This window comes from Burkholderia sp. MSMB1589WGS (assembly GCF_001636105.1).
GTDB classification, from domain to species: Bacteria; Pseudomonadota; Gammaproteobacteria; order Burkholderiales; family Burkholderiaceae; genus Burkholderia; species Burkholderia humptydooensis.
Genome location: NZ_LNJT01000008.1, coordinates 54,212 through 976,957, shown reverse-complemented (window position 1 = coordinate 976,957; position 922,746 = coordinate 54,212). Strand labels below are relative to the sequence as shown.

The following is a 922,746-nucleotide window of genomic DNA, read 5'->3' as shown; positions in this document are numbered from 1 at the left end:
CGGCGAATTTCCGCCTCGATCTGCGCGATTTCGTAGCGGTCGAACGGTTTCGTCCAGATCGTGCCGCCGACGTTGTTGACGAGCACGTCGATCGAGCCGAATGCGTCGACGGCCGCGCGCGCCATCGCTTCGGCGCCCGCGTACGTTTCGAGATCGGCGACGACGGCGAGCGCGCGGCCGCCTGCGCAGACGATGTCGGCCGCGACGTCGTGGACAAGATCCGCGCGATCGACGAGCACCGCCGTCGCGCCTTCGCGCGCCGCGCGCAGCGCGACGCCGCGGCCGATGCCTTGCGCGGCGCCCGTGACGATCGTCACTTTGCCGTCGAAGCGGCCGGGTGCGTGGCGAGTGTTCATGACGCGCCGCTCGACGAGAATTTTTCGAAGTACAGATTGGCCGGCGTGACGCCGCGCTCGCGCAGCCACGTCTGCACAGCGTCGACCATCGGCGCGGGGCCGCACAGATAGATGTCGACGTCGCCGTCGTTCAGCCATTCGGGCTCGACGTGCGCGGTCACGTAGCCCTTGCGCGGGTGCGCGCTCGCGTCGTCCGCGACGCAGGTCCGGTATGCGAAGCCGGCGAGGCGACGCTCGACGTCGCCGAGGCGCTCGAGCGCGACGAGATCGTCGTCGCGCGTGACGCCGTAGACGAGCCGCACGGGCGGCGCGCCGTCGCGCGACGCGCAGACGTCGAGCATCGACAGGAACGGCGCGACGCCGGTGCCGCCCGCAAGAAAGAGCGCGGGCCGCGCGGCGTCGCGCAGGTAGAAGCTGCCGTGCGGGCCGGAGAACGCGATCCGCTGGCCGGGCGCGGCCTCGCCGGCGAGGTAGCGGCTCATCCGCCCGCCCGGCACGTTGCGCACGAGAAACGACACGCGCGCGTCGCCCGGCCGCGAACTGAACGAGTACGAGCGTGTCGCGCCCACGCCGGGAATCTCGACGTTCACGTACTGCCCGGCGAGAAACGCGAGCTTCGCGGGCTCGTCGACGTCGATCGAAAAATGAATCGTGGACGCGGACAGCCGCTCGACCGACGCGAGCGTGCCCTCGTGGCGCGCGGCGCCCGTCTTGCACGCGGCGGACGACGCGGGCACGTCGATCACGCAATCGCTGCGCGGGCGCGTCTGGCATGCGAGCACATAGCGTTGCGCGGCTTCGTCGGCCGTCAGCGCGTCTTCGATGTAGCTCGCTTCGGGCAGGTCGTAGTCGCCCGATTCGCACCGGCAGCGGCAGGTGCCGCACGCGCCGTCGCGGCAATCGAGCGGGATGTTGATCTGCTGGCGATAGGCGGCGTCGGCAAGCGTTTCGCCGTCGCGGCACGCGATGAAGCGGGTGACGCCGTCTTCGAAGTGCAGGGCGATGCGGTGTTCCATGATGCGTTCCTCGGGCGCGGCGCGGCGCGCGCCGCGCGGCCAGCTAGATGTGATAGATGTCGATCAACTGGTTGATGTAGTCGTTCTTCAGGACGACGTACTTGCTGACGATCTTCGGCGCGCCACCGGAGAAATCGATCGCGTAGCGCGACATGCCGAAGTAGCTCGACACCGTCTTGTAGCGATAGCTGAGCGTGTGCCAGTTGAACCGCACGACGTGCACGTCGCCATCGGCGCTCTCGTGCTCGACGTTCGCGAGGTTGTGGCTCGTGCGCGTATCGGGCATCGTCGCGCTCGAGCGCTCGGTCTTGATGCGGAACACGCGATCCTCGAGCCCCTGCCGGTTCGGGTAGTAGATCAGCGAGATCTCGCGCTGCGGATCGGTGACGAGCGCGTCCGCGTCGTCCCACGACGGCATCCAGAACACGGCGCGCGGGTGATAGCAGTCGAGCCACGCGTCCCATGCCTTGTCATCGAGCAGCCGGCTTTCGCGATAGAGGAACGCCTGGATGCGGGCGATGTCGATTGTGCTCATGCGCGGCTCCTTTCGGCGGCGAGCGCCTGCTTCATCGTCGCGATCCAGTAGCGGTGCTGGACCGTATACAGCCCCTCGTCCTCGGTCTTCACGCCGCTCATCAGCGGCCGGATGCCGATCCTGCGCGCCGCTTCGTCGGGGCCTTCGATCCAGTGCGCCGCGCCGCGGCACATGTCGTTCCATTCGACCGCGCGGCCCGCGTAGCCCTGCTGGCACGCGCGGAATTCCTCGAGATCGTCGGGCGTCGCCATCCCGCTCGCGTTGAAGAAATCCTCGTATTGGCGGATGCGTCGCGCGCGCGCGTCGGGCGCTTCGCCCTTCGGCGCGATGCAGTGGATCGTGACCTCGGTGCGATCGACGGCGAGCGGCCGCAGCACGCGGATCTGCGAGCCGAACTGGTCCATCAGGTAGACGTTCGGGTACAGGCACAGGTTGCGCGAGTTCCGGATCATCCAGTCGGCGACATCGCTGCCGCAGCGCGCGGCGAATTCTTCGCGGCGATCGAAGTTCGGCCGGTCCTCGGGGTTCGCCCAGCGCGTCCACAGCAGCATGTGGCCGTGATCGAACGCATAGAAGCCGCCGCCCTGGCGGCCCCAGTTGCCCGCGTCCATCGCGCGGATCGTGTCTTCGTGCTGCGTGTCCGTCTTGCGATGATTGACGGTCGCCGCGTAATTCCAGTGAACGGCCGACACGTGGTAGCCGTCCGCGCCGTTTTCGGCGGTGAGTTTCCAGTTGCCTTCGTACGTGTACGTCGACGAGCCGCGCAGCACTTCGAGGCCGTCCGCCGACTGGTCGACGATCATGTCGATGATGCGCGCGGCGTCGCCGAGATACGCGGCGAGCGGCCCGACGTCCGGATTCAGGCTGCCGAACAGGAAGCCGCGATAGTTCTCGAAGCGCGCGATCTTCTTCAGATCGTGCGAGCCGTCGCGATTGAAGCAGTCAGGGTAGCCGGCTCCTTCGGGGTCCTTCACTTTGAGCAGCTTGCCGCTGTTGCTGAACGTCCAGCCGTGGAACGGGCACGTGTAGCTCGCGCGATTGCCGCGCTTGTGCCTGCACAGCATCGCGCCGCGATGCGTGCATGCGTTGACGAACGCGTTCAGCTCGCCCTGGCGATTGCGCGCGATCACGACCGGCTGGCGGCCGAGCGTGGTCGTGTAGTAATCGTTCGCGTTCGGGATCTGGCTCTCGTGCGCGAGATAGATCCAGTTGCCTTCGAAGATGTGCTTCATCTCGAGCTCGAACAGCATTTCGTCGGTGAACGCGCTGCGGTGCAGCCGGTAGTCGCCGCGCGCCTTGTCTTCGACGAGGAAATCGTCGATGCATCGCAGCGTCGGGTGACGATCCGGATAGATCGGGATCATGGGCATCTCCTGATGGGCTCTGATCGGGACCGGCGCGCGCCGTGCGGAAAACCCCGGGTGAACCTACGATGCTTCGCAGGTATAGTGCTCGACGACAACGCGGTCAGATTGAGGATAGTTGCTGGTAAAACGGGGCGTCCAACACTGATTGAGTATCGGATCGATATCCTCGGGGTATGAAGATGGAATTGCGGCATCTACGCTATTTCGTCGCGGTCGCGGAGGAGCAGAACTTCACGCGCGCGGCCGAGCGCCTGCACATCGCGCAGCCGCCGTTGAGCCGCCAGATACAGCAACTCGAGGAAGCGCTCGGCGTGATGCTGTTCGAGCGTCATGCGCGGCCGCTGAAGATGACCGATGCGGGCCGCTTCTTCTATTCGCACGCGATGCAACTGCTCGCGCAGACGGCCGAGCTCGAATCGATGACGAAGCGCATCGGCAAGATCGAGCGGGCGCTGTCGGTCGGCTACGTCGGCTCGACGCTGTACGGGATGCTGCCGCGCATCATCCGGCGCTTTCGCGCGGAGCATGGCGAAGTCGAGCTGAGCCTGAGCGAGATGTCGACGATGGATCAGATCCGGGCGCTGAAGGAAGGGCGGATCGACGTCGGCTTCGGCCGTATTCGTCATGAGGACCCGAGCGTGCGGCGCATCGTGCTGCGCGAGGAGCGGATGATCGTCGCGCTGCCGGACGCGCATCCGCTCGACGCGGCGAAGCCGGTGCTGTCGCTGCACGACCTTGTCAGCGAGACGCTGATCATCTTTCCGAAGTCGCCGCGGCCGAGCTATGCGGACCAGGTGCTCGCCGCGTTCCACGACCGCGCGCTGAAGCCGCACCGGATCTACGAGACGCGCGAGCTGCAGATCGCGCTCGGGCTCGTCGCGGCGGGCGAGGGCGTGTCGGTCGTGCCGCACAGCGTGTACGGGCTCAAGCGCGACGACGTCCGCTACAAGGAGCTCGACGATCCGAACCTCGTGTCGCCGATCATCATGAGCACGCGGATGCTCGACGAATCGGAGGACATTCGCGCGATGCTCGAACTCATCTATCGGTTGTACGACGAATTCAAGATGGACTACTTGCCGCCGCACGAATGAGCGGGCGCGCTGCGCGTTCGCGCCCTTCGTCGGTTAGCCTAACGAACCGTTTCGCCGTGACCTAGAATCCAACCATCACTTCGTTCGACGTGCGGGCATCGTCGTTTTCGAAGCGATTGTCCCGGGGGACCATCGATCGTCAGGTTGCTTCATATTTCGTGCGAGGAGGACGTCATGGCTCGCAAATACATCGATTGCCGGGAGTTTCCGAGCGACATGCACTGCACCGTCGCAATGTCCGCTGATTCGGATGACGAATTGCTGGAGGCGGCCGTCCAGCACGCGGTCTCGGTGCATCGTCACGCCGATTCGCCGGAACTGCGCGCGCAGCTAAGAACGCTTTTCCACGACGGCACGCCGCCCGTCGATGCACCGCGTCAAGCGTAGCGTCGACGGAACCGCCGATGCGTGTCGGTGCGCGTTGGCTCGCGGGCGCGCGTGTCGCATCCGTTCGGGCCGCGCGTTCGAATCCGTTGCCGTGCCGGTGAGTCGACAGCGGATGCGCGTTTGCACCCGGACGCGGCGGCGCGCGTCGCCGACCGCGCGGCGTGCGGTCTTTTTCCTTTCGTGCCGGAGCCCGCCGCGTCATGTGGCCGGTTCGGCGCGCTTCATCGCCGCGACGAGCGTCTTGAATCCGACCCAACCCCAGTAGACCCGGTGGCGCGTGATGCGCCCGCCCGCAACGTCGATCGATTCGTTCAGGTCGACCTGATCGCCTTGCGGCGTTTCGCGCGGATATGCCCAGATCAATTGACGGCCGGTTCGTGAAGAAGGTGTCGGTGCGGTGCCAGCGCGCGAGCTCGTTCGGCAACCGCAGGAATCCCGCTTCGAAGAACGCGCGGATCGCTGCGCCGCCGTGAAGAATGCCTTCGGCGCGGTCTCGCAGCACGGCGACGATCAGCGGCGTCTCGAGTGTCGCGTCGTATGCGTAGAGCGCCATCAGTGCGTCGAGGTCTTGGACGGGGGGCTCCTCGCCGTCGAGTCGGAAGGGCGACATCGCTACTATCGGCTGTCGAGCGCGCAGGTCGCGTTCGCGCTCGAGGGGCTCGCCACGATCGAGACGCGGCGCGCGCAGCGGCTGCGCCCGACAAGCGTTTCGACCGCCGCGTCGAGCGGCGTGTGCGGTTCCCGGCCGAGCGCGGTGACGAGCTTTGCGTTGTCCATGCGCAGCGCCTCGCGCCACAGATGGCGCATCTCGCGCATCGACGCAAATTCGCTCCCGCTCGCACGCGTGAGTGAGTGCGTGCGTGAACATCAAAGCGAACGCGGCGCATGCCGTCTATCGTTCGACGTCGCCGCCCGCTTCCCGGTACGCGCTCGGCGTTTGCCCCGTCCACTTGCGGAACGCGCGCGTGAAATTCGCCGGATCGTTGAACTGCAGCCGCTCGGCGATCGTCTTCAGATCGAGGTCCGACGCGCGCAGCAGCCGGCGCGCGTCGCGCAGCCGCGCTTCGTCGACGAGCGCGCGATAGCCGGAGCCCGCATCGAGCAGCCGCCGGCGCAGCGTGCGGGCCGACATCAAGAGGCGCCGCGCGAGTTCGTCGGGCCCAGGGTAGCCGTGCGCCGGCTGCGCGAGCTCCGCGCGCACGCGCGCGACGAGGTCGCCTTCCTCGTGACGCACGTCCGCGTATTCGCGCTCGACCTGCGCGAGCGCCTGCTGGTGCGCGACTTCATCCGCGAGCGGCAACGGCCAGTCGAGCGCGTCGTGCGACACCCACAGCGCGTTCGCCGCGCAGCCGAAGCGCATGGGCGGCAGCCGGTCGCGATAGCGCGCGTAATAGTCGGGCTCCGGCCACGCGAATTGCAGCTCGATCGGCGGATCGGCGCGCCCCGTCACCGTGCCGACGTTCTGCGCGATCCCGGTCAGCACGATCTCGAACATCGCGTGATGCTGGAGCACCGGGCTCGCTTGCACGCCGTGCAGCGCGAGTGTCGCGCCATCGTCGCGCTCCGCGTAGTGCAGCCGGTATTGGCGGTTGCGCATCCGGGAATAGCGCGCGTTGACGAGCAGCGACGCACGCAGGTCGGCAGCCGTCAGCGCCGCGTAGCCGAGAAAGCCGTGCACCGACATCCGCAGCCGCAGCCCGAGCTCGAAGCCGATTCCTTCGTCGCCGCTCAGCCGGATCGCGTTCAGCACGAGCCGCCCCCACTGCGACGGCGCGATGCGCGCGTCCGGCTCGCCGAGCACGGCGTCGCGCAGGCCGGTGCCCGCGCGGGCGTCGCGCGCGTCGATGCCGCGTTCGTCGAACACCTTCAGCAGATGCCGCAGGTACGCGACCGGAATCGTCGGCCGGCGCAAGCCAAGCTGGTCTTTCGTCGAGCGTCGCACGCGGGTGTCGTGAACCGGATGAGAATGGCCAAGATTGGCCATGAATGACAAGCATTATGGCTGCTTGACCCCTTACGGACAAGCGGCGCAAGCGCCTACGATGTGACGATCCCGATATTTCCGTTCCCGCGATAACCCATGACGACCCCGTTTCCGCACCTGCTCGCCCCGCTCGACCTCGGCTTCACGACGCTGCGCAACCGCGTGCTGATGGGCTCGATGCACACGGGCCTCGAGGATAGCCGCAAGACGCTGCCGCGGCTCGCCGACTATTTTGCCGAGCGCGCGCGCGGCGGCGTCGGCCTGATCGTCACGGGCGGCTTCGCGCCGAACGTGGCCGGCTGGACGAAGCCGTTCGGCGGCACGTTGTCGACGGGCGCCGCTGCGCGCCGGCATCGCGTGATTCCGGACGCGGTGCACGCGCAGGGCGGCAAGATCGCGCTGCAGATCCTGCATACCGGCCGCTACGGCTACCATCCGTTCACGGTCGCGCCGACGCGGCTCAAGTCGCCGATCTCGCCGTTCACGCCGCACGAGCTGACCGCGCGCGGCATCGAGCGGCAGATCCGCGCGTTCGTGCGCTGCGCGCAACTCGCCCGCGAGGCGGGCTACGACGGCGTCGAGATCATGGGCTCCGAAGGCTACCTGATCAACCAGTTCATCTCGCTGCATACGAACAAGCGCACCGACGAATGGGGCGGCTCGTATGCGAACCGGATGCGGCTGCCGGTCGAGATCGTCGAGCGCACGCGCGAGGCGGTCGGCCGCGATTTCATCATCGTCTATCGGCTGTCGATGCTCGATCTGATTCCGGACGGCAGCAACTGGGACGAAGTCGTGCTGCTCGCGAAGGCGGTCGAGCGCGCGGGCGCGACGATCATCAACACGGGCATCGGCTGGCACGAGGCGCGCGTGCCCACGATCGCGACGTCGGTGCCGCGCGGCGCGTTCGCGTGGGTCACGAAGAAGATGAAGGGCGAAGTCGGCATTCCGCTCGTGACGACGAACCGGATCAACCGGCCGGAAGTCGCCGAGCAGATTCTCGCGGACGGCTGCGCGGACATGGTGTCGATGGCGCGGCCGTTCCTCGCCGACGCCGAATTCGTGAAGAAGGCGGCCGAGGGCCGCGTCGACGAAATCAACACGTGCATCGGCTGCAATCAGGCGTGCCTCGATCACGCGTTCAAGAACCGGATCGCGTCGTGCCTGCTGAATCCGCGTGCATGCCATGAAACGGAGCTGAACTACGCGCGCGCGGCGCACGCGAAGCGCGTGGCGGTGATCGGCGCGGGGCCGGCCGGCCTCGCGTGTGCGACGGTGCTCGCGCAGCGCGGGCATCGCGTCGAGCTGTTCGACGCGGCGGCCGAGATCGGCGGCCAGTTCAACATGGCCAAGCGCATTCCGGGCAAGGAGGAGTTTCACGAGGCGCTGCGTTACTTCGCACGCCAGATCGAGCTGACGGGCGTGCAATTGCGCCTGAACCGCCGCGTCGGCGCGGCCGAGCTGATCGCGGCCGGCTACGACGATGTCGTGCTCGCGACGGGCGTCGCGCCGCGCAATCCGCACATTCCGGGCCAGGATCATCCGAAGGTGCTGACCTATATCGATGTGCTCGCGCGCAACAAGCCGATCGGCGAGCGCGTGGCGGTGGTCGGCGCGGGCGGGATCGGCTTCGACGTGTCCGAGTTTCTCGTTCAGGACGGCGAATCGCCGGCGCTCGATCTCGACGCATGGAAAGCGGAGTGGGGCGTGACCGACCCCACGCTCGCGCGTGGCGGCGTGATGCGCGGCGAGGCGGCGCCGCCCGCGCGCCGCGTCACGCTGCTGCAGCGAAAGGCGACGGGGCTCGGCAAGGGGCTCGGCAAGACGACCGGCTGGATCCACCGGGCGACGCTGAAGATGAAGCAGGTCGAGATGATCGGCGGCGTGAACTATGAGCTGATCGACGACAAGGGGCTGCACGTGACGTTCGGCAAGGAGCGCGTCGATCCGACCTTGATCGAGGCCGATACGATCGTGCTGTGCACGGGGCAGGAGCCCGAGCGCGCGCTGCTCGAGCCGTTGAAGGCGGCGGGCGTGTCCGTGCATCTGATCGGCGGCGCGGAGCTGGCCGCGGAGCTCGACGCGAAGCGCGCGATCGACCAGGGCGCGAGGCTCGCCGCGCGACTTTGAGCGCGGCGCGGCGTGCGGCGGCGCGAAGCTTGCGCGGTCGGCGCGCGTGTTCGAGCGGCGTTCGGCGCTTGTCCGCGCGTCCGGCCGCCACGCTCGTCGAAGCGGGCGACGCGGCGGAGGCGACCGGTCGCGATCGCCGGCTTCGCGCTCTGTCATGTTGGCGGCTCCGATGCGGCGGCGCATTCGAAAGCGCCGAGCAACCGAGGGCGTTTCGCGTCGACATCGCGCATGCGCAGTCATCTTCCCGCCTCGTCGAAACACGTGTCGCCAATGCTGTGACATCGTGTCGCACTGTCATTTTCAGCAAAGATGATTTGCCTCATTGACGGATTTTCATCTCGTTCGCTCGCCGTATGATGCGAGCGCTTCCGTGAGTCGGTCGTCCGTCGGTTCGCCTGGAGCGTGATACATCTTGCTGGCAAATGTGATGAATAGAAAGGCTTTCAAAGGCGTGTCGTGGTTCGGGGCGATCGGTGCGCTCGCCTCGCTGTCCGGCTGCGGGCTCGACGTGCTCGATCCGAAAGGCGCGGTGGGCGCCGCGGAGAAGTCGCTGATCGCGACGTCGACGTGGGCGATGCTGATCGTGGTCGTGCCGGTGATCCTCCTCACGCTGCTGTTCGCGTGGCGCTACCGCGCATCGAACCGCAACGCGACCTACGCGCCGAAGTGGGCGCATTCCACCGCGATCGAGATCGTGATCTGGACGGTTCCGTCGCTGATCATCCTGTTTCTCGGCATCCTCACGTGGAAGACGACGCACGCGCTCGACCCGTACCGGCCGCTCGAATCGTCGGTGAAGCCGATCAACGTCGAGGTCGTCGCGCTCGACTGGAAATGGCTCTTCGTCTATCCCGATCTCGGCATTGCTTCGGTGAACCAACTGGCGGTGCCCGTCGGCACGCCGATCAATTTCCGGATCACGTCCGATTCGGTGATGAACTCGTTCTTCATTCCGCAGCTCGGCACGCAGGTCTACGCGATGGCCGGCATGCAGACGCGCCTGCACCTGATCGCCGACGAGCCGGGCGATTTCGCCGGCATTTCCGCGAACTACAGCGGCCGCGGCTTCTCGGACATGAAGTTCCGCACGCTCGCGACATCGCGCGACGCGTTCGACGCTTGGGTCGCGAAGGTGCGCGCATCGGCCGACCGGCTCGACATGACCGCATACGGCCAGCTCGCGCAGCCGAGCGAGAAGCAGCCCGTGCGCTACTACTCGACGGTCGATTCGCGGCTCTTTCACAACATCATCGCGAAGTACAACGACGGCCACGTCCTCGACCTGACGGACGCCGCCTGTCGGACGAAGAGGTAATGCATGTTCGGTAAATTGACGCTTTCGGCGATCCCGTTCGATCAGCCGATCATCATGGGCGCGGGTGCGTTCATGGGGCTCGTCGTGCTCGGAATTCTGGGCGCGCTGACCTATACGAAGCGCTGGAAATGGCTGTGGACGGAGTGGCTCACGTCGGTCGACCACAAGAAGCTCGGCGTGATGTACATCATCGTCGCGCTGATCATGCTGCTGCGCGGCTTCGCGGACGCGGTGATGATGCGCCTGCAGCTCGCGCTCGCGTACAACGGCCCCGGCTATCTGCCGCCGCACCACTACGATCAGGTCTTCACCGCGCACGGCGTCATCATGATCTTCTTCATGGCGATGGCGTTCATGATCGGCCTGATGAACATCATCGTGCCGCTGCAGATCGGCGCGCGCGACGTCGCGTTCCCTTTCATCAATTCGCTGAGCTTCTGGATGACGGCGGTCTCGGCGATCCTGATCAACATCTCGCTCGTCGTCGGCGAATTCGCGCAGACGGGCTGGCTCGCGTATCCGCCGCTGTCGGAGCTGCAGTTCAGCCCGGGCGTGGGCGTCGATTACTACCTGTGGGCGCTGCAGATATCCGGCGTCGGCACGCTGCTCACGGGCGTGAACTTCTTCGTGACGATCCTGCGGATGCGCGCGCCCGGCATGACGATGATGAAGATGCCCGTGTTCACGTGGACCGCGCTCTGCACGAATGTGCTGATCATGGCGTCGTTCCCGATCCTGACGGTCACGCTCGCGCTGCTCGGCCTCGACCGCTACCTCGGCATGCACTTCTTCACGAACGACGCCGGCGGCAACGCGATGCTGTATCTGAACCTGATCTGGGCGTGGGGCCATCCCGAGGTCTACATCCTGATCCTGCCCGCGTTCGGGATCTTCTCGGAAGTGGTCGCCACCTACGCGAAGAAGCCGCTGTTCGGCTACAAGACGATGGTCTACGCGAGCTGCGCGATCATGGTGCTGTCGTTCCTCGTGTGGCTGCATCACTTCTTCACGATGGGCTCGGGCGCGAACGTGAATGCGTTTTTCGGGATCATGACGATGGTGATCGCGATCCCGACCGGCGTGAAGGTGTTCAACTGGCTGTTCACGATCTATCGCGGCCGGCTCGAATTCTCGACGCCGGTTCTCTGGACGATCGGCTTCATGGTGACGTTCACGCTCGGCGGGATGACGGGCGTGATGATGGCGATTCCGGGCGCGGACTTCGTGCTGCACAACAGCCTGTTCCTGATCGCGCACTTCCACAACGTGATCATCGGCGGCGTGCTGTTTGGTTATCTCGCGGGCTTCAACTACTGGTTCCCGAAGGTGTTCGGCTTCAAGCTGAACGAGAAGCTCGGCAAGGCGGCGTTCTGGTTCTGGCAGGTCGGCTTCTATGTCGCGTTCGTGCCGCTGTACGTGCTCGGCTTCATGGGGATGACGCGCCGCCTGAATCATTACGACAATCCCGCGTGGCATCCGTGGCTCATCGTCGCCGCGTGCGGCGCCGGGCTGATCGCGATCGGCATCGCATGCCAGTTGTTGCAGCTCGTCGTCAGCCTGCGCGATCGCAAGCTGCCTGGGAACCGCGATCTGACGGGCGACCCGTGGGGCGGCCGCACGCTCGAATGGGCGACGTCGTCGCCGCCGCCCGCGTACAACTTCGCGACGATTCCCACCGTGCACACGCTCGACGAGTTCGCGTACCGCAAGGGGCGCGGCCTCGGCCTCGGCAAGCAGGCGGAGTATCGCGACATCCACATGCCGTCGAACACGAGCGCGGGCCTCTTCGTCGGCGTGTTCAGCCTCGTGCTCGGCTTCGCGGCGGTGTGGCATATCTGGTGGCTCGCGATCGCGTCGCTTGTCGGCATCGTCGTGACGGTGATCGCGTATAGCGCGAGCGACAACGACGGCTATTACATCCCGGCCGACGCCGTGCGCAAGATCGAGGAAAAACGCGGCGGCGCGCGCTTCGTTGCGCGGCCGGCGGAAGTCGAACTGGAGGCAAACTGATGTCGTATCAATCCGTGAGCGCCGCTCGTCATCAGGCCGCGCACGATCATCCGCCGTCGCACTCGGTGTTCGGCTTCTGGCTGTACCTGATGACCGACTGCGTGATCTTCGCCGCGCTGTTCGCCGTGTTCGCGGTGATGGCGCATCAATTCGCGGGCGGCCCGACCGCGGTCGACCTGTTCGACATTCCGGGCGTCGCGCTCGAAACCGCACTGCTGCTGCTCTCGAGCATCACGTATGGCTTCGCGATGATCGGCGCGCAGCGCGGCCGCCGTGGCGTGCTGTTCGGCTGGCTCGCGGTGACGTTCGCGCTCGGCGCGGCGTTCCTCGGCCTCGAGCTGCGCGAGTTCTCGCACCTGATCGCCGAGGGCGCGGGTCCGCAGCGCAGCGCGTTCCTGTCGTCGTTCTTCACGCTCGTCGGCACGCACGGGCTGCACGTCGCGATCGGCCTCCTGTGGATGGCCGTGCTCGCGTTCCAGGCGATGCGCCGCCCGGCGCTGACCGAGCGCGACATCCGGCGCCTTACGTGCCTCAGCCTCTTCTGGCACTTCCTCGACATCGTCTGGATCTGCGTCTTTACCTTTGTCTATCTCGCGAGCGTGATCTAAATGGCCGATACGCATCTCTCTCACGACGGCGAAGCGCACGGCACCGTCGGCGGATATATCGCGGGCTTCCTGCTGTCGGTGCTGCTGACGGCCGCATCGTTCGGGCTCGTGCTGAGCGGCGCGCTGTCGTCGCACGCGTCGCTCGTCGGGCTCGCGGCGCTCGCGTTCGTGCAGATCGTCGTGCACCTCGTGTACTTCCTGCACATGAACGGATCGTCCAGCCAGCGCTGGAACGTGATGGCGTTCAGCTACACGGTGCTGACGGCGGCGATCCTGATCGTCGGCACGCTTTGGGTCATGCACAACGTCGGCATGAACATGATGTCGCGTTGAGCATGAGTTTTGCATGCGCCGAGAGGGCCGGCGCATGCCCGCGCGGCTCAGCGATCGTCGTCGCGGATCGACGACGGGTGGCGGCACAATGCGCGCACGTCGATCCGCATGTACGGAAAGAGCGGTAGCTGGCTCAGCACGTCGTGCAGATGCGCGGGGCTCTCGACGTCGAAGATGCTGACGTTCGCATAGCGGCCCGCGATGCGCCACAGATGCCGCCACACGCCTTCGCGCTGCAGCCGCTGCGCGATCTCCCTTTCTTCCGCCTTCAGGGCCGCGGCCTTCACCGGATCGATGTCGGCGGGCAGGTTGACGATCATTTCCACATGAAACAGCATGGCTTGCTATATGAACGCGTCCCGTTTGCAACAGTTTTCGTGTGTTTTAACGGACAGGATGGGCTGCAGCTCTATATCCGGCCTTGTTGCAGCCGGTCCTGCCGCTGCGGGCCCCTATGAAATACGCTGACTCGCACCTCATTCTCCTGGCGAGCTTTCGGAGCTCTTCAAGCCATTCAGGTTTAGCGAGCCCCGGTCCTACCTGATTTGTCATCACACTCGATTGCTGCGCAACCTTTCGACGTTCACCCTGTGTTAAGCGTTGATCTTTCTACTCTTGCGTGAGCCACTCAAGCTGGCTTCACGCTCACGTAGTCCTTCCGGTACGGCCGGTCATGAGCGAGCACCGCCCAGATCGTCCGCGCCATCTTGTTGGCCAGCGCCACGATCACCCCATTCGCTGGCCGCCGTTTCTTCATCTGCTCGACCCACGGGCCGGGCTCCTTCGCATGACTCAACACGCTTCGCGCGCCGTGAATCAGCAGTGTTCGCAGATAGGTGTCGCCGCGCCGGCTGATCCCGTGCAGGTTCACCTTGCCGCCCGAGCCGGTCTGCTTCGGTACCAGGCCGGCCCACGCCGCAAACTCGCGCCCCGAACTGAATGCCTTCGGATCGCCCATCATCGCCACCGCCGCTGTTGCCGTCAGCAGCCCCACGCCGGGAATCTCGCTGATCGCCGCAACCGCTTCATCCTCCTTCTTCCATTCACGCATCCGGCGTTCGATCTCGGCGATCTGCCCGTCCAGCCTCGCCAACCCGCTCCCGCTCCACTGCTCCCGCAACGTATCGATCAGCGCCGCCGGCAGGCGCTCCGCGAGCCGGTCAAGTGCCGCCGGGATGGCCTTGTCCAGTTTCGCTCGCCCCCGGCTCATCACCTCGCCGTATTCCGTCAGTAACCCGCGCAGTCCGTTGCTCTGCATCGTGCGGAACTTCACCAACTGCTCGCGCATCCGGTGCAGCGCCAGCATCGCCTGCTGCATTTCCGTCTTCATCGCCACCGGCTTGCACGGCTGCTGCACCGCCAGCCAGATCGCCCGCGCGTCCGCCGCATCATTCTTGTTGCGGATGTTGAATGCCTTCACGAACTCCGCTGGCATCAGCCTGACCTCATGACCCAGCCGCGTCAGTTCCCGCGCCCAGTGGTGTGCGCCGCCGCACGCCTCCATCCCAATCAGGCACCGCGCACGGTTCGCGAAGTGCTCCAGAAACTTCGCCCGCTTGATCGGCTTGTTGACGATCTCTCCGCTGCCCTGAGCGACGTAATGCACCTGGAACACGTTCTTGGCGATATCTACGCCCACTGCCATACTGTTCATCGTGGATCCTCCGGTTGCCGGGAAATGCGTGCATTTTCCACTTGGGCACTTCGATGCCGTTGGCCCGTGAGGATCCACCCACTTCCTCTGCTCTCACGGTTTCGGGTGGGACGCGTTCATTTCAATTCTCCTTGCGACGAACGTGACGGCGACGCGGATCACGCCTGCGCGCGCACGCGCTCGACATCGCTTGCCGGCACGTCGCCGCGCTCGCGCGTCAGCGTGAAATCGAAGTCGATCAGCGCGAACTGGCCGTCGATGCCATAGGGCTTGCCTTGCGCGCCTTCCGCCTGCGCGATCTTCGGAATCAGTTCTTCGCGCGTCGCGAACGCGAAGTCATCCCAGATGTGCGGGTCGCCCTCGATGTTGATCTGCGTCGTCAGCTTGCGATGGCCGGACGCCGACACGAAGAAGTGAATGTGCGCGGGGCGGTGGCCGTGGCGGCCGAGCTGGTCGAGCAACTGTTCGGTCTTGCTGCCGGGCGGCACGCTGTAGCCGACGGGCAGCACGCTGCGGAAGCTGTAGCGGCCTTCGGCGTCGGTGCGGATCGAGCGGCGCAGGTTGAACGCGGGCTGCGACGGATCGAAGTACGAATAATTGCCGAGATGGTTCGCATGCCAGACTTCGACGAGCGCATTCGCGAGCGGCGCGCCGTCCTCGCCGAGCACGCGGCCGCGCATCACGAGCGTGCGGCCCGGATCGGTGCCGTCGTCGAGCCGCGCATGGCCGACCGATTCCGGCGCGCCCGCGACGTACAGCGGCCCTTCGATCGTGCGCGGCGTACCGCCTTGCAGGCCCGCCTTCGCTTCGGCCTCGTCCATCCGCACGTCGAGGAAGCGCTCGAAGCCGAGGCCGGCTGCGATGAGGCCGAATTCCTTGCCGGCTTCGTTCAGGTAGTTGAGCGCGGTCCAGAACTCGCTCGGCTGCACGTCGAAATCCTCGATCGTGTAGCACAGGTCCCTCACGATCCGGTTGACGATCGCGCGCGTGCGCGGGTTGCCGGGCTTCGTCGCGGCGTCGTCGAACGATTTCAGCAGGGCGTCGATGGCTTCCTTGTTCATCAGTGTCTCCAATATCGAATAGTGGCGTGGGTCAGCGGGCCTTGCGTCGCATCCGCTCGATGCGGGCCCAGTCGAAAGCGATGCCGAGACCGGGGGCGGCCGGCAGGCGCAGCTTGAAATCCTCGTAGCGTAGCGGCTCGACGAGGATCTCCTCGGTCAGCAGCAGCGGGCCGAACAGCTCGGTACCCCACTCGAGCGCGCCGAACGTGCTGAACAGTTGCGCGGACGCGATCGTGCCGGCCGCGCCTTCGAGCATCGTGCCGCCGTACAGATCGATGTCGGCTGCGGCCGCGATCGCCGCGACGGCTGCCGCGCCTTGCAGGCCGCCCGACTGCGCGATCTTCACCGCGAACACGTCGGCCGCGCGATCGCGGGCGAGCGCGAATGCATCGACGGGGCCGTGCAGTGCCTCGTCGGCCATGATCGGAATGTGCGCGAGTGCGGTCAGGCGCTTGAGGCCCGCGCGATTCGCCGCGGCGATCGGTTGCTCGACGAGGCTTACGCCCGCGTCCGCGAGCCGCGCGCCGGCCCATACGGCCTCGCTCTCGGTCCACGCCTGGTTCACGTCGACGCGCACGTCGCCGTGCTCGCCGAGCGCGCGCTTGATCGCGACGACGTGCGCGACGTCGTCGGCCACCGCCCGCGCGCCGATCTTCAGCTTGAACGCGCGATGGCGGCGCGCTTCGAGCATCGCTTCGGCCTCCGCAATATCGCGCGCGGTATCGCCGCTCGCGAGCGTCCACGCCACGTCGAGCGCATCGGTCGTCCTGCCGCCGAACAGCTCGGACAGCGGCACGCCGAGCCGGCGCGCGTGCGCGTCGAAGAGCGCGGTCTCTAGCGCGCACTTCGCGAAGCGGTTGCCCTGGAGCAGCTTGCGCACGCGCGCCATCGCGGCGCCCGGGCGGGTTGCGTCCGCGCCTTGCAACAGCGGCGCGAAATAGGCGTCGATGTTCGTCTTGATGCTCTCGGGGCTCTCTTCGCCGTATGCGAGACCGCCGATCGTCGTGCCTTCGCCGACGCCCTCGATACCGTCCGAGCATCGAACGCGGACGAGCACGAGCGTCTGGCAATTCATCGTCGCGACCGCGAGCCGGTGCGGCCGGATCGTCGGCACGTCGACGAGCAGCGTGTCGACCCGGTCGATCGTGACCCGGTCGATCGTGATGCCTGTTGCTATCATCGGAATCCTCCTGTCGCACACATGGTAGAAACAAACGCGCGACGGCGTCCAACACCCTTTCCGACTACTTCCATACTTTCGAGGTATGCATGGAACTGCGTCAGCTCCGGTACTTCATCGCGGTGGCCGAGGAGATGAACATCACGCGCGCCGCGCAACGGCTGCACATGACGCAGCCGCCGTTGAGCCGTCAGCTCCAACTGATCGAGGACGAGATCGGCCTGCCGCTCTTCGAGCGCGGCGCGCGGCCGCTCAAGCTGACCGACGCCGGGCGGGTGCTGTACGCGCAGGCGCGGCGCGTGCTCGAGCAGGCCGACGAGCTCGCGCCGCTCACGCGGCGGCTCGCGCAGGCGGCCGAGCGGATCGTGATCGGCTTCGTGCCGTCGACGCTGTACGGCGCGCTGCCCGACGTGATTCGCGCGTTTCGCGAGGCGGCTCCGGCCGTCGAGCTGTCACTGATCGAAATGTTCACGCTCGAGCAGCTCGGCGCGCTGAAGGGCGGGCGCATCGACATCGGCTTCGGCCGGCTGCGCTTCGACGACGAACAGCTCGTGCGCGAGGTGCTCGTCGAGGAGCGGCTGATCGCGGCGTTGCCGCACGGGCATCCGCTCGCCGCGCCCGGTGCGCCGATCTCGCTCGCGGACATCGCCGGGCAGACGCTGATCGTGTATCCGAGCACGCCGCGGCCGAGCTTCGCCGATCAGCAACTGTCCGCGCTGCGCGACGGCGGGCTCGCGCCCGCTGCGGTGCACGAGGTGCGCGAGCTGCAGACGGCGCTCGGGCTCGTCGCGGCGCAGGTCGGCGTGTCGCTCGTGCCGGAGAGCGTCGAAGGGGTGCGGGTGAAGGGCGTCGTCTACCGGCGGCTGCCGGAGCCCGTCGCGACGTCGCCGATCATCCTGAGCCGGCGGCTGCACGACGAAAGCCGCGCGACCGGGCTGTTCTGCGCGCTCGCGCGCGAGTTGATGGCAGGCCGCTGACGCCGCGCGCCGTCTCCCATGTGCGCGTGCGCCGCGCCGGATGCCGCGCGCGGGCGAAGGACGGCGCAAGAATCAGGCGTCGCGCCGATCGGCCAGCGTCGCGGACGGCAGCTCGCCGAACCGCTCGCGGTAGGCGATCGCGAAGCGGCCGAAGTGCGCGAAACCGCAGTCGAGCGCGATCTCGGCGATCCTGCGGTCGGGCGCCGCCGTGCGCAGCAGGTCGCGCGCGCGGTCGAGGCGCAGCTTGCGCAGGTATTGCATCGGGCTCATTCCGCGAAACTGCAGGAAACCATCGCGCAGCGTGCGCTCGGGCACGCCTGCCGCCTGCGCGATGTCCGCGAGTTGCAGCGGCTGCGCGAGCTGCGCGTAGATGAACTCCTGCGCGCGCCGCACGAAGCCCGGCGCCGGATCGGCGCGCCGCGCGGGCGCCGCAGCAGGCGGATGCCCGTCGATCAGCAGATCGAGCAGCAACTGTTCGAGCCGCGCCGCGACGCGCGGGTTCGCGCTCGCGCTCGCGAGCAGTTCCGGCGAGCGCGCGACGAGCTTCAGTTGCTGCATCCACGCGCTCAGCGCCGAATCGTCTACGCCGATCACCGGATCGAGCGACGCTGCCGTGTCGCCCGCGTGCGCGGCGAGCGTCGCCGCATCGATACGGAGGACGAACTGCTCGCAATCGCGGGACAGATGCGCGTCGAACGGCTCGCCGGGCGCGCACAGCACGCCCGTGTGCGCATCGACGTCGAACGCGCGGCCCATCGTGCGAACCTGCGCGGCACCCGTCAGACAAAACATCAGCAGGTGGTAGCCGTCGACCGCATCCACGCGCACCCGCATGGCGTCGCCGAACGCGATGGTCCCGATTCCTAGCCCGCCGAGCCGCACGAAATCCATGTGCGACGGCCCGTGACGCGTGCCGTCCGGCAGCAGCGCGTGCGGCTGCATCACGCGCGAGATCCGCTCGCGCGTCTCGTCGAGATCGCGCGATTCGAATAGCCGGTGCTCGCGCAGCGCGAGCGGATCGAATGGGGTCGGGGGCATGATCGTCTGCCTCGCACAAAGCGCCGGCGTCCTGAATATCGTTCGTCGGCCGGGCGGCATGTCTGATGCGCGCATCGTAGCGCGGAAATCCGCCGGAAGTGGATACTGCGTCGCCGCAATCGCACTTTCCGGATAGACGGCGAATTCTAGCGTTTCAAAAATCGGTGTCGTCAGGCGGATTGTCGATCGCGTCAATCGCAAGCATCTTGCATGGGATCGGAGCAAGCGCTTTAGCGCTAACTGCGATCGACCGCCGAGGGACCAGAGTAAGTGCTGAAGCGCCAGCTCTGGTCAACCACGGCATGGGATCGGAGCAAGCGCTGAAGCGCTAACTGCGGTCGACCGCCGAGGGACCAGAGTAAGCGCTGAAGCGCTAACTCTGGTCAACCACGGCATGGGATCGGAGCAAGCGCTAAAGCGCTAACTCCGATCGACCGCCGAGGGACCAGAGTAAGCGCTGAAGCGCTAACTCTGGTCAACCACGGCATGGGATCGGAGCAAGCGCTGAAGCGCTAACTCCGATCGACCGCCGAGGGACCAGAGTAAGCGCTGAAGCGCTAACTCTGGTCAACCACGGCATGGGATCGGAGTAAGCGCTGAAGCGCTAACTCCGATCGACAGGAGACAACAATGGACCCGACCGAATCTCCAGTGATACTGATCGATCACACCGATTCGTCCGACGTGCGATTCCCGCACGACGACGGCTCGCGCGTGCCGTACAAGGTGTTCAGCTCGCAAGCGGTGTACGACCGCGAGCAGGAGCGAATCTTCCGCGGGCAGACGTGGAATTTCGTCGCGCTCGAAGCGGAAATCCCGAAGCCGGGCGACTTCAAGAGCACGTTCGTCGGCGATACGCCCGTCGTCGTCACGCGCCGCGAGGACGGCGCACTCGCCGCGTGGGTGAACCGCTGCGCGCATCGCGGCGCGCAGGTGTGCCGCAAGGCGCGCGGCAACGCAAGCTCGCACACGTGCGTATATCACCAATGGAGCTTCGACAGCCAAGGCAACCTGCTCGGCGTGCCGTTCCGGCGCGGCCAGAAGGGCATGGCCGGAATGCCCGCGGATTTCGATCCGAAAAACCACGGGCTGCGCAAGCTGCAAGTCGACAGCTACAAGGGCCTCGTGTTCGCGACGTTCAGCGACGCCGTCGCGCCGCTACCCGATTACCTCGGCGCGCAGATGCGGCCGTGGATCGACCGGATCTTCCACAAGCCGATCGAGTATCTCGGCTGCACACGGCAGTTCTCGAAATCGAACTGGAAGCTGTACTTCGAGAACGTGAAGGACCCGTATCACGCGAGCATGCTGCATCTGTTCCATACGACGTTCAACATCTTCCGCGTCGGGATGAAGGCGCGTTCGATCCCGGACGCGACGCACGGGCTGCACAGCATCATCACGATGACGAAGGCGCGCGACGACGCGGACACCGCGACCGCGTACAAGCAGCAGAACATCCGTTCGTTCGACGAAGGTTTTTCGCTCGAGGACGATTCGATCCTCGCGCTGGTATCCGAATACGACGAGGACACGACGAATCACATCCAGCCGATCTTCCCGCAGCTCGTGATCCAGCAGATCCACAACACGCTCGTCGCGCGCCAACTGCTGCCGAAGGGGCCGAAGAACTTCGAGCTGATCTTCCACTTCTTCGGCTACGCGGACGACACGCCCGAGCTGCGCGATTTGCGGATCAGGCAGGCAAACCTCGTCGGGCCCGCGGGCTATATCTCGATGGAGGACACCGAGGCGACCGAGCTCGTCCAGCGCGGCACCGTGCGCGATGCGCACGCGGCGTCGGTGATCGAGATGTCGCGCGGCAATCCGGACCAGCAGGACACGGCGATCACCGAAAGCCTGATCCGCAAGTTCTGGGTCGGCTACCAGCAGTTGATGGGCTATTGAAGCGGGAGGCGAACATGACCGGCATCACCGACGACATCACCGACGACATTCGCACGTGGTACGAGCTGCACCTGCTGCAGGACCGCTACATCGGCCATCTCGACAACGACCGCCTCGAGCGCTGGCCGGAGCTCTTCACCGAAGACTGCCTGTACGAGATCGTCCCGAAGGAAAACGCGGACCTGGGGCTGCCGATCGGCATCGTCCACTGCACGAACCGGCGAATGCTGCGCGATCGCGTCGTGTCGCTGCGCCACGCGAACATCTACGAGGCGCACACGTACCGGCACCTGACGTCCGGGCTCGCGATCGTCGGCGGCCAGGACGGCGAGATCGAGACCGAGAGCAGCTACGTCGTCGTGCAGACGCGCAGCGACGGCGAATCGAACGTCTACCAGGCGGGCAAGTATTACGACACGGTCGTGCGCACGGCCGCAGGGTTGCGCTACAGGAAGAAGCGCGTGATTTACGACACGTCGCGCGTGCAGACGCTGCTCGCGACGCCGATCTGATTCGACAAGGAGTTCGAAGCATGAGCCAGGAAACCGTCGCCGCATGGCATCCGCTCGGCGCACTCGACGAATTCTCGGAGGGCGAGCCGGCCGCGCGCGTCGTCGGCAACAGGCCGATCGCGGTGTTCCGGTTGGGCGACGACGTGTTCGCGCTGCATGACCTGTGCACGCACGGACACGCACGGCTGTCCGAAGGATTCGCCGAGAACGGCTGCGTCGAGTGTCCGCTGCATCAGGGGCTCTTCGACATCCGCACCGGCGCGCCGAAATGCGCGCCGGTGACGGAGCCCGTGCGCGTGTATCCGGTTCGCATCGTCGACGGTCGGGTCGAGATCCATGTCGACGAATGATCCGTATCTGATCGCGGGCGGCGGGCACGCGGCGCGCCGCGCGGCCGAGACGCTGCGCGAGCGCGATCCTGCCGCGCGCATCGTGATGATCGGCGCGGAGCCCGAGCTGCCGTACGACCGGCCCGCGTTGTCGAAGGACGCGCTCGTCGGCGGCGACGAAGGCGAGCGCCGCGCGTTCGTGCGCGACGCCGCGTGGTATCGCGAGCGCGACATCGCGCTGCGGCTCGGCGTGCGCGTCGAGGCGATCGAGCGCCGCGCGCAGCGGGTGCGCCTGAGCGACGGCGCGAGCCTCGGCTACGCGCGGCTGTTGATCGCGACCGGCTCGCGCGTGCGGCGCTTCGCCGGACCGGTCGACGCCGGCGTGGCCGTCCACTACGTGCGCACGGTCGCCGACGCCCGCGCGCTGCGCGCGGCGCTCGCGCCGGGCAAGCGCGTCGCGGTGCTGGGCGGCGGCTTCATCGGGCTCGAGGTTGCCGCGTCGGCGGTGCGGCTCGGCTGCCGCGCGACGATTGTCGATCCCGCGCCACGGCTGCTTCAGCGCGCAATGCCCGAGGCCGTTGGCGCGTTCGCGCTCGCGCTGCATGCGCGGCACGGCGTCGACGTGCGGCTCCGCGCGCTGCCGGAGCGCATCCGCCGCGGCGCGAACGGCATGGCCGTCGTCGAAACGAGCGCGGGCGGGATCGCGGCCGACGTCGTCGTGGCCGGCATCGGCATCGTGCCGAACGTCGAGCTCGCGCAGGCGGCGGGCCTTCATGTCGACGACGGCATCCGCGTCGACGAGCGGTGCCGCACCGCCGATGCGGCAATCTTCGCGGCGGGCGAGGTCACGCGGCATTTCAACCCGCTCGTCGGCCGGCATTTGCGGATCGAGTCATGGCAGATCGCCGAGAACCAGCCGGCCGTCGCCGCGGCGAACATGCTCGGCGGCGACGAGGCCTACGCGCAATGGCCGTGGCTGTGGTCCGATCAGTACGACTGCAACCTGCAGACGCTCGGGCTCTTCGACGGCGGGCAGACGCTCGTGTTGCGCGGCTCGCCCGAGCGCGACCGCGCATTTTGCGTGTTCGGGCTGAACGCGCGCCGGGAGCTGCGGGCGGTCGCGGCCGTCAACGCGGGGCGCGAGATCGCCGGGTGCCGGCGCTTGATGACGGCGAACGTCGCGCTCGATCCCCCGTGTCTCGCGGATCCGTCGGTCGCGTTGCGCTCGATGCTGCGGGGCGGCGCGCAATGACCGGCGCGCGCCGGCCGTTACGCGCCGGCGTGCGTTTCGCGCAATCGCTCCCGGATCGACGCCGATCGCGCCCGCGCACGCGGCCGATGCTCGCGCGCAGGCGCGATCGTGCGCCGTATCGCTTGCGCGTTCGCGCGCGACCGGTAAGAATCGCGTGTTGACTGACATCCGATAGACAGGCTCGCGAGCCGGGAGACTTTGATGGCCTACGATCAATCGAACATTTTTGCGAAGATCCTGCGTGGCGAGGTGCCGTGCATCCGTTTGTGCGAAACGGACACGACGCTCGCGTTCATGGACATCATGCCGCAATCGAAGGGGCACGCGCTCGTCGTGCCGAAAGAGGCGGCGCAGACGTTCTACGATCTGTCCGAGGCGGCCGCGGCCGAGGCGATGAAGATGACGAAGCGCGTCGCGCTCGCGCTGCGCAGCGCGCTCGAGCCGGAAGGGCTCTTCATCGGCCAGTTCAACGGCGCGGCGGCGGGCCAGACGGTGCCGCACGTGCATTTCCACGTGATTCCGCGCTGGGCCGACGAGCCGCTCAAGATGCACGCGCGCGAAATGGCCGATGCGGCCGAGCTGGAGGCGCTCGCCGTGAGGATTCGCACGGCGCTGTAAGAACCCTTAACAAAATGAACGAAGGGGCTGTTAACCCTCGATGAATGCTGTTAACCTTTTCATTGTTTCGACGACGAAAAGGACATGGCCAAACCGATACTCGACGACGAATTGTGGGCACTCATCGAACCATTGCTGCCCCCTCCCAAACTACGGCGAGCCCGTTATCCGGGGCGCAAGCCGCTCGACAATCGTGCGGTGCTCACCGGCATTCTCTTCGTCTTACAAACAGGCCTGCGCTGGGACCTGCTACCTCGCGAGATGGGTTGCGGCAGCGGCATGAGTTGCTGGCGTCGCCTACGTGACTGGCAAGCCGCAGGCGTCTGGGAGCAGTTGCACGAGGTACTGCTTGCGCGATTGCGTGCAGCCGACCAAATCGACTGGTCTCGCGTCATCGTCGATTCCTCTTCAATCCGCGCTGTGGGCTCAGGTCAAAAACAGGACCGAATCCCACAGACCGCGCGCGACCCGGTTCAAAGCACCATCTCATCACCGAAGCTCAGGGCATCCCGCTCGCGGTGATTCTGACCGGCGCCAACCGCAACGACGTCACTCAACTTCAAGCGCTGGTCGAGGCAATTCCGCCAATCGGCGGCAAGCGTGGCAGACCACTATCGAAGCCTCGGGTCGTTCAGGGCGACAGAGGCTACGACCACGATAAATACCGACGTCCACTGCATGCCGCCGGCATTGCAACCGAAATCGCTCGACGTGGTCAGCCTCATGGTAGTGGGCTAGGCAAAACACGCTGGGTTGTGGAGCGAACCATCTCGTGGCTTCACAACTTCCGCCGACTGCGCATCCGCTTCGAACAGCTCGCTTTCATCCACGAAGCTTTCCTCAGAATCGCCTGCTGCATCATATGCTGGCGACACCTTCAAAAGTCATTCTGTTAACACCTCTAAGCGCGACGGAGGCGACATCGCGCGCCGCGTCATGCGTCAAAGCTGATCGTCGATCGGCAGCAGCAGGCAAAATCCCGCGAGCAGGTTCCGATAGAAGCCCGCGTTCGGATCGACGCTGTACGTGCGCACGCGGCCGTCGGCGACTTCGGTCCACACGAGCGGCCAGGCGGGCGCGTACGCGCCCGCCGCCTGCACCGCGCCGGGCGCGTGCGGCGCATCGGGTGCGAGCGTCACGCGGTAGCTGATCGTCGGCTTCGTTACTTCGTCGAACAGATTCGCGACTTCGTTCGCGAGTTGCGGACTGTGGATCACGAGCGCGAGCTCCGTGTTCAGGTGCGCGGAACGCGGGTCGAGATTCATCGAGCCGATCACGAGAATCTTCCGGTCGATCACGTACGCCTTCGCATGCAGGCTCGCGCGCGAGCGCGAACCCAGCATGCCGATGCGCGATCGGCCCTGATCCGGCTTGTATTCGTACAGCTCGACGCCGTGTTTCAGCATCGCCGCGCGATACGGCGCGTAGCCCGCCTGCACGGCGACCGCGTCCGTCGCGGCGAGCGAATTCGTCAGGATCGCGACGCGCACGCCGCGCGCGGTCAGCCGGCCGAGGGCCTTCACGCCCGCGTCGTGCGGAACGAAATACGGCGACAGCACGAGGAATTCGCGCTGCGCGTCGCGCGTCAGTTCGAAGAGCCGCTGCATCGGCGGGCTCTTGTAGCTGTCGTCGGGCGCGGCGATCTTGTCGGGCGAATCGGCCGTGAATTCCGCGCTCGCCCAGACGAGGCCGAGCTCGTTGCGCGCGATCTGCGCGGCGAGCGGCGTCGCGTTCAGCGGCTTCGCGTTGAACGGCGTCGCATTCGCGCGCCAGTGCGCGCGCAGCGCGTCGCGCGCCGCATCCAGATCCTTCGCGTCGTAGCGCCGTTGATTCAGCGCCGGCAGCGGATACGTGAGCGCGCTCGACCAGTATGCGTCGAAGCTCGTGGAAACGTCGCGCGTGACGGGGCCGGCCGCGAGCACGTCGAGGTCGCGGAACTGCAGCGTCGGGCTCGCGTTGAAATACTCGTCGCCGAGATTGCGCCCGCCGACGATCGCGATCTGGTTGTCCGCGATCATCGCCTTGTTGTGCATCCGGCGCGTGAAATTGTCGATCCGCGTGAAGACGTTCGCGGTGCGCGCGAACATCCCGAGGCGCGCGGCGCCGAACGGGTTGAACACGCGGATTTCGAGGTTCGCGTGCGCGTCGAGCGCGGCCATCAGCCTGTCGACGTCCTTGAAGTTCAGATCGTCGACGAGCATCCGCACGCGCACGCCGCGGTCGGCCGCGTACAGCGCGGCGCCGAGCAGCAGCTTGCCCGTCGTGTCCTCGGCGGCGATGTAGTACTGGATATCGAGCGTCTTCGCCGCCGCGCGCGCGACCGCGATCCGCATCTGCAGCGCCTCGTCGCCGCGCGGCAGCACGACGAAGCCCGATTCGCCCGGATGCACGCGCGCCTGCGCGGCGAGCGCGTCGGCGAGCGGGGTCGGCGCATCGGGCGGCAGCGCGCGCGAGACCGTGCGGTCGAGCGCGGTGGCGGGCGGGTGCGTCGCGCAGCCGGCGAGCCCGAGCGCCGCGCATACGGCGAGCGCGCGCGCGGCGGCCGTCACGATGCGCAGCGGACGGCGCGGCGCAAGGCGGCGGCGGGCGGGGCGATCCGGCACGTTGGGGACTCCTTCGGGCATCTGTCGGAACGAAACGTCGAATCGACGGCGCGGCAGGCCGGTGCACCGCGCGAAGGCATTCTAAGTGGCGCCGACGACGCGGGTCAACCGAGCCGCGCGCCGGCCGGTGTACCATCTGACGAGTCCATTTCTCCCGCTCGCGAAGCCCGTCATGACTCATCCGGCATCCGCCCCGTCCGTCGAAATCAGGCGGCTCTTCGCCGCGCACGCGGCCGACTACCGCGCGATCCGTCTCGCCGCGCTGCGCGACGCGCCGGAGGCGTTCGGCTCGACCTACGACGCGGAGGCCGAGCGTTCCCTCGCCGCGTTCGCGCAGCGGCTCGACAGCTCGATCGTGTTCGGCGCGTACGTGGACGGCGCGATCGCCGGCATGGCCGGCTTCAAGCGGCTGGACGGCGCGAAGGAGCGTCACAAGGGCTTCCTGTGGGGCGTGTACGTCGCGCCCGCCGCGCGGCGGCTCGGCGTCGGCGCGGCGCTGCTCGACGCGGCGCTCGCGGCCGCGGCGCAGACGGTCGAGCAGGTGACGCTTGCCGTCATCGACGGCAACGGCGCGGCGCGCGCGTTCTACGAGCGGCACGGCTTCGTCGCGTACGGCGTCGAGCCGCGCGCGCTCAAGGGCGCGAACGGCTACGCGGACGAGCTGCTGATGGTGAGGTTCCTGCCGTCCGCGCCGCCGCGCGGTTGACGTGCGGAATCGATACGGCCGGATCGCGATGCTCGACGACAAGGAACGGGAACTCCGGAACAGCAAGCGGCGCGCGCTCGCGCTGCTGCTCGCCGCGGCCGGCGTGTTCGCGGCGACGCTGTTCGTGCCGCGCGGTTTCTGGATCGACGGCGTCAAGGCGGTCGCGGAGGCGTCGATGGTGGGCGCGCTCGCCGACTGGTTCGCGGTCGTCGCGCTGTTTCGCCGCGTGCCGATTCCGTTCGTGTCGCGGCATACGGAGATCATTCCGCAGAACAAGGAAAAAATCGCCGACAATCTCGCCGCATTCGTGCACGAGAAGTTTCTCGATCCGGCGTCGATCGTCGCGCTGATCAAGCGGCACGATCCGGCCGCCCGGCTCGCGCAGTGGCTCGCGACGCCGCGCAACGCGGACGTGCTCGGCGGCTACGCGGCGCGCCTCATCGCGTTCGGGCTCGACATGACCGACGACGCGCGCATCCAGTCGTTCATGAAGGACGCGTTCCATGCGGTGCTCGACCGGATCGACCTGTCGCAATCGGCGGGCGCGATCCTCGACACGCTGACGAAGGACGGCCGCCACCAGGCGCTCCTCGACGACGGAATCGCGCAGATCGTCGGATTCCTTCGCGATCCCGACAATCGCGCGTCGATCGCGACGTACATCGTCGACTGGCTCAAATACCAGTTCCCGAAGATGGAGAAGCTGCTGCCGACGAACTGGCTCGGCGAGCACGGCGCGGAGCTGATCTCGAACGTCGTCACGCGGGTGCTCACGCAGATCGCCGAGGACCCGGAGCACCGGCTGCGGCGCAGCTTCGACGACGCGGCCGCGCGCCTCGTCGCGCGGCTGAAGGGCGACCCGGCGTTCATCGGAAAGGGCGAGGAGATCAAGCGCTATCTGCGCGACGGCGACGCGTTCAACCGCTACATGAAGGACCTGTGGGACCAGTTGCGCGCGTGGCTGAAGGCCGACCTCGCGCGCGACGATTCGGTCGTCCACCAGCGCGCGACGGCGCTCGGCGGCTGGCTCGGCGAGCGCCTCGCGCAGAGCCCGCAACTGCGCGATTCGATGAACGAGCACGTCGAGCGCGCGGCGAGCGAGATGGCGCCCGAGTTCGCCGAATTCCTGACGCGGCACATCAGCGACACCGTGAAGAACTGGGACGCGCGCGAGATGTCGCGGCAGATCGAGTTGAACATCGGCAAGGACCTGCAGTACATCCGGATCAACGGCACGCTGGTCGGCGGGCTGATCGGGCTCGGGCTCTACGCGGTGTCGAGCATCGCGCGGTGGGTGGGCGCGCTGCCCTACTGAGGCGCTCGCGCGCCGCCGCATCGCCGCGCGCAAACATCGGCGCCCTGAACGGATTTGACATTCGCGCGCTCGACGCGGGATGCATGCTCATGCTGTAATCGCGCGACCGGGCCGACCGTTCGTTCGGGTTCGGCCGTTCAATCCCAGCGTGGAAGGCGCGTCATGTCCCCGGTCTCGGCATTCAAGCTCGTTTTGCTGTCCTTTCTCGCGATCGTCGCGCTCGAGCTGCTCGCGAAGCGGCTCAAGCTGCCGCCCGCGGCCGCGCTGCTCGTCGGCGGCGCGGGCATCGCGTTCCTGCCTGGGCTGCCGCCCGTCAATCTCGATCCCGATCTCGTGCTGATCGTGTTCCTGCCTCCGCTGCTGATGGACGGCGCGTACTTCTCGGTGTGGGAGGAATTCAAGCGCAACGTCGGCGGCATCATGATGCTCGCGATCGGCGCGGTCGCCTTCACGACGCTCGCCGTCGGCGTTGCCGTGCATCTCGTCGCACCGGGGCTGCCGTGGGCCGCGTGCTTCGCGCTCGGCGCGATCGTGTCGCCGCCCGACGCGGTCGCCGCGAAGGCCGTGCTCGAGCGCGTCGCGCTGCCGCGCCGGCTGATGGTGCTGCTCGAAGGCGAGAGCCTCCTGAACGACGCCGCAGGGCTCGTGCTGTTTCGCTTCGCGGTCGCCGCCGCGCTGACGGGCGCGTTCAGCGCGGGCGACGCCGTCGTGCGCTTCGCGGAGCTCGGCATCGGCGGCGTCGCGGTCGGCGGCGTCGTCGGCTGGCTGATCGTGCGGCTCCTGAAGCTCATCGAAGACGACTATCTGGTGATCACGGTGGCCGTTCTCGCCGCATGGATCAGCTATATCGCGGGCGAGATGTTCGAGGTGTCCGGCGTGATCGCGACCGTGACGACCGGGATGATGCTCGGCTGGCATCAGCACGAGGTGTTCTCGGCGTCGGTGCGCAATCGCGGCACCGCGTTCTGGCAGGTGATCGTGTTCCTGCTCGAGGCGCTCGTGTTCGTGCTGATCGGGCTGTCGCTGCGCGGCGTGATCGAGCGGCTCGGCGGGCTCGGCGAGGTGTTCGCGACGATGACGCCCGCGGTGGTCGCGGTGCTCGTCGCCGTCGTCGCGTCGCGTTTCGTCTGGGTGTTCGCTGTCGAGCTGCTGAAGGCGCCCGTCGCGCGTGTGCGCGGGCGCGGCTTGCGCGGCGACTGGAAGGCGGCGGCCGTGATGAGCTGGGCCGGGATGCGCGGCGTCGTGACGCTCGCGATCGCGCTGTCGCTGCCGGACGCGATGCCGGGCCGCGACCTGATCCTCGTCGCCGCGTTCGCGGTGATTCTCGTCACCGTGCTGCTGCAGGGCACGACGATCGGGCCGCTGATCCGGCTGCTGAAGCTGCGCGATCCGGGACGAGCCGCGCATCATCTGACGGAGCCGCAGACATGGGCGCGCGTCGAGGCCGCGCAACTCGCGGCGATCCAGCCGCTCGTGCGCGACGCCGACGGCAACGTGATCCACCCGCGGCTGCTCGAGCAATATACGTACCGCGCGAACATGACCGCGCGCCATCAGAACGAGCCCGCGTTTGCGCAGAGCGAGCGTGAAGCGCACTATGACGTCGTGCTCGCGGCGATCGCGGCCGGCCGCGCGGAGCTGCTGCGGCTGCATCGCGGCGGGCAGATTCACGACGAGATGCTGTATCTGCTCGAACGCGATCTCGATCTGCAGGAGATTGCGGCCGAGCATGCGAAGGGGTAGCGGCGCGCGCCTGGCGCGTCTGTCATCGTTTCGTAAACCGTGCGGCCCGAAGCGACTTTTTCATCGATCACCTACAATCGGAAAGCGTCCCCGCCACTGGCGCGCCGTCGAGCGCGCGCCGGCTGAACTGGGCTGAAGCGGGCCGCGCCGCGCATCGCCGCGGCTGTTTCGCATGGCTTGCTGTTGCTTTTGTCTGTCGAAGGAAAGGGTCGCGCGCGCCGTAGGCCGGCGCGCGCGTCGCTCAACGCCGCGCGGACCGTAGGCCGGATGCGCGGCACCAACCGAGAGTCCCCATGAAAGCATCCGATCTGTTCGTGAAGGCGCTGGAGGCGGAAGGCGTCCAGTATGTGTTCGGCATTCCCGGCGAGGAAAACCTCGATCTGCTCGAATCGCTGCGGCGATCCCGGATCAAGCTCGTGTTGACCCGGCATGAGCAGGCGGCGGGCTTCATGGCGGCCACCTACGGGCGGCTGACCGGCAAGACGGGCGTATGCCTCGCGACGCTCGGGCCCGGCGCGACGAACTTCGTCACCGCGGCCGCGTATGCGCAACTGGGCGGCATGCCGATGCTGATGATCACCGGGCAAAAGCCGATCAAGTCGAGCAAGCAGGGGCACTTCCAGATCGTCGACGTCGTCGGGATGATGCAGCCGCTCACGAAGCTCACGCGGCAGATCGTGTCGATCGGCAACATTCCGTCTGCGGTGCGCGAGGCGTTCCGGCGCGCGGAGGAAGAGCGCCCGGGCGCGACGCATCTCGAATTGCCCGAGGACATCGCGCATGAGGAGGGCGACGGCGAGCCGATTCCGGCGAGCTACAGCCGCCGGCCGATCGCCGAGGAGAAGGCGCTCGCGCGCGCGATCGACGCGATCCAGGCGGCGCGCCATCCGCTCCTGATGATCGGCGCGGGCGGCAATCGCAAGACCACCTGCAAGATGCTCAAGGAGTTCGTCGACACGACGGGCATTCCGTTCTTCACGACGCAGATGGGCAAGGGCGTGATCGACGAGACGCATCCGCTGTGGCTCGGCAACGCGACGCTGTCGGATGGCGATTTCGTTCACCGCGCGATCGAGCACGCTGACTGCATCATCAACGTCGGCCACGACGTGATCGAGAAGCCGCCGTTCTTCATGCGCGCCGACGACAAGACCGTGATCCACGTGAATTTCCTCGGCGCGCAGGTCGATCCCGTCTACTTCCCGCAGATCGAGGTCGTCGGCGATATCGCGAACGCGGTGTGGCAGATGAAGGAGAAGCTCACGCGGCAGCCGCACTGGGATTTCTCGCGCTTCATGCTGATCAAGGAGCACTTCGAGGCGCACCTGAAGAAGGGGCAGGACGATCCGCGCTTTCCGATGTATCCGGTGCGCATCGTCAACGATCTGTACCGGTCGCTGCCGGAAGATGGCATCGTGTGTCTCGACAACGGCATGTACAAGATCTGGTTCGCACGCTACTGGCGCGCGCACGAGCCGAACTCGCTGCTGCTCGACAACGCGCTCGCGTCGATGGGCGCGGGGCTGCCGTCGGCGATCGCGACGAAGATCGTGCATCCGCAGCGCAAGGTGATCGCCGTGTGCGGCGACGGCGGCTTCATGATGAATTCTCAGGAGCTCGAAACGGCGGTGCGGCTCAAGCTCGATCTCGTTGTGATGATCCTGCGCGACGACGCGTTCGGCATGATCCGCTGGAAGCAGGAGAACATGAACTTCCCCGATTACGCGATGACGCTCGCGAACCCGGATTTCGTCGCGTATGCGCAGAGCTACGGCGCGCACGGGCACCGGATCGCGTCGGCCGACGCTCGAGCCGCTCGTGCGCGAGTGCTTCGCGTCGCCGGGCGTGCATCTGATCGACGTGCCGATCGACTACTCGGACAACGAGCGCGTGCTCAATCGCGAAATCAAGCGCCTGTCGGCGCAACTGTGACGCAGCAGGCGGACCGCGGATCAACCGGACATCAACCGGACGGAGTCATTCGACATGCTGAAGGAAACCTATCCGTATTACCTCGCAAACGAGGCGGTGTACGCGAACACCGATCTCGACGTCACCGACAAGTACAGCGGCACGGTCGCGACGCGCGTCGCGCTTGCCGATGCGAAGGCGATCGACGCCGCGATCGCGGCGGCCGTCGACGCGCAGAAGCCGTTGCGCGCGCTGCCCGCGTTCAAGCGGCAGGCGATCCTCGAACACTGCGTCGCGCGCTTTCGCGAACGCTTCGACGAGCTCGCCGAGGCGCTGTGCATCGAGGCGGGCAAGCCGATCAACGATTCGAAGGGCGAAGTGACGCGCCTCATCGATACGTTCCGTGTCGCGGCCGAGGAATCGGTGCGCATCGAGGGCGGCCTCGTCAATCTCGAAATCTCGCCGCGCGCCCAGGGCTACAGCGGCTATTACAAGCGCGTGCCGATCGGCCCGTGCTCGTTCATCTCGCCGTTCAATTTCCCGCTGAACCTCGCCGCGCACAAGGTTGCGCCCGCGCTCGCCGCCGGCTGCCCGTTCGTGCTGAAGCCCGCGAGCCGCACGCCGATCGGCGCGCTGATCATCGGCGAGGTGCTCGCGGAAACCGATTTGCCGAAGGGCGCGTTCTCGATCCTGCCCGCGCACCGCGACGGCGCCGATCTCTTCACGACCGACGAGCGCTTCAAGCTGCTGTCGTTCACGGGCTCGCCCGCCGTCGGCTGGGCGCTGAAGGAGAAGGCGGGCAAGAAGAAGGTCGTGCTCGAGCTGGGCGGCAACGCGGCGGCGATCGTCGACGCCGACCAGCGCGAACGGCTCGACTACGTCGTCGATCGTCTCGCGTTCGGCGCGTACTACCAATCCGGGCAGAGTTGCATCGGCGTGCAGCGGATCATCGTGCACGCGGACGTCTATGATGCGCTGCGCGAGCGGCTGATCGCGAAGACGCGCTCGCTGAAGATGGGGGATCCGAAGGACCCGGCCACGTTCGTCGGCCCGATGATCTCCGAATCCGAGGCGCGGCGGCTCGCGGGCTGGATGGACGCGGCGGTGGCGGCGGGCGCGAAGATCGTCGCGGGCGGCAAGGTCGACGGCGCGATGTTCGAGGCGACGCTGCTCGAAGAGGTGCGCCGCGATCAGGATCTGTATCGGAAGGAGGCGTTCGGCCCGGTCGCGCTGCTCGAGCGGTACTCCGATTTCGACGACGCGCTCGCGCGCGTGAACGACAGCGACTTCGGCCTGCAGGCGGGCGTGTTCACCGATTCGCTGTCGCATGCGCAGCGCGCATGGGACGAACTCGAAGTGGGCGGCGTCGTGATCAACGACGTGCCGTCATTCCGCGTCGACAACATGCCATACGGCGGCGTGAAGGACTCGGGGCTCGGCCGCGAAGGAATCCGCTACGCGATCGAGGACATGACCGAGCTGCGCTTGATGGTCGTGCGCCGGCGCTGAACGCGGCGGGGCGGTTCGGCGCCGCGTTCGCCCGCGCCTGCGCGGCCTCGCCGCGAGATGTCCGCGGGATTCGTCGGACTTGTTCTTTCGCCATCCGAATCAGACGCGGCGACCGCAGCGGCTGGCACGGGCGGGCGATCGCAGCCAGGCTGCCGCGATCGCGACGATCCGCCATGCCCTCGTCACCGTGTCGCCCGCTGCTCGCTGAGGAAGGTCGCGACCATGCCCATGATCAGCGCCGAATAATGCGTACCGCTGACGATCAGTCCGCCGAATCGCGTCGATCCGGCGCACGGAATCCACGTCGAATGTGGCCATTTTCGAGATAGTTTCGCCAACGCAGTAACTCGGTTTCATGAGGATGCCGTGAATAATTGGATAAGAAAGTGCTGCGCTCGTTTTAAACGAAAATTGCGGGAATATTGAGATAAGGAATCAGCGGCCTCGATCGCCGATATCTCGAAAAAACGGATAGTGACGCGTGATGCGCGGAATGTTCGCGATGGCGCCGGGGCTCGCCTGCGGCGCGCGCGGCTGCACAACGTTCGGCATGCTATCGCCCACCGACCAGACGGTCAAACCGACGTCCCGCGCATCCGGGCGCCGTGGTTTCGCATGTTCGCGCGCACGGCCGGGCGCGACGGCGGCGCGCGTCGCGCGCATGCCGCAAACGCCTGTCCGGCAAGCGTCGCGGACCGTTTCCCTCCCGCCGGCGCACATTCGACGCATGTTCGGCGATCCGCATCGGCGAAAACGTTTGCGCTTCCACATCTTGCAGTGTTGCAGACGCAATTGATAAATCAGACTGTGGCTGGCAGATAACACACTGCACGGATGCAATTGCGTGCCGGGCGTATCCGGCGCATTGTGGCTACCGAATCAACCGGATCGTTCCGATACGCGTTTTTACCGGATCGACCGAAGATTCGATCGTAAAAGGAAGTGAAATGCGCTGCGATTATCGCGCGAGATCGGCGAGTCGACTTAATTTCATTTAATATCGGTGCTTTATATCCGTTTTGAGAAAGAATGAGGGCCCGTTTCATTGCCGTCCTGCGAGGAACGGCGGGCTCGCGCTCACGCGGTCGCATGCCTCACCATGCCGGGCAAGCGAGCGACGAACGGGGCTGGCGGAACAGGCGACAAGGCAACGATTGTGTAGTGCTAAGACATGATGAACAAAACGAGCAGGGATAATGCTCCGGATTCGCTCGAATCGGGGATCTCGGTGCTGCTGGTCGACGACCAGGCGTTCGTCGGCGAAGTGATTCGCCGCTCGCTCGTCCCGGAGAGCGACATCGTGCTGCACACATGCACCGACGCGCAGCGCGCGCTCGCGATGGCGAAGGAAATGAAGCCGACCGTGATCCTGCAGGATCTCGTGATGCCCGACATCGACGGCCTCGACCTCGTGCGCGCGTGGCGCGCCGACGCGCAGACGGCCCGCGTGCCGATCATCGTGCTGTCGGCGAAGGAGGAGCCCGTCGTCAAGCGCGCGGCGTTCGTCGCCGGCGCGAACGACTATCTCGTCAAGCTGCCCGACACGATCGAGCTGATCGCGCGCATCCGCTACCACTCGAATTCGTATCTGATGCTGCGGCAGCGCGACGAGGTGCTCGACTTCCTGTCGCACGACATGCGCACGCCGCAGACGTCGATCCTCGCGCTCCTCGACGTCTATCGCAACGAGCACGGCGCGATGCCGCCGATCCTCGAGCGGATCGAGATGCATGCGCGCCGCGCGCTCGCGCTCGCCGACGGCTTCATTCATCTGACGCGCGCGCAATCGGAGAAACGGCCGAGCGAGACCGTGAGCCTGAACGAGGTCGTGCTCGACGCCGTCGACCAACTCTGGGAGAAGGCGGGCAGCGTCGGCAGCCGCGTGCGCGCGGACGTGCCGCCGACAGAGTGCCTGTGCATCGGCGACCGGATGATGCTCACGCGCGCGGTCGCGAACCTCGTCGATAATGCGCTGAAGTACGGCCCCGCGGGCTCCGAGGTGCGCTGCACGCTCGTCGAGGACGGCGACGGCTGGCTGATCGGCGTCGAGGACGAAGGCGCGGGCATCGCGCCCGAGCAGCGCGCGGCCGCGACCGAATCGTTCGTGCGGCTCGTGCCGGCGGGCGGCGCGCAGCGCGGCGGCTTCGGGCTCGGTCTCGCGTTCGTGCGCGCGACGGCCGCGAAGCATCGCGGGCAGATCCTGATGCGCTACACGCCGCGCGGCTTTCTCGCGGGACTTCGGATTCCGAAGGATGTGAGCGCCGTGTGACGCGTGGCGCGCAATGCGCGCAGCGTTCGCGCGAGGGCACATCTCGTTTGCGGTGGTTCAAGTTACACTCGCGAGGCCCGGGTTGCGCGTCGCGCCGGGATCGATGCGATTCGCCCGGCGCGCCGCGCGCCGCTTCATTCACCTGATTTCCGCCAGCCGGATAGAACGACATGCCCACTGTGACGCCTCGCGCCAGCAACGAGACACTCCGCAAACCCGCCGCCGGCAGCCGGCTCACGTTGGGCAACCGGATCCTGTTCAGCTTCGGCGTGCTGTTCGTGCTGATGCTGTTCATGGCGGCGCTGTCCTACCAGCGCCTGCGCGCGATCAACGACGAGGCGGTCAGCATCGAGCGCGATTCGCTGCCGGGCGTCTATCTCGCGTCGTCGCTGCGCGCGGCGGCGAACGAGTCGTACATCACGCTGCAGCGCGCGGTGTTCGTCGACGCCGATGCCGACGCGACCCGGCGTGATCTCGCGAAGGTGCCGGGCTTGCTCGAAGAGTTCGACAAGCTGTCGTCCGCGTATCAGGCGTCGACGTTTCGCGGCGACGACCAGGAGCGCTTCAACACGTTCCGCGCGGCGTATGACCGCTACCTGCCGCTGTTGAATGACACCGTGCAGAAAGCGCATGGCGCGAAGCCCGACGCGCTCGCCGCGTACGCGAAGATGACGCCGGCGTGGGAAGATGTGATTCGTCATGCGAACATTCTCGTGCAGGAGAACCGGCGCTTCGCCGATCAGTCGGCGACGCTGATCCGCGAATCGGTGCACGGCACCGAGATCACGCTCGCGGTGGCGCTTGGCGTCGTGCTCGTGACCGCGCTCGCGCTCGGCTATCTGCTGCATCGCGCGGTGACGGTGCCGATGGCACGGCTCATCGACGTGCACGACGTGATGCGCACCGGCAACCTGACGCAGCGCCTGAACCTCGGCCGCAGCGACGAATTCGGCACGCTCGAGAGCGGCTTCAACCGGATGGCCGACGAGCTGACCGCGCTCGTCGCGCAGGCGCAGCAGTCGTCGCTGCAGGTGACGACGTCGGTCGCCGAGATCGCGGCGACCTCGCGCGAGCAGCAGGCGACCGCGAACGAAACCGCGGCGACGACGACCGAGATCGGCGCGACGTCGCGCGAGATCTTCGCGACGTCGCGCGATCTGCTGCGTACGATGAACGAAGTGTCGGGGGTGGCCGAGCAGTCGGCGACGCTCGCGGGCGTCGGCCAGAGCGGCCTCACGCGGATGGGCGAGACGATGCGCAGCGTGATGGACGCGGCGGGCTCGGTGAACGCGAAGCTCGCGATCCTCAACGAGAAGGCGATCAACATCAATCAGGTTGTCGCGACGATCACGAAGGTCGCCGACCAGACGAACCTGCTGTCGCTGAACGCGGCGATCGAGGCGGAGAAGGCGGGCGAATACGGGCGCGGCTTCGCGGTCGTCGCGACCGAGATCCGCCGCCTCGCCGATCAGACGGCCGTCGCGACGTACGACATCGAGCAGACGGTGAAGGAGATCCAGTCGGCGGTGTCGGCGGGCGTGATGGGAATGGACAAGTTCTCGGAGGAGGTGCGCCGCGGGATGCGCGATGTCCAGCAAGTGGGCGGGCAGTTGTCGCAGATCATCGCCGAAGTGCAGACGCTCGCGCCGCGCTTCCAGATGGTCAACGAAGGGATGCAGACGCAGGCGAGCGGCGCCGAGCAGATCACGCAGGCGCTCGCGCAACTGTCCGAGGCCGCGCAGCAGACAGCGGAATCGCTGCGGCAGTCGTCGCAGGCGATCGACGACCTGACGCTCGTCGCGAACCAGTTGCGCACCGGCGTGTCGCGCTTCAAGGTCGACGCATGATGCGCGCGTGACGGGAAAGGCGGAGCCGACATGCTGTTCCTGCTGTTCCACCTCGACGGCGAGCGCTACGCGCTCGATGCGGCGGAGATCGCCGAAGTGCTGCCGCTCGCCGCGACGAAGACGATTCCCGGCGCGCCCGCATGGGCGGCCGGGATCCTGATGCATCGCGGCGAGCCGGTGCCGGTGATCGACGTGCCGCGGCTCGCGCTCGGGCGCCCCGCGCAGCCGCTGCGCTCGACGCGGCTCGTGCTCGTGCGCTACCGGCCGCCCGCGTCCGCCGAGCAGGCGTTCGCGCCGCCGCGCACGCGCCTGCTCGGGCTCATCGTCGAACGCGCGACGCAGACCGCGCGGATTGCGCGCGCCGCGTTTCGCGACAGCGGATTCGCGACGCCGCACGCGCGCTGGCTCGGACCGATAGCGAGCGATGCTGACGGCGTCGTGCAGTGGGTCGCGGTCCAGCATATCGTCGACGGCGACGCGCGCGCGTTGCTGTTCGACTACGCAGCGTCGCTCGATGCGCACGGCGCGCCGGCGGGAGGCGGGCAATGAACGTCTTCGATCCGCGTTTTCATGCGTGGCTCTCGCGCGAGACCGGCATCGATCCCGCGTCGCTCGGCAACGATTTCGTCGCGCGCGCGCTCGGCGAGCGGATCGCCGCGACGCAGCCCGGCGCGGGCGACGGCGCGGCCGCGCAGGCGGGCCACCCGCAGCAGCCGATCACCGACGAGGCGCTCGACGCGTACTGGCGGCGCCTGAACGCATCGACCGACGAGCGGCGCGCGCTGATCGAATTGTTCGTCGTGCCTGAGACCTGGTTCTTCCGCGAGTGCGAGGCGTTCGGCGCGCTCGCGCGGCTCGGCGCGCAGCGTCTCTTCGCGCAGCCCGCGCGCGTGCTGCGAATCCTGAGCGCGCCGTGCTCGACGGGCGAGGAGCCGTATTCGGCGGCGATGGCGCTGCTCGACGCGGGCATCGATGCGGCGCGCTTCGAGATCGACGCGCTCGACATCAGCGCGCGCGCGATCGCGCACGCGGAGCGCGCGCGCTACGGCCGCAACTCGTTTCGCGGCCACGCGCTCGGCTTTCGCGACCGGCATTTCAAGGCGGCGGCCGACGGCTGGGTGCTCGACGAGCGGGTGCGCACGTGCGTGCGGTTCCGGCAGGCAAATCTGCTCGATCTGCCCGGCTGCTCGGGCGAGCCGTACGACTTCGTGTTCTGCCGCAACGTGCTGATCTATTTCGATCGGGGCGCGCAGGATCGCGTCGTGCGGATCGTCGAAGAGCGGCTCGACGAGCGCGGCATCCTGTTCGTCGGGCCGGCCGAGACGGGCGTCGTGATGCGGCAGGGGCTTGCGTCCGCGCAGATTCCGCTCGCGTTCGCGTTTCGCAAGCCGGCTGCCGATGCGTCGACGCGGCCCGGCGCGAGCGGCGTCGGCGCGCAAGGGGCGGGCGGCGCGCGGCGCGGCGCGGCGGCGACGGGAAGTGCAGGCATCGCGGGAAGTGCAGGCGCTGCGGGCGGCGATCGCACGCCGACGCTCGGCGGCACGCTGCGCGCGATCGCGCAGGAATGGCTCTTCGATGCCGGCTGGCCGACGCCCGAGCCGATCGCGCGCGCGATCGACGGTGGGCCGCCCGCGTTCGAATCGTTCGCCGCGCGTCCGGCATTCGATACGCTGCCCGACGCGTCGGCCGATGCCGGCCGGCTCGCATCGGCGGCGGCCACGCGCAATGCCGGCGCGGCGCCGCGCGCGACCGACGCTTCGCATGCGGGCGCGCTCGCCGAAGCGCCGCTCGACGCCGCCCGCCGCCTCGCCGACGCCGGCGCGCTCGACGCCGCGCAGCAGGCGGTGCACGCGTCGATCGAGCAGTCCGGCCCGAGCGCCGGAGCGTTCTACCTGCTCGGCCTGATCGCCGACGCGCGAGGCCGCGGCGACGAAGCGACGGACTGCTATCGGAAGGCGCTGTACCTCGATCCGTCGCATTACGAAGCGCTGACTCATCTGGCGACGCTGCTCGACATCGCGGGCGATCGGGACAGCGCACAATGGCTGATGCAACGGGCCCGACGCGCGGCCCAGTACGAATCGGCCGCGTCCGTGACCGACACGGACGACGGCGAACCGAGAGGAACCCATGGAACGCGACGTCGTTGAGCGACCGAAGATCGCATTCGACATCGATGCCTGCTGGAATCGCATCGGCACGCGCGGCGACCGCTCGTGCGAGCGGCTCGATACCTGTCGACGCTGCCTGAACTGCCCGGTGTACGAGCGGCACGCGGCGCTGCTGCTCGACCGGCCGCTGACCGACGCGGATCTCGCCGAGGCGGCGCGTCTTGCCGCCGAGCGCGCGCCGCGCTCGAACGCGGCGCCGGCGGCGCGCGACGGCGACGGCGAAGCCGAGTCCGGTCATTCGGCGCTCGCGTTTCGCGTCGCCGACGAATGGCTCGCGCTGCCGATTCGCGCACTGCGCGAGATCACCGATACGCGCTCGATCCATCCGCTGCCGCATCGGCGCAACCGCGCGGTGCTCGGCATCGTCAACGTGCGCGGGATGCTGCGCGTCGCGGTGTCGCTCGCCGAGCTGCTGAGCCTCGATGCGCGCGCCGATCGCGCCGCGTCGCGCACGAGCTTCACGCGGATGCTCGTCGTCGCGCATCGCGGCGATCCGGTCGTGTTTCCGGTCGACGCAGTCGAAGGCGTGCTGCGCTTCACGCCCGCCGACTGGATGCCGGTGCCGGCCACCGTCGCGCGCGCGGGCGCCGTGCATTCGCGCGGCGTGTTCGCGTGGCGCGGCAAGACGATCGGCCTGCTCGACGAGGACCGCCTGTTCGATTCGCTGACGCGGAGCCTGCGATGAGCGCCGACGACGATCTCGGCCGCGCGTCGCTGCTCGAGCTGTTCCGCGAGGAGACGCACACGCAGACGCAGGCGCTGTCCGAGCGGCTGCTCGCGCTCGATCGCGGCGCGCAGGACGCGGCGACGCTCGAGGCGTGCATGCGCGCCGCGCATTCGCTCAAGGGCGCGGCGCGGATCGTCGGCGTGCCGCAGGGCGTCGACATCGCGGGGCGGATGGAGGATTGCTTCGTCGCCGCGCAGCACGGCCGGCAGCCGCTGACGCCGTGCCACGTCGACGCGCTGCTGACGGGCGTCGATCTGCTCGTGCGCGTCGGCGATCCGCAGACGGCGGCGTCGGTCGCGCCGCACGAGATCGACGCGTTCGCGGCGGCGCTCGCGGCGGCGGAGGCGGGGGCGAGCGCAGCGAGCGCGGACGCGGACGCCGGCGACGCACGCGACGCACGCGACGCACGCGACGCGCGTGACGCGCGTGATGCGCGTGATGCGCGGCAAACTGGCGATGCGCACGATGCGCACGATGCGACTGCGGCCGACATGCCGCGCGACGCCTTGCCCCACGACGCCCCCCGGCCGTCCTCCCGCGCGCAGGACGCGGACCGCGCGTCGAGCCAGGTGCGCCGCGTGCGCGCCGACACGCTGAACCGGTTGTTGAGCCTGTCCGGCGAGTCGCTCGTCGAGTCGCGCTGGCTGAAGCCGTTCGCCGAATCGATGCTGCGCGTGAAGCGCGCGCAGCGCGATGCGGCGCGCTCGCTCGATTCGGCCTTCGAAGTGCTCGCCGACGATGCGGACCCGCGCGTGCGCGCCGCGCTCAACGAGGTGCGGCAGATGTTCACCGACTTGCAGCGCACGTTCGCGGCGCGGCTCGACGAGCTCGACCGCTTCGAGCGCCGCAGCTCGCACATCGCCGAGCAGTTGTACGACGAGGCGCTGCAATGCCGGATGCGTCCGTTCGGCGACGCGACGCGCGCGTACCCGCGCGTCGTGCGCGATCTCGCACGCTCGCTCGGCAAACGTGTGCGCTTCTCGATCGTCGGCGAGGCGACGCAGGTCGACCGCGACATCCTCGACATGCTCGACGCGCCGCTCGGCCACCTGCTGCGCAACGCGATCGACCACGGCGTCGAGCCGCCCGATGCGCGGCTCGCGCGCGGCAAGCCGGCTGAAGCGACCATCACGCTCGAGGCGCGGCACAGCGCCGGGTCGCTCCTCGTCAGCGTGAGCGACGACGGCCCCGGCGCCGATCTGGCCGCGGTGCGCGCGGCGATCGTCCGCCACAACCTGACCGACGAGGACACGGCCGCGCGCCTGTCCGACCCGGAGCTGCTCGAATTCCTGCTGCTGCCGGGCTTCTCGATGCGCGAGCAGGTGACCGACGTGTCGGGCCGCGGCGTCGGCCTCGACGCGGTGCAGGAGATGGTGAAATCGGTGCGCGGCGCGGTGCGGATCTTCAACGAGCCGGGCCTCGGCATGCGCTTCGTGCTGCAGTTGCCGCTCACGCTGTCGGTGATCCGCAGCCTGATCGTCGACGTCGGCGGCGAGCCGTACGCGTTCCCGCTCGTGCAGGTGCGCCGCACGCTCGAGCTCGACCGCGCGGACCTCGACGTGCTCGAGGGCCAGCCGCATTTTCCGCTCGACGATCGCCGCGTCGGCCTCGTCACCGCGCATCAGTTGTTCGATGCGGGCGAGCTCGACGAGAGCCGGCCGACGACGGCCGTCGTCGTCGTCGGAGGCGAGCCGGAGACTTACGGCGTCGCGGTCGACCGTTTCCTCGGCGAGCGGATGCTCGTCGTGCAGCCGTTAGACGGACGCCTCAACAAAATTCAGAACATTGCGGCGGGCGCTTTGCTGGAAAATGGCGATCCGGTGCTGATCGTCGACGTCGAGGATCTGATCCGCTCGATCGACAAGCTGATTCGCGGCGGCCAGCTCGCGACGGTGCGCCGCGGCGATCAGGATGCGCTCGCGCGGCGCGCGAAGCGCGTGCTCGTCGTCGACGATTCGCTGACCGTGCGCGAGCTCGAGCGCAAGTTGCTCGAGAAGCGCGGCTACGACGTGACGATCGCGATCGACGGCATGGACGGCTGGAACGCGATTCGCGGCGACAGCTTCGATCTCGTCGTCACCGACATCGACATGCCGCGGATGGACGGCATCGAGCTCGTCACGCTGATCAAGGGCGATCCGCTGCTCAAAGCGGTGCCGGTGATGATCGTGTCGTACAAGGATCGCGACGAGGACCGGCGGCGCGGGCTCGAAGCGGGCGCCGACTATTACCTGGCGAAGGGCGGCTTCCACGACGAGGCGTTGCTCGATGCCGTGCAAGACCTGATTGGGGACGCGTAAGAAGCCATGAACATCGGCATCGTCAACGACTTGCCGCTCGCCGTCGAGGCGCTGCGCCGCGCGATCGCGCTGCGGCCCGAGCACCGCGTGCTGTGGGTCGCGACGGACGGCGCGCAGGCCGTCGATTTCTGCGTCGCGCAGCCGCCGGACCTCGTCCTGATGGACCTCGTGATGCCGCGGATCGACGGCGTGTCGGCGACGCGCAGCATCATGGCGCGCTCGCCGTGCGCGATCCTGATCGTCACCGCGAACGTCGGCGCGAACGCGTCGTACGTCTACGAGGCGATGGGCGCGGGCGCGCTCGACGCGGTCGACACGCCGACGCTCGAGCAGGGCGGCAGCGCCGATCCGTCGCAGCCGCTGCTCGTGAAGATCGACCAGATCGGCCGGCTGCTCGCGACGCGCTCGCCCGTGGCCGCGCCCGCCGCCGCCGCGCCCGCGCCGCAGGGCGCGCTGCCGCCGCTCGTCGCGATCGGCGCGTCGGCGGGCGGGCCGACTGCGTTGACCGCGCTGCTGCGGCGGCTGCCGGGCGATTTTCCGGCGGCGATCGTGATCGTCCAGCATGTCGACCAGGCGTTCGCGATCGGCATGGCGCAGTGGCTCGACGGCTACTCGCAGTTGCCGGTGCGCATCGCGCGGCAGGGCAGCGTGCCGCAGGCGGGCGAGGTGCTGCTCGCGGCGACGAACGACCACCTGCACCTGACGTCGCGCGGATTGCTCGCGTATACGCGGCGTCCGGAAGAGACGCCTTACCGGCCATCGGTCGACGTGTTCTTTCACAGCGTCGTCGATCACTGGAAGGGCGAGGCGATCGGCGTGCTGCTGACGGGCATGGGACGCGACGGCGCGCTCGGTCTGAAGGCGATGCGCACGAAGGGGCATTACACGATCGCGCAGGACGAAGCGACGAGCGCGGTGTACGGAATGCCGAAGGCGGCCGCCGCGATCGGCGCGGCGAGCGCGGTGCTGCCGCTCGAGCGGATCGCCGATCAACTGATCTCGCTCGTTCAGCGCAACAAGCAGCGCTGGCGCTGAGGCCGCGCGCGTTCGTCGCGCGCCCCCATGCGGCGCCGGTCTCTCGCTGCGATTCGCCCGCCGAATCCGGTTTCGATTTCGACGTCGGCCTCGATTTCTTCGCCAAGAACGCCTGCATGCGATCGCCGATAATGTCGAGCGGCAGATGTGCGTTTCTTCCAGACGTGCAGGAGCGGCGGCCCGCGTTCGGCGGACCGTGCGGGGCGGTCCTGCGTTCGTCGTATGCGCGCGCTTCGCCGGCCGGCGAGCCGTTTGCCGCGGTCCCGGCCGATTGCGCGCGCATGGCGACGGGCCCGGTTCGAGCCGCCGACGGGCCCGCTGCATCCTGAAACGTCATTCCACGACTCAGGAGAGCATCATGCAGGCGCTTGGCGTGAAGGCATTGGTATTCGACGTGTTCGGCACCGTGGTCGACTGGCGTTCCGGCGTCATTCGCGACGCGACGCCGTTTCTTGCGAAGTACGGCGGCGCGGGAGCCGATCCGGCCGCTTTCGCGGATGCGTGGCGCGCGCGCTATTCGCCCGCGATGGAGCACGTGCGCAGCGGCCGCCGGCCGTTCACGCGGCTCGACGTGCTGCATCGGGAGAATCTCGAAGCGATCCTGCCCGCGTTCGGCATCGATCGCGCGGGCGTGGCCGACGCCGATCTCGACGCACTGAATCTCGCGTGGCACCGGCTCGATCCGTGGCCCGATTCGGTCGCGGGGCTCGCGCGGCTGAAGGCGCGCTACATCATCGCACCGCTGTCGAACGGCAACGTGATCCTGATGATCGACATGGCGAAGCGCGCGGGATTGCCGTGGGACGCGATCCTCGGCGCCGAAGTGGCGCAGGCGTACAAGCCGACGCCCGAAGCGTACCTGCGCACGGCCGACATCCTCGCGCTGCGTCCCGACGAGGTGTGCCTCGTCGCCGCGCACAACGGCGACCTCGCGGCCGCGCGGCGCTGCGGCTATCGGACCGCGTTCGTCGCGCGCCCGCGCGAGCACGGTCCCGCGCAGACGGCCGATCTGCGCGCGGAGCAGGATTGGGACGTCGTCGCGGCGGATTTCGTCGAGCTCGCGGAGCGCTTCGGCGCGTGACGGCATTCACGTCCACGTTTGCTTTCGCGCCCGCCGTCACCGCGCCGGTTGCCGCGTGCGCGCGGCATCGCGTACAATCCGCGGCGACCGGAGATGGCATGCCTCCGTACAACCGCCGGCGAGCCGGCTGATGATGCCTACGCGTTCCTGGGTGCAGGAGGTCGTAGGCCATCCGTAGCAAGCGGCGTCCTGCCGCCCGGGTTTGATGTCCTGTCGAATCTGGAAATTCATGAAACGTCTGCACACCCTCGAGCCCGTCGCGGCGCTCGCGCATCTGTGCCGCTGGCTCGCGCTGTCGGCCGCCGTCGGCGCGCTCGCCGGATCGGCGTCCGCGCTCTTCCTTTGGGCGCTCGATCTCGCCACCGGCACGCGCGTCGCGCATCCGTGGCTGCTGTGGCTGCTGCCCGCGGCGGGCTTCGCGACCGGCTGGGTCTATCAGCGCGTCGGCCGGTCCGTCGAGCGCGGCAACAACCTGCTGATCGACGAGATCCACGATCCGCAGACGATCGTGCCGAAGCGGATGGCGCCGCTCGTGCTCGTCGCGACCGTCGTCACGCATCTGTTCGGCGGCTCCGCCGGGCGCGAAGGCACCGCGGTGCAGATGGGCGGCGCGCTCGCCGATCGCGTCACGCAGCTCGCCGGGCTCGATCGCGACGATCGCCGGATCATGCTGATGAGCGGGATCGCCGCGGGCTTCTCCTCGGTGTTCGGCACGCCGCTCGCGGGCGCGGTGTTCGGCCTCGAAGTGCTCGCGATCGGCCGGCTGCGTTACGACGCGCTCTTCGCGTGCGTCGCGGCGTCGATCGTCGCGGATGCGGTGTGCCGGCAATGGGGCATCCATCACACCGTCTACGTCGTGCCGTTCGTGCCCGCGCTGAGCGCGGCGGGCGTTGCGTCGGCGGTGGCGGCGGGCGTCGCGTTCGGCGTCGTCGGCCGGCTGTTCGCCGCCGCGACGCACGCGCTCGGCGCGCTCGCGAAGCGCCGGATCGCGTATCCGCCGCTGCGGCCCGTCGCGGGCGGCGCGCTCGTCGCGCTCGCGGCGACGCTGCTGCATGCGCCGCAGTATCTCGGCCTCGGCATCCCGACGATCGAGGCCGCGTTTCGCGGGCCGCTGCCCGTCTACGATTTCGCGGGCAAGTTCGCGTTCACGGTCGTCACGCTCGCGTCGGGCTTCAAGGGCGGCGAAGTGACGCCGCTCTTCTACATCGGCGCGACGCTCGGCAACGCGCTGTCGCATCTGCTCGCGCTGCCGGTTCCGGTGCTCGCCGGGCTCGGCTTCGTCGCGGTGTTCGCCGGCGCGGCGAATACGCCGATCGCATCGACGATCATGGCGATCGAGTTGTTCGGCGCGCCGATCGGCGCGTATGCGGCGCTGGCTTGCGTCGTCGCGTATCTGTTCTCCGGGCACGCGGGCATCTATCGCGCGCAACGGATCGGTCACGCGAAGCTGCCGGGGCCGCGCGGCGAGGCGAGCCTCGCGAACGCGGTGGCGGGGGAATCGGCGCCGAGGTGATCGCGCGTCGCGGCGCGGCGACGAAGCGGGGCGGGCGCGATTGTCGGCGCGCGCGTCGAATGCGCGGCGCGCGCGTCAATTGCGCGCTGACGGCGAACTGACCGGATGGCGAACTGGTTGCGAACTGATGGATCGCGGACCGAGCGGCGGAGCCGGCTCACACCGGCTGCCGGCGTCCGCGCGCGAGCGTCGGGCCGCTCGACGCCGCGCGCGACGGCAGACGCCAGGCGACATACGCGAGCGCTGCGAGCGCCGGAAACACGAGCACGCTCGCCTCGGGGCCGACCGTGCCGCCGCTCAGCCAGACGGGGCCGATCGCGTGGCTCCTGAACAGCGCGCCGGGCGCGGTGAGCCCGCTGTCGGCCGCGCCGAACAGGAACGATTCGCTCCAGTTCCACATCGCATGCTCGCCGAGCACCCACCACAGCGAGCCGGTGCGCCAGATCGCGAGACACGCGACGAGCCCGTAGATCACGACGGGCACGATGCCCGCGATGTTCTCGTTGCGATTCGACACGTGCGAGATGCCGAAGGCGAGTGACGTGAGCGCCGCCGCGACGACGGGGTGCGTGCGCTGCGCGAGCTTCATGAACGCATAGCCGCGAAACGCGACTTCCTCGGCGAGCGCGACGAGCACGAACGCGGCCGCCCACGCAACGGCCGATTCGGATGCGGCCGCTCCGCTCACGCCCGAGTATTCGATCGTCGCGCCGCCCGTCGCGACGAGCAGGCCCATGATCGCCGACACCGCGACGAGACCGCAGAACGCGCCCCAGGCGAAATGCGCCGCGCCGCGCGGCGCGCGCAGGCCGTAATCGAGCCACGAGCGGCGATCGAGGCGGCTCATCACGCGCGTTGCGATCAGCGCGGCCGCGCACAGCGCGAGCTCGAACGGAATCTGTCCGGCCGCGCTCAGATCGCTGCGCGGCCGGAACGGATGATGCGCGATGCGCGCCGCAAAGCCGAGCGCGAGCAGGACCGCCGCGACGATCGCCGCGTAAAGCAGCACGGCCCAGCCGGCGCGCAGGCCGTCGGCGCCGTGCCAGATGCGTTTGAGTCGAGGCGGTAACGGGGGCGGCCAGCCGGTTTTGTTCACATCTCCCATTTGCGCGTCCCTGGATTTTTCGATGATCAGGCTTACGAAATGCCTTCGCGTACGGCGCTCGGCCAGGTCTCGGAATGCGGCGCGTACGGGGCCGAATGGTACATCCCGCGCGAGAAAATGTGGTGTCGCCGATTGTGGAGAATGGTGACGATGTGTCTGGCGGCGCGCGGCGGGCGATGTGTCGGGTTGCGCCGCGTCGTCTCACGCATCGCCTAACGCGCGGCGTCGCGCGCGCTGAGCAGCGCGACTGCGCGCGAGCGCCGCGTCGATGTTGCCCACGACGGCGAGCTTGACGCGATAGTTGATCAGCTTCTGCACGAGATGCCCGGCGACGCGCGTGTCGAGGCGAAAGAAGTCGTCGTACAGATGCTCGGCCGCCACCGCGACCCACGCCGCGTCGTGCTCCCACGCGGCGGCGAGCAAGGTTTCGGCGGCTCCGTCGCGCAGCGGCGCGGCGCTCGCCGCGTCGAAACGCAATACGCGCACGTCGCCGACGGTCAGCATCTCATGTTTCATCGCGTGAACCTTTCATGTGGCCGACGAGAAGATCGAGCATCACGTCGCGCTGCCCGCGGACGAAGTGCGGCTGGTCGGCGGCCGGCGCACGTGCGCATGCGGCGGCAACCGTCGCACGCGTCGCGCCGTGACGATAGCGCGTGATCATCGCGCGAACGATGCGGCGAGCGTGTCGAGCACGCCGAGCAGCGCCGCCGCGTCGCCGGCGGAGGCGACGATCACGACCTTCAGCCGCCGCTCGGCCGGATCGAAGATCGTTTCGAGATGAACCGGATGGGCGCGTGTTTCGTGCGTCGACAGCATCGCCTGCAGGCTCCGCGCGACATGGCCGTGCAACTCGGGTGACGCGTCCTGCAGGTCCGCGACGCAGGTGACGCGCGCGGGCGGCTGTTTCGCCGCATCGGGCGGCGCGCCGGCGAACGCGTCGAGATCGGCGCGCGCGATCCGGTAGGCCTTGCCGATGCGCGTCGCGCGCAGGCGGCCTTCGCGGATGAAGCGCAGCACCGTCTTCGGATGCAGGCGCAAGCGTTCGGCGGCTTCGTCGACGGTGTGGAATGGTTCGAGCATGGCGGCGGCACGGAGACATCCAATGAAAATATTCCCTATTGTGCCTTGAGTCGAGGATTTTTGGGAATATTTGGGAATATTCGTGAGTGGCAGCTCAGGCGGCGCGCCGCTCCTTGACGATCCGGCCTCGCTGCAGCACGTACTCGATCCGCTCGCCCTGGCCGGCGACGACTTCGATGTCGGCGAGCGGATCGCCGTCGATCACGAGCACGTCCGCGATCGCGCCGGCGGCAATCGTGCCGAGCTCGCCTGACATGCCGACGATGTCGGCGGCGACGGTCGTCGCCGATCGCAGCGCTTCGAGCGTGCCGAGCGCGTCCGCGCGAATGCGGAACTCGCTGCACTGGAATGCGTGCATTTCGCCGAGCAGATCGGAGCCGAAGCCCATCCGCACGCCGGCGCGCGCGTAGATGTCGAGCGAAGCCCGGCCCGCCTGCCGAACGGATGCGACCTTCGCGATCGAATCGGCCGGCATCCCGAATTGCGCGCCGTGCTGCTCGAGCGCATCGTAGGTGACGAGCGTCGGAACGACGAACGCGCCGTGTTCGCGCATCACGTCCGCCGCCGCTGCGTCGACGAGGTTGCCGTGCTCGATCGTGCGCACGCCGCAGCGCACGGCGCGCGCGATCGCCCGCGCCGTGTACGCATGCGCCATCACATAGGTGTTCGCCGCTTGCGCCTCGGCGACGATCGCGCGAATCTCGTCCTCCGAATATTGCGTGTTCGCGATCGGATCGGACGGCGACGCGACGCCGCCCGACGCCATGATCTTGATCTGCGTCGCGCCTTTCTGGATCTCCTCGCGCACCGCGAGCCGCACTGCGTCGACGCCGTCGGCGACGCGCGCGATCGCGCCCGCGCGGAAGCAGCACGAGCACGGTTCGAGCGAGTCGCCGCGCGGCCGGAAGTCGCCGTGTCCGCCCGTTTGCGACAGCGCCTTGCCCGACGGAAAGATTCGCGGCCCCGGCACGAGGCCCGTGTCGATCGCGTGCATCAGAGACCAGTCGGCGCCGCCCGCGTCGCGCACGCTCGTGAAGCCGCGCGAGAGCATCGCGTCGAGGATCGGCAGCGCGCGGATCACCGCGAGGATGTTCGGCTGTGCCGCGTTCGCGCCGAGGTTCGCGTTCGACGCGAGCACGTGAACGTGGCAATCGATGAAGCCCGGCATCACCGTCTTGCCGTGCGCGTCGATCACGCGGGCGCCGGGGAGATCGGGCTCGCGATCGGTGACGTCGACGATGCGTTCGCCGTCGATCACGACATGATGCCGTTTCAGCACGATCCCGCGTTCGAGATCGAGTACGTTGCCGCCTTGAATCACCTTGAGCGTCATTGCGTTTGTCCTTGTGGAATGAAAGTCGTCGCGCGCGTCCTTCACGTGGAAGGCGCCGGCGCGGCTGATGGCCGCAGCGGCCATCACATGAGGGCGGGCGCCATGTCGCTGCCTGTCTTCGCGACCGGCCACGCGGTCAGGAACGGCGCGAATCCGCCGAACAGCGTGGCGGCGAAGTTGTCTGCGACGGGACAGTGCGACGGAAGGAGAGGCGTGATGCGCATGATGAGTGCCCGGATTCGGCTTCGGGATGACGAGCGCGCACGGGCCGAATGCGACAGGCGCGCGAACAAAGCGTCATGGTAGTGCGCAGCGTGCGCGGCGGGGAGCGGTGTTTGCCCTTCGTGCGCCTGTCGTCGGGCGGCCGGCGCGCAGGCGCTCGGGCAGGGGGCGGCGCGCGCTTTCCGTCGCCGGGTTCATGCGCGGCAGGCGCGCGGCTGTAGCACGCGCGTGCGACGCGTACGTGGCACGCCGTCGCCGTTCGATACCTGCGATTCAGTACCGCGAGATCTGGTTGCCGTCGATGCGCACGCGATCGCCCGGACGCAGATCGCCCGGCGTTTGCAGGTCGAGCGAGCGCATCGAGCCGTCGCTCAGTTGCACGTCGACGCGATAGGCGCTCGGCTGCGCGCCCATCTGCTGGCCGATCTGGTTGCCCGCGACCGCGCCGCCGAGCGCGCCGATGACCGTCGCGGCGTCGCGGCCGTGTCCGCGGCCGATCTGGTTGCCGAGCACGCCGCCCACGAGCGCGCCGACGACGGTGCCCGCGACGCCCGACGGGCCCGTCGCGCCGCCGATCGGGCGGATGCCGGCGATCGTGCCGTACTGCGTCGAGTAGCCCGAATAGCCGGACTGATAGCCCTGTTGCGGATAGCCGGGCTGCGAGTAATCGGGCTGCGCGTATGACGGTTGCGTGTAGGCCGGCTGCGCGTACGACGGCTGCGCATAGGCGGGCGCGCCGTACTGCGGCTGTGAACCATACGGTCCGTACGCATTCGGCGCGACACATGCGCTCAGCGACAGCGCGGCTGTCGCGGCGAGCGAAACGAGCAGGGTGGTCTTCGTGAAAGCCGGGCGCTTCGTTGTCGTTGTTCGGGTGGGCTTCGTGTTCATGGTAGCGGGTGGTTGCTGTTACACGCCGGCAGTATAGGGAATGCGCCCATCGTTGGATGAGCGTCGCGCGTAACAGTGTGTAAAGTCTGTTGCCGCGCGGTCGGTCGGGGCGGCGAAGCGATCCGTCCGATGAAAACACGGTGTCGTCGGGCGCGTGCGCCGGATGCTTCGAGCATCTCGAACGGTGCTCCCGAAAACATCCGGCATTCGAAGTCGCCAGTCGAAGTCGCGAGTCCACCCCGTTAGCATCTTCCCGTGGCTCCCATGCCCGGGCGCTCCGGCCACCCGCCGCGCCGCGCGCGTCAACCGGCAAATCTCCGGAACGAAAACGCGCCCAGCGCATCGCGCACCTCGTCGAGCGTGCGCTGCGTGACGTCGTTCGCGCGCGCGGTGCCTTCCTTCAGCACGTCGACGATATAGCCCGGCTCGCGCGCGAACTGCGCGCGCCGCTCGCGGATCGGCGCGATCAACGCCTGCAGCCTGTCTTCGAGCCGGCGCTTGAGCGCCATGTCGCCGAGGCCGCCCGCGCGATACGCGGCCTTCAGCCGCTCGACTTCGTCCGGCTCGTCGTCGAACGCGTCGAGATACGTGAACACGACGTTGCCCTCGACCGTGCCCGGATCGGACACGCGCAAGTGCTTCGGATCGGTGTACATCCGCTTGACCGCATCGGCGATCGCCGACGGCGGCGACGACAGCGCAATCGCATTGCCCTGCGATTTGCTCATCTTCGCCCGGCCGTCGACGCCCGGCAGCCGTCCCGTCGGCGAGATCAGCGCGCTCGCCTCGGGCAGCATGTCCACGCCCGCCTGCCGGTTGATGCGGCGGACGATCTCGTTCGTCTGCTCGACGAGCGGCAACTGATCGTCGCCGACGGGCACCGTGTCGGCCTTGAACGCGGTGATGTCGGCCGCCTGCGCGACCGGGTAGCAGAGAAAGCCGGCGGGAATGTCGCGGCCGAAGCCGCGCGCGTGGATCTCATCCTTGATCGTCGGATTGCGCTCGAGGCGCGCGACGGTGATGAAGTTCAGATAGAAGAGCGTCAGCTCGGCGAGCGCGGGCAGGCCCGACTGCACGGCGATCGTGCTCCTGCGCGGATCGATGCCGACGGCCAGATAGTCGAGCGCGACTTCGATCACGTTGCGGCGGACCTTGTCGGGGTCGTGCGCGTTGTCGGTCAGCGCTTGCGTGTCGGCGACGAGGATGAATTGCCGGTGCGTGTCCTGCAGCGCGATGCGCGTCTTCAGCGAGCCGATGTAATGGCCGAGGTGCAGCGCGCCCGTCGGGCGATCGCCCGTCAATGCGACCGGCGGTCGGGGCGGGGTCGAGATGTCGTCTTGCATGAACGGTTTCTCCGGGAAGAACCGCCGCAATCCGGGCCGAACGAAGGGGCGCGATCGACGCAATGCCGGCCGGATGCGGCGGCATGGTCGTGGTGGGGACGTGACGATGCCGCTCCTTCAGGAGCGGCGCCAGAAATGCGAGCGGGAAAGCCGTTGAGTCGACATGTGGTCAGGGCCAGGGCAAGCCCGTCATGAGCGTGAATAGACCCTAGGGTCGCACATTTTCGTTTTTCTCGCCATGCGAGGCGAACCGTTCGCGATAGGCCTGCGGCGTCACGCCGAGCATGCGCAGGAAGCTGCGGCGCATCGTTTCCTCGCTGCCGAATCCGCAGCGCGCGGCGATCCGCTTGATCGGCAGCGGCGCGTCGGCGAGCAGGTTGCGCGCGACTTCGACGCGCATCTGCTCGATCGCCCGCGCGGGCGTCTTGCCGGTCGTCTCGCGGTAGCGGCGCATGAAGCTGCGCTCGCTCATGCCGGCGCGCGCGGCGAGCGTCGCGACCGACAGGTCCGCGCCGAGATTCGCGGCTGCCCACGCGTGCAGTTCGCCGAAGCGGCCGCCCTCGTGCTGCAGCGACAGCGCGGTGCTGAATTGCGCCTGGCCGCCCGGCCGCTTCAGAAATACGACGAGATGCCGCGCGACGTCGAGCGCGAGCGCGCGGCCGAGATCGTCCTCGACGAGCGCGAGCGCCAGATCGATGCCGGCCGTGACGCCCGCCGACGTCCAGACGTTGCCGTCGCGGATGAAAATGGGATCGGGCTCGACGCGCACGTCGGGATAGCGTTGCGCGAGCTCGTCGCAGCGCGACCAGTGCGTGACGGCGCGGCGGCCGTCGAGCAGCCCGGCCGCGGCGAGCACGAACGCGCCCGAGCACACCGACGCGACGCGCCGCGTTTGCGCCGCGCGGCGGCGCACCCAGTCGACGAGCCGCGGATTGCGCGCGGCGTCGTAGACGCCCCAGCCGCCCGCGACGATCAGCGTGTCGGACGGCTCGCGCGCGGCGGGCAGCGGCGCGGCGACGAACGCGAGCCCGGCCGACGACATGACCGAAGGCGCGCCTGCGGTGACGACGCTCGGCGCGTACGGAATCGCGAGCCCGCGGCGCGCGGCGAAGTCGTTCGCAGTCGAGAACACCTGCAGCGGCCCGGTGACGTCGAGCAACTGCACGTCGTCGAACGCGAGCACGTGCACCGGGCGCGCGGCGGCAGGTTCGGGCGCGGGCAGCGCGGCCGGCGGCGAGGCTGGCGGCGAGGTTGGCGGGAAACGTGGGGACTTTGGCATATCCGCCATACGGTACTTGCGTACAGTCGGTTTGTCCACGATGCGCGGTGCGCTGGGCCGGGCCGGCGTGACACGCATGACGCTCATGAAAAGGAGGAGGTTCCGCATGGCCATCGAAGTGGGATTACTGTTGTTTCCGCAGGTGCAGCAACTCGACCTGACCGGGCCGCACGACGTGTTCGCGTCGCTGCCCGGCGTCACGGTGCGGCTCGTCTGGAAAACGCGCGAGCCGGTGACGGCGAGCAGCGGGCTCGTGCTTGCGCCGAACGCGACGTTCGACGACTGTCCGCCGCTCGACGTGATCTGCGTGCCGGGCGGCGTCGGCGTCGCCGAACTGATGGAGGATGCGGACACGCTCGCGTTCATTCGCCGGCACGCGGCGCACGCGCGCTACGTGAGCTCGGTGTGTACGGGCGCGCTCGTGCTCGGCGCGGCGGGGCTGCTGCGCGGGCGGCGCGCGACGACGCACTGGGCGTTCCATTCGCTGCTCGCGCCGCTCGGCGCGACGCCGGTGCGCGAGCGCGTCGTGCGCGACGGCAATCTCGTGACGGGCGGCGGCGTGACGGCGGGGATCGATTTTGCGTTGACGCTCGCGGCGGAGCTCGTCGGCGAGGACGACGCGCAGGCGGTGCAGTTGCAGCTCGAATATGCGCCGGCGCCGCCGTTCGACGCGGGCGATCCGGATACCGCGCCGGCGCGGATCGTCGAGCGCGTGCGTGAGCGGTCGAAGCCGGCGCTCGCGCGGCGCGAGCAGGTGGTCGGGCGCGTCGCGGCGGCGCTGTAGCTGCAACGGGCCGACGGGTGATGCGCATCGCGTGTTGACCGATCGACGCGGGGGCCTCGACGCGATGCGATCCTCCGCGTCTCGGCTGGGGGCCGGGTTGCGGGCGCTCCAGTCGAGCCGCGTGTCGATCGATTGAACGGGCGTCGCGACTTCGGTTGTCTCGGCGCGTGCCGGGCGCGTCGCGCCCGGTCCCAACCGCCGCTACTTCTCGACCGCCACGGCCGAATCGTCGACCTGCCCGCCGTCGCGGTTCCCGTCGAGCACGCCGGGCTTGTCGCGTTCGCCACGCTCGTTGCGCTCGTCGCGTCCGTCATGCTCGTCGCGCAGCCAGTCGGCGATGTCGCCGCCCGTCTGCTCGATCAGCCCCTTCGCGAGCTCGAGCGCCTGCCGCTCGAACAGCCGCCGGTAGACGCCGCCTTCGAGCCGGATCAGCTCATCGTGGCTGCCTTCCTCGATCACGCGCCCCTTGTCGAGCACGATCAGCCGATCGAGCGCGCGCACCGTCGACAGCCGGTGCGCGACGACGAGCGTCGTGCGCCCCACCATCAGCCGCTCCATCGCCTGCTGGATCAGCACTTCGCTTTCGCTGTCGAGGCTCGACGTCGCTTCGTCGAGGATCAGCACCGGCGCATCGGCGAGGAACGCGCGCGCGATCGCGACGCGCTGCCGCTCGCCGCCCGACAGCTTGATCCCGCGCTCGCCGACGAGCGTGTCGTAGCCCTGCGGCAGCGCGTCGATGAAGTCGTGCGCGCTCGCGAGCCGCGCGGCGCGCTCGATCTCGGCGCGGGTCACGCCGGGCCGCGCGTACGCGATGTTCTCGGCAAGCGTGCGGTGGAACAGCAGCGGCTCCTGCTGGACGATCGCGATCTGGCTGCGCAGCGAAGCCTGCGTGACGTCCGCGATGTTCTGCCCGTCGATCGTGACGCACCCGCCGTCGACATCGTAAAGCCGCTGGATCAGCTTGATGAACGACGTCTTGCCCGACCCGGAATGCCCGACGAGCCCGATCCGCTCGCCCGGCGCGATCCGGATCGAGAAGTCGTCGTACAGCGGCTTCGCGTGCGCGCCGCTGTAGCCGAACGTTACGCGCTCGAAGCGGATCTCGCCGCGCGTGATCGAGATCGGCTTCGCGCCCGGCTTGTCGTCGATCCCGAGCGGCTGCCGCTCGAGCGACACGAGCTCTTCCATGTCGTTGACCGAGCGCTGCAGGTTGCGGATGTGCATGCCGATGTCGCGCAGGTAGCCTTGCAGCACGAGGAACGTCGTCAGCGCGAACGTGATGTCGCCGATGCTCGCGCGATCGTGCGCCCATAGCCACAGCGCGGCGCCGAGGATCGCCGCCTGCATCGCGACGAGCATCGCGCCCTGCACGCCGCCGTTCAGCGTGCCGCGCCGCCACGCGCGGCGGGTGCGCGCGCGCCACTTCGACACGACGCCGTCGAGCCGCGCCTCTTCGCGCGTCTCCGCGCCGAACGCCTTGACGACCGGGTTGCAGCTCACCGCGTCGGCGAGCGCGCCGCCCATGCGCGTGTCCCACAGGTTGCCGAGCCGCGCGGCGGGCGCGACGTAGCGCAGCGACATCGTGACCGTCACCGCGATGAAGACGACGGAGCCGCCGCCGACCACCGCGCCCATCACCGGCCAGTGCAGGCCGAGCAGCAGCGTCGCGCCCGTCAGCATCACGACGGACGGCAGCAGCGCGACGAGCAGCGTGTCGTTGAGCAGGTCGATCGCCCACATGCCGCGCGTGATCTTGCGCACGGTCGAGCCGGCGAAGCTGTTCGCGTGCCAGTCGGTCGAAAAGCGCTGCACGCGATGAAACGCGTTCGCCGCGATTTCGCTCATCATCTCGAGCGTCAGCACGATGATGTTGCGGAACGCCGCCTGCCGCAGCAGCGTGCATGCTGCGCCGATGCCGATCAGCACGCCGAACGCGTGCAGCGCGCGGCTCCATGCGCCGGCCTTGTCGGCGGCGGCGACGCCGTGCGACAGCGCGTCGATGAGGCGTCCCGCGAAGAGCGGCGTCAGCACGTCGCCGAGCGCGGTGGCGAGTGCGAAGAAGGCGATGGCGGCGATGCGCGCGGGTTGCGCGCGCCAGTGCCGGAAGGTGAACGCGAGCACGTCGGTAAACGCGCGTCCGCCCGGATGAGGAGTTTTCTGGGCCATTTGTCGGGGCCCGGCCGCTCGTGGCGGACGGGACTTGTCGATTGTTGTTCGAAACAAAAGCCGGACGGACGCCGCTGCGCGTCAGCGCGCGAAGCGAAGGCGAAAAACTGTCCGGAAGCTGGGCGGGCCGGAGCGTGGCCCGCGAAGACGACGACTTAAGATGCGCGCCGTGGAACTGCCATCGAGGAGGCAACATGCATTTGCGACATCTGGCACCTCCTTCGAGCGTTGAGTGAGTGGAATGAAAGCGAGCGAAGTTCAGCTCGTGAAGCGATTCTAGCGGCCGTTTCGCGTTGCTGCAATGTCAGACGAATGGATGTTGCTGATTCGACACGCGGCGTCGCGGCGCGCCGCGACCGCCGGGGTTGGAAGGCGGGGGGGACATCGGGTCTCGGCGAGCGTCGCGATTGCATCGCGCGGGCATGTCCCGAACGGGCACGTCCCGAACGGGCATGTCCCGAACATGTCCCGACGTTATGGGACAATCCGGCGTCCCCCTGTAGAACCGACCATTGACCGAGGAAACGATGAGCGACTTTCAACCAGGCATTCTGGCTCCGATTCCGGCCGCGAGCCGCTACCTGTCCTTCCGGATCGCGCATCCGGAGCATGCGGCGAGCGTGCTCGCCGCGTTGCGCGACGCGCTCGACGGCGCCGGCACGGTGATCGGCATCGGGCTGTCGCTCGTGCAGGCGCTCGACAAGAAGATCGACGGCCTGAAGGAGTTTCCCGAACTGTCGGTGCCGGGCGCGCCGGTGCCGTCGACGCCCGCGGCGCTGTGGGTCTGGCTGCGCGCCGACGATCTCGGCGCGGCCACCGTGCGCTCGCGCGACATCGAGCAGCTCGTCGCGCCCGCGTTCGAGCTCGACGCCGCGGCGAACGCGTTCCGCTACGCGGACGACCGCGACCTGTCCGGCTACGAGGACGGCACCGAGAACCCGGAAGGCGACGAGGCGCTCGAAGCCGCGTTCGTGTCCGGCAAGGGCGCGGGGCTCGACGGCGCGAGCTTCGTCGCGGTCCAGCAATGGGTGCACGACTTCGGCAAGATGCGCGAGATTCCGGGCGACGAGATGGACCGGGTCATCGGCCGCCGCAAGGAAGACAACGAGGAGCTCGAAGACGCGCCCGCGTACGCGCACGTGAAGCGCACCGAGCAGGAGAGCTTCGAGCCGGAGGCGAAGGTGCTGCGCCGCTCGTCGCCGTGGGCGGACGAGCGCCGCGCCGGTCTGTACTTCGTCGCGTTCGGCCATTCGTTCCGCGCATTCGAAGTGCAGATGCGCAGGATGATCGGCGCGACCGACGGCGTGCACGACGGCCTGTTTCGCTTCACGCAGCCGATCACCGGCTCGTTCTTCTGGTGTCCGCCCGTCAAGGACGGCAAGCTCGATCTGTCGGCGCTCGGACTGTAACGGCGGCGCGGCGGCGTCGCGCGGGTGTCCGCGCGCCCGTCACTTCAACGTCGTCTCGATCCGCGTCCCGCGCTTGATGAACAGCGTGACCGGCGTCTTTTCGGCGATTTCCGCGAGCCGCGTGCGCTGCGCGTCGTCGAGCGCGCCGTCGACGACGATCGTGCGCCGCACGTATTGCGCGCCCGCGCGGTCGACATGCAGCTCGGCGCGCGCGGCGAGGCGCGCGGCCGGCCAGGCCTTGCGCCGCATGTACATCCGCAGCGTCGCGACCGTGCACGCGGCGAGCCCCGACAGCACGAGCTCGTACGGCGCGGGGCCGACGTTGCCGCCGCCCTCGTGCTCGTTCTCGTCGCCTTGCAGGCGGTGCTTTCCGGCTTCGAGGTCGACGACGTAGTTCGGCGCGTCGGGGGCCATTTCGGCGGTGGCGTGAATGAGCGGCATGGCGTGTTCTCGAGGTAAGGGGAAGGAGCGGGCCGGCGCGCCGGCCACGGTCACGATAGGCGAGCATAAACGGCTTCGCGCGCGCCTGCAGCGATGCCTACGCGCCGGCGGGATGCGACGACGCGGCGCGCACGACGTCGATCACGCGCTGCCGGAACCACTGGTGCGCGCGGTCGAGCTCGCGCGACTCGTGCCAGTACGCGAGGATCGGGTAGGGCTTGAGCCGCAGCGGCAGCGGCAGCACCGCGATCGGCAGCAGCCGCGTCATCCGCAGCGCGTAAGAGCGCGGCAGCGTCAGCAGCAGGTCGCCCGACGCCGCGATCTGGCACGCGGCGAAGTAGTGCTGGCAGACGAGCTGGATCTGCCGGAAGCGCCCGTCGGCGCCGAGCAGCACGTCGAGCGTGTGCGGCTCGCCGAGCGGCGACACCGTCACGTGCCGCGCGGCGAAATAGTCGGCGCGGCGCAGCGGCGCGCCCGCGAGCGGATGGTCGCGCCGCATCGCGACGACGAGCGTGTCATCCGCCACGTATTCGGCGGCCATTCGCGGCCCGGCGGGCACGCGGCGCTCGATCGCGAGATCGAGGTTGCCGCTGCCGAGCTCGCGCTCGATGTCGGCAACCGGCACGCGGCGGCTCACGAGCCGCACGCCGGGCGCGTCGCGCGCGAGCGCCTCGACGAGCTGCGGCAGCGCGATCGATTCGAGCACGTCGCGCACGCCGACGACGAAGCGCATGTCGAGCGCGTCCGGGCTGAAGCGCGTCTGCGCGCGCGCCGCGCCCTGCAGACCTTTCAGATGGAGCTGGACGTCCGCGATCACCGCGCGCGTGCGCTCGGTCGGCACGACCTTGTTGCCCTGCCGCACGAACAGCGGATCGCCGAAGTGCGCGCGCAGCCGGTTCAGCGCGTGCGTGACGGCCGGCTGCGTCAGGTGCAGCGCGCGGGCGGCGGCGCTGATGCCGCCCTGCGCGTAGACCGCGTCGAGCACGCGGAACAGGTTCAGGTCGAGTCGGTGGTCGGGCTGCATCGGCGTTCCGGCGTTTCGAGGCGTTGGCGTTCCGACGTATCGGCGCGGCTTGCGCGATCGCGAAAGCCCATCAATGACGTCTATGTCCTTGCATAATAAATATTCATTTCATCGATTGTCGAGGATCGCGTACGCTCGTTTGCATTCGAACCGACTATCCGGAGACGCCGTGGATTTCTCCCCTTCGGCCCGCGGCCGCGAACTGAGCGAGCGCATCGCGGGCTTCGTGCGCGACGAGATCGCGCCCGTCGAGGCGCGCTATGTCGAGCAATTGACGGGCAGCGCCGACTGGCGCCGCTGGCGGCAGCCCGACGTGATGGAAACGCTGAAGGCGAAGGCGCGCGCGGCCGGCCTCTGGAACCTGTTCCTGCCCGAGGTCGAGCACGGCGGCGCGGGGCTGTCGAACGCCGAGTACGCGCCGCTCGCCGAGCTGATGGGGCACTCGTTCATCGCGCCCGAGGTGTTCAACTGCAACGCGCCCGACACCGGCAACATGGAGGTGCTCGCGCGCTACGGCTCGCCCGAGCAGCGCCGCCGCTGGCTCGAGCCGCTGCTCGCGGGCGAGATCCGCTCGGCGTTCTGCATGACGGAGCCGGAGGTGGCGTCCTCGGACGCGACGAACATGCGGGCGACGGCCAGGATCGAGGGCGACGAAGTCGTGCTGAATGGCCGCAAGTGGTGGTCGACCGGCATCGGCCATCCGCTCGCGCGCGTCGTGATCTTCATGGGGCTCACCGATCCGGAGGCGGAGCCGCATCGCCGGCACACGATGGTGCTGTGCCCGCTCGACGCGCCTGGCGTGAAGATCGAGCGGATGCTGCCGGTGTTCAATGCGTACGACGAGCCTTCGGGCCACGGCGAAGTCAGCTTTACGAACGTGCGGCTGCCGGCGTCGAACGTGATCCTCGGGCCGGGGCGCGGCTTCGAGATCGCGCAGGGCCGGCTCGGCCCGGGCCGCATCCACCACTGCATGCGCGCGCTCGGCGCGGCGGAGAAGGCGCTCACGCTGCTGTGCGCGCGCGCGACGGCGCGCACCGCGTTCGGCAAGCCGCTCGTGAAGCTCGGCGGCAACGGCGACATCGTCGCGAACCTGCGCATGGCGATCGAGCAGGCGCGCCTGCTGACGCTGAAGGCCGCGTGGACGATCGACACGCAGGGCGTGAAGGCGGCGCTGTCGCTGATCTCGCAGATCAAGGTCGTCGTGCCTGCGGTCGCGCAGCAGGCGGCCGACGCGGCGATCCAGATCCACGGCGGCGCGGGCCTGTCGAACGACTTTCCGCTCGCCGCGCTCTACGCGTACGCGCGCGTGCTGCGGATCGCGGACGGGCCGGACGAGGTGCATCGCGCGGTCGTCGCGAGGCTCGAGGTGAAGCGGCAGCTCGCCGCGGCGGAGGCCGCCGCATGAGCGTGCGCCTCGACGATGCGCGCGACGTGCGCGACGAAGACCGGCTCGACGCGGCGAAGCTCGATGCATACCTGAAGTCGCGCGTTCCGGGATTGAGCGGCGAGCCGCGCATCCGGCAGTTCCACGGCGGCGCGTCGAACCTGACCTATCTGATCGGCTATGGCGATCGCGAGATGGTGCTCAGGCGCCCGCCCGCGGGTGCGAAGGCCGGCACCGCGCACGACATGCTGCGGGAGGCGGCGGTGATGGCGGCGCTCGCGCCCGACTACCGCCACGTGCCGGCGATTCTCGCGCGCTGCGACGACCCTGCGGTGCTCGGCAGCGAGTTCTACGTGATGGAGCGCATCGCCGGCGTGATCCTGCGGCGCGAGCTGCCCGCCGAGCTGAAGCTCGACCGCGCGGGCGTGCGCAAGCTGTGCGAGCGCTTCGTCGATCGGCTGATCGAGTTGCACGCGATCGATGCGTCGCGCCCGGAGATCGCGGCGCTCGGCAAGGGCGAAGGCTACGTCGCGCGCCAGTTGAGCGGCTGGGGCGAGCGCTGGCGCAAGGCGCTCACCGACGGCACGAACCCGTGCGACGACGTGCTCGCGTGGCTCGAACGCCATCGCCCGGCGGGCGAGCGCCGCATCTGCGTGATCCACAACGACTATCGCTTCGACAACGTCGTGCTCGATCCGGCCGATCCGCTGTCGATCGTCGGCGTGCTCGACTGGGAGATGGCGACGCTCGGCGATCCGCTGATGGATCTCGGCGGCTCGCTCGCGTACTGGGCGCAGGCCGACGACGATCCCGCGTTCGTCGCGATGCGCCGCCAGCCGACGCACGTCGACGGGATGATGACGCGCCGCGAGCTCATCGAGTACTACGGCGCGCGCACGGGGCTCGACGTCGGCGGCTTCGTGTTCTACGAAGTGTTCGGCCTGTTCCGGCTGATGGTGATTGCGCAGCAGATCTACCGGCGCTTCGTGCTCGGCCACACGACGAACGCGCAGTTCGCGGGCCTCGGCGCGGTCGTGCGCTATCTCGGCGAGCGCTGCCGGCGCGTGATCGAGGCGGCCGGGGGCGCCCGATGACCGAGCTGTTCCTGATCCGCCACGCGCAGGCGAGCTTCGATGCGGCCGACTACGATTGCCTGTCGCCGCTCGGCGACGAGCAATCGGCGCGGCTCGGCGCGTGGATGGCGCGCGGCGCGCGGCGGCCCGGGCTGATCGCCACCGGCACGCTGCGCCGCCATGCGCAGACGGCCGACGGCTGCGCGCGCGCGGCGGGCGTCGACGCGCCGCGGCTCGCGCTCGCGGGCCTCGACGAGCTCGACGCGGACGAACTGATCGCGCGCCATCGGCCGGCGCTCGCGTCGCGCGACGCGCTGCTGCGCGCGATGGGGACGCAAGCCGATCCGCGCCGCGCGTTCCAGGCGCTGTTCGCGGCGGCCGTCGCGCGCTGGACGGGCGGCGCGCACGACGGCGATTACGGCTGCGCGTGGCCCGAATTCCGCGCGCGCACGCTCGCCGCGTGGGACGCGCTCGCGGGGCAGCCGGCGCGCGAGATCTGGGCGTTCACGTCGGGTGGACCGATCGGCGTGATCGTCGCGGCGCTGTTCGGCGTGCCGATCGAGCGCAGCTTCGAGCTCGCGTGGCCGCTCGTCAACACGAGCGTGACCCGGATCAGGATCGGCCGCGGCGGCGCGCGCGTGACGACGTACAACGGCTGGCCGCACCTCGACGGAGCGGATGGCGAGCGGCTCGTCACGCACCGCTGATTCCGTTTCCTTCATCGATTCAGGATATCCTCCATGACCGCACCCAACCTGTTCGACCTGTCCGGCAAGATCGCCGTCGTCACCGGCGGCAGCCGCGGCATCGGCGCGGAAGCCGCGAAGCTGCTCGGCGCATTCGGCGCGCACGTCGTCGTCACGAGCCGGCGCATCGATGATTGCCGCGCGGTCGCGAGCGAGATCGTCGAGGCGGGCGGCTCGGCCGAGGCGGCCGTGTGCCACATCGGCGAGCTCGGCCAGATCGATGCGCTCTTCGCGTCGCTCGAAGGCAGGCACGGGCGCCTCGACGTGCTCGTCAACAACGCGGCGACGAATCCGTACTACGGGCCGATCGTCGATACGGATCTCGGCGCGTTCCAGAAGACCGTCGACGTGAACATCCGCGGCTACTTCTTCATGTCGAGCCGCGGCGCGAGGCTGATGAGCAAGGGCGGCGGCGGATCGATCGTCAACGTCGCGTCGGTGAACGGCGTGATTCCGGGCTACTGGCAGGGTATCTACTCGATCACGAAGGCGGCGGTGATTTCGATGACGAAGGCGTTCGCGATCGAATGCGCGGCGAGCGGCGTGCGCTGCAACGCGCTGCTGCCGGGGCTGACCGACACGAAGTTCGCGTCGGCGCTCACGCAGACGCCCGACGTGCTCAAGCAGGTGCTCGCGCACGTGCCGATGCGGCGCGCCGCGCAGCCGACGGAGATGGCGGGCGCGGTGCTGTATCTTGCATCGGCGGCGTCGAGCTATACGACGGGGACGGTGCTGAACGTCGACGGCGGGTATTTGTCGGTTTGATGGGCGATAGGGGCGATGGTTGACTCCTCGCGACCGGCGGCCGATTGCCGATGACCGAGCGGCTGATTTCATGCACGCGCGCGAAGCGCGCATGCGACGAGCGCACATCGAAAACGACAGGGAGTGTTCATGACGAAGAATCTGGCGCCGCGTCTTGCCGGCAAGCGCGCATTCATCACCGGCGCGGCGGGCGGCCTCGGGCGCGCGATCGCGCGTCGGATGGCCGAGCAGGGCGCGAAGGTGTTCCTGACCGACATCGTCGACGCGGCCGTGCTCGATGCGTTCGCCGCCGAGCTGAACGGCGCGGCGGGCGAGCGCGTCGCGTGGGCGGCCGGTCAGGACGTCGCCGACGAAGCGCAGTGGGCGGCGCGGCTTTCGCAGGCGAGCGACGCGATGGGCGGGCTGTCGGTGCTCGTGCACAACGCGGGCGTCGGCTCGTTCGGTGCGGTCGGGCAGATCGAGCGCGACGAATGGCGGCGCGTGATGGCGATCAACGTCGAGAGCATCGTGCTCGGCACGAAGCACGCGCTGCCGTATCTGGAGGCGGGCGCGCCCGCGTCGATCGTCAACATCTCGTCGGTCGCCGCGTTCAAGCAGGAGCCCGACTACACCGCGTACAACGCGTCGAAGGCGGCGGTCGCGTCGCTGACGAAGTCGATCGCGGTCGACTGCGCGCGCCGGCAGACCGAGGTGCGCTGCAACTCGATCCATCCGTCGTTCATCATGACCGGCATCGTCGCGCCGATCGTCCGGCAGGTCGGCGAGAAGGAGGCGGCGCGCAAGCTCGCGCGCGGCGTGCCGATGCGCCGGCTCGGCGAGCCGGACGACGTCGCGTATGCGGCCGTTTATCTCGCGTCCGACGAGAGCCGCTACGTGACGGGCGCGGAGCTCGTGATCGACGGCGGGATGTGCGCGGTCTGACGCCGCGCATGCGTCGGCGGCGCACTCGCGGCGGTCGCCGATGCGGGCGCACGCCGTCCGTTTCCATTCCCACCCTCGAAGGTGATGCCCATGTCCACCCCCGTCAATCGCCAACTGCGTCTGAAGGCGCGCCCCGACGGGCGCGTCGGCCAGGAGCACTTCACGCTCGCCGAAGCGCCGCTGCCCGCGCTCGGGCCGGGCGAGCTGCTCGTGCGCGTGCTGTATCTGTCGATGGACCCGACCAATCGCGTCTGGATGAGCGACATCCCGCAATATCTGCCGCCGGTGGCGATCGGCGACGTGATGCGCGCGCTCGGCATCGGCCGCGTCGTCGCGTCGAACGCGCCGGGGTTCGCCGAGGGCGATCTCGTGCAAGGGCTCGTCGGCTGGCAGGACTACGCGCACGTGCGCGCCGGCGAAGCCGCGCACTACACGAAGCTGCCCGCCGCGCTCGGTCTGCCGCTGCCGCGCCTGCTCGGCGCGTGCGGGATGAGCGGGCTCACCGCGTACTACGGGCTCACCGAGATCGCGCCGGTGCAGCCGGGCGAGACGCTCGTCGTGTCGGCGGCCGCGGGCTCGGTCGGCTCCGTTGCCGGGCAGATCGGCAAGATTCATGGCGCGCGCGTCGTCGGCATCGCGGGCGGCGCGGACAAGTGCCGCTATCTGACCGATGAGCTCGGCTTCGACGCGGCCGTCGATTACAAGTCCGACGACTGGAAGCGCGCGCTGAAGGACGCGACGCCCGACGGCGTGCACGTGAACTTCGAGAACGTCGGCGGCGAGATCATGCGCGCGGTGCTCTCGCGGATGGCGATCGGCGGACGCGTCGCGCTGTGCGGCGTGATCGCGAACTACAACAGCGGGCGGCCGTCCGACGACGTCAGCGTGCTGATCGCGAAGCGGCTGACGATGCGCGGCTTCCTGATCCTCGATTACCGGAAGAGCCGCGAAGCGATCGCGACGCTCGCGGGCTGGCTGCGCGACGGCCGGCTGAAGGCCGAGGAAACCGTCGCCGACGGGCTGACCAACGCGCCCGACGTGCTGAATCGCCTGTTCGACGGCAGCCATCGCGGCAAGCTCGTGCTGCGGGTCGATCCGCAGGCGTGATCGGGCGGGCAGCGCCGGCGCGCGCCTCCGGCCGGCTCACGCAACTTCCGTCGCCGCTGCGCGATGCCTGTCGCGCATCGCGATTCCCCACAGCACGACCGCGCCGCTCGCGAGCGTGAAGCCCGCGCACATCCACGCGACGGGCGCGAGCCCGAGAGGCAGGAACGGCGCGACGGCCTGCGTCGCGAGCGCCGCGCCGCCGAGCCCGAAGAACATCAGCAGTCCGGCCGCGCGTCCTGCGACGGCGGGCTCGGCCGCGAGCGCGCGCGCCATCGACGCCGGCCCGCGCAAGCCGAGCGAGCCGCAGAACAGCATCCACGATGCGACGACGAGCGCCGTCGAACGCCAATCGGCGTACGCGAGCAGCAGGAACGCGGCCGACGCCGCGAACTGCAGCAGCGCGCCGAGCGAGATGATCCGGTCGAGGCCGAGCGCGTCGGACCATTTGCCGCTGCGCGCGGCGGTCAGCATGAACGCGGCGACGCCGCACGCCTGCATCAGGCTGAACGTCGACGGCCCCGCGCCGAGCCAGATCTCGACGACCTGCGGCGCGCTCGCGACGAACGCGAGCAGCGCGGCGAAGCAGAGCGCGTGACCGAGCGCGTAGCCGAGATAGACGGGCGAGCGCAGCAACCGCCGATAGCCGCCCGCGCGCGCGTTGGCGCTCGCATGCGCGGGCGCGCGCGTCGCGCGAGCCGCGGGAATCGCGCGGAACACGAGCGGCGCCGCGACAGCGGACAGCGCGACGATGATCCAGAAGCTCATCCGCCAGTCGGCGACGACGAGGAGCGCCGCGCCGACGACGGGCGCGAGTCCCGGCACCGCGCTTTCGACGATGCCGAGCCATGCGAGCGCGCGGACCGCGCCGCCGTCGCCGAACGACTGCCGGACGAGCGCGGGGACGATGACCGTCGCCGCGCCCACCCCGAAGCCCTGCGCGACGCGCGCGCCGATCAGCGCGCCCATCGACGGCGCGAGCGCGCACGCGGCGCCCGCGATGAGTTGCAGCAGCACCGCGAACGCGAGCGTGCGGCGGTGCCCGAAGCGGTCGGCGGCGGCGCCCCAGACGAGCTGCGACACGGCGAGCGCGGCCGAGAACGCGGCGAGCGTCGCCTGCGCGCTTTCGATCGAGCCGCCGAGCTGCTGCGGCAGCGACGGCACGGCGGGGAGATACAGGTCGGTGGCGAGGAGCCCGACGGCGGTCAACAGGGCGAGCGGGAGGATCGATCGGAGAGGATGCATGCGTGAAACTGAAAGGACTTTGCCGGTTTGCGAGCGCCCGACGATATCACGCCGATGCGCGCGGCCGGGCGGCGCGTGTCGTGACGATACTGGGTCGCGAACGGCGTCACTGCGCGGGCACATGACGCGCGACCCGCACGAATTCGCGTTTTGGTCGAAACGCCGATTCGTCGCCGCGCGTGCCCGACCGATGCCGTCCCGGCAATCGCGCGGCGACGCATCAGCATGGCTCGCGGCGCTGACGCCGGCATCAGCATCAGTGCCAACGCCGCCGTAAGCAATTTGTTACATAATTTGAAATGATATAACATATCAAGCCCATCGCAGGCCGACTCGAGCCGGGCGCACACCGCAGCACCCGACGAACCGGCCGCCGATGTGCTCCGCCACGGGCCTCCATGCGCGCCGAAATTGATACGTTATATCGTTTCTCTATCGCCGCGCGATTCGACCCGTGATTCCGTCGACCTCGACACCACTACACCGATTACCGCAATGGATGACCACCGACGTATCGCGCCGCCCTTCGCCCGCAGGCTGCATCCCTTATCGCTGCTGCTCGCCGCGAGTCTTGCGCATGGCGAGACGGGCGCGCCGCCAGCCGACCGTTCGCCGAACGCGCCGCCCGAGACGGCGCTCGCGCCGATCTTCGTCACCGCGAACCCGCTTGGCGCATCGGCGCTGACTTCGCCGACCGCGTCGCTGTCCGGCGCAGAGCTGACGCTGCGTCGCGCCGACTCGCTCGGCGACACGCTGAACGGCCTGCCCGGCGTGTCGACGACGACCTACGGCCCGCTCGTCGGCCGCCCGATCATCCGCGGGATGGACGGCGACCGCATCCGGCTTTTGCAGAACGGCGTCGCCGCGTACGACGCGTCGTCGCTGTCATACGACCACGCGGTGCCGCAGGACCCGCTGACCGTCGAGCGCGTCGAGATCGTGCGCGGGCCGGCGGCGCTGCTGTACGGCGGCAACGCGGTCGGCGGCGTCGTCAACACGATCGACAACCGGATTCCGCGCGAAGCGGTCACGGGCGTCACGGGCGCGGTCGACGCGAGCTACGGCGGCGCGAACAACGCGCGCGCGGGCGCGGCGCTCGTCGAAGGCGGCAACGGCCGCTTCGCGTTCCATCTCGATGCGTTCAGCCGCGAGACCGACGCGTTGCGTATCCCAGGCTATGCGCATTCGGCGCGCCAGCGCGCGCTCGACGGCGAAGACGCAAGCCAGCCGTACGGCAAGCTGCCGAACAGCGACGGCCGCCGCTACGGCGGCGCGGCGGGCGGCTCGTACACGTGGGCCGACGGCTACGTCGGCGCGTCGTACAGCGGCTACGAATCGAACTACGGCTCGGTCGCCGAAACCGACGCGCGGCTGCAGATGCGGCAGGAGCGCGTCGCGGTCGCATCGGAAGTGCGCAATTTGCGCGGGCCGTTCTCGCAGTTGAAATTCGACTTCGGCTACACGAACTATCTGCACCGTGAAATCGAGGACGGCGTGACGGGCACGACGTTCCGCAACCACGGCTACGAGGCGCGCGTCGAGGCGCGTCACCGCAAGCTCGGCCCGCTCGACGGCGCGCTCGGCGTGCAGGTCGGCCAGAACACGTTTTCCGCGCTCGGCGGCGAGGCGCTCGCGCCGACGACGCGCACGACGAGCGTCGCGCTGTTCGGCCTCGAGGAGTGGCAGGCCACCGATGCGCTGAAGCTGTCCGCCGGCGCGCGGATCGAGCACGTGCGGCTCGACCCGAGCGCGAACGGCGACGACAAGTTCAGCTTCGCGCGCTCGCGCGATTTCAATGCGGGCAGCGTGTCGGCGGGCGCGCTGTACCAGCTCGCGCCCGCGTGGTCGCTCGCGGGCAACGTGTCGTACACGGAGCGCGCGCCGACGTTCTACGAGCTGTACGCGAACGGCCCGCACGGCGCGACGGGGCAATACCTGATCGGCCTGCCGGACGCGCCGAAGGAGAAGGCGGTGTCGACCGATCTCGCGCTGCGCTACGCGAGCGGGCCGAACCGCGGCAGCGTCGGCGTGTTCTACAGCCGCTTTCGGAACTATCTGGCCGAATACGACACCGGACGGCTCGTCGACGACGAAGGCGCGCCCGTGGCGGCGGGCGCCGGCGACGCGCTGCGCGAGGCCGTCTATCGCGGCGTGCGCGCGGAGTTCTACGGCGTCGAGCTCGAAGGCAAGTGGCGCGCGTTCGAGAAGCGCGGGCATCGCGTCGATCTCGAGCTGAGCGCCGACTATACGCATGCGCGCAACGCGGACACGGGCGAGCCGCTGCCGCGGATCGCGCCGCTGCGCGCGACGCTCGCGGCCGATTACGGCTACGGCCCGTTCGGCGCGCGCGCGCAGGTCACGCATGCGTGGGCGCAGCATCGGGTGCCCGAGAACGATCTCGCGACCGACGGCTATACGTCGCTCGGCGTCGCGCTGACGTACAGGTTCCGCGTTGGCGCGACAAACTGGCTCGCGTATCTGCGCGGCGACAACCTGACGAACCAGGACATCCGCTACGCGAGCTCGGTCGTGCGCAACATCGCGCCGCAGGGCGGGCGCAGCGTGACCGTCGGGATGCGCACGACGTTCTGAGCGCGCGCCGCGCGGGCACATCCGCCGCCCGTCCGCGCCCCTCTTCTGTTCGCCGGCGTTCGTTTGTAATATAGCGATCGCCGCGCGAAACGGCATGACCCCCTTCCGCCATTCCTTTTCGAGTCAAGAATGAAAAGAACAATCCAGAAAAGCTGGGCGGCGCTCGTGCCGCTGCTCGCCGCAGGCTCGGTCTGCGTCGCCGCGCCGCTGTGCCAGACCCAGAAGCTCGGCGCGCACACGTCGAAGATGTGCGTCGAGCAGACGCCGTTCAAGCACGACTACTACACGCTGTGGGTCGACGATTCGCCGATCTTCATGCTGCCCGACGACTACGTCGAGAAGGTCGCGCTCACGCACACGGTGCCGGAGGACGGCGCGATCGAGTTTCCGCTGTCGAAGCAGGGCACGCCCACCGTGACGATTTCGGGCGGTTGCGCGCCTGTCAGCGAGACGCAGGGCAAGGGCGCGGACGCGGTGAGCCTCGAGACCGGGCGCGTGTGCTCGTTCGACTGGGGCAAGGAGCCCGTCGTCAAGGATCTGCGCTTCAGCTTCGAGTAAGCGGCGCGACGCGATGCGGCGGGCGATGCGCGGCGTCGCCCGCCGCATTCGATCGCCGCGTCATTCCCAGTCGGTCTGCTCGGTGCGCGCGAAGATGTCCCAGCTCGCCATGAACAGCGCGGCGACGAGCGGGCCGATCACGAAGCCGTTGATGCCGAAGAGCGCCATGCCGCCGAGCGTCGAGATCAGCACGACCCAGTCGGGCATCTTCGTGTCCTTGCCGACGAGGATCGGCCGCAGCAGATTGTCGACGAGCCCGATCACGCCGACGCAGAACGCGACGAGGATCACGCATTTCCAGACCTGCCCCGTCACCGCGAAATAGCCGGCGGCGGGCACCCAGACGAGGCCCGCGCCGATCGCGGGCAGCAGCGACAGGAACGCCATCAGCGCGCCCCACAGAATCACGCCCTCGATCCCGAGAATCCAGAAGATCAGGCCGCCGAGCGCGCCCTGCACGGCCGCGACCGCGATGTTGCCCTTGACGGTCGCGCGCACGACGGTCGTGAACTTCGTCAGCAGATGCTGCTTGTGCGCTTCGTTGAGCGGCAGCGCGCGCCGCACGCGGCGGCCGATCTCGCCGCCGTCGCGCAACAGGAAGAACACGAGATACAGCATCACGCCGAAGCTCACGACGAACTGGAACGTGTTCTGCCCGATGCTGAGCGCCTGCGCGGCGACGAACTGGCTGATCGCGGCCGCGCCGTCGGTCAGCTTCTTCTGGATGCCGGCGATGTCGGTGAGCCCGTAGTTGTGCAGCACGCGATGCACGGAGCTCGGCAGCGCGTGCATGAACTCCTGGAAGTATTGCGTCATGTTCGGCTGCAGCGTCTTGATCTGCTGATACGCGTACGCGATTTCCTGCACGAGCGTCGCAGTCACGAACGCGAGCGGCAGGATCACGATCAGGATGATGAGCGACAGCGTGACGAGCGCGGCGAGATTGCGGCGCTTGCCGAAGTGCGCGGCGAGCCAGCGCTGCACGGGCTGGAACAGGATCGCGAGAATGGTTCCCCAGAAGATTGCGCCGAAGAACGGCGTCAATATCCAGCAAAGGCCGACGGTGACGACGAGAAGCAGCAGGTGGAAGAATTTTTGGTGATCGTTCCCGCTATCCATGATGTGCTCGGGGGGAGGATGGTTGATCGGACGGGCAAGCCGCGCCGCGGCGGCCCGCCGTGACGCATCGATTATGCCTGACGCGTGCGGCGCGGCGACCGTGCGTTGCCCCGCCCCGAGCGGATATCGTTCGGGCTGCGATTGAAAATGCCGCGGCGCAGGCGGCGCGCACGCGCGAGGCGCCGCGCCGCTACCGCCGGCGTTTCAGCTCAGAGCTTCAGGCGCGTGACCTTCGTGCCGTTGACCGACAGATCGCCCATCAGGCCGGCGTTGGTCAGCACGATGACTTCCACGGGTGCGGTTGCCGTCGTCGTGTCGACCGCGCCGTTCGCGCCCATCTTGACGAGCGCGACCGACGCGTCGGCGCCGGCGGCCCAGCCGTCCGAGTTGCGGAATTTGTCGAGCGAGTCCTGCGTCATGAACAGGAAGATGAGCGCCTTCGATTGCGCGCCCGCCTGCAGGCCGACCGACAGCGACGACGTGTTGTAGTAGCCGAGCGTCGCGCCGCCGACGCGCAGCGCGCCATTGCCGCTCTGGCCGCCGACGATGAAGCCCGCCTGCAGCACGTTCGGGAACACGAGCGCGCCGCGCGACTTCGAGACGAGTTCGCGCGAGCCCGGCACCGTCGAGTAGAGGCGCGACAGCGTCGCGTTCACGCGCGCATCGATCGCCTCCCGGGTCGACGCATTGGACGATGCGGTCGACGGCTTGTCGGGCGTGGTGGTGCAGCCTGCGAGCGCCAGGCTGCCGAGCACGGTCGCGATCGCGACCTTCATAACGAGCGTCTTGCGCATGATGCTTCCTCCATCTTGATGGTTGAACGTCGGGCGAGAGCGCCGCGCTTATCGACGCGCAAGGAGGATGCCTGCCGCGAACGCGAGGCCCGCGACGATGCCGACCGTCTGCCACGGGTTGTCGTGGACGGCCTGCGACACGCGCTCGGCCGATTGCCGCAGCCGGCGCGACGCGTGCCACGACGCGTCGTCGAGCGTGTCGCGCGCGGCTTCGAGCCGCCCGTGCAGGCGCTTGCGGAGCGCGTCGACGTCGACGTCCTCCTTCAGCAGCGCGTCGAGCTCGTCGACGAGCGAGCGCATGTTGTCCTTTACGTCGCCGTTCAGGTCGCGCGCCGCGGAACGCGCATCGCGCGCGAACCGGCGGCCGGCGCGTCGTGCTTCGGAGAGGCCGCGGTCGAGCTTGTATTCGACAGTGTCGGAAAGAGCCATGATGGTCGTTCTCCTGATGGTTGAAGGGAAAGTGTGCGGACGTTGCTCATGTGTGATCCGTTATCCGGCCCTGAGTTTCGCGCGGCGACGGCGGCAAGCCGTCGCCGCGGAGCCGAAGCCGTTGCGGGGCGGGGGGCGGCGGAAAATGCAACAGTTTGTGCGGCAGTCCGGCGCGGGAGCGGCCGCTTGCCCGAATCGGCGGCGGAATTTTTTACGTTTTATTGCGCCGTCGTTCGGTAAATGTGACTTTCTTCATGTGTCGACGGGCGTCGGGCCTTTCCTTTTTCTTCTTGTCCACGTCGTTTTCTACATCGTGGCGACGATGCCGCCGTTTTTCCGTCGTTGCATGGATGTCCAGGCGCGCTCGCGCCGAGGGCGAGCGGACGCGTCACTGCCACGGGCGACGGCTGTGCGCGGCCGCCATCTCCGCGCCCCGGCGCGACGCCGCGGCCGCATATTCGTCGGCAAGTGCGATGTCGATCAGCACCGGATCGTGATCGGACGAGCGATACGCGTCGGGCGCGTAATACGTGCGCTGCTGCTCGGCGGTCTTGTACGCGAGCGTGTATTGCAGGGCGATCGGCTCGTCCGCGTTGATGTGCCAGTCGTGCACCGCCTTCACGCGCCATGCGAGCGCGTTCGTCGCGAGCGCGTGGTCGAGATAGCCGGCCTCGCCGTTGTAGACGTAGCTGTACGCGCCCGCGCCGATCTTGCTCGACACGAGATTCACGTAGCCGCGCGATTCGAGCGCGCGAACCGGGTCCTCGTACGTGTAGCTGTTGAGGTCGCCGATCAGCAGCACGCCTTCGCTGTGCGCGCCGGTCGGATTGCGCGCGAGCCAGTCGGCGACCTTCGCCGCCGCGCGCGAGCGCGTCGCGTTCCAGCAGCCCTGGCCGTCGCCCTGATCGAGGTCGTCGCCTGTCGCGTCCGGGCAGTTCTTCGATTTCAGGTGATTCACGGCGACCGTCACCGCGCGCGAGCCGCCGATCGGCCGGAACGTCTGCGCGAGCGGCTGGCGGTTCCTGTCGTCGATCGCGAGCGTCGCCGCGTTGCCGACCGGCTTCACCTTGCGGCTGTCGTAGATCAGCGCGACCGCGATCGCGTCGCCGCCGAGCCGCGCGCTGCCCGGATCGACGACGCGCCAGTTGTCGCCGAGCTTCGCCGCGAGCTGGCGCACCGCGCTCAGCGGGCCGTAGCCGTCGTTCTCGATTTCCATCAGGCCGATCACGTCGGCATCGAGCGCCTTCAGCGCGCTGACGATCTTCGCGTCCTGCCGGACGAACTCTTCGTAGCTCTTCGCGCCGCGGTTGTTCGGATCGTCGAAGCCGTTGCCCGTGCCGTCGCCGTTGAAGTAGTTCAGTACGTTGAACGAAGCGACCCGCAGGTTCGCGCGCGCATCGCGTGCGGGCGCGCTCGTGCGCGGATTCGCGCTCGCGCCGAACGCCGGTGCGCGCGCGCCCGGCACCGGTTGCAGACGCCATGCGCCGTAGCGCATCTCGAGCACGCCTTCGACGTTGGCGACGGTGTAGCCCGCGCGCAGCGTGTTCGCGGCGGAGAGCGCCGGCGCCGGATACGGGACGGTCGCGGGATTCTGCTTGTTCGAGCCGTCGTCGAGGATCAGCCGGTTGCGCGCGTTCGCGTCGGCCACCGTCTTCGCCTGCGCGGGCGGCACGACGCTCGTCGGCGTGCGCAGGCGCCCGTTGCTGAGCAGCACGCTGCCGTAGCGGCCGAGCTCGTAGACCTCGGTGACGGTCAGCGTCTGCGGCAGCCGCACGAGCATGCCTTCATACGCGGCGAACGCGCTCGGGCTGTCGACGGGCAGCACGAGCGTCGCGGGCGTGACCGACTGGCCGCTCGCGCAGACCGCGATGGCGCCCGACTGCGTGAGCTGCGTCTGCCCGTATTTCTCCTCGACCTTGCCCGTCACGTGCACGAGGTCGCCCGCCTGTGCGCGCGCTTTCGGCGAGTAGACGAACAGCCCCTCGGACACGCCGGGCTGGTTGCGGCGCTGCGCATCGGCCTGCTGGACGAAAAAGCCGCCGAAGCCGTCGGCGCCGCCGAAATCGGCGGTGACGACAGCCTCGATCGACACGTTCTGGCCGGCGAGCGGGGAAGGCGCGCCGGCGCCCTGAATCTCGGAGATCGGCGTCGCGCTATCGCCGCAGTTCGTTCTGACGGGGGCGGCGGTGGCCGCGAACGCAGGTGCGGCGGCGATGGAGGACAGGAGCGGCAGTAAGGCGAGCAAGGGCGTTGGCGTGCGCATGAGGATGGTCCGTTGTGTGGGAATCCTGAAAGCTTAGTGATGCATGTTGACAGTTCTGCGTAAAGAATGGATGGGGATATGTAATCTGGCCAGGTTTTTTTCGGACGTGCCGGCGGCGCATCATCGAGGCGGATCGAGCGGAGCGTGACAGAACCGTTTCCACCGGCCGCGCGGAACGTCTTCGTGAGCGCGGCCCGTGCGCAATCTGTGCGATCGGCCGCGCGGCTTCGCGATGCCCGCGCGGCCGCCGATTCTGATGGACCGCCGCCCGCGGCCCGCTCAAAATAGAAGCGCAGCCGTTCCACGATCGGCGGCGCGGCGCGGCCGCACCGCGCGATTCCGGAAGGCGTCGTCATAGGAGGTGACGCAAATGAGTTACATGTTGTTGATCGTCGAACCGCGGGGCCAACGCGCGGCGCGCACGCGAGCCGAAGGCGAGGCCCTGTACGAGCGGATGCGTCATTTCGCCGGCGAGCTTCAGTCGCGCGGCGTGCTGATCGGCGCCGAATCGCTCGTGTCCGACGACAAATCCACGCGCGTGCTGGTGCGCAACGGCGAGGTGCGCCTTGTCGACGGGCCGTACGCCGAGGCGAAGGAAATGGTCGGCGGCTTCTTCCTGCTCGATGTCGAGACGCAAGGCGAGGCGCTCGCGATTGCGAAGGGTTGCCCCGCCGCCGAATGGTGCTCGGTGGAGGTTCGCGAGATCGGGCCGTGCTTCCGGTAAGCGCTCGCGAATCGACGCGAGCGGCGGCAGCCGGACATCGCATGCCCGGCGAGGATAGGGGTTTCCCCTGATTCTGCGCGCCCCGTGTCGAGCGGGGATCGCGTCGCCCGTCGTAGGGACAGGACGCCGGATCGCGCGTCCTGTCATCTTCGAAAGGAGAGAGCGATGCGTTTCATGATCATGGTGAAGGCCAATGCGACGAGCGAGTCAGGCGCGATGCCCGATGCGTCACTGATCGCCGCGATGGCGACCTATCACGAAGAACTGGCGAAGGCGGGCGTGCTGCTCGACGCGGCCGGCCTGCAACCGTCGTCGAAAGGCTGGCGCGTGCGCTACTCGGGCGGCAAGCGCGCCGTCATCGACGGCCCGTTCGCCGAAACGAAGGAGTTGATCGCCGGCTACACGCTGATCCAGGTGCGCTCGCGCGACGAGGCGCTCGAGTGGGCCCGCCGCTTTCCCGCGCCGTTCGGCGAGCGCGAGGACGGCGAGATCGAAGTGCGGCAACTGTTCGAGCTCGACGATTTCGAGCCGGGCGACGCGGTTGACCGGTTCCGCGAGCTCGAGAGCAAGCTCGGCTGACGATAGCGGCGGGAGCGACAGGAGACGGCAATGGTCCAGATCGTGGTGATCGCAGGCGCAGTGGTGTTCGCGCTGGCGCTGCTGCTGATGCTGTATGCGGCATCGCGCCCGGGTACGTTTCGCGTCGAGCGCAGCGCGCGGATCGATGCGAGCGCCGCGCGCATCTTTCCTTATCTGGCGGACCTGCGCCGCTTCAACGCGTGGAATCCCTACGAGCGCAAGGATCCGACGCTGCACGGCGAGTACGGCGCGGTGACGTCGGGCGTCGGCGCGAGCTATGCGTGGACGAGCGAGAAGGTCGGCGTCGGTCGCTTCGAGATCACCGAGCTCACCGAGCCGTCGCACCTGACGATGCGGCTCGATTTCGTGAAGCCGTTCGACGCGCACAACGTCGCCGAATTCACGCTGCGCCCGGACGGCGACGCGACGGTCGTCACGTGGGCGATGCACGGGCCGTCGCCGTTTCTGTCGAAGCTGATGCAGGTGTTCTTCAGCATCGACAAGATGGTCGGCACGGACTTCTCCGCGGGGCTCGCGAACCTGAAGGCGCTCGCCGAAGGGCGCGCATGACGGACGCTGCCATTCACCGCGCGATCGACGCCGTCTGGCGGATCGAGGCCGCGAGAATCATCGCGCATGTCGCGCGGCTCGTGCGCGACGTCGGCGTTGCCGAAGAGCTCGCGCAGGACGCGCTCGTCGCCGCGCTCGAGCACTGGCCGGACGGCGGCGTGCCGGACAATCCGGGCGCGTGGCTGATGACGGCCGCGAAGCGCCGCGCGCTCGATCATCTGCGGCAGAACGTGCTGCATGCGCGCAAGCGCGAGCAGATCGGCCTCGATCTCGAGGCGATCGGCGCGCACGTCGCGCCGGACGTCGCCGACGTGTTCGAGGCGGCGCGCGACGACGACATCGGCGACGATCTGCTGCGGCTCGTGTTCACCGCGTGCCATCCGGTGCTGTCGACCGATGCGCGCGTCGCGCTGACGCTGCGGCTGCTCGGCGGGCTGACGACGGGCGAGATCGCGCGCGCGTTTCTCGCGCCCGAGCCGACGATCGCGCAGCGAATCGTGCGCGCGAAGCGCACGCTGTCGGCGGCGAAGGTGCCGTTCGAGGTGCCGCGCGCGCCGGAGCGCGCGGCGCGGCTTGCTTCGGTGCTCGAAGTGATTTACCTGGTCTTCAACGAAGGCTATTCGGCGACGGCGGGCGACGACTGGATGCGCCCCGCGCTGACCGACGAAGCACTACGGCTCGGCCGCGTGCTCGCCGAGCTTGCGCCCGACGAGAGCGAGGTGCACGGGCTCGTCGCGCTGATGGAGATCCAGGCGTCGAGGATGCACGCGCGCGTCGACGCGCAAGGGCGCCCCGTGTTGCTGCTCGACCAGGACCGCGGCCGCTGGGACCCGCTGCTGATCCGGCGCGGGCTCGCCGCCCTCGCGCGCTCCGAGGCGCTCGGCGGCGCGAGCGGGCCGTATGCGCTGCAGGCGGCGCTCGCCGCGTGCCATGCACGGGCGCGCAGCGCCGACGATACCGACTGGGCGCAGATCGTCGCGCTCTACGACGCGCTCGCGCAGGTCGCGCCTTCGCCCGTCGTCGAGCTGAATCGCGCGGTTGCGGTCGGCATGGCGTTCGGGCCGGCGGCGGGGCTCGAGATCGCCGATGCGCTTGCGGCCGATCCGGCGCTCGCGCGCTATCACTGGCTGCCGAGCGTGCGCGGCGATCTGCTCGCGAAGCTCGGGCGGCGCGACGAGGCGCAGGCGGAGTTCCGGCGCGCGGCCGACATGACGCTCAATGCGCGCGAGCGCGAGATGCTGCTTGCGCGCGCAACGGAGCGGTGAGGCGGCGCGCGCGGGCGGCGCGCGGATAATCTGTTGTTCAACCGCCTCGCCCACAAAAATGCGGACAGGTTCCCGATACATGTCGAGCCGATTCACGTAGCCTTCCGCAAACCACCACCCCCTCACGCGAAACATCGACACGCAGCACATCATCACCGCGCCCCCGCCGCAACGTCGCGTTCGCATCGAAGCTCTCCCGTCTCCCAAAAATACATCGTACTCCGAATCGGAACTTGCGCGACGCCGTCGACTCCCACGGTCGCGCGTCGCGTCATCGCGCAACCTACTCGCTCGGCGCATCGCGCCGATTCTCAATTGCAAGTTACGACTCGAACGGAAAAGGGTATGGCTGAAGAACAACAAGCGAAAATCATCAACGAGGGCAGGCGCGGGTTTCTCGCGCGTTCGTCGGCATGGCCGGTGGGGATGCTGATGATGCCGCTTGCCGGTTGCGGCGACGGCGATGGCATCGTGTCGTCCGCGCACGCGCAGGATGCGCCGCAGCCGTCAGGCGCGGGCTATACGATCGATCGCTCGATCCAGTCGCCGAATCAGGATTCGCGGGTGCGCACGCTCGTGCTGCATTACACCGCGCAGACGCTCACGGATTCGATCGTCTCGCTGACGAGCCCGCAGCGGCAGGTCAGCTCGCACTATCTGGTGCCCGACGCGGTCGACGGCGGCCAGCGCTTCAAGGTCTTCGAGCTCGTGCCCGAAGCACGCCGCGCATGGCACGCGGGCGTCAGCTACTGGCAGGGCGACCGGATGCTCAATGCGGGCTCGGTCGGCATCGAGATCGTCAATCTTGGTTTTCCGCCGGAGGACGAAAACCTGCCGCTGATGAACCGGCGCTGGTATCCGTATCCGGACGCGCAGGTTGCGGTGTTCGGCGCGCTCGCGGCCGACGTCGTCGCGCGGCATCAGGTGCTGCCGCACAAGGTCGTCGGGCACTCGGACGTCGCGCCCGGCCGCAAGACCGATCCGGGGCCGCTGTTCCCGTGGAAGACACTCTACGATCAATACAGGATCGGCGCGTGGCCGGAGACGGAGGCCGTCGATTACTACCGCACCAACCGGCCGTTCGCGGGCGACGTCGCGAGCCTGCAGTCGAGGCTGCTCGCATACGGCTACGACGCGCCGCAGACGGGCACGCTCGACGCGCGGACCGTCGACGTCGTGTCGGCGTTTCAAATGCACTTTCGGCCGTCGCGCTACGACGGCGTGCCGGACGTCGAAACCGTCGCGATTCTCGATGCGCTGCTCGAGAAGTACTTCAGCCGCGGCCGAGCGATCAACAAGCAGGCGCGGCCGGCCACGACCGCGCCGGAGGGCGAGAAGGGCAGCGACGTGTGGCCGCTCGTGCCCGCGTCGTCGCGCTGACGCGGCTCACGCCTGCATGCCGTGCTGCGCCGCGACGCGACGCAGCACGGCCATCGTTCGGCCCCGCCGCTCCCGCCTGCGTCGCCGCGACGACTATCGACGACATTGAAAAAGCCTATTGGGTGAGTCGCGCGCGAGCGCCTAGATTGAAATGCACGGTGCCTCAGCGGCGGCAGCCGAGCTGCGCATCGTTCCCCACAATCGTTCATCCGGTCCGGCGCCGCGCGCGCCGGCATCGGACACGGAGGCGCAGATGGCACAGCTCAAGGGCAGCAAGACCGAAGAGAACCTGAAATACGCGTTCGCCGGAGAGTCGCAGGCGAATCGCCGCTACCTGTATTTCGCATCGAAGGCGGACGTCGAGGGACAGAACGACATCGCCGCGCTGTTCCGCTCGACCGCCGAGGGCGAAACCGGCCACGCGCACGGCCACCTCGAATATCTGGAAGCGGTCGGCGATCCGGCGACGGGCTTGCCGTTCGGCTCGTCCCGCCAGAACCTGCAATCGGCGATCGCGGGCGAGACGCACGAGTACACCGACATGTACCCGGGCATGGCGAAGACCGCGCGCGAAGAAGGCTTCGACGAAATCGCGAACTGGTTCGAGACGCTCGCGAAGGCGGAACGCAGCCACGCGAACCGGTATACAAAAGCGCTCGAAGGGCTCGTCGACTGAGCGCGGCGCGCGCGGGCGCCCCCGGCCAGCGGACGCGGCCGCGCGAGCGCGCGTCGCCGCGAGTTCCGGCGCAACGCGCGCGGCCGCGCACAACGTGATGGAGCCGCCCCATGTCTCACCGAGAAGGCAGTCTGGAGGCCCCGACCCGGCACCCGCTCGATTGGCGCTCGGACGCGTTCTACGATCAGGCCGCGATCGACGGCGAGCTCACGCGCGTGTTCGAGATCTGCGCCGGCTGCCGGCGCTGCGTGTCGCTATGCGGCGCGTTTCCGACGCTGTTCGATCTCGTCGACGAGACCGATACGGGCGAAGCCCATGCGGTCGATCCGAAGTCTTTCGGCAAGGTCGTCGACCAGTGCTACCTGTGCGACCTCTGCTACATGACGAAATGCCCATACGTGCCGCCGCATCCGTGGAACGTCGACTTTCCGCATCTGATGCTGCGCGCGAAGGCCGCGCGCTACAAGCGCAACGACGTGAAGCTGCGCGACAAGCTGCTGTCGAACACCGACATGCTCGGCCACTTCGCCGGCATCCCGATCGTCACGCAGACAGTCAATGCGGCGAACCGCACGCCTGCGATGCGCAGCGCGCTCGAAGCGACGTTCGGCGTTGACCGGCGCGCGTGGCTGCCGCCGTTCGCGTCGCGCAAGTTCCGTCGCGCTGCGCAGCGCTCGCCCGTCTCGCCGCCGTCGGGCGACGGCGAGCGCACGCCGGGGCGCGTCGCGATCTACGCGACCTGCTACGTGAACTACAACGAGCCCGGCATCGGCCATGACCTGCTCGCGGTGCTCGCGCACAACGGCATCCCGTACGAGCTCGTCGCGAGCGAGGCGTGCTGCGGGATGCCGCTGCTCGAACAGGGCAATCTCGACGGCGTCGCCGCGAAGAAGGCGGTGAACATCCCCGTGCTCGCCCGCTACGCGCGAGAAGGCTATGCGTTGCTCGGCGCGATTCCGAGCTGCGTGCTGATGTACAAGAGCGAGCTGCCGCTGATGTTTCCCGACGATCCCGATGTGCGCGCGGTCGCCGACGCGTTCTGGGATCCGTTCGAGTACGTGATCGCGCGCCATCGCGACGGGCTGCTGAAGACCGATTTCAGGCATGAGCTCGGCACCGTGTCATATCACGTGCCCTGCCATGCGCGGGTGCAGAACATCGGGCGCAAGACGGCCGACGCGCTGTCGCTCGTGCCGGGCACGAAGGTGAACGTCGTCGAGCGCTGCTCGGGCCACGCGGGCACGTTCGGCGTGAAGCAGGAATTCCACGAGCAGGCGCTGAAGATCGGCGCGCCCGTGTTCAAGTCGATCGCGGAGCAGACGCCCGACTACATGTCGTCCGATTGCGCGCTCGCGGGACACCACATCGAAGAGGGCATCGGCGCGAAAGGCGTCGAGCCGCCGCCCTTCGCGCATCCGCTCACGCTGCTGCGCAAGGCGTACGGCGTCTGAGCGTACCGGACGAGGGCCATCACATGACGCTCACCCGCGATTCGCTGTTGACGCTCGAAGCGTACGCGAAAGTGCGCCGCCACGAGCATGCGCGCGTGATCGAGCACAAGAAGCGCCGTGCGGTATCGATCGGCAATCATCTGCGCCTGCTGTTCGAGGACGAGACGACGATCCGCTATCAGATCCACGAGATGCTGCACATCGAGAAGATCTTCGACGAGGACGGCATCCAGGCCGAGCTCGACGCGTATCTGCCGCTCGTGCCGGACGGCAGCAATTTCAAGGCGACGCTGCAGATCGAATACGAAAACGAAACGCAGCGACGCGCGGCGCTCACGCGCCTGATCGGCATCGAGGATCGCGTGTTCCTCGTCGTCGACGATGAGACGCCCGTCTATGCGGTCGCCGACGAGGACCTCGAACGCGACACCGCGGAGAAGACGTCCGCCGTGCACTTCCTGCGCTTCGAGTTCGGCGATGCGCTGAAGGCGAGGCTCAAGGCGGGCGCGCCGCTATCGATCGGCTGCGACCATCCTAACTATCCGGTACAAACGACGAGAATTGATCCGGACGTTGCCGCCTCGCTCGCCCGCGATCTGGACTGAGCGCGCGAGCGCGCGGCAAGCGTCGACGGGGCTGGCATCGACCGCATTCAATCAATTATGAGATTGCGCGTAATGAAAAGTATAACGATCGAAAAAGGATTTACTTACCGATTCATAAACAATTTGTCACGTATTTTCCCTTAATTTACCGATGTTGCAACGGCATCGGAAAATGCTTCCGCTAAGCGTGGGAGCTAGTGCGGGAACCCGTCTTCAAGGTAGTTTTCATCTTCCCTTCAGCCTTGCTGGACGGGACTCTCGAGCCGGCAGAGATAAAAACGTCATAAAAATTGAAAAGAAAAGCTGACCCTGCTTGGCGACTTTCTTGTTTCAGTGCGTAACATGACGCTGTTGTCATATTGAGATAAACCCTGATGATGGTATGCTTCATGCACAAAAAATATCGCATACGAGTGAGACAGTGGTTCGTGCGTCATCGTCGGGAGCTGCGGCACCTTGTTTGTGCCTGGTGCGCCGACGTGCACAACCGAATAGCGTCCATGTGCAACCTGGCCGCGGTCACGAGCGCGATTTGCTCGCGGCCGTGCCGCCAATCGCAGCCCGGCCTGGCTGCGTGGAGAGATCTATGTTCTTCGATGAGCTAAACGATGAAGAGTGGGCCCGTCTGTCGACGTTGATCGCCGATGAACCCATCCGACTGAACCGACGGGGCCGTCCGCGCGCGGAGAATCGGGTCGTCGCGAACGCGGTGCTGTGGATTCTCACCACGGGCGAGCCGTGGTCGAAACTGCCCGGCCGCTATCCGTCAGGCCCGACGTGCCGGCGCCGCTTCGAAGAATGGCTTGCGAGCGGCACGCTCGGCGAGATGGTGAGAGTGCTGTCGGAAGAGAGCGGTCGCGCGTTCGCCTACGTGCCGCCGCCGCCCGAGCCCGTCGCGCCCGTGCGGCGCGCGGAGCCGGCCGCCGATTGCGATCGCCTGCGCGGCGTGTTCTGGCAGAACCCCGAGTCGTGGCAATTGCCTGTCGCTCAGGCGGATGTCTGCCGTCCGGGCGCGGGCGTGAATGTCCACCGCTTCGCGAGCGACGACGATGAAGACGGGGCGCGCGACGCCGCGGCGCCGGATCATCACGGCTTCGCCGTGCCGGGCGCGCCCGTGCGCGATCATGGGCACGGCCGCGCGCATGCCGCGTCGTTCAGCTTCGCCACGCACGCGCCGCAAACCGAAACCTATCGCGGCTATACCGTGTACGGCATTGCGCAACCCGTGCAGAACCTGATGTATCGCGCGTGGGCGGAGATCGTGCGGGATGATCGGCGCGTCGAGCGCTCGGGTCTCATCGGTCCGCGTTTCACCGATGCCGAATCGGCGGAGCAGTATGCGCTCGATTGGGCGCGTCAATGGATCGATCGTCAATGCGCGGGCGCGCCGGATGCGCGCGAGGCGTCGGCGCCCGTTGCCGGGCAGGTCGGCAAATCGGTGCCGACGATCGCCGGGCTGTCCGCGCTCGCGATGGCCGAAACCAACATCAAGCACTTCGCGGCCGAGCGCCGCCGCGCGCTGGCGGAAGGCCGCGGCGATGCGTCGCAAGCGCAGATCGACCGGCACGAGTACGCCTATCGCGTCGGTTGAACGAGGCAGCGCCTCTCGCCGCGCGGCCCGCTCGCACGCGGGCCGCGCGGTCGCTTCGGCGCGGCCGTTCCGTCAGTGCCGTCCATAGTTGTCTTCGAAGCGGACGATGTCGTCTTCCCCGAGATACGAGCCCGATTGCACCTCGATCAGTTCGAGCGGCATCTTGCCGGGATTCTCGAGCCGATGCGACACGCCGAGCGGAATGTAGGTCGATTCGTTCTCGGACAGCAGGAAAGTTTCGTCGCCGCGCGTGATGCGCGCGGTGCCGCGCACGACGATCCAGTGCTCCGCGCGATGGTGATGCATCTGCAGCGACAGGCGCGCGCCCGGCTTGACGACGATCCGTTTCACCTGGAAGCGCTCGCCGCTGTCGACCGAGTCGTAATGTCCCCACGGGCGATGCACTTTCCGGTGATCGGACGCTTCCGTACCGGATTCCGCCTTCAGGCGACCGACGATTTTCTTCACGTCCTGCACGTGCGAGCGATCGGCGACGAGGATCGCATCGGGCGTCTCGACGACGACGAGATCCTGCGTGCCGACGCAGGCGATCAGGCGTCCTTCCGAATGCGCGAACGTCGACGATGCCTGCTCGAAGCACACGCGGCCGCGCGCGACGTTGCCTTCGGCGTCCTTGTCGCTGATCTGCCAGAGCGCGTCCCACGACCCGACGTCGGACCAGCCGGCGTCGAGCGGCACGACGGCGCCCTCGCACACCGCGGGCAGGTTCGACAGCGGCTCCATCACCGCGTAGTCGATCGAGTTCGACGGCGACGCGGCGAAGCTGTCGCGATCGACGCGGAAGAACGGACCGTCGTCGCTGCCGAGCGCGACTGCGCGCGCGCATGCGTCGTGGATCGCGGGCTGGAAGTGGCGAATCGCCTTCAGCCATACCGATGCGCGGACGATGAAGATGCCGCTGTTCCACCAATATTCGCCTGACGCGACATATTGCCGGGCGAGTTCGAGATGCGGCTTTTCGACGAAGCGGTCGAGCTTCCTTGCCGCGACGCCGAGCTCGGCGTCGCTCGCGCTCGCGTGCGCGCCGACGCGGATGTAGCCGTAGCCCGTCTCCGCGCGCGTCGGCACGATGCCGAGCGTCGCGATCATTCCTTGCTCGGCGTAGCGCACGCCTGCGGCGACCGCCTGCTGGAAGCGCGCGACGTCGGCGACCGCGTGATCGGCGGGCATCACGGTCAGGACCACGTCGTCGCCGCCCGCGACCGCGCGCAGCGCGGCGATCGTCAGCGCCGGCGCGGTGTCGCGGCCGAGCGGCTCGAGCACGAGCGTCGCGTCCTTGCCCGCGAGCCGTAATTGTTCGGCGGTCGTGAAGCGATGCTCCTCGCCGCACACGACGATCATTCGTTCGGACACCGGATGAGCGCCCGCCAGGCCGTCGAGGCGGCGCGCGGTCGATTGCAGCAGCGATTCGTCGCCGAGCAGATTGATTAGCTGCTTCGGATGACGCTCGCGCGACATCGGCCAGAGGCGCGTGCCCGAGCCTCCGGCCAATACGACGGGTTGCACGGCGACGCGCGTGCCGGCGGCGCAAGCGGACCGGGCGTCCGCGGCGAGCGTGGCGTTCATGATCACTCCTCGAGTACAAGACTGTCCCGACGTTGTAGCACGACGTAAATCGACAATAAAAGAATCGCGCGGATCGGAAAGATTGTCTGATTACTATCGTGCGGTGCATAAAAATTGCACGGGATGCGCACGAACAAATGAATAAAAAATTAGAAAAATATTGGGTGCCAACCGGAGGGAGCCGCTCCGGCAAAGGCGATCGGGCCGATTTTCATATCTTCTGGTTGTCTATCGGGACGATTGATTCGGAAAAACATGCTGGCCGAAAATCGGCATGTCGACGAAAAAATTTCCGATTATTTTTAGAAATACTTGTGCGCTTGCGGGAGGAATTTTCTTCCCGGTTCAATAACGGCATGCAATGTTTGAATCGGATGCACGTCGACGGGATGGGTGCGGCCGGTTTCCGTCTCACGAGGAATAACCATGTTGAGCGTGCTGGCCAGGATGATCGATATCGCGATGGCAGTGGCGGGTGCAATGATCGCCGCCATGATCCATCGCGGCGGCTTCGTGTGGCTCGACGAACTGCAACGCACGGTCGTCGTGTTCGACTGCATGCTCGTCGTCGTGTTCTTTCCGGCGTTCGGCATTTATCAGTCGTGGCGCGGCAAGCCGGTGTTCGGGCTCATGTGGCGCGTGTCGGTCGCATGGCTCGTCGTCGAGGGCGCGGGCATCCTGATGAGCTTCAGCGTTCACCATGCGGGCGAACTGTCGCGCTTGTGGCTCGGCTACTGGGCGATGGCGGCGATCACGCTGCTCGTCGCTTCGAAGGCCTGCGTGTACGCGGTGCTGCGGCAACTGCGGCGCGGCGGCTACAACCACAAGTCGGTTGCGATCGTCGGCAGCGCGCAGGCCGGCGCGACGAAGCGTCTTGTCGCCCACATGCGGGCGCGTCCGGATGCGGGCTTCAATCCGGTGTGCATCTACGACGAGCATGGCGACGCGTCGATGGCGGGCGCCGACGGCATCGCGATCGAGCGCCGCTTCGCAGACCTCGTGCGCCGCGTGCGCGGCCGCGAGATCGGCGAACTGTGGCTCGTGCTGCCGCTGTCCGAAGAGCCGCAGATTCATCGGATCGTCACCGAGTTCCGAAACGATTTCGTCAACATTCGTTTCGTGCCGGACGTACGCAGCCTGTCGTTCTTCAATCAGGAAGTCATCGAGCTGCTCGGCGTGCCCGCGATCAATCTCGCCGCTTCGCCGATCACCGACGTGCGGATCCTGCCGAAGTTCGTGTTCGACCGGCTGTTCGCGCTCGGCGCGCTCATGATGCTGTCGCCCGCGATGCTCGTGATCGCGATGCTCGTGAAGCTCACGTCGCCCGGCCCGGTGTTCTTCCGGCAGAAGCGCAAGGGCATCGACGGCAACGAGTTCGAGATCTACAAGTTCCGCTCGATGAAGATGCATCAGGAGGCGGCGGGAAAGGTCACGCAGGCGAAGAAGAACGATTCGCGCGTGACGCCCTTCGGCCGCTTTCTGCGCCGCACGAGCCTCGACGAGCTGCCGCAGTTCATCAACGTGCTCAAGGGCGAGATGTCGGTGGTCGGCCCGCGTCCGCACGCGCTCGAGCACGACGACATCTACAAGGATCTCGTCAAGGGCTACATGTTCCGCTACCGGATCAAGCCGGGCATCACCGGCTGGGCGCAAATCAACGGCTTTCGCGGCGAGACCGACCGCATCGAGAAGATGATGGGCCGCGTGAAGCTCGATCTGTACTACATGCAGAACTGGTCGTTCTGGCTCGACATCAAGATCGTCGCGCTGACGCTGTGGAAAGGCTTCACCGGCAGCAACGCGTACTGAGCGCGGCAACGCGTTTTACGACTCACTGGGTAAAGAGGTTCGACAGATGAATCTGACTATTATCGGCAGCGGTTATGTAGGGCTCGTCACGGGCGCATGTCTCGCCGACATCGGCCACGACGTGTTCTGTCTCGACGTCGATCGGAAAAAGATCGACATCCTGAACGGCGGCGGCGTGCCGATTCACGAGCCGGGCCTCAAGGAGATCATCGCGCGCAACCGCTCGGCGGGCCGCCTGCAGTTCTCGACCGATGTCGAAGCGGCCGTCGCGCACGGCGACGTGCAGTTCATCGCGGTCGGCACGCCGCCCGACGAGGACGGCTCCGCGGACCTGCAGTACGTGCTCGCCGCGGCGCGCAACATCGGTCGCTACATGAAGGGCTTCAAGGTGATCGTCGACAAGTCGACGGTGCCCGTCGGCACGGCCGAGCGCGTGCGCGCGGCCGTCGCTGACGAGCTGAAGGCGCGCGGCGACGACTCGATGTTTTCGATCGTGTCGAATCCGGAGTTCCTGAAGGAGGGCGCGGCGATCGAGGATTTCACGCGGCCGGACCGGATCGTGATCGGCTGCGACGACGACGTGCCCGGCGAGCGCGCGCGCGAGCTGATGAAGAAGCTCTACGCGCCGTTCAATCGCAATCACGAGCGCACGCTCTACATGGACGTGCGCTCGGCCGAGTTCACGAAGTATGCGGCGAACGCGATGCTCGCGACGCGCATCTCGTTCATGAACGAGCTCGCGAATCTCGCGGACCGCTTCGGCGCTGACATCGAAGCGGTGCGGCGCGGGATCGGCTCCGATCCGCGCATCGGCTATCACTTCCTGTACGCGGGCTGCGGCTACGGCGGCTCGTGCTTTCCGAAGGACGTCGAAGCGTTGATCCGCACGGCGGCCGAGCACGGGCAGGCGCTGCGCGTGCTGCAGGCGGTGTCCGCCGTCAACGACGAGCAGAAGCACGTGCTCGCGCGGAAGGTCGTCGCGCGCTTCGGCGAGGATCTGACGGGCCGCCGCTTCGGCGTGTGGGGCCTCGCGTTCAAGCCGAACACCGACGACATGCGCGAGGCGCCGAGCCGCGCGCTGATCGCGGAGCTGCTGTCGCGCGGCGCGCACGTTGTTGCCTACGATCCGGTCGCGCAGGCCGAGGCGCAGCGCGTGCTCGCGCTCGATCTGGGCGACCGCGAGCACGTGCTCGGGCGACTCGCATTCGCCGAGGACGAAGCGCAGGTCGCGCAGGACGCGGACGCGCTCGTGATCGTCACCGAATGGAAGGCGTTCAAGAGTCCGGATTTCGTCGCGCTCGGCAAGCGCTGGAAGACGCCCGTGATTTTCGACGGACGCAATCTGTACGAGCCGATCGCGATGCGCGAGCTCGGCATCGAGTACTACCCGATCGGGCGGCCCGGCACCGCGCAGCGCGCGGCGTCGGGCGACCGGAACGATGCGCGCGCAGCGCGCGCGGGCGCGTGAGCGATCGGCACGGGTTCGAGCATGTTTCGTAACATTCTGATCGTATGCCGCGCGAACGTGTGCCGAAGTCCGGCCGCGGAGCTGCTGTTCAGGTCGATGGCGCTGCGCAAGCCGCTTTCGTTCCACTCGGCGGGCATCGCCGCGAACGACGGCGACGGCATCGATCCGACGATGTCGCGCCTGCTCGCCGAGCGCGGCGTCGACGCGGCGCCGCATCGTTCGCAGCGGCTGAGCCGCGCGCTCGTGCGCGCCGCGGATCTCGTGCTCGTCACCGAGCGCCGGCAAATCGCCGAGGTCGAGACGATCGATCCGTTCGCGCGCGGCAAGGTGCATTTGCTCGGCAAATGGGAGGGCGCGGAGATCGCCGATCCGTACGGCGGTCCCGAGGCCGATTATCGGGAGAGCTACACATTGATCGAACGTCTCGTTCAAGGATGGTTGCAAAAGATATGCTGAATCGTTCGCTTAGACCCCTGATGCTCGCCGTCGCGGCCGCCACGCTGTTGCAGGCGTGCGCGACGGCGCCCGGCAACTACCTCGACACGTCGCGTCTCGACGACAAGGATGCGCAGTCTGCCGAGCATTACAACGTGCAGCTCATCACCGCGCAACTGGTCGCATCGCAGGCCGACGCGCAGCGCAAGGAGCAGCAGCCGCTGCCGCCCGCGCGCTTCGTCGATCCGACGCAGTACGTGTACCGGATCGCGCCGCAGGACATTCTCGGCGTGACCGTCTGGGATCACCCGGAGCTCACGACGCCGCAGGGCCAGTCGTTCTCGAGCGGCGGCAACACGACGCAGACGGTCGCGGGCGCGCTGCAGCAGCCGTATGCGAACGCGCTGCCCGGCCAGGCCGATCCGTACGGGCAGACGGTGATGTCCGACGGCACAATCTATTTTCCGTTCGTCGGCCGCCTGCGTGCGGCGGGCAAGACGGTCGGCCAGGTGCGCGACGAGCTTGCGGCGCGGCTTGCGCGCTACGTGAAGAATCCGCAGGTCGACGTGCGCGTGCTGTCGTATCGCAGCCAGAAAGTGCAGGTGACGGGCGAAGTGAAGACGCCCGGCCCGCTCGCGATCACCGACGTGCCGCTCACGCTCGTCGATGCGATCACGCGCTCGGGCGGCTCGACGAACGAGGCCGATCTGCAGCGCGTGCGCTTGACGCGCGAAGGCAAGTTCTACCAGCTCGACGCGAACGGCATGCTCGATCGCGGCGATGTTTCGCAGAACGTGATGCTGCAGCCGGGCGACATCGTCAACGTGCCGGACCGCGGCGACAGCCGCGTGTTCGTGATGGGCGAGGTGAAGACGCCCGCGACGGTGCCGATGCTCAAGGGGCGCCTCTCGATCGCCGACGCGCTCACGGCGGGCGGCGGCATCCTCGACACCGATGCGAATCCGCGCCAGGTGTACGTGCTGCGCGATCTGCAGGACAAGCCGAACACGCCCGACATCTTCCGCCTCGACATGACGCAGCCCGACGCGCTGATGCTGTCGAGCCGCTTCCGGCTGAAGCCGCTCGACGTCGTGTACGTCGGCACGGCGGGATCGGTGCGCTTCAACCGCCTGCTGCAGCAGATTTTCCCGACGATCCAGTCGATTTACTACATGAAGCAGATCACGCGCTGATCGGTCCCGGGCCGTCGCGCGCGGCCCGCCTCAACCTCAAGCGGGAATGCATGGTGAATACGCAAGCGAAACATCCTTATGCCGACCTCGCGGTGAAGACCGACGAGGAAGACGTCGTCCTGGGTCAGATGATCCAGGTGATTCTCGACGATATCTGGCTGCTCCTCGGCATCGCGTTGGTCGTGATCGCGCTCGCCGGGCTCTACTGCTACGTCGCGAAGCCGATCTATTCGGCCGATGCGCAGGTGCGGGTCGAGGCGAGCGACAACACGTCGCAAGCGCTCACGCAGACGCAGACGGGCGCGATGATCAACAGCGGGCCGCCGACGCCGCCCACCGATGCCGAAATCGAGATCATCAAGAGCCGCGGCGTCGTCGCGCCGGTTGTCGAGCAGTTCAAGCTGAACTCGTCGGTGAGCCCGAACACGTTCCCGATTCTCGGCGCGATCGCGGCGCGGCTCGCGACGCCGGGCCATCCGGCCAAGCCGTGGCTCGGGCTGTCCTCGTACGCGTGGGGCGGCGAGGAGGCGAACGTCGATTCGATCGACGTGACGCCCGCGCTCGAAGGCAAGAAGCTGACGCTCACGGCCGGCGCGGACGGTGCCTACACGCTCGCCGATCCGGACGGCGCCCTGCTCGTGCGCGGCAAGGTCGGCGAGAGCGAGCAGGGCGGCGGCGTGACGATCAGCGTGTCGAAGCTCGTCGCGCGGCCGGGCACGCGGTTCACGGTGATCCGGCAGAACGATCTCGATGCGATCACCGCGTTCCAGTCTGCGATCCAGGTGACGGAGCAGGGCAAGCAGACGGGCGTGATCCAGATCTCGCTCGAAGGCAAGGACCCCGAACAGACCGCGCAGATCGCGAACGCGCTCGCGCAGTCGTATCTGCATCAGCACGTGACGAGCAAGCAGGCCGAAGCGACGAAGATGCTCGAGTTCCTGAAGAACGAAGAGCCGCGCCTGAAATCGGACCTCGAGCGCGCGGAGGCGGAGCTCACCCAGTATCAGCGCACGTCGGGCTCGATCAACGCGAGCGACGAAGCGAAGGTCTATCTCGAAGGCAGCGTCCAGTACGAGCAGCAGATCGCCGCGCAGCGGCTGCAGCTCGCGGCGCTCGCGCAGCGCTACACGGACGAGCATCCGCTCGTCGTCGCGGCGAAGCAGCAGCTCGGACAACTCGAGGCGGAGCGCGCGAAGTACGACGGCAAGTTCCGCGGGCTGCCGGCGACCGAAGTGAAGGCGGTCGCGCTGCAGCGCAACGCGAAGGTCGCGGAAGACATCTACGTGCTGCTGCTCAACCGCGTGCAGGAGCTATCGGTGCAGAAGGCCGGCACGGGCGGCAGCATCCGCCTCGTCGATGCGGCGCTGCGCCCGGGCGTGCCGGTCAAGCCGAAGAAGGTGCTGATCCTGTCGGCGGCGACGCTGCTCGGCCTGATTCTCGGCACGAGCGTCGTGTTCCTGCGCCGCAACCTGTTTCATGGGATCGAGGACCCGGATCGCGTCGAGCGCGCGTTCAACCTGCCGCTGTACGGCCTCGTGCCGATGAGCGCGGAGCAGACGCGATTCGATGCCGCGGACAAGGGCAACCGCGTGCGGCCGATTCTCGCGTGCGCGCGGCCGAAGGATCTGAGCGTCGAGAGCCTGCGCAGCCTGCGCACCGCGATGCAGTTCGCGCTGATGGACGCGAGGAACCGCGTGATCGTGCTGACGGGCCCGACGCCCGGCATCGGCAAGAGCTTTCTCGCGATCAATCTCGCCGCGCTCGTCGCGCATTCGGGCAAGCGTGTGCTGCTGATCGACGCGGACATGCGGCGCGGCACGCTCGACCGCCATTTCGGAACGGGTGGGAGAAGCGGCCTGTCGGAGCTGCTGAGCGACCAGGTCGCGCTCGAAGAGGCGATTCGCGAAACGTCGGTGCCGGGGCTGTCGTTCATTCCGTCGGGCGCGCGCCCGCCGAATCCGTCGGAGCTGCTGATGTCGCCGCGTCTGTCGCAATACCTCGACGGCCTCGCGAAGCGCTACGACATGGTGATCGTCGATTCGCCGCCGATTCTCGCCGTCACCGATGCGACGATCTTCGGCGAGCTCGCCGGCTCGACGTTCCTCGTGCTGCGCTCGGGCATGCACACCGAGGGCGAGATCGGCGATGCGATCAAGCGGTTGCGCACCGCGGGCGTGCAGTTGCAAGGCGGGATCTTCAACGGCGTGCCGGCGCGCACGCGCGGCTACGGCCGCGGCTATGCGGCCGTGCACGAATATCTGAACGCATGACGCGGGCTCTTCTTCGATCGACGAGGTGACGATGAAAATTTCCGTACTCGTGCCGACCTACCGGCGTCCCGCGGATCTCGCGCGCTGTCTGGTCGCGCTGCAGCGGCAGCGCGTCGCGCCCGACGAGGTGATCGTCGTCGCGCGCCCCGACGACGACGCGACGCACGAGCGGCTCGCCGATCCGGGCGTATGCGGCGCGCTCGCGCTGCGGATCGTGACGGTCGACGTGCCGGGACAGGTGGCTGCGCTCAACCGCGGGCTCGACGCCGCGCGCGGCGACGTGGTAGCGATTACCGACGACGACGCCGCGCCGCGCGCCGACTGGATCGAGCGGATCGGCACGATTTTCGCGGCCGATCCGCGCGTCGGCGCCGTGGGCGGCCGCGACTGGGTGCACGAGAAAGGCCGGCTGCTCGACGGCGAGCAGTCGCTCGTCGGCAGGCTCACGATGTCGGGCAAGATCATCGGCAATCATCATCTCGGCGTCGGCGGCGCGCGCGAAGTCGATACGCTGAAAGGCGCGAACATGAGCTACCGCCGCGCGGCGATCGAGGGCCTGCGCTTCGACACGCGCCTTCGCGGCGCGGGCGCGCAGACGCACAACGACACGTCGTTCAGCATGGGCGTGAAGCGCGCGGGCTGGAAGCTCGTCTACGACCCGGCCGTCGCGGTCGACCATTACCCGGCCGAGCGCTTCGACGACGACCGCCGCGACGCCGCGTCGATGGCCGCGCTGTCGAACGCCGCGTACAACCTGCATCTGACGTTGCGCGAGCATCTGCCGCCCATGCGGCGCGAGATCGCATGGTGGTGGTGGACGTTCGTCGGCACCCGTGCGTATCCGGGGCTCGTGCACGTCGTGCTGACCGCCGCGGCGAAGAACGGCGCGAGCATGCGCGCGCGCTGGCGCGCGGTGCGGCAAGGCGCGCACGACGCGCGACGCATGGCGCCCGCGCCTCACGCCGGCGTTGCGCAATGAGCGACACGTTGCAGATTCAATCGATTCGGGCTGGAGTTTTCGCATGACCGTCACGAAGGTTCACGTTCATCTGTTTTACGGCGCCGATCCGCGTACCTATCGCAAGGGCGACGATATCGGCTGCCTGTACGGCTATCACCATGCGGAGTCCGAAGAGTTCGCATTGACGTATTCGCGCGACGCGCGCGAGGGTCGGCTCGTCGGCATCGGCCGCCGCGCGCTGAAGTACGCGCTCGGCTTCGATCTGATGCATGCATGGCGCAACCGCGCCGAGCTGCTGGAATCCGACGTGATCTGGACGCACACCGAGCAGGAGCATCTTGCGGCCGCGTTCGTGCTGAAGCTGTCCGGCGCGCGCGGCGCGAGGCCGCTGCTGCTCGCGCAAAGCGTCTGGCTGCTCGACAAATGGCCCGGCTATGGCTTCGTGCGCCGCTGGGCGTACCGGAAGCTGATCGGCCGCGCGGACGTGCTGACGACGCTCGCGCGCAACAACGCCGAGCTGTGCCGCCGCTACCTGCGGCGCGATGCATTGCAGGTGTACTACGGGCTGAACACGCAGGATTTCCCGATTGGCGCGCCGGATGCCTGGTCGCCGCACCGGCCGCTGCGCATCGCCGCGATCGGCAACGATCGCGATCGCGACTGGAAGACGTTCGTCGCCGCGTTCGGCGGCGATTCGCGCTACGACGTGCGGCTCGCGACGCGCCGCCGGATTCCGCGCGCGCTGCATGCGCCGAACGTCGAGATCGCGCCCGCGTCGGGCATCGTCAAGCAGCGCGAGCTGTACGACTGGGCGGATCTGATCGTCGTGCCGCTGCGGCCGAACCATCACGCGTCGGGCATCACGGTGATGCTCGAGGCGGCGGCCGTCGGCAAGCCGATGATCGTCACCGACGTCGGCGGGCTGCGCGACTATTTCCCGCACGGCACCGCGACCTACGTGCAGCCGTTCGACGCGCCCGCGCTGCGGCGCGCGGCCGACGCGCTCGCCGCGCGGCCCGACCAGGCGCTCGCGCGCGCGCAGGCGGCCGCGCGCCGGTTGCGGGAACGCGATCTGACGACGCAGCAGTTCGCCGCGCAGCACGCGCGGATCACGCGCGATCTGCTCACGCGCCGCCGCGCGCAACAGGCGGCCGAGGCGGCGCTGTCGTTCGCCGATTCGCGTTCGCACTCGAACGGTTGAGGACGGCTGCGATGAGCGCGACGACCCTGCCCGTTCCCGCATCCGGCGGCGGCGCGCGCCGCAGCAAACTGCTGAGCGATCCGAAGCATTGGGTCGCGCAGGCAGGCTTGTGGACCGTCACGGCGCTGCTGATCGCCGCGCATCAGGGCACGCTGCTGACGTACGGCTTTCCATGTCTCGCGGTCGCGGCCGGCTTGTGGCTGTATTTCATGAGCCCGGCGCGCTATGTCGGCTTCATGTGGTGGATGTGGTTCCTGAGCCCGGAGGTGCGCCGCCTCGCCGACTGGTCGAAGGGCGCCTATACGCCGACGAGCCTGATCCAGATCGCGCCGCTCGCGGTCACGATGATCGCGGGGCTCGGCTTGCTGCGCCACTACCGCGTGCTCGCCGAGCGACGCGGGCTGCCGGTGCTGTTGATCCTGTTCGGCCTGATATACGCGTTTCTCGTCGGCGTCGTGTCGAGCGGGCCGCTCGCCGCCACCTACGACCTCGCGAACTGGCTCTACCCGGTGCTGATCGGCTTTCACATCGCCGTTCATTCGCGGGACTACCCCGAGTACCGGAAGGTGATCCTGTCGACGTTCGTCTGGGGGATGCTCGTGATGGGCGTCTATGGAATCGTGCAGTTCTTCGCGATGCCGAAATGGGATGCGCTGTGGATGATCGGCTCGCAGATGAATTCGCAGGGCGATCCGGTGCCGTACGGCGTGCGCGTGTTCAGCACGATGAATTCGTCGGGGCCGTTCGCGTTCGCGATGATGGGCGCGCTCGTGTTCATGATCGCCGCGACGGAGCGCGTGCGCTGGATCGCGGGCGCCGCGGGCTTCATTTCGTTCTGCCTGTGTCTCGTGCGCTCGACGTGGGGCGGCTGGGTGATCGCGCTCGCGATCCAGCTCGCGAAATCGAGCAATCGCGTGCGCGTGCGGATCATCGGCAGCGCGGTCGTGCTGGCCGCGCTGTGCGTGCCGCTCCTGACCGTCGGGCCGGTGGCGGACCGTCTCGGCCAGCGCCTGCAGTCGATCACGAACCTGAAGGACGACCGCAGCTACGACGACCGCAACAAGTTCTACGCGACGTTCGCGCAGACTGCGTTTACCGACGTCGCGGGCGAGGGCCTCGGCGCGACCGGCGCGTCGACGAAGCTGTCGAGCGACGGCGGCAGCCTCGGCAAGTACGGCAGCTTCGACAGCGGCGTGATGAACGTGCCGTTCGTGCTCGGCTGGCCCGGCACGCTGCTCTATCTGCTCGGGCTCGTCTGGCTGCTCGGCCGCGCGCTGCGCGCATCGTTGCGGCTGCGGCGCGACAAGTTCGCCGCCGCGTGCCTGAGTCTCAGTTTGTCTGTCTTCGCGATGCTCGTCTTTACCAATTCGTTCATCGGCACGGGAGGGCTGTTGCTGTTCATGAGCATATTTTCGATCTTGTCCGCGGCGCATTGGCAAAAGCTGCAACGCGTGAGCGCCGCGCGTTTTCCGGGAGCCGACCAGTGAGAATCGCCATCGTCACGCACGTCGTGCGCCATAACGACGGCCAGGGACGCGTCAATTACGAGATCGCGCGAGCGGCGCTCGCGGAAAACTACCAGGTGACGCTCGTCGCGTCGCACGTCGCGCCCGAGTTGCTCGCGGATGCGCGCGTGCGCTGGATCGCCGTGAAGGCGGGCCGCTTCTGGCCGTCGAACCTCGTCAAGCAGCAGGTGTTCGCGATCAAGAGCGCATGGTGGCTGCGCCGTCATCGCGACGCATACGACGTGCTGCACGTCAACGGCTTCATCTCGTGGGTGCGCGCCGACGTGAACACCGCCCACTTCGTCCATAGCGGCTGGTTCGCGAGCCGCTACTACCCGTTCGGCCTGTCGAAGGGGATGTGGTCCGCGTATCAGTACGTCTATACGCGCGCCAACACGCTGCTCGAACGCTGGGCGTACCGGCGCGCGCGCGCGATCACGGCCGTGTCGCAGAAGGTCGCCGACGAGATCCGGCAGATCGGTATCGACGGCGAGCGGATCGGCGTCATCTACAACGGCGTCGACGCGCAGGCGTTCGCGAACGCGGCGCCTGATCGCAGCGCGTTCGGCCTGCCGGCCGAGCCGTTCATGCTGCTGTTCGTCGGCGATCTGCGCACGCCGCGCAAGAATCTCGGCACCGTGCTGAAAGCGCTCGCGCATCTGCCGTCGAGCGTGCATCTCGCGGTCGCGGGCTATTTGCCCGGCAGTCCGTATCCGGGCGAGGCGCGCGCGCTGAAGATCGATTCGCGCGTGCATTTCCTCGGGCTTGTGAAGAACATGCCGACGCTGATGTCGTCGGTCGACGCGTACGTGTTTCCTTCGCGCTACGAAGCGATGAGCCTGTCGCTGCTCGAGGCGATGGCGGCGGGGCTGCCTGTCGTGACCGCGCGCACTGCGGGCGGCGCGGAGATCATCACGCCGGAGTGCGGGATCGTGCTCGACGATCCGGACGATCCGGCCGCGCTCGCGCACGCGATCGAACGCCTCGCGCGCTCGCGCGACGCGTGCCGCGCGATGGGCGACGCGGCGCGCAGGCTGATGGAGGGATTCGGCTGGGCGCGCATGGGCGCGCAGTACATCGCGCTGTATCGGCGGCTGCGCCAGTCGTCGCAGTCGCCGTCGCTCGCCGGCGCCGAGCATGTCGTGACGCAGGAGCCATCGTGATGAAGCACACCGGAACGTCGATCAAGTCGCTGCAAATCGGCATGCACTGGTTTCCCGAGCGGGCGGGCGGGCTCGATCGCATGTACTACTCGCTCGTCGGCGCATTGCCGGGCGCGGGTGTCGCGGTGCGCGGCGTCGTCGCGGGCTCCGAGCGCGTCGCGGCCGATACGGGCGGCGCGATCCGCGGCTTCGGACCGGCGACGTCGTCGCTGCCGCGCCGGATGATCGCCGCGCGTCACGCGCTGCGCGACGTGGTCCGCATCGAGCGGCCCGATGTCGTGTCGTCGCATTTCGCGCTGTACACGTTCCCCGGGCTCGACGTGACGCGCGGCATCCCGCAGGTGTCGCATTTCCAGGGCCCGTGGGCTGACGAGAGCCACGTCGAGGGCGCGGATTCGATCGGGCAGAAGGTCAAGCACCGGCTCGAGCAGGCGGTCTACGCGCGCTCGTCGCGGCTCATCGTGCTGTCGCGCGCGTTCGGGCAGATTCTCACGTCGCGCTACAACGTCGATCCGGCGCGCGTGCGCGTCGTGCCCGGTTGCGTCGACACCACGCAATTCGATCTGCCGATGACGTCCGCCGACGCGCGTCGCAAGCTGCAACTGCCGCAGGACCGGCCGATCGTGCTCGCGGTACGGCGGCTCGTGCGGCGCATGGGGCTCGAGGATCTGATCGACGCGGTGAAGACCGTGCGCCGTCGGCATCCGGACGTACTGCTGCTGATTGCCGGCAAGGGGCGGCTCGAAGGCGAATTGCAGGAACGGATCGACGATGCCGAGCTCGGCGACAACGTGAAGCTGCTCGGCTTCGTGCCCGACCATCATCTGGCCGCGCTGTACCGCGCGGCGACGCTGAGCGTCGTGCCGACCGTCGCGCTCGAAGGCTTCGGGCTCATCACCGTCGAGTCGCTCGCGTCCGGCACGCCGGTGCTCGTGACACCCGTCGGCGGGCTGCCGGAGGCGGTCGCGGGCCTGTCCGAGGCGCTCGTGCTGCCGGAGATCGGCGCGGCCGCGATCGCGGACGGGTTGACGGCCGCGCTGTCCGGCTCGCTCGTGCTGCCGGATGCGGACGCATGCCGGCAATACGCGCGCGCGCATTTCGACAACACAGTGATTGCGCGCCGTGTCGCGGAGGTCTACGAGGAGGCGATTCGGGCGGCGGGTTGATCGCTGCGCCACCGGCCGGGCGCGAGTCCGAACCGTTTGGTGAACGCGTGCGTGAATGCGCTCTGATCGGCGAAACCGACTTCGCTCGCGATGTCGGTCAGCGAACGTTTCGGATCCCCCATCAATACGACGGCGGCGTCGAGCCGCAGCCGCTGCAGATAGCGATGCGGCGTCTCGCCGAACGCTTCGCAGAAGAGCTGATGGAAGCGGCGCATGCCGAATCCGCAATGCGCGGCGAGATCGGCGATGCGCAGCGGCTGAGCGAGATGCGCGCGCAGCCAGCGATCGATGCGCGCGAAGTCGAGCCCGACGGCGGGCTGCGCCGGCGCGCCGCCCAGTTCGCCGACGAGCGCGTCGCATAGCCGCGCGGCTGCTTGCCAGTGCAGGCGCCGGGCCGATGCGGTGTCGACGCGCGGCCCGCGCGCGAGTCGCGACGCGAATTCGCCGACGAGCATCGTGAGGCCCGGGGCGATCGCCATCGTCTTGGGGCGCTCGAACAGCCGCTCGGGCACCGCGAGCGAGCCGGGCGGCAAGTCGAGCACCAGTTGGCTGTTGTGGGCGAGCCCCGCGTAGTCGTGCCGCGAGCCGGCCGGAATCAGCCACGCGGAGCGGCAGTCGATCCGCTCGTCGACGCCGTCGACCGTCATCGTCATCGCGCCGTCGACACCGAGCACGATCTGATGGAAGTCGTGCACGTCCGACTCCTGCACGACGCCGTAACGGCGCAGCGACAGGGTGGGCGAAGCGGGGCGGGTCATGATCGAGCGACGGCCGGCGAACGCTGGCGACGGGGCGATGCCGGCGTCAGACGCCGAGCAGTTCGACTTCGAACACGAGCGTCGCGTTGGGCGGAATCACGCCGCCCGCGCCGCGCGAGCCGTAGCCGAGCTGCGGCGGGATCGTCAGGCGGCGCACGCCGCCCACCTTCATCCCTTGCACGCCTTCGTCCCAGCCCTTGATGACCATGCCGCCGCCGAGCACGAATGCGAACGGATCGTTGCGGTCCCTGCTCGAATCGAACTTCTGGCCGTCGGTGAGCCAGCCCGTGTAGTGCACGCTCACCGTCTGGCCCGCGCGCGCCTCGGCGCCCGCGCCTTCGGTCAGGTCTTCGTATTTGAGGCCCGATTCGGTGGTGACGACTGCCATGAATTGCTCCTGAAGGATCGAAATGATCCGCTATTGTAGGGGAGCCGCAGGATCTCGACCGAATTTCCCGGCGGGCCGGCTTCGTGCTGGTTTCGCGGCCCGGCGCTTGCCGCGCGCCTGCGCGTTTGGAAGACCGCCACTAACTCGCGCCTTGCTTATCCACGGCTCCTCGCCATATTGTTTCAGTTATTAATGTAAAGGTCGGCGGCAGTTTTCGGCGCGCGATCCCCGGGCGGGCGTATCGACGGCGAATCGTTTGGGCGAGCGACCATACGATCGGCTTGCGCGCCGCCGCCGGCCCGGCAAATCGAAGATATGAGGAGACGTGGATGAATCGACCCGCGAAGTCGACGGACTCGGTGTTCGTCATGCCCGTGCGTCGCGACCTGCGCTTCAATCTGCCGGTCGAGCGCGCGACGAATTGGCACGGACAGGGCTCGCAAGTCTCGCACTTCTTCAACGCGCTGTCGCTGCTGTTTCCGGCGGGCGAGCGCTTCTTCATGGATTCGGTGCGCAACTATCGCGACCGGATCGACGATCCCGTGCTGAAGCAACAGGTGCTCGGCTTCATCGGCCAGGAGGCGATGCACACGCGCGAGCACGTCGAGTACAACGAACTGATGCAGGCGAATCGGTTGCCGGCGCGCACGGTCAACAGGCGCGTATGGAAGGTGACGGGCTGGATGAAGAAGGTGCTGCCGCATTCGGTGCAGCTCGCGCATACGGTTGCGGCCGAGCACTATACGGCGATGCTGGCCAACTGGCTGCTGACCGAGCCCGCCGCGCTCGCCGGCTCGCACGAAGGCTACAGGCAGATGTGGCTGTGGCACGCGCTCGAGGAGACCGAGCACAAGGCGGTGTCGTTCGACGTCTGGAACACGGTGATGAAGCCGGGGCCGAAGCGCTACCTGATTCGCGTCGGCGTGTATTTGCTGACGACGATGACGTTCTGGCCGAACGTGTTCCTGATCCATTCGCAACTGATCCGCTGGGACCGGACGTCGGACAAGAGCGTGCGCGGCCTCTGGCGCGTGGTCTGCCTGTTGTACGGTCCGCGGCGGGGAATGTTTCCGGGGATCGCGCGCGAGTGGCTGAGCTTCTTCCGGCCGGGCTTCCATCCGTGGGACCACGACAATCGGCACCATCTCGCGCGCGTCGACGGCATCGTCGAGGCGACGCAGGCGCGCGCCGCGCAGACGCTGCCGCCCGTCGACCTCGACGGCGCCAAGCCGGCGTGAGCAAATGCCGGCGATTCGCCGTCGCCGCGAATTCGTGGGACCGTAGGCGGGGCGATTGCGCGAGAGACGGATAGAGAACCAGCACGGAAGGCGTGCGGGCGGAGGCAGGCAGCCGCCGTGCAGCGGCCGACAACGACCCGGACAACGCGGCCTGGACAGCGGCCATTCAACTCAGACCCCATCAAACCCCAATCCGCAGCTTATTCGGTTCCGCCATCATTTTTCTTGCAAAGATCCCGAAATGGACTAATCTTGTTAGTAGATTCATTTCGAGACTAACCGCCATGTCCCGTCCCGCCCTGAAGCCGTTTCCGAATCCGCCGGCGGCGACAGTCGAGCAAATGTCAGCGGCCGGTCTGCGCGCGTTCTTCAATATCGCGCGCGACTGGGATCTGTCGACCGACGAGCAGCTCGTCCTGCTGGGCTCGCCCGGCCGTTCGACGTTCTTCAAATGGAAGGCGTCGCCGCAAACCGCGCGCCTCACGCACGATACGCTCGAGCGCCTGTCGCTCGTGCTCGGCATCTACAAGGCGCTGCAGATCCTGCTGCCGCAGCCGGCCGCGGCGGATGCGTGGGTCAAGCGGCCGAACGACGCCGCGCCGTTCAACGGCCGGCGCGCGCTCGACCGGATGCTCGCGGGGAACGTCAGCGATCTCGTCGCGGTGCGGCAATATCTCGACGCGGCGCGAGGCGGATGGGCGTGAATTCTCCGGAGCGGCAGACGAACTGGCCCACCGCGGCGCTCGACTGGACGCCCGCCTACCGCGTGATTCCCACGCGCTTTCCCGCGATCAACCTGTTCGACCGCGTCGCATCGGCCGAGGATTTCGACGCGCTCTACGCACTCGAGGCGCTGACCAACGATCGCGTGCGGACCGAGGTCGGCATGCTCGAGCTCGTGCCGCCGCAAGAGCGGCGCTTCGGGCCCGGTTACGGGCCGATCATGGCGGCGTTCACGCACCTGAATCCGAACGGCAGCCGTTTCTCGGACGGCAGCTATGGCGTGTTCTATTGCGCCCGCGCGCGCAATACGGCGATCGCGGAGACGCGCTATCACACGTCGCTGTTCCTCGCCGCGACGAAGGAGCCGCCGATGCGCCAGCAGATGCGTCTCTACACGGTGGCCGCGCAGGGCGAGGTCGCCGACGTGCGCATGTGGCGCGAGCGCGATCCGGCGCTCCTCGATCTCGTCGACTACTCGGCCGGCCAGGCGTTCGGCCGCGCGGTGCGCGACGCGGGCGTCGCGGGCGTCGCGTATCCGTCGGTGCGGGACCCGGGCGGCGAATGTCTCGCCGCGTTCAGGACGACGTTGCTGCACGATTGCCGCCACGCGGCGTATCTCGAATACAACTGGAACGGCGCGGCGGTCGATGCGGTGTTCGAGCTGAATCAGGTCGGCTGAGCTCGCGCACGGCATGCGGTGTGGTTGCGTCGCGACGTCGAGGGCCGGCTCAGCCGCCGCGCGTCACGGCAGCGGCACGTCGGCGGCGCCCTGATGGCGCGCGGCCGCGACCGACATCGACCAGCTTTCGCCGCTCTTCACATCGAGCAGCGTGAGCCGGCCCGACGGATCGAACGCGCCCGTGTCGACGAACGTCTGCGCGCCGATGCGCACGACGTCGTGCATCGGCGTATGGCCGCAGTAGGTGGTCGACAGACCGATCTGCCGCGCGGCCGGGTCGGTGCGCCCGTACGCAAGCTCGCGGCCCCACAGCAGCCGCGTGATCACGTCGGGCGCGTAGTCGCCGCGGTCGAGATCGGCGTCGCTGCCGAAGAATTCCGCGTGCAGCACGTTGAAGCGCTCGTCGCCTTCGCCGACGACGCGCACGAGCGGCAACTCGCGCAGCCGCCGGGCGTAGCGCTCGAGCGTCCCGGCGGGCAGGTCGGCCGCCCATTCGCCGCCGATGCGCTTCCACACGCTCATCGGCAGCTTGCCGTCCGCGACCGAGCAGAGCGCGTCCTCGTGATTGCCAAGCACGCAATGAAACCACGGGCGATCGAGCAGCGCGAGCGCTGCCTCCGACTGCGCGCCGCGGTCGACGAGGTCGCCGACCGAGAACAGCCGGTCGCGTGCCGGATCGAAGCGCACGGTGTGCAGCAGCGCACGCAGCGGGTCGACGCAGCCGTGCAGATCGCCGACGACGAAATCGCGGCCGGCATGGTTCGCGGTATGGCGACGGATCAGGGGAGCGGTGTCCATTCGCCCATCTTAGGACACAGCCGCGCTTGGCGCAGCGGGAGAACATGACGATAATCGCTGCGACGCGCCGCTGCCGCGGCGCGGTTTTTACCGAGCCGCAGCAGCGGCGCTGTCTTTCACCCGACTTTCGATCGTTTCGACGAACAACCATGACGTTCTACCCGCAAGTGCTGCGCAATCGTCCGCGCATGATGATCGCGGCCGCTGCCGGCGTCGCGTTCGGCCTGCTGTTCCCGTATCCGCTGCGGCCGTTCGCGCGCGCATTGATCGGCTGGGATTGCACGATCTGGCTGTATCTCGCGCTGATGTGGGTGAGGATGGTGCGCGCGCATCATCGCAAGGTGCGCGAGATCGCGATGCGCGAGGACGAGAACGCGACGATCGTGTTGGCCATCATCTGTTTTGCAACGGTCGCGAGCATCGCGGCGATCGTGCTCGAGCTCGTCAGCGTGAAGAGCGTCGGGTTCCGCTCCGGCCTCGGCCATTACGCGGTGACGGGCGCGACGATGTTCGGCGCATGGTTCCTGATTCCGACGATCTTCACGCTGCACTATGCGCGGCTCTACTATCTCTCGCCGACGCAGGCGCGCGCGATGGCGTTTCCCGATCGCGAGCTCGAGCCCGATTACTGGGATTTCCTCTACTTCTCGTTCACGATCGCGGTTGCGTCGCAGACGTCGGACGTATCGCTGCGCGGGCGATCGATCCGGCGCGCGGCGCTCGCACAATCGATCCTGTCGTTCTACTTCAACATGGCCGTGCTCGGGCTGTCGGTCAACGTCGCGGCCGGCTTGCTGAGCTGAGCCCGAATGCGCGGACGTTGCATGTCGCGTCGGCCGTCGCGTACGCACGGGCGGAACGAGCCGGCGCGCGAGCCTCGGATATGCAGCCATTTCCTTGCATTTCACGGAGGCGCTGCCTAATATGCAGCCAGGAGGCTGCATATGAACACATCGACCGATCGTATCGAAAGGCGGATCGTGCTGAATGCGCCGCGCTCGCGGGTCTGGCGCGCGCTGACGAACGCCGACGAATTCGGCGCGTGGTTTCGCGTCGATCTGGCAGGGCAGGCGTTCGAAGCGGGGCGGCGCGTGGAAGGCCGCATCATGTACCCCGGCTATGAGCATCTGGTGTTGCAGATGTGGATCGAGCGGATCGAGCCGGAGCATCGTTTCTCGTATCGCTGGCATCCCGCCGCGGTCGATCCGGCCGTCGACTACTCGCAGGAGGCGCCGACGCTCGTCACGTTCGAGCTTGCCGACGTCGAAGGCGGCACGTTGCTCACCGTCGTCGAATCGGGCTTCGACAAGCTGCCGATCGAGCGCCGCGCCGACGCATTCCGGATGAACAGCGGCGGCTGGGACGAGCAGATGACGAACATCGCCGCGCATGTCGACGCGCGCTGACGGCCGGCCGTCGCGCGCACCGCTCAAGCGTGCGCAGTTGCGCGATTGCGCGGCGGTGTTCGCTGCGCTCGGCGACGAAACTCGCCTGCGGATCGTCGCCGCGTTGTGCGCCGGCACGGCGCTGTCGATCGCGCAGATCACCGCGGGCACCGACATCACGCGCCAGTCGGTCACGCAGCATCTGCTGGTGCTCGCGCAAGCGGGACTCGTGCGCGACGCGAAGGTCGGGCGCGAGCGGCTGTGGAGCTTCGATCCCGCGCGGATCGACGCCGCGCGCGCGGCGCTGGAGACGATCGGCCGACAGTGGGATCAGGCGCTGCTGCGGCTCAAGCAGGCCGTCGAAGGATGACGGCGGCATGGCCTCGCCGCCTTCGGACACGAACGGTCGGCTTCGTCGGCCGATAGGGGCGGTCGAACGAATGCCCGTCGTCGAGCAACGCGTCGCGCCGATGCCCATGTCACGACGCATGCTGCCGAATCCGCGCGGGCGCTTCCGCGCAAGACATGCGAAGCGCGCGCAGCGCGCACATGCTGTCCATTGCCGCCACACGGGAGCTTCGCCGCATATCGCATCGTCATCGCTCGTCGATTATTGGCCGGTGAAATAGAACGCATTCGATTACATCGCGAGCGCAGCCGAAATGGCGGCCAACCGATCGGCGAATACGCCTGGCTCATCGATTTCCATTTCGACAGCTTTGGGCACGCGTAAAACGCAGCGCGACACGGCCTTTCATTCATCGCAATGCGCACTTGGCGCGCGCAGTGGCTTCACGCCGGCCAATTGATTGAGTCGCCGAAAATGATTGTGCGACCAAAAATAAAAATCAATAAGCGCTTAAATATCTGCCTCGATGCTTATTCTCCAATTGCGATGAAATGGCATGCACATATTCCGGAAGTAATCTAAGTATTTCCGCAGGGAATTTCATCTAGCCTATCAACCATTGAATGCGGCGACGAACGACACGCATTCGATGCGACGCCGCGCACACGTGAATCCGCTCCTTGGGGGGAATCGACGGCACATCGGCGAGCGATTCGAAAAAAAGCAGCCAGCAGTCAGAGAGAAAGCAGCAAGCAGTGAAACGACGAGGGGCCGGTAGTCGTTGACGAACGAACGTGCAGCGCGAGCGCGCATGCCGTGTCGTTCCGCCGTCTGCCGGTGCGCAATGCCGCCTGAATCTCGAAGGTGCCCGTGAAGAGACATCGCAAAGAGGATTCAGCCAGATGGCCAGACACATCATTCAAGCAATCCAGTCTCATGCGTTCGCGACGCCGTACAAATGCGCGCTGTCCGATTCTCGCGGCGATCTCGGCTACGCCGATCTCGACCGTTTCAGCACTCGCTTCGCGTTGCGCCTGCAGGATCTGGGCTGCCGCCCCGGCGAGCGCATCGTGATGCTCGCGAGCCGCCGCGCGCTGCTCGTCGCGGCGATCGTCGGCGTGTTCAAGGCGGGCTGCGTGCACGTGCCGCTCGATCCGCGCATGCCGGCCGACCGCCTTCGCTACATCCTGCACGACGTCGCGCCGGCGCTCGTGATCGCCGACGAAGATCTGATCGACGCGATCGAGCACGCGCTGCCGTGCGCCGCGCCGATCGTGCCGCTGAGCGAGCTCGATCGGCTCCTCGCCGACGACGATTCGCCGCGGCTCGACGCGCTCGTGCAGCCGTTGCCGCTGCCGCGGTTCGACGAGAGCGCGATCGCGTACTGCATCTACACGTCGGGCTCGACCGGCCGCCCGAAGGGCGTGCTGATCAACCATCGCAGCATCGTGGACTTCTTCGAGGGAACGCGCTCCGTCTACGACGTCACGTCGCAATCGCGCTGCGCGAGCTTCTCGCCGCTGAATTTCGACGTGTACCTGATGGACATGCTGTTTCCGCTTGCGCAGGGCGCCTCGCTGTACGTGCACGACGACGTGAACGCGCCCGATCTGCTGTTCGACGCGATCCGCGCGCACGACGTCACGCACTTTTCCGCGTGGGGGATGATGCTCGGCCTGATCGCGCAGGCGGAAGAATTCGAATCCGCGCCGCTGCCGCATCTGAAGACGATCCTTACCGGCACCGACGTGCCCGACGTGAAGACGATCCAGCGCTGGCTCAGGAAGAACGCGGGCGTGCAGGTGATCAACGCATACGGTCCGACCGAGGCGACCTGCGCGGCGACCGCACACGTGATCCGGGAGATCGAGCCGGAGCGGCGCACGCTCTATCCGATCGGCAAGCCGCTCGAGCATGTGCGAGCGCTGCTCGTCGACGAAGGCGGCGGCCGAATCACGGCGCCGGGCGTGCCTGGCGAGCTGATGATCGGCGGCACGCAGGTGATGCAGGGCTACTGGAATCTGCCGGAGGAAACGGCGGCGCGGCTCGTGCGCCTCGACGGCGTGCCGTTCTACCGGACGGGCGACGTCTGCACGTATCTCGCCGACGGCAGCCTGTACTACATGGGCCGCAAGGACAACGAAGTGAAGATCGGCGGCTACCGGATTCATTTGAGCGAAATCCAGCGGGTCATCAACAGCGTGCCGCACGTGTACGGATCGGAGGTGGTGCTGCTCGAATCGCGCTACGGCGAGACGCTGCTCGCCGCCGGCGTGCTGTTCGATCGCGGCGCGTCGCTCGACGCCGGCCGCAAGGTCGACGAAATCAGGCAGCGCCTCGCGGCGGAACTGCCCGCCTACATGGTGCCCCGCCACGTCACGGTTCTCGAGCAGTTTCCGCAGTTGTCGTCGGGAAAGACGGATCGCAAAGCGCTTCTGTCGATATTGCAACACCGCATCAACGAAAGTAACCAGGAGGAAGTGAATTCATGAATACCGAAACGATGTTGATTCAGATTCTGGAGAGCGTGGTCGGCGTCAAGAAGGTGACGGGCGATACCCGTTTTCTGGACGTCGGCGGCAATTCGCTCAATCTCGTCGAAGTGCTCAAGCAGATCAAGGCGCAGACGGGCGTCGCGCCGTCGCCGAGGCTGTTTTTCGACAAGACGCGCTCGACGGTGGCGGCGTTGAGCGCCGAGATCGATACGCTGCGCGAAATGAGCAGCGCAGCGGCCCCGGTCGCGGGCTGATCCCGCAGGGCATTGCAAGGGCCGCGCAAGCGGCGGCCGCGACAAGCGGATTTTTCAGGACATGGCTCTTTACGCCATATTTAGGAGAACTGATATGCAAAAGCGTTTTTACCTGTCGGAAGCCGAGAAGAAATTCTTCTACGAGAACGGCTACGCCGGCCCTTTCACGCTGTACGAACCGGAGGAGATGACCCGCGTCTGGGAAGAAGTGCGGATGGACTTGCTCGACACGGCGAAGGCGGCGTTCCCGGACAGCAAGCTCAACTACGACCGCCATCTCGACATGCTCTCGCTGAACCAGATCATCAGCCATCCGAAGATTGTCGACCGGATCTCGAGCATCCTCGGGCCGGACGTGCTGAGCTGGCGCACCGAGTGGTTCCCGAAATACCCGGGGGACGAAGGCACCGACTGGCACCAGGCCCAGAGCTTCGTCGAGTTCGAAGGCACCGAGAAGCTCGAGCCGACGGCGGAGGAAGAAGGGCGGCCGTGGGAGTTGACCGCCTGGATCGCGATGAGCGAGGCGACCAAGGAGAACGGCTGCCTGAAGCTGATGCCCGGCAGCCATCGCACCTGGTACTTCGACGAGAAGCGCAACATCCCGTTCGAGCCGGAGAACTTCAACAAGCGCGTGCTCGACGACGGCCAGAAATCGGGCTTCTACGGCTACGACTACGAAAAGCTGAAGCTCGACCCGAGCTGGAAGCCGGACGAGTCGCGCGCGGTGCACATGGAGGTGAAGCCGGGCCAGTTCTTCATCTTCACGTCGCGCTGCATGCACGGCTCGAACCCGAACACGAGCAAGGACTCGGTGCGCTTCGGCTGGGCGACGCGCTTCGTGCCGACGCACGTGAAGGTCTACGCGGGGCAGGACTCGTTCCACCACTTCGGCGAAGTGCTGCCGCTCGAGCGCTACTCGACGGTGCTGGTGGCGGGCGAGGACCGTTACGGCCATAACCGTGTGACGAAGCCGCTTGCCGCCGTCGCGGCGGTCGCGTAAGCGATGGACGGCGCCGACATGAATGCACGCGAGGCCCGCTGGTTCCTGTTCGGCGCCGACGAACGGAAACCCGATGCGCGAATCCGGCTGTTCTGCTTTCACTACGCGGGCAGCGGCGGCTCGATCTTCCGGCACTGGGATGAGGCGCTGCCGGACGACGTCGAGCTCGTCGCGGTGCAGATGCCCGGCCGCGAGAATCGCCTGAACGAGCCGCTGCTGTACGCGATGGATGACGTCGCGTCCCCGCTCGTCGATGCGCTCGCTCCGCTGCTCGACCGCCCGTTCGCGTTCTTCGGGCACAGCACGGGCGCGCTGATCGGTTTCGAGGTTGCGCGGGTGCTGCGCGCGCGCGGTTATCCGCAGCCGCGCTTGCTGATCGCGTCCGCGCAGAACGCGCCCGACGTGAAGCCGGAAGTGATTCGGCATCGATTGTCGGACGCGGAGTTCGTCGAAGTGCTGCGCGGCTGCAACGGCACGCCCGACGCGATTCTGCAGGACCCGGCGCTGCTCGAGCTGCTGCTGCCGCGGATACGCGCGGACGGCGCGGTGTTCGAGACGTATCGGTATGAGCGGCAGGCGCCGCTCGATTGCCGGATCGTCGTCTTCCACGGCGCCGCCGACGGTCTCGTGCACGACGCGGGTCTCGCCCGCTGGGCGGGCGAGACGCAGCACAGCTTCGCGCGGTACCGGTTTGCCGGCGACCACTTCTTCATCCACGACGAAGAGGCGTCGGTGCTCGACCACATCAACCGCGAGCTCGAGCCGCTCCTGAGCGACGCGAGCTCCACTCTAATCGGATGACAGACAAATGGCGCAGTGGAATTCAGATGACGAGCTGTTCGCGCTGATGCGCGCCGAGCTCTCGACCTGCCCCGTCAGCGACGTGATGGAACTGCTCGGGTTCGCCTACCCGATGCTGCCGCCGGAGATCCGGCCGTTGCGGCGGGACATGGTGATGATCGGCCGCGCGATGCCGGTGCAGGACGAGCCGCCCGTGCCGCACGGCGGCCTCAAGCGCTACGACGCGAAACCGTTCGGATTGCTGTTCGAATCGGTCGAGGCGCTGCGCCCCGGTGAGGTCTACATCGCGGGCGGCGGCCCGACGGCGGTTGCGCGGCTCGGCGACCTGCTCGTCACGCGCGCGCGCAATCTCGGTGCGGCAGGCGTCGTGCTCAACGCGCACGTCCGCGACGCGAACACGATCCTCGATCTGAATCTGCCGGCATTCGCGCACGGCACGTACGCGTACGGGCTGCAGGGCCGCCACAACGTCGTCGACTATCGCTGCTCGATCACCGTCGGCCACGTGCGGATTCGTCCGGGCGATCTGATTTTCGGCGACGGCGACGGCGTCTGCGTGATTCCACGCGAAGCCGAGCAGGAGGTGATCACGCGTGCGATCGCGAAGAACCGGCTCGAGCGCAAGGTTCGCGGCGCGATCGCCGAGGGGCGCAGTGTCGTCGATGCATTCAACCAATACAACGTCATGTGAGGAGCGCAACAACGATGAAAGCGAGCTACGTGTGGAAGAACGGCGAACTGGTGCCGTGGGAGCGCGCGCAGGTGCATGTGATGAGCCATGCGCTGCATTACGGGACGAGCGTGTTCGAGGGCGTGCGCGCGTACGAGATCGGTGACAAGGCGGCGATCCTCTGCGGCCGCGAGCACTTCGAGCGCCTGCTGTTCAGTTGCAAGGTCGCGCGGATTCCGTCGCCGATGAGCGTCGGGCAGTGGATGGAAGCGACGGTCGAGACGCTGCGCGCGAACGGCCAGCGCAGCGCGTACATCCGGCCGCTCGTCTATCGCGGCGCGGGCGAGTCGCTCGGGCTCGACGCACGTCAATGTCCGGCCGAGGCGCTGCTCATCACCACGCCGTGGGGCGCGTATCTCGGCGACGAGGCGTTGCAGCAGGGCGTCGACGTGCAGGTCAGCAGTTGGCGCCGCAACGGCGCGGGGGCGGCTAGCACGCTCGCGAAGATCGGCGGCCAGTACGTCAACGGCCAGGCGATCGTGATGGAGGCGCATGAGAACGGGATGAGCGAAGGCATCGCGCTCGATACGAACGGCTTTGTCAGCGAAGGCAGCGGCGAGAACGTGTTTCTCGTCCACAAGAACGAGATCTTCACGCCGTCGATCGGCAGCAGCATCCTGAGCGGCATCACGCGCAACTGCGTGATCCGGATCGCGCGCGACCTCGGCTACACCGTGACGGAAACGAGCATCCCGCGCGAAATGCTCTATCTTGCCGACGAAATCTTCTTCACGGGCACCGCAGTCGAGATCTGCCCGGTGCGCTCGGTCGATCGGATGCCGGTCGGCAGCGGCAAGCGCGGCCCCGTGACGAAGGCGATCCAGGATCAGTACTTCGGCGTCGTGCGCGGCACGCATGCGGACAAGTGGAACTGGCTCACGCCCGTGCCGGTACCGTCGCGCGACGGAGCACGGGCATGAGCGCGCGCGAAGCCGCAGTCGATTCGCCGTGGCTGATCGTTCACGAAGCGCAAAACGCGCGCATGCGGCTCTTCTGCTTCCACTATGCGGGCGCGACCGCGTCGATCTTCCGGAGCTGGCCGGGCGGCTTGCCGGATTGGGTCGAAGTCGTCGCGGTGCAATTGCCCGGCCGCGAGTATCGGCTCGGCGAGCCGCTGATCGAGCAAGCGGAGCCGGTCGTCGAGGCGCTCGCGGACATCGTGCCGCCGCTGCTCGATCTGCCGTATGCGTTCTTCGGCCACAGCATGGGCGCGCTGATCGCCTTCGATCTCGCGCACCTGCTGCGCGCACGCGGCTTCGCGCAGCCTTTGCTGTTCGTCGCGTCGGGCCGCAGCGCGCCGCGCTTCAGGTGGCGGGACGCGGGCATTCAGACGCTGCCCGACGACGCGTTCATCGCCGCGGTGCGCGATTACAACGGCACGCCCGATGCGCTGATCGCCGATCCCGCGCTGCGCGATCTCTGGCTGCCGCGGCTGCGCGCGGACCTGACGATTTCGGCGACGTACCGCTACGTCGAGTCGACGCCGCTCGATTGTCCGATGCTGGTGCTGCACGGCTCGAACGACGGTCTCGTGAGCGACGCCGGGCTGTCAGGCTGGCTCGCGGAAACGCTCGGGGCCGTGCGCTATGTCGGATTTTCCGGCGGCCATTTCTTTATGCACGCAGAGGAAAGCGGCGTGCTCGCCGAAGTCGGCCGCGAGCTGGAGCGCGTGCTCGCGCGCGCCGCGCGGAACGGGCCGAACGGCATGCGCGAGCCGGCGGCGCGCATGGGTCATTTGACGCAGGAGAGCGGAACATGAAGAACAAGTCATCGCGCACGCGGGTGGCGATCCTCGGGTCGGGCAGCATCGGGCTCGACCTGATGTTCAAAGTCAAGGCATCCGAACAATTCGATCTGAAATTCGTCGTCGGACGCCATGCGAACAGCGAGGGGCTGAAGCTCGCACGTAGCTGCAACGTCGAGACGTCGAGCGACGGCCTCGACTTCCTGAAGGCGCACGAGGATGCGTATGACCTCGTGTTCGACGCGACGTCGGCCGCCGCGCACAAGGTCAACAACCGCTTCTTCTCCGACGCGGGCAAGTTCGTGATCGATCTGACGCCCGCGAAGCTCGGCCGCCTGTGCGTGCCGTGCATCAATCTGGACGACATCGGCACCGAGCAGAACGTGAACCTGATCACCTGCGGCGGGCAGGCGAGCCTGCCGCTCGCGTATGCGCTGAAGCAGGCGGTCGACGAGATCGAATACCTGGAGGTGGTGTCGGCGATCGCGTCGCGCAGCGCCGGCATCGCGACGCGCGAGAACATCGACGAATACATGACGACGACCGAGTACGCGCTCGCGAAGTTCAGCGGTGCGAAGAAGACGAAGGCGATCCTCAACATCAATCCGGCCGAGCCCGGCGTGCGGATGCAGACGACGCTCTATGCGTACGCGCGCTATCGCGATTTCGACCGCGTGCGCGCGTGCGTCGCCGACATGGTCGAGAAGGTCCGCGAATACGTGCCCGGCTACCGGCTCGTCGTCGAGCCGATCGAGAGCCAGGGAAGGATCACGATCAGCCTCACCGTGCGCGGGCGCGGGGACTATCTGCCCGAGTACGCGGGCAATCTCGACATCATCAATTGCGCGGCGCTCGCGGTCGCCTCGCATCGGCACGCAACCGCCAGACTAGGAGCCACACAATGATACTGATCAGCGATGCGACCTTGCGCGACGGCAACCACGCGATTCGTCACCAACTGAGCGCCGCGCAGATACATGCCTATGCGCGCGCGGCCGACGAAGCCGGCATCGACATCGTCGAAGTCGGCCACGGCAACGGCCTCGGCGGCTCGTCGTGCCTGCTCGGGCAGACGCCTATCGGCGATCGCGTGATGCTCGAGACCGCGCGCGCCGCGCTGGGTACGAGCCGGCTCGGCGTGCATTTCATCCCGGGGCTCGGCAAGGCGGCGGACATCGCGCTCGCGCTCGAGATCGGCGTCGACGTCGTGCGCGTCGCGACGCATTGCACCGAGGCGAACGTGTCCGCGCGCTTCATCGAGCAGACGCGCTCGGCCGGCCGCACGGCGTTCGGCGTGCTGATGATGTCGCACATGGCGCCGCCCGACGTGCTGCTCGCGCAGGCGAAGCTGATGGAGCGCTATGGCGCGCAGGCGGTGGTGCTGATGGACAGCGCCGGCTATTCGACGCCGTCGCTCGTGCGCGCGAAGGTCGAGCGTCTTGTCGACGGTCTTGACATCGACGTCGGCTTTCATGCGCACAACAACCTCGGTCTCGCGGTTGCGAACAGCCTTGTCGCGCTCGAAGCGGGGGCGCGCATCGTCGATGCATGCGTGAAAGGCTTCGGCGCCGGGGCGGGCAATACGCAGCTCGAAACGCTTGTCGCCGCGATGGAGCGCGAAGGGCACGACACGCGCACGACGTTCGAGCGCGTGATGGCGCTCGCGCGCGGCACCGAGGCGTTTCTCAATCCGAAGACGCCGCACATTCAGCCGGCGAACATCGCGAGCGGACTGTACGGCCTCTTTTCCGGCTATGTGCCGCACATCCAGAAAGCCGCGCAGGAATTCGGCGTCAACGAATTCGAGCTGTACAAGCGGCTTGCGGAGCGCAAGCTCGTCGCCGGACAGGAGGACATCATCATCGAAGAGGCGAGCCGTCTCGCACGCGAACGGGACGTGCAGCGCGCGACCGGCGGCGAGCGGGTTCGCGAGCTGTCCGCGTGAGCGCGGACGCACGTCACATGATCGAGCGAGGAGGAAATCGTGACCGGTTTGAATGAACGAGGTTTCGGCGCATGGAATCGGGTCGAGCGCGAGACGCTGACCGAGCGGATCGAGCGGCAAGTCGTCTCGGGCGAGGCGCTGACGATGGCGAAGCTGTACCTGAAGAAAGGCGCGTTCGTCGGGACGCATTCGCATCCGAACGAGCAGTTCACCTACATCCTCGAGGGGCGCCTGCTGTTCCGTTATGGCGAGCATCTCGAGCACGAGGCCGAGGTCGGGCCCGGCGAGATCCTGCATCTTCCGGCGAACGTGCCGCACAACGCGCTGTGTCTCGAAGACGCAGTCGATCTCGACGTGTTCACGCCGGTGCGGGCGGACTGGCTCGCGCCCGGCGGAAATCGCTATTTCGCCGGCACGTCGGCCGCGGCTTCGCCCGCGCCTTCGGCGAGCCGATGACGACTCTCAACCGAAGCCGACGAACCGAGGAGGCGCCGTGCTCATTCAGGATGCGTTGCTCAAGATGTCGTTCTACGTGTCGCTCGTGCTGATCGTGCCGGGGCCGACGAACACGCTGCTGCTGTCGTCGGGCCTGAAGGTCGGCCTGCGCGGCACCTGGCACCTCGTGATCGCAGAGGCCCTGGGCTATGTCGTCGCGATCTCGCTATGGGGATTCTTCCTGCTCTCCGTGGCGGCGAGCCGGCCCTGGCTCTTCAGCACGATCAAGCTGTTGAGCGCCGCGTACATCCTGTGGCTCGCGGTCAAGATGTGGACGAAGAGCCGCGCGCTGCACGAACTGTCCGCGGGGCCGATCAGTTTCGGCGATCTGTTCGTCGCAACGCTGATGAACCCGAAGGCGCTGCTGTTCGCGAGCACGATGTTCCCGCTCGAGGCGTTTCGCTCGCTCAGCTACTTTGGATGGGCGGTCGTCGTGTTCCTGATCGTGCTCGCGCCGATCGGCGTCGGCTGGTCGAGCCTAGGCGGGCTGCTGACGTCGCAGCGTTCGTTGGCTGCGCATACGTCGACGTTCATGCGTTGCGCGTCGCTCGTGCTCGCGACATTTTCGGGGTCGCTCGCGTACTCGGTGTTGGGGCACTGAATCCGCTCGCGGGCCGAATGCCCGCGAGCAGCCACCGACGATGGAGCGCGCGGGCGGGCGCTGCGCCGCGCAGATTCGGAGCGGTAGCTTGGCGCCAGAAAACCGGACGGCTTCGCCTTGTTCGCGCTCGTCCTGATGTGGCCGCTGTTCGTCCTCTTGTCGATCGACGTGAACAACTGATGGACAGCATGCTCCTCCAGCTTCAGCGCCTCGGCGGCGCGGCGCGCATTGCCGCCCCGGCCCGAAAGTGACGGGGCATGCGGACGGCTGCGGTCGGCCGGATGTTTTCAGCGGCCTGTCCGCTGCCGCGAACGCCGGGCGTGCACCGCGGCAATCCATGAACCCGGCGTGATGCCGTAAGTGCTCTTGAAGTGTCGCGACATGTGGCTCTGGTCGGAAAAGCCGGCATCGGCGGACGCGGTCGACAGCGATTCGCCTTCCATCAACTGCCGACGCACGAGATTGAGCTGCCGTTGCGTGCGAAAGCGGCTTGGGCTCGTGCCGAACAGCTTGCGGAACTGGCGAGCGATCGTCCAGCGGTCGAGTCCCGAGACGTGTTCGAGCGTGTCCATCGAGATCGGCTCGCGCGGACGGGACGCGATGATATCGCGTATGCGCGTCAATTCGGTCACGGCGAGCGCACCGGTCTTGTGTGCGTCGCTTATCGCGGCGGCGGCCGTCAGCAGGTTCGCGACGGCGACTGCGATCTCGATGCGGGACAGGGTGTCGATTTCTTCGTCCAGCTTCCAGATGCCGGCCGCGAGCCCTTCGGCGACGGCAGGCGTCTCGACGACCGGCGAGCGGACGAACGGAAGCATGCGGCCGCCGAGGGCTTCCTGGACGAGCGCGGGGTCCACATAGACGATCCGGTAGCCGAAGCCTTCGTCGGTTCCCGCGCAGCCGTCGTGCAGTTCGTCCGGATGCAGGATATGACACTGACCCGGCAGGCAGTGGTGGGTTGCGCCGAGATAGCGGAAGGTTTGCACGCCCGAGAGCGTGATGCCGATCGCGTATGTGTCGTGACGATGGAGCGAGAACGCGTGATCGAGGAAGTGGACCTCCACGCGCTCGATGCCCGCGGCGCCGAATCCGATCCGAATATGGTTCCCGCAGGGAACGGTGTCGCATTCACGATCGTTCAAGACAGCCTCCGTGATGCTTCCATAAGCTACCTGTTCAAAACAGAAAATGGCGCATTGGAGCTTCGATGGTAAACCAAGTCGAGCTTGTTCCGGATGCGTTGCGCTTTCTTTCGGCTCGGCTCGTTGCGGTGGCCGTGGCGATGCGCGCGTTTCATCAGGTGCGTCGGTTGCTCGAAGAGGCCTGGGGTCTCGTTGTCGGCGCGATTGTCGTATTGCTTCTCGCATCGACGAGAGTGGCGGCATTCGTGATATCGATGCCGAATGGAGCGAGGATGGGCAACGGGAGCATTGGCGCCGCGTCGAGCGGCCTATCAATGGCGGTGGGCCCGTCGCGCGGGCTATTTACAGACGTCGACCCACTCGGCCTCGACCAGTTCGGCCAGCCGGACCGGATCGATGCGCAGCGCGGCGTGCGTCGATCCGGCGGCCGGCACGACGAAGTCGTACGATTTCAACATCACGTCGCAATAAACGGGCAGCGGAGTCGAGAGACCGAACGGACACACTCCGCCCACCGGATGGCCGGTGACGGCGACCGTTTCCTCCGCGGAGAGCATTTTTGCCTTGCCGCCCAGCGCGGCCTTGACTTTCTGGTTGTCGAGACGGGAATCGCCGCAGGATACGAGCAGCAAATGGGTGTCGCCGACCTTCATCGCGAGCGTCTTGGCGATCTGCGCCGGCTTGATGTCCCAGGCCGCCGACAGCGTCATCGTGGAGCTGCTTTCGTCCAAGGGAACGACGTCGATGTCCGGCGCCTTTTCCGCCAGAAACTGGCGAACCGATTCAACACTCACGTTCTTGGCCCTCCATTCGGCCGGCTTGCCTGTCTTCGCATGGTCGGCGAGCGCAAAGGCAACTCGACGACCGTCACTACCGCGTCGTTGATGAACCCGCGGAGCAGACAGGCTAGCGCATGCGGCGCGCGATGTATTGAACGATTGTGCAGCGAGCGGCCGTGGCGGTCATTCGCGGAGCGGATCGAGACGGGCAAGCGGCGGAAACGTTGGGCGGGCGGGCGCAACGCGCCCCGCCCTCGGGCCGAGCGTTCATGCATCGCACGGGGCGCGAAAACGAAGCCGACGCCGCATCTCGGGCCGCCTGCATGCCCGCGCTCACGCGCCGCGCGTCGCGATCCACGCGCCCCAGAACAGGCTCGCAAAAAAACGCACCGGCTCGCGGAACCCGGCGGCGTCGAGCAGCGCATGCACGGCGTCCTCGGACGCGGGCGGATCGGCGCCGCGCAGGATCGTCGCAAGCTTCTGCGCGACTTCGTCGGGCGGCGCCCCATGCATCCGCCAGCGCTGTGCCCACGCGCCCAGCAGGCGCGGATGCTCGGCGTAGCGACGATGGTTGCACGCAACGACGAGCGGCGCGCCGGGCTTCAGGCGTCGCGCGATCGAGCCGAGCAGCGCGGCCTTCGCGTCGTCGCCGGGCAGGTGGTGCAGCACGCCGATCAGCGTCGCGCCGTCGAAGCGGGCGTGGGCGGGCAGGTCGTCCACGTAGCCGTGATGCAGGTGCACGCGCGCGTCGAGAGCGGCCGCCGCGACGTTCGCGCGGGCGAGGTCGAGCATCGGCTGTGACGGATCGATCGCGGTGAAGCGCCAGCCGGGCTCGAGGCCCGCGAGCGCGACGATTTCGCGCGCGGTGCCGCCCGCGCCCGCGACGAGGATCTGCGCGGCGCCCGCTTCCGAGGCGACCGACGATGCGAGCATGCATGCGGCGAGATCGTGGCACGCGTCATAGCCCGCGAGCGCAATGCGGCTTTGCTCCGCGTATTCGGCGGCGCGCGACGGGTCGAATTTGGCTGCGCCGGATGGCGTGGACATGGCGGTCGGACTCCTGAAGAATCGCGCGCCGGGATCGCGCGCGAAACCGCAGCGTAGGCGTCGGCGCGGCGCGCAACAAGACGAGTGGCGATCATGGTATCGCCGCTACCGGCTATTTTCAGGGTCGCTTCACGTTTAAAACCCCGCGCCGATACTCGCATCGCGGCATGAATCGGCGCATACTGATTGCTCCCTCTTCGTCGGGCCACGCGTGTCATGCATGCGCGCCGCAAGCGGCGCATCGTCATGCCTCTGAACGCCGGAGGAGCGCATCATGTCCGAATGTCCTCACGATCCGTATGCGCATCACTATTCGCATTGCCTGCCGTTCGGCGCCCAACCCTGCGGCGCCGCCGGCGCGACGACGCGCACCCACTTTCACTTCCGCGTCTGGGCGCCCGCGCATGCGAGCGCGGTGCTCGTGCTCGACATCGCGGGCGGCCCCCTCGAACTGCCGATGGCGCCCGCGGGAGACGGCTGGTTCGAGACGTTCGCCGATTGCGGCGCGCACGCGCGCTACCGGTATCGGCTCGACGATGCGCTGACGATTCCCGATCCCGCGTCGCGCTCGCAGCCGGAAGGTGTCGACGGGCCGAGCGAAGTGGTCGATCCGCGCGCGTTCACGTGGCGCCATACGTTCTGGCGCGGCCGGCCATGGGAGGAGATCGCGCTCTACGCGATCCAGCCCGGCGCGGCGGGCGGCTACGACGGCATCCGCGCGCGCTTGCCGCAACTGGCGCAACTCGGCGTCACCGCGCTCGAATTGCTCGCGGCGCCGCAGGCGCGCGACGACAGCCTGCCGTTCGCGCCGATTGCCGCATACGGCGGCACCGACGCGCTGAAGCGCATGATCGACGAAGCGCACGGCTTCGGCCTCGCGGTGCTGCTCGATCTCGACTACGCGCGCTTCGGCTGCGGCACCGACGAGATGCGGCGCTACGCGCAACCGTTCTTCCACACCCGCGACGATCCGCTGCAGGCGCCGCCGCTCGCGCTCGATCATCCGCAGGTCTGCGATTTCTTCTGCGACAACGCGCTGTACTGGCTCGAAGAATATCGATGCGACGGATTGCGGATTCGCGAGGCGGACCGCATCGACAGCGTATGGCTGTGCGAGATTGCCGACCGCGTGCACGCGGCGCTGCCGACCGACCGGATCGTGCACCTCGTGCTCGGCAGCGAGCGGCACCCGTCGCACCTTGCCGATACGCATTTCGACGCGCAATGGAACGGCTGCGGCGAGCGCGCGCTGTACCGGCTGACGGGGCGCCGCGATCGCGCGCAAGGCGACGGCGTGTCGACGCATCAGTCGATTCACGCGCTCGCGCGCGCGTTGACCGCGGACGGCGCGGTGTTCCAGCGCGCGCATCCGATCGGCGACGGCGGGATGGCCGACGTCGGCTTGCCGCTGACGTCGCTCGTGCTGTCCGACGGCGTCTTGCGCGACGCGCGCGAGGCGGACCTCGCGGCGCTCGCGCTGTCGCTGCTGACGCCGCAGATTCCGCTGATCTTCGATGAAGCCGCGGGCGACGCGTCGCGGCGCCATTTCCTGCAATCGGCGCTCGCGGTGCGCGCGAAGCTGATTGCGCCGCGTCTCGTCGACGTGCGGCCGCGCAGCGCCGAGATGCTGCGCACGATCGACGGCGTCGAAGCCGATGCGCTCGTCGCCGCGTGGCGGCTCGGCGACGGCGAGACGCTCAGCATCGCGCTGAACCTGTCGCCGCAAGCGCTGCCGTTCCGTGGCGCGCCGGAAGGGACGGTCGTGTTCGAGACGCCGGCGCGCGCGCGGGATCGCGTCGACGCGGGCGAGTTGCCGCCGTATGCGCTCGTCGCGTGGCTGACGGGCGACGTCAATCAATACGCGCTGACGCACGACGTGCGTCGTTATGCGGATGTCGCGCCGCGCTCGTTGGGCGGCGTTTGAGCGGGGGAAGTCATTCGGCGGGCGTCGCGCCGACGGGCGGCGTCCGTTCCGCTTCGCTTTGTTCGATCGGGATGCCTGACGAAATGCCGGGCGAGGGCCGTTTGACGAAGACGGCGGAAAACGGCGTGACGCGATGACGGACGCGTTGCGCCCATCATCGCATCGTTTCCTGCCAGAATCCGCGAATGCTCGCGATGCCGTGCGCGTGATGCGCGCGCGCCGTCGCCAGATGCGCGCGCGTCATGCCGCCCAGCGCGTAGACGGGCACGCGCGTTTGCGCCGCGCATTCGGCGAAGCGCGCCCAGCCGAGCGTCGGCGCGCCCGGATGCGTGAGGGTCGGCAGGACGGGCGACAGCGTCGCGAGATCCGCGCCGATGCGCTGTGCGTGCAGCAGCTCGTCGAGCGAGTGGCACGCGGCCGACAGCAGGCAGTCCGAAGCAAGCGGGCGCACGGCTGCGGCGCGCAATGCCGCGCTGCCGAAGTGCACGCCGCTCGCGCCGAGCGCGAGCGCGGTCTCCGCGCCGATCGGTCCGTTGACGATCATGCGCGCGCTTCGCGCGCGGCAACGCGCGATCGCTTCGGCGGCGAGCGCCGCGTAGGCGGGCGCGTCGAGCGTTTTCACGCGGAGCTGGACGAGCGTGAGCCCCGTCGCGAGCGTGGCCGACAGCCGGTCGAGAAACGCCGCGAGATCCGCGTCGGAGCCCGAGTCCGGCTCCGGCGTGATCAGGTAGTACGGCGGCAGGGCGAGCGGGCCGGTCATGTCGTCATCCTGATCGATCGCCGTCCGGTACGCACGCTCACTCGTCCGCCTCCTTGAACGCCTTCGGATACACGCGCACGAGCACGATCCGCGGCCCGATCATCTTCTTCACGACGACGTCGAAGCGCTCGAACGACACGCGCTGGCCTTCCGTCGGCAGATCGTTGAGCGCCTGAATGACGAGGCCGCCGACCGATTCCGCGCGGCCTTCGTCGATGTCGATCCCGAGCGCCTGCTCGAGCGACACGACAGGCAGGCTGCCCTTGCCGATCAGCGTGCCGTCGTCGAGGCGGCTCCAGTCCGAATCGCCCTGCCGGAATTCGTCGTGGATCTGGCCGACGAGCGCGCCGAGCAGGTTGTCGAGCGTCAGGAAGCCGATCGGCTTCTCGCCCTTCTTGCCGACGAGCGCGAAGTGCGGCGCGCCCTTGCGGAAGCGCCGGAACAGATCGAGCGCTGGCGTGTCCGGCTTCACGTACTGCACCGGGCGCACGTAGTCGGACAGGTCGGCGAGCGCCGCGCCCGCGTGCCGCGCGAGCAGCAGATCCTTCAGATGGATGAGGCCGTTCACGGTTTCGCGCGTCTTGTCGTCGAAGAGGGGGTAGCGGCTGAAGCGGTGGCGCGCGACGACTTCCATGTTGTCCGCGAGCGGCACGTCGCGGCGCAGGCCGACCATCTCGTGCGCGGGCCGCATCAGGTCCGATACGGTCATCGACGAAAAATCGAGCGAATGCGCGAGCGTGTTCCATTCGTCGCTGCTGTATGCGTTCTTCGGCGTTTTCGCGGCGTCGGCCGCGTTGCGGCGGCTGCGCAGGATCAGCTTTAGTTCGTCGGTCGAGTAGTGCGCGTCGCCGCCATGATCGGCGGACAGCCCCGCGAGCCGCAGCACCGCGTTCGCGCTCGTGTTGAGCACCCAGATCGCCGGATACATCGTCCAGTAGAACGCATAGAGCGGGAGTGCGACCCACAGGCCCGTCTTCTCGGCCTGGCGGATCGCCATCGACTTCGGCGCGAGCTCGCCGACGACGATGTGCAGGAACGAGATCACCGAGAACGCGAACACGAGCGAAATCAGATGCACGAGCTTTTCCGACTCGACGCCCGCGAACGCGAGGACGGGCGACAGCAGCGCGGCGAACGCCGGCTCGCCGATCCAGCCGAGGCCGAGCGACGCGAGCGTGATGCCGAGCTGGCAGGCGGACAGATACGCATCGAGCCGCGAATGAACGATCCGCAGGATACGTCCGCGCAGGCCGTGCTGGCGGGCGAGGGTCTTGACGCGCGTCGCGCGCAGTTTGACGAGACCGAATTCGGCGGCGACGAAAAAGCCGTTGAGGGCCACGAGGAGCAACGCGCCGACGAGCGCGAAGATCTGTATCAACGAAGGGACTCCGGAAATGAACGAAGCGACAGTATAAGGTTGGAAAGGAAGGCGTAATGTTTTGCGTCGGTTTTGCGGCGCGATGCGCGCGGCCGATTACGCGCGCGCGGCGGGAATCGTCAGCGCGAGCGTTGCGCGCGCGCCGTCCGCGAGTGGGTTCGGGTCTTGCGCGAACGCGCCGCCGTGCGCGCGCGCGACGCGCTGCGCGAGCGCGAACACCGACGCAGGACGTTCGCCGTGGCGCTCGGCGAGCGCGTCGCGCCGCGCGAACGTTTCGAACGCGTGTGGCAGCGCCGCGTCGGTCAGCGCCGACGGCTGCGCGCGGAACGTCACGGTCAGGCGCGTCGCGTTCGCCGATTCGACGCAGTCCAGCGCGACGTCGCCGCCCGGCGCGCTCGCCTCGATCGCGAACGTCAGCATCGACCACAGTGCTTGCGCGACGCGCTCGCGGTCGCAATCGAGCGACGCGGGCCGCGCGTGCGACGCGACCGTCACCGCGGTGCCGCGCGCGTCGCCGAGCGCGATGCGTGCGAGCGCCGCGCATTCGTCGGCGAGCGCGTCGAGCGGGACGTCGGCGCGCGCGATCGGCAGCGTGCGCGTCTCGGCGCGCGGTGCGTCGACGACCGCCTCCAGCAACTTCGTCTGCTGCTCGATGCCGGTCCGGATTCCGTCGAGCGCGCGCGCGAGGCTCTCGTCGCTCGCCGCGAGCCGGCGCTCGAGCACGTAGGCCCAGCTATGCATCGCGTTGAGCGGGCTGCGCAGATCGTGCGACGCGATCGACAGCGCGTGGTCGCGGACGAACAGCGCCACCTCGGCTGCATAGCGCGCGGCGCGTTCGCGCAGCAGCGCGGCGGCCGGATCGGCGGCGGACTGAATCACAGTGTTTCCCTTGTGTGAAATCGTGATGACGGTCGAATCGACATTATAGGGACCGGACAGGCGCGTGGCGTCCGGCGCGCGTCAGGCGGGAAGCGCGTCGTTGTCGTCCGCGCGCCTCGCGTGGCCCGGCAGCAACTGGCAGACGAGGAGCCCGGCGAGCATCAGCGCGCAGCCCGCGAGCGCGCGCAGCGACAGCGTCTCGCCGAGCGCGGCCCAGCCGGCGATCGCGGCGAACACGCCTTCCATGCTGAAGATCACGGCCGCGTGCGCGGGGGCGGCGTCGCGTTGCGCGACGACCTGCAGCGTGTAGCCGACGCCGACCGACAGCAGCCCGCCGTACAGCAGCGTCGGCAGCGCGCGCACGAGCGTCGCGCGGTCGAGGGGCTCGGTCGCGAGCCCGAGCGCGAGACACAGCGCGCCGCAGACGACGAACTGCATGAACGACAGCGCGAGCGGGTCGTGCCGGCGCACGAGGTGCCCGACCGCGATCACGTGGACCGCGATCACGATCGCGCCCGCGAGCTGGAACCAGTCGCCGTACAGCATCGAGAAGTGCTCGTCGACGCTGAGGAAATACAGGCCGATCGCCGCGAGCAGCGCGCCGAGCCACGTGCCGGCGCCCGTGCGATGCCGGAAGAACACGCCGATGATCGGCACGAGCACCACGTAGAGCGAGCTGATGAAGCCCGCGTTCGCGATCTTCGTGTATTGCAGCCCGATCTGCTGCAGCGAGATCGACACCGCGAGCAGCCCGCCCAGCGCGAGCCCCGGCAGCAGCAGCGTCCGGTCGCGCGCGACGGCCGCGCAGTGCGCGCGCGCTGCGCCGTTCAGGCGCAGCAGCGGCACGAGCACCGCCGCGCCGAGCAGGAAGCGCAGCCCGGTGAACAGGAATGGGCCGATCACGGCGAGGCTCAGCCGCTGCGCGACGAACGCCGATCCCCAGATCGCGGCGGCGGTGAGCATCAGCAGATTGGCGCGGAGGTGCTTGCGGGCGTCGTGTTTCATGCGGCGGAAGAGCGGGCGAAAGCCGTGCGAAAGACGGCAAATCGGCAAACGAAAACCTGACAGTCTACTCGCGTCCGGCCGATTGCGCCGGCCCGGCCAGGCTGTCGGCGAAGCGCCGCAGCGTGTCGACCGAGCGCGCGTCGCGCACCCGCGAATACAGCGCGACTTGCGAGTCGGGCAGCGCCGGCAGGCCGAGGCGCGCACCGACGTCGACGAGCGAGCGCGGCGCGACACGGCGCGCCAGCGGACACACCGCAAGACCCGCGGCGGCGGCGGCCGCGACGGCCGCGATGCCGCCGCCCGTGAAGCGCTCGCGCCACCGCACGCCGGCACGCTCGAGCGCGCGCAGCGCGGCCGCGCGCACGCCGCACGGGCCCGCCAGCACCGCGAGCGGCAGCGGCTCGTCCGCGCGCGGCGCCCAGCCGGGCGCGGCAAGCCACGCGAGCGGCTCGGTGAAGAGCGGCGTCGCGCCGTCGCGCGGCGGGTCCTCGCCCGGCTCGTGGCGCACGAACGCCGCGTCGAGCCGGCGCTCGTCGTATTGCGCAAGCAACCCGGCTGACATCCCGACGTGCATCTCGAGCGCGAGCCCCGGATCGTGCCGGTTCAGGCCGGCGAGGACGGCGGGCAGATCCGGCACCGCGACGTGTTCGCTGACGCCGATCACGAGCCTGCGCTGCCCGGCCGACAGCGCGGCGAGCGCGCGCTCGTGCGCGTCGAGCAGGTCGCGCGCGGCGGGCAGGAACGCGGCGCCGACGGCGGCGAGCGTCACGCGCCGCGGCGTGCGTTCGAGGAGCGGCTTGCCGAGCTGTGCTTCGAGCCGCTTGAGCTTCAGGCTGACGGCCGATTGGGTGGTGCCGAGCGCGTCGGCGGCGCGCGTGAAGCTCGCGAGGTCGGCGACGAGAACGAACGCGCGAACGGCGTCGAGATCGAGCGGTTTCATTTCAAATGAAAATGGATGAAATATTCATTGATGTCTGTTTATTATAGATGACGAGGCCTAAGCTGCATGCGTATCCCAACCGTCAAGGAGAAACACGATGCCGTTCACCCGTATCGCATTGCGCGAAGGCAAGTCCGCCGAATACCGCCGGGCGCTGTCGGAGGGCGTTCATCGCGCGTTGCAACGCGCGTTCGACGTGCCCGTCGACGATATTTTCATGACCGTGACCGAGCACAGCGCCGATAATTTCTTTTATGGCCGCGACTATCTCGGGATCGCGCGCAGCGACGATCTGGTGATGATCCAGATCACCGCGAACAACACGCGCACGCTCGAGCAGAAGCGCGAGCTGTACCGGCTGATCGCCGACCATCTCGCCGAACGCCCGGGCGTGCGCCGCGAGGACGTGTTCATCAGCCTCGTCGAGGTGCTGAAGGAGGATTGGTCGTTCGGCAATGGCATCGCGCAGTATGTGAGCTGAAACTCGGCGCGCTCGGGCCGGTCGGACGGCTGAAGGCCGACGAGCTGACATGACAAGTTGAAACGCGGTGCGCCGGCGCGCGGGCGATTCGCTCGTCCGCACGCGGCGTTCCGCCTCATTGGCTGTAAAAAGGGCCGTGTACTATGGAGAACGTCGGAGTCCGTCGACGCGCGCGAGACGCGCAGCGGGCGGCCTGACCTACGCCGGAGCTTCCATGGCGCGCGTTCTGGAAATCGTATTGGACTTTCCGCTGCAGGGCTGGCAAGCCGGGCGCGGGTCGCGGGCGCGCACGGCGCGCGATCTCGGCGCGGAGCTTGCGCGGGCATGGCGGATCTGTCCGCCGGTGAAAATGCGCCGCGGGCACGAGCGCGTGACGATCGAGCCGTGCCGGTTCGTCGAGGCGCAGCCCGACGACGGCGGTCGCTGGCAGACCTGGATCGAGGCGACCGCGCAGGCGCGGCGCGTGATTGCGGTGCGCTGCCATCCGTTCGTGCCGGGCGTGACGGTGCGCGAGCGTTTCGACGACTACCGCGGCGACGTGCGGGTCGCGACGCCGGTCGCGGAGCATCATGCGTCGAGGGCGGCCCCATCGGCGTCGGATTCGCGCGATGCCGATGCCGATGCCGCCGAGCACGGCGCCGCGCCCCCCGAATCTCGATCCGCCGACCAGCCCGCGCATGGCTTCGTCGCCGAGCGCCGACACGGGCGCTGGCTCGACGCGGACGGCATCGAGGTCGAGCTGACGCTCGACGACATCGCGTTTGCGCCGGCCGCCGCGTTGTCCGAGACCACCCGTGCCGTCCCTTCGCGCATCTGCGAATTGCGTCTCGCCGTTGCCGATCCTGACGATCCCGCCGCGCGCGCCGCCGCGCTGCGCGCGCTCTTCAATGCGGCCCGCGAGCTGAGCGGCGCGTGGCCGGCGTCGCTGTCGCCGACGAGCGTTCTCGACCGCGCGTGCACGGGCGACGCGCCGGACGCGATCGGCGCGCCGGCGAAGGCGCAGTCGGTCGACTTGTCGAACGTGCGCACGCAGCGCGCGGCGTTCTTCGCGCTCGGCTGCGGCGTGACCGGGCAGTGGCTCGGCAACGAGGCCGGCGTGCGCGACAAGGCGGACCCGGAATACGTCCATCAGATGCGCGTCGCGCTGCGCCGGCTGCGCACGCTCGCGCGACTCTTCCCGCGCTATGCCGATGCAGCGTGGAAGGACGCGTTCTCCGGCGATATCGGCTGGCTCGGCGGGATGCTCGGCGCGGTGCGCGACTGGGACGTGTGCGTGACGTCGACACTGCCCGCTCTCGCCGCCGCCGACGGCGACGAGGCCGCGTGGGCGGGCACGCTCGATGCCGCCTGCGCGCAGGGCGACGCGGCGCGCGCCGAGTTGCGGCAGGCGCTCGGCACCGCGCGCTACACGCGGCTCGTGCTCGCGTGGCTCGAATGGCTGAGCCTGTTTCCGCTCGGGGAGGCCGATCCGGCGCACGGCAAGACGCTGTCGCTCAAGCGGTACGCGGCGAAGCGCGTGAGCCGGCTGTTCGGCCATCTGTACGGCGCGGGGCGCCTGACGACGCTCGACGCGGCCGCGCGTCACCGCGTGCGGATCGACGCGAAGCGGCTGCGCTACGCGCTGGAGTTCTTCTCGTCGCTCGCGTCGCGCCGCACGCGCGAGGGCACGGTGCGGCTGCTCGCGCGCGTGCAGAACGCGCTCGGCGAAGCGAACGACGCGGCCGTCGCGCTGCGCTGCCTCGAGCGGCTGTCCGCGCCGCCGTACCAGCTCGGCTTCGCGCGCGGCTACGGCGCAGCGGCGCAGCGCTATGCCGCGGAGGCGGCCGAGCAGATGCTGCGCGGGATGCGCGCGCCGAAGATCGGCGGCAGGAAGGCGTGACTATAATGGCCTCCCGTCTTGCTTCGCCGCGCCGATGACCGCCGATTCGTCCTCTTCCCGTCCCGATGCGCGCGCCGCGCGCGAGCCGCTCGCGCTGCGCGGCGAGCTGTGGTTGCGCGCGGGCGGGCAGACGCTCGGCGGCGCGGCCCGTATCGCGCTGCTCGCCGCGATCGGCGAGACCGGCTCGATCACGCGCGCGGCGAAGGCGGTCGGCCTCAGCTACAAAGGCGCGTGGGACGCTATCGACACGATGAACAACCTCGCGGGCGAGCCGCTCGTGCTGCGCTCGACGGGCGGCAAGGGCGGCGGCGGCACGACGCTCACGCCGCGCGCGACCGCGCTGATCGCGGCGTTTCGCGCGATCGAGCGCGAGCATCGGCGCTTCATCGACGCGGCGAGCGCGGCGGTCGAAGGCTTCGAGGTCAATTGGGAACTTATCGGGAGAATCGGCATGAAGACGAGCGCACGCAACCAGTTGTTCGGCAAGGTCCTGGCGGTCAAGCACGGCGCGGTGAACGACGAAGTGGTGCTCGCGCTGCCGGGCGAACACACGATCACGGCCGTGGTGACGCACGAGAGCACGCAGGAGTTGGGGCTCGCGCCGGGCGTCGAGGCCTGCGCGCTCGTGAAGGCGTCGTGGGTCGTGCTCGCGGTCGAAAACGGCTCGCCGCTCAGGCTGTCGGCGCGCAATCAATTGCACGGCGTCGTCGAGACGGTCACGCGCGGCGCCGTGAACAGCGAGGTGCTGCTTTCGCTCGACGGCGGCATGACGCTCGCGGCGATCGTCACGAACGACAGCGTCGACGCGCTCGGGCTCGCGAAGGGCGCGAGCGCGGTGGCGACATTCAAGGCGTCGAGCGTGATCCTCGCGGTCAACGGATGACGTCGCGGCCGCGCCGGCCGGGCGGCGAACGGCGGCACGCCCGCAGAGCCGGCTCATCGCTGCCGGCCTTCCGAATCCGCGGGCCGATTCGGGGCGACGATCGACGCCGCCGTCACCGCATGCTCGTCACCCATTCGGCGACCGGCGTATCGGGCAGCACGCGCCCCTCCTGGAGCCGCACGACCTGATCGCCGAACGCGGCGACGTCGTCCGGATCGTGCGTGATCAGCACCATCGGAATGTCGAGCCGCATCTGCAAGTCGGTCAGCTCGCGGCGCATCCGCTGGCGCATCGCGACGTCGAGCGCCGAGAACGGCTCGTCGAGCAGCAGGATTCGCGGCTGCGCGATCAGCGCGCGCGCGAGCGCGACGCGCTGCTTCTGCCCGCCCGACAACTGCGCAGGATAGTGTCCCGCCAGCGCTTCGAGCTCGAACGCGCGCAGCCAGTACGCGGCGGCGTCCGGCAGTTCCTTCGCGCGCGGATTGCGCCAGCCGCGCTTCAGCCCGAATGCGAGGTTCTGCCGGACATTCAGATGCGGAAACAGCGCGTAGTCCTGGAACAGGTACGCGACGCGGCGCGCCTGCGTCGGCACGTCGATGCCGCGCGTATCGTCGAACAGCGTGTCGCCGCCGATCGAGATCGTGCCCCGATCGGGCGCGAGCAGGCCGGCGATCGCCTGCAGCGTGAGGCTCTTGCCCGCGCCGGACGGCCCGAACAGCACGATGCGCTGCGCGTTCGACACGAACGACACGTCGAGCGTGAAGCGCCGCTCCGGTGTGACGAGCGTCTTGCGGATGTCGACGACGAGGCTCATCTCATCTCGCTCCGGCGAGCGCGCGCTGCGGCACGAGCCGCCCCGCGACGAGCAGAATCAGCACGCAGGTCGCGGACGTGACGAGCACGAGGAAGTTCGCGGTCGTGTCGTCGCCCGCCTGCACGGCCGCGTAGACCGCGACCGACAGCGTCTGCGTGCGTCCGGGCAGATTGCCCGCGATCATCAGCGTCGCGCCGAATTCGCCGAGCGCACGCGCGAACGCGAGCAGCGCGCCCGCGAGAATGCCGCGCGCGGCGAGCGGCAGCGTCACGCGAAAGAAAATTCCGGCTTCGCTGATGCCGAGCGTGCGGGCCGCGCGCTCGAGCTGCGGGTCGACCGCCTCGAACGCGGCGCGCGCGGACTTCAGGATCAGCGGAAACGCGACGACCATCGACGCGATCACCGCGCCTTGCCACGTAAACACGAGCTGGATGCCGAGCCGGTCGAGCCACGCGCCGAGCACGCCGCGGCGGCCGAGCAGCACGAGCAGGTAGTAGCCGAGCACTGTCGGAGGCAGCACGAGCGGCAGCGTCAGCAGTGAATCGATCACGTCGCGCGCGCCGGAGCGCCAGCGCGCGAGCGCATAGCCCGTCGCGACGCCGAGCACGAGATCGAGCGCCGTCGCCCAGCCGGCAACCTTCAGCGACAGCAGCAGCGGAACCCAGGCGTCGTGCATCGCGCATTCCGGTCAGTTCGAGGCGCTCGCGCCGTTCGCGGCCGGCTTGAAGCCGTACTTCGCGAGCACCGCCTGGCCCGCGGGCGACAGCACGAACGCGACGAAGCCCTGCGCGGCGGCCGCGTGCCGGCTGTCCTTGACGACGGCGATCGGATAGGTGATCGGCGTTTGCGTTGGGACGGTCAGCGCGACTTTCACGCGCTCGGGCATCACGGCCGCGTCGGTGCCGAACACGAAGCCCGCGTCGACTTCGCCGCGCGCGACGTAGTCGAGGCTCTGGCGCACGTTCGCGGCGAGCACGCCCTTGGCGCTGACGTCGTTCCACACGCCGGCCGCCTTCAGCGCGCCCTCGGTGTAGCGGCCGACGGGCACCGACGCAGGATCGCCGAACGCGACGCGCTTCACGGCGGGCGCGGCCAGATCGCGCAGCGAGCCGAACGTCGCGCGGCTGTCGGCGGGCACGATCAGCACGAGCGAGTTCGCGGCGAAGTCGCGGCGCGTGCCGTCGGCGATCACGCGCTCGGCGGTCGCGCGATCCATCGCCTTCTGGTCGGCCGACGCGAATACGTCGGCCGGCGCGCCCTTCGCGATCTGCTGCATCAGGACGTCGGACGCGCCGAAGTTGAACAGGATCTTCGTACCCGGATGCTGCTTCTCGTAGGCATCGCCGACTGCCTTGAACGCATTGGTGAGGCTCGCCGCGGCCGACACGACGAGCTCGTCGGCGGCATGCGCGGCCGGCGCGGCGAAGCCGGCGGCGAGCGCGAACAGCGTGGCGACAAGCAGGAACAGGCGGCGGGCAGAACAGGCGGGAGCGGACATGGCGGGAAACGATGAGGTGGACGGAAACCGTAATCGTAATATACGCGAGGTGATAGCGGATCGGATTGCTGGACTGTGCTGCTGCTGCATGACGCCGCAGCGAGGTGGGAGGCGGGGGATTCGGCGTGGGGATTGGCGGAGCGGCTGATCGGAGGATCAGCGGGGCAGAAAGGCCGATCGGCGCCCCCACGGGCCTGCGGCCCCTCCAGCGGACTGTCGGTGATCCTTACGCGTGCTCGACGGCGGCGGGCATGCCGAACGTCTGCTGCTGAGCCGGCCGCGACGCGGGCCGGTAGTTCGGATTCGCCTTCCAGCGCGCCCGCACGTACGGCCGTTCGTGACCGGAGAGTTGCAGTGCGACCGCAGTGACCCAGCGGTGCGACGGCACGGTGACGCCGTGCAGCGCGATCGTGACGGCCACGAGACTCGTCACGACGGCGGGCGCCGACCAGCGGTGCGGCGTCGCGCGCCAGGAGCCGGCGATGAACGACAGCGCGGCGAGTGCGCCGATCACGCAGCCCGTGACCGCCTCGGACGGCGAATGCGCGTCGAGCGCGACGCGCGACAGCCCGACGGCCACTCCCGCCGCAAGCCCGACGACGATTCCCGCGATACGCACGGCTGGCTTCGCGCGGGCGAGCGCGAGAAACATCGCGACCGGATAGACTGATGTCGACAGCATCGCGTGGCCGCTGAAGCCCGTGAAATCCCACGCGCGCACGCCGATGCCCCAGCCGAGGAACGCGATTTTCGTGAGCGCGACGGCGCCGATCGCAACGCCGAGCACGGCGAGCCATGCGGCGGCGCGGCGAAGCGAATAGCCGAGCGCAAGCCAGACGGCGATCGTGACGGCGAGGGGCAAGGTCAGGCCGACACCGCCTAGGGCGGTGATCGAGATCCACAGACGGGGCGGCAAATCGAACATCGGGGCTGCGGGCAGGTACGGAGAATGCGGGATACTTGCTTAACGCATGAGCCGGAAATAGCGACTACAACGAAGACAAGCGCGAGCACCCAGTATACCGGTCGGCACGGGCCGCGCTCCGATCGTAAGCCGGCAGGGAACTATCGGGTGTCAGGATAAATCCCAGAAACAGTGGTATTGTGCATTGCACAAACCAAAACGATTGAACCCATTGCGGTGTCCCAATTTTCTGACTGCGAGCCCCGACCGATGACCAAAAGTCTGACGAAATTCTGGCTGGGCGGTGTGAAACGCTTGCTGCACATGCCGAACGCGCGGACGTCGAAGTCCGCTCTGAAGGCTGCCCAAAAGATGGCGGCCGACTGGCCGTTCTCCGAAACCGTCGCCGCTGTCGCGACGCCCGCCGAGCCGGCCCCGCCCGTCGCGCGCGAGTCGCGCGTGCGGCCGCGCGCCGCCGCATGGGCGGGCGGCGAATGGATTCGTGCCGATCACCCGCTGCCGCCTGCGTTCGGGCGCTTCGTCAAGCATCTCGAATACGGGCTGTACGTGCCGCCCGGCGTGAAGACAGACGGCCTGCCGCTCGTCGTGATGCTGCACGGCTGCAAGCAGGACATGGATCAGTTCTCGCAAGGCACGCGGATGAACCTGCTCGCGGACCGATACGGCTTTGCCGTGCTCTATCCTGAGCAGTCGCTCAGCGCGCACGCGCACGGTTGCTGGCATTGGTACGAAGACACCGTGCATGGCGGGCGCGGCGAAGCGCAGGCGGTCGTTGCGCTCGTCGACGCGCTCGTCGCCGAACGCGGCTTCGACGCGTCGCGCGTCTATGCGGCCGGCCTGTCGGCGGGAGCGGGGCTCGTGACGCTGCTCGCGCTGCACTTTCCGCAGCATTTCGCGGCCGTGGCGCTCCATTCGGGGCCGGCGTTCGGCGATGCGCATTCCGGGATCACCGCAATGGACGTGATGCGCCGCGGCCTGCACCGCAATCCCGCCGTCGTCGTCGACGCGCTCGTCGAGCCGGGCTCGCATCCGGGGATGCCGGCCCTCATCGTGCATGGCGATGACGATCGCGTCGTCGTGCCGAAGAACGCGGACGAACTTGCTATACAGTTCCTGCGGCTGAACGGCCTCGCCAATCCCGACGGCGAACCGGCGGGCGTCGAGCGTTTCGAGACGCGCGCAGCCGACGTGCGCACGATCGACTACCGTTGCGACGGCGAATCGGTCGTGCGCCTCTGCCGGGTCCACGGTCTCGCGCACGCGTGGGCGGGCGGCGACGACAGCGTGCCGTTCCATTCGGCGGCCGGTCCCGACGCGAGCGAATTGATCTGGTCTTTCTTCGCGTCTCGCGCGCGGGCGACTGTCGCGTCGTAACGACGCACGCACGGGAACGGCTGGCACCAGTTCAGGGTTTTCCCTATAATGCGGGTAAATACCTAAGAGAAAACCCTTGGATTGGAGTGACCGATCATGTATCTGCTGAGCCGCCTGTTCCTGTTCCTGACGAAGTCGCCCGAGCAACGCGCGAAGGAACGCGCCGATGCGTATCTCGCCGGCGCATCCGATCTGTACGATCTCGAATTCCGGATGCGCAAGCTCGATCGCGAAGCCGCACTCGATCGTGCGTAATTTCGCGTTAAACGCATACTGAATTTATACGCATAAAGTCGCCAAAGCGAAAAAAGGGCGCGCCGGCTCTGGCCTGCGCGCCCTTTTTGTCATGCCGGCGCTCGCGCGCTGCCCTTACTGTCGTTACGCAACGACGAGGCGCACCGCGACGTTGTTGCGCGTCGCATTCGAGTACGGGCAGACCTGGTGCGCACGATCGATGAGCGCCTTCGCGGCCGCCACGTCGAGCCCGGGCAGCGCGACGCGCAGCTCGACGTCGAGCGCAAATCCCCCTTCCTCGTTCGGGCCGATGCCCACTTCTGCGGTGACAGTCGTGTCCGCGGGCAGCGTCTGCTTGTTCTGGCCCGCGACAAACTTCATCGCGCTCAGGAAGCATGCCGAATAGCCGGCGGCGAAGAGCTGCTCGGGGTTCGTGCCTTCGGCGCCCGCGCCGCCCAGCTCGCGCGGCGCGGCGAGCTTCACGTCGAGCTTCTGATCGTGGGACGTCGCGCGGCCGTCGCGGCCACCGGTGCTGGTTGCTGCCGTTTTGTACAGAATGTTCATGCTGGACTCCTGTTTCGTGAGAGGAATGGGCCTCGACGAATCGCAATGCTCGGGCCACGACAGAAATATAGCTAGCTAATCATTAGTGTGCAAATTAATTTTTGAGGGTGTGATCCGATAGACGAAGGCGAGGGTGGTCAGGCGTCGTCGGCGTCCGCCAGCGCTTGACGCAGTCGCGTCAGATCCTCGCGCAGCCGGATCAGGAAATCGGGCGTCTGGCGCATCGCGCAAAACAGCTCGGCGGGCACGGACCGGGCCTTGTGCTTGAGCGCTGCGCCTTCGGCGGTGAGCCGGGCGTGGACGATCCGCTCGTCGTTCGTGTCGCGCACCCGCTCGATGTAGCCGAGCGCCTCCAGGCGCTTCAGGAGCGGCGTGACCGTCGCGGGATCGAGGCTGAGCCGCGCGGCGATGTCCTTGACGGCCATGTCGTCGGATTCCCACAGCACGAGCATTGCGAGGTATTGCGGATAGGTGAGCGCGAGCTTGTCGAGCAGCGGCTTGTACGCTTTCGTCATCGCGAGCGACGTCGAATAGAGCGCGAAGCAGAGTTGGTCGTCGAGCGTGAGCGGGAAAGTCGGCGAGTCGTTCATGGCGAAAGTTTCGATAAGGTGCAAAAGATTCGTGTACTAACGATTTTGCGCCTAACCATGCCGATTGGCGAGAGGCGAGGATCGATCAAAAGGGGAGCCGGCGAATCGGGTGATCGCCGCCACGGCGGCAGCGGCAGCGGTATCGTCGAGCTCAATGGCAGCGAGGCCGACGGCGCCGGACCTGGCGGACGGCGAAAGCCGGCGGGCGCGAATGCGCCGCAGCGGGCGGCGACGGAATGCGTGTCGAGTGCGGGAGCGTGTGGAAAGAGGGCGAGAGGACGCTATGGCGATGCCGTTTCGCGGGAGGGGCGTTTTCGTTGCGATGCGGCGTCGCCGTCGGGCGATTCGTCGATTCCCTCATTTGACGCCGCGTTCGTGCCGTTTTCCTCGCTAAAGCAGCATCGCGGCCCTGCCGGCCAATCGGCGCCGTACGATGACCTGCGCGGGACGCCCACGCTTTCGCGCGGCCATCCCGCTTCCGGCCGGGGCGCTCACCGATCGGGGGCGTTCGGCAGCTTCGACGCCCCGGGCTCCTGCACGCCGAAGCAGCCGCGATAGGTCGCGTAGAACGAGCAGTAAAGCATCGCGGTGATGACGATCGATGCCGGCATCATCACCGCGAGCGCGTATGCGCCGGCGCCGAGCGCCTGCATCAGCGCGGCGAGCCCGAACGACACGCCGAGCGCGAGCCCGAACCACAGCAGCCCGTAGACAGTGAACGCGCCCTTGTTGCGCCAGCAGCTCACGACGCTGAAGAACAGCGCCTTCACGGGCGGAATGTCGTGCCACGCGGTCAGCACCGGCGCGAACCAGAACATCATCGCGACCGGCGCGTACAGCGCGGCCGCGATCAGCACCGCAATCTTGACGCCCGGCGAATCGAGCGCTTCCGGCCCGAGGTTTTCGGCGCCGAGGCCGAACATGATCTTCAGCAGCGTGCCGCCGTCGCCGAGCGCCGAGCACGCGAACACGGCCGCCATCGATACGATGTAAAGCCCGCCGAGCGTGAACAGCCGCTGCGTGACGATCGGCCCGTACGAGCGGAAGCCGTCGATCAGGATCGTCGGCAGCACCTGCTTGCCGGCGATCGTGTCGCGGCACGCCGCCATGAAGCCGACCGCGATGCCGGGAATGAACAAGAGCGGCAGCGCGGCGCCGATCACGGGCACGAGCGACACCAGCATCATCGCGAGCAGGTACGTGAAGAACAGCGTGACGAACGCGAGCGGATTGCGCCGGAATAGCCAGATGCCCTGGCGGAACCACACGTAGCCGGTCTTGGCGGAGACTTCGATCAGTTGCATGCGTGGGTCTCGGGGAGCGCGCCCGCGTGCGCGATGCGTTCGCGCAGGATGCGTTCGAAATGGCCCGGGTCGTGCGGCTTCAGCATCTGCGCGGCGCGGGGGAGGTGGAAATCATACAGGCGCGATACCCAGAAGCGGTACGCGCCCGCGCGCAGCATGTCGCCCCAGTGGCGGCGCTCGTCCGCGGTGAACGGGCGCACCGTCTGGTACGCACGCAGCAGCGCGTCGGCGCGAGCGGCGTCGAGCGCGCCCGTCGGCAGATCGACGCACCAGTCGTTGACCGTCACCGCGACGTCGAACAGCCATTTGTCGCAACCGGCGAAGTAGAAATCGAAGAAGCCGCCGAGCCGCACCGAGTGGCCGGTGTCCGGGGCCGCGTGCGCGAAGAGCGCGTTGTCGCGGAACAGGTCGCAATGGCATGGGCCTTCCGGCAGCGCCGCGTAGTCGTCCGATGCGAAGAACGCGGCCTGGTGCGCGAGCTCGCTTTCCAGCAGCGCGCGCTGCTCGCCCGTGATGAGCGGCGCGATCGCAGGCACCGTGTCGCGCCACCACGGCAGGCTGCGCAGGTTCGGCTGATGCCGCGGATAGTCGCGGCCCGCGAGGTGCATGCGCGCGAGCATCTGGCCGACTTCGACGCAGTGCTCGACGCCGGGCGCGAGCTCCGCCGCGCCTTCGAGCTTCGTGACGATCGCGGCCGGCTTGCTGTGCAGCTCGCCGAACAGCGTGCCGTCGTCGCGCGCGACGGGCGCGGGCACGGGCACGCCGTGCTTCGCGAGATGGCTCATCAGATCGATGTAGAACGGCAGTTGCCCGGCCGTCAGGTTTTCGAAGATCGTGAGCACGTATTCGCCGCGCGTCGTCGTCAGGAAGAAGTTGCTGTTCTCGATGCCGGACGGGATGCCGCGGAACGCGACAACGTCGCCGAGATCGTAGTGGCGCATCCAGAGTGCGAGGTCAGCGTCGGAAACTGCGGTGAAAACGGCCATGCAGGAAACATCGGTTCGGGTTGGCGCGCCGGCGGCGCGCCGGTGTCGCAAAAAGGGCGGAAGGGAGCCGGCGCCGCGCGGCGCCGGCGGTGCGTCAATAGTGCAGGTTGACGGACGGAAGGCGGGTGACCGGCACGCCGGCGTCATGCGGGCGCGGCGACGTGTCGGGCGACGCGCTCATCTGATAGCGGGTGCCGAAGTTCGACTTCACGTTGATCTCGACCGGCTTGCCGCGATCCCGGAATTCGGTGACTTCGGTGCCGTTCTTGCTTTTTTCGTGAAAGCTCGGCGTGCGCCGCACGTCGTTGAAATCGACCTTCGACGTCACTTCGGCGCCGGGGCGGTTGATCTTCGTGAGATCGGGCAGCCCGGCCGCCTCGTTGGCCGCGGCCTGGGCCTTTGCGTCGGCGGCTGCCTGGGCGGCGTCGGCGGCGCAGGCGGGGCCGCCGAGAGCGAGTGCCGTCAGGGCGGCGGCGAAAAGGAGCGGCTTCATCGTGTTTCTCCCATTGAACTATTCGATTTTAGCAAATACCGGCGTCATGCCGATGCCGTTCGACGATGCGCGGGCGGCCTTGCCGTCGCGATGGGCATCGGCCGCGCGAGCGGGTTCCGTGATAATGTCGAAAAGACCAGAAGAGGCACAGCTCCATGAAGAACGATCCCAACCGCCGTTTCCGGACGCATACGCCGGGCAGTCCATCCGTCGAAGCGTTCGACGACCCGATCGCCGCCGTCGCGCGGCTCTCCGAGATCTACGAGACGAACACCGCGTTCCTGCGCGACGCGTTCGCGCGCTATCGCCGCAACGATTCGTTCGACGAGCGCGTGCGCGCGTGCTATCCGTTCGTGCGCATCCGCACCGACGTCAACACGCACATCGATTCGCGCCGCTCGTACGGCTTCGTCGCCGGCCCCGGCGTGTTCGAGACGACCGTCACGCGCCCGGACCTGTTCGCGAACTACTACCGCGAGCAATTGCGCCTGCTCGCGAAGAACCATCACGTGCGGATCGAAGTCGGCGTGTCGGCGCAGCCGATTCCGGTTCACTTCGCGTTCTCCGAAGGAATCCATCTCGAAGGCGATCTCGACCGCGACCGCCTCGTCGCGATGCGCGACGTGTTCGATACGCCGGATCTCGCGTACCTCGACGACCGGATCGTCAACGGCACATACGAGCCCGCGCCGGGCGAGCCGCATCCGCTCGCGCTCTTCACGGCGGCGCGCGTCGATTTCTCGCTGCATCGGCTGCGCCACTACACGGCGACGCTGCCGACGCATTTCCAGAACTACGTGCTTTACACGAACTACCAGTTCTACATCGACGAATTCGTGAAGCTCGGCCGCACGATGATGTCGGCGAGCGACGATCCCGACGTGCGCGCGTACCGCAGCGAATATACGGCGTTCGTGGAGCCGGGCGACGTGATCACGTACAACGCGAACCTCGGCGACGAGGAGAGCGAAGGCATGCCGCCGCCGCGCGCGCCGCAGATGCCCGCGTATCACCTGAAGCGCGCGGACGGCAGCGGGATCACGATGGTCAACATCGGCGTCGGACCGTCGAACGCGAAGACGATCACCGATCACATCGCGGTGCTGCGCCCGCACGCGTGGGTGATGCTCGGCCACTGCGCGGGGCTGCGCAATACGCAGCGCCTCGGCGACTACGTGCTCGCGCACGGCTACGTTCGTGAGGATCACGTGCTCGACGCGGATTTGCCGCTATGGGTGCCGATTCCGGCGCTCGCCGAAGTGCAGGTCGCGCTCGAGCGCGCGGTCGCGCAGGTCACGCAGCTCGAAGGCGTCGAGCTCAAGCGCGTGATGCGCACGGGCACGGTGGCGAGCGTCGACAACCGCAACTGGGAGTTGCGCGACCATCGCGAGCCGGTGCAGCGGCTGTCGCAGAGCCGCGCGATCGCGCTCGACATGGAAAGCGCGACGATCGCCGCGAACGGCTTTCGCTTCCGCGTGCCGTATGGCACGCTGCTGTGCGTGTCGGACAAGCCGCTGCACGGCGAGCTGAAGCTGCCCGGGATGGCCGATCAGTTCTATCGTGGGCAAGTCGATCAGCATCTGCAGATCGGCGTGAAGGCGATGGAGATACTCCGCACGAACGGGCTCGACCGGCTGCATAGCCGCAAGCTGCGCAGCTTTGCGGAAGTGGCGTTCCAATAGCGCGGCGAAGCCGACGAGCGCGGCGTTGCGGCGTTGCAGCGATTGCGCGAATCGCGGAAAGCAGAAAGGCCGTCCATGATCCGATCATGGACGGCCTTTTCATTTCGCGTCGACGGCATCGCCGACGGTCGCCGCGCGGTGACGGTGACGCGCCACGTCGCCGCGGCGCGATTAGTCGCCGCGCGTCAGCACTCGCCTTTCTTTGCGTGTCCCGGCGGGCAGAAGCCGCGATGGCGGTGATGCTCTTCCCACTCGCGACGTTCCCAGTAGCGATCGCCATCCCAGTAGCGGTCGCCGTGCCAGCCGACGACGATCGCGGGCGCGGGGGCGACGAGGACGGGCGCCGGCGCCGGCGCGACGACGACAGGCGCGGGCGCGCCGATGTTGACGTCGACGTTCACGGCATGCGCCGCGCCCGACAGCGCGATACCGATACCGGTCAATGCAAAGGCGATCAACGAGCGTTTCATGTTCTGTTCCTCACGAGTTGAAATGAGCGTCCGTTCCGACGTGTGCGGGCGTCGAGCCCCGAACCCGCCGCGTCCGTTTCGACGGACACGCTGCAGGACGGAGTGTGGCGGTGCGATGGATTAATTGACGTGTGGATTTGTAACGGCGCGTTCGCGCATGGTTTGCGCGCACGGATGCGGGTAGCGCCTTGCTTGACAATCCGGTCGGCGCTCGGGCCGCATTGCGGCACATCGCGCGCCGAATTTGACATTTACCCTGCGGCGGGTGAAACGAACGGTTACGAAGTGCGCGCCGCGCCGCGTGCCGGCTGCCGTTTTCGGCCGCCGCGGCGCACGAAAAAACGGGCGGACGCCTCGTCGGCTCCGCCCGTCCGGCGATGCGCGATGCACGCGCCGTTACAGATAGAACATCCGGTCTTCTTCGGGCCGCGGCGGGTGCGCCTCCTCGGTTTCCTCGCCGCGATCCTCGTAGAACGCGAGCACCGCTTCGAGCACCTGGTCCGGATCGTCGATCACCTTCATCAGGTTCATGTCGTCCGGATTGATGAGGCCCATCGGGATCATCTGGTCGCGGAACCACTGCAGCAGGCCGCTCCAGAATGCGCTGCCGACGAGCACGATCGGCACGAGCCGCGACTTCTTCGTCTGGATCAGCGTGAGCACTTCGGACAACTCGTCGAGCGTGCCGAAGCCGCCCGGCATCACGATCACCGCGTCCGAATTCTTCACGAACGTGACCTTGCGCGTGAAGAAATGGCGGAAGCGCAGCGAGATGTCCTGGAAGTGGTTGCCGGCCTGTTCGTGCGGCAGCTCGATGTTCAGGCCGACGGACGGCGCCTTGCCGGCGTGCGCGCCCTTGTTCGCCGCTTCCATGATGCCCGGCCCGCCGCCCGAGATCACGGCGAAGCCGGCGTCGGACAGCTTGCGCGCGATCTGCACGGCGAGCTTGTAGTGCGCGGAATCCGGCTTCAGACGCGCGGAACCGTAGATGCTGACGGCAGGGCGGATCTCGGACAGGTACTCTGTCGCCTCGATAAACTCTGCCATAATCGTGAACATCTGCCACGAAGCGCGGGCCTTCTTCGCCGTCGCGCGTTCTTGATCTGCGAGCGAACGCAGACTCGGAATCACTTTTCTCTTATTCATAATGCCTGAAGAACGAAATCTGGAAGGTAAGACCCTGCTATTGGTTGATGGTTCGAGCTATCTGTATCGGGCTTACCATGCGATGCCTGATTTGCGCGGCCCTGGCGGGGAGCCGACCGGAGCGCTCTACGGAATCATCAATATGCTGCGCCGCATGCGCAAGGATGTCAGTGCAGAGTATAGCGCGTGCGTGTTCGACGCCAAGGGCAAAACCTTCCGCGACGATCTGTACGCCGATTACAAGGCGCACCGGCCGCCGATGCCGCCCGATCTCGCGCTGCAGATCGAGCCGATCCACGCGGCCGTGCGCGCGCTCGGCTGGCCGCTGCTGATGATCGAGGGCGTTGAGGCCGACGACGTGATCGGCACGCTCGCGAAGCAGGCCGAGCAGCATGGCATGAACGTGATCGTGTCGACGGGCGACAAGGATCTCGCGCAGCTCGTCACCGATCGCGTCACGCTCATCAACACGATGACGAACGAGGCGCTCGATCGCGACGGCGTGCTCGCGAAGTTCGGCGTGCCGCCGGAGCGGATCGTCGATTACCTGTCGCTCATCGGCGACACCGTCGACAACGTGCCGGGCGTCGAGAAGTGCGGGCCGAAGACGGCCGTCAAGTGGCTGACGCAATACGGCTCGCTCGACGGCGTCGTCGAGCATGCGGGCGAGATCAAGGGCGTCGTCGGCGACAACCTGCGCCGCGCGCTCGATTTCCTGCCGCTCGCGCGCCAGCTCGTGACGGTCGAGACCGCGTGCGAGCTTGCGCCGCACGTCGAATCGTTCGACGCGTCGCTCGCGACGGACGGCGAAGGCCGCGACGCGTTGCGCGACATCTTCGCGAAATACGGCTTCAAGACCTGGCTGCGCGAGCTCGACAGCGAATCCGCCGCGAACGGCGCGCTCGCCACGGTGGCCGCTGCCGGCGCCGCGCCGGACCCCGCAGGTGGCGCGACGGCCGAGCTGCCGCTCGCCGCTGCGCGCAACTACGCGACCGTGCAGACGTGGGAGCAGTTCGACGCGTGGCTCGCGACGATCTCCGCCGCCGAGCTGACCGCATTCGACACCGAGACGACATCGCTCGATCCGATGCTCGCGCAGATCGTCGGCCTGTCGTTCTCGGTGGAGCCGGGCCATGCCGCGTACGTGCCGCTCGCGCACCGCGGGCCGGACCTGCCCGCGCAACTGCCGCGCGACGAAGTGCTCGCGAAGCTCACGCCGTGGCTCGAGGACGCGAGCAGGAAGAAGCTCGGCCAGCATCTGAAGTACGACGCGCAGGTGCTCGCGAACTACGGGATCGCGCTGAACGGCATCGAGCACGACACGCTGCTTGAATCGTATGTGCTCGAATCGCACCGCACGCACGACATGGATAGCCTCGCGCTGCGCCATCTCGGCGTGAAGACGATCAAGTACGAGGACGTCGCGGGCAAGGGCGCGCAGCAGATCGGCTTCGACGAAGTCCCGCTCGACAAGGCGTCCGAATACGCGGCCGAGGACGCGGACATCACGCTGCAACTGCATCGCGCGCTGTATCCGCAGGTCGCGCGCGAGCCGGGGCTCACGCGCGTGTATCGCGACATCGAGATGCCGGTGTCGCTCGTGTTGCGCAAGATGGAGCGCACCGGCGTGCTGATCGACAGCGACCGGTTGAGCCGACAGAGCAGCGAGATCGCGACGCGGCTCGTCGAGCTCGAGCAGGAGGCCTACGCGCTCGCGGGCGGTGAATTCAATCTCGGCTCGCCGAAGCAGATCGGCCAGATCTTCTTCGAGCGGCTGCAGTTGCCCGTCGTCAAGAAGACGCCGAGCGGCGCGCCGTCGACCGACGAAGAGGTGCTGCAAAAGCTCGCCGAGGACTATCCGCTGCCGAAGCTGCTGCTCGAGCATCGCGGCTTGTCGAAGCTGAAGTCCACTTACACCGACAAGCTGCCGCGGATGGTCAACCCGAACACGGGCCGCGTGCACACGAACTATGCGCAGGCGGTGGCAGTCACGGGGCGGCTCGCGTCGAACGATCCGAACCTGCAGAATATCCCGGTGCGCACGGCGGAAGGGCGGCGCATCCGCGAGGCGTTCATCGCGCCGCCGGGCAGCAAGATCGTGTCGGCCGACTATTCGCAAATCGAGCTGCGCATCATGGCGCACATCTCGGAGGACGAGTCGCTGCTGCGCGCGTTCGCGCACGGCGAGGACATTCACCGTGCGACCGCGGCCGAGGTGTTCGGCGTGACGCCGCTCGAAGTGACGTCCGATCAGCGGCGCATCGCGAAGGTGATCAACTTCGGCCTGATCTACGGGATGAGCTCGTTCGGTCTCGCGTCGAATCTCGGCATCACGCGCGACGCGGCGAAGCTCTACATCGACCGCTACTTCCTCCGCTATCCGGGCGTCGCCCACTACATGGAGGAGACGCGCGCGCGGGCGAAAGAGAGGGGCTACGTCGAAACCGTGTTCGGCCGCCGCCTGTGGCTGCCCGAGATCAACGGCGGCAACGGGCCGCGCCGCCAGGCCGCCGAGCGCGCGGCGATCAACGCGCCGATGCAGGGCACGGCCGCCGATCTGATCAAGCTGTCGATGATCGCGGTCGACGACTGGCTCGAGCGCGGCGGCTTGCGCGCACGGATGATCATGCAGGTGCACGACGAACTCGTGCTCGAGGTGCCGGACGGCGAGCTGTCCGTCGTGCGCGAGAAGCTGCCCGAGATGATGTGCGGCGTCGCGAAACTGAAGGTGCCGCTCGTCGCCGAGGTCGGCGTCGGCGAGAACTGGGAAGAGGCGCACTGACGCGCCGCCCGCCCGGCCTTCGCGCCCGCGGGTACGCACCGTGCATCGTGCACGGTGCGTACCGTTTCCATCGAGTCGTGCTTCGTCGCTTTCCCGCTCGATCGAATTTGAGCGCTTGCGGTCGTCACACAAACTCCGGGACAATGCAAACTTGGGCGTCGCCGTATCCGTCGCGCACGGATGCGCTCGACGCCGAGGCGCTCGCGCGCCTAAAGTGTCCGAACTAGTTAGGATGTCGATTGGCGGCGAACGCAGGCGCGTTCGCCGCCGTGACCGCAGGCAGTCTCGAATCGTAAGGGGAATCGGATGCATCGTTTCATCATCGTCGGCGGCGGCGCGGGCGGGCTCGAACTGGCGACCCGCCTCGGAGACCGCTATGGCGCGCGCGGCAATCGGCAGGCGCGCGCGCTCGTGACCCTCGTCGACCGTTACCCGACCCATATCTGGAAACCCCTGCTGCATGAAGTGGCGGCGGGCAGCATGGATCCGTTCACGCAAGAGCTCGAATACGCGGCGCAGGCGCGCTGGCATGGCTTCGAATTCCATCAGGGCGAGCTGATCGCGCTCGATCGCGCGTCGCGCCGCGTGACGCTTGCCCCCGTCGCCGACAACGATGGCGCCGAGTTGCTGCCGCAGCGCGAGCTGGAATACGACACGCTCGTCATCGCGATCGGCAGCACGACGCATTATTTCGGCGTGCAGGGCGCGCAGGAGCATTCGATCGCGCTCGACACGGTCGCGGAGGCGGAGCGGTTCCGCAAGCGCCTGATCGCCGCGTGCATGCGTGCCGAGCATCAGCCCGCGGAGCCGGCCGTGCAGACCGCCGCCGCGGCCGGGCCGGCGGATGCGCCGGAGCTGGCGGATCCGCCGGCCTCGTCAGCATCGCCGGCCTTGGCCGGGCCGCGCATTCAGGTCGCGATCGTCGGTGGCGGCGCGACGGGCGTCGAGCTGTCCGCCGAACTGCGCAACACCGCGCAGGTGCTGTCCGCGTACGGGCTGCACAAGCTCGATCCGCGGCACGACATCGGCATCGTGCTGATCGAGTCGGGGGCGCGCATCCTGCCGGCGCTGCAGGAGCGCGTATCGACGGCGACCGGCGAATTGCTCGAGAAGCTCGGTGTGCGCCTGATGCTCGGCGAGCGCGTGACCGAAGTCGCGCCGGGCGTCGTGCGCACCGCGAGCGGCAAGAGCGTGCGGGCGGACCTGACGGTGTGGGCGGCGGGCATCAAGGCCCCTTCGGTGCTCGCGAAGCTCGATGGCCTCGAAGTGAACAAGCTCGGTCAGTTGGTCGTGCGCCGCACGCTGCAGACTGAAACCGATCCGAACATATTCGCGCTCGGCGATTGCGCGGGCTGCGAGTGGCCGGGCCACGAGCGGAACGTGCCGCCGCGCGCGCAAGCCGCGCATCAGCAGGCGAGCTTCATGCTGCGCGCGCTCGCCAACCGGCTCGAAGGCCGGCCGCTGCCCGAATTCACCTATCGCGATTTCGGCTCGCTGGTGTCGCTCGGGCACTTCAGCGCGGTCGGCAATCTGATGGGCGGGCTGATCGGCGGCAACATGCTGATCGAAGGGCTTTTCGCGCGCTTCATGTACATGTCGCTGTATCGGCTGCACGTCGCGGCGCTGCACGGTTATCCGCGGATGGTGCTCGACACGGTCGCACACTGGCTGCGGCGCTCGACGCTGCCGCGCGTGAAGCTGCATTAGCGCCGGTGTCGCGCGGGTGTCGGCGCGGCTCGGCCATGCCGACGTTCGACGCGACACACGGACGGCATGCTTGGTTCGACAACCTGTCGCGCTGCCGAATCGGGCACAAACGCGCGCCCATAGCCGCATCGCCGATCGCAGCGCGCTCAATAGACGAGCTGCGACACCCCGCAAGTCAGCGACATGTCGTGAATCGTGCTTTCGCCGACCTGCACGCCGAGCAGTTGCAGCAGCGGCACGACCGCGGCGTCGAGCCCCGACAGCATCGGCGGCAGCGCGCCGCCCAGGAGCGAATCGAGCGCGGTCTGGATCGGGCCGAGCGGCAGGCTGATGCCGATCAGCGAGATTTGCGTTTGCTGCAGCGATGCGCCGAGGCCCGACAGCGCGTTGCCGAGCACGCTGCCGACGCCGTTCGAGTTCGTGCTCTGATAGCCGCCCGTCGTGCCGTAGAACGTGAGCGTCGGCGTGCTGCCCGCGGGCACGTCGGCCATGAGCGACGCAAGCGACTTGATCGTCACGAGGTTCGCGACGTTGACGAGCGTCGCGGGCGTCGAGCAGGTGAACGGCAGCGACGCGGACAGGTTGGCCGGCGTGTCGCCGACGCACAGATTCGCGAGGCCCGTCTGCACGCCGATGGCCGACGCGCAAGTCGACGGCGACGACGTGCAGCTCGCCGACTGCAGCCATGCCTGGCCCGGCGCGATCTGCATCGACAACGGCAGGTTCACCTGTACCGGCACGAGCGCGCCGAGCAGACCGAGCGGCAGGTTCGCGGTGCCGAGCCCGATGTTCAGATAGAGCCGCACCTGCGCGGTGCGCGCGATCGTGCGCCACGTTTTCGTGATGGGATCGACGCCCGCTTCGCCGATGCCGAGCACGGGCGGCTGGATGATCTGCACTTGCAAGCTCGTGTTCAGCCCGCCGACGTTCAGCCCGTTCGCGAGCGAGAACGCCGTTTGCCCGGTCGCGATCTCGGCCGCGACGAGAAGCGCGTCGAACGGGCTGAACGTCGCGTCGAGCGCGGCTTGCGGGTCGGACAGGCCAACCGAGAAGATGCCTGTCGAATTCGCGGTGCTGCCGATCGTGAAGGTCTGGCCGCCGGGGATGTTCGCGCTGATGATCGTCTGCAGCGCGCCGATGCTCGTCTGCAAGTCGGCGTTCGCGACCGACGTTTGCGACAGCGCGGTCAACATCCAGTTCGCGAGCTGCGGGACGGTCGTCTGCGTGTTCAGCAGCGCGTTCACGGTGCCGACGTTCGCGGCGGCCATCAGATCCTTGATCCTGATCCGCGCATTCGCGAGGCCCTGATACGACAGCACCGACAGGTTCAGATTCGTGTGGAGCAGCCCGTTGAGGAGCGCGTTCACGACGCCGCCTTGCAATTGCGCGAGCGCCGTGCCGATCGAGTAGGCGCCGACGTTGGTTGCCTGCGCTGTGCTGGTCGCCGCGACCGTGCGCTGCGCGCCGAGAAAGTAGTACGGCACGACGCGCGTGACCGTCACCTGGACCGCGTTGAGCTGCGCGTCGCTGCCGGCCCCGGCGCCCGGCGCCGAGCCTGCGAAGAAGCTGGGGCCTGTGTTGTCCTTCACGTCCCATCTGCCGCAGACGACCGTCATCGATTGTCCGGACGCAGTGCTGTCGAAGCCGTTGCCGAGCGCGGCCGATTGCGCGGTGGCGGCGGGTTTCGCGCAGCCGTCGTCCATCGTCTGCGCGGCCGCGAGCGCGGCCAGGTCGGCGACGCTTTGCAGCGCGCGGCGCTGATAGAACAGATTGCCGAGATCGACCGCGCCGAGCGCGGCGATCACAACGCCGATCGCGATCGCTGCGATGATGGCGAGCGAGCCGCGCTGGCGTGCGGGCGAGCGGCGCCGCCGATTCGGCTCGCGTCGGTCGGAAAGATCACCGGTGGTCGGGCGGCGTGTCGGCTTGTTCATTCCAACCTCGTTGTGCTTCGTCGGCGTTGCGTGTCGCGCCAGCGCATCATGCGGTCAATCGCGGTTATTTTGCAATCCAATATTTTCCCGGAATGCGCGTATCGGAGAAGACTTATCTCGATATGCAAAGGGAAATGAAAAGCGGTGCGTGCAATTCGTAGGACTGTCAATGAAACGGGCGCTCGTTTGACGTGTTTGACGCGTTTGAAGCGCGCGCATTCATGCGATGCGCGGGCGCGGCGGCCCCGGTATCGCGGCGAGCCATGCAAAAAAGTCGGTCCGGCATCGCCGCCGCTCTTTTACTTCTGACAAAAGGTTGACGCATCCCCGCGTTGTTGGGCATCGTGTACGGGTTCCGCCTCGGCGTGGCCGTCGTGGATCGAATTCATGTCGCCGTCGCGTGTGCCGCGCGTGCGCGGCTACGAGAAGAGAGGAGCGCATTCATGTTGAAACCCGAAGTCGACAGCCTGGTTCCGCACGTTCCGTTCAGCCGCCGCAAGTTCGTCAAGGCGGCGCTCGGCGGCACGTTCGCCGCGGCGGTGCTGCCCGTGTCCGCGCAGACGATCACGACCGATACCGCCGGCCTCGACGTCGGCACCGTCGAGATCCGCTCGGGCGACGCGAGCGTGCCGGCCTATCGCGCGCAGCCGCAGGGCAAGAGCAATCTGCCCGTGATCGTCGTGATCCACGAGGTGTTCGGCGTGCACGCGCACATCGCCGACATCTGCCGGCGCTTCGCGAAGCTCGGCTATCTGGCGATCGCGCCGGATCTGTTTGCGCGGCAGGGCGATCCGTCGAAGTATCCGTCGATCCAGGAACTGATCGACCAGGTGGTCAGCAAGGTGCCCGATCGTCAGGTGACCGAGGATCTTGACGCGACGCTCCGGTGGGCGGGGAAGAACGGCGGCGACCTGTCGCGGCTCGGCGTGACGGGTTTCTGCTGGGGCGGCCGGCAGGCGTGGCTCTTCGCCGAGCACAATCCGCATGTGCGCGCCGCAGTCGCGTGGTACGGCAAGGTGATCGGCGAGACGAGCGAGATGACGCCGTTCAATCCCGTCGATCGTGCGGCGCAACTGAAGGCGCCGACGCTCGGTCTCTATGGCGGCAAGGACGACAGCATTGCGCAGAGCTCGCTCGCGCAGATGCGCGCGCGTCTCGCGGCGGCCGGTACGAAGGCGGCGCGCGAATCGGAAATCGTCGTGTACCCGGATGCGGGCCACGCGTTCTTCGCCGACTACCGCCCGAGCTACGTGAAGGCGGATGCCGATGACGGCTGGAAGCGCGCCGTCGCGTGGTTCCGGCATCACGGCGTGATGTGATGCCGCCGCGCGCGCGTGTGGTGTCGCTTGCGCCCTTACGGATTCGCGCCCGTCGCGACGGGGCGGGACGGGTCCGAGCTCCATTCGCTCCACGAGCCCGCATACAGCGCCGGGTCGTGCAGGCCGGCGATCTCCATCGCCAGCGCATTGTGGCACGCGGTGATGCCGGAGCCGCACTGCAGGATCACCTTGTTCGGAGGCGTCGCGCCGAGCAGCGGATTGAACGCGTCGCGCAGCTCGTGGCCGCTCTTGAAGCGCCCGTCGGCGGTCAGGTTGTCCTTGAAGAAATGGTTGAGCGCGCCGGGGATGTGCCCGCCGACGCGATCGATCGTCTCGTTCTCGCCGCGATAGCGGTCGGCGGCGCGCGCATCGATTACGAGCTGGTCTTTCGTCTTGAGATTCGCGAGCACCGTCTGCGCGTCGACGACCGTCGCGAGCGGTGCGGCCGCGCGGAAGTCGCCCGCCGACTTCGGCGGCGTGTCCTGCGACACCGCGTGGCCCGCCGATTGCCACGCCTGCAGGCCGCCGTCGAGCACCGCGACGGAATCGTGGCCGAGCCAGCGCAGCAGCCACCACAGGCGCGCGGCGTACATGCCGCCTTGCGCATCGTACGCGACGGCCTGCTGGTTCTGCTTGAGCCCGTGGGCCTTCAGCGTGGCGACGAGCGCATCGCGCGCGGGCAGCGGATGACGGCCGTTCGTGCCGGTTTTCGCGCCCGACAGGTCGCGGTCGAGATGCAGGTAGTGGGCGCCCGGAATGTGGCCGGCCGCGTAAGCCTGCTCGCCGAGGCCGGTATCGGCGAGATCGAAGCGGCAATCGAATAAGAGCACGCTGCCCGGCGCGGCCGCGAGACGTTCGGCGAGATTGTCGGCCGAGATGAGCGTGGTGTAGTGAGTGTGTGGCATGACGCCTCCCTTGGAGATACGGGCCGGATGCTCTAAGTCTAAACAAAAAAAGACGGGCCGCAGCCCGTCTTTTCTGTGCCGGCCCGGCGCGAGGCCGGATCGAACAAGGTTTCGGCGAATGTCGCGCGGAGCGCGCCAAGGCCGCGCTCAGATCGCGCCGAGTTGCCGGCGCAGGAACTCGTGGAAGTGCTGCATGCCGTCTTCCATCGGGCTCTGATACGGACCGACTTGCGATTCGCCGCGCTCCATCAGCGCGCGGCGGCCGGCGTCCATGCGCAGTGCGATCTCGTCGTCCTCGATCGCGGTTTCCATGTATGCGGCGCGCTCCGCCTCGACGAACTCGCGCTCGAACAGCGCGATTTCCTCGGGGTAGTAGAACTCGACGATGTTCGTCGTCTTCTGCGGGCCGCGCGGAATCAGCCACGACACGACGAGCACGTGCGGATACCACTCGATCATGAGGCCCGGATAGTAGACCATCCAGATCGCGCCGAACTCCGGCGGCGTGCCGTCGCGATAGCGGAGGACCTGATCGTGCCATTTCTGGTACGTCGGGCTGCCCGGCTTCGCGAGCGCGTTGTGCACGCCGACCGTCTGCACGCTGTACCACTCGCCGAACTCCCACTTCAGGTCGTCGCACGACACGAAGCTGCCGAGGCCCGGATGGAACGGCACGACATGGTAGTCCTCGAGGTAGACCTCGATGAAGGTCTTCCAGTTGTAATTGCACTCGTGGATCTCGACGTGATCGAACTGGTAGCCCGAAAAGTCGAAGTGATGCTTCGTGCCGAGCTCCGCGAGATCGTGCGCGACGTCGCGGCCCTCGGCTTCGAACAGCAGGCCCTGCCAGTTCTGCAGCGGCGTCGCGTGCAGGTTCAGACAGGGCTTGTCCGGAAAATGCGGCGCGCCGAGCAACTGGCCTTCGAGATCGTAGGTCCAGCGGTGCAGCGGGCAGACGATGTTCCGCGCGTGCCCTCGGCCGTTCAGCATGATCGCCTGGCGGTGGCGGCACACGTTCGAGAGCAGCTCGATCTGCGAGGCCTGGTTGCGTACCAGCACGCGGCCTTCGTTTTCGGAAGGCAGCGCAAAATAGTCTCCCGCTTCGGGCACCATCAACTCGTGCCCGACGTAGCGAGGTCCTTTCTTGAAAAGTGTTTCGATTTCGCGCGCGAGGAGCGCCTCATCGAAATAAGCGGTGACGGGAAGCTGGCTATGTGCCGACTTCAATTGCAGTGCGTCGCTCAGATTGGACATTCCCACTCCCGGTGAAAGCGTGAAAGCAGTGAACAACCCAACCATCGAAAATTCGATTTAGGGGAACCGGCGATTATACCTGGATCGGCTTCCTTGGGGTGGGATAAGTGACTGATTTGTGTCAAATTTCCCCCGGAATAGGAATGCGTTCCGTGCGAATTGCACACGCGGCGCGGCGCGTGCAGGCCCCGTGAAGCCAAGTCGGCAGGTCGCAAAATTCTCTTTTGCCGTAGAATGTCCGACTTGTTTTGAATTTTGACACCCCGTCCATGGCGAAAACCGCAACCCCAGGCGCGTCCGCGTCCGACCCCGGTTCCGGCCCGCTGCCGGAAAACTACGAGATGGCGCTCGCGGAACTGGAGGCGCTCGTCGCCCGAATGGAGGGCGGGACGCTGAGCCTCGAGGATTCGCTTGCGGCGTACCGTCGCGGCGCGGCGCTCGTTGCATTTTGCCAACAACAATTGGAAAAAGCGGAGCAGCAGGTGCGCGTGCTCGACGGCGCCGCGCTCAAGCCGCTTTCCGCAGGAACGGCCGCCGCGGACGGCGAAGACGACGATCTATGACATTCGACCAATGGATGCGCTCGGTGCTCGAGCGTGTCGAGACGGCCCTCGGCCATTATTTGCCGGCTGAGACTGTGGCGCCCGCGCAACTGCACGAAGCGATGCGCTATGCGGTGCTCGGGGGCGGCAAACGGGTGCGTCCGCTGCTGTGCCATGCGGCGGGCGAGCTCACGGGTGCGTCGGAGGCGGCGTTGAACGCCGCGTCGTCGGCGCTCGAGATGATTCACGTGTATTCGCTCGTGCACGACGACATGCCGTGCATGGACGACGACGCGCTGCGTCGCGGCAAGCCGACCGTCCACGTCAAGTACGACGAGCCGACCGCGCTCCTCGTCGGCGATGCGCTGCAGTCGCAGGCCTTCGTCGCGCTGACCGACGCCGCCGCGCTGCCGGCCGACCGGCAGGCGGCGCTCGTGTGCGAGCTCGCGCTCGCGAGCGGCTCGATCGGCATGGCGGGCGGCCAGGCGATCGATCTCGCGAGCGTCGGCGTGGAGCTCACGCGCGACGCGCTGGAGACGATGCACCGGATGAAGACGGGCGCGCTGTTGCGCGCGTCGGTGCGGATGGGCGCGCTCGCGGGCGAGACGCCGTCCGGCGACGCGATGCACGCGCTCGACGCCTATGCGGCGGCCGTCGGCCTCGCGTTCCAGGTGGTGGACGACATTCTCGACGTCACCACCGATTCCGCGACGCTCGGCAAGACGGCCGGCAAGGACGCGGCGAACGACAAGCCGACCTACGTGTCGATCATCGGCCTCGACGCGTCGCGTGCGCTTGCCGCGCAACTGCGCGCCGATGCGCACGCCGCGCTCGAGCCGTTCGGCGCGCGCGCGCAGCGCCTGGCCGAACTGGCGGACCTGGTGGTGAACCGGGTTAGCTGACGCGAAAGCCCGCCGCCGCGCCCACGCTACGGGTGGTGCGCGCAAGAAGTGCGGGCGCGTTTGTTTTCCTACAATGGAACGACGATGTACGACTTGCTGAAAACCATCGACGACCCGGCGGACCTGCGCCGTCTCGATCGTCGCCAACTGCAGCCGCTCGCCGACGAGCTGCGCGCGTTCGTCCTCGACAGCGTGTCGAAGACGGGCGGCCATTTGTCGTCCAATCTCGGCACGGTCGAGCTGACGATTGCGCTGCATTACGTGTTCGATACGCCGGATGACCGGATCGTGTGGGACGTCGGTCACCAGACCTATCCGCACAAGATCCTGACGGGCCGCCGCGACGGGATGAAGACGCTGCGCCAGCTCGGCGGCATCTCGGGTTTTCCGCGCCGTTCGGAATCCGAATACGACACGTTCGGCACCGCGCACTCGAGCACGTCGATCTCGGCCGCGCTCGGGATGGCGATCGGCAGCAAGCTGAACGGCGACGACCGCTTCTCGATCGCGGTGATCGGCGACGGCGCGATGACGGCCGGCATGGCGTTCGAGGCGATGAACAACGCGGGCGTGTCCGAGGATGCGAAGCTCCTCGTGATCCTGAACGACAACGACATGTCGATCTCGCCGCCCGTCGGCGCGCTGAACCGCCATCTCGCGCGGCTGATGTCGGGCCGCTTCTATGCGGCCGCGCGCGCGGGCGTCGAGCGCGTGCTGAGCGTCGCGCCGCCCGTGCTCGAGCTCGCGCGCAAGCTCGAGGAGCATGCGAAGGGCATGGTCGTGCCGGCCACCCTCTTCGAGGAATTCGGCTTCAACTACATCGGGCCGATCGACGGCCACGATCTCGATTCGCTGATCCCGACGCTGCAGAACATCAAGGAGCTGCGCGGGCCGCAGTTCCTGCACGTCGTGACGAAGAAGGGCCAGGGCTACAAGCTCGCCGAGGCCGACCCGGTGCTCTATCACGGGCCCGGCAAGTTCAACCCGGCGGAAGGCATCAAGCCGTCGACGACGCCCGCGAAGAAGACCTACACGCAGGTGTTCGGCGAATGGCTGTGCGACGCGGCGGAACTCGATGCGCGCGTAGTCGGCATCACGCCCGCGATGCGCGAAGGCTCGGGCATGGTCGAGTTCGAGAAGCGCTTCCCGGAGCGCTACTACGACGTCGGCATCGCCGAGCAGCACGCGGTGACGTTCGCGGGCGGCCTCGCGACGGAGGGGCTCAAGCCCGTGGTCGCGATCTATTCGACGTTCCTGCAGCGCGCCTATGATCAGTTGATTCACGATGTCGCGCTGCAGAACCTGTCCGTCGTGTTCGCGATCGACCGCGCGGGCCTCGTCGGCGCGGACGGCGCGACGCACGCCGGCGCATACGATCTCGCGTTCCTGCGCTGCATCCCGAACATGACGGTGATGGCCGCGTCGGACGAGAACGAGTGCCGCCAGATGCTGTACACCGCGCTGCAACAGCCGAACCCGACCGCGGTTCGCTATCCGCGCGGCGCGGGCACGGGCGTTGCAACCGTCAAGGCGTTCACGGAGCTTCCGCTCGGCAAGGGCGAAGTGCGCCGTCGCACGTCGCAGCCGGACGGCAAGCGCATCGCGATTCTCGCGTTCGGCACGATGGTCGCGCCGTCGATCGCGGCGGCCGAGGCGCTCGACGCGACCGTCGCGAACATGCGCTTCGTGAAGCCGATCGACGCCGAACTCGTGCGGGAGCTCGCGCAGACGCACGACTACCTCGTCACCGTCGAGGAAGGCTGCGTGATGGGCGGCGCGGGCTCCGCGTGCGTCGAGGCGATGATGGAAAGCGGCGTGGTCCGTCCGGTGCTGCAGCTCGGCCTGCCGGACCGCTTCGTCGATCACGGCGATCCGGCGAAGCTGTTGTCGATGTGCGGCCTCGACAGCGACGGCATCGCGAATTCGATTCGCGAACGCTTCCTGAACCATGCGGCGAGCGTCGCGAGTCCGGCGAAGCGCGTCGCATAACCGTCGCGTCAGGCCGCCGCGCGGCGGCGTTCCCTCGAATGCATGGGCCTGCGGGCCCATGTTGCATTTCCGGCAGGTCGGGCGGCATAGGGCGATGTCGCGCCGCGCGACCCTACAAGGATCGAACAAGATGAACCTGATGAATCCCGAATTCGTGATGCCCGACGTGCAAAGCACGGTCGATACCCGGCAGATGCCGATCCAGCGCGTCGGCGTGCGCGCGGTCCGCCATCCGCTGACGGTGCGCACCGCCGAGGGCGAGACGCAGGCCACAGTCGGCACCTGGAATCTCGACGTGCATCTGCCGGCCGATCAGAAGGGCACGCACATGTCGCGCTTCGTCGCGCTGCTCGAGGAAAGCGACGGGCCGCTGACGGCCGACGCGTTCCGCGCGATGCTCGCGACGATGCTCGAGAAGCTCGAGGCGCAGGCGGGACGCATCGAGGTGTCGTTTCCGTACTTCGTGAACAAGACGGCGCCCGTGTCGGGCGTGCGCAGCCTGCTCGATTACGAGGTGACGCTGACGGGCGACGTGCGCGACGGGCTCACGCGCGTATTCGCGAAGGTGCTCGTGCCGGTGACGAGCCTTTGCCCTTGCTCGAAGAAGATTTCCCAGTACGGCGCGCACAACCAGCGCTCGCACGTGACGATCGACGCGGAGCTCGCGGCCGACGTGCCGGTCGAGGATCTGATTCGTATTGCGGAGGAAGAGGCGTCGTGCGAGCTGTGGGGCCTCCTCAAGCGTCCCGACGAGAAGTTCGTCACCGAGCGCGCGTACGAAAATCCGAAGTTCGTCGAGGATCTGGTGCGCGACGTCGCGCGGCGGCTCGACGCCGATGAGCGGATCGTCGCGTATGTGCTCGAGGCGGAGAACTTCGAGTCGATCCACAATCACAGCGCGTATGCGCTGATCGAGCGCGACAAGCGGCGAGGCGCGTGAGCGTCGTGCGGTGCTTGCCGCCGGATGCGAAAAGGGCCGTTCGATTCGAACGGCCCTTTTCGTTTTGGGATGGCGGACGACGTGCGCGCGTTATCGCGCGAGCGACGCCAGATCCCAGCGCGGCTTCACCGTGAACGCGTAGTCGCGGCTCGCCTGCGACGGCCAGCGCGCGAGCCGCAGCGCGCCCGCGAGCGCGATCATCGCGCCGTTGTCGGTGCAGAGCGCGAGGTCGGGATAGTGAACGTCGAAGCCGCGCTTGCCGGCGGCGGCCGACAGCGCCGCGCGCAGTTGCCGGTTCGCGCCGACGCCGCCCGCGACGACGAGCCGCTTGAGCCGCGTCTTCTTCAGCGCGGCGAGCGATTTCGCGACGAGCACGTCGACGGCCGCGTCAACGAAGCCGCGCGCGAGATCGGCCTTCGCGCGCTCGAGCTCGACGCCGCTCGCGTGCGCCGCTTCGAGCTTCTTCATTTGCGTGAGCACGGCGGTCTTCAGCCCGCTGAAGCTGAAGTCGAGATCGCCCGAATGGAGCATCGGCCGCGGCAGCGCGACCGCGCCCGGCGCGCCGGCTTCCGCGAGCTTCGACACTTCCGGTCCGCCGGGGTAGCCGAGGCCGAGCAGCTTCGCGGTCTTGTCGAATGCTTCGCCGGCGGCGTCGTCGAGTGTCTCGCCGAGCGTCTCGTAGACGCCGACGTCGGTCACGCGCATCAACTGCGTATGGCCGCCCGACACGAGCAGCGCGACGAAAGGAAACGGCGGCGGCTCGGCGACGAGGAGCGGCGAGAGCAGATGCCCTTCGAGGTGATGGATGCCGATCGTCGGCTTGTCCCATGCGAACGCGAGCGCGTTCGCGATGCTCGCGCCGACGAGCAGCGCGCCCGCGAGGCCGGGCCCCTGCGTGAACGCGATCGCGTCGATCTCCTCGCGGCGCGCGCCGCTGGCGGCAAGCACCTCCTCGAGCAGCGGCAGCGCGCGGCGAATGTGGTCGCGCGACGCGAGCTCGGGGACGACGCCGCCGTATTCGCGATGCATCGCGATCTGCGAGTGGAGCGCGTGCGCGAGCAGGCCGCGCCCGGTGTCGTAGAGCGCGAGGCCGGTTTCGTCGCAGGAGCTTTCGATGCCGAGAACGAGCATGATGGTGTGCGGCGGCCGCATCGATACGCGCGTACGCGCGCGGCCGGAAATCAACGTAACAAAAAAGTATAACAGCGCGGCCGCCTTGCCCGGGCGCGCGGGCGAAGCGGCGCGCGACGCGGGTACAATCCGCGCCATGGAAAATTTCGACATCGCCGTGATCGGCGCGGGCGCGGCGGGCATGATGGCGGCCGCCGTGGCGGGGCAGCTCGGCCGGCGCGTCGTGCTGCTCGATCACTCGGCGCGGCTCGCTGAGAAGATCCGCATCTCGGGCGGCGGGCGCTGCAATTTCACGAACCGGTACGCGGGGCCGGACAACTACCTGTCGTCGAATCCGCATTTTTGCCGCTCGGCGCTCGCGCGCTACACGCCGCGCGATTTTCTCGGGCTCCTGAAGAACTACCGCGTCACGTGGCACGAGAAGCACAAGGGCCAGCTCTTTTGCGACCATTCGAGCGACGCGATCATCGACGTGCTGAAAAGCGAGTGCGACGCGGGCGGCGTCGCGTGGCGGCGGCCGGTGACGGTCGACGCGGTGCGGCACGCGCAGGCGGACGGCTTCACGCCAGGCTTCGCGCTGGACACGAGCGCGGGCGCGATCGGCGCGCGGGCGCTCGTCGTCGCGACGGGCGGGTTGTCGATCCCGAAGATCGGCGCGACCGATTTTGCCTATCGGATTGCGAAACAGTTCGGCCACAAGCTCGTCGACACGCGGCCGGCGCTCGTGCCGCTGACCTTTTCGGCCGACGCGTGGGCGCCGTTCGCGGCGCTGTCGGGCGTGTCGCTCGAGGCGCGGGTGTCGACCGGCGCGAAGAAGGGCGGCGGTGAGTTCGTCGAGGACATTCTGCTCACCCATCGCGGACTGTCCGGGCCGGGCATCCTGCAGATTTCGAGCTACTGGCGCTCGGGCGAGCCGATCCACGTCGATCTCGTGCCGCGGATCGACGCGGCGAACGAGCTGATCCGCGCGAAGGCCGGCTCGCGGCGGCAGATCGGCACGCTGCTCGCCGAATGGGTGCCCGCTCGGCTTGCGCACGCGTGGCTCGAGGCCGAGCGGGTGCGCGCTGACGCGCGGCTTGCCGACCTGCCGGACAAGACGCTGCGCCGGATCGGCGAGACGCTGTCGCGCTGGACGCTCGCGCCGAGCGGCACCGAGGGCTACCGGAAGGCCGAGGTGACGAAGGGCGGCGTCGACACGCGCGAGCTGTCGTCGGCGACGATGATGAGCGAGCGCGTGCCGGGCCTGTTCTTCGTCGGCGAGGCGGTCGACGTGACAGGCTGGCTCGGCGGCTACAATTTCCAGTGGGCTTGGGCGTCGGGCGTCGCGGCCGGGCGCGCGGCCGCCGACAGCACGCGGCGCTTGACGGGTTAGTGCGTTTGTGCAAAGCGTCTGGTATACTTAAAAACCTTTCTCCGCAATACCTTTACTTTTTTTACGTGACGGGTCATGACGATCATCCGCGTTAAAGAAAACGAGCCTTTCGAAGTTGCGATGCGCCGCTTCAAGCGCACGATCGAAAAGAACGGTCTGTTGACGGAGCTGCGCGCGCGCGAGTTCTACGAGAAGCCGACCGCGGAGCGCAAGCGCAAGAAGGCCGCTGCGGTGAAGCGCCACTACAAGCGCATCCGTAGCCAGATGCTGCCGAAGAAGCTCTACTGAGCATTGCCCGCGCCGCGTGGTTCGCGGGGCGGCGCGCCGGCGGGCTCCGCAAGCGAGGCCGTCGATGCCGGATTCGAGCAAACCCGCTTGAGAAACCGTCTCAAGCGGGTTTTTGTGTTGATGCCGCCGGGCGGCGTCGCATGGAAATTTTGATACCGGAAATACGATGAGTCTGAGAGACCAGATCAGTGAAGACATGAAGGCCGCGATGCGCGCGAAGGAAAGCGAGCGGCTCGCGACGATCCGCCTGCTGCTCGCCGCGATCAAGCAGCGCGAGGTCGACGAGCGCGTGACGCTCGACGACGCGGGCGTCACCGCGGTGGTCGACAAGATGATCAAGCAGCGCAAGGATTCGATCAGCCAGTTCGAGGCCGCTGGCCGCACCGATCTCGTCGAGAAGGAGCAGGCGGAAGTTGCGGTGCTGACCGCGTACATGCCGGCGCAGTTGTCGGAGGCCGAGGTTGCGGCCGAAGTGCAGGCGGCCGTCGCGCAGACGGGCGCGGCGGGCCCGCAGGACATGAGCAAGGTGATGGGCGTGCTCAAGGGCAAGCTCGCCGGCCGCGCCGACATGACGGCCGTGTCCGCGCTCGTCAAGGCGGCGCTCTCGAAGTGACCCTCAGCCGGCGCGACGCGCGCCCGTCGTTCAAGCGGCCCGCGCCGGCCGCAACGGCGCGTGTCGGCCGGCACGTCTTCCGATCGATCCAACGGTGATTCCGCATTCGTTCCTGCAGGATTTGCTGAACCGCGTCGACATCGTCGACGTGGTGGGCCGGTACGTGCAGCTCAAGAAGGGCGGCGCCAATTTCATGGGGCTGTGCCCGTTTCACAACGAGAAGAGCCCGTCGTTCACGGTCAGCCCGACGAAGCAGTTCTATCATTGCTTCGGCTGCGGCGCGCACGGCACCGCCATCGGCTTCCTGATGGAGCACGCGGGGCTCACGTTTCCCGAGGCCGTTCAGGAACTCGCGCAATCGGTCGGGCTCACGGTGCCGCATGAGCCGTCGCCGATGCGGGGCGCGGGCGGCGGCTCGGGCGAAGGCCATGCGCCGCCCGCCGCATCGAAATCGGTCACGACCGCGCTGTCCGATGTGATGCAGACCGCCTGCGACTACTACCGAAAGCAATTGCGCGGCGCGCCGAACGCGATCCAGTATCTGAAGCGGCGGGGCCTGACGGGCGAGATCGCGCTGCGCTTCGGCCTCGGCTACGCGCCGGACGGCTGGCAGAACCTCGAGTCGGCATTCGGCGACTACCGCCACGATTCGCTCGTCGACGCGGGCCTCGTGATCGTCAGCGAGAAGACCGACGCGAACGGCGTCGCGCGCCGCTACGACCGGTTCCGCGAGCGGATCATGTTTCCGATCCGCAACGTGAAGGGGCAGGTCATCGGCTTCGGCGGCCGGGTGCTGGACGGCGGCGAGCCCAAATACCTGAATTCGCCCGAGACGCCGCTGTTCAACAAGGGCAGCGAACTGTACGGCCTGTTCGAGGCGCGGCTCGCGATTCGCGAGCACAAATACGCGCTCGTCGTCGAAGGGTACATGGATGTCGTCGCGCTCGCGCAGCTCGGCTTTCCGAACGCGGTGGCGACGCTCGGCACCGCGTGCACGCCGATCCACGTGCAGAAGCTGCTGCGGCAGACGGACACGGTCGTCTTCAGCTTCGATGGCGACGCGGCCGGCCGGCGCGCCGCACGGCGCGCGCTCGAGGCGTGCCTGCCGCACGCGGCGGACAACCGGACGATCCGTTTCCTGTTTCTGCCGCCGGAGCACGATCCGGACAGCTATGTGCGGGAATTCGGGACGGATGCGTTTTCGGAGCAGGTGAAGCGCGCGATGCCGCTGTCCCAGTTCCTGCTCAACGAGGCGACGGCCGGCAAGGAGCTCGACCAGCCGGAAGGGCGCGCGAAGGCGCTGTTCGACGCGAAGCCGTTGCTGCAGGCGCTGCCCGCGAACGCGTTGCGCGCGCAGATCATGCACATGTTCGCCGACCGGCTGCAGATTCCGTTCGATGAAGTCGCCGCGCTCGCCGAAGTGGACGCGCGGATCGCCGCGCCGGCCCGCCAGGCGCCCGCCCGCAGCGAGCGGCGGCGCGTGACGGACAGCGAAAAGCGCGCGCTGCGCAATCTGGTGATGCATCCGCGCATCGCGGCGGCGCTCGACGACGAGAGTGTCGCGACGCTGCGGGCGCTGCCGAGAATCGGGGAACTGTTCGACGAGGTGATCGGCCACGCGCACGCGCTCGGGGACGGAGCGGAATTCCGGCTTTTGTCTGACGTGCTACGCAATTCGGCTAACGCGCCAACTTACGACGAAATTTTCCGGGAAATTCTGGTCTATGATGAAAACGTCCGCGACTTGATGCAGCAGAATCCGGAAAGCGACGCGGCGCAGGAAGAGTTGCGCGAGCGCGAACGGATCGCAGGCGAGGAACTTCAGGCAGCGGTGCTCAAGATGCGCTATGACGTGTGCTGCGACAGGCTCAACAGCCTGTCGAAGCGTTCGGCGCCCTCTTCCGAGGAATTGGCGGAAATCAAGGACTTGCATCAGAACCTGGCAGACATGAAGCGGAGGCTCGGGCTGTGAACCGGCCGGGGAAGGGGCTGCCTCAACGTGCTATAATATAAGGTTTTCAGCGGTTTGTTTTCCTGGCAGAGGCGAGAAAGAAGGCGAGAATCGCGATGGCAAAGACTACCGGCGGAAAAAAAGCGGCGGGCAAGGCGACGGAATCGACCGTGAAGGTCGCGCCGGGCCGATCCGCAGTTTCCGCAAAGACGTCTTCGGCCCGCGCGGCGCACCCTGCGAGGAAGAGAGCCGCGGCCGGCACCGCCAAGGCTGCGCCGGCGCCGACGGCCAGCACATCACGGGTCGTCGTGAGGTCCAAGGCGAAGACGGCGAAGCCGGCTTTGACGCGGGCGAGTGCGAAAAGCGCAAGGGGAGCGGCTGCCGCGCCGGACGAAACGGCAGCTACTCGAGCATCCACGGTTCAACCGGCTGTAGTCCAGCAGCCGCGAGTCGATTTAGCCGGTACGGCGAACTCCATGACGAAAAAGCTGAACGAAGTATCCGTCGATGACGACGCAAACCAGAGCGACGACCAGCCTACCGCTGCGTCGGGCAAAGGCGAAAAGGCCAAGGCGCGCGATCGCCGCGCCAAGGAAAAGGCGCTGCTGAAGGAAGCGTTCGCGACGAGCACGCCCGGCACGGCCGAGGAACTCGAAGAGCGCCGTACGAAGCTGCGCGCGCTGATCAAGCTCGGCAAGGAGCGCGGCTTCCTCACGTACGCCGAAATCAACGACCATCTGCCGGACAACTTCACGGAAACGGAAGCGCTCGAAGGCATCATCGGCACGTTCAACGACATGGGCGTCGCGGTGTACGAGCAGGCGCCCGACGCCGAGACGCTGCTGTTGAACGACAACGCGCCCGCCGCGTCGTCCGACGATGAAGTCGAAGAGGAAGCGGAAGTCGCGTTGTCGACCGTCGATTCCGAATTCGGCCGCACGACCGATCCGGTCCGGATGTACATGCGCGAGATGGGCACGGTCGAGTTGCTCACGCGCGAAGGCGAAATCGAGATCGCAAAGCGGATCGAGGACGGCCTGCGTCACATGGTGATGGCGATTTCCGCATGCCCGACGACGATCGCCGACATCCTCGCGATGGCCGAGCGCGTCGCGAACGAGGAGAGCCGTGTCGACGAACTCGTCGACGGCCTGATCGATCCGAACGCCGCCGATTCCGACGGCTTCTCGGAGAAGGACGCCGAGGAAATCGAGAACGAGGACGAGGAAGCCGAAGAGGGCGACGAAGAGGAAGAGGACGAGGACGACGGCGCCGCGCAGGCGACCGCCAACGCGGCCCAGCTCGAAGCGCTGAAGCGCGCGTCGCTCGAGAAGTTCGCGCTCATCAGCGAATGGTTCGACAAGATGCGCCGCGCGTTCGAGAAGGAAGGCTACAAGTCGAAGTCGTACCTGAAGGCGCAGGAAACGATCCAGAACGAGCTGATGTCGATCCGCTTCACTGCGCGCACCGTCGAGCGCCTGTGCGACACGCTGCGCGCGCAAGTCGACGAAGTGCGTCAGGTCGAGCGTCAGATCCTGCACATCGTCGTCGACAAGTGCGGGATGCCGCGCTCGGAATTCATCGCGCGCTTCCCGGGCAGCGAGACCGATCTCGACTGGGCCGAGAAGGTTGCGGCGGAAGGCCATTCGTACAGCGCGATCCTGTCGCGCAACATTCCGGCGATCCGCGAGCAGCAGCAGCGTCTGCTCGATCTGCAGGCGCGCGTCGTGCTGCCGCTGAAGGACCTGAAGGAAACCAACCGCCAGATGGCGGCAGGCGAACTGAAGGCGCGCCAGGCGAAGCGCGAGATGACCGAGGCGAACCTGCGTCTCGTGATCTCGATCGCGAAGAAGTACACGAACCGCGGCCTGCAGTTCCTGGACCTGATCCAGGAAGGCAACATCGGTTTGATGAAGGCGGTGGACAAGTTCGAATACCGTCGCGGCTACAAGTTCTCGACGTACGCCACGTGGTGGATCCGCCAGGCCATCACGCGCTCGATCGCGGACCAGGCGCGCACGATCCGGATTCCGGTTCACATGATCGAGACGATCAACAAGATGAACCGCATCTCGCGGCAGATTCTGCAGGAAACCGGCCTCGAGCCGGATCCGGCGACGCTCGCCGAGAAGATGGAGATGCCGGAGGACAAGATCCGCAAGATCATGAAGATCGCGAAGGAGCCGATCTCGATGGAAACGCCGATCGGCGACGACGACGATTCCCATCTCGGCGACTTCATCGAGGACTCCAACACGGTCGCGCCGGCGGATGCCGCGCTGCATGCGAGCATGCGCGACGTCGTGAAGGACGTGCTCGATTCGCTGACGCCGCGCGAGGCGAAGGTGCTGCGGATGCGTTTCGGTATCGAGATGAGCACCGATCACACGCTCGAGGAAGTCGGCAAGCAGTTCGACGTCACGCGCGAGCGGATCCGTCAGATCGAGGCGAAGGCGCTGCGCAAGCTGCGTCACCCGAGCCGTTCGGACAAACTGAAGTCATTCCTCGAGGGGAACTGATCGTCCGATTCCGATTGATCGCCGCCGGGGCGCAAAAATCCGGCGGCGATTTCCTTACTTAGTTGTTACAATGCCGACCCGGCCAGCATCACCGGGTCTTTTTTTGCGCCGCATTCGTTTTTAGGGCCTGTAGCTCAGGGGTTAGAGCAGTCGACTCATAATCGATTGGTCGCGGGTTCGAACCCCGCCGGGCCCACCACTCTTTTCTATTGAAAATCAACGATTTACTGTGCCGTTAAGCATAAAGTGGCCACCTGGACAGGTTATGCTTTATTTTCGGATGGGACGCATTTTGGTTTATCGGGAATTGGTGATAAGTTTAAAAGTTTGGTCGCGGCGGGCAGTCGCGATTGGACGCAAAAAAGCCGACCCGTGGGTCTAATGCCATTCAGTTAAGGTTTTTTTCTGAGGAACCGGACGGCATAACGAGCGGGACGGGACTTGACGGCCCGAACGCATTTGCGATCGGGCCGTTTTACATTGATGAGCAGCTTGAGGTGTTCGCGAAGTCGCTTGAGGACGGCGGGCAGCTTGGCGAAGGCCGGCGTGCGTGCGGCCGACATCATCTCGTGCTGGATGAGATGGGATGTGTGATTCATGGACATCGTTTCAACTAAAATGCGGTGATGGACCGTGAGATTGCCGCGCGATTGCGTTGGGTTTCCGGATGAACGCCATGAACATCAACACCGCTGCGATTGACGATACGGTTCTCGCCCTTCTTTACCTGACCCTGCATGACCACAACCGAGCATGGAAGAACTTCGATTGGGATGTGCTCGACCGGCTTCATGCACGTGGTCTCATCGACGATCCTGTCAACAAGGCGAAATCCGTGATCCTTACCGACGAGGGCTTGCGCGAATCCGAACGCCTCTTCAAGCAGCACTTCGTTGCCACAAGTGGCGAAACATAATAATGAAACGAACTTCTAACTCACGACACTAGGTCAGCAACTAATGGTGCCGTTCAAACGCGCTGCGCTTGATTCAACATCTTCCGCAGGATATAACTGGCGACGACAGCAGCCCCCACGTTGAAAAACATGCTGTAGACGAACGCGCTTTGCAGTTGAGAGAATTCCTGCAGATGGGACATTTTTTTTAAGGTCATCTGCAGGATCGTACTGACCGCCGTTACGCCAAATGCCGCGCCCACCTGCTGCAAGGTCGAAACGACTCCAGCGGCCATTCCCGCGAAATTTTCCTGGACGTTTGCCAAAACGATATTCAAAAGAGGGGTCATGACCATGCCTTGAGTAAAGCCCAGCGTCCATAGTACCGGCATCAGGAGCCACGGCCGTTCGAGGATAGGGAAATATCGCACGGCGAGTATTAGCGCGATGAAGCTTGCCGCGTAAGAGACCGCGCCAACGGAAACGACTTGGGGGCCGGATCGGCCGATTAGCCGGGGCATCAATAGCGACGAAATTGCAAATCCGATGCTGGTCGAAACATAGGTCATTCCCGCTTCAAACGGGCTTAGCTTCAAACCGGACTGAAGAAAAATCGAAAACACCAACGTGAATGAACCGGCAGTCGCATAGATGCACATGACCAGCGACGAGCCCTTGATGAATCGTCTTTCCTGGAGAAGCTTCATATTGATGAGAGGAACGTGGCCATTGCGTGCGTACCGGATTTCGTGACGCATGAATAGATACAAGGTGCCCAGACCGATCAACATCAGGACATAGCTTTTGAAGCTCCATCCCCAGACCGCGCTCATTAGCAGAGGCAGCAGTGAAACGGAGATTCCCATACTCGAAAGAGCGACGCCGGCCCAGTCCAGGCTGTTTTTCTGCTCGATAGACGTGTTCCGTAAATGACGAGAAAAAGCCAGCGCCAACAAGCCGATGGGGAGGTTGATAAAAAAGATAGCTCGCCACTGCAACTCCAGCAGATTGATCGAGATGATCAGGCCGCCTAGAACTTGCCCCGCGATCGCAGCGAGCCCGAGCGTCATTCCCAAGTATCCGAAAGCCCGTCGGGCGCCGGTTTCGTCAAAATCTGCTCGGATGCTTGCGTAGATTTGCGGAAAGAGTATGGCGGCAGACAGCCCTTGTAAAAAGCGCGCGAAGATCAGTACCGCCGCGTGGGGCGCGAGTCCGCAAAGAACCGATGACACCGTGAAGCACAGCATGCCGATCTGATAGGCCCGACGGCGCCCCCATAGATCGCCCAGCCTTCCTCCGGTGATGAGCAAGAGGCCGAACGATAACTCATAGGCTACGATAATCATCGTCAGCTCTACGTAGCTTGCGTGCAGTGTCTTCTCAATGTTGACGATCGCGATATTGACAACAAATAAATCGAAAATCGTTACGAATCCGGATAGCAAGAGTGCGAATAAAACATAGCGTTGATGGCTGATCATGTGAACCTCGATTGAATTCAATATGCGGGCGGTGGGCTCCACCTTGAATCTGGAAAAATCCTAATATCGTTAGCTCGATGCAACGGAAAGTCGAAGACCGTTTGCAGTGGAGCATGTGCGCGTAATCGAACAAGGGTTTGAATACGCGCCCAAATTTGCATTCCTGGTTGTCTGGGAAGGTATCGACACGTGCAGCGACATCCCATTGACCGATGGTCGGTCAAGCTCTAGGATAGCAACTCATGCTGACGCTGTCACGTCGCGATGCCGTGGGGCGCATGGCTCAGCGAACGGCTTGTTCGAGCCGAATGTCGAGTGATCGCGGTTCGTGTTGATCATCGGGCGCGAGGCCTCATGAGCCCTTTAGCGGCACGGCGACGCCGGCCGTTTTCAGACTCACCTGCTTGTCCAATGGCAGAACAAATCGAACTTTCGAAGGCTATCGGAGGTGATGGGATGACGAGTCAAAGAATCGGAATTATTGGTGCGGGGCACTTGGGGGTTGCTCTTGCGTCGCGCTTGATCGATGTTGGGTTTGATCGAGGAAATGTTTGGCTCGGACATCGTGGTTCCCAAAAATCGTATACGACGAGTGCGACATCGGGAGTCGAAGACCGTCTTGTAGACGTAGATGCGGTCATGCAGAATTGCGATGTAATTTTGTATACCGTACGGCCGATAGATTACGGAATGCTATCCAATTACAAATTGAGAGATGGGCAGATAATCATCTCGTTTTTGGCCGGTGTTTCGCTTTCCAGATTGTCAGGCGTTGCGCATGGATCGGGGTCGATCGCACGGGCGATTATAAGCTCACCGGATACGATTTCCAGCGGGCAGGCGCTCGGTGTAACTTGCGGCGACATGAATGAAAGCGCAAGGGATTTATTTGAATCCATGGTGGCGCACTTTTTGAATTTGCGATCCGAGAATCATTTTGAGCCAGTTACCGTGCTCGGTACTTGTCTTCCGTTTATATTAATGTATTGCGATTTTATCGGAGCGGCTGTTGGTGATCGGGAAATATTGAAATGTGCTCAAGAATACGGGCTCGGTGAGTGGGGCGGGGTTATCGATTGGGCGAGGCGGGTTAGGCTTGTAGATTTAAAGAAAAATGAAATCGAGGATTATGTAAATCAATGCGCGACGCCGGGCGGCATTGCCGAGAGCATCATGAATTCGCTTCGTCTTCACGGGGATTTTGCAAGAACCGTTCGAGAAGGGATCGAACATGCTCAAACGATGCTTTGCGTTCAGTTGGAGAAACACGGATCCATCGGGCTTGGCGGGCACGTTTGACGAAACCGAAGGCGTCTTCGAGCGGCGTTCTCGATGGCGACCTGTGAAAGAGGACGAGCATGCAAGAATCGAATGCTTGGGCGCAACAAGCGTCCGGACAAAAGGCGGCGCTTTGTGATGGAGAACGTTTTGCCTCTTGGTCACGGTCGTCGGAGAGGCCAATTCGCGGAGCGCCAAGTGCGAGCTGATTTCGGTCGCAAGTGTATCTTCGTCGAACGCGGGATGTGCGCGAACGAGTGCGATCGAAATCTGACGATGGATATCGTGATGTACAACGGTCGCGATCCTCGATGTCTCGCTTGACGCGACGGCAAATCAGCGTGCCGCCGGCATGGTTTGTCTGTAGATCGCATCCCTGTTGTTTTTCCCATGCGGAGCAGTTGGTTGACCGCGGGGTTGCGGCAACCGAGTGACGAATGTGTCGAGCGAAAACAGGCGAAATGCGCGTTCAGAACAGCAGCTCGCGCGCGCGGTGATACAGCATGCCGAGCGCGAGCGCAGGCTGCCGCCACGCGGGGCCGCCGGGAAAGCGCCGGTGTCGCAGCCGCGCGAACAGATCGAACGCGCGCGCGTCGCCCGCGATCGCGTGCGCGACGATGCGGCCCGCGATGCCGGTCAGCGCGACGCCGTGGCCGCTGAAGCCCTGGAGATAGAAGTAGTTCGGATCGATCGCGCCGAAATCCGGCGCGCGGTTGCGGGTCACGTCGACGAAGCCGCCCCATGCGAATTCGATGCGCACGTCGGCGAGCTGCGGGAACGCGCCGATCATCCGGCTGCGTATCGCGCCGACGAGCGCGTCGGGCGACGCGCCCGCCGAGCTCGCGCGGCCGCCGAACAGCATCCGGTGGTCGGCGGACAGCCGGAAGTAATCGAGAAAGAAGTTGTTGTCGCAGACCGCGTCGCGCCGGGAGATCAGCGCGTTCGCGCGGTCGGCGCCGAGCGCCTCGGTCGCGACGATGTACGACGCGACGGGCGCGATGCGCGCGATCAACTGCCCGCCGTTGCGGCCGGACGCGCCCCAGCCAGGCCGGTATGCGTCGAGCACGGCGACCGACAGGCCGCGCGCGCGGCAGTCGAGCGCGGTCGACAGGCCGGCGAATCCGGCGCCGATCACGCAGACGTCGACGTCGAGCGCATCGTCGAGCACTGGGTCGTCGGCCGGGCGGCGGATGGTGGCTTCGTAGTATGAGCGGCGGGCGAGCGCGTCGGCGCGGCGGGCGAAGGTGTCGATCATGGGCAAAACGCGAAAGCCGTTCGGCATGCACGCGTCGCGACGTCGTGCAGTCGCGGCGCGTGATGCTTCAGAGAAAGGTTGTGGCGCAAACGCACGCGCGTCGCGCCATTGACGTCAGAACGAGTAGATGAACTGCGTCGCAAGCAGATCGTTGGACTTGCTGTACGAGCCGTCGTTCCGCAGGAACACCTTGTTGTTCGCCCAGTCGTGCCGGTATTCGACCTTCACGGTGATCTGCTGCGTCGGGTAGAACAGCAGGTCGAGCGCGACGTCCTGCCGGTTCGCGCCCTTGCACTCGAAGCCGAGGCCGCCGTTCGCCTTCGATGTCGCGAGGCAGTCCGCATCGATGCCGAAGCCGTCCGCGGTATCCATCCCGTTGCCGTTGAGCGCGACCCCGCCGCCGCCGCCGCCGTTCTTGCTGTTCGCGAGGAAGTCGTAGCGCAGCGTCGCGCCCATCCGGCCGAGCACCGGCACGTTGAACTTGCGGTGCGCGAGCAGCGACAACGAGCAGCTTGAAAACTACCTCCGCTCGCACGCCGACGACAGTTGCAAGCTGCTCGGCGTGCCGCTCGGCACGCCGCTGCGCGTCGAGATCGCCGACGCCGGCGCGCCGATCGAAACCCGCCGCGGCGACCGCGAGGCGACGCTGCGCATCGGCAGCGACGACGCGCAGCGCGTGATGGCCTACACGCGCAGTTGCAACTGGGCGAACGGCATCGTGCTCGTGCCGACGCTCACGCGCCTCGTGCTCGCGGGCGCGTTCGACGGTCTGAAGGCCGGCGAGCCGCGGGCGATGCACGCGTTCGCCGCCGGGCACAAGGCCGATCCGACGCGCAATCTCGGGCTGCTGTGGGGGACGCTGAACCTGCTCGCGCTGGCCGGCTGGGTCACGCTGAGCAGCGACCGCTCTTCACGCGCTTGGCCGATGCAACATCGATGCTGCAGCACCTGCATGCGCTGTGCCATCGTCGGCGCGTGAACGACGACGAAAGCGCGCTCTATGCGGAGCTCGTGCGAATCTGCATCGACGGATGGCCGCTGCCGGAACCGCGGGATGGCCTCGGGCGGCACGTCCATGCGCAGTTGCGCAACGCGATGGACGGGCTGCTGCTCGGCCCGACGTGGATCGCGTCGCGCTGAGCGCGGCGTGGGCGCTGATGGGCCACGCGGGCGTTGCAGACGTCGATTCCGAGGGCGAGCGCGTGCAGCTCAACGAAGCGGGACGCATCCATCGGCCGATCGCCGCGCCGTATGCGGGGCTTGCCGCATCGTACCTGCGCACGTACGCGTTGCTCGACGAATTGCTGTTCGGCGACCCCGATCCGCTCGATGTCGATCGCGACGGACACATCGATCGCATGATGAACGTGTACGCGTCGAGCGGCGCCGGATCGGGTCCGGCGTCGAGGGAGATTTCGACAAAGATCATTCGCCGCCTGTTCGACGATACGCCGCTCGATCAGCAGCCGGCCGGCATTTCCGACATGGGCTGCGGCGACGGCAGCGCGCTGCGGCGCCTCGCGCAGTACGTCATACAGTCTCGACCATCTGCGCCCGAAATTCCGGCGCGTAGGGTTGTGGTGCTTTCCCATGATGGGCTCCTCCTGTTCCAAAGGATAGGTGTCCACGAAACCGGGTCAACCCCACTCGACCGCCCGATCGACAAAACAAGAGTCGCGCGGACGGTCACTTCTGTCTGCGCGGGAGTGACCGTACGGACAGGCTTTTCACGTCAAGGACGCGCCACGTCGAACAGTCCTTCGCGAACGGGCGAAAAGACATCGAGGTCCGCTTGGTAGCGGGATTGACCTTCGACTGCCAGTTCGACCAGCACGCGCCCGAACAACGGAGCGTATTTGAATGCGCGCCCAGACTCCATGACGCACATTGAAGCGCGTGGATAGAACGCGTCGGTGGACGGTTCCGTCGGGATCCGGCCGATGACGAGCTTGCCGTCCGGACTCATGGAATAGAGGCATGTGCCGGCGTGATGGTAGCGGCCGGCATCGATGACACCGGGATCGATGAGCCGGCCGAGATGACCGGTGAGCTCATCCAGCAGGCGCTCGTTCACGCCAGGCCGGATTGCCGCGGGCGAGTCGAAGACATCGTAGGTGTAGTCCGCGCTCATCTTCACCATGTTGCTCATGGTCGGCGAGAAATCCAGCGGCGGGAAGCCGTAGAACGTGCCATGGTCGCTCGCATCGATGTTCCCGAACTCAAACCAGATCGGTACCTCGGGACTGCGTTTCTTGAGTTCCCAGTACGCGTAGTTCATCTGCCAGATCTTCCAGCGCGGCGTTTGCTGCAGGCCGAAGCTCTTCAGCACTGAGTCGGTCCATACGCCCGGACACGCTATCAGATGTTGTCCGTGGACCGAGAGCGACTCGCCGTCGCTCTCGGTGTGCAGCATGTAGCTGCGGCCCGCGGCCGCCGGATGATGTTCGATGCCGACCACGGCATGCTTGTCCAGCACGTGCAGACGGCCTGTCTGCTTCGCCGCCAGAAAGAACGCCTTCGCGGCCGCTTGGGCATTGATAGAGGCGCTCGCGGCCTGGACAAGCCCCGCATAATCGTCAGGCAGGGCCGCCCGATTGAATACCGGGAACCGCCGGCGGATCGCATCGGGAGAGTCCAAGTACACGTACGGCATTCCCATGCCGTCCATGGTCGCCCGGACCTGCATGATGTTGCCTTCGGTCGTCATCGGCGCATCCCGATGTCCAAAGAAAATGAGATCGTTCACCGCAAGCAGTTGCGCGCCCGTTGCGTGCTGGAGTTCCATCCAGAGGGCGAGCGACGTTTCGGCCAGACGCGTTTCCGACTTGTTGTCCTGCATCAGGCGGAACATCCGCTCGATGCCCTTGGAGCTATTGACGTCATTGCGGACACCGAACTGATCGATGATCAGCGTATTCAGGCCCTTGGCCGTCGCATAGTAGGCGCTTGCGAGACCGAGAATGCCTCCGCCTACGACCAGCACGTCGAAATTCGAACCGGATTTGATGGGATGCATCAGTATTCTCCTGATAGCTAGAGCTTGCGTGATGGTGATGATTCATTGATGCGACCGGCAGCGCAGCGGGTCTTAAGTGCGCTCGGTCCGGGGCTGCGCCGCGCTCAGGCTGACCCAGTACCCGGGTTGATAGGGAACCGGCAGAAACCGCTCGTGCAGCTCGCGAAACGTGGCTTCGGGATCCAGGTCCGCAAAGGGCTCCGGGTGCAGCCATTTGGCGAGGCGCTGCAGCGCGATGAAGTAATACGGGTTGTCGTAGAACGGATGCCAGATCGCATGCACGCGCCCACTTCTGACTGCGCGCAAGGCCCGGTACCCGGGCCTTGCCATCAGTCGTTGAAGACGGGCCTGCCCTTCGGCGAGGCTGGCGCCCGGCCCGAGATTGACCCAATTGCCCGCCGGCGAATACAGTGACCAGTTGGCTCCTGTGACAATCACGACGTCCGGGTCGGATGCGATGACCTGCTCCGGATGCAGTATTCCAAAGTCCCCTTGCAGAAATCGGTCGCCGAGGTTGTCGCCGCCCGCAGCTCTGACCAATATGCCGAAGTTGCCATGGCCGTAGCTCAGGCAGCAGTCGTCATAGAGGCCGGCGGCACGCTCGAGCATGAGCAGCGGCCGCGATGCGACCTTTTGCAAGGTCTCCGTCACACGCCGTGTTTGCGTGTCGCGGAATGCCAGGAAACTGCTTGCGCGCGCCTGGCACCCCAGCAACTCGCCCATGATCTCCACGCTGCGCGTCGCGTTGGCAGACAGCGGCGTGCGGAAATCCAGGTAGATGACCGGAATGCCGACTCGCTCCAGATGCGATTCCAGCCCCGACGATTCGGCGGCCGAGCGTGCGCTCAGGTTCAGCAGCACCACGTCGGGCTCCAGCGAGATGAGCCGTTCTGCGCTCAGCGCGTCCGACGTCGCGCCCGGAAACGTGGGAATGTTGCCGATTTCAGGAAAGCGCCGCTGATACGCGCGATAGCCGTCGAGATCGGCGGCGCGGAAGTTCTCCCCCCAGCCGACCACGTCGTGGAACGGCGCGTTCGGACGCAGCAAGGGCAGGACATAGGCTAGCGCGCCGTCACCCAGCAACAGGCGGCGCGCCGGGCGACGCAGCGGTACGGCGCGGTCTGCGACGTCCTTGATCGCCGTCGCTTCGGCGGAGACGGCCCGCGCCGAAGGCAGGGATGCCAGCCACGCCGTGGCGAGCATACCGTGCAGCAGCGCGCGGCGCGACAGGGAAATGTCAGTCAAATTTTCATCTCGCGACGAATGGGCCGCGTCCGGGCGCAGCCGCTCGATTGCACGGCTGTACGGCAGGGCTGCGCCGGACGCGGCGCTTTCTCTCGGTGCCGCTTGCAGCGAACGCGGACCAGGCAGGCTCCTATCGCCTGGACGCGGGCGCCAAGGCTAGTGGGCGTGCGAAAGCAGCGTGGGAATGTTGCAACCCAGCAGATGCGAGCGCTTGAGCAACTCTTCCGTCTTGGCGCCGATCAGCGCCCCGGTGTATTCGTTTGCTTGATTTTGCGTCATGATGCGGAAGACATCCGGGAACGACCGTTCGACGCTGTCGCAGATCACAGCGCCGGCATTGCTGACGTAATCGGGGAGATACCCGATGCCCCTGCCGATCAGCTTCGCTTCCGCTTCCGGGCTCTCGAACGGGGAGTTCGAACTGCTGACCACCCAGCGAGTGCGAATGCGATCGACGGTCTTCATGTCGAGAATCCCGGAGAGGGAGGCGACGCATAGTACGTCGGATGCGCATGGCCAGAACTCGTCCTCGCTCAGCATACGCACGCCGGTAGGGATCTCCGGACTTGGCCGAACGTCGAATCCGACCACGTCGTAGTCGCGTTCGAGGCATTGCCGGGCCACCTCCCGGCCCACCTTGCCCATGCCGTGAATTGCCACCAGCGGCGTGTCGGTGCTCCGGTGCGTGAACTGCAGCACGGCCAGCAACGCACTCCAGACTCCGTAGCCCGTGGCGATCGAGGTATTGATCTGGGGGTTGTCCATGGCGTCCAGAATCCACTGCGTTGACTTCCGGAGATAGGCCATGTGGGTACTGCTGGTGTTGATGTCGCATCCGGTGTACATCGAGCCGGCATACCGGTTGAGCGTCTCGCCGATTGCGTCGAACACGTGCTGCGCGTCGTCGGGCGCGGCGTTGCTGTTGACGACGATCTTTCCGCCGCTGAAGCCCGTGCGGTAGAGGCCGTGCTTCAGGTCCATCGCATGGGCCAGCATGACTGCCTCGTCCTTCTGCTTGCTCAGCGAGTCATATCGATGCCAGCGGATTCCGCCGTTGCTCGGCAGCGCGTGCCGGCGCGGCGAGCATGCGATGGTGAAGGAACTCTGGTCGTCCACGACGATGGTTTCGACTTCGTATTTGCCGTAGCGGGGATGATTGATGATGGCCATAGTCAAGCGTACTTTTTTCCTTAACGATGTGTGCGAATAGCTTTGGCGGCACCCGCTTCCACTAGGCAGGCGCGTAAGCCTGTTGGTGTCGGGGCGCGCATGAAGTTCGGCACGCTCACCATGACCCCGAGCTCGGAGTCGGCAAGTGCGACCAGTTTGATGACCGACAGCGAATCGCCGCCATCGTCGCTGAACTGCCGATGCGGGTCCGACGGTGCCACTCCGGTGGCTTTCTCCCAAAGGGCTGCGGCTGCGGCGTCGAGCGTTTCATACTCGCGCGACGCCGGACGGCGGACGGGCGCCTCGGGCGGCGGGCTTCCGGCCGCATCCGTATCCGCGGCGATGCCATGACGTGTCCTGTCGAACGGATAGTGAGGCAAGGGCGCGGCCGTGCCGGCGTTGTCCCATGACGGGCGCCAGTCCAGGTCCACGCCTGCCGTCCATAGTTTTTGCAGCGCCCCGTGCCAGATTTCGTGTTCTTGGGATTCGTCGCGTTCGGCGCGCATCGTGCGGACGGCGATGTCTTTCTCGCGCAACGCCATCGTCAGTGCGGTCAGCGTGGTGCCGGGCCCGACCTCGACGAATACCGTTCCTTCCCGGACCGGTATCGACTGGATCGCGTCCATGAACCGCACTGGCTCGCGGGCGTGCCGAGCCCAATAGTCCCGGTCCAACTGCGCCATTGATGCAAGTTCGGAACCCAGCAAGGTCGAATGGAACCGGATCCCGGCAGCGTCCGTCGATGGGGCCGGCGCCGCCAGTGCCAGTTCGGCCAGAGCAGGGTCCATCATCGAAGAGTGGAACGCGTGGGATACCGACAACGCGCGGCAGCGAATCCCGCGCGCTGACAACGATGCCTGCACGCGTTGAATCGCCGCCACCGTGCCAGAGAGCACGCACGATTCCTTGCCATTGACGGCGGCGAGCGATACATCCTCCGCAAGCCAGTCCTGGCAGGCTTCCTCGCTCATGGATACCGCCAGCATCGAGCCCGGAGGCAGGGCGGATATCAACCGGCCTCGGCGGGCAGCGAACAGGAGCGCTTGTTCGTCAGTCAATACGCCTGCTATGCACGCTCCCGCGATTTCTCCGAGGCTATGCCCGACGACTGCGTCGGGCACGATGCCATGCTGCATGAGAAAACGCGCCATCGCGATCTGGACGGCCACCAGAGCCGGCTGAGCCGTCGCGGTGTCGGTGAGTCCGGCGCCGCCGCTGCCATGCAGCAGGAGGGAGACGTCGACGTTTGCGCTGTCGCGAAGCAGGCTGACTAGTTCACGCAGAACGGTGGCGAAGCGGGCATTGGACTGCGCGAGGCCCGTCGCCATGCCGAGGAACTGGCTGCCTTGACCGGGGAACTGGAACACGACATGTGGCGCGCGGCGCCCGCTGTCGCGCACCTCTTCGCCCACGTGAAGCATTCCGTCCTTGCCGGCCAGCAAGGTCGCGCGGTATCTGAGCGGCCGCCGCGTCGTTTGGGCGCTCCACGCCAGCGTATCGATCGGCAATGCCGAGAGATCCGAGCGGTAGGTCTGAATCAGTCGATGGCACGCGGCCTCGCTTTGCCCGGACACCGGAACGGCCGACGGGTAGATAGCCGGAGCCGGAGGCCGCTCGTCGGCGTCCAGGGGCGGACGGGCGAGCAAGACGTGCGTATTGGTTCCCCCGATGCCGAATGCGCTGACGCCAATCGCGGTTCGCGGGTCCGTCGACTCCCAACGCTCGGCGTACGTTGGAAAGTAGAACGGGCTGCCATCCAGCGCGATGGACGGGTTGACCTCGTCGATATGAATCTGCGGTGCTATCCAGCCGTGCTGAATCTGAAGCACGGCCTTGATCAGGCCAGCCATCCCGGCGCACGTTTCAAGGTGCCCGACGTTTGCCTTGACGGCGCCCAACGCACAATGGCGGGGGGCGACGTCGCCGGTCGCGAACAATTCGTTCAGCGCGTCGAACTCGATCGGATCGCCGGCAATCGTGCCGGTGCCGTGCGCTTCCATAGCCCGCATGGCCGATGGCGCGAGGTTGGCATCCTTCATGGCCTGGCTGATCAGCCGGCGTTGCCCGTCGACACTGGTGGTGGTGAAACTCACCTTGCGAGCTCCGTCGTTGTTTACGGCGCAGCCTTTGATCACCGCCAGCACACGATCGCCATCGACCAGCGCCAACCGCAGCGGCTTCAGCACGACGACAGCCACGCCACTGCCGAACACCGTGCCGCTCGCGTTGCTGGAGAACGGCATGCAATGGCCATTGCGGGAGTAGACCATGCCCTGCTGGGCCTGGTACGGAACCCGCTGGGGAAAGCGAACTGTACATGCGCCGGCCAGCGCGGTGCGGCAACGGCCCGTCCGCAGCGCCTCCACGGCCTCGGCGACGGCGACGAGGGACGTGGCGCAGGCGGCCTGCACGCCGAGCACCGGCCCCTCGATGCCCAGATGCCACGCTGTGCGGCTGACCAGATAGTCCTTGTCGTTGGTGATCTGCAGCTCGAAAGCGGACGGCTGGAATTTCTCCATCAGTTCCGATCGCTGCAGGTGCGCTAGATACGCCGAACTGCTCCCCCCCGCGAACAGGCCGGTATCCGGCAAGCGCCCGGGGCGAATTCCGCTTTGCTCCAGCGCGTGCCACGCACATTCGAGAAACAGGCGGTGCTGAGGGTCCATCAATGCGGCATCCCGATGGCCGATCCCAAAGAAGGCGGCATCGAATGCCAGCACGTCGCCCGTCAGCGGCGCGGCGAATGGGAGGGTTTGCCGGTCGCTCGGCGCATCGCCGAGTTCCATCACCGATTCGACGCCGTTGACGAGGTTGTGCCAATACTCGTCGGGATCGCTTGCACCTGGGAACCGGCAAGCCATGCCGATTACGGCGATGTCCCGATCAGAGGGCTGGATGTGCATGGAATCCCCGATTCAGTCGGCCACGTATCCGCGACGGATGCGTTGTTGCAGGGCGGCGTCGGCGGCGTTGATGGGAATCAGCAGCACAAAGGACCGATAGCGCAGGCGAGGGACTTCCTGATACAACTGCCGGACTCCGAACATGCCGGCCACCTCGCCGCTGACGCCGGTGGCAAACAGCGATTGCCACCGGCCTTGCCAGATCGCGGACGAATTCCAGATGCCCGCGGTCTCGATCCTGCCGAACTTCGTCTCCGCCGTTTCCCGATAGTAGGAAACGACGTCATCGTCCAGGCGCGAGATCTTCCAGCCTTCGCCGCAGATGGTTCCCAGTTCATCGCCGTCGTCGCCGACCCACCGGTCGTTGTGCGAGTTGACGTCGCCCACGCTGGGCCGGTCGTCGGCCTGGGCCTTGAATTTGATTTCGCACAGTTCGACCGCCGGAATGATGACCATGTGGTCATGGCCGATCCGCTCGGCTACGGCTTGCCGCGCCGTTTCGATTCCGTCGGGCTGGCCCAGTTGCGCTCTTGCCAGATTGGCGAGAGCGACGAGGCTGGACATCATGTCGAGTTCAGGCATTTGCTCACGCATTGGCATAGTCGGGGTTCCCGATAGGGTTCTTGTCACTTTCCATCAACTGGCGGCCGCGCTCGCGGTCGGCGTCGCTGCCGGCATCGGCGAATACGGTCACGACGGTGGCGTTGCGTCCGAGTTCGGCGGCGACGTTGCACGCGACGATCCAGTTGGCGGCGGCCGAGCCTCCGATCGGGATGCCCGTTTCCTCGAGGAAACGGTACATCGCCTTGAGCGACTCGGCATGCGTGACCGTCTGGAATGGCACGGCGAAAGGAATCAGCGAAACGAACGGCTGGCGGAATCCGTAGCCCAAGCCGCCGGCGCCGGCGAAGCGGGCGCTGCCATTTGGCGGCGCCATGGTGCCGAAGGGCATTTCGTCGGGCGTACACCCGACCACGCGCACATCGGGATTCTGCTGCGCCAGCGCCGCGTAGACACCGGCGAGCGTGCCGCCGGTGCCGACGGCTGCGACCCAGGCATCGGCGCGGCGGCCGTCGAGCTGGCGGCAAATCTCCGTGCCGGTGTGGTGCTGGTGCACCGCCGTGTTCACCAGATTCAAGTGTTGAGACAGCAGCGTCCAGCCCGGTTCTTCGCGAGCGATCTGCTGGCTCCGGGCGATGATGCCGAGCAGAAAGTGGCTGCGATCCACCTTCGTGACGATTGCTTTGTTGTCGTTCAGCGATTGCAGCAGCTCGTCCGAAGCAGAATCCGGAATCACCACGTGTACCGGCAGTCCGCACAGATTGCCCAGGTGAGCCAGGGCTTTGGCCATGTTGCCGCCTGAGGAATCGAGCAGCTTCAGCGGGCCGCTGCTGAAGTCGTGGGCGTTGATCGCGTCGCAGAAGAGGCCGAACGCCACGCGATCTTTGATGGAGCCGGACGGATTCTTGGACTCCAGCTTGGCGTACACGCGAGCGCCGTTCGTCGGCCCCGGGACCTCTACCAGCGGGGTATTGCCTAGCGAATCGCGATAGGCCTTCAGTTGAGGGAACAGCTCCAGCGCTTTTCCGAATGCGGGGGCTGCTGGCTGAGCATTGAACAGTTCAAAATCCAAGATGAGTCTCCCACTGCGCATTTGAGTTGAGTGTTTATGAGGCGAGTGCCGAACGATGGGACCTCAGGAGGGCGTCCACCACGGCCGGTACCTGGTCACGAAGATAGAAGTGGCCTCCGGGAAATACCTCTGGTGTCAGGTGTTGCGATAGGAATGCAGACCATTCGGCGAGCTTGGGTCGGTCGACCAGGGGGTCTTCATCGCCGCCGAATATGCGGGTTGCCGGCAATTCGCCGACGGGTAGCGGCGCCAGCCTTTGCAACAGCGCGAGATCCTGGCGAATGAAGGAAACCAGCAGGCGTTGAGCGTCTTCCCCGATCCGGCTCAACCCCTCCACTTCGCCGAGCCCCAGCGCTTGTTGAGCGAGGCGATCGATGTCCTGCTCCGTTCGAAGCTCGGTCTGCAGGGCGGCCGGCGTCATCTGCGATGACAGGACGAGCTGTTCGATTCGAAATCGCAACGGTGCCAGGGCCTGGGCGACATGCAGGGCCAGCAGCGCGCCCATGCTGTGGCCGAAGACGGTGATGGGCGCGACGCCCAGAAGATTGGCCAGCCCTCGCGTACAACGACGGACCGCAGCGACGGGATCGTCCCAGGCAGAGGCGGTGCCTGCGCCAAGTTGTGGATACTGCAGGACGATCAGCGCGACATCCGCCGGCAGGTGGTCGCGCCATGGGCGGTAGAATTCCGTACTGCTGCCGGCATGCGGAAAGATCACCAGTTGGTGCCGCACCGGCGCTGCGCCCGCAAGGCTGAATCTCACGGCTCCTTCGGCTTGGGTTTGCAGGTGTCTCATAGCAGTGCCGCCTTTGATGCCTGTCCGGCACCTTCGGCATCGTCGCGAACCCTTGCCCGGAGCAATGCGCGATCGATCTTCCCAATGCCCTTGCGGGGTATCTCGTCGACCAGAACGAGTTTCTCCGGCAGCTTGAACGACGCGACGCCAGCCGTCTCCAAATACTGGCGGATATCCGACAGCAACAACGGTTCGCCTTCATGCGCGACGGCGAACAGGCAGGCCACTTCGCCGAAGCGCGGGTCGGCCATGCCGACACAGGCGGCGTCCTTGAGCCGGGCGTGCCCCTTGCTCAATTCTTCGAGTTCCTCGGGGCTGAATTTCTCGCCGCCGCGGTTGATGGAGTCGGTCACGCGCCCGTCGATATAGACGTTGCCATCGGCATCGAGATGGGCTAGGTCGCCGGTGCGGTAGTACCCGTCCGGTGTAAAGGCGCGGGAAGAGGCTAGCGGGTCGTTGTAATAGGTCTTGATCGTGTACGGACCGCGGGTGATCAGTTCGCCGGATGCGCCGCAGGGCACTGGCGTACCGCTTTCATCGACGATCAGCACCTGGTCCTGCTCGGACAGCGGACGCCCCTGTGAATGGAAGCGGACTGCATCGGTGTCGGTACTGCGGGTGAAGCAAAGCAGCCCCTCGCTCATTCCGTAGCACTGCTGAATGCGGATGCCCAATTTCGATTCGGCGCGAGCGGCGAGGTCCGGGGACAGGCGCGACCCGCCCACCTGGACGTGTTGCAATGTGCCGGGTCTGGCGGGCAGGTCATCGCTTTGCTCGAGCCATTGCGTCAGCAATGCCGGAACGAGCGTGGTGTGAGTTACCCCGTGTGCGCTGATGAGCTCCAGGGCCGTTTGAACCGACGTATCGGATGCCAGGACGACGGTTCCGCCGCAGATCAGGGTGCCGAGCATGCCGGGACAGTTGATGACAAAGCCGTGCGAGATCGGCATGGCCGCGAGGTAGACGGACTGGCGGCTGAGCTCAAATACCCGACAGGCTTTCGCGATCATGTAGCTGTAGCCGCCGTTCAGTCTCGCGATGGCTTTCGGCAAGCCCGTCGTGCCGCTGGATAGCAGCATCATCGCCGTATCCTCGGCAAGCATTTCGGCAGCGGCGCATTCGCTGAACGCGGTCGCGTCGGCGGGCGCGGAGCAGAAGAGGCCAAGGTCGCGCCAGCCCGCATGTTCATCACCCGGCGAACCGTCGAGCAGCCGAAGCGCGACATCAAGGTTCTCGTCGCGGAGAAAGTCGGTCACGACGCGCGCCGCGCTGAAGCGCCGATTGCCTTTGGTCAACGCAATGACGCGGGGACGCGTCGCCTTGAGTACGTGTCGAAGTTCCCGTTCCCGGTATGCGGGGAGCATGGGAACGGGGACGGCTCCCGTCATCAGTGCCGCAAGCATCAACACGACGGCATCGGCGCAATTGGGCAACTGGAACGCGACGCGGTCGCCTTTGCCGATCTCTGCAGTGCGAAGCCGTGCCGCGGTAGCGGCGACCTGCACCATCAACTGCCGGTATGAGATCACAGTGCCGGCGGCAACCAGTGCGGGAGCGTCTTCGCCGGTTTGCAGGGCGGCCGCCAGCCGCTGGTTCAGGAGGGCAGGGTGGCCGTTCATCAAGCGCCTCTCGCCGCGTCGCTCGCGGCAACGGCAGACGGCCGGGCAAGTGCAGGTGCCGAGTCGATCAGTTGCTCCAACTCCTGCAGCGAGTGATCGTGGGTCCCCCAAAGCGAAAAGCCGACGCACCCCAACTGCTCCAGCATCCGTTGCAGCTTGAACGTTTCCGCCGAGCTCAACCCGAGGTCTGCTCGCAGTTGCCAGTCACTCGCCGCTGTTCGAAGTAGTTCGGGCTGCAGCCCTATTTCGGTCAGTAGGCCGATGATCCGTCCAGATGTCATTCCCCACCTCTGTGTTTGGTTCATGAGTGAGAATTATTAACATATGACCGTCGGTCGGTCAATTGCAATTGAGACTCAAATTATTGCTCGCGGCGTAGTGCATCATTGCTTGACTTGCAAATGAAAATGGTTATTATTAACTGCGACCGTCGGTCGGTCAATGGCTCTTTGAGCCGCTTCCTTCCCGTTACGGTTATCCGGATGGCAAGTACACCCGTTCCCGGCGCGCGCCTGTCAGAAGATCTTTCGTCAAGGCCGTCGGTTGCAGCGGTGCGCATGCGCTCTCAACCCGGCGCCCATTGCGAACGACCCTTTGACTCGAGACAGCACTGACAAACATGCAACGCCATTTTCAAACCAGGCCCCGCCGACCGGATGGAGGGGCTCGGGCCCGCTACACGTCTTCGCACCGCCGTTTCGCGCTCTCGCTGATGCTGGCAACTTGCGCTGGCGTTTCCGGCGCGTGGGCGCGGGAGGCCGCAGGAAGCAATCCATCGACTACCCGTATTCAAGAGGAGGATTCCTCTGCACTGCAGACCATTACTGTCACCGGCCGGCAGCCCGGCGCAGACAATGGGCCGGAGCGAGGCTATGTGGCCGAGGCCGCCACTGTGGGGACCAAGGTGCGTACATCCGTGCTGGAAACACCGCAGTCGGTCTCCGTGGTCACCCGCCGGCAGATGGAGGCGCAACAGCCGACCACCACGAGCCAGGCGCTGCGCTATGCCGCCGGCGTCAATAGCGAAAGCTACGGCGGCTTTGGAACGCAACTGGACCTCACGCGCATCCGTGGCATCGATGCGGACTACTACCTGGACGGGCTGCGCGTGATCAGCAATACGTCGACCTGGACGCCGCAGATCGATCCGTACACGCTGGAGCGTGTGGAAGTGCTGCGCGGGCCGTCATCCGCGCTGTATGGACAGGGGAGCGGCGGTGGCGTGATCAATCAGGTCAGCCGACGGCCGCAGCGTGAATCCGCGCACGAAATCATGATGCAAGCGGGCAGCTTCAGACACCTGCAGATTGGTGTCGACAGCACGGGCCCCCTGAACGCCAACGGCACGTTCTTGTACCGCTTCATCGCGACGGGCCTGGATGAGCACGGGCAGGTGGAAGACGTGCACCACAAGCGCATCTACTTCGCACCTGCGCTGACCTGGCGCCCCGATGACCGGTTTTCGTGGACGATCCTGGCGACGCATTCGTGGGAGCCGGACATACCGAATTACAACAGCGTGCCTGCGGCCGCGCTTGGGCTGAACGGCAGCCGGTATCCGGGGGTGATGCGGAATCGCAACTATACCGACATGGACTTCGAAGGGTCGTCACGCAAGCAGGACTCGGTCAGTTCACTGCTTACGTATCGGCTTGGCAACGGCTGGGCGTTCAACAGCAACATGCGCTACATGTACATCAACTCGGACATTCGGCGCACGTCGATCTACGGCTACCAGGACCGGGGCGGCCACCTCTGGTTGGAGGGCACCTATGGCCTCGCCCCGGCCAGCTCTCACACGTTTCAACTCGACAACAACCTGACCGGTGAGGTCTCTCTGGGAGCCACCACCCATCGGTTGCTCGTGGGGGGGGACTATGCGACGGGGCGGCTGCAAAGCGACTCGTATCGGATGGCTCCGGTACTGTTTGACCCGTACGACCCCGTGAACTATCGGCCCCACGCGACACCGGATTTCACCGACAGTCGCGTCAACTGGCCATACAACGTGCGCCAGGATTTCCAGCGCGTGGGCGTATACGCACAGGATCAAATTGTCTACGGACGCTGGCGGCTGACGCTCAGCGGCCGCTACGACCGCTCCCGCACCGACGACACCTCGCGGAGCTACTCGCCCGTCTGGACGTCCCACCGGCAAGAAGACAGTAAGTGGACGGGACGTGTCGGGCTCGGCTACGTCTTCGACAGTGGCCTTGCGCCTTACGTCAGCTACGCCACTTCATTTGATCCGCAACTGGGTGCCGATTTCAAGGGACGCGCTTTCGTTCCGATGGAGGCGAGGCAAACGGAAGTGGGGGTGAAGTACCAGTCTCCAGGCGGCACCACCATGCTGGCCGTCGCGCTATTCCAGACCAACCAGACCAACGTGAAGTCGAGCGACGTACTGCACCTGGGTTACTGGACGCAGGCCGGCGAGTTGCGTTCGCGCGGGCTGGACATGCAGGCGGTTACCAGGCTGACGCGCGACCTGAATCTTATCGCCAGCTACACCTACCTGGACAGCAGCCTGGTCAGCGATTCGCTCTACCGAGGCAAATTACCCGCCGGAACACCGCGCCACTCTGCCAGTGCCTGGCTGGACTACAGTTTCAGGGGCGCGCTCGCCGGGCTGCGCCTAGGTGGCGGCGTGCGGTATCTTGGTTCGACCTGGGGCAACCCGCGCAACACGTTCAAGGTGTCGTCGGCAACGCTGGTTGATCTGGCTGCCAGCTACGATCTTGGATACCTCATCGGACATGATGCGACGCTCTCGCTCAACGTGAGCAATCTCACCAACAAGTCCTACGTGGCCAGTTGTACCTCGGAGATGTACTGCTTCATCGGTCAGGACCGGGTGATCAACGCAACGCTCTCCTATCGGTGGTGACATGGCGCGCATTCAAGTAGCAGTTGCCAAGCCTGAGGGCAGGCAGTCGTCGTCCTGGTCGGCGAGTCGGGCGCATGCGGGTAAGCATGCCCAAGGGGCTCAACAATCCGGCATGTGGCAGTTGTACGCCGGCTCAGTGCAGCGACGCCTGCTGTGGCTTGCCATGCTGGGCCTGCTGGCGCTGCTGTGCAGCTTTGCCGATCTGTCGGTAGGGCCAGCGCATTACCCGATGAACCAGGTGTTCTCCTCGCTCTGGAGCCCGCATGCCCCCCAGGTAGTACGGGTGGTGCTGCATGACATCCGCATTCCGGCGGCGCTGACCGCCCTGGTGGTGGGCGCCAGCTTGTCCGTTGCCGGTGTGGAGATGCAGACCGTGCTGAACAATCCTCTGGCGAGCCCATTCACACTCGGGGTGTCAGCCGCGGCCAGCTTCGGTGCCGCACTCGGCCTGGTGCTGGGCGTCAGCGTCCTTCCCGCCGCACTGGTTCCGTACATCATTCCGGTCAATGCCTTTGTGATGGCCATGGGCGCGGTTCTGCTCATCGACCGCGTGACACGATGGCGGGGCATGAGCAGTGAGTTGATCGTCCTCTTGGGGACCACGCTGGTCTTTGCGTTCACGGCGTTGCTTCAGGGGCTGCAATATATGGCCCCGGACCAGGCTCTGGCCGCTGTGGTGTTCTGGAGCATGGGAAGCCTGACCCGTACCAATGGCATCCGGCTGGCCATCATGGCGGGCGCCTTGCTGCTGGTACTCGTCGCGTTCATGCGCGATGCGTGGGCCTTGACGGCGCTGCGCCTGGGGGACGCCCGTGCCGGCGCGCTGGGCGTCCCGGTCGCGAAACTCCGGTTGCGGATCATCGTGCTGAGCAGCCTCCTGGCGTCCGTCTGCGTTTCCTTCGTCGGTGCTATCGGCTTCGTTGGGCTGATCGGGCCTCATATCGCGCGCATGCTGGTCGGAGAGGATCAGCGGTTCCTGCTGCCGGCCGCGGCGCTGTGCGGGGCGACGTTGCTGTCGGCGGCTTCGGTGGCAAGCAAGGTGGTTCTTGCGGGGCAGACGTTGCCGATCGGCATCGTCACCTCGCTGGTCGGCGTGCCATTGTTTTTTGTACTGATCGTGCGCAAAGGGATGCGTTGATGGAACTGCTGCGCATCGAAAACGTTGGCGCCACGCTTGATGGGCGGAGGGTGCTTGACCGGGTGGACATCGGCCCCTTGCCACCCGGCAGCCTGACCGCGCTGCTCGGCGCCAATGCCGCCGGAAAATCCACTTTGCTGCGGCGAATCGCCGGGGATCTCGACGGACCGGGCTTGATCCAGGTCGACAGTCGTCCCGTCAAGTTCTGGCCGTCTCAGCATTCCAATCGCCCGGCGTTCGTGCCGCAGGACATTTTTGCTGGCGCTGCGTTGCGCGTGCTTGAAGCCATGCTGCTCGCGTGCAAGCAGCAGGGTGGCTGGCGCATCGCCGCGGATGAACTGGATGCTGTGGCCGTGCTTCTGCGACAGCTGCGGATCGAAGGTATCGCGCAATGCGAACTGCAAACGCTCAGCGGCGGCCAGCGTCAGTTGGTTTCGATTGCGCAAGCGCTGATTCGGAACCCTCGCATTCTGCTGCTGGACGAACCCACCAGCGCGCTCGATTTGCAGCGGCAGTTCGAACTGTTGGCGCAGTTGCAGTGGCTGACTCGTGAGCGCGGGTTGTGTGTGCTGATGGCCAGTCACGACCTCAACCACACGCTGCGGTTTGCCGACTACGTCGCCGTGCTGCACGAGGGCCGTGTCCTGGCGTTCGGTGTCCCCGGGGAAGTCATCACGCCTTCGCTTCTCGCGCAGGTCTACGGCGTGCGTGCGCGGGTCGAGCACTGCTCTCAAGGTCACCTGCACGTGATTGTCGATGGACAGCACGTCGAACCTGCAGTTGCTTTCCCTTCGCCTGTCCTAGAGAGGACCCTGACATGACAACCGTCGACCCTATCCTGATACTCGCGCAGAGTGCCTTCTCGACCGATGTCGAGCAAATCCCGCAAGACGTGATGGCGTTCCAGCGCCTGCGTCTCCTGGATCATCTGGCATGCCTGGCAGCCGGTTACGATGCGGCTGGCGTGCAGCAGGCCATTGAATTCGCGCAACGCTACAGTGGCTGCTCGGAGGCAACCGTACTTGGCTCGGACCTGCGGCTGGCTGCCGGTCAAGCTGCGTTCGTCAATGCGGTGCGCGCCCGCGCGTTGGACTACTGCGACGTCGTTTCTCCCGGCTGGCACCCGAGCTCGTCGGACCTGCCGGTTGCGTTGGCGATAGCGGAGATGACCGGGGCCAGCGGGCGCGAGATGCTGGCCGCGATGGCAATCGGTCAGGACATCGGCCAACGGATCAATCTCGCCGCGCAGAGCAATGGCTTTTTCTACCGGGGTTTCGACTCCAATGTGTTGGGCCTGTTTTCGGGGGCGATCATCGCAGCGCGACTGCTTCGCCTGCCTTCGGAGCGCTATGTCGACGCCATCGGACTCGCGTTCGATTACGGCGTCGGCACATTCCAGCACTATCAGGATAAGGTGATGTCGGTGCGCTTCGGACAGGGGCTGATCGCGCGCCATGCCATCGAGGCGGCCATTCTGGCACAGGCGGGCGTGACCGGGCCGCGCCGGATATTGGCTGGCGAAAACGGGTTCTTCAATCTCTATGCCCCTGGCGAGCCGGATCTGTCCATTCTCACGGCGGACCTGGGAGTACGGTTCCTGGGACGAGCGGAGACATGCTTCAAGGCATACCCCCACTGCAGCATTCTGCTCGCGTTGACCGACTCACTGCTGGCCGCCAAATCCGACATACTGGGACTGAGGCTCGACGCATGCGACATCCGCCTCGAAGTCTCGCCGACCATGCGCATGGTGTGCGGTGCTCACTACCAACCGTCGGATACGGCGCAAATCGATGCCCAATTTAGCGCGCAGTACGTCACGGCCAACGCTTTGCTGCGCGGAAGTGCCACGCCCAGTGAATTCCATGCAGATGCCGCACGCGAAACCATGGTGGTCGAGCTGGCGCAGCGCATCGAGCTGGTGGAAGTTCCGGAATTCGAGCGTTTCGATCAATGCCGCCTCAGTATCACGGAGCAGCAGGTAGAGTGCTTCTCGATCGACGCTGCCTATGGGAAGGGCTGGCCGGAAAACCCGCTGGGGATCGAAGAACTGCTCAACAAGTTCCGGGTCTGCTGCGGCCAGTCAGCATGCGCGGGATTCCACACGCATCATGAAGAAATCGCGGCGTTGGTCGATGACCTGGAGCGGGCTCCCAGCATCGACATGCTCGTCGGCATGATCGGCGGTAACGGCTGACGAGCCAGGGCTCCCCTGTTCCACCCACCAGGTGCAGCCACGCTGGCGACGCCTTGAGCGACTTGCTCACATTCCTCTGCCGGGCTGCAATGGCGTCGTCGATGACGCCGTGCATGCCCGAGTGGGCCGGCAGGGTCGTGATACGAGCACTGCCAGTGCTGCCACGTGCCGGCCTGTGTCCCACCCTCCTGCATCGCTTCCGGCAGATCCGGCATGGCGTTCGTTCCGCGGTTGCTTCGATCATGATGGCGGTGAGTTAAACGATGGCGGGGATGCGGTACGTTTCGACGCAGGCTGTGACACTAGTGCGTATCCAGGTGCGCCGCCGATTCAATCACTCATCTGGTTCACCCGCATCGACCGCCGCCTCTGGCGCACAAGAGTTTGCAGTCTTGACCACGCTCACGGTATCGCGAGCGATTATTATTGACCGACGGTCGGTCAATATATAGCATGGGAACTGCTTTCAGACTATCTAATGGATCGCCATGCACAGATATCGCCTTCCCGCCTTAGTCGCGGCTGCCTATTTGGGCACATTTCTTGCTTCTATCGATATCAGTATCGTGAACGTAGCGCTGCCGACCCTTCAACTGGCAATGCGGGCCGATCTGGCCGGCCTGCAATGGGTTGTCAACGTGTATGCCATAGCCCTATCGGCCGTGATGCTGTCGGCCGGGCCGTTGGGGGACCGCTATGGGCATAAGCGAGTGTGGCTTGGCAGTGTTCTTTTGTTTGTCCTTGGATCAATTACCTGCGCGGCGGCAGGCCGCCTCGATATGCTCCTGTGGGGGCGCGCGATTCAAGGCATCGCCGGTGCGTTGCTGATTCCCGGCGCCATGCCTATCCTTACTCATGCGTTCCCGGATCCGCGCCAACGCGCTCGCGCGATCGGCGGATGGTCCGCCTTCAATGCGCTTGCGCTGATTTCCGGGCCGTTGCTTGGTGGGCTCTTGGTCGAGCATGTTGGCTGGAAGAGCGTTTTCCTCGTGAATGTCCCTCTGGGCATCGCCGCAGCATTGCTCGGCGCATGGGGCATCCCGGAACGCAAGCATCCCGATCACGCGGCGTTTGATCCGGTGGGGCAGGTGCTCAGCATGGTGTGGTTGGGGATGCTCAGCTACGGCCTGATCGGGATCGGTGAGCACGGCACCTCTCCGGATAAGGTGATGAAGCCTTTGAGCATCGCCCTGGTGGGGTTCGTCGCATTCGTCTGGATCGAAACGCGTGTGCCGCGGCCGCTGTTTCCCGTGCAGTTGTTCCGCAACCGCTCGTTGGCACTGGCGAATCTGGCGTCGTTTGCGCTTGGCTTCTCGGCCTACAGCAGTCTCTTCTTTCTGTCTCTCTACCTTCAGCAAGCGAAAGGAAGTGCGCCCGCGCTGGCTGGCTGGCAACTCGTGCCGCAGTTCGCTGTGATGGCAGCGGCATCGCTCTTGTTCGGTCGCCTCGCAGCGCGTTTTTCGCTGAAATTGCTGATGGTTGCGGGCTACGCGTTGGTCGGCTTGGCGCTATGCATCATGGTTTCCTTCACGCCATGGACGTCCGATGCCGTGATCAAGCTGGTCTTTGCGGTCCTGGGGCTGGGGATGGGGCTGTCCGTGCCCGCAACCGGCATGATGGTCATGGGGTATGCGCCTTCGGAGCGCTCGGGCATTGCGTCGGCTACGATGAACGCTTTGCGCCAAACCGGAATGACCTTGGGGATCGCCATGCTGGGCAGCGCAATGAGCGTTTGCGCTGTCCGCCAACTGACGGTTTCGGTCGCGGCGGCGGGCGCGAGCGATCCTGCAAGAATGGCGAGGAGTGCAGTGCTGGACCATATGTTGCCGACGCAGCAAGCATGGGTCTCCGATCTGTATCGGTCTGCCATGGCCGGCGGTTTCGCACTCGCCATGGCATGCGCCGGTGTGGTCTGCCTGTTGATAGCATGCCTATTGCTCTTCTTTCATACCGAGCGACCCGCTCTCCAGGTGGCGCCGACGAACAAGTAGTGCGTCGATAGAGGCTCCAGTTATGGTTGCGATACCTCGGCTGCTTCGCCGCAGTAGCCGAGGAGCGACAGCTTATGCGTGCAACAGAACGTTGGCATATCGAATAATCGACACTGTCTGGAACCACCAAGGGGCTGAAGGGCGAGTCTGGCGCGTTGTTGCTTGATCGTGGTTGACGCGGCGCACGCCTGACTGAACCGGGCACGCTTTCCATGCATGAGCGTTCAGGAACTGTCGGCCGGATTTTCACGGCCGGCTGCCTGGCGCGACCGGCGGCGCGGCTTGGGCGGCTGCCCGTCGTCGGCAACGCCGACCATGCGCAGGCAGACCGCGATGACATCACGGGCGAATTTGGAGCAATCCGTCTCCTGAGCTGCGATCGCGTCGTCCGTGACGCCGTGCACGCCCGTGTAGATCAGGAGGGCGGTGACGCGTGATTGCGCAAGTTGCCATACGCCTGCCCGCGCGCCGCCGTCAAGAATGTCCTGTAACTGGTCGAGGATGGCGTTCTTTTCGCGATTGCTGCGGTTGTGATGATGATGGTCGGTGTACACGATGTCGTGCGTGCGATATGTCTCGACGTAGACCTCGATGCTCGTGCGGATCCAGGTGCAAAGTCGACCTAACCAATCGTCCTCGGCGCACGCGTCGACGGCTTGTTTCAGGCTGTCCAGGAATTGCGCCGTGTAGCGTTGGCCCATGGCAGTCAGCAATTCGTGCTTGGATGCGAAGTAATGATAGAAGGTGCCCTTGGCAACCTGAGCCAGTTCGACGATATCGTTGATCGTGGTGGCCTCGACGCCTTGCTCCAGGAACAACTTTTCCGCCGCGGCCATCAATTCGTCTAAACGTACTTCGGCTGGCTTGGTGCGGGGAGATTTCGGCGTTCCCTGCTCGCGCTGGCTGGTCTTGTATCTCATCATGCAGATTGGAAGCTCGTATGCAAAAGTCAGAAGTCTAGGCCATGAAACGGTTGTAACCAACCTGTCGTTGATGACCCTTCGCAGGTCGAATTGTGCATGAAAATCAGTTCCGGTGAGGTTCCGTGCATCAACGCTGCGTTGTACGCCCAGGTCGGGAGGCGGGGGAACGCTGCCGCTTCAGACGCGCTGTGGCCGTTCCGGCAACGTGCGCAGGAGCAGGCTGGCGATCACGACGGCCGCGAGGTTGAACAGCATGCTGTAGACGAATGCACTCTGAAGCTGAGGAAGCGCGTCCAGGTCCAACAGTTTCCTGAGCGCAATTTGCATGATCGTGCTGGCGGCAGTCACGCCGAACGCGGCTCCCAACTGCTGCAAAGTGGAGAGAACCCCCGGCCGCCTGCCCGCGCACTCGCCGTGTACGGTCGCTATCCTGATGCTCAGGAGCGGCGTCATCACCATACCTTGAGTGGGCCCCAGTGCAAACAGCGCGGGCAGCAAGAGCCACGGGAACCGGAGAATCGGGATATGCATCACCACGATCATCAAGAGAACGAAGCTCGCGGCATACAAGATTGCGCCCAGAAAAATGAACCAGGGGCCGTGGCGATTGACCAGTCTCGGCATCAACAGGGGAGAAAGCGAAAATCCGATACTGGTGGAAACATAAATCATGCCGGCCTGAAACGGATTCATTTTCAGGTCAAACTGGAGAAGCATGGAGAAGCTCAGCGTAAATGAGCCTGCGTTTACATAGATTCACATAACCAGCAGCGATTCTTTCGCGAATGGCATGTTTCAAAGGAGTTTCATGTCCACGAGTGGGACGTGTCCGTTGCTGCGTACCGGTTTTCATGGAACGCAAAAAAATATAGGGTGAAGAGGTCCGTCAATATCAGCACATTGCTTCAAAATTCCAACTCCACGCGGAAATCATCAGCAAAGGGAGCAATGCGATGGAGATCCCGATGCTCGACAGCGCAATGCCGATCCAGTCCAGGGATTGTTTCCGCATCGGCCGTGCGTCTTTCAATTGGCGAGAAAAATACAGCGCTACCATGCCGATGGGGACGTTGATGAAGAAAATGGTGCGCCGTTGCAGGTCGAGAAAATTGGCTCTGTTGAAATTTGAGTGGGTTACGCGGCATGCTGGTTGATCGAAGCGAAGTCAAGCTTGCCGGCGATCAGGAACAGCACGGTACGCATGGTGGTGAGGTTGGCGTAGCCGCGCGCGCGTCGCTTGGCGGCCTGAAACAGGCCGTTGAGCGCCTCCAGGAAGCCGTTGGTCTGACGCGTCTGGGTCCAGGCGACGATGCCGTCGAAGTGCTTGGGGATCATGCGCGCAACCTCCTTCATGGGTTCGACCTTGGAGCGCATCACGTTGGTACACCACTGCTCGAGCATCTCGGAGACGACGTTGATCTGCTTGCGATCGAGGAAATTTTGGGAGACTTCTACGCGGTTGCGGGAACCTGCCGGTGCTCTATACGCCCTCTTGTCAGCATTTCCAACCGGTAGCGTTGGCGTATGCCACCGCGTTTTTTACAAACCGCAAGGAAAGAAAGCGATGGAAAGCAAAGAAATAGGTATTTCAAAATCAGCGCCGTCTTTGAACTTGGTTGTCGTCACTCTTCTTTGCGCGTGCTCGGTTCTGCCTCTGAGTATATTTTTACCGTCGTTGCCTAATATTTGCAGCGATCTACACGTTGACTATGCGGTCATGAGCCTCTCGCTAGCCGGATACGCGGGACTCTCCGCGATTCTTGAGCTCTTCATGGGCCCGCTGTCGGATCGCTTCGGTCGTCGGCCGATTATTTTATTGAGTCTTGCTTTGTTCACGATTGGGTCACTAGGGTGTGCCCTCGCGACCAACGCATGGTCATTTCTTGCGTCCCGGTTTGTTCAGGCTGCAGTAACGTCTAGTTACCCAGTTTCGATAGCGGCAGTCCGAGACGTCTTTGGAAAGGAGGCGGCGGCAGGAAAGATCGGCTACGCGGCGACGGCCGCGGCGCTAGCACCTATGTTAGGGCCAGCATTGGGTGGTTTTCTCGATGAAATCTTCGGCTGGCGCGCCAACTTCTGGGTGCTTGCCGGTGTGGGGGCGCTGTTGTTCGTGTTCTGCTGGATCGACCTTGACGAGACCAAGACCAATATTTCCAGGTCGATAAAAGCGCAGCTCGAAGCGTATCCGATTCTTCTCCGCTCGAACCGTTTCTGGGGTTATACGGTTTGCCTCGCTTGTTCCACCGGTGCATTCTATGCATTCCTCACCGGTGTACCCATGACTGCAAAAATATCGTTCAACTTATCGCCTGCGGCACTAGGCGCATACATGGGAGCCATTACACTGGGGTTTATGTCAGGGAGTTTTTTGTCCGGACGCTATTCGAAACGATGGTCGCTTGCGAGAACCATGGTTTGGGGACGTATTCTGGCGTGCTTCGGTCCATTGATCAGTCTTACTATCGCCATGCTCGGCACTTCGGAAGTATTCTGGGTGCTCGCACCCTGCATGCTCGTCGGAATCGGCAATGGCCTTTCGAGTCCATGTGCGAATGCTGGCGCCGTCTCGGTGCATCCAACACTAGCGGGAAGCGCAGCTGGTCTCGCAGGTTGCATCACGATAGGGGGGGGATTCCTGTTTTCTTCCGGAACTGGAGTTATCTTGACTGCGAAAAATGCTGGATATTCACCATTTGGCATGATGTTGTTTGCGTGCGCGCTTGCACTTGCGGCATCTGTCTATGTCTTCCATTTGGAAGAGCGACGCTCGCAAGTTTAACTTCGTTAGTTGATTGGCGACGAGCGGGTAACGTCACGTGGGATCTGAGGTCCGCTAACCGCTCAGAACACCAATCTTCGTTCCCATATTGATGACGAGTCGTGGTCACACCATCGCGTCCATGAAACCAGTCCCGCCGTCTCGGGAAGCCTGCGGCCCTGATCCGGCTGGTGGCCAGCTTTTGCCGAGGGTACATGCCAATCAACTGTCGGCGTCGAGGGAGGAGTTCTCATGCTGGTCAACGAACTGTCTCAGGGCGCCATCGACCAGATCATGCATGGGCATGAGTGAGGCCGATCTCGCTAAGGCGGTGTTGTCGGGGCACCTCAAGTTGCCGAAGCGCTGACGGCCTCCGGACTGAAGGCGTGCGACACCGCGCTCGGCGCCGCGCGCGGGCGGCCGCCGGCGCCGGCGGATCCGCGCCATCGAGCGCCGCGTTGAACAACGCCTCGACCGACTGGAACTGACGCACCGCGTTCGCCTTGGTGTAGAGCGTCTTCGTGCCCAGGCTCGCGTGGCCGAGCAGCTCTCGCATGTCGAGGATGTCGGCGCCGGCGTCCAGGCCCGTAGTTCGCGAACGTGTGGCCCAGCCAGTGCGTGCTCGCGTAGTGCAGATCCGCGGCCGCGTTCGGGTACGCGATCGCCAGTTGGTCGGCGGCCCGCGCGAAGACGCCTTCTTGAGCGCGGCGAGCTGCTCGTTGAGCGTCGCCCGGTCCAGCGTTCCAGGGAGCAGTTGCTTGATCAGTTCCGGGCACAGGTTTAAGCCCTTGCCCGGTTCTATCGTATCTTCTTCCTTGCGTTTGCGTGGCATAAAAGTGGCTCATTGGCCGTCAGTTTATGCCTCGCACACAATGTTTCGGATAGGTTCGCGGGGTCCGCATCTTCGGCGGCCCCGCTCAATATACCTTGGGAATCAGGGCGGCCGTTCTGGCTTGATACTGCGTGTATTCGTCGCCGAATGCATCCAACAGCCAGCGCTCCTCGCGGCGGATCTTGACTAGATAGCATCCAGCTACGACCGCAAACAGCACGAAGCTGCGCAGGTCGCCAGCCATCAGCGCCGTGCCGAGCGCGGCCGCGAGCACACCCGTGTAGATCGGATGGCGGACGATCGCATAGGGCCCGCCCTGGATCAGGCGATGGTCTTCCTTCAGCGCGACCGCGCCCGCCCAGTATTGGCCGAGCCAGTATCGAGCCCAGCCCGCAAAGCCCATGCCGATGACGCACAGCAGTAGCCCGATCCAGGGCGCTTCGGCAACCGCCACCATGCGGTGCGTCGGCAGTCCCAAGAGTTGAAGCGGCATCGCCATTAACACAAGGCTGCCCATAACGAGTGCGATGTGAACCGTCTGCGCGGGCCCCGTCGCACGCCGGACGGTCTTGCGTGCGTGACGGGCAGCGACGAGCCAGTAGCCGATGAAGCCGCTCCAGACAATCATCGGCAACCATGTTGAGAGTGTATTCATTTCAATTCTCCTGAAATGTGACCGGTGGAAATCGAAAGGTCGGACTCGTTCGAGGGCAAGCGGCCACGCCGCTCATCGCGCGAACCAGTGCGCTGGGCGCGGCAATTCGAGGTGATCGCGCAGCGTGCTGCCTTCGTACTCGGTGCGGAACAGGTCGCGCCGCTGCAGTTCGGGCACTACTTGCTCGACGAAATCGACAAATCCGCCCGGGAAATACGGCGGCATCACGATGAAGCCGTCCGCCGCGTGATGCGTGAAGCGTTCCTCGAGCTGATCGGCTATGTGTTGCGGTGTGCCGCGAACGATCCAGTGCCCGCGCGCGCACGCAACCGACAGGTAGAGTTCCTTCACGGTGAGCTTCTGCTCACGGGCCGTGCGCACGAGCAGCGCTAGCCGACTCTTGCCCGCGTTTGTTTCGGGAAGCTCCGGCAACGGATCATCGAGGCGGCAGCCCGACAGATCCGCGCCACCGAGCATCGCCGCCAGCAGTGCCATCCCGACGTCCGGATGCACTAGCGCCTGCAATTGGGCATATTTTTCTTCGGCTTCGTCGGCCGTGCGCCCGGTGATTGGGAACACGCCAGGCATCACCTTCAGGTGCCGCGGCGAGCGGCCGGCCGCCTCGACGAGCGCCTTCAGGTCCGCGTAGAACGCCTGCGCGTCCGCAAGCGACTGCTGGATCGTGAAAATGCCTTCCGCCGTTTCGGCCGCGAGCGCCTTGCCCGCCTCGGACTGGCCCGCCTCGAACAGCACCGGATGACCTTGCGGCGCACGCGCGATATTGAGAGGCCCGCGCACCGCGAAATGCTCGCCGTGATGATGCAGCAAATGCAGCTTGCGCTCGTCGAAGTAAAGGCCGGCATCCTTGTCGTACAGGAACGCGTCGTCCTCCCAGCTATCCCAGAGGCCTTTCACGACGTGCACGAATTCCCGTGCGCGCGCGTAGCGATCCGCATGCGAGCTATGCACGTCGCGGCTGAAATTCAGCGCCTCGGATTCGTTCGACGACGTCACGACGTTCCATCCCGCGCGCCCGCCGCTCAAGTGATCGAGCGACGCGAACTTGCGCGCAACGTGAAACGGCTCGTTGTACGTGGTCGTCGCGGTCGCGACGAGGCCGATGCGCTCCGTCACGGACGACAGCGCGGAGAGCAGCGTCAGCGGCTCGAACTGTGCGACGAACTTCACGCTGCGACTCAACTCCTTGATGTCGGTTCCCCAGACGCCAAGCGTGTCGGCGATGAACGCCATGTCAAACTTCGCCCGCTCGGCGAGCCGCACCATGTCGACGTGGTGCCGAAAGCTCATCCCACCCTCCGCGCGCGCGTCCGGGTGGCGCCATGCGGCAACGTGGTGCCCGGGTTGATAGAGGAATACTCCCAGCTTCATCTTCGTCGTGCGCTGTGTCATGGCGTTCCTGAATGAAGGAGATCGAAGGATCGTCGGCCGTCCGCCCGGAGGGCCGTATGCGTCACGCGTATCGCTCGTTGGCATCGAGCGCCGCCTTGAAGCGTGCCTGGAACGTGTCGAGATGCGGCGGCGCGATTATCGTATGGTGTTCGCCCGGCACATCGACGAAGGTCGCGCATTCGCTCACGCAGTCGTGCCACGCTTCGAGTTCGCGATGGCGCCATGTATGCCTATCGATGCCGTTTTCCGTCATCCAGGGCAGCGGTGCCGCATGGAACACATGCACGGTCCGCACGCGGCCCGCCGGCCGATACGCGCGGCCGATGTCGATGAGCCCACGCGATAGATCGGCCCACGCGAGCATCCGGTTCGCATTGAGGTCGAGCTCAATCCGTTTGCGCGCCGGCACGGTCGACAGCAGCCATTCGGCACGCTCGCGCCGGCTCATCGCGCGCAGGGAAGGCGCCCACTCGACCATCTGGTACCGGTCGACAAGCGACAGGAAGAACGCAAGGTTCAGCAGTGCGTCGGCATCGTCCATCTGCGGCATTCGCGCGAGCATGTCCGGCGGGAAATCGATGATCCCGACGAATGCCATCCGCTCGCCACGCGCTTCCAGGCGCCGGGCGATCTCGAACGCCACCGCGGCGCCGTACGAGTAGCCGGCGATCGCGTACGGACCGCACGGCTGCACGTCGCGCATTGCGAGCAGATAGGTCTCGACCATTTCGTCGAAGCTGTTGAAGCGGCGCTCGCCGGGATTGAAGCCGCGGGCGCGCAGCGCATAGAAGGGCCGTTCGCCGATGAAGTGCTTCGCGAGATTCGCAAACACCAACACGTCGCCGAGGCCTGGGTGAACGCAGAAGAGCGGCGTCCGTCTTCCGCTGCGGTGGAACGGAACGAGCGGCGTGTAGGTCGCGTCTTCGCGCGCGTGGCGGTGCGCGAGGAAGGCCGCGAACTCGCGGATCGTCGGGTGGTGCATAAGCGTGACGGTGGGCAGCGTGTCGAGCCCGAATCGCCGCTGCACCTTGTCCTTGAACCGGATGATGTCGAGCGACGTGCCACCCAGCTCGAAGAAGTTCATCGCAGCGCCAAGCATCGATGCGTCGAGCTCGAAGATCTCCGCATAGATGTCCGCGAGCATGTACTCGGCGTCGCCTTCCAACGGCGTCCGCGCGCCGAGCCGATGCGCAAGCGCGGCGTTCACGCGCACTAGCGGAGCGGTGAACATGCCTGATTCGAAGCGCTTACGCAACTTCATGCGCTGCAGCTTGCCGAGGCTCGTCTTCGGCATGTCGGTGACATCGAGTGGCAAGATCATCGATGGTCGGAAACCCCAGTGCAGCACGACCCGCTCGCGAATCTCGGTGAGCGTCCGATACAGCGCGTCTGCGTCGTCGACCGGGAAAGTCGGATGAAAGAAGATCGCGAGGTGCTCGCTATCCTGTCCGGGCAGCCGGATCGGCACAGCCGCCACATAGGATTCTGCGATACCGTCCACCTGCTCGAGCACAGTTTCGATCTCGTGTACGTAGTAATTGACCCCGTGCACGATCACGCTTTCCTTCGTGCGCCCGACAAGCGTTAGCACGCCGTCGTCGAGGCGTCCTGAATCGCCGGTGCGGAACCAGCCGTCCAGTGTGAAGGCTTCCGCGTTCGCATCGTCGTTCTTCAGGTAGCCGGAGAAGATCATCGGTCCGCGCAACTGCAACTCGCCTGGCTCACCGTCCGGCACGACACGGCCCTCCGCGTCGACGATGCGCATCGTGAGGCCGTCGATCCCCATACCGAGCGGCGCGAACTCCTTGTCGATGCCTGACGCCGGATAGTCGCGCGCATAGACGCTGCCCGCGCAGGTCTCGGTCATGCCGAACGCGGGGGCGAGCACGTTCCGGCGCAGGCCGAAGCGTGCAAGCCGATCTAGGAAATGTAGCGCGGTTGCGTTCACAACCGCTTCGCCGCCCGAGACGATGATCTTCAGGTGCGACAAATCGAGCGGCTCAAGTTCGGCACTGCGCGCGAGCGCCTGATTGATGAGGCCGAGCAGAAAGTTCGGCGTGAATGTCATGCCGACCCGATAGCGGCCGAGCAGCTTGATGAAGTTCAGCGGCGAGCCGATGATCGCGTCGGTTGGCACGTGCAGTTGAACCGCGCCAACTGCCAGCGGCAGCATGTGGCATTCGAGCAAGCTTGCGACGTGGTCGCACGCGATCCAGTTTAGCGTGATATCCGAAGGCACAAGCTGCTGGCGCGCGATCTTGCCAGCCATCGACGCGAGCACGTTGCGATGTCTGAGCATCACGGCCTTCGGCTTGCCGGTCGAGCCGGACGTCAGCATCAGCATCGCGAGATCGTCCCGGCTCGCGTGCTGGAATGCGATGCTTGGCGGAAACGCGCGCAGCGATTCGACGCTGGTCGTGCGCACGTCGCCGAGCGATGCGGAGTCTTTGTCAGCCGTAACAAAGAGCGGTCCGTCGAGCAGCGCCGACACGTGGGCAACGTAGGCCGCGCGGTCCATGTCGGTGCCGCGTAGCGGCGGCAACGGGCAAGGCACATAGCCGCCCAGCAGGCACGCCCAGAAGACAGGAAAGAACTCCCGCGGCTCGTCGAGTCGGATCGCCACGCGGGCTTCGCGTGAGATGCCCGACGACTGCAAGCCTGCGAGAACACGACGCGCGTCAGCGAGCATCATAGGGTAGCGGATCAGACGCGCGCGCAATTCGCGATCGAAGATGACGTAGCCGGCCTCGGAGTGCTGTTCGACCGCTTGCAGAAAAAGCTGCGAGATGCTGTCACACTCGACGACGCGCCGGATGAAGAAGTCTAGCGTCTTGTCCTGGAACTCGATCTCGTCCGTGTCAAACTGCCCGGCCAACGTCACTCTCATATCCGCTCCTTATCGAGGGAATTCTCGTTCGTTGAACAAAAGTCGTCGTCAAATACAAGAAGGACTTGTGGTTTTCGATTCATTTGCGTACACCCAAGCTCAATCGGATGTATTTTATTTAAAATAAATCACTAATAAATTTATCGTGCAGATCAAATTTAAGACTCCGTATCTGATTTTTTCGTGCCGTAGATTACTGTCGATGAGTATTACGAATTCCCGCATCGAGGCAGCCGCACTGATTAATAAATGGAGGAACATTTGACCAATTCAACACAATGCCGTGGCGGGCCACTCATCGTCGGCATCGGCGGCACGGGCCTGACCACATCCTCGACCGGATATGCACTTGCGGTTGCATTGAGCGTAACGCAATCGATGGACGCATCGATCAGGCATATCGGAGCAGAGCTACTTTACGAATTGTCGTTTTATAAGCCACAGTGTGGGCTGAGAGATGAAATCCAGAAAGCGTTTGTCGAGATAGTAAGAAATTCGAATGCGGTCATTATCGCCAGCCCCGCTTACCACGGCGGAATGTCCGGCGTGATCAAGAATGCGCTTGACACGCTGGACGATTTGCGATCGGATGACCGGCCTTATCTCGACGGACGCGCGGTAGGCTGCATCGTGAGGTCGCATGGTCCGCAGGCGGGCGGCGCGACGCTCGCTGCGATGCGCTCGAGTTGATCCCGTTGAGCTTGCACGTTCGTGCCGAGTCCCGGGCTACGCCGAGTCGAAGTACACAGGCGCTTGCTGAACGACACGCTCTGTTTTTCCGTTCGGCATTGTCTGGAACTCTATCCCGCCAGGTGACGGGAGGAAGGAACAGACATGAGCATCGAAGCGTACTACCACCGCCCGGCAATGCTGACCTGCAGCGTTACCACACCTCACACACTCCGCCACCTTCTCTGAGGGGCGTCGTTCGTGGAGCGCGTAGGATCAAGCAGGTCGATCGATCAGGAAAGCTTCGCGCGGCGAGCCAGACATCCATTTTGGGGCTCGCCCTCGGCCGCACCATGTTTCTCCAGTCATCGGGTTTCGATACTTTGGAGGCAGTGGACCACGCCGCTTGTCCGGCGAGCGAAGGCGCGTCCATTGAGGAAAGATCTGGTCGGGCCGAATTTCGTACATCAGGACGGTCTCCCGGATCTGAGAAAGCGCCGTCGAGATTTCGCGCTCTCTGGCTGCTTCGGCCTCCTTATTGAGTGCATCGAGTTGAGCTTTCAGTTCCTCGTAAGTTGCCACAATGTCTCTCCAATCGAATTACGTTAAACGTGCACATTCGAGCGCCGTGCGTCGTCAGGAGCGTGTATCGTGTGCCATGCATGCGACGACACGACGGGAATAAAATGGCGATCGCCGATATCGACGATCGCAAAACCGCCTGCTCCGAGGCAGATCGGAGGCAGGGCGCGGCCACAATCGTGTAACGGGTCTACAAAATTTCTTTCTGTGAGTGACTTACACACGCAATACGCCATAGGCATATTTTGAGAAATGACGTAGGTCGCATTTCTGCACCGCTATGGCACCGAGAACCTGGAGTTCCCGGTAGCCTCTAGGAAGTAGGTCGGACAGCGGTGGCTGGCAAATACGCGAAGTTTGGCCGCGAGGGCTTGGCGCGTGAAGGCAACGACGCTGAGGGAAATAGAATCGACAACGCACTCGAATTTTCGAGTAATATGTACTCAGTCATAGGGTTCGCTCTCTTTTTTGAAGAATCTATGATTAGGCTTCGTCGCGTGTTGCAGCACTCGGCGAAGCCGCTTTCGGTTAATACACTCTTCTAGTTTGAATGCCCGGCCCAAGGCGCATTCGAGGATCGATTTTTCTCCACGGTAAACGTTCGGGGTCGGTCACAATACCCGTTGCCGTTCGCGCGATGAGGACTGCTTCAGCTATAGGTTCGAATGCCGCCCGAAAGTGGACGGAACTCTTGTTTACCAAGATGGCCATTTTCTCTGGAGCGATACCGACCATTCTGTACAGGTTGCGATCCAGAAGCTGCGTTTTCACGGTACTGACCACGACACGCACGTCATCGATTTTTAAACACGCGCATGGACCGAGGTGAAGTTCCAAGTTTTGCATCATCGGGCCTTCGAGTCTGCACAGGCCGTCAGATATCGACTCGACGAGAAAGTCACCACGCAGCGGATGATTCGTGTGCTCTGAAAGTGCCATGCTTACGCGAGTGCCGACGCCTGCCTCGTGAGCCCTCCGTGCCGCAGCAGGATCGCAGACGATCCCGATAGCGGCACGTCTCACTCGATGCCGAAGTAGCGCCTCGAGCATTTCTGTCGTGTCGGAAGCCGCGCCAGCACCGGGATTGTCATGCGTATCCGCGATCACGATTGGGTGCAGCGCTGAGTCTGCGAGCTTCTTGGCTCGGAGGACTGCTTCATCAGGGCTGAAATACGTCGTTTTCCATTTTCCTTCGCTCTCCACAATCAGCAGTTTGAGTTCGTCAAGTGCACTCTCGACCCCACGCTTGCTAGAACCGCATGCCCATACGGCCGGCCCACACTCGCGGATGTCGGCAGCGGGAAACCCGAGCGCAACACCAAGGTCGACGTCATACCTTCGCTCTACGTCCGCAACGAGGGCATAAATCTCTGCAGCGGGGGACTGTGAGGTAGACATCGCCTCAATCGGAATCAAAAATGGAGCACGCCAAAACGCGCGATGCGAGCGTCTACCCGATTCGGCGATTCGAAACAAAGTCCGAGCCGCACGAGCCCCAGTCTTCGCCATGTCGACATGCGGATAGGTACGAAACGGTACGAGTGCATCGGCATGCTCGAACATCTGCTCGGTGACGTTTGCGTGCAAATCGAGGGACGCAACGATTATCGGCCGCGGACCGATTTGCACGCGTAGTCGCCGCAACAATTCGCCTTCCCCATCCTCGTAGCGTTCGGACACCATTGCCCCGTGCAGGTCCAAGTAGATTGCATCTGGACGTACTTCAGTAGCGCGGCGCAGGATTTCGTTGACGATTCGTTCATACGCGTCGTCCATGACGAGGCCAGATGGCGTCGCATAAGTCCATATCCCAGGGACAACAACATTCGGCGTATCCGCGACCGATTGCAAAAAGCCAGAAATCGGAAGGTTCGCATCACGCATTGCAAAGATAGCGTCGCCAACCGCAATTGGACCGTTTGCGCCATTCGCGAAATCGGCATACTGCGTGTGTGTCTCAACAAACGTGTTGGTCTCGTGCAAGAATCCGCCAACATAGATTTTCATGATGCGGTCACCTTGACGTCCCTTGCGGGACGCGCAGCGAGCACGAAAGCGCTTGTGAGCAGAAGCATCGCAATCGCAAGAAAACCTACCTCGCTGCTTCCCGTTGCGGTTTTCATCCAGCCGATTACGGTTGGGCTAACAAATCCGCCGAACAGACCTAACGTATTGATAAATGCAATGCCAACAGCGGCGGCGTCTTCCGAAAAATAGTCGGCTGGTATGGCCCAGAAGACGGTGTAACCGGCATACGTTCCCGCCGTCGCAATAGAGATGGCTGCAAGCGCCACGACAAACTGGTCGGAGAAGTGGGCTGTAGCCATGAGGCCGACTGCACCCACTGCGGTTGCCAGCGCAGCATGAAGTTGTCGTTCACGGTTGCGGTCGGAGAGTCGACCAACCACATAGATCACGATGATAGTCAGCACGTACGGCACAGCCGAATACGCGCCGATTTCGATGTAACTGTGTAACCCGGCTGTTTTGAGAATGGTCGGTAGCCAGAACCCGACAGCATAGATTCCACTGATGAGGCCGAAATACGTCAGCGCCAATAAGAGAACGCGCAGGTCGGTGGCGACACGCATCAATGCTCCATGGGCCGGGCGTGCCGGAGGCGTCTGGCCAAGTTCCGTCAGGACGGCCCGTTTCTCGTGTGACGTGAGCCAGCTTGCCTCAGCCGGCGACTCGCAAAGCGTTCCGAACGTGACGAACCCCATAATCAGCGCGGGGATGCCTTCGAGAATGAACATCCACTGCCATCCCGATAAGCCCGCCAAACCATCGGAATACTCAATAATCGTGCCGGACGCCAAACCGCCAGCGATTGACCCGATCGGCAACGCCCACATCAAAATCGCCATCGTTCGACCCATCTGCTTCTTTGGATACCAACGAGTCAGAAAGTAGATGATTCCTGGGGCGAAACCTGCTTCAAAAACGCCAAGAAGGAAGCGAAGAATGTAAAACGTCGTAACATCAGACGCCATGCTTGTCGCCACCGTTGTGATGCCCCATAGCACCATGATCCGACTTAACGTTTTGCGCGCGCCAATACGTACGAGGAGCAGGTTGCTGGGCACTTCGAGCAGAACGTAACCGAGAAAGAAGATGCCGGCACCCAGGCCGTAGGCCGCATCACTGAGGCCGAGCTCCTGCTGCATTTGCAGCTTCGCGAACCCCACGTTTACGCGATCCACATATGCGATGCAGTAGCATACTGTCAGAAATGCCAGTATCCGCAGATTGATTTTTCTGAACGCACTGGCTCGTGGGGTTGACGCCTCTATAAATGAAGTGGACATTCTGGCCTCAGTGGCGATAAGTTATCGAGTTATTGTGCAGTCAAATTAATAACGACTATACAGAAGATTTATCCCGGCTGGTTGTCAATATACGAGACACCCTGTGCGGAAATTTGTCACCCACGAGTCGCGCTAGGATTCGGTCATGGAATTTAGCAAATCACGGCAAGTTCAATGTTTTGAAGCGGTCATGATCGAACGCTCGCTTAGAAAGGCTGCGGAACGCCTTGAGATGTCCGTCTCAGAAGTCAGTCGACAGATTCGTAAGCTAGAGGGAGAAATGAAGCTTCGACTATTTGATCGCGAGCCCTCCGGAGTAGTGCCGACACGTGAAGCAGAATTGTATTTGGAGTATCGCCGCGGCTGTGAATCTCAATTCGAGGTTTTCAGGGGGCAGATTGATTTGCTCCACTCACTAAAGACGGGGATTGTTTCGATCTCTGCCAGCGAGAGCATGATGGTTCCGTTTGTAAACGAGGTCTTATGGGGATATTGTCGAGACTACCCGAATGTTCGAGTTTTATTGAATCAACGTGCGACTCGGGAGATTATCGAAGACGTCCTTACTGATGCTGCTCATATCGGCCTCGTTTATAATCCCCCTCCTACCGATGGAATCTCCGTCTATCGCAGTGTTCGGGACGGGCTGATCGCCGCGGTTCATCCGGATCATCCGTTGGCTAAGCATGTAGGACCTATTCCTTTTGCACGCGCAGTCTCATATCCGTTCGCAACAATGCCTTCGCTTTACGGCTTGGGCGGGCTGATGGAGAGCGTAGCACATACCGAAGCAGTCAAGTTCAAGCCGCTAGTTGTTGCGAATACGCTTGACGTGCTTCGGCGATTTGCATTGGAGGGCCTCGGGGTCGCTTTTGTCTCCACCTTTACGATCAAGCCAGAGGTCGAAGCAGGAACTTTAGTTGCGATGCCTATTGACCATCCGGCGTTGGGTAAGCAATCGACGTCCATCGTTGTAAAATCGCGCCGTGTACTCTCAGCCGCTGCGGATGAGTTGTTGAGGCGGATTGAGTCTAATATAAGCGTATTCTGCCAATAACTGTGGATTGGCATGCACGAAGCATTCGTAAGCGGCTCGCGTGGGCTAGTTGTGAAGCAGCGTCGAGCAGGAATCGGCATGTAGCCATGCTGCGCGAAGCACGGCCCACACAAGGAAATGCAGATGAGCGATTTTTCGCGCGAGACTCTGGTCACTCTGCTGTACAAGTCGTTGCCAGTGACCGAGAAGCAGGCTACCGTCGAGCTTCAGGACAAGGACCAGGTAGTGAGCGTAACGACTCCGTCGAGTTCAACTGCGTCGTAATCGGTAACTCCCCTGCGTTCTTGCGACCTCAGGCGATCCGATGCAAAGGCGAGCTCAGCGAGGGTCTCGTCGGTGGCATGGCCGTCATCATAAAAAAAGGTTCTTCACGGATTACCTGGATAGGCGGCCTTGATCTTGAGGAAGAAGTAGGCGCTGTCGCGGTAGCCGTAGGCCATACGCTTGATGACCTTGATGCGGTTGTTGATGCCTTCGAGCTGGCCGGTGTGCATCGGCCAGCGCACCCGCGAGAGGATGCCGCGCCAGTAAGCGGCCAGTTTGTTAGCAAAGCGCTGGAGCGGTTCGATCCCGCTCGCGCGAGCCTGCGCCAGCCAGTTCCGCCAGGCGCGACGCCATTGCCACGCGGTCATCGACTGCCAGAGTTCCTTGAGCACCGATTTAAGGACGTAGACGGTCATCAGGGCCTGATTGGCTTCCAGCAGTTCGTGCAGCTTGATCTGGCTTTCGGCCGACAGATTCTCGCGGTTGCGCAACAACAGCCAACGCGCCCGCTTGACCACGCGCCGCTGCGGGCGATCATGCTTGAGCCGATCGGCTTCGTCGACGCGCAGCCGGTCGATCACTTCCCGGCCGTATTTGGCGACCACGTGATACAGGTCGTACACGACCGTGCATTCGGGCAGCGCTCTTGCACCTCCAGATCGAACGCGGTGTTCATGGTAAGCACCTCGCGACGACCATCATAGACGGCACCGATGCTCGACCTCAAAGTGATGTCCATCATTTTCGATTTGATGGACATCACTGTGACGGAATCGGAAGCCAAGCCGGGTAGCCGCAAGGGACGCCCGAACCATGATCCGGAGTTTCGGCGCCGACTGGCGGCCGCAGCCGGTGAGTCCGGCGTGTCGGTCGCGAAGCTGGCGCGGGAGAATGGCATCAACGCCAATATGCTGTTCACTTGGCGGAGCCGTTATCGCGCGCAATTGCAGGCCGAATCGACGTCGCTGATTCCCGTGTCGGTGGTTCATGAGAGGCCGCCGGCGCGTGTGGCCATGCCGCCAGAAGCGTCCGGCGTCAGCCATCCGACGCCGCGAACCGGGACGATCGAGATTCGGATCGGCGGCGTAGTCGTCAAGGTCGACGGCGTCGTTGACGCCGAGACGCTGCGGGCCGTACTGGGGAGCTTGCGATCGTGATTGCGCTGCCCACGGGTACACGCGTCTGGCTGGTGGTGGGCGTCACCGACATGCGCTGCGGGTTCCAGGGGCTGGCGGCGAAGGTGCAGACGGCGCTCGAGGAGAATCCGCTGGGCGGCAACGTGTTCATCTTCCGCGGTCGTCGCGGCGATCTTGTGAAGGTTCTGTGGGCGAGCGATGACGGGCTCTGGCTTCTCGCGAAGCGGCTTGAGCGTGGCCGTTTCGTCTGGCCCCAGGCTGATGGTGGCAAGGTTCATCTGACGGCGGCACAACTGTCGATGTTGCTCGAAGGCATCGACTGGGTGCGACGGGAGACCGTCAAGAGATAGAAGGTGAAAGTCCTTTGCGATGAAGAACCAGCGAATCACATCGACCCCGAGTCATGCGGGGGCACTCGCGAGAGTGTCACCGAAGCGTTGACAGGGGCGCACGTAGGCCAGCCATTGAGCGACGAAAGACTTCCCAATCGGAGTGCTGATGCTTTCCAGTCAGCAGAAGGCAATACGTCCCACCGCGATATCGCGAGCGGTGGGCGGCTCCGCGTCGTCGGTAGACCCTGGCATGCGTGTACGTCTCTTGAGCGGGAACCGCGAGGTCTCCAGACCGCCCTCGCCAGCCGGGCGATGGGCCGCATGGTGAAGGCTGGGAGCCGTAGACCATGATGCACGGTCCGGAGAAGTCAGACTCGCTCGTAGTACCAGGGAAACCGGCGAACAAAGCGGCGTCAGCCGCAGCGGAGCTGGTGGAGGGAAGGAGCGGGACCGAAGGGAATGCGATGATGCAAAGCATGGTCCGGACGCAGAGCTGGGAAGCCGTGTCACAGGCGCAGAGTCGCATACGGGAAGCTGTCAACAGAAACGGGAAGGAGAAACTGACAGCGCTCCTGCATCACATTGACGTTGACGTCCTGCGTGCGGGCTTCCTGTCGTTGAAGAAGAGCGCATCAGCGGGCGTTGACCAGATGACGTGGGGAATGTACGAGGCAGCACTGGAAGAGAATCTCCAGCGGCTGCATCAGCGGCTCCACGCAGGAGCGTATCGGGCGTTGCCTTCGCGGCGGGTGTACATCCCCAAGGCAGATGGCAAACAACGGCCACTCGGCATCGCCGCCATGGAGGATAAAATCGTTCAGGCGGCGACGGTCATGATCCTCACGCCGATATACGAGGCGGAGTTTCTGGGTTTCAGTTATGGGTTCCGGCCCGGGCGCAGCCAGCATGATGCGTTGGACGCGCTCGCGTACGGAATCAAGGGGCGCAACATCTGGTGGATTCTCGACGCCGATATCAGTCGCTTCTTCGACACGATCAACCACGAATGGCTGGTCAAGTTTATGGAGCACCGTATTGGCGACCGACGAATCATCCGCCTGATCCAGAAATGGCTGAAGGCGGGCGTGCTGGAGCAAGGCGCGCGGATCGATACATCTCAGGGAACGCCGCAGGGAGCCGTGATATCACCCCTGCTTGCGAATATTTACTTGCACTATGTGTACGATCTGTGGGTTCAGGCATGGCGGAAACGTCATGCAGACGCTGACATGATTGTTGTCCGCTACGCGGACGACACCATTGTTGGTTTCCAGTATGTATCAGATGCACACGCATTTCTGGGTGAGTTGCGAGACCGACTGGCGAAGTTTGGGCTGAGTCTGCATCCAGAGAAGACGCGATTGATCGCGTTTGGGCGCTTCGTTGCCGAACGGCGCGCGGCGCAAGGGCTCTCGAAGCCCGAGACCTTCGACTTCCTCGGCTTCACGCACATTTGCGGGAAGAAGCGAGGGGGCAAAGGCTTCCAGCTCTGGAGAAAGACGAAGCGCAAGCGTAAGACCGAGACGGTCAAGCGAATCGCGACAGAACTGCGGCACATGAGGTCAAGTCCTATCGACGAGCAAGGCCGGTGGCTGGCTCAGGTACTGCGGGGGCATTACGCCTACTTTGCGGTGCCGACCAACCTTCAGGCTGTTCGTGCTGTTCGCCACCTGGTCAAGATTCGCTGGTATCTCAGCCTTCTGAGGCGGAGCCAGCGCCGGCGGCTTACGTGGCGTCGCATGAACGTGATCGTTGAGAAGTACCTGCCCATGCCACGCGTCCTGCACCCATGGCCGGAACAACGCTTCCTCGTCAAACACCGACGGTAGGAGCCGGATGCCTTAATTGGGCACGTCCGGATCTGTGCGGGGGGCGTCCCGAAAGGGACGTCCCTACCGCGATCGACAGCCGCGCCGTACCGCGGCACTGTCGATGTTGTAAACCGCGAGGAAGGCTCGTAAACTGCGCCGCATGTCGAACGGCGCCGAACTTCCTGACGATGTTGAAACGCTGCGGGCCTTGCTCCTGGAGGCCCGTGCTCAGCTTGCCGAACGCGATCTCGAGATCGAGCAGTTGAAGGCGCAGATCGACAAGCTCAAGCGCATGCAGTTCGGGCGCAAGTCCGAGCAACTGGATCGGGAGATAGCGCGGCTCGAAACCGCGCTCGAGGATCTGACGGGCGAGCGTGGTGTTGCCGATGTGCGGCGCGCCCGCCAATCGAGCGCGGGCACGCCTGTCGGCGATGCGTCGCCGAAAGAAGCGTTGCCGCCGCATCTGCCACGCGAAGCACGCGTGCTGGACGCTGACGCGATTTGCCCGAAGTGCGGCAGCGCCATGCAACCGCTCGGAGAAGATGTGTCCGAGCAGCTCGCTCGCGTCGCGGCGATGTTCAAGGTGATTCGCACGATTCGGCGCAAGACGGTCTGTTCGTGCGACAACCACTTCTCGCAGCCGCCCATGCCCGGCCTGCCGATCACGCGCAGCATCGCCCATCCGAGCCTGCTGGCCGACATCCTCGTCGCGAAGTACGCGGACCACACGCCGTTGTACCGGCAGTCGCAGATTGCCGCGCGCGACGGCGTGAAGCTCGACCCGGCCAGCATGGGCCGCTGGGTCGGCCAGTGCGAGGCGCTTTGCGAACCGCTGACCGAGGCGCTGCGCCGCTACACGATGGCAACGTCGAAGCTGCATGCGGACGACACGCCGATCCCGGTGCTCGCGCCGGGCAACAAGAAGACGAAGACTGGGCGACTCTGGGTGTACGTGCGCGATGACAGCCGTTCGGTCTCGACGGAACTGGCTGCGGTGTGGTTCGCCTACTCGCCTGACCGCAAAGGCATCCATCCCCAGACCCATCTCGCCGGATTCGAGGGCATCCTGCAGGCCGACGCCTATGGCGGCTTCAACGAGTTGTACGAGAGCGGCAAGATCCGTGAGGCGGCATGCTGGGACCATGCGAGACGGTACATCTACGAGGTTCACGACCGCACGCCGACCGACGCGACCCGACAGGTACTCGAATTGATCGGCGAACTCTACGGCATCGAGGTAGACATCCGTGGCCAACCTGCCGCTGAACGGCTGCGCGTGCGGCGGGAGAAAAGCGCGCCGCTGCTCGTGATCATCAAGACGTGGATGACGGACAAGCTTGCCACGCTGTCGAAGAAATCCGAGCTGGCCAAAGCGATCCGCTACTCGCTCAACCAATGGGATGCGCTCGTGCTGTACTGCGAAGAAGGCCGCGCCGAGATCAGCAACGCCCTGGCCGAAAACGCGCTGCGCTGCGTGAGTCTGGGTCGCAAGAACTTCCTGTTCGCCGGCTCCGATAGCGGCGGCGAGCGGGCTGCGGCGATGTATGGTCTGATCGGGACGTGCAAGCTCAACGGGATCAACCCGCGTGCCTACCTCGAATATGTCCTGACCCATATCGCTGACCATCCGATTAACCGCATCGATGCACTGCTGCCCTGGAACGTGGCCGGGAAACTGCCTCGGCAGGCCGACTCATTGACTGCCTGTCAGTGAGACCTCGGTAGCCCGATTCCCGATCATCCCTCACGCAGGCATCGCGTTGCAAACGGCCGTCGCGAGGCGCTTACTGTTCATGTCCATCGCGACAGCTTCAATACGTTTGCACCGCTCGACACCGAGCCAGTCGAAGAACGGGCGAATCGCTTCCCGGCTGCGGCCTTCGCCGACCCACAACACCCGGCGCGTGTCGGCATCCATCACCACCGTGGCATAGCGATGGCCCTTGTAGAGCGCAAACTCATCCATCACCAGCCGACGCGGCTGCGCTTCGGGCAACGCCTCAAGCCGCGCCTGCAAGCGCCGCGTATCGATGCGCCGAACGGTTTCCCAGTGCAGCCCGACAACTGGCAGACATGGGCAACCGGCAGCTTCTCGCACCAGTGCCCGACGAATTCCGCCAGGTGCCGGGTGATCCGGGCGTGGCGATCCAGTCAACTCACCCGCTTGGTACGGGGTCCGCAGCCGTCGCACCGCACGCGGCGCAGACGCACGCGCAGCCAGACTGCATTGCCCAGCATCGGCAAGTCGCGAATCGTGCGCCAGCCGTGTTCGTGCACGCGCTTGCTGTGCTGGCCGCAACTCGAGCATTGCGCGGGATGGCCGACCTGCGGCAGCAAGGTGATGCGCGTCACGCCAGGCGTGCGCTCAAGCTCGGTAACGGTAAAACCTTCCCAGAACAGGAGGTCGAGTTTATGATCGGCCATGAAAGAGGTGGTCGTTGGAATCGTCTGATTGGTCGCACAACCAGTCTATTCCTTCGGGCACCGCTTTCCTTTTGGGCGAGCCTTCATGCTAATCCGTGAAGAACCGAATCCGTTCAACGAGCGCCAGTTCGTGGTCAAGCAGCAGGCACCGCTCGCCTTGGTCGACACGCTTGACGCATGCATTGAGCGCCGCTTCGGCGCGCCGGTACAGGTTAAAATCCGCGCCGGATAAAGTCGCTTCCCGCAGATAGAAGGCGAGGTACACCACGCGCAACAGGCAACTGACCTGATCGAGGTCGCCGCGGCCGCCGCGCACGGTAGCCAGTGCGAGATGGTTCTCGAGCGACAGCGCCCGGACCTTTTCTGTTGGTAGCGGCAACAGCATTTCTCTCGTCAGGCCCGATCGGCCGGTGCGGCGCAACGCACGTTTCCTGCTTTCCATCGTGTCCACTCGTGAATGAATCTCGACCGCGCCATCATGCCAGACTGAGGCGATCGGCCCGCACGAGGGTGGGCCCGATAAAGACCAGTTTGCGCAGCGACCGTCGTGGCCCGTGCGGCTGCATCTTGAAGTGCGGCCGGCGCCAGTGGCCTCGGACCTCCCGATGCGCGCCTTCAGCGGGTAACGAGGGGAGGGACGACGCATCAAGCACGGCCGGCCCGATCACGTGACGGTCGTACAGCATTTCGATTTGCGCGAGTCGCTCGGTGCGCTTTCGTTTGCCCAATCCGCCGAAATCACGCGGCGCGTTCGTGTAAGCGCGATCCTGGACGACCTGGGCCTCGCCGGTCGCCAGGTAGAGCAGCATCTTGATCGCGTAGTCGAGCAAGCGTTGCCAATGTTGCACCGCGGCAGCGATCGTGTCGGTGTCGACTTCCTGCTTCTGCGTCAGATCGGCACCGATGCCATCGAGGAACTGGCGGATGGTTCGTTGGGGATCATCCAGCGGGATCGCAAGGTTTCCCGTTTCGAGCCAGGATTCCGCCCGGACCTCGGTCCAGAACAACACATTGATCACGTCGCTCGTCGCGTACCCGGAGTGTGACGCCGGCCCGCGGCGAAACAGCATGATGGCGTCCAGTCCGCCGCGATGCCCCCACCACGACGGATCGGGAATAATGCACATCGTCTCGGCCGGCAACTCGATCGTGCCAACCGGCACGTCGTCGGCAATGAACGCATCGTCGAGCAGGTGGTGCAGCGGCGGAGTCGGCTCGAACAAGACGCCCTGGCATGCGTCGAACATCTGCCAGCACAGCGTGCCGTGGCTGCGGGCGCGATCGTCAGTGCTTCTAAACAGGGTTGGGCTGCCGTTGCTCCACCATTCCAGATAGGTGCCGAAATCCGATCGCATCAGCGAAATCGGATCGGCCCGCAGTCGCTGCGTGAACTCGGCACCGGATTGGCCGGCGGCCGCCCTGACGCGGGACCAGGCGCCGAGTGCGCCACTGGCGCGGTAACGTACCGGCATCGGCAGGCGCGCGAATCGGTCATCCGCGGCCTGCTCGGTTTTGAGCAGCGCCTCGCGAATCAGCTCCGCGATCGGCGGCGTATTGGGCGCGAGTCGGGTTGAGCGCGGGTGTTTCACGCTCGCGAAGGGAGCCGTGGTGCGATGCGACTGCTGGATCAGCGGCAGCTCGTGCCGCGCGACGAGAAACCGGGCGAGGATGACAGGACTATATTCGACCCGGAGGCGCATCGCGTGTGGCGGCAGGACGATTTGTCCGCTTGTGCGCGCCAGTGTCACTTGCACGCCCGCCGGGGCCGTCAGTGTCACGCATTCATCCCTCTCCAGACGACCGTGCCGCTGGATCAGGACCTCGGCCACGGAATGCCACGCCTGGCCGATGTACTGCGTCCGCTCGGCCGGGTCGCTGCCGGCGGGCAGCGGGTGCGCCTCGATCCGCATTGACAGTTCTGGCAGGAGGTCCTGGCAGACAACAGGCTTGCCGTGCAGGTCAAGCGACGCCGACATCGCGAGGCTGAAAATGTCCTGCGTGTCGAGCGAATCGCCAAACACGTCCAGCTCGCGTCCCTCGGCGAAAAGCTGTCCGTCGGACAAGGTAAATCCGCCGGGTTCCAGGAGATGGGGAGTCGTCATTGCGATGCTCGGATCAGGGGTATTGGCTAGAATTCGATTCAGACATCGATAGTTGGTTGCCCTTCACGCTGTCGTAGCGTCGCATCCTCGCCCACGCAGTGCTCTGTTACAAGACTCCGTTCAAAATCCCACGGGGCTCGCATGTCCCCCGGCTTGTTTTGGTAACCAGCTTGAATTCCTTGTCGACCATACACGCGTCGAACATGCGATCGTCAGCACGTGGGATGAACGGATCGCGATGTTGCGCGTTGGGCTCGTAGGCGCAACTCCCGCACGCGTCTTCCCAAGGCAATTTGACGGACCTCCATATTCCGGCAGCGTCGGCGCGTTCCTGAAATCGTTCGCACGTCATGCCGGGCTCTTGAATAAACGGATCGACACGTGCGCAAGCGTGATCAGCATCCGCTTTGCTCATGTTCCTGAAACGCTCGTCCGAGCGATTCCGGCACAGTTCAACATACTTGGCGACACATTGCTCTATCAGCTCATCCCTGCACTGATCCCGTGCCTGCTCTACCCCCAAATGATAGGCTGACAAAGTATCAGCCTGCCAGTCAATGTACGTTCCAGTGCCTTCCTCGTAACTATCGAATGGTCCGCAGATGTGCAATGCCGCACATCCGGAAAGAAATGCAAAGGATGTGAGCAGGACCAGGAACACAATACGGTGCAAGTGCATGGGATCCCTGTTCAGACCTCGATATATGACACGGATTGCGACGCCACCAGTTTCGGCGGCGTCGGACACGCGCATAGGCAGAGATCATCGCTCAGCGCCGCCTCTCGCCCATCCGGTCCGGTAGTGGAGATCCGCGGGCCGGTGCAGCCGATCGTACCCACTGTCTTGCAGACGGGGCACCACACCGGATCGTGCTCGTAGGCTTGCTCTCGGCCGCCGATCAGATCGGCGCCATCGCCTCCTTGCACGATGCCGCCGACGGTCGTTGTGTCACCCTTCACGATGTCGTAGCGTCGCATGTCAACTCCGCTCAGACGGCACCCGGTCGCAGCCGGAGGCTGTTCAGCAGCGTGTCCCACGTTTGCAGAGCGCCGGCCTCGTCGACCGGAGAAGTCGCTTCTTCAGGCTTCAAATCGGGACTGCTCGCACCGAGCAGCAACTGGATGGCCGTATGCGGCTTCGCCAACGTGCTCGGATCACCCGGCGCGAGCAGGTAGAAGCGGTACGACGTGATCTCGCCCTCCTTCAGCGCGAACAGCACTTCCTCGGCGTCCATCCCGGCCACCGTGCGTTTGCCTTGCCGCAGAATGCGGTAGCTGCCGCTCGACACGCGGTCCATCTGCGCGCGCAGGGCGGGCAGTGTCTTGGTCAGCGGCTCTTTCTGGTCGACGTCAACTGTATCCCGCATCTGGATCACCAGCAGCGCCGGCCGTCCCGGCATCAGCGCGAACGACTGGCTCACTTCTTCGGGATAAGTCGACGAGCCTGTGGCAATGCCGCCGTCGAAGCAGAATCCCGACTCCGTCGGCACGGACCAGTTATCGCGTGCCTTGATGCGACGATAGAGATCGGTGTAAACAGGCTCAAACTTATCCAGACCCCCTGAGCCAAATGACCCAGTCATATGGAACAAGGTTTTGTTTTCGTAAATGTAACCTTCCGTCTGAAACGGTAAAGCGACCCCTTCAGTATAAAATTTCTTATAAGCAAAAACTCTGGAGTCAGTCTTTGGTGACAATACTTTTTCTAACCACGGATTATACGTTTTATTATCTCTACTACCCGGATCAGTGCGTTTCTTTGTTTTCAATTCCCTTTCGAGGCCGTCAACCTTGGCCTGATACGTTGCAGACGATACGTTGTGCTGTGTCTCCAGCTTCTCCCCCCAATACGCGTATCGCTGGTTCGTGATCTCGCTCGCCGTGGGTCGCTCGAATACAAAGCGGCCGATGCACCATGGGCGCGGCTTGGTCAACAAGGGATTCGTCATCGTCGGTTCCACAGAAAACGTTATCGAACAGGCGCACACGCCCGCTACTAGAAACAGAAGTCGGCCAAGACGTGTCAGCATTTCGGCTCCGGCGCATCCTGTGCGATTTGCACGATGCTGTAGAGCAACGCCCAGCGCGCCCACGGATGGTTGTAGCTTTCCTGATGCACATAGCCTCCTTGGTCAAACACCATTTGAACGCCTGGGGCCGCTCCACCATTCGCGCCGCGCGCGGGGGCTTCCGCGGACCAGACCGGCACCGTTCCGTCTCCCGCCACGATGCCATTCTTCTCGGGATCGGGCACGTCGCTGTCCGATGGCAACTTCGTCACCTTCTGCACCTCGAATTCGATGGTGACGTTGCGCGAGTCCAGGTGCACGCGCACCGTGCCTCTATGCGAATCGTGCATGAACCGCGCCGCACGCAGTTCTTCCTCCGTCACGTCCGGCGGCACGATGCCTTTCCAGATTACCGTGCCCCATGCCAACAGGTCGTCGAGATTCTTGCCTTGTTCGATCGTGCGTTTGCCGTGGCTTTCGCTCGATGTGGTCGAGCTCTTAGGTTTTAAAGCGCCGTCCCCATAGGTAACATATGTTTTATCGTGGTAGGTATTTATTATTTTCTTCTGGTTATCCACCACATCACCCATAACATTGCTGAAATTCTCAGATACACTCGTCTTTATTGGTAGGGCGTCGAGACGCTTCTTGACGATTCCCGCCGGATCGAGCAGCGAAGACGATTGTTCTGGGACCAAACCGTACCATTTCGAATTGGCATAAATCTCTTTGTAAACGTTGCCTTCTTTCGGCAACTTCATCACCGGTTCACCGTTGAGCCGCGCAAAGATCCACCACGGTTCACCGTTGTGATAATCCGGCATCGGCAACAGTTCGAGCGCGCCCGGCGCGTTCGCGGCCACCGCCACGAACTCGTCCGCGTTGCTCCCGAGCAGCGCGCCATTGATGAAGCCGTTCAGCCCGCCTTCGCTGCCGCCACCGGTGCGGAATCGCTTCGCCGCGATCGGCGCGCCGGTTGCCGGCAGCACGTTGTGGAACACGCCGTGCATCAGGTCCGCTCCACCGTGCATCGCGATCGCCATGCGTGCGACCAAGCCGCCCATCGAGTGGGTCAGGATGATCGCCTTGCCGCTGTCGTTCTCCGCGATGATCTCCTTGATCCCCATCAGCCGCATCGACTTGCCGGATTTCTTGTCCTTGAAATCCATGCCCTCGATCACGTCCCGGGCCGACTTCTCGTTCGATTGCAGCCAGTTGTAGCCGATCGCATACACCCGGTACCGGTATTTCAGGAAGTGTTGGAAAGCCTCGGATTTTTCCGTGAGCTTCTGCCCCCGGCCTTGCGCGCCGGCATCGGTCGCCCCATAGTCGGCCGGCTCGGTATCCAGCAGGGGCTTGAGCGTCCACTTCTTGCCGTCGGGGTCGGGCTTGACCCATTGCCCCTGCACCTCGTTCAGGTGCTTCACATCGTTCAACTGCTCTTCCAGCCACGCCAGCACCGGCTGATAGCTCGAGCGGTACACCGAGCCCCAGCCGCGTCGACGCGCCTCTGCTTCATCGACATACTGGTTTTCCGTGTCATCCTTTTGGAGCTTGCCGGCACGGATCGGGCCGAACGGGGTCACCGCGGCCACGGTCGGATCAAACTGCGTCTCTCGCGTGGACGCGCCTTTGAACCACATGCCGAGCAACGTCGGCAATGCGCCCGCGTCCCCCAGCCAGCCGTCCGTGTTCGGCGCAAAGAACATCTCGTCGCCGGTTTCCGTGTTCACCAGCGGCGAGCCCATCACGCCCGGCAGGAAGATCACCGGAATGATCGGCCGAACGTCGCACAGCAGTTCCTTGCGCCGCGTGTCGCTCGCCGGCGTCAACGTGAAGTGGCCGACCGACGCGCCGTCCTTGTCCGTGCGCCCGATCTGCTGCACGACCTCTTGCTCGGCGCCATCGTCGAACGGCGAACCGCCGCCGGTTTGATTCGTGTTATCGGTCATCGTCGTTTTTCAAATTCGCACATCGGTTATCGAATTCATGCCGCGGGACCGCTCGGCGTCGGCCGCAACGCGCACACCGCCAGCTTCTCGATATCCTCGCTCTTCTGTTCGGTGATATGCCCCAGCTCGTTCGTCATCCCGGTCAGGCGCGTGCCGTCCCCGCGGATCAGTTCGTACGGGTGGTTTTTCAGGACCTCGCCCGTGACGCGATCGCGCAGTATGTACGGATCGTTGAACTGCGCCTGCGGCAAACTGTTCATGTGCTCGGCCACCGAACTGGGCCCCTGCCGGCTGAACGACGCCGACTTGATCGTTCGGGCGCCGCGCGTGCCGTCCTCGATGCCGGCTTTCGTCAGGCGCAAGTACGAGCCGCCGCACTTCAAAATCAGCTCTTCGGTCGCCTCGATCACGATCCGCTTCTTGCTGAACAGCGATGTATCCTTGGCCGAGTTCAGCTTGATTTCATCGGTGTGCGCCGACACCTCAATTGGCCCCTTGGCGGCGAACAGCTTCATGCCGGCCTTGTGCACGAACAGGCTGATCTTCTCCGCGGCCGCCGCGATCAGCGACTTGCCGCTCGCCAGGTGCGTGTTCCCGCCGCTGATCACGTTGGCTTCCGCTTCGGCTACCACGTGCGCCGAGCGGTCCGCCACGGCGGCAAAATCCGCGGGCGTCGCGATCACGATCACCGGCTTCGCAAACCCGTTGGCGCTGCCCGTGCCGCCGCCGGCGGTCACCCCGCCCGAGGTTTGCCCCGACACCGCATGCTGCGCGGCCGCCGTCAGCGCCTTGAGCGCGTCCTGACCCGCCTGCAGCGATTCGGCCTGCGCGGTCGTGCTGGCGCTCGACAGCGATTCCACCAGCATCCCGGTCTTCTGCAACTGCGCGCGGACCTCGTCGACACTGAGCTGCTCGTCGTCGTATGCCTTCGGGTGCGTGCTGATCGACAGGCCCTTGCTCGCCCGCACGGCACCATATTCGTCGGCATGCAGCATGAACCCCTGGCCGAGATACCGACCGCGCGTGTTGCCGTCCTGCTGGATCAGATAGCCCTGGGTGAGCGCCGCGTAGCTCTTGCCCGTGTAGCTGATGAGCCGCGTGCCGCCCTGGTTCGTCGCGTCGTCATGCACGAATGCGTTGTACGCGCCGGTGTTGCCGAAGCCCAGAGACTGGAAGCCCGACAGCAGCACGTTCGTATGCCACGGCGCCGGCGTCGTGCCGCCGCTGGCACGCCCCAGAATAAAGGGCTTGTCACAGTCATTGCCCCAGTAGCCGATGAGCACCCATTCGCCCGCGCGCGGTACGTGCACCGCGCCGTAACCGTTGCCCGTGTCCGCCTGCATCGACGACAGCAGCGGCGACGCATTGAACGCGCCGTCCGGATTTTTCCGGTCCCATGCGAAATGGACGCGGACCTGATTCCGCTCGTTCGACCAGGCCTCGATTCCCTGCTGCGTGACGACGAGCGCGTGCTCGATCGACATCGCCGGCTTCGGATGCTCGAATGGGCTACGAAACTCGACCCGCGCGTCCTGAGCCTCGACCTCGAGCACAAAGAAGCCGGCCGTACCGTCCTCGACGTGGCCCGGCGTCGTGAAGCGCGCGCCGTGTGCCGTCTGCTGCTCGGCCAGCGTCGCGCGCAGGCTGAGCGGGAATTCGGTCATCGGCTGGCCGATCGGCACGTTGTTCTCGATGAACCAGCGCGCCTCGACAACCAGGAACGTCCGGGCGGCTTCGTCGCGCTCCGGATGACGCGGATGGTCGTTCAGCACGAAGCGCGAACCGGCATCGAGCCAGCGCAGACTGCCGACCCCGAAGTAGCGCCGGGCGCGTGCATCCCAGCCCTGCACGCGCAGGCGCGCGCGGGCCGCGCCGCTGTCGGAATCGGGGTAGCCGTACGCGGTCGGCTCATAGACCGTCATCGGCACGCTCGGAATCCGCTGCTGCTGCGCCTGGTGTCGCCCGTCGTCCGTCACGTAGCTGATCGACGTGAGCGTACTCGCCGCTTCAAAGCGGGACGCGGGGCGTTTGTAATCGAACGCGCTCGACTCGTACCGCAGACTTTGCATCGTCTGCATCGCCGCCCAGTGCGTGAACCCGTTCACCGCCTCGTCGGCGCCAGCGCCACGCGCGAAGTCGGCCGGTTTGGCGTCGGGGAGCGCCGCGATCTGGTCGACGATCACCAGCGTGGACTTCGGCGTCTCGCCGTCCTTCACAGGCGCGTGAATCCAGTAGCAATACCAGCCTTCGTCTTCGAGCAGCCGGTGGAAAAAATGCAGATCCGTTTCGCTCTGCCGGCACCACGAGCGCACCGCCGGCTCGCGGTTCAGATTGAAACGGAATTGGCCTTGCAGTTGCGGATAGCGATTCAGGAGGTCGGACACGATCTCCTGCGCCGTCCGTTCGAGCCAGCCTTCGTCGTTATGTGTGCCGCTCAGGAACACCAGCGCCGACGAAAATTCGAGCTGGTACGTCGACAGCCCACCATCCCCGCCCAGGTAGCCGATCTTGTGCACGAAGCCGTGGATCGGGCGATACACCGGATCGTCATATGGGGCGCTCGGCTGTTGCAGCCACAACGTCACCGGCTGATGCATCAGCGACAACAACGCGGTGTCGTCGCGCAGCGACGCGACATCGAGTGTCCAGTGATAATCGCGGCCGATCCGTGCCGATCCGCGTGCGCGCAGCGGAATCAGCGCGTTCTGGCCGAGCGGCGTGTCCAGCCGCAACAGGCGGTTTCGCTGCAATAGGCCCCGGTGGATCGCGTTATACAGATCGCGATATGTCAGCTCCCCGAGCGCAGGTGGTCTGAGTACCATTTATCTCTCAATATTTTTCTAGAATTTTCTGCCGAACAGGCGGCAAGCTCATTTTAGGCAGAGCAAATGACATCAAACTACAGCGATTGTCAAATAATCGTGCCCCAATTAAAAAGGAGGGCGCTGCCAGTCAACGATCATTGCCTTGATATGGCTTCCATCAACATCAGCGCTCCGCAATGACTGGACTATTCTAACCGGTTGCCTGGATCGTCCGGATATCGATGGTCAAACCGGCACCCTCCGGGATTGGCGCTGTGCGGACGAAAAAAAGGCCGACCGGGCAATGTCGACCTGAATGTTCCGGCAATCCGGGGATGGCTTCGCCAGAACCTGAGAGGGCTCGATTATCGCATAACGGTCGGCCGCGCATTGTTCGGGATTGAGGGGTTTGACACAGCTCATCGTCCAGTCCAGGACATGCCTCGAAGGTGACACAGCCGCGCGCTACAATGATCAATTCCGTTGACGACGCCGATCAACCTAGCCGGCATTGTCACGCTCATTAGTCCGCCGGAGGGAATCGCCCCATGAAAACCACCGAGCCACGAAAGCCCGTTTGGCGGCCGATCAGCTACCTGCCGATCGTCTTCGACCTGTTTGGCGGACAGTTGGAAGAGGCGCAGGCGCTTCACGACAAGCTGACGTCGTGAAGCGCACAGCCCAACGTACTGGACGACGCCACGCTCGTGCGAATCAGGCAGGTATACGGTGAGCAACGTGAATTCCTCCCAGTTCAATGTGAACAGTTCGAGCGGTAGCGGTCCGAGCTCTCGACGCCCGGACAGCGCGAAATGCTCGCGCATCTGACGGCACGCGCGGATCAACTGTCGGCGCTGCAGGACCAGATCCTCCGGCTGGTTGACGAACTGTCATCGGGCACCATCGACCGGATCATGGGGATGAGCGACGCCGACCTCGCCGCAGCGGTACTGTCGGGACGGCTCAAACTGCCGAAGCGCTGAACGACGGGGACCGCCAGGACGGAGGCTGCGATGACCCAAATTCACGAACCCGCGTACCCGGTACTCCCGGCTGAGCTGGACGAAGCGGAATTACGGACGATCTACACGTCCAGCGCGGCCGAGATCCGGTTCGTTTTTGGTCAGTTCCGCCAGGCGCCGACGCGCGTGCTGATCCTCGCGCAACTAAAGCTGCTGCAGCGTCCCGGATACATGCCGGTGATCTCCGATGTGCCGCCCGCCATCATCGAGCACCTATGTACGGTGCTCGGCGTCCGCCCGCTGCCGCGCACAACGCTCGCACGCTACGACCGCTCGGGCAGCAAATCCCGGCATCAGAAGATCCTTCGCGAGTTCGTTCGGATTCTCCCCGTCGATAGCGCAGTCCACGCATGGCTGGCCGAATTAGCCGCTCTCACGGCCCGGACCAAGGCGGAACTACCGGACATCGTCAACGTGATGCTAGAAGAGCTGGTTCGGCGCCGCTACGAGCTGCCGCCGCTTGCGACGCTCACCCGGATTGCCCGCCACGCTCGCAGCCAGCTCCATGAATCGATTTATCGCGCCTTCGTCGACTCGCTCGACGACGCATTGAAGGATCGGATCGACACGCTCTTTCAGGTTCGACGCGGCCGAACGCCGTGGGATGAGCTCAAGCGCGAGCCGAAGCGACCCGGGCCGCGCGAAATCGCAAGTTTCCTCGAGCACATTCAGGCGATGAACGCGTTGGCGGATGGTTTGCCGCCCGTGCCGAACATGCTCTTGGTCCCGAAGCGCATGCAGTTCGTCACCGAAGCGCGTGCGCTGGACGTCCACGAAATGCGGGCGCCCAAGCCCGCCAAGCGCTACACGCTCGCGGTGCTGTTCATGCTCGCGCAACGCCAGAAGGCGCTCAACGACGTCGTCGAGATTTTCATCAAGATCGTGCGCAATCTTGAGCACACCGCCAAGCTGCGACTTCAGCAGTACCAGCTCGCGCATGCCGACCAGTTGCAGTCGCTTGTCAGCCAGTTTCGCGACGTCCTGAATGTGCTGCAGGACGACGAAACGCCTGCGGCCGTGCGCATCACGCAGATGCGGGCCGCACTGAACAACGATCCGGACGCCGTCCTGATCCGCTGTAACGAGCATATCGCGCAGGCCGGCAATCACATCTTTCCGTTCCTGCTCGCGCCGTACAAAAACCTCTGGTCGTTGTTGCTCCAGTGCGTTGAGGCGCACCACCGACTTGTGACAGGGAGGATAGCAAATTCGCGGAGATAGTCCGGCATTCGACGGGCGGCTATGAGAGAGAAAAGGCGGCAGCCAAATTAACGAAGGTTCACGATCATGTTGGCGGTGGACGGTTCGACAACGTCGAGACGACCTGTCAAGATTGACCGGCCAATACCGTCTTTGGGTGCGCTCAGCATGGGCCGCGGCATCCCAAGCCACGAAATGGACCTTCCAAGCGGAACCATCTTGGCCTACTGGCTCGTTCCATGAGCGCGAGAGCGAGAGCTCGATTGTCGATCAAGCAAGCCGATCGATCAGGAAAGCTTCGCGCGGCGAGCCAGACATCCATTTCGGTGCTCGCCCTCGGCCGCACCATGTTTCGCCAGTCATCGGGTTCCGATACTTTGGAGGCAGTGGACCACGCCGCTTGTCCGGTGAGCGAAGGCGCCTCCATTGCGAAAAGATCTGGTCGGGCCGAATTTCGTACATCAGGATGGCCTCCCGAATCCGAGAAAGCGCCGTCGAGATTTCGCGCGCTCTGGCTGCTTCGGCTTCCTTATTGAGTGCATCGAGTTGAGCTTTCAGTTCCTCGTAAGTTGCCACAATGCCTCTCCAATCGAATTACGTTAAACGTGCACATCCGAGCACCGTGCATCATCAGGGGCGCGTATCGTGTGCCATGCATTCGACGACACGACGAGAGTAAAAAGGCGATCGTCGATATCGACGATCGCAAAAGCTGCCTGCTCCGAGGCAGATCGAAGGGCAGCAGGAGGTGGCCTAAACGGTTTTAGCCATCAGGTGTCGCTCACGTATCGGATTGAATTACAGCGAGCGGTGTTCGGAGAAATGATCGAATTGTCGATCGAAGGTCGGCCACTGTGAAGCGTTAAACGGCGCCCGAACATCCGACTGCCTGAGGTCTTTTGGTTTTCCGATGGAGGCCTAATGTTCGTGCGCGACGAGCACGGGCGCGGGCGATTCATGGTGTGCGGCCGTGCTTGCGTCGTCACAAAAGGAAACGTTGAGATATCGAAACGACAAGTGTCTCGATGTTCCCGTAGAATAGAGTCAGCCATGGTGGTCTCTCAATGTGTACACCTAGGTCAGGCCGTGGGTAATGTTCGCAGCATTACCCACGGCCGCATCATTTCGGTACGCCAGGATCGACGGCCTTTTCCAGAACAACCAGGCATGCCGTCTTAAGCTTGTATTTTTCTTTCCTTCGACTATTCGCCGGTTTGGAACTCGTTGGGCCTATGGTGTGTCAGCGATTTCCCTTCAACTTTAGCCAGACTTTGTTTCGTAACTGAATCGCCGCCGGCGAACATATCTTGTAAGGACGGAGCCTTACCTTGTATTGCTCCGGGGTTTTAATCGCAGGGTTCTTCAATAGTGCAGCATCGATATGCCGCTCGGAGCCGATGGGATCCCAGGCTGAGTGACATGGTCAACGAATGTGAACTGCCGCAGGCATCGTTAGGCACGATAAGCCAAAGATGCTGACAGGCTTGAACCAAACGGTACGTGGTCGGCTGCTCCTCCCTTTGCTACGGAGCACACGGACAGGAAGACCACCGGTGTACAGGCAGGACCTAACCCACTCGTTGTGATGTTTGTGGAACACGGTAAGCCCGACATGCTGCCAGCGATGGCAGGCCAACCGCAAGGAAGGCTGATGGCATAGCGGGTAAAAGAACGCGGAAAAAGCGAAGGCCGTCCTGTAATCGGGTGGATACACCCCGGTTCAACAGGGTACTGGCGCGCTGCAAGGCCAAAACGTGGTGAAAATCGGTTGGGCGACGGATGGTTCAGGTCTGCGTGTGACGGTCGATACAACCGACGTCGGCGTGGTCGCGTTCGCGAGTCAACTTGCTGCATATGCATCGCAGCAGTGGGTGCTGAACAACGCCGTTCCCAAGGGCGGAGGGGCAATGACTGGTACGTTGGCGGTGCCACAGGTTCAGTTGAGCCAGGGGTATGCGGACAACGACGGCACGAAGCCGATGATCTACAACGACCCGTCCGTCAGAAACGTTGTTTTCCGAACTGGTCCATCGAACGCGTACAAGTACACGGTGATCGATGAGAACGGCGTAATGAACCTTCCGGCTCGACCGAGTTTCGCAGGATCGACGCCTTGGGACACTGGTAACTTCGACCCAAACTCGAAGCTGAACACGTCCGGCGAAATCGTTGGCGGCCGCTTAGCGCTCATTAAACAAGGCTGGCAGGCGGACTTCCAGCTTAGAAACTGGCGAGATGGCCAAGACGTTAGCACGTACCTTCGAGCGCGCGATGGCGGCGGTTTCGAAATCATCAACAACGCGTACACCCGGCGACATCGCAGGGTTCGACGACGAGCATGCGGACAAACTCGTCGACGCTGATATTGCCGCGGCTCACGAGGCGGATGTGAAGGGCGCGAAAGCGTCGGCGAAGGGCGAAAGCGCCAAGCTCACCGTAGCGAGGGGGTACGGGTCGAGCCAACAACTGGCGCGACTTCACGTCGCACGCGTACGTAAGAATCCGTTTCCTGAGGGTACCGCGATATATACTCCCCCCGATCCCAAAAACCGCCCGACGTCCCCATGAGCCTCTCCGTCAAAAGCGTGCGTTATTTCATCGCGGTGGCGGAAGCCGAGTCCGTGACGGGCGCAACCCAGACGCTCAACATTTCGCAATCTGTCATCACCGAGGCCATCAAAGGTCTCGAAAGCGAACTGGGCGCGCAACTCTTCGTGCGTCACGCGCGCGGCATGGTGCTCACGCACGCGGGCCATCAATTCCTGCGTCACGCGCATCAGATCCTCGCAGCCGTGCGCAACGCCCAGCAAGCGCTCTCCGCGCGCCCGGACACCAAAACCGGCCGCCTGAACGTCGGCGTCACGAGCCTGATGACCGGCTACTTCCTGCCCTACCTGCTCGACCAATACAAACGCGTGTTCCCCAAGGTGGAAGTGCAGGTGGTCGAGGATCAGCGCGACTACATCGAACATCTGCTCGTCAACGGCGAACTGGACGTGGCCGTGCTGATCGTCTCGAACGTGCAGAACAGCCAGGCCATCGAAACCGAATCGCTGATCAAGGCCGCGTGGCGTCTGTGGCTGCCGGCCAATCACGCGCTGCGCGGCCTGGGCAGCATCTCGCTTCAGGAGATCGCCAACGAAGGCATGATCATGCTGAAAGTGGACGAGTTGGAAGACAACACCACCGCGTTCTGGCGCGCGGCGGGGCTGCGGCCCAACACGGTGATGCGCACGGCGTCGGTGGAAGCGGTGCGGAGTCTGGTGGCCACCGGCGCGGGCCTGTCGATTCTCCCCGACGTGCTGTACCGCCCCTGGTCGCTCGACGGCGACCGACTGGAGGTGCGCAAGATTCTGGGCGAGATGCCGACCGTCGATATCGGCATCGCCTGGCGGCGCAGCCTCACTTTGCCGGAGATGGTGCAGCATTTCCTCAGCGTCGCACGCGAGTATTCGCGCACGCACAGCAAATCGTCGATCTGAATTTCCGATATTACACGTAGATCATTCCATTCCGCCGAAACCTTCAGGTTCTTATACGCATCACCGCTCGGGTTTTCACGGACACCGCTTGCGGCGCCGAGGGTTTCGCAAAAGCGCGCCGGACGGCGCATCCACCGCTTTGCGTCGTGCCTGAAAGCTCCGCGTCATGCGGGACAGCCGCGATTCCTCCCACGCCGCACGGCCACGCTCGAGCGCGTTTTCGTCGACTTCTGCGGCCCGAGCGTTCGGAATTTAAGATAGCTCGTATCTGGGTTTCGGCCTATCGGTCAAAAAAGACCCCCTCCTAGAATAGCTCCGACCATCATCGCATCGCCTCAAACCCTTTGCCCACGGGGCTTTCAGGTACGCCGCCCGGGCCACAATCACGAGGAATCGGAGCATGTCGCACACCCCTTACATCGCTGCCGCCATCGCCCTTGCCGCGCTCGTCAACACGGGGCTCGCCAGCGCGGCCGGGCCGCTTGCGCAACTGGGCAGGCCGGAAGGCCAGGTCAACATCATCGCGTGGCCGGGCTACATCGAACGCGGCGACACTGACAAGAAATACGACTGGGTCACCGGCTTCGAGAAGCAGTCGGGCTGCAAGGTGAACGTGAAGACGGCCGCGACCTCCGACGAAATGGTCTCGCTGATGAACCAGGGCGGCTACGACCTCGTCACGGCCTCGGGCGATGCGAGTCTGCGGCTCGTATACGGCAAGAAGGTGCAGCCGATCAACACCGCGCTGATTCCCGCCTGGAACACGATCGAGCCGCGCCTCCAGAACGCGCCGTGGCATACGGTCAATGGCGTGCATTACGGCGTGCCGTATCAGTGGGGCGCGAATTTCCTCGCCTATAACACGAAGATTTTCCCGAAGGCGCCCACCTCGTGGTCGGTCGTCTTCGAGCAGCAGACGCTGCCCGACGGCAAGAGCAACAAGGGCCGCGTGCAGGCCTATAACGGCGCGATCTATGTGGCCGACGCCGCCGTCTATCTGATGCGCAAGAATCCCGCGCTCGGCATCAAGGACCCATACGAGCTGAACGAAGCGCAATACGCCGAAGTGCTCAAGGTGCTGCGCGCGCAAAAGCCGCTCGTGCATCGCTACTGGCACGACGTCACGGTGCAGATGAACGACTTCAAGAACGAAGGCGTGGCCGTGTCGAGCGCTTGGGGCTACACGGTGAATTCGCTGCAAGCCGAAAAATTCCCGATCGCCGCGACGATTCCTCAGGAAGGCGCCACGGGTTGGGCCGACACCACGATGATGCACGCGGACGCACCGCATCCCGTCTGCGCCTACAAGTGGATGAACTGGTCGCTCAACCGCAAATTACAGGCCGATCTGGCCGAATGGTTCGGCTCGAATCCGGTGATTCAGGGCGGTTGCCAGCAGGCGGCGGCGGGCGGCTCGAACTTCTGCGCGGCGAACGGCTATGACCGCTTCGACCAGATTCACTTCTGGAAGACGCCGGTGGCGAATTGCGGTTCGCAGGGCAAGTGCGTGCCGTACGGCCGCTGGACCCAGGATTTCATTTCGATCATGGGTGGTCGATAGCGCTACGGGAAAACCACGGGACGCCACGCCGACGTGCGTGGCGCGGGGGGCAGCCCTTCCGCGGCACGATGCGGCAAGTCGCAACAACAGGCAGGAAACATCATGAATAGCGCAGTCGAATTCTCCCGGGTCTCGCGTCACTACGGCGGCGTGCGCGCCGTGGACGACGTTTCGCTCGTCGTCAACGACGGCGAATTCTTCTCGATGCTCGGGCCGTCGGGTTCCGGCAAGACCACATGCCTGCGTCTGATCGCGGGCTTCGAACAGCCCAGCGCGGGCCGCGTGGTCCTGCATGGCCGCGACGCGACCGGCCTGCCGCCGTATCAGCGCGACGTGAACACCGTGTTCCAGGATTACGCGCTGTTCCCGCACATGAACATTCGCGACAACGTGGCTTACGGGCTGCTGGTGAGCGGCGCCGACAAACGCACGCGTCATCGTCAGGCGGAGGAGGCGCTGGAACTCGTCGCGCTCGGCGGTTATGGCGCGCGGCGTCCCGGCCAACTGTCGGGCGGACAGCGGCAGCGCGTGGCGCTGGCGCGCGCACTCGTGCGGCGTCCGCGCATTCTGCTGCTCGACGAACCGCTGGGCGCGCTCGACCTCAAGCTGCGCGAGCAGATGCAGATCGAACTCAAGACCTTGCAGCGCAAGCTCGGCGTGACCTTCATCTACGTCACGCACGATCAGGGCGAGGCGCTGTCGATGTCGGACCGCGTGGCCGTGTTCAACAAAGGCCGCATCGAACAGGTCGACACGCCGCGCAATCTCTACACGCGTCCGGCTACGCCGTTCGTCGCCGATTTCGTCGGCACCTCGAACGTGATCGTCGACCCTGCCTTGCTGCAACGCGTGGGCGCGACCCAACCGTTTGCGATCCGTCCCGAGCACATCCGCTTCAGCGGCGCTGCGCCCGCGAGCACCGATGACGTGCAGTTGCCCGGCACGCTGATCGACATCCAGTACTACGGCGCGACGAGCCGCTTCGAGGTGCGTTCGGATGCAGGGCAGCGCCTCGCGGTGACGATCGCGAATCAGGACGATGCGGCCACGGCGCTGCCCGCGGTCGGCGACGCCGTCACGCTCGCGTGGGCGCGCCGTGCGATGGTGGCGCTGGAGCCGCGGGGGGGAGCATGACCACGACATCGAATGCGGCCGTGACGCGCGCCGCGCCGCCGCGCGACGGCCTGATGCGCCGCGCAAGCGGCTTCCTGCACCGGCACGCGAACCTGTATTTGTCGCTGCTGCTTCTGCCGCCGCTGCTGTGGTTCGGCGTAGTGTATCTGGGTTCGTTGTTCACGTTGCTGCTTCAAAGCGTCTGGCGCTTCGACGACTTCACGATGGCCGTGAGTCCCGATTTCACGCTTGCGAACTATCTGGCGCTGGTGCACGATCCCGCCAATCTGGACGTGGTGCTGCGCACGACCGGCATGGCCTGCTGCGTGACGCTCGCGAGCGCGCTGCTCGCGTTTCCGGTGGCGTACTACATGGCGCGCTACGCGAAGGGCTGGAAAAAAGGCCTGTTCTACGTGGCCGTGATGCTGCCGATGTGGGCCAGCTACATCGTCAAGGTCTATGCGTGGACCGTGATTCTCGCCCAGGGCGGCGTGCTCTACTGGATCATCGACACGCTGCATCTGCGCGCGGCGCTCGATGCGCTGCTGCGCGTGCCGGTGATCGGCGGCGACTCGCTGTCCACCTCGAACATCGGCCGCTTTCTGGTCTTCACGTATATCTGGCTGCCGTTCATGATCCTGCCGATCCAGGCCGCCATCGAGCGCATTCCGGCCAATCTGCTGCAGGCGTCCGCCGACCTCGGCGCGCATCCGCGCCAGACTTTCCGCACCGTGATCCTGCCGCTGGCGTTTCCCGGCATCGCGGCGGGCTCGATCTTCACGTTCTCGCTCACGCTGGGCGACTACATCATTCCGCAACTCGTGGGGCCGAGCGGCCTCTTTATCGGCACCATGGTCTACACGATGCAAGGCTCGATCGGCAACGTGCCGATGGCCGCCGCCTTCACGGTTGTCCCGATGCTGCTGATCGGCGTGTATCTCGTCATCGCCAAACGCCTGGGAGCTTTCGATGCATTCTGACGCCCAACCTTCGCGCCTGCTGCGCTGCGCCGCCTGGGGCGGCCTCGCGTTCCTGCATCTGCCGATTCTCGTGGTCGCGCTCTACGCGTTCAACACCGAAACCAGCGCGTTCAGTTTCCCGCTCAAGGGCTTCACGCTGCACTGGTTCACCGACGCCTTCGCGCGCGACGACATGCTCGCGGCCGCGTGGCTCTCGGTGAAGGTGGCGGCGCTCGCCACGTTGCTGGCGGTGCTGCTCGGCACGGCCGCCGCGGGTGCGCTGTACCGGCGCAACTTCTTCGGCAAGGAAGCCATGACGTTTGCGCTGATCCTGCCGATCGCGCTGCCAGGCATCATCACCGGCATCGCGCTCCTGTCCGCGTTCAAGACCGCGAATCTCGACCTGGGCTTCTGGACCATCGCGGTCGGGCACGGCACGTTCTGCGTGGTGATGGTCTACAACAACGTGGTCGCGCGGCTGCGGCGCATGCCCGCGAGCCTCGTGGAAGCGTCGATGGATCTCGGCGCGGATGGTTGGCAGACCTTCCGTCACGTCGTGCTGCCGCAGATCGCCACGGCGTTGCTGGCGGGCGCGATTCTCGCGTTCGCGCTGAGCTTCGACGAGATCATCGTCACCACGTTTACGGCGGGACAGGAACGCACGCTGCCGATCTGGCTGCTGAACCAGCTATCGCGGCCGCGCGACGTGCCCGTGACCAACGTGGTCGCGCTGATGGTGATGGCCATCACCATGATTCCAATTCTGGGCGCGTGGTATCTCACGCGCGACACCGAAAGTACCGCGGGCAGCAGCCGCTGAACGGCGCGCGGCCATCGCGGACAGGACCGACACCCAAGAGCGTAGGCTCAACGAAGAGAGAGCAAATGGAAAAATCGATGCAAACGAACCTGATGATCGGCGGCGAATTCATGCCGGGCCACGGCAGCAAGGAAAACATCTTGAATCCGTCGACGGGCGAAGCGATCGCGCGCGTGGCCGAAGCGTCGCTCGAACAGGTGCAGGCGGCAACGGCCGCCGCGAGCCGCGCGTGGCCCGCGTGGGCGCGCAGCACGCCCAAGGATCGCGCGACGCTGCTGCTCAAGCTCGCCGACGCCATCGAGTCGCGCGCCACCGAATTCGCGCGGCTCGAATCGCTCAATTGCGGCAAGCCGTATCTGGGCGCGCTCAACGACGAAATCCCCGCGGTCGCCGACGTGTTCCGCTTCTTCGCGGGCGCGTGCCGCACGCAGCACGGTCCGCTCGCGGGCGAATATCTGCCGGGCCATACGAGCATGATCCGCCGCGACCCGCTGGGCGTGATCGCGTCGATCGCGCCGTGGAATTACCCGCTGATGATGGCGGCGTGGAAGCTCGCGCCCGCCGTTGCGGCCGGCAATACCGTGGTGCTCAAGCCGTCCGAGCAGACGCCGCTCACCACGCTCAAGCTCGCCGAACTGATCGCCGCCATTTTCCCGGCGGGCGTGATCAACGTGGTGACGGGGCGCGGCGATACCGTAGGCGCGCCGCTCATCACGCAGCCGCAGGTGCGCATGATTTCGATCACCGGCGACGTCTCGACGGGCCAGCGCATTCTCGAAGCCGCCTCGCACACCGTGAAGCGCACGCACCTGGAGCTGGGCGGCAAGGCGCCCGTAATCGTGTTCGACGACGCCGACCTCGACGAAGTGGTCGCCGGCCTGCGCACCTTCGGCTACTACAACGCCGGGCAGGACTGTACGGCTGCGTGTCGCGTCTATGCGGAAGACAAGATCTACGATCGCCTGGTCGCGGACCTTTCCAGCGCGGTGAGTTCGATCCGCTACGGCGAGCAGCACATGGAAGGCGTGGAGATGGGGCCGCTGATCTCGGAGCGCCAGCGTGGACGCGTGGCGAGTTTCGTCGAGCGCGCGGCGAGCCAGAAGCACATCGAGATCACGACGGGCGGCAAGCTCGCCGAGGGCCGCGGCTTCTTCTACGAGCCGACCGTGGTGGCGGGCGCGCGTCAGGACGACGAGATCGTGCGCCGCGAAGTGTTCGGGCCGGTAGTGTCGGTCACGCGTTTCAACGGCGCGGCGCAGGCCATCGACTGGGCCAACGATTCGGACTTCGGTCTTGCGAGTTCGGTCTGGACCCGCGACGTCAACAAGGCCTTCAAGGTGGCGGCCGAACTGCAATATGGCTGCACGTGGATCAACACGCACTTCACGCTCGTGAGCGAAATGCCGCACGGCGGCATGAAGCGTTCGGGCTACGGCAAGGACATGTCGGTGTTCGCGCTCGAGGAGTACACCTGCGCGCGCCACATCATGGCGAAGTTTCCCTGATGCGAACGGCCCGCTGCGGCGGGCCGCCTTTTATATGAGCCGTTGCATGACTCGTCGAGCGACCCGTTGTGGAACTCGCTGCACGCGCAGTTCGCAACACCCGGCGATGCGCCGGCCGTCGCCAGGCCAAGAAGAGCAGGCGCAACGACACGCACGGCAACGCAGGCATATCGGCGCGCGCGCCTGACGCACGCGGGCCGACCCAACCGGGAGATCAGGATGGAACCCACCACGAAGGCGGATGCGGCGAATCACGACGCCAGCATTCTCGGCAGCATGGGCTATACGCAGGAACTCATGCGGCGCATGAGCGGCTTTTCGAATTTCGCCATCTCGTTCGCGATCATCTGCATTCTCGCGGGCGGCATCACGGCTTTTCCGCAGGGGCTGAGCGCAGGCGGCGGTGCGTCCATCGGCATCGGCTGGCCGGTGGGCGCGCTGTTCGCGCTGGTGGTGGCGCTCTCGATGGCGCAGATCGCATCCGCCTATCCCACGGCGGGCGGGCTTTATCACTGGAGCTCGATTCTCGGCAACAAGGGCTGGGGCTGGGCCACGGCCTGGTTCAATCTGCTCGGGCTGATCTTCGTGGTCGCCTCGGTGAACTTCGGCGTCTACGATCCGTTCTTCAAGACCTTCATCGCGCCGCTGTTCCATATCGATCCCGACAAGCTCACGTTTGCGCATCAAACCGCGTTCATCGTGATCGTGACGATGTCGCAGGCGCTGCTCAATCACTATCGCGTGCATCTGACCACGCGTCTCACGGACCTCTCGGGTTATCTGATCTTCGCGATCGCCGTGGTGCTCACGCTCGGTCTGCTGGTTTCGGCGCATGGGCCGCTGGACTTCACGCGACTCGTCACGTTCCGCAACTTCACCGGCTTCGAGGGGGGCGCGTGGCCGCATCAGGGCGCGGTGGCCGCGTTCCTCTCGGGCTTGCTGCTGACGATCTATACGATCGTGGGTTTCGACGCGTCCGCGCATACCTCGGAGGAAACCCACGATGCGCCGCGCAACGTGCCGCGCGGCATGCTGCGCGCGGTGCTGTGGTCGAGCCTGTTCGGCTACGCGATGGTCTGCACCTTCCTGCTCGTGCTGCCCGACCTCGAAGGCAGCGTGAAGGCGGGCAGCGGTTTCTTTACGATCCTGCTGGGCACCTTGCCGGGCTGGCTGAGCGTGCCGCTCGGCGTGGGCATCTTCCTCGCAAACTACCTGTGCGGACTGGCCTGCCTGACGTCGTGCTCGCGCATGACCTATGCGTTCGCGCGCGACGGCGGCCTGCCCGCATCGGCGTGGCTCAAGAAAGTGAACGGTTACGGCACGCCGGGCGCGGCCATCTGGGTGTGCTCGATTCTCGCCATCGCGGCGACGCTGTACGGCGACGCCTTCGCGGTGCTCTCGACAGGCAGTGCGGTGTTCCTCTACGTCTCCTATGTCATGCCGATCGCGGCGGCCCTGAACGCGGAAGACCGCACGTGGACGCGCAAAGGCCCGTTCGATCTGCGCAAGTGGTCGAAGCCGGTGGCGCTGCTGGCCGTGCTGGGCGGCTCCGTGCTGGTGTACGTGGGCTGCCAGCCGCCGAACGAAAAGGTGCTCTACGTGAGCCTCGGTTTGATCGGCGTGATGGCGCTGCTGTGGTTCGTTGTGGGTGTGCGCCACCGCTTTGCCGGTCCGCCCGATGTGCGCGGCGCGAGCACGGCCCCGGAAGCGGTGGCCCCTCTCTGACGATGCGATGCGGCGCGGCACGCAGGTCTGATCCGCGCCGCGCAGAAAAGCACGCATCGCACTTCGCTTGGAAATAAATAGCCATCCTGATGGATGGAGGCTGGACTTCGTCCAGCGCTTTTGCCGGATTCTCCACAACGACAAGCCACCACTCCATGAAAAAACACGACATCGCAAGCGCGTGCGCCACCCTGGCCATCACACTGATCGCCGCCACGGCGGCCCATGCCGAGAGCAGCGTGACGCTGTACGGCGCCATCGACGAAGGCATCAACTTCACCACCAACGCGGCGGGCCATCATGCCTTCGCGATGGTCAGCGGCGACAGCCAGGAGTCGATGTGGGGCCTCAGGGGCGTCGAGGATCTGGGCGGTGGACTGAGCGCGGTCTTCACGCTCGAGAACGGCTTCAACGCCTCCACGGGTGCGGCGAATCAGGGCGGCCGCCTGTTCGGACGTCAGGCCTTCGTGGGGCTCGCGTCGCAGCAGGCGGGCACACTCACGCTCGGCCGCCAGTACGACGCCACCGTCGACCTGTGGAGCCCGTTCACGGCGGCGGGCAGCACCATCGGCGATCTGGCCGCACATCCGTTCGACAACGACAACGCCGACTACGACACGCGCGTGAACAACGCGGTCAAGTATCTGTCGCCGGTCTTCGGCGGCGCGCAGGTCGAAGCGGCCTATGGCTTCAGCAACACGACGGGCTTCGCCGACAACCGCAACTACAGTGCTGGCGTGACGTGGTCGGCCGGTTCGCTGAGCGCGGCGGCAGCCTACATGCGCACGAACAACGGCGGCACGACGGCGGGCGGCGCCGTGGGCAGCGACGCGGTGTTCGCCGCTTCGGTGCAGCAGAACATCGACGCGGGCGTCAAATGGACCTTCTCCAACGGCTCGAACGTGGGCTTCGCATATTCGCACGTCGATGTCTACGATCCGGCCGCGAACGCCTATGTGAGCGACATCGGCGGCAAGGGGTGGAAGTCGTGGAAATTCGATAACTTCGAATTGAACGGCCAGTATTTCATCCAGCCCGATCTGTCGCTGGCGGGCGCAGTCGCCTATACGCACGGCTCGTTCAAGGACGCGCAGGGCAGCACCAATCCGTACTGGCTGCAATGCGCGCTCGCGCTCAGCTACAACCTGAGCAAGCGCACGTCGGTCTATACGCAGGGCGCGTGGCAGCACACCAACGGGAGTACCGGGACGGCGCTGGATGCAGCGCATATCGTGGGTTCCGCGGATCTGTCGTCGAGCGGCAACCAGATGGTCTATCGCGTGGGTCTGCTGCACAAGTTCTGAGGCCGCGCGGGCGCGGGCGCACAGAGGTCGAACTGTACTGCGACCCTTGCTTCGTTCGCCCGCGCCGACGCCCGTCCGCGGCACGAATCGGCGGCCCCCTCGATTTCGAGGCAGATTTGCCGGTGTACGTCGATATAGCGGCGACAAGGGTTGGGGAAAGCTGATTTATCTGGCTCGGTGGTCATCTCCGATGCCGCCGAGGACGTTGTGGAAGATAGTTCACGGAACGATCCCACGACGACGATGAAACGGCAAATGAGCTTTGCGGAAGCGGAAAGCGCGGGCAAGAAGCGCGCGCGTTCGTCGCCGAGCTGCATGGGCAGGCCGTCGCATTCGACGGTTGCGCGACAAGCATGAACGCATCGATTACGAACAGGGCCGGCTGAAGCTCGCCGACATGCTCGGCGGCGGCGTCGACCTGCGCGAGCTGCCGCTCGACCAGCCGTTGCTGGAATTGCTGCTGCCGGCGATCGACAGCGTGCATCGCCGGCGCGGACGCGTGGCGATCTTCGTCGGCTACGCACGCCAGCGGCTGACGCTGCGCGAGCTGATCATCCGTGGCTGCCGGCGTTGCAGCACGAAACAGTGGAGGCGTGAGCGGGCGAACGGCCGCACGATGCACGGTGCTTCGCGTTCGACGGTGCGCCGTTCCGCCATATCGCGCGATCAGATATCCATCGAACAAATAACCATTTGGTACACGCGTCGGCGCGCATTACAGTCTCGCCTCCTGCCGGCTGCGACGCCGGTCGTTCCGACGTTATTTCAGAAATTCGCCACATGAATCGTTTGATGCGTTCCAGGGGCCGCCGTGCCGCAGCCGCGCTGTTCGTGCTCGGCCTCGTACCGGCTTCCCATGCGGCCCAGCCGACGTTGCGCGTCGGCATCGACGCAGAGTCGTATCCGCCGTTCTTTTCGAAGGACGCAGCCGGCAAGTGGAAGGGCTGGGAAATCGACGTGCTCGATGCCGCGTGCGGCAAACTGAACGTGCGGTGCGAACTCACCGACATTGCGTGGGACGGCCTGATTCCGGCACTGCAGAATCGCAAGATCGACGTGATCTGGTCGTCGATGACGATCACCGGCGAACGGCAGAAGGCGATCGATTTCAGCCGTGCGTATTACGAATCGCCGACGGTGTTCGTCGGCGCGAAAAGCGACAGGCGCCGCGTCGACTGCGCGGTGCCCGCGAGCTTCAAGGGCCGCGTGATCGGCGTCGAGGCCGGCACGAACTTCTCGGCGTTCCTCGATTCCCGCTTCAAGCAGGATGCGCAGATCAAGGCGTTCGACAAGTTCGACAATGCGCTCGCGGATCTGGCGTCCGGCCGCGTCGACTACGTGCAGGAAGGCAAGGGGCTGTTCACGGCGTTCCTCGCGTCGCGCGACGGCAAGGACTTCGAGGTCAAGGCCACGTGCGCGGACAATCCGGTGCTGGGCCTCGGCATCGGCGCGGGCGTCCGTCACGGCGATGCGTTGCGCGGCAAGCTGTCGACCGCGATCGCCCAACTGCAGCAGGACGGCACGTGGGATGCGATCACCGCCCGCTATCCGAACCTGAAGGGCACGATCGAGAAAGGCCGCTGACCCGATGGCCGCGGACGATTCGCTGCTCGCGTTGCTCGCATTCGGCGACGGCGGCTATGGCCGCGTGTTTGCGGGCGCGTTCGCACTGACGTTCGGCGTCGCGGCAGCGTCGTTCTGCGCCGGCGTGCTGCTCGGCATCGCCGGCGCGCTCGGCAAGCTGTCGCGGCACGCGCCGCTCGCATGGCTCGCGCGGCTCTACACGACGCTCGTGCGCGCGCTGCCCGAGCTGCTGTGCCTGCTGCTCGCGTTCTATGCGGTGGCGCCGGCCGTCGAGCATGCGCTTCGCGACAGCGGGATCGTGTCCGACGGCTTCGCATTCGATCCGTTCGTCGTCGCCGCACTGTCGCTCGGGTTCATCCAGGGCGCGTATCTGACCGACATCTTCCGCGCGGCGCTCGTCAACGTGCCGGCCGGCCAGGTCGAAGCCGCGCACGCGTACGGGATGACGCCGTGGCAGACACTGACGCGCATCCGGCTTCCGGCCGCCGCGCGGCTTGCGTTGCCGGGCGTCGGCAACGTGTGGCTGAACGCGACCAAGGACGCGTCGTTCATCAGCGTGCTCGGCTCGTTCACGGATCTGCTGAAGGCGAGCCAGCTCGCGGCCGGCGCGACGCGGCACTACGTATTCTTCTATCTCGTCACGGCCGCGCTGTTCCTGCTGCTGAGCATCGCGTCGACGGGCATCTTCGCGGCGCTCGAGCGGCATGCGAGCCGTGGCACGAGGCGCGCCGCATGATCTTCTCGCTGCCGTTCCTGCTCGATACGGTGATGCCGAAGCTGCTCGCCGCGGTGCCGACGACGCTCGCGCTGACGCTCGTTTCTGGCGCGGCGAGCGTGCTGCTGGGCGTGCCGCTCGCGCTCGCCGCCGGTGCGCGCCATGCGCCGCTGCGCTGGTCCGCGCGCGGTTGGCTCATGCTGATTCGCGGCACGCCGCTGCTCGTTCAGCTCTATCTGCTGTACTACGGATTCGGGCAGATCGTCCCGCGCGAATGGATGCGCGACAGTTGGGCATCGCCGCTGCTGCGCGACGCGTTCTGGTACGCGATCGTCGCGTTGAGCGTGAACGAGAGCGCGTATGTCGCGACGATCCTGCGCGGCGCGATCGCCGGCGTGCCGGCCGAAGAGATCGAAGCCGGGCACGCATACGGGATGACGCGCGTGCAGGTGCTGCGCCGGATCGTCGGCCCGCGCGCGTGGCGGCTCGCGCTGCCCGCGCTCACCGGCGAGGCGATCCTGCTGCTGAAATCGACCGTCCTCGCGTCGACCGTTACCGTGTTCGACGTGATGGGGACGGCCAATACGCTGCGTTTCGAGACGTTGCGCGTGTACGAACCGCTGGCAGGCGCGGCTGTCGTCTATGTCGTGCTGGTCGCGCTGCTGACCATTCCGGCCGCCCGTCTCGAGAAGCGCGTCAATCGCTATCTGACGCACGCGCCCGACGCTCGCATGCGTGCCCGACGCCGCCGCGCATCGTCGGGCGCGTGGGCGACACCCAACTGATTCCTGCCCTGGTAACGAATTCCACGATGTCCGATCCTCGCCCCTTGCTGTTTTCCCTGTATGAACAAGCCAGCGTCGGCTGCGGCGGCGCGCCGAGCCTGTGGACTCATCCGGCCGACGAACGGCTGCGCGCGAATACGCTCGCGTTCTGGTCGGACCTCGCGCGCACGGCCGAGCAGGCCGATCTCGACATGCTGTTTTTCGCGGACGTGCTCGGCCTGTACGACGTATATGGCGGGTCGGCCGACGCGGCACTGCGATGGGCGGTCGAGTCGCCCGCGAACGATCCGATGATGCTGATTCCGGCGCTCGTCGCGCAGACCGAGCGGCTCGCGTTCGGCGTGACCGCGAGCACGACCTACGAGCATCCGTTCGCGCTCGCGCGCCGCTTCAGCACGCTCGATCATCTGAGCAACGGCCGGATCGGCTGGAACATCGTGACGTCCTACCTGACGAGTGCGGCGCGCAACTTCGGGCTCGACCGGATGATCGGCCACGACGAACGCTACGCGCGCGCGGAGGAGTTTCTCGACGTCGTGTACAAACTGTGGGAAGGGAGCTGGGCGGACGATGCGGTCGTCGCAGACAAGCACGCGCCGCGCTATGCGCGCGGCGACCGCGTGCGGCCGATCGCGCACGAGGGCACGCATTATCGCGTGCAGGGGCCGCACGTCTGTGCGCCGTCGCCGCAGCGCTCGCCGGTGCTGATCCAGGCCGGCTGGTCCGGGCGCGGACGTGAGTTCGCGGCGAAGCACGCGGAGGTGGTGTTCGTCGCGAAGTCGAATCCGCACGAGATTCGTGCGGGGCTCGACGAGATTCGCCGGCTGGCGACCGAGCGCGGCCGTGCTGCGGACGACGTGAAGTCATTGACCGTGCTGCGGATCGTGACCGCGCGCTCGCCGAGCGACGCGAAGGAGAAATACCACACGCTGCAGCAGCACTATCACCAGCACGCGCAACTCGTCAGCTATGCGGGCGACACCGGCATCGACATCGACCGCTATGCGGACGACGAACCGCTAACGACGCAGACGGAAGGGCTCACGTCGTACGTCGTGCGGCCCGACGGCAGCGGCAAGCCGCTCACTGCCGGCGACGTGCGGCGCAAGTTCGCGAGCGTCACGCGCGGCACCGACCTGATCCTCGTCGGCTCGCCCGACGAAGTCGCCGATCGGATCGCAGAGCATGCACGGCAGTCGACGACGAGCGGCTACATGCTCAACCCGCTGATCAGCCCGGGCACGCTCGACGATTTTGCCGAACTGATCGTGCCGGAACTGAAAAAGCGCGGACTGTACCGGACGACGGCGCCGGCCGGCACCTTCCGCTCGCGGCTGAGCGGCCGCGACCGCCTGCCGGACACCGCGCATGGCGCGTCGTTCCGGCAAGCCGCATCTGACGGACGCTGATGCGCCGGTCGATACGGAACGATTATCGGGGAGTTGCGTGACATGAACCATGACGCGCTGTTCCGGTTGCTACCGCGCCGTGCCCGCCAGCAGGAGCTTCCGGCATGAATACGACGGCAAATGAGACCGCCGGTGCGACGCGTGAAGATCGATCGCATCGATCGGCGTCGCCGCCCGTCCTGAGCGCCGCCGGCATCGCGAAGCGCTTCGACGCGACCGTCGCGCTGTCGGCGCTGAACCTGTCGATCGACGCGGGCGAAGTCGTCGCGTTGATGGGCGCGAACGGCGCCGGCAAGTCGACGTTCGTCAAGATCCTGAGCGGCGTGCTGCGGCCGGACGGAGGTACGCTGATGCTGCGCGGCGAACCGTATCGACCGGCATCGCCGCACGCGGCCAAGCGGCTCGGCGTCGCGACCGTGCACCAGTCGGTCGCCGACGCCGTCGTGCCGACGCTGTCGATCGCCGACAACCTGTTGCTCGACCGGCTGTGCGATCGGGCGTCGCCGTGGCGCGCGACGCCGGCCGCGCGGCGGGCTGCGGCGCGGCCGCTCGCTGAGCGGGTCGGGCTCGACGTCGACCTGGCCGCGCCGCTGGCGTCGCTGTCGCTGGCGGACCAGCAGCGCGTGACGCTGGCGCGTGCGCTTGGCGGGCAGCCGTCGCTGCTGATACTCGACGAGCCGACCGCCAGCTTGTCCGCGCCGGAGGCGGAACGGCTCTTCGCGCTGCTGGACGCGTTGCGCGGCGATGGCGTGGCAATCCTGCTGGTGTCGCATCGGCTCGGCGATTTGCGCCGCATCGCCGATCGCGTGGCGATCGTCCGCGACGGCCGGATCGTCGCGGATCTGCCCGCGCCCGTCGATTTCGATGCGGCGGTGGAGACGATGATCGGGCGGCCTTTGCCGAAAACGCGCGAGCCGGTGCCGGCTCGCGCCGCGTCGCGCGAGTCGGACGCCGCGTTCAGCATGCGGCGTATCCGGCTGACGCCGGCCAGTGCGCCGTTCGACCTCGATGTCCGGCGCGGCGAGATCGTCGCGATCGCGGGCCCGGTCGGCGGCGGCAAGTCGCGCCTCGCGAATACGATCTTCGGCGCCGCGCGCGCGGTGGCCGGCGACATGACGCTCGACGGGCGGCCGTGGCGCCCGCGTTCGCCGGCCGACGCGATTCGCGCCGGCGTCTTTCTGGCCGGCGAGGACCGCTGGCGCACGTCGCTGTTTCCCGACAGTGTGCCGTTCGCTTCGATCGCGGGCACGATTGGCTTTCCGTTCCTGTCGCGCTGGTTCGCGCGCGGCCCGGTGGGCAGGGCGCGCGAACGCGCGGCCGCCGCGGCGGCGATCGGGCGGTTCGGCATCCGCTGCACGGGTCCGGACGATCGCGTGGTCCGCTTGTCCGGCGGCAATCAGCAGAAGGTCGTGCTCGCACGCTGGCATGCCGAACCCGCGCGGCTGTTGCTGCTCGACGAGCCGTTTCAGGGCATCGATGCCGGCGCGCGGGCCGATATCGTCGATACGCTGCGGCGTCATGCACATGCGCGCGCGACGATCGTGTTCGTCAGCGATCTCGAAGAAGCGGCCGAGATCGCGGATCGTATCGTGCGGTTCGATCGCGCGACGATCGATGACTTGCCGCCAACGTCCTCCGCCTTGCGTGCCTGCTCATGAAAATCGTGACTTCTTCCGTCGACCACCATGCCGCGCCGGTCGAACGGCCGCGCGCCGCAGCAGCCCGCATTCGCGATGCCCTCGAGCGCACGGGCATCCTGCTGGTGCTGATCTTCCTGGTGATCGGATTTGCGCTCAGGGAACCGGCGTTCCTGAACGTCGACAATCTGTTCAGCATCCTGCAGTCGGTGTCGATCGTCGCGTTGCTCGGCATCGGCGTGACGATCACGCTCGCGGCCGGCGGTTTCGACCTGTCGGTCGGCAGCGTGGCCGCGACCGCGCAGATGGCCGCCAGCTATGTGCTGGTCGTGTGGCACGGCAGCACGCTGGCGGCGGTGATCGCCTGCGTGACGCTTGGCGTGGCCGCCGGGTTGTTCAACGGCGTGCTGATTACGCGCCTGCGCGTGCCGGACCAGCTCGCGACGCTCGGCACGCTGTTCCTGATGGCCGGCCTGCAATTGATTCCGACCGGCGGCCGTTCACTCGCGACCGGCTCGGTGCTGCCCGACGGCACGGATGCGACCGGCGTGTTCCCCGACGCTTTTCTTGCGCTTGGCCGGCTGCGCGTGTTCGACGTGGTGCCGTTGCCGGTGCTGCTGCTCGCAGCGGTCACGGCAGTGACCTGCGTCGCGATGGAGGCGACCCGATGGGGCCGCGTGATCTATGCGATCGGCGGCAACGAGACGGCCGCGCGGCTTGCCGGTGCGCCCGCCGCGCGCTACCGGGGCGCCGCGTATGTCGTATCGGGTGCGATCGCGTCGCTCGGCGGCGTATTGATCGCCGCGCGGGTCGGTCGCGGCGACGTGAGCGCCGGCCATTCGCTGCTGCTCGATGCGGTGGCCGCCGCGCTGATCGGTTATGCAGTATGGGGCGCGAAGCGGCCCAACGTGTTCGGTACGGTCGTCGGCGCGGTATTCGTCGGCGTGCTGCTCAACGGGCTGACGATGCTGAACGCGCCGTACTACATGCAGGATTTCATCAAGGGGGCGCTGCTCGTGCTCGCGCTGGCGTTCACGTTCGGCATTGGCCGCCGTACGGATGCGCGCGCGTGATGCGCATGCCGTGATGCGCCGCGTGGGCCGGAGTCTGTCCGCCGGATCGTTATGCCGTAACGGTTTGCCATCCGAAGTAATATCCATTTCCGAATCGCTCGGTTTGCGTTCGTGTGCCGCGCTGATAGATTGGCGCCCATATCGTCCCATGTGGAGACAGGCCCGCCATGCGCTCGTTGCTTTGCCGGAAATCGCGCGTCGATCTGAAGATCGGTGCACTCATGCTGTGTTTCGCGACTGTGCTGGGCGCGCCCGCCGCGCAGGCCGGTCCGCTCAAGGGCGCGCCCGCGCCGTTCGACAAGGGCGGCGTGAAGATCGCGCTGGTCAACTATCTGTCGACCGGCGACTTCTTCCAGGCTTACGAGGCCGGCGCGCAGAAGCAGGCGCGTGCGCTCGGCGTCGATCTGCGCATCTACGAGGGCCGGCAGGATGCGGCCGAGCAGCGCGAGCAGATCCAGCAGGCGATCAGCATCGGCGTGTCCGCGATCATCGTCAATCACGGCCTGCCGGAATCGCTGAAGGACGTCGTGCAGCGTGCGCTGGACAAAGGCATCAAGGTCGTCGCGTTCGACGTCGACCTCGGCAATCCGAAGGTGCCGCAGATCGAGCAGAACGATCGCGACCTGGCCAACCTGCTGCTCGGGCAGGCCGTCAAGGACAACGGCGACGCGTTCTCGGCCGGTTACGTCTACGTGGCCGGTTTTGCGCCGCTCGACCGGCGCGATGCCGCATGGCGCGACTTCAAGCGCGCGCATCCGAAGGTGCGGGAGAAGGCGCGCTGGGGCACCGTCGACAATCCGATCGCGCAATCGGTCGCGAATCAGGCGGCCGCGGCGTATCGCGCGAATCCGGATATCCGTGTCGTCTTTGCGCCTTACGACGAGTTTGCGCGCGGCGCGAAGCTCGCCGCGGACGAAGCGAAGCTGTCGTCGAAGATCCGCATCTACAGTGCCGACATCTCGACGGCCGACATCGAGGCGATCCGCGCGCCGAACAGCGCGTGGGTCGCGACGGCCGCGACCAATCCCGCGGTCGTCGGCGCCGTGTCGGTGCGCGCGGCGGCACTGCTGGTCGCCGGCCAGGACCCGGGCGCGCGCATCGCGGTCAAGCCGACACTGATCACGCGCGACGATCTCGTGAAAAACGACATTCGCACCGTGGCCGAACTCGGCGCGAAGTTTCCTGCGTTCCGCGCGAGCGACGCGGCGACTGCCGCATGGATTCCGGCGGCCGACTGAGCGCCCATGAATGCAGCGACCGCGCGCACCAGGGCGTGCCGGACGATTCGGGCGAACCGCCGGGCGCGACCCGACCGGCAAGCGGTGGCCGAACGCGCATGACGCGCACGACGATGCAGGCGATCGGCCGTGGCCGCTGTCGTCGCTGGATGTCGAGCCGGCATCGTCGCAAGCCGGTGATGTGACCGGACGGATCGACGGCGCGTCGGGCGGCCGGCGGCTCGTTTTACAGGCCCGCCGCCCGAGCAGCAATCTTTATCGCTGCAGCAGATAAACGTATCCGAATCGCTTCGTTGACGCAGTCCGGCACGCGCTCGTAGATTCGCATCTTTACCGAATCAAGGGCTGTATCGTGACGACTCCCGCCATCCGCACCGCAGCATCGACGTTCGCCGGCCATCGCCCCGCGTTGCCGCCCGAGGCCGGCGCGCAGCGCTTCGACATCGTCCCGTTCGATGCGCCGCTCGGCGCCGAAGTCGTCGGCATCGACCTGTCGCAACCGCTCGACGCCGCGGATTTCGCGCGCATCCACCGCGCGCATCTCGACCATCACGTGCTGGTGTTTCGCGATCAGCGCATCACGCCGGACGAACACATCGCATTCAGCCGCCGCTTCGGCCCGCTGCAGATCCACGTGCTGCACCAGTTCGCGCTGGCCGCGCATCCGGAAGTGCTGATCGTGTCGAACATCGTCGAGGACGGCAAGCCGATCGGGCTCGGCGACGCCGGCCATTTCTGGCACTCCGACCTGTCGTACAAGGAAAAGCCGAGCCTCGGTTCGCTGCTGCATGCGCAGGAGCTGCCGGCCGAGGGCGGCGACACGCTGTTCGCAAACATGCATCTCGCCTGGGACACGCTGCCCGCGCATCTGCGTCGCGCGGTCGAAGGACGGCGCGCCGAGCACACGTATCTGGCGCGCTATGCGGAGTTGCAGGCGCGCAGCCCGTGGCGGCCGAACCTGTCGGCCGAGCAGATCGCGCAAGTCGAAGCGGTGGTGCACCCGGTCGTGCGCACGCATCCGGAAACGGGACGCCGGGCGCTGTTCGTCAGCGAGCATTTCACGACGCGCATCGTCGACGTGCCCGAGGACGAAAGCCGCGCGCTGCTCGACGAACTGTTCGCGCACAGCGTGCGCGCCGAGCATCTGCACCGGCACCACTGGCGCGACCACGACCTCGTGTTCTGGGACAACCGCTCGCTGATGCATCTCGCGGCCGGCACCCCCGACCATCTGCGCCGCAAGCTGTACCGCACGACGATCGAAGGCGACGCGCCGTTCTGAGCGTCACGTCTTCGCTTCGCAGCGTCATTCTCACTGGAGTTCCGATGTCGTTTCCGCTTTCGCCGGCACTGCGCCGCACGACCCTGTTTGCGCGCCGCGCTCTGGCCGCCTCGCTCACCGCCGCGCTGGCCTTCGCCGCCGCCGGCACGCCGCAAGCCGCGCACGCGGAAGGCCGCATCCGCATCGCCGAGCAGTTCGGCGTCGTCTACCTGATGCTGAACGTCGCGCGCGACCAGCAACTGATCGAGAAGGAAGGGCGCAAGGCCGGCCTCGACATCAAGGTCGACTGGGTGCGGCTGTCGGGCGGTGCGGCCGTGAACGACGCGCTGCTGTCGGGCGCGGTCGACATCGCCGGCGCGGGCGTCGGGCCGCTGCTGACCGTGTGGGATCGCACCCGCGGCCGGCAGAACGTGAAGGGCGTCGCGTCGCTCGGCAATTTTCCGTACTACCTCGTCAGCAGCAACCCGAACGTGAAGACGATCGCCGACCTGGGCGCGAAGGACCGCATCGCGGTGCCGGCCGTCGGCGTGTCGGTGCAGTCGCGCGTGCTGCAGTACGCAGCCGCGAAGCAATGGGGCGACAAGCAGTTCGACAAGCTCGATCCGCTCACGCAGGCCATTCCGCATCCCGACGCGACGGCCGCGATCCTCGCGAACAGCAACGTGATTACCGGCCACTTCGGCAATCCGCCGTTCCAGGAGCAGGAACTCGCGGGCAATCCGAACGCTCACATCGTGCTGAATTCCTACGACGTGCTCGGCGGCCCGAGCTCCGCGACGGTGCTGTACGCGACCGGGAAATTCCGCGACGACAACCCGAAGACGTATCGCGCGTTCGTCGCCGCGCTCGCCGATGCGGCGCGCCAGATCGCGGCCGACCCCGAGCGCGCGGCCGACACCTATATTCGCGTAAACGACTCGAAGATCGATCGCGCGTTGTTGCTGAAGATCCTGCGCAATCCGCAGGTGCAGTTCAAGACGGCACCGCAGAACACGCTGAAGCTCGCGCAGTTCATGTATCGCACCGGTGCGATCCGCAACGAGCCGAAGTCGTGGCGCGATTACTTCTTCGACGATCCGGCGACGGCCGGCGGCAGTTGAGCGGCGGTGGCGTTGCGACGTCGCGATCGACGCTTATGCGTCGACGCGGTTTCGATATGCGCAATCGTTGGTTGGGCCGCGCACCGCGCCGCCGTATGTTGATGCTTTACCCGCAAGAGTTTCGATCGTGAACGCCACTTCTCCCCGAATCGGGTTGCCGCCCTATGCGGCGCGCGGTGCCGCTGCGCCGGGCGCGCCTCCCGCCACAGACGCGGCCCGCACCGCGAGCCGGCCCGCGCCGCAGGCCGCGCCGGCCGGCGCGCACAGCGAGCGCCTGCTGGCGGTCGAGCGCGTGAGCCTCGAATACCGAACCGGCGCGCGGATCGTCCGCGCGACCCACCAGGTCAGCTTCGACGTGTACGGCAGCGACCGTTTCGTGCTGCTCGGCCCGTCGGGTTGCGGCAAGTCGACGTTGCTGAAGGCGATCGCCAGCTTCATCGAGCCCGTGTCGGGTTCGATCGCGCTCGATGGCCGGCCCGTGCACGGGCCGGGCCCCGACCGCATCGTCGTGTTCCAGGAATTCGACCAGTTGCCGCCGTGGAAGACGGTCGTCGAGAACGTCGCGTTTCCGTTGCGTGCGGCCGCGAAGCTGTCGCGCGCCGAGGCGCGCGAGCGCGCGCTGCACTATCTCGACAAGGTCGGCCTCGCCGCGTTCGCCGACGCGTATCCGCATACGCTGTCCGGTGGCATGAAGCAGCGCGTCGCGATCGCGCGCGCACTCGCGATGCAGCCGCGCGTGCTGCTGATGGACGAGCCGTTTGCCGCGCTCGACGCGCTCACGCGCCGCAAGATGCAGGAAGAACTGCTGCGGCTGTGGGACGAGTTCCGCTTCACGCTGCTGTTCGTCACGCATTCGATCGAGGAGGCGCTCGTGATCGGCAACCGGATCCTGCTGCTGTCGCCGCATCCGGGCCGCGTGCGCGCGGAGCTCAACAGCCACGACCATTCGCTCGACAGCGTCGGCAGCGGCGACTTCCGCGACAGCGTCGCGCGCATTCATCGCCTGCTGTTCGATACTGGCGTGGCGAACGAAACGCATGCCGCGCCGGCCACGGAGGCAACCGCATCATGAGCGCGATCGATCCGGTCCTGCCGCCGCTGCCGCCCGTTCGCGCCGAATACGTGCACGCGCTCGACACACCGCCCGCCGCCGAGCGTGCGACACCCGCGCCGCTGTTGCGTCGGATCGTCGGCGCGAGCGGGTTTCGTCGCGCCGTGATCGCGCTCGTGCTGATCGCCGCGTGGGAAATCGTCGCGCGCATCGTCGCGAACGATCTGCTCGTGCCGACCTTCGGCGCGACGCTGGCCGCGTTCGTGCAAGGCATCGCGTCGGGCGAACTGCTCGTGAAGACGGGTATCTCGATTTCGGTGCTGCTGCGCGGCTATGCGCTCGGCGTGCTGTTCGCGTTCGTGCTGACGTCGCTCGCGGTGTCGACGCGCATCGGCCGCGACGTGCTGTCGATGCTCACGTCGATGTTCAATCCGCTGCCGTCGATCGCGTTGCTGCCGATCGCACTGCTGTGGTTCGGGCTCGGCACCGGCAGCCTGCTGTTCGTGCTCGTGCACGCGGTGCTGTGGCCGCTCGCGCTCAGCATGTACACGGGTTTCGCCGGCGTGCCGGCCACGCTGAAGATGGCCGGGCGCAACTACGGCCTCACGGGCCTGCGCCAGATCGCGCTGATCCTCGTGCCGGCCGCGCTGCCGTCGATCCTGTCGGGGCTGCGCGTCGGCTGGGCATTCGCGTGGCGCACGCTGATCGCGGCGGAGCTCGTGTTCGGCGCGAGCGCGGGGCAGGGCGGACTCGGCTGGTACATCTTCCAGAACCGCAACGAGCTGTATACCGACCGCGTGTTCGCGGGCCTCGCGGCCGTCATCGTGATCGGCCTGCTCGTCGAGCACCTCGTGTTCGATACGCTCGAACGCGTGACCGTGCGCCGCTGGGGCATCCAGCACTGAGCGCATCGCTGCAAGTGCCTGCGCATTCCCGGCGCACGCATAACCAAAGCTGAAATCGGTTTTTCACGCACGCCGGATGCGTCCCTATACTTTTCGGTGCCGCCTGCGGGCTGCGGCGGCGGATCGCGCAATCGTGCGGCGAGCCCTCGCCTTTCGGGATGAGGAACCGCTGAATGAATGCCCGTCATGGCGCCGATACGCGCGACGCACTGCACGCCGCGCTCGCCGCATTGCCCGACCTCGCGATCGGGATCGGGCGCGATGCCGCCCAACGCGAAGCACGTCGCGAACTGCCATTCGAAGGTTTCGCGCTCTTTCGCCGCTCCGCCCTCGGCGTGCTGCGGATGCGAGAACACGACCGTGCTGCGCCGCGACGGCGAGCATCATCGCGTGACGGGCCGCAAATACTATTCGACGGGCACCGCGTTTGCCGATTTCGCGCGCATCAACGTCGAGAGCGAGCAGGGCGACCCGCTCGCCTTGATCATTCCGGTCGCGCGCGATGGCGTGCAGGTGCTCGACGACTGGGACGGCATGGGCCAGCGCATGACCGCGAGCGGCAGCCTGCTGCTGCACGACGTGCAGGTGTTCGCGGACGAAATCGCGGCGCGCGACGGCTCGACGCTCGTCGGGCGCCACTGCGGTGCGCTGCGGCAACTGCATCTCGTCGCGACGGCCGCGGGCATCGTGCGCAACGTGGTGGCCGACGCGCGCCGCTACGTGCTCGCGCACGGCCGGCCGGTGCTGCACAGCCCGGCGCCGACCGCGCGCGACGATCACTTCATCCAGCAGATACCCGACCGAAGGACGCGTGTTCTGATCCCGCTGCGCCCGCAGCCCACTTCCCGGAAAACCTCCTGATGACGACCCGTACCGGCCACCTGCACCTTGGCGCGTTCCTGTATCCGACCGGCCATCACATCGCCGCATGGCGCCACCCTGGGTCACAGGCGGATGCCGGCGTCGACTTTCGTCACTACGTGCGGCTTGCGCAGGCGGCCGAGGCCGCGAAGTTCGATCTCGTGTTTCTCGCGGACGGCGTCGGCACGCGCGGCGACGACGTCGAGTTCCTGAGCCGCACCGCGCACAGCTACGTCGCGCAGTTCGAACCGCTGACGCTGCTGTCCGCGCTCGCGGCCGTCACCGAGCGCATCGGCCTCGTCGGTACCGCATCGACGAGCTTCAACGAGCCGTTCCACATCGCGCGCAAGTTCGCGTCGCTCGATCACATCAGCGGCGGCCGCGCAGGATGGAACCTCGTCACGTCGTCGAGCGCGCACGAAGCGCGCAACTTCAACCGCGACGCGCATTTCGATCATGGCGAACGCTATGCACGCGCGGAGGAGTTTGCCGACGTCGTGCGCGGGCTGTGGGACAGTTGGGACGACGACGCGTTCGTGCGCGATCGCGCAAGCGGCCGCTTCTTCGATCCCGACAAACGCCAGGTGCTCGATCATCGCGGCCGCTTCTTCCAGGTGCGCGGGCCGCTGAACGTCGCGCGCGCGCCGCAGGGGCATCCGGTTGTCGTGCAGGCCGGTTCGTCGCCGGCCGGCACGCGGCTGGCCGCGCGTACGGCCGAGGTGATCTTCACCGCCCAGCAGACGCTCGACGACGCGATTGCGTTCTACGCGGACGTGAAGGGCCAGCTCGCCGCGTTCGGCCGCGACCCCGACACGCTGAAGATCATGCCGGGCGTCTTTCCGGTGGTCGGCCGCACCGAAAGCGAAGCGAAGGAGAAATTCGACGCGCTGCAGGCGCTGATCGACCCGAAGGTCGGGCTCGCGCTCGTGTCCGGCCTGACGGGCGGCGTCGATCTGTCCGCGTATCCGCTCGACGGCCCGATCCCGCCGCTGCCGGAAACCAATGCGAGCAAGAGCCGGCAGACGCTGACGCTCGAACTCGCGCGCCGCGAGAACCTGACGATACGCGAACTCTATCTGCGCATCGCGGGTGCGCGCGGTCACTGGCAGCTCGTCGGCACGCCGGAGCAGATCGTCGACGCGCTCGAGGAACGGTTCGTGCGTTACGGCGCGGACGGCTACAACGTGATGGCGCCGACCTTGCCCGGCGGCCTCGACGATTTCATCGAACTTGTGCTACCCGAACTGCGGCGTCGCGGGCTGTTTCGCAGCGAGTACGGCGGTCGCACGCTGCGCGATCATCTCGGACTGCAGCGGCCCGCGTGGCGCCCGTTCGCCGCGCCGGCCGCGGCGGCGACGCCGGCCGCGCCCGCCGCCTGAATTCAGCGTCGCAGGCCGGCGTCGCGCAGCAGCGGCAGCACGCGCGCGCCGAAGAAGTCGAGATCCGGCTTGAAGTCGTAGAAGCTCAACTGGATGCCGTCGATGCCGGCCCGATGCAGTCGCACGATGTAGTCGGCGACTTCCTCGGGCGAGCCGGTGATCGAGATGTTGCCGCCGATCGCGCGCGCGGCCGCCTGTGCGCGTTGTTCGAAGCCGCCGCGCCACGCATGCGCGTCGCTGTCGAAGCGATGGAAGCTGCCTTCGTCCGCATGCGCGACGATCGCGTCGCGGTATGCGCGTGCTTCGGCCGTCGTCTCGCGGCAGATCACGAGCGGATTGAGCAGCGTGCGGATCGTCCGGCCACGCTCGGCGGCTGCTGCCTTGACTCGGGCCGTATGCGCGGGCAGCGCGTCGAGCGCGAGATCGACGTCCGGGCCGGCCGGGCTCGTGATGAACACGATGTCCGAATAGCGGGCCGCGAAATCGATGCCCGCGTCGGAGCCCGTCGCGTTGATCAGGAGCGGGCGGCCGTAGCGTGGCTTCGGCGTGACGAACGCGCTGGAGAGCCGCCAGCTCGACAGCGCGGGAGCGTAGCTGAAGTTGTCCGGTTGCGCCCACAACTGACTGACCGCGTCGACGAATTCCGCCGCCATCTCGTAGCGCCGGTCGTGCTCGATCCGGTTCCAGCCGAACATCTCGTGCTCGATCGCGCGGTGGCCGGTCACGACGTTGATGCCCCAGCGTCCGCGCGAGATGTGATCGAGCGTCGCCGTGAACTTCGCGAAATGCAGCGGATGCCACGGCCCGTAGAGCACGTGGCTCGTCGCGACGAGGATGATTCGTTCCGTGCGCGCCGTGAGCGCCGCCAGTGTCATGAACGAGTCGAGCGCCTGGCCGTCGAACACGCCGCCGTAGCCGCCTTTCGGCAGCCACTGCGACAGCGCGAACACGAGATCGAAACCGAGTGCTTCGGCGCGCGCGACCAGGTCGGCGTTGTAGTCGAACGTCCAGTCGGTCGAGCGCGGCAGCGTCGATGCGCTCCAGCCGCCGGCCTGGATCGGCAGGAACAGCCCGAGCATCAGCGGCTGCGCGAGCACGCGCGACACGGGGCTGCCGGGGAAATCGGCCGGTGAACGGACGTTGACGAACGGCGTTGGCGCGAGCGGTGCATCGGCCTGGGCGGCGACGGAGGGGGCGGTCAAGGTGGGCTCCATACGGGACGCGCTGGCGCCGAACGAAAGAATCCGGCACGATGCCGGCGGTCGCGGAATGGCGATAGCCGGTGTGCTGGCCGGCGGATCGCGTCGCGTCACATCTGTCCCGGCCGCGGGTCGGGCACGAAGCCGTCGCGGTTCGGCATCTTCACGCGCGGCAGCGTGCGTGCGTCGAGCGTTGCGTCGTCGGGCACGATGCCGTTCAGGCGCAGCACGTATGCGGTGACCGCATAGACTTCGTCCGCGCTCAGCGATTGCGGCGCGTTGTACGGCATCGCACGGCGGATGTAATCGAACAGCGTCGTCGCATACGGCCAGTAGCTGCCGACCGTCTTCTTCGGCTTCGCACCGGCGAGCGAGCCGATGCCGCCGACAAGCGGATCGCCGATACCGCCCTGGCCGCCGGTGCCATGACACATCGCGCACTTGTCCGCGAACACGTGCGCGCCGCGCGCGACCGTGCCCGCGCCGCGTGGCAGGCCGCTGCCGTCGGGCGCCACGTCGATGTCCCATGCGGCGAGCGCCGCGCGGTCGACCGGCTGACCCAGACCGAAGCCTGCGCCGAACGCGGGCAACGCTGGCGGCGCGATTGCGCCGATCGTTCCCGACGCAATCGCGAGCGACGCGAGCCGTCGCGCAATCATCTTACGCATTGCGCACCTCGCCGTCCGCGCCGACGCGCCAGTTCTGGATGCCGTTGTAGTGGTATTGCGAGTTGACGCCGCGTGCGGCGACGAGCGCGGCCCGGGTCGGCTGGACGTAGCCCGTATCGTCGGTCGCGCGGCTTTGCAGGTCGGCCGGCTCGCCGTTCCAGACCCAGTCCGCTTCGAAGCGCGTCAGCGCGCGATCGCGCACGTCGCCCGCAAGCCGCGCGGTGCGCCAGGTGCGACCGCCGTCGGTCGAGACGTCGACCGCGCGAACCCGACCGCGCCCCGACCACGCATAGCCGCTGATCGGGTAATAGCCGTGCGACGCGAGCCGGTGGCCGGCCGACGGGCGCGTGATTACCGATTTCGCGTCCATCTCGAACACGAACTGGCGTGCGCAGCCGTTCGGCAACAGGTTCGTGTATTTCGACGTTTCCTCGCGCGTCATCTCCGGCGCGCGAACCAGCTTCAGCCGCCGCAGCCACTTGATGTTCGTGTTGCCTTCGAAACCCGGCACGATCAGCCGCACCGGATAGCCGTTCTCGGGGCGCAGCCGCTCGCCGTTCTGCGCATAGACGACGAGCGCGCGTTCGAGAATCCGGTCGAGCGGCAGGCTGCGGGTCATCGCCGCGCCGTCCGCGCCTTCGGCAAGCAGCCACTGCGCGGCCGGGTCGATGCCCGTTTCGTCGAGCAGCGTCGACAGCCGCACGCCCGTCCATTCGCAGCACGACAGCAGCCCGTGCGTGAACTGGACGGGCAGCCCGCTCGGGCCGTTCCATTCGCTGCCGGTATTGCCCGAGCATTCGAGGAAGTGGATGCGTGACTCCGACGGAAAGCGCAGCAGGTCGTCGAGCGTGAAGATGCGCGGTTCGCGCACGAGGCCGTGCACGACGACGCGATGGCGTTGCGCGTCGATGTCGGGCACGCCGGCATGATGGCGCTCGTAGACGAGACCGTTCGGCGTGATGTCGCCGAACAGGTCGGCGAGCGGCGTCATCGACGAGCCGGCGCCGGGCAGCGCCGGCGTGCGCGCGCTGCGACGGACGACGTCGCGTTCATGCGCGCCCGGCAGGCCATACGGGGGCGACAGCAACGGTGCGCCGGGCGTGCGCGTCCATGGCGGCACATCCAGCGGTGCAGGCGGCGGGCTTGCGAGCGCGCCGCCGGCCGGCAGCATCGCCGCCGCCCAGCCGCCGGCGAGCTGGCGCAGCGCCGCGCGTCGGCCGGTGCGGCGTGGGCGGGAAGGAGAGTCGGTCATGTTCGAAGCCGTGCCGCGCGCGGGCGCGGCATCATGCGGAAAAACGGACATTCTCGGCAACCGGGCGTGGCGCGACAAACAACGATTCCCGCTTTGCTTATCGCGCCGCGCCCGTCGCCCCCGCGGTGTGCGCGATCAGCACTTCACGCGCAGCCCGCTGACGAGTGCGGCCTGGCGATTCGTCGACGATGCGGTGCCGATGTTCGAGATCGCTGCGATCTTGCGATAGCCGCCCGACGTCGCGGTGTTCGCATCGCCGGCCGCGAGCTGGTAGATGCCGGACAGATAGATGTCGGTGCGTTTCGACAACGCGTAGTCGAACCCGAGCGTGAACTGGTGCCAGCGCGGCTTCAGTGTCTGGCCGCCGGTGCCCGGCAGGCCGCTCGCGCGTCCGTCGGTGAACGTGTAGACGCCGATCAGCGTCGCCGCCGGCGTGATCTGGTAACGCCCGTTCACGTCGTAGTTGTTGAACTTGCGTGACGAGCCGTCGACGTAGTCGAGTTGCGTGTGGCTCCACGCGAAGCCGAACAGCTTTTCCCGAAACGATCCCGGCACACCGGCCACCGGGTGGCGCCCGCGCCGCGTCAGTTCGGGAACGAGCAGGCGCGCGATCTGCCGGTACGAGTCCGGCAGCGTCAGATAACCGCGCTCACACACATCGATGCCGACGGCCGACCGCTGATAGCTGAACTGGGTTGCACGGCGTGGTGTGCGGACCTGGGTTCGCCGGCTCTTGGAGCGGGCGTGGCTGCCGGTGGCGTAACGGCACCGCGCTCGAGTCGCACGCCCAGAACATGGTGCTGTAGCACGCCGACGGGATGCCCACGCGTGTCGCCCTGAAGGACTTTCACGACGGCGTGCGGTACTTGAAGCAATGGCTGTCGGTGGCTCCGCCGGCACTCGACGCTCCGCCTGCCGAGCACGCGCGAGTCAATCCCAATTCGTTCATCGAGACCGACGACGCCGACCAGTTGCGCGATTTCACGTGCGATGCGCTGTTCTTCGTCAATCTCGCGGAGATCGCCTGGTTCTTCTCCTGCCATCTCAATCTGGAGGAGGCTGAATTCTGGGCGATCGTCTCTCGCGCGATCCATGAGTATCAGGTTCAGTGTCCGGATCTCGCGGAACGCTTCGCATTGTTCGACTGCTTTGCACCGGAGATGGAGATCGAGCTGCTTGCCAGCCGCCGCTTCCTGCCCGAGATTCGTCTGCGGACACGCGCGACGGCGAATCCACTCGCACAGCCGGAGTACGCATGACATCGAACACGCTACCGCCGCGTTCGCTGAAGTCGCGGATCGGAGATTCCGACGGACCATCGCTGGTCGGGTTGTTTTGCTCGACGCCGGCGCCGCTGACCGTCGAGCTCATCGCTGCCGCAGGTTTCGATTTCGTCGTGATCGACCTTGAACACACGCTGATCGACGACGTGCTTGCGCGCGATGTAGAGATTGCGCATTTGCGTGTCGGTGGCCGTATCGTGTTCAGACTGGCGGGTGCCTATGGATGGCACATATCGCATCATGATTTCCTGAGCCATCCGCATCCTGAGCGCAAGTTTGTCGGGGTGTCGCAGAATGCGGACCTTCATTCGCCGATACCGAACTGCAATATCTCCCTGGTTTTGTGTCAGGGCGATATGCGGAGCGGGGTTTGATTCCGGGGCAGTGGCCCGATAGGCTTCGCTGCACAGAGGGTTTTGAACAGGAATTGAAATCATTCGCACTACGCGACGATTGACTTGCTTGATTGGCCTCTTTCGCTGAGAAGTCGTTTGCGAGTGGCCCGGTCGCCGACTATTGTAGGTTCTGGATAGGTCGTGTGCATGCACAGGCTGAACGGGAGAGCTGTGATGAAAGGCGACAAGAATGTCATCGATTATCTGAACGCTCAACTCAAGAACGAGCTGACGGCGATCAACCAGTATTTCCTGCACGCTCGTATGTATCGTCATTGGCAGCTCAACAAGCTGGGCAAGCATGAATATGAGGAATCGATCGACGAGATGAAACATGCGGACGCACTCATCGAGCGCATATTCATGCTCGACGGATTGCCGAATCTTCAGGATCTGCACAAACTTCTCATCGGCGAACACACGGAAGAGATTCTCGAATGCGACCTGAAGCTCGAGCGGGTTGCACAGGCAACCTGCAAGGAAGGGATCGCGTACTGCGAATCGGTGCAGGACTACGTGTCGCGCGAAATTCTCGAGAACATTCTCGACGACACGGAAGAGCACATCGACTGGCTGGAAACGCAGTTGGAACTGGTTCAGAAGGTCGGCATCCAGAACTACCTGCAATCGGGCATGACCTCGCTCGACTCATGAGCGTATAGGACGCCGTTGCCGGATGCAATGTTGCGCATTGCGTGAGACTGCTTGCCCGCCGACACCGCCGTTCGGGCACCCTTCCGATTCGACTGATTTGCTCGAAGACGCAAATATCGCGGGCGGGGTGACGCTCGTTCGATTGTCCCCGACGAGGCAGGGCGCCTTCATGACACACTTGCGATCTCCGGCATTCGAATGAATGCTCACACGCGCGAAGGCACGCCGCGCTTCTCGGACGCAGGAAAAACCATACCTCGCGTCCGTGCCCCGAGTTGATCTATGCCAACGTTAACGAACGCTTAAAGCATTTGCGGCACGTGATGTAGCAGGGAATCCTTGCGTAAGACCATAAAGCCATTTACTCGGAACTGGCTCGGGCAGGGATACGAAATTCGCGGGCAACGTCAGTCGGTACTGTGGAGCGATTTGCGATCTCTACGAAGACGAATTGAACCAGCAGTTCGAGCGCGTCGTTTCGGGACATCGCTTCAAGTTCCACGCCGCGTCTCTTGTGATCGACGGAGTGTGTCCCGAATGTCTGGCGAAGGGCATTGGATCACGGGCTGCAACTGTCGTCGTCTGAGTGTGTCGCGAATCCCAAGGCGAAATGACGTGCGACATGCCGAAGCGGGAAACGAAAGGCGCCCATGAAAATGTCTGATGAATAGAAGGCGCTGATATCGTGGCCTATCGATGCGGCCCCTAATTGCGAAATATTGCGTAAACCGACTGAATTGGTTTATAAACGCGAATGATTCGTATTTGGCTTCTTGTCATTCACGTTTGACGCAGAAGGGGTGCTCCATGTCCGCCGCTCAACTTGCCCTCCACCTGGATGTGCAGGCTCTTTATCGCGACCACCACGGCTGGTTGCAGGGATGGTTGCGCAGGCGGCTGGGTAACGCTTTCGATGCTGCGGACCTTGCCCAGGACGCGTTTCTCCGCCTGATCCTCAAGCCGGCGCCCAAGGGGTTCGACAGCGACGCCGAGGCACGCGCCTACTTGCGTGCGATGGCACAGGGCATGTGCATCGACCTGTTCCGCCGCCGTCAGGTCGAGCAGGCGTGGCTCGACGCGCTTGCCGCCCAGCCGGAACCTTGCGAGCCCTCGCCCGAATATCGCGCGATCGTCATCGAGACGCTGATGGAAGTCGGCGCGCTCATCAGCCGGCTGTCGGATAAAGCGAGGGACGCATTCGTCATGGCGCAGATCCACGGCCTCTCCACTCGCGAGATTGCTGCCGAGCTCGGCGTTTCCGACCGAATGGTGCAGAAGTATCTCGCCCAGGCGATGTTGCAGCTCGCGTTGCTCGACGCCGGCATCAAGCACTGACCGATGGCTGTCCCGTCGTCCTCGTCCGCTGCCGAATCCGGCGTCCAGGCGGATTTCGAAAGTCTCGAACAAGCTGCCAACTGGTATGCGCTCCTGCATGCCGATGGCGGAAGCGGCGAGCATCGCTCCGCGTGGGCGCAGTGGCTGGCGGAGCGGCCGGAGCATCGGCGTGCGTGGGCACATGTCGAAGCGGTCAGCCTCCGGTTTGAGCCGCTGAGAGGCGAGAGCGCAGCCGAGCGCAATGCTGCCGCGGCGGCCGTGCATGTTTCCTCGACGCGCGCGGCGAGCCGGCGCCATGTGCTGGGCAGTCTCGCGGCGCTGGCCGGAACCGGTCTCGCCGGATGGCTCGCATGGCATTTCACGCCGCTGCCGGAGCGCATCGTCGCGTTGCGATCGGACTACCGTACCGGGATCGGCGAGCGGCGGGACGTGCAGCTCGCCGACGGCACGCGCGTCTGGCTGAACGCGAACAGCGCGTTCGATGTTCACTACGACGATACGCGGCGTCTGCTGACGTTGACGATGGGCGAAATCCTCATCGATACGGCCAAGGACCGCCAGGGGCGGCCATTCTTCGTCGACACGCCGAACGGCCGGATGCAGGCGTTGGGCACCCGGTTCACTGTACGTCAGTCCGACACGCACACGCTGCTGGCCGTGTTCAACGGCCGTGTCGAGATTCGCAACCGGGCCGGTCATGTCGAAATCGTGCCGGCCGGACAGCAGCGGCAGTTCACGGCGGAGGCGATCCTCGCGCCGGAGCGGGCCGATCCCGCGCGCGAAGCGTGGTCGCGCGGCGTGATCCTGGCTGACGACGTTACGCTCGGTGCGCTGATCGCCGAGCTGGATCGCTATCAGCACGGGCACATCGGCGTCGATCCGTCGGTGGCGGGCATTCGTGTGGTAGGCCGTTTTCCGGCCGACAACCCCGGCCGGATGCTCGCGATGCTCGAACGCGATCTGCCGATCCGGGTACGTCGCACGTTGCCGTGGTGGGTCACGATCGACGCCCGGTGACTGGCGCGTCCGAGCGCTATCTCACCTGCACTAAAAAAATTTCCAATTCTGGTTCGCATTTCCGGGCGTCATCCGATTAACAGATGAAAGAGGACCATTCGGAGATCAATCAGTGCTCTGAATGCCGACCCGGCGCCACGAGGCGGAGCACCAGCTCCGGCCTGACGGCGCCTGTTTCCGGACGGAAGCAGGCGTCGTGCGATGGCGACAGTCGCAGCCAGCATGGCGCCGCCCGAACGATCGGGCGCGGCCGCTATCAAGCCAAGGTATCCGGCTCTGTTAGACGCGCGATGGACCTCCCCTTGCTCACTTCATTCTCAAGGAATGCCGTCCATGCATCGCCCGTCGTGTTCGTCGAATCCCCCCGGTATTTCGTTGCCAGCGTGTAACCGCGCACGGATGCGCACCGCCCACCGTCCCACCGCGCACGCGGTACGGTGTGCCGTTCTCGGCATCGCGCTCGCCGGGAGCGGCGCGTGGCAGGCGGCATCTGCGCAGTCGGCCGCCGGCGCGGCGGCGCAAGCCGCCACCCGGCGATACGACATTCCGGCCGGCCCGCTGTCGGCGTCGCTGAACCGTCTTGCCGATCAGGCCAACGTGATGCTGAGCGTGCCGGGCGACCTGACGGCCGGGAAGACCAGCGCGGGCATCCACGGCACCTACTCGGTGCAGGGCGCGTTCCAGGCGCTGTTGAATGGTACGGGTCTGGAACCCGTACGGCAGTCCGACGGCAGCTTTTCGCTGCGTCCGGCTTCTGCGGCAGCAGGTGCCGAAGCTGCCGTACTGCCGGCCGTGAAGGTCCTCGGCAAGCGAATCGACGACGCAGTACCCGAGGTCTATGCGGGTGGTCAGGTGGCACAGGGAGCGAAGGTCGGCATGCTCGGCAATCGCGACTACATGGATACGCCGTTCAGCATCTCCAGCTATACGGAAAAGCTGATCCGCGACCAGCAGGCGACGAGCGTCGCGGACCTGCTGACCACCACGGACCCGTCGGTCCGCGCCGCGATCGACAGCACCAACCGCTATGACGCGATCACGATCCGCGGGTTGCGCGTCGAGAACAGCGAAATCGCGCTCAACGGACTCTACGGGCTCGTGCCCGCCTATCGTGTCGGCGCCGATCCGGTTGAACGGGTCGAAATCCTCAAGGGGCCGGGTGCCTTGCTGAACGGGATGATGCCGCAGGGCAGCGTCGGCGGCAGCGTGAACGTCGTGACGAAGCGCGCTGACGATACGCCGCTCAACCGCCTCACGGCGGAATATGCGTCGAGCTCGGTGTTCGGCGGTCATGCCGACATCGGCAGGCGCTTCGGCCAGAACGGCGAGTTCGGCGTGCGCGTCAACGCGGCCCACCGCGAAGGCGATACGCCGATCGACGAACAATCGCGGCGGAACACGTCGCTGTCGGTTGGGCTCGACTACCGCGGCAGCCGCCTGCGCGCGTCCGGCGACGTGATCTACCAGGAAGACTTCATGCGTGCGCCGGTGCGCGGCTACACGCCGATCGCCGGCATCGCGGTGCCGGCGGCGCCCGATTCGCGGACCAATCTCGCGCAGACGTTTTCCTATTCGAATTCCCACAGTCTGACGGCGCTCGGGCGTGCCGAATACGACCTGTCGTCGAATGTGACGCTGTTCGGTGCGGTCGGCATGAACCGGTTCGGCTACGACAAGCTGGAAGACCCGGGTGCGACGATCGTCAATGCGCAAGGTGACGCGACGTCGCTGTCGCGATACCAGTCGGGCGCGTCGCGTGCGTTGTCGGCCGAGGCCGGTGCGCGCGCACGCTTCAAGACGGGCCCGATCGATCACCAGCTCGTCGTGAGCGGCGACTACCTGCAGCAGACGACGTGGTTCGGCCAGACCGCTTACGGCAGCTACGCGACGAACATTTACATGCCGACCCGCCTTGCCGGGCCGGGTGCGCCGGTTTCCGTGTCGCCTGAAGCGAAAGACAGCGCGCAGATTCTGCGCAGCATCGGCGTGGCCGATACGCTGTCCGCCGCCGGCGGGCTCGTGCAGCTCACGGTCGGCGTGCGTCGCCAGCAGGTGAGCAGCCGCAACTTCGACACGTCCGGAGCGGAAACGTCGCACTACGACCAGGGTGCGACGACGCCGTCCGTCGCGCTCGTCGTCCGGCCGCTCGACCAACTGTCGTTCTATGCGAACTACATCGAGGCACTGACGCCCGGTTCGGCGCCGCCGCCTGACGCGGCGAACCCGAATCAGGTATTCGCGCCGTTCAAGTCGAAGCAATACGAAGTCGGCACCAAGCTCGATCTCGGCAAGTTCGGCGCGACGCTCGGGCTGTTCCAGATCGACGTGCCGAGCGGGATCGTCGACCCGGTCAGCAAGCTGTACAGCCTCAACGGGTTGCAGCGCAATCGCGGGCTCGAACTGTCGGGTTTCGGCGAGGTGACGCGCGGCGTGCGGCTGCTCGGCGGCTTCACGTGGCTCGACGCGCGGCTTCGCCGCACGCAGGGCGGCACGTACGACGGCAATCACGCGATCGGCGCGCCGTCGCTGCAGGCGACGCTCGGCGCGGAATGGGATACGCCGTTCTTGCCGGGCGTCACGCTGACGAGCCGGATGATCTACACGGGCAAGGCCTACGTGAGCCAGGACAACACGCAGCACGTGCCGAGCTGGACGCGCTTCGATCTCGGCGGCCGCTATACGACGAAAGTGGCCGGCCGCGACGTGACGCTGCGCGCGAACGTGACGAACCTGTTCAACCGCGACTACTGGCAGGCAAACCCGACCGGGTATCTGTTCACGGGCGCGCCGCGCACGTTCTGGCTGTCGGTGTCGACCGACCTGTGACGGGCGTCGGCAGACCGGGGGCGTATGTGCCGCCCGGCCTGCCGACGATTTGCCGTTCCGATTTTCACCGTCATTGCATGAAACCTCACGGACAGTTCTGGCTCGACGCCCGGCACATCGGCGCGCTTGCCGCGCCGCTCATCCTTACCCAGCTCGCGCAGGTCGCGCTGACCACGACCGACATCGTGATGATGGGGATGCTCGGTCCGCGCGAGATCGCTGCTGGCGGTCTCGCGCTCACGTTGTTCAACCAGTTGCGCACGATGGGGACGGGCCTCGTCACGGGCACCGGCAATCTGGTCGCGTTCGCGAACGGGCAGGACGACGCCGCGCGGATCATGCGTCTCGTCCGAGCGAGCTTCGCGTTGTCGACGCTCGCCGCGCTCGCGTTCGTACTGCTGATGCTGGCCGTCGAGCGGCCGCTCGTGTGGCTCGGCCAGAATCCCGGCGTCGCGCGGCAGACCGCGCTCTATCTGGCGGCGGCAGCGCCCGGCATGCTGCCGTGCCTATGGTTCCAGTCGCTGCGCCAATACACAGTCGGGCTGCGCAAGCCGGGGCCGCTGCTCGCGATCACGGTCGTGTCGATCGCGGTCAACGCGGTGCTCGACTACGCGTTGATGTTCGGCCGCCTCGGGTTCCCCGAACTCGGCCTGACCGGCGTCGCGTGCGCGACGAGCGTGGTGTACCTGCTGTCGTTCGTCGCGTTTCTGACGATTGCGAAGCGCCGGGCGGCACTGCGGGAGCACCTGTCGCTGGCGTTCTGGCGGGCCGATGCCGATGCGTTCAGGCAGACGTTGAAGATGGGCGTGCCGATTGCCGCGACCTACGGGTCGGAGGCCGCATTCTTCACCGTGCTCACGCTCGTGATCGGCACGCTCGGCACCGATGCGCTGGCGGCTCAGACGGTCGTCAATCAGGTGATCTACATCGTGTTCATGATTTCGGTCGGGTTGTCGCACGCGTCGTCGATCAGCATCAGCCATGCATGCGCGCAGCACGACTATCGCGGTGCGCGGCGGCTCGGCTATACGGGGCTCGCGCTCGGCGTCGGCGCGATGCTGATCGTCGCGCTGCCGTACCTCGTCGCGCCGACGAGTGTGCTCGCCCCTTTTCTGGCGCGCGGCTCGGCGGCGAATGCCGACGTGCTGCGGCTCGCGGCGGGGCTGCTGACGATCGCGGCGCTGCTGCAGATCTTCGATTGCAGCCAGAACATCGGCGTCGGCATCCTGCGCGGGCTCGGCGACGTGACGAGTTCGTTCCGCATCTCGATCGTCGGCTACTGGATGATCGGGCTGCCGGTCGCGTGGGCCGCCGGCGTCAAGCTCGGCTACGGCATCTACGGCATCTGGATCGGACTCGCGATCGGGTTGGCCGCGACCTCGTCCATGCTGCTGCGCAAGTTCGAGTACCGGCTGGACGCGCTGGCGAAACAGGCCGGCGCGGCACGCTCGTGAACGGACGGCCCGTGACGGCGAAGCGCCCGCGCTCTCCGTTGCCGGGGAAGGCATGCGGGGGACGCGCACGGGTCGGCGCGGTCGCGCTCGTGTTGATCGGCGGCCTCGTTGCGATCGCGCTCGCGAGCCTGTGCGCCGGCAACCTCGTGCTGAGTCCCGCGGCTGCGCTCGATGCGCTGGCCGGCGGCGACACGCCCGCCGCGCAGGTCGTTCACACGCTGCGGCTGCCGCGCCTGATCGCGGCGTTGATGGTCGGGGCGAGCCTCGCGGTCGCAGGCGCGCTGATGCAGGGCATCACGCGCAATCCGCTCGCCGACCCGACGCTGACAGGCGTCGTCAGCGGCGCGGCGCTCGCGGTCGTGGCGGCGACCGTGTTGGCGCCAGCCTGGTCCGCGAGCGTGCTGCCGTTCGTGGCGCTGGCCGGCGGTGGCATCGCGGCGACGCTCACGTTCGCGCTGGCGTGGCGCGCGCGGCTGTCACCGTTGCGTTTGTCGCTGGCCGGAACGACGATTGCCGCGCTCGGCAGCGCGGGCGTCATTTCGCTGATGATTGTGGCGGGTCCGCAGGCGGGACCCTTGTTCTACTGGTTGGCCGGCGGCTTCGCGGGTGTCGGCTGGCAGCAGGTCGCGATGGTCGCGCCGTGGACCGTCGCAGGGCTCGCCGCCGCGCTGGCCGGTGCGCGCGTGCTCGACACGCTCGCGCTCGGCGACGAAGCGGCGCAGAGCGTCGGCCTCGACCTGTTGCGCTGGCGTTTGGTGCTCGGCGGCATCGCGGTCGCGTTGTCGGCGTCGGTGGTGTCGATCGCGGGGCCGGTCGGCTTCGTCGGACTGTGCGTGCCGCATCTCGCGCGTGTCGCGCTCGGGGGCGGTTATCGCCGGACGCTGGGCGTGACGGCGCTGGCGGGCGCGTTGCTCGTGTCGGCCGCGGATCTCGTCGCCCGCACGGTTGCCGCGCCGCGCGAACTGCCGGTCGGCTTTCTGACCGCGCTGGTCGCCACGCCGCTGCTGATCGCGGTGATTCGCCGCGACGAAGGAGTATCGACATGAAGGGCGGGCCGAGCCGGCCGATTGGCACGCCGCACGCGCGTCGCGCAGGATGGGCCGCGATCCTGATGCTCACGGTCGTCCTGTCGGTGCGTTTCGGCGCGGCTGATTTCCCGTTGACGGTGGTCGCTCAGGCACTGATCCATCGCGACGGCGCGCGCGATGTTGCCTTCGTGATGTGGGATCTGCGCCTGCCGCGCGTGCTGCTTGCACTGATGATCGGCGCGCAACTGGCGGCGAGCGGGCTCGTGCTGCAGGCGGCGCTGCGCAATCCGCTCGCGGAGCCCGGCGTGATCGGCGTGTCGTCCGGCGCGACGCTCGGCGTGATGCTCCTGCTGCTCGTCGCGAACTTCGCCGGCGCGCTCGACGGCAGCCGCCTCGACGCATACGACATCACGTGGATGCCGCTCGTCGCGCAGGCAGGCGGCATCGGCGCGGCGCTGGGCGTCTACGCGCTCGCGTGGCGCAGCGGCACGGCGCCGTTCCGGCTGATCCTGATGGGCGTTGCGGTCAGCGCGGCGATGTATGCGGTCGCGATGACGATACTCGCGGGCTGGGGTTCGAGCCGCATCGAGGTGCTGCTGACGTGGCTCGCGGGCAACCTGTACGCGCGCGGCTGGCAGCACGTGCTGCTGCTCGCGCCGTGGACCGCGGCAACGATCGTGCTGCTGCCGGTCGTTCTGCCGGCGGTGCAGGTGTTGTCGCTCGGCGACGACGCGGCGACGAGCGTCGGGCTGAACGTCGAGCGGTGGCGTCTCGCCGCGATCGTCTATGCAGGTTTCGCGGCGGCCGGTGCCGTAGCGATTGCCGGCCCGGTCGCGTTCGTCGGCCTGATCGCGCCGCATCTCGCGCGGCTTGCCGTGGGCGGCCCGCTCGCGCGGCAGGCGCCGTTCGCGCTTCTTTGCGGTGCATTGATCACCGCGCTTGCGGATCTGGCCGGGCGCGTCGTCGTCGCACCGGCCGAGATTCCGGTGGGGGCGGTCACCGCGCTGTTCGGTGCGCCGCTGTTTCTCCATCTGCTGTCCCGGTCGTCGCGATGACACTCGTCGCCCACAATCTTTCGCTCGGATATGGCCCGCGCCGCATCGTCGACAGCCTGTCGCTGTCGATCGAATCAGGTCGGATCACCGTGCTGCTCGGTCCGAACGGCTCGGGCAAGAGCACGCTGTTGCGCGCGCTGGCCGGCCTGCTCGCGCCGCGCGGCGGCGATGCGCTACTCGACGACGTGTCGCTGCGGCAATGGCCACGCCGAAAGCTCGCGCGTCGCGTCGCGTTCCTGGCCCAGACGCAGGACATTCCGTCCGGCCTGACGGTGCAGGAACTCGTCCGCCACGGACGGTTTGCGTACCGAACCTGGCTGCGTGGCGAAACTGACGACGATCGCGAAGCGGTCGAATGGGCGCTGGAGATGACCGGGCTCATCACGATGCGCGATCGTTCGCTCGTCGCGCTGTCGGGCGGCGAACGTCAGCGCGTATGGATCGCGATGGCGCTCGCGCAGCGCGCGGACATCTTGCTGCTCGACGAGCCGACGACCTATCTCGACCTCGGCCATCAGCTCGACGTGATGCAGACGCTGCGGCGGCTCAACGAGGAATTCGGGCTGACGCTCGTGATGTCGCTGCACGACCTGAACCAGGCGATGCGTTTTGCGGACCGGGCGATCGTGATGCGCGACGGCCGGCTCGCGGCCGACGGCGCGCCGGTCGACGTGCTGACGCCGGCGTTCGTCGCGGACGTATTCCATGTGCGCAGCGAGCGGCTGCATGGCGCGAGCGACGGTGTGCCGGTCTGCCATCCGCTCGGCTATGCGGCGCCCGGCGGCGATGAGAACGGTGCCGGGCAGGCCGTTCGCGATGCCGTGTCGTCGATCGGGACAGCCGGGGATGATTGACCGCAAGCGTCGTGCACTGTCGTTCGCGTTGCTGGCTTCGCTGGCGACGGGACTTGCGCGGCCCGTTCGCGCGGCGTCGGTTGCCCGGCCGTACAGCGTCGTGGACGATCGCGGCGTGACGCTGCACTTCGATACCGCGCCGAGCCGGCTTGCGGCGATTTCGTATTTCGGGGCTGATACCGCGTTGGCGCTCGGCGTGCAGCCGATCGCGTCGACGTTTCTCGTGCGCAATCGGCGGCCCGCCCATCTGCTGGACAGGATGGATCGCGTGATCGACCTTGGGCAGCGTGCGAGCCCGAACCTGGAACTGCTGGCGAGCGCGCATGTGGACCTCGTCGTCGCGATCCGTCGCTATACCGAGGCGAACGCGGCGCAGCTTCGGCAGATCGCGCCGTATCTTGCACTCGATCTGGAGACTGGCGACGACAGCGACCGCAGCATCGCGCTCGTCGGGGCGGCGCTTGGTCACGCCGAGGCGGCCGCCGCGCTCAACCGGCGCTTTGCCGACGTGCTCGCGGGATTCCGCACGCGGGCAGGATCGCGCCGCGCGTCGCGGTACCTGTTCGTCTGGGGAGCGGGCGTTGCGCCGTGGGCGTTCTACGACGAGAACATGACCTGTTCGCTACTGAATGCGCTGGGTGGCGTCAACATCGCCGGGCGCAATCCGCTGCCGTCGCAGCGCGACAATACGGCGTTCCAGATGAGCCTCGAGACGCTGTTGCTGGCGAAGCCCGACATTATTTTCGTGTACGACGACAGCGGCCGGCGCGGCTTCGAGACCAATCCGGTGTGGCAGCACCTGGCGTCGACGCGCCGGGTGAGGATCGTGAGCGTGGGTGATCACTGGATCGAATCGCTCGGGCCGATCGCGCGACATGCGGTGCTGGCCGAAGCGGCCGCGTTCCTGCACCCGGAAGTGTTCGCGTTGCCGGACTTGCGCGAAATCACGTTGTCGTATTTCAGGCGCGTGGATTGATGTGTTGTCTGACCTTGAGTGGCTGCATTCTTGCGTCGACATATTTATGCGGCGCAAGGCGTACAGCATCGCCGACTAGCCGTCCGGAGCAGAATGCGCATCCGAAACAGCAGCGCCCCTCAAGTAGTTGCGGATCTGGTCACAATGCTTGGATGCAGCCAAGGTTCTAGCCATTGCACGTTGGGACCTCATTCATCTGTGCGATTCGCAGACATCGTTTCACTTTGTTGACGACCGTTTCTTTGGCGCGTCGGAACCCGTGGCGCCGGTAGGAGACGCGGGTTCCGACGTGCGCCGATGATGTTCGCCGAGGATTTTGTCGACCCGCCATTCGCGGTGCCAAATTCGCTCTTTCCGCTCGTCGTATGCACTTTCCACCTCCTCGGCGAGAGGCGTGACTTCCTCAGTTCCGCGATGCGGTCAACAGGGTTGCCTGCTCCGTCGGGCCATGGTGAGACCAAAGCTCGTTCAGGTTGGTGAGCTGCGAGCGTTCGACCTTGCCATTGAGGTGCGGCGAACGTGGTGGAATTGGCCGGAATTTGATGCACTCGGTCATCAGGCGCCGCTGCACGGATTCAGCGAAGAACTCGCTGCCGCGGTCGGTCTGGATACGTTGAATCGAAAACGGCATCTCCTCGATGACACGATCAAGAAAAAGCAGCGTATTTCGGGCATTTCTACGCAGGTAGATGGCCAGCACACGAAAGCGTGAACAGTCGTCGATGGCCGTGTACTGATAGACGCCTCGCGCAGAACCTTGTGAATAGTCGCAAGGGACAGTTCTCTTTGCTCATGCAGACGCAATCCGTTTTGGATTCGCCGTGCCCCCTTGCGCTCTGCCCGCAGTCGAAGAATCGTTGCCCGATCAGCGTCAGAGACCTTTCGATTCGGGCTGGTCAGAGGGCGACGGCTTTGAGAGCGAAGGCCTTCCTCTCCCGTCTCTTGGTAGCAGCCAACCACTTGCGAAGCGTCGGCCTGGAGACACCAAAACGTGTGATGTCCGTGAATCACGCAATTCATCAGGCCGTGTCTCGGAAACGGTGGGCGTGGCAGACTTACTAGTCCGATTCGCCATTGCTAATGATGAACATCCCCGATTACACTGTCGATCAAAAATCACGCGGTTCGCGATGACGCCCATATCATGGGTACTCCAGCCAGGTGCAGATGTCCGCCCAGCCAGCCTTCAGTTGATACGTACTTGGAGACTCTCGGTGAATTTGTACCCATCCTGCGTTGCTGTGGTCGCTTTTGTCTCGCTGTTCAGCAAGCGCGCATCGCGTTGACGTTGTCTTGCTCATCGACAAAACCGAAGCATGCCAAGACTCGGCGTGAGCGAGATGCACTAGCCTACCGCGTGCGGCGTCGAGCAAGTCGTCTCGAATGTAAGTCACCAATTTCGCAACCTGTGTCCTGTTCGACGAACTGGCGTACCGTTATCCGCAGTCTTGGACTTGTCTTGATCTCTTCTAGAAAAGAGGGTCCTCAGCACAACGGCGAGATCCCCGCAACCCAAGGATTCCCATGACAAAAGCGTGATTCCGAAATTATGTTTTCTGAAGGTAGACTCATAACGTAGACGTAGTCTTCCCGACTGAAATTCAATTCGCCTTGTATATATGAAATTCAACGCGCTGCTAAATTCCCTTTATGCGTCCACTGTGAGGAATATTTCAAGGTCCCAGTCTGCTGTATTTACCGGCCGACTAGCGTTGGCTACGTTGGCTCTTGGTCTCATCGCCATCATGGTCACCGCGCTATGCATTGGTCCCTATCGGCTCCCGCTTGAGCGGGTTCTAGCGGCGATGTTCGCAAGCGACGCGTCATTGCTCCATGATCCCGAGTTGCGACAAATGCGCTACGTGCTGCTCGAAATCCGTGCTCCACGGGTCATCATGGCGATTCTGGTGGGAGGGGGTTTGGGCTTGTCGGGAAGTGCCATGCAGGCTCTCTTTCGAAATCCTCTTGCCGATCCCGGGTTGCTTGGCATATCGAGCAGCGCTGCATTCGGTGCCGCGGCGATGATCGTGCTGGGATCTCTCTTCCTTCCCCACCCGGTAGTGTTCGGCTACCTTCCGGTGGCTGCATTCGCATGTGCATTCGCCGCTTCATTGCTGATGTATAGTTTCGCGGCATCAAGCGGCCGACTTGCCATACCCCTGCTGCTGCTCGCAGGTATTGCGGTCAACGCGCTCGCTATCGGCGGTATCGGTCTGCTCATTTATGTCTCCAACGGCGAGCAGTTGCGGACACTCACATTCTGGAACCTCGGTAGCGTAGCGGGTGCGAATTGGACAATTATCGCGGCAGTCGCTCCGATCATCGCGCTCGGTGGTGGGTTGCTGCTAGGTCATCGACGGGCACTTAACGCGCTGCAGTTGGGGGAGACTGAAGCACAGCATCTCGGTGTCCCGGTGTTGCGCGTCAAGCGAGTCGTGCTCTTCGGCGTCGCACTATGCGTTGGTACACTAGTCGCGTGCACGGGAGTAATCGGCTTCGTCGGCCTCGTTGCTCCGCACTGCATGCGGCTGCTTGGCGGGCCCGACCAACGTTTCGTTATGCCGGCAGCCGCGCTGTTCGGTGCGATCCTGATGCTACTCGCGGACCTCGGCGCGCGTACCTTGCACGCCCCCGCCGAAATTCCTCTCGGCATTCTAACTGCCCTGTTTGGCGCGCCGTTCTTTCTCGCCTTATTGTTAAAGAAGAAGGCCGTATGGGGGATGTGATTGAATCCTGCAAGAGATTGCGGGCGGCCGCCCACTGGTTGGACGAGGAATTGTACGAACCGCTTGGTGCCGGTTGTGCGGCGAATGCTTCAGAGCACGCTGGCCGGAGATTCTCTGCAACCTCGCAAGGCGAGCGCCGATGACGAAGGTGCGTTGCATGTATACCGTATCGCGACACACTGACCGCGCCGTGCGGTTGGTCTGCTTTCCGCATGCAGGGGCGGGGGCGTCAATCTACTACGAGTGGGAGCCGTTGGTGCCTCCTGACGTGGGCGTTCATGCCGCTCAACTCGCAGGACGCGAGCAGCGCAGGGATGAGCCGCCGCGCATCGATTGGGTGCCGCTCGTTAGGAAATTTGCGATGCGCTCGACTGCTGGCATGACAAACCGTTCGCGTTCTATGGACACAGCCTCGGCGGCTTAATCGCATACGAGGTGGCGATTGCCCTGCGACGCCGCGGCGTCGCAGGGCCGCGAATGCTCTTCGTTGGCGCGTCGTATGCGCCGTCGGCGGAGCGCAAGGCGAACACACAGTTTGAAGATGACCAGAGCTTGCTGCGAACCGTGCGTCGCTTTGGCGGCGTCGACGACAGCTTTGCTGCGGAGCCCGAATTCATGAGGTACTTCCTGCCGGTGATGGCAGCCGACCTCACGTTGTTCAATCGGTATGCCTGCGACGCGGCGCAAGACAGGCTCGATTGTCCCGTCGTAGCCCTGTTCGACACACACGGCGCCCATCACGATTGCGCGAGCATGGCACAATGGGGCCTCCATACCCGTGGTAGCTTTCACGCCGCAGGCAGTTCACGGTGGCACTTCTTTCATCGGGAATCCGCTCGCGAGGCCATTGAATATATCGTCTCTCACCTTGGCAGACGTTTGCAGTTATGAACTTCAGAGATGGATGAAGCGGTTTATTGCACTGTTCGCTCAGAAGTCGGATCCCGGAAATGAACCACGGTCTTTCATCCTGCCATTCAACCGTTCGATAATGTCTCGGTTGTCTTGTTGTGCGTCATATATCCAACGGAAACGTCCCTCTTCCCCGATTTCCAAAGTGGCGACTCTACCGACATCACAAGTCGGAGTGAGCGTATGATTCGTCGAACCGATGTTGCTTCGAACCAAGGAAATGCCAATTTCCCATGGATGCTGGGTCCGCAGAGCGGGCATCGTTTTTAATTCCGGGTATCGAGACACAATATCGCGTGGATGCGTGCGATGTTGTTTCATAAGCCCCAATGCCCTCGTGACAGACTGGTGGTGGCAACGAAAATCGCTTCTCCGTTCGACCTGAAATTCCAACGGGACGATCTCCGCTAGTCCGGCCATGCGCCCGGACAAAGTCGCTGCCTCGTCAATTCTCCATCCGACTTGAACGCACGATTGATTGAATTCGAGCTGGATACAACCCAGGAATGTACTCAGCGTGACAACAGCGGGGTCTTCACAGCGCATTACAGGATGTGGGGAGAACCAATCGGTCGTCGCACGCGCGCGTTGTCCGCCGTGATCGCGAGATGACGGAAAGATCAGACGACCGGCGCCGGACCGGGCGAGACGCTCGCGCCAGAATGCCTCGCCCGGAGCCAAGGTCTCAAGCGTGCTTCTCGCCAACTCAGTCTCCTCTTGCGTGAGGACGGGTAGCGACGAGCCTCGGCCCAAAGCCAACGCGTCAGCGAGTTCGTTTGCGACATACGGAACGCCTTCGAGACTGGAGAATCCCCGCACGAGCACGTCGGTGCTGCCAGTGGTAACTTGCCAGGCATCAGAGGCGATACCGATTAGTGTGCCCGGCGGCTTGCCGGAACATTGCCTCAAAGGATGAACCTGACGAATCGCGAACGCGGTATTGGCGACCCATAGCTTCGGGGAAGTCAGGGGGTTGGGGTAATGGTCGCCGAAATCGAGCGCGCGTGCCAACGCTGACAGAGCATGGGCTGGCATGGACCAGCGAAGGTGCGCGCCGGATTCTGGTCGGCGCCACTTTGCGTAGAAGCTTCGCTGCGCCATATCCTGCGGTTCAAGTGTGAGCGCGTTCGAATCGAGACGGGAGAGCAACTCGGCAAAACCATCGCGGGCCGCCTGGTAACATTTGAGGTTCAGCGACAGCGCGGTGTCCCGGGCTTCGATCGGCACTTTGCGGCGAATGGCAATATGTCCCGCGTCTACCGGGAAGGACAGACAATGCCAGCAGATTGCGTGCTCCGTTTCGCCAGACAGCAACGCCCACGACGTCGCATGGCTGCCGGCATATTTCGGCAGGGGACCGTCATGGTAGTTGAATGCGCCGCAGCCGATGTCGTCGACGAGTGTCGACGGAAGAATGAGCGGATTCGAGACGGAAAACAGCCAGTGAACCGGATGGTCCCTGACCCATTCGGACAGTGACGCGATGGAGTCCAGCCGAACGATGTGTTCGCGCTCGCCCCATGCATGCAGCGCGGCATCCGTCGGCAGCAGCGCGGCGACGACGCGGCCCGATGCGAGCAGTTGTTCGCAGCAGGACACGGCCAGCGTGCCGCCGCCGACCACGACGCACTGTTGCTTTCCTGGATCGACGGTGCGCAGCGGGTCAGCGTGTGATGGGTGAGGTAGGGGCATGGTGACCGTGTCAAGCGAAGAGCTGATGCGTGACGATGTTGAACCAGTCCTCGGAAAATGCGGCCTCTCTCGACAGATCCTCGTCCGATGCATCGAGCGATGTCGTGCCGCCGGACAACTGCGTAATGCGATTGCCCGCCTTTTCGTACGCGTAGTGATGGGCGATCGAAATGCCATAGCCTGGTTCCAGCAGGCTGAAGCAGGCGTTCATGAAGCGCGGGGTGGGCGGCGGCGCCGACGCGGCCGCCGCGGCGATCGCGAACGCGCAGGCTTTGGCCTGCGAGGTCGCGGAAAACGCCGATTTCGGCATGCTCGCGGCGTCGCATGCGTCGCCGACCACATAGACGCCGGCTACGCGCGTCGATTCCATCGTGGCCTTGTCGACGGGGCACCAGCCGCTTTCGTCGGCCAGGCCCGAGCGCTCGGGCATCGCGCCCGCGTATTGCGGCGGAATGAGGTTGCACACGTCGGCGCGGATCGATTCGCCGTTTTCGAGCGTGACGCGCCGGCTGGCGACGTCGACGCTGACCACCCGTCCCCCCTTGCCGCCGCTGATGCGCTCGATGAGGCTCTGCGGCGTGCCGAAGCCGTAAAGCCGTTCCCAGCCCCGCTGAAAGAGCGGCTGCTTGGAGAAGTTCTCGTTGCCGTCGGCAATGATGATCTTGGCGTTCGGCTTGTGATGACGCAGATAGTGCGCGACGAGGCTCGCGCGCTCGAACGGCCCTGGCGGGCACTTGTACGGGGCCTTGGGCGGCGCGATGAGCACCACGCCGCCGTCGCGCATCGCGACGAGCTGCGCGCGCAGCGCGTCGTACTGCGCCTTGCCCGCCCACGCATGCGGAACGTCCAGCGCGCGCGCGGCGGACAGCCCGTCGATGCGGTCGTAGCGGAACTGCACGCCGGTCGACACGACGATCCAGTCGAACGCATGACGGCTGCCGCGCTCAGTGACGATCACGCCGGTTTCGACGGATGCGACCGCTTCGGCGATCCACTCAGTCCGTTTTTCCCACGCGTCGTAGCCAAACAGGAGGTCGCTGTCCGGCCGGATGCCCGCGAGCGCTTCATTCGACTTGAAGCACGCGTGATAGCGCCGATCGGGTTCAAACACGACGAGATGCGCGCGCGGCATCAGCATGTGCAGATAACGGGTGGCCGTCAGGCCGCCGACGCCCGCGCCGACGATGCCGATCCGGACGCCGCCGCCGGTCGGCAGGCCGGCGGCCGAGACGAGATCGGCCGCCGTCGCGCTTAACAGGGCGGCGAGAAAAGTGCGGCGGGTGCGGTCGAAAGGGCGCGTGGACATATTAGATTAACGAGAGAAGGAGATCGGATTTTGCATCGATATCGGCTGACGGGTAGGTGTCCAGCAGATGATCGGCCAGTTCGCAGATGGTGGGCGCGGTGAAGAGCGCCGACGCCGAGACCGGAACGCCAAACAGATCGCGCAGTTGCGCGACGATCCGGATGGCGGACAGGGAATAGCCGCCGAGCGTCATGAAGTTGTCGTGCACGCCGATCGACTCCACCGTCAGGACCTTCATCCATAGGTGCTGGAGCACGCGTTCCAGCGGGCGCGACGGGGCGGCCTGGCGGGCGGCGGACGCGGCGTGCGCACGGGCCGGGACGGGTAGCGCGCGCCGGTCGAGTTTGCCGTTGCGCGTGCGCGGCGGCGTGTCGATCCAGGTATAGCTGGCCGGCAGCGCGTAGGGCGGCACGTGCGTCGACAGCCAGTCGCGCAACTGCGCGGCGTCCGGCTGCGCGCGAGGCGCGCGCGCCACGAGGTAAGCGGCCAGCCGGTCTTGCGACTCGGGATGCAGCACCACGATCGCGTGGGCGATGTCGGGGTGGGCGGCGAGCCGCGCTTCCACCTCGTCGAGTTCGAGCCGATGCCCGGCGAGCTTGACCTGCCGGTCGACGCGACCGAGAAACACCAGCGCGCCCGTCTCATCGACGCGCGCGCGATCGCCCGTGCGGTACATGCGGGCGCCTGGCGTCGCGGCGTGCGGATCGGGCAGGAACGATGCGGCCGTCGCGCCCGTCGCGCCCGCGTAGCCGAGCGCGACGCCGGCGCCCCCAATGTAGAGCGTGCCGACGCTGCCTGACGGCACCGCGTCGAGCCGCTCGTCGAGCAGGTAACAGCGGGTCTGCGCGATCGGCGCGCCGATTGTGTGCGACGCGTGGCCCAGCCGCGCGGCGGTCGACCAGATCGTGGTCTCGGATGGTCCATACACTTGCCAGGCGGCTTCTGTCGCGTCGGACAGCCAGTCGCCGAGTTCGCGCGGCAATGCTTCGCCGCCGACGAGGGCCGTTACGCGCGGCGGACAGGACCAGCCGCGCAGACGCAGCACGGACCAGACGGACGGCGTGGCCTGGATGATCGTGTGGCCCGCTGCGTGCCCGGTCGTGTCGTAGGCGGCGGGCGTCAGCGCCTCGTCGCGGTTCAGGACGTGCAGCACGGCGCCGCTCGCGAGCGGCAGCGCGACTTCGAGCAGGCTGATGTCGAACGTCAGGGCCGAAGTCAGCATCACGCGATCGCCGGGACCGACGCGCAGCATGTCGCGAAAGTGAGCGATGGCGTTGACGTAGGCGGCGTGGTGGACATCGACGCATTTAGGGATGCCGGTCGTTCCAGACGTATAGATCCGGTACGCGGGCAGGAGAGGCGCGATGGGGGGCGGCTCGAACGTCTGCGCGCCGGCGCCCTCTGTTTCGAGCGCGTGCAGGTCGAGGTGGGGAACGGCGGATGCGGGCGCGTCGTCGCCGTTGGGGCAGAGGACGAGCGCCACGTTCGCGAGGACATGCGCGAGGCGGGCGTGAGGTTCATCCGGGTCCACCGCGACGAAGCAGGCGCCGCTCATCAGCACGCCCAGCAGCGCGACGGGCAATGCCGCCGAATACGCGATCCGGATCCCGACCACGGAGCCGGCGCCCATGCCGCGCCGGGCGAGCGCGGCCGCGACGGAGCGCGCGCGCGCGTCGAGTTCGCGATACGTCAGGACGCCGTGCGCGTCGCGAACGGCGGGCGCGTCGCCGTGCGACCGAACTTGCGCGGCGAATAGCGCGGGCAGGTTTGGCGCGCTGGCGCTGCTGGCGTCGTCGTTCAACAGGATCGAGCGCGACACGTCCGGCATCGCGTCGATCGTCGGCAGCGGCGCGTCGATGCCGCGCGCGAGCGCATCGAGCGCCGCGTCGTAGCAGCGTGCGATCTGTTCGATGCGGGCGGCCGTGAAGTGCCGCGTGTCGAACGCGAGGCTGTAGGTCATCTCGCCGGTGGACGGCGCAACGTTGAAGCTGGCCGTCAGCGGAAAACTGGTGACCTCGTGCGAGGACTTGCCATACTGCACGAGATCGTCGGTCGCTGCGATGCCGTTGTGGAAGTTCGTGAAGTAAAACAGTGAATCCGACAGGCGGGCCTCGCCGGCGAGGCGACAGATCTCCGCATACGGCAGCCGGCGATGGCCGAACGCCGCGCGCCGGTCATGACCCACCCGATTCACGAGCGCTCGCCATGTGTCGTCGTCGACGCGCGCGCGCACGGGCAGCGTGTTGATGTACAGGCCGACCGCCCGCTCGCCCGTGTCTTCGTCGAGACGGCAATCCGTTACGCTGCATGACAGGAGCTCGCGCTCCCCGGTCAGCAGACGCAGCGCGACGAGATGGGCGCTCAGCAGCAGGACGGCGAGAGGCTCGCGCGATTGCCGCGCGGCATCGTGCAGGCGCTGACAGACCGGCGCGGATACGGTCCCGGTGCGGTGGTGGTGCGTCGGCGCGCCGGGTTCGGCGCAGGCGGGCGGGTCCTCGCTCGCCGGCGACAGGCGGGTCGACGCCGCGTCCTCCAGATAGTCCCGCCAAAACGCGCGCGTCACTGGCGATTCGACGGCGGCGCGCTCGGCGGCGACGAAGTCGCGATAACGGCTGACGGGCGGCGCGAGGCGGGCCTCCCGGCCCCTGAGCAGGGCCTGGTAGTCGGCGAACAGTTCCGTGTGAATCTGCTGGTCGCTCCAGCCGTCCATGATGCCGTGATGGAAGCTGGTGGTGAACTGGAGCGTGCGCGGACCCAGCCGGTGCGCCTTGAAGCGCAGCAGCGGCAACACCCGGACATCGAAGCCGCGCGCCCGTTCGCCGGCGATCCACTGGTCGATGGTCCGCTGCTGGTCGGCGGGCGACAGCGTGGTCAGGTCCTCGTAGTCGAGCACGTCCGGTCCGCGCGTCCAGATACGCTGCACCGCCTGGCCGTCGGCGGCCAGATCGAAAGTCGTGCGCAACGCGGGATGACGCGCGACGGCGCGCCGCGCCGCTTCGCGCAGGCAGGCTTCGTCGACGTGCAGGCCGAGCCGGTAGCTGAAGATGTCGTGATAACGCCCGTCGTGCCCATGGGCCTGATTCTGGAAAATCATGCCGAGTTGCAGGTAGGACGCCGGACAGGTCTCCTCCACGTCGGCATCCGGGGGGCGGGCGTCCGGCATCGTCGGCGCCGCGTCGTCCGGAACGGGGCCGGCGGCCGTGGCCGCGGCCGCGAGATCGCGCAGCACCGGATGCTGAAAAAGGTGTTCCGCGGTCAGCAGGAGGCCTTGCTTGCGCGCTTCGACGGCGACAGTGATTGCCCGGATCGAATCTCCGCCTTCGACGAAGAAATGGCTGGACGGCGTGATCTCCGTCGCGCCGAGCGTGGCGCGCCAGATGGCGCCGAGCACCGTTTCCGCGCGCGTGGCGAGCGAAGGCGGGGCGGGGGCCGCGACGGACAGGCTGGCGGCGAGCGCCCGTTCGTCGATCTTGCCTTGCGGCGTGCAGGGCAGCGTGTCGACCGGCACGATGCGATTCGGCATCGTGTGCGCCGGCAACTGCGACGCGAGCCACGCGCGCAGCGCATGCACGTCGACCCCGTCGCCGACGACGGCGCAAACGACCAGCGGTTCCGACGCGGGCGCGGGCCGCTGTGCGAATGTGTGGCAACCGGATACGCCCGGATGGCGCAGCACGTGCGCCGTGATGGCTCCAGGTTCGATGCGCACGCCGTTCCGTTTGATCATGTCGTCCACGCGCCCGACGAAGACAAGGTGATCGTCAGGCGTGCGCCGGACCAGGTCGCCGGTGCGATAGACCCGCTCCCCGGGGCTGCCGGGGGCGGGATTCGGCAGGAACCGCTGCGCGGTTTCCGCTGGATTGCCGACATAGCCGAGGGCCAGTTGATCGCCGCTGAGATACAGCTCGCCGGCTTCTCCTGCCGGGGCGGGCTGCAATTCGGCGTCGAGCACCAGGAGCGCGCTACGCGGCGTGGCCGCGCCGATCGAGACAGGTCCCGGCGAGATGCCCTCGGCCGGCTCGCTCTGCACGCAGCAGCCGACGGTGGCTTCGGTGGGACCATATTCGTTGTGGATGATCGCGCGTGCGCGCCGCAGCGAGGGCGGCAACATCGCGCCCGCGAGCGCCGCGCCGCCCACCACCACGTGATCCGGCCACGGCACGGCGCGCGGATTCAGTGTTTCGAGTGCCGCGAACCCTTGCAGGTGCGCGGGCGTGAGCTTGATGAACGATAGCGGTGGCTCGCAGAGCAGCAGGTCGTGCAACATGGCGGGCGTGACGGGATCGGGCGCGAAGCGCACCGTTTCGCCCGCCAGCAGCGGCAGCCACAGGCAGGTTTGCGTGAAATCGAAAGTGAGCTCGGAATGCACGATCGTGCCGCCGTGGCGCTCGCTTGCGTAGCGCGTCCGCGCCCAGCCGAGATAGGTCGACAACGCGTGATGGCTGACCGTGACGGCTTTTGGCGTGCCCGTCGAGCCCGACGTAAACAGGATGTACGCGGGCTCATTGGCGGCGGGGCGATGGTCCGGGGCGGTCGCTTCGACGCACGCGCGCTCGGCCGTCGGCGTGATCACGGGCGGCAGGCCCGCGGTGTGATCGGCAGGCGTCGTGGTCGAGACGAGCCAGCGCGCGCCGGCCTGCGCGCACCCTTGCGCGGTGCGTTCGGCGGATGCATCGGCCGGCAGCGGCAACACGACCGCGCCCGTGCGCCATATCGCCAGCCACCAGACGACCCATTCCACCCCTCGGCGCGTTTGCAGCGCGACGGTATCGCGATGCGAGACGCCGCGCGCGGCGAGCGTGCGGGCCGCGTCGCGCACGGCGACGTCGAGCGCGGCATAGGACATCGACTGCGTCGCATCGCGCAGCGCGATGTGCTCGGGACGATGCCGCGCCCAGTGGCGCACGGTATCCGCGACGCACGGCATGTCGTGCGCCTGGTCCAAGGCGGCGTCGTTGCCGCGCGGGGCGACGGCGCCGGGCCGCATGCCGCCGATGGGCGCGGCGGGGTCAAACACGCCGCGCACTTGCGCGATCATCGTTTCGAACCGCGCATGGGGCAGATCGCGCGCGCTCAGACGCAGCACGCCGGGTGCAATCATGGACAGTTGCAGAACGGCCGACGAAGGTGGCGTCCGCAACGTCGCATCAAGCACGCGGAGGCCGGCGAAGACGGCGGGCAGCGCGCAAGATGGCTCGAACATGAACGCCGGACCGGCGACAGGCCCGGGCGCCGTGCAGTCGAAATGATCGGCCTGCGCGAGATCGGCACCGGTCTGCCGGGCGATCGCGCGGAGGATCGAATCGACGTCCGACGACCAATCGACCTCGAATGGCAGCGCGAGCGGCCGCGCGATGGGTCCGACCAGATCAGCGTGCTCGGCGAACCGGTTGCCCGGCGCGAGATAGCCCGCGATGACCGCGCGGCTGCGCGTCCATTTCGTCAGGAACAGCACCCAGCGCGCGAAGCACTCGGTTTCCGTCAATCCGGCGTCGCACGCGAGCGTCGTGCTGTGCGCGACCTCGCTCGCCGGGGCGGGCGGTGCGGCGTCATGCGTCGCCGCGCGCGTCGAAGCGAGACGCTGGTTCCAATAGCGGCGTCCCGCCGGGTCGAGCAGCAGCGTGTGGTAGCCCTCGCTCAGATCGGGATATTCGATGACGGGGCGCGCGTCAGGCAACCGCGCATCCCGATATGCATCGGCCAGGCGCTCGAGGATCGTCGCGACCGACCAGCGATCCGCGCACGAACCATCGATGCTCACGTCGATGACGCAACCCGCCGCGTCATCGCGCAGCGCGACGCCGAACGGCGCGTCGTCGGACGGCAAGCGCGCCGGCAGCGTCGTCGCCGGCTCATGCGCGCCGACCATCTGTATCGCGCCTGCGCCGTCAGGAAGCGGACGGACGACAGTGCGAAGAATTTCGTACCGCCGCGCCACGGCGTTGGCGGCGTCGAGGAGGCGATGCGAATCCAGTCTGCCGTCCAGCGTCAGGGTGACGACGTAGGCGCGCCGGGTGCCGTCGCCCGGCCATTGCGCCTGTTGCTGTGGAGAAAGGCGGTATCCCGGCGACGCGTTTCGCAAGTCGATCTTCATGATGTCATTCGATTGTTTTTCCCATGATCAGCCGGATGTCGCGCGGGCCTTCATACGCGCAACGGCCGTGGGCCATCAGCAGGTTGTCGATGATCAACACATCGTCCTGTTCCAGCCGCAGCGTGCGTTCGCAATGCCGATGCGCCGAGCGGAGCGCATCGAGCGCGGGCTGATCGATCGGCGAGCCGTCCCCGTAGAACGACTGATGAGGCAGGTAGTCTTCCCCGTACAGCGTGCGCAGACCGTCGCGAATGCCGTCGGGCAGGCTGCTTTCGTGGAAGAACAGCGCGTGGTTGAACCAGCACGCGGCGCCGGTGACAGGATGCGTCGCGACCGCGTCCGCGACACGGGCCAGGCTGACGCGTTCGTCCGAACGCCAGGTGATCTGGTAGCCCGCGGCGCGGCCGAGGGCGTCGGCTTCGTTGCGCTGGTCGCACTGAAACACGTACTGCCACGCCATGCCGAGCGGTGGGCCGAGCTCGCGCCGGTACAGCACGCCTTTGCGCAGGAACGTGTCGCGCAGCGCGTCCGGAAGCCGGGCGAGGATGCGGCGGGAATCCGCCAGCAGCGTTTCGCCGCCCGACGAGGCGGGCTGCGCGCACCAGAAGAACAGGGTCCCCGGCCAGCGATGCGCATAGGCATTTTCATTGTGCAGGTCGATACGCTGGTGCGCCGGGTATTCCGTCGCCGTGTAGAGCGAATCGCCCAGGCGGATGCGCGGCGTCGACCGTTCGATGTACGGGACGAGTTCACCGCACAGGTCGGTCGCGACCCGCGTGAGTTCGGCGGCTGTGACGCCGGCGAAACCTTTCAGCAAGACCGCGCCGTCGCGTTGAACGTGTTCGACGATGGCGCTTCTCGCTTCCGCGATCACGGTCGCGAGCGGCGTGCCGGGACGCTCCGGTTCGATCCTGGGCACGGGGCAGCCGGCGTCCTCCGCGAGCACGCGCAGCATCGCGCGCGCGGGCGCCAACGGCTGGCGGCGCGCATTGCGCAACTGCATCAGCAGCGACGGCATGTCCGGAGCGCGCGCGGCTTCGGGCGTCGGGCCGCGTGGCGCGTCGCCGCGGCTGCGCCGCGCCGCCAGCGCGTGTCGCGCGTCGCGCACGTCGCGCATGCGCGGCAGGTGTTCGAGCATGAAGCGGTAGTCGTCCCATAGTTGCCGGACGGCATCGGCCGAGTAGCGGCGGCTGTCGAACACGATGCTTCCCGTGAAGCGGTCGCCGTCGCGCGCGATGTTGATGAGCATGCCGAACTTCGCGACGCGCGGCGGCAGCGTGCGCTCGACGATGTGAAAGCCAGGTGCGGCGACCGGTGTGCGCGCATCGTTCAGCACGAACTTGACGTCGAACAGCGCCGTGCCGTCGGGCCCTGCCGGCGATTTGCGCGACAGCGCGACCAGCCGCTCGTACGGATACGCCTGATGGCTGAACGCATCGGCGATCTGGCGCTGACAGGCTTGCAGGACCGTGTCGAGGTCGCCCGCGTCGGGCATGCGCATGGCCAGCAGCAACTGGTTGACCATCATGCCGGGAATGCGCTCGAACTCCGGACGTTCGCGGTTGCGCGCATCGGTGGCGATCGCGACGGGCGCGTCCGCGCTGGGTTGCTCGAGCACGAGAACGAGGGGCGCGGTCAGCACGGCCAGTTCGCCGATGCGATGCGTGACGACCTGTTCGTCGATGATCCGCGTTGCGGCGGCGTCGATTTCGATGTGCAGGTGTCCGGCCGCGGGCATCGGGCCGGCGTCGACCGGCGCGCGCGCCGGCCCGATGCGCGTGGCGCAGCGGCCGCGGGCGAGCTGGCTGCTCCAGAAGGCTTCCAGTTCCGCGCGGCGGGCATCGACGTGCTGGCGCTGCCAGTGCGCGAAATCGACGTACTGCCAGTCGGCCTCGGCCGCGTTCACCGGCTGGCCGTCCATGGCCCGCTGGTAGTGGTGTAGCAATTCTTCCAGCATCATCCGCAAGGTCGCGCCGTCGCTGACGACGTGATGGATGGCGACGCACAGGCGCGACGCGGAGCCCCCAATCGGCAGCAGCAGCGCGCGCACGACCCGGCCGCTGGCCAGATCGAACGGCTCCTCGACGAAAGCGCTCAGGAGGGCTTCGTGACGGGACGCCGGGGCGTCGACGATACGAAAATCAGGCGGGACATCGTCGCGCCATACCTGCAGGTAGTCGCCTGCCTCGAAGCGGTAGGCGGTGGTGAAGATGCGGTGACGCTGCAACAGCGTCGCATAGGCTCGCCGGAGCGCGTCGATCGACAGCGCACCGTCGAGTTCGAGCACGACATGATCGTGATAGGCGTCGCGACGCGCATGGCCCATCGCGTCGAGAATGAGCATCGCGCGCTGCGCGAACGAGGTCGGATAGTCGCCGCGTCGTGCGATGCGCGTCAGCGCGCCTGCTGGCGCGCGGGCGCCGCTCTCGAGGATCGCGCGCAGATGACCGGCCAGCGTCGGCGAGCGGTAAAAGTCCTGCAGCGTGAGGTCGACGCCGAAGCGGGCGTTCGCCTGCGCCAGCAGCCGCACCGCGATCAGCGAATTGCCGCCCGCGCGATGAAAATCCGCGCCGGCCTCGAAGCCGGGCAGCGCCGTCCGCCAGATGTCGATCAGTTCGGCGCGGGCCGCGGCTGACCGGGGATCGTCGACGCACGTCGGCGCGACGGATGACGCTTGTTCGAGGTGCGCGCGATGCATGGCGTCAAGACGCCGAGTGTCGGTCTTCTGGCTGGCGGTGAGCGGAATCGACGGCACGAGAACAATGTCGTGCGGCTGGCTGCCGAGCTCCCAGTAATGGCCGAGGTGGTCGCGCAAATCGGCGGCCAGTGCGTCGCCCGCCGGCTCGCGCGGCACGACGAAGGCGACGATCCGCGGCCCGCTGTGCGTCGCCGCGTCCGCACTCGGATGAACGTACGCATCCGCCACGGCGGAATGCTGCAGCAGCGTGTCGCGCAGGCCCGTCAGTTCGACGCGATGGCCATGAAGCTTGATCTGACTGTCGCGGCGGCCAGTGAATTCGAGCGTCCCGGACGCAGTGATGCGGCCGTAGTCGCCCGTGGCGTACAGGCGCGCGCCGGGCCCGCCGAACGGATCCGGGATGAAGGCTGCCGCGCTCAGCGCGGGTTGTCGCCAGTACCCTTGCGAGACGCCCGCGCCGCCGAGATGGATCTGCCCTTCGACGCCCGGCGGCACGGGGCGCAGCGCGTCGTCCAGCAGATGGACGCGCGTGCCCGCCAGCGGCCGGCCGATGCTGAGCGGCCCGACGCGCCGCGCGGGAATGGCGGCGCAGGTGGCCCATATCGTCGCTTCGGTCGGGCCATACAGGTTCAGCAGGGTCGCGTCGGTCGACTGGCGCAACTGCCGCGCCAGCGCGTCGTCGAGGGCCTCGCCGCCGATCGCCCAGCAGGCGAGTCTGTCCAGTTGCGCGGGCAGACCGTCCGCACGCGCGACGAGCAGCCGTGCGGCCGACGGCGTGCATTGCAAGTGGGTCGCGGGCGGCGGCGCGACGGGTTCGGCGCGCGGCTGGCAGGCGGTGTCGCGCACCGTTGCGAGCCGCTCCAGGCTGGCGAGGATGGCTGCGCGATCGGGGCCGAAATCGATCAGGCAGGCGATTTCGTCTACGCCGAGCCGTTGCAGTTGCCGCAGCCGCCGCCTCGCCGTCCCCGCGCCGCAGATCAGGCTGCGCTCGGCGATGAGCTGCCGGGCGGCGCTGTCGAGCAGCCCGCTTTCCGTGTGCGGCTCGGGCGTCTCATGGCCGTTCGCGAGACTGCGCAGCGCGTTGCGCGCGCTGGCCAGATAGCGGGCGAGAAATGGCTGGGCGACGGCGGACGCCGTGTCGTCGTCGGCGTCGAGGTAGGTGTGCAGCATCAGCACGACGCGGCCCGGCGGGCTCGCCTCGCCGTGACAGGTCTGCCAGGTTTGGCGGTAACGCTCGATATTGCGCGATAGCTGCGTCACGTCCTGTTCGAGCAAATGCGTGAGTACGTCAAGTCCCTGTTCCGCCGCGAGTTCGAACTGCTCGGGGCGGTTCGACACCGTCAACGCGAGCGGGACGTCGGCGCGCGACACACGCGGCATGCGGGCGTTGAAATAGCGTCCGTCGGCATCGCGAAACGCGATCGGCTCGCCGTTCCATAGCCGCCTCAGGTCGCGCACCTGCTGCGCCACGGTGTCCGCGCGTTCCGCGACCGGTCGCCCGGCGAGCACGAAATCGGCCGGATTCCAGCCCGGGGCGAGCGAGAGGCCGGCGCGGCCGCCCGACAGCCGCGCGACGGCGGCCCAGTCCTCCGCCAGCCGGACAGTATGATGCAGCGGACCGATGACGCTGCCGGCGCGAATCGCAATGCGCTCGGTGAGCGCGGCGAGATGCGTGCAGGTCAGGGCGGGGTTCGAGAAAAAACCGCCGAACGACGAGAAGTGACGCTCGGGCGTCCAGAGCGCGTGGAAGCCGTGGCGATCGGCCCATTGGGCCGTGTGCTCGAGGATCCGGAGGTGCTCGTCGGGCGCGTACAGGTCCGTGGACCCGAAGTAGAAGGCGCTCAGCGACGGGATCGGGCCGGCGTCCTCGCGCGTGCGCGGCGCGCGCGACGCGCAGAGCGCCGCCAGGGTGTCGACCCGGACCCGGAAGCCCCGGCTCATTGCCCACAGGAGTTCGACGGCGGAAATGTCGAACGACAGGCTCGACACCGCGAGCCAGACATCCGAGCGTGTGCGGGGCACGGTCTGGTCCATCGCCGCGCAGAAGGCGTCCAGGTTGGCGCGCGACACGAGGACGCCTTTGGGGCGGCCCGTCGATCCGGACGTGTAGAGCAGGTAGGCCGGCAGCATCGGCGGCAACGACGCCGCGCGCGCGAGCGCCGCGTGCGCCGGCGGACCCGCGAGCCAGGGCGACACCACCCGCCACGCGCCCGGCAGATCGTGCACGGGCGCGTCGGCGAGCAGCCAGTCGGGCGCCGCATCGTCGAGGATGAGCCGCAGCTTCGCGTTCGGTAGATCGCGCGCGAGCGGCAGGTAGGTGAGACCGAGCGCGAGGCAGGCCCAGATCGTGCACAGCGTGGCCGGGGTGCGTTCGCCAAGTATCGCGACGCGTTCGCCCGGCGCCGCGCCAAGCCGATCGAGGGCGGCGGCGATCGACGCGACGCCGTCGCGCATGCGGGCAAAGGTGAGGATCTGGCCGTCGGCTTCGAGCGCGACCGCGTCCGGCGTGCGCGCCGCGCAGTCCAGCAGCGCGCGGAGCAGCGACGCGTCCGGGTTCGCGACCGGATCGGCGCCGAGCAGCGCGGACGGCGCGACGACGCCGGAGAGCCGCCGCTCGACGCTCGTGTCGGGATCGGCGAGCGCCGCGCACAGTGCGTCAATCGTCGCGCGGAAGCCCTCGATGAGCGACGCGATGCTCGCGTCGCGATAAAGCCCCGTATCGTATTCGATCCACAGATCGAGACTGCCTTCGCTTTCCGCGACATAGACGCTGAGATCGAATTTTGCGCAACCCGTTTCGAGGTCGAGCGTCGTCAGCGCCACGTCGCCGAGCTGCATCGGCGGCAACGGGTTGTTCTGGAAAGCGAACAGAATGGACGGCTCCCGCGATACCGCTTGCGGGATGTGCTCCGCGATGCTGTACAGCGACACCTCGCCGTGCCGCAGCAGATCGCGGACCGTGGCCGCCACGCCGGAGACGAGTTCGGCCGCCCGCTGGTCCGGCGCGAAACGATGCCGAACCACGACCGTGTTGGCGAGGTAGCCGACGAGGTGCTGCCGGGCGCGCGTGTTGCGGTTGGCGAGCAGCGTCGCGATCGCGACATCGTTGCTGCCGCAACGTCGGGACAGGTACAGCAGGAACGCGCTCAGCAACAACTGATAGCGCGTTACGCACAGCTTGCGCGCCGGCGCGTCGAGCGCCGTCGGCACGTCGTCGAAACGGCGGCGCAGCGTGCGGCCCCGCCGGGAGACCGGCGCGTGTGCCGCCGGCGCGGCGTCGACCGGAATCCGCGTCCATCTCAGGCCAGCCAACTGCTGTTGCCAGTAGTTCAGCGACGCGAGATGGGCGGGCGTCCCGATCGCGCCGAGCGTCTGGGAGACATAGTCGTCGATCGTCTCGCGCGCGGGGCGGGGCGCAGTGTCCCGGGGCGGCGCGTCGTTCGATATATAGGCGCGATATCGCGTCGCGATGTCATTGACCAGGATGCCTAATGACCAGCCATCCGTGATCATGTGGTGAAAGCAGAGCAGCAGAACGGCTTGTCCGGGCGCGATCGACAGCAGACTCGCGCGCAGCAGCGGCCCGGCTTCCAGATCGAACGCGCGCCGGACTTCTTCGTGCGCCAACTGCCGGAGCGCTGCGTCGCACGCATCCGCATCGATTCCGCTCAGATCGTAGCGCCGCAACGGCAGCGCGCAGCGCGCGTCGATCCGGCACACCGGCTCGCCGTTCACGCGCGGGAAGCGCATGCGCAGGCTGTCGTGCGCGTCGACGGCTTGCTGCAGGCACACGCGCAGCGCGGCCTCGTCCAGCGGACCCGCGAGTCGCAGCGCGCTGAGGTGGTGGTAGGCGGCGCTGCCGGGATGACGTTGTTCGAGCGTCCACAGCCGCCGTTGTCCCAGCGTCATGGGAAGCGTTCTGGAACACGTCGGGCCCGGGGCGTCCGCCAGCAGGGAGGGCGTAGTCATGAATGGCGCTCGGGCCTGTGAAATCGCGGATGATCGAAAGCAACGGCAGAAACGGGAAAGCGGACGGCGTCAGTCGAACTGCATGACCTGGAATACGTTGCCTTCCGGATCGACGCCGTCGTACATCTGATAAGCGAAGCCGTCGTAACGCTTCATCGGCTGCACGACGACGCCGTCCGCCGCGAGCTGATCGTGATGCTCGGCAATGCCCGTTCCGATCAAGAACACGAATTTCGTGTTGGTGCGCCGTCGAGCGGGCGCCGCGGGCTTCTTCTGATAGGCCTCGCCGGCCAGGTGCAGAGCCAGTTCGATTTCTCCCGCCTTGAATACCACCCATTCGCCGTCTATTTCCTCGACGATCGGCAGATCGAAATACTTTTGATAGAACGACTTAAGCAGCGCCACGTCGTGGACGTAAAGAATCACACGAGTCATGGGAAGGGTCATTGGAGCTCCTGCTTCATCAGATAAGAGGGTGGGCAGTCGTATGTCAGGGAGACGTAATGCCACGATAGAGTAGCCGATTCAATTTGTAATTGCTATTGGTAGCGAGAATGATTTGCGTTTCTTGGAGCCTCTATGTCATACTCCTGCGCGACTTACATGTCGTAAGCGACCGCGTAAAACCGGGGCGGCGGCATGGGGGAAAGAAGCGGCTGCCTTATTTTTTGAGTGAACGGCCGACGGTGAGAGGCGCGGGCAGTCAATGTCCGCGGGGCGGCAGAGCGGCGTGTGCGGGCGTAGACACGATACGAGCGGGATCGAGTCAGAATGCAAGAGAATCAGGGGCTTACGCTGTCCGGCGAGCATGGAGCGATCGCCATTGTCGGCATCGCGTGCCGTTTTCCGGGCGTGAGCGATGTCCAGGCATTCTGGCGTTTTCTGCTGGAAAGTCGCAGCGCTATTCGCCTGCTGTCCGACGACGTATTGCGTTCCGCCGGAGTTACGCCGGAAGTTCTTGCCGATAGCGCTTATGTCAGGGCGAATGGCAGCCTTGATAATGCGCTCGATTTCGACGCCGCGTTTTTCGGCTATGCGCCCGAAGAAGCGGCCTTGCTGGATCCACAGCAGCGCATCTTTCTCGAAACCTGTTGGCATGCTCTCGAAGACGCCGCGCTCGCGGACGATAAAGACGAGCGGATTGGCGTATATGGCGGCGTCGGCTTTAACACCTATCTTGTCACGCATTTGTCAAATGATCTGCGCAAATGGAGTGGACTCGACCGGTGGCGCGCCGGTATTGCCAATGACAAGGATACGGCCACTTCAAGAGTGGCTTATAAACTCGATTTAGATGGCCCGGCAGTCACGGTGCAGAGCGCCTGCTCGACGTCGCTGGTCGCCGTGCATTTGGCGTGCCAATCGATTCTCGACGGCGATTGCGATGTCGCATTGGCGGGCGGCGCGAGCGTTCATTTTCCGTTGCAGCAGGGCTATCGCCATTTCGCGGACGGCATCGAGGCGCGGGACGGCGTGTGCCGGCCATTCGCGCGCGATGCGGGCGGGACGGTTTTCAGCGATGGCGTCGGCGTGGTCGTGCTGCGGAGATGCGCGGACGCACGCGCGGCCGGCGACCGCATCTACGCGGTGATTCGCGGGTCGGCCGTCAACAACGATGGGGCCGACAAGGCGGGATACACCGCGCCCGGCGAGCGCGGGCAGGCCGAAGTGATTCGCATGGCGCACGCGGTGGCGGGCGTGAGCGGCGACGACATCGATTACGTCGAAGCGCATGGCACCGGCACGGCGGTCGGCGACCGCATCGAATTGCGCGCGCTCGATCAGGCGTTCGGCGCGGCCGGATCGTCTGGGCGGCGCTGCCTGCTCGGCTCGGTGAAGGGCAATCTTGGGCACACGGACAACGCGGCCGGCATCGCCGGGCTGATCAAGACCGCGTTGAGCCTGCATCACGGCGTGCTGCCGCCGACGCTGAATGTCTCCAGCGAAACCGCGGCCCTTCCGACCGACGGACGATTCTCGATTTGCGACCAAGTCGCGCCGTGGCCGCGCGGAACGCGCGCGCGGCTGGCTGGCGTCAGTTCGTTCGGCATCGGCGGCACGAACGCGCACGTCGTGCTGCAGGAGGCGCCTGACACGAGCGGCGACGCGGCATGCGCGGGATGCGACGGCGCGATGCAGGCGATGCCGCTCGTCGCGCCGCATGTCGATTCGCTGCAGCGTTACCTGGACGTGCTCGTCGAGGCGACGCGCGCTGCGCCGCCGGCCGGGTTGCCGGACCTCGCCCACACGCTGCAGCGCAGGCGCGGGCGGGGCCGTCATCGCGGCGTGTTGCTGGCGCGGCGCGATGGCGTGCGCGGAGATCTTTCCTGTTTGCGCACCGAGGGCGCCGAACCGGCGCCGGACGTCGCACCGGGCGTGATCTGGGCGTTTTCCGGCGAATGCATGCCGTTCGCCGGCGCTGGCGCGACGTCCTATCGCAATGCGCCGGTGTTCGCGGCGAACCTCGACCGGCTGCTCGGCCGACTCGATGCACGCGCGGCGGCGCGGGTGCGGCAATGGTTGCTCGGCGGCCACGCGCATGCGGCGGACGAGACGCGCGTGCACGATGCGCGCAGTGCGTATCTGGCGACGTTCGTTCATGGCTACGCGCTGGCGCAGCATTACCTGGCATGCGGGGTGGCGCCGCGCGCGCTGCTGGGCGAAGGGATCGGCGAACTGATCGCCGCGACCGTATCCGGGATGTTCTCGCCGGACGATGCGCTCGAACTGGCGCAGCGCTGCGCGAACCGGCTCGCGCCGTCCGCGGCAACCTCGGCGACCTCGGCGGATGCCGATGGCGGGGCCGGCCGGCAACGCGACGTTGACGAGGCGGACGCGTGGCGCGCGTCGCCGTCATGGGCCGCCGCCTCGCTTGCCGAGGGTCTGCTGGATGTCGAGACGGCTCATCCGGCGATTCCCGTCGCATCGTGCGTCACGGGCGGCTGGCTGACGCGAAACGACGCGCGTCAGCCGTCGCACTGGGCGATGCGCGCCCACGCGCCCGCGCGCTTGGCAGACACAGTGCTGAGCGCACTGTCCGGCGGCGCGGCGATTCTTCAACGGATCGGCGTCGGGACCGCGCCGGACTCGCCGTTTGCACGGTGCCTCGACGCGCTTTCCTCGTGTACGGTCATCGCGGATGGGTTCGACGAAGCGGCAGGCGTGCGTCCGCTAGCCGAGCTGTGGACGCGCGGCGTCGATGTCGACTGGACCCGGCTGCATCGGTCCCGTCCGCGTACGACGTCGGCGCCCGGCTATCCATTCAAGCGAACGACGCTGACGTATCAGGCGAAACCTGACGTGCCGCGCCCCGAAGCGGGCAAGAATGCCCACGTCGCGCATCTGCATTGGGTGCGCGATTCGCGTCGCCGGGTTCCCGCTCGCGGTCCAGGCCGGCTCCTGTGCGTCGCGGCGACGCCGTTGCCCGATACGTTGCGCGACAGTCTCGCCGCGATGGGCGAGCTCGACGTATGGATGCATGTGCCCGACGGCGTCGCGCACGATGCGCGCAGGGCCGCTTCGCAGTGCTTCGACTTCACCTCCGTCGCAGCGTGGCGGCGCGCGTGGGCCGGGCAAGCGGCAGCGAACGTTCCCGCGTCGCTGATCTATTTCGACGGCGCGGGTGCGACCGCGCTTCCGTTCGACACGTCGCTCGCCTGTGCGCTCGCATTCGCGAGCGCGATCGCGGCAGGGCCGACGGACGCGAAACAGGCGCTGTGCATTCACTGGATCTCGTCGGGACTGACTGACGCTGAAGGCGTGTCGCCGAGTGCCGACCGGGCCGCGATGTGGGGGCCTGCGCGCGTGCTGCCTCAGGAAACGTCAGGCGTCGTCTGCCGGGTGTACGACGTCGCGGAGGATTCCGATGGCATCGAACACGATGCGGGCTGGCGAACCGCCGCGGCCCTGATCGCGGCCGACGCGGACGCTGACGGCGCGTTCGCCGTCTTCGCCGTGCGCGGCGCGCGCGTGTACGCCCCGCGTATCGAAACCATGCCGGGAGGGTTCGACGAAGCGACCGCGACGCCCGGTCCGGTGTTGCGCACCGGCGGAACCTATCTTGTGACAGGCGGCGCGGGCGGAATCGGGCGAGCGCTGGCGGCATGGCTGGCAAGCGCCTATGGCGCGCGCGTGCTCGTGTGCGGGCGACGCGCGCAGACGGCGCTCGACGACTGGCGCGCCTTTTGCGAGCAGCATCCGTCCATCGTCTACGTTCAGGCGGACGTCGAAAGCGACGCGCAACTCGCGCGGCTGGGCGACGGGATCGACGGCGGGCTGCACGCGATTCACGGTGTCTTCCACTGCGCGGGCGCGAGCGGCGAAGGCGTGCTGCTGACCAAGAAGCCCGACCAGGCCTGGCGACGCTGCGCGGCGAAAGTTCGCGGCGTGCAGGCGCTATGCCGGGTGTTCGCGCACGTGCCGCTCGATTTCATGGTGCTGGCCAGCTCGGTCAACGCCTGGCTCGGCGGCGTGGGGCAAGCCGAATACTGTTCGGCGAACGCGTATCTCGACGCGTTCGCACGAAGCCGCGCGACCCCGTGGCGCGTGCTGTCGATTGCCTGGGACACTTGGCTGGACACGGGCATGGCGCGCGCGTTGCGCGGCTGGTGCGGCGCGCGACCCGCGTTGGCCGGCCGGTCCCGCGACGCCGGCGGCGTCGCTGCACACGTGGTCTTGCCGCGCGACGCATGGCTGTTGCGCGAACATCGGGTCGATGGTGTCGCGCTGTTGCCGGGAACCGCCCATATCGCACTGCTGCTGCGCGTGGCGCCAGATGCGGATCTGAGCGACGTCGCGCTGCTTGCGCCTGTGCTGGCGCCGGACGGCGCCGGGGTCGCGCTGTCGGTGTCGCGCGCGGATGCGTCCCGGAAGCTCGACGTCAGCGACGCGAGCGGCGCAGTGGTCTGCACGGCCGTTGCGACGCAGCCTGACGAGCCGATTCTGGACGACGTTCCGGCGCGCTGGATCGCGGCCTGTTCGGACGGGCGCGCCGCGCCGTGCGCGGTTCGGCTTCCCGCGCGCCTGAGCGTCGGCCCGCGCTGGAGCTGCCTGGGCGAGGTTCGCCGGTGCGGCGGCCTCTATCGCGTCGAATTGCGGGTCGACGCGCTGGACCGTGACTTCGACGAATGGCCCATGCATCCCGCGGTGATGGATGCCGCGCTGGCGCCGATCCAGTCATGCGCGGCCACGTTCTCCGTGCCGGTCGCATTCGGGCGGATTCGAGCGGTGGCATCGCTAGCCGCCGCGCGTTATAGCTACGTCGCGATTCGCGACGTAGCGCAAGAGTTCGTGCTCGCCGATGTCTGCGTGACGGATGCGCACGACGTGCCTTTGCTGGCGATGGCCGGCGTGCGTTTCGCGCCGCTCGACGAACGCGTGCTGCCCGCGCTGGCGATCGCGGGCGATGCGCTTTCTCACGGGTTGCCGGCGTCGACAGCGCTCGCGTCGCTCGAACGCCTCATCGACGGATGCGCGCTCGAAAGCCTGATCGTAGCCGCAGCGCCGGTCGCCGATCTGGCGAACCGGGTCGAGCAGCGCGCGCAGCGGTTCCGCACCCGCATCGCCGACCGGCCGAACGATGACGGACTCGCCGAGAGCGAGCGGGAGGCGATGCTCCGCGACATCGTCGCACGGCACCTCGGCCTCGAATCGGTCGCCGCCGACGCCAACTTCTTCGCGCTGGGCGGCGATTCGCTCAGCGGTCTGCTGGTGATCGAAAGCGCGCAAAAGGCGGGGTTCCGGATGTCGCTCGCCGACCTGTATCGCGCGCCCACGATCGCACAGCTCGCCGGACTGAACGCGGCCGCGCCGCCCACCGGTCCGGCGCGGCGCGCCGAGCCGTTCGCGCTGCTGTCGGGCGACGATCGCCGGCGCGTGCCCGATGCGGCCGTCGATGCCTTTCCGCTGTCGGCGTTGCAGCAGGGCATCGTGTATTACCGGTCCCGTTACGGCGATGCGACGATCTACCGCGACGTGCTGTGGGCGGAACTCGAAAGCCGTGTGGCGTTCGAGCCCGCGCTGCTCGAACAGGCATGGTCGAGCTGCGTCGAACGGCATCCGGTATTGCGCACCGTCATCGACGCGTCGGGCTACAGCGAGCCGATGCAGATCGTCTATCCGGCGGGTGACGCGTCCGTGACCGTCGAGGCGCTGCACGGGCGGACCGTGCGCGACTGGCTGGCGGAACGGACGCCGGCCGCACATTATCCGATCGGGCGGGCCGTCCATCTGTTCGCGCTGCCCGCCGGCCCCGTCCTGCATGTGCTGCTGCTGCTGGATGACGCGCTGCTCGACGGCTGGAGCGCCACGTCGCTGCTGGCGGAACTGGTGGCGCACTACGGTCGCCTCCTCGATGGCGACGCGCCAGTCCGTCCCGCGCCCCCTGCGCTCACCTTCCATGATTACGTGCGCCATGAACGCGACGTCGTGGCGCGCGACGACGCGCGCGCATTCTGGCGCGAACACCTGAAGGACTGCGCGCCGAGCCGCGTGACGCGCAACGCGCCGTCCGCGGGGGATTCGCCGCCCGACATCGTGATCCGTGAAATGCCCTTCGGCGCGGCCGGTTCCGTCGACGCCGTGGCACGCGCGCATGGCGCGACGCCGAAGGTCGTGCTGCTCGCCGCCTATCTGAGAGCCCTGTCGCTCTGGTGCGGGACACTGGATGTCGTCGTCGGGCTGGAGACGCACACCCGCGTCGAGACCGATGGCGGCGCGGAGGTACTGGGCCTGTATCTGAACACGGTGCCGTTGCGTCATGTGTTTGCATCGATGCCGGTTGGCGGCTATCTCGCGGCGCTGATGCGCACGGAGGCGCAGGTGATCGCGCACCGGCATCTGCCCTTGAGCGACATTCAGCGGCCCTGGTCCGTGGCGCTGTTCGACAACTGCTTCAACTACACGCACTTTCGCAAACTGCAGGCGATCGCCGACACCGGTGCGCTGGGCCGCGCGTTGCAGCTTCGCGGCTACTTCGGCGAAGAGAAGACCCACTATCCGTTCAAGCTGTGGGTGGACCGGGATGCCGCCACGGGTGCGTACCGGCTCTATCTGGCGTTTGATCGCGCGCGCGTCGCGCCGGAGCAGGCCGACGCGTTCGCGTTGCAGTTCGACGCGATCCTGAGCGCGTTCGCGCGGACCCCCGACGCGGATGTGCTGACGATCGGCGTCGCGCCGGTCACGCGGCTGGAGATGACGCCTTCGCGGCTGGCGGGCGCGCCGGTCGCCGTGCCGGAACTCGGCGACCTGTTTGAGCCGGCGTGGGCGGCACATGCCGCGCGGATCGCGCTACGCGAAGGCGACCGCGAGTACTCCTATCGCACGCTCGCCGCGTCGGTGCAGGTCATGGCCCGGCGCTTGCTGGATGCCGGCGACGCACGCGGCGCGATCGTCGCGATCATCGTGCCGCGCTCGTTTCGCTGGGTCGTGGCGCTGCTCGGCGTCATGAAGGCGGGCGCGACGGCGGTGCTGATCGACCCGCGGCTTCCCGCCGTGCGCATCGACGCAATGCTGCGTGCGAGCCAGCCCGCGTTCGTCATCGCGGACGAACGGGGGGCGGGCGGCGCGTTCCCGTCCGGGCGGCACGTTGCACCGGTCGACGGCGTCTCGGACCCGGACCAGGTGGTCCTCGAACGCTGGCCGTCGGCAGGCGCGCTGCCGGCCTATTTGATCTTCACGTCCGGCAGCACGGGCGAGCCGAGGGGCGTCGTCGGCACGCGCGCCGGATTGAGCAACCGCATCGCGTGGCAACTGAAGCGCTATCCGCTCGAGCCGGGCGATGTCTGCCTGGCGAAGACGGCGGCGAGCTTTGTCGACGTGTTCTGCGAAGTACTCGGTCCATTGTGCGCGGGCGCGCTGCTGGTCCTGCCGGACGATGCCGAATGCCGCGATGCCGGGCGTATCGCCGAGCTGTTGCAGCAGCACCGCGTCACGCATCTCGTCGTGGTGCCGACCCTGCTCGAATCCCTGCTGACGCAGTTCGAACTGCGCCCATCGCGGCCCAGGCTGGCGTTGCGCCGCATCGCGGTGAGCGGCGAGCCGCTGACGCGTGGTCTTGCGCGACGCGTCAGCGCGCTGCTGCCCACGGTGCAATGCCTGAACCTGTATGGCAGCGCCGAGGTGGCGGCGGATGTCAGCGCTTTCGCACTGGATGCGTGCGCTGACTCCGACGATCCGGGACCGGGCGTTCCCGTCGGCGCGCCGCTCGACAACCTGTGCCTTCATGTCCTCGATGCGAACCTCGACCCGGCGCCGCCGGGAGGCGAGGGCGAGTTGTATGTGAGCGGCGCGGCGCTGGCGCACGGTTACCTCGGGCAGCCCGCGTTGACCGCCGAGCGCTTCATGCCGAATCCTTGGGCGCGCGAGCGCGGCGACAGCCGGCTGTTCCGCACCGGGGATCTCGCACGGGTCGGCCCGCACGGCGTGGAGATCGTCGGCCGGCGTGACCGGCAGATCAAGGTGCGCGGCGTGCGCGTCGATCTCGACGGTGTCGAGGCATGTCTCGAGCGCTTGCCGCGGGTGCGGCGCGCCGCCGTGATCGAGCAGCACGGCGTGCTGATCGCTTTCCTGCAGTGTGCGCCGGAATGCGATCCCGACGCGTGGCGGCAGGCGCTGCGCGCGCAGTTGAGCGCGGAGGCGCGGCCCGCGCAGTTCTGGCGGCTCGAGCAGATGCCGCTCACGCCGACCGGCAAGATCGATCGTGCGGCATTGCGCACGACGAACGCGCGCCGTCTCGAAAGCGCCGCCGCGACCTCGCTGGACGACGTGGAGGCGGCGCTGGCCGGCCTGTGGCGCGAACTGTTGCCGGACGCGGACGTCACGCGGGACAGTCGCTTCGACGAAGCCGGCGGTCATTCGCTGTTGCTGCTGCAACTGGGCGGCCTGATCGAGCGCAGGTTCGGTTGCCGGCTGAGCGTCGCGGAGTTGCTGGCCGCGCCGACGTTGGCCGACGAGGCGCAACTGGTGCGCGCGCAACGAACCTCGGCGCCCGCCGCGACGCCGCTCGTCGGCGACCCGGCCGCGGAGGCCGTTCCGTTCGCGCCCACCCCGTTGCAGCAGGCGTACTGGATCGCGCGCCACCAGGCGGGATCCGACGGCGGCGGCAGCCATCTGTATCAGGAGTGGGAAATCGCGCGCCTCGACGCCGACCGGCTCACGCATGCGTGGAATCGGCTGATTGTGCGTCACGGCATGCTGCGCGCCCGGTTCGATGGTGACGGCCAGTTGTCGGTGCAGCCCGCGCGGCCGTATCGCATCGCTTGCCGGGACCTGCGCGATCTCGATCCGGCGCGCCAGGCGGCCGTGCTGCTGGAATGGCGCGAGCGGCACGCGTTCGCGCCGCTCCCGCTCGATGGCGGGCCGTTGTTTGATTTGCGCGTGTTCCGGCTCTCGGCCGAGATGGACATTCTCGTCGTCAAGGTGGACTTCCTGATCGCCGATGCGTGGAGCCTCGGCATGCTCGCGCGCGAATGTGCGACGCTCTATCGTGATCCGGACGCCGCGCTGCCGGCGCTCGACATTTCATTCCGCGACGTACTCGAGCACCGGCGCCGGCACGCCGATCCGGCCATACGGGACGCGGCGCGGCGGTACTGGCGCGAACGGCTCGCGTCGTTGCCGGGGATGCCGGCATTGCCGGTGCGCAACGACGCCGATGCGCGTTTGCCGGTGGTCAGGCGGCGCGCGCTCACGCTCGATGCCGATGCGCAGCGGGCGCTCGCGGCGCTCGCCGCCCGCGTTGGCGTGCCGGCGAGCAGCCTGTATCTCGCCGCTTACGTGGCGGTGCTGCAACGCTGGTCGGAGCGAAAGGCGTTTTCCATCACGCTGACCTGGTTCGACCGGCCGCCCGTTCACCCGCACGTCAATCGCGTGGCGGGGGATTTCACGTCGGTCCTGTGGCTCGAAATCGACGGCGCGCCCGCCGCGTCGTTCTTTGCGTTCGCGCGCGCGGTCCACGCGCGCCTGCTTGCGGACCTGGACCATCGCGACTATGGCGGCGTCGAAGTGGCCCGCGAAGCGCGGCACGCGTCGGCGACTCAGGACGCGATGCGCTATGTCTTTACGCATATCCCGGAGCTCGACGGCGGCGCGGCGTCCTTCGCGTCGCTGGGCACGGAGCGCCACCGGATCACGCGCACGGCTGGCGTGTGGATCGACAACCAGGTGGTGGGCGAGGGCGGTCTGGTGCGCCTGCACTGGGACAGCGTCGACGAGCGGTTCGCGCCGGGCGTGATCGACGACATGTTCGCGGCCTACCGCGATCTGGTGACCGCGCTGACCGCCGCGGACGAAGTGAACGCGCCGTCCGTCCGGCTGCCCGCCGCGCAACGCGCGCGCCGTCGCGCGACCGAACGCGAGAGCGAACCCGGCGAGGACTATCTGAGCCGGTTCGCGCGCCGATGCCGTGAGGCGCCCGATGCGGCGGCCGTCATTGCGTCGGACCGCACGCTGACCTACGGCGCGCTGTGGACGCGCGCGACGCGGCTTGCCGCGCGCCTGACGCGCGAAGCCAACGGCGCGACGTGCGTGGCGCTCCATATGACGCCCGGCTGGCGCTATGCGGTAGCGGCGCTCGCCGTGCAACTGGCCGGTTTCGCGTACGTGCCGCTGTCGTTGCGCTGGCCGCGCGAGCGCGTGGCCCGCGTGATCGACCGGTACGGCATCCGGTATGCGTTTTCGGACGGCGCGGACCTGCCGTCGCGACCGGATCGGCCGGCGGTCCGGACGTTCCACGTTCCCGAGCGCGACGACGAGACCGATCTGGGCGAATTCCAGCCGGTCTTCGATTCCGCCGCGCTCGCGTACGTGATGTTCACGTCAGGCAGCAGCGGGGAGCCGAAGGGCGTCATGATGCGCCGCCACGCCGTGGCGAACACGCTGGACGACCTGCGCGCCCGCCTGCGGCTCGGCGCGGGCGACCGCGTGCTCGGTTTGTCCGATCCCGGCTTCGACCTGTCCGTGTTCGACCTGTTCGGCACGCTGTCGTCCGGCGCCGCGCTGGTGATGCCGGATGCGTCGGCGCGCATGGAGCCGGGGGCCTGGTGGGCGCTTTGCGTCGAACATCGGGTCACGATCTGGAACACCGCGCCCGCGTTGTTCGAACTGCTCGTCGACTATGCGAAGGGCAAGACCGCGCGGATCGGCACGCTGCCGCTGCGCTGGGTGATGCTGAGCGGCGACTGGATCGCACTGCATCTGCCGGACGCGCTGCGAGAGCTCGCGCCGGGCGCGCGCTTCCTGTCGCTCGGCGGCGCGACCGAGGCGGGCATCTGGTCGGTGTCCTTTCCCGTGGCCACGGTGGCCCCCGACTGGACCCGCATCCCATACGGCATGCCGCTGCGCGGACAGCGCTGCGACATCGTGGACAGCTTTGGCCTGTCCTGTCCGGATGGCGTCGCCGGTGAACTGACGATCGCGGGCGCGAGCCTGAGCGACGGATACTGGCAGCGCGACGATCTGACCGCGCAGGCCTTCGTCGTCGACGCGCTGACCGGCGAACGCCGCTACCGGACGGGCGACCTCGCGCGCTATCGGGCCGACGGCGTGATCGAACTGCTCGGACGCATCGATTCACAGGTCAAGATCGCCGGTCATCGGATCGAGTGCGCGGAGATCGAGCATGTGATCGGCGCGTGCGGCGGGGTGTCCCGCGCCGTCGTGGTGCCGGTCGCGGGCCGCGCGGGCGTGGTCGAACTGCATGCGGTATTGCAGGCCGACGACGCACTGTCGACGGAGCGCATCCGGCTGCATTGCGGCGAACGACTGCCGGCGTACATGGTGCCGCGGCATTGGCATCGCGACATGGCAATTCCGCTGAACGACAACGGCAAGCTCGATCGGCGCGTCATGCGCGAACGCATCGAAGCGGCACTCATGGAGGCTGAATGACATGGCGCGATTCGCGCACTGGACGATTCATCGGACGCACGGCGCGCTGCGCCGCGCGGTGTACGCGAGCCTGCTCGTCTGCGCGTCGCAGTCGGCGGTCGCGGACGATAACCGCTATCACGTGAAGGACTGCATGTCCTGTCACGACACGGCGGGCGGACACGACAGGGCGATACCGGTCATTCTCGGGCAGAAAAAAGGCTATCTCGTCAGCCGGCTCGACGCGTTTCGCCACCCCGGGGCCGACGGCAGTCTCATGCCGCGTCTGATGCCGGCGTTCACGCCGCAAGAAATCGACCAGCTCGCGACGTATCTGGCGTCGCAGCGCTCCGGCCTGCTGCCGTCGACTGGCGCGGGCGCCGGCACGGCCGGCATCGGCTTTGCGCGTTATCAGCAGCATTGCGCCGTTTGCCACGAGCAGGCGGCCGACAGTCCGCTGCTGCGAGGGCAGGGCCGCGCGTACCTCGTCGGCGCGCTGCGCGATTTCGTCTACGGTCGGCGCGGCATGCCCGACAGGATGCGCGACAGCCTGAATGCGCTGTCGGCCGACGATCTGAATGCCGTGATCGGCTTTCTGACAACTTCTTCGAACAGGAAAGACCAGTGAAACGTTCGTCTGTTGCCTCCCGCTCGCCGCGCGCGCCGCGTCTCCTCGACCGGCTGCCGGCGCAGCGCTACTTGCAGGGTGTCGCGCTGAGCGCCGCGCTGTCCGGCGCGCCGCTTGCCGCGCTCGCCGCCGACAACCCGCCGGACGGCCCCAGCCCGGCCTTCATCGGCGCGTCGACCTACGCCAAGATCATGTGCTCCGGTCTCTTCGTTGCCGGACTCGACGAACGGCAGATCCGCACGCAGGATCTGGCCGATCTGCCGCCGATCCCGGTGGAGATCGATCGCGACCGCCGCGCGGTCTCCGCGAGCCTGGGCCCGGTGAAGCGCACCGCCCGCTATCGGGACGGGCTCGGCTGCACGCTCGACAACGCGGTGTCCCCCGCGCTGACGCGCGCGGCGTCGCCGAAACCTTATCCGCAGGTGGGCGAAGCCAGCGCGACCCATCCCGCGCCGCTCGCGGCCGCTCCGCTCCCGGCGCTGATCCCCGCGCTGGACCATGCGTTCGACGAGAACGATTCCGCGCTGCTGAAGAATACGCGCGCGGTGCTGGTCATGCATCGCGGCAGGATCGTCGCGGAGCGATATGCGCAGGGCGTCACGATGGATACGCCGCTGCCGGGTTATTCGATGGTGAAGGGCGTCGCCAATCTGCTGACCGGGACGCTCGTGCGGCGCGGGTGGCTGACGCTCGCGCAACAGGACCTTCGGCAGGAATGGCGCGGCGCGCCCGACGACGCGCGCCGGCAGATTTCCGTCGATCAACTGCTGCGCATGACGTCGGGACTCGCGTGGAGCGAAAGCTATCTCGGCACGCGCTCGGATCTGATGAAGATGCTGACCGCGGCGCACGATCCCGCGGCGTACGCGGCGGCCAAGCCGCTGGCCGCGCGCGAGGACGCCGCCGGTGCACCGAAGCCGCTCCCGGACGCGCAGCGTTTCGAATCGGTGCTCGGCCCGGCGAAGAGTCTGACGCCCCGCGACGTTGCGCGGACTATGCTGCCCGGCGAGGCATGGCGCTACTCGGGCGGCTCGTACGAAATCCTGTCGGCCGTGCTTGCGGATTCGTTGCGCGCACACCGGGAAGACCCGCTCGTCTATCCATATCGCGCGCTGCTTGGTCCGCTGGGCATGACGAGCGCGGTGCTGGAAGCGGCGCCGGACGGCAACTACATGCTGTCGTCGTTCATGCTCGCGACCGCCCGCGACTGGGGCCGGCTCGGCCAGTTCCTGCTCGATCAGTCGCGCAACAGCGCGCGCGCCGGCGAACTGCTGCCCGCGAACTGGCTGAAGGACAGCCTGCGCCCGACGCTTGCGCGGAACATGCCGATCGGCACGGAAGTCGGCGCCGGCTACTGGCTCAATTCCCTGGGTCCGGAGGTGTCGCACGGCGCGTTCTATCTCGGCGGCTTCCAGGGCCAGTTCGTGATCGTCGTTCCGGACCAGGATCTCGTGGTGGTGAGGCTGGGCGCGACCTCGGCGGACGGCAACTGGATGGCCCGCAAAGTGCTGGAGGACATCGTGCCCCGCCTGGACTGATCCGGCGCATCGTCGCCGATCGTATTCCGTCACCCCTCGATACGTCATGAGAAAACCATGAAGACCCGCATTGGCAAGGCAATCCTGCTGCTGGCCGCGCTCGCCGGCGTTCCGGCCTGCGCGCAAACCGCGACGAGCGCGGCCGACTCAAACTCAAACGCGCCCGTCGCTTCCATCGCCAGCATTTACGTGACGCCTGGCAAGCGCGCGCAATTCGAGGCACTGTACGAACAGCGCTACGCCGGCGCCCTCGGGCGCGCGGACGGCCTGCTCGAATCCTATCTCCTGGCGCCGCTCGCCGACGACAACGCAGCGCCCTTCAAGCACTTTACGATCTGGCGCGATCGGGCGTCCTACGACAAGTTCTTCGCGAAGGTGACGAGCGGCGAGCATCCGGCCGGTGCGAAAAGCAGCTATGGCGGCGAAGGCGACCTGTATACGCGGCGTCCGATTTACGAACTGTACGCGGTGCCCGTTCACCGCAACGCGGCGAGCACGGCGAACGCCGCCGGCGCGGCGAACTGAGCGATGATGGACGCATCGCTTGCATCGCCGTCGGCTGGTTCGCCCATCGTCGGCGAAGGTTCCGATGGCGCGTCGTCGACCCTCGCGCAGATCCGGCAGATCGTCGAATCGGTGCTGGGCGTGGCCGTGCCCGACCACGACACGAACATCATCGGCCTCGGCGCCAACTCGATGGAGCTGGTGCGCATCATCAACCGCATCGAGGACAGCACCGGCGTGCGCATCGGCTTCGACGCGCTGAATTTCTCGCCGTCCGTCGCGATGCTGGCGGCAAGCGTCGATGCGGCGCGAGGAGACGCGGTCGCGCCGCCGGCGCCCCCTGATGCGGCCGACATCGGCGGCGCGGACGAGCGGCGCGTCGGGCCGGTGATCGACGCGCTTCGCGACGACGCCGGTTGGCCGATCGTGCGTCTCGCGGTCGATGCAGCGGACAGTCCGTGCGCCGGCAGCGTCCGGACGTTTCGCGAGACGCCGTTGGAACTCGCGCAGTTGGCGCGGCTGCTGGGCGTGCTCGCACAAACGGATGCGAACTCGCCGCGCCGCGCCGCCTACGCGTCGGCCGGCGCGCGCTATCCAGTGCAGGCCTATCTGTACGTCAAGGCTGGCGCTGTCGCGGGTCTGTCATGCGGCCTGTATTACTTCCATCCGACGCGCGGAGAGCTGTGGCTGCTGGCGCCCGATCTCGTGATCGATGGCTCGCTGTACGACCCGTTGCTCAACGCGGAGATCCATCGGCAGGCCGCGTTTTCGATTCATCTGGTGTCGCGGCCGGCCGCCATCGAACCGATGTACGGCGCACGCGCGCGCGACTACAGCCTGCTCGAAGCGGGGGCGATGGCGCAGTTGCTGCGCATGCGCGCCCCGTCCTGCGGCATCGGCCTGTGCGCGATCGGCGATTTCGCGTTCGAGCCGGTGCGCGGCTGGTTCGAACTCGACGAGGGGCAGGCGTGTCTGCACACGCTGCTCGGAGGCTTGGCGCCGTGAATCACGCGCAGACGCGGGACGGCTATCCGCTTTCCGTCAACCAGCAATTGCTGTGGCGCTATCAGTCCATGTTTCCGGACGCGGCGACGTACGCGATGCTGGGCATTGCGCGTGCGCGCACGGTGCCGGACATCGCGTCGCTGCGGCGCGCGTATCGGCGCCTCGTCGAACGTCATGAGATTCTCCGGTGCCGGATCGGCGACGGAGCGAGCGGGCTCGCCGCGTATCCGCTCGACCTCGGGCGGATCGGGGATGACGATTTGTTGCCGCTCGAACCGGCGCAGGACTGGTCCAGCGAGCGCCTGGCGGCCTTCATCGACGCGCGCTTTGCGCGCGCGCACGCCGTCGGCGACGTGGCGTTGTTTCGCTGCGTGGCGGTCCTTGCGTCCCGCGCGGCGGCGGACGGCCTGACTCTGAACGGCGCGCGGGTGTGCGCGCCGCTCGGCGATCCGGCGGCCGGGACAGTGGCGCTGCTCGTGTTCACCGCGCATCACATCGTGGTGGATTTCCTGTCGTTTCCGCTGATTCTGCGAGAGCTGGACACGCACTACGCGGACGAGACCGCGGCTGCGTCGCGGACGCGGCGCGCCTTTCAGGCCGACGCGAATTTCCGGCGGTTCGCGACCTGGGAGCGCGACTGGCTCGACAGCGCCGATGCGCGCGCGCGCGCCGACGCGTACGCGGTTCATCTGGTTCAGCCGGCAGAACTGCTGTCGTTCGGCGGCGCGCCCGCGGCGCGGCCCGCAAACCGGACCGAACGCGAATACCGCTTCGCCTTGCCGAACGCTGTCCGTGATGCGCTGGCGGTCTGCGCGCGCACGCACGGCGTGACGCCATATGTTGCGATGCTGTCGGTGTTTCAACTGCTGCTGCACGTTCATTGCGCGTCGGACGACGTCAGCGTGGCCACGCCGGTTCATGGCCGGACCCGCGCATTCAGCCGGACGGTCGGCTATTTCGCGAATGCCTTGCCGGTTCGCCAGCGCATCGACGCGCGCGACACCTTTGCCGATCTCCTGCTGCGCAATCGCGATGCGTTGCGCGGCGGACTGCGTGCCGCGCCGGTGCCGTTTCCCGCGCTGTGCGAACGCGCCGGCGTGCGCGAGGTGAGCCCCGGCATGACCGCATTCACGCAGGTCGGGCTGGTGTGGAATGTGATGCCGGAACCGGATGCCGACGCATGGCTCGACACGCAGCATGTCGAACAGCATGGGACGCCATACGATCTGGCACTGACCGTCTACGTGCGGAGCGACGGGTGGACCTGCGGACTGAAGCACGACGCCGCGATGGTGCCCCGGCATTTCGTCGAGCGATGCGTCGCCGACCTGCCGCGTTTCGCGTTGCTGCTCGCCGGCGCGCCGGCGACGCCATGTGGTGAGCTTGCGTTCGTGCAGCCGCCGGACTGGCATCGCCGGGAACCGGTCGCGCCGGCGCCGCCGGCCGATTTCATCGAAGCCGCGTTGCGCGCGCATGCGCGCCGCGCGCCGGATGCGATCGCGCTGCGCGACGGCAAGCAGCACCTGTCGCGCGACGAATTGATGCGCGTCACGCACCGCATGGCCCTCGCGCTCAGGCAACTCGCGCCGGCGGGCGGTCCCGTCGGCATCCTGATGGAACGCGGCGTCGATGTTGCGCTGGCGGTGATCGCGGGATTCCGGGCCGGGATTGCCGTCGCGCCGCTGCATCCCGATCAATCCTCCGCCTGGCTGGCCCGCGCATGCCGGGATGCCGGCGTGCGCCACCTCGTGTGTTCAGCCGCGCACGCCGGACTGGCCGCGTCGATGCCGGCGCCGACGCTCGCTTATTCGCGGTGGCGGGCGCTGGCTGAGCAGGTCGGCGACGCCGCGCTGCCCAGCCCCGATCCGCTCGATACCGCGTATGTGATCCATACGTCGGGGTCGTCTGGCCTGCCCAAGAGCGTCGCGGTGAGCCGGAACAGCCTGCAGCACCTGCTGGCGGCGAGCCGGTTCATGTTCGACGTCGCCGATGCGCACTGGACGCTCGCGCATCATCCGAGCTTCGATTTTTCGATGTGGGAGTTGTGGGGGCCGCTTGCTCACGGCGGCGCGTTGACCGTGCTCGACGAGCGGGAAGCGGCCTCGCCCGACGCGCTGTACGACGCGCTCGTGCGCGACGGCATCACGCACATGGGACTGACGCCGGCCGCCTGCCGTCTGCTGCTGCCGGTGCTGGACCGGTGCGGCGTGCGGACGCTGAAGGTCGTGTGCGTCGGCGGCGCTGCGGTCGACAGTGCGCTCGTCAACCGGCTCGCGTCGCTCGGCGTCGACGCGTGGACCTTTTACGGCCCGACGGAAGCGACGGTCTGGGCCACGTGCGCGCGGCTGCGCGCCGACGACGAGGACGCGCGGATCGGTTATCCGCTCGCGGGCATGCGCGCCTATGTGCTCGACGAACGACTTCGGTGGGCGCCGGAGCGTCAGACCGGCGAGCTCTATCTTGGCGGGCCGCAGTTGACGCGTTACCTGGGCGCGCCCAGCGCGACAGCCGCCGCGTTCGTGCCCGATCCGTGGCGGTCGGGCGAACGCATGTATCGCACCGGCGACCGCGTCCGCTATTCGCGCGACGGCGGATTGCTGTTCGTCGGACGGGCAGACCGGCAGGTCAAGATCAATGGCTATCGCGTCGAGCTTGATGCCGTGTCGCACGCACTGTCGGCGTGTCCCGGGATCGCGCAGGTCGGCTGCGCGCATCTTCCGGATGACGGCGTCGGCGCACTGTATACGTCGTCGGATGGCCAGCCGATTCCACTCGCGACGCTGGCCGGCTTCGCGCGCGAGACCTTGCCGCGTTATGTGTTGCCGATACGTTTCGTTCATCGGCCGACGTTTCCGCTGACGCGCAACGGCAAGCCCGATCTCGATGCGATCCAGGCCGAACTGGAGCGGGCGGCGGGTGCGTCGGCGTCCGATGCCCCGTCACTTGACGAAGCCCGGTTGCGGGCGGATATCGTGCACGCGCTCGAAGAAGATCTGGGCCGCTCGGACGTGACCGTCGACGCGAATTTTCACGAACTGGGCGCGACGTCGATCGTGCTGTCGAGGGTGTACGCGCGGCTCGCGCCGCGCGTTGCGACGCGCATCGAACTGGCCGATCTATACGCCTTTCCCACGGCCCGGCGGCTCGCGCACTGGCTCGCGTCGGGCGAGGTTGACGCACCCGCGCCGCAGACGCGCGCGCCGTCCCAATGGCACACGCGGCGTTCACGGCTCGCACGGAACCGACCGGAATGATTGAGATGAACAGGAGCGGACACCATGTGCGGATTCGTCGTCGTCTGTCATCGTGAGGCAGCCGTGCCGATCGAGCGGATCGGTCACGCGCTCGACACGCTGCGCCATCGCGGTCCCGACGGTCGCGCGCTATGGCGCGCGGACGACGCGCGTAGCGCGATGGGATTCCACCGTCTCGCGCTGGTCGGGCCCGCTCACGAGATGCAGCCGTTTCACGCCGGCGACGTGCATGTCGTGGTCAACGGCGAACTGTACGGACACGCGGCGCTGCGGCGCGAGTTGACCGCGCGCGGCGCGCGGTTCTCGACGCAATCCGATTGCGAAGTGATGCTGCACGGCTACCGGCGCGACGGCATCGACTTCGTGCGGCGGCTGAACGGCGAATTCGCCGGCGTGATCTGGGACCAGCGCGCGCGGACGTTATACGCGATGCGCGATCAATGGGGCGTGAAGCCGCTCTATTACCGCATCGACGGCGACGGCATCCTTCTCGCGTCCGAGATCAGGGCGCTGGCCGCGCTCGGCGCACGCTTGCGCTGGAACCACGGCGCGCTGTTCCAGCATTGTTTCGCGTCGCTCGGACCGGCTCAGACCTTGTTCGACGGCATTCATCAGGTACCGCCGGGCCATGTGCTCGAATGGGATGCGCAGGGTTGGCGCGTGACGCCCTACGAACCGGCGGCCGACGATGCGTTGCCGCGCGATCCGCGCGACCCCGTGCGCGCGCTGATGCCGGCGTTGCGCACGCGGCTCGACCATGCCGTGCGCGACCGGCTGGAGGGCGACGCGCCGATTGCCTGCTATCTGAGCGGCGGCGTCGATTCCGCGACGCTTGCGGCGCTGGCGGTCCGCCACCGGCCCGACGGACTGGCGGCTTTCACCGTGGATTTCGGCGCCCATGCCGACGATGCGGCCGGCGCGGCGGCGATCGCGTCGAGTCTCGGCATCCAGCATCAGGTCCTGCCGTTCGACGAACAGCAACTCGTCGCGCATTTCGAGGACGCGGTGCGGCACGCGGAGACCATCGGTTTCAATTTCATCGGGTCCGCGCGCTGGATGCTCGGCCGGGCGGTTGCCGCGAGCGGCTACAAGGCCGTGCTCGCGGGCGACGGCGCCGACGAACTGTTCGGCGGGTATGGCTTCTCCGTGATGGACGGCCTGTTCGGCGGCTCGCCGCGTCAGCGCGACCTGATCACGCATGTACTCGAGAGCGGTCGCGCGGCGCTCGCGGCGGAGCTTGGCCAGGCGCTGCCGCTCTTCGGGCTGGACGTCGCGCGCCATGGCGATATCGCGCCTTACCTCGTGACCAGTTGGAACTATCAGCGCAGCGGCATGCGCCTGCTGCTCGCGCAGCCGTTTCTCGAGCAGTTTCGCGAGCACAACCCGTACGACATGCTGCTGGATGCGACGGGCGGCTTCAGCGACCCGTCGAGGTCAACCATGCGCCGGTCGCTGCAGCTATGGCGCAAGTCGCTGTTCGTGAATCACATCCTGGTATCGGAGCGGCTGGACATGGCGCATGGACTCGAGACGCGCTACCCGTATCTGGACCATCGCGTCGCTGCCGTCGCGGATGCGCTGCCGGATGCGTGGCTCGCCGACGATGTGCGCGACAAGCGTTTTCTCAGGACCGCGGTCGCGTCGTTGACGCCCGAGTGCGCGCGTCGCGCGCCGAAGCGGCCGTTCGAGGCGCCGCCGATCTCGGCGCGGCGAAGCGGCGCGTTCCAGCGCTACTGGCAGGACGTGCTGCATAGCGACGCGGCGCGGCACTCGTCGATTTTCGACCATCGACGGCTGCTGTGGCTGGACAGCCTGCTGCCGTCGCTGTCCAGAAAATCGCAGGAACGGGTCGACAGCTTTTTGATGATGGCGCTCAGCTTCTTCGCGTTGCAGCGATGTTTCGGCGTGGCCGGCTGAGGGACGGACCGGGGACCGCGCTGCCGCCGCGTCGTTGTGCCGTGGCGGACGGCGATCCTGGAGGGGAATACGGGCGGTGGTGCGCATCGCCCGTCGAATTGATTGGATTGGCCGCGCGCGGGCCGGGCGGGTTCGGCGCGGCCTCATTGGGAATCGATCATGAGCAATCTGGATACATTGTTGTTGTCTGCCGACCAGCGCGAACGCTACCGGGCGTTGCTCGCGGAACGACGCCTCGCGGATCCCGGCGGGCAGGGCATCGCCCCGCGCGCGCCGGGTCAGCGCATCCCCCTAACCAGCTATCAGGAACCGCTGTGGTTCATCGACCGGTACGAGGGCGGCGATACCGCGCATAACGTCGTGTATCCGATGGGCCTGCCCGAGGAAGAGATCGACGAACCGGCGCTCCTGCAGGCGATCGGCCGCATGATCGAGCGCCACGAGATCCTGCGCACGACGTTCCGGCAGGACGATGCCGGCGCCGTGCAGATCGTGCATGAGAGCTGGCCGCCCGCGCTCGAGCGCGTCGATCTGCGGCCGCTGCCGGATGCGCTGAAGGAAGCGACGGGATGGAAGCTCGTCGACAAGGAGGCGGCCCACCAGTTCGATCTCGAACAGGGCCCGCTGATCCGCTTCACGCTGCTGATCGTCGCGCCGAACAAGAATGTGCTGATCGTGTCGCTGCATCACATCGTATGCGACACATGGTCGGTGGCGATCATCGATCGCGAGATCCGCACGCATTACGATGACATCGTGAACGGGCGTCCGTGCTCGCTGCCGCCTGTGGCGGCACAGTTCGGCGACTATGCGATCTGGCAGCGCGAGCAGATCGCGCGCGGCGCGCACGCGCAGCATGTCGACTACTGGGTCGAGCGGCTCGCCGAGGCGCCGCCGCTGCAGCTCGAGACCGATTTCCCCGCGCCGGAGCGGCGCAGTCACCGGGCGGCCAACAGCCTCGTGCTGATCGAGCCGGATCTGCTGGAGAAAGTCAATGCGTACGCGAGAAGCCATGGCGTCACGCTCTACATGGTCTTGCTGAGCGCGTTCAAGATCATGCTGGCGCGCCATACGGGACAGTCCGATATCGTGGTCGGCACGCCACATGCGAACCGCGAACTGGATGTGATGCGCGACGTAATCGGTTTCACGATCAATTCGCTCGCGCTGCGCACCGAACTCGATGGCAATCCGACCTTCGAGGACGCGGTGCGGCGCGTGAGCACGAGCGCGCTGCAAGCGTACGAGCACCAGGCGGCGCCGTTCCAGTCGGTGGTCGAGGCGCTGGGCGTGCGGGGCAAGGGCGAGCGGCTCAGCCGCTATTCGCTGTTGCGCGTGTTCTTTTCGGTTCAGAACATCAAGTGGGCGGATATCGGCCTGCCTCAGATCAATACCGGGAAGCTGCACGACAAGCCGCGCTTCACCGTGCCGCACCCGACCACGAAATACGACATCTATATGTACCTGCGCGAGCGCGACGGCAAGGTGCTGGGGGGCGTCGAGTACGACACGGAACTGTTCGCGCCGAGCCGTATCGAGCGGATGATCCGGCATTTCCTGCGCATTCTCGAACAGGGCGTGACAAACCCGGGCACGGCGATTCACGCGCTTGCGATGCTCTCGGAGGACGAGGTTCGCGCGCTGTGTCCGGCGCCGCGCCCCGGTCCGCGCGACGCCGAGCCGCCGGCGGCGATCCACGCGTGGTTCGAGCGGATGGCGACGCGCTGGGCCGATCGCCCCGCGCTGATCGACGGCGAGCGGGTCGTGACATACCAGGCGCTGGCGGATGCCAGCGCGAGGCTCGCCGGCGTCGCGCCGCTCGCGGGGCTGGCGCCGGAGCAGCGGGTCGGCTTGCTCGCGGACCGTTCGATCCCGATGGTCGAGACGGTGCTCGCGGTGCTGCGCGCGGGCGGCGTGTGCGCGATGCTCGATCACAGCGCGCCGGCGCGCCGGATCGGGGATGCGGTGCGCGCGCACGGCATCGTTACGCTGCTGTGCGACCCGCTTCCGGAAGCCGCGGGAAACCTGCCGGGCGACGCGATCACGCTCGATGCGCTGGCCGCGCGCGCGTCCGCCGCGCCCGCGCCTGGGGCACGCCGCGTATGCGCCGAACAGACGGCCTTCGTCTTCATGACGTCGGGTTCGACCGGCGTGCCGAACGCGGTCGAGTTGACGCATGCGGGCGTGTTGAAGGGGCAGTTGCCGCAGACGTGCCCGCATCCGATTGGTCCCGGCGACCGGCTGCTGATGACCGCGCCGACCAGCTCGGCGCGACTCGTCGGCGAATTGCTGTGGCCGCTCCTCAACGGCGCGACTGTAGTGATGTGTCGCCCGGGCGGGCATCAGGACCCCGTCTATCTGGGCGAGCTTCTGCAACAGCAGCGGATCACCCACTTCAGCGTATTGCCCCAGGTGTTGACGGCTTTGCTGGACGACCGGGTGCTGGCCCGTTGCCCCGATCTCAAGCTGGTGTACTGCGTCGGACAGTCGCTTGAGCAGCAACTGGCGGCGCGGTTTGTCGCGATGTCGGGCGCGACGCTCTACAACAGCTATGCGCAGACGGAAGCGTGCCCGGTGACGTTCCATCCGTGCGACGGTGCGGCCGACGCGGGGCTCGCGCCGGTCGGCCGCGTTGCGCCGCACACCGCGGTCTACGTGCTCGATGCGTACCTGCGGCCGGTGCCGACCGGCGTGACCGGACAGATCGCGATTGCGGGCGACCTGCTGGCGAGGGGCTATATGGGGAATCCGCGTCTCACGGCGGAAAAGTTCGTGCCCAATCCGTTCGGCGCGCCGGGCAGCCGCATGTATCGCAGCGGCGACCTCGGCTCATGGGACGAGGAAGCGCGACTTGCGTTGCGCGGGCGCAGCGACCAGCGCGTGAAAATCCGCGGCTACCGGATCGATCTCGGCGAAATCGAGCATGCGCTGATGTCGATCGACGGCGTCGACGAGGCGGCGGTCGTCGTGTCGTCCGATCTGCGCGGCGAGCCGGCGATTGCCGCTTTCATTCGCGCGCGGCCGCTGCCGGTGGAACAGCGCAAGGGGATCGCGCAACTGCTCAAGGCGCGTTTCCCGGTGCGCCGGAAAGATGTGCAGGCGCCGCTCGCCGATCAACTGCGCGCCATCCTGCAGGCCCGACTGCCGTTCTACATGGTGCCGGCGCGCATCACGCAACTCGATGCGCTGCCGCGCGGTCGGACCGGGAAGGTGGATCGCGTCGCGCTGGCCGCATACGGCGCCGGTCCGGCGGCGCCGACGAGCACGCCCGAAGGGGCGCCGCGCACGGAGCACGAGCGCGTGCTGGTCGCGATCTGGCGCGACGTGCTCGACCTGCCCGCCGACCGGCCGTTCGGCATTTATGACAGCTTCTTCGAACTGGGCGGCCACTCGCTGAGCGCGGTCAAGATCGTGCGTCGGATCCAGGCGGAACTGAACGTGAAGCTCGACATTCGCAATGTGTTCGAAGCGGTCACGATCGCGGGGCTGGGCGACCTGATCGAGTGGACGGTCGGCGCCGACAGCTTCGATGACGTCGAGCTGTGAGCGGGCGGGCGACATGCTGACGAACGTGGACCGCAACCGGACGGCGCGGCGCGTGCCGTACATTCACCGGTTCGAGGAAACGGCGCGGACGCACCCGTCGGCGATCGCGGCTGAGGACGCGGCCCGGCGCGTGACCTACGCCGAGCTGGACGGATTGGCGAATCGCTTCGCGCACGAAATGCGGCGGCTGGGCGCGGGGCGCGGTGCGATCGTCGCGATTTCGCGCGGGCGCGATGTCGTGATGCTTGCCGCGATCCTGGCGACCTTCAAGTGCGGCGCGGCCTATCTGCCGATCGATCCCGGCGCGCCCGCCCAGCGCAAGCGGTACATGCTGGCACGTTGCGCATGTACGCTGATGCTGGCGGATGCGCATGCAGACCACGCGATCGATCCGAATCGCGCCGTCACGGTCGTCGATCCCGCGGCGTGGCTGGCGTCGGGTCCGCAAGCCGGCCACGCGCTGCCCGACGTGACCCTCGACGATCCCGCCTACGTGATCTTCACGTCGGGCTCGACCGGCGAGCCGAAGGGCGCGCTGCTGTCGCAGGCGAACCTGGTCAATCACCTGTGGGCGAAGATCGACGATCTCGGCCTTCATGCGGGCGACCGGATCGCGCAGACCGCGCCGTGCGCGTTCGATCTGTCGGTCTGGCAGTTTCTGGCGGCGGGACTGGTCGGCGCGCGCGTGACGGTCGTGGCGCAGGACGCGGTCGCGCATCCGCCGGCGCTGCTGGATGCGCTGGCGCGCGCGAACGTGACCGTGCTGCAGGCGGTGCCGAGCTATCTGGCGACGCTGCTCGATGTCGTGGCGCGGCATCGCGCGCGCGCGCCCGACACGCTGCGCATCATGGTGACGGCGGGGGAGAGCCTGCCGATCGCGGTAGCGCGTCGCTGGTTCGACGTCAGCGACGCGCCGCTCGTCAATGCGTACGGCCCGACCGAGTGCGGCGTGGACGTCACGCATCACGTGATGACATGCGCGCCGGACGGCGACGCCGTGCCGATCGGCCGCGCGATCCCGGGCGCCGAACTGCATGTCGTGGATGCCGACCTTGCGCCCGTGGCGGACGGCGACGCGGGTGAGCTGCTGATCGGCGGCGTGGCGACGGGCGTCGGCTACATCGACGCGCCGGCACAGACGGCCACATCATTCGTCGCGGTGCCGTTCGCGCGGGGGCGCTTCTATCGGACGGGCGACCGGGTCAGGCGACGCGGCGGTGGCGTCTATGAATTCCTGGGTCGGCTCGATCTGCAGATCAAGCTGCGCGGCCATCGGATCGAACCCGAGGAAATCGAAGCGGTGCTGCTGCGGGACCCGCACGTGCGCGCGGCTGTCGTGATGCTTTACCGCGATGGCGAGCGTGCCGAGCTGGCGGCGCTCGTCGAGCGCGCGGAGCCGGATCTGCCCGTCGACGCGCTGCGCGAAGCGTGCCGCGCGCGTCTGGCGGCGGCGCTGCCCGCGTACATGACGCCGCAACTGATTGAAATCGTGTTTGCGATACCGCTCAACGAACGCGGCAAGACGGACCGGGCCGCGGCGACGCGACTCCTGCGCGCGTTGAATCCGTTTCAGTGAAAGTCCAATCCATGAACCTGTTCGACCGCATCTTCCATCGCCTTGTCGAATGCGATTTCCTGTACCGGAACGTCCTGAATCGCCGTCCGACGCGCGAGTACCGCCATCACCGCGCCGTGCTGTGCGACGAGGGACGCCGGATCCTGAAGGCGTTGAACGACGACGGCGTGGCGATCTCGCATGTGAGCCGCTTCGCCGGAATGCAGCCGCTGTTCGACGCATTGCGCGAGCAGGCGTGTCGGGCCGAGTCGCAACGCCGCAAGCGCGTGCCCGCGAACTCCGACCAGGCGCGGGTCTATGCATTCATGTCGAACGTGCTGGGTTCATACCCGCGCTTCAATCCCGATAGCGTGTACGCGCGTTTCGCGTGCCAGGCCCCGTTCCTCGAAATCATCAACGCGTACTTCGACATGTTCGTTCAGTTGAGAAAGTACGCGGTATTCCGGCATTCGGGGGGCGGGCTGTCCGAGAACGGCAAGTGGCATCGCGATGGACGGTGCGATACGTCGGTGGTGCGTCTGTTTGCCTACTTCGCCGATGTCGGCGCAGGCAATGGCGCGATGCGCTACGCGCGCGGCACGCACCGCAAGGGCGCGCAGGGCAGCCGGATCGAGATTGCGCCGGCGAGCCTCGATCGGCAGGCCGTCTCGTGCGACGGCCCGGCGGGCACGCTGGTTTTCGCCGATACGCGCGGCTATCACCGCGCGGGCGATTTCACGCAGGGCGAACGCTGGGTGTTCAACGGCGTGTTCACGTCGCCCGGCTTCGGGGCCGACTATTTCACGCGTACCGGGAAGCGGCGTCCGGTACGCGGAAACCCCTTGTCGTGGGCGCTGTCGAGCCCGCTCACGCTGACCGACACCTTCGCACCAGACCAATCACGATGAACGAGCGAAACAGCCCGTCTTTCGGTTCCCGCCACGCCGACGAAGCGCCCCTGTCCTGGGGACAAAAGCAGATGTACCGCGCGATGCGGATCGATCGCGACGCGGCCCATTTCCACATGACCGATGTGCTGGCGCTGCAGGGCGACGTCGATCTGCCGCGGCTCGCGCGCAGCCTGGCCGATACGTTTGCCAGCCATGCGACGCTACATCTGCGCTTCGTGCCGTGCGCGGACGACGACGACGGCGTCGCGCAGCGCTTCGACGACATCGCGCCGATCGAGTGCCCGGTGCACGACTGGTCCGGCCTGCCGCCCGGCGAGGCGGCGGCGCGACTCGCGGCGCTGCGCGTCCGGTTCCGGGAAACGCCTTTCGATTTGGCCGCCGCCCCGCTGTTCCGATACGCGCTGGTGCGCCTGTCATCGCGCGACAGTTGCCTGTTGCTCACGGTGCATCATCTGCTGGCCGACGACTGGTCGATGGGACTGCTGCACCGGGAACTCGCGGCGCGCTATGCCGGACGCGATCCGGCGCGCCCCGCGCGGGACGATGGCGGCGCGCGCTATCTACGCTTCGCCCGGCGCCAGCACGCGTGGTTGCGCTCCGACGAGGGCGCGCGCGCGGTCGCGTATTGGGCCGACCGCCTTGGCGCGCTGCCCGCCCAGCTTGCGCTGCCGGTCGATCGGCAGCGCAGCGTCGCGGGCGCGCCGCGCAAGCGGACCCTGACGGGCGTGCTGCCCGTCACGGCGACGCGCCAGTTGCACGCGCTCGCCCGTGCCACGCATGCGACCTTGTTTTCGATCCTGCTGGCCGCCTACGACGTGCTGTTGTGGCGCCTGTCCCGCTGCGAACGCGTGCCGGTCGCGACGCTGGTCGCGAATCGCGGCGACGGCGAATTCGAGGATACGGTCGGCCTTTTCTTCAACACGATCGTCCTCGTCTCGGACGTGCGGCCGGATCAGCCGTTCCGCGACTTCGCCGCGCGAGTGGCCGAGATCACGCTCGAAGGCATGGCGCGGCAGCAGGTTCCGTTCCAGTACCTCGTCGAACGGCTGTGCCCCGTCAGGGATCCCGCGCGGGTGCCGTTCACGCAGGCGCTGTTCGCGTTCATGAATGCGTCGGGGCCGCGTCTGCGGCTCGGCGACGTGGCGCTCGCGCAGTTGGGCGGCATCGACGCGGGATCGACCTACGACCTGAAGCTGACCGCGTATGAAAAAGACGCGGCCGTGGAGGTGGTGTTCGAATACGACGCGAGCGTCGTCGAGCTGTCGACGGCGCAGGCCTGGCTCGACGTGTATCTGCGAATGCTCATGGATGCCGCGCGGGAACCCGATACGCCGCTCACTCATCTCGGCTGGACGCGGCGCGATTCGATCGCGTCCAGGATGGCGGGCGATACGGACGTGCTGGACGACTGGGGCGTCCCGGTGCCCGCTGGTTTTGTCGGGCAGTTGTGCCGGTTCGACGATCCGTCGGCCGCGCCGGTGCGCCTGGGCGTGCCGGCGCGGCGGCTGGCGGACCTCAGTGTGCGGACGCTGGACACGCGGCCGGCGCATTACGACGTCGACGGCGGCCGCATCGACATCGACGCGGTCGAACGGTGCGCGCACGCTGTGACGGGGGTGCGTCGCGCGCTGCTGACGCACGATGTCGAACACGGGCTGGTCATGCATCTCATGGTGGACGAGGCGGCATTCGCGCTCGCCGTGCTGCGTCGCGCGCTGTTCGCGTCGTTGCCGATGCATGGCGTGCCGTCGCGATTTCGCGTCGTGCCATGGATCGTCGAGCAGGTCGGCGGCGCGCCCGACCTCGATGAATTGTGGCGGGTCGGGCGCGATGCGGACGACGCGTCGCGCAAGCGCCCGCCGAGGGATGCGCACGAGGCGGCGGTGTTGCGCATCTGGGCGGACGCGCTACGCTTTCCCGAACTCGGCGCGGAGGACGATTTCTTCGCTGTGGGCGGCAACTCGCTGTCCGCTGCGCTGATCGTCGCCGAGGTCAACCGGGAGTTCGGCTGTACGTCGACGCTTCAGCAGTTGTTCGACGCACGCACGGTCGCGCGCTTTGCCGTCATGGCCGCGCAGCGCCGAGAGGACGCCGCCCGCGGCGCCTGGTACATGCAGCCGGACGCACGCAGTGACGAGTGGACCCGCATCGAAGAGGATGGCAGCCTGTCGTACCCGGTTTCCGAGGCGCAGGCGCGGATGTGGGTGCTCGACCGCCTGCCCGATGTGTCGGACCGTTACGTGATGAAGACCGCCTACCGGATCGACGGCGCGCTCGACGTGAGCGCGCTGCGCGCGTCGTTCGCGGCGCTGGTGCGGCGGCACGAACAGTTGAGGGCGGTATTTCGGGCGGTGGACGGTGAGATCCGGCAATGCCTGCTGCCGACTGGCGCGGTGCGCCTCGATGAAGCGCGCTGGGAGGGCGAGACGCCTTCAGGCGATGCGCCGCCTGCGCACCTGATCCAGGACCTCGATGCGGCGTTCGATCTGGGCAGCGGGCCGCTGATCCGGGCGCGGCTCGTGCACACCAACGATCCGAAGGTGCATTACCTGTACGTCGCGCTTCATCACATCGTGGCGGATGGCTGGTCGATGGGGGTGATCGTCGACGACTGGCTGCGGCTTTACTCGGGCCGCGACGCGCTTCCCGTCCTGCCCGCAGAGTATCGGGACTATTGCTGCTGGCGGCGCTCGGACGAGGCGCGGCAGGCCGTCGATGCGGACCTGCGTTACTGGCGCGACCATCTGGGCGGCGCGCGCGGCGAACTGGCGTTGCCGGCACGGACGGCGGAGCCGGGTGCCGGCCCGCGCGCCGGTCATCATTCGTTCCGCTTGTCCGCAGTGCTGTGCGAGGGGCTTGGCAGGGTCGCCGCCGCGCACGGCGCGTCGATTCACGCCATCCTGCTGGCCGGGTTTGCGATCGTGCTGTCGCGATACAGCGGCCAGAGCGATCTGTGCATCGGCGCGCCGGTCGCGAACCGCGATCAGGAAGGGACCGCGCCGATCGTGGGGCTGTTCGTCAATACCGTCGTGCTGCGGATGCGGATCGATGCGGGGCGCTCGCTCGCCGATCTGCTCGCGGCGACCCGGGACACGGTCATCGATGCGCTTGCGCACGCAGGCGCGCCGTTCGAGGAAGTCGTGCAGGCGCTGCAGCCGCAGCGGCATCTCGATGCGTCGCCGCTGTTCGAGGCCATGTTCGCGTTTCAGGCGTTTCCGCCGTCGGTGTCGGCGCCGGACGGCCTGACGCTGCGAGGTATCGCGCAGCGCACGCAGCAGGCGAAGTTCAAGCTGAGCGGCACGGTGACGCTCGGAGCGGGCATCGGCTACGGCGAATTCGAGTTCCGCGAGGATGTGCTCGACCCGGCGATGATCGGGCGCCTGGCGGCCGATTATGTGTCGATGCTCGAGCAATGGGCAGCGCATCCCGACGCTGGAATCCTGGCGCTGACGCCGCACACGGCGCGCGTGTCGCCGGTCGCGCCGGTTTCCGCCGATGAGGCCGGATTAGGCGGCGTGCGTGCGCTGTGCGAGATCGTCAGCCGGCAGGCGCGCCGTGCGCCGGACCAGCCGGCGCTGCGCGATCGCGCGACGACACTCTCTTATGCCGAACTCGATGCTGGCGCGAATCGCGTGGCCGCGCGGTTGCGGGCGCAACGTGTGGGCGCGGGTTCGCGCATCGGCCTGGGCGTACCGCGCTCGGCCGATGCGATCGTCTGTCTGCTCGGCATTTTGCGCGCGGGCGCGGCTTACAGCCCGATGGACATGCAGGCCTGCGCGTCGGACTGGCGTGAGCACGCAAGCGACGCTGGCCTCCACGCGATCGTGCTGGCCGGACCGGCTGGCGCGGGCCTCGACGGCGTGCGCACGATCGCGCTCGACTATCTGGTTGCGCCGATGGCCGATGGACCGGCCGCGGTGATCGCATCGGGAACCGCTCAGGCGAGCGCGGTGGTCTTTCGCACCTCGGGATCGACAGGCCGGCCGAAGTGCGTGACGGTGCCGCATCAGGGCGTGCTCGCGCTGATTGCGTGGGCGTGTGGCGCGTATGCCGCGCGCGAATATCGCAACAGCACGTTCGCGACCGCATTGACGTTCGATGTGTCGCTGTTCGAGATGTTCACGCCCTGGGCGCTGGGCGGCTGCGCGACGATGCTGGAGAGTCTGCAGGTCGTGCCAGAGGCGGACGCCCCGCTGACCTGCGTGAGCGGCACGCCGTCGCACGTCGCGATGCTGCTCGACCGGGGAGACTTCCCGGCCGGCGCCGCGACGCTGAACGTCGCGGGCGAGCCGCTGCCGCGCAGGCTGGTCGAACGGATCTTTGCGCAGACGGACGTACAGCGCGTCGTCAATCTGTATGGCCCCACCGAATGCTCGATCTACGCGAGCGTCGAGGATATCCGGCGCGCCACATTCGACGGCGCGGTGGGCATCGGCCGTCCCCATCCGCACGCCGCGCTGTATCTCGTGGACGACGCTCTGTCGGAAATGCCCGCGGGCGTGCCGGGGGAGATCTGCATAGGCGGGAGCGGACTCGCCCACGGTTATGCCGGACAACCCGTGCTCACGGCCGAGCACTTCATTCCCGATCCCTTTGCCGGCGAACCGGGCGCGAGGATGTACCGCACGCGCGATCTGGGCCGGGTCGACGAGCGCGGCCATGTTGCTTATCTGGGGCGCGCCAATGGCGTCCGGAAACTGCGCGGCGTGTGGGTCAATTTCCATGATCTGACCGCGGACGTGCGCGCGTGCGACGGCGTGAGCGACGCGGTGGTGCTGCCGATCGCATCCGGCGACGACGAGGACGACGCGCGCGTGATCGCGTTCTGCGTGCCCGAAGCGGGCGCGATCCTCGATGAAACGACGCTGCGACAGGCGTTCCGGGCGCGCGTGGCGCGCACCCGCCCGCTCGCGTACGGCCGCCTCGTCAATCGCTTCATCGCGCTCGATGCACTGCCGCTCACGCCGAACGGCAAGGTCGACGTCCACCTGCTCGCACAGTGGGAATGGCGCGCGAGGCCCGAGCCACGGGTGCCGTTCGCGCCGTCGGACCCGTTCGGACACCTGCTGCGCGACGCATGGCGAAACGCGCTGAAGCGGGACGATATTGCGCAAACCGATGATTTCTTCGCGTTGGGCGGTCATTCGTTGCTCGCGCTGCGCATGCTGGCGGAACTGGAACGGGCGACGGGGCTCGCGCTGCCGCTCGTGCACGTGTTCGAATTCCCCGTGTTTGCCGAGTTCGCGGCGCAGGCGGACGCGCTCGCGCGAGCCGGCGGGGCGTCGCAGCCGGGACGGGACGGCATCCGCCCGATCGCGCGCGGCGGACATCTCCCCGTGACGAGCGCGCAGCGGCGCATGTGGTTTCTGGATCAACTCGACCCGGGCGCGACGCACTACAACGTGTCGGTCGTCCTGCGCGTGCAGGGCGTGACGGACGATGCGCGGTTTCTGTGCGCGATCCGCGCGTGCCTTCAGCGTCACGAGGTGTTCAGGACGTCATTTCATTTCGTCGACGGCGAGGTCGTCGCGCAGATCGACGATACGCATGTTCCCGATCTGGCGTGTGAGGATTGGTCGACGCTGACGGAGCTCGAGCAGCGCAAGAACGAAGCCGCATGGCGCGCGATGCAGGCGTCGCATCGTTTCGATTTGCGTCGTCCGGGGCTGTTCCGGCTGCAGGTAGCGCGTCTGTCCGAGCAGACGCGGCTGCTGGCGCTGGTGCTGCATCACGTCATCACGGATGCCGGTTCGATCTCGCTGCTGGTCGACGAGATCGGCCAGCAGTATGCGCAACCGGCCAGACTCGCCGCGCCCGCCATTCAATACGTCGACTACGCGGCATGGGCGCGCGCGCGTGCGCGCGGCCCCGCGCACGATGCGCATCTGGCGTACTGGCGTGAGCAGTTGCGCGACTGTCCCGAGTTCCTGTCGCTGCCCGCCGATTACCCGCGCGACGCGACGATGCGTCACGATGGCGCGACGCATGCGTTCCTGATCGGACGGGACGAGCTGGAGCAGGTGGGCGGCCTGCTGGCCGGGCTGCGCGTCTCGCGCTTTGTCGGCCTGCTCGCGTTGTTCAAGCTGGCGGTGCATCGCTACGCGGGCAGTCGGGACATCTGTATCGGCACACCCGTGACGAATCGTCAGGTCGTGTCGACCCGCGCGATGCAGGGCTTCTTTGTCGATACGCTGCCGCTGCGCACGCGCTTTTCGTCGAGTGATACGCTGGCCGGCTTCATCAGGCGCGTGCATGCCGTCTGGGTCGATGCCTTCCGTCACCAGGAGCCCGGCCTCGAGGCGATTGTCGCGGACCGGCAGTCCGAGCGCGTGCCCGGATATCACCCGTTGTTCCAGCTCGCGTTCGCGCATACGGATGAGGCGCTCGCGACAAACGACGCGCACGGGCTGCGCTGGCGTGTGTCACAGGGCGGCCGTTACGCGACGCCGTTCGACCTGACCTGCCATTGCAACGAAACGCCGGACGGCATGTGGGTGACGCTCGAATACAAGACCGCGCTGTACGCACCGGCAAGCATCGCCGCGTTTGGCGCGCACCTGCGGCGCTTGCTGAGCTGTCTGGCGACGCATCTCGACGTGCCGCTCGCCGCGTTGCCGGGCGTCGATGTTGGCGCCTCTGTGGCCGCGCCGGCCGTGCGCGACGCCCGGTTGACCGACGGATTCGCACGCCACGCGAAGGCGAATCCCGATGCGATCGCGGTCAAGACCGTCTCGGGCGAATTCAGCTATGCGACGCTCGACGCCGATTCGAATCGACTCGCGCGCCGCTTGCTGGCGGATGGCCTGCAACCGGGCGAGTGCGTCGCGCTCTGCGTGGAGCGCGACTATCCGCTGATCGTCGCGCTGCTGGCCGTCAGCAAGGCGGCGGGCTGCTTCGTGCCGTTCGACAGCGACGTGCCGGCGCTGCGTCTGCGCGGCATCATTGCGCAGCATCGCATCACCCGGCTCGTGTCGACCCACGCGATCGTCGCGCGCTGGTCGCCGGAAGCGACGCAGTCGATGCGCGATGTCTGCCTGTACGACGTCGGGACGCAACGGGGTCCGTCCGCGCCGGGCGGATTCGGGGCAGTCGTGACCGCGCGGGACTGGGCCGACGCGCGCCCGTTGCCCGTCTCCGTCGCGCACGATGCGTCGCACGCCGCCTATGTCATCTTCACGAGCGGTTCCACCGGCGCGCCGAAGGGCGTGATGATCGGGCACGCGGCAGCGTGCGCCACGCTCGACTGGATCAACACGCGGTTCCAGGTCGCCGCCGGCGACCGGCTGATGTGGTGCGCGTCGCCAGGGTTTGATCTGTCCGTTTACGACGTGTTCGGCGTGCTGGGGGCGGGCGCCACGGTTTGCGTGGCCGATCGCGGCATGCTGTTCGACCCGACCGTCCTGGCCGCCTATCTGACGCACTGGAACGTGTCGATGTGGGATTCCGCGCCGGCCGTGCTGCAGTTCGCGCTCGCTGGCTGCGAAGTGCTGGGAGACGCATTCCGCAGCGAGACGATGCGGCTCGTCATGCTGAGCGGCGACCGGATTCCGGTCACGTTGCCGGCCGACGGCAGCCGGCATTTTCCGAACGCGCACTGGTACGCGCTGGGCGGCGCGACCGAAGCGGCGATCTGGTCGAACTTCCATGACATCGGCCGGGCGGAGGCGGCACGGGCGATGCGCTGGCAGCGCGCGGTTCCCTATGGGCGCGCATTCGGCGCGGCAGCGTATTTCGTGCTGGATGACGATCTGCGGATCTGCCCGGACGGCGTCGAAGGCGAGCTGTATATCGGCGGCGGTTGTCTCGCGGATGGCTACCTCGGCGCCCCTGCGCTGACTGCGGAGCGATTCATTCCGGATCCCTTCGCGGCGTCCGGGCGGCTTTATCGCACCGGCGACCGGGTCAGGCGCGATGCATCGGGGACGCTATGGATACTGGGCCGGACCGATACGCAGATCAAGTTGCGCGGTTATCGGATCGAACTCGGCGAAGTCGAAAGCGCCATCCAGCGGATGCCGGAGGTGCGCGCCGCGCTGGCGCTGATGGACGCCGACCGACAGGAGATTCGCGCCTATGTCCAACTCACTGGGCCGGGCGCGCTCGACGACGCGCAGGTGCTGAGTTATCTCGGCGCGCGGCTGCCGCACTACATGGTTCCGGCGTCGGTTCATTTCATCGACGCATGGCCGACGACGGTCAACGGCAAGGTCGACCGCGAGCGGCTTGCGTCCGATCACGGCAGGGCGGCCAGCCGCAGTCCGCGAACCGCGTTCAGTACGCTGGCGAGCCGGCTCGCGACGCTATGGGAAGAAGTGCTGGGCACCCCCGTTGAAGACATGGAAAAGAGCTTCTTCCACTACGGCGGAACTTCGTTGATGGCGGTGCGGATAATCGGTCTCGTCAATGAACGGCTCGGCGCGGCATTGCAGGTCATCGACGTCTTTCGCTATCCGACGCCGACCCGGCTCGCGATGCGGATCGCCGCGCCCGACGCGCAGCCGCCGTCCCGGCCGGCGTCGTCCGCCGGCCCGGCGGTGGTCAGCGTCTGGAAGGCCGGAGACGGTCGCACGCCGATGCTGATCTTCATCGCGCCGCCTGGGACCGACGGCGCCTGCTATGCGGCGTTGATGGACGAGTTGCGGGCCTGGCCAGGCGGGCTTGGCACGGTTGCGCTCACGTTGCCGCTGTTGCGGCGGTGGCGCGATGGCGCGGAACAGTCGGTGGGCGCGCTGTGCCGACTGATGGCGGCCGCGCTCGCGGAGGCCGGAATCGAACGCGCGATACCGTGCGGATGGTCGTTCGGCGGCATGCTGGCGGCGAATCTGCTGGGCTGGGCCGATGCGTCTCGGCTGACGCTGTCGTCGCCCGCGCTGCTGATCGATGCGTTCGGCGTAATGGATGCGGTCGGCGGCGGGGCCGGGCAGCCCGACGCGGCGCGCGAGACGTTCGACGCGGTGGCGGGATTGCTGTCCGATGCGATCGACGGTGCAGCCCTGGCCGAATTGCGCGAGGCATCCGTCGCTCTCCTGCAGGTGGGCGCGACAGGCGGACATGAGGTAACGACGCCCTGCATCGCGCTCCTCGAAAGCGCGGGTCCGGCGCACGTCAGCGCGTCGTCGAGCTGGCCGAGGACGGCTTTGTTGCACGTGCATGCGCTTGACGCGCATCACTACGCGCTGCTGCGCCGGCCCTGGGTGCAGGAGGTGGCGTCGTGGATCATGACGTCCCTCGATCACGATGCGGCACATGGGATGCCAGTGACGGAGTCGATCTGAACATGCCAGTCAGGATTCTGTTGTTGCGCCGTGAACGGGCGCTGTTTCTCGCGCTATGCGTGTTCGCCGGGCTGGCGTCGTCGTGTGCCGTCATCGTGGCGATTCGCGAGATCGCCTTTGCGTTGACGGATCGCGTCGCCGGTCAGCATTTCGCGTGGCCCGTATTCATCGCGGCGCTTGTCGTGACCGTGCTGGGCGGCCTGTGTTCGCAGGTTACGCTGAGCCATATCGGCGCGCGGATCATGCATGATCTGCGAAGCCAGGTTGTGTCGCGCATCATGCATCTGCCATACGAGACGCACGAGCGGCTCGGGGCGTCCCACATGCATGCGATCTTGTCGGAGGACGTCGCCAAGGCATCCTCCGCGCTCGGAACGCTGCCGTCTTTCGTCGTCTGCGCGGGCCTCGTGGCATTCGGATTCGGGTATCTGTTGCTGCTTTCGCCCGTTCATTTCGTGGGGGTGGCCGCGGTTCTGCTGGTCGGGATGAGCGTCGCGCGATACGCGTCCGCGCGCCTTGGCCGAACGCTTCGCGAAGCGCGGACCGACGAGGACGAGATGCAGGGACTGTATCGCGCGCTCATTGAAGGCGCGAAGGAGTTCCGGCTCAGCGCCGGTCGTCGGCAACGCTTCATCGAGTCGACGTTCGCGCCGTTGAGTCTGCGGCTTGCTTCGCGCAAGAGGGCGAGCGGCATCCTCTGGGGGGCGACGGTGCAATGGAACAACTTCGTTTTCTTTATGCTTCTTGCCATGGCGGCCGTGTTGCCGAACCAGTTGTCGCTCGGCAACGCCAGCACGTTGACGACGTATGCGCTCGTGTTGCTGCTGTTGCGCGGCCCCATGATGGCGTTGATGGAAATGGTGCCGACCCTCGTCGCGGGTAAAGTTGCCCTTGAGCGCCTCGCCCGGTTTGAACAGCCTCAATTGCCGCGCGAGCGTGCCGACGTGACTGAACCCACAGTCCGGAGCCTCGCGCTGCGGGCCCTGCGTTTTCGCTATCCCGTCGACGCGGACGAGCAGCCCGTATCTATCGGCCCGATTGATTTGCAGTTGACCGCCGGAAAAATCGTGTTCGTCACAGGCGGCAATGGCTCGGGCAAGACGACGCTGGCGAAATTGCTATCGGGGCTTTATGCGGCGAGCGAAGGATCTGTGCTGCTGAACGATGTCGCGCTCGGCCTGGATTCGGCCTTGATGCTGCGGCGGTGCGTCAGCGCGATCCATAGCGATTTTTTTGTCATGCCCTTTGAGACGGCCGCTTCGGCACGAAGCCCGATGTTGAGCCAATGGATTCAACTGCTTGGGCTCGAAGACAAATTGTCTGCGGCGGGCGGCTGGCAATCGGCTCCGCGCCTTTCCCAGGGGCAGCGAAAGCGGCTGGCGCTGGTCAATCTGCTGGCCGACGATAAGCCGGTTTGTATTTTTGATGAATGGGCTGCGGATCAAGACAGGAGCCGTCGGGAATTGTTCTATCGACGGTTCCTGCCCGAACTGGCGGCGATGAAGAAACTGGTCATCGTTGTGACGCATGACAGTGACTATTTCGATGTGGCCGACACAATCGTGCATATGAAAGATATGCAAGTTAGCTTTGTCAAGGAGAATGAAAAATGAGTTGGGATCATGAAGATACCGAATTTAACGTCGTCATCAATCATGAAGAGCAGTATTCGATCTGGCCGGTTTACAAGGAAGTGCCGGCCGGCTGGAAAACAGTGGGCGTGAGTGGCAAGAAAGCGGTGTGTCTCGATTACATAGAAAAGACGTGGATAGACATGCGTCCGTTGAGCCTGAGGCGCGCGCTTGAGGAAAACGCGCGCGAATCGAAGTGAGCTTTGATTTGAGTCGATGTTCATCCCGATTGACCATCGTTCTCATAGGGTGAATTTGAAGCGCTTGCGCTGCGCATGCTGATCTTGCGAAAGGCTGCGCGGCCGGCGCTCCATATGGTTAAAGCAATCAGCAAAAAATGGAATTATTTTGCAACATCAAGTCAATTCTTTGTCGACATATCAGTCGGAATTTTTTGCCGGGGTATCAGGGTGGCATCGTGCAATTCATCGTGTCCGACGAAACCGATGGGAAGTTTTATGCGGATATTTCAGAAAACATCAGATTTCTTGATGGCGTGTGCGAAGCGCCGGACGCTGTGGTCGAAATGTCCGCTGCAGTATTTCGTATGCTGATCGAGCAGCCATACGCAACCTTGGAGGATGCCGTCAAGGTGACTGGGAATCGCGCTTTGGTTTCTCTCATCGCTCATGCTGCGCAGCCGGAAGTGGATAGCGGCCGAACCCGCTTGCGCGATCTGACTTTGCAGGTGACAAATCTGGCTTTGCCCGAGACCGAGGTACATCGAATGGCGACCGTCGATGCAAGGCAATTGATGCAGATATTGCATGGAGGGACGCCGGTGATTCTAACGGCGATGCTCAATGCTTCAGGCTGGCGGACGACGTTCGACGAACTTCAGCAAAGGTTTGGCCACCTGCCGCTCGCTGGACTGGATGCCGATATTCTTGGGGCCACGCTGGGCCTATCGACCTTGGGGGCGTTGATCGATGCCACTTTGGATGGCGACGCGTCCGGCGTCTACAGCGGTGGGTGCGCATTGCCCGGGCCCATGCATGAAATGTTCGAGCTCCCGTTGCTGAACCGAAAGTGTTTTACGCGGCCGCAATTATGGATGGGGCGCCAGGATTTCCGCGCATGCACTCGCTTGCATCGTGATTTCTTACATGCATTTATTGGTCAAGTGATAGGCTCAAAGAGATTCGTCCTATACAGACCGGACGACGCAGAATATCTATATCCAGGCGCCTGCTTCAATATGTTCCAGATTGCGAGATTTGATCCATTCCGGCCAGATCTGACGAAGTTTCCACTCGCAAGGCGAGCAAAATCGATCGAGTGTGAATTACACCCCGGTGAGTTGCTCATTTTGCCAGTTGGATGGTTTCACACGGTAAGAGGTGATGGTGCGGTAATGTCGGTGAATCGCTTCATGCGTGAGGATGCGTGGGCGGCGTTATCAACGCGCGGCGGATTGGAGGCGCGGCAGCGTTGAATCCACATAGGTATGCAGATCTGGCGCCAAGGCTTATCCGCTACGAACGTAAGTGCGCGAATCGCTTCGACCGCATCGGGGTTCGATCAATCATTTTACAAAGAGAATGCCTTTCGAGACTAAGCAACACAGGCACTATAATCTTCCGGTACTGGACACCAAGTGGCATCGAACGCCGTTACGCAGTCACGTTATTGCGAGGAGATCCAAAAAAAAGGCGGCGCATCGAGGATCGAGATGCGTCGCCCAATGCGGATATCGAGGGAATATCCGCAAGCACGCTATGTGAGGCGATGCGCGCGCCGGTGTGCCGCGCGCGTCGCCCGTCAGTTGGCTATTTTGCGCCGACGACGCCGAGCGCGCTGCTGTAGTTCGGTTGCAGCCAGACCTTGTTCGCGTTCAGGTTCGTCGTGTCGAAATAGATCGTGTTGCCCGAGCGCACGCCGATTTTCGCGACGTTGCCGTAACGGCCGTTGACCTGATCGGCGAGCTGTTTCGCCCACACGCCGCGATCGGCGTTGTACGGCGTGATCGGCTGGCGCACGTCGACGACTTCCGCGCCGCGCGCATCCGCGCCCATCACGCGGAAGCGAACCTGCTGGCCGGCTTGCGGCGCGATGCCCGGCTCGACGAACGCGCGCGTCGCGACCCACGGGAAGCCCGATGCGCGCTCGTCGGCGGCGATCGTCACGTCGCTGCAATTGAAGAAGCCTTCGTTGCCGGCATCGATGCGCTGCCAGTAGCTGTACAGCACCGCATCGCCGGTGCGGCCGGCGGGCAGCGTCACGTCGAGCGTGTAGAACGACTGGATCGAGCCGGGCAGATGGCCCGCGCCGTTCGCGGGGACGGGCGCGGGAGCCGGCGCGTCGTAGATCTGTTGCAGATCGTCCCAGCGCAGCGGCTGCGACGGATCGTAAGACGGCTTCGAGATGAACACGCGCATGCGCGCCGGATTGTGCGACGTCGTGTTTTCCCACTGAAGCTCGACATGACCGTTGTTTGGCGTCAGTTGCGTCTTGCGCCAAACCGTCGTCGGCGCCCTGTCGAGACCCGCCTTCGACGTGTCGCCGCCCGCGCACAGCAGGCCGTCGGGCACCGCGGCCTTCAGTTGCGCGAGATCGTTGCCCTGGCCGACCGGATTCGCGGACACCTCGTTCCATTGCGTGAAAGGGTAGGCCGAATTGTTGCCGGCACGATAGGCGGCGCGGCAGTCGTCGTGCGGGATCGCCGAGCCGTCGGGCGGGTCCCAGTAGCCGCCTTCGAGGCGGCATTGATATTGACGCGCGATCGGGAAGCCGACTGCACCGTGCGCGTCGGCGTCGGCAGGCGCGAGCAGCGCGGCGAGCGAAGCGGCCAGCGTGGCGGCGGCACCGAGCGCGACTGCGGCGCGCACGCGCTGACGGGGTGACGGCGCATCGAAGAGCGACTTCATGTAGCGTTCCTCCTGGTGAGAAATGACACGGTTCGCGTTCCGCAGCGTGATGGAGATGCGTCGATTGTTTTGGATGTCGAAATGTACGGCGTTGGCGCTTTCTTCCGAGGATTCCGTCACGATGGTAGATGACGTCGCACGCCAGCACGGCCTACCAAAAATGGCAGGCGCGGCGAATTCGCGCGATGCCGGGCGTTCGGGGCGACGGGCGGCCTTCTGTCTGCCCGATCCGTTCGAAGAGGGCGCGTCGCAAGCAAAGAGATCGCAGCCTATCGCCAGTGCGGAGGTGGGCGTTACCACGAAACTTGGGAGGTTGACCGGCGAGGCGCGCGACGATCGCGCGGCGGCGGTCGAACCGGGCGCGCGCTCATTCGCTCGTCCTCGTCCTCGTCCTCGTCCGCGTGCGGTCAAGCGGTCAAGCGGCCGCGCGTTCGACGCGCGCGTCAATGCAGATACGCGGCGGGCTGCGTAGGCGTGCGAATCGCAAGCCCTGCGTCGAGCAGCGCGATCGAAAACCAGCGGGCGATCTTCAGCACGCCGCTGTCCGCACAGCGCGGCAGCCAGTCGGCGAGCGCGCGCAGCGCCGCTTCGCTGCGCGCCGATTGCAGGTGGGCGAGCGCCTGCAGAAGCTGCGCCTCGTCGTTCGCGGGCCCGCACGCGCAACGACAGTGCGTGTCGAGCGGGTGGCAGGCGTTGCACGTGAGGAAGCGCATCAGCATGTCGAAATGCACGAGCCCGTCGGCGCGCAAGCCGGCCGCGGCCAGCACGTCGCGCCACGATTGCCGGCGGCATCGCGTGTCGCCGTCGGCGACCTTGGCCGGATGCAGCCACCTGCGGATCGCGGTCAGCACGATCCGCGCCGCATCGGCATCGCGCGGTTCGACGTCGGCTTCGGCGAGCGGTGCGCCGTTCGGGGCGGCGTGAGGGAAATGCATGACGGAACCTCCGGAGTTCGATGCGGCACGCAAGCGGCGGGCCGCGCATGGATGTCGGTCGGCGCGGCCGTCAGCGTGCGGGGCCGAGCCATTCGCGCACGTGCGCGCCGCGATCCGGACGTCGCGCGTCGCTCGCGGGCGCGGCCGGCGTGCCGACGAACAGGAAGCCGACGAGTCGCTCGTCGGCGCCGAAGCCGAGCGCGGCGTGCATCGCCGGCTCGTGCGAATCGACGCCCGTTGCCCAGAAACCGCCGTAGCCGAGCTGATGGATCGCGTTGAGCATGTTCATCGCTGCTGCGCCGACGGCAAGCAACTGTTCGACCTCCGGTACTTTCGACGTGCGATTCAGTGCCGCGCCGAGCGCGATGACGAGCGGCGCGGCGAGCGCCCTGGCTCGGCGGTGCTCGTGCGAGCCGGGCGGATCGCCGGGCGCACGCGCATCGGCGAGCTCGACGAGCAGATCGCCGAACGCGTGGCGCGCCGCGCCGCGGATCACGACGAATCGCCACGGACGCAGGTTGCCGTGATCGGGCGCGCACAGAGCGGCGTCGAAGATTGCGTCGAGCTCGCACGGGCGGGGCGCGGGTTCGGTTAGCGGCCAGCGGGAGCGGCGCGACAGCAGTCCCCGCAGCGGGCCGCGCGGGTCGTCGGATACGGCGGCGCGCGCGGGCGCCGCGGAGGCGATGGCATTCATGGTCGAGGTTCCGGTATCGGGCGATGAACGGAATACATCATCGAACAGATTCGCTTTAAATGCAAACGATTCTCATTTGCGGATGGGGCGATTCGAGGGCCGCGTAACGATTCGGGTGGGGCAGCGCGTCACCGGCGGCCGTGCGGTTCGCGGGATTCCGGCGGCGAGCAAGGCGCGTGCATCGATTCCCCCGAACCGCCCGCTTGCAGCGCGCGTTCTCAATTCGTGCACGCAAGGAAGCTTCGGGGCGATGCATCGGCTGATCGATTCCTGGCAGTGTGTTATCGCGGCGCCGTCGCCGCCGTGCGGAAAGCGGTTCGAGCGCCCGCGATGCCGAGGTTCGCGCAGTCATAACTATCCGGTTAATCCAGAAAGAGCCGATGGTTCGATCGGATACCGAAGTGATCGCCCGCATAGACAGACGCGCGGGAAATCTGCCACGCGGGCGACACCGGCTGCGCCGAATCGGCACATGCTGGCCGCCGGCCTTCGCACCTTCGTGGTGCGGTGTGCCGCGCAAAAGTGCCAAATCAGACGGGAGGCCGGAGGATTCCAGCAAGGCACGCTCTTTGCTCATCAGACATTGCGCCGGTTCGGCATGGAGAGATGCCGAGTGAATGATGGATGGAGAATTTTTCGATGAAGCCGTTCGACGAAATGCTGCAACCCGGCGATACTGTACGAGCGCCGTATGAGCGCTTGAAGCAATGGCTCGACACGCAGGATCCCGCGAGCCTCGCCCAGAAGGCGCACGACGCCGAAGGCGTGTTCCGCAAGACCGGCATCACGTTCGCCGTGTATGGCGACGCCGAGGCCGCCGAGCGCTTGATTCCGTTCGACATCGTGCCGAGGATCATTTCGGCAAGCGAATGGAACCGGCTGTCGCAGGGGATCGAGCAGCGCGTGATGGCGCTCAATGCGTTCCTCGACGACATCTATCACCGCCAGGAGATCGTGCGCGCGGGGATCGTGCCGAAGCACCTGATCGCGCACAACGATGCGTTCCTGCCGGAGATGATCGATTTCCGGCCGCCCGGAAACGTTTACACGCACATCATCGGCGTCGACATCGTCCGGACCGCGGAAAATCAGTTCTACGTGCTCGAGGACAACGCGCGCACGCCGTCCGGCGTGTCGTACATGCTCGAGAACCGCGAGACGATGATGCAGCTCTTCCCCGAGCTGTTCCAGCGGGTGAAGGTGCGGCCCGTCGAGACATATCCGCAACTGCTGCGCCAGTCGCTCGCGGCCGTCTGCCCGCCCGGCGGCAATGCGGACAATCCGACCGTCGCGGTGCTCACGCCCGGCATTCACAACTCCGCGTATTACGAGCACGCGTTCCTCGCCGACCAGATGGGCGTGCATCTCGTCGAGGGCAGCGACCTGCAGGTGATCGGCGATCGCGTCGCGATGCGCACGACCGAAGGCTTCCGGCCGATCGACGTGCTGTACCGCCGCCTCGACGACGCGTTCCTCGATCCGCTCACGTTCCTGCCGGATTCGGTGCTGGGCGTGGCCGGCATCATGGACGTCTACCGCGCGGGCAACGTGACGATCGCGAATGCGCCCGGCACCGGCATCGCCGACGACAAGGCGATCTACTCGTACATGCCGGAGATCGTCGAGTTCTACACCGGCCGCCGCGCGATGCTCGAGAACGTGCCGACCTGGCGCTGCGCGGAAGCGGACAGCCTCAAGTACGTGCTCGAGCATCTGGAGGAGCTCGTCGTGAAGGAGGTGCACGGCTCGGGCGGCTACGGGATGCTCGTCGGCCCCGCGGCGTCGAAGGCCGAGCGCGACGCGTTCGCGGCGAAGCTGCGCGCGAAGCCGTCGAACTACATCGCGCAGCCGACGCTCGCGCTGTCGACGACGCCGATCCTGACCGAGCGGGGGCTCGCGCCGCGCCACGTCGATCTGCGGCCGTTCGTGCTCGTGTCCGACCGGATTCGCATCACGCCGGGCGGCCTCACGCGGGTTGCGCTGAAGGAGGGTTCGCTCGTCGTCAACTCCAGCCAGGGCGGCGGCACCAAGGACACCTGGGTGCTCGCCGACTGAACGCACGCGCAAGACGGCGCATGCGAACGCATGCGCTTGCGGCGCGCGTTCGCGCGCGCCGCACCGAACAATGATCGGAGTGGACGGCAAACATGCTTCTCGGACGCACAGCAAGCGGTCTTTACTGGATGTACCGCTATATCGAGCGCGCGGAAAACACCGCGCGCATCGTCGACGCCGGATTGCGGATGGCGCTCACGCGCACGTCGGACGCGCCCGCGGAATGGTCGTCGGTGCTCGTCAGCTCGGGCGCGGACGACGGCTATCGACAGAAGTACGAAACATATGCGGCGGACACGGTTGCCGATTATCTGCTGCGCGATCGCGACAATCCGTCGAGCGTGCTCTCGTGCATCGAGTACGCGCGCTCGAATGCGCGGATGGTGCGCACGGCGCTCACGCGCGAGGCGTGGGAGAGCGTGAACGGCGCATGGCTCGCGATCAAGCGGGCGCTCGCGCAGCCGATCCGCGCGAGCGCGCTGCCCGCGATCCTCGACGAGATCAAGCGCGAGACCGCGCTGATCCTCGGCAGCTTCTACAGCACGATGCTGCGAAACGAGATCTTCGATTTCGCGCAGATCGGCGCGTTCGTCGAGCGCGCGGACAACACCGCGCGGATTCTCGACGTCAAATATCACCTGCTGCTGCCGTCGGTGTCGCACGTCGGCACGATCCTCGACAACTACCAGTGGGAATCGATCCTGCGCTGCGTCGCCGCGCACCGGTCGTATCGCTGGGTCTACGACGTCCAGTACAAGCCGCTCAACATCGCCGACTATCTGATCCTCAACGGGCGCATGCCGCGCTCGCTGCGCTACTGCTACGGGCGTGTCGTGTCGAGCCTCGAGCATCTCGCGAAAGATTACGGGCTCACGCACGGTTGTCACGAAACCGCCGCCAAAATCAGGCAGTCGCTCGAGGGCAACACGGTCGAACGTGTCTTTAAGAGCGGACTGCACGAGTTTCTGACGGATTTCATCGCCAAGAACAACAGTCTCGGCCTCGAAATCGCCCAAGCCTACAACTTCGATTGAGGTCAGCCATGCGCCTTGCCATCCGCCACATCTCGCGCTTCCAATTCGACGAACACGCGCTGCACGTGCTGCAGCGCCTGCGGCTGCGCCCGCAAAGCGGCCCATGCCAGACCGTGCGGGCGTGGCAGGTGACGATCGACGGCGTCGAGCCGACGCTCACCTACGCGGACGGCCTCGGCAATCATGTCGACCTCGTGCGGCACGAGCGCGACAAGCCGGAGTTCGCGATCGTCGCGGCGGGCGTCGTCGAGACGCAGGATCGCGCCGGCATTCTCGGCAACGTCGTCTCATATGCGCCGCCCTGGATCTACGAGCGCACGACCGACCTGACGCGCGCGGGTGACGCGATCCGCGCGCTCGCCGACGCGCTGCCGATCGAGCACAAGAGCCTCGACGCGCTGCACTGGCTGATGACCGAGGTGCACAGCCGCGTCGCCTACGAGCCGCATGCGCAATCGGCGCCGCGCGACGCGGAGACCGCGCTGCGAAGCGGCGCCGGCGCGAGCCGCGATCATGCGCACGTGTTCGTCGCCACGGCGCGCGCGCTGCAGATTCCGGCGCGCTACGTGTCCGGCTATCTGCTGACGGACGGCCCGATGCGACGGATCGCGGAAGCGCTCCAGCAGGCGAGCGGCGTCGCGCAGCAGGCGATGCAGATGCGGCACGATGCGGATGACGCGGATGGCGCGCACGAGGCGCCGGGCGATGCATCGCGCCGCACGAGCGTCGCGATGCAGGAAACCGCGGTCGCGACGCAACCGCAATCGGGCCATGCGTGGGCCGAGGCGTACGTCGAAGGGCTCGGCTGGGTCGGCTTCGATCCGTTCATGAACCGCTGCCCGGACGAGCGCTACGTGCGCCTCGCGGCGGGTCTCGACTATCGCGACGCGATGCCGGTGTACGGTCCGGGCGCGAAGCCGGTCGGCGTCGAGATCAGCGTGATCCAGTCCCCGGAACTCGTCTGACGCGCGCGCCGCGCGCAGCGGCGCGGCCAACGGCGGCGCGTGGCTCGCGATGCCGCCGCGCCGCCGCGCGTCGCACCCGACCGTCCCCGCAACCGCACCGAACGGCCCACGTCATGTCCATTCACGTCGCGCTTCACCACGTCACCCGCTATCGCTACGACCGGCTCGTCCATCTCGGGCCGCAGATCGTGCGCCTGCGGCCCGCGCCGCATTGCCGCACGCCGATCCTCTCGTATTCGATGAAGGTCGATCCCGCGCAGCACTTCGTCAACTGGCAGCAGGACCCGTTCGCGAACTACATGGCTCGGCTCGTGTTTCCCGAGCGCACGCGCACGTTCGAGATCGCGATCGATCTCGTCGCCGAGATGTCGGTCTACAACCCGTTCGACTTCTTCCTCGAAGAGCATGCGCAAACCTTTCCGTTCGACTACGGCGGCGCGTTGCGCCGCGAGCTCGCGCCGTATCTCGCGTGCGATCCCGACACGAGCGCGTCCGACGCGTTTCGTTCGTATGTCGAATCGATCGACCGCGCGCCGGCGGGCACCGTCGACTTCCTCGTCGCGCTGAACCAGCGGCTGCAGCGCGACGTCCGCTACGTCGTGCGGCTCGAGCCGGGCGTGCAGACGCCCGGGCAGACGCTCGCGCTCGCGTCGGGCTCGTGCCGCGACAGCGGCTGGCTGCTCGTGCAGCTTTGCCGCCATCTCGGCCTCGCCGCGCGCTTCGTGTCCGGCTATCTGATTCAACTGACGCCCGACGTGAAGTCGCTCGACGGCCCGAGCGGCACCGAGGTCGACTTCACCGATCTGCATGCATGGTGCGAGGTGTATCTGCCGGGCGCGGGCTGGATCGGCTTCGACCCGACGTCGGGGTTGCTCGCGGGCGAGGGGCACATCCCGCTCGCCGCGACGCCGCAGCCGACGAGCGCCGCGCCCGTCGAGGGGCTCGTCGACGAATGCGAGGTCGAGTTCGAGCACGAAATGCGCGTGATGCGGATCCACGAATCGCCGCGCGTGACGAAGCCGTACACGGACGAAGCTTGGCAGCGCGTGCTGCGGCTCGGCGTGCAGGTCGATGCCGATTTGAACGCGGGCGACGTGCGCCTCACGCAGGGCGGCGAGCCGACGTTCGTGTCGATCGACGACCGCGACGGCGCCGAATGGAACACGGATGCGCTCGGGCCGACGAAGCGCGGCTATGCGACGTCGCTCGTGCAGAAGCTGCGCGCCGAGTACGGCGCGGGCGGCTTCCTGCACTTCGGCCAGGGCAAGTGGTATCCGGGCGAGCAGTTGCCGCGCTGGGCGCTGTCCGTATTCTGGCGCGCGGACGGCGAGCCCGTCTGGCGCGATCCGGCGCGCTTCGCCGACGAGCGCGAGCCCGCCGCGTACACGACCGCGGACGCCGGGCGCTTCATCCGCGCGCTCGCGGCGCGTCTCGGCTTGACGAGCGACTACGTGACGCCAGGCTACGAAGACGTCTGGTACTACCTGTGGCGCGAGCGGCGGCTGCCCGTGAACGTCGATCCGTTCGACGCGCGGCTCGACGACGAGCTCGAGCGCGCGCGCCTGCGCAAGGTGTTTTCGCAGCAGTTGGACAGCGTGATCGGCTACGCGCTGCCGCTCAAGCCGCTCGCGCCGAACCCCGCGCTCGCGGGGCCGCGCTGGGAGACGGGCCCGTGGTTCTTCCGCGACGAGCGGATGTATCTCGTGCCGGGCGATTCGCCGATGGGCTATCGTCTGCCGCTCGATTCGCTGCCCTGGGTGAGCCGCGGCGATTATCCGTATCTCGTCGAGCGCGATCCGTTCGCGCCGCAGGACGCGTTGCCCGACGCGAGCGCACTGCGCGCCCGCTATGCGGGCGGCGGCTACGACGTGCCGCGCGATCCGGGCGCGGCTGCGCGCGATGCCGCGGCGCCCGCGCGGACCGTGATGCAGGCGCGCGCCGGCGAGCATGCGGGCGCGGCGAGCGCGGCCGACGCCGCACGTTATCCGCAGCGCTTCGAATCCGCCGCGTGGATCACGCGCACCGCGCTGTGCGTCGAGGTGCGCAACGGCGTGCTCTACGTGTTCATGCCGCCGATCGCGGCGCTCGACGACTATCTCGATCTGCTGACCGCGATCGAGCTCACCGCCGAGTCGCTCGACGCGAAGCTCGTGCTCGAAGGCTATCCGCCGCCGCGCGACGCGCGGCTGAAGATGCTGCAGGTGACGCCCGATCCCGGCGTGATCGAGGTGAACATCCATCCCGCGCACGATTTCGACGAGCTCGTTCAGCACACCGAATTCCTGTACGACGCCGCGTATCGATCGCGGCTGTCGAGCGAGAAGTTCATGGTCGACGGGCGGCACGTCGGCACGGGCGGCGGCAATCACTTCGTGCTCGGCGGCGCGACGCCCGCTGACAGCCCGTTCCTGCGCCGTCCCGATCTGCTCGCGAGCCTGATCGCGTATTGGCACAACCATCCGTCGCTGTCCTATCTGTTTTCGGGCCTGTTCATCGGCCCGACGAGCCAGGCGCCGCGCGTCGACGAGGCACGCGACGATCAGCTCCACGAGCTCGACGTCGCGTTCGCCGAGATGCGCCGCAACAAACTGCGCCACGGCGAGGAGATGCCGCCGTGGCTCGTCGACCGCGTGCTGCGCAATCTGCTGATCGACGTGACGGGCAACACGCATCGCAGCGAATTCTGCATCGACAAGCTCTATTCGCCGGATTCGGCGACGGGGCGCCTCGGCCTGCTCGAACTGCGCGCGTTCGAGATGCCGCCGCACGCGCGGATGAGCATCGTCCAGCAACTGCTGCTGCGCGCGCTGATCGCGCGCTTCTGGCGCGCGCCGTACACGACGCCGCTCGCGCGCTGGGGCACCGCGCTGCACGATCGCTTCCTGCTTCCGACCTTCGTCGGGATGGATTTCGACGACGTGCTGACCGAGATGCGCGACGCGGGCTTCGCGTTCGATCCGGCGTGGTTCGCGCCGCACCTCGAATTCCGCTTTCCGCTGTTCGGGCGGATCGCGGCGCGCGGCGTCGCGCTCGCGCTGCGCGGCGCGCTCGAGCCGTGGCACGTGATGGGCGAGGAGGGGGCGATCGGCGGCACCGTGCGTTACGTCGATTCGTCGCTCGAGCGGCTCGAAGTTCAGGTGAGCGGGCTGAACGACAGCCGCTACGTCGTGACCGTCAACGGCCGCGCGCTGCCGCTGCAGCCGACGGGTACCGCCGGCGAATACGTCGCGGGCGTCCGTTACAAGGCATGGGCGCCGCCGTCGGCGCTGCATCCGACGATCGGCGTGCACGCGCCGCTCACGTTCGACATCGTCGACACATGGATGCGGCGCTCGCTCGGCGGCTGCCGGTATCACGTCGCGCATCCGGGCGGCCGCAATTACGACACGTTCCCGGTGAACGCATACGAAGCCGAGAGCCGGCGACTCGCGCGCTTCGTGTCGATGGGGCATACGCCGGGCACGATGACGGTCGAGCCGGCCGCACCGAGCCGCGAGTTCCCGTTCACGCTGGATTTGCGGCGTGGCTGAGCGGATGCGCGAGCGCGTGCGGGTGCGGGGCGCGTCGAAGGCCGCGGCAACGGCGCCCGCGTCGCCGCGACGCGCGGCGTGCGGACGTAGCGCGCCGGGCGTGCCGGGCATATGGTACCGGGCAGGAATGTTAGGATTCGACATCGACGGGCGGCGCGCGCCGCGTGCGCGCGGCGTTCGCGACGCGACGGCGGCCCGGCGTCGCCGCCTTTGAAAAATCGAATCGTGCTTTCACTTTCCTCCGACGACGATCTGACCGCCGACGCGATGCAGACGCTATTCGATACGGGTTCGCAGCAGGACGCGGCCGAGCTCGGCGCGGCGCTCGCCGCGCCCGCGGTCACGGGCCGCTACGACGAACTGCGCGGCGGCGCGGCCGCGCTGTCGAGCGCGTCGCTCGCGCCCGCGTGGCGCGCGTTCTTCACGCAGCTCGGCAGCGTCGGCTTCGCCGATCTCGACCGCCGCGCCGATGCGCTGCAGCGCCGGATGCGCGAGAACGGGCTCGCCTATCATCCGCACGAGCGGGCGGCGGGCGGCGGCGCGGTGCGGCCGTGGTCGCTCGACCTGCTGCCCCTCATCATCGCGCCCGACGACTGGGCGGCCATCGAGCGCGGCGTGCTGCAGCGCGTGCGCCTGCTCAACGCGATCCTCGCCGATCTCTACGGAGAACAGACAATCCTGCGCCGCGGGCTGCTGCCGCCCGCGCTCGTCACCGGGCATCCGGGCTATCTGCGGCCGATGTGCGGCGCGCGCGCGCCGGGCGGCACGTGGCTGCACGTCGTCGCGTTCGATCTCGCGCGCGGGCCGGACGGCGCGTGGCGGATGATGGCGCAGCATACGCAAGGCCCGTCGGGGCTCGGCTATCTTCTGGAGAACCGGCTGATCGTGTCGCGGCTCTTCCCGCGCGCGTTTCGCGGCCTGCACGTGCAGCGGCTCGCCGCGAGCTATCGCGCGCTGCTGCAGAGCATGCAGGCGCTGAGCCCCGCGCGGAAGAACTCGCGCATCGTGCTGCTGACGCCGGGCCCGCACGCGGCGACCTATTTCGAGCACGCGTATCTCGCGCGCTACCTGGGCCTCACGCTCGTCGAAGGCGGCGACCTGACGGCGCGCGACCAGCGCGTCTATCTGAAGACGCTGCGCGGGCTCGAGCCGGTGCACGGCATCCTGCGGCGCGTCGACGACGAATGGCTCGACCCGCTCGAACTGCGCCCCGATTCGCTGCTCGGCGTGCCGGGGCTGATGCAGGCGGCGCGCGCGGGCAACGTGCTGCTCGCGAACCTGCCGGGCTCGGGCTTCGTCGAATCTCCCGGCATCCTCGGCTTCCTGCCGCGCCTCGCGCAGAGCCTGCTCGGCGAGACGCTGTCGCTGCCCGCGGTGCCGTCGTGGTGGTGCGGCGAGCAGGCGGCGTGCGACGAAGCGCTGCCGCTTCTCGCGCGCAGCATCGTGAAGCCGACATTTCCCGCGAGCGTGCAAGTGGGCGGCGTGTTCGAGCCGGTGATCGGCGCGCGGCTTGCGCCGCCGCAGCTCGCCGAATGGCGCGCGCGGATCGCCGCGCAGCCCGCGCACTACACGATCCAGGCAGACCTGCCGCCGTCGCTGGCGCCGACATGGGCGGGGGGCGCGGGCATGGGCGACGGCGGCGCGCGGATCGTGCCGCGGCCGCTGCTGCTGCGCGTGTTCGCGCTCGCGGACGGCGCGCTCTCGTGGCGCGTGCTGCCGGGCGGCCTCGCGCGCGTCGGCACGCGCGACGAGCTGTTCAACGCGCCGATGCCGCGCGGCGGCAGCAGCGTCGATACCTGGGTGATGACGGAAGGCGCGGTCGATCCGACGACGCTGTTGCAGACGCACCTGGGCCCGGACGACCTGCAGGAGCGATCGCGCGCGATAGCGAGCCGCGCGGCCGAGAACCTGTTCTGGCTCGGCCGCTATACCGAGCGCGCGACGAATTTGACGCGGCTCGCGCGCGCGGCGCTCGAGCGGCTGCGCGGCGAGGACGACGTCGAGACGCCCATCCACCTGCATCTGCTCGATGCATTGTGCCGCGACAACGGCCTGCTGCCTGCCGACGCGCCGTCGGCCGTCGATGCGCCGCGCGCGTTCCAGCAGGCGCTGACGCTCTCGCTCACGCCTCGCGCGGATCGCTCGACGGGGATCGCGTCGTGCCTGTTCGGGATGCGCGGCGCGGCGGCGGCGATACGCGAGCGGCTGTCGCGCGAGCAGTGGCGCCTGATCGACGACGCGACGCAACTGTTCGACGAAGCCGGCGACGCCGCCGCCGAGCCCGAGGAACAACTCGGCAACGACGCGCTGCTGCGTCTCGAGCGGCTGAATCTGCTGCTCTCGGCGATCACGGGCGCGCAGACCGACAACATGACGCGCGACGACGGCTGGCGCCTGCTGTCGATCGGCCGCCAGATCGATCGCCTCGAATTCCTGGGCGACGTGCTCGGCCACGCGTTCGACGGCGGCGCGATCCACAAGCAGGAGGGCTTCGAGCTCGTGCTCGAGCTGTTCGACAGCGGCATCACGTTCCGCTCGCGCTTCCAGCGCTGCTTCGATGTCGCGCCGCTGCTGTCGCTCGTCGTGCTCGATACCGACAATCCGCGTTCGCTCGCGTGGGTCGCGCAGGCGCTGCGGGGCCGGCTGTCGAAGGTCGAGCGCAGCGAAGGCTATGCGCTGTCGGAGCTTGCCGACGGCATTCCGGACATCGCCGGCTGGCCGCTGCATGTGCTGTGCGAGACGGACGGCGACGGCCGCCACGCGGCGCTGCTCGCGCGCCTGCAAGCGTGCTGCAAGGCGGCGCGGGATGTGTCGAACCGGATCGGCGAGCGCTATTTCAGCCACGTGCGCGACGCGGGCAGGTCGCTATGGGGATGACGAAGCAATCGCCTGCGAACGCGAAGACGGGCGCCCGCGCGCGCAAGGCGGCCGTGCGCGCGGAGCCGGCGCGCGGCGCGCTGCTGCGCGTCACGCACGACACGCGCTATCGCTACGCGGCGCGCGTCGAATCCGCACAGCATCAGGCGCGTCTGCGGCCGCTCGAGACGCCGCGGCAGCGCGTGCTCGAGTTCTCGCTCGAGATCGATCCGCGCGCCGAAGGGCTCGTCGTCGATACCGATTCGTTCGGCAACGAGCGCACGTCGTTCGCGCTCAATCAGCCGCACGAAGCATTGTTCGTGCGCAGCCGCAGCGTCGTGCGCGTCGCGCCGCCCGCGCTGTCGGCGGGCAAGCGCGGCGAGCCCCCGCCCGCGATCGCCGCGCCGAGCGACGGATGCGCGAGCGCGTGGGAGGTGGTGCGCGAGTGCCTGACGTTTCGCGCGGGGCGGCCGTTCGATCCGGCGAGCGAATTCGTGTTCGCGTCGCCGCACGTCGCATGCCATCCGGATCTCGCCGCCTATGCGGCGGCGAGCTTCACGCCGGGCCGCCCGCTCGTGCAGGCCGCGTGGGAGCTGATGCGCCGCATTCACGCGGATTTCGCGTATACGCCGGACAGTACCGACGTCGGCACGACCGCGCTCGACGCGCTCGCGCTGCGCAAGGGCGTGTGCCAGGATTTCGCGCACGTGATGATCGGCGCGCTGCGCTCGCTCGGGCTTGCCGCGCGCTACGTGAGCGGCTACCTGCTGACGCAGCCGCCGCCGGGGCAGCCGCGATTGATCGGCGCGGACGCGTCGCATGCGTGGGTCGAGGTCTACGATCCGGCCTGGCCCGAGGACGCCGGCTGGCTGCAGCTCGATCCGACCAACGATCGCGCGCCCGGCGACGATTACGTGATGCTGTCGATCGGCCGCGATTACGCGGACGTGACGCCGTTGCGCGGGGTCATTCGCGGCGGCGGCGCCGATCAGGTGCTGACCGTCGGCGTGACGGTGGAGCCGCTCGATCCGGCGTCGTGATCCGCGCGAAGGGTGCGCGGCGCAGCGGCGTCGCGCCGCATGCCGGCGAGCAACTGCCCGAGCTTTTTCCCCGCGTAACGCGCTTGCGCGACGCTCAACGCCGAATAGCCGACGACGACGCCCGCGGGCAGCGCCGCGCGCGTGCGGAACGCGTGCAGCGGCTCGAGCGCGAGGCCGGCTTTTGCCGCATCCGCGACGAACGCGCGTTCGTCGATTCCGTGTCCGAGCCACAGCACGAAATGAAATCCGGCATGCTCGCCGGAAATCGCGTACTGGCCGTGCGCGTGCCGGCGAAGCTGCTCGAGCACCGCATCGCGGCGCTGCAGGTACGCGTGGCGGCTCGTCCGCAGATGCTTCGCGAAATCGCCGCTGCCGACGAAGCTCGCCAGCGCGAGTTGCTCCGTGGTGCCGACCGAGCGCCCGACGGCTTGCGCGAGCGCCGACATCGCCGAGCGCAGCGCCGCCGGCACGACCATGAAGCCCACGCGAATTCCCGAAAAAAGCGTCTTGTTGAACGAGCCGCAGTAGATCACGCGATCGCGCACGTCGAGCGATTTCAGCGCAGGCAGCGGCGCGGACTGATAGCCGAATTCGCCGTCGTAGTCGTCCTCGATCACCCACGCGCGCCGCGCATGCGCCCAGTCGAGCAGGTCGAGACGCCGCGAGACCGACATCGTCACGCCGAGCGGCGATTGATGCGCGGGCGTCACATACGCGGCCGCGACACGGCGATGCGCGCTCAACGCGTTCGTGTCGATGCCTTCCGGGTCGACCGGAACGCAGATCGATTCGGCGCCGGCCAGCTCGAAAATTCGCCGCGCGGTTCGATAGCCGGGATCCTCGATCGCGATCCGGCTCTCGTTGCCGGCGATCGTGCGGGCAATCAGATCGATCGAATGCCGGATGCCGGTCGTGATGAAGATGTCGGCCGCGCTGCACGCGATGCCGCGATATTGGCCGAGATAGTCGGCAATCCGCGCGCGCAGCGGCTCGGCGCCCTGCGGCGGTAACGCGCAGAGCTCGGCCGGCGTCGCTTCGGACAGCCCTTTGCCGACGTGCCGCTTCCAGGTTTGCATCGGCAGCAGGGCGGGGTCGGCCAGACGCGCGACGAACGGCACGCCGGCGCGGACCGGACCATCCGGACCAGCCGGTTCGGCCGCGCGGTTTCGCGCGATCTTGCCGGCCGGCTCGCTGCGCGGACGGGACGCGTGCTTCGCCGGACGTTGCGCGGGCGCCAGATAGTCGTCGGGGACGACGGCGCTCACGCGCGTGCCCGAGCCGTGCGCGCGGGCGATGTAGCCTTCCGCGCAGAGGCGGTCGAACGCCGCCTCGACCGTGCCGCGCGCGACGCCCCATCGCGCGGCGAGCGTCCGGGTGGAAGGCAGCAGGCTGCCGCCCGGCAACAGCTTGCGCAAGATGGCGTCGCGCAGCGCGTCGCCGATGCAGTCCTGCTTCGATTGCGCGGAGCGCTCGGACAAGCCGGGCGGGCGCGGCAGGTCGAGCGGGATCGCGGTTTTCCCTCGCGTCATAGTGGTCTATTCAGGTTTCGATCAAGTGGTTCTTCGGCTTATACCACATCGCCTTTACATTCTGGCCTGCGGCCATTCGATCCGGGCCGCGTGGACCTTGCCCGAATGAACGCGACCGACAAAAACACACTGCCCGACTGGGGCTGGCCATGCTTGCTGATGCTCGTCGTCTGCCTGCCGCGCGCGACAATCGACGCGTACTTGCCGTCGCTGCCCGCGATGGCGGACGCGCTTCACGGCACCGACGCGCAGATGCAACTGACGCTGACGATGTACATGGTCGGCTACGCGCTGTCGATGCTGGTGTCCGGCCCGCTGTCCGACCGTTACGGGCGCAGGCCGGTGCTGCTCGCCGGCATGCTCGTGTATCTCGGCGCGACCGTCGCGTGTGCGATGGCGACGAGCATGCCGGCCATCGTCGTCGCGCGAGTCTGCCAGGCGCTGGGCGGCTGCAGCGGCACCGTGATCGGCCGCGCGATCGTTCGCGAGCGCTTCGATGCGGCGATGCAGGCGACGATGCTCAGCCGGATATCGGCGGGCATGGCGTTGTCGCCCGTCGTCGCGCCGCTTGTCGGGCAATGCGTCGCGCATTGGCTCGGCTGGCGCGGCGTCTTCGCATTGCTCGCGTTCGGCGGGGCGGCGGCCGCGCTGATGGTGCATCGCTACCTGCCGGAGACGCGTGTGCGCGCGACGGGCAGCGAGCGCGATGCGAGCCTGCCGAAGACTTACCTGTCGCTGCTTCGCGACCGCCGGTTCGTTCGCTACTCGCTCGCGATCGGCTTCGTCTATTGCACGTATTTTCCGTTCATCGCCGAATCGTCGGCGCTGTTTCAACGGACGCTTCACGTATCCGGCGCCGTCTATGCGGCGATATTCGGAATCACCGTGCTCGGCTACCTGATCGGTTCGAGCGTGTTTCGCCGAGCCAGCGGGCGATTCGGAATCGACGCGATCGTCGCGTCGGCCGCGGTCGTCAATCTGTGCGGCGCGGCCGCGCTATGGATCTGGACCTCCGCCGCATCGCCGTCCGTCTGGTCGATTGCGTTGCCGATGTTCGTCGTCATGGTGTCGGTCGGCGTCTCGATCCCGGCTTGCCAGTTTGCGGTGCTGCAGCCGTTCGCGAAGATCGCGGGCACCGCTTCCGGATTGTTCTTCTTCATTCAGATGGCGATGACGGCCGCATGCGGCGGGATGCTGAGCGGGCTGTCCGATGGCTCCGCGCGACCGATGGCCGTCGTCACCGCCGCATCGAGCGCGGCGTTCATGGCCGCCGCGGTGCGCTGCCGCCGCTCTTTGCCGCGGGCGGCATGACATTGCCGGCGTCGCAGGCGATGAAATGCGCGAATATGCGGTCAGCAATCCGAAGGAATGCGCGTGACGAACTGAACGTCCGTGGCGAATTCCGAGCATCGAGCGGCGAACGGACATTCGTCGCGAGCGGCGGCGCGTGGCGTGACGTCGCGATCGTCAGGACGCGAGACATCGATCGATCAATGTCGAGAACGCATCGGGCCGCTCGATCATCATCAGATGGCCGCAACCGTCGATGACGTGGTGGCCTGCGCATTGCGCGAGCGCCCAATCCGGCGCGCTCCATCCGGCGCGCGAGCGTTCGCCTGCGATCAAATGCACCGGATGGCGTTCGAACACCTGCGCGAGCGCGGCGAGATAGCCGGTGTCGCCGGTCGTTTCGACGACCGATCGCCCCATCGCGCGAAGCGTCGACGCCGGCTGATGATCGAGCCAGCGGATCGCCGTCTCCCGCATCGCGGGCGTGGGCGCATCGACCGCGCCGCCGAGCCATCCGAGCGGATCGGCGCGAAAGCCGTCGAGCATCGCTTGCGCGTCGGGCCCGCTCATCCGGCCGACCGACGCTGACCAAAACGCGTCGGCCAGCGTGAAATTGCCTTCGACGTTGACGATGCGCCGAACGCGTGCCGGATGGGCGTGCGCGAACAGCATGGCGATCGCGCCGCCGACCGAGTGCCCGACCATGTCGACGGGCGTCCCGCCGGCATGCGCATCGACGAACGCGCGCAGATGCTCGACTTGTGCGCCGAGCGTGATCGATTCGGGCGGCGCGGCGCGATGCTCGCCGTAACCGAGCAGATCGGGCGCGGTGCGCTGCGACGCGCTGCCATGCATGCCGAGGCGGCCGATGAATCCGTGGACGAAGACGACGGGCGGCGAGGCGTTCATGAGCGTTCCCGATGCCGATGAGGCGCGGCGGCCTGGTTCAGCTCCGCACGGAGTTCGTCGAGTTCGAGGCAATGCGTGCGATCGTGGTCGAGCCACTCGCGCACGAGTTCTTCGAGCGTCATTCGTCGCACGCCGTCGCGGATGCCGCAGCGCGTCAGTTGATCCGGCCGCAGCTTTCGCAGCGACGCGCACAGGCGTTGTCGCGACTCGCGGAATGCGCGAACGGCTTCGTCGAGATTCTCCCGCAGATAGCCGCGCTGCTCGGCAAGCGCCGTGCCGTCGACCGATTCGATCGCCGGCAGAGGCGTGGTCCGGACCGCGCGAATCCGCTCGGCGAAGATCGCATCGAGGTCGCGCAGGTGGCATGCGTGTTCGACGAGCGCGAAGCCGGTCCCGGGCGGCCGTTGCGCACGCTGTTCGGCTGGAATGCGTGCGATCGCATCGGCGAGTGCCGCCGGCATCCGTGCGAGCAGGCCGACGACTTCCGCGAACGGCGGCCGATTCGGCTGCGGGCCGAATACCGCGCCGTAGCTGAACAACGCGCCGCCGACGCGCCCCCGCGCTTGAACGACCTCGTGACCGTGGCGGCGCATCACGTCGGCGACCATCGCGCCGCAAAACTGCCTGGCGGTCGTATCGTGCTCGATCTCGGGGAATTTCCGCGCGATTTCGTCGGCGACGGCGGCGATCGCGGCAACGCCGACGCGCGACAGCGCGGCGAATTCGATGTAACGCTCCGGCTGCTCGATCAACGCTGCGAGCTGCTGTCCGAGCGGGGTGGTTCTGAAGCGGTCGAAACGGGAATGCATGGGCGGCGTACCCGGCAATGTAACGTATCAAAACGATACGTTATGAGGCGGATGTCGGTCAACCCGGATTTTCGACGGTCGTGATGCTCGGGCGCTCGGATGCTCGGTATTCACTCGCGGCGTTTCGTAACGCCGCGCGCCGAAACCGCCTCGCCGCCTCATCGCACGATCGCCTCCGGCAAATGCCTGCCGAGCATCGACAGCATCATCCGCGTCTTCGCGGGCACGGGCCGCGCGGCGGGATAGAGCGCATGCGGATCGAAGCCCGCCGGCGCGCGGCAGCTCATAGACCGGCCGCCAATGGCTCGTGCCGATCGCGGCGTTGATCGGGCGCATCGACGCTCGAGCGCTTCGCGTCGAGGAGGCGCAATCGCTCGAGCGTCGAAGAGGCCGAGCACGCGGATGAACGGATGCGCGGCGAGCACGCGCGGCACGTGCCCGAGCCGCCGCGCGAGACGGCCGCTTGCGCGTCGATCCGTTGATGCCGCTGCGCGCGATCCACCAGGCGGCGATCCATTCGAGCGTCGCGTCTCTGTCGGCCGTGTTCTTTCTGATGCAGGTCGGCACGGTCTCCATCTGCAGACGATCATGCTGCTGCTGCAAACGCGTTTCCATTACACGAGCGCGCAGCTCGGCCTGTTCAGCGGCTCGATCGGCGTGTGCTTCGTGCTCGGACGCCTGATCGGGCGCGCCGCGGCGGTGACGGCGCGCTCAGATATTCCATTGCGGCGCGGTGTCGTGCAGACGCTGCCTGAGCTGCTCGATCTCGTGCGAGAGCTTCGCCGTCAGCGAGACGTAGCCGGACAAGTGCGTGGGCGGCACCTGCTCGCCGGCCGGCATGGCCTGCCGGTGCGGCGGCCCGAGCCGGCTCGGCGTGCCGAACTTCAGCGCGCGCCCGGCGCCGACGAGCATTTCCTGGACCCGCCGGTTGTCCGCCTTCATCTGGATCTGGACGAAGCGTCTGCCTGCTTCGTCGTCCTCGCCGGGTTGCAGGTTCGACAGGATCTCGAGCGAGCTCATGCACAGCCGCAGGCCGCGCTGGATCGCCTCGAGCTGCGGCATCGACACGGAGATCTCCTTCGATACCGACGGCATCAGCGAACGGAGCTGCACGAGCAGCGCGTTGAGCTTCGCCATGTCCTTCAGGTGCTCGTTGTCGCTCACGTAGCGCTCGCCCGCGATCCGCGCGTGGACGGCCGCGCAGCCGCGCAGCGCGTCGGCGAGCTTGTAGCGCCACGAGTAGGTTGCGTACAGCGGCAGCGCGAACGAGAACGCGAGCGCGATCACGATGCCGACCAGCACGTTGACCGCGCGCCAGAGGCCGTCGGCGATCTCGTTGTCGCCGTGGCCGGCGACGATCACCATCGTGATCGCGGACAGGAGCGCGATGTAGCCGGCCTTGCCGATCGCGTGATACGCGCAGACGCCGCACGCGACGCTCATCACGAGAAACGTGAGCGGCGACAGATGCACGGTGGTTTGCAGCAGGATCAGCGACAGGCCGGCGATCGCGCCGATCAGCGTGCCGAGCGCGCGCTCGGCGGCCTTCTTGCGGATGTTGCCGTGATGCTGGAGCCCGCCGATCACGATCAGCACCGTGATCGTCGCCCATTCGCCGTGCGGAACGTGCAGGCCGGTCGTCAGCGCGATCGAGGCGAGCACGCTCAGCGCGACGCGCGCCGCATGGATCAGTTTCGCGTGCCGATAGCGGCGATAGGGATCGAGCACCGGACGCAACGCGTTGCGGGCGAAGCCGGGCAGGCGGGATTGTAAGGTCGACGTCATGAAACAGCGGAGTGGGCGAAAACGCTGACCGCCGCACGCGATGCGCGCCGCGGCGGGATCGATCGTTACGCTAACCTAAGCATGATGCGCTGTCCATCGCGGTGAGCACGCAGTGCTGCGGATCGTTCGCACGCGGGCCGGCCGTCATCGATGCCTGGCGCGACAGCCGGCACCGCGCGGCGCGGAACCGCTCGCGAAAAAAGCGGTGCCGCGGGGTTCGAGCGAGGCGCCGCCCGGCGACGGAGGCGCGTCAGCGCGTGAGCGCCGTGAATCCGTCGAGCAGCCGTTCGACGTCCGCGGGCTCGATCGCGCCCATCGTCGACACGCGGAACAACGCGCTCGACAGCCCGCCCTGGCCCGCATAGATCACGAAGCCGCGCGCCTTGAGGCCGTCGTGCAGTTGCTCGTACGTGACGCCGGCGGGCAGCCGGTACGCGCGCAGCACGACCGACGATTCGCCGTCCGGCAGCACGAGCGGCATCCCGCGCGCGGCTAGGCCCGCGCGCACCTGCTCGGCGAGCGCCGCGTAGCGCGCGTGGCGCGCGCGCCGGCCGCCCGCTTCGTCGAACTCGCGCAGCGCCTCGACGAGCGCGTAGTACGCGTGCACCGACGGCGTGAACGGCGTGTTGCGCGCGTCCTGCAGCTTCGCGAGCCGGCCGAGATCGAGGTAATACGTGCGGCTCGCGGCCGAGGCGAGCGCGCGGCGGCGCACGATCACGAACGCCGCGCCCGGCACGCCGTGCAGGCACTTGTTCGCGGTCGCGGCGACCGCGTCGATGTCGCCGCCCGCGAAATCGATCGCCTCCGCGCCGAAGCTGCTCACGCCGTCGACGAGCAGCCGCACGCCGCGCGCGCGGCACACGGCGGCGAGCGCGGCGAGGTCGTTCAGGCGGCCCGTCGTCGTTTCGTGATGGATCACCGCGACGTGCGTGATCGCGCGATCCGCGTCGAGCTTCCCGGCGACGCGCGCGAGATCCGGCGCCTGCATCCAGTCATGTTTCAGCACGTCGTGCGCGATTCGGTACTGCGTCGCGATCTGCGTGATCCGCTCGCCGTACACGCCGTTCTCGATCACGAGCAGCTTGCCGTTTTCCGGCACGAGCGCGGCGATCATGCTCTCGACCGCGGCCGTGCCGGAGCCCGTCATCAGCACCGCGCTCCACTCGGCCGGATCGAGCGCGTACGCGGCGACAAGCCGCACGCGCGCCTCGTCCTGCAAATCGAAGAACTCGCTTTCGCGATGGCAGAGGTCCGGCTGCAGCAGGCTCTTGCGCACGCGCTCCGTCAGCGTGACGGGACCGGGGTTCAGCAACAGCATCTTCGTACTCCTTGTCAGGCTGGCGTGGCGCCGAGGTGGCGCATCAGGCGCGTCTTCACGTCGACGGGCGTCACGGTCGGGCGGGGCAGGCCGTCGGGCACGCCCGTGCGGATCGACAGGCGCGCGAAGTGCGCGCCGCCTTGCTTCGCCGCCTGCGCGCCCGCGCGCGCCGCGTCGAGCGCCGCGTCGAGCGCCGCGTCGAGCACGCCGAGATCGTCGCCCTCGATCGCCGTCGCGTAGCCGCACGCGGCCGCCACGTTCGCGAACGACACGTATTGCGACACCGTCGCCTGGCCGCCAGTCGATTCGTGCGCGCCATTGTCGAGCAGCAGATGCACGAGGTTCGACGGCCCGTACGCGCCGAGCGTCGCGAATGCGCCCATGCGCATCAGCGCGGCGCCGTCGCCGTCGAGCGCGACGACGGTCAGGTCCGGCCGTGCGAGCGCGAGGCCGAGCGCGAGCGGCGTCACGCAGCCCATCGAGCCCACCATGTAGAGCTGGTTCGGGCGATCGTCGAGCGCGTACAGCTCGCGGCCGCAGAAGCCCGTCGATGCGAGCACGGCCGTCGAGTCGGCCGGCGTGCGCGCGACGATACGCGCGAGCGCGTCATGGCGCGTCGGCCATGCCGAGGGCGCGGCGGCGCGCGGCGTCGCGCGCGCGGCGACGTGCGCGCGACGCTCGGGCATCGCCGCGTGTTCGAGCGCGTAAGGCGCGACGCTGCCTTTCTGCATCACGAGCGCATACGGGCGGCCCGTCGCGTCCATGTGCGCGATCGCGCGGTCGAGCGCCGGACCGATCGCGTCGGCTTGCGTCGGAAACGTCTCCCACGGAATTTCCATCGTGTCGAGCATCGCGGGCGTGATCGGGCCCATCAGCGCGTGCTGCGGCTCGTCGGGCACGCCCGGCTGGCCGCGCCACGTGACGATCAGCAGTTGCGGCAGCCGGAACGTCCATGTGAGCGACGTGAGCGGACTCACCGCGTTGCCGAGCCCCGAGTTCTGCATCATCGCGATTCCGCGCCGGCCGCCGAGCGTCGCGCCCGCGACGAGCGCGACCGCATCGCCTTCGTTGGCCGCCGACACGTAATGCAGCGCCGGATCCTGCAGCACGTAATTGATGAACGGCGTCAGGTACGAGCAGGGGACGCCCGCGTACCAGTCGAAGCCGCGCTCGCGCGCCGCCTCGACGAACTGTGCGGCTTCGATCATCGCGCGTCCCCGTTGCCCGCGTTCTGCTCCGCATACGGCGTCTGGCCGTGCGCGAAATCGCCCGCGCGGCGGAAGTCGTCGAGATCGTTGACGCCGCGCCAATGGCCGTGCACGTACTGCACCTCGATCTGCTCGCCCGCGTCGATGAGCGCGTTCAGGAGCGCCGGCAGATCGAGCGCATCGAAATCGTCGCGCGCCTTCAGCGTGTCGAGCATCGCCTTCAGCCGCGCGACGCCCGCGCCGCGCACGTTCAGCAGGCCGATCCAGCGGCCGTGCGGCCCGGCTTCGCTCGCGTCGCTCGACACGCGGCGCAGAAGCGCCTTCTGGCCGAACAGCCCGCGGTCGTCGGCGGCCGAGCAGAACGCGAAGTCGCGCACGCTCTGGTTCGACGGCTGCGTCTGCGACGAGTCGACGACGACGCTGAACTCCGCCTCGCTCTCCGCGAGATCGCGCAGGATGTAGCTGCGGAACAGCAGATCGCCGTACGAGACGATGGTGTCGCCCGTCATGCGCTCGGCCGCGCACGCGAGCGACGCGAGCTCGCCCGTTTGCGCATGCCGCTCGTTGACGACGAGCTTCACGCCGGACGTGTCGATCGCATCGGCGCGATAGCCGCCGACGACCGTGATGTCGTTCACGCCCTGCTTCTTGAAGCCGTCGACGAGCCAGCGCAACAGAGGCTTGCCGGCGATCGGCAGCATCACCTTCGGCTTGTCCTCGGTGACGGCCTCGAGCCCCTTGCCGCGGCTCGCCGCGAGCACGAGCGCCGCACTCGACGCGCGCGCGCTCGACGACAGATAGATCCGCTCGGCGGCCGAGTATTCGTCGGCGTCCTGCAGCCGGAAGATCTCGTTGACGCTCGCGACGCGCTCCTCGACGTTGACGAGCGTTTCGCTGTCCTGGATTTCGCGCGCGACCGCCTGCATCGCGGACGCCGACGCGCGGATCAGATGGTTCGCCCAGATCACGGTGCTGATGCCCGCCTGGCGGAACACGTCGGTCGGCGTGCTGTAATACTTGGTCGGCACGATCACGAGCGGCGCGCGGCCGCTCCATTCGCGCGCGAACTGCAGGATCTCGTCGGGGCGCGACAGCTTGCTGTGGATCAGGATCGCATCGGCGCCGGCCTGCGCATACGCGTTCGCGCGGCGCAGCGCCTCGTCCATCCCCCAGCCGGCGATCAGCGCCTCGACGCGCGCGACGATCGAGAAATCCGGATCGCTCTGCGAATCCTTGCCGGCCTTGATCTTGCCGCAGAACTCGTCGATCTCGGCGAGCGGCTGGCGCTCGCCGTCGATGAAGCTGTTGGTCTTCGGGAACTGCTTGTCCTCGATGCACACGCCGGCGATGCCGCGCTGCTCGAGCTTCTTCACGAGCCGGCGCACGTTGTTGAAGTTGCCGTAGCCGGTATCGCCGTCGAGCAGGATCGGCAGGTCGCTCGCGTCGGCCATGAATTCGAGCACGTCGACGACCTGCGTCCAGCTCGCTTCGTTGTTGTCGCGCACGCCGAACTGCGCGGAGATCGCGAGCCCCGACGCCCAGATGCCCTTGAAGCCCGCCTCGCGAACGATCCGCGCGGACAGGCCGTTGTGCGCCTCCATCAGGAATTCGAGCGACGGGCTCGTCAGCATCCGCCGCAGCCGCGCGCTGCGCGATTCGGTGAAGTTCGGTTCGCGTGCATTCATCGGATGGCCCCTATCGTGCGTTGTTGGATGTGCGGCAGGACTTCGTCGCGCGCGCGCGCGACGTCGCCCGGAAAGTCGATTTCGATCCACGGCGAGCCCGTCACGTCCGCGATGTCGAACGTGCGGCCGCCTTCGAGCAGCAGGTCGCGCACCGCCTCTTCGTGCGGCATGTTCGCGCGGCCGCCGTCGACGTAGCCCGCGACGATCTCGGCGAGCCGCCGCGCGGCGCCTTCGCTGAAGCGGAAGAAGCCGACCGATTCGCCGATCGTGTCGTATTCGAGGCCCGCGGCGAGCTGCTTGCGCAGCTCGACCGGCACGCCGTCCTTCACGCACAGCTTGACGGGCTCGTCGCCCGTTTCGAAATCGCGGTCGATCAGCAGGCGATCGATCGCGCGCGACGGATCGGCGACGAGCGCGTGCAGGATGGCGTCGTCGTAGAGCACGTCGGCGTCCATCAGCAGCACGTCGCCGCCGCGCGTGAGCGCGCCGGCGGCCGTGTGGACGGTCAGCACGCTGCCGAGGTCGTAGCGCGGGTTGAGCACGATCTCGGCCCTGCGGTTCAGCCGCACGAGCTCGGCCTCGACCTTCTCGGACTGGAAGCCGAGCGCGAGCACGATCTCGTCGACGCCCGCCGCGTCGAGCACGCGCAGGTGCCGCTCGAGGAGCGACGTGTCGTCGAAGCGCAGCAGGCACTTCGGGAATTGAGCCTCGGGAGGCAGTTGCAGGCGCAGGCCTAGGCCCGCCGCAAGAATGATGGCTCGCATGAGTTCTCCACGCAAAGGACGCCGACCGTCTCGTCGTCGGATCAATCGGCGATCGGCTGCGGCGCGCGCCGCCGCTGCCAGTTTCTTTCACTGAAATGCAGGTACAGGAGGCCCGGCAGGCCGAGCGCGAGCTCGCGCGCGCGTTTCGCGAGCGACAGCGCGAGCGCTGCGTCGGGCGGCAGGCCGACGAGCGGCGCGAGCAGCAGATAGCCGCCTTCCTGCGCGCCGAGCGAGCCGGGGATCGCGAACGCCGCGCCGCGGATCGCCTGCCCGACGCTCTCGAGAAGCAGCGCGTCGAGCCAGCTCACCGGGTGGCCGAGGAAGCGCAGCGCGAGCCACACCTCCGCGGTGCCGACGACCCAGCCGATGAAGCTCAGCACGAACGTTGTGCGCACCTTCGCGCGTTCGCGGTACAGCCGGCCGAGCGCGTCGTCGATCGCGTCCGCGCGCGTCGCGAGCGACGACCAGTCGCGCGGGCCGAGCAGCTTCGACGCCGCGCGCAGCCCGCGCCCGAACAGGCCGCGGCGCTGCGCGAAATAGAAGAGCGCCGCGCAGCCGCCCAGCACCGCGGTCGCGACCAGCGCCGGCGTGCGCAGATGCGAGGCGGCATCGTGCGTCGCGTACGCGCTGAACGCCACGATGCCGACGAGCGCGAACACCATCTGCGCGAGCGCCTGCATCGTCGTGCTGACCGTTATCGCGGCCGCCGCGTCGGCCAGGCGCGCGCCGCGCTGCGCGAGATAGCGGACCATCAGCACCGGCCCGCCGATCTGCCCGGCGGGCAGCAGGCTGTTCACCGCCTCGCCCACCCAGCGCGCGCGCAGCGCGTCGCCGAGCCGGCTGCCGGGTTCGCCGGGCCGGAACATCACCGCGATCGCCGTCGCGTCGACGACGAGCGGCACCAGATGAAACGCCGCGACGAGCGCGAGCCCCCAGCCGGCCGACGCGAGCGTCGCCGCGACCGCGCCGAGGCCCTGCCACGCGAGGAGGGCGACGAACGCCGCCGTTCCGAGCGACAGCAGGATCATCCCGGTGCGCGTCATGAGCGCGACGGGCGGCGTGCTGCCGTTTGCCTGAATACCTGACGGAAGCCGAAGTACGCGATCGCGTCCTTCATGTTCGACACGAAGCGCTTCCACGGGCGCATGCCGGGGTCGGTCACGTACTCGAACGTGAGCGACACGCGAATCTCGTTTTCGCCGAGCGGCGTCACGCGATGGCGCAGCTTGTCGCCGTCGAAGAGCACGATGCCGCCGTGCGCGATCTGCACCGAGCCCGGCTCGTCGGGCGCGTCCGGATTGCGCGTGTGCAGCTCGTAGTCGAGCCGGCTCGTCGAATTGTCGATCACGCCGAAGAGCAGCGTGTAGCGGCGGCCGTCGTAGTACGACGTGTCGTAGTGCCAACCGATGTGATCGCCCGGCTTCGTGTAGTAGTACAGCGCGTACGCGTGCGGATCGTCGTCCGGCGACGGCAGCAGCTTGTCGCCCGTCAGCGTCTCGAGGAGGCCGACGAGCGCCTTCGACCGGTACAGCTCGGCGATGAGCGGCGCCTTTTCGTCGATCGTGTGGCGGCTCACGCTGCCGCCTTGCTTGTGGCCCGGCAGATAGTTGCGGTTAATGTCGGGCAGGAGCGCGCGGGCGCAGTCGGCGAGGCGGCCGGCGAGATCCTTCGGCAGGAATTCGTCCAGATAGAGGAACGCATCCTGGCGGGCGAAGTCGTCGCGCAGCCGTGCGCGGTCGAGCGCGGCCACGCGCGCGGCGACGGCGGCGTCAGCCGAACCGTGCGCCGCCGGTGCTTCGAGGTCCATCGTCATTTCGAGGGCTGGATTTCGGTTGAGTTGGGCGCGCCAGCGGCGGCGCTGCGGCGCACGATGCGCCAGTAGTCGATCACGACCCATGCGGCGAAGAGCGGCGCGCCGATCGCTGCCGCGAGCAGGAACGGCTCGACGCCGTCGAGCAGCGTGACGACGGGCAGCAGATACAGCACGTCCTCGGTCTCGAAGCCGCCGACGAACGCCTGCTTCGTGCCGGCCTTGCCGGCAAACGACTCGATGCGCATCCGCAGGAAGAAAATGAGCGCGACGGCCGCGCCCGCGACGGTGCCGAGCAGCACGGGCGACGCGGCCATCTGGCCGCCCGCCGCGACGACGCCGGCGCCCATGCTCACGAAGAGCGCGATCGTGACGAGCGCGTCGCTCGCGAGATCGTAGAAGTGACCGAGCCTGCTCGACTGGCCGCTGATCCGCGCGAGCTCGCCGTCGGTGTGATCGACGAAATTGGACAGCACGATCAGCAACGCGCCGGCGTTGATCCAGCCGAAGCCCGGCTGCGCGAGACACCAGGCGCCGGCGAGACCGATCGCGAGGCGCAGCGTGGTGAGGTGGTTCGGCGTGACCGGCGTGCCGACGAGCGGCGTGACGAGCCGACGCGCGAGCCGGGCGTCCCAGGTGCGGGGCGGCGGGCTCGAAATACGGTTGGCGGCGGTTTTTCTTGGGTCCATCGGCGAAATATATACGGAATTGTAATTTGTTGCTTTTTCATGACTGGAACGTGCTGATTGCGCGCAACAGAAAGAAAAGTGTAAGGTTTTGTACCGTCTCGCCGAGGCCGCCGCGACCCCCGAACGTCGAGCAGGCCACGCCGCAAGTCGCGCCCGGATTTGATTTCGGGCAAATAGCCAGCAAATCCGGCAAGTTACTTTTGCACGGGGCGGACACTATGCCGCGGTGCGGTCTGCGATACTCCGGCCGTGCTTCCGCCACCCGGCCACGACTGCCGCCGGCGCCGGGAGCGCGCGCCACTCCGGAGACACCCCTGCGGCGCTGCGTCGCCAGATCTAATACAACCGTTCGACATTCAGCCATGCCAACCTCTCGTATCCTCGCCCCCAGTCTGCGCTCCCTCGTCCGCACCGCCGACGAGGCCGCCGCGCTGATCGGCCCGAACATGACCGTCGCGATGAGCGGCTTCACCGGCTCCGGCTATCCGAAAGCGGTGCCGGCCGCGCTCGCCGCGCGGATCGCGGCTTCCCACGCGCGCGGCGAAGACTTCCGCATCAACGTGCTGACGGGCGCATCGACCGCGCCCGAGCTGGATGGCGCGCTCGCGAAGGCGGACGGCATCTCGATGCGGCTGCCGTACCAGTCCGATCCGACGCTGCGCGACAAGATCAACGCGGGCGAGCTCGACTACCAGGACATCCACCTGAGCCACGTCGCGCAGTACGCGTGGTTCGGTCTGTTCGGCGAGCTGGACGTCGCGATTGTCGAAGTCGCGGGCATTCGCGAGGACGGGCGCCTGATTCCGTCGGCGTCGGTCGGCAACAACAAGACGTGGCTCGACCAGGCGAAGCGCGTGATCCTCGAAGTGAACGCGCGGCAGCCGCTCGGCCTCGACGGGATGCACGACATCTATTACGGCACCGCGCTGCCGCCGAACCGCAAGCCGATTCCGCTCGTGAAGAGCGACGACCGGATCGGCGAGCCGTATCTGCGCTGCCCGGCCGAGAAGATCGTCGCGATCGTCGAGACCGACGCGCCTGATCGCAGCAACGCGTTCGCCGCGCCGGACGAGACGTCGAAGCAGATCGCCGGACTCCTGATCGATTTCCTGCGCCACGAGATCAAGCGCGGCCGCCTGCCCGAAAACCTGCTGCCGCTGCAGTCGGGCGTCGGCAACATCACGAACGCGGTGCTCGCCGGCCTCGGCGAGGGCGGCTTCTCGAACCTGACCGCGTATACGGAAGTGATCCAGGACGGCATGCTCGATCTGCTCGCGAACGGCACGCTGAGCTTCGCGTCGGCGACCGCGCTGTCGCTGAGCCCGGACGCGGTGAAGCGCTTCGCCGACGAGATCGACACGTTCCGCTCGAAGATCGTGCTGCGGCCGCAGGAGATCAGCAACCATCCGGAACTGGTGCGGCGTCTGGGCATCGTCGCGATGAACGGGATGATCGAGGCCGACATCTACGGCAACGTGAACTCGACGCACGTGATGGGCACGAAGATCCAGAACGGGATCGGCGGCTCCGGCGATTTCGCGCGCAACGGCTATCTGTCGTGCTTCATGTCGGCGAGCACCGCGAAGGGCGGCGCGATCTCGCGGATCGTGCCGATGGCGAGCCACGTCGATCATACCGAGCACGACGTCGCGGTCGTCGTGACCGAGCAGGGGCTCGCGGATCTGCGCGGGCTGTCGCCGAAGCAGCGCGCGCGCAAGATCATCGCGAACTGCGCGCACCCCGATTACCGGCCGATGCTCGAAGACTACTTCGAGCGTGCGAGCCGCGAGAGCTTCGGCAAGCAGACGCCGCACCTGCTCGGCGAAGCGCTGTCGTGGCACGAGCGCTACGTGCGGACCGGCTCGATGAAAGCCTGACTTCCGGTACGGCAAGGCGCCGGGCGGGCGGCATCTCCCGCCCGGACAGGCGAATGAAACGGCGCGGCACCGGAAGGTGGCCGCGCCGTTTCGTTGTGGCGCTGTTGTGGGACGTTGTGCGTAGAGGCTTGGCGCGGTATCGAGTTCGGGCGAGGGAGTCTCGAGGATGTACTCGGTTCCGGCGAGAAACTGCGGATGCACAGTCTTCTTAAAAACAGTTCGTGATACTACTGAATGCGGTGACGGCCGCTCTCGTCGAATGGATGGCGCTGCCGTTGCGCGGCGAGCGGGCATCGATTCGTCAGGCATCGACCGGGACGGCTCGTCTGTCTGGTCGATTCAATCGTTATTGCATCGATTTCGATTATTTAGCGGACATATGATGGGGTATGCAGAAAAGTTGTCTCTTGTGCGAGTTAAAATGAACCTGATGTAACAAAGATGTTTCGCCCGACGTTCCGGCATGCATTCGGACTGTCCGCTCGCCCGGCCGGCTTCTGCTCGCATGCGGCGGATATTTTCAACCGGGTTGCAATTACTTCGAGGTGGGATTACTGTGGGACAACAGGTCGCGCAAACGATTGCGAATACATATTAAGTAGTCTGAGAAATCAGGCCGGGCGCTATGAAGTAGTGATTGAGTAAATTGGCAGCCAGGCGAGGAAATGTCGCCCGGAAGGAGCGCCCAAGATAAAAATCTCCGCGTTGTTCGACACTCGCTCCGCTTCGGAGAGAATCCTCTTATTTCAAATTCATTGAATCAAACTTACAGTCCCGTTTGTAAGAAAAAATTATTTCCACTTGCCAAATTTACGAGCGTTCTATAAGTTTACAGCGTAGACTGTAACGATATGAACGATTGTCACGCCGGTGTCGCTGAGGGCCGCTAAGGTGTGACGCTTCAGATAAAACCCGATGCTTGGATGCTGTTTCCGCCGCAATCGCAACGGCGTATTGATTTATGTGTACGCTGTATTTGATTTAACGGAAGCGCATCTTACCGATTACCGATGCGGAAAGCCGGCGCATGCCGGTTCGCAGGGATTGGGCTGGGCGGAAGGGGGGGAATGCCGCTGAGAAAAAACAGCAGCGTAAACGGTTTCCGTGGAATATATTCCTGGAACCCATGGCCGTTTGTTTGCCTTTGTCGGCGATTGCCAATCTAATTCCCCAAGCCGCTTTGACTGATAGTCGGCATCGAGTTATGTGGTCGCTAATACATTCGAAGAAATAAATTTGGGTATTTTGACAAAGCGCAAGCTAATCTGGTTTTGCGCAGTCGGTACCCGACGCCTGTGATTTGTGGACAGACCATGAACGACGATGCACTGCCGGGTCATTCGCCGGATTTGCTGGATTTCGACGAGGATTTTATCAAAATCGACGCAGCCATCTGCGAATACGATTCCGTCGGTTATGCGCCGCAACGCAAGGGCGAGAGTGCGTTCCAGTGGGCGTCCGTCGAAACGGCTTGTCTCGCGCTATTGAAAAAGGCGAAGGACGTTCGGGTCGCCATCTGGCATCTGCGCGCATGTATCGCGCGGCGCGGATTGAGCGGGTTGGCCGACGGCGTTCGATTGCTGGCCGATCTGATGAGCGCGCCCGTCGAGGCATTGCATCCTCGCGCGCTGCCTGACGAATCGCCGGGCGAGACGCTCCTGATTCATCTCGGCTGGCTTGCGGGGCCGCAGTTTCTGCATCAGCTCGGCGGTTCCCGGTTCGAAGACCGCGATGCGACGCTCAACGACCTGATCGGCGGGCGGGCCGCCGCGATCGTGGAGGATCGCGGCTATCGCGATAGAGCGAATACTCTTGTACATGACATTCAGGATTCCTTATCGCGAATCAGGAAATCGATTGCAGTGGTGGAGCAGGAGCTCAACCTCTCTCGCGCGCTCGACCTGTTGAGCGTCGCGGCGTCGCGGCTTGCGCAAACGGGATCGGGGAGCGAGGCAAACGCAAGCGTCGCCGATGAGAAACTGGCCGATGCAGCGCCCGGCTCGCCGGCGCCCGGCGCGCAGCAGCCCGCCGCGGGGCCGGGCGGCGGGCTGAGGTCGAGGCAGGAAGTCGGCGCGGCGCTCGAGCGGATCGTCGAGTACTTCCGCTTGCACGAGCCGAGCCATCCGGCGCCGATCTTCCTGTCGCGAATTCAACGAATGCTGGGGGCGGGTTTCGAGGAAGTGATGGCGGAGCTCTATCCCGAGGCGGCATCTCTCGTGGCCCAACTGAACCGGCCGCAGAGCTCCATCAAGTAACGTGAACAACTTCGTGTAGAGGGTTTGCTCATCATGGTTCGACAAAAGGATGGACAGAAATTCATCGGGGAGAGTCGTGCGCCCCGCGTGCAGATTGAATACGACGTCGAGGTGTACGGATCGCAGAAGAAGGTCGAGCTGCCGTTCGTCGCGGGCGTGATGGCGGACCTGTCGGGCGACAACGTCGAGCCGCTCGGTCCCGTCGAGGATCGGCGCTTTCAGGAGATCGACGTCGAGAACTTCGACGAGCGGATGGCGCAGATCGCACCGTCGCTCAGCTATCACGTGAAGAACGTGCTCACCAACGACGGCACGCTGATTCCGATCGATCTCACGTTCTCGTCGATGGAGTCGTTCGAGCCCGCGGCGGTCGTCAAGCGCATTCCCGAGCTGTCGACGCTGCTCGAGGCCCGCAACCGCCTGAAGGAGTTGCTGACCTACATGGACGGCAAGGCGGCGGCCGAAGACGTGATCCAGGAATTGCTGAAGAGCCCGCAGTGGGCGAACGAGGCCGACGCGGCGCCGGGGCAATCCGGCAGCGCCGGTGAGGGTGGAGACCATCAACCGGAAGAGGGTGCGAAATGAGTATGCAGCAGCTTGAATCGTCTGCCGAGAAGGTGGTCGTCGATCAGAACAACGTCAACGAGGATCTGAAGGACATCCTGCGCCGCTCGTTCCGGCCGCGCACCAACGAAGCCGCCGAGGCGGTGCAGAACGCCGTCGAAACGCTGCTCACGTATGCGCGGCGCAGCCGGGTCGTGGTTCGCGAGGATGTCGCGCAGACGATCGAGCAACTGGTTGCCGAGCTCGACAAGAAGATCTCCGAGCAACTGACTCTCGTGCTGCACAACAAGCGCTTTCAGAGTCTCGAAGGCGCGTGGCGCGGATTGCACTACCTCGTGTCGAACACCGACACGAGCGAGAACCTGAAGATCCGCTACCTGAACATCTCGAAAGCGGATCTCGGCAAGACGCTGCGGCGCTTCAAAGGCGTCGTGTGGGACCAGAGTCCGATTTTCAAGATGATCTACGAGCAGGAGTACGGCCAGTTCGGCGGCGAGCCGTTCGGCTGCCTGATCGGCGATTTCTATTTCGACCACAGCATGCAGGACGTGTCGATCCTCACCGAGATGTCGAAGATCTCGGCGGCCGCGCACGCGCCGTTCATCGCGGCCGCCGCGCCCGGCCTCCTGCAGATGGACGACTGGAGCGAGCTGTCGAATCCGCGCGACGTGTCGAAGATCTTCACCGCGACCGAATACGCATTCTGGCGGCGCCTGCGCGAGAGCAACGACTCGCGCTATCTCGCGCTCACGCTGCCGCGCTTTCTCGCGCGCGTGCCGTATGGCCCGAAGACGCAGCCCGTCGAAGAGTTCGGTTTCGAGGAGAAGGTCGATCCGAACCGCGCCGAGGACTTTTGCTGGGCGAACTCCGCTTATGCGATGGGCGCGAACATCACGCGCGCATTCAAGACCTACGGCTGGTGCACGAAGATTCGCGGCGTCGAGTCGGGCGGCGCGGTGGAGGTGCTGCCGAAGTTCGTGCTGCCGTCGCAGGATCGCGAAGTCGATCTGCACTGCCCGACGGAAATCGCGATCTCGGACCGCCGCGAGCACGAGCTGTCGGAGTCCGGCCTGATGCCGCTCGTGTACCGGAAGAATTCGGACACCGCCGCGTTCATCGGCGCGAAGACCGTGCACCGTCCGGCGATCTACGAGGACGACGATGCGACCGCGAACTCGAATCTGTCGTCGCGGCTGCCGTACATCTTCGCGACGTGCCGCTTCGCGCACTACCTGAAGTGCATCGTGCGCGACAAGATCGGCTCGTTCAAGTCGGCCGAGGACACGCAGCGCTGGCTCAACGACTGGCTGATGAACTACGTGGACGGCGACCCGAGCATCTCGAGCGAGGTGACGAAATCGCAGCGTCCGCTGTCGGCGGCGGAGGTGGTCGTCGATGAGATTCCGGAGAACCCCGGCTACTATCGCGCGCAGTTTTTCCTGCGCCCCCATTTCCAACTGGAGGGTTTGACCGTTTCTCTCCGGCTGGTTTCGAAGCTTCCGTCGACCAAGCAAGAGGTGACGACCTGAGCCGCGACTCCCGGGCCGGTTGCGGTTTCGCTTAAAGAAGGAGGTGTTCGAGGCGCTGCGGGACGGAGTCGAACCGTTTCGCAGCAGATTCAACAGCGGTCTTTTCGATATGGTCTTGTTATAACTAATTAGGAGTTCATAGCATGGCAAATGCGTTGGTTGATTACTTCTTGCAGATCGATGGCGTCGAGGGCGAGTCGACCGATCAGCAATACCCCGGCCTGATCCAGATTCAGAGCTGGCAGTGGGCGGAAGAGAACTCCGGCCGTTGGGGCTTCGGCAGCGGCGGCGGCGCAGGCAAGGTCGAGATGAAGGACTTCGAGTTCCGCATGGTGTCGAACAAGGCTTCGCCGAAGCTGTTCCTGATGTGTGCGACGGGCGAGCACATTCAGAACGCGAAGCTGATCTGCCGCAAGTCGGGCAAGGGCCAGCAGGAATTCCTGACGATCTCGTTCGCGAGCGGCCTCGTGTCGTCGTTCCGCACGCTCGGCAACATGCCGATTTCGCAGCTCGGCCACGCCAGCGGCGAAGTCGACGGCGTGCTGCCGACCGACCAGATCCGGATCAACTTCGCCCAGATCGAGTTCGAGTACCGCGAGCAGCGCAACGACGGCACGATGGGCGCGGTGATCAAGGCCGGATACGACCTCAAGCAGAACGCCCCGATCTAACCCGTCGGAAGGTTCTGGTTTCCAGGCTAACCTTGGGCAGTGTTGTGGCCTCGCGCCACAACACTCGGGAACACGCACATGAGCGATCTTCAACTCTACAACAAGCTGTCGAGACGGATTCGTCGCCATTCGCTTCAAGAGGTCGTCACCGATCACCTGGTCGACCTGATGAATCACGCGATCCGCGGCGCGCGCATGCGTATCGCGAACGACAGCCCGGCGGCGCATTCGGTGTTGAACTTCGGCTGTCCGCCGATGCAGACGGCCGGCGCGACGAAGATCAATCCGGCTCATGCGGCCGCGCACATCTGCGAGGTGATTCGTCGCTTCGAGCCGCGCGTGGATCCCGTCGCCACGACGGTCAAGCCTCGGACCGAGAGCCGCAAGCGTCTCGCGCAGACGATCTATTTCGATGTGTCGATGAAGGCGCGCGAAGACGGAGCCGAGCTCAGGGCGAGCCTCGCGCTCGATTACCTGAGCGGCTATTTCAGCCTGGCGGACGACCGATGAGCGGCGAACGGCGATGAATTTCCTCGATCACTACAACGACGAATTGCGCCAACTGCGCGATGCGGGCGCGCGCTTCTCCAAGGAGCACCCGCAGGTTGCGTCGGCGCTCGGGCTGCATCCCGATGCGGTCACTGATCCGTTCGTCGAGCGGCTGCTCGAGGGCGTCGCGTATCTGTCGGCGCGCGTGCAGAAGCGGCTCGATCGCGAGTGCGCGGAGTTCGCGCAGCAGGCGCTCGGGCGCATCTGTCCGCTCTATATGGCGTCGACGCCCGCGATCTCGACGTTCGCGTTCCATCCGGATCTCGGCTCGCCTGACGCGTTTCGCGGCAACACGCTGCCGCGCGGCTCGCTCGTTGCCGCGCACCTGCCGGGCCGCAAGCTGCCGGTGATGTTCTCGACCGCGCGCGACGTCACGCTGCTGCCGCTGCGCATCGCGTCGGTCGAGTGCAGACGCAGCATCACCGGGCTGCCGGCGCTGCTCGCGCAGCGGCTTGCGTCGTCGCACGCGGTGCTGCGCTTCAGGTTCGAGGTCGAGGGCGGCGCGTCGATCGCGGAGCTCTCACGCGAGGATGACGGATTCAAGCCGCTGCACCTGAGCCTCGCGGGCGATCTGCCGCGCGCGTATGCGCTGCATCGCGCGATGCTCGCCGACACGACCGCGTGGTACGCGCTCGTGTCGACGAACCGCGGCGACGAGGTGTTGACGCTGCCGATGTCGGGCATCCGGCTGTCCGGCGTCGACGACGCGGAGGCGCTGCTGCCGGAGGAGCTCGGCGGGTTGCCCGGCCTGCGGCTGTTGCGCGAGTACTTCGCGCAGCCGACGCGTCTGCTCGGCGTCTACGTCGACGCACTGGCGGAGATCGCCGCGAAGGCGCCGTCCGCGCGCGCGTTCGAGCTGTTCTTCGCGTTGCGCGACGCGCCGGGCGATCTGGTCGGCGACGTCGACGCGAGCCAGTTTCGCCTGTTCGCGACGCCGGCGATCAATCTGTATTCCAAACGTTTCGATCCGGTGCCTTACGACGCGAATCAGCCCGAGCAGTGGATTCCCGTCGACCGGATGCGGCCCGCCGCGCATCACCTGTGGGCGCTGACCGAGGTGTTCGTGTGCGAGACCAACGGCCGCGCGCATCGCGCGCGCTCAGTGCTCGAGACGGCGGGCTACGAAGGGCATGAAGGCTCGATCCGCTACGGCATGCGGCGCGAGGACGCGCTGCTTGTCGACGGCGTGCGGCGTGATCGGTTCGATCCGCTCGCAAGCCACGACCTGATCGCCGTCTCGATGGTCGACGACACGCTCGCCCCGGACGACGTCGCGACGATCACGGGCCGCGCGCTCGTGGCCGATCGCGACTGGCGTCCGAGCGGGCTGCTCGACGCCGAGCTGCAACTGCTCGATCCGACGGCGGTGAAGCGCATCGAGTGCCTGTGGCCGGCGAGCGCGCCGCGCGGCAGGCCGAGCATCGACGCGTGCTGGGAGGCCGTGTCGCACGTCGGCCGCAATCCGCTCGCGCTGCGCGCACCGCAGCAGGACGTGACGGCGCGCATCGTCGAGCAGTTGCTGCTCGCGATCGACAAGGACGACGCGCTCGACCGTCAGCGGCTCGAGAGCCTGCGCTCGGTCCTGCTGCGCTCGCGCTTCGTCGCGGCGGGCCGCGCGACGCCGACGGCGCTCGTGCGCGCGACGCAGGTCGAGATCGACATCGCCGAATCGCTGCACGCGGATCGCGGCGGCTGGCTGTTCGGGCGGCTGCTCGCGCACGCGCTCGCCGAGGCCGCGACGCTCAACGACGGCATCGAGATCGTCGTGCGGCTCGACGGCGAAGCGGCGAGCACGCACACGAACGTCGCGTCGCGCGACGGGAGGCTCGCATGACGACGCTCGAGCGCGTGACCCAGGCGCTGACGCCGCGCCGCACGTTCTTCGAGCTGATGCGGCGGGTCGAAGCGCTGCAGCGCAGGCACGACAAGCGCTCGGCGCGCAGGCGCCGGATGCCGAAGTGGCTGCGCATCGAGCAGCCGGCGGAGATGCATTTCGCGAGCACGGAAGTCGAGCGCGTGCACGTGGCGCTCGCGCGCTTCATCGAGGACGACGACCACCCGCAGGTCACGGTGGCGCAGCGTCACTTCGGGCTGTTCGCGCCGTACGGGCCGCTGCCGTTGCACGTGACCGAGCACGCGATGCAGGAGAAGCGCTTCGAGCGCAACGCGGCGTTCGAGCGCTTCGTCAACGTCGCGTGCGGCGATCTCGCATGGCTGCATTACTCGGCGTGGTCGTCGATGCATCCGGTGCTCGGCTACGAGCGCGCGCGCAATCCGTTCGTCGAGCGCGTGACGGCGCTCGCCGATGCGCGTCGCGCGCAGCAGGGCGACGGCGAGCCGTTCGAGCAGCACGCGCTCGCATGCCGGCGCGCGTTTCCGGGCATCTACTGCGCGCCGCGCCGCTCGCTCGCCGATCTGCAGCGGCTGCTGTGCGCGTACTTCGGCGTCGCGCTGCGGGTCGTGCCGCGCCACGGCCGCTGGGTGCCGGTGCCGGCCGCGCCGAGCCGCGCGCGGCGGCTCGGCGGATGGCGGCTCGGCGCGCGGATCTGGGATGTGCAGCACTCGGTCGAGATCGTCGTCGGTCCGATCGAGGCCGACGAGTTCTACCGGTGGCAACGCCGCGCGGCCGCCGTGATGGCGCTGTCCGCGGTCGTGACGGATTTCGTCGACGGACGAATTTACCCCGTCATCAAGGTTCAGGTGTGGACGCGCCCTGAGCTTGCAGGAAGGGTTGGGTGCATGCGCGTCGGCGTCGACGCGTGGTCACGGCCGAATCGGGCGCTGCGCACCTTGACTGTCTTTGAATCTTTTCGGGACTAGACGTGAATCGCGAACGCATATTCAACTGTCTCGGCCGCACGACCTATGCGGCCCTCGTCGATGCGACGGCGCTAGGCCGATCCCGTCGGCACGCCTTCATCGATCTCGATCACTGGGCGCTGTGCCTGCTGCAGCGCGAGCAGAGCGATCTCGCCCGGCTGTTCGAGCAGTTCGGCAGCGATGTCGGCGAAGCGAAGCGCCGGATGGAGAAGGCACTCGACGGCTTCGACGTCAGCGGCGACTCGCTGCGCGACATCTCCAGCTCGCTCGAGCGCAGCGTCGGGCCGGCCGTCATCTGGAGCCAGATCGCGGCGCGCGCGGCCAAGGTGCGCTCCGGCCACCTGCTGCTCGCGTGGCTCGACGAGGATCTGACGCGCCGCTGGCTGCAGCAGCGCGTGCCGAGCGGCATCACGTCGGTCGCGCTCGACGAAGTGGTGAAGCGCTACGAGGCGCTCGCGGCCGGCTGGCCGGAGACCGACGAAGCGCCCGCCGCGGCCGGCGGCGGCGCGCTCGGCGAGCATGCGGGCGAAGCCGGCGCCGAAGGCGCGAGCGACGCGCTCGTGAAATGGGCGACGTGCGTGACCGAGCAGGCCGCGCGCGGCGAGCTCGATCCCGTCGTCGGCCGCGACGACGAATTGCGCACGGTGATCGACATCCTGTCGCGCCGCCGGCAGAACAACCCGATCCTCGTCGGTGAGGCGGGCGTCGGCAAGACGGCCGTCGTCGAGGCGCTCGCGCAGAAGATCCATGCGGGCGCAGTGCCGCCGGGCCTGATCGGCGCGCAGGTGTGGGCGCTCGATCTCGCGCGGATGCAGGCGGGCGCGGGCGTGCGCGGCGAGTTCGAGCAGCGGCTGAAATCGCTGATCGACGCGGTGATCGCGTCGCCCGCTCCGATCATCCTGTTCTGCGACGAGACGCACACGCTGATCGGCGCGGGCGGCGCGGCCGGCACGGGCGACGCGGCGAACCTGATCAAGCCGATGCTCGCGCGCGGCCAACTGCGGATGGTCGCCGCGACGACGTGGTCCGAATACAAGCAGTACATCGAGCCGGACGCCGCGCTCGTGCGGCGCTTCCAGGCGGTTCCCGTCGATGAGCCGGGCGACGACGCGGCGGTCGACATGCTGCGCACGATCGCGCCGCGCTTCGCCGCGCATCACGGCGTGCGCATCGTCGATTCGGCGCTGCGCGGTGCGGTCGAGCTGTCGCGCCGCTATCTGCCCGCGCGGCAACTGCCGGACAAGGCGATCAGTCTGCTCGACACCGCGTGCGCGCGCGTTGCGATGAGCCAGAACTGCGCGCCCGCCGAGCTCGAGCGTTTGCGGCATCAGGCGTTCGCGATCGGCCAGACGCTCGATTGGCGCGCGAGCGACCGCCGGATGGGCGTGCGCACGCCGGGCGACGAAGCCGGGCTCGAAGGCCGCCGCGCGAGCCTCGTGCAGCAGGCGTCGACGCTCGAGACGGTGGTCGGCGCGCAGCGCGACGAAGTGCGTTCGTGGCTCGCGCGCCTGAACGACGAAACGCATGTGTCGGCTGATAGCGACGGCGACGGCGATTCGTTCGCCGCGCGCATCGGCGCGAATCGCTGGGTGCGTCCGTGGGTCGACGAGCACGTCGTGTCGGAGGTGCTCGCCGAATGGACGGGCGTGCCCGTCGCGCAGCTCGCGCAGGACGACGCGCAGCGCGTCGTCGAGCTCGAGGGCGCGCTGAACGCGGGCATCCACGGGCAGACGGGCGCGATGCGCTCGATCGCGCAGGCGCTGCAGGTGTCGCACTCGGGGCTCAACGATCCGCGCCGGCCGCTCGGCGTGATGCTGCTCGCCGGCCCGACCGGCACCGGCAAGAGCCAGGCGGCCGCGAAGCTCGCCGAGCTGTTGTTCGGCGGCGAGCGCAACCTGTTGCAGTTCAACATGAACGAATTCCAGGAAGCGCACACGGTGTCCACGCTCAAGGGCGCGCCGCCCGGATACGTCGGCTACGGCAAGGGCGGGCGCCTGACCGAGGCGGTGCGCAAGAAGCCGTATAGCGTGCTGCTGCTCGACGAATTCGATCGCGCGCATCCGGACATTCATGAGGTGTTCTATCAAGTCTTCGATCAGGGCTGGATGGAGGACGGCGAAGGCCGCCGGATCAGCTTCCGCAACTGCCTGATCCTGCTGACGAGCAATCTCGGCGACGTCGAGATCGAAGCGGCGTGCAAAGCCGATCCGCGGATTTCGCAGGCGAAGCTCGACAAGCTCGTCGGCGAGCGGCTGCAAGGGCGCTTCTCGCCCGCGCTGCTCGCGCGGATCCAGCTCGTCGCGTTCCGCCCGCTCGACATCGACGCGCTGACCGGCGTCGCGACGCAGGCGCTCGACGAGCTCGGCGAGCGCCTGGCCGAGAACGATCTGCAATGGCGCGCGGACGAAGGCGTCGCGTCGTGGGTCGCGCACGCGGTGTCGCAGCATCCGGCGAACGGCCGCGCGGTGCGCGACCTGCTGCGCCAGCACGTGATGCCGGCCGTCGCGCGCGGCGTGCTCGCCGCGCGGGCGGAAGGGCGCGCGCTGAAGACGGTACGGCTCGCCGCGCACGAGAAGCTGTCGCTCGTGTTCGACGAGGACGCATGGGAGCTGAGCGGCACGGATGCCGCGGCGCTCGGCGAGCAGGCCGCTGCAGCGCAAGCGTGCGACGCGCACGAAGATGCTCATGGTGCCCCCGAGTCGCATGACGCGCATGAAGCGATCGGCGGCGCGCGTGCCGATGCGGGCGACGAACCTCAGGCCGACGCGCATCGGTCCGACGAAACGACCTCGGCGAACGCCGGCACGACGGGAGAACCGTCATGCGTCTGATCGAATTGCGTAGTTCCCTGCTGGACCCGGACGCGGTGGCGCTGAGCTTCGTGGTGCACGAGAACCTGTCGCAGGAGCCGTCGTATCAGCTCGACCTGCTGAGCCACGACCCGGATCTGGATTTCGACGCGCTGCTCGGCTCGACGCTGTCGGCGGACATCGATCTGGGCGGAGGCGATGTGCGCACGTTCAACACGCACGTGTTCGGCGGTTACGACACGGGGCAGATGAGCGGGCAGTACACGTACACGCTGGAACTGAGGAGCTGGCTGTCGTTTCTCGCGGAGAACCGCAACAGCCGGATCTTCCAGAACGTGAGCGTGCCGCAGATCGTCGAGCAGGTGTTTCAGGGGCACCAGCGCAACGGTTATCGGTTCGAGCTGGAAGGCGCGTACGAGCCGCGCGAGTACTGCGTGCAGTTCCAGGAAACGGATCTGAACTTCGTGAAGCGGTTGCTGGAGGACGAAGGGATCTATTTCCGGGTCGAGCACGAGCAGGACCGTCACGTCGTCGTGATCTCGGATACGCAGCGGTTCGAGGATTTGCCGCTGCCGAACGATGAGCTCGAATACTTGCCGGACGGCGAGGAATCGCGAGCGATCCAGGGGCGCGAAGGCGTGCAGCGGTTGCAGCGCACGCGGCGGATCAAGTCGAACAACGTTGCGCTGCGCGACTTCGACTATCACGCGCCGTCGAACAAGCTCGATAGCGATGCGCGGCAGGAGTCGCCGCCGAATCTCGAGGGGATTCCGCTCGAATACTACGACTACGCCACGGGCTATCGGGACCCGGAGCAGGGCGAGCGTCTCGCGCGCCTGCGGCTCGAAGCGCTTCAGGCGGAATCGCACACGCTGGTGGGCGAGGCGAATGCGCGCGCGCTGGCGACGGGCCGGGCGTTCACGCTGATCGGGCATCCGGCGCTGGGCCGCAATCGGCGGTACTACGTGACGAACAGCGAGCTGACGTTCATTCAGGACGGACCGGATAGTACGTCGCAGGGGCGCAACGTCGCGGTCAAGTTCCGCGCGCTCGCCGACGATCAGCCGTATCGGCCGCTGTTGACGACGCCGCGCCCCGAAGTGCCGGGCATCCAGAGCGCGACGGTGGTGGGGCCGGAGATGTCGGAGGTGCATACCGACAAGCTCGGGCGCATCCGCGTGCATTTTCATTGGGACCGCTACAAGACGACCGAGGCCGATGCGTCGTGCTGGATTCGCGTGTCGCAGGCATGGGCGGGCAAGGGCTGGGGCGTGATCGCGATGCCGCGGGTCGGGCAGGAAGTGCTCGTCACGTATGTCGACGGCGATCTCGACCGGCCGCTCGTGACGGGCATCGTCTACAACGGCGAAAACCCGACGCCATACGACTTGCCGAAAGACATCCGCTACACGGGCCTCGTGTCGCGCTCGATCAAGCGCGCGGGCGGCTTCCAGAACGCAAGCCAGATCACGTTCGACGACCAGCGCGGCGCGGAGCGCGTGATGATCCATGCGGAGCGCGACATGCAGCAGACGGTCGAGCGCAACAGCTCGACGTCGATCGCGCAGGACCTGAACCTGTCGGTGAAGGGGACGTCGACGTCGGTCGTCGGAATCTCGGTCAGCTTCACCGGAATCTCGGTGTCGTACACGGGGCTGTCGGTGAGCTTCACCGGCGTATCGGCGAGCTTCACCGGCCTGAGCACGTCGTTTACCGGCGTGAGCGCGAGCTTCACCGGCGTGTCGACTTCGTTCACTGGCGTCGATACGAGCTTCAAGGGCGTCTCGACCTCGTTCACCGGCGTCGACACGAGCTTCAAGGGCGTATCGACTTCGCTTACCGGCGTGAGCACGAGCATCACCGGTTCCAGCAATTCGGTGACGGGCGTGTCGAACAGCATGACGGGCATCTCGTCGTCGTGGACCGACGTCAGCATGTCGACGACCGGCCAGTCGCAGAGCATCACCGGCGTGTCGCTGTCGTACACGGGCACGTCGAACAGCATGACGGGCACGAGCACGTCGGTGACGGGCACCTCGACGAGCATCACCGGCACGTCGATGTCGAACACCGGCAGCTCGACGAGCATCACGGGCACGTCGATGTCGACGACGGGCAGCTCGACGAGCGTCACCGGGTCGAGCGTGTCGACGACGGGCAGCTCGGTCAGCACGACAGGATCGAGCGTATCGACGACGGGCAGCAGCGTGTCGACGACAGGCTTCAGCTTCTCGTACACCGGCGTCAGCTATTCGGATACCGGCATCGACCTGAAGAAGGTCGGCATGCAAGTGAAGAGTTGATCCTATGAGCGATATTCATTCACAAGCGGTTGCTTCGGCCGCGTCGCCTGACGGGAACGGCTCGCTGCGCGCGGCGTTTGCATCCGCGGATGCCGGGACGATCGGAGGGTGGCCATGCGTCTGATCGAACTGCGTAGTCCCCTGCTGGACCCGGACGCGGTGGCGCTGAGCTTCGTGGTGCACGAGAGCCTGTCGCAGGAGCCGTCGTATCAGCTCGACCTGCTGAGCCACGACCCGGATCTGGATTTCGACGCGCTGCTCGGCTCGACGCTGTCGGCGGACATCGATCTGGGCGGAGGCGATGTGCGCACGTTCAACACGCACGTGTTCGGCGGTTACGACACGGGGCAGATGAGCGGGCAGTACACGTACACGCTGGAACTGAGGAGCTGGCTGTCGTTTCTCGCGGAGAACCGCAACAGCCGGATCTTCCAGAACGTGAGCGTGCCGCAGATCGTCGAGCAGGTGTTTCAGGGGCACCAGCGCAACGGTTATCGGTTCGAGCTGGAAGGCGCGTACGAGCCGCGCGAGTACTGCGTGCAGTTCCAGGAAACGGATCTGAACTTCGTGAAGCGGTTGCTGGAGGACGAAGGGATCTATTTCCGGGTCGAGCACGAGCAGGACCGTCACGTCGTCGTGATCTCGGATACGCAGCGGTTCGAGGATTTGCCGCTGCCGAACGATGAGCTCGAATACTTGCCGGACGGCGAGGAATCGCGAGCGATCCAGGGGCGCGAAGGCGTGCAGCGGTTGCAGCGCACGCGGCGGATCAAGTCGAACAACGTTGCGCTGCGCGACTTCGACTATCACGCGCCGTCGAACAAGCTCGATAGCGATGCGCGGCAGGAGTCGCCGCCGAATCTCGAGGGGATTCCGCTCGAATACTACGACTACGCCACGGGCTATCGGGACCCGGATCAGGGCGAGCGTCTCGCGCGCCTGCGGCTCGAAGCGCTTCAGGCGGAATCGCACACGCTGGTGGGCGAGGCGAATGCGCGCGCGCTGGCGACGGGCCGGGCGTTCACGCTGATCGGGCATCCGGCGCTGGGCCGCAATCGGCGGTACTACGTGACGAACAGCGAGCTGACGTTCATTCAGGACGGACCGGATAGTACGTCGCAGGGGCGCAACGTCGCGGTCAAGTTCCGCGCGCTCGCCGACGATCAGCCGTTCCGGCCGCTGCTCGTCACCAGGCGGCCGCGCGTGTCGGGTCTCCAGAGCGCGACGGTGGTGGGGCCGGAGATGTCGGAGGTGCATACCGACAAGCTCGGGCGCATCCGCGTGCATTTTCATTGGGACCGCTACAAGACGACCGAGGCCGATGCGTCGTGCTGGATTCGCGTGTCGCAGGCATGGGCGGGCAAGGGCTGGGGCGTGATCGCGATGCCGCGGGTCGGGCAGGAAGTGATCGTCGTGTATGTCGACGGCGATCTCGATCGGCCGCTCGCGACGGGCATCGTCTACAACGGCGAAAACCCGACGCCATACGACTTGCCGAAGGACATCCGCTACACGGGCCTCGTCACGCGCTCGATCAAGCGCGCGGGCGGTTTTCCGAACGCTAGCCAACTGACGTTCGACGACCAGCGCGGCGCGGAGCGCGTGATGATCCACGCGGAGCGCGACATGCAGCAGACGGTCGAGCGCAACAGCTCGACGTCGATCGCGCAGGACCTGAACCTGTCGGTGAAGGGGACGTCGACGTCGGTCGTCGGGATCTCGGTCAGCTTCACTGGGATCTCGGTGTCGTACACGGGGCTGTCGGTGAGCTTCACCGGCGTATCGGCGAGGTTCACCGGCCTGAGCACGTCGTTTACCGGCGTGAGCACGAGCTTCACCGGCGTGTCGACTTCGTTCACCGGCGTCGATACGAGCTTCACCGGCGTCTCGACCGGATTCAAGGGCGTCGACACGAGTTTCACCGGCGTCGCCACGTCGATGGTCGGCGTCGCGACGAGCATGACGGGCTCCAGCAATTCGGTGACGGGCGTGTCGAACAGCATGACGGGCATCTCGTCGTCGTGGAAGGACGTCAGCATGTCGACGACCGGCCAGTCGCAGAGCATCACCGGCGTGTCGCTGTCGTACACGGGCACGTCGAACAGCATGACGGGCACGAGCACGTCGGTGACGGGCACCTCGACGAGCATCACCGGCACGTCGATGTCGAACACCGGCAGCTCGACGAGCATCACGGGCACGTCGACGTCGACGACGGGCAGCTCGGTGAGCACGACGGGCTCGAGCATGTCGGCCACCGGCAGCTCGGTGAGCACGACGGGTTCGAGCGTATCGACGACGGGAAGCAAGATGTCGGTCACCGGCTTCAGCTTCTCGTATACGGGGGCGAGCTACGAGGACGTGGGCGTCGATCTGAAAAAGCTCGGGATGCAGACGAAGAACTGACCTATGCGACATATCAAACCACAAGCGGCCCTCGTGGCCACGACCAATACGCAGATCGGCGCGCAGCCGATGCTCGGCATCAGCGTCGGGATGGGATTCCGGCTCGATCAGCCGTCGATCCTCGTGCACGAAGCGGCTGTCTGGGAGGCGCTGAAGGCGGCCGCGCCTTCGCTGCCGCTGTACGAGGCCGCGTTGCCGAAGCAGCGCGCCGAATGGCTGCTCGCCGGCCACTCGGTGCACGCGGTCGCGCCGCTCGCTCGCTCGCGGGACGTCGACTGGACCGCCTGGGTCGAGCTCGACGGCGTGCGCAAGATCGTTTCGTGCGCGGCGCAGTCGGGCGACGAGCATGCGCCGGGGGGCTACGCGCGCATCGCGATCGATCACCGGCACGCGGCAGCGGGCGGCGCGCAGGAAAACCCGTTCGGCATGGCGTCCGGCACGCCGCCGTTGCAGCAACTGCGCACGTTCGGCGTCGGCCCCGCGCCGCTCGCGGCGATGGGCGCGATCGGCAGCGACTGGCCGGAGCGCACGCAATGGATGCCGGCGCGGCCGGGCACGGTCGACGCGATGGCGCAGGACGGCACGCACATGGGCTGGCCCGCGGACGTCGATCTGCGCTTCTTCCAGCAGGCGGCGCCCGACCAGTGGGCGCGCGGCGAATGCTGGACGCCCGGCGCGCCTTTCGAGATGAGCGGCTTCGGGCCGCAGGGCGAGGGCTTCGCGGGCGAGCTGCCGCGCATTGCGCCGGTCGCGCTCGTGACGCGCAACGGCCGGCCGGGGATCGAGCGCCTGACGTTCAAGCAGCAGACGGCGTGGTTCCTGCCCGATCGCGGCATCGGCGTGCTGTGGTGGAATGGCGCAGTCGCGCTCGACTTCCTGCTCGACGACAGCCCGACGATGCTCGTCACCGCATTCAAGGACGACGCCGAGCGCATCGACGTCGGCGCGCTGATGAAGTTCGCCGATCAGCGCGCCGATCTGAACTGCACCGATCCGCTGCAGCAGGCGGATCACGAACTGATGCCCGCCGTTGCGAGGGGCTGGACCTGGGAGATGATCCTCGACACGGAAGACCACCCGCGTTTCGCCCCGGCGCCGCGCGGCTATGAAGAAGTCCGTGCGCGGGTCGAGCAGAACCGCCGCGAGTTGGCCGAGGCGCGCGACGCGGGCGAGCGGCTCTCGGCATTCGAGGAAGCGAACCGCAACGCGAAGCTGCCGGGCGCGCCGCGCGGAGGCGAGAACTGGCGCACGCGGCTGCGCCAGGCGAAGACGCCCGAGCTCGCGAACGTGACGATTCGCGACGCCGATCTGTCGTCGATGCGCTTCGACGGCTGGAAGTTCGACGACGTGCGCTTCGAGCGCTGCACGTTCGATCGCAGCGAGTGGGCGAACTGCCGGCTCAATCAGGTGCATGCGGTCGATTGCTCGTTCGCCGACGTGAAGATGAGCGACGGCTGGTGGAAGGGCGGCAAGCTCCAGCGCTGCAATCTCGAGCGCGGCGCGTGGCTGAACGTCGAGATCGAGCGGATCTCGCTCGACGAGTGCCGGCTCGACGATCTGAAGGTTGCGGGCGGATCGTGGTCGATGCTGGCGGTGCAGGGGCGCGGCGGCGTGCGCGGCGACGTTCAGGATGTCCAATGGAATTCGGTGTCGTGGTCCGAGGTGAGCGCGCCGGGGTGGACCTGGACGCGCGTGCGCGCCGACGATCTCGCGATCGTCGAGTGCGGGATGGCGGGCCTCGCGGTGTCGCAATGCACGCTCGCGAAGCCGAGCATCCTGCTGACCGACCTGTCCGCGAGCATCTGGCAGCGCAGCATGCTGACGTTCGCGGTGCTGTCGCACGGCACGTCGATCAACGGCGCGCGGCTCACCGATTGCGTGTTCAAGTCGTCGAGCCTGCAGGAGCTGCGCGCGGACCGCGTGCAAATCGACCACTGCTCGTTCATGCAACTGAATGCGCAGCACCTGCATGCGCTGCAGTCGCACTGGAGCCGCACGGTGCTCGACGGCGCGAACGTGATGCATGCGCAACTGACGGGCACGTCGTTCGACCGCTGCTCGCTGAAGGAGGCGATGTTCTATGGCGCAGACATGCGGCAGACGCGGATGCGCGACTGCAATCTCGTCCGGGTCCGCACGTCGTGGATCCATCCTCCGGAAGCGGGCGCGTGGCGAGGCAATCTGAACGCCGGCCAGCTCGACGTGCCGAGGAGGGCGTGATGAGCAAGATCCGCTCGGCGGTGCCGCCGCCGCCGCTACCCGAAATCGTCGAGGGGCAGCGCTACGCATCGCCGCAGCGGGGCGTCGCGCTCGCGGACACGCTGTTCGTCGATTGCCACTTCGAGCGCGTCGAATGGACCGGCTGCCGGCTGTCGAACCTGCGCTTCGTGAACTGCACGTTCGATGCGAACCGTTTCGATCGCTGCGAGCTCGTGAAGCTCTCTCACGAATCGAGCCGGATCCGCACGGGCGCGTGGACGCAGAGCGCGCTGCAGCGCGTGACGTTCGACGAGTGCGAGATCGACGGCGGTACGTGGACGGGCTGCCTGCTGAAAGATGTCGTGTGCACGCAATCGAAGGGCGGCGCCTGGACGTTCGACGCCGTGCGCGGCGCGCACGTGTCGCTCGTCGCGGGTGACTACGCGGGCGTCACGCTGCGCGGCGGCCACTGGAGCGACACGTCGTGGATCGGCTGCCGGCTCGCCGATCTGCGGCTCGAATCGGTCGGGCTCGAGAACCTGATCGCCGGGCAAAGCGGCTGCGAGCGCGCGGTGCTCGTCGAATGCCGCGGGATCAACGTGCGCTGGATCGATTCGCGCATCGAACGGATGACCGTGCACGGCTGCGAGCTGAAGCAGGCCGCGTGGTCGCACAGCACATGGGCGACGGGCGAGATCCATGCGAGCCGGCTGCCGATCGCGAGCTTCGATCACGCGAGCGTCAACGGCCTGACCGTGACGAACAGCGAATTGCCGCAGGCGATCTTCGACAGCGCGAGCGTCGCGGACAGCGCGCTCCAGGGCGTGCGCGCGCCGCGCATCGCGTTGCGCGACGCATGGCTCACGCGCGTGAACCTGTCGGGCGCGCAATTGCAGCAGCTCGACGCGCGCGGCGCGCATCTGGAGCGCGTCGATCTGCGCGGCGCCGATTGCCGCGGCGGCAATCTGATCGGCCAGCTTCGCCACACGTGGGCGGCGGCCGATACGCGGGACGCGGTTTTCGAGGAAGCCACGAGCGCCGACGACCGGCTCTGGTGGCAGCGAGTGCAACCCGGAGCAAGAGGAGTTTGACGATGAGCACGCGGGAAATGGCTGTCGCGCACGACGCGCTTGCATACGAAGGCGACGACGATTCGGCGTCGCGTCGCGCGCTGACGCGAATCATGAAGGGCGGCGGGCGCGATGCCGATGCGAGCGCGCGCGCCGCGTCCGCGGACGTGCCGGCGCGCGAGTCGGCGCCGCCGGCGAACGCCGCCGCGACGACGGCGCTCGCGCGCATCGACGGCGAGCGCACGGCGGCGGGCGAATGGCGCGTCGCGTTGCGCCCGGGCGTCGTGCTGCGCGCGAAGAAGGCGGTGAGCTGCGTCGTCGCGCCTCGGGCGGGCGACCTCGTGCAGATCTGCCGCGAAGGCGAGCGGTGCTGGGTGCTCGCGGTGCTCGAGCGCGGCGGCGCGAGCGATGAAGCGAACGACAGGACCAACGACGAGGTGACGCTGGATTTCGGCGACGCGCACGTCGCGCTTCGCGCGCGCGACGTGCGCGTCGAGGCGCGCGATCGTTTGTCGCTCGAGGCCGCGCAGCTCGCGAGCCGCGCGCAGGTGGTGACGCAGGCGGCGGCCGAGCGCCAGACGCACGTGAGCGGCACCGACGCGACGCACGCGGGCAGCACGGTCGTCCACACCGAGCGGCACATGGCGATGCACGCGAAGAGCGCGGCCGTCACGGCGGCGTCGCTCCTGAAGATCGACGCCGGCCAGATCCACATGGGCTGAGCGTCGCTCGCGCCCGGTTTCTAGAAGGAGGCAATCATGTTTGCAAATTGCTCTGCGGGAGGGATGGCGATCGCGCCGGGGAACGACGTCTGCAAGACGCCGCCCCTCGCGATTCCCATGCCGTACACGAACATCGCGAACAAGCCGGAGGCCGTGCCGAACGTGCCGAACATCCTGATCAACGGCGGGCCGGCTCACAACATGAACACGATCATTCCGGTCACGCACAGCGACGAGCCGGGATCGATGGGCGGCGTCGCGTCGGGCACCGTGTCGGGGCCGTCGCGGCACGCGAAAGGCTCGAGCAAGGTGATGATCCAGGGCGCGCCGGAGACGCGCCTCACGGACACCAACCTGCCGAACAATCAGAACACGGCCGGCTTTTCCGCCGTTCCGTCGCAGACGATCACGATGACACTCAGCTAAGCATCGTGCGTCGCAAGATGGGCCCCTTCAAATCATTCGCGGCGGCGCTCGCGCTCGGCACGCTCGCCGGCTGCTCGATGTTCTCGTCGTCGAAGCCGGAAGAGCCGCGGCAACTGCACGTGACGCTCGTCGGCGGCAACCGGCTGAACGTCGCGCCGACGGGCGAGCCGCGGCCGGTGCAGACGTGCGTGTACGTCGTGACCGCGGCCGACTGGCTGCCGACGCAAGGCGGCGACGATTCGTCGTGCGCGTCGCGCGGGCAGGACAGCACGGTCGTCGCCGACTCGCGCCACGTGGTCGCGCCGAACCAGGTGCTGCAGTTCTCGCTGAACCTGCCGCGCTCGGGTGACCTGTGGCTCGTCGCCGACGCCGACTACGCGCGCCGGCCGACGAACTACGGGCCGCTGCGCGTGCGCATCGAGGGCCGCGGATTGATTCACATGGCCGTCTGGCTCGACCGCGACGGCATCTACAACGCGTTGTTGCCGGGGCCTGTGCCCGTCGGCGGCGCGCTCGCCGCATCGGCGGTCCGCACCGACGAGCCGCCGCCCGAGCGCAGGACGAAAACCACCTATGGGACAAGGAGAAGCAGGCAATGAGCAATCTGCCGGTAGGACCGGTCGCGTGGAGCGACGGCATGCTGATCGAGACGCAGCACTTCCAGCAGCTCGAGCGGCATCTCGCGCATCAGGCCGCGCTGCGGCTCGGTCAGACGTCGAATCACGGCTGGGGCTTCACGCTGCTCGATCTCGATCAGGACGGCCTCGGGCTCGGCAGGCTCGGGCTGCGCCACGCGCGCGGCGTGTTCCAGGACGGCACCGCGTTCTCGCTGCCGTCCGACGATCCGCTGCCGCCGCCGCTCGAGACCGAGTTCGCGCAGGCGGGCGACATCGCGTGCCTCGCGCTGCAGGCGGCGCGCACGGGCGGCCCGGAAATGGCGTTCGGCGACGTCGCGTCGGCGTCGCGCTATCGCGCGGTGTCGACCGAGGTGCCGGATCTCGCGGTCGGCCTCGACGCGCCCGGCACGCCGCGGCGCCTGACGATCGAGACCGGGCAGCTCGTCACGCGCCTTTGCTGGAAGTCGCAGTTGCGCTCCGACGAAGCCGCGCTGCCGATCGCGCGCGTGGCGGGCCGCAACGCGAGCCGCACCGTATCGCTCGACCCGCGCTTCATTCCGCCGCTCCTCGACACGCGCGCGCATCTCGTGCTGCGCTCGCTGATCGACGAGCTGCAGAGCACGTTGCGCGTGCGGCTCGCGAGCACGTCCGCGCAGCGCGTGCTGTCGACGGGCGGCGGCGTCGCCGATCTGATCGAGCTGCTGCTGCGCCAGGCGATCGCCGAGTACCGGATGCGCCTCGCGAACCTCGACGCGTTCGATCCGCTGCCGCCCGCGATGCTGTATCACGAGCTGGTCGGCCTGCTCGGGCGCCTGAGCGTGCTGCCGGGCGTCGACGAGGAGCTCGCCGACCGCGAGCTCGGCTACGACCACGACGATCTTCAGACGAGCTTCGAGCCGCTCGCGACGATGCTGCGCCAGGCGCTCGCGCGCGTGATCGAGACGCCGGTGCTGCCGCTGCGCTTCGAGGATCGCGGCGATCAGGTGCACATCTGCATCATCGACAAGCAGTGGAACCTGAAGAAACTGATTTTCGCGTTTTCGGCCGCGATGCCGGCGGAGAAGCTGCGGCAACTGTTGCCGCAGCAGACGAAGCTGGGCGCCGTCGAGCAGATCCAGAAGCTCGTGGACCTGCAACTGCCGGGCGCGCGCCTGAACGCGCTGCCCAATCCCCCGCGCCAGATTCCCTACTACGCCCAAAGCACGTACTTCGAAGTGGAATCGACCGATCCGTTCTGGAAGCAGACCCTCGCCGGCTCGGCGATGGCGCTGCGCATCGTCGGCGATTTCCCCGATCTTCGCTTCGAAGCCTGGGGGCTGAGAGACGGCAAGGTGGCGTGAACCACGACATGAGACGCAATCTGCTATGAGCCTGCTACGAAATCTTTCCACTACGCTGCGCCGCGTATCGATGGCATCCAACATGCTCGATCGCGCGGCGGCGAATCCGGATCTCGCGACGCGGATACCGACGCTGTCGTCGCTGTCCAGCGCGGCGATGTCGAGCTCCGCCGTGTCGACCGCCGGCACGACGAACGTGGCTGCGTCGGGCGCCGCCGCGTCGGTGGCCGGATCCGCGGCTGCGGACGCGCCGCCGCATGCCGACGGCTCGCCGCGCAATCCGGCGGTGCTGCAGTTTCCGGTGCCGGGCGGCGCGCACGCACCCGCCGACGCGCGGGGCGCGGCGCCCGTCGTCTACAGCGCGCAGGGCGAGCAGGCCGCGATCATGAAGGCGGGCCTGCAGCAGGCGAGCTGGAACAACCCGTTCGTGTCGCACGCGTTGCCCGCGGTGCTGCAATTGCAGCGGCATCTCGCGGCCGGGCCGCTCAATCAGGCCGCGATCCGCACGCAGCTCGGTCTCGAAGTGCGGCTCTACCGCGAGCGGCTCGCCGGCTCCGGCTGCGAATGGGAACAGATCCGCGATGCGTCGTATCTGCTGTGCACGTATCTCGACGAGACTGTCAACGATTCGGCGCGCGAGCATTCGCAGGTCGTCTATGACGGCGAGCGCAGCCTGCTCGTCGAGTTCCACGATGACGCATGGGGCGGCGAGGACGCGTTCGCCGACCTGTCGCGCTGGATGAAGGCGGACCAGCCGCCGGTTCCGCTTCTCTCGTTCTACGAACTGATCCTGTCGCTCGGCTGGCAGGGCCGCTACCGCGTGCTCGATCGCGGCGACGTGCTGTTGCAGGACCTGCGCTCGCAACTGCACGCGCTGATCTGGCATCACGTGCCGCCCGAGCCGCTCGGCACCGAGCTCGTCACGCCCGCGAAGCGGCGCCGCTCGTGGTGGACGGCCGGCCGCGCGGCGGCCGTCGCGCTCGGCGTGCTCGTGCTCGCGTACGGCGCGATCAGCCTCTGGCTCGATTCGCAGGGGCGGCCGATCCGCAACGCGCTCGCCGCGTGGATGCCGCCCACGCGCACGATCAACATCGCCGAGACGCTGCCGCCGCCGCTGCCGCAGATCCTCACGGAAGGATGGCTCACCGCGTACAAGCATCCGCAAGGATGGCTGCTCGTGTTCAAGAGCGACGGCGCGTTCGACGTCGGCAAGGCGAAGGTCCGGCCGGACTTCATGCACAACATCGAGCGGCTCGGCCTCGCGTTCGCGCCGTGGCCGGGCGACCTCGAGGTGATCGGCCACACCGATTCGCGGCCGATCCGCACGAGCGAGTTCCCGGACAACCAGGCGCTGTCGGAAGCGCGGGCGCGCACCGTCGCCGATGAACTGCGCACGACCGCGCTGCCGGGCGGCGCGCGCGCGCCGGAGAACGCGGTGCAGCGCAGCATCGAGTATTCGGGGCGCGGCGACGCGCAGCCGATCGACACCGCGAAGACGGCCGCCGCTTACGAGCGCAACCGCCGCGTCGACGTGCTGTGGAAGGTGATTCCCGACGGCGCGTCGCAACCGGGCCGCAGCCTGAATCTGCAGCAGCCGGAGAAGCCCGGCCAGGTCCCGATGCGTCCGGCGATGCCGGAAGGCGTCGAGATCGCGCCTGAAGGGCAACTGCCGTATGCGACGACGGAGATCACGACCGCGACGCCAACCACGATGCCAGCAACGACGCAAGCGACGAGACCGACCACGGAGGGCCGTCAGCCATGATCCGCACGAGCTTGAGAGTTTTCGCGGCGATTCTGATCGCGATCCTGATCTGGTGGGTGGGGCCGCTCTTCGCGTTCGGCATCTATCACCCGCTCGGCCCCGTGTGGGTGCGCGAGATCCTCGTCGCGCTCGTGCTGATCTGGGGCTTCTGGCCGACGCTCGCGCGGCTCTGGGCGCGGCTCGCAATGAGTCCGCGGCAGGTGAAGGTCGCGCCGAAGACGAAGCAGCTCGATTTCGTCGACAAGCATTTGCGCAACCTCGACCAGCAATTGAAGGAGCGCTGGCGCAAGGAGCCGCGCAGCCGCTGGAAGCGCGGGATCGGCGCGCTCACGCGCGAGCATCGCGCGATGCTGCCGTGGTATCTGGTGCTCGGCTCGGAGGGCAGCGGCAAGTCGAGCCTCGTCGCGAAGGCGGTCAGCGTGTCCGGCTCGCTGCAGGACCGCGTGCTCGGCTCCGACGCCACTTACGGGCGCGGCGACGATTTCAACTTCCGGATCACGCGCGAGGCCGTGTGGTTCGACGTCGGCGGCCGCTGGAGCCTGCGCGCGGGCGTCGACGAGGGTGAGCTCGATGCGTGGCGCAAGCTGCTGCGCGGGATGAGGCGGCTGCGCAAGGGCGCGCCGATCAGCGGCGTCGTGCTGTGCGTCGACGGCGCCGACATGGTCGATGCGCCGCTCGATGCGCGCAAGCGCCTCGCCGATTCGGTGCGCGCGCGGCTCGACGAAATGCGCGAGGCGTTCGGCCAGCAGGTGCAGGTGTACGTCGCGCTGAACGGGCTCGACCGGCTCGACGGCGCGGTGTCGACGCTGTCGCTGCTCGACGCGTCGAAGTGGGCGAAGGGCGTCGGCTTCAGCCTGCCCGACGACGGCGCCGAAGCCGACGCGGCGCGCGCGGACGCGACGTGGCAGCACGCGTTGCAAGGGCTGCAGCGGCGCGTCCAGCAGCAGGTGCTGTATTCGGCGCCCGCCGCGACCGAGGTGTCGATGAACCACGCGCAATTGCGTTTCGTCGAAACGCTCAGCCGGCTGCAGAAGGCGCTCGTCGCATGGCTGCACGTCGCGCTCGCGCCGGGCGAAACGCATACGGCCGCGCGGTTGCGCGGCGTGTGGCTCGGCTCGATGGCCGAGCTTGCGCAGGCGCATCCGGCGGGCGCGGCGGGCGCCGGCTCGTCGGAGCTGCCCGTGCCGTCACGGCCGCTCAGCGAGCTGTGGACGCCGCTCATCCGGCAGGTGTCGCTCGAGCGCGATGCGGTGCGGCCGAGCGGCCCGAAGTCGTGGCGCGGCCGCCTCGGCGGGGCGCTGCGCTGGAGCGCGGTGCCGATCGTCGCGTTGGGCCTCCTGCTGTGGTTCGGCTGGGGCTACGTCACCGAGCGCGATTATCTGGACGGCGTCTGGGCGCAGTTCACCGAGGCGAAGCGGCTCGCGCAGGCCGAGGCGTCCTATGGCAACGACGGCGGCTCGACGCTCATCGAGATCGCGAACCAGATGCGCTATGCGCAGTTGCAGGCCGAGGACGCCGCACAGGGGATGGCCACGCCGTACTTCGAGCACGGGCTCGTCGCCGAGACGGCGCGCGACACCTATTACCGGCACTTGCAGAAGATGCTGATGCCGGAGCTGTACAACGAAGTGCGGCGCACGCTCGTGTCGCAGGTCGACGGCAGCCCGGGCGACATCTATCAGACGCTGAAGGTCTACCTGATGCTCTGTCGTCCTGATCGACGCTCGGCGGACGACGTCGTGCGCTGGCTCGACGGCCGCTGGGACGCGCTCGCGGGCGGCCAGTACTCGGACGACGACCGCCGCTCGCTGCTCGCGCACGTGCGCACGCTGATATCGCTGAAGAATGTGCCGGCGACGCCGGAGGACGCGAACCTCGTGCGCTCGGCGCGCGCGAAGGCCGCGCAGATTCCGCTCGTCACGCGCGTGCTGCAGCACATCCACGCGCAGGGGCTGCCGCAGCAGGTCAACGACATCTCGCTGTCGCGCGCGGCGGGCTTCGAGGCGTCGATGAGCCTGCGCATGCGCAGCAACGTGCCGTCGACCGACACCGCGGTGTCCGGCTGGTTCACGCGCGCGGGCTACACGGACGTGTTCGTGCCGCGCCTGCAGAAGAGCGCGCGCGCGATGCTCGAGGAAGAGAGCTGGGTGTTGCGCGACGAGACGCTGTCCGGCAACAGCTTCCAGATCGACGGACTCGTGCAGAAGCTCGCCGATTCCGCGCGCAACCAGTTCCTTCAGGACTATATCTCCGCGTGGCAGAACTTCCTGAACGACGTGACGGTGCGCGGCGTGACGGGCCTCGACGATGCGTCGCAGCTCGCGGCCGCGATGATGGAGGCGCAATCGCCGCTCGCGAACCTGCTGCGCTTCGCCGCGCGCGAGACGACGCTAACGGGCGCGAGCGACGAGGGCAACATCGATAGCTGGATCGATCGCCAGAAGTATCGCTTCGAGAAGGGGCGGCGGCAGGTCGTCGGCGAGCTGAGCGGCCAGCATTACCGGACGGTGCTGCTGCCCGAGCACGTCGTCGAGGAGCACTTCCAGGCGATCCGCCAGCTCGCCGCTCAGTTGAACCGCAACAACACGATTGCGAACAATCCGCTGTCGCGCCTGTTCGAGCCGCTGTACCGGCAGCTCGGCCTCGTCAACGGCGCGCTGCAGGCGGGCCAGGTGCTGCCCGCGCAGTACGACGCGTTCTCGCGGCTGAAGGAGACGGCCGCGCGTCAGCCGGAGCCCGTGCGCGGCATCATGCTCGACCTCGTGAGCAGCGGCAGCACGATGACGACGCGCGAATCGGGCGCGCTGCTCAATCGCGGCGCGGCGGGCGCGACGAAGATGGTCTGCGATCAGGGCTTCACGGGCCGCTATCCGATGCGCCGCAACGCGCAGGCGGATGCGGGCGTCGAGGACTTCGAACGATTGTTCAGCTCGCAGGGGCTGATGGCGACGTACTTCCGCGATCACCTCGCCGCCTATGTCGATACGTCCGCGAAGCCGTGGCAGGCGCTGCGCTCGAACGGCGGGCCGAACGGGTTGGTCAGCCAGTCGGTCCTCAGCTCGTACGAGACGGCCGATCGCATCCGCGGCGCGATGCTCGACGATTCGGGGCACCTGCGCGTGTCGACCGTGCTGCGCTTCATCGACATGGATTCGCAGTTGTCCGAAGCGCAACTGAGCGCCGCCGGCCAGACGGTGCGCTTCGCGCACGGCGTGACGTCGCCGCACCGGGTCGACTGGACCAATCAGAACACGCAGCTCGCGATCAAGCTGCAACTGAAGTCCGTCGACGGCCGGATGACGACGCTGCAGTTCGACGGGCCGTGGGCGCTGTTCCGCTTCTTCGACGCGGGGCAGGCAGTGGGCGGCACGGGCACCGCGGACCGGCGCGAGCGGCTCTATCAGACGAGCCTCGGCACGGTCCGCATCGAATGGCAGGCGCTCACGCTGCCGTCGCCGATATGGTCGGGCATCCTGCAGTCGTTCAGGTGTCCGTCGTGATGCGTCGAGCATCGCTATTCATGCGCCGCAGGGCGCGCACACTGGAAAGGAGCAAGACATGATTGATCCGAAGGAAATCTTCGCTGCATGCAACAACGCGCACCAGTACGGGCAGGACGCGAGCGGCTCGATGGCCAAGCCGTTCATCGATTCGATTCCGGATCTGTCGACGGCGTCGTCGAGCAACGCGAGCAACCTGATCGGCAACGTGCAGCAGGTCGGCTCGAAGATGCTCGAGCACATGTCGACGATCAAGTCCGCGGTCGACAAGCAGGTGATGATCCATCAGGACAACCAGCAGCGCCAGAAGACCTACGACTTCAACGTCGACATGCGGGACCTGCGTCCGACCAACGCGGTCGGCTTCCCGGAGGAGATGCCGTCGATCTTCTTCGCGCCGTTCAGGACCGGCAAGTGATGCGCTTCGGCTGCGTGGGCAGTTGTGTCGGCGTCAGCGCGCTGCGGCCGCGGGCGTCGTCGCGCGTCGCGCGATGCCTGGCGATGCACAGGCGAATTCCGGGCGCGCGCCGGCGCGCCCGTTTCAATCTTTTGTGAGGAATGGAGAGATGTCGATGAAGAAGCAAATCGTGGCGGGGATCGTGGTGGGGCTCGTGTCGATGAGCAGCCAGGCGCAACTGGGCCAACTGTTCCAGTCGGTGAAGGAGCAGGTGACGCAGGCGGCGACGTCGCAGGTCAACCAGGGCGTGCGCTCGGCGACCGACGAGGCGGTGCAGGCGACGTCGACGCGCACGCGCAAGGCGATCGACTCGGTGCGCTCGCCGTCGTCGTCGCCCGCGGCCACGTCGACTTCGACGACCGCGGAGACGAACGACGCGACGCTGAACGAAGCGCGCAAGTAACGGCCGGCGCGCCGTGCCGGACGGCTTTCGCGGCGCGTGGCGCGTGACGTGTGGCGCGACCGTCGCGAAAGCCGCTTGAATAAGCGTAAAACTATCGTATAAACATCGATTTGCGTATGCAGTAATCGAGACTCTTCTCGGAATCAACCAGGAGTGTTTTATTGGCGGAAAGGGAGCGTATTCATGTTCCAGACTTCGATAATCAGCGTCGTCGGCATATTGGTGGCGATTGTCTTGATTTTCGTGGTGGTGACGACGTCAAAGACTTTGTCGATGGTGATGTCGTCGGTTCGGGCTCAGACCGTCGTGAAGAACGGTTATGAGGCGGTGGCCGACGTCTTGAGCATCGGTCAAACCGGCGTGACGCTGAATAACGTGCCGATGATGCGGATCGAGCTGCGCGTTCACCACAATGGCGCATCGTGGGACGTGACGATCAAGCAATTCATCGATTTGGGGAATATCCCGCGCGTCGGCGAGCGGGTGCGGGTGATGGTCGATCCGGCGGACAACGGCCGCGTGTCATACGTGGGGCTGGCCGGCGTCGGGCGTTGATTCCGGTGCGCGGCGGCCGATGGCGATCAGGGTGCGATGTCATTTCCCGGAAGCGGTGCCGTAAATGCACGATTAAGCTTATTTGAAAATTCCATATCGGCATGATGGTGGTGAGCAAGTGCATTTTTGAAGCCCGATTCGAAATTCGAAAATAGATTTAAAAATGTTTACATTTGGGATTTGATATCTTATGCTGCATCGCAGAATTCTCAGTTCAATAAGACACGTCGCCGCACGGCGTAATTCGGGCGGCAGGATGTCGGGAAGCGGTTAATCCTTCAAGAGGCGTCATGCGAGTAAGAGGCGCTGGAGACCACGGGCCGAAGGCAGCGGGATGACCGTGTTGGGCCTGGTGGGAGCGTATTGCCGGTTGGATAGGTGACGAGGCGATGCGCGGCTCCGGCGGGTGGGTAGCCGCCGCGGCGCGCGAGGCAGGGCGTGCGGATCGCGCGGGAGGGCGTGCGGCTACGTGTTGGCGTCCTGTCAAGGGCGCGGGATCAGCTCATTTGCCGAGCAGATGCGGGAGATACGCCATGCCTATCGAGAAACAGGTTGTAGCGCTGCCGAGCGGACTGAAGGTCCACGTCGAGCGTCACGTGTTCGATCCGGCCTTCGAGACGGTCATCCTCGTGAACGGCGCGCTGGCGACGAGCGCGTCGTTCGGCCAGACGATTCGCTACCTGGGCGAACGCGTGAACGCGGTGTGCTTCGATTTGCCGTACGCGGGGCAGTCGCGCCAGCACAATCCGGGCGAGTACATTCTGACGAAGGACGACGAGGTCGAGATTCTGCTGCACCTGGCCGAGCGGTTCGAGCCGAGCTTCATGCTGTCGGTGTCGTGGGGCGGGGTGGCGTCGCTGTTCGCGCTGGCGCGCGGGTGCGCGAGCGTGCGGCGGGCGGTGATCGCGTCGTTCTCGCCGTTCCTGAACGAGGCGATGACGGACTATGTGACGCGCGCGCGCGATCACATTGCGGCGGGCGAGAACCTGAAGGCGGCGCAGTTGCTCAACGACACGGTGGGGCGCTACCTGCCGCGGATCATGAAGCTGTACAACTACCGGTATCTGACGAAGCTGCCGCGCAACGAGCAGGACCAGGTGGCGTTCCACGTCGACCAGATCCTGTCGATGCAGCCGGAGCAGTATCTGCCGGAGTTCCGCCAGATCGGCTGCGCGGTGAAGTTCATCAACGGCGAGCTGGACGAGTACACGACGGCGTCGGACGTGCGGCGGCTGGCGGCGTACGTGCGGCGCGCGGAGTTCGCGACGATCCGGCAGGCGGGGCACTTCCTGGACCTCGAGGGGCGTCAGCCGCAGGAGCAGCTCCGCGCGTCGATCCTGGGCTTCTTCGGCGACGAGCGGGCGAGTGCGGCGCGCGACGACGCGCAGGACGAGACGCTCGCGCCGCTCGGTCCGCCGCTGGGCCAATTGCCGGCGCTGTCGTAGCGGCGGGCATCGGCCGTGACGCACCGGCGGGCGAGGCTCCTTCAATCAGACAGGCAAACGCGGCGCGAGGCGATGGTCAGGCACATCGGCATGACGCAGGCGTTCGTTCGGCGGCAGGCGGACGGATCCGGCCGGGGATGGACGATCCGGTTCGAACGTTTGGCGAGGCCGGATGTGCCGCCGGCTGCCGCGCGGGATGGGATGACGAAGCGATGGCGAAGGTAATCGTGACGGCGATCGGGTCGGCGGGCGACGTGCATCCGCTGCTGGGGGTGAGCCGGGCGCTGTCGGCGCGCGGCCACGAGGTGGTGTTCTGCACGCACGCGCCGTTCGAGGCGGCGGTGCGCGCGAGCGGGTTCGCGTTCGTGCCGGTGGGCACGGCCGAGGACTACGCGCAGGCGATGGCGGACCCGGCGCTGTGGGAACCGCGCACGTCGTTCCGGACGCTGTGGCGGGTGATCGCGCCGGTGGTGCGGCCGCACTTCGACGTGCTGCGCGCGCTGAGCGACGCGGACACGGTGCTGGTGGGCACGCTGTGGGCGTTCTCGGCGCGGCTGATGCAGGAGCGCTTCGGCACGCGCTACGTGTCGGTGCAGGTGTCGCCGTCGACGCTGCTGTCGGCGCACGCGCCGCCGACGCACAAGCGGCTAACGATCCCGGCGGGGTTGCCGCTGGCGGTGAAGGCGGGGCTGATGACGCTGATCGAGCGGCAGGTGCTGGACCGGGTGTGCGGCCCGGAGCTGAACGCGGCGCGGCAGGCGCTGGGCCTGGCGCCGGCGAAGCGGATCCTGGGGCGGTGGCTGCATTCGACGGACGGGGTGCTGTGCCTGTTTCCGTCGTGGTTCGCGCCGGCGCAGCCGGACTGGCCGGCGAATTGCGTGCAAAGCGGGTTTGCGCTGTTCAACGACGCGGGGCCGGCGCAGGCGGATGCGGAGCTGGAGGCGTTCGTCGCGTCGGGCGAGGCGCCGGTGGTGTTCACGGCGGGCTCGACGCGGGTGGACGGCCGCACGTATGAGCGGGCGGTGACGCAGGTGCTGCGGGCGACGGGCGTGCGGGGGATTCTGCTCGCGCCGGACGCGCCGGCGGCATGGGATGGGACGACGGGGCCAACGGCAGCGAAGACGCCGGGCGCGGCGCTGCTCAAGCGCCGCTACGTGCCGCTCGCGGCGCTGCTGCCGCGGTGCCGGGCGCTGGTGCATCACGGCGGGATCGGCACGGCGTCGCTGGCGTACGCGGCGGGCGTGCCGCAGGTGGTGACGCCGTTCGCGCACGACCAGTTCGACAACGCGCAGCGGGTGGCGGCGAGCGGCTGCGGGGTGCGGCTGGACGCGCCGGTGCGCGGCGAGCCGCTGGCACGGGCATTGGCGCGCGTGCTGGGCGACGCGGCGCTGGCCGCGCGCTGCGCCGAGGTGCGCGCGCGCATGGCGGCGCAGCCCGACGGCTGCGACGAGGCGGCGCGCTTCATCGAGCGCTTCGCGCCGGGCGTCGCGGCGCGGCAGGCGCAGCCGGCATGAGCGCGCAGGCGTTGCCGGCGGATCGGGCCAGGGCCGGCGTGGCGCCGCCCGCCGTCGCGCCGCTGCGCGGGGCGAAGCTCGCGCTGCTGACGTTCGCGCTGTCGCTCGCGACGTTCATCGAGGTGCTGGACTCGACGGTGGCGAACGTCGCGGTGCCGGCGATCTCGGGCAGCCTCGGGGTGGCGAACAGCCAGGGCACGTGGGTGATCAGCTCGTACTCGGTGGCCGCGGCGATCGCGGTGCCGCTCACGGGGTGGCTCGCGCGGCGGGTGGGGGAGCTCAGGCTGTTCGTCGTGTCGGTGCTTCTGTTCACGCTGACGTCGCTGCTGTGCGGGCTCGCGCGGGACCTGGAGGTGCTGGTGGCGTGCCGGGCGCTGCAGGGGCTGTTCTCGGGGCCGATGGTGCCGCTGTCGCAGACGATCCTGATGCGCGCGTTCCCGCCGGCCAGGCGCACGCTGGCGCTGGCGCTGTGGGGGATGACGGTGCTGCTCGCGCCGATCTTCGGGCCGGTGGTGGGCGGCTGGCTGATCGACAACTTCTCGTGGCCGTGGATCTTCCTGATCAACCTGCCGATCGGGCTGTTCTCGTTCGCGGTGTGCGCGCTGATGCTGCGGCCGCAGGCGCAGCGGGGCGAGGCGAGTCCGATCGACGTGCCGGGGATCGTGCTGCTGGTGATCGGCGTGGGCGCGCTGCAGGCGATGCTGGATCTGGGCCACGACCGGGGGTGGTTCGATTCGCCGCTGATCACGGGGCTGGCGATCACGGCGGGGTGTCGCTCGTGTCGCTGCTGATCTGGGAGCTGGGCGAGGCGCATCCGGTGGTGGAGCTGAGCCTGTTCCGGGAGCGGACCTTCACGTTCTGCGTGGTGATCATCTCGCTGGGGATGATGAGCTTCTCGGTGGTGGGGGTGGTGTTTCCGCTGTGGCTGCAGGCGGTGATGGGGTACACGGCGTACCAGGCGGGGCTGGCGACGGCGTCGATGGGGGTGCTGGCGCTGGCGTTCTCGATCCTGGTGGGGCTGTACGCGAGCCGGCTGGACGCGCGGGTGCTGGTGACGTTCGGGTTCGGGGTGTTCGCGGCGGTGATGTGGTGGAGCACGCACTTCACGCTGTCGATGACGTTCGCGCAGGTGGTGACGCCGCGGCTGATCCAGGGGATGGGGCTGCCGTGCTTCTTCATCCCGCTGACGGCGGCGACGCTGTCGCGGGTGCCGGACGACAAGCTGGCGGCGGCGTCGAGCCTGTCGAACTTCCTGCGGACGCTGTCGGCGGCGTTCGGCACGGCGCTGAGCGTGACGTGGTGGGACAACCGGGCGACGTATCACTACGCGGTGGTGTCGCAGTCGGTGACGCGCGCGTCGGAGAACACGCAGCGGTACGTGGACGCGCTGCACGCGATGGGGCTGCACGGCGTGCGCGAGCTGAGCTCGCTGCACCAGGTGGTGCGGCAGCAGGCGTACATGATGGCGACGAACGACATGTTCTGCATGGCGAGCGCGACGTGCCTGCTGCTGGCGGGGCTGATGTGGCTGACACGGCCGAAGCGGGGCGCGGCGGCGCCGCTCGGGCATTGAGGCGAAGGCGAGCGGCGATGCATCGAAGTCCTGAGGAGGCGGCGCATCGCCGCGATGGCGAGGCGAGCACGCCGAAGCTCGAACCACGGAAGGAGGAAGGAAGAGCGATGACGACCCTGGGCGCGCTGGTGATTCTGTATGACCCGACGGACGAGCAGTTGTCGGGGCTGGAGGCGCTCGCGCGCGACAGCGATGCGCTCGCGGTGATCGACAACACGCCGCACGAGCACGCGGCGGCGCGCGAGCGGGTGCGCGCGCTGTCGGCGCGGACGAGGGTCGTGTGGCAGCACCACGGCAACCGCGGCGGGGTGGCGGGCGCGTACAACGCGGGGCTGTCGGCGCTGTTCGCGCAGGGCGTCGAGGCGGTCGCGCTGTTCGACCAGGACTCGACGGTGCCGGCCGCGTACTTCGCGCGGATGCGCGAGGCGTGCGCGCAACTGGGCGCGGGCGCGCACGCGGGCGCATTCATCGCGGGGCCGCGGATCTACGACGCGAACGAGCGGCGCTTCCTGCCGGTGCTGATGACGAGCGGCGTGACGGTGCGCCGCGTGCGGGTGGAGGGCGAGACGGGGCCGCGGCGCTGCGCGTTCCTGATCTCGTCGGGCAGCGTGATCTCGCGGGCCGCGTACGCGCGGCTCGGGCGATTCGACGAGGCGCTGTTCATCGATCACGTCGACACCGAGTATTGCCTGCGCGCGCTCGCGCACAACGTGCCGCTGTACGTGGTGCCGTCGCTCGTGCTGACGCACCGGATCGGCGCGCGGCGCCGGCACAAGGTGGGGCCGTTCGAGCTGACGGCGATGCATCACGGGTGGCTGCGCCGGTACTACGGCGCGCGCAACGCGATGCAACTGGGGCTGCAGTACGGGTTGCGGTTTCCGGTGGCGCTGGTGCCGACTCTGCTGACGCTATGGCAGGTGGTTCAGGTGGTGCTGTGCGAGCGGGAGAAGGGCGCGAAGCTGCGGGGGATCGCGCTGGGCGTGCTCGACGGCCTGTTCGGGCGGCTGGGATCGTTCGACGATGCGCGCGCGGGCGCGGCGGCGCGCGAGCCGGTGCGGCAGGAATGACCGGAGCAGGCCGGACAGAGGGATATGAGAACGAGGCACGCGTCACGAGCATGAGGCAGAGCGCAACGCAAGCGGCAACGACCGCAACGCAAGCGGCAACGACCGCAACGACCGCGGCAGGCAGCCGCGCGGCGCGCCGGCTCGCGGCGGCCGCGCTCGCGTGGGCGCTCGCCGGCTGCGCGCCGTCGGGCTTCGAGCCGGCGCTCGCGCCGCGCGCGCCGGGCGACGACGCGCTCGCGCAAACGACGGGGGCGCCGCGCACGGCGCCTGGCCGAGCCCCGACTGGGTCAGGCAGCTCGGCGATCCGCAGCTCGATGCGCTGGTCGACGAAGCGCTGCGGCAGAACCCGACGCTGCAGGCCGCGCAGGCGCGCATCGGCGTCGCGCAGTCGCAACTGCAGCAGTTCGAATCGCTGACGGGACTCACCGCGAAGGCGGGCGCGTCGCTGTCCAAGGCGCACGTGCCGCGCTCGGGCGGCACCATCAATACGACGCTGAACGGCTTGCCGGTGTCGGTGCCGCTCGTCGGCGAATCGGTGGTGTCGTCGTCGTCGCTGTTCGTCGGGCTGAACTATCAGTTGGACCTGTGGGGCAGGAACGCGGCGGCCACGCGCGGGCTGCTGTCGATGCGCGACGCGGCGCGGGTCGAGGCGCAGCAGGCGCGGCTCGCGCTGTCGGTGGCGATCGTGACGCTGTACGGCGAGCTGGACCGCGCGTATGCGCTGCGCGAGCTGCTGCAGCTCAAGCGCCGCGCGAGCGAGCAGGTCGAGGCGGTGCTGCGCGAGCGCGCGGCGCGCGGGATCGACAACGGCTACGACGCGGACGACGCGGCGCTCAAGCGCAGCAAGCTGTTCGAGCAGATCGCGCTGACCGACGAGCAGATCCAGTTGCAGAAGCTGCAACTGGGGGTGCTGAGCGGGCGCGGGCCGGAACGGGGGCTGTCGCTCGCGCGGCCGAGGCTCGCGCCGCCCGCGGACGCGCCGCTGCCGCGGCGGCTGCCGGCGGAGCTGCTGGGCCGGCGGCCGGACATCGTCGCGGCGCGGCTGCGGGTGGAGGCGGCGTATGCGACGATCGACGGCACGCGCGCGGCGTTCTACCCGGACGTGAACCTGGCGGCGCTGGGCGGGCTGTTCGCGCTCGCGCCGGCGTCGCTGTTCAGGCACGACGCGCTGGGGGGCTCGATCGGGCCGGCGCTGTCGCTGCCGATCTTCGATCGCGGCCGGCTGAAGGCGAAGCTGGGGGGCGACGTGGCGAACGCGGAGGTGGCGCTGGCGCTGTACAACCAGACGGTGGATGCGGCGCTGGGCGAGGTGGCGCGGCAGTTGACGTCGCTGTCGACGGTCGATGCGCTGCTCGGGGAGCAGCAGCAGGCGGTGCGCGCGGCGCAGCGGATGGTGGCGCTGGCGGAGGACCGGCACCGGCGCGGGATGGGGATGCGCAAGGACGTCGACATGGCGAAGCTGACGCTGCTGGACGAGCGCACGCACGCGATCGAGCTGCAGGCGCGGCGGCGGGCGCTGCGGGTGGGGCTGATCGGTGCGCTGGGCGGGGGCTTCGACGCCCGGCAGGCGGACGGCGCGCCGCTGGCGCAGGCGGGCAAGCCGTTCGCGGCGGCGCCGCCGGCCGCGGCGAACGACACGCGACACGATTGATCGGGATCGCGCGGCGCGGCGGATGGCCGAACGGCGGCGGAATGACGATCGCCGCGGTGGAGGCTTCCGATGCATCGCTGTCCGCCGGGATCGATGCGCGAACGCATCGGGTACAAACGCATCGCAGGAGCCTGTGACGAAGCCATCGAGCGCGAAGACATCCACATCAACGCCACCATCATTGTGAATACGAGAGATTCGACCGACACCGCCGCCGGGCATCGAAGCGCATCGAGCCGGCCCGCGCAGCCCGGCGCCGCCGACATCACGCACGCGAAGACCTTGAACGACACCGCCACCGACACCCCGCGCGCGAAGGCGCCGACCGATCCGGCCGCCATCGGCGGCGCGCCCGCGAAGCCCGCGCCGGAGCCCGGGCCGCGGCCGCATCCCGAAACCGCGGCGTCGCTCGCCGCGCGCCGTGCGGCGCGGCGCGGCCGCCTCGCGCTGTTCTTCGGCGTGCTGGCGATCGCGGCGCTGGCCGCCGCGCTCTACTGGTGGCTCGTCGGGCGCTTCAGCGAAGAGACGGACGACGCCTACGTGGCCGGCAACGTCGTGCAGATCGCCGCGCAGATCCAGGGGACGGTGACCGACGTGCTGGTGGCGGACACGCAGCAGGTGAAGGCGGGGCAGGCGCTGGTGAAGCTCGACGACGCGGACGCGTCGGCGGCGTTCGCGCAGGCGCGGGCGCAGCTTGCGCAGGCGGTGCGGCAGGTTGCGAACACGCGGCTGTCGATGGGGACGTACGAGCAGACGGTGAAGGCGCGCGAGGCGGACCTGACGCTCGCGCAGCAGGCGTATCGGGCGCGGGTGGGGGCGTCGGTGGAGGTGGTGGCGCCGGAGGAGCTGGCGCGGGCGAAGTCCTCGCTCGCGAACGCGCAGGCGGCGCTGGCGGGGGCGCGGGCGCAACTGGAGGCGGCGCGCGCGCTGGGCAGCGAGCGGCCGGTCGGGCAGAACCCGGCGGTGCAGCAGGCGGGCGCGCAGTTCAAGCTCGCGTACCGGAACCTGAAGCGCACGACGATCGTGTCGCCGGTGGACGGGACGGTCGGCCAGCGGTCGGTGCAGATCGGGCAGCAGGTGGGGCCCGGTGCGCCGCTGATGTCGGTGGTGCAGTTGCGGCAGGTGTGGGTGGAGGCGAACTTCAAGGAAGGGCAGCTCCGGCACATGCGGGTGGGTCAGCCGGTGCGGCTCGAATCGGATCTGTACGGCTCGCGGGTGACGTACCGGGGCCGGGTGGAGGGGTTCTCGGCGGGCACGGGGAGCGCGTTCTCGATGCTGCCGTCGCAGAACGCGGCGGGGAACTGGATCAAGGTGGTGCAGCGCTTGCCGGTGGTGATCTCGCTGGATGCGTCGGAGCTGGCGGCGCATCCGCTGCGGGTGGGGCTGTCGATGCGGGCGACGGTAGAGACGAAGGTGCGCGGCGGGCATCTGCTCGACGGGGACGCGCCGCTGCCGGGGCTGCGCACGCGGGTGCACGAAGCGCATGCGGGCGAGGCGGAGGCGGCGGCCGAGGCGGTGATTCGGGAGAATGACGGCGGCCGGTGACGGGCGGCCGCCCGCCTCGTCACGGCGATTTACTCGCGCGCGTCATTCGCGTCGCGGGACAGGTGGCTCCACATCCACCGGCTCGCCCGCCGAGAACGAAGCGTATCGGCTTCGCTCGTCCTGCACATGATCGGCACGCGTGCTCGCAATGTCGTGCGCCAACCGCATCGACGCCGCAACCGTCAGCGATCCCTATGATTTCGAGCACGCTCGCCGCATGCCCGCGGCCGCGCCGAGATTCGTCACCACGACATCGCTGAACGTCGCATCGCCGCCTTCGGCGAACACGGCGACCCGGTCGTCTGCCGGCGACGGAAACACGAGATCGGTGATGACGGTGCGGCCGTCGCCGTCGAACACCTCGACGGAACCGCGATCGACGATCACGTCGAGCCGCAGCTTGCCGTTCACGAGCGGCAGCGCGACGATGTGTTGCTTGCTGAACGCGCTCGAGAAGTTCGTTTCGCCGGACGCCGAGCGATCGACGGTCAGCGTGCGCGCCGCCGTGTCATAGGCGATACGCGTACCGACGCGGCCGTCTGCCGAGCGCCGCACGATCAAGCCGGCGCGCCGCGCCGACCGCGGCTCGATCGTCAGCGCGATGCGCTGCACGGTGCCGCGTGCGCCGGCGTCGAGCTCGCGCGTCGCCGACGCGACCGCGAGCGAGCCGATACGCACGGCAGGCAGGCCGCGGGCGAAAGCGTCGAACGGCCGCGCGGGCACGACCGTCAACTGCGGCCGGCCATCGATCGTCTTCAGCGCGAGCTCGCGCGGCAACGCCATCGTGCCTTTCCACGGCGTCGTCGGAATGCGGTCCGCATAGTCCCAATTGCTCATCCATCCGATCGCGACCGGCCGGTCGCCCGGCGCGTTCGCGAACGTGCCGGCCGCGTAGTAATCGGCGCCGTGGTCGAGCCATTGATATTGCGCGGGATCGGCGTTCGCCGGCGCGGCGCGATCGGGCGTGAACGTCCTGCCGTCGAAGCCGCCGACGAAATACATCGCGCCCGAGCCGCCCGCGATCGACCACGGATTGACGTTGACGATCAACACCCATTTCGTGCGCGTCGCGTCGCCGTCGAGCGGCATCGGCAGCAGCTCGGGCATTTCCCACAGCGCGCCGCGATGCGGGACGTCGGGCAGCGTGAAGTCGCTCAGGAAATCCCAGTGAATCAGGTCACTCGACCGATACAGCTTGACGACGTGCGCGTCGGCGACGACCGTCGTCATCATCCAGTAGCCGCCCGGCGCGTACCACGTCACTTTCGGGTCGCGGAAATGCCGCGATTCGGGATCGAGCGTGAGGACCGGATTGCGTGCGTACGGCCGCCATGTCTTGCCGTGATCGACGCTGTACGCGAGCGACTGCGCCTGCGTGCCGGCTGCGTGGCCGGAGCCCGCCTTGTAGACGCTCGTGTAGAGCGCGACGAGCGGCGGCGCATCCGCGGTGCCGAGGCCCGACGTGTTGCGCGCATCGACGACGATCGAGCCGGAGAAAATCTCCTCGCGCGCGTTCGCCGGCATCGCGACCGGCTGCTCGTCCCAATGCACGAGATCGCGGCTCGTCGCGTGCCCCCACGACATGTCGCCCCAGAAGTTGCCGTGCGGATTGTATTGATAGAACAGGTGATAGATGCCGTCGTCGTAGACGAGGCCGTTCGGGTCGTTCATCCAGTTGCGCTGCGGCGCGTAGTGCAGCGCGGGGCGCCATTGCGGCGTGCCGTCGGCGGACGGTGCGGATGTCGCGGACGGCGGCGTGCATGGCGCCCCCGCAGCATGCGCGACGAAGCCGAAGCACGCGGCGAGCGCGACGAAGCCGGAGAAGAGGGAAGAAAAACGTGATCGGGGGATGGACATCGGATGAATCCTTCTTTGCTGCGGGGCCGGCGCGTGCGGCGCGATGCGCGAGGACGGCCGGACACGGCGCGCATGGCGCGCGGGATGTCCGATCGTCCTCGCGCCGGAAGGCGGGCGCGGCGTCCGCCTTCCGGCATCGTTGCTTCAGTTAGTTGTGGCCTGCGCCCAAGGCTGGCTGGTTCGAGGAAATGTCGCCGTAGCCGCCGAGGCCGCCCACGCCGTACGTGCGGTCGACCGCCGTCGATTCGCCGTTGATGTTGACCTTCACCGTCGGGGCGAGCGTGCCGCCGCGCCGCGCGCCGATCGCGTCGATGAACGACTCGACGAGGCCGCCCGGCATCACGTAGTGCGAGTACGACTGGAACTCGCGCGGGTTCTGATTCGGGTCTTGCGCATACGGCGCGCCGGCGGGCGCGGAGAAGTCGGTCGGGTTGCCGAGCACGAGGCCGCTGCCGCCGTTCAGCGGCAGGAAGTCGCTGCGGATGCCCTTGCCGACGAAGCCGTACACGCCGTCCGGGCCGTCGACGCCCGCCGCCATCGTCGTGCGGTGGCTGATCGTGAACAGGTAGTACTTGCCGTCCTTCATGTAGATCTGCGGACGCTCGGTCTGATCGTCGACGCAGTTCGCCGACAGCAGCGGCGGCAGGAACTTCCACTCGGTCAACTGCGGATTCGTCGCGACCGCGAGGCCGACGTTGGCCTTTTGATACACTGCGCCCGCATTCATCACCGCGTTGAGGTCTTCCTTGTACGGATCGTTCGGCGCGTAGCCGAGATCGGCTTCGGTGCAGGTGCGCGCGCCGCGCGGGCCGCCCGTGTTGCCCTCGAAGACCATGTAGGTCTTGCCCGGGTGCGCGGGGTCGGTGAACACGAACGGATCGCGGAACGAGAAGTAGGTGTTCTGCTGACCGGTCTGGTAATAGTTGCCGTCAGGCTGCAGCAGCGCCTTGTGATCGTCGAAGCCGCTGAACCAGACGTGCTTGTCGTCGGCGTGGATGTGGCCGTCGGCGCGCGTGATGATCGCCATCGGCGGCGTGATGTCGGCGCCGCCGGGCGCCGAGCGGTTGAACGACGTCGCGGTGTAGTAGAGGCTGACGTTGTCGCCGTGCGTGAGGCGCGCCGAGCCCGACCATTCGGCGTTGTTGGTCATCGGCGCGGTGCCGAACACCTTGACGCTCGCGCCGTCCGGGAACAGGTGGCCGCCCCAGGTCCAGCCGCCGTTCGCGGGCCGCTGCGACGCGGGGATGCCCGCGCGGCGATAGAAGAAGCCGATCCGCGCATGAACGTGGCGGTCGTCGAACGTGTAGCCCGCGTGCGGGTCGGCGGTGAGCGAGAAGATCACTTCCCAGCCCTTGTAGCTGAGCTGGTTCGCGCGCAGGTCGGCGAGGGGCCAAGTATCCCAGACCCACACGTCCGAATTGATCAGCGGGAAATCCTGCGGGATGTTCGGCATCGTCAGCGCCTGCGGCAGCGAGTTCTTGTCTGCGCCTGCGGTGTGCGACTGGGCGACGATCTGACGGATGTCGGCGCGCGTCCAGCGCATCGTGAAGTTGCTTTCAGGGTCGTAAGCCTGCTGCGTGTGCGGCGTGGGCATGGGGGCGCCGGCGGTCTGCGCATGCGAAGCGGACGCGAAGGCGGCAAGTGCGCCGCCAGCGAGCAGCAAACGTTTGGCAGCAGTCGTGCGGCAAGAAAGAAAATATGTCATCTCGGCGTTGTTTCAGTTGACGGTGAAAGGGAACGTCTAAGGGTGGTATCGATATCCAAACCGGTTTGGATACTATTTCAAACCGGTTTGGAAGGCAAAAGATATTTATTTGACGGTAATGCTTACCAGATGGAAATAATTGCTCGAACGGGTTCGGCCGGGCAGGACATCGAATACGGGGAACGACGGTGAAGGTGAATCTGAAGGCGCTTTCGGACGCGCTCGGGCTGTCGCGCACGACGGTGAGCCGGGCGTTGAACGGCTACGACGACGTGAGCGCGGCCACCCGCGAACGCGTGATGCAGGCGGCGCGCGAGCTCGGCTACGTCGCCGACCCGACCGCGCGCCGGCTCGCGACCGGGCGTGCGGACGCGGTCGGCATCGTCTATCCGTTCGGCGCGGGCGACCTCGGCGATCCGCGCTTCGCCGAGGTCGTCGCGGGCATCACGGAGCGCCTGGGCGAGAGCGGCCGCGATTTCTTCATCGTGTCCGCGCGGCCGGACGCGGAGCTTGAGACGTACCGGCGGCTCGTCGACGGCCGGCTCGTCGACGGGCTGATCGTCGCGCGCACGCTCGTCGACGATCCGCGCATCCGCTTTCTTCAGGAGCGCGAATTTCCGTTCGTCGCCTATGGCCGGACCGCGAGCGCGAAGCCGTACACGTGGTTCGACTTCGACAACGAGGCGGGCGCGCATGCGGCCGCGCAGCGGCTGATCGCGTTCGGGCACCGGCGCATTGCGCTCGTCTGCGCGCCGCAGACGATGAATTTCGCCGCGCAGCGGCGCGCGGGCTTCGAGCGCGCGCTGCGCGACGCGGGGATCGAGCCCGATGCCGCGCTGATCCGCGAATGCGCGTTCACGCGCGACGGCGGCTACGGCGCGGCGCAGGCGCTGCTCGCGCTTCCCGATGCGCCGACCGCGCTCGTCATCGACAACAACATCGCCGGCGCGGGCGCGTTCAGGGCGATCGTCGCGAGCGGCAGGCGTTTCGTCGACGACGTGTCGTTGATCGTCTACGACGGCGTATCGCCCGACATCTCGTTTCCGTACAAGGCGAGCGCGGTGCTGCAGCCGACCGGGCACGTGTCCGGCCGCGCGATCGCCGAGCTGATGCTCGGCGTCATCGCGCATCCGGCCGACGTCGCGCATCGGCTCGCGTTGCCCGTCGTCGAGGCCGGCGACACGGACGGCCCGCGCGGCGGCTGACGCGCATTTCCTCCCTCTCGCACAGGTTGCGCGTCGCGACGCCCCGCGCGTCGCGCGGATCGCCGTCGCTGCCGCCATCGCCGGTGCCGCTTCGGCGCCGCCGTTTCCATCGCATGTCGGCCGCGGCCAAGCGGATGTCGGTTTTTGGACGCTCGGCCCCCCGGCTCGCGGACTAACCTCGAAAGGCCCGCTGCAAGTCCGGCCGACGCGCGAACGCGCGGGCCGGGCGACGCGCGGCGCACCGCCAACGAGACATGGAGACGAAGCGATGAGCAGCAACCGAGGTGTCGTGTATCAGGGGCCGGGCAAGGTCGAGGTGCAGAAGATCGACTATCCGAAGATGGTCGACCCGAGCGGCCGCGCGATCGGCCACGGCGTGATCCTGAAGGTCGTCAGCACGAATATCTGCGGCTCCGATCAGCACATGGTGCGCGGCCGCACGACGGCGCCCGTCGGTCTCGTGCTCGGTCACGAGATCACGGGCGAAGTGGTCGAGGTCGGTCGCGATGTCGAGACGCTGAGGATCGGCGATCTCGTGTCGGTGCCGTTCAACGTCGCGTGCGGCCGCTGCGCGATGTGCAAGGAGCAGCACACGGGCGTGTGCCTGAACGTGAATCCGTCGCGCGCGGGCGGCGCTTACGGCTACGTCGACATGGGCGGCTGGATCGGCGGGCAAGCCGAGTACGTGCTCGTTCCGTATGCCGACTTCAACCTGCTGAAATTCCCCGATCGCGATCGGGCAATGGCGAAGATCCGCGATCTCACGTGCCTGTCGGACATCTTGCCGACCGGCTATCACGGCGCGGTCACGGCCGGCGTGAAGCCCGGCTCGACCGTCTACGTCGCGGGCGCGGGCCCGGTCGGGATGGCGGCCGCCGCGTCGGCGCGCCTGCTCGGCGCCGCGTGCACGATCGTCGGCGACATGAACGCCGAGCGTCTCGCGCACGCGAAGGCGATGGGCTTCGAGGTCGTCGATCTGTCGAAGGACGCGACGCTCGGCGAGCAGATCGAGCAGATTCTCGGCAAGCCGGAGATCGATTGCGCGGTCGACTGCGTCGGCTTCGAGGCGCACGGCCACGGCTCGTCCGGCCATGCGGAGGAAGCGCCCGCGACGGTGCTGAACTCGCTGATGGAGATCACGCGGCCCGCGGGCGCGATCGGCATTCCGGGCCTGTACGTGACCGACGATCCGGGCGCCGTCGACGTCGCCGCGAAGCACGGCAGCCTGAGCATCCGCTTCGGCCTCGGCTGGGCGAAGTCGCACTCGTTCCATACCGGCCAGACGCCCGTACTCAAGTACAGCCGCAACCTGATGCAGGCGATCCTGTTCGACCGGCTGCCGATCGCGGAGATCGTCAACGTGACGGTGATTTCGCTCGACGACGCGCCGGAGGGCTACAAGAAGTTCGACGGCGGCGCGCCGCGCAAATTCGTCATCGATCCGCACGGGATGCTGAAGGCGGCCTGACGCGCGGGCGCGGCGCGGCGATCGTGTTCAAGCGTGCAGCATCATCGACGGCACGCTCGCGCCGCCCGGCATCGACGGCTGCGCGAGCGGCGCGACCTGCTTGCGGCGCTCGCGCGTCGGCGCGGTGCCGAATGCGTCGCGGTAGCTCTTGCTGAAGTGGCACGCGGACTGGAAGCCGCACGCCATCGTGATGTGCATGATCGACATGTCGGTCTGCAGCAGCAGCTCGCGCGCGCGGCGCAGGCGCAGCGTCAGGTAGTAATGCGTCGGCGTCATCCCGAGATGCTCGCGAAAGAGGCGCTGCAACTGCCGCTGCGACATGTTCGCGAGCCGCGCAAGCTCTTCGCGCGACAGCGGCTCCTCGATGTTGTTCTCCATCAGCGCGATCACTTCGAACAGCGACTTGTTCGCGGAGCCGAGCCGCGCGACGAGCGGCATCCGCTGCTGCGCGCTCGTGTCGCGCACGTGCTCGACGATGAACTGCTCGGCGATCTGCGTGACGCGCGCGGTGCCGATGCGCGACGCGATCAGGTTCAGCATCATGTCGAGCGGCGCGACGCCGCCCGTGCAGGTCACGCGATCGCGGTCGATCACGAACAGTTCCTTGAGAAAGCGCGTATCGGGAAATTCTTCCTTCAGCGCCGACAGATTTTCCCAATGGATCGCGCACGCGTAGCCGGCGAGGAGCCCCGCCTTCGCGAGCGCATAGGTGCCGGTGCAGAGGCTGCCGAGCGCGACGCCCGCGCGCGCGAAGCGGCGCAGCGCCGTGAGATGCCCGGCTTGCGTCGCGCGCTGCACGTCCACGCCGCCGCAGACGAACACGATGTCGGGCTGCCCGGCGCATTCCGCCGGGCCGGTGTCGACCGCGAGCCCGTTGCTCGCCGTGATCATGCCGCCTTCGGGGCTGATGATCGACCAGCGGTATAGCGGCTGCCCGCTCAGGTAGTTTGCCATCCTGAGCACTTCGATCGCGTTCGTGAACGCGATCATCGTGAAGTTGGGCAGCGGCATGAACGCGAAATGAGACAGCGACGCGGTGCGGTCGGGCGACATGGGGAAGCGTTCCTTGGATCTGATCTTGATGCGGCCGGGGCGCTCGGCTCGCGTATTGTGAAATCGAGCGCAACAAGCGTGCCATACGGCTAAACCCTAGATCCCGTCGGCGGCCTGTCGGCGGCCTTTCGCTGCGCCGCACCGTAACCGTGAGCGGCTGCGCGGCGCGAGTGCAGCGGCGGCACCGAGCCAGTGCCGGACGGCCGTCAGACGCCCGGCACGGCCGCCGCGAAAAACGCACGACCGGTCACTTGTTCAAAAGTGACGGACATGTCGGAAAAGGGAAAGAAAGCGTCTGAATTCATCAATCGGCTGAAAATCCGAACGACAAGAATAGAGCCGTCGGCAGCCGCTGCGGCGGAACGCCCAAACGCCGTGCGAAGGGCCTTCGGGCCTGCCACCGGCGCTCCCTCAAAATTCAGTGACGAGACGCCTTATGTCGAACGCCAACCCCTTCTTCTCGCAATCGCTCGCCGAGCGCGACGCGTCCGTGCGCGGCGCGATCCTCAAGGAACTCGAACGCCAGCAGTCGCAGGTCGAGCTGATCGCGTCGGAGAACATCGTGTCGCGCGCGGTGCTCGACGCGCAGGGCTCGGTGCTGACGAACAAGTATGCGGAAGGCTATCCGGGCAAGCGCTATTACGGCGGCTGCGAATTCGCCGACGAAGTGGAGGCGCTCGCGATCGATCGCGTGAAGCAGATCTTCAGCGCCGGCTACGCGAACGTGCAGCCGCATTCCGGCGCGCAGGCGAACGGCTCGGTGATGCTCGCGCTCGCGAAGCCGGGCGACACGGTGCTCGGGATGTCGCTCGACGCGGGCGGGCACCTCACGCACGGCGCGAAGCCGGCGCTGTCCGGCAAGTGGTTCAACGCGCTCCAGTACGGCGTGAGCCGCGACACGATGCTGATCGATTACGACCAGGTCGAGGAACTCGCGCAGCGGCACAAGCCGAGCCTCATCATCGCAGGCTTCTCCGCGTATCCGCGCAAGCTCGATTTCGCACGCTTTCGCGCGATCGCCGATTCGGTCGGCGCGAAGCTGATGGTCGACATGGCGCACATCGCCGGCGTGATCGCCGCGGGCCGCCATGCGAACCCGGTCGAGCACGCGCACGTCGTCACGTCGACCACGCACAAGACGCTGCGCGGCCCGCGCGGCGGCTTTGTGCTGACGAACGACGAGGAGATCGCGAAGAAGATCAACTCGGCGGTGTTCCCCGGCCTGCAGGGCGGCCCGCTGATGCACGTGATCGCCGGCAAGGCGGTTGCGTTCGGCGAGGCGCTGCACGCGGACTTCAGGACCTACATCGACCACGTGCTCGCGAACGCGCAGGCGCTCGGCGACGTGCTGAAGGCGGGCGGCGTCGACCTCGTGACGGGCGGCACCGACAACCATCTGCTGCTCGTCGATCTGCGGCCGAAGGGCCTGAAGGGCGCGCAGGTCGAGCAGGCGCTCGAGCGCGCGGGCATCACGTGCAACAAGAACGGCATCCCGTTCGATACCGAGAAGCCGACGATCACGTCGGGCATTCGCCTCGGCACGCCGGCGGGCACGACGCGCGGCTTCGGCGTCGCGGAGTTCCGCGAGGTCGGCCGCCTGATTCTCGACGTGTTCGACGCGCTGCGCGCGAACCCGGAAGGCGATCACGCGACCGAACAGCGCGTGCGCCGCGAGATCTTCGCGCTCTGCGAGCGCTTCCCGATCTACTGACCCACGCGCCGACAAGACTGGAGAATCCATGAGCACGCTGCACCAGGACAGCATCGTCATCGATGGCCTGAACATTTCGAAGTTCGAACGCTCGGTGTTCGAAGACATGCGCAAGGGCGGCGTGACGGCCGCGAACTGCACGGTATCCGTGTGGGAGAACTTCACGAAGACGGTCGACAACATCGCGCTGATGAAAAAGCAGATTCGCGACAACGGCGAACTGCTGACGCTCGTGCGCACGACGGGCGACATCCTCCGCGCGAAGAAGGACGGCAAGACGGGCGTGATCCTCGGCTTCCAGAACGCGCACGCGTTCGAGGACAACCTGGGCTACGTCGAGGCGTTCGCCGACATGGGCGTGCGCGTCGTGCAGCTTTGCTACAACACGCAGAACCTCGTCGGCACCGGCTGCTACGAGCGCGACGGCGGGCTGTCGGATTTCGGCCGGGAGGTGATCACGGAGATGAACCGCGTCGGGATCATGGTCGATCTGTCGCACGTCGGCGGCAATACGTCGTCGGAGGCGATCGCGTTCTCGAAGAAGCCCGTCTGCTATTCGCACTGCCTGCCGTCGGGACTGAAGGAGCATCCGCGCAACAAGAGCGACGCGCAGTTGAAGGAGATCGCCGATGCGGGCGGCTTCGTCGGCGTGACGATGTTCGCGCCGTTCCTGAAGCGCGGGATCGACGCGACGATCGACGACTACATCGAGGCGATCGGCTATGTCGTGAACCTGATCGGCGAGGACGCGGTCGGCATCGGCACCGATTTCACGCAGGGCTACAGCGTCGACTTCTTCGACTGGCTCACGCACGACAAGGGCCGCTACCGCCGGCTCACGAATTTCGGCAAGGTCGTGAATCCGGAAGGCATCCGAACGATCGGCGAGTTCCCGAACCTGACGGCCGCGATGGCGCGCGCCGGATGGAAGGAATCGCGCATCCGCAAGATCATGGGTGAGAACTGGGTGCGCGTGTTCAAGGAGGTCTGGGGCGCGTAGACGTCCGCATGCCACGCCCGCGCCGTTCGTTTTCAACCCGTTTTTCAGCCCGCTTTCAACCGATCCGATTCAGGACGCGCCCGCTCGACGAGCGTCGGCGCGCGGACGATGCCGCGCGTGCGCCAGGGCGCCGCGCGTTTTACCCCCACGGAGTCACACGATGCAACCGCAACTGCCGATCGACGTCGATCCGAACACCGGCGTCTGGACCACCGACGCGCTGCCGATGCTGTACGTGCCGCGCCACTTCTTCACGAACAACCATACGGCAGTGGAAGAGGCGCTCGGCCGCGACGCCTACGCGGACATCCTTTATCAGGCCGGCTACAAGTCGGCGTACCACTGGTGCGACAAGGAGGCGAAGCAGCACGGGATCGCCGGGATGGCGGTGTTCGAGCACTACCTGAAGCGCCTGTCGCAGCGCGGCTGGGGGCTGTTCTCGATCGTCGACGCCGATCCGGCCGCCGCGCGCGCGAGGATCGAGCTGCGCCATTCGTCGTTCGTGCTCGCGCAGCCGGGCAAGGCTGGCAAGCTCTGCTACATGTTCGCGGGCTGGTTCGCGGGCGCGATGGACTGGGTCAACGACACGACGCCGGAAGGCCGCGGCGCGCCGCGCGCGCGGTCGACGGAAGTGCAGTGCGCGGCCGAGGGCCACGACCATTGCGTCTTCGAAGTGTCGCCGATCGCCCGCTGATTCGCCGACACGGAACCCCACCCGCAACACGAGACATTCGAACGCCAGAGGTCGCCTGCGATGCGCTATCCCAATCTGTTCAAACCCTTGACGCTGAACCAGCTCACGCTGCGCAACCGGATCGTCAGCACCGCGCATGCGGAGGTGTACGCGGAGCCGGGCGGCCTGCCGGGCGACCGCTACATCCGCTATTACGAAGAGAAGGCGAAGGGCGGCGTCGGCCTCGCGGTGTGCGGCGGCTCGAGCCCCGTGTCGATCGACAGCCCGCAGGGCTGGTGGAAATCGGTGAACCTGTCGATCGACAGGATCGTCGATCCGCTCGCGCGGCTCGCCGAGGCGATGCATCGGCACGGCGCGAAGATCATGATCCAGGCGACCCACATGGGCCGCCGCTCGGCGTTCCACGGCGAGCACTGGCCGCACCTGATGTCGCCATCGGGCGTGCGCGAGCCGGTGCACCGCGGCAACGCGAAGATCATCGAGGTCGAGGAAATCCGCCGGATCATCGGCGATTTCGCGGCGGCCGCGAAGCGCGTGAAGGATGCGGGGATGGACGGCATCGAGATCTCGGCCGCGCACCAGCATCTGATCGACCAGTTCTGGAGCCCGCGCACGAACTTTCGCGCCGACGAATGGGGCGGCAGCCTCGAGAACCGGCTGCGCTTCGGCGTCGAAGTGCTGAAGGCGGTGCGCGAGGCGGTCGGCCGCGATTTCTGCGTCGGCCTGCGGATGTGCGGCGACGAATTCCACGAGGACGGCCTCGATCACGAGCAACTGAAAGAGATCGCGCAGGCGATGGCCGAGACGGGCTTGATCGATTACCTCGGCGTGATCGGCTCGGGCGCGGACACGCACAACACGCTCGCGAACTGCATGCCGCCGATGGCGCTGCCGCCCGAGCCGTTCGTGCATCTCGCGGCGGGCATCAAGTCGGTCGTGAAGATTCCGGTGATGCACGCGCAGAGCATCCGTGACGCGGGCCAGGCCGAGCGCCTGCTCGCGAGCGGGATGGTCGACCTCGTCGGCATGACGCGCGCGCAGATCGCCGATCCGCACATGGTGATCAAGATCCGCGACGGCCGCGAGGACGAGATCAAGCAGTGCGTCGGCGCGAACTACTGCATCGACCGCCAGTACAACGGCCTCGACGTGCTGTGCGTGCAGAACGCGGCGACGTCGCGCGAGGCGACGATGCCGCACGTGATCGGGAAGTCGCGCGGGCCGAAGCACAAGGTCGTCGTGGTCGGCGCGGGGCCCGCGGGGCTGGAGGCCGCGCGCGTCGCGCGTTCGCGCGGCCACGACGTCGTGCTGTTCGAGAAGAACCACGAAGTCGGCGGGCAGATCATGCTCGCGGCGAAAGCGCCGCAGCGCGAGCAGATGGCGGGCATCGTGCGCTGGTTCGACATGGAGACGAAGCGGCTCGGCGTCGACCGGCGGCTCGGTGTCGAGGCGGACGAGAAGACGATCCTGGCCGAGCGGCCGGACATCATCGTGCTCGCCACGGGCGGGCGCAGCTTCACCGATCAGGTGCCGGGCTGGGGCGTCGCCGACGCGCTCGCGGTCAGCTCGTGGGACATCCTGTCGGGCCGCGTCGAGCCGGGGAAGAACGTGCTCGTCTACGACGGCGTCAGCACGCATGCGGGCGCGGGCGTCGCGGACTTCATCGCGAGCCGCGGCTCGAACGTCGAGATCGTCACGCCGGACGTGAAGGTGGCCGACGACTGCGGCGGCACGACGTTCCCGATCTTCTATCGCCGGCTTTACGCGCAGGGCGTGATCCACACGCCGAACCACTGGCTCGATCGCGTCTATGAAGAGGACGGCAAGAAGATCGCGGTGCTGCGCAACGAATACACGGAGGAGCAGGAGGAGCGCGCGGTCGATCAGGTCGTGATCGAGAACGGCATCACGCCGAACGACTCGCTGTACTGGAAGCTGAAGCCCGAATCGGTCAATCGCGGCCAGATCGACGTGCACAAGCTGTTCGCCGCCGAGCCGCAGCCGTGCCTTTCCGAGGCGCTCGGCAACGGCCGCTTCCTGTTGTTTCGCGTCGGCGACTGCATCTCGATGCACAACATCCACGGCGCGATCTACGACGCGCTGCGTCTCGTGAAGGATTTCTGACGATGAATCCGGCCATCCTGATTACCGCGTTGCTGTGGCTGTCGGTCGCGGGCCTCGCGTTCGCGGTCGCGAAGCGTTCGTCGTACTGGCGGCTCGGCCGCGCCACCGCGCCCGGCGCGTTCGGGCTCACGAATCTGTTTGCGATTCCGAAGCGTTACTTCGTCGATCTGCACCACGTCGTCGCGCGCGATCCGTATATCGCGAAGACGCACGTCGCGACGGCGGGCGGCGCGCTCGCCGCGCTCGCGCTCGTGTTCGTCAACTACGGGCTCGCGATCTATTCGCCGTGGCTCGACAAGCTGATCTTGCTCGCGGCGCTCACGATGTTCGCCGGCGCGGTGTTCGTCTGGCGTCGCCGTCATGCGAGGGACGTGCCCGCGCGGCTGTCGCGCGGGCCGTGGAATACGCTGCCGTGGCTGCTCGGCGCGTTCGCGCTCGGCCTCGTGCTGTTCATGCTCGTGCCGGCGGCCGCGATGTCGGGCGCGTTCGCGGCGTTCTGTGCGGCGCTGATCGGCGCCGGCGCGTTCGCGATGACGGTCGGCGCGGCGAAGGGCGGGCCGATGAAGCACGCGATCGCGGGCTTGCTGCATCTCGCGTTCCATCCGCGCCAGGAGCGCTTCGCGACGACGCGCGACGCATACACCGGCAACGGCAACGGCGACGCGACGCCGCCGACCGCGCTGAAGCCGTCCGACGTCGAGCACGACGAGTACGGCGTCGCGAGGCCGGCCGAATTCCGCTGGAACCAGTTGCTGAGCTTCGACGCGTGCGTGCAGTGCGGCAAGTGCGAAGCCGCTTGCCCCGCGTTCGCGTCGGGCCAGCCGCTCAATCCGAAGAAGCTGATCCAGGATCTTGTCGTCGGGATGGCGGGCGGCACCGACGCCGCGTATGCCGGCAGCCCGACGCCCGGCATTGCCGTCGGCAAGCACGGCGGCGATCCGCAGCGGCCGATCGTGTCGTCGCTGATCGAGGCCGACACGCTGTGGTCGTGCACGACGTGCCGCGCGTGCGTGCAGGAGTGCCCGATGCTGATCGAGCACGTCGACGCGATCGTCGACATGCGCCGCAACCAGACGCTCGTGCACGGCGCGGTGCCCGGCAAGGGCGCGGAGGTGCTCGCGAACCTGCGCGAGACGGGCACGATGGGCGGCTACGACATGGCCGCGCGCTACGACTGGTCGGTCGACCTGAGCGCGCCCGTCGCGCAGCCGGGGCGTCCCGTCGACGTGCTGATCGTCGCCGGCGAAGGCGCGTTCGACATGCGCTACCAGCGCACGCTGCGCGCGCTCGTGAAGGTGCTGGATCATGCGGGCGTCGATTACGCGGTGCTCGGCCGAGCGGAAACGGACACGGGCGACGTCGCGCGCCGGCTCGGCGACGAGGCGACGTTCCAGCAGATGGGCAAGCGCCTGATCGGCACGCTCGGCGCGCTGTCGTTCAAGCAGATCGTGACGGCCGATCCGCACGTGATGCACAGCCTGCGCAACGAATACCGCGCGCTCGGCGGCCGCTACGAAGTCAAGCATCACACGACGTTCGTCGCCGAGTTGGTTGCGGCCGGGAAAATCAAGCCGCAGGCGGCCGACGCGCTGCGCGAGAAGCGCATCACCTATCACGACCCTTGCTATCTCGGCCGCTACAACGGCGAGACGGAAGCGCCGCGCAAGCTCCTGAAGACGCTCGGCATCCAGATCGTCGAGATGGAGCGCAACGGCATGCGCGGCCGCTGCTGCGGCGGCGGCGGCGGCGCGCCGCTCACCGACATCCCGGGCAAGCAGCGGATTCCCGACATCCGGATCGCCGACGCGCGCGCGGTGGGCGCGGACGTCGTCGCGGTCGGCTGCCCGAACTGCACCGCGATGCTCGAAGGCGTCGTCGGCCCGCGGCCCGACGTGCTCGACGTCGCCGAACTCGTCGCCGCTTCGCTGGAGTGAAACGATGACCACGCTCAAACGAATCGATCCGCGCCGGCCGTTCATCGTGACCGCGACGGGACTGAAACGCATCACGCTCGGCGAGACGGGCGGCGCGTCCGGCGGCGCCGCGCAATGGGCGCCGCGCGCGCACGGCGCGGCGGCCGCTAAGCCGGTGCGCGTCGTGCGGGAAGCTGCGCGCGTGTTTCTCGTCGCCGCGCACAGCGAGCGCGGCGCGCTCGACGACCATGCGCGCCAGACCCTCGCGGCCGCCGCGCTGCTCGCCGGCGCGCAGACCGAAGTCGCGCTCGTCGTGTTCGGAGAACTGAACGACGATGCGGGCGCGCTCGGCGCGGACACGCTGATCGTGCTGCGCGATTTCGACCGCCGCGCGTTCGCGCCCGAGCGCGAGCTCGACGCGCTGCGCGCGTGCGCGGCCGCGCTCTCGCCTCAGCACGTGTTCATCCCGGACAACGCGACGGGCGACGGCGATCTCGGCCGCCGTTACGCGGCGGCGGCGAACGCGAGCGTCGCGACGCACGTCGTCGAAATCGCGGCGGACCACGTCGGCGTGTACGTCGATGCGAAGCGCGGCTTCGCGACGCGCGCGCTGCCCGACGTCGTGCTGCTCGCGCCGAACGCGGTCGATCCGACGTTGCCGTTCGTCGGCGCGGCGCTCGAGCGCGCGCTCGACGCCTCCAGCGCCTTCGGCGCGCGCCCGAGCGCTTCGGGCGACTATCGCGACCTCGGCCTCGAGGAGATCGATGCCGCGCAGGTCGCGCTCGAGGAGGCGGACTTCATCGTGTCGGCCGGCAACGGCGTGACCGACGTCGCCGCGTTCGAGACGCTCGCGGCGGCGTTCGGCGCGGCGATCGGCGCGAGCCGCGTCGCGGTCGACAACGGTCACTTCACGCGCGACAAGCAGGTGGGCGCGACGGGCAAGACGGTCGACGCGAGCGTCTACATCGCGTTCGGGATCTCGGGCGCGGTCCAGCATCTGCAAGGGATCAGGGACTGCCGCCACGTGATCGCAGTGAATCTCGACGGCAGCGCGCCGATCGTCAAGCGCGCGAACCTGACGATCGTCGGCGACGCGCAGGCGACGATTGCGGCGCTGATCGAAGCGGTGAACGCGGCCCGCGCCGCGCAGCCGCGAGCGGGCGCCGTATCGAACGAGCGCGAGTACATGGGAGCCGCCGCATGAACGCGAATCGCAAGCTGACCAGCATCGCGGTGCTGGTGTCGGTCGGACGCCATCCGGTGTCGGGTGCGCCGCGCTACAGCCGCAACGATGCGGCCGCGCTCGAGATCGGCCGCGCATTGGCCGCCGAGCACCGCGCCCGGCTCGACGTGATCCACGCGGGCGACGCGCGCAATCCGGCGCTCGCCGACTACCTCGCGCTCGGCGCGGCGAGCGTCGACGTGCTCGAGTGCGCGGACGGCGACGACGCGGCCGCCGCGCTCGCCGAGCGCGTGCGCGACCACGATCTCGTGCTGACGGGCACGCGCGCCGAAGGCGCCTACGACACGGGCATGCTGCCGTACCGCGTCGCGGCGGCGCTCGGCTGGCGGTTCGCCGGCGCGGCGGTCGACGTGAGCGTCGACGCTGCACGCGCGACGCTGCGGCAATTCCTGCCGAAAGGCGTTCGCAGGCGTGTCGACGCCGCGCTGCCCGCCGTCGTCGCCGTGCATCCGCTCGCGAATGCGCAGCCGCGCTACGCGTATGCGCGGCTGCGCGCGGGCGACGTGCGCGCGACGCGCGTCGCCACCCGCGCGGCGGCGGACGCCGGGCAATGGGCGACGCGCGCGGCCGAGCGCAAGCCGGTGAAGCTCGCGGCGGCCGACAAGCGCTCCGGACACGCGCGGATGCTGTCCGCGACGACGACCGAAAGCCGCGGCGGAAACGTCGTAATTGAAGGGAGTTCGGTCGAAAAAGCACAAGTGATCCTTGCGTATTTGCGCGAGCATCAGCTCATCGACTACTGAACGAAGCCTGTCGGCAACAACACCATGGATGCAAGGAATCCGGAGCAAACGATGAAAGTATCGGCAGACATCCGCGCGCTGGTGGCGCGCCGCAAGGCAGGCTACAGCCTCGAAGCCCCGTTCTATCTGAGCGACGAGATCTTTGCGCTCGACATGGACGCGATCTTTCGGCAGCACTGGATCCAGGTGGGCGTCGAGCCGGACGTGCCCGAGCCGGGCGATTACGTGACGGTGCAGCTCGGCGCCGATTCGATCCTGATCGTGCGCGACGACGACATGCAGGTTCGCGCGTTCCACAACGTCTGCCGCCATCGCGGCGCGCGCCTGTGCAACGAGGAAAAGGGATCGGTCGGCAACATCGTGTGCCCGTATCACAGCTGGACCTACAACCTGACGGGCCAGTTGATGTTCGCCGAGCACATGGGCGAGAAGTTCGACCGCTGCAAGCACAGCCTGAAGCCCGTTCATCTGCAGAATCTCGCGGGGCTGCTGTTCGTGTGCCTCGCCGACGAGCCGCCCGCCGATTTCGCGACGATGCGCGCCGCGATGGAGCCGTACCTGCTGCCGCACGATCTGCCGAACACGAAGATCGCCGCGCAGATCGACATCATCGAGAAAGGCAACTGGAAACTGACGATGGAGAACAATCGCGAGTGCTATCACTGCGTCGCGAACCATCCGGAGCTGACCATTTCGTTGTACGAATACGGCTTCGGCTATCAGCCGTCGCCCGCGAATGCCGATGGGATGGCCGCGTTCGAGCGTACCTGCACCGAGCGCGCCGCGCAGTGGGAAGCGCTGAATCTGCCGTCCGTCGAAGTGGAGCGCCTGACCGACGTGACGGGCTTTCGCACGCAGCGGCTGCCGCTCGACCGCAGCGGCGAATCGCAAACGCTCGACGCGAAGATCGCGTCGAAGAAGCTGCTCGGCGAATTTCGCCGCGCGGATCTCGGCGGCCTGTCGTTCTGGACACAGCCGAATTCGTGGCACCACTTCATGAGCGACCACATCGTCACGTTCTCGGTGATTCCGCTGTCGGCGGACGAAACGCTCGTGCGCACGAAATGGCTCGTTCACAAGGACGCGAAGGAAGGCGTCGACTACGACGTGAAGAACCTGACGGCTGTCTGGAACGCGACGAACGACCAGGATCGCGCGCTCGTCGAATTCTCGCAGCGCGGCGCGGCGAGCAGCGCATACGAGCCGGGCCCGTATTCTCCGTACACCGAAGGGCTCGTCGAGAAGTTCTGCGAGTGGTACGTCGGCCGGCTGGCCGCGCATATCGGCGCATAGCACGAAGACGGAGCGCAACAATGATGCGAGATGCCGCGAATTTCGAGCCGGCCGACAGCCGCGTGACGCGTTCCGCATTCTGGCAGGCGCTGCCGGAACGCTGGACGAGCGACGTCGAGGAGACGCTCGTCTGCTGCCACGTGCGGCAGGAAACGCACGATGTGAAGAGCTTTTTCTTTCGCTCGCCGCAGGGGCGCGCGTTCTCGTTCGAGCCGGGGCAGTTCATCACGCTCGAGCTCGACATCGGCGGCGAGACGATCAACCGCTGCTACACGATCTCGTCGTCGCCCGCGCGTCCGCACACGATTTCGATCACGGTCAAGCGCGTGCCGGGCGGCAAGGTGTCGAACTGGCTGCACGACAACCTGCAGCCGGGCGCGCCGCTGCGCGTGCTCGGCCCCGCGGGAGAATTCACGTGCGCGCGGCATCCGGCGCGCAAATACCTGTTTCTGTCCGCGGGCTCGGGCGTTACGCCGCTGATGTCGATGAGCCGCGCGCATCACGACCTCGCCGAGGATCGCGACATCGTGTTCGTCCATAGCGCGCGCACGCCGGACGACATCATCTTCGCGCGCGAACTCGATCTGATCGCGTCGACGCACACGAACTTCCGCACCGCATTCGTGTGCGAGCGGCTCGGCGCGCGCACGAACTGGCACGGCGTGACGGGCTTCCTGTCGCTGCCGCTCCTTAAGCTGATCGCGCCGGATTTCCCCGAGCGCGAGATCTTCACGTGCGGACCCGCGCCGTACATGAAAGCGGTGCGCGACATGCTCGCCGAAGCGGGATTCGATCGCAGCCGCTATCACGAAGAGAGCTTCTCGTTCGAGACGCCCGCGCAAAGCGAGCCCCGGACCGAAGCGCCGGCGGACGACGCCGCGAGCGACGCGCAGGTGCGCCAGTACACGGTCGCGTTCGCGAAGAGCAATCGCGAGATCGCATGCGGCGCGGACCAGCACGTGCTCGATGCCGCGCGCCGCGCGGGCGTGCGCCTGCCGGCGTCGTGCACGCAGGGGATGTGCGGCACCTGCAAGGTGAAGCTCGTGTCCGGTCAGGTCGACATGAAGCATAACGGCGGCATTCGTCAGCGCGAAATCGATCAGGGGATGGTGCTGCTCTGCTGCAGCAAGCCGCTGTCCGATCTCGTCGTCGACAAGTGAGCGCGTCGCCGCTGCGCAAGAACGTGTCGTAAAAGAACGATACCGGGGAATTGTGGTTGAAGAACCTAGAGAGGCCCCTTGCTTTTCGACAACCTCAAGGAGATCGATCATGAAATTCCTCACGAAACTCATGGGCTGCGGCGCGCTGTCGATGATGCTCGCCGCCGCCGCGCCGGCGCAGGCCGATACGAAGCCGACGCTGAAGATCGGCTACGTCGAAGGCTGGGACGACAGCGTCGCCACGTCGAACGTCGCCGCGCGCATCATCGAGACGAAGCTCGGCTACCCGGTGCAACTCGTGCCGGTCGCGGCGGGCGTGATGTGGCAGGGCGTCGCGCGCGGCGATCTCGACGCGACGCTGTCCGCGTGGCTGCCCGTCACGCAGGGCGCGTACTGGGATCAGTTCAAGACGAAGGTCGTCGATCTCGGCACCAATTTTCCCGATGCGAAGATCGGCCTCATCGTGCCGATCTATGTGAAGGCGAAGACGATCGCCGATCTCGACGCGCAGAAGAGCGACTTCGCCGGGCGCATCGTCGGCATCGACGCCGGCGCGGGCGTGATGCGCAAGACTGACGACGCGATCAAGGCATACGGCCTGAACTATTCGCTGATGCCGAGCTCGGGCAGCGCGATGACCGCCGAGCTCGCGCGCTCGATCCATGCGAACAAGGCTGTCGTCGTCACGGGCTGGGCGCCGCACTGGATGTTCGCGAAATGGAAGCTGCGCTTCCTCGACGATCCGAAGAAGGTGTACGGCGAGGCCGAGCACGTCGACAACGTCGCGAATCCGGCGCTCGAAACGAAGGCGAAGCCCGTCGTCGCGTTCCTGAAGAAGTTCCAGTGGAAGCCGGGCGAGATCGACGGCGTGATGCTCGCGATCCAGAACGGATCGAAGCCCGCGGCGGCGGCCGATGCATGGATCGCCGCACATGGCGATCGCGTCGGCGAATGGCTTGGCTCCGGGCAGTGACGACAAGCCCGCTCAGGCCCGTGTGAGGGGCTTGAGCGTGAGAATAAAAATTCGAAGGTATCCGAAACAATTGGAGAAAACTGCGGGTTTTCTGGCGGGATTTTCGATATTTTTTCGACTCGCACAACGTAGTGTTGTTAGAATGTACCCTTGTGCGGAGTCTTCAACGGAGGATTTTGGATGAGTCAAGCAGGACTGCGCGCGCGCAGCACCAGCGAGATCGAGGCAACCATCTCACATGAAGAAAGGGGCCACACGTTGCACCGTGGCCTCAGTTGGAAGGACGCATTTTGGGTAACGAGCGGCGTGCCGGCAGGCGTGCTGTTCACGATCGGCGGCGTATGCGCGACGGTCGGCCAGCCCGCGTGGGCGGTGTGGATCGCCGCAATCACGATGGGTCTGATTCAAAGCGCGACTTATGCGGAAATTTCCGGGCTATTTCCCCATAAATCGGGCGGCGCATCGGTGTACGGTGCGATCGGCTGGGTGCGATACGGCAAGTTGATCGCGCCCGTCTCGGTGTGGTGCAACTGGCTCGCGTGGTCGCCGATGCTCGCGCTCGGCTGCGGTCTCGCGGCAAGCTACGCGCTCACCAGCCTGTTCCCGGCGGACGCAGCGATCCTGCACTGGCAATGGACGCTCGCCGATCTCGGCTTCATCAAGTCCGGCCTGACCCTGCGGGTCAACGCCACCTTCGTGATCGCGACGATCCTGTTGCTGATCACGTTCAAGCTGCAGCACAGCGGTGCATCGAAGGCCGCACGCACGCAGCGCATTCTCGGCATCGCGTCGCTGACGCCGCTTCTCATCGTCGGCATCGTGCCGTTCGTCACGGGCGACGTGCCGATGTCGAATCTCCTGCCGCTCCTGCCGCTCGGCCACGATGCGCAAGGCAATCTCACCGCCGCCACGTTCGGTAGCTGGAACGGGCAGGGCGTCGTGATGGCGCTCGGCGCGATGTTCATGGCGGGCTGGGCGTCGTACGGCTTCGAAACGGCCGTCTGCTACACGCGCGAATTCCGTGATCCGCGCCGCGACACTGCGAAGGCGATCTTCTGGTCGGGTGCCCTCTGCCTGATCGTGATGACGCTCGTGCCGATGGCGTTCCAGGGCGCGCTTGGCACCGCGGCGATGCTCGATCCGCGCATCGGCGACGGCACGGGCGTCGCGGCCGCGATGGCGAGGATCGTCGGCGGCGGCGCCTGGGTTGCGAACGCGGTCGTCGTGATGCTGATGCTGTCGATCCTCCTGATCGTGATGACGTCGATGATGGGCTCGTCGCGCACGCTCTATCAGGCGTCGGTCGACGGCTGGCTGCCGAAGTACCTGTCGCACGTGAACGAGCACGGTGCGCCGACGCGCGCGATGTGGACCGATCTCGGCTTCAATCTCGTGCTGCTGCTGATGTCGGACTACATGACGGTGCTGTCGATCTCGAACGTCTGCTACATGTTGTTCGTCTTCCTGAATTTGCAGTCGGGCTGGATTCATCGAATGGACCGCGGGCAATGGCAGCGGCCGTTTCGTTGCCCGACATGGCTCGTCGTGCTCGGCTCGATCTGCGGCTACGCGAACCTCGTCTATGTCGGCGCGGGCGCGGATCTGCAAGGCGCGGGCACGCTGCGCAACGGGCTCATCGCGATGCTGCTGATCGTGCCGGTGTTCGTCTATCGCCACTACTGGCAGGATCGCGGCCGTTTCCCCGCGCAGATGCAGCGCGACATGGAGCTCGTCGTGCCTGCGCGCAGCGCGTGGCTGAACGTCGCGCCGTATGCGGCGCTCGCGGCCGCCGCGCTGACGATCGCGGCTTCGTATTACTTCGCCTGGCTGCGATAGCAGGCGTGCGTCGGCGAGGATGCCCGGATGCGTCGCCGCATCCGGGCCGCAGCGAAACGTCGAGGCCGCCGCTTGCTGCGCGCCTGCTACTGGAACACGACGGTGCGATCGCCGTTCAGGAACACGCGCCGCTCGATGAACGCCTTCACCGCGCGCGCGAGCGTGATGCATTCGACGTCGCGCCCCACCGCGAGCAACTGCTCGGGCCGGTACGAGTGATCGACGCGCTCGACCACCTGCTCGATGATCGGCCCTTCGTCGAGATCGTCGGTGACGAAATGCGCGGTCGCCCCGATCAGCTTCACGCCGCGCGCGTGCGCCTGGTGGTAGGGCTTCGCGCCCTTGAACCCCGGCAGGAACGAATGGTGGATGTTGATCGCGCGATTCGCGAGCCTCGCGCTCGTTTCCTGCGACAGCACCTGCATGTAGCGCGCGAGGATCACGAGCTCGGCACCGCTCGTCTCGAACACGTCAAGCCACTGCGCTTCCTGCTGCGCCTTCGTGTCAGCGGTGATCGGGAAGTGCCGGAACGGCAGTCCGTGCTGCGCGGCGAGCGGCTCGAAATCCGGATGGTTCGACACGATCCCGACGATGTCCATCTTCAGCTCGCCCATCTTCCAGCGGAACAGCAGATCGGCGAGGCAATGCTCGAGCTTCGACACCATGATCAGCACCTTCGGCCGCGCGGCGACGTCGTGGATCGCCCACTGCATCCCGAAGCGTGCGGCGATCGGCTCGAACTCGCGTCGCAGCGCGTCCACGCGCAGCGAATCGGCGTCGTCCGTCGCATGGAACACGCAGCGCACGAAGAAGCGCGCACTGAGATCGTCGTCGAAGACGGTCAGCTCGTCGACGTAGCAGCGATGCCGGTCGAGCAGGCCGACGACGGCGGCGACCTGGCCCGCCGCGCTCGGACACGACAGCGTCAGCACGAACTGATGGGGACGTTGTGGAACGGACATGGATTTCCTCTGACTCGATGGCGCCCCGCGCACGGCGCGGATGCCGGACGTCCGAGGCGATGCACAAGTTAATCAAGCCAGATCGGATGCGGATAGAACCGAAGCGCCGCGCTGCTGGAATCGGCGCGCCAACGCCGGACGCGTCACGGGCACGCCTCGAGCAGCCAGCGGCGAAAGAGCGGCACTGCGCGCGCAGTCGGGCAAGATGCACTTCTGCGGGCCCGATCAGCTACACGGCTTCGAGGAGCGGCTCACGACCGACATCTACCCGGCCGACTTCGGCTGGGTGCCGGACTGGACGCATCCCGCCGAGCGGCCGCGCTGGTATCACAACATGAGCTCGGTGCTCGACGCCGGCCCGTGCGTGCGGACCAACCAGCTCGATTTCGACGACGACGTGACATTCGCCGCGCGCCAGAAGATCTTCGACGTCGCACGCGAGAAAGCCGCCGTCCGCGATACGCGGCCCTTCTGCATGGTCGTGTCGCTCACGCATCCGCACGATCCGTATGCGATCACGCGCGAATACTGGGATCTGTACCGGGATGAAGACATCGATCTGATGGCAGTCCGAATGGATTTCGACGCGAGCGACCCGCATTCGCGGCGCCTGCGCGCCGTGTGCGAGGTCGATCGCACGCCGCCGAGCGACGCGCAGTTCGGCGCGGCGCTCAACCAATGCGGCTTCACCGACGACACGATCACGATCGTGATCGTCACCGCCGATCGTGGCGACATGCTCGGCGAGCGCGGCCTCTGGTACAAGATGACCTTCTTCGAAGGCGCGTGCCGCGTGCCGCGTGCCGGCCGCGATGACAGCGGCTGCGGCGTTGTCGTGGTGTGCCGCGACAGCATCGGCCGCGGAGGCCGCCGCGTGCCGCGACGTGCGGATGGCCGGCCCCGGCTGGACCGACATCGAAGCGACGGATGCGCTCGCGGGCGTCGTGCTGAAGGCGCTCGGCTACCGGCAGAGCGTGTCGAACCTGTCGGTGCCGATCACGTATCAAGGTCTGAAGAAAGGGCAGATCGACGTGTTCCCCGGCAACTGAACGGAATGATCGCCGCGATGCTGCAGGACAAGCGCTCCGCTGTGGACGCCGCGCAACACGCGTTGCGCGCGAACCCATTACTCGTCGACGCGTGGCTCGACGGCGTGACCACCGCGAACGGCGCGCCGGGCTTGCCTGCCGTGCGTGCAGCGCTCGATGCGCGATGACGGCCGACGTCGGCATCGGCCCGGTCCGTCGCATCGTGACCATTCGGCGTCGTTTGGTGACGGGTAGCGCGAAAAATGGGTTTGTATTTTTCGCCAACGGCATCCGATTGTGCGCGGGATGCGCAACGGTCGTCGGAGTGGTGCGTCGTTTCAGCAATAGTCGCGGATTCGCGTGCGCAACGCGGGAATCTTTTTTTATCGAATGAGCAGGGTGGGGTGCCGACAATGAAGAAATCGAATGTTGCCGTGATGAGCGCGATCGCGCTCACGATAGGAATCGCGCCGGGCGCAAGCCGCGCGCAGAGCAGCGTCACGCTGTACGGGATTCTCGATGCCGGCATCACATACGTCAACAACACCGGCGGCTCGCACGTCTTCAAGTTCGACGACGGGGTGTCGTACGGCAACCGGATCGGCTTCAAGGGCACCGAAGACCTCGGCGGCGGCCTGAAGGCGGTCTTCGTGCTCGAGAGCGGCTTTCGCCTGGGCAACGGTCAGCTCGGTTTCGGCGGCGCGGAATTCGGCCGCCAGGCTTACGTCGGATTGCAGAACAACTGGGGGACGTTGTCGTTCGGCAATCAGCTCGACATGACGGAGGAGATGGTCTATCTGAACAACATCTCCGCATGGGCGAGCGGCTACGCGATTCACCAGGGCGACTTTGACCGCTTCAACGGCGACCGCCTGCCGAACTCGGTGAAATTCCTGTCGAACGATTTCAGCGGTCTCAAGTTCGGCGCGATGTATTCGTTCGGCAACGTCGCGGGCGATTTCCATCGCAACAGCGCGTGGAGCGCGGGTGCGAGCTACACGCACGGCGACTTGTCGGTGGGCGCGGCCTATACGCATCTGAACAACCCGTCCGGCATCTATGCGTTCGATCCGTACGCGATGATCGGCACGCACACGTTCCTCGGCCAGCCGACGGTCAGCGTCGATCCGGCGACAGGCAAGGTCACGGACCTGTTCGCGAATACGCCGATGAATGTCGACAGCCAGGGCACGTTCGGCATCGGCGCGAGCTACACGCTCGACAAGCTGACGCTGTCCGGCAATTTCACGTACACGACGATCAAGGGCTTCGGCAACACGTCGCACATGCAGGTCTACGAAGGCGGCGGCCTGTATCAGTTCACGCCGGCGTTGAGCTTCGTCGCGGGCTACCAGCACACGCGCTTCGAAGGCCATCACTGGAATCAGGGATCGGCCGGCGTTCACTACCTGCTGTCGAAGCGCACGGACGTCTACATTTCCGGCGACTACCTGCGCGCGTCGAACGGCGTCGATGCGGTGATCGGCTACAGCTTCACGCCGTCCACCACGCAGACGCAAGCGGACATTCGCATCGGGATGCGCCACTCGTTCTGACTCGGCCGGACCGGCGCATGTTCGCGGCGCGCGCCGGGTCCGTCATCGCGCGCACGCGTCAGAACTTCTTGCCGAACGCGATGCCGACGATATTCTCGTCCAGACGAATGTTCGCATTGCCGCCGCCGAACGATGGCGGAATCGACGCCTGACCGTCGACGGTCTTCCTGAACGCGTGACCGTAGAAGAAGCTGAATTCCGCGTGATCGGCGGTTTCCCATGTCGCGCCGAGCGTCGCTTGATCCTGGACGACGCCCGGCGCGAGCACGTTCAGGAACGTCTGCGTCGACGCGATCGGCTGGCTCGCGTGACTGTAGCCGAGCCTGAGCGTCAGATGCGGGTTGTAGCGGTACGTCGTGCCGATCTTCAGCACGTTCGTGTTGCGCCAGCCGAAGCCGGGACCGTTCGGCGAGCCGAGCGGATGGCCCGCCTGCAGATTGTCGAGCGGATTGGCGACCGAATCGACGTTGCCGTACAGAATGCGCTGGAAGTCCGCGGCGATCGTCCATGCCGGCGTGATTTCGTATGCGAGGCCGAAGCCGAAGTTTTCGGGGATGTCGAACGAGCCACCGTTCGCGAACAGGCCCTTGTAGCGATCGAAGCGTCCGCGGATCTTCGACGCCCACGTCGCGCCGACCGTCAGCGAACGCGTCAGGCGGCCCGTATAGCCGATGTGCACGCCGACGCCGACGCTCGAATCGGCGCCGCGGTCGGTCACGTTGTCCGGCGCAACCGATGCGCTCGCGAACGGTTGCAATCCGCTTGCCGTAAAGCGCTGATATGCGATGTTCAATCCGATGCCGAGTGCGTGCCGCTCGCCGATCCGCAGCGCGAGCGTCGGCGACAGGAACACCTGCTCGAGGTCGACGCCCGCGGAGCCTTTCCCGCCGAACGCCTTGAACGGATTGTTCGCGTAGCCCGTGTCGAGCCCGCCGTTCGCATAGAGCGCGATGCCGACATAGAGATTCGGGCGAAGCTGCTTCACGATTCCGGCTTCAGGCAGCGCGAACACCGAGCGGTTGTTGCCTTCGTAATGGCCGTCGACGCCGTAGCCGTTGCCGGCGACGTTTGCGCCGCGCGACGGCAGGAACGCACTGATGCCGACGTCGAAGCGGTCTCCGACGAATGCGATGCCGGCCGGGTTCGCCGCGGCCGCGAGCGCGTCTTGCGGCAGTGCGATGCCGACGCCCGCGACGCCCTGAGATGCCGCGCCGTAGCCGTTCGAAAAGTAGCCGTTGGTCGCCGATGCGGCGACGGGCGTCGCACATGCGGCCGCCAGCATCGTTCGGGCGAACGATTCTAGGTTCACGATTCCTCTCCCTGGTGTTGATCATTGTTTCGACATCCGGAACAATGAATCTACGCAGGCGAGTAAACGGCGTGAACCAAGATATCGGGCTAAGCTTGTGGAGCCGGGACGGAAATCGATATACGGCGATGCGGTGCGGATAGCCGCCGCATCCGCACCGCACAGGAGCGCTTACCGCTTCGCGGACGCGCTGAGTCCGCCGCCCAGCTCGGCCGCGTACGCGAGCGCGAGCTTGCCGAACTTCAGCGCGTGATTGCCTTGCGAGTCCGACCGATCGAGCGTGTCATACGCGGAGTGGATGTACGGATTGTCGTTCTGATCCGCTTCGAACGGGAACGACGCCGGATAGCCCTGCGCGTTCCATGACGCGTGATCGGAGCACGCATAGCCGCATTGCGACGTGCCGACCGCGAGCTCGGGCAGATAGGTTTTCGCGAGGTTCGCGAGATATGTGTTCTGCGTCGAGTTCGTATAGTCGCTGATCAGGTAGATGTCCTTCGGATCGCCCTTGTAGTTCGTCATGTCGAGCTGGAACGCGCCGACGACGTTCACGTTCTGCGCCCTGAACTGCTTCGCGATCGCCTGCGAGCCGAGGAGGCCCGGCTCTTCCGCCGCATAGCCGATGAACTTCAGCGTGCGCTTCGGCTGATAGCGGTTCGCGAGCAGTACGCGCAGCGCTTCGGTGAGGCTCGCGATGCCGGACGCATCGTCGTCCGCGCCCGGCGCGCGCGTGTTCTCGCTCATGCGGCCGACCGTCGAATCGAGATGGCCGCCGATCACGACAACGCCCGCCGCCGGATCGCTGCCCTTGATCGTCAGGATCACCGATTTTTGCGGCCAGCCGGTGTGCGCGAACTGCTCGACCGTCACGTCGGTGCGCGAGCCGGCGAGCTGCTTCCATTGCTGCGCGATCCAGTCGGACGCGGCCACGCCGTGCGACGTCGTGTAATAGCGGTTCGTGAAGCCGGACAGCGACGCGATCGTGCTGACGATGTTGCTCGCCTGCAGTTGCGAGATCCAGTTGCGGACCTGTTGCGAGTTGGTGATCGGGTAGTCGATCGCGGCCGCCTGCATCGCGGCGCTCGGCTGCAGCGACGCGCGCGCTTCGTCGAACGTCGCGTGCACGAAGAAGCCGGGGCCGTGGCCGCGCGCGCGGCGGATCGCCTGCGACAGCGATTCGAGCAGCGAATCGTCGACCTGTGCGACGTGGACCGTTTCGGTGCGCTTCGCGTCGCCGGTGGCGAGCGCCGCGCTGTAGCGGCTCGTCACGGCGGGATCGATCGCGCGCAGTTCGCGCAAGGCGGGGGCGGCGAGCGTGATCCACACAGGCGCGGCGTGGGCGGCCGATACGCAGAGGGCGCCGCAGACCGCGGCGGCGACGTGTTGGAGCTTGGACATGTTCGATCTCCTCAGGGTGAGGGGAGATGCAGTCGAGGGGACGGGCGCGCGGCAGATCGTGCCGCGCGCCCCGCGCCGATGTCGCTTACGTCTTCTTCTTGACGCGAGTGATGCGGGCTACAGCTTCTGCGGCACGGTCACGCCGTACGTGCAGCTCTTGTTGTACGCGTTGCCGATCGCATTGAGTTGCGTGCTGCTGTAGCCGAGCGCGGCCGCCGCGGTCAGCACCGCCTGGGCCGCGGCCTTCTGGTTCGTCGAGCCGTTCGTCATCGACAGCCCTTTCAGGAAAGCCTTGTCCATCGCCGCGCCGCCGATCGCGTCGCGCGCGACCATGTTGCACGACGCCCAGTACTGGCCGGCCGTGTGGATTTCGGAATTGCGGATCTGCGAGTAGGTGCGCCCGACGTTGTAGTTCGTCACGCGGCCGGGCCAGAACTCGTTGTGGCCGTCCCAGTTGTAGACCCAGTGATATTGCGCGTCGGATGGGCTCCACTGGTTGAAGTCGCGGCTGTACGCGGCCGCGAGGTAGTCGCCCGTGCCTTCGGACAGCCCCTCGACCTGCGAGAGCCCGCCGTTCGTGATCCAGTCGTGGATGCCGTGGCCGAGCTCGTGAATCACGACGTCCGCGTCCTCCGCGTCGTCGACGCCGCCCTGGCCGAACGACAGTTGGCCGGAGCCCGACGAGTACGACGAGTTGTCGGCGCCGGATTCGCCGTGCGGATCGTACTGGACGCCGCCCGAGTACTGATACGGCAGCGCCTTGATGCCGAGCGTCAGGTTCACGTAGCGCAGGAACGTGTCGATGTGGTAGTACGCGTTCACCGCCTCGAAGTACAGGTTCGAGCGCGTGAAATCGAAGGTCGTCGACGACTGGACCGGACACGCCTTGTCGAGCGGCGAGTCGAAATCGACGCACGATGCGTATGGGCCGGTGAGCTTGTAGCCGCTGCTCGTCTGCGTCAGATCCTTGAGCGTCACGCGCACGCGCGCGGCGTTCAGTTGCGTGGAGTCCGCGTCGTTGTTGTCCTTGAAGCCGGTGCTGCCGTAGCTGCTTCTCGTGGACGACAGCGGGTCCGGCCGGAATACGAGCCCGCTTCCGTCGGTTGCATAGGATGCCTTGTCTTCGGCGCGCAGCACCTCGCCGCTTCCCGCGTCGATGATCAGCTCCCAGTCGCCGCGCAGGCTGTCCTGCGGCTTGCCGCGCACTTTCCATGCGGTATGCGTGCCCGCGCCGTCGACGAACGCGACGACCTGCGCCTGCACGCTCGCGAAGCCGCCGACGCCGAGGTACGCGCGAGCGCGATCCAGCGCCTGCTGCTCGTCGACCGCCTGCGTCTTGCTCGATACGGCCGCGACGCCGTTCACCGCCTTGCTCGCGACGTACAGTACGCGGCCGTCCGGCGCAACCGTGACCGCGATGTCGCTGTCGTAGACGGGCAGCCCCGCCGCGCGCTGCTGGAAGCGCACGACAGTGAACGCGGCGTCGGCGCGCTCGGATGCGACGACGAGATTCGCGAGCGCGGCCTTGTCGAGGCTGAGCTGCGTCGCGCGCGCGGCGATGTACTCGCGCGCCATCGTCGCCGCGTCGGCCTTCTTCGCTTGGAACGCCGGGCTCGCCAGCGTGACGGCGACGGCGCCGGGGCGGAACTGCCCGGTCTTGTCTGCCTTTTCCGCGGGCGCCACGACGCCGCGCGTGAGGCTCGCGCGCAGGCTTTCCTCCTGCGGGTTCGGCGCCTTCGAATCGGCCCACGCGGGCAGCGCTGCGCCGAGGCCGATGGCGAGGCTCAGGGCGAGCGGCAGTGCTTTACGGGATGTCTGCATGGATTGTCCTCGTCTTCAAAGTTTTGGATGACAAACGAAACCACGGGAACCGCAGGGACGACCCGGTCCGTGCGCCGGCCTCGACGAGCCGATGCAATCGGACGGAGCAACAACGGAAACGGCGCGATGCCGCGAAGAATCAGCGTGCGCCGAACGGGCGGGGCGGAGGGAGGTGGAAACGCCAGAGAACGATCGGCGAAGCAAACGGCAAGCGCTGCGATGGCTGAATGAGCATCGTCATTACAAACCCCTCGGAATAAATATTTGGAATGCTGTTCTGTTCAGCAAACAAACGGTCGCACTGGAATGTCACGTCGTTAGTCTGCCTATCTATTTTTAGAACATGTTACAGAATATTTTCAATGTTATTTCGAATTATTTTCGAGGAGCGGTTCCATCGGCGAAAACGGTCAGGCGGCGCACGATTTTTGCGCTGCCGCAATCGGCTCAGCGCAGCGCGCGCCGGTCGCTTCTCGGGCTCGTGCCGAATTGCGCGCGATACGTGCGGGAAAAATGCGAAGGCGATTCGAAGCCGCACGCCGCGCATACGGCCGCGACCGTCATATCGGTCTGCTGAAGAAGTTCGCGCGCGCGATCGAGCCGCAGCCGCAAATGGAAACGTGCCGGCGTATCGTTGAGAATCGTGCTGAACAGCCGTTCGAGCTGCCGGCGCGTGACGCCGACCTCCCGCGCGAGCATGTCGGATGGCAGCGGGCTTTCCATGTGATGCTCCATCGTCCCGATCACCTGGATCAGCTTGCGGTTGTGCACGCCGTAGCGTGCGGCGATCTCGAGGCGCTGGCGATCGGAGCGCTGGCGGATCCGGCTCAGCACGAACTGCTCGGAGATCGTCGCGGCGAGATCGGCGCCGTGCCGGCGGCCGATCAGGTCGAGCATCATGTCGATCGATGCGGTGCCGCCCGCGCAGGTGATGCGCCGCTCGTCGATCTCGAACAATTCCTGTGTCGTCTTCAGGTGCGGGTAGCGCTCCTGGAATGAGGCGAGCGCTTCCCAGTGCAGCGTCAGCGCATGCGACGCGTCGAAGAGCCCCGCCTCCGCGAGCACGAAGCTGCCGGTGTCGATGCCGCCCGTCGTCGCGCCGCGCCGATACTCGCGCTTGAGCCAGTCGCCGATCGCGCGCGTATAGCACGCGAGCGGATCGAAGCCCGCGATCACGAAGATCGTGTGCGTGCGCTCGACCTGCGCGAACGCGGCGTCCGCGTTCAGCGAGATGCCGTTGCTCGCGACGACGGGCGCGCCGTCGCGGCTCACGATGCGCCAGCGATACAGATCCGGCCTGAAGCGGTTCGCAACGCGCAGCGGCTCGACGGCCGACATGAAGCCGAGCGCGGAGAAGCCGGGCATCAGCAGGAAATGAAACTCTTCTGGCATGGGGCGTGTGCTTGCGCTTGCGAAACGATCGGCCGAGCGTAGCAAGCAAGGCGCAAGCAGGCAAGCCGCTTGACGCGTCGCCCGGCGGTAAAGCCTTGCCAAGCGTGACGATTCGTCAACCTAATGGTTTTTACGCATAGTCGCAAACAGGCAAGAAAAGGTCGCCGTCGGTCGCCTTGCCGCGAATATGGCCCGTTACCTTTGAGCCCACGGTGCAGGCTGTGTCGTCCCCTTGAAATTGCCTGCGGAATCCGTCGAACAGGGAGGCAACCATGAAGTCCACCAAGACCCTCGTATTCGGCGCGGCACTCGCCGCAGCATGCGCGTTGCCGTCGCCGTCGTTCGCGCAGGACTCGGCCGCGTGCCGCAACGTGCGCTTCGCGAACATCGGCTGGACCGACATCACGTCGACGACGGCGCTCGCGTCGCTGCTGTTCGACGGTCTCGGCTACAAGCCGACGACGACGATCTCGTCCGTACCGATTTCGTTCGCAGGGCTGAAGAACAGGCAGCTCGACGTATCGCTCGGCTACTGGTGGCCGGTGCAGCAGCATCAGTTGCAGCCGTTCCTCGATTCGAAGTCGATTTCGGTGGTCGAGCCGCCGAACCTGTCGGGTGCGAAGGCGACGCTCGCGGTGCCGGGCTACGTGTACCAGGCGGGGCTGAAGTCGTTCGACGACATCGCGAAGCATCGCGCAGAGCTCGACGGCAAGATCTACGGGATCGAGCCCGGCAGCAGCGCGAACGCGACGATCCAGAAGATGATCGACGCGAACCAGTACGGGCTCGGCGGCTTCAAGCTCGTGGAGTCGAGCGAGGCGGGGATGCTCGTCACGGTCGATCGCGCGATCCGCGACAAGAAGTGGGTCGTGTTCCTCGGCTGGGAGCCGCATCCGATGAACATCCAGATCAGCATGAACTACCTGTCGGGCGGCGACGCGGCGTTCGGCCCGAACTACGGCGAAGCGCGCGTGTACACGCTGACGTCGCCCGACTACATGGCGCGCTGCCCGAACGCGGGCAAGCTCGTCGGCAATCTGCGCTTCACGACGCAGATGGAAAACCAGTTGATGCAGGCGGTGATGAACAAGGTGAAGCCCGCGGAAGCGGCGAAGGCGTACCTCAGGAAGAACCCGCAAGTGCTCGATGCATGGCTCGCCGGCGTGAAGACCTACGACGGCAAGGACGGGCTGGCTGCGGTGAAGGCTTATCTGGGGCTCTGAACGGTGCGGCTCGCCGCCTGGCGCGCGAGGTCCGGGCAGGGGACGCGCATCCGAATCCGAATTTGAATCTGAACGAGGCGACAGCGATGAATCAGGAAGTCATTGTGACGTGCGCGGTGACGGGCGCAGGCGACACCGTCGGCAGGCATCCGGCGATACCCGTCACGCCGAAGCAGATCGCCAGTGCGGCGATCGAGGCCGCGAAGGCGGGCGCGACGGTCGCGCACTGCCACGTGCGCGATCCGCTGACGGGCCGCGGCAGCCGCGATCCGAGGCTGTATCGCGAAGTGGTCGACCGAATCCGCTCGGCCGACGTCGACATCGTCATCAATCTGACGGCCGGCATGGGCGGCGATCTCGAGATCGGCGCGGGCGAGGACCCGATGCGCTTCGGCAAGGGCACGGACCTCGTCGGCGGGCTGACGCGGCTCGTGCACGTCGAGGAACTGCTGCCCGAGATCTGCACGCTCGATTGCGGCACGCTGAATTTCGGCGACGGCGACTACATCTACGTATCGACGCCCGCGCAGTTGCGCGCGGGCGCGAAGCGGATCCGGGAACTGGGCGTGAAGCCCGAGCTCGAGATCTTCGACACGGGGCACCTGTGGTTCGCGAAGCAACTGCTGAAGGAAGGACTCCTCGACGATCCGCCGCTTTTCCAGCTATGTCTCGGCATTCCGTGGGGCGCGCCCGCCGACACCGGCACGATGAAGGCGATGGTCGACAATCTGCCGCCCGGCGCGCACTGGGCGGGCTTCGGGATCGGCCGGATGCAGATGCCGATGGTCGCGCAGGCGATGCTGCTCGGCGGCCACGTGCGCGTCGGCCTCGAAGACAACCTCTGGCTCGACCGCGGCGTGCAGGCGACGAACGGCTCGCTCGTCGAGCGCGCGCGGGAGATCGTCGAGTGTCTCGGCGCGCGCGTGCTGACGCCTGCCGAAGGGCGCCGCAAGCTCGGCTTGCCGCCGCGCGGCGAGCGGCCGCTCGAGCGGCGCGCGATCGCCGAATACGCGTAACGCAATATCGCGGCGCATTCGTTGCCGCGCAACGTGGCGAAAGCGGCCGGGCGCGCGCGTGCGTCGCGCCGAAGCTGCTGCTTCGCCTGATCTTCTCGTTCAAGGATCGAAAGTACATGGCTGTCATCACCGAAATCGACACGTTCGCGGCGATCGGCGCGGGCGTCATCGGCAGCGGCTGGGTTGCGCGCGCGCTCGCGAATGGGCTCGACGTGCTTGCGTGGGACCCCGCCGACGGCGCGGAACAGCAGTTGCGCGCGAACGTCGAGAACGCGTGGCCCGCGCTCGAGCGCGCCGGATTGGCGCCCGGCGCGTCGCCGGCGCGCCTGCGTTTCGTGTCGACGATCGAAGCGTGCGTCGCCGAAGCGGATTTCATCCAGGAAAGCGCGCCCGAGCGCGAGGCATTGAAGCTCGAATTGCACGACCGGATCAGTCGCGCGGCGAAGCCCGATGCGATCATCGCGTCGTCGACGTCGGGCTTGCTGCCGACCGATTTCTACGCGCGCGCGCATGGCCCCGAGCGCTGCATCGTCGGGCATCCGTTCAATCCGGTTTACCTGCTGCCGCTCGTCGAAGTGCTGGGCGGCGAGCGCACCGCGCCCGAGACCGTCGACGCGGCGATCGGCGTCTATCGCGCGCTCGGCATGCGGCCGCTGCGCGTGCGCAAGGAAGTGCCGGGCTTCATCGCGGATCGCCTGCTCGAAGCGTTGTGGCGCGAGGCGCTGCACCTCGTCGACGAAGGCGTTGCGACGACGGGCGAAATCGACGATGCGATCCGTTTCGGCGCGGGCATCCGCTGGTCGTTCATGGGCACGTTCCTCACGTATACGCTGGCGGGCGGCGAGGCCGGCATGCGCCACTTCATGCAGCAGTTCGGCCCCGCGCTGGCGCTGCCGTGGACCAGGCTCGTCGCGCCGAAGCTGACCGACGCGCTGATCGACCGCGTCGTCGAGGGCACCGCCGAGCAGCAAGGACCCCGAAGCATCAAGGCGCTCGAACGCTATCGGGACGAATGCATCACGGAAGTGATCGCGGCGATCGCCGCGGTGAAGGCGCGCCACGGAATGCGCTACGAGGATTGACGATGACGACGGCCGCGATGCGAGCGACGGAACTGACGATTCACCGCGACACGGTGCGCGCGGAATGGGTCGACTACAACGGGCACCTGCGCGATGCGTTCTATCTGCTGATCTTCAGCTTCGCGACCGACGCGCTGCTCGACGCGATCGGCCTCGACGACGCGGCACGTCGCGCGCGCGGCCGCTCCGTCTACACGCTCGAAGCGCACGTCAACTATCTGCACGAGATCAAGGAAGGGGCGCGCGTGCGGATCGACGCGCGCGTGCTCGCGCACGACGCAAAGCGGCTGCATCTGTATCTCGAGATGTTCGCCGAAGGAATCGACGGCGCGGTGTCGGCGAGCGAGCAGATGCTGCTGCACGTCGACACGAGCGGGCCGAGGGCCGCGCCGTTCGACGCCGACGTCGCTGAGCGGATCGCGAATCTGCATGCGCGGCAGCGCGCGTATTGCGCGCCGGCCCATGCCGGACGCGTGATCGGCCTGCCCGCGCGCCGCTGACGCGGCACGGCCTGACGAATCGGCGCAGGCGCGCGATGCTGGAGCCGGCCATCGAGGCGTTCGTCGCGCGCGTCGCCGCGTGGTATCCGGACGACGCGGCGTCGCGGCCAATCGCCGAGCAGCGCGCGCTTTACGAGCGTTTCGCGGCGGCATGGACGCCCGCGCTGCCGGCGGACGTCGACGCATGCGATGCGCGTGCTGTCGCGCGGGACGGCCGCGAGATCCGCCTGCGGCGCTACCGGTCGCGGCGATCCGCTTCGTGCGGGACTGTGCTGTTCTTTCACGGCGGCGGCTTCGTCCTGGGTTCGCTCGACAGTCACGCGCTCGTGGCGGCCCGAATCGCGGCGGACACGGGGCTCGACGTGATCGCCGCCGACTATCGGCTCGCGCCCGAGCATCGCGCGCCGGCCGCGTTCGACGATTGTCTGGAGGTCGCCGCTGCGGCGCTCGACGGCCGGCTGCCGTTCGAATCGATCGCGCTGCCGCTTCGGCTCGCCGGCGACAGCGCGGGCGGCACGCTCGCGGCGTCGGTGGCGGCCGCGCTGCGCGACGGCGGGCGCATCGGGCATGGCGACGGCGGCGGAACGCATGGCGGCGTTTGCGCGGTTGCGCTCGTTTATCCGATGCTCGGCTTCGAGCCGCAATCGCCCGCGCGCGACACGCACGCGAATGCGCCGATGCTCACGCTCGCCGACGTCCGCGCGTATCGCCGCCACTACTGGGGCGACGCCGGGCCGCCGCCGGGCGCGCTGCCGCTCGACGCGCCGCGCTTCGACGGCTTGCCGCCCGTGCTGGCGATCGGCGCGGAGCACGATCCGTTGCGTGACGATGCGCGCGTCTATGTCGAACGCATTCGCTCGGCGGGCGGCGCCGCGCGATTCTGGCACGGCGGCGGGCTCGTTCACGGCTGCTGGCGAGCGCTAGACACGAGCGCGCAGGCGGCGCGGATGCATCGGACCGTGTGCGAGTTCCTCCTTGCGCCCGGTGGGTGACGCACGGTGCGCGAGCCGCTCGTGAGGACCCCGGGCTGGAGACGCTTTGGAAGCGGCGCTTGCGGGATGCCTCGTTCGTTCGCGAGGGAAGGCGGCGCGCGATGCGAAGCGCCGGGCAAGACGAACGTGCGACGCACGTTCGCAAATCGGGGAACGTGCGGGAAGCCGATGCATGCGGGGCGGCGCGACAACGGCGCCGAAGGCGGGCATGCCGGCGTTTGATGCGGGCGCGGCATCCGGAGAGGCAAGAAATAAAAATCGATCCTTACATATTTTGTAAGGATCGATTTTTTCCATTCGTGGAGCCGCCGTAATGGCGGACTTGCGCCTCAGCCGAAAAAGCGCCCAGGCGCGAGGCGCCCAGGCTAAGCCGCTCCATGCGGAGCGGCGGAGGTTTAGGGGCCCGAATGGGGGCGACGGCGAGTCGAAACGGCTGGCTCGCCATACGGATTTCAGGCTGCGCGGCCGGCGGATCGAGCCGGGCCGCGCGGCCTGCCTGCCGCGTTACTGACCGAAGTAGATCGACTCGCGCGGCGAGCGGGGCGCCGCTGCGACCGGCGCGCCCACATGCGCGACCGGCGCGGCTTGCGCACCGTAGCCGCTCGTGTCGGCTGCGCCTTGCACGCGCGCCTGGGCGGCCTGGATGTCTTCCGGATAGTACGGGCTCGACACGCCCGGGTGATAGCCGGCCTTCTCGAGCTGGACCAGTTCTGCGCGCACTTGCGCACGGGTCAGCGGCTGGCTGGATTGTGCGAACGCACCGAACGAAGCGCTCAGGGCGGAAGCGGCGACGACAGCGTAAACGAGCGATTTCATGAGAACCTCCGAATGTTTTATCGACTTCGCTTTCGACACCATGTCTTAAGCGATTGGTTACATCGTAGTCATCGGAGTCCTACGGGTAAACGCTCACTTTGGCGAAATATCTTTTCGAAAACTGAAAAAATCGCGAGCGGCAAGCGGCGGGGCGTCGCGGCATGAAAAAAGGCCGCTCGACCGCCGCGCACGGCGGCGGACGAAGCGGCGAGCCTGGGCTTGGCGAAATGCTTCAGAGCGCGCGGAACGCCGCGTCGTGGCGCGACGCGCCGCGGCGCGAATCGGGCGGCGGCGTGTCGAGGTAGCGCACGCCGGTCAACTGTTCGGATTTTTCCCACAGGCGGGTGCTCATCCGCACGTCGCGCGCTAGGTGCGGGATGCGCGCGTCGGCGGGATAGCCGCGGGTCTCGCACAGGCGGGCGGGGCCGATGTAGGCGCCGCCCTCGACGTCGGCCGCCGTCGCCGCATGGATCGCGGGCAGCGCGCCGACATCGGCCGGCTGCGCGACGAGCCGGTTCGACAGGCGCATCGCGAACGAGCCGAGCGACGAGTTCTCCATCGCCGGCCCCGCGAACTGCAGATTGGTGGCCGCATAGCCGGGGTGCGCGGCGACGCTCAGGATCGACAGCCCCGCGCGATCGAAGCGACGCTGCAGTTCGAGCGTGAACATCAGGTTCGCGAGCTTGCTGTCGCAATACGCGCGGTACTTGTTGTAGCCGCGCTCGGCGAGCATGTTGTCGAGGCGGATCTTGCCGAGCCGGTTGAAGCCGCTCGACATCGTCACGACGCGCGCGCGGTGCGACGCGCGCAACGCGGGCAGCAGCAGGCCCGTCAGCGCGAAATGGCCGAGATGGTTCGTGCCCATCTGCATTTCGAAGCCGTCGCGCGTGTGGCGCAGCGGCAGGAACATCACGCCCGCGTTGTTGCAGAGGATGTCGACGCGGCCGTGGCGATCGGCGACGGCGTCGGCGAAACGGCACACGGATGCGAGGTCGGCGAGATCGAGCGACGCGATTTCGATCCGGGCGCGCGGATAACGGGTGCGGATCGCATGCGCGGCCAGCTCGCCCTTTGCCGCATCCCGGCAGGCCATCACCACTTGCGCGCCCTTGGCGGCGAGCGTTTCCGCGATCTGCCAGCCGAGGCCGCTGTTGGCCCCCGTGACGACCGCGACTTTCCCGCCTTGCGGCGGCACGTATTGCGCGCTCCATGCATGCATCTTCGTCTCCATCGATGGCGCGCCGTCGGGCGGCGCGTTCACGAACCCGTCGCCTGCGCGGACGAGCTCTGGGGCGGTGCGATGGAGCGTCGGCGGTTGATGCCGTTCGCGCCCCGCAAATCGTTACATTGATTGATGTAACGGTAGTGGCGCGGCGCGACGAAGACAAGGAGCAGGCTAGAGATGGCGCTCTATAACAGACGGCGTCCTAGCCGGACGGCGTGGCGAGCGGCGTTACTTGCCGCTCGTGTGGCCGAGCACTTCTGCGGCGGAGATCATCGCGCCCGCGTTGGCAGGCGCCGGACGCTCGGCGGGGCGGAACACTTCGTCGCCGCGGTGGATCACCTGGCGCGACAGCGCGCAGGTGCCGGTGCGCTGCGCGAAGCGGCGGCGCCAGCGCTGCTCGCCGTAATGGCAGCGGCCGGGTTCGACCCAGCGGACGACGAGCAGGGTGTCGGAGCGTTCGAGGATTTCGACGTGAACGTCAGCGGGATCGAGCACAGGCTGGGATTTGGAGGACTTCATTTGGCCGTTTCCTAAAGCTCGTGCGGTATCGGCCTAGGCAGTTATTGCAACTGCTTTCCGTCGATTCCGTAGCGATTTCCATTAGAGGGTGCGCTAAATGTAAGCGCGCTCGCAAGGAAAAAACATCCTGTCTGGCTCAAATTACTTTTTGCCGATTTAGAAACAATCGATTTCCATTTGCGGGCAAAAGCGGAGTGCGGATTCGTTCCCTCGAGTGGTGCGCGAAGGGGGCGCCAAGAGGGCGAAACCGCGCCCGGAGCGTGCCGCGCGCGGCAGCGGCCGTTTTGCGCGCGGTCCCGCGCCACACGGGCATGTGGCGGCGGCGAGCGCGTTGTCACGATGTTTCGTCGCGTGTCAAGGTTGGCTGCTTCAATAAGGAGAGGCGTTCGATCGTTCGATCTCTTGTCGGTTGATCGCGGCGTCTTCACCTGCGTTTCGATTAATTCTGCGTTCGATTGGCCGCATCGATCGGCGTTGACGACGTTCGTTGTGAGAATTGCAAAGCACTGTTCGTTCAACGTGCAATGATCTGCCGGTGGCGGCAGTGAGCCAGCCGTGGTCCTGAATGGCGCGATTATCGATGACAGGCTCGCCTGCCGTTTCGACGAACGAAGAAAATCGCCGGTGCGAAATGAAGAAAATCGTTTGCGCGCAATGAGGGCGAATCGCATTCGCGATTCGAGGCGGCGCGCCGGTCTTGCCCCATCGCCGGCATGCTCGCCCGCCTCGAATCGGAGAATCAGAGAAACCGCTCCGCGCGAAACGGCGCGACATCGGCGACAGTCGGCTCGCCGCACATCATTTCCGCGAGCAGGCGCCCGGTCACGGGGCCGAGCGTGAGCCCGTGATGGTTGTGCCCGAACGCGAACCACATGCCGCGGTGTCGCGGCGCGGCGCCGATCACGGGGCGCATGTCCGGCGTGCACGGACGAAAGCCGAGCCACGGCGCCGGATCGAGCCTGCGGCCGAGCCTGAACGTCGGCTGCGCGACGCGTTCCGCGCGCGCGAGCTGCACGCCCGTTGGCGGCAGCGTGCGCGCGGCGATCTCGACGCCCGTCGTGAGCCGCAGCCCGCGGCGCATCGGCGCGACCACGTAGCCGTGCTCGAGATCGACGACGGGCGCGGTGAGCGGCGCGCCGTCGGGCGGCGCGTAGTGCATGTGGTAGCCGCGCTTCTCGCGTAGCGGAATCCGGTAGCCGAGCTTCGCGAACACCGTATCCGACCACGGGCCGAGCGCGACGACGATGTCGCGCGCCGCCGCGACGCCGTCGGCCGTGCGCACCCGCCAGCCGCCGCCGCTCGCTTCGACGGTCGCCGCATCGCCTTCGAGCAACGTGCCGCCGTCGCGCGCGAAGAGCCGCGCATACGCTTTGACGAGCGCGCCCGGATCGACGACGCTCTTCGGATCGAGCCAGTGCAGCGCGCCGCAGAAGCCCGGACCGAGCGCGGGCTCTTGCGCGGCGAGCGCGGCTGCGTCGAGCGTCGTCACGCGCAGCCCGTGCCGGCTCGCGTCGCGCAGGGCGTCGCGCGTTGCGCGTTCGAGGCTGGCCGGCGTCCGATAGGCCTCGATCCAGCCGCATGCGCGCACGAGCTCGCCCGCGCCGGCGCGCGCGATCAGCGCGTCGTGCTCGGCGACGCTGCGCTCGACGAGCGGCAGCATGTCGCGCGCGGCCGCCGCGTGGCGGCGCGGCGACGATTCCCACCAGAAGCGCGCGAGCCACGGCGCGAACGACGGTAGCGACGCGCGATCCCAATAGAGCCCGGTCGAGCGGTTCGCCGCGTAGCGCAGCAGTGCGAGCGGGCTGCGCGGAAACGCATAGGGCGCGACCGACGAGCGCTCGATGAGCCCGGCGTTGCCGAAGCTCGTGCCGTCGCCGGGCGCGCCGCGATCGACGAGCGCGACCCGGCGGCCGCGATCCTGCAAGTGCAGCGCCGCCGATACGCCGACGATGCCGGCGCCGAGAACGATGACGTCGAAATCCATGAAGCAAGCCTCGATGAGGTGGTGCGCGAATGGCGGATGATATTCGCCGGACCGGGGCCGCGCGACGCACCAGGTGCAGACGTGCAAGGGCGGCCGGCCGGTTTCGCGGACGCATTATTTCACCGAAATTCCAAAACGCCTGCTATGACCCCGATGAAACTGCCGGCATACGCGCGTTTGCGCGCGCACCTTGCATGGCTGTCGCGCCGGCCCGGCCGGTTGGACGGTTGCACCTCGGCCCGGATATCGGGTTCCGCGCCGCCGTCGCGCGGCGCCCGGACGTGCGCGGCGCGCGTTGCGGTGCGCTGCAGCGTCGCGATAAATGCCCGTCGCGAAAGGGGAATTGCGCGGCGCGCTCGCGCGAAAGGCCGTTCGGCGAGCGGAACCGGGTGCGGTGCAACACGCGGGAAACCGGTGCAACCGCGTGTGCGTCAGGTCGCCCGGACTGCGTATTTTCCCTGATTCATCGGCCAATTGTGATCAGTCGGACGAAAAACGATCCTATAATTTCGGCTGCCTTGCCAACGGCTGTCGGCAGATCCGTCCGACGAGCGGTTAGGCAAGCGGGGCAGGCGAATCGCTTGCGCAATACAAGACGCATCACGTTGTCTTTCCGAACCAAGGTCTCTGTCGTGTTTTCGACGGCGGCTGACACTGCCGGGCCCCGCAAGCGCTGTTCCATCTGCAGGTCCGTCAATCCGTCTCGGGCGTGCTCCAAGTCGTTTCGTCCACGGGTGTTGTTCGATTGCGCAAGTCATGCCGCCTTGCCCGTATGACTAAACATAATCGAGGAGCTCCTGATGATGCTGTCCCGTCTTTCGTCCATTTCCCTTGCCGCGATGCTCGTGGCAGCCGGCGCCGCCGCCCATGCGGAAACCGTGAAGATCGCCATTGCCGGCCCGATGAGCGGCTCGGTCGCCCAGTACGGCGACATGGTCAAGGCCGGCGCGCTGACGGCGATCGAGCAGATCAACGCGGCAGGCGGCGCGGGTGGCAACAAATTCGACGTGGTGATGATGGACGACGCGTGCGAGCCGAAGCAGGCGGTCGCGGTCGCGAACAAGATCGTCAGCCAGAAGATCAAGTACGTGATCGGCCATGTGTGCTCGGGCTCGACGATTCCGGCGTCCGACATCTACGAGAACGAAGGCGTCGTGATGGTCACGCCGTCCGCGACCGCGCCGCAGCTCACCGAAGGCAAGAAGCGCAAGTTCGTGTTCCGCACGATCGGCCGCGACGACCAGCAGGGCCCAGCCGCCGCGCGATACATCATCAGCAAGGTCAAGCCGAAGAAGGTCGCGGTGCTGCACGACAAGCAGTCGTACGGCCAGGGCATCGCGTCGTCGGTGAAGAAGGATCTCGAAGCGGCGAAGATCCCCGTCGTGCTGTTCGAAGGCATCAACGCAGGCGATTCGGACTACTCGGCGATCATCACGAAGCTGAAGTCGCAGGGCGTCGACTTCGTCTACTTCGGCGGCTATCACCCGGAAATGGGCCTGCTGCTGCGCCAGGCGCGCGAGCAGGGCGTGAAGGCCGAGTTCATGGGGCCGGAAGGCGTCGGCAACAAGGACGTGACCGCGATCGCGGGCCCGGCGTCGGAAGGCATGCTCGTCACGCTGCCCGCCGACTTCAGCGCCGATCCGGCCAACGCGGCGCTCGTGAAGGCGTTCGCCGACAAGAAGCGCGATCCGAACGGCCCGTTCCAGATGCCCGCGTATTCGGCCGTGAAGATCATCGCCGATTCGATCGCGGGCGCGAAGTCGACCGATCCGGCGAAGGTTGCCGCATACATGCACCAGCACACCTTCGACACGCCGATCGGCAAGGTGTCGTACGACGCGCAGGGCGACCTGAAGGCGTTCAAGTTCGTCGTCTACAAGTGGCACAAGGACGCGACCAAGACGGCCGCCAACTAACCGGAGTATTTGCCCGCCCATCCGCCCCGCTGCACGTTCGAGCGGGGCGGATGCATTGGCCCGGCGCCGCCGCGCGAGCGGCGCTCGCGCGGCGCGGCGGGCGTGTCGAGATCGGACGCCCGTGCGCGGCGTGCGCCGCTGCTTTCACGGGCGGCGGCGCACGCATGCGCCGGCGCGAACGGGAGCTTCCCGCATGAATGAATTCCTTCCTCAATTCGCCCAGCAACTGGTCAACGGCCTCACGCTGGGCGCGATCTATGCGCTGATCGCGATCGGCTATTCGATGGTCTACGGGATCATCGGCATGATCAACTTCGCCCACGGCGAGATCTACATGATCGGCGCGTACGTCGGGCTCGTCACGCTGACCGCGATCGGCACGTCGGCGGGCTATCCGCTGCCGCTCGTGCTCGGCGCGGCGCTCGTCGTGTCGGTGCTCGTCACCGGGCTCTACGGGTTCGCGGTCGAGCGCGTCGCGTACCGGCCGCTGCGCGGCGGGCCGCGGCTCGTGCCGCTCATCTCCGCGATCGGCATGTCGATCTTTCTGCAGAACTACGTGCAGATCGGTCAGGGCGCGCGCGACATGTCGGTGCCCGTGCTGATTTCCGGCGCGTTCGACATCCACCTCGGCGGCGACTTCGACGTGACGGTGCCGTACGCGCGCCTCCTGATCGTCTGCGTGACGATCGCGCTGATGATCGCGCTCACGCTGTTCATCTCGCATTCGCGGATGGGCCGCGCGTGCCGCGCGTGCGCGGAGGACATGCGCATGGCGAACCTGCTCGGCATCGACACGAACCGCGTGATCTCGTTCACGTTCGTGCTGGGCGCGATGCTCGCCGCGGTGGGCGGCGTGCTGATCGGGCTCACGATCGGCAAGCTCAATCCGTACATCGGCTTCGTCGCGGGCATCAAGGCGTTCACGGCCGCGGTGCTGGGCGGCATCGGCAGCATTCCCGGCGCGATGCTGGGCGGCGTGCTGCTCGGCCTCGCCGAGACCTTCGCGTCCGGCTACATGCCCGCCGAGTACAAGGACGTGGTGGCCTTCGGCCTCCTCGTGCTGATCCTGCTGTTCCGTCCGACGGGCCTGCTCGGCAAGTCGGACATCGAAAAGGTGTGAGGCCGCCCATGAATCAAGCGATGACTTCCGTTCGCACGACGGCCGGCGCGCCGGCCGTCCAGTCGCTCAAGCACGCGGTGACGGCCGCCGTGCTGACCGCGATCCTCACGGTGCCGATCCTCGGCCTTCAGTTGAAGCTCGACGGCTATCAGGTCGTGCTCGAGGCGCACTGGCGGCCGGTCTGGATCGCCGTTGCCGCCGTGTTCCTGTTTCAGCTCTTCAAGCCGGCGCTGCTGCGCGCGAAGGCGGCCGTGCGCGTGCCCGCGGCAGCGCCGCTCGGCGCGCGCCAGCAGCGCGCGATCGTCTGGGCGCTCGTCGCGTTCGGCTTCGTGTGGCCGTTCTTCGGCTCGCGCGGCGCGGTCGACATCGCGACGCTCGCGCTCATCTACGTGATTCTCGGCCTCGGCCTGAACATCGTCGTGGGCTTCGCGGGCCTGCTCGATCTCGGCTACGTCGGCTTCTACGCGGTCGGCGGCTATACGTACGCGCTGCTCAACCAGTACTTCGGCCTCACGTTCTGGGAATGCCTGCCGCTCGCGGCGCTGGCTTCGGCGACGTTCGGCTTTCTGCTCGGCTTCCCGGTGCTGCGGCTGCGCGGCGACTATCTCGCGATCGTCACGCTCGGCTTCGGCGAGATCATCCGCCTGCTCGCGAACAACCTGACGAGCATCACGGGCGGCCCGGACGGCATCTCCAGCATTCCGAAGCCGACCGTGTTCGGCTTCGAGATGGCGCGCAGCGCGAGCGTCGAGGGTGCGAAGACGTTTCACGAGCTGATCGGGCTCGAGTACAGCGGCGAGCACGTCGTGATCTTCCTGTACCTGATCGCGCTCGTGCTCGTCTGCTTCACGCTGTTCGTGACGAGCCGGCTGATCCGGATGCCGATGGGGCGCGCGTGGGAGGCGCTGCGCGACGACGAGATCGCGTGCCGCTCGCTCGGCCTGAATCCGACGCGCATCAAGCTGTCGGCGTTCACGCTCGGCGCGTCGTTCGCCGGCATCGGCGGCGCGTTCTTCGCGGCGCGCCAGGGGCTCGTGAATCCCGAGTCGTTCACGTTCATCGAATCCGCGCTGATTCTCGCGATCGTCGTGCTGGGCGGGATGGGCTCGCAGCTCGGCGTGATTCTCGCGGCGATCCTGCTGACCCTGCTGCCCGAGCTCGCGCGAGGCTTCGCCGAATACCGGATGCTGATATTCGGTCTCGTGATGGTGTTGATGATGATGTGGCGTCCGCAGGGCCTGCTGCCCGCGAGCCGTCCCCACGTGGAGCTGCCGCAATGAGCGCGACGACGGAAATGTTGAAGGTGTCCGCGCTGCAGATGCGCTTCGGCGGCCTGCTCGCGGTGGACGGAATCGATTTCGACGTGCGCCGCGACGAGGTGTTCGCGATCATCGGCCCGAACGGCGCGGGCAAGACGACGGTGTTCAACTGCATCGGCGGGTTCTATCGGCCGACGGCGGGCAGCGTCGTGCTCGACGGCCATTCGATCGGCGGCCTGACGAGCCATCTCGTCGCGCGCAAGGGGCTCGTGCGCACGTTCCAGAACATTCGGCTCTTCAAGTCGCTGACCGTCGTCGAGAACCTGCTCGTCGCGCAGCATCGGCAAGTGAAATCGGAACTTCTGCATGGCCTCTTCGCGACGTCCGCGTATCGGCGCGCGGAGCGCGAGGCGCTCGAGCGCGCGGCGACGTGGCTCGAGCGGATGAACCTGACAGCGGTCGCGAACCGGCCCGCGGGCACGCTCTCGTACGGCCATCAGCGCCGCGTCGAGATCGCGCGCTGCATGATCACGAACCCGCGCCTGCTGATGCTCGACGAGCCTGCGGCGGGCCTCAATCCGCAGGAGAAGGTCGAGCTGCAGCAACTGATCGACCGGCTGCGCCGCGAGTTCGGCATTTCGGTGCTGTTGATCGAGCACGACATGAGTCTCGTGATGGGCGTCTCGGATCGCATTCTGGTGATGGAGCACGGCCGGCCAATCACGATCGGCAAGCCCGAAGAAGTGCGCAACGATCCGCGTGTGATCAAGGCCTATCTGGGAGAGGAGTGATGCTGAAGCTGGAGAAGGTCCACACGCATTACGGCGCGATCGAGGCGCTGTCGGGCGTGTCGATCGAAGTGAGGAAGGGCGAGATCGTCACGCTGATCGGCAGCAACGGCGCAGGCAAGACGACGCTGATGATGACCGTGTGCGGCACGCCGCGCGCGTCGAGCGGGCGCGTGCTGTTCGAAGGCGGCGACATCACCGCGATGCCGACGCACGAGATCATGCGCCAGGGGCTGGCAATCTCGCCGGAAGGGCGCCGCGTGTTTCCGAGCCTGACCGTGCTCGAGAACCTGAAGATGGGCGGCTTCTTCGCGAACCGCCATGAGATCGACGACGGCGTCGAGCACGTGTATCGGCTGTTTCCGCGGCTCAAGGAGCGCTCCGCGCAGCGCGCGGGCACGATGTCGGGCGGCGAGCAGCAGATGCTCGCGATCGGCCGCGCGCTGATGAGCCGGCCGCGCCTGCTGCTGCTCGACGAACCGACGCTCGGCCTCGCGCCGCTCGTGATCGCGCAGATCTTCGACATCATCCGCACGATCCGCGACGAGGGCGTGACGGTGTTCCTCGTCGAGCAGAACGCGCACAAGGCGCTGCAGGTCGCCGATCGCGGCTATGTGCTCGAGACCGGGCGCGTCGTGCTCGCCGATACCGGCGCGAACCTGCTCGAAAACGACCGGATCAGGGCCGCGTATCTCGGCGGGTAGGATGGCGGTTATCGCGGGCTTGACGTCCGTGAAAACCGTAAAGCGGGCGAACGCGCGTCTGCGAAAATCACAATATCGCGCGTTCGTCCGCATTCGCGAATTCATGCGAGTGTGCTTCAGGCTACATATCCGGAAATTCGCCTTGCTTCATGCGATCGGTGTATTCGTTTTAAATCGCTGCATCTTATCGGTATGCGAGTGGGGCGGCCGATGTCGCGTTTTCTGGAATCGATTGGCGCGTCCGGCACGACCGGGCGGCTCCGTCGCCGACGTCATTCGGATTCCTTTGCGATGCGCTCGTCGCGTCCAGGAAAATTCCCGGGCGACTTGTCGAAACAATCGACATTTCAATACACATTGGTCGCGACAATATCGATAAGCGACTGAGAAAAATGCTCACGGCAATCAATCCGCTTTATTCCCCGAAAGGTTTACTTTTACAAAAAAATCACTATGATTCCCGGGGCGTAATGACTTTGTCGGCTCGATCAAGCTGCTAAGGAATACGAATCGAGCTGCCAAGGTTCACAGTGGGATCGCTGCGGCCGTGTTCGCCGGCGAGGCCGCATCGGGCCGCAGCCGGTCCTGTCCGTCGAAACGATGACGTTCACCGATGAGGGAGGCGTTTTCATGGGCCCGATGGTCTGGCATAGTGCATCCGATTCGATCATGCGTTTGTTGGCTGTGCCGCTGATCGCGGCAGGCTTGTCCGGCGCCGCGCTCGCGGCGCCCGTCTATGTGCCGGACTTGCAGCATGCAGTCCGGCAGGCTTTCTCCGCGCGGCTCGGCAAGCAAGGGCCGGTCGCGCCTGACGTGCGTGGCGACGTGATCGAGTCGATCAAGTCGGAGCCGGATGCCGGCTGGGTGCTCGGCACGATCACGCAGGTCGTTTCGAACGACACGCCCGCCTATCCCGTCACGAAGCTCTTCGTCGCGCAGCGCGCGAAGGAGGGATGGGTCGTCGGTATCGAAGGCACCGACGCGTTTTACGCGCTCGCCGCCGCGGCGCCGGCGACGCTGCTTGCCGACGACGAACGCGCGCACCTCAACGCGGGGCGTGCGCCGTCCGCGCCGCAGCGGAAGGCCGCGCCCGCGCAGACGGGGCTCGCGCTGCCGTGGCAGCAGGGCACCGCGTGGTACTGGACGGGCGGCGCGCACGGCTGGAGCGGCGACAGCCGTCCGTTCAACTCGCTCGATTTCTCCGGCGGCAACGGCCAGGTGCTCGCCGCCCGCGACGGCACGCTCTACAAGAGCTGCGAGCGCAACGGCAGCGCGATCGTCAAGGTCGTTCACGACAACGGCTATACGACCACGTATTACCACATGGTCCAACTGACGCAAGCGGGCAGCGGCACGCGCGTGCGTGAGGGCCAATACCTCGGGCGGGTCGGCAACGGGCTGCCGTGCGGCGGGCAGACGACCGGGCCGCACGTGCATTTTTCGTTGAGTCAGGGCGGCAGCGACGTGCCGGTGAACGGCAAGACGATCGGCGGCTGGCAATTCTTCGAAGGGAGCAACGCGTATTCGGGCTATGCGATCCGCAATCAGCGGCGCGTGTCCGTGCAGGCGTCGCTCACCAACTACGGCGCCGACGACAGCGGCGGGCCGACCGAGCCGTCGCCGCCCGTGAAGGCGACCGTGCAGTCGCCGGGGCCCGTGAATCTGCGCAGCGCGCCGTCGCTGTCCGCGTCGGTCGTCGGCACGGTGTCGAACGGCGCGGTGGTGCAGCTCGCCTGCTATGCATACGGCGACACGGTGCAGGGCAACTGGGGCGCGACGCGGCTCTGGTATCGGCTCGACTCGAATCGATGGGTATCGGACGGATTCGTCTATACGGGGAGCAACGATCCGGTCGTGTCGGCATGCGGCAATTGACGGCGCCGACGTGATCGTTGGCGGCCTGGTCGGATCGGGCTGGTGGGCAGGCCGGGCCACGCGCTGCCCGGTCTTCTTTCGCTTCCCGCTGCTTGCGCGATTGGCGGCCCGACGCGTATCGCTCGCGGGCCATGTTCGCGCGAATCAGTGCGTGGTGAAAGGAATCGGCGCGACCGTGCGCAGATTGCCGACAGCATCGCGCGCCTCGATCGCCGCCTGCATTCCCGACAGCTTGAGACTCGTCTCCCGATACTCGCGCGCCGGCTCCGACTCGGCGACGATCCCGCAGCCGGCGAACAGCCGGCAAGCGCCTGCCGAGCGCAGCGCGACGACGAAGTCGCCGTTGCCGTGCGCGTCGATCCAGCCGACCGGGCCGGCATACCAGCCGCGATCGAAGCCCTCGTGCGCGCGAATGCGTTCGAGCGCGGCGGCGCGAGGGTGGCCGGCGACGGCGGGCGTCGGATGCAGCGCCGCGACGATTCGCAGCAGCGTCGCGTGCCCGTGCAGCGTCGCGGCGTTCGGCGTGCTCGCGGCGGGCGCGTGCTATGTGCCCGTCGACCTCGCGCAGCCGCCGGCGCGCCGCGCGCTGATCGAGCAGGCGGCGGGCATCTGGTCGAACGTGCAGACGGCCGATGCGGTGCCGCCGCACTGGCGCTCGATTCCATACGGCCGGCCGCTGCCGGGGCAGGCGTATCGCGTGGTCGACGACGCCGGCCGCGATGCGCCGGACCACGTCGCGGGCGAGCTGCTGATCGGCGGCGCGAGCCTCGCGCGCGGCTACCGGAACGATCCGGCGCTGACCACGGAGCGCTTCGTCGAATCCGATGCGGGCCGCTGGTATCGCACGGGCGATCGCGGCCGCTATTGGCCGGACGGCACGCTGGAGTTTCTCGGCCGCGCGGATCGGCAGGTGAAGTGCGCGGTCATCGGACCGAGCTCGGTGAGATCGAGGCCGCGCTGAGCGCGCATCCGCGGGTGGACGGCGCGTGCGCGAGCGTCGTGAAGGGCGTCATGAAGGGTGCCGTCGCGCGCCGCCGCCGCGCGCGCGGCGCGGACACGCGTGCGATCGCCGCGCGCGTCCGCTCATTCGGCGTCCGGCACCTCGATGACGAGATCGGATTGCGCGATCGCGACGCACGGCAGGATGTAGCCTTCGGCCTTTTCTTCGGCGCTCACGCCGGGCCATTCGATCCGATACGCGACCGAGCCTTCGCGCAGGCGGCACAGGCAGGTCCGGCACGTGCCGTTGCGGCACGAGCGCGGCAGCGACACACCGGCGAAGCCCGCGGCTTCGAGCAGCGACAGCGATTCGGGCGCGTCGAAGCCGGTGCCGAGCGGCTCGACCCGCACCCAGTGCGAACGTTCTTCGGTCATGCGATCGTGGACGGCGACGCGGCGTCGTGGTCAGTGAAGCCGCAAGGATACCCGATGCGGTCGAGCGTTTCGGCGGGCTGCGGTTCGTCCGCAGGGCTTCCGCATGAAGAGGCATGTCAGGCAAGGCCGAGGATGGAGTCACGCATAGCGGTATCCCATGCGGCGAGGTTACGGATGTTCTTCAGGCTCACCTTCTTGGGCTGCCGACTCTGAGCCAGCCGGGCGAGATTGAGTGTGATCTTGCGCAGACTGGCCATGTTGCGGGCGGCCAGGGTGTCGCGGATCAGGCTGGCATCCTCGCCCCACGAGACATCGAGGACCCAGTGCAGTTGGTTTTCGATGCCCCAATGAGCACGGATGATCGGAGCCATCTCAGTTGCTTTCACCGCTTTCGAGCTGATGTAGTAACAGCGCTCGGTCGTCACTTTCTCGCCAATCTGGCGTGTGCGCTCAAGCATCACCAGCCGCTGGAGACCCGCCCAGTGCTGTCCTGTCCCGCTCAGCCACGCCACATCATCGCTGACCCGGCAAACCCGGGTCTCCAGCCGCCCGTGGCCTTTGTCATGTTCGGTGTGCTCCCAGTACGAGCTTTCGAGCTTGCCGTCCTGGGCAGCCGCAAACCACTGGCGCACGCCTTCGGCCAGTCGCGGCTGATTGTCCTTGACCGCCAGAACGTAGTCGGCCCCGGCCTCCACGATCGTGCGTGCGATCTCGTGCTGCGTGCCGATCGCGTCGATCGTTATCGTCGCGCCCTGCAAATCGAGCGCGGCCAGCAATTCCGGGATCGCCGTGATCTCATTGCTCTTATCGGCCGTGCTCACTTGCCCGAGGCTCAAGCCGTTGTTCGAGCACCATGCCGACACCAAATGCAGCGCCGCATGCGTGCCGCTACGGTTGCCGCGCACCGCCTTGCCGTCAATCGCCACATGCTGGCCAGCCAGCGCCGGACACAGTTGCCCGACCCAGTCGATGAAGCAGCGCTCAAACGCTTTCGCACTGAGCGCGCCGAATACCCGGCGAAACGTATCGGGCGACGGCACGCCGTTCTCATACGCCAGATGGCTACGCAGCCAAGCAAGCTGCGTGCGGCCCCACAGTGTCATCGTCTCCCAGTCCTCCACGCCGCACAGCACCGCGCACAGCGCCGCAAACAGGATTTCCTGCAACGGATAACGGCAGGCGCGGCAGCGCGGGTCTCGCAGTTCGGCAAACGCGTCCATGATCGTTGGCATCTCTCGTCCGGCAAAAATCGAGAGTAAACCTGAGACGCCAAATGTTTACAACAACCTTTTCCGCTCTCAGCCTTGATTCATGGGGGCCTTCATGCGGAAGCCCTGGGTTCGTCCGGCGCGGTAAGGCGCGACGTCGCGCGTCGTGCCTGCCGACGGTCGATGGCCGACGGCTGGGCGATTGATGATCGGCGCCGTCCGTTGCCGCTCGCGGCTGGCGGTGGCGACCGACGACGGTTGCTTGTCGGTGATCAGTGGCCAGTGGCTGGCGATCAGCGATCAGCCGTCAGCGGCCGATAGTCGGCGACAGTCGGCAGTAGATAGCCGATAGTCGCCAACCGCCCGCGGCAATCACGCCTCCGGCCGCCGTCTACGCAAATGCCGATAAACGGTGTTGCGCGCGAGCCCGAGCTCTCTCGCGGCCGCCGACACGTTGCCGCGATGCCGGCCGAGCGCGCCGTCGATCAACGCGGCCTGATGGTCCTGCAGTGTCGCGGCGGCGGTGGGGACGGCCGCCGTCGTATCGGCCGCCGCCGCCGTCGCGGCCGTTGCCGCGCCAGCCGCGTCGGCGTCCGTGCGCGTTGCCGCCGCGTCCCGCGCATGCGCCGGGCAATCGAGCCAGAAATCGTCAGGCAGATGCTCGACGTCGATCTGCGCTTCGCCTTCGGCGAGCATCCCCGCCGTGCGCAGCACGTTCGTCATTTGACGCAGATTGCCCGGCCACCGGCAGCGCGCGAACGCGGCGAGCACCGCCGCCGACACCGCGCCCGGCATCGGCTCGCCGCGCGCGAGCCGCGCGAGCACGCGGGCGACGAGCGTCTCGAGATCCGAGCGCTCGGCAAGCGGCGGCAGCGTGACCGCCAGGCCGTTGATCCGGTAGAACAGATCCTCGCGGAACGTGCCGGCCGCGATCATCGCGCGCAGATCGCGGTGCGTCGCGCAGACGATCCGCACGTCCACCGGCACCGCGCGCGCGCCGCCGAGCGGCATCACCGCACGCTCCTGCAGCACGCGCATCAGCCGGACCTGCTGCGCGAGCGGCATGTCGCCGATTTCGTCGAGAAACAGCGTGCCGCCATCCGCCTGCGCGATCTTGCCGGGGCTGCCGCGCTTGCGCGCGCCGGTGAACGCGCCGTCCTCGTAGCCGAACAGCTCCGCTTCGATCAGCGAATCGGGCAGCGCCGCGCAGTTGACCGCGACGAACGGGCCGTCGCGGCGCGGCGACGCGTGATGCAGCGCCCGCGCGAGCCACTCCTTGCCGGTGCCGGTCTCGCCGAGCACGAGCACCGGCAGGTCGCGGCCGCGCACCTTGCCGACACGCTGCAATACGGCGGTCATCCGCGCGTCGCCCGTGTCGAGCGTCGCGAACGTGATCGCGTCGGGATTCTCGTCGCGCGCCGCTTCGGCGGTGCGCGGCAGCGCGGCGCGCGCCGTGACCGGCACGGCCGTGCGCTGCGCATCCGCGAATTCGCAGCGCGCCCGCACGCGCACGCCGGTGCCGAGCGTCAGCGTGATGCACGCGAGCGGCTCGCGCGCCGCATGCTGCGCGAGCTTCGCGAAAGACAGGCCGAACAGTTCGTCGCAACCGCGTTGTTGCAGTGCGTCGAGCGTCGCGCCGAGCTGGAATTGCGCGCTGCGGTTCGCCGCGATCAGCGCGCCGCTCGGGCTGAACGCGACAAGGCCCGCGAACAGCGAGTCGACGAATTCGTCGTGCGCGTGAAAGCGCACGCGCAGCGTGTCCGCGCATTGGTTCGCGAACAGATGGTTTTCGATCAGTTGCGCGGACATCTTCACGAGCGCGAGCGTATGCGGGCTGAAGCCGCGCGGATCGCCGCTCACGTCGAGCGCGCCGAGGATGCGGCCGAACGGATCGACGATCGGCGCGCACGAGCAGGTGAGCACGTGGTTCGCGCGCAGGAAGTGCTCGGCGCCGTGCACGGCGAGCGCCTGGCCCGCGATCAGCGCGGTGCCGATCGCATTCGTGCCGCGCGCGTCCTCCGCCCACGACACGCCGGGGCAGAGCGCGACCCGGTTCGCCTTTTCGACGAAATCGGCGTCGCCGATGCTGTGCAGGACCACGCCGTCGCGATCGGTCAGCAGCACGAGGCTTTGCGTGTCGGCGATCTGCGTGTGCAGCGTGTCCATCACCGGACGCGCGTGCGTGTACAGCGATTGGCTGCCGTCGATCAGCTCGCGCAGCGCGATGCGCGACAGCGGCGAGAAATCGGGCAGCTCGGACGCGCGCAGGCCGACCGACAGCGAGCGGGCATGCGCTTGCGCGAGCAGATCGACGCGGCTCGCCGCGGCGGGCAGCACGGAAGATTGCGGCATGACTTGTCTCCAGGAGGCCCGCCGGCGGAGTGCGTTCTCCGCTCGACCGGCGCAGCGGTTGACGTGGCGGCGCGGGCACGTCCCATCATACAAGCGCCGCGCGCGATGCGCGACCGCCAATCGAATTTCCCTTGCTTTTGGGCGCCGGCCTGCAATGATGGAAACAAGGCGCGCACGCGCCGCGCCTCGCCGGGAACCGGTGCGGAAATCATCCACGGTCCCCGCAATTCAGCATGCGCCGCGACATGCATCCGTTCGGGGAGAAATCATGGTTCGGACGGAACTGAGAGTGGTGGTGGCCGCGATCGCGACGTTCGTCATGCTGGCCGGCATCGCCGTGGCGATCCACGGATTGTTGTTCGACCAGGATGCCGCGCTGCGGTATGGCGCGGCGGCAATCGCGCTCGGCGTGACGACCTGCGCGGTCGCGCTCAACGTCTGGCCGAAGGACGAAAAGAAGTGACGAAGTGACCGGCGCTCGGCCGGCGACGCGGTCGCTGGCGCGGCCGCCGCCGTGTTCGCCGCATCGCGGGGTCTGATCGAGGCGCACGCCCGGAGCGGAGCAGGCGCATCCGGACGCGTGGGAGACACGTGTCGCAGACGCGGCGACGCGCGGGCCGCCTCCGGTCGAAGCGCGCGACGGAAAGCGCAGCGGGCCATCGCCCGCCGTGTTCGCAACTGCCCGAACGCGGCGCTTCGCCGTCGGGTCCGGCGTGCGATTCTCACGACGATTCGTCGTCCGATTTTCGGCGCAGAGTCAAGCCGATCTGTTGTCAATAGCCAGAAGAATGCGCCAGTGCATGCGCGCGCGCAGGGTTTTTTGACGAAATCTTGTGTCGTGCCGGAAAGCGACTAAAGTGAAGTCAACCGGAGCATCCGGCGGGCGCGAGGCGCCCGCCGCACGGCATCCTCTCCGGTCAGCCCGCACGTTTCCGGCCAGCGAACGCTTCCGGCGACGCGCGGTTTCCTGCATTCTCGAGCTACGGCAAAGGCGGTTCCGATGCAGATCCAGTTCACGAACGATGCGCCCGAATATTCGGGACGCGAATTGACGCTCGCGTTCATGGCGATGGTCGACGGCGAGCCGGTTCAATGCCATATCACCGCCGAGGCGCTCGAGGACCATTTCGGGGCCGCTTCGCCGCGCTTCGAGGACATGGTGGGCGCATTCGACACGCACCGGCTCCGCATCGAGGCCGCCGCGCGGCGCCTGCTGTCGGAGACTCGCGCGCAGTGCGTGGTGCTCAGAAGCGGGTACGTCAGGTTTTACGAGGCGAACGGGCGCTAGGGTCCATTTGATATGGAACGCGCCGACGCCGCGAACGAGCGCTGCCCGGGGGTAGCGCTCGTTTTTTTGGGTGCGCCCGGCAGGGCGCACTCACTGGGAGGTGAAAGTCCTCTACTCGCCCGGCAAGGGGAAGAGTTAGCCGAAGGCAAGGGTTTCCCGGGTGACTGGGAGTCTGAAGGAAGCTGGGAGGCAAAGCGCTGGCCTGACGAACAGGAAGCGGATATGAGGCGTAGCGACTGGGTAAGGTGTCCCAATTCACCGAAGCCCGAAACTTGCACCGACGTTGTTACGTAGATCCGACAGGCATAAGCGTGAAGGTGAGTGCGCAATACCCGGGGAGATCTGTTTCTGTGCTGGCGCGGTAAGGCCAGCTACCGAGGTCGAGAGGCGGCGGGACGCGGAAGCAGAAGTCAGCAGAAGGCATAGTAGGTCAAGGCGAAGGCGGAGAGCCGAAGAGGACCGGGACCGAAGGCCGGAACAGTGAATGCCGAGAGTAGGACGGATGATCTCGAAGCCTGTTATGGATGCAGAAGCGCTGGAGACAGTGGCCGAGCACGCGAGGGGTGGCCGGAAGCCACCGGGCTGCGTGCGGGGTGCGGAGACGGGCACGGCGACATCTGGGCAAACGAAATCGGAGGGCGACGCGCTGATGGAGCGCGTCGTGGAACGCGGCAACATGAGGCGAGCATACCGCCGGGTGCTGAGGAACCAGGGTTCAGCCGGGGTAGATGGGCTGAGCGTGGAAGGCCTTGGTGACTGGCTCAAGATGCACTGGCCGAGTGTGAAGCAGGCGCTGCTGGAAGGGCGGTACGTACCGCAGGCGGTACGCCGGGCGGACATACCGAAGCCGCAAGGCGGGGTGAGGACGCTGGGCGTGCCAAGCGTGGTGGACCGACTGATCCAGCAAGCGCTGCACCAAGTATTGCAACCGATCTTGGAGCCGACGTTCTCGGCGAGTAGTTACGGATTCCGACCGGGCAAGAGTGCGTTGGACGCGGTGCGTCAGGCGCAAGCCTATGTTCAGGGTGGTCGGCATTGGGTGGTCGATATCGATTTGGAGAAGTTCTTCGATCGAGTCAACCATGATGTGCTGATGGGCCGGGTTGCGAGGCATGTAAAAGACAAAGTGACGCTGAAGCTGATTCGCCGCTTCCTCGAAGCGGGGATGATGGCGCACGGCGTGACGCGTGCGAGGACGGAGGGCACGCCGCAAGGCGGCCCGCTGTCCCCGCTACTGTCGAATATATTGCTGAGTGATCTGGATCGGAGGCTGGAGAGCCGAGGGCTGGCGTTCTGCCGGTACGCTGACGACTGCAACATCTACGTTGGCAGCCAACAAGCAGGACAGCGCGTCATGGCGAGAATCAGGGCCTATCTCGAGAAGGTCTTGAAGCTGCGCGTGAACGAGGCCAAGAGTGCGGTGGCGCGGCCGAGCACGCGGAAGTTCCTGGGATACCGGGTGGCGGTGAGGTTGGGTCAAGCACAGATCCGGATTGCACCGGAAAGCATCAAGCGATTGATGACGCGGGTGCGGGATCTGACGTTGAAGGGAAGAAGCGGGTCCCTTGAGCAGACGATCCGGAAGCTCAACCCGGTCCTACGGGGGTGGGCAAATTACTTCCGGCTCAGCCAGCAGCACAAGCGGCTGGAGGGGCTGGACGGATGGTTGCGAAGGCGTTTGCGCTGCCTGATCTGGCGGCAGTGGAAGCGCCCCCGAACCCGAGAGCGCAACATGATCGCACTGGGCCTACGCCCGGAGCGGGCATGGAAATCGAGCGTGAACGGGCGAGGACCTTGGTGGAACGCCGGTTCTCACCATTTGAAGCAGGCGTTACCCAATGCCTACTTCGATGCACGGGGACTGGTCTCGATCCGTCGGACGGTGGATCGCCTCCAGAGCATTAACTGAACCGCCGTATGCGGAACCGCACGTACGGTGGTGTGAGAGGGCTGAGGGGGTAACCCCTCACCCTACTCGATGTTCATCGCAGAAAACCGTGGAGCCTTGTAGGGCGATTGCGTAACCTGACGCGTGACTTTATGGAGGTCGGGAGGAAGAATTGCTCGATCGCAAGGCACTTCAGGCACTGGGTTGCTGGACAGGCTATCGGCTGGAGCAGGTGGAGTGGCCGCAGGGCGATAGCCGCGCGCCGCGCCGCTTATTCCGCGCCGAGGTAGAAGTAGCGGAACAGGAAGATCGCCGCGATGATCCAGACGACGGGCTTCACCCGCTTCGCATGGCCCGTCAGCAGCTTGAGGCCGCCGTACGCGATGAAGCCGAACGCAACGCCGTTCGCGATCGAGTACGTGAACGGCATCAGCAGCGCGGTGAGCGCGGCGGGCACGGCCTCCGTCGCGTCGTCCCACGACACGTCGACCATGTCGCGCAGCATCAGGCATGACACGTAGAGCAGCGCCGGCGCGGTTGCGTAGCCGGGCACGACGCCCGCGAGCGGCGCGATGAACAGGCACGCGATGAACAGCACGGCGACCGTGATCGCGGTCACGCCGGTGCGCCCGCCCGCCTGCACGCCGGATGCGCTCTCGATGTACGCGGTCGTCGACGACGTGCCGAGCAGCGAGCCCGCGACGATCGCGCTGCTGTCGGCGAGGAGCGCCTTGTTCAGCCGATGCATCTTGCCCTCGACGAGGAGCCCCGCGCGGTTCGCGACGCCCATCAGCGTGCCCGTCGCGTCGAACAGCTCGACGAGGAAGAACACGAGGATCACGTTGAGGACGCCTGTCGACAGCGCGGCGCCGATGTCGAGCTTGAACAGCGTCGCGTCGATCGACGGCGGCGCCGAGAAGATGCCGTGAAACTGATTGCCGCCGAAGAAGAACGACAGGATCGTCACGCCGATGATGCCGATCAGGATCGCGCCGCGCACGCGCAGGTAGTCGAGCGTGACGATCGCGAAGAAGCCGACGATCGCGAGGATCGTCGTCGGCTTGTGCAGGTCGCCGAGCGTGACGAGCGTCGCCGGGCTGCCGACGATCACGCCCGCCGTCTTCAGCGAGATGATCCCGAGAAAGAGGCCGATGCCCGCGGTGATCGCGATGCGCAGCGATTTGGGAATGCCGTTGACGATCACTTCGCGCACGCGCAACAGCGTGACGAGCAGGAACAGGCACCCGGAGATGAAGACGGCGCCGAGCGCCGCCTGCCACGTGAAGCCCATGCCCTTGACGACGGTGTATGCGAAGTACGCGTTCAGGCCCATGCCTGGCGCGCACGCGATCGGATAGTTTGCGTACAGGCCCATGATGAGCGAGGCGAGCGCGGCGACGAGGCAGGTCGCCACGAAGACGGATTCCTTCGGCATGCCCGCGTCGCCGAGGATCGCCGGGTTGACGAAGATGATGTAGGCCATCGTCAGGAATGTGGTGACGCCCGCGAGTATTTCGGTGCGCAAGTCGGTTCCGGCTTCCGCGAAGCCGAAATACCGTTTGATCGATTCCATGTGGGCGATTCTCCGGTCGAGTAGTCGTGTTGCTGAATGCTTTGTGCGTTGTATTGCCGCGCGAGGCGGACGTACTGTAACCAGCCACTATTGGGCGGCTATCGGCGGATTGTAATAGCGGACATAGACCGGACGATATATTTGCGGCGAAACGCCGGCGACCCGGCTGCGTCGTCCGCGGGCTCCGTTTGGTAGGCGTTTGGTCGTCGTTTGGTCGGCGTGGCCCGGCGTCGGGCGCGCCACGCCGGCGCGCGTTTGCCCGAGGATCGTTAAAATGGACGCTTGCCGGCAGCGCCCGCGAACGGGCGTCGTCGATGCTCGCGCCGACGTGTCGCCCTTCACGAACTGGGGAGTACAGCTTGACCTCGATCGCTCGAACGGATCAACGCGTCGTGCCGGCGCGCGGCGAACCGGAAGCCGGCGTCGGCCATCCCGCATGGATGCCCGTCGCGCTCGCCGAGCAGGGCGTGCGGCGCTTCGGTCGCGGCGAAAGCAATCCGCGCATCGTCGAGTACAACGGCTGCACGAATCTCGTCGGCTATGACGACAAGGTCTCGTGGTGCTCGTCGTTCATCAACTGGTGTTTCTCGCGCGTCGGGATACCGGGAACGGGCTCCGCGCTCGCGCGATCGTGGCTCGAATGGGGGCGCGCGCTGAGCGAGCCGGCGTACGGATGCGTCGTCGTGCTGATGCGCGATCGTCCGACGAGCTGGAAAGGGCACGTTGGTTTTTATCTGCGGCACGACGAAGCGCACGTGTATCTGTTCGGCGGCAATCAGCGCGGCGCGGTGCGCGAGCATGCGTATGCGCGTTCGCGGCTGCTCGCGTATCGTTGGCCGGACGAATGCGGACCCGGCTGACTCGCTGAACGCGGTTCGCCGATGAACGATGCGCGCGACTCATGCGATGGCGCGCCGGCGACGCGCGCGGCTCGACCGCACAAACGCGCATCGCTGCGTTCGTTCGGCGTGCGGAACGTAATCGCTTCGAAAGTAACGGCGTAATGTGCGTTCGCGCGCGTCGTGACGGTGCGACGCCCCATCGTCGTGCACGCAGCGACGATTCCGAGCGCGAACGTAGCGTGCAGGCGAAACCTGCGGCCGCCTTGCCGGACGCGCGCGATTTCATGCGGATTGCACGGAAAGCAAGTTCGGCGGCTCGATGCCCGCATGATGTCGGCGCGGATCGCATGAAAAGAAAAAATGCATCGGCATAGGCGAAACGTTTTGCGGCCGCGCGCGCCGCCGCGCAGTCGCCATCCGGAAATTCCGTCAATTCCGCCGACATATGCGTTGATTTTAGAGATAGGCGTTCCTATTCATATAGGGAACAATATTTTTCTTTTTTATCAATGGGATATTGTTGTTTCGGGAAGTGTTGCAATAACGCCGGCAGTGTAAAAGAATGCAATTCGTCATCGCATTAACGCAATTTTCTCACTAGGATGGAGACAATGCTCGCGTCGGATGTCGTCAGGTGTCGTCAGGTGTCGTCGGGGATCAGGGAGCGTGCGCGAGCGTCGACGCATTTCGCAGTGGAAGCTGAAGGTGAGTGCTGGGGCAGGGCCTTGCAGGGTGTGGACGCCCCACGCGATTTCATCCGTCAATACGGAGGCAAGCATGTTGAACTGGATCAGCCGATGGGCGTTGCGTCACGCCCCCACTCCCGAGAAGAGCGCCGCGTCGATGCTCGTGACCGCGCGGATGGAATTGTTCACCGCCGAGCAGCGCGTGATCGACGCGAAATTGCAGGCCGACTACTGGCGCGCGCGCGTGTCGTTTCTCGAAGAGGTGCAGAAGCAGGGCATCGATCCGTGGGTGAGCGCGCAAACGCAAAAGACCGACGACGCGCCGGCGGCAGCCGTGCGCGGTGCGGCCGGTCCGCGTCTCGCGGCGAGCACGTAACGCGTCGCACGGACAGCTCGCGGCGCGCGGCGGATGCCGCGCCGCCGCGATACTTGCCGCGCGCGCGTTGCCGCGCGCTTCCTCGTCATTCCGGCTGCGTCGTTCATCGTTCGGGCGCTGTCGCTCAATCCATGCGTTGCGTGCGTCGGTTCGTTCGGAGAATGCGCCGAACCGATGTGCGCGTTGCGCGCCTGCCCGATCCGATCTCCGCTTCTTTGTGCCCATCACCACCTCCTATACGGAAGTGTTGCGACGATCGGTGGAATTCGCCGTGCATCGCCGCGCGCGAAAAAGCATGGCGACGGACACCCGACGATGCGCGTTGCCGATTGCCGCATCGAGCCGACGCGGCACGTGCGCATGCCCGCCCGCACCGCGCTTCATCGCGGACGCGGGCTCGTCAGATCCGCGGCGACGTCGAGCAGCCCGCTGACCATGCCGCCGATCCAGCCGCGCCGGCGCACGTACGCGGTCGTCAGCGAGACCTCGGCGGCGGACGGCCCGTCGGCGCTGAGCCAGATGCGTTCGCCGCGCGGGACGTGCAGCACGTCGCCCGGCTTCAGCCAGTAATCGTCGACGCTGAACGAGCGCGTGAGCCAGACGCGCGAACTCAGCACGCGAATTTCGGTGTGGCTGCGCGCAAGCCACGTCATCATCGCGTGCGGCTCGAGCGCGAAGTGCAGCGTCATGCGCGGCAACTGGATCGCGTCGTACCCATCGTGCCGCGTCGCATCGGGACGAAACAACAACCGGCTTGCCTGGTCCATCGTCTTCTCCTGAATAGAGCCGGCGGAAGGAGCGCAGCGCAATGAAAAAGGCCCCAACCGTTACCGGCGGGGGCCTCTTCGACATCCGATGTTGCGGATAGCTAACGCGCGAGTGCCCCCGGTGATACGCCACAACGGGCGTTCACTGGCGGGTGGGCAACTACTGCGGCGATGAGCATGCGCGTATCCATGCCGATGAGTTTCGTCATCCTTCGTTGGCTTGTCAACGAAAATCTTGTGACAAACGCAGCGCACGGCGGGGAGGGAGCGATACGGACGACGAAATACCTCGTCGGCAACAGGCGACCGCGTGCGCGATGACGCGAATTCGACGGGCAGGCGGCGCGTCGAATTCGCCGCACGTGGATCGATTGGCTGCGCGCGCGTCGACCCGGCGATTCAGCGTATCGCACCCCGCAGCAGCGTCGTGCCCGCCGACAACATCACGAGGTCGAGCATGAGGTGACGCAGCGGACAATCGGCGTCGTTCAGCCGGCTGCAGAACGATTTCAATAAGGAATCCGGAACGCAGACCGCGAGACCGACGCCGGCGTCGGTCAGTATGCCGATCAGATCTTCCGTGTTCATGGTCACGCGGTTCCGGGGATGAGCTTCAGGATCTCGTTGACTGGCAGGCAGCGCTCTTCGATCTCGAGCGTTCGGCCGTGCGCGACGATGCCTTCGGCAACCGCGAGCATCGCCGGATACGCGGCGCGCAGCAGGTGATTCGCGTAGATCACGACGCTGAAGTAGCGCGCGAGCTCGCTGAACGAAATCGCGTTGAAACTCGTCGGCACGCACGCGAGATACGCGTCGCTACGGCGCTCGCGAAACCGTTGCGCGAATTCGATGACTTCGTCCGCGTCCTTCTTGCGGCTGTAGATCATCACGCCGTCGGCGCCGGCCTCGCAATACGCGGCCGCGCGCGCGAGCGCGGCCGGCATGCCCTTGTCGAGAATCAGGCTTTCGACGCAGGCAATGATCTGAAAATCGTCGATCGATTCCTGGTGCTGAATCACGTCGTTGCCGAGCAGCGAATTTTTCTTCAACCCCGTTTTGTCTTCGATAATCACCGCCGGGACGCCGGATCGCTCGAGCGACTGGACGTTCAGCAGCCTGCTCGCGATGTCCAGGATTTCGATGGCCGGCCGCGCAGCGTCGAGTCGGTCAATGAATTCGACCGGAAGCCGTCGAACCCGGATTGCAGCACTCCGTGCGCAACATGAATTTTTTCGCTGATCATTGCGGAAATCGGGCTGTGGCTTTCAATGAAACGCAGCGCGCGCCCGCTTGTCAGCTTTTCCTTGAATGACCGACGTCTCTGTTCGTTGGTAATCGGCGCGCTTATTCATTTTCTTATTGGCACGATTTACTCCTCTCGAATGAAGAAATTTAATAATTTAAGCTCTGGGTTTGTGGTTATGGTTTATGAGGATTGGATGACAATGTCAAACCGGCTTGCGTGAAATAAAGTCACGCGTGCGCGCAGTGCAGGTGCGGATCGATGGAAGCGACAACAAGCGCGGCGGGCATTCCGTTTTCGGGAACGGGCAGCGCGCGATGACGTCGGATCGGCTGGCGGCGAACCGGCGCGGTCGGACGAGCGAGCGGACAAACCCCAAAAGAACGACGAAGCGGACGGCGCGCGCATGCGGCGCGGAGCCGTCCGCCGTCGCGTCAGGACGCGGCCTTCTCCGTGCCCCAGTTGCCGCCGTGCGCGGCCGCCTGCGCGGCCGGCGAGCGCGCGAGGTATTCGAGCGCGAGCTCGGTCGAGCCTTCGCCGTGCGGCGTGTAGCTCGGCCGGTAATAGCGCAGCGCCGCGCCGATCGTCTTCCAGAACGACGGCAGGTGATTGCGGCGCGAGCCGCGCCACCACGACAGCACGAAGCCCGGATAGCGGCCCGTGCCGGGGTCGCGCTCGTACATGTACTTCGCGCCCGACATGATGAAGTAGAGCAGGATCATGATCACGAACGTCATGTGGATCGAGCGCTCGACGTAGTTGCCGCCGAGATGCCGGTAGATGTCGAACGCGACGGCCCGGTGCTCGACTTCCTCCGCGCCGTGCCAGCGCAGCAGGTCGACGATCGTCGGATCGGCGCGGCCGTCGTCGAGCCCGCGCGCGTGCAGCACCCAGTTGCCGAGGTAGCCGAAGAAGTGCTCGAGCGACGCGATCACCGCGAGCTGCTGGCGCAGCCAGAAGCGCGTGTGGCCGATCTTCAGGCCGAGCGGCTTTTCGCCGAGCACCTTGGTGAAGAGCCAGTTGACCCGCTGCGTGAACGGCTTCGTGTCGATCCCGTGCCGCTCGTAGTAGTGCTTGAGCACGCCGCCGTGCGAGCGCGAATGCACGGCTTCCTGGCGCAGGAAGCCGTCGGCGTCGGCGCGCAGCGCCGGATCGGTGATGAGCGGTATCGCCTTGTTGTACACGCGGCAGAACCACAGTTCGCCTTCGGGGAACAGCAGGTTCAGCGTGTTGATGATGTGCGTGCTTTCGGGATCTCCTTCGATCCACTGGATCGGCGCTTTCGCGAAGTCGAACTTGACGTGGCGCGCCTTGATCGGATGGTGATTTTCCGGGGCATTCATCGATGTCTCCTCCAACGGTCGGGGGCGCTGTGCCGCTCAGTGCGACGCCATGCCGATGCGGGCGATCATCCGGCCGAGCCACGGCGTGAAGCGCCCGACGAAGCGCATCGCATGCGCTTCCGCGCCGATCGCGACGACCGGCTTGTTCTGCAGCACGCCGTCGACCATCGCCTTCGCGACGGTCTCCGGCTTCAGGCCGCGCATCTGATAGAGCTTCGTCGCGCGCTTGCGCAGCCGCGCTTCGTCCTGCGCGCTCTTCGCGCCCGCGTACTGGGTGGACGCCATGATGCCCGTCTCGGCGAAGCCGGGGCAGACGGCCGTCACGCCGATCCCGTGGTCGGCGAGCTCCGCGCGCATGCATTCGGAGAGCATCAGCACCGCGGCTTTCGTCGTCGCGTACGCGGGCAGGTCGCGCGACGGGCCGAACGCGGCCGCCGACGCGGTGTTGACGATGTGGCCGCCCGCGCCGCGCGCGGCCATCTGCGTAGCGAACAGGCGCGAGCCGTGGATCACGCCCCACAGGTTCACGCGCAGGATGCGCTCCCAATGCGCGGCCGACGTGTCGAGGATGCCGCCCGCCATGCCGATGCCCGCGTTGTTGACGACGACGTCCGCGCCGCCCAGCTCTTCGCCCACCCAGTTCGCGAGCGCTTCCATGTCGTCGGCCGAGCCGACGTCGACGCGCCGCACGTCGGCCTGCGCGCCGAGCAGCCGCACGAGGAGCGCGGTGCGCTCGGCCGCCTGCCCGTCGATGTCGACGGCGACGATCGACGCGCCTCGCTTCGCGAATTCGACGGCCGCGCAGCGGCCGATCCCGCTGCCCGCGCCGGTGATCACGACGCGCTTGCCGACGAATGGGCCGGCGCCGCTCGTGCGGCGCGCATGCGCGAGCGCGGGCGGCTCCGTGCCCGTCTCGACCGCTTCGATCAGTTCCTGCGCGAGCGCGGCGAAGCGCGCCGGCTCCGACAGCGGCAGCCAGTGCCGCTCGGCCACTTCGCGGCGGTAACAGGTCGGCACCCAGCGCGCGATGTCGGCCGACAGCGCGGGGCTCACGAACCTGTCGCGCAGCGGCACGACGACTTGCACGGGCGCGTGCGCATAGCGCTCGCGCGGCGCGAACACGCGGCGGATGAAGTTCGCGCGATACAGACGCACGCCGTGCACGCCGTCCTCGGTCTGCGTCGGGCGCGGGCCGATGTCGGTGCGCTCGAGCCGGCGCATCAGCGCGGGCCACGCACGGCCGAGCCACAGGCGCCAGTTGAGCTCGGGGATGAACGGCAGGTGGAACAGGTACACGTACCACGAGCGCACGAGCTGGCCGGCGAGGCGCTTGAGCGACGCGGGCGACGGCCGCGCGAGCTGCTGGCGCAGCCAGTAGCCGACGTGGTCGAGATTCGGTCCGGAGCACGACGTGTACGAGAGGATGCGCCCGGCGAGCCGCGGCTCGGTGACGAACTCCCAGCCCTGGATCGAGCCCCAGTCGTGGCCGATCACGTGCACCGCGCGGTTCGGCGCGAGCGCGTCGATCACCGCCGCGAAGTCGTCGACGAGCCGCTCGAGCCGATAGTCGGCCGTGCGCGCGGGCTTCGTCGACAGGCCCGCGCCGCGCACGTCGTAGGCGATCACGTAGTACGACTTCGCCAGCAGCGGCGCGACGCGGCGCCAGACTTCGCTGCTGTCCGGATAGCCGTGCACGAGCACGACGGCGGGGCGCGACGCGTCGCCCCAGGTCTTCGCGGCGAGCGTGACGTCGCCGGCCGCGACGGCGGTTTCGGTGTGAACCGATTCGAACAGCGCGAGCGGCGCTTCGTCGGAGAGGGGCTGCATCGTGATGTCTTCGTGTGGTGAGCGGAAAGGAACGGCGCGCGGCGGCTGCCGTCACGCCGCCTGTTCGTGCGCGAGCGGCTTGCGCGCCTCCTCGCGCGCGCGCCAGCGGCGCACGTGCGGCAGGTCGTCGTCGAGCCAGTACGCGTCGCCGTCGGTGATGACGAGCAGCTCCTCGAACTTCGCGCCGACGCCTGCGAAGCCGAGATGCGGCTCGACCGCCCAGAGGCCGGGCGTCGGCGCGTGATCGGAGCGCGCGTCGATCGACCACAGCGGCGACCAGCCCTGTTCCTTGCCCGCGCGCGCCTGCTCGAGCAGCAGGTTGCGCGTCGAATTGAGGCCGAAGCGCGCGACGAAGCGCGGCTTCGACAGCTTGCGCAGCTTCGCGACGCGATGCGCGAGCACCTTGAACGGATACGCCTTGTGGCGCGGCTCGACGCCCTGGCGGCGGCACAGCGCGTCCACTTCCTGCGCGACCTCGGCGAGCGTGCGGCGCTCCTTCACGAGCTTCACGATCATCTCGCGGTGCGAGATCAGGTCGTCCTGCAATTGCTCGAGGATCGGGTTGTGGCCGAGGCAGGTCGCATAGCCGACGTCGGCGATGACGCCGTCGACGACGGGCGCGACGTCGAGAATCACCGGCATGTCAGGCTCGAGCGTGCGATTGCTCGGAAAGAACGCGAGATTGAAGCCGCCCAGGTGCTTGAGGCCCGAGAAGCCTTCGAACGCGGTGCGCTCACCGAACCACGCGAACGGCTTGTGCAGCCAATCCTGCACGCCGTGGTCCTGCGCCCATTCGAGCATCAGCCGCGCGGCCTGCTTCTCGGTGATGCCCGGATACAGCATGTCGCCGACGGATTCGACGCAGCGGTATGCGAGCTGTTGGACGGAGCGGAACTGGTCCAGTTCGTCGATGTGCACTTCCGGCAGCGGATGCTCGGCCATGGCGTCGTCTCCCTTTCTTCGTCGTTCTGAGCGGCGGTGCCGGCCGCGGATGCGTCAGCCGCCATTGCACTGCGTCAGCAAATGTGACATTGATCAATGTAATTATCTTATATCAACGAATCGCGTCTGGGCGCGTGTTTGTGATGAGTACTTTTCCTAATTCGTCGCGGGAAAGGCGGCAGGCCCCGCTCCGGGCTGCGTCGGGGGAAATGGGGAATGATCCGGCGGACTATCGGATTATCGGACCATCGAAGCAGCGGTGTCGTTGAGCCACCGGGCCGTCGGACCGCGGCAGGATCGATGCGCGAAAATCGATACCGCGATCACTGCGGCGCGCGCCCGAAGCGTTCGAGCACGGCGCTGAGCAGATCGACCGGCAGCGGGAACACGATCGTCGAGTTCTTGTCGGCGGCGATCGTCGTCAGCGTCTGCAGATAGCGCAACTGCATCGCCTGCGGCTGCAGCGCGAGCCGCTGCGCGGCCTTCAGCAGTTGCTCGGACGCCTGCAGCTCGCCTTCCGCGTGGATCACCTTCGCGCGCCGCTCGCGCTCGGCCTCCGCCTGGCGCGCGATCGCGCGGATCATCGTCTCGTTCAGGTCGACGTGCTTGATCTCGACCGTCGATACCTTGATCCCCCATGCGTCGGTCTGCGCGTCGAGCGTCTTCTGGATGTCGGCGTTCAGTTGCTCGCGCTCGGCGAGAAGCGCATCGAGCTCGTGCTTGCCGAGCACCGCGCGCAGCGTCGTCTGCGCGAGCTGGCTCGTCGCGTCGAAGTAGCGCGCGACCTGGATCACCGCCTTTTCCGGGTCGACCACGCGGAAATACACGACCGCGCTCACCTTCACCGACACGTTGTCGCGCGTGATCACGTCCTGCGCGGGCACGTCGAACACGACGGTGCGCAGATCGATCCGCACCACCTGCTGGACGACGGGCACGATCAGCACGAGCCCCGGCCCCTTGACCTTCCAGAAGCGGCCGAGCAGGAACACGACGCCGCGCTCGTATTCGCGAAAGATCCGGATCGACGAGGCAATGAGGAACAGCGCGAACACGAACAGCAGGCTGCCGAAACCGAACGTGAAACCCATCATGATTGTTCTCCTCGTGTTGGGATGGCGTTGTCGTACAGCGGGGCGACGGTCAGCGTGAGGCCGTTGCGGCCCGTCACGCGCACGCGGCGGCCGGCCGCGATCGGCGTCGCGCTCGCGACGCGCCAGCGCTCGCCGTGCACGCGTGCCCAGCCGGCCGCGGACGGCGCGAGCGGCGCGCCCGGGTCCGCGCTCGGGCCGATCTGCGGCGGCTGATCGGGCACGAGGCCGTCGTCGAGCACCTCGCCGATGCTGCCGACGATCGCCTCCGCGCCCGTGACGACGGGCCGCCGGCGCGCGCGCAGCGCGAAGCCCGACACGCCGAACACGAGGATCGCGCCCGCGGCCGCGAGCGAAACGATCACGGGCCACGGCACGCCGTAGCCGGGTACGTCGGTGTCGATCAGCATCAGCGCGCCGATCGCGAACGCGACGATGCCGCCCACGCCGAGCGCGCCGAACGTCGGCAGGAACGCCTCGGCGATCAGGAACGCGATGCCGAGCAGCACGAGCGCGAGGCCCGCGTAGCTGATCGGCAGCAACTGCAGCGCGAACAGGCCGACGAGCAGGCTGATCGCGCCCGCGACGCCCGGCAGCACGAAGCCGGGATTCGCGAATTCGAAGAAGAGCCCATACATGCCGAGCGTGACGAGCACGAGCGCGACGCTCGGATCGGCGATCGTCGCGAGCAGCCGGCTGCGCCAGTCGGGCTCGATCGTTTCGATCGGCGCCTGCGCGGTATCGAGCCGGTGCGTGCCCGTTGCGGTGACGATGCTGCGGCCGTCGAGCCTGGCGGCGAGATCGGCCGGGTCGTTCGCGATCAGGTCGACGACGTGCTGCGCGAGCGCGTCGTTCGCGGGCAGGCTCACCGCTTCGCGCACCGCGCGCTCCGCCCATTCGACGTTGCGGCCGCGCAACTGCGCGAGGCTGCGGATGTACGCGGCCGCGTCGTGCAGCGCCTTGCGGGTTTCGGTCGATTCGGCGTCGGTCGCGCCCGCGCCGGAACCGCCGGACGCGGCGCCAGGCTCGCGCCGCGCGGCGGGCGGCGCCTGGCCGCCGATGCCGAACTGCACGGGCGACGCCGCGCCGAGGTTCGTGCCGGGCGCCATCGCCGCGATATGGCTCGCGTAGACGATGTAGGTGCCCGCGCTCGCCGCGCGCGCGCCGCCCGGCGCGACGAACGCGGCGACGGGCACGCCCGAGCCGACGATCGCCTTGATGATCTGCCGCATCGACGTGTCGAGGCCGCCCGGCGTGTCGAGCTGGACGATCGCGAGCTGCGCGTGCTCGCGCGCGGCGCGTTCGAGGCCGCGGACGATGAAGTCGGCGCTCGCCGGGCCGATCGCGCCCGTGACCGGAATCACGACGACGGGCGCGCGTGCCGCGGCGGTGGCGGCGGCCGCGGCGCACGCGAGCAGCAGGCCGATCAGCACGGCCGCGCGCGCGAGCCGCGCGGGCAGCTTGCCGTGCAGCGGCGGCGGACGTGGCGAAGGACGGGGCATGGGCATCGCGGTGTCGGCCGGCGGCGCGCTGCCGCATGGTGCGGCGCCGCAGCCGGGCCGTGAGAAGGGCGGGCGCCCGGTGCTTAAAGAGTAGGCGGTTTCCGGCGAAAGCGTGAAGCGGCCGCGCGCGCGGCGAGCGCGGCGTCGCGGTAGTCGGCGGGGCTCATCCCGCGCCACTTGCGGAACGCGCGGTAGAACGCGCTCGGCTCGGCGAAGCCCGCCGCCGCCGCGACGTCGGCCACCGTGCGGGCCGGGTCGGCGAGCGCCTCGCACGCGAGATCGCGGCGCAGCGCGTCCTTGATCGACTGATACGAATGGCCTTCCTGCTTCAGCTTGCGCCGCAGCGTCGCCTCGGCCACATGCAGCCGCGCGGCGAGCGCCTGCGCGGTCGGCCACGCGGCGGGCGGCAGCGCGCGCAGCGCCGCGCGCACGCGCTCGCCGAACGCGTGCGGATTGCGGTACTTGACGATGAAGCTCGCGGGCGCGTCGCGCAGGAACGGCTTGAGCGTCTTGGCCGTCTGCACGACGGGCAGCGCGGCGAACGCCGGATCGAAATCGACGTACGAATCGGGCTGGCCGAAGCGCATGTCGTCGCAGAACATCAGTCGATATTCGTGGACAGCGCGCGGCTCGCCGCAGCGAAAGCTCGCGTGCAGCAGCGGAATGCGCCGCCCGATCAGCCAGCACGTGAGGCCGTAGACGATGACGAAATAGGTCGCGTACGCGAACATCTCCGGCGGGTTCGCGTTGTTGCGATGCACGAAGCGCAGCCGCACGCGCTCGGCGCTCGCGTCGATCTCGGCGTGCAGATCGTCGAGCACGCAGTGCATGAAGTTGACCGCCCGCGCGAGCGCGCGCAGCCCGTTGCGCGCCGTGAGCGCCGCCTGGCTCATCGCGATGAAGCTGCCGCAGCGCATCGGGTGCGGGTCCTGGCCGAAGAACTCGTCGTCGAGCGCGCGCGCGATCGCGTTCCACAGCGCGCCGTACTGCCGCGCCGACACGCGCGCGTTCGGCTGCGCGAGCAGCGCGGCCGCTATGCCCGCCTGCGCGAGGAGCGGCGCGTCGCCGACGCCGCGCCGCCGCGACAGCGCGAGGCTCGACTCGACGAGTTCGATCGAAACGGTGCCCTTCTTCTCTTCGTGCTTCATCGCAGGAGCGTGCCGCGGTGCGGTATGGCAAAAACGATCAGTGTAATTGAGCGGAGCGAGCATCGAACAGTTTCCGCGCGTTGCCTACACTTGACTGATCGACACAGAATGATCGAGGCGCGCCGCGCGACGACGCGGTTGGCGCCCAGGAGACATGCAGTCATGGACGATCTCTACACCGAAGATCAACGGATGATCCTCGACGCCGCGCGCGCCTTCTCCGCCGAAGTGCTCGCGCCGAACGCCGCCCAGTGGGACCGCGAATCGCATTTGCCCGACGAGGTCGTTGCGCAGATGGGCGAGCTCGGCTTTCTCGGCATGATCGTGCCCGCCGACTGGGGCGGATCGTATACGGATTACGTCGCCTACGCGCTCGCGCTCGAGGAGATCGCGGCGGGCTGCGCGTCGTGCGCGACGCTCGTGAGCGTGCACAACTCGGTCGGCTGCGGCCCGGTGCTGAACTACGGCACGACCGAGCAAAAGGAGCGCTGGCTGCGCGATCTCGCGAGCGGCAAGACGATCGGCGCGTTCAGCCTCACCGAGCCGCACGCGGGCTCCGAGGCGCACAACCTGCGCACCCGCGCGGAGCTGCGCGACGGCAAGTGGATTCTGAACGGCAGCAAGCAGTTCGTCACGAACGGCGCGCGCGCGGGCCTGGCGATCGTTTTTGCCATGACCGATCCGGACGAGGGCAAGCGCGGGCTGTCCGCGTTCGTCGTGCCGGCCGACACGCCGGGCTTCATCGTCGGCAAGCCCGAGAAGAAGATGGGCATCCGCGCGTCGGACACGTGTCCGATCACGCTCGAGAACTGCGCGATTGCGCAGGAGAATCTGCTCGGCAAGCGCGGCGAGGGGCTGAGGATCGCGCTGTCGAACCTCGAGGGCGGGCGCATCGGCATTGCCGCGCAGGCGACGGGCATCGCGCGCGCCGCGTTCGACCGCGCGCGCCGCTATGCGCGCGAGCGCGTGCAGTTCGGCAAGCCGATCGCCGAGCATCAGGCGATCGCCGAGAAGCTCGCGAACATGGCGACGCAGATCAACGCCGCGCGCCTGCTCACGCATCACGCGGCGCGGCTGCGCACGGCGGGGCTGCCGTGCCTGTCGGAGGCGTCGCAGGCGAAGCTCTTCGCGTCCGAGATGGCCGAGGCGGTGTGCTCGGACGCGATCCAGATCCACGGCGGCTACGGTTTCCTCGTCGATTACGAGGTCGAGCGCCATTACCGCGATGCGCGGATCACGCAGATCTACGAGGGGACCAGCGAAGTGCAAAGAATGGTGATCGCGCGGCAGCTTTGAGCGCTGTCGCGCGAATCGCCGCAAGGAAGCACTCGCGCAACATGGACAGCTTTGCATGGGATCGGGGTAGGCGCTGAGGCGCCAGCTCCGATCGACTGCTTTGCATGGGATCGGGGTAGGCGCTGAAGCGCCAGCTCCGATCGACAGCTTTGCATGGGATCGGAGTAGGCGCTGAAGCGCCAACTCCGATCGACAGCTTTGCATGGGATCGGAGTAGGCGCTAAAGCGCCAACTCCGATCGACAGCTTTGCATGGGATCGGAGTAGGCGCTAAAGCGCCAACTCCGATCGACAGGAGACGACACGATGACGGCACTGGCGTTCCTCGACGCACGCGATTTTCTGCTGCGCCACCGCACCGACTACGACACCGCATATCGCGATTTCAGGTGGCCGGCGCTCGACGAATTCAACTGGGCGCTCGATTACTTCGACGCGATCGCGCGCGGCAACGACAAGCCCGCGCTGTGGATCGTCGACGCGGCGACGGGCGACGGCGCGCAGTACACGTTCGCGCAGATGTCGGAGCGTTCCGCGCGGATCGCGAACTGGCTGCGCGGGATCGGCGTCGCGCGCGGCGACCGGATTCTGCTGATGCTGCCGAACCGCGTCGAGCTGTGGGACGCGATGCTCGCGGCGATGAAGCTGGGCGCGGTCGTGCTGCCCGCGACGACGCAATTGTCCGCCGACGACGTGCGCGAGCGCGTGCAGATCGGCGGCGCGCGCTATGCGATCGTCGACGAGAGCGAGGCCGCGAAGTTCGAGCAGCCGGGGCTCGACGTGACGAAGATCGTCGCGGGCGCGCCGCGCGCGGGGTGGCTCGCGTTCGCCGACGGCTATGCGGCCGCGGCCGATTTCGCGCCCGAGCGCGTCACGCGCGCGAGCGATCCGATGCTGCTGTATTTCACGTCGGGCACGACGTCGAAGCCGAAGCTCGTCGAGCACACGCACCGCACGTATCCGGTCGGCAGCCTGTCGACGATGTACTGGATCGGCCTGCAGCCGGGCGACGTCCACTGGAACATCAGCTCGCCCGGCTGGGCGAAGCACGCATGGAGCTGCTTCTACGCGCCGTGGAACGCGCAGGCGTGCGTGTTCGCGTTCAACTATGCGCGCTTCGAGCCGAAGGTCGTGCTCGACGCGCTCGTCAGGTATCAGGTCACGACGATGTGCGCGCCGCCGACCGTCTGGCGGATGCTCGTCCAGCAGCCGCTCGCGGCGTTCCCGGTGAAGCTGCGCGAGATCGTCGGCGCGGGCGAGCCGCTCAATCCGGAGATCATCGAGCGCGTGAAGAAGGCGTGGGGCGTGACGATCCGCGACGGCTACGGGCAGACCGAGACGACGTGCCTGATCGGCAACTCGCCGGGCCAGCCGGTCGTGCCGGGCTCGATGGGCCGGCCGCTGCCGGGCTACGCGATTGTGCTGCTCGATCCGGACGGCACCCCCGCGAGCGAAGGCGAGGTCGCGCTGCCGGTGGGCCCGGGCGCCGGGCGCCCGGTCGGCCTGATGAAGGGCTACGCGAACCACCCGGAGGCGACCGCGCACGCGATGCGCGACGGCCATTACCGCACGTCCGACATCGCGCTGCGCCGCGACGACGGCTACTTCGTCTACGTCGGCCGCGCCGACGACGTATTCAAGTCGTCCGACTACCGGCTGAGCCCGTTCGAGCTGGAGAGCGTGCTGATCGAGCACGAGGCGATCGCCGAGGCGGCCGTCGTGCCGAGCCCGGACCCGCTGCGGCTGTCGGTGCCGAAGACGTTCATCACGCTGCGCGAGGGCTACGAGCCGAGCGAGGCGCTCGCGCGCGAGATCTTCCGCTTCTCGCGCGAAAAGCTCGCGCCGTACAAGCGGATTCGGCGGTTGCAGTTCGCCGAGCTGCCGAAGACGATCTCCGGCAAGATCCGCCGCGTCGAGCTGCGCCGCCGCGAGCTGGAGCGCGGCGACGACGCGTCGGGCCGGATGCCCGGCGAGTATTGGGAAGAGGATTTCGCGGCCGAGGGCAAGTGACGCCCGGCGTGCCGCTTCGCATCAACCGGCCGGCGACGCGCGCGGCGCGCCGCCGGCCATAGCCAGGAGAATCTCACGATGAACGCAACTCCGTCGTCCCGGAAGGGACATCACGTGCCGACCGTGAAGCTGTTGATCGCCGGCGAATTCGTCGAATCCCACGCGACCGAGTGGCGCGACATCGTCAATCCGGCGACGCAGGAGCTGCTCGCGCGCGTGCCGTTCGCGACCGCCGCCGAAGTCGACGCGGCCGTCGAGGCCGCGCAGGCCGCGTTCGCGAAATGGAAGGGCACGCCGCTCTCCGCGCGGATGCGCATCATGCTGAAGTTCCAGGATCTCGTGCGCGCGAACCTGCCGCAGATCGCGAAGACGCTGACGGCCGAGCAGGGCAAGACGCTGCCCGATGCCGAGGGCGACGTGTTCCGCGGCCTCGAAGTGGTCGAGCACGCGTGCTCGGTCGGCACGCTGCAACTCGGCGAATTCGCGGAGAACGTCGCGGGCGGCGTCGATACGTATTCGCTGCGCCAGCCGCTCGGCGTGTGCGTCGGCATCACGCCGTTCAACTTCCCCGCGATGATCCCGCTGTGGATGTTCCCGATGGCGATCGTCTGCGGCAACACGTTCGTGCTGAAGCCGTCCGAGCAGGACCCGCTGTCGACGATGCAGCTCGTCGAGCTCGCGATCGAGGCGGGCGTGCCGAAGGGCGTGCTGAACGTCGTGCACGGCGGCAAGGAAGTCGTCGACGTGCTGTGCTCGCATCCGCTCGTGAAGGCGATCTCGTTCGTCGGCTCGACGGCCGTCGGCACGCACGTGTACCGGCTCGGCAGCGAGCACGGCAAGCGCGTGCAGTCGATGATGGGCGCGAAGAACCACGCGGTGGTCCTGCCCGACGCGAATCGCGAGCAGACGGTGAACGCGCTCGTCGGCGCGGCGTTCGGCGCGGCGGGCCAGCGCTGCATGGCGACGTCGGTCGCGGTGCTCGTCGGCGCGGCGCGCGACTGGCTGCCCGACATCGTCGCGAAGGCGCAGACGCTGAAGGTCAACGCGGGCGCGGAAGCGGGCACCGACGTGGGGCCCGTCGTGTCGCGCGCGGCGAAGCAGCGGATCCTCGGCCTCATCGAAGCCGGCGAGAAGGAGGGCGCGAAGCTCGCGCTCGACGGCCGCGGCGTAAGCGTGCCCGGCTATGAGCACGGCAACTTCATCGGCCCGACGATCTTCGCGGACGTGAAGCCGGAGATGTCGGTCTACACGCACGAGATCTTCGGCCCGGTGCTGTGCGTGATGTCAGTCGACACGCTCGACGAAGCGATCGCGCTCGTCAACGCCAATCCGTTCGGCAACGGCGTCGGCCTCTTCACGCAAAGCGGCGCGGCCGCGCGCAAGTTCCAGAGCGAGATCGACATCGGCCAGGTCGGCATCAACATTCCGATTCCGGTGCCGGTGCCGTTCTTCAGCTTCACGGGCTCGCGCGGCTCGAAGCTCGGCGATCTCGGCCCGTACGGCAAGCAGGTCGTGCAGTTCTACACGCAGACGAAGACCGTCACCGCGCGCTGGTTCGACGACGACGCGACGGCGGGCGCCGTCAATACGACGATTCGTCTGCACTGACCGGAGGGCGCGATGAAGATCGGTTTTATCGGCTTGGGCCACATGGGCGCGCCGATGGCGCTCAATCTGCTGAAGGCGGGCCATGAAGTGCGCGCGTTCGATCTGAGCGAGGACGCGCTGCGCCTCGTGAAGGACGGCGGCGCGCAGGTTGCCGCTTCGCCGCGCGACGCGGCGGCGGGCGCCGAGTTCGTCGTCACGATGCTGCCCGCGGCCGCGCACGTGCGCGCCGTGCTCACGCAGGAGGATGGCGTGCTCGCAGGCCTTGCCGCGGGCGCGATGGTGATCGATTCGAGCACGATCGATCCGGCGAGCGCGCAGGCGTTCGGCGAGCTCGTGCGCGGCGGCGGCGGCGCGTTCGTCGATGCGCCCGTGTCGGGCGGCACGGGCGGCGCGGCGGCGGGCACGCTGACCTTCATGGTCGGCGGCGGCGACGCCGACTACGCGCGCGTGAAGCCAGTGCTCGCGGCGATGGGCAAGAACATCGTCCACTGCGGCGCGACCGGCATGGGGCAGGTCGCGAAGGTCTGCAACAACCTCGTGCTCGGGATCACGATGGCGGGCGTGTCCGAGGCAATGGCGCTCGGCGCGTCGCTCGGCATCGATCCGAAGGTGCTCGCGGGCATCATCAACACGTCGACGGGCCGCTGCTGGAGCTCGGACACGTACAACCCGTATCCGGGCGTGATCGAGGCCGCGCCGTCGTCGCGCGGCTACACGGGCGGCTTCGGCACCGATCTGATGCTGAAGGATCTCGGCCTCGCGAACGACGCGGCGAAGCAGGCGCGGCAGCCGGTCTACCTCGGCGCGCTCGCGCAGCAGTTGTATCAGACGATGAGCAGCCGCGGCGACGGCAAGCTCGATTTCTCGGCGGTGATCCGCCTGTACCAGCCGGTCAAAAAGGAAACCTGATGATCGAGCTCGACTATGCCGACGACGGCGCGATCGCGCTCGTCACGCTCAAGCGCCCGTCCGCGAACACGTTCAGCGCGGACGGGCTCCTCCAACTGCAGCGCACGATCGAGCGGCTCGAAGCCGATTCCCGCGTGCGCGCGCTCGTCGTCACGGGCGACGGCCCGAAGTTCTTCAGCGCGGGCGCGGATCTGCATTCGTTCGCCGACGGCGATCACGCGATGGCGCGCACGATGGCGTCGCGCTTCGGCGTCGCGTTCGAGGCGCTGCACGACGCCCGCTTTCCGACGATCGCCGCGATCAACGGCTACGCGATGGGCGGCGGTCTCGAATGCGCGCTTGCATGCGACATGCGCGTCGCCGAGCGGCACGCGCAGATGGCGCTGCCCGAGCCGTCGGTCGGCCTCACGCCGTGCGGGCTCGGCACGCAGACGCTGCCCTGGCTCGTCGGCGAGGGCTGGGCGAAGCGGATGATTCTCGCGGGCGTGCGCGTCGACGCGCCAACCGCGCTGCGCATCGGCCTCGTCGAGGAAGTCGTCGACACCGGCCGCGCGCGCGATGCCGCGATCGAGCTCGCGCGCGGCGCGGTTGCGCTCGGTCCGCGCGCGGTGGGCGTCGCGAAGGAGCTGATCGGCCTTGCGCGGCAGGGCGTGCCGCGCGGCGCCGCGCTCGCGGTCGAGCGCGAGCGCTTCGTCGATCTGTTCGACGGCGGCGAGCCGCGCGAAGGCGTGGCCGCGTTTCTCGGCAAGCGCAAGCCGCAATGGCGAGCCGACGACGGAGGGCAGCCGCGATGAGCACGCCGATGATGCATGACATCTCGCACGACGCGGCGGCGCGCGACGTGCTGATGCGCGTCGTGAACTGCGTCGCGCTGATCACGCTGAACCGGCCGGCCGCGCTCAACGCGCTGTCGCACGACATGGTGCGCGAGCTCGCCGCGTTGCTCGAACGCTGCCGCGACGATCGCTCGATCGTCGCGGTCGTGCTGCGCGGCGCGGGCGACAGGGGCTTCTGCGCGGGCGGCGACGTGCGCGCGCTCTACCGGATGGCGAAGGCGCGCGGCCGCGGCTGGCTGCCGTTCTTCGTCGACGAATACCGGCTCGACTACGCGATTCACACGTTCCCGAAGCCCGTCGTCGCGCTGATGGACGGCATCACGATGGGCGGCGGAATGGGGCTCGCGCAAGGCGCCGCGCTGCGCGTGTCGACCGAGCGCAGCAAGATCGCGATGCCGGAGACGCGGATCGGCTTCGTGCCCGACGTCGGCGCGACGCATTTCCTGGCGCGGCTGCCGGTCGAGCTGTCGCTGTACGTCGGCCTCACGGGCGCGACGCTGTCGGGCGCGGACGCGCTCGCGGCGAAGCTCGCCGATCTGTCGGTGCCGTCGTCGTGGCTCGACACGTTCGAGACGCGGCTCGAGCGCGCCGACTGGTCGGGCGACGTGCTGCGCGGATTGCGCGCGGTGTTCGCGCCGCCGTGCAACGTCGTTCCGCATGCGGCGCTCGACAGCCAGATGCCGTGGATCGTCCGCCACTTCGACAAGCGCTCCGGCGTCGAGCGGATCGTCGCGACGCTGCGGCAGGACCTGACGCGCGACGAGCTCTCGCGCGAGCATCGGCAATGGCTGCAGACGACGCTCGATGCATTGACGAGCCATTCGCCGACAATGCTCGACGTCACGCGCGACGCGCTGTTGCGCGGCCGGCAGATGACGCTCGCCGAATCGTTCCGGATGGAGCTCGGCATCGTCGCGCATGCGATCGAGGAGGGCGACTTCTGCGAAGGCGTGCGCGCGCATCTCGTCGACAAGGACCGCAGGCCGGGCTGGGCGCCCGCGACGCTCGTCGAGGTGCAGCGCGAGCGCGTTCTGCATTTCCTGACGTCGCCGTGGAAGCGCGAAGCGCATCCGCTCGCCGATCTCGGCGCGGCCGCGGGCTGAGCGCGCGTTGGCGGCGGCGCGGCGATTGGCGGTTCGAGGCGCGGGGCCGGCGGCAGATACGACGATGCGGCCGCTCCGCCGTTCCCCGCTGCGGCCTATCCCGCGCCGCCCAGCACCTTGTAGAGATCCATCCGGTTGTTGAGCCGTCCCAACTGATTGCGCGCGAGCGCGCTTTGCGCGTCGCGCAGCCGCTGCTGTTCGTCGAGCCACGGCTGCACGCCCGTCGCGCCGGCCGCGAAGCGCGCCTTCGCGAGCGTTTCGGCGCGCTGCGCCTGCGCGAGCGCGCGGGTGCGTTCGTCGGCCTCGGCCTCGAGCTGCACGCGCGCCGACAGCGCGTTCTCGACTTCGCCGAGCGCGCGATACAGGCTCTGCCGGAAATTGACGACGGCTTCCTCGTACTGCGACTTCGATACCTTGATCTGCAACTGCATCGTGTTCCACTGGATGAACGGCAGCGTGAGCCCGAGGCCGAGCGTCGCGACAGGATTCTGCAGCACGCGCTCGAGGCTCGTGCTCGCCGTGCCGACGTTGCCCGTCAGCGTGAACGTCGGATAGAAGCTCGTGCGCGTCACGTCGACGTTCGCGAGCGATTCGCGCAGCCGGAACTCGGCCGCGCGCAGATCGGGCCGGCGGCCGAGCAGCTCGGCCGGCACGCCCGCGGCGACGTCCGGAAGCGGCGCCGCGGGCAGCGCGTCGCGCTCGGCCGCTTGCCGCTGCGGCGGACGGTCGAACAGGATCGCGAGCGCGTTGCGATTCTCGGTGCGCTGCTGGATCAACTGCGTCTGGTCGGCGCGCAGCGCGGACAGGTTGCGCTCGGCCTGCGCGAGGTCGAGCCCGGACGTCGCGCCCGCCGCGTGGCGCGACTGCACGAGCTGCAGCGTGCGCTCGGCATACGCGATGTTCGCGTCGCCGATCGCGATCTGCTGATTCAGGTAGGCGATCTGCCAGTACAGCGCCGCCGTCGTGCCGATCAGCGCGAGCCGCGCCGCATCGCGGTCGGCCTGCGTCGCTTCCAGCTCCCAGCGCGCGGCGTCGCGCTGCGCGGCGAGCTTGCCCCACAGGTCGAGTTCGTAGCCGAGCGCCGCCGTGATGCCGCTCGTGCGGCTCATCCGGTGCGTGTCGAGCGTGCGCGATACGTTGCCCGTCGCGCCGAGCGTCACGTTCGGCGTCAGGTTCGTGTCCGCGAGCCCCGCCTGCAATTGCGCGCGGTAGACGCGGATCGCGGCGGCCGCGAGATCGTTGTTCGTGCGCAGCGCGCTGTCGATCAGGCGATCGAGCGTCGGGTCGCCGAAGCGGCGCCACCAGTCGTCGGGCGCGGCGCTCGCCTGCGCGGCGACGGGCGCGGCCCACTGCGCGGGCAGCTCGAGCGCGGGCGGCGGCGCGTTGCGCGAGGGGCTCGCGCAGCCGGACAGCAGCGCGCCCGCGCATGCGAGCGCGGCGGCGCGCCGGGCGAAACGATGAGTCGAGGGTAGTGTCGTCATCGCGTCACCTCAATCGCGCGCGAGCGCATCGATCGGATCGAGCCGCGACGCGTTGCGCGCGGGCATGAAGCCGAACACGACGCCGATCAGCGTCGAGCACAGGAACGCCGACGCGATCGAGCCGGCCGAGAACACCATTTTCCATTGGTCGACGAACAGCGAGAACACGAAGCTCATGCCGAACGACAGCACGATGCCGATCGCGCCGCCCATCAGGCAGACGGTCACGGCTTCGACGAGGAACTGCTGCATGATGTCGGCCTGCCGCGCGCCGACCGCCATCCGGATGCCGATCTCGCGCGTGCGCTCGGTCACCGACACGAGCATGATGTTCATCACGCCGATCCCGCCGACGACGAGCGAGATCACCGCGATCAGCGACAGCAGCAGCGTCAGCGATTGTCCGGTCTTCTCGACCGTCTTGACGACGCTGTCCATGTTGTACGTGAAGAAATCCTTGCGGCCGTGCCGCTGCAGCATCAGCTTCGTCAGGCTTTGCTCGGCCGCGTTGCTCGGCTGGCCGTCGCGCACGCGCACGGTGATGCTGTCGAGGTGCCGCTGGCCGAACAGGCGCCCGGACGCCGTCGTGTACGGCACCCAGACGTTCAGGTTCTTCATGTCGCCGAACGCGCTCTTCTTTGCGGCGGTCACGCCGATCACGACGCACGGCAGATTGTCGATCAGGATCACTTCGCCGAGCGGATTCGGGTTCGCGCCGAACAGCTTGCGGCGCGTGTTCTCGTCGATCACCGCGACCTGCGCCTGGCGGCGCACCTCGTCGGGGCCGAACGCGATGCCTTGCGCCATTTTCATCCCGCGCACCTGGAAGAAGCGCTCGCCGACGCCGCTCACGAGCGCGTTGACGTCGATGTTCCGATAGCGCAGCAGCAGGCTGCGCGACGTCTCGGGCGTCGCGCTGTCGACGTAGATCTGCTCGGCGAGCGCGGCGGCGTCGGCGGGCACGAGCGTCTGGATCGCGTCCGCGCGGCTGTCGCCCCAGTCGGCGCCGGGGTAGACGTTGATCGTGTTGGTGCCGATGCTGCCGATTTCGTCGAGCATGTAGCGCTTCGCGCCTTCGCCGATCGCGACGATCGACACGACCGACGTGATCCCGATGATGATCCCGAGCATCGTGAGCAGCGTGCGCAGCCGATGCGACACGAGCGCGATCCACGCCATCCGGAACGCTTCCGCGAAGCGGCCGACGCCCGCCGACAGCCGGTGCGCGCGAAGCGGCCCGGCGTTGCCGTTCGCGTCGCGCGCGGCGCCGGCTTCATCCGCGCGCGGATTGAGCCGGTCGCCGACGATCCGGCCGTCGCTGATCTCGATGACGCGGCGCGCGTGCGCGGCGACGTGCTCGTCGTGCGTGACGATGATGACCGTGTGGCCGAGCGCGTTCAGCTCGCGCAGGACCCGGATCACGTCGCGGCCGCTGTTCGAATCGAGCGCGCCCGTCGGCTCGTCGGCGAGGATCACCTCGCCGCCGTTCATCAGCGCGCGCGCGATGCTCACGCGCTGCTGCTGGCCGCCCGATAGCTGGCTCGGCCGGTGGCCGGCGCGATCGGACAGGCCCAGGCGCGCGAGCAGCTTCAGCGCGCGCTCGCGCCGCTGCGCGTGCGCGCTGCCCGCATAGACGGCGGGCATCTCGACGTTTTCGGCCGCGGACAGATGCGGCAGCAGGTGATAGCGCTGGAAGATGAAGCCGAAATGCTCGCGGCGCAGGCGCGCGAGCTCGTCGCTTTCGAGCTCGCTCGTCTCGCGCCCGCCGACCGTGTAGCTGCCCGAGCTCGGATGGTCGAGGCAGCCGAGGATGTTCATCAACGTCGACTTGCCCGAGCCGGACGCGCCGACGATGGCGACGATCTCGCCCGCGTCGATCGACAGGTTCACGTCGTCGAGCACGACGACGTCCTTGTCGCCCGCGGGAAAACGGCGCGTGACGCGCGTGAGCTGAAGCAGCGGCCCGGTCATCGTCAGTTCCTCGCGTCGGAGGCGGCCGCGCCGGCGCCGGCGGGCTCGGCCGCATCGCCGATGATCACGCGCTCGCCTTCGGCGAGGCCCGACAGCACTTCGACCTTCACGTTGTTGTTGATGCCGGTGCGGACCTTGCGCGTCGCGACCTTGTCGTCGGCGCCGACGACGCGCACGGCATACGTGCCGTCCTTGTCCTTCGCGCCGAGCGCGGCGACGGGGATGTTGAGCGCGTTGCGCGCGGTGCCGAGCAGGATGTTCACCTGCGCGGTCATCGAGATGCGCAGCCTGTGGCCGGGATTCGGCACTTCGAACAGCGCGTTGTAGAACACCGCGGCGTTCGTCTTCGACGAGCCGCCGCCGCCCATGCCGCCGAGGCTGCTCTGCGTGTCGAGGAAGTTCTGCGGCGCGGGCTCGATCGCGCGCAGCTTGCCGTAGTAGCGCTTGTCGGGCTCGCCGAGGATCGTGAAATACGCGGCCTGGTCGGGATGGATGCGGATCACGTCCGCCTCCGACACCTGCGCCTTGACCGTCATCGTGTCGAGTTGGGCGAGCTTCAGGATCACGGGCGCCTGCTGCTGCGCGATCACCGTCTGGCCTTCCTGCGTGACGATCGCGACCACTTCGCCATCCATCGGCGCGACGATCCGCGTATAGCCGAGGTTCGCGCGCGCGGTCTCGATCCTGATGCGCGCCGCGCGGATCTGCGCATCGAGCGCGACGAGGCTCGCGCGCTGCACGTCGAGCGACGCGGCCGCGGCCTCGTAGTCCTGGCGCGACGTCGCGTCGTCGGGCAGCATCTGCTGCTGCCGCCTGAACGCGAGCTCGGCCTGCTTCAGTTGCGCGGCGGTCGAGCGCTTCTGCGCGACGAGGTTCTCGACGTTCGCCTCGGCCTGGCGCAGCTCGTTGCGCGAGATCACCGGATCGATCTCGGCGAGCCACTGATCCTTCTTCACCTTGTCGCCGAGCTTCGCCTTCAGCGACTTCAACTGACCGGACACCTGCGCGCCGACGTCGACCTGCTTGAACGCGTGCAGCGTGCCCGTGGCGAGCACCGCGTTCTCGAGATCGGCGCGGGCGACGTTCGCGGCGAGGTAATGCGGCGCCTTGTCTTTCGACCAGAAGCGTTGGTAGAGCGCCGCGAGCGAGACGAGCACGACGATGCCGGCCGCCGCGGCGATCCAGCGGCGTTGGGATTTTTTCATGAGAGGTGAACGATAACGCGTGGCAGGCGAGGAATTGTAATGAAAATGCAAACCGGCCATTGGAATACGGAAAGGCGCGCCGGGTTCAATGCGGCGACAAATTTCCTCAAAAATTCGACAGTTCGTGACAGGCGCATGGGCGGGCGGGCGCGGCGCCGCCGTTGCGCGCGCCGCCGTGCGTCATTTGCATATCTCGCGGCGGCGGGCATCGATAGCTGAATTCGTTGGTTGGCCGACATGCCGGCCCGCCCTACGATGCGCCGGGACAGACGCCGCGCGAAGCGGCGCGTCCGAGGGCCATTGCCGACCGGCCGGCCGCGCCGCGCGCCGCCGGATTTCCACCGTCCCCTTCACGCATCAAGGAACGATCCGATGAGTCACGAGCCGGACCCCCTCAAGTTCGCCTACTGGGTGCCCAACGTCAGCGGCGGCCTGGTCGTCAGCAAGATCGAGCAGCGCACGAGCTGGGATATCGACTACAACCGCCGCCTCGCGCGCCTTGCGGAGCAGAACGGCTTCGACTATGCGTTGTCGCAGATCCGCTTCACGGCCGGCTACGGCGCCGAATATCAGCACGAGTCCGTCGCGTTCAGCCATGCGCTGCTCGCGGCGACCGAGCGCCTGAAGGTTATCGCCGCGATCCTGCCGGGACCGTGGCATCCGGCCGTCGTCGCGAAGCAGCTCGCGACGATCGACCAGTTGAACCAGGGGCGCGTCGCAATCAACGTCGTGAGCGGCTGGTTCAAGGGCGAGTTCACCGCGATCGGCGAGCCGTGGCTCGAGCACGACGAGCGCTATCGCCGCTCCGAGGAGTTCATCCGCGCGGTGAAGGGCATCTGGACGCAGGACAACTTCACGTTCAAGGGCGACTTCTACCGGTTCAACGACTACACGCTGAAGCCCAAGCCGTTGCAGCAGCCGCATCCCGAAGTCTTTCAGGGCGGCAATTCGGCGGCCGCGCGCCGGATGGCGGCCGCCGTGTCGGACTGGTACTTCATGAACGGCAACACGCCCGACGGCCATCGCGCGCAAATCGACGAGATCCGCGCGGCGGCGGCCGCGCAGGGGCGGCAGGTGAAGTTCGGCGTCAACGCGTTCATCATCGCGCGGGATACCGAGCGCGAGGCGCGCGACGTGCTCGACGAGATCGTGCGCCACGCGGACGTCGACGCCGTCAACGCATTCGGCCACGCGGTCAAGCAGGCGGGCAAGGCCGCGCCCGAAGGGCAGGGGATGTGGGCCGATTCGAAGTTCGCCGATCTCGTTCAGTACAACGACGGCTTCAGGACCAACCTGATCGGCACGCCCGAGCAGATCGCCGAGCGCATCGTCGCGCTGAAGGCGATCGGCGTCGATCTCGTGCTCGGCGGATTCCTGCACTATCTGGAGGACGTCGAGTATTTCGGCAAGCGCGTGTTGCCGCTCGTGCGCGAGCTGGAGCGGCAGCGCGACGCGCAGCCGGCCTGATGCGGGAAGCGGCTCGGCCGTCGTGCGGCGGCGTCGCGCGGCGGGCAGCGTCGCGCGTTCGCGAAGTCATACCGCTGCAATATTGACGAAAGCACAATAGGCACCCGACAGTTCACCAACATCGCGGCGTCTCTCCCGAGGCCGCCGCGTTCATACTGAGGGGGGCCGGTATGCTTCGTACCTTTGCGCGCGCCGCGTGCGCGTTTGCTGTCGCGTCGGCTTGCAACACCGCCAACGCATACGATTATCTGCTGCTCGCGACGTCGTGGGAGCCGGGCTTCTGCGCGACGCACAGCGCGGCCGAATGCAGCACGCTGTCGGGCTCGTACGCGTCGACGAACCTGTCGCTGCATGGTCTGTGGCCGAACAATTACGACGGCAACCAGCCGTTCTATTGCGGCGTGCCGCAAAACGAGATCGACCTCGACAACAATCATCAGTGGTGCAGCATGGATGCGTACCCGGTCGGCTCGTCGACGCTCGCGACGCTCTCGACGTACATGCCGGGCGTCGCGTCGTGCCTCGACAAGCACGAGTGGTACAAGCACGGCACCTGCGCGCAGGCGCCGTCGGCCGATGTGTACTGGAACAACGCGACGGGGATGGTGAGCCGCCTGTCGACGACGTCGTTCAACACGTTCCTCCAGTCGAACGCGGGCAGCACCGTGACGCGGACGCAACTGCTGAACGCGTTCGAAGGCGCGTTCGGCAGCAACACGCGCGGCGCGGTGTCGCTCAAGTGCGTGAAGGTCAACTACGTCAGCTATTTCACCGAGGCGTGGATCTCGGTGAAGACGGATGCGACGTCACAGTTCCCGAGCGCGGCGTCGCTCGTGACCGACGCGGGCACGCAGGGCACGTGCCCGACGTCCGGGATCTATATCGCGAAGTAGGCTCGGCTGCGTGTGCCCGGTTCGGATGGAACGGTTCGGATCGGGTGACGCGAGCCGACGAAGTCGCGTGGGCGCGATCGCCGGGGAGATCGTTCGGGTTTCCACATAGAGAGTGTGCCGATTCGGTACGCGATAGGCGATGGAAAGGGCGTCGAGCGTCGCGGACTGATCATTTTCAGTCGGGACGATTCAGCGGGGCCGGCCGGGTTGTTTTGACGAGTGCGGCCGGCATGGTTCAGATATCGACGTAGGCGGGGAGCAGGTCTTGGTCGACGAGCCGGCATCTCGATGCGGTTCGCGATTGCCACGTGCTCGGGATTGTCGACCGAGAAAGGGGGCATCCGCCACGCTGACGATGATCGTGCCGGTCTGCTTGCCTTTTTCGGGTACGGGGATCAGGACGCGCGCTTCCGGAGTCTGCTGCGGTGCAAGAATCTTCGGCAGGTAGAGAATCCATCTCAAGCCGGGCTTGTCGTCGAAAACCTGCTTGACCGCGTACTCATCGGCGCTTACTTCGGCGAGCGCTGGACTGAACACCGCGACCATTTTCGATCCGATTCCGGAAATGGCCGTATAGGCGTTCCACCGTTCACCTTTGATGCGAAGGATTGATGTGTCAGGGCGGGATTTATCCTCGACATGGCACGATAGGGACGCGCCGTCGTCGCTAGCGTTTGGAAGTACCACATCAATCGTGTTGGAGGGATGGCCCGCACGGCTGCGCTCCGTCGTCCGGTGGTGGCTTGCATCGAGTCGAATCCTTTGAAAAAGCCGCCGGGGGCCCACGGTTTTATGGGCGCCTTTGATGCGCTCATCGCAAGCCATCGGCTCTGCCGTTGGTATTTGACCTGCCGCCATTGCGCCGGATGAGCCGCGCTCGACCTCGGCGCTTCAAAAAATCGACCGCCCCGAATAGGTCGTCAACCATTCCAGCGCCAGCGTGCCAGCGCTCGGGAAAATGAACCGACGATGATGCGCGATGCAGGCGTCAAAAAATCGACTGGCCGGTAAGCGTGGTCAACTGTTCGAGCGCTTGAACGCCGGCGACGGAGTTACCGTTTGCGTCGAGTCCGGGAGACCAGACGCACACGGCCATCTCGCCCGGTAGCACGGCGACGATGCCGCCGCCTACGCCGCTTTTCGCGGGCAGGCCGACACGATACACGAAGTCGCCGGCCGCGTCGTATGTGCCGCACGTCAGCATGAGGGCGGATAGGCGTTTGGTTGAACTGGCGTCGAGAATGCGTTCGCCGGAAACGGGGGCAACGCCGGCATTGGCGAGAAAGAGGGCCGCAGTCGCCAGCTCGATGCAGTTCATTTCGATCGCGCACTGGCGGCAATAGGCGTCGATAACCGCCTCGGGCGGCATGTGCAGGTTGCCAAAGCTTGCCATGAAGTGTGCCATCGCGCGATTGCGTTCGGCGTGGGCAAGCTCGGAATTCGCGACGCGGAGGTTATAGTCGAGGTCGGCGACACCAGTCAGACGTCGCATGAACTGGACGAGCGCAGTTTCAGCACCGACGAACCGACGGCACAAGACGTCCGTGACGATGAGCGCCCCGGCATTGATGAACGGATTGCGCGGTATGCCGCGCTCGCTCTCAAGCTGGACGAGCGAGTTAAAAGCGGTTCCCGACGGCTCTCGGCCCACCCGCTTCCAAAGCGAGTCGCCAAGCAACTGGAAGGCGAGGGTACACGCAAAGAGTTTCGAGATGCTCTGGATCGAGAACCGTTCGCGCGCGTCGCCGACGGAGAACACGCGGCCGTCGAGGGTGACGACGGCCATGCCGAAGCGCTCAGCAGGCACGCTGGCAAGCTCCGGGATGTAGTCAGCAACGCAGCCCGCCGTGCGCAACGGCTCGATGTCGCAATGAATTCGTTCGAGGATTTCCTGATAGTTGGTTTCGGTCATGGATGCGTGTCCGAGAACTCTTGAGCGCGGCCCGCGATGATACCGCAGCCGGTCGGCGTTCAACCTGCGCGTCTGCATTTCATGCATACGACACGTGGGCCCTTTCGACGATATTGGCTGTCCACGCTTGCCATCGGGCAGGGTTCCCGGCGTGGATGTGGAAACGGCGTCCAGTGGACGCCGTTTCCATTACGAATGTGATTGCAGTTGGAATGACCCCACGCAGCCGGCCGGGTTGTTCCAACGTTCCAAGGCGTCATCTTGCAAAAATAATCGAGATCGTCGGTCCCCGTCATGGCAACTTGACGAGGTGCCCTCATTCGATCGAGGACATTTCGTCACCACCTACGGTTATCCCTATGCACTCATTCATCTCATCACATGTGTCGTCAATCGTTGTTTCCGACGCTAATTCTTGACACGTGGCGAATATCCATTCTTGACTCGAAAAATGTTTCGCGCCATGCATCAAGGTGGTTAATCGGATGCTATGAGCGAGTGGTAAAAATGCAGTAGATCGTCAGCGGTCGCGAATCCGTCGATCCGAAGCCATGATTTGCCCGGCGTTGCACGTAGTAGCAGGACCGGGTTGTGATCCATCTTGTCCTGCCGGTACACGTTGAAGGCTTTCTGCGCGACAACGCTCGCCGCCACCGTTCCAGTGTAGTGTTGCCACTCCGGTCCCGCACCGAACTTCGCTGCATACTCGCGAAGGCGCGCAGGCGTGTCGTTTTCCGGATCGATCGAAATTGACACGATATGGACTTTGTCGCGGTCCGCGCCGAGTTCGTGCTGGAACTGCGACAGCGTCTGACTGATCACCGGGCAGATCGACGTGCAGGTGGTATAGATGAACGTCAGCACGACCGGACGTCCGTCGTCGAGTTCGTCCTTCAGTGCAACGGTCTTGCCGTCGTCGCGTACGAGCGTCACGGCCGGGACAGTGTATGCCACCGTCGATGTCTTCGTGCTCGACATCATCATGTGATGATGTGCATGCATGTCTTCTTGAGCCGATGCCGGATGTCCGATGAGCGTGAGTGTGCCGGCCGCGATCAGCGTGTTGGCGAATATGGAAAGCTTCCCGACCATGTTCATTTCAGTCTCCCTGAGTGGTGAGCCGCGTAGATCGTCGTCGCCTTCGGCGTCTCGATTGCAACACGGCGAATCATCGTCCCGTGAATTAGGCGGGATCGGCGTTTACGGGACGGTCCACGCTCCGTCGGCCACGATGCGGGTGCCGCTCGAGTCCGCGAAGCGGACCATGTAGCCGCCTTTCGATGCGAGGCGCTGTCCCGGTGCAAGCGTCAGGCGCGGATAGTAGCCGGTGATCACGCGCTGTTCGAGCGTGTCTTCGATGCGCTCGACGAGATAGTCACGAACGTAGGTTCCGGTCACGTGGCCCAGTGCTTCTTCGAGCAACACGCACGCCAGGAAGGTGTCCGCTTGAATCTGTTGATCGACGATCGGGATGTGCCTGGTGGCTGCCCAGTCGAGCATGTAGTCGACGCGTCGGCGCACACGATCGGGCATGTCGAACGGATACGCGATGTGTGTGACCGCACGCCAGCCGCCGGGCAGCGGCGCATGATCGAGGCCGCCCACCATGCCGGACATGTAGACCATTCGCGTTGGCGCCGCGTCACCCAACGTCGCAATATCGGCGGGGCGCAACCACAGCACGAGCGCATCGTTTTTCGAGATGCCGTTCAACACCCTCGCGACGCGATCGGCTGGCATCAGCGCATGGAGAGACACGTCGAATCCCCGTGCCCGCAAGGCAGTGGCGAGCGCTTGCGCGCCCGCTTCGCCGCTGTCGCCGACCCGATACACTTCGTGGACCGTTTGTGGTGCGACGTCGTGTTTGCCCCGGGAGATTTCGGAGGCGATCAGTCCGGCCTCCAGCAGTACACCGTTCGAGAAGTAGATCGAATAGAAGTCGTCGTTGCGGACGGCCGGTACCTCGACGTTAGGAAACAGGCACGGAATACGGGCGCGTTCGCAGAACGCGCGAACGGGCGCCCAGGTCCGCCCGCCCATCCCCGATATCACCGCGAACACTGGTTCGGCGGCCAGATGCCGAGCGAGTTGCGCCTCCCACGTCGATGCCGCGCCGCCCAGTTCCCAGACATGCAGTTGCCAGCGACGCGGAACCGAGGCTGGCGCGTCGCTCGGCGGATGCGGTGGGGCCGCGCCCGTCGGGAATGCGTCCTTGTCGGCGAAGTAGTGCCGCAGCACGTCGAGCATTGCGTGGCGCTTCACCGGATCGGCGTCCGGCGTCGTGATCGTCGCGAAATGGAGGGCGGTGTCGGTGACGCCCGGCGCGGGCCGCGGATCGAGGCGTTTCAAATAGCGAAGCAGCGCTGCCATGTCGTCGTCGTTCAACGCGAAGCGCGGCATCAAGTAGCCAAGGCGTTGGCCTTGTGCATCGATTCCGCTGCGGATCGCGCGGGCGAGCATCACGTCGGTATAGGCGGCGCGATCGCTGCGCATGCTCTCTACGTACGGCATGCCGGGACGCTCGCCACTCAGCGTGCTCGGATTGAACAGATACGTTCCGGCGATCGGCGGGATCGACGTGAATCCCGATTTGGCTCCGAGGCCGCTGCGCCGATGGCAGTTGACGCAGGCGACCGCGGAGCCTTCCATGCGCAATCCGCCTTCGCGCAGCGCTTGAAGTGGCGCGCCGGAGCTCAGTACTCCGTTGCGATAGATCGCCTCGCCGGGGTCGTCTGTCGGCGATCCGTCCGCCCGCGCCGTCACGACAGCGGACAGCGCGAGCGTCAGGGCGAACAGCGGCACGAGCGCGGGCACGGCGGGCGGATGCGCAGTGACCAATGTGGCGGCCCCGGCTGTTCGACGCAATCCGCCCTGCGAGCGGGCGTGGTCCGACAGCGGCGGTTTCGATTCTCCGACGTGTTCCGGCAGTACCCTTTCGGGCAGATCCTCGTCACGGCGCATCGATCAGCGCTTGCACCAGATTGCCGGCGATCGGACGTCCGAGCCCGGTGACGTAGTCGTAGCCGGGCATCGCGTCGCACAACGCGCCGCATGTGCCGTTCGCGCCGCTCGTGACGTCGTAGAAAGTCGTTTGGTATGAAGCGGACGCGATGCGGTACAGGATCGCTTCGACGGCACTGACTGCATTCAGCGTGGATTTGCCGCGCTGGACCCGGACGCCGTTCGCGATCGCGAGCAGGCCCGACCATTGAGGCGCGCCCGCGCTCGTTCCGCCGACCACGAACCAGCCGCGCTGCCCGCCGTAGCCGTACGAATCGTATATCGCGAAACCCGACGCCGGGTCTCCCGCGTAGGCGACGTCGGGCACGCCTCGCACGCCGGGCGAGTCGAACGGAATCCGATAGCTTGCCTGATACGGTGGCTCGGATTCGATTGCGCTCTGGCCGCCGCCGCTTCCGGACCACGCGGTTTCGCCGACATAACGACCGCTCGCGTCGGTGACGAGCGTCGTCGCGCCGACCCCGAGCACATACGGCGATGCGGCGGGGTAGTCGACGGCGTTCCCGCCGTCGCCGGACGCGGCGACGAACGACACGCCGTTCGCGCTCGTGAACTGGCCGTCAAATTGCGTTTCCGACAGAAACTCGTTGCCGCCCCAACTCATCGACACGACTTTCGCGCCGGCGCCTTCGGGCGGCGCCGCGACCGCCGTGGCTACCGCGCTCATCATGTCGGTCAAGGCATTGGATGCCGCTTCGATCAGCACGATCTTCGCGTCGGGTGCGATCGCATGGGCCCACTGGACGTCGAGCGAACTTTCTAGCGCCCAGCCGGCATCCGCGGGCGGACGGCTTCGATCGGCTGTGGCATAGATCTTGGCGAAGCATCGGTTGGCCGCATTGCAGGGCGGCAGGTCGAAGTTGCGGCTGAACGCGTCGAGATCCGCCTCGGCGTTGGGGTTGTCGTAAGCGTCGACGATCGCGATGACTTGTCCACTGCCGCGGTAATCGCGCGGCAACTGATCGAATCCGTAGAAATTCCGGATCTGCGCCGGAGAAAGGCCGCCCGGGCTCGCGGCCGTATGTCGTTGCAGATGGAACGGCGGACGCGTGAAGCCGCGAGACGGCCGATTCGTTTGCTGTGCAAACGGCGCAGCCGTCGTGAGCGCGAGGGTCGCCATTACGGTAAGCATGCCAAGCGAATGACGTAGCGAGTGTCGTTCCATGTCGTTTCTCTGCCGTGAGCGATCCCGGCGGCGCCGACGACCATTCGATCGACGGATCGACGATCGTCAGCGCACGTTCTGCGCGGCGCTATTGGACTTTGGCGCTCGTGAACGTCAAGGCCGTTCCCGCGCCGGCGATCACGAGCCAATTGGTCGGGTCGGTCGTCACGACCGTGGCGGATCCCCCGGTCACGACCGGCAATTGATAAGCGTTCTTCGGCAGCAGCCACGTCATGTCCTGCAGGCTCGTCGGCTGTGACGCGCTGAACGACCAACCGCTGCCCGTATCGGTCGCCGTCCATGTGACGAGCAGGCGCCGCCTGTCGAACTGTGTCAACTGGTCCATTGTGTACCACTTGTACTGCCCAGTCGCGATCAGCGTGTTCGCATAGCTGAAGATGGTCGCGAGTATGTTCGGGTACCACGACGCGCCGAGCGGGTGCATGTAGATGAGCCGGGTCGTGCGATTGGCGACGACGAAGTTCATCAGTGACTCGTACCAGTTCGTGACGTCCGTCGTCGATACGCCGAACTCCTGGAACTCCTCGAACGTCGCGTACTTGCCGAACGGCATGACCGGGAACGCCCAGATGCCGGGATTCAGCAGCGCGCCGTTGCGGTACGCGCGGGTCTGCGCCATGCCGGTGTGGCCGGTGAAGTAGTAGCCCGAATAGCCGTTGCTCTCGAGCCAGGTCGCGGCCCACGTCGGGGTGTTACCTTCCGGCGCTGCCCATTCGACGTCGGGCTTGCCGGTGACCGACTGCACCGCCTGATGATTCAGCGTGAGGTACTGCTGGAACGTGCTCTGATCGGTCTCGCTCGCATTGGCGCCCCAGTAGTCGTGATCCCACCCGCCATGACTGCCGATGTTGTGTCCGTGGCCGAGCAGATACTGCATCAACTGCTCTGCCTGCGTGTTGTTGGTCAGATTGATGCCGAGGCCGTCGCCTATTGCGGCATCGTCGGGGCCAGCCGTCACGACGATCGAAAACGGACCGTTGTTCCAGATGCCGAGCGACTTCAGGTATAGCGCCGGCTGGATCATTTCTTCCGCGCAGAAGTGCCAGTTGAGCACCATCCCCGCTTGCGCCTTCGGTTCGAGCGACAGATGCGGCATCGATAACACGCTCGTCGTGAAGTAGTGCAGGAAGCCGTGGAGCGGCATGCCGTCGGTCTGCCCTTCGAGGTAGCTGAGCGGCATGTTCACGAACAGCACGCCGCCGCTGCCGTACGGGTTGTAGCCGGCGACGAGGCCGAAGTTCGGCGAAGTCAGCAAGGCCGTGCCGCTGTACGTGCCCTGCGTGACGAAGCTCGGATACGTGAGGAAGCCGTACACGTAGCCCGAGATGCCTTCGAGCACGTCCGTTGTCGCGGCGGTCGTTGTCGTGGCGAGCGCGGATGTTCCGGTGGAAGTCGTCGGTGTCGATGCGGTCTTGCTCTTGGTCGACGTCGCGGTATAGGTGCCGGACTTGACCTTCGCTCCTTTGGACACGCGGCCGAGATTCAGGCTGATGTTGGTTGCGAGGCCGTTCTCGGTCTTGTAGTTGAAGTACGCGTTGTGGTTGTAGCCGGCAAGCCCGCCCGGATTGGTCGGGCTCGGCCGCAGATAGAGCACTTGAGCGGACGACGCGGCAACGGATACGGACGCCGACGTTGTGACGGTAGCCGTGGTCGAACCCGTGCTGGTAGGCCAAGTCATCGACTTTCCGGGCGGAACCTGGAGCGTACGCAACGTGCTGCCCATGCCTGTCACAGGCCCCAGTCCGATCATGTTGCCGCCCAGCGAATTGTAGAGAACGTAACTGACGCCCGCCATCGAGCTGAACCTCGACTGCGGGACGGAATAAAAGCCGGTCGATGTGAGGACGCCGAAATCGTAGACCAGCATCACGTGGCCACCGTTGAGCACGTAGTTCTGGATGGCCGTCACGAGCGCGTCGTCGGCTACCGTATGAACCTGATCGGGCAGGATCAGGCCTCTATACTCCTGGAGCGACGTGCCTGCCTGTTCGAACTGGCTGTCGTACATGACAGAAAGCTGCAAGCCTTCTTCCGACGCCGCGTCGAACCAGGCGGACACGCGCGGATCGGTGAGCGTGAAGTTGTCCGGCAGCAGCAGCAGCAACTGATTCGACGCCGCGTTTGCTCGTCCGGGGACGATGGCGAGACATAGAGAACACAGGATCAGGCACGTCCTGAGGAATCGAATCGACTTGACCAGCATGGTGCTCTCCTGTCAGGGGGACGACACGTGATATCCAACGTTCCTGGTACGCGCTTCGTCCGGATGCGTTCGGCGGTGACGTGTAGAGACTGCGTCGGCCGAGCGAATCGAAGATAGGGAGCGATAGGCGCGTTGCGGACCCGTGGCGTTTTTCGAGCGGAAGACAAACCGGCGCGTCACGGCTTCCGTCAGGAAGTGCTGGATCGCCAGTCGTCCTCGAACGCGCGTCGAATTCGCCATTGGGAGCGTGTCGAAAGAAGCTAGCAACGTGCCAACCCGGCCGTTTGCCGGCTGCATCGGGAGGCCCGGCGCATGGGGATACCGTTGCCTTTCGGAGTCGGCAAAAAATGTCGCAATGCTGATACGTGATGCGCGGAGAGGAGGCGGACATCCAATGCTGCGAAGACCTGGCGAGGTCGGGCGCGACGAGGCGGTGGCATCGCTTCGCGAAATGAGCCGATGTCGGCGTGCCGCCGGTACGGCGAATGGCGAAGCCGCTGACATCGTATGATGAATGCCCTCTAGGCAGGGTATCGGACGGCTACGTGCGAGTGACGCGAAACGTGACGAACGGGTCAGAAATGGAGCTGGTATGCAACATCGGCCTTCGTCATTTCACCGTGAACATGTAGCCGCGCTGGCTTCGATGATCGTCGGAGGCTACGGCCGCCCAGGGCACCGTGTACTTGTCGAGCGCCGACGGGCAGCGCGACGCTGATGGTCTTGGCGTGGTTCGGCAAGCTCATACTTCATTTCTTTGACGGATAGGTCCAACCGAACGGGTGTTGACGCACATCAGCGATGCGATCAAATGTCGCGTTGCGCCGCCAGTTTTGCCGGTATCGTCGGCATTTCTGGTTTCCGTTAAAATGCCGTCGCTCCCGCGATGCCCGCCATCATGACCGCTCGTCGCCGTAATCGAATGATCGCCTGGCTTGGCCTTCTTGCCATGTGGTTCATCGTTTTTTCCCCGATCGTGAGTCATGGCATAGCGTCTATTGATCGAGAGCTGCCGTCTGCGCAGACCTGCTCGGTTGATGGGGGGCATGACGCCGAAGATCACGTGGCCATGATTCACCTCGGCGCTTGCGGATATTGCGATCTGCTTACGCATCATGTGCCGGCACCGCCGCTCGCCTTGCCGCAGATGGTGGGGACCGGGAAGTACCGCATTGCCCAATCGTCGGTACCGTCTACATTCGTAGACGGTGACGCATTCTCCGCAGGACACCCGCGGGATTCGCCGTTCCTCGCCTAAGAGGTGTTAACAGAATGACTTTTGAAGGTGTCGCCAGCATATGATGCAGCAGGCGATTCTGAGGAAAGCTTCGTGGATGAAAGCGAGCTGTTCGAAGCGGATGCGCAGTCGGCGGAAGTTGTGAAGCCACGAGATGGTTCGCTCCACAACCCAGCGTGTTTTGCCTAGCCCACTACCATGAGGCTGACCACGTCGAGCGATTTCGGTTGCAATGCCGGCGGCATGCAGTGGACGTCGGTATTTATCGTGGTCGTAGCCTCTGTCGCCCTGAACGACCCGAGGCTTCGATAGTGGTCTGCCACGCTTGCCGCCGATTGGCGGAATTGCCTCGACCAGCGCTTGAAGTTGAGTGACGTCGTTGCGGTTGGCGCCGGTCAGAATCACCGCGAGCGGGATGCCCTGAGCTTCGGTGATGAGATGGTGCTTTGAACCGGGTCGCGCGCGGTCTGTGGGATTCGGTCCTGTTTTTGACCTGAGCCCACAGCGCGGATTGAAGAGGAATCGACGATGACGCGAGACCAGTCGATTTGGTCGGCTGCACGCAATCGCGCAAGCAGTACCTCGTGCAACTGCTCCCAGACGCCTGCGGCTTGCCAGTCACGTAGGCGACGCCAGCAACTCATGCCGCTGCCGCAACCCATCTCGCGAGGTAGCAGGTCCCAGCGCAGGCCTGTTTGTAAGACGAAGAGAATGCCGGTGAGCACCGCACGATTGTCGAGCGGCTTGCGCCCCGGATAACGGGCTCGCCGTAGTTTGGGAGGGGGCAGCAATGGTTCGATGAGTGCCCACAATTCGTCGTCGAGTATCGGTTTGGCCATGTCCTTTTCGTCGTCGAAACAATGAAAAGGTTAACAGCATTCATCGAGGGTTAACAGCCCCTTCGTTCATTTTGTTAAGGGTTCTAAGTCAATCGTTTTCAGCCACTTCAAGAAGCCCTGCCAAATCGAGCGGGACTCTTGGGCGCGAGATTGCCACTGAAACAGTTCGCGCCACGCGTCCGCGCTACGACGGATCGATTGCGCGCGCCAAAACGACACAAAGAGGAAAGACATGCGAATCGAATCGAATCGAAATATCGACGTTGCACTTGCTGCACTCGCCTGCTTGACGGGGCTGACCATACCTGTTGCCGCCCATGCATGCGCGACCTGCGGCTGCTCGCTAAGTACCGATGCCGCAATGGGCTATTCGGCGATGCCAGGCTGGCGTATCAGCCTCGATTACACGTACATCCCGCAGAACCAATTGCGTAGCGGAACGAGTGCGGTATCGCCCAACGTGCCGGCGGCAATCAACGCGGCGGGCGGGAGTCAGGAAGTCGAACACCAGACGATCAACCGCTACTGGAACCTCGGCATCAACTATAGCCCGAATGCGAAGTGGAGCTTCAGCGCGATCATTCCATTCGTCGACCGCAGCCATTCGACTTACGGCAACGCGACGCCAGATCAACTCACCCCCGGCAATCTGAGCGGCGCAACAAGCAGTGGGCTCGGCGACGTTAAGTTGATCGCCAGCTATCAGGGCTTCCTGCCGACTCACAATCTCGGCGTTCAACTCGGGGTCAAGCTACCTACCGGGAAGTACGGCGGCCAAAATACACTAACGGGAGCCGCCGTGGGCCGCAGTCCGGTGTTCTTCTCGTCGGGCCCGAACAGCGCAGGCGGCCAGGCGCTCGATACCAGCTTGCAGCCGGGTACCGGCAGCACTGACCTCATCGTTGGCGCGTACTACTACCAGCCGGTGAGCCAGAACTTCGACGCGTTCATCAACGGTCAATTCCAGTCGGCTGTGATCGAGAATCTTCACGGTCTTGGCCAGGACTACCGTCCCGGCAATCAGGCGACGGTCAGCGTCGGTCTGCGCTATGAGGCGAATCCGAAGATCGTCCCGCAACTTCAGATCAACGTGACCCGCAAGAGTGCGGACCAGGGCGCGCTCGCTGACACTGACAATACGGCCGGCACGGTTGTCTATCTGTCGCCTGGCGTGACGGTGAATGTGGTGAAGAATCTGAATGTTTACGCATTCGTCCAGAAGTCGCTGTATAGCCGGCTCAGTGGCTATCAGTTGTTTCCGCGCTGGTCTGGCACCGTCGGGGCGAGCTATGCATTCTGATGTTGAGGAATCGCCGTTCGCCAAGCGTGGCTGGTCGAGGCGGGATTGGCTGCGCGGGGCCGGTGGGGTCGCGCTGGGCGCCAGCCTCGGCGGGTGGCTGCCGATGGCGCAGGCCAACAGCCTGGCGGTGGGCCGTCCGGCGCCAGGCCTCGTCTTGCACACGCTCGACGGGCAAAATATCGCCAGCGACGATTTGCGTGGAAACGTGGTCATTCTGACGTTCTGGGCGACATGGTGCGAGCCGTGTCGAATCGAACTGCCGCTGTTGTCCGAATACGCGGCGCATCATGCGGCGAACGGCTTGCGAGTGCTCGGTTTCAGCCTGGACGGGCCAGACAGTCTCGCGGCTGTCCAACAAGTCGCGGCCAAATTGAGCTTTCCAGTTGGCCTCCTGGGCAGTGCATACGCCGGCGGCTATGGTCGAATGTGGCGCATCCCGGTGAGCTTCACCATCGACCGGAACGGGCTCCTTGCCGACAATGGCTGGGATGATCCTAAGCCCTCGTGGACAGCCGATCGCCTCGAGCGCGTCGTAACGCCGCTCTTACATGGATAAGTCGCATGTTGAGCATCTTCGGCGTTGTGGTGTCCTGCTCCGGTGGACAGGCGTCAATGTTGAGTGCGCTCTTGCTCGTGATTGCGATATTGTCCGCCATCCCTCAAACACAAGCGGTCATTCGATGAGAGCGAGATGAAACGAAGCGTGAATCATTCGGCGATCTACTCTATCAAGCTCTATCAACGGCATGACCGCTTGCCGGTCAATGCCCGCTTGGAGACGATATTTCGAACGCGGTCGACGTGATTGGGACGTCCGGGCGTTAATGCTAAGCCCATTTCGTTGAGCGCTTCTATAACGCGAGGTGCTCGATATCCCTGTTTGACAAGCTCGATCATCGTGCGAATTGCTTTAGCCGCGCTGGTGTTCAGTTTGTATTGCTTTTCTGGTGTCTGCTCAATCCAGCCTGAGGCAAAGAAGTGGCCGGCCAACAATTATATGAGTGGAGCGCCAGCGTGCCAGCGAGCGAATTGCCGTTCGGATCGAGCCCCGGCGACCACACGCACACCGCCATCTCGCCCGGCAGCACCGCGACGATCCCGCCGCCCACGCCGCTCTTCGCCGGCAGCCCGACGCGGTAGACGAAGTCGCCCGCGGCGTCGTAGGTGCCGCAGGTCAGCATCAGCGCCGACAGCCGCTTCGCCGAGCTCGGATCGAGAATCCGCGCGCCCGTCGCGGGCGCGCCGCCGCCGTTCGCGAGAAAGAGCGCGGCCTGCGCCGATCCAGGGGGCGAGTTCCGCGTGAATGCGTTCGAGGATCGCTGGGTATTTCATCGAATCGGTGCGCGGCGCGCGGGTGTGAAGCGAGCCCGTATGGAACCTTCTCGGCGGCGATTCGTCAAGCATCTGCGGCGCAGCGAGCGTAACGGCTGCGGGCGGCTGCGGGCGGGCGGCCGACGCGCGATTTTCACGGGGGCGGATACGAGAGGTTCGTCTGCCGGCGCGCGTCGCAGTATCATTCCAAATGTTTCAGGATCTTACAAAGTTGGCGCGTCAGTTTCGCTCGTTCGCGCTAAGCCCTTGTTTCAAATAATATTTGGCTTCCATATCGACTGATTTGCCCATGCCTTTCCGGATTCTCCTCGTCGAGGACGACAATCGCCTGTCCACGCTGATCGCGGGCTACCTGCGCAAGCACGAGTACGTCGTCGACACCGTGCTGAACGGCGACGACGCCGTCGACGCGATTCTGACGGGACGCCCCGATCTCGTGATCCTCGACGTGAACCTGCCCGGCAAGGACGGCTTCGAGATCTGCCGCGAGGCGCGCGAGCACTACGATGGCGTCATCATCATGGTGACGGCTCGCGACGAGCCGTTCGACGAATTGCTCGGCCTCGAATTCGGCGCGGACGACTACGTGCACAAGCCGGTCGAGCCGCGCATCCTGCTCGCGCGGATCAAGGCGCAACTGCGCCGCGCGCCGGCGCGGCAGGCGGACGGCGCGCTCGGGCAGCCGGAGAGCTACACGTTCGGCCAGTTCACGATCGACCGGACGAACCGGACCGTCAGCCTGCCCGACGGCACGACGCCCGAGCTGACGTCGGCCGAGTTCGACCTGCTGTGGGTGCTCGTCTGCCATGCGGGCGAAGTCGTGAGCCGCGACGATCTGATGCTGCAACTGCGCGGCGTCGAATTCGACGGTCTCGACCGGACCATCGACGGGCGGATCTCGAAGCTGCGCCGCAAGCTGCGCGACGACGCGAGCTGCCCGCAGCGGATCAAGACCATTCGCAGCAAGGGGTATCAATTCAGCAAGAACGCGTGGGAGTGAGCGGCGCGTCGAGGTGCACGGCCGGCGTCGCGCGCGGCTCGGCTTCCGTCTCGCACTTCGTTTGGCGCGCGTGCCGCGCCACGCCGAACGAGATGCAGCGCAGCATGGCGCTCCGACTGCGCCCGGACATTTGCCGCGGTTTTACTCGGCGAAACGCCGCGGCGTTGGCGCGATAGACGACCCATGCGGCAGACGAGCCGGCCGCGCGTCGGCCGAACGACGGTCCCGACCGGCCGATCAGGCCGATACAGGCCCGGCCGGTTTCCGCCCGATGACTGACGGCGCCGATTCCCCCACATTCTCGACACGATCATGAACAGCACGCAAGCGCACCGATTGTCCCCGTTCCGCTATTGCAAATGGCGCTGGCTGCATTTCCGCCGCTCGTGGACCGACACGCGCGCCGACCGCATTCCGAGCTGGTCGCGCCTTTATCTGCGGACTTATCTGCATCTCGTCGGCCTCGTGCTGGTGACGGTCGGCGGGACGATCGCCGCGCTCTGCTCGGCGCTCGGGCCGCATGTGGTGTGGCGCGCGCTCGATGCGCTGCCGGGCGGCGCGCTGCCGCTCGCCGCGTTCGTGCTCGCGGTGCCGGCGCTCGCCGGCTATCGGTGGATGCGGCCCGTCTGGTCGGATCTCGTGATGGTGCGCGAGCGCGCGATCGACTTCACGGGCGGCCGCTTCAACACGCGCGCGCGCGAATCGCGCAGCGTGATCATCGGGCCGCTCGCGCGCACGCTGAACGCGCTCGCGATGCGGATGGAACGCCTGATCGCCGCGCAGCGCGACCTGACGAACGGCATCTCGCACGAGCTGCGCACGCCGCTCGCGCGCGTGCGCTTCGCGCTCGAGAGCCTGCGCGAGCCGGGGTCGGCCGACGAGTATCAGAACGCGATCGACAGCATCGAGCAGGACGTGTCCGAGCTCGACGAGCTGATCGACATGAGCCTCACATACGCGCGGCTCGAGTACAGCTCGCTGCAGTCGAATCTCGAGCTGACGGTGCTCGTCGCGTGGTTCGACAAGCAGGTTGCCGACGCCGCGCTGCTGTATCCGAGCAAGACGCTCGACGCGCGCGTCGCGGTGCCCGCCGATCTGCGCGTGAAGATGGACAAGCGGCTGATGTCGTATGCGATGCGCAATCTGCTGCGCAACGCGAGCAAGCATGCGCGCGGGCGGATCGCGGTCGGCCTGCGGATGCGCCACGGCAACATCGAGATCGATGTCGAGGACGACGGGCCCGGCGTGCCGCCGGACGAGCGCGAGCGGATCTTCGAGGCGTTCGTGCGGCTCGATCGCCATACGGCCGGCTACGGGCTGGGGCTCGCGATCACGCGGCTGGTGCTGCAGGCGCACAACGGGCGCGTTGCCGTCGTCGATCCGCTGCTGCTGCCGGGCGCGCGTTTCGAGATGAGCTGGCCGGTCTGACGCGCGGCGGGGGCGCGCGTTCGCGGCGCGCGGCGCACCACGGACGGATTCGCGCCGGAGCGTCACCCCGGCCGGCGCCCGGCTCAATACGTGCGGCCGAGCTGGAAGTAGAGGTTGCGCCGCCCGCCCGGCGCGAACGCCACGCCGACGTACACCGGCCCGAACGCCGTCGTCAGGCTCGTGAAGAGCGTATAGCTCTGCTTGAGCGAGCCGCCGCCGATCCGCTCGCCGCCCGCCCACACGTTGCCGACTTCCGCGCTCGCGCCCACATAGAGCGCCTTGATCGGCGACGCATTGAACGTCGCAAGCTGGTTCATGTAGGTGACTTGCCCGTAGAACAGCGCGTCGCCGTTCAATTGGTCGGCCGCATAGGCGGACAGATGCTGGAAGCCGCCCAGCGTGAAGTTGAACCGGTTGATCAGATTGGTGCCGCCGAAGCTCTTGCCGCCCTCGATGGTCGCGCTGAGGCTATGCCGGCCGAACTGCTGCGCAATCATCGCCTTGCCGTACACCTCGGTGTACGGCGCGTTGCTCGTATCCTCGCCGGAGTCGGGGTCCGAGAAGGCGCTGCTCGACGACAGCGAGCGCTCGACGCGCAGTTCCGTGAAATAACCTCTGCGCGGGAACAGCGGGTCGTCGAGCTGGTCGATGACGAGCCGCGCCCGCGCGCTCAGCGCCCGCGCGGTGTAGTCGGAGAACAGGAGTATTTGCTGCGGGACCGTGTCGCCGATGTCGAACGGTATGTTGTAGGTCGGCGCGCCGGTGCCGTGCGCGTACGCGAGGCCGATCCGGAAATCGCCGAGGCGGCCGATCGGCAAGCCGAAGTCGATGCCGATCCGCTCGGTCTGCAGCCGGTATTGCGTCATCTTGATGTCGCCGCTCGAGTCGTAGACGTTCGCATAGCGGCGCAAGTATTCCGCGTACGGCGCGACGTAATAGCCGATCGTGTTCGACAGCGGCTGGCGCAGCTCGACGTGCGCCGATTGCATGTCGCTGCCGAGCGTCGTGTCCGCGCGGAATTCGAGGCCGGACTGCGTGAGCCACGGCCGCCGGTAGCCGACGTGCAGCCTGAAGCCGCCTTCGTCGCTCGAACTGCTCGACATCCCGAGCCCGAACAGCAGGAAGTTCGGCCCCCAGTACTTCTCCTGCGCGTCGATCACGAGCCGGTGCTCGTCGCCTTCGTTGACGATCTGCTGCGTGACGTTCTCGAAATTGCCGCTCGTCGTCAGCGACAACAGGTCGGCGCTGACCGCCTGCGGATCGTAGACGTCGCCCGGCTTCACGCGCAGCGCGTTGCGCACGACCCGCTTCGGCACCGCCGCGCCGTTGGTGCGGATCTCGATCGACGTGATGCGGATCGGTTGCTGCTGCGGCCGCTTGTGCGCGGCCCGATACGCGTCGTATTGCTCGGGCGACAGCGCGTAGCGCGCAAGCCGCGGCAGCGCGGCGACGGCGGCGGCTTCGCCCGCGGCGATCGCCTGGTTCGCGGTCTGGAAATCGGTGAAGGTCTGCTTGCCGAGGTCCGGTTGCAGCAGGATGTCGCTTGCCGTCAACTGCTTGCGCTGCTCGGCGACGTTCTGCCGGATCAGGATGCCGATCATCTGCTGCATCACGTCGGCGGGCGACGCGAGCGCGTTCAGCGGGCGCAGCGGCGAGCCGATGTCGACCGCGATCACGACGTCCGCGCCCATCCTGCGCGCGGCGTCGACGGGCAGGTTGCCGACGAGCCCGCCGTCGACGAGCGCGCGGCCGTCGATCTCGGCGGGCGAGAAGAGGCCCGGCAGCGCCATGCTCGCGCGGATCGCGAGCGGCAGCGAGCCGTGGTCGAGCACGACCTTCTGGCCGGTCTGCAGATCGGTTGCGACCGCGCGGAACGGGATCGGCAGCCGGTCGAACGGCTGGTTCGTCGGCACGGCGGCCGTCCAGCTCGCGAGGAGCGCCTGCAGCCGGTTGCCCTGCACGAGCCCGACGGGCGCCTTGAAGCCCTTCGAATCGAAGCCGATCGTCAGGCTGTCGATATAGAGGCGTTCGTCCTCGCGCTTCTTCTGCGGCAGGTCCGCGCGCTCGGTCACGTCGAACGCGATGTCGGCGAGATTCACCTGCGACAGCCGCCGCTGCATCTCCTGCGCGGTCATCCCGGTCGCGTACAGCCCGCCGACGACGGCGCCCATGCTCGTCGCCGCGATGCAGTCGACCGGAATCCGGTTCGCCTCGAGCACCTTCAGCACGCCGAGATGCGCGTAGCCGCGTGCGCCGCCGCCCGACAGCACGAGGCCGATCGCCGGCCGGCCTGGCCTGCCGCCGTCCGCCGTGCAAACGGACGCCTCCGCGGCGGCCGGCGCGGCTTGTGCGGACGCCGAAGCGTCGGTTGCATCCGAGATGGCGGAGGCGGGCGTCGCCGGCGCCGGCGACGCGGCCGCGACGGGCGCGACGGGCGCGGCCGCCGAGGCACCCGTCGCGGCGCAGACGAACAGGAGGGCGGCCACGAGGCCGGGAACGCGAAGGCCCGGACGGGCGGAAGAGGCGAGCGCCGTCATTATCGTTGCTTGGGTGTGATCGGACTGAACGGTCGGGAGCGCCGATGCGGAATCGGCAAAAGCGAGAGAGTACCGCTTTTGTCGGGGCGCGACCACGCGTCGCCGCGGTTCGCGCGGGCCGCGCGCGCGCACGGCGGCCTGCCGCGCTATAGAAAATTCATGAAATCTCCTAAAGTATTCAGGCATCCTGCCGCTAAGCGACTGAGTGGATTGCGCTCGTCGCCGGCGATCGGCCCCGGGGGCGGCCGCAGGCGCATCCACAGAATCCTTCCACCTGATTCAATAGAGGCTTCACGATGGCGGCACCCTTTCTCGGAAGGTTCTTTGCGCACAACGTCGCGGTCGATCCCGGCACCGCGAGCACGCTGATCTACGTCCGCGATCGCGGCGTCGTGCTGAATCAGCCGTCGGTCGTCTGCTTCCGCAAACGGGGCGGCCCGGCCGACAGGGCGCGCGTCGAGGCGGTCGGCGAGCAGGCGAAGGCGCTCCTCGGCCGCTCGCCCGAGCATCTGGAAGCCGTCAGGCCGCTCAGGCACGGCGTCGTCGCGAACTATCACGCGGCCGAGCAGATGATGCGGCAGTTCGTCGGCATGTCGCATGCGCGCTCGCTGTTCGGCAGGCGCGTCGAGTTCACGATCTGCGTGCCGTCGAACGCGACGGCGGTCGAGCAGCGCGCGATCCGCGAAGCGGCGCTCGCGGCGGGCGCGTCGCGGGTCAGCCTGATCAGCGAGCCGCTCGCGGCCGCGCTCGGCGCGGGGCTGCCGGTATCGGAGGCGGTCGGATCGATGGTCGTCGACATCGGCGGCGGCACGACCGAGGTCGCGGTGATTGCGCTCGGCGGCATCGTCTATCGCGAGGCGATTCGCGTCGGCGGCGACCAGTTCGACGCGGCGATCGTCAATCACGTCCGGAGCCTGTACGGCGTGCTGCTCGGCGAGCACACGGCCGAACACGTGAAGAAGGCGATCGGCACCGCGAGCCGCCGGGTGCCGCGCGAATCGATCCACGCGGTCGGGCGCAGCGTCGCGGACGGCCTGCCGCGAACCATCGAGCTCAGCAATCACGACATCGCGGATGCGCTCGCCGCGCCGCTGAACCAGGTGGTGAGCGCGGTGAAGAGCGCGCTCGAGAACGCGCCGCCCGAGCTGATCACCGACATCGCGGATCGCGGGATCGTGCTGACGGGCGGCGGCGCGCTGCTCGCGAATCTCGGCAAGCGGCTGCGCGACGAGACCGGGCTCGCCGCGCGGGTCGCCGACGATCCGCTCACCTGCGCGGTGCGCGGCGCCGGCGAGGCGATGGGGCGGGGCGGGTTCGACGCCGGCGACGAAGACGCGGGCGATTTCGGCCTGAATCGCTGATTCGCTGAATCGCGCGCGTCGGTCTCGCCGCGCGCGTGCTCGCGAAAGCCCTTCAACTGCGCGGTCAGATATTCGTTCGTTTGCGCGTTGAGCCGCGGAAACATCGGCGATTCGCTGCGGCCGTGCGGGCCGTGGCAAGCGGCGCAGAGCTGCGCGGCGAGCCGTGCGCCGTCCTGCGCGTGCGCGGAGCCGGCGGGCCAACCGGCGAGCGCGGCGACCGACATCTACGGATATGCAAGCATTGCGGTGAAACCGCGGCGGATATGATTGAACATACCGCCTCCCCTTTGTTGTCGATCGTTCTGACATGTGCCGATCGGTTCTTTGCTCAGCGACCGCTCTTTTTGTCTTGCATTGAAGCCGGTGTTGTTTACCGATATTCGTTGTGGTTGTTCTTGTTCCTTTCGGAATTATTTCGAATTTATGGAATGCGTCGCGATGCCAGCTAATCGTTTCTCGCATCGATCGATATCGACGATTCGAGTTTAGGATTGCCGCCGTTTCGAAAATTGATGTGAATCAGATGGACCAAGTGGAATCGCGCGCCTCGCCGCCGATACGCTTTGCCGACGCGGCGCGCCGCGCGCGCCGAAGAGAGCGCGAGACTCCCTTCGGCAAGCGTGCGGCTACTTGCCCTGCAGCAGATCCATGAACGGCGGGAAGGTCAGCAGGATGCCGAACGTCAGCAGCACGAACGCGACGGCTGTCACGCGGCCGAGCGCGACCGATTTCGCGCTCCACAGGCGCGACAGCGCCACCCACGACAGCAGCCAGACGACGATCGCGCTCGTCGTCACGCCCGAGAGCGGCCCGGTTGGCTTGTAGAACGTGAAGAAATGCGCAACCGGGCGGAATGCATCGCCGGCGAGCGCAAAGAGCCCGACGGCGAAGCAGCCGATGCCCGCTGCGAGAATCGCGGCGGCGGCCGGGCCGTTCGGCAGCGCGCCGGAGGAAGCGGGCGCGCTCGCGCGCGACGTGGCCGCCGACTCGCTTGATACGGATGACTGATTTTGGTCGACGCCGGTCGTGTTCGGCGTCGCAGTGCGCGGATGCGAGGTAGGCATGTTCATTCTCCCGTCATGAGATGGATGGCGGTGCCGCCGCGAACCGGCGCGTACTTGTTCAGGAACGCGCCGAATACACCCGCGACGCCGGTCGCGACGAACGCGACGACGGTGAACGTCAGCACGGCGTTGCGAATCTGCCGTTGCCGGCTGAGCGCGGGGCCATACTTGCCGAATACGTACGCGACCATCGTCATCGCGATCGGCGCGAGCCACGCGACATGTTCCTTCCACTCCATCCCGAGGCTGTGCCAGCCCGACGTGTTGCGGCTCGACATCAACAGGCGTTGCGGGTAGTTCGCGAGATCGGTCAGGCCGGTGGGCGGCACGGCGCGATACCACGGATAGACGACGTATGCGCCGGAGAACACGGTTGCCCACGCGAGGATCACCATCGCGGACAGATAGATCATCAACAGCCGATGTTCGCGCGGCGTGGGCACCTCGGGCGCGCCCGGCGCAGACATCCGGTAGACCTCGGCGATCGCGCCGGAAAACGCGAGCATGAACAGCGCACCGAAGCCCATGCCGTGCAGCACGGTCAGCAGATCCCTCATTGAAATTTCCATCATGGCCTCCGTTCATTTGGCAGGTTCCGCTTTCATCGTGTCGGACGGCAGGCTTTCCGAGTTGAGGCAGATCAATCGGAATGGTGTGATGAGTCATTATTCGAGATGCGAAATGAAATGGAAAAAAATTAAGAAGTGAACGAGTTGGCTGTTTGTCAGCCATGAACATGGTTTGAACGCAATTTTTGCATGGCCCGATTCTTTGATATAGCCTTTCGACAAGTCGTCATCCGCATTAACTAGACTAATTCGAGATGTCGCCGCCATAAGGGGGAGTCGCCATGCCGTTCGCCTGATCGAGCAGCGTTCGCGTCTTCACGGGTTTTCCGATTTTCGTTTTTTTGAAGTGTCCGGCCGCCGACATGTGGCCGGATGCAGTGCCAAGCAGTTTCCTTCGACATCTGTTTTTCGATAACAAGGAAGGGGCAACTTGAACTGCCCGCGTTCCAGAAAGACCCGCGATCATCCGAAAACCGCGCAGTCGATGGGCGTGTTCGTCGCGCTCGTCGGCGCGACGCCGGTCGGGCCGGATTCGCCCGTCGTCGCCGCATACGGCGGCGGGCAGGTCAATTTCAACAACAGCGGCACGATCACCGGGCGGATTGCGTTCCAGTCGAACGGCACGGCCGAGTAGAGGGCAACACGTTCGTCAACTCGGGAACGATCGACGGCAGCGTGTCGATGGGCACGAACAGCACGAACACGTTCACCGCGATGACGGGCTCGACGGTCAGCGCGGCGGGCGGCAACAACGCGCTCATGCTGCAGCAGGCGGCGGGCGGCCCGGCGACGGGCGCGATTGCCGTCAACAACTACATCAACTTCAATCATCTCGACGTGACGAGCGGCGCGTGGACGACCAGCGGCGCGTCGACCGCGCAGGACGCGACGCTGTCGGGCGGCGTCGCGCTCATCGGCAACAATGCGTCGCTCGGCACGGGCACGATCACCGGCAACGGCGGCGCGGGCGAACGCGCTAACATGGCGGTTCGTCGGCGCGGTTCGTCGACGAACGTTGATCGAAGCCGGCGCGACTGTTGTTGCGTTGCGAGGCCGTCGCCGCCGCGGCCGCCATGACGATTGCGAATCGCTCCGCCGCTGCAACGATGCACGAAAAGGCGTCGCGCGCCGTTCGCCCGCGCTCCCGCCCGGCCCATGCCGCGCGCAGAGCCGCATCGATCGTCAACCGTCTTTCACGCATCCGATCCCGAGCCTGTCCGAGAGCCGCCGCCATGCCGAACTCGATCGTTTCTTCGCCCCTCGGCAGCACGCTGCGCCGCTGGCGCCTGATGCGCCGCATCAAGCAGTCGCACGCGGCCGAACTCTTCGGCGTCGCGCAATCGACGATCTCGCGCTGGGAATCCGGCGTCCAGCAGATGGCGCCCGCCGAGCGCGTGCGCGTCGAAGCGCGGCTCGCCGCGCGCCTCGATTCGGCGGGCGATCGCGCGCTCGCGCGGCTCGTCGCCGACAGCCGCCGCCCCGTGCATCTGATCTGCGACCTCACGCACCGCCTGCTCGCCTGCTCGTCCGCGCGCGAGGCCGAGTTCGGCGTGCCGCTGTCGGACCTGATGAACCGCTCGATGTGGCGCTACGCGACGGCCGAGATCGCCGAGCAGGAAGCGCGGCTCGCCGGAGCGGGCTGGCACGACGGCGTCACGTTCGCGTCGCTGGAATTCGCGAGCGGCGTCAACGATTCGGACGTCGTGCCGATTCGCGCGAGCCGCTGCCGGTGGACGCGCATGCTGCTCTCGGACGGTACTGCAGCGCGCCTCGTCGAGACGATGTGACGCACGCGCGAAGCGTCGTCGGCGGCGCGTCCGAGCCCACGCAGATCGTGCGCGCTCGGATGCACGGACGCACGGACGCACACGCCCCCGCCGCGCGCATAACTCATGCGTGGACGATGCGTCGGCGCACGCCGTAGACTGGCCGCATCGTCCACCGGAACGCCACGCGACGTATCGCGCGACGCGCAGCGAGCGAGCCCCGGGTTCGCCCGTCGCGCCCGCCGCACCGAATCGCGCGCCGTCCCAATCCCGTCACATCGTCATGAACATTCAAGAGATCGAAGCGAGGCTCGACTTCCTGCGCGAAGCGGAGCGCCTGAAAAGCGTGCTGAGGAGCGCGCACACATCGACGGGCCGCGCCGAGAGCACCGCCGAGCACAGTTGGCGGCTGTGCCTGATGGCGATCGCGTTCGCCGACGCGCTGCCCGGGCTCGACATGCTGAAGGTGCTGAAGATGTGCGTGATCCACGATCTCGGCGAGGCGTTGCGCGGCGACGTGCCGGCGATCTGCGTCGGCGCGCATCGCGACAAGCGCGCGCACGAGCGCGCCGATCTGCTCGCGCTCACGCGCATGGCCGATGCGCCGCTGCGCGATGAGATCCTGTCGCTGTGGGACGAGTACGAGGGCGCGGCGTCGCCGGAGGCGCAGGCGGTGAAGGCGCTCGACAAGCTCGAGACGATCCTGCAGCACAACCAGGGCGAGAACCCGCCCGATTTCGATTACGCGTTCAACCTCACGTACGGCCGCCGCTACACGAGCGCGGCGCCGCTGTTTCGCGCGATGCGCGAGATCGTCGACGCGCAGACGCGAAGCCGGATCGACGCGCGGGGCGGCGAGCCGCCGGCGCGATAGCGGGCGCGCCCGGCGCGTTCTGTCCTATCCTGTGCGGAAAACGCGGCGCACCCGGCGCGCCGCGTCCAGCCCAGCCCAGGAGTTCCGATGCCGAGGCAAGCCGACCCTTCTTCCCCGCGTGCGCCGCGGGCCGCCGCGCCCGCGCTCTCGTCCGCGCCTTCATCTGCGCCCGCCGCAACGCCGCAACCGGCGCCGCCCACGCCCGCGTTCATCGCGCCCGAGCACGACGCGCAGACGGTCGTGCGCGGCAGCCAGTTCGTGCTGAAGGCGGGCGACGCGTTCGTCGTGAGCGATACGCTCGGCGACATCGGCGGGCGCGACGACGGCCTGTTCGTCGACGACATGCGCGTGCTGTCGCAATGGCGGCTCACGTTCGGCGGCCGCGCGCCGTCGCTGCTGTCCGGCACGACGAGCGCGGACAACGCGTCGTTCACCGCGCACCTGACGAACCGCCCGCTGCCGCCGCTCGGCGGCCGCGAGACGCCCGAGGGCGTGATTCACATCGAGCGGATGCGCGTGCTCTCCGACAACGTGCTCCACGAGGCGCTCACGCTGACGAACTACGGCACGAGCGACGCCGAGGTGCCGCTGTCGGTGTCGTTCGGCGCGGACTTCAAGGACATGTTCGAAGTGCGCGGCTCGCGGCGCGAGCGGCGCGGCGCGATCGCGCCGCCGTGCGTCGAGGCGGGCGCGGTGCGGCTGCGCTACGACGGGCTCGACGCGGTCGAGCGCAGCGTGCGGATCGGCTTCGAGCCGCCGCCCGACACGCTCGCCGTCGATCGCGCCGACTACACGCTGACGATCGCCGCGCAGGCGTGCGTGTCGCTGTATCTGACGGTCGAGGCGTGCGTCGGCGCCGCGCACGCGGGCGGCGACGCGTTCGCGCAGCAGCCGTGCGTCGCCACGGGGCGCGGCGCGCTGCGCAAGGCGCTCGCCGACGTGCACCGCGCGATGCGCGAGCGCCGCCGCACGATCGCGCGCGTGCACACGAGCAATCCGCTGTTCAACGCCTGGCTCGACCGCTCGCTCGCCGACCTGGGCCTGTTGACGACGTCGCTCGAAACCGGCCCGTATCCGTACGCGGGCATCCCGTGGTTCTCGACGCCGTTCGGCCGCGACGCGGTGATCACGTCGCTGCAGATGCTGTGGCTGCAGCCGTCGCTCGCGCGCGGCGTGCTGCGCTTTCTCGCCGAGCACCAGGCGCGCGAGACGTCGGCGTTTCGCGACGCCGAGCCGGGCAAGATCATGCACGAGTTCCGCAAGAGCGAGATGGCGGCCACGGGCGAAGTGCCGTTCGCGCTGTACTACGGCGGCGTCGATACCACGCCGCTGTTCGTCGTGCTCGCGGGCGCGTATCTCGAGCACACCGGCGACGAATCGCTGATCGACGAGTTGTGGCCCGCGCTCGAACGCGCCGCGCAATGGGTGATGAGCGTGTGCGAGCGCAACCCGCGCGGGCTGCTCGACTACCAGCGCACGTCCGCGCGCGGGCTCGCGAACCAGGGCTGGAAGGACAGCCAGGATTCGGTGTTCCATGCGGACGGCCGCTTTCCGATCGGGCCGATCGCGCTCGTCGAAGTGCAGGCATACGCGTGCGCGGCGCTCGACGCGATGGCGACGTTCTCGCGCCGGCGCGGCCACGCGGCCGGCATCGTGCGCTACGCGCAACGCGCGAAGTCGCTGCGCGAGCAGGTCGAGTCGCTGTTCTGGATGCCGGAGGCGGGCTTCTACGGAATCGCGGTGGACGGCCACGGCGAGCTGTGCCGCGTGCTCGCGTCGAACGCCGCGCATCTGCTCGCGTTCGGCCTGCCCGAGCAGAGCCGCGGCGAATCGGTCGCGCGCGTGCTCGGCTCGACGCTGTTCCGTACCGGCTGGGGCGTGCGCACGCTCGCGGCCGGGCAGCCGCGCTTCAATCCGATGGCGTATCACAACGGCTCGATCTGGCCGCACGACAACGCGCTCGCCGCGCGCGGCCTCGCGCGCTACGGCGACAAGCGCTCGGTGCTCGATCTGTTGCGCGCGCTGTTCGAGGCGGCCGTGAGCTTCGACATGCGGCTGCCCGAGCTCTTCTGCGGCTTTCCGCGCCGGCGCGGCGAGCCGCCGACCGCGTATCCGGTCGCGTGCCTGCCGCAGGCGTGGGCGGCGGGCGCGCCGTTCATGATGCTGCAGGCGTGCCTTGGCATCTCGGTCGACGCGGCGCGCGGCGAGGTGCGCGTCGAGCGGCCGGAACTGCCGGAAGGCGTCGACTGGCTGCGCGTCGACGATCTGCGCGTCGGCGACGAGAGCGTATCGCTCACGTTCCGGCGCGTCGAAGGGCAGGTGGTCGCGGCGGCCGAGCCGGGCGGCGCGCGCGTCGTCGCGGTGCTGTAAAGATTGCGCTCGCTCGCGTCGGCCGCGCGCGGCGCGCCATACAATGACGGCATCGATCGACGATTCGCAACGAACCGATATCGGAGGCCATCACCATGACGAACCAGAAGCCGGGCGACGCCCGCCCGCACGACGACGATCCGAAGCTCGAGCAACTCGAGGCGGCCGTCGACCATCTGCACGAATCGATCCAGTCGCGGAGCATCGCGGCCGGCGCGGCGAAGGGCATCCTGTTCAGCCTGATCGAGACGCTCGGCGCGCTCGTCGGCGATCCGGACCTGCCCGAGCACGCGCGCTCCGGCTACGAGGCGCTGCGCGACAAGGCGAACGAGCTGAAGGCGAATCTCGACAACCGCTGACGCGGCACGGGCGGCGCGCTGTCCGTTCTTTGCCGCGGTGCGGAAAGTGCTGTCGTTTCAACGGCTTGGCGCACGCGTGCGCAGGATATCCACATGTTTGTCGACAGAAATTGTTGATAACCGGCGCCCGGATGCGCGCAGCCGTCCACCTTCTTTCATCGGCAGCCGCCGCCGGCGATCGCCGCCTTCCCAAAAAAATTTGCGATGCATGTCGATTTCCACGGGATTCGTTCGTCGTGGCGATAGAGCGTCTCCGCGCGTGCGGCGCGCTCGGTCGATGAACCCATTCGAAGCCAAGGAGCCGCGATCATGCCTACCGCAATCAAACCGATCCCCGAGGGGATGCATTCGCTGACCCCTCATCTGATTTGCGACGGCGCGGCCGCCGCGATCGAGTTCTACAAGAAGGCGTTCGACGCCGTCGAGATCACGCGGCTGCCGTCGCGCGATGCCGGCCGGCTGATGCATGCGGCCGTCAGGATCGGCGATTCGACGCTGATGCTCGTCGACGAAATGGCGCACTGCGGCGCGCTCGGCCCGAAGGCCCTGAAGGGCTCGCCGGTGTTCATCCATCTGTACGTGCCGGATGTCGACGCGGTGATCGCGCGCGCGGTGGAGGCGGGCGCGAAGCTGACGATGCCGCCGGCCGACATGTTCTGGGGCGACCGCTATGGCCAGCTCGAAGACCCGTTCGGCCACCGCTGGTCGGTCGCGACGCACAAGCGCGACTTGACCCCCGAGCAGATCCGCGAAGGGATGGAGAACTGCGCGCCGCCCGCGCAGTGAGCGCGCGGTGCGCGGGCGGCGGCCGGGCATCGGCATGAGGCGGCGCGGCGAGAGTCGCCGCCCGCGTCGTTCGACCTGCGGCCTGCGGCGCGCGCGTGTCGTGCGCGCCGCGTCAATCGAGGAGGAACGCAATGAGCCTGAAGTTCTACGGGCATCCGTTTTCGCTGTATTGCCAGAAGGTGCTGATCGCGCTGTACGAGTACGACGTGCCGTTCGAATGGCGCCTGCTCGCGGGCGACACGCCCGAGGCGAGCGCCGAGTTCGCCGCGCGGTGGCCGCTCAAGCACATGCCGATGATCGTCGACGGCGATCGCACGATCGTCGAGTCGACGATCCTCATCGAATACCTCGGCCTGCGTCGTCCGGCGCCGGTGCGGCTGCTGCCCGCCGACGCCGGCGCGGCGCTCGACGTGCGGATGATGGACCGCTTCTTCGACTGCTACGTGTCGACGCCGCTGCAGAAGATCGTGTTCGACGCGCTGCGGCCGCCAGCCGAGCGCGACGCGCGCGGCGTGGCCGATGCGCGGCGGATGCTCGACACGTCGTACACGTGGCTCGAGCGCACGCTCGCGGGCCGCGGCTGGGCGGCGGGCGACGCGTTCAGCCTGGCCGACTGCTCGGCCGCGCCGTCGCTGTTCTATGCGGACTGGACGCATCCGATCGATCCGTCGCTGCAGCGCGTGATCGCGTATCGCAAGCGGCTGCTCGCGCGCCCGTCGTTCGCGCGGGCGGTCGACGAAGCGCGTCCGTACCGGCACCTGTTCCCGCTCGGCGCGCCCGACCGGGATTAGCGGGAACAGGCCCCGGCCGTTCGATCGACAGGAGGCAGACATGACGGAGCATTCGATGCTGACACCGGCCGCCGAGCTCGTGAAGCGCAACACGACCCGATGGCCGAACGAAAGCGATGCGTATCGCCGCGCGCGCGACGCGCTGCTCGTCGAGGAGATCGAGCTGCGCCGGCGCGTCGAGCGGGTCGCCGCGCTGCGGCGCACGCTGCCGCCGGGCGGCGAAGTGACGGGCGGCTATCGCTTCGAAGGCGAGCGCGGCCCGTGCGATTTCGCCCAACTGTTCGGCGGCAAGCAGACGCTCGTCGTCTACAGCTACATGTTCGGACCGCAGCGCGAGCGGCCGTGTCCGATGTGCACGTCGCTGCTCGGCGCGTGGAACGGCGAGGCGCGCGACCTTGAGCAGCGCGTCGCGCTCGCGGTCGTCGCGCGCTCGCCGCTCGAGCGGCTCGTCGCGTTCAAGCGCGAGCGCGGCTGGCGCGACCTGAAGCTGTATTGCGATCTCGACGGCCGCTACAGCCGCGACTATCACGCGATCGGCGCCGACGGCGGCGAAGAGCCGGCGATCAACGTATTCACGCGCCGCGACGGCACGATCCGCCACTTCTGGAGCGGCGAGATGGGCGGCTGGAGCGCCGACCCGGGGCAGGACCCGCGCGGCGCGCCCGACCCGATGCCGCTGTGGACGATCCTCGACATGACGCCCGAAGGGCGCGGCGTCGACTGGTATCCGTCGCTCGACTATCCGGATTGACGGCGAGGCGCGACGTCGAGGATGCGGCGGCCGGCGCATGCGCGGGCTTTGTGCCGAAGATACGAGGATTTCGGAAAAGCCTCGATGGATCAATTGCTTGGCGCGCATCGGCACGAGATATCCACAAGCTTGCGCACAAAAACTGTGGAAAACCCTCACGTCGAAAACAGGTTGTGGATAGTTGTCGTTGCGAGGGGCGTCGCCGGACGATTCGAGGATGGAGAAGGTCCGGCGTGCGCGCGGCGAGCCGATTTCCGCTGCGATGCCGCATTTTTGGCGGTTCCGGGAAAATGCCGTTGGATCAATGGGTTGGACGACGGATGCTCAGGATGTCCACAAGCTTGACCACAAAAAATGTGGAAAACGACGGCGCTCGTCGAGCGCGATCGATCCCGAACGGCGTGCGCGCAAGCGCCGCCGCCGCGCCGGTCATGCCCGCCGCGTCGCGCCAAAGCGCACCGTGACCGTCAGCCCGCGCCCGTCGGCGCCGGTCCCGAGCGATACGTCCGCGTGATGCTGCTCGGCGATGCGCTTGACGATCGACAGCCCAAGCCCGCTGCCCGACGCCGACGCGAGTTGCGCGCCGCCGCCGCGATAGAAGCGCTCCCACACACGCTCGCGATCGGCAGCCGGAATGCCGGGGCCGTTGTCGCGCACTTGGAGCGCCGGCGCGCCGTCGGCGTCGACGCGCGCTTCGACGTCGACGCGCGCGCCGGCCCCCGCATAGCGGATCGCGTTGTCGACGAGATTGTTGAGCAGCACGCGCAGCGTGTCCGCGTTGCCGGCCACGCGCACGGACGCCGCGCCGACAGCGCCGAGATCGACGTGCTGCGCGAGCGCGATGCGCGCGCGCTCGGCGACCACCGAGCGGCCGAGCGCGGCGAGGTCGAGCTCGGCGAACGGCGCCGATTGCGCGTCGGGCTCGAGGCGCGCGAGCGTCAGCAACTGCTCGGCGAGATGCGACAGCCGCGTCGTGCCGGCCTGGATTTGCGCGAGGATGCGCGCGCGTTCGTCGGCGCTCGCCGTGCGCTGCAGCAATTGCGTCTGGATCGACAGGCCCATGATCGGCGTGCGCAGCTCGTGCGCGGCGTCCGCGATGAAATTGCGCTGCAGCGTGAACGAGCGATCGAGCCGCGCGAGCAGATCGTTGATCTCGGAGGCGAGCGGCTGCGCCTCGGTCGGCACGGTCGTGATGTCGAGCGAATCGAGGCGATTCGCATGACGGCGCTTCAGGCCCGCGGCGATCGCGCCGAGCGGCCGCAGCCCGTAGCCGATGCCGAGCCACAGCCCGATCGCGAGCAGCGGCAGCAGCGACAGCACCGGCCACAGCAGATGCACGGCGATGCCCGCGATCGCCGCCCAGCGCGCCTGGCGCGGCTGCGCGACGCGGATCGTCGTGCCCGCGCTCTCGCGCACGTAGGTGTGCCAGCGCTGGCCGCCCGCGTCGAGCGTCACGAAGCCGGCCGCATCGGGCGGCGGCAGTTGCGTGGCCGGATCGGTCGTGAATTCGAGCTTGCCGCCGCGCCACACCTGCAGCAGCACGTCGTCGGAATCGTAGTCGGCCGGATGGCGCTTGCCGAGCCTGTCGCGTCCTTCGATCGACAGCTTGCCCGCGTCGTCGACCTGAATCTGCTTCGACATGCTGCGCATCTGGTCGTCGAGCAGATCGTCGAGCTCGCGCAGCGCGCCCCAATAGGTGCCCGTGCTCGCGAGCACGCCGACGACGCACGCGGCGGGCAGCAGCCACATCAGCAGCCGCCCGCGCAGCGACGCGTTCAGGCGCCGCGCGAAGCCGCGCACGCCCGTCATGCGCCGTCTCCGATCCGGTAGCCGACGCCGCGCACCGTGAGGATCGTGTCGTGGCCGAGCTTCTTGCGCAGGTTGTGGATATGGACCTGCACCGCATTGCTTTCGATTTCCTCGCCCCAACTGTACAGCCGCTCCTCGAACTGCTCGCGCGAGATCACCGCGCCCGGCTCGCGCATCAGCTCGTGCAGCAGCACGAATTCCTTCGGCGACAGCGCGACTTCCTCGTCGCCGCGCCACACCTGATGGCGCGCCGGATCGAGCCGCAGCGCGCCGACCGCGAGCACCGTCTGCGCGCGTCCGGCCTGACGGCGGTTCACCGCGCGGATGCGCGCGAGCAACTCTTCGAGCGCGAACGGCTTGACGAGGTAATCGTCGGCGCCGCAGTCGAGGCCGGCGATCCGGTCGGGCAGCGCGTCGCGCGCGGTGACGACGATCACGGGCAGCGCGTCGTCGCGGCGGCGCAGCGCGGCGAGCACCGCGAGGCCGTCCTTGTCGGGCAGGCCGAGATCGAGCAGCAGCAGCCCATACGAGGTCGTGCGCAGCGCGAGCGTCGCCGCGTCGCCGTTCTGCACCCAGTCGACCGCGAAGCCTTCCTGTTTCAGTCCCTGTTCGAGCCCGCTGCCGATGAGCGGATCGTCTTCGACGAGCAATACGCGCATGTTCCGTGATTCCGTCATAGCGCGGCGCGCGTGTGCGGGCCGCTTGCGGGAATGATAAGCGGTGGAGGCTTAGCGGCGGCTTAAAGCCCGCCCGTGAGCGTGAACGGGCTTTGGAAGCGGCGCGGCGTCGGAGCCATCGGCCGCGCGAGGCGGGTGATACCATGTCCGATCGACTTTTTTAGCGATCACGATGCCCGCCGATTTCGACGAACTCGCGTCCCTGATCCGGGCGCAATTTTCCGAGCTGAGCCCGCAATTCCAGGTGGGCGCCGCGTTCCTGCTCGATCATCCCGACGAGGTGGCCGTCTCGTCGATGCGCAAGGTCGCGCAGCGCGCGAACGTGCAGCCGGCGTCGCTCGTGCGGCTCGCGCAGCAGTTCGGCTTTCCGGGCTGGAACGAGCTGCGCGACCTGTTCGTCGCGCGCGTGCGCACGCGGCCGCAGCCGCTCACGCAGCGCGCCCGCTCGCTCGTGAAGCCGAATGCGAAGGCGTCGCTCGCGGCCGATCTGCTCGCCGCGCAGCGGCACAATCTCGAGGCGAGCGCCGCGCAGAATGCGCAGGCGCTCGCCGATGCGGCGAAGCTGATCCGCAAGGCCGCGCACGTGCACGTCGCCGGTTTTCGATCGTGCTATCCGGTCGCGTTCGGGTTCGTCTACGGCTATCGGCTGTTCCGGCCCACGGTGTCGCTGCTCACGGGCATCGCGGGCTCGCTCGACATGGAGCTGCGGACCATCGCGAAGAACAGCGTGACCGTGGTCGTCAGCTTCGCGCCGTATTCGGCCGAAGCGACGCGCGTCGCGCAGGCGGCGCGCGCGCACGGCGGCAAGATCGTCGCGATCACCGACAGCGCGGTGTCGCCGATCGCGCTGCACGCGGACGCGCAACTGATCTTCACGCACGACAGCCCGTCGTTCTTCCCGTCGCTCGTCGCCGCGCACGCGCTCGTGGAGGCGCTCGTCGCGCAGTTGCTCGCGCTCGAGGGCGGCGAGGCGATCGCGGCGCTCGAACAGGCCGAGGCCGAACTGCACGCGAAGGGCGCCTACGTCATCTGACGCGCGGCCCGCGCGCGGATTGCAAAAGTCTTTCGCGTTGCAATATCCGGAGTGCATCGATTTCTTGCGGCGAATTTGAATATAAAACGTCTTGCAATTGGAAACGTTTCCACGCATCGATGCGCCGATTTAGGCCGGCGGCAATTGTTGCGGCGCAAATGAAACTGGGCCGCGCGCCGCTTCGGAGGCTGTTCCGACGTGCCCGGGAGCGGCCAAAGGGCCGTAACGATGCTGCGACTTATTAACTCGAATCCGAAAAAATTTTAATGGTGACTTGCCGGTCATTCCGCCGATTGCTAATCTGCGGGAGATGAACAAATAGCCGGATCGAAGATCCGGAAAAATGAATAAATAAATCATTTCCGAGAAAAGGCCACCATGACGACTTACCGTGATACGCATACCACTTCGTTCCGGATCGGCGATGTCGTGACGCTCAAGACAGGCGGTCCGCGGATGACGGTGACGTATGCCGGCCCGGTCGTGTTCGACGCGGGCGAGTGGGTGATCTGCCAATGGTTCGACGAACACGGCGAGTTTCGCCAGGAGATGTTCTCGAACGAGACCGTCGTGCTCGAGCCGCGGACGATTTCGGCGGGGCTCGCGCGGATGCGCTCGCTGTCGGTGCGCGGCGGCATGCAGGCGTGACGTCGGTCACGCGTTCGACGTAAAGGATTTGTCAGGCAGATCGCAAGCGTGTGACAGTCTGACGATGCGCCGCGTATCCGTTCGCGGGCTCAGCGCGTGCCTTGCTTTTCGGCCCACTGCTCCTGCGCGGCAATTCGCCGCTGCACGCGTTCGACGAGGCCCGTCGAGAACGTTTTCATGCTGACCGCACGGCGCTTGAGCCGCACGTCGCTGACGAAATCGGCGGGCGCGTCCGGCTGCAGCGCCCAGTACAGCGTCAGCAGCCAACCGATTCCCGTCCAGCCGAACAGCGCGTTGAACAGCGCGACCGTCAGCCTGTCGTGGCGATGGCGGCGATCGGCGACGGTCGCCGGAAGAAAGTAGAGCGCGATCGCGACGACCGAGCCGACAACCTGGATCAGGATTTCCATCTGCATGGCGCTTCTCCGTCCTTGCTGCGGTGCGACTTGACGTCGCACATGCAATAGGACTCATTGTCGCGCTTTTCCTCCGGGTGTGCTGACAACAAATTGTTGCGGTTTCGTAACGGATCGTTCGTCGCCTTTCGCTGCCTTATGCTGTCTTGCTTGGCGTTACACGCCGTTGCCGCGCGTGAGCGCGAATCCTTCGTCGAGCCAGCCCGTCACGCCGCCGAGCATCAGCTTCACCGGCCGGCCGAGGCGCGCGAGCCTGAGCGCCGCGCGCGCCGCGCCGTTGCAGTGCGGGCCGGCGCAATAGACGACAAAGCACGTGTCGCGCGCAAATTCGGACAACTTGCTTTCAATGATCTTTCGATGCGGCAGGCTGAGCGCGCCGGGCACGTGCGCGGCCGCATAATGCTCGGTGCTGCGCACGTCGAGCAGCACGAAGTCGGGCGCGCCGGACGCGAGCGCGTCGTGCACGTCCCAGCAATCGGTCTCGAAGGCGAGCGATGCGGCGAAATGGGCGACGGCGGCGGCGCTGTCGGCGGCGGGAATCTCGGTGACGTGGGACATGTCGGTTCTCCTCGGGTCGGAACGCGGCGGCCGGGAGGCGGCTGCGGACGAGCGCTCAGTATCCGGGGCGCCCGCGCGGTGCGACAGTGGCGCGATCGACAACTTCCGGTAACATCGCGCCATGCACAATCATCTTGTCGTCGCGCTCGCCTACGATCGGCTCTGCACCTTCGAATTCGGCTGCGTCGTCGAACTGTTCGCGCTGCCGCGGCCGGAGCTCGGCGTCGACTGGTATCGCTTCGCGGTCTGCGCGAGCGAGCCGGGGCCCGTGCGCGCGGCGGGCGGCATCAAGGTCGAGGCGCCGTATCGGCTCGCGCTGATGGATCGCGCGGACACGATCGTGATTCCCGGCTGGCGCGATCCGGACGAAACGCCGCCCGAGCCGCTGCTCAAGAAGATCCGCGGCGCCCATCGGCGCGGCGCGCGGCTGTGCTCGATCTGCTCGGGCGTGTTCGTGCTTGCCGCGGCGGGCGTGCTCGACGGCGCGGCCGTCACGACGCACTGGCGTTACGCCGGGCGTCTGCAGGCGCGCTACCCGTCGCTGCGCGTGAATCCCGATGCGCTCTACGTCGACGAAGGGCGGATCGTCACGTCGGCGGGCTCGGCGGCGGGCCTCGACATGCTGATGCATCTCGTGCGCCGCGATCACGGCAGCGCGATCGCGAATCGCGTCGCGCAGCGGCTCGTGCTGCCGCCGCATCGCGACGGCGGCCAGGCGCAGTTCGTGCCGCGGCCGCTGCCGAGCGTCGGCGGCGACCGGCTCGCGAAGCTGATCGACTGGATGCGCGTGCATGCGAGTCAGCCGCACACGCTCGCGACGCTCGCCGCGCGCGCGGCGATGAGTCCTCGCACGCTGCAGCGGCAGTTTCGTGATGCGACAGGGCTCGGCCCGTACGAGTGGCTGATCCGCGAGCGGATCGGGCTCGCGAAGGAGATGATCGAGCGTGACCCCGCGCTGCCCGTGGCGCGCGTCGCCGCGCTCGCGGGGTTCGGCTCGGAGGAGTCGCTGCGCCGGCATTTCAGGCGCATCGCGGCGACGAGTCCGACCGCGTATCGCCGCAGTTTCGATGCGGGTTGATGTGTGTCGATGCGCGGTGTGTGACGCGCAACGCGGCGGGGCCCGTGACGGCGTCGCGTGCCGTGGTCGTGTATGTTGCGGGGACGCGCACGTCGCGAACGCGCATGTCGCGAACGTGCGCGCTACCCATACGCACTCGATGAGCACGCGTCCCCGGCGCAGCGAGCGCCCGCTCGAGTTGCATCGCACAACGCCGGTCGCTTTTTCGACGCGTGCGTAACCGCCCGCATCGGCGCTATCATCGCCACTTCACATCCGTCAGACCGCTCGTCTGCTACGCGCCATGACCACCACCATTGCATCCGCCATCGATCACGACCGCCTCGCCGATTTCATCGAACGCAAATGGAACGACGAGATCCTGCATGCGCTGACCGACTACATCGCGGTGCCCGCGAAAAGCCCCGCGTTCGATCCCGACTGGGCGAAGCACGGCTATATCGAACGCGTTGCCGTCGATGCCGCGCAGTGGGCCGAGCGGCAGCCGGTGAAGGGGCTGAAGGTCGAGATCGTGCGGCTCGCCGGCCGCACGCCGGTGATCTTCTTCGAGACGCCGGCGACGCGCGCGGGCAGCGCCGACACGATCCTGCTGTACGGCCATCTCGACAAGCAGCCCGAATTCGACGGCTGGCGCGCCGATCTCGGCCCGTGGACGCCGAAGTTCGAGGGCGGCAAGCTGTACGGCCGCGGCGGCGCGGACGACGGCTATGCGATCTACGCGAGCCTCGCGGCGCTCGGCGCGCTCGACGCGCAGGGCATCGGGCGGCCGCGCTGCGTCGGCCTCATCGAGACCTGCGAGGAGTCGGGCAGCTACGATCTGCTGCCGTACGTCGACGCGCTGCGCGCGCGGCTCGGCGACGTGAGCCTCGTCGTGTGCCTCGATTCGGGCGCGGGCAATTACGATCAGCTTTGGCTCACGACGTCGCTGCGCGGGCTCGTGTCGGGCGACCTGCAGGTCGAGGTGCTCGAAGAGGGCGTGCATTCGGGCGTGTACGGCGGGATCGCGCCGTCGAGCTTCCGCGTGATGCGCCAACTGTTCGAGCGGCTCGAGGATGCGGCGACCGGCAATCTGCTGCCCTCGTCGTTCCATTGCGAGGTGCCGGCGAGCCGCCTGCGCGAGACCGAAGCGGCCGCGTCGATTCTCGGCGACGCCGTGTGGAAGGGGCTGCCGTGGGCGTGCGGGCAGGACGGCAAGCCGGTGCTGCCGACGACGACCGATCCGCGCGAGGCGCTCCTAGATTCGACGTGGCGGCCGTCGCTGTCCGTCACGGGCGCGCAGGGCCTGCCCGCGCTCGAGAACGCGGGCAATGTGCTGCGGCCGCGCACCGCGTTCAAGCTCTCGCTGCGGCTGCCGCCGCTCGTCGACGCCGCGCAGGCGGTGCAGCGGCTGAAGGCGCTGCTCGAGCTCGATCCGCCGTACAACGCGAAGGTCACGTTCCAGCCCGAAGCGGGGGCGGCGACCGGCTGGAATGCGCCGGACGTCGCGCCATGGCTCGGCGCGGCGCTCGACGACGCGTCGCGCCGGCACTTCGGCGCCGACTGCGCGTACATGGGCCTCGGCGGCACGATCCCGCTGATGAACGTGCTGCACGAAGGCTTCCCGTCCGCGCAATTCATGGTGTGCGGCGTGCTCGGCCCGAAATCGAACGCGCACGGGCCGAACGAGTTCCTGCACGTGCCATACGCGAAGAAGCTGACGGCCGCGGTGGCCGACGTGATCGCCGCCGCGCATTGATGTGCGTGTCGATTCGTCCTTCTCTTCCGGTGACGGCTGCATCGCCGCGCGCATCCGCCGCCGCGGCCGTGGACGTTCGCTCACGCGCGGCGCGATGGCGCGGGCTGCGATGAGCTGGAAAGCGGAAAAACTGCGCGCGGACGAACTTGCCGAGCAACTCGACGCGCTCGGGCTGATCGGCGTCGCGCGCTTCTTCAGCGGCGCGTCGCTCAGGCTCGACGGCGTGCTGTTCGGCTTCGTTCATGCGGGATCGCTGTTCCTGCGCGTCGACGACGACAACCGCGCGGCGTTCGAGCGCGCGGGCATGCGGCCGTTCTCGTATCCGGGGCGCACGCGCACGGTCGTCGTCGGCGGCTATTACGAGACGCCCGCCGACGTGCTCGAAGACGTCGGCATGCTGCGCGACTGGTGCCGCGATGCGTATCGCGCGGCGCTTCGCGCGAAGCGGGCGTAGCGCGGCTGCGGCACGCCGCCGCGCGATGCGCGCCCGCGTGCGCAATGGTGTACGGTGTGCGCGATGGCGTGTGGGTGAAGCCGAAGGCAGCGGCTGGGGCGGCGTCGTGCGCGTGTGAGACTGCCTGAGCGCAAGACCGCGCGCATCGGTCGCTTGCGCCGTTGCGTGGGCGTTGCAAGCGTGCCGTCGAGCGCGCGATCGCGAAGCGTGCGGCGCAGACGGCGCACGACGGTATGGAGGATGCAAACGCGCGCGGCGCGAGGTGTACGATGCACGGCGGCAGCGTATGCCGGTTCGACCGACAACAAGATTTCCCCAACTGGAGACATGTCCATGCTCGTCCTGATTCTCGGTTTGGTGATCTTCCTGGGTACGCATTCGATTCGGCTGGTCGCGGGCGATTGGCGCGCCGCGCGGATCGCGGCGCTCGGCGAGCAGCGCTGGAAGGGGATGTATGCGCTCGCGTCGGTGGCCGGATTCGCGCTGATCGTCTGGGGCTACGGGCTCGCGCGCGCGGACATGGCGTCGCTGTGGTTTCCGCCGGTCGGCATCCGGCATCTGACGGGGCTCCTGACCGCGATCGCGTTCGTGCTGCTCGTGGCGGCTTACGTGCCGGGCACGCGGATCAAGGCGCTCGTCGGCCATCCGATGCTCGCGGGCGTGATGGTGTGGGCGGGCGCGCATCTGCTCGCGAACGGCACGCTGCATGCGGAGCTGCTGTTCGCCGCGTTCTTCGTATGGGCGTTCGTCGACTTCATCGCGTCGCGCGCGCGCGATCGGCGCGACGGCGTTCGCTATCCGGCGGGCTCGCTCGCGCGCGACGGCATCGCGATCGTCGTGGGCCTCGTCGCGTGGGCGCTGTTCGCGTTCGTGCTGCACGGATGGCTGATCGGCGTGCGCCCGTTCGCGTGACGGCGCGGGCGGCGGCGCAGCGGCGCGATGCGGCCGCTGTTTCGCGAACGGCGCGAAAACAAGGCGATCGGTTTTGAGCGATTCGAAATCAAGAGTTCGAAAAATTCGCGTTCGGAAATTGAATGATTGATGACGGTGCGCGAGATGGAAAGCCTGATGGAGAAAGGCTTGGGCACCAGTCTGGCGCAGTACCCGGTCACGAAGCGGTGCAATGGATGCTGGCGTATCGAAAATCGAAACGGACGAATGTCTCGGCGCACGACTTTTTGAATCGCCTATTTGTTTTCGATTTTTTTAATTCTCGTCTTCCTCATTTTCAGCGACTACGTTTGCTTCGATGCTGCCCGCCACGCAGCCAAGGAGTGACGCATGAAAGCGCCCCGCTTGCTGAACGGTTTCGCGGCGATGCTCGCCGCATCGCTGCTTTGCTTGCGGCCGGCGGACGCCGGCGCGCAGACCCCGCTCACCTACACGACGTCGTGGATCGGCAACACGTTCGGCTTCGGCGACGGCAAATGGGTGCAGCAGAACATCGAGGCGATCGCGATCGCGCCCGACGGCACCGTCTATGCGAACGCGCCGTGGGACGAGAGCGGCGCGGAGGTCAGTGCCTACCGCGGCGGCGATCGCGTCGCGGTGGCCGGCTGGACGCACGGCTGGGGCAGTCACGGCGGCGACGCCATCGCCGTCAACGGCGCCTACCTGTACGCGGCGATGTCGATCAGCAACGAAAACGGCTTGCTTTCCGGCGCCGATTTTCCGCCGAAGGGCCAGACGTGGTACGGCCTCACGCGGCGGCCGCTTTCCAGCATCAAGATCGGCGCGCCGTTCGCGAGCGGCATCGGCAATAGCTGGAATCCGGCGAAGAACAGCTTCCTGCGCGTGAACGTGTCGCCTTCGGGCGTCGACGGCAGCGTGCGCGGCATCGCGGCGACCGACCACGAGCTGTACGTCGCGAACACGGCGTCGAACCTGATCGTGGTCTACGACGCGAACACGATGCGCCAGTTGCGCAGTTGGCGCGCGAACCAGCCGGGCCGCATCGCGGTCGACGCGGACGGCTCGCTGTGGGTGATCGAAGGCTACACGGCGGCGGCCGGCCGCGCGATCGCGCATTACACGGCGTCGGGCGCCGCGCTGCCGTCGCTCGCCGCGCTGCCGCCGGGCGTGCTGCCCGCCGATCTCGCGATCTCGCCGTCGGGGCAACTGCTGATCGCCGACAGCGGCCCGTCGCAGCAGATCTACGTCTACGCGAAGCCGGCCGGCGTGCCGGTGCTGTCGGGCATGCTCGGCACGCGCTCGGGCATCTTCCATGCAGTCAAGGGCGCGCCCGGCGACTGGCGCTTCAACGGACCGACCGGCATCGGCTTCGATCGCGGCGGCAATCTGTACGTATCGCAGAACGGCTTCGGGCCGCGCGCGCCGGGCTCGGCGCTGACGGGCGAAGGCGCGGTGCTCGAGAGCTACGCGTATGCGAGCCGGACGCTGAACTGGCGGCTGGACGGGCTGCTGTTCGTCGACGGCGGCTCGATCGATCCCGGCGAGCCGAACCAGGTGTTCACCGGCTCGAAGCGCTTCGCGATCGACTATACGAAGCCGCCCGGCCAGGACTGGCGCTACGCGGCGTTCACGCTCGACCGCTTCGGCTTTCCCGACGATCCCGCGTTCCATCTGCCGAAGGGCGTGCGCGGCGAGCCGATGCTGCGGCGGGTCGGCGGCCGCCGGCTGCTGTACACGATCGACATGTATTCCCACTATCTGAGCGTCTATCGCTTCGACACCGCGACGCAAGGGCAGATCGCGATTCCGGCGGGCCTCCTGTCGCAGAACCCGATACCGGGTGCGTGGCCCGCCGGGCAGCCCGCATACGGCGAATGGATGTGGCGCGACGCGAACGGCGACGGCAAGGTCGACGCGAGCGAGATCGTCGCGAATCCGGCTACCGGCAACACGATGCAGAACGGCTTCTGGTGGGTCGACGCGGCTGGCGACGTGTGGCTCGGCTCGCTCGTGAGCGGCATTCGCCGGCTGCCGTTCCAGGGCTTCGATGCGCACGGCAACCCGATCTACGATTACGCGAGCGCGCAGATGTTCGCGATGCCGGCGCCGTTCAACCGGATCGCGCGCGTGTCGTACCAGCCGGACAGCGACGCGATGTACGTCGCGGGCTTCACGCCGGCGCTGCCTTACGATCCGGCGCACTGGAAGGAGCAGGGGCGCGTGCTCGCCCGTTACGACAACTGGCGCTCGGGCGCGCCCGAGCTGCGCTATGCGATCACGCTGCCGTGGGACATGAGCGCGAATCCGCAGCGCACGACGGTCGGCTTCGCGGTCGCGGGCAATTACGTGTTCGTCGCCGAGCTGTACACCGCGAAGATCGACGTCTACGACGCGCGCACGGGCGTGCTCGCCGGCTATATGACGCCGGGCGCCGACGTCGGCGGCACGAGCGGCTGGGTCGACGTCTATCTCGGGATCAGCGCGTTCCAGCGGCCGACCGGCGAATACGTCGTGCTCGTCGAGGACGACGCGCGTGCGAAGCTGCTGATGTATCGGTGGACGCCTTGACGCACCGCGGCGCGGGCGTTGCCGCGCCTCTTGTTGAACGCCGCCGCTTCGCGTTATCGTCCGAAACATTCGCCATCGGCGTTTTGTATTCGGAGCCCTGCCGTGCCTATCTCATCGACGTCCGCGCTGCGTTTTTCGGCCGACAAGGCCGAACTCGACATCGACACGATCCACGCCTTCCTGCGCGACGAGGCGCACTGGTCGAAGGGCATTCCGCGCGACGTGGTCGAGCGGGCGATCGCCGGATCGCTGTGCTTCGGCGCGTATCTCGACGGGCGGCTCGTCGGTTTCGCGCGTCTCGTCACCGATCACGCGACGTTCGCCTACCTGTGCGACGTGTTCGTGCTGCGCGAGCAGCGCGGCAAAGGCTACGGCCGCGCGCTGATCGACCACGTGTTCGCGCAGGACGCGGTGCGCGCGCTGCGCCGCGTCGCGCTCGTCACGAGCGACGCGCACGCGCTGTATCGCCCGGTCGGCTTCACGGCGCCCTCGCATCCGGAGCGCTGGATGGAACTGCATCGGCCCGGCGTCTACGCGTAGCCGAAAGCGGGTGCGCGCTGCGCCGGGCGCGCCGCGCATACAATACGCGCTCGTCGATTTTCATGGAGCGCATATGACCGAGCAGGAAGCCGAACGCATCGCGACGCATCGTCATGACAAGGGCGGGCTGTATCGCGTGATCGGCGTCGCGCGGCATTCGGAGACGGAGGAGCGGCTCGTCGTCTACGAGCAGTTGTGGCCGAAGGAGCGCAGCCTCTGGGTGCGCCCCGAGGCGATGTTCGACGAGACGCTTGCCGACGGCGCGCCGCGTTTTCGCAAGCTGGGCGACTGAGCGAGCGCGAACGGGCGCGCGGGCCTGCTCGCGCCCGCTCCCGCCCGCGGCCCTTACCCTAGCCCGGCGAGTCGAGCCGCTCCGATCGCCCGCGCGATCTCCTTCGGCGCGCGGCCGACCTCGACGACGGGCGTTTCGTGCCAGTCGGCGAGCTTGCGGATCGCGCGCCCCACATCGGCCGCGAGCCCTGTGCCGATCCGCACGCCCGGTTCGATGTGCACGGCCTTCAGCTCGAACACGCGCTGCGCGCGATGCGCCTTCGCGTCGACGCGGCCGACGAGCCGCCCGCGGTGCAGGATCGGCAGGCAGAAGTAGCCGTAGCGTCGCTTGTGCGCGGGCGTGTAGCACTCGATCGTGTAATCGAAGTCGAACAGCGCCGAGGCGCGCCGCCGGTCCCAGACGACCGGATCGAACGGCGACAGCAGCGTCGTGACCGTTGGGCGCAGCGCGCCGTCGCGCGCGGCGTCGACGAGCGGCGCGAGCTCGCGATGCACGAACGCGTCGGCGCTCCAGCCATCCACCGCGACGGGCAGCAGCTCGCCCGTGTCCGCGAGCGCATGCAAATCGTCGCGATACGAGCGCTTCGGCAGCCGGTAATAGTCGGCGATCCAGTCCGCGCGGACGATGCCGAGCGCGCGGCAGGTGTTGTCGACGAGGCGAGGCAGCACCGTTTCGCGCGGCGGCAGGTCGCGCGCGTCGTCCCAGCCCGGCAGCACGCGCTCGGCAACGTCGTAGACGCGCTGGAAGTTGCGCCGCTCGGCGACCATCAATTGCCCGGTCGAGAACAGCACTTCGAGATGCCGCTTCTCGGGCTTCCAGTCCCACCAGCCGTTTCCCTTGCCGGCGCCGCGCGCGAAATCGGCGGAGCGCACGGGGCCGTTCTCGCGGACGTGCGCGAGCAGCGCGTCGATTGCGCCGCGATGCTTCGCGTGCCATTCGGCCGCGTATTTCCAGCCCATGCCGACGGGGTTGAGCATCGTGTGGCGCATCAGCCCGAAGTCCTCGATCGGCAGGAAGCACGCTTCATGCGACCAGTATTCGAACAGTTCCGCGTCGGCGAGATGCTCGTCGAGCCATTGCGGCGCATACGCGCCGAGCCGGCTGAACAGCACGAGATACGGGCTGCGCGCGACGACGTGGATCGTGTCGATCTGCAGTTGGGCCATCCGGCGGATGGCGACGAGCACGTCGGCCTTGACCGCCTTGCGGCGGGGCGGCGTCAAGAGGCCCTGCGCGGCGAGGTGCAGCGCGCGGGCGGAGGCGATCGAGAGCGGGGCGGACACGAGCGGCGGGGGAAAGGGCGCACGAGAAACGGATGCACCACTGTAGCGCGAATCGGCCCGGCGCGCTGCGCGCGGCGAAGCGTTGCCGCGCCAGGGCAATCGCATGAATGGGCGTTAACAATCAAGGAGTGACGAGCGGGGTTGTAAACCGAGGCGAATCAAGCGTTTACTACCATCTTTTGCGGAGGCATCAGATGACGGAGACGCAAGCCTTGAGCATCGAAGACGCATTCGGCGAGTTGCGCGATCCGCGTAGCCGGACGCCGGCCCACGATTGTTGGCGGTCAAGGAGAACCAGCCGACGCTGCTCGTGGAGATTCGCACAACGCTCGATGCGCTCGACCGTCTTCCGCCCGGCGAGCGCTGGGACGGTTCGAATGAGCATCGAGCCGTCGAAAAGGACCACGGCCGGATCAAAACGCGTCGCTGCCTCGTCAGCAACGTGATGAGCACATGGCGCGCGGTGGCGCTGTGGCCGGGCATGCGCTCGATCGCAATGGTCGAGGCCACACGCGAGATCGGCGGCACGGTGTCGGTTGAACGCCGGTATTACGTGACGAGCCTACCGCCCGATGCGGTGCGCGTGGCGCACGCCGTGCGTTCCCACTGGGGCATCGAGAATTCGATGCATTGGGCGCTCGACGTGGCATTCGGTGAAGACCAGTGCCGGGTGCGGGTCGAGAATGCGGCGCAGAACTTTGCCATCCTGCGGCGCATCACGATGAACCTGCTGCGCAAAGATACTCAGACCAAGGCCGGCCTCAAAATCCGTCAACTCAAGGCCGCCACCAGCGACAACTACCGGGCTCAACTCCTTGGCTGGTAAGGACCTTCATGCGATTGCCCTGCGTTGCCGCGCGGGCGTCTGACAATCGTTGACAGAAGTCTCTCGGAAGTTTCCTTATAGTCTCATCGAAACAAGCACTCTGCTCCCGACGCACGATACCTCTATGGCACGCAGGGAGCGAGTCCGGACGCCTCACCCCCGTCGAGGCGGCCGGGCAGTTCAAGCGGACATCCATGCGGCTTTCAGCCGGCCCCGAGTGGATGTCCGCCGATTTTTTTTGGAACGACGGATTTTCGGCGGCCCAATCCCGGCCGGCCGTTCGATTCCAGCAGGCGGCGCACGTCGCGTCCCGCCCGCTTCTCCACTTGCTTCGTTTTCCTGATCGCTTCGGCCGCGCGGCCCGCTTCAGCTTCGCTTGCCGCGCGCTACCTCGTCGCCCGCGTTCGGCGCCAGCCGCCGCGTGATCGGAATCGACGCGAACGAACACAGGCCGACCACGACGAACGCCGGCCAGAAGTCCGACCAGACCATCGTCGGATGTCCCTGCGCCCAATGCGACACGTGCAGCACGAGCGCCGCGACCGTCACGCCGAGGCCGAGCGACATCTGCTGGACGACGCTGCCGAGGCTCGTCGCGCGGCCCGCGTCGCGCGAGGCGATCTCCGCGTAGATCATCGAATTGAGGCTCGTGAACTGCAGCGACGGAAAAATGCCGCCGACGAGCACGATGAGCCAGATCGCGAGCGTCGACATGCCGGGATGGAACACGCCGTACGCGGCGATCGCGAGCCCGGCGAACGCCGCGTTGTACATCAGCACCGTCCGGAAGCCGAAGCGCTTGAGCGTGCGCGGCGCGAGCATCCGCGTGAACGCGCCGCCGACGGCCGACGCGCAGGTGATCGCGCCGGAATGGAACGCGCTCATGCCGAGCCCTTCCTGCAGCGCGAGCGGCAGCAGGAACGGCACCGCGCCGAGGCCGATCCGGAACAGCGAGCCGCCGACGACGCTCGCGTGGTAGGTGGGGATGCGCAGGAAGCGCAGATCGAGCACCGGCCGCTCGACGCGCCGCGCATACAGCACGTAGCCGCCGAGGAGCGCCGCGCCCGTCGCGCCCATCGCGAGCGCGGCGCCGCGCGTGACGAGCGCGCCGTCGAGCAGCGTGAGGCCCATCAGCAAGAGCGCCGCGCCGGCGGCGGACAGCACGAAGCCGAACCAGTCGAGCGGGCCGGGATCGAGCTCGTGCGTGTTCGCGATGTGCCTGTTCGCGAGATAGATGCCGAGGATGCCGATCGGCACGTTGATGAAGAAGATCAGCCGCCAGTGCAGGTACGTCGTGATGAAGCCGCCGAGGAGCGGCCCGGCCGCGGGCCCGAAGAGCGCGGGCACGCTCAGGTAGTTCATCGCGCGCACGAGCTCCGAGCGCGGCACGGCGCGGAAGATGATGATGCGCCCGACGGGCACCATCATCGCGCCGCCGACGCCTTGCACAAAGCGCGCGAACGTGAAGATCTCGAGATTGTTCGACGCCGCGCACAGCAGCGAGCCCGCGACGAAGATGCCGATCGCGGTGCGGAACACGGTGCGCGCGCCGAAGCGGTCGGCGAGCCATCCGCAGATCGGGATGAACACGCCGAGGCCGACGACGTAGCTCGTGATCGCGATGTTCAGCGTGACGGGGCTCTGCCCGAAGTCGCGCGCCATCGCGGGCAGCGCCGTGACGATGATGTTGGCGTCTACGCTCTCCATGAACAACGCGCAAGCGACGATCAGCGGTGCGATGAAAGCGTAGATGGCAGACGGCATGGCAACGACGCGCGTAAAGATGCCATTATTGCATCGATTGTTGCAGCATGCTTGCGCGCGCAACGGTGTGTTGTCGCCGCGCGTCGCCGTTCGGAGAGCCGGCCGTCGCGGCGCGAGACCTGCCGGCGATCGCGAAAGGCATCGTCGACGCGGCGGACGAGCGCAGCGAAACCAGCGCGCCCGCGCTTGAAGCGCGCGTGCTGCACGCGGCGCACGGCTATTTGCGCGTCATGTGCGAAGAACCGCTTGCCTGAGCGCCGGTTTTCGTGCGAATCTGCCCGCCGCGGCATACCACAGACAAACGCCGCGACGCGCCGGGCCCGCGCGAGCAGGAGACCGTATTGCCGTTCATCTCGAAAACGGGAGGAGGAGATATGGTCACGCCGCGGCGTCGCCCGCTTCATGTTGAAAGTCCGTTCTATCGTCGCCTGCTGAACGCGCCCGCGTGGGTCGCGCTCGTCGCCGCGGCCGGTATCGGCTGCACGAGCGCGACGCTCGCGCGCGCCGACTCGTCGCCCGCGCCTGCATCCGCGGCCGTGTCGAGCGCCGCTTCCGCGCCGGGCGCCGCGTCGATTCCGCCGCCGCCGAGCCAGCTCTACGGCGATCTCTTTGTTGCGGTGCAAACCGCGCAGATCTTCGAAGACCAGAAGACCTTCGTCGATTCGACGCCGAACGCCGATCCCGCGACGATCGTCCAGTTGTACCAGCAGCAGAAGGGCCAGCCCGGCTTCTCGCTGAAGGCGTTCGTCGCGCAGTACTTCACGCCGCCGTCGGATCAGTCGGTGACGCCGCCGCCGAACCAGACGCTGCGCGAGCACATCGACTGGCTGTGGCCGAAGCTCACGCGCACGACGGCGACCGTGCCGCCGTACAGCTCGCTGATTGCGCTGCCGAAACCGTACGTGGTGCCGGGCGGGCGCTTCCGCGAGGGCTATTACTGGGACACGTACTTCACGATGCTCGGCTTGCAGGAGGCGGGCCGCGAAGATCTCGTCGATGACATGCTCGACAACTTCGCGTACCTGATCGATACCGTCGGCCACGTGCCGAACGGCAACCGCAGCTATTACGTGAGCCGCTCGCAGCCGCCGTTCTTCGCGTACATGGTGACGCTCGCGGCGAAGGCCGAGGGCAATCGCGTCTATCAGAAGTACCTGCCCGCGCTGCGCAAGGAATACGCGTACTGGATGCAGGGCGAGCGCACGACGCCGCGCGGCCAGGCGACGCGCAACGTCGTCGCGATGCCGGACGGCTCGGTGCTGAACCGCTACTGGGACGCGAGCGACACGCCGCGCGACGAGTCGTATCTCGAAGACGTGAAGACCGCGCGGCAGGCGAGCGGCCGGGCGGCGCCGGAAGTGTGGCGCGACCTGCGCGCGGCGGCCGAGAGCGGCTGGGACTTCAGCTCGCGCTGGTTCGGCGACAGCCGCACGCTCGCGACGATCCGCACGACCGCGATCGTGCCCGTCGACCTGAACAGCCTGATGTTCAACCTCGAGACGACGATCGTGAAGGGCTGCGCGGTGACGCGCGATTTCGCGTGCGTCGCCGAGTTCGCCGGCCGCGCCGGCAAGCGCGCGGTCGCGATCAATCGCTACCTGTGGAACCGCAACGGCTATTACGGCGACTACGACTGGAAGCGCGGCTTGCCGCGCGAGAACCTGACGGCGGCGGCGCTGTATCCGTTGTTCGCGGGCGTCGCGTGGCCGGAGCGCGCAAAGCAGACCGCGAAGAATGTGCAGAAGACGCTGCTCAAGCCGGGCGGGCTCGCGACGACGGCTTACGATACGACGCAGCAATGGGACGCACCTAACGGCTGGGCTCCGCTGCACTGGATCGCGCTCGTCGGGTTGCAGCACTATGGCGAGAAGTCGCTCGCGAACGACATCGGCACGCGTTTTCTCGCGGACGTGAAGGGCGTGTACGCGGCGCAGGGCAAGCTCGTCGAGAAGTACATCGTCGAAGGCGCGGGCACGGGTGGCGGAGGCGGCGGCGAGTATCCGCTGCAGGACGGCTTCGGCTGGACCAACGGCGTGACGCTCAAGCTGCTCGACCTGTACGGCGGCTGACGCGCGACGCGACGGGTAGGGCGCGGGTGGCGGCGAGCCGCTTGCGCTGCATCCGTTGGTTGCGAGCGCAACGATTATCGGCGAGCCGATGCCGGGCGACGCCTCGCGATCGTCGTCGACGGAGCGCGCTTCGCCGCGCCCGGTTGCGTTCGCGTTCTGCTCGCCGTTCGGGCGCGCCGCCTGTTGTTCGTCGCGGTCGCCGCTGTCCCCGATTCGCGGCGGCGGCCTTCCCGAACGCGATTGCGCGCGGCCTGACGCCGTGCGCGATCGCGCGCATCAGCGCGCATCAGATCAGCCCGCGCGCCGACGCGAAATAAGTCAACTGAATCCGGTTCGCGACGCCGAAGCGTTTGCGCAGCTTGCGCAGATGGTAGTCGACGTTGTGCGCGCTGGTGTCGAGCCGCCGGCCGATCTCCTTGTCGGATGCGCCTTCGGCGATGCCGACGAGCAATTCGCGCTCGAACGGCGTGAGGCGCTCGGCCGCACGCTCGCGCGCCGACGCGATCAACTGCGGCGCCGCGAACCGGTGCACGGACAAACCGAGCGACAGCACCTGCTCGAGCGTCGTCGACGAGATCCAGTCGCGCGAGCGGCGCGGCGCGGTGAAGCTCGCGAACGCATGCACGCGCGTGCCCGGCACGGGCATCGAATACATCACGCCGCTGCACATGTCGTCGTCGTGCATCGCGCGCAGGAAGCCGTCGAGCGCATCCGCATCCGGGCCGTGCGCCGCGTGATCGCGCGCGAGCTGCCGCAGATCCCAGACGACGGGCATGCTCGACGCGCGCGTGCCGAGCATCCGCGGATCGATGTCGTGATGGCGGCGGCGCACGTAATCGCCGCGATACGCGGCAGGCGTGAACGCTTCGTGCAGGTACAGGCATTCGGCGGCGTCGCGCGTGAACTCGAGCGCGAAATAGGCGAACGTCGCGAAGCCCATCAGCCGCAGCAGGCTTGTCGCGATGCGGCCGCACTCGGCGGTGCCGCGCGCGCTCGCGAGCATTTCCGCGACGCCCAGGCGCGGCGCGAAGCGCGGCTCGGCGTCGGCCGCGCGTCTCGCGTGGCCGCACCAGACGACGTCGATCGTCTGCGCGTCGCGCGTCGTGCCGCCCGGATTCACGTGCGACACGGGACGCGCGACTGCCGCGACGGCGGCGACTTCCTGCACTGCAATGTCCGACATGACGAAAAACCTCGCGGCGGTGGTCCGGTGCCGTTCGATCGAACGGACGGATGCGGTGTGCGATCGCAACGTGTACGCTCGTGACGAACGCGTATGCGGCCTGCTCGCTCGCGACGCGAGCGGCTGCGACGAGCGCGTTCACGTTCGCGCTTGCTGCGTCTGCGGCGCGGGTGCGCTCCGTCGCGCGCGTCGCCAACGCGCATTCGCATCCGGCATCGAGACGTCGCGCGCCGCGCCCGAGTCGCGAGCGAAGGCATTGTACAAAGCGGCACGCTTGCGCGTAATATCTTGTAATACTAACCGCGCTCGGCAGCGAGACGAAAGCGCGAATCAAAGACCACTTGCTTGCCGGGGTTCCTGCGCAACAGCATCACGAACACAAGAAGCCGGCTTTCCCCCATGACAATTGCTGACAGCGCGCCGCGCATCGAATGGTTTTCGCATGCCGAGCTCGCCGCATCGCGCGGCGGATTCGCCCCGCGCGACACGCATCCTCCCGTTTCCTCGTTCGCCGCATTGCCCGATGGACCGCGTCGCGCGGCGTTCGACGTCGCGAACTGCGATGCGCGTCTGCGCGCGGTCGGCTTCACGACGCTCTGCTACGGCGCGTTCGAGCTGATCGGCCAGCAGATGCTCGCCGCATATCTGTTGCGCGATTTCGCGCCCGTGTCGTTCTTGCGCGCGTACGTCGAAGGCCGGCTGTTCGAAGTCGATCCGCGCTTCGCCGAATGGCGGCAGGGCGTTTCGCCGATCGCGTGGCGGCTCGACGAGCTCGACGCACATGCGCGCCGCACGGGCGAGCGGCGCATGCACGCGCTCGTGAATTCGTTGCGTGCGCATGCAATGCACAGCGGCGTGATCTTCTGCTGGCCGGTGCCGCATCTCGATCTGCGCGTCGTGGTGAGCCTCGCGTCGGAGGCGCACGACGGTTCGCTCGACGATCGGGTGATCGGCTGCGCGCTCGCGCTCAGCCTCGACTTGCATCGCGCCGCGCAGCCGCATCTCGATGCGCGCGTCGGCGGCGCGCGCGCGTTCGTGCTCGAGAACGACGAGGCGGCGGTGCTCGAGCGGCTCGTGCACGGCCTGTCCGATCAGGAAATCGCGAACGCGCTCAGCACGTCGCTGCATCGCGTCGGCGCGCAGATCCGCATGCTCGAAAAACGCTTCAATGCGCGCAACCGCGCGCAGCTCGCGTATCTTGCGGCGCGGCGCTTGCGCGGATGACGAAGCGTGCATCGGACGCAAGTTGGATGATGCGGCGCAACAGATTGGCGCATCGTATACAAAACCGTTTACGGGCGAATTAATTTTTCACTATAAAAAAATGTCCGCCGCAAGCCGGATTAATTGACGAATATTTTCTTCGTAATATGCGCCCAACCGACGGGCGCCGGCCGCTCGTCAGGCCATACCCTTTTTCACCATTCGAACGAGAAATTCGTCATGTGCGGAATCAGCGGCTTCGTTGGCCCTGTTGCATGTGCACCGGAGACAGCCCGCGCGACCCTCGCGCGAATGACGGACAGTCTCGCGCATCGCGGCCCGGACGATACCGGTTTGTGGATTGATCCCGACGCGGGCGTCGCGCTCGGCCATCGGCGCCTGTCGATCGTCGATTTGTCCGAGCACGGGCATCAGCCGATGCTGTCCGCGTGCGGCCGCTACGCGATGACGTTCAACGGCGAGATCTACAACTTTCGCGAGTTGCGCCGCGAGCTGGAGCGCGAGCATCGCGCGCCCGAGTGGCGCGGTCATTCGGATAGCGAAGTATTGCTCGCGGCGTTCTCCGCGTGGGGGATCGATCGCGCGCTGCAAAAGGCGGCCGGAATGTTCGCGCTCGCGCTGTGGAACCGCGAATCGCGCGTGCTCACGCTCGCGCGCGATCGCGTCGGCGAGAAGCCGCTCTATTACGGGCGCATCGGCGGCTCGTTCGTGTTCGGCTCCGAGCTGAAGGCGCTGCGGCGTTTTCCCGGCTTCGACGCGCATCCGATCGACCGCGACGCGCTGTGCCTGTATCTGCGCCACGCGAGCGTGCCCGCCCCGTACACGATCTACGAAGGCATTCGCAAGCTGCCGCCCGGCACCTGCGTGCAGCTCGAGGACGTGGCCGACGAGCCCGCGCCGCGCCGCTACTGGTCGCTCGAGCGCGTGATCGCCGCGGGCCGCGCGAATCCGTTCGACGGCGATGCGAACGCCGCGGTCGCGCAGCTCGATCACGTGCTGCGCGACGCGATCGCCGAGCAGTCGGTCGCCGACGTGCCGCTCGGCGCGTTCCTGTCGGGCGGCGTCGATTCGTCGGTGATCGTCGCGCTGATGCAGACGCAGACCGCGCAGCCGGTGCAGACGTTCACGATCGGCTTCCACGAGGCGGGCTACGACGAGGCGGGCTATGCGAAGGCGGTCGCGCGGCATCTCGGCACGTCGCACACCGAGCTCTACGTGAAGCCGTCCGACGTGCTCGCGATGGTCCCGCGCATGCCGTCCGTCTATGACGAGCCGTTCGCCGATTCGTCGCAGATTCCGACGCTGCTCGTCTCCGAGCTCACGCGCCGCCATGTGAAGGTGAGCCTGTCGGGCGACGGCGGCGACGAGCTGTTCGGCGGCTACACGCGCTATTTCCTGACGCCGCGCCTGTGGGGGCGGCTGCGCCGCGTGCCGGCCGCGGTGCGGATGCGGATCGCGGCCGCGCTGCACGCGCTGCGGCCCGACCATGCGGACCAGATCGCCGCGCTCGTGCAGGGCGTATGGAGCGGGTCCGCGCAGCGCGACGCGTCGCCGCGCGTCGGCGACCGCCTGCACAAGCTCGCGAACGTGATGACGGCCGACAGCCGCACGTCGCTGTACCGGCTGCTGATGTCGTCGGTCCATCATCCGGAGCGCTTCACGCTCGCGGGGCACGAGCCGCAGACGCTGATCGACACGCCGGGCGCGTGGCCCGCCGGGCTCTCGTTCGCCGAGCAGGCGATGGCCGTCGACACGCTCACGTACCTGCCCACCGACATCCTGACGAAGGTCGACCGCGCGGCGATGGCGGTGAGCCTCGAGACGCGGATGCCGTTTCTCGATCATCGCGTCGTCGAGTTCGCGTGGCGGCTGCCGGAGGCGCTGCGCATCCCGGACGGGCAGGACAAGTGGCTGCTGCGCAAGCTGCTGTACCGCTACGTGCCGCGGCCGCTGATCGACCGGCCGAAGCAGGGCTTCTGCGCGCCCGTCGGCGCGTGGCTGCGCGGCGAGCTGAGCGACTGGGCGGTGGAGCTGCTGCGCCCCGCGCGCCTGCGCGACGAAGGCTATCTCGACGCGACGCGCGTCGAGCGGCTGTGGCGCCAGCACCAGTCGGGCCGGATGAACTGGCAGCATCCGCTCTGGACGGTGCTGATGTTCCAGGCGTGGCTCGAGCGGCAGCGCGCCGGGTAGGCCGCCGCCGCGCGAACGAACGCGTTTCGCGCGGCGGCGCGCGCCGCGTTCAGTGATATTCGGCGACGAGCGCGAGGTGCGGCGCGGCGGCCGGACGGGCGAGCGGCGCGGCGGCGTGCGCCGCGTGCTGCTCGTCGTGCGGCTCGACGCGCGTCGTCGCCGTGCCGAACAGCACGAGCCGGTAGCCGATCGAATAGACCGGAATGATCCGCATGTTCTTGTCGAAATCGAGGCCGAGCTTCGAGCGGATGCGCGACACGTGCGTGTCGAGCGTGCGCGACGACACCGCGAGCTCGCGGCCCCACACCGCTTCCTGGATCGCCTGGCGCGACACGACCTTGTTCATGTTGTCGAGCAGGAATTCGACGACGTCGAATTCGCGCGGGGTCAGGCTGACCGGCTCGCCGTCGATCTCGATGATGCGGCGGACGAAGTTGATCTTGATGTTGTCGATGTACAGATACTTGCAATCCATGATGATCCTCGTGATTCGCAGATGAATGGGCGAACGGCACGAGGAGCGTTACCGCAAGTGTCGGGCCAGGCTGGCGAGATGCAGCGGTCAAACGGCATCAAAGGTCTTTTTTATCGCTCAAGTGCATGAATCGAAAGCGTTTTCGGGTGGCGGCGCGTGGCCTGCGGTAGCGCCGGAAATGTAACAATCTGAAACCGTTTGAAGGTGTGTTACGTAGCACGGACGTTTGCGTTACGTCTGTGCGACCGGCGACGTAACGTGCGGCGGAGCGATTGGGGCGGGCGGCGGGCGCCGCCCATCGCCCATCGCCCCCCGCCCGTCAAGCCGCCGCTTCTCCGGCGGCCGGGAACGGCAGCGCGTAGTGCCGCTTGCCCGTCGCCGCGAAGATCGCGTTCGCGACGGCGGGGCCGATCGGCGCGACGCCCGGCTCGCCGACGCCCGTCGGCGCCTCGCCCGACGGCACGATGTGCACCTCGACCTTCGGCATCTCGGCGATCCGCAGCACGCGGTAGCCGTCGAAGTTGTTCTGCTCGACCTTGCCGTCCTTCAGCGTGATCGCGCCGTGCAGCACCGCGCCGAGCCCGAAGCCGATGCCGCCTTCCATCTGCGCGGCGATTACGTCCGGATTGATCGCGGTGCCGCAGTCGACCGCGCAGACGACGCGCTCGACCTTCACGGCGCCGTGCTCGTCCACCGACACCTCGGCGACCTGCGCGACGTAGCTCCTGAACGCCTCGGCGACCGCGATCCCACGTCCGCGGCCCTTCGGCAGTGGCTTTGCCGGGTCCCAGCCGGCCTTCCCGGCGGCGAGCTCGAGCACGGCCTTCAGGCGCGGCGCGTGCGCGAGCAGGTCGCGGCGGAACAGGTACGGGTCCTTGCCCGCCGCGTGCGCGGCCTCGTCGACGAACGCCTCGACCGCATACGCGGTGTGCGAGCTGCCGACGACGCGCCACCACAGCACCGGCACGCCGGCCTTCGTCGTCGTCAGCTCGACCGATACGTTCGGAATCGCATACGGCAGGTTCGCCGCGCCCTCGACCGACGTCTGGTCGATCCCGTTCTTCACCATCACCGCCTCGAACGGCGTGCCGGCGAGGATCGACTGGCCGACGATCCGATGCCGCCAGCCGACGAGCTTGCCGTCCTTCGAAAGCGCCGCGTCGAGCTTGTGGAAGTACATCGGACGATAGAGGCCGCCGTGGATGTCGTCCTCGCGCGTCCATTGCAGCTTGACGGGCGTGCCGTTCGCGCCGAGCGCCTTCGCGATCGACACGGCCTCGACGACATAGTCCGACCACGCGTTCGCGCGCCGGCCGAAGCTGCCGCCCGCATACAGCGTATGAATCCTGACCTGCGACGGATCGAGCCCCGCGACGCGCGCCGCGTTGCCCTGGTCGATCGTCTGGAACTGATCGCCCGCCCAGATCTCGCAACTGTCGGCCGTCAGCTTGACGACCGCGTCGAGCGGCTCCATCGGCGCGTGCGCGAGGTACGGAAACTCGTACGATGCGGAGATCCGCTTCGCCGCGCCGGCGAGCGCGTGGTCGGCGTCGCCGTCGCGGCGCGCGGACGCGCCCGGGCGCTCGGCGAGCTGCCGGTACTCGCGCATGATCGCGTCGGAGCTGCGCTTCTCCGCGTTCGAATCGTCCCATTCGACCTTCAGCGCGTCGCGGCCCTGCTTCGCGGCCCAGAAGCCCTTCGCGACGACCGCGACGCCGCGCTCGACCTGCACGACCGACACGACGCCCGGCACCGCCTTCGCGGCGCTCGCGTCGAACGACTTCACCTTGCCGCCGAAGACGGGCGGGCGCTGCAGCAGCGCGACGAGCATGCCGGGCATCGTCACGTCGATCGTGAACTGCGCGGTGCCGTCGGATTTCGCGAGCGCGTCGACGCGCGGCACCGGCTTGCCGATCAGCCGGAAATCGGCCGGCGACTTCAGCGTGACCTTCTCCGGCACGGGCAGCGCGGCCGCGGCCGCCGCGAGCGAGCCGTAGGTCGCCTCGCGGCCGCTCGCCGCATGGCGCACGGCGCCGTCGCCCGTCGTCAGCTCGGCGGCGGGCACGTTCCACTGCGCGGCGGCCGCCGCTACGAGCATCGCGCGCGCCTTCGCGCCCGCCTCGCGCAACTGCATCCACGAGTTCGCCATCGCCGAGCTGCCGCCCGTGCCCTGCAGCTTGCCGAACTGCAGGTTCGCGTAGCGCGATGCGTCGGCGGGCGCGCTTTCGACGCGCACGTCGCGCCAGTTCGCGTCGAGCTCTTCGGCGACGATCGTCGCGATGCCGGTGTACGCGCCCTGGCCCATCTCGACGTGCTTCGCGATCACGGTCACGCTGTTGTCCGGCGCGACGCGCAGGAACGCGTTCGGCGCGAACGCGCCGGCTGCGCCTGCATCGGCGGCGGGGGCGGTGGCGGCGAGCGCCGGGCGGCCCGCGTCGCGCCATTCGAAGCCGATCGTGAGGCCAACGGCCGCGGCGGCGCCGGCGGCCTTCAGGAATGTGCGGCGGGACGCGCGCACCGCATTCGGGAGATCGAGGTCGGTCGTCATCGTCAGGCCTTCAGGGTGGCGGCCGCTTCGTGAATCGCGGCGCGGATGCGGGTGTAGGTCGCGCAACGGCAGATGTTGCCGTTCATCGCGGCGTCGATGTCGGCGTCGGTGGGCGCCGGGTTCTGTTCGAGGAGCGCGGTCGCCGACATGATCTGGCCGGACTGGCAGTAGCCGCACTGCGGCACCTGCAGCTTGACCCATGCGGCCTGGACGGCCTTCGCGGGCTTGCTCGCGAGCCCTTCGACCGTCGTCACGCGCTTGCCGGCGACGGCTGCGAGCGGCAGCACGCACGAGCGCACCGCCTGGCCTTCGAGATGCACGGTGCACGCGCCGCATTGCGCGGCGCCGCAGCCGAATTTCGTGCCGTGCAGGCCCGCGTCTTCGCGGATCGCCCAGAGGAGCGGCATCGAGGGATCGGCGTCCAGCGTCAGATTCTTGCCGTTCAGCACAAACGAGGTAGACATGGACAATCTCCGTGGGGGAATGCCCGGACTTGGCGCCGGGTGATAGCCGGCAGTGTGAGGGACGGACCGCCGTTGCGTTTACACAATCCTGCAAAAATATTGAACAATCCTGCAAATCCCGAGCGCGGTGGGCGGCCGCCGCGTCGCCCGCATCCGCGCCTGCCACGATCACGACTCCAACGCTCGCTCATTGCCGATGGATCAGCGCTACGCTCCACTCGAATCCGCCGCGCACGCGGCGTCTCCCCCGGCCGATGCGCGGCTGCCGTCGCTCGCGCCGCGCGAGGCCGCGCGCCGCGAGCTCGCCGCGCTGATCGACCGCTTCGCGCCCGCCGACGGCGCGCACCCGAGCGCGATTCCCGCGCTGTCGTTCTTCCGCTGCTCGTCGCCCGTCGACCTCGGCTGCAGCGTCACGCGCGCCGCGTTCGTGTTCGCCGCGCAGGGCGCGAAGCGGGTGACGGTCGCGGGGCAGGCATACGAATACGATCATCAGCAGTGCCTCGTCACGTCGGTCGATCTGCCGATGCTGTCGCAGGTCACGCGCGCGTCGGCCGATGCGCCGTATCTGTGCGTGAAGATCGCGCTCGACGTGCAGCGCATCGCCGAACTCGCGGCCGAGATGCGGATGCCGCCGCCGGACGCGGTGCCGACGGGCGAGGGGATCGCCGTCGGCGCGCTGTCCGAGCCGCTCTTCGACGCGGCGCTGCGGCTCGTGCGATTGCTCGATACTCCAGGCGACATTCCGATCCTCGCGCCGCTGATCGAAAAGGAACTGCTGTACCGGCTGCTGACGAGCGGGCAGGGCGCGCGGCTGCGGCATATCGCGGTCGCGGGCAGCCAGACGTACCGGATCGCGCGCGCGATCGAATGGCTCCGCGATCATTACGCGGAGCCGCTCAGGGTCGAGACGCTCGCGCAGCAGGTGAACATGAGCGTGTCGTCGCTGCATCATCACTTCAAGCACGTGACGACGCTGAGCCCGCTCCAGTATCAAAAGCAACTGCGGCTGCACGAGGCGCGCCGGCTGCTGCTCGGCCAGCACGGCGACGTCGGCTCGGTCGCGCTCAGGGTCGGGTACGACAGCCCGTCGCAGTTCAGCCGCGAGTACAGCCGGCTGTTCGGCGCGCCGCCGTTGCGCGACGTCGTGCAGTTGAGGCGCCGCGACGGGACGGGCGTCCAGGAGTGATGCGCGCGGCGAGTGGCGGCCGGCGCGTGGCGTGAGACACGGGTCTCGGTTCGGCATGCGCAGCGCGCGGCGAGGGACGCGCGTCTCATGCGGTCCGCGCGATCGTGCGCATGCCTGCATGTGCGCGCGCGATGCGCACGCGGGCGAAGCGGCGGTGCCGGCGCGAATGAGGCAATGAACATGAATACGGACATCGAAATGAATTCCGACCTCGAAACGGCTGTCGGCGTGGCGCGCGAGTTCTGGCGCTTGATGGGCGCGAACGATTTTCATGCGGTCGCGGCGGTGCTCGCCGACGACTTCGTGCTCGACTGGCCGCAATCGAACGAGCGCATTCGCGGCGCCCGAAATTTCGCGATGCTGAATAGCGAATACCCGGCGCACGGGCCGTGGACGTTTACGATCGGCCGGATGATCGGCGACGCGCACGAGGCCGTGTCCGACGTGTCCGTCACGGACGGCGTCCAGCGCGCGCGGGCGATTTCGTTCTTCACGGTGGTGCATCGGAAGATTGCGCGCATCGTCGAGTTCTGGCCCGAGCCATACGCCGCGCCCTACGATCGCTCGCATCTCGTCGAGCGGATCGATTGAGCGAAACGATCAAGCGAACGGATAGGGTGGTGCGCGTGCCGAAGCGTGCGACGCGCGTCGCAAAAAATCAGGCGGCTGCCTGACGGCGGCCCGCCGGGCGAATCAGGGATCGCTACGCCGCGCTCATGCCGTGCTCACGCCGCGCGCACGAACGCCGAACATACGAACGCCGGCCACTGGGTCGACGATACAAAACGGCGTTCGCCTGTTTCGCGAACGCCGTGCTTGACGTGATGTGTCGTGGTGGTTCGGAGGTCCGCTGCCGATCGGTGCACCGATTCGAAACCGGCCGCGCATGCGAGCCGCGCTGCTCAACGTCCGGCTCAGTTCGGCCACACGTGCGCCGCGCTCAGCGAACGACGGTGAATCCCTGATGCTCGGGCTGGATCGACGCCGAATCGACCGCTTGCAGGCGCCACGCGCCTTGCGGGTTCTCGCCGCCGAGGACCGCGTCGCCATGCTCTTCGTCGGACGAACGCTCTACGTTCGAGAACGACAGCCCTTGCAGCCGGCACAGCGCTTCGCCGCTGTCGGCCGAGCACAGCGCAACCGCGCCTTCGACGTCCTTCACCTTGCCCCACGTCGGCAGATCGATGCCCTGATGCGCTTCGCGCGACCACAGTTGCTCGTCGGTGTCGAGCCACAGGACCGCGAATTGCTGCGCAGAGGAACCGCTGCCGTTGATTCGAATGGTGAGGCGCATGCTTCGTCTCCTTTCGAAGGTTAGCCGGTGAGCTTTCTCAGTCTAGGTGGATTGACACGGAACGCAAGCGGCGTCACAAAAAGATTGACGCGGATCGCGTTGCGCTGCACTGGGCGGCGCGTGCGAAACGGTTGCGCATAGCGTGCCGTGAACGGGCTTGTCTGCGCAATCAGGTGTTTTCATGAGCGATGCGTGCACACGCATGTCATGTCGGCCCGATTGCATCGCGTTATCGGGCGCGTCGATTTGCCGCGCGCACGCGGTTGCGCGCGTCGCCAAAGCAGCGTGTGCGATGCGCATTTTCCGGGGTCCGGAATAACGTTTCCCGAATCGATCGGTTGGTCGCGGCAAGCCCCGTTGATAGATTGGTCCCTTGTTCTTCAACGGAGACACGCATGTCCGCGATCTATGAGACGGCCGTCCAAACCGCGCGCGGCGAGCCCGCGCGAGACGCGCATCTAATCGCGAGCGACGCCGAGGCGATCGACGCCGCGCGCGCGCTCGCCGAGCGGCTCGCGCCAGGCGCGGCCGAGCGCGATCGTGAGCGCAGGCTGCCCTACGACGAAATCGACTGGTTCTCGCAATCGGGCCTCTGGGCGATCACGGTGCCGAAGGCGTATGGCGGCGCGGGCGTGTCGCACGTGACGCTGACCGAGGTCGTGAAGCGCGTCGCGGCCGCGGACCCGTCGCTCGGACAACTGCCGCAGAACCACTTCGGCCTCGTCGACGTGATCGCGCTCACGGGCACCGACGAGCAGAAGCGCTTCTTCTTCGGCGAGATTCTGAAGGGCAAGCGATTCGGTAACGGCTTCTCGGAGAAGGGCACGAAGAACGTGCTCGACCTGAAGACGAAAGTGATTCGCGACGGCGACGGCTATCGCGTCGACGGCACGAAGTTCTATTCGACGGGCGCGCTGTTCGCGCATTACGTGCCGGTGCTCGGGATCGACGACGATCGCAAGGGCTGGCTCGCGTACATTCCGAAGGGCACGCCCGGGCTCTCGGTGATCGATGACTGGTCGGGCTTCGGCCAGCGGACGACCGCGAGCGGCACGGTCAGGCTCGACAACGTGCGCGTGCCGGCGTCGCATGTGTTTGCCGCGCACCGCGTGTCGGATCAGCCGACGCTGAACGGCCCGCTGTCGCAGATCATTCAGGCGGCGATCGACGCGGGCATCGCGCACGCGGCGCTCGACGACACGCTGCGCTTCGTGCGCGAGCGCTCGCGGCCGTGGATCGACAGCGGCGTCGAGCGCGCGGCCGACGATCCGCTGACGATTCGCGAGACGGGCCGCCTCGTGATCCAGTTGCACGCGGCCGATGCGCTGCTCGAACGCGCGGCGCGCACGCTCGATGCGCTCGCCGCGCAACGCGAAGTCTCCGAGGACGACGTCGCGCGCGCATCGGTTGCGGTGGGCGAGGCGAAGGTGTTGACGACCGAGATCGCGCTGCTCGCAAGCGAGAAGCTGTTCGAGCTCGCCGGCACGCAGGCGACGCTCGCCGAGCACGGCCTCGACCGCCACTGGCGCAACGCGCGCACGCATACGCTGCACGACCCGGTGCGCTGGAAATATCACCTCGTCGGCAACTACTATCTGAACGGCGTCGCGCCCGCGCGCCACGCATGGAACTGAGCCGATGAACGCGATCACGCAGCCGGCCGTCGCGCGTGCGGCGCGACGGATTTCGAGCGACGCCGACGCGCTCGACGCGGCCCGCGCGTTCGCGGCGACGATCGCGCCCGACGCCGCCGCGCGCGATCGCGAGCGCCGTCTGCCGCACGCTGAGCTCGACGCGTATTCGGCAACGGGCCTCTGGGGCATCGCGGTGCCGCGCGAATTCGGCGGCGCGGCGGTGTCGGCGGCGACGCTCGCGGAGGTCACGGCGATCGTGTCGGAGGCCGATCCCGCGATCGGCCAGATTCCGCAGAACCATTTCTTCATGCTCGAAGTGCTGCGCGTGAACGGCACGCGCGCGCAGCAGCGCTTCTACTTCGAGCGCGCGCTCGCGGGCGAGCGCTTCGGCAACGCGCTGTCCGAGCGCGGCACGAAGCACGTGCGCGACTACCGGACGACGATCACGCCCGACGGCGCGGGCTTCCGGCTCAACGGCCGCAAGTTCTATTCGACGGGCGCGCTCTTCGCGCACTGGATTCCGGTCGTCGCGAAGGACGCGAACGACCGGCTGCACGTCGCGTTCGCGCCGGCGCGCGCGCCGGGCCTCACGGTCGACGACGACTGGAACGGCTTCGGCCAGCGCACGACGGGCAGCGGCACGACGCGGCTCGACGACGTGTATGTCGACGCATCGGCCGTCGTGCCGTACAGCGACGCGTTCGACGCGAAGCCGACGCCGGTCGGCCCGCTCGGCCAACTGCTGCACGCGGCCGTCGATCTCGGCATCGCGCGCGCCGCGTTCGCCGACGCGCGCCGCTTCGTGCGCGAACGCGCGCGGCCGTGGATCGACAGCGGCGTCGCGCGCGCGAGCGACGATCCGCTCGCGCTCGTGATCTTCGGCAGGCTCGCAGTCGACCTCGACGCGGCCGGCGCGCTGACCGAGCGCGCGGGCATGCGCGTGGACGCGGCGATCGACGATGCGAACGAGCGCACGGTCGCGGCCGCGTCGATCGCGGTCGCGAAGGCGCGCGCGGCGACGACCGAGATCGCGCTCGCGGCGTCGTCGCGCCTCGTCGAGCTCGCGGGCACGCAGGGCACGCTCGCCGAGCACGCGCTCGATCGCCACTGGCGCAATGCGCGCACGCACACGCTGCACGATCCGGTGCGCTGGAAATACATCGCGATCGCCGATTACTACCTGAACGACACGCTGCCGCCGCGCCACGGCGCGTTGTGACGCGATAGCCGCGCATCGACCGAATCGAGAGAACGCTTCACCATGACCCGACAGATCCGTTTCAACGCCTTCGACATGAACTGCGTCGGCCATCAGTCGCCGGGGCTCTGGGCGCATCCGCGCGACGAGTCGTGGCGCTATCGCGAACTGAGCTACTGGACCGGGCTCGCGCAACTGCTGGAGCGCGGCAAGTTCGATGGCCTGTTCATCGCCGACGTGCTCGGCATCTACGACGTCTATCAGGGCAGCGGCGAAGCGGCGATCCGGCAGGGCGCGCAGGTGCCCGTCAACGATCCGATCCTGCTCGTGTCCGCGATGGCGGCCGCGACGCGGCATCTCGGCTTCGGCGTCACGTGCTCGCTGTCGTATGAGCATCCGTATCCGTTCGCGCGGCGCATGTCGACGCTCGATCATCTGACGGGCGGGCGCGTCGGCTGGAACGTCGTCACGTCGTACCTCGACAGCGCCGCGCGCAACCTCGGGCTGCCGCAGCAGACGAATCACGACGAGCGCTACGCGATCGCCGACGAGTATCTCGAGGTCTGCTACAAGCTGTGGGAAGGCTCGTGGGAAGACGACGCCGTCGTGCGCGACGCCGCGCGCCACGTGTTCGCCGAGCCGTCGAAGGTGCATCCGGTCGGCCATCGCGGCCGCCATTACGACGTGCCCGGCATCCATCTGTGCGAGCCGTCGCCGCAGCGCACGCCGGTGCTCTATCAGGCGGGCGCGTCCCGGCGCGGCAAGGACTTCGCCGCGCAGCATGCGGAGTGCATCTTCGTCGCCGCGCCGTCGCGCACGATCCTGAAGGCGTTCGTCGCCGACATCCGCGAGCGCGTGAAGCAGTTCGGCCGCGATCCGCGCGACGTGCTGATCTTCAACCTGCACACGGTGATCACGGGCCGCACGTCGGCCGACGCGCACGCGAAGCACGCCGACTATCGCCGCTACGCGAGCGACGAGGGCGCGCTCGCGCTGATGTCCGGCTGGACCGGGATCGATCTGTCGAAATACGACCTCGACGCGCCGCTCGAGCACGTCGAGAGCAATGCGATCCAGTCGGCCGTCGAGGCGCTGTCGAGCGCCGATCCGACGCGCCAGTGGACCGTGCGCGAGATCGCGCGCTGGGGCGGCATCGGCGGACTCGGGCCGGTGTCGGTCGGCGACGCGCGCGAGATCGCCGACGATCTGCAATCGTGGGTCGACGAGACCGACGTCGACGGCTTCAACCTCGCGTACGCGGTGACGCCGGAGACGTTCGTCGACGTCGTCGAGCTCGTCGTGCCGGAACTGCAGCGGCGCGGCGTCTATCAGACCGACTATGCGCCGGGCACGCTGCGCGAGAAGCTGCATCGCGCGGGGCCGCGGCTCGCGGCGCCGCATCCGGCCGCGCGCTATCGCGTCGGCGGCGAGCACGCGGCGGCCGAGCGGATCGCGGCGGGGGAGTGACGGCGAGCAGGCCGCGGCGTCGCCGGTCGGTCGGCGGCGATCCGAGGACGATGATCGGGCGCGCGATGCCGGGCGTCGAGTCGAGGCTCGGCGGCCGCCGGCCTGCGTTGCCGGCGCGCCCGCGCCGATCGCCGAATCCGCCGAGTCCGGCAGGCGTTCGCGCCTTGCGTCGTCACGCAGCCGCGCTTCGCGCCTTCTGCTCGCGAGCCGGCGCATCGAGCGCGGGCAGCGTGATCACGAAGCGCGCGCCGCCGAGCGGTGAGTCGTCGAGCCGCACGTCACCGCCGTGCGCGAGCGCGACGCGCCGCACGATCGTGAGGCCCAGGCCGAAGCCGCCCGTTAGCCGGTCGCGGCTCGAATCGAGCCGGTGGAACGGTTCGAACACGCGGTCGCGGTCGGCTGCCGGAATGCCGGGGCCGTCGTCGTCGACAGTCAGCACGAGCGCGCCCGCTTCGCCGAGCGCCGCCCGCAGCGAGATCGTCGACGACGCATAGCGCATGCCGTTGCGAATCAGGTTCAGCAGCGCGCGCGCGACGAGCTTCGCATCGCACACGTGGCACGCGGGCGCGCCGCGCGCCGCCACGTCGAGCGTGAGCCGGCGATCGGCGATGTCGTGCGCGACGCTCGCCGCGACGCTGTCGATCAGCTCCGCGACCATCACCTGCATCAGCGCGAGATGCCGCTCGCCCTGTTCGAGCCGGCCGATCGTCAGCAGCTCGGTGACGAGCTCGTCGAGCTCGCGCACGTCGCGGCGAAGCGCCTCCTGCCGCTCGCGCATGCGCTCGGTCGCATCCGGCGACGTGAGCAGCGCGAGGCCGAACTCGAGACGCGCGAGCGGCGTCTTCAGCTCGTGCGAGATGCCATGCATCATCTCGCGCTGCTGCTGGATCGACGCCTCGATCCGTTTCGCCATGTCGTTGAACTGCTGCGACAGCTCGTAGATGTTCGACTTGCGCGACAGCTCGGCGCGCGTCGACAGCCGGCCGTTGCCGAACGCGCGCGCGGCCGCCTCGAGCTTGCGCAGGTCGCGCCAGTGGTAGTGGATCCACAGCGCGACGGCGAGCAGCGTCGCGAGCGCGACGGTCAGGTACGCGTAGATCTGGATGTCGAGGCTGGGCGGCTCGTCCGGGCGCGCGTGCAGCACGGTGCCGTCGACGAGCGGCATGAAATAGTCCTTGCCGTCGTAGCTGATCGCGATCTCGCCGCGGTCGAGATCGCGCCGCTGCTCGGCGCTCAGCAGCTTGCGCGCGTCGTCGATCGACATGAAGCCGAAGCCCTCGTTGCCGTGCTTCGCGAGCTCGCGCAGCGCGCCTTGGCGCGACTCGCCCGGATGGCGCTCGAGATAATCGTTCAGCACGAACGCGTAGGTGCTGAGCGTCTCGCGCGCGGCGCTCGACATCCGGTCGTAGAAGAAGCGCGTGAACGACGTGTTGATGAAAAGGATCGCCGCCGCTGCGCAGACGACCACGACGAGATACAGCCTGACGAGCGAGCGCAGCATTCAGTCGTCCCACGCGGACGGGCTGAACAGATAGCCGCGCCCCCAGATCGTCTTGATCTTGTGCGGCTCGGACGAGGCGTCCTCGAACCGGCGCCGCAGCTTCGAGATGCCCGAGTCGACCGAGCGGTCGAGGCCGTCGAACTCGATGCCGCGCAATTGCTTGAGGATGTCGTCGCGGCTCAGCACGGTGCCTGCCGAGCGCGCGAGGATCAGCAGCAGGTTGAACTCGGCCGTCTTCAGGTCGACGGGCTCGCCGCGCCACGTGACCGTGCGGTTCGGCGGCGAGATCGCAAGCTCGCCGAACACGAGCGTCTCGCTCGCGGGCGATTCGACGCTCGCGCCCGGCTGCGCGCGGCGCAGCAACGCGCGTGCGCGCGCGACGAGCACGCGCGGCTCGATCGGCTTCGTCACGTAGTCGTCGGCGCCCGTCTCGAGGCCGGCCACCTGATCGTAGACGTCCGAGCGCGCGGTCAGGATCAGCACCGGCACGTTCGAGAACCCGCGGATGCGGCGGCACACTTCCATGCCGTCGAGATGCGGCAGCATCAGGTCGAGTATCACGAGCGCGGGCTGATGCTCGCGCACGGCCCCGACGGCGAGGTCGCCGCGCCGGACCACCGTCACCGAGAATTCGTAGCTGTCGAGATACTCGCGGATCAATTGCGCGAGGCGATCGTCGTCTTCGATCAGCAGCACCCGGTATTTGAGCGGCACTTCGTTCATGGTTTCCTCGGCAAGGGGCTGCGCGCGCGAAGCGCGGGCAGGGCACGCGCATTCTAGCCGCGCGCGCCGGCCGCCGGGGACGGCCACAACAATCGCCGACAATCGGACACAAATCCGCACATATTCCCGAAACATTCGGGACAGATTCGCCGGGCGCCCGAACCTAGACTGCGGACTCCCTGGCTCTTTCCCGGCACCGCGCGGCCATCCCTTCACTCCCTCCGGTATTGCGTGCCGTTCGCGGCCTTCATGTCCGTCGCGGCCGCGGTGAGTCATGACGACGGCTGCGCGGACGAGAGCCGCTTCAACCGGCCGGGCCCGGATTATATGAAGGGCATGGGCACGCGCCGGGCTCGGTGATGTTTCTGATTCTGAAGAAGGAGGTGCCCATCGTGCTGATCTGGAAAACCGCGCTTTCGCTTACCTGGCGGGCGGGCCTCGTGTCGCCCGCGAGCGCGCCCGCCGCGGCCGCGCACGTCGACCGGATCGTGCTTACCGGGGCGACCGGCTTCATCGGCGGCGCGGTGCTCGTGTCGCTCGTCAACGCCGGGCTGCTCGATCGCGTCGTGTGCGTCGTGCGCGCGTGCGACCGCGCGCACGCGCTCGCGCGGCTGCGCGCGGCGGCGCTCAAGAGCGGGCTCGCGCCTTACTGGGCCGAGCGGCTGACCGAGGCGAACGTGATCGCGGGCGAGCTCGACGGCGCGCTCGCCGATGCGGACGCGGCGCGCATCGCGCTCGCATCGCACGTGATCCATTGCGCGGGCGTCGCGTCGCTCGCCGATGCGAGCGTCGTCAACGAGACGAACGTCGACGCGACGCTGCACTTCGCGCGCCGCTTCGCGGGCAGCCGGCGGCTGCAGCGCTTCGTGCATGTCGGCGCGGCGTTCGCCTGCGGGATCAGGGCCCGCGGCACGATCCACGAGGACGATACGCCGGCGCGCGGCCGCGAGATCGATGTCGGGCCGTATACGCGCGGCAAGCGCGACGCGGAAGCGCAACTGCGCGCGCTCGGCCTGCCGCTCGTCGTCGTGCGGCCGTCGTGCGTCGTCGGGCACACGCTGCTCGGCACGCAGCCGTCGGCGAGCACGTTCTGGATGTTCCGGATCGTTCACGCGGCGCGCCGCTTCACCGCGCGGCCGATGGCGCGCATCGACGTGATCGCGGTGGACGACTGCGCGCGCGCGCTGATGCTGCTCGCGCTCAAGCCGTCGCTCGCGCACGATACGTACCACGTGTCGGCGGGCGACGAAGCGCCGACCGTCACACAGATCGTGCGCGCGATGGACGAGGCGGTGGGCCTCGACGACGAGCCGCGCTACGCGCTCTGCTCGTCCGCCGAGTTTCCTTCGATCGCGCGCGACGTGCTCGGCCGCCGCGACGCCGCGCGCGAGCGCGTGATCCGGCGCGCGTTGCAGTCTTACGCCGCGTTCGCCGAGCTCGACCATGTGTTCGACAACGCGCGCGTGCGCCGCGAGATCGATTTCGAGCCGCTGCCGTTCGTCGATTACGTGAACGAATGCATGCGCACGTCGCGCGGCGTCGACGTGCTTGCGCAGATGCCGCGGACGGCTGCCGGCGCAAGCCTGTCATGAGCGCGAACAGACCCTGGACTTGCGCGCGGCGGCCGCGCGTCACGAGCCGCCGACTTCGATCAGCTTGTCGAGCGCCGCGTACACCTCGCGGAGCGCATCCGCGCCGAAGCGCTGCTCGAGGAGCCGATACTGCTCGTCGATGCGCGGGCCGATCTGCGTGACGAGCTGACGACTCTGCGGCGTCAGGCTGACGATCAGCCTGCGCTGATCCTCCTGCGCGCGCGTGCGGCGAATCAGGCCGTCGCGCTCCATTCTCTCCAGCACGCCCGTGAGGCTCGGGCTCAGGATGCAGCAGCGCTTCGCGATCTGCCCGGCTTCGAGCTCATGAGACGGTTCGCCGTCCAGCACGCGAATGATCCGCCATTGCTGCTCCGTCAGCGCAAATTCCTTCAGGATCGGCCGGAACCGGCCCATCAACGTTTCGCGGGCCTCGAGCAGCAGCATGGCCAGATTGCGGTGATCGAACTTACGATTCATGAGGGTCCTGGAAGGGCAGTTGATCCATCAATCTTAGCAGGGCGAAAATCGTCGGTGACCGCCTTATCAGGGTTATCAGGGTTATCGCGGTTGTTCTTTTCGCATGCTGTAGTTAATATGTTAATCAATTGACCCGGCCGCGCGACGCGGCGGAGGATGAATCGCATGGAGCTGTCTCTCGTCGAACGCGGCGCGCGCGTCGCGACGGTGCCGATCGGCGCCGTCTACGGCGCGCTGCTCAACGATCGCGGCGCGCTCGCGGCGCTTGGCGACGCGGTGCACGCGCCGCCGTACAACCAGCCGCCGCGGGCGCCCGTGCTGTACGTGAAGCCCGCGAACACGCACGCGGGCGACGGCGCGGCCGTCGTCGTGCCGGCGGGCGTCGACGCGCTCGAAATCGGCGCGTCGGTCGGCGTCGTGTTCGCGCGCCGCACGACGCGCGTGCCAGCCGAGCAGGCGCTCGACTTCGTTGAAGGTTTTACGCTTGCAAGCGACGTGTCGATTCCGCATCCCGATTATTACCGGCCGGCGGTGCGCTTCAAGTGCCGCGACGGCTTTTGCCCGCTCGGGCCGGCGATCGTTGCACGCGCAAGCATCCGCGACGCGGACGCGCTCGTGGTGACGGTGCGCGTGGACGGCGAGCGGCGCTACGAGGCGAGCACCGCGAACCTGATCCGCCCGGTCGCGCGGCTGATCGCCGACGTATCGGCGTTCATGTCGTTCGACGCGGGCGACGTGCTGCTCGTCGGCGTCGGCCCGAACGCGCCGCGCGCGGCGGCGGGCAGCGCGATCGAGATCGACGCGCCGGGCATCGGCACGCTGCGTCACACGTTGATCGCGGAGGGGGCGCGATGAAGACCGCGCGCATCGTATTCAACGGCGCGCTGCACGCGGCCGAGCCGGCGGGCGAAGGGCGCGTGCGGCTCGATACCGGGCGCGTGCTTGCCGAGACGGACGTCTCGTGGCTGCCGCCCATCGTGCCGCGCACGACGTTCGCGCTCGGCCTGAACTATGCCGATCACGCGAAGGAGCTCGCGTTCAGCGCGCCCGCCGAGCCGCTCATCTTCCTGAAAGGGCCGAACACGTTCGTCGGCCACCGCGCGCAAACTGTGCGGCCCGCCGACGCCACGCACATGCATTACGAGTGCGAGCTCGCGGTCGTGATCGGCCGCGAGGCGCGGCGCGTCGCGCGCGCGCAGGCGCTCGACCATGTGCTCGGCTACACGATCGGCAACGATTACGCGGTTCGCGACTATCTGGAGAACTTTTACCGGCCGAACCTGCGCGTGAAGAATCGCGACACATGCACGCCGCTTGGCCCGTGGCTCGTGAGCCGCGACGAGATCGGCGACGCGTCGAATCTCGCGCTGCGCACGACGGTCAACGGCGTCGAGACGCAGCGCGGCAACACGCGCGACATGATCTTCGACGTCGCGTCGCTGATCGAATACATCAGCGGATTCATGACGCTCTCGCCCGGCGACCTGATCCTGACCGGCACGCCCGAGGGGCTCGCCGACACGAAGCCGGGCGACGAGGTCGTGACCGAGATCGAGGGGATCGGCCGGCTCGTCAACACGATCGTCGGCGAAGCGGATTACTATCGCGCCGGCTGACGCCGCCGCACAAGGAGAGACGCATGGGCATCAAGCACTGGATCGGCGGCCGCGAAGTCGACAGCCGGGAAACGTTCACGACGTTCAATCCGGCGACGGGCGAGCCGATCGCCGAGGTCGCGTCGGGCGGCGCGCAGGAAATCGACGCGGCGGTGCGCGCCGCGAAGGACGCGTTTCCGAAATGGGCGGGCACGCCGGCGAAGGAGCGCGCGAAGCTGATGCGCAAGCTCGGCGAGCTGATCGAGCGCAACGTGCCCGCGCTCGCCGCGCTCGAAACGCAGGACACCGGCCTGCCGATCTCGCAGACGAGGAAGCAGTTGATCCCGCGCGCGTCGGAGAATTTCCACTTCTTCGCCGAAGTGTGCACGCGGATGAACGGCCGCAGCTATCCGGTCGACGACCAGATGCTGAACTACACGCTGTACCAGCCGGTCGGCGTGTGCGCGCTCGTGTCGCCGTGGAACGTGCCGTTCATGACGGCGACGTGGAAGACCGCGCCGTGTCTCGCGCTCGGCAACACCGCGGTGCTGAAGATGTCGGAGCTCTCGCCGCTCACGGCCGACCAGCTCGGCCGCCTCGCGCTCGAGGCGGGCATTCCGGCCGGCGTGCTGAACGTCGTGCAGGGCTACGGCGCGACGGCGGGCGACGCGCTCGTGCGGCATCCGGACGTGCGCGCGGTGTCGTTTACGGGCGGCACGGTGACGGGCAAGCGGATCATGGAGCGCGCGGGCCTGAAGAAATATTCGATGGAGCTGGGCGGCAAGTCGCCCGTGCTGATCTTCGACGACGCCGATTTCGACCGCGCGCTCGACGCGTCGCTCTTCACGATCTTCTCGATCAACGGCGAGCGCTGCACGGCGGGCTCGCGGATCTTCGTGCAGCGCACGATCTACGACAGGTTCGTCGCGGAGTTCGCGCGGCGCGCGAACAACCTGATCGTGGGCGACCCGGCCGACGAGAACACGCAGGTGGGCTCGATGATCACGCGCGCGCACTGGGAGAAGGTGACGGGCTACGTCCGGCTCGGCGTCGAAGAGGGCGCGCGGCTCGTCGCGGGCGGCGCGGACAAGCCGGCGAACCTGCCCGCGCATCTGGCGAACGGCAACTTCGTGCGGCCGACCGTGTTCGCCGACGTCGACAACCGGATGCGCATCGCGCAGGAAGAGATCTTCGGGCCGGTTGCGTGCCTGATTCCGTTCGACGGCGAGGAGGACGGGCTGCGCGCGGCGAACGACACGTCGTACGGCCTCGCGTCGTATTTGTGGACGCGGGACGTCGGCCGCGCGCACCGGCTCGCGCGCGGAATCGAGGCGGGCATGGTGTTCGTCAATAGCCAGAACGTGCGCGACCTGCGCCAGCCGTTCGGCGGCGTGAAGGAATCGGGCACCGGCCGCGAGGGCGGCGAATACAGCTTCGAGGTGTTCGCCGAGATCAAGAACGTGTGCATCTCGATGGGCGGCCATCACATTCCCCGCTGGGGCGTGTGACGCCCGCCGACAACGAACGATACGCCGCGCGCCGGGGCCGTCGGCCGGCCGCGCGGCAGGAGACTCACGATGGGAAAGCTGTCACTTGCCGCGAAGGTCACGCACGTGCCGTCGATGTATCTGTCCGAGCTGCCGGGCCGGCATCACGGCTGCCGCGCGGAGGCGATCCGCGGCCATCAGGCGATCGGCGAGCGCTGCCGCGCGCTCGGCGTCGACACGATCGTCGTCGCCGACACGCACTGGCTCGTCAACGCCGGTTATCACGTGAACTGCAACGGGCATTTCGCGGGCGTCTACACGAGCAACGAGCTGCCGCACTTCATCCGCGACATGCGCTACGAATATCCGGGCAATCCGGCGCTCGGCCATCTGATCGCGGCGAGCGCGAACGCGCGCGGAATCGGCACGCGCGCGCACGAGATCGACAGCCTCGAGCTCGAGTACGGCACGCTCGTGCCGATGCGCTACATGAACGCCGATCGGCACTTCAAGGTCGTGTCGATCGCCGGCTGGTGCGTGTGGCACTCGCTCGACGAAAGCCGCCGCTTCGGCGAGGCGCTCAGGCACGCGATCGAGGCGAGCGATTCGAACGTCGCGTTCTTCGCGAGCGGCTCGCTGTCGCACCGCTTCAACGACAACGGCAGCCCGGAGGAGGCGATCCACATGATCAGCCGCGAGTTCTACAGGCAGGTCGATCTGCGCGTGGTCGAGCTGTGGAAGCAGGGCGATTTCGCGACGTTCTGCAAGATGCTGCCCGAGTACAGCACGCATTGCCACGGCGAGGGCGGCATGCACGACACCGCGATGCTGCTCGGCCTGCTCGGCTGGGACAGCTACGACAGGCCGGTCGAGATCGTGACCGACTACTTCGCGAGCTCGGGCACGGGGCAGATCAACGCGATCTTTCCGCTGCCGTGAGCGGCGCGCCGTTCGCTTCGCGCGCCGAACGCCATCCTGAAGAAAACGGAGAACCGACATGCCTCACATCATCGTCGAATACACCGCGAACATTCGCGACGACGCACGGATTCCCGTGCTGCTCAAGACGATCAACGAGACGCTGATCGCGCAGGGCGGCGTGTTTCCGACGGGCGGCATCCGCTCGCGCGCGATCGAGCTGCAGGATTACTGCGTCGCGGACGGCACCGCCGACGACGCATTCGTGCACGTGACGCTGAAGATCGGCTCGGGCCGCGACGACGCGACGAAACAGGCCGCGTGCGACGCGCTGTTCGACGCGATCAAGGCGCATTTCGCGGCGCTCTACGCGCAGCGCTATCTCGCGCTGTCGATGGAGCTCGCCGAGTTCAGCGAGACGGGCTCGTACAAGCACAACAACATCCACGCGCGCTACCGGCGCGGCGCGTGACCCCATCCCGACAACAGTGACAATGCTAGATTCCTCCACCATCCAGTTGCTCGCCCGCCGGCTGCACGCCGCGGAGCGCGAGCGCAAGCAGATCCGCCAGATCTCGCTCGACTACCCGGAGATCACGATCGACGACGCGTACGCGATCCAGCGCACGTGGGTCGACATGAAGCTCGCCGAGGGACGCGTGCTGAAAGGGCACAAGATCGGCCTCACGTCGAAGGCGATGCAGTCTTCGTCGCAGATCGACGAGCCGGACTTTGGCGCGCTGCTCGACGACATGTTCTTCGAGGACGGCGCGACGATTCCGGCGCGCCGCTTCATCGTGCCGCGCGTCGAGGTCGAGCTCGCGTTCGTGCTCGGCAAGCCGCTGAAAGGGCCGCACTGCTCGGTGTTCGACGTGTACGACGCGGTCGACTACGTGGTGCCCGCGCTCGAGATCATCGATGCGCGCAGCCAGTCGATCGATCCGGACACGAAGCGCCCGCGCAAGGTGTTCGACACGATCGCCGACAACGCGGCGAACGCGGGCGTCGTGCTCGGCGGGCGGCCCGTGCGGCCGATGGACGTCGACCTGCGCTGGGTCGCGGCGATCATGTCGCGCAACGGCGTCGTCGAGGAGACGGGCGTCGCGGCGGGCGTGCTGAACCATCCGGCGAACGGCGTCGCGTGGCTCGCGAACCGGCTCGCGCGCTTCGACGTGTCGCTCGACGCGGGCGAGATCATCCTCGGCGGCTCGTTCACGCGGCCGTGCGCGGCACAGAGCGGCGACACGTTCAACGTCGATTACGGCCCGCTCGGCGCGATCCATTGCCACTTCGAATGACGGACGACGATGCGCATTCCTGAGAACACGTTCAAGGCCGCGCTTGCGCGCGGGCAGGCGCAGATCGGGCTGTGGCTCGGGCTGGCGAACGCCTATGCGGCGGAGGTCGTCGCGGGCGCGGGCTTCGACTGGCTGCTGATCGACGGCGAGCATGCGCCGAACACGGTGCCGACGATCCTCGCGCAATTGCAGGCGATCGCCGCGTATCCGTCGCATCCCGTCGTGCGCGTGCCGTGGAACGACGCGGTCATCGTCAAGCAGGTGCTCGATCTCGGCGCGCAGACGCTGCTCGTGCCGATGGTGCAGAACGCCGACGAGGCGCGCGCGGCGGTGGCGGCGACGCGCTATCCGCCGCATGGCGTGCGCGGCGTCGGCAGCGCGCTCGCGCGCGCGTCGCGCTGGAATCGCGTCGACGATTACCTGCGGCGCGCGAACGAGCGGATCGCGGTGCTCGTGCAGGTCGAGACGCGCGCGGGGCTCGACGCGATCGATGCGATCGCGCGCGTCGACGGCGTCGACGGCGTGTTCATCGGGCCCGCCGATCTCGCGGCCGATCTCGGGCGTCTGGGCGACCCCGCGCATCCGGACGTGCAGGCGGCGATCGGCCGCGCGATCGCCGCGATCGTCGCAGCGGGCAAGGCGGCGGGCATTCTCAGCGCGGACGAGCGCGCGGCGCGGCGCTATCTCGAAGCCGGCGCGACGTTCGTCGCGGTCGGCGTCGACACGACGCTGCTCGCGCGCGGCGCCGAGCGGCTCGCCGCGCAATTCAGGCCGGCGGCCGGCGGCGAACGGGCGGGCGTGATCGAGGGCGATGTGACGTATTGAGCGAAGCCGACATCGCGCCCAAACGAATTCCGCTTGGGCGAGGCCGCCGGCGATTGTCACCGTTCGGGCGACGGGCGCATCCCGCGCTTTTCGACAACCGTCGCGAAGCGATCGCGGCGCATGAGTGAGCGGCGCATCGCGCCGTTCGATCAGAACCGCTGCTGCATCCCGAGGGTCACGCCGACCTGCGTATCCGCATACCCGAGCGTATCGCGCGACACGCCGACGTTCTGCCCATGCTTCGCGATCGCGAAGCCGCCCGCCGCGTACAGCACCGTGCGCTTCGACAGCGCGTATTGCGCGCGCAGCGACACGAGCGTCGGATCGGCGTCGGCGCCGCCCTTGATGTTCTGGTGATAGACCGCGCCCGTGAGCGAGAACGCCGGCGTGAAGTTGTACGCGCCGCCGATCCAGTACATGTCGCTCAACTGCGTCGCCGCCGCCGTGTGATACGTGCGGCGGTAGTTGCGGTAGCCCGCCATCGTCTTCAGGTTGCCGAAGTCGTAGCTGACGCCCGCGTGAATGCCCTGCACGTAGTTGACGGGGTCCGCGGGCGTCACGCTGTCGGCCGCGCCGTTCTGGCGGTCGAACGTGACGACCGCGGCGAACGGGCCGCTCTCGTAGCCGAGCGCGAAGTCGTACTTCGAGCTCGTCTTCACGCTGCCCGGCACGTTGCCGAAGCCGAACATCGCGCCGAAGCGCAAGCCGCCGTACGCGCCGTCGTAGCGCACCGCGTTCGACGAGCGCGTGAAGAGGCCGTCCTTGCGGCCGCCCGTGGCCGTCGACGACGTCGCCCACGAATAATTCTGCGCGTAGCCCATCGGGTCGAACGGCAGCATGTAGTCGTACGTGACCGTGAAGTTGCGCCCGAGCGTCAGCTCGCCCCACTTGCCCTTGAGGCCCACCGTCGCGCGCCGCGCGAAGATCGAGTCGGGGCCGTCGTCGAACGCGCCGTTCGCGAGATCGATCCCGCTTTCGAGCCGGAACACCGCCTTCAGGCCGCCGCCGAGATCCTCGACGCCGCGCAGGCCCCAGCGCGACGTGTTCTTGTTGCCCGACTTCATCCGGAACGCGCCGCCGCCGTCGGGCGCCGCGTGGTTCACGTATTCGATGCCCGCGTCCATGATCCCGTAGAGCGTGATGCTCGATTGCGCGAGCGCGTGGCCGGCCGAGAGGCTCCCGCACGCGGCGAGGCCGGCTGAGATCGCAGTCGTGCCGGCGATGCGGCGATGCTTTTTCATTTTCGGTGTCTCCGATTGAGTGGTGGTTGTTTTAGGGGGCGCGCACGTTCGCCGTCGGGCGGCGTGCGCGGCCTCGGTCAGCCCGCTTTCGCGAACGCCCAGCAATCGTTCGCCGGGAACTCGAGCCAGTGCCGGCCCGCCGCGCGCGGCACCGTGCCGAACGCGCGCAGCCGCAGCGCGCCGCAATGGAACAGGTACTCCCAGCGATCGCCGAGATACATCGACGCCACGAGCTCGGCGGGCAGCCGGTTCTCGCCGGGGCCGTCCGCAACCTGCACGCGCTCGACGCGAATCACCGCGTGCGCGTCCTCGCCGTGCCGCAGCGCGCCGCGCGCGCGCGCCGCGAGCCGCCAGCCGTCGCCCGCGAGCGTCACGCGCTCGCCGTCGACGGCGTCGACGCGTGCGTCGATCCGGTTATTGCTGCCCATGAACTCGGCCGTGTAGAGCGTGCGCGGCGCGCCGTACAGCTCGGCGGGCGCGCCTTCCTGCTCGATGCGGCCGTCGCGCAGCAGCAGGATGCGGTCCGACATCGCCATCGCCTCGGCCTGATCGTGCGTCACGCAGAGCGCGGACAAGCCGAGCGACACGATCAGCTCGCGCAGCCACGCGCGCGCTTCCTCGCGCAGCTTCGTGTCGAGGTTCGACAGCGGCTCGTCGAGCAGGATCACGGGCGGGTTGTAGACGAGCGCGCGCGCGATCGCGACGCGCTGCTGCTGGCCGCCCGACAGTTGGTGCGGATAGCGCCCGGCGAGGTGGCCGAGGCCGAGCTGGTCGAGCGCGGTCTGCACGCGGCGCTTGATCTCGCCCGATGCGACGCGGCGCAGCCTGAGCCCGTAGCCGACGTTCTCGGCGACCGTGCGGTGCGGCCACAGCGCGTACGACTGGAACACGAGGCCGAGCGAGCGCGCCTCGACGGGCAGGTCGATGCGGTTCGCGCCGTCGAAGAAGGTGCGCTCGTCGAGCCGGATGCGGCCGGCCGACGGCGTCTCGAGCCCCGCGACCGCGCGCAGCAGCGTCGTCTTGCCGCTGCCCGACGCGCCGAGCAGGCACACGACCTCGCCCGCGTTCAATTCGAACGACACGCCCTTGAGGATCGGGTTCGCGCCGTAGCTCAGATGCAGATCGTCGACGATGAGCTTATCCATGCAGTTTCACTCCGAAGCGCAACGCGACGGCGAGTCCCGCGCCGACCATTGCGATGTTGATGACGGACAGCGCGGCGACCTGGTCGACCGCCCCCGTCGCCCACAGCGACACGAGCAGCGCGCCGATCACCTCGGTGCCGGGCGACAGCAGGTAGACGGCCGTCGAGTACTCGCGCTCGAAGATCATGAAGATCAGGAGCCAGGCGGCCAGGAGGCCAAAGCGCACGAGCGGCAGCGTCACGTCGAGCGACACGCGCGCGCGCGTCGCGCCGACGCTGCGGCCCGCTTCCTCGAGCTCGGGGCCCACCTGCAGCAGCGCGCTCTGGATCACGCGCATTCCGTACGCGAGCCACACGACCGTGTACGCGATCCAGATGCTCCACATCGAGCTCTTCAGCTCGCGCAGGCCCGGCACGAACAGGAAGATCCACAGGAACGCGAGGCCGGCGAGCAGGCCCGGCACCGCGCGCGGCAGCAGCACGATGTAGTCGAGCATGCGCGCGACCCAGTCGTGGCGGCGGTGGCCCGCGAACGCGACGAGCGAATAGAAGCCGATCGCGAGCGCGCCGCCGATCACGCCGATGCCGAGCGTGTTGACGATCGCGCGCACGAGGTTGTCCTGCTCGAACAGCTCGACGAAGTTCGCGACGGTCAGCACCTCGGCGAGCGGCACGCCTTCGCCCCAGTTCGTGACGAACGCGCGCAGCACGATGCCGGAGATCGGCACGATCACGGTGAGCGCGAGCCACGCGGCGACGATCGCGAGCGCGACCCAGCGCCATGCGCGCAGCGGCAGCACGGTCGCGCGGCCCGCCTTGCCCTTGACGGTCACGTAGCGGTTCGCGGATTTCAGCAGGTGGCGCTGCAAGAGCACGAGCGGGAACGTGATCGCGATGATGCACACGGCGACGGCCGCCATCAGGTGATACGACGGCACGCCGAGCTTGTTGGTCAGCTTGTACAGGTACGTCGCGAGCACGAGGTGGCCTTCGGGGTCGCCGAGCACGAGCGGCAGCCCGAACACCTCGAAGCCGAGGAAGAACACGAGCACGCCGGAGAAGAGCAGCGCGGGCAGCGTCATCGGCAGGCTCACGTCGAGCGCGACGCGAAACGGCCGCGCGCCCGCGACGCGCGCCGCTTCCTCGACGTCCGAGCCGAGGTTGCGCAGCGCGGCCGACGCGTACAGGTACACGTGCGGCACGTGCGTGAGGCCCACGATGACCGTGATCGCGAAGATCGAGTAGACGTTCCACGGCACGGATTCGACGCCGAACAGCGCCTTGAACCACACCGAGTAGAAGCCCACCGGCCCCGCCGCGACGACGTAGCCGAACGCGAGCACCATCGGCGACACGAACACCGGCGTGAGCACGAGCGGCTCCAGCCAGCGGCGGCCGGGCAGATCGGTGCGCACCATCAGGAACGCGAGGACGCCGCCGAGCGGAATCGAGATGAACAGCATCCCGCCCGCGATGACGAACGAGTTCTTCACGGCGGACCAGAAGTCGGAATCGCCGAAGATGAAGCGAAAGCCCTCGACGCCGAGCGTTCTGTTCGCGTCGAAGAACGGCGCGGACAACAGGCTCTGGAACACGATGAACGCGATCGGCAGCGCGACGGCGATCGTCAGGACGGCGACGACGATCCAGCGCAGCATGCCCGCGAGCGGCCAGAGTCCGCCCGCCGACGGCGCGCCCTGTGCGCCGCCGCCGAGCGCGCCGGGCATGGGCGCGCAGGGGCGGCCGGTGCGGGTTGTAAGCATGAGTTCACCCTTGCGGCCCGCAGGCCGCGTCAACGAGAAGGAAAACGAAGGGAAGGGGCGCGCGCGGCGGCCGCCGCGCGCGCCGTCACGCGCGCGGGCTCAGCGCTTGAGCGCCTGCTGCCACTGCTTGAGGAACGCGAGGCGCTTCGACTGGTCGAGATAGACGAGCAGGCCCGAGCCGATCTGGATCGGCCTGAGCGCGTCGCCCAACTCCTGCGCGAGACTCGTCATCGACGTCTCGCCCGACACGTCCGCGCGGATCGAGTACAGGTTCGCCTGGTTCGCGATCAGCGTCTGGCCGCGCTTCGAAAGCAGATAGTCGACCCACAGCTTCGCCGCGTTCGGATGCTGCGCCTGCCTGGAGATCGTCACGAGGCGGCTCACGACGAGCGTGTAGTCCTTCGGCAGCACGTAGCCGATCGATTTGTCCTTCTTCGCTTTCGCGTATGCATACGAGCCGATGATGTTGTAGCCGACGAGGTTCTCGCCCGACGAGATCCGCTCCATCATCGCGCCCGTGCTCGACTGCAGCTTCGGGCCCGCCGCGCCGATCGCGCGCACGAGCTCCCACGTGACCTTTTCGTTCACGTGCGCGTCCTGCGTCAGATAGTTGAAGCCGACGCCCGATTTCTCGATGTCGTAGGTCGTCACCTTGCCCTTGAACTTCTCGGGCTGCGACTGCAGCAGCCTGATCAGGTCGGCGCGCGTCTTCGGCACGTCGTGCTCGGGAATCAGCCGCTTGTTGTAGACGATCGCGAGCGGCTCGTAGGTCGTGCCGTAAGCCAGCTTCTGGTACTGCGCCCATTGCGGCACGTGCGGCGTCTCGGGCGAATCGTATGCGGCCATCAGCCCGTCGTTGACCAGCTTCACCTGGAGGTCCATCGCCGAGTTCCACAGCACGTCGGCGCTCGCGCTTTTCGCGGCGCTTTCACTGACGTAACGGTTGTAAAGCTCGGTGCTGTTCATGTCGTTGTATTCGACCTTCACGCCGTACAGGCTTTCGAAATCCTTGATGAGCGGGCGCACGAGCGCGGTGTCGGTCGTCGAGTAGACGACGAGCTTGCCTTCCTGCTTCGCCGCGTCGATCACGTGTTGGTAATTACCCGGATAGCCGGCCGGGACCTGTGCGCAGACAGTGCTTGCGGCGACGAAAAGAACGGCGGCGATGCCGGCTGGTGCGTGATGCATGTCTTCCTCCAGTTGCGTCTTTGTTCGGTTCGAGTGACGCGGATGGTAAGCGGTGCGCACTTTCAGCGTGCTTTCATTTTTCGTCACAATCGCTTTCTTTCGATTATGGATTTCCCGAGGTTTTGCTTAATGCGCGTGCTGCTCGTCGAAGACAACCCGATCCTCGCGCAGTCGCTCGCCGACGCGCTTTCCTCCGCGCGCTTCGCGGTCGACCACATGGCGGACGGCGAGGCCGCCGACCACGTGCTGCACACGCAGGACTACGCGCTCGTGATTCTCGATCTGGGGCTGCCGAAGCTCGACGGCCTCGAAGTGCTGCGGCGGCTGCGCGCGCGGCGCAACCCGGTGCCCGTGCTGATCCTCACCGCGCACGGCTCGGTGGAGGACCGCGTGCGCGGGCTCGATCTCGGCGCGGACGACTATCTCGCGAAGCCGTTCGAGCTGACCGAGCTCGAGGCGCGCGCCCGCGCGCTGATCCGGCGCAGCCTCGGGCACGAGCACGGGCGCGTCGAATGCGGGCCGCTCGCGTTCGACAGCGTCGACCGGAGCTTTCGTCTGAACAATGACGCGCTCGCGCTGACGCCGCGCGAGCGCTCGGTGCTCGAGGTGCTGATCCTGCGCAACGGCCGCGCGATCAACAAGGAGACGCTGTCGGAGAAGATCTTCGGGCTCGACGAATCGGTGAACGCCGACGCGATCGAGATCTACGTGCACCGGCTGCGCAAGAAGCTCGAGGGCAGCGGCGTCGCGATCGTCACGCTGCGCGGGCTCGGCTATCTGCTCGAGGCGCAGCCGTCGTGACGCGGCTCAATCTGCGCGCGCAGGTCGCGCTATGGCTGCTGCTGCCGTTCCTCGGGCTGCTCGCGCTCGATTCGTGGCTCACGTACCAGCGCGCGATGAACGCCGCGCACGTCGCGTTCGATCGCACGCTCGCGTCGTCGCTGAAGTCGATCCGCGAGGGCGTGCGGCTCGTCGGCGGCGAGGTGGAGGTCGATCTGCCGTATCTCGCGCTCGAGATGTTCGAGTCGAACGACGGCGGCAAGATCTACTACCTGATCCGCGGCGACGACGGCCGCGCGATCACCGGCTACCGCGATCTGCCGATGCCGGGCGCGGCGGCGGGCGCGCCGCTCTACGCGACTGCGTTCTACGACGCCGTCTATCGCGGCGAGCAGTTGCGGATGGCCGCGCTGCGGCTGCCCGTGCACGACGTGCCGAGCGCGCAGACGCGCGTCGTCTGGGTGATGGTCGGCGAGACGATCGAGGCGCGGCAGGCGCTCGCGCGCGAGATCCTCGTCGGCTCGCTGCTGCAGGAGGGCCTGCTCGTCGTGCTCGCGCTCGGCATCGTGTGGCTCGGCGTCGGGCGCGGGCTGCGGCCGCTGAACCGGCTGTCGGCGAAGGTCGCCGCGCGCGCGGAGGACGACCCGACGCCGCTCGAGACGCTCGGGCTGCCGAGCGAGGTCGCGCCGCTCGTCGAATCGATCAACCAGTACGTCGCGCGCACGCAGCGCATGCAGGTCGCGCGGCGGCGCTTCTTCGCCGACGCCGCGCACCAGTTGAAGACGCCGCTCGCGGCCGCGCAGGCGGGCGTCGAGCTCGCGCTGCGGCCCGCCGAGCGCGAGCGCGTGAACGTGCATCTGCGGCGCGTGAACGGCGCGGTGCGGCAGGCGGCGAAGATCGTCCAGCAGTTGCTGTCGCTGTCGCGGCTCGAATCGGATGTCGCGCCGGCGATCGAGCGCAAGCCGGTCGCGCTCGCGAAGCTCGCGCGCAGCGTGACGCTCGACTGGTCGGGCGTCGCCCGCGCGCGCGGCATCGATCTCGGCTTCGAAGCGCACGCGGGCGTCGACGTGATGGGGCGCGCGGATCTGCTCGGCGAGCTCGTCGGCAATCTGATCGACAACGCGATCCGCTACGCGGGCGACGGCGCGGTGATCACGGTGCGGGTCGCGCGCGACGGCGCGCTCGCGCGGCTCGAAGTGATCGACAACGGGCCGGGGATCGCACCCGACGAGCGCGACGCGGTGTTCGAGCGCTTCTACCGGAGCCACGCGATGCTCGCGGTCGAGGGGACGGGGCTCGGGCTGTCGATCGTGCGCGAGATCGCGCGCGTGCACCGGGGGGCGGTCGAGCTGGACGAGGCGGACACCGCGGGCGAGCGCAACGAGAGCGGCGCGGGCCGCAGGAGCGGCGAGGCGGACGAGGGGCGGGCGACCGAGCATTCGGCGCGCGGCCGCGGGCTCGTCGTGCGCGTCACGCTGCCGGCTCTCGCGGCGTGAACGCCCGGCGTCACGCTCGGTGGCCGACAGTCGCGCACCGGCTGGCGCGAGCGCAACGGCGGCGGTGCGTGCCGCCGCATGTCTCACGCATGCGCGCGACGTGCGCGGATCGGTCGCAGGTCAATCGCCGAATGCGATCTCCGCGTCGACCGATTGCCCGACTTCCAGAAACGCGCCTTCGCCGTTCACGACGATCGCGTTCTTGCCGAACGTCAGCGCGCCGCCGAACTGCGCGCTGCCGCGATAGACGCTCATCGTGTCGGTCGGCTCGTTCGGCCACGCGGGGTCCGGCGCGCCCGTGCGCTGGTCGATCGTCGGCACCGGGCAGCGCGTGCACAGCTTCACGAGGCTCAGGCGCACGCCGCCGCCGTCCGTCTGCACGTCGAGGTAGTCGACGTAGTCTTCCTCGTATGCGTCGAGGCCCGCCAGCACGACGTTCGGGCGGAAGCGGCTGATCGGCACCGCGCTCGCGCCCTTGCGGCGCAGCCGCGCGTTCAGGTCGTCGAGCGACGACTGGCCGACGACGAGGATCGGAAAGCCGTCCGCGAACTGCGCGTACGACGTGAACGCGCCCGTCCACTTCGCGCCGACCACGCGCCGCGCATCGGGCGCGAAGCGCGCGAGCCGCGCGGGCGCGCCGAGGAAATCGCTGAACCAGCGCGCCGCGTGCGTGCCGGTGTCGAGGGCGCTCACGGTGTCGCGCCAGATGGTTGCCGCGAGCAGCTCGGCGCCCGCGAGCGCCGACGCCGCGAGCGGCGTGCGCAGCTCGGGCATCCCCGGCGCGGTGACGACGAGCTCGCGCTCGCCGATCGCCGTGCGCACGAGCGCGAGCCGCGGATGCGTGCGCTGCGTGATCATCGCGCCCGCCGGATCGGTGACCATCCAGTTGCGGTCGTATTCGAGGCCCGTGACGAGCAACTGTGCGCGAATGGTCGCAATGCCCGCACAGGACTTGATCGGATAGACGAAAAGTTCGCTGATGACTGGCATGGCGCGCTCGGGCCGGGGGGCCGGTACGGATTGGAAAAATGGCGGCGGAACCGTGATTCTGCCAGATTGCCCGTGTCCGCAACCGCTGGCGTCCGAGCGCGTCCACTTCGCGCCGAGCGGATCGCGGCCATTGCGCATCCGATGGCGGCGCAATCCGTCACGCGCCGCGCGCGAGCGGGAAGCCGCGATCGAACGTCGGCCGCACGTCGAGCGGGCGCTTCAGCAGTCCCGCCTTCAGGTAGAAGTCCGCGGTGCGCTGCTGCTCGGCGACGATCGTTCCGTCGATCGGCAGCCATTGCGTGCGCCGCCGCTCGAACTGCAGGCGCGCGGCGGCGGGCGGAATGCCGATGATCCGCGCGAGCGTCGCCGAATAGGTGTCGACGTGCTGATACGACCACGCTTGCGCACGCGCGGCCCGCTGCAGGAAGTCGCGCAGCACGTCGCGCTTTGCGGCGATCGCGGCGTCGGTCGCCGCGAGGTAGCTGAGGCCCGACCACAGGCCGCGCCCGTCGACGAGCACGCGCGCGCGGCCGCTCGTTTGCGCGAGCGCGGTGTACGGCTCCCAGGTCGCCCATGCGTCGACCGAGCCGCTCGCGAGCGCGAGCATCGTGTCGGCGGGCGGCAGGAAGCGGAATTCGACGTCGGCGGGTGCGAGGCCCGCCGCGTCGAGCGCCTTCAGCGTGACGAAATGGCCGATCGAGCCGCGCGTCGTGCCGATGCGCTTGCCCTTCAGATCGGCCGCGCCGCGCAGCGGCGCGTCGGGCGCGACGACGATCGCGGTGCCGTACGGGTCCGAGCGGTTCGCGCCGATCACCTTGACGCGCGCGCCGGAGGCGAGCGCGAAGATCACCGGGGCGTCGCCGATCGGGCCGCAATCGACGGCGCCGGCGTTCAGCGCTTCGGCGAGCGGCGCGGCGGCGGGGAACTCGGTCCATTGGATGTCGTAGGGTATGCCCGTGAGCGCGTCCGCCGCTTCGAGCAGCGCGCGCACGCCGCCTTTCTGGTCGCCGGCTTTCAGCAGCGGGCGGGCGCCCGCCTGCGCGCGGGCGGCGAGCGGCGCGGCGAGCGCGGTTGCGGCGGCGTGCGCGAGGAAGCGTCGGCGGGTGGGGTTGGGTGTCGAGGTCATCGGCGTGTCGGGGGTGTGGGCCGTGCGTGGCGGCGGAGCGGGCGGCGGACGGGCGATGCCGATCGCGCCGGGCGAGTTGCGCATGACGTTCGGCGCGATCGCGGCGCTCGGGGCGCCGGCGTGCTGCGCGGCGCGATGTGCGCGATCGATTGCGATTCGGGGGGCGGCGGATTGGTCCGGAATGCGCCGCCGCGGCGATGTCTCTCGTGTTCTCGGTTCATTCGGTGGATTCGAATAGCTGTGGAAGCGCTTGATTTGCTCGAAACGCTCGAAACGCTCGAATCATTCGATTCGCGCGGCGGTTCGTTTCGATCGCCGCACGTTGCGCATTCGTCCGGCGCGTCAATGGATGAACCCGCCTCGCACGTCGCGCACGGGCTGCGCATCGATGCGCAGCAGGAGCGCGGTCAGCGCGTCGCCGCCGCGCGTGGGCGGCGGCGACGGCCGGCCTGGCGAACGCGCCGGCGCGCACAGCAGATCCGCGTCGCGCCAGCCGCGCTCGCCGGGCCGCGCCGCCGCGCGCAGCCAGCCGTCGCGGTCGGCGAGCAGTTGCGCGCCGGCGAACGCTCGTGGCGCGATGCCCGCGAGCGCGGCGAACGTGTCCCATGCGCCGGGCGTCGCCGCGACGCAAGCCGCGCGACCGACTGCGTTCGCCGCCGCGGGTGAACCGCCGTCGCGCCTGACGAGCAGCGTCTGCCAGCGCGCGTCTTCGACGGGCGGCGCGTCCCGCTCGCCGAGCGCGACGACACGCACGCGCTGTCCGCTGCGCCATTGCGCGAGCGGCTGCGGCGAGCCGCCCGCGCAGCGCACGTCGAGCTCGGGCAGCCGCACCGGCAGCGGCCAGCCGTCGCCACTCTGCGCGCCGCCGCGCGCGGCGAGCACGTTCAGGTAGTCGAGCACGGCCCAGACGTCGTCGTCCGACAGCCGGCCCGCGAAACCCGGCATCGTCGGCGCGCCGCGCGCGTCGCGCATGCCGGCGACCACGCGCCAGAACAGCTCGCCGTCGACGCGGCGGCCGAGCAGCGGGCCGACGACGGTCGGCGGCCAGCGTTCGAGCGTGTGCGCGAGCGGACCGTCGCCGCGGCCGTCCTCGCCGTGGCACGCGGCGCAGTGCACGGCATAGAGCCGTGCGCCGCGCACGGCCGACGCGACCGAGAACGGCTCGGGGCGCGTGTGGAAGCTGGTCGGCACGGCGTCGGCGAGCCATAGCGACGGCGCGGGCCACGGCGCGCACGCGGCCGACAGCGCGGCGATCGCGAGCAGGGGCGCGCGCCGCCGGCGTCGAGCGAGCGCGACGATCGCGATCAGCAGCGCCGCGGCGGTCATCGCGAGCGCCGCGGCGAGCGCACGCGCGACGCCGAGATCGAGCCGCAGCGTCTCGGCGGCGACGCGCCGCGCCCACGGCCAAGCGGGCTGGCCGTGCGTGTCCGCCGCGATGCCGAGCGCATGCGCCGCGTGCAGCAGCGCGAGCTCGGCCGCGCGCAGCGCACTCAGCAGCGCGTTCAGCCACGATTCGGCGGGCAGCGCGTTCATCGCTTCGTCGGCGAACGGAATGCGCGATGCCGCGCGCGCGTCGCACCCTGCGCGCGGACCCGGCGCGGCGGCCGAATTGCGGGCTTCGCTGCCGTCGGCTTCGCTGTCGTCGGTCCTGCTGCAATCGTCACCATCGCCGTCACGCCGTCACCGCCGCCTACCAGTCCGCATCGAGCCCGAGGTGCCATAGCGCCTCGCGCCGCAGCTCGGCGAGATGCGGATCGCCGCGATGTCGCGGATAAGGCAGCGCGACGCGCAGCTCCGCGACGATGCGCGCAGGCCGCGGCCCGAACACGATCACGCGTTGCGCGAGAAAGAGCGCCTCCTCGACGTCGTGCGTGACGAGCAGCGCGGAGAACCGCGCGCGCCGCCACAACGCGGCGAGCTCGGCCTGCATCGCGAGCCGCGTCAGCGAGTCGAGCTTGCCGAGCGGCTCGTCGAGCACGAGCAGTTGCGGATCGTTGACGAGCGCCCGTGCGAGCGCGACGCGCTGCGCCATTCCGCCCGACAACTGATGCGGAAACGCGTCGGCGAATTCGCTCAGGCCGACGCGCGCGAGCGCGTCGTCGACGCGGCCGCGCTCGCGGGCGAGCACGCCGCGCGCCTGCAGCCCGAGCGCGACGTTCGCGCGCACGCGCCGCCACGGATACAGCGTCGGGTCCTGGAACACGACGATCCGCGACGGATCGGGCCGCCTGATCGGCGCGCCGTTCTGCAGGAGCGCGCCTTGCGTCGCCGCGTCGAGGCCCGCGACGAGCCGCAGCAGCGTCGATTTTCCGCAGCCGCTCGGGCCCAGCAGCGCGACGAACTCGCCGGGCGCGACCGACAGCGTGACGTCGTCGAGCACCTGCAGCGGCCCGCCCGGCGTGTCGAACCAGTGGCTCACGCGCCGCACGTCGATGCGCGCGCCGCCGGGCGCGTCGGTGGCTGCTTCGATGGCCGCGTCGGCGGCTGCTTCGATGGCCGCGTCGGCGGCCGCCGTTTCCGCCGCCGCGTTCGCGGAGATCTCGCCGCGGGTGCCGGCCGTCCGCGCGGCCATCGCTTCGTTCACCATTTGACGGTTCCTTTCTGCCACGCGAGCGCCCGGTCGCGCACCGCGAACAGCAGCGTGATGAGTCCGGAGAACAGCAGGGCCATCACGATGAGCGCCGCGTACATGTTGACGTACGACGCCCAGCCCTGCGCCCAGCTCAGATACCAGCCGAGGCCCGATTTGACGCCCATCATCTCGGCCGTGACGAGCACCGTGAACGACGCGCTCAGGCCCATGAAGAGACCGACGAACACCTGCGGCAGCGCGGCCGGAATCGCGACGCGCAGCACGAGAAAGCGCGCGTTCGCGCCGAGCGTGCGCGCGACGTCGTAATACGCTTTGTTCACGCCCGCGACGCCGGACCACGTGAGCACCGCGACCGGAAAGCCTGTCGCGAGCGCGATCAGGAACGCGGCGGCCGAATAGCTCGACGGGAAGAAGTAGAACGTGAGCGGCAGCAGCGCGGTGGCGGGCACGGGGCCCAGCACGCGCAGCACCGGATGCACCCAGTAGCCGATGCGCCGCGACCAGCCGATCGAGGCGCCGACCAGAAAGCCCGTGAGCGCGCCGTACGCGTTGCCGATGCCGAGCAGCTTCAGCGTGTTGCCGGCGCTGCCGGCGAGGCGCGGCCAGTCGTCGACATACACCTCGATCAGCGCTTGCGGCGGCGCGAAGAACGGCGTCGGCAGCAGCGCGGTTTTGGCGGTCAGGATCTCCCACGCGGCGAGACCGAGCGGCAGCGCGACGAGCCACGGTCCCGCGCGCCGCAGCGTCGCGAGCCGGGCGGCGGCGCGCGAGTCGGGCGCGGCGCGCGCGAATGCGCTCAGCGCCGCGACCGCGGCCAGCGCGGCGGCGAGCGCCCATGCGGCGATGCCGGTCTCGTCGGTGTACGCCCAGTCGGCGAAGCCGACGATCCGGTTCGGCCACAGCCGCGCGATCGCGCCGAACGCGAGCCACGCGACGGCCGCGACGAAGCCGGTGCGCCACGGCGCGGCTGTGCTCGCGCGCGGCGTGATGGCGTCGCTCGCCGCCGCGCACGCGCCGCAGGCGGAGACGGGCGCGCGAGCGCCGTCGATGGCGGCCGGCGGCGTCGCGGACGATGCGTGTCGGAGCGTTGCCATCGGCTTCACCCCAGCACGTTCGCATAGACCTGCTGCGCGAAGCGCTGCGGGTCCGTCGATTTCCTGATCACGCCGATCCGGCGGAAGTCGTCCGCGTAGAACGCGATCTCGCTTTGCAGATCGACGTTCGTCGGATGATGCGTGTACGTGAGCGTCGCGTACAGCTTGCGCAGGTCTTCCGGATCTATCTTCGGCGAATACTTCGCGAACACCTTCGCCGATTCGTTCGGATTCTCGTGTGTGTAGTCGGTCGCCTGCACGATCGCGCGCGCGAGCGCGGCGGCGGCCGGCCGGTCGTTGCGCACGAGCGCGCCGCGCGCGCCGATCACGCAGCACACCTTGCGCGCATATTCGCCGGTCAGGTTCGTCGCGAGTTCCGCGTACTTGCCGCCGCTGCGCTTTTCGAGCAGATAGAGGTTCGGGTCGCCGTCGGCGATCGCGTGGATCTCGCCCTTGTCGACCGCGACACCGAGCAGGTCGGCCGGATACTGCCGCCACGTGACGTCGCGCTCCGGATCGATGCCGTGCTTCGCGAGCAGGATCGAGAAGAAGTGCTTGCCGGGCGCGGCGAGGTCGCTCACGCCGACTGTCCTGCCCTTGAGCGCCGCGAGCGACGTGACGCCCGCCGCCTTCGCGCCGACGAGCCGCACGCAGCCGCCGTGCGAGCTGCCGATGATCTTCACGTCGAAGCCCGCTTCGAGCGGCTTCAACCACCTGTGGATCATGCCGACCGCGGCGTCGGCCTTGCCGGTCGCGATCGATTCGAGCAACTGGTCAGTCGAGCCGCTGTAGTTGATCAGGTCGACCGACAGGCCGTTCTTCTCGAAGAAGCCGAGTTCCTTCGCGACGACGATCGGCGTGAGGCAGAACGCGTTCTGGTTCCACGCGAACGTGAGCTTCCTGAGCGGCGGCGCGGACCAGACCTTGCGGCCGAGCGTCAGCGCCGGCGCGGCGAGCGCGGCCGCGCCCGCCGCGCGCAGCAGCGTGCGGCGGCTCGATGCGGGCGGCGCGGGCGCATCGGCGGGCGTGCCGCCAGCGGGCGCGGCGTCGGGCGAGAGGGCGTCGGGGGCGGGTGTCATGACGAAGATCTCCAGATGGGGCGAATGAGGTGAGCGGCGGCCGTGCGTCGAGCGCGCTCAGTCGAGCAGGTCGGGCTCGTCGGCGACGAGCGCCGCGTACAGGCTCTCGAACGCGTGCAGCGCGCCTTCCGGGCCGCCGATCTGGCCGTGCGTATGGCGCGCGGTGGCCGCGTCGATCGGGCGCGGCGCGCCCGCGGCCTCGGCGAGCAACTGCGTGTGCGCGGCGTTATCGAGCGCGATATACCACCACGCGGCCGCCTCGACGCTCGGCCCGGCGGTGAGGATGCCGTGGTTGCGCAGGATCACGCCTTTCACGGTGCCGCCGCCGTCCGGCTTCGCGAGCGCGCGGGCGATCCGCTCGCCTTCGCTCGTGTCGACGACCATGCCGGTGAAGTCGTCGAACAGCGCGTGATCCTCGAAGAACACGCAGGCGTCCTGCGTCAGCGGATCGAGCGGGCGGCCGAGCGTCGACCATGCCTTGCCGTGCGTCGAATGCGTGTGCGCGGCCGCGACGACGTGCGGATGCGCGTCGTGGATCGCCGCGTGGATCGCGAACGCGGCCTGGTTGAGCGGCCGCTCGCCGATCACGGTTTCGCCGCGGCCATTGACGAGCAGCAGGTCCGACACTTTGATCCGCGAGAAATGCACGCCGAGCGGGTTGACCCAGAAGTGGTCGGTCAGCTCGGGGTCGCGCGCGGTGATATGGCCGGCGAGGCCGAGATCGAAGCCATGCCGCGCGAACAGCCGGAATGCGCCGGCGAGCCGCTCGCGCCGATGCCGGCGCTGCGCGTCGGCGCCGATGCGCGGCGCGGGCGGATCGAACCAGAATTTCCGCTGCGGATGCGGATTGAGCGTGAGACCGGACGCGGGGCGAGTTTCGGCGGACAGGATGGCGGACATGGCGGTGGGGGCTCGGGGAACTGGTTGGCTGACCGGCTGATCGACGACGTGCCCGATCGCCGGCGGCGCGCGGGACGAACCTCGGCGGCGCTCAAGCAACCTTGCGGGCCGCGTCGCGCGCGGCGACGAGCGCGCGCACGCGCGGGATCAGCTCGCGGCCGTAATCGATCGCGTCGTCGAGCGGATCGAAGCCGCGGATCAGGAACGTCGTGACGCCGAGGTCGTAGTAATCGGCGAGCGCGTCGGCGACCTGCTCGGGCGTGCCGACGAGCGCAGTCGAATTCGAGCGCGCGCCCGTGAGCTTCGCGATCTCGGTCCACAGCCGCTTGTCGACGCGCGCGCCGTGAGCGGCCGCGGCGAGCAGCCGCCGCGCGCCTTCGCTCTGCTGCGGGCTGCCGGCGCCGAGCCCGGCCGCGTCGCGCAGCCGCCGCGTCTCGCCGAGAATCCGGTGCGCGCGCGCCCACGCCGCATCCTCGGTCGCGGCGAGGATCGGGCGGAACGACACCGAGAAGCGCACCTGCCGGCCGTGCGCGGCCGCCGCGGCGCGCACGCGCGCCGTCAGCTCGCGCACCTGGTCGAGTGATTCGCCCCACAGCGCGTAGACGTCCGCGTGCTTGCCGGCCACCGCGAGCGCCGCCTCCGACGCGCCGCCGAAATACACGGGCACGTGCGGCTTCTGCGCGGGCTTCACTTCCGAATGGGCCTGCCTGAAGCGGTAGTGAACGCCTTCGTGATCGAACGGGCGATCCTCGGTCCAGATCCGGCGCAGGATGCCCAGATACTCATCGGTGCGCGCGTAGCGCGCGTCGTGGTCGAGAAAATCGCCGTCGCGCTGCTGCTCGTCGTCGGAGCCGCCGGAGATGAAGTGGACCGCGAGGCGGCCGCCGCTGAACTGGTCGAGCGTCGCGATCTGGCGCGCGGCGAGCGTGGGCGCGGTGAAGCCCGGGCGGTGGGCGAGCATGAAGTGAATGCGCTCGGTGACGGCCGCCGCGTACGAGATCGTCAGCGTCGCCGATGGTCCCGTCGAATGATGCGGCACGAGGATGCGATCGAAGCCGGCGCGCTCGTGCGCCTGCGCGAACGTGCGGACGTAGTCGCGGTCGACCGCGTTGCCGGTCGGTGGATGGATCTCCGACTGCTTCTGACTCTGGATCATGCCGATGATCTCGACGCTCATCTGGGTCTCCGATGCGGGTTGCCCGGCCGCGGCCGGGCGGTTCGATGCCGGCCCGGCGCGCGCCGGAAAAAGCGTGCGCGCGGCGGGACTCAGGAGCGCAGATTACCACCGGGATCATGCAACAGATAAATAATAAATCCCGGAAACCATATCGTATTTGCATGGTTTGCCGGGCCGGACGGCGCGCTTACGCTGTGGGCAATCCGGTTCGTTTGCGCTGCTTCGCGCATCGGTCGGGCGGTTTTTTTCTGACTTTTCTGACTGTTCTGACGATCGATCGGCTCGCCCGCGATCGGTTTCGATGACGGAATGTCCGCAGATGGCTTCTCTTTTTGCTGAATCGTCTTCCGTGCACGCGGACGGCGCGCAAGATGAGCGCGCGTCGGTTGAATCCGCGACCGCCGCGAACGACGACGCCCGGCTCGACGCGGGTCTTGCCGCGAGCCTGGCCGAACTCGTTCCGCGCATCGCCGAGCGCGCGGCGCGGCACGACGCGGACGGCAGCTTTCCGCACGCGCATTTCGAATGGCTGCACGCGCATGGCCTGATCGCGCAGGCCGTGCCGCGCGAGCACGGCGGGGGCGGCGCGACGCTCGCCCGCGCGCGCCGGATCGTCGGCGCGATCGCGCGTGCGGACGCGGCGACCGCGCTCGTGCTGACGATGACCTACCTGCAGCATCGCGCGCTCGGCCGTGCTGACAGCCGCTGGCCGGCGTCCGCGCGGCGCGCGGTATTCGCGAGCGCGGTTGCCGACGGCGCGCTGATCAACGCGCTGCGCGTCGAGCCCGAGCTCGGCTCGCCCGCGCGCGGCGGGCTGCCCGCGACCGTCGCGCGCCGCGACGGCGACGGCTGGCGCGTGAGCGGCCACAAGCTGTACAGCACCGGCATTCCGGCGCTGCGTTGGCTCGCGGTGTGGGCGCGGACGGACGAAGCGCCGCCGCGCGTCGGCGTGTTTCTCGTGCCGCGCGACGCGGCGCGCGAGCACGCGGGCGGCGATGGCATCCGCGTGATAGAAAGCTGGAATCACCTCGGGCTGCGCGCATCGGGCAGCCACGAAGTCGTGTTCGACGGCGTGCGGATTCCGCTCGATCACGCAGTCGATCTGCGCGCGCCGGACGAATGGGCGCGGGCGAGCGCGAGCCAGGCCGACGTCGATGCGCACGCCGACCAGCAAGCATGGATGATCGTGCTGCTTGGCAGCCTGTACGACGCGGTTGCGCAAGCGGCGCGCGACTGGGTCGTCGGGTTCGCGAGCGAGCGCGCGCCGGCGGGCCTCGGCGCGCCGCTCGCGACGCTGCCGCGCGTGCAGGAAATCGTCGGCGAGATCGACGCGCTGCTGCAGACGAACCGCGTGCTGCTCGACGACGCGTCCGCGCGCGCGGACGCTGGCGCGCCGCTTCGCGTCGACGCGAGCGGGCTCGTGAAGTTCACGGTGACGAACCACGCGATTCGCGTGACGGAGCTCGCGTTGCAGCTATCGGGCAACCACGGGCTGAGCCGCCACAACCCGCTCGAGCGGCATCATCGCGACGTGCTGTGCAGCCGGATTCATACGCCGCAGAACGATTCGATACTCGTCGCGGCGGGGCGCGCCGCGTTCGCCGCGCATCGCGATCTCGATGCGCGGTGATGCGCTTCGCGAAGCGCAACGCGAAGCGAATGGCGCGCGGCGCAATGAACCGCGCGGGGAGCGAAGCGCCGCGCCGCATCGCGCGACGTGCGCGCAAAACCGCAAAACGGACGCTGCCGCGACGTTCCGCCCAGGGCCGTCTCGGACCGTCTCAGGCCCGCTCGCGCGGCCGTTTCGCGCTGCCGCCGACTCGCTCGCGCGGCGCTCGCGCGGCGCGTGCCGCATTCGGCTCGCGCGCATCCCCGAGCGTGCGAAACCGCGCCCGCGCGAGCTGCCCGATCGCGCCGGCGGGCTCGGCGAGCCGCGCGGCGTCCACGCGCCGCAGCGCCCACAGATCGATCCGCGGCTTGAAGTCGGCGAGCGGCACGATGTCGAGCGCCTCGCGCAACGGGCTGATCTCGACGAGCGGCAGCGGCGCGAGCCCGAGCCCGAGGCCGTTCGCGACGCTTTGCAATTGCAGCTCGCGCGCATACGTGTCGAGCGTGACGCGCAGCGACAGCCGCTGCGCGTCGAGCGCGCGCTTCAGGCCCGCGCGAAATCCGCAGCCGTCCGGGTTCAGCACCCAGCCGGCTTCGTGGCAGTCGGCGAGCCGGTAGCTGCGGCGCGGGAAGTCGCCCTTGCGCGCAACAACGACGAGCCGCGTGCCGACGAGTCGCTCGCCCGTGACTTGCGGCGGCAGCGCGATCTCGCGCGCGAGGAACACGAGCGCCGCGTCGAGCTCGTCACGGCCGAGCTGATCGAGCAGCGCGCCGCCCCAGCCGGTCGCGACCCGCGGCGCGAGCGCGGGCCAGCGCTCGCCGAGCATCGCGAGCAGATCGAGCAGCAGCAGCTCGCCGATCCCGTGCGTGAGCCCGAGCCGGAACGCGCCAGCGGGCGGCAGCGGCTCGGCGGCGAGCTCGCGCAGCGCGCGCATCTCGCGCAGCACCGCGCGGCATTGGTCGTGCACGCGCCAGCCCATCTCGGTCGGGCGGGGCGGCTTCGTGTTGCGGTCGAGCAGCTCGACGCCGAGCGCTTCCTCGAGGTTCTGCACGCGGCGCGTGATCGCCGGCTGCGTGATGCCGAGCTCGGCTGCGGCCAGGCTCAGCGACTGGCAGCGGACCACGGCGGCATAGGCGTCGATGTCGCTGATTTTCATGTTTGTCTTGCATGGAGTTCGAGGTGCATCATGTCGATCAATCATATTCGAAGAGACTGCCGATGAGCGCGCGTTCTTTGCATAATGAATCCTCCCCGGCTGCGTTGCGCGCGAGCGTGCCGCTGCGCGCGTTCGTGGCCGCGTTCGAGCGGCTCGTCGACACGCGCCCGGACGAGCCGCGCACCCTGCGCGACGGCGCGGCGCTGCTCGCCGATCTCGTCGCGCGTGACGACTGGCTGCCGCTCGCTTACGCCCGTTCCGATCCCGAGCGCTACCAGCAGTTCCTGCTGCATCTCGATCCGGCCGCGCGCTTTTCGGTCGTGAGCTTCGTGTGGGGGCCGGGGCAGGCGACACCGATCCACGACCACACCGTTTGGGGGCTGATCGGCGTGCTGCGCGGCGCCGAGTATTCGCAGCCTTACGCGCTCGCGCCGGACGGACGGCCGCTGCCCGCGGGCAAGGCGGTGCGGCTCGAGCCGGGGCGCGTCGACGCGGTGTCGCCGTCGATCGGCGACATCCATCGCGTGAGCAACGCGTTCTCCGATCGCGTGTCGATCAGCATCCACGTCTATGGCGCGGACATCGGCGCGGTCGAGCGCTCGGTCTATCGCGACGACGGCACGCGCAAGCCGTTCGTGTCCGGGTATTCGCATGCCGGTTGAGCGCGTGCCGATCGAGCGCGTGCACCGGTCTGCGGCGCTTCGCCGCGCGGCGCGCGCTGCGGCCGGCGCGCGCGATCGCCCGATGTCTTTTCCCTGCCGCGCGTCGATCGCCGACGGCGACGCGACGCCCATCCACTCCCGTTTTTTCCGAAGCCGCCTGATCCGATGACCATCGATTCCGTGACCCCATCTTCGCCGGCCTCGCATCGCGTCGCCGATTCCGCTTTGCCGAACGCGCGCGATTGCGCACCCGCGCGCTTGCCGGCGCTATCCGCCGCCGACGTGCGCGCCGCGCTGCTCGCCGGCGCGGAGATCGCGTTGATCGACGTGCGCGAGGAAGACCCATATGCGCGCGGCCATCCGCTGTGGGCCGCGAATTTTCCGCTGTCGAAGCTCGAACTCGACGCATGGACGCGCATTCCGCGCCGCGACACGACGATCGCGATCTACGGCGAAGCGCTCGGCGAGGATCTCGCGCCGCGCGCGGCAGCGGTGCTCGCGTCGCTCGGCTACACGCGCGTGCATCTGCTCGAAGGCGGGCTCGCCGGCTGGCAGGCGGCGGGCGGCGAGCTCTTCATCGACGTCAACGTGCCGAGCAAGGCGTTCGGCGAGCTCGTCGAGGCGAAGCGGCACACGCCGTCGCTGTCCGCGCAGGAAGTGAAGCAGTTGATCGATGCGCGGGCCGACGTCGTGATCGTCGATGCGCGGCGCTTCGACGAATACCAGACGATGAGCATCCCGGGCGCGACGAGCGTGCCGGGCGCGGAACTCGTGTTGCGGGTGCGCGAGCTCGCGCCCGATCCGGCGACGCGCGTGATCGTGAACTGCGCGGGGCGCACGCGCAGCATCATCGGCGCGCAGTCGCTCGTCAACGCGGGGCTGCCGAATCCGGTCGCCGCGCTGCGCAACGGCACGATCGGCTGGACGCTCGCAGGGCAGACGCTCGATCACGGCGCGTCGCGGCGCTTTCCCGAGCAGGTGGACGCGGCGCGGCGCGAGGCCGTGCGGCAGGCGGCGCGCGACGTTGCGCGGCGCGCGGGCGTCGCGCGCATCGCGTCGAGCGAGCTGCGCGCGCTCGAGGCCGACGATCGCACGCTCTATCGCTTCGACGTGCGCACGCCGGACGAATACGCGGCCGGCCACCTGCCGGGCTTCGCGAGCGCGCCGGGCGGCCAGCTCGTGCAGGAGACCGACCATCATGCGCCGGTGCGCGGCGCGCGGATCGTGCTCGCGGACGACGACGGCGTGCGCGCCGACATGACCGCGTCGTGGCTCGCGCAGATGGGGTGGGACGTGCGCGTCGTCGAGCCGGTCGACGCGCGCGAGCGCGGGGAGCGAGGGGAGCCGGCCGCGAGTGCGCCGCAGCCGCAGGCGAGTGAGACGGTGTCGGTCGATACGCTCGCGCAATGGCTGGGCGCGCATGCGGGCGCGGACGCCGGCGCGGCGGCGAACGGGCTTCCCGAAGGACAAGCTGCGCACGGCGATGCGAGCGCGCGGAACACACGGGACGCGCAGGACGCGCATGCACGCGAAGTCCCCGGCGAAGGCGGCGGCGGGCATGCGGATCACCGTGCCGGCGAGCGAGCGGACGACGCGCCAATCGACGTCGCGGTCATCGACGTCACCGCGAGCACGAACTACGTGAAGCGGCACATTCCCGGCGCATGGTATGCGGTGCGCGCACAGCTTCGCGACGCGCTCACACGCATTCCGCGCGCGCGCCGCTACGTGCTGACGTGCGGATCGGGGCAATTGGCCGCGTTCGCGGCGGCGGATCTGCGCGCGCTGCTGCCGGCGGGCACGCCGGTTCACGTGCTCGAAGGCGGCACGCTCGCGTGGCTTGCCGCGGGCTTGCCGGTCGAGCACGGCGAGACGCGGCTGGCCTCGCCGCGCATCGACCGCTACCGGCGGCCATACGAGGGCACGGGCAACGCGGCCGAAGCGATGCAGGCGTACCTCGACTGGGAATTCGGCCTCGTCGAGCAGCTCGGGCGCGACGGCACGCACCGCTTCGACGTGCTTTGAACGTGCGTCGCGCGCGCGATGAGCGGATGACCTGAGCGAGGCTTGCGATCGTTTCGTGCGACGGGGGCGGGAGGCGCGAGAGGGGCGAGAGGGGCGAGAGGGGCGAGAGGGGCGAGAGGGGGCGAGCGAGGGACGCGACCCGATGAAGGGCGCGGCCGATGCCGCGCAGCGCGTTCGACACGATGCGGCGCGAGCCGACGCTGGCCGAAAATCGGCCGGCTGCGCTTCGCGAGCACAGCCGAGGCCGGTTTGGCAAGCTCCGACATCGAATTCGGGCCCGATGCATTCGTTTTTCGTTCGAAGTCCGAAGCCGCAAGTCCGGGGGCCCAATTCGAAGGGGGCGAAGGCCGAGGCCCAATGCCGGGCCGGCGCCCGAACCCAAGCGCCGCCGCCACCTGCGCCGACGTCCGCCCCGGCCGCCCGACGCGCCGCTCCTCCCGCTGCGCAACCCGCGCCCCGCACCCAGGTCATTGAACGAACACGTTTTCGCTTCCGCGGGCACGGGGTTCCGGCCGCCCGGAATCGTCACACGAAAGCTGTCTGGAAGCAATCTGGAAGGACTGTGTGAATGTAAATTCGGGTAAATCCCGTGTCGAGGGGAACCGGTTTCAGCCAACCGCTTGCCCGCCCGCGAAACCCTTGTCCTTGCAGCATTAAAACTAACTGGTTAGTGAATTCCCGCGTTGCGCGGAGCCGACGGATCTTTATTCTTCGTTTTGCAACACGACCGGATCGGTGAGAATGGCGGCCGCATGGGCAGACCATGCCGCGTGACACACCACACAAAAATTTCTTGAGGACGGAGAATCAATGAAAAAGCGCACAGCGGTCGCGATGACGGCCGTCGGTTTGGCGGCTGTCGCCACCGCGCACGCACAGAGCAGCGTGACGCTTTACGGCATCGTCGATAACGGCATCGCGTATCAGAGCAGCAGCACGTCGCTCGGCTCGACGACAGGCGGCCGCTCGGCCGTGAAGATGTCGACGGGCGTGTGGGCGGGCAGCCGCTTCGGCCTGAAGGGCAGCGAGGACCTCGGCGGCGGCTCGAAGGCGATCTTCCAGCTCGAATCGGGCTTCAGCACGGCCAACGGCACGTCGCAGTTCGCGGGCGGCATCTTCACGCGTCAGGCGTGGGTCGGCCTGACCAACCCGACGTACGGTACGCTGACGGCCGGCCGTCAATACACCGCGTACTACACGCTGCTGTCGCCGTACAGCCCGACGACCTGGCTCACCGGCTACTTCGGCGCGCATCCGGGCGACATCGATTCGCTCGACACCAGCTATCGCGCGAACAATTCGCTCGTCTACCTGTCGCCGAAGTTCTACGGCTTCACGTTCGGCGGCTCATATGCGTTCGGCGGCCAGCCGGGCAGCGTGAACGCCGGTTCCACGTGGAGCGCGGGCATCCAGTACATGAACGGTCCGCTCGGCATCGCGGCGGCGTTCCAGCGCGTGAACAACTCGACGTCGGGCGGCGGCGACTGGGGCGCGAATTCGACGACGTCGAACGGCGGCGCGCAGACGGCCGTGTCCGCGATCAACAACGGCTACAAGACCGCGCAGGCGCAGCAGCGCGTCGCGGTGACGGCCGGCTACCAGTTCTCGCCCGCGTGGGACGTCTCGGTGTCGTACTCGAACGTGCAGTACATCCCGGGCGTGAACTCGGCGTTCCGCAACACGGCGATCTTCAACACCGCGGGCGCGGTGCTGCACTTCAAGCCGTCGGCTCAGTGGGATTTCGCGGGCGGCTACGCGTACACGCGCGCGACGCAATCGAACGGCATCACGAGCGCCGCGCAGTACCACCAGTTCACGCTGTCGCAGTACTACAGCCTGTCGAAGCGCACGGGCCTCTACGCGGTCGAGGCGTACCAGCGCGCGAACGGCAAGACGCTCGCGGGCGGCAAGATCATCGACGCGACCGCGTCGATCGGCGACGGCTTCAACACATCGCCGTCATCGTCGCGCAGCCAGGTGGGCCTCGGCGTCGGTCTGATCCACCGCTTCTAAGCGCACGCGTCGGCGCGACGCTTGCGTCGCGCGGGCAGTCGCACGAGCAGCCGGCCTTCGGGCCGGCTGTTTGCTTTGGGCGTGGCGGCGTGCGCTCGCGTCGCGGCATGCCGCGGCATGCGCTGCTCGCCGCGTTTGCCGCGCGTCCGGGCAAGCGATCGGACGGACGCGCCCGATCGGCGCTGGTCAGAACCGGCAGTTCGCGGTGTCTTCGAGCGTCGCAAACGCGCCGTTCAACGTCAGATTGTGATGCTCGATGATTGCGCGTGCGGATAGCGCCGACGTGTCCATGCAAGTGTGCGCGTCGGCGACCAGCACCGGCCGGAAACCCAGATCGGCAGCCGCGCGGCACGTCGTGTCGACGCAGTACTCCGTTTTCATGCCGGTGACGACCAGTTCGTCGATGCCGGCGTCGGCGAGCCAGGCCGCCAGGCCGGTGCCGAGAAAGCAATTCGGGCGGGTCTTGTCGAATAGCGTGTCGACGTTCGCGCGCACGGCAAGATCGGGCAGCAACCGGGTCAGCGGGCTGCCCGGCGCGATCGGCGAGCCCTGCGGGCCCGTGTGCCGGGCCGCGAAAACGGGGGCATCGGCTTCGCGAGCCTTGCCGATCAGCCGGTTGATGTTATCGAGGACGCGGCTTCCCGCGTGGGGCCGGTCGGGGCCGTTGAACAAGCCATGCTGCATGTCGACGATCAGAAGGGCGCGGCGTGAGGCGCGTGGCGCGTTCATCGTGTTTCTCCGGTATTGCCCGCGGCGGACGGAGAAACGACAAGGCCCCGTCCTTCGCGGGCGGGGCCTTGGGTGAATACGTTGAGTGAATCGAAGCCGACGTACTGACCTCACGACCCGCCATCGGCGGTCGTGGTCGTCGTAGTCGCGGTGAAAGTGACGTGGGCCATGCGAGCGATCATGCTGGAAGCCGGGCGTCGCGTCAATCGTCGCTCCGGGTCGTGCCGGCGGCCGGGCGCTGTCGCGCATGGGCGAGCAGCGGCATCGATCGCACATGCCGGGCCGGGCGTGACGGCGCGGCTGTCGGCGGCGGCGTGTGCCGATGCATACCCAATGCACACCGACGCCGAATCGACGCCGAATCGACGCGCTGTTTCGGTCAGCGCTCGACGTCGGCGCGGTAGCCTCGCATGCCGACGCGCAGCACGTTGCCGTCCGGCGTGAACAGGCGGGGGATGTCGGGGGCGGCGGGCGACGGCAGCGCGGGTGCGGGGCGCGGTGCGTCGTCCTCGATCGCGCGCGGCTTCGGCGCGATCTTCACGGCCGTGGGCGGATGATGCATCCGCGCCTCGACGACGTGCGGCGCGACGCGCTTGCGCTTCGCGGCAGGGGCGGCCGGTTTGCGGGCAGGCGGGTCGTGGCGCGCGCCGGTGCTCGAGCCGGTGCGCGCTTCGGGCGGATTCCAGATCTCGACGTAGCGTTCGCCCGCCAATGTCGAGGCTGTGAAAGCCAACAACAGCAATCCGCATCCAACCAGTTTCACTATGTCTTCTCCGTGGCCCGTCCCGCGATGCCCGATTCGCCTCGGCCGCCGCGCCGAAGCGCGAGCGGCTCGGCGGGCTGCCCGGCAGCACGCGATTCTCGCATGGAAAACCGGCGGCGCGAGCTGTATGAATATACAGCTTTTTCCGACGATGTCCACTGCCGCGGCGCGCTCCGTCGGACGGTGTCGGTTTTTCGCCGCATCGACGGATTTGCTCGTGCGCATCGCTTGACGCCACGCGGTTTGATCCGTTCGGGATACGGTATACCTTTGTTCGACACGCGCCGGGCGACGCTTGCGCCCGCCCCGGCGCGAACCGCGTGCCCAGCGTGCCCATCGAGGAGGAAGACATGGAACCATCCAGCCAGGCGTTCGCGCCGCCGCTCGTGCGCGACGATCGCGACGGCGTCGCGACGTTGCGCCTGAACCGGCCGTCGCAGTTCAACGCGCTGTCGGAGGCGCTGCTCGACGCGTTGCAGTGCGAGCTCGCGGCGCTCGCCGGCGATCCGCGCGTGCGCTGCGTCGTGCTCGCCGCCGAAGGCCGCGCGTTCTGCGCGGGCCACGATCTGCGCGAGATGCGCGGCACGCCCGATCTCGCGTACTACCGCGACCTGTTCGGCCGATGCAGCCGCGTGATGCAGGCGATCCGCGCGCTGCCCATGCCCGTCGTCGCGCGCGTGCACGGGATCGCGACGGCGGCGGGCTGCCAGCTCGTCGCGTCCTGCGATCTCGCGATCGCTGCCGACACGGCGCGCTTCGCGGTGTCCGGCATCGACGTCGGGCTGTTCTGCGCGACGCCCGCGGTCGCGCTGTCGCGCAACGTATCCGCGAAGCGCGCGTTCGACATGCTCGTCACCGGGCGCTTCATCGACGCAGCGACGGCCGTCGACTGGGGCCTCGTCAACGAGGCGGTGCCGGCGGACGCGCTCGACGCGGCCGTCGCGCGCACGGTCGCGGCGATCCTGTCGAAGAGCCCGGCCGCGGTGCGCTACGGCAAGGCGATGTTCTACCGGCAGCGGCAGATGCCGCTCGACGATGCATACGCGTATGCGTCCGACGTGATGGCGCGCAACATGATGGAAGCGGACGCGGGCGAGGGCATCGACGCGTTTCTCGACAAGCGGCCGCCGCGCTGGCGGACGTGAGCGGCGGGTGCATGCGCATGCCGCGCGCGGGGCGGCCGCTCACGGGCGTCGCATGCGGCGCAGTGGGATCGTGCGAGCCGATGCGGCGACGCGCAGAAGCGCCGGCCCGTGCTCCGCTCAGCGCCCGTGGCTCCCGGTCCGTGCGGGCTCCGCGTGCGCGGTGGCAGCGGGATACGGATCGACGAGGACCGGCACGCGCCGCGCGAGCGCGCACATCAGCTCGTAGCCGATCGTGCCTGCGGCTTGCGCGACGTCGTCGACGCGCACCTGCTCGCCCCACAGCTCGACCGTCGAGCCGACGCCCGCGTTCGGGCACGGCGTGAGGTCGACGGTCAGCATGTCCATCGACACGCGGCCGACGACTTGCGTGCGCACGCTGTCCACAGCGATCGGCGTGCCGGTGGGCGCGTGGCGCGGATAGCCGTCCGCATAGCCGCACGCGACGACACCGATGCGCATCGCGCGCCCGGCCGCGAAGCGGCGCCCGTAGCCGACCGTCTCGCCCGGCGACAGCGTCTGCACGCCGATGATCCGGCTCGTGACCGTCATCGCGGCCCGCAGCGGCACGTCCGCGACGTGGCGGGTCGCGCCCGTCGGCGACGCGCCGTACAGGATCGTGCCGGGCCGCACCCAGTCCCGGTGCGCGCGCGGATGCCACAGCACGGCGGCCGAGTTCGACAGCGTGCGCTCGCCGGGCAGGCCGTCCGTCGCGGCGTCGAACATGCTCATCTGCCAGTCGATCTCGCCGTCGTCGGCGTTCGCGAAATGCATCATCAGCGCGATGCGGCCGATCGACGGCGCGGCGGCCGCGCGTTCCCACGCGGCGCGGAACGCGTCCGGACGATAGCCGAGCCGGTTCATCCCGGAGTTCATCTTCAACTGGATGTCGATCGGGCGCGCCGTCTTCGACGACGTCAGCAGCTTCAAGGGCTCGTCGCCATGCACGGCGACCGTCAGCCGATAGCGATCCGCGGTCTCGACGTCCGCCGCGTCGAAGATGCCTTCCAGCAGCAGCACGGGCTTCGTCCAGCCGAGCTCGCGCACGCGCACCGCTTCGTCGAGGTCGAGCAGCGCGATGCCATCCGCGCCGGCGAGCGCCGGATAGATGCGCTCGATGCCGTGACCGTAGGCGTTCGCCTTGACGACTGACCAGACGCGCGAGCTCGGCGCTTTTTGCCGGACGATTGCAAGATTGTGCGCGACGGCGTCGGGGTGAATGCGGGCGACGATGGGGCGGGGCATGAATCTCTCTGCGAAGTCAAGGCGGCGCGCGCACGTGTGCGACGCGTCGCGAGGGTGAAACGGAGGCGACCGTTCGGTGAATATCCGCCGTGTGAAGCGCCATAGCCAGTGTCGGCCGCTATGGTATGTGCTTGGCGATGGTTTTATTTAATGTATTTGTCGTAATTTCAGTAAAAACTGATGAGCGCGGCACGCGGTTGGCGCGGCGTTGCGCGCGCGAACGGTTCGTTGCATGTGAACGAAGACCGGGGAACCTCGCCGCGCGAGACGGTCCATGCAAAAAGGGCGACGCGCATCGTCGACCAGCCGGACGCTTCCGGCAAATGGGAATGGAATCTGCGCGCACGCGAGATCGGATGAATCGCGCGCGTTGCTTTCGATCGCCGTACACCTTGCAATTAACCGCGTCTGCAACGAGGATTGTTCGTTCGCCGGAACTTCAGAATTCGCGGCTCGCGCGTCGTCCGCCGCGCCGCAGCGGCGTACGATGTGCCCGACATCCGACGTGTTTTGCAACCGGAGGCGCTTTCATGACTCAGTCAAGTCATACCGTCAAGGTTCCTGGCCCGGACCATCCGATCACGATCGAGGCGACGGGCGAGCGCGTCGTCGTCAAGGCGGCCGGCCACACGCTCGCCGACACGCGCGACGCGCTCACGCTGCGCGAGGCGTCGTATCCGCCGGTGCAGTACGTGCCGCGCAAGGACGTCGATCTCGCGCGACTCGAACGCACGACGCACGAGAGCCACTGCCCGTACAAGGGCGACGCGTCCTACTACAGCATCAAGGGCGCCGGCGAGCGCGGCGTCAATGCGATCTGGTCGTACGAAACGCCGCACGACGCGGTCAGGCAGATCGCCGGCCATCTCGCGTTCTATCCGGATCGCGTCGACTCGATCAAGATCGGCTGACGCCGAAACATTCATCACGCCAACGGGGTGCGCCGCGAAAGCGGTGCGCGCGCGCGGCGTCGCGATCGCGGTCGCGACGCCGCGCGCGTGTCCTATTCTTTGTTGCATGGGTTCACGGGCGTTGCACGGCGCGCGGGCGAGCCATCCAGTCGGGACGATGCACATGACGAAGAACGAAGAAACGGCGCGCAGTCTCGCGTCGGACCTCGCGCGCGGCTTCACGGACGTGCGCCGATACAGCGTCGAGCTCGCGGAGCCGTTGTCCGCGGAGGACCAGGCGCTGCAATCGATGCCGGACGCGAGTCCGACGAAGTGGCATCTCGCGCACACGACATGGTTCTTCGAGACCGTGGTCCTCGCGCGGCATGCGCGCGGCTACAAGCTGTTCGATTCGCGCTATCCGTATCTCTTCAATTCGTATTACGAAGCGCTCGGCCCGCGCCATGCGCGGCCGCAGCGCGGAATGCTGTCGCGTCCGTCGCTGGACGACGTGCATCGCTATCGGCGTCACGTCGACGACGCGCTGCTCGGCCTGCTGCGCACGTCCGATCTGCCGACGCTGATCGCGATCGAGCCGGAGATCACGCTCGGCCTGCATCACGAGCAGCAGCACCAGGAGCTGATCCTGACGGACATCCTGCATGCGTTCTCGCTGAATCCGCTGCTGCCCGCATATCGAAGCGGCGACGCGACGCCTTCGGCCGATGCGCGGCGCACGAACGGCGCGATGCGCTGGCTGCCGCGGCCGGGCGGCATCGTCGAGATCGGCCACGACGGCCGCGGCTTTTCGTTCGACAACGAACGGCCGCGCCATCGGACGATGCTGCATCCGCACGAGATCGCGGACCGGCTCGTGACGAACGGCGAATACGCGGCGTTCATCGACGACGGCGGCTACGCGCGCCCGGAGTTCTGGCTGTCCGACGGCTGGGCGATCGCGCAGCGCGAAGGGTGGAAGGCGCCGCTCTACTGGATCGCGTCCGACGGCGGCGAAGGGCTCGGCTGGCGCGAGTTCGGCTTGGGCGGCCTGCGGCCGCTGATGCGCGACGCGCCCGTGTCGCACGTGAGCTTCTACGAAGCGGCCGCGTACGCCGAATGGGCGCGCGCGCGGCTGCCGACCGAGGCCGAATGGGAGGCGGCGTTCGACGCGCCGGGCATCGCGCAGATGACGGGCTGCGCGTGGCAATGGACGCGCTCGTCGTATGACCCGTATCCGGGTTTTCGCCCGATGGCGGGCGTCGCGGCCGAATACAACGGCAAGTTCATGATCGGGCAGCAGGTGCTGCGCGGCGGCAGCGCCGCGACGCCGCCCGGGCATGCGCGCGCGACGTATCGAAACTTCTTTCCGCCGGCCGCGCGCTGGCAATTCACGGGAGTGCGTCTTGCGAGAGATCTCTGAACGGATGGATGAAGTCGCCGCGGGCGTGGCGATCGACACGATGCGCGACAGCGCGTTCGGCCATGATCTGCTCGCGGGGCTGCGCCGCTCGCCGCGCAGCATCGCGCCGAAATATTTCTACGACGCGGCGGGTTCCGCGTTGTTCGACCGCATCTGCGAGCTGCCCGAGTACTATCCGACGCGCACCGAGCTCGCGATCCTGAAGCGCCGCGCGCACGAGATCGCCGCGCAGATCGGCCGCGACGCGAACCTGATCGAATTCGGCGCGGGGTCGCTGTCGAAGATCCGCGTGCTGCTCGACGCGTGCGCGGCGTCGAATCCGCCCGTGCGCTATCTGCCCGTCGACATCTCGGCCGAGCATCTCGCGCAGTCGGCCGCCGCGTTGCGCGACGCGTATCCGTGGCTCGACGTGCAGCCCGTCGTCGCCGATTATCTGCAGTCCGAGCAATTGCGCGCGATCGAGCGGGTGAATGGGCGGCGTGTCGGCTGCTTCCTCGGCTCGACGATCGGCAATTTCTCGCGGGACGAGGCTTCGGCGTTCCTGCGGCGCGCGGCTTCGCTGCTCGAGGGCGGCGGGCTGCTGATCGGTGTCGATCTCGTGAAGGACGTGTCGATCCTGCATCGCGCGTACAACGATGCGGCGGGCGTGACGGCTGCGTTCAACCTGAATCTGCTCGAGCGCGCGAACGCCGAGCTGGGCGCGGATTTCGCGCTCGGCGCGTGGGCGCATCGCGCGTTCTATGACGTCGACCATCAGCGCATCGAGATGCATCTCGTGAGCCGGCGCGCGCAGACGGTGCGCGTGGCGGGCTACGCGTTCCGGTTCGAGGCGGGCGAGACGCTGCATACCGAGAACTCGCACAAGTTCACGGTCGACGGGTTTCGCGCGCTCGCGCAGGCGGCGGGGTTCACGCCGGGGACAGTGTGGATCGACGATGCGCGGTTGTTCAGCGTGCATTGGCTCGAGAGTCGCGGGTGAGGCGGTAGCGGACTGCCGCATCGTGATTGCGCGCCGCGCCTTTCCGGAGCAGGAGGGGTTCGGCAGCCCCCGGCTCCGGCGAGCGTCAGCCGTCCGTCGAGACCGTCACAGCCTCCCACGCACGGATCTCGTCCGCCAATGCCGACAACCTGTCGCGCACGAGCCCGAGTGCATCGCTACCGGGCAAAAGATGTGCGGGAGGGCGGTCCGCGGCAATCGCGGCGGGCATCGCGCGCTGCTTTTTTGGGATCGCCCGGTTGCTTGCCGCTTTTCTCCTCTCGGGCTTGGCATCAGGTCGAAGCGCTCGTGATCGCCCGAGCGGTGCGCGCGAAAGCGCGACCACGACGCGAGCACCGGCGTGACGAGCAGCACGCCGACGAAATCGGACGCCGCCCACACAAGGCCGACGCCGACGAACGGCGCGCCGTTGACGACCGTGTACCAGGCCGCCCCGCCGATCGCGCCGAGCACGCCCGCGATCACGCCGGCGAGGATCACCGAGCGCAGGAAATACAGGCCTTCGAGCGAGAAACGGATGCGCCGCACGAACCCTACCGCGAGCGCGGCCGCGCCGACCTCGTCGATCGCGAACAGCGCCGCGTTGAACAGGTTGCCGTGCTCGATGCCCGTCAGCGCGAGCTGCGCGACGAGGAACGCGGCGGCCAGCATCGGCCATTCGCGCACGGGCCGCAACATGAATGCGCCGATCGTCACGCCGGCCGGCAGCCAGATGTAGCCCGTCATCCGGACGGGACCGTTGAGCGCGTGCGAGAGATAGCCGCTCGCGAGATACAGCGCCGCCCAGAGCAGCGCGGCGACGAGTTCCGTCCGGGAACGCTTGGTGTTCATCTAGGATTCCTGTGTGCTGCGCCGCGCAGGCGAGCGCGCCGGTTCGTTCGTCGGAGCCGGCGCGCGCCGCTGGCCCTGCGGATGCGCGATGCGCGAATGATATGCGTGCGTCACGCGCGTTGGAATACCGAAGGGGGCGTGAGGCGTTGCGGTATCGGGGCATCGGCGCGCCGATGCCGGGGTGGCGTGGCGAAAGATCGCGCGTCGCCGTCGCCGTCACCATCGACGACGACGCGCGTCGCGCGACCGGTCGACCGCGCTTTCGGGCGCATTCCATGCCGCGCCCAGGGCCGATGTTCCGTTACTAGACGACCGGTCTAATTCCACGTTATCATCCACCCCCATGAACGCCGCAACCACCGCCGACGTCCGGCAGCACATCCTCGACACCGCCAAGCCCATCATGCTCTGCAAGGGCTTCACGGGCGTCGGCCTGAACGAGATTCTGGTGGCGGCCGGCGTACCGAAGGGGTCGTTCTACCATTATTTCGGGTCGAAGGAGGCGTTCGGCGAGTCGATCCTCGAATCGTATTTCGACGACTACCTCGCGCACCTCGACGAGTTGCTCGTGCGCGGCTCCGGCGCCGCGATCGACCGGCTGATGCGCTACTGGACCCAATGGCAGCAGATGCAGACGGGCAACGACCCGGAAGGCAAGTGCCTCGTCGTCAAGCTCGGCGCCGAGGTCTGCGATCTGTCGGAGGCGATGCGCGCGGCGCTCGAGCGCGGCACGTCGCAGATCGTCGCGCGGCTCGCCGCGTGCATCGCGGCGGCGTTCGACGACGGCTCGCTGAAGGTCGACCTCGATGCGCAGCAGACGGCCGCGATGCTGTACGAGCTGTGGGTCGGCGCGACGCTGATCGAAAAGATCCGGCGCAGCGGCGAGCCGCTCGCGGTCGCGATGGCGAGCACGCGCCGCATCCTCGGTCTGCCGGGAGCGCGCTGAACACGAATGTCATGCGCGGCGGCGCGGACGATGGAAATCGCGCCGCCGCGTTTTTTGCGGCCATTTTATAGACGACTGGTCTAATAGCGGGCCCGCCCAGGCCGCGCCGCCTGATTCTCAAGACTCCAAGGAGGGCATCCAGATGAAGATTCTCGTGGTTCTTACTTCGCACGACGAACTCGGCACGACCGGCAAGAAAACCGGTTTCTGGCTCGAGGAACTGGCCGCGCCGTACTACGCGCTGCAGGGCGCCGGCGCCGAGCTCACGCTCGCGTCGCCGCGCGGCGGGCTGCCGCCCGTCGATCCGAAGAGCAGCGATCCGGCGTTGCAGACCGACGCGACGCGCCGTTTCGACAAGGATTCCGAAGCGCAGGCCGCGCTCGCGTCGACGCGCAGGCTCGCCGGCGTGTCGATCGACGATTACGACGCGGTGTTCTACCCCGGCGGCCACGGCCCGCTGTGGGACCTCGCCGAGGACCGTCATTCGATCGCGCTGATCGAGCGCGCGATTGCGACGAACAAGCCCGTCGCAGCCGTCTGTCACGCGCCCGGCGTGCTGCGCAACGTGAAGGGGCCGTCGGGCGAGCCGTTCGTGAAGGGCCGCAACGTCACGGGCTTCTCGAACAGCGAGGAGGCGGCCGTCGAGCTCACCGAGGTCGTGCCGTTCCTCGTCGAGGACATGCTGAAGACGAACGGCGGCCGCTACTCGCGCGCGGCCGACTGGGCGCCGCACGTCGTCGTCGACGGGCTGCTCGTCACCGGGCAGAACCCGGCGTCGTCGGAGCCGGTTGCCGAAGCGCTGCTCGATCTGCTCAAGACGTGACGCGCGGCGCGAGCGGCCGCTCAGATCGCAATCGCAGCATCACCCGAGTTACCCCACCGACCGCAACACGAATACCGAAGGAGTCGTAGATGGCCGCGTTGTTCGAACCGTTTCAACTGAAGGACATCAAGCTGCGCAACCGCATCGCGGTGCCGCCAATGTGTCAGTACGTCGCCGAGGACGGCGTGCCGAACGAATGGCATCACGTGCATCTCGCGGGCGTCGCGCGCGGCGGCGCGGGGCTCGTGATCGCGGAGGCGACCGCGGTGTCGCCGGAAGGCCGCATCACGCCGGGCTGCACCGGCCTCTGGAACGACGGGCAGGCCGCCGCGTTCGCGCGCTCGGTCGACGCGATCAAGGCCGCGGGCGCGGTGCCCGGCATCCAGCTCGCGCACGCGGGGCGCAAGGCGAGCGCGAACCGGCCGTGGGAAGGCGACGACCACATCGCCGCGGGCGACGCGCGCGGCTGGCAGACGATCGCGCCATCGGCGGTGCCGTACGGCGCGCATCTGCCGAAGGCGCCGCGCGAGATGACGGCGGACGACATCGCGCGCGTGAAGGCCGATTACGCGGCGGCCGCGAAGCGCGCGCTCGACGCGGGCTTCGAATGGCTCGAGCTGCATTTCGCGCACGGCTATCTCGCGCAGAGTTTCTTCTCGGTGCATTCGAACCGGCGCACCGACGCGTATGGCGGCTCGGCGGAGAACCGCGGGCGCTTTCTCGTCGAGACGCTCGCGGCCGTGCGCGAGGTGTGGCCCGAGCGTCTGCCGCTCACCGCGCGCTTCGGCGTGATCGAGTACGACGGCCGCGACGAGGAGACGCTCGCCGAATCGATCGGGCTCGCGAAGCGCTTCAAGCAGGAGGGGCTCGACCTGCTGAGCGTGACGATCGGCTTCTCGACGCCGGACGCGCGCATTCCGTGGGGCCCCGCGTTTCTCGCGCCCGTTGCCGAGCGGGTGCGCCGCGAAGCGCAACTGCCCGTCGCGTCCGCGTGGGGGATCGATGCGCCGGCGCTCGCGGAGCGCGTCGTCCGCGACGGGCAGCTCGATCTCGTGATGGTCGGCCGCGCGCATCTCGCCGATCCGCACTGGCCGTATCGCGCGGCGCTCGAGCTCGGCGTCGATCGCGCGTCCTGGACGCTGCCCGCGCCGTATGCGCATTGGCTCGAGCGTTATCGCGCGGCGTGACGGTGCGACGCGCCGGCGCTTCGTCGGTGTCGAGGCGGCGAGGCGGCGAGGCGTTCGCGCGTGCGCATCAAGCGCGTCGGCGGCCGCGGCTTCGAATGCGTGATGCCGTATGTTCGTTGCCAGTCTGCTGCATGCCATGCCGCCGCGCATGAGGTTCGCGCAGGTGCGTGAAGAGCCTCCCATGTCCGATCGGCGTCGTCATGGCGTGGGCGGTTCCGTAGAAGGCGGACGGTGCGATGTCGTCCGCCTGGAATGAAATTGTCGGCCCGATATCGCGCGTCGCGCTCGGCGCGTCATCTTTCTGCAATGAATCGCGAGCCGCATTCAGCCGGCGAAATGCGGCGCACGTTTCGCTCTCCGATTGATATCGATCAACTCCCGGCCCGCATCGATCGCCGACAGTTTTCGGGCGAGCGGCGCGAGGCCGCCTGCCCGCGAACATGAAACGCAGCCGGGCATTCACGGCGTGAATGCGCCGCCCTCGCGCATCCTCGCGCAACCCGAACCGCACCGCGCGATTCCGCGCGCCGCCCGCCCCCGTCGAACGACCGTCGAAGGAGATCCCAATGCGACTTCAGCACAAGCGTGGCTTGATCATCGGCATCGCAAACGAAAGCAGCATCGCGTTCGGCTGCGCGCGGATCATGCGCGAGCAGGGCGCCGAGCTCGCGATCACGTACCTGAACGAGAAGGCCGAGCCTTATGTGCGGCCGCTCGCGGAGCGTCTCGACAGCCGGCTCGTCGTGCCGTGCGACGTGCGCGAGCCCGGCCGGCTCGAAGGCGTGTTCGCGCGCATCGCGCAAGAGTGGGGGCAGCTCGACTTCGTGCTGCACTCGATCGCGTACGCGCCGAAGGACGACCTGCATCGCCGCGTGACCGACTGCTCGCAGGCGGGCTTCGCGATGGCGATGGACGTGTCGTGCCATTCGTTCATCCGCGTCGCGCATCTCGCCGAGCCGCTGATGGCGAACGGCGGCTGCCTGCTGACGGTCACGTTCTACGGCGCCGAGCGGGCGGTCGAGGACTACAACCTGATGGGGCCCGTGAAGGCGGCGCTCGAGAGCTCGGTGCGCTATCTCGCCGCCGAGCTCGGGCCGCGGCGCATCCGCGTGCACGCGCTGTCGCCCGGGCCGCTGAAGACGCGCGCCGCATCGGGCATCGATCGCTTCGACGCGCTGCTCGAACGCGTTCGCGAGCGCACGCCCGGCCATCGTCTCGTCGACATCGACGACGTCGGCCAGGTCGCCGCGTTCCTCGCGAGCGACGACGCGGCCGCGCTGACGGGCAACGTCGAGTACATCGACGGCGGCTATCACGTCGTCGGCTGACGGCGCTGCTCGGCGAAGGCGTCGGCAGCGAAATTCTGCGGCTCGCCGAGGACGAAGCGCGCAAGCGCGGCTGCGGCGCGGCCCTGCTCTACATGATCAGCGTCCAGGCGCCCGCGTTCCACGAAAAGTTCGGCTGGCGCCGCTTCGGCGAGGTGCCGTGCGATCCGCCCGGCACGAGCCGCGTGTTCATGACGAAAACGCTGCGCTGAACCCGGCCGCGCGCGACGGTCGGCCGCCGCGCCGGCGCGCTCGCGCGCATCCTTTAAGATGGCGGTGTCGGCGCGCCGCGCTCGCATATTTTGCCAAGAGTCCTCATGGTCCAGAACGCGTCTGTCCCGCCGGAGCCCGCCGGCCGTCCGAAGGCCCAGTCGATCGCGCTCGGCGCGCTGTATGCGGCGCTCGTCGCGCTCGCGTTGTGGGTGATCCGCGATTTCGTGCCGGCGATCGCGTGGGCGTGCGTCGTCGCGATCGCGCTGTGGCCCGCGCTGCGCCGGATCGACGCGCTGCCCGCGTTCCACGGCCGCGCGACGCTCGTCGCCGCCGCGCTGACGTCGGCGGTTGCGCTCCTCGTCGTCGTGCCGATCGCGGCGGGGCTCGTCGAGGCGGTCGAGCAGAGCCACGAACTGCTCGGCTGGCTGCATCGCGCCGAGCAGACCGGCATTCCGGCGCCCGACGCGCTGTCGCATCTGCCGTTCGGCTCGCAGCAGGCGAGCGCGTGGTGGCAGGCGAATCTCGCGAAGCCGCTGCATCCGGCGAGCGCGGTGAAGAGCGTCGACGGCGGGAGCGTCGTCACGTTCGGCCGGCACTTCGGCTCGCGGCTCGCGCACGCGGCGGTGCTGTTCGGCTTCATGCTCGTCACGCTGTTCGTGATCTTCCAGGCGGGCCCGCGTCTGTCGGGGGCGCTCCTCACCGGCGTGCGGCGCGCGTTCGGCGAAAGCGGCGCTGCACTGCTGCGGCGGATGGCGGCCGCCGTGTACGGGACGGTGACGGGGCTCGTCGTCGTCGGCTTCGGCGAAGGCGTGCTGCTCGGGCTCGCGTACGCGTTCGCGGGCCTGCCGCATGCGGCGCTGCTCGGCCTCGTCACCGCGGTCGCGGCGATGCTGCCGTTCTGCGCGCCGCTCGTGTTTGGCGGCGCGGCGCTGTGGCTTTTTGTGCAGGGCGCGCTCGGCTGGGCGATCGGGCTCGCGGCGTTCGGGGCCGTCGTCGTGTTCGTCGCCGAGCACTTCGTGCGGCCGGTGCTGATCGGCAGTTCCGCGCGGCTGCCGTTCCTGCTCGTGCTGTTCGGCATCCTCGGCGGCGCGGAGACGTTCGGGCTGCTCGGCCTGTTCGTCGGCCCCGCATTGATGACGGTGCTGACCGTGCTATGGGCGGAGTGGGTCGATTGACGGCGCGCGCCGAACGAACGGCGCGTTGTTTTTCCGGCTGTTTTTAAAAATTCAACAAAAAGACAGCGAAACGTCGATTAGCATGCAGTTTTCCACTGCGACGGCATCGTGCCGCCGAGCTAGAGCAGCATGCCAATCCAGACGACGAACCGCACCGTTTCCGCCCTTGCTTGCCCGCTCGCCGCCGCGCTGCTGATGAGCGGCTGTTCGTGGTTCAGCGGCTGGTTCGACTCGTTCTCGTACGCGAGGCTGCCGCTGCCGAAGGCGGCCGCGCAGCCGGGTGCGACGCAGACGCAGATCGTGAAGGCGGGCGGCAATCCGGCAAGCGTCTGGATGGTGCGCAACGGCACGGGCGTCTGCTACAACTACGATTTGCGGCACGGCAACGACCACCGGACGTACTACGTCATGTTCGACCGGCGCGGCGTCGTTTCGGGGCACGGCTTCGCGACTTGCGCGGAAGCCGACCGCGCCGGGCTGCTGCGCGGCGGCGGCGGCGGCGCGCGCGCGACGCGCGACGAGCCGCGCGCGTGAGCGGCGGGCCGGCTGAACGGCTGAACGGCTCGGCCGCGCGGCCCGACCGCGCGGCCCGATTCTTCGCTACGCGATCGTGTCGACGACGCCGCCGTCGACGCGCAGCGCCGCGCCCGTCGTCGCGGACGCCTGCGGCGAGCACACGTAGACGACGAGATTCGCGACTTCGTCACAAGTCGCCGGCCGCTGGATGATCGAGCTCGACCGATGCGCGCGCACGAAATCGACGCCCGCCTGCTCGACGCTCTGGTGCCGGGCGTCGGCCGTCGCCTTCAGCATCGCCTTCACGCCGTCGGACATCGTCGGGCCGGGCAGCACCGCGTTCACGGTCACGCGGCTGCCGGCCGCGAGCTTCGCGAGCCCGCGCGAGATCGATAGCTGCGCGGTCTTCGTGAAGCCGTAATGGATCATGTCGGCCGGGATGTTGAGCGCCGATTCCGACGAGATGAACACGATGCGCCCCCAGTCGCGCTCGAGCATTCCCTTCAGATAATGGCGCGCGAGCCGCACGCCCGACATCACGTTGATCTGGAAGAAATGCTCCCATTCGGCGTCGTCGATGTCGAAGAACGGTTTCGGGCCGTAGATGCCCGCATTGTTGACGAGGATGTCGACGGACGGCGCGGCGTCGATCAGCCGCTTTGCGCCTTGCGCGTCCGACAGGTCCGCGACGACGCCTTGCGCGCTCGCGCCGGGCGCCGCGGCGCGCAGATGCGCGAGCGCGGCCTTGACGGACGAATCGCTGCGGCCGTTGACGATCAGTTGTGCGCCGGCGCGCGCGAGCCCCTCGGCGATCGCGAGGCCGATGCCGGCGGTCGAGGCGGTCACGAGGGCGGTCTTGCCGGTGAGGTCGATGTGCATGGGCTGACTCCGCAAAAAGGGGGAGAACGGATCGCCGCGAGGCGGTGGCGAGCGACCAGCTTAGACGAAAGCGGGGAAGTCGGCAGTCTCGCGGGACGTGGCGCGGCGGAGGGCGGCGGAGGGCGGCGCGCCGGGAGGCGCCGGGCGGGCGCGCTCGCATGCCGTCCGGTTTACCTCGCGGCGCTGCGCGCCGTCTTCCGCCCGGCGTGCCGCGCATCGTCGATCGCGGCGCCGAGCCGCCGCACGCAAGCGTCGATCTGCTCGGTCGGCACCGCGCCGTAGCCGAGCACGAGGCCGTTGTACGCGGTGCAATCGGTACCCGGCAGGCAGAAGCGCGACAGCGGCCGCACGCTGATCGCGCGGGCCCGCGCCGCGCGCGCGACGTCGACGTCGGCGACGGGCGCATCGAGCCGCGCGGACAGATGCATGCCGCCCGCGCCGCCCGACACCGTCAGCGCGCCGCCGAGATGGCGCGTGAGCGCGTCCTGCAGCGCGCCGCGCCGTTCGTCGTAGAGCCGGCGCATCCGGCGCAGATGCCGCGTGAAATGGCCCGCTTCGATGAAGTCGGCGAGCGCGAGCTGCTCGGCGAGGCGCCCGCGCGGCGCGAGCGCGCAGATCGTGCGGCGCAGCTCTGGCGCGAGCGCCGCCGGCGCGACGACGAAGCCGATGCGCAGCGTCGGAAACATCGTCTTGCTGAACGTGCCGAGATAGACGACGGGCGCGTCGTCGCCGAGGCTTTGCAGCGCGGCGAGCGGCGCGCCGAAGTGGCGGAACTCGCTGTCGTAATCGTCCTCGACGATCCACGTGCCCGCCGCGCGCGCGTTCGCGACGAGCGCGACGCGCCGCTCGACGCTCATCGCCGCGCCGAGCGGATACTGATGCGACGGCGTGATGTAGACGAGCCGCGGCGGCGCCGCGCGCCAGTGCCCGGCGCTCGGCGCGAGGCCGTCCGCATCGACGGGAATCGGCACGAGCCGCAGGTCGGCCGCCTCGAACGCCGCGCGCGCGCCGGCGTAGCCGGGATTCTCGATCCAGACGGTGTCGCCCGAGTCGGCGAGCGTGCGCGCGCACAGGTCGAGGCCGTGCTGCGTGCCGTCGGTGACGAACACCTGTTGCGCATCGCAGCCGATTCCGCGCGACACGCGCAGGTATTCGGCGATCGCCTGCCGCAGCCGCAGATTGCCACCGAGCGGCGCATGCCCGAGCTGCGCGGGGCCGATGCGCCGCCACGCGCGCTCGAGCGCGCGCCGCCACGGCGCGAGCGGAAACTGGTCGAGCGCGGGCATCCCCGGCAGGAACGGCAGCGGCTCGCGCTCGTCGTCGGCGTCGATGTCCGGCAGCCCTGCGACGCGCCGCGCGAGCGCGGGCCGCGCGTTCGCGGGCGAGGCGGCCGCGCTGGCCGCGGGCAGCCCGACGCGCGCGACCATCGTGCCTTGCCGCCGCGCGACGACGAAGCCCTCGGCGACGAGCCGCTCGTATGCGTAGAGCACCGTGTTGCGCGCGATCCGCAGCGTCTCGGCGAGCGCGCGCGACGACATCAGATACGTGCCGGGCTCGAGCGTGCCGTTCAGGATCGCCGCGCGCAGGCACGCGTAGAGCCTGTGCTGCTGCGATGCGCGCGCGAGCGCATCGTGCGCGTTGTCCCGCTCGAAGTTCGACAGCAGCACGCCGTAGTCCATCGTGGCTCCAAAAATTTGTGATCGCATGGATCTATTCATGGTGCCACAGATTTTCTATCGTCGAGTCTTCCGAAACGAACATGCCGATGCAGGAGCCACGCCGATGACCTCGACCGCAGCCGATTCCGTCCAAGACCCGAGCGCGCCGACCGAGCGCACCCGCGTGCGCCGCGCCGCCTATCGCGGCCACTACGATCGCCCGACGCTCGAAGCGATCCTCGACGATGCGTATGTGTGCCACGTCGCATTCGCCGACGACTCGGGCGTGCACTGCATTCCGACCGCGTGCTGGCGCGAAGGCGATCATCTGTACATCCACGGCTCGAACGGCAGCCGGATGCTGAAGCTCGCGGCGGCGGGCGCGCAGGTGTGCGTGACCGTCACGCATCTGGACGGCCTCGTGCTCGCGCGCTCGGCGTTCAATCATTCGATGAACTACCGGTCGGCGGTGATCTACGGCGAGTTCGAGGCCGTGCCCGACGCGCAGAAGGCGGCCGTGCTCGACACGTTCGTCGAGCGGATCGCGCCGGGCAGAAGCCGCGACGCGCGGCCGGGCGACGCGAGCGAGCTCGCGGCGACGACGGTGCTGCGCATCGCGCTCGACGAAGCCGCGACGAAGGTCCGCACGGGCGGCCCGAAGGACGACGAAGCGGATCTCGGCCTGCCGGTGTGGGCGGGCGTGCTGCCGATGCGCGACGCGCACTTCGCGCCGATCACGGACGCCGCGCCCGCCGGCGTGCCGGACTACGTGCGGCGCTGGCAGGACGCGGTGCCGCTTCGCGAGACGCGGGACGAGGAGGCGAGGCGGGCCGCGGTGCGTTGAGCGGGCTGCCGCCCGCAGCTCACGTCGTTTTCAACGCCGGCCGCCGCGCGCCCGCCGCCGGGCGCACGTCGCGCGCGTGCGGTCCGGCGTCGGCCGGCCGCGCGGCGACCGAGAAGCCGATCGTGTTCCAGCCGCCTTCGCACGACACGAACACGGCGCCGCCGTGCATCTCGGCGACCGCCTTCACGATCGACAGCCCGAGCCCGTGATTCTCGTTGCTGTTCGCGCGCGCCTCCTCGATCCGGTAGAAGCGCTCGAACAGATGCGCGCGCGCGGTCGCGTCGATCGGCTCGCCCGGATTCGACACCGCGATCTCGACCGTCTCGCCGCGCGGCGCGATCGTCACGCGGATCGCGTTGTCCGGCCGCGTGTGCTGGATCGCGTTGATCAGCAGGTTCGTCATCGCGCGGCCGAACAGCGACGGATCGACGCTCGCGCGCGCGTCGCCCGCGAGTTCCGCGCGCAGTTGCGCGTCGTCGAGCGACATCTCGAGGAACGCGAGCATGCGCGTGACCTCGGCGGCGAGCGACACGTCGGCGAGATCGGTCGCACGCTCGCCGCGGTCGCAGCGCGCGAGGAACAGCATGTCGTTGACGATGATCCGCAGCCGTTCGAACTCCTCGAGATTCGACTCGAGCGTCTCGCGCAGCCGGTCCGCCGAGCGCTCGCGCGCGAGCGCGACCTGCGTCTGGCCGATCAGGATGCTGACGGGCGTGCGCAGCTCGTGCGCGACATCGGCGTTGAACGCTTCGAGCCGCTCGTGCGCGCGCTCGATCCGCTGGAGCGCGCCGTTGAACGAGCTCGCGAGATCGTGCAGCTCGCGCGGCAGCGCGTCGGTGCGCAGCCGCTGCCGCCGGTTCGCCGGGCCGAGGGAGGCCGCCTCGCGCGACAGCCGCGCGAGCGGCGCGAGCCCGACGCGCGTGACCGCGCGGCTCAGCAGCAGCGTCGCGAGCGTCGCGGCCGAGATCAGCGCGGCGAGCGTCAGCGCGATGTGACGCAGCCTCTTCTGCGTGCGCTCGCACGCGGTCGACACGACGAGCGTGAGTGTCGGGCGCTCGCCGCTCGCGGGCAGCACGACGGTCTTCGTCATCACGTCGTACTCGCTGCCGGGCGGGCGCAGCCGCAGGAAGCCGTCGGCCGCGTAGCCGTCGGGCGCGCCCTCGACCGGCTTGCCGAAGCGGAACGCGGGATCGGCGCTGTCGACGTGATAGCGGGTCGAGCCGTCGGGCGGCTCGAGATCGGCGAGCTTGTCCTGCGTGATCCTGAAGCGCGCGGCCGTCGTGCCGTGCGACACGATCATCGCGGCGATCTTCGTGCGCGTGTCGAGCGTCGCGCGCAGCTCGGCGAACAACTGCCGCTCCATCATCGCGAACAGGCCCACGCCGACGAGCGTGAACACGAACAGCGACGCGACGCCGAACAGCACCGACAGCCGTCTCGAAATCGAGCGCGTCATCATCGCTTCGCCTGCCCGTCGTCGTCCGCGCGTTCCTCGAGCACGTAGCCCATCCCGCGGATCGTGTGCAGCAGCTTGTCCGCGAACGGGCCGTCGAGCTTCGCGCGCAGCCGCTTGATCGCGGTTTCGACGACGTTCGCGTTGCTGTCGAAGTTCACGTCCCAGACGAGCTCGGTGATCGTCGTCTTCGACAGCACCTCGCCGCGCCGGCGCGCGAGCACGCCGAGCAACTGGAATTCCTGCGCGGTGAGATCGAGCCGCACGCCGTTGCGCGTCGCGCGGCGGCTGATCAGGTCGACGCGCAGGTCGCCGATCGAGATCAACGTCGATTCCTGCACGCGCGCGCGGCGCGTCAGCGCGCGCAGCCGCTCGACGAGCTCGAGGAACGAGAACGGCTTCGTCAGGTAATCGTCGGCGCCGTCGCGCAGGCCGCGCACGCGATCGTCGACGCGGTCGCGCGCGGTCAGCATGATGACGGGCGTGTCCTTGTGCGCGCGCAGCGAGCGCAGCACGCCGAAGCCGTCGAGCTTCGGCAGCATCACGTCGAGGACGACCACGTCGTAGTCGTATTCGACCGCCATCCACGCGCCTTCCTCGCCGTCGGTCGCGGCGTCGACGACCCAGCCTTCGTCGGCGAGGCCGCTCTTCAGGTAATCGACCACTTTCGCTTCGTCTTCGACGATCAGTACTTTCATGTTCTGTCCCGTTGTGCCGGCGCGGCGGGCGGCGCCGCGGCGGCGTTCGCCGTAGATTGTGCACCTGTCGCGGCGGATCGTGCCGGCCGCTGCGCGTCAGCCGTCTCCGCCGCGCTCCATCCGCCGCCGAGCGCCTTCGCGAGATACACGACGAGCGCCGCGCGCTGCCCGCGAATCTGCACCTCCTGCCGCTCGCTCGCGAGCAACTGCTGCTGTGCGCCGATCACGTCGATGTATGCGGTCAGGCCGCCCGCGTAGCGGTCCTGCGCGAGGCCGACGAGCCGCTGCGCGTCGTCGACGGCCGAGCGTGCGCGGCGCTCGGCCTCGTCGAGCACCGACAGCCCCGTGACCGCGTTCTGCACTTCCTCGAACGCGGCGAGCACGGTCTGCCGGTAAGCCGCCTGCGCGGCCGCGTAGCCCGCCTGCGCATATGCGACGCCCGCCGCGAGCCGGCCGCCCTCGAACAGCGGTTGCGCGAGCGACGCGCCGACCGACCACAGCAGGCTCGGCGCGGCGAAGAGGCTCGCAAAGCGGGTCGCATCCCAGCCGAGCGCCGGCGACAGCGTGATCCGCGGGAAATACGCGGCGCGCGCGACGCCGATCTGCGCGTTCGCCGCCGCCATCGCGCGCTCCGCCGACGCGACGTCCGGCCGGCGCTGCAGCAGGTCGCTTGGCAACCCGGCGGGCAGCGCGGGCGCGGCGAGCGCCTGCACGCGCGGCGCAATCGAGAACGCCGGCGCGGGCGTGCCGACGAGCGTCGCGATCGCGTGCTCGAGCTGCGCGCGCTGGTTCACGAGCAGTTGCGCCTGGGTGCGCGTCGCGTCGAGCTGCGCCTTCTGCTGCATCAGGTTCAGGCCGGACACGGCGCCCAGCTCGTGCTGCGCGGACACGAAGTCGAGCGCCTTGCGCTGCAGCGCGACCGAGCGGCTCAGCACGTCGATCTCCGCGTCGGTCTCGCGCAGCGCGAGGTAGCTCGTCGCGAGGCTCGCCGTCATCACGAGGCGCGCGTTCGCGAGATCGTCGCGCGCCTCGTCGGCCGATGCCTGCGCGGATTCGACCGAGCGGCGGAGCCGGCCGAACAGATCGGGTTCGTAGCTGACCGTCGCGCCGATCTGCACGTCGTTCTGCACGGTCGAATGATTCGGCTGCGCGTAGTTCGTGAGCGGCCGGTCGGCCGAGATCCGCGCGCGCGACGCGCCCGCGGTCGCGCCGGCGCTCGGCCACTGCGCGGATGCGACCGACGCGAGCATCGCCTTCGCCTGATCGTAGCGCGCGGCGATCGCCTGCACGCTCTGGTTGCTTGCGAGCGCGCGGGTTTCGAGATCGTCGAGGAGCGGATCGCCGAACGCGCGCCACCAGTCGGGCGCGAGCGACGCGCGCGCGGGGGGCGGCCGGCTGCCAGTACGAATCGGCCGGTTCGATTTGCCACGCGGCGGGCGTATCGACGGGCGGGCGACGGTAGTCGGGGGCCGACTGCGCAGCCGGCGAGCACGAGCGTCGCGGCGGCGAGCAGCGCGAGCGGGCGCCGCCCACCGCGCCGGCCGCGCGCGCCGAACGCCATCCGCGCGCTCACGTGCGCGCTCCCGTCGCCGCCTGCGGCGATTTCGGCGCGGCCGGCCCGGCCTTCGGCGGCTGCGCGACGATCACCGCGTCGCCGTTCGCGAGCGAATCGCCCGGATTGAGCACGATCCGGTCGGTCGCCGCGAGGCCGCTGTCGATTTCGAGCGTCTGCCCGAGCGTGCGCGCGATCGTCACGCGATGCAGCCGGATCTGCCCGTTCGCCTCGACCACCGCGACGCTCGGCCCCTCCGCGCGAAACAGCAGCGTGTTCGCCGGAATCGTCAGGTTGCCGGCGGGCGCCATCGGCAGCGTCGCCTTGACGTATGCGCCCGGCATCAGCCGGCCGTCGGCGTTCGGCAGCGTGATCTCGATCTGCAGCGTGCGCGTCGCGACGTCGATCGCCTGCGCGGTGTGCGTGATCGTGCCGTCGAACGTCTGCCCGGCCAGCTCGGGCTGCGCGACGCTCACGTGCTGGCCGGGCTGCACCTGCTGCGCGTACGCCTGCGGCACCTGCACGTACAGCCGCAGCCGGTCCGCCTGCACGACCGTGAAGAGCGCGCGGCCCGTGCCGCTGTTGCCCGCGTTGACGAGATCGCCGACGTCGATGTTGCGTTGCGTGACGATCCCGTCGATCGGCGCGACGATCTTCTGGAACGACTTCAGCTCGGTGAGGCGCCGCACGTTCGCATCGGCGGCGGCGAGGTTCGCGACGCCCTGGCTGTACGCGCCCTGCCGATCGTCGAGCTCCTGCTGCGACACCGCATCGCGCTCGCGCAACTGCCGCGCGCGGTCGAGCGACGTCTTCGCGAGCGCGAGCGTCGATTCGACTTGCTGCCGCTGCGCGACCGCCTGCGCGAGTTCCTGGTCGAGCTCGGGCGTGTCGAGCTCGGCGAGCAACTGGCCCTGCTTCACGCGCGCGCCGATGTCCGCGCGCCAGCGCAGCACGTAGCCGCTCGCGCGCGCGTAGATCGGCGCCTCGACGTAGCCGCGCAGCGTGCCGGGCAGCGTGAGGCGGCTCGCGAGCGTCGCCGGGCTCGGCTGCGCGACGCTCACGTACTGGCGTGCGTTCTGCGCGGCGAGCGCGTCGAGCCGGTTTGCGTTGCGCCAGTCGGCGACGAGCGTGCGGACGCCGCCCGCCGCGAGCAACAGGCCGACCGCGGCGAGCGCCCATTGCGCGCGCTTCCAGACCTGCGCGCGGGCGGGCAGGTCGAGGCCCGATTCGTCTACGTGAATGCCGACGGCGCTGTGATGTTTCTCTTCCATGGGTTCAACCGGTCATCAATTCGGGTCAACGGAGCGGGACGGATCGTCGCCGGCGGCGGCGCGGCGCGCGCGACGCTTCGCGAGCCGCTGGTGGACGCCCGCGAACACGAGCGGCACGAACAGCAGCGTCGAGACCGTCGCGAACGAGAGGCCGCCGATCACCGCGCGGCCGAGCGGCGCGTTCTGCTCGGCGCCCTCGCCCAGGCCGAGCGCCATCGGGATCATGCCGATGATCATCGCGAGCGCGGTCATCAGCACCGGGCGGATGCGCGTCGCGCCCGCCTCGAGCGCGGCCGCGAGCGGCGGCACGCCGGCGTCGAGCCGCTGCCGCGCGAACGCGACGACGAGAATGCTGTTCGCGGTCGCGACGCCGACCGTCATGATCGCGCCCGTGAGCGCCGGCACGGACAGGTGCGTGCCGGTGACGAACAGCATCCATGCGATGCCGGCGAGCGCGGCGGGCATCGCGCTCACGATGATGAGCGGATCGAGCCACGACTGGAAGTTCACGACGATCAGCAGATAGACGAGCACGATCGCCATCGCGACGCCCGCGCCGAGCCCGAGGTACGACGTGCGCATCGTCTCGACCTGGCCGCGCATCGTGATCGTCGTGCCGCGCGGCAGTGTCGCGCGGGCGTCGTCGATCACGCGGCCGATGTCGGTCGCGACCGCGCCGAGGTCGCGGCCCTCGACGCTCACGAGCAGATCGACGACGGGCCGGATGTTGTAGTGCGTGACGACGGCGGGCGACACGCCCGGCGCGATGTCGACGAGATTGCCGAGCAACTGGTACGGCGCGAGCGCGCCGCCGCCCGCCGCGGACACGGGCGTCGCGAGCAGATCGCCGACCGAGCCGACCTGATACTGCGGCGTCTGGATCGTCAGCGGATACTGAACGCCCGTCTTCGGATTCACCCAGAACGACGGCGTCGTTTGCGACGTGCCGGCAAGCGAGATCAGCAGATTCTGCGCGACGTTCTGCGCGGACAGATCGAGCTGCTGCATCCGCGTGCGGTCCATGTCGGCCGTGAGGAGCGGCTCGTCGTTGCGCTGCAGGACGTGCGCGTCGACGGCGCCGGAAATCGTGCGCACGCGCTTCATCAACTGGCTCGCGATCGCCATGTTCGACGCGAGATCGGCGCCTTGCACCTGCACGTCGATCGCGGCGGGCTGCCCGAAGTTCAGGATCTGCGTGACGATGTCCGACGGCTGAAAGAAGAACTCGACGCCCGGAAAGCGCGCGGGCAACAGGCCGCGCAACTGCTCGACGTAGCGCCGCGCGCTCGCGTGCCCTGGCTTGAGCGCGATCAGGATCTCGCCGTCGAGCGTGCCGATCGTGCCCGCGTTGCTGTACGACAGATTGATGCCGCTCACGGGCAGCCCGAGGTTGTCGACGATCGTGCCGAGCTCGGCGGCCGGCACGACTTCGCGGATCGTCTGCTCGACCTCGTCGGCGAGCCGCGCGGTTTCCTCGATCCGGTAGCCGGTCGGCGCGCGCAGGTGCAGCCGGATGTCGCCCGCGTCGACGCTCGGAAAGAAGTCGCGGCCGAGCGCGAACACGAGGCCCATCGACAGCACGCAGAAACCGAGGAACAGCGACGCGTAGAAGCGCCGGCGCACGAGCAGCACGCTCAGCAGCACGATGTAGCTCGCGCGCAGCCGCTCGAACGCGTGGTCGAACGCGTGATGCAGGCGCGCGAAGCGCGAGCGCCGCGCCGCGTGCGCGGCGGCGTCGGCGTCCGGCCGGTGCCTGGCGAACAGCAGCATCGCGAGCGTCGGCACGAGCGTGCGCGACAGCACGTACGACGCGAGCATCGCGAACACGACGGCCTGCGCGAGCGGCACGAACAGATAGCGCGCGACGCCCGTGAGGAAGAACATCGGCACGAACACGATGCAGATGCAGAGCGTCGACACGAGCGCGGGCACCGCGATCTCGCCCGCGCCTTCGAGGATCGCGGTGCGCAGGTCCGAGCCGAGATGCAGATGGCGCTCGACGTTCTCGATCGTCACCGTCGCGTCGTCGACGAGAATCCCGACCGCGAGCGCGAGGCCGCCGAGCGTCATGATGTTGATCGTCTCGCCGAGCGCGGCGAGCGCGAGCAGCGACGTGAAAATGGAGAGGGGAATCGAGATCGCGATGATCAGCGTGCTGCGCCAGTTGCCGAGGAACAGCAGGATCATCAGCGCGGTCAGCGCGGCGGCGATCAGCGCCTCGTGGATCACGCCCTGGATCGCCGCGTCGACGAACACGGATTGATCGAACAGCGGCGTGATCTTCAGGTCCTCGGGCAGCGTGTTCTCGATCGACGGCAGCAGCGATTTCAGCGTGTTGACGACGGCGAGCGTCGACGCGTCGCCGCTCTTGAGCACCGACACCAGCACGCCGCGCTCGCCGTCCTTGCGCACGACGTTCGTCTGCGGCGTGAAGCCGTCGCGCACGTGCGCGACATCGGACAGATAGATCGTCGCGCCGCCCGTCGTCCGCACGGGCAGCCGGTTCAGCTCGGCGATCGTGCCGGGCGACGCGTTCGTGCCGATCCGGTATTCGGTCTGGCCGATCTTCGCGGTGCCGGTGGGCAGCACGAGGTTCTGCGCGTTGACCGCAGCCACGACGTCGGCGGGCGTCATCCCCTTCGCGAGCAGCGCCTGCATGTCGAGATCGACGGAGATCACGCGCGTGCGGCCGCCATACGGGTACGGCACCTGCGCGCCGGGAATCGTGATCAGTTGCGGGCGCAGGAAGTTCATCGCGACGTCGGCGAGCTGCTGCTCGCTCATCGACCGGCTCGACAGCCCGAGCTGGATCACCGGAATGCTCGACGCCGAGTAGCTGATGATGAGGGGCGGCGTCGCGCCCTGCGGCATCTGCCGCACGATCGCCTGCGCGGAAGACACCGTTTGCGCGATCGCCGTCTGCGTGCTCGCGCCGGGCTGCAGGAAGATCTTGATGATCGCGATGCCGGGGAGCGTCTGCGATTCGATGTGCTGGATGTTGCTGACGGTCGTCGTCAGCGTGCGCTCGTGGACCGACGTGATCCGGTCGGCCATCTCCTGCGCGGACAGGCCGTTGTAATTCCAGATCACGCTGACGACCGGGATGTCGATCGACGGCAGCACGTCGGTCGGCGTGCGCATCAGCGCGAGCGGCGTGGCCAGCAGGATCATGATGGCCATCACGATGAACGTGTACGGGCGCCTGAGCGCGAGATTGACGATCCACATGGAGGGCGGGTGCCTGGACGGGCGGGCGTTGCGTCGGTAGTCGGGATCGCATGATAGAAAAACGCCCCGGACGGGTTGCTGACGCGAAGATGGCGGAATTGTCAGGAAGGGTTCGTCGGACGAATCGGAAGAATCTGGGGAATCGGGCGGGGCGAGTGCGACGGGTAGCGCGTCGCGACGAGCGGGCGACGGAAAGCCCGGACGGAGAGCTTGGGCAGGAGCTTGAGCTGAGCGCCAGGACGGAGAGCCTGGTGGACGGGGAAACGCCGCGAACGGGCGGCCGCCATCCTGTCTGTCAGATCTGCTCCATCCCGAACGCCGCGAGCCTCGGCAGGTCGAGCACCTCGATCTGGTTGTACGCGACGCGCAGCGCGCCGAGCCGCTCGAGGTGCTGGAGCGCCTGATTGATCCGCTGCCGCGACACGCCGACGAGCATGCCGAGCTCCTCCTGCGAGATCGCGAGCGTCGCGCCGGTGTCCGGGTACAGCGCCGGATTGAAGAGCTGCGCGAGCGACTGCGCGACGCGCGCGTTGACGTCGAGCAGCCGGCTGTTCTGGATCGACGCGATGAATTCCCCCATCCGGTTGTTCAACTGGCGGATCACGAAGCCCGTGAACGGCAGGCTGCTGTCGAGGAGCGCGTGGAATGTCGCGGTCGGCACGAACAGCACGAGCGAGCGCTGGATCGCGATCACGTCGTACTTGCGCAGCTCGCGCTTGATCACGCTGCCTTCGCCGAACCAGCCGCCCGACGGCACGCCGGAGAACGTGCAGCCGCGCCCGGACACGTTGTAGATCGCGAGCTTCACGAGCCCGCGATGCACGCCGATCCAGTATTCGGTGGGCGCCTGCCGGCGCGCGACCCAATCGCCCGCGTCGCGGTATTCGGCGTGCGACTGCGCGACGACGAGCGCCTGATGCTCGGGCGCGAGCGCGCTGAACCAGCCGCAGTGGGAGAAGAGCGCGCGAAGCTCGCCGGCGTCGGCTGCCGCGGCCGGCGCTTGCGCGGACACTTCGGCGGGCGCTTCGGCAGCTTCGGCAGCTTCGGCGGTCTCGCCGGCGAGCGGCGGCGAACGGTGCGGAGCTTGGATGTCGTCTGGCATCACACAGGGTTTGCGAGGATAGGGAATACGCGCGGTCGCCGCCGCCGAGTCTGTCGCCTGAGTGACAGACGGCTCACAATGGCCGCGAGTAGGCTTGTCCAATTGGATCACAAACCAACGATGCCGAGGCGCACGCCTTGCAGGAGACGACATCATGACGCAGAAGTTCGAGGAGGGGCTCGGCAAGCGCGAGGCCAATTACGTGCCGCTCACGCCGATCGATTTCATCGCGCGCGCGGCCGAGGTGTACGGCGAGCGCCTCGCCGTCGTGCACGGCGACATCCGCCGCACGTGGAGCGAAACCTACGCGCGCGCGCGGCGGCTCGCGAGCGCGCTCGAGCGCGCGGGCGTTGGCCGCGGCGACACGGTCGCCGCGCTGCTGCCGAACATCCCGCAGATGATCGAGGCGCACTTCGGCGTGCCGATGGCGGGCGCCGTCCTCAACGCGCTGAACACGCGGCTCGACATCGCTTCGATGCTGTTCATGCTGCGTCACGGCGAGGCGAAGGTGCTGATCGTCGATACCGAGTACGCGGAGTTCGCGCACCGCGCGGCGCTCGAAGTGCCGGGGCTCACGATCGTCAGCGTCGCCGACGCGATGCCCGCCGATCCCGCGCGCTTTCCCGCCGCGATCGACTACGAGGCGTTCCTCGCGGGCGGCGATCCCGCTTGCACGTGGACGCCGCCGTCCGACGAATGGGAGGCGATCGCGCTGAACTACACGTCGGGGACGACGGGCGATCCGAAGGGCGTCGTCTACCATCATCGCGGCGCGTACCTCGCCGCGATCAGCAACATCCTCGAATGGGACATGCCGAAGCACGCGGTCTACCTGTGGACGCTGCCGATGTTCCACTGCAACGGCTGGTGCTTCCCGTGGGCGGTCGCGGCGCGCGCGGGCGTGAACGTGTGCCTGCGCAAGTTCGACGCGAAGCTCGTGCTCGATCTGATCCGGCGCGAGCGCGTCACGCACTACAGCGGCGCGCCGATCGTGCAGAGCGCGATCGCGAACGCGCCGGCCGAATGGCGCGCGGGGATCGCGCACGAGGTGCACGCATTCGTCGCCGGCGCGGCGCCCGCGCCGGCCGTGATCGCGAAGATGAAGGAGATCGGCTTCGACCTAACGCACGTCTACGGGCTCACCGAGGTGTACGGCCCGGCCACCGTCTGCGCGAAGCAGGCGCATTGGGCGTCGCTGCCCGACGACGAGCTCGCGCAACTGAACGCGCGGCAGGGCGTGCGCTACCACCTGCAGGCGGGCGCGACCGTGCTCGATCCGGACACGATGGCGCCCGTGCCGGCGGATGGCGAGACGCTCGGCGAGATCATGTTCCGCGGCAACATCTGCATGAAGGGCTACCTGAAGAACCCGCACGCGACCGACGAGGCGTTCGCGGGCGGCTGGTTCCACACGGGCGACCTCGGCGTGCTGACGCCCGACGGCTACATCCGGATCAAGGATCGCCGCAAGGACATCATCATCTCGGGCGGCGAGAACATTTCGAGCATCGAGGTCGAGGACGCGCTGTACCGGCATCCGGCCGTCGCGGTCGCGGCGGTCGTCGCGCTGCCGGACCCGAAGTGGGGCGAGGTGCCGTGCGCGTTCGTCGAGCTGCGCGAAGGGATGACCGCGACCGAGGAGGAGATCATCGCGCACTGCCGGCTGCTGCTCGCCGCGTACAAGATCCCGAAGACGGTGCGGTTCGGCGAGCTGCCGAAGACGTCCACCGGGAAGATCCAGAAATTCCAGTTGCGCGCGCAGGTCGGCTCGAGCTCGGCGATCGATCTGGTGGCGGCGGCCGCGAAGAAAGGGTAGGCGCACGACGTTCGCCGCTGTCGCCTCGCTGTCACCCCGTTGTCAAAGTCGCCCATATCGTCTGACGATATGGGGCGATGTGATGACTGACGAACGACGGGGATGACCCATGAAACATCTGAAACACCTGAAACCTGCGCGTGCCGGGCGGCACGTACTCGCTCGCGGCCGGCAATCCGCTGCCGCTGCCGTGCGGCGTCGATCTCGCGATCGCGCGATGCTTCACGTGCGTGGCGACGCATCCCGGCGCGTTCAGCACCGTGACCGGCTATTCGTACCGCGATCCGGCCGATCCGCGCATCGGGTACGAGGCGCGCGACCGGTTCGGCACGGTCAACGTCCCGCCTTGAAGCGCGGCGGGCGGCGCGCAGCGGCCGTGAGCAGGCTGCCGCGCCGCTGCGCACGCGCGTATTGGTTCAACGCGCGCCGAGCGCGCCCTCATCCGCCGCGAGCTTGAACACGCTGACCGCGTGCGCGAGCTGCGCGGCTTCGTCGCGCAGCTCGGCGGCCGCGCGCTCGGCGTCGGCGATCAGCGTCGCGTTCTGCTGCGTCGCCGCGCCGATCTGCGTGACGGCGAGATTCACCTGTTCGATCCCGCTCGACTGCTCGCGCGACGCCGCGCTGATCTCGGCGATGATCGCGCGCACCTGGTCGACGCGCGCGACGATGTCCTGCATCGCCGCGCGCGCGTCCTCGGCGATCCGGAAGCCGTGCTCGACCGTCGTCGCCGATTCGCCGACGAGCGCGTCGATCTCCTTCGCCGCCGACGCGCTGCGCTGCGCGAGCGCGCGCACCTCGGACGCGACGACCGCGAAGCCCTTGCCGTGCTCGCCCGCGCGCGCCGCCTCGACAGCCGCGTTCAGCGCGAGGATGTTGGTCTGGAACGCGATGCCCTCGATCACGCCGGTGATCTCGGCGATCCTGCGCGCGACGCCCTGGATGTCGCCCATCGTCGCGACGACGCGCTGCACGGCCGCGCCGCCCGTCGTCGCGGCGCTCGACGCGCCGGTGGCGAGTTCGTTCGCCTGCGCCGCGTGATCGGCGTTCTGCTGAACGGCCGCGGTGATCTGCTCCATGCTCGCCGCGGTCTGCTCGACGCTGCTCGCCTGCGTCGCGATCCGCGCGGCCATGTCGCTGCTGCCGGCCGCGATCGTCACGGTGCCGTGCGCGATGTCGGCCGCGCCGCGCCGCACCTGCGCGACGATGCGCGCGAGGCCGTCGCCGATGCCGTCCACCGCGCGCACGAGCCGGCCGATCTCGTCGCCTCGGCCGCCCGCATGCGGCCGCGCCTCGTCATCGTGCGCATCGTGCGCGCCAGGCGCGGCGATCCGCACGCTGAGGTCGCCCGCGGCGAAGCGCTCGGACGCGTGCGCCGCCGCGTCGAGCGGCCGGCTGACGACGCGCTTGACGACCGCGACGAACAGCGCCGCGAACGCGAGCACGAACGCGCAGCCGATCGCCGCGAAGCGGTTGCGGGTCGCGCGTGTGTCGGCCATCACTTCGTCGTCGATCGCGATGCCGCCGACGAGCCATTGCCACTGCGGAACCGTCACGAACGACACGAACTTCGCGCGCGGGCCGCCGTCGCCGGCGGCGGTGTCGGTCGACGTGTACGCGAGTTGGCCGTTCTTCGCCGCGAGCATCCGCGCGTACGGCGCGGCCGCGTCGTCGGCGCGCTGGCCCGCGCGCTCCGGATGGACGAGCAGGGTGCCGCGCGCGGGGCCGTCCGACGCGTCGAGCACGAAGTAGTAGCCGTGCTCGCCGATCTTCAACTGGCGGATGCCGGTCTCGACGAGCCGCATTTCCGCGCCGACGTCGATGCCGACGAACAGCGCGCCGACGATCGCGCCGCTCGCGTCGGCGATCGGCTTGTATTGGGTGATGTAACGTTTGCCGAACAGCGTCGCGAGACCTGTGTAGGTCCGGCCGGCGACGAGCGGCGCATACGCGGGGCCCTTGCGGTCGAGCAGCGTGCCGACCGCGCGGCTGCCGTCCTGCTTCTTCAGCGACGTCGTCACGCGGACGAAGTCGTCGCCGCGGCGCGCGAAGATCGTCGCGATCGCGCCGCTCTTCTGCAGGAACTGGTCGGGAATCGAGAAATCGAGGTTCAGCGTCTGGCCGCCCGCCGTGAGCGCGGGCGCCGCGACGCCCGCGACGTCGATCGTGCGCGCGGGATCGAGCGCGTAGCCGGCGGGCAGGAAGCTCGCGAAGAGCGTCATCGCGCGGCTCGCCTCGGCGGTCAGCGCTTCGTCGAAGAGCGCGATCATCGCGGCGATCGAGCGATCCTTCTCGTCGATCCGCGCATGGACCTGATCGGCGATCTGGCCGGCGGCGGCGTGGGTCAGCGCCCAGACGAACGCGGCGAACAGGAGGGCGAAGAGCGCGCTCGACAGCGCCGCGAGGCGTGCGCCGACGCTCGCGCGCCGCAGGAAAGGCACGTGCATGAATGACTCCGGAGTGCGTGACGGGTACGTTGGCGGAACGCACGCGTCACCGCTCTCTGATGGCGTGGTTGTCGGCACGCGCGGGCGAATCTTTAGGATTTTGTAAGGGGTGGGCGCGTGGGTCGGGAGCACGAAGCGGGCGGGGCGTGCGTAGCGATCGGGCCGTCGCCCGTTCGCGGCGCGCCGACTGTGGGCGGCGGCCTTGAAAGCGCCGCGGGCCGCGGGGCCGTGTCGAAGCGGTCTGGAGCGGGTCTAGAGCGGTTTATCGCGGTCTATGGTGGCACGCGTTGCAATCGATACGTCATCCATTGTCTAGGGCTGAAAAATCGGCGGCTGGGCCGTCTGCTGCTGAGTCAGCTCCGGTTGAGCGACCGGTGTGGGTTGCATCGCCTGCGGCGGCGCGCCCGGCGCTTGCATCGCCTGCGGCCGGACCGTCCGCTGCTGCGCGGCCGCCGCGCCCGTCGATTCGACCCAGCCGCCGCCGAGCGCCTTGTACAGCGTCACGCGGCTCGTCAGCCCGGCAAGCTCGTAGGTGACGAGCAGTTGCTGCGCGGCGAACAACTGGCGCTGCGTGTCGAACACGCCGAAGTAGTCGTCGACGCCGTTGCGAAAGCGCATTTCGGCAAGCCGCTTCGTTTCGGTCAGGTCGTGGATCATCGCCTCCTGCGCCTTCGCCTCCCGCTCGTAGGTCGCGCGCGCGGCCAGGTTGTCGGCGACTTCGCGGAACGCGCCCTGGATCGTGCGCTCGTAGCCGGCGACATTGATGTCGCGGCGCACCGTCGCGAGATCGAGATTCGCCCGATTGCTGCCCGCGTTGAAGATCGGCAGCGTGAGCTGCGGCACGAACAGCCACGCGATGCCGCCGGAGAACAGCCCCGCGAGGCTCGCGCTCGCCACCCCGAGCGCGCCCGTGAGCGTGATCCTCGGGAAGAACGCCGCGCGCGCCGCGCCGATGTTCGCGTTCGCGGCGATGAGCCGGTGCTCGGCGGCCATGATGTCGGGGCGGCGCTCGAGCAGCGTCGACGGCAGGCCCGCCGGAAACTCCGCGAGCAGCGTCCGGCCGTCGAGCGGCGCCGCGCGCGACACGCCGTCCGGCAGCGGCCCGCCGATCAGCACGGCGAGCGCGTTCTCGTCCTGCGCGACCTGCCGCGTGTATTGCTCGACGGCCACGCGCGCGGTCTGCACCTGCGTGTCCGCGCGATGCTCGTCGAGTTGCGCCATCGCGCCCGCCTGCTTGCCGCGATGGATCATGTCGGCGGCGTCCTGCTGGCTCTTGAGCGTGTCCTGCGCGAGCGCGAGCAGCGCACGGTCGGCGAGCAGCGTCAGGTAGGTGTTCGCGACTTCGGCGACGAGGCTGATGTGCACGCTGCGCCGCGCCTCCTCGGTGGCCAGGTATTGCTCCTGCGCGGCGTGGCTCAGGCTGCGCACGCGGCCGAACAGGTCGAGCTCGAAATTGGTGAGGCCGATGTTCGCGTTGTAGCTGTTGATCGTCGCGGATTGACCCGGCGCGCGCAGCGCGGGGCTCATGCGCTGGCTCGTGAACCCGATGCCCGCGTCGATCGCCGGAAACTGCGCGGCGCGCTGGATCCGGTACAGCGCGCGCGCTTCGTCGATGTCGAGCGTCGCGACGCGCAGGTCGCGGTTGTTCGCGAGCGCGAGCGCGACGAGCTGCTGCAATTGCGCATCGGCGAGGAAATTCCGCCAGCCGAGGTCGGGCGCCACCGGCTCGCTCGGGGCCGTGCGCTGCGCGTCCGATGTCGAATAGGCGGGACCGTTCGGATACGCGGACGGAATCGGCGCATCGGGCCGGTGATAGGCGGGCTCCATCGAGCAGCCGGCGATGCCGAGCGCGAGCGCGATCGGCAGCGCGCGCTTCGGGGATGGAAGAAACGGGGAACTAGGCATGGTCGAGGGCTCCTCGCGTCAGGACGGTTGGCAGGCGGCGAACGCGGCGCTAACCCGACAGCGCACGCTGCATCAGGCGCGAGATCGCGAGCCGGGGCTGGCCGCGAGTCGCGATGTTGTGAGGCGGATCGCCGAACAGCAGCCGGATCAGGCCGTGCCGCGCCGCGGTGTCCGCGTGCAGCGCGACGCCGAGCAGCGCGCCGTCGCGGCGGACGATGCGGCATGGAATCCAGCCGGTCGGCGCGAGCCACAGCGCGCCTGGCGCATGCAGCGGCAGCGACGCGGCCTGCGGCGTCGTCACGGCGGCGCCGTTGCACGACAGATCGCGTGTCGCGACCGCGTACTCGCGATCGCCGACGCGCAGCCGCGCCTGCGCGCGATACGGGAAGCGCTCCTCCTTGCGCGGCCGCGGCAGCTCGATGCATACGAGCAGCGACGCGAGATAGAGCGCGAGCGAGATCGCGGTCCACGCCGCGTTGAACGCGAGCCCCGGCGCGTCGGGGTCGCTCAGCAGCGCGCGCCCGAGCCCGAGCGCGGACAGCGCGAGCAGGCTCGCGTAGAACGCGGCGAACCGGCCGTGGACGATCAGCTTCGAGCGGTCGAGCCCCTTGTTCGTCACCTTGAACGGACGGCCGAACGGCCGCACGATCGCGCTCGCGAGCGACAGGCTGACGGCGAGCGCGCAGACGATCTGCGTGACCTCGGTGAACACGGGCAGCGCGCGCCGCCCGGTGATCCACATGCTGTAGCCCCAGTAGCCGGTCAGCGCGGGCAGGCCGTAGGCGAGAAACTGCAGCGGCTCACCGTACAGCGTGGGGATGTCGAAGTACCAGTACAGCAGCGGCCCGAGCAGCAGCATCAGCGTGAACGGGCGGCTCAGCCAGTGCAGCATGCCGTGCACGTAGTGCAGCCGCTGCGCGAACGTGTAGCCGCGGCCGCGCAGCGGCCCGTCCGGCGTCAGCGCGACCTGGATCGTGCCGAGCGCCCAGCGGCTGCGCTGGCTGATGTACTCCGGCAGCCCCTCGGCCGACAGGCCGACCGACAGCCGCTCGTTGAGCCAGCGCGTCACGTAGCCGTGCCGCATCAGCCGATAGGTCAGGTGGATGTCCTCAGTGACCGTGCCCGTCGGAAAGCCGCCGATGCGCTCGACGAGATCGCGCCGCACGACGAACGACGTGCCGATGCAGAACGCCGTGCCCCACGCGTCCTTCGCGGGCTGCATCACGTCGAAGAACGCGCGCTGCTCGTCGACCCAGCATTCGGTCGAGCGCAGGTTGTACTGCACGGGATCGGCGTTGTAGTAGAACTGCGGGGTCTGCACGACGCCGACCGCCGGATCGGCGAAGAGCCCGACCGTGCGCAGCAGGATCTTCCGGTGCGGCGCGAAATCGGCGTCGAGCACCATGATGTATGGCGCGCCGCCGCCTTCGCTTCGCGCGCTGCGGCGCAGGCCGTTGTTGAGATTGCCGGCCTTCGCATGCGCGTTGTCCGCGCGCGTCGCATAGTGCGCGCCCACCTGTTCGCAGAACGCCCTGAGCCAGTCGCGGCGCGTGTCGTCGAGCACCCACACGCGAAAATCCGGGTAGTCGATCGCGAGCGCGGCGACGATGGTCTTCTCCAGGATGTCGAGCCCCTCGTTGTACGTCGCGATGAAGATGTCGACGCGCGGCGCCGCGGCCGCGCGCCGCAGCGCGGCTTCGCCGGTGTCGGCCTGCGGCGTGCGGTCGGTCGTGCGGGTGAGCACGGCAACGGAGATCAGCGTGTACGCGAGCGCCATGCATTCGAAGCCGAAGAACACGTGCGCCCATGCGCTCGGAAAATCCATGCGCGGCTCGGGCAGCGTCTGCGTCGCGCGCCACGCCAGATAGACGAGCAGCAGCACGGCGGTCACGCCGCCGAACACGATCCGGTCGGCCGCGCGTTCGCGCCTGCCGACGCGCGTGAGCAGCAGCACGACGAGCAGCACGCCGCCGTTGATGTCGATGAGCGACCGGTTGGCGAGAAAGAAGTCGAACATCGTCACTCCCCGGAGGTATGGGCGGCGTCGCCCGGGCAGCCGGCGGCGAGGCAGCCGCCGGGGCGAAACGGATTCCAGCCCGCCGCCGCGAGCACGGCCCACGCGGTCGCGCCCAGGTGCGGAAGATGGAAGTAGTAGAAATCGTCGGTCCTGGACGTCGGCCCGATCGGCAGGCCGGTGCGGATGCGCGGCTCGGGCGTCGCATACAGCAAGCCGGACGGCGCGCGCTGCGACATCAGCAGCGCCCACAGCGGCTGCGCATCGTCCGCCCGGCCGGCCGCCTGCAGCGTGAGCGCGGCTTGTGCGGTGCCTTCGGTCCAGACGCCGTCCGGATGCGCGTTGAAGCCGTAGCCGCCGTCGACGCGATGCGCGCGCTCGACCCACGCGAGCGAGCGGCGCCAGTCGGCCGGCGCGTCGGGCATCGCGAGCAGCGGCCACAGCGACGCGTCGAGCGCGGACGGCCCGACATTCGGGCTGTGCCCGTCGTCGCGCGTGCCGATCAGGAAGCGGCCGTCGCCCGCGTCCCACATCGCCGACACGAAGCTGCGCGCGCGCTCGGCGGCCGCGCGCCAGCGGGCGTCGCCCGTGCGCGCCGCGAGCCAATGGAAGACGGCGTACGCATCGACGTTGTGCTCGGTGGATTTCCAGCCCTGGCGGATCGGCTGCGGCTCGTGCCCGAACTCGCCGCCGACGTAGCCCGCCGGCGCCGTCGCGTCGAGCCGGCCCGGATCGACCCAGCTCATCAGCGCGGCGGCGCCGTCGAGGTAGCGCCTGTCGTGCGTCGCTTCGTGCACGGCGAGCAGCGACAGCGCGGCCCATGCGACGTTGCCGGTCGCGGTGCCCGCCTGATACGCATCCTCGAACCATCGCCTGCTCGGCGCGTCCCACCAGCCGGGCAGCGGCGCCGGCCCCGGCGGCAGCGCGCCGGCGCGGTACGCGTTGCGCACGCGCGCGTCGTGGTAGTGGCGGTCCTGCCTGCTCGCCTGCAGGATCGCGTCGGCGATGCGGCGCGCATCGTCGGTGCGGTGACAGGCGACGAGCGCGACGCTCGCGAGCGCGTTGTCGTAGACGAATGCGGCCTGCGTCAGCGCGCCCGCGAGCGCCGCGCCGCCGGGCGCCTGCTCGTAGCTGCCGAGCAGGACCGGCCCCGAGCCGGGCACCGCGTCGACGCGCTCGGCGAGCGTCCTGCATCCGGCCGCGAGCAACGCCTCGCGCGGCGGCGGGCTCTGCTCGCCGGCGGCGCAGTGCGTCACGAAGATCAGCGAGGCCATCGACCCGATCGCGAGCGATGCCGCCCGGCGCAGGCGGTGCATGACGTGAAGTCTCGTCGGCATGGTTGTCGCGCGGGCGCTCAGGCCGCCGCGCTCAGATCGTCGAGCCAGCGCCGGCCGACGCTCGCCAGTTCGTCCAGCCAGCGTTTGCCGTTCGTGGCCAGTGCGCCCAGCCAGCGCCGGCCTTGCACGCCGGCCTTGCCGAGCCATTGCCTGCCGCGCTCGGCCGCCGAATGCCAGCCGGCGGCCCAGTTCGGATCGATGTGCGCGAGACCGGACACGTTGCTCGCGAGCCAGCCCCGATCGAGGCTCACTCTCGCCCAGCGGCCCATCGCGCAGCGCTCGCCCGGATCGGCGCTCGCGCGGCGCGGCAGCGACGACAGCGGTTCGTCGAGCTTCGCGATCACGTAGATCTCGTTCTTCTCGATCGGCGGGAAGGGCACGAAGTAGCGCGCCTGCTCGCCTTCGGACGCGCGCGGCAGCACCTCGGCGATCGACGCGGGCAGCACCGACGGCACGCCGTCCATCCGCACGTTCAGATGCGTGCCGGGCAGCAGGTCGTCGCTCAGGCTGCGCGGAAACACGGCGACGACGCGCGATCGCGCGCAGTTGCTCGCGCGGATCAGCGTCGCGCCCGCGGCGACGCGCGAGCCGGGCGGCGCGAGCACGTCCTCGACGACGCCCGGCTCGCCCGAGCGGATCTCGATGTGGCTCAGCCTGTCGAGCCGTTGCTGCTCGGCGGCGATCAGCTTGTCGACCGACTGGGCGTACGCGTCGAACTGCGTGATCTCCGCCCTGCGCTGCACGATGTCCGCGCCGAGCAGCCGGCCGCGCTGCGACAGCGATGCGGCCGGCCCGTCGGTCGCGGATGCGTAGACCTTGCTGCGCGACGCATCGCCGTTCGCGATCGCGTGCTCGAGCTCGGCGGCCGCGGCCGCTTTCGCGTTCGACAGGATCGACAGTTGGTAGCGCGACGCGCTCGTGTACGCCTCGCTGACGGCGCCCGCCCACTGCATCGCCTGATTGCGGTTGACGACGTCTTCCTGCTGGTCCACCTGCGCCCGCGCGACGGCGAGCCGCGCTTCGAGCGCGCGGATGTTCGCCGCGTGCTCCTTCTGCGCGACGGACTGATAGCGCAGCAGGTCGTGCTGGGTCGACGCGAGCTGGCTCTCGTCGCCCGCGAGCTCGGCGCGCGCCGCGTCCTCGCGCTGCTGGTTGTCGAGCTTCTTGCCCGTCAGGTCGATCAGCAGCGCGCGATCGATGTTCGGGTTCTGCACGGTCATCAGCGGCTGGTTCGCGTCGAACGGCTTGCCCGCCGCGACGTGCTGCTCGGTCACGACGCCTTCGACCGGCGACGTGACGAGCGTCACTTCGTTGTTGACGACCGCGCGTTCGGACGAGCGCGTGAAGACGTTCGGAAACATGATGGTCAGCACCATCCAGATGACGAAGAACACGACGCCGTAGCCGGCGGCGCGCGGCGCGAGCGTCCAGAACGGACGCAGCGTGCGGCGGCTGCGCGTCACCGGTTCGTCGTGCGTGACGAGTGAGGAGGCGCGCGCTTCGGTCGGGCGATTCTCCCGTGGCTGGTCGGACATGTTGCCCTCCTGCATGGCAAAAGTGCGAACGATGAGACAAAAAAGGACGCGCGCGCACGGGCTGCTCGGAGCCGGCGTGCCGTCGATGACGGCAAGCCGGCCTCCTTGCGTGCGTGCGTCGGCGCGCAGATACGGGTTTTCTTGGTCTGTTGGCTGCCTGCAGCGCGCCGCGTCCGGGCATTCGTCGAAGCGACGCACTGCGTGAACGGGCCGTGGTTGACGGCCCGGGATCAACCCCGTGACCGTGGCGCGCTCGCGCGCCACGGACTTGAATTGCATGGAAGACTCGAGCGGCCCGCGCAGGCGAGTGCGGCCAAGGCGCTGCGAGTCGATTCAGGCTAGTGAAATCGCCGGGGCGCTACTGTAAGAATGTGTAAAAGGTGATTTCACTAGGACCCCAAAGGATCATCTTTATGTGGCCGCCGAATTTGATCGGCCCGCGATTCGATCGATTTCGTTGGGCAAAGCGTGGTGCGCGCCACTTGCCGCAAAGAATGCGCGCCGGTTGCCGGCAGGCATTGCGCGGTTCGGCGCATCGGCCGTCGTGCCGTCTTCGTGCACGGATTCCCGCCGCGGATTTGCGCCGCGGACAGGCCGCAACGAGCGCGATGTTTCAGTGGCGATACATATCCCCATGTCCCGACGGCCAACGCGCGTGTTACGTAACGTCGATGAATCATTTCGACGACGAATTCGCGCGCGGAACGGATGCGCGCACCCGCACGCGCGGCCGGCGATGCCGCCGCGTTGCGTTCCGGCAACGCGGGGACGCGGCCGAACGGCCGTTGGCGGAAGGTTCCGCGCGGCATCGCGATGCGCTGGCACGGTTTCTGCGTGACATCGGGGACGAGGACCGCGCCGGACGATCGGCGCGGATACAGTGAAACTTGTCGGGCGCGCCCATCGGGTTCGCTCGCTCAATTGCCGCACGGAGCAACACATGGACACGCTCCCGAACCAGTCCGACGCGCAATTCCAGGCTTTCCTGGCGAAGCTGCTCGAGCAGCCGCAGCCCGCCGCATGGAGCGAAAAGCAGCAGATCGAACTCGACATGGCGCGCGAGCTGGCCGTCGAGATGCTGCAGCTCGCCGAACGCATGAACGCGACCCACGCCGCCGATCTCGAAAATTGCCTCGTGCTGCTCAGGCATGCGAAGGTGCTCGACTTCATCCTGTCGTCGCTCGCCACGCGCCGCGACATTCATCCGCGCACGCTCCGCACGATCTTCAAGCTCGCGAAGCTCAAGGTCCACGATTCGTATCCGGAGTGAGCCGGATACGAGCCTCGACGCACGCAGCCGACGCGGCGCCCCGGACCGCGCACGACGTTCGACGCGCACTTTCGACAGGGGCTCGAGCGAGCGTCGTCGCTCGTCGCCGCGCAGCCTTTCGCCATGCTGCCGTTTTGCGAGGAATTTCTCGAGCTCGAAGGCCCGGCGTTCGACGGCAAGCTGATCGCCCCACGCGCCCCGCGTGCGCCGGGGGCGGCGGGCGGCCTGCGTCGGCCTTGCGCCGGCGTCGCATCGGGCGGGCGGCGTCGGGGCAGTGGCGGCGGCGCGTTAGCGGACGTGCGCGGCACAATGAAGCCAGGGCGGTGTGTTAGTATCGCGGCCGTGCATGGCGGTGCATTCGCGGCCATCGATCATCGATGACATCCTCCGCGGCGAATGCGCGCATTCCGAACGAACATCGAAAACGGCCGAAAAAATTGGGCGGTCCGACGATAATCCTCGTCGAATACCTGAGAGTCCGCATTTGCAGCCGGAGAACTACATGACGAACGTAACGTATCTCGACTTCGAAAAGGCGATCGGCGAGCTGGATGCGAAGATCGACGCGCTACGTTGTTCCGAGGACGAATCGGCGATCGATCTTTCCGAGGAAATCAACCGGTTGTCCGCGCGCAGCGAGAAGCTGACGAAGGAACTGTACGAGCGGCTCACGCCGTGGCAAATCGTCCAGGTGGCGCGGCATCCGGCGCGGCCTTATACGCTCGATTACGTCAATTTCATATTCACGGATTTTCACGAGCTGCATGGCGATCGCTGCTATGCGGACGATCAGTCGATCGTCGGCGGGCTCGCACGCTTCAACGACCGGCCGTGCGTCGTGGTGGGCCACCAGAAGGGGCGCAACACGAAGGAGCGCGCGATGCGCAATTTCGGCTATCCGCGGCCCGAGGGATACCGAAAGGCGCTGCGGCTTTTCAGGCTCGCCGAGAAATTCGGGCTGCCGATCTTCACGTTCATCGACACGCCGGGCGCGTGGCCCGGGATCGACGCCGAAGAGCACAACCAGTCCGAGGCAATCGGCCGCAACCTGATGGAAATGTCGAGCCTTCAGACGCCGGTCATCACGACGGTGATCGGCGAGGGCGGCTCGGGCGGCGCGCTCGCGATCGGCGTCGGCGACGTGTCGATCATGCTCCAGTTCGCGACTTACTCCGTCATCTCGCCCGAAAGCTGCTCGTCGATTCTCTGGAAGAACCCAGGCTACGCGGAGCAGGCGGCCAACGCGCTGGGCCTGACCGCGCACCGCCTCAAGGCGCTGGGGTTGATCGACAAGATCGCGAACGAGCCGGTCGGCGGCGCGCATCGCGACCCGCAGCAAATGGCGCTGATGCTCAAGCGCGTCCTGCAGGAAAGCCTGCGCAACGTCGAATCGCTCGACTCGAAGCAGCTTGTCGCTCGCCGTCACGAGCGGCTCATGCACTACGGCAAGTTCCGCGAAACGGCGGCATGAACGCATCCGGCCGCGCCGTCGGGCGCCGTGCGCGATAGGCGGCCGGCCGAACATGCGTGTGTTCTCCATATCGGATCTGCACGTCGAGTATCCGGAAAACGCCAGATGGCTGGACGCGCTGCCGCGATACGAGCACACGCGCGATGTCCTCATTCTGGCGGGTGATGTCGCCACCGATCTCGCTCATATCGCACGCGTCTTCGACGCGTTCTCCGCGCGGTTCGAGGCGGTCGTCTTCGTGCCGGGCAATCACGACTTATGGCTCGGGCCGCGCGACACGGCCGCGACGTCGATCGACAAGTGGCACGCGTTGCGCGAGCTCGCGCAACGCACGGGCGTGCGCGTCGAGCCGTTCCATGCGCGCGGCGTCTGCGTCGTGCCGCTCCTCGCGTGGTACGACTACAGCTTCGGCGCGCCTTCCGACGGCCTGCTGCAAGTGTGGGGCGACTATCGCCGCTGCGTGTGGCCGCGGGACATGACGCCCGCGGACGTCGCGCGATATCTGGAGGAGTGCAATCGCCCCTATTTGGGTATCCGAAACGATATCGTGATCTCGTGTTCGCACTTTCTGCCGCGCGCCGACCTGATGCCGTCGATGGCGCCGGCGTGGGTCAAGGCGCTTGCGCCCGTCATGGGATCGTGGCGGATCGACCGGCAGATCCGCGCCCTGGGATCGGCCATTCACGTGTTCGGCCACAGCCATCTGAATCAGGCGCGCACCATCGACGGCGTGCGATACGTCAACAGCGCGCTCGGCACGCCGTCCGAAGCGCACATCTCCCGCAGGCGGCTGTCGCTGATCTGGTCCGATTGACGCGTGGGAAACGGGCGCCGGCATAATGCGCTTGCAGGCGACACAGATCGCGCGCTTGATGTGTGCGATGCGATTGCCGATGCGTGCCCGAGGCCGACCCGCCCTTCGCCGGCTCAGCGCGTCACGAACGGCGGCGCGGCGTCCGGCGCGCCGCGCGCGAACCGGCGTTCGCGCAGCAGCGCGACGCGGCAGTTTTCGCGCGCCGTTTCGTTGCCGGCATCGTCGAGCAGTACGAGATCGCCGCGCATCACGTTGAACGTGACGACCGCGCCCGTGTCCGACGCGATCGCCTCCGGCGTGTGATGCGAGCCCGCCGGCTCCAGCACCGTGCTGCCCGGCCGCGCGACCCAGTCGTATTCGCGGTAGCGCCACTCGCCCTGCAGCGTGTAGACGAACACCGCGCCGTCGTGCCGGTGCCGCGGCAGCGCGAGCCCGACCGGCATCTTCAGCAGCACGGTCATCTCGTCGGCAGCGACGTTGATGTGCAGGTACTTGATCGCGAGCCCGGGCAGGCTCGCGTCCATCGGCAGCCAGGGACGATCGTCGTCCTGCAGGCACGGGATCGGCGGCAGGAACGCGGCGGGGGCGGGCGGCAACGGTGAATTCATGGCGGGGCGCGGCGCCTCGACGGCGCGCAAGGACGCGGGAAACCGCGATTATCGCAGAGCGGGCGGCGGCGGACGGCTCGCGCGCATGGTGCGCCGGGCCGGTCAAGATCGCCGCCCGTCGGGCCGGCCGGTCACGCGTTGTTCTTCGAGAAGGAAAACAGCCGGCGTAGCCCGCCCGGCTTGCTCTGGACGATGTCGCCGTCGGCGACGCGGTTCGCGTTGCCCGGTATCGATGCGTCCTGCGGAGGCTTCCCGGCCTTCACGCCCGCTTCCTGCGGCGCGTTGGACGGGGCGACGTGAACCTCGAGCTTGCCGTCGGCAGTTTGCGGATCGTGCCGGACATAAATGTCATGGGGACGAACGGTCGCTTCGGTTTCGACGAACCCGACCTCCGCGTTCGGCGCGAGCTCGTGCATCCGGGCCGTGATGTTCGCCCGGGTATCGAACGCCGAGTTTTTGGTGCGCGCCTTGGCCTCATTGATCGGCCCCGCCACCACGACCTTCTCGCAGTTCCTTGCGTCGATCGCGTCGAGCGTCGTCTCCATGTCCTTTTTCTCGAAGCCTTGGGGCGTGGTCAGATGGACGCCGCGAAGGCTGCCGTTTCTGGTCAGCGCCGAGACGGTCACGCAGGAGCTGATGTTCGGATAGCAGAGGTTGGCCGCTTCGCCGGGAGGAATCCGGCCGAAGCTGTTTTCCGGAATGACGACGCCGACGCCGCCCCCGACGCGGTTCGGCTGGACCGGGCACTGGAAAACCGGCGAGCCGCCGAGCTTGTGTGGCGTGCGCTGCAATTTGCTGAGCCCGGGCGGTATCGTGCGCGACGTGCCCGATGTGGGGCTTGTCGCTGGAGGTTCGGCCGTGGTCGGCGTCGAGGGGTACGTTTGCCCGACGCTGCTGCCTTCCGTGACTCTGGGATTCATTCGGTTGCCATGAGCGCCTCCCGGCCGGGCGATGCGGGGTGCGCCGGCCGCCGGCGGGCGGGGCGCGCCGACGCTCTTGCGCGGATTCGCGAGAGCATCGGCGCCTCCCGTCCCGTCGCCGTGCCGGGCGCCCGCGGGCGCGGCCTTTCGGCGGCTCGTCCTGTCGTTAATAGTGGATCTCCCGCGCGGCGCACGCGATCGCATTCGAGACGATCGGGCGCGCGCAGCCCGTTCGGGCGGGCGTCGCCCGGGAAAGGGGCGTTCGTGCGCCGGTCGCCGGCGCGCATCGAACGATGCCCGCCCGACCGTCTTCAGTATTCGGCAACGCGGCGCGCCGGTTCGCCCGGCAGGCGAAGACGGCGCCGGGAATCCGAACGGGCGGTGCGGCCGGGTGGCGTATCGTCCGTATCGGCATCGACGGGCGCGGGCGCGGGGCGCGCCCTCACGCTTTCGCGCGCCCTGCCGCATGCGCGATTTCGAGGTATTCCTGAAACAGCAGCGCCGCGCGCGACGGCCGCGGCGAGCGCCGCAGCAGGCTCACGAAGCGGCACGAATAATGAAAGCGCTGCGGCGCGACGGAGCGCATCAATCCCTTCGCCTCGAAGCTTTCCGCATAGTGATCGGGCAGGAAGCCGAGATACCGCCCCGACAGGATCAGCGTCGCGATCGATTCCTGATCCGACGCCGTCGCGCTGCGCGTGAGCTTCGCGCGATGGCTCAGCTCCATGTTCGGCGAGTGGTAGCCGAGCCCCGCGAACGCGTAGCCGCGCACCTGGCGCCACGTGAGCTTCGCATGCGGCGCGTCGAACAGCGCGTGGTTCGCGCCGCAGTACAGCAGCATCCGCTCGTCGAACAGGTCGGCGTAGACGAGGCTGCCCGAGCTGCGGTGCGCGGGAATGATCCCGACCTGATAACTGCCGTCGATGATCCCGCGCTCGACCTCGTTGATCGACGCGACGTGCAGGTTCAGCGCGACGTCCGGCGCCTCGTCGTGAAAGCGCCCGATCGCGTCGCCGAGCCGCGCGCGCGGGTTCGTCGCGGTCTTGTCGAACACGGCGATCTGCAGCTCGCCGCCCATCCGGTCGTGAATCCCGTCCACGCGGCTCCTGAACGCCTCGACCGACGCCAGCAGCCGCAGCGTCTCCTCGTAGACGGTCTGGCCCTCGGGCGTCAGCGTGAAGCCCGCGCGGCCGCGCCGGCACAGCACGAGGCCGAGGCGCGTCTCGAGATCCTTCACGTGCCGGCTGATCGTCGAGATCCCGATGTTCAGCTCCAGCTCGGCCGCAGCCATCCCGCCGCACTGGACGACGCTCCTGAACACGCGCAGCAGGCGCAGGTCCATGTCGGTCAACTGGCCGAGGAGCGCGCGGCTTTTCGGTTTTCTTGCTTGCATGAATGCTCAAGTAAACATTGATATTGCGATATTCAAAAGACTATTCGCCGACTCGACAATGCGCAACATCTTCATTCATCCGCGCATCGCGACGCCGACCGACATGAACGCTCTGACCGAACCGACCGCTCCCGACACGACCGTGCGCACCGACGCCGAATGGCTCGACGCGCACTGGATGCCGTTCACCGCGAACCGCCAGTTCAAGCGGGACCCGCGAATCATCGTAGAAGGCAAGGGCGCGTATTACACGGCGGCCGACGGCCGCAAGATCTTCGACGGCCTGTCCGGCCTCTGGTGCTGCGGCCTCGGCCACGGCCGCGCCGAGATCTCGGACGCGGTCGCGCGCCAGGTCGCGCGGCTCGACTATTCGCCCGCGTTCCAGTTCGGCCATCCGCAGTCGTTCGAGCTCGCGAACCGGATCAAGGCGATGACGCCCGCCGGCCTCGACTACGTGTTCTTCACGGGCTCGGGCTCGGAGGCGGCCGACACGTCGCTCAAGATGGCGCGGGCGTACTGGCGCGCGACGGGCAAGGGCACGAAGACGCGCCTGATCGGCCGCGAGAAGGGCTACCACGGCGTGAACTTCGGCGGCATCTCGGTCGGCGGGATCGGGCCGAACCGCAAGCTGTTCGGCCAGGGCATCGACGCCGATTTCCTGCCGCACACGCAACTGCCGGCAAACCGATTCTCGCGCGGGCTGCCCGAGCATGGCGCCGAGCTCGCCGACCGCCTGCTCGATCTGATCGCGCTGCACGACGCGTCGAACATCGCGGCGGTGATCGTCGAGCCGTTCTCCGGCTCGGCGGGCGTCGTCGTGCCGCCGAAGGGCTATCTGCAGCGGCTGCGCGAGATCTGCACCGCGCACGACATCCTGCTGATCTTCGACGAAGTCATCACGGGCTTCGGCCGCACGGGCGCGATGACGGGCGCCGACGCGTTCGGCGTCGTGCCGGACATCATGAACGTCGCGAAGCAGGTGACGAACGGCGCGCAGCCGCTCGGCGCGGTGATCGCGAACCGGGAGATCTACGACGCGTTCATGGCGGCGGGCGGCCCCGACTACATGCTCGAGTTCCCGCACGGCTACACGTATTCCGCGCATCCCGTCGCCTGCGCGGCGGGCGTCGCGGCGCTCGATCTGCTCGTCGCGGAAGACGCGCTCGGCCGCGTGCGCGCGCTCGCGCCGCATTTCGAGGCGGCCGTGCACGGCCTGAAGGGCGTGCGCCACGTCGCCGACGTCCGCAACTGCGGGCTCGCCGCGGGCCTGACGATCGAGCACGCGCCGGGCGAGCCCGCGCGGCGCCCTTACGAGATCGCGATGCATTGCTGGGAGAACGGTTTCTACGTGCGCTACGGCGGCGACACGATCCAGCTCGCGCCGCCCTTCATCGCCGAGAAGCACGAGATCGACAGCCTGATCGGCGCGCTGAACGACGCGCTGCTCGCCACCGCCTGACGATGCGCGGCCGCCGCGCCGCGCATCCGCCGCACGCATTTGCCGCATCCACGCAACACACGAATTCAGGAAACACCGCGATGAAACACGACAGCAACGTCACTTCCACCCTCGGCCACCTGATCGACGGCAAGCGCGTCGACGGCGGCGAGCGCGTGCAGCCGGTGTTCGACCCGGCGACGGGCGCATCGACGAAGAGCGTGCGCCTTGCCGACAGGCTGACCGTCGAGGCGGCGATCGCGGCCGCGCAGGCCGCGTATCCGGCGTGGCGCAACACGCCGCCGCTCAAGCGCGCGCGCGTGATGAGCCGCTTCAAGATGCTGCTCGAGGCGCACGCCGACGAGCTGTGCGCGCTGGTCACGGCCGAGCACGGCAAGGTGCTCGCCGACGCGATGGGCGAACTGCAGCGCGGGATCGAGAACGTCGAGTACGCGAGCTACGCGCCCGAGCTGCTCAAGGGCGAGCACAGCAAGAATGTCGGCCCGGCGATCGACTCGTGGAGCGAGTTCCAGGCGCTTGGCGTCGTCGCGGGCGTGACGCCGTTCAACTTCCCGGTGATGGTGCCGCTGTGGATGTGGCCGATGGCGGTCGCGTGCGGCAACACGTTCGTGCTCAAGCCGTCGGAGCGCACGCCGTCGTCGACGCTGCGCATGGCCGAGCTCGCGCTCGAAGCGGGCCTGCCGCCCGGCGTGCTGAACGTCGTGAACGGCGACAAGGAGGCGGTCGACACGATCCTCGCCGATCCGCGCGTGAAGGCGGTGAGCTTCGTCGGCTCGACGCCGATCGCCGAATACATCTACACGACGGGCTGCGCGCACGGCAAGCGCGTGCAGGCATTGGGCGGCGCGAAGAACTTCGCGATCGTGATGCCGGACGCCGACATCGGCAACGCGGTGAACGCGCTGATGGGCGCCGCGTACGGCTCGTGCGGCGAGCGCTGCATGGCGATTCCGCTCGTCGTCGCGATCGGCGACGAGACGGGCGACGCGGTGGTGGCGGGCATCCAGGCCGAGATCGCGAAGATGAAGGTCGGCCCGGGCGTCGAGCCGGGCGTCGACATGGGGCCGCTCGTCACGCGGCAGCATTTCGAGAAGGTGACGGGCTTCGTCGAGGCGGGCGTCGCGGCGGGCGCGACGCTGGTGGTCGACGGGCGCGGCGTGAAGGTGGACGGCCATGACGGCGGCTACTACCTCGGCCCATGCCTGTTCGACAACGTGAAGCCCGGCATGCCGATCTATCAGCACGAGATCTTCGGGCCGGTGCTCGGCGTCGTGCGCGTCGCGTCGCTCGCCGAGGCGATGGCGCTCGTCGATGCGCACGAGTACGGCAACGGCACGTGCCTCTTCACGCGCGACGGCGAGGCCGCGCGCTTCTTCAGCGACAACATCCAGGTCGGGATGGTCGGCATCAACGTGCCGCTGCCTGTGCCTGTCGCGTATCACTCGTTCGGCGGCTGGAAGCGCTCGCTGTTCGGCGATCTGCACGCATACGGCCCGGACGCGGTGCGCTTCTACACGAAGCGCAAGACGATCACGCAGCGCTGGCCGTCGGCCGGCGTGCGCGAGGGGACGATGTTCAGCTTTCCGTCGAGCCGCTGAGCAACCGGTTTGTAGTTGGCCTATCCAGGTCGTTCGGCGGCGTGTTGCGTCGGCGGCCTGTTTCGAAGCCCGCGCAAAACGCGGGCTTCTTTCTTTTTCGGCGGTGGCGGGCGCGAGGCGCAAGCTGCGCCGCATTACGCGACGTCACGCCGCTTATCCCCGCCGCACCGCCCGCGCGCTTATTCCTTCACCGCGTGCCAGACGTCCTTGAAGCCGTCGCCTTTCTTGTCGCCTTTCGCGGCGTCCTTCGCGAAGAAGTAAAGCGGCTTGCCCTGGTACGCCCATTGCAGCGTGCCGTCGTCGCGCTTGATGATCGTGTAGCCGAGCGCCGGCTGATCGGTCGCGCTCGCCTTGTACGGCGGCCAGTTCGTCGTGCACGGGCCGTTGCATGCGCTCTTGCCCGAATTCGGGATGTCCCTGTCGAACGTGTAAAGCGTCATGCCGTTGGCGGCGACCAGCATGCCGCCGCTCGGCATCGCGGGCGCATCGGCGAGCGCGGCGGCCGACGCGAAGCCGGCGATGAGCGCGCACGCGACATAAGCGGTTCTCATGACTGTCTCCTTGTTCCGGCGGGCGCGCCCGTTGCGCACCCTTACCAACCATAGGCGGTTTTGCCGACGGACGAAAGGCGATCGTCGCCCGCCCGCCGCGACGCGGCCCGCGCGCGCCGCGCGGCGTCAGCGCGGCGCGTCGTGCCCGAGCGCCTGCAGGAACAGCGAGAACAGCTCCGGCTGCGACGAGATCCCGAGCTTCGAATACAAGTGCCGCCGATGCACCTTGACGGTCTCGGGCGAGATCGCGAGCCGCTCGGCGATCGCCTTCGACGAGTTGCCGCGCAGAACGAGCCGCGCGATCGCCATCTCGCGCTCGGTCAGCAACGGCGCGCCGAAGCTCGCGAGCGCGCGCTCGACGCGCTCGGCGAGATCGTCGTCCCCGCGCGTGCGCGACGCGTCGCCCTGCAGCCGGCGGTGCTGGCGGATCGCCGCGAAGAGCCACGGCGAGCAGGCGGCGAGGCGGCCGAGCGTATCGGTGTCGAAGCGCGCGTGCGCGCCGAGCGACAGCGACAGCATCTCGTCCGGCCGTGTGCGCACGATGATCTGCAATTCATCCTCGCCGACCGCGTCGCGAAAATAACTGAGGAAATATTCGCTCTGCCGGAACAGATCGGGCGCGACTTCCTCGAGCCGGTAGCAGCCGTCCGCGAGGCCGTCGTGCGCGGCCTGCAGGAACGGATCGAGCAGATAGAGCCCGTCCAGGTACAGCGGCACGGGCGACGGCCCGCTCGCGCCGCCCGTGTCGTATTCGTCGAGCACGACGGGCGCGCCGTCGCGGCCGAGCGCGGTTGCGAGCGCGTTGTCGAACGGCACCATCTCGTTGAGAAACAGAATCAGCAGGCGCCAGAAGCGCGGCTCGCCGAGGTGATCGAGCGCGCGTCCGAACGCTTGATGCATCGCTACTTCGCGGAACAGTCGATCCATGTGCGCCCCGGTTTGGCGTAACCCCAAGGGGGAATGGCGGCGCGCAATTTGGCTTCCTAGACTGCGCGCCATGCGTTGCCCGAGTATGGGCGTTCAAAAACCTGCGGCAAAGGAGTGCAAGATGGCGATGATATCGGAGTCTTCGAGCGCGGCGGCGGCCGCCGCATCGGGCGGCGCGCCCGCGCCGGAGACGCTCGCGCGTTCGCTCGACGTGCGCGACGTCGTGATGATCACCGTGTCGGGCGTGACGCCCGCGAGCTCGATCTTCGTGATCGCGCCGTTCGCGATCCAGCAGGCGGGCAGCGGCGCGGTGATGTCGTTCGCGCTCGGCGGGCTGCTCGCGCTCGCGTTCGCGCTTTGCTATGCGGAGTTGAGCGCCGCGCACCGCAGCGCGGGCGGCGAGTACGTGATGGTCAAGCGCGTGTTCGGCGCGCTGCCCGGCTATCTGACGTTCGTCGCGGTGCTCGCCGTCAACGTGTTCATCCCGGCCGTGCTCGCGAGCGGCGCCGCGCCCTATCTGAACGCGGCGCTCGGCACGCAGTTCGGCAATCAGTCGGTGGCGCTCGTGATCGTGCTCGCGAGCTATGCGTTGGGTATCCTGAACATCCGCACGAACGCATGGATCACCGGCGCGTTTCTCGTGATCGAGATCCTCGTGCTCGCGCTGATCGCATATCTCGGCTTCTCCGAGCCGCATCGCTCGCCGCTCGCGCTCGTGCATCCGGTCGTCGCGAGCGGCGCAACACTCGTGCCCGCGACGCTCGCCGCGATCATGCCGGCCGTCGGCACGGCGATCTTCTGCTACAACGGCTTCGGCGCGGCCGTGTTTCTCGCCGAGGATCTCGAAGGCGGCAATCGCGACATCGCGAAAGCGGTGATCTGCTCGCTCGCGGTGATTCTCGTCGTCGAGCTCGTGCCGCTCACCGCAATCGTGCTCGGCGCGCCGTCGTTCGTCGAGCTCGCGAAGAGCGCCGATCCGATCGGCTATGTCGTGCGCGCGCTCAGCAATCCGGGCGTGTCGCGCGTCGTGAGCGGCGGCATCTTCCTGTCCGTGTTCAACGCGATCATCGCGATCGTCATCATGGTCGGGCGCTTCCTGTACAGCAGCGGCCGCCATGCGTTGTGGTCGCGCGCGTGCAACGGCGCGTTCACGCGCATCCATGCTCGCCTCGAATCGCCGTGGATCGCCACGCTCACGCTCGCCGTGCCGTCGACGCTGCTCGTGTTCGTGTCGAGCCTCGACGAGCTGACCGCGTTCACCGTCGATCTGCTGCTGCTCATCTATCTCGCCGTCGGCGTCGCGGCGCTCGCGAGCCGCGTGACGCGGCGCGACGTCGATCATCATTACCGGATGCCGTGGTGGCCGCTGCCGCCCATCGTCGCGATCGCGGGCGCGGGATATACGCTGTACACGACGATCGCCGCCGCGGCGAAGCCGACCGACCTGTACATCATCGCGGGGCTCGCGGCCGTCTCGCTCGCGGCCTACGCGCGCTGGGCGCGCCGCAGCGCGGCGTTCCGCGAGCTCTGAAAGACGAACCGGGCAACGAACCGGGCAACGAACCGAAAGAGAGGACCATCAGCATGCGCACACGAGATCTGGGCATTCGCATCGGCCGCGGCAAGCCGGGGCCCCTGAACGCCATCACCGACGTCGCCGGCGTGCGGGTCGGGCATTGCACGCTGCACGTCGACGCGGGCGACGCGTCGGCGCACACCGGCGTGACGGTGATCGAGCCGCGCGCCGCGCGCGCGCGTGACGAGCCGTGCTTCGCGGGCGTCCACGTGCTCAACGGCAACGGCGACGCGACCGGGCTCGAATGGATTCGCGAGGCGGGACTGCTGACGACGCCGATCGCCTATACGAACACGCACAGCGTCGGCGTCGTGCGCGATGCGCTCGTCGCCGCCGAGCGCGCGCAGGGCGGCGCGCGCGATCGCGAGCACGTGTACTGGTGCATGCCCGTCGTGATGGAGACGTTCGACGGACTCCTGAACGACATCTGGGGGCAGCACGTGCGCGCCGGGCACGTCGCGCAGGCGCTTGCCGCCGCGCATACGGGCCCGGTCGAGGAGGGCTGCGTCGGCGGCGGCACCGGCATGATCTGCCACGAGTTCAAGGGCGGCATCGGCACCGCGTCGCGCGTCGTCGCCGAGACGGCGGGCGGCTGGACGGTCGGCGCGCTCGTGCAGGCGAACTACGGACAGCGCGCGGCGCTGCGCGTCGCGGGCTACCCGGTCGGCGAAGTGCTGCGCGGGCTCCATTCGCCGTTCGGCGCGCCGGGCGCGGCGGGCGAGGCCGGCATGGGCTCGATCGTCGTGACGCTCGCGACCGACGCGCCGCTGCTGCCGCATCAGTGCACGCGGCTCGCGCAGCGCGCGGGCGTCGGGCTCGCGCGCTGCGGCGGCGGCACCGACAACTCGAGCGGCGATATCTTCGTCGCGTTCGCAACCGGCAATACGGGCCTGCCGATCGCGAGCTACGGCCGGCCGGCCCCGACGACGGTCGGCGTGCGGATGGTCGCCGACGCGCACATCTGCGCGTTGTTCGACGCGGCGGCGGAAGCGGTCGAGGAGGCGATCGTCAACGCGCTCGTCGCGGCCACCGATCTCGCGGCGCGCGGCGTGCGCGTCGACGCGCTCGGCGCCGCGCGGCTCGTCGATGCATTGCGCGAGACCGGCTGGCGGCCGCGCGCGGGAGACGCTCAGCTATAGCCGTGGCAGCGGCGCAAGCCGGCGTAGTCGTAGAAGCGGCTGCCGGGCGCGATTCGCGCGCCGTCGCAAGCGGGCTGAAAATCGGTCTCGCGCTCGTTGTACAGCATCTTCACGATGAGCCGCGAGCCGTTGCGGTAGACGTCCCATTGCAGGTTCGCGGCCATCGGCGACACCGTTTCGCCGCGCCACGGATTGTCCGCATACGTGTAGGTCTGCGCTTGTGGCACGGGAGCGAACACGTTCTTCAGCTTCAGGATCGACGCGAACGGAATCACGACTTCGGCGTGCGTGAAGCGCAGCTTCGCCGCGTTCGTCAGGTCGCCGCGCGCGATCGCGTCGATCTCGCCGAAGAAATCGTCGACGAGCGCCTGCGCCATCCGGTACGTGACGGGATTCGCTTCGGCGACGCCGGGGCCTTTCTCGTAGAAATCCTCGGCGTCCTGAAGATACGCGAGGTACTCGGCCTGCGGCGCGGCGATGTAGCGCTCCATCGTGACGCCGCCCGTCTCGGCCGTCATCGCGGGCGCGACCTGCAGCAGGTTGTACAGCACGTTCGCCGCGTCGGCGGCGGACTTGATCCTGGTCTTGCCGTCGCCCTTCAGCGTGTTGGCGAACCGGGCGTCCGCCGACGCGAACGTGTACGTGCCCGTGTTCGAGAACGTGTAGCCCGCCGTGCCGAGCTTCGCCGCGAAATCCGGTTTCACGAGCCCGGCGAGCACCGTTTGCGCGACCTGCGACGTTTGCGGCGACTGCATGATCGCGTCGAGCTTCGCGGCGACGGCGGCGTCGCTGCCGTAAGCCTGGTACGCGAGGCTGTCGCGATAGGTCGCGTAATACGGATCGGTCGTCGACGCGACGAGATCGACCGACGGCTTCAGTGCATGGAAGTACAGCAGGAAGCGATTGACGCCCGCTGCTTGCGCAACGGGCGCGCCTTCCGGATAGCCGGCCGGCGCGCCCGGCCGCGTGATCGCCGGCGCGAGCGCGGGGCGCGCGGCGACGAGCGCGCCCGAGAAGTAGGCCGAGCTGTCGACCGCGCGGTCCTGCCCGGAGTGGACGACGACGATCTTGCGCGGCGTGCCGCCCGCCGCGCCCGCGACCGTGTCGAACAGCGCGGGCAGCCGCTGCAGCAGCCGCGCGGCGAGCTGCTGATGCTCGCGGATGCCCGCCTGCGTGAGATTGCCGTAGCCGGGCGTCGAGATGCCCGCGACGTCGTAGCCGAGCAGCGCGTTCGCCTTCATCATCGCGAACGTGTCGGCCTTCAGTTGCTGGCCGAGCGGCGTCAGCGCGCCTTCGGCGTCCGCCTTTTGCAGCATGTCGTAGATCGCGCCGTCGTACTTGAAGCCGGACAATCCGCGCGAGCCGTGGCGCGCGACCATCTCGGTGTAGACGGGCGCGTAGCCCGCGGGCGGCGCTTCGTAGCTCGACGCATTCTGCTGCGGCCGATAGGGCGTCTTCGTCTGGTAGTAGGTGGGCGCGGCGGGTGTCGGGGCGGGTGTCGACGCGGGTGCGTCCGGCGTCGGGTTCGGCTGGGTGGACGGCGGCGCGGCGGCGTCGTCCGCGTCATCGGCGCCGCAGGCGGCGAGCGCGATGCACAGGAAGAGCGGGGCGAGGCGGCGGGCGAGGCAGCGTTTCATCGAAACGGAAGGGGCGAGGTTGGTTCGGCCGGAGGGCACCGCCGCTCGTCGAAGCGTTGCGCGGACGGTGAATCGAGCGCGCAGTCTCGCAAAGGTTTTTGACAGCTTGAAGTCATCGAACGGAAAGCTCGATGCGAGCTTTCCGTTCCATCGGGAGCGCGGCGCGCACGACGCTTAGCTGCCGAAGTAGATGTTGCAGAAGCTGACCGGGCCGACGCATGCGTTCGGGTCCTGGCGGTCTTGATGAGCGGCGGGGACGCGGCCGGCGGCTTGCACGGCCTCGGTGCGGTTCGCCGGCTGCCGGCCCGCATCGGCGGCGGCGGGTTGCGCGTGAGCGGCGGCCATGACGGCGGACAGCGACAGCGCGACGACGGCGATTTGCAGCGACTTCATTTGATTTTCTCCTTGAGGGTTTTGCCGTCTTGCTCGACGGTGATGAAACTATATGACTCGGTCGGGTTGGGATTAATCGCCCGGCCTGGGGAGCTTCTTTCCATTTCGCACAACGATCGTTTCGCGCGTCACATGCGGCTCGCGCGCACGCGTTCGCGGGCGCGCGAGCCCCGATTGAACGGCGCGTCCTGATCGATCAGCGCGCTGCGGATGAAGTGCAGGCAACTGACGATGCGCTGCATCCGGCGGCGCTCGTCGGGTACCGCGTACCACAGGTGCTGCGTGTGCCGGACCGCGCGGATCGCGAGATTGACCGACTTCAGCGCACGCGCGAGCCGATGCGCGTCGGGCGTCTCGAACAGCCGCGGCAGCGCCTCGCGCACCGCGTCGATCAACGCGCTCCAGCGCAGCGCCTGCGCGGGCTGCGCGGCCGTGAACGCCTGCATCTCGCGCCGCAGGTCGATCACCGCGTGGCCGATTTCGAGCGTCGCGAGCATCCAGCGCAGCGCGTCGCGATGCCGGCGCGAGCGCTTCATCAGCAGATTGCGCAGTTGCGACATCAGATCGTGCGAGCTCGACTGAAAGCGCTGGTCGAGCCCTTGCAGCGGGCCGTCGCACGCGAGCGCGATCTGCCGGCGCAGGTCGCGCGCGATCCGGCCGGTGAGCCACGGCATCTCGGCGGGAAACACCACCGCGAACGCGATCGATGCGGCGAGCATCGACACGACGAGCGCGAGCCCGTTGTTGATCAGGACGTCGGGCGCGTAGACGATCACGTTGTCCGGCCCCGCGAGCAGGCAGAAGAACACGACGAAGCCGATCCCGTAGCCGGACTTGCCCGGGCGCGTCGCGAGATACGCGCCCGCCGCGAGCACGGGCGCGAGCGCCGCGCACAGCAGCGGGAAGCCGTCGATGTTCGGATACACGCGGCACACGTACAGATAGCCCGCGAGCGTCGCGAGCGCCGCGCCCGCGGCCATCTGCGCGACGAAGCGGCTCGCGCGCGGCGCGGTCGAGCTGAGCGCGCACGCGATCGCGGTGCCGATCACCGCGAGCGCGCCGCTCGGCCACTCGGACGCGATCCAGAACGCGCTCATCGCACCCATCGCGACGAGCGTGCGCAGGAACGTGAAGCCGACGAAGTAGCGATTGGTCTTCACCGCGTAGCGCGTGATCGAGCGTTCGAGCACGTGGCTGTCGAGCGCGAGCGACGCGTGCGTTTCCGCGTAGCCGAGGAATTCGTCGACGAAGCGGTAGAGCAGCTCGATCGCGGTGTCGAAGTCGAGCACGCCGGCGGGCGCGAGCGTCTCGACCGCGCGTCGCGACGCGCGCGCGCGCTTGGGCAGCGCGGCGAGATACGCACTCAGCTCGACGAGCGCGACCGAGGGCGTGGGCGCGGGCGACGATGACGGCGCCGCGCGCGGCTGCGCGAGATCGCGGCGCAGCGCGCACAGCACGTCCGACAGCGCATCGACGTGCGGGGCGATCGCCGCGAGCACCTCGGCCGCATGATTCGCGCGCAGCCGCCTGAGCAACTGATGGAACGCATGAAGCCGCGCGCACGCGTTCATGAACTCGCTGTTCAGCCGCGCGAGCCGGCGGCTGCGCGCGCGGATGTGCGGGTCCTCGAACGTCGCGAACGCGCGGGTCGCCTCGAAGCCGACGATGCCGTCGACGAAGTCGGCGAAGCGCCGCTCGAAATCGCGGCGCTCGACCGAGCCCGCCATCGTGCTCGCCGCGAACGCGACGAAGCCGGCGTGCCGCGCGTTCAGCGTGCGCATCAGCGCAGCGCTCGAGCTGAGCGGAAACACGAGCGCGCTGACGGCGCCCGAGCAGAAGATCCCGACCGCGACTTCGGCCGCGCGCGTGAGCGCCGACAGAAACAGCGTGTTCGGCGCCATCACCGCGGGCAGGCCGATCAGCGCGGCGGTGTAGCCGGCGAGCACGTAGCCGTACCAGCGGAAGTGCCGGTTGCGCACGGCGGCCGCGATGCAGCCCGCGACCCACAGCGTGATGCCCGCCATGTACAGCTCCGGCTGCTGCGCGAAGAGGCCCCCCAGCGCGAGCGCCGCGACGAGCCCGACGCCCGTGCCGACGACGCGATAGAAGCTCTTCGCGAGCACCATCCCGCTCATCGGCTGCATCAGCACGAACACGGTCGTCATCGCGATCCGCGGCTGCGACAGGTCGAGCAGCATCGCGATGCCCATCGCGAGCAGCGCGGCCGCCACCGTCTTCGCGAGATGCAGCCAGACGAGGCCGTCGTGGCCCGCCCAGTCGCGCGCGAGCCTGACGGCGCTTCGCAGCCGCCCCTGCCATCGTTGCGGATCGATGAGGAATCGCTGTAGCGCGGGCTCGTGCTTCATGGCTGTGGGCGGTGCTTCTGGCGGGCGCGAATCGGGGGCCTCCGGCCTCGCGCGACGATGCCAGTCCGACCGGAGAGGCGCCGATTGTAGGAGTCGCGCGCACGCGCATTAACGCGACCACAGGGAAACCATAGTTGCCGTGGCAGCAACAATGTGCGGTCCTTGCGGGAGGACAATATCGTCTCTACATACGTTTCGGACGGGAATGGATACGCTACAGAACATGCGGGTGTTCGCCCGGGTGGTGGAGGCGGGCAGCTTCACGGCGGCCGCGCAATCGCTGAATTCGACAACGGGCGCGATGTCGCGCGCGGTGTCGGAGCTCGAGGCGCGGCTGCGCACGCGCCTGATGAACCGCTCGACGCGGCGCCTCGCGTTGACGCCCGCGGGCGAGCGCTACCTGCTGCGATGCCGGCAGATTCTCGCCGACGTCGATCAGGCGGAGGAGGAGGCGAGCTGCGCGCACGAGCGCCCGGCGGGCGTGCTGCGCATGCACAGCTTCGCGAGCATCGGCCAGCACTACGTGCTGCCGGCGCTCACCGCGTATCGCAGCCAGCATCCGGACGTCTCGATCGAGCTCACGCTGTCGCAGCGGATGCCCGACCTGTTCGACGGATCGAGCGACATGGCGGTCGTGACCGCGTCGTCGCTGCCCGATTCCGAGCTGGTGTCGCATCTGCTCGGCTCGACGTTCAGCATCCTGTGCGCGACGCCCGCGTATCTGCGCGCGCACGGCGCGCCGCGCACGCCGCGCGATCTCGCGCGGCACGCGTGCCTCACGCTGCGCACGCCGGCGTTTCCGACGAACGAGTGGCTGCTCGAAGGGCCGAACGGCGCCGAGGAGATCAAGGTCGACGGCCCGGTGCAGACCAACACCGCCGAGTCGCTCGCGGTTGCGATCCGCGCGGGCATCGGCATCGGCATGCTGCCGCTCTATGCTGCGATCGAAGACCTGCGCTGCGGCAACCTCGTGCGCGTGCTGCCCGCGCATCGGCTGCAGAAGATGAACGTCTATGCGCTCTATCCGTCGCGCCGCTTCATCGACGCGAAAGTGCGCACCTGGGTGGAAGCGCTGCGCTTTCACATGCCGAAGATGATCGCGCGCGACGAGGCGATGCTGTCGGCGATCGGCGCGGAAGCGTCCGATGCGACGCAAAGCGCGATCGCCGGGGCGCTCGACGTCGGGCTCGAATCGGCGCACGCGCTCAGTCATTGAGTGATCCATGCGTCGATGTCGGCGCCGGCATGTCGCCTGCATGTCGCATGTCGCATGTCGCGGGCTCGGCTTCGGCGACGCGCGGCGTTCGTTCGCGCGATCGAGAGGGGGCGGCCGCGCGACGGCGAGACGGCAAAAAAGAGGCGGCGCATCGCGCGCCCGCCTCTTCACCGACGATGTCTCCCTGAACGATGTCTCCCTGAACGATGTCTCCCTGAACGATGTCTCCCGAGCGATGTCTCCCGAGCGATGTCTCCCGAGCGATGTCGGCTTACTGCGCGCCGGCCGCGGGCTTGCCCGCTTGTGCCGCGCCCGCGACGGCCGGACCGTGCGCGGCCTCGGCCGCCTTGCGTGCGGCGAGGCGCTTCGCGTCGAGACGGCGCTGGGCGGCCTGGATGTCGTCGGGGTAGGTGTTGTCGTTGCCGCGCGACGGCTGATAGCCGACGGATTCCAGATCGACGAGTTCCTGAATGACTTGCGCGCGCGTGAGCGAGCCGTTCGACGACTGGGCAAACGAGACGGCCGGTGCGGCGAGCACGAGGGCGGCGGCGGCGGTGACGACGATCGATTTCAAGATGACCTCCAGTGTGATTCGATTCGATGCAGTTCGCGGTTCGGCGCCCCGAACTGACGAGGCAAAGTCTACGCAGCCGCCGCACGCGGAAAAACCGGCCGCGCCGGCACGCAGCCTTCCGGATTGCACAACACTGAAGGGCGCGCGGCGCGCGTCACGCGGCCGATCGGGGCGAGGCTTCGTGACGGAAATGTGTCCGTTCGTTCCGGCCTGCGCAAAGAAGCGCTGCGCATCGGGCCGCAGATCCGGAGCGAACGAATCCCTAAACTCGACCGTCGTCGGATCGAGTCGTTTCATTCCAATCAACAAGGAGTTTCGTTGTGAAAAACATCCGGTTTGCATGCGCAACCGCAACCGCAGGGGTTCTGGCCGCGACGGCCGCGCACGCGCAGAGCTCGGTCACGCTGTACGGCCTGATCGATGCGGGCATCATGTACACGAACAACGTCGCGAGCGGCAATTCGCAAGGCGGCCTCGTGCAGGCGACGACAGGCGCCGTGAACGGCAGCCGCTTCGGCGTGCGCGGCGCCGAGGATCTCGGCGGCGGCCTGAAGGCGCTGTTCGTGCTGGAGAACGGCTTCAACGCCGAGAACGGCAAGCTCGGCCAGGACGGCCGGCTGTTCGGCCGGTTCGCGTACGTCGGGCTGTCCGACAATCGTTTCGGCACCCTGACGATCGGCCGGCAATACGATTCGCTCGTCGATTTCGTCGCGCCGCTGTCGGCGACGGCGGGCACGTTCGGCGACGCGAGTTTCGCGCATCCGTTCGACAACGACAACCTGAACCACTCGCTGCGGATCAACAACGCGATCAAGTACACGAGCAACACGTACGCGGGCTTCAAGTTCGGCGGCATGTACGCGATGTCGAACAGCACCGATTTCGCGACGAACCGCGCATACAGCTTCGGCGTGAGCTACACGCGCGGGCCGCTGAACGTCGCGGCCGGCTACCTGCAGATCAACGGCTCGAAGGGGACGACGGCGGGCAGCCCAGGCGCGGTCGACATCGTCGAATCGGCGGCGAACGGCAAGGGCGGCTTCTCGCTCGGCGCGGACCGGATGCGCTCGTACGGCGGCGGCCTGAACTACGCGTTCGGCCCGGCGACGGTCGGCTTCGTCTACACGCGCGCCGAATACGAGAACACCGCGTCGTTCGGCTCGACGGGCGGCACGGTGCGCTTCGACAACTACGAACTGAACGGCAAGTATCAGTTGACGCCCGCATTCAGCATCGGCGGCGCGTACACGTACACGGACGGCCACGTCGACAACACCGTCAAATACGGTTCCGATCCGAAGTGGCATCAGGTCGATCTGCAGGCGGTGTACCGTTTGTCGCTGCGCACCGACGTCTACCTCGAAGGGATGTACCAGCACGCGTCGGGCCGCAATTACGTCGCGATGATCAATACCGCGGGCGGCGCGTCGTCGACGGGCAATCAGGTCGTCGCGGCGGTCGGCCTGCGCACGCGCTTCTAACGGTTCCGGCACCGCGCCGCGTCGCGCACGGGTAAGGGACGGAGCCCGAATTTATGGCTTGACGCCGCCTGCGGCGTTGACGACAGTGGTGCTTCGCCAACTCCGGAGGAGCCGTTCCGATGAATGCCACGTCCCATCGCCCGTCGTTGAGCAGCGCGGTGTTCTACCGCGATCCGCGCGCCGCGCTCGAATGGCTCGAGCGCGCATTCGGCTTCGCGCGCTGCGTCGTCGTCAGCGATGCGCAAGGGCGCATCGCGCACGCCGAGATGTCGTTCGGCGACGGCATCGTGATGATCGGCGCGGGCGGCTGGAGCGACTTCGCGGTCAGCCCCGAGTCGCTCGACGGCAAGAATACGCAGTGCGTGCATGTGCAACTCCAATCCGACATCGACGCGCATTGCGAACGGGCCCGCGCCGCGGGCGCCGTGATCCTGCAGGAGCCCGCCGATCAGTTCTACGGCGACCGCACGTATCGCGCGCGCGACCCGGAGCGGCACGTCTGGACGTTCGGCCAGACGGTGCGCCGCGTGTCGCGCGAAGAAGCCGCGCATCACAGCGGGCTTTCGATCGAAGGCTGGCGATGAGCGCGCCGTAGCGCATTCGCTTCGCACCGCTTTCCGTCGCGCCGCGCAATCGGCCAATCGATCCGTCCGCCTATCATCCGACGATTGGCCGGCCGCGCGAGCCGCCGGATGCGCGCACCGTTCTCGCTGCATTTTTCAGCGCGCTTTTTCTGCGAGCGCTCGCTAACCGATTTCCCGAAAATATGTCAGCCAAAATCCGGGCATTATCGGCAATTATTTCAATACCCGCGCGAACCGGTTTTCGCCGCTCGAATTATTCCTCTTTGATCGTGTGATTGCGTTGAGCGCTTTGCACAGTAAAATGGCGGCCGGGTAGCGGCATGATGGATGTCGCTTGTGCAAGGTGAATGACGGGAATTGTCCGCTTTGCCATACTCGAGTTCGATTTCGGTATTAATTGTCCGAATCGGGATGCGGCGGCTTTATTGGCCGGGCATCATCCGTTCACGCTGAAATGCTGGAGGCCAAAAGACATGGCGACACGGGGCGAATTTTCATTGAGCGAGGTGCCGGCGCACGAGCGCAAAGGCGCACTGTCGATCACGATGGTGCTGCTCAGCTTCACGTTCTTCACGGGCACGATGTTCGCGGGCGGCAAGATCGGCGTCGCGTTTCGCGTCGTCGACATGGTGTGGGTCGCGGTCGTCGGCAATCTGCTGCTCGCCGCCTACGCGGCCGCGCTCGCGTTCGTCGCGTCGCGCAGCGGGCTGAATTCGGTGCTGATGGGGCGCTTCTGCTTCGGCGAAGTCGGCAGCAAGCTGTCCGATTTCCTGCTCGGCTTCGCCGAGCTCGGCTGGTACGCGTGGGGCACCGCGACTGTCGCGATCGTGCTCGTCAAGATGCTCGGCTGGCCCGCGTCGGTGACGACGCCGCTGATGGTGCTGTTCGGATTTGGCTTCTCGATCACCGCGATCGTCGGCTATCGCGGGATGGACGCGCTGTCGCGCGTGTCGGTGCCGCTGATGTTCGTGCTGCTCGTCACGTCGATGTGGATCGCGACGCACGACGTCGGCGGCTGGCCGGGCCTCGCGAAGATCGTGCCGACGCAGCCGATGAGCTTCGCCGCCGCGGTCACGATGGTGTTCGGCACGTTCGCGAGCGGCGCGACGCAGGCGACGAACTGGACGCGGCTCGCGAAAAGCGGCCGCGCGGCCGTCGCGGCGAGCATGATCGGCTTTTTCGTCGGCAACGGGTTGATGATCGTCGCGGGCGCGTACTGCGCGATCGTCTATCAGCAGTCCGACATCGTCGAAGTGATGATGCTGCAAGGGCTGTCGATCGCGGCCGTCGTGATGCTCTGCCTGAACCTGTGGACGATCCAGGGGCCGACGATCTACAACGTATCGGCGGCCGCGTGCCATCTGTTGCGCAGCGAGCGCCGCCGCACGCTGACGCTCGCCGGCGCGGTGCTCGGCATCGTGCTCGCGATCGGCGGCATGTACGAACTGCTGATTCCGTTCCTGATCCTGCTCGGCTCGATCATTCCGCCCGTCGGCGGCGTGATGCTCGCCGACTTCTGGTATCGCCACCGCGGCCGCTATCCGGCGATCGCGACCGCGCGGCTGCCGCGCTTGAACGCCGCCGGGCTCGCCGCGTATGCGATCGGCGCGGCGCTCGCATACGCGTCGCCGTGGATCGCGCCGCTCGTGGGCATCGCCGCGTCGTCGCTCTGCTATGTCGTGTTCGTGCAGATCGCGGGCCGAACCGCGCGTGCGCCGTCGGTCCAGGGGGAGTGAAGCGATGAGTCTGACCGTGGGCGAGATCCTGCAGTTGCCCGGTCTCGAAGAGCTCGCGCTGCGCGCGGGCGAGCGCGGCATGCAACGGCCGGTGCGCTGGTACTACGTCGCGGAGAACGAAGGCATCGCCGACTGGGTGATGGGCGGCGAGCTCGTGTTCGTCACCGGGATCAATCATCCGCGCGACGAGGCGAACCTGCTGCAACTGATTCGCGAAGGCGCGAAGAGCCGCATCGCCGGGATGGTGATCCTGACGGGCGAGGCGTTCATTCGCCGCATTCCCGATTCGGTCGTCGCGCTTGCCGAGCAGCTCGAGATCGTGCTGATCGAGCAGCCGTATCTGCTGAAGATGGTGATCGTCACGCAGTTGATCGGCACCGCGCTCGTGCGGCACGAGAACACGCTGCGCTCGCAGCGCGACATCGTGAACCAGTTGCTGACGGGCGATTACCCGAGCATCGACATCGCGGCCCATCGCGCGCGCAACCTCCAGCTCGCGCTCGATCGGCCGCGCCGCGTCGTCGCGCTTCGGCTCGCGGGCGTGCCCGCGCTCTTCGAAGGCCGCGATCCGGCCGCGGCGGAGGCGCTGCTGCAGGATGCGCGGCAGACGGTGCAGCGCGGCCTGGACGACTGGCTGCGCGACGAGGGCGGTGCGTTGCCGGTGGTCGAGCAGGGCGAACTGTTCGTGCTGCTGCTGCCGTGCGACGACCCGCGTTTCAGGAAGCACAAGCTCGCGCTCGGCGCGCTGCGCGACGCGTTGAACCGGCAGATCGGCCCGCTCACGCTGTTCGTCGGGATCTCGTCGACGGTCGGCGCCGCGCGCCATTACTGCCGCGGGCTCGCCGAGGCGCGGCAGGCGCTCGGCGTCGCCGAGGGCATGCGCGCGGGGCAGGGGCTGTGCGACTACAGCGAGCTGGGCGTGCTGAAGCTGCTCGCCGCCATTCCCGATCCGACGCTGATCGACGGCTTCGTGAAGGAAACGCTCGGCAATCTGCTCGACAGCAACCGCAAGCATCCGACGATGCTGATCGAAACGCTCGAAGCGCTGCTTCAGGAAAACGGCAACGCGATCAAGGCGGCCGAGCAACTGTCGATCCATCGCAACACGCTCAATCACCGGCTGCGCAGGATCGAGACGCAATCGGGGCAATCGCTCGCCGATCCGTATTTTCGGTTGAACGCATCCGTCGCGCTGCTCGCTTGGCGGATGTCGGACACGCAACGACAGGAGTTCTGATGAAGCTCATCAACGCGACGCTGCGCAAGCGCAGCGGCCTTTTCAGCATCGCGTTCGACGGCGGCGCGATCGCGAGCGTCACGCCGCAGCCGGCGCGCATCGGCGTGCAAGGCGCGCCGCGCGCGGACGAAATCGACGTCGACGGCAAGCTCGTGATCCCGCCGCTCGTCGAGCCGCATATCCACCTCGATGCGGTGCTGACGGCGGGCGAGCCCGAGTGGAACATGAGCGGCACGCTGTTCGAGGGGATCGAGCGCTGGGCGCAGCGCAAGGCGACGATCACGCGCGAGGACACGAAGACGCGCGCGCATGCGGCGATCGGGATGCTGCGCGATCACGGCATCCAGCACGTGCGCACGCACGTCGACGTGACCGACCCTTCGCTTGCGGCGCTCGAGGCGATGCTCGAAGTGAAGGCCGAGGCGCGCGGGCTGGTCGATCTGCAGATCGTCGCGTTTCCGCAGGAAGGGATCGAATCGTTCGACGGCGGCCGCGCGCTGATGGAGCGGGCGATCGAGATGGGCGCGGACGTCGTCGGCGGCATTCCGCACTTCGAGAACACGCGCGAGCAGGGCGTGAGCTCGATCGCGTTCCTGATGGATCTCGCCGAGCGCAGCGGCTGCCTCGTCGACGTGCACTGCGACGAGACCGACGATCCGAACTCGCGCTTTCTCGAAGTGCTCGCCGAAGAGGCGCGCGTGCGCGGGATCGGCGCGCGCGTGACGGCGAGCCACACGACCGCGATGGGCTCGTACGACAATGCGTACTGCTCGAAGCTGTTTCGCCTGCTCAAGCGCTCGGAGATCAACTTCATTTCGTGCCCGACCGAGAGCATTCATCTGCAGGGCCGCTTCGACACGTTCCCGAAGCGCCGCGGGCTCACGCGCGTCGCCGAGCTCGACCGCGCCGGGATGAACGTGTGCTTCGGCCAGGATTCGATTCGCGATCCGTGGTATCCGCTCGGCAACGGCAACATCCTGCGCGCACTCGATGCGGGGCTGCACATCTGCCACATGATGGGCTATCAGGATCTCGCGCGCAGCCTCGATTTCGTCACCGACCACAGCGCGCGCGCGATGCATCTCGGCGAGCGCTACGGAATCGAGCCGGGGCGCCCCGCGAATCTCGTCGTGCTCGACGCGTCCGACGATTACGAGGCGCTGCGGCGGCAGGCGAAGGCGCTGCTGTCGATTCGCGGCGGCGACGTGATCATGCGCCGCGTGCCCGAGCGCATCGACTACCCGGCCGCGCGCTGACGCGTGGCGGCGGACGCATGCGGCCCGCCGCTTGCCGCTCACCGCCCGCCGCGTTCGATGCCGTCACTCGTGCCCGTGACGCAGCCGCAGGCTCGCGAACGCGGCGACGACGAGCGCGATCGCGAGAAACGCGAGGCCGTTCTTCGCGTGACCGGTCGTCTGCTCGATCGCGCCGACCACGGTGGGCCCGACGAAGCCGCCGAGCAGGCCGCACGTGTTGACGAGGCCGAGCCCGCCCGCGAGTGCGCTGCCCGCGAGGCGCGAGGCCGGAAACGTGAAGACGATCGACTGCACGACGAAGAACATCGACGCGGCCGCGCACGCGCTCGCGAGCGCGGCCGCGGGCGGCGCATACGCGGCGCAGACGAGCCCCGCCGCCATCACCGCGAGCCCCATGCACAGAATCCGCCGCGACCGCGACGAATCGCGCGCGAAGCGCGGCAGCGTCGCCGCGCCGAGCGCTGCGGCGATCCACGGCATCGCGCTCAGCAGGCCGACGACGATCGGCGTGACGCGTCCCGATTCGCCGATGATGCCGGGCAGGAAGAAGATCATCGTGTAGATCGTCAATTGATGGCAGAAGTACACGAAGATCGCGAGCCAGATCTGCGGATCGCGCAGCGCGGCGCCGAACGCGTGCGCGCCGTGCGCCGCCGTGCCCGCCGCCTGCTCGTTCGCGAGCGTGCGCTCGAGCGCGCGGCCGAGCTCGGGCGCGAGCCAGCGCGCGTCGCTCGGCCGGTCCGGCAGGCGGGTCCAGATGACGAACGCGAGCGCGATCGCCGGAACGCCTTCGACGATGAAGAGCCACTGCCAGCCGTGCAGCCCGAGCGCGCCGTCGAGCTCGAGCAGCGCGCCCGCGAGCGGGCCGCCGACGATGTTCGCGACGCATACGCCGAGCAGGAAATAGCCGGTTGCGCGCGCGCGTTCCTCGCGACCGAACCAGTACGTCAGATACAGCATCACGCCCGGAAAGAGCCCGGCCTCCGCGGCGCCGAGCAGGAGCCGCATCGCGTAGAAGGAGGTTTCGCCGCGCACGAGCGCCATCGCGACGGACAGCGCGCCCCACGTGATCATGATCCGCGCGATCCAGAACCGTGCGCCGGCGCAATGCATGATCAGATTGCTCGGGATCTCGAACAATGCGTACGTGAGGAAGAAGAGCCCCGCGCCGAGGCCGTATGCCGCCGACGAGAGGCCGAGATCGATGGCCATCGAGTGCTTCGCGAACGCGATGTTCGTGCGGTCGAGAAAGCTGATCACGTACGCGGTGATCAGGATCGGCATCAGCTTGCGAAACAGCAGGCGGTTCAACGACGCGCGCGCGTCGCCGACAGGCGGATAGAGGGCTTCGGCATGGGGTGCGGACATGGGTGCGACTCCGTGAGAGGCGATCCGGAGCGCACGGCAAGCACGGCGCTCCGCGTTCAGCAGATGACGGGCAGATGCGCGGGCCGCGCGCCGGCGGCGCTCGGGGCGAGCGGGGCGAAAGGCGGCCTGCCGGGCATCGGCGTGCGCCGATGCCGCGTGTCTGCGCTTGCGTGTCGAATGGTCGGGCGGCGCGGGCTCAGAAGTTGACCGCGTCGCCGCCCTTGAGCGCGAGCATCGCGCGCGCGTCGGCGGGCGTCGCGATCTCGAGCGACAATCCTTCGAGCACCTGACGAATCTTGCGCACCTGCGCGGCGCTCGATTCGGCGAGCTTGCCGGGCGCGATCCACAGCGAATCCTCGATGCCGACGCGCACGTTCGCGCCCTGGGCCGCGCCGATCGTCGCGAGCGGAATCTGGTTTTTGCCCGTGCCGAGGACCGACCACACGTAATCGCCGCCGAACAGGCGGTCCGCCGTGCGGCGCATGTGCGCGAGATCCTCCGGATGCGCGCCGATGCCGCCGAGGAGCCCGAACACGCTCTGGATGAAGAACGGCGGCTTCGCGAGCCCGCGCTCGACGAAATGCGCGAGGTTGTACAGGTGCGAAATGTCGTAGCACTCGAATTCGAAGCGGGTGCCGTTCGCGCTGCAGTTCGCGAGGATCGTCTCGATGTCGGCGAACGTGTTCTTGAACACGAGATCGCGGCTCTTTTCAAGATGCTCGCGCTCCCACGGATGCCGGAATTCGCGAAAGCGCTCGAGTATCGGATACAGGCCGAAGTTCATCGAGCCCATGTTCAGCGACGCGACTTCGGGCTGGAAATGATGCGCGGGACGCAGGCGCTCGGCGACCGTCATGTGCGGGCTGCCGCCCGTCGTGATGTTGATCACCGCGTTGGTGCGCGCCTTGATGCGCGGCAGGAATTCGGCGAACACGGCCGGGTCCTGCGTCGGCCGGCCGTCGGCGGGATCGCGCGCGTGCAGGTGCAGGATCGCCGCGCCGGCTTCGGCCGCCGCGACCGCGGCATCCTCGATCTCGCGCGGCGTCACGGGCAGATGCGGCGACATCGACGGCGTATGGATCGCGCCCGTCGGCGCGCAGGTGATGACGACTTTGCGGGGGCTGGCCACGTTAGGGCTCCTTTCGATGCTCGGCGGTGAAGGGAGATGGAGGCAATGAAGGGCGAATGAATGGCGGCGGATCAGAGCGCCTCGACGTTGCCGCAGACGGAAATCGTCTGTCCGGAAATCCCGTGCCCGCCCGGCGAGCAGAGGAAGAGCGCGGTCGCCGCGATCTCGTCCGGATCGGTCATCCGGCGCAGCGAGATTTTCTCGAGATAGCGCGCTTCCATCTCGTCGTGGCCGATGCCGAGTTGCGCGGCGCGCGCCTCGATCACGCGGCGCATCCGCGGGCCGCGCACGATGCCCGGCTGGATCGCGTTCACGCGGATGCCGAGCGGGCCGAGCTCGATCGCGAGGCTCTTCACGAGGCCGACGACCGCCCACTTCGTGGCCGAATACGGCGTGCGAAACGCATAGCCGAGCCGCCCCGCGACCGACGACAGCGCGATGATCGCGCCGCCGTGCGGCGCGTCGCGCAGCATCGGCACCGCGCGGCGCGCGAACTGGAACTGCGCGTTCAGGTTGATCGCGACTGTCTGCTCCCATTGCGCGGGATCGATCTCGTCGATGCCGCCCGTCGGTCCGGCGACGCCGGCGTTGTTGACGAGCACGTCGAGCCCGCCGAGCGTGCGCGCGACATCGTCGAACACGCGCCCAACGGCGGCCGGATCGGCGACGTCGGCGAGCGTCGTGCCGAGCGCGGCGCGCGACGGCCGGTCCGCGAGCGCGGCAAGCGCCTTCTCGGACGCGTCGCAGACGTGAACCTTGCCGCCGCATTCGGCGAACGCGTCGGCGATCGCGAGTCCGATGCCGGACGCGCCGCCCGTCACGAGTACGCGCAGCCCGGCGTATGGTTTCAGCAGATCGATTGCGGCCATGCGTGTCTGTCTCCAGTGATGTCAGTTGTTTTGTTTGGCGATGCAGATGATTCGATTCGCGAAGCCTATTCGTTCTTCGCGTTCTTCGCGAGCCGGCGCGGGCCGAGCCGCTCGCGCCCGGCCGCGAGCGTCCCGGCGAGGTCGTGCGCGGCGCCGCCGATGTCGAGCGCGATGCCCGCACGCGCGCCCGCGCCGTCGCGGCGCTCGAGCGCGTCGACGATCGCGCGGTGCGCGTCCATCGAGCGCCGCATATGCGGCACGTCGAGCGCGACCATGTTCAGGAACGGGCCGATCCGCATCCATAGATTCCGGATGATCGCGAGCGTGTTCTCGCTCGCGCCGTGCGTGTAGATCGCGTTGTGGAACGCGAAGTTGCTTTGCAGGTACGCGCGGCTTCGGCCGGCTTCGACGTGCGCGTTCATCGTCTCGCAGATGCGCCGCACGCCGGCGATCTGCGCGTCGGTCATCCGCGTCGCCGCGCGCTCGGCGACGCAGCCTTCGAGCGCGATCCGCACGTCGCGCAGCTCGTCGAGCATCTCGACCGTCATCGGCGGCACGACGAGCGCACGGTTCGGGCCGTCGACGAGCGCGCGCTCCGCGCGCAGCCGCGTGAGCGCGGCGCGCACGGGCATCGTCGACGAGCCGACCGCCTCGGCGACGCTGCGCAGGCTGAGTGCCTGGCCGGGCGCGAAGCGGCCGCTCATCAGCGCCTCGCGCAGTTGCTGGTAGACCTTGTCGGCCATCGTTTCCTGTTCGATGGCTTCGAGAGCGGGCGGGACGATGCGCGGCGCCAAGACGGGCTCCTTGTGGTTTGATCTGTGATCCGTGATCACACTTGCGGTGTCACGAAGTGTTGTCGATGCGATGCGCGGTGTCAAGCGCGCGGCGATCAGGGAAAACGCGAGGAGGGGCGCCTGGGGCGTGACACGGACAGCGTCGCCGGTCCGGGCGGGACGAGCGCAACGCGTGACGTCGGATTGAATGTGTAGAACTCATCAATAGATAAGAAAAATCCATTTGTTTCATGATTGACCGGCGCATACGATGGCGCCATTCGTTCATGCCGAGCGAGCGTGCCGAGACGCGCGCGTTCGCTTCCTCGATTCGTCATCGCACATGTTCAATCCGATCGCATCTGCTTCGTCCGCTTCGTCGATTCCTTCCGCCCGGCCGTCGTCATCCGCGTCCGCCGCCTCGCGCGGTCCGCTCGTCGAGCTCGCCGCCGTCACGCTGCTGACGGGTGTCGGCGCGGGCCTGGGCGGCATGCTGCTCGCGCTGCTGCTGCACGCGATCCAGCACGTCGCGTATGGGTACGACGTCGCGCACGCGATCGGCGAAGAGAGCTTCCTTCAGGGCGTGACGGCCGCGCCGCCGCTGCGGCGGTTCGTGGTGCTGATCGGTTGCGGCGTCGTCGCGGGCGGCGGCTGGTGGGCGCTGTACCGGTTCGGCGCGCCGCTCGTCGGCATTCGCCGCGCGGTGCGCGCCGACGATCCGCGAATGCCGGCCGCGAGCACGACCGCGCACGCGCTGCTGCAGATCGTCACCGTCGCGCTCGGCTCGCCGCTCGGCCGCGAGGTCGCGCCGCGCGAGATCGGCGCGATGTGGGCCGGCTGGCTCGCGCATCGCGTCGGGCTGCCCGCTGCCGACGCGCGGGTGATGGTCGCGTGCGGCGCGGGCGCCGGGCTCGCCGCCGTCTACAACGTGCCACTCGGCGGCGCGCTGTTCGTGCTCGAGGTGCTGCTCGGCACGTTCGCGTGGCGCGCGCTCGTGCCGGCCGTCGCGACGTCCGCGATCGCGACGCTCGTCGCCTGGATCGGGCTCGGCAACGAGCAGCAGTACCACGTCGCGCCGCTCGCGGCCGGCGCTTCGCTGTTCGCGTGGTCGGCCGTGTGCGGGCCGCTCTTCGGCGTCGCCGCGTACGGCTTCGCGCGGCTGACCGCACACGCGCGGGCGCGCGCGCCGAAGGACGCGCGGCTGCCGGTGCTCGCGCTCGTCAACTTCACGATCGTCGGCGCGCTCGCGACGGTGTTTCCGCCACTACTCGGCAACGGCAAGGGGCCGGTCGCGCTCGGCTTCGACGGACAACTCGCGATGGGGCTCGCGGCGACGCTGCTCGTGCTGAAGATCGCGATCACGTGGAGCAGCCTGCGCGCGGGCGCCGAGGGCGGTCTGCTGACGCCGGGGATCGCGAACGGCGCGTTGCTCGCGATCGTGCTCGGCGGGCTATGGAGTGTTGCGTGGCCGGGCGAGCCGACCGGCGCGTTCGCGATCGTCGGCGCAGCCGCGTTTCTCGCCGCGTCGATGCAGATGCCGCTCACCGCGATCGTGCTCGTGGTCGAGTTCACGCGCGTTGGGCACGATTTCCTGATTCCGATGCTGATCGCGGCGGCGGGAGCGGTCGCGGCGTTTCGGGTGCTCGCGCGGAGGAGAGAAAGAAAGGCGTGACCGGCTCGACGGCGCAATCGGCGATGTCGATCGGCGATGCCTGCCGCCGGCGCGATTCGACAGGCATCGCCGTTTTCCGCGCGAACATCGGAAGCGCGTCGCGCGCTGCGAATGCCGCGCCGAATGCCCGATCAGGCGGGCGTCTCCGCGATGTAGGCCAGATGCAGATTCTGGCCCCAGCCGCTCGTCGTGTACTCGTCGCGAACATAATCGGTGCGGCAGATGTTGACCGTGAAATCGGTCTTGCTGACGTTGATCACGGTGACGGCGAACGTGTCCGGATACGGAGACGCATGTTTCGGGTCCTGCAACGCGCTCGCGATGACAACGGGAATGGCGGTGAATTCCGCCGGGAACGGAACCTTGACGGTCAGCGGCGCATTGATCCACGGCTTGCCGGGCGGCAGCTTCTCGCGCGGCCCGACGACGTGCGTACCGACGAATTTCTGGGTCATGTCGAATTCTCCATCGTATTGTTGAAGTAATGCGATGCACGGACCCGTCGATGACCGACGGCCGTACGAACGTTATAGAAATCGCGCCGCGCGACGAACAACTCGGAGACGTTGTAGCTTGCGGGCGCCGGCCGTCGCCAGCGGCGTGGGCCGGGGAACCGGGGGGGCGGGCGAGCCCGGAATCGCGAACACCCCCGTTCGCGATTCCACCCGCCGCACATCGCGAAGCTCAGCGCTTCTCGTCGGTCAGCGTGTTCAGGAATGCGACGATGTCGCGCATGTCCTGCCCGGTCATCGCGGGCGCGTCGCCCGGCTTGCGGTCGAACGGCGCGTCGGCGACGTCGACGTTCGCGCGATATGCGCTAGGGATGTCGTCGTATTGCTGCACTTGGCCGCTCGCGTCGCGCGGATAGATCCTGCCCGGATCGACGCTGCGCAGGTTGTAGAACGCGAGCACCCGATCGAGCGAGTGATAGACGCCGTTGTGGAAGAACACGCGGCGCGTCGCGACGTTGCGCAGCGACGGCGTCGCGAACATCCCGCAGTATTGCGTCTGCGTTTTCAGGTCGTCGCGGAACGGCCCGCAGACGCCGAGATCGTGGAACGCCGGATTGCGGTTCTGCGCGAGCGCGCGGTTGCGCGGCACGCCGAGCGCTTCGTACTGGAAATCGGTGAACATCGGCGGCAGGCCGTCCGCGCCCGGCTTCGACAGATGGCAGCCCGCGCAATTCGCCTTCGCCGGATCGTTGAAGAGCCGCAGCCCGCGCAGCTCGGCCTGCGTGAGCCGCGCGTCGCCTTCGAGCCAGCGGTCGTACTTGCTCGAATACGGATGGAACGACGGGTCCTCCACCTGGTAGCGCGCGATCGCGAACATTGCTTCGGACACCGCAAGACGCGCGTCGTCGAAGATACGCGGGCCGAACAACTGCCGGAACTGCGGCGCGTACCGCGCGTTCGCGAGCTTGTGCGCGACGTCGTCGGTGCTCGCGTTCGCCATTTCGACCGGATTCATCAGCGGGCCGAACGCCTGCTGCTGCAGCGTATCCGCGCGGCCGTCCCAGAACATCCCGCCTTGCGGCACGAGTTGCGGCGCGGCGTCCGAGCCCGCCGTCTTCTGCGCGCGCACGACGCCCGCCGCCGACGCGGCCTGTTGCGCGACGCTCGCCGCATCGTCGTTCTCCGACGAGTCGGGGCCGATGCTGAAGTTCGGCTGGCGGTACAGATACATCAGCGACGGCGGCGGCCGGTAGCCGGGCCGCGTCAGCGCGGCGCCGCCCAGTTGCACGTCGAGATCGTTCGGCGGGCCGTATGCATGGTCGGGACTATGGCACGACGCGCACGACTGTCGGCCCGACGCGGACAGCGACGGATCGAAGAACAACGCCCGGCCGAGCTGCGCAACCGCGCTCAACGGTTCGGCGGCCGGGCGGCGCAGCACGACCGGATGCGGATTCGCGCCCGTCAGGTCTTCGACGATCGCGCCGACCGCGCTCGGCGCGTGCTCGGGAAACGCGAGCGCGAATGCGGCGAGACCGAGCACGCCGAACGCGGCGGCCGACAGCACGTGGCGCATCGCGTGCGCGCGGCGGCGGCGCGCATGGGGTGCATGGGGCGAGGGGGCGGAAGGCGCCGCCGATGCGCACGCGTCGAATCGGGCGGGGCGAGGAGGCCGGGCGGAATCGTCGGAGCGGGAAGGCGCAGCGGATTGCGCGGAAAGCGGTTCGGCCATGCTGGAGCGTTCGGTCGTGATCGTGCAAAAGAAAAATCCGGCGCGGCGCGCCGGAACGACAGCCGGCCAGTTGCGCATTGCGCGTCGCGCGGCAGCGCGGCGCGCCGCGTGCGTGACGAGGACGTCAGATCGAAGGCGCCGTCGCGAGCTTCGTGCCGAGCGTCGGGTCGAGGTACAGCGGCGTCTTGTTCACCGCGCCCGAGAAGTCGAACAGATCGCGCATGTCGCCCGCCGTCGCATCGAACGAGCCGCCGCCGATCCGCTGGCCGCCGAGCCAGTTGTCCTCGATGAAGCGCACGACCGACGCCTGGTCGATCAGCGTGTGGCTCACGTAGTTCTGCTTTGCCCACGGCGACACGACGACGAACGGAATCCGCGTGCCCGGGCCGCAGCGGCCGTTGACGGGCGCGCCGGCGACGCCCGTCGTCGCGGCGCCGGCGCCGCACACGCCGTTGCCGTTCAGTTGATCGACCGCGTCGAACGACGCGCGCGTCGGCGACGTGTACGCATGGTCGTACCAGCCGTCCGAGTCGTCGTACGTGACGATCACCGCGGTGTTCGCCCAGTCGGGCTGCTGCTGCAGGAAGTTGATGATCTTCGTCACGAACTGCTGCTCGTCGAGCGGGTCCGAGTAGCCGGCGTGCGCGTCCTGCGCGGCGGGCGCCTTCAGGAAGCTGACCGACGGGAAGTTGCCCGCCTTCACGGCCGCGAAGAAGTCGTCCGAGTCGTACTGGTGGTTCGCGGGCTCGGGCGTCTTGCCGTCCGTCTCGACGCTCGAGCCGATCGCCGCGATCGCGCTCGGGCGCGTGTGCTGCGGGTTCGCGGTCGACGCGTAGTACTGGAACCAGTTGTGGTGCGGGATGTAGTCGGCCGTCGCCGCGTTCACCGCGGTCGCGATCGTGCTGCGCTTGCAGCCCGTCGTGCCGTTCGCGTTCGCCGTCGACAGGTTGAAGCCGCCCATGAAGCCGCCCCACGTGATGTTGCGCGCGTTCAGCAGATCGCCGATGTTCTTGCCAGACATCATCGCCTGATCGGTCGGGCTCGAGCACACGTCGTAGCCCGGGTCGACGTCGTTGATCATCGTGAGGCCGCCCTGGCCGTCATTGACGTAGTACGAGGTCTTCGCGAGCGTCGACACGGCCTTCGACGTCTTCACGATCTGCATCCCGTCGGTCTGGCCGGCGATCACGTTGAGCGCGCCCGGCGTCGATGGGCCGTAGGTCGACGTGTACGCGTTGTCGCTCATCGCGAAGCGCTGCGCGTAGTTCCACAGCGCGGTCACCGTGTTGCCGTCGAAGTAGCCCATCACCTGGCCCGTCGTGCCGAACGCGCCCGCGCCGCCGCTCGAACCCTTGCCCGTGTATTTCGGGAAGAGGTCCGCGAGGCCGTTGTCGTACGCCTGCTCTTCGGCCGTGTACGCGTGGTTCTGGTCGGCCGTCGCGGCCTGCGTGCGGTCGAGGCGGAACGGATTGGCCGCGCCCGCGCCGTTCGCGGGATTCGTCGCGTTCGGGTTCGCGGTGAGCAGCAGGCCCGACAGGCCGTTGATCGGCGGCGTGCCCGACGCGGCGCTGAATGCCGGCTCGCCCGGCGGGTTCGCGGCGTTCGGATAGGTGCCGAAGTAGTGGTCGAACGATACGTTCTCGCCGTAGATCACGACGAGGTGCTTGATCGGCGTCGCGGTCTGCAACGCGTTTTGCGACGTGACGGGCGTGCTGCTGTCGGTGCCGCCGCACGCGTAGAGGGCGATGGCCGATCCGGCGCACGCGGTGGCGATCAAGGCTCGACGAAACATCAGGCAGGACTCCAATGAAAGATCGCTCGATTGACGGCGATCCGCGGGGGATCGCGCGACGGGAGCCGGCTGCGCGGCAAGAGCGGGCGTCGGGGACGCGCCGCGCGCCGGAAACGAAACGGCAGCATTGGATCAGTTCGGTATGAAGTTATGGAGGCGCTGCGCCTTCGGCAGGGTTACAGGCAGGTATCGGCGGCGTTACGGGCGGAAAGACGATCGTAGGGCGCGCGCCGCGCGCGATTGCATCACGGCAGCAGCCGGTTCAGCCGCGCCCACTGCTCGAAAAGCGCGGGCCATGCGCGCACGGCGCTGCCGGGCTTGCCCATTCCCCAGCCGTGGCCGCCCGCCTGGAACGCGTGCAGCTCGACGCTCGCCTGCGCCGCGCGCAGCGCGCTCGCCATCAGCAGGCTGTTGTCGATCGGCGCGATTGGATCGTCGAACGCGTGCGCGAGAAACGTCGGCGGCGTGCGTGCGCTCACGTGCAGGTTCACCGACAGCGCTTCGCTGTCAGCCTGCGCCGGATGCGCGCCGACGGCGTGCAGCCGCGTGCGCGTGCGATCGAACGGCGGCATCAGCGTGAGCACCGGATAGAGCAGCGCGGCGAGATCGGGGCGCGCGGATTCGCGATCGGCGTCGTCGACGCTCGCGTAGCGCCGCGCGTCGGGTTCGACGGCCGTCATCCCGGCGAGATGTCCGCCCGCGGAAAAGCCGACGATCGCGATCCGCGCGGGATCGATGCCGTCGCGCTTCGCGCGCGCGCGGATCACGCGCATCGCGCGCTGGCCGTCCTGCAGCGGCGCGAGCCGCGACCAGCCTTGCCCGGGCAGCCGGTACACGAGCTCGAACGCGGTCACGCCGAGCGACTTCAGCCATGCGCACATCGGCGTGCTCTCGTTGCCGAGCTCGATGTGATCGTAGCCGCCGCCCGCGATCACGAGCGCCGCGCCGCCATTGCCGTGCGCGGGCCGGTAGACGTCGAGCCGCGGCCGGGCGACGCGCGACACGCTGCCGTGCCTGCCGCTCCGCTCGCCGTCGCCTGCGCCCGTCGCGACCGGGTCGGGCGCGGGGCCCGGCCACAGCGCAATCGTTTCATCGGGAACGGCGCGGGGCGCGTCGCCCGGCTGCGGCGCGCCGTGCGTGGCGGTCTGCGCGTGCGCGGCCGGCGCGATCGTGTCGAGCGCGCCGGCGAGCGCGGCGCCGAGCAGGCTGCGTCGGGTGAAGTCCATGTCGAAGGCTCCGGATCGGAATCGGAAGACGACGCCGCTTTCGCGGCGTCGGCATCGTAGGGGAAAGCGCGTGCGCGGGTTTGCCGAGGGCGGGGGGCGAGTCTCTCGCGGCGCGTTCGTTGCACGGCCGGTCCACGCGGCCGTCGGGCCATCGCGATTTCGCGACGGCTCGTGCGCATCGGGACGCCGGGCGCGGGCGCGCCCATGTTACCGGATGCGCGGCGCGGCATCGCATGACGCGCCTTCGCCGCGGCCGGCAAATGGGCGCGGAAATGGGCGCGGCGCGACCGGACACGTGGCCCGCGGCGCGATCTGCGGCGCGGCGCCGATCACGGCGGATCGCCGATCCGATGCGCGACCGCGTACCGCACGAGCGCCGATTCGTTCGGCAATGCCAACTTGTCGAGCACGTGCGCCTTGTAGATCCGCACGGTCTTCGCGCTGATCCCGAGCGCTTGCGCGATCTCGGCGGGCGTGTCGCCCGCCGCGAGATGAAGGAACACCTCGAATTCGCGCTTCGACAGCCGCTCGTGCGGCGGCGCGTCCGTGTCCGACGGCGCATGCAGATTTTCCGCGAGCTGTTCGGCGACGTCCATGCTGACGTACACGCCGCCTGCCGCGATCTTGCGCAGCGCGGCGATCAGCTCGTCGCAACCGCTTTGCTTCGTCAGGTAGCCGGACGCGCCGGCCTGGAATGCCTCGGCCGCGTGCCGCTGGCTTGCGCGCGCGGCCATCACGAGGACGCGCGTGGACGGCGCCGTGCGGCGGATGCGATGGATCAGGTTCGCGCAATCGTGGCCGAGCGTGGTTTGATCGAGGAGCGCGATTCCGGCGCGGCCCTGCTTGACGAGCTCGAACGCGGACGGGGCGTCGCCTGCCTCGCCGTCGATTTCGAACTCGCCGGATTTTTCGAGTATGTGTCGCAAGCCGTCGCGCAACACCGCGTGACGGTCCACCATCAACAGCCTGATCATCGGCGAAGCCTCGTAGCGCGCACCTGCTTATGGCCATCGCGTATCGGCGATCAGCGCTCGCGCCGCGCCGCGTCGCGGCGGCGCGCGAACGCATGCGGCGATCCGGCCGAACTCCGGACGCTCGTTCCCCGGACCGTTGCGTCGCGTCGGGCGTCGGCGGGTTTCTCCGAACCCGGCGCGCGCGTTGCGACAAGTCGCTACGGCTTGAAAGGCGTCGAGGCTGCGGCTTCGTGCGAGCTGCGCGGCGCCGACGATATCCGGCGGATGCGGCGCGACGCGTTCGCGCGGATGTGTCGTTCACGTCGTCGGTTTCGTCGTCCGCCGAATGGCGGACGTGCGGTGCGGCGCTCGAGCCGAGTGCCACGTTTCAATCTTATGCCACCTTGCTTACGTGATCCTGATGGTTGCGCGCGCAATCGTATGGGTGAAATCGCGGATGGCGTTTCGCGGCGCGGCCCGGCGAATTGCTCATACCGTCGGACGACAGGCTTGCCGCACGATGTCGGGACCGTGTCGATTAGTCTGCGTGACCGGGCGGATGACGCCCGCCGATGACGATGTCGATGCGCGGTGTTGCGACGTGTCCGCGCGAAGCTTCGTTGCGTCGAAAGTCGGCGAGCGCCGGCAGCGCGGCTGTTCGATTGCGCCGCGCAATTCGAAACGAGGAAAACGTTTTTCCGATGCGCGTGCGAGCCGCGCAAACGCAGGCGCAGCCGGCGAATCGCCGCGCCATGCCCGCGAAAACGGCAATCGAATCCGCTGCGGAATCGGCAAAATCCTACAAGCCGACGAATCGCGGCCATGCGCTTATCTCGTAATTGCCGATATTCTTTCGCGGCCTGTGCCGGCACAGTGCGAGGGAGCGCAGTTTCGAACACGGACCCAGCGTGAGCGACGCGGCCGGCGCAGGCACGCGGCGCTCGATGACGGAGACATGATCATGTTGACGCCGCATGAACTCTCGACGTTGTTGTGTATCGCGCGTTCGCCCGAGGATGTCGACATGGGCGATCCGGAATTCGTTTCGCTCGTCGAGATGGGGCTCGCGACGGCGATGGGCGGGGGACGGTCGATCGTGCCGGGCGCGCTCCTGACGCCGCTCGGCCGCGAACTGGTCGAGCGGATCGCGTGTGCGAAGGCGGCCGCGGTGCAGCGAATCTGAGCGCCGCGGCACCCGGCCCGCTCGCTCGATCCCGCGGACCGTCGGGCCCCTACGTCATCAAGCCGCCGCCACCCCATAAATCTCGCGCGCGGCGTCGCGAATCGCATCGATCGTCACGCTCGCCGCGGGCGCATACACCTTGTCCGTGCGCGTGATGATCCCGAAATCGTCCATCCGGCAATCCATCTCGAGCGGCAGCATCGCGACGATGCCGTGCGTCGCGTAGTAGCGCGCGACGTCCTCTGCGAGCACCGCGATCATGTCGCTGCGCTCGAGCACGCGCGTGACGAACAGGAGCGCGGCGGTCTCGACGACGTTCGCGGGCGGCGTGAGGCTCGCGCGCTGGAACGTCAGCTCGAAGCGATGGCGCAGCACGCTGCCCGCGGGCGGCACGACCCACGCGGCGCGCTGCACGTCGGCCAGTGTCAGCGGCGCGCGTTCGAGGAGCGGATGCCCGGCCCGCACGACGGCCGCCACCGGCTCGCCCGTCAGCGGCGCGTAGCGCAGCCGCAGCTTGTCGTGCTCAGCCGACAGGCGGCCCACGACGACGTCGAGCTTGTCCTGCGCGAGGCGTTCGAGCAGCACGTTGCTCGTGTCGATCTCGACCGAGATCCGGACGTTCGCGTGCGTCGCCTTGACCGCCGCGACGGCGGGCGGCAGCAGCCGCAGGCCCGGGGACGTGATCGCGCCGATCGCGACGTGCCCGAGGCGTCCGGCCTTCAGCGCGGCCAGCTCGTCCTGCGCCTGGTCGAGGCTGCCGAGCGCCGCGCGCGCGTGGCGGATCAGGGCGTCGCCGTACAGCGTCGGCCGCATGCCGCGCGGCATCCGCTCGAACAGCATCGCGCCGATCGTGTCCTCCAGTTCGCGCAGCAGCTTCGACGCGGCCGGCTGCGTCATGTTCAGCGCCGCCGCCGCGCGGTGGATGTTGCCCTCGTCGGCGAGCGCGACGATCAGCAGCAACTGGCGCGTCTTCAGTCGGCTTCGGATCGCCCGGGGATGCGTGTCGAGCGTTGTCGGGAGTGTTGTCGGCATTTTTATATCAATATTTAAAAGATATCTGAAAGCGCCAAAACGTCATTAGTAGGTTATCAAAATTCTCCCTAGACTGCGCCGAATATTCCGCCATACAGGACGTGACGATGTCGGCATCCAAACCCAAGCTGCGCTCGGCCCAATGGTTCGGCACCCATGACAAGAACGGCTTCATGTACCGGAGCTGGATGAAGAATCAGGGTATTCCCGATCACGAATTCGACGGCCGGCCGATCGTCGGCATCTGCAATACCTGGTCGGAGCTCACGCCGTGCAACGCGCACTTTCGCAAGCTCGCCGAGCACGTGAAGCGCGGCGTCTACGAGGCGGGCGGCTTTCCGGTCGAGTTTCCGGTGTTCTCGAACGGCGAATCGAACCTGCGGCCGTCCGCGATGCTCACGCGCAATCTCGCCTCGATGGACGTCGAGGAGGCGATTCGCGGCAACCCGATCGATGCGGTCGTGCTGCTCGCCGGCTGCGACAAGACGACCCCCGCGCTGCTGATGGGCGCGGCGAGCTGCGACGTGCCGGCGATCGTCGTGTCCGGCGGCCCGATGCTCAACGGCAAGCTCGACGGCAAGAACATCGGCTCCGGCACCGCCGTGTGGCAACTGCACGAGGCGCTGAAGGCGGGCGAGATCGACCTGCACCGCTTCCTGTCGGCGGAGGCCGGCATGTCGCGCTCGGCGGGCACCTGCAACACGATGGGCACCGCGTCGACGATGGCGTGCCTGGCCGAAGCGCTCGGCGTCGCGCTGCCGCACAACGCGGCGATCCCGGCCGTCGATGCGCGCCGCTACGTGCTCGCGCACCTGTCGGGCGCGCGCATCGTCGAGATGGCGCACGAAGGGCTCGTGCTGTCGACGATCCTGACGCGCGCGGCGTTCGAGAACGCGATCCGCGCGAACGCGGCGATCGGCGGCTCGACGAACGCGGTGATCCATCTGAAGGCGATCGCCGGGCGGCTCGGCGTGCCGCTCGAGCTCGAGGACTGGATGCGCATCGGCCGCGATACGCCGACGATCGTCGATCTGATGCCGTCGGGCCGGTTCCTGATGGAGGAGTTCTATTACGCGGGCGGGCTGCCCGCCGTGCTGCGCCGGCTGGGCGAGGCGAACCTGCTGCCGCATCCGGGCGCGCTGACCGTCAACGGCAAGTCGCTGTGGGAGAACGTGCGCGACGCGCCGAACCACGACGACGAAGTGATCCGTCCGCTCGCGCGGCCGCTGATCGCCGACGGCGGCATCCGGGTCCTGCGCGGCAATCTCGCGCCGCGCGGCGCGGTGCTCAAGCCGTCCGCGGCGAGCCCGGAGTTGCTCAGGCATCGCGGCCGCGCGGTGGTGTTCGAGAACTTCGAGCACTACAAGGCGACGATCGACGACGAGGCGCTCGACGTCGACGCGAGCTCGGTGCTCGTGCTGAAGAACTGCGGGCCGCGCGGCTATCCGGGCATGGCCGAGGTCGGCAACATGGGGCTGCCGCCGAAGCTGTTGCGCCAGGGCGTGAAGGACATGGTGCGGATCTCGGACGCGCGAATGAGCGGCACCGCGTACGGCACGGTCGTGCTGCACGTCGCGCCGGAGGCGGCGGCGGGCGGCCCGCTCGCGGCGGTGTGCAACGGCGACTGGATCGCGCTCGATTGCGAAGCGGGCACGCTCACGCTCGACGTGAGCGACGACGAGCTCACGCGCCGGCTGTCGGACCTCGATCCGGCGAGCGCGCCGGGTGCCGCCGGGCAGGCGGGCAGCGGCGGCTACGCGCGTCTTTATGTCGACCACGTGCTGCAGGCGGACGAGGGCTGCGACCTCGACTTCCTGGTCGGCCGGCGCGGCGCCGCTGTGCCGCGGCATTCGCACTGACCGGGAGGCGCGACGATGAGCGGGCCCACGGGCGAACTCCTGATCGACGGCGGCGCGCGGCGCGGCCGGGGCGAGGCGTTTCACGCGATCGACGCGGCGACGGGCGCGGCGATCGCCGAGCCGGTCTTTCATGGCGCGCTGCCGGCGGACGTCGATGCGGCATGTGCGCTCGCCGATGCCGCGTTCGACACGTACCGCGCGCTCGCCGCATCGCGCCGCGCGGATCTGCTCGACGACATCGCCGCGCGGATCGAAGCGCTCGGCGACGCGCTGATCGTGCGCGCGATGGCCGAGACCGGCTTGCCGCGCGCGCGGCTCGAAGGCGAGCGCGCGCGCACCGCGAACCAATTGCGGATGTTCGCGGCGCTCGTGCGCGGCGGCGACGCGCTCGACGTGCGGATCGAGCCCGCGCTGCCGGAGCGGCAGCCGCCGCGCGGCGATCTGCGCTTCCTGCGCATCGGCGTGGGCCCGGTCGCGGTGTTCGGCGCGAGCAATTTCCCGCTCGCGTTTTCGGTCGCGGGCGGCGATGCGGCGGCGGCGCTCGCGGCCGGCTGCCCGGTCGTCGTGAAGGCGCATCCCGCGCATCCCGGCACGTCCGAGCTCGTCGGGCGCGCGGTGCAGGCGGCCGTGCGCGCGGCCGCGCTGCCGGCCGGCGTGTTCGCGCTCCTCGCCGACGCGGGGCACGACGTCGGCCGCGCGCTCGTCGCGCATCCGGCGATCCGCGCGGTCGGCTTCACCGGCTCGCGCGCGGGCGGCCTCGCGCTTGCCGCGCTCGCGGCGGCGCGGCCCGTGCCGATTCCGGTCTACGCGGAGATGAGCAGCGTGAATCCGAACCTGCTGCTGCCCGGCGCGCTCGCGGCGCGCGGTGAGGCGCTCGCGCGCGAGTTCGTCGCGTCGGTCACGCTCGGCTGTGGGCAGTTCTGCACGAATCCGGGCCTCGCGCTCGGCATCGCGGGCGCGGGCTTCGACGCGTTCGTCGACGCCGCCGCGCGCGCGCTGCGCGACGTGCCGGCGGGCGTGATGCTGAGCGCGGGCATCCTGCGCGCTTACGACGCGGGCGTCGCGCGGCTCGCGCGCCATCCGGCCGTCGATGTCGTCGCGCGCGGCGCGGCGGCCGGCGATCGCGCGCAGGCGGCGCTGCTGCGCGTGAGCGCGCGCGACCTGATGGCCGACGCGACGCTCGCCGACGAAGTGTTCGGCCCGTCGAGCGTGCTCGTCGAATGCGCGAGCGCCGACGAGATGCGCGATGCGATGCGGCGGCTCGAAGGGCAGTTGACGGTGACGCTGCACCTGAGCGCCGACGATCGCGAGCTCGCGCGCACGCTGCTGCCGATCGTCGAGCGCCGCGCGGGCCGCATTCTCGCGAACGGCTTTCCGACGGGCGTCGAAGTGTGCGACGCGATCGTGCACGGCGGACCGTTCCCGGCGACCTCGGACGGCCGCAGCACGTCGGTCGGCACCGCCGCGATCGAGCGCTTTCAGCGGCCCATCTGCTACCAGAACGTTGACGACGCGCTGCTGCCCGGCGCGCTGCGCGACGGCAATCCGCTCGCCGTGCCGCGCCGGGTCGGCGGCCGGCGGGAAGCCGCCGCGCCGCGCTAGGCGAGCGCGGACGCACGAACGCAACGCGAAGCGCGCACCAAAGCGCGCACCAAAGCGCGCAACGCAGACCGGCGGCGACGCCGGCGCGAGACATCGCGACATCGAAGACATAAGGAGACGACAGCATGGCCACCGAGCGCATGATTTCCGCGCACGCATTGCCCGACGCGAGCAGCGCGCGCGCCGACGCCGCGCCGCGGCACGCCCCCTCGGCCACATCGGGCGACGACGAGCGGCGCATCGTGCGCCTGCTCACGCGCAAGCTGGTGCCGTTTCTCGCGCTGATCTACGTGGTCGCGTATGTCGACCGGACCGTCGTCGGCTTCGCGAAGCTGTACATGAACGCGGCCGTGGGCCTGAGCGACGCCGCGTACGGCCTCGGCGCGGGCCTCTTCTTCATCGGCTACTTCCTGTGCGAGGTGCCGAGCAATCTCGCGCTCGAGCGCTTCGGCGCGCGCGTGTGGTTCTCGCGGATTCTCGTCACGTGGGGGGCGATCACGGTCGCGATGGCGCTCGTCGAAGGGCCGGCGAGCTTCTATGTGCTGCGCTTCCTGCTTGGCGCGGCGGAGGCGGGGCTCTATCCGGGCATCCTCTATTTCCTCACGCAATGGTTTCCGATGCGTCATCGCGCGCGGGTGATCGGTCTGCTCGTGCTCGCGCAGCCGATCGCCGGCATCGTGACCGGGCCGCTCGCGGGCATGCTGCTCGCGACGCACGGCGTGCTCGGCCTGTCGAACTGGCAGGCGCTGTTCGTCGCGAGCGGGTTGCCCGCCGTGCTGCTCGCCGCGCCGACGCTGCGGCTGTTGCCGGCGTCGCCCGCGCACGCGCGCTGGCTCGACGCGGCCGATCGCCGCTGGATCGAGCGCGAGCTCGACGCCGACCGCCGCGCGTACCGGCCGCACTCGCACCACCGGCCGCTCGCCGCGCTGCGCGATACGCGCGTGCTGCTGCTCGCCGCGCTGTTCCTGCCGTTTCCGCTCAGCATCTACGGGCTGTCGCTGTGGCTGCCGACGATCATCAAGGCGTTCGGCGTCGGCGATGCGGCAACCGGCCTGCTGTTCGCGGTGCCGTACCTGTTCGCGGTCGGCGGGCTGCTCGTCGTGCCGCGCCATTCGGATCGCAAGCGCGAGCGCTACGGCCACATCGCGATCGTGTCGGCGGCGGCCGCGCTCACGCTCGCCGCGAGCGCGGCCGTCCATGCGCCCGCGCTGCAGTTCCTGTTCATCTGTCTGAGCGCGTTCTCGATCTATTCGATCCAGGCCGTCGTCTGGGCGCTGCCCGGCGAATTCCTGACGGGCACGAGCGCCGCAGTCGGCATCGCGGCGATCAACTCGCTCGCGAATCTCGGCGGCTACGTTGGCCCATACGGCATCGGCCTCATCAAGGACGCGACGGGCAGCCTCGCCGCGGGCCTGTATTTCCTCGCCGCGACGCTCGCGTTCGCGGTGCCGATGACGTTCGTCGTGCGCGCGGCGCTGCACGCGCCGCAGCCGGATGCGGGCGGGCTCGCCGGCGAACCGCGCATCCGCACGTGAACAGGCCCTGGACCGATGAACGCTTTCACTGACGCAGGAACCGACCGATGAATACGAGCCGCTCGCCGCGCTACCGCGGCGTCTTCCCCGTCGTGCCGACGACGTTTACCGAGACCGGCGAGCTGGATCTGCCGAGCCAGATGCGCGCGGTCGATTTCATGATCGATGCGGGCTCGGAGGGCCTTTGCATCCTCGCGAACTTCTCCGAGCAGTTCGCGCTCGCCGACGACGAGCGCGACGTGCTCACGCGAACGATTCTCGAGCACGTCGCGGGCCGCGTGCCCGTGATCGTGACGACGACGCACTACAGCACGCGGGTCTGCGCGGCGCGCAGCCGCCGCGCGCAGGAGCTGGGCGCGGCGATGGTGATGGCGATGCCGCCGTATCACGGCGCGACGTTCCGCGTGCCCGACACGCAGATCCACGCGTTCTACGCGCGCCTGTCGGACGCGCTCGACATCCCGATCATGATCCAGGACGCGCCCGCGAGCGGCACCGTGCTGTCCGCGCCGTTTCTCGCGCGGATGGCGCGCGAGATCGAGCAGGTGTCGTACTTCAAGATCGAGACGCCGGGCGCGGCGAACAAGCTGCGCGAGCTGATCCGGCTCGGCGGCGACGCGATCGAGGGGCCGTGGGACGGCGAGGAGGCGATCACGCTGCTCGCGGACCTGAACGCGGGCGCGACGGGCGCGATGACGGGCGGCGCGTATCCGGACGGAATCCGGCCGATCGTCGACGCGCATCGCGACGGGCGCGCCGACGACGCGTTCGCGCTGTACCAGCGCTGGCTGCCGCTCATCAATCACGAGAACCGGCAGACGGGGCTCGTCGCCGCGAAGGCGCTGATGCGCGAGGGCGGCGTGATCGCGTGCGAGCGGCCGCGGCATCCGCTGCCGCCGATCCATCCGGATTCGCGCGCCGAGCTGATCGAGATCGCGCGCCGGCTCGATCCGCTCGTGCTGCGCTGGGCGCGCTGACGCGCGGCGAACCCGGCAAGGAGTCATGCGATGAATACCGTCTACACGCTCGGCCTCGTCGGCATCGGCAAGATCGCGCGCGATCAGCACCTGCCCGCGATCGCGGCCGAGCCGGGCTTCGATTTGCGCGCATGCGCGAGCCGCCACGCGGAAGTTCGCGGCGTGCGCAATCACCCGGACATCGGCGCGCTGCTCGCCGCCGAGCCGGCGCTCGACGCGGTGTCGCTCGCCGCGCCGCCGCAGGTGCGCTACGCGCAGGCGCGCGCCGCGCTCGACGCCGGCAAGCACGTGATGCTCGAAAAGCCGCCGGGCGCGACGGTCGGCGAAATCGCGGCGCTGCGCGCGCTCGCGCGCGAGCGCGGCCGCACGCTCTTCGCGAGCTGGCATTCGCGGCATGCGCGCGCGGTCGAGCCCGCGTGCGCGTGGCTCGCCACGCGCACGATCCGCGCGGTGCAGGTGCGCTGGAAGGAAGACGTGCGGCGCTGGCATCCGGGGCAGCAGTGGATCTGGGAGCCGGGCGGGCTCGGCGTGTTCGATCCGGGCATCAACGCGCTGTCGATCGTCACGCGGATCTTGCCGCGCGAGCTCGTGCTGCGCGCGGCGACGCTCGTCGTGCCCGCCAACGTGCACACCCCGATCGCGGCCGAGCTCGACTGCGTCGACACGGCGGGCGTGCCGGTGCGCGCGGAGTTCGACTGGCGGCACGGCCCGGTCGAGCAATGGGACATCGCGGTCGATACCGACGGCGGCGTGCTCGCGATCGGCGCGGGCGGCGCGCGGCTGTCGATCGCGGGCGAGCCCGTCGCGCTGCCGCCCGAGTGCGAATACCCGTCGCTGTACGCACGCTTTCATGCGCTGATCGCGGCGCGCGAGAGCGACGTCGACGATCGGCCGCTGCGGCTCGTCGCCGACGCGTTCATGGTCGGCCGGCGCATCGCGGCCGACCCGTTTCACCGCTGAAGCGCCGCCGGGCATGGGCGGCGGACGGGCGCGCGGAGCCGGAGCATGCGCCGGATTCGTGCACGCGCTGTATGGCGACGCACGGCGACATGCGGCAAACGCGGCAACACGGCAACGCAACACGGCAACGCAACACGGCAACGCGCCGCGACGAGCCGCCATGAATCGGCAGCAAGCCGGCATACAGCCGGCACGCAGCCGGCAACACGCACGACAGTCGGAAACGACCCACATCAAGGAGACGCAACATGACAAGGAGACGCACCATGACCCGCACGATTCGCCGCTTGACCCTGCGCGCCGCGTTCGCGGCGCTTCTTGCCGCGCCGCTCGCGATGCCCGCCGCGACCCGCGCGGACACGCCGCTGAAGATCGGCTTCCTCGTGAAGATGCCCGAGCAGGCGTGGTTCATCAACGAGCAGAAGGCCGCGACGTCGCTCGGCCGAAAGGACGGCTTCGCGGTCGTCAACATCGGCACGCCGGACGGCGAGAAGGTGCTCGCCGCGATCGACAACCTCGGCACGCAGGGCGCGCAGGGCTTCGTGATCTGCGCGCCGGACGTGCGCCTCGGGCCCGCGATCGCCGCGCGCGCGAAGCGCTACGACATGAAGTTCGTGACCGTCGACGACCAGCTCGTCGATTCGTCGGGCAAGCCGCTCGCGAACGTGCCGCACCTCGGGATGTCGGCGACGAAGATCGGCAACCAGGTGGGCCAGGCGATCGCCGACGAGATGAAAAGGCGCGGCTGGAAGCCGGAGGAAGTCGGCGCGCTGCGCGTAACGAACTACGAGCTGCCGACCGCGAAGCTGCGCACCGACGGCGCGACGCAGGCGCTCCTCGCGAGCGGCTTCAGGAAAGAGAACATCTTCGACGCGCCGCAGAAGACGACCGACGACGAAGGCGGCTTCAGCGCGGCGGCGCCCGTGCTCGCGCGGCATCCGAACGTGAAGAAGTGGGTGATCTTCGCGCTGAACGAGGAAACGGTGCTGGGCGCGGTGCGCGCGACCGAGCAACTGCACATTCCGGCGGCGGACGTGATCGGCGTCGGCATCAACGGCGCGGGCGAGGCGTTCGCCGAATTCCAGAAGAAGGAGCCGACGGGCTTCTTCGGCACGATCGCGGTCAGCTCGACGAACCACGGCAAGCAGAGCGCGCAGAACCTCGTCGACTGGATCCGCAGCGGCAAGGCGCCGCCCGCCGATACGCAGACGAGCGGCAAGCTGATGACGCGCGAGAACTGGCAGGCGGTGCGCGCCGAGCTGGGCATCTGAGCGGCACGTCGACGAGGAACCGATGACTGACACGACGATACACACGCGCGGCGCGCCGGCGGCCGGCGCGGCCGGCCCTGCGCCGCGCGCCGCATGCCTCGAGCTCGACGGCGTCACCGTGACGTTTCCCGGCGTGCGCGCGCTCGACGCGGTGTCGCTGTCGGTGCGCGCGGGCGAGGTGCACGGGCTGATGGGCGAGAACGGCGCGGGCAAGTCGACGCTCCTGAAGGTGCTCTCCGGCGTGAACCAGCCGCAGGCGGGCACGCTGCGGCTGAACGGGCACGCGCAGCGCTTCGGCTCGACGCGCGCGGCGCTCGAGGCGGGCATCGCGATCATCTATCAGGAACTGCATCTCGTGCCCGAGCTGACGGTCGCCGAGAACCTGATGCTCGGGCAACTGCCGAACCGCGCCGGCGTGCTCGACGAGCGCGCGCTCGTCGCGCGCGCGACGGCCGGGCTCGAGCGGCTCGGCGAGCGGATCGATCCGAACACGCCGGTGAAGCTGCTGTCGATCGGGCAGCGGCAGATGATCGAGATCGGCAAGGCGCTGATGCGCGACGCGCGCGTGATCGCGTTCGACGAGCCGACGAGCTCGCTGTCCGCGCGCGAGACCGAGCGCCTGTTCCGGATCATTCACGCGCTGCGCGCGGACGGCCGCGCGATCATCTACGTCACGCACCGGATGGAGGAAGTCGACGCGCTGTGCGACCGCGTGACGGTGTTTCGCGACGGCCGCCGCATCGAGACGTTCGAATCGGTCGCCGATCTCGATCGCGACAGGCTGATCGGCTGCATGGTCGGCCGCCCGATCGCCGACGTGTACGGCTATCGGCCGCGCGAGCCGGGCGACGTGGCGATCGAGGCGAAGGGCCTGTGCGGGCCGGGCCTCGCCGAGCCGGTGTCGTTCAGCGCGCGGCGCGGCGAGATCGTCGGCTTCTTCGGGCTCGTCGGCGCCGGGCGCTCGGAGCTGATGAAGCTGCTGTACGGCGCCGCGCGCCTGAGCGCGGGCCACGTCGAGCTGAACGGCCGGCGCGTGTCGTTCGCGAGCCCGCGCGACGCGGTGCGCGCCGGCATCGCGCTGTGCCCGGAGGACCGCAAGCAGGAAGGGATCGTCGCGATCGCGTCGGTCGCGGACAACCTGAACCTGAGCGCGCGGCGCCACTTCAGCCCCGCGCGCTTGCTGCTCGACGCGCGGCGCGAGCGCGAGCTCGCCGCGCGCTACATCGCGCGGCTCGCGATCAAGACGCGCGACGCCGATACGCCGATCGGCGCGCTGTCGGGCGGCAACCAGCAGAAGGTGATCCTCGCGCGCTGGCTCGCCGAGCGCATCGACGTGTTCCTGATGGACGAGCCGACGCGCGGCATCGACGTCGGCGCGCGCGCGGAAATCTACAACCTGTTCTACGAGCTCGCCGACGCGGGCCGCACGGTGCTCATCGTGTCGAGCGATCTGGCCGAGGTGATCGGCGTGTCGGACCGCATCGTCGTGATGAAGGAAGGGCGGATCGCCGGCTGCGTGGCGAAGGCGCAGGCGAGCCCCGACGCATTGATCAAGCTCGCGCTGCCGCGCTAGCGGCGCGGCAGCGCAAACCGGAAAACGCGAACGACATGAGTCAAGCCATGCAACCCCAAGGCACTTCTTCCCCGGCCGATTCCCCGGCATCCGTCACGCGGCCGCGCGCCGCCGCGTGGGATCTCCTCAACCGCTCCGGCATCGTCGTCGTGTTCGTCGCGCTGTTTGCGGCGCTCGCGATCGCCGTGCCGGACTTCCTGACGGCCCGCAACATCCAGGGCCTGTTGCTGTCGGTCACGCTGATCGGCTCGATTGCGGTCACGATGATGTTCGTGCTCGCGCTGGGCGAGGTCGACCTGTCGGTCGCGTCGATCGTCGCGTTCTCGGGCGTCGTCGCCTCGACGCTCATCACGGCGACGCACAGCATCGCGCTCGGCGCCGCGGCGGGCGTGCTCGCGGGCGGCGCGGTCGGGCTCGTCAACGGCGTGCTGATCGCGCGCTGGCGGATCAATTCGCTGATCGTCACGCTCGCGATGATGGAGGTCGTGCGCGGGCTCGCGTTCATCACGTCGAACGGCGACGCGGTGATGATCTCCGAGGAGCGCTTCTTCGCGCTTGGCTCGGGCTCGTTCCTCGGCATCTCGTATCCGATCTGGAGCAACATCGTCGGCTTCGTCGCGTTCGGCTTCCTGCTGCGCAAGACAGTGTTCGGCAAGAACGTGCTCGCCGTCGGCGGCAACGGCGAGGCGGCGCTGCTCGCCGGCCTGCCCGTCATGCGAATCAGGATCACCGTGTTCGTGCTGCAGGGGCTCGTGACGGGCTTCGCCGGCGTGATGCTCGCGTCGCGGATGAGCCTGGGCGACCCGAAGACGTCGGTCGGCCTCGAACTCGGCGTGATCTCGGCGTGCGTGCTGGGCGGCGTGTCGCTGACGGGCGGCGTCGCGACGATTTCGGGCGTGCTCGTCGGCGTGCTGATCATGGGCTCGGTGCAGGACGCGATGAGCCTCCTCAACGTGCCGACGTTTTACCAATATCTGATACGCGGCGGCATTCTGTTGCTCGCGGTGCTGTTCGACCAGTATCGTCGCAGTCGGCGGCGCGCGATGCGGGGCTGACCTTGCTGCCGCGCGGCCCTCCGGCCGCGTGGCATCACCGCGACATCAGGAGACGATATGGAATCATCGAATAGACCGGCGCGAACGGATGCGGCAGCCGCCGCGACGCTGCTGGTCGACTGCCGCAACGCGCTGGGCGAAGGCGCGACGTGGTGCGACGCGACGCGCGCGCTGTACTGGGTCGACATCGAAGGCGCGCGCCTGTGGCGATGGCGCGCGGCCGGTGCGTACGGCGGCGCGGCGACGGACAGTTGGGAGATGCCCGAGCGCATCGCATGCTTCGCGCTCACCGACGATCCCGATGTGCTGCTCGTCGGCCTTGCGTCGCGCATCGCGTTCTTCGACACGCGTCGGCGGGCGCTCGCGCCGGTCGTCGACGTCGAGCCCGAGCTGCCGACGCGCGTCAACGACGGCCGCTGCGACCGCGCGGGCGCCTTCGTGTTCGGGATGAAGGACGAGGGCGGCGGCGCGTCGCCGCGCGCGGTGGGCGGCTATTACCGGCTGAACGCGGATTTGAGCCTGCAGCGGCTTGCGCTGCCGCCCGCCGCGATCGCGAACGGCATCGCATTTTCTCCGGACGGCTCGGCGATGTATTTCTGCGATTCGCCGACGCGGGAAATCCAGGTGTGCGACTACCGGCCGGGCGGCGGCGTCGATCGCGTCCGGTCGTTCGTCCGGCTTGCCGACGCGGACGGCGAGCCCGACGGCTCGACGGTCGATGCAAGTGGCGGCGTGTGGAACGCGCAGTGGGGCGGCGCGCGGGTCGTGCGCTACGACGCGCAAGGCGTCGAGACCGAACGCATCGCGGTGCCGACGCCGCAGCCGAGCTGCGTGGCGCTCGACGGCGACGGGCGGCTATACGTGACGAGCGCGCGCGTCGGCCTCGACGGCGGCGCGCTCGCGCGCGATCCGGGCGCGGGCGGCGTGTTCGTCGCCGGTACGCGCCATGCGGGAATCGCGACGCCGCGGTTCGCGCTCGCGCGCAACGCATGAAGCGGGCTGCGCCAAATCCGGCGTGAAGCGCAAGCCGGGCATCGGCCGGTGTGCGTCCTCCGGGCGTCGCGGGAATGCGCGTGGCGTCCGCGGTGCGCGCGCCGCCGCGATTCGATCGTAGGCGCGCGGCTCTCCGCGAGCGTGTGATTTATTACAAATCGCAAATATCATCCTTGCGCCGCCGAAAACAAAGCTTGCAAAATAGCCGCTTCGGCTCGTTCGCAGAGCGTGTCCGGCGGAGGTCCCGCCGTTTCCGGCCGCCGCGCGTTTCCCGTCATTTCCGGATTGAACAGCAGCAGAGGCAGATCCATGTCCCGTTCCGTTTTCGAGGCCGTACGGCTGGACGACGTCGTATTGCAACCTTCTCCGATCGATCCCGGATGGATCATCGAAGGAGCGCCCGTTGCGCGCAGCGGCCGGTGGTCGTGCAGCCCCGACTCGACGACGTCGATGTGGGTCTGGGATTGCACCGCGGGGCGTTTCAACTGGTACTTCGACTGCGACGAAACCATTCACGTGATCGAGGGCGAGGTGATCGTCTCGTCGGACGGCGACCCGCCCCGCACGCTGCGCGCCGGCGACGCCGCATTGTTCTACGCCGGCAGCCGCACCGAATGGCACGTGCCGAGGTACGTGCGCAAGCACGCGATCCTGCGGCCGCACCTTGCCGGGCCGGCGCTTTTCGTCCACAGGGCGATCCGCAAGCTGGCCGGCGCGTTGCGGTGACGGGCGCGCGAAGCGGGGCGCGTGGCGCGGGCTCGGCCGCCGCGCGTTTCGCGCGTTGCGTCATTTGTCATTTCTCGTCCGGCTTCGCGCGCTTTGCCTTCGACTCCGCCTTCGCCTTGCCGTTCGACTGATTGACCGCGATCGCGGCGCGCACGAGCGTCTTGAACGCGTTGGCGTCAAGCGTCTCGCCTTCGCGGATGTCGATCGCGCGCCGGACGTTGCCGTCGAGGCTCGAATTGAAGAGTCCGGCCGGATCGTCGAGCGATGCGCCCTTGGCGAAAGTCAGCTTGACGACCGCCTTGTACGACTCGCCGGTGCAGATGATGCCGTCGTGCGACCAGACGGGCGTGCCTCTCCACTTCCATTCCTCGACGACGTCCGGGTCCGCTTCATGGATCAGCCGGCGCATCCGGCTCAGCGTGTCGCCGCGCCAGTCGCCGAGTTCGGCGATCCGTCGGTCGATCAGCCCGGAGGCCGGCTGGTTTTCGGGCGAATCGGTGTTTTTCATGGGCTCATCCGGAGGCTGTCGGGTTCTTTGCAATCGATGCCGAGGCGATTCGATGCGATCGGCGCGCACGCGCTCGCGCATCCGGACGCCGCAAGCCCGACGCATGGCTTCCACAGTACTCGATCTTCGGCGCCTACGCGCGATTTTGGCCGTTCGGCCGTTCGGCCGAACGGCCGGAACGGGCGCGCCTGGGCCGGCGGCCCGATTCGGCCATCCGATTTCGTCTCGGACGGCGCGGCTTTCCCATCATTCGTCGGGCTCCCGGTCGCGGAGCGATTCCGTCCGGCCTTCGCGTCAAGGGGCGCTGATCGCTTGGCATCGCGTCCGTTATTGGCGATCATGCTCGCGGCCCGCCCGGGCGGCCGACGCGGGCCATTCGACGGACCGCTTTAAAGGCAGTGCAATTTTCAACCGATATCATCGGCGTTCGTCCACGGCGCAACCGGCCGGGACGCGCTGCCGGCGCGAGCGACAATCATCGAAAAAGCGAAGCGGACGCCGGACGGCCCGCACTTTGACCAACGGGCAGGCCGAACCGGCCGCCACCATGACGGGGCATTGAACGATGGGGAGGGGAACGGATGCCGGCCGGCGTGCGATCACGATCGTTGCCGGGGGCGTGCTTTGTGCGGCGGCGTCCGGCCATGCCTGCGCGCAGGCGGCGCAAGCCGTGAACGACGCGCAGGCGATGGGCGCGGCGAGCCGGATCGATGCGGCGCCCGGCGTCACGTTGCCGGAGATCGCGGTGAAAGGCGAGGCGAACGCGGCGTCGATCGGGCTCGTCGGAATGCGCACGGCGATTGGCACGAAGACGGACACGCCGATCGCCGAGGTGCCCCAGACGATCAACGTCGTCACGGCGCAGCAGATCGAGATGACCGGCGCGACCGATCTCAACCAGGCGCTGCGCTACGTGCCGGGCTTCGCATCGTTCGGCTCCGACAGCCGTACCGACTGGTATGCGGCGCTGCGCGGCTTCACGCCCACGTTGTTCGTCGACGGATTGCAGGCGCCGAATACGGCCACCATCGCGAACTGGCGCGTCGATCCGTTCATGATCGACAGCGTCGGCGTGCTGCGCGGGCCGGCGTCGGTGCTTTACGGCGCGGGCGATCCGGGCGCGATCGTCGACGTGCGGACGAAGCGGGCCGACGGCGAGCGCGTGCGCGAAGCAGGCGTGCAGATCGGCAATGATGCGCGCAAGCAGTTCATGTTCGACGTCGGCGACAGGCTGGGCGGGGACGGCGAATATGCGTACCGCCTCGTCGGCGTCGCGCGCGACGGCAACGCGTCGACCGGCCCGAACGCGGACCGGCGCATCGCGCTTGCGCCGTCGTTCCGGTGGCGGCCGGATGCCCGCACTTCGCTGACGGTTTCCGCGTCCTGCCTGCGGGACCAGAGCGACATCTCGTTCAATTTCCTGCCCGCACGGGGCACCGTGCTGCCGAATCCGAATGGCCGCCTGTCGCCGGACATCTACATGGGGGACCCGGCGTTCAACGATTACCGGAAGAAACAGTGGTCCGTCGGCTATCAGTTCGAGCACGCACTCGATTCGACGTGGACGCTGCACCAGAGCGTGCGCTGGATGCACCTGTCGCTCGACGACGCATCGGTTTTCGGCAACGGCCTTGCCCGCGGCAGCACGACGGACATGATGCGCTTCGCGGGGCTGTTCCAGTTGAACTACAGCCGCTTCGACATCGACAGCAACGCGCAGGCGCGCTTCGGCACGGGGCCGCTCGAACACACGCTGCTGCTCGGCTTCCACTACAACCGGCAGACGACGACCAACAGCGTATGGCTCGCGCTGGCACCGAGCCTGAATCTTTACGATCCCGTCTACACGCCTGTCACGGCGGCGATCTTCTCCGGCCCGACGTCGTTGGGCCACATCGATCAGTACACGGCGATGAACACGTTCGGCGTATACGCGCAGGACCAGATCGAGTGGCGCCGCTGGGCGCTCACGATCGGCGGCCGCGAGGACCGGGTGAGCCTCCGGCAGGACGATCTCGCGGCGGGCGCGCAGTCGAGGGCCGACGTCAGCGCGTTCTCGGGCCGCCTCGGGCTGACCTACCGGGGCGACCACGGGCTGTCGCCATACGTCGGCTACGCGACGTCGTTCAATCCGGTGATCGGCGTCAGGATATTCGGCGGCGGCGTGCCGAAGCCGACGCGCGGCGCGCAGATCGAGGCCGGCCTGCGCTGGCAGGCGCCCGGCAGGAACCTCATGCTGAGCGCCGCCGTCTACCGGATCGACGAGACGAACGTGGTGACGCCCGCGCCGACGAATCTCGATCCGACGGGCACGTCGTTCGTGCAGACGGGCGAGGTGCGCTCGCGAGGCGTCGAGCTGAGCGCGGTGGGCAAGGTCACGCCGGAACTGTCGATCGTCGCGTCATATGTCTATCAGGATGTGAAGAACGTGAAGGCGAACGACGCGTCGCTGAACCACTGGCCGGTCGCGGTTCCGCTCCCGCGCCAGATGGCGTCGCTGTGGGGCGACTGGACATCGCATGCGGGCCCGCTCCCGGGGCTGGGGTTCGGCGGCGGCATTCGCTACCAGAGCGCGTCGGCGGGCGCGCCGGACAACGCACTGAACGTCGCGAGCTACACGCTGTACGATGCGGCGCTGCACTACGACACCCGCGCCTGGCGTTTCGCGCTGAACGTGACGAACGTGTTCGACCGGCATTTCGTCAGCGGTTGCCAATCGTCCGCGGTCTGCGTATTCGGCAACGAGCGCACCGTCCTCGCCAGCGCGAAATACAACTGGTGACGAGCCGCGGTGACGGGCGTGCCGGCGATGCGCCGCCGCATCGAGCGGCAACGCCGTTCATCCGGCGCAGCCGTCTTCCGCGGGGTTCAGCGTGCGCCTGGATGCCGGCCGCGCATGCGCGGCGGCCTGCGTTTCGGCGGCGGGGGGCGGGCCCGGCTCGCCTGCGTGTCGCAACGCATCCACCCGCGCCTCGATTCGCTGGAAATCCAGCGCGTCGACATGCTCTCGCACTTCCTGCAAGAAGGCCGCATAGCCGGGATCGTGCGCATATCGGCCGATCCAGTCCTCGATATCCGTGAGGCGGCCATCCCTGGCCAGTCGGCCCAGTTCGTCAAGCGCCTCGGCGCACGGATGGCGAGTCGCGCGTGAAGCGGGGGCATGCTCCGCGTCGGCGTCCGGCTGCGACGGCCCCGGACGCGCCGCCGGAGAGACGAGCGCGTGCCCGACGGCGGGCGCGGCGATCTCGAATGAGAACGACGTTCCGACACCTGGCTGGCTGGAGACGGCCAGCTCGCCATTCATGGCCCTCACGATGCGCTGCGCGATGAACAGACCGAGCCCGGTGCCGCCGTTGACGACGTGGACCTGCTGATAGGCGCGGAAGATGTCGGCGCGTTCCGTGAGATCGATCCCGATGCCCGTGTCGGTGATTTCGATGCCGATGCGGTAGCCATCGGCTTGCCGGCGCGCATGGGCAGAGAGCGTGACGACACCCTTGCGCGTGAATTTCGATGCGTTGGAAAGCAGGTTGAGCAATACCTGCTGGAGACGGATTCCGTCGATTTCGAGCGTTTGGGGCAGCGGCGTCAGCGGCTGATAGACGAACCGGTTTTCCTGCTGCGCGCAGAGCGCGACGGCGTAGCCGCCGATGTCGTCCAGCAGCCCGGGCAAATCCGTGGCCTCGGGGGAAAGGGCGAGCGGCTGGAGCTCGGCCTTCGTATATGCGAGCAGCTCGTCGATCAGCGCGAGCTGATAGCGGATGCTTCGGTCGATGGACTGGATCAGCCGGGACTGGCTCGACGTTGCGCTTTGCAGCAGGAGCTTCGAATACCCGTTGATCGTCGACAGCGGCGCGCGCAGATCGTGGCTGACATACCCGAGCGTCTCGATTTTCTGCTGCATGTTGGTTTGCGCCTGATGCAGCGCTTCGTTGAGCGCGACCGTGCGCTTCGCGACTTCGTCCCGCAGGCGGTCCTGCTCCGTGAGCTGCCAGTGTTCGAGGCGCTTTCTCGCCTCGGTGCGTTGACGCCCCACGTGGTTGATCCAGGCGGCCAGAACCATCAGATGCGTGGCGAGACCGATGATCGCGATGACGGGATTGGGGTAAATGTCGGATCTGAGCCATGACAGCGCCGGCGGCATCGCATCCATCCCGTCGACGACCCGAATCAGGAAGTTGAAGAGGGCGAAGCCGATCGTGACCAGCATCAGACGGCCGGTCGGGGTGCCGCGTCGGGCAAGCAGCAGCGCGGTGCAGACGTTCAGGACGGCGAATGCGATGTTCAGTTGCAGGCAGAACCGGGCGAAGACCAGGAGATCGCCGAACGCGGCGCCCGCCATTCCGATGCACTGGAGGCACAGCATCGCCACATACGCGGCCTGCACCGGCATGTCGACCTTCTCGCCTCTCGCGATCTTCAAGACGAACACGATGAAGAGCGCAAGGGAAAAATACGCAAACAGCGTTTCGCTGCGCGCCGACCACTCGGGCGCATCGGGCCATAAATACGCCCGCGTATAGCCGCGGAATGCCGCTTCGAACAGCGTCGTGCCGAGGCATAAGGCGGCGAGCAGATAGAACGCGGTGCTGCGGGAAAAGAAGCCGACCAGCAGCGCGCACCATACGAGCGCCAGCAGCCCGCCGAACAGGCCGAAATTCCACATGGCGGCGCGCACCTCGTGGGCGTGCCACGCTGCACGGGTGAACACCGCCGGCGCCAGCCGCAATGTCTTGCGGGACGTGACTCGCACCAGGACGGGAATTCTTTCGCCGGCAAGCAGCGTCGTGTCGAGCGTCGGATACCGCGGCGGCATTCCGCCTGCATCGGCGTCATGCGAAGGGAAGCGCGCGCCGAGCGTCCATCGTCCATTCCGGAAGATATAGAAATCCGCCTGGTCGATACGCGCATCGCGCAGTGCCAGCACGAGCGGATGCTCGGCGCTGTCGCGATTGACGAGCGTGACGCGCAGCCACCACGCAGACCGGGAAAACCCCGGATTGAGCCGCGCTCGCGTTGCCGGCAAAAAGCCGCCCTGCGCGTTCGAGAGGCGCGCAAGCACCCGATCGACCGGCATCGCGGCCGTGGGGTCCTCGAAGATCGATATGCCGTCCAGTCGCGCCGGGCTTTCGGCCGTCGCGGCGCGTGCCGTCATCCACGTGAGGCATGCGGCCAGCAGAATGAACAGCGCGACGTGACGCGCACGGCCGCAAGGCCCGCGTAGGCTACGCATCGGGTTGCCGGCCTTCGGCGGTGCCGGTTGCATTGCCGCGGCCGTGCAGCCGCCGCCAATCGGACGGCGTGACGCCGAAGCGCTCGCGAAAGGCGGTCGCGAAATTGCCTGCGTTGGAAAAGCCGATTTCCTGGGCAATGTCTCCAATGCCCATCGATGTTTGCGCAAGAAAGCGCTGCGCCGTGCGCAACCGCGTGTCGCGCAGATATTCGAACACTGTCTGGCCGAGGTTGTCGCGGAACACCCGGGACAGCCGCTTTTCGTGAGTGCCGACCAGTTTGGCGAGTGCCTCGAGCGCCGGCGGATTGCGCAGGTCGCGCAGCAGGACTTCGCTCGCGGCGCGCACCAGGGAGGCGTCCGGATGGTCGGGAAGGGCGGGCAAGTGCTCCGGGGGCCGGCTGCCGGGCGGCTTCTTCAAATGATTCCGGATGCGTGCGATCACCTCGGCGGGCTCGAACGGCTTGATGATGTAGTCGATCGCGCCGATCTCGAGTCCCTCGATACGATCCTCGAGGTCGCCGGCGGCGGTCAGCATGATGATCGGGATGGCTTGGGTCGACGGCGTGGACGTGAGCAGCCGGCATGCGGCAAAGCCGTCCATGTGCGGCATGCGCACGTCCATCAGGATCAGGTCGGGCGAAATGGCCTGCGCGCGATGGTACGCCTGCAAGCCATCGAACGCGACGCTGATCCGGCAGTGCGCGGCGCGCAAGATCTCGACCAGCAACTGAAGTTCGTTCGGCCGGTCATCCACGACAAGAAGGTGCGCGTCTGAGAGAACCGGCGCGGCGCGAAGCGACGTCGAACTGGGCAAGCGAGCTGACATGGTTGCGAACGAATCGGAATGGTCTGATTTAGTTGGTCTGCGGGCGCCGCGTTCCGCCGGCTCCATTGGGGCAAAACATCGGTGCAGAAAATTATAAGCTGACGAAACTGACGCTTGGGGGTATCCCGTCTCAGTCGTCCTGCCGCGCTGCCTGTTCAGGCAGAGAGCGGGGCGGCGGCGGGCAAGCGCCGCAAGACCGGACGGCCGCGATGAAACGTCTCGAACCGTATCACGGTTCTATTTTGGCGGTGACGATTTTTGCTCGATTTGAATTTATTTGATATTTCAGGCGGCCGGCATTCGGCACGCTTTTGAAATATGTTGATGATGTTCGCGCCAGAAAAGAATATTTCCGCCAAAAAAGAGATTTGGCGATCCGAATAACCGCTACACGCATGTTCTTGAAGCTCGCTTATCCGCCGAATCAGCAATGCGGCAAGCGTTTCTCGCGCGTGACCGTGACCGGTTATACGGGCGGCATCGGCACGGGCGCGTCGAATCTTCAGCTTTCGCGGCAAGGCAAAAACGCCGTTGCCGGTGAGGCTTGTCGAGCGTGTCGCTCATCGTGATGATCGTTCGCCACTGGTTCCCCGCTGGTCGAGTGTTCTGGGGTATCCGGGATTTCTGCCCGGTATGTCGCGTGACATCAATTTCATGCGATCCGCTCTGGAAAAGTATTTTTCCTATTTGGAAAACATTAAGTATTAAAGATTTTAAAGGAGAGGGGAATGAGTGAGAATTTGACAATTTATAAACAATGATGCCTTTGTTCCTGATGGTTGCTGTTTCATAATCTGCCCGAAAGTTAGATGCCGAACTTACTCGGGTGGATAAAGAGTGTAAGTGGCGGCGCCGCAGTCCGGAAATGAACTTAAATGGAAGGGGCCTGATGAAATCGGATTGATGCCGAGGGATTGGCGCGCGCTGATTCATCTCTATTTATCGGCTGCTCAATATCGAAGGCGGAAGGTGCGTGATTCGCGTGGGGTGATGAAAATAGACCGTGATCTGAATATCCGGATTTTATGATTTTTAAAATCGTGTCGGCTGATGTATTCGATGCCGCGGTGATTTTTGAAAAATCATATGTGTACCTGATTCAAGAGGATTTGTTACCGGAAAGGCGAGCCTCCGGGCGATAGGCGGCCGGACCTTCCGGCGGAAATGCCGCACGGCCCGGAGTTGGCGGCCCGTGCCTCAATGATCGACGCCCTCAGACCGATGGCCGCGCGCATCGGCGCGAGTGTCGATGTGCGCGGAATGCGATTCGCGTTCGTCCATTGTCGGACTCGTGATCGACATGCAGTTCAGCAAGTTAGTAGTTCTTAATTAACCAGACGCTACGTAGAACGGAGAAGAAAGCATGAAGAAGAAACACATTTCGATGATCGTCACGACGATGTTCGCGGGCACGGGTCTTCTCGCCTCGGGAGCCGCCCACGCTCAAGCCAACTTCGTGGATCGCGGCAACCCGGACAACGCACTCAGCGGTCAATGCATCGACGGCACGAACCCGCTCTGCGTCGCAACGAAGAGCGGAAATTATGTCGCGGTGAGCAGTTCGAGCTACAGTGCAGGGACCAACGCGAAAGCCGGGGTGGCCGGCATTGCGATCGGCGACCAGTCGAACGCGAACAGCAAGGGGGGCACCGGCGGCGGCGGCGCGATCGCCGTAGGCGTCGGCGCGCAGTCGCTCGCGAATTCGGCAACGGCAATCGGCACGGTGGCGGTCGCGGCGGGCAATACGTCGCTCGCGGTGGGCCGCCAATCGGCGGCGCTCGGCGATTTTTCGATGGCCCTCGGCAACGTCGCGGATGCGAAGGGCGACCGCAGCATCGCGCTCGGCCATTCGGCGCTCGCGCAGGATTCGCAGTCGATCGCGATCGGTTCGGCGGTCGGTGGCGGCAACGATGGCGTGTCGGGCGGCGCAACGTACGACGCAACCACGCAAACGCGCGCGGCAGGCAAGCGCGCCATCGCAATCGGCGCAGGAGCGGTGACGAACGGAGACGATCAGATCGCGATCGGCTCGGGCGCGGCGGGGGCGAACAACGGCGGCACGCCGGTTTTCGGCGGCACGGCGGCGCCTGTCGGCGGCGCCGTGTCGTTCGGCTCGCTCGCTCACGAGCGTCAACTGAAAAACGTCGCAGCGGGCGCGGCCGATACGGACGCCGTGAACGTTCAGCAGTTGAAGAACGTCAACAGCGGTCTGCAAGGCCAGATCGACCAGACGAATACGAACGTCACGAACCTCGGCACGACGATCGGCGGCCAGATCGCGAACATCAATACGTCGCTTTCCACGGCTACGAGCAACATCACGAATCTGCAGGCTTCGGACGCGCTCTCGGTGAAATACGATGGCGCCGACAAATCGTCGATTACACTCAAGGGCGCGAACGGCACCACGATCCAGGGCGTCGCGGACGGCAAGGACGCGCACGATGCGGTGAACGTCGGTCAGCTCGACGGCGCGATTTCGCCGATTCAATCGTCGCTGTCGTCGGCAGTTACGAACATCGCGAATCTGCAAGGCAACGTGACCAATTTGAGCACATCGCTCAGTCAGACGAACGCGAACGTCACGAACCTGAGCACGAGTCTCGTCGGCACGCAAGCCGACGTGTCGAATCTGCAGGCCGCCGACAAGCGCAACGTGAAATACGACGGCGCGGAAGGTTTCGACAAGGTGACGCTGCAAGGGGCGAACGGCACGACCATGACGAATGTCGCGGCCGGCAAGCTGTCGGCCGACAGCAGCGATGCCGTGAACGGCTCGCAACTGTACGCGACGAATCAACAGGTCGCGCAGAACGCGACGGACATCACGAACCTGCAAGCGTCCGACAAGCTGTCGGTGAAGTACGACGACGCGGGCAAGCAATCGGTGACGCTCGGCGGTGTCGGCGCGTCGCAGGCCGTCGCGCTGAAAAACGTCGCGGACGGCAAGGATGCAATGGACGCCGTGAACGTCGGCCAACTGTCGAAAGCGACGGGCGATCTGTCCACGCAGATCGACAACATCGATCAGCGCGTGACGAACAACACGACCCAAATCGGCGCGTTGCAGCAAGACGCGCTGCAATGGTCGAAGTCGGCCGGCGCGTACGACGCTTCTCACGGCAGCGGCGCCGCGCAGAAAATCACGAACGTGGCGGCGGGCGACATTTCCGCTACGAGCACGGATGCGATCAATGGCGCGCAACTGAAGAGCGTGCAAGACCAGATCAACGGTCAAATCGGCGGCGCGACGAAGAATGCGGTCGTGTACGACACGGGCGCGCAAGGCGATCGCCTGAATTCGATCACGCTCGCCGGCGGTCAGCCGGGCGCGGTGACGATCACCAACGTTGCGGCGGGCGCGCTGAACGCAACCAGCGCCGACGCCGTGAACGGCGCGCAACTGTACGCGACGAATCAACGCGTCGGCGCGACCGAAGCGAGCATCAGCAACATCAGCGGCAACGTGACGAAACTCGGCGATCAAGTCACCGCGATCGATGGCCGCGTGACGCAGAACGTGACGAACATCGCGAACAACACGACCGACATTTCGGCGCTCAAGCAAGACGCGTTGCAGTGGAATTCGACGCTCGGCGCATACGATGCCTCGCATGGCTCGGCTTCGCCGCAGAAAATCACGAACGTCGCGCCGGGCGAGATTTCCGACACGAGCACCGACGCGGTGAACGGCCAGCAGTTGAATGCGCTCAAGGGCGACCTGAGCGGCGTGGACAGCAAGGCTTCGCGCGCCGTTCAGTACGATTACAGCGCCGATGGCTCGACGCGTCTGAACGCCGTCACGTTCGCGGGCGGCGACAAGTCGGCGCCGGTGCAACTGAAAAATGTCGCAACCGGCATCGCGGATACCGACGCCGTGAACGTGAAGCAGTTGAACGACAAGGTGGCGGGCGCGGTGCAGGAAGGCACGAAAAACGCCGTCCAATACGATGTCGATCCGACGACGGGCGCGCGCCTGAACTCGGTGACGCTCGTCGGCAACGGCTCGGGGCCGGTCGTGATCAACAACGTCGCGGCGGGCAAATTGTCGGCCGACAGCACCCAGGCGGTGAACGGTTCGCAACTGTATGCGACGAATCAGCAAGTCTCGCAAAACACGCAGGCGATCAACAATCTCGATAACCGCGTGACCCACATCGAAAACAAGGTGGACGATGTTGCGAACGGCAAGGCCGGTCTGGTGCAGCAGCAAGACGTGGGCAGCCCGATCACGGTCGGCAAGGACACGGGCGGCACGTCGGTGAATTTCTCCGGCACGTCGGGCGACCGCGTTCTGACGGGCGTTGCCGCGGGCGTCAACAACAACGATGCCGTCAATGTCGGCCAGTTGAACAGCGCGCTGAAGAACGTTGCGGACAACGAAAGGGTCAGGGCGACGGCGACCGATGCGAACACGAACTGGATCGCGCGCGCGGAGGCGGGTTCGTTCGGCTCGACGGCGACGGCGAGCGGCAAGAATTCGGTCGCAGTCGGTCAAGGCTCGGTCGCGGATCGCGACAATTCGTTCTCGGTCGGCGCGAAGGGCAACGAACGCCAAGTCACGAACGTCGCGGCCGGCACGGCCCCGACCGACGCCGTCAACGTTCAGCAGTTGAACGACAACGTCCAGTCGGCCAGATCGGATGCGAAGGCTTATACGGATCAGCGCATCGGTCAGGTGTACAACTCGTTCAACGACCTGAAGAAAGACATGTACGGCGGCGTTGCGTCGGCGATGGCGGTGGCCGGGTTGCCGCAACCGACCGGCGCGGGCCGTTCGATGGTGTCGGCCGCGACGGCGAATTATCACGGCCAGCAGGGTTTCGCGGCCGGCTACAGCTACGTGACCGAAAACAACAAGTGGGTGGTGAAGGCGTCGGTGACGGGCAACAGCCGTTCGGACTTCGGCGCGGTGGTGGGCGCGGGCTATCAGTTCTGAGCGAAGCCGCGTCGTCAGGAACGATTCGGTCGGACCTGGCTTGTGTTCGATGAGCGACATGCCCGGGCAGGGCATGTCGCTTCGCGGTTCCTCGTATCGAGCTTTACGGCGCTGCCGATGGCGCTTTCCGCGATCCGCGGATACATCGAGATCTTCCACAGCCGGCAACGCACGCAGGCGCATCTCGATTATCGATCGCCTGCTGCATTCATGCAGCGCTTCTATCTGACAGACCGCTGCTTGGCCAACCCGTTGCGGCCCCCCACGAATTCCGACTGACCTTGCCTGCCTGAGAGGTGGCTCGGCGATCCGCCGCCGGTTTGACCGACTGACCGCGCGGCCCGGCCGCGCCGGCGCGATCGTCACACGGCCGCCTCGCCGACCATCGACAACCGCGCCGCCGTCGCGTGCAGCAGCGCGACGACCTCGTCGAGCTGCGGCGCGACGTACGCGTCGATCCGGCGGATGTACGGGCACGTGAGCACGGCGATCGCCTGGCCCGCCGGGCCGAGGATCGGGTAGGTGACGTCGGTGACGCCGAACATCTGGCGGCTGTCCTGCTGCACGTGCCCGGCCGCGCGGATCGCGTCGAGACGCGCGTCGAGATTGCGCGCGGCGAGCGGCTGCTCGCCTTTCACCTTCGTGTGCTCGGCGAGCATGTGCGCGCGCTGCTCGGCGGACTGGAACGCGAGCATCGCGTGGCCCGACGCGGTATCGACGAGCCCGACACGCGAGCCGAGCTTCACCGACATCCCCCAGATGCCGGGCCCGTCGACCTGCGCGATCACGAGCAGGTTGCCCCGATCGTAGACGGACAGATGGCACGACTGCTCGGCCGCGTCCGCGAAGCGCTGCATCGGCGGCAGCGCCTCGGCGATCAGCCGGTGCATCGGCGGGTGCCGGTGCGCGAGCGCATACAGCTTCAGGCTCAGCGAATAACGGTCGCCGCCCGGCGAGCGGATCACGTACTGGCGCGCGACGAGCCGCTCGAGCATCCGGTAGATCTCGCTCGCGTTGCGGCCGAGCTCCTTCGTGATCTCCGTGCGCGTCAAGCCATCCTTGCGTTCGGACAGCAGTTCGAGGATGTCGAGCCCCTTGTCGAGCGCCGGCGCGCGGTAGCGGTCCGCATCGTCGAGATCCTGCGGTTCGTCGGCGGGGCCGGCCGGTCGTGGTTTCCTGGCGTTCATGTTGGCGATCGGGTGCGTCGGATAGGGGTGAGGACAGGGATAGGGAAAATACGCAGTCATTCTGCGCCACGGTCTCCTTGACTTCAAAAAGTCCGTATATAAATAATAATTTCGCCAGTGAACATATGGCAACGGTCCGCACGCCGGGCCGACAAACATCAGAGGAAAGGAGGCAGGCATGACGTGGATCAATCGCGGGCGAGCGCTCGCCGGGTGCGTCGCGCTGGCGGGCGCGATCGCCGCCGCGCCGGCGGGCGCGGACACGGGCAAGGTCGGGCTCGACCTGCCTTTGCTGACTTCGCCGTTCTGGCAGTCGTACAACAACTATCTGCTGCATTACGCGAAGGACATGCAGATCGATGCGCTCGCGCCCGTCAATTCGAACGGCGATCCCGCGCAGCAGATCACGGACATGACCACCCTGCTGAATCTCGGCGCGAAGGGGATCGTCGTCGGGCCGCTCGATTCGGCGGCGATCGGCCGCGCGCTCGACGCGGCGGCCGCGCGCAAGGTGAGCGTCGTCGCGGTCGACGTCGCGCCGACGCAGGGCAAGGTCGCGATGGTCGTGCGCGCCGACAACCGCGCATACGGCGAGAAGGCCTGCAAGTACCTCGGCGAGCACGTGCAGGCGGGCAAGGTCGTGCAGATCATGGGCGATCTCGCGTCGGTGAACGGCCGCGACCGCTCGGAGGCGTTCCGCGCGTGCATGAAGGGCTATCCGCACCTGCAGGTGCTCGAGATCCCGGCCGCGTGGAAGGGCGACGTCGCCGCGACCGCGCTCGACAGCCTGCTGACCGCGAATCCGGACGTGAAGGGCATCTACATGCAGGCGGGCGGCGTCTATCTGTCGCCGACGCTGCAAACGCTGCGCCGCAAGCAGATGCTGTATCCGGCGGGCGACGCGAAGCACGTCGTGATCGTCAGCAACGACGGCATCCCGCAGGAATACGAAGCGATCCGCCGCGGCGACATCGACGCCACCGTGTCGCAGCCCGCCGACCTGTACGCGCGCTACGGGCTCTTCTACATCAAGGCGGCGCTCGCCGGCCAGACGTTCAGGCCGGGGCCGACCGATCACGGCAGCGTGATCGTGCAGCGCGCGCCGGGCATTCTCGAAGACCAGTTGCCGGCGCCGCTCGTGACGAAGGCGAACGTCGACGACAAGAGCCTGTGGGGCAACACGATCAAATGAACGCGACCGCCGCCACCGCCGATGTCACTGCCGCCGCTGCCGCGTGCGGCGGCGCGCCCGTCGTCGAGGCGCGCGCCGTCACCAAGCGCTTCGGCCCGCACACCGCGCTCGCGGACGTCGATCTGTGCGTGCGGCCGGGCGAGTCGCACGCGCTCGTCGGGCGCAACGGCGCGGGCAAGTCGACGCTCGTGTCGATTCTCACCGGGCTGCGCAAGCCGGACGCGGGCATCGTGCGCTTCGGCGGCGAGGATGCGCCGCCGCTCGCCGATCGCGACGGCTGGCGCGCGCGCGTCGCGTGCGTCTATCAGCACTCGACGATCATCCGCGAGCTCACCGTCGCCGAGAACCTGTTCATCAACCGGCAGCCGACGAAGCGCGGCGCGATCGACTGGCGCGCGCTGCGGCGCGACGCGCGCGCGCTGCTCGACCACTGGCGGATCGACGTCGGCGAGGACGCGTGCGCGGGCGACCTGACGGTCGAGGCGCGCCAGCTCGTCGAGATCGCGCGGGCGCTGTCGTACGGCGCGCGCTTCATCATCCTCGACGAGCCGACCGCGCAGCTCGACGGCGACGAGATCAAGCGGCTGTTCGCGCGGATTCGCGAGCTGCAGCGCGACGGCGTGACGTTCCTGTTCATCTCGCATCACCTGCAGGAGGTGTACGACATCTGCCAGGCGGTGACGGTGCTGCGCGACGCGCGGCGCATCGTCAGCGCGCCCGTGGCGGCGCTGCCGCGCGACGCGCTGATCGAGGCGATGACGGGCGCGCGCGGCGGGCTCGCCGTGGCCGACGCGGCGCGCCGCCCGCCGCTGCCGGCCGATGCGCCGCGCGCGCTCGAAGTGGACGGCCTCGCGGGCGGCGATTACGCGCATGTGTCGTTTTGCGTGCGGCGCGGCGAGGTCGTCGGGCTGGCCGGCGCGACGAGCAGCGGCCGCACGGGCGTCGCGGAGGCGGTGGCCGGGTTGCGCGCGCCGCGCGCGGGCGCGATCCGCATCGACGGCGACGCGCTGCCGCCGGGCAACGTCCCCGCCGCGCTCGCGCGCGGCGTCGGTTGCGTGCCGAAGGATCGCCATCGCGAAGGGCTCGTGCTCGGCGAATCGGTGGCCGAGAACGCATCGATGACGATCGCGGGCGCGCTCGGGCGCTTCGGGCGCTTCGGGCTTGCGCCGCCCGCGAAAAAGCACGCCTTCGGCGCGCGGATGATCGACGCGCTCGGCATCGTCGCGCAGGGGCCGCGGCAGCCGGTGTCGGGGCTGTCGGGCGGCAATCAGCAGAAGGTCGTGATGGCGCGCGCGCTTGCGAACGATCCACGCGTGCTCGTGCTGATCGATCCGACCGCGGGCGTCGACGTGAAATCGAAGGAGGCGCTGCTCGCCGTCGTCGGGCGCGTGCGCGACGACGGCAAGGCGGTGCTCGTCGCGTCGGGCGAGCTCGACGATCTGCGCACCTGCGACCGCGTGCTCGTGATGTTCCGCGGGCGCATCGTCGCCGAGTTTCCGGCCGGCTGGCAGGACAACGAATTGATTGCATCCATCGAAGGAGTCGATGCCCATGAAGTCTAGCCTGACGAGTTCCGCGCTGCCGCCGGGGCCGGCGCGCGCCGTCGCGCGCAAGCCGTTCGAGATCGCGCGGTTGCGCGACCTCGCGTTGTTGCCCGCGCTCATGCTGCTGATCGCGATCGGCGCGTTCGTGAGCCCGAGCTTTCTCACGAAGGCGAATCTGATCAGCGTGCTCGGCGCGTCGGCGGCGCTCGCGCTCGTCGTGCTCGCCGAATCGCTGATCGTGCTGACGGGCAAGTTCGACCTGTCGCTCGAATCGACGGTCGGCATCGCGCCCGCGATCGGCGCGATGCTCGTGATGCCGGCCTCGTCCGCCGGCTTCGGCTTCCAGTGGCCCGCCGCCGCGGGGCTCGCCGCGATCGTCGCGATCGGCGCGCTGATCGGCTTCGTCAACGGCTTTCTCGTCGTGCGGATGCGCCTGAACGCGTTCATCGTCACGCTCGCGATGCTGATCGTGCTGCGCGGGATGCTCGTCGGCGCGACGAAGGGCGGCACGCTGTTCGACATGCCGCCGTCGTTCTTCGCGCTCGCGACGACGATCGTGTTCGGCCTGCCGCTGTCCGTGTGGCTCGCGGCGGCCGTGTTCGGCGGCGCGGCGTTCATGCTGCGCTACCACCGGCTCGGCCGCGCGCTGTACGCGATCGGCGGCAACGGCGAGGCCGCGCGCGCGGCCGGGATTCGCGTCGAGCGGATCACGTGGGGCGTGTTCGTGCTCGGCAGCGTGCTCGCGTCGATCGGCGGGCTCGTCGTCACGGGCTATGTCGGCGCGATCAACGCGAACCAGGGCAGCGGGATGATCTTCACGGTGTTCGCGGCCGCGGTGATCGGCGGCATCTCGCTCGACGGCGGCAAGGGCACGATGCTCGGCGCGCTGACGGGCGTGCTGCTGCTCGGCGTCGTGCAGAACCTGCTGACGCTCGCGCAGGTGCCGTCGTTCTGGATTCAGGCGATCTACGGCGCGATTATTTTGGGCGCGCTGATGGTCGCTCGCGTCGCGGGTGGCGAGGGGCAATCGTGAGCGCGCCCGCCGCCGACGCGCGGCTGCTGCTGCTGTCGCCCGACGACAACTGCCTGATCGCGGCGACGCGCCTTTGCGCCGGGCAGTGCGTGACGATCGACGGCGAGCGCGTCGTGCTCGCGCAGACGATCGAGATCGGACACAAGCTCGCGCGCGCGCCGCTCGCGGCGAACGACAAGGTGCTGCGCTACGGCGCGCCGATCGGCCACGTGATTCGCGACGTCGCGCGCGGCGAGCATCTGCACACGCACAACCTCGTGAGCGACTACCTGCCGACGTACACGCACGACGCGGGCCACGCGTTCGTCGCACATTGACGCGGCCGCAACCGTTTATTCAGAGGTGAACCATTCATGTCCATGACAGTCTCGACGCCGGGTTTCGCGGCGATTTCCGCCGAAGGCGAGCGCGTGCCGCCCGACGGCGTGCGCCGCGCGGTGCTTGCGGGCTATCCGCGCAGCGACGGGCGCAAGGGCATCCGCAACGTCGTCGCGGTCGCGTATCTCGTCGAGTGCGCGCATCACGTCGCGCGGGAGATCGTCGCGCAGTTCCGCACGCCGCTGCGCTTCGGCGGCGCCGCGCCGCCCGCGGCCGACGCGCCGCCCGTGCATCTGATCGGCTTTCCCGGCTGCTATCCGAACGGTTACGCGGAAAAGATGATCGAGCGGCTCGCGACGCATCCGAACGTCGGCGCGGTGCTGTTCGTATCGCTCGGCTGCGAGAGCATGAACAAGCGCTACCTCGTCGACGCGGTGCGCGCGAGCGGCCGCCCGGCCGAGGTGCTGACGATCCAGGACGCGGGCGGCACGCTGAGTACGATCGGCGCGGGCGTCGACTGGGTGCGCGATGCGCGAGCGGCGCTCGCGAAGCAGGCGAAGGTGCCGATGGGCATCGGCGAGCTGATCGTCGGCACGATCTGCGGCGGCTCGGACAGCACGAGCGGCATCACCGCGAATCCGGCTGTCGGCCGCGCGTTCGACCTGCTCGTCGAGCAGGGCGCCGCGTGCCTGTTCGAGGAGACGGGCGAGCTCGTCGGCTGCGAATATCACATGCAGAACCGCGCCGCGCGGCCCGAGCTCGGCCGCGAGATCGTCGCGTGCGTGCAGAAGGCCGAGCGCTATTACTCGATCCTCGGACACGGCAGCTTCGCGGTCGGCAACGCGGACGGCGGACTCACGACGCAGGAGGAGAAATCGCTCGGCGCGTATGCGAAGAGCGGCGCGTCGCCGATCGTCGGCATCGTGAAGCCGGGCGACGTGCCGCCGACGCCGGGCCTCTATCTGCTCGACGTCGTGCCGGACGGCGAGCCGCGCTTCGGATTCCCGAACATCAGCGACAACGCCGAGATCGCCGAGCTGATCGCATGCGGCGCGCACGTGATCCTGTTCACGACGGGCCGCGGCTCGGTGGTCGGCTCCGCGCTCGCGCCCGTCGTCAAGGTGTGCGCGAATCCGGCGACATACCGCAAGCTCGAGGGCGACATGGACGTCGACGCGGGCCGCATCCTCGAAGGCCGCGCGACGCTCGACGAAGTCGGCCGCGAGATTCTCGCGAAGACGCTCGCGGTCGCGAGCGGCGCGACGTCGAAATCCGAGGCGCTCGGCCATCAGGAGTTCATCCTGACCTACAAGGCGTTCGAGCCGCTCGGGCCCGCGTGCCTGCCCGTCGCGGGGCCGCTGCGCGCGGCGCGGCAGGCATGAGCGCGGCGGCGCGGCGGATGACGGCGGCGGCGAAGGAAGTCTTCGGCGCCGGACGACGGGCGAGGCTTGCGCGTGGCAGCGCGGTTGGCGCGACATCGGATGCGGCGGCAGCGCCGTCGACCGGAAGGAGCGGCGCGTGACCGGCATCATCGACGCCCATCAGCACTACTGGGATCCGTCGCGCGGCGACTACGGCTGGCTCACGCCCGCGCTCGCGCTGCTGTATCGCCCGTTCGGCCCCGCCGATCTCGCGCCGTTGCGCGCGGCGGCGGGCGTCGCGCGCACGATCGCCGTGCAGGCGGCGCCGACCGTCGACGAGACCCGCTATCTGCTCGATCTCGCACGATGCGAGCCGTCGATCGCGGGCGTGGTCGGCTGGGCGCCGCTCGATGCGCCCGATGCGCGCGACACGCTCGCCGCGCTCGCGCGCGATCCTGCGTTCAAGGGCGTGCGCCCGATGCTGCAGGATTTGCACGATGCCGCGTGGATCGCGAACCCGGCGCTCGCGCCCGCGATCGACGCGCTCGTCGAGCTCGACCTCGCGTTCGACGCGCTCGTGACGCCGCGCCATCTCGCGCCGCTCGCGACGTTCGCGCGCCGCTTTCCGCGGCTGCGGATCGTCGTCGATCACGGCGCGAAGCCGCCGATCCGCGCGGGCCGCGCCGCGTGGCAGCCGTGGGCCGACGGCATCGCGGCGCTCGCCGCGCTGCCGAACGTGCACTGCAAGCTGTCCGGGCTCGCGACCGAGGCCGCGCACGGCTGGCGCCGCGAAACCATCGCTCCTTACGTCGACCATCTGTTCGGCGCGTTCGGCGCGGCGCGGATGATCTGGGGCAGCGACTGGCCGGTGCTGGACCTGAACGGCGACTACGCGCTCTGGCATGCGAGCGCGCGCGCGCTGACCGCCGCGCGCGTCGGCGAACGCGCGTGCGACGCGGTGTTCGGCGCGAACGCCGCTGCGTTCTACCGGCTATGAGCGGGCGCGGCGCGCATCCCGGAACGCATGCGATGCGCTTCGCGCGCCGTTCGCGACAGGCGCCACGCGGCCGGGAACGGCAAGCGCGACCGGCAAGCGCGACGACACATCGACAGATACGTTTCATCCGGCAGAGATCACTTCATCGGGAGCTGAACATGGGAGAAAGACTGGCAGGCAAGACGGCGCTCGTCACGGCCGCCGCGCAGGGCATCGGCCGCGCGGCGGCCGAGCGGCTCGCGCGCGAAGGCGCGCGCGTGATCGCGACCGACATCCGCATCGACGCGTTGCGCGACGGCCCGTTCGATGCGCGCGTGCTCGACGTGCGCGACGGCGCGGCGATCGGCGCGCTCGCCGGTGCGATCGGCCCCGTCGACGTGCTGTTCAACTGCGCGGGCTTCGTCCACGCGGGCTCGGTGCTCGACGCGACCGAGGACGAATGGGACTTCGGCTTCGATCTGAACGTGAAGTCGATGTACCGGACGATCCGCGCATTCCTGCCCGCGATGCTCGCGCGCGAGCGCGGCTCGATCATCAACATGGCGTCCGCCGCGTCGAGCGTGAAGGGGGTGCCGAACCGGTTCGTCTACGGCGCGACGAAGGCGGCCGTGATCGGCTTGACGAAGGCCGTCGCCGCCGACTTCGTCACGCACGGGATTCGCTGCAACGCGATCTGCCCGGGCACTGTCGAATCGCCGTCGCTCGATGCACGCATCGCCGCGCAGGCGCACGCGCGCGGCGAGCCGATCGATGCGGTGCGCGCCGCGTTCGTCGCGCGCCAGCCGATGGGGCGCATCGGCAAGCCGGAGGAGATCGCGGCGCTCGTCGCGTATCTCGCGTCCGACGAATCGTCGTTCACGACGGGCGCGATTCATCTGATCGACGGCGGCTGGTCGAACTGAAGCCCGCCGCGCGGCGGCCGCATGCGGCGTTCATGCGCCGTTCATTGGCACTCACCTACCTGGCGAATTCATGAAACTGTTGCGATACGGGGCGAAGTCCCACGAAAAACCCGGCCTGCTCGACGCGCAGGGGCGCATTCGCGATCTGTCCGGCGTCATCGACGACGTCGCGGGCAGCGCGCTTGGCCCCGACGCGCTCGCGCGGCTGCGCGCGATCGATCCGGGGAGCCTGCCGCTCGTCGAAGGCGCGCCGCGGCTCGGCGCATGCGTCGGCCGCGTCGGCAAGTTCATCTGCATCGGGCTCAACTACTCGGACCACGCGGCCGAATCCGGCATGGACGTGCCGAGCGAGCCCGTCGTCTTCGGCAAATGGACGAGCGCGATCTGCGGCCCCGACGATGACGTCGAGATCCCGCGCGGCTCGACGAAGACCGACTGGGAGGTCGAGCTCGGCGTCGTGATCGGCACGGGCGGGCGCCACATCGCGCAAGCGGATGCGCTCGCGCACGTGGCCGGCTATTGCGTGGTCAACGACGTGTCCGAGCGCGAGTACCAGCTCGAGCGCGGCGGCACGTGGGACAAGGGCAAGGGATGCGACACGTTCGGCCCGCTTGGGCCCTGGCTCGTGACGGCCGACGAAGTGCCGGACCCGCACCGGCTGAAACTGTGGCTCGACGTCGACGGCCATCGCTATCAGAATGGCTCGACCGCGACGATGATTTTCCGCGTGCCGTTCCTGATCAGTTACCTGAGCCGCTTCATGAGCCTGCAGCCGGGAGACGTGATCTCCACCGGCACGCCGCCCGGCGTCGGGCTCGGCCAGAAACCGCCCGTCTATCTGCGCGCGGGGCAGGTGATGAGGGTCGGCATCGAGGGGCTCGGCGAGCAGCGGCAGCGGGTCGTGCAGGGTTGACGCGAACGGGGCGCGGCAAGACCGGGCGGGCGTCGCGCGTCGGCCGCTGCGCTTCGCTTCGCCGTCGGGCGATCCGGCGCGGCGCCCGTCGAAACATCGGAGCAGACAAGTGAACCTGAACCTGAAAGACAAGGTCGTGATCGTGACGGGCGGCGGCTCGGGCATCGGCGGCGCGATCACGCTCGCGCTGGCCGGGGAAGGCGCGATTCCGGTCGTGCTCGGCCGCAGCCCGCTCGACGCGGCGTTCGCCGAACGCATGCTCGCATTGCAGCCGCGCGCGCGTTTCGCGCGCGTCGAACTCGCCGATGACGCGCGCTGCCGCGAGGCAGTCGAGGAGACGATCTCGGCGCTTGGCCGGATCGACGGGCTCGTCAACAACGCGGGCGTCAACGACAGCGTCGGGCTCGACGCGGGCCGCGACGCATTCGTCGCGTCGCTCGCGAGCAATCTGATCCACTACTACGTGATGGCGCACTATTGCCTGCCGCATCTGAAGGCGAGCCGCGGCGCGATCGTCAACGTGTCGTCGAAGACCGCGATCACCGGGCAAGGCGGCACGAGCGGCTATTGCGCATCGAAGGGCGCGCAGCTTTCGTTGACGCGGGAATGGGCGGCATCGCTCGCGGGCGACGGCGTGCGCGTGAACGCGGTGGTTCCCGCCGAGGTGATGACGCCGCTCTACGCGAACTGGCTCGCGCAGTTCGACGATCCGGACGCGAAGCTGCAGTCGATCGCGCGCAAGATCCCGCTCGGCAAGCGGATGACGAGCGCCGACGAGATCGCGTGGACGACGGTGTTCCTGCTGTCCGAGCGCGCGTCGCACACGACGGGGCAGTGGCTGTTCGTCGACGGCGGCTACACGCATCTCGATCGCGCGCTGACCTGACGCGGCTTCCCCGACGATCGACGACGGAGCGCGCGATGCGTTACTGCCTTGCTTTGGACCTGAAGGACGACCCGGATGCGATCGCGCGCTACGAAGCGCATCACGAGCGGATCTGGCCGGAGGTCGCCGCGCATCTTCGCGCGCATGGCGTCGTGGCGATGGAGATCTATCGGCTCGGCACGCGGATGACGATGGTGATGGAAACCGACGACGCGCGGTTCGACGCGGCGCGTTTCGACGCCGACGCGCGCGCCGACGCGAAGATCGTCGAGTGGGAAGCGCTGATGGGCACGTTCCAGCAGCCGACGCCGTGGACGCCCGCCGGCATGAAATGGACGCCGATGACGCGGATCTTCGATCTTGCGGTGCAGTGATGCGGCGCGTCGAGCCTACGCCTTCGAAACCGACCGCCACGCCGCGATCGCGAGTTCGTTCCGGTCGAGATTACCGATTCGGAAGGCAAGACGGTGTTCACCGCGCGGATCGCGATGAACGTCAAGGCCTGAGCCGCGGGCGCGGACTCCTCGCGAGACTCGCTGCACGAATTTTGAACGGGTATCATCCGATCATATGATCTACGCCCGTCCAACAAGGAGACTGCAGTGAAAAGGAAAACCAACAGACTGTTGCCGATCAGCGCGGCCGCGATGGTGATGGCCGCGGCCTCGGCGCATGCGCTGGCCGATCAGGTCGTGAAGATCGGCAGCGCCGAGCCCTTGACGGGTGGCATCGCCCACCTCGGCAAGGACAACGAGAACGGCGCGCGTCTCGCCGTCGAGGAAATCAACGCGAAGGGCTTCACGATCGGCGGCCAGAAGATCACGCTCCAGCTCGACGCGCAGGACGACGCGGCCGACCCGCGCACCGCGACGCAGGTCGCGCAGAAGCTCGTCGACGGCAAGGTCGTCGCGGTCATCGGCCACCTGAACTCGGGGACGTCGATTCCGGCGTCGAAGATCTACAGCGATGCCGGCATCCTGCAGATCTCGCCGTCGGCGACGAATCCGGCGTACACGCAGCAAGGCTTCAAGACGACCTACCGCGTCGTCGCGACCGATGCGCAGCAGGGCCCGGCGCTCGCCGACTATGCGAAGCAAAAGGGGATCAGGACGGTCGCCGTCGTCGACGATTCGACGGCCTACGGCCAGGGCCTCGCGAACGAGTTCGAGAAGAAGGCGAAGGCGCTCGGCCTGAAGGTGCTGTCGCACGACGCGACGAACGACAAGGCGGTCGATTTCCGCGCGATCCTGACGAAGATCAAGGGCACGAACCCGGACGCGATCATGTACGGCGGCATGGACGCGACGGGCGGCCCGTTCGCGAAGCAGGCGAAGCAGCTCGGCCTGCGCGCGAAGATCTTCTCGGGCGACGGTGTATGCACCGAGCAGTTGCCCGCGCTTGCCGGCAATGCGGCCGACAACGTCGTGTGCTCGCAGGCGGGCGCGGCGCTCGAGAAGATGCCGGGCGGCGCGGCGTTCCAGGCGAAGTACGAGAAGCGCTTCAACCAGCCGATCCGCTTCGATGCGCCGTTCACGTATGACGCGGTGTACATCATCGTCGACGCGATGAAGCGCGCGAACTCGACGGACCCGGCGAAGATTCTCGCGGCGATGCCGAAGACGAACTACACGGGCGTGATCGGCACGACGGTCTTCGATTCGAAGGGCGACCTGAAGCACGGCGTGATTTCGCTGTACGACTTCAAGGGGGGCAAGAAGACCTTCCTCGATCAGGTGACGATGTAAGCGGGGCGGGCGGCGTTTGCCGCCCGGCTCGCCGAGCGATGAAACGGGCGGGCGCCGGGTTCGGCGTCCGCCCGTTTCGTTTCGCATTGCCGCGCGGGCCTTCGCGCGGCGGTCGATTTTGTTCGGTTCGATCAAGCCGCATCGAATAAATTGCCCGCAAGCGTGGCCGGGGCCACGAAGCGGCCGCCGTCTTCGCCGTGGGATCGGTATCATATGAGCTATTCGTCTTGATCAACCCGTGTCGAAGTGGAGCGTAGCGTCGTGCATGTCGGTGAGCGTTTCAACAGCATTTCCCATCTCGTCGGCGCGGTGCTGTCGGTGGCGGGGCTCGCCACGCTCGTGACGATGGGCGCGCTCGACGGCGACGCGTACAAGGTGGTGAGCTTCAGCGTCTACGGCGCGATGCTGTGCGTGCTCTACGCGATCTCGACGCTCTATCACAGCGTGCGCGGCCCGCGCCTGAAAGCCATCCTGCAGAAGTGCGATCACTCGGCAATCTATCTGCTGATCGCGGGCAGCTACACGCCGTTTACGCTCGTCACGCTGCGCGGGCCGTGGGGTTGGTCGCTGTTCGGCGTGAGCTGGGGGCTCGCCGCGTTCGGCATCGTGCAGGAGCTCACGCTCGGGCGGCGCACCCGCAGCGTGTCGATGGCGCTGTACGTGCTGATGGGCTGGCTCGCGCTCGTCGCGATCCGCCCGCTGGTCCATGCGCTGCCCGCGGCGGGGACGGCTTGGCTCGTGGCGGGCGGCGTCATCTACAGCGTCGGCATCTATTTTTTCGTCAACGACGAGCGCATCCGCCACGGGCACGGCATCTGGCACCTGTTCGTGCTGGCGGGCAGCCTGTGCCAGTTCGTCAGCGTCGCGGGCTACGTCGCATGATGCGCGGCGGCGAGTCCTGCTCGCCACTTCTCGCCGCTACAGCGGCATCGCGCTCGTGCACTTGATCTCGTCGAGGCACACGCTCGAATGCACGCCGCTCACGCCGGGGATGCGCATCAGCGTGTCGAGCAGGAACGTCGACAGGCCCTTCAGATCCGCGGCGACGACCTTCAGCACGTAGTCGATGTCGCCCGTGACCGAAAAGCACTCCTGGATTTGCGCGAGCTCGGAGACGAGCTTCTGGAATGTCGACAGATCTCGGATGTGCCCGCGTTCCATCGTCACCTGGACGAACGCGGTCACGCCGAAGCCGAGCGTGTCGGCGTCGAGCCGGGTCTCGTAGCGCTTGATTGCGCCGATCTCCTCGAGGCGCCGGTGGCGCCGCAGCGTCTGCGCGGGCGACAGCCCGACGGCCTTGGCAAGCTCCAGATTGGAGATGCGGCCATTTTCCTGCAGGATCTCGAGCAGATGGCGATCGATGCGATCAAGAAGCGGTTCTTGCATTTTTGTTTCCTTGATTGTCTCCCGTGTGCAATTTTATCTCATAATGTAGGGTTTGCATGAAGGGCTTACGAAACCCCATTTCATCCTGCCGGCGATAAACTGAGCCCCGATTTTTTGCGCGGGATCAATAAAAACTCGGAGCGTGCAGGCAGGAGCGGGGGCTGTGCTTCCCGCTCCACGCGAAGACGATGCACGCCGCGCAGGAACTCGACATCCCCAGCCCGGCCGCCCGCCGCGACATCCGCGCCGGCGGCCGGAACAAGTACACGGCGCCCGGGCCGGCCCGAAGGCGCGCCGCCTCCAAAAAGGGCGGACGAGACGGAGAAGACATGGTTTCAGATCAGGACAACGACGGCCTCAAGCGGGGGCTGAAGAATCGCCACATCCAGTTGATCGCGCTCGGCGGCGCGATCGGCACGGGGCTTTTCCTCGGCATTGCTCAGACGATCCGAATGGCGGGGCCGTCGGTGCTGCTCGGCTATGCGCTCGCCGGCGTCGTCGCGTTCTTCATCATGCGGCAATTGGGCGAGATGGTCGTCGACGAGCCCGTCGCCGGCTCGTTCAGCTATTTCGCGAACAAATACTGCGGGCACTTCACGGGCTTCCTGTCCGGCTGGAACTACTGGGTGCTGTACGTGCTCGTCAGCATGGCCGAGCTGTCCGCGGTCGGCATCTACGTCCAGTACTGGTGGCCGGGCGTGCCGACCTGGATCTCCGCGCTCGTGTTCTTCGTCGCGATCAACGCGGTCAACCTCGCGAGCGTCAAGTCGTACGGCGAGACCGAGTTCTGGTTCTCGATCATCAAGGTTGCCGCGATCGTCGGGATGATCGGCTTCGGCGGCTACCTGCTGCTGTCGGGGCATGCGGGCCCGGATGCCGGCGTCGCGAACCTGTGGCGGCACGGCGGCTTCTTCCCGAACGGCATCGGCGGCCTCGCGATGGCGATGGCGGTCATCATGTTCTCGTTCGGCGGCCTCGAACTCGTCGGCATCACGGCCGCGGAGGCGGACGATCCGTCGCACAGCATCCCGCGCGCGACGAACCAGGTGATCTACCGGATCCTGATTTTCTACATCGGCGCGCTCGGCGTGCTGCTGTCGCTGTATCCGTGGCAGAAGGTCGTGACGGGCGGCAGTCCGTTCGTGCTGATCTTCCACGCGCTGTCGAGCGACACCGCCGCGAACGTGCTGAACGTGGTCGTGCTGACGGCCGCGCTGTCCGTCTACAACAGTTGCGTGTACTGCAACAGCCGGATGCTGTACGGCCTCGCGCGGCAGGGCAACGCGCCGCAGGCGCTCGCGCGCGCGAACCGGCGCGGCATTCCGGTCGCCGCGCTCGGCGTGTCGGCGTTCGCGACCGCGCTGTGCGTCGTGATCAACTATTTCATGCCGGGCAAGGCGTTCGAGCTGTTGATGGGGCTCGTCGTATCGGCGATCATCATCAACTGGGCAATGATCAGCGTGATTCATCTGCGGTTTCGTCAGGTCAAACGCGCGGCGGGCGAGACGACGCGCTTCAGGAGTCTCGGCTACCCGCTGACGAACTATCTCTGTCTCGTCTTCATGGCGGCCATCCTCGTCGTCATGTTCCGCACGCCGGATCTGCGTCTGTCCGTCTATCTGATCCCGGTGTGGCTCGTCGTGCTCGCGGTCGGCTACCGGTTCCGCCAGCGCGGCGCCGGCTATGCGCTCGGCGACGGCGTGTCGGCCCGTTGAACCCGATTTTTCTTCACCTGTAGAAACCGCCATGTTTGAACATATCGATGCATACCCCGGCGATCCGATTCTCACGCTGAACGAGAACTTCCAGCAGGACCCGCGCACGCGCAAGGTCAACCTGAGCATCGGCATCTATTTCGACGACGACGGCCGGATTCCGGTGATGGGCGCCGTGCGCGAGGCCGAAGCCATCGTGCAGCGCGAATCCGGTCCGAAGCCGTATCTGCCGATGACGGGGCTCGCGGCGTATCGCGACGCGGTGCAGGCGGTCGTGTTCGGCGAGGACAGCGACGCGCGCGCGGCCGGGCGCATCGCGACGGTCCAGACGCTCGGCGGTTCGGGCGCGCTCAAGGTCGGCGCGGATTTCATCAAGCGCTACTTTCCGGACGCGCAGGTGTGGATCAGCGATCCGAGCTGGGAGAACCATCGGTTCATCTTCGAGCGCGCGGGCTTCACGGTCAACACGTACCCGTACTACGACGAGGCGACGGGCGGCCTGAAGTTCGACGCGATGCTGGCCGCGATCGATGCGCTGCCGAAGAAGAGCGTCGTGCTGCTGCATGCGTGCTGCCACAACCCGACGGGCGTCGACCTCGACGACGCGCAGTGGCTGAAGCTGATCGACGTGCTGCAGGCGCGCGAGCTGCTGCCGTTCGTCGACATGGCGTACCAGGGGTTCGGCGCGGGTCTCGCGGCCGACGCGTTCGCGATCCGCGAGCTCGCGCGCCGCGGCGTGCCGGCGTTCGTCGCCAACTCGTTCTCGAAGAACTTCTCGCTGTACGGCGAACGCGTCGGCGCGCTGTCGGTGATCTGCGAGGACGCGGCGGCGGCCGCGCGCGTGCTCGGCCAGCTCGCGGGCGCGGTGCGCTCGAACTACAGCAATCCGCCGACCTACGGCGCGAGGATCGTCGCGCAGGTGCTGACGACGCCCGCGCTGCGCGCGCAATGGGAAGAAGAGCTCGCGGCGATGTGTCGGCGCATCGCGAAGATGCGCAGCGCGATCCACGACGGCCTGCGTGCGCACGTGCAGGGCGAGGCGCTGTCGCGCTATGTGAGGCAGCGCGGGATGTTCACGTACACGGGGCTCACCGAAGCGCAGGTCGAATGCCTGCGCGAGCAGCACGGCGTCTACGTGCTGCGCTCGGGCCGGATGTGCGTCGCCGGGCTGAACGAGGCGAACGTCGGCGTCGTCGCGGAAGCGATCGGCGCGGTGATCGCGAGCGGCGTCTGACGTTTGCGTCCGCGTCGGGCGCGGCGGGAAGCTGGGCCTTGGCGCGCGCGGTATGTGGTTGGGGCGGTGCGATGCCGGATGCCCGCGGCGGCGCGTCGGGGGCTGATCGCATCGGATCGCATCGAAGGCGATCGGCGGCGCGATGCGGTTGCGGAGTCGGCATCGGTATCGCGGATCGGCAAGGACCGCGCGCGGTGTGCGGCGCGCGCGCCGGCAACTCAAGCGCGCCGCGCGTCGGTCACTCTGAACGGGAGTCCAACATGAGCATCAGCATCGTCCGGCTCGGCGAGCCGCGCGCCGACGACGAGGGCGTGCGGATCGGCACCGTGCGCCGTCCGCCGCGCGGCGTGCCGAAGGAAGCGTTCGCGTCGCGCGACTACTACGACGTCTGGCTGCCGACGCTGTCGCCGAGCCCGGAGCTCGTCGCCGAAGCGCAGGCGGCGGAATCCGACGCCGAATGGAAGGCGTTCGCGCGCAAGTTCCGCGCGGAGATGAAGCACGGCGACGCGAGCAGGGTGCTCGACGTGCTCGCCGCGTTGTCGGCAACGTCGAATTTTGCGATCGGCTGCTATTGCGAGAACGAGGCGCACTGCCACCGCAGCGTGCTGCGCGCGCTGCTCGAGGAGCGGGGCGCGTCGATCCGGTCGTGACGGGAGGCGAGGGCGGCGCAGGCGTCGCTGCGGGTCGATTGTGCGCGAATCGAAGACGGCCGACGCGCTGTTCGCGGTGCAACTCGATGCGTTCGGCGCGCGTGACGGCGTGCATGCGTTTTCGCTGCATCACGGCAAGATCGCGACGCCGCTGCAGCGGCATCTGACACGCGACGAGATGATGGCGTTCGGCTGGGGCGACGAGCCTGGCGTGCTGCTCGATCCGACCTTCAAGATGCCCGCGCAGGGCGCCGCGACGCAGGTATGGGGGCCGCGACGTCGCCGCGTCTCGGCGGGCTCGGCGGACTCTATTGCGAAGACTGCGACGTGGCGTGCGTGGCGGCCCGATTCGACATTGTCAACCTGCGACGGTGAGGCCGCCGCGCGCTCGCGTCGGAGCGCGCATTTCATGATCGAACCCGTGCAGCAGGAGCGGCGCCGATTCCTTGCTCCGTCGCTCGACGCGATCGGCGATTGCTGCCTGTCGACGCAAACCGCGCGTGCGATCGTCGGTTCGCGCGAACCGCCGTCGGGCCATGATCGAATCGCGCCGGCCTCCGGCCAGTCCGGAACGGCTCAAACGTGCAAGGGATCATCCAGCAGCAAGTCGATGGCGGCGCCGGCCGATCCGCTCCGGTGATCGAGACGGCGCGCTTGATCCTGTCCGGCCATCACCTCGAAGATTTCGAAGGCAGCCGGGCACTGTGGGCCGATCCCGGCGTGACCCGTCTGATACGCGACGAACCGTTCGCCGCGGAAGAGTGCTGGCTGCGCCTGTTGCGCTACGTTGGGCATTGGCAATTGCTGGGCTTCGGCTACTGGATGGCTCGCGAAAAAGAGACCGGCCTCTTCATTCTTCATCGGTGAAATGGGCTTCGCCGATGCGAAGCGCGACATCGTTCCCGCGCTCGGCGATGCGCCCGAACTGGGCGGCGCGCTCGCCCCGGCCGCGTGGGGGCAGGGCATCGCGCACGAAGCGTTGCATGCGGTGCTCGATTGGGCGGACGCGCATCTGGCGGCTCGGCGCACCGTTTGCCTGATCGGCCCGGAAAATCGTTTCTCGATCCGGCTGGCCGCGGAGTTCGGTTATCGGGAAGTCGCCGTCGCCGAATACAAGGGCGAGCCGATACTGGTTTTCGAGCGGCCGGCCGCCGGCCCACGGCACCCGAGCGATCGGCCGCCGGCTGCCGCACCCGAACGGAACGGGCGCGCGTAGCCGACGGCCGGGCAGCGAGCCGGTCGATCGCTTCCGCTCGTTGCCCGCTCGCGCTCGCCGCGTCACGGCGCGCTGCGCGCGACCACCCATCGATGCACGTTCGCGTCCGCGCCCGATGCTATGGCTTCCGTATCCGATCCGCCGGCGAATCAGGCGTCATGCCGCCCAGCGCCTGAAACAGCGCCGCCGTATCGGCGAGCCGGTCGGCCTGCGCCCGCGTCCTGTCGAGCGCTGTCTGCGACGCCTGGCGCTGGGCATCGAGCAGGCCGAACAGGCTGACGCCGCCCGCCGCATAGCGGGCCTGCGCGATCTCGACGCTCGCCTGCGCTTCCAGCGCCGCGGCGTCGCGCGCATCCAGCGCCTGCGCGTCGTCCTTCAGCGCATCGAGCGCATCGGCGACCTGCTGCAGCGCCTGCAGGACAGTCTGTCGGTACGATGCGAATGCGGCGTCGTAAGCGGCCTGCGCCGCGCGGCGCTTCGCGCGCAGCTCGCCGCCGTGAAAGATCGGCTGCGTCAGATTCAGGCCGATGTTCCAGATGTTCATGCCGTCGACGATATCCGCCATGCGCGTGCGCTGCGAGCCGGCGCTCGCCGAGATCACGAATTGCGGATACAGGTTCGCCGTCGCGACGCCCACGTTCGCGCTGGCCTGATGCAGGAGCGCCTCGGACGCGCGGATGTCCGGACGTTCGCGAGCGAGCGTCGACGCAAGCGTGACGGGCACCGTGTCGGGTAGATGCAGCGCGTCGAACGCGAGGTCGCCGAAATCGGCTTTCGACGGCGCCGCACCGAGCAGGATCGCAAGCAGGTGGTCCGCCTGCGCGAGCTGCGTCGTCAACGCCGGCAATGACGCGCGCGTCTGCGCGAGCAGCGTTCGCTGCGCTCGCACGTCGAGCCGCGCGACGCCGCCCGCCGCGTAGCGCGCTTCGACGATCGCCAGTTGCTGCGCTTGCGCGTCGATGAGCCGCTGCGTCAGCGCGATCTGCCGTTGCAGCGATGCGCGCCGGATCGCCGTCGACACGACGTTGCCGGCGAGCGTCAAACGAGCGGCCTGAAGCTCGTAAGCCCGGAAATCGACCTGCGCGAGCAGCGCTTCGAGCGCGCGCCGATTGCCGCCGAACGCATCGAGCGCATACGACACGCTCACCGATGCGTTGAGCAGCGTGAACGGCCCGGGCTTCGGCACGTTCGGAATGCCGAACGCGGCCGGATCGACTTTCTGGCGCGCGCCCGAGAGCCTGGCGTCGATCGCGGGAAACAGCGATGCGCCCGCTTGTGCGATGTAGTCCTCGTGCGCCTCGGCGAGCCTCGCGCGCGCCGCGTCGAGCGTCGGGCTGCGTTGCAGTGCCGTGTCGACGAGACGATTCAGCGCGTCGGATCGAAACCGCGTCCACCATGCGGGCAACGCGGCCGGGGCGGCGGCGAGCGTTTGCGCGGCGTTCGCGGCGCGCGTCGTGACGGGCAGCGCTTCGCGCGCATACGTCGAGACGTCCGGCGGGGCGGGCGGGCGAAAGTCCGGGCCGACCGTGCATCCGCACAGCGCGAACGCGAACGCGAACAGCGGCAGGCAGGGTTTCATCGTCGAGCCTCCTCCATATGTCACGCCCTAGTCGAGCGTGCGCCTGTAGAAGCGCACGGCGACGGCCATCACGACGACGGTGAAGATCGCGATCGGCCACACCGAGGGCCAGAGGTCCGCCCAGCCGTTGCCCTTGAGCAGAATGCCGCGCACGAGGCGATTGAAGTACGTGAGCGGCAGCAGGTTGCCGATCCACTGCGCCCACACGGGCATGCCCGCGAACGGGAACATGAAGCCCGACAGCAACAGGCTCGGCATGAAGTAGAAGATCGTGAGCTGCATCGCCTGCAACTGGTTCTGCGCGATCGACGACAGCGTGATGCCGACCGTCAGGTTCGCCGCGATGAAAAGCAGCGCGGTGACATAGAGCGCGACGAGGCTGCCGACGAACGGCACCTGAAAGACGTAGCGCGCCGCCGCCAGAATGATCGACGACTGCACGAGCCCGATCGCGATATACGGGACGAGCTTGCCCGCGATGACCTCGATGGGCAGCACGGGCGTCGCGAGCAGATTTTCCATCGTGCCGCGTTCGCGTTCGCGCGTCATCGCGAGGCCCGTCATCATGACCATCGTCAGTGTCAGAATCACGCCCATCAGGCCCGGCACGACGTTGTACTGCGTGATGCCTTCCGGGTTGTAGAGCCGGTGGATCCGCACGTCGAACGCGGCGGCCCCGCCGTTCAGATGCGCGAGCGGCCCCGTGATGTCCCTGTCCGCGACCGACTGCACGAGCCCGGGCAGCGCGGCGAGCGGCGCTTGCGTCGTGGTCGGATCGGTGGCGTCGGCTTCGACGAGCAGCGCGGGCCGTTCGCCGCGCAGCAGCCGGCGCGAGAAATCGACGGGGATCGATACGACGAACTGCACGTCGCCCCGCGCGAGCGCGCGCCGGCCGGCGTCGTCGTTCGGCAGCGTCGCGACGAAATCGAAGTAGCCGGACTGCTTCATCGCGGAGACGAAGCTGCGCGAGAACGGGCTCTGATCGCTGATGACGGTCGCGGTGGGAAGATGCTTCGGGTCCGTGTTGATCGCGAAGCCGAACAGCGCCAGTTGCACGATGGGCAGGCCGATGATCATGCCGAACGTGATGCGGTCTCGCCGCAACTGGATGAACTCCTTGAGGACGATGCCCCACCAGCGCGTCACGGAAAAGAGTCCGCTCACGATGACGCCCCGTAGTTGTCGGCGGTGCGGCCCATCATGTAGATGACGACGTCTTCGAGCCCGGTCTCGATCGGCTCCACCCGCACGGGCAGGCCGGCCGTCGCCTGCGCGATCGCCGTTTCGAGCGCCGCGGGATCGCGCCCGCTCGCGTGCAGCGACGAACCGAAGACGACCGTCTGGTCGACGCCGGGCGTCTTGCGCAACCGCTCCGACAGCTCGGCCAGACGCTCGCCGTGAATCGCCCGCGTCACGAGTGCCTGCGACGCCGTGATGTCCTGCGCGCTGCCCTGCGCGAGCAGCTTGCCGTATGCGAGGTAGGCGAGCTTGTGGCAGCGCTCCGCTTCGTCCATGTAGTGCGTGCTGACCAGCACCGAAATGCCTTGCGCGGCCAGCCGGTGCAGCTCTTCCCAGAAGTCCCGGCGTGCGGTGGGATCGACGCCCGCCGTCGGCTCGTCGAGCAGCAGCAGCTCCGGTTCGTGGAGCATGCACGCGGCGAGCGCGAGCCGCTGCTTCCAGCCGCCCGACAGCGCGCCCGTCAACTGGGCGGCGCGCGTTTGCAGCCCGAGGTGCTCGAGCGCACGCTCGATCTTTTCCTTGCGGTTGCGCATCCGGTAGATGCGCGCGACGAAATCGAGGTTCTCGCGAACCGTCATGTCGTCCCAGTACGAGAAACGTTGCGTCATGTAGCCGACGTTGCGCTTGATCTGCGCGCTCTCGCGCACGATGTCGTAGCCGAGGCACGTGCCGCTGCCCGAGTCGGGCGTGAGCAACCCGCACATCATGCGGATCGACGTGGTCTTGCCGCTGCCGTTCGGCCCGAGAAAACCGAAAATCTCGCCGCGCGCGACCTGCAGCGACACATCGTTGACGACATGCTTGTCGCCGAAGCGCTTGTTGAGGTTGCGCACGTCGATCGCGAGCGGCGCGTCGCGCGTGTTCATCGCAGCGTCACCGAGACAGGCTGGCCGGGATGCAGGCGCCGCGCATCGTCGACGGAAGGGCGCGCCTCGACCATGAACACGAGCTTCGAGCGGCTTTCGTTGCTGTAGATGACGGGCGGCGTGTATTCGGCCGAGCTCGACACGTAGGTGATGCGGGCCGCCACGTCCGACGCGCAGCCGTCGCAGCGGATCGTCAGCGCGCGGCCGGGCGCGAGCGATCCGACCACGGCCTGCGGCACGAAGAAGCGCACCTTCACGTTCTGCGGCGGCAGCATCTGCACGACGGGGCTGCCTGCCTGCACCCATTCGCCGACGCGATAGAGCGTGTCGTACACGCGCCCGCCGGCGGGCGCGGCGACGCGCGTCTGATCGAGCTTCCATTGCGCCTGCGCGACCGCCGCCTGCGCCGCTTCGACGAATGCGGCCTGCGCGAGCAGTTGCTGCGGTCGCCCCGGCAGCCTCGCGACCTCGACCGCGTCGGTCAGCTCCCGCACCTGGGCGCGAGCCGCGTCGGCGGCCGCGCGCGAATCGTCGAGCTGCCCCTTCGGGATGCCGCCCGCACGATACTGCGCTTCGTCGCGCGCCGATTGCAATTCGGCCTTGCGAGCCGTCGCGACGGCCTGCGCGAGCTGCGCGCTCGTCACGCCGACTTCGGGCGCCCGCTTGCCCGTCCGGAGATCGGCGAACTGCGCGCTCGCCGCGGCGAGTTGCTGCTGCGCCTGCCGCAGCGCATTCGCCTCGTCGACGGATTCGAGCGTGAAGACGACGGCGTTCGCGTCGACGTGCTGGCCGCGAGCGACGTCGAGCCGGGTCAGCTTGCCGGACTGCGACGAGGCGAGATACACGAATTCGCCTTCGACATACCCTTGCCAGGCCGTCTCGTCCCGATGCGAGCACGCGCCGAGCATGACGCACGCGGCGGATGCGGCGGACGCTGCGCCGATCGGGAGCGCGCGCGCAAACGGGCGCAAACGCGGGCGGAGGCGCGGGCGGAAACGCTTCATGGCGTGGACCTCATGGATGCGCGGCGCGTGGCCTTGCCGCGGCCGCGCGCTTGCCGGGCGGCGTGAGGCCGTTCAGCAGGAGCGCCGTGACGTGCCGCTGCAATGTCTCGCTTTCGATGGCCGGGAAGCCGGGAACGCTCTGCAGCAACTTGGCGATCGCCTGGGGCAGCATCGCGAGCGCGACGATCGAGCTGAACAGGAGCGGCCCGTCGAGCCCGGGGTTCACCGCGCCCGTCTGCTGCGCGCGCACGACGCGGGCGCCGAAGCGCTTGATGCTGTCGAACGGGATGCGCGTGATCATGCGCTCGCGCAACATGCCGCCTTCGTTGACGACCTCGCGGAACCACAGCGGCGGCAGCCACGGCATGCGGCGCGTCACGTCGAACAGGCGGCTGACGAGCTCGCTCGTCATGACGAACGGATCGGCGTTCGAATCGCCGGTGACGGCGTCCCAGACGAAGCCGATGGAAGGGGCGAGCCGTTCCTCGACGATCGCGTCGAGCAGGATTTCGCGATTGGTGAAGTAGTAATGAACCAGCGCCGACGTGACCCCGGCGGCGGCGGCGATCTGGGCGATGGTGGTCGCCGCGATGCCGCGCTCGGAAAAAAGGCGGGTGGCGGTGTCGAGCAGATGCTCGCGCACGTCGAAATTCTCGACCGAAGGGCGGCGGCCGCGTGGCTTGGCTGGGTGACGTTTCGTGCTCATGGAGCTGGATATTAATTGATGAGTTAGTTAAATTCAAGGCGGGAAAATTCAACGTGGAATGAATGCGCCCGGGCCGTTGCCGTGCGCGCGCTCCCGCGCCGATGCGGGCAGGGATTCCCCGTATGGGGCGGCCATTCGATGCGGCCGTCATCCGGGTTGTGGGAAGCGGTTTTTCGGTCCTGCGCGATGCGCCGGCCGCTTTCCGTCCGATTCTCACCTGATTCCGCACGAACCGAACCGCGCCATGTCCGAATCCGCCAGCATGCAGATGTCCGAAGCGATCGTCGAGCAGCTCAATTGCGGCGTGTTCTCGGTCGACCGCGACATGCGCATCCTCGCGTGGAACGGCGTCATGCAGTACCACACGGGCCGCTCGCGCGAGAACGCGATCGGCCAGGTCTGTTCGTATTTGTTCCGCTTCGACCATTCGCGGCCGATCACCGGCACGATCGACGCGATGCGGCAAAACTGCAGCTTCGTCCCGCTCGACGACGGAGGCGGCGGCATCGGCGCGGTGGGCGTGACGATCGTCGACGCAACCGATATCTGCATCGCGCATGAAGCGCTGGAAAACCGCGAGAAGCGGCTGACCGATGCGCTCGCCGAGCTGACCGCGCGCCATGCGGAGCTGTCGGACCTGAATCGCCAGCTCGCGCACGCGCATCAGCAACTGCTGCAGTCGGGAAAGCTCGCGGCGATCGGCCAGCTCGCCGCCGGCATCGCGCACGAGATCAACAATCCGGTCGGGTTCGTGCTGTCGAACGTGAATACGCTCGGCGGCTATCTCGACGCGCTGATCGCGCATGCGCACGCGGTCGGGCGGCTCGTCGCCGAGCGGCAGCCGCAGCTCGCGCCGGCGCTCGCCGACGAATCGAAGGAAGGGCTCGCGCGCGTGCGCAAGACGCGATCACGATCCGCGCGGGCATCGACGCGGGCGATGCCGCGCGGATCTGGTTCGAGGTCGCCGACGCGGGCTGCGGGATCGCGCCCGAGAACCTCGAGCGGATCTTCGATCCGTTCTTCACGACGAAGCCGGTCGGCAAGGGCGCGGGGCTCGAGCGCATTCGCGAGGACGGCCTGAACGCGTTCGTGATCGTCGTGCCGGCCGATGTCCAGACGGGCGCCGTCGACCGGGTGAAGGCGTTCGGCGCGATCGGCTTCGTCGCGAAGCTCGTGATGCTGCTGCCGGACGCGGCGATCCGCAAGATGAAGGCGGTGCTCGAGCAGTTTCTCGATGCGCTGTGAGTGCGCGCCGTCGCGGGGGAAGTGTGCGCGACGCGGGCCGGCGCATCGGGCGCGAACGGTGCGTGGCCGAGCCGGCCCAGCCGGCGACGCCGACCGCGGCGACGAAGACGGCGCTCGCGACAAAGTCGATCCCGACGGCGGCCGTCGGTCCCACGCGATCGAGGATCGCGCCGGCGAGGGGGCTGACGATCAGCCCGGGCGCGATCGCGGCGAACGTCAGCCATCCGGCCCACTCGGGCGACGAAAACCGCGCCAGCACGAAAAGCACCAGCGTCAGGACGAACATCCGTCCGGCGAGGCGCGAGAAGATCGCAGCGACGAGCAGCGGCGGCAAGCCCGGGATGTTCAGCAGCGAACGATAGGAATCTGGTCGGTTCATGGCGGCCTCCGCGGCGCATTGCTCGCGGCCATCTCAGGGTCTGTTGACATACGGAACGCACATCCGTTGCCACGAGAACGGCCGCTCGCCGCGTCACGGCTTCGGATTGGCCGCCGTCCTCGCGAACGCGCCGCGCACCTCGAAGCCGACCGCGTCCGCGACATCGCCGCGCGCGTCGACGAGCTCGAGCCGGTGCGATCCCGGCCACGGCATCCACGCGAGCCGGTCGCCGTGTCCGATCACCTTGCCGTCGAGCCGCCACGAGAAGCGCGCCGCGCGCCCCGCCGCGCGCTCGAACCAGATCCGCTGATGCTTCGGCGGAATGTCCGGATCGATCGCGAAGATTGTACCGTCGGTCGGCGCGCCGATCGAAAGCGGCGCGCGCGGCCCGCCGGCGCCGGTCGTCGCGGGCGCGGCGAGGCGCACCGTGTCGAGCGCGGTGCCGGCGACGAACCACTCGGGGCGTGCGGGCTCGACGTCGCGCTCGAACGCGACGCGGCGCTGCTCGACGCCCGCGGGCGGCCGCGGTGCGCGGCTCGCGAGATCGCGGTGCAGGTAGCCTGCGATCGCGGCCCACACGGGCGCCGCACCCGTGACGCCGGACACGTCCCACATCGGCGAGCCGTCCGCGTTGCCGACCCATACGCCCACCGTGTAGCGCGACGTGTAGCCGACCGCCCAGTTGTCGCGCATGTCCTTGCTGGTGCCCGTCTTGACCGCGGAGAAGAAGCGCGTCGCGAGCGGGCTGTCGAAGCCGAACGTGCGCACGCGCGCGTTGTTGTCGGCGAGGATGTCGGTGACGATGTAGCTCGCGGCCTCGCTGAATACGCGCGTGCCGGCCGTGGCGCGCGCGGGCGGCGCGGCCGGCCTGGACGCGGCCGGCTTCGAAGCGGCTGTCGTGGAAACCGCCGCCGTGGAAGCCGCTGACCTGGTAGCCGCCGACGTCGCAATCGCCGACTTCGACACGCTCGACACGCTCGACGCGGAGCGCGGCGACCTGAAGGCATCGTTCCCGCCGCCGCCCGGCACGTCGAGCGTCGCGCGCGCGACGCCGCCGTTCGCGAGCGCGCGATACGCGTTCGCGAGCGACAGCAGCGTGACGTCGGCGCTGCCGAGCGCGAGGCTGAAGCCGTAGTAGTCGCCTTCTTCGGCGAGCGGCAGCCCGAGCGCCGTCAGCGTGCGCGCGAAGCGGTGCGGCGTGACGAGCACGAGCGTGCGCACGGCCGGCACGTTCAGCGACCCGCCGAGCGCGGTGCGCACGCTGACCCAGCCCTTGAAGTGCTTGTCGTAGTTCTGCGGGATGTACAGGCCGCCGCCCGCGGCGAGATCGATCGGCGCGTCGTCGAGCAGCGACGCGGCGGTCAGCCGCCGCTCGTCGATCGCCTGCGCGTAGAGGAACGGCTTGAGCGTCGAGCCGGCCTGGCGCGGCGCGAGCACCGCGTCGACGTCGCGCGCGGCGGACAGCGCGCCCGACGAGCCGACCCACGCGCGGATCTCGCCCGTCGCGTTGTCGATCACGACGACCGCGCCGTCCTGCACGTTGCGCCGCTGGGCGGGCGCGTTCAGCTCGGCGAGCGCGCGCGTGAGCGTGTCGCGCGCGAAGCGCTGCAGCGGCGCGTCGAGCGTCGAGCGCACGCGCGCGCCCGCGCCGGGCCTCACCTCGGCCGCGACGCGCCGCGCGAAGTGCGGCGCGAGCGCTTCGCCGTCGTCGCGCGCGGCGGGCGGCGGGGCGGACGTCACGAAGCGCACGTAGCCGTCGAGCGATTCGCACGGCTGCTCGGCGCGCATGTCGCGCAGGATCCGGCACGCGCGCTCGGCGATCTTCGCGGCGGACGCGTTCGGCGCGCGCACGAGCGCGGCGGCGACCGCTGATTCGCGCACGTCGAGCCCCGACGGCGCCTTGCCGAACAGCGCGTGCGACATCGCGTCGAGCCCGACCGTTTCGCCGCGGAACGGCACGAGATTCAGATACGCCTCGAGGATCTGGTCCTTGCGCCAGCCGCGTTCGAGCCGCAGCGCGTTCATCGCCTGCACGGCCTTTTGCGGCAGCGAGCGCTGGCCCGAGCGGCGCGGCGTGTCGCTCAGGAGGCCCGCCAGTTGCATCGTCACCGTCGACGCGCCGCGCGTTCGCTCGTTCCACAGATTGCCCCACGCGGCGCCCGCGATGCCGCGCCAGTCCACGCCGCTGTGCGCGTGGAAGCGCTTGTCTTCCGATACGACGATCGCCTCGCGAAACGCGGGCGACACGTCGGCGAGCGCGATCCAGTCGCCGCGCCGCTCGGCGAGGTCGACGCGCGTGCGCTGAAGCGGCGCGCCGTCGCGCGCGAGCAGCACCCAGTCGGAGCTGCGCCAGTCGCGCCGCACGTCGTCGTAGGCCGGCAGCGCATGTGCGGCGAGCGGCACGGCGAGCATCGCGGCGGCGAGCGCGCGGCGCATGGCCGACGGCGCGGCCAGCCGCGCGAGCATCGGTGCGAACCCGTTCATCGCCCGCTCACGGCTTGCCCGCGTCGGCCGGCTTGACCGTCATCGGCGGGTTCGGCCACAGCCCGTACACGGACGGCGCATACAGCGCCTCGACGCGCGTCGGCGGCAGCCCGAACGTGCCGGCGTTGTTCACGCGCACCGTGTACTCGACCGTGAGCTTGCCCTTCGGCAGATAGTCGTAGTACGCGCGATAGCCGTCGAAGTCGCGCTCGACGAACGCGGGCCGCGCGCCATCGGGCGACTTTTCGCCCTCGCCTTGCGTGGCGGCCTCGGAATCGCGGCCGAGCCCGGAGCCCAGGATCGTCGCGCCGGCCGGAATCGGATCGTTGACGACCACCCACGTCATGTCGCTTTGCGCGTCGATGTCGACGCGCACGCGCAGCACGTCGCCGCGCGTGAGCACGCCCTTGACCGCGGGCGACACCGGCGTGACGGTCTTCGCGATCCGGTAGCCGGCCGCGAACGGCGCGCGCAGCGGCACCGCGGCGAGGCTTTCGATCGTCGCCCACGGGCGGCCGCTGCCTTCCTGCACGATCGACAGCGTGCCCGGCGCGCGCGCGCCGCGCGGCCACGGCAGCGTCACGCCGCGCGCGGCGGCGGCGCGCGTCGCGACGGCGGGCTTCGCGCCCGCGGGCTGCGACCACGCGACCGAACGCGCATCGCCGCCGAGCGCGATCTTCGTCGTGCCGGCGACGCTCGCGCTCTCGTACGCGCGCGAGAAGCGCTCGATCGCGAGCAGGCCGAGCGCGTTCGCGGTCGTCGTCTGCCATGCGCCGTTCTTCTGCAGCGCGAGGAGGCCGGCCGCGACGCGCGGCATCTCGTCCTTCCAGCCCGCGTCGCCGGCGAACTCGAGCGCGAGGCGCGCCGCGTTCGTCTCGTTGCTCGTCATCAGCCACCACAGGTCGTCGTCGCGCGCGGTCGAGAACACGAGCTGCGTGCCCTGATACGTCAGCCGCGCGCGCAGGATCTGCTCGACTTGCGCGCGCTTCTCGTCGCGCTGCGCGATGTCCTTCACGCGCGCGAGGATCGCGTGATAGTCGAGGACGGCCGACGTCGGCCACTGGTTCGGCGCGATCTCGATCGAGCCGAGCATCCGGCCTTGCGCGGCGCCGTGGCGCGAGAGCGCCTCGATCGCCGCGAGCTTGCGCAGGTCGCGATCCTGGCGCGGCGCCCACGCATCGCGCTCGATGCGCCCCTCGACGAAGTGCGCGAGCCCGGATTCGAGTTGCGCGCGCACGTCCTCGGGCAGCGCGAAGCGCGCGTCGGCGCGGCTCGCCTCATCGGCGAGCACGAGCAGGTACGCGGACAGCGACGGGCTGCCGTAGTGCGCATCGTCGGACGAAGGCGGGAAGTAGCTCGCGAGCCCGTCGCGGTCGAGATAGAGCGGCAGCCGTGCGGCGAGCGCCTGCCATTGCGCCGGATCGCGCAGGCCGATCGCGCGCGACGCCTGCTGTTCGAGGCAGCGGTACGGATAGCGCTCGAACCAGCGGCGCACGCCCGGCAGGCCGTCGGCGAGCCTCGATTGCAGCGAGACGGCCACGCCGCCCGCCGGCGCGCCGTGCGCGTCGAGCGCCGCGCCGGCGGGCGGCGCGACGGGCACGGCCAGCGTGCCGTCGACTTGCGCGAGCGTCGCCTGCTGGACCGTCACGGGCAGCGCCGGCACCACCTTCTGCGCGAGCGTGAGCGCGTCGGCCGCGCGCGGGCCTCCTTGCTCGGCCGCCTCGATGCGCCAGTTCAGCGCCCCCGCCGCCGCGCCGCCGCCCGCCGCCGCTTCGGGCACCGTGACCGTCCACGCGATTTCCCGCGCGGAATCGGGCGCGAGCGACACCTTCTGCGGTGCGACGTCGACGCCCGGCACGCGCGGCGTCACGACGACGTCCATCTTCCGCCCGGTCGTGTTGCGCACCGTCACCTGCGCGCGGAACGCGTCGCCTTCGCGCACGAGCGGCGGCAGGCCCGAGATCAGTTGCAGGTCCTGCGTGCTGCGGATCGTCGCGCTGCCGGTGCCGAAGCGGTCCGCGCCCGCCGCCGCGATCGCGACGATCCGAAAGCGCGTGAGCGCATCGTTGAGCGGCACGTCGACGCTCGCGCCGCCGTTCGCGTCGAGCGTGACGCGCGGATTCCACAGCAACAGCGTGTCGAACAGCTCGCGCGTCGGCGCCGTCCCGCCGCCGCCGCCCGCGGGCACCGCCTTGCGCCCGAAGTGGCGGCGGCCGACGATCTCCATTTGCGCGGTGGCCGTCTCGACGCCGTACGCGCGCCGCTGCAGCATCGCGTCGAGCAGGTCCCAACTGCGGTTCGGCATCAGCTCGAGGAGCGCCTCGTCGACCGCGGCGAGCGCGATCTGCGTGCCGGCGGGCGCGGGCTTGCCGTCGGGCAGCGTGACCTTCACGCGCACGTGCGCGGTGCCGCGCACCGGGTAGCGGGCCGCGTCGGTCGTCACCGCGACGCCGAGCCGGTGCGCGCCCGTGCCGACCTTGATTTCGCCGAGGCCGTAGCGGAACGCGGGCCTGGACAGGTCGACGAGCGCGGTTGGCGCCTCGTAATGGCGGCCTTCGCGCCAGAACGCGCGCGCCCATTCGAGCGGCGCCTTCCAGCCCCACGTGAAGAACGAATACCACGGCACTTCGCGCAGCCGCCCGCGCAGCGCGAGCACCGATACGTAGACGTTCGGCCCCCACGTGTCGCCGACCTTCAGATCGACGGTCGGATTCTTGCCGTTCAGCTCGACGACGTGCGTCTCGATCACGCCGTCGCGCTCGACGGCGACGAGCGCGGTTGCGTAGCGGAACGGCATGCGCACCTGGAAGCGGGCGGTCTCGCCCGGCTCGTATGAAGTCTTTTCGGGGATCACGTCGATCCGGTCGGTGTTCTCGCCGCCGAACCAGAGTTCGTCCTCGCGCGTGACCCATACCGACGTCGACGCGTTCGACGCGCGGCCGTCGCCGTCCTTCGCGACCGCGATCAACTGCACGTCGCCCGCCTGCGAAAGCGTCGCGTCGCACGACAGCCGGCCCTGCGCATCGGTCTTGCCCGAGCACAGCACGCCGAGCTCGCGCGTGTCGCTCCGGTTGTCGTATGCGTAAAAGCCGCCGACCATCCGCTTGCGCGAGGAGGTCGTCACGCGCGCGACGCCCTTGATCTCGACGGCCGCCGACGCGCGCGGCTTGCCCTGCAGATCGACGACGAGCGCCTGCACCGGCACGCGCTGGCCGACCGACACCCAGTGGCCCGCCTTGATGCCGGCGACGACCGCGGCCGGCCACAGCATCGCGTCGCCGCGGATCGTCTGCACTTCGCCGTTCGGATCGGCGAACGTCGCTTCGAGCGCGACGCGCTTCGGCGCGTCGACGTCGGGCAGGCCCTTCAACGTCAGCGCGCCCGAGCCGGTTCGATCGAGCGTCAGCGCGATCTTGTCGGCGACGAGCTTCGTCGCGTCGGGATCGTTGCCGCGCGATGCGCTGCCGCCGTCCTCGCCGTCCTGCGCGTCGTCGTCGGCCGCGGCGTCGTCCGTTTCCGGGCGGTACGGCGCGAAGCCGAAGTCGGGGTAGCGCTCGGCGAACGGCGGCGCGGCGCTCTTCACGAGCGCCGACACCTGCACGGGCAGGTTCGACGCGCCGCCGCCCGATACGTAATCGATCTGCACCGCGAGCGGCGCGTCCTTCGCGCCGACGAGCGGGCGCGCCTGCGCGTCGCGCACGCCGATCGAGCCTTTGAAGACGGGCAGCCGGAATGCCTCGACGCGGAAGCTGCCGCCGTAGTAGCTCGCGCTCGGCGCGTCCTCGGGGCCGTCCTCGAGCTCGACGCCGTATTCGCCGAGCTTCGCCGCGGCGGGCAGCGCGAAGCGCGTGTCGGCGGTGTGATCGGCGGCCCACGCGAGCGGCACGCGATAGGTCTGGCCGCTGCCGAGATGGCGGATCGTCGCGCGCGACGGATAGCGCGGCGGGAACGCGAGGCCCTGCAGCGTTTGCGCGCGCACGAAGTGCTTCATCGACACCGTCTCGCCCGCGCGCAAGAGCGTGCGGTCGAACACGGTATGCGCGCGCACGGTCGGCGTGCCGCTCATGTCGGTCGGCACGTCGAAGCGCCACGATTCGATGCCGCGATTCCAGCTCGATCGCACGAACGCCATGTCCGGGCCCGTCTTCGGATCGTCGACGCGGGCCGATACGAAATAGTCGCCGTCGCCCTTCGAATAATCGCATGCGCGCTTCGGCTCGAAGGGCGTGTCGATCGTGAGGAGCCCTTGCGCGTTCGTCTTGCCGGCCGCGATCCCGTCGCCATTGCAGTCGGACACGCGCACCTGCGCGTTCGGCACGGGCTTGCCCTTGTCGAGCGTCGTCACCCAGACGACGCTGTTCTCGCGGCCGAGCTTCAGATGCACGCCGAGATTCGTGACGAGCACCGCGGTGCGCACGTACATCTTCGCGGGCTTCGCGAGCAGCGAGCGGCCGAGCGCGGGCGACGCGAGCTCGAGCACGTGAAAGCCCGGCCTGTCGATCGGCACGCCGACGATCTCGAACGGGCGCAGCGCCTTCGGGTCGGCCTTCGGCAGCGTCAGCGTCTGTACGCCGGGCTCGCCCGCGAGCAGCGACAGCGAGCGGATGTCGATCTGCCGGCGCTGCGGCTTCGGCGGCCTCTCACCCGCGGCGAGCGGCGCGTAGACGGGATGCTGGCCGCGCGCGAGCAGGCCGGGGCGAAGCTTGTCGATCGACTCGACGGTCATCGCGCGGCCGTCGAAACGCTCGACGAGCCGCATCCAGCGGCGGATCTCGTTGTCGTTCTCGACCTTCAGGTTCGAGAACTGCGCGCCGCCCGCGTTCAGCCCCGCGACGCGCAGATCGGCCTCGACGTTGCGCAGCGTGACGGGCACGAGCGCGGGCGAATCCGGCTCGGCGAAGCGCTCGACGATGCCGAACGTGCCCGACGGGAATTTCGCGAGCGGCGGCATCGGCGCGGTGCGCGTCGCGAGCGGGAACAGGTCGGCGTTCGACAGCGCGCGGCCCGTCACGTCGCGCAGCGCCGGCGGCAGCTCGATCGTCAGCGCGGCCTGCGCGGGCAGCGGCGCGGCGAACTGGACGCTCGTGACCTCCTCCGAGCGATCGTCGGGCTTGAAGCGCGGCGCGATCGCGCCGTCCGGGCCGCGCAGCCGGGTCTTGTCGGCGGCGCTGCGCGCGACGGGGGCGTTGAACGACAGCGTGAGGGGGCGCAGCGGCGTGCACGGCGCCTTCGCGTTTTCGCGCTCGCACGAGAAGCTCGCGGCGAACGGCGCGCGGACCGTGAAATCGTAGCGCCGCTCGGTGTCGTTCGCGACGCCGCTCGGGCTCGCGACGCCTCGGCCGTAGACGAGCTGCATCTTCGCGCTCGCGGGCAGCGCCTGCGCGCACGCGAGCGTCAGCACGCGCGCGGCGTCCTTTTTCCAGTGGAAGTGATCGAGGAGCGCGGCGCGCGTCAGCGCGTCGGCGGCCGCGACCGGTATGCGGTTGCCGATGCCGGCCGCCTCGCACCAGATGTTCGCGAGCGCCGAGCGCTCGTCGGCCGGGCCGTTCAGCTTGACGACGAACACCTGCCGCTCCTCGATCTCGCGCGCGCCCGGCCGCACCGACACCGGGAACGGGCCGCCCGTCTGGAAGGCGAAGCGGCGCGGGCCCGTCACCGCGTTGCCGGCGACCGAGCGCAGCGTGTCGTTGAGCGCGACCGTGCAGCGCGCGCCGGGCGGCAGGTCGCTCTCGAAATCGTAGGCCCAGGTCTTGTCGTCGAGCCAGCGGCCGTGGCCGCGCGCGGCGGCGGGATCGGCGCACGCGACGCGCGCGGGGTCCGGCGCGGATGCCGAGCCGAACGCGACCATCGCCTCGTCGAACTTGACGACGGTCTGCCGGACTTCGGCAACGGTGCCTTGCGGCGACACGCTCGTCGTGCGCGCCGCGTCGGCCTGCAGCGACAGCGCGGCGGCGGCGCCGAGCGCCGCGACGGCGCCGATGCGCGAGAGCAGCCGGAGGATCGGTGGGTTCGGCTTGTTTGGCTTGTTCCGCTTGTCGTCGTGCTTCATCGCTCGATTGCCCTCTGACGGAAGCTTTCGGTTTGATTGCACGGAATTCTAACCGAGCCGGGTGAACGAAAACGGCGCGAAAAGGGGCGGCGAGCCGGCGTTCGCGCGCGCCCGGAATCGCTGGCCGATGTCCGCCACGCCGAATGAAAAACACTTTTACACGCTTACGTGCGCGTGAATGTGGTCCGCATGCCGGATGCGCATCGCATCGGCGGTTTCGGCAAACGGCAATCGAATCAACGGCCCGGCGTTTCGGGTTGGCTTTTTTCCCGCGGCAAGCAATCGACGCGAAGACCTGTCCGCAATCGTTGAATTCGTATGAACATTCTAAATTGCGAAGTGAAATCGTCTATAGAATCGCAGTCCTTCCTTAAAACAAAAAACAGGCGAAATGACCGAAACGACCGTAGTCAGAATGGCTCGTGCCGACGATTATCCGAATATTCTTTCTCTGCAAAAAGCGAATCAAATCGGCAATCTCAGCGAAGCCGAGCGCAAGAACGGCTTCTTGTCCGCCGAGATTCCCGAGGATCGGATCGGCGCGCTCGCGTCCGACACCGGCATCGTCGTCGCGTACGAGCAGGCCGAATTCGCCGGGTTTTTCTGCATTTCCCGTCTCGCTGCGTGGCGCGGCAACGCGATCATCGATGCGCTGGTCGAATCGTTCGAACGGAGCGGTGAATATGCGTCGAAAAACATAGCGGAAACCGTGTGCCTGTTCGGGCCGATGTGCCTGAGCCGGGTGGCGCGCGGAAAAGGCCTGCTCGAAAAAATGATCGCACTCGCGATCACATCGGCGAAACCGCAATTCGGAAATGCGATCAGTTTCATTGCCGTCGATAATGCGCGCTCCGTCAATGCGGTCGCCAAGCTCGGATATCGGCCCGTTCGCCGCTTCACGTCCGGCGAGCACGAATATCACGCGCTGATCGTCGATTTCGGTTGAGAAGCCGCGCAAGACGTTTCCTGCGGTGGAATGCGCGCGCGGCCTACCAGAACTGGTAGCTGGATTTGCGCATTTTGCCGATCTAGCTTGTGTCCGGTGGTCCGACGCAAAAAGCCACGGGGACAAGGGCAGATCATGAACACGACCAGGCAGGACGGGAATCGGCCGCGGCTCGACGCGCCGCCATGCGAGCGCGGAGGCGGCGACAAGAACGACGACACGCGGCTCCCCGATTGCAACGCAAGCGCGCGGCGGCGCGACGATGTCGCCGCAAAGCGTCCGCGCATGCGCAGCGTCGCGAACGGCGACGCGCTCCGCGCCGGCGCGGACGCCGAATGCCGCAACTATCCGAACGCGCGAAGCCGCGCGAGCGCTTCGAACGCGACGCGCGCCGGCCATCGGCACGCCCGATGCCCGGCGATCGTCCCGGTCGTCCCGATCGTCATGGTTGGCGCGATGCCGCCGGATGGCGCGCGAGACGGCGTGCGCGGTGCGATCGGGCGTGCGCGCACACCGAGGCGGGCGCGCGCGCCGCTGCCGCAAGCCGATGGCGAACGCGGCGCATCCGAGATCGCGAGCTTCGATCCCATTTTTTTTTCTATCACCGCCTCCGTTCGCGCGGCGGCTGGCAGCACGCCGGCCCGACACACATGCGGCGCGTGAAGCGCGATCGCGTCGCGACGCAGCGGTGAGGCGAGCGAGGCCGCCCGCCTGGCGGCGAAGGGCGCGATGCGAAGGTGAGCCGGGCATCCGCCCGTGACGAACCGGTCGGATCAGCGCGGGGGACACGATGAGCCAGGTTTGCTACTTCGCTTACGGTTCCAACATGAGCCTTGCGCGGCTGAGCGAGCGGCTGTCCCGTTTCGGCGAGGCGCTGATCGACCGGCGGCCCGGCGTCGTCGAAGGCTACCGGCTGATCTTCAACAAGGTCTCGTCGCGGCACGACTGGATCGGCTTCGCCAACATCGAGGCGGCGGCGGGTGGCCGCGTCGAGGGCACGCTGAACGCGATGAGCGAACGCGCGCTCGATGCGCTCGATTCGATCGAGCTCGTTCCGCTTCACTACCGTCGCGCCGGCGTGCTCGTGCGCGACGGCGCGACGGGCCGCCTGACGCGCGCCGTCACCTACGTCGCGAATCCGGCGATGGTGCGCCCGAACCTGAGGCCGACGCGCGACTATCTCGATCATCTGCTCGCCGCGGCCGACCTGCTGCCGCGCGCGTATCTCGACGACGTGCGCGCCGTGGAGTGCTGGACATGAGCGCCCCGCGCGCGGCCGGTGCGCGCAACGCGCCGCCGTATCGGCCGCAGACGCTCGAGCCGCGCTGGCAGAACGCGTGGCGCGACGCGCGTTTGTTCGACGCGGACCCGCGGCCGGGGCGGCCGAAGTGGTTCATCGTCGAGTTGCCGCCGTTCGCGACGGGCCAGTTGCACATGGGGCACGCGCGGAACTACGTGCTCGCCGACGCCGACGCGCGGTTTCGGCGGATGCAGGGCTACAACGTGCTGTACACGACCGGCTTCGACACGTTCGGCCTGCCGACCGAGCTGGCGGCGAGAGAGGCGGGCTGCGCGCCCGAGCGCCTCGCGCGCGAATGCAGCGAGGCGATGGCCGCGCAATTCGTCCGGCTGGGGCTCGGGCACGACAGCCGGCGCATCACGCAATACCACGTGCCGGCGTACTACCGCTGGGTCCAGTGGGTGTTCCTGCGGCTGTTCGAGGCCGGACACTGCTTCCGGCGCGACGCGCCCGCCGCGTGGTGCCCGCAGTGCGACGTGACGCTCGCCGCGAGCCTCGTCGACGAAGGGCGCTGCTGGCGCTGCAAGAGCCTCGTGAGCACGGTCGTGCGGCCGCAGTGGTTCGTGCGCGAATCGACGTTCGCGGACGAGATGCTCGACGGGCTGGATCGGCTCGCGGGCTGGCCCGACGACGTGAAGAAGATCCATCGCGACTGGATCGGCTGGCGCGAAGGTCTGCGCTTGCGCCTGCCCGTTCGCGGCCGCGCGCAAGGGCTCGAATTGCAGCTCGACGATGCCGCGTGGCTGCCCGGGCTGCAGTTCGTCGTCGTGGGGCGGCGGCATCCGCTGGCCGCCGCCGCGATGCGTGAAGGGGCCCGGCCCGGCGAGACGATCGTGCTGGCCGAGCGCGCGCAGGCGGCGGGCGCGACGGGCGTCGTCGATCTGCCGATCGTCGTCGAAGACACGCCCGACGATACGGCGCGCGCCGGCCGTCCCGATGCGGTGGCGGCGGACCGGGCGCTGGCCGAGCGGCACGCGATCGCCGCGCACGCTGTCTGCGACATCGATGCGATGCTCGCCGCGGGGCAGGCCGAGCGCTTCGTCGGCTACCGGCTGCAGGACTGGAACATCGCCCGCAACCGCTACTGGGGGCCGCCCGTGCCGATCGTGCATTGCGCGGCGTGCGGTCCCGTCGCGGTGCCCGAGCACGCATTGCCCGTGCGGCTGCCTGACGATGTCGATCTGAGCCGGCCCGGCAATCCGCTCGAGCGCCACGCGGCCTTCCATGACGTGCGGTGTCCGCGCTGCGGCGCGAGCGCGCGGCGCGATGCGCAAACGCTCGAAGCCTATTCGAGCCCGTGGTGGTACCACTGGATATGCAAGCGCGTCGATGCCGACGATCCGTTCGACCGCGAGGCCGCGAACGCGTGGCTGCCGGTTGATCTGATGATCGGCGGCGCGGACCAGGTGCGAACCTGCTTCTTCCATGTGCGGATGATCGCGCGGGCGTTGCGCAGGATGGGCATCGCCGATGTCGAGGAGCCCGTGACGACGCTGCTCGCGCTCGGCATGGTCAAGCAGGACGACCGCAAGATGAGCAAGAGCGCGGGCAATGCGGTGAGCCTGCGGTCGATCGTCGAGCGCTACGGCGCCGATGCGCTGCGCCTCGCGATCATCGGCGCGGCCGCGCCCGAGAACGACGTCAACTGGTCGGACGACCTCGTGCGCCGGCAGCGCGCGTTCCTCGCACGGTTGTGGGCGTTCGTCCACCGGGTCGTCGAGACCGAAGCCGGCGTCGCCGCCGCGCATGATGCGGGCGATCCGCCGGCCACGGGCCGGCCCGATCCGCTGCATCGGCGGATGAAGGATTGGCTCGCGACGGGCGGCCGCCGGATCGCGGACGACTTCCGGCGGCACGACTATCACCTCGCGCTCAAGAATCTCGCGTTCCTGTTCGAGCGCCTGCAGGCGTTCGATGCGGCGATGCGCAAGCGCGAGCCGCCGCGCGCCGAAGACGTCGCGATCCTCGCCGACGCGACCCGGCAACTGGTGCTGTACCTCGGGCCGTTCGCGCCGCACGTCGCCGAGGCGCTCTGGCAGGCGCTCGGCGGCGCGGGAATGGTGGCGGGCGCCGCATGGCCCGGCGCGTGCGCCGCGCAATCGCCCGCCGAGGCGGCGAAACAGCAAGGGGAGGCCCTCGCATGACGACTACGTTCAGTGGTCCCCTATTCGATCTCGTCGACGACGTGCTGCGCGACGCGCCCGAGTATCGCGGCTTTCGTGCGGGCGCGCAGTCGCGCGCCGAGTTCGCGGCGTTTCTCGAGCGCGTTCGAACGCAACTCGTCGGCCGCGGCGTGCCGTCCAACGACGTGCACTTCGCGAAGCGCTTTCCCGCGTCGATCGATGCGGCCGTCGAACATGCGTTCGCCGGGCTGGCCCCGACGGGCCTCGCGTGGCCGGCCGAATTTCCGGCGGTGTGCGCGCAGGTCGCGGCGAGCATCGGGCGCGGCTTCGATCATCAGGGCCTCGGCACCTATATCTATCCGGAGGAAGGGCGCCTGCTGCTCGCGGTCGCGCTGGCTTTCCGGCCGCGCAACGCCGTGTTTCTCGGCAGCTATTACGGCTACTGGGCCGCGTGGGCGCTGCCCGCGATCGTCGCATGCGGGGGCGGCGCGGTGCTCGTCGATCCCGATCCGCGCGTCGCCGACGTCGCGCGCCGCAGCCTCGCGCGGCTCTATCCGGACGCGGACGCGCGCGTCGAAGTCGTCTGCGACACCGGCGAGCACTATCTCGCGCGCGGCGGCGGCCCGTTCGATCTCGTCGTGCTCGACGCCGAGCTGCCGCGCGATCATCGGGACCCGACGCGGCGCGGCAAGGGCATCTACGCGCATCTGCTGCGCGCGGCGCTGCCGCGGCTCGCGCCGCGCTCGCTGCTCGTCTGCCACAACATCCTCTTTCGCGACCATTCGGGCTGCGCGTTCTTCGACGACGTGATCGCCCGCAATCGCGACGAGCTCGCGCCGTTCGTGGAGCTCGTCGCGCGCGAGTACGACTGCTTCGTCGAATGCCCGACGACGGAAGGCGTCGGCGTCGGCATGCGCACGTCGATGCGGGATCGGGCGTGATCATGGACGCCGCTTATCGCTCGCCGTTCGACGACTGGCATCGGGCGGCGTCGGTGCGGTCGATGCCGGCCGGCGCGTGGCTGACGGGCGGCGCGGGCGCATGGATCGCGGACGAAGCGGGCGGCGCGCTGTCCGGTCTCGCCGCGCGCGATGCGCGACGGGAGCGCGCGGCGGGCGGTCTGCTGATCGCGCACCTGAGCTTCACCGTCGCGCTCGAGAACGCGCTGATCTCGCAGGTGGCGCGCGACATCGCGGCTCGCGCGCTGCACGCGGACTACGGCGACGAAGTCGTGGCCGACGCGCTGCGCGTGCAGTGCGACGAGGCGTATCATGCGCTGCTCGCGCAGGAGCTGATGACGCGGGTTCGGGCGGCGACGGGCGCGGACAGGCCGCGTCGCGCGCCCGGCTTCCTGCGGCACGTCGACCGGCTCGTGGCGACGCTGCCCGGCGTCGATGCGCCGGTGCTGCGCTTCTGTGCGGCCGTGGTCGCGGAGACGCTGATCACGCACACGCTTCGCGACGACTGGCGCGACGACGGCCTGCAGCCGGACGTGCGGACGTTTCTCCGCCGGCACTATCTGGACGAAGCCCGGCACAGCGCCTATTTCTCGCGGCTGCTGACGCTGCTGTGGCCGCAATGGCCGGCCGGCGTTCGCGACGCGCTGCGGCCGCTGTGGCCGGGGCTCATCGACGCGTTCCTGTTTGCCGACGCGCGCATCACGACAGATGCGCTCGAAGACGCCGGCCTCACCGCGTGCGAGATCGACCGCGCGATGTCGGCGTGCGGCGCGCCGGACGCGATGCATCGCCGCCGCGCGCAGTCGACCCGGCAGACGCTGCATGCGCTGCGCGTCGCGGGCGCGCTCGACGCATGCGAATCGGCCGCCGTCGCGCCGGGGGGCGCATGAGCGCCGCCGGCACGCACGCGTTTCCCGGCTTCGCGTTCGGGCGCGGCGAGCGGCCGCTCGCTCTCGTCGGCGGCGGCCTGATTCTCGACAGCGGCGAGGCCGAAAACACGTTCGCGTTCCGTTGCCAGGACCGCTTTCTCGTCTACACGGGCCTGCTCGGCTTGCCGAGCGTATTGCTGGTGCTCGACGACGCGCACGGGCGGCATTACGCGCGCCTGCTCGCGACGCTCGACGAGCGGCTGCAGCGTCTCGCCGCCGCGCACGGCGTCGCGGCGCCGCGCTTGCCGGCGCCCATTCACGTGCGATGCGATTTGCGGACGCTGTCGCTGTCGGCGACCGACTCGTTCGATCGCGCGGCGCATGCGCTCGCGCGCGACGGCGCGCGAATCGGCTTCGTCGCGAACCAGATGGCGCCGACCACCGCGCGCATGCTGGGCGAACTGGCGGATCTGCTGCGCGGCCGCGGCGTCGCGGTCGATTTCGATCGCGCGGGCTGCGAGCGCGTCGCCGCGCTCGCGCAGGCGTGGCACAACAAGGCGCGCTTCCTCGCGTTCGTGCGCGACGCGGCGATACGCGGCGGGCCGCCGCTCGCGCCGAGCGCCGTGCTCGCGCCCGACGCGTTCCTGCGCATGCGCGACTGGGCCGCGCTCGCGGCGCGTTTCGCCGCGCAATGCGATCGGCGCGCGCCCTCGAGCGGGCTCTTTCTGAAGTCGTCGCAGGATTCGAGCGGCAACGTATCGGCGATCCTGTCGGAGGCGAACTTCGCCGAGCGCGCGCCGGCGTTCGCCGCCGAGGTGCGGCGCTGGCTCCTCGCCGACGGCTTCGACGATCCGGCGCACGTGCGCGAGCTGCGCTCGGAGTGCGCGCTGCCGCCGTCGATGGAGACGGTGGCGTTGAGCGATGCGACGCTCGTCGACCTGCGGCGGCGCCAGGCGCGGCGCCGCGCCGGCCTGCCGCTGATCGTGCAGCCGGCGTTGCAGCCTCCCGCCGGCACGTGGGGCAGCCCGGCGAGCGTCGGCGCGAGCTTCTACATTGAAGACGACGGCAGCCATCGCGTCGTTGCGGTGGCGGCGCAGTTGTATCGCGATGCGCAGCGGCGCCAGTTTCTCGGCCTGCATGTCGACGACGGCCTGCTCGACGATTGCCGCGCGCGCGAGTGGGTCGCGCGATGCGGCGCGCTGCTCGACGCGCTGGCGGCGCGCGGCTACCGCGGGCCCGTCAATTTCGACGGATGCATGGGCGCGGACGGGCAGTACTGGTTCGTCGGCGACTGCAATCCGCGGCTGACGGCCGTCTATGTGCCGCTCGCCGTGCGGGCCTGGCTGCGCGCGGCCGGCATCGACGTGCGCTCGGTGAGCAGTTTCGGCTACCGGGGGGAGTTCGAGATTCCGGAGATTCGCGCGTGCGTCGACACATGGTCGCGCGCGGGCCTGATCTTCAGCCGCGAGCGGCCGCAGGGCTTCGTCATCCTGCCCAATCTCGCGCGCCGCGACGGTCACGATGCGCTCGCGATCAATCTCGACGTCGCGCAGGCGTCGGCGCGGCTTGCGCGCATGCGCGAGCTCGCCGCGCAAGCGGTGCCCGCGCACCTCGGAGCGATCCATGTCTGACGGCTCGACGCTTTGCATCCGCCCGCTGTCCGCGGCGCTCGGCGCGCAGATCGACGGTGTCGACGCGCGCGCCGGTCTGGATGCGGACACCGTGCGCGCGATCCGCGCGGCGTGGCTGCGTTTCGGACTGCTCGTCTTTCGCGGCCAGGCGCTCGATCCGGCGCGGCTCGTCGCGTTCACGCGCCGTTTCGGCGAGCCCGTCGTCTATACGCGCGCGGAGAACGCGTGCGACGGGCAACCGGACGTGCTGGTGCTGTCGAACATCGTGAAGGACGGCAAGCCGATCGGCGCGGCGATCAGCGGCCGCTACTGGCACACGGACGGCCATTTCCTCGCGTGCCCGCCCGCCGGCACGCTGCTGTTCGGCGACGAGACACCGGCCGAGGGCGGCGACACGTGCTTCGTCAACATGACGGCCGCCTATCGCGCGCTGCCCGCGTGGCTGCGCGCCCGGATCGACGGCCGCACGTTCGTGATGGATCGCGTGCAGACGCTGCCGTTCCACTATCCGCGGCGGCCGGCCCCGCCGCCGGACCAGAAGCGGGTGTGGCCGGACATGCTGCAGCCCGTCGTCAGGACGCATCCGGAAACGGGGCAGAACGCGCTCTACATCGGCGGCGTCGTGCCGTGGCGCATCGTGGGCATGGAGCAGCGCTACGGCGAAGCGCTGATGGCGCATCTGCACGCGATCGCATTCGACGAGGCGCGGTTCGGCTACCGCCACCGCTGGCGCGCGGGCGATTTGCTGATGTGGGACAACCGCTGCCTCGCGCATCGCGCGACCGACTACGACATGGCGCGCTACCGGCGCACGATGTATCGGACGACGATCGCGGGAGACCGGCCGTTCTATGCGCGCGAGCGCGCGCAGGAGGATGTTTCGTAGATCGCGATCGGATATTCGAATGCGTATTCCCGGTGCCTGCGCAGCCAGCCGTAATCGCACTCGATGACCCGGAAATGCGACGGATTGTTGAACACGATTCTCAGCCGTCTCGGATGTTGCCGCAGCGATCGCTCGATGTCGGCGAACACGGCGCGGAGGATGTCGCCATGAAACGGATTGTAGAAGTACAGCACCGACGCGGCATCGGGCAAGCGAAAGCGCCGCGCGTCGCAATGCAGCAGACGGATGCGGCGGCGATCGGCGTCGGGCAGCGCGCGGCCGACGTTCGCCTGCGCCGCGCGATGCAGGCGATCGGACGTTTCGACGCCGATCAGTTCGCGAAACGGAAAGCGCGCGGCGAGGACGATCGCGCGCCCCATCCCGGAGCCGTAGTCGACGAACACGTCGTCGCGCGCGACATGGAGGTCGCGCAGCACGCGGTTGAATGCGCGGATCGAGCTCGGGTAGTAGTCGTGGCAGTCCTGCCATTCGGCGACGAGCGACTCGATCGGCACGAGGCCGCCGCTACGGATGTTCAGGCGCCGTTCGAGCGTCGCGTCGCACAGCCGGTCGAGCGCGACGCGGATCGCGAGGCCCGGGCCGCCTCGGCGCCATGCGCGCGCGAGGCGGCGAGCTTCAGCCGCCAGATTGCCGACCGGATTTTCGAACATCGGACAAGGCCATGACAGACTCACTGAAATCGTTGTTTCTGCTCGACCCGGGCGTGACCTATCTGAACCACGGCGCGTACGGCGCGACGCCGCGGCCGGTGTTCGAGCGTCACGTGCAATGGCAGTACGAGCTCGAGCGCGAGCCGGTCGATTTCCTGTCGCGCCGCTTCACGGAACGCATGGCGCAGGCGAGAGCGATACTGGCCGAATACGTGGATACCGAACGCGACAACCTAGTATATGTCAGCAACGGCACCACGGGCGTCAACATCATCGCGCGCAGCATCCCGCTCGGCCCGGGCGACGAACTGCTCACCACCGATCACGAACATGGCGGCATCGAGCGACTGTGGCGCTTCACCGCGCAAAAGCGGGGTTTCGGGATCGTCCGGCACAAGGTTTCGCTGCCGGTGACGACGCACGCGCAGTTCGTCGAGGATTTCTGGCGCGACGTGACGCCGCGCACGCGCGCGATCCTGATCAGCCAGTTGACGTCGCCCACCGCGCTCGTGTTTCCGGTCGCGGCGATCTGCGCGCGTGCGCGTGCGCGCGGCATCCTGACGATCGTCGACGGCTCGCACGTGCCCGGGCAATTGCCGTTGTCGCTGCGCGCGATGGATCCGGATTTTTATGTCGGCATCCTGCACAAATGGGTTTGCGCGCCGAAGGGCAGCGCGTTCCTGTATGCGAGACCGGACGTGCAGCCGCTCGTCGAACCGCTCGTCGTCAGTTGGGGCTGGGAGCCGAAGAACCCAGGGCCGTCGAAGTTCGTCGAGTATCACGAGTGGCAGGGCAGCCGCGACATCTCCGCCTTCCTGAGCGTGCCGAGCGCGATCGCGTTCCAGCGCGAGCACGACTGGGACAGCGTGCGCAGGCGCTGCATCGCGCTCGCGAGCGACGCGCAGCGCGAGGTGGCCGCGTTGACGCGCGAGCCGCTCTACCATCCGCCGGGCGCGCATGAATGGCATGGCCAGATGGTCTGCGCACAACTGCCGCCGGAAACGGACGACATCGCGCTCTTGTACCGGTTGCGCAACGAATGCGGGATCGACGTGTCGGTCGACCGTTTCGGCGGCCGGCCCCGCATGCGGATTTCGATCCAGGGCTACAACGGCCCGGACGATGTCGATCGATTGCTGAGCAGTCTGAAGCAACTGCTGCGGCATTGAAGGATTCGGGAATTGCACCTGTAGCTTAATCGGACAATGGGGCCGAACGTGAAGCGGAAGTAGGCCGGGCGATACCCGCCTGCAGCTTTCCAGGGCGTCAATGCAGGCAGTGAGCCGGGCCGAGGGCCGTGAATCGCAGGCTTCAAAAGTACCAGTTTTGGGGGCTGGGGAATGCGGGTTCGAATCCCGTCAGGTGCGCCACCATTTGTCCGTCGACAAATAAAGGAGGTGATGATGCTATGGGAATGCTAGATGACGAGCAGTTGAAGGCGGTTCATGCGTCGCTGGCGCCAGTCGTCGAGCGCTTGAGCGAAGCCTCGGCGACGCTGGCGAGCAGCGCGGTGCCATTGCTGGGTGTTCCACCCGCGACGGCCCCACCGGCGGCGGCCCCACCGGCGGCGGTGCCGCTCGCGACGGCGCCACCGGCCGGCGTGCAGCTTGCGACGCAGTTGAGCGCGCACGCGGCGCCAGTTGCGCTCGCGGCGCCACTGGTCTCGCAGTCGATTCCAGCCCTGTCGCAGCCAGTGCGGACCTGATCGGGCCGAGTGGCGTGGACGGCTGAGTTTCGGCGCAATGCCTGATGCCCTGGATTTGACACCCTGGAACTGACGCCCTGGACGCCGAGGCGGCCGCGCAGGCGGTCGTCTCGGCTCACGTCGCCGCGCCGCATGCGCGGCCAGCACGGCGACGCGAAACTCCCCCGATTTTTTTCGATGTCCTGCGTCACGCCGTCGTCACGACGTGGCGCGCCGGTCCGTCGCGAATCGCGGACGTATTGCGGATGTCGCTCCGGAAATTCGGGTGGTTAATCGAATTATTGTAAAAATCGATTCCAACGGGTAAATAATTCAATCAACATGAATTGACCTGTCTTCCTTTCATTAAATTGACTTGTTGATGGGCGATGTTATATCTTCGGCGCTCCAAAATAACCGAGGGCAAATCAAATGCCAATAGCGGAGCTGTCTCGCAAAACCTGTCGCTGGTCGGCCGCCGTGATGTTGTCGGTATTCGCGGGGCTGATCGGCACGGCGTCGGCCAATACGCAGCCGGCGCAGCAAAAGCAGGCGCGCATGCCGCGCGTGCCGCAGAATCTGCCGGTTTCGCCCGAGCAGGCCGAATACAACCTGCCGCTGAGCGAGCAGGATCGCGCGGCGCTGACCAAGCCTTCGCAGCGCAAGCAGCCGGCCAGGCGCAGCAAACGCAGCGCGCCGGGCGCCGATTGCCGCGACATGTCGGTGATGGCCCAGTATCACGGCGCGGCGCTCGCCGATTACGTCGCGAACCTGCCCGATTACGAATGCCATTACGGCCTGTTCTCAGTCGATAAAACGCTGGCCACGCAGATTTTCAATGCCGAAAACGTGCATGCCGTCGCGAGTCGTTTCGTACAGGATATATATCGGTACGATGCGAGCAATTTGATTCTGGTCAATTCGCTGATTTATCTGCGCGCCGCGTATTACCAATATGATGTATCGGGCATTGCCGATCCGATTCCGAATCTCGCGGTGTGGCTGCGTCCGTATATCAAGCAAAGCCTCGAAGGCGAGGCGCTCTACCGTGAGAACGCGCGCGCGCCGAGTACCGCGAACGAGCTGATGAAGCTCATCACGAACATGAAGGACGAGGCGTACTACCTGCCCACGCTGAAGAGCCGCATCGCGTCGTACACCGTGAGCGCGACGAATCCGCAGGCGGCGGCGCCGCTGCTGCAGCGCAGCGCGGCGGGCGGCTTCACCGGCTTGCTGACGGTGTTTTTCTACGCGCATCAGCGCAGCGGCGCGCAGCCGATGCTCGACAGCGACGCGACGCTGCCGGAGACGCTCAACCGCTTCGTCACCGCGAACCGCGCGAGCCTGTCGAACACGAGCGCCGCGTATCAGCTTGCCGACGCGGCGCGCGAAACGTTTCGCTTTCTCCGCTATCCGGCGCAGAAGCCGCGCGTGAAGAAGATGATCCAGGACATGCTCGCGTCGACGAGCATGACGGGCGCGGACAGCGATCTGTGGCTCGCGGCGGCGGAAGCGGTCGACTACGGCGACGCGGGCGACTGCTCGGACTACGGCACGTGCGACTACAAGAAGCGGCTGACCGATGCGGTGCTCAAGTATCGTTACGCGTGCAGCGCGAGCGTGCGCATTCTCGCGCAGGACATGACGGTGCCGCAGTTGCAGTCGGTATGCACGGCGGTCGCGCGGCAGGACGATTACTTCCACAGGATGATGCAGACCGGGCGCAAGCCGGTGGCGGGCGATCGCAACGACACGATCGAGCTCGTCATCTTCGATGACTACGCGAACTATCGCAAATATGCTTCGGTGATCTACGGAATCAGCACCGATAACGGCGGCATGTATCTCGAAGGCGATCCGTCCGCGCCCGGCAACCAGGCGCGCTTCATCGCGCACGAGGCGTCGTGGCTGCGGCCCGAGTTCAAGGTCTGGAACCTCGAGCACGAGTTCACGCACTATCTCGACGGCCGCTACGACATGGCGGGCGACTTCACGGCGAGCACCGCGAAGCCGACGGTCTGGTGGATCGAGGGCGTCGCCGAATATCTGTCGAGAAAGAACGACAACCAGGAATCGATCGACGCCGCGCACACGGGCGCGTACCGGTTCTCGGACGTGCTCGGCACGCTGTATTCGTCGAGCGACTACGTCGCGCGCGCATACCGGTGGGGCTACATGGCGACGCGCTTCATGTTCGAGCGCCATCGCGCGGACGTCGACACGATCGTGTCGCGCTTCCGGGTGGGCGATTACGACGGCTACGCGAACTATGTCGCGTACATCGGCAACCGCTACGACAGCGAGTTCGTCGACTGGGCGCGCAATGCGACGACGGCGGGCGAGCCGCCGCTGCCGGCGAAGCGCTGAGCGAACGCGGCCGTTACGCGCGCGAACGCGCGATGGCCGCGATGCGAACGGCGTGCGGCGGTTTCAGCGCGCGATGGCGATCGGCATGACGATCGATCGCTTTCGATGCGGGCCTGCGTGCGCGATTTGCGCACGCAGGCCCGCATCATCGGTCAACGGTGACGATACGGCGTGTCCCAGCCGCCCGACGTCGGCGATACGCGCTGCCCGGACTGCATCGCGCCGCCGCCGCCGCTGCCATAGCCGGAGGTGTCCGCGCCGTTCGCCGGCGCGAGACGGGCCTCGGCCGCCTGGATGTTGGCCGGATACTGGTTCTTCGAAGGCTGGTAGCCGGCCTTTTCGAGCCGGATCAGTTCGTCGCGCACTTGCGCGCGCGTCATCGGCGCCTCGGTCGACGGCTGCGCGAACGACAGGGCCGGAACGGCGAGCGCCAGGGCAAGCGCGGCCATTTTCAGAGCGGTTTTCATGATGCGTACCTCCATCTGTCCCGCCGCGGGCGAACATGCTCGCAGCCGGTGACTCAAGCTTGGCAAATCCGCCTTAAGAGAGGGTTAACGGCATCGTATCGGATGTTGCGGTGTGTGATGCGACGCGCGGCGATCCGCGATCGCGCGCCGCGCAACCGGCCGGCTCGACGAGCGCCGGGCGCGGGGCCGCGTCCCGTTTGCGCCGCGCCCGGCCGCACGGACCGTCGATACAACTTGTTTCAGCTTCGCCGCCGCCGCGGCCCCGCGACAGCGTGCTGATCCGATCGCGCGGAACGCCGGCGATCACGCTTCGGCGTCGGTTCCCAGCAACGCGGCGTCGCGTCCGCTCGTCTGCAATTGCGACCGGAAGTTGGCGAGGAGCGCGGCGCGATCGTGGTACGTGGTCGCCAGCGCGTGGCCGTACGAGATCACCGCTTCGTTGACGGGATGCCGGATGCGCTCGAACCGGTCGAGCGCATCGGCGAGCGCGATCTGTCCGCTCAGGTGCAGGTCGAGGCACTCGCCGAGTTCGCCCGCGTCCTCGATCGCGAGGTTCATGCCCTGACCCGTGATCGGATGGATGCTGTGCGCGGCGTCGCCGAGCAGCGCGACGTTGCGCTTGTGATAGCAGTCGAGATTCATTCGCCCGAGCGGGATCGACGGAAATTCCGTGCCCGGGCCGATCGCCGCCATCGCGTCGGCGCTCTCGTCGCCGACGAATTCGGCCAGACGCGCAACCAGCTTCGTGCGCGTCGCGTCGGCGAGATAATTTTGCATGTCGCTCGCCGGAAAGCTGACGACAAGACGCGTCGCTTCGTTGCCGATCGGATAGAAATAGGCGAGCCCCTGGTTCGAATCGACGTACAGCCTGTTGCATTCGCGAACGCTGTCGGTGAGCGCGATCGTGCCGAACGCCATCGGCGCCGCATACGGAACGCGCTCGGCATGCGCGCGCAGCACGTCGCTGCGGATCATCGAGCGCGCGCCGTCCGCGCCGATCAGCACTGTCGGCGCGACGGTCTCGCCGTCGCTCAACGCGAGCGACGTCACCGTGCCGTCGGCGTCCTGCTCGATCCGCTCGATCGACGTCTCGAAGCGCAGGCGCACATTGGGCAGGCCGTCGAGCTTCGCGAGCAGCAAGCGGCGCAATTGCTCGCATGGAATCAGGATGAAGAAGCCGAGCGCGCTGGACGCCCGGTAGTCGAGCGACGCAATCGGCTCCTTGTCGTGGAACAGCTTCATCGCGTCGCGCCTGAGTCCGCCGGCGGCGAACACGTCGTCGAGCAGCCCCATCTTGCGAACGATGCCGATGCCGGAAGGCTTCAGCAAATCGGCGCCGTTCTGCGCGCGGTTGCGCGCCGCACGCTCGACCACCGTGACGCTGTGGCCCCGCGTTCCGAGCAGGTGCGCGAGTGCGACGCCCGCAATGCCGCTGCCGTTGATCAGTACATCGACTTGATTGTTTTTCATAGTGGGTTCGTTTGATTCCAGTGGTCGCCGTCGACGGTCGGTCCCGACGCCGGATGGGCCCGGTCAGGCGAATTGCAACGCAGGTCTATGAAAGAGATTGATGGGCCGCTTCGATTTTTCCATTGATTTATTCGTGGATTTTGAGTCGCCAAATCATCGGGTATCGCGAAGGAAATGCATCGTCGGCGGCGCTCGCCGGCCGCGCCAGAAATCGTATTAAAGATGCAAAAAATACGCAAATAAATATGATTGTAAATGGATGGGCGAGGCGTTTCGGCGGGGGATTTATTTGTTTTGATTTATTGAAAATTCAATCCATTCATTTCCGACGCGTTGAAACGAATGTGCCGATTGAATTGATGCGTGCGATGGCGGGAGCCGCAGCGGCGGCGCGGACCGGCGCGCCGGCGTCGCTTGCGCGGCATTCAACGCGTGGTTTTTTTCGCGACGCGGTGTGCGGCGTCATTCGTCGGGACCGCGCGCGGAACGGGCGCCTCCTTGCGCCGTTCGTTTTTTTGCGCCGAAGGCGGCGGCTCGATTTTCTTGCGCGCGGCGCGCGTGCGCGGCGGCTTCTGTCCGCCCGGCAGCGACGGAAACGCGGGCTGCCCGTCGCCGAAGAGCGGCAGCGTGCCGACCGCGATCAGCTCGACGGGCTCGTTGCCCACGTTCACGACGCGATGCCGCTCGTGCGCATTGAAGTGCAGCGAATCGCCGGGGCCGAGCGGATAGTCCTGCTTGCCGACCGTGTAGCGGACATGCCCCGACAGCACGAACACGAATTCGTCGCCGGCATGCGCGACCCATTCGGACGAATAGCCTTCCATCATCGATACCTTGACCGCGTTGAGCTGGCTGCCCGCGAAGGTCGTCGACAGGCGCTCGTAGCGCTGCTGCGTCGGACGGATCGAGTACGACTCGCGGCTGCCCTCGTGCGAATCCGGCCGATCCTGACGGGGCTGGTCGATGAGCGCGCTGAGCGGCGCGCGCAGCGCTTTGGCGACGTTGACGAGCGAAGAAATCGAAATGCCGGTCAGGTTGCGTTCGACTTGCGACAGGAATCCGACCGACAGGTTTGCCTCGGTGGCGACTTCGAGCAGCGTTTTTTTCAGCTCCCGGCGCAGGCGGCGGATGCGTCCGCCGATATGCATGATGTCCGAATCCATGAATCTCCCACGAGGCTACGGTTGCCGTTCGACGCAAGGCGCGCGGCGCCTGCGATTGCGTCGGCCGTGCCCGTTGCGCGGGCGCGGCGCGGCGGTGATGCCCGAGCATTGTACAGCGACGCTTTTGGCTTTTTGCGCGTGTGGAAGCGCACTTCTACGCGGCGCCGGTGCGTCGTTCGCGCAGCTCGCAACGGCGGGCGGCGCTTGACTCAGGTCAAGGCCGCGATCGTGCGACGGGCGATCATACCGAAAGGCTGGACGGGAAGCACGAGCGTCGATCGCGCGTGACGACGCCGGCGCGCGGTGTCGACATTGGACGGCGGCCGCATACACGCAAGCCAGGAGACCGTCATGGTGCGCAAATATCGGGTCGTTCTCGCGACCATCGCCGTGTTCATTTCGCTAGCGGGGATGATGGAAGCCGTTCGCGGCCTGCTGTTCGACAGCAGCGCCGAGTTTTTCTATGGCGTGATCGCGCTGTCGGTCGGCGTCGCCGCGTTCGTCGTGCTGCTGAATCCGACGGCGAAGGACGAGCGCTGACGGCGTCGCGGCGCGCGGGCCCGATCGGTCGGCAGGTTCGCTCGCGGATGGGGAGGCGCGATCCGATCGCGCGCGTTTGCGCCGCGTGCGCGCGCACGGCGATCACCGCGACGGCCGCGCCCGCATATCGCTCAGTTCGTCACCACCATTGCATGCGCGCGCTTGCCGGCGTCCGGCAATGCGCCCCACGTGAGCGGAACGAACACCGTGCCGCCCGCTTTTTCGATCGTCTCGACGAACGCGCCGAGCGTCGCGCCCGCGGCGATCGCGAGCGGCTCGCCGCCGAAGTAGCTTTCGGTCCGAAGCCACGGCGCGAGGCCTTCGTTGATGTCGACGACGCTGCACGTGAGCCCGCCGCGCCCGGCCTCGGGCGGCAGCAGCGGGCCGTCGAACGCGACGCGCAGGATCTGGTCGGGGCTGTCGCCGTAGGGTGGTCCGGCGTACAGTTCGTAAGGCGCCTCGCTCCAGCGGTCGCCGCACTGGCGATCGAGCGGCAAGCACGTGAAGTAGGCCCACGGATTGCGCACGAAGCAGAGGCGATAGGTGTCGCGCACGCCTTCGAGATTCGCTTTCAGTGTCATGGCCCGCCCCATCGTTCGGCGCGTGCGAGGCCGGCGCGAAGGGCGCGACGGCGCACGCGACGAAACGATCATCGCCCCGTTGCCCGCCGGCGTGTTGACGCAGATCAACCGCGCGCCGCGCGCGGCCGGTTGACGTGGGTCAAGCGGGCGGCGCGGCGCGGCTCTATGCTGAAGCATCGATGGTCCGCTGCGCGTGCCGGCAGTGGCTACAGGAGATTGTCATGCCCGTCATGAAGATTTCGTTTCCTCTGGATCCGCCGCCCGAGTACTGCGCGCGCGATCTCGTCGTCGCATTTCCGGCGCTCGTCGACGGCGAGTACGTGCAATGCGCGATCACGGCCGAGGCGCTCGAGGATCATTTCGGCGCGGCGTCGCTGAAGGAGGACGATCTGCTCGCGGCGTTCGACCTGCATCGCGGCAAGATCGAGCATGCCGCGCGCCGGATGCTCGACGAGATCGGCGGCAAGCCGGTCCTGCTGCACAGCGGGTTCTTTCGATTCCTTTACGAATAGCGCACGCATGCCGCGCGGCGTCGCGCGGCGCCGCGTCGGCCGATCCGGCTGGAGAGCGACATGACGTTGTCAGGCAACATCAAGGACGGCGACTGGACGGTCGAAGTGACGACGTCGCCGGTGCAGGGCGGTTACGTGTGCGACATCAAGGTGATGCACAGTGCGCCGGGCGGCGGCGTGTTCAGGCACGCGTTCCGGCACGGCGGCACGTATCCGGCCGAGCGCGACGCGATGATCGAGGGGCTGCGCGCGGGCATGACCTGGATCGAGCTGAAGATGTCGAAAGCATTCAATTTGTAAGGCGGCCGCGCCGCGCGCCCGCAGGCCGGCCGCCCGGCTGCGTCGCTCATCGAGGTGCGCGGGCACGGGGGCGTGCGTCAATCCTCGTCCGGATCGTCGATCAGCTTGTGCCGCAACGCGTAGCGCACGAGCGCCGCTTCGTGCGGCATCTGCATCTTTTCGAGAATCCGCGTCTTGTACGTGCTGACCGTCTTCGCGCTCACGCACAGCTCGTCGGCGATCTGCGTGAGCGTCTGGCCGGACGCGATCCGGCGGAACACGTCGAACTCGCGGTCCGACAGCCGATGGTGCGGCAGCGTCTCCGCCGGCTCGTTCAGGCTTTGCGCGAAGCGCTCGGCCATCGCGAGGCTCACGTAGACGCCGCCCGAGGCGACCTTCGTCACCGCGCCGACGAGCTCCGAGCTCGCGCTTTCCTTCGTCAGATAGCCGGATGCGCCCGCGCGGAACGCGCGCACCGCGTACTGCTGCTCCGCGTGCATCGTCAGCACCAGGATCCGCAGCGCGGGCTTCTCTTCCTTGATCTGCTTGATCAGCTCGACGCCGTTGCGGCCCGGCATCGACAGGTCGAGCACGAGCACATTGGCGGGCGTCGAGCGCACGAGCGCGATCGTCGTCGCGCTGTCGAACGCTTCGCCGGCGACTTCGTAGCCGGACGCATTCTGCAGGATATGGCGCAGACCGTCGCGCACGAGCGCGTGGTCGTCGGCAATCAGAACCTTGATCATGGGTGGAAATCTTCCTGTCGAGTCGATTGCATCGGGGAGGTCGACCGGCGGGCGGCCGAACCGGCGCCGCGCGCGCCGGCCGCCACGGGCGCGGCGGCGTGCAACCGTGCGGGCGGGCTGGCGCGTGGCGTGGCGCGCGCGCGTTCGTTTCGAGCCGTCGTCAGAGCGGTCTTCAAGGTCTTGCTCCCCGGTCGAGGCGGCCGCGACGCGGCGTCCCGAACGCGCGGACGCCCGCAAGTGGGCCGCAGCCTCTTATCATCAATATTGAGATGAAATTGTGCTCGATTTGGCTGCTTTTGGCCAATGGGATCGAAGCGCGCATGCGGCGGCTGCGGCGCCGCCGCATGCGCGCCGCGCCGCCCGAGCGCACGCTTGATCCTCGTCAACGGTGGGCCGTCCGCGGCGCGCGAGACTCTCGGCAGGGCGTGCCCGCACGCGATCGAACGGTGTTTTCCGGAGGTGTCGACCATGTACAAAAGAATCTTCGCGGCGCTCGACGGCAGCCGCAGCGCGAGCGTCGCGCTCGACGAAGCGATCAAGGTCGCCAAGACGTTCGGCGCGACGGTGACGGCCGTGTGCGTCGTCGAGCACAAGCCGCAGCTCGTCGACGTCGACGCCGCGTACCTCGAGCCGCAGGACGACGACGGCCCGGCGACCGACATCGCGACCCGCGTGCTCGCCGACGCGAAGGCGCGGCTCGCGCAGCATCGCATCGAGGGCTCGGTGCGCGCGATCGATTCGTATGGCGAGGACGTCGCGGCGGTGCTGATGCGCACGGCCGCCGAGTGCGGCGCCGATCTGATCGTGATGGGCACCCGCGGGCGCCACGGAATACGTCGGCTGCTGCTCGGCAGCGTCGCGGAATCGCTGCTGCGGATCGCGGACCGGCCCGTGTTGCTGCGCCGCCACGACGAATCCGCCGCCTGACGCGGCGCACGGCGTTCGCATGCTGCGTTGCGGCAAGCGGACGCGGCAATCGAGATCGGCGAAGCGCGGAGGTCGCCACGCGGCGATATCCTGACGCCACGAGGCGGCGGTCGCGATCGCCGCCGGCCTTCGGGCGGGGCGACCGTCGCGTGATCGACGCGCGGGTTCACCCGGCAGCAATGAAGGGAAGGCGCCCGAGACGGGCGCGGCCGGCCCGCGCCGGCACCGGTTCCGCCCGACGCCACCGCCGCCGCGGTGTCGCTCAATGCGACAGCAGCACGGGCACCGTCATCGATTCGAACATCGTCCGGGTCACGCCGCCCAGCACGCGTTCGCGCGCGCGCGTATGGCCGTAAGCGCCCATCACGAGCAGGTCCGCGTGCAGGTCGGCCGCGCGGTTCAACAGCGCCGCGCCGGTCTCGACGCCCGGCACGTGCGCCGACGTCGAGAACGATGCCTGGATGCCGTGCCGGCCGAGATACGCGGCGACGTCGATGCCCGCGGGCGCGAGATCGGCGCCCGTCTTGCGGCGGTACATCACGCTTTCGACGGTCACGAAGCGCGCGCGCTTCAGGATCGGCAGCGCATCCGCGACCGCGCGCGCCGCCTCGCGGCTGCCGTTCCACGCGACCAGCACGTTCTCGCCGAACGTGTGCATCGCGCCCGTGAACGGCAGCACGATCGCCGGCACGCCGCAGCTCATCACGACGTCGTCGACGAAGTGCTGCTCGATGAACGCCGCGTCGTCGCCCGGATCGGGCTGGCCGAGCACGACGAGGTCCGCATGGCGCGCGTGCAGCGTCGCGACGTCGGTGGGCGGCCCGGCGGGCGCGCGCCATTCGAAGTTGACGCCCGCGCGTTCGCCGGCGGCCGTGAAGCGCGCCTGCGCGGCGTCGCGTCTCGCGGCGTGCTGCGCCTCGTTCGCCGCGAGGCGCAGGCTCTCGTCGCGGCGAAAGAGCGGCCGCATCAGGTCCTGGCACACGGCGTACAGGCCGATCGCGTGTGCGTCCCAGCGCCGCGCGAGGTCGAGCGCGAACTCGGTGCGCGCGCCGCTCTGGCGGCTGTCGTCGACATGAACGAGCAAAGTCTTGAATTTCATCACGCAGTCTCCGTCGGATGAGTGGCGTTCGCGTCGGCGGCCGGCGCGCCGCGGGCCGGAATCATCAGCACCGGGCAGCGGGCGTGCCGCAGCAGCCGTTCGGCGACGCTGCCGAGCATCAGCCGGCGAACGCCGCGCCGGCCGTGCGTGCCCATCACGATCAGGCTCGCGTCGATCTCGCGCGCCGCGCGCTCGAGGCGTTCGGCGACGTCCTCGCCCGGCGGCTCGACCTCGACGAGCCGCGGCGCGCCGGCGACGCCGCGCCGCGTCATCCGGGCCTGCGCGTCGTCGAGCACGCGCCGGCCTTCCTCGCGAAACGCATCGATGAGGATCGACGGATCGTAGCCCGGCGTGTCGAATGCGAACACCGGCATGTCGACGACATAGACGGGCACGAGCCGCGCGCCCGTGTCGACGGCGAGCTGCAGCGCCGAGTCGAGCGCATGCGACGCGGTCTCGCTGCCGTCGAGCGCGACAAGAATGATCGAATACATGTCTGTCTCCCAACACCCGTTTCGTTCGGCCCGCGCCCACCGCGCACCGCGCGGCTCGGCTCGCCGCCCGCGCGCCTCTTCGGGCGGCATCGGGCGCGCGCGCCGTCGTGCCGCTCAGTGCGACATCAGGACCGGCACCGTCATCGACGCAAAGATCGTGCGCGTCACGCCGCCGAGGATCAGCTCCTTCCAGCGCGCGTGGCCGTATGCGCCCATCACGAGCAGGTCGGTGCCTGATTCGTACGCGTGCGACAGCAGCATGTCGCCGATCGACGCGTCGCGCGAGCGTTCGAGGTCGCGCACGTCGATGTTCGCGTGATGCCGCGCGAGCGTGAGCGCGATGTCGGCGCCCGGAATCCGCGCGCCGGGCGGCTCCTGCCCGACGCCGTTCACGGTGACGATCGTCGTCTTCGTCGCGAGCGCGAGGAACGGCGCCGCGTCGTGGACGGCGCGCGTAGCCTCGCGGCTGCCGTCCCACGCGACGAGCACGCGGGTGCCGATCGCGGACGGCATGCCCGCGTAAGGCAACAGCAGCACCGGGCGGCCCGCCGACAGCACGAGCGTGTCGGGGAAGCTGTCGTCGACGTAGGTTTCCGGGTCGTCCGGATCGGCCTGGCCGGCGATCACGAGGTCCGCGTAGCGCGCGTAGTGCGGCACCGCTTCGTTCGCGCGCGCTTCGGCGACGATCCACTGGCCCTCGACGTTCGCGCGCTTGAGTTCCGCATGGAACAGGCGCTCGAGCGCCGCGCGCTTCTCGCCGCGCCGCTTTTCCTGGTCGGCGAAGTAGTCGGCGGTGCCCGCCATCACGTAGAACGACGTCGGCTCGGGCGTGTAGATCGAGAAGATCGCGCTCAGGTACGCGCCGAACTGGCGCGCGAGCGTCAGCGCCGTTTCGAGCCGCGTGCGCGCGCGATCGCTCGTGTCGAGGTGGACCAGGATGCTCTTGTAGCTCATCGCTCGTTCTCCTAGGTTCCGGCGCGTCGCGCGCCGTTTTGGACGTATGTCCCCAGTCTATGAAGCGCGCGGGCGGCGCGCTTGACTCAGATCAAAGCCCGTCAGGCCGCCCGGCCGGGCCCGCGTGCTGCGCGCGTGCGTCGCATCCGCGTGGGCCGCGGCGCTTGATGCGCGTCAACCGGCGTGCGCGCGGCGCGCCTAGAGTGAGGCGCGAGGGGCATTCCACGCCCCGCGAGCGGAGAACACGACATGAAAGCGCTGGTGTATCACGGGCCCGGCCGCAAGTCGCTGGACGAGCGCCCGATGCCCGAGCTGGTCGCACCGACGGACGTCGTCGTGCGCGTCACGCGCACGACGATCTGCGGCACCGACCTGCATATCCTGAAAGGCGACGTGCCGAGCTGCGAGCCCGGGCGCATTCTCGGCCACGAGGGCGTCGGCGTCGTGCATCGCGCGGGCGCCGCGGTGAGCACGCTGAAGGAGGGCGACCGCGTGCTGATCTCGTGCATCTCGTCGTGCGGGCAGTGCGAATACTGCCGGCGCGGGATGTATTCGCACTGCGCGACGGGCGGCTGGATTCTCGGCAACCGGATCGACGGCACGCAGGCCGAATACGTGCGGATCCCGCACGCGCAGACGAGCCTGTACCGGATTCCCCCCGGCGCCGACGAGGAGGCGCTCGTGATGCTGTCCGACATCCTGCCGACGGGCTTCGAGTGCGGCGTGCTGAACGGCCGCGTGCAACCGGGCGGCACGGTCGCGATCGTCGGCGCGGGGCCGATCGGGCTCGCGGCGCTCTTGACTGCGCAGTTCTATTCGCCCGCGCAGATCGTGATGATCGATCCGGACCCGAACCGGCTCGCCGTCGCGCAGCGCTTCGGCGCGACCGCGTGCATCGACAACGGCCAGGTCGACGCGGTGGCCGAGGTGAAGGCGCTGACGGGCGACGGCGTGGACTGCGCGATCGAAGCCGTCGGCATTCCGGCGTCGTTCGAGCTGTGCCAGCAGATCATCGCGCCGGGCGGCGTGATCGCGAACGTCGGCGTGCACGGCGTGAAGGCGGATCTGCATCTCGAGACGCTGTGGGACCGCAACATCACGATCACGACCCGGCTCGTCGACACGTCGAGCACGCCGATGCTGCTGAAGACCGTCGGCGCGGGGCGGCTCGACCCGAAGCGGCTGATCACGCACCGTTTTCCGCTCGCCGGCATCGAGCAGGCATACGAGACGTTCGGTCATGCGGCGAACACGCGCGCGCTGAAGGTCATCGTCGAAGTGTCCGAGTAGGCGTGCACCGGGTGCCCGGGTAGGCGCGCCCGGGCGGCATGCGCTCGCGCCCTCGCGCGAGCCCGTCACGAAACGCGTTTAGAATGCGGGATGCCGATCCACGCCGCGCACGCGCCGCGGCGGGCGCCGCGGTTCTCCGCGGGCGCCGACGCCACCCGGCTCGGCATTCGTCGCGTTCGAGGTGCGTTTCGTGTGGCATTTTCCGCAGGCTGTTCCCGCGTCGCTCGGTCCGTGGGCCGTGTTCGCCAGCGTGCTCGTCACGCAGCTCGGCATGCCCGTGCCGGCCGTGCCGATGCTGATCGTCGGCGGCACGATGGCGGCGATGGGGCAGGCGTCCTATGCGAGCATGCTCGTCGCGGCCGTCGCCGCGACGGTGCTCGCCGATTCGATGTGGTTCTTCGCCGGACGCGCGCGCGGCCGGCGGCTCCTCAACGCGCTCGTGCGCTTCTCGCTGTCGCTCGACGCGACGCTGCGCGTCGCGCGCAAGGTGTTCGAAAAGCACGGCGCGCCGCTTCTCGTGCTCGCGAAGTTCCTGCCGGGCCTGGGGCTCGTGTCGGCGCCGCTGCTCGGCACGACGGCCGTCGCCGTGTGGGTGTTCCTGTTCTGGGACGTCGCGGGCGCGTCGTTATGGGCGAGCGTGTGGCTCTTCGGCGGCGCGGTGCTGCACGACGAGATCGTGCGGCTGATGCAGTGGGTGAGCGCGAGCGGCGGCACGCTGTTCGACGCGTTCGCCGCGATCTTCGTCACGTTCCTGCTGTACCGCTCGGCGATGCGCATGCGCTTTCGCCGCTGGCTCGCGAAGATTCGCATCAGCCCGCAGCAGCTCGATGCGATGCTGAAGTCGGCGGCGCCGCCCGTCGTGTTCGACGCGCGGCCGCGCGCGGTGCGCGAGAAGGAGGCGTACCGGATCGCGGGCGCGTATCCGCTCGATCTCGATTCGCCGGAGTCGCTGCATCCCGATCTGATGACGCGCCCGGTCGTCGTGTACTGCGTGTGCCCGAACGAAGCCACCGCGAAGCGCATCGTCAGCCAGCTCCAGCGCAAGCGCATCCGCCACGCGCTCGCGCTGAAGGGCGGCCTCGACGCGTGGGAGAAGCAGGGCTATCCGGTCGAGCCGCTGCCCGCGGACTTCGACGCCGCGCGCTACGTCGCGCCGCCGCCCGCCGAGCCCGCCGACGGCGGCGGCTATCCGATGCGCGCCGGCCTGACCGACTAGCCGCGCGTCGATCGGCGCGGCATGGCGGATCGATCCTGCCGCGCCCGCCCGGAGATTCCGGCGCCGCATTGCGTTGATGCATCGCTTCGGCGCATTGCTTCGATACTTCGATATATTGCTTCGACGTATCGCACGCATTCTTTCCCGTTTTGTCCCGATCGTTGCCCGAGAGCCTGCCAATGCCCGCGCATTCCGTTCCTTCCCGCCGTCCTCCGATTCCGCGCACCGTGTGGGCGCTCGGCTTCGTCAGCCTGTGCATGGACGTGTCGTCCGAGCTGATCCATGCGCTACTGCCGATCTATCTCGTGACGACGATGGGCATGAGCGTCGCGGCGCTCGGCGTGCTCGAAGGCGCGGCCGAGGCGACCGCGATGATCGTCAAGATCTTCTCCGGCGCGCTGAGCGACTGGCTCGGCCGGCGCAAGGCGTTGCTGCTGCTCGGCTACGGGCTCGCCGCGCTGACGAAGCCGCTCTTTCCGCTCGCGTCCGGGCCGGCGACGGTTGCCGCTGCGCGGCTGCTCGACCGGGTCGGCAAGGGCATCCGCGGCGCGCCGCGCGATGCGCTCGTCGCCGACGTCGCGCCGCCCGAGATCCGCGGCGCGTGCTTCGGGCTGCGCCAGTCGATGGATACCGTCGGCGCGTTCGCGGGGCCGCTGCTCGCGATCGTGCTGATGCTCGCGTTCGCCGATCACATCCGCGCGGTGCTGTGGTTCGCGGTCGTGCCGGCGTTCGCCGCGATCGCGCTGATCCTGTTCGGCGTCGACGAGCCCGCCGCCGCGCCCGCCGCCGCGCGCACATTCCGCTCGCCGCTTCACTGGCGCGCGCTGCGCGCGTTTTCCGGACGCTACTGGTTCGTCGTGCTGATCGGCACCGCGTTCACGCTCGCGCGCTTCAGCGAGGCGTTCCTCGTGCTGCGCGCGCAGCAGGCGGGGCTCGACATCGCGTGGATTCCGGCCGTGATGGTCGTGATGAGCGTCGCGTATGCGGCGTCCGCGTATCCGGTCGGCATCGTGTCCGACACGTTCGGCGCGCGCGCGCCGCTCGCGGCCGGCATGCTGCTGCTGATCGCGGCCGATCTGCTGCTGGGCGCGAGCGCGTCGCCGACGGCGCTGTTCGCGGGCGTCGCCGTCTGGGGGCTGCACATGGGCTTCACGCAGGGGATGCTCGCCGCGCTCGTCGCGGAAACCGCGCCGGCGGAACTGCGCGGCACCGCGTTCGGCGTGTTCAATCTCGCGGGCGGGATCGCGATGCTGGCGGCGAGCGCGCTCGCCGGCTGGCTGTGGGAGCACCACGGCGCGCCGACGACGTTCTTCACCGGCGCGGCGCTCGCGGCCGTCGCGCTCGCGATGTGCGGGTTCGTTCGGAGGCGGCCGCGGCGGGCGGCCTGACGGTGGGCGAAGGACGCCGCTCGCTCGTTCGCTTGCGTTGTCATTCACCCGCCAGACCCCCGTCAAGAACCGGCAAAACATCGACAAAACTGCGCGACCGACAGGGTTTTAAAAAGGCACTATGCTCAACGCTCCACCAACGAGCGCGTTCGCAGTCGTTCCGATAAACATATCTCGTTTTCTTCGTTTCGCACGCGCAACAGACGATATAGGGTTCGCCGATATGACGATCGATACGGTGTCATCCAGTTCCATTCCGCTCGCGTGGATCGCGGGCGTCGGCGCGAGCGCCGGGCTCGGCGCGGCCGTCGGCCGGCGCTTCGCGCGCGGCGGCTACGCCGTCGTGCTGACCGGGCGCACGCACGAGCGTCTCGCCGCGGTCGCGGGCGAGATCCGCGCGCAGGGCGGCGTCGCGCACGTCGCGAGCGGCGACATCGCGAGCGAGGCCGACGTCGAGCGCCTCGCGATCGAGGTGCGCACGCTCGGCACGCTGCGGGCCGCGGTGTTCAACGCGGGCAACGCGCTCCGTGCGCCGACGCTCGAGCTGAGCATCGCGCAATTCGAGAACGCGTGGCGCACGAACGTGATCGGTGGCTTCCTGTTCGCGAAGGCGGCGCTCGCGCAACTGCTCGACGCAGGCGACGACGCGCCCCGCAGCCTGCTGTTCACGGGCGCGACCGCGTCGCTGCGCGGCCGCCCGCCGTTCGCCGCGTTCGCGTCGGCGAAGGCGGGGCTGCGCTCGCTCGCGCAGACGCTCGCGCGCGAGTTCGGCCCGCGCGGCGTTCACGTCGCGCACGCGGTGATCGACGGCGGCATCGACGGCGAGCGGCTGCGCAGCGCGGCGCCCGAGCGCGCCGCGCAAGCGGGCGCCGACGGGCTGCTGTCGCCCGACGCGATCGCCGACAGTTACTGGCAGTTGCACGTGCAGCACCGCAGCGCGTGGACGCAGGAGCTCGATCTGCGTCCGTACAACGAAGCGTTTTGACGAGGAGCAGTCGCAATGAGCACGGTCATCGAAGAATGGTCGCCGGTGCAGGAAGGCGGCGAGATCGAAGCAGAGGTCAATTACCTGGCGAAGGGCGCCGCGCGTCCGGTGTCGTATACGTTCGAGCCGCCGCCCGGCACGCCGTGGGCGACGGGCGAGCTCGCGCCGCGCCGCGTGAAGATCCGCGACGCGCGGCCGCTCGCGGCGGCGGGCGCGCTCGGGCTCGATGCGAGCGGCTTCGAGCTCGTTGCGCATCGCACCGCGCTCGCGGATTTCGCCGACGACGCGGCGATCCGCTCGACCTACTACGCGGAAGTCGATGCGCTGCTGCGCGCGGCGACGGGCGCGGAAAAGGTCGTCATCTTCGATCACACGCTGCGCGACAGCGCGCACGGCTCGCGCGCGACGGCCACGCTGCGCGAGCCGGTGCGCCGCGTGCACAACGACCAGACGTTCGTGTCGGCGCCGCGCCGCGTGCGCGACCATCTGGGCGCCGACGAGGCCGCCGCGCGCTTGCGGCACCGCTTCGCGATCGTCAACGTCTGGCGTCCGCTCGACGTCGTCGAACGGCTGCCGCTCGCGCTGTGCGATGCGCGCACGATCGCGCCGGACGACCTGGTGCCGAGCGATCTCGTCTATCGCGACAAGGTCGGCGAGACCTATTCGGTCGTCGCGAATCCCGCGCACCGCTGGTTCTACTTTCCGCGGCTGCGCCGCGACGAGGTGCTGCTGCTGAAGATCTACGATTCGCTCGACGATGGCCGCGCGCGTCTCACCGCGCATACCGCGTTCGACGATCCGACGACGCCCGAGACGGCCGCGCCACGCCGTAGCATCGAGGTGCGGGCGCTCGTGTTCTGGCCGGCGGCCGAGACCGGGCAGTAAGCAGGGCGGCCGGCGTGCGCGAGGCGGCGCGCGTGCGGCGATGACGATGCGGCGAATGGAGTAGAACTTCGGTCGACCGATCGGGGCCGGCCACGCGCTGCGGCGTCGCATGCATTCGCCGTTCGCCGCCATTGCCGTCGCGTGCGCATTCGGGCTCGTGAGCAGTCGACGCTACGCGTGCGCGTCGCCGCGATCGGCGAACGGACGGCCCGGCAGCGTGCGACGCGTCGCGAGGCGATACGGGAGCGAAGTGCCTCGCCGCATCGTTTCGATGCGACGGAAGAATGAAGCGATTCGATCCCGGTGCGTGACCGATCGCGCGAGCGTCGATCCGATCCGCGACCGCGCGGTGTCGCGCGGTTGCCGCTGCGCGAGACGCTCTGTGGAGCGCCGCGTCTACCGTGCACTACTACGCGAGCCAGGCGGACCGGCGCGCCACTGCGCTCGCGACGGACGGCCGATACGCCGCACGACGCGCGACGCGATGAACACAGGCGAACGAACGCGCGGTCAAACGAAGCGGCGCACGCCGCGCGGCATTCAAATCGTTTCAAATGACGAGATGCAGCCGCATGAGCCATTCAAACGCCCGCGTCGATTAATTCAGATACGGCGTGGTTGGGCTCGATGCCGCAATGACGGCACCAATCGAGATAAAGGAGAATATCGACATAGCGTTCCCCGCGTTCGATCTTGGAGAGATAGGACTGGTCGATGCTCAGGCGCTCGGCCAATTGCGTCTGCGTGAGGCCGGCTGCTCTTCTCAGCGCGCGCAAATGCGTGCGCAGCACGACATAACGAGGGTGATGAATGGAAGGGAGCATGGGCGAATGCTCCCTGCTGAATCGAAATAGTCCACCTTGGCCTAATTGCGCTATGATAGCCGAAAACTGACTTCGGCACTCTTTAACATAACAACATGGTTTTCGATTGTCGGTCGAAAAGAGGCAGTGGAATCATACGGGGAAATGGTAATGGCAACATACAAGGAATTGCTTGCCCAATTGGATGATTTGAAGCAGCAGGCGAAGACCGCACGCGCGGTCGAGTTGCCCGACGTGCTTGTCGAACTGCGCAAGAAGATCGTCGCGTACGGTCTCACGCAAAAAGATCTGTTCCCGCCTCGCCTCGGGCGGCCGAAGAAAGTCGACGCGCTGCCGAGGCCGCGCTATCGCGATCCGGACACGGGCGCGACATGGACGGGGCGCGGCCGCGCACCCGCCTGGATCGCCGGGCAGGACCGCGAGCGGTTCCTGGTCGATTAGCGCGCCGGCTGCGATCGCACGGCGCCGCCGGCGTCAGCGCGCGGCGTCCGCATGTGCGATCCCGAAGCGCTCGTTGTGCCCGACGCCGTTCAGATAGTAGTTGCCGATCGCCGCTTCGCGAACGATCGCCGGATTGTGCGAAGCGAGCACGCGCGCGTTGCGCCAGTGGCGATCGAAGCGGCGCGTCTCGCTCGTCGCCGATGCGCCGCCCACTTCGAACAGCAGCGTCGCGGCCTCGAGCGTCTGCGCGAGCACGATCTGCTGCGCCTGGAATGCCTGGATGTCGACGCGCACGTATGCATCTTCGGTCGCGCTGCCCGCTGCGCGCGCGGCGGACAGGTCGTCGAGCGTGCGTGCGATCGCCGCGACGAGGCTCTGCGTCGAATACGCGAGGCTCGCGAGCCGCCCGATCACGCGCTGCACGAGCGGATCGTGACGCGGGCTCGACGCGCCCGGCACGCCGAACGTGCGCGTGCGGTCGCGCGTGAAGGCGACCGCGTCGCGCAGCACCGCGCGCGTGATGCCCGCGAGATTCGCGAGATGCAGCGTCTGGAAATACGCGGTCAGCAGGCTGTTGCTGCGCGGCTGCGATGCATCGAAGCGCCGATAGATGTCGTCCGGCGCGACCTCGGCGCGCGTGAAGCGCGTCGTGCCGCTGCCCGTCAGGCGCTGGCCGAAGCCGTCCCAATCGTCGAGGCGCTCGACGCCCGGCGCGCCGGCCGGCACGAGCACGCGCAGGTCCGTATCGCCGTCGTTCGCGGTCACGTCGATCCAGTCCGCGTACAGCGTGCCTGTCGTGTAGTACTTCTCGCCGTCGAGATACAGCTTGCCGTTCTCTCGCGACAGCCGCACGGTGTTGCTCGTGACGGCGGCCCGCTCCGCGGTCGCGCCGCCGACGATCGTTCCGCGCGCGATGCGCGCGAACCAGCGGTCGCGCAGCGCGTCGTCGGCGCTCTCGTGCAGCATCTCGACGAAGCCGCCGTGCACGCGCAGGATCTGCGGCAGATTCGGATCGGCTTCGCCGAGCCGCGAGAGCAGCGCGAAGAACGGCGCGAGGCCGATGCCGCCGCCGCCCGCGGCCGTCGGCACGCGCAGCTTCGTGAAGCCCGCCGCGCGCAGCCACTCGACAGGTTCGTACGGCAGCTCGCGATGCTGGTCGCGCGCGACCGCGCCTTGCGCGATCCGGTCGAATATCGGGGCGAAGCGGCGGATCAGCGGATCGTCGTCGAACAGGCGCGCGGCGTCGGCGATCTTGCTGTCGTGCGCGTCGGCGTGTGACGGGGCGGCGGGCGTCGTGGTCCGCCGCAGCGTGGAATCGGGGCTGGAAATGGCCATCGGAGGTCCTGGCAGGGATGGGCGCGAAAAACAACCACGTTAAACGGAGCGCGCCCGCCCGGACAACGAACGAATCGTGCGATGCTTATGCGGCGCGAACGGGCGCGCGCGGCATGCCGCGCTTTCGCTCGCGCGCGCAAGGTGCGCGACTGCGCGCCCACGGCAGCGATCAACGGCCGAAACTCGCCACGTGCCGCTTCGCCGCCTTGCTTCGCGCAGGAATCCACGTCGCGGCGAAGAGCGCGAGGGCGAACCAGCCGAGCGCGACGTCGCCGACCAGGTGGATGCGCTCGCCCGGCATCACCAGGCCCTGCACGAACATCAGCCCGAAATGGGCGGCGTTCGCGACGACCGTGAAGTCGAGAAACAGCTTGTGCTCGAACGGATCGCTGGCGGCTTCCCACAGAAAGACGCCCCAGGCGACATAGACGGCCGAGATCATCAGTTCGTAGTGCTCGCCGCCGCCGTGCGCGCCGCCCCAGCGCACGAGGCGCAGCGCCAGCAGGCCGATGGGATCGCTCGCGATCCGATGGTCGATGCCGAGCAGGATCGTGACGATCGCCGTGCCGAAGAACAGCACGAAGCTGACGCCGAGCAGGCGGGTGATCAGCGATAGCCAAGGGGAGGCTTGCGGCCGGCCGCGCCCCTGAGACGAAGTCGAAGACATGAAATGCACCGTTTGGGTGAGATCGTTCGAGGCGCGAGCGTTTCGGCGCGCGGCCGATGCGCTCGCGACTGCGAAAGACGCGGCGTTCAGCTCGCCTGCATGTTCATCGGATGCAGCGGGATGCGCCGCGGCGCCGCTTGCGCCGCATATCGCGCGTTGCTGGCATCGATGTTCGCGAGCAGCCGTTCGAGCTGCGCGAAGTGCCTGCGGTTGTCGTGCTGCCACGGATGGAAGCCGGGCTTGAAGTAGGCGAGCGTGCTCGGCACCAGATGGATGAAGCCTTTCACGAAGAACCGCGCGAACGCCCACTTGCCCGTGACCTTGCCGTGCATCCGCCGGTGCGCGTTCATGAACGCCATGTGGAAATAGAAGTTCGTGCCCCAGAACACGGCGCTCGTGAGCAGCATCGAACCGACGCGCATCAGATAGCGCGTCGGCCCCGGTTTCATCACCGCGTTCCACACGTCGAACGCGACCGCCTTGTGCTCGGTCTCTTCCATCGAGTGCCACAGCCACATGTTCGCGTATGCGTCGGCCGAGTCGTGGAAATGCTCGAAGTTGCTGAGCAGCATGTCGGTCATGATCGCCGTGTAGTGCTCGAATGCGATCGTCTGTGCGAGCTGCAGCGGCGGCGGCAAGAGCTTGCGCATCAGTCCCGTGAATTTCCAGAAGCCGCGGTCGAGCCGATGCGCGGGATAACCGGCCGCTTCGGCGACGTCGTTGAACTCGACGTGCTCGCGACTGTGCATCGCTTCCTGCCCGATGAAGCCCTGAACCTGCTTCAGCAGTTCGGGGTCCTGAATGCGGTCGCGGTAGTGACGGACCGAGTCGATGAAAAAGCGCTCGCCCGCGGGGAACATCAGCGACAACGCGTTGAAGTAATGCGTGTTGGCCACGCCGTTCACGTGCCAATCGCCAATGCGATCGGGCGGAAGGGCGAAGCGAACGTCACGACGGACAATGGCAGGCATCGGGTCTCTCCATATCAATACGAATCGACGGCGCGTCCGCATCGATGCGGCGCATCGCGGGCGGACACGGACGGTAGATCCGTCCACGTTCCGTTCGCGGAATCGTGGCGGCTCTTTTTGATAACGATCGTTATTCAACGAACGCTACGCCGCGATTTGATCTCCGTAAACTGAGTCAGTGTTAGATGTAATTATTTGCAGCGAAGAAGCAAGGCTGGCGGTCGGTGGCGGGCGGGTGGTCGGCTCGGAGGGCGACTCGTGGGCCGGCGCGAAATAGAACGCTCGCGCGTATCGGCGCGCGGCCGGTGCTTGGTGCGTTGCCGCATTCGCCCGGCAGCGAGGCGCGGTCCATCGCATTGCGTTGCAACACGGCAGCGCAGCGTGCGGCGCACGACGTCGCGTCGCGCCTCGCGAATCCGCGCGAGGCGCCGGACGAATCCCGGCGTCGCGCCACGTCGTCCGTTGCAGGCGATCCCGCCGCCGCGCGCTTAGCGCCGCCGCGCATATCGATCTGCGGATAAATTCGTGGCGACGCGCATTCGATCGGCCGAGAATCGCCGGCATTCCCAACGACTTGCCTCGCGTGCGAGGCCGACCGCCGATGAGCCGAGATCTGCTGCTCCTGCTGGAACCCGGATTCGCCGATCCCCAACACCCGGGCGAGCGTTTCGTCTGTCCCGGCAGCGTGCCGATCGAGGGCCTGCTTGCGAGCGATCCGTCGAGGCAGGCACGCCTCGACATTCGCCGGCTGCCGTTCGCGCGGCCGCGCGAAGCGGCGATCGCTGCGCTCGATGCCGATCACCAGGGGCTGCCGGTGCTCGTCCTCGGCGACGACGCGCCGCCGCCCGACGACGCGCTCGCGCTCGGCGGCAAGCGTTTCGTCACCGATTCGCGCCGCATTCTCGAACTGCTCGCCGAACGGCACGGCTTTCCGAAGCTGCACTGAACGGCGCCGCCGCGCCGCGGTCCGACGGCGTCGCGGCATCCGGCTCCGCGTGTCGCCACGGCGCCGTCGTCCCGGCGCCGCTGCTCGCCTTCATCGATGACATACGTCCTGACGCGGCCGCCGCGCCGTCAACTGCATCTGAACGTCAACATCCTGCACTCGGGCTTCGTGCCGTCCGCATGGCGGATCGACGAAGCCGATCCGCGCGCGTTCGTCGACGTCTCGCATTACGTGCGCGTTGCGCGGATCGCCGAGGCCGCGAAGTTCGACGCGGTGTTTCTCGCGGACAACGCATCGATCGTCGATCAGATCGACTTCCGCCCGATCACCGCGCTCGAACCGACGATCCTGCTCGCGATGATCGCCGCGGCGACAACGCACATCGGCCTCATCGGCACCGCGTCGACGAGCTACAACGAGCCGTTCAATCTCGCGCGCCGCTTCGCGTCGCTCGATCATGCGAGCGCCGGACGCGCCGGCTGGAACGTCGTGACGACGGCCGACGCCGGCTCCGCGCGCAATTTCGGCCTCGACGCGGTGCCCGACCATGCGGCGCGCTATGCGCGCGCGGCCGAGTTCGTCGATGTCGTGAAGGCGCTGTGGGACAGTTGGGACGACGACGCGCTCGTCGGCGACAAGGCGAGCGGCCGCTTCGTCGATACGGCGAAGGTGCGGCCGATCGCGCATCGCGGCGCGCATTTCCGCGTGCAGGGGCCACTGAACCTGCCGCGTCCGCCGCAGGGGCATCCGGTGCTCGTGCAGGCGGGCGGCTCGGCCGACGGGCGCGCGTTCGCGGCGCGGCACGCGGAGGCGGTGTTCTCGGCATCGCAATCGCTCGACGAGGCGCTCGGCTACGCGCGCGAGCTGAAGGCGGCGGCGGCCGGGTTCGGCCGCGACGACATCAAGGTGCTGCCGGGCCTGACGACGATCGTCGGCGCGACCGAGGCCGATGCGCAGCGCCGCCGCGACGAGCTCATCGATCTGATCCCGCTGCGCTACGGCCTGAACCGGCTCGCGGGCACGCTCGGCGTGCCGGTCGAGCGGCTCGCGCCCGATGCGCCGCTGCCCGACGATCTCGTGCTGCCGGACGGCGGCAACGGCAACCACACGTTCTTTCATGCGACGCTCGCGAGCGCGCGGCGGCACGGCTACACGGTGCGCGAGCTGATCCGCGCGATGGCGGGCGGCGGCGGGCATCGGGTGATCGTCGGCACGCCCGAGCAGATCGCCGACGACATCGCGCACTGGTTCGACGCCGGCGCGGCCGACGGCTTCAACCTGATGCCCGACGTGCTGCCGGGCGGGCTGCAGGATTTCGTCGACGGCGTCGTGCCGATCCTGCGGCGGCGCGGGCTTTTTCGCGCCGAATACGAAGGGGCGACGCTGCGCGACCATCTAGGTCTTTCTCGGCCGGTGAGCGCGGGGGCGCGCGAACGCGCGTGATGCTCGGCTCGCCCGGGCGGGCCTTTGTTCATTGACCGTTTCCGCGTGCGCCGTTTCGCCGTTTCGCCGCGCGGCGCGCAAACCGTCGCGCAGCGAAACGGCGGCACGGGTATCATTCGACGCTTCCCACCCTCGCGCGGCGGCGGCATGCCGCGCTCACTACAAGATACCCATGAGCCTGCAGAAGATCATCTACGACACGGACCCGGGCGTCGACGATTCGATGGCGCTCGTGTTCCAGGCGCTTCATCCGGACATCGAGCTGCTCGGCGTGACGAGCGTGTTCGGCAACGCGACGATCGACACGACGACCCGCAACGCGCTCTATCTCGCGGGCCGCTTCGCGCCCGGCGTGCCTGTCGCGCGCGGCGCGGCCGCGCCGCTGCGGCGGCCGGCGCCCGAGCCGCTCGGCGGCATCCACGGCGACGACGGCCTGGGCAACACGGGCCTCGCCCTGTCCGTCGACGCCGCGCGCGCGCCGAACCTCGACGCCCGGCCCGCGCATCGCTTCATCATCGACACGGTGCGCGCGCATCCGCACGAAGTCACGCTGCTCGCGGTCGGGCCGCTCACGAACCTTGCGCACGTGCTCGCCGAGGATGCGGAAGTCGCGACGCTCGTCAAGCAGGTCGTCATCATGGGCGGCGCGTTCGGCACGGCGGGCGTGCTCGGCAACGTGTCGCCCGCCGCCGAGGCGAACATCGCGGGCGACCCCGACGCGGCGGACATCGTGATGTCGGCGTCGTGGCCGCTCGCGATCGTCGGGCTCGACGTCACCCAGGCCACGATCATGACGGCCGAGTATCTGGCCGCGCTGCGCGACGAAGCGGGCGACGCCGGCCGCTTCGTGTGGGACGTGTCGCGCCACTACGAGGCGTTCCATCGCGCGAGCGCGGGGCTCGCCGGGATCTATGTGCACGATTCGTCGGCGGTTGCATACGTGGTCGCGCCTCAGTTGTACAGGACGCGCACGGGCCCGGTGCGCGTGCTGACGAGCGGCATCGCGGCCGGCGAGACGATCCAGAAGCCGGCGACGATGACCGTGCCCGCGCCGGACTGGGACGGACGGCCGTCGCGCGATGTGTGCATCGGCGTCGACGCGGACGCGATGCTCGCGCTCTACCGCAAGACGCTAATCGGCTGACGGGCGGCGCGCGATCCGCCGCCCGTCACGTGCCGAAGCCGATCGCCTGCAGAAAGCGCTCGAACGTCGCCGCATCCGCGTACGACTTCTGCGTGCCGAAGCCCGTCACCGAATGCGCGGCGTACGCGGACGCGAGCCGCATCGCGGCGGGCACGTCGAGCGCCGCCGCGTAGTGGCGTGCGAAGCAGCCGATGTACGCGTCGCCCGCGCCCGTCGTGTCGCGCGCGTCGACGGCAACGGGCGGCACGCGCACGACGCCCGCGCGCGACACGAGGAGCGATCCCTTTTCTCCAAGCGTGACGATCACGTGCTTCACCCCGCGCTCGACGAGCGAGCCCGCTGCGCGCTCGATCGCGTCGGGCGTATCGGTCGGCATGCCCGACACGAGCGCGAGCTCAGTCTCGTTCGGCACGAGGAACTCGAGCTTCGCCAGCCGCGCGAAGTCGAGATCCGGCACGCCGGGCGCGGGATTCAGCAGCACCGGGATGCCGCGCGCGGCGGCGAAATCGATTGCGTAGTAGACCGTCTCGATGTCGATCTCGAGTTGCAGCACGACGAGGCGGCTCGCCTCGATCTGCGCGGCGGCCGCGTCGATGTCGGCCGGTTGCAGGTGCCGGTTCGCGCCCTTGACGATCAGGATCCGGTTGCGCGAATCGGGGCTCACGAAGATCGGCGCGACGCCGCTCGATACGCCGGGCACGCGGCGCACGTGCTCGATGTCGACGCCGAAGCGCTCGAAGTTGCGCAGCGTGTCCTCGGCGAACAGGTCGTCGCCGACCTTCGACACCATTGCGACGCGCGCGCCCAGCTTCGACGCGGCCACCGCCTGGTTCGCACCCTTGCCGCCGCAGCCGAGCTCGAAGTTCGGCGCTTCGAGCGTTTCTCCGTCGGCGGGCATCCGCGTGACGTAGGTCACGAGATCGACCATGTTGCTGCCGATGACGGTGATCGTCTCCATCAGTCGTGTCCTCGGAAGGGAAGTGTTGTCGTGATTGTTGAACGCGCGTCGAACGCGCGTCGGGCGGGCGCCTTGCGGCGGTCGCATTCGAATGGAATCACATCGACGGCGCGCGCTCAATTGTTTTTGCGAACGCGATGCGGAGCGATCGATACGGGCGCTCGCATTCGCCTGTCGGAGACGCGTGCGACGGCCGGTTGGGCGAGCGGGGCGCGCCGGCTCGACGTGGCCGATGGCCGAGCCGGACGGTGTCGCCTGGCGCGCCGGGCCGGCCGGACATCGCGATCGAGAAGCCGGTGCCGGGCGTCACATGCGCGAGCGGCTCGGACAGTTCGATCGGGTGCAGCACGGGGGTTCTGAACGGCTCGCCGCATCGGGCGCCGCATCGCGGGTGCGCTTCGCGCTCGCGCGGGCGGCACGCTTCGCGAAGCCGCGCGACGCGAAGCGATTGCACGCGCGCGCCGGCGGCCGGCCGTGCGCTATCATTCGCGGATGACCCGTCCGGCCGAGGTTTTCCGTCCCCGTAATCGGGGCGGCGCCATTGGCCGATTCTGACCGCCGAAGCCCGTGCCGCCCGATCCGTCGTCTCCTCCCGCGTTCTATTACCTGTCGAACTTCGAGCGTGCGCTCGCGTGGCTCGTCGAGCGCTACGACGACGTGCTCGACGCCGACGAGCACGCGTTCGTCGCCGCGTTCGGCGCGCTGCCGCGCGCGTCGCGCGCGCTGCTCGTGCGGATGCTGATGCGCAAGGGGCCGATGTTTCGTGCGAGCAAGCTCGTCTATGACGAGATCGGCTGTCCGCACGCGGCCGCGGCGCCGCTCGTCGCGCTCGGCTGGATCGATCCGGAGCCGGCGCTTTCGCTCGACGCGCTGTTCGCGCTCGCGACGAAGCCCGAGCTGCGCGACGCGTTTCCCGATGCGCCCGCGAGCGGCGCGATCCGCAAGGCCGACTGGCTCGACGCGCTGCGCGCGCGCTACGACGGCGAGCGCCCGTGGGCGCGATGGCTGCCGTCGATCGACGATCGCGTGCTGCGCGTGACGGTCGATGCGCTCTGCAACCGGCTGCGGCTGATGTTCTTCGGCAATCTGCATCAGGACTGGTCGGAGTTCGTGCTCGCCGACCTTGGGCTGCTGCAGTACGAGACGGTCGCGTTCGCGCCGTCGTCGCGCGCGTTCCAGCGGCGCGGCGACGTCGACGCGTATCTGCAACTGCACGCATGCCGCGAGCAGCTCGAAGCCTGGCCCGTTGACGCGCCGCTTGCGCCGCTCGTCGACGCGGCGGCCGCGGTCGACTGCGGGAACGCGTGGCTCGCGATGCGCCGCGCGAAGCTGGCGTTTGCGATCGGCCAGGCGTGCGAGCGCCGCGCGGACTGGGGCGGCGCGCTCGCCGCGTATGCCTCGAGCGCGTGGCCCGGCAGCCGGCAGCGGCGCGTGCGCGTGCTCGAACGCTGCGAACGCTTCGGCGCGGCGCTCGCGCTCGCCGACGAAGCGGCGCGCACGCCCGAAAACGAAGCGGAGGCGCAGCAGATCGCGCGGATGCTGCCGCGGCTGCGGCGGCGCGTCGGCTTGCCGGCCGTGCGCGCCGCGCATGCGCAGGAGATTCCGCGCGACGGCATCGAGCTCGCGCATCCCGGCGTGCCGTATCCGGTCGAATACGTTGCGCGCGATCACCTGAGCCGCGCGGACGCGCCCGTCTTCTACGTCGAGAACGCGCTGATCAACTCGCTGTTCGGGCTGCTGTGCTGGGAGCCCGTGTTCGCCGCGGTGCCGGGCGCGTTCTTCCATCCGTTCCAGCGCGGGCCGGCCGACCTGCACGCGCCCGATTTCCGCGCGCGCCGCGCCGCGCAGTTCGACGCATGCCTCGCGCAGCTCGACGGCGCGCGATACCGCGACACGATCCGTCGGCACTACAGGCAGAAGATGGGCGTGCAGTCGCCGTTCGTGTTCTGGGGCGTGCTCGACGGCACGCTGCTCGAGCACGCGCTCGCGTGCCTGCCCGCCGAGCACCTGCGGCTGTGGTTCGAGCGGCTGCTCGACGACGTGCGCGGCAACCGCTCGGGGCTGCCCGACCTCGTGCGCTTCTGGCCCGCCGAGCGCCGCTACGAGCTGATCGAAGTGAAGGGCCCGGGCGACCGGCTGCAGGACAATCAGATTCGCTGGCTCGACTACTGCGTGCGGCACCGAATGCCGGTGCGCGTGATCGACGTGCGCTGGAGCGGCGACGCGCAAGCGCCGTCGCGGGACGAGGAGGCGCTCGCGTGAGCTACGTCGTCGCGGTGCGCGCGATGTGCGAATTCACCGCGCGCGAGGGCGATCTCGATCTGCGCTTCACACCCGCGCCGAGCGCGCTCGAAGGCATCGCCGGGCATGCGACGGTCGCGGCGCGGCGCGGCGCCGGCTACGAGAAGGAGATCGCGCTGTCGGGCGAGCATCGCGGCCTCACGGTGCGCGGCCGCGCGGACGGCTACGATCCGGCGCTGAACCGCGTCGAGGAAATCAAGACGCATCGCGGCGATCTCGCGAGGATGCCCGCGAACCAGCGCGCGCTGCATTGGGCGCAGGCGCGCGTGTACGGGCATCTGCTGTGCGAATCGCGCGGGCTCGCGGAGCTGAGCGTCGCGCTCGTCTATTTCGATGTCGGGACGCTGCGCGAGACGGTGCTGACCGAAACGCACACGGCCGCGACGCTGAACGCGTGCTTCGCCGAGCAATGCGAGCGTTTCGTCGACTGGGCGGCGCGCGAGGACGCGCATCGCGTCGCGCGCGATGCGGCGCTGCGCGCGCTCGCGTTTCCGCACGCGCGCTTTCGCAGCGGCCAGCGCGAGCTCGCGGTCGCCGCCTATCGCGCCGCGCGCGACGGCCGCGCGCTGCTCGCGCAGGCGCCGACGGGCATCGGCAAGACGCTCGGCGCGCTGTTTCCGCTGCTGAAGGCGTGCGGGGAAGCGCATCTGGACCGGCTCTTCTTCCTGACCGCGAAGACGCCCGGCCGCGCGCTCGCGCTCGACGCGGCCGACACGCTGCGCGCGGCCGCGGACGGCGCGCTGCCGCTGCGCGTGCTGGAACTCGTCGCGCGCGACAAGGCGTGCGAGCATCCGGACGCCGCGTGCCACGGCGAATCGTGCCCGCTCGCGCGCGGCTTCTACGATCGGCTCGCGGCCGCGCGCGCCGCCGCGCTCGAACACGGCCGGCTCGATCGCGCGACCGTGCGCGCGGCCGCGCTCGCGCACGATATCTGCCCGTACTATCTCGCGCAGGAGCTCGCGCGCTGGTGCGACGTCGTCGTCGGCGACTACAACTATTACTACGACGGCAGCGCGTTGCTGCATGCGCTCGCGCAGCAGAACCAATGGCGCGTCGGCGTGCTCGTCGACGAGGCGCACAACCTGCTCGACCGCGCACGCGGGATGTACAGCGCGGCGCTCGACCAGCGCGAGCTCGCCGGCGTGCGCAAGCTCGCGCCCGCGCCGCTCGCGAAGGCGCTCGAGCGCCTGAACCGCGAATGGAATGCGCTCAATCGCGAGCAGGCGGGCGCGTACGCCGTGCATCCGGACGTGCCGCCGCGCGTGCTGTCGGCCGCGCAGAACCTGATCGGGCGCTTCTCGGAGCTCGCGGCGCAAGTGCCGCTCGCGCTCGACGATGCGGTGCTGCGCTTCTGTTTCGACGCGATTCATTTCGTCGCGCTCGCCGAGCAGTTCGGCACGCATTCGATCTTCGATGCGACGCGCGTGCGCGCGCCGGCGCCGCGCCGCGGCGGCAACGCGTCGATCCTCTGCGTGCGCAACGTGATTCCCGCCGACTTCCTCGCGCCGCGCCACGAAGCCGCGCGCGCGACCGTGATGTTCTCGGGCACGCTGAGCCCGTTCGATTTCTACCGCGACACGCTCGGGTTGCCGGACGACACCGGCACGCTCGACGTCGACGGGCCGTTTCGCGCCGAGCAACTGACGGTGAAGGTCGCGTCGCACGTGTCGACGCGCTGGCGCGACCGCGAGCGCTCGCTCGAGCCGATCGTCGAGCTGATCGCCGCGCAGTACGCGGCGCGGCCGGGCAACTATCTCGGATTCCTGAGCAGCTTCGAGTATCTGCAGCAGGTCGTCGCGCGGCTGCGCGAGCGCCATCCGGCGCTGCCCGTCTGGGAGCAGGCGCCCGGCATGGACGAGGCCGCGCGCGACGCGTTTCTCGCGCGCTTCGAGCCGCACGGGCAGGGCATCGGCTTCGCGGTGCTGGGCGGCGCGTTCTCGGAGGGCGTCGATCTTGCCGGCGACAGGCTGATCGGCGCGTTCGTCGCGACGCTCGGGCTGCCGCAGGTCAACGACGTCAACGAGGAGATGCGGCGCGCGATGGATGCGCGCTTCGGCCGCGGCTACGACTACGTCTACCTGTTTCCGGGCTTGCGCAAGGTCGTGCAGGCGGCGGGGCGGGTGATTCGCACCGAGCACGACGAGGGCGTGCTGCATCTGATCGACGACCGCTTCCGGCGCAGCGAAGTGCGGCTGCTGCTGCCGCGCTGGTGGCGGCTGAGCTGACGCGACGGCCGCGCGGATCGCCCATCGTGCGGCATGTGCGGCATGCGCGGCATCGTTCGAGCTGCCCGGCGTCTCAACCCGCTTCGCGCTTTCCCAGCGATTGCCTCAACCAGTCGGCGAGCCGCTGCGCGCCGTCCGGCAGGTCCGCATTCGCGCGCGTGCACAGATAGTAGTCGCGGCCGTCGTCGAGCGTGTGGTCGAACAGCGTGACGAGTTCGCCGTTCGCCAGTTCCCGCTCGATCAGCGGCACGCGCAAAAGCGCCGCGCCGAGCCCCGCGCGCGCTGCGGCGAGCGTCAACTGACCATCCTCGAACAGGGGGCCGACCGTGCGCGTGACGTGTTTCACGCCCGCGCGCTGGAACCAGTTGACCCACGTATTGCGATCCTCGTCGTGCACGAGCGGCGCGGCGGCGAGGTCGGCGGGCCGCCTGAACGGCCCTTGGCGGCGCGCGAACGCGGGGCTGCATACGGGCACGACCGCGCCCGACACCAGCCGCTCGCACCGATAGCCGCGCCAGTCGCCGACGCCGACGCGGATCGACAGGTCCGACGCGTCACTCAGGTAGTTGCGGTGGTGCGCGTACAGCACCGTCACGTCGACGTCCTGGTTCTCCGCGAGGAACGCGTGCAGGCGCGGGACGAACCAGCCGGTTCCGAACAGCGGAATCAGGCTGATCGTGATCTGCCGCAGCGACGAGCGGTCGCGAACGGAGCCGGTCGCGCTGCGCAGCACCGAGAACGCGGCGCTGATCGACCGGTAGTAGTCGCGCCCTTCGTCGGTGAGCCTGAGCGTGCGGCCGTCGCGCAGCGTGAGCGGCGTCTGCACGAAAGTCTCCAGCAACTGCAACTGGTGGCTGACCGCGGACGGCGTGATGTCGAGCTCGGCCGCCGCAGCCGTGACCGAGCCGACCCGCGCGAACGCCTCGAACGCGCGCACGGCGCGCAATGGCGGATCATTGGTCAATCGTTCGATATTTTTCATGTATCGAATTTTATCGAAACGTCTTTCGTTGCGAAAATGAAAAAAACTGGCTTGAATACAATGTCTTAATGCGCTGGCGCGGTATCGGCATAAATATCGAACAATTGAATATTTGCGGCCATTGATTCCAGATATTTAATATTTTTCATGTGTGGTGCGCGCTCTTCATATTTCTCTTCGATCTCCAGGTTCCGCTCCCAGATGAAATTTCCCGCCATGTTGCCGCCCGGCGTCGCGCTTTGGGGTGCCGCCGTCTTTTCCGCGTCCGCCGCGCAAGCGCAAGCGCCTGCCCACGCAGCCGAATCCGCTGAATCCGGCGAGGTCGGCCGGCTCGCGCCGCAGACGGAGCTGATCGGCCTCGCCGCGCCGCTGACCGGCCCGCCGGCGCGTATCGGCAAGGATCTGCAGAACGGCGCACAGCTCGCGCTCGACGACGCGAACAGCCGCCATCCGACGCTCGGCGGCAAGCCGGTCGTGTACCGGCTCGTCGCCGCCGACGACCAGTCCGACCCGCGCGCTGCGGTGACGGTCGCGCAGCAGCTCGTCGAGCGGCGGGTGATCGGCGTCGTCGGGGCACCAGTACACGCGGCAAGGCTATCCGACCGCGCTCCGGATCGTCGGCCATGACGACGCGAGCGGCGCGTATGCGGGCGCGGACGTCGTGAAGACGCTGGGCGTGAAACGGATCGCCGTGATCGACGAGCGCACCGCGTTCGGCGCGGGGCTCGCGGATCGGTTCGTGAAGAGCGTGGACGCGAACGGCGGCGCGATCGCGTTCGACGCCGAAGGCAATCTGCGCGACCCGGCGTTCACGATCTATCGCGCGGGCGGCGGCAAGTGGGTGGCGGTCGATGTGCTGGGCGGCGTCGGCGCGAACGGCAACGCTGCGGGCGGCGCGCAATCGGGCTCGTCCGGTTCGACGGGCTCGGCGGGCTCGACGAAAGTCGCGAACGCATCGAAATGACGGCAATCCAGGAGACACACCGATGACGATCATTCCCATCCATCCGGCCGCGGGCGGCGCGGCGGACGACGAGCCGCTCGGCATCCTCGCGCGGCGGCGCATCGAGGCGGAGATCATCAAGCCGATCTACGAGATCATGAAGCGCGAGTTCGGCGTCGAGCGCGCGCAGGCGGTGATCGCGGAGGCGGTGCGCGGCGCGGCGCTCGACGCGGGTCGCGCGTTCGCCGCGAAGGAGCTGGGCGGCACGAGTATCGCGTCGTTCGCCGCGCTGCATGCGCTGTGGGAGAAGGACGATGCGCTCGACGTCGACGTGCGCCACGCGGACGACACGCATTACGACTACGACGTGCGCCGCTGCGCGTATGCGCAGATGTATCGCGAGATGGGCCTCGCCGAGATCGGGCATCTGCTGAGCTGCGCGCGCGACAGCGTGTTCATCGAGGGCTACGACCCGCGCATCGAGCTGACGCGCACGCGCACGCTGATGCAGGGCGGCACGCATTGCGATTTTCGCTACCGGATGGCGGAGCCGGGGCGGGGCGGCGTGGGCGAAGCACAGGCGCAGGCGCAGACGGAGGCACAGACGCAGACGCGCGAGTCGACCGGGCCGACGGAGTCGTCGCCGGGGCTTCGAACGAGGTCTTCGCCGGAATCCCGGGCGGCCGGCGACGCGCCGGGCGCTCGTCCCTCATCCCCGCCCACGCCCGATCGGGACGCCGCCGCATCGTCGCCCGCCGGCGCGCGCGCGAACCCGGGGGCAAGCGATGCGGCGCGGTGACCGCCTGAATCAACGCTTACAACAATCTTCACAAACTGATTCCAATAATTGCGATATGCTTTCATATTACGAATGACCATGAAATAAACCAACCACACAAACGGGGGTAATTCGATGGCGATCACCCAAACGGGGACCAATGCGCTGCTGGCGGCCAATACGCAAAGCGATGTCTGGTCGCAAATACAGGATGCCGCGCAGTCGCTGATCAACGGCGCCACGGGCAAGACGGCAATGGACGTGAGCGGGCTCGTGTCAGTGCTCGTCAACGCGAAGACGGCGGGCCAGGCCGCGGAGATCAAGAACCAGGCGGCCTGGAACAGCACGCAGATCTCGGCGCTCGGTGCGCTCAAGCTCGCGCTCAGCAACCTGAAGACGGGTGTCGAGCCGCTGTCCGACGGCATGCTCGCGCAGCAATTCACGTCGAAGGCGAGCGGCAAGGGGCTCGCCGCGACGATGGACAAGGGCACGGTCGCCGGCAGCTATCAGGTCGAGGTCAAGCAGATCGCGCGCTCGCAGACGCTCGTGTCGGCCGGCTTCGATCCGAAGCAGCAGCTCGGCTCAGGCACGCTGACGCTCAAGGTCGGCGACCGCTCGACGTCGATCGACATCGACGCGGCGAACAACACCCCCGCCGGCATCGCGGCCGCGATCAACTCGGCGAAGAACAACCCCGGCGTGACCGCGACGGTCGTGACGGGCACCGACGGCGCGCACCTCGTGCTGCGCTCGAGCGCGTCGGGCAGCGCGAACGTGATCAACGTGAGCGTGGCGAACGTGAAGGACGACGCGGGCCTGTCGGGGCTCGCGGTCCAGTCGACGGCCGACGGCAAGGGCGGCAAGTCGGCGATCACGTCGGCGGGCGACGCATGGAAGCAAAGCGACTTCGCGCAGGATGCGATCGTCACGGTGGGCGGCGTGATCACCGCGCGCAGCGCGGACAACGCGGTCAAGGGCGTGATCGCGGGCGTGACGATCAACGTGACCGAGGAGGCGATCGGCGCACCGCAGACGCTGTCGATCGCCCGCGACATCGACGGCCAGGCGCGCACGGTGACGAACTTCGTCGACCTGTACAACTCGATGATCGGCACGATGGGGCAGCTCACGTCGTTCGACAAGACGGCGAAGCCGGGGCAGCAGGGCGGCCCGATGATCGGCGATTCGATGCTCAACGGCATTCGCAATTCGCTTGCGCACATCGTCGGCGGCGGCGTGCCGCACGGCGACAACAAGCGCGCGTCGCTCGCGGCGCTCGGCATCACGTTCGCGCGCCCCGGCGACAAGCAGCCGGAAGGCTCGCTGATCGTCGACAAGGCCAAGCTGAACGAAGCGCTGCAGAACGATTCGCAGGCGGTGGAGGCGCTCTTCAACAAGACGAACGGCATCGGCGCGCAGGTCACGAAGGCGCTCGACGTGCATTTGCGCAAGGACGGTTCGTTCGACATCCGCTCGAATGCGATCGACCGCGACATGAAGAGCATCGCGCAGCGGCAGGCGCGGCTCGAGACCTACGCCACGCAGTTGACCGCGCAGTACAAGGCGCAGTTCACCGCGCTCGACGCGCTGATGGCGCGGATGCAGCAGAACACCAACTATCTGACGCAACTGTTCGGCGGCGCGAACAGCTCGGGCGCGCTCGCGAACAACAAGTGACGCGAACGGGGGCGCGGCGGGCAAGGCCCGGTGTACTGCGCTCCTGCGGGAAGACCGGGGTTCGCGCGGTGCGAGCCTTGGCGTCTCGTCTCGGCGGCGGCCACGCGCGGCGGTAGTGCGCGTGGCCGCCGTTTTTCGTTTTGGTGTCGTCGCGCGTTTTGTCGATGCTCCGACGCCGTATCGCCGGGACGCGGTGCCGCGCGTCTACGCGTCCCACGCGGGCGTGTCGCCGAAACGCTCGGCGAGGAAATCGATCATCGTGCGCATCGCGAGCGGCATCTGCTTGCGCGACGCGTAGACCGCGTAGATGCCGAGATCGGGCGCCGCGCAGTCGGGCAGCACGCGCACGAGCGCGCCCGCGCGGACCGGCTCGGCCGCCGCGAACGTCGGCAGCAGCGCGACGCCGCCGCCCTTGATCGCCGCGCGCAACAGCACGAGCGCGTCGTTCGCGCTCAGATTGCCCTGCACGGGCACCGTCGCCGGCTCGCCGTCGCGCGTCAGGTGCCACAGGCTCTGCCCGAAATAGGCATACGTCAGGCAGTTGTGCCGCGCGAGATCGTGCGGCCGCTTCGGCGCGCCGTGCTCGGCCAGGTAGCCGGGCGACGCGCACAGCACCGAGCGGCACGTGCCGAGCCGCCGCGCGATCAGGCTCGGGTCGACCTCGTTCGTGATCCGGATGGCCAGATCGATCCGTTCGTCGACGAGATCGGCGGTGCGGTCGGTGACGAGCAGATCGACCGACACGGCCGGGTAGCGGGCCAGGTAGTCGAGCACCGCGTCGGTCACGTGCGTCTGCGCGAAGATCGCGCTCGCGGTGATCCTCAGCGCGCCGCGCGGCGCGTCGCCCGGCTCCGCGACGACGGTCGCGACGTGATCGGCGAGCCCGAGCATGTCGCGGCAGAGCGGCAGCATCTGCGCGCCCGCCGCGGTCAGCGTCAGGCGCCGCGTCGTCCGGTGCAGCAGCCGCGCGCCCGTCCATTGTTCGATGAACGCGACGTAGCGCGACGCCATCGCGCGCGACATGTCCAGATGCTGCGCGGCGGCCGATACGCTGCCGCGCTCGGCCGTTTCGACGAACACCCGCATCGCGGTGATTCGGTCCATATTCGCTCAATCCATGCAACAAATTGTCGACTCGTATATTCTATTTGATCGAATGGATATCGAATAGACTCGCTCCACTTTCCTTGTCTTGGCAAACGAGCGACCGCGATGAACCAATTCCAGCTTCAGTATTTCTTCGATCCGCTGTGCGGCTGGTGCTATGCGAGCGCGCCCGCGCTCGCCGGGCTCGACGCCGCGCACCCCGGCGTGCTCGAGCTGATGCCGTCGGGGCTCTTCACCGGCGAAGGCGCGCGCGAGCTGACGCCCGAATGGGGCGAGTACGCGTGGCGCAACGATCAGCGCATCGCGCAGATGACGGGCCAGCGCTTCACGCACGCGTATCGCGAGCAGGTGCTGCAGCGCGGCGGCGTGCGTTTCGATTCCGGGCCCGCGAACCGCGCATTGACCGCGCTGGGGGGCATCGACGCGCGGTTCGAGCGGCCGCTGCTCGAGGCGATCCAGCTCGCGCGCTACGTCGACGGCCTCGACACCGCGCGCCCGGACGTGCTCGCGCGCGTCGCGACGGACGTTGCGGCGCGGGCGGGCGGGGCGACGATCGACGCCGACGCGCTCGCGCGCCGGATCGACACCGACGCCGCGCTCGCGAGCGCGACGGCCGAACGCATCGCCCGCACGCAGCAGGCGATGCAGCGGCTCGGCTCGTCAGGCGTGCCGCAATTGCTGCTGACGGTAGGCGAGCGCGGCTACGTGCTGCACGGTGCGACCCTGTACGGCGGCGCGCAGGCGGCCGTCGCGGCGGTCGAGCGCGTGCTGCGGGAGGCTTGACGCGGGCGTCGGGTGTCGGGTAGTCCCGATTGCCTGATCGGCTGTTCGCCGCCCCGCCCGAGGGCCGGCGCGCCGACGCGGGCGACATCCGCTCAGTCGCGCACGCGGACGACGATCTTGCCGAACGGCCCGCGCTCGAGATGCGCGAACGCGCGCCGCGCGTCGCCGAACGCGTAGACCGTATCGATGACCGGCCTCAGCCGATGCGCGTCGATGGCCGCAACGAGCGCTTCGAGCGCGCGCCGGCTGCCGACTGAAATTCCGTGCAGCGTCGCGCGCCGCAACATCAGCGGCACCGCGTCGAGCCGAATCTCCGGCGACGCGAGCAGCCCGACCTGCGTGATCCGGCCGCCGTCCGCGAGCGCGCGGACCGACTGCCGGACGTTATCGCCGCCGATCAGCTCAATCACGTGGTCGACGCCGCGGCCGCGCGTCAGCTCGAGCGCGCGTTCGGCCCACGCCGGCGTGCGGGCCGTGTCGATCGTCGCCCACGCGCCGAGCGCTTCGGCGCGCGCGAGCTTCGCCGCATCGCGCGACGTGACGATCACGCGCGCGCCGAGCGCGGTGGCGATCTGCAAGCCGAACAGCGCGACGCCGCCCGTGCCCTGAACCAGCACCGTCTGATCCGGCTGCAACGCGCCGTCCTCGACGAGCGCGACCCACGCGGTCAGCGCGGCGATCGGCAGCGTCGACGCGTCGAGGTCGGACAGCGTGTCGGGCGCGCGCACCGCCGCGGACTCGTGCAGCAAGACGTAGTCGGCGAGCACGCCGGGCAGCGGCCCGCCGAGCGACAGGCCGTGCTCGCGCATCTCGGCGGGCGGCGCGCCGTCGAGCCATTGCGTCCAGAAGTTGCCGATCACGCGGTCGCCCGCGCGAAAGCGCGCGACGCGCGCGCCTGTCGTCACCACCTCGCCGCACATGTCGGATGCGGGCACGAACGGCATCGGCGGCCGCTGCGGCAGCAACTCGCCGTTCGCGACGAGCTTGTCGCGGTAGTTCAGCGATACGGCGGCGACGCGCACGAGCAGTTGCCCCGCGCCTGGCGACGGAATCGGGCGCTCGGCCTGTGCGAGCCTGTCGATGCCGAATTCGGGCAATTGCCATACGCGCATGGTGTCCGTCATGTTCTCCTCGCTGGATCGATTGAATGGGCTCGCCGCGAGGCGAGTCGCGATGACGCATTCTATTGAGGACATCTGCGCTCCAGTTGCGCTATGTTTTCGCAACACTGGATCTCCAAAGTCTCCAATCGAATACCGGATGAACATCACGCGGCTGAATCATTTGCAAGGCATGCTGGCCTTCGTTCATGCGGTGAGTGCGGGCAGCTTCACCGCCGCGGCTGCGCGGATGGGTGTGTCGAAATCGGCGGTGGGCAAGAGCGTCGCGAAGCTCGAGGCGCAGCTCGGCGTGCGCCTGTTCGACCGGACGACGCGCTCGCTCGGCCTGACGACGGAAGGCAGTCTCTATTACGCGAGCTGCGCGAAGATCCTCGACGAACTCGCGCATGCGGAATCCGCGCTCGCGCACCGCCGCCAGCAGGCGAGCGGCCCGCTGCGCGTGAGCCTGCCCGTGTCGTTCGGGCGGCGTTGGGTGCTGCCCGTGCTGCTCGACGTCGCCGAACGGCATCCGTTGCTGCGGCTCGATCTGTCGTTCACCGATCGGCCGGTCGATCTCGTCGACGAAGGGATCGATCTCGCGGTGCGGATCGGCGACCCGGGCGACAGCGCGAGCCTCGCGTGCCGCGGCCTGGGCCGGCAGCGTTCGGTGCCGGGCGCGTCGCCCGCGTATTTCGCGCGGCGCGGCCGGCCGCGAACGCCCGAGCAACTGCGCGAGCACGATTGCATCGTGTTCGCGCGCGACGGCCGCGTCGCGCCGTGGCTGCTCGCCGACGACAACGGCAGCCCGCTGGCGGCGGCGGTGCGGGCCGCGCACACGATCGGCCACGGCGACGCGCTGCTCGACGCGGCTGTCGCGGGCCTGGGCATCGCGTATCTGTCGACGTGGCTCGCGGCCGACGCATTGCGCGCCGGGCGGCTCGAAACCGTGCTGGCGGAGCGCGCGGTCGACGACATGCCGATCAACGTGCTGTGGCCGCATTCGCGCGCGCTCGCGCCTAAGGTGCGCGTGACGGTGGACGCGCTCGTCGGGCGCTTCACGCCGGCGCCGCCGTGGGCGGGCGACGCCGCGTGACGGCGGCCGCCGTCAGCTTGCCGGCCCCTGGTCGGCGCAGGGTCTTTCGAAATCAGGTTTAATCGGTTTGAGCCGCGCCGGCCGCGCGTTAGCATCGACGATTGAATCCACGCGCCACGCGCCACGCGCCACGCGCGCCGGCCGGACGCTCATCATCGAACGGAGAGAAAAGATGGCACTACGCTCACTCGGCACCTCGGCGATTCAAGTTTCGCCGCTCGTGTTCGGCGGCAACGTGTTCGGCTGGACCGCCGACGAGAACACGTCGTTCTCGTTGCTCGACGCGCTCGCCGATACCGGCATCAATTTCATCGACACGGCCGACGTCTATTCGGCATGGGCGCCCGGCAACCAGGGGGGCGAATCGGAGACGATCATCGGCAAGTGGCTCAAGCGCTCGGGCAAGCGCGACCAGGTCGTGATCGCGACGAAGGTCGGGCTGCTCGAAGCGCGGGCCGGCCTGTCGCGCGAGAACATCCTGAAGGCCGCCGACGATTCGCTGCGGCGCCTGCAGACCGACTACATCGATCTCTATTTCTCGCACCGCGATCTCGCCGACACCGCGCCGCTCGAGGAAACGCTCGGCGCGTATCAGACGCTGATCGAGCAGGGCAAGGTGCGGATCATCGGCGCGTCGAACTACAGCGGCGCGCGGCTGCGCGAGGCGGCCGAACTGAGCCGGCGCACCGGCCTGCCCGCGTATCAGGTGATCCAGCCCGAATACAACCTGTACGACCGCGAGGAATACGAGCGCGATCTCGAGCCGGTGGCGACCGAGCTGAAGCTCGGCGTCGTCACCTATTACGCGCTCGCGAGCGGCTTCCTGTCGGGCAAGTACCGGTCCGAGGCGGACCTGAAGAAGAGTGCGCGCGGCGGGCGCGTCGAGCAATATCTGAACCCGCGCGGCTTGCGGATTCTCGCGGCGCTCGATGCGGTCGCGGCGAAGCACGCTTCGACGCAGACATCGGTCGCGCTCGCCTGGCAGATCGCGCGGCCGAGCATCACCGCGCCGATCGCGAGCGCGACGTCGATCGAGCAGTTGAGCGCGCTCGGTGCGGCGATCCGGTTGCAGCTCGACGCGGACGACATCCGGCAGCTCGACGACGCGAGCGCGCCGTAAGCGGGAGCGTTTTCCGCGTCGCATCCACGCCGCCCGTGCGGCGTGGACGTTCGCGTCCGATCTCGCCGACGCCATTCAACCTTTCGGTCGATACCGCGCGGTCCGGCGCGCGGGCACCATGACGCCTGTTTCGCGATTGCGCTCGTTCGCGCCGTCGCCCAATCGGAGGAAAGCATGGGAGCAGATCCGGTTTTCATTCAAGTCGGCGCGCTGGCCGAAGGTTTCGCGCCCGGCAGCCACATACTCGCGCCCGTCGACGATCTCGCGGGACGCACGCTCGCGCTCGCTGCGACAGACGGCGCGACGCGCGAATACACGTTCGCCGATCGATCGACGCTGCGCTGGCGCGAGCGGCAAGCGGCGCGCGATGCGGGGCGTGCGCGCGATGCGGGGGGCGCGAGCGGCGAGGCCGCGTACCGCGCGACGCAACTGCGCGACGGCATCTATTTCGTCGACTACGTCGATCCGACCCGGCGCGCGACATCGGTCAGCCTCGTGCTCGATTTGCCGCGGGGCGTCTGGACGTCGGTCGAAGGCGTGCTGCCGGCCGAAGACGACGTGCGCGTCGATTCGTTTTCGCGCGTCGCCCGCGGCTTGCCGTTGACGGGCGTCGACGCGACGTTCCGTCACGGCGCGATCGTGGGCGCGGCCGCGCCCGGCCCGCTGCACGCGCCGACGCGCGAGCTGGTCGGCAAGCGGACGATGTACCGCTACAGCGCGACCGAGTGCTACGAGCACATCTACCTGAACGACGAGTTCTACGCGTGGCATTGCCTCGCCGGCGTCGAGCGCGGGCTCGCGGACGTCGACCGCTGCCATTGCTTCAAGCTCGCCGACGCGCTGTACCTGTTCGTCTGGCGCGAGAAGATCGTGCCGACGCTCGGCGTCGTGCTGATCGATCTCGACCGGTGCAGGACGGACGGCAAGATCTTCGGCTACCGCGAAGGCGATTTCGGCGCGCTGTCGAATTTCCCGATCGGCGCTCATGCCCAGGTGCTGAACGAAACCGTGCATCCGCTCGCGCGATGAACGGCGCCGGTTCGACGCGCGCGGCGCCGCCGAGCGGCCGGCTCGTCGCCGATTTTCGCGGCCGCACGGCGCTCGTGACGGGCGGCGCGCAAGGCATCGGCGCGGCGATCGCCGATGCGTTCGCCGCCGCCGGCGCGAGCGTCGCGATCGCAGACTTGCAGGGCGACGCGGCCGCCGCGTTCGCCGCGCGACTGGCCGCACGCGGCACCGCCGGCGGGCAAACGGTGCGTGCGCACCGGGTCGACGCCGCGCGGCGCGACGAACTGTTCGCGCTCGTGGCGCAGGTCGAGGCGGATACCGGGCGGCTCGACATCGTCGTTCACAACGCGGCGTACTTCCCGCTGACGCCGTTCGACGCGATCGCGCCCGACGTGCTCGAGCGCACGCTCGCCGTCAATCTGTCCGCGTTGTTCTGGCTCACGCAGGCGGCGTTGCCGGCGTTCGAGCGCGCGGGGCAGGGGCGTGTGCTCGCGACGTCGTCGGTGACGGGGCCGCGCGTCGCGTACCCGGGGCTTGCGCACTACGCGGCGTCGAAGGCCGGCGTGAACGGCTTCATTCGCGCGGCGGCGCTCGAACTCGCGCAGCGGAACGTGACCGTCAACGGCGTCGAGCCGGGGATGATCCGCACGCCGGCCGCCGGCAATCTCGGCGATGCGGCGCACGGCGAGCGGATCGCGCGCGGCGTGCCGCTCGGCCGCCTCGGCGAGCCGGAGGACATCGCGGCCGCGATGCTGTTCCTCGCGTCCGACGCGGCGGGCTATATCACCGGGCAGACGATCGTCGTCGACGGCGGCGCGACGCTGCCGGAGACCGCGGCGGCGACCGGATAGCGGGACCGGCATGGAAGCCGGCGCGCCGGCTGCCGCGCCGAAGCCGTCCATCGGCGTCCGGCATGGGGATGCAGAACGAGTGTACGGGCCGCGCGTTCGTCGCGGTATCGGCCGTTCGGCTGAATGGGCGTCTGCACGATTTGCCGATTCGGGCTCATCGCGGCGTCGGCGGCGCGGCTACGCTGCCGGGGCCGCCCGATCGCGATCGAGATGCCCACCGCCATGACGCACGACCCAGCCAGACCCGATGCCGACGCCGATCCCGCGTCGTATGCGCACGCGCTGCGAACCTGCGTGACGTCGCTGCAGGCGCTCGCGCGGCCGACGGCCACGGTGTTCTACCGGATCGACGCAAGCGGCGAGCCGGTCGATTTCGAGCTGTTCGGGATGACGGCCGCGATGCATCGCGCGTATGTGAGCCGTTACCGGCCGCTCGATCCGCTGCACCCGTCGCGCTGCGCGTCGCAGCCGGGCGCGGTCGTCACGCTCGCGTCGCAGTTGCCGGACGCGCGGCGCGACGCGTCGCCGTACTGGACGGGCTTCCTGCGGCGGCACGGCGTCGCCGATGTCGTCGAGGTGTTGCTGCGCGACGGCGGCGCGGCGGTCGCCGCGTTCTCGCTGCTGCGTCTGGCGGGCGACGGCCGCTACTCGGCGGCCGAGATCGCGGCGCTGCATGCGGTCCAGCCGGTCGTCGAGGTCGCGCTGCTGCCGCCGCTGCGCGCGGTGCGCGGAATTCGCCGGATCGCGTGCGACGCGCGGCTCACGCATCGCGAGGAGCAGATCGCGCGGCTCGTGCGCGACGGGCGGTCGAACAAGGCGATCGCGCGCGATCTCGCGCTTGGCCAGCCGACCGTCAAGACACATCTGCTGCGGATGTTTCGCAAGCTCGGCGTGTCGAACCGGACCGAACTCGTCGGCGCGCTGTTCCTGTGACGGGCGGGCGACGCCGCCGCGCGCCGGTCCCGCCCGCCAAGCTGCCAATTTGCGCTAACTCGCCGCGAAACCGCGTCGCTACAGTGGTGCGACCGATCCGCGCCGCCATCGTCCGACGCGGGCCGAGCGATCACATGAACGATCACATCCCAACACGAGACGCACATGACACAGACCGACCTCGTCGCCGTGGCCGACACGGTGCGCACGTTCACCGAACGCGAATTCGGCATCTTCATCGACGGCGCGATGCGCGCCGCGCATTCGCCGCGCCGGCTCGACGTATTCGATCCCGCCACCGGCGAGCGTCTTTCGCGCGTGCCCGACGCCGATGCGCACGACGTCGAGGCCGCCGTCGCGAGCGCGAAGCGCGCATTCGACTCGCGCGCATGGAGCGGGCTGCGGCCGGCCGATCGCGAGCGCATCCTGCTGAAGCTCGCCGACCTGCTCGAAGCGCATGCCGAAGCGCTCGCGCAGCTCGAAACGCTGAATCAGGGCAAGTCGATTCTCGTGTCGCGCGGCGTCGAGGTCGGCGCGACGATCGAATACGTCCGCTACATGGCGGGCTGGGCGACGAAGATCACCGGGCAGACGCTCGACGTGTCGATTCCGTTTCCGCCCGGCGCGCGCTACACCGCTTACACGCGCAAGGAGCCGGTCGGCGTCGTCGCCGCGATCGTGCCGTGGAATTTTCCGCTGATGATCGCCGTCTGGAAGCTCGTGCCGGCGCTCGCGGCGGGCTGCACGGTCGTGCTCAAGCCGTCGCCCGAGACGCCGCTCACCGCGTTCAGGCTCGCCGAGCTCGCGCTCGAAGCGGGCGTGCCGGCGGGGGTGTTCAACGTCGTGACGGGCGGGCGCGAGTGCGGCGCCGCGCTCGCGATCCATCCGTCGGTGCGCAAGATCTCGTTCACCGGCTCGACCGCCACGGGCAAGCTCGTCGGCGCGGCCGCCGTGCAGAACATGACGCGCTTCTCGCTCGAGCTCGGCGGCAAGAATCCGATCGTGATGCTCGAGGACGTCGACGTCGACGCGGCGCTCGGCGGCGTCGCGGCGGGGGCGTTCTTCAATCAGGGGCAAGTGTGCGCGGCCGCGTCGCGCATCTACGTGCACCGCAGCAAGTTCCACCGGCTCGCGGACGGGCTCGCCGGCGTCGCCTCGGCCATGCGGCTCGGCCCGGGGCTCGACCCGGCCGCGCAGATCAACCCGCTCGTATCCGCGCACCATCGCGACAAGGTCGTGCAGCACATCGAAGAAGCGCGCCGCGACGGCCTCACGTTCCTCGCGGGCGGCACGCGCGCCGACGATCTGCCCGGCTACTTCGTGCGCCCGGCCGTGATCGCCGATGCGGCGCACGACAGCGCGATCGTGCGCGACGAAGTGTTCGGGCCGGTCGTCGTCGTGCTGCCGTTCGACGATCCGGCCGACGCGGTGCGGCTCGCGAACGCGTCGCCGTATGGGCTCGCCGCGAGCCTGTGGAGCAACGACCTGAAGGCGGTGTTGGATCTCGTGCCGCGGATCGAGGCGGGCACCGTTTGGGTCAATTGCCACATTCCGCTCGATCCGTCGATGCCGTTCGGCGGCTACAAGCAATCGGGCATCGGCCGCGAGTTCGGCCAATACGCGATCGAAGGCTTCACCGAAACCAAATCCGTCTGCATCGCGCACTGAACGCGCGGACCGTTCGATTTTTCCCCGGAGCAATGCAATGAGCTACAACGATTCCCGTTTCTGGCACCCGATGCTGCACCCGAACGACATGAAGCGCCGCGCGCCGATCCGCATCGTGCGCGGCGACGGCTGCCACGTGTACGACGAGCGCGGGCGTCAGCTCGTCGACGGCGTCGCGGGCTTGTGGAACGTCAACGTCGGCCACAACCGCGCCGAGGTCAAGGAAGCGATCGTGCGCCAGCTCGACGAGCTCGAATACTTCCAGTTGTTCGACGGCGTCACGCATCCGCGCGCCGAGGAGCTGTCGAAGAAGCTGATCGACATGATGGAGCCCGAAGGCATGCGCCGCGTGCTGTACAGCTCGGGCGGCTCGGATTCGGTCGAGACCGCGCTCAAGATCGCGCGCCAGTACTGGAAAGTGCGCGGGCAGGCCGACCGCACGAAGTTCATCTCGCTGAAGCAGGGCTACCACGGCACGCATTTCGGCGGCGCGTCGGTGAACGGCAACACGGTGTTCAGGCGCAACTACGAACCGAACCTGCCAGGCTGCTTCCATGTCGAGACGCCGTGGCTCTACCGCAATCCGTTCACGCAGGATCCCGAAGCGCTTGGCCGCATCTGCGCGGAGCTGCTCGAGCGCGAGATCCTGTTCCAGAGCCCGGACACGGTCGCCGCATTCATCGCCGAGCCGATCCAGGGCGCGGGCGGCGTGATCGTGCCGCCCGCGAACTACTGGCCGCTCGTGCGCGAAGTCTGCGACCGCTACGGCGTGCTGTTGATCGCCGACGAAGTCGTGACGGGCTTCGGGCGCAGCGGGAGCCTGTTCGGCAGCCGCGGCTGGGGCGTGAAGCCCGACATCATGTGCCTCGCGAAAGGCATCTCGTCTGGCTACGTGCCGCTTGGCGCGACCGCGGTGAACGCGCGGATCGAGGACGCGTTCGTGTCGAACGCGGACTTCAGCGGCGCGATCATGCACGGCTACACGTACTCGGGGCACCCGGTCGCGTGCGCGGCGGCGCTCGCGAGCCTCGACATCGTGCTGCGTGAAGACCTGCCCGCGAACGCGGCGAAGCAGGGCGCGCATCTGATCGACGCGCTGCGGCCGTTCGTCGAGCGCTTCGACGCGGTTGGCGAAGTGCGCGGCAAGGGGCTGATGGTCGCGCTCGACCTCGTCGCCGACAAGGCGACGCGCACGCCGATCGATCCGATGTCGGGCTACGCGAACGCGGTCGCCGAAGTCGCGCGCGAAAACGGCGTGCTGGTGCGGCCGGTCGGCACGAAGATCATCCTGTCGCCGCCGCTCGTGATCCGTCGCGAGCAGATCGACCGGATCGTTGCGGGCCTCGAGGCCGGCTTTGACGCGACGCCGTTTCCGGGCGGCCGATGACGCGCGGCTGAAGATCCGCTGACGAATGCCTGACGAACTTTTGCGGAACGGCTGACGGCCGGGGCGGCATGCGCGCGGCCCCGGCCGTTTTGCCGATTTGCGCTACATGCGGGAATTTTGGCCTCCGTATTTTCTCGACATTGACGCATCGCAAAGGAGACGAGGATGTCGGATTGGTCGGAGTATTCGAATGCGCAGGCGGGAACGCCGCCCGGCGACGCGAACGGCCGGCCCGCGCTGGCGGCGGGCGCGGTGGGCTTTCCGACCGCGCTCGCGAGCGCGGTCGGCCTCATCATGGCGAGCCCGGTGATCCTGACCGCGACGTCCGGCTTCGGGATGGGCGGCTGGGCGTTCGCGGTCGCCATGGTCATCGCGTTCGTGATGATGCAGGCGCAGGCAACGACGTTTTCCGAGGCGGCGGCGATGCTGCCGACGGCCGGCTCGGTCTACGACTACCTGTCGTGCGGGCTCGGCCGCTTCTGGGCGATCACGGGCACGATCTCCGCGTACTTCCTCGTCCACGTGTTCGCCGGCACGGCGGAGACGATCCTGAGCGGCATCATGGCGCTCGTCAACTTCGAATCGCTGAACGCGGCGTTCGAGCGGCACAACAGCGCGTGGCTCGTCGGCGTCGGCCTCGTCGCGACCTTCGCGTTCACCAACATCATCGGCATCAAGGTGTTCAGCAAGCTCGAGATCGTGCTGACGATCGGCATGTGGCTGTCGCTGATGACGTTCGGCGTGCTCGGGCTCGCGGCCGCGCCCGCCGTGCAGCTCGACGGCTGGTTCGGACGCTCGGAGGCCGGCGCGTCGGCGCCCGCCGTGCTGTCGCTCGTCGGGATGGCGATGTTCATGTTCGTCGGCTGCGAGTTCGTCACGCCGCTCGCGCCGGAAATGAAGGCGCCTGGCAAGACGATTCCGCGCGCGATGGCGCTCGGGCTCGCGGGCGTTGCGGTCTGCATGTTTCTCTACGGCGCGGCGATCAAGCGCCAGGTGCCGAACGTCGCGGTGACGGCCGACGGCCTCACGCATCTGCTCGATACGCCCGGCGCGATTCCCGCGTTCGCGCTGCAGGTGCTCGGCCCGTTCGGGCGCGTGTGGTTCGGCGTCGCGTTCCTGTTCGCCGGCGCGGCGACGATCAACACGCTGATGGCCGGACTGCCGCGGATCCTGTATGGCATGGCCGTCGACGGCGCGCTGCCTAAATGCTTCGCGTATTTGCATCCGCGCTTTCGCACGCCTGTCGTCGGCATCGTTGCGGCGGCCGTCGTGCCGATCGCGCACGCGTGGATCATCCACGGCGATCTCGACAGCATCATGCACCTCGTGCTCGCCGCGACCTGCGCGTGGGGCACCGCGTACCTGCTCGTCACGCTGTCCGTCGTGATGCTCAGGATTCGCCGCCCGGACCTGCCGCGGCCGTACCGGTCGCCCTGGTTTCCGCTGCCGCAGATCGTGTCGAGCGTCGGCATCGTGCTCGCGATCTGGTACATCGCGCCGCCGGGGATGAACAGCCGCGACATCTACGTGCCGTTCGGCACGATGCTCGGGCTCACTGCGCTCTATGCGCTGTTCTGGACGGTGGTCGTGCAGCGCAAGCATCCGTTCCGGCCGGTGCCCGTCGAAGAGGTGCTGCGCAACGAGCACGTGCGATGAGCGGGCGATCGACGGCCATCGGCCGCGTTGCATCGATGGTGGCATCGATGGCCGGATGGCGGCGCCGGTTCGCGCCGGAGGCCGCGCCCGGCTATCGGCGCGGCGCGACGCTCGCGCGCGTCGCCGCGGATCTGGGCGCGGCGCTCGCTGCGGCGGACGACGGCGGGGCCGCGCGAATGGCGCTCGACGACGGCGTCGAGTTGCGTGCGACCGAGCGCGTCGACCGGCAATTTCTGCTGCATACGGTCAGCGTGCAACTGGAACGGACGCTCGTGGGGCCCGACGCGCACGGCTTGGCATCGATCGCCGCGAGCGGCTGGGTGCGTCGCGGGCCGGCCGTCGCGGCGGTCGAGCGCAATGCCGACGCGCGATTCGGCGCGCTCGTCCCGGCGCTGCTCGCCGCGCCCGCGCTCGGCGCGCCGCTGGCGGCGCTCGATCTGACATACTGTGCGATCGTCGCGCGCGGCCCATGCTGGACGCTGCGCATCGCGCCGTTCGGCGGCAGCGAAGTGGCCGGCAGGATGCCGTCGTTCCGGCGTTACGTGCGTCTTGCCGATACGCAGCGCGACGCGCTGCGCGCGGCGTTCGCCGGCTTCGAGGCCGCGCTTGCGCGCCTGCCGCCGGGCGATTGACGCCGCACGAGCGGCCGGCGGCCGCGCCGCGTTGCCGCGGGCGCCGGCCGTCGCGCCGCATCGGAATTCTCTGGAGGCATCCATGTTGTTCCAGTCGCGTTCGCTCGAAGACGTCCACGATCACGGGCTCGCCATCGCCGGCTGGCGGCAGGTCTACCGGCAGATGACGCCCGGCCGCTTCAAGGGCACGGTCACGCAGGTCTTGTACGACGATTTCCATTTCTTCCGCGAAACGACGAACCGCCGCGTCGCGCAGACGGGCGTGTCCCCGGAGGGGCGCACGTCGCTTGCGGTGCCGGTGCTCGCGCCGCTGTCCGGGACGTTCCAGCGGCGGCATGTCGACGGCTACGCGCTGCTCGCGCTGCGCCCCGGCGAGGACTTCGAGTTCCACACGCCCGAAGGGATGCGGCTCGTCGGCATCAGCGCCGCGCCGGACATGATCGACGAGCTGTGCGAAGCCGAATTCGGCACGCGCGACAATCGCGCGCCGCGGCATGTGATCCGGCTGACGGATGAGCAGGGCGCGGCGCTCGGCGCGCGCCTGTCGTCGCATATCGACGATGCGCAGCGCAACCCGGCGTGGCTCGAATACGACGCAACCCGCAAGATGTTTCGCGACGCGATGCTCGGCGTGTTCCTCGATGCGCTCGCGGGCGCGGTCGGCGACGAACGGCGCGACATCACGCACGCGACGTACAGCGACATCGTCGGACGTTGCGAGCGCTATCTGTGGGCGCGCCCCGAAGAGCCCGTTACGGTGCTCGAGCTGTGCCGTGCGCTGCGCTGCAGCCGGCGCACGCTGCAGACGAGCTTCCAGCGCGTCGCCGACGTGACGCCCGTCACGTACTTGCGCACGATCCGTCTGAACGCCGTGCGCCGTCTGCTGCGCACGACGTCCGCCGATGCGCTGGGCGTCGGCGAGGCCGCGGCGCGCTGGGGCTTTACGCATCTCGGCTATTTCGCGCGCGAGTATCGCGGCCTGTTCGGCGAGCTGCCGTCGCAGACGCGCCGTCTGTCCTGAGTGCCGGCATCGCGCATGTCCTGCCGTGAAGCCCGCGCGTTGCGCGCGGCGCTGACGCATTTGCCGATTTGGGATACAGGGCCAAAATTTTCGCTGGATAGAGTTCCTCCACTGCTGCCGATCGAGGTGGTTCGGCCGATCGATTGCAATCCAAATCAATGACGGGAGTGGGTGGAGCATGAAAATCGGAATCTGGATCGCGGCCGGCGTCGCCGGCGCAGCCGTCGCGCCTGCTTGCGCGCAAAGCAGCGTCACGTTGTACGGCACGGTGGATACAGGCGTCATCTATTCGACGAACCAGCAGGTCACGCATGCGGACGGCGGCGTGAGCGGCGGCCATGCGTGGCAGATGGGCGGCGGAAACCTGGTGCCTTCGCGGTGGGGATTGCAGGGCGCGGAGGCGCTCGGCGGAGGATTGAAGGCGGTGTTCGCGCTCGAGCAGCAATTCCTGTCGGCGAGCGGCCAGGCGTTGCAGGGCGGCGCGGCGTTCAGCCGCCAGGCGTGGATCGGCCTGCGCCACGACGCATACGGCACGCTCGGCGTCGGGCGCCAATACGATTCGTACACCGATACGCTCGGCGCGTACGTGTCGAGCAACGGCTGGGCGACGCCGTATGGCTCGCATCTCGGCGACGTCGACAATCTGAATGCGGCATTCAACTTCAACAACGCGGTCAAGTTCACGAGCGCCGATTTCCAGGGGCTGACGTTCGGCGGCACGTTCAGCTTCGGGGGGCAGGCGGGGGATTTCTCCGCGCGTCGCGGCTATTCGGTCGCCGCCGCCTACAGCCGTGCGCCGATTTCGCTCGGCATCGGCTATCTGAACCTGCGGCAGCCGCTCGACGCGGCGCTCGGCGGCGCGAACGGATACATCGGCGATTTCGCGTGCAGCAACGCGGGCGCGATGTACTGCCTGTTGCAGGATGCGGTGTCGATGAAGGCGTTTGGCGTCGGCGGATCGGTTGCGCTCGGCGACGCGACCGTTGCGCTGACCTATACGCACACCCGCCTCGACGACAGCGCGTATTTCGCGACCGCCGCGCATCCGCAGCGAGCGTCGATCGGGTTCGACATTGCCGAACTGAACGCGACATACGCGTTCACGCCGATGCTGCGTGGCGGCGTTGCTTACATCTTCAACAACGCGAAGGCCGATAGCCGGGGGACAACGCGCTTTCATCAACTGAACGTCGGCGCGAACTACAGTGTGTCGAAACGGACCGCGCTGTATGCGGTCGCGATCGGACAGATCGCGTCGGGGCGCGGACTCGGCAGCGACTCGAACGGCAATCCCGCGAATTACGCGCAGATTCCCGTATTGGCGAACAGCGATTCGAACCGGCAACTCGCGGTGATAGCGGGGGTGAAGGTGGATTTCTGACGTGCCGCAAGGCCGGAATCGTTTGCTCGGCGGGGCAAAGTGTCCTGGCTGCGTTACGGCGCGCGCCGCGCAATGTCTATGCCGAGGATCTCGACGACGCTCCGGTCGCGCCGATCGACCTGCTGCTGAATGACGACCCTCGCCAATCGAGAACGTCGCGGCGCTGCCGACGTATCAGGGGCGCGGGCCGGTTCGTCGATTGCTGGCGCTCGCCGGACAGGTGGCCGCTGCGCGGCCGCCGATGCGGCCGGCCGCGCGTTCGCGCCGCGTTGCCGCAGGGCCGGCTAACGCGTTGCGATCGCGACGGCCGCGCCCGCCATCGCGGCCGCGCTCGCGCGATTGGCCGCCTTCACCGCGCGGCGGCTCGTCAGCAGCTTGCGGGCGCGTGCCGCGAGCAACGCCCATGCGCAGTCGACCGCGATCAACACGGCCAGCAGCGTCAACGTCAATTCGAGCCACGCGACACCGCCCACCCGCGACAGGTCGACCATCGTCGGCAGCAGCGCGACGTAGAAGATCATGATCTTCGGGTTGCCGAGCGTCACCGCGAGGCCGGCCAGAAACATGCGCAACGGCGACTGTCCGCTCGGGAGGTTGCCGGACGGCGCATCGGCAGGCGCGAACCACATCTTCCACGCGAGAAACAGCAGATAGGCGATCCCCGCGAACTTCAGCACGAGAAAGCCGACCGCGAACGTGTGCGCGACCACCGCGAGCCCGGCTACCGCGCACGTGAGCCAGATCACTTCGCCGAGCCACATCGCCGCGAGGAACGGCAATACGTCTCGGAATCCGTTCGTCAGCACGCGCGCGACCAGCGCAGCGATGCTCGGGCCGGGCGAGCCGGCGGCGATCAGCAGTGCGGCGGCGAAGATGGCGAGGCTGGACAGCGACATGTCGACTCTCCCGGTGCGATTCGCGATGGCGATCGATATGAGGAATTGATTATAGTAGCGGCGACTCGCATTCGCATCCGACCGATTGCCATTCGACCGTGACCGCACACGACCCCGCCACGCAACCATCTCCGATCCGCATCCGTGCCGCCCGCGCCGACGAAGCGCCGCTGATGGCCGCCGTCGAAGCCGCCGCCGCGCGCCGCTTCGACGGCATCGGCATGCCGCACATCGCGTCGAGCCCGCCGACCGATCTCGCCGATCTGCGCGAGCGGATCGGCGACGATCGCGCGCTCGTCGCCTTCGACGCCTTGGATGCCGACGACGCGCGCATCGTCGGCTTTGCGATATACAGGATGCTCGATGCGTCGCGTCTCTATCTCGAGGAGATCGACGTGGCGCCCGAGCACGCGGGGCGGCGGATCGGTTTCGCGCTGATCGAGGCTGTCGTGGCGCGCGCTCGCGCAGCGGGCGCGGGGCAGGTCGTGCTGTCGACGTTCCGGCAGGTGCCGTGGAATGCGCCGTATTATCGTCGCCTTGGCTTCGTCGATCTCGACGACGATACGCTCGATCCCGCGTTGGCGGCGATACGCGCAGCTCATGTCGCGCACGGGCTCGACGAATCGCAGCGCGTGTTCATGGCGCGCGTGATCTGCGAATAGCGTCTGAGCCGGCGCTGGAACTTGGCATTGTTTGCCGGACGCCGAGGCCCGAGGCCCGGCACCGACCCGCCCCCGAACGGCAACGCCCCGGTCCCGACACCCCCTCACGCCGCGCTTTCCAGCGCCGGATAGTCCGTATATCCCGCTTCGCCTTCAGCGTAGAACGTGGCGGAATTCGGCTCGTTGAGCGGCGCCTTCAGTTCGAAGCGGCGCGGCAGATCCGGATTCGCGATAAAAAGCTTGCCCCATGCGACCGCATCCGCCTGTCCGGCGTCGAGCGCCGCCTGAGCGCTGTCGAGCGTGAACTGCTCGTTCGCGATGAACGGCCCGCCGAACGCCGCCTTTAGCTGCGGGCCGATGGAATCGGCGCCGAACGATTCGCGCGCGAACAGGAAGGCGATGCGGCGGCGGCCGAGTTCGCGCGCGACGTAGCCGAACGTCGCGGCAGGGTCTGAATCGCCCATCGTATGCGCATCGCCGCGCGGCGCGAGATGCACGCCGACGCGCGCCGCGCCCCAGACGTCGATCGCCTCGTCGACCACTTCGAGCAAGAGGCGCGCGCGATTCTCGATCGAGCCGCCGTATGCATCGGTGCGGCGGTTCGAGCTGTCCTGCAGGAACTGATCGAGCAGATAGCCGTTCGCGCCGTGCACCTCGACGCCGTCGAAGCCGGCCGCGCGCGCGTTTTCCGCGCCGCGGCGGAACGCGGCGACGACGCCCGGGATTTCGTCGAGCTCGAGCGCGCGCGGCGTCGCGTAGGGCCGTTGCGGACGCACGAGGCTCACGTGGCCGCCGGGTGCGATCGCGCTCGGCGCGACGGGCAGCGCGCCGTCGAGGAACACAGGATCCGACACGCGGCCGACGTGCCAGAGCTGCAGGAAGATGCGGCCGCCGGCGGCGTGGACGGTGTCCGTCACGAGCCGCCAGCCGTCGACCTGTTCCGGCGACCAGATGCCCGGCGTGCTCGCGTAGCCGACGCCTTGCGGCGTGACCGGCGTCGCCTCGCTGATGATGAGCCCGGCGGATGCGCGCTCCGCGTAGTACCGCGCCATCAGCGCGTTGGGCGTGCGCGTGTCGCCGGCGCGGGCGCGGGTCAACGGTGCCATGATGATGCGGTTCGGAAGCGTCAGGTCGCCGATGGTCAGCGGATCGAACAGAGAAGGCATATGAGGGGACCTCTTCGAGTGTGGCTAAGCCCTTGCGGCGAGTGGGCGGAATCAAAGGCCGCGCTGCAGTGAATCGAGAAATGCTTGAATTACCGCGTCGTTGCGCTTGAAGAACGCCCATTGGCCGACGCGGGTCGACGTGACGAGCCCGGCGCGCTCGAGCGTGGCGAGGTGCGCGGACACGGTCGATTGCGACAATCCGCACAGCGCGTCGATCTGGCCTGCGCAGACGCCTTGCGGAAAGGGCCCCGCGTGCGCTGCGGGGAAATGCTTGTCGGGCTCCTTGAGCCACGCGAGGATCGCACGGCGGACGGGGCTGGCAAGCGCTTTGTGAATGGCGTCGGCATCGAAGGTCATGGGCGGCGCGGTGCAATCGCGAATCGTCGTTTTCCGAAGCTTAAATCGACCAATGACGATATAAACAGCAACACTCTATTGACTAGGGGTGATTGAATCCGGCAATCGATGCGATAGCGACGCCCGTGAAGGACCGTCGCGCGACGCGCTCAATTCCAGCGTCCGTCGATGTAGATCCACGCGCCTCCCCGCTGCTGCCAATAGCCGGGCACCCAGCGGTGGCCAGGGCGTTGCGCGATCCAGCGGCCGGGTATCCATGCGTATCGGCCGCCGCGCCAGCCCCAATAGCCGTTCGTCCAGACATAGCCGCGCGGACGCGGCGGCGCGGGGCGGCGCTCGCGCCGAAGCGGCGGAGGCGGGCGGTCCGGGTGGCCGGGATACGGCGGCCGGGCGGGCTGAGGCTGCATCGGCGGTCGATAGCCGGGCGGCGATTGCGGCGGCCCGGGCGGCTGCTGAGCCGTCGCATCGCGGCCGAAGCCGAGGCCGCCGGCAAGCGAGGCGCCGGCGAGCGACAGCGTGCGGAGAAAATGACGTCGATTCATGGTTGCTCCAAAGGATGGGCCGAAAGCGGCGCGAGCCGATATGGCTGCACAGGTTCGACGTTAGCGCCCTGAGTGGTCGGCCATCGTTACGAATCCTGTAACGGCTGTTACGGCGTCCGACAGTCGAGTGGAGCGTGGGGATGGAAGAAATCTATGGAGGCTGTTTGCCGATAGTCTTTCGTATTCATGGCGGCGGTCTCGATCGAACAAGTAAAAAATGCCGATTTCGCTGAGTTCGCGCGAAGCTGCTTGTTGTTTATACGCAACCGTCAAGACGCTGACACAGAAGAATGATCGTGTCGATCCCACCAAAAAGACCCTGTCAAGAGGTCAAAAACGTCTATCAAAACAAATACTTATAAGAGGATTGCATTTCTATTATTTCTAGTTCTGGAAAAGCTTATTTCTTTATTCGCGAATGGCGGCCCTAGGGTACACCCCTAAACTCACGGTTCCCAGAACGGGCAACCATCCGGGCGCGGCCATGCAGGTAGTCTTGCAAACCGATATGGCGCTTCCGGGCGGTTGCGGACCGTTTATCGAAACGAGGTCGCAAGGCCTACCTTTTTTAAAAGGGAGCTCCACGCATGAACAAGACTCTGATTGTTGCAGCAGTTGCTGCATCGTTCGCAACCGTCGCACACGCGCAAAGCAGCGTCACGCTGTACGGCGTGCTCGACGCGGGCATCACGTACCAAAGCAACGTCGCGACGCCGTCGGGCTCGGGCAAGTCGCTGTGGTCGGTCGGCTCGGGCGTCGACCAAAGCCGTTTCGGTCTGCGCGGCTCGGAAGACCTGGGTGGCGGCCTGAAGGCGATCTTCACGTTGGAAAGCGGCTTCAACATCGGTAACGGCCGCTTCAACAACGGTGGCGGCATGTTCAACCGTCAAGCGTTCGTCGGCCTGTCGAGCAACTATGGCACCGTCACGCTGGGCCGTCAGTACGACGCAACCCAAGACTACCTGTCGCCGCTGTCGGCAACGGGCACCTGGGGCGGCACGTACTTCGCGCACCCGCTCAACAACGACCGCCTGAACACGAACGGCGACGTTGCAGTGAACAACACGGTCAAGTTCACGAGCGCGAACTACGCCGGCCTGCAATTCGGCGGCACGTACTCGTTCTCGAACAACTCGCAATTCGCGAACAACCGTGCATACAGCGCGGGCGCTTCGTACCAGTTCCAAGGCCTGAAGGTCGGTGCGGCGTACTCGCAAGCTAACAATGCTGGCGCGAACACCACGGGCGCAACGGATCCGCTGACCGGCTTCAACATCGGCGGCACGAACGCAGCAAGCATCCAGGGCCGTTCGCGCGTGTACGGTGCCGGCGCAAGCTACGCTTACGGCCCGCTGCAAGGCGGCCTGCTCTGGACGCAATCGCGTCTCGACAACCTGGCAAACGGCACGCCGACCATTCGTGCCGACAACTACGAAGCGAACGTGAAGTACAACCTGACGCCGGCTCTGGGTCTGGGCGTTGCTTACACGTACACGAACGCGAAGGCGAACGGCGAAAGCGCTCACTGGAACCAAGTTGGCGTCCAGGCCGACTACGCGCTGTCGAAGCGCACCGACGTGTACGCACAAGCTGTGTACCAGCGTTCGTCGAAGAACGCGAATGCGTCGATCTACAACGGCGACCTCAGCACGCCGTTCAGCACGTCGATCAACCAAACCGCAGCAACGGTTGGTCTGCGTCACCGCTTCTAAGCATGACGGCTGGCTCGTCCAGTCTCGAAAAGGCGCCTTCGGGCGCCTTTTTTTATGCGCCGTGCCAGCACGACGCACATTGCACGAAAACAAAAAAGCGAGGCTTGCGCATGCATCCTCGCTTTTTTGGCGCGGCTGGCGACGCGGGCTGACGGTCATTCGGCGGCCAACCCTGCCGCATCAGCCGATCCGTCGTTCAGGCTCAGTACGTGTAATTGCCGCTCGCTTCCGGTTGATAGACGATCTCGACGATCTTCAGTGTCGCGTCCGCGGCGCCCGGTAGCGTCACTTTCACCCGTTCGCCGCGGCGCGCGCCGAGAAGCGCCATGCCGACCGGCGAAAACACGTTCAACCGGCCTTGCTCGAAATTGGCCGCGTCCGGATAGACGATGGTCCAGATCATGTCCTGGCCGGCGCTTTCGTCGAGCAGCTTGATCTGCGAGTTCATCGTGACGACGTTTGCCTGAATCTTGTCCGGCTCGACGATATCGGCGCGCTCGAGCAGCGTGTCGAGCATTTCCTGATAGCGCGGGTTGCGTTCCGCATGCTTTTCGAGGCGTGCGACGTCGAGTTCGGTGAGTTGGTAAATCCTGTTTCTCATGACAGTCTCCAAATGATCGGCTTGGGTGGCGTGGCCAACCTGCGGGATCGCCCGGAGCCTGGCTGACGCGGCTCCGGGATGGGGCTGCCGTCAGATCAAGCGCCGGGCCGCGGCGAGCGGCGCTGCAAGCGTGCTTCGAAGGAGGGAGCGCGCCGCCGCCGCGACCACGGCCGCGCGCGAACCGCGCGTGCGGTGCGCAAGAAAGGCGTGGAAGGTCGGCGTGCACATGAGCGAGGCGATAAAACGAATGGCGAAAGACGGGATAAACTTTACAAATATACAACAAAACGACCGTTCAGACAGCCGACAGGCGGTTTTGCGAAGCGCTCCTCCATTGTTGCCGATATGGTGCTTTTAACGGGCTTTCGGTCGAGATGCAATTGGCTATTTTTGTCGTTGGCGCAACGCTGTATGTTCAAACTAGGGGTTTCCCCTTGTTATACCGGTGACTAGACTGGAATCAATCGCTTCCGGCAAGGATGCCTGGAGCGACGCAAATACAACATTCCGGAGGTCAACCATGAAATCGTTCGTCTACGCAGCCGTTGCCGCTTCGATCCTCGCCGCGCCGCTTGCGTCGTTCGCGCAGGCCGACCAACAACAGCCGCTCACCCGCGAGCAAGTGAAGTCTGAACTCGTCCAGCTCGAACAGAACGGCTACAAGCCCGAATCGGGCGACACCCAGTACCCGGCGAACGTGCAGGCGGCGTCGCAACGGATGCAACCCGCGCAGCAGACGCTCACGCACGCCGACACGAGCGGCTATGGCGTCCAGCCGGCCGGCGCGTCGGAATCCGGCGGCCGCGCGAGCAAGTCGCCGACTTCGCCGGCGTTCGGTCATTCGGTCTACTTCGGCAACTGACCGAATCGAGCCGTCAGGCCGAATGGGCGCCCGGGGCCGCCGGGCACCCGCCAGCAAACGTGAAGAGGTCGATTCCATAAACCGCGAGCCCGCGCGATGTGCAGGGCTCGCGGGTCGGGAGCCGAACCTCCGTCGCCGCATTCAGGCGGCTTTGCCCAGACGCGATGCGTTTGGGCATTTTTTGATGGACGTCGCGGCGCGCGACTACTGCAAATGCGCGGCGGCCGGAATTCCGTGGATGTAATGCTCCAGTTGATCGATCGTGAACTGCTGGTCGGCAATCACGCTCTTCACGAGATCGCCGATCGACACGAGACCAATGAGCTTGCCGTCGTCGAGGACGGGCAAGTGACGCATCCGGTGCTCTGTCATCAGCGCCATGCACTCGTCGCTGGTTTGCGTCGGTTCGACGTAGCGCACCTTCGCCGTCATGATTTCCTCGACGCGCGTTGCTTTCGACGAACGGTCGAGGAGCACCACCTTGCGCGCGTAATCGCGTTCCGTCACGATGCCGGCAATGTTCGCGCCATCCATCACGAGCAGCGCGCCTATGCTCCTTTCGGCCATCAGCTTGATCGCGTTGTAGACGGAATCGGACTTTTCGATTGTGTGAATCGTGCGTCCCGAATCGGGCTTCGACCTGAGAATCTGTGCGACGGTGAGGCTCATACGCTGTCTCCCTTGGCTGGGCGATTCACGGAAAGCGGCGCGCGGCCGCCGCGTCGGGTCAAAAATCCAGTATAGATCGGCGTCCGCGGGCGGGTGCGTCCAGTTCTCAGATTAGCGGTAAACTTCGTGCACTCGCCATCCAGAACATTCCTTAATTCTTTCGTTTGATGCATTCCATGAAGTCTTCGCATCCCGAATCGCCGCAACCCGGCGACGGCGCCGCGCTCGAGTGCGTGACGCTCGTCGCCACCGCGACGCTTCCTACCCGCTACGGCACCTTCACGTCGTATGCGTTTCGCGTCGCGGGCGGCGATGCCGAGCACCTGGCGCTCGTGATGGGTGATGTCGCCGAGCAGCCGTCGGTGCTGACGCGGCTTCATTCCGAATGCCTGACGGGCGACGTGTTCGGCTCATATCGATGCGATTGCGGCGAGCAACTCGATCTCGCGCTGCGCTACATCGCGGCCGAAGCGCGCGGCGTATTGCTGTATCTGCGCGGGCATGAAGGCCGCGGGATCGGCCTGAGCAACAAGATCCGCGCGTATGCGCTGCAGGAGCAGGGGCGCGACACCGTCGAGGCGAACCTCGATCTCGGGCTGCCCGACGACGCGCGCGAATACGATTCCGCCGCCGCGATCCTGCGCATCCTGAAAGTCACGTCCGTGCGCTTAATGAGCAACAATCCGAAGAAATTCGACACGCTCGCGCGGCATGGCATCCCGGTCTGCGAGCGCGTTGCGCTTGCCGTGCCGGTGCGCGAGGAGAACGAGCGCTACATTCGCACGAAGCAGCTCAAGTTCGGCCACTATTACTTCGACGAAAACGAATAGCGCGCGCCGCGCGGCGTGGCTTGCGCGCGCCGAAGCGCTGCTCGGCGATCGGCAGATCGAAGCGGTGGCGCACCTCGGCCGCGATCCAGTCGCATGCCTGCCGCGCGCAATCGGTGAGCATCTGGCGGTCCGCATGGCCGTCGATGTCGTAGACGAAGTGCACGTCCACTTCGTCGCCCGCCAGGTTCCGCTTGAGCTCGTTCAGATGCAGCCGAGGCGACAGGCCTTGCGCGAGCGCGCGCAACTCGTCGAAGTGGTATTCGAGCCAATCGGCGAAAAAGAGCGCATCACCGCGATCCGCGAGGCGAAACGCGGCGCTGCGCGTCACGCGCATGCCGGTGCCGGCCGCATGCGGCGCGCCCGATTCGGAGCGCGTCGCGGCGTCGTGCCGGCGACTCGCCGCCTGCGCCGCCGTTGCCGTGCGCTCGCCCGGCGCGCGCTGCGCGAGCGGGGCGTGCGCGCGCCGGCATCGCGTGCGCAGCGCGTGCCAGAGCAGCGCGTCGCCGTTCGCGGCGGACGGCTGCATCGTCAGATCATGCGCGCCGTCGTCGCAATGCTCGACTTCGCGAATCACGAGCCGCAGCGTGCAGAGCGGCTCGTCGTCGAGATACAGGGTTGCGGAGCGCGGCAGTCCGCAGACGGGCGGCATCGCGCCGCGCGCGCGGAATACGAGCCCCTGTCTGCCGAGCCGCACGAGTGGCAGGCGTTCGGCGAACGACGGGAACGCGACGGCGATGCGGGTTTCGCCGGCATCGAACGTAGGGAGCATCGCGCGAAATACCGGTGAATGGTCCACGGTGTAGAAGTCTCCTTGGATGACGAACAGCCCGGTTCCGCGGACCGTCGATCAGGCGCGCTCTCAGGCGGCCTCGGCGCGCGGCGCGCCCAGCAGCGGATCGAGACCGAGCGCGGCGAGCGTTTGCGCATCGAGGTCGATCCAGCATGCGACGACCATGCGCCCGTCGATCTGCTGCGCGGGCCCGGCCCGGTGCGCGTGCACGCCGATCCGGCGGAACAGGCGCTCCATGCTGAGAAACGTCACGCCGATCAGTTGCTTCGCGCCGCGCCGCGCCGCGCACTCGACGACGGCGGCGAGCATCGGCCGCACCGCCCACGCCGGATTGCCGGTTCCGGCCGGGTCCTCGGCGTTCGCGGCGAAGCGCGACAGCTCCCAGACGGCGGTGGACTGCGGCAGCGGCATGTCGTTCGCGACCAGGGTCGGGAACAGCTCCTTCAGCAGGTAGGGGCGGGTCGTCGGCAGCAGCCGGGCGCAGCCGCAGATTTCCCCGTCGTCGTCGCGGGCGAACACGTAGACGGTATCGTCGCGATCGTACTGATCCCGCTCGAACCCTTCGCTCGCCGACGGCAGTTTCCAGCCGAGCTGCTCGACGAAAACGCGGTGCCGATAAAGGCCCAGATCAGCCGCCAAGTCGCTCGGCAGGCGCCCGTCGCCATGAACGAAAGTTCGCATGGTGTCGTCCTCGTGCGTGTGCTTTGGAATGGGCGCATTACATCGCGCGCTCCGAGGACAGGTAACTGTTAACCCTTACAGGGTCGGGAAAGCGAAGCGGGTGAGGGGGGAATGGATTTCGGCAGTGCCGGACTGCAAAGATTCGATAATTTGCTTGTCAATCCGCAATGTTCGAGGAAAATTGGACAATATGCACCGATTGCGCCGACGCGCATCACTGCAGGGTTGGGCCCGCATGTGAAAAATCGCCGCGACGAAGCATCGCGGCGGCGACGGCGGACGGCCAGTTCAACTGGGCGAGCCGGCGCGACAGCGCGGCCGACGTCGAATCCATGCCGATGTCGCGCCCGTTGTCGTCGATGCCCATCACGTTGCTGCGCACGTCGCTCCATGCGATGACGAATGCGCCCGTGGCGCCGTCGATGTACCAGTCCCAGCCCACCGTGAGGTGCGCGGCGCCCATGCCGGACGGCCGCTCCCACTCGGTGTAGCCGGCGATGCGGGCGTCGATGTCGCTCGCGAGCAGCTCGCCGAGCAGTCCGGAATCGATTCCGGACGATACGTGAACGAGTTGCAGCTCGGCGAACGCGTGCGCGGGAAGGCGCACGTAGCCGTCGGTGGATGGGCCGCGAAAGCGGTGGAGCAATGGTGAATTCATGCCGCGGAATGTATCAGTCCGCGCGCGTGCTGAAACCTAGCAAGTATGACAGCGTGAAGCTGCTGGAGAACGAATGGAACTGCGCTGGCAAGATGCCTATCTTCAATTTAGCGCCGCGGAGAACGAGCAGCAGCTCTTCCAACAGATCGCAGCGTATACGAAGCGGCTCGGCTTCGAATATTGCTGCTATGGCATACGCGTGCCGTTGCCCATCTCGAGGCCGGTCGTCGCGATCTTCGATACCTATCCGAACGGCTGGATGGAGCGCTACCAGGAAATGAACTACCTGGAGGTCGATCCGACCGTGCGCGAAGGCGCGCTCAGCTCGAACATGATCGTCTGGCCGGAGGCGAGCGCCTGCGACGCGACGTCGCTGTGGAGCGACGCGCGCGATCACGGGCTTGCGGTGGGCGTCGCGCAGTCGAGCTGGGCATCGCGCGGTGTGTTCGGCCTCCTGACGATCGCGCGGCACACGGACCGCCTGACGATCGCCGAGATCAACCATCTGACGCTGCAGACGAACTGGCTCGCGAACATGTCGCACTCGCTGATGAGCCGCTTCCTCGTGCCGAAGCTCGCGCCCGAATCGGGCGTGGCGCTCACGCACCGCGAGCGGGAAGTGCTGTGCTGGACGGGCGAAGGCAAGACCGCGTGCGAGATCGGCCAGATCCTCGGCATTTCCGAGCGCACGGTGAACTTCCACGTCAACAACGTCCTCGACAAGCTCGGCGCGACGAACAAGGTGCAGGCCGTCGTGAAGGCGATCGCGATGGGGCTCGTCGACGCGCCGTGAGCGGCGCGGCCGCGCCGCGCGCGATGCGTCACTCCATCATCGGCTCGGCTTCCTTCGCGGTCCAGCTCACGCTCGAGATGCTTTTCTCCATGCTCATCCGGCTCGCGATCTGCTCGAGCTTCTGCTGATCCTTCGGGTGCAGCTTCAGCGTCGCCGTGACCTTGATGCGCTCGGGCGCATCGGCTTCGCGCGGCACGTCCTCGCTCGTCAGGCTCTGGAACGACAGCGGTTTCGCATACATCGAGTTCGACAGCAGCGTCCGGATGTGCACTTCGTCCGATGCGAGGCAGATCACCATGATCTGATATTCGCGCACGAGATCGGCGTTCGACACGGGCGTCGCGTTGATCGCCTGGCTCACGCCGCGCAGCAGCGTGTTCGTCAGCAGGACGACGCCCGTGCCCGCGAGCGCGGGCAGGTAGTGGCCGGCGCCCGACAGCACGCCGACCGCGGCCGAGCACCAGAGGGTCGCCGCGGTGTTGATGCCCTGGATCGAGCCCTTGTCGCGCATGATGACGCCGCCGCCGAGAAAGCCGACGCCGGAGACGACGTACGCGGCGATTTGCGTGACGCCGGGGATTCCGTTGCCCGTCAGGACGCCGAGCGTGACGAACAGACATGCGCCGCTCGCGACGAGCGTGATCGTGCGCAAGCCGGCCGTGCGCTGGCGGATCTGCCGTTCGAGGCCGATGGCGACCCCGCAGGCGAACGCGGTGAAGAGGCGAAGTGCGAATTCGAAGGTCATTGGTGTTCTGCCATGCCGAATGCGCCGCGCGGCGGGAGCGGCGGCGCGGGCGACCCTTGCGGGCGCGCGTGCATCTGCGTACTCGCGCGACACTTTAGCGCGCGAATCGATGCGATTGTGTGAAACGGGAAATCGCACGCGTTCCGACGAACGCGCGCGGCGGCGAATCGGCCGGCAGGCGTTCAGGCGAAGCGGCGTGCGGACGTTGCGCTGCTACTGTCCACGACGGTTCCTGAAAGAATGGATGGCGGGCATTCTAGGCGCGACCCGTCGCGCGAGTCAACCCGCGGGCGGCCGCGGCGAACGCGCGGGTGCATCGCGCGTTCGTCGTCGACGTTGCGTTCAGCGCTCAGCGTGGCGGACGCCGTCGCGCACGAGCCGCACGCGCGTGATCTCCGACGGCGCGCCGAGCCGCTTCGGCGGCCCCCAGTAGCCGGTGCCGCGGCTCGTATAGACCCACAGGCCGCCGAGCCGCGCGAGTCCCGCGGTGAACGGCTGCTGCAGTCGCACGAAGAAATTCCACGGGAAAAACTGGCCGCCGTGCGTGTGCCCGGACAGTTGCAGCGTGAAGCCCGCGTCGGCTGCGGCGCTCGCGCTGCGCGGCTGGTGCGCGAGCAGCACGCGGATGCGCACGTCGACCGGCGCGCCCGCGAGCGCCGCGCCCGGATCGCTCCGATGCGCGGGGTCGAAGTGGCCCGCCGAGTAGTCGGTGACGCCCGCGATCACGAGCTGGCCGTCGCCGTGGTCGATCGTCCGATGCTCGTTGAGCAGGACTTCGAGGCCGAGGCGGCGGAACTCGGCGATCCATTCGTCGGCGCCCGAGTAGTACTCGTGATTGCCCGTCACGACGAACGCGCCGTGGCGCGCGCGCAGCCGGCCGAGCGGCGCCGCGTGGCCCGCGAGCTGCGCGATGGTGCCGTCGACGACGTCGCCCGTCACCGCGACGAGGTCCGGCTCGAGCCGGTTGACCGCCTCGACGATCGCCTCGACGTAGCCGCGCTTGATCGTCGGGCCGACGTGGATGTCGCTGATCTGCACGATCGTGAAGCCGTCGAGCGCGGCGGGCAGGTCGTCGATCGGCACCGCGACGTCGACGACGCGCGCGCGGCGTCGCGCATTGACGAAGCCGATGACGCTCACCGCGAGCGCCGCGAGCGGCACGCCGGCCGCCGTCTGCGTGCGCCAGTGCGCGAGCGACACCGCGCGGGGCGCGAGCGCGTCGATGGTGACGAGCGATGCGAGCAGCACGTCGCGCGCGAGCGTGAGCACGAGCAGCGACGAGAAGAAACCCATCGCGAGGAGCCCGGCCCACGCGACGCGATCGCCGAGCGGCTGCCGCTCGAACATACGCGACAGCATGCCGAGCGGAATCAGGAGGCACGACGCGACGAGCCACAGCGCGCCCGCGTAGCGGGCGGCGGGCGACGCGAGGTCGGGCAGGAGACGGAAGCCGACGTACACATGCAGCAGCACGCCGATGATCGTCAGGCGCAACAGAAACGATGAAACGCGTCGCATGGGCGGAAGGAAACAGGGGGAAGCCGAGGGGCGGCGGCGCGCGAACGCGCCGCCGTTGCGCGCTTATTCGATGCGCGCGATTTCGTCGAACGAGAAGCGGGGGCTGCGCGGGAACAGTCCGGCGGGATCGCCGTAGCCGAGGTTCACGAGGAAGTTCGACTTGATCGACGTGCCGGCGAAGAATGCGGCGTCGACGGTTGCCTGGTCGAAGCCGGACATCGGGCCGGCATCGAGGCCGAGCGCGCGCGCGGCGACGATCAGGTACGCGCCTTGCAGCGACGAATTGCGGAACGCGGTCGCTTCGATCAGCGCGTCGTTGCCGGCGAACCAACTGCGCGCGTCCGCGTGCGGGAAGAGCTTCGGCAGATGTTCGTGGAATTCCATGTCCATCCCGACGATCACGGTGACGGGCGCGGCCATCGTCTTCGCGAGATTGCCTTCGGACAGCGCGGGCTTGAGCCTCGCCTTCGCCTCCTGCGACTTCACGAACACGAAGCGCGCGGGGCTCGAGTTCGCCGACGTCGGGCCGCACTTGACGAGCTCGATCAGTTGATGGAGCAGCGCGTCGTCGACGGGCTTCGGCTGCCAGGCGTTGTGCGTGCGCGCGGTGCGAAAAATTTGATCGAGAGCGGAATCGGAAAGAGTCATGTCGGGATCCGGATGAGCGCGCAAACGGTCTGGCGTTCGCGCGGCTAGAATTTGAACAGGGCGGCGCGGATCGCGGGTTGCGGTTCGCGCCATTCCGCGATGATAGCCGGATGCCGAGATTTTGACCGATGATGTTCGATTTGTTCGACAACCTGCCGAAACCCGATGTCGACTGGCGTCCGGACTGGCTCGCGCCCGCCGATGCAGACCGGTTCCATGCGCGCCTCGTCGACGAGGTCGCGTGGCGGCAGGACACGATGCACACGCCGCGCGGCCTGTTGCCGCTGCCGCGCCTGACCGCGTGGCAGGGTGAGTCGGACGCGGTCTACGTGTATTCGGGCATCCGCAACGAGCCGGCGCCGTGGACGCCCGCCGTGCTCGAGCTGAAGCGGATGGTCGAGGCGGCGAGCCGCGCGCGCTTCAACAGCGTGCTGCTGAACCGCTATCGCAATGGCTTCGACAGCATGGGCTGGCACGCGGACGACGAGCCGGAGCTCGGTCCCGAGCCGGTGATCGCGTCGCTGAGCCTCGGCGCGACGCGGGTGTTCGATCTGCGGCACAACGAAACGGGTGTCGCGCACGCGTATCGGCTGACGAACGGCAGCCTGCTCGTGATGCGCGGACGCACGCAACGCGAGTGGCGGCATCGCGTGCCGAAGGAGCCCGCCGTGCAGGGCGAGCGGATCAACCTGACGTTTCGCTGGGTGAGCGGGCCGCCCGCGGACGCGCGCCGCGCGAGGCCGCGTCCGCGCGGATGAAGGCGGGCCGCGTCCGCGCGTCGAAACCGCGCGGCCTTCGCGTTATGATTCGATTTCTTTCCGTCCACTGCAGCCGACATGGCCAAAACCACTACGACAGCCGCGGGCAAGCATGCCGCCGGCGCCGCATCGGGCAAGCCGCGCCGCGCCCCGGCCGGTGCGCTCGCCGCGCCTGACGCGGCCGACGACAAAGCCGCGGGCGGCGCATCGTCGTATCTCGTTCCCGGGCTCGAGCGCGGGTTGCGCATCCTGTCCGAATTTTCCGCGCGTGAGCCGGTGTTGAGCGCGCCCGAGCTGTCGAAGCGAATCGGCATCCCGCGCACGACGACGTTCCGCCTGTTGCAGACGCTCGAAGCGCTCGGCTTCATCGAGCGCGCGAACGGCGACCGCCATTTCCGGCTCGGCGTCGGCGTGCTGCGCCTCGGCTTCGAATATCTGAACTCGCTCGAATTGACCGACCTCGGCGCACCGGTGCTCGAGCGCTTGCGCGACGCGACCGGGCTGTCGACGCATCTGCTGATCCGCGATCGCCGCGACGTCGTGTTCGTCGCGAAGGCGCAGAGCAACGCGCCGATGTTCGGCTCGGTGAAGGTGCACGTGGGCACGCGGCTGCCCGCGCACGCGACCGTGCACGGCCATGTGCTGATGGGCGACCTGACGCGCGACGCGATGCGCCAGCTCTATCCGGAAAAGCGGCTCGAGGCGTTCACCGAGCATACGCCCGCGACCGTCGACGCGCTGTACGAGCGCGTGCGCCATTACGCGCGTCTCGGCTACGCGCTCAGCGAGGGGGCGTTCGAGAGCGGGATCTCGGCGGTGACGGCGCCCGTGCGCGACCATTCCGGCTCGATCGTCGCGGCGATCACCGCGACGGTGCCGCGCTCGGAGATCGGCTCCGCCGAAGAAAAGGAGCGGCTCGTCGAGCTCGTGTGCGGCGCGGCCGTCGATCTGTCGCAGCGCCTGAACTATCGGCCGCTCGACAGCGATCCGACCGCCGCGCATGCGCGGCACAAGGTCGCGTTGTTCTGAAGGCGTTCTGATCGCGTCGATCGATGCGCGCGGTATGCGGCGCGCGCGTTCGCGCCGCGCTCAGAACGAGTGGTGAATCCCCGCCAGAAAGATCACCTGATTCGCCGTGCTCGACGCGCCCGCCGTGAAGAACGCCGCCTTCGCGTTGCCGCTCGCGTGCTCGTACAGCACGTTCGCGTAGAGCTGCGTGCGCTTGGACAGCGAATACGTGTCGCCGAGCTCGAACTGCGTCCAGCGGCGGCCGGCGAGCGTCGAGCTCGCCGCGCCGCCCGCGATCACGTTGAACGGCGAGCTCTGGTAGTTCGCGCCGGCGTCGTAGCTCTGGAACGTGTCCGAGTGACCATTCGCCTGCAGCTTCACGTGCGTGTAGAGGCCGTGCACGAGCAGCGGGCCGAAGCGATACGACAGGCCCGCGCCCATGTTCTCCGCCTTCTTTGCGACGTAGCTCGCGACGGGCATGCCCTGGAACGTGCCGCCCGGCCCGGCGATGCCGCCGACGGTCGCCATCGAGAACGCCTGGTCGTGCTCGTTCGAATAGACGGCGGCGGCCTTGAGCAGGCCATTCGCGTAGTTGACGCCGAAGCTCATCGTCCGGCCGTTCGAGAAGTTCGTCGTGTTGCCGAAGCCGAGCATCGCGCCCACGGTGAAGCCCGCGTAGATCGGCGACCGGTACTTGACCGAGTTGTTGAATGGCACGGAGCTCGTGTCCGCGAGCTGGTCGAGGTTGCCCGGATGGAATGCGTACCAGCTCTGCGCGAGGAACGCGGTCGACAGCGGGTCGAGCCAGTCGAAGTTGAACGGCGTCTGATGGCCGAGCGTCAGCGTGCCGAGCCTGTCCGAATTCAGGCCGACGAACGCCTGGCGGTTCCACATCGTGCCCGCCGCCGCCATCTGGCCGTTGTTCGTATAGAAGCCGTTTTCGAGCTGGAAGATCGCCTTCAGGCCGCCGCCCAGATCCTCGACGCCCTTCAATCCCCATCGATCGGGCTGCGTGTTGCCCTGAATCATCGACCACTTCGCGCCGCCGCCGACGTTGTTCACGTACGCGACGCCGGCGTCGAGGCTGCCGTACAGCGTGACGCTGCTCTGCGCCCACGCGCCGGCGACGGCGCCCGCGCCGAGCAATGCTGCTACCGCATGCTTGACCATCTGATCTCCTGACCTTCGCTCCAAATGACGCGGGTGGTGGCCCGTGCGCGAAACGGCCGATCGCGCGCGTTCCCGCGTATGAATATTGGGTCTTCTTTTGTTCCATGTATGGAACTTCGTACCTTTAGCGGAATCGAGTATAGGGGTGGAAATCGGCTGGAACAAAATAAATTTTCGAATGGGCGCGAAGCCCGCGATTCGTCCGACGACATGCCGATAACGCATTGAAAGATCGACGGAAAGCCCGAAAATTCCGCTCCATGCCCATCCCGCGTGGCTTGGATCGCATCGGGCGGAAGCGCGGTCTCGGTATTTTCCCTAGGCGTTGCAGCTTTTTATTTTGATCTTCGAAGCACGCTCCTATAATCACCATCCATAAACTAACGTTCCGTATTTGGAACAAACAAGCGGATCGACCTGAAGAAAGGGTGTGAGATGTCTGAACAATGGGTTTGCGCCGGACACGCCGGCGCGTTGTCCGAGGATTCGCCGATCGAGTTCAAGCGCGCCGACGGCGTGGAGATCGGGATCTACCGAGTCGGCGACGAGCTGCATGCGCTCGAGAACGTCTGCCCGCACGCGTATGCGCTTCTCACGCAAGGCTTCGTCGACGACGGCACGGTCGAGTGCCCGTTGCACGAGGCCGTGTTCGACATCAGGACCGGCCAGTGCCTGAAAGGGCCGGGCGGCCGCGCACTGAAGACGTACGCGGTGCGGCTCGCCGGCGAGGAAATCCAGATCAAGGTGGAATGACATGAACGAGACGACCGTGAACTTCAATCCGTTCCTCACGCCGTGGCGCGCGCCGCAGCCGAACAACGTCGCGGGCAAGGGGCAGATCGAGATCCCCGGGCAGATGCCGAATCTCGTGTGGCAGACGCGCAAGGCCGAGCCGACGCAGTACGAGAACGATCTCGGCGACGCGCTCGAACGTGTGTTCGAAGGCGGCGCGGCCGAGCTTGCCGACGTCGTCGCGGGCCTGAACCGCATCGGCTTTCGCGCGCCCGACGGCGCCGAATGGACGGCCGAGCGCTTCTGCGCGGAACTCGCCGCGCTCGCCGAATGACGCAGCCGCCCTCAAACGCTTCCGGAGCAAACAGATGACGTCTTCCGCCCAAACGAACCCCGGCGCCGATCCGGTGCGCGCGTATCTCGACCGCGGCATCCGCAACTACTGGTATCCCGTCGCGCCGAGCTGGCAGGTGTCGAGCGCGCCCGTCGGCATCACTCGGTTGTCCGAACAGATCGTGCTGTGGCGCGATCGGCAGGGCAACGTGCACGCGCTCGAGGACCGCTGTCCGCATCGCGGCGCGCGCCTGTCGCTCGGCTGGAATCTCGGCGATCGCGTCGCGTGCTGGTATCACGGCGTCGAAGTGAACGGCGGCGGCACCGTGACGAAGGTGCCGGCCGTGTCGAACTGTCCGCTCGAAGGGCAGTCGTGCGTGAAGTCGTACCCGGTCGAGGAGCGCGCGGGCGCGATCTTCCTGTGGTTCGGCGATGACGCGCATCGCGAGCCCGCGCCGCTCGTGCTGCCCGACGAACTCGTCGGGCCCGAGTACGCGCAATTCGTCTGCGTGTCGAACTGGACCTGTAATTACCAGTATGCGATCGACAACGTGATGGACCCGATGCACGGCGCGTATCTGCACGCGACGTCGCATTCGATGGCCGAAGGCGACAAGCAGGCCGACATGCGCGTGCACAAGACCGAGATGGGCCTGATGTTCGAGAAGGTCAACCAGCGCGACGTGAACTTCGACTGGGTGGAGCTCGGCGAGACGGGCTGCATCTGGCTGCGCCTCGCGATTCCGTATCAGCGCAAGTTCGGCCCGGGCGGCAGCTTCGGCATCGTCGGCTTCGCGACGCCGATCGACGACGACCACTGCCAGGTCTATTTCTGGCGCACCCGCAAGGTTGCGGGCTGGCAGCGCGACGTGTGGCGCTTCCTGTATCGGAACCGTCTCGAAGGGCTGCACTGGGCGGTGCTCGAGCAAGACCGCTACGTGCTCGAAAGCATGGCGCCGAACGCGCGCGATCACGAATACCTGTATCAGCACGACGTCGGCATCACGCGCGTGCGGCGGATGCTGCGCCAGCGCGCGCAGGAGCATCTCGCCGCGCTCGGCGCGCATCGCGCGGCGCAGGCCCCCGCGACGGAGCGCGCATGAGCGCGCCCGTGCAGGCGATCGCGCTCGCCGGCCGCCGAGTGCTCGTCACGGGCGGCGCGCGCGGGCTCGGCGCGGCGTTCGTCGAGGCCCTTGTCGCGGCGGGCGCGAAAGTCGCGTTCGGCGACGTGCTCGAAGCCGAAGGCCGCGCGCTCGCGCAGCGCTTGCGCGACTCGGGCCATGACGCGCACTTCGTCGCGCTCGACCTCGCGGACCCGGCGAGCGTCGCCGCTTTCGTCGACGAAGGCGCGCGCGTGCTCGGCGGCATCGACGGCCTCGTGAACAACGCGGCGATCACGAACTCGGGCGGCAAGCGCGCGACCGAGCTTTCGATCGACACGTGGGACGCGGTGATGAACGTCAACGTGCGCGGCGTCTGGCTCGCGTGCAACGCGGCGTTGCGCCATCTCGCGCGCTCGGGCCGCGGCGCGATCGTGAATCTCGCGTCCGACACTGCGTTGTGGGGCGCGCCGAAGCTGCTCGCTTACGTGGCGAGCAAGGGCGCGGTGATCGCGATGACGCACACGCTCGCACGCGAGTTCGGCGAGCAGGACGTGACGGTCAACGCGATCGCGCCGGGCCTGACCGAGGTCGAGGCGACCGCATACGTGCCGGCCGAGCGCCGCCAATACTACTTGCAGGGCCGCGCATTGCCGCGCGTGCAAGTGCCGGCCGACGTGACGGGGCCGATGTTGTTCCTGCTGTCCGATGCCGCGCGTTTCGTCACGGGGCAGTTGCTGCCCGTGAACGGCGGCTTCGTGATGCATTGACCGATTGTTAGCACTTAGCACTCTTGAAGGAGATGACGATGGCGGACGCCGATATCGAGCGTAAATCGTGGGACCAGACGGCGGGCGAGAGCTTCGCCGAATGGATGGACGGGCGCGTCGCGCGCCTCGAGACGCGCCGTTACGACTGGGACGCGCTGAAATTCCAGGCCGATTTCGATCCGAAATACCGCCGCGCGCAAATGCGCTACGTGGGCACGGGCGGCACGGGCGTCGCGAAGGATGCGAACACGGTGCCCGCGGGCGGCTTCACGTTTTCGACGATGGTGATTCCGGCCGGCAACGTCGGCCCGAGCCACATTCATATCGACGTCGAGGAAATCTTCTTCGTGCTGCGCGGCAGGATGAAGGTGATCTGCGAGCGCGACGGCGAGACGTGGGAGGCGGTGCTCGGCGAACGCGACCTGATCTCGGTGCCGCCGGGCGTCTATCGGACCGAAATCAACATCGGCGACGAAGACGCGCTGATGTGCGTGATGCTCGGCTCGCCGAAGCCGATCACGCCGACGTATCCGCCGGATTCGCCGCTCTCGAAGATCAAGCGCTGATGCACGGACGACGACGATGAGCGCGATTTCCACGACGACAGCCGGCGCGAGCGCGATGCCTTTCGCCGCGCTGCTCGAACGCTTCGCCGAGCGACACGCGGCGGCGGGCGACGCGGGCACGATCGGCTACCGCGAGGCGGGCGAATCGTACGGCGAGCGCACTGAGCAAGCCGGGCGCGATCCCGTCGTGCTGCTGCACGGGATCGGATCGGGTGCGGCGTCGTGGGTGCGCCAGCTCGACGCGCTCGGCGCGACGCGTCGCGCGCTCGCGTGGGACGCGCCAGGCTATGGCGCATCGTCACGCGTCGCGGCCGGCTCGCCCGTCGCGGCCGACTACGCGGCGTCGCTCGCCGCGTGGCTCGACGCGCTGCGCATCGAACGCTGCGTGCTCGTCGGCCATTCGCTCGGCGCGATCGTCGCCGGCGCGTTCGCGCGGATCGCGAGCGAGCGGCTTGCGGGATTGCTGCTGATTTCTCCTGCCGGCGGCTACGGCGGCACGCCCGCCGACGTGCGGGCCGAGCGGCGCGACAGCCGTCTCGCACTGCTCGCGTCGCTCGGCCCGCAAGGGCTCGCCGACGAGCGCAGCGCAAACCTGTTGTCCGCGCATGCGAGCGACACGGCGCGCGCGTGGGTGCACTGGAACATGGCGCGCATCGCGCCCGCCGGCTATGCGCAGGCGACGCATCTGCTCGCGAACGCGGATCTCGCGTCCGATCTCGTCCATTACCGCGGCCGCGTCGCGGTCGCCGTCGGCGGCGACGACGCGATCACGCCGCCCGCCGCATGCGAGCGGATTGCGCGCGCGGCGCGTGTTGGGCTGCAGGTGATTCCCCGTGCGGGCCATGCCGGCTACGTTGAAGCGCCCGATGCGTACAGTGCGTTGATCGACGCTTTTTGCCGTCAATGCGACGGATCGCGAGGCGCGACATGAGCGAACCGCTGCTGAAGGACGCCGACAACGCGAAGAATGATTCGAACTACGTAGTACCGGGGCTCGAGCGCGGGCTGCGGGTCCTGGCCGAGTTCTCGCCGCGCGAGCCGGTGCTCGGCGCGCCGGAGCTGTCGAAGCGGCTCGGCATTCCGCGCACGACGGTGTTCCGTCTGCTGCAGACGCTCGAGTCGCTCGGCTTTCTCGAGCGCGCGGACAAGGATCGCAATTATCGCCTCGGCGTCGCGGTGTTGCGCCTCGGCTTCGAATACCTGAGCTCGCTCGAGCTGACTGATCTCGGCTTGCCGGTGATAGAAGGCTTGCGCGATGCGACGGGCTTCACGGCGCACATCGTGATTCGCGACGGCCGCGACGTGGTGTTCGTCGCGAAGGCGCAGAACGCGGGGCACGCGTTCGGCTCGGTGCGGGTGAACGTCGGCACGCGCCTGCCCGCGCACGCGACGACGCACGGCCACGTGCTGATGGGCGACCTGTCGCTCGCCGAGTTGCGCGCGCTGTATCCGGAGCGGGAGCTCGAACGCGTGACGAAGGCGACGCCCGAGACTGTCGACGCGCTCTTCGACGTGATTCGCGCCGATGCGCGGCGCGGCTACGGCATCGGCAACTCGGCGTTCGAGCGCGACATCTCGGTCGTCACGGCGCCCGTGCGCAACGAGGCGAGCCGGATCGTCGCGGTCGTCACGGTGACGGTGCCGCGGCCGGAGATCGATGCGGCGCTCGTCGCCGACGGGCTGATCGAGAAGGTCGTGCGCGCGGCGGGCGGACTGTCGCGGCGGCTCAACTACCGGGCCGACGACGAAAACACCTATTTGAAGGCATTGGGATTGCGATGATCCAGATCGATTTGAGCGGGCAGGTCGCCGTGGTGACGGGCGGCTCGTCCGGCATCGGCTACGCTTGCGCCGAGCTTTTTCTGCGCGCGGGTGCGTCGGTCGCGATATGCGGGCGCAGCGACGAACGGCTCGCGAGCGCGCATGCGCGGCTCGCGCAGCAGTTCCCGAGCGAGCGCGTGCTCGCCGCGCGCTGCGACGTGCTCGACGAAGCCGACGTGACTGCGTTCGCGCAGGCCGTGGCCGAGCGCTTCGGCGGTGCCGACATGCTCGTCAACAACGCGGGCCAAGGCCGCGTGTCGACGTTCGCGGACACGACGGACGACGCGTGGCGCGACGAACTCGAGCTGAAGTACTTCAGCATCATCCGCCCGACGCGCGCGTTCCTGCCGCTGCTGCGCGCGTCGGCCGCGCCGGCGATCACCTGCGTGAATTCGCTGCTCGCGCTGCAGCCGGAGCCGCACATGGTCGCGACATCGTCGGCGCGCGCGGGTGTGCTGAGCCTCGTCAAATCGCTCGCGAACGAGCTCGCTCCCGAGCGCATCCGCGTCAACTCGATCCTGATCGGCGTCGTCGAATCGAAGCAGTGGCGGCGGCGCTACCACGCGCAGGCCGCGCCGGGCGAATCGTGGGAAGCGTGGACGGCCGCGCTCGCCGCGAAGAAGAACCTTCCGCTTGCGCGCTTCGGCCGGCCCGACGAGGCCGCGTGGGCGCTCTTTTATCTCGCAACGAATCTGTCGTCGTACACGACGGGCAGCCATATCGACGTATCAGGAGGCTTTGCACGCCATGTCTAACAAAACCACGACCACGGTCGGCGAGCTGATTGCCGCCTTCCTCGAACAATGCGGCGTGAAGACCGCCTTCGGCGTGATCTCGATTCACAACATGCCGATCCTCGACGCGATCCACACGCGCGGCAAGATCCGCTATGTCGGCGCGCGTGGCGAGGCGGGCGCCGTCAACATGGCCGACGGCCTCGCGCGCGTGTCGGGCGGGCTCGGCGTCGCGTTCACGAGCACGGGCACCGCGGCGGGCAACGCGGCGGGCGCGATGGTCGAGGCGCTGACGGCCGGCACCCCGCTCGTGCACGTCACCGGGCAGATCGAGACGCCGTACCTCGATCAGGATCTCGCGTACATCCACGAGGCGCCCGATCAACTGTCGATGCTCAATGCGATTTCAAAGGCCGCGTATCGCGTGCGCACGGTCGAATCCGTGCTGCCGACGATCCGCGAGGCAGTGCGTGTCGCGATGACCGCGCCGAGCGGCCCCGTGTCGGTCGAGATTCCGATCGACATCCAGGCGGCCGGGATCGAGTGGCCGGACGATCTCGCGCCGCCGCACGTCGCGGTGCGCGAGCACGACAGCGCGCGCGTCGCGCAGCTCGCCGAGCGTCTGGCGAGCGCGCGCCGGCCGCTGCTGTGGCTCGGCGGCGGCGCGCGGCACGCACGCGCGGAAGTCGAGCGGCTCGTCGCACTCGGCTTCGGCGTGGTCACGAGCGTGCAGGGCCGCGGCGTGCTGCCCGAGGATCATCCGGCGACGCTCGGCGCGTTCAACGTGCACGCGGCCGTCGAGCGCTTCTACAAGACGTGCGACGCGGTGGTCGTCGTCGGCTCGCGGCTGCGCGGCAACGAGACGCTGAAGTACAAGCTCGCGCTGCCGAGCCCGCTGTTCCGCGTCGATGCCGACGCGCTCGCCGACAACCGCGGCTATCGCAACGACCTGTTCGTGCACGGCGACGCGAAGCGCGTGCTCGCCGAGCTCGCGGACCGGCTCGAAGGCAAGCTCGCCGCCGATCCGCGCTTCGCCGGCGATCTCGAGGCCGCGCGCGAGGCGGCCGTCGCGGACGTCGGCAAGGGGCTCGGCCCGTACAAGCGCCTCGTCGACACGCTGCAGCAGGCGCTCGGCCGCGACTACAACTGGGTGCGCGACGTGACGATCTCGAACAGCACGTGGGGCAACCGCCTGCTGAGGATCTTCGAGCCGCGCGCGGGCGTGCATGCGCTGGGCGGCGGAATCGGCCAGGGGATGCAGATGGCGATCGGCGCGGCGCTTGCGGGCGCGGCGGCGAAGACGGTGTGCCTCGTCGGCGACGGCGGCCTGATGGTGAACGTCGGTGAGCTCGCGACCGCCGTGCAGGAGAACGCGAACGTGATGATCGTGCTGATGAACGACCAGTGCTACGGCGTGATCCGCAACATCCAGGACGCGCAGTACGGCGGCCGCCGCTGCTACGTCGATCTGCATCAGCCGGATTTCGCGCAGTTCTGCGCGAGCCTGAAGCTCGCGCATCACCGGCTCACGTCGCTCGACGACGCGCAGCGCATCGTTCGCGAAGGGCTCGCGCACGAAGGCCCAGTGCTCGTCGAGGTCGACATGCTGTCGGTCGGCGCGTTCGCGACCGCGTTCGCCGGCCCACCCGTCAAGAAGGACACGCCCGCGGAGCGCCAGTATGCGTAACGCTCACGCTCCCGTCGACGTCGCGATGATCGGCTTCGGCGCGATCGGCGAGGCCGTCTATCGCGCGGTCGAGCACGACGCGGCGCTGCGCGTCGCGCACGTGATCGTGCCCGAGCATCAGTGCGATGCGGTGCGCGGCGCGCTCGGCGAGCGCGTCGACGTCGTGTCGTCCGTCGGCTCGCTCGCGTACCGTCCGCAATTCGCGCTCGAGTGCGCGGGGCACGGCGCGCTTGCCGACCACGTTGTGCCGCTGTTGAAGGCGGGCACGGATTGCGCGGTCGCATCGATCGGCGCGCTGTCGGACCTCGCGCTGCTCGGCGCGCTGTCGGACGCGGCCGACGAAGGCGGCGCGACGCTCACGCTGCTGTCGGGCGCGATCGGCGGCATCGACGCGCTCGCGGCCGCGAAGCAGGGCGGCCTCGACGAGGTGCTGTACATCGGCCGCAAGCCGCCGCTCGGCTGGCTCGGCACGCCGGCCGAGGCGATCTGCGATCTGCGCGCGATGACGGCCGAGCAGACGATCTTCGAAGGAAGCGCGCGCGACGCGGCGCAGCGCTATCCGAAGAACGCGAACGTCGCGGCGACGGTTGCGCTCGCGGGCGTCGGCCTCGACGCGACGAAGGTGCGCCTGATCGCCGATCCGGCCGTTACGCGCAACGTGCACCGGATCGTCGCGCGCGGCGCGTTCGGCGAGATGTCGATCGAGATGTGCGGCAAGCCGCTGCCGGACAACCCGAAGACGTCCGCGCTGACGGCGTTCAGCGCGATTCGCGCGCTGCGCAACCGCGCGTCGTGCTGCGTGATCTGAACTGCTCAACGTCAGGACAACCATCGTGACTGCATTCGACTCATCGCTCGTGCCGTCGGGCGACATCCTGATCGGCGGCGAGTGGCGCCGCGGCCGCGGCGCGACGACGCCGAACTTCTATCCGGCCGACGGCTCGCTCAACACCGAGATTCACATGGCCGACGCGGCCGACGCGCGCGAGGCGGTCGAGGTGGCCGACGCCGCGTGGCGCCGCGCGAACTGGTCGGGCCTGAAGCCGCATCAGCGCGCGGGCGTGCTGCACCGGATCGCCGATCTGATTCACGCGAATCACGAGGCGCTCGCGCAGTTGCAGCGGCGCGACAACGGCAAGCCGATCAGCGAGACGCGCGCGCTCGTCGCGAGCGCGGCGAACACGTTCCGCTATTTCGCCGCGTGCGCGGAGACGCTTGACGACGCGCTGACGCCATCGCGCGGCGACTATCTGTCGATGAGCGTGCACGAGCCGCTCGGCGTCGTCGCGGCGATCACGCCGTGGAATTCACCGATCGCGTCCGACGCGCAGAAGCTCGGCCCCGCGCTCGCGGCGGGCAACGCGGTCGTGCTGAAGCCGGCCGAGGTGACGCCGCTCGCGTCGCTCGCGCTCGCGCGCCTATGCGAGCAAGCGGGCGTGCCGCCCGGCGTGATCTCGGTGCTGCCGGGCAAGGGCTCGGTGATCGGCGACGCGCTCGTGCGCGATCCGCTCGTGAAGAAGGTGTCGTTCACGGGCGGCACCGAAGTCGGCCGCGGGATCGCGCGGCTCGCGGCCGAGAAGCTGATGCCGCTGTCGCTCGAGCTGGGCGGCAAGTCGCCGACGATCGTGTTCGACGACGCCGATCTCGATCACGCGGTCAACGGCGTGCTGTTCGGGATCTTCAGCTCGTCGGGCGAATCGTGCATCGCGGGCTCGCGCGTGTTCGTCCAGCGCGCGATCTACGACGCGTTTGTCGCGCGCCTCGTCGACGCGGCGCGCAAGCTGCGCGTCGGCGATCCGGCGAGCGAGCGCACGCAGATGGGTCCGCTCATCACCGCGCAGCATCGCGGCACGGTCGAGCGCTACGTCGCGCTCGGCCGCGACGAAGGCGGCCGCGTGCTGTGCGGCGGCGAGCGGCCGACGGGCGAAGGCCGCGACGCGGGCTTCTTCTATCTGCCGACGATTCTCGACGGCCTGTCGAACCGGGCCCGCATTTGCCGGGAAGAAATCTTCGGGCCGGTGCTCGTCGCGCTGCCGTTCGACGACGAGGCGGCGCTCGTCGCCGAAGCGAACGACAGCGTGTTCGGGCTTGCGGCCGGCATCTGGACGCGCGACTACAAGCGCGCATGGCGCGTCGCGCGCGCGCTCGACGCGGGCACCGTGTGGATCAACACGTACAAGCAGTTCTCGATCTCGACGCCGTTTTCGGGCCGCAAGGAAAGCGGGATGGGGCGCGAGAAGGGAAGCCTCGGGATTCGCGAGTACATGCAGCAGAAGAGCCTCTACTGGGGCTTGAACGATTCGCCGCTGCCGTGGGCGAACTGACGGAACTGACGGAAAGGATCATCGCATGAGCATTCTCGGCATCGAACAGATTACCTACGGCGTGACCGATCTCGCGATGTGCCGCCGTTTTTTCGCGGACTGGGGCCTCAACGAAGTCGCGCGCGGCGAAGCATACGTGAGCTTCGAGACGATGAATGGCTGCACGGTGCGCGTCGTCGACGCGCGCGATCCGTCGCTGCCGCCCGCGTTCGAGGAAGGCCCGACGCTGCGCGAGGTCACGTGGGGCGTCGGCACGCAGGCGGAGCTCGACGCGCTGCGCGGCCGGCTCGCGGGCCAGCCGGGCCACTACGAGACCGACGACGCGATCGGCTGCATCGATCCGAACGGCATGGCGATCCGCATCGAAGTGACGCGCAGGCGCCAGGTCGACGTGAAGGGCTCGCTGCCGAACGTGTGGGGCGAGACGCTGCGCGTCGACCAGCCGGCCGCTATCTACGAGCGTGCGGAGCCGATCGAGGTCGGCCACGTCGTGTTCTTCACGAACCGGCTCGCCGAGCAGGAGGCGTTCTATCACGAGCTGCTCGGCTTCGAGACGTCGGATCGCTACCCCGGCCGCGGCGCGTTCATGCGCTGCGCGCCGCACGGCGGCCATCACGACCTGTTCCTGCTCGCGCTGCCTACGGCCAAGCGCGGCCTGAACCACGTCGCGTTCACGGTGCGCGACATCCACGAAGTGTTCGGCGGCGGGATGCACGTGAGCCGCTGCGGCTGGGAGACGCAGCTCGGGCCGGGGCGGCACCCGGTGTCGTCCGCGTACTTCTGGTACTTCCGCAATCCGGCGGGCGGCCTCATCGAGTATTACGCGGACGAGGACATGCTGACGCCCGCATGGCAGCCGCGCGAGTTCGAGCCGGGCCCGACCGTGTTCGCCGAGTGGGCGATCGACGGCGGCCTCGACGGCAATACGCGCCGGCAGAAGAACGCGCAGGCGCCGGAAGGCAGGTTCATGACGGAGCGCAAGGATGACTGAGCATGCGAACGCCGACGCGGGTGCCGCGCCGCGCACCGTCGTCGTGATCGGCGGCGGGCAGGCGGCGGGCTGGGTGGTGAAGACGCTGCGCGGCGAGGGCTTCGCCGGGCGCATCGTGATGATCGCGGACGAAGCGCATCCGCCGTACGAGCGGCCTCCGCTGTCGAAGGCGGTGCTCGCGGGCGATGCCGACATCTCGTCCGTGCGCGTCGTGCAGCCGGACGAATTCGGCGCGCTCGGCATCGAAGCGTGGCAGCCCGAACGCGCGGCGTCGATCGATCGCGCGCGGCGCATCGTGCGCACCGCATCGGGCCGCGAGATCGAATACGACCGGCTCGTGATCGCGACGGGCGGCGCGCCGCGACGTCTGCCGGATGCAATCGTCGGGACACCTCATCTTCACTACCTGCGCACGCTCGACGAGGCAGTCGCGCTCGGCGAGCGGCTGCGCGCGAGCCGCCGCGTGCTCGTGATCGGCGGCGGCTGGATCGGGCTGGAAGTCGCGGCCACCGCGCGCAAGCTCGGCGTAGACGCGGTCGTCGTCGAGGGTGCGCCGCGGCTTTGCGCGCGCTCGGTGCCGGGCGAGGTGTCCGATTTCCTGCTCGATCTGCATCGCGCGAACGGCGTCGACGTGCGGCTGAACGCGTCGCTCGCGTCGCTCGGCGCGCATCCGGACGACGCGAATCGCGTATGCGCGACGCTCGCCGGCGGCGCGACCGTCGACGCGGATTTCGCGGTCGCGGGAGTCGGCCTCGCGCTCAATACGTCGCTCGCGACCGAAGCGGGCTTGCACGTCGACGACGGCATCGTCGTCGACGAATACGGAGCGACGAGCGATCCGGCGATCTTCGCGTGCGGCGACGTCGCGAACCATCCGAACGCGTGGCTCAAGCGCCGCGTGCGGCTCGAATCGTGGGCGAACGCGCAGAACCAGGCAATCGCGGCCGCGAAGGCGGTGCTTGGCGTGCGTGCGCCGTATGCGGAGATTCCGTGGTTCTGGTCCGATCAATACGACGTGAACCTGCAGATCCTCGGCGATCTGCCCGCCGACGCGCAGCGCGTCGTGCGCGGCGACATCGCCGCGAAACGCGCGACGCTGTTCTTCGTGACGGACGGCGCGCTGCGCGGCGTGATCGCGATCAACTCGGCGCGCGACCTGAAGCTCGCGCGCAAATGGATGAATCAGGGGCGCGCAATCGACGTCGCCGCGCTGACGGATACGACGAAGGCGCTTGCCTGACCACGAGAACGACGACATGGAGGAGAACCCACGCATGAGCACACTGGAAACCGCGATCGCGGGCGCGCCCGCGGCCGACACGGCGGCGAGCGCCGCGACACCCGGCGCGATCATCGCGCGCCTCGAGCGGCTGCCCGCGAACGCGATGCAGATCCGCGCACGCGTGCTGATCGGCGCCGCGACCTTCTTCGACGGCTTCGACGTGATCACGATCGCGGCGACGCTGCCGCTCCTGATCCACAAGTGGGGGCTGTCGCCGAATCAGGTCGGGATGCTGATCGCGTCCGGCGCGATCGGCCAGTTGCTCGGTGCGTTCCTGTTCCCGGCGCTTGCGGAGAAGCACGGCCGCGTGCGCGCGATCGCGTGGAGCTCGGCCGTGATCGGCGTGACGAGCATCGCGTGCGGATTCGCTTCGACGTTCGAAGCATTCGTACTGCTGCGGATCGTGCAGGGGCTTGGCCTCGGCGGCGAGCTGCCGGTCGCCGCGACCTACATCAACGAAATCACGCGTGCGCACGGCCGCGGGCGCTTCGTGCTGCTGTACGAGATCGTGTTTCCGATCGGCCTGCTCGCGTCGATGGCGCTCGGCGCATGGCTCGTGCCGCGCTTCGGCTGGGAGGTGATGTATTTCATCGGCGGGATGCCGCTCGTGCTCGCGCTCGTGCTTGCGCGGCTCGTGCCGGAATCGCCGCGCTGGCTCGCGTCGCGCGGGCGGCTCGACGAAGCGGGGCACGCGCTGCATGCGTTCGAATCCGCGGCGAAGGAGCCGCTGCCGCCCGTCGCGCATGCGAGCGAGTTCGACGCGCTCGTGCGCAGCCATCCGAAGCGCCGGATGATCGACCTGTTCGGGCCCGCGTATCTGAAGCGCACGCTCGCGGTCGCGACGCTGTGGGCGACGTGCGGATTCATCCAGTACGGGCTGTCGACCTGGCTGCCGACGATTTACAAGAACTTCTATCACGCGCCGCTGCAGCTCGCGTTGAACCTTGCGGTGATCGGCTCGGTGATGGGCGTCGTGGGCTCGCTCGTGTCGGCGCTTGCCGTCGACGTGGTCGGCCGCAAGCCGGTGATCGTATGGTCGTTCGTGCTTTGCGCGTTGTCGCTCGTGTTCGCGGGGCTCTTTCACGCGTCGTCGGTGTACGTGGTCGCGACGTTCTGCTCGTTCGCTCTCGGCCTGATGGCGTCGGGCTTCATCACGTCCTATGTGTACACGCCCGAGCAGTATCCGACGAGCATCCGCGCGGCCGGCTGCGGACTCGGCAGCGCGTGGCTGAAGATCGCGTCGTTCGTCGCGCCGATGGCGGTGCCGCGCGCGATCGTCGGCGGCGATCTGAGCCCGGCGTTCTACTTGCTCGCGGTGGTGCCGCTCATTGCTGCGCTGACCGTGCACTTCGTCGGCATCGAGACGAAAGGGCAGGTGCTCGAAAAACTCGAGGCATAGCGCGGCGCTTTCGCAACGTTTGGCAGTAGTGCAGCAGAAAAAGCCCGGTGCGCGTGCATCCGAAAGCGGCCGGACGGCGGCATCGAGCACGCCGGCCGATGCGTCCGGCGGTTCCGCGCCGGCTGGCCATCGGCGTGTCTCCGCGCGCATTCGATAAGTCGTGTTTTCTGGATTTATTAATGGCCGGTTTAAAATATTTATTGATGAATAGGAATCCGCTTATATTGCATTTCAGGCAATGTTGTCTGGATTACATTTTTCACATTCTTTCGTCAGTGTTCGATGGATTACTGTTTTTGAGTATTTGAGGTTTGCCAAGGTGGAAAGTTATTAATATCCCTGCCTGCGAGGCGTGATTGGGGTTCGCGATTGATGTCCCGGAAATCGTATAAATGATTTTGACATTTAATCGCAATGCATGATTTCGTATTCGACGGCGACGTCCTGCGGACTGCGCACTCGGAAATGACCCTGCTGACGGCCCGTGCGAATTGAAATCACAGGGGATATTGAGTGAACAACATCTACAATGTTGTCTGGAGTCGGGTGCGAGGCCAATTGATTGCGGTTTCCGAATTTTCCGGATCGAATGGCAAGGGTTCGACGACGCGAGTCGCCAGGGCGGCGCCTGGCGTCGCCGCACATGTTGCGGCTTCCCGCCGGTCGCGCCCGTCGTGGGTGAAGCTCGGCTTGATGTCGCTGTCGGTGAGCGCGGCGATGGGCTGGATGGCGACCGACGCCGCGGCGCAGGTCAGCTACGCGGCGGGCTATAACGCGTATGCCGGCCCCGGCAGCAATACCGGCCCGTGGGCGTTCTACAACCCGGCCTTCAGCGCGGGCACGCTGCTGTACGGCACGGCGGTCGGCAACTACGCGTATGCGAACGGCGAGGGCAGCTCGGCCTACGGCGATCACGCGACGGCGCAGGGGCGCATCGGCACCGCGCTCGGCGCCTATTCGGAAGCGGCCGGCGACGGCGGCACCGCGATCGGCGCCAGCGCGCGGGCGCTGCCGGACTTCAGCATCGCGATCGGCACGAACGCGCAGGCGCTGAAGGACACGGGGCAGTCGATCCCCGGCCGCGAAGACATCGGCACGATCGCGATCGGCGCGGGCGCGCTCGCGCAGGGCGACAACAGCGATCCGCTGCACGTGTCCGCGCCGAATGCGTTCGGCGGTTACACGGTCGCGACGGCGAGCGGCGCGGTGGCGCTGGGTGAGGGCGCCGCGTCGTCCGCCTATTACGCGAATGCGCTAGGCTCGTATTCGAAGGCATCGGGTGCGGGCGCGGTCGCGGTGGGCGGCGGCGCCGAAGCAACCGCGCAGGGCGCGGTGGCGATCGGCGGCTCGACGAGCGTCAACGACGCGACCGCACTGTCCGGCTATGCGAGCGCGAGCGGCATCAACGCAATCGCGGTCGGTTCCGGCGCGCAGGCGACGGGCAGCCAGTCGATCAGCATCGGCACGGGCAACGTCGTGTCGGGCGCGAACGCCGGCGCGTTCGGCGATCCGTCGACAGTTACGGGCACGGGCTCGTATTCGTTCGGCAACAACAATACGATCAACGCGAACAACGCATTCGTGCTCGGCAACAACGTGCGGATCGGCTCGGGACTCGACGGCTCGGTCGCGCTCGGCAACGGCGCGGCGGTCGCGGCGGCGAACCCGACCGGCAGCGCGACGATCACGACGACGTCGGGCGGTCAATTGACGCTGTCCGGTTTTGCCGGCGCGAATCCGACGAGCGTCGTCAGCGTCGGCGCGCCCGGCGCCGAACGCCAGATCACGAACGTCGCGGCGGGGCGCATCACGCCGACGTCGACGGACGCCGTCAACGGCAGCCAGTTGTATGCGGTTGCGAGCACGATCGACAGCGCGGTGAACGGCGGCGGGATCAAGTACTTCCACGCGAATTCGACTTTGGCCGATTCGACGGCGGCGGGCGCGGACAGCGTCGCGGTCGGCCCGGCCGCGCTCGCCTACGGCAACGACTCGATCGCCGAAGGCACGAACGCGACGGCGGGCGTGAGCGGCAACCCGGCGGTCGCCGGCGACGTCGCGCTCGGCAGCGGCGCGCAAGCGACGGGTGGCCGCTCGCTCGCGCTCGGCGCGAACGCGTCGGTCAATGCCGCGGGCGGCGTCGCGCTCGGCGCCGGGTCGGTCGCGAATCGCGCGGCCGGCACGTACACCGATCCGATCACGGGCGGCAGCTTCACGACCGCATTCGGCGCGGTATCGGTCGGCCTCGAAGGATCGCTGCGCCAGATCACCAACGTCGCGGCGGGCACGCAGGCGACGGACGCGGTGAACGTCGGCCAACTGCAAGGCGCGATTGCGCAGTTGAACCAGTCGATCCAGAACATCACGAACGGGTCGAACTCGGGGAACAACGGCAACAACTCCGGGCAGACCGTGTCGGGCCAGTGGATCACGGGCAACCCGTCGACCTATACGCCGCCGGTGGCGAGCGGCATCGGCTCGACCGCCGCGGGCAGCGGCAGTGTCGCGTCCGGCGCGAACAGCGTCGCGATCGGCGACGGTGCGTCGGCGTCCGGCAACAACTCGGTCGCGCTCGGCGCCCATTCGGTTGCGAGCGCGCCGAACACGGTGTCGGTCGGCTCGGCCGGCAACGAGCGGACGATCTCGAATGTCGCGCCGGGTGTGAACGGCACCGATGCGGTGAACGTGAACCAGTTGAACAGTGGCATCGGCAATGCGCTCAGCCAGGCGAATCAGTACACGGATCAGAAGGTCGACCATCTGCGGCGCGAGATGAACGGCGGCGTGGCGGCGGCGATGGCGGTGGCCGGCTTGCCGCAGCCGACCGCGCCGGGCAAGAGCATGGTCGCGCTCGCGGGCTCGACGTGGCAGGGGCAACAAGGCTTCGCGCTCGGCGTATCGACGATTGCCGAGAACGGCAAGTGGCTGTATAAGGGGGCGCTCACGACCAGCACGCGCGGCGGGACGGGCGCGGTGCTCGGGGCCGGCTATCAGTGGTGACAGTGGTGACGTGAGTCGCGTGCAACGGCCGGCGTACGTCCGGCCGCTGAGACGATAAGGAATCCAATATGAAAATTAGCAGGATATCGAAATATGTGGCGGCCGCCGGGATCTGCGGGGCGCTGCTGGCGGGATGCGGGATGGCGCCGACGACCGCGCCGGACGGCTCGGTCGGGTTTCCGGCGCGCGACAGCGCTTGGCTGAAGGAAGGCACGTTCGTGAATGCCGAGAACCTGCGCCAGATCGGGCCCGGTCTCGACAAGAACCAGGTCTATGCGCTGATCGGTGAGCCGCATTTCAGCGAGGGCATTGTCGGCGTGCATGTGTGGAACTACGTGTTCAATTTCCGCACGGGCCCGGGGGCGAGCGACGTCGTGACGTGCCAGTACCAGATCCAGTATGACGACCACTATCGCGTGAAGTCGACGTACTGGAAGGAGCCGGCGTGCAAGGCGCTTGCTGACGGCCCGAAGCCGGTGCCCGCCGTGCAGGCGCCGCCGGGCGACGACGTGAAGCAGTTCACGCTCGATTACCCACTGCTGTTTCCGTTCGACAAATCGGCGCTGCGCGACCTGCTGCCGGCCGGTCGCGCGGAGCTGGACCGGATCGCGGCCGCGCTGCGGCAGCAATACCAGCACATCCGCTCGGTGCGGGTCACAGGCTATACCGACCGGCTCGGCACCGACACATACAACCGGCAACTGTCGCTCGCGCGGGCCGAAACGATCCGCGCGTACCTGACGACGCGCGGCCTGCCCGGCGATCTGATCGTCGCGCAAGGGCTAGGCAAGGCCGATCCGGTCAGCAGTGGCTGCCCCGCCGGACGGTCGGCCGAGGCGATCGCGTGTCTCGCGCCGGACCGGCGCGTCAGGATCGACGTCGCCGGCGAGCGGCGCTAGTCTCGCGGCGGGCGCGGCTCAAGCCGGCTGCGACGCCGGCTGTGTCGGCTATGTCGGCCGCATTGACGCCTGCTTCAGCGCCCATCGCGGCACCTGCGCGTTTCGCGCGGGCGCTGAGTACGACGGACGGCCGTTCGATGCGCGGGCCGGCCCGTCCGCGAGTTGCGGCGAGCATCGGCGTGCGATTCAGCGCACGGCGGTGACGGGCACGCTTGCGATGCGCACGAGGCGATCGAGGATGCTGCGATGGAAGAAATGGGCGAGCGCGTGGACGGGATCGCGGCGCGGCGCGACGACGACGATCTCGTCGCAGCCGTTCTCGGTCGCGCACGCGGCGATCGTGTCGGCGATCGGACCGACTTTCATCGCGACCGAATATTTGACGTTGGCGTCCTTGAGGATGCCGATGGCTTGGGTGAGTTCGCTTTCCGAAAAATCATGCTCGATCTGGCGGAGCTTCGCGAGCGAGTGGAAGGCTTCGAGGCGGGTGGATTCGAGTGGGGGCTGCACGTTGACAAGCACGACTTCGGATGCACATCGCTCGTGATACAGAAAGACGGCGTGCCGCACGGCCTGCAGTGAACGCTGCGAATGGCCGACGGGAACCAGGAGTTTGAGCATGGGAAAACCTGTTCGGTAACGCGATGACAGTAGGCTAGTCTCGCCAGTGTCGGTGCGGTCTAAAGAAATTCGGGGGCGGCATAAAAATGTCGTAAACGTTCTTCCCGGCCTCACCTTATAAAAAATATAAGAAATATAAATTTATGCGCATAAAGGGACGGGTCGATTGGTGACGAATCCGGGTCTTCGGATGGCTCGCGTAGCGACTCCGGCTCGATGCCCGGCGCATGTCACGGGGGCGGCGGCGCGGCGCGTCGTCACGCGCGGCTTCGTTCATTGCGCCGCCGACGCCGCGAGCGCGATACGCCGATTGAATCGGTAGCCGGATTGCTTCGTTGATTTGTTGCGGTGCGGCATGCGCGGCGCGGAATCGCGGTAGTGTCGCAGCGCGATCCGTTGCGTTTATATAATCGTCGACATCCCCGCCACAGGCGGCGCGCCGGCGCGCGGTGGGGCGCTTTGCCGCCGGCCGGCCCACCTGTTCGCACGGAGCCCCGCATGTCCGAACGCATTTCTCCATCGCCCCGCTCACCGTCCATGCCGCTCGATCCGCTCGTCGACATGCCCGCGCACGCGCTCGCCGCGGCGATCCGGCGCAAGGACGTATCGTGCGTCGAGACGATGCGCGCATATCTCACGCACATCGGGCGCGTGAACGGCGATGTCAATGCGATCGTCGCGTTGCGCGAGCCGGATGCGCTGCTTGCCGAGGCCGCGCAGAAGGACGCGGCGCTCGCGCGCGGCGAGTATGCGGGCTGGCTGCACGGCATGCCGCAGGCGCCGAAGGATCTTGCGATGACGAAGGGCATCGTGACGACGCTCGGCTCGCCGATCTTTCGCACGATGACGCCGACGGCAGATGCGATCGTCGTCGAGCGGATGCGCGCGGCGGGCGCGGTGTTCATCGGCAAGACGAACACGCCGGAGTTCGGGCTGGGCTCGCACACGTTCAACGAGGTCTATGGCGTGACGCGCAATCCGTACGATCTATCGAAGAGCGCGGGCGGCAGCAGCGGCGGCGCGGCGGCCGCGCTCGCGGCGAGGATGCTGCCGGTTGCCGACGGCAGCGACTTCGGCGGCTCGCTGCGCAATCCGGCCGCGTTCTGCAATGTCTACGGCTTTCGGCCGTCGCAAGGACGCGTGCCGCGCTGGCCGAGCGTCGACGTGTTCGTCCAGCAGCTTGGCACCGAAGGGCCGATGGGGCGCACGGTCGTCGACGTCGCGCAACTGCTCGCGATCCAGGCGGGCTATGACCGGCGCGATCCGCTGTCGCTCGCCGAGGATCCGCTGCGCTTCGCGCAGTCGCTCGAGGCCGACTTGCGGGGCAAGCGAATCGCGTGGGTTGGCGACTGGAACGGCTATCTCGCGATGGAACCGGGCGTGCTCGAGCTGTGCGAGGCGAGCTTCGATGCGTTGCGCGCGATCGGCTGCGACGTCGATGTGGCGCTGCCGGCGTTCTCTCCGGAACGGATCTGGCAGACGTGGCTCGCGCATCGTCATCTGCTCTCGGGTGGGAATCTGCTGACGCTTTACCGCGAGCCGTCGCGGCGCACGCAACTGAAGCCGGAAGCGATCTACGAAGCGGAGGGCCTGTTCGCGCTCGGTGCGGCCGACATCTACGATGCGAGCGCGGCGCGCAGCGCATGGTATCGGGCGCTGACGACGTTCTTCGAGCGCTACGACTACATTGCCGCGCCGGCCGCGCAGGTCTTCCCGTTCGACGTCCACCTTCGCTGGCCGCAGGCGATCGCCGGGCGCGCGATGGACACATATCATCGCTGGATGGAAACAGTCGTGCCGTGGACGCTCGCCGGCTGCCCCGCGATCAGCGTGCCGGTCGGGTTCGGTGCGGCGGGGTTGCCGATGGGCATGCAACTGATCGGCCGGCCGCGCGACGACCTCGCGGTGCTGCAGCTTGCGCATGCATACGAAAAGGAGCGGGACTGGGTGAATGCGCGCCCGCCCGCGCTATCCGGCGCACGTATCGAATAGGCGCGCCGGATGCATGTGTACCAAGGCTGGATCGAGTCGGGCAATTGTTTCGAGGTGCAAAATAATTGACGCCGGCCGATGCGTCAGATCGACGTAACTTACTTCGCTGTTCTCAATTCGCCAGCGGGCAGCCGGCTTGTCGATTTCAATTCGCGCATCGAGATTGTGCTGAGCAGCTCCTTCACGCCCGGCAGCGACCGGAGCCGATTCAGCACGAAGCTCGAGAACGTATCGAAATTCTTCGCGACGATTTGCACGAGATAGTCGTGCTGGCCGGTCGTGTTGTGGCACGCGACCACTTCTGCCATCGCCATCACGCCCGCCTCGAACGCGCGGCAGGTTTTCTCGGTATGGCTGTCGAGCGAAATGTTGACGAACGCGACGATCTCGTAGCCGAGCGCGCGCCGATCGAGGATCGCCTGATAGCCCGAGATGAAGCCGTCGGCTTCGAGCCGGCGCAGGCGCTTCCAGCACGGTGCCGCCGACAGCGCGACGCGATCGGCCAGCTCCGCGTTGCTGAGGCGCCCATTGTCCTGCAGGATCTTCAGAATCTTCAGATCTGTTTCGTCGAGCTTCATGCCGATCGCCTTTTTATGGAAGGAATGAAAGAGGAAAGATTCTTTTGATTATAGGGGCGTGCGGAAATGAAATGGAAAGCATATTTCCTGCTAGCTTTTTTACACTGAGTCGATTGGCGATCGGCGCCGCGCGGCTTGCCGCATGCCGGCGGACGGAATCGCATCCATCGTACAAAGGAGCCACCGCATGACATATTCGAGCTATCACAGGAAGGACATCGACGGCCGCCCGCTGCATCCGGAAACGCAGATGATGTCGTACGGATTCGATCCGTTTTTGTCCGAAGGCGCAGTGAAGCCCCCGGTGTTCCTCACGTCGACGTTCGCATTCCGCTCGGCCGAGGACGGCGCCGATTTCTTCGACGTCGTGTCGGGCCGCAAGCCGCTGCCGCAAGGCGAAGCTGCGGGCCTCGTCTACAGCCGCTTCAATCATCCGAATCTCGAGATCGTCGAGGATCGCCTCGCGCTGCTCGACGGCTCCGACGCGGCCGTCGTCACGTCGAGCGGGATGTCGGCGATCAGCGCGATCTTTCTCGCGTTCCTGCGGCCGGGCGATCAACTGGTGCAATCGGTGCCGCTGTACGGCGGCACGGAAACGCTGATCGCGAAATACTTCCGCGAATGGGGCGTCGGCGCGCATCCGATCGACAACGGTCTGTCGCCGCAAGCGATCGGCGCGGCGCTCGAGGCCGCCGCGCAGCAGGGGCACGTGCGGCTCTGCTACGTCGAGACGCCGGCGAATCCGACGAACGCGCTGATCGATCTCGACGGCATGCGCCGCGAGCTCGATGCGTTCGAAGCGCGCCACGGCTATCGTCCGATTTCGGTGTGCGACAACACGCTGCTCGGGCCGATCTTCCAGAAGCCGAGCGAGCACGGCGTCGACATGTCGGTGTACTCGCTGACCAAGTACGTCGGCGGCCACAGCGATCTCGTCGGGGGCGGCGTGACGGGGCGGCGGGATCTCGTCGCGAAGGTCCGCGCGGTGCGCAGCGCGTTCGGCTCGCAGCTCGATCCGCATTCGTCGTGGATGCTGATCCGTTCGATGGAAACGGTCGTGCTGCGGATGAAGCAGGCGGCGCGCACCGCGTCGGCGGTCGCGAAGTGGCTCGCGACGAATTCGTATCAGAAGGTCGACGTGTATCACCCGGAGCTGATCGCCGACGATGCTTATCGGGCCGTGTACGAGCGGCAATGCACTGGCGCCGGCTCGACGTTCGCGTTCGTGCTGAACGGCGGCCGCGCCGAAGCGTTCCGGTTCATCAACGCATTGCATCTGTTCAAGTCCGCGGTGAGCCTTGGCGGCACCGAATCGTTGATCTGCCATCCGGCGTCGACGACGCACTCCGGCGTGCCGGAGGCGGCGCGCAAGGCGGCGGGCGTGTCGGAAGGATTGATTCGCGTGTCGATCGGGCTCGAGCACGAGGAGGATCTGATCGCCGATCTCGACAGCGCGTTTCGCCGGTCCGGCATCGCGGCGGCCGGCTGACGAAGCAGGCGGCATGCGCGGGGCGATCGGCCCGGCGCCGTCGGCGCGGCCGAGCGGGCGCCGCGCCGGGTTCGCCCGCATTCCCGAATGCGAACGGGCGGGGTTAGTCGGAAGCCGATCGATCGCAGTCGCCCGGCTCCGGTTTCCGTTCGGGTCAGCCGGAACGGGATCGGTACGTCGATAGTGCCGAGATGATCGCCTGCCTGGATTCGAAAAACGCCTTTTGCGCCTGCCTGATTTCATCGCCTGTCCGCGCGAAGCCATGCCTTTGCACGAGCGTTGCCGCGTACAGATCGATGACCCACTGAGGCGGATGAGGCGAGATATCGTTGACGAGTTTCGCGGCGATCGCTTCGGCATCTTTTGTTGAGGTATCCATAATAAAATTTTTAGCGTGTCGACGTGGTTAACCTAGGTAATTTGATGCGATTGGTCAATTCGTCGATTGAAGTTTTTGCGATGCCCGATTGAACGAATGACGGAAAACCGTCGTATTGGCTTCGATAAGGTCTTCGAAGGAAAGGGGCGATCGTCGCTTCGGCCGAAGCTTTCCGCCCCATCGTCGCTCTCATGCGCGTATCCGCAACGAAGCCTGTCAATACGTTTCGATATGTATCCGTGATTGCATTCGCCGTGTGCTCGCCTCGACAATTTCGCACGGCAGAATTCACAGGGAGAGTCGATGAAAACGATCAATCGCTTCGCCAGGCGAGCCGCGCTCGTCTGTTGCGCAGGCAGCGTATTGGCGAGCGGCGCCGCATTCGCGCAAGTCGATCTGCAAAGCCTCGGCGCATCGCTGCTCGGCAGCGGCGCGGCGCAGCAGGCGAGCGCATCCGGCGCATCCGGCATGGCACAGGTGCTGCAGTCGTACGTCGGCGCGAACCAGCAGGTGCTCGCGGGGCAGGCGAGCCTCGCATCGGCGATGGGGCTCACGGGCGCGGCCGGGCAGGCGCAGCACGCCGCGGGCCTGTTGACCGGCGGCGGCGCGAGCGCGCTGACGCCCGGCGCGCTGTCGCAGGTCGGCGGTGCGCAACAATCGGTCGCGCAGGCGCTGACGCAGGCGTTCGCGTCGGGCGGCGCGAGCGGCGCCGCATCGGGCGCGGGCGTCGACAAGGCGGCCTTCACGCGGGGCCTCGCGTCGCTCGGCGAAGGCGTCACGCAGTATTCTCAATTGCAGTCGGGGCTCGGGAATCTGGGCGCGTCGAATCCGGCTTCGCTGTTGCAATCGGGGCTTGACCCGAACAATCTGAGGGCCGCGTCGTACATCGCGCAGAACGCGCCGAGCCAGCTCCAGTCGATCGGCGGCACGCTCGGCGCCGCCGTGCAGTACGCGATGAGCCACGGGATTTCGGTGCCGTCCGTCGCATCCTCGGCGCTCAAGCTGCTGCCGTAACGCGCTTGGCCGGTGCGCGCGCCGCCGCGTTCGCTGGCGCGCGCTTTTCCTTGCGTCGAATGAGGTTATCCGCGCAATGCTATGGTGGCGTTCCGTCACCATCAGTTTGCCCCTATGCGCGACGCAGTCGATCTTTCCCGTTATTTCGCCCGCATCGGCTATCGCGGCCCCGCGGAGCCGACGCTCGATGTCCTTCGCCAACTGCAACGGCTGCATCCGCAGTCGATTCCATTCGAGAATCTCAATCCGTTCACCGGCGCGCGCGTCGCGCTCGATCTCGAATCGATCGTCGACAAGCTGGTCGAGCAGCGTCGCGGCGGTTACTGCTTCGAGCAGAACAAGCTCTTTTACGCGGTGCTCGTGCAGCTCGGCTTTCGCGTGACGCCGCTGATCGCACGCGTGCGCTGGCAGCGTCCGCCGGAACAGTCGACGCCGCAGACGCACATGCTGCTGCGGATCGATCTGGATGGCGACACATGGTTTGCCGACGTCGGCTTCGGCTCGACGACGCCGACTGCGCCGCTGCGCTGTGTCCCGAACGTCGCGCAGCCGACGCCGCACGGCACGTTTCGCGTCGTCGACGCACCTGTTGCGGGCGAGCTCGAGATCGAGTGCGAGACGCCGAACGGCTGGCATCCGCTGTATCGTTTTTCGCTGAAGCCCGTCGAGTGGATCGATTACGAGGTCGCGAACTGGTATACGTCGCGGCATCCCGATTCGTTCTTCACGCATGATTTCGTCGTGTGCCGAATCCTGCCGGATGCGCGCGCGCTGCTTTTCAACGATGCGCTGACGCTGCGAACGACGGACGGCGCGGCGCAAACGATCCGGCTGACGGATGCCGGCGCCTGGACGGCCTGCGTGCGCGAGCGTTTCGGCCTCGACTTGAGCGGATTCGACGCCGCGGCGCTTTACGCGCGGGCAGTGGCGCGCGCCGACGAAACGGCCGCCGCCGAGCGGCACGACGGCGGCGCGACGACGTGAAGTGGCATCGGTGCGCGCGTTGTCGAAGGCGGGAGCCGCGCGGCGCGAGATTCACGTGATGACGGCCGCGTGCATGCTCGATCATGCGTGCTTGCACAACGCTCGAAATCGAACGGAGGCGACCGATGAGAAGAACGATGCGACAGGTGCGCTGGGTGTCGCTCGAACACGACGGAATCGAGCATCTCGCGTTCGAGCGACACGCGCGCGGCAGCGTCGCCGAGAGCGTGGTCGTCGGGCGGAACGAGGGGCTCGCGTATGGTCTTGCCTATCGCGTCGTTTGCGACGAGCGCTGGCGGGCGAAGCACATGGTCGTCAAGATGATGGGCGGCGGCACGCTCGAGTTGCGCGGCGATGGCGAGGGCCGCTGGCGCAACGCGGCGGACGAGCCGCTCGCGGCGCTCGACGGATGCATCGACGTCGACATCGCGGCGACGCCATACACGAACACGCTGCCGATCCGCCGCCTGGGGCTTGCGCGCGACGAGCGGCGGCTGATCGACGTCGTCTATCTATCGATCCCCGATCTGACCGTCAGCCGCATGCAGCAGGCGTACCGATGCATCGAGCCGGATCGCGTCCATCGCTACGAAAGCGTGGCGAGCGGCTTCACCGCGCAACTGGAAGTCGATCGCGACGGGCTCGTGATCGATTACGAAGCGCTTTTCCGGCGTTTGTCGGGCGACGGGCGCTGATTGCATCGCGCCGGACGCAGCGACCGTGCCGGCGGCAGCGGGCGCGCATCGCTCGCTGATCTACGGCGTCGACGGGCGCGGCCGACGAACGACGCAGGCGAGCCGGCCGTATCGGCTCAGGCCGTGCGGGAGCCGGCCCACACCGCCGGCCGGCGGTGCCGCCACGGCAGGGTTTGCTCGAGCTGCCCGGCGAGACGCAGCAGCGTCGCTTCCTGCGCGAAGCCGGCGCCGAACTGCACGCCGATCGGCAGGCCAGCCGCCTCGTCGTGGAAGAGCGGCACCGACATGGCCGGCAGCCCCGCCACGTTGAAGGCCGGCGTATACGGCGAGTGGCGGAACAGGCGTTCGGTCCATTGCAGGCCGTCCATCCGTTCCGCGCCGGCGTAATAGCTGCCGAGCGCTTCCGGCGGAGCCGGCATCGTCGGCGACAGCAGCACGTCGACGCGCCGGAACCAGTCGGCCGTGCTGCGCGTCATCGCATTGCGCACCGTCAGCGCGTCTGCGAAGTCCGGCCCGGTGACCTGCTTGCCGTAGCGGTATGCGGCGAGCGTAGCGGGCTCCAGCGTGCTGCCGTCAACCGGCCTGCCGGTCGCGGCGGCGACGCCGTCGATCCAGCCCACGAGCGTGGCGCACCATATCCGCGCGTTGGCGTGCACGAACGCTTCCCATGACACGCCGAGTTCGGGCGTCATCGGTTCGATAGCGTGGCCCAGCTTTTCCAGATGACCGGCCGTATCCGACGCCGCCTGCGTCATCGCCGGCGCGGCGCGCGCGCCGTTGAACGGTTGCAGCATCAGACCGATGCGCAGCCGTCCCGGATCGCGGCCTACCTCGGACAGGAACGCGCGGGCCGGCGCGCTCGTGTGATACGGCTCGCCTGCCGCCGTGCCGTGCATCGCGTCGAGCAGCGCGGCGCTGTCGCGCACCGTGCGGCTCAAGCCGCCTTGCACGCCAAGCCCGGCGAAGACTTCGTCGAGCCCCGGCCCGTTGGAAACCCGGCCGCGCGTCGGTTTCAGCCCGAAGAGGCCGGTGAAGGCCGCCGGCACCCGGATCGATCCGGCCGCGTCGGTCGCGTGGGCGAGCGGCACGATGCCGGCGGCGACGGCGGCTGCCGCTCCGCCGCTGGAGCCGCCCGCGCTGAAGGCGGGGTTCCACGGATTGCGCGTGGCGCCTTGTTGCACCGATTCGGTCGCGGTGCTGAACGCCATCTCCGGCGTGGCGGTGCGGCCGAGCGTCACGAGGCCGGCCGCCCGCAGGCGTTGCATCAGCATCGAATCCGACGGCGACACGAGTCCTGCCGCCAACCGCGAACCGAGCTCCATCCGCTTGCCCGCCATCGGCAGCGCCAGATCCTTGATCAGGAACGGCACGCCCGCGAGCGGACCGCTGCCGGGGGCGGCCGTGGGCCCTGCGGTGTCGGCGGGCCAGTGCTCGACCACCGCATTGACGGCGGGATTGACCGCTTCGATCGCTTCGCCGGCCGTGCGAGCCAGCTCGGCCGCGCCGACGTCGCCGCGCGCGAGCAGCCGGGCCAGTCCGACGGCATCGTAATCGACGTATTCGCTCAGTTTCATGATGGGTTCCTCAGTGTCCATGTCCGGATGTCGCTCGTGAAAGCACGAGGCCATGTTACGGGCGGGAGCCGGAGCCGATTAGCCGGCGAAGATGGGCTTGATTGGCCCATCAATGGGACAATGGCGTCAGTCCATCCACGCGGAGCCCGATATGGCGGCTGACCTGAACGACACCCTGATCTTCGTGCGCGTCGTGCAGACCGGCAGCTTCACCGCGGCGGCGCGGCTGCTGCGCATGCCGAAGACGACGGTGAGCCGGCGCGTGATGACGCTCGAGGCGCAACTGGGCGTGCAGCTTCTTCACCGGACGACTCGCCGCCTCGGGCTGACCGAGGCGGGCGGCCTGTACTACGCGCACTGCCGGAACATGGCCGCGCAACTGGACGAAGCGCACGCCGCGGTGAGCCAGTTGCAGAGCGGCCCGCGCGGCTGGCTGCGGGTGACACTGCCTTATTCGTTCGGCGCCACGTGGATCGCGCCGCTGCTGGCCGGTTTTCGCCGCGCGTATCCGGACGTGCGGCTGGAAATCCTCGCGTCGCACGTGCCGCTCGATCTGGTCGCGGACGAAATCGACATCGCGCTGCGCCTGGGCGTGCTTCCCGACTCGGATCTGGTCGCGCGGCGGCTGGGCAGCTTCGCAACCGGCGTCTATGCGAGTCCGTCGTACCTGAAGCGACATGGCGCCCCCGAGCATCCCGGCGAGCTCAGGGCGCACCGCGCGCTGACGTTGCATCAGGCGCGCCGCGCGGCCGGCTATGCATGGCCGCTGCGCAAGCCGGGCGGACGTGCGCGGTATTTCGCGCTGGACCCGGTGATCGTCGCGAGCGATCCGGCGTTGATTCACGATGCGCTGTGCGCGGGCGAAGGGCTGTCGCTCGCGATGCATCACAGCATGGCGAGCGACGTCGAGGGCGGCCGGCTGCGGCGGGTATTGCGCGACTGGAGCGGACCGGCGCAAGACTTCAATGCGCTGTTTCCGCGTGGGCGGGTGGCGTTACCGAAGGTTCGGGCGTTCGTCGACTATCTGCGCGATCGGCTGGTGTTGCACGGTGCGCAATCGCTCGAATAGGGGCAAGCGAGAAGGGCGCTGATGCGCGCGTGCGTCGAGCCGGGTCCGTATCGTTGCGAAAACGTCGGGGGCGACCGTGCCGGCCGCCGCACGTCACGTCGGCGACGGCGAGCAGATCCCGCGCGAGCACGGGCAGCTTGTAGTCGGCGCGCCGCGTCGGCGCGTCCGATGCGCCCGCGCCGCGCACGTCGCCCGAGCGGACCGTCAGCGTGTCGCGGACGGTCGCCATCGCTCGTTCGCTTACGCGTGCTGATGCGCGGGCGACGAATGCAGCGGCACGCGGCGCGGCGCGGCCTGGTCGGCGTAGCGCTCGTTCGCGGCGTCGATGTTCGCGAGCAGCGCGTCGAGGCCCTGCAGATACACGCGATTGTCGTGGTCCCACGGATGGAAGCCCGGCCGGAAATAGTCGAGCCATTCGCGCGCGATGCTCGGGAACACGCCGTTCCTCGGACTATACAGATACTTGACGAGCCGCCACATTCCCTTCAGCTTGCCGTGGCGCATCCGGTGCGCGAACATCAGGCGCACGTGGAAATCGAACACGACGGTCCAGAAGATCAGCGTCGTCGCGAGCATCGTGCCGGTGCGCAGCAGATACGTCTTCACGCCCGGCCTCATCACGGTGTTCCACACGTCGAACGAGACCGCCTTGTGCTCGGTCTCTTCCATCGCATGCCACAGCCACATCTGCCTGTAGCCCTCGACCGAGCCGTCGATCCGGTGCTCGTGGCCCGACAGCAACTGGTTCGCGAGGATCGCCGTGTAATGCTCGAGCGCGATCGTGATCGCGAGCTGCATCGAATTCGGCAGCACCTTCTTGCCCCAGCCGAGCAGCGCCCACAGGCGCTTGTCGAGCTTGTGCGCGGGCAGGCCCGCCGATTGCAGCAGGTCGTTGTACTCGATGTGCTCGCGCGTGTGCATCGCTTCCTGGCCGATGAAGCCCGCGACCTGCTTCTTCAGCTCGGGATCGTGGATCTCGTCGCGGTAGTTGCGCACGGAATCCATGAAGAAGCGCTCGCCCGCCGGGAACAGCAGCGACAGCGCGTTCATGAAGTGCGTGACGGGCGCGCCCTGGACGTGCCAGTCGTACACGCGATCGGGCGGCAGCGCGAAGCGGATGTCGCGCCGCACGGGCATCATATGCGGTGTCGTCATGATTGCTCTCCTCCCGGGTTGCCGGCGTTGTGGTACGTCGCGTGCGCGGGCGTCGCCGGCGCGGGTGCCGCGTGGCCCGCGTGACGGCGCCCGCGGGCGCGCTGCAGCTTCGTCGCTAGCACGACGAGCCGCTGGTATGCGGCGGGCAGCGTGCGCGCGAGCCAGTCGGCGCCGCGCGCGTCGCGGCCGATCAGCACGCGGCGCTTGTTCTTGCGCACGCCGTGCAGGATCACGCGCGCCGCTTCGTCTGCCGTCGTGATGAAGAACTTCTCGAAATCCGCCTTGCCCTGCTGCTCGCTCTCGACCATGAAGCCGACCATGTTCTGCGCGAGCCGAGCCGATTGCGCGATGTTCGTGCGGATGCCGCCCGGATGCACGCAGGTCGCCGAGACGCCGCACTTCATCATGTCGAGCTCCTGGCGCAGCGACTCGGTGAAGCCGCGCACCGCGTACTTCGTCGCGTTGTAGCCGCTCATGCCAGGCTGCGCGAAGATCCCGAAGATGCTCGACGTGTTGACGATGTGCCCGTCGCCCGACGCCTTCAGGTACGGCAGGAACGCCTTCGTCCCGTGCACGACGCCCCAGAAGTTGATGTTCACGATCCATTCCAGATCGCTGTATTCCATGCCGTCGATCGTGCTCGACAGCGCGACGCCCGCGTTGTTGAACACGAGGTTCACGCGGCCGTGCGCGGCGGCCGTCTCGTCGGCCCATGCGTGCATTGCGGCGCGATCGCCGACGTCGAGCACGCAGGTCGTCACGCGCACCGACGGCGCGAGCGCGCGGACGATCCGCTCGGTCTCGGCGAGGCCGACGGCGTTCTTGTCCGCGAGCGCGACGTGGCAATGCTGTTGCGCGAGCTGCACCGCGAGCGAGCGGCCCATGCCCGAGCCGGCGCCCGTGATCGCGGCGACTTTGTTGGAAAAGGATTTCATTGTCGTAGGCTCGTGTGGGTTCGGGGCTCAGGCGGTCGTTTCGGCGGCCGTCGTCGCGGCGGCGGCTCCGGGCAGCGCCGGCACCGGCTGCGCGTTCTGGCGCGGGTTCGCGTAGTACGAGTGATAGTCGGCCATCGAGAAGAACGCGGTTTCCTGCCGGAAGCGCCACGTGAAGGTCGGCCACAGCGTCGTGTTCTTGCCGGTGCGCGGATCGAGATACCAACTGCTGCAGCCGCCCGTCGACCAGACCGTGCCCTTCAGCTTGTTCTGGATGCGGTTGTTGTATTCGAGCTCGACGAGCGGGCGCACTTCGATCGCCTCGGCGCGCTCGGTGCGCATCGCCTTCAGCGCGCCGAGCACGTATTCGATCTGCGATTCGATCATGTACACCATCGAGTTGTGGCCGAGGCCCGTGTTCGGGCCCATCAGGGTGAACCAGTTCGGATAGCCGGGCACCGTCGTGCCGAGGTACGCGTGCGCGCCGTCGCGCCAGGCGTCGACGATGTCGACGCCGCCCCGGCCGACGATCGTGCCGCGCGGGAACGGGTTGTTGATCTGAAAGCCCGTGCCGTAGATCAGGCAGTCGACTTCATGGCGCTTGCCGTCCGTCGTGACGACGGCGTCTTCCTCGATCCGCTCGATGCCCGTCGTGATCACGTCGACGTTCTTGCGCGTGAGCGCCGGGTAGTAGTCGTTCGACATCAGGATCCGCTTGCAGCCGATCGTGTAGTCGGGCGTCACCGCGGCGCGCAGCTCGGGCTCGGAGATCTGCCTGTCGATGTGGCGCAGCGCGAGCTTCTGCACGAGCTTCATCGTCGACGGATGCACGGCGAAGCCGAGCACGCGCGATTCGAGCATCCAGTAGAGGCCCGTGCGCAGCAGCTTCTGCGTGAACGGCAGGTTGCGGAACAGCCACTGCTCGACGCCGTTCACGGGGCGGTCCGGCTTCGCCATGATCCACGGCGGCGTGCGCTGGAAGAGCGCGAGATTCGCGACGCGCGGCGCTATCTGCGGGACGAACTGGATCGCGCTCGCGCCCGTGCCGATCACGGCGACGCGCTTGCCTTCGAGCGGATAGTCGTGCTTCCAGTGCTGCGAGTGGAACGCTTCGCCCTTGAACGTCTCGATGCCGGGAATGTTCGGGTACGCGGCGCGCGACAGGCCGCCCATGCCCGACACGAGCACGCGTGCGCACACGCGCTTGCCGTTCGCGAAGGTCAGGCGCCAGCGGTGCGCGGTCTCGTCGTAGGTCGCGTTGACGAGTTCGTGACCGAAGCGCAGGTGCGAGCCGACGTTGAAGCGCTGCACGCAGTCTTCCATGTACGCGCGGATTTCCGGCTGCGGCGCGAACATGCGCGTCCAGCGCGGATTCGGCGCGAACGAGAACGAATAGACGTGCGACTGGACATCGCACGCGCAACCGGGGTAGTGGTTGTCGCGCCAGGTGCCGCCGACCGAGCTGGCCTTTTCGAACACCGCGAAGTCCTGGTTGCCGGTTTGCCGGAGGCGAATCGCCATGCCGAGCCCGGAAAAGCCGGTGCCGATGATGGCGATATCGAGGGTTTCTTCGTGGTTTGTGCTGTCGAGCGGACCGAAGGACATATTGCGCGCGTTCATCCAGGCGTCTCCATTTTGGCTCATTTTTTACTGTTACATTGATTGATGTAACAATAGTTCGTGAAAACCAAAACCGCAAGCCGGGTAGACATAGCCCTCTAAGCGCGGGATTCAACGGATGTCGAGCCCGCGGGACGGGGCGGCAGGGAGCAAAACGCGGTGGAAGTCGGAATCGGGATGCTGCGTCGCAAAATTCGCTGCCATCCTCAACGGATTGAGGTGGCGGCGTGAATTCGATCATTTCGATTTGCGCCGCAGCACGCCGAACGCAATGGTCAATTGCGCGATCGCATAAAAGAACCAGATGAAATAATCGACGCCGGCGAATGCGCCGAGAAAACGATCGATGCCGATCAGCGCGTCGGACGCGACGAACACGAGCGCGCCGGCCGCGACCTGTGGCCCCGGCGTGCGCGCGCAGAGTGCGAAGCTCGCCATCGCGCCGAGCACGGCGACATAGACGGCGACGGGCGCGGCGAGCGCGGCGAGATGGGGAAAGAACGCGGCGTAGAGCGCGGGGGCGGCGATCCACAGCGCGACGAGCGCGACCGCGCGCGGCCCGCGCGGCGCGGCGCGCCACGGCGCGAACAGCGCGCAATAGGCGAGATGGGCGAGCAGGAACGCGCCGAGGCCGGCGACGAACGACGGCGGCCAGGAGGCAAGCGCGAGGAGCACGTCGCCGAGCACCGACGCGGCGAGCGCCGCGCCGAGCCACGCGCGCTCGCGCGCGGCCGGATGCCGCAGCGCCGCGACGAACAGCAGGACGCCGAGCGCCGCCTTGGCGGCCGGCTGGCCGGGATAGGGCGCGTGGCCGAGCGACAGTCCGTACAGCAGCGCGGCGAGCGCGGCCGCGAGCCAGAGACCGCGCACGCGCGGGGGCAGATGGGACAACATGGGCGGGCGTCTCCTCGCACGCGGCGCGTGATCGGGCGCGGGCGGCGTCGCGGGCGACGCACGGCATCCGCGCGGCCGGTCATTATCGGCAAGAAGGCGTTATCGGGGACAGACAAATCCCTCTAATCGGGCCGCGGGCGATGCGCCGCGCCTACTTTGCCGCGAGCGCGGCGGCGGCGTTCCGGTCGGCCCAGACGTTGTCGGCGACGCTCAGCTTCTGCGGGATCAGCTTCGCCGCGTGAAACGCGTCGGCGACGCCCTGTTGCGACGCGACGATCTTCTCGTCGAGCGGCGTCGTGCCGTACGGCACGCGCCTGACCCAGGTCTCGACGAGCGCGCGGTCGAGACCGACCTTCGGCGCGATCAGCGCGGCGGTTTCGGTGGGATGCGCGTTGACCCACAGGCCGGTCTCGCGCAACTGCTGCAACACCGCGCCGACGACGTCCGGATGGCGGGTCGCGAAATCGCGCGTCGCTTCATAGAAGTTGTGTGCGGCGGGCAGGCCGGCATAGTCGGCGAGCGTGCGCGCCTTCAGCGCCTGCTGCGCGGCCGCGTAGTACGGGTCCCAGACCGCCCACGCGTCCACGGTGCCGCTCTCGAACGCGGCGCGCGCGTCGGCGGGCGGCAGGTAGATCGGGCGGATCTCGTCGTAGCGCACGCCGGCCTTGCGCAGCGCCTCGAGCAGCAGATAGTTCGCGCTCGAGCCTTTCTGCAGCGCGACTTTCTTGCCCCGCAGATCGGCGACGGTCTTGAGCGGCGAATCGGCTTTCACGATGATCGCCTCGTTGTGCGGTGATGGCGGCTCCGCGCCGACGTAGACGAAGCGCACGCCGCTCGCCTGCGCGAACACCGCGGGCGGCGCGCCCGTGTAGCCGACGTCGATGCTGTTCGCGTTCAGCGCTTCGAGCAGTTGCGGGCCGGCCGGGAACTCGAACCATTTGACGGTGTAGCCGAGCGGCTTCACGCGCGCCTCGAGCGCGCCCTGCGCCTTGACGACGGCGAGCAGCCCCGCCTTCTGATAGCCGACGCGCAGCACCTTGCCGCCCGCGTCATCCTGCGCGAACGCGGCGGCGGCGACGAGCGACGACGCGAGCGCGGCGGCTACGGTTCGGGGAATCCAGCGGGCAAGGCGAATCATCGGCAATCTCCACGACGTTGAGCGAAGCGGGCGGCGCGCATGCCGCCCGAGTCGGGAAATCGTCGCACGGGCAGGCGCCCCCGCGAACCAAGCATTGCCGATATCAATATGACGCGCGTGCGCCTAACGTTTCTTCGGCGCGTCCTTCGCCGCGGTTCGTTCGAGCTCGGGTTCGTCGTCGCGCGCGGCCTGCGAGCTCAGCTTCTTGTCGAGGATCGTCGCGACGCGCCCGCCCAGGTACGCGCTCGACGCCGCTTCGAGCGCCCGGTTCATCTCGCCTTCGACGAATACGGACGACAGCGGGCGCAGCCGCCAGATCGCATCGACGAGCGCCGGCACGTCGGTCGGCGGCGGCAGCGAGCCTTCGTCGTAGCGATCGAGGCGGCGCACGACGAGCTCGACGAGCACGCGTGCGATCGCATCGAAATACGGCCGCGTGATGCCGATCGCGTCGAGCAGCTCGCGCGCTGGAATGCCCTCGCGGACCATCGCGGCCGCGGCTTCGATGAGCGCCGGGCTTTTCGCGACGAACGACACGCCGCGCCGCTCGAGCAGGCCGAGCTCCGCGACGCGCCCGAGCGACGCGGGCGTCTGCGGGCCGAACATCTGGATGAGCTGCGCGAGCGAGAAGGTTTGCGGGCGCTCGTTCGACCAGCGGCCGCCGATCGCGTTTTCGAGCCCGAGGATCGAGCGCAGGTCGTGGCCGTCGTCGATCGCCTTGATCAGATCCTGAATGTTCGACAGCGTGTAGCCGCGTGCGAGCAGGTGGTTGATGACCTTCAGGCGGGCGACGTGCGTGTCGTCGTAGATGCCGACGCGGCCGCGCTTGCGCGGCGGCGCGAGCAGGCCGCGATCCTGGTATGCGCGTACGTTGCGCACCGTCGTGTCCGACACGCGCGCGAGCTCGTCGACCGTATATTCGTTCAACGTCGATGCGTCCGGGGCGGCGTCGGCGGGAGTAGTTGAGTTCGATTTCGGCATGCGACGATTTTAGCGCGACCGCGCGCTTCAGTGCGAGGCGTCGGTGTCCGAGGGGGGCTTCTGCGCGCCGTGTCCGAGCCCACGCTGCATCAGCGCGGTGTCGATCCAGCGGCCGTGCTTGAAGCCCACGCCGCGCAGCGTGCCGACGGGCTCGAAGCCAAGCGCGCGATGCAACGACGTCGAGCCGCCGCGCCCGCCGTCCGCGATCACCGCGATCATCTGTCGCCACGGCCCCGCCTCGCAGCGCGCGATCAGCGCGCCGAGCAGCACGCGGCCGATGCCGCGCCCTCGGCATGCGTCGTTCACGTAGATCGAATCCTCAAGCGCATAGCGGTACGCGCTGCGCGGCCGGTACGGCGTCGCATACGCGTAGCCCGCGACGACGCCGTCCAGCTCGGCGACGAGATACGGCAGGCCGTGCCGCAGCACCGCTTCGCGCCGCGCGCGCAGATCGGCGACGGACGGCGGCGTCTCCTCGAACGACGCGACGCCCGTCAGCACGTGATGCGCATAGATCGCCTGGATCGCTTCGAGATCGTCTTCGGTGGCGTCGCGGACGATGGCGGAGCAATGGGCGGTGGCGTCGGTGGTTTTCATCGCAAAAACAGGGCGGGAATGGTGAAATCGCTACTATGCGCGCATTCGAAAATGTCCGCAAAGCGCGAAGCCTGCCGTCGAGAAATGAACAATCAAAAACACGATGGACAAACAATATGCCGGGCCGGCCGAATCTCGAAAGAAAGCCGACGCGCGACGCGAAGCAGGCGCGCGACGGCGTCGCAACCGACCGGGTTGCGATGGATGCGGCGTCAGACAATTCGGTGCAACTCGATCAGCCACTTGCGTCGCAACCTCGATTGCAGGACGCGATCGATAAGGCGCGGTCGAAGGCGGCGGCGTCCGCTTCCGGGCCTGCCCCGGCGTGCGCATGGCCAAGCGGGGCGCGGAAGTGATCGATCGGATCACGCGCGCGCGGCAGCCCCGATCAGCCGCGTTTCCTGAGCGGCGCGTCTTTGACGAACCACGCGAGCGCGAATGCGATCGCGATCACCGCCGCCGCGCACAGGTACACCGTGTGCAGCGAACTCGCGAACGCGTGCAGATACGCGTCGCGCACCGCGTCCGGCAACTGGCGCACGGCCGCGGGCCCGAGCGACGGCGGCAGCTCCGTGTCGGGCGGCAGCGCCGCGTCGAGCCGCGCATGCAGCCCGTTCGAGAACAGCGCGCCGAACGCGGCGACGCCGAGCGAGCCGCCGATCGAGCGAAAGAGGGTCGCGCCGGACGTCGCGACGCCGAGATGCCGGAATTCGACGGTGTTCTGCACCGCGAGCACGATGACGGGCATCACCATGCCGAGCCCGCCGCCGAGGAGCGCCATGTACAGGTACATCGCGCGCAGCGGCGTGTCGAGCGACAGTGTCGCGAGGAGCAGCATCGCCGCGGCGGCGATGAAGGTGCCCGCGATCGGAAAGAAGCGGTACTTGCCGAGCTTCGTGATGAGGCGGCCGCTGCCGATCGACGTCGCGAGCAAGCCGCCCATCATCGGCAGCACCTGCATGCCGGCTTCCGACGGCGTCGAGCCCTTGACGACCTGCAGATAGAGCGGCAGGAACGTGACCGAGCCGAACAGCGCGAGCCCGACGACGAAGCCGATCAGGCCGCACAGCACGAAGGTCCGGTGGCGGAACAGCTCGAGCGGCATGATCGGCTCGGCGGCGAGGCGTTCCTCGTAGACGAAGCCGGCGGTCGCGACGAGGCCGAGCGCGAGCGTGAACCACAACTGCGGCGACGACCACGGCAGGATCGTGCCGCCCTGGCTCGTGAACAGCACGACGCAGGTGAGCGCCGTGGCGAGGAACGCGGCGCCCGCATAGTCGATCCGGCGCCGCACGTGTGCGGTGTGCGGCTTGAACGCCCCGCCGATCACCACGAACGCGAGCGCGCCGAGCGGCAGGTTGATGTAGAAGATCCAGCGCCACGACAGATGCTGGACGAGAAACCCGCCGAGGAGCGGCCCGATCACCGTCGCGATTCCGTACACGCCGCCGAACAGCCCTTGATAGCGGCCGCGCTCGTCGGGCGGAATCAGGTCGGCGATCGCCGCCATCGTGACGACCATCAGCCCGCCGCCGCCGAGCCCCTGCAGCGCGCGCAGCACGATCAGTTGCGTCATGTCCTGCGCGAGCCCGCACAGCGCCGAGCCGACGACGAACAGCACGATCGCCGCCTGCAGCACGGTCTTGCGCCCGTACAGGTCGCCGAGCTTGCCGTACAGCGGCAGCACGACGGTCGACGACAGCAGGTACGCGGTGACGACCCAGGACAGCTTCTCGAGGCCGCCCAGGTCGCCGACGATGGTCGGCAGCGCGGTCGACACGATCGTCTGGTCGAGCGCGGACAACAGCAGCACGAGCAGCAGCGCGGCGATCGTGAGCCGCACGGACGCGGCCGGTCGGCCGGCATCGGCGTGGACGGGCGGCGCGGAGGAGTCGGTGGACATGGGGAGCCGTTTGGTCGTATGGAAGCAGACGGAATGTAGAAACATCTGATTGACTAGTCAATCTCTGCTTCGTCACAAGGGTTTCCATTGATTACCGGCCGGCGACGGCCGCATCCGGCCGCCCGGCCCCGCGGCATGTCGTCGCATCGCTTGAGGCGTCTCAAGTTTTCGAAAGCCGGGCCGTAATACCGGCGACTGTCCCCCAAACCGGCGGCTACCACTTGCGATTCTTCCTGGTCATGAATGCCTTTTTCTCCCGCTTTTCGATTCGCACCCGGATCTTCTCGACGCTCGGTCTCGTCGCCGCGCTGTTGACGATCACGGGCGTGATCGGCTTCTTCAGCATGCAGAACTCGAACGCCGCGCTCGGCGACGCGTACACGCGGCAGCTCGCGGCGAAGACGGCGCTCGCGTCGGCGAGCCTCAATCTCGCGATCACGCGCACGACGCTCGATCGCGTGATCCTGCATCCGGAGGTGCCCGACGCCGCGAACACGCTCGCGAAGGCGGAGCAGTATCTGGCCGCGTCGGACCGCGGCTGGCGCGACTATGACGCGCTGCCGCGCAGCGACGACGAAAAGACGCTCGCCGCGCAGGCGAACGCGGCGCGCCGCGCGCTCGTCGACGAGGCGCTCAAGCCGTTGATCGACGCGCTGAAGGCCGGCCGGCACGACGAAGCCGACCGCCTGATGATGACGGTCGCGCCGCCGCTGTCGGTTGCGTGGACGAAGGCGACGGCCGCGCTCGACGACGCGCGCGCCGCGTACGGCAAGGCCGCGTACGACGACGCCGAGCAAATGTACGGCTGGCTGCGGCTCATGCTCGGCGGGCTGATCGCGTTCGGCCTCGCCGGGTGCCTTGGCTGCGCGATCGGCCTGCACTTCGCGATCACGCAGCCGCTCGTGCGGATCCTCGGGCACCTGCGCCGCCTGTCGGAGGGCGATCTGACGGGCGAGCTGCGCTGGACGTCGCACGACGAAATGGCCGAGCTCGTCAAGGGCCTCACGACGATGCAGCGCAGCCTGTCGGACACCGTGCGCAAGGTGACGAACGGCTCCGAATCGATCGCCACCGCGACGCGCCAGATCGCGGCCGGCAACACCGATCTGTCGCAGCGCACCGAGGAGCAGGCGGCCGCGCTGCAGCAGACGGCGGCGAGCATGGAGCAATTGACCGCGACGGTGAAGCAGAACGCGGACAACGCGCGCGAAGCGCAGAACTGCGCGGACAGCGCGACCGACATCGCGACGAAGGGCGCGACGGTCGTCGGCGAGGTGGTCGGCACGATGGCCGAGATCGACCAGAGCTCGCAGAAGGTGGCCGACATCATCGGCACGATCGAAGGGATCGCGTTCCAGACCAACATCCTCGCGCTGAACGCGGCCGTCGAGGCCGCGCGCGCGGGTGAGCAGGGCCGCGGCTTCGCGGTCGTCGCGGGCGAGGTGCGCACGCTCGCGCAGCGCTCCGCGTCGGCGGCCAAGGAGATCAAGGCGCTGATCGGCGAATCGGTCGAGCGGGTCGCGACGGGCTCGCGTCTCGTCGGCTCGGCGGGCGACACGATGCAGGAGATCCAGCGCGCGATCGCGCGCGTGACCGGCATCATGACCGAGATCTCGGCCGCGTCGAACGAGCAGCGCGACGGCATCGAGCAGGTCAACCGCGCCGTCTCGCAGATGGATCAGGTGTCGCAGCAGAACGCGGCGCTCGTCGAGCAGGCCGCCGCCGCCGCCGCGTCGCTCGAGGAGCAGGCGGACGGGCTGCGGCACACGGTCGGCGCGTTCCGCGTCGTCTGACGGGCGCGTTGCCCGATCGCTTCGTGCGGCGGGTCCGTGTTGCCCGCCCGACGCGATTTGCCGCGATCCGCCGCGTCCGTTCCCGTCAGGCGGAAGGCGCGATCCGCTGCGCCGCGCGCCGCGCCGCGACGACGATCAGCTTCATCGTCGCGCGCGTCGCGCCGACGAACAGCTTGCGCGCCGCCCGCTCGTCGAACGCGTCGAAGTCGACTTCGGTCAGGATCACGCACGGCGCCGCCTGCCCCTTGAATCGATAGATCGAGTCGAGCAGCACGTCGCCTTCCCGGTATTCCGGATTCCCGAACAGATCGTATTTGCCGGTGAAGCTCTTCACGCGGTGCGGGCCGAGCTGGTCGAGCGCGGCGAGCGCCGAGCCCTCGCGCCCCCTGAACGACAGCACCGCGATGTCCTGCTTGCGAAAGCCGAGCGCGAGCGCGTGCGTGATCGCGCGCTTCGTTGCGTCGATGCACGCTTGCGCGGCCGATTCCGCGTCCGCCGCGTCGTACGCGGAAATCGAGATCTCCGATCCGCCGAACGGGCTGCCCGACGCGAGTTCGGCCGCGAGCGGCTCGACGCTGCCGACGACGTCGCGCACATAGTCGAGGATGTCGCGCGGGCTGCGGTAGTTGGTTGTCTCCTTGAGCGTCACCCAGCCGGGCAGCGGCACGCTGTCGCGCATGTAGAGGTTCTGCAGCGGGTCCTCGAGCCACCACCATGCGCCGTCAGGCGCGACGAGCCGCTCGAGCGCGCCCGCCCACGACGGCTGGAAGTCCTGGCCTTCGTCGACGATCAGCGTATCGAACCGCCAGCGCTCGGCGATCGGCGTTTGCGCGAAGCGCGCCTCGAGCTGCGCGAACGCGTCGTGCGCGCCGAAGTCGGGGGCGTGGCCGCCGTCGCGCGCGATCCAGTCGCAGAGCTGATGGTAGTTCGCGATCGTCGCGCCCGCGGGCGCGATACGCGCGACGTGGTCGGCGAGCGGCCGGTTGAAGCACACGTACAGCACGCGCTTGCCGGCCGAGATCGCGTCGCGCATCGCCTGCACCGCGAGCTGCGTCTTGCCGGAGCCCGCGGTCGCGATCACGCGCAGCCGGAACGGCGCGAACGCGAGCCGGCGCGCCCACGCGGCGAGGCCGCCCGCGAGCCGCGTGACGAGCGTGTCAGCCTGGCCGACGAGCGCGCTCGTGTCCGGCGTGAGCGACAGCTCGTCCGCGAGGAAATGGTGGATCTTCGCCGCGCTCGGAAAGGGCGGCTCGTCGGCGGGCAGCGCGTCGACGATGCGCGCGGCGAGCTCGTGCCTGCGCGTCGCGTCGACGATCCGCGCGGGCGCGACGCCCGCGATCGCGGGATTCCTGATCGTGTAGTCCGGGCAGTACAGCAGTTCCTCGACGCCGTAAGCGCCCGCGCCGAGCGCGGCGGTGAGCCGGCGATGCAGGTTTTCGAGCGTGCGCGCGAGCTGGATCGACACGTTGCGCTCGGTCTGCAGATAGACCTTGACGAGCCCCTTCGGCGTCTCGCGCAGGAAGCCCGCCTTCTGCTCGATCACGAGCACGCGCCCGGCCGGGCTCACGATCACGAAGTCGGCTTCGCCGAATACCGAGAAGTTCTGGTCCGCGCGCGTCCAGTGCACGCCGTGATAGACGGTGTACGCGTCGGGCAGTGTCCGCTCCAGCGTCGCGAGCGTTTCGCGCTCGCGCTCGGCCGCGCCCGTGGCGGCGAGGTTCATCCAGTCGTCGGGAATGATGCGGGCCATGTCGGGTCCTGGCAGGGCGTGCGTTGGGCAAGGGTCGCCGTATTGTACGCAGGCGCGTGCGGGACGGGGCGCGCGGCGAAGGCGCGGCATGCCCGACATCCGCGGGCCGGCGCGCATGCCGCGCGCTTTCGCCGTCACGCGCGCGACAGACGCTTCGCGAGATCGGCGCTCAGGATCGCCATGCGGGCGGGTTTCTCGTAGCAGACGACGTCGTAGACGCGGATCACTTCGCTGATCTCGGCTTCGCTCGCGCGGCCCGTCAGCAGGTCGCCCGTCAGCACGAAGATCGGCGCGCCCGGATTGTCGGACGCGCGCACGGCCTGGATCGCGTCGGCGGCGTTGCGGCCGTCGAACATCCACTCGGTGACCACCGCGTCGAATGCCTGGCCCTGCAGCGCATCGGCGAACGCATCGACGCTGCCAAAGCGCGCCGTCACGAAGCCCTGCTCGTCGAGATAGCGGCAGACTTCGTCGGCGCTCACGCTGTCGGCGTCGATCACGGCGACGAGCAGCCTGTCGCTTTCCGCGCGGCGCGGATAGATCTCGATCTTGTGAACGTCGTATGCGTTCTGGTAGAGCACGCCCGTGTGGCGCAGCACGCGCCAGCGGCCCTGCTGTTCGTACGCGACGAATTCGGGGCGCGCGCCGGCGTCGAGGAGCCCGCCGATCCATGCGGTGCACGCAATCTCGGCGATGCCCGCATACAGCACCGCGTCGCGCGCGCATGCGCCGACCATGCCGGGATCGAGCGCCTGCGCGCCGAACAGTTGCGCGGCGGGCTCGCCATACGCTTCGGCGACTTTCTTGATTTGCGCGAGCGTCCAGGGACTGCTGCCGCGCAGCTTGCGATGCCCTTGCGAAAAGCTCAGGTCGAGAATTCGGCAGAGCTCGGTCGTCTGCTGACGCTTGCCGATGCCGTGGCGGGTCATCAGCTCGCGCACGCGCTCGGCGACCGCAAGGGAATCCGTGGTGATTGCTTCGTTGGTCATGCTGCGGGAACGGCTCGGATCGAATGATTCAGAACGGAGCGCCTGATGGCGCACGGTACGGCATCATCGGATGCCGTCGGATGAAGCGAGCCGACCGGCCACGCATGGAAAGATAACTTTACCGCAAAACAAAGTTCGTCCTGCGCACTAGTGTGCGTTTTTCTGTGAAAGGTGTTTCTTGAGGTTACTGTGACGGGTTTTCGCCGATGGCGTTTTCGTCGAAACTTCCGACATGACCACGACCTATCCGCTTTACAAGACGCTCGCGTGCGCCGACGAGCCGTTTCCCGCCCAGGCCGACGTCGTCATCGCCGGCGCGGGCATCATGGGCTGCGCGGCCGCCTATTATCTCGGGTTGCGCGGGATAAAGGCGGCCGTGTTCGACAAATCCCGCATCGCGGGACAGCAGTCGGCGCGCGCATGGGGCTTCGTGCGCCAGCAGGGCCGCGAAGCCGCCGAAGTGCCGCTGATGATGGCCGGCATGCGCCTGTGGGAGGGGCTCGAGCGCGAGCTCGGCGCCGATCTGGAATGGCGGCAGGGCGGCTGTCTCTATATCGCCGACAACGACGACGATTGGGCGTCGTTCCAGCAATGGACGGATGTCGCGCGCGCGCACGGGCTCGATACGCGCACGCTCGCGCGCGCCGAGATCGATGCGCACGTGAGCGGTCTTGCCGCGCCCGCGCTCGGCGGCCTCTACACGGCGAGCGACGGCCAGGCCGAGCCGCGCCGCGTCGCCGCGGCGTTCGCCGCGCGCGCGATCGAAGCCGGCGCGCGTTTCGTCGAAGGCTGCGGTGTGACCGCGATCGACACGTCGGGCGGCGCGGTGTCGGGCGTCGTCACCGAGCGCGGCGTCGTGAAGGCGCGGCGCGTGATCTGCGCGGCCGGCGCGACGAGCTTTCGTCTGCTCGACGGCGTCGGCATCCGGCTGCCCCAGCACGCGGTGCGCGGCACCTGCATGCGCACGAATGCGCTGCCCGCCGTGTCCGCGTCGACGATCTGGGGGCACGGCCTCGGCATCCGGCAGCGCGCGAGCGGCGCGATCAATCTCGCGGACGACATGCAGGTGGACGTCGACGTCACGCTCGGCCATCTGCGCGGGCTGAGCCTGTTCCTGCCCGAGCTGTGGGCGCAGCGCGAAAAATTCCGCTTTCGTCTGAACGGCGCGGCGTGGCGCGATCTGAAGGCGCGCATCGCGGGCGGCGTATCGGCGATCGAGCCGCGCGATCCGAATCCGCAGCCGAATCCCGCGCATGCGCCGCGCGCGCTCGCGAAGCTGAAGGCGATTTTCCCGGCACTGCGCGATGCGCAGATCGTCGAGGCGTGGGCGGGCCTGATCGACGTGCTGCCCGACGGCATTCCGGTCATCGATGCGCCGCGCGCGCCGGACGGGCTCGCGATCGCGACCGGGTTCTGCGGGCACGGCTTCGCGATGGGGCCGATTGTCGGCCGCCTGCTCGCCGAGTGGGTCGACACCGGCGCGACGTCGCTCGATCTGTCCGCGTTTCGCGCGGCGCGCTTCGTCAACGGGACGATGCGGCGGCCGGCGAGCATGCTGTAGCGTCGATGTCCGCTCAAGACGATGACGGCGGCGCCGGCGGCCGCGGCTTTCGCCGCGCGCGGCGCCGTCTCGCGGCGTAAAATCGCGACGCCCGGTTCTGGAGAAAAGCATTGGCTTCGCCATCCGAATACCGCAAGTCGCTGCGATTTCGCCTGCGTCGCGCGCGCACGCCGTGGAAGGCGCCGCGCCCGCGCACGCTGTTCACGCGGCCCGCCGCGTCGCCGCTGCGCACGCTGACGTTTCGCCTCGCGCTCGTCGTCGGCCTGTGCGTGCTCGCGTTCCTCGTGCTGTATCTCGATCGCGACGGCCTGCGCGATTCGACGAAGAGCGCGCCGATGAGCATCGCCGATCTCGTCTATTTCACGATGGTGACGGTCGCGACGGTCGGCTACGGCGACATCGTGCCCGTCACCGCGCGCGCGCGTCTCATCGACGCGTTCTTCATCGTGCCGATCCGCATCGGCATCTGGTTCATCTTTCTCGGCACCGCTTATCAATTCGTGATTCAACGAGTCATCGAGGAGTACCGCATGAAGCGCCTGCAAAAGAATCTGCGCGATCACGTCGTGATTTGCGGCTACGGGCTGAGCGGCTCGATCGCCGTGCGCGAGCTGCTCGAAAGCGGCGTCGATCCGGCGACGCTGGTCGTCATCGATTCGCAGGAGCAGGCGCTCGAGGCGGCCGCCGCGCTCGGCGTGACGGGCCTTTGCGGCGACCCCGCGCACGAGGATCTGCTGCAGCAGGCGCAGGTGCGCAGCGCGAAGGCGGTCATCATCTCGGTCACCGACGATCCGACCGCGATCCTGCTTACGCTGTCGGTGCGCAGCATCGCGCCCGATACGAAGATCGTCGTTCGGATCCAGGAGAACCTGTATCAGCGGCAACTGCGGCAGGCGGGCGCGGACGTGATCGTGTCGTCGACGAAGATCGGCGCGCTGTTGCTCGCCGACGCGGTCGAGAGCCGCTACATCGTGCCGTTCGTCAACGACATGCTGTCCACGCGCGGCCGCGCGACGCTCGTCGAGCGGCCGGCCGCCGCGCACGAAATCGGCTGCATGTCGAACGCGGTGACGGGCGCGCTTGTCGTCGGGCTCGATCGCGGCGGCAAGATCCTGTCGTTTTACGAAGATCCGCCGTGCCGGATCGAGGCGGGCGATACGCTCGTCGTGATCCAGTCGACGCGCGCGATGGAGCGCGCGGGCATCGAGCTCGCGGACTGAGCGCGGCGCGGCGGGCCGACGCGTCGGCCACGCGCCGCTCAGTTCGCCGCCGCGGCGGCAAGGGGCGCCGGCGCTGTGCCCGGCTTCACCGCGACCGATTCGCGCACGAGCGCGGCGAGCCGCTCGGCGTCGTGCTCGGGGACCCAGTGCGTCGCGTGCGGCAGCACTTCGAGCCGGTACGGCCCGCTCACGAAATCGCGCGCGAGCTCGGCGCCCCGCCGCGACAGCGCCGCATCCCGCGCGCCCCAGACGTGCAGAACGGGCACGGGCACCTTGCGGGTCAGATAGCCGGGCGGCGTCAGCGCGATTGCGCGATACCAGTTGAGCGACGTCGTCAGCGCGCCCGTGTCGACGATGTCGGCATAGACGGCTTCCACCTCGTCGCGCGTCATGCCCGTGCCCGTCAGCATTTTCTCGAACAGCCCGCGGCAGCGCGTGACGAACAGCTCCGGCAGCTTCGGCAACTGGAAGAGGCCCATGTAATACGAGCGGAACAACTGGTCGCTGCTGAGCATCGAGCGCATGAACGCGCCCGAGTGCGGCACCGACACCGTCGTCAGCGTGCGCACCGCGGCGGGATGCCGGCCCGCGAGCGCCCACGCGACGGCCGCGCCCCAGTCGTGCCCGACGACGTGGACCGGGCCGCCGCCGAGCCGCTCGATCAGCGCGACGACGTCGCCGACGAGATGCGGCATCCGGTACGCGGCGACGCGGCGCGGGCGGGCGAGCGGCGAGTAGCCGCGCTGGTTCGGCGCGATGGTTCGATAGCCGTCGGCGTTCAGCAGGGCCGCGACGCGCGTCCAGCACTTCGCCGTCTGCGGCCAGCCGTGCAGCAGCACGATGATCTCGCCGTCGGCCGGGCCTGTATCGACGACGTCGAAAGTCAATCCTTCGTGACTGAACGAACTCACGCGGCGCGCATCATCCATGATCGGATCTCCTGATTTTTGACGTCGATATCGTGTGACCGGCGTGCGCACAGTGCGCGCGGCGTCGGAAAAGTCTAGTGGGCGGTTGCCGGTTTGCCTATTGGATATTCGTGATGTGATTCATTGACGATCCGGAAATTGCGGGCCGCACGCGCGACGGCGCTCCCGCCGACGCGCACGGCGATGCCCGCGGCAATTGGGGGAAAACCTCGAGCGCGCGGCGTCGGCACGAGGATCGACGCCGTGTAGCATCCGAGCCGGCCCGGAATCCACTACGATCCTCTTTTCAATTTCAGGACAGGAGAGCGGCATGAGCGAACGGGACCGCGAGCAAGGCAAGGCGCGCCGGACACAGGTGATGGGCGACGCGTTCGTCGAGCGCGCGATGAGCAATCTGGACGGCTTTTCGCGGCCGTTGCAGGACTGGCTGAACGAGCACGCGTGGGGCAGCACGTGGCAGCGCGGCGGCATCGACCTGAAGACGCGCAGCCTCTGCACCTGCGCGATGCTCGCGGCGCTCGGCCGCGGCCACGAGCTCAAGGGGCATGTGCGTGGCGCGCTGAACAATGGCGCGACCCTCGTCGAGATTCGCGAGGTGCTGCTGCACAGCGCGCTGTATGCGGGCGCGCCGGCGGCCGTCGAGGCGTTTCGCCACGCGCGCGAAGTGATCGACGCGCTGGGGCTCGATGTGCCTGACGACGGCGCGTGACGGCGCCGCGGCGTCGCACGGTCTCGCGGCGTCGGCCGGCCGCGCTTGCGCGGGCGGCTGAACGCTTGCGAACCGGCGCACATCGGTGATACTGATGTCGCGACGCCCGGCGTCGCCGGCAACGCGAATGTGCAGCCGAAGCGCGGCGGCAAGGCATCGCCGGGCATCCGCCGCGCGGCCCGACCCTGGGGCCGACACGCCTTGGATTCCCACCTTGGACAAGAGGACACCCACGATGACGACAGCGATTTTCGACGCGGCGCAGACGGCGCGCGTCACGCCTTTCGCCGGGCTGGTCGACGCGTTGCGCGCGGCGGCGCGCGATGCGGCCGCGGGCCGCATCGCGAGCCCGGCGCGGCTCGTCGTGCCGCTCAACGAAGGCGGGGTCATGCTGTCGATGCCCGCGTCGGCGCCCGATCTCGCGATCCACAAGCTCGTGACCGTATGCCCGCGCAACCGCGGCGGCGATCTGCCGACGATCCAGGGGCAGGTGAGCGTCGTCGATCCGACGACGGGCGCGCCGCTCTTCGCGCTCGACGGGCCGACCGTCACCGGCCGCCGGACGGCCGCGGTCACGCTGCTCGCGATCCGCACGTTCCTCGCCACCGCGCCGCGCGACGTGCTGCTGATCGGCGCCGGCACGCAGGCGGCGCACCACGTCGACGCGCTCGCCGCGCTGTTTCCCGGCGTGCGCGTGCGCGTAAAGGCGCGCGCGGCTGCACGGGCGGCGGCGTTCTGCGAGCGTCTGCGAACGGTGCTGCCGACGCTCGAGCCGCTTGGCGGCGACGCGCTGCCCGACACGCTCGACGCAGTCATCACGTCGACGACGAGCGCGACGCCCGTGTACGACGAGGCGGCGCGGGCGGGGCGGCTCGTTGTCGGCGTCGGCGCGTTCACGCCCGACGCGGCCGAGGTCGGCGCACGGACGATCGCGGGCAGCGCGCTCTACGTCGACGATCCGGCGGGCGCGCGCCACGAGGCGGGCGACCTGATCGCCGCGGGCGTCGATTGGGCGCGCGTGCGCTCGCTCGCCGACGCGCTGCGCGCGCAGGACGAAGCGCGCGCGGCGGCGACCGTGCCCGCTTCGACATCGACATCGACATCGACCGGGCCGGCGCCAGGCGCCCCCGTGTTCTTCAAGAGCGTCGGCTGCGCGGCGTGGGATCTCGCCGCGTGCCGCGTCGCACGCGCATTCACTTGACGCATTCGAGCGTGTACTTGAGCGCGGGGCCGATCAGGCGGCGCCACACGTCCCATCTATGCGCGCCGTCGACGATCCGCAGCGCGGCGGGATTCTGCGCGCGCCGCAGGCTCGTGTAGAGCGCGCTCGATTCGGCCTGGATCGACAGGTCGTCGTCGCCGGCGGCGATGAACATCCGCAGCCGCAGCGGCTGCGCGAAGTAGCTGCGCCACAGCGCCGGATAATTGAGCTCGTGCCAGACCTTCGGATCGAACTGCCGGTCGCCGAACACGCCGACGTAGCGCGCGGCGGAGCTCGAGGGCGGCTCGTTCGCATAGATCGCGGGGCTCAGCAGCATCGCGCCGCAGAAGCGCTCCGGCTCGAGGAACGCGAAGCGCAGCGCGCCGTAGCCCCCCATCGACACGCCGCCGATCGCCCGTCCCGCGCGCTGGTTCGACACCGCGTAATGCGCTTCGACGTCGGGAATCAGGTCGTCGAGAAACGCGCTCTGCATCTTTTCCTTGCGATCGACGTACCAGTCGGTGCCGCCTTGCGGCATCACGATCACGACGGGCGGAATGTCGCGGCGCTCGATCAGCGCGTCGGCGGTGAGCTGCAGGCGGCCCTGCGTGATCCAGTCGTTCGCGTTGCCGGCGTTGCCGTGCAGCAGATACAGCACGGGATAGCGCGCGCCTTCCGGGTTGTAGCCGGCCGGCAGATAGACGGAGTACGACCAGTCGCGGTGCAGCGCGGGCGAGCGGAACGTGCGGGTGACGATGCTGCTGGCGGGGGCCGCGTGCGCGGCGACGGTGAGCGCGGCGGCGAGCAGCGCGACGAGAGGCGGGACGAATCGGCGCATGACGGCGTAATGGGTATGGACGCGGATATGCTAGCAGCGGCGAATGACGGCCGTATGCGGACTTTCAGCGTCTCGGGCGGCGCAGCGGCAGTCGCAATGGCAGCCGCAGCGGCCGCCGCCGCCGCGATTGCCGGACGAAGCCGGACGCCCGCGCGACGAGCGGCGCGTACAGCTTCGCGACGACATACAGCAGGCCGACCGCGGCCGCGTCGGCGACGAGGCCGAGCCGCGCGTCCAGATAGCCGTCCGTCGCCGTGTACAGCAGCGAATCGACGAGCAGCGAAATGCCCGTGCCGGCGACGAAGCACAGCAGGCCCTGACGGCCGATCGTGCCGATCCACGGCATCGCCCGCGCGATCCGGTGCATCCAGCCGAGATGGACGAGCTTCGCGGCGAGCCAGGCGATCGCGATGAAGTTCGCGAGCCGCAGCGCGCCGAGATTCTGCTTGATCGACGGATCGGTCGGGAACGGCTCGACGCGCAGCCGGTAGTACGCGCCCGCCGCGACGACGACGAGCGCGGCCGCGGTCGCGAACCAGCCGACCGGCCGTTTCGCGAGCACCAGGTAGATCGGCTGGCAGCGCGCGATGATGCCGAGCACGAACAGGAACTGCCACGCGAACGGATTGAAGTCCCACGGCACGCCGTCGACGGTCGGCAGATAGCCGGCGATCTTGCGCGCGGCGAGCCACGTCGCGGCGCTCGCCGCGACGAGCAGCCACCACCAGCGGCCGCGCGCGACGGGCAGCGCGAGCGGCACGAGCAGCGCGAAGAACGCGTACATCGGCAGCACCGACGCGAGATACGGCTGGCGCCTGAGCAGCAGGATGTCGCGCAGCGCGGCGAGCGGCGCGTGCATCACCCCGTCGAGATCGTTGGTCGGCATGTTCGGCGCGTCGATCGCGAACGCGTTCAGCACCGCCGTGATGAAAAGCATCAGGCCGGCCGTGAACAGGAACGCGCGATAGATTTCAAACGCGCGTTTGATGAAGCGCTGGCGCGCGGCGGCCTCGGTGTGGCGCGCGGCGAGCGAGTTGTACGCGATCGCGGTCGCGAAGCCGCCGAGGAAGACGAACACCTCGGCCGCGTCGCACAGCGCGTATGCGTGCAGCGTGACGCGCGACAGCATGCTGCCGCCGATGTGATCGACGACGATGACGAGCAGCACGAGACCGCGGAAGAAGTCGAGCTCGGCGTAGCGTTGGGCTGGCGCGGCGTTCATGCGGCGTCGCGTGTGCGCGACGCGCGGCGGACGCGGTGCGGGGCCTGGGCGGCAAAAACGGGGACGGACAAACGGCGCATGACGAAGTGCGGCATCGCTACATGATTGGATTCAGACGACGATGGTCGCGCATTGTGCCATCGATGGCGAGGGTTACGGGTTTACGCGAAGTTACAAACGATTCTGACAAAACCCCGACGCATCAGTTGGCAATACGCAACGGAATGTAAAAAAAGTGATGCACCAACATGGACGCTGCATTTTTTGCATGACAGTATTTCCCTCACCGCAGTAATCCCGCGATATGGGCCGTGGCGACGGGATGCGCTGAAAATGCCCCAGGACGGGGCGCAGAAACGCCGAACGCATCGTGGCGGCCTGGCATTCGCGAGGCCGCCGAATCAAGGTCTGGAGACATCGATAATGAAAAAGCACGTCATTTCCGCTGCCGCATTGCTCGCCTTCGCCGCGCCGGTTTTCGCCCAAAGCAGCGTCACGCTGTACGGCGTGATCGACGAGGGCTTCAACTACACGAGCAACGTGAACGTCAACGGCGTCGGCAAGAGCAACTACCAGCTCGCGAGCGGCTTTGCGCAAGGCAGCCGCTGGGGCCTGCGCGGCTCGGAAGACCTGGGCGGCGGCCTGAAGGCCATCTTCACGCTGGAAAACGGCTTCGACGTGAACAACGGCCGGCTCGGCCAGGGCGGCCGGATGTTCGGCCGCCAGGCGTTCGTCGGCCTGTCGCATGCGCAATACGGTTCGCTCACGCTCGGCCGTCAGTACGATTCGGTCGTCGACTACCTCGCGCCGCTGACCGCGAACGGCAACTGGGGCGGCACGCTGTTCTCGCACCCGTTCGACAACGACAACACGGATAACTCGTTCCGTGTGAACAACACGATCAAGTACGCGAGCCCGGACTGGAACGGCCTGCAAGTCGGCGGCACGTACAGCTTCAGCAATGCGACGGGCTTCTCGAACAACCGTCAATACAGCATCGGCGCCGCGTACACGCTGGGCGGCCTGCAACTCGCGGCCGCGTACCTGCAGGCGAACAACCCGGGCAAGACCGCGGGCGGCGCGATCGCCGACAACGACGCGAATTTCACGGCCGACCGCCTGCGCATCTTCGGCGGCGGCGTCAACTACACGTTCGGCCCGGCGACGGTCGGCTTTGTCTATACGAAGACCGACGTGAAGAACCCGGTCTCGACGGTCTATCTGCCGACGGCGACGTTCGCGGGCCTCGGCCTGACCGCGACGAAGTTCCAGAACTTCGAAATCAACGGCAAGTACCAGTTGACGCCGGCGCTCTACATCGGCGCGCAGTACGTGTACACGGACGGCAAGTTCGACGCGGCCGCGGGCACCGTGAAGCCGAAGTACCACACGGTCGGGCTGATGGCGGACTACAACCTGTCGAAGCGCACCGACGTCTATCTGCAGGGCGCATACCAGAAGGTCGCGGGCGACAAGACGGGCACGATCGCGGACGGCGGCTACGTCGTCGGGACGGATGGCCCTTCGGCGTCGGCAAACCAGTTCGCGGTCCGCGCGGCGATCCGCCACAAGTTCTGATTCATCCGGCGGCACCGAACTGCGCGCGTGAGAACGCGCCGCCTCGCGGTTCGCGCCGTATTTCCGAGCCGCAAGCGAACGGCGACCGACGAACGCCTGCCGCCGAGCGGCCGCAATCAGGCCGCAATCAGGCCGCGAACGACTCGCCTTTGCCCGGATCGGGCGCGAGAAACGCGATGAAGTCGCGCGTGTACTTCGGCAACACGTCGAAGCTGCGCGCGCAGATCGTCAGCCGGCGGTGCGCCCACGGGTCCGTCAGCTCGATCAGCCGGATCTGCATCGTCTGCTGCGCGCGCAGCGCCGCGTGGCGCGACACGATGCCGATCCCGACGCCGCGCTCGATCAGCCGGCAGATCGCGTCGAAGCTCTTCAACTGGACGCGATAGTCGATTCGCTTGCCGAGCGCCTTCGCCTGCTCGGCGAGATGGACCTGCAGTGCGCTGCCGTCCGTCATGCCGATGAAGCCGGCATCGACGAGTTCCGCGAACGCCACCCGCTCGCGCGCGGCGAGCGGGTGGTCGAGCGCCGCGACGGCGATCAGCCAGTCCTCGCGAAACGGCATCTGCTCGAGCCCGTCGAGGCCGACCGAATCGGCGACGATCCCGAAATCCGCGGTCTTGCCGCGGATCGCATGAACGATCTCCTGGCTCGACCGTTCCTCGACGCTCACCGACAGCTTCGGATGGCGCGGCAGGTATTCGGCGAGCGCGTCGGGCAGGTATTCGCTGAGCGCGGCGGTGTTGCTGAGCAGGCGAATATGGCCGCGCAACCCTGCGCCGAACTGCTGCAATTCGCCGCGCATGTGGTCGATCTGCTGCAGCACGACGCGCGCGTGATGCTCGAGCGCGTGGCCGGCTTCGGTCGCGCGCGTGCCGCGCTTTGCGCGCTGCAGGAGCGGCACGCCAAGCTCTTCTTCCATGCCGCGGATCCGCTCGCTCGCGGATTGCAGCGTCATGTGCGCGCGCTCGGCGCCTCCCGTGATGCTGCCGGCTTCGCAGACGTGCAGGAAGAGTCGCAGATCGGTCAGGTCGAATCGCATGGGGCTGACTTGCGTTGTCGTTGTAATGGCCGATAAGGTAACAGGATTGCGGGCCGTCGCGGTCAGGCAGCGCCTGAGGCCCGCTTCGCGGGTTCCGCATTTTCGTGCGACGAATTGCCGCGCATCATGTCCGCTCGTTCGTCGACATGGAGTCGCGCATGCGAAGCAACTCGTCTTGGCTGCTGGCGTTCAAGGTCGCGTTGCATATCTTCTTTCTCTGTTGCGGCATCGCTTTCGCGTATTCGACGCTGACCACGCCGGACCCGTGACGCATGCGGCCCTCCGAGCGCACGCACATCCGCTGCACGCCGGTTTGTCGCGCGTCGAGGCCGCGCGCGTTGCGTCGCATCGGCGAATTATTTCGTTCGCCATAAGATTTGATCCACTCAATTTCTGCTGCCGCAATTCCCGCTGCGATTTTGTCATCATTCTTGCATCCGGTTACACGCGCTCCTGACGAATTTTGAGATGCTCGGAAAATTCAATGACCGGAGTTGTCTCGAGCATGAGCAAGAGCAAGAGCGAGATCGACCGCAGTGTTGCGTGGCTATCCGGCGTGGCCGCCGCGCTCGTCGTCGCGGGCTGTGCGACCACGTCGCCCGTCACGCCGACCGATACGCTCGCCGGCGCGGCCGCCGCCGCGTCGTCGGCAAGCGCCGCGCAGCCCGCGGCCGCGCCGCCGCCGGGCGACGTGGCGCAGCATCAGGAGCAGGCGGCCGCGCCGGCGCCCGTCGCGACGCGCTACGTCGTGAAGCCCGGCGATACGCTGTCGGCCATCGCGGATGCGAACGGCTGCGCCGTGCGCGATCTGCAGAGCTGGAATCGGATGGGCCGGCGGACCCGGATCGGCGTCGGGCAGGTGCTGCGGATCGCGCCGCCGGGCGCGGAGCGCGCGGCCGCCTCTCAGTCGGCAAGCGGCGCGCGCGTCGCGCCCGTTGCCGGCGCGGCGGCGTCATCGGCCGACGCATCGCAGCCCGCATCGGCGCCCGCATCGGCACCCGAAAGCGCCGCGGAGCGCGCGGCGGACCATCGCGTCGTCCAGGAAACGAAGCGGCATGCGCAGTCGATCGCGCTGGCCTGGCCGGCGAAGGGCGCGGTCGTCGAAACATTCCAGCCCGGCCGCAATCGCGGCATCCGGATCGTCGGGCACGCGGGCGACCCGGTGCGCGCGGCGGCGTCCGGCCGCGTGATGTATGCGGGCACGGGCCTGAACGGCTACGGCACGCTGATCCTCGTCCAGCACAACGCGGATTTTCTGACTGCTTACGCGCATAACCGCAAGGTGCTCGTGAAGACGGGCGACGTCGTTCAGCAGGGCGAACAGATCGCCGAGATGGGCTCCGGCGACAGCATGCGCGCCGGGATGCTGTTCGAGGTGCGGCGCGACGGCAAGCCCGTCAATCCGATGCAGTACCTGGCGGGCCGGCAGCAGGGATAGCGCAACGCGTGCGCCGGGCCGACGTGCGTCGCACGACATCGTGCGCGGGGGCGCTCACAAATCCGCACGCATTCGTGTGACGAGAGCTGATACGCTTGCGGGTCGCGATGTCAGTGCACGGGCATCGCGGCGCGATTCACGCCCGTTCAATCTCCTCGCTATCCACCTGATGAATCATTCTCCGTTACGCCGCTCGCTGCTCGTTGCAGCCGTTTCCGCACCGCTCGCCGGCGCATGTGCGCCGCTGCGCGGCAACTCGAAAAACGTTGCCGCCGAGCGGCAATTGCGCGAACTCGAATCGACGTTCGACGGCCGCCTCGGCTTCGTCGCGCTCGATACCGCGACAGGCGCGCGCATCGCGCATCGCGCCGATGAGCGCTTTCCGTTCTGCAGCACGTTCAAGATGATGCTATCGGCCGCGGTGCTCGCGCGCAGCGCCGACGACGCCGCGCTGCTGCAGCGACGGATTCCGTACGCGAAGCGCGACCTCGTCCGCTATTCGCCGATCACCGAGCGGCACGTGGGCGCCAGCATGACGGTCGCCGAGCTGTGCGCGGCGACGCTTCAGTACAGCGACAACACCGCGGCGAACCTGCTGATCGATCTGCTCGGCGGCACGCAGGCCGTCACCGCGTATGCGCGCTCGATCGGCGACGCGACGTTCCGCCTCGATCGCCGCGAGACCGAGCTGAACACGGCGATTCCCGGCGACGAGCGCGATACGACGACGCCCGCCGCGATGGCCGCGAGCGTGCGCCGGCTGCTCGCGGGCGATGCGCTCGGGGCCGCGCAGCGCGCGCAGCTCAACGCGTGGATGCTCGGCAACAAGACGGGCGACGCGCGGCTCCGCGCGGGCGTGCCGGCCGGCTGGCGCGTCGCCGACAAGACGGGCACGGGCGATTACGGGACGGGGAACGACATCGGCGTCGCGTATCCGCCGGATCGCGCGCCGATCGTGTTCGTCGTCTACACGACGATGCGCAGTCAGAACGCGCCGGTGCGCGACGACGTGATCGCGGCGGCGGCGCGGATCGCCGCGCGGGCATTCGCCTGACGGCGCGCGGCCGCGCGCGTCGCCATTCGAGCGTCCGGTAGGAGTCCGGTCGTGTTCGTGTGCGCCGCGAGCGGATGCCCGTATCGTCGCGCCGCGAGCGGTGGTCTGCCGCGCGCCGGTTATCCGGCGCGACATCGCCGTCGACATCGGCTCCGACTCCGACAACACGCAACGCGTGACGTGGCCAGCGGACAGTGCGGCCTGTTTGTCGCACGTGACGCGATTCGCGGCGCTGATGCCTGCGATCGTCTGCGATAGCGGCGCGATGAAGGTGCGCCCAAACCGGGTTCGGCAACGTCCGAATCGCGTGCGCAAGCCCGCGGCAACGCCTGTTTCAATGCCTGCTCGATGCGTTCGGCCCATGCCGGCCCGGCCTCGCTGCGCGTGCGGCGAGGGCGTGGCGACGCGACGTCCGACGCCGGTGCTCGCGCAACGCCCGCATTTCGCTTATCGTGACGGCTCGCCCGCAGGCATCGCGTGCCGAATTGCCTGCGCGTCTCCGAGTCTCCCGAGTTTCGTCGTCGACCGCCATGCGCCGCCTCCCGCCCTTGAACGCCCTGCAGATCTTTGCGACGGTCGCGCGCCATCGCAGTTTCACGCGAGCCGCCGACGCGCTATGCGTGACGCAAGGGGCGATCAGCCGCCAGATCCAGTCGCTCGAAGCGCATTACGGCTTTCCGCTCTTCATGCGCCACGCGCGCGGCCTCACGCTGACGGCGGAGGGCGAGCAACTGCTGCCCGTCGTCGTCGAGAGCTTCGCGCGGATCGAGGACATTTCGCTGAAGCTCACGCGGCAGCGCACCGATCTCGCGCTGAAGGTGCCGACCTGCGTGATGCGCTGGGTGCTGCCGCGCATCATGCGCTTCCAGCGCGAGCATCCGGACCTGCACGTGCAGATGACGACCACCTGGGGGCACGACGTCGACTTCCAGAGCGAGCCGTTCGATGCGGCGATCGTCTACGGGACGTCGCCCGGCCCGGACGTGACGGCCGTGCCGCTGTTCGACGAGCGGCTCACGCCCGTATGCTCGCCGGATTGGCTGAAGGACAGGCCGCTTGCGCACGCCGGCGACCTCGCGCGCCATACGCTGCTGCATCCGACACGCGATCATCGCGACTGGCGCCGGTGGCTCGAATACGCGGGCGTGGCCGACGTCGATCCGGATCGCGGGCCGAGCTTCGACTCGCTCGATCTCGCGACGAGCGCCGCGACGCAGGGCTTCGGCGTCGCGCTGGGCGATCTCACGCTCAGCGAAGAGGATCTCGCCGCGCGGCGGCTCGCGACGCCGCTCGACATCGTGCAGAAGACGGGCGCGCGTTATTACTTCGTGTATCCGGATAGCGTCGCGCGACAGCAGAAGATCCAGCGCTTCAGCGCGTGGCTCGACGCGAATCGCGACTGACCGGGCGGCGCGTCCGATGCGGCGACGAGGCGCGCCGCGATCGGTCAGCCCGCGCGCCGATAGCCTTGCGTCGCGCGCAGCAGCGTGCGCGTGTACTCGGTGCCGACGTGCGCCGCGCGCACGTCGTCGATCCCGAGCTGCTCGACGAGCGCGCCGTCGCGCATCACCGCGACGCGGCTGCACAGGAACCCGACGACGGCGAGGTTGTGGCTCACGAGCATCATTGTCAGCCCGCGCTCGCGATGCAGCCGTTTCAGCAGATTCAGGATCTCCGCCTGCACCGACACGTCGAGCGCCGACGTCGGCTCGTCGAGCAGCAGCACGCGCGGCTCGACGATCAGCGCGCGCGCGATCGCGACGCGCTGCCGCTGGCCGCCCGACAGTTGATGCGGATAGCGAAAGCGGAACGCGGGGCCGAGGCCGACTTCGGCGAGCGCGCGCGCGATTCGCTCGTCAGCGTCCGGCATCCGGTGGATCGCGAGCGGCTCGCGCAGCGTCTCGTCGACGGTGAAGCGCGGGTGCAGCGACGCGTAGGGGTCCTGAAACACCATCTGCACGTCGCGCCGGAACGCGCGGCCGAGCTTGCCGCCGACCGGCCGCGCGCCGATCGACAGCGTGCCGCCCGCGAGCGGCACGAGGCCCGTCAGCGCGCGCAGCAGCGTCGACTTGCCGGAGCCGGATTCGCCGACGAGCCCGAACGCCTCGCCCGCGGCGACGGCGAGACTCGCGCCGCGCACCGCGTCGACGTGGCCGGTGCGGGTCGGAAAGCGGATCGATACGTCGTGGATGTCGATCATCGGTGCGCCGCTCATCGTGCCGCCTCCGTCAACCATGCCGGATCGCGCTCGAGCACCGGCAGCTCGTCGGGCGGATTCGCGAGCGGCGGCGTCGCGGCGAGCAGGCCGCGCGTGTACGGATGCGTCGCGCGGACGAGGTCGCGCGCCGCGCACGTCTCGACGATGCGCCCCGCGTACATCACCGCGACGCGATCGCAGAACGACGTCACGAGCGGCAGGTCGTGGCTGATGAACACGAGGCCCGTGCGATGGCGCGCGATCATGTTGTCGAGCACCGCGAGCACCTGCATCGACACCGCGACGTCGAGCGCCGAGGTTGGCTCGTCGGCGACGAGCAGGCGCGGGCCCGTCGACACCATCATCGCGATCATCACGCGCTGGCCCATCCCGCCCGACAGCTCGTGCGGATACGCGTCGGCGACGCGCGCCGGATCGCGGATCTCGACCGACGCGAGCGCATCGACGATCCGCGCGCGCAGCGCGCGGCCGCGCAGGCGGGGCTCGCGCAGCCGGAACGCCTCGGCCATCTGCTTGCCGACCGTCATCACCGGATTCAGCGAATATTTCGGGTCCTGCAGGATCATCCCCATCGCGCCGCCGCACAGCTTGCGCCGCTCGCGCGCGCCGAGCGCGAGCAGGTCGCGGCCTTCGAAGCGCAGCGTCCTGGCGCGCCACTGCGCGGCGGCGGGCAGCAGGCCGAGCAGCGCGCGGCCCGTCAGCGACTTGCCGGAGCCGGATTCGCCGACGATGCCGAGCCGCTCGCCCGGCGCGAGCGTGAGCGACAGATCGCGCACGGCCTCGACGAGCGTGCCGTCGTGCGTGCGAAACCCGATCTGCAGCCCGTCGATCTCGCAGAGCGGCGGCGTGTTCGGGGAAGCGGGGCAAGCGGACATGTCAGGCTCCATGACGCGGATCGAAGACGTCGCGCAGACCGTCGCCGAGCAGGTTGAGCGCGATGCTGACGACGAGGATCGCCGCGCCCGGCAGCGTCGCGACCCACCACGCGTCGAGCAGCACGTTGCGGCCGGACGCGACCATGAAGCCCCATTCGGGGCTCGGCGGCTGCGCGCCGAGCCCGAGAAAGCCCAGGCCCGCGACGGTCAGGATGATGCTCGCCATGTCGAGCGTCGCGCGCACGATCACCGACGACAGGCAGAGCGGCACGACATGGCGCAGCACGATCCGCAGATCGGACGCGCCTTGCAGCCGCGCCGCGTGGATGAAGTCCGCGTTCGCGATGCGCAGCGTCTCCGCGCGCGCGAGCCGCGCGTACGCGGGCCACGCAGTGATCGAGATCGCGACGACCGCGTTGACGACGCCCGGCCCGAGCGCCGCCGCGAACGCGAGCGCGAGCACGATCTTCGGGAACGCGAGCGCGACGTCGGTGATCCGCATCAGCGCGCTGTCGACGAGGCCGCCGCAGTAGCCGGCCGTCGTGCCGATCGCGAGCCCGATCGGCACGACGATCGCGACAACGAGGATCGCGATGCCGAGCGTGAGCCGCGAGCCTGCGACGAGGCGCGAGAGAATGTCGCGGCCGAGCTGGTCGGTGCCGAGCCAGTGCGACGGCGAGCCGGGCGGCAGCAGCCGGTCGGCGAGCACCTGGCGCAGCGGATCGTGCGGCATGACGAGCGGCGCGACGAGCGCGACCGCGACGAGCATGGCGAGGATCGCGAGCCCGAAGAGGTTCAGCGGATTGCCGGCGAAACGGCGCCAGCGGCGGTACGCGAGGCCGAGCGTCGCCTGCCGGCGCGACGCGGGCGCGTCGGACAGGAGCCACGCGCGCAGCGTCGCCGTGGCGGGAGTCGGAGCGGAGCGATCGGATGGAGCGTTCATGTGCATGATGAATTCGAACGGACGGACGGGCGCGGCGCGCGCCGGATCAGCGGGCGCGCGGATCGAACACGCGGTAGAGCGCGTCGGTCAGCAGATTGATCGTGATGAACATGACGCCGATCACGAGCGTGCAGCCGAGCACCGCGTTCATGTCGGCGTTCAGCAGCGCGCCCGTCAGATACGAGCCGATGCCGGGCCACGCGAACACGATCTCGGTGAGCACCGAGCCTTCGAGCAGGTTGCTGTACGTGAGCGCGATCACGGTCAGCAGCGGCACCGCGATGTTGCCGAACGCGTGCCGCCAGATCACGCGGCGCTCGGCGAGCCCCTTCGCGCGCGCGGTGACGATGTATTCCTGGTTCAGTTGATCGAGCATGAACGAGCGGGTCATCCGGCTCAGGTACGCAACCGAGTAGTAGCCGAGGATCGCGGCGGGCAGCGCGATGTGCGACAGCGCGTTGCGCAGCACGTCCCACTCGCCGGCGAGCGCCGCGTCGATCAGGAGGCTGCCCGTGCGCGTGTCGACCATCCCGTCGTAGACCGGATCGAGCCGCCCCGGTCCCGCAACCCAATGCAGCCGCGCGTAGAACAGCAGGAGGCCCATCAGCCCCAGCCAGAACACCGGCACCGAGTTGCCGATGAGGCCGACGAAGCGCGCGACGTGATCGATCGGCCGGTTGTGCTTCACCGCCGCCGCGACGCCGAGCGGCACGCCGAGCGCGATGCCGATCAGCGTCGCGAGCGTCGCGAGCTCGAGCGTCGCGGGGAACACGCGCTTGATGTCGTCGAGCACCGGGTTCGACGTCAGCAGCGACATGCCAAGGTCGCCGTGCAGCACGTCGCGCGCGTAGATCATGAACTGCGTCGCAAGCGGCTTGTCGAGCCCGAGCGCGATGCGCTCGGCCGCGTAGGCCTGCGGCGACGCGCGGTCGCCGAGCACGGCGAGCACCGGGTCGATCGGAACCTCGCGACCGATCACGAACGTGAGCGCGAGGAGCCCGGCGAACGTCACGGCGAGCGTGAGCGCCCAGCGCAGCACGCGCAGCGCCCAGCGCACGCCGGGCCGCCGCGCGGGCAGCGTGCGGAGCGCTTCGAGAGGAGTGGCGGGTGTCGACATGTCGTGGTTCCGGTACGGCGTCACTGCTTCTTCAGACTGCGATACGACACGAGATCGTTGATCGGGCCGACTTCGAGGCCGCTCACGCCGGGCCGCGTCGCGACCTGCGCGACCTTCTCGAACAGGATCGCGAACGGCGATTTCGCGAGCACGTCCTTCTGCATCGCCTGATACAACTGCGCGCGCTTCGCGGCGGACGGCTCCGCGAGCGCCGCGTCGGTTTGCGCGGTCAGTTGCGGGATGTTCCACGCGTTGCGCCACGCGAGCATCTTGTAGCTGGACTGATCCGAATTGTCCGGGTTCCAGGCGAAGCCCTGCGCATTGCTGTGCGGATCGATGTAATCGGCCGACCATTCGCCGATGTAGATGTCGTGCTGGCGCGCGCGGTACTTCGCGAGCGTCTGCTTGTTGTCGCCCGGAATCAGTTGCACCTTGACGCCCGCCTGCGCGAAGTTCGCCTGCACCGCCTGCGCGATCTCGGTGTACGGATAGTCGTTGCGCACGTCCATCGTCACCGTGAAGCCGTTCGGCACGCCGGCCTTCGCGAGCAGCGCCTTCGCCTTCGCGACGTCGAGCCTGTACGGATTCGCGTTCAGCGTGCCGAGGAAGCCTTCCGGCATGAACGTCTGATGGACTTTGTACGTGGTCTTCACGACGTGGCTCTGGATGCCGCTGTAGTCGACGAGCCATTTCAGCGCTTCCTGCACGTCCGGCTTTGCGAGCGTCGGGTTCTTCGTGTTCAGGCCGAGGTACAGCAGCGTCGCCTGCGGCGACGGCGTCACCTTCGCCTTGCCGCTCTTCGCGACGGCCGCGAGATCGTCGGGGCTCAGGTCGCGCGCCGCGTCGACGTCGCCGCTTTCGAGCAGCAGCCGCTGGCTCGCCGCCTCCGGCACGTGCCGCAGCACGATCCGCTTCATCGCGAGCGGCAGCCGGTAGCGGTCGTAGCGCTGCAGCACGATGCTGTCGCCCGCCGTCCACTTGACGAGCTGGTACGCGCCCGAGCCGGCCTCGTGCGTCTTCAGCCAGCCGTTGCCGAAATCGTTGCCCTGCTGGTGCGACAGCAGCAGCTTCCTGTCGACGATCGACGCGGGCCATGAGCCGAGCACGTTCAGCACGAAGGTCGGCGCGTACTTGCGGTCGGTCGTGACCGAGACTGTCAGGTCGTCGATCTTCTTCACGTTCGCGAGCGCGTTCGCCTTCGTGAGGCCGATGCCCGCGAGCACCGCGGCCGGCCCCTTGTCGAGCAGCGCCGCGCGCTGGATCGACCACGCGACGTCGTCGGCCGTGAGCGGGTTGCCCGAATGGAACGTGAGGCCCGCGCGCAGCCTGAACGTGAACGTGAGGCCGTCGGGGCTCACCGTCCACGATTGCGCGACGTCGCCGTTGAACTTCGACGGATCGGCGAGATCGACTCGCACGAGCCGGTCATACGTGTTCGCGACGTATTCCTCGGGCACCAGCTCGTAGATTTCGCCGGGATCGAGCGAGATGAATTCGTCGAGCAGCGTGGCCATCACGAACATGTCTTTCGGCGGCGCCGCGCGCGCATCGAGGGCCGGGACGGCCGCGAACGTGCAAAGCGCGGCGAGCGCCGCGGCGAGCTTGGGCATCGAGAGTTTCATATGCGCTCCATGAGGCAGGGGTTCGGAGTGGGGCAATCGGTTGGGCTCGCGACGGGCGTGTCGCGGGTAGTGCGAGCGTTGCGGGCGTTGCGGGCGGCGCGGGCGGGGATCACATCAGCCGCCACGGTCCGCTCGCTTCGTCGTCGATCAGCGGCAGCGCGCGCGAGCCGGGCAACTCGTAATGCCACCACTCGCTCGCGATGTGCGTGAAGCCGGCCGCGTGCATCACGCCGAGCAGCAGCAGCCGGTTGCGCTGCACGGGCTCGGGCAGGCCGTCGTGGCAATGATTCGACGCGGCCACCATCTCGTCGAAGTCCGTGCCCATGTCGAGCGCGTCGCCGTTCGTGTCGACGAGCGTCAGGTCGAGCGCAGCGCCGCGGCTGTGGTTCGAGCCGCGGCCGAGATCGGCGACGAAGTCCGGATCGGGCAGGAAGTCCCACAGCACTTGCTGCGCCCGCGGCGGCCGGTACGCATCGTAGATCCGCAGCCGCAGGCCGATCTGCGCGGCGACCGCAACCGCGCGGCGCAGCGCGGCTTCGGCCGGCTCGATGAGCAGGCAATGCGCGCGCCGGTAGATCGGCTTGCCGGTCAGATTGCGATCGGTCGCGTAGACGAGATCGATGTCGACGCCATGCGTGTGCGGCGTGATCTCGACGAGGCGATGGGCGGAAGTCTTCAAGGGCGGCGTCTCCGGCGGCTTCAGGATTCGAATTGATCGAGCTCGCGCTGCAGCTCGCGGTTGCGCGCGACGCGGGCGTCGATCGCATCGCCGAGCCGGTCGACGACCGCGCTGATCAACAGGTTGAACAGGCACGTGAGCGGCGCGAGCGAATCCCAGAACTGGCCGACGTCGGTCTTCACTTGCAGCAGGTCGCACGGCAGCTCGCGCGCCCACGGGCAGTAGACGTCGGTGACGAGCGCGAAACGCACGCCGCGCGCGACGGCCGCCTCGCAGTAGCGCCGCGCGATCCGCGAGTACGCGCGCGTATCGGTGACGATGCAATACGGGTCGGCGGATTCGGCGTTCAGCGAATCGACGTATGAGCCGGACATGCCATCGGAGTAGAACACGCGCGGACGCAGGTATTCGAGATAGCTGTGGAACGCGTTGCTGATTCCGCGCGTCGACTGGATGCCGAGGATGAACACCGCGTCGGCTTGCGCGACGCGATCCGCGATTTGCGCGAACGCCGGCGTGCGCGCGAGCTGGTACACGTGGCGGATCGCATCGAGCTCGCGCGCGAGCGCGTCGTCGAGCGGGCTGGGCGTGCCGGGTGTGCCGCTTGGCGCGGCTTCGACGCGCGCCGGCGCGCCCGCGCCCGTCACGCGGCGGTATTCGTCGAGGCGGTCGGTGATCATCCACGAGCGCTCGGTTGCGCCGCGCAGCTCGCGCTTCAGGTCGTCGAGATTGCGATAGCCGACGCTGCGCAGGAAGCGCCCGACCGAAATGCCGCTCGTGCCGGTCTGACGCGCGATCTGATCCGCGGTTTCGAGGCCGAGCCGCTCGAGGTTCGCGAGCATGTAGCTCGCGATGCGCTTCGCCGTGGGCGTCAGCTCGGCAAAGCGGGTTTCGACGGTCTGGACGAAGGCGGGCGGCATGGGCGCGCGTGTTAGCTGGCTGTCGATATCGATGAAAGTGACATCCATCTAACAAAGACAAAATAATGTGCGCCACATCAAAAAATCTATCGATACGGATTGTTGATAGTGGCTTGGGTTGCTGGCGCGCCGGGGACTGTTCAGGCGGGCATGCTCAGGAACGACGCGGGCGCGAGGTCGTCATGCGTCACGCATCGCGCCTTCCGGATGATGGCCGACAGCAACGTGAAACTGCATGGCCGGCGCGGGCGCGCCGCTCGAACCCTCGACGACCGGGCGCTCGGGAATCAGCAGATACGCTGGGTGATCGGGATGCCCGGGCGAGTGCTCGCCCATCTGATGCCGCAGCCAACCCACGCCTCGAGAAACGGGCGCCGGCAGCTCTATTCCGTGGAGGCTGGTGCCGTAGAGCGATGCGAGGGATGCGGGCGCTTCGATGGTGCGCAGCAGCAATAGCGCTCGACGGGCGGCCATCACCTTTTGATGCGCGTGGCGCACGCGGGTCGCGAGGCTGCTTGCGTCGGTCCGCAACTGGTGAATCCTCGCTTGCCGCGCTGCGCGGTCCGGATGATCGAGAGAGGCGCGTTTGAATGCGTCGAGCGCATTGCGTTGCGTCGCGAGCCGCTTCGTCGCTTGAGCCGCCCCTTGAGCCGCCCCTTCGGCAGTTTCGCCGGCTTCCCGCGCGGCCTTCGGCAATGACGCAAGCGTTCGCGGGCCGCTCACCGCCAGATCGGGCAGCACGAGTAGCGGGCCGACTGTTTCGATCATTCTGTCATGCCAAGATGTTTCGAGCCTTTTTTTGCGTACTTCGTCGCCCTTGAGTTCATGGCACAGCATCGAGCCGTCTTCGGCGAGCAGGAGCAGGGATGCCGCGCCCGCCGCCGCGCCGAGCACCGGGGCAAGCGCGATGCCGCCGCCGATGATCGCTGCAATCGACACGGCGCCCGCAAGCAGGCCGAACGTGTCGCCGCCGGCGGCGGCGTCGAATGCGGTCTTGTGTCCCTCGACGAAGCCTTGCGCCCGCGCCACGCTTTGCCCCAGCAAAGACGGTTCGGCCGACGGCGCGCTTGCGGCGATGCGTTGCTTCCATTCACGCGAGAGTTGATCGAGCGTCAGGGCGTCGACCGTTTCGGACGGGGCCGGCGGCAGGACCGCGGACCTGACGACGGCCACGACGAGATCCAGCGTGTCGCCACGCGCATCGGGAACCGCCTGCTTGAGGCGGGCCGCATTCATGCCGTCGAAGAACACAACGCCTGCATTGCGCCCCAGGACTTTCGCGGCGAAATTCGACAAATGGAATTCCGCCTCCGGGCGATGGCAATACGGTTCCCAAAAAGCGGGTGACTTCGACATGGTCTTCGCGTATTCGAGTGGAGGAGTCGTTCCGCGTTGTCGCACATCCCGGCGATTACGGACATCGCGCGGCGTCAATATAATCCGCCGCGCATGACAAAGCCAGTAGGGGCGTCGCGCACGCCGAACCGGGGTTTTTTGAAATGCCGGGATATGAACTATTTACTGCATCGGCGATTTTCGGGAGGCTGGGTTCCGTCAAACTTACCGGCCTGATCGATCGTGGCGGCCGTGTGAAACGGCGCTATTTAAATGCTGGTTCGGCAGCGTTGTCGTGCGCTATGATTTTGCCGTCTTTAAATACGCCGATCGTTAATCAGCTATTCCGGGGGCAAATAATGAAAATGTCCGACATCGCAGGTTTTATGAATCTGCAGAACAGCCGCCTGCTGACGATCAAAACACCGCTTTCCGGGCGATCCGAGCTGGTCCTCAGCGATTTCCAGTGCAGCGAGGGATTGTCGGTGCTGTTCGACATGAGACTCGGTCTCGCGTCGCGCGATCCGATGATCGAACTGAAGCAGATGATCGGGCAGGCCGTCACGGTGTCCCTTCAGCCCTCCAGCGGAATCGTCGGCGGTTCGGCGCGGCATTTTCACGGTTACGTCACGCAGTTCTCGCATACGGGCAACGACGGCGGGCTCGCCACCTACAGCGCGACGGTGCAGCCGTGGCTATGGATGCTGTCGCGGCGGGTCGATTCGCGGATATTCCAGGACAAAAGCGCACGCGACATTCTCGACGAAGTGTTTTCGCAATATTCGGCGCTCGCATCCTACGAATTCCGCGCCGGCCGCACGCTGAAGCCGTACAGCTATTGCACGCAGTACCGGGAGACCGATCTGAACTTCGTGCTGCGCCTGATGGAACTGGAAGGGCTCTTTTTCTATTTCGAGCACGCGGAGGACGGACACAAGCTGATCATCGACGACGATTCGACCCGCGCAAAGCCCATCGCCGGGCTGCCGTCGCTGCGTTATGCGAGCGGCGAGATTCTCGAGGACGAAGCCGTCGTCACGCAATGGGCGGCGCAGCGGCAACTGATGTCCAGCGCCGTCAGCATGAAGGCCTACGACTATAAGGTGCCCGCCGCCCGCCGCTACGTATCGGGCGAGTCGAATGTCAATCAGGGCGAGGTCGAGCGGTACGAGATCTATGACTACGTCGGCCTGCATGGCTTCGATTCGACCGATCGAGGCGAGGAGCTGGCGCGATTCAGACTGGAATCGCTCGCGGCAAGCGGCAAGACTTTTTCGGGTACGAGCACCGGCAGGACGCTTGCGTCGGGCCGCTATTTTGAATTGAACTCGCATTACGATCATGACAACGGATCGAAGCAGGACCGCCAGTTCCTGTTGACGAACGTCCGTCATCATGGCGTCAACAACTATCAGTCCAACGAAGGATCAGGGGCATACCACGCAAGCTTCCAGTGCATCCGCAAGAAGATTCCGTTTCGGCCGGCGCTTGCGCATGAGCGCCCCATCATCCCGGGGCCGCAGACCGCGATCGTCGTGGGGCCGAAGGGCGAGCAAATCCATACCGATGCGCTGGGGCGAGTGAAGATCCAGTTTCACTGGGACCGTATCGGGCAGCGAAATCAGGGCAGTTCCTGCTGGGTCCGGGTCAGTCAGCCGTGGGCGGGCGGCGGGTTCGGCTCGGTGCAGATTCCGCGCATCGGCAATGAGGTGGTCGTCGCGTTCCTCGATGGCAATCCCGATCGCCCGCTGATCATATCGAGCGTCTACAACGCGCAGAACATGCCTCCGTGGGCGTTGCCGGCGGGGGCGACGCAAAGCGGGTTCCTGACGCGCTCGCACAAGGGAACGTCCGACAACGCCAATGCGATTCGCTTCGACGACAAGCAGGGCGAGGAAGAAATCTGGCTGCACGCGGAAAAGAATCAGCGCATCGAGGTCGAGCACAACGAATCGCACAGCGTCGGCGCGACGAGAACCAAGACGATCGGCGCCGACGAGATCGTCACGATCGGCGGCGCGCAGACGCACACGATTACGGGGGCGCGAACGCAGACGATCGGCGGAAACCATACGCAGACCATCAAGGGCATCCACAAGCAGAACGTCGCCGGCACGCATGCCCAGGTGATCGGCGGCAACGCGTCGATCACGACCACCGGGCCTCAGCCGGGCGCTGCCGGCACTGTCGGCGATATCGAGATTCAGTCCAGTCAGGGAAAGATTCACCTCAAGGCGGCGACGGAAATCATCATCGAAGTGGGCTCGAGCGTGATCCACATGAAGGCGGACGGCACGATCGAGATCAGCGGCCCCACGCATATCGGACTGAATTCGAAGAGCTGAGCGTCCGGCCGGGCGGCGGACGGCGGATTATCTCGACTTCCTTTCTTTCTGCGTGCGTCGGCACGCGCGACATCGAGGCATGACATGCGTTATTCGGTAAACGAAGGACATCTGGAATTGCCCGGTCAGTGGCTGGACCGAAGCGTCAATGCATTGCTGCCGGCGATGGCGGAAGTGACGGGCAGCAACCTCGTGTTGACGCGCGACGAACTGCCTTACGGCGTCGAATTCGTCGATTACGTCAATGTGCAACGCGCGAAATATCGGAAGGAACTGAGCGGGCTGCAAATGCAACGCGACGAGCCGGGCGTGCTGGATGGGCGGCCCTGCCAGTTTCTCGACTTCACCTGGAGCAAGGATGACCTGCTCATTCACCAGTTGGCGGTGATCGTCCTCGATGCGCCACTGGTTCTGGCGCTGACCTACACGAGCCCCGGCCAATTGCCGAACCACGTCCGCGAGGAGATCGGCGCGGCGTTGGCGAGCTTCAAATTCCATCGGAGCGCGCAACTTCCGGCTTCGTGATGCAGCCGGTCGACGCCGTTTTTCCGGTCACTTGGCAAGGAACTGGATCTCATGGGCGAAGTGCAGAGTGGCGCGACGTCGGACAGCCGGCAGAAGCTCGCCGCGCTCGCGCAGCGAGGCAGCAATGCGGACGCGGTCCAGGCCGTGTCCCACGCGGGGCTCGCGATCAACGCGGCGCAGGTTGCCGCGGCCGGCACGAACGCATGGGCGGCCGGCACGTTCGAGTGCTTCGCCGGACGCGTGATCGCGCCGCTCGGCGGGGCGATGCTCGGCGGCGCGCTGGCCGAGGCGGTCGGCGCTGATCGTCCGGTCACGTGGGTGCTGGGCAAGTTGGGGCTTCCCGTGGTCGCGAAGCCCGGCAAGGCGCCGGCTCGCGTCGGACACAAGATCGTCCATGAGAACGCATTCATCGGCGCGCTCACGGGGCTGATTGCGGGGATCGCCATCGGCGTGGCCATTGCCGCCGCGGCCGCCGCGATCGTGGCGACGGGCGGCGCCGCCGCCGTCGCAATCGCGGCGGCCGGCCCATTCGTCGTCGGCTTCGTCGCGGGCGCGGTGGGCGGCTTTGTGGGCGCCGCGGTGGCGAAGGGTATCGGCCATACCGGCTCGGTGACGGGCGCGATCGCGGACGGCTCGCCGAACGTCTCGTTCGAAGGGTGGCGGGTCGCCCGCGTGACCGATCCCGTGGCGTGCAGCAAGGACCCCGGCACGCCCCCGCCGCAGATCGCGCAGGGCAGCCTGACCGTATCGGTCAACGGCCTGCCGCTCGCGCGCATCGGCCACAAGGTCACGTGCTCGGCGGTCATTCAGGAGGGCTGCGCGACGATCAGCGCGGACGAGACGACCGGCACGTTCGGCAAGATCGACGCGAACGTGTCGCTTCTCGAGCAACTGGTGCTGACGGCCACGGACATCATCATGATGCGCTCGGCCACCAAGGAAGGCGGCTTGCTGGACGGCGTGCTCCGGGAACTGCTCGGCGAGCCGATCGACATGGCGACGGGCGATTACGCCGACTACCGGACGGATTTCACGTGGCCGCACGTGCTGCCGCTCACGCTTTGCCGCGCCTACGCGGGGCGGCAGCCGGTCGACGGGCTGCTCGGAGACAGATGGATCTGCAACTGGTCGCAGCGCCTTCGATATCGGCAGCCGTCGGACGGCCCGGCCACCGTCACGTTCTTCGATGCGGACGGCCAGCAACTCGTTTATCCGGTTCCGCACGAGCCGTTCAATGCGATCAACTTCTGGGCGCCGCACTACGCGTTGCACGGCAACCGCGCGCGCGCCGTCGTTTTCGACGAGCGCTCGCAGCAATCGCTGATTTTTGAGCCGGCGAGCCCGAAGGACGACGTCGCCCGTCTGACCCGCATCGAGGACCGCAACGGCAATACGATCGATTTCGAATACAACGCGCTGGGTCGCCTCTGCAAAGTGCGGCACAGCGGCGGGATGACGCTGTGGATCACCTGCGATTCCCGAGGGCTGTTGCAGAGCGTGTCGGAGCAGCCGGGCGGGGCGGGCGAGCTGGTCCGCTATCGCTTCGACGGCAAGCGCCTGACCGACGTGCACAGCCGCTTTCAGGGGGAATTTCATTTCGGCTATACCGACGAGGGCTGGCTGAATCACTGGCGCGACAGCGGCGCGACCCAGGTTGCGCTGCGCTACGACGAGCGCGGACGGGTGATCGCCACTCGCACGAATACCGCGCTGTATGACGATCGCTTCGAATACGACGACGCGCAGCGGCGAACGACGTACATCGACGCGCTCGGACATCGGCATCAGCGCTGGTTCGATGCGGAGAACCGGCTGATCCGGTCGGAGGACCCGCTGGGCCGGGTGACGCACTCCAGTTTCGACGAGCGGGGCTGGCTGGCCGCGCGGACGGACCCGATCGGCCGTATCAGCCAGTACCGATACGACGCGCGCGGGCGCCCCGTGAAAATCGTCGACGTCTACGGACGGGAGAGCCGCTATCGATGGAATGCGGCGGGGCAGTTGATCGAGCGGACCGATCCGTTCGGCACGCTGCACTGGCATTTCAGCGCGGAGGGCAATCTGGTTGCGTTCGAGGGGCCGCTCGGCGAGACGCGCTTTCGCTACGACCCGCGCGGCCTGCTCATCAGCCGGACCGATCCGGATGGCGCAACGCACGCATGGCGCCATGACGAAGCGGGACGCCCCGATCGATGGACGGATCCGCTCGGCCGGCACACGCATCTCGGTCGCGACCGATACGGCCGGCTGACGAGCCGCACCGATGCGGCCGGTCATCGGACTGTCTACCGCTATGAGCCCGGCCCGTCCAATCCGCGCGAGATGCTCAGCAGCATGACCTATCCGGACGGCGCGATTGCGCGCTTTCACTACGATTCGGAAGGCATGCTGCGAGAGGCGGTCAATCCGCTGGGGCACGGCACCCGCTATACGTGGGGGGCATTCGATTTGCTCGGCAGCGTCACCGATCCCGCGGGGGCGGTCACCCAGTATCATCGAGACGGCGCTGCCCGTCTGGTCGGCGTGACGAACGCCCTGGGGCAGCGCTGGACGCTGGAGCGAGACGCGGCGGGCCAACTGGTCGCCGAGACCGACTGGAGCGGGCGCTGCACGCGATACGTGCGCAATCGGCTGGGGCAGGTCACGGAAAAGCATCTGCCGGATGGCGTCGTGCTGCGCCATGAATACGATGCGCAAGACCGGCTGATCTCGCTCGCCGGTCCGCTGCAGAAGCATACGTTCGCCTGGGGATCGCGGGGGCAACTGATTCGCGCCCAGGTTTGGGAGCGGAGCGACGCCGCGCACGAGTGGCGGGCGGACAACGACGTGTGCCTGGAATACGACGATGCGTTCAGGCTGATCGAAGAAAGCCAGGGCGGACAGGCCATACGCTACGAGCACGACGTGATGGGACGGCCTGCCTCGCTCAGCACGCCGAGCGGGCAGACGCGGTGGCAGTACGATCTCGCCGGCCAGCTCGACGCGATCGAGAGTAACGGCCACCAATTCCGCTTCGGCTACGACGTGCTCGGACAGGAAAGCGATCGCCGCTACTTGCCGACGGAGCAGCGGCGGAGCTGGCAGCCGGAATGGGCGGACCGGCATCCGGAAGGTTTTGCGCAGAGGCAGACGCATGACGTGCGAAGCCGGTTGGCCCGACAGGCATTGGGGGCGCAGCCTTGGCACGACGAGGTGCCGCCCGAAGCCTTCGGCCCGCAGCGCACCCGGCACTATGAATGGGATGTCGCCGACCGCTGCATCGGCATGCAGGAGGAGCGCAAGGGCCTGCCCATCGAAGCCGACCGCTGGCGGTACGACGCGCGCGGCCAGGTGGTCGAGGCGTACCACGGGCGCACCGAAAGTCGAAGCGGCCGCGAACGTTACCGATATGACCCGCTCGGCCATGTGGCCGAGCAGCAGGTCGACGGCGGCGAAATCCGCTTGCATGACTACCGGGGTGATCAACTGATCAGCGCCGGGCCGAACGTCTACGAATACGATGCCCGCGGGCGCATGGTCGCGCGCACCGAACTGCGCAATGGTTTCCGGCCTCGCGCATGGCGGTATCGCTGGGATGATTTCGATCGCCTGAGAGAAGTGACGACGCCCGGCGGCGAGCGCTGGGCGTATCGCTACGATGCGTTCGGCCGCCGCATCAGCAAGGTGTGCACGCACGGCGCCCCTCGGAACCGGCTGAAACGCATCGCCTATCTATGGTGCGGAAGCCGGATGATCGAGGCGTGGCGCACCTATGACGAGCGCGACGGATCGCGGCACGATATCCAGCGTTGGCACTATCGACCGAGTACCCACGTGGCGTTGGCCCAGGAGCGGCTGCGCTTCGACGATCAGCCTGATCCGCGGACGAGCGAGTGGTTTCCGCTCGCTTGCGATCCCAACGGCGCGCCGCATACGCTGTACAGCAGCGACGGCAGGGCATTGTGGCGCGCGCGGCGGACGCTGTGGGGCGACACGGCGGGCGATGACGGCCGCGATTCCTTGCGCAGCGCGGTGCGCGAGCAATTGCGACTGGGTCATCGGGACGGCGATGAATTCGATCCGCCGGACTGCGAACTGCGATTCCCGGGGCAGTGGGCAGACGAGGAAAGCGGCCTGCACTACAACTTGCACCGTTACTACGATCCGTCGACGGGCCAGTATCTCAGCGCCGATCCGGTCGGGCTGGCTGGCGGGCTGCGGACGCACGCCTATGTGCACGATCCGATGCAATGGGGTGATCCGTTCGGTCTGCAGGGATACGATACGGTGAAAAATCATCGGGCGGGCAACAAGCAGGTCGATTACGACGGCCAACGCTGGAACGTGCCGAAAGGCAAGAGTCCGACGGAGGTCATTCCCGAATCGGACCCGGTCGGCAAGAAGCTCCAGGATGCGACCGACAACGCCGCTGCCCGCTGGAGCACGTCGAACCTCACGCCGGCGGAAAGCAATGCGATCGAAAGCGCTAGAGCATCGGGCGAGTACTGGCGCGCGAATCTGCTGCAGCAGCAAGCCAAGGGGCGCTGGATCGAATCTCAGGTCAGGAGCGATCCGGACATCGCGGGACTGGATCTGGACTGGAATCGCGTGGGGGTCGATGCGGTCGATCCGAATACGGGGCTGAGTTATGACATCATGTCGGGCAGCAATAGCAACATGGACACGCACGCGATGCGGATGTCCGATGTTGTTTTCAGAATGATCACTTTCTAGGAAGGCGGAATGAAGCTGAGGAATCAGGTAATCAGCGATTCGGTGATAGAGCTGGATGCGAAGGAGGTGCATACGCTCGGGCCCAACCTCAGGCTCGAGAATTGCACGATCAATTCGGACTGCACGACTCGCTCGCTGATCGCGAGCAATACCGAGATGGTCGGCGGCGTGTTCAACCAAAGAAAGGCGCTCAAGAATTTCCAGTTCGACCGGGTAATCTTCAGCGGAGTGAAGTTCACGGGAACTTTCATCGGATGCGATTTCGGAAACAACAGCGAATCGTTGCCGGGCAAGGCGCTGGATTGCGATTTCTCGCAGGCGAAGGTACATGACTCGCGGGTCTACGAGTGCGATCCCGAGCGAATCGGCTTCCCGGCATGGCCGCGTTTCACGATCGTCAATCCGTATCTCGCAAGGGACTATGTCATGTCGCAGGCCTGGCCGGCCGACATGGGCATCCGAATGGGCGTCTATACGAACAATCCTCCCCGGTGCAACGCGATTTTTGGGGACGCCGAGGTTTTTGCCAAAGAATACAAGATCGACCAGGACGATTTGAGGCGGCTGCTGGAAAAGATTCCGGGCATTGTGATTGTGGATTGAAAGTTCTGGAGCGCCATCAACAAGAGATCGGCCATCGTCATCATCGCTGCTGATGCACGTGGGACCAGGACCGTTCCGCCTTTCGCATCGTTGGGTCCGCGCGATTGCCCTGCATGATCGCGGTCGAACCGAAGGCGCGTCCGGTATCGGAAGGACCTTGCACGAAAATGCGGCTTCAATCGAGCGCGATCCGCATATTACAAGTCGTTCGTTGAACGACAACGAGGATACGCGATCACGTCGTCGTCGACCGCGAGCGCGATGCGCTCGCCCGCCGACGGGCACCGATATCCCGGCACGCGAGCGCGCACGCGCGCGCCGGGGAAGTCGACGAGTTGCGCATCCAGATAGGCATCCTGACCGCCGAACGTCGCGTCGAGCACGATCGCGTCGCGCCAATGCGTGCAATCGTCTCGCGGCTCGTGCATGCGCCGCACGCGAATCTGTTCGGGGCGCAGCAGCGCATCGACGGGGCCGTCGGGCAGCGGCGCGCGAAGCGGCAGATATCCGAGCGCGCAGACGACGAAGCCGCGCTCCACGACGCCTTCGATCAGCACCGCATCGCCGATGAACATCGCGAGTTCGCGCGTCGCGGGCTGCCGATACAGCGTCTCGGGCCGCGCCGTCTGCACGAGCCTTCCATGCCAGAGCACCGCGACCTCGTCGCCGAGCGACAGCGCCTCGGGCTGATCGTGCGTGACGAGCACGGCGGTCGCGCGCGCGGCCGCGAGCGCGTCGACGACCGCCGCGCGCGTTTCGAGGCGCAGCGACGCATCGAGCGACGAGAACGGTTCGTCGAGAATCACGAGCGAGGGCTTCGGCGCAAGCGCGCGGGCGAGCGCGACGCGCTGCTGCTGGCCGCCCGATAGCTGTTGCGGCGCGCGCTGCGCGAACGCGGCGGGCAGCCCGACCATGTCGAGCAGCTCGGCGACGCGATGGTGCGCGCGGCGCTGCGCGCGCGGCAGGCCGAACGCGATGTTGTCCGCGACCGACAGATGCGGAAACAGCGCGCCTTCCTGCGGCACGTAGCCGATGCGCCGCGCTTCGGGCGGCACGTGCACGCCGGGGCCGGCGACGCGTTGCCCGTCGATGTCGACGGTTCCTCGTTCCGCACGCTCGAAACCGCACAGGATGCGAAGCAGCGTCGTCTTGCCGCTGCCGGACGGGCCGAGCAGCGCGAGCAGCGCGCCGCGCCCGACGGCGAGACTCACGTCGTGCAGTACGGCGTGGCCGTCGAAGGATTTGCACACGCGGTCGATTCGGAGTTCGCTCATGGATTCGCAGAAAATTTGAACGTCATGCGTCGCCGCCCGGCGGCGCGCGCACCGCCGAGCGGCCGAGCAGCACGAACAGCAGCGCCGCCGCGGCGAGCGACAACGCGACGAGCAGCGCCGCGTATGGCGCGGCGGCGGCGAACGCGAGCGTCGACGTATCGCTCCAGACCTGCGTCGCGAGGGTGCGCGTGCCGATCGGCGACAGCAGGATCGTTGCGTTCAGCTCGGTGACGACGGAGATGAAGACCATCGTCGCCGCTGCGCCGAGGCCGGGCGCGGCGAGCGGCAGCAGCACGCGCCACGCGGTTTGCGCCCAGGTGAGGCCGAGCGCGCGCGCGGTTTCCTCGAGACGGGGCTGCGCCTGCGCGAGCGCCGCGCGCGCGCCGACGAGCGCAAGCGGCAGAAACAGGATCGCGTAAGCGGCGATCAGCATCGGCGCGCTCTGATAAAGCGGCTGCATCAGCCGCACGGTCAACGAGACGATCGCGAGCGCGACGACGATGCCGGGCATGCCTTGCGCGACGAACGCGAGGCGTTCGAGCGTGGTCGCGATGCGCCCCGGATGACGCACCGACAGGAACCCGAGCGGCAGCGCGAGCGCCGTCGTGAGCACGGCGGCCAGGAGCCCGTAGCCGGTCGACGCGAGCGTCGCGCGCCACAGCAGCCCGGGCGACACGTCGGCGGGCGTGACGGCGGCCGCGCCTTGCTGCGTGAGCCAGTAGCCGATCGTCGCGAGCGGCACGGCGAGCGTCGCGCCGGCGAGCGCCGCGAGCCCCGCGACGGCGCACCAGCGCCACGCGCCGAGCGCGTAGCGATGCGCGGCGCGGCGCGTGCCGCGGTGCGTCGCGTCGTAGCGGGCGCGGCCGCGCACGCGGAACTCGAGCGCGACGCAGACGAGACACAGCGCGATCAGCGCGCAGCCGAGCAGCGACGCGCCGCCGCCGTCGAAGTCCACGCGATACTCGGCGTAGATCTCGGTCGTGAACGTGCGAAAGCGCAGCAGCGCAAATGCGCCGAACTCGGACAGCACACCGAGCGCGACGAGCAGCATCCCGCCCAGCAGCGCAGGCCGCAGTTGCGGCAGCACGACGCGCAAGAAGACTTGCGCGGGCCGGCAGCCGAGCGTGCGCGCGCTTTCCTCGAGCGCCGGATCGAGGCCGCGCAGCGCCGCGGCCACCGGCAGATAGACGAGCGGAAAGTACGACGACGCGAGCACGATCAACGCGCCGAGAAAATCCTGCAAGTCGAGGCTGATCGACACCCACGCGTAGCTCGTGACGAAGGGCGGCACGGCGAGGGGCGCCGCGGCGAGCGCGGCCCATCCTTTGCGCGCGGGCAGGTCGGTGCGCTCGACGAGCCATGCGACGGCCGTGCCGAGCACCGCGCACGCGAGCGTCGCGGCCAGCGTGATCGCGAGCGTGTTGCCGAGCAGCTCGCCGACGATCGGGCGGAACAGCAGCTCGCTCATGTCGTTCGCGCCGAGCCCCGCCGCGCGATACGCGGTGAACGCGATCGGCAGCAGCACGGCGAGCGGGCCGAGCGCTGCCGCGGCGACGAGCGCGCGCGGCGCCCGGCGACGCGCGCGGCCGCGGGCCGGATGCGGCGCGGCGGACCGCGCGCCGGTGACGACGTCGCTCATTGCCGGTCGCTCAGAGAAGCCCGGCCTCGCGCAGCAGCTTGCCCGCCTGGCTGTCGTCGCCGAGCTGCTTGAGCGTGATCGCGGGCGGGCTCAACTGATCGAACGGCTTGAGGACCGGATCGGGCGCGACGCCCGGGCGCAGCGGGTATTCGAAGCTGATGCGTCCTTTCGCCATCAGGCTCTGCGCGCGCTCGCCGACGAGGTACGCAACGAACTTCTGCGCGTCGGCGCCATGCTTCGACGCCTTCATCACGGCCGCGCCCGATACGTTGACGAGGCCGCCGACGTCGCCGTTCGCGAAGTGGAACATTGCGCTGCGGGTCGATTTGTCGCCAAGCTCGGCGTGCAGGCGCGCCCAGTAGTAATTGTTGACGATGCCCGTTGCGACCGCGCCGCGGTTCACGGCGGCCGTCACGCCCTCGTCGTCGTCGAAGATCTGCGCGTTGGCTTTCAGGCCCTTCAGCCACTGCAGCGTCTGCGCTTCGCCCTTCAGCGCGAGCATGCCGCTCACGAGCGGCAGGAAGTCGGCGTCGCTCGGCGCGATGCCGACCTTGCCTTTCCATTCGGGCTTCGCGAGATCGACGAGCGACGCCGGCAACTGCCGCGGCTGAATCTTCGCGGTGTTGTAGATCAGCACGTTCTCGCGCGCGAGCACGCCGACCCAGTCGCCGTCGGGCGAGCTGAAGCGCGCGGGCACGGCGGCGAGCGTCGCGGCGTCGGTCTTCGCGAGCAACCCCTTTTCGGCGAGCAGCACCAGCTCCGGCGAGTTCTCGGTGAAATAGACGTCCGCGGGCGTCCTGTCGCCCTCGGCGACGAGTTGCGCGGCGAGCGCCGGGCCTTCGCCCGTGCGCACCTTGACGGTGATGCCGGTTTGCGCTTCGAAGTCCTTCACGAGCTGGTTGACCACCTGCTCGTGCTGCGCGCTGTAGAGCGTGAGCGTGGCGGCCGATGCGAGCGGCGCGGCCGCCGCGAGCGCGACGGCCGCGGCGGCGATCGCTGCGGTTGCGGCCCGGCGGCGCAGCGCGCGGGCGATGTGACGTGTGTTCATGTCGGAATGTCTCCTGCGGTGATTCGGAATCTCGATCGCCCGCGCTCACGCCTCGAACAGCGCGGCGCCGATGTACGAGCCGGGCCGCGCGCCGGGCGGGCACGCGAAAATCGCGCTGCCGACGTGCGTCGTGAACTGGTTCATGATGTCGAGCTTCGCGAGCTTCTCGTTGATCGGAATGAAGCCCGTGCGCGGATCGCGCTGATGCGCGACGAACATCAGCCCCGCGTCGTATTCGGTCTGCTGCCGCCACGGCGGCCAGCGCTCGATGTAGAAGTTCGTGCTGTCGTTGTACGAATACGCGCGGCGCAGGATCTGCGCGCCGTTGTTCGCCTGCGGCGACGCGAGGCGCGCATGCGCGTTGTCCGGAATCACGGGGTTGCCGTCCTTGTCGGCCGCGTCGAGATCGAGCGGCTCGAATTCGTTCCGTTTGCCGAGCGGCGCGCCGCTGTACTTGTGACGGCCGACGACCTGCTCCTGGAAGCCGAGCTCGGTCCCGTCCCAATGCTCGAGCGTGATGCGGATGCGGCGCACCACCGTGTACGTGCCGCCCTTCATCCATGCGGGGCCTTCGTCGCCCGCCCAGACGAACTGGTTCATCGCGGCGGGATCGGATCTCGGCGGATTCATCGTGCCGTCCTTGAAGCCCATCAGGTTGCGCGGCGTTTCGCCGGGCCGGCCCGAGAGGAAGCCCGCCTGCCCCCAGCGGATGCGCGTCGCGTTCGCGCCGAGGCGCGCGAGCTGCCGCACCGCATGAAACGCGACTTGCGGATCGTTCGCGCACGCCTGCACGAACAGGTCGCCGCCCGTTTTTTCCGGCAGCAACTGATCGCCGTTGAAGCGCGGCAGATCGACGAGCGCGGCGGGCCGCCGATGCGCGAGCCCGTAGCGATCCTTGCCGTTCTGCATGAAAACGCCCGGGCCGAAGCCGAACGTGATCGTCAGGTTCGCCGCGCCGAGGCCGAGCGCGTCGCCCGAGTCGACGGGCGGCTTGTCGTCGTCGGCCGCAGTGGCCGAGGCGGCCGAGGCGGCCGAAGCGTTCGCGAGCGGCTGCGCGGTGTCGCCGCGCGCAAGACGCGCGGCCGCGTCGGTCCATGTTTTCAGCAGCGCGATCAGGTCGGCGCGCGTGCCGGCCGTCAGATCGAATGCGGCGAAGTACGCGTGGCTTTGCTGCGGCGTCACGATGCCGCCCTGATGATCGCCGTGGAACGGTTCGATCGCGTCGTGCGCGGCCGCCGCGGCGGGCTGCGCGCCCGCGTGCGCGGCATGCGCCGCAGGTGCCGCGGCCGCCGCGAGGCTCGCCGCCACCGCCGCGCCGCCCGCTTTCAGGAAGCCGCGCCGAGCGGGGCGCGAAGGGGAATGGAGATCGTCTGTCATGGCGTCATTTCGCGAGCATCAGGGTGTTCACGTCGTCCGCGACGTAATAGAAGCCGTCGCCGGCCGGCGTCATCGCGATGCCGAACAGGTCGCCGTTGCCGGGCGGCGATTGCGCCTTGTCGGTGTCGATCCAGCGCGCGTAGAGCTGCTTGCCCGTCGCCGGATCGATTTCGACGACCTGTCCGTTCAGCGCGTTGGTGACGAGCAGATGGCCGTTCGGCGCAGTCGCGAGCGCGAGCGGGCGGCGCAGGAAGCCGTCCGCCGTCACCTGGCGGCCGACGCCCGCGCTCGTGTCGCGCGTCATCGGATCGTCGATCTCGACGATCCGGTTGCCGATCGCATCCGACACGTACAGCTTGCTGCGGTCGCCCGACAGCGCGAGGCCCGTCGGTCCGATCAGGAACACGCCCTTGTCGGCCTGCGCGCCGAGGCCGCTCGCGACGACGGTTTCGCGCTTGACGACGGGCGGCTTGCCCGCGGGAATCTCGAGCTCGATCCGCAGGACGGTCGCCTGCTTGAAGACGGGCGGATTGCCGCTCGCGCCGCCGACGCCGAAGCCCGCGTTGCTGACGAAGAGCGTCGCGCGATCACCGTCGTCGACGACGGCCATGTTGCCCCACGGATCGTTGACGTTGGGGCTCGAGAACGTCGACGCGACCTTGCCGTTGCTGTCGAGCACGATCAGGCAGCCCGCGCCCTTCGTGTCGGTCGTGCCGTCGTTGCTCGGCGTGCTGCCGACGATCACCCAGCCGGATTTCAGCATCGTCATCGCGGTCGACAGGCCGACGCCGCCGGGGCATGCGTTCAGGTTGCGCGGGATCGACGCGAACAGGCTCATCTGCTTCGTCGACGGGCGGTAGTTGACGATCGTCGAGCCCGTGCCTTGCAGGTTTGCGGCATTGTTGAAGTTGTCGACGAGCACGTCGCCCTGCTGCACGGCGCCCGCCGACACGGGCGCGACGGCGATCGCGTATGGGTTCTGGTCGCCGTTGTCGGGCACGGTGTTGACGAGCGTCGTGTGGCGATGCAGCGTCTCTAGGAAGCCTTGCGGCTCCGCGCGCGCGGCCGCGGCTGCGGCGAGCGCGACGAGCGCCGCGGCGAATGCCTGCGCGGCGCGGCGTGCGCGCGGCGAGAGCGGGGCGGTGAGCATGGGGCGATTCTCCTTGCTGATGAGGCGGCGGCGTGGCCGTCGCGGATACGAACGAAACCGGAATGCTTCAGCGTGCTCAGAACGTGATGTTGGTGCGCAGCCCGACGACGAACGTGTTGCGCAGCGGCTGCGTCGGATCGCTCGGGTTCTGGCCCGCGCCGGCGTTGAACGTGTATTGCGCATCCGCCTGCAGTTGCCACCAGGGCGTGACCTGGTACTGGTACGTCGCCTCGAGCGTCGTCTCGCTCGTGCGCACGCCGTACGGGCCGCCCGTGAAGCTCGCGAAGTCTTCGTCGAGCGCGCGTGCATGCGAGCCGATCTTGACGTAGGTGAGCGCGAGCCCGACGCTGTCGTTGTCGCGGCCCTCGAACGGCGCCTTCAGCACGACGCCTGCGTTCGCCGCGACGCTGACGAGATTGCGGTCGCCGGGCGCGGCCATCACGCGCGCGAACACGCCGAGGCTCTTCGCGCCCGTCGGGTCCGGCCGCCAGACCATCTGGTCGGCGACCGCGTAGAAGCTGTAGTCGCCGTGATGCGCGCGCGCGACGCCGCTAGACGCCGGATTCGCGAGCGACAGGCCCGTGTTGTCGGTCTGCTGGTCGGCGAAGCGGCCGTTGTGATACCAGACGCCGATCTTGTAGGTGCCGGGCAGCGCGTTCGACGGCCCCATGTCCATCTGGCCGTCGGCCGGCTGGTTGAGCGCGTACTGCAGCTCGCCGATGAAGAGCGTGCCGTTGTGCAGGTTGAAGTTGGTGCCGCTCAGGTTGTTCGGGTTGTTGCCGAGCGGATCGCCGTCGAACACGCCGGCGAGCGCCGTCAGCGACGGCGTGATGCGGCCGCGCACGCGCACGCCGAGCGCCGAGAGCGGATAGGCGGGGCCGCCGTTCGGCAGATCGTACGACGGCAGCGCGGGCCAGCCGAACATCGTGTTGACGAACGTCGCGGCGTACTGGCTGACGATGAATTCCTGGTCGAGGCTCTGCTGGCCGATCTTCACGTCGACGCGCTGATCGAGGAACGATTGCTGATACCACAGCTCCCAGAGCCGCGTCGTGTCCTGCGCTTCGATGCCGCTCGCGGTGTTCAGCGTGCCGAGATTGTACTGGCTCAGGTTGCGGCCGTGGATCTGCAGCGCGCTCGCGTTGAACGTGCCGCCCGGCAGGCCGAACGCCTTTTGCGTGTCGACGGTGACGGCAGCGGTCGTGAGGCCGTCGTAGGTGCCGCCGCGCTTCAGGCCGCCGCGCAGGTTCGCCAGATACTCGCTCGTCTCCTGCAGGCTGAACGTGACGCCGTACTTGCCGAGCCACGGCCGCAGGCCGCCGATGTCGCCGAGCAGGTTCTGGCGCGTCCAGACGCCTGTCCACTGCGTTGCCGGTTGCGCGTGGATCGCGAGATCGGCTTCGGGCGCTTCCGGCTGCGCGTCGGGCGACGCGGCGGCGAAGGCGGCGGAACTGAAAAGCCATGCGCAGGCGAGTGCCGTGCGACGAAAGGCTGGGCGACGATCGCGAATCGATCGAACGGTGAGCGGCGCGGATTGCATTGAAGTCTCTTCCTCTTGTCGCGCGATCGCGGTGTCCGGATGCGCGCGTTGATCGTTGGCGAAACGCGCAAACGGCGCGATGCGGGCGCATCGTATGCACGCCAGAATGGCTTGTCAATACAAATGAGAACGATTCTCGTATAGATTACCGTTCGTAATCGAGAGGATTACGAACGGCCGGATTCGGCGTCGCGAGAGAAGGGGAAACGCAATGATGGGTGTAATGCCATCGTCAGAAAATGATGCCTGGAGCGTTTGGCATTCTGTTGTTCCGACGAAATCGGCTCGAATTCTCAAGCTGGAAGAACCGGAAATCAGACGCATCCGGATGCATGGAGTCAGGCGAACCCGGATGCGGCGATTGGGCCGACGTTGCCTCTCGAGTGCAAACTACTCGCCGATTGCGGCGTTTCAACCGCCAGAGCAGGACAGGCGAGCACTGCCCATGCGCTTGCGTCGCGACTACGCATTTCGAGTCGGTTTGCCTTGGGCTGCGAACGTCGACGTGCGAGCGTGGCCCGTCAGCGGCGTGCCGAACCACACGTCCCGCGCATACGCATAGTCGCATCGCCATCACCGACAAAAGATGACCCGCACGCCAAACGTCAGGGGCTCGGGAGGTTGCATGTTGCGTATGTACGCGTCTGCGCTGAATTCCCGATACGTTCTCCCGTTCACGGTCACTTCCTGCTGCGTCGGGCGTTCGATCGTCGCGGGCTCGCGCACGCTCCATTGACGGACGGTCTCGGACGCGGATGCGCGCGAAGATGCCGCAATGCGCTTCGTCGTGTCGCCAGCGTCGGGCCAAGGCCCGGTCCGCAGTTCGTCGGTGCGATGCCGTACCGACTTCAATGCGTCGGGCGCGGTCGATGAATGTGCTTCGAACGCTGGCGGGTAATGGAAGCGCTCCGGTTGCCACGCGGGGGCGTGACCTTCCCGAGGATCAATGTAAGCGATTTGCGGATCGCCCATCATGACCATCGGCACACATCCCACGTTCTCTGCGCGCAGCGGCATCGCGAACGTTTGTTGAATGCCGAGGGCATTGGCCACGCTTTGTTCGGTAAGCAATGCAGGGTTTGACGAGCCGACTTGGGCGATTGCCGGTACGCTACAGAAAACCAATATAAGTAACGTGCTCCTCATGGTTGCCTCCATACGACTTGCTCGGCAAAAAGGGGTGTCGGCCCGGGGGAGCCGACACCCTCGAAGTAAGGGGAATATGGGAAGCTCTATCCCCCTACGTGCGCACCCGGCCAACCAGGTTCAGCGAAAGACGCAGAATTTGACGCGCCGCTATTCATAATTTTAGGACGTGGTGCTCATCGGCACGGCCTTCGGGGATCCGTCCGGGGACGGCACAACGTTCTGCTCCGATGATGCCGGTTCATTCCCGGTGGCCGGCGCGGGAGCGGCGGCGGGAGAAGCCTGAGGCTCCGATGAAGGTCCTGCCACGCTCGCGTCGCTATTCGCGGCGGTGGCACCGGTTGGTTGCGAATCGGTCGCGGGCCCGGCTTGCGTGACCGGGGCGACTTGCGATGCGTCTGGCGCGCTGCCGGTCGGGACGGCTGCCGTCGGCGGGACGACGAGCGGAGCGGGAACCGGTGTTTGAGCCGCGGGAGGTTCGACCGTCAACGACGGCGCGCTATTCGGCACTGAAGTGCTCATCTCTTGCGGTTTCAGGAGATCGTCGAGTCCTGCCGACGAAGCATTCGAAACCGCCTGCGACCCGGACGCATCCGTTCCGCCGGCTGCATGGCCGAGCTCCGGTACTTGTTTTGCCTCCGCTAGTGACGATTTCGTATCGACGGCCGCTGCCGCGATCGACGGAGTCGAACGCGGCGTCGACGCCGACGCTGCAGATGGCACGGCGGAGGCGACTGCCGTTGCCGGGGACTCGCCAACGCGCTGCGACGTGCCGGCGGTGACTGCGGTGTTTCCCGCGGCATCGAGTGGCGGCAGGCCTAAACGATGGCGCACCAGCGGATCACGGTACTTTTCGTCATCCGACGCAACGGCTTCAACATTGACCGCGCCATTGAAGTGTGCGAGCGGCGCCGTGGTGCCCGGACAAAGGTGACCGGTCGCCTCGACCGCGCGCCGATTGGCGTCGCTCTGACACAGCAGGGCGAGTGCGACGTCGGTCAGGCCCATGGCCCGAAACTCGCGGGCGTCCAGTCGACGAACGCAAGCCTGATCGACGAGCGTCGCTCCACCGGTTGCGCCGAACCCGGGCAGCGACAGTCCGACGCTAATGGATCCCATGCAGGTATCCGACAGCGTGGTGGTCAAACCGGGCGCCTGGATGGTCGGATTCGTCTTGATGGTCTGCGTGCCGGAGTAGTTCACGTTGTCGGTGGTCTGCGTGTTGTACGGGCTCGAACCGGGCGCGCCTGCATTCTGGGCCGCGAGGGTCGAGCCGGACGACGAACCGGTGCCGTTCGTCGGAAGCGATACGTTGACCTGAACGTTCGAGTTTCCGCTGCCCCGCACTTGCGACGAACTGGTGCTGTTGGCGTCTCCCCCGCGCGCATTCCCGCCGCGAGACGTTGTCGTCGTGTTGATGGTATTCAGGCTCGAGCCTCCCCCTTGTCCAATCGACATCGAATCGGACGCCGACTGGGCACTCGAATTCGAGTTCGATGTCGTCGTCTGTGCGTGCCCGCTGATGGCGGCCAATGCGAACACTGTTGCGCATGCCACCCTGATCTTTTCGCTTTTCATACGATACTCCGGATTAGGTTTGCCTCCCGACCTAACAACCGATCACTTCCCCGGTTTCAGCGTTGCCTACTTTTTTGCTTCCCCGAACTGCTTCCAGCCGTTGCCCAACTCGCTCCACGAATCGACCCAGTGACCCGGGCCCTGTTGAGCACCTGCTTCCTCGGCAGGGTTGCCTTTCGATGGCGTTGCCTGTTTCGGCGATATGGCCGTCTGAGTATGGTCGTTTGGCGTTTGCATGGACGATTGCGCATCGCCAACCGAGTTCCGGTCGACGCAATAAGCCGATGTCGCGGCAAGCGCCAGCGCGACGGCAATCAATGTCTGCTTCATGCCAACTCCTTACGATGACAACAGAACCAATCTAAAGACCAGCGTTCGTATGAAGCTGGTCCCCAACGGACGCGTCATTGGCTGCTCGAGATGGCGTTGGCGTCACCCTGGCTTCCGCCGGACGCAGACGGCGAGCCTGCGTAGCCGGTGCTATTGGCGGCCGACGTATTGGTATGCTGCGCGCCGGCGAGTGTGGCGGAGCCCTGCTTTCCGGTCAGGGCGATTGCGTCTGCATTTGCACTGCCCTGGTCGTTCGCAGTCGTGGCCGTGTATCTTTTCGCGCCAAGAACGATCGTTGCGGTCACGCCGCCGGATAACGCATCAGCATTCGCACCCGTGTCCGCGGTCGCTCCGCTGGCCCCTGCGACGCCGATTCCGCCGCCGGCTGCGAACGCGCCTCCGTTCTTTCCGGAACCACTGGCGGTCGAGGTCGAGTCGTGCATGGCAGAGGCCGTTGCAGTCGAGCCCGTGGGCGTAGCCGTGCTGTTCGCCGCCGATCCGGCAACGGACGTCGAGTTGCTGGTGTAGCTTCCCGAACCGATGAGCACCGATCCGGATGCGCCGCCTGTTACCGATTGCGTCTGGCTTGACGTGGTCGGTCCCACAGCCATCGCAGTGCCCGAGAGCACTGCGAGCGCAACTGCAAAAATGACATTCGCTTTCATGACGATCCCTTTTTGAAGAACGATTGGCGAGAATGGAGACTGAACCCCTCCTCCCTGCCAGCCTGACGAGGTTCAGCCTCCGCATCGCTACCTGATGTCGGATTCCTGGGCCGCGCCTTAGTAGCGATAGTGCATGCCGAGGGTCGACCACGCTTGCGCGTTCGCATCGGCGCCGCTCAGGCCCTGCGCTTGTGCGTTGCCGTCGCCTCTGCCGCTCGCCGAGGAGGTGTTCGTATGGCCGGCGAAGGAGAACGTGCCGCTGCCGGTCACGTTCTTGCCCGACTCGGCGATGGCGCGAGCTGCACCGACGGCCTCACCTTCGTCGGTTGCGGTGAAGGATCCCCGGCCGTACACCGCTGCCGACGTAGCGCCACCGCTGGTAGCGTCGCTCGACGAGGACGTGCCAGTTCCGCTTGCGAATGCCCCGCTCGACACGGCGAGTACCGCTGCTGCGATCAGAAGCTTCTTCATGGCATAACTCCTATGGCGTGAATGTGGAGAAAGATGAAAGGTCGCACGCCATCGGCCTCTCAAAAATTTATAAGGAATGCAAATTGAGTTGGCGCGCAGTTACGATGGCCAATCGGGTTCGCGTATCAGCGAATCTGGTAACCGGAGCCGACGTTTCGCCGGGACCTGATAGTCGTGGGATGCGTCAGAGCGCCAGGAATGCTTCGCCGGGGCGGATCGCCGGGCGCTCCACGCCGAACATCTCAGGCTCGACGCAGGGCATGAAGGCGCGCGGATGAGCGGTCGCCTCGCACGCGTTGATCCATGCGCTCCTTGAGCACACGCTGGGCGGCCATCCAGTCATGAGCGGGCGAATTGGCATATATGGCGGTCGACGGCCGCCACCGGGGCACGTGAAGGCATGGTGGACGCTGGATTCAGCGAGCCCTGTCCGGACAGCGAGGACTATTGCCGACTCGTATTTGACGGAGACGAGTTCAGGGGCGAAGTTACTCGCACCCGTTTCGTCCAATGAATCATGTTGAGATTTGCTTCCCGCCGATCTGAGATTCATGACATCTTCCCGGATTGGTTTTAATAAATCGAGATATTCATTATCACGACTAGAATTCCCAACTTGCTCCGTAATCAGCAAGGAGCATGCCAATATCGAATCGAGAACGGCCTCTTGGGGATGTGGTACGAGCGAGGTAGGGAAGGCGTGCATTCCTTGATGTCCAGGTCTCAGAAATGAAACATGGCGATAGGACTGGGCGACACCTGCTACCGTCAGGTCATATGGCAATCGATGGTCAGCACGTTTAGGGACGCTGCTTCCAGCGCATTGGGTCGGCTTGTCTATACCTCGTCTCATTGTTGAAACGCGTCGTGATCTGACAAGCCATGGCGTATGAAAGTGACCTTGCCCTCGAAAAACGTATCCGTTACTGAGAGTGTGTAAAACATCAGTAACGGAGGATCTGGCAATGGGTAAACCGAGGGCGCGGTACACGCTGGAATTCAAGATTGAAGCGGTACCGGCCAGAGCCAAGTGGAGACGGCGAAGATTCCGGGCATCAGTACGTAGACGCTGAATGCGTGGATCAAGGCCGGCGATGCGGGCAAGCTCAATGGGGGCAGGCTACGACGTCGAGCGCACGGCGGCGCGCGCTGAGCGGCGCGCTGCACGCGCTCGCGTTCGCCAGGGCGCCCACGGGCGCCGTTGCGGCTACTTCTTCAGCGTCCGGTACGACACGAGATCGTTGATCGGCCCGATCTCCGGACCCGTGACGCCCGGCCGAGTCGCGACCTGCACGACCTTCTCGAACAGGATCACGAACGGCGAATTCGCGAGCACCGCCTTCTGCAGCGCCTGATATTCCTGCGCGCGCTTCGCGGTCGACGGCTCGGCGAGCGCCGCGTCGGTCTTCGCGGTCAGTTGCGGCACGTCCCAGCCGTTGCGCCACGCGAGCAGCTTGTGCGTTGCGTTGTCCGAATTGTCGGGATTCCATGCGAAACCGCGCGCATTGCTGTTCGGGTCCATGTAGTCCGGCGACCATTCGCCGATGAAGATGTCATGCTGGCGCGCGCGGTACTTGCCGATCGCCTGTTTCGCGTCGCCCGGGATCAGTTTCACCTTGATTCCGCCCTGTGCGAAGTTTGCCTGCAACGCCTGCGCGATCTCGACGTACGGGTAATCGTTCGGCATGTCCATCGTTACCGCGAAGCCGTTCGGCAGCCCGGCCTTCGCGAGCAGCGCCTTCGCCTTCGCGACGTTCTGCTTGTACGGATTCGCGTTCAGCGCGCCGAGGAAGCCGTCCGGCAGGAAGGTCTGATGGACCTTGTACGTCGTCCTGACGATGTTGCGCTGGATGCCGTCGTAGTCGACGAGCCACTTCATCGCCTCCTGCACCTCGGGCTTCGCGAGATTCGGATTCTTCGTGTTCAGGCTCAGGTACAGCAGCGCGGACACGGGCCACGACGCGACCTCGATCTTGCCCGCCTTCGACAGCGCGTCGAGGCTGTCCGGGCTCAGGTTGCGCGCGGCGTCGACGTCGCCGTTCTCGAGCAGCAGGCGCTGCGCGGATGCTTCCGGCACGTGCCGCAGCACGATGCGCTTCATCGGATACGGCGCGCGATAGCCGTCGAAGCGTTGCAGCACGAGGCTTTCGTTCGGCGTCCACTTGACGAGCCGGTATGGGCCCGAGCCCGCATCCGCGTTCTTCAGCCACGCGTTGCCGAAGTCGCCGTTCTTCTCGTGCGAAAGCAGCAGCTTCTTGTCGACGATCGATGCCGGATCGGCGCTCAGCACGTTCAACACGAAGCTCGGCGCGTACTTGCGATCGGTTTCGATCGACACGGTCATGTCGTCGATCTTCCTGACCTTCTGCGCGACGTTGTCCTTCGTGAGGCCGAGATCGGCGAGCACGCCGGCCGGGCCCTTGTCGAGCAGCACCGTGCGCTGCAGCGACCACGCGACGTCGTCGGCCGTCACCGGGTTGCCCGAGTGGAACTTGAGGCCGGGGCGCAGCTTGAACGTGTAGGCGAGGCCGTCCGCGCCGACGCTCCACGACTGCGCGATCCGGCCTTCGAACTTCGACGGGTTGCGCAGATCGACGCGCACGAGCCGCTCGTAGGTGTTCGCGACGTATTCGGACGGCACGAGCTCGTAGATCTCGCTCGGATCGAGCGTCGTGAATTCGCCGAGCTGCGTCGCAATCACGAAGATGCCGGGCGGCGTGGCCGCCTGCGCGGAAAACGCGGGGGCCAGCACGGGGGGCAGCACGACGAGCGCGGCGCTCGCCGCGAGCCTGGACAGCAAGTGTTTCATCGGGACTCCGTCGGAAAGGTATCGAGCCCGATTCTCTCATTGCCGGGCGCGTTTCAGAAACCCCGGAAGCCGCGGCGCGAGGCCGCTGCGCCGCGGCAAAGCCGCCGCGCGAAGATTCGAATATTACAAACTTAAAGGGAATCACATTAATTCATCGATTCATATTGACAATTCATTTAATCTTTTTGATTGTTTGTATTTAACTTGCGTGGCGGGATATCGATTTGATTTGAGGAAAATAGAATCGATATTCCGGGTGAATCATTTTTTTATCGAAACGATCGAAGAGGTGAACATGACGAATCTGTCCCGACGCAAGATGCTCGCCAATACGGCCGGCGCGCTTGCCGCCGCCGGCATCGCCGTTTCCGCGAAGGCCGCGTCGTTCGGCAATCCGGACAGCCCGGCCGAGGGCGCGGTGAATGCGCGCAATCCGCAGAGCCTGACCGATCCCGGCCCGCAAAATCCGGCGCTGATGAGGGAATTTCCGTCGTTTCAGAATCCGCCGGCCACGGACATTAACGGGATGCCGATTTTCTGGGCGTCGTTCAATAATGCGCACAAGCGAATTCAGAACGGCGGCTGGGCGCGCGAAGTCACGCAGGACGATTTCGCGATCTCCGAAACGATTTCCGGCGTCAACATGCGGCTCACACGCGGCGGCATTCGCGAGATGCACTGGCACCAGCAGGCCGAATGGGCGTTCATGCTCGACGGCCGCTGCCGGATCACCGTGCTCGACGAGCAAGGGCTGCCGTCCGTGCAGGACGTGAAGGCGGGCGACCTGTGGTACTTCCCGCCGGGGCTGCCGCATTCGCTGCAGGGGCTCGGCGTCGACGGCGCCGAATTCCTGCTCGCGTTCGACAACGGCCGCGCGTCCGAATTCAACACGCTGCTCGTGACGGACTGGATCGCGCACACGCCGCCTGAGGTGCTCGCGCTGAACTTCGGCGTGCCCGCCGACGCGTTCAAGAACATTCCGCTCGACAATCTGTGGATCTTCCAGGGCGACGATCCTGGGCCGCTTGCCGCCGCGCAGCGCGCGTCGGCTTCGTCGCGCGGCGCGCCGAAGCATCCGTTCATCTTCTCGATGGGCGACATGAAGCCGAACGTGAAGACGCGCGGCGGCGAAGTGCGGATCGTCGACAGCACGAACTTCGACGTGTCGAAGACGATCGCGGCCGCGCTCGTCACGGTGAAGCCGGGCGGCATGCGCGAGCTGCACTGGCACCCGAATGCGGACGAGTGGCAGTACTACATCCAGGGCGACGCGCGAATGACGGTGTTCGATACCGGCCCGAAGGCGCAGACGGCCGATTTCCGCGCGGGCGACGTCGGCTACGTGAAGAAGAGCCTTGGCCACTATGTGCAGAACACGGGCACGACCGATCTCGTGTTCCTCGAGATCTTCAAGGCGGGTCACTACGCGGAGGTGTCGCTGTCCGACTGGCTCGCGCACACGCCGCCGAAGCTCGTCGAGGCGCATCTGAACATCGCGCCCGACGTGATCGCGCGCTTTCCGCGCAACCGGCCGGACGTCGTGCCGGCGTAAGCGCGCGGCGAGCGAGCGGCCGAGCCGGCCGCCGCCGCCCGATCGCGCGCGGCCGGCGGGCCCGACGGCCTGCCGCGCCGCGCATGTCGAATCATTCAGCACTCGAACGGATACCTGACCATGCTTTCCTCAACCACGATGAGCCCGTCCGCCGGCGATTTCGCGCCGGCTGGCGACGCGAGCTCGCGCACCGTCCGCGCGGCGCGCGACGCGCTCGAAGGGCGCCGCAAGGGCGTCGCGGCCGCGCTGCCGTTCGTCGGGCCGGCCGTGATCGCGTCGATCGGCTACATGGATCCCGGCAACTTCGCGACCAACATCCAGGCGGGCGCCGCATACGGCTACGAACTGCTGTGGGTCGTGCTCGCCGCGAACGTGATCGCGATGGTGTTTCAGGCGATGTCGGCGAAGCTCGGCATCGTGACGGGCCGCAACCTCGCCGAGCTGTGCCGCGAGCATTTCCCGCGGCCCATCGTCTGGGGCATGTGGGCGGCGTCGGAGATCGCCGCGATGGCGACCGATCTCGCCGAATTCCTGGGCGGCGCGCTCGCGTTCGGCTTGCTGTTCCATCTGCCGCTCGTCGTCGGGATGGGCGCGACGGCCGTGCTGACCTGCGCGATCCTCACGCTGGAAAAGCGCGGCTTTCGGCCGCTCGAGGCCGCGATCGCGGCGTTGGTCGGCGTGATCGGTGCGAGCTATCTCGGCGAGCTGCTGATCGCGCCGCAGGACTGGCATGCGGCCGCCTATCATCTCGTCGTGCCGCAGTTGCGGGACGGCACGGCGCTCACGCTCGCGGTGGGCATCATCGGCGCGACGATCATGCCGCACACGCTCTATCTGCACTCGGGCCTCACGCAGCGGCGCACGACGCCGCGCGACGATCGCGAGCGCAGGCTGCTGCTGCGCTTCTCGAACCGCGAGGTGGCGGTCGCGCTCGGCGTCGCCGGCTTCGTGAACATCGCGATGGTGATGATGGCGTCGTCCGCGTTCCACGAGACGATGCCGGGCATGGCCGACATAGGCGACGCGTATCACACGCTGATTCCGCTGCTCGGGCCGGCGGCGGGCGCGCTCTTTCTCGTCGCGCTGTTCGCGTCCGGCGTGTCGAGCTCGGTCGTCGGCACGCTCGCGGGGCAAGTCGTGATGCAGGGCTTCCTGAGGCGTCAGGTGCCGATCTGGGCGCGGCGGTTCGTGACGATCGCGCCCGCGTTCGCGATCGTCGCGCTCGGCTGCGACGTCACGCGCGCGATGGTGCTGAGCCAGGTCGTGCTGAGCCTCGTGCTGCCGCTGCCGATGGTCGCGCTGCTGTTGCTGTCGAGCCGGCGCGCGGTGCTCGGCGAGCATGCGCTGCGCATGCCGATGCTGGTGGCGGCGGGCGCGGCGGCGGCGGCGATCGTCGCGCTGAACGGGTATCTGATCTGGGCGGCGCTCGGCTGAGCGAGCGCGCGAGCGACGGCGGGCGGCGCGCGCCGGCCCGGCTTGGCGGTTGGAGCCGCGGATTCCAGTCTCCGGTTCCAGCCGCCGTCACTCGGCGGCGTCGGCGACGATTGCCGTTTCCGCGCGCCCGCGCCCGGCCGCCTCGATGTCCCGCGTATTCTTCTGCACGGCCACCGAGCCGAACAGCGCGAGCGCGAACGACATCGCGTAGAAGCCTTTCTCGCTGTGCATCGGCGTCGCGTTGAAGAGGCCGATCGCGAGCAGCGCGGCCCACGACGCGGCGACGAAGGCGAACGACGGTTGTTGATGGAGATGATTCGTGTTGTCGTGCATGGTGTGATCCTTCTTCGGCATGCGCGTTTGGAAATTATCGGGCGATCCCGCCGCAATCGCCCGACGTTGCACGGTGACGGCGCGCGTCGCGCCGTCACGACAGCCGGTAGCTCGGCCCGGCGCGCATTTCGTCCGGCAACGGCAGGCCGGCCAGTTCGAGCAGCGAGCGCTCGATCTGCCGCGTCAGCGCGTCGAGCGCGAGATGGTTCGGTCCGTCGCCGAACGGATCGGCGATCTCGCCCGCAATCGCATCGAGCGCGATCAGCGTGTACGACACGAATACCGACACGAACGGCGTCGCGATGCCGATCGAATCGACGAGCCCGAACGGCAGCATCACGCAATACGCGTAGACGGTGCGATGCAGCAGCACGTGGTAGGGAAACGGAATCGGCGTCGACGCGATCCGCTCGCAGCCCGCGAGCTTCGCGCCGAGCTCGTTGAGCTGCGCGTCGAGCATCCACAACTGCGTGTCGGTCAGCGCGCCGCCGCGATGCCGGTCGGCGAGCCGGCCGCGCAACGCGTGCAGGATCGCGACCGGGCGGAACTGCGCGGCGAGCACCGGCTCGATCCAGTCGGCGGGCAGGCGGCGGCGCAGGTCGCGAGCGGGGTCGGTGCCGCGCAACTGGTGCTTGAGCGCGTAGACGAAGCCGGCCGTTGCGCGCGCGAACGAGGCGCCGTCGGCGCTCGCGTCGTAGCCGAGCGCCTGCGACGTCAGCGCGCGCGCCGCGCTCAGCGCGCCGCCCCACAGTTTGCGCGCCTCCCAGTAGCGGTCGTAGCTCGCATTGTTGCGGAACGCGGCGAAGATCGCGAGCGCGAGGCCCGCGAGCGTGAACGGCGTCGGATTGAGCGGCACCTTCTCGCCGAGAATGCGGCCGTTCGTCAGCAGCGCGACGATGCTCACGGCGCTCATCAGCGCAAGCTGCGGCAGAATCGATTTGAGCACCGAACCATTCCAGACGAACAGCATCCGGAACCAGTGCTCGCGCGGTCTGACGATCATGGTGGCCTCGCGTCATGCCGCGCGCTGAGCGCCGCTTGCCGACCGGTGCATCAGCACCGGAATCGACTTCGACGTCGGCGTGTTGCAGACGTCGCCGACGCTGTCGAGCGGCACGAGCGGATTCGTCTCCGGGTAGTACGCGCCGAGGCAGCCGCGCGGAATGTCGTACGCGACGAGCAGAAAACCTTCGACGCGCCGTTCGATCCCGTCGTCCCATACCGTTTCGAGATCGACGCGCTCGCCCGCTTCGAAGCCGAGCATCGCGAGATCGTCGGGGTGCGCGAACACGACGCGCCGCTGGCCGAACACGCCGCGATAGCGGTCGTCGAGCGCGTAGATCGTCGTGTTGTACTGATCGTGCGAGCGCGTCGTCATCAGCGTCATCAGCCGCTTGCCGTGGCGCGCGCGGGCGCGCCGGATCGGCGTGTCGACGGGCAGCGCGTGGGCGATGAAGTTCGCGCGGCCGCTCGGCGTGAGCCATTCGCGCTCGCGCGACGCAACCCGCAGATGGAAGCCGCCCGGCCGCGCGATCCGCGCGTTGTAGCCGTCGAAGCCTTCGATGCTCGCTTCGATCGCGTCGCGGATCTTCGCGTAGTCGTTCATGTAGCCGAGCCAGTCGATCTTGTCGCCGCCGAAGAGCGCGTGCCCGAGCCGCGCGACGATCGCGATCTCCGACAGCAGGTTCGGCGAAGCCGGCTGGTTCATCCCATACGACACGTGAACCATGCACATCGAATCCTCGACTGTGACGCCCTGCGCGACGCCGTTCTGCCGATCGATCTCGGTGCGGCCGAGCGTCGGCAGGATCAGCGCTTCGCGGCCGTGCACGAGATGGCTGCGGTTCAGCTTCGTCGTGATGTGGACGGTGAGATCGCAACGGCGCAGCCCTTGCCACGTGCGCGGCGTATCGGGCGTCGCCATCGCGAAGTTGCCGCCGAGACCGATGAACACGCCGATGCGGCCGTCGAGCATCGCCTCGATCGTCTCGACGACGTCGTAGCCGTGGCCGCGCGGCGGCGCGAAATCGAACGCGCGGCCGAGCCGGTCGAGGAACGCGTCGGATGGCTTTTCCTCGATGCCGACCGTGCGGTTGCCCTGCACGTTCGAATGCCCGCGCACGGGGCAGAGGCCCGCGCCCGGCCGGCCGATGTTGCCGCGCATCAGCATCAGGTTCGACAGCATGTGCACGGTCGCGACCGAGTGCTTGTGCTGCGTGATGCCCATTCCCCACGTCGCGATCACGCGCTCGCCGCGCACGTAGATCTGCGCGAGCGCGTCGATCTGCTCATACGGCACGCCGCTTTCCGCGACGAGCGCGGCCCAGTCTTGCGCGCGCAGGTCGGCCGCGAACGCGTCGAAGCCGGCCGTGTGCGCGGCGATGAAGTCGACGTCGAGCACGCGCGCGCCGCCGCGTTCGCGCGCCGCGTCGTCGAGCTCGACGACGCGCTTCGCGACGCCCTTGAGCAGCGCGAGATCGCCGCCGACGCACGGCTGCACGAATGTCGACGCGATCGGCGTGCTCGACATCGTCAGCATCTCGGCCGGATGCTGCGGGCTCGCGAAGCGTTCGAGCCCGCGCTCCCGGAGCGGATTGATCGACACGATCGTCGCGCCGCGCTTCGCGCATGCGCGCAGCTCGCCCATCATCCGCGGATGGTTCGTCGCCGGATTCTGGCCGAAGATCAGCAGCGTGTCGGCCAGCTCGAAATCGTCGAGCGTGACCGTGCCCTTGCCGACGCCGACCGTGGCCGGCAGCCCGCGGCTCGTCGCCTCGTGGCACATGTTCGAGCAGTCGGGGAAATTGTTGGTGCCGTAGTAGCGCACGAGTAACTGGTACAGGAACGCGGCCTCGTTGCTCGCGCGGCCCGACGTGTAGAACGCCGCGCGGTGCGGATCGCCGAGCGCGCGCAGGTGCTTCGCGATCAGCTCGAACGCGGCGTCCCAGGCGATCGGCACGTAATGGTCGGTCGCGGCGTCGTAGACCATCGGGTCGGTCAGGCGGCCATGCTGCTCGAGCGCGTAGTCGGACTGATCGAACAGCGAGCTCACCGTGTGCTCGGCGAAGAACGCGGGCGTCACGCGCTTCGCGGTCGCCTCGGCCGCGACGGCCTTCACGCCGTTCTCGCAGAATTCGAACGTCGACGCATGTTCGCGATCGGGCCATGCGCAGCCGGGGCAGTCGAAGCCGTCCGGCTGGTTCTGGCGCAACAGCGCCCGGTAGTTGCCGCCCGGCACCTTTTCCTTGAACAGGTTGATCGCGACGTACTTGAGCGCGCCCCAGCCGCCCGCCGGATGGGCGTACGGCGCGATGCGCGCGTCGGGTTCCTTGGTTTTCATGTGTCGTAGAGTCAGAGCGCCGGTTGGGGACGGCGACGCAACGAAGCGTACGCGCGCCGCGGCACGGGCCGGGGGCACACCTCGCCGGAAAGAAAAAGAGCACAGTTCTTTAATCTGGTGCGTTGCGTCAAGAAACTGTACTCTTGCATATCGACAAACGAACGAGCGGGGCGAGCGATGAAGCGTTACGAGCAGTTGGCGGACGACATCGACGCGATGATCCGGCGCGGCGTCTACCGGCCGGGCGAGCGGATTCCGTCGGTGCGGCAGGCGAGCCTTCAGCACCGGCTCAGCATCACGACCATCGTGCGCGCGTACCTGGTGCTGGAGAGCCGCGGCGCGATCGAGAGCCGGCCGCAGTCCGGCTATTTCGTGCGCGCGCGGCAGGACGCGCCGGAGCTCGCGCTGCATGCGTCAGCGCCCGTCGCGGTATCGTCGGCTGTCGACGTGAGCCGGCTCGTGCTGTCGACGCTGCGCTCGATCGCGCGCGACGACGCGGTGCCGCTCGGCTCGCCATATCCGGACGCGACGCCGTTCCCCGCGCAGCGGATCGCGCGGCACGCGCACGCGATCGCGCGGCGGCGCACGCGCTGGGGCGTGATCGACGATCTGCCGCCCGGCAATCCGGAGCTGGTCCGGCAGATCGCGCGCCGCTATCTGGAAGGCGGCGTCGCGGTCGATCCGGGCGATATCGTCGTGACGATCGGCGCGACCGAGGCGATCAATCTGTGCCTGCAGGCGGTCGCGAAGCCGGGCGACACGATCGCCGTCGAATCGCCGACGTTCTATGCGATGCTGCACGCGATCGAGCGGCTCGGGATGCGCGCGATCGAAGTCGCGACGCATCCGGGCGAGGGCATCGACATCGACGCGCTCGCGCGGATCCTCGCGGGCGAGCGCGTCGCCGCGTGCATGGTGATGCCGAACTTCCAGAATCCGCTCGGCTTCCTGATGCCGGACGAGCGCAAGCGCGCGCTCGTCGAGCTGCTCGCGCGGCACGACGTGCCGGCGATCGAGAACGACGTCTATCACGAGCTGTACTACGGCGCCGCGCGGCCGAGCACGCTGAAGGCGTTCGATACGCGCGGGCTCGTGCTGCATTGCGCGTCGTTCTCGAAGAGCCTGTCGCCCGCGTACCGGGTGGGTTGGGCGATGCCGGGGCGCTACCGAGACGAGGTCGAGAAGCTCAAGTTCCTGAACACGCTCGCGACGCCCGCGATCGACCAGCTCGCGATCGCCGAGTACCTGAAGCACGACGGCTACGATCACCATCTGCGGCGAATTCGCAAGCTCTACGCGCAGCAGGCGAGCATGATGGCGGCGCTCGTGCGGCGTTTCTTTCCGGACGGCACGCGGCTGTCGCAGCCGCGCGGCGGCTACGTGCTGTGGATCGAGCTGCCGGACGGCGTCGACGCGATGGAGCTGTACCGGCTCGCGCTCGCGCAGAAGATCACGCTCGGGCCGGGGCACATGTTCTCGACGACGCCCGCGTATCGGCACTGCATCCGGCTGAACTACAGCTATCCGTGGTCGCCGCAGATCGAGACGGCGGTGAAGACGCTCGGGCGGCTGGCCGCGGTGTGCGCGAAACGATGACGGCGAGGCGCGAAGAGGGAAGTGACGCATGACGGGCGCGGCGCGTGCGGCGAACATTGCGATGACGACGTGCGGAATGCGCGGGCGGCGCGACCGGCGCCGCTCGCGTGCGATGCGCCGTTCGGCGGCGACGCGGCAGCGCGACGTGAAGAAGCCTGAAGCGGCGACGGCGTCGCGCAGCGCAGAGGCGCACGCAAACGCGACGCGACGGACGGCGCGAAAAGGAGCGGGGCGGCCATCGATCCGCAGATCCGCGATCCGCAAGTCCGAAGGCCGCCCCGCCGCCCCGCCGTCAAGCCACGGCTGCTGCCGGCGAGCGGAAGCATTCTTTTCATGGCGTCACCTTCGATGAGACGAACGGCCGGCGCGCGCCGCGTGCGCCGGCCGGGATGCAAAATGGAGCGCGTCGCGTCAGAACCACCGCTTGTAGCGGCGCACGTAGAGCGTCTTCACGATCTGCGCGAGCGCGATGTAGCCCGCCATCGTCGCGACGAGCCACAGCCAGTAGCTGCCGGGCAGGCGGATGAAGCCGAGCGCTTCGGAGAACGGCGAGAACGGCAGCCAGCAGCCGATCGCGATCGCGATCGTCGTCGACAGCAGCACGGGCAGCGACGCGGTGCTCTGCAGGAACGGAATCTTCTGCGTGCGCAGCAGGTGGACGACGAGCGTCTGCGACACGAGGCTCTCGACGAACCAGCCGGAGTTCATCACGAGCTGGCCGCCCGCGCCGCCTTGCGCGTGGTAGAGCGCGCCCGCGCCGAACACGGTCCACATCAGCACGTAGGTCGTGATGTCGAACACCGACGACGTCGGCCCGACCCACAGCATGAAGCGGCCGATGTTGTTCGCCTCCCACTTGCGCGGCTTCTTCAGGAACTCGGGGTCCATCTTGTCCCACGGCAGCAGCATCTGCGACGTGTCGTAGATGAGGTTCAGCACGAGCATCTGCACGGCGAGCATCGGCTCCCACGGCAGGAACGCGCTCGCGACGAGCACCGAGAACACGTTGCCGAAGTTCGAGCTCGCGGTCATGTTCAGGTACTTGAGGATGTTGCCGAACGTCTCGCGGCCCTTGATCACGCCTTCCTCGAGCACCATCAGGCTCTTCTCGAGCAGGATGATGTCGGCGGTTTCCTTCGCGATGTCCGCGCCGCTGTCGACCGAGATGCCGACGTCGGCGTCGCGCAGCGCGGGCGCGTCGTTGATCCCGTCGCCGAGGAAGCCGACCGTGTGGCCGTTCGCCTGCAGCGCCTTGACGATCCGCGCCTTCTGCAGCGGCGTGAGCTTCGCGAACACCGTCGTGCGCTCGACCGCCTTCTCGAGCGCCGCGTCGTCGAGCGCCTCGACTTCGGCGCCGACGAGCGGCCTGCCGGGCTCGAGGCCGACTTGCCGGCACACGTTCAGCGTGACGGCCGGGTTGTCGCCCGTCAGCACCTTCACGGCGATGCCGTTCTCGCGCAGCGCGGCGAGCGCGGGCGCGGCCGATTCCTTCGGCGGATCGAGGAACGTGAGGAAGCCGCGCACGACGAGCTCGCGCTCGTCGGCCGTCCGGTACTGCGCGCGTTCGTCGCCGCGGGGGATCGTGCGCGTCGCGACGATCAGAACGCGAAAGCCGTCTTCGTTGTACGCGTTCGCCTGCGCGAGCAGCCGCTTGCGCGCGACGAAATCGAGCGGGTGAATGCCTTCGTCGTCCTGAACGTGCGTCGAGACGGCGAGCATCTCCTCGACCGCACCCTTGCAGACGAGCAGATGCGCGCCGCGCGGGTCCTCGACGACGACGGACAGGCGCCGCCGCACGAAGTCGAACGGCAGCTCGTCGATCTTGCGATAGCCCTGCGGCCTGATCCGGTCGCCGAGCTGGTTCGCGCGATCGACGATCGCGATGTCGATCAGGTTCTTCTGGCCGCTCTGATGGAAGCTGTTCAGCCAGCCGAGCCGCAGCACGTCCTCGTTGTTGCGGCCGGACGCGTCGAGATGATGCTCGAGGATGATCCTGTCCTGCGTGAGCGTGCCCGTCTTGTCGGTGCAGAGCACGTCCATCGCGCCGAGGTTCTGGACCGAGTTCAGCCGCTTGACGACGACCTTGCGCCGCGCCATCGCGACCGCGCCGCGCGCGAGGTTCGCGCTGACGATCATCGGCAGCATCTCGGGCGTGAGGCCGACCGCGACCGCGAGCGCGAACGTGAGCGCGCTCAGCCAGTCGCCTTTCGTGAGGCCGTTGATCATGAAGACGACGGGCACCATCACGAGCATGAAGCGGATCAGCAGCCAACTGACGCTCGACACGCCGCGATCGAAGTTCGTCTCGATCCGCTTGTGGCTGACCACGTTCTTCGCGAGCGCGCCGAAGTACGTGTCGCCGCCCGTCGCGACGACGACCGCGGTCGCGGTGCCGCTCACGACGTTGGTGCCCATGAAGCACACGTTCGCGAGATCGAGCAGCGAGCCGCCTTGCCCGGGGCGATCGATGCGCCCGGCATCGCCGCCGCCGTGGCGGTTCGCCTCATCGGCGGACTTTTGCGCGACGGCGCCGAGCGTGTCGTACTTCTCGACGGGCAGCGCCTCGCCCGTCAGCACCGCCTGACTGATGAAGAGATCGCGAGACGAGATGAGCCGCACGTCCGCGGGAATCATGTCGCCCGCCGAGAGATGCACGATGTCGCCGACGGCGACGTCGCGCATCGGCACGTCGTGCCTGATCGGCGCGCTCGCGCCGTCGGTGCGGCGATGCACGGTCGCGCTCGTGCGAACCATCGCCTTGAGCTTTTCGGCCGCGCGCAGCGAGCGGAATTCCTGCACGAAGCGCAGCAGCACGCTGATCGTCACCATCGAAAGCAGGATCGTGATCTTCACGTAGTCGCGATCGTCGGGGGCGGCGAAGTAGACGTCGGTCAGAAAGCTGATCGCGGCGAGCACGAGCAGCACGTAGACGAACGGATTGTTCGACGATGCGAGCAACTGCCGGCTCCAGTGCGGCGGCTTGTCGTGTGCGATTTCGTTCGGGCCGTCGCGCAGCAGGCGCTCTTTTGCGTCGGACGTCGTGAGGCCGCGCTCGCTCGTGTGGAGGTTCGCGAGCGTGTCGGCGAGCGGTTGCGCGGATTCGTACTCGATGCGCATCGGGAGGCGATCGTCGCCGTCGCCCCGCGCGCCGTAATGGAGAAATCCGCGTTGCCTGTGTTTCGAAGGAGTGCGTTGTGTCATCGGTCGCTCCGTGTGTCGCGCGCGGCGAGCGGGGAGCGCCGACGTCACCGACGGACGAGCGTCTCCCGCCGCTTCGCGTCGCGCGCGTTCGGCTGAATGAAGAGGAAATTGGATTCGCTCGCCGGCGCGGCCAGCGTGACGCGCACGCCGCATGCGCCGCGCGGCATGACGCCGGCGAGCGGTAATCGGCTACTGTCGTCTGCTTCCATCTGGACTCCTGTCGATTGTTGGCCGGACGCGAAAAGGCGTGCGGCGGGAGTGCCGCGCATCGGGCGCGCATGCGGAACCGATGCGCGTGCGAGCGTGCGTGCACGCGCATGCACGGCGCGGGCCGTACATCGCGGGAGCGAGCGCGTGCGATGCGCGCATTGCGGCGCATGCGTCGTTCGCTCGGAAAATCGTGGCGGGAAGATCGGGCCGGGATGGCCGGAAAGACGCCGCATCCTGCTGGCCGGGATGCGGCAGAAGCGTGGGGCTCTGCGCGAATGCCTCAGTCAGCAGTCAAGCCGGTGCGGGACCGACTACAACTCGCATCGGTGTTCACGGAACACTCCAAGTATCAAGACGGGGCGATGGTAAAGGGTCAGCGCGCGAAGCGTCAAGTTTTTTACGGCGGGTTTGCGCGGGCCGCGCATGCGTTCGCCCGCCGCGCGGGCCGCCGTCGCACGGCGGCGAACGCGAACGGCCCACCCGTTCGGGCGGCCGCCGCGTGAATCGCGTCGCGCGTCGCACGGCTATTTCGTTGCGGACGCAACCACCGTGCCGGCGTCGACGATGCCCGCACCCGGTGCGCGGGCGAGGCAGGACGTCGTCGACGGCGACGGCCGCGCGGTGCTCGCGAGCTTCTGCGCGATCTGCGCGGGCGTCAGGTTCGGGTTGACCGCGAGCATCAGCGAGGCGACGCCCGCCACCTGCGGCGCGGCGAGGCTCGTGCCGCTGTTCGTGCCGTACGCGTCGGCGGCCGGCACCGTCGTGCCCGCATTGGTCGTCGACAGGATGTTCGAGCCCGGCGCGCTCAATGTGATGTCCGAGCCGAAGTTGCTGTACCACGCGCGCTGGCCGGTGCTGTCGGTTGCACCGACCGCGATCACGCCCTTGCAATTCGCCGGGCGGTCCATCGTCGTCGCCTGGCCGTCGTTGCCGGCCGAGACGACGACGGTCGCGCCGCGCGCGATCACGTCGTTGATCGCCTGCTGGAACGTGTCGCCGCACGGGCCGGTGCCGCCGAGGCTCAGGTTGATCACCTTCGCTGGCGTGAGGTTCGTCGGCGCGCCGGTGACGGGGATGCCCGCCGCCCAGCGCATCGCGTCGGCGATGTCGCTCGTCGTGCCGCCGCACTTGCCGAGCACGCGCACGGGCAGGATCTTGCCGTACCAACTGACGCCCGCGATGCCGATGCCGTTGTTCGCGGCGGCGCCGATGATGCCGGCGACCTGCGTGCCGTGCCAACTGCTGTTCGACGGCGCGCTCGCGCATTGGTAGAACGGGCTCGACGGATCGGTCAGCTCCTGCTGCGTGAGCCAGTCGCCCGGGTCGGTCGCGTCCGGGCCGCGGCCGTGGCCGTTGTTGCCGGTGTTGATGTCGGAGATGAAGTCATAGCCGGGCAGCAGGTTCGCGATGATGTCCGGATGCGGGCGATAGCCGGTGTCGAGCACCGCGGTGACGACGCCCGGCAGGCCGGTCGTCACGGCCCATGCGCTCGGCAGGTCGATGCCGGCCGTCGGATCGAAGTAGTTCCACTGCTGCGCGTAGCTCGGGTCGGTTGCCGTCGTGCGGGCGAATACGCGCCGGTCGGGTTCCGCGTATGCGACGTCCGGATCGGCCGCGAACGTTTGCGCGAGAGCGCCGGCGTTATCCGCGCTCATCTTTTGTCCGAGCGCGAGCAGCGCGGCGCCGTCCGACATCGTCCGCTCGACCTGCACCGCGTTCGTCGCCGCGACGTTCTGCGCATACGAGCGAACGGCGACGCTCTTCGCGTTCCATTGCGACATCACGCGCTGAATCACCGAATCCAGTCGCGCCGCGTCGTTCGTCGCGGCCATGATGCGCGCGCCGGATGCCGTCGTCGCCGATGCGCTTTGCAGCTTGACGATCAGATGATCGACGCTCGCGTCGTGCGAAACGGCGCGGGTGACGAGCGATTCGCTTGCGGCAGTCGATGCGGCCTGCGTGACAGGGCAGGCCGTGGTCGAGGTCGATGAGGTCGTGGATTGCGACGAGCCCGAACTCGGCACGGGCGACGGAGCCGGCGCGGGCGTCGTCGGCTGGGCGGCTGCCGACGGCGTGCCGCTTCCGCCTCCGTCGCCACCGCCGCCGCAGCCGGCGAGCCCAACGAGGACGGACATGGAGAGAATGCCGGCGACGGCGCGGACCTGGCCCATCCGCATCTGTTCAGGATTGCTACGTTTCTTGTTCATGGAGCCTCTCCACTCTTCAGTTCGATACCGCATGCGCGGTCAACGCGGTCAAGACCCGTGGCGTGGAGGCTTCGCGAGCACGAACCTCATTCCTCGTCGCATCCCGATACGTCGCCAGGTCTTGTCCTGAAACCGTCGGGCTCGCGCGATGCCCGATCGGAGATACTGGTGTGGGTAACGGCTGCTTTTAACAATTCTTGATAGTCTTTCCGAAAATATAGTCGCTTGTCGTACAAAAGTACGAGCATTTTGGGTGTAGGGAACCCGCCGGTTTGAGGATAATTTTGAGATAAGCGCGGAAAACCGAGAACGGCCGTATAAAACAGACAATCGAATGCGCGGCCGGGATGGCGGCGGCATGCGCTGGTGTCGCCCGCGGGGCGACCGTCGCGCGCGAGTTCGCCGGTGCGCATCGGAAGATCGACCGGGCAGGCGTCATGGAAGCCGGCATTCGAGGAATCGTCAGCGCAACGATCGAGCGGAGGCGGGCACTGGCCGAAGCGGAAAAGCGCGGACCGCACCGCACGCTCCATGCGCGCCCGTTCGAGCAACGATCGATGCGCGGCTTCCCGATCCTTTCATGTCGCACTGCTGCGTATTGCGGACAATCCGAGCGCTGCGACGCCACATTACGAAACAATTTCTTGCAAAAACTGAAAAAGCCGCCGGAACCCGCATTGCAAGGGAGTGCAAAACGATTCGATGAACTATAAAGGGATTGTTCAAATCACGACGAACGCGTACATTGCGGGTCCGCGCCGTGGTTTGAGAAATATCAAGACTCGTTTTCCCGAACCCGGCGCCAGAGAGAAGGAACGATGAATAACGACACCAATCCCCACGCGCGTCGCTCGATCGACGCGAACGAGCCCACGGGTGGGGGGCTCACCCGACGCCAATGGCTGCAGCGCTCGCTTGCGTTGAGCGCATTGGGCCTCGCCGGCTCGCTGACGCTGCGCGCGCTCGCCGGTGCGCCGAGCGCCGCGCCGCTCGACGCGTTCATGACGCTGTCGGAGGCGCTGACCGGCAAGACCGGCCTGAACCGCGCGGTCGGCGAACGGCTGCTGCGCGCGTTGCAGAAAGGTTCGTTCGAGTTCGGCGACGGGCTGCCGAAGCTCGCCGGCGCGCTCGCCGCGAACACGCTCACGCCCGATCAGGAAGCCCTCGCGCTGCGCATTCTCGAAGCGTGGTACCTCGGCATCGTCGATAACGTCGTGGTGACGTACGAGGAAGCGCTGATGTTCGGCGTCGTGTCCGACACGCTCGTGGTCCGCTCGTACTGCCCCAACAAACCCGGCTTCTGGGCCGACAAACCGATCGAGAGGCAAGCCTGATGGCCGATACACAACAAGCCGACGTCGTCGTCGTGGGCTCGGGCGTGGCGGGCGCGATCGTTGCGCATCAGCTCGCGATGGCCGGCAAATCGGTGATCCTGCTCGAAGCCGGCCCGCGGATGCCGCGCTGGGAAATCGTCGAGCGCTTCCGCAACCAGCCGGACAAGATGGATTTCATGGCGCCGTATCCGTCGAGCGCGTGGGCGCCGCATCCGGAATACGAGCCGCCGAACGACTACCTCGTGCTCAAGGGCGAGCACAAGTTCAACTCGCAGTACATCCGCGCGGTGGGCGGCACGACGTGGCATTGGGCCGCGTCCGCGTGGCGCTTCATTCCGAACGACTTCAGGATGAAGACCGTGTACGGCGTCGGCCGCGACTGGCCGATCCAGTACGACGATCTCGAGCATGACTATCAGCGCGCCGAGGAAGAGCTGGGCGTCTGGGGGCCGGGCGCCGAAGAGGATCTGCTGTCGCCGCGCAAGGCGCCGTACCCGATGCCGCCGCTGCCGCTGTCCTACAACGAGCGGACGATCAAGACCGCGCTCAACAAACACGACCCGAAGTACCACGTCGTGACCGAGCCCGTCGCGCGCAACAGCCGTCCGTACGACGGCCGGCCGACCTGCTGCGGGAACAACAACTGCATGCCGATCTGCCCGATCGGCGCGATGTACAACGGCGTCGTCCACGTCGAGAAGGCCGAGCAGGCGGGCGCGAAGCTGATCGAGAACGCGGTCGTCCACAAGCTCGAGGTGGGCCCGAAGAAGAAGATCGTCGCCGCGCTCTACAAGGACCCGAAGGGCGTCGAGCACCGCGTCGAGGGCAAGTACTTCGTGCTCGCCGCGAACGGCATCGAGACGCCGAAGCTGATGCTGATGTCGACGAGCCGCGATTTCCCGAACGGCGTCGGCAACAGTTCCGACATGGTCGGCCGCAACCTGATGGACCACCCGGGCACGGGCGTGTCGTTCTATGCGAGCGAGAAGCTGTGGCCGGGCCGCGGCCCGCAGGAGATGACGTCGCTGATCGGCTTTCGCGACGGAGCGTTCCGCGCGACCGAGGCGGCGAAGAAGATCCATCTGTCGAACCTGTCGCGCATCGACCAGGAGACGCAGAAGATCTTCAAGGCCGGCAAGCTGCTGAAGCCCGCCGAGCTCGACGCGCAGATCCGCGACCGCGCCGCGCGCTACGTGCAGTTCGACTGCTTCCACGAGATCCTGCCGCAGCCCGAGAACCGCATCGTGCCGAGCAAGACGGCGACCGATGCACTCGGCATTCCGCGCCCGGAGATCACGTACCGGATCGACGACTACGTGAAGCGCGGCGCCGTGCACACGCGCGAAGTGTATGCGACGGCGGCGCAGGTGCTGGGCGGCACCGACGTCGTGTTCAACGACGAGTTCGCGCCGAACAACCACATCACCGGCTCGACGATCATGGGCGCGGACCCGCGCGATTCGGTCGTCGACAAGGATTGCCGCACGTTCGACCATCCGAACCTGTTCGTGTCGAGCAGCGCGACGATGCCGACGGTCGGCACGGTGAACGTGACGCTGACGATCGCGGCGCTCGCGCTGCGGATCTCGGACCAGTTGAAGAAGGAAATCTGATGCTGAAACGAACGCTTTCCTTCGTGCTGGCCGGCTGCCTCGCGTTGCCCGGCCTGTCGAGCGCGGCGGCCGCCGCGCCTTCCGCCGACGCGGCGCTCGTCGAGCGCGGCCGCTATCTGGCCGTCGCGGGCGACTGCATGGCGTGCCACACGGCGAAGGGCGGCAAGCCGTTCGCGGGCGGCTTGCCGATGCGCGCGCCCGTCCTCGGCACGATCTACACGACGAACATCACGCCCGACAAGGCAACGGGCATCGGCGACTGGACGTTCGCGGACTTCGAGCGCGCGGTGCGTCACGGCGTGGCGAAGAACGGCGACAACCTGTATCCGGCGATGCCGTACGTGTCGTATGCGAAGATCACCGACGACGACGTGAAGGCGCTCTACGCGTACTTCATGCATGGCGTCGAGCCGGTCAGGCAGCCGCCGCGCAAGAACGACATCCCGTGGTATCTGAGCATGCGCTGGCCGCTCAAGATCTGGAACCTGCTGTTCCTGAAGGAAGGCGCGTACCAGCCGAAGCCGGGGCGCAGCGTCGAATGGAACCGCGGCGCGTATCTCGTGCAGGGCCTCGCGCACTGCGGCACGTGCCACACGCCGCGCGCCGTCACGCTGCAGGAGAAGTCGCTCGACGAAACGGGCGGCAGCTTCCTCGCGGGCTCGGTGCTGTCCGGCTGGGACGGCTACAACATCACGTCGGACCCGAACGCGGGGATCGGCGGCTGGTCGCAGCAGCAGCTCGTCCAGTATCTGCGCACGGGCAGCGTGCCGGGTCTCGCGCAGGCGGGAGGGCCGATGGCCGAGGCGGTCGAGCACAGCTTCTCGCAGATGACCGATGCGGATATCGGCGCGATCGCGACGTACATCCGCACGGTACCCGCCGTCGCCGACGGCACCGCGAAGGCGCGCTCCGCATGGGGCAAGCCGGCCGAGGACGGAATCCGGCTGCGCGGCGTCGCGCTCGCCGCGACGGGCATCGATCCCGCGCGCCTCTATCTCGGCAACTGCGCGAGTTGCCACCAGATGCAGGGCAAGGGCACGCCGGACGGCTACTATCCGTCGCTCCTGCACAATTCGACGGTCGGCGCGCCGAATCCGACGAATCTCGTGCAGGTGATCCTGAACGGCGTCGCGCGCAAGGCGGGCAACGAGGACGTCGGGATGCCGGCGTTCCGGCACGAGCTGTCGGACGCGCAGATCGCCGCGCTCGCGAACTACCTGACCGCGCAATTCGGCAATCCGGCGACGAAGGTGAGCGAGCAGGACGTTGCGAAGCTGCGCGCCGCGCAGTAACGTACGACTCGGTTATCCGGCGATCGGGGAGGACGGCATCGCACCGGGCGGCCGTCCGGTGGCAGGTCGCAGTCGACAGGGAGGCGGCGCATCGCGCGCCGCCTCGGTTCGCAACCGGCACGTGCGCGACGCGTCGTCGCACCGCGCACGGCGCCCGCTTCCGGCTCCAAACGACAATGAGACAAACTTTCCTTGCGCCTCAAAAAGACCTTCTGCTGCTGCTGTCCCGCATCCTGCTCGTCATCCTGTTCGTGATCTTCGGCTGGGAGAAGCTGCTGAATTTCTCGGGCACGGTCCAGTTCATGACCGCGGAAGGCACGCCGCTGCCGTCGATCGCGGCCGTCGTCGCCATCGCGATGGAGTTCTTCGTCGGCATCGCGATCCTGATCGGCTTCTGCACGCGGCCGCTCGCGCTGCTGCTCGGCCTCTATACGATCGGCACCGCGTTCATCGGCCATCACTACTGGTCGATGCCTGCTGCCGAGCAGATGAACATGATGATCCACTTCTACAAGAACATCGCGATCACGGGCGGCTTGTTCGCCCTGTGCGCGGCTGGCCCCGGACGCTATTCGCTCGATCGCGGCTGAGCGGCGTGCCGGACGTGTTGTGAACCTGAGAGAAGACAACAGGCGGAGAACAATGGGTTTTCATTCGAGGAAGATGATGGCCGCGCTCGTCGCGGCCGGGCCGGCGCTCGCTTGCGCGCAGACGAGCGTCACGCTTTATGGCCGCGTCGACGGCGGCGTCGAATATCTGAATCACATCGCGAATCCTTCGGGCGGAAGCTCGTCGCGCTGGAGCGCCGAGAGCGGCGACTGGGGCACGAGCATGTTCGGCCTGAAGGGCGCCGAGGATCTGGGCGGCCGCACGTCGGCGATCTTCAACCTGGAGACTGCGTTCCAGGTGATGAACGGCACGACGGGCGGCGGCCGGATGTGGTCGCGGCGCGCGTACGTCGGCTTGAGGAGCGACACGTGGGGCACGCTGCAGGCGGGCCGCAACCTCTTCATCGACAGCGACGGCGTGTGGGAATTCGATCCGTTCGTCCAGCAGGCGTTTTCGTCGGCGTCGCTCGTGCGCGGGCGCAACTGGCAGCAGACGAGCAACAACGTCGAGTATCACAGCCCGGTGTTCGGCGGCTTCGACGTGCAGGCGCAGTATGCGTTCGGCAATCAGTCGCGCGGCTTCAACTACGGCGCGCAGGGCGACTTCGGCCGCTCGGACGGCGTGATGATCTCGTATCACTCGCCGATGCTCGACGTGCGCGGGATCTATGACGAACTGCGCGACAGCAACGGCCGGATGAGCAACATCTTCTCGAGCTCGCGCGAATATTTCATCGGCGCGAACGTGAAGGTGCAGAAGTTCAAGATCCAGGGCGCGTACACACATTACTCCGCGCCCGATACGCCGGCGGGCCTCGCGGATCGCGCCGATCACTTCTGGCTCGGCGCGACGTATCAGGCGAATCCGCAATGGGCGGTGACGGGCGGCGGCTACTACGTGCGCGTGCGCGGCGGCGACGGCGGCGACGCGTCGCACGATCCGTCCGGCCACGCGATCATGTATGCGCTCGGGACGACTTACAACCTGTCGAAGCGCACGTTCCTGTACGGCACGCTCGCCTATGTGCGCAACGGCGGGAATTCGAACTTCTCGCTGCTCGCGACGCCGCGCGACGCGACGCCGAACACGAGCCCGCTCGCGGGAGAATCGCAGACGGGCGCGTATGTCGGGATGATGCATACCTTCTGACGCGTGCGTCGCGCGGTGCGGAAAGAGAGGATGTCCGCCGATCGCCCGGAGGTCTTTTTTTCGCAGGCAACCGTGCGCGCGAACGTACCGGATCGCTCATCGCGTCACAGAATTGCTTCGCGCTCCCGAAGAACGCCTGCCGCCGCCCGCGCGTCGCGCTTGAGCATGATGCGGCCGTTCGGGCATTAGAGAAAAACACGGATTGCCGGGCAAAATCGGCCGACGCAAAGTTGTACATACAACTTCGGCGCGGCCGGAATCGCCGCATCGAAACGGTTCGTCAACTCCCGGAAACCCGACGGACAGGTTGCGCGCCCGCTTCGCGGCGGCAGCGCGCCGCGCCCGCGCACATCGAGGAAATCGCAGATGCTCTTTCAAGGCTTCGGCCCGCTGCTGTGGGCCGGTACGGTCGAGACGGTCAAGCTCGCCGTGCTGTCGCTCGCCGCGTCGCTCGCGCTCGGGCTCGCCGGTGCGGCCGCCAAGCTGTCGTCCAATCGCGCGTTGGCGAGCGTCGGCACGTTCTACACGACGCTGATTCGCGCGGTGCCGGATCTCGTGCTGATGCTGCTGCTGTTCTACGGCATCCAGATCCTGCTGAACGATGCGACCGACATGCTCGGCGTCGATCAGATCGACATCGACCCATTCGTCGCCGGCATCGTCACGCTGGGCTTCATCTACGGCGCTTACTTCACCGAGACGTTTCGCGGCGCGTTCCTCGCGGTGCCGCGCGGCCAGCTCGAAGCGGGCTTCGCGTACGGGATGGGCTCGTGGCGCGTGTTCGCGCGGATCATGTTCCCACAGATGATGCGCTTCGCGCTGCCCGGCATCGGCAACAACTGGCAGGTGCTCGTGAAGGCGACCGCGCTCGTGTCGATCATCGGCTTGGCCGATGTCGTGAAGGCGTCGCAGGACGCCGGCAAGAGCACGCTGAACTTCTTTTTCTTCACGCTCGCGGCCGGCGCGATCTATCTGGCGATCACTACGCTGTCGAACCTCGTGCTGATGTACCTCGAAAAACGCTATTCGGCGGGCGTGCGGAGGCTGGCGCTGTGATTCAGATCATCGGTCAATATTGGCAGAACTACCTGTTCAGCGACGGCTATCGGTTGAGCGGCCTCGCGATCACGCTATGGCTGCTCGTCGTGTCGATCGGGCTCGGCTTCGGCCTCGCGGTGCCGCTCGCGATCGCGCGCGCGTCGCGCAGCCGCGCGGTGTCGGGCCCGGTCTGGCTCTATACGTATGTGTTCCGCGGCACGCCGCTCTACGTGCAACTGCTGCTCTGCTACACGGGCATCTACAGCCTGAGCGTCGTGCACGACCACGCATGGCTCGACGGCTTCTTCCGCAGCGCGATGAACTGCACGCTGCTCGCGTTCACGCTGAACGAATGCGCATACGCGACCGAGATCTTCGCGGGCGCGATCAAATCGACGTCGCCGGGCGAGATCGAGGCGGGGCTCGCATACGGGATGCCGCGGTTCAAGCTGTACACGCGGGTGATCCTGCCGTCGGCGCTGCGCCGCGCGCTGCCGAGCTACAGCAACGAAGTGATCCTGATGCTGCATGCGACGACGCTCGCGTTCACGGCGACGGTGCCCGACATCCTGAAGGTCACGCGCGACGTCAATTCGACCACCTACGCATCGTTTCAGGCGTACGGGATCGCGGCCGCGCTGTATGCCGTCGTCGTGTTCGCGCTGATCTGGATGTTCCGCCGGATGGAAGCGCGCTGGCTCGCGTACCTGAGGCCGCAGGGGCATTGATGCGCGCGTCGCGCGCGGGCGGTATCGATCAACGAAGCACAACGACGATCAAATACGATCAGGGACGACGGCGAATGTACAAGCTGACGGTGGATGACCTGCACAAGAAGTTCGGCGACAACGAAGTGCTCAAGGGCATCTCGCTGCAGGCGAAGGCGGGGGACGTGATCAGCATCATCGGCTCGAGCGGCTCGGGAAAGAGCACGTTCCTGCGCTGCATCAATTTTCTCGAGCAGCCGTGCTCGGGGACGATCACGCTCGGCGACGAGTCGATCCGCGTGACGCGCGACCGGCGCGGCGCGCCGAAAATCGGCGATCCGAAGCAATTGCAGCGGATGCGCGTGAAGCTCGCGATGGTGTTCCAGCACTTCAACCTGTGGGCGCACATGACGGTGCTAGAGAACGTGACCGAGGCGCCCGTCAGCGTGCTCGGCCTGTCGCGCGCCCAGGCCGAGGCGCGGGCGCGCGAGTATCTGCGGAAGGTGGGGCTCGCGCCGAGCGTCGAGGCGAAGTATCCGTCGCACCTGTCGGGCGGCCAGCAGCAGCGCGTCGCCATCGCGCGGGCGCTCGCGATGGAGCCCGAAGTCATGCTGTTCGACGAGCCGACGTCGGCGCTCGACCCGGAGCTCGTCGGCGAAGTGCTGAAAGTGATGCAGGCGCTTGCGGAAGAGGGGCGAACGATGATCGTCGTCACGCACGAGATGGGCTTCGCGCGCAACGTGTCGAATCACGTGATCTTCCTGCATCAGGGGCGGATCGAAGAGGAGGGACATCCGCGGGACGTGCTCGTCAATCCGAAGAGCGAGCGGCTGTCGCAGTTCCTGTCGGGCAGGCTCAAGTAGGCGGCCGGCCGGCGGCGGCGCGCGCACGCCGGCTCATTCGCCGCTCGTCCACTCGACGTTCGCGCCGACCGAGCGCAGATTCTCGACGAAGTGCGGATGCGCGCGCCGGATCGGCTGCGCGTTCAGGATCTCAGAGCGTCCGTCGATGCTCGCCGCGACCATCAAGAGCGCGATCGCGACGCGAATGATGTACGGGCTCTCGACACGCGCCGGGCTGAGCGGCAGCCCGCCGAACGTGATCAGCCGATGCGGGTCGGAGAGGAACACGTGCGCGCCGAACTTCGACAACTCGCCCGTCCAGCCCATCGCGCCGTCGTAGACCTTGTTCCAGAACATCACGCTGCCTTGCGCCTGCACGCCGAGCGCGATGAAGATCGGCAGCAGATCGACGGGCAGGTAAGGCCACGGCGCGGCCTCGACCTTCGTCAGGATGTTGCGCGTAAACGGCTGCTTGACCTTCAGCGGACCGTCGCGCAGCGCGTGCGACCAGCCGTTCTCGTGCTTGACCTGCACGCCGAACTTCGCGAAGGTCCGGTCGATCAGCGGGAACTGCTCGGGCGAGCCGTTGCGCACCGCGATGTCGCCGCCCGTGATCGCGCCGAGCGCGAGGAACGTCGCGATTTCGTGGAAGTCCTCGTTGAAGCGGTATTCGCCGCCCGCGAGCGCGCGGCCGCCCTGGACGCTCAGATGCGACGTGCCGATGCCCTCGATCGGCACGCCGAGCATCGCGAGGAACCGGCAGAACTCCTGCACGTGCGGCTCCGACGCGGCGTTGACGAGCGTCGACGTGCCGTTCGCCGACGCCGCGCACAGCACGAAGTTCTCGGTCGTCGTGACGGATGCGTAGTCGAGCCAGTGGTGATTCGGCGTGAGCGGGCCGTCGGCGCGCACGATCAGCGAATCGGACGTGCGCTCGATCCGCGCGCCGAAGCGCTCGAACACTTCCACGTGCGGATCGATCTCGCGCACGCCGAGCGTGCAGCCCTTCACGTCGTTCTCGAGCCGTGCGACGCCGAAGCGCGCGAGGAGCGGCGGCACCAGCATGATCGACGAGCGCATCTCCTCCGGCAGCCGGTGCACGGCCGGATCGAACGCGGTCGCGCGATGGTGCAGGTCGAGCACGCCGGTGGCGTAGTCGATCGCGACATCGCTGCCGAGCGTGCGGAAGATGTCGAGAATCTTGCGGACGTCGGTGATGTCAGGCACGCCGACGAGCCGCAGCGGCCGGTCGGTGAGGAGCGTCGCGCACAGGATGGGGAGGACGGCGTTCTTGTTGGCGGACGGCGTGATTTCTCCGCGAAGCGGGGCGCCGCCGTGGACGATCAGGTTCGACATGTTCGGATGCAGGTGGATGTAATGACGCGCAAGGTCGATATCATGCCACCGATCGCGAGGATTTCGCAGATTCGTCGCGCGGCTCGGCGCGTCCGGCGTGCCGCGGAAAACGGCCGGGCACTTGAGGCGGGCACTTCACAGGCATCGCGCGAAGGGGGATCATCGCATTGCGCGAAGCAATGGCGATCGTACCCTTTTCAAGCGAGGCGACGCATGCAAACCGACGATTCCCCGATCTACGAAGGTGGTTGCACATGCGGCGCGGTGCGCTACCGGATGACATCCCGGCCGCTCATCGTGCATTGCTGCCATTGCCGCTGGTGTCAGCGGGAAACCGGCACGGCGTTCGCGCTGAACGCGCTGATCGAATCGGACCGCTTGCTGCTGCTGCGCGGCGAAGTCGACATCGTCGATACGCCGTCGAACAGCGGCAAGGGCCAGAAGATCGCGCGCTGCCCGCACTGCCGCATCGCGGTGTGGAGCCATTATGCGGGCGGCGGCAGCGCGGTGAGCTTCGTTCGCGTCGGCACGCTCGACGAGCCGGACCGCCTGCCGCCCGACATTCATATCTTCACGTCGTCGAAGCAGCCGTGGGTGATCCTGCCGCCCGACGCACGCGCCGTTCCCGAGTACTACTCGTCAGACGAAGTCTGGTCGGCCGAGAGCCGCGCGCGACGCGCGGCGTTGCGTGCGAAGCGGGATCGTTAGCGGCGTCGGCGGCCGTTGCGTGCGGGCGGCTGCGTGCGACGTGTCGCGCCGGCGTTTCGGTTCATGTCATGCCGGCAGCGCCGGCACGTCGGGCGTTACAGGCAACTGTTGATGTCGCCCGCGGCCGCGCCGTCCGCCGAGCCGCTGCCCGCGCGGAAGCCGACCCAGGTCTTCGCGTTGCCCGAGAATGCGGGGCGCACGACCGCGGCCGCGCCGTTCGGCGGCTGCTGGCCCGGCACATAGACGTCAGCGGCGAGACCGTTCGCGAGCACGTTCTGCGTGACGACCTGTTGTTGCGACTTGTCGGCCCAGGTCTTCGCAATGCAGGCCGAGACGTCCGGCGCGGGTTTCTGGCTCTGTCCCACGTTCTTGATATCGGCGCCCGCGGCGCTGGCCGAAGTTGCCACGATCAATGCGATGAGCGGTAAGTATTTCACGTTATCTCCCTCTGGTCGTGATTCGTGAATCGGATTTCAACAGGTACTACGATCCAGTCTGAGTGCGCATCGCCCGCGATGTTCCAACAATTCGGAAACAAGATGTTAAGGCGCTTGCCAATCGCGGCGGCGTGCGCTGTGCGTGGCGCGTGCGAATACCGCCGCCCCGGCGTTGCCGGGGCGACGTGCGTGCTTGCGGATGATTTGATTGGCGCTGCGAAGAAATGAAGCAGGAAGGCGGCGCGCGATCCGCCGCGCCGGCTGAGGCGATCGAAACCGTCAGCCTACGCCGCGCGGCTCTTCGGCCGCTGGCGCAGGGTGCATGCTAACGGTGGCCCCGTCGCGTTCGTATTCGTTGAGTTCATGATGGCAAAGACCGCACGCAATGACTGTTAAGCACGTTCAAATCGGCGGGCCGCGAATGTCATGGATTGTTTGACGCGCGGTCCCGGTTTGGCGGGGACATGCGGACCTCATTGAACCGACGAGGTTTTTACTCCCGGGACTCATGCTTCGGCTTGCGCGTATCGCCGCGAGCCGGACGGGTTCGTAGATTGGCCCGCGGATTGGTCCGCAATAAATGGAGCGCGTGGCGCGGCGAGCTTGCGTAACGTGCAGGGCATCTCTTGTCGACCGACTCCGAACGAGGTGCAACGATGCCCCGCCTTTCCATTCCATTCCGGCGCCTCGCGCTGTCGAACTGCGCTGCGCAGTCGGCCGAGCAGATCGGCCTCGCGGTGACGCCGCTCGTCGCCGTGCTGACGCTTGGCGCGAGCGCAAGCGGCACCGCCTTGCTGCAGACGGCGCAGACGCTGCCGTTTCTGCTCCTTTCGATTCCGCTCGGCGTGTGGGCGGATCGGCATTCGCGCAAAAGGATCATGGCGGCGGCTGAGGGCCTGCGCGCGCTCGCGCTGGCCGTCGCGCTGGCGCTGCTCGCCGCGCATGCGCTGACGCTGCCGTCGCTCGCGATGCTCGGCTTCGTCGGCGCGTGCGGGACCGTCGCGTATGGCGTGGCCGCGCCGGCGCTGGTTCCCGCGCTCGTCGGCCGCGCGGAACTGGCGCGAGCGAACGGCGTCATCGAGCTCGCGCGCAGCGCCGCGTACTCGGCCGGCCCCGCGATCGGCGGCGCGCTGGTCGGCTGGACCGGCGCGAAATGGGCCTATGGCGTGGCGGCGATGCTGTCCGCCTATGCGATGCTGCTGCTGGCCCGATTGCCGGACGCGCGCTCGCCGGCCGCGCCGCGCAAGCGCTTCGCCGCCGAGCTGCGTGACGGCGCGCGGTTCGTCTATCGCGATCGTCATCTGCGGCCGATGATCGTCACCGCAGTCTTCTTCAATATCGGCTTTTTCACGTTGCAGGCGGTATATGTGCCGTATGCGGTCCATCATCTGATGCTGGGCGCGCCGCGGATCGGCATGACGTTCGCCGCGTACGGCATCGGCATGATGGGCGGCGCGTCGATGGCGCCGGCGATCGCGCGGCGCCTCAAGTTCGGCGTCGTCCTCACGATCGGGCCCGTCTGCGGCCTCGCCGCGTCGCTCGTCATGGTCATGTCGATTTTCGTGCCGTCGTTCTGGCTCGCGGCGTCGGGCTTTTTCCTGCTCGGCGTCGGGCCGATCGTGTGGACGGTCGCGTCGACGACGCTGCGTCAGGCGATCACGCCGTCGACGATGCTCGGCCGCGTGTCCGCGATCAACAGCACCGCGACCTATGGCGCGCGTCCGCTCGGCGCGCTCGCGGGCGCCGTCGTCGCGGGCCGGTTCGGGATCGACGCGTGCATCTGGGCGTCGGTCGCGGGCTTCGCGATTCAGGCGGCCGTGATCGTACTGTCCGCGGTGTCGAGGCTCGAGCGGATTCCGGATGCGGCGTATGCCGTGCCGCAGCACGCACCGCTGCCCGATTGAGCGATGGCGGCGGCGGTCGGCTCGCCGGGCGAGGCATGTTCGGCGCCATTTTCGGTTTCATCGCGGTGCTGATCGCGACGATCGTGATGTTTACGGTCGGCAACACGATGAACATGGCGGTGATGGAGCGCACCCACGAAATCGGCACGCTGCGCGCGATCGGCGTGCGCGGCGCGGGCATCCGGCGCATGTTCGTCTGCGAGGACTTCCTGCTCGGCGTCTGCGGCGCGGCGCTGGGCACGCTGCTCGTGTTCGGTGCGAGCTTCCTGATCAATCGCGCGCAACTGCACTGGACGCCGCCCGGCCAGACGGAGCCGATGCTGCGGCCGCCGCGCCCGTCGCCCGCAGCAACTGGCGCGGCACGTTTGAAGCGGCCGCGGCGAACTACACGGCCGCGAGCCAGACGGGGCCCGTGACGCTCGACGACAACCTGCGCATGTCGAGCACGCTCGCCTACGACGGCACGTTCGGCGCGTGGCGGGTGATCGTGTCGAACCGCCTCGACGCGGGGTGGCGCGCGGGCGTCGCGCAGACCAACGCGGTCGATACGCTGCAGCAGGCCTACGTGAGCTGGCGCGCGAGCCCGAATGCGATCGTCGATGTCGGGCGCATCAATCTGCGCGAGGGCGTCGCCTCCGGGTTCAATCCGACCGATTTCTTCAAGGCGGGCGCGCTGCGCTCGGTCGTGTCGATCGACCCGGAGAGCCTGCGCGAGAACCGGCTCGGCAGCGTGATGGCGCGCGGGCAGATTCTGTGGGACGGCGGCTCGGTGACGGCGCTCGTTTCGCCGCGCATCGACACGCGGCCGAGCGCCGCGACCTTCAATCCCGATTTCGGCGCGACGAACCGGTGGACGCGCTACATGCTGAGCGTGTCGCAGCGGCTCGTCGGCGAATTCGCGCCGCAATGGCTGCTGTACGGCGGCGAGCGGATCTCGCCGCAACTCGGCGTGAACGCGACCGCGCTGATCGACGACGCGACGGTCGGCTTCGTCGAATATGCGATCGGGCGCGGCAACGCGATCGCCGACACCGCGCAAGCGCCGAAGCGGCTGACGTCGAAGCTCGCGACGGGGTTCACGCATACGTTCGCGAACAAGCTGTCGCTGACGCTCGAATACGATTACGACGGCGCGAGCGCGAGCCGCGGCGCGTGGCTTGCGCTGCAAAACGATTCGGCGCGCTACTGGGGGTATCGCGCGAGCGCGAGCGTCGCGCAGGAATTGATGACGCGGCAGTCGCTGTTCGTCTATGCGTCGATGCCGGATGCGTTCGTCCGGCATCTCGATCTGAAGGCGATGGGCCGCTACGATATCGACGATCACAGCTACTTCACGTGGCTGGAGGCGCGTTACCACTGGCCGCGCACCGACGTCGCCGTGCAGTGGCAGGGCAATCACGGCGCGTCGCGCAGCGTGTACGGCGCGCAGGCGCAAAGCGAGATCGTGCAGGGCGTCGTGACGTTCTTCTTCTGAGCCCCGCCGGCGGCGGTTGCGGGATCGGGCGGCGGGGGCGGGGCGCGCGAGCGCGCGCGGCGCGCGAGCGCGCGCGGCGCGCAGCCATCGCGTCATGCGTCACGCATCGATTCGACCATCAGTTCGAGTCGAACGTGTATGCGCCGTCCTTGTCGCGCGGCCCGTTCGCGTACCGGACGCAGCGTGCGGCCACGTTGATCGCGCGGCCGAGCGGCATGCCGACGAGCAGGCCCCACACCGCGAACGACAGCAGGACGAACGTGCTCGTCGCGGCCCACGGCTTCGCGGCCGCGATCGCGTAATGCATGTACGTCTCGGCGGCGAACGTGAGCATCAGCGTCGCGAGCAGGCTCGCGTCGCCGGGCAGGCGAACGACGAGGCGCGATTGCGCGACGTTGAATTGCAGCCGCCAGCGGCGCGCATGGAGCCAGCCGAGCACCGCGCCGGCCGCGAGGCTCGCGAGCGCGACGGCGTCGGCGCCGATGCCGGCGTGCGGAAACAGCGCGTTGAGGCTCGTGATGCCGAGCATCGCGAACACGATCGGCGACAGCAGCGGCCGCGTCGGCGTCACCTGGCGCGGAAAGCAGCGTTTCACGCCGATGTAGACGAGCGCGCAAAACAGCACATAGACGTAGCTCGGGAGATGGAACGTTGGGTACATGATCGAATGGCCTTCATCGGGCTTGTCTGTCGGTCACGATAGACGCGATCGGACACGTGCGCGGCGGTTTGCGACGAACGGCGCGTTCCGGGCGACGAACGGCGTCGATGTGCGATGAATGTTGCGACGAGCGATGGCGAATGGTTGGCGAATGGTTGGCGAATTGTTGGCGAATCGTGGGCGAATGGGCGGCCCGATCCGGGCGACGCGGGCAGGTTGCCCGCGAATCGGCGGGCGGAAGCGGCGCACGCACGGGCGCCGGCGCGCGTTCCGTTTCGTTGCGTTTCGATGCATGCTGCGTCGCAATAATCCGCGCCTGCCGATCGGCAATGTCGTTCGATGCCGTTCGACGCCGCGCAGGGAACGGAGAACGGGAAGCGACGAACGGTCGACGGCGCGGGCGGCCCGCCGCATTCCACGCACCGAACCGGCGCGGCGTTCCACTACAATCGTCACCGTGGCGTTGCGGCGCGTCGGATGCCGCGGCGCCTCGTCGCGCGCCTGCGCCGTTCGTCGCACGCGCCGCCGCCGATGCGCGCCTGCGTTATGGTTGCACGTTATGGTTGCAGATCGCGCCCGTTCGCGTTCATGCTCACGCTCCGTTCGACACCATGCAAAGCCGGCTCCATTCCTTCTTTTCCGCGCGGACGGCCGACTCCGGCGCCGCGCGGCCCATGCGCAGGATGCTGGGGCTGGCCGGACTCGTGCTGTTCAACTGCATCGTCGGCTTGAGCTCGTGGGCGAACCGCCGCGACGACGCGGTGCTGCCTTATCTCGTGCTCGCGAACGGCATCGGCCTGTCCGCGCTGCTGCTCAGCCGGTGCGCCGACAAGCTGACGCGCGGCAAGCTCGCGGTGCTGCCGAAGGTGCTGATCATCGCGCCCGTCAGCGTGCTCGCCGGTTTCGAGATCACGGCGTCGACGATCGGGCACGTGCCGCATCTGATCGGGCGCGCGAGCGTTCGCGAATGGTTCGCGTACGGATCGTCGTTCGCGGTCGCCGGCATCGCCTGCGCGTTCCTTTCATTGTTCATGCAGGCGGCGCGGATGCGCGCGTCGCTCGAGACGCAGCGCCGCGAGGCGGCCGAGGCGCGCCAGGCGGAGACGGCCGCGCGCCTCGCGCTGCTGCAGGCGCAGATCGAGCCGCATTTCCTGTTCAATACGCTCGCAAACGTGCAGAGCCTGATTGAACGCGATCCGGCGCGCGCGTCGACGATGCTCGACAGCCTGAACCGGTATCTGCGCGCGAGCCTCGGCCGCACCCGCAAGGCGACGTCGACGCTCGGCGAGGAGCTCGAACTCGTCGAGGCGCTGCTGCAGATCGCGTCGATCCGGCTGGGCGAGCGGCTGCGCTATGCGATCGACGTGCCGGCGTCGTTGCGGGAGCTCGCGTTTTCGCCGCTGCTGTTGCAGCCGCTCGTCGAGAATGCGCTGCTGCACGGGATCGAGCCGTCGATCGACGGCGGCGAGATCCGCGTGAGCGGCCGGCGCAACGGCAGGATGCTCGATCTGAGCGTGATCGACACGGGCGTCGGCCTCGGCAACGGCGAAACCAAGCTGCATGGCGGCGTCGGGCTGGCCAACGTCGTCGCACGCATCAAGAGCCTCCACGGCGAGCGCGGCCGCGTGTCGGTCGGCGCGACGGCCGGCGCCACGCGGGGCGTGACCGCGACCTTGCAAATCCCGATCGATTGACATGCCGACCGCGCTCATTGCCGATGACGAACCGAACCTTTCCGCCGAGCTCGCCGAGCGTCTCGCCGAGCTGTGGCCCGAGCTCGAGATCGTCGCGACGCCGCGCAACGGCGTCGACACGCTGGCCGCGCTGAATGCCGCGCGCCCCGACATCGCGTTTCTCGACATCCGGATGCCCGGCATCGACGGCCTCAAGCTCGCGAGCCTCGTGCCCGACGTGCACGTGGTGTTCGTGACGGCGTACGACGAGTACGCCGTCGAGGCGTTCGACCGCTCGGCCATCGACTACCTGCTCAAGCCCGTGACCGACGAGCGCCTTCTGCGCTGCATCGCGAAGCTGCAGCGCGGCGGCTTCGCGGCGCCAGGCGCGCAAGCGCTGTCGGACGCGAGGCTGCCGAAGGAGCCGACGCCGATCCGCTGGCTGACGGTGGGGCTGAAAGACACGACGCGGCTCGTGCCCGTCGACGACGTGCTGTATTTTCAGGCACTCGACAAATACACGGAGGTCGTGACGGCGGGCGAGCGGCACGTGATCCGCACGCCGCTGAAGGAACTGCTGCAACGGCTCGACCAGGATCGCTTCGCGCAGGTGCATCGCGGCGTGATCGTGGCGTATGCGGCGGTCGACCGGATCGAGCGCGATCTGCTCGGGCGCCTGCGCATCCATCTGCGCGGCCACCGGGACGTGCTGCCCGTGAGCCGCGCGTATGCGGGGCTGTTCAAGCACATGTGACGCGCACATGCCGGTGAACCGGCCGCGCGCGAGCGTCGCCAATTACAACCGGGACGGCGCGATGAACGGCGGCGCGACTCGCAGTTCGTGTGGCGCCGCCGCGCCGGCCTTGCGGATTCGATGAGGCGGCGGCCCGAACCGGCTCGCGCGCCTCACGCGCCGCGCAGCACGCCGACGCGCGCGAGCCGGTCGGGGCGCGGCGTCGCGTCGCCGGCGATCCAGCGCAGCGCCTGCGCCGCCTCGTCGGGGCTCACCGCGATGCCGTTGCCGAGCGGCTCGCACGGCACGTAGGCGGGCGCCGCGTCGTCGACGCTGCTCGCGAGCGCCGCCGCGGCGGCCGGGCTCGCCGCCCGCCGCGCGCCCGTTTCCGTATGGCCGCCCGGCTGCGCGAACGGCGTCAACGCGCCGCTCGCGACGAGGAACAGCAGGTTCTGCCGGATCTCCCGCGGGTTGCGGCGCTCCCCGCCGAGACGGGTGACGATCTCGCCGATGCGCATCGCGCCCTGGCCCATCAGCGCGCGCAGATCGGCGATGAAGTCCGGCTGAAAACTGATCGCGCCGCGCGGAATCGTCACGCGCGCGTCGATCCGGTCGACCTCGGTCGTGCAGCCGATCGCGATCTCGTCGAGATGGCGGAGCGCGTCGGCGGGCGCCGCGCTCGCGCGCGCGCCGCGCACGAACACGTCGCGGCGAAAGCGGCGATTGACGGCGAAGTCCTCCGCCAGATGGCGCAGCCGCGCGTTCGGCAGCGCCGCGATCGCGTCGGCCGCCTGACGGTCGATCAGCAGCATCGGATGATTGTCCGCGAGCGTCGCGCTGCCCGCGTAAGCGAGGCCCGCTTCGGCCATTTCGTCGACGACGTCCACCGAGTAATGGATCTTCCACGTCCCGTTCAGGAATTCGTGCGCGAGGTAGTCGAGCGGATCGTTCGCGAGCGCGGCCAGCGCGTCGGTGGCGGCCGGATTGTCGCGGAAGTAGCGAAAGCTCGGGCTGCCGAGCTTTTGCATGCCGGCGATCGCGCTGCCCGTGCGCGCTTCGATGCCGCCGTCGGCCGCCTGCGCGAGCTCGAGCATCAGCTTGCGCAGCGGCGCCTCGGCCGACCAGCCCGGCTGGCAGTTATAGCTGAGATAGACGAGCCCGCCGTCGGCGAGCCGGCGCGAGAGCAACTGCCGGATCACGCGGCGGACGTCGGCGTCGACCCAACTGTAGATGCCGTGCATCACGATGAAGTCGAACGGCGGCAGATCCTGCTCGAGCAGCGCGTCGAAGCTCGCCTCGTGGAACGCGACGTTGCCGATGCCGAGCCGGCTCGCGCGCCGCGCGGCGGCTTCGATATGGGCGGGATTGAAGTCGCAGGCGTGAAATTCGGCGTGCGGAAACGCCGCTGCATTGATCACGGTCGAATGCGCGAAGCCGCAGCCGAGGTCGAGGTAGCGGAACGGCCGGCCGAGTTCCTTCGGGCGGGCGCCGCCCAGCACGCTCGCGTAGTTGAGCCACGCGGGGGACAGTTCGCGATGGAAGCGGTCCGGGAACGTCACGTCGCTCAGGTAGCCGGAGGCGGGATCGGATGCTTGCATGGGAATGAAGGGCACGACTCGGTTGCCGATTCCTGCGCGGCCCGCGAAGCGTCGCCGGGCCGCGCGGCGACCGGCAGGCCGGCTTTCGGCCTGTCGTGGAAGCTTACCATACGGTCCTTGGGCGTAGCCGTCATGGCGGACGATCGTGTTGCGCGGCTCCCGAATCCGGCCGCGCGCCGCTCAACCCGCCTTGCGCGCCGGCGCGAAGCGGCGCTTGACGAACGCGGCGGGATGCGCACGGCGGAAGCGTTCGCGCTTGTGCTCGTCGTCGAAATGGCGCAGCGCCGGCTTCACGAGATCGCTGCGCGACACGATGCCGACGAGCTGCATCGTGTCCGGATCGGCGACGACCGGCAGGCGTTCGAGCTGATGCACGGCGAGCCGCGTCGCGACGAGGCGGCACGTTTCGTCGGTGAGCGAAAAGAGCGGGGCGCGGCGCGGCAGCATGTCGATTACCCGCGGGTCGGCCGCCTGCGCGTTGACCGCCTGCGTCTGCGCCGCTCGCGCATCGCCTGCCTGCCTGTCGCTGTCGTCCGTGCCGCCTTCGCGCGCGTCGGCGCCGCGATCGAGCGTCGCGCGATCGAGCATGCCGATCAGCACGCCGTCGCGCACGACCGGATACGCGCGGTGCGCCTGCGTCGCGCCGAAGTACCGCGCGCGCACGATGTCGGCGCTCAGGTCCGCGTCGATCGTCACGGCGCCGCGCGTCATCACTTCGTCGACGTAATGGCGCTCGAGCGGATCGACGCCGTATTCGCGATAGATGTGATAGCCGCGCCGCGCGATCTTCTCGGTCATGATCGAGCGCTTCATCACGACGGTCGCGAAGCCGTGCGCGACGAGCGTCGCGGTGAGGAGCGGCAGCAGCGCGTTCGTGTCGTGCGTGAGGCCGAACGCGAACACGATCGCGGTGAGCGGCGCGCCGAGTGTCGCGCCAAGCGTCGCCGCCATGCAGACGAGCGGCCACAGCGCCGGCTCGCCGCCCGGCAGCGCGGGCCCGAGCAACGTGCCGAGCCCCGCGCCCAGCATCAGCAGCGGCGCGAGCACGCCGCCCGAGGTGCCCGAGCCGAGCGCGATCACCCAGATCACCGCCTTGACGACGAGAATCGCGAGCGCGATCTGCAGCACGATGTGCCCGTGCAGCAGATCGCCGATCACGTCGTAGCCGACGCCGAGCGCGCGCGGCTCGATCAGCCCGCCAATCCCGACCGCGAGGCCGCCGATCGCGGGCCACCACATCCAATGGACGGGCAGCTTGCCGAACCAGTCCTCGGTCTTGTAGAGCGCGACCGACAGCCCGCACGCGAGCGCGCCCGACAGGAATCCCGCCAGCGCGCACGAGCCGAGTGCTGCGGCCGTCGGCGCCGCCGTCTCGACCGGAAACAGCGGGCCGACGCCGAAGAACGCGGCGCGCGCGAAGCCCGCGACCGCGCACGCGAGCGCGACCGGCAGGAAGCTGCGCGGCCGCCATTCGAACAGCAGCAGCTCGACGGCGAGCAGCACGGCGGCCACCGGCGTGCCGAACACGGCGGTCATCCCGGCCGTCGCGCCCGCGACGAGCAGCGTCTTGCGCTCGGCCGCCGTCACCTTCACGAACTGCGCGATCAGCGAGCCGATCGCGCCGCCCGTCATGATGATCGGGCCTTCGGCGCCGAACGGCCCGCCGCTGCCGATCACGATGCCCGACGCGAGCGGCTTGAGCACCGCGACCTTCGGCGACATCCGGCTCTTGCCGAACAGGATCGCCTCGATCGCTTCGGGAATCCCGTGGCCGCGGATCTTCTCCGAGCCGAAGCGCGCGATCAGCCCGACGGCGATGCCGCCCGCGACGGGCACAGCGGCCGCCCACGGCCCGAGCGTGTTCAGCGCAGGCGAGCGGTCGGCGAACGAGAGTTGCTGGAAGAAGAACAGGTTCGTGAACAGGTGGATGAGGCTCAGCAGCGCGAACGCGGCGAACGTGCTGAGCACGCCGATCGCGAGCGCGAGGAGCGCGATGCGCGGCAGTCGCGCGTTCGATGCGAAATCGCGTTTGTGTGGGGCGGCGATGCTCATGATGTCGGGGGGAAACGTTCGTGGTCTTATCGGTTCAGTAATCGATCTGCGGCACCTGGAACGCGCCTCGCAGCGATTTCAGCTCGGCGCGGTGCAGCTCGGCGAGCCGCGCGAGCACGCGCTCGCCGGCCGCCTCCAGATGCACTTCGACTTGCCGGCGATCGGTGTCGCTCGGCCTGCGCCGCACGAGGCCGAGCGCCTCGCAGCGCGTCACCAGCGCGACGACGCCGTGATGCTGCGCCTGCAGCCGCTCGGCGAGCTCGCCCACCGTCGCCCAGTCGCGCGCCGGATAGCCCTTGATGTGCAGCAGCAGCAGGTATTGCAGCGGCGTGATGCCCTCGCTTTGCGCGGCCCGCTCGGAGAAGCGCTCGAAGCGCCGCATCTGATAGCGGAATTCGGAAAGCTGTTCGAAATCTGTCTTGCGCAGCTCGCGTGCCGGTTTCGTCATCGACGTTCCAACGTGATCGAAAAAGGCGAAAATATATCATATTGTGATGTATTTTGGCGGCATTGGGCATGCCCGGATTCATGGTGCCGAGTCCCTCCTCGCTGGGTCGTCCGTTCGTTGCTTCGTCGCTTCGCCGCCGGTCACGCGGCGAGCCGTACCTGCGATTGCCGGTAGAGCCCGGCGATCAGGTCCGCCTGCGTGACGATGCCGGCGAGCTTGTGGTCCGCGTCGACCACCGGAATGTGGTGGTGGCCGTGATCGGCGAAGAGCGGCACGAGCTCGGCGATCGGCGTTGCCGTGCGCGCCGTGTGCACGCGCGCGCTCATCACCGCGCGCGCGACGAACGGCGGGCCGACGAGCGAGCGCGGCAGCCGCGCGGACAGGTTGCGCAGGAAGCCGGGCGTCGCGTAAGGCGCGGCCTTCGACAAGTCCGCGCGCGTGACGATGCCCACGACGCGGGCGTGAGCGTCAACGACGGGCAGCGCCTTGATCCGGTGCCGGTCGAGCAGCGTCATCGCGGCGGGCAGCGGCGTGTCGGGCATGATGCTGATCGGGTGGCGCGACATGATGTCCGCGCACGTCAGCTCGTCGAACGTGCGCGCGTACGCGCGCAGCTCGGTTTCGCGCAGCAGTGATTCGAGGTCTTCCGGCGCGACGTCGAGCCATTCGCTGCGGCTCTTCAGCGCCGCCTCGAGATCGGCGCGCAGGAAGCGCGCGTGCGGCGGCGTGGCCGCGGCGTGCGCGTTCGATTCGGGCTGCGGCCGCGCGCCGCCGTGCGGATAGCGGTGGCCGGTGAGCGCGTGATAGGCGAGCGCCGCGCCGAGGAGCGCCGCCGATTGCAGCGCGATCGGCTCGACGACGAAGCGAAAGCCGAGCGCGTGCACGGCCGGGCCGCCGACGACCGCCGTCAGCGCGACCGCGCCCGACGGCGGATGCACGCAGCGCAGCGCGAACATCGCGCCGATCGCGCAGGCGATCGCGAGCGACGCGGCGAGCACGGGATCGGCGATCCACTGCGCGCACGCGACGCCGACCGCCGCCGCGACGAGGTTGCCGCCGATCAGCGACCACGGCTGCGCGAGCGGGCTCGCGGGCACCGCGAACAGCAGCACGGCGGAGGCGCCCATCGGCGCGACGAGAAGCGGCACGTCGCCCGGAATGCCCGGCAGCACGCGCATCGTCACGCCGACGCAGCCGATGCCGACGAGCGCGCCCGCGCACGAGCGCAGCCGCTCGCGCCGGCCGAGCGTGACCGGGATCGGGACGAAGCGCAGGAGCCAATGAACGAGGCGATGACGAAACGCGGGGGACGAAGACAAGGTCGGACTGCCGTAACGTAAATGGAAGGGTGCGCCGATCGGTCGCGCGACGGGCCTGAAATTATATGTCATTGTGATATAAATTGCCGACCTCGCCGATTGCGCGGTCGGCTGTCGGCGTTTCGGGATGCGGAAAATCGGCGCGAGCGCGCGCGCCGGCGCGCATCGGCGTACAATTCGCCCGATCTGATCTCGACGAATCACATAATTTGCCGCCCGCGATGCCCGCCCCCAGCCTGTCTCATGGCCCGCGCATCCGGTCGATCAGCCGTCCCCGGCCGCGCATCGCGGCGAGCGCCGCATCCCGCCGGCCATCGTTTCCCATTCATTCCCGAAGCCCATCTCATGGACATGCTCGATAACATGCGCCTGTTCGTGCGCGTCGTCGAAGCCGGCAGTTTCACCGCGGTCGCGAAGGAAATCGACGCGACCACGGCCCAGGTGTCGCGCGCCGTTTCGAATCTCGAAGCGCACGTGCAAACGCGCCTCTTGCACCGCACGACCCGTCACCTCGGGTTGACCGAAAGCGGCCAGCGCTACTTCGAACGCGCGAAGTCGATCCTCGCCGAGATCGACCATGCGAACGCCGAGGCGCGCAACGCGCTGCTGCGGCCGAGCGGCAAGCTGCGCATCCATGCGATGACGGGGCTCGGGCAGAGCCACGTGGTGTCGTCGATCGTCCGCTATCAGGAAGACAATCCGGACGTGTCGGTCGAGCTCACGCTCGCGCAGCGGATGCCGAATCTCGTCGAGGAGGGCTACGACGTGTCGATCGTGTCGGCGTCGCATCTGCCCGATTCGGGCTACGTCGCGCAGACCTGCGGGACGAGCTGCAGCGTGCTCGTCGCGTCGCGCGAGTATCTCGCCCGGCACGGCACGCCGACGACGCCCGAGGACCTCGCGAAGCACGTGTGCCTGCGGCTCGACACGCCGGCGTCGCCGGGCGGCGAGTGGCGGCTCGAGCGCGACGACGGCGACGAGACCGTGTATGCGCTGCCGCCCGCGCCGTTCCAGGCGAACGTGCCGGACGCGCTGTCGGTGGCGGTGCGCGCCGGGCGCGGGATCGGCTCGATCGCGCTGTACACGGCGCTCGACGACATCCGCGAAGGGCGGCTCGTGCGCGTGCTGCCGAACTATCGGCTCGACACGCTGAGCGTGTACGCGGTCTACGCGACGCGCCGCTATCTCGACGCGAAGATCCGCACGTTCCTCGATCATCTGCGCACGACGCTCGCGCCCGCGCTCGAAAACGATCTGAAGGAACTCAACCGGCTGAAAGGCGGCGCGGGGAAGGCGTTGCGCGAGGTCGCGTAGCGGCGTTGCGCATCGCCGCGCGACTCGCCGATCGCCGATGTGTGCGATGCATGCGCGATGTGCGCCGCGCCCGCGCGGTGGCGGGGCGGTCGACGCGTCGGCCGGGGCGGGCCGGAAGAGCATGCCTGCCGCGCCGGTGCGCGGTCAGTGCGTGACCGACAGGAACAGATACGCGGCGAACAGCGACAGATGCACGACGCCGTGCAGCACCGTCGTGCGCCCCATGCTGAGCGTCAGCGTGCTGACGAGGAGCGTGAGCGACAGCAGCACCGTCTCCATCGCGCCGATGCCGAGCGTGAGCGGGTTGCCCGTCCAGATGAACACCGCGGCGACGGTCGGGATCGTCAGGCCGATGCTCGCGAGCGCGGAGCCGAGCGCGAGGTTCATGCTCGTCTGCAGCCGGTTCGCGCGCGCCGCGCCGACGGCGGCGAGCCCTTCGGGCAGCAGCACGAGCGCGGCGATCACGATGCCGACGGCCGCCTCGGGCGCGCCGAGCCGGAGCACCGTGCGCTCGACCGCGGGCGACAGGAGCTTCGCGAGCAGCACGACCGCGACGAGGCTCACGAACAGGAACACGATGCTCGTGAGCGCGGTGCGCCCGCTCGGCGGCACCGCGTGGATGGATTCGTCGGCGCTGCCGTCGATCAGGAAGTAGTCGCGGTGGCGGACCGTCTGCACGAACACGAACACGCCGTACAGCACGAGCGACGACACGCCGGCGAACGCGAGCTGCGACGTCGACAGCCGCGGGCCGGGCGCGGCGCTCAGATAGTTCGGCATCACGAGCGAGAGCACCGACAGCGACGCGAGCACCGCGAGCGCCTTCGTCGCGCCGCGCCCCTGGAAATCCTGCTCGCCGTGCTTCCAGCCGCCGACGAGCAGGCACAGCCCGACGATCCCGTTGCAGACGATCATCACCGCGGCGAACACGGTGTCGCGCGCGAGCCCCGCTTTCTCGGGGCCGGCCGACAGCATCACCGACACGATCAGCGCGACCTCGATCACGGTGACGGCGATCGCGAGCACGAGCGTGCCGAACGGCTCGCCGACGCGATGCGCGACGACTTCGGCGTGGTGAACGGCGGAGAACACGGCGCCCGCGAGCGCGGCGGCGACGAATGCGATGACGAAGCCTTCGGCCGGCACGACGCGCGACAGCGCTAGCACCAGCCAGGCGGCGAGCGGGGCGGCGAGCGTCCAGCGCGGGAGAGCGGACGATGAGATCGGCATGAAGTGTCCTTGGTCGTGGCAGGGCGCGAGCAGGGATTCTAACAGGTGGTCCGGCACCGAAATCCGGCGCCCGGCCGTGCGGCGCTTCGGCGAGCGGCCGGCGGCCACGCCATCCGGACAGGCAAGGCGAAGCGGGTGATCGACAGGCGCGGCAAGGCGGCGTGAGAGGGCGCCGCCCGGCGGCGCGGCATGCGGCGAAGCCGCGGACGTGTCCCCCTGCGCCGCGTCGATTCGATCGCCGGGCCGTTCGCGTCGCGCGAGGTCGGGGGAAGCGGAGGCGGGAACCCGGGCGACGGTTCGCCGGTCGATGACCGTGTAGTCGGCCTCGGCGGCTCGCCGCGCGACGATGCGCCGGGTTCGGTCGGCATCATCGGTGTCTAGCCGCCGGCCATCGAATCAACATGAGGACAACGAACACAATGGTCACGACGAGCGTCAAGGCGATCATCCGAAGCGGCAACGCGGTGCTGTTCCTGCGTAATCCGCGCGGCGAATGGGAACTGCCGGGCGGACGCCCGGAATCCGGCGAATCCCTCGAAGCGGCGCTGCGCCGGGAAGTATTGGAAGAATGCGCGCTGGCCATCACGTCGATGCGCTACGCGGGCAGCCGATCATGCGAAGTCGTGCCCGGCGGGCACGTGCTGATCGTCTGTTTCCGGTGCGAGTTCGACGGGCATGCGATCGCGATCAGCGACGAGCACGATCGTTTCGGATGGATCGACGTCCGCGCCCCAAAACCCGGCAATCTGCCCGCGTTCTACTGGGCGTTCTGCGTCGACGGCGAACCCGGCGAATAGCGGATCGGCGAGGGCGGTCAACGCATGGCGCGCGGACGATGCGCGCGCTCGCGCATGCTCTACAATGGCGCGGCCGCGCGAGCGGCCTCCGATAACCGTTCTTCGTCCCCCCGCTTCCCGATGATCGTCGACCGCCTGATCTCCGAAACCCTGTTCGGCTTCACCGGCCTCATGGGCATCATCAATCCGTTCGGCATCGCGTTCCTCTTCCTCGAGCGCACCGAGTCGCTGACGGAGGCGCAGCGCGCGGCGCTCGCGCGCAAGGTCGCGATCAATGCGTTCGTCGTGCTGCTCGCCGCGTTCTTCGTCGGCACGCCGATCCTGCATTTCTTCGGCATCTCGCTCGAGGCGCTGCGGATCGGCGGCGGCCTCGCGGTCGCCGTGGCCGGCTGGCAGATGCTCAACGAGCCCGACGTGCCAACGGGCGGCGACACCGCGGCGACGCCCGTCGAGCCGCGCAACGCGATGGCGCGCGCGTTCTTCCCGCTGACGATTCCGCTGACCACGGGCCCCGGCTCGATCGCAACCGCGATCGCGCTGAACGCGAACCGCACGCACAAGCTGTCGGAGTTCCTGCTGTCGAGCATCGTGTCGGTCGCGGTGTCGGCGCTCGCCGCGCTCGTGATCTGGCAGACGTACAGCCGCGCGGCGTTCCTCGCGCGCTATCTCGGCACCGACGGGACGAAGGTCGCGATGCGCGTGTCGGCGTTCCTGCTGCTGTGCGTCGGCGTGCAGATCATGCTGACGGGCTTCTCCGAGTTCCTGCAGCCGATCGCCGATCAGGTGAAGTGACGGTCCGGGCGATGCTGCGCGCGGCCGGCTCTCCCGCGCGCGGGAGAGCGCTCAGCGCGCCCCCGCGACCATCGGATACGTGAACAGCCCGAAATGCGCGAGATTCAGGCCGACGTGCGCGAGCACCGCCGCCTGCAGCCCGCCTGCGCGATACGCGAGCCCGTAGCCGACGCCCGCGACGGTGGCGAGCGCGACCCATTGCCAGCCGCCCGCGACATGCGCGGCGCCGAACAGCAGCGCGGCCGCGCCGAGCGCGACTGCGCCCGAAGCCGGCACGCGGTTCGCGAGCAGCCGGCCCAGCCCGCCTTGCAGATAGCCTCGGAACAGCGCCTCCTCGGCGAAGCAGACGAACAGCAGATTGTTCGCGAACCACAGCCAGGCCGATTCGGGCCACTTTGGCGCCCAGCCGACGAGGCCGACGCCGAGCGCGAACACGAGGCAGACCGCCGACGTCGCGACGGCCGCGACGATGCCCGAGCGCCAGGCGCGCGCGCGATCGTCGATCGGCTGCAGCCACGGCAGCACCCACAGCAGCCAGAAGCCGACGAGCGGCTTGTCGAGATTCAGGTACATCGAGAACGGCGCGGCGTCGGGCGTGTAGCGCACGGGGCCGATCACGCGCGGGTTGTGAAATCCCGGCAGCCAGTGGAGCATCAGCGCAACCGCGAGCGCGACGAACACGACGTGCCCGGCGACGCGAACGGCCGCATGGCGCTGCGGCGCGACCGCATACGCGGCGGCGGCGAGAAGCGCGATCGGCGCGAGCGCGACGGGCGCCATCAGGCCGGCCGCGAACGCGCCCGCATAGCCGAGCGCACCGAGGCCGACGCTCGCCGCGCGCAGCTTGGGAAACCAGACGGCCGCGAGCGCGGCGGCGAAGAGGGCGGCCCACGGAGCCGCGAGCCAGAAAGTGTTGTCGGACATGAAGAGAACCACGAATGATCTGATGAAAAGCCGCCCATCATAACGCGTTCGCGATCGCTCCCCGCGGGCCATGCCGCCCGATCGTCATCGCGAAGCCCATCCGAGCAGGCCGCGCCCATACCGCGCGCCGGCCAGCGACAGGAGCGCCGCCACGCCGACGTTCCACACGAGGATCATCGCCGTCGCGTCGATCGGATGGAGCAGCGAGAGCGCGACGGCGGACAGCGCGGACACCGCGAGACCGCCCGCGGCCGCCGCGGGCGCCGGCGCGAGCCGCGCGACGTGGCGCGACATCAGCAGCAGCGCGAGCGACAACGGCGCGCCGACGAGCGTCAACGTCGCGAAGCAGCGCAGCGTCTCGCCGGCCGATATGCCGGCCGGACCGATCTCGACCCAGTCCGTGAGGCACCCGTAGCCGATCGTCGACATCCAGGCGACGAACGCGGGCATCGGCAACAGCAGCCAGCGCAGCGAACGCCCCGGAACGCCGACCACGAACGCCGCGACGGCCGCCAGCACGCCGGTCGCCGCCGCGGCGGCCACGCGCGTCGCGAACAGCGGCTCGTGCAGCCTGAGCGGCAGATCGGGCCTCGCGCCGTGCGCGACGGCCACGCAGGCGAGCAGCGCGGCGGCGAACAGCAGCCAGCCGGCCGCCCGCCACGCCGGCGCGCGCAGGCGCCGGACGGGCGCGGCGTCGTCGACGAGCGATTCGATCAGTTCGTCGGTGGACCTCATCGGCGCTCCTCCTCGCGTTCTTGCAGCAGCCTGCGCAGCGTCGCGATCCCGCGATGCACGGCGACCTTCAAGGCGACGACGGTCATCCCGGTCGCGAGCGCCGCCTCCTTCAACGACATTTCCTCGAGCTTCAGCAATCGGATCGCGTCGCGCTGTCCGGCCGGCAGCCGGCCCAGCATGTCGCGCAGCGTCCGGGCGTCGGCGGTTTCTTCCATGAGATTCGCTCCGGCGGCGGGCAAGGTTTCATGCTCCGGATCGAGCGGGACCTCCCGGGCCGCGGCGCGCCCCGAGCGCCGCAGCGCGTCGACCACGCGCCGGCCCGCGATCGCCACGAGCCACGGGCCGAACGGCCGGCCGGGGTCGTATGTGCGGCGCACCTCGTGGACGGTGATCAGGATGTCCTGCACGACGTCCTCGACGGCGTCCGCGTGGACGCCGTGCCGCGCCGCGAAGCGCCGCAGATACGGCGTGACGCTCGCGAGCAGGCGCCGGTACGCGTCCCGGTCGCCCGCCTGCGCGCGCGCCATCAGCGTCGACCAGTCGGGCGAGCCGTCCGCGCGGGTCGCGGGCCGCGCGCAGGCGTCGTCTGGCGCGCTCGGGGCGGCGTCCGGCTCGTTCGTCCGGAGTCGCGCGCCGTCATGTCGGATGTCGTCGGTCATGGTCGTCCACGCTCGGAGGCGGCGGCGCGACGCAGGAAATCCGCATCGCGCCGCGTAACCTTTTGTCGCGCCGGAGCGAAGTTTCTGACAAGGTCGCATCCCGCGATCGCAACCGCCTTTTCAGGAGAAGACACCATGAGCAGATCCGCTTTGAGCGTTTCGTCGCTGTCCGCGGCGATCGGCGTCGCGCTCGCGATGCAGGCCGCGCCCGCCGCGGCGCAGGGCATGAAGGACACGAGCGGCATGCCGCAGATCGTCAAGGACAACATGGCAAGGATGGCGCAAAACAAGCTCGAAAAGTGTTACGGCGTCAACGCGGTCGCGAAGAACGACTGCGCTGAGGGCGCGCATTCGTGCGCCGGGCAGGCGAGCCGGGCGCGCGATCCCCAATCGTTCGTGCTGCTTCCCGCGGGCGATTGCAGCAAGATCGCGGGCGGCACGCTGAAGGCGGGCTGACGCGCGTCCGATCATGAGCACGGGTTCGACGCCGATGCCCGCGCCGCGCGGCGGCGCCCCGGCCGGCGCGCTTGCGGCGCGGGCGGGCATCGGCTTGCGTTTTCGCCATCATCGGACGGTGCTCAGGCGCCGGCCCGCCGTCGCATGGTTCGAAGTGCACACCGAGAATTACATGGGCGGCGGCGCGGTGCCGCGCGTGCTGGACGCGATCCGGCGCGACTACCCGCTGTCGCTGCACGGCGTCGGCCTGTCGCTCGGCAGCGCCGACGGGATCGACGCCGTGCACCTGGCGCGCGTGCGCGACGCGGTCGCGCGCTTCCAGCCGGCGCTCGTGTCCGAGCATCTCGCGTGGAGCGCGGTGGGCGGCGCGTATCTCGCCGATCTGCTGCCGCTGCCGATGACCGACGAGGCGCTCGACGTCGTGAGCCGCCACGTCGATCAGGTGCAGACGGCGCTCGGTCGACGGATTCTCGTCGAGAACCCCTCGACCTATCTGCGGTTCGCGCATTCGACGATGCCCGAATGGGAATTCCTCGCGGCGCTCGCGCGGCGCACCGGCTGCGGCATTCTTTGCGACGTCAACAACATCCACGTGAGCGCGTGCAACCACGGCTGGGACCCGCTGACTTATCTGGCGGCGCTGCCGCCCGCCTCGGTCGGCGAGATACATCTGGCCGGCCATCGCGTGACGCCGCTCGGCGGCGGCCGCGTGCTGCGCATCGACGACCACGGCTCGCGCGTCGCGCCCGAGGTCTGGGCGCTGTATCGCATCGCGCTGCGCCGCTTCGGCGCGGTGCCGACGCTGATCGAATGGGACAACGATGTGCCGCCCGTCGGCACGTTGATGCGGGAAGCGGCGATCGCCGAGTCGGCGCTGGAGGAGGTGCGCGATGCGAGCGCGGCCGCCTACGCTGGCTGAATTGCAGCAAGCCGTTCGTCGCAGCCTGTCGGGCGCTGACGTTGGCGCGGGCGCGGGCGCGGCGGACTGGGTGCTGCCGGACGGCCTCGCGCCGGACGCGCGTCTTCGCGTCTACCGGAACACCTCCGCGAGCGTGCTGCTGAACGCGCTGCGGCTCGCGTTCCCGGCGACCGAGCGGGTGGTCGGCGCGGCGTTCTTCGCAGGCGCGGCCCGCCGGTTCGCCGGTTCGTCGCCGCCGGCGAGCGCGTGGCTCGACGAGTACGGCGGGGGCTTTCCCGAATTTCTCGCGCGGATGCCGCAGGCCGCTTCGGTGCCGTATCTGGCCGACGTCGCGCGTCTCGAATGGCAAGTGAATCTCGCGCTGCATGCACCGGACGCCGCGGCGCTCGATCTCGCGCGCCTCGCGGGGCTCGGCGCGCGGGCGCTGCGCGCGCTTCGGCTGCGGCCGCATCCGGCTGCGCGGCTGCTGGGCTGCGCGTATCCGGCCGACGCGATCTGGCGTGCGACGCTCGAACGGGACGATCGCGCGCTGGCGGCAATCCGGCTCGACGACGCGCCCGTGCATCTGCTCGCGCAGCGCACCGAAGCCGGCATCGAGGTGCTCAGGCTCGACGAGGCGGATTGGCGGGTCGCATCCGCGCTGTTCGCGGGCGAGCCGCTCGGCGCGGCGCTCGCGAACGCGCCTGGGGTGGGCGGCCATGCGCTCTTCGCGGCGCTGTTGTCGCGCGGATGTTTTGCCGACTCGCCCGCGCAGTCCGGCGGCGTCGGCCCGATCGACGGAGGGATGCGATCATGACGTGCCCGATCCGCTCCGGCGGCGCTCGGCGCGCCGGCTGCGCGGCGACGCTGCTGCAACTGGCGCAGCGGCTCCAGCGCGTGCCCGACTGGCTGCTGGCGATTCCGCTGCGGCTCGCGGTGGCGACGATTTTCTGGAATTCCGCGATGACGAAGCTCGCGAACTGGGACGCGGCGCTCGCGTTGTTTCGCGACGAGTACCGGCTGCCGCTGCTGCCGCCGGACGTGGCCGCGTACCTGGCGGTGTCGATCGAGCTCGGCGCGCCCGTGCTGCTCGTGCTCGGCCTCGCCACGCGGCCCGTGGCGCTGGTGCTGCTCGGCATGACGTCCGTCATCGAGATCTTCGTCTATCCGCAAGCGTGGCCGACGCACATCCAATGGGCGGCGATGCTGCTCGTGCTGCTGTGCCGCGGCGCGGGCGCGCTGTCGGTCGATCACTGGCTGCGGCGGCGCTGGCTGCGGGCGGGCGACGCGCGGGCGGGGACCTAGGCGGCGCGATTCGCGCGCCGGTCGCGCTTCGCGGATGCGCGCGCCGAAGGAGGAGCAATGAATGCGATCGTGCGGGAATCCGTGCTGACTTGTCCGCATTGCGGCTTCGCGCGGCGAGAGACGATGCCGGAGGACACCTGTCTTTTCTTCTACGCATGCAGCGCCTGCGGCGCGTTGCTGCGTCCGAAGCCGGGCGATTGCTGCGTGTTCTGCTCGTACGGATCGGTGTGTTGCCCGTCGAGGCAGAGGCGATCGGAATCGGACGGCGCGGCCGGTTCGTGACGACGGGCGCGCGGCGTCGCGTTGCGCCGATGCGTGGATGTACCGATGAATCGATATGCCGACGCGCCGCACACCCGCCGCCGGGCGGGCCTGCCGGCTTTCGCCGCGCGCCCGGGCGGCGGGCCCGCGCGAGTTCACGCCGCCGGCTGCTCCCCGACGACGAACTCGAACGACGCGACGCCGTCGACGCCCCCTGTCACGCGATCGCCCGGCTGCAACGCGGCGACGCCCGCCGGCGTGCCGGTGAAGATCAGGTCGCCCGCGCGCAGCTCGACCGCGCGCGACGCATACGCGATCACGTCGGGAATCGGCCAGATCATGTCGGCGAGCTCGCCTTGCTGGCGCACGTCGCCGTTGACCGCGAGCCAGATCCGGCCGCGTTGCGGATGGCCGATCGACGCGGCCGGATGGAGCGCCGTCAGCGGGCCCGACGCGTCGAAGCCCTTCGCCCAGTCCCACGGCCGGCCGGCCTTCTTCGCCTGGGCCTGCAAGTCGCGCCGCGTCAGGTCGACGCCGACGCCATAGCCCCACACGTGATCGAGCGCCGCGTCGGCGGCAATCGCGCGCCCGCCGCGGCCGATCGCGATCACGAGCTCGATCTCGTGATGCAGGTCGGACGTGAGCGTCGGGTACGGCACCGTGCCGCTCGCGGGCACGATCGCGTCGGCCGGCTTCGTGAAGAAGAACGGCGGCTCGCGGTTCGGATCGGCGCCCATCTCGCGCGCGTGGTCCGCGTAGTTGCGGCCGACGCAGAACACGCGGCGCACCGGAAAGCGCGCGGCGGAGCCGGCGATCTCGACGGACGGAACGGCGGGCGGCGCGAATACGTAATCGGTCATCTTGGAGTCTCTGAAAAGGTGTTGGAAAGCGGGAGCCGGAAAGCGAAGGCGCGGGCGGCGGCCTTCGACGGCGCGACGCCCGGCCGCGTGTCGCGGCGGACGTCGCGGCTGGCGTCGTCGACATATCGACGATACCGGCGCCGGCCACGCGCCGATGCGACGGATGTGTGGTTTTCATGGACAAAACTACGCGCGCGGCTTCGCGGCCGCCCGCGCCGCGCCTTTCGAGCCGGCCGCGCCGGGCGCGCCGTTCGCATCGCGGTACTCCTTCGGCGACAGGCCGACGCATGCGCGAAAGCGCCGCGAGAAATAGCCTTCGTCGCGAAACCCGACCGCGTGCGCGATGTCGGCGATGCGCCGCGTCGTGTGCGCGAGCAGCGATTGCGCGAGCGCGATCCGCCGCTCGGTGACGAGATCGGTGAACGTGCTGCCCGTCTCCTTGCGGATCAGGTGCGCGAGGTAGTTCGGCGACAGAAACGCCGCGCGCGCGGTGCCCGCGAGCGTCAGCGCGTCGTTCGTCAGGTTCGCGCGCACGTGGCGCAGCACGCGCGCGAACGCGTCGCGGCGGCCCGTGCGATGCGCGCCGCTTTGCGCGAGTTTCGTGAGCGGCCCCGCGTACTGCGTGCAGACGAGCCCGATCAATTGCAGCAGGTAGCCGCGCAACAGCGGCACCGAGCCGAACGTGCGCGCGCGGTCCGCTTCGAGCATGCGCTGCGCGAGGCGGCGCGCGTCGTCGAACGCCGCGCCCGTCAGGATGAAGTCGAGGTGCTCCTGGAAGCGGAACGGCGCGAGTTCGGGCGCGCGCTGCGCGGACACGTCCTCGAGATCGAGCGGATCGACGTCGAGATCCGCGCGCAGGAACGTCTGCGAGAAGTTGATCACGACGAAGTGCGCGCCCGGCGGATGCGCAATCAGATGCTCTCGGTACGGCAGCACGAACGCGAGCGCGCCGCGCGGGAACGCTCGCGTGAGCCCGCCGATCTGCTGCTCGGTGTCGCCGCCGAGGTTGAACTGGATCTGGAAGTACGCGTGCCGGTGCGGCTCGGTGATCGCCCGGCGGGTGGCCTCGTCGCGGATGTAGAAATCGAGGCGGTCGCTGCGCTCGGGCATGCCGTACGTGCGCGGCCTGACTGGGGATGGCATGTGGGCTGTCGTGGTCGTGATGCGGATGGTGCGGTCGGCCCGCGCGGCGGCGCGACGGGCAATGGTCGAATTGTCGCTAAAAACGGGCGGGCGTGGGGCGCGGCGTGGGCGGGCGGCGCGGCCGCCGCGTCGTCGGGCGGGCGCGAGCGATCGCGCATCGCGGCTGACGCGCAAGAACGTTCGACGCCCGCCGGGACGCCGATGCCGCGCCACAGCGTTTCCCAGCACGTGAAAAGTCCGCGAACCCGCCTATCTTTGTGATGACACCGCGAACAAAGGAATAAAGCACGCGCGGCGTTCGTTTTCGCAGACATGGGGCGCCGCCCGCCGCGGCGTGCGCGCGACGCCCGGACCCGACCGATGCGCCGCCCGGAGGCGGAAATGAAATCGACACGGATGCTTTCAGCCGTATTCGCGCTGCTCGCGCTGATGCTGTCGGCGGGCTGCGCGTCGTCGGACGACATGTCGCCGGCCGGCCATGCGACGCCGGCGAGCGGCTACGGCCGGGGCGCCGGCGGCGGCGGGTATTGAGCGACGGCGCCGCGCGTGAGCTTCGAATCGGACGTCGTCGGCTGGCTGCCGCAGTTGCGCCGCTATGCGCGCGCGCTGACGGGCGATCCCGCGTGGGCCGACGATCTCGTACAGGACACCGCCGAGCGCGCATTGTCGCGAATGAGCGCGTTTCGGCCCGACAGCAACCTGCGCGCGTGGCTGCTGACGATCCTGCGCCACTTGTACATCGATCAGTTGCGCGCGCGCCGCGAATTCGCCGTCGACGACGACGACGGCCCGTGGCGCACGCTCGAGGCGCCCGTCGGCCAGGTCGACGCGCTCGTGCTGCGCGACGTGCAGCGGATGCTGTACCGGCTGCCGCTCGAGCAGCGCGAAGCGCTGCTGCTCGTCTGCGTGGAGGAACTGAGCTATCAGGAGGCGGCGGCGGTGCTCGGCGTGCCGGTCGGCACGGTGATGTCGCGGCTGTCGCGCGCGCGGGAGCACATGCGCGCGCTGCTGACCGACGCGCCGCTTCGGCCGCCGTTGTCATTCACCGCTGCGAGACATCATCGATGAGCGACGATCCCGATCCCACCGTCGCACCGGAATCCGACGAACCGGGGCTTTTCGCGCTGTCGGCGTTCGTCGACGGCGAGCTGCCCGACGCGGAGCGCCGCGCGATCGCCGAGCGGCTCGCGGCCGACCCGCGCGCGGCCGGCGTCGTGTCGCACTATCGCGCGCAGCGCGCGGCGCTGCGGGCGTTGTTCGCCGATCCCGTCGCGCAGCGCAGCGGCC

General features: G+C 67.7%; 758 protein-coding genes, 1 tRNA gene, 47 pseudogenes and 1 riboswitch (2 of these 807 only partly in view). Of the genes and pseudogenes, 472 read left to right on the top strand and 334 right to left on the bottom strand.

The annotated features are described in order from the left end of the window. The 4 genes in view from WT16_RS22110 to benA are tightly spaced (at most 43 nt apart) and all read right to left on the bottom strand, a layout consistent with a single transcriptional unit that may run on beyond the window. Window positions 1-356: the 5' portion of a 1,6-dihydroxycyclohexa-2,4-diene-1-carboxylate dehydrogenase gene (locus WT16_RS22110; RefSeq protein ID WP_006028030.1), read on the bottom strand. Its footprint begins 439 nt before the window's first position; only the first 356 of its 795 coding nucleotides appear in the window; its start codon is at window positions 354-356; its stop codon lies beyond the left edge, outside the window. Beyond that, entirely contained in the window at window positions 353-1,372 is a 1,020-nt protein-coding gene (benC, locus tag WT16_RS22105) for a benzoate 1,2-dioxygenase electron transfer component BenC (RefSeq protein WP_063534216.1), read from the bottom strand. Before benC ends, WT16_RS22110 begins: the two co-directional genes overlap by 4 nt. A 43-nt stretch (window positions 1,373-1,415) precedes the next feature. Then, window positions 1,416-1,907 (bottom strand): benzoate 1,2-dioxygenase small subunit, encoded by a 492-nt coding sequence (gene benB / locus WT16_RS22100; protein ID WP_059930696.1) that lies wholly within the window; start codon window positions 1,905-1,907, stop codon window positions 1,416-1,418. Then, complete coding sequence (gene benA / locus WT16_RS22095; RefSeq protein WP_063534215.1) at window positions 1,904-3,271, bottom strand: benzoate 1,2-dioxygenase large subunit; 1,368 nt, start codon at window positions 3,269-3,271, stop codon at window positions 1,904-1,906. Before benA ends, benB begins: the two co-directional genes overlap by 4 nt. Window positions 3,272-3,453: 182 nt before the next feature. Here benA and WT16_RS22090 point away from each other — a divergent pair, with 182 nt between their 5' ends. Together WT16_RS22090 and WT16_RS22085 are read left to right on the top strand one after the other, a co-directional pair. Next, complete coding sequence (locus WT16_RS22090; protein ID WP_063534935.1) at window positions 3,454-4,368, top strand: LysR family transcriptional regulator; 915 nt, start codon at window positions 3,454-3,456, stop codon at window positions 4,366-4,368. A gap of 174 nt (window positions 4,369-4,542) precedes the next feature. Next, on the top strand, window positions 4,543-4,755 hold the full coding sequence (locus tag WT16_RS22085; protein ID WP_009915794.1) for a DUF1059 domain-containing protein: 213 nt from the start codon (window positions 4,543-4,545) through the stop codon (window positions 4,753-4,755). A 198-nt stretch (window positions 4,756-4,953) separates the two neighbouring features. Here WT16_RS22085 and WT16_RS35100 read toward each other — a convergent pair. The 3 genes and pseudogenes from WT16_RS35100 to WT16_RS22075 form a co-directional block, all read right to left on the bottom strand. Next, window positions 4,954-5,365, bottom strand: a pseudogene (locus tag WT16_RS35100) (nuclear transport factor 2 family protein). A 5-nt stretch (window positions 5,366-5,370) separates the two neighbouring features. Next, window positions 5,371-5,571, bottom strand: a pseudogene (locus tag WT16_RS22080) (hypothetical protein); the annotation flags it as partial. Between the two features lie 76 nt (window positions 5,572-5,647). Further along, window positions 5,648-6,739 carry an AraC family transcriptional regulator gene (locus tag WT16_RS22075; RefSeq protein WP_063534214.1) on the bottom strand — a complete coding sequence of 364 codons (1,092 nt, stop codon included), beginning with the start codon at window positions 6,737-6,739 and terminating at the stop codon, window positions 5,648-5,650. Window positions 6,740-6,835: 96 nt separating this feature from the next. On the opposite strand from WT16_RS22075, the gene WT16_RS22070 reads away from it, so the two are divergent. The 5 genes from WT16_RS22070 to cyoD all read left to right on the top strand — a co-directional run bounded on the left by WT16_RS22070 (window position 6,836) and on the right by cyoD (window position 13,135). Beyond that, entirely contained in the window at window positions 6,836-8,869 is a 2,034-nt protein-coding gene (locus tag WT16_RS22070) for an NADPH-dependent 2,4-dienoyl-CoA reductase (RefSeq protein WP_063534213.1), read from the top strand. A 427-nt stretch (window positions 8,870-9,296) separates the two neighbouring features. Beyond that, a complete protein-coding gene (cyoA, locus tag WT16_RS22065) occupies window positions 9,297-10,184 on the top strand; it encodes a ubiquinol oxidase subunit II (protein ID WP_063534212.1) in 888 nt (295 codons plus the stop codon). A gap of 3 nt (window positions 10,185-10,187) precedes the next feature. Further along, window positions 10,188-12,194 carry a cytochrome o ubiquinol oxidase subunit I gene (cyoB, locus tag WT16_RS22060; RefSeq protein WP_006028020.1) on the top strand — a complete coding sequence of 669 codons (2,007 nt, stop codon included), beginning with the start codon at window positions 10,188-10,190 and terminating at the stop codon, window positions 12,192-12,194. Further along, window positions 12,194-12,802 carry a cytochrome o ubiquinol oxidase subunit III gene (gene cyoC, locus WT16_RS22055; protein WP_015602612.1) on the top strand — a complete coding sequence of 203 codons (609 nt, stop codon included), beginning with the start codon at window positions 12,194-12,196 and terminating at the stop codon, window positions 12,800-12,802. The genes cyoB and cyoC overlap by 1 nt, the downstream gene beginning before the upstream one ends. Further along, window positions 12,803-13,135: a cytochrome o ubiquinol oxidase subunit IV gene (gene cyoD / locus WT16_RS22050; RefSeq protein ID WP_015603342.1), complete on the top strand. Its 333-nt coding sequence runs from the start codon at window positions 12,803-12,805 to the stop codon at window positions 13,133-13,135. Between the two features lie 47 nt (window positions 13,136-13,182). On the opposite strand, the gene catC is transcribed toward cyoD, so the two are convergent. From catC to WT16_RS22030, 4 genes are all read right to left on the bottom strand, one after another. Next, the gene (gene catC, locus WT16_RS22045) at window positions 13,183-13,473 is read right to left on the bottom strand and encodes a muconolactone Delta-isomerase (protein WP_015603854.1); all 291 of its coding nucleotides are present in this window, start codon (window positions 13,471-13,473) and stop codon (window positions 13,183-13,185) included. 290 nt (window positions 13,474-13,763) lie between these two features. After that, window positions 13,764-14,789 carry an IS110 family transposase gene (locus WT16_RS22040; RefSeq protein WP_063534211.1) on the bottom strand — a complete coding sequence of 342 codons (1,026 nt, stop codon included), beginning with the start codon at window positions 14,787-14,789 and terminating at the stop codon, window positions 13,764-13,766. Between the two features lie 158 nt (window positions 14,790-14,947). Beyond that, window positions 14,948-15,850, bottom strand: a complete 903-nt coding sequence (gene catA / locus WT16_RS22035; RefSeq protein WP_063534210.1) for a catechol 1,2-dioxygenase — start codon at window positions 15,848-15,850, stop codon at window positions 14,948-14,950. A 31-nt stretch (window positions 15,851-15,881) separates the two neighbouring features. Then, on the bottom strand, window positions 15,882-17,030 hold the full coding sequence (locus WT16_RS22030; protein ID WP_063534209.1) for a muconate/chloromuconate family cycloisomerase: 1,149 nt from the start codon (window positions 17,028-17,030) through the stop codon (window positions 15,882-15,884). A gap of 89 nt (window positions 17,031-17,119) precedes the next feature. Here WT16_RS22030 and WT16_RS22025 point away from each other — a divergent pair, with 89 nt between their 5' ends. After that, window positions 17,120-18,007: a LysR family transcriptional regulator gene (locus WT16_RS22025; protein WP_063534208.1), complete on the top strand. Its 888-nt coding sequence runs from the start codon at window positions 17,120-17,122 to the stop codon at window positions 18,005-18,007. Between the two features lie 72 nt (window positions 18,008-18,079). Here WT16_RS22025 and andR read toward each other — a convergent pair whose 3' ends face one another. Continuing rightward, window positions 18,080-19,105, bottom strand: a complete 1,026-nt coding sequence (gene andR, locus WT16_RS22020; RefSeq protein WP_041862155.1) for an anthranilate 1,2-dioxygenase regulatory protein AndR — start codon at window positions 19,103-19,105, stop codon at window positions 18,080-18,082. 570 nt (window positions 19,106-19,675) lie between these two features. Here andR and andAc point away from each other — a divergent pair. The 6 genes from andAc (at window position 19,676) to WT16_RS32345 (ending at window position 24,560) form a co-directional block, all read left to right on the top strand. Next, on the top strand, window positions 19,676-20,953 hold the full coding sequence (andAc, locus tag WT16_RS22015; RefSeq protein ID WP_063534207.1) for an anthranilate 1,2-dioxygenase large subunit AndAc: 1,278 nt from the start codon (window positions 19,676-19,678) through the stop codon (window positions 20,951-20,953). 14 nt (window positions 20,954-20,967) lie between these two features. Beyond that, window positions 20,968-21,465 carry an anthranilate 1,2-dioxygenase small subunit AndAd gene (andAd, locus tag WT16_RS22010; RefSeq protein ID WP_006028010.1) on the top strand — a complete coding sequence of 166 codons (498 nt, stop codon included), beginning with the start codon at window positions 20,968-20,970 and terminating at the stop codon, window positions 21,463-21,465. Window positions 21,466-21,485: 20 nt separating this feature from the next. After that, window positions 21,486-21,815: an anthranilate 1,2-dioxygenase ferredoxin subunit AndAb gene (andAb, locus tag WT16_RS22005; RefSeq protein WP_059928992.1), complete on the top strand. Its 330-nt coding sequence runs from the start codon at window positions 21,486-21,488 to the stop codon at window positions 21,813-21,815. Then, on the top strand, window positions 21,802-23,046 hold the full coding sequence (andAa, locus tag WT16_RS22000) for an anthranilate 1,2-dioxygenase system ferredoxin--NAD(+) reductase (protein ID WP_063534206.1): 1,245 nt from the start codon (window positions 21,802-21,804) through the stop codon (window positions 23,044-23,046). Before andAb ends, andAa begins: the two co-directional genes overlap by 14 nt. 201 nt (window positions 23,047-23,247) lie before the next feature. Then, entirely contained in the window at window positions 23,248-23,664 is a 417-nt protein-coding gene (locus WT16_RS21995) for an HIT family protein (RefSeq protein WP_015603839.1), read from the top strand. An 84-nt stretch (window positions 23,665-23,748) separates the two neighbouring features. Beyond that, window positions 23,749-24,560 (top strand): IS5 family transposase gene (locus WT16_RS32345; RefSeq protein ID WP_197486474.1). Its coding sequence is split into 2 segments (ribosomal slippage): window positions 23,749-24,097 and window positions 24,097-24,560, totalling 813 coding nucleotides; the frame shifts between segments, so codons are not numbered across the junction. Between the two features lie 45 nt (window positions 24,561-24,605). On the opposite strand, the gene WT16_RS21990 is transcribed toward WT16_RS32345, so the two are convergent. Then, window positions 24,606-26,267 carry a phospholipase D family protein gene (locus tag WT16_RS21990; protein ID WP_063534933.1) on the bottom strand — a complete coding sequence of 554 codons (1,662 nt, stop codon included), beginning with the start codon at window positions 26,265-26,267 and terminating at the stop codon, window positions 24,606-24,608. On the opposite strand from WT16_RS21990, the pseudogene WT16_RS35095 reads away from it, so the two are divergent. The 6 genes and pseudogenes from WT16_RS35095 to WT16_RS21965 all read left to right on the top strand — a co-directional run. After that, window positions 26,229-26,352 (top strand): annotated as a pseudogene (locus WT16_RS35095) (ubiquinol oxidase subunit II); the annotation flags it as partial. The gene WT16_RS21990 and the pseudogene WT16_RS35095 overlap by 39 nt on opposite strands. Before the next feature lie 87 nt (window positions 26,353-26,439). After that, the gene (locus WT16_RS34545; protein WP_063534934.1) at window positions 26,440-26,973 is read left to right on the top strand and encodes a GNAT family N-acetyltransferase; all 534 of its coding nucleotides are present in this window, start codon (window positions 26,440-26,442) and stop codon (window positions 26,971-26,973) included. 28 nt (window positions 26,974-27,001) lie between these two features. Then, the gene (locus WT16_RS21980) at window positions 27,002-28,288 is read left to right on the top strand and encodes a DUF445 domain-containing protein (protein ID WP_063534205.1); all 1,287 of its coding nucleotides are present in this window, start codon (window positions 27,002-27,004) and stop codon (window positions 28,286-28,288) included. Between the two features lie 162 nt (window positions 28,289-28,450). Beyond that, window positions 28,451-30,031: a Na+/H+ antiporter gene (locus tag WT16_RS21975; RefSeq protein WP_063534204.1), complete on the top strand. Its 1,581-nt coding sequence runs from the start codon at window positions 28,451-28,453 to the stop codon at window positions 30,029-30,031. A gap of 293 nt (window positions 30,032-30,324) precedes the next feature. Then, window positions 30,325-31,963, top strand: a pseudogene (locus WT16_RS21970) (acetolactate synthase large subunit). Between the two features lie 54 nt (window positions 31,964-32,017). Continuing rightward, window positions 32,018-33,451, top strand: coding sequence for an aldehyde dehydrogenase family protein (locus WT16_RS21965; protein ID WP_063534203.1), 1,434 nt, complete (start codon window positions 32,018-32,020; stop codon window positions 33,449-33,451). A 435-nt stretch (window positions 33,452-33,886) separates the two neighbouring features. On the opposite strand, the gene WT16_RS35090 is transcribed toward WT16_RS21965, so the two are convergent. Then, window positions 33,887-34,114, bottom strand: coding sequence for a hypothetical protein (locus tag WT16_RS35090; protein ID WP_082874961.1), 228 nt, complete (start codon window positions 34,112-34,114; stop codon window positions 33,887-33,889). A gap of 508 nt (window positions 34,115-34,622) precedes the next feature. Here WT16_RS35090 and WT16_RS21950 point away from each other — a divergent pair. The 9 genes from WT16_RS21950 (at window position 34,623) to WT16_RS21910 (ending at window position 46,394) form a co-directional block, all read left to right on the top strand. Next, on the top strand, window positions 34,623-35,720 hold the full coding sequence (locus tag WT16_RS21950) for a hybrid sensor histidine kinase/response regulator (protein WP_015603468.1): 1,098 nt from the start codon (window positions 34,623-34,625) through the stop codon (window positions 35,718-35,720). Between the two features lie 170 nt (window positions 35,721-35,890). Continuing rightward, window positions 35,891-37,567 (top strand): methyl-accepting chemotaxis protein, encoded by a 1,677-nt coding sequence (locus tag WT16_RS21945; RefSeq protein ID WP_063534202.1) that lies wholly within the window; start codon window positions 35,891-35,893, stop codon window positions 37,565-37,567. A 30-nt stretch (window positions 37,568-37,597) separates the two neighbouring features. Continuing rightward, window positions 37,598-38,116, top strand: a complete 519-nt coding sequence (locus WT16_RS21940) for a chemotaxis protein CheW (protein WP_015603124.1) — start codon at window positions 37,598-37,600, stop codon at window positions 38,114-38,116. Next, window positions 38,113-39,717, top strand: coding sequence for a CheR family methyltransferase (locus WT16_RS21935; protein ID WP_063534201.1), 1,605 nt, complete (start codon window positions 38,113-38,115; stop codon window positions 39,715-39,717). Before WT16_RS21940 ends, WT16_RS21935 begins: the two co-directional genes overlap by 4 nt. After that, a complete protein-coding gene (locus tag WT16_RS21930) occupies window positions 39,698-40,423 on the top strand; it encodes a chemotaxis protein CheW (RefSeq protein ID WP_063534200.1) in 726 nt (241 codons plus the stop codon). Before WT16_RS21935 ends, WT16_RS21930 begins: the two co-directional genes overlap by 20 nt. Beyond that, window positions 40,420-42,765, top strand: a complete 2,346-nt coding sequence (locus tag WT16_RS21925; protein WP_063534199.1) for a hybrid sensor histidine kinase/response regulator — start codon at window positions 40,420-40,422, stop codon at window positions 42,763-42,765. Before WT16_RS21930 ends, WT16_RS21925 begins: the two co-directional genes overlap by 4 nt. A gap of 6 nt (window positions 42,766-42,771) precedes the next feature. Continuing rightward, window positions 42,772-43,800, top strand: coding sequence for a chemotaxis response regulator protein-glutamate methylesterase (locus WT16_RS21920; protein ID WP_015603743.1), 1,029 nt, complete (start codon window positions 42,772-42,774; stop codon window positions 43,798-43,800). Between the two features lie 358 nt (window positions 43,801-44,158). Beyond that, the gene (locus WT16_RS21915; RefSeq protein WP_006027992.1) at window positions 44,159-44,881 is read left to right on the top strand and encodes a haloacid dehalogenase type II; all 723 of its coding nucleotides are present in this window, start codon (window positions 44,159-44,161) and stop codon (window positions 44,879-44,881) included. Between the two features lie 80 nt (window positions 44,882-44,961). After that, window positions 44,962-45,028, top strand: a riboswitch (Fluoride riboswitch). Between the two features lie 82 nt (window positions 45,029-45,110). Further along, window positions 45,111-46,394, top strand: a complete 1,284-nt coding sequence (locus tag WT16_RS21910) for a voltage-gated chloride channel family protein (RefSeq protein WP_059928966.1) — start codon at window positions 45,111-45,113, stop codon at window positions 46,392-46,394. A 157-nt stretch (window positions 46,395-46,551) separates the two neighbouring features. Here the strand turns inward: WT16_RS21910 and WT16_RS21905 are convergent, their stop codons facing one another. The 8 genes from WT16_RS21905 to WT16_RS21875 form a co-directional block, all read right to left on the bottom strand. Continuing rightward, window positions 46,552-47,499, bottom strand: coding sequence for a CPBP family intramembrane glutamic endopeptidase (locus WT16_RS21905; protein WP_059928963.1), 948 nt, complete (start codon window positions 47,497-47,499; stop codon window positions 46,552-46,554). Window positions 47,500-47,700: 201 nt separating this feature from the next. Further along, a complete protein-coding gene (locus tag WT16_RS21900; RefSeq protein WP_231892100.1) occupies window positions 47,701-48,015 on the bottom strand; it encodes a DUF4180 domain-containing protein in 315 nt (104 codons plus the stop codon). Window positions 48,016-48,159: 144 nt separating this feature from the next. Continuing rightward, window positions 48,160-48,582 (bottom strand): helix-turn-helix domain-containing protein, encoded by a 423-nt coding sequence (locus tag WT16_RS21895; RefSeq protein WP_063534197.1) that lies wholly within the window; start codon window positions 48,580-48,582, stop codon window positions 48,160-48,162. Window positions 48,583-48,676: 94 nt separating this feature from the next. After that, the gene (locus tag WT16_RS21890) at window positions 48,677-49,915 is read right to left on the bottom strand and encodes an amidohydrolase family protein (protein ID WP_006027987.1); all 1,239 of its coding nucleotides are present in this window, start codon (window positions 49,913-49,915) and stop codon (window positions 48,677-48,679) included. Between the two features lie 83 nt (window positions 49,916-49,998). After that, the gene (locus WT16_RS34535) at window positions 49,999-50,139 is read right to left on the bottom strand and encodes a hypothetical protein (protein ID WP_009915755.1); all 141 of its coding nucleotides are present in this window, start codon (window positions 50,137-50,139) and stop codon (window positions 49,999-50,001) included. A gap of 271 nt (window positions 50,140-50,410) precedes the next feature. Continuing rightward, window positions 50,411-51,028 (bottom strand): glycine zipper 2TM domain-containing protein, encoded by a 618-nt coding sequence (locus tag WT16_RS21885; RefSeq protein WP_059928957.1) that lies wholly within the window; start codon window positions 51,026-51,028, stop codon window positions 50,411-50,413. A gap of 302 nt (window positions 51,029-51,330) precedes the next feature. Further along, complete coding sequence (gene trpS, locus WT16_RS21880; RefSeq protein WP_063534932.1) at window positions 51,331-52,371, bottom strand: tryptophan--tRNA ligase; 1,041 nt, start codon at window positions 52,369-52,371, stop codon at window positions 51,331-51,333. A 208-nt stretch (window positions 52,372-52,579) separates the two neighbouring features. Further along, complete coding sequence (locus WT16_RS21875) at window positions 52,580-53,659, bottom strand: GlxA family transcriptional regulator (protein WP_082874959.1); 1,080 nt, start codon at window positions 53,657-53,659, stop codon at window positions 52,580-52,582. Between the two features lie 97 nt (window positions 53,660-53,756). Here WT16_RS21875 and WT16_RS21870 point away from each other — a divergent pair, with 97 nt between their 5' ends. Further along, entirely contained in the window at window positions 53,757-54,434 is a 678-nt protein-coding gene (locus WT16_RS21870; protein ID WP_063534196.1) for a DJ-1/PfpI family protein, read from the top strand. A gap of 201 nt (window positions 54,435-54,635) precedes the next feature. Here WT16_RS21870 and WT16_RS21865 read toward each other — a convergent pair whose 3' ends face one another. Beyond that, window positions 54,636-56,600 carry an ABC transporter ATP-binding protein gene (locus WT16_RS21865; RefSeq protein ID WP_063534195.1) on the bottom strand — a complete coding sequence of 655 codons (1,965 nt, stop codon included), beginning with the start codon at window positions 56,598-56,600 and terminating at the stop codon, window positions 54,636-54,638. Window positions 56,601-57,127: 527 nt separating this feature from the next. On the opposite strand from WT16_RS21865, the gene WT16_RS21860 reads away from it, so the two are divergent. Beyond that, window positions 57,128-58,009 carry a Dyp-type peroxidase gene (locus WT16_RS21860; protein WP_063534194.1) on the top strand — a complete coding sequence of 294 codons (882 nt, stop codon included), beginning with the start codon at window positions 57,128-57,130 and terminating at the stop codon, window positions 58,007-58,009. A gap of 39 nt (window positions 58,010-58,048) precedes the next feature. Here WT16_RS21860 and WT16_RS21855 read toward each other — a convergent pair whose 3' ends face one another. Continuing rightward, entirely contained in the window at window positions 58,049-58,450 is a 402-nt protein-coding gene (locus WT16_RS21855) for an OsmC family protein (protein ID WP_063534193.1), read from the bottom strand. Between the two features lie 97 nt (window positions 58,451-58,547). Next, window positions 58,548-59,474, bottom strand: coding sequence for a LysR family transcriptional regulator (locus WT16_RS21850; protein ID WP_006027979.1), 927 nt, complete (start codon window positions 59,472-59,474; stop codon window positions 58,548-58,550). A gap of 169 nt (window positions 59,475-59,643) precedes the next feature. Here WT16_RS21850 and WT16_RS21845 point away from each other — a divergent pair, with 169 nt between their 5' ends. From WT16_RS21845 to WT16_RS21820, 6 genes and pseudogenes are all read left to right on the top strand, one after another. Further along, window positions 59,644-60,879, top strand: a complete 1,236-nt coding sequence (locus WT16_RS21845) for an acyl-CoA dehydrogenase family protein (RefSeq protein WP_063534192.1) — start codon at window positions 59,644-59,646, stop codon at window positions 60,877-60,879. Further along, window positions 60,876-61,952: a phosphotransferase family protein gene (locus WT16_RS21840; protein ID WP_063534191.1), complete on the top strand. Its 1,077-nt coding sequence runs from the start codon at window positions 60,876-60,878 to the stop codon at window positions 61,950-61,952. Before WT16_RS21845 ends, WT16_RS21840 begins: the two co-directional genes overlap by 4 nt. Continuing rightward, entirely contained in the window at window positions 61,949-62,638 is a 690-nt protein-coding gene (locus WT16_RS21835) for a histidine phosphatase family protein (RefSeq protein ID WP_059928937.1), read from the top strand. Before WT16_RS21840 ends, WT16_RS21835 begins: the two co-directional genes overlap by 4 nt. A gap of 33 nt (window positions 62,639-62,671) precedes the next feature. Beyond that, the gene (locus WT16_RS21830; protein ID WP_063534190.1) at window positions 62,672-63,442 is read left to right on the top strand and encodes an SDR family oxidoreductase; all 771 of its coding nucleotides are present in this window, start codon (window positions 62,672-62,674) and stop codon (window positions 63,440-63,442) included. Between the two features lie 129 nt (window positions 63,443-63,571). Further along, window positions 63,572-64,363 (top strand): SDR family oxidoreductase, encoded by a 792-nt coding sequence (locus tag WT16_RS21825; RefSeq protein WP_015602475.1) that lies wholly within the window; start codon window positions 63,572-63,574, stop codon window positions 64,361-64,363. An 18-nt stretch (window positions 64,364-64,381) separates the two neighbouring features. After that, window positions 64,382-65,470: pseudogene (locus WT16_RS21820) on the top strand (NADP-dependent oxidoreductase); the annotation flags it as partial. Between the two features lie 36 nt (window positions 65,471-65,506). Here WT16_RS21820 and WT16_RS21815 read toward each other — a convergent pair. After that, window positions 65,507-66,712 carry an MFS transporter gene (locus WT16_RS21815; protein ID WP_043282924.1) on the bottom strand — a complete coding sequence of 402 codons (1,206 nt, stop codon included), beginning with the start codon at window positions 66,710-66,712 and terminating at the stop codon, window positions 65,507-65,509. A 495-nt stretch (window positions 66,713-67,207) separates the two neighbouring features. Here WT16_RS21815 and WT16_RS21810 point away from each other — a divergent pair, with 495 nt between their 5' ends. Together WT16_RS21810 and WT16_RS21805 are read left to right on the top strand one after the other, a co-directional pair. Beyond that, window positions 67,208-69,304 carry a TonB-dependent receptor gene (locus tag WT16_RS21810; RefSeq protein ID WP_059928926.1) on the top strand — a complete coding sequence of 699 codons (2,097 nt, stop codon included), beginning with the start codon at window positions 67,208-67,210 and terminating at the stop codon, window positions 69,302-69,304. Window positions 69,305-69,433: 129 nt separating this feature from the next. Then, a complete protein-coding gene (locus WT16_RS21805; RefSeq protein ID WP_006027970.1) occupies window positions 69,434-69,862 on the top strand; it encodes a hypothetical protein in 429 nt (142 codons plus the stop codon). Between the two features lie 60 nt (window positions 69,863-69,922). Here WT16_RS21805 and WT16_RS21800 read toward each other — a convergent pair whose 3' ends face one another. The 4 genes from WT16_RS21800 to WT16_RS21785 all read right to left on the bottom strand — a co-directional run bounded on the left by WT16_RS21800 (window position 69,923) and on the right by WT16_RS21785 (window position 74,467). Then, entirely contained in the window at window positions 69,923-70,981 is a 1,059-nt protein-coding gene (locus WT16_RS21800) for an AI-2E family transporter (RefSeq protein WP_015602527.1), read from the bottom strand. A 209-nt stretch (window positions 70,982-71,190) separates the two neighbouring features. Continuing rightward, the gene (locus WT16_RS21795) at window positions 71,191-71,775 is read right to left on the bottom strand and encodes a YSC84-related protein (protein ID WP_063534189.1); all 585 of its coding nucleotides are present in this window, start codon (window positions 71,773-71,775) and stop codon (window positions 71,191-71,193) included. A gap of 48 nt (window positions 71,776-71,823) precedes the next feature. After that, complete coding sequence (locus tag WT16_RS21790; protein ID WP_006027967.1) at window positions 71,824-72,204, bottom strand: DUF883 family protein; 381 nt, start codon at window positions 72,202-72,204, stop codon at window positions 71,824-71,826. Window positions 72,205-72,592: 388 nt separating this feature from the next. Beyond that, window positions 72,593-74,467 (bottom strand): ExeM/NucH family extracellular endonuclease, encoded by a 1,875-nt coding sequence (locus WT16_RS21785; protein ID WP_063534188.1) that lies wholly within the window; start codon window positions 74,465-74,467, stop codon window positions 72,593-72,595. Between the two features lie 370 nt (window positions 74,468-74,837). On the opposite strand from WT16_RS21785, the gene WT16_RS21780 reads away from it, so the two are divergent. From WT16_RS21780 to WT16_RS21740, 9 genes are all read left to right on the top strand, one after another. After that, window positions 74,838-75,191: a YciI family protein gene (locus WT16_RS21780; RefSeq protein WP_009915739.1), complete on the top strand. Its 354-nt coding sequence runs from the start codon at window positions 74,838-74,840 to the stop codon at window positions 75,189-75,191. 165 nt (window positions 75,192-75,356) lie between these two features. Beyond that, window positions 75,357-75,770, top strand: a complete 414-nt coding sequence (locus WT16_RS21775) for a YciI family protein (RefSeq protein ID WP_015603484.1) — start codon at window positions 75,357-75,359, stop codon at window positions 75,768-75,770. Between the two features lie 30 nt (window positions 75,771-75,800). Further along, complete coding sequence (locus WT16_RS21770) at window positions 75,801-76,340, top strand: SRPBCC family protein (RefSeq protein WP_006027963.1); 540 nt, start codon at window positions 75,801-75,803, stop codon at window positions 76,338-76,340. Continuing rightward, window positions 76,337-77,605, top strand: a complete 1,269-nt coding sequence (locus tag WT16_RS21765) for an RNA polymerase sigma factor (RefSeq protein ID WP_015603293.1) — start codon at window positions 76,337-76,339, stop codon at window positions 77,603-77,605. Before WT16_RS21770 ends, WT16_RS21765 begins: the two co-directional genes overlap by 4 nt. A 345-nt stretch (window positions 77,606-77,950) precedes the next feature. Beyond that, entirely contained in the window at window positions 77,951-78,985 is a 1,035-nt protein-coding gene (locus tag WT16_RS21760) for an N-acetylmuramoyl-L-alanine amidase (RefSeq protein ID WP_063534187.1), read from the top strand. 253 nt (window positions 78,986-79,238) lie between these two features. Next, complete coding sequence (locus WT16_RS21755) at window positions 79,239-79,661, top strand: rubrerythrin family protein (protein ID WP_009915736.1); 423 nt, start codon at window positions 79,239-79,241, stop codon at window positions 79,659-79,661. A gap of 110 nt (window positions 79,662-79,771) precedes the next feature. Next, window positions 79,772-81,112 carry a heterodisulfide reductase-related iron-sulfur binding cluster gene (locus tag WT16_RS21750; protein ID WP_006027959.1) on the top strand — a complete coding sequence of 447 codons (1,341 nt, stop codon included), beginning with the start codon at window positions 79,772-79,774 and terminating at the stop codon, window positions 81,110-81,112. A gap of 23 nt (window positions 81,113-81,135) precedes the next feature. After that, the gene (locus tag WT16_RS21745) at window positions 81,136-81,717 is read left to right on the top strand and encodes a DUF3501 family protein (RefSeq protein WP_006027958.1); all 582 of its coding nucleotides are present in this window, start codon (window positions 81,136-81,138) and stop codon (window positions 81,715-81,717) included. Between the two features lie 586 nt (window positions 81,718-82,303). Next, window positions 82,304-83,308, top strand: coding sequence for a transposase (locus tag WT16_RS21740; RefSeq protein ID WP_063534186.1), 1,005 nt, complete (start codon window positions 82,304-82,306; stop codon window positions 83,306-83,308). A gap of 72 nt (window positions 83,309-83,380) precedes the next feature. On the opposite strand, the gene WT16_RS21735 is transcribed toward WT16_RS21740, so the two are convergent. Together WT16_RS21735 and WT16_RS34530 are read right to left on the bottom strand one after the other, a co-directional pair. Beyond that, complete coding sequence (locus WT16_RS21735) at window positions 83,381-84,895, bottom strand: mannose-1-phosphate guanylyltransferase/mannose-6-phosphate isomerase (RefSeq protein ID WP_063534930.1); 1,515 nt, start codon at window positions 84,893-84,895, stop codon at window positions 83,381-83,383. A gap of 302 nt (window positions 84,896-85,197) precedes the next feature. Next, entirely contained in the window at window positions 85,198-85,389 is a 192-nt protein-coding gene (locus tag WT16_RS34530; protein WP_162486726.1) for a hypothetical protein, read from the bottom strand. On the opposite strand from WT16_RS34530, the gene WT16_RS21730 reads away from it, so the two are divergent. Genes WT16_RS21730 through WT16_RS21685 form a run of 10 tightly spaced genes read left to right on the top strand, consistent with a single transcriptional unit; the run spans window position 85,322 to window position 98,066 of the window. Further along, window positions 85,322-86,704, top strand: a complete 1,383-nt coding sequence (locus WT16_RS21730; protein WP_009915732.1) for an undecaprenyl-phosphate glucose phosphotransferase — start codon at window positions 85,322-85,324, stop codon at window positions 86,702-86,704. The genes WT16_RS34530 and WT16_RS21730 overlap by 68 nt on opposite strands. A gap of 46 nt (window positions 86,705-86,750) precedes the next feature. Continuing rightward, window positions 86,751-88,172 carry a UDP-glucose/GDP-mannose dehydrogenase family protein gene (locus tag WT16_RS21725; protein WP_063534185.1) on the top strand — a complete coding sequence of 474 codons (1,422 nt, stop codon included), beginning with the start codon at window positions 86,751-86,753 and terminating at the stop codon, window positions 88,170-88,172. A 21-nt stretch (window positions 88,173-88,193) separates the two neighbouring features. Beyond that, window positions 88,194-88,628, top strand: coding sequence for a low molecular weight protein-tyrosine-phosphatase (locus WT16_RS21720; RefSeq protein ID WP_059928906.1), 435 nt, complete (start codon window positions 88,194-88,196; stop codon window positions 88,626-88,628). Beyond that, window positions 88,622-89,800, top strand: coding sequence for a polysaccharide biosynthesis/export family protein (locus WT16_RS21715; RefSeq protein WP_043282921.1), 1,179 nt, complete (start codon window positions 88,622-88,624; stop codon window positions 89,798-89,800). The genes WT16_RS21720 and WT16_RS21715 overlap by 7 nt, the downstream gene beginning before the upstream one ends. A gap of 50 nt (window positions 89,801-89,850) precedes the next feature. Next, a complete protein-coding gene (locus WT16_RS21710; protein ID WP_063534184.1) occupies window positions 89,851-92,070 on the top strand; it encodes a polysaccharide biosynthesis tyrosine autokinase in 2,220 nt (739 codons plus the stop codon). Window positions 92,071-92,101: 31 nt separating this feature from the next. Then, the gene (locus tag WT16_RS21705) at window positions 92,102-93,049 is read left to right on the top strand and encodes a glycosyltransferase family 2 protein (RefSeq protein ID WP_063534183.1); all 948 of its coding nucleotides are present in this window, start codon (window positions 92,102-92,104) and stop codon (window positions 93,047-93,049) included. A gap of 43 nt (window positions 93,050-93,092) precedes the next feature. After that, the gene (locus tag WT16_RS21700; RefSeq protein ID WP_063534182.1) at window positions 93,093-94,232 is read left to right on the top strand and encodes a glycosyltransferase; all 1,140 of its coding nucleotides are present in this window, start codon (window positions 93,093-93,095) and stop codon (window positions 94,230-94,232) included. 11 nt (window positions 94,233-94,243) lie between these two features. Continuing rightward, window positions 94,244-95,719, top strand: coding sequence for a hypothetical protein (locus tag WT16_RS21695; RefSeq protein WP_063534181.1), 1,476 nt, complete (start codon window positions 94,244-94,246; stop codon window positions 95,717-95,719). Beyond that, window positions 95,716-96,900: a glycosyltransferase family 4 protein gene (locus WT16_RS21690; protein WP_015603535.1), complete on the top strand. Its 1,185-nt coding sequence runs from the start codon at window positions 95,716-95,718 to the stop codon at window positions 96,898-96,900. Before WT16_RS21695 ends, WT16_RS21690 begins: the two co-directional genes overlap by 4 nt. After that, the gene (locus WT16_RS21685; protein WP_009915725.1) at window positions 96,900-98,066 is read left to right on the top strand and encodes a glycosyltransferase family 4 protein; all 1,167 of its coding nucleotides are present in this window, start codon (window positions 96,900-96,902) and stop codon (window positions 98,064-98,066) included. Before WT16_RS21690 ends, WT16_RS21685 begins: the two co-directional genes overlap by 1 nt. On the opposite strand, the gene WT16_RS21680 is transcribed toward WT16_RS21685, so the two are convergent. Both WT16_RS21680 and WT16_RS21675 read right to left on the bottom strand, forming a co-directional pair. Continuing rightward, window positions 98,036-98,824 (bottom strand): AraC family transcriptional regulator, encoded by a 789-nt coding sequence (locus tag WT16_RS21680; protein ID WP_063534180.1) that lies wholly within the window; start codon window positions 98,822-98,824, stop codon window positions 98,036-98,038. The genes WT16_RS21685 and WT16_RS21680 overlap by 31 nt on opposite strands. A 46-nt stretch (window positions 98,825-98,870) precedes the next feature. Next, a complete protein-coding gene (locus WT16_RS21675) occupies window positions 98,871-99,212 on the bottom strand; it encodes an FKBP-type peptidyl-prolyl cis-trans isomerase (protein WP_006027944.1) in 342 nt (113 codons plus the stop codon). 329 nt (window positions 99,213-99,541) lie between these two features. Between WT16_RS21675 and WT16_RS21670 the strand changes: the two genes are divergently transcribed. The 3 genes from WT16_RS21670 (at window position 99,542) to WT16_RS21660 (ending at window position 101,852) form a co-directional block, all read left to right on the top strand. After that, window positions 99,542-100,450, top strand: a complete 909-nt coding sequence (locus WT16_RS21670; protein ID WP_063534179.1) for a metal-dependent hydrolase — start codon at window positions 99,542-99,544, stop codon at window positions 100,448-100,450. A gap of 284 nt (window positions 100,451-100,734) precedes the next feature. Beyond that, a complete protein-coding gene (locus tag WT16_RS21665) occupies window positions 100,735-101,154 on the top strand; it encodes an MbcA/ParS/Xre antitoxin family protein (RefSeq protein WP_006027942.1) in 420 nt (139 codons plus the stop codon). Next, the gene (locus WT16_RS21660; RefSeq protein WP_041862025.1) at window positions 101,145-101,852 is read left to right on the top strand and encodes an RES family NAD+ phosphorylase; all 708 of its coding nucleotides are present in this window, start codon (window positions 101,145-101,147) and stop codon (window positions 101,850-101,852) included. The genes WT16_RS21665 and WT16_RS21660 overlap by 10 nt, the downstream gene beginning before the upstream one ends. 63 nt (window positions 101,853-101,915) lie before the next feature. On the opposite strand, the gene WT16_RS21655 is transcribed toward WT16_RS21660, so the two are convergent. Continuing rightward, window positions 101,916-102,650, bottom strand: a complete 735-nt coding sequence (locus tag WT16_RS21655) for a metallophosphoesterase (protein ID WP_063534178.1) — start codon at window positions 102,648-102,650, stop codon at window positions 101,916-101,918. A gap of 149 nt (window positions 102,651-102,799) precedes the next feature. On the opposite strand from WT16_RS21655, the gene WT16_RS21650 reads away from it, so the two are divergent. From WT16_RS21650 to WT16_RS21580, 14 genes are all read left to right on the top strand, one after another. Next, window positions 102,800-103,453 (top strand): DUF1345 domain-containing protein, encoded by a 654-nt coding sequence (locus WT16_RS21650; RefSeq protein ID WP_063534177.1) that lies wholly within the window; start codon window positions 102,800-102,802, stop codon window positions 103,451-103,453. A 141-nt stretch (window positions 103,454-103,594) separates the two neighbouring features. Next, window positions 103,595-104,056, top strand: coding sequence for an SRPBCC family protein (locus WT16_RS21645; protein ID WP_059928891.1), 462 nt, complete (start codon window positions 103,595-103,597; stop codon window positions 104,054-104,056). Then, complete coding sequence (locus tag WT16_RS21640; RefSeq protein ID WP_063534176.1) at window positions 104,040-104,405, top strand: metalloregulator ArsR/SmtB family transcription factor; 366 nt, start codon at window positions 104,040-104,042, stop codon at window positions 104,403-104,405. The genes WT16_RS21645 and WT16_RS21640 overlap by 17 nt, the downstream gene beginning before the upstream one ends. An 881-nt stretch (window positions 104,406-105,286) precedes the next feature. Further along, the gene (locus WT16_RS21630; RefSeq protein WP_063534174.1) at window positions 105,287-106,876 is read left to right on the top strand and encodes an amino acid adenylation domain-containing protein; all 1,590 of its coding nucleotides are present in this window, start codon (window positions 105,287-105,289) and stop codon (window positions 106,874-106,876) included. Beyond that, on the top strand, window positions 106,873-107,133 hold the full coding sequence (locus WT16_RS21625; RefSeq protein WP_006027934.1) for an acyl carrier protein: 261 nt from the start codon (window positions 106,873-106,875) through the stop codon (window positions 107,131-107,133). The genes WT16_RS21630 and WT16_RS21625 overlap by 4 nt, the downstream gene beginning before the upstream one ends. Before the next feature lie 94 nt (window positions 107,134-107,227). Further along, complete coding sequence (locus WT16_RS21620) at window positions 107,228-108,133, top strand: chlorinating enzyme (protein WP_059928888.1); 906 nt, start codon at window positions 107,228-107,230, stop codon at window positions 108,131-108,133. Between the two features lie 3 nt (window positions 108,134-108,136). Next, window positions 108,137-108,934 (top strand): alpha/beta fold hydrolase, encoded by a 798-nt coding sequence (locus tag WT16_RS21615; protein WP_063534173.1) that lies wholly within the window; start codon window positions 108,137-108,139, stop codon window positions 108,932-108,934. 7 nt (window positions 108,935-108,941) lie between these two features. Next, entirely contained in the window at window positions 108,942-109,625 is a 684-nt protein-coding gene (locus WT16_RS21610) for an RraA family protein (RefSeq protein ID WP_006027931.1), read from the top strand. A 14-nt stretch (window positions 109,626-109,639) separates the two neighbouring features. Next, a complete protein-coding gene (locus WT16_RS21605; protein ID WP_059928885.1) occupies window positions 109,640-110,584 on the top strand; it encodes a branched-chain amino acid transaminase in 945 nt (314 codons plus the stop codon). Then, window positions 110,581-111,423, top strand: coding sequence for a thioesterase domain-containing protein (locus tag WT16_RS21600; RefSeq protein ID WP_006027929.1), 843 nt, complete (start codon window positions 110,581-110,583; stop codon window positions 111,421-111,423). Before WT16_RS21605 ends, WT16_RS21600 begins: the two co-directional genes overlap by 4 nt. Continuing rightward, a complete protein-coding gene (locus tag WT16_RS21595) occupies window positions 111,420-112,313 on the top strand; it encodes an acetaldehyde dehydrogenase (acetylating) (protein WP_063534172.1) in 894 nt (297 codons plus the stop codon). Before WT16_RS21600 ends, WT16_RS21595 begins: the two co-directional genes overlap by 4 nt. Continuing rightward, window positions 112,310-113,353, top strand: coding sequence for a 4-hydroxy-2-oxovalerate aldolase (gene dmpG / locus WT16_RS21590; protein ID WP_015602779.1), 1,044 nt, complete (start codon window positions 112,310-112,312; stop codon window positions 113,351-113,353). The genes WT16_RS21595 and dmpG overlap by 4 nt, the downstream gene beginning before the upstream one ends. Before the next feature lie 48 nt (window positions 113,354-113,401). Further along, window positions 113,402-113,809, top strand: a complete 408-nt coding sequence (locus WT16_RS21585; protein WP_006027926.1) for a cupin domain-containing protein — start codon at window positions 113,402-113,404, stop codon at window positions 113,807-113,809. Between the two features lie 37 nt (window positions 113,810-113,846). Further along, on the top strand, window positions 113,847-114,449 hold the full coding sequence (locus tag WT16_RS21580; RefSeq protein WP_006027925.1) for a LysE family translocator: 603 nt from the start codon (window positions 113,847-113,849) through the stop codon (window positions 114,447-114,449). Between the two features lie 74 nt (window positions 114,450-114,523). Here WT16_RS21580 and WT16_RS35085 read toward each other — a convergent pair. The 4 genes and pseudogenes from WT16_RS35085 to WT16_RS21565 all read right to left on the bottom strand — a co-directional run. After that, a pseudogene (locus WT16_RS35085) lies at window positions 114,524-114,697 on the bottom strand (transcriptional regulator); the annotation flags it as partial. 39 nt (window positions 114,698-114,736) lie between these two features. Beyond that, complete coding sequence (locus WT16_RS21575; RefSeq protein WP_063534171.1) at window positions 114,737-115,591, bottom strand: AraC family transcriptional regulator; 855 nt, start codon at window positions 115,589-115,591, stop codon at window positions 114,737-114,739. A 338-nt stretch (window positions 115,592-115,929) separates the two neighbouring features. Further along, window positions 115,930-116,385 (bottom strand): YbaK/EbsC family protein, encoded by a 456-nt coding sequence (locus WT16_RS21570; protein WP_006027923.1) that lies wholly within the window; start codon window positions 116,383-116,385, stop codon window positions 115,930-115,932. Between the two features lie 318 nt (window positions 116,386-116,703). Next, window positions 116,704-117,417, bottom strand: coding sequence for a class I SAM-dependent methyltransferase (locus WT16_RS21565; RefSeq protein WP_015603557.1), 714 nt, complete (start codon window positions 117,415-117,417; stop codon window positions 116,704-116,706). A 274-nt stretch (window positions 117,418-117,691) separates the two neighbouring features. Here WT16_RS21565 and WT16_RS21560 point away from each other — a divergent pair, with 274 nt between their 5' ends. Beyond that, the gene (locus WT16_RS21560; protein WP_063534170.1) at window positions 117,692-119,341 is read left to right on the top strand and encodes a DUF3459 domain-containing protein; all 1,650 of its coding nucleotides are present in this window, start codon (window positions 117,692-117,694) and stop codon (window positions 119,339-119,341) included. Between the two features lie 154 nt (window positions 119,342-119,495). Here the strand turns inward: WT16_RS21560 and WT16_RS21555 are convergent, their stop codons facing one another. The 5 genes from WT16_RS21555 to WT16_RS21535 form a co-directional block, all read right to left on the bottom strand. Next, on the bottom strand, window positions 119,496-120,101 hold the full coding sequence (locus WT16_RS21555) for a thiamine phosphate synthase (protein ID WP_006027920.1): 606 nt from the start codon (window positions 120,099-120,101) through the stop codon (window positions 119,496-119,498). Window positions 120,102-120,138: 37 nt separating this feature from the next. Beyond that, on the bottom strand, window positions 120,139-121,479 hold the full coding sequence (locus WT16_RS21550) for a hemolysin family protein (protein ID WP_006027919.1): 1,341 nt from the start codon (window positions 121,477-121,479) through the stop codon (window positions 120,139-120,141). A gap of 96 nt (window positions 121,480-121,575) precedes the next feature. Continuing rightward, a complete protein-coding gene (locus WT16_RS21545; RefSeq protein ID WP_082875064.1) occupies window positions 121,576-122,355 on the bottom strand; it encodes a HAMP domain-containing sensor histidine kinase in 780 nt (259 codons plus the stop codon). A gap of 84 nt (window positions 122,356-122,439) precedes the next feature. Then, window positions 122,440-123,363 (bottom strand): DMT family transporter, encoded by a 924-nt coding sequence (locus WT16_RS21540; protein WP_015603218.1) that lies wholly within the window; start codon window positions 123,361-123,363, stop codon window positions 122,440-122,442. Window positions 123,364-123,427: 64 nt separating this feature from the next. Continuing rightward, the gene (locus tag WT16_RS21535; protein WP_063534168.1) at window positions 123,428-124,303 is read right to left on the bottom strand and encodes a LysR family transcriptional regulator; all 876 of its coding nucleotides are present in this window, start codon (window positions 124,301-124,303) and stop codon (window positions 123,428-123,430) included. A 97-nt stretch (window positions 124,304-124,400) separates the two neighbouring features. Here WT16_RS21535 and WT16_RS21530 point away from each other — a divergent pair, with 97 nt between their 5' ends. From WT16_RS21530 to WT16_RS21520, 3 genes are all read left to right on the top strand, one after another. Next, complete coding sequence (locus WT16_RS21530; RefSeq protein ID WP_006027915.1) at window positions 124,401-124,784, top strand: tautomerase family protein; 384 nt, start codon at window positions 124,401-124,403, stop codon at window positions 124,782-124,784. A gap of 214 nt (window positions 124,785-124,998) precedes the next feature. Then, on the top strand, window positions 124,999-126,663 hold the full coding sequence (locus WT16_RS21525) for a CHAD domain-containing protein (protein WP_063534167.1): 1,665 nt from the start codon (window positions 124,999-125,001) through the stop codon (window positions 126,661-126,663). A gap of 34 nt (window positions 126,664-126,697) precedes the next feature. Next, window positions 126,698-127,546, top strand: coding sequence for a TOBE domain-containing protein (locus WT16_RS21520; protein WP_006027913.1), 849 nt, complete (start codon window positions 126,698-126,700; stop codon window positions 127,544-127,546). Between the two features lie 112 nt (window positions 127,547-127,658). On the opposite strand, the gene WT16_RS21515 is transcribed toward WT16_RS21520, so the two are convergent. The 4 genes from WT16_RS21515 to WT16_RS21500 all read right to left on the bottom strand — a co-directional run bounded on the left by WT16_RS21515 (window position 127,659) and on the right by WT16_RS21500 (window position 130,783). Then, entirely contained in the window at window positions 127,659-128,360 is a 702-nt protein-coding gene (locus WT16_RS21515; protein WP_059928872.1) for an ATP-binding cassette domain-containing protein, read from the bottom strand. A gap of 1 nt (window position 128,361) precedes the next feature. After that, window positions 128,362-129,036 carry a molybdate ABC transporter permease subunit gene (gene modB / locus WT16_RS21510; RefSeq protein ID WP_063534166.1) on the bottom strand — a complete coding sequence of 225 codons (675 nt, stop codon included), beginning with the start codon at window positions 129,034-129,036 and terminating at the stop codon, window positions 128,362-128,364. A gap of 12 nt (window positions 129,037-129,048) precedes the next feature. Further along, entirely contained in the window at window positions 129,049-129,858 is an 810-nt protein-coding gene (gene modA / locus WT16_RS21505) for a molybdate ABC transporter substrate-binding protein (RefSeq protein WP_063534165.1), read from the bottom strand. 226 nt (window positions 129,859-130,084) lie between these two features. Beyond that, complete coding sequence (locus WT16_RS21500) at window positions 130,085-130,783, bottom strand: phosphatase PAP2 family protein (RefSeq protein WP_006027909.1); 699 nt, start codon at window positions 130,781-130,783, stop codon at window positions 130,085-130,087. 249 nt (window positions 130,784-131,032) lie between these two features. On the opposite strand from WT16_RS21500, the gene WT16_RS21495 reads away from it, so the two are divergent. Both WT16_RS21495 and WT16_RS21490 read left to right on the top strand, forming a co-directional pair. After that, window positions 131,033-132,157 carry a PHB depolymerase family esterase gene (locus WT16_RS21495; RefSeq protein WP_063534164.1) on the top strand — a complete coding sequence of 375 codons (1,125 nt, stop codon included), beginning with the start codon at window positions 131,033-131,035 and terminating at the stop codon, window positions 132,155-132,157. Window positions 132,158-132,253: 96 nt separating this feature from the next. Then, window positions 132,254-132,412, top strand: coding sequence for a DUF3563 family protein (locus tag WT16_RS21490; RefSeq protein ID WP_004190391.1), 159 nt, complete (start codon window positions 132,254-132,256; stop codon window positions 132,410-132,412). Window positions 132,413-132,535: 123 nt separating this feature from the next. Here WT16_RS21490 and WT16_RS21485 read toward each other — a convergent pair whose 3' ends face one another. The 5 genes from WT16_RS21485 to WT16_RS21465 form a co-directional block, all read right to left on the bottom strand. After that, complete coding sequence (locus tag WT16_RS21485; RefSeq protein ID WP_006027907.1) at window positions 132,536-132,955, bottom strand: organic hydroperoxide resistance protein; 420 nt, start codon at window positions 132,953-132,955, stop codon at window positions 132,536-132,538. 137 nt (window positions 132,956-133,092) lie between these two features. Next, complete coding sequence (locus WT16_RS21480; RefSeq protein ID WP_006027906.1) at window positions 133,093-133,545, bottom strand: MarR family transcriptional regulator; 453 nt, start codon at window positions 133,543-133,545, stop codon at window positions 133,093-133,095. Between the two features lie 491 nt (window positions 133,546-134,036). After that, window positions 134,037-134,849, bottom strand: coding sequence for a BPSS1780 family membrane protein (locus WT16_RS21475; RefSeq protein WP_006027905.1), 813 nt, complete (start codon window positions 134,847-134,849; stop codon window positions 134,037-134,039). Beyond that, complete coding sequence (locus WT16_RS21470; protein WP_009916868.1) at window positions 134,840-135,835, bottom strand: homoserine kinase; 996 nt, start codon at window positions 135,833-135,835, stop codon at window positions 134,840-134,842. The genes WT16_RS21475 and WT16_RS21470 overlap by 10 nt, the downstream gene beginning before the upstream one ends. A gap of 94 nt (window positions 135,836-135,929) precedes the next feature. Further along, complete coding sequence (locus WT16_RS21465) at window positions 135,930-136,328, bottom strand: hypothetical protein (RefSeq protein ID WP_009916869.1); 399 nt, start codon at window positions 136,326-136,328, stop codon at window positions 135,930-135,932. Between the two features lie 155 nt (window positions 136,329-136,483). Between WT16_RS21465 and WT16_RS21460 the strand changes: the two genes are divergently transcribed. Continuing rightward, the gene (locus WT16_RS21460; protein WP_006027902.1) at window positions 136,484-138,010 is read left to right on the top strand and encodes an AMP nucleosidase; all 1,527 of its coding nucleotides are present in this window, start codon (window positions 136,484-136,486) and stop codon (window positions 138,008-138,010) included. Between the two features lie 185 nt (window positions 138,011-138,195). Here WT16_RS21460 and WT16_RS21455 read toward each other — a convergent pair whose 3' ends face one another. Then, window positions 138,196-138,480, bottom strand: coding sequence for a hypothetical protein (locus tag WT16_RS21455; RefSeq protein WP_015603466.1), 285 nt, complete (start codon window positions 138,478-138,480; stop codon window positions 138,196-138,198). Window positions 138,481-138,876: 396 nt separating this feature from the next. Next, the gene (locus WT16_RS21450; RefSeq protein WP_006027824.1) at window positions 138,877-139,626 is read right to left on the bottom strand and encodes a TIGR00730 family Rossman fold protein; all 750 of its coding nucleotides are present in this window, start codon (window positions 139,624-139,626) and stop codon (window positions 138,877-138,879) included. A gap of 1 nt (window position 139,627) precedes the next feature. Here WT16_RS21450 and polA point away from each other — a divergent pair, with 1 nt between their 5' ends. Both polA and WT16_RS21440 read left to right on the top strand, forming a co-directional pair. Then, the gene (gene polA, locus WT16_RS21445) at window positions 139,628-142,408 is read left to right on the top strand and encodes a DNA polymerase I (protein ID WP_015604049.1); all 2,781 of its coding nucleotides are present in this window, start codon (window positions 139,628-139,630) and stop codon (window positions 142,406-142,408) included. A 306-nt stretch (window positions 142,409-142,714) separates the two neighbouring features. Next, a complete protein-coding gene (locus tag WT16_RS21440) occupies window positions 142,715-144,115 on the top strand; it encodes an NAD(P)/FAD-dependent oxidoreductase (RefSeq protein WP_015603294.1) in 1,401 nt (466 codons plus the stop codon). Window positions 144,116-144,261: 146 nt separating this feature from the next. On the opposite strand, the gene WT16_RS21435 is transcribed toward WT16_RS21440, so the two are convergent. Further along, a complete protein-coding gene (locus WT16_RS21435; RefSeq protein WP_063534163.1) occupies window positions 144,262-146,049 on the bottom strand; it encodes a TadG family pilus assembly protein in 1,788 nt (595 codons plus the stop codon). 443 nt (window positions 146,050-146,492) lie between these two features. On the opposite strand from WT16_RS21435, the gene WT16_RS21430 reads away from it, so the two are divergent. After that, complete coding sequence (locus WT16_RS21430) at window positions 146,493-147,368, top strand: dienelactone hydrolase family protein (protein ID WP_063534162.1); 876 nt, start codon at window positions 146,493-146,495, stop codon at window positions 147,366-147,368. Between the two features lie 35 nt (window positions 147,369-147,403). Here the strand turns inward: WT16_RS21430 and WT16_RS21425 are convergent, their stop codons facing one another. Further along, a complete protein-coding gene (locus tag WT16_RS21425; RefSeq protein WP_063534161.1) occupies window positions 147,404-148,273 on the bottom strand; it encodes a sulfurtransferase in 870 nt (289 codons plus the stop codon). Between the two features lie 147 nt (window positions 148,274-148,420). Beyond that, entirely contained in the window at window positions 148,421-149,527 is a 1,107-nt protein-coding gene (locus WT16_RS21420) for an aromatic ring-hydroxylating dioxygenase subunit alpha (protein WP_063534160.1), read from the bottom strand. A 269-nt stretch (window positions 149,528-149,796) separates the two neighbouring features. Here WT16_RS21420 and WT16_RS21415 point away from each other — a divergent pair, with 269 nt between their 5' ends. The 4 genes from WT16_RS21415 to folE2 all read left to right on the top strand — a co-directional run bounded on the left by WT16_RS21415 (window position 149,797) and on the right by folE2 (window position 153,900). Further along, the gene (locus WT16_RS21415; protein WP_006027817.1) at window positions 149,797-150,090 is read left to right on the top strand and encodes an exodeoxyribonuclease VII small subunit; all 294 of its coding nucleotides are present in this window, start codon (window positions 149,797-149,799) and stop codon (window positions 150,088-150,090) included. Further along, a complete protein-coding gene (locus WT16_RS21410) occupies window positions 150,087-150,971 on the top strand; it encodes a farnesyl diphosphate synthase (RefSeq protein ID WP_063534159.1) in 885 nt (294 codons plus the stop codon). Before WT16_RS21415 ends, WT16_RS21410 begins: the two co-directional genes overlap by 4 nt. An 84-nt stretch (window positions 150,972-151,055) precedes the next feature. Next, a complete protein-coding gene (dxs, locus tag WT16_RS21405) occupies window positions 151,056-152,960 on the top strand; it encodes a 1-deoxy-D-xylulose-5-phosphate synthase (protein WP_063534158.1) in 1,905 nt (634 codons plus the stop codon). 130 nt (window positions 152,961-153,090) lie between these two features. Beyond that, on the top strand, window positions 153,091-153,900 hold the full coding sequence (gene folE2 / locus WT16_RS21400; protein WP_006027814.1) for a GTP cyclohydrolase FolE2: 810 nt from the start codon (window positions 153,091-153,093) through the stop codon (window positions 153,898-153,900). A 90-nt stretch (window positions 153,901-153,990) separates the two neighbouring features. Here the strand turns inward: folE2 and tsaD are convergent, their stop codons facing one another. Next, window positions 153,991-155,031, bottom strand: coding sequence for a tRNA (adenosine(37)-N6)-threonylcarbamoyltransferase complex transferase subunit TsaD (gene tsaD, locus WT16_RS21395; protein ID WP_006027813.1), 1,041 nt, complete (start codon window positions 155,029-155,031; stop codon window positions 153,991-153,993). 1 nt (window position 155,032) lies between these two features. On the opposite strand from tsaD, the gene WT16_RS21390 reads away from it, so the two are divergent. The 4 genes from WT16_RS21390 to dnaG all read left to right on the top strand — a co-directional run bounded on the left by WT16_RS21390 (window position 155,033) and on the right by dnaG (window position 159,276). Then, window positions 155,033-156,403, top strand: a complete 1,371-nt coding sequence (locus WT16_RS21390; RefSeq protein ID WP_082874957.1) for an NAD(P)/FAD-dependent oxidoreductase — start codon at window positions 155,033-155,035, stop codon at window positions 156,401-156,403. 75 nt (window positions 156,404-156,478) lie between these two features. Beyond that, window positions 156,479-156,691, top strand: coding sequence for a 30S ribosomal protein S21 (gene rpsU / locus WT16_RS21385; RefSeq protein ID WP_004190342.1), 213 nt, complete (start codon window positions 156,479-156,481; stop codon window positions 156,689-156,691). A gap of 166 nt (window positions 156,692-156,857) precedes the next feature. After that, complete coding sequence (locus WT16_RS21380; protein WP_063534157.1) at window positions 156,858-157,304, top strand: GatB/YqeY domain-containing protein; 447 nt, start codon at window positions 156,858-156,860, stop codon at window positions 157,302-157,304. Between the two features lie 94 nt (window positions 157,305-157,398). Next, on the top strand, window positions 157,399-159,276 hold the full coding sequence (gene dnaG / locus WT16_RS21375) for a DNA primase (protein ID WP_006027810.1): 1,878 nt from the start codon (window positions 157,399-157,401) through the stop codon (window positions 159,274-159,276). 46 nt (window positions 159,277-159,322) lie between these two features. Here dnaG and WT16_RS21370 read toward each other — a convergent pair whose 3' ends face one another. Continuing rightward, complete coding sequence (locus WT16_RS21370; protein WP_009917297.1) at window positions 159,323-159,673, bottom strand: hypothetical protein; 351 nt, start codon at window positions 159,671-159,673, stop codon at window positions 159,323-159,325. Between the two features lie 58 nt (window positions 159,674-159,731). On the opposite strand from WT16_RS21370, the gene rpoD reads away from it, so the two are divergent. Together rpoD and WT16_RS21360 are read left to right on the top strand one after the other, a co-directional pair. Continuing rightward, window positions 159,732-161,774 carry an RNA polymerase sigma factor RpoD gene (gene rpoD, locus WT16_RS21365; protein WP_006027809.1) on the top strand — a complete coding sequence of 681 codons (2,043 nt, stop codon included), beginning with the start codon at window positions 159,732-159,734 and terminating at the stop codon, window positions 161,772-161,774. 123 nt (window positions 161,775-161,897) lie between these two features. Next, a tRNA-Ile gene (locus tag WT16_RS21360) sits at window positions 161,898-161,973 on the top strand. A gap of 193 nt (window positions 161,974-162,166) precedes the next feature. Here the strand turns inward: WT16_RS21360 and WT16_RS32250 are convergent. Continuing rightward, a pseudogene (locus WT16_RS32250) lies at window positions 162,167-162,358 on the bottom strand (DDE transposase); the annotation flags it as partial. Window positions 162,359-162,450: 92 nt separating this feature from the next. Here WT16_RS32250 and WT16_RS21355 point away from each other — a divergent pair. Further along, window positions 162,451-162,690, top strand: a complete 240-nt coding sequence (locus WT16_RS21355) for a DUF6429 family protein (RefSeq protein WP_197417883.1) — start codon at window positions 162,451-162,453, stop codon at window positions 162,688-162,690. Window positions 162,691-162,743: 53 nt separating this feature from the next. Here the strand turns inward: WT16_RS21355 and WT16_RS21350 are convergent, their stop codons facing one another. Further along, complete coding sequence (locus tag WT16_RS21350) at window positions 162,744-164,150, bottom strand: MFS transporter (protein WP_006027808.1); 1,407 nt, start codon at window positions 164,148-164,150, stop codon at window positions 162,744-162,746. Between the two features lie 411 nt (window positions 164,151-164,561). Here WT16_RS21350 and WT16_RS32245 point away from each other — a divergent pair, with 411 nt between their 5' ends. Beyond that, on the top strand, window positions 164,562-165,449 hold the full coding sequence (locus WT16_RS32245) for an NAD(P)-binding domain-containing protein (protein WP_082874956.1): 888 nt from the start codon (window positions 164,562-164,564) through the stop codon (window positions 165,447-165,449). 448 nt (window positions 165,450-165,897) lie between these two features. Here WT16_RS32245 and WT16_RS21345 read toward each other — a convergent pair whose 3' ends face one another. Beyond that, entirely contained in the window at window positions 165,898-166,683 is a 786-nt protein-coding gene (locus tag WT16_RS21345; protein ID WP_063534156.1) for an FAD-dependent oxidoreductase, read from the bottom strand. A 114-nt stretch (window positions 166,684-166,797) separates the two neighbouring features. After that, window positions 166,798-167,187 (bottom strand): annotated as a pseudogene (locus tag WT16_RS21340) (DUF3138 family protein); the annotation flags it as partial. Between WT16_RS21340 and WT16_RS21335 the strand changes: the two are divergent. Next, window positions 167,159-168,224, top strand: a pseudogene (locus WT16_RS21335) (hypothetical protein); the annotation flags it as partial. The pseudogenes WT16_RS21340 and WT16_RS21335 sit on opposite strands and share 29 nt — an antisense overlap. Window positions 168,225-168,415: 191 nt before the next feature. Here the strand turns inward: WT16_RS21335 and WT16_RS21330 are convergent. The 8 genes from WT16_RS21330 to WT16_RS21295 form a co-directional block, all read right to left on the bottom strand. Continuing rightward, window positions 168,416-169,699 carry an FAD-dependent oxidoreductase gene (locus WT16_RS21330; protein WP_082874954.1) on the bottom strand — a complete coding sequence of 428 codons (1,284 nt, stop codon included), beginning with the start codon at window positions 169,697-169,699 and terminating at the stop codon, window positions 168,416-168,418. 72 nt (window positions 169,700-169,771) lie between these two features. After that, window positions 169,772-170,944 (bottom strand): ABC transporter substrate-binding protein, encoded by a 1,173-nt coding sequence (locus WT16_RS21325; protein WP_015603891.1) that lies wholly within the window; start codon window positions 170,942-170,944, stop codon window positions 169,772-169,774. Window positions 170,945-171,100: 156 nt separating this feature from the next. Further along, on the bottom strand, window positions 171,101-172,114 hold the full coding sequence (locus WT16_RS21320) for a Glu/Leu/Phe/Val dehydrogenase dimerization domain-containing protein (protein ID WP_006027802.1): 1,014 nt from the start codon (window positions 172,112-172,114) through the stop codon (window positions 171,101-171,103). 20 nt (window positions 172,115-172,134) lie between these two features. Then, window positions 172,135-175,017: a type I polyketide synthase gene (locus tag WT16_RS21315; protein ID WP_082874953.1), complete on the bottom strand. Its 2,883-nt coding sequence runs from the start codon at window positions 175,015-175,017 to the stop codon at window positions 172,135-172,137. A 12-nt stretch (window positions 175,018-175,029) separates the two neighbouring features. Beyond that, on the bottom strand, window positions 175,030-175,599 hold the full coding sequence (locus tag WT16_RS21310; RefSeq protein WP_006027800.1) for a hypothetical protein: 570 nt from the start codon (window positions 175,597-175,599) through the stop codon (window positions 175,030-175,032). 4 nt (window positions 175,600-175,603) lie between these two features. Next, complete coding sequence (locus WT16_RS21305; RefSeq protein WP_015602768.1) at window positions 175,604-176,650, bottom strand: pyridoxal-phosphate dependent enzyme; 1,047 nt, start codon at window positions 176,648-176,650, stop codon at window positions 175,604-175,606. 34 nt (window positions 176,651-176,684) lie between these two features. Beyond that, a complete protein-coding gene (locus WT16_RS21300) occupies window positions 176,685-177,446 on the bottom strand; it encodes an alpha/beta fold hydrolase (RefSeq protein WP_063534155.1) in 762 nt (253 codons plus the stop codon). Further along, window positions 177,443-179,065: an AMP-binding protein gene (locus WT16_RS21295; RefSeq protein ID WP_063534154.1), complete on the bottom strand. Its 1,623-nt coding sequence runs from the start codon at window positions 179,063-179,065 to the stop codon at window positions 177,443-177,445. The genes WT16_RS21300 and WT16_RS21295 overlap by 4 nt, the downstream gene beginning before the upstream one ends. Before the next feature lie 619 nt (window positions 179,066-179,684). On the opposite strand from WT16_RS21295, the gene WT16_RS21285 reads away from it, so the two are divergent. The 5 genes from WT16_RS21285 (at window position 179,685) to WT16_RS21265 (ending at window position 187,278) form a co-directional block, all read left to right on the top strand. Continuing rightward, the gene (locus WT16_RS21285) at window positions 179,685-181,952 is read left to right on the top strand and encodes a TonB-dependent siderophore receptor (protein WP_231892099.1); all 2,268 of its coding nucleotides are present in this window, start codon (window positions 179,685-179,687) and stop codon (window positions 181,950-181,952) included. Window positions 181,953-182,064: 112 nt separating this feature from the next. Further along, complete coding sequence (locus WT16_RS21280) at window positions 182,065-183,090, top strand: iron ABC transporter permease (RefSeq protein WP_009916021.1); 1,026 nt, start codon at window positions 182,065-182,067, stop codon at window positions 183,088-183,090. Next, on the top strand, window positions 183,090-183,911 hold the full coding sequence (locus WT16_RS21275) for an ABC transporter ATP-binding protein (RefSeq protein WP_063534153.1): 822 nt from the start codon (window positions 183,090-183,092) through the stop codon (window positions 183,909-183,911). The genes WT16_RS21280 and WT16_RS21275 overlap by 1 nt, the downstream gene beginning before the upstream one ends. Then, window positions 183,908-185,287 (top strand): MmgE/PrpD family protein, encoded by a 1,380-nt coding sequence (locus WT16_RS21270; RefSeq protein ID WP_006027794.1) that lies wholly within the window; start codon window positions 183,908-183,910, stop codon window positions 185,285-185,287. The genes WT16_RS21275 and WT16_RS21270 overlap by 4 nt, the downstream gene beginning before the upstream one ends. Before the next feature lie 488 nt (window positions 185,288-185,775). Next, on the top strand, window positions 185,776-187,278 hold the full coding sequence (locus tag WT16_RS21265) for a DHA2 family efflux MFS transporter permease subunit (RefSeq protein ID WP_006027793.1): 1,503 nt from the start codon (window positions 185,776-185,778) through the stop codon (window positions 187,276-187,278). A 224-nt stretch (window positions 187,279-187,502) separates the two neighbouring features. On the opposite strand, the gene WT16_RS21260 is transcribed toward WT16_RS21265, so the two are convergent. Together WT16_RS21260 and WT16_RS21255 are read right to left on the bottom strand one after the other, a co-directional pair. Further along, entirely contained in the window at window positions 187,503-188,198 is a 696-nt protein-coding gene (locus WT16_RS21260) for a TetR/AcrR family transcriptional regulator (protein WP_015603725.1), read from the bottom strand. Between the two features lie 180 nt (window positions 188,199-188,378). Then, window positions 188,379-188,957, bottom strand: coding sequence for an MFS transporter (locus WT16_RS21255; protein WP_269447551.1), 579 nt, complete (start codon window positions 188,955-188,957; stop codon window positions 188,379-188,381). Window positions 188,958-189,154: 197 nt separating this feature from the next. Between WT16_RS21255 and WT16_RS33880 the strand changes: the two genes are divergently transcribed. Next, window positions 189,155-189,355 (top strand): hypothetical protein, encoded by a 201-nt coding sequence (locus tag WT16_RS33880; protein WP_156521478.1) that lies wholly within the window; start codon window positions 189,155-189,157, stop codon window positions 189,353-189,355. Here the strand turns inward: WT16_RS33880 and WT16_RS32240 are convergent. Further along, a pseudogene (locus tag WT16_RS32240) lies at window positions 189,336-189,635 on the bottom strand (transposase); the annotation flags it as partial. The gene WT16_RS33880 and the pseudogene WT16_RS32240 sit on opposite strands and share 20 nt — an antisense overlap. 130 nt (window positions 189,636-189,765) lie before the next feature. On the opposite strand from WT16_RS32240, the gene WT16_RS32235 reads away from it, so the two are divergent. After that, the gene (locus tag WT16_RS32235) at window positions 189,766-190,980 is read left to right on the top strand and encodes a multidrug effflux MFS transporter (protein ID WP_082874952.1); all 1,215 of its coding nucleotides are present in this window, start codon (window positions 189,766-189,768) and stop codon (window positions 190,978-190,980) included. A gap of 670 nt (window positions 190,981-191,650) precedes the next feature. On the opposite strand, the pseudogene WT16_RS32225 reads toward WT16_RS32235, so the two are convergent. The 4 genes and pseudogenes from WT16_RS32225 to WT16_RS21230 all read right to left on the bottom strand — a co-directional run. Beyond that, window positions 191,651-191,791, bottom strand: a pseudogene (locus WT16_RS32225) (IS256 family transposase); the annotation flags it as partial. A gap of 85 nt (window positions 191,792-191,876) precedes the next feature. Further along, a complete protein-coding gene (locus tag WT16_RS21240; protein ID WP_231892098.1) occupies window positions 191,877-192,446 on the bottom strand; it encodes an isoprenylcysteine carboxylmethyltransferase family protein in 570 nt (189 codons plus the stop codon). A 72-nt stretch (window positions 192,447-192,518) separates the two neighbouring features. Next, window positions 192,519-193,856, bottom strand: a complete 1,338-nt coding sequence (locus WT16_RS21235) for an LLM class flavin-dependent oxidoreductase (RefSeq protein ID WP_063534150.1) — start codon at window positions 193,854-193,856, stop codon at window positions 192,519-192,521. A gap of 61 nt (window positions 193,857-193,917) precedes the next feature. Further along, window positions 193,918-196,743, bottom strand: coding sequence for a non-ribosomal peptide synthetase (locus tag WT16_RS21230; protein WP_197486496.1), 2,826 nt, complete (start codon window positions 196,741-196,743; stop codon window positions 193,918-193,920). Window positions 196,744-196,992: 249 nt separating this feature from the next. Here WT16_RS21230 and WT16_RS32220 point away from each other — a divergent pair, with 249 nt between their 5' ends. After that, window positions 196,993-197,433: an NAD(P)H-dependent oxidoreductase gene (locus WT16_RS32220; protein ID WP_080595144.1), complete on the top strand. Its 441-nt coding sequence runs from the start codon at window positions 196,993-196,995 to the stop codon at window positions 197,431-197,433. 255 nt (window positions 197,434-197,688) lie between these two features. Here WT16_RS32220 and WT16_RS21225 read toward each other — a convergent pair whose 3' ends face one another. The 3 genes from WT16_RS21225 to WT16_RS21220 all read right to left on the bottom strand — a co-directional run bounded on the left by WT16_RS21225 (window position 197,689) and on the right by WT16_RS21220 (window position 201,302). Further along, window positions 197,689-197,994, bottom strand: coding sequence for an H-NS histone family protein (locus WT16_RS21225; RefSeq protein ID WP_009916035.1), 306 nt, complete (start codon window positions 197,992-197,994; stop codon window positions 197,689-197,691). Between the two features lie 528 nt (window positions 197,995-198,522). After that, complete coding sequence (locus tag WT16_RS32215; protein WP_082874951.1) at window positions 198,523-200,001, bottom strand: M81 family metallopeptidase; 1,479 nt, start codon at window positions 199,999-200,001, stop codon at window positions 198,523-198,525. Continuing rightward, window positions 199,998-201,302 carry an MFS transporter gene (locus WT16_RS21220; RefSeq protein WP_063534149.1) on the bottom strand — a complete coding sequence of 435 codons (1,305 nt, stop codon included), beginning with the start codon at window positions 201,300-201,302 and terminating at the stop codon, window positions 199,998-200,000. Before WT16_RS21220 ends, WT16_RS32215 begins: the two co-directional genes overlap by 4 nt. Before the next feature lie 145 nt (window positions 201,303-201,447). Between WT16_RS21220 and WT16_RS32210 the strand changes: the two genes are divergently transcribed. Then, window positions 201,448-202,359: a LysR family transcriptional regulator gene (locus WT16_RS32210; RefSeq protein WP_009916037.1), complete on the top strand. Its 912-nt coding sequence runs from the start codon at window positions 201,448-201,450 to the stop codon at window positions 202,357-202,359. A 368-nt stretch (window positions 202,360-202,727) separates the two neighbouring features. On the opposite strand, the pseudogene WT16_RS21215 reads toward WT16_RS32210, so the two are convergent. Continuing rightward, window positions 202,728-203,299, bottom strand: a pseudogene (locus tag WT16_RS21215) (transposase); the annotation flags it as partial. 37 nt (window positions 203,300-203,336) lie between these two features. Here WT16_RS21215 and WT16_RS21210 point away from each other — a divergent pair. The 4 genes from WT16_RS21210 (at window position 203,337) to WT16_RS21195 (ending at window position 207,616) form a co-directional block, all read left to right on the top strand. Next, window positions 203,337-203,780, top strand: coding sequence for a transposase (locus WT16_RS21210; RefSeq protein ID WP_231892097.1), 444 nt, complete (start codon window positions 203,337-203,339; stop codon window positions 203,778-203,780). Next, window positions 203,777-204,109, top strand: a complete 333-nt coding sequence (gene tnpB / locus WT16_RS21205) for an IS66 family insertion sequence element accessory protein TnpB (protein WP_045554722.1) — start codon at window positions 203,777-203,779, stop codon at window positions 204,107-204,109. Before WT16_RS21210 ends, tnpB begins: the two co-directional genes overlap by 4 nt. A gap of 332 nt (window positions 204,110-204,441) precedes the next feature. After that, complete coding sequence (gene ltrA, locus WT16_RS21200) at window positions 204,442-205,920, top strand: group II intron reverse transcriptase/maturase (protein WP_348982157.1); 1,479 nt, start codon at window positions 204,442-204,444, stop codon at window positions 205,918-205,920. Window positions 205,921-206,062: 142 nt separating this feature from the next. Beyond that, window positions 206,063-207,616: an IS66 family transposase gene (locus WT16_RS21195; protein WP_063534147.1), complete on the top strand. Its 1,554-nt coding sequence runs from the start codon at window positions 206,063-206,065 to the stop codon at window positions 207,614-207,616. Window positions 207,617-207,646: 30 nt separating this feature from the next. Here the strand turns inward: WT16_RS21195 and WT16_RS21190 are convergent, their stop codons facing one another. From WT16_RS21190 to tssI (WT16_RS21155), 8 genes are all read right to left on the bottom strand, one after another. After that, window positions 207,647-207,919: a transposase gene (locus tag WT16_RS21190; RefSeq protein ID WP_063534146.1), complete on the bottom strand. Its 273-nt coding sequence runs from the start codon at window positions 207,917-207,919 to the stop codon at window positions 207,647-207,649. A gap of 134 nt (window positions 207,920-208,053) precedes the next feature. After that, window positions 208,054-208,326 carry a transposase family protein gene (locus tag WT16_RS21185; protein WP_063534145.1) on the bottom strand — a complete coding sequence of 91 codons (273 nt, stop codon included), beginning with the start codon at window positions 208,324-208,326 and terminating at the stop codon, window positions 208,054-208,056. An 88-nt stretch (window positions 208,327-208,414) separates the two neighbouring features. Further along, window positions 208,415-208,768, bottom strand: coding sequence for a hypothetical protein (locus WT16_RS21180; protein ID WP_231892096.1), 354 nt, complete (start codon window positions 208,766-208,768; stop codon window positions 208,415-208,417). Window positions 208,769-208,802: 34 nt separating this feature from the next. Beyond that, entirely contained in the window at window positions 208,803-210,428 is a 1,626-nt protein-coding gene (locus WT16_RS21175; RefSeq protein ID WP_063534144.1) for a hypothetical protein, read from the bottom strand. Window positions 210,429-211,118: 690 nt separating this feature from the next. Next, the gene (locus tag WT16_RS32200) at window positions 211,119-211,406 is read right to left on the bottom strand and encodes a PAAR domain-containing protein (RefSeq protein ID WP_009916304.1); all 288 of its coding nucleotides are present in this window, start codon (window positions 211,404-211,406) and stop codon (window positions 211,119-211,121) included. Window positions 211,407-211,417: 11 nt separating this feature from the next. Next, complete coding sequence (locus WT16_RS21165) at window positions 211,418-212,377, bottom strand: T6SS immunity protein Tli4 family protein (RefSeq protein ID WP_082874950.1); 960 nt, start codon at window positions 212,375-212,377, stop codon at window positions 211,418-211,420. 74 nt (window positions 212,378-212,451) lie between these two features. Next, on the bottom strand, window positions 212,452-214,389 hold the full coding sequence (locus WT16_RS34525) for a hypothetical protein (protein WP_006029531.1): 1,938 nt from the start codon (window positions 214,387-214,389) through the stop codon (window positions 212,452-212,454). Window positions 214,390-214,424: 35 nt separating this feature from the next. Next, window positions 214,425-217,211, bottom strand: coding sequence for a type VI secretion system tip protein TssI/VgrG (tssI, locus tag WT16_RS21155; protein ID WP_063534143.1), 2,787 nt, complete (start codon window positions 217,209-217,211; stop codon window positions 214,425-214,427). Between the two features lie 530 nt (window positions 217,212-217,741). Here tssI (WT16_RS21155) and WT16_RS35435 point away from each other — a divergent pair. The 3 genes and pseudogenes from WT16_RS35435 to WT16_RS21150 all read left to right on the top strand — a co-directional run. Continuing rightward, the gene (locus WT16_RS35435) at window positions 217,742-217,864 is read left to right on the top strand and encodes a hypothetical protein (RefSeq protein WP_009916978.1); all 123 of its coding nucleotides are present in this window, start codon (window positions 217,742-217,744) and stop codon (window positions 217,862-217,864) included. Window positions 217,865-218,005: 141 nt separating this feature from the next. Beyond that, window positions 218,006-218,176, top strand: a complete 171-nt coding sequence (locus WT16_RS34520; RefSeq protein ID WP_006029533.1) for a hypothetical protein — start codon at window positions 218,006-218,008, stop codon at window positions 218,174-218,176. A gap of 30 nt (window positions 218,177-218,206) precedes the next feature. Beyond that, window positions 218,207-219,388, top strand: a pseudogene (locus tag WT16_RS21150) (DUF4158 domain-containing protein); the annotation flags it as partial. Between the two features lie 297 nt (window positions 219,389-219,685). On the opposite strand, the gene WT16_RS21145 reads toward WT16_RS21150, so the two are convergent. Both WT16_RS21145 and WT16_RS33875 read right to left on the bottom strand, forming a co-directional pair. After that, window positions 219,686-219,991: an H-NS histone family protein gene (locus WT16_RS21145; RefSeq protein WP_009916980.1), complete on the bottom strand. Its 306-nt coding sequence runs from the start codon at window positions 219,989-219,991 to the stop codon at window positions 219,686-219,688. Between the two features lie 664 nt (window positions 219,992-220,655). Beyond that, a pseudogene (locus WT16_RS33875) lies at window positions 220,656-220,814 on the bottom strand (spermidine/putrescine ABC transporter substrate-binding protein); the annotation flags it as partial. 358 nt (window positions 220,815-221,172) lie between these two features. On the opposite strand from WT16_RS33875, the gene WT16_RS34515 reads away from it, so the two are divergent. The 23 genes and pseudogenes from WT16_RS34515 to WT16_RS21030 all read left to right on the top strand — a co-directional run bounded on the left by WT16_RS34515 (window position 221,173) and on the right by WT16_RS21030 (window position 246,903). Next, complete coding sequence (locus WT16_RS34515; protein WP_197417882.1) at window positions 221,173-221,778, top strand: hypothetical protein; 606 nt, start codon at window positions 221,173-221,175, stop codon at window positions 221,776-221,778. A 201-nt stretch (window positions 221,779-221,979) separates the two neighbouring features. Continuing rightward, complete coding sequence (locus WT16_RS21140; protein WP_009916926.1) at window positions 221,980-222,897, top strand: LysR family transcriptional regulator; 918 nt, start codon at window positions 221,980-221,982, stop codon at window positions 222,895-222,897. A 400-nt stretch (window positions 222,898-223,297) separates the two neighbouring features. Beyond that, a complete protein-coding gene (locus WT16_RS21135; protein WP_063534142.1) occupies window positions 223,298-224,458 on the top strand; it encodes an ABC transporter substrate-binding protein in 1,161 nt (386 codons plus the stop codon). Window positions 224,459-224,560: 102 nt separating this feature from the next. After that, complete coding sequence (locus tag WT16_RS21130) at window positions 224,561-225,592, top strand: ABC transporter ATP-binding protein (RefSeq protein WP_063534141.1); 1,032 nt, start codon at window positions 224,561-224,563, stop codon at window positions 225,590-225,592. Then, window positions 225,589-226,551 carry an ABC transporter permease gene (locus WT16_RS21125; RefSeq protein WP_063534140.1) on the top strand — a complete coding sequence of 321 codons (963 nt, stop codon included), beginning with the start codon at window positions 225,589-225,591 and terminating at the stop codon, window positions 226,549-226,551. The genes WT16_RS21130 and WT16_RS21125 overlap by 4 nt, the downstream gene beginning before the upstream one ends. Continuing rightward, the gene (locus tag WT16_RS21120; RefSeq protein WP_015603938.1) at window positions 226,541-227,350 is read left to right on the top strand and encodes an ABC transporter permease; all 810 of its coding nucleotides are present in this window, start codon (window positions 226,541-226,543) and stop codon (window positions 227,348-227,350) included. Before WT16_RS21125 ends, WT16_RS21120 begins: the two co-directional genes overlap by 11 nt. Window positions 227,351-227,427: 77 nt before the next feature. Next, a complete protein-coding gene (locus WT16_RS21115) occupies window positions 227,428-228,855 on the top strand; it encodes a gamma-aminobutyraldehyde dehydrogenase (protein WP_009917540.1) in 1,428 nt (475 codons plus the stop codon). Window positions 228,856-229,074: 219 nt separating this feature from the next. Further along, the gene (locus WT16_RS21110; protein WP_063534139.1) at window positions 229,075-230,580 is read left to right on the top strand and encodes an amino acid permease; all 1,506 of its coding nucleotides are present in this window, start codon (window positions 229,075-229,077) and stop codon (window positions 230,578-230,580) included. Window positions 230,581-230,735: 155 nt separating this feature from the next. Beyond that, window positions 230,736-231,884 (top strand): porin, encoded by a 1,149-nt coding sequence (locus WT16_RS21105; protein ID WP_015602888.1) that lies wholly within the window; start codon window positions 230,736-230,738, stop codon window positions 231,882-231,884. Between the two features lie 340 nt (window positions 231,885-232,224). Next, window positions 232,225-232,668, top strand: a complete 444-nt coding sequence (locus WT16_RS21100) for a hypothetical protein (RefSeq protein WP_063534138.1) — start codon at window positions 232,225-232,227, stop codon at window positions 232,666-232,668. Continuing rightward, entirely contained in the window at window positions 232,665-233,468 is an 804-nt protein-coding gene (locus tag WT16_RS21095; RefSeq protein ID WP_015603116.1) for a transporter substrate-binding domain-containing protein, read from the top strand. Before WT16_RS21100 ends, WT16_RS21095 begins: the two co-directional genes overlap by 4 nt. Window positions 233,469-233,472: 4 nt before the next feature. Further along, window positions 233,473-234,204, top strand: coding sequence for an ABC transporter permease subunit (locus tag WT16_RS21090; protein ID WP_006029547.1), 732 nt, complete (start codon window positions 233,473-233,475; stop codon window positions 234,202-234,204). Next, window positions 234,201-234,968, top strand: coding sequence for an ABC transporter permease subunit (locus WT16_RS21085; RefSeq protein ID WP_063534137.1), 768 nt, complete (start codon window positions 234,201-234,203; stop codon window positions 234,966-234,968). The genes WT16_RS21090 and WT16_RS21085 overlap by 4 nt, the downstream gene beginning before the upstream one ends. Window positions 234,969-234,994: 26 nt before the next feature. Continuing rightward, window positions 234,995-236,377, top strand: a complete 1,383-nt coding sequence (locus WT16_RS21080) for an LLM class flavin-dependent oxidoreductase (protein WP_063534136.1) — start codon at window positions 234,995-234,997, stop codon at window positions 236,375-236,377. 104 nt (window positions 236,378-236,481) lie between these two features. Beyond that, on the top strand, window positions 236,482-238,035 hold the full coding sequence (locus WT16_RS21075) for a sugar ABC transporter ATP-binding protein (protein ID WP_063534135.1): 1,554 nt from the start codon (window positions 236,482-236,484) through the stop codon (window positions 238,033-238,035). Beyond that, complete coding sequence (locus tag WT16_RS21070) at window positions 238,032-239,087, top strand: ABC transporter permease (RefSeq protein WP_015602598.1); 1,056 nt, start codon at window positions 238,032-238,034, stop codon at window positions 239,085-239,087. Before WT16_RS21075 ends, WT16_RS21070 begins: the two co-directional genes overlap by 4 nt. 167 nt (window positions 239,088-239,254) lie before the next feature. After that, window positions 239,255-240,325 carry a substrate-binding domain-containing protein gene (locus WT16_RS21065; RefSeq protein WP_015603756.1) on the top strand — a complete coding sequence of 357 codons (1,071 nt, stop codon included), beginning with the start codon at window positions 239,255-239,257 and terminating at the stop codon, window positions 240,323-240,325. 352 nt (window positions 240,326-240,677) lie between these two features. Then, window positions 240,678-241,607: a TauD/TfdA family dioxygenase gene (locus WT16_RS21055; RefSeq protein ID WP_015603333.1), complete on the top strand. Its 930-nt coding sequence runs from the start codon at window positions 240,678-240,680 to the stop codon at window positions 241,605-241,607. A 44-nt stretch (window positions 241,608-241,651) separates the two neighbouring features. Then, window positions 241,652-242,707 (top strand): ABC transporter substrate-binding protein, encoded by a 1,056-nt coding sequence (locus WT16_RS21050; RefSeq protein WP_006029555.1) that lies wholly within the window; start codon window positions 241,652-241,654, stop codon window positions 242,705-242,707. A 127-nt stretch (window positions 242,708-242,834) separates the two neighbouring features. Beyond that, on the top strand, window positions 242,835-243,779 hold the full coding sequence (locus tag WT16_RS21045) for an ABC transporter ATP-binding protein (RefSeq protein WP_231892095.1): 945 nt from the start codon (window positions 242,835-242,837) through the stop codon (window positions 243,777-243,779). After that, window positions 243,776-244,663, top strand: a complete 888-nt coding sequence (locus WT16_RS21040; protein ID WP_063534132.1) for an ABC transporter permease — start codon at window positions 243,776-243,778, stop codon at window positions 244,661-244,663. The genes WT16_RS21045 and WT16_RS21040 overlap by 4 nt, the downstream gene beginning before the upstream one ends. A gap of 173 nt (window positions 244,664-244,836) precedes the next feature. Continuing rightward, a pseudogene (locus WT16_RS21035) lies at window positions 244,837-245,458 on the top strand (hypothetical protein); the annotation flags it as partial. Window positions 245,459-245,523: 65 nt separating this feature from the next. After that, the gene (locus WT16_RS21030; RefSeq protein ID WP_063534131.1) at window positions 245,524-246,903 is read left to right on the top strand and encodes an LLM class flavin-dependent oxidoreductase; all 1,380 of its coding nucleotides are present in this window, start codon (window positions 245,524-245,526) and stop codon (window positions 246,901-246,903) included. A gap of 2 nt (window positions 246,904-246,905) precedes the next feature. Here WT16_RS21030 and WT16_RS21025 read toward each other — a convergent pair whose 3' ends face one another. The 4 genes and pseudogenes from WT16_RS21025 to WT16_RS21010 all read right to left on the bottom strand — a co-directional run. After that, entirely contained in the window at window positions 246,906-248,105 is a 1,200-nt protein-coding gene (locus WT16_RS21025; RefSeq protein WP_015604042.1) for an LLM class flavin-dependent oxidoreductase, read from the bottom strand. A gap of 107 nt (window positions 248,106-248,212) precedes the next feature. Then, the gene (locus tag WT16_RS21020) at window positions 248,213-248,770 is read right to left on the bottom strand and encodes a cytochrome c (protein ID WP_015604126.1); all 558 of its coding nucleotides are present in this window, start codon (window positions 248,768-248,770) and stop codon (window positions 248,213-248,215) included. Beyond that, a complete protein-coding gene (soxC, locus tag WT16_RS21015; RefSeq protein WP_041862162.1) occupies window positions 248,763-250,022 on the bottom strand; it encodes a sulfite dehydrogenase in 1,260 nt (419 codons plus the stop codon). Before soxC ends, WT16_RS21020 begins: the two co-directional genes overlap by 8 nt. 135 nt (window positions 250,023-250,157) lie before the next feature. Beyond that, window positions 250,158-250,547: pseudogene (locus tag WT16_RS21010) on the bottom strand (porin); the annotation flags it as partial. A gap of 114 nt (window positions 250,548-250,661) precedes the next feature. On the opposite strand from WT16_RS21010, the pseudogene WT16_RS35680 reads away from it, so the two are divergent. From WT16_RS35680 to WT16_RS20955, 11 genes and pseudogenes are all read left to right on the top strand, one after another. Continuing rightward, window positions 250,662-251,281: pseudogene (locus WT16_RS35680) on the top strand (IucA/IucC family C-terminal-domain containing protein); the annotation flags it as partial. A 167-nt stretch (window positions 251,282-251,448) separates the two neighbouring features. Beyond that, a pseudogene (locus WT16_RS35080) lies at window positions 251,449-251,679 on the top strand (hypothetical protein); the annotation flags it as partial. 195 nt (window positions 251,680-251,874) lie between these two features. Next, window positions 251,875-252,354 (top strand): bacterioferritin, encoded by a 480-nt coding sequence (bfr, locus tag WT16_RS20995; RefSeq protein ID WP_059931472.1) that lies wholly within the window; start codon window positions 251,875-251,877, stop codon window positions 252,352-252,354. A gap of 807 nt (window positions 252,355-253,161) precedes the next feature. Continuing rightward, entirely contained in the window at window positions 253,162-253,689 is a 528-nt protein-coding gene (locus tag WT16_RS20990) for a sigma-70 family RNA polymerase sigma factor (protein WP_059931664.1), read from the top strand. A gap of 3 nt (window positions 253,690-253,692) precedes the next feature. Further along, a complete protein-coding gene (locus tag WT16_RS20985) occupies window positions 253,693-254,706 on the top strand; it encodes a FecR domain-containing protein (protein WP_063534129.1) in 1,014 nt (337 codons plus the stop codon). Window positions 254,707-255,105: 399 nt separating this feature from the next. Then, window positions 255,106-257,532: a TonB-dependent receptor gene (locus WT16_RS20980; RefSeq protein WP_063534128.1), complete on the top strand. Its 2,427-nt coding sequence runs from the start codon at window positions 255,106-255,108 to the stop codon at window positions 257,530-257,532. A 77-nt stretch (window positions 257,533-257,609) separates the two neighbouring features. Next, window positions 257,610-258,986: an MATE family efflux transporter gene (locus WT16_RS20975; protein WP_059931476.1), complete on the top strand. Its 1,377-nt coding sequence runs from the start codon at window positions 257,610-257,612 to the stop codon at window positions 258,984-258,986. A 38-nt stretch (window positions 258,987-259,024) separates the two neighbouring features. Beyond that, window positions 259,025-260,032, top strand: coding sequence for an iron ABC transporter permease (locus WT16_RS20970; protein WP_063534127.1), 1,008 nt, complete (start codon window positions 259,025-259,027; stop codon window positions 260,030-260,032). Further along, a complete protein-coding gene (locus WT16_RS20965) occupies window positions 260,029-261,069 on the top strand; it encodes an iron ABC transporter permease (protein WP_063534126.1) in 1,041 nt (346 codons plus the stop codon). Before WT16_RS20970 ends, WT16_RS20965 begins: the two co-directional genes overlap by 4 nt. Continuing rightward, window positions 261,066-261,923: an ABC transporter ATP-binding protein gene (locus WT16_RS20960; protein WP_063534125.1), complete on the top strand. Its 858-nt coding sequence runs from the start codon at window positions 261,066-261,068 to the stop codon at window positions 261,921-261,923. Before WT16_RS20965 ends, WT16_RS20960 begins: the two co-directional genes overlap by 4 nt. Beyond that, window positions 261,916-262,899: an ABC transporter substrate-binding protein gene (locus WT16_RS20955; protein ID WP_063534124.1), complete on the top strand. Its 984-nt coding sequence runs from the start codon at window positions 261,916-261,918 to the stop codon at window positions 262,897-262,899. Before WT16_RS20960 ends, WT16_RS20955 begins: the two co-directional genes overlap by 8 nt. Before the next feature lie 219 nt (window positions 262,900-263,118). On the opposite strand, the pseudogene WT16_RS32165 reads toward WT16_RS20955, so the two are convergent. Further along, window positions 263,119-263,897, bottom strand: a pseudogene (locus WT16_RS32165) (helix-turn-helix domain-containing protein). Between the two features lie 621 nt (window positions 263,898-264,518). On the opposite strand from WT16_RS32165, the gene WT16_RS20945 reads away from it, so the two are divergent. Further along, on the top strand, window positions 264,519-265,625 hold the full coding sequence (locus tag WT16_RS20945) for an iron ABC transporter permease (RefSeq protein WP_050802903.1): 1,107 nt from the start codon (window positions 264,519-264,521) through the stop codon (window positions 265,623-265,625). Between the two features lie 354 nt (window positions 265,626-265,979). After that, window positions 265,980-266,516, top strand: coding sequence for a thioesterase domain-containing protein (locus WT16_RS20940; protein WP_082874947.1), 537 nt, complete (start codon window positions 265,980-265,982; stop codon window positions 266,514-266,516). Between the two features lie 39 nt (window positions 266,517-266,555). Here WT16_RS20940 and WT16_RS32155 read toward each other — a convergent pair whose 3' ends face one another. The 5 genes from WT16_RS32155 to WT16_RS20920 form a co-directional block, all read right to left on the bottom strand. Then, window positions 266,556-268,229, bottom strand: coding sequence for a formyltransferase family protein (locus WT16_RS32155; RefSeq protein ID WP_082874946.1), 1,674 nt, complete (start codon window positions 268,227-268,229; stop codon window positions 266,556-266,558). A 10-nt stretch (window positions 268,230-268,239) separates the two neighbouring features. After that, entirely contained in the window at window positions 268,240-269,535 is a 1,296-nt protein-coding gene (locus WT16_RS20935) for an NAD(P)/FAD-dependent oxidoreductase (RefSeq protein WP_006029577.1), read from the bottom strand. 1 nt (window position 269,536) lies between these two features. Continuing rightward, entirely contained in the window at window positions 269,537-275,629 is a 6,093-nt protein-coding gene (locus WT16_RS20930) for a non-ribosomal peptide synthetase (protein ID WP_063534121.1), read from the bottom strand. Window positions 275,630-275,633: 4 nt separating this feature from the next. Beyond that, window positions 275,634-282,236, bottom strand: a complete 6,603-nt coding sequence (locus WT16_RS20925; RefSeq protein ID WP_231892093.1) for a MupA/Atu3671 family FMN-dependent luciferase-like monooxygenase — start codon at window positions 282,234-282,236, stop codon at window positions 275,634-275,636. Window positions 282,237-282,365: 129 nt separating this feature from the next. Next, complete coding sequence (locus WT16_RS20920; protein WP_063534119.1) at window positions 282,366-282,743, bottom strand: VOC family protein; 378 nt, start codon at window positions 282,741-282,743, stop codon at window positions 282,366-282,368. Window positions 282,744-283,067: 324 nt separating this feature from the next. Here WT16_RS20920 and WT16_RS20915 point away from each other — a divergent pair, with 324 nt between their 5' ends. The 14 genes from WT16_RS20915 to WT16_RS20850 all read left to right on the top strand — a co-directional run bounded on the left by WT16_RS20915 (window position 283,068) and on the right by WT16_RS20850 (window position 321,360). Continuing rightward, the gene (locus WT16_RS20915; RefSeq protein WP_063534118.1) at window positions 283,068-294,182 is read left to right on the top strand and encodes a non-ribosomal peptide synthetase; all 11,115 of its coding nucleotides are present in this window, start codon (window positions 283,068-283,070) and stop codon (window positions 294,180-294,182) included. A gap of 1 nt (window position 294,183) precedes the next feature. Continuing rightward, window positions 294,184-294,789, top strand: a complete 606-nt coding sequence (locus WT16_RS20910; RefSeq protein WP_015603934.1) for a c-type cytochrome — start codon at window positions 294,184-294,186, stop codon at window positions 294,787-294,789. Then, window positions 294,786-296,327, top strand: coding sequence for a serine hydrolase (locus WT16_RS20905; RefSeq protein WP_015604150.1), 1,542 nt, complete (start codon window positions 294,786-294,788; stop codon window positions 296,325-296,327). Before WT16_RS20910 ends, WT16_RS20905 begins: the two co-directional genes overlap by 4 nt. A gap of 57 nt (window positions 296,328-296,384) precedes the next feature. Then, window positions 296,385-296,852, top strand: coding sequence for an antibiotic biosynthesis monooxygenase family protein (locus WT16_RS20900; protein WP_063534117.1), 468 nt, complete (start codon window positions 296,385-296,387; stop codon window positions 296,850-296,852). Window positions 296,853-296,858: 6 nt separating this feature from the next. Next, entirely contained in the window at window positions 296,859-297,836 is a 978-nt protein-coding gene (locus tag WT16_RS20895) for a nitroreductase family protein (protein ID WP_063534116.1), read from the top strand. After that, on the top strand, window positions 297,734-301,090 hold the full coding sequence (locus tag WT16_RS20890) for a non-ribosomal peptide synthetase (protein ID WP_231892134.1): 3,357 nt from the start codon (window positions 297,734-297,736) through the stop codon (window positions 301,088-301,090). The genes WT16_RS20895 and WT16_RS20890 overlap by 103 nt, the downstream gene beginning before the upstream one ends. A gap of 24 nt (window positions 301,091-301,114) precedes the next feature. Continuing rightward, window positions 301,115-303,007, top strand: coding sequence for an asparagine synthase (glutamine-hydrolyzing) (asnB, locus tag WT16_RS20885; RefSeq protein WP_063534114.1), 1,893 nt, complete (start codon window positions 301,115-301,117; stop codon window positions 303,005-303,007). A gap of 159 nt (window positions 303,008-303,166) precedes the next feature. Next, the gene (locus tag WT16_RS20880; protein ID WP_063534113.1) at window positions 303,167-306,553 is read left to right on the top strand and encodes a condensation domain-containing protein; all 3,387 of its coding nucleotides are present in this window, start codon (window positions 303,167-303,169) and stop codon (window positions 306,551-306,553) included. Continuing rightward, window positions 306,537-308,129, top strand: a complete 1,593-nt coding sequence (locus WT16_RS20875; protein ID WP_231749009.1) for an amino acid adenylation domain-containing protein — start codon at window positions 306,537-306,539, stop codon at window positions 308,127-308,129. The genes WT16_RS20880 and WT16_RS20875 overlap by 17 nt, the downstream gene beginning before the upstream one ends. Beyond that, window positions 308,126-309,016 (top strand): phytanoyl-CoA dioxygenase family protein, encoded by an 891-nt coding sequence (locus tag WT16_RS20870; RefSeq protein ID WP_231892092.1) that lies wholly within the window; start codon window positions 308,126-308,128, stop codon window positions 309,014-309,016. Before WT16_RS20875 ends, WT16_RS20870 begins: the two co-directional genes overlap by 4 nt. Next, the gene (locus WT16_RS20865; protein ID WP_082874945.1) at window positions 309,013-318,294 is read left to right on the top strand and encodes a non-ribosomal peptide synthetase; all 9,282 of its coding nucleotides are present in this window, start codon (window positions 309,013-309,015) and stop codon (window positions 318,292-318,294) included. Before WT16_RS20870 ends, WT16_RS20865 begins: the two co-directional genes overlap by 4 nt. A 2-nt stretch (window positions 318,295-318,296) precedes the next feature. After that, entirely contained in the window at window positions 318,297-319,907 is a 1,611-nt protein-coding gene (locus tag WT16_RS20860) for a cyclic peptide export ABC transporter (RefSeq protein ID WP_063534110.1), read from the top strand. After that, window positions 319,904-320,125, top strand: coding sequence for an MbtH family NRPS accessory protein (locus WT16_RS20855; protein ID WP_063534109.1), 222 nt, complete (start codon window positions 319,904-319,906; stop codon window positions 320,123-320,125). The genes WT16_RS20860 and WT16_RS20855 overlap by 4 nt, the downstream gene beginning before the upstream one ends. A 137-nt stretch (window positions 320,126-320,262) precedes the next feature. Then, window positions 320,263-321,360 carry a cupin-like domain-containing protein gene (locus WT16_RS20850; protein ID WP_231892091.1) on the top strand — a complete coding sequence of 366 codons (1,098 nt, stop codon included), beginning with the start codon at window positions 320,263-320,265 and terminating at the stop codon, window positions 321,358-321,360. 334 nt (window positions 321,361-321,694) lie between these two features. Here WT16_RS20850 and WT16_RS20845 read toward each other — a convergent pair whose 3' ends face one another. The 3 genes from WT16_RS20845 to WT16_RS20835 all read right to left on the bottom strand — a co-directional run bounded on the left by WT16_RS20845 (window position 321,695) and on the right by WT16_RS20835 (window position 324,421). Next, window positions 321,695-322,792 carry a lytic polysaccharide monooxygenase gene (locus WT16_RS20845; RefSeq protein WP_059931516.1) on the bottom strand — a complete coding sequence of 366 codons (1,098 nt, stop codon included), beginning with the start codon at window positions 322,790-322,792 and terminating at the stop codon, window positions 321,695-321,697. Between the two features lie 443 nt (window positions 322,793-323,235). Continuing rightward, window positions 323,236-323,727 (bottom strand): hypothetical protein, encoded by a 492-nt coding sequence (locus tag WT16_RS20840; protein ID WP_063534108.1) that lies wholly within the window; start codon window positions 323,725-323,727, stop codon window positions 323,236-323,238. A 70-nt stretch (window positions 323,728-323,797) separates the two neighbouring features. Then, entirely contained in the window at window positions 323,798-324,421 is a 624-nt protein-coding gene (locus tag WT16_RS20835) for a nitroreductase (protein ID WP_059931521.1), read from the bottom strand. A 639-nt stretch (window positions 324,422-325,060) separates the two neighbouring features. Between WT16_RS20835 and WT16_RS20830 the strand changes: the two genes are divergently transcribed. From WT16_RS20830 to WT16_RS20805, 6 genes are all read left to right on the top strand, one after another. Beyond that, a complete protein-coding gene (locus WT16_RS20830; protein WP_015603545.1) occupies window positions 325,061-326,476 on the top strand; it encodes a circularly permuted type 2 ATP-grasp protein in 1,416 nt (471 codons plus the stop codon). Window positions 326,477-326,568: 92 nt separating this feature from the next. Continuing rightward, complete coding sequence (locus WT16_RS20825) at window positions 326,569-327,510, top strand: alpha-E domain-containing protein (protein ID WP_009914420.1); 942 nt, start codon at window positions 326,569-326,571, stop codon at window positions 327,508-327,510. Between the two features lie 8 nt (window positions 327,511-327,518). After that, complete coding sequence (locus WT16_RS20820; protein WP_063534107.1) at window positions 327,519-328,475, top strand: transglutaminase family protein; 957 nt, start codon at window positions 327,519-327,521, stop codon at window positions 328,473-328,475. Window positions 328,476-328,588: 113 nt separating this feature from the next. Beyond that, the gene (locus tag WT16_RS20815) at window positions 328,589-332,005 is read left to right on the top strand and encodes a transglutaminase family protein (RefSeq protein ID WP_063534106.1); all 3,417 of its coding nucleotides are present in this window, start codon (window positions 328,589-328,591) and stop codon (window positions 332,003-332,005) included. Window positions 332,006-332,272: 267 nt separating this feature from the next. After that, complete coding sequence (locus WT16_RS20810) at window positions 332,273-334,882, top strand: circularly permuted type 2 ATP-grasp protein (protein ID WP_231892133.1); 2,610 nt, start codon at window positions 332,273-332,275, stop codon at window positions 334,880-334,882. Continuing rightward, window positions 334,873-335,901 carry a transglutaminase family protein gene (locus WT16_RS20805; RefSeq protein ID WP_063534104.1) on the top strand — a complete coding sequence of 343 codons (1,029 nt, stop codon included), beginning with the start codon at window positions 334,873-334,875 and terminating at the stop codon, window positions 335,899-335,901. Before WT16_RS20810 ends, WT16_RS20805 begins: the two co-directional genes overlap by 10 nt. On the opposite strand, the gene WT16_RS20800 is transcribed toward WT16_RS20805, so the two are convergent. Beyond that, window positions 335,850-337,430, bottom strand: a complete 1,581-nt coding sequence (locus tag WT16_RS20800; RefSeq protein ID WP_059931533.1) for a PLP-dependent aminotransferase family protein — start codon at window positions 337,428-337,430, stop codon at window positions 335,850-335,852. The genes WT16_RS20805 and WT16_RS20800 overlap by 52 nt on opposite strands. Before the next feature lie 105 nt (window positions 337,431-337,535). On the opposite strand from WT16_RS20800, the gene WT16_RS20795 reads away from it, so the two are divergent. Continuing rightward, window positions 337,536-338,741, top strand: a complete 1,206-nt coding sequence (locus WT16_RS20795; RefSeq protein WP_063534103.1) for a multidrug effflux MFS transporter — start codon at window positions 337,536-337,538, stop codon at window positions 338,739-338,741. Between the two features lie 156 nt (window positions 338,742-338,897). Here the strand turns inward: WT16_RS20795 and WT16_RS20790 are convergent, their stop codons facing one another. The 3 genes from WT16_RS20790 to WT16_RS35430 all read right to left on the bottom strand — a co-directional run bounded on the left by WT16_RS20790 (window position 338,898) and on the right by WT16_RS35430 (window position 340,725). Next, window positions 338,898-339,629 (bottom strand): alpha/beta hydrolase, encoded by a 732-nt coding sequence (locus WT16_RS20790; protein WP_063534102.1) that lies wholly within the window; start codon window positions 339,627-339,629, stop codon window positions 338,898-338,900. After that, window positions 339,626-340,438, bottom strand: a complete 813-nt coding sequence (locus WT16_RS20785) for a DinB family protein (RefSeq protein WP_015603356.1) — start codon at window positions 340,436-340,438, stop codon at window positions 339,626-339,628. Before WT16_RS20785 ends, WT16_RS20790 begins: the two co-directional genes overlap by 4 nt. A 158-nt stretch (window positions 340,439-340,596) precedes the next feature. Beyond that, window positions 340,597-340,725: a hypothetical protein gene (locus tag WT16_RS35430; protein WP_269447546.1), complete on the bottom strand. Its 129-nt coding sequence runs from the start codon at window positions 340,723-340,725 to the stop codon at window positions 340,597-340,599. 179 nt (window positions 340,726-340,904) lie between these two features. Between WT16_RS35430 and WT16_RS35075 the strand changes: the two are divergent. Continuing rightward, window positions 340,905-341,113: pseudogene (locus tag WT16_RS35075) on the top strand (MFS transporter); the annotation flags it as partial. 36 nt (window positions 341,114-341,149) lie between these two features. Here WT16_RS35075 and WT16_RS20775 read toward each other — a convergent pair. The 8 genes from WT16_RS20775 to WT16_RS20740 all read right to left on the bottom strand — a co-directional run bounded on the left by WT16_RS20775 (window position 341,150) and on the right by WT16_RS20740 (window position 349,697). Continuing rightward, on the bottom strand, window positions 341,150-342,223 hold the full coding sequence (locus WT16_RS20775; protein WP_015602722.1) for an FUSC family protein: 1,074 nt from the start codon (window positions 342,221-342,223) through the stop codon (window positions 341,150-341,152). A 250-nt stretch (window positions 342,224-342,473) separates the two neighbouring features. Beyond that, window positions 342,474-343,541 (bottom strand): 2-aminoethylphosphonate aminotransferase, encoded by a 1,068-nt coding sequence (locus tag WT16_RS20770; RefSeq protein WP_063534100.1) that lies wholly within the window; start codon window positions 343,539-343,541, stop codon window positions 342,474-342,476. Between the two features lie 14 nt (window positions 343,542-343,555). Beyond that, window positions 343,556-344,749 carry a phosphonopyruvate decarboxylase gene (gene aepY, locus WT16_RS20765; RefSeq protein WP_063534099.1) on the bottom strand — a complete coding sequence of 398 codons (1,194 nt, stop codon included), beginning with the start codon at window positions 344,747-344,749 and terminating at the stop codon, window positions 343,556-343,558. Further along, complete coding sequence (aepX, locus tag WT16_RS20760) at window positions 344,746-346,434, bottom strand: phosphoenolpyruvate mutase (RefSeq protein ID WP_006029772.1); 1,689 nt, start codon at window positions 346,432-346,434, stop codon at window positions 344,746-344,748. Before aepX ends, aepY begins: the two co-directional genes overlap by 4 nt. Continuing rightward, a complete protein-coding gene (locus tag WT16_RS20755; RefSeq protein WP_059931543.1) occupies window positions 346,431-347,198 on the bottom strand; it encodes a phosphocholine cytidylyltransferase family protein in 768 nt (255 codons plus the stop codon). The genes aepX and WT16_RS20755 overlap by 4 nt, the downstream gene beginning before the upstream one ends. Window positions 347,199-347,239: 41 nt before the next feature. Next, on the bottom strand, window positions 347,240-348,241 hold the full coding sequence (locus WT16_RS20750) for an HpnL family protein (protein WP_006029770.1): 1,002 nt from the start codon (window positions 348,239-348,241) through the stop codon (window positions 347,240-347,242). Continuing rightward, window positions 348,238-349,011, bottom strand: coding sequence for a 2OG-Fe(II) oxygenase superfamily protein (locus WT16_RS20745; RefSeq protein ID WP_015604018.1), 774 nt, complete (start codon window positions 349,009-349,011; stop codon window positions 348,238-348,240). The genes WT16_RS20750 and WT16_RS20745 overlap by 4 nt, the downstream gene beginning before the upstream one ends. Next, on the bottom strand, window positions 349,008-349,697 hold the full coding sequence (locus WT16_RS20740) for a CDP-alcohol phosphatidyltransferase family protein (protein WP_015603979.1): 690 nt from the start codon (window positions 349,695-349,697) through the stop codon (window positions 349,008-349,010). Before WT16_RS20740 ends, WT16_RS20745 begins: the two co-directional genes overlap by 4 nt. A 362-nt stretch (window positions 349,698-350,059) precedes the next feature. Here WT16_RS20740 and WT16_RS20735 point away from each other — a divergent pair, with 362 nt between their 5' ends. The 28 genes and pseudogenes from WT16_RS20735 to WT16_RS20600 all read left to right on the top strand — a co-directional run bounded on the left by WT16_RS20735 (window position 350,060) and on the right by WT16_RS20600 (window position 389,330). Further along, on the top strand, window positions 350,060-351,574 hold the full coding sequence (locus WT16_RS20735) for an acetyl-CoA hydrolase/transferase family protein (RefSeq protein ID WP_063534098.1): 1,515 nt from the start codon (window positions 350,060-350,062) through the stop codon (window positions 351,572-351,574). Between the two features lie 1,313 nt (window positions 351,575-352,887). After that, window positions 352,888-353,829: a type VI secretion system ImpA family N-terminal domain-containing protein gene (locus tag WT16_RS20730; RefSeq protein WP_063534097.1), complete on the top strand. Its 942-nt coding sequence runs from the start codon at window positions 352,888-352,890 to the stop codon at window positions 353,827-353,829. A 33-nt stretch (window positions 353,830-353,862) separates the two neighbouring features. Then, window positions 353,863-354,414 (top strand): type VI secretion system contractile sheath small subunit, encoded by a 552-nt coding sequence (tssB, locus tag WT16_RS20725; protein WP_009914448.1) that lies wholly within the window; start codon window positions 353,863-353,865, stop codon window positions 354,412-354,414. Between the two features lie 2 nt (window positions 354,415-354,416). Beyond that, window positions 354,417-355,922 carry a type VI secretion system contractile sheath large subunit gene (tssC, locus tag WT16_RS20720; RefSeq protein WP_009901014.1) on the top strand — a complete coding sequence of 502 codons (1,506 nt, stop codon included), beginning with the start codon at window positions 354,417-354,419 and terminating at the stop codon, window positions 355,920-355,922. Window positions 355,923-356,065: 143 nt separating this feature from the next. Then, window positions 356,066-356,593 carry a type VI secretion system tube protein Hcp gene (locus WT16_RS20715; RefSeq protein WP_004530039.1) on the top strand — a complete coding sequence of 176 codons (528 nt, stop codon included), beginning with the start codon at window positions 356,066-356,068 and terminating at the stop codon, window positions 356,591-356,593. 78 nt (window positions 356,594-356,671) lie between these two features. Beyond that, on the top strand, window positions 356,672-357,103 hold the full coding sequence (locus WT16_RS20710) for a GPW/gp25 family protein (RefSeq protein WP_063534096.1): 432 nt from the start codon (window positions 356,672-356,674) through the stop codon (window positions 357,101-357,103). 13 nt (window positions 357,104-357,116) lie between these two features. Next, window positions 357,117-358,976 carry a type VI secretion system baseplate subunit TssF gene (gene tssF / locus WT16_RS20705; protein WP_063534095.1) on the top strand — a complete coding sequence of 620 codons (1,860 nt, stop codon included), beginning with the start codon at window positions 357,117-357,119 and terminating at the stop codon, window positions 358,974-358,976. Next, window positions 358,973-359,962, top strand: a complete 990-nt coding sequence (gene tssG, locus WT16_RS20700; RefSeq protein WP_015603404.1) for a type VI secretion system baseplate subunit TssG — start codon at window positions 358,973-358,975, stop codon at window positions 359,960-359,962. Before tssF ends, tssG begins: the two co-directional genes overlap by 4 nt. A 2-nt stretch (window positions 359,963-359,964) precedes the next feature. Next, window positions 359,965-362,793 (top strand): type VI secretion system ATPase TssH, encoded by a 2,829-nt coding sequence (gene tssH / locus WT16_RS20695; protein WP_063534094.1) that lies wholly within the window; start codon window positions 359,965-359,967, stop codon window positions 362,791-362,793. Next, on the top strand, window positions 362,784-365,075 hold the full coding sequence (gene vgrG / locus WT16_RS20690) for a type VI secretion system tip protein VgrG (RefSeq protein ID WP_063534093.1): 2,292 nt from the start codon (window positions 362,784-362,786) through the stop codon (window positions 365,073-365,075). Before tssH ends, vgrG (WT16_RS20690) begins: the two co-directional genes overlap by 10 nt. Window positions 365,076-365,189: 114 nt before the next feature. After that, a complete protein-coding gene (gene vgrG / locus WT16_RS20685; protein WP_063534092.1) occupies window positions 365,190-367,481 on the top strand; it encodes a type VI secretion system tip protein VgrG in 2,292 nt (763 codons plus the stop codon). Between the two features lie 3 nt (window positions 367,482-367,484). Beyond that, window positions 367,485-369,701 (top strand): pentapeptide repeat-containing protein, encoded by a 2,217-nt coding sequence (locus WT16_RS20680; protein WP_063534091.1) that lies wholly within the window; start codon window positions 367,485-367,487, stop codon window positions 369,699-369,701. Continuing rightward, the gene (locus WT16_RS20675) at window positions 369,701-370,771 is read left to right on the top strand and encodes a pentapeptide repeat-containing protein (protein WP_063534090.1); all 1,071 of its coding nucleotides are present in this window, start codon (window positions 369,701-369,703) and stop codon (window positions 370,769-370,771) included. The genes WT16_RS20680 and WT16_RS20675 overlap by 1 nt, the downstream gene beginning before the upstream one ends. A gap of 2 nt (window positions 370,772-370,773) precedes the next feature. Continuing rightward, complete coding sequence (locus WT16_RS20670) at window positions 370,774-371,472, top strand: DUF3540 domain-containing protein (protein ID WP_059931559.1); 699 nt, start codon at window positions 370,774-370,776, stop codon at window positions 371,470-371,472. A gap of 36 nt (window positions 371,473-371,508) precedes the next feature. Next, window positions 371,509-371,898, top strand: coding sequence for a DUF4150 domain-containing protein (locus WT16_RS20665; RefSeq protein WP_009914464.1), 390 nt, complete (start codon window positions 371,509-371,511; stop codon window positions 371,896-371,898). A 5-nt stretch (window positions 371,899-371,903) separates the two neighbouring features. Beyond that, window positions 371,904-372,497, top strand: coding sequence for a type VI secretion lipoprotein TssJ (locus WT16_RS20660; protein ID WP_063534089.1), 594 nt, complete (start codon window positions 371,904-371,906; stop codon window positions 372,495-372,497). Continuing rightward, a complete protein-coding gene (gene tssK, locus WT16_RS20655) occupies window positions 372,494-373,855 on the top strand; it encodes a type VI secretion system baseplate subunit TssK (RefSeq protein WP_063534088.1) in 1,362 nt (453 codons plus the stop codon). The genes WT16_RS20660 and tssK overlap by 4 nt, the downstream gene beginning before the upstream one ends. 82 nt (window positions 373,856-373,937) lie before the next feature. Beyond that, entirely contained in the window at window positions 373,938-375,620 is a 1,683-nt protein-coding gene (icmH, locus tag WT16_RS20650) for a type IVB secretion system protein IcmH/DotU (RefSeq protein ID WP_015603955.1), read from the top strand. Continuing rightward, window positions 375,617-379,120 (top strand): type VI secretion system membrane subunit TssM, encoded by a 3,504-nt coding sequence (gene tssM, locus WT16_RS20645; RefSeq protein WP_063534087.1) that lies wholly within the window; start codon window positions 375,617-375,619, stop codon window positions 379,118-379,120. The genes icmH and tssM overlap by 4 nt, the downstream gene beginning before the upstream one ends. A 58-nt stretch (window positions 379,121-379,178) precedes the next feature. Then, window positions 379,179-379,538 (top strand): DUF6277 family protein, encoded by a 360-nt coding sequence (locus WT16_RS20640; protein ID WP_006029749.1) that lies wholly within the window; start codon window positions 379,179-379,181, stop codon window positions 379,536-379,538. A 22-nt stretch (window positions 379,539-379,560) separates the two neighbouring features. Then, entirely contained in the window at window positions 379,561-379,980 is a 420-nt protein-coding gene (locus WT16_RS20635) for a hypothetical protein (protein ID WP_063534086.1), read from the top strand. Window positions 379,981-380,259: 279 nt separating this feature from the next. Next, window positions 380,260-380,535, top strand: coding sequence for a hypothetical protein (locus tag WT16_RS20630; protein ID WP_063534921.1), 276 nt, complete (start codon window positions 380,260-380,262; stop codon window positions 380,533-380,535). Window positions 380,536-381,068: 533 nt separating this feature from the next. Next, on the top strand, window positions 381,069-381,980 hold the full coding sequence (locus tag WT16_RS20625; protein ID WP_006029873.1) for an alpha/beta hydrolase: 912 nt from the start codon (window positions 381,069-381,071) through the stop codon (window positions 381,978-381,980). A gap of 212 nt (window positions 381,981-382,192) precedes the next feature. Continuing rightward, window positions 382,193-383,494, top strand: a complete 1,302-nt coding sequence (locus tag WT16_RS20620) for a nucleotide disphospho-sugar-binding domain-containing protein (protein WP_063534920.1) — start codon at window positions 382,193-382,195, stop codon at window positions 383,492-383,494. Further along, a pseudogene (locus tag WT16_RS20615) lies at window positions 383,491-385,067 on the top strand (DHA2 family efflux MFS transporter permease subunit). Before WT16_RS20620 ends, WT16_RS20615 begins: the two are co-directional and overlap by 4 nt. A 107-nt stretch (window positions 385,068-385,174) precedes the next feature. After that, window positions 385,175-386,134 carry a glycosyltransferase family 2 protein gene (locus WT16_RS20610; RefSeq protein ID WP_015603761.1) on the top strand — a complete coding sequence of 320 codons (960 nt, stop codon included), beginning with the start codon at window positions 385,175-385,177 and terminating at the stop codon, window positions 386,132-386,134. Between the two features lie 50 nt (window positions 386,135-386,184). Next, window positions 386,185-387,785 (top strand): annotated as a pseudogene (locus tag WT16_RS20605) (efflux transporter outer membrane subunit). A gap of 282 nt (window positions 387,786-388,067) precedes the next feature. Next, complete coding sequence (locus WT16_RS20600; protein WP_063534919.1) at window positions 388,068-389,330, top strand: HlyD family efflux transporter periplasmic adaptor subunit; 1,263 nt, start codon at window positions 388,068-388,070, stop codon at window positions 389,328-389,330. Between the two features lie 192 nt (window positions 389,331-389,522). On the opposite strand, the gene WT16_RS20595 is transcribed toward WT16_RS20600, so the two are convergent. Next, a complete protein-coding gene (locus tag WT16_RS20595) occupies window positions 389,523-391,196 on the bottom strand; it encodes a glycoside hydrolase family 32 protein (protein ID WP_041862046.1) in 1,674 nt (557 codons plus the stop codon). A 139-nt stretch (window positions 391,197-391,335) separates the two neighbouring features. Next, window positions 391,336-392,892 carry a glycoside hydrolase family 68 protein gene (locus WT16_RS20590; protein WP_041862047.1) on the bottom strand — a complete coding sequence of 519 codons (1,557 nt, stop codon included), beginning with the start codon at window positions 392,890-392,892 and terminating at the stop codon, window positions 391,336-391,338. On the opposite strand from WT16_RS20590, the gene WT16_RS34510 reads away from it, so the two are divergent. From WT16_RS34510 to fdhA, 3 genes are all read left to right on the top strand, one after another. Beyond that, entirely contained in the window at window positions 392,803-393,084 is a 282-nt protein-coding gene (locus WT16_RS34510; RefSeq protein WP_167359314.1) for a hypothetical protein, read from the top strand. The genes WT16_RS20590 and WT16_RS34510 overlap by 90 nt on opposite strands. Beyond that, the gene (locus tag WT16_RS20585; RefSeq protein WP_015602606.1) at window positions 393,081-394,097 is read left to right on the top strand and encodes a substrate-binding domain-containing protein; all 1,017 of its coding nucleotides are present in this window, start codon (window positions 393,081-393,083) and stop codon (window positions 394,095-394,097) included. The genes WT16_RS34510 and WT16_RS20585 overlap by 4 nt, the downstream gene beginning before the upstream one ends. Window positions 394,098-394,365: 268 nt before the next feature. Then, window positions 394,366-395,565, top strand: a complete 1,200-nt coding sequence (gene fdhA / locus WT16_RS20580) for a formaldehyde dehydrogenase, glutathione-independent (protein ID WP_009914481.1) — start codon at window positions 394,366-394,368, stop codon at window positions 395,563-395,565. 27 nt (window positions 395,566-395,592) lie between these two features. Here fdhA and WT16_RS20575 read toward each other — a convergent pair whose 3' ends face one another. Both WT16_RS20575 and WT16_RS34505 read right to left on the bottom strand, forming a co-directional pair. Continuing rightward, window positions 395,593-396,618: a GlxA family transcriptional regulator gene (locus WT16_RS20575; protein WP_006027779.1), complete on the bottom strand. Its 1,026-nt coding sequence runs from the start codon at window positions 396,616-396,618 to the stop codon at window positions 395,593-395,595. A 206-nt stretch (window positions 396,619-396,824) separates the two neighbouring features. Next, on the bottom strand, window positions 396,825-397,019 hold the full coding sequence (locus tag WT16_RS34505) for a hypothetical protein (protein ID WP_167359319.1): 195 nt from the start codon (window positions 397,017-397,019) through the stop codon (window positions 396,825-396,827). 35 nt (window positions 397,020-397,054) lie between these two features. On the opposite strand from WT16_RS34505, the gene WT16_RS20570 reads away from it, so the two are divergent. From WT16_RS20570 to WT16_RS20520, 11 genes are all read left to right on the top strand, one after another. Next, a complete protein-coding gene (locus WT16_RS20570) occupies window positions 397,055-398,329 on the top strand; it encodes a serine hydroxymethyltransferase (protein WP_015603909.1) in 1,275 nt (424 codons plus the stop codon). A 28-nt stretch (window positions 398,330-398,357) separates the two neighbouring features. Continuing rightward, complete coding sequence (locus WT16_RS20565; protein ID WP_006027776.1) at window positions 398,358-399,329, top strand: dipeptidase; 972 nt, start codon at window positions 398,358-398,360, stop codon at window positions 399,327-399,329. Between the two features lie 160 nt (window positions 399,330-399,489). Continuing rightward, a complete protein-coding gene (locus WT16_RS20560) occupies window positions 399,490-400,023 on the top strand; it encodes a DUF5943 domain-containing protein (RefSeq protein WP_006027775.1) in 534 nt (177 codons plus the stop codon). 60 nt (window positions 400,024-400,083) lie between these two features. Beyond that, the gene (locus WT16_RS20555; RefSeq protein ID WP_063534085.1) at window positions 400,084-402,147 is read left to right on the top strand and encodes an NADH:flavin oxidoreductase; all 2,064 of its coding nucleotides are present in this window, start codon (window positions 400,084-400,086) and stop codon (window positions 402,145-402,147) included. 2 nt (window positions 402,148-402,149) lie between these two features. Next, on the top strand, window positions 402,150-404,081 hold the full coding sequence (locus WT16_RS20550; RefSeq protein WP_063534084.1) for a (Fe-S)-binding protein: 1,932 nt from the start codon (window positions 402,150-402,152) through the stop codon (window positions 404,079-404,081). Window positions 404,082-404,085: 4 nt separating this feature from the next. Then, window positions 404,086-405,264, top strand: coding sequence for an electron transfer flavoprotein subunit alpha/FixB family protein (locus WT16_RS20545; protein WP_063534083.1), 1,179 nt, complete (start codon window positions 404,086-404,088; stop codon window positions 405,262-405,264). Next, window positions 405,261-406,046 carry a drug:proton antiporter gene (locus tag WT16_RS20540; protein ID WP_006027771.1) on the top strand — a complete coding sequence of 262 codons (786 nt, stop codon included), beginning with the start codon at window positions 405,261-405,263 and terminating at the stop codon, window positions 406,044-406,046. The genes WT16_RS20545 and WT16_RS20540 overlap by 4 nt, the downstream gene beginning before the upstream one ends. A gap of 24 nt (window positions 406,047-406,070) precedes the next feature. Next, window positions 406,071-407,339: an aromatic ring-hydroxylating dioxygenase subunit alpha gene (locus tag WT16_RS20535; RefSeq protein WP_006027770.1), complete on the top strand. Its 1,269-nt coding sequence runs from the start codon at window positions 406,071-406,073 to the stop codon at window positions 407,337-407,339. Window positions 407,340-407,359: 20 nt separating this feature from the next. After that, window positions 407,360-408,499 (top strand): 2Fe-2S iron-sulfur cluster-binding protein, encoded by a 1,140-nt coding sequence (locus WT16_RS20530; protein ID WP_006027769.1) that lies wholly within the window; start codon window positions 407,360-407,362, stop codon window positions 408,497-408,499. Window positions 408,500-408,608: 109 nt separating this feature from the next. Next, window positions 408,609-409,472: a glycine betaine ABC transporter substrate-binding protein gene (locus tag WT16_RS20525; RefSeq protein WP_063534082.1), complete on the top strand. Its 864-nt coding sequence runs from the start codon at window positions 408,609-408,611 to the stop codon at window positions 409,470-409,472. A 180-nt stretch (window positions 409,473-409,652) separates the two neighbouring features. Further along, a complete protein-coding gene (locus tag WT16_RS20520; RefSeq protein WP_059931593.1) occupies window positions 409,653-411,308 on the top strand; it encodes an APC family permease in 1,656 nt (551 codons plus the stop codon). 86 nt (window positions 411,309-411,394) lie between these two features. Here WT16_RS20520 and purU read toward each other — a convergent pair whose 3' ends face one another. Beyond that, window positions 411,395-412,270 carry a formyltetrahydrofolate deformylase gene (gene purU, locus WT16_RS20515; RefSeq protein WP_015603792.1) on the bottom strand — a complete coding sequence of 292 codons (876 nt, stop codon included), beginning with the start codon at window positions 412,268-412,270 and terminating at the stop codon, window positions 411,395-411,397. 196 nt (window positions 412,271-412,466) lie between these two features. On the opposite strand from purU, the pseudogene WT16_RS20510 reads away from it, so the two are divergent. The 4 genes and pseudogenes from WT16_RS20510 to WT16_RS20505 all read left to right on the top strand — a co-directional run. Continuing rightward, a pseudogene (locus WT16_RS20510) lies at window positions 412,467-413,069 on the top strand (choline-sulfatase); the annotation flags it as partial. A 13-nt stretch (window positions 413,070-413,082) separates the two neighbouring features. Next, window positions 413,083-413,486 (top strand): annotated as a pseudogene (locus tag WT16_RS32125) (glycine betaine ABC transporter substrate-binding protein). Then, window positions 413,483-413,692, top strand: a complete 210-nt coding sequence (locus tag WT16_RS34500) for a hypothetical protein (RefSeq protein ID WP_180988214.1) — start codon at window positions 413,483-413,485, stop codon at window positions 413,690-413,692. The pseudogene WT16_RS32125 and the gene WT16_RS34500 overlap by 4 nt, the downstream one beginning before the upstream one ends. A 19-nt stretch (window positions 413,693-413,711) precedes the next feature. Further along, on the top strand, window positions 413,712-414,854 hold the full coding sequence (locus WT16_RS20505; protein ID WP_009917126.1) for a porin: 1,143 nt from the start codon (window positions 413,712-413,714) through the stop codon (window positions 414,852-414,854). Window positions 414,855-414,912: 58 nt separating this feature from the next. Here the strand turns inward: WT16_RS20505 and WT16_RS20500 are convergent, their stop codons facing one another. From WT16_RS20500 to WT16_RS20485, 4 genes are all read right to left on the bottom strand, one after another. After that, complete coding sequence (locus WT16_RS20500; RefSeq protein WP_063534081.1) at window positions 414,913-416,136, bottom strand: outer membrane protein transport protein; 1,224 nt, start codon at window positions 416,134-416,136, stop codon at window positions 414,913-414,915. A gap of 198 nt (window positions 416,137-416,334) precedes the next feature. Next, a complete protein-coding gene (locus WT16_RS20495) occupies window positions 416,335-417,561 on the bottom strand; it encodes a M28 family metallopeptidase (protein ID WP_063534080.1) in 1,227 nt (408 codons plus the stop codon). Between the two features lie 117 nt (window positions 417,562-417,678). Next, window positions 417,679-419,382, bottom strand: a complete 1,704-nt coding sequence (locus WT16_RS20490; RefSeq protein ID WP_063534079.1) for a M36 family metallopeptidase — start codon at window positions 419,380-419,382, stop codon at window positions 417,679-417,681. 447 nt (window positions 419,383-419,829) lie between these two features. Further along, the gene (locus tag WT16_RS20485) at window positions 419,830-420,774 is read right to left on the bottom strand and encodes a GlxA family transcriptional regulator (protein WP_063534078.1); all 945 of its coding nucleotides are present in this window, start codon (window positions 420,772-420,774) and stop codon (window positions 419,830-419,832) included. Between the two features lie 272 nt (window positions 420,775-421,046). On the opposite strand from WT16_RS20485, the gene WT16_RS20480 reads away from it, so the two are divergent. The 5 genes from WT16_RS20480 to WT16_RS20460 all read left to right on the top strand — a co-directional run bounded on the left by WT16_RS20480 (window position 421,047) and on the right by WT16_RS20460 (window position 425,587). Next, the gene (locus WT16_RS20480) at window positions 421,047-421,997 is read left to right on the top strand and encodes a choline ABC transporter substrate-binding protein (RefSeq protein WP_063534077.1); all 951 of its coding nucleotides are present in this window, start codon (window positions 421,047-421,049) and stop codon (window positions 421,995-421,997) included. Window positions 421,998-422,083: 86 nt separating this feature from the next. After that, on the top strand, window positions 422,084-423,013 hold the full coding sequence (locus WT16_RS20475) for a 3-keto-5-aminohexanoate cleavage protein (RefSeq protein ID WP_063534076.1): 930 nt from the start codon (window positions 422,084-422,086) through the stop codon (window positions 423,011-423,013). 116 nt (window positions 423,014-423,129) lie between these two features. Beyond that, window positions 423,130-424,095, top strand: a complete 966-nt coding sequence (locus tag WT16_RS20470) for an L-carnitine dehydrogenase (RefSeq protein ID WP_063534075.1) — start codon at window positions 423,130-423,132, stop codon at window positions 424,093-424,095. Window positions 424,096-424,097: 2 nt separating this feature from the next. After that, a complete protein-coding gene (locus WT16_RS20465; RefSeq protein WP_015603221.1) occupies window positions 424,098-424,595 on the top strand; it encodes a thioesterase family protein in 498 nt (165 codons plus the stop codon). A gap of 35 nt (window positions 424,596-424,630) precedes the next feature. Beyond that, window positions 424,631-425,587: an alpha/beta hydrolase gene (locus WT16_RS20460; protein WP_063534918.1), complete on the top strand. Its 957-nt coding sequence runs from the start codon at window positions 424,631-424,633 to the stop codon at window positions 425,585-425,587. A 504-nt stretch (window positions 425,588-426,091) separates the two neighbouring features. Here WT16_RS20460 and WT16_RS20455 read toward each other — a convergent pair. The 5 genes from WT16_RS20455 to WT16_RS20440 form a co-directional block, all read right to left on the bottom strand. Beyond that, window positions 426,092-426,403, bottom strand: coding sequence for a DUF4148 domain-containing protein (locus WT16_RS20455; RefSeq protein WP_015602999.1), 312 nt, complete (start codon window positions 426,401-426,403; stop codon window positions 426,092-426,094). A gap of 232 nt (window positions 426,404-426,635) precedes the next feature. After that, window positions 426,636-427,622, bottom strand: coding sequence for an oxidoreductase (locus WT16_RS20450; RefSeq protein ID WP_063534917.1), 987 nt, complete (start codon window positions 427,620-427,622; stop codon window positions 426,636-426,638). A gap of 234 nt (window positions 427,623-427,856) precedes the next feature. Beyond that, on the bottom strand, window positions 427,857-428,147 hold the full coding sequence (locus WT16_RS20445) for a DUF3331 domain-containing protein (RefSeq protein ID WP_015603862.1): 291 nt from the start codon (window positions 428,145-428,147) through the stop codon (window positions 427,857-427,859). Window positions 428,148-428,188: 41 nt separating this feature from the next. Then, window positions 428,189-428,818, bottom strand: a complete 630-nt coding sequence (locus WT16_RS33865; RefSeq protein WP_156521476.1) for a hypothetical protein — start codon at window positions 428,816-428,818, stop codon at window positions 428,189-428,191. A gap of 68 nt (window positions 428,819-428,886) precedes the next feature. Further along, entirely contained in the window at window positions 428,887-430,131 is a 1,245-nt protein-coding gene (locus tag WT16_RS20440) for an FAD-binding oxidoreductase (RefSeq protein ID WP_006027749.1), read from the bottom strand. 800 nt (window positions 430,132-430,931) lie between these two features. On the opposite strand from WT16_RS20440, the gene WT16_RS20435 reads away from it, so the two are divergent. The 6 genes from WT16_RS20435 (at window position 430,932) to WT16_RS20410 (ending at window position 437,793) form a co-directional block, all read left to right on the top strand. Beyond that, window positions 430,932-432,047: a branched-chain amino acid ABC transporter substrate-binding protein gene (locus WT16_RS20435; protein ID WP_006027748.1), complete on the top strand. Its 1,116-nt coding sequence runs from the start codon at window positions 430,932-430,934 to the stop codon at window positions 432,045-432,047. Window positions 432,048-432,240: 193 nt separating this feature from the next. Then, complete coding sequence (gene livH, locus WT16_RS20430; protein ID WP_006027747.1) at window positions 432,241-433,167, top strand: high-affinity branched-chain amino acid ABC transporter permease LivH; 927 nt, start codon at window positions 432,241-432,243, stop codon at window positions 433,165-433,167. Between the two features lie 8 nt (window positions 433,168-433,175). Further along, window positions 433,176-434,447, top strand: coding sequence for a high-affinity branched-chain amino acid ABC transporter permease LivM (locus tag WT16_RS20425; RefSeq protein WP_009916163.1), 1,272 nt, complete (start codon window positions 433,176-433,178; stop codon window positions 434,445-434,447). Continuing rightward, window positions 434,444-435,217: a high-affinity branched-chain amino acid ABC transporter ATP-binding protein LivG gene (livG, locus tag WT16_RS20420; RefSeq protein ID WP_063534074.1), complete on the top strand. Its 774-nt coding sequence runs from the start codon at window positions 434,444-434,446 to the stop codon at window positions 435,215-435,217. Before WT16_RS20425 ends, livG begins: the two co-directional genes overlap by 4 nt. Further along, window positions 435,217-435,918 carry an ABC transporter ATP-binding protein gene (locus WT16_RS20415; protein ID WP_006027744.1) on the top strand — a complete coding sequence of 234 codons (702 nt, stop codon included), beginning with the start codon at window positions 435,217-435,219 and terminating at the stop codon, window positions 435,916-435,918. Before livG ends, WT16_RS20415 begins: the two co-directional genes overlap by 1 nt. Before the next feature lie 600 nt (window positions 435,919-436,518). Next, entirely contained in the window at window positions 436,519-437,793 is a 1,275-nt protein-coding gene (locus WT16_RS20410; RefSeq protein WP_231892090.1) for a peptidoglycan DD-metalloendopeptidase family protein, read from the top strand. Window positions 437,794-437,937: 144 nt separating this feature from the next. On the opposite strand, the pseudogene WT16_RS32100 reads toward WT16_RS20410, so the two are convergent. After that, window positions 437,938-438,321, bottom strand: a pseudogene (locus WT16_RS32100) (chorismate-binding protein); the annotation flags it as partial. A gap of 73 nt (window positions 438,322-438,394) precedes the next feature. Between WT16_RS32100 and WT16_RS32095 the strand changes: the two are divergent. Then, window positions 438,395-438,795 (top strand): annotated as a pseudogene (locus WT16_RS32095) (AMP-binding protein); the annotation flags it as partial. 81 nt (window positions 438,796-438,876) lie between these two features. Here the strand turns inward: WT16_RS32095 and WT16_RS20400 are convergent. The 3 genes from WT16_RS20400 to WT16_RS20390 all read right to left on the bottom strand — a co-directional run bounded on the left by WT16_RS20400 (window position 438,877) and on the right by WT16_RS20390 (window position 442,727). Continuing rightward, window positions 438,877-439,167, bottom strand: a complete 291-nt coding sequence (locus tag WT16_RS20400) for a 2Fe-2S iron-sulfur cluster-binding protein (RefSeq protein WP_015604086.1) — start codon at window positions 439,165-439,167, stop codon at window positions 438,877-438,879. A gap of 116 nt (window positions 439,168-439,283) precedes the next feature. Beyond that, window positions 439,284-440,399, bottom strand: coding sequence for an ISAs1 family transposase (locus WT16_RS20395; protein ID WP_006029871.1), 1,116 nt, complete (start codon window positions 440,397-440,399; stop codon window positions 439,284-439,286). Window positions 440,400-440,747: 348 nt separating this feature from the next. Further along, window positions 440,748-442,727, bottom strand: a complete 1,980-nt coding sequence (locus WT16_RS20390) for a sigma-54-dependent Fis family transcriptional regulator (RefSeq protein WP_015603442.1) — start codon at window positions 442,725-442,727, stop codon at window positions 440,748-440,750. A gap of 268 nt (window positions 442,728-442,995) precedes the next feature. Between WT16_RS20390 and WT16_RS20385 the strand changes: the two genes are divergently transcribed. The 3 genes from WT16_RS20385 (at window position 442,996) to ltrA (WT16_RS20375) (ending at window position 445,924) form a co-directional block, all read left to right on the top strand. Next, complete coding sequence (locus tag WT16_RS20385) at window positions 442,996-443,190, top strand: DUF2964 domain-containing protein (RefSeq protein WP_015604119.1); 195 nt, start codon at window positions 442,996-442,998, stop codon at window positions 443,188-443,190. Between the two features lie 537 nt (window positions 443,191-443,727). Next, complete coding sequence (locus WT16_RS20380; protein ID WP_006027738.1) at window positions 443,728-444,015, top strand: DUF1488 domain-containing protein; 288 nt, start codon at window positions 443,728-443,730, stop codon at window positions 444,013-444,015. Window positions 444,016-444,517: 502 nt separating this feature from the next. Continuing rightward, window positions 444,518-445,924: a group II intron reverse transcriptase/maturase gene (ltrA, locus tag WT16_RS20375; protein WP_082262312.1), complete on the top strand. Its 1,407-nt coding sequence runs from the start codon at window positions 444,518-444,520 to the stop codon at window positions 445,922-445,924. A gap of 250 nt (window positions 445,925-446,174) precedes the next feature. On the opposite strand, the gene WT16_RS20370 is transcribed toward ltrA (WT16_RS20375), so the two are convergent. Further along, window positions 446,175-447,476, bottom strand: a complete 1,302-nt coding sequence (locus tag WT16_RS20370) for an NCS2 family permease (RefSeq protein ID WP_063534071.1) — start codon at window positions 447,474-447,476, stop codon at window positions 446,175-446,177. A gap of 359 nt (window positions 447,477-447,835) precedes the next feature. On the opposite strand from WT16_RS20370, the gene WT16_RS20365 reads away from it, so the two are divergent. Together WT16_RS20365 and WT16_RS20360 are read left to right on the top strand one after the other, a co-directional pair. Then, window positions 447,836-448,336, top strand: coding sequence for a TIGR02594 family protein (locus tag WT16_RS20365; protein WP_009914527.1), 501 nt, complete (start codon window positions 447,836-447,838; stop codon window positions 448,334-448,336). A 759-nt stretch (window positions 448,337-449,095) separates the two neighbouring features. Next, window positions 449,096-449,380 carry a hypothetical protein gene (locus WT16_RS20360; protein ID WP_006027734.1) on the top strand — a complete coding sequence of 95 codons (285 nt, stop codon included), beginning with the start codon at window positions 449,096-449,098 and terminating at the stop codon, window positions 449,378-449,380. Window positions 449,381-449,760: 380 nt separating this feature from the next. Here the strand turns inward: WT16_RS20360 and WT16_RS20355 are convergent, their stop codons facing one another. From WT16_RS20355 to WT16_RS20315, 9 genes and pseudogenes are all read right to left on the bottom strand, one after another. Then, window positions 449,761-450,147, bottom strand: a complete 387-nt coding sequence (locus tag WT16_RS20355; RefSeq protein WP_015603006.1) for a DUF2917 domain-containing protein — start codon at window positions 450,145-450,147, stop codon at window positions 449,761-449,763. 456 nt (window positions 450,148-450,603) lie between these two features. Then, window positions 450,604-450,735, bottom strand: a pseudogene (locus WT16_RS20350) (thiamine pyrophosphate-binding protein); the annotation flags it as partial. Between the two features lie 2 nt (window positions 450,736-450,737). Then, window positions 450,738-451,390 (bottom strand): annotated as a pseudogene (locus WT16_RS20345) (isocitrate lyase/phosphoenolpyruvate mutase family protein). Between the two features lie 434 nt (window positions 451,391-451,824). Further along, window positions 451,825-452,733, bottom strand: a complete 909-nt coding sequence (locus WT16_RS20340) for a metal-dependent hydrolase (protein ID WP_059931678.1) — start codon at window positions 452,731-452,733, stop codon at window positions 451,825-451,827. A gap of 36 nt (window positions 452,734-452,769) precedes the next feature. Next, a complete protein-coding gene (locus WT16_RS20335; protein WP_059931612.1) occupies window positions 452,770-454,560 on the bottom strand; it encodes an SDR family oxidoreductase in 1,791 nt (596 codons plus the stop codon). Window positions 454,561-454,611: 51 nt separating this feature from the next. After that, window positions 454,612-455,502, bottom strand: coding sequence for a M24 family metallopeptidase (locus WT16_RS20330; RefSeq protein WP_063534070.1), 891 nt, complete (start codon window positions 455,500-455,502; stop codon window positions 454,612-454,614). 323 nt (window positions 455,503-455,825) lie between these two features. After that, window positions 455,826-456,596, bottom strand: a complete 771-nt coding sequence (locus WT16_RS20325; protein WP_063534069.1) for a slipin family protein — start codon at window positions 456,594-456,596, stop codon at window positions 455,826-455,828. Continuing rightward, entirely contained in the window at window positions 456,593-458,095 is a 1,503-nt protein-coding gene (locus WT16_RS20320; RefSeq protein ID WP_006027724.1) for a nodulation protein NfeD, read from the bottom strand. Before WT16_RS20320 ends, WT16_RS20325 begins: the two co-directional genes overlap by 4 nt. Before the next feature lie 83 nt (window positions 458,096-458,178). Then, on the bottom strand, window positions 458,179-459,306 hold the full coding sequence (locus WT16_RS20315; RefSeq protein WP_075645064.1) for an AraC family transcriptional regulator: 1,128 nt from the start codon (window positions 459,304-459,306) through the stop codon (window positions 458,179-458,181). A 99-nt stretch (window positions 459,307-459,405) separates the two neighbouring features. Here WT16_RS20315 and WT16_RS20310 point away from each other — a divergent pair, with 99 nt between their 5' ends. The 6 genes from WT16_RS20310 (at window position 459,406) to WT16_RS20285 (ending at window position 467,004) form a co-directional block, all read left to right on the top strand. After that, window positions 459,406-460,539 carry an acyl-CoA dehydrogenase family protein gene (locus WT16_RS20310; RefSeq protein ID WP_015603915.1) on the top strand — a complete coding sequence of 378 codons (1,134 nt, stop codon included), beginning with the start codon at window positions 459,406-459,408 and terminating at the stop codon, window positions 460,537-460,539. A gap of 305 nt (window positions 460,540-460,844) precedes the next feature. After that, window positions 460,845-462,548 (top strand): AMP-binding protein, encoded by a 1,704-nt coding sequence (locus WT16_RS20305; RefSeq protein WP_063534068.1) that lies wholly within the window; start codon window positions 460,845-460,847, stop codon window positions 462,546-462,548. 78 nt (window positions 462,549-462,626) lie between these two features. After that, entirely contained in the window at window positions 462,627-464,156 is a 1,530-nt protein-coding gene (locus WT16_RS20300; RefSeq protein ID WP_063534067.1) for a CoA-acylating methylmalonate-semialdehyde dehydrogenase, read from the top strand. A gap of 12 nt (window positions 464,157-464,168) precedes the next feature. Further along, complete coding sequence (gene mmsB / locus WT16_RS20295; protein ID WP_015602520.1) at window positions 464,169-465,065, top strand: 3-hydroxyisobutyrate dehydrogenase; 897 nt, start codon at window positions 464,169-464,171, stop codon at window positions 465,063-465,065. Next, window positions 465,065-465,859 carry an enoyl-CoA hydratase gene (locus WT16_RS20290; protein WP_006027718.1) on the top strand — a complete coding sequence of 265 codons (795 nt, stop codon included), beginning with the start codon at window positions 465,065-465,067 and terminating at the stop codon, window positions 465,857-465,859. The genes mmsB and WT16_RS20290 overlap by 1 nt, the downstream gene beginning before the upstream one ends. Beyond that, on the top strand, window positions 465,856-467,004 hold the full coding sequence (locus WT16_RS20285; RefSeq protein WP_063534066.1) for an enoyl-CoA hydratase/isomerase family protein: 1,149 nt from the start codon (window positions 465,856-465,858) through the stop codon (window positions 467,002-467,004). The genes WT16_RS20290 and WT16_RS20285 overlap by 4 nt, the downstream gene beginning before the upstream one ends. Before the next feature lie 95 nt (window positions 467,005-467,099). On the opposite strand, the gene WT16_RS20280 is transcribed toward WT16_RS20285, so the two are convergent. From WT16_RS20280 to WT16_RS20270, 3 genes are read right to left on the bottom strand one after another with little or no spacing between them, the layout of a single operon-like run. Next, window positions 467,100-468,485, bottom strand: a complete 1,386-nt coding sequence (locus tag WT16_RS20280) for an efflux transporter outer membrane subunit (protein WP_015603379.1) — start codon at window positions 468,483-468,485, stop codon at window positions 467,100-467,102. A 9-nt stretch (window positions 468,486-468,494) separates the two neighbouring features. Next, window positions 468,495-470,456 (bottom strand): macrolide ABC transporter ATP-binding protein/permease MacB, encoded by a 1,962-nt coding sequence (macB, locus tag WT16_RS20275; protein WP_006027715.1) that lies wholly within the window; start codon window positions 470,454-470,456, stop codon window positions 468,495-468,497. 2 nt (window positions 470,457-470,458) lie between these two features. Further along, on the bottom strand, window positions 470,459-471,661 hold the full coding sequence (locus WT16_RS20270; RefSeq protein ID WP_063534065.1) for an efflux RND transporter periplasmic adaptor subunit: 1,203 nt from the start codon (window positions 471,659-471,661) through the stop codon (window positions 470,459-470,461). 39 nt (window positions 471,662-471,700) lie between these two features. Here WT16_RS20270 and WT16_RS33860 point away from each other — a divergent pair, with 39 nt between their 5' ends. The 4 genes and pseudogenes from WT16_RS33860 to WT16_RS35675 form a co-directional block, all read left to right on the top strand. Then, window positions 471,701-471,880 carry a hypothetical protein gene (locus tag WT16_RS33860; RefSeq protein ID WP_006027713.1) on the top strand — a complete coding sequence of 60 codons (180 nt, stop codon included), beginning with the start codon at window positions 471,701-471,703 and terminating at the stop codon, window positions 471,878-471,880. Window positions 471,881-472,033: 153 nt separating this feature from the next. Then, on the top strand, window positions 472,034-473,128 hold the full coding sequence (sfnG, locus tag WT16_RS20265; protein ID WP_006027712.1) for a dimethylsulfone monooxygenase SfnG: 1,095 nt from the start codon (window positions 472,034-472,036) through the stop codon (window positions 473,126-473,128). 170 nt (window positions 473,129-473,298) lie between these two features. Then, window positions 473,299-474,021 (top strand): ribonuclease T2, encoded by a 723-nt coding sequence (locus WT16_RS20260; RefSeq protein ID WP_015603090.1) that lies wholly within the window; start codon window positions 473,299-473,301, stop codon window positions 474,019-474,021. 93 nt (window positions 474,022-474,114) lie between these two features. Next, window positions 474,115-474,237, top strand: a pseudogene (locus tag WT16_RS35675) (DNA adenine methylase); the annotation flags it as partial. A gap of 19 nt (window positions 474,238-474,256) precedes the next feature. Here the strand turns inward: WT16_RS35675 and WT16_RS20255 are convergent. The 8 genes and pseudogenes from WT16_RS20255 to WT16_RS20220 form a co-directional block, all read right to left on the bottom strand. Further along, window positions 474,257-474,693 (bottom strand): annotated as a pseudogene (locus tag WT16_RS20255) (immunity 52 family protein); the annotation flags it as partial. 316 nt (window positions 474,694-475,009) lie between these two features. Continuing rightward, the gene (locus WT16_RS20250; RefSeq protein ID WP_015603249.1) at window positions 475,010-475,933 is read right to left on the bottom strand and encodes a glutaminase; all 924 of its coding nucleotides are present in this window, start codon (window positions 475,931-475,933) and stop codon (window positions 475,010-475,012) included. A 477-nt stretch (window positions 475,934-476,410) separates the two neighbouring features. Next, on the bottom strand, window positions 476,411-477,031 hold the full coding sequence (locus WT16_RS20245; RefSeq protein ID WP_156521475.1) for an SCO family protein: 621 nt from the start codon (window positions 477,029-477,031) through the stop codon (window positions 476,411-476,413). 102 nt (window positions 477,032-477,133) lie between these two features. Then, window positions 477,134-478,894, bottom strand: coding sequence for a c-type cytochrome (locus tag WT16_RS20240; RefSeq protein ID WP_231892089.1), 1,761 nt, complete (start codon window positions 478,892-478,894; stop codon window positions 477,134-477,136). Then, a complete protein-coding gene (locus tag WT16_RS20235) occupies window positions 478,884-480,119 on the bottom strand; it encodes a S53 family peptidase (RefSeq protein WP_063534064.1) in 1,236 nt (411 codons plus the stop codon). Before WT16_RS20235 ends, WT16_RS20240 begins: the two co-directional genes overlap by 11 nt. Before the next feature lie 88 nt (window positions 480,120-480,207). Continuing rightward, window positions 480,208-482,343: a polysaccharide deacetylase family protein gene (locus WT16_RS20230; protein ID WP_063534063.1), complete on the bottom strand. Its 2,136-nt coding sequence runs from the start codon at window positions 482,341-482,343 to the stop codon at window positions 480,208-480,210. A 742-nt stretch (window positions 482,344-483,085) separates the two neighbouring features. Beyond that, a complete protein-coding gene (locus WT16_RS35065; protein ID WP_231892088.1) occupies window positions 483,086-483,460 on the bottom strand; it encodes a hypothetical protein in 375 nt (124 codons plus the stop codon). A 147-nt stretch (window positions 483,461-483,607) separates the two neighbouring features. Then, a protein-coding gene (locus tag WT16_RS20220) for an IS5 family transposase (RefSeq protein WP_197486474.1) occupies window positions 483,608-484,419 on the bottom strand; the annotation gives its coding sequence in 2 pieces (ribosomal slippage) (window positions 483,608-484,071 and window positions 484,071-484,419; 813 coding nt in all). 232 nt (window positions 484,420-484,651) lie between these two features. Here WT16_RS20220 and WT16_RS20215 point away from each other — a divergent pair. Continuing rightward, the gene (locus tag WT16_RS20215) at window positions 484,652-485,719 is read left to right on the top strand and encodes a transporter (protein WP_059931628.1); all 1,068 of its coding nucleotides are present in this window, start codon (window positions 484,652-484,654) and stop codon (window positions 485,717-485,719) included. Further along, window positions 485,709-486,275, top strand: a complete 567-nt coding sequence (locus tag WT16_RS20210) for a TlpA disulfide reductase family protein (RefSeq protein WP_009914560.1) — start codon at window positions 485,709-485,711, stop codon at window positions 486,273-486,275. The genes WT16_RS20215 and WT16_RS20210 overlap by 11 nt, the downstream gene beginning before the upstream one ends. Before the next feature lie 370 nt (window positions 486,276-486,645). Here WT16_RS20210 and WT16_RS32055 read toward each other — a convergent pair. Next, a pseudogene (locus tag WT16_RS32055) lies at window positions 486,646-486,996 on the bottom strand (glutaminase); the annotation flags it as partial. Between WT16_RS32055 and WT16_RS33855 the strand changes: the two are divergent. From WT16_RS33855 to WT16_RS20200, 3 genes are all read left to right on the top strand, one after another. Further along, entirely contained in the window at window positions 486,884-487,333 is a 450-nt protein-coding gene (locus WT16_RS33855) for a hypothetical protein (RefSeq protein WP_156521474.1), read from the top strand. The pseudogene WT16_RS32055 and the gene WT16_RS33855 sit on opposite strands and share 113 nt — an antisense overlap. Before the next feature lie 7 nt (window positions 487,334-487,340). Continuing rightward, entirely contained in the window at window positions 487,341-488,051 is a 711-nt protein-coding gene (locus WT16_RS20205; RefSeq protein WP_006027700.1) for a response regulator, read from the top strand. A 312-nt stretch (window positions 488,052-488,363) separates the two neighbouring features. After that, window positions 488,364-489,479, top strand: coding sequence for an ATP-binding protein (locus WT16_RS20200; protein WP_063534062.1), 1,116 nt, complete (start codon window positions 488,364-488,366; stop codon window positions 489,477-489,479). Window positions 489,480-489,562: 83 nt separating this feature from the next. On the opposite strand, the gene WT16_RS20195 is transcribed toward WT16_RS20200, so the two are convergent. Next, complete coding sequence (locus WT16_RS20195; protein WP_059931634.1) at window positions 489,563-492,016, bottom strand: patatin-like phospholipase family protein; 2,454 nt, start codon at window positions 492,014-492,016, stop codon at window positions 489,563-489,565. Window positions 492,017-492,312: 296 nt separating this feature from the next. Between WT16_RS20195 and WT16_RS20190 the strand changes: the two genes are divergently transcribed. Next, on the top strand, window positions 492,313-493,377 hold the full coding sequence (locus WT16_RS20190) for a rod shape-determining protein (protein WP_009914569.1): 1,065 nt from the start codon (window positions 492,313-492,315) through the stop codon (window positions 493,375-493,377). 11 nt (window positions 493,378-493,388) lie between these two features. On the opposite strand, the pseudogene WT16_RS32040 reads toward WT16_RS20190, so the two are convergent. The 3 genes and pseudogenes from WT16_RS32040 to WT16_RS20175 form a co-directional block, all read right to left on the bottom strand. After that, window positions 493,389-493,601: pseudogene (locus tag WT16_RS32040) on the bottom strand (c-type cytochrome); the annotation flags it as partial. Between the two features lie 402 nt (window positions 493,602-494,003). After that, a complete protein-coding gene (locus tag WT16_RS20180) occupies window positions 494,004-494,447 on the bottom strand; it encodes a hypothetical protein (protein WP_063534060.1) in 444 nt (147 codons plus the stop codon). Continuing rightward, window positions 494,444-494,998, bottom strand: a complete 555-nt coding sequence (locus tag WT16_RS20175; RefSeq protein WP_231892087.1) for a hypothetical protein — start codon at window positions 494,996-494,998, stop codon at window positions 494,444-494,446. The genes WT16_RS20180 and WT16_RS20175 overlap by 4 nt, the downstream gene beginning before the upstream one ends. A 511-nt stretch (window positions 494,999-495,509) precedes the next feature. Between WT16_RS20175 and WT16_RS20170 the strand changes: the two are divergent. From WT16_RS20170 to WT16_RS20150, 5 genes and pseudogenes are all read left to right on the top strand, one after another. Next, window positions 495,510-495,976 (top strand): annotated as a pseudogene (locus tag WT16_RS20170) (hypothetical protein); the annotation flags it as partial. Window positions 495,977-496,242: 266 nt separating this feature from the next. Continuing rightward, window positions 496,243-496,797, top strand: coding sequence for a helix-turn-helix transcriptional regulator (locus WT16_RS20165; protein ID WP_006027693.1), 555 nt, complete (start codon window positions 496,243-496,245; stop codon window positions 496,795-496,797). A gap of 262 nt (window positions 496,798-497,059) precedes the next feature. Continuing rightward, window positions 497,060-497,650, top strand: coding sequence for an HD domain-containing protein (locus tag WT16_RS20160; protein WP_015603923.1), 591 nt, complete (start codon window positions 497,060-497,062; stop codon window positions 497,648-497,650). An 87-nt stretch (window positions 497,651-497,737) separates the two neighbouring features. Further along, window positions 497,738-500,020: an amylo-alpha-1,6-glucosidase gene (locus WT16_RS20155; RefSeq protein WP_015603929.1), complete on the top strand. Its 2,283-nt coding sequence runs from the start codon at window positions 497,738-497,740 to the stop codon at window positions 500,018-500,020. A gap of 95 nt (window positions 500,021-500,115) precedes the next feature. Then, window positions 500,116-500,379: a hypothetical protein gene (locus tag WT16_RS20150; RefSeq protein ID WP_015604016.1), complete on the top strand. Its 264-nt coding sequence runs from the start codon at window positions 500,116-500,118 to the stop codon at window positions 500,377-500,379. Between the two features lie 57 nt (window positions 500,380-500,436). Here the strand turns inward: WT16_RS20150 and WT16_RS33850 are convergent, their stop codons facing one another. Then, window positions 500,437-500,601 carry a hypothetical protein gene (locus WT16_RS33850; RefSeq protein WP_156442995.1) on the bottom strand — a complete coding sequence of 55 codons (165 nt, stop codon included), beginning with the start codon at window positions 500,599-500,601 and terminating at the stop codon, window positions 500,437-500,439. 87 nt (window positions 500,602-500,688) lie between these two features. On the opposite strand from WT16_RS33850, the gene WT16_RS20145 reads away from it, so the two are divergent. The 3 genes from WT16_RS20145 to WT16_RS20135 all read left to right on the top strand — a co-directional run bounded on the left by WT16_RS20145 (window position 500,689) and on the right by WT16_RS20135 (window position 502,707). After that, window positions 500,689-501,165 (top strand): VOC family protein, encoded by a 477-nt coding sequence (locus tag WT16_RS20145; protein WP_063534058.1) that lies wholly within the window; start codon window positions 500,689-500,691, stop codon window positions 501,163-501,165. 131 nt (window positions 501,166-501,296) lie between these two features. Continuing rightward, a complete protein-coding gene (locus WT16_RS20140) occupies window positions 501,297-501,956 on the top strand; it encodes a glutathione S-transferase family protein (RefSeq protein ID WP_006027688.1) in 660 nt (219 codons plus the stop codon). A 40-nt stretch (window positions 501,957-501,996) separates the two neighbouring features. Beyond that, complete coding sequence (locus WT16_RS20135; RefSeq protein WP_006027687.1) at window positions 501,997-502,707, top strand: DUF899 family protein; 711 nt, start codon at window positions 501,997-501,999, stop codon at window positions 502,705-502,707. A 429-nt stretch (window positions 502,708-503,136) separates the two neighbouring features. Here WT16_RS20135 and WT16_RS20130 read toward each other — a convergent pair whose 3' ends face one another. Then, window positions 503,137-504,516, bottom strand: coding sequence for an ATP-binding protein (locus WT16_RS20130; protein ID WP_063534057.1), 1,380 nt, complete (start codon window positions 504,514-504,516; stop codon window positions 503,137-503,139). Next, the gene (locus WT16_RS20125; protein WP_059931648.1) at window positions 504,513-505,175 is read right to left on the bottom strand and encodes a response regulator; all 663 of its coding nucleotides are present in this window, start codon (window positions 505,173-505,175) and stop codon (window positions 504,513-504,515) included. Before WT16_RS20125 ends, WT16_RS20130 begins: the two co-directional genes overlap by 4 nt. A gap of 190 nt (window positions 505,176-505,365) precedes the next feature. Between WT16_RS20125 and WT16_RS20120 the strand changes: the two genes are divergently transcribed. Continuing rightward, window positions 505,366-506,226, top strand: coding sequence for a MurR/RpiR family transcriptional regulator (locus tag WT16_RS20120; protein WP_006027683.1), 861 nt, complete (start codon window positions 505,366-505,368; stop codon window positions 506,224-506,226). 378 nt (window positions 506,227-506,604) lie between these two features. Then, complete coding sequence (locus WT16_RS20115; RefSeq protein WP_009914577.1) at window positions 506,605-506,874, top strand: YodC family protein; 270 nt, start codon at window positions 506,605-506,607, stop codon at window positions 506,872-506,874. An 89-nt stretch (window positions 506,875-506,963) separates the two neighbouring features. Here the strand turns inward: WT16_RS20115 and WT16_RS20110 are convergent, their stop codons facing one another. Together WT16_RS20110 and WT16_RS20105 are read right to left on the bottom strand one after the other, a co-directional pair. Further along, the gene (locus WT16_RS20110; protein ID WP_006027681.1) at window positions 506,964-507,290 is read right to left on the bottom strand and encodes a superinfection immunity protein; all 327 of its coding nucleotides are present in this window, start codon (window positions 507,288-507,290) and stop codon (window positions 506,964-506,966) included. A gap of 156 nt (window positions 507,291-507,446) precedes the next feature. Beyond that, window positions 507,447-507,848, bottom strand: a complete 402-nt coding sequence (locus tag WT16_RS20105; RefSeq protein ID WP_063534056.1) for a rhodanese-like domain-containing protein — start codon at window positions 507,846-507,848, stop codon at window positions 507,447-507,449. Window positions 507,849-507,969: 121 nt separating this feature from the next. Between WT16_RS20105 and ftrA the strand changes: the two genes are divergently transcribed. The 7 genes from ftrA (at window position 507,970) to WT16_RS20070 (ending at window position 515,427) form a co-directional block, all read left to right on the top strand. Continuing rightward, a complete protein-coding gene (gene ftrA / locus WT16_RS20100; protein WP_063534055.1) occupies window positions 507,970-508,926 on the top strand; it encodes a transcriptional regulator FtrA in 957 nt (318 codons plus the stop codon). Window positions 508,927-509,209: 283 nt separating this feature from the next. Continuing rightward, complete coding sequence (locus WT16_RS20095; protein WP_063534054.1) at window positions 509,210-510,661, top strand: M20 family metallopeptidase; 1,452 nt, start codon at window positions 509,210-509,212, stop codon at window positions 510,659-510,661. A 109-nt stretch (window positions 510,662-510,770) separates the two neighbouring features. After that, window positions 510,771-511,115 (top strand): TfoX/Sxy family protein, encoded by a 345-nt coding sequence (locus tag WT16_RS20090; protein WP_063534914.1) that lies wholly within the window; start codon window positions 510,771-510,773, stop codon window positions 511,113-511,115. A 333-nt stretch (window positions 511,116-511,448) separates the two neighbouring features. Next, window positions 511,449-512,027, top strand: a complete 579-nt coding sequence (locus WT16_RS20085; RefSeq protein WP_059931686.1) for an NnrU family protein — start codon at window positions 511,449-511,451, stop codon at window positions 512,025-512,027. A gap of 369 nt (window positions 512,028-512,396) precedes the next feature. Further along, window positions 512,397-514,595, top strand: coding sequence for a hypothetical protein (locus WT16_RS20080; protein WP_063534053.1), 2,199 nt, complete (start codon window positions 512,397-512,399; stop codon window positions 514,593-514,595). A gap of 102 nt (window positions 514,596-514,697) precedes the next feature. Next, window positions 514,698-515,135: a GNAT family N-acetyltransferase gene (locus tag WT16_RS20075; RefSeq protein ID WP_059931656.1), complete on the top strand. Its 438-nt coding sequence runs from the start codon at window positions 514,698-514,700 to the stop codon at window positions 515,133-515,135. Window positions 515,136-515,208: 73 nt separating this feature from the next. Then, window positions 515,209-515,427: a DUF1653 domain-containing protein gene (locus WT16_RS20070; protein ID WP_063534052.1), complete on the top strand. Its 219-nt coding sequence runs from the start codon at window positions 515,209-515,211 to the stop codon at window positions 515,425-515,427. Between the two features lie 53 nt (window positions 515,428-515,480). Here the strand turns inward: WT16_RS20070 and WT16_RS20065 are convergent, their stop codons facing one another. Continuing rightward, on the bottom strand, window positions 515,481-516,710 hold the full coding sequence (locus tag WT16_RS20065) for a crosslink repair DNA glycosylase YcaQ family protein (RefSeq protein ID WP_063534051.1): 1,230 nt from the start codon (window positions 516,708-516,710) through the stop codon (window positions 515,481-515,483). 277 nt (window positions 516,711-516,987) lie between these two features. Between WT16_RS20065 and WT16_RS20060 the strand changes: the two genes are divergently transcribed. Continuing rightward, complete coding sequence (locus WT16_RS20060; RefSeq protein WP_063534050.1) at window positions 516,988-517,536, top strand: ISAs1 family transposase; 549 nt, start codon at window positions 516,988-516,990, stop codon at window positions 517,534-517,536. Between the two features lie 366 nt (window positions 517,537-517,902). On the opposite strand, the gene WT16_RS20055 is transcribed toward WT16_RS20060, so the two are convergent. Next, window positions 517,903-519,300 (bottom strand): MFS transporter, encoded by a 1,398-nt coding sequence (locus WT16_RS20055; RefSeq protein ID WP_009914584.1) that lies wholly within the window; start codon window positions 519,298-519,300, stop codon window positions 517,903-517,905. Window positions 519,301-519,347: 47 nt separating this feature from the next. Here WT16_RS20055 and WT16_RS20050 point away from each other — a divergent pair, with 47 nt between their 5' ends. Together WT16_RS20050 and treA are read left to right on the top strand one after the other, a co-directional pair. Next, entirely contained in the window at window positions 519,348-519,554 is a 207-nt protein-coding gene (locus WT16_RS20050) for a hypothetical protein (RefSeq protein WP_006027670.1), read from the top strand. A gap of 120 nt (window positions 519,555-519,674) precedes the next feature. Further along, window positions 519,675-521,369: an alpha,alpha-trehalase TreA gene (gene treA / locus WT16_RS20045; protein ID WP_063534049.1), complete on the top strand. Its 1,695-nt coding sequence runs from the start codon at window positions 519,675-519,677 to the stop codon at window positions 521,367-521,369. Between the two features lie 286 nt (window positions 521,370-521,655). Here the strand turns inward: treA and WT16_RS20040 are convergent, their stop codons facing one another. Continuing rightward, entirely contained in the window at window positions 521,656-522,552 is an 897-nt protein-coding gene (locus WT16_RS20040; protein ID WP_063534048.1) for a LuxR family transcriptional regulator, read from the bottom strand. A 399-nt stretch (window positions 522,553-522,951) separates the two neighbouring features. On the opposite strand from WT16_RS20040, the gene WT16_RS20030 reads away from it, so the two are divergent. Both WT16_RS20030 and asnB (WT16_RS20025) read left to right on the top strand, forming a co-directional pair. Next, a complete protein-coding gene (locus WT16_RS20030) occupies window positions 522,952-523,776 on the top strand; it encodes an autoinducer binding domain-containing protein (RefSeq protein WP_063534046.1) in 825 nt (274 codons plus the stop codon). Window positions 523,777-523,995: 219 nt separating this feature from the next. Further along, window positions 523,996-525,966, top strand: coding sequence for an asparagine synthase (glutamine-hydrolyzing) (gene asnB / locus WT16_RS20025; protein ID WP_063534045.1), 1,971 nt, complete (start codon window positions 523,996-523,998; stop codon window positions 525,964-525,966). A gap of 49 nt (window positions 525,967-526,015) precedes the next feature. Here asnB (WT16_RS20025) and WT16_RS20020 read toward each other — a convergent pair whose 3' ends face one another. The 3 genes from WT16_RS20020 to WT16_RS20010 form a co-directional block, all read right to left on the bottom strand. Beyond that, window positions 526,016-526,441, bottom strand: a complete 426-nt coding sequence (locus WT16_RS20020) for a winged helix-turn-helix domain-containing protein (protein WP_006027665.1) — start codon at window positions 526,439-526,441, stop codon at window positions 526,016-526,018. A gap of 319 nt (window positions 526,442-526,760) precedes the next feature. After that, a complete protein-coding gene (locus WT16_RS20015) occupies window positions 526,761-528,989 on the bottom strand; it encodes a xanthine dehydrogenase family protein molybdopterin-binding subunit (RefSeq protein ID WP_006027664.1) in 2,229 nt (742 codons plus the stop codon). A gap of 2 nt (window positions 528,990-528,991) precedes the next feature. Next, a complete protein-coding gene (locus WT16_RS20010) occupies window positions 528,992-529,453 on the bottom strand; it encodes a (2Fe-2S)-binding protein (RefSeq protein WP_063534044.1) in 462 nt (153 codons plus the stop codon). Window positions 529,454-529,649: 196 nt separating this feature from the next. Here WT16_RS20010 and WT16_RS20005 point away from each other — a divergent pair, with 196 nt between their 5' ends. After that, window positions 529,650-530,639, top strand: a complete 990-nt coding sequence (locus tag WT16_RS20005; protein WP_006027662.1) for an AraC family transcriptional regulator — start codon at window positions 529,650-529,652, stop codon at window positions 530,637-530,639. Window positions 530,640-530,831: 192 nt separating this feature from the next. Continuing rightward, entirely contained in the window at window positions 530,832-531,230 is a 399-nt protein-coding gene (locus tag WT16_RS20000) for a nuclear transport factor 2 family protein (protein WP_041862168.1), read from the top strand. A gap of 349 nt (window positions 531,231-531,579) precedes the next feature. Here the strand turns inward: WT16_RS20000 and WT16_RS19995 are convergent, their stop codons facing one another. Continuing rightward, window positions 531,580-531,933: a DUF3564 family protein gene (locus tag WT16_RS19995; RefSeq protein WP_006027660.1), complete on the bottom strand. Its 354-nt coding sequence runs from the start codon at window positions 531,931-531,933 to the stop codon at window positions 531,580-531,582. Between the two features lie 395 nt (window positions 531,934-532,328). Here WT16_RS19995 and WT16_RS19990 point away from each other — a divergent pair, with 395 nt between their 5' ends. Genes WT16_RS19990 through WT16_RS19980 form a run of 3 tightly spaced genes read left to right on the top strand, consistent with a single transcriptional unit; the run spans window position 532,329 to window position 536,232 of the window. Next, entirely contained in the window at window positions 532,329-533,567 is a 1,239-nt protein-coding gene (locus WT16_RS19990; protein WP_015603097.1) for an SfnB family sulfur acquisition oxidoreductase, read from the top strand. A 4-nt stretch (window positions 533,568-533,571) separates the two neighbouring features. Beyond that, entirely contained in the window at window positions 533,572-534,786 is a 1,215-nt protein-coding gene (locus tag WT16_RS19985) for an SfnB family sulfur acquisition oxidoreductase (RefSeq protein WP_063534043.1), read from the top strand. A gap of 42 nt (window positions 534,787-534,828) precedes the next feature. Next, entirely contained in the window at window positions 534,829-536,232 is a 1,404-nt protein-coding gene (locus WT16_RS19980) for an LLM class flavin-dependent oxidoreductase (RefSeq protein ID WP_015602934.1), read from the top strand. Between the two features lie 172 nt (window positions 536,233-536,404). Here the strand turns inward: WT16_RS19980 and WT16_RS19975 are convergent, their stop codons facing one another. Both WT16_RS19975 and bprR read right to left on the bottom strand, forming a co-directional pair. Then, window positions 536,405-537,733 carry an ATP-binding protein gene (locus WT16_RS19975; protein WP_063534042.1) on the bottom strand — a complete coding sequence of 443 codons (1,329 nt, stop codon included), beginning with the start codon at window positions 537,731-537,733 and terminating at the stop codon, window positions 536,405-536,407. After that, on the bottom strand, window positions 537,734-538,456 hold the full coding sequence (gene bprR / locus WT16_RS19970) for a two-component system response regulator BprR (protein ID WP_015603072.1): 723 nt from the start codon (window positions 538,454-538,456) through the stop codon (window positions 537,734-537,736). Between the two features lie 249 nt (window positions 538,457-538,705). Here bprR and WT16_RS35670 point away from each other — a divergent pair. After that, window positions 538,706-538,818: pseudogene (locus tag WT16_RS35670) on the top strand (MipA/OmpV family protein); the annotation flags it as partial. A gap of 30 nt (window positions 538,819-538,848) precedes the next feature. Further along, window positions 538,849-540,048, top strand: coding sequence for an SDR family oxidoreductase (locus WT16_RS19965; RefSeq protein ID WP_059930349.1), 1,200 nt, complete (start codon window positions 538,849-538,851; stop codon window positions 540,046-540,048). 39 nt (window positions 540,049-540,087) lie between these two features. Here WT16_RS19965 and hpaR read toward each other — a convergent pair whose 3' ends face one another. Further along, a complete protein-coding gene (hpaR, locus tag WT16_RS19960; RefSeq protein WP_009914602.1) occupies window positions 540,088-540,525 on the bottom strand; it encodes a homoprotocatechuate degradation operon regulator HpaR in 438 nt (145 codons plus the stop codon). A gap of 165 nt (window positions 540,526-540,690) precedes the next feature. On the opposite strand from hpaR, the gene WT16_RS19955 reads away from it, so the two are divergent. The 7 genes from WT16_RS19955 (at window position 540,691) to hpaI (ending at window position 546,648) form a co-directional block, all read left to right on the top strand. Beyond that, the gene (locus WT16_RS19955; protein ID WP_041862055.1) at window positions 540,691-541,380 is read left to right on the top strand and encodes a fumarylacetoacetate hydrolase family protein; all 690 of its coding nucleotides are present in this window, start codon (window positions 540,691-540,693) and stop codon (window positions 541,378-541,380) included. Then, entirely contained in the window at window positions 541,377-542,141 is a 765-nt protein-coding gene (locus WT16_RS19950; protein ID WP_041862056.1) for a fumarylacetoacetate hydrolase family protein, read from the top strand. The genes WT16_RS19955 and WT16_RS19950 overlap by 4 nt, the downstream gene beginning before the upstream one ends. A gap of 23 nt (window positions 542,142-542,164) precedes the next feature. After that, window positions 542,165-543,628: a 5-carboxymethyl-2-hydroxymuconate semialdehyde dehydrogenase gene (gene hpaE / locus WT16_RS19945; protein ID WP_063534041.1), complete on the top strand. Its 1,464-nt coding sequence runs from the start codon at window positions 542,165-542,167 to the stop codon at window positions 543,626-543,628. 69 nt (window positions 543,629-543,697) lie between these two features. Beyond that, entirely contained in the window at window positions 543,698-544,546 is an 849-nt protein-coding gene (gene hpaD, locus WT16_RS19940; RefSeq protein WP_063534040.1) for a 3,4-dihydroxyphenylacetate 2,3-dioxygenase, read from the top strand. 58 nt (window positions 544,547-544,604) lie between these two features. After that, window positions 544,605-544,997: a 5-carboxymethyl-2-hydroxymuconate Delta-isomerase gene (locus tag WT16_RS19935; RefSeq protein ID WP_006027648.1), complete on the top strand. Its 393-nt coding sequence runs from the start codon at window positions 544,605-544,607 to the stop codon at window positions 544,995-544,997. Window positions 544,998-545,019: 22 nt separating this feature from the next. Further along, on the top strand, window positions 545,020-545,823 hold the full coding sequence (hpaH, locus tag WT16_RS19930; RefSeq protein WP_006027647.1) for a 2-oxo-hept-4-ene-1,7-dioate hydratase: 804 nt from the start codon (window positions 545,020-545,022) through the stop codon (window positions 545,821-545,823). 9 nt (window positions 545,824-545,832) lie between these two features. Beyond that, window positions 545,833-546,648: a 4-hydroxy-2-oxoheptanedioate aldolase gene (hpaI, locus tag WT16_RS19925; protein WP_015602902.1), complete on the top strand. Its 816-nt coding sequence runs from the start codon at window positions 545,833-545,835 to the stop codon at window positions 546,646-546,648. Window positions 546,649-546,797: 149 nt separating this feature from the next. Here hpaI and WT16_RS19920 read toward each other — a convergent pair whose 3' ends face one another. From WT16_RS19920 to WT16_RS19905, 4 genes are all read right to left on the bottom strand, one after another. Continuing rightward, window positions 546,798-547,889 carry a porin gene (locus WT16_RS19920; protein WP_015603562.1) on the bottom strand — a complete coding sequence of 364 codons (1,092 nt, stop codon included), beginning with the start codon at window positions 547,887-547,889 and terminating at the stop codon, window positions 546,798-546,800. A gap of 77 nt (window positions 547,890-547,966) precedes the next feature. Then, the gene (locus WT16_RS19915; RefSeq protein ID WP_063534039.1) at window positions 547,967-549,034 is read right to left on the bottom strand and encodes an ABC transporter ATP-binding protein; all 1,068 of its coding nucleotides are present in this window, start codon (window positions 549,032-549,034) and stop codon (window positions 547,967-547,969) included. Then, window positions 549,027-550,796 carry an iron ABC transporter permease gene (locus WT16_RS19910; protein WP_063534913.1) on the bottom strand — a complete coding sequence of 590 codons (1,770 nt, stop codon included), beginning with the start codon at window positions 550,794-550,796 and terminating at the stop codon, window positions 549,027-549,029. The genes WT16_RS19915 and WT16_RS19910 overlap by 8 nt, the downstream gene beginning before the upstream one ends. Window positions 550,797-550,895: 99 nt before the next feature. Then, complete coding sequence (locus WT16_RS19905; protein WP_063534912.1) at window positions 550,896-551,984, bottom strand: ABC transporter substrate-binding protein; 1,089 nt, start codon at window positions 551,982-551,984, stop codon at window positions 550,896-550,898. A gap of 129 nt (window positions 551,985-552,113) precedes the next feature. Here WT16_RS19905 and WT16_RS19900 point away from each other — a divergent pair, with 129 nt between their 5' ends. After that, a complete protein-coding gene (locus tag WT16_RS19900; protein ID WP_006027641.1) occupies window positions 552,114-552,785 on the top strand; it encodes a response regulator in 672 nt (223 codons plus the stop codon). Then, window positions 552,782-554,260 carry a sensor histidine kinase gene (locus tag WT16_RS19895; RefSeq protein WP_063534038.1) on the top strand — a complete coding sequence of 493 codons (1,479 nt, stop codon included), beginning with the start codon at window positions 552,782-552,784 and terminating at the stop codon, window positions 554,258-554,260. The genes WT16_RS19900 and WT16_RS19895 overlap by 4 nt, the downstream gene beginning before the upstream one ends. A 120-nt stretch (window positions 554,261-554,380) precedes the next feature. Here WT16_RS19895 and WT16_RS19890 read toward each other — a convergent pair whose 3' ends face one another. From WT16_RS19890 to WT16_RS19855, 8 genes are all read right to left on the bottom strand, one after another. Continuing rightward, the gene (locus WT16_RS19890; protein ID WP_063534037.1) at window positions 554,381-555,250 is read right to left on the bottom strand and encodes an MOSC N-terminal beta barrel domain-containing protein; all 870 of its coding nucleotides are present in this window, start codon (window positions 555,248-555,250) and stop codon (window positions 554,381-554,383) included. A gap of 157 nt (window positions 555,251-555,407) precedes the next feature. Beyond that, window positions 555,408-556,376 carry an ABC transporter substrate-binding protein gene (locus WT16_RS19885; protein WP_063534911.1) on the bottom strand — a complete coding sequence of 323 codons (969 nt, stop codon included), beginning with the start codon at window positions 556,374-556,376 and terminating at the stop codon, window positions 555,408-555,410. 342 nt (window positions 556,377-556,718) lie between these two features. Then, on the bottom strand, window positions 556,719-557,909 hold the full coding sequence (locus WT16_RS19880) for a c-type cytochrome (protein WP_063534036.1): 1,191 nt from the start codon (window positions 557,907-557,909) through the stop codon (window positions 556,719-556,721). Window positions 557,910-558,066: 157 nt separating this feature from the next. Continuing rightward, a complete protein-coding gene (locus WT16_RS19875) occupies window positions 558,067-558,963 on the bottom strand; it encodes an ABC transporter ATP-binding protein (RefSeq protein ID WP_197486494.1) in 897 nt (298 codons plus the stop codon). Continuing rightward, complete coding sequence (locus WT16_RS19870; RefSeq protein ID WP_063534909.1) at window positions 558,957-560,063, bottom strand: ABC transporter permease subunit; 1,107 nt, start codon at window positions 560,061-560,063, stop codon at window positions 558,957-558,959. Before WT16_RS19870 ends, WT16_RS19875 begins: the two co-directional genes overlap by 7 nt. A 5-nt stretch (window positions 560,064-560,068) precedes the next feature. Further along, a complete protein-coding gene (locus tag WT16_RS19865) occupies window positions 560,069-561,142 on the bottom strand; it encodes an ABC transporter substrate-binding protein (protein WP_231892086.1) in 1,074 nt (357 codons plus the stop codon). Window positions 561,143-561,199: 57 nt separating this feature from the next. Continuing rightward, window positions 561,200-562,042, bottom strand: coding sequence for a class II aldolase/adducin family protein (locus WT16_RS19860; RefSeq protein WP_006027633.1), 843 nt, complete (start codon window positions 562,040-562,042; stop codon window positions 561,200-561,202). Between the two features lie 91 nt (window positions 562,043-562,133). Continuing rightward, the gene (locus WT16_RS19855) at window positions 562,134-563,219 is read right to left on the bottom strand and encodes an LLM class flavin-dependent oxidoreductase (RefSeq protein WP_015603197.1); all 1,086 of its coding nucleotides are present in this window, start codon (window positions 563,217-563,219) and stop codon (window positions 562,134-562,136) included. A gap of 319 nt (window positions 563,220-563,538) precedes the next feature. Between WT16_RS19855 and WT16_RS19850 the strand changes: the two genes are divergently transcribed. Then, window positions 563,539-564,849 (top strand): acyl-CoA dehydrogenase family protein, encoded by a 1,311-nt coding sequence (locus tag WT16_RS19850; RefSeq protein WP_156521473.1) that lies wholly within the window; start codon window positions 563,539-563,541, stop codon window positions 564,847-564,849. A 151-nt stretch (window positions 564,850-565,000) separates the two neighbouring features. Here the strand turns inward: WT16_RS19850 and WT16_RS19845 are convergent, their stop codons facing one another. Beyond that, window positions 565,001-565,984 carry a LysR family transcriptional regulator gene (locus tag WT16_RS19845; RefSeq protein WP_063534034.1) on the bottom strand — a complete coding sequence of 328 codons (984 nt, stop codon included), beginning with the start codon at window positions 565,982-565,984 and terminating at the stop codon, window positions 565,001-565,003. A 62-nt stretch (window positions 565,985-566,046) separates the two neighbouring features. Here WT16_RS19845 and WT16_RS19840 point away from each other — a divergent pair, with 62 nt between their 5' ends. The 3 genes from WT16_RS19840 (at window position 566,047) to WT16_RS19825 (ending at window position 570,684) form a co-directional block, all read left to right on the top strand. Then, window positions 566,047-566,646 (top strand): cysteine dioxygenase, encoded by a 600-nt coding sequence (locus WT16_RS19840; protein WP_063534907.1) that lies wholly within the window; start codon window positions 566,047-566,049, stop codon window positions 566,644-566,646. Between the two features lie 165 nt (window positions 566,647-566,811). Next, the gene (locus WT16_RS19830) at window positions 566,812-568,671 is read left to right on the top strand and encodes a rhodanese-related sulfurtransferase (RefSeq protein WP_231892085.1); all 1,860 of its coding nucleotides are present in this window, start codon (window positions 566,812-566,814) and stop codon (window positions 568,669-568,671) included. A gap of 810 nt (window positions 568,672-569,481) precedes the next feature. After that, complete coding sequence (locus WT16_RS19825; RefSeq protein WP_015603285.1) at window positions 569,482-570,684, top strand: porin; 1,203 nt, start codon at window positions 569,482-569,484, stop codon at window positions 570,682-570,684. A gap of 186 nt (window positions 570,685-570,870) precedes the next feature. Here the strand turns inward: WT16_RS19825 and WT16_RS19820 are convergent, their stop codons facing one another. Both WT16_RS19820 and WT16_RS19815 read right to left on the bottom strand, forming a co-directional pair. After that, entirely contained in the window at window positions 570,871-571,413 is a 543-nt protein-coding gene (locus WT16_RS19820; RefSeq protein ID WP_015602932.1) for a cysteine hydrolase family protein, read from the bottom strand. Window positions 571,414-571,792: 379 nt separating this feature from the next. After that, window positions 571,793-572,146, bottom strand: coding sequence for a hypothetical protein (locus tag WT16_RS19815; RefSeq protein WP_041862062.1), 354 nt, complete (start codon window positions 572,144-572,146; stop codon window positions 571,793-571,795). A gap of 380 nt (window positions 572,147-572,526) precedes the next feature. On the opposite strand from WT16_RS19815, the gene WT16_RS19810 reads away from it, so the two are divergent. Beyond that, window positions 572,527-573,321 carry an enoyl-CoA hydratase gene (locus WT16_RS19810; protein WP_063534033.1) on the top strand — a complete coding sequence of 265 codons (795 nt, stop codon included), beginning with the start codon at window positions 572,527-572,529 and terminating at the stop codon, window positions 573,319-573,321. Window positions 573,322-573,438: 117 nt separating this feature from the next. Here WT16_RS19810 and alr read toward each other — a convergent pair whose 3' ends face one another. Then, window positions 573,439-574,563, bottom strand: a complete 1,125-nt coding sequence (alr, locus tag WT16_RS19805) for an alanine racemase (protein WP_015602615.1) — start codon at window positions 574,561-574,563, stop codon at window positions 573,439-573,441. 180 nt (window positions 574,564-574,743) lie between these two features. Here alr and WT16_RS19800 point away from each other — a divergent pair, with 180 nt between their 5' ends. From WT16_RS19800 to egtD, 4 genes are all read left to right on the top strand, one after another. Continuing rightward, a complete protein-coding gene (locus WT16_RS19800; protein ID WP_063534032.1) occupies window positions 574,744-574,923 on the top strand; it encodes a hypothetical protein in 180 nt (59 codons plus the stop codon). A gap of 170 nt (window positions 574,924-575,093) precedes the next feature. Continuing rightward, on the top strand, window positions 575,094-575,474 hold the full coding sequence (locus WT16_RS19795) for a DUF427 domain-containing protein (RefSeq protein WP_015603053.1): 381 nt from the start codon (window positions 575,094-575,096) through the stop codon (window positions 575,472-575,474). A gap of 163 nt (window positions 575,475-575,637) precedes the next feature. Further along, window positions 575,638-576,873, top strand: coding sequence for an ergothioneine biosynthesis protein EgtB (gene egtB / locus WT16_RS19790; protein ID WP_063534905.1), 1,236 nt, complete (start codon window positions 575,638-575,640; stop codon window positions 576,871-576,873). 4 nt (window positions 576,874-576,877) lie between these two features. Continuing rightward, window positions 576,878-577,852 (top strand): L-histidine N(alpha)-methyltransferase, encoded by a 975-nt coding sequence (gene egtD / locus WT16_RS19785; RefSeq protein WP_063534031.1) that lies wholly within the window; start codon window positions 576,878-576,880, stop codon window positions 577,850-577,852. An 85-nt stretch (window positions 577,853-577,937) separates the two neighbouring features. Here the strand turns inward: egtD and WT16_RS35060 are convergent. Continuing rightward, window positions 577,938-578,139, bottom strand: a pseudogene (locus tag WT16_RS35060) (short-chain dehydrogenase/reductase); the annotation flags it as partial. A 1-nt stretch (window position 578,140) separates the two neighbouring features. Continuing rightward, window positions 578,141-578,701: pseudogene (locus WT16_RS19780) on the bottom strand (MASE1 domain-containing protein); the annotation flags it as partial. A gap of 343 nt (window positions 578,702-579,044) precedes the next feature. Between WT16_RS19780 and WT16_RS19770 the strand changes: the two are divergent. The 7 genes and pseudogenes from WT16_RS19770 (at window position 579,045) to WT16_RS19745 (ending at window position 584,904) form a co-directional block, all read left to right on the top strand. Next, window positions 579,045-579,647, top strand: a complete 603-nt coding sequence (locus WT16_RS19770) for a TetR/AcrR family transcriptional regulator (protein ID WP_063534030.1) — start codon at window positions 579,045-579,047, stop codon at window positions 579,645-579,647. Between the two features lie 142 nt (window positions 579,648-579,789). Beyond that, window positions 579,790-580,470: a type 1 glutamine amidotransferase domain-containing protein gene (locus WT16_RS19765; RefSeq protein WP_059930243.1), complete on the top strand. Its 681-nt coding sequence runs from the start codon at window positions 579,790-579,792 to the stop codon at window positions 580,468-580,470. 89 nt (window positions 580,471-580,559) lie between these two features. After that, complete coding sequence (locus WT16_RS19760; RefSeq protein WP_059930241.1) at window positions 580,560-581,657, top strand: NADH:flavin oxidoreductase/NADH oxidase; 1,098 nt, start codon at window positions 580,560-580,562, stop codon at window positions 581,655-581,657. A 566-nt stretch (window positions 581,658-582,223) separates the two neighbouring features. Beyond that, window positions 582,224-582,985 (top strand): enoyl-ACP reductase FabI, encoded by a 762-nt coding sequence (fabI, locus tag WT16_RS19755; RefSeq protein ID WP_063534029.1) that lies wholly within the window; start codon window positions 582,224-582,226, stop codon window positions 582,983-582,985. Between the two features lie 2 nt (window positions 582,986-582,987). After that, a pseudogene (locus WT16_RS31975) lies at window positions 582,988-583,194 on the top strand (GNAT family N-acetyltransferase); the annotation flags it as partial. A 105-nt stretch (window positions 583,195-583,299) separates the two neighbouring features. Next, complete coding sequence (locus tag WT16_RS19750; RefSeq protein ID WP_006027607.1) at window positions 583,300-584,370, top strand: AI-2E family transporter; 1,071 nt, start codon at window positions 583,300-583,302, stop codon at window positions 584,368-584,370. Window positions 584,371-584,499: 129 nt separating this feature from the next. Further along, entirely contained in the window at window positions 584,500-584,904 is a 405-nt protein-coding gene (locus tag WT16_RS19745; RefSeq protein ID WP_063534028.1) for an outer membrane protein assembly factor BamE, read from the top strand. A 66-nt stretch (window positions 584,905-584,970) separates the two neighbouring features. On the opposite strand, the gene WT16_RS19740 is transcribed toward WT16_RS19745, so the two are convergent. Beyond that, window positions 584,971-585,765 (bottom strand): SDR family NAD(P)-dependent oxidoreductase, encoded by a 795-nt coding sequence (locus WT16_RS19740; RefSeq protein ID WP_063534027.1) that lies wholly within the window; start codon window positions 585,763-585,765, stop codon window positions 584,971-584,973. Between the two features lie 170 nt (window positions 585,766-585,935). Then, the gene (locus WT16_RS19735) at window positions 585,936-587,444 is read right to left on the bottom strand and encodes a PLP-dependent aminotransferase family protein (protein ID WP_063534026.1); all 1,509 of its coding nucleotides are present in this window, start codon (window positions 587,442-587,444) and stop codon (window positions 585,936-585,938) included. Window positions 587,445-587,547: 103 nt separating this feature from the next. On the opposite strand from WT16_RS19735, the gene WT16_RS19730 reads away from it, so the two are divergent. Further along, on the top strand, window positions 587,548-588,267 hold the full coding sequence (locus tag WT16_RS19730; RefSeq protein WP_059930228.1) for a pyridoxamine 5'-phosphate oxidase family protein: 720 nt from the start codon (window positions 587,548-587,550) through the stop codon (window positions 588,265-588,267). Window positions 588,268-588,286: 19 nt separating this feature from the next. Here the strand turns inward: WT16_RS19730 and WT16_RS19725 are convergent, their stop codons facing one another. The 6 genes and pseudogenes from WT16_RS19725 to WT16_RS19700 all read right to left on the bottom strand — a co-directional run bounded on the left by WT16_RS19725 (window position 588,287) and on the right by WT16_RS19700 (window position 597,571). After that, window positions 588,287-589,723 carry a heavy metal sensor histidine kinase gene (locus WT16_RS19725; RefSeq protein ID WP_063534025.1) on the bottom strand — a complete coding sequence of 479 codons (1,437 nt, stop codon included), beginning with the start codon at window positions 589,721-589,723 and terminating at the stop codon, window positions 588,287-588,289. Further along, on the bottom strand, window positions 589,723-590,418 hold the full coding sequence (locus tag WT16_RS19720) for a heavy metal response regulator transcription factor (protein ID WP_015603449.1): 696 nt from the start codon (window positions 590,416-590,418) through the stop codon (window positions 589,723-589,725). Before WT16_RS19720 ends, WT16_RS19725 begins: the two co-directional genes overlap by 1 nt. Then, a pseudogene (locus WT16_RS19715) lies at window positions 590,415-591,979 on the bottom strand (efflux transporter outer membrane subunit). The gene WT16_RS19720 and the pseudogene WT16_RS19715 overlap by 4 nt, the downstream one beginning before the upstream one ends. Window positions 591,980-591,987: 8 nt before the next feature. Next, window positions 591,988-593,241, bottom strand: a complete 1,254-nt coding sequence (locus tag WT16_RS19710; protein ID WP_006027599.1) for an efflux RND transporter periplasmic adaptor subunit — start codon at window positions 593,239-593,241, stop codon at window positions 591,988-591,990. Between the two features lie 15 nt (window positions 593,242-593,256). Beyond that, window positions 593,257-596,469, bottom strand: coding sequence for an efflux RND transporter permease subunit (locus WT16_RS19705; RefSeq protein WP_063534024.1), 3,213 nt, complete (start codon window positions 596,467-596,469; stop codon window positions 593,257-593,259). Window positions 596,470-596,764: 295 nt separating this feature from the next. Continuing rightward, a complete protein-coding gene (locus WT16_RS19700) occupies window positions 596,765-597,571 on the bottom strand; it encodes a Crp/Fnr family transcriptional regulator (protein ID WP_231892084.1) in 807 nt (268 codons plus the stop codon). A gap of 154 nt (window positions 597,572-597,725) precedes the next feature. Here WT16_RS19700 and WT16_RS19695 point away from each other — a divergent pair, with 154 nt between their 5' ends. Continuing rightward, window positions 597,726-599,387: an acyl-CoA synthetase gene (locus WT16_RS19695; protein ID WP_063534022.1), complete on the top strand. Its 1,662-nt coding sequence runs from the start codon at window positions 597,726-597,728 to the stop codon at window positions 599,385-599,387. A 140-nt stretch (window positions 599,388-599,527) separates the two neighbouring features. Then, complete coding sequence (locus WT16_RS19690; protein ID WP_063534021.1) at window positions 599,528-599,737, top strand: hypothetical protein; 210 nt, start codon at window positions 599,528-599,530, stop codon at window positions 599,735-599,737. Window positions 599,738-599,803: 66 nt separating this feature from the next. On the opposite strand, the gene WT16_RS19685 is transcribed toward WT16_RS19690, so the two are convergent. The 5 genes from WT16_RS19685 to WT16_RS19665 form a co-directional block, all read right to left on the bottom strand. After that, complete coding sequence (locus WT16_RS19685) at window positions 599,804-601,831, bottom strand: methyl-accepting chemotaxis protein (protein ID WP_063534020.1); 2,028 nt, start codon at window positions 601,829-601,831, stop codon at window positions 599,804-599,806. Between the two features lie 312 nt (window positions 601,832-602,143). Further along, window positions 602,144-603,736: an efflux transporter outer membrane subunit gene (locus WT16_RS19680; protein ID WP_063534019.1), complete on the bottom strand. Its 1,593-nt coding sequence runs from the start codon at window positions 603,734-603,736 to the stop codon at window positions 602,144-602,146. A 49-nt stretch (window positions 603,737-603,785) separates the two neighbouring features. Then, a complete protein-coding gene (locus tag WT16_RS19675; protein ID WP_015604073.1) occupies window positions 603,786-605,753 on the bottom strand; it encodes a glycosyltransferase in 1,968 nt (655 codons plus the stop codon). 2 nt (window positions 605,754-605,755) lie between these two features. Then, window positions 605,756-607,087, bottom strand: coding sequence for a hypothetical protein (locus WT16_RS19670; protein WP_063534018.1), 1,332 nt, complete (start codon window positions 607,085-607,087; stop codon window positions 605,756-605,758). Window positions 607,088-607,104: 17 nt separating this feature from the next. Then, on the bottom strand, window positions 607,105-608,637 hold the full coding sequence (locus WT16_RS19665; RefSeq protein WP_063534017.1) for a hypothetical protein: 1,533 nt from the start codon (window positions 608,635-608,637) through the stop codon (window positions 607,105-607,107). A gap of 656 nt (window positions 608,638-609,293) precedes the next feature. On the opposite strand from WT16_RS19665, the gene WT16_RS19660 reads away from it, so the two are divergent. From WT16_RS19660 to WT16_RS19645, 4 genes are all read left to right on the top strand, one after another. Further along, entirely contained in the window at window positions 609,294-609,506 is a 213-nt protein-coding gene (locus WT16_RS19660; RefSeq protein WP_041862068.1) for a hypothetical protein, read from the top strand. 56 nt (window positions 609,507-609,562) lie between these two features. Next, window positions 609,563-609,892 (top strand): hypothetical protein, encoded by a 330-nt coding sequence (locus WT16_RS19655; protein ID WP_015602526.1) that lies wholly within the window; start codon window positions 609,563-609,565, stop codon window positions 609,890-609,892. A 502-nt stretch (window positions 609,893-610,394) separates the two neighbouring features. Continuing rightward, entirely contained in the window at window positions 610,395-611,363 is a 969-nt protein-coding gene (locus tag WT16_RS19650) for an acetyl-CoA carboxylase carboxyltransferase subunit alpha (protein ID WP_009914660.1), read from the top strand. A 52-nt stretch (window positions 611,364-611,415) separates the two neighbouring features. After that, a complete protein-coding gene (locus WT16_RS19645; RefSeq protein WP_063534016.1) occupies window positions 611,416-612,177 on the top strand; it encodes a metallophosphoesterase in 762 nt (253 codons plus the stop codon). Window positions 612,178-612,290: 113 nt separating this feature from the next. Here WT16_RS19645 and WT16_RS19640 read toward each other — a convergent pair whose 3' ends face one another. The 3 genes from WT16_RS19640 to WT16_RS19630 form a co-directional block, all read right to left on the bottom strand. Further along, window positions 612,291-612,785 (bottom strand): 2,4'-dihydroxyacetophenone dioxygenase family protein, encoded by a 495-nt coding sequence (locus WT16_RS19640; protein ID WP_006027587.1) that lies wholly within the window; start codon window positions 612,783-612,785, stop codon window positions 612,291-612,293. Between the two features lie 131 nt (window positions 612,786-612,916). Continuing rightward, entirely contained in the window at window positions 612,917-613,705 is a 789-nt protein-coding gene (locus WT16_RS33840) for a hypothetical protein (protein WP_063534015.1), read from the bottom strand. Window positions 613,706-614,147: 442 nt separating this feature from the next. After that, a complete protein-coding gene (locus WT16_RS19630; protein ID WP_063534014.1) occupies window positions 614,148-615,098 on the bottom strand; it encodes a LysR family transcriptional regulator in 951 nt (316 codons plus the stop codon). 58 nt (window positions 615,099-615,156) lie between these two features. On the opposite strand from WT16_RS19630, the gene WT16_RS19625 reads away from it, so the two are divergent. Further along, complete coding sequence (locus WT16_RS19625; protein WP_063534013.1) at window positions 615,157-616,557, top strand: aspartate aminotransferase family protein; 1,401 nt, start codon at window positions 615,157-615,159, stop codon at window positions 616,555-616,557. An 80-nt stretch (window positions 616,558-616,637) separates the two neighbouring features. After that, the gene (locus tag WT16_RS19620) at window positions 616,638-618,155 is read left to right on the top strand and encodes a CoA-acylating methylmalonate-semialdehyde dehydrogenase (protein WP_063534904.1); all 1,518 of its coding nucleotides are present in this window, start codon (window positions 616,638-616,640) and stop codon (window positions 618,153-618,155) included. 179 nt (window positions 618,156-618,334) lie between these two features. Here the strand turns inward: WT16_RS19620 and WT16_RS19615 are convergent, their stop codons facing one another. Beyond that, a complete protein-coding gene (locus WT16_RS19615; RefSeq protein WP_015603055.1) occupies window positions 618,335-618,706 on the bottom strand; it encodes a secreted repeat of unknown function family protein in 372 nt (123 codons plus the stop codon). A 126-nt stretch (window positions 618,707-618,832) separates the two neighbouring features. Next, a complete protein-coding gene (locus tag WT16_RS19610) occupies window positions 618,833-619,606 on the bottom strand; it encodes a LuxR C-terminal-related transcriptional regulator (protein ID WP_231755896.1) in 774 nt (257 codons plus the stop codon). Between the two features lie 148 nt (window positions 619,607-619,754). On the opposite strand from WT16_RS19610, the gene WT16_RS19605 reads away from it, so the two are divergent. Together WT16_RS19605 and WT16_RS19600 are read left to right on the top strand one after the other, a co-directional pair. After that, window positions 619,755-621,164 (top strand): APC family permease, encoded by a 1,410-nt coding sequence (locus WT16_RS19605; protein WP_063534012.1) that lies wholly within the window; start codon window positions 619,755-619,757, stop codon window positions 621,162-621,164. Window positions 621,165-621,217: 53 nt separating this feature from the next. After that, window positions 621,218-622,348: a P1 family peptidase gene (locus WT16_RS19600; RefSeq protein ID WP_063534011.1), complete on the top strand. Its 1,131-nt coding sequence runs from the start codon at window positions 621,218-621,220 to the stop codon at window positions 622,346-622,348. On the opposite strand, the gene WT16_RS19595 is transcribed toward WT16_RS19600, so the two are convergent. The 3 genes from WT16_RS19595 to WT16_RS19585 form a co-directional block, all read right to left on the bottom strand. Further along, window positions 622,339-623,985 carry a histidine-type phosphatase gene (locus WT16_RS19595; RefSeq protein WP_063534010.1) on the bottom strand — a complete coding sequence of 549 codons (1,647 nt, stop codon included), beginning with the start codon at window positions 623,983-623,985 and terminating at the stop codon, window positions 622,339-622,341. The two genes, WT16_RS19600 and WT16_RS19595, sit on opposite strands and share 10 nt — an antisense overlap. Before the next feature lie 174 nt (window positions 623,986-624,159). Then, window positions 624,160-624,378 (bottom strand): hypothetical protein, encoded by a 219-nt coding sequence (locus tag WT16_RS19590; RefSeq protein ID WP_004195003.1) that lies wholly within the window; start codon window positions 624,376-624,378, stop codon window positions 624,160-624,162. 128 nt (window positions 624,379-624,506) lie between these two features. Next, entirely contained in the window at window positions 624,507-626,744 is a 2,238-nt protein-coding gene (locus tag WT16_RS19585) for an FUSC family protein (RefSeq protein WP_063534009.1), read from the bottom strand. 205 nt (window positions 626,745-626,949) lie between these two features. On the opposite strand from WT16_RS19585, the gene WT16_RS19580 reads away from it, so the two are divergent. Beyond that, a complete protein-coding gene (locus WT16_RS19580; RefSeq protein WP_009914671.1) occupies window positions 626,950-627,960 on the top strand; it encodes a LysR family transcriptional regulator in 1,011 nt (336 codons plus the stop codon). 271 nt (window positions 627,961-628,231) lie between these two features. On the opposite strand, the gene WT16_RS19575 is transcribed toward WT16_RS19580, so the two are convergent. Further along, on the bottom strand, window positions 628,232-628,534 hold the full coding sequence (locus WT16_RS19575) for a DUF4148 domain-containing protein (RefSeq protein ID WP_015603033.1): 303 nt from the start codon (window positions 628,532-628,534) through the stop codon (window positions 628,232-628,234). 68 nt (window positions 628,535-628,602) lie between these two features. Next, window positions 628,603-628,837 (bottom strand): annotated as a pseudogene (locus WT16_RS35665) (hypothetical protein). 17 nt (window positions 628,838-628,854) lie between these two features. Here WT16_RS35665 and WT16_RS19570 point away from each other — a divergent pair. The 5 genes from WT16_RS19570 (at window position 628,855) to codA (ending at window position 634,828) form a co-directional block, all read left to right on the top strand. Next, a complete protein-coding gene (locus WT16_RS19570) occupies window positions 628,855-630,015 on the top strand; it encodes a porin (protein WP_063534008.1) in 1,161 nt (386 codons plus the stop codon). 119 nt (window positions 630,016-630,134) lie between these two features. After that, window positions 630,135-630,599, top strand: coding sequence for a VOC family protein (locus tag WT16_RS19565; protein WP_009914673.1), 465 nt, complete (start codon window positions 630,135-630,137; stop codon window positions 630,597-630,599). A 473-nt stretch (window positions 630,600-631,072) separates the two neighbouring features. Further along, window positions 631,073-632,335: a cytosine permease gene (gene codB, locus WT16_RS19560; protein WP_063534007.1), complete on the top strand. Its 1,263-nt coding sequence runs from the start codon at window positions 631,073-631,075 to the stop codon at window positions 632,333-632,335. 4 nt (window positions 632,336-632,339) lie between these two features. Next, window positions 632,340-633,572, top strand: coding sequence for a PucR family transcriptional regulator (locus WT16_RS19555; protein WP_063534006.1), 1,233 nt, complete (start codon window positions 632,340-632,342; stop codon window positions 633,570-633,572). Next, complete coding sequence (codA, locus tag WT16_RS19550; protein WP_063534005.1) at window positions 633,572-634,828, top strand: cytosine deaminase; 1,257 nt, start codon at window positions 633,572-633,574, stop codon at window positions 634,826-634,828. The genes WT16_RS19555 and codA overlap by 1 nt, the downstream gene beginning before the upstream one ends. A gap of 63 nt (window positions 634,829-634,891) precedes the next feature. Here codA and WT16_RS19545 read toward each other — a convergent pair whose 3' ends face one another. The 4 genes from WT16_RS19545 to WT16_RS19530 form a co-directional block, all read right to left on the bottom strand. After that, window positions 634,892-636,196: an MFS transporter gene (locus WT16_RS19545; RefSeq protein WP_006027568.1), complete on the bottom strand. Its 1,305-nt coding sequence runs from the start codon at window positions 636,194-636,196 to the stop codon at window positions 634,892-634,894. A 196-nt stretch (window positions 636,197-636,392) separates the two neighbouring features. Continuing rightward, entirely contained in the window at window positions 636,393-637,325 is a 933-nt protein-coding gene (locus WT16_RS19540) for a 3-keto-5-aminohexanoate cleavage protein (RefSeq protein WP_063534004.1), read from the bottom strand. Between the two features lie 71 nt (window positions 637,326-637,396). After that, window positions 637,397-638,194, bottom strand: a complete 798-nt coding sequence (locus tag WT16_RS19535; RefSeq protein ID WP_006027566.1) for an SDR family oxidoreductase — start codon at window positions 638,192-638,194, stop codon at window positions 637,397-637,399. A gap of 65 nt (window positions 638,195-638,259) precedes the next feature. Next, window positions 638,260-638,988: a GntR family transcriptional regulator gene (locus WT16_RS19530; RefSeq protein WP_006027565.1), complete on the bottom strand. Its 729-nt coding sequence runs from the start codon at window positions 638,986-638,988 to the stop codon at window positions 638,260-638,262. Between the two features lie 322 nt (window positions 638,989-639,310). Here WT16_RS19530 and WT16_RS19525 point away from each other — a divergent pair, with 322 nt between their 5' ends. Further along, window positions 639,311-640,639, top strand: coding sequence for a chloride channel protein (locus WT16_RS19525; protein ID WP_063534903.1), 1,329 nt, complete (start codon window positions 639,311-639,313; stop codon window positions 640,637-640,639). A 131-nt stretch (window positions 640,640-640,770) separates the two neighbouring features. Here the strand turns inward: WT16_RS19525 and WT16_RS19520 are convergent, their stop codons facing one another. From WT16_RS19520 to WT16_RS19500, 5 genes are all read right to left on the bottom strand, one after another. Continuing rightward, window positions 640,771-641,094, bottom strand: coding sequence for a hypothetical protein (locus WT16_RS19520; RefSeq protein ID WP_006027563.1), 324 nt, complete (start codon window positions 641,092-641,094; stop codon window positions 640,771-640,773). Window positions 641,095-641,323: 229 nt separating this feature from the next. Beyond that, entirely contained in the window at window positions 641,324-642,901 is a 1,578-nt protein-coding gene (locus WT16_RS19515) for a cytochrome c peroxidase (protein WP_348982108.1), read from the bottom strand. Window positions 642,902-642,947: 46 nt separating this feature from the next. Further along, window positions 642,948-644,615, bottom strand: coding sequence for an alkaline phosphatase family protein (locus WT16_RS19510; protein ID WP_015603269.1), 1,668 nt, complete (start codon window positions 644,613-644,615; stop codon window positions 642,948-642,950). Between the two features lie 245 nt (window positions 644,616-644,860). Then, complete coding sequence (locus WT16_RS19505; RefSeq protein WP_063534002.1) at window positions 644,861-645,841, bottom strand: alpha/beta hydrolase; 981 nt, start codon at window positions 645,839-645,841, stop codon at window positions 644,861-644,863. Window positions 645,842-646,170: 329 nt separating this feature from the next. Next, window positions 646,171-646,815: a response regulator transcription factor gene (locus tag WT16_RS19500; protein WP_063534001.1), complete on the bottom strand. Its 645-nt coding sequence runs from the start codon at window positions 646,813-646,815 to the stop codon at window positions 646,171-646,173. Between the two features lie 940 nt (window positions 646,816-647,755). Here WT16_RS19500 and WT16_RS19495 point away from each other — a divergent pair. After that, the gene (locus tag WT16_RS19495; RefSeq protein ID WP_015603889.1) at window positions 647,756-647,977 is read left to right on the top strand and encodes a hypothetical protein; all 222 of its coding nucleotides are present in this window, start codon (window positions 647,756-647,758) and stop codon (window positions 647,975-647,977) included. 57 nt (window positions 647,978-648,034) lie between these two features. On the opposite strand, the gene WT16_RS19490 is transcribed toward WT16_RS19495, so the two are convergent. Next, window positions 648,035-649,009 carry a LysR substrate-binding domain-containing protein gene (locus WT16_RS19490; RefSeq protein WP_063534000.1) on the bottom strand — a complete coding sequence of 325 codons (975 nt, stop codon included), beginning with the start codon at window positions 649,007-649,009 and terminating at the stop codon, window positions 648,035-648,037. A gap of 107 nt (window positions 649,010-649,116) precedes the next feature. On the opposite strand from WT16_RS19490, the gene WT16_RS19485 reads away from it, so the two are divergent. The 9 genes from WT16_RS19485 (at window position 649,117) to WT16_RS19445 (ending at window position 660,834) form a co-directional block, all read left to right on the top strand. Beyond that, a complete protein-coding gene (locus tag WT16_RS19485) occupies window positions 649,117-650,868 on the top strand; it encodes an IlvD/Edd family dehydratase (RefSeq protein ID WP_063533999.1) in 1,752 nt (583 codons plus the stop codon). Window positions 650,869-650,883: 15 nt separating this feature from the next. Next, complete coding sequence (locus WT16_RS19480) at window positions 650,884-652,470, top strand: aldehyde dehydrogenase (NADP(+)) (protein WP_015602683.1); 1,587 nt, start codon at window positions 650,884-650,886, stop codon at window positions 652,468-652,470. Window positions 652,471-652,595: 125 nt separating this feature from the next. Continuing rightward, window positions 652,596-654,005 carry an MFS transporter gene (locus WT16_RS19475; protein WP_231892083.1) on the top strand — a complete coding sequence of 470 codons (1,410 nt, stop codon included), beginning with the start codon at window positions 652,596-652,598 and terminating at the stop codon, window positions 654,003-654,005. Window positions 654,006-654,052: 47 nt separating this feature from the next. Beyond that, window positions 654,053-654,982, top strand: coding sequence for a dihydrodipicolinate synthase family protein (locus WT16_RS19470; RefSeq protein ID WP_006027550.1), 930 nt, complete (start codon window positions 654,053-654,055; stop codon window positions 654,980-654,982). A 30-nt stretch (window positions 654,983-655,012) separates the two neighbouring features. After that, window positions 655,013-655,942 (top strand): Gfo/Idh/MocA family oxidoreductase, encoded by a 930-nt coding sequence (locus tag WT16_RS19465; RefSeq protein WP_061083841.1) that lies wholly within the window; start codon window positions 655,013-655,015, stop codon window positions 655,940-655,942. 266 nt (window positions 655,943-656,208) lie between these two features. After that, the gene (locus WT16_RS19460; RefSeq protein WP_006027548.1) at window positions 656,209-657,213 is read left to right on the top strand and encodes an arabinose ABC transporter substrate-binding protein; all 1,005 of its coding nucleotides are present in this window, start codon (window positions 656,209-656,211) and stop codon (window positions 657,211-657,213) included. A gap of 22 nt (window positions 657,214-657,235) precedes the next feature. Next, the gene (gene araG / locus WT16_RS19455) at window positions 657,236-658,786 is read left to right on the top strand and encodes an L-arabinose ABC transporter ATP-binding protein AraG (protein WP_063533998.1); all 1,551 of its coding nucleotides are present in this window, start codon (window positions 657,236-657,238) and stop codon (window positions 658,784-658,786) included. Window positions 658,787-658,821: 35 nt separating this feature from the next. Beyond that, window positions 658,822-659,841 (top strand): L-arabinose ABC transporter permease AraH, encoded by a 1,020-nt coding sequence (gene araH / locus WT16_RS19450; RefSeq protein ID WP_009914699.1) that lies wholly within the window; start codon window positions 658,822-658,824, stop codon window positions 659,839-659,841. Between the two features lie 57 nt (window positions 659,842-659,898). Next, window positions 659,899-660,834, top strand: a complete 936-nt coding sequence (locus WT16_RS19445; protein WP_063533997.1) for an SMP-30/gluconolactonase/LRE family protein — start codon at window positions 659,899-659,901, stop codon at window positions 660,832-660,834. A 167-nt stretch (window positions 660,835-661,001) separates the two neighbouring features. Here WT16_RS19445 and WT16_RS33835 read toward each other — a convergent pair whose 3' ends face one another. Beyond that, complete coding sequence (locus WT16_RS33835; RefSeq protein WP_155246052.1) at window positions 661,002-661,145, bottom strand: hypothetical protein; 144 nt, start codon at window positions 661,143-661,145, stop codon at window positions 661,002-661,004. Here WT16_RS33835 and WT16_RS19440 point away from each other — a divergent pair. Further along, on the top strand, window positions 661,144-661,560 hold the full coding sequence (locus WT16_RS19440; RefSeq protein WP_063533996.1) for a cupin domain-containing protein: 417 nt from the start codon (window positions 661,144-661,146) through the stop codon (window positions 661,558-661,560). The genes WT16_RS33835 and WT16_RS19440 overlap by 2 nt on opposite strands. A gap of 67 nt (window positions 661,561-661,627) precedes the next feature. On the opposite strand, the gene WT16_RS19435 is transcribed toward WT16_RS19440, so the two are convergent. After that, the gene (locus WT16_RS19435; RefSeq protein ID WP_009914701.1) at window positions 661,628-662,068 is read right to left on the bottom strand and encodes a DUF1801 domain-containing protein; all 441 of its coding nucleotides are present in this window, start codon (window positions 662,066-662,068) and stop codon (window positions 661,628-661,630) included. 565 nt (window positions 662,069-662,633) lie between these two features. Between WT16_RS19435 and WT16_RS19430 the strand changes: the two genes are divergently transcribed. Continuing rightward, window positions 662,634-664,850, top strand: a complete 2,217-nt coding sequence (locus tag WT16_RS19430; protein ID WP_063533995.1) for a TonB-dependent siderophore receptor — start codon at window positions 662,634-662,636, stop codon at window positions 664,848-664,850. 57 nt (window positions 664,851-664,907) lie between these two features. Here WT16_RS19430 and WT16_RS19425 read toward each other — a convergent pair whose 3' ends face one another. Together WT16_RS19425 and WT16_RS19420 are read right to left on the bottom strand one after the other, a co-directional pair. Further along, on the bottom strand, window positions 664,908-667,301 hold the full coding sequence (locus tag WT16_RS19425; RefSeq protein WP_063534901.1) for a sensor histidine kinase: 2,394 nt from the start codon (window positions 667,299-667,301) through the stop codon (window positions 664,908-664,910). Then, on the bottom strand, window positions 667,294-668,127 hold the full coding sequence (locus WT16_RS19420) for a response regulator (protein WP_015604074.1): 834 nt from the start codon (window positions 668,125-668,127) through the stop codon (window positions 667,294-667,296). Before WT16_RS19420 ends, WT16_RS19425 begins: the two co-directional genes overlap by 8 nt. A gap of 395 nt (window positions 668,128-668,522) precedes the next feature. On the opposite strand from WT16_RS19420, the gene WT16_RS33830 reads away from it, so the two are divergent. The 3 genes from WT16_RS33830 to WT16_RS34490 all read left to right on the top strand — a co-directional run bounded on the left by WT16_RS33830 (window position 668,523) and on the right by WT16_RS34490 (window position 673,345). Then, on the top strand, window positions 668,523-668,696 hold the full coding sequence (locus tag WT16_RS33830) for a hypothetical protein (RefSeq protein WP_156442981.1): 174 nt from the start codon (window positions 668,523-668,525) through the stop codon (window positions 668,694-668,696). A gap of 794 nt (window positions 668,697-669,490) precedes the next feature. Further along, the gene (locus WT16_RS19415) at window positions 669,491-673,066 is read left to right on the top strand and encodes a YadA-like family protein (protein ID WP_063533994.1); all 3,576 of its coding nucleotides are present in this window, start codon (window positions 669,491-669,493) and stop codon (window positions 673,064-673,066) included. A gap of 117 nt (window positions 673,067-673,183) precedes the next feature. Further along, complete coding sequence (locus WT16_RS34490) at window positions 673,184-673,345, top strand: hypothetical protein (protein ID WP_006027538.1); 162 nt, start codon at window positions 673,184-673,186, stop codon at window positions 673,343-673,345. Between the two features lie 83 nt (window positions 673,346-673,428). On the opposite strand, the gene WT16_RS19410 is transcribed toward WT16_RS34490, so the two are convergent. After that, window positions 673,429-674,253: an IclR family transcriptional regulator gene (locus tag WT16_RS19410; RefSeq protein WP_063533993.1), complete on the bottom strand. Its 825-nt coding sequence runs from the start codon at window positions 674,251-674,253 to the stop codon at window positions 673,429-673,431. Window positions 674,254-674,431: 178 nt separating this feature from the next. Here WT16_RS19410 and WT16_RS19405 point away from each other — a divergent pair, with 178 nt between their 5' ends. The 13 genes and pseudogenes from WT16_RS19405 (at window position 674,432) to WT16_RS19350 (ending at window position 686,026) form a co-directional block, all read left to right on the top strand. Next, window positions 674,432-675,445, top strand: coding sequence for a sugar ABC transporter substrate-binding protein (locus WT16_RS19405; RefSeq protein WP_006027536.1), 1,014 nt, complete (start codon window positions 674,432-674,434; stop codon window positions 675,443-675,445). Then, window positions 675,442-677,007 (top strand): sugar ABC transporter ATP-binding protein, encoded by a 1,566-nt coding sequence (locus WT16_RS19400; protein WP_063533992.1) that lies wholly within the window; start codon window positions 675,442-675,444, stop codon window positions 677,005-677,007. Before WT16_RS19405 ends, WT16_RS19400 begins: the two co-directional genes overlap by 4 nt. Further along, on the top strand, window positions 676,997-678,022 hold the full coding sequence (locus WT16_RS19395) for an ABC transporter permease (protein ID WP_059930158.1): 1,026 nt from the start codon (window positions 676,997-676,999) through the stop codon (window positions 678,020-678,022). The genes WT16_RS19400 and WT16_RS19395 overlap by 11 nt, the downstream gene beginning before the upstream one ends. Continuing rightward, complete coding sequence (locus tag WT16_RS19390; protein WP_015602652.1) at window positions 678,019-678,339, top strand: UxaA family hydrolase; 321 nt, start codon at window positions 678,019-678,021, stop codon at window positions 678,337-678,339. Before WT16_RS19395 ends, WT16_RS19390 begins: the two co-directional genes overlap by 4 nt. Window positions 678,340-678,375: 36 nt before the next feature. Beyond that, entirely contained in the window at window positions 678,376-679,722 is a 1,347-nt protein-coding gene (locus WT16_RS19385; protein ID WP_009914711.1) for a UxaA family hydrolase, read from the top strand. A 136-nt stretch (window positions 679,723-679,858) separates the two neighbouring features. Further along, window positions 679,859-680,698 carry an amidohydrolase family protein gene (locus WT16_RS19380; RefSeq protein WP_063533991.1) on the top strand — a complete coding sequence of 280 codons (840 nt, stop codon included), beginning with the start codon at window positions 679,859-679,861 and terminating at the stop codon, window positions 680,696-680,698. A gap of 158 nt (window positions 680,699-680,856) precedes the next feature. Further along, complete coding sequence (locus WT16_RS19375) at window positions 680,857-681,600, top strand: SDR family oxidoreductase (protein ID WP_059930150.1); 744 nt, start codon at window positions 680,857-680,859, stop codon at window positions 681,598-681,600. A gap of 70 nt (window positions 681,601-681,670) precedes the next feature. Next, entirely contained in the window at window positions 681,671-682,513 is an 843-nt protein-coding gene (locus WT16_RS19370; RefSeq protein ID WP_006027529.1) for an ureidoglycolate lyase, read from the top strand. Window positions 682,514-682,622: 109 nt separating this feature from the next. Beyond that, window positions 682,623-683,399 carry an SDR family oxidoreductase gene (locus WT16_RS19365; RefSeq protein WP_015603101.1) on the top strand — a complete coding sequence of 259 codons (777 nt, stop codon included), beginning with the start codon at window positions 682,623-682,625 and terminating at the stop codon, window positions 683,397-683,399. Window positions 683,400-683,434: 35 nt separating this feature from the next. Continuing rightward, complete coding sequence (locus WT16_RS19360; protein WP_009914716.1) at window positions 683,435-683,773, top strand: L-rhamnose mutarotase; 339 nt, start codon at window positions 683,435-683,437, stop codon at window positions 683,771-683,773. A 51-nt stretch (window positions 683,774-683,824) separates the two neighbouring features. Further along, window positions 683,825-683,905, top strand: a pseudogene (locus tag WT16_RS31940) (DUF4442 domain-containing protein); the annotation flags it as partial. A gap of 141 nt (window positions 683,906-684,046) precedes the next feature. Further along, complete coding sequence (locus WT16_RS19355) at window positions 684,047-685,144, top strand: branched-chain amino acid ABC transporter substrate-binding protein (protein WP_063534900.1); 1,098 nt, start codon at window positions 684,047-684,049, stop codon at window positions 685,142-685,144. 261 nt (window positions 685,145-685,405) lie between these two features. Then, window positions 685,406-686,026, top strand: coding sequence for a hemolysin III family protein (locus WT16_RS19350; protein ID WP_009914721.1), 621 nt, complete (start codon window positions 685,406-685,408; stop codon window positions 686,024-686,026). Window positions 686,027-686,062: 36 nt separating this feature from the next. Here the strand turns inward: WT16_RS19350 and WT16_RS19345 are convergent, their stop codons facing one another. Further along, a complete protein-coding gene (locus tag WT16_RS19345; RefSeq protein ID WP_006027524.1) occupies window positions 686,063-686,530 on the bottom strand; it encodes an Lrp/AsnC family transcriptional regulator in 468 nt (155 codons plus the stop codon). Between the two features lie 329 nt (window positions 686,531-686,859). Between WT16_RS19345 and WT16_RS19340 the strand changes: the two genes are divergently transcribed. The 5 genes and pseudogenes from WT16_RS19340 to WT16_RS19320 all read left to right on the top strand — a co-directional run bounded on the left by WT16_RS19340 (window position 686,860) and on the right by WT16_RS19320 (window position 691,345). Further along, a complete protein-coding gene (locus WT16_RS19340) occupies window positions 686,860-688,245 on the top strand; it encodes an amino acid permease (RefSeq protein WP_063533990.1) in 1,386 nt (461 codons plus the stop codon). Window positions 688,246-688,276: 31 nt separating this feature from the next. Continuing rightward, the gene (locus WT16_RS19335; RefSeq protein ID WP_063533989.1) at window positions 688,277-689,479 is read left to right on the top strand and encodes an amino acid aminotransferase; all 1,203 of its coding nucleotides are present in this window, start codon (window positions 688,277-688,279) and stop codon (window positions 689,477-689,479) included. Between the two features lie 260 nt (window positions 689,480-689,739). Further along, entirely contained in the window at window positions 689,740-690,129 is a 390-nt protein-coding gene (locus tag WT16_RS19330) for a DUF488 family protein (protein ID WP_006027521.1), read from the top strand. 40 nt (window positions 690,130-690,169) lie between these two features. Continuing rightward, window positions 690,170-690,769, top strand: coding sequence for a hypothetical protein (locus WT16_RS35055; RefSeq protein ID WP_063533988.1), 600 nt, complete (start codon window positions 690,170-690,172; stop codon window positions 690,767-690,769). After that, window positions 690,724-691,345 (top strand): annotated as a pseudogene (locus WT16_RS19320) (GNAT family protein). The gene WT16_RS35055 and the pseudogene WT16_RS19320 overlap by 46 nt, the downstream one beginning before the upstream one ends. Window positions 691,346-691,463: 118 nt before the next feature. On the opposite strand, the gene WT16_RS19315 reads toward WT16_RS19320, so the two are convergent. The 5 genes from WT16_RS19315 to WT16_RS19295 form a co-directional block, all read right to left on the bottom strand. Further along, a complete protein-coding gene (locus tag WT16_RS19315) occupies window positions 691,464-692,924 on the bottom strand; it encodes an efflux transporter outer membrane subunit (RefSeq protein WP_015603765.1) in 1,461 nt (486 codons plus the stop codon). A 27-nt stretch (window positions 692,925-692,951) separates the two neighbouring features. Beyond that, a complete protein-coding gene (locus tag WT16_RS19310; protein WP_015603534.1) occupies window positions 692,952-694,088 on the bottom strand; it encodes an ABC transporter permease in 1,137 nt (378 codons plus the stop codon). Beyond that, on the bottom strand, window positions 694,085-695,029 hold the full coding sequence (locus WT16_RS19305; protein ID WP_059930134.1) for an ABC transporter ATP-binding protein: 945 nt from the start codon (window positions 695,027-695,029) through the stop codon (window positions 694,085-694,087). Before WT16_RS19305 ends, WT16_RS19310 begins: the two co-directional genes overlap by 4 nt. Then, window positions 695,026-695,937, bottom strand: coding sequence for an HlyD family efflux transporter periplasmic adaptor subunit (locus WT16_RS19300; RefSeq protein WP_167359320.1), 912 nt, complete (start codon window positions 695,935-695,937; stop codon window positions 695,026-695,028). The genes WT16_RS19305 and WT16_RS19300 overlap by 4 nt, the downstream gene beginning before the upstream one ends. A 106-nt stretch (window positions 695,938-696,043) precedes the next feature. Further along, the gene (locus tag WT16_RS19295; protein ID WP_015603517.1) at window positions 696,044-696,739 is read right to left on the bottom strand and encodes a TetR/AcrR family transcriptional regulator; all 696 of its coding nucleotides are present in this window, start codon (window positions 696,737-696,739) and stop codon (window positions 696,044-696,046) included. A gap of 244 nt (window positions 696,740-696,983) precedes the next feature. On the opposite strand from WT16_RS19295, the pseudogene WT16_RS19290 reads away from it, so the two are divergent. The 3 genes and pseudogenes from WT16_RS19290 to WT16_RS19285 form a co-directional block, all read left to right on the top strand. Beyond that, a pseudogene (locus tag WT16_RS19290) lies at window positions 696,984-697,795 on the top strand (ATP-binding protein); the annotation flags it as partial. Between the two features lie 33 nt (window positions 697,796-697,828). Then, window positions 697,829-697,984 (top strand): hypothetical protein, encoded by a 156-nt coding sequence (locus WT16_RS34485; RefSeq protein ID WP_171845213.1) that lies wholly within the window; start codon window positions 697,829-697,831, stop codon window positions 697,982-697,984. 62 nt (window positions 697,985-698,046) lie between these two features. Next, complete coding sequence (locus WT16_RS19285) at window positions 698,047-698,346, top strand: hypothetical protein (RefSeq protein WP_231892082.1); 300 nt, start codon at window positions 698,047-698,049, stop codon at window positions 698,344-698,346. 110 nt (window positions 698,347-698,456) lie between these two features. On the opposite strand, the gene WT16_RS19280 is transcribed toward WT16_RS19285, so the two are convergent. Continuing rightward, window positions 698,457-700,847, bottom strand: a complete 2,391-nt coding sequence (locus tag WT16_RS19280) for a transglycosylase domain-containing protein (protein WP_063533985.1) — start codon at window positions 700,845-700,847, stop codon at window positions 698,457-698,459. 7 nt (window positions 700,848-700,854) lie between these two features. After that, window positions 700,855-706,896 (bottom strand): MG2 domain-containing protein, encoded by a 6,042-nt coding sequence (locus WT16_RS19275; protein WP_063533984.1) that lies wholly within the window; start codon window positions 706,894-706,896, stop codon window positions 700,855-700,857. 391 nt (window positions 706,897-707,287) lie between these two features. On the opposite strand from WT16_RS19275, the gene WT16_RS19270 reads away from it, so the two are divergent. The 8 genes and pseudogenes from WT16_RS19270 to WT16_RS19235 all read left to right on the top strand — a co-directional run bounded on the left by WT16_RS19270 (window position 707,288) and on the right by WT16_RS19235 (window position 715,610). After that, entirely contained in the window at window positions 707,288-707,842 is a 555-nt protein-coding gene (locus WT16_RS19270; protein ID WP_063533983.1) for a hypothetical protein, read from the top strand. A gap of 135 nt (window positions 707,843-707,977) precedes the next feature. Then, a pseudogene (locus WT16_RS19265) lies at window positions 707,978-708,534 on the top strand (hypothetical protein). Window positions 708,535-708,632: 98 nt separating this feature from the next. Then, complete coding sequence (locus WT16_RS19260; RefSeq protein WP_063533982.1) at window positions 708,633-709,103, top strand: gamma-glutamylcyclotransferase family protein; 471 nt, start codon at window positions 708,633-708,635, stop codon at window positions 709,101-709,103. Next, entirely contained in the window at window positions 709,100-711,286 is a 2,187-nt protein-coding gene (locus WT16_RS19255; RefSeq protein ID WP_063533981.1) for a class I tRNA ligase family protein, read from the top strand. Before WT16_RS19260 ends, WT16_RS19255 begins: the two co-directional genes overlap by 4 nt. Then, window positions 711,283-712,206 carry a class I SAM-dependent methyltransferase gene (locus WT16_RS19250; protein WP_059930119.1) on the top strand — a complete coding sequence of 308 codons (924 nt, stop codon included), beginning with the start codon at window positions 711,283-711,285 and terminating at the stop codon, window positions 712,204-712,206. Before WT16_RS19255 ends, WT16_RS19250 begins: the two co-directional genes overlap by 4 nt. Continuing rightward, window positions 712,203-713,114 (top strand): diiron oxygenase, encoded by a 912-nt coding sequence (locus WT16_RS19245; protein ID WP_171845205.1) that lies wholly within the window; start codon window positions 712,203-712,205, stop codon window positions 713,112-713,114. The genes WT16_RS19250 and WT16_RS19245 overlap by 4 nt, the downstream gene beginning before the upstream one ends. Then, entirely contained in the window at window positions 713,111-714,724 is a 1,614-nt protein-coding gene (locus WT16_RS19240) for a hypothetical protein (protein WP_063533980.1), read from the top strand. The genes WT16_RS19245 and WT16_RS19240 overlap by 4 nt, the downstream gene beginning before the upstream one ends. Further along, on the top strand, window positions 714,717-715,610 hold the full coding sequence (locus WT16_RS19235; protein WP_063533979.1) for a TauD/TfdA family dioxygenase: 894 nt from the start codon (window positions 714,717-714,719) through the stop codon (window positions 715,608-715,610). Before WT16_RS19240 ends, WT16_RS19235 begins: the two co-directional genes overlap by 8 nt. Here the strand turns inward: WT16_RS19235 and WT16_RS19230 are convergent. Next, entirely contained in the window at window positions 715,574-716,281 is a 708-nt protein-coding gene (locus WT16_RS19230; protein ID WP_063533978.1) for a class I SAM-dependent methyltransferase, read from the bottom strand. The two genes, WT16_RS19235 and WT16_RS19230, sit on opposite strands and share 37 nt — an antisense overlap. 11 nt (window positions 716,282-716,292) lie before the next feature. On the opposite strand from WT16_RS19230, the gene WT16_RS19225 reads away from it, so the two are divergent. From WT16_RS19225 to WT16_RS19215, 3 genes are all read left to right on the top strand, one after another. Beyond that, window positions 716,293-717,450 (top strand): aminotransferase class V-fold PLP-dependent enzyme, encoded by a 1,158-nt coding sequence (locus WT16_RS19225; RefSeq protein ID WP_059930113.1) that lies wholly within the window; start codon window positions 716,293-716,295, stop codon window positions 717,448-717,450. Window positions 717,451-717,689: 239 nt separating this feature from the next. After that, entirely contained in the window at window positions 717,690-717,986 is a 297-nt protein-coding gene (locus WT16_RS34480) for a hypothetical protein (RefSeq protein ID WP_059930111.1), read from the top strand. 411 nt (window positions 717,987-718,397) lie between these two features. Next, entirely contained in the window at window positions 718,398-720,332 is a 1,935-nt protein-coding gene (locus tag WT16_RS19215; RefSeq protein WP_059930109.1) for a collagenase, read from the top strand. A gap of 152 nt (window positions 720,333-720,484) precedes the next feature. Here WT16_RS19215 and WT16_RS19210 read toward each other — a convergent pair whose 3' ends face one another. The 3 genes from WT16_RS19210 to WT16_RS19200 all read right to left on the bottom strand — a co-directional run bounded on the left by WT16_RS19210 (window position 720,485) and on the right by WT16_RS19200 (window position 723,432). Continuing rightward, a complete protein-coding gene (locus WT16_RS19210; protein WP_063534899.1) occupies window positions 720,485-720,799 on the bottom strand; it encodes a DUF4148 domain-containing protein in 315 nt (104 codons plus the stop codon). Between the two features lie 303 nt (window positions 720,800-721,102). Beyond that, entirely contained in the window at window positions 721,103-722,269 is a 1,167-nt protein-coding gene (locus WT16_RS19205; protein WP_015602781.1) for an FAD-dependent monooxygenase, read from the bottom strand. Between the two features lie 425 nt (window positions 722,270-722,694). Beyond that, entirely contained in the window at window positions 722,695-723,432 is a 738-nt protein-coding gene (locus WT16_RS19200) for an XRE family transcriptional regulator (RefSeq protein ID WP_015604048.1), read from the bottom strand. Between the two features lie 351 nt (window positions 723,433-723,783). Between WT16_RS19200 and WT16_RS19195 the strand changes: the two genes are divergently transcribed. Then, on the top strand, window positions 723,784-723,972 hold the full coding sequence (locus tag WT16_RS19195; RefSeq protein ID WP_009914759.1) for a DUF2964 family protein: 189 nt from the start codon (window positions 723,784-723,786) through the stop codon (window positions 723,970-723,972). Between the two features lie 131 nt (window positions 723,973-724,103). Here WT16_RS19195 and WT16_RS19190 read toward each other — a convergent pair whose 3' ends face one another. Further along, a complete protein-coding gene (locus tag WT16_RS19190) occupies window positions 724,104-724,553 on the bottom strand; it encodes a hypothetical protein (RefSeq protein WP_006027494.1) in 450 nt (149 codons plus the stop codon). A 221-nt stretch (window positions 724,554-724,774) separates the two neighbouring features. Here WT16_RS19190 and WT16_RS19185 point away from each other — a divergent pair, with 221 nt between their 5' ends. Next, on the top strand, window positions 724,775-725,065 hold the full coding sequence (locus tag WT16_RS19185; RefSeq protein WP_009914761.1) for a DUF1488 domain-containing protein: 291 nt from the start codon (window positions 724,775-724,777) through the stop codon (window positions 725,063-725,065). 60 nt (window positions 725,066-725,125) lie between these two features. Further along, a complete protein-coding gene (locus WT16_RS19180; protein ID WP_009914763.1) occupies window positions 725,126-725,365 on the top strand; it encodes a hypothetical protein in 240 nt (79 codons plus the stop codon). Between the two features lie 77 nt (window positions 725,366-725,442). Here the strand turns inward: WT16_RS19180 and WT16_RS19175 are convergent, their stop codons facing one another. After that, a complete protein-coding gene (locus tag WT16_RS19175) occupies window positions 725,443-726,090 on the bottom strand; it encodes a response regulator transcription factor (protein ID WP_006027491.1) in 648 nt (215 codons plus the stop codon). A 468-nt stretch (window positions 726,091-726,558) separates the two neighbouring features. On the opposite strand from WT16_RS19175, the gene WT16_RS19170 reads away from it, so the two are divergent. Further along, window positions 726,559-727,017, top strand: coding sequence for a universal stress protein (locus WT16_RS19170; RefSeq protein WP_015603350.1), 459 nt, complete (start codon window positions 726,559-726,561; stop codon window positions 727,015-727,017). A gap of 262 nt (window positions 727,018-727,279) precedes the next feature. Here the strand turns inward: WT16_RS19170 and WT16_RS19165 are convergent, their stop codons facing one another. From WT16_RS19165 to WT16_RS19155, 3 genes are all read right to left on the bottom strand, one after another. Further along, a complete protein-coding gene (locus WT16_RS19165; RefSeq protein ID WP_006027488.1) occupies window positions 727,280-728,116 on the bottom strand; it encodes a universal stress protein in 837 nt (278 codons plus the stop codon). Continuing rightward, window positions 728,116-728,610: a universal stress protein gene (locus tag WT16_RS19160; RefSeq protein ID WP_063533977.1), complete on the bottom strand. Its 495-nt coding sequence runs from the start codon at window positions 728,608-728,610 to the stop codon at window positions 728,116-728,118. The genes WT16_RS19165 and WT16_RS19160 overlap by 1 nt, the downstream gene beginning before the upstream one ends. Before the next feature lie 114 nt (window positions 728,611-728,724). After that, on the bottom strand, window positions 728,725-729,564 hold the full coding sequence (locus WT16_RS19155; protein ID WP_063533976.1) for a universal stress protein: 840 nt from the start codon (window positions 729,562-729,564) through the stop codon (window positions 728,725-728,727). A 249-nt stretch (window positions 729,565-729,813) separates the two neighbouring features. On the opposite strand from WT16_RS19155, the gene WT16_RS19150 reads away from it, so the two are divergent. From WT16_RS19150 to WT16_RS19130, 5 genes are all read left to right on the top strand, one after another. Then, entirely contained in the window at window positions 729,814-730,854 is a 1,041-nt protein-coding gene (locus WT16_RS19150; RefSeq protein WP_063533975.1) for a zinc-dependent alcohol dehydrogenase family protein, read from the top strand. Between the two features lie 190 nt (window positions 730,855-731,044). Continuing rightward, window positions 731,045-732,070 carry a VTT domain-containing protein gene (locus WT16_RS19145; RefSeq protein ID WP_006027484.1) on the top strand — a complete coding sequence of 342 codons (1,026 nt, stop codon included), beginning with the start codon at window positions 731,045-731,047 and terminating at the stop codon, window positions 732,068-732,070. A 179-nt stretch (window positions 732,071-732,249) separates the two neighbouring features. Beyond that, on the top strand, window positions 732,250-733,458 hold the full coding sequence (locus WT16_RS19140) for an MFS transporter (protein ID WP_015603542.1): 1,209 nt from the start codon (window positions 732,250-732,252) through the stop codon (window positions 733,456-733,458). 223 nt (window positions 733,459-733,681) lie between these two features. After that, entirely contained in the window at window positions 733,682-734,443 is a 762-nt protein-coding gene (locus WT16_RS19135; RefSeq protein WP_063533974.1) for an SDR family NAD(P)-dependent oxidoreductase, read from the top strand. Window positions 734,444-734,458: 15 nt separating this feature from the next. Next, window positions 734,459-735,328 (top strand): CmcJ/NvfI family oxidoreductase, encoded by an 870-nt coding sequence (locus WT16_RS19130; protein WP_063533973.1) that lies wholly within the window; start codon window positions 734,459-734,461, stop codon window positions 735,326-735,328. Between the two features lie 581 nt (window positions 735,329-735,909). Here the strand turns inward: WT16_RS19130 and WT16_RS19125 are convergent. Continuing rightward, on the bottom strand, window positions 735,910-736,152 hold the full coding sequence (locus tag WT16_RS19125) for a helix-turn-helix transcriptional regulator (protein WP_009914773.1): 243 nt from the start codon (window positions 736,150-736,152) through the stop codon (window positions 735,910-735,912). A 150-nt stretch (window positions 736,153-736,302) separates the two neighbouring features. Here WT16_RS19125 and WT16_RS19120 point away from each other — a divergent pair, with 150 nt between their 5' ends. Beyond that, window positions 736,303-736,593, top strand: a complete 291-nt coding sequence (locus WT16_RS19120; RefSeq protein ID WP_043282781.1) for an H-NS histone family protein — start codon at window positions 736,303-736,305, stop codon at window positions 736,591-736,593. A gap of 33 nt (window positions 736,594-736,626) precedes the next feature. On the opposite strand, the gene WT16_RS19115 is transcribed toward WT16_RS19120, so the two are convergent. The 3 genes from WT16_RS19115 to WT16_RS19105 form a co-directional block, all read right to left on the bottom strand. Continuing rightward, window positions 736,627-737,928 carry an acyl-CoA dehydrogenase family protein gene (locus WT16_RS19115; protein WP_063533972.1) on the bottom strand — a complete coding sequence of 434 codons (1,302 nt, stop codon included), beginning with the start codon at window positions 737,926-737,928 and terminating at the stop codon, window positions 736,627-736,629. 169 nt (window positions 737,929-738,097) lie between these two features. Beyond that, complete coding sequence (locus WT16_RS19110; protein ID WP_063534898.1) at window positions 738,098-738,595, bottom strand: DUF6632 domain-containing protein; 498 nt, start codon at window positions 738,593-738,595, stop codon at window positions 738,098-738,100. Between the two features lie 86 nt (window positions 738,596-738,681). Beyond that, window positions 738,682-739,566 (bottom strand): metal-dependent hydrolase, encoded by an 885-nt coding sequence (locus tag WT16_RS19105; protein WP_063533971.1) that lies wholly within the window; start codon window positions 739,564-739,566, stop codon window positions 738,682-738,684. A 601-nt stretch (window positions 739,567-740,167) separates the two neighbouring features. On the opposite strand from WT16_RS19105, the gene WT16_RS19095 reads away from it, so the two are divergent. The 3 genes from WT16_RS19095 to WT16_RS19085 all read left to right on the top strand — a co-directional run bounded on the left by WT16_RS19095 (window position 740,168) and on the right by WT16_RS19085 (window position 743,099). Continuing rightward, a complete protein-coding gene (locus tag WT16_RS19095) occupies window positions 740,168-740,512 on the top strand; it encodes a DUF3088 domain-containing protein (protein WP_006027474.1) in 345 nt (114 codons plus the stop codon). Between the two features lie 96 nt (window positions 740,513-740,608). Beyond that, window positions 740,609-741,955, top strand: coding sequence for an LLM class flavin-dependent oxidoreductase (locus tag WT16_RS19090; RefSeq protein WP_063533970.1), 1,347 nt, complete (start codon window positions 740,609-740,611; stop codon window positions 741,953-741,955). 172 nt (window positions 741,956-742,127) lie between these two features. Then, complete coding sequence (locus WT16_RS19085; protein WP_006027472.1) at window positions 742,128-743,099, top strand: nucleoside hydrolase; 972 nt, start codon at window positions 742,128-742,130, stop codon at window positions 743,097-743,099. A 25-nt stretch (window positions 743,100-743,124) separates the two neighbouring features. On the opposite strand, the gene rbsK is transcribed toward WT16_RS19085, so the two are convergent. Continuing rightward, on the bottom strand, window positions 743,125-744,057 hold the full coding sequence (gene rbsK / locus WT16_RS19080) for a ribokinase (RefSeq protein WP_059930089.1): 933 nt from the start codon (window positions 744,055-744,057) through the stop codon (window positions 743,125-743,127). A gap of 232 nt (window positions 744,058-744,289) precedes the next feature. On the opposite strand from rbsK, the gene WT16_RS33815 reads away from it, so the two are divergent. The 3 genes from WT16_RS33815 (at window position 744,290) to WT16_RS19065 (ending at window position 748,583) form a co-directional block, all read left to right on the top strand. Continuing rightward, the gene (locus WT16_RS33815) at window positions 744,290-744,553 is read left to right on the top strand and encodes a hypothetical protein (RefSeq protein WP_197486493.1); all 264 of its coding nucleotides are present in this window, start codon (window positions 744,290-744,292) and stop codon (window positions 744,551-744,553) included. Window positions 744,554-744,624: 71 nt separating this feature from the next. After that, window positions 744,625-746,319, top strand: coding sequence for a VRR-NUC domain-containing protein (locus tag WT16_RS19070; protein ID WP_063533968.1), 1,695 nt, complete (start codon window positions 744,625-744,627; stop codon window positions 746,317-746,319). Then, entirely contained in the window at window positions 746,316-748,583 is a 2,268-nt protein-coding gene (locus tag WT16_RS19065) for an ATP-dependent DNA helicase (RefSeq protein WP_063533967.1), read from the top strand. Before WT16_RS19070 ends, WT16_RS19065 begins: the two co-directional genes overlap by 4 nt. Window positions 748,584-748,656: 73 nt before the next feature. Here WT16_RS19065 and WT16_RS19060 read toward each other — a convergent pair whose 3' ends face one another. Continuing rightward, on the bottom strand, window positions 748,657-749,565 hold the full coding sequence (locus tag WT16_RS19060; protein WP_063533966.1) for a LysR substrate-binding domain-containing protein: 909 nt from the start codon (window positions 749,563-749,565) through the stop codon (window positions 748,657-748,659). 201 nt (window positions 749,566-749,766) lie between these two features. Between WT16_RS19060 and WT16_RS19055 the strand changes: the two are divergent. The 3 genes and pseudogenes from WT16_RS19055 to fliD form a co-directional block, all read left to right on the top strand. Continuing rightward, window positions 749,767-750,337, top strand: a pseudogene (locus WT16_RS19055) (ABC transporter substrate-binding protein); the annotation flags it as partial. Continuing rightward, a pseudogene (locus WT16_RS19050) lies at window positions 750,329-751,307 on the top strand (L-2-amino-thiazoline-4-carboxylic acid hydrolase); the annotation flags it as partial. The pseudogenes WT16_RS19055 and WT16_RS19050, both read left to right, overlap by 9 nt. 114 nt (window positions 751,308-751,421) lie before the next feature. Next, on the top strand, window positions 751,422-752,963 hold the full coding sequence (fliD, locus tag WT16_RS19045) for a flagellar filament capping protein FliD (protein ID WP_063533965.1): 1,542 nt from the start codon (window positions 751,422-751,424) through the stop codon (window positions 752,961-752,963). 204 nt (window positions 752,964-753,167) lie between these two features. On the opposite strand, the gene WT16_RS19040 is transcribed toward fliD, so the two are convergent. Beyond that, window positions 753,168-754,067: a LysR family transcriptional regulator gene (locus tag WT16_RS19040; protein WP_006027462.1), complete on the bottom strand. Its 900-nt coding sequence runs from the start codon at window positions 754,065-754,067 to the stop codon at window positions 753,168-753,170. 108 nt (window positions 754,068-754,175) lie between these two features. Here WT16_RS19040 and WT16_RS19035 point away from each other — a divergent pair, with 108 nt between their 5' ends. Continuing rightward, window positions 754,176-754,853, top strand: a complete 678-nt coding sequence (locus WT16_RS19035; protein ID WP_063533964.1) for a DsbA family protein — start codon at window positions 754,176-754,178, stop codon at window positions 754,851-754,853. Window positions 754,854-754,945: 92 nt separating this feature from the next. Here WT16_RS19035 and WT16_RS19030 read toward each other — a convergent pair whose 3' ends face one another. Then, window positions 754,946-755,977 carry an NAD(P)-dependent alcohol dehydrogenase gene (locus tag WT16_RS19030; RefSeq protein ID WP_082874928.1) on the bottom strand — a complete coding sequence of 344 codons (1,032 nt, stop codon included), beginning with the start codon at window positions 755,975-755,977 and terminating at the stop codon, window positions 754,946-754,948. Between the two features lie 136 nt (window positions 755,978-756,113). Between WT16_RS19030 and WT16_RS19025 the strand changes: the two genes are divergently transcribed. The 11 genes from WT16_RS19025 (at window position 756,114) to WT16_RS18975 (ending at window position 768,703) form a co-directional block, all read left to right on the top strand. Continuing rightward, a complete protein-coding gene (locus tag WT16_RS19025) occupies window positions 756,114-757,046 on the top strand; it encodes a LysR family transcriptional regulator (protein WP_063533963.1) in 933 nt (310 codons plus the stop codon). Between the two features lie 172 nt (window positions 757,047-757,218). After that, window positions 757,219-758,166 (top strand): aldo/keto reductase, encoded by a 948-nt coding sequence (locus WT16_RS19020; RefSeq protein ID WP_059930065.1) that lies wholly within the window; start codon window positions 757,219-757,221, stop codon window positions 758,164-758,166. Window positions 758,167-758,340: 174 nt separating this feature from the next. Continuing rightward, window positions 758,341-759,195, top strand: a complete 855-nt coding sequence (locus tag WT16_RS19015) for a molybdenum cofactor biosynthesis F family protein (RefSeq protein ID WP_006027457.1) — start codon at window positions 758,341-758,343, stop codon at window positions 759,193-759,195. Continuing rightward, window positions 759,192-760,025, top strand: a complete 834-nt coding sequence (locus WT16_RS19010) for an SDR family oxidoreductase (RefSeq protein ID WP_006027456.1) — start codon at window positions 759,192-759,194, stop codon at window positions 760,023-760,025. The genes WT16_RS19015 and WT16_RS19010 overlap by 4 nt, the downstream gene beginning before the upstream one ends. Before the next feature lie 222 nt (window positions 760,026-760,247). Continuing rightward, window positions 760,248-760,958 carry a LuxR C-terminal-related transcriptional regulator gene (locus WT16_RS19005; RefSeq protein ID WP_063534896.1) on the top strand — a complete coding sequence of 237 codons (711 nt, stop codon included), beginning with the start codon at window positions 760,248-760,250 and terminating at the stop codon, window positions 760,956-760,958. Between the two features lie 165 nt (window positions 760,959-761,123). Then, a complete protein-coding gene (locus WT16_RS19000) occupies window positions 761,124-762,626 on the top strand; it encodes an aldehyde dehydrogenase family protein (protein ID WP_063533962.1) in 1,503 nt (500 codons plus the stop codon). A gap of 37 nt (window positions 762,627-762,663) precedes the next feature. Beyond that, window positions 762,664-764,013 carry an aspartate aminotransferase family protein gene (locus tag WT16_RS18995; protein ID WP_063533961.1) on the top strand — a complete coding sequence of 450 codons (1,350 nt, stop codon included), beginning with the start codon at window positions 762,664-762,666 and terminating at the stop codon, window positions 764,011-764,013. A 165-nt stretch (window positions 764,014-764,178) separates the two neighbouring features. Beyond that, window positions 764,179-765,669, top strand: a complete 1,491-nt coding sequence (locus WT16_RS18990) for an APC family permease (RefSeq protein ID WP_006027452.1) — start codon at window positions 764,179-764,181, stop codon at window positions 765,667-765,669. Continuing rightward, a complete protein-coding gene (locus tag WT16_RS18985; RefSeq protein WP_041862076.1) occupies window positions 765,666-766,301 on the top strand; it encodes a DUF3156 family protein in 636 nt (211 codons plus the stop codon). The genes WT16_RS18990 and WT16_RS18985 overlap by 4 nt, the downstream gene beginning before the upstream one ends. An 82-nt stretch (window positions 766,302-766,383) precedes the next feature. Further along, window positions 766,384-767,322: a helix-turn-helix domain-containing protein gene (locus tag WT16_RS18980; RefSeq protein WP_009914811.1), complete on the top strand. Its 939-nt coding sequence runs from the start codon at window positions 766,384-766,386 to the stop codon at window positions 767,320-767,322. Between the two features lie 178 nt (window positions 767,323-767,500). Beyond that, complete coding sequence (locus tag WT16_RS18975) at window positions 767,501-768,703, top strand: porin (RefSeq protein WP_063533960.1); 1,203 nt, start codon at window positions 767,501-767,503, stop codon at window positions 768,701-768,703. Window positions 768,704-768,987: 284 nt separating this feature from the next. On the opposite strand, the gene WT16_RS18970 is transcribed toward WT16_RS18975, so the two are convergent. After that, window positions 768,988-769,599, bottom strand: coding sequence for a LysE family translocator (locus WT16_RS18970; RefSeq protein ID WP_059930056.1), 612 nt, complete (start codon window positions 769,597-769,599; stop codon window positions 768,988-768,990). Window positions 769,600-769,697: 98 nt separating this feature from the next. Here WT16_RS18970 and WT16_RS18965 point away from each other — a divergent pair, with 98 nt between their 5' ends. Next, entirely contained in the window at window positions 769,698-770,261 is a 564-nt protein-coding gene (locus tag WT16_RS18965) for a GNAT family N-acetyltransferase (protein ID WP_197486492.1), read from the top strand. 104 nt (window positions 770,262-770,365) lie between these two features. Here WT16_RS18965 and WT16_RS18960 read toward each other — a convergent pair whose 3' ends face one another. The 3 genes from WT16_RS18960 to WT16_RS18950 form a co-directional block, all read right to left on the bottom strand. Further along, window positions 770,366-771,427, bottom strand: coding sequence for an alkene reductase (locus WT16_RS18960; protein WP_063533959.1), 1,062 nt, complete (start codon window positions 771,425-771,427; stop codon window positions 770,366-770,368). A gap of 51 nt (window positions 771,428-771,478) precedes the next feature. Continuing rightward, a complete protein-coding gene (locus WT16_RS18955; protein ID WP_006027445.1) occupies window positions 771,479-771,784 on the bottom strand; it encodes a helix-turn-helix transcriptional regulator in 306 nt (101 codons plus the stop codon). Window positions 771,785-771,933: 149 nt separating this feature from the next. Next, the gene (locus WT16_RS18950) at window positions 771,934-772,326 is read right to left on the bottom strand and encodes a YXWGXW repeat-containing protein (protein ID WP_059930052.1); all 393 of its coding nucleotides are present in this window, start codon (window positions 772,324-772,326) and stop codon (window positions 771,934-771,936) included. A gap of 587 nt (window positions 772,327-772,913) precedes the next feature. Here WT16_RS18950 and omp38 point away from each other — a divergent pair. Beyond that, on the top strand, window positions 772,914-774,038 hold the full coding sequence (omp38, locus tag WT16_RS18945; RefSeq protein WP_006027443.1) for a porin Omp38: 1,125 nt from the start codon (window positions 772,914-772,916) through the stop codon (window positions 774,036-774,038). A 202-nt stretch (window positions 774,039-774,240) separates the two neighbouring features. Here the strand turns inward: omp38 and WT16_RS18940 are convergent, their stop codons facing one another. Continuing rightward, entirely contained in the window at window positions 774,241-774,639 is a 399-nt protein-coding gene (locus tag WT16_RS18940) for a GreA/GreB family elongation factor (RefSeq protein ID WP_006027442.1), read from the bottom strand. Between the two features lie 520 nt (window positions 774,640-775,159). Between WT16_RS18940 and WT16_RS18935 the strand changes: the two genes are divergently transcribed. After that, window positions 775,160-775,501 (top strand): DUF4148 domain-containing protein, encoded by a 342-nt coding sequence (locus WT16_RS18935; RefSeq protein ID WP_015603005.1) that lies wholly within the window; start codon window positions 775,160-775,162, stop codon window positions 775,499-775,501. A 204-nt stretch (window positions 775,502-775,705) separates the two neighbouring features. Here the strand turns inward: WT16_RS18935 and WT16_RS18930 are convergent, their stop codons facing one another. Beyond that, window positions 775,706-776,170, bottom strand: coding sequence for a CBS domain-containing protein (locus WT16_RS18930; RefSeq protein WP_006027440.1), 465 nt, complete (start codon window positions 776,168-776,170; stop codon window positions 775,706-775,708). Between the two features lie 176 nt (window positions 776,171-776,346). On the opposite strand from WT16_RS18930, the gene ribA reads away from it, so the two are divergent. Continuing rightward, window positions 776,347-777,000 carry a GTP cyclohydrolase II gene (gene ribA / locus WT16_RS18925; RefSeq protein ID WP_006027439.1) on the top strand — a complete coding sequence of 218 codons (654 nt, stop codon included), beginning with the start codon at window positions 776,347-776,349 and terminating at the stop codon, window positions 776,998-777,000. Here ribA and WT16_RS18920 read toward each other — a convergent pair. From WT16_RS18920 to WT16_RS18910, 3 genes are all read right to left on the bottom strand, one after another. Further along, window positions 776,963-777,769, bottom strand: a complete 807-nt coding sequence (locus tag WT16_RS18920) for a hydroxymethylglutaryl-coenzyme A reductase (RefSeq protein WP_063533958.1) — start codon at window positions 777,767-777,769, stop codon at window positions 776,963-776,965. The two genes, ribA and WT16_RS18920, sit on opposite strands and share 38 nt — an antisense overlap. Before the next feature lie 90 nt (window positions 777,770-777,859). Further along, window positions 777,860-778,471, bottom strand: a complete 612-nt coding sequence (bspI1, locus tag WT16_RS18915) for an N-acylhomoserine lactone synthase BspI1 (protein WP_006027437.1) — start codon at window positions 778,469-778,471, stop codon at window positions 777,860-777,862. A gap of 214 nt (window positions 778,472-778,685) precedes the next feature. Then, window positions 778,686-779,129 carry a DUF4902 domain-containing protein gene (locus tag WT16_RS18910; protein WP_063533957.1) on the bottom strand — a complete coding sequence of 148 codons (444 nt, stop codon included), beginning with the start codon at window positions 779,127-779,129 and terminating at the stop codon, window positions 778,686-778,688. A gap of 73 nt (window positions 779,130-779,202) precedes the next feature. Here WT16_RS18910 and bpsR point away from each other — a divergent pair, with 73 nt between their 5' ends. Continuing rightward, on the top strand, window positions 779,203-779,922 hold the full coding sequence (bpsR, locus tag WT16_RS18905; protein ID WP_006027435.1) for an autoinducer-binding transcriptional regulator BpsR: 720 nt from the start codon (window positions 779,203-779,205) through the stop codon (window positions 779,920-779,922). A 28-nt stretch (window positions 779,923-779,950) separates the two neighbouring features. Here bpsR and WT16_RS18900 read toward each other — a convergent pair whose 3' ends face one another. The 3 genes from WT16_RS18900 to WT16_RS18890 form a co-directional block, all read right to left on the bottom strand. Further along, window positions 779,951-780,667, bottom strand: a complete 717-nt coding sequence (locus tag WT16_RS18900) for an MgtC/SapB family protein (RefSeq protein WP_009914820.1) — start codon at window positions 780,665-780,667, stop codon at window positions 779,951-779,953. Window positions 780,668-781,009: 342 nt separating this feature from the next. After that, complete coding sequence (locus WT16_RS18895) at window positions 781,010-782,185, bottom strand: metallophosphoesterase (protein WP_063533956.1); 1,176 nt, start codon at window positions 782,183-782,185, stop codon at window positions 781,010-781,012. Window positions 782,186-782,248: 63 nt separating this feature from the next. Next, complete coding sequence (locus WT16_RS18890; RefSeq protein ID WP_009914821.1) at window positions 782,249-782,833, bottom strand: malonic semialdehyde reductase; 585 nt, start codon at window positions 782,831-782,833, stop codon at window positions 782,249-782,251. A gap of 131 nt (window positions 782,834-782,964) precedes the next feature. On the opposite strand from WT16_RS18890, the gene WT16_RS18885 reads away from it, so the two are divergent. Beyond that, window positions 782,965-783,591, top strand: a complete 627-nt coding sequence (locus tag WT16_RS18885; protein WP_063534894.1) for an alpha-ketoglutarate-dependent dioxygenase AlkB — start codon at window positions 782,965-782,967, stop codon at window positions 783,589-783,591. A gap of 78 nt (window positions 783,592-783,669) precedes the next feature. Next, complete coding sequence (locus WT16_RS18880; protein WP_063533955.1) at window positions 783,670-784,620, top strand: IclR family transcriptional regulator; 951 nt, start codon at window positions 783,670-783,672, stop codon at window positions 784,618-784,620. A 60-nt stretch (window positions 784,621-784,680) separates the two neighbouring features. Here WT16_RS18880 and WT16_RS18875 read toward each other — a convergent pair whose 3' ends face one another. After that, window positions 784,681-785,769: a porin gene (locus tag WT16_RS18875; RefSeq protein ID WP_063533954.1), complete on the bottom strand. Its 1,089-nt coding sequence runs from the start codon at window positions 785,767-785,769 to the stop codon at window positions 784,681-784,683. A gap of 435 nt (window positions 785,770-786,204) precedes the next feature. Between WT16_RS18875 and WT16_RS18870 the strand changes: the two genes are divergently transcribed. The 16 genes from WT16_RS18870 (at window position 786,205) to WT16_RS18795 (ending at window position 803,407) form a co-directional block, all read left to right on the top strand. Continuing rightward, the gene (locus tag WT16_RS18870) at window positions 786,205-786,522 is read left to right on the top strand and encodes a non-heme iron oxygenase ferredoxin subunit (RefSeq protein ID WP_009914826.1); all 318 of its coding nucleotides are present in this window, start codon (window positions 786,205-786,207) and stop codon (window positions 786,520-786,522) included. A gap of 1 nt (window position 786,523) precedes the next feature. Then, on the top strand, window positions 786,524-786,835 hold the full coding sequence (locus tag WT16_RS18865; protein WP_059930043.1) for a recombinase-like helix-turn-helix domain-containing protein: 312 nt from the start codon (window positions 786,524-786,526) through the stop codon (window positions 786,833-786,835). Between the two features lie 34 nt (window positions 786,836-786,869). Continuing rightward, a complete protein-coding gene (locus WT16_RS18860; protein WP_015603807.1) occupies window positions 786,870-787,937 on the top strand; it encodes an aromatic ring-hydroxylating dioxygenase subunit alpha in 1,068 nt (355 codons plus the stop codon). After that, on the top strand, window positions 787,934-788,704 hold the full coding sequence (locus WT16_RS18855) for an SDR family oxidoreductase (RefSeq protein ID WP_063533953.1): 771 nt from the start codon (window positions 787,934-787,936) through the stop codon (window positions 788,702-788,704). Before WT16_RS18860 ends, WT16_RS18855 begins: the two co-directional genes overlap by 4 nt. A gap of 38 nt (window positions 788,705-788,742) precedes the next feature. Further along, window positions 788,743-789,270 (top strand): cupin domain-containing protein, encoded by a 528-nt coding sequence (locus tag WT16_RS18850; RefSeq protein ID WP_009914832.1) that lies wholly within the window; start codon window positions 788,743-788,745, stop codon window positions 789,268-789,270. Between the two features lie 16 nt (window positions 789,271-789,286). Beyond that, on the top strand, window positions 789,287-790,201 hold the full coding sequence (locus WT16_RS18845; protein ID WP_015602947.1) for an alpha/beta fold hydrolase: 915 nt from the start codon (window positions 789,287-789,289) through the stop codon (window positions 790,199-790,201). Next, window positions 790,198-791,052, top strand: a complete 855-nt coding sequence (locus WT16_RS18840) for an IclR family transcriptional regulator (protein WP_015603863.1) — start codon at window positions 790,198-790,200, stop codon at window positions 791,050-791,052. The genes WT16_RS18845 and WT16_RS18840 overlap by 4 nt, the downstream gene beginning before the upstream one ends. Continuing rightward, window positions 791,049-791,846 (top strand): SDR family oxidoreductase, encoded by a 798-nt coding sequence (locus tag WT16_RS18835; protein ID WP_015602774.1) that lies wholly within the window; start codon window positions 791,049-791,051, stop codon window positions 791,844-791,846. The genes WT16_RS18840 and WT16_RS18835 overlap by 4 nt, the downstream gene beginning before the upstream one ends. Beyond that, entirely contained in the window at window positions 791,839-793,512 is a 1,674-nt protein-coding gene (locus WT16_RS18830) for a thiamine pyrophosphate-binding protein (protein WP_015604105.1), read from the top strand. Before WT16_RS18835 ends, WT16_RS18830 begins: the two co-directional genes overlap by 8 nt. Then, entirely contained in the window at window positions 793,505-794,320 is an 816-nt protein-coding gene (locus WT16_RS18825) for an aspartate dehydrogenase (RefSeq protein ID WP_063533952.1), read from the top strand. The genes WT16_RS18830 and WT16_RS18825 overlap by 8 nt, the downstream gene beginning before the upstream one ends. Window positions 794,321-794,345: 25 nt before the next feature. Continuing rightward, the gene (locus WT16_RS18820; protein WP_059930028.1) at window positions 794,346-795,836 is read left to right on the top strand and encodes an aldehyde dehydrogenase; all 1,491 of its coding nucleotides are present in this window, start codon (window positions 794,346-794,348) and stop codon (window positions 795,834-795,836) included. Window positions 795,837-795,861: 25 nt separating this feature from the next. Next, window positions 795,862-796,827 (top strand): VOC family protein, encoded by a 966-nt coding sequence (locus WT16_RS18815; RefSeq protein ID WP_063533951.1) that lies wholly within the window; start codon window positions 795,862-795,864, stop codon window positions 796,825-796,827. After that, window positions 796,820-798,067, top strand: coding sequence for an FAD-dependent oxidoreductase (locus WT16_RS18810; RefSeq protein ID WP_063533950.1), 1,248 nt, complete (start codon window positions 796,820-796,822; stop codon window positions 798,065-798,067). Before WT16_RS18815 ends, WT16_RS18810 begins: the two co-directional genes overlap by 8 nt. A 34-nt stretch (window positions 798,068-798,101) precedes the next feature. Further along, window positions 798,102-799,508 carry an MFS transporter gene (locus WT16_RS18805; protein ID WP_059930311.1) on the top strand — a complete coding sequence of 469 codons (1,407 nt, stop codon included), beginning with the start codon at window positions 798,102-798,104 and terminating at the stop codon, window positions 799,506-799,508. Window positions 799,509-800,054: 546 nt separating this feature from the next. Next, window positions 800,055-802,508 carry a YadA-like family protein gene (locus WT16_RS18800; RefSeq protein ID WP_063533949.1) on the top strand — a complete coding sequence of 818 codons (2,454 nt, stop codon included), beginning with the start codon at window positions 800,055-800,057 and terminating at the stop codon, window positions 802,506-802,508. 68 nt (window positions 802,509-802,576) lie between these two features. After that, window positions 802,577-803,407, top strand: coding sequence for an OmpA family protein (locus WT16_RS18795; RefSeq protein ID WP_063533948.1), 831 nt, complete (start codon window positions 802,577-802,579; stop codon window positions 803,405-803,407). A gap of 186 nt (window positions 803,408-803,593) precedes the next feature. Here the strand turns inward: WT16_RS18795 and WT16_RS18790 are convergent, their stop codons facing one another. Next, window positions 803,594-804,028, bottom strand: coding sequence for a universal stress protein (locus WT16_RS18790; protein WP_009914843.1), 435 nt, complete (start codon window positions 804,026-804,028; stop codon window positions 803,594-803,596). Window positions 804,029-804,526: 498 nt separating this feature from the next. Here WT16_RS18790 and WT16_RS18785 point away from each other — a divergent pair, with 498 nt between their 5' ends. Next, window positions 804,527-806,020: an amidase gene (locus WT16_RS18785; protein WP_082874926.1), complete on the top strand. Its 1,494-nt coding sequence runs from the start codon at window positions 804,527-804,529 to the stop codon at window positions 806,018-806,020. A gap of 98 nt (window positions 806,021-806,118) precedes the next feature. Here the strand turns inward: WT16_RS18785 and WT16_RS18780 are convergent, their stop codons facing one another. Together WT16_RS18780 and WT16_RS35660 are read right to left on the bottom strand one after the other, a co-directional pair. Beyond that, the gene (locus WT16_RS18780; RefSeq protein ID WP_006027410.1) at window positions 806,119-806,598 is read right to left on the bottom strand and encodes an Lrp/AsnC family transcriptional regulator; all 480 of its coding nucleotides are present in this window, start codon (window positions 806,596-806,598) and stop codon (window positions 806,119-806,121) included. A 13-nt stretch (window positions 806,599-806,611) separates the two neighbouring features. Further along, entirely contained in the window at window positions 806,612-806,806 is a 195-nt protein-coding gene (locus tag WT16_RS35660; RefSeq protein ID WP_082743564.1) for a hypothetical protein, read from the bottom strand. On the opposite strand from WT16_RS35660, the gene WT16_RS18775 reads away from it, so the two are divergent. Next, window positions 806,786-808,087 (top strand): cystathionine gamma-synthase family protein, encoded by a 1,302-nt coding sequence (locus WT16_RS18775; protein WP_006027409.1) that lies wholly within the window; start codon window positions 806,786-806,788, stop codon window positions 808,085-808,087. The genes WT16_RS35660 and WT16_RS18775 overlap by 21 nt on opposite strands. 154 nt (window positions 808,088-808,241) lie before the next feature. On the opposite strand, the gene WT16_RS18770 is transcribed toward WT16_RS18775, so the two are convergent. Further along, window positions 808,242-808,466, bottom strand: coding sequence for a hypothetical protein (locus WT16_RS18770; RefSeq protein WP_009914845.1), 225 nt, complete (start codon window positions 808,464-808,466; stop codon window positions 808,242-808,244). Between the two features lie 303 nt (window positions 808,467-808,769). Between WT16_RS18770 and WT16_RS18765 the strand changes: the two genes are divergently transcribed. From WT16_RS18765 to WT16_RS18755, 3 genes are all read left to right on the top strand, one after another. Continuing rightward, the gene (locus WT16_RS18765) at window positions 808,770-809,480 is read left to right on the top strand and encodes a hypothetical protein (protein WP_015603511.1); all 711 of its coding nucleotides are present in this window, start codon (window positions 808,770-808,772) and stop codon (window positions 809,478-809,480) included. A 114-nt stretch (window positions 809,481-809,594) separates the two neighbouring features. Next, window positions 809,595-810,464 carry an arylamine N-acetyltransferase gene (locus WT16_RS18760; protein ID WP_015603046.1) on the top strand — a complete coding sequence of 290 codons (870 nt, stop codon included), beginning with the start codon at window positions 809,595-809,597 and terminating at the stop codon, window positions 810,462-810,464. A 137-nt stretch (window positions 810,465-810,601) separates the two neighbouring features. Continuing rightward, entirely contained in the window at window positions 810,602-811,159 is a 558-nt protein-coding gene (locus WT16_RS18755; RefSeq protein ID WP_015602577.1) for a putative glycolipid-binding domain-containing protein, read from the top strand. Between the two features lie 116 nt (window positions 811,160-811,275). Here WT16_RS18755 and WT16_RS18750 read toward each other — a convergent pair whose 3' ends face one another. Continuing rightward, window positions 811,276-812,733, bottom strand: a complete 1,458-nt coding sequence (locus WT16_RS18750; protein WP_015603085.1) for an amidase — start codon at window positions 812,731-812,733, stop codon at window positions 811,276-811,278. Between the two features lie 151 nt (window positions 812,734-812,884). Here WT16_RS18750 and WT16_RS18745 point away from each other — a divergent pair, with 151 nt between their 5' ends. Next, window positions 812,885-813,802: a LysR family transcriptional regulator gene (locus WT16_RS18745; RefSeq protein ID WP_015602724.1), complete on the top strand. Its 918-nt coding sequence runs from the start codon at window positions 812,885-812,887 to the stop codon at window positions 813,800-813,802. A gap of 1 nt (window position 813,803) precedes the next feature. Here WT16_RS18745 and WT16_RS35655 read toward each other — a convergent pair. From WT16_RS35655 to WT16_RS18700, 9 genes and pseudogenes are all read right to left on the bottom strand, one after another. Next, a pseudogene (locus tag WT16_RS35655) lies at window positions 813,804-814,031 on the bottom strand (alpha/beta hydrolase); the annotation flags it as partial. Window positions 814,032-814,042: 11 nt separating this feature from the next. Next, a complete protein-coding gene (locus tag WT16_RS18740; protein ID WP_009914849.1) occupies window positions 814,043-814,957 on the bottom strand; it encodes a metal-dependent hydrolase in 915 nt (304 codons plus the stop codon). Beyond that, the gene (locus WT16_RS18735; RefSeq protein ID WP_063533946.1) at window positions 814,954-815,892 is read right to left on the bottom strand and encodes an SDR family NAD(P)-dependent oxidoreductase; all 939 of its coding nucleotides are present in this window, start codon (window positions 815,890-815,892) and stop codon (window positions 814,954-814,956) included. Before WT16_RS18735 ends, WT16_RS18740 begins: the two co-directional genes overlap by 4 nt. A 27-nt stretch (window positions 815,893-815,919) precedes the next feature. After that, window positions 815,920-817,509 (bottom strand): NAD(P)/FAD-dependent oxidoreductase, encoded by a 1,590-nt coding sequence (locus WT16_RS18730; RefSeq protein ID WP_063533945.1) that lies wholly within the window; start codon window positions 817,507-817,509, stop codon window positions 815,920-815,922. 237 nt (window positions 817,510-817,746) lie between these two features. Then, window positions 817,747-818,403, bottom strand: a complete 657-nt coding sequence (locus WT16_RS18725; RefSeq protein WP_059930010.1) for a lysoplasmalogenase — start codon at window positions 818,401-818,403, stop codon at window positions 817,747-817,749. A gap of 151 nt (window positions 818,404-818,554) precedes the next feature. Then, on the bottom strand, window positions 818,555-819,541 hold the full coding sequence (locus WT16_RS18720) for a sulfonate ABC transporter substrate-binding protein (RefSeq protein WP_059930008.1): 987 nt from the start codon (window positions 819,539-819,541) through the stop codon (window positions 818,555-818,557). Window positions 819,542-819,664: 123 nt separating this feature from the next. Next, window positions 819,665-820,522: a MerR family transcriptional regulator gene (locus tag WT16_RS18715; RefSeq protein ID WP_006027398.1), complete on the bottom strand. Its 858-nt coding sequence runs from the start codon at window positions 820,520-820,522 to the stop codon at window positions 819,665-819,667. Between the two features lie 27 nt (window positions 820,523-820,549). Then, window positions 820,550-821,119: a GNAT family N-acetyltransferase gene (locus WT16_RS18710; protein WP_063533944.1), complete on the bottom strand. Its 570-nt coding sequence runs from the start codon at window positions 821,117-821,119 to the stop codon at window positions 820,550-820,552. Window positions 821,120-821,507: 388 nt separating this feature from the next. After that, window positions 821,508-823,022, bottom strand: coding sequence for an MDR family MFS transporter (locus WT16_RS18700; RefSeq protein ID WP_063533942.1), 1,515 nt, complete (start codon window positions 823,020-823,022; stop codon window positions 821,508-821,510). A 239-nt stretch (window positions 823,023-823,261) separates the two neighbouring features. Here WT16_RS18700 and WT16_RS18695 point away from each other — a divergent pair, with 239 nt between their 5' ends. Next, window positions 823,262-824,815, top strand: coding sequence for a methyl-accepting chemotaxis protein (locus WT16_RS18695; protein ID WP_082874925.1), 1,554 nt, complete (start codon window positions 823,262-823,264; stop codon window positions 824,813-824,815). An 85-nt stretch (window positions 824,816-824,900) separates the two neighbouring features. On the opposite strand, the gene WT16_RS18690 is transcribed toward WT16_RS18695, so the two are convergent. After that, window positions 824,901-826,565 (bottom strand): ATP-dependent helicase, encoded by a 1,665-nt coding sequence (locus WT16_RS18690; protein ID WP_015603306.1) that lies wholly within the window; start codon window positions 826,563-826,565, stop codon window positions 824,901-824,903. Between the two features lie 134 nt (window positions 826,566-826,699). Further along, the gene (locus WT16_RS18685; protein ID WP_006027393.1) at window positions 826,700-827,554 is read right to left on the bottom strand and encodes a helix-turn-helix domain-containing protein; all 855 of its coding nucleotides are present in this window, start codon (window positions 827,552-827,554) and stop codon (window positions 826,700-826,702) included. A 232-nt stretch (window positions 827,555-827,786) separates the two neighbouring features. On the opposite strand from WT16_RS18685, the gene WT16_RS18680 reads away from it, so the two are divergent. After that, window positions 827,787-829,115 (top strand): FAD-binding oxidoreductase, encoded by a 1,329-nt coding sequence (locus tag WT16_RS18680; RefSeq protein ID WP_063533941.1) that lies wholly within the window; start codon window positions 827,787-827,789, stop codon window positions 829,113-829,115. A 110-nt stretch (window positions 829,116-829,225) separates the two neighbouring features. Continuing rightward, window positions 829,226-830,335, top strand: coding sequence for a potassium channel protein (locus WT16_RS18675; protein ID WP_063533940.1), 1,110 nt, complete (start codon window positions 829,226-829,228; stop codon window positions 830,333-830,335). A 38-nt stretch (window positions 830,336-830,373) separates the two neighbouring features. On the opposite strand, the gene WT16_RS18670 is transcribed toward WT16_RS18675, so the two are convergent. Beyond that, window positions 830,374-831,264, bottom strand: a complete 891-nt coding sequence (locus tag WT16_RS18670; RefSeq protein ID WP_063533939.1) for an alpha/beta fold hydrolase — start codon at window positions 831,262-831,264, stop codon at window positions 830,374-830,376. 310 nt (window positions 831,265-831,574) lie between these two features. Here WT16_RS18670 and WT16_RS18665 point away from each other — a divergent pair, with 310 nt between their 5' ends. After that, a complete protein-coding gene (locus WT16_RS18665; protein WP_006027388.1) occupies window positions 831,575-831,973 on the top strand; it encodes a carboxymuconolactone decarboxylase family protein in 399 nt (132 codons plus the stop codon). Between the two features lie 235 nt (window positions 831,974-832,208). Beyond that, on the top strand, window positions 832,209-833,174 hold the full coding sequence (locus tag WT16_RS18660; protein ID WP_063533938.1) for a delta(1)-pyrroline-2-carboxylate reductase family protein: 966 nt from the start codon (window positions 832,209-832,211) through the stop codon (window positions 833,172-833,174). Here the strand turns inward: WT16_RS18660 and WT16_RS18655 are convergent. From WT16_RS18655 to WT16_RS35050, 3 genes are all read right to left on the bottom strand, one after another. Then, complete coding sequence (locus WT16_RS18655) at window positions 833,167-834,012, bottom strand: alpha/beta hydrolase-fold protein (RefSeq protein WP_063533937.1); 846 nt, start codon at window positions 834,010-834,012, stop codon at window positions 833,167-833,169. The genes WT16_RS18660 and WT16_RS18655 overlap by 8 nt on opposite strands. 64 nt (window positions 834,013-834,076) lie before the next feature. Next, window positions 834,077-835,234: an OpgC domain-containing protein gene (locus WT16_RS18650; protein ID WP_063533936.1), complete on the bottom strand. Its 1,158-nt coding sequence runs from the start codon at window positions 835,232-835,234 to the stop codon at window positions 834,077-834,079. 171 nt (window positions 835,235-835,405) lie between these two features. Further along, window positions 835,406-835,639: a hypothetical protein gene (locus tag WT16_RS35050; protein WP_082743563.1), complete on the bottom strand. Its 234-nt coding sequence runs from the start codon at window positions 835,637-835,639 to the stop codon at window positions 835,406-835,408. An 18-nt stretch (window positions 835,640-835,657) separates the two neighbouring features. On the opposite strand from WT16_RS35050, the gene WT16_RS18645 reads away from it, so the two are divergent. Continuing rightward, window positions 835,658-836,812, top strand: coding sequence for a porin (locus WT16_RS18645; protein ID WP_015604066.1), 1,155 nt, complete (start codon window positions 835,658-835,660; stop codon window positions 836,810-836,812). A 127-nt stretch (window positions 836,813-836,939) separates the two neighbouring features. On the opposite strand, the gene WT16_RS18640 is transcribed toward WT16_RS18645, so the two are convergent. Both WT16_RS18640 and WT16_RS33810 read right to left on the bottom strand, forming a co-directional pair. Then, window positions 836,940-837,851, bottom strand: a complete 912-nt coding sequence (locus WT16_RS18640; protein ID WP_063533935.1) for a LysR substrate-binding domain-containing protein — start codon at window positions 837,849-837,851, stop codon at window positions 836,940-836,942. 124 nt (window positions 837,852-837,975) lie between these two features. Continuing rightward, entirely contained in the window at window positions 837,976-838,200 is a 225-nt protein-coding gene (locus WT16_RS33810; protein ID WP_063533934.1) for a hypothetical protein, read from the bottom strand. A 135-nt stretch (window positions 838,201-838,335) separates the two neighbouring features. Between WT16_RS33810 and WT16_RS18630 the strand changes: the two genes are divergently transcribed. The 3 genes from WT16_RS18630 (at window position 838,336) to WT16_RS18620 (ending at window position 841,746) form a co-directional block, all read left to right on the top strand. Then, the gene (locus WT16_RS18630; protein ID WP_063533933.1) at window positions 838,336-839,289 is read left to right on the top strand and encodes a peptidoglycan DD-metalloendopeptidase family protein; all 954 of its coding nucleotides are present in this window, start codon (window positions 838,336-838,338) and stop codon (window positions 839,287-839,289) included. Between the two features lie 169 nt (window positions 839,290-839,458). Then, window positions 839,459-840,343 (top strand): PEN family class A beta-lactamase, Bpc-type, encoded by an 885-nt coding sequence (blaPEN-bpc, locus tag WT16_RS18625; protein ID WP_063533932.1) that lies wholly within the window; start codon window positions 839,459-839,461, stop codon window positions 840,341-840,343. A gap of 530 nt (window positions 840,344-840,873) precedes the next feature. Further along, window positions 840,874-841,746 carry a LysR substrate-binding domain-containing protein gene (locus WT16_RS18620; RefSeq protein ID WP_063533931.1) on the top strand — a complete coding sequence of 291 codons (873 nt, stop codon included), beginning with the start codon at window positions 840,874-840,876 and terminating at the stop codon, window positions 841,744-841,746. Between the two features lie 44 nt (window positions 841,747-841,790). Here the strand turns inward: WT16_RS18620 and WT16_RS18615 are convergent, their stop codons facing one another. The 8 genes from WT16_RS18615 to WT16_RS18580 all read right to left on the bottom strand — a co-directional run bounded on the left by WT16_RS18615 (window position 841,791) and on the right by WT16_RS18580 (window position 850,073). Next, window positions 841,791-842,558, bottom strand: a complete 768-nt coding sequence (locus WT16_RS18615) for an ABC transporter ATP-binding protein (protein WP_197486491.1) — start codon at window positions 842,556-842,558, stop codon at window positions 841,791-841,793. Continuing rightward, window positions 842,555-843,448, bottom strand: coding sequence for an ABC transporter ATP-binding protein (locus WT16_RS18610; protein WP_167359323.1), 894 nt, complete (start codon window positions 843,446-843,448; stop codon window positions 842,555-842,557). The genes WT16_RS18615 and WT16_RS18610 overlap by 4 nt, the downstream gene beginning before the upstream one ends. Further along, on the bottom strand, window positions 843,438-844,379 hold the full coding sequence (nikC, locus tag WT16_RS18605; protein WP_063533930.1) for a nickel transporter permease: 942 nt from the start codon (window positions 844,377-844,379) through the stop codon (window positions 843,438-843,440). Before nikC ends, WT16_RS18610 begins: the two co-directional genes overlap by 11 nt. Before the next feature lie 46 nt (window positions 844,380-844,425). Further along, complete coding sequence (locus WT16_RS18600; RefSeq protein WP_009914885.1) at window positions 844,426-845,496, bottom strand: ABC transporter permease; 1,071 nt, start codon at window positions 845,494-845,496, stop codon at window positions 844,426-844,428. A 20-nt stretch (window positions 845,497-845,516) separates the two neighbouring features. Further along, on the bottom strand, window positions 845,517-847,118 hold the full coding sequence (locus WT16_RS18595) for an ABC transporter substrate-binding protein (protein ID WP_006027375.1): 1,602 nt from the start codon (window positions 847,116-847,118) through the stop codon (window positions 845,517-845,519). A gap of 109 nt (window positions 847,119-847,227) precedes the next feature. After that, the gene (ddpX, locus tag WT16_RS18590) at window positions 847,228-847,797 is read right to left on the bottom strand and encodes a D-alanyl-D-alanine dipeptidase (RefSeq protein ID WP_015604084.1); all 570 of its coding nucleotides are present in this window, start codon (window positions 847,795-847,797) and stop codon (window positions 847,228-847,230) included. A 20-nt stretch (window positions 847,798-847,817) separates the two neighbouring features. Further along, a complete protein-coding gene (locus tag WT16_RS18585) occupies window positions 847,818-848,717 on the bottom strand; it encodes a MurR/RpiR family transcriptional regulator (RefSeq protein ID WP_015604110.1) in 900 nt (299 codons plus the stop codon). Between the two features lie 180 nt (window positions 848,718-848,897). Then, window positions 848,898-850,073 (bottom strand): hypothetical protein, encoded by a 1,176-nt coding sequence (locus WT16_RS18580; RefSeq protein ID WP_063533929.1) that lies wholly within the window; start codon window positions 850,071-850,073, stop codon window positions 848,898-848,900. A 338-nt stretch (window positions 850,074-850,411) separates the two neighbouring features. Between WT16_RS18580 and tssI (WT16_RS18575) the strand changes: the two genes are divergently transcribed. The 4 genes from tssI (WT16_RS18575) to WT16_RS18560 all read left to right on the top strand — a co-directional run bounded on the left by tssI (WT16_RS18575) (window position 850,412) and on the right by WT16_RS18560 (window position 858,238). Then, window positions 850,412-852,397 carry a type VI secretion system tip protein VgrG gene (gene tssI / locus WT16_RS18575; protein ID WP_059929988.1) on the top strand — a complete coding sequence of 662 codons (1,986 nt, stop codon included), beginning with the start codon at window positions 850,412-850,414 and terminating at the stop codon, window positions 852,395-852,397. Between the two features lie 84 nt (window positions 852,398-852,481). Then, the gene (locus WT16_RS18570) at window positions 852,482-852,922 is read left to right on the top strand and encodes a DUF1795 domain-containing protein (RefSeq protein ID WP_015602546.1); all 441 of its coding nucleotides are present in this window, start codon (window positions 852,482-852,484) and stop codon (window positions 852,920-852,922) included. A 51-nt stretch (window positions 852,923-852,973) separates the two neighbouring features. After that, window positions 852,974-857,635, top strand: coding sequence for an RHS repeat-associated core domain-containing protein (locus tag WT16_RS18565; RefSeq protein ID WP_063533928.1), 4,662 nt, complete (start codon window positions 852,974-852,976; stop codon window positions 857,633-857,635). A 9-nt stretch (window positions 857,636-857,644) separates the two neighbouring features. Further along, window positions 857,645-858,238, top strand: coding sequence for a hypothetical protein (locus tag WT16_RS18560; RefSeq protein ID WP_015604098.1), 594 nt, complete (start codon window positions 857,645-857,647; stop codon window positions 858,236-858,238). A gap of 197 nt (window positions 858,239-858,435) precedes the next feature. On the opposite strand, the gene WT16_RS18555 is transcribed toward WT16_RS18560, so the two are convergent. The 12 genes from WT16_RS18555 to WT16_RS18505 form a co-directional block, all read right to left on the bottom strand. Further along, the gene (locus WT16_RS18555; RefSeq protein WP_063533927.1) at window positions 858,436-859,512 is read right to left on the bottom strand and encodes an ABC transporter ATP-binding protein; all 1,077 of its coding nucleotides are present in this window, start codon (window positions 859,510-859,512) and stop codon (window positions 858,436-858,438) included. 22 nt (window positions 859,513-859,534) lie between these two features. Continuing rightward, the gene (locus WT16_RS18550) at window positions 859,535-861,151 is read right to left on the bottom strand and encodes an iron ABC transporter permease (protein ID WP_015604051.1); all 1,617 of its coding nucleotides are present in this window, start codon (window positions 861,149-861,151) and stop codon (window positions 859,535-859,537) included. Between the two features lie 10 nt (window positions 861,152-861,161). Further along, a complete protein-coding gene (locus tag WT16_RS18545) occupies window positions 861,162-862,199 on the bottom strand; it encodes an iron ABC transporter substrate-binding protein (RefSeq protein ID WP_006027365.1) in 1,038 nt (345 codons plus the stop codon). 45 nt (window positions 862,200-862,244) lie between these two features. Continuing rightward, window positions 862,245-863,576 carry an iron uptake transporter deferrochelatase/peroxidase subunit gene (efeB, locus tag WT16_RS18540; protein WP_015604121.1) on the bottom strand — a complete coding sequence of 444 codons (1,332 nt, stop codon included), beginning with the start codon at window positions 863,574-863,576 and terminating at the stop codon, window positions 862,245-862,247. A 4-nt stretch (window positions 863,577-863,580) separates the two neighbouring features. Beyond that, on the bottom strand, window positions 863,581-864,726 hold the full coding sequence (locus WT16_RS18535) for a hypothetical protein (RefSeq protein WP_059929981.1): 1,146 nt from the start codon (window positions 864,724-864,726) through the stop codon (window positions 863,581-863,583). Window positions 864,727-864,802: 76 nt separating this feature from the next. Further along, window positions 864,803-866,266 (bottom strand): carbohydrate porin, encoded by a 1,464-nt coding sequence (locus tag WT16_RS18530; protein WP_006027362.1) that lies wholly within the window; start codon window positions 866,264-866,266, stop codon window positions 864,803-864,805. A 573-nt stretch (window positions 866,267-866,839) separates the two neighbouring features. Continuing rightward, window positions 866,840-867,319 carry a hypothetical protein gene (locus WT16_RS18525; protein WP_156521467.1) on the bottom strand — a complete coding sequence of 160 codons (480 nt, stop codon included), beginning with the start codon at window positions 867,317-867,319 and terminating at the stop codon, window positions 866,840-866,842. A gap of 255 nt (window positions 867,320-867,574) precedes the next feature. Beyond that, window positions 867,575-868,990 (bottom strand): chemotaxis protein CheA, encoded by a 1,416-nt coding sequence (locus tag WT16_RS34475; RefSeq protein WP_197486490.1) that lies wholly within the window; start codon window positions 868,988-868,990, stop codon window positions 867,575-867,577. Window positions 868,991-869,056: 66 nt separating this feature from the next. After that, window positions 869,057-869,320, bottom strand: coding sequence for a hypothetical protein (locus WT16_RS31840; RefSeq protein WP_015604020.1), 264 nt, complete (start codon window positions 869,318-869,320; stop codon window positions 869,057-869,059). Window positions 869,321-869,394: 74 nt separating this feature from the next. Further along, window positions 869,395-869,985, bottom strand: coding sequence for a hypothetical protein (locus WT16_RS31835; protein WP_075645090.1), 591 nt, complete (start codon window positions 869,983-869,985; stop codon window positions 869,395-869,397). 117 nt (window positions 869,986-870,102) lie between these two features. Next, entirely contained in the window at window positions 870,103-870,456 is a 354-nt protein-coding gene (locus WT16_RS18510; protein ID WP_015603455.1) for a hypothetical protein, read from the bottom strand. Between the two features lie 1,207 nt (window positions 870,457-871,663). Beyond that, window positions 871,664-873,265: an ABC transporter substrate-binding protein gene (locus tag WT16_RS18505; protein WP_063533926.1), complete on the bottom strand. Its 1,602-nt coding sequence runs from the start codon at window positions 873,263-873,265 to the stop codon at window positions 871,664-871,666. 295 nt (window positions 873,266-873,560) lie between these two features. Here WT16_RS18505 and WT16_RS18500 point away from each other — a divergent pair, with 295 nt between their 5' ends. Further along, window positions 873,561-874,817 carry an oxalate decarboxylase family bicupin gene (locus tag WT16_RS18500; RefSeq protein ID WP_063534890.1) on the top strand — a complete coding sequence of 419 codons (1,257 nt, stop codon included), beginning with the start codon at window positions 873,561-873,563 and terminating at the stop codon, window positions 874,815-874,817. 120 nt (window positions 874,818-874,937) lie between these two features. Continuing rightward, window positions 874,938-876,251: an Nramp family divalent metal transporter gene (locus WT16_RS18495; protein WP_063533925.1), complete on the top strand. Its 1,314-nt coding sequence runs from the start codon at window positions 874,938-874,940 to the stop codon at window positions 876,249-876,251. A gap of 87 nt (window positions 876,252-876,338) precedes the next feature. On the opposite strand, the gene WT16_RS18490 is transcribed toward WT16_RS18495, so the two are convergent. From WT16_RS18490 to WT16_RS18480, 3 genes are all read right to left on the bottom strand, one after another. Further along, window positions 876,339-876,584, bottom strand: coding sequence for a YiaA/YiaB family inner membrane protein (locus tag WT16_RS18490; RefSeq protein WP_063534889.1), 246 nt, complete (start codon window positions 876,582-876,584; stop codon window positions 876,339-876,341). A gap of 94 nt (window positions 876,585-876,678) precedes the next feature. Beyond that, complete coding sequence (locus WT16_RS18485) at window positions 876,679-877,587, bottom strand: bestrophin family ion channel (RefSeq protein WP_059929966.1); 909 nt, start codon at window positions 877,585-877,587, stop codon at window positions 876,679-876,681. A gap of 12 nt (window positions 877,588-877,599) precedes the next feature. Continuing rightward, window positions 877,600-879,924 carry an FdhF/YdeP family oxidoreductase gene (locus WT16_RS18480; protein ID WP_063533924.1) on the bottom strand — a complete coding sequence of 775 codons (2,325 nt, stop codon included), beginning with the start codon at window positions 879,922-879,924 and terminating at the stop codon, window positions 877,600-877,602. A 177-nt stretch (window positions 879,925-880,101) separates the two neighbouring features. Here WT16_RS18480 and WT16_RS18475 point away from each other — a divergent pair, with 177 nt between their 5' ends. Further along, on the top strand, window positions 880,102-881,520 hold the full coding sequence (locus tag WT16_RS18475; RefSeq protein ID WP_063533923.1) for a PLP-dependent aminotransferase family protein: 1,419 nt from the start codon (window positions 880,102-880,104) through the stop codon (window positions 881,518-881,520). A gap of 411 nt (window positions 881,521-881,931) precedes the next feature. On the opposite strand, the gene mgtA is transcribed toward WT16_RS18475, so the two are convergent. From mgtA to WT16_RS31820, 4 genes are all read right to left on the bottom strand, one after another. Beyond that, the gene (gene mgtA, locus WT16_RS18470; protein WP_063533922.1) at window positions 881,932-884,721 is read right to left on the bottom strand and encodes a magnesium-translocating P-type ATPase; all 2,790 of its coding nucleotides are present in this window, start codon (window positions 884,719-884,721) and stop codon (window positions 881,932-881,934) included. Between the two features lie 44 nt (window positions 884,722-884,765). Continuing rightward, window positions 884,766-884,930 carry a hypothetical protein gene (locus WT16_RS34470; RefSeq protein WP_197486489.1) on the bottom strand — a complete coding sequence of 55 codons (165 nt, stop codon included), beginning with the start codon at window positions 884,928-884,930 and terminating at the stop codon, window positions 884,766-884,768. A 525-nt stretch (window positions 884,931-885,455) separates the two neighbouring features. Then, a complete protein-coding gene (locus WT16_RS18465) occupies window positions 885,456-887,066 on the bottom strand; it encodes a S8 family peptidase (RefSeq protein WP_082875054.1) in 1,611 nt (536 codons plus the stop codon). Window positions 887,067-887,224: 158 nt separating this feature from the next. Continuing rightward, a complete protein-coding gene (locus WT16_RS31820; protein WP_348982104.1) occupies window positions 887,225-887,671 on the bottom strand; it encodes a hypothetical protein in 447 nt (148 codons plus the stop codon). On the opposite strand from WT16_RS31820, the gene WT16_RS31815 reads away from it, so the two are divergent. The 9 genes from WT16_RS31815 (at window position 887,576) to WT16_RS18425 (ending at window position 895,743) form a co-directional block, all read left to right on the top strand. Beyond that, window positions 887,576-887,851 carry a hypothetical protein gene (locus tag WT16_RS31815; RefSeq protein ID WP_156521466.1) on the top strand — a complete coding sequence of 92 codons (276 nt, stop codon included), beginning with the start codon at window positions 887,576-887,578 and terminating at the stop codon, window positions 887,849-887,851. The two genes, WT16_RS31820 and WT16_RS31815, sit on opposite strands and share 96 nt — an antisense overlap. A gap of 105 nt (window positions 887,852-887,956) precedes the next feature. Then, window positions 887,957-888,472 (top strand): sugar dehydrogenase complex small subunit, encoded by a 516-nt coding sequence (locus WT16_RS18460; protein WP_063533920.1) that lies wholly within the window; start codon window positions 887,957-887,959, stop codon window positions 888,470-888,472. Continuing rightward, window positions 888,472-890,085 carry a GMC family oxidoreductase gene (locus WT16_RS18455; protein ID WP_015602981.1) on the top strand — a complete coding sequence of 538 codons (1,614 nt, stop codon included), beginning with the start codon at window positions 888,472-888,474 and terminating at the stop codon, window positions 890,083-890,085. Before WT16_RS18460 ends, WT16_RS18455 begins: the two co-directional genes overlap by 1 nt. Next, complete coding sequence (locus WT16_RS18450) at window positions 890,085-891,377, top strand: cytochrome c (protein ID WP_063533919.1); 1,293 nt, start codon at window positions 890,085-890,087, stop codon at window positions 891,375-891,377. Before WT16_RS18455 ends, WT16_RS18450 begins: the two co-directional genes overlap by 1 nt. 176 nt (window positions 891,378-891,553) lie before the next feature. Continuing rightward, complete coding sequence (locus WT16_RS18445; protein WP_015602862.1) at window positions 891,554-891,967, top strand: DoxX family protein; 414 nt, start codon at window positions 891,554-891,556, stop codon at window positions 891,965-891,967. 52 nt (window positions 891,968-892,019) lie between these two features. Beyond that, window positions 892,020-893,135: a porin gene (locus WT16_RS18440; RefSeq protein ID WP_063533918.1), complete on the top strand. Its 1,116-nt coding sequence runs from the start codon at window positions 892,020-892,022 to the stop codon at window positions 893,133-893,135. A 366-nt stretch (window positions 893,136-893,501) separates the two neighbouring features. Beyond that, window positions 893,502-894,191, top strand: coding sequence for a histidine ABC transporter permease HisQ (gene hisQ / locus WT16_RS18435; protein WP_006027345.1), 690 nt, complete (start codon window positions 893,502-893,504; stop codon window positions 894,189-894,191). After that, window positions 894,188-894,901, top strand: a complete 714-nt coding sequence (locus tag WT16_RS18430) for an ABC transporter permease (protein ID WP_063533917.1) — start codon at window positions 894,188-894,190, stop codon at window positions 894,899-894,901. The genes hisQ and WT16_RS18430 overlap by 4 nt, the downstream gene beginning before the upstream one ends. Before the next feature lie 74 nt (window positions 894,902-894,975). Further along, a complete protein-coding gene (locus WT16_RS18425; RefSeq protein ID WP_009914904.1) occupies window positions 894,976-895,743 on the top strand; it encodes an ATP-binding cassette domain-containing protein in 768 nt (255 codons plus the stop codon). Window positions 895,744-895,776: 33 nt separating this feature from the next. Here WT16_RS18425 and WT16_RS18420 read toward each other — a convergent pair whose 3' ends face one another. Then, window positions 895,777-897,078, bottom strand: coding sequence for a UDP-N-acetylglucosamine 1-carboxyvinyltransferase (locus WT16_RS18420; RefSeq protein ID WP_006027342.1), 1,302 nt, complete (start codon window positions 897,076-897,078; stop codon window positions 895,777-895,779). Between the two features lie 213 nt (window positions 897,079-897,291). Between WT16_RS18420 and WT16_RS18415 the strand changes: the two genes are divergently transcribed. After that, a complete protein-coding gene (locus WT16_RS18415; protein WP_009914905.1) occupies window positions 897,292-897,786 on the top strand; it encodes a GFA family protein in 495 nt (164 codons plus the stop codon). 95 nt (window positions 897,787-897,881) lie between these two features. Here WT16_RS18415 and WT16_RS18410 read toward each other — a convergent pair whose 3' ends face one another. Then, window positions 897,882-898,223, bottom strand: a complete 342-nt coding sequence (locus tag WT16_RS18410) for a hypothetical protein (protein ID WP_063533916.1) — start codon at window positions 898,221-898,223, stop codon at window positions 897,882-897,884. 656 nt (window positions 898,224-898,879) lie between these two features. On the opposite strand from WT16_RS18410, the gene WT16_RS18405 reads away from it, so the two are divergent. The 3 genes from WT16_RS18405 to WT16_RS18395 are packed head-to-tail and all read left to right on the top strand — an operon-like array spanning window position 898,880 to window position 901,601. Further along, window positions 898,880-900,127 carry an MFS transporter gene (locus tag WT16_RS18405; RefSeq protein ID WP_063533915.1) on the top strand — a complete coding sequence of 416 codons (1,248 nt, stop codon included), beginning with the start codon at window positions 898,880-898,882 and terminating at the stop codon, window positions 900,125-900,127. Between the two features lie 35 nt (window positions 900,128-900,162). Beyond that, window positions 900,163-900,543: an FtsX-like permease family protein gene (locus WT16_RS18400; RefSeq protein WP_015603644.1), complete on the top strand. Its 381-nt coding sequence runs from the start codon at window positions 900,163-900,165 to the stop codon at window positions 900,541-900,543. Continuing rightward, window positions 900,540-901,601, top strand: coding sequence for a hypothetical protein (locus WT16_RS18395; RefSeq protein ID WP_063533914.1), 1,062 nt, complete (start codon window positions 900,540-900,542; stop codon window positions 901,599-901,601). Before WT16_RS18400 ends, WT16_RS18395 begins: the two co-directional genes overlap by 4 nt. A gap of 118 nt (window positions 901,602-901,719) precedes the next feature. Here the strand turns inward: WT16_RS18395 and WT16_RS18390 are convergent, their stop codons facing one another. Further along, on the bottom strand, window positions 901,720-902,262 hold the full coding sequence (locus WT16_RS18390) for a DUF6622 family protein (RefSeq protein ID WP_006027336.1): 543 nt from the start codon (window positions 902,260-902,262) through the stop codon (window positions 901,720-901,722). A gap of 674 nt (window positions 902,263-902,936) precedes the next feature. On the opposite strand from WT16_RS18390, the gene WT16_RS18385 reads away from it, so the two are divergent. After that, window positions 902,937-903,956, top strand: coding sequence for a histidine kinase (locus WT16_RS18385; protein WP_015602742.1), 1,020 nt, complete (start codon window positions 902,937-902,939; stop codon window positions 903,954-903,956). 1 nt (window position 903,957) lies between these two features. Beyond that, entirely contained in the window at window positions 903,958-904,689 is a 732-nt protein-coding gene (locus WT16_RS18380; RefSeq protein WP_006027334.1) for a LytTR family DNA-binding domain-containing protein, read from the top strand. 152 nt (window positions 904,690-904,841) lie between these two features. Here the strand turns inward: WT16_RS18380 and WT16_RS18375 are convergent, their stop codons facing one another. The 5 genes and pseudogenes from WT16_RS18375 to WT16_RS35650 form a co-directional block, all read right to left on the bottom strand. Beyond that, entirely contained in the window at window positions 904,842-906,266 is a 1,425-nt protein-coding gene (locus WT16_RS18375; protein ID WP_231892131.1) for a class I SAM-dependent methyltransferase, read from the bottom strand. Window positions 906,267-906,446: 180 nt separating this feature from the next. After that, a complete protein-coding gene (locus tag WT16_RS18370) occupies window positions 906,447-908,318 on the bottom strand; it encodes a chloride channel protein (protein ID WP_063533912.1) in 1,872 nt (623 codons plus the stop codon). Window positions 908,319-908,352: 34 nt separating this feature from the next. Further along, window positions 908,353-908,766, bottom strand: coding sequence for a MarR family transcriptional regulator (locus WT16_RS18365; RefSeq protein WP_059929933.1), 414 nt, complete (start codon window positions 908,764-908,766; stop codon window positions 908,353-908,355). A gap of 140 nt (window positions 908,767-908,906) precedes the next feature. Continuing rightward, the gene (locus tag WT16_RS18360; RefSeq protein WP_063533911.1) at window positions 908,907-910,085 is read right to left on the bottom strand and encodes an HPP family protein; all 1,179 of its coding nucleotides are present in this window, start codon (window positions 910,083-910,085) and stop codon (window positions 908,907-908,909) included. A gap of 61 nt (window positions 910,086-910,146) precedes the next feature. Then, window positions 910,147-910,410: pseudogene (locus WT16_RS35650) on the bottom strand (hypothetical protein). Window positions 910,411-910,430: 20 nt separating this feature from the next. Here WT16_RS35650 and WT16_RS18350 point away from each other — a divergent pair. Then, window positions 910,431-911,399, top strand: a complete 969-nt coding sequence (locus tag WT16_RS18350; RefSeq protein ID WP_015602665.1) for a LysR family transcriptional regulator — start codon at window positions 910,431-910,433, stop codon at window positions 911,397-911,399. Between the two features lie 144 nt (window positions 911,400-911,543). Here WT16_RS18350 and WT16_RS18345 read toward each other — a convergent pair whose 3' ends face one another. Next, a complete protein-coding gene (locus WT16_RS18345) occupies window positions 911,544-912,629 on the bottom strand; it encodes an ionic transporter y4hA (protein WP_009914918.1) in 1,086 nt (361 codons plus the stop codon). A 401-nt stretch (window positions 912,630-913,030) separates the two neighbouring features. Between WT16_RS18345 and WT16_RS18340 the strand changes: the two genes are divergently transcribed. Both WT16_RS18340 and WT16_RS18335 read left to right on the top strand, forming a co-directional pair. Further along, window positions 913,031-913,426, top strand: coding sequence for an NUDIX hydrolase (locus tag WT16_RS18340; protein ID WP_230479327.1), 396 nt, complete (start codon window positions 913,031-913,033; stop codon window positions 913,424-913,426). A 120-nt stretch (window positions 913,427-913,546) separates the two neighbouring features. After that, the gene (locus tag WT16_RS18335) at window positions 913,547-914,218 is read left to right on the top strand and encodes a MarC family protein (protein ID WP_009914923.1); all 672 of its coding nucleotides are present in this window, start codon (window positions 913,547-913,549) and stop codon (window positions 914,216-914,218) included. 51 nt (window positions 914,219-914,269) lie between these two features. Here WT16_RS18335 and WT16_RS18330 read toward each other — a convergent pair whose 3' ends face one another. The 3 genes from WT16_RS18330 to WT16_RS18320 all read right to left on the bottom strand — a co-directional run bounded on the left by WT16_RS18330 (window position 914,270) and on the right by WT16_RS18320 (window position 916,536). Continuing rightward, window positions 914,270-915,142: a CPBP family intramembrane glutamic endopeptidase gene (locus WT16_RS18330; RefSeq protein WP_063533910.1), complete on the bottom strand. Its 873-nt coding sequence runs from the start codon at window positions 915,140-915,142 to the stop codon at window positions 914,270-914,272. 84 nt (window positions 915,143-915,226) lie between these two features. After that, entirely contained in the window at window positions 915,227-915,877 is a 651-nt protein-coding gene (locus WT16_RS18325) for an NrsF family protein (RefSeq protein ID WP_006027321.1), read from the bottom strand. Next, on the bottom strand, window positions 915,874-916,536 hold the full coding sequence (locus tag WT16_RS18320) for a sigma-70 family RNA polymerase sigma factor (protein WP_063533909.1): 663 nt from the start codon (window positions 916,534-916,536) through the stop codon (window positions 915,874-915,876). Before WT16_RS18320 ends, WT16_RS18325 begins: the two co-directional genes overlap by 4 nt. A gap of 135 nt (window positions 916,537-916,671) precedes the next feature. On the opposite strand from WT16_RS18320, the gene WT16_RS18315 reads away from it, so the two are divergent. Genes WT16_RS18315 through WT16_RS35045 form a run of 5 tightly spaced genes read left to right on the top strand, consistent with a single transcriptional unit; the run spans window position 916,672 to window position 919,477 of the window. Continuing rightward, complete coding sequence (locus tag WT16_RS18315) at window positions 916,672-916,992, top strand: DUF2282 domain-containing protein (protein WP_041862084.1); 321 nt, start codon at window positions 916,672-916,674, stop codon at window positions 916,990-916,992. Window positions 916,993-917,026: 34 nt separating this feature from the next. Beyond that, window positions 917,027-917,911, top strand: a complete 885-nt coding sequence (locus tag WT16_RS18310; protein ID WP_063533908.1) for a DUF692 domain-containing protein — start codon at window positions 917,027-917,029, stop codon at window positions 917,909-917,911. Continuing rightward, window positions 917,883-918,707, top strand: a complete 825-nt coding sequence (locus WT16_RS18305) for a putative DNA-binding domain-containing protein (protein WP_063533907.1) — start codon at window positions 917,883-917,885, stop codon at window positions 918,705-918,707. Before WT16_RS18310 ends, WT16_RS18305 begins: the two co-directional genes overlap by 29 nt. Then, window positions 918,704-919,195: a DoxX family protein gene (locus tag WT16_RS18300; RefSeq protein WP_006027316.1), complete on the top strand. Its 492-nt coding sequence runs from the start codon at window positions 918,704-918,706 to the stop codon at window positions 919,193-919,195. Before WT16_RS18305 ends, WT16_RS18300 begins: the two co-directional genes overlap by 4 nt. A gap of 57 nt (window positions 919,196-919,252) precedes the next feature. Next, window positions 919,253-919,477, top strand: a complete 225-nt coding sequence (locus WT16_RS35045; RefSeq protein WP_009914927.1) for a GDCCVxC domain-containing (seleno)protein — start codon at window positions 919,253-919,255, stop codon at window positions 919,475-919,477. Between the two features lie 134 nt (window positions 919,478-919,611). Here WT16_RS35045 and WT16_RS18290 read toward each other — a convergent pair whose 3' ends face one another. Beyond that, window positions 919,612-920,316 (bottom strand): fumarylacetoacetate hydrolase family protein, encoded by a 705-nt coding sequence (locus WT16_RS18290; RefSeq protein WP_006027314.1) that lies wholly within the window; start codon window positions 920,314-920,316, stop codon window positions 919,612-919,614. Between the two features lie 186 nt (window positions 920,317-920,502). Further along, the gene (locus WT16_RS18285) at window positions 920,503-921,426 is read right to left on the bottom strand and encodes an AraC family transcriptional regulator (protein WP_063533906.1); all 924 of its coding nucleotides are present in this window, start codon (window positions 921,424-921,426) and stop codon (window positions 920,503-920,505) included. Window positions 921,427-921,855: 429 nt separating this feature from the next. On the opposite strand from WT16_RS18285, the gene WT16_RS35425 reads away from it, so the two are divergent. The 3 genes in view from WT16_RS35425 to WT16_RS18270 are tightly spaced (at most 15 nt apart) and all read left to right on the top strand, a layout consistent with a single transcriptional unit that may run on beyond the window. Then, complete coding sequence (locus WT16_RS35425; RefSeq protein ID WP_041862085.1) at window positions 921,856-921,990, top strand: hypothetical protein; 135 nt, start codon at window positions 921,856-921,858, stop codon at window positions 921,988-921,990. 15 nt (window positions 921,991-922,005) lie between these two features. Then, entirely contained in the window at window positions 922,006-922,527 is a 522-nt protein-coding gene (locus WT16_RS18275; RefSeq protein WP_006027310.1) for a sigma-70 family RNA polymerase sigma factor, read from the top strand. Continuing rightward, a protein-coding gene (locus WT16_RS18270; protein WP_059929915.1) for an anti-sigma factor crosses the window boundary here: on the top strand, window positions 922,524-922,746 show its 5' end (the start). Its footprint extends 578 nt past the window's final position; 223 of the gene's 801 nt are visible here — the first part of the coding sequence; it begins with the start codon at window positions 922,524-922,526; the stop codon falls past the right edge of the window. The genes WT16_RS18275 and WT16_RS18270 overlap by 4 nt, the downstream gene beginning before the upstream one ends.

Excerpts from the sequence above, each read along its gene's own strand:
- benC (WP_063534216.1), bottom strand. The coding sequence starts at position 1,372 with ATGGAACACCGCATCGCCCTGCACTTCGAAGACGGCGTCACCCGCTTC.
- benB (WP_059930696.1), bottom strand. The coding sequence starts at position 1,907 with ATGAGCACAATCGACATCGCCCGCATCCAGGCGTTCCTCTATCGCGAA.
- benA (WP_063534215.1), bottom strand. The coding sequence starts at position 3,271 with ATGATCCCGATCTATCCGGATCGTCACCCGACGCTGCGATGCATCGAC.
- WT16_RS22090 (WP_063534935.1), top strand. The coding sequence starts at position 3,454 with ATGGAATTGCGGCATCTACGCTATTTCGTCGCGGTCGCGGAGGAGCAG.
- WT16_RS22085 (WP_009915794.1), top strand. The coding sequence starts at position 4,543 with ATGGCTCGCAAATACATCGATTGCCGGGAGTTTCCGAGCGACATGCAC.
- WT16_RS22075 (WP_063534214.1), bottom strand. The coding sequence starts at position 6,739 with ATGGCCAATCTTGGCCATTCTCATCCGGTTCACGACACCCGCGTGCGA.
- WT16_RS22070 (WP_063534213.1), top strand. The coding sequence starts at position 6,836 with ATGACGACCCCGTTTCCGCACCTGCTCGCCCCGCTCGACCTCGGCTTC.
- cyoA (WP_063534212.1), top strand. The coding sequence starts at position 9,297 with ATGAATAGAAAGGCTTTCAAAGGCGTGTCGTGGTTCGGGGCGATCGGT.
- cyoB (WP_006028020.1), top strand. The coding sequence starts at position 10,188 with ATGTTCGGTAAATTGACGCTTTCGGCGATCCCGTTCGATCAGCCGATC.
- cyoC (WP_015602612.1), top strand. The coding sequence starts at position 12,194 with ATGTCGTATCAATCCGTGAGCGCCGCTCGTCATCAGGCCGCGCACGAT.
- cyoD (WP_015603342.1), top strand. The coding sequence starts at position 12,803 with ATGGCCGATACGCATCTCTCTCACGACGGCGAAGCGCACGGCACCGTC.
- catC (WP_015603854.1), bottom strand. The coding sequence starts at position 13,473 with ATGCTGTTTCATGTGGAAATGATCGTCAACCTGCCCGCCGACATCGAT.
- WT16_RS22040 (WP_063534211.1), bottom strand. The coding sequence starts at position 14,789 with ATGAACAGTATGGCAGTGGGCGTAGATATCGCCAAGAACGTGTTCCAG.
- catA (WP_063534210.1), bottom strand. The coding sequence starts at position 15,850 with ATGAACAAGGAAGCCATCGACGCCCTGCTGAAATCGTTCGACGACGCC.
- WT16_RS22030 (WP_063534209.1), bottom strand. The coding sequence starts at position 17,030 with ATGATAGCAACAGGCATCACGATCGACCGGGTCACGATCGACCGGGTC.
- WT16_RS22025 (WP_063534208.1), top strand. The coding sequence starts at position 17,120 with ATGGAACTGCGTCAGCTCCGGTACTTCATCGCGGTGGCCGAGGAGATG.
- andR (WP_041862155.1), bottom strand. The coding sequence starts at position 19,105 with ATGCCGCCCGGCCGACGAACGATATTCAGGACGCCGGCGCTTTGTGCG.
- andAc (WP_063534207.1), top strand. The coding sequence starts at position 19,676 with ATGGACCCGACCGAATCTCCAGTGATACTGATCGATCACACCGATTCG.
- andAd (WP_006028010.1), top strand. The coding sequence starts at position 20,968 with ATGACCGGCATCACCGACGACATCACCGACGACATTCGCACGTGGTAC.
- andAb (WP_059928992.1), top strand. The coding sequence starts at position 21,486 with ATGAGCCAGGAAACCGTCGCCGCATGGCATCCGCTCGGCGCACTCGAC.
- andAa (WP_063534206.1), top strand. The coding sequence starts at position 21,802 with ATGTCGACGAATGATCCGTATCTGATCGCGGGCGGCGGGCACGCGGCG.
- WT16_RS21995 (WP_015603839.1), top strand. The coding sequence starts at position 23,248 with ATGGCCTACGATCAATCGAACATTTTTGCGAAGATCCTGCGTGGCGAG.
- WT16_RS34545 (WP_063534934.1), top strand. The coding sequence starts at position 26,440 with ATGACTCATCCGGCATCCGCCCCGTCCGTCGAAATCAGGCGGCTCTTC.
- WT16_RS21980 (WP_063534205.1), top strand. The coding sequence starts at position 27,002 with ATGCTCGACGACAAGGAACGGGAACTCCGGAACAGCAAGCGGCGCGCG.
- WT16_RS21975 (WP_063534204.1), top strand. The coding sequence starts at position 28,451 with ATGTCCCCGGTCTCGGCATTCAAGCTCGTTTTGCTGTCCTTTCTCGCG.
- WT16_RS21965 (WP_063534203.1), top strand. The coding sequence starts at position 32,018 with ATGCTGAAGGAAACCTATCCGTATTACCTCGCAAACGAGGCGGTGTAC.
- WT16_RS35090 (WP_082874961.1), bottom strand. The coding sequence starts at position 34,114 with ATGCGCGCGACGCGCGCCGCCGTCGCGCCCGGCCGTGCGCGCGAACAT.
- WT16_RS21950 (WP_015603468.1), top strand. The coding sequence starts at position 34,623 with ATGATGAACAAAACGAGCAGGGATAATGCTCCGGATTCGCTCGAATCG.
- WT16_RS21945 (WP_063534202.1), top strand. The coding sequence starts at position 35,891 with ATGCCCACTGTGACGCCTCGCGCCAGCAACGAGACACTCCGCAAACCC.
- WT16_RS21940 (WP_015603124.1), top strand. The coding sequence starts at position 37,598 with ATGCTGTTCCTGCTGTTCCACCTCGACGGCGAGCGCTACGCGCTCGAT.
- WT16_RS21935 (WP_063534201.1), top strand. The coding sequence starts at position 38,113 with ATGAACGTCTTCGATCCGCGTTTTCATGCGTGGCTCTCGCGCGAGACC.
- WT16_RS21930 (WP_063534200.1), top strand. The coding sequence starts at position 39,698 with ATGGAACGCGACGTCGTTGAGCGACCGAAGATCGCATTCGACATCGAT.
- WT16_RS21925 (WP_063534199.1), top strand. The coding sequence starts at position 40,420 with ATGAGCGCCGACGACGATCTCGGCCGCGCGTCGCTGCTCGAGCTGTTC.
- WT16_RS21920 (WP_015603743.1), top strand. The coding sequence starts at position 42,772 with ATGAACATCGGCATCGTCAACGACTTGCCGCTCGCCGTCGAGGCGCTG.
- WT16_RS21915 (WP_006027992.1), top strand. The coding sequence starts at position 44,159 with ATGCAGGCGCTTGGCGTGAAGGCATTGGTATTCGACGTGTTCGGCACC.
- WT16_RS21910 (WP_059928966.1), top strand. The coding sequence starts at position 45,111 with ATGAAACGTCTGCACACCCTCGAGCCCGTCGCGGCGCTCGCGCATCTG.
- WT16_RS21905 (WP_059928963.1), bottom strand. The coding sequence starts at position 47,499 with ATGGGAGATGTGAACAAAACCGGCTGGCCGCCCCCGTTACCGCCTCGA.
- WT16_RS21900 (WP_231892100.1), bottom strand. The coding sequence starts at position 48,015 with ATGAAACATGAGATGCTGACCGTCGGCGACGTGCGCGTATTGCGTTTC.
- WT16_RS21895 (WP_063534197.1), bottom strand. The coding sequence starts at position 48,582 with ATGCTCGAACCATTCCACACCGTCGACGAAGCCGCCGAACGCTTGCGC.
- WT16_RS21890 (WP_006027987.1), bottom strand. The coding sequence starts at position 49,915 with ATGACGCTCAAGGTGATTCAAGGCGGCAACGTACTCGATCTCGAACGC.
- WT16_RS34535 (WP_009915755.1), bottom strand. The coding sequence starts at position 50,139 with ATGCGCATCACGCCTCTCCTTCCGTCGCACTGTCCCGTCGCAGACAAC.
- WT16_RS21885 (WP_059928957.1), bottom strand. The coding sequence starts at position 51,028 with ATGAACACGAAGCCCACCCGAACAACGACAACGAAGCGCCCGGCTTTC.
- trpS (WP_063534932.1), bottom strand. The coding sequence starts at position 52,371 with ATGCAAGACGACATCTCGACCCCGCCCCGACCGCCGGTCGCATTGACG.
- WT16_RS21875 (WP_082874959.1), bottom strand. The coding sequence starts at position 53,659 with ATGGCGGATATGCCAAAGTCCCCACGTTTCCCGCCAACCTCGCCGCCA.
- WT16_RS21870 (WP_063534196.1), top strand. The coding sequence starts at position 53,757 with ATGGCCATCGAAGTGGGATTACTGTTGTTTCCGCAGGTGCAGCAACTC.
- WT16_RS21865 (WP_063534195.1), bottom strand. The coding sequence starts at position 56,600 with ATGGCCCAGAAAACTCCTCATCCGGGCGGACGCGCGTTTACCGACGTG.
- WT16_RS21860 (WP_063534194.1), top strand. The coding sequence starts at position 57,128 with ATGAGCGACTTTCAACCAGGCATTCTGGCTCCGATTCCGGCCGCGAGC.
- WT16_RS21855 (WP_063534193.1), bottom strand. The coding sequence starts at position 58,450 with ATGCCGCTCATTCACGCCACCGCCGAAATGGCCCCCGACGCGCCGAAC.
- WT16_RS21850 (WP_006027979.1), bottom strand. The coding sequence starts at position 59,474 with ATGCAGCCCGACCACCGACTCGACCTGAACCTGTTCCGCGTGCTCGAC.
- WT16_RS21840 (WP_063534191.1), top strand. The coding sequence starts at position 60,876 with ATGAGCGTGCGCCTCGACGATGCGCGCGACGTGCGCGACGAAGACCGG.
- WT16_RS21835 (WP_059928937.1), top strand. The coding sequence starts at position 61,949 with ATGACCGAGCTGTTCCTGATCCGCCACGCGCAGGCGAGCTTCGATGCG.
- WT16_RS21830 (WP_063534190.1), top strand. The coding sequence starts at position 62,672 with ATGACCGCACCCAACCTGTTCGACCTGTCCGGCAAGATCGCCGTCGTC.
- WT16_RS21825 (WP_015602475.1), top strand. The coding sequence starts at position 63,572 with ATGACGAAGAATCTGGCGCCGCGTCTTGCCGGCAAGCGCGCATTCATC.
- WT16_RS21815 (WP_043282924.1), bottom strand. The coding sequence starts at position 66,712 with ATGCATCCTCTCCGATCGATCCTCCCGCTCGCCCTGTTGACCGCCGTC.
- WT16_RS21810 (WP_059928926.1), top strand. The coding sequence starts at position 67,208 with ATGGATGACCACCGACGTATCGCGCCGCCCTTCGCCCGCAGGCTGCAT.
- WT16_RS21805 (WP_006027970.1), top strand. The coding sequence starts at position 69,434 with ATGAAAAGAACAATCCAGAAAAGCTGGGCGGCGCTCGTGCCGCTGCTC.
- WT16_RS21800 (WP_015602527.1), bottom strand. The coding sequence starts at position 70,981 with ATGGATAGCGGGAACGATCACCAAAAATTCTTCCACCTGCTGCTTCTC.
- WT16_RS21795 (WP_063534189.1), bottom strand. The coding sequence starts at position 71,775 with ATGCGCAAGACGCTCGTTATGAAGGTCGCGATCGCGACCGTGCTCGGC.
- WT16_RS21790 (WP_006027967.1), bottom strand. The coding sequence starts at position 72,204 with ATGGCTCTTTCCGACACTGTCGAATACAAGCTCGACCGCGGCCTCTCC.
- WT16_RS21785 (WP_063534188.1), bottom strand. The coding sequence starts at position 74,467 with ATGCGCACGCCAACGCCCTTGCTCGCCTTACTGCCGCTCCTGTCCTCC.
- WT16_RS21780 (WP_009915739.1), top strand. The coding sequence starts at position 74,838 with ATGAGTTACATGTTGTTGATCGTCGAACCGCGGGGCCAACGCGCGGCG.
- WT16_RS21775 (WP_015603484.1), top strand. The coding sequence starts at position 75,357 with ATGCGTTTCATGATCATGGTGAAGGCCAATGCGACGAGCGAGTCAGGC.
- WT16_RS21770 (WP_006027963.1), top strand. The coding sequence starts at position 75,801 with ATGGTCCAGATCGTGGTGATCGCAGGCGCAGTGGTGTTCGCGCTGGCG.
- WT16_RS21765 (WP_015603293.1), top strand. The coding sequence starts at position 76,337 with ATGACGGACGCTGCCATTCACCGCGCGATCGACGCCGTCTGGCGGATC.
- WT16_RS21760 (WP_063534187.1), top strand. The coding sequence starts at position 77,951 with ATGGCTGAAGAACAACAAGCGAAAATCATCAACGAGGGCAGGCGCGGG.
- WT16_RS21755 (WP_009915736.1), top strand. The coding sequence starts at position 79,239 with ATGGCACAGCTCAAGGGCAGCAAGACCGAAGAGAACCTGAAATACGCG.
- WT16_RS21750 (WP_006027959.1), top strand. The coding sequence starts at position 79,772 with ATGTCTCACCGAGAAGGCAGTCTGGAGGCCCCGACCCGGCACCCGCTC.
- WT16_RS21745 (WP_006027958.1), top strand. The coding sequence starts at position 81,136 with ATGACGCTCACCCGCGATTCGCTGTTGACGCTCGAAGCGTACGCGAAA.
- WT16_RS21740 (WP_063534186.1), top strand. The coding sequence starts at position 82,304 with ATGTTCTTCGATGAGCTAAACGATGAAGAGTGGGCCCGTCTGTCGACG.
- WT16_RS21735 (WP_063534930.1), bottom strand. The coding sequence starts at position 84,895 with ATGAACGCCACGCTCGCCGCGGACGCCCGGTCCGCTTGCGCCGCCGGC.
- WT16_RS21730 (WP_009915732.1), top strand. The coding sequence starts at position 85,322 with ATGTTGAGCGTGCTGGCCAGGATGATCGATATCGCGATGGCAGTGGCG.
- WT16_RS34530 (WP_162486726.1), bottom strand. The coding sequence starts at position 85,389 with ATGGCGGCGATCATTGCACCCGCCACTGCCATCGCGATATCGATCATC.
- WT16_RS21725 (WP_063534185.1), top strand. The coding sequence starts at position 86,751 with ATGAATCTGACTATTATCGGCAGCGGTTATGTAGGGCTCGTCACGGGC.
- WT16_RS21720 (WP_059928906.1), top strand. The coding sequence starts at position 88,194 with ATGTTTCGTAACATTCTGATCGTATGCCGCGCGAACGTGTGCCGAAGT.
- WT16_RS21715 (WP_043282921.1), top strand. The coding sequence starts at position 88,622 with ATGCTGAATCGTTCGCTTAGACCCCTGATGCTCGCCGTCGCGGCCGCC.
- WT16_RS21710 (WP_063534184.1), top strand. The coding sequence starts at position 89,851 with ATGGTGAATACGCAAGCGAAACATCCTTATGCCGACCTCGCGGTGAAG.
- WT16_RS21705 (WP_063534183.1), top strand. The coding sequence starts at position 92,102 with ATGAAAATTTCCGTACTCGTGCCGACCTACCGGCGTCCCGCGGATCTC.
- WT16_RS21700 (WP_063534182.1), top strand. The coding sequence starts at position 93,093 with ATGACCGTCACGAAGGTTCACGTTCATCTGTTTTACGGCGCCGATCCG.
- WT16_RS21695 (WP_063534181.1), top strand. The coding sequence starts at position 94,244 with ATGAGCGCGACGACCCTGCCCGTTCCCGCATCCGGCGGCGGCGCGCGC.
- WT16_RS21685 (WP_009915725.1), top strand. The coding sequence starts at position 96,900 with ATGAAGCACACCGGAACGTCGATCAAGTCGCTGCAAATCGGCATGCAC.
- WT16_RS21680 (WP_063534180.1), bottom strand. The coding sequence starts at position 98,824 with ATGACCCGCCCCGCTTCGCCCACCCTGTCGCTGCGCCGTTACGGCGTC.
- WT16_RS21675 (WP_006027944.1), bottom strand. The coding sequence starts at position 99,212 with ATGGCAGTCGTCACCACCGAATCGGGCCTCAAATACGAAGACCTGACC.
- WT16_RS21670 (WP_063534179.1), top strand. The coding sequence starts at position 99,542 with ATGAATCGACCCGCGAAGTCGACGGACTCGGTGTTCGTCATGCCCGTG.
- WT16_RS21665 (WP_006027942.1), top strand. The coding sequence starts at position 100,735 with ATGTCCCGTCCCGCCCTGAAGCCGTTTCCGAATCCGCCGGCGGCGACA.
- WT16_RS21660 (WP_041862025.1), top strand. The coding sequence starts at position 101,145 with ATGGGCGTGAATTCTCCGGAGCGGCAGACGAACTGGCCCACCGCGGCG.
- WT16_RS21655 (WP_063534178.1), bottom strand. The coding sequence starts at position 102,650 with ATGGACACCGCTCCCCTGATCCGTCGCCATACCGCGAACCATGCCGGC.
- WT16_RS21650 (WP_063534177.1), top strand. The coding sequence starts at position 102,800 with ATGACGTTCTACCCGCAAGTGCTGCGCAATCGTCCGCGCATGATGATC.
- WT16_RS21645 (WP_059928891.1), top strand. The coding sequence starts at position 103,595 with ATGAACACATCGACCGATCGTATCGAAAGGCGGATCGTGCTGAATGCG.
- WT16_RS21640 (WP_063534176.1), top strand. The coding sequence starts at position 104,040 with ATGTCGACGCGCGCTGACGGCCGGCCGTCGCGCGCACCGCTCAAGCGT.
- WT16_RS21630 (WP_063534174.1), top strand. The coding sequence starts at position 105,287 with ATGGCCAGACACATCATTCAAGCAATCCAGTCTCATGCGTTCGCGACG.
- WT16_RS21625 (WP_006027934.1), top strand. The coding sequence starts at position 106,873 with ATGAATACCGAAACGATGTTGATTCAGATTCTGGAGAGCGTGGTCGGC.
- WT16_RS21620 (WP_059928888.1), top strand. The coding sequence starts at position 107,228 with ATGCAAAAGCGTTTTTACCTGTCGGAAGCCGAGAAGAAATTCTTCTAC.
- WT16_RS21615 (WP_063534173.1), top strand. The coding sequence starts at position 108,137 with ATGGACGGCGCCGACATGAATGCACGCGAGGCCCGCTGGTTCCTGTTC.
- WT16_RS21610 (WP_006027931.1), top strand. The coding sequence starts at position 108,942 with ATGGCGCAGTGGAATTCAGATGACGAGCTGTTCGCGCTGATGCGCGCC.
- WT16_RS21605 (WP_059928885.1), top strand. The coding sequence starts at position 109,640 with ATGAAAGCGAGCTACGTGTGGAAGAACGGCGAACTGGTGCCGTGGGAG.
- WT16_RS21600 (WP_006027929.1), top strand. The coding sequence starts at position 110,581 with ATGAGCGCGCGCGAAGCCGCAGTCGATTCGCCGTGGCTGATCGTTCAC.
- WT16_RS21595 (WP_063534172.1), top strand. The coding sequence starts at position 111,420 with ATGAAGAACAAGTCATCGCGCACGCGGGTGGCGATCCTCGGGTCGGGC.
- dmpG (WP_015602779.1), top strand. The coding sequence starts at position 112,310 with ATGATACTGATCAGCGATGCGACCTTGCGCGACGGCAACCACGCGATT.
- WT16_RS21565 (WP_015603557.1), bottom strand. The coding sequence starts at position 117,417 with ATGTCCACGCCATCCGGCGCAGCCAAATTCGACCCGTCGCGCGCCGCC.
- WT16_RS21560 (WP_063534170.1), top strand. The coding sequence starts at position 117,692 with ATGTCCGAATGTCCTCACGATCCGTATGCGCATCACTATTCGCATTGC.
- WT16_RS21555 (WP_006027920.1), bottom strand. The coding sequence starts at position 120,101 with ATGACCGGCCCGCTCGCCCTGCCGCCGTACTACCTGATCACGCCGGAG.
- WT16_RS21540 (WP_015603218.1), bottom strand. The coding sequence starts at position 123,363 with ATGAAACACGACGCCCGCAAGCACCTCCGCGCCAATCTGCTGATGCTC.
- WT16_RS21535 (WP_063534168.1), bottom strand. The coding sequence starts at position 124,303 with ATGAAACCGCTCGATCTCGACGCCGTTCGCGCGTTCGTTCTCGTCGCC.
- WT16_RS21530 (WP_006027915.1), top strand. The coding sequence starts at position 124,401 with ATGCCGTTCACCCGTATCGCATTGCGCGAAGGCAAGTCCGCCGAATAC.
- WT16_RS21525 (WP_063534167.1), top strand. The coding sequence starts at position 124,999 with ATGGCGCGCGTTCTGGAAATCGTATTGGACTTTCCGCTGCAGGGCTGG.
- WT16_RS21520 (WP_006027913.1), top strand. The coding sequence starts at position 126,698 with ATGACCGCCGATTCGTCCTCTTCCCGTCCCGATGCGCGCGCCGCGCGC.
- WT16_RS21515 (WP_059928872.1), bottom strand. The coding sequence starts at position 128,360 with ATGAGCCTCGTCGTCGACATCCGCAAGACGCTCGTCACACCGGAGCGG.
- modB (WP_063534166.1), bottom strand. The coding sequence starts at position 129,036 with ATGCACGACGCCTGGGTTCCGCTGCTGCTGTCGCTGAAGGTTGCCGGC.
- modA (WP_063534165.1), bottom strand. The coding sequence starts at position 129,858 with ATGTCCGCTCCCGCCTGTTCTGCCCGCCGCCTGTTCCTGCTTGTCGCC.
- WT16_RS21500 (WP_006027909.1), bottom strand. The coding sequence starts at position 130,783 with ATGTTCGATTTGCCGCCCCGTCTGTGGATCTCGATCACCGCCCTAGGC.
- WT16_RS21495 (WP_063534164.1), top strand. The coding sequence starts at position 131,033 with ATGACCAAAAGTCTGACGAAATTCTGGCTGGGCGGTGTGAAACGCTTG.
- WT16_RS21490 (WP_004190391.1), top strand. The coding sequence starts at position 132,254 with ATGTATCTGCTGAGCCGCCTGTTCCTGTTCCTGACGAAGTCGCCCGAG.
- WT16_RS21485 (WP_006027907.1), bottom strand. The coding sequence starts at position 132,955 with ATGAACATTCTGTACAAAACGGCAGCAACCAGCACCGGTGGCCGCGAC.
- WT16_RS21480 (WP_006027906.1), bottom strand. The coding sequence starts at position 133,545 with ATGAACGACTCGCCGACTTTCCCGCTCACGCTCGACGACCAACTCTGC.
- WT16_RS21475 (WP_006027905.1), bottom strand. The coding sequence starts at position 134,849 with ATGCAACTGATCGAAGTCTCCGCCAAGACCGGCTACGTGTGGTTCCGC.
- WT16_RS21470 (WP_009916868.1), bottom strand. The coding sequence starts at position 135,835 with ATGGCCGTTTTCACCGCAGTTTCCGACGCTGACCTCGCACTCTGGATG.
- WT16_RS21465 (WP_009916869.1), bottom strand. The coding sequence starts at position 136,328 with ATGAAGCCGCTCCTTTTCGCCGCCGCCCTGACGGCACTCGCTCTCGGC.
- WT16_RS21460 (WP_006027902.1), top strand. The coding sequence starts at position 136,484 with ATGAAGAACGATCCCAACCGCCGTTTCCGGACGCATACGCCGGGCAGT.
- WT16_RS21455 (WP_015603466.1), bottom strand. The coding sequence starts at position 138,480 with ATGAAACGCTCGTTGATCGCCTTTGCATTGACCGGTATCGGTATCGCG.
- WT16_RS21450 (WP_006027824.1), bottom strand. The coding sequence starts at position 139,626 with ATGAATAAGAGAAAAGTGATTCCGAGTCTGCGTTCGCTCGCAGATCAA.
- polA (WP_015604049.1), top strand. The coding sequence starts at position 139,628 with ATGCCTGAAGAACGAAATCTGGAAGGTAAGACCCTGCTATTGGTTGAT.
- WT16_RS21440 (WP_015603294.1), top strand. The coding sequence starts at position 142,715 with ATGCATCGTTTCATCATCGTCGGCGGCGGCGCGGGCGGGCTCGAACTG.
- WT16_RS21435 (WP_063534163.1), bottom strand. The coding sequence starts at position 146,049 with ATGAACAAGCCGACACGCCGCCCGACCACCGGTGATCTTTCCGACCGA.
- WT16_RS21430 (WP_063534162.1), top strand. The coding sequence starts at position 146,493 with ATGTTGAAACCCGAAGTCGACAGCCTGGTTCCGCACGTTCCGTTCAGC.
- WT16_RS21425 (WP_063534161.1), bottom strand. The coding sequence starts at position 148,273 with ATGCCACACACTCACTACACCACGCTCATCTCGGCCGACAATCTCGCC.
- WT16_RS21420 (WP_063534160.1), bottom strand. The coding sequence starts at position 149,527 with ATGTCCAATCTGAGCGACGCACTGCAATTGAAGTCGGCACATAGCCAG.
- WT16_RS21415 (WP_006027817.1), top strand. The coding sequence starts at position 149,797 with ATGGCGAAAACCGCAACCCCAGGCGCGTCCGCGTCCGACCCCGGTTCC.
- WT16_RS21410 (WP_063534159.1), top strand. The coding sequence starts at position 150,087 with ATGACATTCGACCAATGGATGCGCTCGGTGCTCGAGCGTGTCGAGACG.
- dxs (WP_063534158.1), top strand. The coding sequence starts at position 151,056 with ATGTACGACTTGCTGAAAACCATCGACGACCCGGCGGACCTGCGCCGT.
- folE2 (WP_006027814.1), top strand. The coding sequence starts at position 153,091 with ATGAACCTGATGAATCCCGAATTCGTGATGCCCGACGTGCAAAGCACG.
- tsaD (WP_006027813.1), bottom strand. The coding sequence starts at position 155,031 with ATGCTCGTTCTCGGCATCGAAAGCTCCTGCGACGAAACCGGCCTCGCG.
- WT16_RS21390 (WP_082874957.1), top strand. The coding sequence starts at position 155,033 with ATGGTGTGCGGCGGCCGCATCGATACGCGCGTACGCGCGCGGCCGGAA.
- rpsU (WP_004190342.1), top strand. The coding sequence starts at position 156,479 with ATGACGATCATCCGCGTTAAAGAAAACGAGCCTTTCGAAGTTGCGATG.
- WT16_RS21380 (WP_063534157.1), top strand. The coding sequence starts at position 156,858 with ATGAGTCTGAGAGACCAGATCAGTGAAGACATGAAGGCCGCGATGCGC.
- rpoD (WP_006027809.1), top strand. The coding sequence starts at position 159,732 with ATGACGAAAAAGCTGAACGAAGTATCCGTCGATGACGACGCAAACCAG.
- WT16_RS21355 (WP_197417883.1), top strand. The coding sequence starts at position 162,451 with ATGAACATCAACACCGCTGCGATTGACGATACGGTTCTCGCCCTTCTT.
- WT16_RS21350 (WP_006027808.1), bottom strand. The coding sequence starts at position 164,150 with ATGATCAGCCATCAACGCTATGTTTTATTCGCACTCTTGCTATCCGGA.
- WT16_RS32245 (WP_082874956.1), top strand. The coding sequence starts at position 164,562 with ATGGCAGAACAAATCGAACTTTCGAAGGCTATCGGAGGTGATGGGATG.
- WT16_RS21345 (WP_063534156.1), bottom strand. The coding sequence starts at position 166,683 with ATGATCGACACCTTCGCCCGCCGCGCCGACGCGCTCGCCCGCCGCTCA.
- WT16_RS21330 (WP_082874954.1), bottom strand. The coding sequence starts at position 169,699 with ATGCATCCCATCAAATCCGGTTCGAATTTCGACGTGCTGGTCGTAGGC.
- WT16_RS21320 (WP_006027802.1), bottom strand. The coding sequence starts at position 172,114 with ATGGCCATCATCAATCATCCCCGCTACGGCAAATACGAAGTCGAAACC.
- WT16_RS21315 (WP_082874953.1), bottom strand. The coding sequence starts at position 175,017 with ATGCACATCCAGCCCTCTGATCGGGACATCGCCGTAATCGGCATGGCT.
- WT16_RS21310 (WP_006027800.1), bottom strand. The coding sequence starts at position 175,599 with ATGCCTGAACTCGACATGATGTCCAGCCTCGTCGCTCTCGCCAATCTG.
- WT16_RS21300 (WP_063534155.1), bottom strand. The coding sequence starts at position 177,446 with ATGAGACACCTGCAAACCCAAGCCGAAGGAGCCGTGAGATTCAGCCTT.
- WT16_RS21295 (WP_063534154.1), bottom strand. The coding sequence starts at position 179,065 with ATGAACGGCCACCCTGCCCTCCTGAACCAGCGGCTGGCGGCCGCCCTG.
- WT16_RS21285 (WP_231892099.1), top strand. The coding sequence starts at position 179,685 with ATGCAACGCCATTTTCAAACCAGGCCCCGCCGACCGGATGGAGGGGCT.
- WT16_RS21280 (WP_009916021.1), top strand. The coding sequence starts at position 182,065 with ATGTGGCAGTTGTACGCCGGCTCAGTGCAGCGACGCCTGCTGTGGCTT.
- WT16_RS21275 (WP_063534153.1), top strand. The coding sequence starts at position 183,090 with ATGGAACTGCTGCGCATCGAAAACGTTGGCGCCACGCTTGATGGGCGG.
- WT16_RS21270 (WP_006027794.1), top strand. The coding sequence starts at position 183,908 with ATGACAACCGTCGACCCTATCCTGATACTCGCGCAGAGTGCCTTCTCG.
- WT16_RS21265 (WP_006027793.1), top strand. The coding sequence starts at position 185,776 with ATGCACAGATATCGCCTTCCCGCCTTAGTCGCGGCTGCCTATTTGGGC.
- WT16_RS21260 (WP_015603725.1), bottom strand. The coding sequence starts at position 188,198 with ATGAGATACAAGACCAGCCAGCGCGAGCAGGGAACGCCGAAATCTCCC.
- WT16_RS33880 (WP_156521478.1), top strand. The coding sequence starts at position 189,155 with ATGGAGATCCCGATGCTCGACAGCGCAATGCCGATCCAGTCCAGGGAT.
- WT16_RS32235 (WP_082874952.1), top strand. The coding sequence starts at position 189,766 with ATGGAAAGCAAAGAAATAGGTATTTCAAAATCAGCGCCGTCTTTGAAC.
- WT16_RS21240 (WP_231892098.1), bottom strand. The coding sequence starts at position 192,446 with ATGAATACACTCTCAACATGGTTGCCGATGATTGTCTGGAGCGGCTTC.
- WT16_RS21235 (WP_063534150.1), bottom strand. The coding sequence starts at position 193,856 with ATGACACAGCGCACGACGAAGATGAAGCTGGGAGTATTCCTCTATCAA.
- WT16_RS21230 (WP_197486496.1), bottom strand. The coding sequence starts at position 196,743 with ATGAGAGTGACGTTGGCCGGGCAGTTTGACACGGACGAGATCGAGTTC.
- WT16_RS32220 (WP_080595144.1), top strand. The coding sequence starts at position 196,993 with ATGGAGGAACATTTGACCAATTCAACACAATGCCGTGGCGGGCCACTC.
- WT16_RS32215 (WP_082874951.1), bottom strand. The coding sequence starts at position 200,001 with ATGAAAATCTATGTTGGCGGATTCTTGCACGAGACCAACACGTTTGTT.
- WT16_RS21220 (WP_063534149.1), bottom strand. The coding sequence starts at position 201,302 with ATGTCCACTTCATTTATAGAGGCGTCAACCCCACGAGCCAGTGCGTTC.
- WT16_RS32210 (WP_009916037.1), top strand. The coding sequence starts at position 201,448 with ATGGAATTTAGCAAATCACGGCAAGTTCAATGTTTTGAAGCGGTCATG.
- WT16_RS21210 (WP_231892097.1), top strand. The coding sequence starts at position 203,337 with ATGCTCGACCTCAAAGTGATGTCCATCATTTTCGATTTGATGGACATC.
- ltrA (WP_348982157.1), top strand. The coding sequence starts at position 204,442 with ATGCACGGTCCGGAGAAGTCAGACTCGCTCGTAGTACCAGGGAAACCG.
- WT16_RS21195 (WP_063534147.1), top strand. The coding sequence starts at position 206,063 with ATGTCGAACGGCGCCGAACTTCCTGACGATGTTGAAACGCTGCGGGCC.
- WT16_RS21185 (WP_063534145.1), bottom strand. The coding sequence starts at position 208,326 with ATGGCCGATCATAAACTCGACCTCCTGTTCTGGGAAGGTTTTACCGTT.
- WT16_RS21180 (WP_231892096.1), bottom strand. The coding sequence starts at position 208,768 with ATGGAAAGCAGGAAACGTGCGTTGCGCCGCACCGGCCGATCGGGCCTG.
- WT16_RS21175 (WP_063534144.1), bottom strand. The coding sequence starts at position 210,428 with ATGACGACTCCCCATCTCCTGGAACCCGGCGGATTTACCTTGTCCGAC.
- WT16_RS32200 (WP_009916304.1), bottom strand. The coding sequence starts at position 211,406 with ATGCGACGCTACGACATCGTGAAGGGTGACACAACGACCGTCGGCGGC.
- WT16_RS21165 (WP_082874950.1), bottom strand. The coding sequence starts at position 212,377 with ATGACGAATCCCTTGTTGACCAAGCCGCGCCCATGGTGCATCGGCCGC.
- WT16_RS34525 (WP_006029531.1), bottom strand. The coding sequence starts at position 214,389 with ATGACCGATAACACGAATCAAACCGGCGGCGGTTCGCCGTTCGACGAT.
- tssI (WP_063534143.1), bottom strand. The coding sequence starts at position 217,211 with ATGGTACTCAGACCACCTGCGCTCGGGGAGCTGACATATCGCGATCTG.
- WT16_RS35435 (WP_009916978.1), top strand. The coding sequence starts at position 217,742 with ATGAAAACCACCGAGCCACGAAAGCCCGTTTGGCGGCCGATCAGCTAC.
- WT16_RS34520 (WP_006029533.1), top strand. The coding sequence starts at position 218,006 with ATGCTCGCGCATCTGACGGCACGCGCGGATCAACTGTCGGCGCTGCAG.
- WT16_RS21140 (WP_009916926.1), top strand. The coding sequence starts at position 221,980 with ATGAGCCTCTCCGTCAAAAGCGTGCGTTATTTCATCGCGGTGGCGGAA.
- WT16_RS21135 (WP_063534142.1), top strand. The coding sequence starts at position 223,298 with ATGTCGCACACCCCTTACATCGCTGCCGCCATCGCCCTTGCCGCGCTC.
- WT16_RS21130 (WP_063534141.1), top strand. The coding sequence starts at position 224,561 with ATGAATAGCGCAGTCGAATTCTCCCGGGTCTCGCGTCACTACGGCGGC.
- WT16_RS21125 (WP_063534140.1), top strand. The coding sequence starts at position 225,589 with ATGACCACGACATCGAATGCGGCCGTGACGCGCGCCGCGCCGCCGCGC.
- WT16_RS21120 (WP_015603938.1), top strand. The coding sequence starts at position 226,541 with ATGCATTCTGACGCCCAACCTTCGCGCCTGCTGCGCTGCGCCGCCTGG.
- WT16_RS21115 (WP_009917540.1), top strand. The coding sequence starts at position 227,428 with ATGCAAACGAACCTGATGATCGGCGGCGAATTCATGCCGGGCCACGGC.
- WT16_RS21110 (WP_063534139.1), top strand. The coding sequence starts at position 229,075 with ATGGAACCCACCACGAAGGCGGATGCGGCGAATCACGACGCCAGCATT.
- WT16_RS21105 (WP_015602888.1), top strand. The coding sequence starts at position 230,736 with ATGAAAAAACACGACATCGCAAGCGCGTGCGCCACCCTGGCCATCACA.
- WT16_RS21095 (WP_015603116.1), top strand. The coding sequence starts at position 232,665 with ATGAATCGTTTGATGCGTTCCAGGGGCCGCCGTGCCGCAGCCGCGCTG.
- WT16_RS21090 (WP_006029547.1), top strand. The coding sequence starts at position 233,473 with ATGGCCGCGGACGATTCGCTGCTCGCGTTGCTCGCATTCGGCGACGGC.
- WT16_RS21085 (WP_063534137.1), top strand. The coding sequence starts at position 234,201 with ATGATCTTCTCGCTGCCGTTCCTGCTCGATACGGTGATGCCGAAGCTG.
- WT16_RS21080 (WP_063534136.1), top strand. The coding sequence starts at position 234,995 with ATGTCCGATCCTCGCCCCTTGCTGTTTTCCCTGTATGAACAAGCCAGC.
- WT16_RS21075 (WP_063534135.1), top strand. The coding sequence starts at position 236,482 with ATGAATACGACGGCAAATGAGACCGCCGGTGCGACGCGTGAAGATCGA.
- WT16_RS21070 (WP_015602598.1), top strand. The coding sequence starts at position 238,032 with ATGAAAATCGTGACTTCTTCCGTCGACCACCATGCCGCGCCGGTCGAA.
- WT16_RS21065 (WP_015603756.1), top strand. The coding sequence starts at position 239,255 with ATGCGCTCGTTGCTTTGCCGGAAATCGCGCGTCGATCTGAAGATCGGT.
- WT16_RS21050 (WP_006029555.1), top strand. The coding sequence starts at position 241,652 with ATGTCGTTTCCGCTTTCGCCGGCACTGCGCCGCACGACCCTGTTTGCG.
- WT16_RS21040 (WP_063534132.1), top strand. The coding sequence starts at position 243,776 with ATGAGCGCGATCGATCCGGTCCTGCCGCCGCTGCCGCCCGTTCGCGCC.
- WT16_RS21030 (WP_063534131.1), top strand. The coding sequence starts at position 245,524 with ATGACGACCCGTACCGGCCACCTGCACCTTGGCGCGTTCCTGTATCCG.
- WT16_RS21020 (WP_015604126.1), bottom strand. The coding sequence starts at position 248,770 with ATGCGTAAGATGATTGCGCGACGGCTCGCGTCGCTCGCGATTGCGTCG.
- soxC (WP_041862162.1), bottom strand. The coding sequence starts at position 250,022 with ATGACCGACTCTCCTTCCCGCCCACGCCGCACCGGCCGACGCGCGGCG.
- bfr (WP_059931472.1), top strand. The coding sequence starts at position 251,875 with ATGAAAGGCGACAAGAATGTCATCGATTATCTGAACGCTCAACTCAAG.
- WT16_RS20990 (WP_059931664.1), top strand. The coding sequence starts at position 253,162 with ATGTCCGCCGCTCAACTTGCCCTCCACCTGGATGTGCAGGCTCTTTAT.
- WT16_RS20985 (WP_063534129.1), top strand. The coding sequence starts at position 253,693 with ATGGCTGTCCCGTCGTCCTCGTCCGCTGCCGAATCCGGCGTCCAGGCG.
- WT16_RS20980 (WP_063534128.1), top strand. The coding sequence starts at position 255,106 with ATGCGCACCGCCCACCGTCCCACCGCGCACGCGGTACGGTGTGCCGTT.
- WT16_RS20975 (WP_059931476.1), top strand. The coding sequence starts at position 257,610 with ATGAAACCTCACGGACAGTTCTGGCTCGACGCCCGGCACATCGGCGCG.
- WT16_RS20965 (WP_063534126.1), top strand. The coding sequence starts at position 260,029 with ATGAAGGGCGGGCCGAGCCGGCCGATTGGCACGCCGCACGCGCGTCGC.
- WT16_RS20960 (WP_063534125.1), top strand. The coding sequence starts at position 261,066 with ATGACACTCGTCGCCCACAATCTTTCGCTCGGATATGGCCCGCGCCGC.
- WT16_RS20955 (WP_063534124.1), top strand. The coding sequence starts at position 261,916 with ATGATTGACCGCAAGCGTCGTGCACTGTCGTTCGCGTTGCTGGCTTCG.
- WT16_RS20945 (WP_050802903.1), top strand. The coding sequence starts at position 264,519 with ATGAAATTCAACGCGCTGCTAAATTCCCTTTATGCGTCCACTGTGAGG.
- WT16_RS32155 (WP_082874946.1), bottom strand. The coding sequence starts at position 268,229 with ATGCCCCTACCTCACCCATCACACGCTGACCCGCTGCGCACCGTCGAT.
- WT16_RS20935 (WP_006029577.1), bottom strand. The coding sequence starts at position 269,535 with ATGTCCACGCGCCCTTTCGACCGCACCCGCCGCACTTTTCTCGCCGCC.
- WT16_RS20930 (WP_063534121.1), bottom strand. The coding sequence starts at position 275,629 with ATGAAGATCGACTTGCGAAACGCGTCGCCGGGATACCGCCTTTCTCCA.
- WT16_RS20925 (WP_231892093.1), bottom strand. The coding sequence starts at position 282,236 with ATGACGCTGGGACAACGGCGGCTGTGGACGCTCGAACAACGTCATCCC.
- WT16_RS20920 (WP_063534119.1), bottom strand. The coding sequence starts at position 282,743 with ATGACCCTTCCCATGACTCGTGTGATTCTTTACGTCCACGACGTGGCG.
- WT16_RS20915 (WP_063534118.1), top strand. The coding sequence starts at position 283,068 with ATGCAAGAGAATCAGGGGCTTACGCTGTCCGGCGAGCATGGAGCGATC.
- WT16_RS20910 (WP_015603934.1), top strand. The coding sequence starts at position 294,184 with ATGGCGCGATTCGCGCACTGGACGATTCATCGGACGCACGGCGCGCTG.
- WT16_RS20900 (WP_063534117.1), top strand. The coding sequence starts at position 296,385 with ATGAAGACCCGCATTGGCAAGGCAATCCTGCTGCTGGCCGCGCTCGCC.
- WT16_RS20895 (WP_063534116.1), top strand. The coding sequence starts at position 296,859 with ATGGACGCATCGCTTGCATCGCCGTCGGCTGGTTCGCCCATCGTCGGC.
- asnB (WP_063534114.1), top strand. The coding sequence starts at position 301,115 with ATGTGCGGATTCGTCGTCGTCTGTCATCGTGAGGCAGCCGTGCCGATC.
- WT16_RS20880 (WP_063534113.1), top strand. The coding sequence starts at position 303,167 with ATGAGCAATCTGGATACATTGTTGTTGTCTGCCGACCAGCGCGAACGC.
- WT16_RS20875 (WP_231749009.1), top strand. The coding sequence starts at position 306,537 with ATGACGTCGAGCTGTGAGCGGGCGGGCGACATGCTGACGAACGTGGAC.
- WT16_RS20865 (WP_082874945.1), top strand. The coding sequence starts at position 309,013 with ATGAACGAGCGAAACAGCCCGTCTTTCGGTTCCCGCCACGCCGACGAA.
- WT16_RS20860 (WP_063534110.1), top strand. The coding sequence starts at position 318,297 with ATGCCAGTCAGGATTCTGTTGTTGCGCCGTGAACGGGCGCTGTTTCTC.
- WT16_RS20855 (WP_063534109.1), top strand. The coding sequence starts at position 319,904 with ATGAGTTGGGATCATGAAGATACCGAATTTAACGTCGTCATCAATCAT.
- WT16_RS20850 (WP_231892091.1), top strand. The coding sequence starts at position 320,263 with ATGGAATTATTTTGCAACATCAAGTCAATTCTTTGTCGACATATCAGT.
- WT16_RS20845 (WP_059931516.1), bottom strand. The coding sequence starts at position 322,792 with ATGAAGTCGCTCTTCGATGCGCCGTCACCCCGTCAGCGCGTGCGCGCC.
- WT16_RS20840 (WP_063534108.1), bottom strand. The coding sequence starts at position 323,727 with ATGCATTTCCCTCACGCCGCCCCGAACGGCGCACCGCTCGCCGAAGCC.
- WT16_RS20835 (WP_059931521.1), bottom strand. The coding sequence starts at position 324,421 with ATGAATGCCATCGCCTCCGCGGCGCCCGCGCGCGCCGCCGTATCCGAC.
- WT16_RS20830 (WP_015603545.1), top strand. The coding sequence starts at position 325,061 with ATGAAGCCGTTCGACGAAATGCTGCAACCCGGCGATACTGTACGAGCG.
- WT16_RS20825 (WP_009914420.1), top strand. The coding sequence starts at position 326,569 with ATGCTTCTCGGACGCACAGCAAGCGGTCTTTACTGGATGTACCGCTAT.
- WT16_RS20820 (WP_063534107.1), top strand. The coding sequence starts at position 327,519 with ATGCGCCTTGCCATCCGCCACATCTCGCGCTTCCAATTCGACGAACAC.
- WT16_RS20815 (WP_063534106.1), top strand. The coding sequence starts at position 328,589 with ATGTCCATTCACGTCGCGCTTCACCACGTCACCCGCTATCGCTACGAC.
- WT16_RS20810 (WP_231892133.1), top strand. The coding sequence starts at position 332,273 with ATGCAGACGCTATTCGATACGGGTTCGCAGCAGGACGCGGCCGAGCTC.
- WT16_RS20805 (WP_063534104.1), top strand. The coding sequence starts at position 334,873 with ATGGGGATGACGAAGCAATCGCCTGCGAACGCGAAGACGGGCGCCCGC.
- WT16_RS20800 (WP_059931533.1), bottom strand. The coding sequence starts at position 337,430 with ATGACGCGAGGGAAAACCGCGATCCCGCTCGACCTGCCGCGCCCGCCC.
- WT16_RS20795 (WP_063534103.1), top strand. The coding sequence starts at position 337,536 with ATGAACGCGACCGACAAAAACACACTGCCCGACTGGGGCTGGCCATGC.
- WT16_RS20790 (WP_063534102.1), bottom strand. The coding sequence starts at position 339,629 with ATGAACGCCTCGCCGCCCGTCGTCTTCGTCCACGGATTCATCGGCCGC.
- WT16_RS20785 (WP_015603356.1), bottom strand. The coding sequence starts at position 340,438 with ATGCATTCCCGTTTCGACCGCTTCAGAACCACCCCGCTCGGACAGCAG.
- WT16_RS35430 (WP_269447546.1), bottom strand. The coding sequence starts at position 340,725 with ATGAGCTGCCGCGCGCCGGCGGGCTTCGATCCGCATGCGCTCTATCCC.
- WT16_RS20775 (WP_015602722.1), bottom strand. The coding sequence starts at position 342,223 with ATGACGTCGACCTTACAATCCCGCCTGCCCGGCTTCGCCCGCAACGCG.
- WT16_RS20770 (WP_063534100.1), bottom strand. The coding sequence starts at position 343,541 with ATGCTGTTGCTGAACCCCGGTCCCGTCACGCTGACGGAGCGCGTGCGC.
- aepY (WP_063534099.1), bottom strand. The coding sequence starts at position 344,749 with ATGATCGAAGCCGCACAGTTCGTCGAGGCGGCGCGCGAGCGCGGCTTC.
- aepX (WP_006029772.1), bottom strand. The coding sequence starts at position 346,434 with ATGAATGCACGCGAACCGAACTTCACCGAATCGCGCAGCGCGCGGCTG.
- WT16_RS20755 (WP_059931543.1), bottom strand. The coding sequence starts at position 347,198 with ATGCGAGCCATCATTCTTGCGGCGGGCCTAGGCCTGCGCCTGCAACTG.
- WT16_RS20750 (WP_006029770.1), bottom strand. The coding sequence starts at position 348,241 with ATGACGCGCACCGGGATGATCCTGCTGTCGCTCGGAACGGCGGCGTTC.
- WT16_RS20745 (WP_015604018.1), bottom strand. The coding sequence starts at position 349,011 with ATGACGATGGACCTCGAAGCACCGGCGGCGCACGGTTCGGCTGACGCC.
- WT16_RS20740 (WP_015603979.1), bottom strand. The coding sequence starts at position 349,697 with ATGGACCCAAGAAAAACCGCCGCCAACCGTATTTCGAGCCCGCCGCCC.
- WT16_RS20735 (WP_063534098.1), top strand. The coding sequence starts at position 350,060 with ATGCCAACCTCTCGTATCCTCGCCCCCAGTCTGCGCTCCCTCGTCCGC.
- WT16_RS20730 (WP_063534097.1), top strand. The coding sequence starts at position 352,888 with ATGAACGACGATGCACTGCCGGGTCATTCGCCGGATTTGCTGGATTTC.
- tssB (WP_009914448.1), top strand. The coding sequence starts at position 353,863 with ATGGTTCGACAAAAGGATGGACAGAAATTCATCGGGGAGAGTCGTGCG.
- tssC (WP_009901014.1), top strand. The coding sequence starts at position 354,417 with ATGCAGCAGCTTGAATCGTCTGCCGAGAAGGTGGTCGTCGATCAGAAC.
- WT16_RS20715 (WP_004530039.1), top strand. The coding sequence starts at position 356,066 with ATGGCAAATGCGTTGGTTGATTACTTCTTGCAGATCGATGGCGTCGAG.
- WT16_RS20710 (WP_063534096.1), top strand. The coding sequence starts at position 356,672 with ATGAGCGATCTTCAACTCTACAACAAGCTGTCGAGACGGATTCGTCGC.
- tssF (WP_063534095.1), top strand. The coding sequence starts at position 357,117 with ATGAATTTCCTCGATCACTACAACGACGAATTGCGCCAACTGCGCGAT.
- tssG (WP_015603404.1), top strand. The coding sequence starts at position 358,973 with ATGACGACGCTCGAGCGCGTGACCCAGGCGCTGACGCCGCGCCGCACG.
- vgrG (WP_063534093.1), top strand. The coding sequence starts at position 362,784 with ATGCGTCTGATCGAATTGCGTAGTTCCCTGCTGGACCCGGACGCGGTG.
- vgrG (WP_063534092.1), top strand. The coding sequence starts at position 365,190 with ATGCGTCTGATCGAACTGCGTAGTCCCCTGCTGGACCCGGACGCGGTG.
- WT16_RS20680 (WP_063534091.1), top strand. The coding sequence starts at position 367,485 with ATGCGACATATCAAACCACAAGCGGCCCTCGTGGCCACGACCAATACG.
- WT16_RS20675 (WP_063534090.1), top strand. The coding sequence starts at position 369,701 with ATGAGCAAGATCCGCTCGGCGGTGCCGCCGCCGCCGCTACCCGAAATC.
- WT16_RS20670 (WP_059931559.1), top strand. The coding sequence starts at position 370,774 with ATGAGCACGCGGGAAATGGCTGTCGCGCACGACGCGCTTGCATACGAA.
- WT16_RS20665 (WP_009914464.1), top strand. The coding sequence starts at position 371,509 with ATGTTTGCAAATTGCTCTGCGGGAGGGATGGCGATCGCGCCGGGGAAC.
- tssK (WP_063534088.1), top strand. The coding sequence starts at position 372,494 with ATGAGCAATCTGCCGGTAGGACCGGTCGCGTGGAGCGACGGCATGCTG.
- icmH (WP_015603955.1), top strand. The coding sequence starts at position 373,938 with ATGCTCGATCGCGCGGCGGCGAATCCGGATCTCGCGACGCGGATACCG.
- tssM (WP_063534087.1), top strand. The coding sequence starts at position 375,617 with ATGATCCGCACGAGCTTGAGAGTTTTCGCGGCGATTCTGATCGCGATC.
- WT16_RS20640 (WP_006029749.1), top strand. The coding sequence starts at position 379,179 with ATGATTGATCCGAAGGAAATCTTCGCTGCATGCAACAACGCGCACCAG.
- WT16_RS20630 (WP_063534921.1), top strand. The coding sequence starts at position 380,260 with ATGTCGTCGGTTCGGGCTCAGACCGTCGTGAAGAACGGTTATGAGGCG.
- WT16_RS20625 (WP_006029873.1), top strand. The coding sequence starts at position 381,069 with ATGCCTATCGAGAAACAGGTTGTAGCGCTGCCGAGCGGACTGAAGGTC.
- WT16_RS20620 (WP_063534920.1), top strand. The coding sequence starts at position 382,193 with ATGGCGAAGGTAATCGTGACGGCGATCGGGTCGGCGGGCGACGTGCAT.
- WT16_RS20610 (WP_015603761.1), top strand. The coding sequence starts at position 385,175 with ATGACGACCCTGGGCGCGCTGGTGATTCTGTATGACCCGACGGACGAG.
- WT16_RS34510 (WP_167359314.1), top strand. The coding sequence starts at position 392,803 with ATGCGAAGCGGACGCGAAGGCGGCAAGTGCGCCGCCAGCGAGCAGCAA.
- WT16_RS20590 (WP_041862047.1), bottom strand. The coding sequence starts at position 392,892 with ATGACATATTTTCTTTCTTGCCGCACGACTGCTGCCAAACGTTTGCTG.
- fdhA (WP_009914481.1), top strand. The coding sequence starts at position 394,366 with ATGAGCAGCAACCGAGGTGTCGTGTATCAGGGGCCGGGCAAGGTCGAG.
- WT16_RS20575 (WP_006027779.1), bottom strand. The coding sequence starts at position 396,618 with ATGTCGCCCGACCGCACCGCGTCGCTGTCTCATTTCGCGTTCATGCCG.
- WT16_RS20570 (WP_015603909.1), top strand. The coding sequence starts at position 397,055 with ATGTCGAACGCCAACCCCTTCTTCTCGCAATCGCTCGCCGAGCGCGAC.
- WT16_RS20565 (WP_006027776.1), top strand. The coding sequence starts at position 398,358 with ATGAGCACGCTGCACCAGGACAGCATCGTCATCGATGGCCTGAACATT.
- WT16_RS20560 (WP_006027775.1), top strand. The coding sequence starts at position 399,490 with ATGCAACCGCAACTGCCGATCGACGTCGATCCGAACACCGGCGTCTGG.
- WT16_RS20555 (WP_063534085.1), top strand. The coding sequence starts at position 400,084 with ATGCGCTATCCCAATCTGTTCAAACCCTTGACGCTGAACCAGCTCACG.
- WT16_RS20550 (WP_063534084.1), top strand. The coding sequence starts at position 402,150 with ATGAATCCGGCCATCCTGATTACCGCGTTGCTGTGGCTGTCGGTCGCG.
- WT16_RS20545 (WP_063534083.1), top strand. The coding sequence starts at position 404,086 with ATGACCACGCTCAAACGAATCGATCCGCGCCGGCCGTTCATCGTGACC.
- WT16_RS20540 (WP_006027771.1), top strand. The coding sequence starts at position 405,261 with ATGAACGCGAATCGCAAGCTGACCAGCATCGCGGTGCTGGTGTCGGTC.
- WT16_RS20535 (WP_006027770.1), top strand. The coding sequence starts at position 406,071 with ATGGATGCAAGGAATCCGGAGCAAACGATGAAAGTATCGGCAGACATC.
- WT16_RS20530 (WP_006027769.1), top strand. The coding sequence starts at position 407,360 with ATGATGCGAGATGCCGCGAATTTCGAGCCGGCCGACAGCCGCGTGACG.
- WT16_RS20525 (WP_063534082.1), top strand. The coding sequence starts at position 408,609 with ATGAAATTCCTCACGAAACTCATGGGCTGCGGCGCGCTGTCGATGATG.
- WT16_RS20520 (WP_059931593.1), top strand. The coding sequence starts at position 409,653 with ATGAGTCAAGCAGGACTGCGCGCGCGCAGCACCAGCGAGATCGAGGCA.
- purU (WP_015603792.1), bottom strand. The coding sequence starts at position 412,270 with ATGTCCGTTCCACAACGTCCCCATCAGTTCGTGCTGACGCTGTCGTGT.
- WT16_RS34500 (WP_180988214.1), top strand. The coding sequence starts at position 413,483 with ATGACGGCCGACGTCGGCATCGGCCCGGTCCGTCGCATCGTGACCATT.
- WT16_RS20505 (WP_009917126.1), top strand. The coding sequence starts at position 413,712 with ATGAAGAAATCGAATGTTGCCGTGATGAGCGCGATCGCGCTCACGATA.
- WT16_RS20500 (WP_063534081.1), bottom strand. The coding sequence starts at position 416,136 with ATGCTGGCGGCCGCATGTGCGACGCCCGTCGCCGCATCGGCGACCAAC.
- WT16_RS20495 (WP_063534080.1), bottom strand. The coding sequence starts at position 417,561 with ATGTCCAAGCTCCAACACGTCGCCGCCGCGGTCTGCGGCGCCCTCTGC.
- WT16_RS20490 (WP_063534079.1), bottom strand. The coding sequence starts at position 419,382 with ATGCAGACATCCCGTAAAGCACTGCCGCTCGCCCTGAGCCTCGCCATC.
- WT16_RS20485 (WP_063534078.1), bottom strand. The coding sequence starts at position 420,774 with ATGCCAGAAGAGTTTCATTTCCTGCTGATGCCCGGCTTCTCCGCGCTC.
- WT16_RS20480 (WP_063534077.1), top strand. The coding sequence starts at position 421,047 with ATGAAGTCCACCAAGACCCTCGTATTCGGCGCGGCACTCGCCGCAGCA.
- WT16_RS20475 (WP_063534076.1), top strand. The coding sequence starts at position 422,084 with ATGAATCAGGAAGTCATTGTGACGTGCGCGGTGACGGGCGCAGGCGAC.
- WT16_RS20470 (WP_063534075.1), top strand. The coding sequence starts at position 423,130 with ATGGCTGTCATCACCGAAATCGACACGTTCGCGGCGATCGGCGCGGGC.
- WT16_RS20465 (WP_015603221.1), top strand. The coding sequence starts at position 424,098 with ATGACGACGGCCGCGATGCGAGCGACGGAACTGACGATTCACCGCGAC.
- WT16_RS20460 (WP_063534918.1), top strand. The coding sequence starts at position 424,631 with ATGCTGGAGCCGGCCATCGAGGCGTTCGTCGCGCGCGTCGCCGCGTGG.
- WT16_RS20455 (WP_015602999.1), bottom strand. The coding sequence starts at position 426,403 with ATGAAATCGCTCGTTTACGCTGTCGTCGCCGCTTCCGCCCTGAGCGCT.
- WT16_RS20450 (WP_063534917.1), bottom strand. The coding sequence starts at position 427,622 with ATGCATGCATGGAGCGCGCAATACGTGCCGCCGCAAGGCGGGAAAGTC.
- WT16_RS20445 (WP_015603862.1), bottom strand. The coding sequence starts at position 428,147 with ATGAAGTCCTCCAAATCCCAGCCTGTGCTCGATCCCGCTGACGTTCAC.
- WT16_RS33865 (WP_156521476.1), bottom strand. The coding sequence starts at position 428,818 with ATGCGATTCGCCCTCATTGCGCGCAAACGATTTTCTTCATTTCGCACC.
- WT16_RS20440 (WP_006027749.1), bottom strand. The coding sequence starts at position 430,131 with ATGGATTTCGACGTCATCGTTCTCGGCGCCGGCATCGTCGGCGTATCG.
- WT16_RS20435 (WP_006027748.1), top strand. The coding sequence starts at position 430,932 with ATGATGCTGTCCCGTCTTTCGTCCATTTCCCTTGCCGCGATGCTCGTG.
- livH (WP_006027747.1), top strand. The coding sequence starts at position 432,241 with ATGAATGAATTCCTTCCTCAATTCGCCCAGCAACTGGTCAACGGCCTC.
- WT16_RS20425 (WP_009916163.1), top strand. The coding sequence starts at position 433,176 with ATGAATCAAGCGATGACTTCCGTTCGCACGACGGCCGGCGCGCCGGCC.
- livG (WP_063534074.1), top strand. The coding sequence starts at position 434,444 with ATGAGCGCGACGACGGAAATGTTGAAGGTGTCCGCGCTGCAGATGCGC.
- WT16_RS20415 (WP_006027744.1), top strand. The coding sequence starts at position 435,217 with ATGCTGAAGCTGGAGAAGGTCCACACGCATTACGGCGCGATCGAGGCG.
- WT16_RS20410 (WP_231892090.1), top strand. The coding sequence starts at position 436,519 with ATGACGTTCACCGATGAGGGAGGCGTTTTCATGGGCCCGATGGTCTGG.
- WT16_RS20400 (WP_015604086.1), bottom strand. The coding sequence starts at position 439,167 with ATGACCGAAGAACGTTCGCACTGGGTGCGGGTCGAGCCGCTCGGCACC.
- WT16_RS20395 (WP_006029871.1), bottom strand. The coding sequence starts at position 440,399 with ATGCCAACGATCATGGACGCGTTTGCCGAACTGCGAGACCCGCGCTGC.
- WT16_RS20390 (WP_015603442.1), bottom strand. The coding sequence starts at position 442,727 with ATGCCGCAATCTTCCGTGCTGCCCGCCGCGGCGAGCCGCGTCGATCTG.
- WT16_RS20385 (WP_015604119.1), top strand. The coding sequence starts at position 442,996 with ATGGTTCGGACGGAACTGAGAGTGGTGGTGGCCGCGATCGCGACGTTC.
- WT16_RS20380 (WP_006027738.1), top strand. The coding sequence starts at position 443,728 with ATGCAGATCCAGTTCACGAACGATGCGCCCGAATATTCGGGACGCGAA.
- ltrA (WP_082262312.1), top strand. The coding sequence starts at position 444,518 with ATGATCTCGAAGCCTGTTATGGATGCAGAAGCGCTGGAGACAGTGGCC.
- WT16_RS20370 (WP_063534071.1), bottom strand. The coding sequence starts at position 447,476 with ATGGAATCGATCAAACGGTATTTCGGCTTCGCGGAAGCCGGAACCGAC.
- WT16_RS20360 (WP_006027734.1), top strand. The coding sequence starts at position 449,096 with ATGTTGAACTGGATCAGCCGATGGGCGTTGCGTCACGCCCCCACTCCC.
- WT16_RS20355 (WP_015603006.1), bottom strand. The coding sequence starts at position 450,147 with ATGGACCAGGCAAGCCGGTTGTTGTTTCGTCCCGATGCGACGCGGCAC.
- WT16_RS20340 (WP_059931678.1), bottom strand. The coding sequence starts at position 452,733 with ATGAATGCCCCGGAAAATCACCATCCGATCAAGGCGCGCCACGTCAAG.
- WT16_RS20335 (WP_059931612.1), bottom strand. The coding sequence starts at position 454,560 with ATGCAGCCCCTCTCCGACGAAGCGCCGCTCGCGCTGTTCGAATCGGTT.
- WT16_RS20330 (WP_063534070.1), bottom strand. The coding sequence starts at position 455,502 with ATGGCCGAGCATCCGCTGCCGGAAGTGCACATCGACGAACTGGACCAG.
- WT16_RS20325 (WP_063534069.1), bottom strand. The coding sequence starts at position 456,596 with ATGATGGGTTTCACGTTCGGTTTCGGCAGCCTGCTGTTCGTGTTCGCG.
- WT16_RS20320 (WP_006027724.1), bottom strand. The coding sequence starts at position 458,095 with ATGCCCCGTCCTTCGCCACGTCCGCCGCCGCTGCACGGCAAGCTGCCC.
- WT16_RS20315 (WP_075645064.1), bottom strand. The coding sequence starts at position 459,306 with ATGCTCGCTCCGCTCAATTACACTGATCGTTTTTGCCATACCGCACCG.
- WT16_RS20310 (WP_015603915.1), top strand. The coding sequence starts at position 459,406 with ATGGACGATCTCTACACCGAAGATCAACGGATGATCCTCGACGCCGCG.
- WT16_RS20305 (WP_063534068.1), top strand. The coding sequence starts at position 460,845 with ATGACGGCACTGGCGTTCCTCGACGCACGCGATTTTCTGCTGCGCCAC.
- WT16_RS20300 (WP_063534067.1), top strand. The coding sequence starts at position 462,627 with ATGAACGCAACTCCGTCGTCCCGGAAGGGACATCACGTGCCGACCGTG.
- mmsB (WP_015602520.1), top strand. The coding sequence starts at position 464,169 with ATGAAGATCGGTTTTATCGGCTTGGGCCACATGGGCGCGCCGATGGCG.
- WT16_RS20290 (WP_006027718.1), top strand. The coding sequence starts at position 465,065 with ATGATCGAGCTCGACTATGCCGACGACGGCGCGATCGCGCTCGTCACG.
- WT16_RS20285 (WP_063534066.1), top strand. The coding sequence starts at position 465,856 with ATGAGCACGCCGATGATGCATGACATCTCGCACGACGCGGCGGCGCGC.
- WT16_RS20280 (WP_015603379.1), bottom strand. The coding sequence starts at position 468,485 with ATGACGACACTACCCTCGACTCATCGTTTCGCCCGGCGCGCCGCCGCG.
- macB (WP_006027715.1), bottom strand. The coding sequence starts at position 470,456 with ATGACCGGGCCGCTGCTTCAGCTCACGCGCGTCACGCGCCGTTTTCCC.
- WT16_RS20270 (WP_063534065.1), bottom strand. The coding sequence starts at position 471,661 with ATGAAAAAATCCCAACGCCGCTGGATCGCCGCGGCGGCCGGCATCGTC.
- WT16_RS33860 (WP_006027713.1), top strand. The coding sequence starts at position 471,701 with ATGAAAATGCAAACCGGCCATTGGAATACGGAAAGGCGCGCCGGGTTC.
- sfnG (WP_006027712.1), top strand. The coding sequence starts at position 472,034 with ATGAGTCACGAGCCGGACCCCCTCAAGTTCGCCTACTGGGTGCCCAAC.
- WT16_RS20260 (WP_015603090.1), top strand. The coding sequence starts at position 473,299 with ATGCTTCGTACCTTTGCGCGCGCCGCGTGCGCGTTTGCTGTCGCGTCG.
- WT16_RS20250 (WP_015603249.1), bottom strand. The coding sequence starts at position 475,933 with ATGACCGAAACCAACTATCAGGAAATCCTCGAACGAATTCATTGCGAC.
- WT16_RS20245 (WP_156521475.1), bottom strand. The coding sequence starts at position 477,031 with ATGAACATGGTCGGGAAGCTTTCCATATTCGCCAACACGCTGATCGCG.
- WT16_RS20240 (WP_231892089.1), bottom strand. The coding sequence starts at position 478,894 with ATGCGCCGTGACGAGGATCTGCCCGAAAGGGTACTGCCGGAACACGTC.
- WT16_RS20235 (WP_063534064.1), bottom strand. The coding sequence starts at position 480,119 with ATGGAACGACACTCGCTACGTCATTCGCTTGGCATGCTTACCGTAATG.
- WT16_RS20230 (WP_063534063.1), bottom strand. The coding sequence starts at position 482,343 with ATGCTGGTCAAGTCGATTCGATTCCTCAGGACGTGCCTGATCCTGTGT.
- WT16_RS35065 (WP_231892088.1), bottom strand. The coding sequence starts at position 483,460 with ATGATGCGTAAGCAGATCGCAATATCCGCAAGCGCCGAGGTGAATCAT.
- WT16_RS20215 (WP_059931628.1), top strand. The coding sequence starts at position 484,652 with ATGCGAATCGAATCGAATCGAAATATCGACGTTGCACTTGCTGCACTC.
- WT16_RS20210 (WP_009914560.1), top strand. The coding sequence starts at position 485,709 with ATGCATTCTGATGTTGAGGAATCGCCGTTCGCCAAGCGTGGCTGGTCG.
- WT16_RS20205 (WP_006027700.1), top strand. The coding sequence starts at position 487,341 with ATGCCTTTCCGGATTCTCCTCGTCGAGGACGACAATCGCCTGTCCACG.
- WT16_RS20200 (WP_063534062.1), top strand. The coding sequence starts at position 488,364 with ATGAACAGCACGCAAGCGCACCGATTGTCCCCGTTCCGCTATTGCAAA.
- WT16_RS20195 (WP_059931634.1), bottom strand. The coding sequence starts at position 492,016 with ATGACGGCGCTCGCCTCTTCCGCCCGTCCGGGCCTTCGCGTTCCCGGC.
- WT16_RS20190 (WP_009914569.1), top strand. The coding sequence starts at position 492,313 with ATGGCGGCACCCTTTCTCGGAAGGTTCTTTGCGCACAACGTCGCGGTC.
- WT16_RS20180 (WP_063534060.1), bottom strand. The coding sequence starts at position 494,447 with ATGAACATGCCTACCTCGCATCCGCGCACTGCGACGCCGAACACGACC.
- WT16_RS20175 (WP_231892087.1), bottom strand. The coding sequence starts at position 494,998 with ATGAGGGATCTGCTGACCGTGCTGCACGGCATGGGCTTCGGTGCGCTG.
- WT16_RS20165 (WP_006027693.1), top strand. The coding sequence starts at position 496,243 with ATGCCGAACTCGATCGTTTCTTCGCCCCTCGGCAGCACGCTGCGCCGC.
- WT16_RS20160 (WP_015603923.1), top strand. The coding sequence starts at position 497,060 with ATGAACATTCAAGAGATCGAAGCGAGGCTCGACTTCCTGCGCGAAGCG.
- WT16_RS20155 (WP_015603929.1), top strand. The coding sequence starts at position 497,738 with ATGCCGAGGCAAGCCGACCCTTCTTCCCCGCGTGCGCCGCGGGCCGCC.
- WT16_RS20150 (WP_015604016.1), top strand. The coding sequence starts at position 500,116 with ATGACGAACCAGAAGCCGGGCGACGCCCGCCCGCACGACGACGATCCG.
- WT16_RS20145 (WP_063534058.1), top strand. The coding sequence starts at position 500,689 with ATGCCTACCGCAATCAAACCGATCCCCGAGGGGATGCATTCGCTGACC.
- WT16_RS20140 (WP_006027688.1), top strand. The coding sequence starts at position 501,297 with ATGAGCCTGAAGTTCTACGGGCATCCGTTTTCGCTGTATTGCCAGAAG.
- WT16_RS20135 (WP_006027687.1), top strand. The coding sequence starts at position 501,997 with ATGACGGAGCATTCGATGCTGACACCGGCCGCCGAGCTCGTGAAGCGC.
- WT16_RS20130 (WP_063534057.1), bottom strand. The coding sequence starts at position 504,516 with ATGACGGGCGTGCGCGGCTTCGCGCGGCGCCTGAACGCGTCGCTGCGC.
- WT16_RS20125 (WP_059931648.1), bottom strand. The coding sequence starts at position 505,175 with ATGCGCGTATTGCTCGTCGAAGACGATCCGCTCATCGGCAGCGGGCTC.
- WT16_RS20120 (WP_006027683.1), top strand. The coding sequence starts at position 505,366 with ATGCCCGCCGATTTCGACGAACTCGCGTCCCTGATCCGGGCGCAATTT.
- WT16_RS20115 (WP_009914577.1), top strand. The coding sequence starts at position 506,605 with ATGACGACTTACCGTGATACGCATACCACTTCGTTCCGGATCGGCGAT.
- WT16_RS20110 (WP_006027681.1), bottom strand. The coding sequence starts at position 507,290 with ATGCAGATGGAAATCCTGATCCAGGTTGTCGGCTCGGTCGTCGCGATC.
- WT16_RS20105 (WP_063534056.1), bottom strand. The coding sequence starts at position 507,848 with ATGTCCCACGTCACCGAGATTCCCGCCGCCGACAGCGCCGCCGCCGTC.
- ftrA (WP_063534055.1), top strand. The coding sequence starts at position 507,970 with ATGCACAATCATCTTGTCGTCGCGCTCGCCTACGATCGGCTCTGCACC.
- WT16_RS20095 (WP_063534054.1), top strand. The coding sequence starts at position 509,210 with ATGACCACCACCATTGCATCCGCCATCGATCACGACCGCCTCGCCGAT.
- WT16_RS20090 (WP_063534914.1), top strand. The coding sequence starts at position 510,771 with ATGAGCTGGAAAGCGGAAAAACTGCGCGCGGACGAACTTGCCGAGCAA.
- WT16_RS20085 (WP_059931686.1), top strand. The coding sequence starts at position 511,449 with ATGCTCGTCCTGATTCTCGGTTTGGTGATCTTCCTGGGTACGCATTCG.
- WT16_RS20080 (WP_063534053.1), top strand. The coding sequence starts at position 512,397 with ATGAAAGCGCCCCGCTTGCTGAACGGTTTCGCGGCGATGCTCGCCGCA.
- WT16_RS20070 (WP_063534052.1), top strand. The coding sequence starts at position 515,209 with ATGACCGAGCAGGAAGCCGAACGCATCGCGACGCATCGTCATGACAAG.
- WT16_RS20055 (WP_009914584.1), bottom strand. The coding sequence starts at position 519,300 with ATGCCGTCTGCCATCTACGCTTTCATCGCACCGCTGATCGTCGCTTGC.
- WT16_RS20050 (WP_006027670.1), top strand. The coding sequence starts at position 519,348 with ATGCTTGCGCGCGCAACGGTGTGTTGTCGCCGCGCGTCGCCGTTCGGA.
- treA (WP_063534049.1), top strand. The coding sequence starts at position 519,675 with ATGGTCACGCCGCGGCGTCGCCCGCTTCATGTTGAAAGTCCGTTCTAT.
- WT16_RS20040 (WP_063534048.1), bottom strand. The coding sequence starts at position 522,552 with ATGTCGGACATTGCAGTGCAGGAAGTCGCCGCCGTCGCGGCAGTCGCG.
- WT16_RS20030 (WP_063534046.1), top strand. The coding sequence starts at position 522,952 with ATGACAATTGCTGACAGCGCGCCGCGCATCGAATGGTTTTCGCATGCC.
- asnB (WP_063534045.1), top strand. The coding sequence starts at position 523,996 with ATGTGCGGAATCAGCGGCTTCGTTGGCCCTGTTGCATGTGCACCGGAG.
- WT16_RS20020 (WP_006027665.1), bottom strand. The coding sequence starts at position 526,441 with ATGGATTGCAAGTATCTGTACATCGACAACATCAAGATCAACTTCGTC.
- WT16_RS20015 (WP_006027664.1), bottom strand. The coding sequence starts at position 528,989 with ATGACGACCGACCTCGATCTCCCGAATGCGGTGCGCGCGTCCCGCCGC.
- WT16_RS20010 (WP_063534044.1), bottom strand. The coding sequence starts at position 529,453 with ATGTCTACCTCGTTTGTGCTGAACGGCAAGAATCTGACGCTGGACGCC.
- WT16_RS20005 (WP_006027662.1), top strand. The coding sequence starts at position 529,650 with ATGGATCAGCGCTACGCTCCACTCGAATCCGCCGCGCACGCGGCGTCT.
- WT16_RS19995 (WP_006027660.1), bottom strand. The coding sequence starts at position 531,933 with ATGCGCCTCACCATTCGAATCAACGGCAGCGGTTCCTCTGCGCAGCAA.
- WT16_RS19990 (WP_015603097.1), top strand. The coding sequence starts at position 532,329 with ATGTCCGCGATCTATGAGACGGCCGTCCAAACCGCGCGCGGCGAGCCC.
- WT16_RS19985 (WP_063534043.1), top strand. The coding sequence starts at position 533,572 with ATGAACGCGATCACGCAGCCGGCCGTCGCGCGTGCGGCGCGACGGATT.
- WT16_RS19980 (WP_015602934.1), top strand. The coding sequence starts at position 534,829 with ATGACCCGACAGATCCGTTTCAACGCCTTCGACATGAACTGCGTCGGC.
- WT16_RS19975 (WP_063534042.1), bottom strand. The coding sequence starts at position 537,733 with ATGCTGCGCTCGCTCGTCAGGCTGTATCTCGTCGTGGTCGTCTGCGCA.
- bprR (WP_015603072.1), bottom strand. The coding sequence starts at position 538,456 with ATGAACGAAGTGCCGCTCAAATACCGGGTGCTGCTGATCGAAGACGAC.
- hpaR (WP_009914602.1), bottom strand. The coding sequence starts at position 540,525 with ATGAATCGTAAGTTCGATCACCGCAATCTGGCCATGCTGCTGCTCGAG.
- WT16_RS19955 (WP_041862055.1), top strand. The coding sequence starts at position 540,691 with ATGGAGCTGTCTCTCGTCGAACGCGGCGCGCGCGTCGCGACGGTGCCG.
- WT16_RS19950 (WP_041862056.1), top strand. The coding sequence starts at position 541,377 with ATGAAGACCGCGCGCATCGTATTCAACGGCGCGCTGCACGCGGCCGAG.
- hpaE (WP_063534041.1), top strand. The coding sequence starts at position 542,165 with ATGGGCATCAAGCACTGGATCGGCGGCCGCGAAGTCGACAGCCGGGAA.
- hpaD (WP_063534040.1), top strand. The coding sequence starts at position 543,698 with ATGGGAAAGCTGTCACTTGCCGCGAAGGTCACGCACGTGCCGTCGATG.
- WT16_RS19935 (WP_006027648.1), top strand. The coding sequence starts at position 544,605 with ATGCCTCACATCATCGTCGAATACACCGCGAACATTCGCGACGACGCA.
- hpaH (WP_006027647.1), top strand. The coding sequence starts at position 545,020 with ATGCTAGATTCCTCCACCATCCAGTTGCTCGCCCGCCGGCTGCACGCC.
- hpaI (WP_015602902.1), top strand. The coding sequence starts at position 545,833 with ATGCGCATTCCTGAGAACACGTTCAAGGCCGCGCTTGCGCGCGGGCAG.
- WT16_RS19920 (WP_015603562.1), bottom strand. The coding sequence starts at position 547,889 with ATGAAAAAGCATCGCCGCATCGCCGGCACGACTGCGATCTCAGCCGGC.
- WT16_RS19915 (WP_063534039.1), bottom strand. The coding sequence starts at position 549,034 with ATGGATAAGCTCATCGTCGACGATCTGCATCTGAGCTACGGCGCGAAC.
- WT16_RS19910 (WP_063534913.1), bottom strand. The coding sequence starts at position 550,796 with ATGCTTACAACCCGCACCGGCCGCCCCTGCGCGCCCATGCCCGGCGCG.
- WT16_RS19905 (WP_063534912.1), bottom strand. The coding sequence starts at position 551,984 with ATGCATCACGCACCAGCCGGCATCGCCGCCGTTCTTTTCGTCGCCGCA.
- WT16_RS19900 (WP_006027641.1), top strand. The coding sequence starts at position 552,114 with ATGCGCGTGCTGCTCGTCGAAGACAACCCGATCCTCGCGCAGTCGCTC.
- WT16_RS19890 (WP_063534037.1), bottom strand. The coding sequence starts at position 555,250 with ATGCCAGTCATCAGCGAACTTTTCGTCTATCCGATCAAGTCCTGTGCG.
- WT16_RS19885 (WP_063534911.1), bottom strand. The coding sequence starts at position 556,376 with ATGACCTCGACACCCAACCCCACCCGCCGACGCTTCCTCGCGCACGCC.
- WT16_RS19880 (WP_063534036.1), bottom strand. The coding sequence starts at position 557,909 with ATGAACGCGCTGCCCGCCGAATCGTGGCTGAACGCGCTGCTGAGTGCG.
- WT16_RS19875 (WP_197486494.1), bottom strand. The coding sequence starts at position 558,963 with ATGGTGAACGAAGCGATGGCCGCGCGGACGGCCGGCACCCGCGGCGAG.
- WT16_RS19870 (WP_063534909.1), bottom strand. The coding sequence starts at position 560,063 with ATGGCAACGCTCCGACACGCATCGTCCGCGACGCCGCCGGCCGCCATC.
- WT16_RS19865 (WP_231892086.1), bottom strand. The coding sequence starts at position 561,142 with ATGACACCCGCCCCCGACGCCCTCTCGCCCGACGCCGCGCCCGCTGGC.
- WT16_RS19860 (WP_006027633.1), bottom strand. The coding sequence starts at position 562,042 with ATGTCCGCCATCCTGTCCGCCGAAACTCGCCCCGCGTCCGGTCTCACG.
- WT16_RS19855 (WP_015603197.1), bottom strand. The coding sequence starts at position 563,219 with ATGAGCGTCGAGATCATCGGCATGATCCAGAGTCAGAAGCAGTCGGAG.
- WT16_RS19850 (WP_156521473.1), top strand. The coding sequence starts at position 563,539 with ATGGCTTCTCTTTTTGCTGAATCGTCTTCCGTGCACGCGGACGGCGCG.
- WT16_RS19845 (WP_063534034.1), bottom strand. The coding sequence starts at position 565,984 with ATGAAAATCAGCGACATCGACGCCTATGCCGCCGTGGTCCGCTGCCAG.
- WT16_RS19840 (WP_063534907.1), top strand. The coding sequence starts at position 566,047 with ATGAGCGCGCGTTCTTTGCATAATGAATCCTCCCCGGCTGCGTTGCGC.
- WT16_RS19830 (WP_231892085.1), top strand. The coding sequence starts at position 566,812 with ATGACCATCGATTCCGTGACCCCATCTTCGCCGGCCTCGCATCGCGTC.
- WT16_RS19825 (WP_015603285.1), top strand. The coding sequence starts at position 569,482 with ATGAAAAAGCGCACAGCGGTCGCGATGACGGCCGTCGGTTTGGCGGCT.
- WT16_RS19820 (WP_015602932.1), bottom strand. The coding sequence starts at position 571,413 with ATGAACGCGCCACGCGCCTCACGCCGCGCCCTTCTGATCGTCGACATG.
- WT16_RS19810 (WP_063534033.1), top strand. The coding sequence starts at position 572,527 with ATGGAACCATCCAGCCAGGCGTTCGCGCCGCCGCTCGTGCGCGACGAT.
- alr (WP_015602615.1), bottom strand. The coding sequence starts at position 574,563 with ATGCCCCGCCCCATCGTCGCCCGCATTCACCCCGACGCCGTCGCGCAC.
- WT16_RS19800 (WP_063534032.1), top strand. The coding sequence starts at position 574,744 with ATGAGCGCGGCACGCGGTTGGCGCGGCGTTGCGCGCGCGAACGGTTCG.
- WT16_RS19795 (WP_015603053.1), top strand. The coding sequence starts at position 575,094 with ATGACTCAGTCAAGTCATACCGTCAAGGTTCCTGGCCCGGACCATCCG.
- egtB (WP_063534905.1), top strand. The coding sequence starts at position 575,638 with ATGACGAAGAACGAAGAAACGGCGCGCAGTCTCGCGTCGGACCTCGCG.
- egtD (WP_063534031.1), top strand. The coding sequence starts at position 576,878 with ATGGATGAAGTCGCCGCGGGCGTGGCGATCGACACGATGCGCGACAGC.
- WT16_RS19770 (WP_063534030.1), top strand. The coding sequence starts at position 579,045 with ATGAACGCCGCAACCACCGCCGACGTCCGGCAGCACATCCTCGACACC.
- WT16_RS19765 (WP_059930243.1), top strand. The coding sequence starts at position 579,790 with ATGAAGATTCTCGTGGTTCTTACTTCGCACGACGAACTCGGCACGACC.
- WT16_RS19760 (WP_059930241.1), top strand. The coding sequence starts at position 580,560 with ATGGCCGCGTTGTTCGAACCGTTTCAACTGAAGGACATCAAGCTGCGC.
- fabI (WP_063534029.1), top strand. The coding sequence starts at position 582,224 with ATGCGACTTCAGCACAAGCGTGGCTTGATCATCGGCATCGCAAACGAA.
- WT16_RS19750 (WP_006027607.1), top strand. The coding sequence starts at position 583,300 with ATGGTCCAGAACGCGTCTGTCCCGCCGGAGCCCGCCGGCCGTCCGAAG.
- WT16_RS19745 (WP_063534028.1), top strand. The coding sequence starts at position 584,500 with ATGCCAATCCAGACGACGAACCGCACCGTTTCCGCCCTTGCTTGCCCG.
- WT16_RS19740 (WP_063534027.1), bottom strand. The coding sequence starts at position 585,765 with ATGCACATCGACCTCACCGGCAAGACCGCCCTCGTGACCGCCTCGACC.
- WT16_RS19735 (WP_063534026.1), bottom strand. The coding sequence starts at position 587,444 with ATGGACTACGGCGTGCTGCTGTCGAACTTCGAGCGGGACAACGCGCAC.
- WT16_RS19730 (WP_059930228.1), top strand. The coding sequence starts at position 587,548 with ATGACCTCGACCGCAGCCGATTCCGTCCAAGACCCGAGCGCGCCGACC.
- WT16_RS19725 (WP_063534025.1), bottom strand. The coding sequence starts at position 589,723 with ATGACGCGCTCGATTTCGAGACGGCTGTCGGTGCTGTTCGGCGTCGCG.
- WT16_RS19720 (WP_015603449.1), bottom strand. The coding sequence starts at position 590,418 with ATGAAAGTACTGATCGTCGAAGACGAAGCGAAAGTGGTCGATTACCTG.
- WT16_RS19710 (WP_006027599.1), bottom strand. The coding sequence starts at position 593,241 with ATGGAAGAGAAACATCACAGCGCCGTCGGCATTCACGTAGACGAATCG.
- WT16_RS19705 (WP_063534024.1), bottom strand. The coding sequence starts at position 596,469 with ATGTGGATCGTCAATCTCGCGCTCAGGCGCCCGTACACGTTCATCGTG.
- WT16_RS19700 (WP_231892084.1), bottom strand. The coding sequence starts at position 597,571 with ATGCCAGACGACATCCAAGCTCCGCACCGTTCGCCGCCGCTCGCCGGC.
- WT16_RS19695 (WP_063534022.1), top strand. The coding sequence starts at position 597,726 with ATGACGCAGAAGTTCGAGGAGGGGCTCGGCAAGCGCGAGGCCAATTAC.
- WT16_RS19685 (WP_063534020.1), bottom strand. The coding sequence starts at position 601,831 with ATGCACGTGCCTTTCCTGCGGCGCGCGAGCGTCGGCGCACGCCTCGCG.
- WT16_RS19680 (WP_063534019.1), bottom strand. The coding sequence starts at position 603,736 with ATGCCTAGTTCCCCGTTTCTTCCATCCCCGAAGCGCGCGCTGCCGATC.
- WT16_RS19675 (WP_015604073.1), bottom strand. The coding sequence starts at position 605,753 with ATGTTCGACTTCTTTCTCGCCAACCGGTCGCTCATCGACATCAACGGC.
- WT16_RS19670 (WP_063534018.1), bottom strand. The coding sequence starts at position 607,087 with ATGCCGACGAGACTTCACGTCATGCACCGCCTGCGCCGGGCGGCATCG.
- WT16_RS19665 (WP_063534017.1), bottom strand. The coding sequence starts at position 608,637 with ATGCAGGAGGGCAACATGTCCGACCAGCCACGGGAGAATCGCCCGACC.
- WT16_RS19660 (WP_041862068.1), top strand. The coding sequence starts at position 609,294 with ATGAATCATTTCGACGACGAATTCGCGCGCGGAACGGATGCGCGCACC.
- WT16_RS19655 (WP_015602526.1), top strand. The coding sequence starts at position 609,563 with ATGGACACGCTCCCGAACCAGTCCGACGCGCAATTCCAGGCTTTCCTG.
- WT16_RS19650 (WP_009914660.1), top strand. The coding sequence starts at position 610,395 with ATGACGAACGTAACGTATCTCGACTTCGAAAAGGCGATCGGCGAGCTG.
- WT16_RS19645 (WP_063534016.1), top strand. The coding sequence starts at position 611,416 with ATGCGTGTGTTCTCCATATCGGATCTGCACGTCGAGTATCCGGAAAAC.
- WT16_RS19640 (WP_006027587.1), bottom strand. The coding sequence starts at position 612,785 with ATGAATTCACCGTTGCCGCCCGCCCCCGCCGCGTTCCTGCCGCCGATC.
- WT16_RS33840 (WP_063534015.1), bottom strand. The coding sequence starts at position 613,705 with ATGAATCCCAGAGTCACGGAAGGCAGCAGCGTCGGGCAAACGTACCCC.
- WT16_RS19630 (WP_063534014.1), bottom strand. The coding sequence starts at position 615,098 with ATGCAAGCAAGAAAACCGAAAAGCCGCGCGCTCCTCGGCCAGTTGACC.
- WT16_RS19625 (WP_063534013.1), top strand. The coding sequence starts at position 615,157 with ATGCGCAACATCTTCATTCATCCGCGCATCGCGACGCCGACCGACATG.
- WT16_RS19620 (WP_063534904.1), top strand. The coding sequence starts at position 616,638 with ATGAAACACGACAGCAACGTCACTTCCACCCTCGGCCACCTGATCGAC.
- WT16_RS19615 (WP_015603055.1), bottom strand. The coding sequence starts at position 618,706 with ATGAGAACCGCTTATGTCGCGTGCGCGCTCATCGCCGGCTTCGCGTCG.
- WT16_RS19610 (WP_231755896.1), bottom strand. The coding sequence starts at position 619,606 with ATGCATCAAGCGTTCGGACGCGCGCTCGATCACCTCGGCGAGCCGCGC.
- WT16_RS19605 (WP_063534012.1), top strand. The coding sequence starts at position 619,755 with ATGGCGATGATATCGGAGTCTTCGAGCGCGGCGGCGGCCGCCGCATCG.
- WT16_RS19600 (WP_063534011.1), top strand. The coding sequence starts at position 621,218 with ATGCGCACACGAGATCTGGGCATTCGCATCGGCCGCGGCAAGCCGGGG.
- WT16_RS19595 (WP_063534010.1), bottom strand. The coding sequence starts at position 623,985 with ATGAAACGCTGCCTCGCCCGCCGCCTCGCCCCGCTCTTCCTGTGCATC.
- WT16_RS19590 (WP_004195003.1), bottom strand. The coding sequence starts at position 624,378 with ATGAAGTCGCTGCAAATCGCCGTCGTCGCGCTGTCGCTGTCCGCCGTC.
- WT16_RS19585 (WP_063534009.1), bottom strand. The coding sequence starts at position 626,744 with ATGAAGCACGAGCCCGCGCTACAGCGATTCCTCATCGATCCGCAACGA.
- WT16_RS19580 (WP_009914671.1), top strand. The coding sequence starts at position 626,950 with ATGGATACGCTACAGAACATGCGGGTGTTCGCCCGGGTGGTGGAGGCG.
- WT16_RS19565 (WP_009914673.1), top strand. The coding sequence starts at position 630,135 with ATGAATGCCACGTCCCATCGCCCGTCGTTGAGCAGCGCGGTGTTCTAC.
- codB (WP_063534007.1), top strand. The coding sequence starts at position 631,073 with ATGGCGACACGGGGCGAATTTTCATTGAGCGAGGTGCCGGCGCACGAG.
- WT16_RS19555 (WP_063534006.1), top strand. The coding sequence starts at position 632,340 with ATGAGTCTGACCGTGGGCGAGATCCTGCAGTTGCCCGGTCTCGAAGAG.
- codA (WP_063534005.1), top strand. The coding sequence starts at position 633,572 with ATGAAGCTCATCAACGCGACGCTGCGCAAGCGCAGCGGCCTTTTCAGC.
- WT16_RS19545 (WP_006027568.1), bottom strand. The coding sequence starts at position 636,196 with ATGTCCGCACCCCATGCCGAAGCCCTCTATCCGCCTGTCGGCGACGCG.
- WT16_RS19535 (WP_006027566.1), bottom strand. The coding sequence starts at position 638,194 with ATGGCCGCAATCGATCTGCTGAAACCATACGCCGGGCTGCGCGTACTC.
- WT16_RS19525 (WP_063534903.1), top strand. The coding sequence starts at position 639,311 with ATGTTCAATCCGATCGCATCTGCTTCGTCCGCTTCGTCGATTCCTTCC.
- WT16_RS19520 (WP_006027563.1), bottom strand. The coding sequence starts at position 641,094 with ATGACCCAGAAATTCGTCGGTACGCACGTCGTCGGGCCGCGCGAGAAG.
- WT16_RS19515 (WP_348982108.1), bottom strand. The coding sequence starts at position 642,901 with ATGCGCAACTGGCCGGCTGTCGTTCCGGCGCGCCGCGCCGGATTTTTC.
- WT16_RS19510 (WP_015603269.1), bottom strand. The coding sequence starts at position 644,615 with ATGTTTCGTCGAGCCTTGATCGCCACCGCGTGCGCCGGATCGGCCATC.
- WT16_RS19505 (WP_063534002.1), bottom strand. The coding sequence starts at position 645,841 with ATGGACTTCACCCGACGCAGCCTGCTCGGCGCCGCGCTCGCCGGCGCG.
- WT16_RS19500 (WP_063534001.1), bottom strand. The coding sequence starts at position 646,815 with ATGATCAGGCTGTTGATGGTGGACCGTCACGCGGTGTTGCGCGACGGC.
- WT16_RS19495 (WP_015603889.1), top strand. The coding sequence starts at position 647,756 with ATGTTGACGCCGCATGAACTCTCGACGTTGTTGTGTATCGCGCGTTCG.
- WT16_RS19490 (WP_063534000.1), bottom strand. The coding sequence starts at position 649,009 with ATGCCGACAACACTCCCGACAACGCTCGACACGCATCCCCGGGCGATC.
- WT16_RS19485 (WP_063533999.1), top strand. The coding sequence starts at position 649,117 with ATGTCGGCATCCAAACCCAAGCTGCGCTCGGCCCAATGGTTCGGCACC.
- WT16_RS19480 (WP_015602683.1), top strand. The coding sequence starts at position 650,884 with ATGAGCGGGCCCACGGGCGAACTCCTGATCGACGGCGGCGCGCGGCGC.
- WT16_RS19475 (WP_231892083.1), top strand. The coding sequence starts at position 652,596 with ATGGCCACCGAGCGCATGATTTCCGCGCACGCATTGCCCGACGCGAGC.
- WT16_RS19470 (WP_006027550.1), top strand. The coding sequence starts at position 654,053 with ATGAATACGAGCCGCTCGCCGCGCTACCGCGGCGTCTTCCCCGTCGTG.
- WT16_RS19465 (WP_061083841.1), top strand. The coding sequence starts at position 655,013 with ATGAATACCGTCTACACGCTCGGCCTCGTCGGCATCGGCAAGATCGCG.
- WT16_RS19460 (WP_006027548.1), top strand. The coding sequence starts at position 656,209 with ATGACCCGCACGATTCGCCGCTTGACCCTGCGCGCCGCGTTCGCGGCG.
- araG (WP_063533998.1), top strand. The coding sequence starts at position 657,236 with ATGACTGACACGACGATACACACGCGCGGCGCGCCGGCGGCCGGCGCG.
- araH (WP_009914699.1), top strand. The coding sequence starts at position 658,822 with ATGAGTCAAGCCATGCAACCCCAAGGCACTTCTTCCCCGGCCGATTCC.
- WT16_RS19445 (WP_063533997.1), top strand. The coding sequence starts at position 659,899 with ATGGAATCATCGAATAGACCGGCGCGAACGGATGCGGCAGCCGCCGCG.
- WT16_RS19440 (WP_063533996.1), top strand. The coding sequence starts at position 661,144 with ATGTCCCGTTCCGTTTTCGAGGCCGTACGGCTGGACGACGTCGTATTG.
- WT16_RS33835 (WP_155246052.1), bottom strand. The coding sequence starts at position 661,145 with ATGGATCTGCCTCTGCTGCTGTTCAATCCGGAAATGACGGGAAACGCG.
- WT16_RS19435 (WP_009914701.1), bottom strand. The coding sequence starts at position 662,068 with ATGAAAAACACCGATTCGCCCGAAAACCAGCCGGCCTCCGGGCTGATC.
- WT16_RS19430 (WP_063533995.1), top strand. The coding sequence starts at position 662,634 with ATGGGGAGGGGAACGGATGCCGGCCGGCGTGCGATCACGATCGTTGCC.
- WT16_RS19425 (WP_063534901.1), bottom strand. The coding sequence starts at position 667,301 with ATGCGTAGCCTACGCGGGCCTTGCGGCCGTGCGCGTCACGTCGCGCTG.
- WT16_RS19420 (WP_015604074.1), bottom strand. The coding sequence starts at position 668,127 with ATGTCAGCTCGCTTGCCCAGTTCGACGTCGCTTCGCGCCGCGCCGGTT.
- WT16_RS33830 (WP_156442981.1), top strand. The coding sequence starts at position 668,523 with ATGTTCTTGAAGCTCGCTTATCCGCCGAATCAGCAATGCGGCAAGCGT.
- WT16_RS19415 (WP_063533994.1), top strand. The coding sequence starts at position 669,491 with ATGAAGAAGAAACACATTTCGATGATCGTCACGACGATGTTCGCGGGC.
- WT16_RS34490 (WP_006027538.1), top strand. The coding sequence starts at position 673,184 with ATGGCGCTTTCCGCGATCCGCGGATACATCGAGATCTTCCACAGCCGG.
- WT16_RS19410 (WP_063533993.1), bottom strand. The coding sequence starts at position 674,253 with ATGAACGCCAGGAAACCACGACCGGCCGGCCCCGCCGACGAACCGCAG.
- WT16_RS19405 (WP_006027536.1), top strand. The coding sequence starts at position 674,432 with ATGACGTGGATCAATCGCGGGCGAGCGCTCGCCGGGTGCGTCGCGCTG.
- WT16_RS19400 (WP_063533992.1), top strand. The coding sequence starts at position 675,442 with ATGAACGCGACCGCCGCCACCGCCGATGTCACTGCCGCCGCTGCCGCG.
- WT16_RS19395 (WP_059930158.1), top strand. The coding sequence starts at position 676,997 with ATGAAGTCTAGCCTGACGAGTTCCGCGCTGCCGCCGGGGCCGGCGCGC.
- WT16_RS19385 (WP_009914711.1), top strand. The coding sequence starts at position 678,376 with ATGTCCATGACAGTCTCGACGCCGGGTTTCGCGGCGATTTCCGCCGAA.
- WT16_RS19375 (WP_059930150.1), top strand. The coding sequence starts at position 680,857 with ATGGGAGAAAGACTGGCAGGCAAGACGGCGCTCGTCACGGCCGCCGCG.
- WT16_RS19370 (WP_006027529.1), top strand. The coding sequence starts at position 681,671 with ATGAAACTGTTGCGATACGGGGCGAAGTCCCACGAAAAACCCGGCCTG.
- WT16_RS19360 (WP_009914716.1), top strand. The coding sequence starts at position 683,435 with ATGCGTTACTGCCTTGCTTTGGACCTGAAGGACGACCCGGATGCGATC.
- WT16_RS19355 (WP_063534900.1), top strand. The coding sequence starts at position 684,047 with ATGGTGATGGCCGCGGCCTCGGCGCATGCGCTGGCCGATCAGGTCGTG.
- WT16_RS19345 (WP_006027524.1), bottom strand. The coding sequence starts at position 686,530 with ATGCAAGAACCGCTTCTTGATCGCATCGATCGCCATCTGCTCGAGATC.
- WT16_RS19340 (WP_063533990.1), top strand. The coding sequence starts at position 686,860 with ATGGTTTCAGATCAGGACAACGACGGCCTCAAGCGGGGGCTGAAGAAT.
- WT16_RS19335 (WP_063533989.1), top strand. The coding sequence starts at position 688,277 with ATGTTTGAACATATCGATGCATACCCCGGCGATCCGATTCTCACGCTG.
- WT16_RS19330 (WP_006027521.1), top strand. The coding sequence starts at position 689,740 with ATGAGCATCAGCATCGTCCGGCTCGGCGAGCCGCGCGCCGACGACGAG.
- WT16_RS19315 (WP_015603765.1), bottom strand. The coding sequence starts at position 692,924 with ATGAAACCCTGCCTGCCGCTGTTCGCGTTCGCGTTCGCGCTGTGCGGA.
- WT16_RS19305 (WP_059930134.1), bottom strand. The coding sequence starts at position 695,029 with ATGAACACGCGCGACGCGCCGCTCGCGATCGACGTGCGCAACCTCAAC.
- WT16_RS19300 (WP_167359320.1), bottom strand. The coding sequence starts at position 695,937 with ATGCTCGGCGCGTGCTCGCATCGGGACGAGACGGCCTGGCAAGGGTAT.
- WT16_RS19295 (WP_015603517.1), bottom strand. The coding sequence starts at position 696,739 with ATGAGCACGAAACGTCACCCAGCCAAGCCACGCGGCCGCCGCCCTTCG.
- WT16_RS19280 (WP_063533985.1), bottom strand. The coding sequence starts at position 700,847 with ATGAACGGGTTCGCACCGATGCTCGCGCGGCTGGCCGCGCCGTCGGCC.
- WT16_RS19275 (WP_063533984.1), bottom strand. The coding sequence starts at position 706,896 with ATGAAGCACGACGACAAGCGGAACAAGCCAAACAAGCCGAACCCACCG.
- WT16_RS19270 (WP_063533983.1), top strand. The coding sequence starts at position 707,288 with ATGACCGAAACGACCGTAGTCAGAATGGCTCGTGCCGACGATTATCCG.
- WT16_RS19260 (WP_063533982.1), top strand. The coding sequence starts at position 708,633 with ATGAGCCAGGTTTGCTACTTCGCTTACGGTTCCAACATGAGCCTTGCG.
- WT16_RS19255 (WP_063533981.1), top strand. The coding sequence starts at position 709,100 with ATGAGCGCCCCGCGCGCGGCCGGTGCGCGCAACGCGCCGCCGTATCGG.
- WT16_RS19250 (WP_059930119.1), top strand. The coding sequence starts at position 711,283 with ATGACGACTACGTTCAGTGGTCCCCTATTCGATCTCGTCGACGACGTG.
- WT16_RS19240 (WP_063533980.1), top strand. The coding sequence starts at position 713,111 with ATGAGCGCCGCCGGCACGCACGCGTTTCCCGGCTTCGCGTTCGGGCGC.
- WT16_RS19235 (WP_063533979.1), top strand. The coding sequence starts at position 714,717 with ATGTCTGACGGCTCGACGCTTTGCATCCGCCCGCTGTCCGCGGCGCTC.
- WT16_RS19230 (WP_063533978.1), bottom strand. The coding sequence starts at position 716,281 with ATGTTCGAAAATCCGGTCGGCAATCTGGCGGCTGAAGCTCGCCGCCTC.
- WT16_RS19225 (WP_059930113.1), top strand. The coding sequence starts at position 716,293 with ATGACAGACTCACTGAAATCGTTGTTTCTGCTCGACCCGGGCGTGACC.
- WT16_RS34480 (WP_059930111.1), top strand. The coding sequence starts at position 717,690 with ATGGGAATGCTAGATGACGAGCAGTTGAAGGCGGTTCATGCGTCGCTG.
- WT16_RS19215 (WP_059930109.1), top strand. The coding sequence starts at position 718,398 with ATGCCAATAGCGGAGCTGTCTCGCAAAACCTGTCGCTGGTCGGCCGCC.
- WT16_RS19210 (WP_063534899.1), bottom strand. The coding sequence starts at position 720,799 with ATGAAAACCGCTCTGAAAATGGCCGCGCTTGCCCTGGCGCTCGCCGTT.
- WT16_RS19205 (WP_015602781.1), bottom strand. The coding sequence starts at position 722,269 with ATGAAAAACAATCAAGTCGATGTACTGATCAACGGCAGCGGCATTGCG.
- WT16_RS19200 (WP_015604048.1), bottom strand. The coding sequence starts at position 723,432 with ATGGATTCGGACATCATGCATATCGGCGGACGCATCCGCCGCCTGCGC.
- WT16_RS19195 (WP_009914759.1), top strand. The coding sequence starts at position 723,784 with ATGGTGCGCAAATATCGGGTCGTTCTCGCGACCATCGCCGTGTTCATT.
- WT16_RS19190 (WP_006027494.1), bottom strand. The coding sequence starts at position 724,553 with ATGACACTGAAAGCGAATCTCGAAGGCGTGCGCGACACCTATCGCCTC.
- WT16_RS19185 (WP_009914761.1), top strand. The coding sequence starts at position 724,775 with ATGCCCGTCATGAAGATTTCGTTTCCTCTGGATCCGCCGCCCGAGTAC.
- WT16_RS19180 (WP_009914763.1), top strand. The coding sequence starts at position 725,126 with ATGACGTTGTCAGGCAACATCAAGGACGGCGACTGGACGGTCGAAGTG.
- WT16_RS19175 (WP_006027491.1), bottom strand. The coding sequence starts at position 726,090 with ATGATCAAGGTTCTGATTGCCGACGACCACGCGCTCGTGCGCGACGGT.
- WT16_RS19170 (WP_015603350.1), top strand. The coding sequence starts at position 726,559 with ATGTACAAAAGAATCTTCGCGGCGCTCGACGGCAGCCGCAGCGCGAGC.
- WT16_RS19165 (WP_006027488.1), bottom strand. The coding sequence starts at position 728,116 with ATGAAATTCAAGACTTTGCTCGTTCATGTCGACGACAGCCGCCAGAGC.
- WT16_RS19160 (WP_063533977.1), bottom strand. The coding sequence starts at position 728,610 with ATGTATTCGATCATTCTTGTCGCGCTCGACGGCAGCGAGACCGCGTCG.
- WT16_RS19155 (WP_063533976.1), bottom strand. The coding sequence starts at position 729,564 with ATGAGCTACAAGAGCATCCTGGTCCACCTCGACACGAGCGATCGCGCG.
- WT16_RS19150 (WP_063533975.1), top strand. The coding sequence starts at position 729,814 with ATGAAAGCGCTGGTGTATCACGGGCCCGGCCGCAAGTCGCTGGACGAG.
- WT16_RS19140 (WP_015603542.1), top strand. The coding sequence starts at position 732,250 with ATGCCCGCGCATTCCGTTCCTTCCCGCCGTCCTCCGATTCCGCGCACC.
- WT16_RS19135 (WP_063533974.1), top strand. The coding sequence starts at position 733,682 with ATGACGATCGATACGGTGTCATCCAGTTCCATTCCGCTCGCGTGGATC.
- WT16_RS19130 (WP_063533973.1), top strand. The coding sequence starts at position 734,459 with ATGAGCACGGTCATCGAAGAATGGTCGCCGGTGCAGGAAGGCGGCGAG.
- WT16_RS19125 (WP_009914773.1), bottom strand. The coding sequence starts at position 736,152 with ATGCTCCCTTCCATTCATCACCCTCGTTATGTCGTGCTGCGCACGCAT.
- WT16_RS19120 (WP_043282781.1), top strand. The coding sequence starts at position 736,303 with ATGGCAACATACAAGGAATTGCTTGCCCAATTGGATGATTTGAAGCAG.
- WT16_RS19115 (WP_063533972.1), bottom strand. The coding sequence starts at position 737,928 with ATGGCCATTTCCAGCCCCGATTCCACGCTGCGGCGGACCACGACGCCC.
- WT16_RS19110 (WP_063534898.1), bottom strand. The coding sequence starts at position 738,595 with ATGTCTTCGACTTCGTCTCAGGGGCGCGGCCGGCCGCAAGCCTCCCCT.
- WT16_RS19105 (WP_063533971.1), bottom strand. The coding sequence starts at position 739,566 with ATGCCTGCCATTGTCCGTCGTGACGTTCGCTTCGCCCTTCCGCCCGAT.
- WT16_RS19095 (WP_006027474.1), top strand. The coding sequence starts at position 740,168 with ATGAGCCGAGATCTGCTGCTCCTGCTGGAACCCGGATTCGCCGATCCC.
- WT16_RS19090 (WP_063533970.1), top strand. The coding sequence starts at position 740,609 with ATGACATACGTCCTGACGCGGCCGCCGCGCCGTCAACTGCATCTGAAC.
- WT16_RS19085 (WP_006027472.1), top strand. The coding sequence starts at position 742,128 with ATGAGCCTGCAGAAGATCATCTACGACACGGACCCGGGCGTCGACGAT.
- rbsK (WP_059930089.1), bottom strand. The coding sequence starts at position 744,057 with ATGGAGACGATCACCGTCATCGGCAGCAACATGGTCGATCTCGTGACC.
- WT16_RS33815 (WP_197486493.1), top strand. The coding sequence starts at position 744,290 with ATGGCCGAGCCGGACGGTGTCGCCTGGCGCGCCGGGCCGGCCGGACAT.
- WT16_RS19060 (WP_063533966.1), bottom strand. The coding sequence starts at position 749,565 with ATGAAAAATATCGAACGATTGACCAATGATCCGCCATTGCGCGCCGTG.
- fliD (WP_063533965.1), top strand. The coding sequence starts at position 751,422 with ATGGCGATCACCCAAACGGGGACCAATGCGCTGCTGGCGGCCAATACG.
- WT16_RS19040 (WP_006027462.1), bottom strand. The coding sequence starts at position 754,067 with ATGGACCGAATCACCGCGATGCGGGTGTTCGTCGAAACGGCCGAGCGC.
- WT16_RS19035 (WP_063533964.1), top strand. The coding sequence starts at position 754,176 with ATGAACCAATTCCAGCTTCAGTATTTCTTCGATCCGCTGTGCGGCTGG.
- WT16_RS19030 (WP_082874928.1), bottom strand. The coding sequence starts at position 755,977 with ATGACGGACACCATGCGCGTATGGCAATTGCCCGAATTCGGCATCGAC.
- WT16_RS19025 (WP_063533963.1), top strand. The coding sequence starts at position 756,114 with ATGAACATCACGCGGCTGAATCATTTGCAAGGCATGCTGGCCTTCGTT.
- WT16_RS19020 (WP_059930065.1), top strand. The coding sequence starts at position 757,219 with ATGGCACTACGCTCACTCGGCACCTCGGCGATTCAAGTTTCGCCGCTC.
- WT16_RS19015 (WP_006027457.1), top strand. The coding sequence starts at position 758,341 with ATGGGAGCAGATCCGGTTTTCATTCAAGTCGGCGCGCTGGCCGAAGGT.
- WT16_RS19010 (WP_006027456.1), top strand. The coding sequence starts at position 759,192 with ATGAACGGCGCCGGTTCGACGCGCGCGGCGCCGCCGAGCGGCCGGCTC.
- WT16_RS19005 (WP_063534896.1), top strand. The coding sequence starts at position 760,248 with ATGACGCACGACCCAGCCAGACCCGATGCCGACGCCGATCCCGCGTCG.
- WT16_RS19000 (WP_063533962.1), top strand. The coding sequence starts at position 761,124 with ATGACACAGACCGACCTCGTCGCCGTGGCCGACACGGTGCGCACGTTC.
- WT16_RS18995 (WP_063533961.1), top strand. The coding sequence starts at position 762,664 with ATGAGCTACAACGATTCCCGTTTCTGGCACCCGATGCTGCACCCGAAC.
- WT16_RS18990 (WP_006027452.1), top strand. The coding sequence starts at position 764,179 with ATGTCGGATTGGTCGGAGTATTCGAATGCGCAGGCGGGAACGCCGCCC.
- WT16_RS18985 (WP_041862076.1), top strand. The coding sequence starts at position 765,666 with ATGAGCGGGCGATCGACGGCCATCGGCCGCGTTGCATCGATGGTGGCA.
- WT16_RS18980 (WP_009914811.1), top strand. The coding sequence starts at position 766,384 with ATGTTGTTCCAGTCGCGTTCGCTCGAAGACGTCCACGATCACGGGCTC.
- WT16_RS18975 (WP_063533960.1), top strand. The coding sequence starts at position 767,501 with ATGAAAATCGGAATCTGGATCGCGGCCGGCGTCGCCGGCGCAGCCGTC.
- WT16_RS18970 (WP_059930056.1), bottom strand. The coding sequence starts at position 769,599 with ATGTCGCTGTCCAGCCTCGCCATCTTCGCCGCCGCACTGCTGATCGCC.
- WT16_RS18960 (WP_063533959.1), bottom strand. The coding sequence starts at position 771,427 with ATGCCTTCTCTGTTCGATCCGCTGACCATCGGCGACCTGACGCTTCCG.
- WT16_RS18955 (WP_006027445.1), bottom strand. The coding sequence starts at position 771,784 with ATGACCTTCGATGCCGACGCCATTCACAAAGCGCTTGCCAGCCCCGTC.
- WT16_RS18950 (WP_059930052.1), bottom strand. The coding sequence starts at position 772,326 with ATGAATCGACGTCATTTTCTCCGCACGCTGTCGCTCGCCGGCGCCTCG.
- omp38 (WP_006027443.1), top strand. The coding sequence starts at position 772,914 with ATGAACAAGACTCTGATTGTTGCAGCAGTTGCTGCATCGTTCGCAACC.
- WT16_RS18940 (WP_006027442.1), bottom strand. The coding sequence starts at position 774,639 with ATGAGAAACAGGATTTACCAACTCACCGAACTCGACGTCGCACGCCTC.
- WT16_RS18935 (WP_015603005.1), top strand. The coding sequence starts at position 775,160 with ATGAAATCGTTCGTCTACGCAGCCGTTGCCGCTTCGATCCTCGCCGCG.
- WT16_RS18930 (WP_006027440.1), bottom strand. The coding sequence starts at position 776,170 with ATGAGCCTCACCGTCGCACAGATTCTCAGGTCGAAGCCCGATTCGGGA.
- ribA (WP_006027439.1), top strand. The coding sequence starts at position 776,347 with ATGAAGTCTTCGCATCCCGAATCGCCGCAACCCGGCGACGGCGCCGCG.
- WT16_RS18920 (WP_063533958.1), bottom strand. The coding sequence starts at position 777,769 with ATGCTCCCTACGTTCGATGCCGGCGAAACCCGCATCGCCGTCGCGTTC.
- bspI1 (WP_006027437.1), bottom strand. The coding sequence starts at position 778,471 with ATGCGAACTTTCGTTCATGGCGACGGGCGCCTGCCGAGCGACTTGGCG.
- WT16_RS18910 (WP_063533957.1), bottom strand. The coding sequence starts at position 779,129 with ATGAATTCACCATTGCTCCACCGCTTTCGCGGCCCATCCACCGACGGC.
- bpsR (WP_006027435.1), top strand. The coding sequence starts at position 779,203 with ATGGAACTGCGCTGGCAAGATGCCTATCTTCAATTTAGCGCCGCGGAG.
- WT16_RS18900 (WP_009914820.1), bottom strand. The coding sequence starts at position 780,667 with ATGACCTTCGAATTCGCACTTCGCCTCTTCACCGCGTTCGCCTGCGGG.
- WT16_RS18895 (WP_063533956.1), bottom strand. The coding sequence starts at position 782,185 with ATGCGACGCGTTTCATCGTTTCTGTTGCGCCTGACGATCATCGGCGTG.
- WT16_RS18890 (WP_009914821.1), bottom strand. The coding sequence starts at position 782,833 with ATGACTCTTTCCGATTCCGCTCTCGATCAAATTTTTCGCACCGCGCGC.
- WT16_RS18885 (WP_063534894.1), top strand. The coding sequence starts at position 782,965 with ATGTTCGATTTGTTCGACAACCTGCCGAAACCCGATGTCGACTGGCGT.
- WT16_RS18880 (WP_063533955.1), top strand. The coding sequence starts at position 783,670 with ATGGCCAAAACCACTACGACAGCCGCGGGCAAGCATGCCGCCGGCGCC.
- WT16_RS18875 (WP_063533954.1), bottom strand. The coding sequence starts at position 785,769 with ATGGTCAAGCATGCGGTAGCAGCATTGCTCGGCGCGGGCGCCGTCGCC.
- WT16_RS18870 (WP_009914826.1), top strand. The coding sequence starts at position 786,205 with ATGTCTGAACAATGGGTTTGCGCCGGACACGCCGGCGCGTTGTCCGAG.
- WT16_RS18865 (WP_059930043.1), top strand. The coding sequence starts at position 786,524 with ATGAACGAGACGACCGTGAACTTCAATCCGTTCCTCACGCCGTGGCGC.
- WT16_RS18860 (WP_015603807.1), top strand. The coding sequence starts at position 786,870 with ATGACGTCTTCCGCCCAAACGAACCCCGGCGCCGATCCGGTGCGCGCG.
- WT16_RS18855 (WP_063533953.1), top strand. The coding sequence starts at position 787,934 with ATGAGCGCGCCCGTGCAGGCGATCGCGCTCGCCGGCCGCCGAGTGCTC.
- WT16_RS18850 (WP_009914832.1), top strand. The coding sequence starts at position 788,743 with ATGGCGGACGCCGATATCGAGCGTAAATCGTGGGACCAGACGGCGGGC.
- WT16_RS18845 (WP_015602947.1), top strand. The coding sequence starts at position 789,287 with ATGAGCGCGATTTCCACGACGACAGCCGGCGCGAGCGCGATGCCTTTC.
- WT16_RS18840 (WP_015603863.1), top strand. The coding sequence starts at position 790,198 with ATGAGCGAACCGCTGCTGAAGGACGCCGACAACGCGAAGAATGATTCG.
- WT16_RS18835 (WP_015602774.1), top strand. The coding sequence starts at position 791,049 with ATGATCCAGATCGATTTGAGCGGGCAGGTCGCCGTGGTGACGGGCGGC.
- WT16_RS18830 (WP_015604105.1), top strand. The coding sequence starts at position 791,839 with ATGTCTAACAAAACCACGACCACGGTCGGCGAGCTGATTGCCGCCTTC.
- WT16_RS18825 (WP_063533952.1), top strand. The coding sequence starts at position 793,505 with ATGCGTAACGCTCACGCTCCCGTCGACGTCGCGATGATCGGCTTCGGC.
- WT16_RS18815 (WP_063533951.1), top strand. The coding sequence starts at position 795,862 with ATGAGCATTCTCGGCATCGAACAGATTACCTACGGCGTGACCGATCTC.
- WT16_RS18810 (WP_063533950.1), top strand. The coding sequence starts at position 796,820 with ATGACTGAGCATGCGAACGCCGACGCGGGTGCCGCGCCGCGCACCGTC.
- WT16_RS18805 (WP_059930311.1), top strand. The coding sequence starts at position 798,102 with ATGAGCACACTGGAAACCGCGATCGCGGGCGCGCCCGCGGCCGACACG.
- WT16_RS18795 (WP_063533948.1), top strand. The coding sequence starts at position 802,577 with ATGAAAATTAGCAGGATATCGAAATATGTGGCGGCCGCCGGGATCTGC.
- WT16_RS18790 (WP_009914843.1), bottom strand. The coding sequence starts at position 804,028 with ATGCTCAAACTCCTGGTTCCCGTCGGCCATTCGCAGCGTTCACTGCAG.
- WT16_RS18785 (WP_082874926.1), top strand. The coding sequence starts at position 804,527 with ATGTCCGAACGCATTTCTCCATCGCCCCGCTCACCGTCCATGCCGCTC.
- WT16_RS18780 (WP_006027410.1), bottom strand. The coding sequence starts at position 806,598 with ATGAAGCTCGACGAAACAGATCTGAAGATTCTGAAGATCCTGCAGGAC.
- WT16_RS18775 (WP_006027409.1), top strand. The coding sequence starts at position 806,786 with ATGACATATTCGAGCTATCACAGGAAGGACATCGACGGCCGCCCGCTG.
- WT16_RS18770 (WP_009914845.1), bottom strand. The coding sequence starts at position 808,466 with ATGGATACCTCAACAAAAGATGCCGAAGCGATCGCCGCGAAACTCGTC.
- WT16_RS18765 (WP_015603511.1), top strand. The coding sequence starts at position 808,770 with ATGAAAACGATCAATCGCTTCGCCAGGCGAGCCGCGCTCGTCTGTTGC.
- WT16_RS18760 (WP_015603046.1), top strand. The coding sequence starts at position 809,595 with ATGCGCGACGCAGTCGATCTTTCCCGTTATTTCGCCCGCATCGGCTAT.
- WT16_RS18755 (WP_015602577.1), top strand. The coding sequence starts at position 810,602 with ATGCGACAGGTGCGCTGGGTGTCGCTCGAACACGACGGAATCGAGCAT.
- WT16_RS18750 (WP_015603085.1), bottom strand. The coding sequence starts at position 812,733 with ATGAAACTGAGCGAATACGTCGATTACGATGCCGTCGGACTGGCCCGG.
- WT16_RS18745 (WP_015602724.1), top strand. The coding sequence starts at position 812,885 with ATGGCGGCTGACCTGAACGACACCCTGATCTTCGTGCGCGTCGTGCAG.
- WT16_RS18740 (WP_009914849.1), bottom strand. The coding sequence starts at position 814,957 with ATGACGACACCGCATATGATGCCCGTGCGGCGCGACATCCGCTTCGCG.
- WT16_RS18735 (WP_063533946.1), bottom strand. The coding sequence starts at position 815,892 with ATGAAATCCTTTTCCAACAAAGTCGCCGCGATCACGGGCGCCGGCTCG.
- WT16_RS18730 (WP_063533945.1), bottom strand. The coding sequence starts at position 817,509 with ATGAACGCGCGCAATATGTCCTTCGGTCCGCTCGACAGCACAAACCAC.
- WT16_RS18725 (WP_059930010.1), bottom strand. The coding sequence starts at position 818,403 with ATGTTGTCCCATCTGCCCCCGCGCGTGCGCGGTCTCTGGCTCGCGGCC.
- WT16_RS18720 (WP_059930008.1), bottom strand. The coding sequence starts at position 819,541 with ATGATTCGCCTTGCCCGCTGGATTCCCCGAACCGTAGCCGCCGCGCTC.
- WT16_RS18715 (WP_006027398.1), bottom strand. The coding sequence starts at position 820,522 with ATGCCGAAATCGAACTCAACTACTCCCGCCGACGCCGCCCCGGACGCA.
- WT16_RS18710 (WP_063533944.1), bottom strand. The coding sequence starts at position 821,119 with ATGAAAACCACCGACGCCACCGCCCATTGCTCCGCCATCGTCCGCGAC.
- WT16_RS18700 (WP_063533942.1), bottom strand. The coding sequence starts at position 823,022 with ATGTCCACCGACTCCTCCGCGCCGCCCGTCCACGCCGATGCCGGCCGA.
- WT16_RS18695 (WP_082874925.1), top strand. The coding sequence starts at position 823,262 with ATGAATGCCTTTTTCTCCCGCTTTTCGATTCGCACCCGGATCTTCTCG.
- WT16_RS18690 (WP_015603306.1), bottom strand. The coding sequence starts at position 826,565 with ATGGCCCGCATCATTCCCGACGACTGGATGAACCTCGCCGCCACGGGC.
- WT16_RS18685 (WP_006027393.1), bottom strand. The coding sequence starts at position 827,554 with ATGACCAACGAAGCAATCACCACGGATTCCCTTGCGGTCGCCGAGCGC.
- WT16_RS18680 (WP_063533941.1), top strand. The coding sequence starts at position 827,787 with ATGACCACGACCTATCCGCTTTACAAGACGCTCGCGTGCGCCGACGAG.
- WT16_RS18670 (WP_063533939.1), bottom strand. The coding sequence starts at position 831,264 with ATGGATGATGCGCGCCGCGTGAGTTCGTTCAGTCACGAAGGATTGACT.
- WT16_RS18665 (WP_006027388.1), top strand. The coding sequence starts at position 831,575 with ATGAGCGAACGGGACCGCGAGCAAGGCAAGGCGCGCCGGACACAGGTG.
- WT16_RS18660 (WP_063533938.1), top strand. The coding sequence starts at position 832,209 with ATGACGACAGCGATTTTCGACGCGGCGCAGACGGCGCGCGTCACGCCT.
- WT16_RS18655 (WP_063533937.1), bottom strand. The coding sequence starts at position 834,012 with ATGCGCCGATTCGTCCCGCCTCTCGTCGCGCTGCTCGCCGCCGCGCTC.
- WT16_RS18650 (WP_063533936.1), bottom strand. The coding sequence starts at position 835,234 with ATGAACGCCGCGCCAGCCCAACGCTACGCCGAGCTCGACTTCTTCCGC.
- WT16_RS18645 (WP_015604066.1), top strand. The coding sequence starts at position 835,658 with ATGAAAAAGCACGTCATTTCCGCTGCCGCATTGCTCGCCTTCGCCGCG.
- WT16_RS18640 (WP_063533935.1), bottom strand. The coding sequence starts at position 837,851 with ATGCGATTCGACCTGACCGATCTGCGACTCTTCCTGCACGTCTGCGAA.
- WT16_RS33810 (WP_063533934.1), bottom strand. The coding sequence starts at position 838,200 with ATGCGACGCAACGCGCGCGGCCTCGACGCGCGACAAACCGGCGTGCAG.
- WT16_RS18630 (WP_063533933.1), top strand. The coding sequence starts at position 838,336 with ATGACCGGAGTTGTCTCGAGCATGAGCAAGAGCAAGAGCGAGATCGAC.
- blaPEN-bpc (WP_063533932.1), top strand. The coding sequence starts at position 839,459 with ATGAATCATTCTCCGTTACGCCGCTCGCTGCTCGTTGCAGCCGTTTCC.
- WT16_RS18620 (WP_063533931.1), top strand. The coding sequence starts at position 840,874 with ATGCGCCGCCTCCCGCCCTTGAACGCCCTGCAGATCTTTGCGACGGTC.
- WT16_RS18615 (WP_197486491.1), bottom strand. The coding sequence starts at position 842,558 with ATGAGCGGCGCACCGATGATCGACATCCACGACGTATCGATCCGCTTT.
- WT16_RS18610 (WP_167359323.1), bottom strand. The coding sequence starts at position 843,448 with ATGGAGCCTGACATGTCCGCTTGCCCCGCTTCCCCGAACACGCCGCCG.
- nikC (WP_063533930.1), bottom strand. The coding sequence starts at position 844,379 with ATGAACGCTCCATCCGATCGCTCCGCTCCGACTCCCGCCACGGCGACG.
- WT16_RS18600 (WP_009914885.1), bottom strand. The coding sequence starts at position 845,496 with ATGTCGACACCCGCCACTCCTCTCGAAGCGCTCCGCACGCTGCCCGCG.
- WT16_RS18595 (WP_006027375.1), bottom strand. The coding sequence starts at position 847,118 with ATGAAACTCTCGATGCCCAAGCTCGCCGCGGCGCTCGCCGCGCTTTGC.
- WT16_RS18585 (WP_015604110.1), bottom strand. The coding sequence starts at position 848,717 with ATGCCGCCCGCCTTCGTCCAGACCGTCGAAACCCGCTTTGCCGAGCTG.
- WT16_RS18580 (WP_063533929.1), bottom strand. The coding sequence starts at position 850,073 with ATGTCGAAGTCACCCGCTTTTTGGGAACCGTATTGCCATCGCCCGGAG.
- tssI (WP_059929988.1), top strand. The coding sequence starts at position 850,412 with ATGAAAATGTCCGACATCGCAGGTTTTATGAATCTGCAGAACAGCCGC.
- WT16_RS18570 (WP_015602546.1), top strand. The coding sequence starts at position 852,482 with ATGCGTTATTCGGTAAACGAAGGACATCTGGAATTGCCCGGTCAGTGG.
- WT16_RS18565 (WP_063533928.1), top strand. The coding sequence starts at position 852,974 with ATGGGCGAAGTGCAGAGTGGCGCGACGTCGGACAGCCGGCAGAAGCTC.
- WT16_RS18560 (WP_015604098.1), top strand. The coding sequence starts at position 857,645 with ATGAAGCTGAGGAATCAGGTAATCAGCGATTCGGTGATAGAGCTGGAT.
- WT16_RS18555 (WP_063533927.1), bottom strand. The coding sequence starts at position 859,512 with ATGAGCGAACTCCGAATCGACCGCGTGTGCAAATCCTTCGACGGCCAC.
- WT16_RS18550 (WP_015604051.1), bottom strand. The coding sequence starts at position 861,151 with ATGAGCGACGTCGTCACCGGCGCGCGGTCCGCCGCGCCGCATCCGGCC.
- WT16_RS18545 (WP_006027365.1), bottom strand. The coding sequence starts at position 862,199 with ATGAACACACGTCACATCGCCCGCGCGCTGCGCCGCCGGGCCGCAACC.
- efeB (WP_015604121.1), bottom strand. The coding sequence starts at position 863,576 with ATGACAGACGATCTCCATTCCCCTTCGCGCCCCGCTCGGCGCGGCTTC.
- WT16_RS18535 (WP_059929981.1), bottom strand. The coding sequence starts at position 864,726 with ATGCTCACCGCCCCGCTCTCGCCGCGCGCACGCCGCGCCGCGCAGGCA.
- WT16_RS18530 (WP_006027362.1), bottom strand. The coding sequence starts at position 866,266 with ATGCAATCCGCGCCGCTCACCGTTCGATCGATTCGCGATCGTCGCCCA.
- WT16_RS34475 (WP_197486490.1), bottom strand. The coding sequence starts at position 868,990 with ATGAAAAGCGAAAAGATCAGGGTGGCATGCGCAACAGTGTTCGCATTG.
- WT16_RS31840 (WP_015604020.1), bottom strand. The coding sequence starts at position 869,320 with ATGAAGCAGACATTGATTGCCGTCGCGCTGGCGCTTGCCGCGACATCG.
- WT16_RS31835 (WP_075645090.1), bottom strand. The coding sequence starts at position 869,985 with ATGAAAGCGAATGTCATTTTTGCAGTTGCGCTCGCAGTGCTCTCGGGC.
- WT16_RS18510 (WP_015603455.1), bottom strand. The coding sequence starts at position 870,456 with ATGAAGAAGCTTCTGATCGCAGCAGCGGTACTCGCCGTGTCGAGCGGG.
- WT16_RS18505 (WP_063533926.1), bottom strand. The coding sequence starts at position 873,265 with ATGAAACACTTGCTGTCCAGGCTCGCGGCGAGCGCCGCGCTCGTCGTG.
- WT16_RS18500 (WP_063534890.1), top strand. The coding sequence starts at position 873,561 with ATGACGAATCTGTCCCGACGCAAGATGCTCGCCAATACGGCCGGCGCG.
- WT16_RS18495 (WP_063533925.1), top strand. The coding sequence starts at position 874,938 with ATGCTTTCCTCAACCACGATGAGCCCGTCCGCCGGCGATTTCGCGCCG.
- WT16_RS18490 (WP_063534889.1), bottom strand. The coding sequence starts at position 876,584 with ATGCACGACAACACGAATCATCTCCATCAACAACCGTCGTTCGCCTTC.
- WT16_RS18485 (WP_059929966.1), bottom strand. The coding sequence starts at position 877,587 with ATGATCGTCAGACCGCGCGAGCACTGGTTCCGGATGCTGTTCGTCTGG.
- WT16_RS18480 (WP_063533924.1), bottom strand. The coding sequence starts at position 879,924 with ATGAAAACCAAGGAACCCGACGCGCGCATCGCGCCGTACGCCCATCCG.
- WT16_RS18475 (WP_063533923.1), top strand. The coding sequence starts at position 880,102 with ATGAAGCGTTACGAGCAGTTGGCGGACGACATCGACGCGATGATCCGG.
- mgtA (WP_063533922.1), bottom strand. The coding sequence starts at position 884,721 with ATGACACAACGCACTCCTTCGAAACACAGGCAACGCGGATTTCTCCAT.
- WT16_RS34470 (WP_197486489.1), bottom strand. The coding sequence starts at position 884,930 with ATGGAAGCAGACGACAGTAGCCGATTACCGCTCGCCGGCGTCATGCCG.
- WT16_RS18465 (WP_082875054.1), bottom strand. The coding sequence starts at position 887,066 with ATGTCCGTCCTCGTTGGGCTCGCCGGCTGCGGCGGCGGTGGCGACGGA.
- WT16_RS31815 (WP_156521466.1), top strand. The coding sequence starts at position 887,576 with ATGGAAGCCGGCATTCGAGGAATCGTCAGCGCAACGATCGAGCGGAGG.
- WT16_RS31820 (WP_348982104.1), bottom strand. The coding sequence starts at position 887,671 with ATGGAGCGTGCGGTGCGGTCCGCGCTTTTCCGCTTCGGCCAGTGCCCG.
- WT16_RS18460 (WP_063533920.1), top strand. The coding sequence starts at position 887,957 with ATGAATAACGACACCAATCCCCACGCGCGTCGCTCGATCGACGCGAAC.
- WT16_RS18455 (WP_015602981.1), top strand. The coding sequence starts at position 888,472 with ATGGCCGATACACAACAAGCCGACGTCGTCGTCGTGGGCTCGGGCGTG.
- WT16_RS18450 (WP_063533919.1), top strand. The coding sequence starts at position 890,085 with ATGCTGAAACGAACGCTTTCCTTCGTGCTGGCCGGCTGCCTCGCGTTG.
- WT16_RS18445 (WP_015602862.1), top strand. The coding sequence starts at position 891,554 with ATGAGACAAACTTTCCTTGCGCCTCAAAAAGACCTTCTGCTGCTGCTG.
- WT16_RS18440 (WP_063533918.1), top strand. The coding sequence starts at position 892,020 with ATGGGTTTTCATTCGAGGAAGATGATGGCCGCGCTCGTCGCGGCCGGG.
- hisQ (WP_006027345.1), top strand. The coding sequence starts at position 893,502 with ATGCTCTTTCAAGGCTTCGGCCCGCTGCTGTGGGCCGGTACGGTCGAG.
- WT16_RS18425 (WP_009914904.1), top strand. The coding sequence starts at position 894,976 with ATGTACAAGCTGACGGTGGATGACCTGCACAAGAAGTTCGGCGACAAC.
- WT16_RS18420 (WP_006027342.1), bottom strand. The coding sequence starts at position 897,078 with ATGTCGAACCTGATCGTCCACGGCGGCGCCCCGCTTCGCGGAGAAATC.
- WT16_RS18415 (WP_009914905.1), top strand. The coding sequence starts at position 897,292 with ATGCAAACCGACGATTCCCCGATCTACGAAGGTGGTTGCACATGCGGC.
- WT16_RS18405 (WP_063533915.1), top strand. The coding sequence starts at position 898,880 with ATGCCCCGCCTTTCCATTCCATTCCGGCGCCTCGCGCTGTCGAACTGC.
- WT16_RS18400 (WP_015603644.1), top strand. The coding sequence starts at position 900,163 with ATGTTCGGCGCCATTTTCGGTTTCATCGCGGTGCTGATCGCGACGATC.
- WT16_RS18390 (WP_006027336.1), bottom strand. The coding sequence starts at position 902,262 with ATGTACCCAACGTTCCATCTCCCGAGCTACGTCTATGTGCTGTTTTGC.
- WT16_RS18385 (WP_015602742.1), top strand. The coding sequence starts at position 902,937 with ATGCGCAGGATGCTGGGGCTGGCCGGACTCGTGCTGTTCAACTGCATC.
- WT16_RS18380 (WP_006027334.1), top strand. The coding sequence starts at position 903,958 with ATGCCGACCGCGCTCATTGCCGATGACGAACCGAACCTTTCCGCCGAG.
- WT16_RS18375 (WP_231892131.1), bottom strand. The coding sequence starts at position 906,266 with ATGCAAGCATCCGATCCCGCCTCCGGCTACCTGAGCGACGTGACGTTC.
- WT16_RS18370 (WP_063533912.1), bottom strand. The coding sequence starts at position 908,318 with ATGAGCATCGCCGCCCCACACAAACGCGATTTCGCATCGAACGCGCGA.
- WT16_RS18365 (WP_059929933.1), bottom strand. The coding sequence starts at position 908,766 with ATGACGAAACCGGCACGCGAGCTGCGCAAGACAGATTTCGAACAGCTT.
- WT16_RS18350 (WP_015602665.1), top strand. The coding sequence starts at position 910,431 with ATGGACATGCTCGATAACATGCGCCTGTTCGTGCGCGTCGTCGAAGCC.
- WT16_RS18345 (WP_009914918.1), bottom strand. The coding sequence starts at position 912,629 with ATGCCGATCTCATCGTCCGCTCTCCCGCGCTGGACGCTCGCCGCCCCG.
- WT16_RS18340 (WP_230479327.1), top strand. The coding sequence starts at position 913,031 with ATGAGGACAACGAACACAATGGTCACGACGAGCGTCAAGGCGATCATC.
- WT16_RS18335 (WP_009914923.1), top strand. The coding sequence starts at position 913,547 with ATGATCGTCGACCGCCTGATCTCCGAAACCCTGTTCGGCTTCACCGGC.
- WT16_RS18330 (WP_063533910.1), bottom strand. The coding sequence starts at position 915,142 with ATGTCCGACAACACTTTCTGGCTCGCGGCTCCGTGGGCCGCCCTCTTC.
- WT16_RS18325 (WP_006027321.1), bottom strand. The coding sequence starts at position 915,877 with ATGAGGTCCACCGACGAACTGATCGAATCGCTCGTCGACGACGCCGCG.
- WT16_RS18320 (WP_063533909.1), bottom strand. The coding sequence starts at position 916,536 with ATGACCGACGACATCCGACATGACGGCGCGCGACTCCGGACGAACGAG.
- WT16_RS18315 (WP_041862084.1), top strand. The coding sequence starts at position 916,672 with ATGAGCAGATCCGCTTTGAGCGTTTCGTCGCTGTCCGCGGCGATCGGC.
- WT16_RS18310 (WP_063533908.1), top strand. The coding sequence starts at position 917,027 with ATGCCCGCGCCGCGCGGCGGCGCCCCGGCCGGCGCGCTTGCGGCGCGG.
- WT16_RS18305 (WP_063533907.1), top strand. The coding sequence starts at position 917,883 with ATGCGAGCGCGGCCGCCTACGCTGGCTGAATTGCAGCAAGCCGTTCGT.
- WT16_RS18300 (WP_006027316.1), top strand. The coding sequence starts at position 918,704 with ATGACGTGCCCGATCCGCTCCGGCGGCGCTCGGCGCGCCGGCTGCGCG.
- WT16_RS35045 (WP_009914927.1), top strand. The coding sequence starts at position 919,253 with ATGAATGCGATCGTGCGGGAATCCGTGCTGACTTGTCCGCATTGCGGC.
- WT16_RS18290 (WP_006027314.1), bottom strand. The coding sequence starts at position 920,316 with ATGACCGATTACGTATTCGCGCCGCCCGCCGTTCCGTCCGTCGAGATC.
- WT16_RS18285 (WP_063533906.1), bottom strand. The coding sequence starts at position 921,426 with ATGCCCGAGCGCAGCGACCGCCTCGATTTCTACATCCGCGACGAGGCC.
- WT16_RS35425 (WP_041862085.1), top strand. The coding sequence starts at position 921,856 with ATGCTTTCAGCCGTATTCGCGCTGCTCGCGCTGATGCTGTCGGCGGGC.